This is a genomic window from Bacillus sp. FSL W8-1143, from assembly GCF_037965155.1.
In the GTDB taxonomy this organism is placed as follows: Bacteria; Bacillota; Bacilli; order Bacillales; family Bacillaceae; genus Bacillus; species Bacillus pumilus.
This window is the reverse complement of the sequence record NZ_CP150182.1, coordinates 2,132,389-3,055,134: the sequence shown is the minus strand read 5'-3', so window position 1 is coordinate 3,055,134 and position 922,746 is coordinate 2,132,389. Positions and strand designations below refer to the sequence as shown.

Annotated in this window: 980 protein-coding genes, 24 tRNA genes, 3 rRNA genes, 1 other RNA gene, 3 pseudogenes, 7 riboswitches and 10 other annotated features (1 of these 1028 only partly in view); of the genes and pseudogenes, 793 read left to right on the top strand and 218 right to left on the bottom strand. The window is 41.6% G+C overall.

The features are described 5' to 3' along the window. Window positions 1-108 precede the first annotated feature (108 nt). The 9 genes from NSQ36_RS15710 (at window position 109) to NSQ36_RS15670 (ending at window position 9,175) form a co-directional block, all read left to right on the top strand. The gene (locus tag NSQ36_RS15710) at window positions 109-564 is read left to right on the top strand and encodes a DUF6376 family protein (RefSeq protein ID WP_003213149.1); all 456 of its coding nucleotides are present in this window, start codon (window positions 109-111) and stop codon (window positions 562-564) included. A 101-nt stretch (window positions 565-665) separates the two neighbouring features. Continuing rightward, complete coding sequence (locus tag NSQ36_RS15705) at window positions 666-971, top strand: metal-sensing transcriptional repressor (RefSeq protein WP_012011272.1); 306 nt, start codon at window positions 666-668, stop codon at window positions 969-971. Window positions 972-1,043: 72 nt separating this feature from the next. Then, complete coding sequence (copZ, locus tag NSQ36_RS15700; RefSeq protein ID WP_012011271.1) at window positions 1,044-1,250, top strand: copper chaperone CopZ; 207 nt, start codon at window positions 1,044-1,046, stop codon at window positions 1,248-1,250. An 80-nt stretch (window positions 1,251-1,330) separates the two neighbouring features. Continuing rightward, window positions 1,331-3,766: a heavy metal translocating P-type ATPase gene (locus NSQ36_RS15695; protein ID WP_268492592.1), complete on the top strand. Its 2,436-nt coding sequence runs from the start codon at window positions 1,331-1,333 to the stop codon at window positions 3,764-3,766. Continuing rightward, window positions 3,763-3,897, top strand: coding sequence for a hypothetical protein (locus tag NSQ36_RS15690; RefSeq protein ID WP_267885135.1), 135 nt, complete (start codon window positions 3,763-3,765; stop codon window positions 3,895-3,897). The genes NSQ36_RS15695 and NSQ36_RS15690 overlap by 4 nt, the downstream gene beginning before the upstream one ends. Before the next feature lie 176 nt (window positions 3,898-4,073). After that, on the top strand, window positions 4,074-5,351 hold the full coding sequence (locus tag NSQ36_RS15685) for a cation:dicarboxylase symporter family transporter (RefSeq protein WP_003213370.1): 1,278 nt from the start codon (window positions 4,074-4,076) through the stop codon (window positions 5,349-5,351). 16 nt (window positions 5,352-5,367) lie between these two features. Continuing rightward, window positions 5,368-6,813, top strand: a complete 1,446-nt coding sequence (aspA, locus tag NSQ36_RS15680; protein ID WP_050944151.1) for an aspartate ammonia-lyase — start codon at window positions 5,368-5,370, stop codon at window positions 6,811-6,813. Between the two features lie 116 nt (window positions 6,814-6,929). Continuing rightward, window positions 6,930-8,246 carry a sensor histidine kinase gene (locus tag NSQ36_RS15675; RefSeq protein WP_003213283.1) on the top strand — a complete coding sequence of 439 codons (1,317 nt, stop codon included), beginning with the start codon at window positions 6,930-6,932 and terminating at the stop codon, window positions 8,244-8,246. Continuing rightward, window positions 8,243-9,175 carry a response regulator gene (locus tag NSQ36_RS15670; RefSeq protein ID WP_003212842.1) on the top strand — a complete coding sequence of 311 codons (933 nt, stop codon included), beginning with the start codon at window positions 8,243-8,245 and terminating at the stop codon, window positions 9,173-9,175. The genes NSQ36_RS15675 and NSQ36_RS15670 overlap by 4 nt, the downstream gene beginning before the upstream one ends. A 16-nt stretch (window positions 9,176-9,191) precedes the next feature. Here NSQ36_RS15670 and NSQ36_RS15665 read toward each other — a convergent pair whose 3' ends face one another. After that, the gene (locus tag NSQ36_RS15665; RefSeq protein ID WP_106035614.1) at window positions 9,192-9,800 is read right to left on the bottom strand and encodes a TetR/AcrR family transcriptional regulator; all 609 of its coding nucleotides are present in this window, start codon (window positions 9,798-9,800) and stop codon (window positions 9,192-9,194) included. An 89-nt stretch (window positions 9,801-9,889) separates the two neighbouring features. On the opposite strand from NSQ36_RS15665, the gene NSQ36_RS15660 reads away from it, so the two are divergent. Beyond that, the gene (locus NSQ36_RS15660) at window positions 9,890-10,438 is read left to right on the top strand and encodes a hypothetical protein (RefSeq protein ID WP_003213116.1); all 549 of its coding nucleotides are present in this window, start codon (window positions 9,890-9,892) and stop codon (window positions 10,436-10,438) included. A 37-nt stretch (window positions 10,439-10,475) separates the two neighbouring features. On the opposite strand, the gene NSQ36_RS15655 is transcribed toward NSQ36_RS15660, so the two are convergent. From NSQ36_RS15655 to NSQ36_RS15645, 3 genes are read right to left on the bottom strand one after another with little or no spacing between them, the layout of a single operon-like run. Beyond that, the gene (locus NSQ36_RS15655) at window positions 10,476-11,414 is read right to left on the bottom strand and encodes a metal ABC transporter substrate-binding protein (protein ID WP_106032209.1); all 939 of its coding nucleotides are present in this window, start codon (window positions 11,412-11,414) and stop codon (window positions 10,476-10,478) included. A 13-nt stretch (window positions 11,415-11,427) separates the two neighbouring features. Further along, the gene (locus NSQ36_RS15650; protein ID WP_003212785.1) at window positions 11,428-12,300 is read right to left on the bottom strand and encodes a metal ABC transporter permease; all 873 of its coding nucleotides are present in this window, start codon (window positions 12,298-12,300) and stop codon (window positions 11,428-11,430) included. After that, window positions 12,300-13,043: a metal ABC transporter ATP-binding protein gene (locus NSQ36_RS15645; protein WP_058013687.1), complete on the bottom strand. Its 744-nt coding sequence runs from the start codon at window positions 13,041-13,043 to the stop codon at window positions 12,300-12,302. Before NSQ36_RS15645 ends, NSQ36_RS15650 begins: the two co-directional genes overlap by 1 nt. Window positions 13,044-13,474: 431 nt before the next feature. Here NSQ36_RS15645 and NSQ36_RS15640 point away from each other — a divergent pair, with 431 nt between their 5' ends. The 9 genes from NSQ36_RS15640 (at window position 13,475) to NSQ36_RS15600 (ending at window position 23,722) form a co-directional block, all read left to right on the top strand. Beyond that, window positions 13,475-15,574 (top strand): heavy metal translocating P-type ATPase, encoded by a 2,100-nt coding sequence (locus NSQ36_RS15640; RefSeq protein ID WP_050944136.1) that lies wholly within the window; start codon window positions 13,475-13,477, stop codon window positions 15,572-15,574. Window positions 15,575-15,718: 144 nt separating this feature from the next. Beyond that, window positions 15,719-16,405: a DsbA family protein gene (locus NSQ36_RS15635; RefSeq protein WP_050944130.1), complete on the top strand. Its 687-nt coding sequence runs from the start codon at window positions 15,719-15,721 to the stop codon at window positions 16,403-16,405. Then, entirely contained in the window at window positions 16,402-16,815 is a 414-nt protein-coding gene (locus tag NSQ36_RS15630) for a disulfide oxidoreductase (protein ID WP_284907332.1), read from the top strand. Before NSQ36_RS15635 ends, NSQ36_RS15630 begins: the two co-directional genes overlap by 4 nt. A 146-nt stretch (window positions 16,816-16,961) precedes the next feature. Beyond that, the gene (locus NSQ36_RS15625) at window positions 16,962-17,573 is read left to right on the top strand and encodes a trimeric intracellular cation channel family protein (protein WP_003212961.1); all 612 of its coding nucleotides are present in this window, start codon (window positions 16,962-16,964) and stop codon (window positions 17,571-17,573) included. 322 nt (window positions 17,574-17,895) lie between these two features. Next, a complete protein-coding gene (locus NSQ36_RS15620) occupies window positions 17,896-19,911 on the top strand; it encodes a Na+/H+ antiporter (protein WP_003212699.1) in 2,016 nt (671 codons plus the stop codon). A gap of 63 nt (window positions 19,912-19,974) precedes the next feature. Then, window positions 19,975-20,844 carry an ROK family protein gene (locus tag NSQ36_RS15615; RefSeq protein WP_339206064.1) on the top strand — a complete coding sequence of 290 codons (870 nt, stop codon included), beginning with the start codon at window positions 19,975-19,977 and terminating at the stop codon, window positions 20,842-20,844. Between the two features lie 69 nt (window positions 20,845-20,913). Further along, entirely contained in the window at window positions 20,914-21,759 is an 846-nt protein-coding gene (locus NSQ36_RS15610) for an aldo/keto reductase (RefSeq protein WP_012011253.1), read from the top strand. 363 nt (window positions 21,760-22,122) lie between these two features. Beyond that, window positions 22,123-22,785, top strand: a complete 663-nt coding sequence (locus NSQ36_RS15605) for an ATP-binding cassette domain-containing protein (RefSeq protein WP_339206062.1) — start codon at window positions 22,123-22,125, stop codon at window positions 22,783-22,785. Further along, on the top strand, window positions 22,760-23,722 hold the full coding sequence (locus NSQ36_RS15600; RefSeq protein WP_339206060.1) for an ABC transporter permease: 963 nt from the start codon (window positions 22,760-22,762) through the stop codon (window positions 23,720-23,722). The genes NSQ36_RS15605 and NSQ36_RS15600 overlap by 26 nt, the downstream gene beginning before the upstream one ends. Window positions 23,723-23,752: 30 nt before the next feature. Here NSQ36_RS15600 and modB read toward each other — a convergent pair whose 3' ends face one another. The 4 genes from modB to NSQ36_RS15580 form a co-directional block, all read right to left on the bottom strand. Further along, window positions 23,753-24,418: a molybdate ABC transporter permease subunit gene (modB, locus tag NSQ36_RS15595; RefSeq protein WP_050944123.1), complete on the bottom strand. Its 666-nt coding sequence runs from the start codon at window positions 24,416-24,418 to the stop codon at window positions 23,753-23,755. After that, window positions 24,418-25,194, bottom strand: a complete 777-nt coding sequence (gene modA, locus NSQ36_RS15590; protein WP_310025304.1) for a molybdate ABC transporter substrate-binding protein — start codon at window positions 25,192-25,194, stop codon at window positions 24,418-24,420. The genes modB and modA overlap by 1 nt, the downstream gene beginning before the upstream one ends. A 151-nt stretch (window positions 25,195-25,345) precedes the next feature. Next, window positions 25,346-27,196, bottom strand: coding sequence for an LTA synthase family protein (locus NSQ36_RS15585; RefSeq protein ID WP_050944122.1), 1,851 nt, complete (start codon window positions 27,194-27,196; stop codon window positions 25,346-25,348). A 124-nt stretch (window positions 27,197-27,320) separates the two neighbouring features. After that, on the bottom strand, window positions 27,321-27,812 hold the full coding sequence (locus tag NSQ36_RS15580) for a metal-dependent hydrolase (protein WP_050944121.1): 492 nt from the start codon (window positions 27,810-27,812) through the stop codon (window positions 27,321-27,323). Between the two features lie 171 nt (window positions 27,813-27,983). Here NSQ36_RS15580 and NSQ36_RS15575 point away from each other — a divergent pair, with 171 nt between their 5' ends. The 3 genes from NSQ36_RS15575 to NSQ36_RS15565 all read left to right on the top strand — a co-directional run bounded on the left by NSQ36_RS15575 (window position 27,984) and on the right by NSQ36_RS15565 (window position 30,538). Then, window positions 27,984-28,412, top strand: a complete 429-nt coding sequence (locus tag NSQ36_RS15575) for a MarR family transcriptional regulator (protein ID WP_003213061.1) — start codon at window positions 27,984-27,986, stop codon at window positions 28,410-28,412. An 82-nt stretch (window positions 28,413-28,494) separates the two neighbouring features. After that, a complete protein-coding gene (gene sspJ, locus NSQ36_RS15570) occupies window positions 28,495-28,638 on the top strand; it encodes a small acid-soluble spore protein SspJ (protein WP_003213383.1) in 144 nt (47 codons plus the stop codon). A 121-nt stretch (window positions 28,639-28,759) separates the two neighbouring features. Further along, window positions 28,760-28,938: riboswitch (Lysine riboswitch) on the top strand. 193 nt (window positions 28,939-29,131) lie between these two features. Further along, on the top strand, window positions 29,132-30,538 hold the full coding sequence (locus tag NSQ36_RS15565; protein WP_050944120.1) for an amino acid permease: 1,407 nt from the start codon (window positions 29,132-29,134) through the stop codon (window positions 30,536-30,538). Between the two features lie 35 nt (window positions 30,539-30,573). On the opposite strand, the gene NSQ36_RS15560 is transcribed toward NSQ36_RS15565, so the two are convergent. Continuing rightward, complete coding sequence (locus NSQ36_RS15560; protein WP_050944119.1) at window positions 30,574-31,512, bottom strand: iron-hydroxamate ABC transporter substrate-binding protein; 939 nt, start codon at window positions 31,510-31,512, stop codon at window positions 30,574-30,576. Window positions 31,513-31,771: 259 nt separating this feature from the next. Between NSQ36_RS15560 and NSQ36_RS15555 the strand changes: the two genes are divergently transcribed. From NSQ36_RS15555 to NSQ36_RS15460, 20 genes are all read left to right on the top strand, one after another. Next, window positions 31,772-32,824, top strand: a complete 1,053-nt coding sequence (locus NSQ36_RS15555) for an iron ABC transporter permease (RefSeq protein WP_050944118.1) — start codon at window positions 31,772-31,774, stop codon at window positions 32,822-32,824. Beyond that, window positions 32,825-33,847 carry an iron ABC transporter permease gene (locus NSQ36_RS15550; RefSeq protein WP_137054410.1) on the top strand — a complete coding sequence of 341 codons (1,023 nt, stop codon included), beginning with the start codon at window positions 32,825-32,827 and terminating at the stop codon, window positions 33,845-33,847. A 21-nt stretch (window positions 33,848-33,868) separates the two neighbouring features. Further along, on the top strand, window positions 33,869-34,684 hold the full coding sequence (locus tag NSQ36_RS15545) for an ABC transporter ATP-binding protein (RefSeq protein ID WP_137054411.1): 816 nt from the start codon (window positions 33,869-33,871) through the stop codon (window positions 34,682-34,684). Window positions 34,685-34,860: 176 nt separating this feature from the next. Next, complete coding sequence (locus NSQ36_RS15540) at window positions 34,861-35,583, top strand: response regulator transcription factor (RefSeq protein ID WP_339206056.1); 723 nt, start codon at window positions 34,861-34,863, stop codon at window positions 35,581-35,583. A 3-nt stretch (window positions 35,584-35,586) separates the two neighbouring features. Then, window positions 35,587-37,341 carry a HAMP domain-containing sensor histidine kinase gene (locus NSQ36_RS15535; protein ID WP_106029314.1) on the top strand — a complete coding sequence of 585 codons (1,755 nt, stop codon included), beginning with the start codon at window positions 35,587-35,589 and terminating at the stop codon, window positions 37,339-37,341. 136 nt (window positions 37,342-37,477) lie between these two features. After that, window positions 37,478-38,914 (top strand): glucuronate isomerase, encoded by a 1,437-nt coding sequence (uxaC, locus tag NSQ36_RS15530; protein WP_050944113.1) that lies wholly within the window; start codon window positions 37,478-37,480, stop codon window positions 38,912-38,914. Between the two features lie 68 nt (window positions 38,915-38,982). After that, window positions 38,983-39,993 carry a LacI family DNA-binding transcriptional regulator gene (locus NSQ36_RS15525; protein ID WP_253622245.1) on the top strand — a complete coding sequence of 337 codons (1,011 nt, stop codon included), beginning with the start codon at window positions 38,983-38,985 and terminating at the stop codon, window positions 39,991-39,993. Window positions 39,994-40,052: 59 nt separating this feature from the next. Beyond that, complete coding sequence (locus NSQ36_RS15520; RefSeq protein WP_335365176.1) at window positions 40,053-41,510, top strand: tagaturonate reductase; 1,458 nt, start codon at window positions 40,053-40,055, stop codon at window positions 41,508-41,510. Continuing rightward, the gene (locus tag NSQ36_RS15515) at window positions 41,507-43,000 is read left to right on the top strand and encodes an altronate dehydratase family protein (RefSeq protein ID WP_339206052.1); all 1,494 of its coding nucleotides are present in this window, start codon (window positions 41,507-41,509) and stop codon (window positions 42,998-43,000) included. Before NSQ36_RS15520 ends, NSQ36_RS15515 begins: the two co-directional genes overlap by 4 nt. Before the next feature lie 20 nt (window positions 43,001-43,020). Continuing rightward, on the top strand, window positions 43,021-44,412 hold the full coding sequence (locus tag NSQ36_RS15510) for a glycoside hydrolase family 28 protein (protein WP_212045530.1): 1,392 nt from the start codon (window positions 43,021-43,023) through the stop codon (window positions 44,410-44,412). Window positions 44,413-44,584: 172 nt separating this feature from the next. Next, window positions 44,585-45,535 (top strand): ABC transporter substrate-binding protein, encoded by a 951-nt coding sequence (locus NSQ36_RS15505; RefSeq protein WP_003213757.1) that lies wholly within the window; start codon window positions 44,585-44,587, stop codon window positions 45,533-45,535. Continuing rightward, window positions 45,501-46,559: an iron ABC transporter permease gene (locus NSQ36_RS15500; protein WP_003212738.1), complete on the top strand. Its 1,059-nt coding sequence runs from the start codon at window positions 45,501-45,503 to the stop codon at window positions 46,557-46,559. The genes NSQ36_RS15505 and NSQ36_RS15500 overlap by 35 nt, the downstream gene beginning before the upstream one ends. Beyond that, the gene (locus tag NSQ36_RS15495; RefSeq protein WP_339206049.1) at window positions 46,556-47,842 is read left to right on the top strand and encodes a heme ABC transporter ATP-binding protein; all 1,287 of its coding nucleotides are present in this window, start codon (window positions 46,556-46,558) and stop codon (window positions 47,840-47,842) included. The genes NSQ36_RS15500 and NSQ36_RS15495 overlap by 4 nt, the downstream gene beginning before the upstream one ends. A gap of 117 nt (window positions 47,843-47,959) precedes the next feature. Continuing rightward, entirely contained in the window at window positions 47,960-48,529 is a 570-nt protein-coding gene (locus NSQ36_RS15490) for a cob(I)yrinic acid a,c-diamide adenosyltransferase (protein WP_137054419.1), read from the top strand. 166 nt (window positions 48,530-48,695) lie between these two features. After that, complete coding sequence (locus NSQ36_RS15485) at window positions 48,696-49,088, top strand: hypothetical protein (RefSeq protein WP_050944105.1); 393 nt, start codon at window positions 48,696-48,698, stop codon at window positions 49,086-49,088. Window positions 49,089-49,103: 15 nt separating this feature from the next. Continuing rightward, on the top strand, window positions 49,104-49,769 hold the full coding sequence (locus NSQ36_RS15480; RefSeq protein ID WP_003213665.1) for a PspA/IM30 family protein: 666 nt from the start codon (window positions 49,104-49,106) through the stop codon (window positions 49,767-49,769). Window positions 49,770-49,880: 111 nt separating this feature from the next. Then, window positions 49,881-50,750 (top strand): DUF4097 domain-containing protein, encoded by an 870-nt coding sequence (locus tag NSQ36_RS15475; protein WP_339206046.1) that lies wholly within the window; start codon window positions 49,881-49,883, stop codon window positions 50,748-50,750. Between the two features lie 30 nt (window positions 50,751-50,780). Then, window positions 50,781-51,545, top strand: coding sequence for a cell wall-active antibiotics response protein LiaF (liaF, locus tag NSQ36_RS15470; RefSeq protein WP_034620120.1), 765 nt, complete (start codon window positions 50,781-50,783; stop codon window positions 51,543-51,545). Next, window positions 51,542-52,606 (top strand): two-component system sensor histidine kinase LiaS, encoded by a 1,065-nt coding sequence (gene liaS, locus NSQ36_RS15465; RefSeq protein ID WP_003212649.1) that lies wholly within the window; start codon window positions 51,542-51,544, stop codon window positions 52,604-52,606. Before liaF ends, liaS begins: the two co-directional genes overlap by 4 nt. After that, window positions 52,603-53,238: a response regulator transcription factor gene (locus NSQ36_RS15460; protein ID WP_003213157.1), complete on the top strand. Its 636-nt coding sequence runs from the start codon at window positions 52,603-52,605 to the stop codon at window positions 53,236-53,238. Before liaS ends, NSQ36_RS15460 begins: the two co-directional genes overlap by 4 nt. Before the next feature lie 47 nt (window positions 53,239-53,285). Here the strand turns inward: NSQ36_RS15460 and NSQ36_RS15455 are convergent, their stop codons facing one another. From NSQ36_RS15455 to NSQ36_RS15440, 4 genes are read right to left on the bottom strand one after another with little or no spacing between them, the layout of a single operon-like run. Continuing rightward, window positions 53,286-53,654, bottom strand: coding sequence for a hypothetical protein (locus NSQ36_RS15455; protein ID WP_012011213.1), 369 nt, complete (start codon window positions 53,652-53,654; stop codon window positions 53,286-53,288). Window positions 53,655-53,691: 37 nt separating this feature from the next. After that, a complete protein-coding gene (locus tag NSQ36_RS15450; protein WP_050944103.1) occupies window positions 53,692-54,813 on the bottom strand; it encodes a Ger(x)C family spore germination protein in 1,122 nt (373 codons plus the stop codon). After that, window positions 54,810-55,904, bottom strand: coding sequence for an endospore germination permease (locus NSQ36_RS15445; protein WP_106029297.1), 1,095 nt, complete (start codon window positions 55,902-55,904; stop codon window positions 54,810-54,812). Before NSQ36_RS15445 ends, NSQ36_RS15450 begins: the two co-directional genes overlap by 4 nt. Next, entirely contained in the window at window positions 55,891-57,315 is a 1,425-nt protein-coding gene (locus NSQ36_RS15440) for a spore germination protein (protein ID WP_339206043.1), read from the bottom strand. The genes NSQ36_RS15445 and NSQ36_RS15440 overlap by 14 nt, the downstream gene beginning before the upstream one ends. 114 nt (window positions 57,316-57,429) lie before the next feature. On the opposite strand from NSQ36_RS15440, the gene NSQ36_RS15435 reads away from it, so the two are divergent. Together NSQ36_RS15435 and fumC are read left to right on the top strand one after the other, a co-directional pair. Beyond that, window positions 57,430-57,597, top strand: coding sequence for a YvzF family protein (locus NSQ36_RS15435; protein WP_003213147.1), 168 nt, complete (start codon window positions 57,430-57,432; stop codon window positions 57,595-57,597). 88 nt (window positions 57,598-57,685) lie between these two features. Further along, complete coding sequence (gene fumC, locus NSQ36_RS15430; protein WP_137054422.1) at window positions 57,686-59,080, top strand: class II fumarate hydratase; 1,395 nt, start codon at window positions 57,686-57,688, stop codon at window positions 59,078-59,080. Between the two features lie 79 nt (window positions 59,081-59,159). On the opposite strand, the gene NSQ36_RS15425 is transcribed toward fumC, so the two are convergent. Next, the gene (locus tag NSQ36_RS15425; RefSeq protein WP_050944099.1) at window positions 59,160-60,038 is read right to left on the bottom strand and encodes a TetR/AcrR family transcriptional regulator; all 879 of its coding nucleotides are present in this window, start codon (window positions 60,036-60,038) and stop codon (window positions 59,160-59,162) included. Window positions 60,039-60,230: 192 nt separating this feature from the next. Here NSQ36_RS15425 and spxO point away from each other — a divergent pair, with 192 nt between their 5' ends. After that, entirely contained in the window at window positions 60,231-60,395 is a 165-nt protein-coding gene (spxO, locus tag NSQ36_RS15420; RefSeq protein WP_003212782.1) for an anti-adapter protein SpxO, read from the top strand. Window positions 60,396-60,414: 19 nt separating this feature from the next. Here spxO and NSQ36_RS15415 read toward each other — a convergent pair whose 3' ends face one another. Together NSQ36_RS15415 and NSQ36_RS15410 are read right to left on the bottom strand one after the other, a co-directional pair. Further along, entirely contained in the window at window positions 60,415-61,746 is a 1,332-nt protein-coding gene (locus NSQ36_RS15415; RefSeq protein WP_050944098.1) for a HAMP domain-containing sensor histidine kinase, read from the bottom strand. Further along, window positions 61,743-62,420, bottom strand: coding sequence for a response regulator transcription factor (locus tag NSQ36_RS15410; protein WP_251190839.1), 678 nt, complete (start codon window positions 62,418-62,420; stop codon window positions 61,743-61,745). Before NSQ36_RS15410 ends, NSQ36_RS15415 begins: the two co-directional genes overlap by 4 nt. 336 nt (window positions 62,421-62,756) lie before the next feature. Here NSQ36_RS15410 and NSQ36_RS15405 point away from each other — a divergent pair, with 336 nt between their 5' ends. After that, entirely contained in the window at window positions 62,757-64,127 is a 1,371-nt protein-coding gene (locus NSQ36_RS15405; protein WP_309215924.1) for a trypsin-like peptidase domain-containing protein, read from the top strand. A gap of 46 nt (window positions 64,128-64,173) precedes the next feature. On the opposite strand, the gene NSQ36_RS15400 is transcribed toward NSQ36_RS15405, so the two are convergent. Further along, the gene (locus NSQ36_RS15400; protein ID WP_339206038.1) at window positions 64,174-65,019 is read right to left on the bottom strand and encodes an oxidoreductase; all 846 of its coding nucleotides are present in this window, start codon (window positions 65,017-65,019) and stop codon (window positions 64,174-64,176) included. Window positions 65,020-65,130: 111 nt separating this feature from the next. On the opposite strand from NSQ36_RS15400, the gene NSQ36_RS15395 reads away from it, so the two are divergent. From NSQ36_RS15395 to NSQ36_RS15385, 3 genes are all read left to right on the top strand, one after another. After that, window positions 65,131-65,577: a YusW family protein gene (locus NSQ36_RS15395; protein ID WP_170965972.1), complete on the top strand. Its 447-nt coding sequence runs from the start codon at window positions 65,131-65,133 to the stop codon at window positions 65,575-65,577. A 148-nt stretch (window positions 65,578-65,725) separates the two neighbouring features. Then, a complete protein-coding gene (locus NSQ36_RS15390; protein ID WP_003213584.1) occupies window positions 65,726-66,556 on the top strand; it encodes an ABC transporter ATP-binding protein in 831 nt (276 codons plus the stop codon). Window positions 66,557-66,627: 71 nt separating this feature from the next. After that, window positions 66,628-66,879 (top strand): YusU family protein, encoded by a 252-nt coding sequence (locus tag NSQ36_RS15385; protein WP_339206037.1) that lies wholly within the window; start codon window positions 66,628-66,630, stop codon window positions 66,877-66,879. 32 nt (window positions 66,880-66,911) lie between these two features. On the opposite strand, the gene NSQ36_RS15380 is transcribed toward NSQ36_RS15385, so the two are convergent. Genes NSQ36_RS15380 through NSQ36_RS15370 form a run of 3 tightly spaced genes read right to left on the bottom strand, consistent with a single transcriptional unit; the run spans window position 66,912 to window position 67,686 of the window. Continuing rightward, window positions 66,912-67,259 (bottom strand): spore coat protein, encoded by a 348-nt coding sequence (locus NSQ36_RS15380; protein WP_050944092.1) that lies wholly within the window; start codon window positions 67,257-67,259, stop codon window positions 66,912-66,914. Window positions 67,260-67,270: 11 nt separating this feature from the next. Continuing rightward, window positions 67,271-67,504, bottom strand: a complete 234-nt coding sequence (locus tag NSQ36_RS15375; protein ID WP_223250686.1) for a hypothetical protein — start codon at window positions 67,502-67,504, stop codon at window positions 67,271-67,273. A gap of 44 nt (window positions 67,505-67,548) precedes the next feature. Next, window positions 67,549-67,686 (bottom strand): YuzL family protein, encoded by a 138-nt coding sequence (locus NSQ36_RS15370; RefSeq protein ID WP_003212904.1) that lies wholly within the window; start codon window positions 67,684-67,686, stop codon window positions 67,549-67,551. A gap of 199 nt (window positions 67,687-67,885) precedes the next feature. Between NSQ36_RS15370 and NSQ36_RS15365 the strand changes: the two genes are divergently transcribed. The 19 genes from NSQ36_RS15365 (at window position 67,886) to sufB (ending at window position 85,017) form a co-directional block, all read left to right on the top strand. Then, a complete protein-coding gene (locus NSQ36_RS15365) occupies window positions 67,886-70,273 on the top strand; it encodes a 3-hydroxyacyl-CoA dehydrogenase NAD-binding domain-containing protein (protein ID WP_339206035.1) in 2,388 nt (795 codons plus the stop codon). Window positions 70,274-70,285: 12 nt separating this feature from the next. Beyond that, window positions 70,286-71,461 carry an acetyl-CoA C-acetyltransferase gene (locus NSQ36_RS15360; RefSeq protein WP_217012153.1) on the top strand — a complete coding sequence of 392 codons (1,176 nt, stop codon included), beginning with the start codon at window positions 70,286-70,288 and terminating at the stop codon, window positions 71,459-71,461. A 14-nt stretch (window positions 71,462-71,475) separates the two neighbouring features. Further along, on the top strand, window positions 71,476-73,257 hold the full coding sequence (locus NSQ36_RS15355) for an acyl-CoA dehydrogenase family protein (protein ID WP_003213312.1): 1,782 nt from the start codon (window positions 71,476-71,478) through the stop codon (window positions 73,255-73,257). A gap of 308 nt (window positions 73,258-73,565) precedes the next feature. Further along, on the top strand, window positions 73,566-73,922 hold the full coding sequence (locus NSQ36_RS15350; protein WP_339206033.1) for an arsenate reductase family protein: 357 nt from the start codon (window positions 73,566-73,568) through the stop codon (window positions 73,920-73,922). A 66-nt stretch (window positions 73,923-73,988) separates the two neighbouring features. Then, entirely contained in the window at window positions 73,989-74,372 is a 384-nt protein-coding gene (gcvH, locus tag NSQ36_RS15345; protein ID WP_003213614.1) for a glycine cleavage system protein GcvH, read from the top strand. Window positions 74,373-74,416: 44 nt separating this feature from the next. After that, window positions 74,417-74,653 (top strand): YusG family protein, encoded by a 237-nt coding sequence (locus tag NSQ36_RS15340; protein ID WP_044140883.1) that lies wholly within the window; start codon window positions 74,417-74,419, stop codon window positions 74,651-74,653. Between the two features lie 128 nt (window positions 74,654-74,781). After that, window positions 74,782-75,126, top strand: a complete 345-nt coding sequence (locus NSQ36_RS15335) for a toprim domain-containing protein (protein ID WP_034660691.1) — start codon at window positions 74,782-74,784, stop codon at window positions 75,124-75,126. Window positions 75,127-75,138: 12 nt separating this feature from the next. Further along, complete coding sequence (locus tag NSQ36_RS15330) at window positions 75,139-75,441, top strand: thioredoxin family protein (protein ID WP_003213095.1); 303 nt, start codon at window positions 75,139-75,141, stop codon at window positions 75,439-75,441. A 120-nt stretch (window positions 75,442-75,561) separates the two neighbouring features. Beyond that, entirely contained in the window at window positions 75,562-75,903 is a 342-nt protein-coding gene (locus NSQ36_RS15325) for an SCP2 sterol-binding domain-containing protein (protein WP_003212918.1), read from the top strand. 102 nt (window positions 75,904-76,005) lie between these two features. Then, window positions 76,006-76,114, top strand: a riboswitch (SAM riboswitch). Window positions 76,115-76,268: 154 nt separating this feature from the next. Next, window positions 76,269-77,294, top strand: a complete 1,026-nt coding sequence (locus NSQ36_RS15320; RefSeq protein WP_212045520.1) for a methionine ABC transporter ATP-binding protein — start codon at window positions 76,269-76,271, stop codon at window positions 77,292-77,294. Next, complete coding sequence (locus NSQ36_RS15315) at window positions 77,287-77,955, top strand: methionine ABC transporter permease (protein WP_024423401.1); 669 nt, start codon at window positions 77,287-77,289, stop codon at window positions 77,953-77,955. The genes NSQ36_RS15320 and NSQ36_RS15315 overlap by 8 nt, the downstream gene beginning before the upstream one ends. Before the next feature lie 14 nt (window positions 77,956-77,969). Then, on the top strand, window positions 77,970-78,791 hold the full coding sequence (gene metQ, locus NSQ36_RS15310; RefSeq protein ID WP_003212678.1) for a methionine ABC transporter substrate-binding lipoprotein MetQ: 822 nt from the start codon (window positions 77,970-77,972) through the stop codon (window positions 78,789-78,791). Between the two features lie 104 nt (window positions 78,792-78,895). Continuing rightward, window positions 78,896-79,264 carry a carboxymuconolactone decarboxylase family protein gene (locus NSQ36_RS15305; RefSeq protein ID WP_003212803.1) on the top strand — a complete coding sequence of 123 codons (369 nt, stop codon included), beginning with the start codon at window positions 78,896-78,898 and terminating at the stop codon, window positions 79,262-79,264. A gap of 215 nt (window positions 79,265-79,479) precedes the next feature. Then, window positions 79,480-79,617: a hypothetical protein gene (locus tag NSQ36_RS15300; RefSeq protein WP_162839378.1), complete on the top strand. Its 138-nt coding sequence runs from the start codon at window positions 79,480-79,482 to the stop codon at window positions 79,615-79,617. A 211-nt stretch (window positions 79,618-79,828) separates the two neighbouring features. Next, window positions 79,829-80,614 carry a Fe-S cluster assembly ATPase SufC gene (sufC, locus tag NSQ36_RS15295; protein ID WP_339206032.1) on the top strand — a complete coding sequence of 262 codons (786 nt, stop codon included), beginning with the start codon at window positions 79,829-79,831 and terminating at the stop codon, window positions 80,612-80,614. 18 nt (window positions 80,615-80,632) lie between these two features. Beyond that, window positions 80,633-81,946, top strand: a complete 1,314-nt coding sequence (sufD, locus tag NSQ36_RS15290; protein WP_050944088.1) for a Fe-S cluster assembly protein SufD — start codon at window positions 80,633-80,635, stop codon at window positions 81,944-81,946. Then, window positions 81,946-83,166: a cysteine desulfurase gene (locus tag NSQ36_RS15285; protein ID WP_339206030.1), complete on the top strand. Its 1,221-nt coding sequence runs from the start codon at window positions 81,946-81,948 to the stop codon at window positions 83,164-83,166. Before sufD ends, NSQ36_RS15285 begins: the two co-directional genes overlap by 1 nt. After that, on the top strand, window positions 83,156-83,602 hold the full coding sequence (gene sufU / locus NSQ36_RS15280) for a Fe-S cluster assembly sulfur transfer protein SufU (RefSeq protein ID WP_003212941.1): 447 nt from the start codon (window positions 83,156-83,158) through the stop codon (window positions 83,600-83,602). Before NSQ36_RS15285 ends, sufU begins: the two co-directional genes overlap by 11 nt. A gap of 17 nt (window positions 83,603-83,619) precedes the next feature. Continuing rightward, complete coding sequence (sufB, locus tag NSQ36_RS15275; RefSeq protein WP_003213112.1) at window positions 83,620-85,017, top strand: Fe-S cluster assembly protein SufB; 1,398 nt, start codon at window positions 83,620-83,622, stop codon at window positions 85,015-85,017. A gap of 64 nt (window positions 85,018-85,081) precedes the next feature. Here the strand turns inward: sufB and NSQ36_RS15270 are convergent, their stop codons facing one another. Continuing rightward, the gene (locus NSQ36_RS15270) at window positions 85,082-85,732 is read right to left on the bottom strand and encodes an NAD(P)H-dependent oxidoreductase (protein ID WP_339206028.1); all 651 of its coding nucleotides are present in this window, start codon (window positions 85,730-85,732) and stop codon (window positions 85,082-85,084) included. Between the two features lie 83 nt (window positions 85,733-85,815). Here NSQ36_RS15270 and NSQ36_RS15265 point away from each other — a divergent pair, with 83 nt between their 5' ends. Then, window positions 85,816-86,748, top strand: coding sequence for a WYL domain-containing protein (locus NSQ36_RS15265; RefSeq protein WP_339206026.1), 933 nt, complete (start codon window positions 85,816-85,818; stop codon window positions 86,746-86,748). A gap of 73 nt (window positions 86,749-86,821) precedes the next feature. Here the strand turns inward: NSQ36_RS15265 and NSQ36_RS15260 are convergent, their stop codons facing one another. Then, window positions 86,822-88,021 (bottom strand): DUF418 domain-containing protein, encoded by a 1,200-nt coding sequence (locus tag NSQ36_RS15260; protein ID WP_339206025.1) that lies wholly within the window; start codon window positions 88,019-88,021, stop codon window positions 86,822-86,824. A gap of 252 nt (window positions 88,022-88,273) precedes the next feature. On the opposite strand from NSQ36_RS15260, the gene NSQ36_RS15255 reads away from it, so the two are divergent. From NSQ36_RS15255 to NSQ36_RS15205, 11 genes are all read left to right on the top strand, one after another. Further along, on the top strand, window positions 88,274-88,969 hold the full coding sequence (locus NSQ36_RS15255; protein WP_253622257.1) for a response regulator transcription factor: 696 nt from the start codon (window positions 88,274-88,276) through the stop codon (window positions 88,967-88,969). After that, complete coding sequence (locus NSQ36_RS15250) at window positions 88,956-90,263, top strand: HAMP domain-containing sensor histidine kinase (protein ID WP_322000314.1); 1,308 nt, start codon at window positions 88,956-88,958, stop codon at window positions 90,261-90,263. Before NSQ36_RS15255 ends, NSQ36_RS15250 begins: the two co-directional genes overlap by 14 nt. A 37-nt stretch (window positions 90,264-90,300) precedes the next feature. After that, window positions 90,301-90,729 carry a phosphate-starvation-inducible protein PsiE gene (gene psiE / locus NSQ36_RS15245; RefSeq protein ID WP_003212694.1) on the top strand — a complete coding sequence of 143 codons (429 nt, stop codon included), beginning with the start codon at window positions 90,301-90,303 and terminating at the stop codon, window positions 90,727-90,729. Between the two features lie 229 nt (window positions 90,730-90,958). Further along, the gene (locus NSQ36_RS15240) at window positions 90,959-91,504 is read left to right on the top strand and encodes a PadR family transcriptional regulator (RefSeq protein ID WP_050944079.1); all 546 of its coding nucleotides are present in this window, start codon (window positions 90,959-90,961) and stop codon (window positions 91,502-91,504) included. Then, entirely contained in the window at window positions 91,497-92,243 is a 747-nt protein-coding gene (locus tag NSQ36_RS15235; protein WP_050944078.1) for a hypothetical protein, read from the top strand. Before NSQ36_RS15240 ends, NSQ36_RS15235 begins: the two co-directional genes overlap by 8 nt. A 581-nt stretch (window positions 92,244-92,824) precedes the next feature. After that, on the top strand, window positions 92,825-93,733 hold the full coding sequence (locus NSQ36_RS15230; protein ID WP_233421711.1) for an alpha/beta fold hydrolase: 909 nt from the start codon (window positions 92,825-92,827) through the stop codon (window positions 93,731-93,733). A 139-nt stretch (window positions 93,734-93,872) separates the two neighbouring features. Continuing rightward, window positions 93,873-94,826 (top strand): iron-siderophore ABC transporter substrate-binding protein, encoded by a 954-nt coding sequence (locus tag NSQ36_RS15225; protein WP_050944077.1) that lies wholly within the window; start codon window positions 93,873-93,875, stop codon window positions 94,824-94,826. A 70-nt stretch (window positions 94,827-94,896) separates the two neighbouring features. Further along, complete coding sequence (locus tag NSQ36_RS15220; protein ID WP_065098069.1) at window positions 94,897-95,913, top strand: iron ABC transporter permease; 1,017 nt, start codon at window positions 94,897-94,899, stop codon at window positions 95,911-95,913. Beyond that, window positions 95,906-96,943 carry an iron ABC transporter permease gene (locus NSQ36_RS15215; protein WP_003212627.1) on the top strand — a complete coding sequence of 346 codons (1,038 nt, stop codon included), beginning with the start codon at window positions 95,906-95,908 and terminating at the stop codon, window positions 96,941-96,943. Before NSQ36_RS15220 ends, NSQ36_RS15215 begins: the two co-directional genes overlap by 8 nt. A 21-nt stretch (window positions 96,944-96,964) precedes the next feature. Next, complete coding sequence (locus NSQ36_RS15210; protein ID WP_310425782.1) at window positions 96,965-97,684, top strand: IucA/IucC family C-terminal-domain containing protein; 720 nt, start codon at window positions 96,965-96,967, stop codon at window positions 97,682-97,684. A 111-nt stretch (window positions 97,685-97,795) separates the two neighbouring features. Further along, window positions 97,796-98,254, top strand: coding sequence for a hypothetical protein (locus NSQ36_RS15205; protein WP_003212829.1), 459 nt, complete (start codon window positions 97,796-97,798; stop codon window positions 98,252-98,254). An 81-nt stretch (window positions 98,255-98,335) separates the two neighbouring features. Here NSQ36_RS15205 and NSQ36_RS15200 read toward each other — a convergent pair whose 3' ends face one another. Next, window positions 98,336-99,214, bottom strand: a complete 879-nt coding sequence (locus NSQ36_RS15200) for an endonuclease (RefSeq protein WP_339206017.1) — start codon at window positions 99,212-99,214, stop codon at window positions 98,336-98,338. A gap of 169 nt (window positions 99,215-99,383) precedes the next feature. Between NSQ36_RS15200 and NSQ36_RS15195 the strand changes: the two genes are divergently transcribed. Both NSQ36_RS15195 and NSQ36_RS15190 read left to right on the top strand, forming a co-directional pair. After that, window positions 99,384-100,619 carry an alanine--glyoxylate aminotransferase family protein gene (locus NSQ36_RS15195; protein ID WP_137054440.1) on the top strand — a complete coding sequence of 412 codons (1,236 nt, stop codon included), beginning with the start codon at window positions 99,384-99,386 and terminating at the stop codon, window positions 100,617-100,619. Window positions 100,620-100,778: 159 nt separating this feature from the next. After that, window positions 100,779-101,969, top strand: coding sequence for an MFS transporter (locus NSQ36_RS15190; RefSeq protein ID WP_339206015.1), 1,191 nt, complete (start codon window positions 100,779-100,781; stop codon window positions 101,967-101,969). A 53-nt stretch (window positions 101,970-102,022) separates the two neighbouring features. Here the strand turns inward: NSQ36_RS15190 and NSQ36_RS15185 are convergent, their stop codons facing one another. Together NSQ36_RS15185 and NSQ36_RS15180 are read right to left on the bottom strand one after the other, a co-directional pair. Beyond that, entirely contained in the window at window positions 102,023-103,180 is a 1,158-nt protein-coding gene (locus NSQ36_RS15185; RefSeq protein ID WP_339206013.1) for an oxalate decarboxylase family bicupin, read from the bottom strand. A 64-nt stretch (window positions 103,181-103,244) separates the two neighbouring features. Continuing rightward, on the bottom strand, window positions 103,245-104,405 hold the full coding sequence (locus NSQ36_RS15180; RefSeq protein ID WP_284907311.1) for a helix-turn-helix domain-containing protein: 1,161 nt from the start codon (window positions 104,403-104,405) through the stop codon (window positions 103,245-103,247). 320 nt (window positions 104,406-104,725) lie between these two features. Here NSQ36_RS15180 and NSQ36_RS15175 point away from each other — a divergent pair, with 320 nt between their 5' ends. From NSQ36_RS15175 to NSQ36_RS15155, 5 genes are all read left to right on the top strand, one after another. Beyond that, window positions 104,726-105,577 (top strand): DUF72 domain-containing protein, encoded by an 852-nt coding sequence (locus NSQ36_RS15175; RefSeq protein WP_003212748.1) that lies wholly within the window; start codon window positions 104,726-104,728, stop codon window positions 105,575-105,577. Between the two features lie 63 nt (window positions 105,578-105,640). Continuing rightward, a complete protein-coding gene (locus NSQ36_RS15170; RefSeq protein WP_339206011.1) occupies window positions 105,641-107,014 on the top strand; it encodes a bifunctional UDP-sugar hydrolase/5'-nucleotidase in 1,374 nt (457 codons plus the stop codon). A 67-nt stretch (window positions 107,015-107,081) separates the two neighbouring features. Beyond that, a complete protein-coding gene (locus tag NSQ36_RS15165) occupies window positions 107,082-107,387 on the top strand; it encodes a YunC family protein (protein ID WP_050944071.1) in 306 nt (101 codons plus the stop codon). Window positions 107,388-107,456: 69 nt separating this feature from the next. Then, window positions 107,457-108,227, top strand: a complete 771-nt coding sequence (gene yunB / locus NSQ36_RS15160) for a sporulation protein YunB (RefSeq protein WP_003213497.1) — start codon at window positions 107,457-107,459, stop codon at window positions 108,225-108,227. Window positions 108,228-108,353: 126 nt separating this feature from the next. Next, window positions 108,354-108,584 carry a hypothetical protein gene (locus tag NSQ36_RS15155; RefSeq protein ID WP_003212760.1) on the top strand — a complete coding sequence of 77 codons (231 nt, stop codon included), beginning with the start codon at window positions 108,354-108,356 and terminating at the stop codon, window positions 108,582-108,584. A 56-nt stretch (window positions 108,585-108,640) separates the two neighbouring features. On the opposite strand, the gene NSQ36_RS15150 is transcribed toward NSQ36_RS15155, so the two are convergent. Beyond that, on the bottom strand, window positions 108,641-109,585 hold the full coding sequence (locus tag NSQ36_RS15150) for a M23 family metallopeptidase (RefSeq protein ID WP_249118194.1): 945 nt from the start codon (window positions 109,583-109,585) through the stop codon (window positions 108,641-108,643). Between the two features lie 327 nt (window positions 109,586-109,912). On the opposite strand from NSQ36_RS15150, the gene lipA reads away from it, so the two are divergent. After that, window positions 109,913-110,809, top strand: a complete 897-nt coding sequence (lipA, locus tag NSQ36_RS15145) for a lipoyl synthase (protein WP_034317455.1) — start codon at window positions 109,913-109,915, stop codon at window positions 110,807-110,809. A gap of 38 nt (window positions 110,810-110,847) precedes the next feature. Here lipA and NSQ36_RS15140 read toward each other — a convergent pair whose 3' ends face one another. After that, window positions 110,848-111,483: a YhcN/YlaJ family sporulation lipoprotein gene (locus tag NSQ36_RS15140; RefSeq protein ID WP_268459288.1), complete on the bottom strand. Its 636-nt coding sequence runs from the start codon at window positions 111,481-111,483 to the stop codon at window positions 110,848-110,850. A gap of 120 nt (window positions 111,484-111,603) precedes the next feature. On the opposite strand from NSQ36_RS15140, the gene NSQ36_RS15135 reads away from it, so the two are divergent. The 3 genes from NSQ36_RS15135 to NSQ36_RS15125 are packed head-to-tail and all read left to right on the top strand — an operon-like array spanning window position 111,604 to window position 113,125. Then, window positions 111,604-111,879 (top strand): YutD family protein, encoded by a 276-nt coding sequence (locus NSQ36_RS15135; RefSeq protein ID WP_003213192.1) that lies wholly within the window; start codon window positions 111,604-111,606, stop codon window positions 111,877-111,879. Between the two features lie 19 nt (window positions 111,880-111,898). Then, window positions 111,899-112,333, top strand: coding sequence for a DUF86 domain-containing protein (locus NSQ36_RS15130; RefSeq protein ID WP_212045767.1), 435 nt, complete (start codon window positions 111,899-111,901; stop codon window positions 112,331-112,333). Between the two features lie 18 nt (window positions 112,334-112,351). Continuing rightward, entirely contained in the window at window positions 112,352-113,125 is a 774-nt protein-coding gene (locus NSQ36_RS15125; RefSeq protein ID WP_137054515.1) for a TIGR01457 family HAD-type hydrolase, read from the top strand. A gap of 40 nt (window positions 113,126-113,165) precedes the next feature. Here NSQ36_RS15125 and NSQ36_RS15120 read toward each other — a convergent pair whose 3' ends face one another. Continuing rightward, a complete protein-coding gene (locus tag NSQ36_RS15120; RefSeq protein WP_106066291.1) occupies window positions 113,166-113,666 on the bottom strand; it encodes a phosphatidylglycerophosphatase A in 501 nt (166 codons plus the stop codon). A gap of 132 nt (window positions 113,667-113,798) precedes the next feature. Between NSQ36_RS15120 and yutH the strand changes: the two genes are divergently transcribed. The 6 genes from yutH (at window position 113,799) to NSQ36_RS15090 (ending at window position 121,651) form a co-directional block, all read left to right on the top strand. Beyond that, complete coding sequence (yutH, locus tag NSQ36_RS15115) at window positions 113,799-114,809, top strand: spore coat putative kinase YutH (RefSeq protein ID WP_050944683.1); 1,011 nt, start codon at window positions 113,799-113,801, stop codon at window positions 114,807-114,809. A gap of 85 nt (window positions 114,810-114,894) precedes the next feature. Continuing rightward, window positions 114,895-115,878, top strand: a complete 984-nt coding sequence (locus tag NSQ36_RS15110; protein WP_050944067.1) for a D-glycerate dehydrogenase — start codon at window positions 114,895-114,897, stop codon at window positions 115,876-115,878. Between the two features lie 208 nt (window positions 115,879-116,086). Further along, the gene (locus NSQ36_RS15105) at window positions 116,087-117,388 is read left to right on the top strand and encodes a homoserine dehydrogenase (RefSeq protein ID WP_003213524.1); all 1,302 of its coding nucleotides are present in this window, start codon (window positions 116,087-116,089) and stop codon (window positions 117,386-117,388) included. Further along, window positions 117,388-118,449, top strand: a complete 1,062-nt coding sequence (gene thrC / locus NSQ36_RS15100; protein ID WP_044140848.1) for a threonine synthase — start codon at window positions 117,388-117,390, stop codon at window positions 118,447-118,449. Before NSQ36_RS15105 ends, thrC begins: the two co-directional genes overlap by 1 nt. Further along, a complete protein-coding gene (gene thrB / locus NSQ36_RS15095) occupies window positions 118,446-119,378 on the top strand; it encodes a homoserine kinase (RefSeq protein ID WP_034620114.1) in 933 nt (310 codons plus the stop codon). The genes thrC and thrB overlap by 4 nt, the downstream gene beginning before the upstream one ends. Before the next feature lie 302 nt (window positions 119,379-119,680). Then, window positions 119,681-121,651: a S9 family peptidase gene (locus NSQ36_RS15090; RefSeq protein WP_050944066.1), complete on the top strand. Its 1,971-nt coding sequence runs from the start codon at window positions 119,681-119,683 to the stop codon at window positions 121,649-121,651. A 211-nt stretch (window positions 121,652-121,862) separates the two neighbouring features. Here NSQ36_RS15090 and NSQ36_RS15085 read toward each other — a convergent pair. Beyond that, window positions 121,863-122,162: pseudogene (locus tag NSQ36_RS15085) on the bottom strand (NifU family protein). A gap of 121 nt (window positions 122,163-122,283) precedes the next feature. Between NSQ36_RS15085 and NSQ36_RS15080 the strand changes: the two are divergent. Together NSQ36_RS15080 and NSQ36_RS15075 are read left to right on the top strand one after the other, a co-directional pair. Continuing rightward, window positions 122,284-122,613, top strand: coding sequence for a YuzD family protein (locus NSQ36_RS15080; RefSeq protein WP_003212989.1), 330 nt, complete (start codon window positions 122,284-122,286; stop codon window positions 122,611-122,613). 99 nt (window positions 122,614-122,712) lie between these two features. Continuing rightward, entirely contained in the window at window positions 122,713-122,943 is a 231-nt protein-coding gene (locus NSQ36_RS15075; protein WP_050944065.1) for a hypothetical protein, read from the top strand. A 50-nt stretch (window positions 122,944-122,993) separates the two neighbouring features. On the opposite strand, the gene NSQ36_RS15070 is transcribed toward NSQ36_RS15075, so the two are convergent. Next, a complete protein-coding gene (locus NSQ36_RS15070; RefSeq protein ID WP_050944064.1) occupies window positions 122,994-124,061 on the bottom strand; it encodes an NAD(P)/FAD-dependent oxidoreductase in 1,068 nt (355 codons plus the stop codon). A gap of 255 nt (window positions 124,062-124,316) precedes the next feature. Between NSQ36_RS15070 and NSQ36_RS15065 the strand changes: the two genes are divergently transcribed. The 3 genes from NSQ36_RS15065 (at window position 124,317) to erpA (ending at window position 126,114) form a co-directional block, all read left to right on the top strand. Then, complete coding sequence (locus NSQ36_RS15065) at window positions 124,317-124,553, top strand: YuzB family protein (RefSeq protein WP_003213414.1); 237 nt, start codon at window positions 124,317-124,319, stop codon at window positions 124,551-124,553. 270 nt (window positions 124,554-124,823) lie between these two features. Next, window positions 124,824-125,678, top strand: a complete 855-nt coding sequence (gene dapF / locus NSQ36_RS15060) for a diaminopimelate epimerase (RefSeq protein ID WP_050944063.1) — start codon at window positions 124,824-124,826, stop codon at window positions 125,676-125,678. A 73-nt stretch (window positions 125,679-125,751) separates the two neighbouring features. Continuing rightward, a complete protein-coding gene (erpA, locus tag NSQ36_RS15055) occupies window positions 125,752-126,114 on the top strand; it encodes an iron-sulfur cluster insertion protein ErpA (protein WP_012011138.1) in 363 nt (120 codons plus the stop codon). 149 nt (window positions 126,115-126,263) lie between these two features. Here erpA and NSQ36_RS15050 read toward each other — a convergent pair whose 3' ends face one another. The 3 genes from NSQ36_RS15050 to NSQ36_RS15040 form a co-directional block, all read right to left on the bottom strand. Then, on the bottom strand, window positions 126,264-127,160 hold the full coding sequence (locus NSQ36_RS15050; RefSeq protein WP_050944062.1) for a DUF2268 domain-containing protein: 897 nt from the start codon (window positions 127,158-127,160) through the stop codon (window positions 126,264-126,266). Beyond that, window positions 127,144-127,917: a MerR family transcriptional regulator gene (locus NSQ36_RS15045; RefSeq protein WP_034620113.1), complete on the bottom strand. Its 774-nt coding sequence runs from the start codon at window positions 127,915-127,917 to the stop codon at window positions 127,144-127,146. Before NSQ36_RS15045 ends, NSQ36_RS15050 begins: the two co-directional genes overlap by 17 nt. A 230-nt stretch (window positions 127,918-128,147) precedes the next feature. Further along, window positions 128,148-128,564 carry a hypothetical protein gene (locus tag NSQ36_RS15040; protein WP_339206005.1) on the bottom strand — a complete coding sequence of 139 codons (417 nt, stop codon included), beginning with the start codon at window positions 128,562-128,564 and terminating at the stop codon, window positions 128,148-128,150. A gap of 195 nt (window positions 128,565-128,759) precedes the next feature. Between NSQ36_RS15040 and NSQ36_RS15035 the strand changes: the two genes are divergently transcribed. Next, window positions 128,760-128,966, top strand: coding sequence for a hypothetical protein (locus NSQ36_RS15035; protein ID WP_044140840.1), 207 nt, complete (start codon window positions 128,760-128,762; stop codon window positions 128,964-128,966). A gap of 46 nt (window positions 128,967-129,012) precedes the next feature. Here NSQ36_RS15035 and yumC read toward each other — a convergent pair whose 3' ends face one another. Continuing rightward, window positions 129,013-130,011, bottom strand: a complete 999-nt coding sequence (gene yumC / locus NSQ36_RS15030; RefSeq protein WP_003212844.1) for a ferredoxin--NADP reductase 2 — start codon at window positions 130,009-130,011, stop codon at window positions 129,013-129,015. Window positions 130,012-130,402: 391 nt separating this feature from the next. Between yumC and NSQ36_RS15025 the strand changes: the two genes are divergently transcribed. The 4 genes from NSQ36_RS15025 (at window position 130,403) to NSQ36_RS15010 (ending at window position 133,020) form a co-directional block, all read left to right on the top strand. Then, window positions 130,403-131,620 (top strand): NAD(P)/FAD-dependent oxidoreductase, encoded by a 1,218-nt coding sequence (locus NSQ36_RS15025; protein ID WP_161792789.1) that lies wholly within the window; start codon window positions 130,403-130,405, stop codon window positions 131,618-131,620. A gap of 128 nt (window positions 131,621-131,748) precedes the next feature. Then, the gene (locus NSQ36_RS15020) at window positions 131,749-131,874 is read left to right on the top strand and encodes a YuiA family protein (protein ID WP_157957789.1); all 126 of its coding nucleotides are present in this window, start codon (window positions 131,749-131,751) and stop codon (window positions 131,872-131,874) included. 81 nt (window positions 131,875-131,955) lie between these two features. Continuing rightward, on the top strand, window positions 131,956-132,276 hold the full coding sequence (locus NSQ36_RS15015; protein WP_003212933.1) for a YuiB family protein: 321 nt from the start codon (window positions 131,956-131,958) through the stop codon (window positions 132,274-132,276). 99 nt (window positions 132,277-132,375) lie between these two features. Beyond that, window positions 132,376-133,020, top strand: coding sequence for a 3D domain-containing protein (locus NSQ36_RS15010; protein ID WP_003212854.1), 645 nt, complete (start codon window positions 132,376-132,378; stop codon window positions 133,018-133,020). A gap of 42 nt (window positions 133,021-133,062) precedes the next feature. On the opposite strand, the gene NSQ36_RS15005 is transcribed toward NSQ36_RS15010, so the two are convergent. Continuing rightward, a complete protein-coding gene (locus NSQ36_RS15005; RefSeq protein ID WP_003212726.1) occupies window positions 133,063-133,539 on the bottom strand; it encodes a divergent PAP2 family protein in 477 nt (158 codons plus the stop codon). A gap of 325 nt (window positions 133,540-133,864) precedes the next feature. Between NSQ36_RS15005 and NSQ36_RS15000 the strand changes: the two genes are divergently transcribed. The 3 genes from NSQ36_RS15000 (at window position 133,865) to NSQ36_RS14990 (ending at window position 137,761) form a co-directional block, all read left to right on the top strand. Continuing rightward, window positions 133,865-135,355: a leucyl aminopeptidase gene (locus NSQ36_RS15000; protein ID WP_050944058.1), complete on the top strand. Its 1,491-nt coding sequence runs from the start codon at window positions 133,865-133,867 to the stop codon at window positions 135,353-135,355. A 141-nt stretch (window positions 135,356-135,496) separates the two neighbouring features. Beyond that, window positions 135,497-136,825 (top strand): Na+/H+ antiporter family protein, encoded by a 1,329-nt coding sequence (locus tag NSQ36_RS14995; protein WP_003212911.1) that lies wholly within the window; start codon window positions 135,497-135,499, stop codon window positions 136,823-136,825. Between the two features lie 159 nt (window positions 136,826-136,984). Continuing rightward, window positions 136,985-137,761 carry a sporulation protein gene (locus NSQ36_RS14990; protein ID WP_050944057.1) on the top strand — a complete coding sequence of 259 codons (777 nt, stop codon included), beginning with the start codon at window positions 136,985-136,987 and terminating at the stop codon, window positions 137,759-137,761. A gap of 65 nt (window positions 137,762-137,826) precedes the next feature. Here NSQ36_RS14990 and NSQ36_RS14985 read toward each other — a convergent pair whose 3' ends face one another. From NSQ36_RS14985 to NSQ36_RS14975, 3 genes are all read right to left on the bottom strand, one after another. Further along, on the bottom strand, window positions 137,827-138,423 hold the full coding sequence (locus tag NSQ36_RS14985; RefSeq protein ID WP_050944056.1) for a biotin transporter BioY: 597 nt from the start codon (window positions 138,421-138,423) through the stop codon (window positions 137,827-137,829). A gap of 115 nt (window positions 138,424-138,538) precedes the next feature. Further along, a complete protein-coding gene (ald, locus tag NSQ36_RS14980; RefSeq protein WP_050944055.1) occupies window positions 138,539-139,675 on the bottom strand; it encodes an alanine dehydrogenase in 1,137 nt (378 codons plus the stop codon). 110 nt (window positions 139,676-139,785) lie between these two features. Continuing rightward, complete coding sequence (locus NSQ36_RS14975; protein ID WP_050944054.1) at window positions 139,786-141,015, bottom strand: PucR family transcriptional regulator; 1,230 nt, start codon at window positions 141,013-141,015, stop codon at window positions 139,786-139,788. Between the two features lie 404 nt (window positions 141,016-141,419). Here NSQ36_RS14975 and NSQ36_RS14970 point away from each other — a divergent pair, with 404 nt between their 5' ends. The 8 genes from NSQ36_RS14970 to NSQ36_RS14935 all read left to right on the top strand — a co-directional run bounded on the left by NSQ36_RS14970 (window position 141,420) and on the right by NSQ36_RS14935 (window position 152,794). Beyond that, window positions 141,420-141,713, top strand: a complete 294-nt coding sequence (locus NSQ36_RS14970; protein WP_003213769.1) for a WXG100 family type VII secretion target — start codon at window positions 141,420-141,422, stop codon at window positions 141,711-141,713. Between the two features lie 95 nt (window positions 141,714-141,808). Further along, window positions 141,809-142,048, top strand: a complete 240-nt coding sequence (locus NSQ36_RS14965; RefSeq protein ID WP_003213579.1) for an EsaB/YukD family protein — start codon at window positions 141,809-141,811, stop codon at window positions 142,046-142,048. Between the two features lie 14 nt (window positions 142,049-142,062). Beyond that, a complete protein-coding gene (gene essB / locus NSQ36_RS14960; RefSeq protein ID WP_050944053.1) occupies window positions 142,063-143,376 on the top strand; it encodes a type VII secretion protein EssB in 1,314 nt (437 codons plus the stop codon). A 51-nt stretch (window positions 143,377-143,427) separates the two neighbouring features. Further along, complete coding sequence (gene essC, locus NSQ36_RS14955) at window positions 143,428-147,903, top strand: type VII secretion protein EssC (RefSeq protein ID WP_050944052.1); 4,476 nt, start codon at window positions 143,428-143,430, stop codon at window positions 147,901-147,903. Beyond that, window positions 147,900-150,797, top strand: coding sequence for a type VII secretion protein EsaA (esaA, locus tag NSQ36_RS14950; protein WP_339206001.1), 2,898 nt, complete (start codon window positions 147,900-147,902; stop codon window positions 150,795-150,797). Before essC ends, esaA begins: the two co-directional genes overlap by 4 nt. After that, window positions 150,787-151,272 (top strand): type VII secretion protein EssA, encoded by a 486-nt coding sequence (gene essA, locus NSQ36_RS14945; protein WP_050944050.1) that lies wholly within the window; start codon window positions 150,787-150,789, stop codon window positions 151,270-151,272. The genes esaA and essA overlap by 11 nt, the downstream gene beginning before the upstream one ends. A gap of 99 nt (window positions 151,273-151,371) precedes the next feature. Continuing rightward, window positions 151,372-152,115, top strand: coding sequence for a (S)-benzoin forming benzil reductase (locus tag NSQ36_RS14940; RefSeq protein WP_339207368.1), 744 nt, complete (start codon window positions 151,372-151,374; stop codon window positions 152,113-152,115). A 145-nt stretch (window positions 152,116-152,260) separates the two neighbouring features. Further along, entirely contained in the window at window positions 152,261-152,794 is a 534-nt protein-coding gene (locus NSQ36_RS14935) for an HD domain-containing protein (RefSeq protein WP_339205999.1), read from the top strand. Here the strand turns inward: NSQ36_RS14935 and NSQ36_RS14930 are convergent. Further along, the gene (locus tag NSQ36_RS14930) at window positions 152,791-154,275 is read right to left on the bottom strand and encodes an alpha/beta hydrolase (RefSeq protein WP_050944048.1); all 1,485 of its coding nucleotides are present in this window, start codon (window positions 154,273-154,275) and stop codon (window positions 152,791-152,793) included. The genes NSQ36_RS14935 and NSQ36_RS14930 overlap by 4 nt on opposite strands. Window positions 154,276-154,456: 181 nt before the next feature. Here NSQ36_RS14930 and NSQ36_RS14925 point away from each other — a divergent pair, with 181 nt between their 5' ends. From NSQ36_RS14925 to NSQ36_RS14885, 9 genes are all read left to right on the top strand, one after another. After that, complete coding sequence (locus NSQ36_RS14925; protein WP_003213721.1) at window positions 154,457-154,693, top strand: YuzF family protein; 237 nt, start codon at window positions 154,457-154,459, stop codon at window positions 154,691-154,693. Between the two features lie 185 nt (window positions 154,694-154,878). After that, on the top strand, window positions 154,879-155,982 hold the full coding sequence (locus NSQ36_RS14920) for an AI-2E family transporter (RefSeq protein WP_050944047.1): 1,104 nt from the start codon (window positions 154,879-154,881) through the stop codon (window positions 155,980-155,982). Window positions 155,983-156,048: 66 nt separating this feature from the next. After that, window positions 156,049-156,270 carry a spore germination protein gene (locus NSQ36_RS14915; RefSeq protein ID WP_106029262.1) on the top strand — a complete coding sequence of 74 codons (222 nt, stop codon included), beginning with the start codon at window positions 156,049-156,051 and terminating at the stop codon, window positions 156,268-156,270. Between the two features lie 99 nt (window positions 156,271-156,369). Beyond that, window positions 156,370-156,591 carry a spore germination protein gene (locus NSQ36_RS14910; protein WP_050944046.1) on the top strand — a complete coding sequence of 74 codons (222 nt, stop codon included), beginning with the start codon at window positions 156,370-156,372 and terminating at the stop codon, window positions 156,589-156,591. Between the two features lie 96 nt (window positions 156,592-156,687). Then, window positions 156,688-156,936 (top strand): YueH family protein, encoded by a 249-nt coding sequence (locus NSQ36_RS14905; RefSeq protein ID WP_034660684.1) that lies wholly within the window; start codon window positions 156,688-156,690, stop codon window positions 156,934-156,936. Between the two features lie 27 nt (window positions 156,937-156,963). Continuing rightward, the gene (locus tag NSQ36_RS14900) at window positions 156,964-157,371 is read left to right on the top strand and encodes a YueI family protein (RefSeq protein ID WP_050944045.1); all 408 of its coding nucleotides are present in this window, start codon (window positions 156,964-156,966) and stop codon (window positions 157,369-157,371) included. A 60-nt stretch (window positions 157,372-157,431) separates the two neighbouring features. Next, window positions 157,432-157,983 (top strand): isochorismatase family cysteine hydrolase, encoded by a 552-nt coding sequence (locus tag NSQ36_RS14895; RefSeq protein ID WP_003213138.1) that lies wholly within the window; start codon window positions 157,432-157,434, stop codon window positions 157,981-157,983. Window positions 157,984-158,000: 17 nt separating this feature from the next. Next, entirely contained in the window at window positions 158,001-159,470 is a 1,470-nt protein-coding gene (locus NSQ36_RS14890) for a nicotinate phosphoribosyltransferase (protein WP_003212630.1), read from the top strand. A gap of 140 nt (window positions 159,471-159,610) precedes the next feature. Next, the gene (locus NSQ36_RS14885; protein WP_212045764.1) at window positions 159,611-160,837 is read left to right on the top strand and encodes an HDOD domain-containing protein; all 1,227 of its coding nucleotides are present in this window, start codon (window positions 159,611-159,613) and stop codon (window positions 160,835-160,837) included. A gap of 30 nt (window positions 160,838-160,867) precedes the next feature. Here the strand turns inward: NSQ36_RS14885 and NSQ36_RS14880 are convergent, their stop codons facing one another. Then, window positions 160,868-161,221 (bottom strand): inner spore coat protein, encoded by a 354-nt coding sequence (locus NSQ36_RS14880; protein ID WP_339205997.1) that lies wholly within the window; start codon window positions 161,219-161,221, stop codon window positions 160,868-160,870. Between the two features lie 505 nt (window positions 161,222-161,726). Between NSQ36_RS14880 and degQ the strand changes: the two genes are divergently transcribed. The 6 genes from degQ (at window position 161,727) to NSQ36_RS14850 (ending at window position 166,602) form a co-directional block, all read left to right on the top strand. Beyond that, on the top strand, window positions 161,727-161,867 hold the full coding sequence (degQ, locus tag NSQ36_RS14875) for a degradation enzyme regulation protein DegQ (protein WP_003213123.1): 141 nt from the start codon (window positions 161,727-161,729) through the stop codon (window positions 161,865-161,867). Window positions 161,868-162,018: 151 nt separating this feature from the next. After that, window positions 162,019-162,933 (top strand): polyprenyl synthetase family protein, encoded by a 915-nt coding sequence (locus tag NSQ36_RS14870; protein ID WP_310425834.1) that lies wholly within the window; start codon window positions 162,019-162,021, stop codon window positions 162,931-162,933. After that, the gene (gene comX / locus NSQ36_RS14865) at window positions 162,930-163,100 is read left to right on the top strand and encodes a competence pheromone ComX (protein WP_212045489.1); all 171 of its coding nucleotides are present in this window, start codon (window positions 162,930-162,932) and stop codon (window positions 163,098-163,100) included. Before NSQ36_RS14870 ends, comX begins: the two co-directional genes overlap by 4 nt. Before the next feature lie 54 nt (window positions 163,101-163,154). After that, window positions 163,155-165,467: an ATP-binding protein gene (locus NSQ36_RS14860; protein ID WP_339205994.1), complete on the top strand. Its 2,313-nt coding sequence runs from the start codon at window positions 163,155-163,157 to the stop codon at window positions 165,465-165,467. An 80-nt stretch (window positions 165,468-165,547) separates the two neighbouring features. After that, the gene (locus NSQ36_RS14855) at window positions 165,548-166,189 is read left to right on the top strand and encodes a response regulator transcription factor (protein ID WP_058013793.1); all 642 of its coding nucleotides are present in this window, start codon (window positions 165,548-165,550) and stop codon (window positions 166,187-166,189) included. A 23-nt stretch (window positions 166,190-166,212) separates the two neighbouring features. Continuing rightward, window positions 166,213-166,602, top strand: coding sequence for a hotdog fold thioesterase (locus NSQ36_RS14850; RefSeq protein ID WP_003213775.1), 390 nt, complete (start codon window positions 166,213-166,215; stop codon window positions 166,600-166,602). Window positions 166,603-166,688: 86 nt separating this feature from the next. On the opposite strand, the gene mnhG is transcribed toward NSQ36_RS14850, so the two are convergent. Genes mnhG through NSQ36_RS14815 form a run of 7 tightly spaced genes read right to left on the bottom strand, consistent with a single transcriptional unit; the run spans window position 166,689 to window position 172,465 of the window. Next, entirely contained in the window at window positions 166,689-167,063 is a 375-nt protein-coding gene (mnhG, locus tag NSQ36_RS14845; protein ID WP_003213369.1) for a monovalent cation/H(+) antiporter subunit G, read from the bottom strand. After that, a complete protein-coding gene (locus NSQ36_RS14840) occupies window positions 167,047-167,328 on the bottom strand; it encodes a Na(+)/H(+) antiporter subunit F1 (protein WP_003213177.1) in 282 nt (93 codons plus the stop codon). The genes mnhG and NSQ36_RS14840 overlap by 17 nt, the downstream gene beginning before the upstream one ends. Continuing rightward, a complete protein-coding gene (locus tag NSQ36_RS14835; protein ID WP_044140819.1) occupies window positions 167,328-167,807 on the bottom strand; it encodes a Na+/H+ antiporter subunit E in 480 nt (159 codons plus the stop codon). Before NSQ36_RS14835 ends, NSQ36_RS14840 begins: the two co-directional genes overlap by 1 nt. Window positions 167,808-167,813: 6 nt before the next feature. Further along, window positions 167,814-169,292, bottom strand: a complete 1,479-nt coding sequence (locus NSQ36_RS14830) for a Na+/H+ antiporter subunit D (RefSeq protein WP_034620106.1) — start codon at window positions 169,290-169,292, stop codon at window positions 167,814-167,816. Continuing rightward, window positions 169,285-169,626 carry a Na(+)/H(+) antiporter subunit C gene (locus NSQ36_RS14825; protein ID WP_003213576.1) on the bottom strand — a complete coding sequence of 114 codons (342 nt, stop codon included), beginning with the start codon at window positions 169,624-169,626 and terminating at the stop codon, window positions 169,285-169,287. The genes NSQ36_RS14830 and NSQ36_RS14825 overlap by 8 nt, the downstream gene beginning before the upstream one ends. Next, a complete protein-coding gene (locus tag NSQ36_RS14820; protein WP_034620105.1) occupies window positions 169,626-170,057 on the bottom strand; it encodes a Na(+)/H(+) antiporter subunit B in 432 nt (143 codons plus the stop codon). The genes NSQ36_RS14825 and NSQ36_RS14820 overlap by 1 nt, the downstream gene beginning before the upstream one ends. Then, a complete protein-coding gene (locus tag NSQ36_RS14815; protein WP_339205992.1) occupies window positions 170,054-172,465 on the bottom strand; it encodes a Na+/H+ antiporter subunit A in 2,412 nt (803 codons plus the stop codon). The genes NSQ36_RS14820 and NSQ36_RS14815 overlap by 4 nt, the downstream gene beginning before the upstream one ends. Before the next feature lie 219 nt (window positions 172,466-172,684). Between NSQ36_RS14815 and NSQ36_RS14810 the strand changes: the two genes are divergently transcribed. Continuing rightward, entirely contained in the window at window positions 172,685-172,894 is a 210-nt protein-coding gene (locus NSQ36_RS14810; protein ID WP_003213300.1) for a hypothetical protein, read from the top strand. Window positions 172,895-172,968: 74 nt separating this feature from the next. Here NSQ36_RS14810 and NSQ36_RS14805 read toward each other — a convergent pair whose 3' ends face one another. From NSQ36_RS14805 to malK, 7 genes are all read right to left on the bottom strand, one after another. Beyond that, window positions 172,969-174,306: a 2-hydroxycarboxylate transporter family protein gene (locus NSQ36_RS14805; RefSeq protein WP_003213451.1), complete on the bottom strand. Its 1,338-nt coding sequence runs from the start codon at window positions 174,304-174,306 to the stop codon at window positions 172,969-172,971. Between the two features lie 175 nt (window positions 174,307-174,481). Next, the gene (locus tag NSQ36_RS14800; protein ID WP_003213713.1) at window positions 174,482-175,441 is read right to left on the bottom strand and encodes an ABC transporter permease; all 960 of its coding nucleotides are present in this window, start codon (window positions 175,439-175,441) and stop codon (window positions 174,482-174,484) included. Beyond that, complete coding sequence (locus NSQ36_RS14795; protein ID WP_003212654.1) at window positions 175,442-176,488, bottom strand: ABC transporter permease; 1,047 nt, start codon at window positions 176,486-176,488, stop codon at window positions 175,442-175,444. Next, window positions 176,481-178,016 carry an ABC transporter ATP-binding protein gene (locus NSQ36_RS14790; protein ID WP_003213375.1) on the bottom strand — a complete coding sequence of 512 codons (1,536 nt, stop codon included), beginning with the start codon at window positions 178,014-178,016 and terminating at the stop codon, window positions 176,481-176,483. Before NSQ36_RS14790 ends, NSQ36_RS14795 begins: the two co-directional genes overlap by 8 nt. 159 nt (window positions 178,017-178,175) lie before the next feature. Beyond that, window positions 178,176-179,258 (bottom strand): BMP family protein, encoded by a 1,083-nt coding sequence (locus tag NSQ36_RS14785; RefSeq protein WP_044140813.1) that lies wholly within the window; start codon window positions 179,256-179,258, stop codon window positions 178,176-178,178. A gap of 394 nt (window positions 179,259-179,652) precedes the next feature. Then, a complete protein-coding gene (locus NSQ36_RS14780) occupies window positions 179,653-180,360 on the bottom strand; it encodes a response regulator (RefSeq protein ID WP_003213073.1) in 708 nt (235 codons plus the stop codon). Next, the gene (malK, locus tag NSQ36_RS14775) at window positions 180,353-181,954 is read right to left on the bottom strand and encodes a malate sensor histidine kinase MalK (protein WP_251191376.1); all 1,602 of its coding nucleotides are present in this window, start codon (window positions 181,952-181,954) and stop codon (window positions 180,353-180,355) included. Before malK ends, NSQ36_RS14780 begins: the two co-directional genes overlap by 8 nt. Before the next feature lie 185 nt (window positions 181,955-182,139). Between malK and NSQ36_RS14770 the strand changes: the two genes are divergently transcribed. After that, a complete protein-coding gene (locus NSQ36_RS14770) occupies window positions 182,140-182,697 on the top strand; it encodes a YufK family protein (RefSeq protein ID WP_003212871.1) in 558 nt (185 codons plus the stop codon). Between the two features lie 43 nt (window positions 182,698-182,740). On the opposite strand, the gene NSQ36_RS14765 is transcribed toward NSQ36_RS14770, so the two are convergent. The 3 genes from NSQ36_RS14765 to NSQ36_RS14755 form a co-directional block, all read right to left on the bottom strand. Next, complete coding sequence (locus tag NSQ36_RS14765) at window positions 182,741-183,151, bottom strand: thiol-disulfide oxidoreductase DCC family protein (RefSeq protein WP_003213597.1); 411 nt, start codon at window positions 183,149-183,151, stop codon at window positions 182,741-182,743. A gap of 18 nt (window positions 183,152-183,169) precedes the next feature. Then, window positions 183,170-185,071, bottom strand: coding sequence for a transglycosylase domain-containing protein (locus NSQ36_RS14760; RefSeq protein ID WP_339205990.1), 1,902 nt, complete (start codon window positions 185,069-185,071; stop codon window positions 183,170-183,172). Between the two features lie 108 nt (window positions 185,072-185,179). Then, the gene (locus NSQ36_RS14755; protein ID WP_249118190.1) at window positions 185,180-186,358 is read right to left on the bottom strand and encodes an MFS transporter; all 1,179 of its coding nucleotides are present in this window, start codon (window positions 186,356-186,358) and stop codon (window positions 185,180-185,182) included. A 218-nt stretch (window positions 186,359-186,576) separates the two neighbouring features. Here NSQ36_RS14755 and kapD point away from each other — a divergent pair, with 218 nt between their 5' ends. Continuing rightward, complete coding sequence (gene kapD / locus NSQ36_RS14750; protein ID WP_003213730.1) at window positions 186,577-187,194, top strand: 3'-5' exonuclease KapD; 618 nt, start codon at window positions 186,577-186,579, stop codon at window positions 187,192-187,194. Here the strand turns inward: kapD and NSQ36_RS14745 are convergent. Further along, on the bottom strand, window positions 187,191-187,583 hold the full coding sequence (locus tag NSQ36_RS14745) for a kinase-associated lipoprotein B (protein WP_284907292.1): 393 nt from the start codon (window positions 187,581-187,583) through the stop codon (window positions 187,191-187,193). The two genes, kapD and NSQ36_RS14745, sit on opposite strands and share 4 nt — an antisense overlap. Window positions 187,584-187,673: 90 nt before the next feature. On the opposite strand from NSQ36_RS14745, the gene NSQ36_RS14740 reads away from it, so the two are divergent. Next, a complete protein-coding gene (locus NSQ36_RS14740) occupies window positions 187,674-187,853 on the top strand; it encodes a hypothetical protein (protein ID WP_003213469.1) in 180 nt (59 codons plus the stop codon). On the opposite strand, the gene NSQ36_RS14735 is transcribed toward NSQ36_RS14740, so the two are convergent. Continuing rightward, window positions 187,854-189,146: an ATP-binding protein gene (locus NSQ36_RS14735; RefSeq protein WP_335355745.1), complete on the bottom strand. Its 1,293-nt coding sequence runs from the start codon at window positions 189,144-189,146 to the stop codon at window positions 187,854-187,856. It abuts the gene before it with no gap. A gap of 133 nt (window positions 189,147-189,279) precedes the next feature. After that, window positions 189,280-190,455 carry a MalY/PatB family protein gene (locus NSQ36_RS14730; RefSeq protein ID WP_335355744.1) on the bottom strand — a complete coding sequence of 392 codons (1,176 nt, stop codon included), beginning with the start codon at window positions 190,453-190,455 and terminating at the stop codon, window positions 189,280-189,282. Window positions 190,456-190,538: 83 nt separating this feature from the next. Here NSQ36_RS14730 and NSQ36_RS14725 point away from each other — a divergent pair, with 83 nt between their 5' ends. Next, on the top strand, window positions 190,539-190,799 hold the full coding sequence (locus tag NSQ36_RS14725; RefSeq protein ID WP_003213422.1) for a YugE family protein: 261 nt from the start codon (window positions 190,539-190,541) through the stop codon (window positions 190,797-190,799). On the opposite strand, the gene NSQ36_RS14720 is transcribed toward NSQ36_RS14725, so the two are convergent. Beyond that, window positions 190,796-191,620: an alpha/beta hydrolase gene (locus tag NSQ36_RS14720; protein WP_050944033.1), complete on the bottom strand. Its 825-nt coding sequence runs from the start codon at window positions 191,618-191,620 to the stop codon at window positions 190,796-190,798. The genes NSQ36_RS14725 and NSQ36_RS14720 overlap by 4 nt on opposite strands. Window positions 191,621-191,794: 174 nt before the next feature. Here NSQ36_RS14720 and NSQ36_RS14715 point away from each other — a divergent pair, with 174 nt between their 5' ends. The 3 genes from NSQ36_RS14715 (at window position 191,795) to yugI (ending at window position 194,080) form a co-directional block, all read left to right on the top strand. Continuing rightward, entirely contained in the window at window positions 191,795-192,295 is a 501-nt protein-coding gene (locus tag NSQ36_RS14715; RefSeq protein ID WP_003213765.1) for an Lrp/AsnC family transcriptional regulator, read from the top strand. Then, the gene (locus tag NSQ36_RS14710; protein WP_003213272.1) at window positions 192,296-193,489 is read left to right on the top strand and encodes an aminotransferase; all 1,194 of its coding nucleotides are present in this window, start codon (window positions 192,296-192,298) and stop codon (window positions 193,487-193,489) included. Between the two features lie 198 nt (window positions 193,490-193,687). After that, entirely contained in the window at window positions 193,688-194,080 is a 393-nt protein-coding gene (gene yugI / locus NSQ36_RS14705; protein ID WP_003213420.1) for a S1 domain-containing post-transcriptional regulator GSP13, read from the top strand. A 67-nt stretch (window positions 194,081-194,147) separates the two neighbouring features. Here yugI and NSQ36_RS14700 read toward each other — a convergent pair whose 3' ends face one another. Further along, window positions 194,148-194,384 (bottom strand): DUF378 domain-containing protein, encoded by a 237-nt coding sequence (locus NSQ36_RS14700; protein ID WP_003212952.1) that lies wholly within the window; start codon window positions 194,382-194,384, stop codon window positions 194,148-194,150. A gap of 144 nt (window positions 194,385-194,528) precedes the next feature. Between NSQ36_RS14700 and NSQ36_RS14695 the strand changes: the two genes are divergently transcribed. From NSQ36_RS14695 to NSQ36_RS14675, 5 genes are all read left to right on the top strand, one after another. Next, window positions 194,529-195,692, top strand: a complete 1,164-nt coding sequence (locus NSQ36_RS14695) for an iron-containing alcohol dehydrogenase (protein WP_050944032.1) — start codon at window positions 194,529-194,531, stop codon at window positions 195,690-195,692. Between the two features lie 121 nt (window positions 195,693-195,813). Next, window positions 195,814-196,986: an iron-containing alcohol dehydrogenase gene (locus NSQ36_RS14690; protein WP_050944031.1), complete on the top strand. Its 1,173-nt coding sequence runs from the start codon at window positions 195,814-195,816 to the stop codon at window positions 196,984-196,986. 126 nt (window positions 196,987-197,112) lie between these two features. After that, complete coding sequence (locus NSQ36_RS14685) at window positions 197,113-198,468, top strand: glucose-6-phosphate isomerase (protein ID WP_339205987.1); 1,356 nt, start codon at window positions 197,113-197,115, stop codon at window positions 198,466-198,468. Window positions 198,469-198,708: 240 nt separating this feature from the next. Then, complete coding sequence (locus NSQ36_RS14680; protein ID WP_003213169.1) at window positions 198,709-198,927, top strand: spore germination protein; 219 nt, start codon at window positions 198,709-198,711, stop codon at window positions 198,925-198,927. A 32-nt stretch (window positions 198,928-198,959) separates the two neighbouring features. Then, window positions 198,960-199,361: a YugN-like family protein gene (locus NSQ36_RS14675; RefSeq protein ID WP_003212880.1), complete on the top strand. Its 402-nt coding sequence runs from the start codon at window positions 198,960-198,962 to the stop codon at window positions 199,359-199,361. On the opposite strand, the gene NSQ36_RS14670 is transcribed toward NSQ36_RS14675, so the two are convergent. Next, complete coding sequence (locus NSQ36_RS14670; protein ID WP_050944029.1) at window positions 199,358-200,344, bottom strand: potassium channel family protein; 987 nt, start codon at window positions 200,342-200,344, stop codon at window positions 199,358-199,360. The two genes, NSQ36_RS14675 and NSQ36_RS14670, sit on opposite strands and share 4 nt — an antisense overlap. A gap of 118 nt (window positions 200,345-200,462) precedes the next feature. On the opposite strand from NSQ36_RS14670, the gene NSQ36_RS14665 reads away from it, so the two are divergent. The 6 genes from NSQ36_RS14665 to NSQ36_RS14640 all read left to right on the top strand — a co-directional run bounded on the left by NSQ36_RS14665 (window position 200,463) and on the right by NSQ36_RS14640 (window position 204,642). Next, window positions 200,463-200,687, top strand: coding sequence for a hypothetical protein (locus NSQ36_RS14665; protein WP_003213467.1), 225 nt, complete (start codon window positions 200,463-200,465; stop codon window positions 200,685-200,687). An 81-nt stretch (window positions 200,688-200,768) separates the two neighbouring features. Further along, on the top strand, window positions 200,769-201,443 hold the full coding sequence (locus tag NSQ36_RS14660) for a zinc metallopeptidase (RefSeq protein WP_041816317.1): 675 nt from the start codon (window positions 200,769-200,771) through the stop codon (window positions 201,441-201,443). A gap of 48 nt (window positions 201,444-201,491) precedes the next feature. Beyond that, entirely contained in the window at window positions 201,492-202,784 is a 1,293-nt protein-coding gene (locus NSQ36_RS14655) for a hemolysin family protein (RefSeq protein WP_044140793.1), read from the top strand. 135 nt (window positions 202,785-202,919) lie between these two features. After that, the gene (locus tag NSQ36_RS14650) at window positions 202,920-203,321 is read left to right on the top strand and encodes a secondary thiamine-phosphate synthase enzyme YjbQ (RefSeq protein WP_050944028.1); all 402 of its coding nucleotides are present in this window, start codon (window positions 202,920-202,922) and stop codon (window positions 203,319-203,321) included. Window positions 203,322-203,337: 16 nt separating this feature from the next. Beyond that, window positions 203,338-204,369 carry a nitronate monooxygenase gene (locus NSQ36_RS14645; RefSeq protein WP_050944027.1) on the top strand — a complete coding sequence of 344 codons (1,032 nt, stop codon included), beginning with the start codon at window positions 203,338-203,340 and terminating at the stop codon, window positions 204,367-204,369. A gap of 24 nt (window positions 204,370-204,393) precedes the next feature. After that, window positions 204,394-204,642 carry a hypothetical protein gene (locus NSQ36_RS14640; RefSeq protein WP_050944026.1) on the top strand — a complete coding sequence of 83 codons (249 nt, stop codon included), beginning with the start codon at window positions 204,394-204,396 and terminating at the stop codon, window positions 204,640-204,642. 21 nt (window positions 204,643-204,663) lie between these two features. On the opposite strand, the gene NSQ36_RS14635 is transcribed toward NSQ36_RS14640, so the two are convergent. Continuing rightward, window positions 204,664-205,404 (bottom strand): protein-glutamine gamma-glutamyltransferase, encoded by a 741-nt coding sequence (locus NSQ36_RS14635; protein WP_044140789.1) that lies wholly within the window; start codon window positions 205,402-205,404, stop codon window positions 204,664-204,666. A 156-nt stretch (window positions 205,405-205,560) separates the two neighbouring features. Here NSQ36_RS14635 and NSQ36_RS14630 point away from each other — a divergent pair, with 156 nt between their 5' ends. From NSQ36_RS14630 to NSQ36_RS14610, 5 genes are all read left to right on the top strand, one after another. Then, complete coding sequence (locus NSQ36_RS14630) at window positions 205,561-207,552, top strand: methyl-accepting chemotaxis protein (protein ID WP_050944025.1); 1,992 nt, start codon at window positions 205,561-205,563, stop codon at window positions 207,550-207,552. 126 nt (window positions 207,553-207,678) lie between these two features. Beyond that, window positions 207,679-209,670 carry a methyl-accepting chemotaxis protein gene (locus NSQ36_RS14625; protein ID WP_050944024.1) on the top strand — a complete coding sequence of 664 codons (1,992 nt, stop codon included), beginning with the start codon at window positions 207,679-207,681 and terminating at the stop codon, window positions 209,668-209,670. 176 nt (window positions 209,671-209,846) lie between these two features. Continuing rightward, window positions 209,847-211,823 carry a methyl-accepting chemotaxis protein gene (locus NSQ36_RS14620; protein ID WP_251191373.1) on the top strand — a complete coding sequence of 659 codons (1,977 nt, stop codon included), beginning with the start codon at window positions 209,847-209,849 and terminating at the stop codon, window positions 211,821-211,823. Window positions 211,824-211,988: 165 nt separating this feature from the next. Then, window positions 211,989-213,977 (top strand): methyl-accepting chemotaxis protein, encoded by a 1,989-nt coding sequence (locus NSQ36_RS14615; protein ID WP_050944022.1) that lies wholly within the window; start codon window positions 211,989-211,991, stop codon window positions 213,975-213,977. Window positions 213,978-214,067: 90 nt separating this feature from the next. Beyond that, window positions 214,068-214,592 (top strand): type 1 glutamine amidotransferase domain-containing protein, encoded by a 525-nt coding sequence (locus NSQ36_RS14610; protein ID WP_137054481.1) that lies wholly within the window; start codon window positions 214,068-214,070, stop codon window positions 214,590-214,592. A gap of 82 nt (window positions 214,593-214,674) precedes the next feature. Here NSQ36_RS14610 and NSQ36_RS14605 read toward each other — a convergent pair whose 3' ends face one another. Next, the gene (locus NSQ36_RS14605) at window positions 214,675-215,658 is read right to left on the bottom strand and encodes a Gfo/Idh/MocA family oxidoreductase (protein ID WP_251191372.1); all 984 of its coding nucleotides are present in this window, start codon (window positions 215,656-215,658) and stop codon (window positions 214,675-214,677) included. A 200-nt stretch (window positions 215,659-215,858) separates the two neighbouring features. Here NSQ36_RS14605 and NSQ36_RS14600 point away from each other — a divergent pair, with 200 nt between their 5' ends. The 4 genes from NSQ36_RS14600 to NSQ36_RS14585 all read left to right on the top strand — a co-directional run bounded on the left by NSQ36_RS14600 (window position 215,859) and on the right by NSQ36_RS14585 (window position 219,062). Then, complete coding sequence (locus tag NSQ36_RS14600; protein ID WP_050944019.1) at window positions 215,859-216,251, top strand: DoxX family protein; 393 nt, start codon at window positions 215,859-215,861, stop codon at window positions 216,249-216,251. 65 nt (window positions 216,252-216,316) lie between these two features. Beyond that, window positions 216,317-217,459, top strand: coding sequence for an AI-2E family transporter (locus tag NSQ36_RS14595; protein ID WP_251191371.1), 1,143 nt, complete (start codon window positions 216,317-216,319; stop codon window positions 217,457-217,459). 125 nt (window positions 217,460-217,584) lie between these two features. Next, complete coding sequence (locus tag NSQ36_RS14590; protein ID WP_050944681.1) at window positions 217,585-218,418, top strand: undecaprenyl-diphosphate phosphatase; 834 nt, start codon at window positions 217,585-217,587, stop codon at window positions 218,416-218,418. Between the two features lie 170 nt (window positions 218,419-218,588). Then, the gene (locus NSQ36_RS14585) at window positions 218,589-219,062 is read left to right on the top strand and encodes a hypothetical protein (RefSeq protein ID WP_003212767.1); all 474 of its coding nucleotides are present in this window, start codon (window positions 218,589-218,591) and stop codon (window positions 219,060-219,062) included. A gap of 41 nt (window positions 219,063-219,103) precedes the next feature. On the opposite strand, the gene bioB is transcribed toward NSQ36_RS14585, so the two are convergent. The 3 genes from bioB to NSQ36_RS14570 all read right to left on the bottom strand — a co-directional run bounded on the left by bioB (window position 219,104) and on the right by NSQ36_RS14570 (window position 221,189). Beyond that, complete coding sequence (gene bioB / locus NSQ36_RS14580) at window positions 219,104-220,099, bottom strand: biotin synthase BioB (RefSeq protein WP_050944017.1); 996 nt, start codon at window positions 220,097-220,099, stop codon at window positions 219,104-219,106. Window positions 220,100-220,261: 162 nt separating this feature from the next. Then, window positions 220,262-220,612: a hypothetical protein gene (locus NSQ36_RS14575; protein ID WP_003213146.1), complete on the bottom strand. Its 351-nt coding sequence runs from the start codon at window positions 220,610-220,612 to the stop codon at window positions 220,262-220,264. Between the two features lie 199 nt (window positions 220,613-220,811). Continuing rightward, complete coding sequence (locus NSQ36_RS14570; protein ID WP_050944016.1) at window positions 220,812-221,189, bottom strand: helix-turn-helix transcriptional regulator; 378 nt, start codon at window positions 221,187-221,189, stop codon at window positions 220,812-220,814. A gap of 159 nt (window positions 221,190-221,348) precedes the next feature. On the opposite strand from NSQ36_RS14570, the gene NSQ36_RS14565 reads away from it, so the two are divergent. From NSQ36_RS14565 to NSQ36_RS14360, 42 genes are all read left to right on the top strand, one after another. Next, window positions 221,349-221,612 carry a helix-turn-helix transcriptional regulator gene (locus NSQ36_RS14565; protein WP_050944015.1) on the top strand — a complete coding sequence of 88 codons (264 nt, stop codon included), beginning with the start codon at window positions 221,349-221,351 and terminating at the stop codon, window positions 221,610-221,612. After that, a complete protein-coding gene (locus NSQ36_RS14560) occupies window positions 221,609-221,761 on the top strand; it encodes a hypothetical protein (protein ID WP_170965973.1) in 153 nt (50 codons plus the stop codon). The genes NSQ36_RS14565 and NSQ36_RS14560 overlap by 4 nt, the downstream gene beginning before the upstream one ends. Then, window positions 221,739-221,981, top strand: a complete 243-nt coding sequence (locus NSQ36_RS14555) for a hypothetical protein (protein WP_233421710.1) — start codon at window positions 221,739-221,741, stop codon at window positions 221,979-221,981. Before NSQ36_RS14560 ends, NSQ36_RS14555 begins: the two co-directional genes overlap by 23 nt. 50 nt (window positions 221,982-222,031) lie before the next feature. After that, a complete protein-coding gene (locus NSQ36_RS14550; RefSeq protein ID WP_050944014.1) occupies window positions 222,032-222,433 on the top strand; it encodes a hypothetical protein in 402 nt (133 codons plus the stop codon). Beyond that, on the top strand, window positions 222,430-222,636 hold the full coding sequence (locus NSQ36_RS14545; RefSeq protein ID WP_012011053.1) for an XtrA/YqaO family protein: 207 nt from the start codon (window positions 222,430-222,432) through the stop codon (window positions 222,634-222,636). Before NSQ36_RS14550 ends, NSQ36_RS14545 begins: the two co-directional genes overlap by 4 nt. A gap of 126 nt (window positions 222,637-222,762) precedes the next feature. Then, entirely contained in the window at window positions 222,763-223,281 is a 519-nt protein-coding gene (locus NSQ36_RS14540; RefSeq protein WP_003213659.1) for a sigma-70 family RNA polymerase sigma factor, read from the top strand. Window positions 223,282-223,433: 152 nt separating this feature from the next. Further along, window positions 223,434-224,078 (top strand): phage terminase small subunit, encoded by a 645-nt coding sequence (terS, locus tag NSQ36_RS14535; protein WP_003213198.1) that lies wholly within the window; start codon window positions 223,434-223,436, stop codon window positions 224,076-224,078. An 8-nt stretch (window positions 224,079-224,086) separates the two neighbouring features. Next, the gene (locus tag NSQ36_RS14530; protein ID WP_251191401.1) at window positions 224,087-225,388 is read left to right on the top strand and encodes a PBSX family phage terminase large subunit; all 1,302 of its coding nucleotides are present in this window, start codon (window positions 224,087-224,089) and stop codon (window positions 225,386-225,388) included. Then, window positions 225,385-226,842 carry a phage portal protein gene (locus tag NSQ36_RS14525; protein ID WP_044140773.1) on the top strand — a complete coding sequence of 486 codons (1,458 nt, stop codon included), beginning with the start codon at window positions 225,385-225,387 and terminating at the stop codon, window positions 226,840-226,842. Before NSQ36_RS14530 ends, NSQ36_RS14525 begins: the two co-directional genes overlap by 4 nt. Before the next feature lie 38 nt (window positions 226,843-226,880). Further along, the gene (locus NSQ36_RS14520; RefSeq protein WP_251191370.1) at window positions 226,881-227,969 is read left to right on the top strand and encodes an XkdF-like putative serine protease domain-containing protein; all 1,089 of its coding nucleotides are present in this window, start codon (window positions 226,881-226,883) and stop codon (window positions 227,967-227,969) included. A gap of 22 nt (window positions 227,970-227,991) precedes the next feature. Continuing rightward, window positions 227,992-228,915, top strand: a complete 924-nt coding sequence (locus NSQ36_RS14515; RefSeq protein ID WP_339205977.1) for a phage major capsid protein — start codon at window positions 227,992-227,994, stop codon at window positions 228,913-228,915. A gap of 13 nt (window positions 228,916-228,928) precedes the next feature. Further along, a complete protein-coding gene (locus NSQ36_RS14510; RefSeq protein WP_050944009.1) occupies window positions 228,929-229,312 on the top strand; it encodes a DUF3199 family protein in 384 nt (127 codons plus the stop codon). Then, window positions 229,309-229,665 (top strand): YqbH/XkdH family protein, encoded by a 357-nt coding sequence (locus tag NSQ36_RS14505; protein ID WP_003212773.1) that lies wholly within the window; start codon window positions 229,309-229,311, stop codon window positions 229,663-229,665. The genes NSQ36_RS14510 and NSQ36_RS14505 overlap by 4 nt, the downstream gene beginning before the upstream one ends. Beyond that, window positions 229,662-230,159: an HK97 gp10 family phage protein gene (locus NSQ36_RS14500; RefSeq protein ID WP_050944008.1), complete on the top strand. Its 498-nt coding sequence runs from the start codon at window positions 229,662-229,664 to the stop codon at window positions 230,157-230,159. Before NSQ36_RS14505 ends, NSQ36_RS14500 begins: the two co-directional genes overlap by 4 nt. Before the next feature lie 4 nt (window positions 230,160-230,163). Next, complete coding sequence (locus tag NSQ36_RS14495) at window positions 230,164-230,619, top strand: hypothetical protein (RefSeq protein WP_050944007.1); 456 nt, start codon at window positions 230,164-230,166, stop codon at window positions 230,617-230,619. Further along, the gene (locus NSQ36_RS14490) at window positions 230,606-230,818 is read left to right on the top strand and encodes a hypothetical protein (RefSeq protein ID WP_003212736.1); all 213 of its coding nucleotides are present in this window, start codon (window positions 230,606-230,608) and stop codon (window positions 230,816-230,818) included. Before NSQ36_RS14495 ends, NSQ36_RS14490 begins: the two co-directional genes overlap by 14 nt. Window positions 230,819-230,821: 3 nt before the next feature. Next, the gene (locus NSQ36_RS14485) at window positions 230,822-232,168 is read left to right on the top strand and encodes a phage tail sheath family protein (protein ID WP_212045467.1); all 1,347 of its coding nucleotides are present in this window, start codon (window positions 230,822-230,824) and stop codon (window positions 232,166-232,168) included. A 1-nt stretch (window position 232,169) separates the two neighbouring features. Next, complete coding sequence (locus NSQ36_RS14480; protein ID WP_106029234.1) at window positions 232,170-232,613, top strand: phage tail tube protein; 444 nt, start codon at window positions 232,170-232,172, stop codon at window positions 232,611-232,613. 521 nt (window positions 232,614-233,134) lie between these two features. After that, complete coding sequence (locus NSQ36_RS14475) at window positions 233,135-233,575, top strand: phage portal protein (RefSeq protein WP_008344099.1); 441 nt, start codon at window positions 233,135-233,137, stop codon at window positions 233,573-233,575. A 41-nt stretch (window positions 233,576-233,616) separates the two neighbouring features. Beyond that, entirely contained in the window at window positions 233,617-233,754 is a 138-nt protein-coding gene (locus NSQ36_RS14470) for a hypothetical protein (RefSeq protein ID WP_088002055.1), read from the top strand. After that, window positions 233,755-237,936 carry a transglycosylase SLT domain-containing protein gene (locus NSQ36_RS14465; RefSeq protein WP_339205974.1) on the top strand — a complete coding sequence of 1,394 codons (4,182 nt, stop codon included), beginning with the start codon at window positions 233,755-233,757 and terminating at the stop codon, window positions 237,934-237,936. Further along, the gene (locus tag NSQ36_RS14460; protein WP_003213616.1) at window positions 237,929-238,597 is read left to right on the top strand and encodes a LysM peptidoglycan-binding domain-containing protein; all 669 of its coding nucleotides are present in this window, start codon (window positions 237,929-237,931) and stop codon (window positions 238,595-238,597) included. Before NSQ36_RS14465 ends, NSQ36_RS14460 begins: the two co-directional genes overlap by 8 nt. Window positions 238,598-238,608: 11 nt before the next feature. Continuing rightward, complete coding sequence (locus NSQ36_RS14455; RefSeq protein WP_339205972.1) at window positions 238,609-239,619, top strand: phage portal protein; 1,011 nt, start codon at window positions 238,609-238,611, stop codon at window positions 239,617-239,619. Beyond that, window positions 239,616-239,882, top strand: a complete 267-nt coding sequence (locus NSQ36_RS14450) for a DUF2577 family protein (protein WP_106029232.1) — start codon at window positions 239,616-239,618, stop codon at window positions 239,880-239,882. The genes NSQ36_RS14455 and NSQ36_RS14450 overlap by 4 nt, the downstream gene beginning before the upstream one ends. A gap of 14 nt (window positions 239,883-239,896) precedes the next feature. Further along, the gene (locus NSQ36_RS14445; RefSeq protein WP_012011034.1) at window positions 239,897-240,319 is read left to right on the top strand and encodes a DUF2634 domain-containing protein; all 423 of its coding nucleotides are present in this window, start codon (window positions 239,897-239,899) and stop codon (window positions 240,317-240,319) included. Then, a complete protein-coding gene (locus tag NSQ36_RS14440; RefSeq protein WP_050944003.1) occupies window positions 240,312-241,361 on the top strand; it encodes a baseplate J/gp47 family protein in 1,050 nt (349 codons plus the stop codon). Before NSQ36_RS14445 ends, NSQ36_RS14440 begins: the two co-directional genes overlap by 8 nt. Continuing rightward, the gene (locus NSQ36_RS14435) at window positions 241,345-242,268 is read left to right on the top strand and encodes a YmfQ family protein (protein ID WP_339205970.1); all 924 of its coding nucleotides are present in this window, start codon (window positions 241,345-241,347) and stop codon (window positions 242,266-242,268) included. The genes NSQ36_RS14440 and NSQ36_RS14435 overlap by 17 nt, the downstream gene beginning before the upstream one ends. Before the next feature lie 11 nt (window positions 242,269-242,279). Then, the gene (locus NSQ36_RS14430) at window positions 242,280-242,663 is read left to right on the top strand and encodes a phage tail protein (RefSeq protein ID WP_003212666.1); all 384 of its coding nucleotides are present in this window, start codon (window positions 242,280-242,282) and stop codon (window positions 242,661-242,663) included. 14 nt (window positions 242,664-242,677) lie between these two features. Beyond that, window positions 242,678-243,556, top strand: coding sequence for a hypothetical protein (locus NSQ36_RS14425; protein WP_050944001.1), 879 nt, complete (start codon window positions 242,678-242,680; stop codon window positions 243,554-243,556). 9 nt (window positions 243,557-243,565) lie between these two features. Then, window positions 243,566-243,895, top strand: coding sequence for an XkdW family protein (locus NSQ36_RS14420; RefSeq protein ID WP_003213655.1), 330 nt, complete (start codon window positions 243,566-243,568; stop codon window positions 243,893-243,895). Beyond that, the gene (locus NSQ36_RS14415; protein WP_003212881.1) at window positions 243,892-244,065 is read left to right on the top strand and encodes a hypothetical protein; all 174 of its coding nucleotides are present in this window, start codon (window positions 243,892-243,894) and stop codon (window positions 244,063-244,065) included. Before NSQ36_RS14420 ends, NSQ36_RS14415 begins: the two co-directional genes overlap by 4 nt. Before the next feature lie 7 nt (window positions 244,066-244,072). Continuing rightward, window positions 244,073-245,203: a pyocin knob domain-containing protein gene (locus tag NSQ36_RS14410; protein ID WP_339205967.1), complete on the top strand. Its 1,131-nt coding sequence runs from the start codon at window positions 244,073-244,075 to the stop codon at window positions 245,201-245,203. 29 nt (window positions 245,204-245,232) lie between these two features. After that, window positions 245,233-246,618 carry a hypothetical protein gene (locus NSQ36_RS14405; protein WP_050943998.1) on the top strand — a complete coding sequence of 462 codons (1,386 nt, stop codon included), beginning with the start codon at window positions 245,233-245,235 and terminating at the stop codon, window positions 246,616-246,618. 13 nt (window positions 246,619-246,631) lie between these two features. Continuing rightward, a complete protein-coding gene (locus tag NSQ36_RS14400) occupies window positions 246,632-246,952 on the top strand; it encodes a hypothetical protein (protein ID WP_044140756.1) in 321 nt (106 codons plus the stop codon). Then, entirely contained in the window at window positions 246,949-247,092 is a 144-nt protein-coding gene (locus tag NSQ36_RS14395) for an XkdX family protein (protein WP_170965974.1), read from the top strand. Before NSQ36_RS14400 ends, NSQ36_RS14395 begins: the two co-directional genes overlap by 4 nt. An 89-nt stretch (window positions 247,093-247,181) precedes the next feature. After that, complete coding sequence (locus NSQ36_RS14390) at window positions 247,182-248,594, top strand: pyocin knob domain-containing protein (RefSeq protein ID WP_339205964.1); 1,413 nt, start codon at window positions 247,182-247,184, stop codon at window positions 248,592-248,594. Between the two features lie 2 nt (window positions 248,595-248,596). Continuing rightward, window positions 248,597-248,962 (top strand): hypothetical protein, encoded by a 366-nt coding sequence (locus tag NSQ36_RS14385; RefSeq protein WP_339205962.1) that lies wholly within the window; start codon window positions 248,597-248,599, stop codon window positions 248,960-248,962. Next, window positions 248,946-249,092, top strand: a complete 147-nt coding sequence (locus tag NSQ36_RS14380; RefSeq protein ID WP_081311384.1) for an XkdX family protein — start codon at window positions 248,946-248,948, stop codon at window positions 249,090-249,092. Before NSQ36_RS14385 ends, NSQ36_RS14380 begins: the two co-directional genes overlap by 17 nt. A gap of 56 nt (window positions 249,093-249,148) precedes the next feature. Beyond that, a complete protein-coding gene (locus NSQ36_RS14375; RefSeq protein WP_008344062.1) occupies window positions 249,149-249,361 on the top strand; it encodes a BhlA/UviB family holin-like peptide in 213 nt (70 codons plus the stop codon). Between the two features lie 11 nt (window positions 249,362-249,372). Continuing rightward, entirely contained in the window at window positions 249,373-249,636 is a 264-nt protein-coding gene (locus NSQ36_RS14370) for a phage holin (RefSeq protein ID WP_003212734.1), read from the top strand. 19 nt (window positions 249,637-249,655) lie between these two features. Further along, on the top strand, window positions 249,656-250,459 hold the full coding sequence (locus NSQ36_RS14365) for an N-acetylmuramoyl-L-alanine amidase (protein ID WP_106032268.1): 804 nt from the start codon (window positions 249,656-249,658) through the stop codon (window positions 250,457-250,459). A 114-nt stretch (window positions 250,460-250,573) separates the two neighbouring features. Further along, window positions 250,574-250,762 carry a hypothetical protein gene (locus NSQ36_RS14360; RefSeq protein WP_106029225.1) on the top strand — a complete coding sequence of 63 codons (189 nt, stop codon included), beginning with the start codon at window positions 250,574-250,576 and terminating at the stop codon, window positions 250,760-250,762. A gap of 53 nt (window positions 250,763-250,815) precedes the next feature. On the opposite strand, the gene NSQ36_RS14355 is transcribed toward NSQ36_RS14360, so the two are convergent. Beyond that, a tRNA-Ala gene (locus NSQ36_RS14355) sits at window positions 250,816-250,888 on the bottom strand. 72 nt (window positions 250,889-250,960) lie between these two features. Further along, window positions 250,961-251,518, bottom strand: a complete 558-nt coding sequence (locus NSQ36_RS14350) for a GbsR/MarR family transcriptional regulator (protein WP_310425911.1) — start codon at window positions 251,516-251,518, stop codon at window positions 250,961-250,963. 207 nt (window positions 251,519-251,725) lie between these two features. On the opposite strand from NSQ36_RS14350, the gene betB reads away from it, so the two are divergent. After that, a complete protein-coding gene (gene betB, locus NSQ36_RS14345; protein ID WP_137054496.1) occupies window positions 251,726-253,195 on the top strand; it encodes a betaine-aldehyde dehydrogenase in 1,470 nt (489 codons plus the stop codon). A 27-nt stretch (window positions 253,196-253,222) separates the two neighbouring features. Next, the gene (locus NSQ36_RS14340; protein WP_251191351.1) at window positions 253,223-254,431 is read left to right on the top strand and encodes an iron-containing alcohol dehydrogenase; all 1,209 of its coding nucleotides are present in this window, start codon (window positions 253,223-253,225) and stop codon (window positions 254,429-254,431) included. Window positions 254,432-254,471: 40 nt separating this feature from the next. Here the strand turns inward: NSQ36_RS14340 and NSQ36_RS14335 are convergent, their stop codons facing one another. Beyond that, a complete protein-coding gene (locus NSQ36_RS14335; protein ID WP_003213650.1) occupies window positions 254,472-254,951 on the bottom strand; it encodes a DinB family protein in 480 nt (159 codons plus the stop codon). A gap of 204 nt (window positions 254,952-255,155) precedes the next feature. On the opposite strand from NSQ36_RS14335, the gene NSQ36_RS14330 reads away from it, so the two are divergent. Together NSQ36_RS14330 and NSQ36_RS14325 are read left to right on the top strand one after the other, a co-directional pair. Continuing rightward, complete coding sequence (locus NSQ36_RS14330; protein WP_034620073.1) at window positions 255,156-255,686, top strand: hypothetical protein; 531 nt, start codon at window positions 255,156-255,158, stop codon at window positions 255,684-255,686. Window positions 255,687-255,697: 11 nt separating this feature from the next. Continuing rightward, on the top strand, window positions 255,698-257,245 hold the full coding sequence (locus tag NSQ36_RS14325; RefSeq protein WP_003213366.1) for a flotillin family protein: 1,548 nt from the start codon (window positions 255,698-255,700) through the stop codon (window positions 257,243-257,245). Between the two features lie 30 nt (window positions 257,246-257,275). Here the strand turns inward: NSQ36_RS14325 and ftsW are convergent, their stop codons facing one another. The 3 genes from ftsW to NSQ36_RS14310 are packed head-to-tail and all read right to left on the bottom strand — an operon-like array spanning window position 257,276 to window position 260,219. Next, on the bottom strand, window positions 257,276-258,418 hold the full coding sequence (ftsW, locus tag NSQ36_RS14320) for a putative lipid II flippase FtsW (RefSeq protein WP_251191350.1): 1,143 nt from the start codon (window positions 258,416-258,418) through the stop codon (window positions 257,276-257,278). Beyond that, window positions 258,415-259,569, bottom strand: a complete 1,155-nt coding sequence (gene rodA, locus NSQ36_RS14315) for a rod shape-determining protein RodA (protein ID WP_251191349.1) — start codon at window positions 259,567-259,569, stop codon at window positions 258,415-258,417. Before rodA ends, ftsW begins: the two co-directional genes overlap by 4 nt. A 14-nt stretch (window positions 259,570-259,583) precedes the next feature. Next, on the bottom strand, window positions 259,584-260,219 hold the full coding sequence (locus NSQ36_RS14310; protein ID WP_251191348.1) for a DUF1232 domain-containing protein: 636 nt from the start codon (window positions 260,217-260,219) through the stop codon (window positions 259,584-259,586). A 169-nt stretch (window positions 260,220-260,388) separates the two neighbouring features. Here NSQ36_RS14310 and NSQ36_RS14305 point away from each other — a divergent pair, with 169 nt between their 5' ends. After that, the gene (locus NSQ36_RS14305) at window positions 260,389-260,943 is read left to right on the top strand and encodes a GNAT family N-acetyltransferase (RefSeq protein WP_003212763.1); all 555 of its coding nucleotides are present in this window, start codon (window positions 260,389-260,391) and stop codon (window positions 260,941-260,943) included. A gap of 240 nt (window positions 260,944-261,183) precedes the next feature. Here the strand turns inward: NSQ36_RS14305 and thiT are convergent, their stop codons facing one another. Continuing rightward, a complete protein-coding gene (gene thiT / locus NSQ36_RS14300) occupies window positions 261,184-261,759 on the bottom strand; it encodes an energy-coupled thiamine transporter ThiT (RefSeq protein WP_034659700.1) in 576 nt (191 codons plus the stop codon). 98 nt (window positions 261,760-261,857) lie between these two features. Then, a riboswitch (TPP riboswitch) is annotated at window positions 261,858-261,959 on the bottom strand. Window positions 261,960-262,396: 437 nt separating this feature from the next. Here thiT and NSQ36_RS14295 point away from each other — a divergent pair. The 25 genes from NSQ36_RS14295 to NSQ36_RS14175 all read left to right on the top strand — a co-directional run bounded on the left by NSQ36_RS14295 (window position 262,397) and on the right by NSQ36_RS14175 (window position 271,382). Beyond that, window positions 262,397-263,945, top strand: a 16S ribosomal RNA gene (locus NSQ36_RS14295). Between the two features lie 182 nt (window positions 263,946-264,127). Continuing rightward, window positions 264,128-267,058: ribosomal RNA gene (locus NSQ36_RS14290) — 23S ribosomal RNA — on the top strand. A 61-nt stretch (window positions 267,059-267,119) separates the two neighbouring features. Continuing rightward, window positions 267,120-267,235, top strand: a 5S ribosomal RNA gene (gene rrf / locus NSQ36_RS14285). The 16S, 23S and 5S rRNA genes sit together here, the layout of an rRNA operon. Before the next feature lie 488 nt (window positions 267,236-267,723). Continuing rightward, window positions 267,724-269,259 (top strand): hypothetical protein, encoded by a 1,536-nt coding sequence (locus NSQ36_RS14280; protein WP_251191617.1) that lies wholly within the window; start codon window positions 267,724-267,726, stop codon window positions 269,257-269,259. 150 nt (window positions 269,260-269,409) lie between these two features. Next, window positions 269,410-269,485: transfer RNA gene (locus tag NSQ36_RS14275), tRNA-Val, on the top strand. Between the two features lie 33 nt (window positions 269,486-269,518). After that, window positions 269,519-269,594: transfer RNA gene (locus NSQ36_RS14270), tRNA-Thr, on the top strand. Between the two features lie 37 nt (window positions 269,595-269,631). After that, window positions 269,632-269,707, top strand: a tRNA-Lys gene (locus NSQ36_RS14265). A gap of 8 nt (window positions 269,708-269,715) precedes the next feature. Continuing rightward, window positions 269,716-269,798 (top strand) — tRNA-Leu (locus NSQ36_RS14260). Between the two features lie 30 nt (window positions 269,799-269,828). Next, a tRNA-Gly gene (locus tag NSQ36_RS14255) sits at window positions 269,829-269,900 on the top strand. 12 nt (window positions 269,901-269,912) lie between these two features. Continuing rightward, window positions 269,913-269,998: transfer RNA gene (locus NSQ36_RS14250), tRNA-Leu, on the top strand. A gap of 11 nt (window positions 269,999-270,009) precedes the next feature. Next, a tRNA-Arg gene (locus NSQ36_RS14245) sits at window positions 270,010-270,086 on the top strand. A gap of 7 nt (window positions 270,087-270,093) precedes the next feature. Continuing rightward, window positions 270,094-270,170, top strand: a tRNA-Pro gene (locus NSQ36_RS14240). Window positions 270,171-270,178: 8 nt separating this feature from the next. Continuing rightward, window positions 270,179-270,251: transfer RNA gene (locus tag NSQ36_RS14235), tRNA-Ala, on the top strand. 24 nt (window positions 270,252-270,275) lie between these two features. Continuing rightward, window positions 270,276-270,349: transfer RNA gene (locus NSQ36_RS14230), tRNA-Met, on the top strand. Window positions 270,350-270,353: 4 nt separating this feature from the next. Continuing rightward, window positions 270,354-270,430, top strand: a tRNA-Ile gene (locus tag NSQ36_RS14225). Window positions 270,431-270,437: 7 nt separating this feature from the next. Further along, window positions 270,438-270,530, top strand: a tRNA-Ser gene (locus NSQ36_RS14220). Window positions 270,531-270,553: 23 nt separating this feature from the next. Further along, a tRNA-Met gene (locus tag NSQ36_RS14215) sits at window positions 270,554-270,630 on the top strand. 48 nt (window positions 270,631-270,678) lie between these two features. Next, a tRNA-Asp gene (locus NSQ36_RS14210) sits at window positions 270,679-270,755 on the top strand. 18 nt (window positions 270,756-270,773) lie between these two features. Then, window positions 270,774-270,846: transfer RNA gene (locus NSQ36_RS14205), tRNA-Phe, on the top strand. 27 nt (window positions 270,847-270,873) lie between these two features. Then, window positions 270,874-270,949: transfer RNA gene (locus tag NSQ36_RS14200), tRNA-His, on the top strand. An 11-nt stretch (window positions 270,950-270,960) separates the two neighbouring features. Then, window positions 270,961-271,034 (top strand) — tRNA-Gly (locus NSQ36_RS14195). Window positions 271,035-271,051: 17 nt separating this feature from the next. Continuing rightward, window positions 271,052-271,128: transfer RNA gene (locus NSQ36_RS14190), tRNA-Ile, on the top strand. A 6-nt stretch (window positions 271,129-271,134) separates the two neighbouring features. Further along, window positions 271,135-271,209: transfer RNA gene (locus NSQ36_RS14185), tRNA-Asn, on the top strand. Window positions 271,210-271,212: 3 nt separating this feature from the next. Continuing rightward, window positions 271,213-271,303, top strand: a tRNA-Ser gene (locus NSQ36_RS14180). A 7-nt stretch (window positions 271,304-271,310) separates the two neighbouring features. Next, window positions 271,311-271,382 (top strand) — tRNA-Glu (locus tag NSQ36_RS14175). Between the two features lie 79 nt (window positions 271,383-271,461). Here the strand turns inward: NSQ36_RS14175 and NSQ36_RS14170 are convergent. From NSQ36_RS14170 to NSQ36_RS14160, 3 genes are all read right to left on the bottom strand, one after another. Next, on the bottom strand, window positions 271,462-271,938 hold the full coding sequence (locus tag NSQ36_RS14170) for a tryptophan-rich sensory protein (protein WP_034620862.1): 477 nt from the start codon (window positions 271,936-271,938) through the stop codon (window positions 271,462-271,464). Window positions 271,939-272,024: 86 nt separating this feature from the next. Next, the gene (locus NSQ36_RS14165; protein WP_251190190.1) at window positions 272,025-272,759 is read right to left on the bottom strand and encodes a TraR/DksA C4-type zinc finger protein; all 735 of its coding nucleotides are present in this window, start codon (window positions 272,757-272,759) and stop codon (window positions 272,025-272,027) included. 117 nt (window positions 272,760-272,876) lie between these two features. After that, window positions 272,877-273,815: a 1,4-dihydroxy-2-naphthoate polyprenyltransferase gene (locus NSQ36_RS14160; protein ID WP_251190191.1), complete on the bottom strand. Its 939-nt coding sequence runs from the start codon at window positions 273,813-273,815 to the stop codon at window positions 272,877-272,879. A gap of 382 nt (window positions 273,816-274,197) precedes the next feature. On the opposite strand from NSQ36_RS14160, the gene NSQ36_RS14155 reads away from it, so the two are divergent. From NSQ36_RS14155 to menC, 6 genes are all read left to right on the top strand, one after another. Further along, complete coding sequence (locus tag NSQ36_RS14155) at window positions 274,198-275,616, top strand: isochorismate synthase MenF (RefSeq protein WP_137055399.1); 1,419 nt, start codon at window positions 274,198-274,200, stop codon at window positions 275,614-275,616. Continuing rightward, window positions 275,609-277,351, top strand: coding sequence for a 2-succinyl-5-enolpyruvyl-6-hydroxy-3-cyclohexene-1-carboxylic-acid synthase (menD, locus tag NSQ36_RS14150; RefSeq protein ID WP_251190192.1), 1,743 nt, complete (start codon window positions 275,609-275,611; stop codon window positions 277,349-277,351). Before NSQ36_RS14155 ends, menD begins: the two co-directional genes overlap by 8 nt. Then, window positions 277,336-278,160, top strand: a complete 825-nt coding sequence (gene menH, locus NSQ36_RS14145; protein ID WP_251190193.1) for a 2-succinyl-6-hydroxy-2,4-cyclohexadiene-1-carboxylate synthase — start codon at window positions 277,336-277,338, stop codon at window positions 278,158-278,160. Before menD ends, menH begins: the two co-directional genes overlap by 16 nt. Window positions 278,161-278,174: 14 nt before the next feature. Next, complete coding sequence (menB, locus tag NSQ36_RS14140) at window positions 278,175-278,993, top strand: 1,4-dihydroxy-2-naphthoyl-CoA synthase (RefSeq protein ID WP_003217719.1); 819 nt, start codon at window positions 278,175-278,177, stop codon at window positions 278,991-278,993. Between the two features lie 71 nt (window positions 278,994-279,064). Continuing rightward, window positions 279,065-280,525, top strand: coding sequence for an o-succinylbenzoate--CoA ligase (locus NSQ36_RS14135; protein WP_106035196.1), 1,461 nt, complete (start codon window positions 279,065-279,067; stop codon window positions 280,523-280,525). After that, complete coding sequence (gene menC / locus NSQ36_RS14130) at window positions 280,512-281,636, top strand: o-succinylbenzoate synthase (RefSeq protein ID WP_050943486.1); 1,125 nt, start codon at window positions 280,512-280,514, stop codon at window positions 281,634-281,636. The genes NSQ36_RS14135 and menC overlap by 14 nt, the downstream gene beginning before the upstream one ends. Window positions 281,637-281,742: 106 nt before the next feature. On the opposite strand, the gene NSQ36_RS14125 is transcribed toward menC, so the two are convergent. From NSQ36_RS14125 to NSQ36_RS14110, 4 genes are all read right to left on the bottom strand, one after another. Then, on the bottom strand, window positions 281,743-281,934 hold the full coding sequence (locus tag NSQ36_RS14125; RefSeq protein ID WP_012010998.1) for a hypothetical protein: 192 nt from the start codon (window positions 281,932-281,934) through the stop codon (window positions 281,743-281,745). Between the two features lie 25 nt (window positions 281,935-281,959). Continuing rightward, entirely contained in the window at window positions 281,960-282,118 is a 159-nt protein-coding gene (locus tag NSQ36_RS14120) for a DUF1540 domain-containing protein (protein ID WP_008360682.1), read from the bottom strand. Window positions 282,119-282,186: 68 nt separating this feature from the next. Beyond that, entirely contained in the window at window positions 282,187-283,233 is a 1,047-nt protein-coding gene (locus NSQ36_RS14115; RefSeq protein WP_170966031.1) for a cytochrome d ubiquinol oxidase subunit II, read from the bottom strand. A 21-nt stretch (window positions 283,234-283,254) separates the two neighbouring features. Next, on the bottom strand, window positions 283,255-284,586 hold the full coding sequence (locus NSQ36_RS14110; protein ID WP_003217550.1) for a cytochrome ubiquinol oxidase subunit I: 1,332 nt from the start codon (window positions 284,584-284,586) through the stop codon (window positions 283,255-283,257). A gap of 176 nt (window positions 284,587-284,762) precedes the next feature. Between NSQ36_RS14110 and NSQ36_RS14105 the strand changes: the two genes are divergently transcribed. Then, complete coding sequence (locus NSQ36_RS14105; RefSeq protein ID WP_003217579.1) at window positions 284,763-285,005, top strand: type B 50S ribosomal protein L31; 243 nt, start codon at window positions 284,763-284,765, stop codon at window positions 285,003-285,005. 76 nt (window positions 285,006-285,081) lie between these two features. On the opposite strand, the gene NSQ36_RS14100 is transcribed toward NSQ36_RS14105, so the two are convergent. Further along, complete coding sequence (locus NSQ36_RS14100) at window positions 285,082-286,071, bottom strand: zinc ABC transporter substrate-binding protein (protein ID WP_003217657.1); 990 nt, start codon at window positions 286,069-286,071, stop codon at window positions 285,082-285,084. A 214-nt stretch (window positions 286,072-286,285) separates the two neighbouring features. On the opposite strand from NSQ36_RS14100, the gene NSQ36_RS14095 reads away from it, so the two are divergent. Next, entirely contained in the window at window positions 286,286-286,852 is a 567-nt protein-coding gene (locus tag NSQ36_RS14095; RefSeq protein WP_050943492.1) for a carbonic anhydrase, read from the top strand. Between the two features lies 1 nt (window position 286,853). Here NSQ36_RS14095 and yidD read toward each other — a convergent pair whose 3' ends face one another. Continuing rightward, window positions 286,854-287,078, bottom strand: coding sequence for a membrane protein insertion efficiency factor YidD (gene yidD, locus NSQ36_RS14090; protein ID WP_003217666.1), 225 nt, complete (start codon window positions 287,076-287,078; stop codon window positions 286,854-286,856). A gap of 126 nt (window positions 287,079-287,204) precedes the next feature. On the opposite strand from yidD, the gene NSQ36_RS14085 reads away from it, so the two are divergent. Then, on the top strand, window positions 287,205-287,678 hold the full coding sequence (locus NSQ36_RS14085) for an S-ribosylhomocysteine lyase (protein WP_003217624.1): 474 nt from the start codon (window positions 287,205-287,207) through the stop codon (window positions 287,676-287,678). A 114-nt stretch (window positions 287,679-287,792) separates the two neighbouring features. Further along, entirely contained in the window at window positions 287,793-288,227 is a 435-nt protein-coding gene (locus NSQ36_RS14080) for a FixH family protein (RefSeq protein WP_003217735.1), read from the top strand. Window positions 288,228-288,235: 8 nt separating this feature from the next. On the opposite strand, the gene ytzI is transcribed toward NSQ36_RS14080, so the two are convergent. After that, window positions 288,236-288,382, bottom strand: coding sequence for a YtzI protein (gene ytzI, locus NSQ36_RS14075; protein WP_003217544.1), 147 nt, complete (start codon window positions 288,380-288,382; stop codon window positions 288,236-288,238). Window positions 288,383-288,513: 131 nt separating this feature from the next. Here ytzI and NSQ36_RS14070 point away from each other — a divergent pair, with 131 nt between their 5' ends. From NSQ36_RS14070 to NSQ36_RS14055, 4 genes are all read left to right on the top strand, one after another. Next, on the top strand, window positions 288,514-288,951 hold the full coding sequence (locus tag NSQ36_RS14070; protein WP_003217576.1) for a Dps family protein: 438 nt from the start codon (window positions 288,514-288,516) through the stop codon (window positions 288,949-288,951). Window positions 288,952-289,076: 125 nt separating this feature from the next. Beyond that, window positions 289,077-289,268, top strand: coding sequence for a hypothetical protein (locus NSQ36_RS14065; RefSeq protein WP_003217712.1), 192 nt, complete (start codon window positions 289,077-289,079; stop codon window positions 289,266-289,268). A gap of 156 nt (window positions 289,269-289,424) precedes the next feature. Continuing rightward, window positions 289,425-289,829, top strand: coding sequence for a phage holin family protein (locus NSQ36_RS14060; RefSeq protein ID WP_003217754.1), 405 nt, complete (start codon window positions 289,425-289,427; stop codon window positions 289,827-289,829). A gap of 43 nt (window positions 289,830-289,872) precedes the next feature. Further along, window positions 289,873-290,181: a hypothetical protein gene (locus NSQ36_RS14055; protein WP_003217683.1), complete on the top strand. Its 309-nt coding sequence runs from the start codon at window positions 289,873-289,875 to the stop codon at window positions 290,179-290,181. Between the two features lie 29 nt (window positions 290,182-290,210). On the opposite strand, the gene NSQ36_RS14050 is transcribed toward NSQ36_RS14055, so the two are convergent. Beyond that, window positions 290,211-291,002 (bottom strand): AIM24 family protein, encoded by a 792-nt coding sequence (locus NSQ36_RS14050; protein WP_003217675.1) that lies wholly within the window; start codon window positions 291,000-291,002, stop codon window positions 290,211-290,213. Between the two features lie 22 nt (window positions 291,003-291,024). Beyond that, window positions 291,025-291,678 (bottom strand): TerD family protein, encoded by a 654-nt coding sequence (locus NSQ36_RS14045; protein ID WP_003217746.1) that lies wholly within the window; start codon window positions 291,676-291,678, stop codon window positions 291,025-291,027. 248 nt (window positions 291,679-291,926) lie between these two features. Here NSQ36_RS14045 and ytkD point away from each other — a divergent pair, with 248 nt between their 5' ends. After that, on the top strand, window positions 291,927-292,403 hold the full coding sequence (gene ytkD, locus NSQ36_RS14040; protein ID WP_034665337.1) for an RNA deprotection pyrophosphohydrolase: 477 nt from the start codon (window positions 291,927-291,929) through the stop codon (window positions 292,401-292,403). Window positions 292,404-292,433: 30 nt separating this feature from the next. Here the strand turns inward: ytkD and NSQ36_RS14035 are convergent, their stop codons facing one another. The 3 genes from NSQ36_RS14035 to NSQ36_RS14025 are packed head-to-tail and all read right to left on the bottom strand — an operon-like array spanning window position 292,434 to window position 295,002. Then, window positions 292,434-293,228, bottom strand: a complete 795-nt coding sequence (locus NSQ36_RS14035) for an ABC transporter permease (protein WP_003217647.1) — start codon at window positions 293,226-293,228, stop codon at window positions 292,434-292,436. Then, window positions 293,215-293,985, bottom strand: a complete 771-nt coding sequence (locus tag NSQ36_RS14030; RefSeq protein ID WP_106035199.1) for an ABC transporter ATP-binding protein — start codon at window positions 293,983-293,985, stop codon at window positions 293,215-293,217. Before NSQ36_RS14030 ends, NSQ36_RS14035 begins: the two co-directional genes overlap by 14 nt. Window positions 293,986-294,000: 15 nt before the next feature. After that, window positions 294,001-295,002 (bottom strand): ABC transporter substrate-binding protein, encoded by a 1,002-nt coding sequence (locus NSQ36_RS14025; RefSeq protein WP_253622308.1) that lies wholly within the window; start codon window positions 295,000-295,002, stop codon window positions 294,001-294,003. Between the two features lie 173 nt (window positions 295,003-295,175). Here NSQ36_RS14025 and NSQ36_RS14020 point away from each other — a divergent pair, with 173 nt between their 5' ends. From NSQ36_RS14020 to NSQ36_RS13995, 6 genes are read left to right on the top strand one after another with little or no spacing between them, the layout of a single operon-like run. Further along, window positions 295,176-295,904, top strand: a complete 729-nt coding sequence (locus NSQ36_RS14020; protein WP_251190195.1) for a carotenoid biosynthesis protein — start codon at window positions 295,176-295,178, stop codon at window positions 295,902-295,904. Further along, window positions 295,873-296,619, top strand: a complete 747-nt coding sequence (locus NSQ36_RS14015) for a lysophospholipid acyltransferase family protein (RefSeq protein ID WP_106035200.1) — start codon at window positions 295,873-295,875, stop codon at window positions 296,617-296,619. Before NSQ36_RS14020 ends, NSQ36_RS14015 begins: the two co-directional genes overlap by 32 nt. Beyond that, window positions 296,604-297,731, top strand: coding sequence for a glycosyltransferase (locus tag NSQ36_RS14010; protein WP_251190196.1), 1,128 nt, complete (start codon window positions 296,604-296,606; stop codon window positions 297,729-297,731). Before NSQ36_RS14015 ends, NSQ36_RS14010 begins: the two co-directional genes overlap by 16 nt. Next, a complete protein-coding gene (gene crtI / locus NSQ36_RS14005) occupies window positions 297,728-299,209 on the top strand; it encodes a phytoene desaturase family protein (protein ID WP_226803844.1) in 1,482 nt (493 codons plus the stop codon). Before NSQ36_RS14010 ends, crtI begins: the two co-directional genes overlap by 4 nt. Window positions 299,210-299,235: 26 nt before the next feature. Then, the gene (locus tag NSQ36_RS14000) at window positions 299,236-300,030 is read left to right on the top strand and encodes a prolyl oligopeptidase family serine peptidase (protein WP_251190197.1); all 795 of its coding nucleotides are present in this window, start codon (window positions 299,236-299,238) and stop codon (window positions 300,028-300,030) included. 39 nt (window positions 300,031-300,069) lie between these two features. After that, window positions 300,070-300,312, top strand: a complete 243-nt coding sequence (locus NSQ36_RS13995; RefSeq protein ID WP_003217584.1) for a DUF2584 domain-containing protein — start codon at window positions 300,070-300,072, stop codon at window positions 300,310-300,312. Between the two features lie 45 nt (window positions 300,313-300,357). Here NSQ36_RS13995 and pckA read toward each other — a convergent pair whose 3' ends face one another. After that, on the bottom strand, window positions 300,358-301,944 hold the full coding sequence (gene pckA / locus NSQ36_RS13990) for a phosphoenolpyruvate carboxykinase (ATP) (protein ID WP_106033019.1): 1,587 nt from the start codon (window positions 301,942-301,944) through the stop codon (window positions 300,358-300,360). 226 nt (window positions 301,945-302,170) lie between these two features. Further along, window positions 302,171-302,304, top strand: a riboswitch (SAM riboswitch). 195 nt (window positions 302,305-302,499) lie between these two features. Between pckA and metK the strand changes: the two genes are divergently transcribed. Then, a complete protein-coding gene (gene metK / locus NSQ36_RS13985) occupies window positions 302,500-303,702 on the top strand; it encodes a methionine adenosyltransferase (RefSeq protein WP_050943510.1) in 1,203 nt (400 codons plus the stop codon). A gap of 148 nt (window positions 303,703-303,850) precedes the next feature. Continuing rightward, the gene (asnB, locus tag NSQ36_RS13980) at window positions 303,851-305,749 is read left to right on the top strand and encodes an asparagine synthase (glutamine-hydrolyzing) (protein WP_106028996.1); all 1,899 of its coding nucleotides are present in this window, start codon (window positions 303,851-303,853) and stop codon (window positions 305,747-305,749) included. 143 nt (window positions 305,750-305,892) lie between these two features. On the opposite strand, the gene NSQ36_RS13975 is transcribed toward asnB, so the two are convergent. Continuing rightward, window positions 305,893-306,408, bottom strand: a complete 516-nt coding sequence (locus NSQ36_RS13975) for a gamma carbonic anhydrase family protein (RefSeq protein ID WP_310024086.1) — start codon at window positions 306,406-306,408, stop codon at window positions 305,893-305,895. 45 nt (window positions 306,409-306,453) lie between these two features. On the opposite strand from NSQ36_RS13975, the gene NSQ36_RS13970 reads away from it, so the two are divergent. Both NSQ36_RS13970 and NSQ36_RS13965 read left to right on the top strand, forming a co-directional pair. After that, window positions 306,454-307,233, top strand: a complete 780-nt coding sequence (locus NSQ36_RS13970; protein WP_003217757.1) for an alpha/beta hydrolase — start codon at window positions 306,454-306,456, stop codon at window positions 307,231-307,233. Between the two features lie 30 nt (window positions 307,234-307,263). Then, window positions 307,264-308,343 carry a tetraprenyl-beta-curcumene synthase family protein gene (locus NSQ36_RS13965; RefSeq protein WP_003217575.1) on the top strand — a complete coding sequence of 360 codons (1,080 nt, stop codon included), beginning with the start codon at window positions 307,264-307,266 and terminating at the stop codon, window positions 308,341-308,343. Between the two features lie 15 nt (window positions 308,344-308,358). Here the strand turns inward: NSQ36_RS13965 and NSQ36_RS13960 are convergent, their stop codons facing one another. Continuing rightward, window positions 308,359-308,940: a class I SAM-dependent methyltransferase gene (locus NSQ36_RS13960; protein ID WP_310024090.1), complete on the bottom strand. Its 582-nt coding sequence runs from the start codon at window positions 308,938-308,940 to the stop codon at window positions 308,359-308,361. Then, a complete protein-coding gene (locus NSQ36_RS13955) occupies window positions 308,937-309,902 on the bottom strand; it encodes a TIGR01212 family radical SAM protein (RefSeq protein ID WP_012010971.1) in 966 nt (321 codons plus the stop codon). The genes NSQ36_RS13960 and NSQ36_RS13955 overlap by 4 nt, the downstream gene beginning before the upstream one ends. A 152-nt stretch (window positions 309,903-310,054) precedes the next feature. On the opposite strand from NSQ36_RS13955, the gene NSQ36_RS13950 reads away from it, so the two are divergent. The 7 genes from NSQ36_RS13950 to NSQ36_RS13920 all read left to right on the top strand — a co-directional run bounded on the left by NSQ36_RS13950 (window position 310,055) and on the right by NSQ36_RS13920 (window position 314,942). Beyond that, on the top strand, window positions 310,055-310,330 hold the full coding sequence (locus NSQ36_RS13950) for a YtzC family protein (RefSeq protein ID WP_003217632.1): 276 nt from the start codon (window positions 310,055-310,057) through the stop codon (window positions 310,328-310,330). Window positions 310,331-310,472: 142 nt separating this feature from the next. After that, complete coding sequence (locus tag NSQ36_RS13945; protein ID WP_251190200.1) at window positions 310,473-310,652, top strand: hypothetical protein; 180 nt, start codon at window positions 310,473-310,475, stop codon at window positions 310,650-310,652. 17 nt (window positions 310,653-310,669) lie between these two features. After that, window positions 310,670-311,062 (top strand): GntR family transcriptional regulator, encoded by a 393-nt coding sequence (locus tag NSQ36_RS13940; protein ID WP_003217551.1) that lies wholly within the window; start codon window positions 310,670-310,672, stop codon window positions 311,060-311,062. Next, window positions 311,055-311,933 (top strand): ABC transporter ATP-binding protein, encoded by an 879-nt coding sequence (locus NSQ36_RS13935; RefSeq protein WP_050943515.1) that lies wholly within the window; start codon window positions 311,055-311,057, stop codon window positions 311,931-311,933. Before NSQ36_RS13940 ends, NSQ36_RS13935 begins: the two co-directional genes overlap by 8 nt. Further along, window positions 311,927-312,922 (top strand): ABC transporter permease subunit, encoded by a 996-nt coding sequence (locus NSQ36_RS13930; protein ID WP_137055388.1) that lies wholly within the window; start codon window positions 311,927-311,929, stop codon window positions 312,920-312,922. Before NSQ36_RS13935 ends, NSQ36_RS13930 begins: the two co-directional genes overlap by 7 nt. Before the next feature lie 21 nt (window positions 312,923-312,943). After that, on the top strand, window positions 312,944-313,642 hold the full coding sequence (locus NSQ36_RS13925) for an ABC transporter ATP-binding protein (RefSeq protein WP_044142163.1): 699 nt from the start codon (window positions 312,944-312,946) through the stop codon (window positions 313,640-313,642). Continuing rightward, window positions 313,632-314,942, top strand: coding sequence for an ABC transporter permease (locus NSQ36_RS13920; protein ID WP_251190201.1), 1,311 nt, complete (start codon window positions 313,632-313,634; stop codon window positions 314,940-314,942). The genes NSQ36_RS13925 and NSQ36_RS13920 overlap by 11 nt, the downstream gene beginning before the upstream one ends. 57 nt (window positions 314,943-314,999) lie before the next feature. Here NSQ36_RS13920 and NSQ36_RS13915 read toward each other — a convergent pair whose 3' ends face one another. Together NSQ36_RS13915 and NSQ36_RS13910 are read right to left on the bottom strand one after the other, a co-directional pair. Then, window positions 315,000-315,701, bottom strand: coding sequence for a hypothetical protein (locus NSQ36_RS13915; protein ID WP_137055386.1), 702 nt, complete (start codon window positions 315,699-315,701; stop codon window positions 315,000-315,002). 86 nt (window positions 315,702-315,787) lie between these two features. Beyond that, window positions 315,788-316,591, bottom strand: coding sequence for an STAS domain-containing protein (locus NSQ36_RS13910; RefSeq protein ID WP_003217570.1), 804 nt, complete (start codon window positions 316,589-316,591; stop codon window positions 315,788-315,790). 425 nt (window positions 316,592-317,016) lie between these two features. Between NSQ36_RS13910 and NSQ36_RS13905 the strand changes: the two genes are divergently transcribed. The 6 genes from NSQ36_RS13905 (at window position 317,017) to NSQ36_RS13880 (ending at window position 324,617) form a co-directional block, all read left to right on the top strand. After that, the gene (locus NSQ36_RS13905; protein WP_223250657.1) at window positions 317,017-317,346 is read left to right on the top strand and encodes a DUF4257 domain-containing protein; all 330 of its coding nucleotides are present in this window, start codon (window positions 317,017-317,019) and stop codon (window positions 317,344-317,346) included. Window positions 317,347-317,449: 103 nt separating this feature from the next. Continuing rightward, window positions 317,450-317,671: a binding site (T-box leader), on the top strand. Between the two features lie 97 nt (window positions 317,672-317,768). Continuing rightward, window positions 317,769-320,183 carry a leucine--tRNA ligase gene (gene leuS / locus NSQ36_RS13900; protein ID WP_050943523.1) on the top strand — a complete coding sequence of 805 codons (2,415 nt, stop codon included), beginning with the start codon at window positions 317,769-317,771 and terminating at the stop codon, window positions 320,181-320,183. Window positions 320,184-320,313: 130 nt separating this feature from the next. Further along, window positions 320,314-321,216, top strand: coding sequence for a dienelactone hydrolase family protein (locus tag NSQ36_RS13895; protein ID WP_050943525.1), 903 nt, complete (start codon window positions 320,314-320,316; stop codon window positions 321,214-321,216). A gap of 46 nt (window positions 321,217-321,262) precedes the next feature. After that, complete coding sequence (locus tag NSQ36_RS13890) at window positions 321,263-322,015, top strand: NAD(P)-dependent oxidoreductase (protein WP_050943526.1); 753 nt, start codon at window positions 321,263-321,265, stop codon at window positions 322,013-322,015. Window positions 322,016-322,234: 219 nt separating this feature from the next. After that, window positions 322,235-323,095, top strand: a complete 861-nt coding sequence (locus tag NSQ36_RS13885) for a carbohydrate ABC transporter permease (RefSeq protein WP_087976618.1) — start codon at window positions 322,235-322,237, stop codon at window positions 323,093-323,095. 25 nt (window positions 323,096-323,120) lie between these two features. Beyond that, window positions 323,121-324,617, top strand: coding sequence for an extracellular solute-binding protein (locus NSQ36_RS13880; protein WP_251190202.1), 1,497 nt, complete (start codon window positions 323,121-323,123; stop codon window positions 324,615-324,617). A 45-nt stretch (window positions 324,618-324,662) separates the two neighbouring features. Here NSQ36_RS13880 and NSQ36_RS13875 read toward each other — a convergent pair whose 3' ends face one another. Continuing rightward, window positions 324,663-325,502 (bottom strand): aldo/keto reductase, encoded by an 840-nt coding sequence (locus NSQ36_RS13875; protein ID WP_251190203.1) that lies wholly within the window; start codon window positions 325,500-325,502, stop codon window positions 324,663-324,665. 12 nt (window positions 325,503-325,514) lie between these two features. Beyond that, a complete protein-coding gene (locus tag NSQ36_RS13870; protein ID WP_251190204.1) occupies window positions 325,515-326,702 on the bottom strand; it encodes an MFS transporter in 1,188 nt (395 codons plus the stop codon). 155 nt (window positions 326,703-326,857) lie between these two features. Here NSQ36_RS13870 and NSQ36_RS13865 point away from each other — a divergent pair, with 155 nt between their 5' ends. Continuing rightward, on the top strand, window positions 326,858-327,229 hold the full coding sequence (locus tag NSQ36_RS13865; RefSeq protein WP_003217763.1) for a winged helix-turn-helix transcriptional regulator: 372 nt from the start codon (window positions 326,858-326,860) through the stop codon (window positions 327,227-327,229). A 40-nt stretch (window positions 327,230-327,269) separates the two neighbouring features. Here NSQ36_RS13865 and NSQ36_RS13860 read toward each other — a convergent pair whose 3' ends face one another. Then, window positions 327,270-329,570 (bottom strand): helix-turn-helix domain-containing protein, encoded by a 2,301-nt coding sequence (locus NSQ36_RS13860; RefSeq protein ID WP_050943530.1) that lies wholly within the window; start codon window positions 329,568-329,570, stop codon window positions 327,270-327,272. A gap of 231 nt (window positions 329,571-329,801) precedes the next feature. On the opposite strand from NSQ36_RS13860, the gene NSQ36_RS13855 reads away from it, so the two are divergent. From NSQ36_RS13855 to NSQ36_RS13825, 7 genes are all read left to right on the top strand, one after another. Continuing rightward, window positions 329,802-330,767 carry a sugar ABC transporter permease gene (locus NSQ36_RS13855; protein WP_003217645.1) on the top strand — a complete coding sequence of 322 codons (966 nt, stop codon included), beginning with the start codon at window positions 329,802-329,804 and terminating at the stop codon, window positions 330,765-330,767. Between the two features lie 18 nt (window positions 330,768-330,785). Next, window positions 330,786-331,898: a glycoside hydrolase family 105 protein gene (locus NSQ36_RS13850; RefSeq protein ID WP_251190205.1), complete on the top strand. Its 1,113-nt coding sequence runs from the start codon at window positions 330,786-330,788 to the stop codon at window positions 331,896-331,898. Continuing rightward, complete coding sequence (locus NSQ36_RS13845; protein WP_050943533.1) at window positions 331,895-332,419, top strand: hypothetical protein; 525 nt, start codon at window positions 331,895-331,897, stop codon at window positions 332,417-332,419. Before NSQ36_RS13850 ends, NSQ36_RS13845 begins: the two co-directional genes overlap by 4 nt. A gap of 17 nt (window positions 332,420-332,436) precedes the next feature. Continuing rightward, window positions 332,437-333,729, top strand: coding sequence for a Gfo/Idh/MocA family oxidoreductase (locus NSQ36_RS13840; protein WP_251190206.1), 1,293 nt, complete (start codon window positions 332,437-332,439; stop codon window positions 333,727-333,729). 22 nt (window positions 333,730-333,751) lie between these two features. Beyond that, the gene (locus NSQ36_RS13835; RefSeq protein ID WP_050943535.1) at window positions 333,752-334,435 is read left to right on the top strand and encodes a YesL family protein; all 684 of its coding nucleotides are present in this window, start codon (window positions 333,752-333,754) and stop codon (window positions 334,433-334,435) included. 54 nt (window positions 334,436-334,489) lie between these two features. Further along, window positions 334,490-334,801, top strand: coding sequence for a rhodanese-like domain-containing protein (locus NSQ36_RS13830; RefSeq protein WP_003217560.1), 312 nt, complete (start codon window positions 334,490-334,492; stop codon window positions 334,799-334,801). Between the two features lie 101 nt (window positions 334,802-334,902). Beyond that, a complete protein-coding gene (locus tag NSQ36_RS13825; protein WP_003217582.1) occupies window positions 334,903-335,085 on the top strand; it encodes a sporulation protein Cse60 in 183 nt (60 codons plus the stop codon). 29 nt (window positions 335,086-335,114) lie between these two features. Here the strand turns inward: NSQ36_RS13825 and NSQ36_RS13820 are convergent, their stop codons facing one another. The 4 genes from NSQ36_RS13820 to NSQ36_RS13805 form a co-directional block, all read right to left on the bottom strand. Further along, window positions 335,115-335,639 carry a CbrC family protein gene (locus NSQ36_RS13820; protein WP_106065788.1) on the bottom strand — a complete coding sequence of 175 codons (525 nt, stop codon included), beginning with the start codon at window positions 335,637-335,639 and terminating at the stop codon, window positions 335,115-335,117. A 325-nt stretch (window positions 335,640-335,964) separates the two neighbouring features. Continuing rightward, complete coding sequence (locus NSQ36_RS13815; RefSeq protein WP_003217541.1) at window positions 335,965-337,497, bottom strand: BCCT family transporter; 1,533 nt, start codon at window positions 337,495-337,497, stop codon at window positions 335,965-335,967. Between the two features lie 139 nt (window positions 337,498-337,636). After that, window positions 337,637-337,834 carry a hypothetical protein gene (locus NSQ36_RS13810; RefSeq protein WP_050943538.1) on the bottom strand — a complete coding sequence of 66 codons (198 nt, stop codon included), beginning with the start codon at window positions 337,832-337,834 and terminating at the stop codon, window positions 337,637-337,639. Beyond that, a complete protein-coding gene (locus NSQ36_RS13805) occupies window positions 337,831-339,102 on the bottom strand; it encodes an NAD(P)/FAD-dependent oxidoreductase (protein ID WP_339205945.1) in 1,272 nt (423 codons plus the stop codon). Before NSQ36_RS13805 ends, NSQ36_RS13810 begins: the two co-directional genes overlap by 4 nt. Window positions 339,103-339,277: 175 nt before the next feature. Between NSQ36_RS13805 and NSQ36_RS13800 the strand changes: the two genes are divergently transcribed. Then, on the top strand, window positions 339,278-340,900 hold the full coding sequence (locus tag NSQ36_RS13800; RefSeq protein WP_003217649.1) for a polysaccharide biosynthesis protein: 1,623 nt from the start codon (window positions 339,278-339,280) through the stop codon (window positions 340,898-340,900). Window positions 340,901-340,916: 16 nt separating this feature from the next. Further along, window positions 340,917-341,633, top strand: coding sequence for a pseudouridine synthase (locus NSQ36_RS13795; protein ID WP_050943540.1), 717 nt, complete (start codon window positions 340,917-340,919; stop codon window positions 341,631-341,633). Window positions 341,634-341,702: 69 nt separating this feature from the next. On the opposite strand, the gene NSQ36_RS13790 is transcribed toward NSQ36_RS13795, so the two are convergent. Next, window positions 341,703-341,924, bottom strand: coding sequence for a DeoR family transcriptional regulator (locus NSQ36_RS13790; protein WP_008356419.1), 222 nt, complete (start codon window positions 341,922-341,924; stop codon window positions 341,703-341,705). Between the two features lie 371 nt (window positions 341,925-342,295). Continuing rightward, window positions 342,296-343,594 (bottom strand): NCS2 family permease, encoded by a 1,299-nt coding sequence (locus NSQ36_RS13785; protein WP_050943541.1) that lies wholly within the window; start codon window positions 343,592-343,594, stop codon window positions 342,296-342,298. Window positions 343,595-343,688: 94 nt separating this feature from the next. On the opposite strand from NSQ36_RS13785, the gene pepV reads away from it, so the two are divergent. Both pepV and NSQ36_RS13775 read left to right on the top strand, forming a co-directional pair. Then, on the top strand, window positions 343,689-345,089 hold the full coding sequence (pepV, locus tag NSQ36_RS13780) for a dipeptidase PepV (RefSeq protein WP_321999465.1): 1,401 nt from the start codon (window positions 343,689-343,691) through the stop codon (window positions 345,087-345,089). 22 nt (window positions 345,090-345,111) lie between these two features. Continuing rightward, entirely contained in the window at window positions 345,112-345,738 is a 627-nt protein-coding gene (locus tag NSQ36_RS13775) for a Type 1 glutamine amidotransferase-like domain-containing protein (RefSeq protein WP_339205941.1), read from the top strand. A gap of 217 nt (window positions 345,739-345,955) precedes the next feature. Here the strand turns inward: NSQ36_RS13775 and cysK are convergent, their stop codons facing one another. Continuing rightward, complete coding sequence (cysK, locus tag NSQ36_RS13770) at window positions 345,956-346,888, bottom strand: cysteine synthase A (protein ID WP_106918380.1); 933 nt, start codon at window positions 346,886-346,888, stop codon at window positions 345,956-345,958. Between the two features lie 91 nt (window positions 346,889-346,979). Between cysK and thpR the strand changes: the two genes are divergently transcribed. From thpR to NSQ36_RS13750, 4 genes are all read left to right on the top strand, one after another. After that, entirely contained in the window at window positions 346,980-347,531 is a 552-nt protein-coding gene (gene thpR, locus NSQ36_RS13765; protein WP_137055367.1) for an RNA 2',3'-cyclic phosphodiesterase, read from the top strand. A gap of 25 nt (window positions 347,532-347,556) precedes the next feature. After that, window positions 347,557-348,492: a hypothetical protein gene (locus NSQ36_RS13760; protein ID WP_106033037.1), complete on the top strand. Its 936-nt coding sequence runs from the start codon at window positions 347,557-347,559 to the stop codon at window positions 348,490-348,492. Between the two features lie 48 nt (window positions 348,493-348,540). Continuing rightward, on the top strand, window positions 348,541-349,470 hold the full coding sequence (locus NSQ36_RS13755) for a YegS/Rv2252/BmrU family lipid kinase (protein WP_321999463.1): 930 nt from the start codon (window positions 348,541-348,543) through the stop codon (window positions 349,468-349,470). Between the two features lie 285 nt (window positions 349,471-349,755). Further along, entirely contained in the window at window positions 349,756-350,556 is an 801-nt protein-coding gene (locus NSQ36_RS13750; RefSeq protein WP_170966030.1) for a phosphotransferase family protein, read from the top strand. Here NSQ36_RS13750 and NSQ36_RS13745 read toward each other — a convergent pair. After that, the gene (locus tag NSQ36_RS13745; RefSeq protein WP_126740821.1) at window positions 350,553-350,828 is read right to left on the bottom strand and encodes a YtzH-like family protein; all 276 of its coding nucleotides are present in this window, start codon (window positions 350,826-350,828) and stop codon (window positions 350,553-350,555) included. The genes NSQ36_RS13750 and NSQ36_RS13745 overlap by 4 nt on opposite strands. A 188-nt stretch (window positions 350,829-351,016) precedes the next feature. Between NSQ36_RS13745 and trmB the strand changes: the two genes are divergently transcribed. From trmB to NSQ36_RS13730, 3 genes are all read left to right on the top strand, one after another. Beyond that, window positions 351,017-351,658, top strand: a complete 642-nt coding sequence (gene trmB, locus NSQ36_RS13740) for a tRNA (guanosine(46)-N7)-methyltransferase TrmB (protein ID WP_050943547.1) — start codon at window positions 351,017-351,019, stop codon at window positions 351,656-351,658. A gap of 115 nt (window positions 351,659-351,773) precedes the next feature. After that, on the top strand, window positions 351,774-352,622 hold the full coding sequence (locus NSQ36_RS13735; RefSeq protein ID WP_106033039.1) for an MBL fold metallo-hydrolase: 849 nt from the start codon (window positions 351,774-351,776) through the stop codon (window positions 352,620-352,622). A gap of 73 nt (window positions 352,623-352,695) precedes the next feature. Next, complete coding sequence (locus tag NSQ36_RS13730; RefSeq protein ID WP_003217562.1) at window positions 352,696-354,393, top strand: NAD-dependent malic enzyme; 1,698 nt, start codon at window positions 352,696-352,698, stop codon at window positions 354,391-354,393. Window positions 354,394-354,436: 43 nt separating this feature from the next. Here the strand turns inward: NSQ36_RS13730 and NSQ36_RS13725 are convergent, their stop codons facing one another. Beyond that, window positions 354,437-354,751, bottom strand: coding sequence for a PepSY domain-containing protein (locus NSQ36_RS13725; protein ID WP_003217759.1), 315 nt, complete (start codon window positions 354,749-354,751; stop codon window positions 354,437-354,439). A gap of 199 nt (window positions 354,752-354,950) precedes the next feature. Between NSQ36_RS13725 and NSQ36_RS13720 the strand changes: the two genes are divergently transcribed. After that, window positions 354,951-356,024, top strand: coding sequence for a M42 family metallopeptidase (locus NSQ36_RS13720; protein ID WP_003217679.1), 1,074 nt, complete (start codon window positions 354,951-354,953; stop codon window positions 356,022-356,024). Between the two features lie 42 nt (window positions 356,025-356,066). Here NSQ36_RS13720 and NSQ36_RS13715 read toward each other — a convergent pair whose 3' ends face one another. Continuing rightward, window positions 356,067-356,513, bottom strand: coding sequence for a YtoQ family protein (locus NSQ36_RS13715; RefSeq protein ID WP_003217634.1), 447 nt, complete (start codon window positions 356,511-356,513; stop codon window positions 356,067-356,069). A 200-nt stretch (window positions 356,514-356,713) separates the two neighbouring features. Here NSQ36_RS13715 and NSQ36_RS13710 point away from each other — a divergent pair, with 200 nt between their 5' ends. The 11 genes from NSQ36_RS13710 to ccpA all read left to right on the top strand — a co-directional run bounded on the left by NSQ36_RS13710 (window position 356,714) and on the right by ccpA (window position 368,497). Then, a complete protein-coding gene (locus NSQ36_RS13710) occupies window positions 356,714-357,742 on the top strand; it encodes a PTS sugar transporter subunit IIC (protein ID WP_251190217.1) in 1,029 nt (342 codons plus the stop codon). Then, entirely contained in the window at window positions 357,729-358,049 is a 321-nt protein-coding gene (locus tag NSQ36_RS13705; RefSeq protein WP_251190218.1) for a thioredoxin family protein, read from the top strand. The genes NSQ36_RS13710 and NSQ36_RS13705 overlap by 14 nt, the downstream gene beginning before the upstream one ends. A 19-nt stretch (window positions 358,050-358,068) precedes the next feature. Beyond that, window positions 358,069-358,881, top strand: coding sequence for a DUF1444 domain-containing protein (locus tag NSQ36_RS13700; protein ID WP_044142203.1), 813 nt, complete (start codon window positions 358,069-358,071; stop codon window positions 358,879-358,881). Between the two features lie 16 nt (window positions 358,882-358,897). Then, a complete protein-coding gene (ytpR, locus tag NSQ36_RS13695; RefSeq protein ID WP_044142204.1) occupies window positions 358,898-359,503 on the top strand; it encodes a YtpR family tRNA-binding protein in 606 nt (201 codons plus the stop codon). Window positions 359,504-359,699: 196 nt separating this feature from the next. Next, complete coding sequence (locus tag NSQ36_RS13690) at window positions 359,700-362,453, top strand: DNA translocase FtsK (RefSeq protein ID WP_285859275.1); 2,754 nt, start codon at window positions 359,700-359,702, stop codon at window positions 362,451-362,453. A gap of 303 nt (window positions 362,454-362,756) precedes the next feature. Next, entirely contained in the window at window positions 362,757-364,055 is a 1,299-nt protein-coding gene (gene murC, locus NSQ36_RS13685) for a UDP-N-acetylmuramate--L-alanine ligase (protein ID WP_003217748.1), read from the top strand. 225 nt (window positions 364,056-364,280) lie between these two features. After that, window positions 364,281-364,700 (top strand): DUF948 domain-containing protein, encoded by a 420-nt coding sequence (locus NSQ36_RS13680; protein ID WP_024424855.1) that lies wholly within the window; start codon window positions 364,281-364,283, stop codon window positions 364,698-364,700. A gap of 26 nt (window positions 364,701-364,726) precedes the next feature. Next, window positions 364,727-365,197, top strand: coding sequence for a YtxH domain-containing protein (locus NSQ36_RS13675; RefSeq protein WP_003217681.1), 471 nt, complete (start codon window positions 364,727-364,729; stop codon window positions 365,195-365,197). Window positions 365,198-365,230: 33 nt separating this feature from the next. Beyond that, entirely contained in the window at window positions 365,231-365,554 is a 324-nt protein-coding gene (gene ytxJ / locus NSQ36_RS13670) for a bacillithiol system redox-active protein YtxJ (RefSeq protein ID WP_003217729.1), read from the top strand. Window positions 365,555-365,968: 414 nt separating this feature from the next. After that, window positions 365,969-367,045 (top strand): bifunctional 3-deoxy-7-phosphoheptulonate synthase/chorismate mutase, encoded by a 1,077-nt coding sequence (locus NSQ36_RS13665; RefSeq protein WP_003217626.1) that lies wholly within the window; start codon window positions 365,969-365,971, stop codon window positions 367,043-367,045. Between the two features lie 450 nt (window positions 367,046-367,495). Further along, window positions 367,496-368,497, top strand: coding sequence for a catabolite control protein A (ccpA, locus tag NSQ36_RS13660; RefSeq protein WP_003217727.1), 1,002 nt, complete (start codon window positions 367,496-367,498; stop codon window positions 368,495-368,497). A gap of 42 nt (window positions 368,498-368,539) precedes the next feature. On the opposite strand, the gene NSQ36_RS13655 is transcribed toward ccpA, so the two are convergent. Genes NSQ36_RS13655 through NSQ36_RS13645 form a run of 3 tightly spaced genes read right to left on the bottom strand, consistent with a single transcriptional unit; the run spans window position 368,540 to window position 371,010 of the window. Then, window positions 368,540-369,700: an acetoin utilization protein AcuC gene (locus NSQ36_RS13655; protein WP_003217659.1), complete on the bottom strand. Its 1,161-nt coding sequence runs from the start codon at window positions 369,698-369,700 to the stop codon at window positions 368,540-368,542. Beyond that, window positions 369,697-370,338: a CBS and ACT domain-containing protein gene (locus NSQ36_RS13650; protein WP_003217690.1), complete on the bottom strand. Its 642-nt coding sequence runs from the start codon at window positions 370,336-370,338 to the stop codon at window positions 369,697-369,699. The genes NSQ36_RS13655 and NSQ36_RS13650 overlap by 4 nt, the downstream gene beginning before the upstream one ends. A gap of 39 nt (window positions 370,339-370,377) precedes the next feature. Next, a complete protein-coding gene (locus NSQ36_RS13645) occupies window positions 370,378-371,010 on the bottom strand; it encodes a GNAT family N-acetyltransferase (RefSeq protein ID WP_003217598.1) in 633 nt (210 codons plus the stop codon). 155 nt (window positions 371,011-371,165) lie between these two features. On the opposite strand from NSQ36_RS13645, the gene acsA reads away from it, so the two are divergent. The 6 genes from acsA (at window position 371,166) to NSQ36_RS13615 (ending at window position 378,477) form a co-directional block, all read left to right on the top strand. Next, window positions 371,166-372,890, top strand: a complete 1,725-nt coding sequence (acsA, locus tag NSQ36_RS13640) for an acetate--CoA ligase (RefSeq protein ID WP_113387247.1) — start codon at window positions 371,166-371,168, stop codon at window positions 372,888-372,890. Between the two features lie 58 nt (window positions 372,891-372,948). Then, window positions 372,949-373,187 (top strand) — a binding site (T-box leader). Between the two features lie 53 nt (window positions 373,188-373,240). Beyond that, window positions 373,241-374,509, top strand: coding sequence for a tyrosine--tRNA ligase (gene tyrS, locus NSQ36_RS13635; protein ID WP_113387246.1), 1,269 nt, complete (start codon window positions 373,241-373,243; stop codon window positions 374,507-374,509). Window positions 374,510-374,759: 250 nt separating this feature from the next. After that, window positions 374,760-375,407, top strand: coding sequence for a triacylglycerol lipase (locus NSQ36_RS13630; protein WP_113387245.1), 648 nt, complete (start codon window positions 374,760-374,762; stop codon window positions 375,405-375,407). A gap of 98 nt (window positions 375,408-375,505) precedes the next feature. Beyond that, window positions 375,506-375,715 (top strand): hypothetical protein, encoded by a 210-nt coding sequence (locus tag NSQ36_RS13625; protein WP_113387244.1) that lies wholly within the window; start codon window positions 375,506-375,508, stop codon window positions 375,713-375,715. Window positions 375,716-375,786: 71 nt separating this feature from the next. Further along, a complete protein-coding gene (locus NSQ36_RS13620) occupies window positions 375,787-376,350 on the top strand; it encodes a cysteine hydrolase family protein (RefSeq protein ID WP_113387243.1) in 564 nt (187 codons plus the stop codon). 294 nt (window positions 376,351-376,644) lie between these two features. Next, window positions 376,645-378,477 carry a collagen-like protein gene (locus tag NSQ36_RS13615; RefSeq protein ID WP_339205932.1) on the top strand — a complete coding sequence of 611 codons (1,833 nt, stop codon included), beginning with the start codon at window positions 376,645-376,647 and terminating at the stop codon, window positions 378,475-378,477. 181 nt (window positions 378,478-378,658) lie between these two features. Here NSQ36_RS13615 and rpsD read toward each other — a convergent pair whose 3' ends face one another. Next, complete coding sequence (gene rpsD / locus NSQ36_RS13610) at window positions 378,659-379,261, bottom strand: 30S ribosomal protein S4 (protein WP_012010904.1); 603 nt, start codon at window positions 379,259-379,261, stop codon at window positions 378,659-378,661. A gap of 297 nt (window positions 379,262-379,558) precedes the next feature. Then, a complete protein-coding gene (locus tag NSQ36_RS13605; protein ID WP_113387242.1) occupies window positions 379,559-380,056 on the bottom strand; it encodes a GAF domain-containing protein in 498 nt (165 codons plus the stop codon). A 126-nt stretch (window positions 380,057-380,182) separates the two neighbouring features. On the opposite strand from NSQ36_RS13605, the gene refZ reads away from it, so the two are divergent. Next, window positions 380,183-380,848, top strand: coding sequence for a forespore capture DNA-binding protein RefZ (gene refZ, locus NSQ36_RS13600; protein WP_113387241.1), 666 nt, complete (start codon window positions 380,183-380,185; stop codon window positions 380,846-380,848). Here refZ and hisJ read toward each other — a convergent pair. Beyond that, window positions 380,818-381,633 carry a histidinol-phosphatase HisJ gene (gene hisJ / locus NSQ36_RS13595; RefSeq protein ID WP_106035227.1) on the bottom strand — a complete coding sequence of 272 codons (816 nt, stop codon included), beginning with the start codon at window positions 381,631-381,633 and terminating at the stop codon, window positions 380,818-380,820. The two genes, refZ and hisJ, sit on opposite strands and share 31 nt — an antisense overlap. 340 nt (window positions 381,634-381,973) lie before the next feature. Between hisJ and ezrA the strand changes: the two genes are divergently transcribed. Further along, the gene (ezrA, locus tag NSQ36_RS13590; protein ID WP_321999461.1) at window positions 381,974-383,677 is read left to right on the top strand and encodes a septation ring formation regulator EzrA; all 1,704 of its coding nucleotides are present in this window, start codon (window positions 381,974-381,976) and stop codon (window positions 383,675-383,677) included. Between the two features lie 41 nt (window positions 383,678-383,718). On the opposite strand, the gene brnQ (NSQ36_RS13585) is transcribed toward ezrA, so the two are convergent. Then, window positions 383,719-385,062 (bottom strand): branched-chain amino acid transport system II carrier protein, encoded by a 1,344-nt coding sequence (brnQ, locus tag NSQ36_RS13585; protein WP_003216733.1) that lies wholly within the window; start codon window positions 385,060-385,062, stop codon window positions 383,719-383,721. A 208-nt stretch (window positions 385,063-385,270) separates the two neighbouring features. Then, a complete protein-coding gene (brnQ, locus tag NSQ36_RS13580) occupies window positions 385,271-386,614 on the bottom strand; it encodes a branched-chain amino acid transport system II carrier protein (RefSeq protein ID WP_113387240.1) in 1,344 nt (447 codons plus the stop codon). Window positions 386,615-386,814: 200 nt separating this feature from the next. On the opposite strand from brnQ (NSQ36_RS13580), the gene NSQ36_RS13575 reads away from it, so the two are divergent. From NSQ36_RS13575 to NSQ36_RS13555, 5 genes are all read left to right on the top strand, one after another. Next, entirely contained in the window at window positions 386,815-387,957 is a 1,143-nt protein-coding gene (locus NSQ36_RS13575; protein ID WP_113387239.1) for a cysteine desulfurase family protein, read from the top strand. Window positions 387,958-387,961: 4 nt separating this feature from the next. Further along, complete coding sequence (thiI, locus tag NSQ36_RS13570; protein WP_339205929.1) at window positions 387,962-389,167, top strand: tRNA uracil 4-sulfurtransferase ThiI; 1,206 nt, start codon at window positions 387,962-387,964, stop codon at window positions 389,165-389,167. An 89-nt stretch (window positions 389,168-389,256) separates the two neighbouring features. After that, window positions 389,257-389,469 carry an alpha/beta-type small acid-soluble spore protein gene (locus NSQ36_RS13565; RefSeq protein WP_003216385.1) on the top strand — a complete coding sequence of 71 codons (213 nt, stop codon included), beginning with the start codon at window positions 389,257-389,259 and terminating at the stop codon, window positions 389,467-389,469. A gap of 225 nt (window positions 389,470-389,694) precedes the next feature. Beyond that, a complete protein-coding gene (locus NSQ36_RS13560; protein ID WP_003216281.1) occupies window positions 389,695-391,275 on the top strand; it encodes an acyl--CoA ligase in 1,581 nt (526 codons plus the stop codon). A gap of 130 nt (window positions 391,276-391,405) precedes the next feature. Continuing rightward, window positions 391,406-392,020, top strand: a complete 615-nt coding sequence (locus NSQ36_RS13555) for a LysE/ArgO family amino acid transporter (RefSeq protein ID WP_106029029.1) — start codon at window positions 391,406-391,408, stop codon at window positions 392,018-392,020. A gap of 103 nt (window positions 392,021-392,123) precedes the next feature. On the opposite strand, the gene NSQ36_RS13550 is transcribed toward NSQ36_RS13555, so the two are convergent. Continuing rightward, window positions 392,124-392,555 carry a MarR family transcriptional regulator gene (locus NSQ36_RS13550; RefSeq protein WP_113387237.1) on the bottom strand — a complete coding sequence of 144 codons (432 nt, stop codon included), beginning with the start codon at window positions 392,553-392,555 and terminating at the stop codon, window positions 392,124-392,126. 117 nt (window positions 392,556-392,672) lie between these two features. Here NSQ36_RS13550 and NSQ36_RS13545 point away from each other — a divergent pair, with 117 nt between their 5' ends. Further along, window positions 392,673-393,260: an NAD(P)H-dependent oxidoreductase gene (locus tag NSQ36_RS13545; RefSeq protein ID WP_050943566.1), complete on the top strand. Its 588-nt coding sequence runs from the start codon at window positions 392,673-392,675 to the stop codon at window positions 393,258-393,260. 104 nt (window positions 393,261-393,364) lie between these two features. Then, entirely contained in the window at window positions 393,365-394,717 is a 1,353-nt protein-coding gene (locus NSQ36_RS13540) for an amidohydrolase family protein (protein ID WP_113387236.1), read from the top strand. A gap of 40 nt (window positions 394,718-394,757) precedes the next feature. On the opposite strand, the gene NSQ36_RS13535 is transcribed toward NSQ36_RS13540, so the two are convergent. Together NSQ36_RS13535 and NSQ36_RS13530 are read right to left on the bottom strand one after the other, a co-directional pair. Then, complete coding sequence (locus NSQ36_RS13535) at window positions 394,758-396,695, bottom strand: ABC transporter permease (RefSeq protein ID WP_113387235.1); 1,938 nt, start codon at window positions 396,693-396,695, stop codon at window positions 394,758-394,760. After that, a complete protein-coding gene (locus NSQ36_RS13530; RefSeq protein WP_003216695.1) occupies window positions 396,685-397,446 on the bottom strand; it encodes an ABC transporter ATP-binding protein in 762 nt (253 codons plus the stop codon). Before NSQ36_RS13530 ends, NSQ36_RS13535 begins: the two co-directional genes overlap by 11 nt. Before the next feature lie 322 nt (window positions 397,447-397,768). Here NSQ36_RS13530 and NSQ36_RS13525 point away from each other — a divergent pair, with 322 nt between their 5' ends. Together NSQ36_RS13525 and NSQ36_RS13520 are read left to right on the top strand one after the other, a co-directional pair. Next, window positions 397,769-398,113, top strand: coding sequence for a PadR family transcriptional regulator (locus NSQ36_RS13525; RefSeq protein ID WP_003216467.1), 345 nt, complete (start codon window positions 397,769-397,771; stop codon window positions 398,111-398,113). Then, complete coding sequence (locus NSQ36_RS13520) at window positions 398,104-399,351, top strand: FtsW/RodA/SpoVE family cell cycle protein (protein WP_003216717.1); 1,248 nt, start codon at window positions 398,104-398,106, stop codon at window positions 399,349-399,351. The genes NSQ36_RS13525 and NSQ36_RS13520 overlap by 10 nt, the downstream gene beginning before the upstream one ends. A 70-nt stretch (window positions 399,352-399,421) precedes the next feature. On the opposite strand, the gene NSQ36_RS13515 is transcribed toward NSQ36_RS13520, so the two are convergent. From NSQ36_RS13515 to NSQ36_RS13480, 8 genes are all read right to left on the bottom strand, one after another. Then, entirely contained in the window at window positions 399,422-400,426 is a 1,005-nt protein-coding gene (locus NSQ36_RS13515; protein WP_310426564.1) for a sensor histidine kinase, read from the bottom strand. Beyond that, window positions 400,426-401,115, bottom strand: coding sequence for a response regulator transcription factor (locus NSQ36_RS13510; RefSeq protein ID WP_148660152.1), 690 nt, complete (start codon window positions 401,113-401,115; stop codon window positions 400,426-400,428). Before NSQ36_RS13510 ends, NSQ36_RS13515 begins: the two co-directional genes overlap by 1 nt. A gap of 110 nt (window positions 401,116-401,225) precedes the next feature. Further along, a complete protein-coding gene (locus NSQ36_RS13505; RefSeq protein WP_003216500.1) occupies window positions 401,226-402,146 on the bottom strand; it encodes an iron-hydroxamate ABC transporter substrate-binding protein in 921 nt (306 codons plus the stop codon). Window positions 402,147-402,348: 202 nt separating this feature from the next. Next, window positions 402,349-402,948, bottom strand: a complete 600-nt coding sequence (locus tag NSQ36_RS13500; protein WP_058015072.1) for a response regulator transcription factor — start codon at window positions 402,946-402,948, stop codon at window positions 402,349-402,351. Further along, complete coding sequence (locus tag NSQ36_RS13495) at window positions 402,945-404,081, bottom strand: sensor histidine kinase (RefSeq protein WP_339205925.1); 1,137 nt, start codon at window positions 404,079-404,081, stop codon at window positions 402,945-402,947. Before NSQ36_RS13495 ends, NSQ36_RS13500 begins: the two co-directional genes overlap by 4 nt. A 116-nt stretch (window positions 404,082-404,197) precedes the next feature. Then, window positions 404,198-405,253: a fatty acid desaturase gene (locus tag NSQ36_RS13490; RefSeq protein ID WP_113387233.1), complete on the bottom strand. Its 1,056-nt coding sequence runs from the start codon at window positions 405,251-405,253 to the stop codon at window positions 404,198-404,200. A gap of 189 nt (window positions 405,254-405,442) precedes the next feature. Then, window positions 405,443-406,885 (bottom strand): DEAD/DEAH box helicase, encoded by a 1,443-nt coding sequence (locus NSQ36_RS13485; RefSeq protein WP_113387232.1) that lies wholly within the window; start codon window positions 406,883-406,885, stop codon window positions 405,443-405,445. A gap of 100 nt (window positions 406,886-406,985) precedes the next feature. Continuing rightward, window positions 406,986-407,789, bottom strand: coding sequence for an NAD kinase (locus NSQ36_RS13480; RefSeq protein ID WP_003216672.1), 804 nt, complete (start codon window positions 407,787-407,789; stop codon window positions 406,986-406,988). A 445-nt stretch (window positions 407,790-408,234) separates the two neighbouring features. On the opposite strand from NSQ36_RS13480, the gene sppA reads away from it, so the two are divergent. The 14 genes from sppA (at window position 408,235) to NSQ36_RS13410 (ending at window position 421,814) form a co-directional block, all read left to right on the top strand. Then, the gene (sppA, locus tag NSQ36_RS13475; protein WP_113387231.1) at window positions 408,235-409,236 is read left to right on the top strand and encodes a signal peptide peptidase SppA; all 1,002 of its coding nucleotides are present in this window, start codon (window positions 408,235-408,237) and stop codon (window positions 409,234-409,236) included. A gap of 14 nt (window positions 409,237-409,250) precedes the next feature. After that, window positions 409,251-409,772: an RDD family protein gene (locus NSQ36_RS13470; RefSeq protein ID WP_113387230.1), complete on the top strand. Its 522-nt coding sequence runs from the start codon at window positions 409,251-409,253 to the stop codon at window positions 409,770-409,772. 99 nt (window positions 409,773-409,871) lie between these two features. Further along, window positions 409,872-410,579 carry a DUF2953 domain-containing protein gene (locus NSQ36_RS13465; RefSeq protein WP_339205923.1) on the top strand — a complete coding sequence of 236 codons (708 nt, stop codon included), beginning with the start codon at window positions 409,872-409,874 and terminating at the stop codon, window positions 410,577-410,579. Between the two features lie 14 nt (window positions 410,580-410,593). Next, window positions 410,594-411,046, top strand: coding sequence for a GerW family sporulation protein (gene ytfJ / locus NSQ36_RS13460; protein WP_003216488.1), 453 nt, complete (start codon window positions 410,594-410,596; stop codon window positions 411,044-411,046). A 112-nt stretch (window positions 411,047-411,158) separates the two neighbouring features. Continuing rightward, window positions 411,159-411,659, top strand: a complete 501-nt coding sequence (gene tpx, locus NSQ36_RS13455; RefSeq protein ID WP_003216787.1) for a thiol peroxidase — start codon at window positions 411,159-411,161, stop codon at window positions 411,657-411,659. Between the two features lie 88 nt (window positions 411,660-411,747). Further along, window positions 411,748-412,722, top strand: coding sequence for a class I SAM-dependent methyltransferase (locus tag NSQ36_RS13450; RefSeq protein WP_003216620.1), 975 nt, complete (start codon window positions 411,748-411,750; stop codon window positions 412,720-412,722). A gap of 229 nt (window positions 412,723-412,951) precedes the next feature. Beyond that, a complete protein-coding gene (locus NSQ36_RS13445) occupies window positions 412,952-414,136 on the top strand; it encodes an acetate kinase (RefSeq protein ID WP_003216471.1) in 1,185 nt (394 codons plus the stop codon). Window positions 414,137-414,240: 104 nt separating this feature from the next. Then, window positions 414,241-414,756 (top strand): MogA/MoaB family molybdenum cofactor biosynthesis protein, encoded by a 516-nt coding sequence (locus NSQ36_RS13440; RefSeq protein WP_034620671.1) that lies wholly within the window; start codon window positions 414,241-414,243, stop codon window positions 414,754-414,756. A 173-nt stretch (window positions 414,757-414,929) separates the two neighbouring features. Then, the gene (locus NSQ36_RS13435) at window positions 414,930-416,141 is read left to right on the top strand and encodes an argininosuccinate synthase (RefSeq protein ID WP_003216486.1); all 1,212 of its coding nucleotides are present in this window, start codon (window positions 414,930-414,932) and stop codon (window positions 416,139-416,141) included. Further along, complete coding sequence (argH, locus tag NSQ36_RS13430) at window positions 416,138-417,511, top strand: argininosuccinate lyase (protein WP_003216440.1); 1,374 nt, start codon at window positions 416,138-416,140, stop codon at window positions 417,509-417,511. The genes NSQ36_RS13435 and argH overlap by 4 nt, the downstream gene beginning before the upstream one ends. Before the next feature lie 118 nt (window positions 417,512-417,629). After that, on the top strand, window positions 417,630-418,532 hold the full coding sequence (locus NSQ36_RS13425; RefSeq protein ID WP_050943581.1) for a phosphotransferase: 903 nt from the start codon (window positions 417,630-417,632) through the stop codon (window positions 418,530-418,532). 106 nt (window positions 418,533-418,638) lie between these two features. Next, window positions 418,639-419,394 carry an SDR family oxidoreductase gene (locus tag NSQ36_RS13420; RefSeq protein ID WP_050943582.1) on the top strand — a complete coding sequence of 252 codons (756 nt, stop codon included), beginning with the start codon at window positions 418,639-418,641 and terminating at the stop codon, window positions 419,392-419,394. Window positions 419,395-419,460: 66 nt separating this feature from the next. Beyond that, on the top strand, window positions 419,461-420,144 hold the full coding sequence (locus NSQ36_RS13415) for a metal-dependent hydrolase (protein WP_050943583.1): 684 nt from the start codon (window positions 419,461-419,463) through the stop codon (window positions 420,142-420,144). Between the two features lie 347 nt (window positions 420,145-420,491). After that, window positions 420,492-421,814 (top strand): CBS domain-containing protein, encoded by a 1,323-nt coding sequence (locus NSQ36_RS13410; protein WP_003216834.1) that lies wholly within the window; start codon window positions 420,492-420,494, stop codon window positions 421,812-421,814. Window positions 421,815-421,869: 55 nt separating this feature from the next. Here NSQ36_RS13410 and NSQ36_RS13405 read toward each other — a convergent pair whose 3' ends face one another. After that, a complete protein-coding gene (locus NSQ36_RS13405) occupies window positions 421,870-422,172 on the bottom strand; it encodes a YtpI family protein (RefSeq protein ID WP_003216665.1) in 303 nt (100 codons plus the stop codon). A gap of 147 nt (window positions 422,173-422,319) precedes the next feature. Here NSQ36_RS13405 and NSQ36_RS13400 point away from each other — a divergent pair, with 147 nt between their 5' ends. Further along, window positions 422,320-423,261, top strand: coding sequence for a bifunctional oligoribonuclease/PAP phosphatase NrnA (locus NSQ36_RS13400; protein ID WP_044139298.1), 942 nt, complete (start codon window positions 422,320-422,322; stop codon window positions 423,259-423,261). A gap of 51 nt (window positions 423,262-423,312) precedes the next feature. Here NSQ36_RS13400 and NSQ36_RS13395 read toward each other — a convergent pair whose 3' ends face one another. The 3 genes from NSQ36_RS13395 to NSQ36_RS13385 all read right to left on the bottom strand — a co-directional run bounded on the left by NSQ36_RS13395 (window position 423,313) and on the right by NSQ36_RS13385 (window position 424,449). Next, window positions 423,313-423,498: a hypothetical protein gene (locus NSQ36_RS13395; RefSeq protein WP_003216400.1), complete on the bottom strand. Its 186-nt coding sequence runs from the start codon at window positions 423,496-423,498 to the stop codon at window positions 423,313-423,315. Window positions 423,499-423,607: 109 nt separating this feature from the next. Then, complete coding sequence (ytrI, locus tag NSQ36_RS13390) at window positions 423,608-424,111, bottom strand: sporulation membrane protein YtrI (protein ID WP_003216226.1); 504 nt, start codon at window positions 424,109-424,111, stop codon at window positions 423,608-423,610. Then, window positions 424,108-424,449 carry a YtrH family sporulation protein gene (locus tag NSQ36_RS13385; RefSeq protein ID WP_034661856.1) on the bottom strand — a complete coding sequence of 114 codons (342 nt, stop codon included), beginning with the start codon at window positions 424,447-424,449 and terminating at the stop codon, window positions 424,108-424,110. The genes ytrI and NSQ36_RS13385 overlap by 4 nt, the downstream gene beginning before the upstream one ends. Window positions 424,450-424,586: 137 nt before the next feature. On the opposite strand from NSQ36_RS13385, the gene dnaE reads away from it, so the two are divergent. The 7 genes from dnaE (at window position 424,587) to NSQ36_RS13350 (ending at window position 435,021) form a co-directional block, all read left to right on the top strand. Beyond that, a complete protein-coding gene (gene dnaE / locus NSQ36_RS13380; RefSeq protein WP_251190227.1) occupies window positions 424,587-427,922 on the top strand; it encodes a DNA polymerase III subunit alpha in 3,336 nt (1,111 codons plus the stop codon). 141 nt (window positions 427,923-428,063) lie between these two features. After that, window positions 428,064-429,296, top strand: a complete 1,233-nt coding sequence (locus tag NSQ36_RS13375; protein WP_003216785.1) for a malic enzyme-like NAD(P)-binding protein — start codon at window positions 428,064-428,066, stop codon at window positions 429,294-429,296. A 304-nt stretch (window positions 429,297-429,600) separates the two neighbouring features. Next, a complete protein-coding gene (accD, locus tag NSQ36_RS13370; RefSeq protein WP_065098582.1) occupies window positions 429,601-430,476 on the top strand; it encodes an acetyl-CoA carboxylase, carboxyltransferase subunit beta in 876 nt (291 codons plus the stop codon). Then, window positions 430,461-431,438 carry an acetyl-CoA carboxylase carboxyl transferase subunit alpha gene (accA, locus tag NSQ36_RS13365; protein ID WP_339205917.1) on the top strand — a complete coding sequence of 326 codons (978 nt, stop codon included), beginning with the start codon at window positions 430,461-430,463 and terminating at the stop codon, window positions 431,436-431,438. The genes accD and accA overlap by 16 nt, the downstream gene beginning before the upstream one ends. A 342-nt stretch (window positions 431,439-431,780) precedes the next feature. Continuing rightward, window positions 431,781-432,740, top strand: a complete 960-nt coding sequence (pfkA, locus tag NSQ36_RS13360) for a 6-phosphofructokinase (RefSeq protein ID WP_012010865.1) — start codon at window positions 431,781-431,783, stop codon at window positions 432,738-432,740. Window positions 432,741-432,767: 27 nt separating this feature from the next. Beyond that, window positions 432,768-434,528: a pyruvate kinase gene (gene pyk / locus NSQ36_RS13355; RefSeq protein WP_050943588.1), complete on the top strand. Its 1,761-nt coding sequence runs from the start codon at window positions 432,768-432,770 to the stop codon at window positions 434,526-434,528. Between the two features lie 103 nt (window positions 434,529-434,631). After that, a complete protein-coding gene (locus NSQ36_RS13350) occupies window positions 434,632-435,021 on the top strand; it encodes an FxsA family protein (RefSeq protein WP_003216718.1) in 390 nt (129 codons plus the stop codon). Between the two features lie 25 nt (window positions 435,022-435,046). On the opposite strand, the gene ytvI is transcribed toward NSQ36_RS13350, so the two are convergent. Beyond that, window positions 435,047-436,165: a sporulation integral membrane protein YtvI gene (gene ytvI / locus NSQ36_RS13345; protein ID WP_113387226.1), complete on the bottom strand. Its 1,119-nt coding sequence runs from the start codon at window positions 436,163-436,165 to the stop codon at window positions 435,047-435,049. Window positions 436,166-436,265: 100 nt separating this feature from the next. On the opposite strand from ytvI, the gene NSQ36_RS13340 reads away from it, so the two are divergent. From NSQ36_RS13340 to NSQ36_RS13245, 20 genes are all read left to right on the top strand, one after another. Further along, complete coding sequence (locus NSQ36_RS13340; protein ID WP_044139290.1) at window positions 436,266-436,730, top strand: DUF441 domain-containing protein; 465 nt, start codon at window positions 436,266-436,268, stop codon at window positions 436,728-436,730. A 375-nt stretch (window positions 436,731-437,105) separates the two neighbouring features. Beyond that, entirely contained in the window at window positions 437,106-438,224 is a 1,119-nt protein-coding gene (citZ, locus tag NSQ36_RS13335; RefSeq protein ID WP_008346063.1) for a citrate synthase, read from the top strand. A 149-nt stretch (window positions 438,225-438,373) separates the two neighbouring features. Then, window positions 438,374-439,645: an NADP-dependent isocitrate dehydrogenase gene (gene icd / locus NSQ36_RS13330; protein WP_003216780.1), complete on the top strand. Its 1,272-nt coding sequence runs from the start codon at window positions 438,374-438,376 to the stop codon at window positions 439,643-439,645. A 34-nt stretch (window positions 439,646-439,679) separates the two neighbouring features. Next, on the top strand, window positions 439,680-440,618 hold the full coding sequence (mdh, locus tag NSQ36_RS13325; protein ID WP_003216833.1) for a malate dehydrogenase: 939 nt from the start codon (window positions 439,680-439,682) through the stop codon (window positions 440,616-440,618). A 187-nt stretch (window positions 440,619-440,805) separates the two neighbouring features. Beyond that, window positions 440,806-441,534: a response regulator transcription factor gene (locus tag NSQ36_RS13320; RefSeq protein ID WP_050943592.1), complete on the top strand. Its 729-nt coding sequence runs from the start codon at window positions 440,806-440,808 to the stop codon at window positions 441,532-441,534. Next, complete coding sequence (locus NSQ36_RS13315) at window positions 441,527-443,269, top strand: ATP-binding protein (RefSeq protein WP_106029038.1); 1,743 nt, start codon at window positions 441,527-441,529, stop codon at window positions 443,267-443,269. Before NSQ36_RS13320 ends, NSQ36_RS13315 begins: the two co-directional genes overlap by 8 nt. Before the next feature lie 254 nt (window positions 443,270-443,523). Beyond that, on the top strand, window positions 443,524-446,163 hold the full coding sequence (polA, locus tag NSQ36_RS13310) for a DNA polymerase I (RefSeq protein ID WP_113387225.1): 2,640 nt from the start codon (window positions 443,524-443,526) through the stop codon (window positions 446,161-446,163). 28 nt (window positions 446,164-446,191) lie between these two features. Beyond that, window positions 446,192-447,025, top strand: coding sequence for a DNA-formamidopyrimidine glycosylase (gene mutM, locus NSQ36_RS13305; protein ID WP_065098575.1), 834 nt, complete (start codon window positions 446,192-446,194; stop codon window positions 447,023-447,025). Between the two features lie 174 nt (window positions 447,026-447,199). After that, a complete protein-coding gene (ytaF, locus tag NSQ36_RS13300) occupies window positions 447,200-447,832 on the top strand; it encodes a sporulation membrane protein YtaF (protein ID WP_003216274.1) in 633 nt (210 codons plus the stop codon). Window positions 447,833-447,846: 14 nt separating this feature from the next. Next, window positions 447,847-448,452: a dephospho-CoA kinase gene (gene coaE / locus NSQ36_RS13295; RefSeq protein ID WP_050943596.1), complete on the top strand. Its 606-nt coding sequence runs from the start codon at window positions 447,847-447,849 to the stop codon at window positions 448,450-448,452. 170 nt (window positions 448,453-448,622) lie between these two features. After that, window positions 448,623-449,645 (top strand): glyceraldehyde-3-phosphate dehydrogenase, encoded by a 1,023-nt coding sequence (locus NSQ36_RS13290; RefSeq protein WP_003216683.1) that lies wholly within the window; start codon window positions 448,623-448,625, stop codon window positions 449,643-449,645. Between the two features lie 234 nt (window positions 449,646-449,879). Continuing rightward, entirely contained in the window at window positions 449,880-450,260 is a 381-nt protein-coding gene (gene speD / locus NSQ36_RS13285) for an adenosylmethionine decarboxylase (protein WP_003216492.1), read from the top strand. A 186-nt stretch (window positions 450,261-450,446) separates the two neighbouring features. After that, on the top strand, window positions 450,447-450,833 hold the full coding sequence (locus NSQ36_RS13280; RefSeq protein ID WP_003216254.1) for a hypothetical protein: 387 nt from the start codon (window positions 450,447-450,449) through the stop codon (window positions 450,831-450,833). Window positions 450,834-450,837: 4 nt separating this feature from the next. Next, on the top strand, window positions 450,838-451,296 hold the full coding sequence (gene nrdR / locus NSQ36_RS13275) for a transcriptional regulator NrdR (protein ID WP_003216720.1): 459 nt from the start codon (window positions 450,838-450,840) through the stop codon (window positions 451,294-451,296). 102 nt (window positions 451,297-451,398) lie between these two features. Next, window positions 451,399-452,823 carry a replication initiation and membrane attachment family protein gene (locus NSQ36_RS13270; RefSeq protein WP_050943597.1) on the top strand — a complete coding sequence of 475 codons (1,425 nt, stop codon included), beginning with the start codon at window positions 451,399-451,401 and terminating at the stop codon, window positions 452,821-452,823. Window positions 452,824-452,840: 17 nt separating this feature from the next. Then, window positions 452,841-453,770: a primosomal protein DnaI gene (gene dnaI / locus NSQ36_RS13265; protein ID WP_034620615.1), complete on the top strand. Its 930-nt coding sequence runs from the start codon at window positions 452,841-452,843 to the stop codon at window positions 453,768-453,770. A 33-nt stretch (window positions 453,771-453,803) separates the two neighbouring features. Beyond that, on the top strand, window positions 453,804-454,442 hold the full coding sequence (locus NSQ36_RS13260; RefSeq protein WP_003216366.1) for a TVP38/TMEM64 family protein: 639 nt from the start codon (window positions 453,804-453,806) through the stop codon (window positions 454,440-454,442). 60 nt (window positions 454,443-454,502) lie between these two features. After that, window positions 454,503-455,372, top strand: a complete 870-nt coding sequence (gene ytxC / locus NSQ36_RS13255; RefSeq protein WP_113387224.1) for a putative sporulation protein YtxC — start codon at window positions 454,503-454,505, stop codon at window positions 455,370-455,372. Between the two features lie 338 nt (window positions 455,373-455,710). After that, complete coding sequence (gene thrS, locus NSQ36_RS13250; RefSeq protein WP_065098569.1) at window positions 455,711-457,651, top strand: threonine--tRNA ligase; 1,941 nt, start codon at window positions 455,711-455,713, stop codon at window positions 457,649-457,651. 170 nt (window positions 457,652-457,821) lie between these two features. Further along, on the top strand, window positions 457,822-458,742 hold the full coding sequence (locus NSQ36_RS13245; RefSeq protein WP_113387223.1) for a methyl-accepting chemotaxis protein: 921 nt from the start codon (window positions 457,822-457,824) through the stop codon (window positions 458,740-458,742). Window positions 458,743-458,799: 57 nt separating this feature from the next. Here NSQ36_RS13245 and NSQ36_RS13240 read toward each other — a convergent pair whose 3' ends face one another. Further along, on the bottom strand, window positions 458,800-459,579 hold the full coding sequence (locus tag NSQ36_RS13240; protein WP_113387222.1) for an HAD family hydrolase: 780 nt from the start codon (window positions 459,577-459,579) through the stop codon (window positions 458,800-458,802). Window positions 459,580-459,754: 175 nt separating this feature from the next. On the opposite strand from NSQ36_RS13240, the gene NSQ36_RS13235 reads away from it, so the two are divergent. From NSQ36_RS13235 to NSQ36_RS13200, 8 genes are all read left to right on the top strand, one after another. Beyond that, on the top strand, window positions 459,755-461,512 hold the full coding sequence (locus NSQ36_RS13235; RefSeq protein WP_050943603.1) for a sensor histidine kinase: 1,758 nt from the start codon (window positions 459,755-459,757) through the stop codon (window positions 461,510-461,512). Continuing rightward, a complete protein-coding gene (locus NSQ36_RS13230; RefSeq protein ID WP_113387221.1) occupies window positions 461,509-462,246 on the top strand; it encodes a LytTR family transcriptional regulator DNA-binding domain-containing protein in 738 nt (245 codons plus the stop codon). The genes NSQ36_RS13235 and NSQ36_RS13230 overlap by 4 nt, the downstream gene beginning before the upstream one ends. A gap of 137 nt (window positions 462,247-462,383) precedes the next feature. Then, a complete protein-coding gene (gene lrgA / locus NSQ36_RS13225; protein ID WP_003216712.1) occupies window positions 462,384-462,827 on the top strand; it encodes an antiholin-like murein hydrolase modulator LrgA in 444 nt (147 codons plus the stop codon). Between the two features lie 14 nt (window positions 462,828-462,841). After that, window positions 462,842-463,537, top strand: a complete 696-nt coding sequence (gene lrgB, locus NSQ36_RS13220; RefSeq protein WP_170966027.1) for an antiholin-like protein LrgB — start codon at window positions 462,842-462,844, stop codon at window positions 463,535-463,537. A gap of 129 nt (window positions 463,538-463,666) precedes the next feature. Then, window positions 463,667-463,798, top strand: a sequence feature (ribosomal protein L20 leader region). A gap of 71 nt (window positions 463,799-463,869) precedes the next feature. Beyond that, on the top strand, window positions 463,870-464,385 hold the full coding sequence (gene infC / locus NSQ36_RS13215) for a translation initiation factor IF-3 (protein WP_034620611.1): 516 nt from the start codon (window positions 463,870-463,872) through the stop codon (window positions 464,383-464,385). Between the two features lie 24 nt (window positions 464,386-464,409). Further along, complete coding sequence (gene rpmI, locus NSQ36_RS13210) at window positions 464,410-464,610, top strand: 50S ribosomal protein L35 (RefSeq protein WP_003216324.1); 201 nt, start codon at window positions 464,410-464,412, stop codon at window positions 464,608-464,610. Between the two features lie 31 nt (window positions 464,611-464,641). Beyond that, window positions 464,642-465,001, top strand: a complete 360-nt coding sequence (rplT, locus tag NSQ36_RS13205) for a 50S ribosomal protein L20 (RefSeq protein ID WP_003216409.1) — start codon at window positions 464,642-464,644, stop codon at window positions 464,999-465,001. Window positions 465,002-465,064: 63 nt separating this feature from the next. Beyond that, window positions 465,065-465,331, top strand: coding sequence for a DUF1294 domain-containing protein (locus NSQ36_RS13200; RefSeq protein ID WP_003216616.1), 267 nt, complete (start codon window positions 465,065-465,067; stop codon window positions 465,329-465,331). Between the two features lie 17 nt (window positions 465,332-465,348). Here NSQ36_RS13200 and NSQ36_RS13195 read toward each other — a convergent pair whose 3' ends face one another. Beyond that, window positions 465,349-465,753, bottom strand: a complete 405-nt coding sequence (locus tag NSQ36_RS13195) for a sigma-w pathway protein ysdB (RefSeq protein WP_113387220.1) — start codon at window positions 465,751-465,753, stop codon at window positions 465,349-465,351. A gap of 179 nt (window positions 465,754-465,932) precedes the next feature. Here NSQ36_RS13195 and NSQ36_RS13190 point away from each other — a divergent pair, with 179 nt between their 5' ends. After that, entirely contained in the window at window positions 465,933-467,021 is a 1,089-nt protein-coding gene (locus NSQ36_RS13190) for a M42 family metallopeptidase (RefSeq protein ID WP_050943605.1), read from the top strand. A 352-nt stretch (window positions 467,022-467,373) separates the two neighbouring features. Next, a complete protein-coding gene (gene cstA / locus NSQ36_RS13185) occupies window positions 467,374-469,170 on the top strand; it encodes a carbon starvation protein CstA (protein ID WP_050943606.1) in 1,797 nt (598 codons plus the stop codon). 41 nt (window positions 469,171-469,211) lie between these two features. Here cstA and sspI read toward each other — a convergent pair whose 3' ends face one another. Then, on the bottom strand, window positions 469,212-469,433 hold the full coding sequence (gene sspI / locus NSQ36_RS13180) for a small acid-soluble spore protein SspI (RefSeq protein WP_003216243.1): 222 nt from the start codon (window positions 469,431-469,433) through the stop codon (window positions 469,212-469,214). Window positions 469,434-469,546: 113 nt separating this feature from the next. Here sspI and NSQ36_RS13175 point away from each other — a divergent pair, with 113 nt between their 5' ends. The 3 genes from NSQ36_RS13175 (at window position 469,547) to pheT (ending at window position 474,132) form a co-directional block, all read left to right on the top strand. Further along, entirely contained in the window at window positions 469,547-470,290 is a 744-nt protein-coding gene (locus tag NSQ36_RS13175) for an RNA methyltransferase (protein ID WP_113387219.1), read from the top strand. Window positions 470,291-470,667: 377 nt separating this feature from the next. Continuing rightward, window positions 470,668-471,702, top strand: coding sequence for a phenylalanine--tRNA ligase subunit alpha (gene pheS / locus NSQ36_RS13170; protein WP_050943608.1), 1,035 nt, complete (start codon window positions 470,668-470,670; stop codon window positions 471,700-471,702). A 15-nt stretch (window positions 471,703-471,717) separates the two neighbouring features. Then, window positions 471,718-474,132, top strand: coding sequence for a phenylalanine--tRNA ligase subunit beta (gene pheT, locus NSQ36_RS13165; RefSeq protein ID WP_050943609.1), 2,415 nt, complete (start codon window positions 471,718-471,720; stop codon window positions 474,130-474,132). Between the two features lie 38 nt (window positions 474,133-474,170). Here pheT and rnhC read toward each other — a convergent pair whose 3' ends face one another. Next, complete coding sequence (rnhC, locus tag NSQ36_RS13160; protein ID WP_113387217.1) at window positions 474,171-475,094, bottom strand: ribonuclease HIII; 924 nt, start codon at window positions 475,092-475,094, stop codon at window positions 474,171-474,173. Window positions 475,095-475,228: 134 nt separating this feature from the next. Between rnhC and zapA the strand changes: the two genes are divergently transcribed. The 15 genes from zapA (at window position 475,229) to NSQ36_RS13085 (ending at window position 492,117) form a co-directional block, all read left to right on the top strand. After that, complete coding sequence (zapA, locus tag NSQ36_RS13155; protein WP_012010831.1) at window positions 475,229-475,486, top strand: cell division protein ZapA; 258 nt, start codon at window positions 475,229-475,231, stop codon at window positions 475,484-475,486. Window positions 475,487-475,493: 7 nt separating this feature from the next. Continuing rightward, the gene (locus NSQ36_RS13150) at window positions 475,494-476,027 is read left to right on the top strand and encodes a CvpA family protein (RefSeq protein ID WP_003216761.1); all 534 of its coding nucleotides are present in this window, start codon (window positions 475,494-475,496) and stop codon (window positions 476,025-476,027) included. A gap of 114 nt (window positions 476,028-476,141) precedes the next feature. After that, entirely contained in the window at window positions 476,142-477,854 is a 1,713-nt protein-coding gene (gene polX / locus NSQ36_RS13145) for a DNA polymerase/3'-5' exonuclease PolX (protein WP_137055302.1), read from the top strand. A gap of 21 nt (window positions 477,855-477,875) precedes the next feature. After that, window positions 477,876-480,233 carry an endonuclease MutS2 gene (locus tag NSQ36_RS13140; RefSeq protein ID WP_251190519.1) on the top strand — a complete coding sequence of 786 codons (2,358 nt, stop codon included), beginning with the start codon at window positions 477,876-477,878 and terminating at the stop codon, window positions 480,231-480,233. A 14-nt stretch (window positions 480,234-480,247) separates the two neighbouring features. Then, window positions 480,248-480,652, top strand: a complete 405-nt coding sequence (locus NSQ36_RS13135) for a DUF350 domain-containing protein (protein WP_008345990.1) — start codon at window positions 480,248-480,250, stop codon at window positions 480,650-480,652. A gap of 163 nt (window positions 480,653-480,815) precedes the next feature. Then, the gene (locus NSQ36_RS13130; protein ID WP_251190232.1) at window positions 480,816-481,271 is read left to right on the top strand and encodes an immunity 63 family protein; all 456 of its coding nucleotides are present in this window, start codon (window positions 480,816-480,818) and stop codon (window positions 481,269-481,271) included. A gap of 101 nt (window positions 481,272-481,372) precedes the next feature. Continuing rightward, window positions 481,373-483,094 (top strand): AMP-binding protein, encoded by a 1,722-nt coding sequence (locus tag NSQ36_RS13125; protein WP_251190233.1) that lies wholly within the window; start codon window positions 481,373-481,375, stop codon window positions 483,092-483,094. Window positions 483,095-483,261: 167 nt separating this feature from the next. Beyond that, window positions 483,262-483,846 (top strand): TetR/AcrR family transcriptional regulator, encoded by a 585-nt coding sequence (locus NSQ36_RS13120; protein WP_003216590.1) that lies wholly within the window; start codon window positions 483,262-483,264, stop codon window positions 483,844-483,846. Between the two features lie 26 nt (window positions 483,847-483,872). Beyond that, window positions 483,873-484,652, top strand: a complete 780-nt coding sequence (locus NSQ36_RS13115) for an enoyl-CoA hydratase (protein WP_106029050.1) — start codon at window positions 483,873-483,875, stop codon at window positions 484,650-484,652. Window positions 484,653-484,683: 31 nt separating this feature from the next. Continuing rightward, window positions 484,684-485,457 (top strand): electron transfer flavoprotein subunit beta/FixA family protein, encoded by a 774-nt coding sequence (locus NSQ36_RS13110; RefSeq protein ID WP_226803813.1) that lies wholly within the window; start codon window positions 484,684-484,686, stop codon window positions 485,455-485,457. Between the two features lie 44 nt (window positions 485,458-485,501). Then, window positions 485,502-486,479 (top strand): electron transfer flavoprotein subunit alpha/FixB family protein, encoded by a 978-nt coding sequence (locus NSQ36_RS13105; protein ID WP_003216494.1) that lies wholly within the window; start codon window positions 485,502-485,504, stop codon window positions 486,477-486,479. Between the two features lie 75 nt (window positions 486,480-486,554). Then, window positions 486,555-488,033 (top strand): alpha-N-arabinofuranosidase, encoded by a 1,479-nt coding sequence (locus tag NSQ36_RS13100; protein WP_113387212.1) that lies wholly within the window; start codon window positions 486,555-486,557, stop codon window positions 488,031-488,033. A 245-nt stretch (window positions 488,034-488,278) separates the two neighbouring features. Next, on the top strand, window positions 488,279-488,593 hold the full coding sequence (trxA, locus tag NSQ36_RS13095; protein WP_003216330.1) for a thioredoxin: 315 nt from the start codon (window positions 488,279-488,281) through the stop codon (window positions 488,591-488,593). 139 nt (window positions 488,594-488,732) lie between these two features. Beyond that, window positions 488,733-490,505 carry an excinuclease ABC subunit UvrC gene (uvrC, locus tag NSQ36_RS13090; RefSeq protein WP_050943614.1) on the top strand — a complete coding sequence of 591 codons (1,773 nt, stop codon included), beginning with the start codon at window positions 488,733-488,735 and terminating at the stop codon, window positions 490,503-490,505. A 63-nt stretch (window positions 490,506-490,568) separates the two neighbouring features. Further along, a riboswitch (Lysine riboswitch) is annotated at window positions 490,569-490,746 on the top strand. 141 nt (window positions 490,747-490,887) lie between these two features. Then, window positions 490,888-492,117, top strand: coding sequence for an aspartate kinase (locus NSQ36_RS13085; RefSeq protein ID WP_251190235.1), 1,230 nt, complete (start codon window positions 490,888-490,890; stop codon window positions 492,115-492,117). Between the two features lie 167 nt (window positions 492,118-492,284). On the opposite strand, the gene NSQ36_RS13080 is transcribed toward NSQ36_RS13085, so the two are convergent. Beyond that, window positions 492,285-492,728: a YslB family protein gene (locus tag NSQ36_RS13080; protein WP_003216293.1), complete on the bottom strand. Its 444-nt coding sequence runs from the start codon at window positions 492,726-492,728 to the stop codon at window positions 492,285-492,287. A 280-nt stretch (window positions 492,729-493,008) separates the two neighbouring features. On the opposite strand from NSQ36_RS13080, the gene NSQ36_RS13075 reads away from it, so the two are divergent. The 5 genes from NSQ36_RS13075 to NSQ36_RS13055 all read left to right on the top strand — a co-directional run bounded on the left by NSQ36_RS13075 (window position 493,009) and on the right by NSQ36_RS13055 (window position 497,562). Next, complete coding sequence (locus tag NSQ36_RS13075) at window positions 493,009-493,617, top strand: succinate dehydrogenase cytochrome b558 subunit (RefSeq protein WP_106032633.1); 609 nt, start codon at window positions 493,009-493,011, stop codon at window positions 493,615-493,617. A 37-nt stretch (window positions 493,618-493,654) separates the two neighbouring features. Continuing rightward, window positions 493,655-495,415, top strand: coding sequence for a succinate dehydrogenase flavoprotein subunit (sdhA, locus tag NSQ36_RS13070; RefSeq protein WP_003216403.1), 1,761 nt, complete (start codon window positions 493,655-493,657; stop codon window positions 495,413-495,415). Window position 495,416: 1 nt separating this feature from the next. Next, entirely contained in the window at window positions 495,417-496,181 is a 765-nt protein-coding gene (gene sdhB, locus NSQ36_RS13065) for a succinate dehydrogenase iron-sulfur subunit (RefSeq protein ID WP_050943616.1), read from the top strand. Between the two features lie 121 nt (window positions 496,182-496,302). After that, a complete protein-coding gene (locus NSQ36_RS13060) occupies window positions 496,303-496,764 on the top strand; it encodes a thioesterase family protein (protein ID WP_106029055.1) in 462 nt (153 codons plus the stop codon). A 78-nt stretch (window positions 496,765-496,842) separates the two neighbouring features. Beyond that, window positions 496,843-497,562: a biotin--[acetyl-CoA-carboxylase] ligase gene (locus NSQ36_RS13055; RefSeq protein WP_113387210.1), complete on the top strand. Its 720-nt coding sequence runs from the start codon at window positions 496,843-496,845 to the stop codon at window positions 497,560-497,562. 208 nt (window positions 497,563-497,770) lie between these two features. On the opposite strand, the gene NSQ36_RS13050 is transcribed toward NSQ36_RS13055, so the two are convergent. Continuing rightward, entirely contained in the window at window positions 497,771-498,901 is a 1,131-nt protein-coding gene (locus NSQ36_RS13050) for a PrpF domain-containing protein (RefSeq protein ID WP_335353045.1), read from the bottom strand. A 136-nt stretch (window positions 498,902-499,037) separates the two neighbouring features. Here NSQ36_RS13050 and NSQ36_RS13045 point away from each other — a divergent pair, with 136 nt between their 5' ends. The 10 genes from NSQ36_RS13045 to NSQ36_RS13000 all read left to right on the top strand — a co-directional run bounded on the left by NSQ36_RS13045 (window position 499,038) and on the right by NSQ36_RS13000 (window position 506,603). After that, entirely contained in the window at window positions 499,038-499,898 is an 861-nt protein-coding gene (locus tag NSQ36_RS13045; RefSeq protein ID WP_113387208.1) for a LysR family transcriptional regulator, read from the top strand. 153 nt (window positions 499,899-500,051) lie between these two features. Continuing rightward, complete coding sequence (locus NSQ36_RS13040; RefSeq protein ID WP_113387207.1) at window positions 500,052-501,368, top strand: citrate:proton symporter; 1,317 nt, start codon at window positions 500,052-500,054, stop codon at window positions 501,366-501,368. A gap of 205 nt (window positions 501,369-501,573) precedes the next feature. Further along, window positions 501,574-501,798 (top strand): spore germination transcription factor GerE, encoded by a 225-nt coding sequence (gene gerE / locus NSQ36_RS13035; protein WP_003184172.1) that lies wholly within the window; start codon window positions 501,574-501,576, stop codon window positions 501,796-501,798. 149 nt (window positions 501,799-501,947) lie between these two features. Next, on the top strand, window positions 501,948-502,388 hold the full coding sequence (locus NSQ36_RS13030; RefSeq protein WP_003216546.1) for a MarR family transcriptional regulator: 441 nt from the start codon (window positions 501,948-501,950) through the stop codon (window positions 502,386-502,388). Between the two features lie 7 nt (window positions 502,389-502,395). Then, the gene (gene racE, locus NSQ36_RS13025) at window positions 502,396-503,214 is read left to right on the top strand and encodes a glutamate racemase (RefSeq protein ID WP_106032636.1); all 819 of its coding nucleotides are present in this window, start codon (window positions 502,396-502,398) and stop codon (window positions 503,212-503,214) included. 101 nt (window positions 503,215-503,315) lie between these two features. Then, window positions 503,316-504,377: a GerMN domain-containing protein gene (locus tag NSQ36_RS13020; RefSeq protein WP_003216461.1), complete on the top strand. Its 1,062-nt coding sequence runs from the start codon at window positions 503,316-503,318 to the stop codon at window positions 504,375-504,377. Window positions 504,378-504,528: 151 nt separating this feature from the next. Further along, a complete protein-coding gene (rph, locus tag NSQ36_RS13015) occupies window positions 504,529-505,257 on the top strand; it encodes a ribonuclease PH (RefSeq protein ID WP_003216792.1) in 729 nt (242 codons plus the stop codon). A gap of 10 nt (window positions 505,258-505,267) precedes the next feature. Further along, window positions 505,268-505,870, top strand: coding sequence for an XTP/dITP diphosphatase (locus NSQ36_RS13010; RefSeq protein WP_181185471.1), 603 nt, complete (start codon window positions 505,268-505,270; stop codon window positions 505,868-505,870). A gap of 14 nt (window positions 505,871-505,884) precedes the next feature. Beyond that, window positions 505,885-506,409 carry a metallophosphoesterase gene (locus NSQ36_RS13005; protein WP_113387205.1) on the top strand — a complete coding sequence of 175 codons (525 nt, stop codon included), beginning with the start codon at window positions 505,885-505,887 and terminating at the stop codon, window positions 506,407-506,409. A 120-nt stretch (window positions 506,410-506,529) separates the two neighbouring features. Then, a tRNA-Arg gene (locus NSQ36_RS13000) sits at window positions 506,530-506,603 on the top strand. A 338-nt stretch (window positions 506,604-506,941) separates the two neighbouring features. Here the strand turns inward: NSQ36_RS13000 and NSQ36_RS12995 are convergent. Together NSQ36_RS12995 and NSQ36_RS12990 are read right to left on the bottom strand one after the other, a co-directional pair. After that, the gene (locus NSQ36_RS12995; RefSeq protein WP_113387203.1) at window positions 506,942-507,280 is read right to left on the bottom strand and encodes a hypothetical protein; all 339 of its coding nucleotides are present in this window, start codon (window positions 507,278-507,280) and stop codon (window positions 506,942-506,944) included. A 19-nt stretch (window positions 507,281-507,299) separates the two neighbouring features. Next, on the bottom strand, window positions 507,300-508,856 hold the full coding sequence (locus NSQ36_RS12990; RefSeq protein ID WP_113387202.1) for a T7SS effector LXG polymorphic toxin: 1,557 nt from the start codon (window positions 508,854-508,856) through the stop codon (window positions 507,300-507,302). Window positions 508,857-509,420: 564 nt separating this feature from the next. Between NSQ36_RS12990 and hsdR the strand changes: the two genes are divergently transcribed. The 12 genes and pseudogenes from hsdR to NSQ36_RS12930 all read left to right on the top strand — a co-directional run bounded on the left by hsdR (window position 509,421) and on the right by NSQ36_RS12930 (window position 524,048). Next, a complete protein-coding gene (gene hsdR / locus NSQ36_RS12985) occupies window positions 509,421-512,627 on the top strand; it encodes a type I restriction-modification system endonuclease (protein WP_339207364.1) in 3,207 nt (1,068 codons plus the stop codon). 114 nt (window positions 512,628-512,741) lie between these two features. Next, complete coding sequence (locus NSQ36_RS12980) at window positions 512,742-514,172, top strand: N-6 DNA methylase (protein WP_113387200.1); 1,431 nt, start codon at window positions 512,742-512,744, stop codon at window positions 514,170-514,172. After that, a complete protein-coding gene (locus NSQ36_RS12975; RefSeq protein ID WP_339205907.1) occupies window positions 514,169-515,638 on the top strand; it encodes a restriction endonuclease subunit S in 1,470 nt (489 codons plus the stop codon). The genes NSQ36_RS12980 and NSQ36_RS12975 overlap by 4 nt, the downstream gene beginning before the upstream one ends. A 448-nt stretch (window positions 515,639-516,086) precedes the next feature. Next, window positions 516,087-516,569: pseudogene (locus NSQ36_RS12970) on the top strand (recombinase family protein); the annotation flags it as partial. 388 nt (window positions 516,570-516,957) lie between these two features. Then, window positions 516,958-517,503, top strand: a complete 546-nt coding sequence (locus NSQ36_RS12965) for a DUF4241 domain-containing protein (protein WP_113387198.1) — start codon at window positions 516,958-516,960, stop codon at window positions 517,501-517,503. A gap of 236 nt (window positions 517,504-517,739) precedes the next feature. Continuing rightward, a complete protein-coding gene (locus NSQ36_RS12960) occupies window positions 517,740-519,002 on the top strand; it encodes a DUF1668 domain-containing protein (protein ID WP_050943630.1) in 1,263 nt (420 codons plus the stop codon). Between the two features lie 253 nt (window positions 519,003-519,255). Then, window positions 519,256-519,405 carry a teichoic acid D-Ala incorporation-associated protein DltX gene (locus NSQ36_RS12955; RefSeq protein ID WP_024427820.1) on the top strand — a complete coding sequence of 50 codons (150 nt, stop codon included), beginning with the start codon at window positions 519,256-519,258 and terminating at the stop codon, window positions 519,403-519,405. 14 nt (window positions 519,406-519,419) lie between these two features. Beyond that, window positions 519,420-520,925 (top strand): D-alanine--poly(phosphoribitol) ligase subunit DltA, encoded by a 1,506-nt coding sequence (dltA, locus tag NSQ36_RS12950; protein ID WP_050943631.1) that lies wholly within the window; start codon window positions 519,420-519,422, stop codon window positions 520,923-520,925. Next, on the top strand, window positions 520,922-522,106 hold the full coding sequence (dltB, locus tag NSQ36_RS12945) for a D-alanyl-lipoteichoic acid biosynthesis protein DltB (RefSeq protein WP_050943632.1): 1,185 nt from the start codon (window positions 520,922-520,924) through the stop codon (window positions 522,104-522,106). The genes dltA and dltB overlap by 4 nt, the downstream gene beginning before the upstream one ends. A 21-nt stretch (window positions 522,107-522,127) precedes the next feature. Then, complete coding sequence (gene dltC, locus NSQ36_RS12940) at window positions 522,128-522,364, top strand: D-alanine--poly(phosphoribitol) ligase subunit 2 (RefSeq protein ID WP_003216498.1); 237 nt, start codon at window positions 522,128-522,130, stop codon at window positions 522,362-522,364. Further along, window positions 522,364-523,530 carry a D-alanyl-lipoteichoic acid biosynthesis protein DltD gene (gene dltD, locus NSQ36_RS12935; RefSeq protein WP_251190242.1) on the top strand — a complete coding sequence of 389 codons (1,167 nt, stop codon included), beginning with the start codon at window positions 522,364-522,366 and terminating at the stop codon, window positions 523,528-523,530. The genes dltC and dltD overlap by 1 nt, the downstream gene beginning before the upstream one ends. Before the next feature lie 95 nt (window positions 523,531-523,625). After that, window positions 523,626-524,048, top strand: coding sequence for a YkvA family protein (locus NSQ36_RS12930; protein ID WP_226803794.1), 423 nt, complete (start codon window positions 523,626-523,628; stop codon window positions 524,046-524,048). A gap of 83 nt (window positions 524,049-524,131) precedes the next feature. On the opposite strand, the gene NSQ36_RS12925 is transcribed toward NSQ36_RS12930, so the two are convergent. Further along, window positions 524,132-525,175, bottom strand: a complete 1,044-nt coding sequence (locus tag NSQ36_RS12925; RefSeq protein ID WP_226803793.1) for a lactonase family protein — start codon at window positions 525,173-525,175, stop codon at window positions 524,132-524,134. Window positions 525,176-525,608: 433 nt separating this feature from the next. Here NSQ36_RS12925 and ilvE point away from each other — a divergent pair, with 433 nt between their 5' ends. From ilvE to yihA, 14 genes are all read left to right on the top strand, one after another. Beyond that, window positions 525,609-526,523 (top strand): branched-chain-amino-acid transaminase, encoded by a 915-nt coding sequence (ilvE, locus tag NSQ36_RS12920; RefSeq protein WP_003216381.1) that lies wholly within the window; start codon window positions 525,609-525,611, stop codon window positions 526,521-526,523. 8 nt (window positions 526,524-526,531) lie between these two features. After that, window positions 526,532-526,778, top strand: a binding site (T-box leader). 122 nt (window positions 526,779-526,900) lie between these two features. Then, entirely contained in the window at window positions 526,901-528,625 is a 1,725-nt protein-coding gene (gene ilvB, locus NSQ36_RS12915; RefSeq protein ID WP_226803792.1) for an acetolactate synthase large subunit, read from the top strand. After that, window positions 528,622-529,140, top strand: coding sequence for an acetolactate synthase small subunit (gene ilvN / locus NSQ36_RS12910; protein ID WP_003216637.1), 519 nt, complete (start codon window positions 528,622-528,624; stop codon window positions 529,138-529,140). Before ilvB ends, ilvN begins: the two co-directional genes overlap by 4 nt. Window positions 529,141-529,158: 18 nt before the next feature. Next, a complete protein-coding gene (gene ilvC, locus NSQ36_RS12905) occupies window positions 529,159-530,187 on the top strand; it encodes a ketol-acid reductoisomerase (RefSeq protein ID WP_003216490.1) in 1,029 nt (342 codons plus the stop codon). After that, window positions 530,174-531,727, top strand: coding sequence for a 2-isopropylmalate synthase (locus tag NSQ36_RS12900; RefSeq protein WP_050943635.1), 1,554 nt, complete (start codon window positions 530,174-530,176; stop codon window positions 531,725-531,727). Before ilvC ends, NSQ36_RS12900 begins: the two co-directional genes overlap by 14 nt. Window positions 531,728-531,745: 18 nt before the next feature. Then, window positions 531,746-532,843: a 3-isopropylmalate dehydrogenase gene (gene leuB, locus NSQ36_RS12895; RefSeq protein ID WP_321999442.1), complete on the top strand. Its 1,098-nt coding sequence runs from the start codon at window positions 531,746-531,748 to the stop codon at window positions 532,841-532,843. A gap of 40 nt (window positions 532,844-532,883) precedes the next feature. Continuing rightward, window positions 532,884-534,299: a 3-isopropylmalate dehydratase large subunit gene (leuC, locus tag NSQ36_RS12890; RefSeq protein WP_321999441.1), complete on the top strand. Its 1,416-nt coding sequence runs from the start codon at window positions 532,884-532,886 to the stop codon at window positions 534,297-534,299. A 13-nt stretch (window positions 534,300-534,312) separates the two neighbouring features. Continuing rightward, complete coding sequence (gene leuD, locus NSQ36_RS12885; protein ID WP_003216415.1) at window positions 534,313-534,912, top strand: 3-isopropylmalate dehydratase small subunit; 600 nt, start codon at window positions 534,313-534,315, stop codon at window positions 534,910-534,912. 125 nt (window positions 534,913-535,037) lie between these two features. Then, window positions 535,038-536,045, top strand: coding sequence for a DNA damage checkpoint antagonist DdcA (gene ddcA / locus NSQ36_RS12880; RefSeq protein ID WP_050943638.1), 1,008 nt, complete (start codon window positions 535,038-535,040; stop codon window positions 536,043-536,045). A gap of 239 nt (window positions 536,046-536,284) precedes the next feature. Next, the gene (tig, locus tag NSQ36_RS12875; RefSeq protein ID WP_226803790.1) at window positions 536,285-537,559 is read left to right on the top strand and encodes a trigger factor; all 1,275 of its coding nucleotides are present in this window, start codon (window positions 536,285-536,287) and stop codon (window positions 537,557-537,559) included. Between the two features lie 251 nt (window positions 537,560-537,810). Beyond that, the gene (clpX, locus tag NSQ36_RS12870; RefSeq protein ID WP_003216176.1) at window positions 537,811-539,076 is read left to right on the top strand and encodes an ATP-dependent protease ATP-binding subunit ClpX; all 1,266 of its coding nucleotides are present in this window, start codon (window positions 537,811-537,813) and stop codon (window positions 539,074-539,076) included. Between the two features lie 136 nt (window positions 539,077-539,212). Next, window positions 539,213-540,874, top strand: a complete 1,662-nt coding sequence (gene lonB / locus NSQ36_RS12865) for an ATP-dependent protease LonB (RefSeq protein WP_003216675.1) — start codon at window positions 539,213-539,215, stop codon at window positions 540,872-540,874. Window positions 540,875-541,045: 171 nt separating this feature from the next. After that, the gene (lon, locus tag NSQ36_RS12860; RefSeq protein WP_003216539.1) at window positions 541,046-543,370 is read left to right on the top strand and encodes an endopeptidase La; all 2,325 of its coding nucleotides are present in this window, start codon (window positions 541,046-541,048) and stop codon (window positions 543,368-543,370) included. Then, entirely contained in the window at window positions 543,367-543,954 is a 588-nt protein-coding gene (gene yihA, locus NSQ36_RS12855) for a ribosome biogenesis GTP-binding protein YihA/YsxC (protein WP_003216344.1), read from the top strand. Before lon ends, yihA begins: the two co-directional genes overlap by 4 nt. A 43-nt stretch (window positions 543,955-543,997) precedes the next feature. On the opposite strand, the gene NSQ36_RS12850 is transcribed toward yihA, so the two are convergent. After that, window positions 543,998-544,483 (bottom strand): hypothetical protein, encoded by a 486-nt coding sequence (locus NSQ36_RS12850; protein ID WP_044139987.1) that lies wholly within the window; start codon window positions 544,481-544,483, stop codon window positions 543,998-544,000. 242 nt (window positions 544,484-544,725) lie between these two features. Here NSQ36_RS12850 and hemA point away from each other — a divergent pair, with 242 nt between their 5' ends. From hemA to ysxE, 8 genes are all read left to right on the top strand, one after another. Further along, window positions 544,726-546,093 carry a glutamyl-tRNA reductase gene (gene hemA / locus NSQ36_RS12845; protein WP_106029071.1) on the top strand — a complete coding sequence of 456 codons (1,368 nt, stop codon included), beginning with the start codon at window positions 544,726-544,728 and terminating at the stop codon, window positions 546,091-546,093. A 7-nt stretch (window positions 546,094-546,100) separates the two neighbouring features. After that, window positions 546,101-546,931, top strand: coding sequence for a cytochrome c biogenesis protein (locus tag NSQ36_RS12840; RefSeq protein ID WP_050943641.1), 831 nt, complete (start codon window positions 546,101-546,103; stop codon window positions 546,929-546,931). Between the two features lie 41 nt (window positions 546,932-546,972). Further along, entirely contained in the window at window positions 546,973-547,908 is a 936-nt protein-coding gene (gene hemC / locus NSQ36_RS12835; protein WP_003216588.1) for a hydroxymethylbilane synthase, read from the top strand. Then, a complete protein-coding gene (locus NSQ36_RS12830; RefSeq protein ID WP_003216187.1) occupies window positions 547,905-548,696 on the top strand; it encodes a uroporphyrinogen-III synthase in 792 nt (263 codons plus the stop codon). Before hemC ends, NSQ36_RS12830 begins: the two co-directional genes overlap by 4 nt. Next, window positions 548,693-549,664 carry a porphobilinogen synthase gene (hemB, locus tag NSQ36_RS12825; protein ID WP_327839436.1) on the top strand — a complete coding sequence of 324 codons (972 nt, stop codon included), beginning with the start codon at window positions 548,693-548,695 and terminating at the stop codon, window positions 549,662-549,664. The genes NSQ36_RS12830 and hemB overlap by 4 nt, the downstream gene beginning before the upstream one ends. A gap of 27 nt (window positions 549,665-549,691) precedes the next feature. Then, window positions 549,692-550,984 carry a glutamate-1-semialdehyde 2,1-aminomutase gene (hemL, locus tag NSQ36_RS12820; RefSeq protein ID WP_339205902.1) on the top strand — a complete coding sequence of 431 codons (1,293 nt, stop codon included), beginning with the start codon at window positions 549,692-549,694 and terminating at the stop codon, window positions 550,982-550,984. Window positions 550,985-551,117: 133 nt separating this feature from the next. Beyond that, window positions 551,118-552,368, top strand: coding sequence for a LysM peptidoglycan-binding domain-containing protein (locus tag NSQ36_RS12815; RefSeq protein WP_321999438.1), 1,251 nt, complete (start codon window positions 551,118-551,120; stop codon window positions 552,366-552,368). 37 nt (window positions 552,369-552,405) lie between these two features. Beyond that, window positions 552,406-553,437 (top strand): spore coat protein YsxE, encoded by a 1,032-nt coding sequence (gene ysxE / locus NSQ36_RS12810; RefSeq protein ID WP_050943646.1) that lies wholly within the window; start codon window positions 552,406-552,408, stop codon window positions 553,435-553,437. A 34-nt stretch (window positions 553,438-553,471) separates the two neighbouring features. Here the strand turns inward: ysxE and NSQ36_RS12805 are convergent, their stop codons facing one another. Beyond that, entirely contained in the window at window positions 553,472-553,660 is a 189-nt protein-coding gene (locus NSQ36_RS12805) for a hypothetical protein (protein ID WP_003216497.1), read from the bottom strand. A 168-nt stretch (window positions 553,661-553,828) separates the two neighbouring features. After that, window positions 553,829-554,058 (top strand) — a binding site (T-box leader). Window positions 554,059-554,116: 58 nt separating this feature from the next. On the opposite strand from NSQ36_RS12805, the gene NSQ36_RS12800 reads away from it, so the two are divergent. The 20 genes from NSQ36_RS12800 to pheA all read left to right on the top strand — a co-directional run bounded on the left by NSQ36_RS12800 (window position 554,117) and on the right by pheA (window position 572,178). Next, entirely contained in the window at window positions 554,117-556,759 is a 2,643-nt protein-coding gene (locus NSQ36_RS12800) for a valine--tRNA ligase (protein ID WP_321999437.1), read from the top strand. A gap of 65 nt (window positions 556,760-556,824) precedes the next feature. After that, window positions 556,825-558,129 carry a folylpolyglutamate synthase/dihydrofolate synthase family protein gene (locus NSQ36_RS12795; protein ID WP_321999436.1) on the top strand — a complete coding sequence of 435 codons (1,305 nt, stop codon included), beginning with the start codon at window positions 556,825-556,827 and terminating at the stop codon, window positions 558,127-558,129. Window positions 558,130-558,276: 147 nt separating this feature from the next. Beyond that, the gene (locus NSQ36_RS12790) at window positions 558,277-558,996 is read left to right on the top strand and encodes a prepilin peptidase (RefSeq protein ID WP_321999435.1); all 720 of its coding nucleotides are present in this window, start codon (window positions 558,277-558,279) and stop codon (window positions 558,994-558,996) included. A 168-nt stretch (window positions 558,997-559,164) separates the two neighbouring features. After that, window positions 559,165-560,184 (top strand): SPOR domain-containing protein, encoded by a 1,020-nt coding sequence (locus tag NSQ36_RS12785; protein ID WP_321999434.1) that lies wholly within the window; start codon window positions 559,165-559,167, stop codon window positions 560,182-560,184. Window positions 560,185-560,361: 177 nt separating this feature from the next. Continuing rightward, the gene (locus NSQ36_RS12780) at window positions 560,362-560,931 is read left to right on the top strand and encodes a Maf family protein (RefSeq protein ID WP_003216355.1); all 570 of its coding nucleotides are present in this window, start codon (window positions 560,362-560,364) and stop codon (window positions 560,929-560,931) included. A 48-nt stretch (window positions 560,932-560,979) separates the two neighbouring features. Beyond that, complete coding sequence (gene radC, locus NSQ36_RS12775; RefSeq protein WP_034620589.1) at window positions 560,980-561,654, top strand: DNA repair protein RadC; 675 nt, start codon at window positions 560,980-560,982, stop codon at window positions 561,652-561,654. A 90-nt stretch (window positions 561,655-561,744) separates the two neighbouring features. Continuing rightward, window positions 561,745-562,764: a rod shape-determining protein gene (locus tag NSQ36_RS12770; RefSeq protein ID WP_003216532.1), complete on the top strand. Its 1,020-nt coding sequence runs from the start codon at window positions 561,745-561,747 to the stop codon at window positions 562,762-562,764. Window positions 562,765-562,791: 27 nt separating this feature from the next. Next, window positions 562,792-563,691, top strand: coding sequence for a rod shape-determining protein MreC (mreC, locus tag NSQ36_RS12765; RefSeq protein ID WP_050943652.1), 900 nt, complete (start codon window positions 562,792-562,794; stop codon window positions 563,689-563,691). Beyond that, on the top strand, window positions 563,688-564,206 hold the full coding sequence (gene mreD / locus NSQ36_RS12760; RefSeq protein ID WP_034661648.1) for a rod shape-determining protein MreD: 519 nt from the start codon (window positions 563,688-563,690) through the stop codon (window positions 564,204-564,206). The genes mreC and mreD overlap by 4 nt, the downstream gene beginning before the upstream one ends. Before the next feature lie 54 nt (window positions 564,207-564,260). After that, window positions 564,261-564,944: a septum site-determining protein MinC gene (gene minC, locus NSQ36_RS12755; RefSeq protein WP_106029075.1), complete on the top strand. Its 684-nt coding sequence runs from the start codon at window positions 564,261-564,263 to the stop codon at window positions 564,942-564,944. Between the two features lie 2 nt (window positions 564,945-564,946). After that, entirely contained in the window at window positions 564,947-565,750 is an 804-nt protein-coding gene (minD, locus tag NSQ36_RS12750) for a septum site-determining protein MinD (protein ID WP_003216504.1), read from the top strand. Window positions 565,751-565,862: 112 nt separating this feature from the next. Further along, window positions 565,863-566,654: a M23 family metallopeptidase gene (locus tag NSQ36_RS12745; RefSeq protein WP_050943654.1), complete on the top strand. Its 792-nt coding sequence runs from the start codon at window positions 565,863-565,865 to the stop codon at window positions 566,652-566,654. Further along, window positions 566,647-567,516, top strand: a complete 870-nt coding sequence (locus NSQ36_RS12740; RefSeq protein WP_339205897.1) for a M50 family metallopeptidase — start codon at window positions 566,647-566,649, stop codon at window positions 567,514-567,516. The genes NSQ36_RS12745 and NSQ36_RS12740 overlap by 8 nt, the downstream gene beginning before the upstream one ends. A gap of 66 nt (window positions 567,517-567,582) precedes the next feature. Continuing rightward, window positions 567,583-567,655: a sequence feature (ribosomal protein L21 leader region), on the top strand. Between the two features lie 12 nt (window positions 567,656-567,667). After that, window positions 567,668-567,976, top strand: coding sequence for a 50S ribosomal protein L21 (gene rplU / locus NSQ36_RS12735; RefSeq protein ID WP_003216781.1), 309 nt, complete (start codon window positions 567,668-567,670; stop codon window positions 567,974-567,976). Between the two features lie 14 nt (window positions 567,977-567,990). Continuing rightward, the gene (locus tag NSQ36_RS12730; RefSeq protein ID WP_003216478.1) at window positions 567,991-568,329 is read left to right on the top strand and encodes a ribosomal-processing cysteine protease Prp; all 339 of its coding nucleotides are present in this window, start codon (window positions 567,991-567,993) and stop codon (window positions 568,327-568,329) included. 12 nt (window positions 568,330-568,341) lie between these two features. Beyond that, window positions 568,342-568,626 (top strand): 50S ribosomal protein L27, encoded by a 285-nt coding sequence (gene rpmA / locus NSQ36_RS12725; protein WP_003216586.1) that lies wholly within the window; start codon window positions 568,342-568,344, stop codon window positions 568,624-568,626. A gap of 254 nt (window positions 568,627-568,880) precedes the next feature. Further along, on the top strand, window positions 568,881-569,465 hold the full coding sequence (locus NSQ36_RS12720) for a sporulation initiation phosphotransferase B (protein ID WP_003216825.1): 585 nt from the start codon (window positions 568,881-568,883) through the stop codon (window positions 569,463-569,465). 30 nt (window positions 569,466-569,495) lie between these two features. Beyond that, window positions 569,496-570,782 (top strand): GTPase ObgE, encoded by a 1,287-nt coding sequence (gene obgE, locus NSQ36_RS12715; RefSeq protein WP_003216191.1) that lies wholly within the window; start codon window positions 569,496-569,498, stop codon window positions 570,780-570,782. 55 nt (window positions 570,783-570,837) lie between these two features. Further along, on the top strand, window positions 570,838-571,281 hold the full coding sequence (locus NSQ36_RS12710; protein WP_003216269.1) for an ACT domain-containing protein: 444 nt from the start codon (window positions 570,838-570,840) through the stop codon (window positions 571,279-571,281). A gap of 18 nt (window positions 571,282-571,299) precedes the next feature. After that, the gene (gene pheA, locus NSQ36_RS12705) at window positions 571,300-572,178 is read left to right on the top strand and encodes a prephenate dehydratase (RefSeq protein WP_003216746.1); all 879 of its coding nucleotides are present in this window, start codon (window positions 571,300-571,302) and stop codon (window positions 572,176-572,178) included. A gap of 24 nt (window positions 572,179-572,202) precedes the next feature. Here the strand turns inward: pheA and NSQ36_RS12700 are convergent, their stop codons facing one another. Further along, window positions 572,203-572,745 carry a transcription repressor NadR gene (locus NSQ36_RS12700; RefSeq protein ID WP_003216377.1) on the bottom strand — a complete coding sequence of 181 codons (543 nt, stop codon included), beginning with the start codon at window positions 572,743-572,745 and terminating at the stop codon, window positions 572,203-572,205. A 3-nt stretch (window positions 572,746-572,748) separates the two neighbouring features. Beyond that, window positions 572,749-573,900: an IscS subfamily cysteine desulfurase gene (locus tag NSQ36_RS12695; RefSeq protein ID WP_310024306.1), complete on the bottom strand. Its 1,152-nt coding sequence runs from the start codon at window positions 573,898-573,900 to the stop codon at window positions 572,749-572,751. Between the two features lie 85 nt (window positions 573,901-573,985). Between NSQ36_RS12695 and nadB the strand changes: the two genes are divergently transcribed. The 5 genes from nadB (at window position 573,986) to NSQ36_RS12670 (ending at window position 579,661) form a co-directional block, all read left to right on the top strand. Next, complete coding sequence (gene nadB, locus NSQ36_RS12690) at window positions 573,986-575,560, top strand: L-aspartate oxidase (protein WP_339205895.1); 1,575 nt, start codon at window positions 573,986-573,988, stop codon at window positions 575,558-575,560. Beyond that, a complete protein-coding gene (gene nadC, locus NSQ36_RS12685) occupies window positions 575,542-576,405 on the top strand; it encodes a carboxylating nicotinate-nucleotide diphosphorylase (RefSeq protein WP_339205894.1) in 864 nt (287 codons plus the stop codon). The genes nadB and nadC overlap by 19 nt, the downstream gene beginning before the upstream one ends. Continuing rightward, a complete protein-coding gene (gene nadA, locus NSQ36_RS12680) occupies window positions 576,392-577,501 on the top strand; it encodes a quinolinate synthase NadA (protein ID WP_339205892.1) in 1,110 nt (369 codons plus the stop codon). The genes nadC and nadA overlap by 14 nt, the downstream gene beginning before the upstream one ends. Before the next feature lie 131 nt (window positions 577,502-577,632). Continuing rightward, on the top strand, window positions 577,633-578,910 hold the full coding sequence (safA, locus tag NSQ36_RS12675) for a SafA/ExsA family spore coat assembly protein (RefSeq protein ID WP_268459514.1): 1,278 nt from the start codon (window positions 577,633-577,635) through the stop codon (window positions 578,908-578,910). Window positions 578,911-579,043: 133 nt separating this feature from the next. Further along, a complete protein-coding gene (locus NSQ36_RS12670; RefSeq protein WP_003216228.1) occupies window positions 579,044-579,661 on the top strand; it encodes a YhcN/YlaJ family sporulation lipoprotein in 618 nt (205 codons plus the stop codon). A gap of 40 nt (window positions 579,662-579,701) precedes the next feature. Here the strand turns inward: NSQ36_RS12670 and NSQ36_RS12665 are convergent, their stop codons facing one another. After that, entirely contained in the window at window positions 579,702-580,334 is a 633-nt protein-coding gene (locus NSQ36_RS12665; RefSeq protein WP_003216651.1) for a LysE family transporter, read from the bottom strand. A gap of 237 nt (window positions 580,335-580,571) precedes the next feature. Continuing rightward, a riboswitch (TPP riboswitch) is annotated at window positions 580,572-580,680 on the top strand. Between the two features lie 127 nt (window positions 580,681-580,807). Between NSQ36_RS12665 and thiC the strand changes: the two genes are divergently transcribed. Further along, window positions 580,808-582,568: a phosphomethylpyrimidine synthase ThiC gene (thiC, locus tag NSQ36_RS12660; RefSeq protein WP_050943661.1), complete on the top strand. Its 1,761-nt coding sequence runs from the start codon at window positions 580,808-580,810 to the stop codon at window positions 582,566-582,568. A gap of 35 nt (window positions 582,569-582,603) precedes the next feature. Here the strand turns inward: thiC and NSQ36_RS12655 are convergent, their stop codons facing one another. Next, complete coding sequence (locus NSQ36_RS12655) at window positions 582,604-582,750, bottom strand: hypothetical protein (protein WP_003216600.1); 147 nt, start codon at window positions 582,748-582,750, stop codon at window positions 582,604-582,606. A 195-nt stretch (window positions 582,751-582,945) separates the two neighbouring features. Here NSQ36_RS12655 and NSQ36_RS12650 point away from each other — a divergent pair, with 195 nt between their 5' ends. Further along, complete coding sequence (locus NSQ36_RS12650; protein WP_034620653.1) at window positions 582,946-583,125, top strand: hypothetical protein; 180 nt, start codon at window positions 582,946-582,948, stop codon at window positions 583,123-583,125. Window positions 583,126-583,158: 33 nt separating this feature from the next. Here the strand turns inward: NSQ36_RS12650 and NSQ36_RS12645 are convergent, their stop codons facing one another. Further along, entirely contained in the window at window positions 583,159-583,803 is a 645-nt protein-coding gene (locus NSQ36_RS12645; RefSeq protein ID WP_137054909.1) for a protein kinase family protein, read from the bottom strand. A gap of 238 nt (window positions 583,804-584,041) precedes the next feature. Between NSQ36_RS12645 and NSQ36_RS12640 the strand changes: the two genes are divergently transcribed. The 7 genes from NSQ36_RS12640 (at window position 584,042) to yajC (ending at window position 589,059) form a co-directional block, all read left to right on the top strand. After that, entirely contained in the window at window positions 584,042-584,542 is a 501-nt protein-coding gene (locus tag NSQ36_RS12640) for an intercompartmental signaling factor BofC (protein WP_170966011.1), read from the top strand. Between the two features lie 148 nt (window positions 584,543-584,690). Beyond that, the gene (gene ruvA, locus NSQ36_RS12635) at window positions 584,691-585,296 is read left to right on the top strand and encodes a Holliday junction branch migration protein RuvA (RefSeq protein WP_044140019.1); all 606 of its coding nucleotides are present in this window, start codon (window positions 584,691-584,693) and stop codon (window positions 585,294-585,296) included. An 11-nt stretch (window positions 585,297-585,307) separates the two neighbouring features. After that, window positions 585,308-586,312, top strand: coding sequence for a Holliday junction branch migration DNA helicase RuvB (gene ruvB, locus NSQ36_RS12630; protein ID WP_050943663.1), 1,005 nt, complete (start codon window positions 585,308-585,310; stop codon window positions 586,310-586,312). Continuing rightward, window positions 586,305-586,505: a DUF2905 domain-containing protein gene (locus tag NSQ36_RS12625; RefSeq protein ID WP_339205890.1), complete on the top strand. Its 201-nt coding sequence runs from the start codon at window positions 586,305-586,307 to the stop codon at window positions 586,503-586,505. The genes ruvB and NSQ36_RS12625 overlap by 8 nt, the downstream gene beginning before the upstream one ends. 34 nt (window positions 586,506-586,539) lie before the next feature. Next, the gene (gene queA, locus NSQ36_RS12620) at window positions 586,540-587,568 is read left to right on the top strand and encodes a tRNA preQ1(34) S-adenosylmethionine ribosyltransferase-isomerase QueA (protein ID WP_212046170.1); all 1,029 of its coding nucleotides are present in this window, start codon (window positions 586,540-586,542) and stop codon (window positions 587,566-587,568) included. Between the two features lie 30 nt (window positions 587,569-587,598). Next, the gene (gene tgt, locus NSQ36_RS12615; protein WP_003216540.1) at window positions 587,599-588,744 is read left to right on the top strand and encodes a tRNA guanosine(34) transglycosylase Tgt; all 1,146 of its coding nucleotides are present in this window, start codon (window positions 587,599-587,601) and stop codon (window positions 588,742-588,744) included. 48 nt (window positions 588,745-588,792) lie between these two features. Beyond that, on the top strand, window positions 588,793-589,059 hold the full coding sequence (gene yajC / locus NSQ36_RS12610) for a preprotein translocase subunit YajC (RefSeq protein ID WP_003216659.1): 267 nt from the start codon (window positions 588,793-588,795) through the stop codon (window positions 589,057-589,059). 51 nt (window positions 589,060-589,110) lie between these two features. On the opposite strand, the gene NSQ36_RS12605 is transcribed toward yajC, so the two are convergent. After that, complete coding sequence (locus NSQ36_RS12605) at window positions 589,111-589,488, bottom strand: TIGR04086 family membrane protein (RefSeq protein WP_003216839.1); 378 nt, start codon at window positions 589,486-589,488, stop codon at window positions 589,111-589,113. 165 nt (window positions 589,489-589,653) lie between these two features. Here NSQ36_RS12605 and NSQ36_RS12600 point away from each other — a divergent pair, with 165 nt between their 5' ends. Then, on the top strand, window positions 589,654-590,316 hold the full coding sequence (locus NSQ36_RS12600) for a DUF421 domain-containing protein (protein ID WP_003216185.1): 663 nt from the start codon (window positions 589,654-589,656) through the stop codon (window positions 590,314-590,316). 1 nt (window position 590,317) lies between these two features. Here NSQ36_RS12600 and spoVB read toward each other — a convergent pair whose 3' ends face one another. Continuing rightward, complete coding sequence (gene spoVB / locus NSQ36_RS12595) at window positions 590,318-591,868, bottom strand: stage V sporulation protein B (protein WP_251190257.1); 1,551 nt, start codon at window positions 591,866-591,868, stop codon at window positions 590,318-590,320. A gap of 115 nt (window positions 591,869-591,983) precedes the next feature. Between spoVB and NSQ36_RS12590 the strand changes: the two genes are divergently transcribed. From NSQ36_RS12590 to dtd, 8 genes are all read left to right on the top strand, one after another. Continuing rightward, window positions 591,984-592,280: a post-transcriptional regulator gene (locus NSQ36_RS12590; RefSeq protein WP_003216788.1), complete on the top strand. Its 297-nt coding sequence runs from the start codon at window positions 591,984-591,986 to the stop codon at window positions 592,278-592,280. A 41-nt stretch (window positions 592,281-592,321) separates the two neighbouring features. Continuing rightward, entirely contained in the window at window positions 592,322-594,550 is a 2,229-nt protein-coding gene (gene secDF / locus NSQ36_RS12585; protein ID WP_003216337.1) for a protein translocase subunit SecDF, read from the top strand. 179 nt (window positions 594,551-594,729) lie between these two features. Then, window positions 594,730-595,215, top strand: a complete 486-nt coding sequence (locus tag NSQ36_RS12580) for a cation:proton antiporter regulatory subunit (protein ID WP_339205887.1) — start codon at window positions 594,730-594,732, stop codon at window positions 595,213-595,215. Between the two features lie 102 nt (window positions 595,216-595,317). Next, window positions 595,318-595,671 (top strand): lipopolysaccharide assembly LapA domain-containing protein, encoded by a 354-nt coding sequence (locus NSQ36_RS12575; RefSeq protein WP_003216178.1) that lies wholly within the window; start codon window positions 595,318-595,320, stop codon window positions 595,669-595,671. A gap of 81 nt (window positions 595,672-595,752) precedes the next feature. Beyond that, window positions 595,753-598,077, top strand: a complete 2,325-nt coding sequence (gene recJ / locus NSQ36_RS12570) for a single-stranded-DNA-specific exonuclease RecJ (protein ID WP_339205885.1) — start codon at window positions 595,753-595,755, stop codon at window positions 598,075-598,077. Between the two features lie 23 nt (window positions 598,078-598,100). Further along, the gene (locus tag NSQ36_RS12565; protein WP_003216770.1) at window positions 598,101-598,613 is read left to right on the top strand and encodes an adenine phosphoribosyltransferase; all 513 of its coding nucleotides are present in this window, start codon (window positions 598,101-598,103) and stop codon (window positions 598,611-598,613) included. 142 nt (window positions 598,614-598,755) lie between these two features. Next, entirely contained in the window at window positions 598,756-600,966 is a 2,211-nt protein-coding gene (locus NSQ36_RS12560) for a bifunctional (p)ppGpp synthetase/guanosine-3',5'-bis(diphosphate) 3'-pyrophosphohydrolase (RefSeq protein ID WP_012010732.1), read from the top strand. A gap of 18 nt (window positions 600,967-600,984) precedes the next feature. Continuing rightward, the gene (gene dtd, locus NSQ36_RS12555) at window positions 600,985-601,428 is read left to right on the top strand and encodes a D-aminoacyl-tRNA deacylase (RefSeq protein ID WP_339205883.1); all 444 of its coding nucleotides are present in this window, start codon (window positions 600,985-600,987) and stop codon (window positions 601,426-601,428) included. A 96-nt stretch (window positions 601,429-601,524) separates the two neighbouring features. Here the strand turns inward: dtd and NSQ36_RS12550 are convergent, their stop codons facing one another. Further along, the gene (locus NSQ36_RS12550) at window positions 601,525-603,105 is read right to left on the bottom strand and encodes an SH3 domain-containing protein (protein ID WP_339205881.1); all 1,581 of its coding nucleotides are present in this window, start codon (window positions 603,103-603,105) and stop codon (window positions 601,525-601,527) included. 137 nt (window positions 603,106-603,242) lie between these two features. Here NSQ36_RS12550 and NSQ36_RS12545 point away from each other — a divergent pair, with 137 nt between their 5' ends. From NSQ36_RS12545 to NSQ36_RS12525, 5 genes are all read left to right on the top strand, one after another. Further along, window positions 603,243-603,413: a YrzK family protein gene (locus NSQ36_RS12545; protein WP_003216250.1), complete on the top strand. Its 171-nt coding sequence runs from the start codon at window positions 603,243-603,245 to the stop codon at window positions 603,411-603,413. Between the two features lie 58 nt (window positions 603,414-603,471). Further along, window positions 603,472-603,711, top strand: a binding site (T-box leader). Between the two features lie 74 nt (window positions 603,712-603,785). Continuing rightward, entirely contained in the window at window positions 603,786-605,060 is a 1,275-nt protein-coding gene (gene hisS / locus NSQ36_RS12540; RefSeq protein WP_003216423.1) for a histidine--tRNA ligase, read from the top strand. Window positions 605,061-605,078: 18 nt separating this feature from the next. Continuing rightward, entirely contained in the window at window positions 605,079-606,857 is a 1,779-nt protein-coding gene (gene aspS / locus NSQ36_RS12535) for an aspartate--tRNA ligase (RefSeq protein ID WP_339205879.1), read from the top strand. A gap of 77 nt (window positions 606,858-606,934) precedes the next feature. Beyond that, a non-coding RNA gene (ssrS, locus tag NSQ36_RS12530) (6S RNA) lies at window positions 606,935-607,115 on the top strand. A 92-nt stretch (window positions 607,116-607,207) separates the two neighbouring features. Continuing rightward, window positions 607,208-607,972: a tRNA threonylcarbamoyladenosine dehydratase gene (locus tag NSQ36_RS12525; RefSeq protein ID WP_044140034.1), complete on the top strand. Its 765-nt coding sequence runs from the start codon at window positions 607,208-607,210 to the stop codon at window positions 607,970-607,972. Window positions 607,973-608,006: 34 nt separating this feature from the next. Here NSQ36_RS12525 and NSQ36_RS12520 read toward each other — a convergent pair whose 3' ends face one another. After that, a complete protein-coding gene (locus NSQ36_RS12520; RefSeq protein WP_339205877.1) occupies window positions 608,007-609,272 on the bottom strand; it encodes a replication-associated recombination protein A in 1,266 nt (421 codons plus the stop codon). A gap of 207 nt (window positions 609,273-609,479) precedes the next feature. On the opposite strand from NSQ36_RS12520, the gene NSQ36_RS12515 reads away from it, so the two are divergent. The 8 genes from NSQ36_RS12515 to NSQ36_RS12480 all read left to right on the top strand — a co-directional run bounded on the left by NSQ36_RS12515 (window position 609,480) and on the right by NSQ36_RS12480 (window position 616,343). Further along, a complete protein-coding gene (locus NSQ36_RS12515; RefSeq protein WP_034620651.1) occupies window positions 609,480-609,899 on the top strand; it encodes an Rrf2 family transcriptional regulator in 420 nt (139 codons plus the stop codon). Between the two features lie 18 nt (window positions 609,900-609,917). Then, entirely contained in the window at window positions 609,918-611,060 is a 1,143-nt protein-coding gene (locus tag NSQ36_RS12510) for a cysteine desulfurase family protein (protein WP_321999422.1), read from the top strand. Between the two features lie 95 nt (window positions 611,061-611,155). Beyond that, window positions 611,156-612,274, top strand: coding sequence for a tRNA 2-thiouridine(34) synthase MnmA (gene mnmA, locus NSQ36_RS12505; RefSeq protein WP_050943674.1), 1,119 nt, complete (start codon window positions 611,156-611,158; stop codon window positions 612,272-612,274). 60 nt (window positions 612,275-612,334) lie between these two features. Next, entirely contained in the window at window positions 612,335-612,988 is a 654-nt protein-coding gene (locus NSQ36_RS12500) for a tetratricopeptide repeat protein (RefSeq protein ID WP_003216571.1), read from the top strand. A 19-nt stretch (window positions 612,989-613,007) separates the two neighbouring features. Next, window positions 613,008-615,392: an ATP-dependent RecD-like DNA helicase gene (locus NSQ36_RS12495; RefSeq protein WP_003216666.1), complete on the top strand. Its 2,385-nt coding sequence runs from the start codon at window positions 613,008-613,010 to the stop codon at window positions 615,390-615,392. A 75-nt stretch (window positions 615,393-615,467) separates the two neighbouring features. Next, complete coding sequence (locus NSQ36_RS12490; protein ID WP_003216813.1) at window positions 615,468-615,986, top strand: hypothetical protein; 519 nt, start codon at window positions 615,468-615,470, stop codon at window positions 615,984-615,986. Between the two features lie 13 nt (window positions 615,987-615,999). Beyond that, window positions 616,000-616,191, top strand: coding sequence for a hypothetical protein (locus NSQ36_RS12485; protein ID WP_003216308.1), 192 nt, complete (start codon window positions 616,000-616,002; stop codon window positions 616,189-616,191). 20 nt (window positions 616,192-616,211) lie between these two features. Then, complete coding sequence (locus NSQ36_RS12480) at window positions 616,212-616,343, top strand: YrzQ family protein (protein WP_003216198.1); 132 nt, start codon at window positions 616,212-616,214, stop codon at window positions 616,341-616,343. Window positions 616,344-616,389: 46 nt separating this feature from the next. Here NSQ36_RS12480 and NSQ36_RS12475 read toward each other — a convergent pair whose 3' ends face one another. From NSQ36_RS12475 to NSQ36_RS12460, 4 genes are all read right to left on the bottom strand, one after another. Beyond that, the gene (locus tag NSQ36_RS12475; RefSeq protein ID WP_003216394.1) at window positions 616,390-617,040 is read right to left on the bottom strand and encodes an amino acid ABC transporter permease; all 651 of its coding nucleotides are present in this window, start codon (window positions 617,038-617,040) and stop codon (window positions 616,390-616,392) included. A 15-nt stretch (window positions 617,041-617,055) separates the two neighbouring features. Beyond that, the gene (locus NSQ36_RS12470; RefSeq protein ID WP_310426390.1) at window positions 617,056-617,709 is read right to left on the bottom strand and encodes an amino acid ABC transporter permease; all 654 of its coding nucleotides are present in this window, start codon (window positions 617,707-617,709) and stop codon (window positions 617,056-617,058) included. 80 nt (window positions 617,710-617,789) lie between these two features. Beyond that, window positions 617,790-618,599, bottom strand: a complete 810-nt coding sequence (locus NSQ36_RS12465; protein ID WP_251190265.1) for a transporter substrate-binding domain-containing protein — start codon at window positions 618,597-618,599, stop codon at window positions 617,790-617,792. A gap of 13 nt (window positions 618,600-618,612) precedes the next feature. Beyond that, window positions 618,613-619,341, bottom strand: coding sequence for an amino acid ABC transporter ATP-binding protein (locus tag NSQ36_RS12460; RefSeq protein ID WP_050943677.1), 729 nt, complete (start codon window positions 619,339-619,341; stop codon window positions 618,613-618,615). Window positions 619,342-619,508: 167 nt separating this feature from the next. Between NSQ36_RS12460 and NSQ36_RS12455 the strand changes: the two genes are divergently transcribed. The 13 genes from NSQ36_RS12455 to udk all read left to right on the top strand — a co-directional run bounded on the left by NSQ36_RS12455 (window position 619,509) and on the right by udk (window position 632,761). Further along, window positions 619,509-620,573 (top strand): AI-2E family transporter, encoded by a 1,065-nt coding sequence (locus NSQ36_RS12455; RefSeq protein ID WP_106035307.1) that lies wholly within the window; start codon window positions 619,509-619,511, stop codon window positions 620,571-620,573. Window positions 620,574-620,619: 46 nt separating this feature from the next. Next, window positions 620,620-620,829, top strand: a binding site (T-box leader). 81 nt (window positions 620,830-620,910) lie between these two features. Beyond that, window positions 620,911-623,547: an alanine--tRNA ligase gene (gene alaS / locus NSQ36_RS12450; protein ID WP_339205872.1), complete on the top strand. Its 2,637-nt coding sequence runs from the start codon at window positions 620,911-620,913 to the stop codon at window positions 623,545-623,547. Between the two features lie 88 nt (window positions 623,548-623,635). After that, complete coding sequence (locus tag NSQ36_RS12445; protein WP_034620648.1) at window positions 623,636-623,902, top strand: IreB family regulatory phosphoprotein; 267 nt, start codon at window positions 623,636-623,638, stop codon at window positions 623,900-623,902. A gap of 3 nt (window positions 623,903-623,905) precedes the next feature. After that, window positions 623,906-624,322, top strand: a complete 417-nt coding sequence (gene ruvX / locus NSQ36_RS12440) for a Holliday junction resolvase RuvX (protein WP_003216519.1) — start codon at window positions 623,906-623,908, stop codon at window positions 624,320-624,322. Window positions 624,323-624,337: 15 nt separating this feature from the next. Beyond that, a complete protein-coding gene (locus tag NSQ36_RS12435; RefSeq protein ID WP_003216483.1) occupies window positions 624,338-624,622 on the top strand; it encodes a DUF1292 domain-containing protein in 285 nt (94 codons plus the stop codon). Between the two features lie 155 nt (window positions 624,623-624,777). Continuing rightward, window positions 624,778-625,344, top strand: a complete 567-nt coding sequence (locus tag NSQ36_RS12430; RefSeq protein ID WP_212046160.1) for a biotin transporter BioY — start codon at window positions 624,778-624,780, stop codon at window positions 625,342-625,344. Continuing rightward, entirely contained in the window at window positions 625,341-626,804 is a 1,464-nt protein-coding gene (locus tag NSQ36_RS12425; protein ID WP_212046159.1) for an acyl-CoA synthetase, read from the top strand. Before NSQ36_RS12430 ends, NSQ36_RS12425 begins: the two co-directional genes overlap by 4 nt. Continuing rightward, entirely contained in the window at window positions 626,792-627,880 is a 1,089-nt protein-coding gene (locus NSQ36_RS12420) for an acetyl-CoA C-acyltransferase (RefSeq protein ID WP_339205869.1), read from the top strand. The genes NSQ36_RS12425 and NSQ36_RS12420 overlap by 13 nt, the downstream gene beginning before the upstream one ends. A 73-nt stretch (window positions 627,881-627,953) precedes the next feature. After that, window positions 627,954-629,036: an endolytic transglycosylase MltG gene (mltG, locus tag NSQ36_RS12415; RefSeq protein WP_339205867.1), complete on the top strand. Its 1,083-nt coding sequence runs from the start codon at window positions 627,954-627,956 to the stop codon at window positions 629,034-629,036. Window positions 629,037-629,246: 210 nt separating this feature from the next. Continuing rightward, complete coding sequence (locus tag NSQ36_RS12410; protein ID WP_003216230.1) at window positions 629,247-629,912, top strand: O-methyltransferase; 666 nt, start codon at window positions 629,247-629,249, stop codon at window positions 629,910-629,912. After that, window positions 629,909-630,838 (top strand): peptidase U32 family protein, encoded by a 930-nt coding sequence (locus NSQ36_RS12405; RefSeq protein ID WP_212046157.1) that lies wholly within the window; start codon window positions 629,909-629,911, stop codon window positions 630,836-630,838. The genes NSQ36_RS12410 and NSQ36_RS12405 overlap by 4 nt, the downstream gene beginning before the upstream one ends. Window positions 630,839-630,858: 20 nt before the next feature. After that, the gene (locus NSQ36_RS12400; RefSeq protein WP_106035309.1) at window positions 630,859-632,127 is read left to right on the top strand and encodes a U32 family peptidase; all 1,269 of its coding nucleotides are present in this window, start codon (window positions 630,859-630,861) and stop codon (window positions 632,125-632,127) included. 7 nt (window positions 632,128-632,134) lie between these two features. Further along, entirely contained in the window at window positions 632,135-632,761 is a 627-nt protein-coding gene (udk, locus tag NSQ36_RS12395) for a uridine kinase (RefSeq protein ID WP_003216283.1), read from the top strand. A 71-nt stretch (window positions 632,762-632,832) separates the two neighbouring features. Here udk and NSQ36_RS12390 read toward each other — a convergent pair whose 3' ends face one another. Next, window positions 632,833-633,993, bottom strand: a complete 1,161-nt coding sequence (locus NSQ36_RS12390; RefSeq protein ID WP_339205865.1) for a tyrosine-type recombinase/integrase — start codon at window positions 633,991-633,993, stop codon at window positions 632,833-632,835. A 277-nt stretch (window positions 633,994-634,270) separates the two neighbouring features. Between NSQ36_RS12390 and NSQ36_RS12385 the strand changes: the two genes are divergently transcribed. Continuing rightward, on the top strand, window positions 634,271-635,368 hold the full coding sequence (locus NSQ36_RS12385) for an AimR family lysis-lysogeny pheromone receptor (RefSeq protein WP_339205864.1): 1,098 nt from the start codon (window positions 634,271-634,273) through the stop codon (window positions 635,366-635,368). A gap of 19 nt (window positions 635,369-635,387) precedes the next feature. Then, complete coding sequence (locus tag NSQ36_RS12380; RefSeq protein ID WP_003216737.1) at window positions 635,388-635,513, top strand: hypothetical protein; 126 nt, start codon at window positions 635,388-635,390, stop codon at window positions 635,511-635,513. Between the two features lie 198 nt (window positions 635,514-635,711). On the opposite strand, the gene NSQ36_RS12375 is transcribed toward NSQ36_RS12380, so the two are convergent. Continuing rightward, complete coding sequence (locus NSQ36_RS12375; protein WP_003216602.1) at window positions 635,712-636,110, bottom strand: helix-turn-helix transcriptional regulator; 399 nt, start codon at window positions 636,108-636,110, stop codon at window positions 635,712-635,714. Window positions 636,111-636,285: 175 nt separating this feature from the next. On the opposite strand from NSQ36_RS12375, the gene NSQ36_RS12370 reads away from it, so the two are divergent. The 53 genes from NSQ36_RS12370 (at window position 636,286) to NSQ36_RS12110 (ending at window position 670,920) form a co-directional block, all read left to right on the top strand. Next, entirely contained in the window at window positions 636,286-636,489 is a 204-nt protein-coding gene (locus NSQ36_RS12370) for a helix-turn-helix transcriptional regulator (RefSeq protein ID WP_339205862.1), read from the top strand. 40 nt (window positions 636,490-636,529) lie between these two features. Continuing rightward, on the top strand, window positions 636,530-636,847 hold the full coding sequence (locus NSQ36_RS12365) for a hypothetical protein (protein WP_003216657.1): 318 nt from the start codon (window positions 636,530-636,532) through the stop codon (window positions 636,845-636,847). Window positions 636,848-636,896: 49 nt separating this feature from the next. After that, on the top strand, window positions 636,897-637,073 hold the full coding sequence (locus NSQ36_RS12360) for a hypothetical protein (protein WP_339205861.1): 177 nt from the start codon (window positions 636,897-636,899) through the stop codon (window positions 637,071-637,073). A 60-nt stretch (window positions 637,074-637,133) separates the two neighbouring features. Then, the gene (locus NSQ36_RS12355) at window positions 637,134-637,985 is read left to right on the top strand and encodes a conserved phage C-terminal domain-containing protein (RefSeq protein ID WP_339205859.1); all 852 of its coding nucleotides are present in this window, start codon (window positions 637,134-637,136) and stop codon (window positions 637,983-637,985) included. Further along, window positions 637,924-638,790 (top strand): AAA family ATPase, encoded by an 867-nt coding sequence (locus NSQ36_RS12350; protein WP_339205858.1) that lies wholly within the window; start codon window positions 637,924-637,926, stop codon window positions 638,788-638,790. The genes NSQ36_RS12355 and NSQ36_RS12350 overlap by 62 nt, the downstream gene beginning before the upstream one ends. Window positions 638,791-639,039: 249 nt before the next feature. Beyond that, the gene (locus NSQ36_RS12345) at window positions 639,040-639,570 is read left to right on the top strand and encodes a hypothetical protein (RefSeq protein ID WP_339205856.1); all 531 of its coding nucleotides are present in this window, start codon (window positions 639,040-639,042) and stop codon (window positions 639,568-639,570) included. A 108-nt stretch (window positions 639,571-639,678) separates the two neighbouring features. Continuing rightward, window positions 639,679-639,813, top strand: a complete 135-nt coding sequence (locus tag NSQ36_RS12340; RefSeq protein WP_140356209.1) for a BH0509 family protein — start codon at window positions 639,679-639,681, stop codon at window positions 639,811-639,813. A gap of 15 nt (window positions 639,814-639,828) precedes the next feature. Next, complete coding sequence (locus tag NSQ36_RS12335; protein WP_339205855.1) at window positions 639,829-640,002, top strand: hypothetical protein; 174 nt, start codon at window positions 639,829-639,831, stop codon at window positions 640,000-640,002. A 65-nt stretch (window positions 640,003-640,067) separates the two neighbouring features. Further along, window positions 640,068-640,277 (top strand): XtrA/YqaO family protein, encoded by a 210-nt coding sequence (locus NSQ36_RS12330; RefSeq protein WP_117731257.1) that lies wholly within the window; start codon window positions 640,068-640,070, stop codon window positions 640,275-640,277. Between the two features lie 34 nt (window positions 640,278-640,311). After that, window positions 640,312-640,560 (top strand): hypothetical protein, encoded by a 249-nt coding sequence (locus tag NSQ36_RS12325; protein ID WP_339205853.1) that lies wholly within the window; start codon window positions 640,312-640,314, stop codon window positions 640,558-640,560. Continuing rightward, window positions 640,557-640,805, top strand: a complete 249-nt coding sequence (locus tag NSQ36_RS12320) for a hypothetical protein (protein WP_339205852.1) — start codon at window positions 640,557-640,559, stop codon at window positions 640,803-640,805. Before NSQ36_RS12325 ends, NSQ36_RS12320 begins: the two co-directional genes overlap by 4 nt. After that, on the top strand, window positions 640,802-642,058 hold the full coding sequence (locus NSQ36_RS12315) for a DNA cytosine methyltransferase (RefSeq protein ID WP_339205850.1): 1,257 nt from the start codon (window positions 640,802-640,804) through the stop codon (window positions 642,056-642,058). Before NSQ36_RS12320 ends, NSQ36_RS12315 begins: the two co-directional genes overlap by 4 nt. A gap of 20 nt (window positions 642,059-642,078) precedes the next feature. Continuing rightward, window positions 642,079-643,065, top strand: a complete 987-nt coding sequence (locus tag NSQ36_RS12310) for a site-specific DNA-methyltransferase (RefSeq protein WP_339205848.1) — start codon at window positions 642,079-642,081, stop codon at window positions 643,063-643,065. Window positions 643,066-643,093: 28 nt separating this feature from the next. Next, on the top strand, window positions 643,094-643,834 hold the full coding sequence (locus tag NSQ36_RS12305) for a hypothetical protein (RefSeq protein WP_339205846.1): 741 nt from the start codon (window positions 643,094-643,096) through the stop codon (window positions 643,832-643,834). A gap of 10 nt (window positions 643,835-643,844) precedes the next feature. Then, the gene (locus NSQ36_RS12300; protein WP_339205845.1) at window positions 643,845-644,021 is read left to right on the top strand and encodes a hypothetical protein; all 177 of its coding nucleotides are present in this window, start codon (window positions 643,845-643,847) and stop codon (window positions 644,019-644,021) included. After that, window positions 644,018-644,401, top strand: a complete 384-nt coding sequence (locus NSQ36_RS12295; RefSeq protein WP_339205843.1) for a hypothetical protein — start codon at window positions 644,018-644,020, stop codon at window positions 644,399-644,401. Before NSQ36_RS12300 ends, NSQ36_RS12295 begins: the two co-directional genes overlap by 4 nt. Window positions 644,402-644,404: 3 nt before the next feature. Beyond that, entirely contained in the window at window positions 644,405-644,746 is a 342-nt protein-coding gene (locus NSQ36_RS12290) for a hypothetical protein (RefSeq protein ID WP_339205841.1), read from the top strand. A 16-nt stretch (window positions 644,747-644,762) separates the two neighbouring features. After that, a complete protein-coding gene (locus NSQ36_RS12285; RefSeq protein ID WP_339205839.1) occupies window positions 644,763-645,188 on the top strand; it encodes a hypothetical protein in 426 nt (141 codons plus the stop codon). Window positions 645,189-645,199: 11 nt separating this feature from the next. Next, window positions 645,200-645,451 (top strand): hypothetical protein, encoded by a 252-nt coding sequence (locus tag NSQ36_RS12280; RefSeq protein ID WP_339205838.1) that lies wholly within the window; start codon window positions 645,200-645,202, stop codon window positions 645,449-645,451. A gap of 2 nt (window positions 645,452-645,453) precedes the next feature. Further along, window positions 645,454-645,666 (top strand): hypothetical protein, encoded by a 213-nt coding sequence (locus tag NSQ36_RS12275; protein ID WP_339205836.1) that lies wholly within the window; start codon window positions 645,454-645,456, stop codon window positions 645,664-645,666. A 106-nt stretch (window positions 645,667-645,772) separates the two neighbouring features. Then, window positions 645,773-645,895, top strand: coding sequence for a hypothetical protein (locus tag NSQ36_RS12270; RefSeq protein ID WP_260857579.1), 123 nt, complete (start codon window positions 645,773-645,775; stop codon window positions 645,893-645,895). Window positions 645,896-645,908: 13 nt separating this feature from the next. Continuing rightward, window positions 645,909-646,358, top strand: a complete 450-nt coding sequence (locus NSQ36_RS12265; protein ID WP_339205834.1) for an ArpU family phage packaging/lysis transcriptional regulator — start codon at window positions 645,909-645,911, stop codon at window positions 646,356-646,358. Then, window positions 646,355-646,897 carry a site-specific integrase gene (locus NSQ36_RS12260; RefSeq protein ID WP_165379014.1) on the top strand — a complete coding sequence of 181 codons (543 nt, stop codon included), beginning with the start codon at window positions 646,355-646,357 and terminating at the stop codon, window positions 646,895-646,897. Before NSQ36_RS12265 ends, NSQ36_RS12260 begins: the two co-directional genes overlap by 4 nt. A 248-nt stretch (window positions 646,898-647,145) precedes the next feature. Continuing rightward, window positions 647,146-647,403 (top strand): hypothetical protein, encoded by a 258-nt coding sequence (locus NSQ36_RS12255; RefSeq protein WP_339205833.1) that lies wholly within the window; start codon window positions 647,146-647,148, stop codon window positions 647,401-647,403. Window positions 647,404-647,549: 146 nt separating this feature from the next. Then, entirely contained in the window at window positions 647,550-647,996 is a 447-nt protein-coding gene (locus NSQ36_RS12250; protein WP_339205831.1) for a hypothetical protein, read from the top strand. Window positions 647,997-648,122: 126 nt separating this feature from the next. Next, complete coding sequence (locus NSQ36_RS12245) at window positions 648,123-648,362, top strand: hypothetical protein (RefSeq protein ID WP_339205829.1); 240 nt, start codon at window positions 648,123-648,125, stop codon at window positions 648,360-648,362. A 70-nt stretch (window positions 648,363-648,432) separates the two neighbouring features. After that, on the top strand, window positions 648,433-648,732 hold the full coding sequence (locus tag NSQ36_RS12240; RefSeq protein ID WP_339205827.1) for a hypothetical protein: 300 nt from the start codon (window positions 648,433-648,435) through the stop codon (window positions 648,730-648,732). Continuing rightward, complete coding sequence (locus tag NSQ36_RS12235; protein ID WP_106035266.1) at window positions 648,729-649,043, top strand: transglycosylase; 315 nt, start codon at window positions 648,729-648,731, stop codon at window positions 649,041-649,043. The genes NSQ36_RS12240 and NSQ36_RS12235 overlap by 4 nt, the downstream gene beginning before the upstream one ends. A gap of 40 nt (window positions 649,044-649,083) precedes the next feature. Beyond that, a complete protein-coding gene (locus NSQ36_RS12230; RefSeq protein WP_339205826.1) occupies window positions 649,084-649,440 on the top strand; it encodes a hypothetical protein in 357 nt (118 codons plus the stop codon). Beyond that, a complete protein-coding gene (locus tag NSQ36_RS12225; protein WP_339207362.1) occupies window positions 649,430-649,795 on the top strand; it encodes an HNH endonuclease in 366 nt (121 codons plus the stop codon). The genes NSQ36_RS12230 and NSQ36_RS12225 overlap by 11 nt, the downstream gene beginning before the upstream one ends. Window positions 649,796-650,023: 228 nt before the next feature. Beyond that, a complete protein-coding gene (locus tag NSQ36_RS12220; RefSeq protein WP_306010993.1) occupies window positions 650,024-650,536 on the top strand; it encodes a phage terminase small subunit P27 family in 513 nt (170 codons plus the stop codon). Continuing rightward, complete coding sequence (locus NSQ36_RS12215; protein WP_339205824.1) at window positions 650,533-652,242, top strand: terminase TerL endonuclease subunit; 1,710 nt, start codon at window positions 650,533-650,535, stop codon at window positions 652,240-652,242. The genes NSQ36_RS12220 and NSQ36_RS12215 overlap by 4 nt, the downstream gene beginning before the upstream one ends. After that, window positions 652,242-652,421 carry a hypothetical protein gene (locus tag NSQ36_RS12210; protein WP_035701870.1) on the top strand — a complete coding sequence of 60 codons (180 nt, stop codon included), beginning with the start codon at window positions 652,242-652,244 and terminating at the stop codon, window positions 652,419-652,421. Before NSQ36_RS12215 ends, NSQ36_RS12210 begins: the two co-directional genes overlap by 1 nt. A gap of 4 nt (window positions 652,422-652,425) precedes the next feature. Beyond that, window positions 652,426-653,706, top strand: a complete 1,281-nt coding sequence (locus NSQ36_RS12205) for a phage portal protein (RefSeq protein WP_061408928.1) — start codon at window positions 652,426-652,428, stop codon at window positions 653,704-653,706. Beyond that, window positions 653,669-654,292, top strand: coding sequence for an HK97 family phage prohead protease (locus NSQ36_RS12200; RefSeq protein ID WP_061408925.1), 624 nt, complete (start codon window positions 653,669-653,671; stop codon window positions 654,290-654,292). The genes NSQ36_RS12205 and NSQ36_RS12200 overlap by 38 nt, the downstream gene beginning before the upstream one ends. Window positions 654,293-654,331: 39 nt before the next feature. After that, entirely contained in the window at window positions 654,332-655,627 is a 1,296-nt protein-coding gene (locus NSQ36_RS12195) for a phage major capsid protein (RefSeq protein WP_061408922.1), read from the top strand. Window positions 655,628-655,650: 23 nt separating this feature from the next. Further along, complete coding sequence (locus NSQ36_RS12190) at window positions 655,651-656,058, top strand: collagen-like protein (protein ID WP_065098252.1); 408 nt, start codon at window positions 655,651-655,653, stop codon at window positions 656,056-656,058. 12 nt (window positions 656,059-656,070) lie between these two features. Further along, window positions 656,071-656,373 (top strand): head-tail connector protein, encoded by a 303-nt coding sequence (locus tag NSQ36_RS12185; RefSeq protein ID WP_106071416.1) that lies wholly within the window; start codon window positions 656,071-656,073, stop codon window positions 656,371-656,373. Then, window positions 656,363-656,677 carry a phage head closure protein gene (locus NSQ36_RS12180; RefSeq protein WP_339207359.1) on the top strand — a complete coding sequence of 105 codons (315 nt, stop codon included), beginning with the start codon at window positions 656,363-656,365 and terminating at the stop codon, window positions 656,675-656,677. The genes NSQ36_RS12185 and NSQ36_RS12180 overlap by 11 nt, the downstream gene beginning before the upstream one ends. Window positions 656,678-656,679: 2 nt before the next feature. After that, window positions 656,680-657,084: an HK97-gp10 family putative phage morphogenesis protein gene (locus NSQ36_RS12175; RefSeq protein ID WP_339205820.1), complete on the top strand. Its 405-nt coding sequence runs from the start codon at window positions 656,680-656,682 to the stop codon at window positions 657,082-657,084. After that, the gene (locus NSQ36_RS12170; protein WP_339205819.1) at window positions 657,081-657,479 is read left to right on the top strand and encodes a DUF3168 domain-containing protein; all 399 of its coding nucleotides are present in this window, start codon (window positions 657,081-657,083) and stop codon (window positions 657,477-657,479) included. Before NSQ36_RS12175 ends, NSQ36_RS12170 begins: the two co-directional genes overlap by 4 nt. 2 nt (window positions 657,480-657,481) lie before the next feature. Next, a complete protein-coding gene (locus tag NSQ36_RS12165; protein WP_339205818.1) occupies window positions 657,482-658,096 on the top strand; it encodes a major tail protein in 615 nt (204 codons plus the stop codon). Window positions 658,097-658,152: 56 nt separating this feature from the next. Beyond that, the gene (locus tag NSQ36_RS12160; protein WP_137055688.1) at window positions 658,153-658,497 is read left to right on the top strand and encodes a hypothetical protein; all 345 of its coding nucleotides are present in this window, start codon (window positions 658,153-658,155) and stop codon (window positions 658,495-658,497) included. Window positions 658,498-658,703: 206 nt separating this feature from the next. Further along, entirely contained in the window at window positions 658,704-663,137 is a 4,434-nt protein-coding gene (locus NSQ36_RS12155; protein ID WP_339205816.1) for a phage tail tape measure protein, read from the top strand. After that, window positions 663,138-663,974 (top strand): phage tail domain-containing protein, encoded by an 837-nt coding sequence (locus NSQ36_RS12150; protein WP_339205814.1) that lies wholly within the window; start codon window positions 663,138-663,140, stop codon window positions 663,972-663,974. Window positions 663,975-663,985: 11 nt separating this feature from the next. Next, on the top strand, window positions 663,986-665,734 hold the full coding sequence (locus NSQ36_RS12145) for a phage tail protein (RefSeq protein ID WP_339205812.1): 1,749 nt from the start codon (window positions 663,986-663,988) through the stop codon (window positions 665,732-665,734). A 37-nt stretch (window positions 665,735-665,771) separates the two neighbouring features. Beyond that, on the top strand, window positions 665,772-667,646 hold the full coding sequence (locus tag NSQ36_RS12140; protein ID WP_339205810.1) for a right-handed parallel beta-helix repeat-containing protein: 1,875 nt from the start codon (window positions 665,772-665,774) through the stop codon (window positions 667,644-667,646). Window positions 667,647-667,659: 13 nt separating this feature from the next. Continuing rightward, window positions 667,660-668,982: a BppU family phage baseplate upper protein gene (locus tag NSQ36_RS12135; protein WP_339205808.1), complete on the top strand. Its 1,323-nt coding sequence runs from the start codon at window positions 667,660-667,662 to the stop codon at window positions 668,980-668,982. Window positions 668,983-668,995: 13 nt separating this feature from the next. Beyond that, complete coding sequence (locus NSQ36_RS12130; RefSeq protein WP_339205806.1) at window positions 668,996-669,280, top strand: hypothetical protein; 285 nt, start codon at window positions 668,996-668,998, stop codon at window positions 669,278-669,280. Then, entirely contained in the window at window positions 669,277-669,456 is a 180-nt protein-coding gene (locus NSQ36_RS12125) for an XkdX family protein (protein WP_339205803.1), read from the top strand. Before NSQ36_RS12130 ends, NSQ36_RS12125 begins: the two co-directional genes overlap by 4 nt. A 62-nt stretch (window positions 669,457-669,518) precedes the next feature. Further along, complete coding sequence (locus NSQ36_RS12120; RefSeq protein ID WP_034324986.1) at window positions 669,519-669,731, top strand: BhlA/UviB family holin-like peptide; 213 nt, start codon at window positions 669,519-669,521, stop codon at window positions 669,729-669,731. A 22-nt stretch (window positions 669,732-669,753) separates the two neighbouring features. Next, window positions 669,754-670,017: a phage holin gene (locus tag NSQ36_RS12115; RefSeq protein ID WP_339205799.1), complete on the top strand. Its 264-nt coding sequence runs from the start codon at window positions 669,754-669,756 to the stop codon at window positions 670,015-670,017. Window positions 670,018-670,077: 60 nt separating this feature from the next. Continuing rightward, window positions 670,078-670,920, top strand: a complete 843-nt coding sequence (locus NSQ36_RS12110) for an N-acetylmuramoyl-L-alanine amidase (RefSeq protein ID WP_339205798.1) — start codon at window positions 670,078-670,080, stop codon at window positions 670,918-670,920. A gap of 129 nt (window positions 670,921-671,049) precedes the next feature. On the opposite strand, the gene NSQ36_RS12105 is transcribed toward NSQ36_RS12110, so the two are convergent. Then, window positions 671,050-671,412, bottom strand: coding sequence for a DUF1433 domain-containing protein (locus NSQ36_RS12105; protein ID WP_060596917.1), 363 nt, complete (start codon window positions 671,410-671,412; stop codon window positions 671,050-671,052). Window positions 671,413-671,462: 50 nt separating this feature from the next. On the opposite strand from NSQ36_RS12105, the gene NSQ36_RS12100 reads away from it, so the two are divergent. Both NSQ36_RS12100 and NSQ36_RS12095 read left to right on the top strand, forming a co-directional pair. Beyond that, window positions 671,463-672,878: a lipase gene (locus tag NSQ36_RS12100; protein WP_339205795.1), complete on the top strand. Its 1,416-nt coding sequence runs from the start codon at window positions 671,463-671,465 to the stop codon at window positions 672,876-672,878. A gap of 12 nt (window positions 672,879-672,890) precedes the next feature. Further along, window positions 672,891-673,196, top strand: coding sequence for a hypothetical protein (locus NSQ36_RS12095; protein ID WP_066030406.1), 306 nt, complete (start codon window positions 672,891-672,893; stop codon window positions 673,194-673,196). A 41-nt stretch (window positions 673,197-673,237) separates the two neighbouring features. Here the strand turns inward: NSQ36_RS12095 and NSQ36_RS12090 are convergent, their stop codons facing one another. The 3 genes from NSQ36_RS12090 to NSQ36_RS12080 all read right to left on the bottom strand — a co-directional run bounded on the left by NSQ36_RS12090 (window position 673,238) and on the right by NSQ36_RS12080 (window position 675,116). Continuing rightward, window positions 673,238-673,429, bottom strand: a complete 192-nt coding sequence (locus NSQ36_RS12090) for a hypothetical protein (RefSeq protein ID WP_339205794.1) — start codon at window positions 673,427-673,429, stop codon at window positions 673,238-673,240. Between the two features lie 70 nt (window positions 673,430-673,499). Then, the gene (locus NSQ36_RS12085) at window positions 673,500-674,333 is read right to left on the bottom strand and encodes a hypothetical protein (protein ID WP_339205792.1); all 834 of its coding nucleotides are present in this window, start codon (window positions 674,331-674,333) and stop codon (window positions 673,500-673,502) included. A gap of 132 nt (window positions 674,334-674,465) precedes the next feature. Further along, window positions 674,466-675,116: a hypothetical protein gene (locus NSQ36_RS12080; RefSeq protein ID WP_249118308.1), complete on the bottom strand. Its 651-nt coding sequence runs from the start codon at window positions 675,114-675,116 to the stop codon at window positions 674,466-674,468. Window positions 675,117-676,102: 986 nt separating this feature from the next. Between NSQ36_RS12080 and greA the strand changes: the two genes are divergently transcribed. The 3 genes from greA to NSQ36_RS12065 all read left to right on the top strand — a co-directional run bounded on the left by greA (window position 676,103) and on the right by NSQ36_RS12065 (window position 679,102). After that, a complete protein-coding gene (greA, locus tag NSQ36_RS12075; RefSeq protein ID WP_003216248.1) occupies window positions 676,103-676,576 on the top strand; it encodes a transcription elongation factor GreA in 474 nt (157 codons plus the stop codon). A gap of 50 nt (window positions 676,577-676,626) precedes the next feature. Next, entirely contained in the window at window positions 676,627-678,369 is a 1,743-nt protein-coding gene (locus tag NSQ36_RS12070) for a penicillin-binding protein 2 (protein WP_339205791.1), read from the top strand. A 67-nt stretch (window positions 678,370-678,436) separates the two neighbouring features. After that, a complete protein-coding gene (locus NSQ36_RS12065) occupies window positions 678,437-679,102 on the top strand; it encodes a YrrS family protein (protein WP_050943687.1) in 666 nt (221 codons plus the stop codon). 35 nt (window positions 679,103-679,137) lie between these two features. On the opposite strand, the gene NSQ36_RS12060 is transcribed toward NSQ36_RS12065, so the two are convergent. Then, window positions 679,138-679,341, bottom strand: a complete 204-nt coding sequence (locus NSQ36_RS12060) for a YrzA family protein (protein WP_034620637.1) — start codon at window positions 679,339-679,341, stop codon at window positions 679,138-679,140. Window positions 679,342-679,527: 186 nt separating this feature from the next. Here NSQ36_RS12060 and NSQ36_RS12055 point away from each other — a divergent pair, with 186 nt between their 5' ends. The 7 genes from NSQ36_RS12055 (at window position 679,528) to NSQ36_RS12025 (ending at window position 684,207) form a co-directional block, all read left to right on the top strand. Then, on the top strand, window positions 679,528-680,169 hold the full coding sequence (locus NSQ36_RS12055; protein ID WP_050943688.1) for a class I SAM-dependent methyltransferase: 642 nt from the start codon (window positions 679,528-679,530) through the stop codon (window positions 680,167-680,169). Between the two features lie 15 nt (window positions 680,170-680,184). Further along, complete coding sequence (gene mtnN, locus NSQ36_RS12050) at window positions 680,185-680,880, top strand: 5'-methylthioadenosine/S-adenosylhomocysteine nucleosidase (protein ID WP_050943689.1); 696 nt, start codon at window positions 680,185-680,187, stop codon at window positions 680,878-680,880. Window positions 680,881-680,926: 46 nt separating this feature from the next. Further along, window positions 680,927-681,850: a cysteine synthase family protein gene (locus tag NSQ36_RS12045; protein WP_339205789.1), complete on the top strand. Its 924-nt coding sequence runs from the start codon at window positions 680,927-680,929 to the stop codon at window positions 681,848-681,850. Window position 681,851: 1 nt separating this feature from the next. Beyond that, entirely contained in the window at window positions 681,852-683,000 is a 1,149-nt protein-coding gene (locus tag NSQ36_RS12040) for a bifunctional cystathionine gamma-lyase/homocysteine desulfhydrase (protein WP_003216259.1), read from the top strand. Window positions 683,001-683,072: 72 nt separating this feature from the next. Then, window positions 683,073-683,303 (top strand): YrhC family protein, encoded by a 231-nt coding sequence (locus NSQ36_RS12035; RefSeq protein WP_003216296.1) that lies wholly within the window; start codon window positions 683,073-683,075, stop codon window positions 683,301-683,303. A gap of 447 nt (window positions 683,304-683,750) precedes the next feature. Then, complete coding sequence (locus NSQ36_RS12030; RefSeq protein WP_012010698.1) at window positions 683,751-683,885, top strand: YrzI family small protein; 135 nt, start codon at window positions 683,751-683,753, stop codon at window positions 683,883-683,885. A gap of 166 nt (window positions 683,886-684,051) precedes the next feature. Then, complete coding sequence (locus tag NSQ36_RS12025; RefSeq protein WP_223251167.1) at window positions 684,052-684,207, top strand: hypothetical protein; 156 nt, start codon at window positions 684,052-684,054, stop codon at window positions 684,205-684,207. A 43-nt stretch (window positions 684,208-684,250) separates the two neighbouring features. Here NSQ36_RS12025 and NSQ36_RS12020 read toward each other — a convergent pair. Next, window positions 684,251-684,325, bottom strand: a pseudogene (locus NSQ36_RS12020) (YjcZ family sporulation protein); the annotation flags it as partial. Window positions 684,326-684,642: 317 nt separating this feature from the next. Between NSQ36_RS12020 and NSQ36_RS12015 the strand changes: the two are divergent. The 5 genes from NSQ36_RS12015 to NSQ36_RS11995 all read left to right on the top strand — a co-directional run bounded on the left by NSQ36_RS12015 (window position 684,643) and on the right by NSQ36_RS11995 (window position 690,290). Then, a complete protein-coding gene (locus NSQ36_RS12015) occupies window positions 684,643-685,245 on the top strand; it encodes a class I SAM-dependent methyltransferase (protein ID WP_339207356.1) in 603 nt (200 codons plus the stop codon). Window positions 685,246-685,644: 399 nt separating this feature from the next. Next, window positions 685,645-686,859 carry a formaldehyde dehydrogenase, glutathione-independent gene (gene fdhA / locus NSQ36_RS12010; protein WP_058014590.1) on the top strand — a complete coding sequence of 405 codons (1,215 nt, stop codon included), beginning with the start codon at window positions 685,645-685,647 and terminating at the stop codon, window positions 686,857-686,859. 198 nt (window positions 686,860-687,057) lie between these two features. Next, complete coding sequence (locus NSQ36_RS12005) at window positions 687,058-688,002, top strand: ABC transporter ATP-binding protein (protein ID WP_050943692.1); 945 nt, start codon at window positions 687,058-687,060, stop codon at window positions 688,000-688,002. A gap of 52 nt (window positions 688,003-688,054) precedes the next feature. Beyond that, window positions 688,055-689,188, top strand: coding sequence for an ABC transporter permease (locus NSQ36_RS12000; RefSeq protein ID WP_339205787.1), 1,134 nt, complete (start codon window positions 688,055-688,057; stop codon window positions 689,186-689,188). Beyond that, window positions 689,181-690,290, top strand: coding sequence for an ABC transporter permease (locus NSQ36_RS11995; protein WP_339205785.1), 1,110 nt, complete (start codon window positions 689,181-689,183; stop codon window positions 690,288-690,290). Before NSQ36_RS12000 ends, NSQ36_RS11995 begins: the two co-directional genes overlap by 8 nt. Before the next feature lie 132 nt (window positions 690,291-690,422). Here NSQ36_RS11995 and NSQ36_RS11990 read toward each other — a convergent pair whose 3' ends face one another. After that, window positions 690,423-691,316, bottom strand: a complete 894-nt coding sequence (locus NSQ36_RS11990; protein ID WP_339205783.1) for a LysR family transcriptional regulator — start codon at window positions 691,314-691,316, stop codon at window positions 690,423-690,425. Between the two features lie 138 nt (window positions 691,317-691,454). Between NSQ36_RS11990 and NSQ36_RS11985 the strand changes: the two genes are divergently transcribed. The 5 genes from NSQ36_RS11985 to NSQ36_RS11965 all read left to right on the top strand — a co-directional run bounded on the left by NSQ36_RS11985 (window position 691,455) and on the right by NSQ36_RS11965 (window position 697,677). Continuing rightward, on the top strand, window positions 691,455-692,906 hold the full coding sequence (locus NSQ36_RS11985; protein ID WP_189282661.1) for an alanine/glycine:cation symporter family protein: 1,452 nt from the start codon (window positions 691,455-691,457) through the stop codon (window positions 692,904-692,906). Further along, the gene (locus tag NSQ36_RS11980; protein ID WP_339205782.1) at window positions 692,903-694,060 is read left to right on the top strand and encodes an iron-containing alcohol dehydrogenase; all 1,158 of its coding nucleotides are present in this window, start codon (window positions 692,903-692,905) and stop codon (window positions 694,058-694,060) included. Before NSQ36_RS11985 ends, NSQ36_RS11980 begins: the two co-directional genes overlap by 4 nt. A 164-nt stretch (window positions 694,061-694,224) precedes the next feature. Next, window positions 694,225-694,974, top strand: coding sequence for an SDR family oxidoreductase (locus tag NSQ36_RS11975; RefSeq protein WP_106032673.1), 750 nt, complete (start codon window positions 694,225-694,227; stop codon window positions 694,972-694,974). Window positions 694,975-695,051: 77 nt separating this feature from the next. Next, window positions 695,052-695,293, top strand: a binding site (T-box leader). Window positions 695,294-695,345: 52 nt separating this feature from the next. After that, complete coding sequence (locus NSQ36_RS11970; RefSeq protein ID WP_327839428.1) at window positions 695,346-696,566, top strand: MFS transporter; 1,221 nt, start codon at window positions 695,346-695,348, stop codon at window positions 696,564-696,566. Between the two features lie 70 nt (window positions 696,567-696,636). Further along, on the top strand, window positions 696,637-697,677 hold the full coding sequence (locus NSQ36_RS11965) for a 2,3-butanediol dehydrogenase (RefSeq protein ID WP_050943700.1): 1,041 nt from the start codon (window positions 696,637-696,639) through the stop codon (window positions 697,675-697,677). Window positions 697,678-697,833: 156 nt separating this feature from the next. Here the strand turns inward: NSQ36_RS11965 and NSQ36_RS11960 are convergent, their stop codons facing one another. From NSQ36_RS11960 to NSQ36_RS11945, 4 genes are read right to left on the bottom strand one after another with little or no spacing between them, the layout of a single operon-like run. Next, window positions 697,834-698,547 carry an amino acid ABC transporter permease gene (locus NSQ36_RS11960; RefSeq protein WP_339205779.1) on the bottom strand — a complete coding sequence of 238 codons (714 nt, stop codon included), beginning with the start codon at window positions 698,545-698,547 and terminating at the stop codon, window positions 697,834-697,836. Window positions 698,548-698,559: 12 nt separating this feature from the next. Continuing rightward, on the bottom strand, window positions 698,560-699,258 hold the full coding sequence (locus NSQ36_RS11955) for an amino acid ABC transporter permease (protein ID WP_137054937.1): 699 nt from the start codon (window positions 699,256-699,258) through the stop codon (window positions 698,560-698,562). Then, entirely contained in the window at window positions 699,255-700,115 is an 861-nt protein-coding gene (locus NSQ36_RS11950; protein ID WP_050943703.1) for an amino acid ABC transporter substrate-binding protein, read from the bottom strand. Before NSQ36_RS11950 ends, NSQ36_RS11955 begins: the two co-directional genes overlap by 4 nt. Beyond that, window positions 700,112-700,900 carry an amino acid ABC transporter ATP-binding protein gene (locus NSQ36_RS11945; protein ID WP_080984734.1) on the bottom strand — a complete coding sequence of 263 codons (789 nt, stop codon included), beginning with the start codon at window positions 700,898-700,900 and terminating at the stop codon, window positions 700,112-700,114. The genes NSQ36_RS11950 and NSQ36_RS11945 overlap by 4 nt, the downstream gene beginning before the upstream one ends. Window positions 700,901-701,020: 120 nt before the next feature. Between NSQ36_RS11945 and NSQ36_RS11940 the strand changes: the two genes are divergently transcribed. From NSQ36_RS11940 to NSQ36_RS11870, 15 genes are all read left to right on the top strand, one after another. Then, window positions 701,021-702,184, top strand: a complete 1,164-nt coding sequence (locus NSQ36_RS11940; RefSeq protein WP_137054940.1) for an acyl-CoA dehydrogenase family protein — start codon at window positions 701,021-701,023, stop codon at window positions 702,182-702,184. A 128-nt stretch (window positions 702,185-702,312) separates the two neighbouring features. Further along, window positions 702,313-703,101: a BPU family class D beta-lactamase gene (blaBPU, locus tag NSQ36_RS11935; protein WP_339205776.1), complete on the top strand. Its 789-nt coding sequence runs from the start codon at window positions 702,313-702,315 to the stop codon at window positions 703,099-703,101. A 181-nt stretch (window positions 703,102-703,282) separates the two neighbouring features. Beyond that, the gene (locus NSQ36_RS11930) at window positions 703,283-703,585 is read left to right on the top strand and encodes a hypothetical protein (RefSeq protein WP_339205774.1); all 303 of its coding nucleotides are present in this window, start codon (window positions 703,283-703,285) and stop codon (window positions 703,583-703,585) included. A gap of 145 nt (window positions 703,586-703,730) precedes the next feature. Continuing rightward, window positions 703,731-704,027: a hypothetical protein gene (locus tag NSQ36_RS11925; protein WP_339205772.1), complete on the top strand. Its 297-nt coding sequence runs from the start codon at window positions 703,731-703,733 to the stop codon at window positions 704,025-704,027. 173 nt (window positions 704,028-704,200) lie between these two features. After that, window positions 704,201-704,353, top strand: coding sequence for a hypothetical protein (locus tag NSQ36_RS11920; RefSeq protein WP_339205770.1), 153 nt, complete (start codon window positions 704,201-704,203; stop codon window positions 704,351-704,353). Window positions 704,354-704,377: 24 nt separating this feature from the next. Then, window positions 704,378-705,007, top strand: a complete 630-nt coding sequence (locus NSQ36_RS11915) for a hypothetical protein (protein ID WP_339205768.1) — start codon at window positions 704,378-704,380, stop codon at window positions 705,005-705,007. Between the two features lie 56 nt (window positions 705,008-705,063). Then, entirely contained in the window at window positions 705,064-705,669 is a 606-nt protein-coding gene (locus NSQ36_RS11910) for a hypothetical protein (protein WP_251190281.1), read from the top strand. A gap of 92 nt (window positions 705,670-705,761) precedes the next feature. Further along, window positions 705,762-706,238, top strand: a complete 477-nt coding sequence (locus NSQ36_RS11905; RefSeq protein ID WP_310024424.1) for a hypothetical protein — start codon at window positions 705,762-705,764, stop codon at window positions 706,236-706,238. A 188-nt stretch (window positions 706,239-706,426) separates the two neighbouring features. Beyond that, complete coding sequence (locus NSQ36_RS11900) at window positions 706,427-706,723, top strand: YxiJ family protein (protein WP_339205765.1); 297 nt, start codon at window positions 706,427-706,429, stop codon at window positions 706,721-706,723. 18 nt (window positions 706,724-706,741) lie between these two features. Further along, entirely contained in the window at window positions 706,742-706,888 is a 147-nt protein-coding gene (locus NSQ36_RS11895) for a hypothetical protein (RefSeq protein ID WP_339205763.1), read from the top strand. Window positions 706,889-707,170: 282 nt separating this feature from the next. Further along, window positions 707,171-708,040 carry an alpha/beta hydrolase gene (locus NSQ36_RS11890; protein ID WP_339205761.1) on the top strand — a complete coding sequence of 290 codons (870 nt, stop codon included), beginning with the start codon at window positions 707,171-707,173 and terminating at the stop codon, window positions 708,038-708,040. A 75-nt stretch (window positions 708,041-708,115) separates the two neighbouring features. After that, window positions 708,116-708,472 (top strand): winged helix-turn-helix transcriptional regulator, encoded by a 357-nt coding sequence (locus NSQ36_RS11885; protein ID WP_034620552.1) that lies wholly within the window; start codon window positions 708,116-708,118, stop codon window positions 708,470-708,472. Window positions 708,473-708,662: 190 nt separating this feature from the next. Beyond that, window positions 708,663-709,295, top strand: a complete 633-nt coding sequence (gene hxlA / locus NSQ36_RS11880; RefSeq protein ID WP_050943711.1) for a 3-hexulose-6-phosphate synthase — start codon at window positions 708,663-708,665, stop codon at window positions 709,293-709,295. Further along, window positions 709,292-709,849 (top strand): 6-phospho-3-hexuloisomerase, encoded by a 558-nt coding sequence (gene hxlB / locus NSQ36_RS11875; protein ID WP_050943712.1) that lies wholly within the window; start codon window positions 709,292-709,294, stop codon window positions 709,847-709,849. Before hxlA ends, hxlB begins: the two co-directional genes overlap by 4 nt. A gap of 140 nt (window positions 709,850-709,989) precedes the next feature. After that, window positions 709,990-710,715, top strand: a complete 726-nt coding sequence (locus NSQ36_RS11870; protein ID WP_003216513.1) for a DsbA family oxidoreductase — start codon at window positions 709,990-709,992, stop codon at window positions 710,713-710,715. 33 nt (window positions 710,716-710,748) lie between these two features. Here the strand turns inward: NSQ36_RS11870 and NSQ36_RS11865 are convergent, their stop codons facing one another. Further along, window positions 710,749-711,849 (bottom strand): GntR family transcriptional regulator, encoded by a 1,101-nt coding sequence (locus NSQ36_RS11865; RefSeq protein ID WP_339205756.1) that lies wholly within the window; start codon window positions 711,847-711,849, stop codon window positions 710,749-710,751. Between the two features lie 273 nt (window positions 711,850-712,122). On the opposite strand from NSQ36_RS11865, the gene NSQ36_RS11860 reads away from it, so the two are divergent. The 4 genes from NSQ36_RS11860 to NSQ36_RS11845 all read left to right on the top strand — a co-directional run bounded on the left by NSQ36_RS11860 (window position 712,123) and on the right by NSQ36_RS11845 (window position 717,307). Next, complete coding sequence (locus NSQ36_RS11860; RefSeq protein ID WP_226803743.1) at window positions 712,123-713,748, top strand: FGGY-family carbohydrate kinase; 1,626 nt, start codon at window positions 712,123-712,125, stop codon at window positions 713,746-713,748. Further along, a complete protein-coding gene (locus tag NSQ36_RS11855) occupies window positions 713,742-714,446 on the top strand; it encodes an L-ribulose-5-phosphate 4-epimerase (RefSeq protein WP_003216476.1) in 705 nt (234 codons plus the stop codon). Before NSQ36_RS11860 ends, NSQ36_RS11855 begins: the two co-directional genes overlap by 7 nt. Window positions 714,447-714,463: 17 nt before the next feature. Continuing rightward, entirely contained in the window at window positions 714,464-715,885 is a 1,422-nt protein-coding gene (gene araA / locus NSQ36_RS11850; RefSeq protein WP_339205754.1) for an L-arabinose isomerase, read from the top strand. Window positions 715,886-715,966: 81 nt separating this feature from the next. Further along, window positions 715,967-717,307 carry a sugar porter family MFS transporter gene (locus NSQ36_RS11845; protein WP_050943716.1) on the top strand — a complete coding sequence of 447 codons (1,341 nt, stop codon included), beginning with the start codon at window positions 715,967-715,969 and terminating at the stop codon, window positions 717,305-717,307. 35 nt (window positions 717,308-717,342) lie between these two features. Here the strand turns inward: NSQ36_RS11845 and NSQ36_RS11840 are convergent, their stop codons facing one another. Both NSQ36_RS11840 and NSQ36_RS11835 read right to left on the bottom strand, forming a co-directional pair. Continuing rightward, on the bottom strand, window positions 717,343-717,555 hold the full coding sequence (locus tag NSQ36_RS11840; RefSeq protein WP_003216677.1) for a hypothetical protein: 213 nt from the start codon (window positions 717,553-717,555) through the stop codon (window positions 717,343-717,345). Between the two features lie 5 nt (window positions 717,556-717,560). Next, on the bottom strand, window positions 717,561-717,908 hold the full coding sequence (locus NSQ36_RS11835) for a hypothetical protein (protein WP_310426314.1): 348 nt from the start codon (window positions 717,906-717,908) through the stop codon (window positions 717,561-717,563). A 178-nt stretch (window positions 717,909-718,086) separates the two neighbouring features. Between NSQ36_RS11835 and NSQ36_RS11830 the strand changes: the two genes are divergently transcribed. From NSQ36_RS11830 to NSQ36_RS11810, 5 genes are all read left to right on the top strand, one after another. After that, a complete protein-coding gene (locus NSQ36_RS11830; RefSeq protein WP_003216648.1) occupies window positions 718,087-718,380 on the top strand; it encodes a CotD family spore coat protein in 294 nt (97 codons plus the stop codon). Between the two features lie 18 nt (window positions 718,381-718,398). Then, window positions 718,399-719,001: a GNAT family N-acetyltransferase gene (locus NSQ36_RS11825; protein WP_339205750.1), complete on the top strand. Its 603-nt coding sequence runs from the start codon at window positions 718,399-718,401 to the stop codon at window positions 718,999-719,001. Between the two features lie 31 nt (window positions 719,002-719,032). Beyond that, on the top strand, window positions 719,033-719,572 hold the full coding sequence (locus NSQ36_RS11820) for a delta-aminolevulinic acid dehydratase (protein ID WP_212046216.1): 540 nt from the start codon (window positions 719,033-719,035) through the stop codon (window positions 719,570-719,572). A gap of 159 nt (window positions 719,573-719,731) precedes the next feature. Then, window positions 719,732-721,144, top strand: coding sequence for a polysaccharide deacetylase family protein (locus NSQ36_RS11815; protein WP_339205748.1), 1,413 nt, complete (start codon window positions 719,732-719,734; stop codon window positions 721,142-721,144). A gap of 100 nt (window positions 721,145-721,244) precedes the next feature. Further along, a complete protein-coding gene (locus tag NSQ36_RS11810) occupies window positions 721,245-721,436 on the top strand; it encodes a hypothetical protein (RefSeq protein WP_050943721.1) in 192 nt (63 codons plus the stop codon). Window positions 721,437-721,489: 53 nt separating this feature from the next. On the opposite strand, the gene NSQ36_RS11805 is transcribed toward NSQ36_RS11810, so the two are convergent. Then, the gene (locus tag NSQ36_RS11805) at window positions 721,490-721,621 is read right to left on the bottom strand and encodes a hypothetical protein (RefSeq protein ID WP_267875469.1); all 132 of its coding nucleotides are present in this window, start codon (window positions 721,619-721,621) and stop codon (window positions 721,490-721,492) included. A gap of 152 nt (window positions 721,622-721,773) precedes the next feature. Here NSQ36_RS11805 and NSQ36_RS11800 point away from each other — a divergent pair, with 152 nt between their 5' ends. The 3 genes from NSQ36_RS11800 (at window position 721,774) to NSQ36_RS11790 (ending at window position 722,955) form a co-directional block, all read left to right on the top strand. Next, window positions 721,774-722,199 (top strand): NUDIX hydrolase, encoded by a 426-nt coding sequence (locus tag NSQ36_RS11800; RefSeq protein ID WP_339205746.1) that lies wholly within the window; start codon window positions 721,774-721,776, stop codon window positions 722,197-722,199. A 32-nt stretch (window positions 722,200-722,231) separates the two neighbouring features. Then, window positions 722,232-722,648 carry a hypothetical protein gene (locus tag NSQ36_RS11795; protein WP_284906840.1) on the top strand — a complete coding sequence of 139 codons (417 nt, stop codon included), beginning with the start codon at window positions 722,232-722,234 and terminating at the stop codon, window positions 722,646-722,648. 139 nt (window positions 722,649-722,787) lie between these two features. Then, complete coding sequence (locus tag NSQ36_RS11790) at window positions 722,788-722,955, top strand: hypothetical protein (protein ID WP_268458434.1); 168 nt, start codon at window positions 722,788-722,790, stop codon at window positions 722,953-722,955. Between the two features lie 117 nt (window positions 722,956-723,072). Here NSQ36_RS11790 and sigK read toward each other — a convergent pair whose 3' ends face one another. After that, on the bottom strand, window positions 723,073-723,801 hold the full coding sequence (gene sigK / locus NSQ36_RS11785) for an RNA polymerase sporulation sigma factor SigK (protein WP_034738387.1): 729 nt from the start codon (window positions 723,799-723,801) through the stop codon (window positions 723,073-723,075). Window positions 723,802-724,032: 231 nt separating this feature from the next. Here sigK and NSQ36_RS11780 point away from each other — a divergent pair, with 231 nt between their 5' ends. From NSQ36_RS11780 to NSQ36_RS11765, 4 genes are all read left to right on the top strand, one after another. After that, window positions 724,033-725,154, top strand: coding sequence for a Rap family tetratricopeptide repeat protein (locus tag NSQ36_RS11780; protein ID WP_251190293.1), 1,122 nt, complete (start codon window positions 724,033-724,035; stop codon window positions 725,152-725,154). A 176-nt stretch (window positions 725,155-725,330) separates the two neighbouring features. Then, entirely contained in the window at window positions 725,331-726,071 is a 741-nt protein-coding gene (locus tag NSQ36_RS11775) for a polysaccharide deacetylase family protein (protein ID WP_050943726.1), read from the top strand. 84 nt (window positions 726,072-726,155) lie between these two features. Continuing rightward, window positions 726,156-726,884 carry a GDSL-type esterase/lipase family protein gene (locus NSQ36_RS11770; RefSeq protein ID WP_223251386.1) on the top strand — a complete coding sequence of 243 codons (729 nt, stop codon included), beginning with the start codon at window positions 726,156-726,158 and terminating at the stop codon, window positions 726,882-726,884. A gap of 78 nt (window positions 726,885-726,962) precedes the next feature. After that, window positions 726,963-727,112 (top strand): hypothetical protein, encoded by a 150-nt coding sequence (locus NSQ36_RS11765; protein WP_003217499.1) that lies wholly within the window; start codon window positions 726,963-726,965, stop codon window positions 727,110-727,112. Window positions 727,113-727,247: 135 nt separating this feature from the next. Here the strand turns inward: NSQ36_RS11765 and NSQ36_RS11760 are convergent, their stop codons facing one another. Continuing rightward, window positions 727,248-727,388: a sporulation histidine kinase inhibitor Sda gene (locus NSQ36_RS11760; protein WP_003217327.1), complete on the bottom strand. Its 141-nt coding sequence runs from the start codon at window positions 727,386-727,388 to the stop codon at window positions 727,248-727,250. 362 nt (window positions 727,389-727,750) lie between these two features. Between NSQ36_RS11760 and NSQ36_RS11755 the strand changes: the two genes are divergently transcribed. Genes NSQ36_RS11755 through NSQ36_RS11720 form a run of 8 tightly spaced genes read left to right on the top strand, consistent with a single transcriptional unit; the run spans window position 727,751 to window position 732,768 of the window. Further along, complete coding sequence (locus tag NSQ36_RS11755) at window positions 727,751-728,272, top strand: YqeG family HAD IIIA-type phosphatase (RefSeq protein ID WP_034620856.1); 522 nt, start codon at window positions 727,751-727,753, stop codon at window positions 728,270-728,272. A gap of 2 nt (window positions 728,273-728,274) precedes the next feature. Beyond that, a complete protein-coding gene (gene yqeH, locus NSQ36_RS11750; protein WP_251190294.1) occupies window positions 728,275-729,375 on the top strand; it encodes a ribosome biogenesis GTPase YqeH in 1,101 nt (366 codons plus the stop codon). 21 nt (window positions 729,376-729,396) lie between these two features. Continuing rightward, window positions 729,397-730,239, top strand: coding sequence for a shikimate dehydrogenase (aroE, locus tag NSQ36_RS11745; RefSeq protein WP_251190295.1), 843 nt, complete (start codon window positions 729,397-729,399; stop codon window positions 730,237-730,239). Next, a complete protein-coding gene (yhbY, locus tag NSQ36_RS11740) occupies window positions 730,233-730,523 on the top strand; it encodes a ribosome assembly RNA-binding protein YhbY (protein ID WP_003217501.1) in 291 nt (96 codons plus the stop codon). Before aroE ends, yhbY begins: the two co-directional genes overlap by 7 nt. Before the next feature lie 13 nt (window positions 730,524-730,536). After that, on the top strand, window positions 730,537-731,106 hold the full coding sequence (locus tag NSQ36_RS11735; protein WP_106029125.1) for a nicotinate-nucleotide adenylyltransferase: 570 nt from the start codon (window positions 730,537-730,539) through the stop codon (window positions 731,104-731,106). Next, entirely contained in the window at window positions 731,096-731,659 is a 564-nt protein-coding gene (yqeK, locus tag NSQ36_RS11730; RefSeq protein WP_003217386.1) for a bis(5'-nucleosyl)-tetraphosphatase (symmetrical) YqeK, read from the top strand. Before NSQ36_RS11735 ends, yqeK begins: the two co-directional genes overlap by 11 nt. Before the next feature lie 12 nt (window positions 731,660-731,671). Next, window positions 731,672-732,028 (top strand): ribosome silencing factor, encoded by a 357-nt coding sequence (gene rsfS, locus NSQ36_RS11725; protein ID WP_251190296.1) that lies wholly within the window; start codon window positions 731,672-731,674, stop codon window positions 732,026-732,028. Further along, complete coding sequence (locus NSQ36_RS11720) at window positions 732,025-732,768, top strand: class I SAM-dependent methyltransferase (protein WP_106032744.1); 744 nt, start codon at window positions 732,025-732,027, stop codon at window positions 732,766-732,768. Before rsfS ends, NSQ36_RS11720 begins: the two co-directional genes overlap by 4 nt. A 48-nt stretch (window positions 732,769-732,816) precedes the next feature. On the opposite strand, the gene comER is transcribed toward NSQ36_RS11720, so the two are convergent. Next, window positions 732,817-733,665 (bottom strand): late competence protein ComER, encoded by an 849-nt coding sequence (gene comER, locus NSQ36_RS11715; RefSeq protein WP_339205740.1) that lies wholly within the window; start codon window positions 733,663-733,665, stop codon window positions 732,817-732,819. A gap of 90 nt (window positions 733,666-733,755) precedes the next feature. On the opposite strand from comER, the gene NSQ36_RS11710 reads away from it, so the two are divergent. From NSQ36_RS11710 to NSQ36_RS11700, 3 genes are all read left to right on the top strand, one after another. Beyond that, window positions 733,756-734,385 (top strand): helix-hairpin-helix domain-containing protein, encoded by a 630-nt coding sequence (locus NSQ36_RS11710; protein WP_106032746.1) that lies wholly within the window; start codon window positions 733,756-733,758, stop codon window positions 734,383-734,385. A 65-nt stretch (window positions 734,386-734,450) separates the two neighbouring features. Then, window positions 734,451-735,020: a ComE operon protein 2 gene (locus tag NSQ36_RS11705; protein ID WP_003217422.1), complete on the top strand. Its 570-nt coding sequence runs from the start codon at window positions 734,451-734,453 to the stop codon at window positions 735,018-735,020. After that, on the top strand, window positions 735,013-737,340 hold the full coding sequence (locus tag NSQ36_RS11700; protein WP_339207354.1) for a DNA internalization-related competence protein ComEC/Rec2: 2,328 nt from the start codon (window positions 735,013-735,015) through the stop codon (window positions 737,338-737,340). Before NSQ36_RS11705 ends, NSQ36_RS11700 begins: the two co-directional genes overlap by 8 nt. 39 nt (window positions 737,341-737,379) lie before the next feature. On the opposite strand, the gene NSQ36_RS11695 is transcribed toward NSQ36_RS11700, so the two are convergent. Next, window positions 737,380-737,514, bottom strand: coding sequence for a YqzM family protein (locus NSQ36_RS11695; RefSeq protein ID WP_012010638.1), 135 nt, complete (start codon window positions 737,512-737,514; stop codon window positions 737,380-737,382). A 236-nt stretch (window positions 737,515-737,750) separates the two neighbouring features. Here NSQ36_RS11695 and holA point away from each other — a divergent pair, with 236 nt between their 5' ends. After that, on the top strand, window positions 737,751-738,770 hold the full coding sequence (gene holA / locus NSQ36_RS11690; RefSeq protein WP_113387159.1) for a DNA polymerase III subunit delta: 1,020 nt from the start codon (window positions 737,751-737,753) through the stop codon (window positions 738,768-738,770). A gap of 134 nt (window positions 738,771-738,904) precedes the next feature. Here the strand turns inward: holA and rpsT are convergent, their stop codons facing one another. After that, window positions 738,905-739,171 (bottom strand): 30S ribosomal protein S20, encoded by a 267-nt coding sequence (rpsT, locus tag NSQ36_RS11685; protein WP_003217506.1) that lies wholly within the window; start codon window positions 739,169-739,171, stop codon window positions 738,905-738,907. Window positions 739,172-739,369: 198 nt separating this feature from the next. Between rpsT and gpr the strand changes: the two genes are divergently transcribed. The 12 genes from gpr (at window position 739,370) to mtaB (ending at window position 753,341) form a co-directional block, all read left to right on the top strand. Next, window positions 739,370-740,485, top strand: a complete 1,116-nt coding sequence (gene gpr / locus NSQ36_RS11680) for a GPR endopeptidase (RefSeq protein ID WP_113387158.1) — start codon at window positions 739,370-739,372, stop codon at window positions 740,483-740,485. A 66-nt stretch (window positions 740,486-740,551) separates the two neighbouring features. Next, on the top strand, window positions 740,552-741,760 hold the full coding sequence (locus tag NSQ36_RS11675) for a stage II sporulation protein P (RefSeq protein WP_003217396.1): 1,209 nt from the start codon (window positions 740,552-740,554) through the stop codon (window positions 741,758-741,760). 14 nt (window positions 741,761-741,774) lie between these two features. After that, the gene (locus NSQ36_RS11670; protein ID WP_050943734.1) at window positions 741,775-742,107 is read left to right on the top strand and encodes a YqxA family protein; all 333 of its coding nucleotides are present in this window, start codon (window positions 741,775-741,777) and stop codon (window positions 742,105-742,107) included. Window positions 742,108-742,238: 131 nt separating this feature from the next. After that, the gene (gene lepA, locus NSQ36_RS11665; RefSeq protein ID WP_050943735.1) at window positions 742,239-744,077 is read left to right on the top strand and encodes a translation elongation factor 4; all 1,839 of its coding nucleotides are present in this window, start codon (window positions 742,239-742,241) and stop codon (window positions 744,075-744,077) included. Window positions 744,078-744,194: 117 nt separating this feature from the next. Continuing rightward, on the top strand, window positions 744,195-745,334 hold the full coding sequence (hemW, locus tag NSQ36_RS11660; RefSeq protein ID WP_113387157.1) for a radical SAM family heme chaperone HemW: 1,140 nt from the start codon (window positions 744,195-744,197) through the stop codon (window positions 745,332-745,334). Window positions 745,335-745,415: 81 nt separating this feature from the next. After that, window positions 745,416-746,447, top strand: coding sequence for a heat-inducible transcriptional repressor HrcA (gene hrcA, locus NSQ36_RS11655; protein ID WP_050943737.1), 1,032 nt, complete (start codon window positions 745,416-745,418; stop codon window positions 746,445-746,447). Between the two features lie 64 nt (window positions 746,448-746,511). Then, window positions 746,512-747,069 (top strand): nucleotide exchange factor GrpE, encoded by a 558-nt coding sequence (gene grpE, locus NSQ36_RS11650; protein WP_113387156.1) that lies wholly within the window; start codon window positions 746,512-746,514, stop codon window positions 747,067-747,069. Window positions 747,070-747,093: 24 nt separating this feature from the next. Further along, a complete protein-coding gene (gene dnaK / locus NSQ36_RS11645; protein WP_003217444.1) occupies window positions 747,094-748,932 on the top strand; it encodes a molecular chaperone DnaK in 1,839 nt (612 codons plus the stop codon). A 165-nt stretch (window positions 748,933-749,097) separates the two neighbouring features. Further along, on the top strand, window positions 749,098-750,231 hold the full coding sequence (gene dnaJ, locus NSQ36_RS11640) for a molecular chaperone DnaJ (RefSeq protein ID WP_003217525.1): 1,134 nt from the start codon (window positions 749,098-749,100) through the stop codon (window positions 750,229-750,231). Window positions 750,232-750,253: 22 nt separating this feature from the next. Then, complete coding sequence (prmA, locus tag NSQ36_RS11635; RefSeq protein WP_003217481.1) at window positions 750,254-751,189, top strand: 50S ribosomal protein L11 methyltransferase; 936 nt, start codon at window positions 750,254-750,256, stop codon at window positions 751,187-751,189. Window positions 751,190-751,212: 23 nt separating this feature from the next. Beyond that, on the top strand, window positions 751,213-751,983 hold the full coding sequence (locus NSQ36_RS11630; RefSeq protein WP_050943740.1) for a 16S rRNA (uracil(1498)-N(3))-methyltransferase: 771 nt from the start codon (window positions 751,213-751,215) through the stop codon (window positions 751,981-751,983). Continuing rightward, window positions 751,983-753,341, top strand: coding sequence for a tRNA (N(6)-L-threonylcarbamoyladenosine(37)-C(2))-methylthiotransferase MtaB (gene mtaB / locus NSQ36_RS11625; protein ID WP_050943741.1), 1,359 nt, complete (start codon window positions 751,983-751,985; stop codon window positions 753,339-753,341). The genes NSQ36_RS11630 and mtaB overlap by 1 nt, the downstream gene beginning before the upstream one ends. A 44-nt stretch (window positions 753,342-753,385) precedes the next feature. Here the strand turns inward: mtaB and NSQ36_RS11620 are convergent, their stop codons facing one another. Then, window positions 753,386-754,315 carry a Na/Pi symporter gene (locus NSQ36_RS11620; protein WP_003217427.1) on the bottom strand — a complete coding sequence of 310 codons (930 nt, stop codon included), beginning with the start codon at window positions 754,313-754,315 and terminating at the stop codon, window positions 753,386-753,388. Window positions 754,316-754,497: 182 nt separating this feature from the next. Here NSQ36_RS11620 and rpsU point away from each other — a divergent pair, with 182 nt between their 5' ends. From rpsU to NSQ36_RS11495, 25 genes are all read left to right on the top strand, one after another. After that, on the top strand, window positions 754,498-754,671 hold the full coding sequence (gene rpsU, locus NSQ36_RS11615; RefSeq protein WP_003152957.1) for a 30S ribosomal protein S21: 174 nt from the start codon (window positions 754,498-754,500) through the stop codon (window positions 754,669-754,671). 14 nt (window positions 754,672-754,685) lie between these two features. Beyond that, window positions 754,686-755,135 (top strand): GatB/YqeY domain-containing protein, encoded by a 450-nt coding sequence (locus tag NSQ36_RS11610; protein WP_003217508.1) that lies wholly within the window; start codon window positions 754,686-754,688, stop codon window positions 755,133-755,135. A 141-nt stretch (window positions 755,136-755,276) separates the two neighbouring features. Beyond that, entirely contained in the window at window positions 755,277-756,590 is a 1,314-nt protein-coding gene (locus NSQ36_RS11605; protein ID WP_050943742.1) for a nodulation protein NfeD, read from the top strand. A 26-nt stretch (window positions 756,591-756,616) separates the two neighbouring features. Next, on the top strand, window positions 756,617-757,609 hold the full coding sequence (gene floA, locus NSQ36_RS11600) for a flotillin-like protein FloA (RefSeq protein ID WP_003217317.1): 993 nt from the start codon (window positions 756,617-756,619) through the stop codon (window positions 757,607-757,609). A 31-nt stretch (window positions 757,610-757,640) separates the two neighbouring features. Continuing rightward, window positions 757,641-758,138, top strand: a complete 498-nt coding sequence (locus NSQ36_RS11595) for a hypothetical protein (protein ID WP_003217339.1) — start codon at window positions 757,641-757,643, stop codon at window positions 758,136-758,138. A gap of 207 nt (window positions 758,139-758,345) precedes the next feature. After that, window positions 758,346-758,627, top strand: a complete 282-nt coding sequence (gene yqfC / locus NSQ36_RS11590) for a sporulation protein YqfC (protein ID WP_012010618.1) — start codon at window positions 758,346-758,348, stop codon at window positions 758,625-758,627. A gap of 18 nt (window positions 758,628-758,645) precedes the next feature. After that, window positions 758,646-759,836, top strand: coding sequence for a sporulation protein YqfD (yqfD, locus tag NSQ36_RS11585; protein ID WP_106029133.1), 1,191 nt, complete (start codon window positions 758,646-758,648; stop codon window positions 759,834-759,836). Between the two features lie 3 nt (window positions 759,837-759,839). After that, window positions 759,840-760,799 carry a PhoH family protein gene (locus NSQ36_RS11580; RefSeq protein ID WP_044139415.1) on the top strand — a complete coding sequence of 320 codons (960 nt, stop codon included), beginning with the start codon at window positions 759,840-759,842 and terminating at the stop codon, window positions 760,797-760,799. Window positions 760,800-760,937: 138 nt separating this feature from the next. Then, window positions 760,938-763,025 (top strand): HD family phosphohydrolase, encoded by a 2,088-nt coding sequence (locus tag NSQ36_RS11575; RefSeq protein ID WP_189286497.1) that lies wholly within the window; start codon window positions 760,938-760,940, stop codon window positions 763,023-763,025. Beyond that, window positions 763,026-763,505 carry an rRNA maturation RNase YbeY gene (gene ybeY / locus NSQ36_RS11570; protein ID WP_012010615.1) on the top strand — a complete coding sequence of 160 codons (480 nt, stop codon included), beginning with the start codon at window positions 763,026-763,028 and terminating at the stop codon, window positions 763,503-763,505. After that, window positions 763,483-763,869 (top strand): diacylglycerol kinase family protein, encoded by a 387-nt coding sequence (locus NSQ36_RS11565; protein WP_226803673.1) that lies wholly within the window; start codon window positions 763,483-763,485, stop codon window positions 763,867-763,869. Before ybeY ends, NSQ36_RS11565 begins: the two co-directional genes overlap by 23 nt. Window positions 763,870-763,982: 113 nt before the next feature. Beyond that, window positions 763,983-764,381 carry a cytidine deaminase gene (locus tag NSQ36_RS11560; protein ID WP_003217296.1) on the top strand — a complete coding sequence of 133 codons (399 nt, stop codon included), beginning with the start codon at window positions 763,983-763,985 and terminating at the stop codon, window positions 764,379-764,381. Beyond that, a complete protein-coding gene (gene era, locus NSQ36_RS11555; protein ID WP_003217394.1) occupies window positions 764,374-765,279 on the top strand; it encodes a GTPase Era in 906 nt (301 codons plus the stop codon). Before NSQ36_RS11560 ends, era begins: the two co-directional genes overlap by 8 nt. Before the next feature lie 148 nt (window positions 765,280-765,427). Then, window positions 765,428-765,571, top strand: a complete 144-nt coding sequence (locus NSQ36_RS11550) for a YqzL family protein (RefSeq protein ID WP_003217288.1) — start codon at window positions 765,428-765,430, stop codon at window positions 765,569-765,571. Window positions 765,572-765,606: 35 nt separating this feature from the next. Beyond that, window positions 765,607-766,377, top strand: coding sequence for a DNA repair protein RecO (recO, locus tag NSQ36_RS11545; RefSeq protein WP_113387154.1), 771 nt, complete (start codon window positions 765,607-765,609; stop codon window positions 766,375-766,377). 329 nt (window positions 766,378-766,706) lie between these two features. Continuing rightward, complete coding sequence (gene glyQ, locus NSQ36_RS11540; protein WP_003217487.1) at window positions 766,707-767,594, top strand: glycine--tRNA ligase subunit alpha; 888 nt, start codon at window positions 766,707-766,709, stop codon at window positions 767,592-767,594. After that, the gene (gene glyS, locus NSQ36_RS11535; protein ID WP_137054962.1) at window positions 767,587-769,632 is read left to right on the top strand and encodes a glycine--tRNA ligase subunit beta; all 2,046 of its coding nucleotides are present in this window, start codon (window positions 767,587-767,589) and stop codon (window positions 769,630-769,632) included. The genes glyQ and glyS overlap by 8 nt, the downstream gene beginning before the upstream one ends. A 166-nt stretch (window positions 769,633-769,798) precedes the next feature. Further along, the gene (locus NSQ36_RS11530) at window positions 769,799-770,437 is read left to right on the top strand and encodes a helix-turn-helix transcriptional regulator (protein ID WP_034620854.1); all 639 of its coding nucleotides are present in this window, start codon (window positions 769,799-769,801) and stop codon (window positions 770,435-770,437) included. Window positions 770,438-770,462: 25 nt separating this feature from the next. Beyond that, on the top strand, window positions 770,463-771,284 hold the full coding sequence (locus NSQ36_RS11525) for a pyruvate, water dikinase regulatory protein (RefSeq protein WP_008342399.1): 822 nt from the start codon (window positions 770,463-770,465) through the stop codon (window positions 771,282-771,284). A gap of 261 nt (window positions 771,285-771,545) precedes the next feature. After that, window positions 771,546-772,046 carry a YaiI/YqxD family protein gene (locus NSQ36_RS11520; protein ID WP_003217513.1) on the top strand — a complete coding sequence of 167 codons (501 nt, stop codon included), beginning with the start codon at window positions 771,546-771,548 and terminating at the stop codon, window positions 772,044-772,046. 33 nt (window positions 772,047-772,079) lie between these two features. Beyond that, entirely contained in the window at window positions 772,080-773,909 is a 1,830-nt protein-coding gene (gene dnaG / locus NSQ36_RS11515; protein WP_113387152.1) for a DNA primase, read from the top strand. A gap of 201 nt (window positions 773,910-774,110) precedes the next feature. Beyond that, window positions 774,111-775,232: an RNA polymerase sigma factor RpoD gene (gene rpoD / locus NSQ36_RS11510; RefSeq protein WP_008342392.1), complete on the top strand. Its 1,122-nt coding sequence runs from the start codon at window positions 774,111-774,113 to the stop codon at window positions 775,230-775,232. A 303-nt stretch (window positions 775,233-775,535) separates the two neighbouring features. Next, the gene (gene cccA / locus NSQ36_RS11505; protein ID WP_003217503.1) at window positions 775,536-775,895 is read left to right on the top strand and encodes a cytochrome c550; all 360 of its coding nucleotides are present in this window, start codon (window positions 775,536-775,538) and stop codon (window positions 775,893-775,895) included. Window positions 775,896-776,015: 120 nt separating this feature from the next. Then, complete coding sequence (locus tag NSQ36_RS11500; protein WP_226803672.1) at window positions 776,016-776,732, top strand: tRNA (adenine(22)-N(1))-methyltransferase TrmK; 717 nt, start codon at window positions 776,016-776,018, stop codon at window positions 776,730-776,732. Then, window positions 776,725-777,846, top strand: a complete 1,122-nt coding sequence (locus NSQ36_RS11495; RefSeq protein WP_003217458.1) for a Nif3-like dinuclear metal center hexameric protein — start codon at window positions 776,725-776,727, stop codon at window positions 777,844-777,846. Before NSQ36_RS11500 ends, NSQ36_RS11495 begins: the two co-directional genes overlap by 8 nt. Before the next feature lie 37 nt (window positions 777,847-777,883). On the opposite strand, the gene NSQ36_RS11490 is transcribed toward NSQ36_RS11495, so the two are convergent. Then, complete coding sequence (locus NSQ36_RS11490) at window positions 777,884-778,828, bottom strand: 4-hydroxy-3-methylbut-2-enyl diphosphate reductase (protein WP_003217509.1); 945 nt, start codon at window positions 778,826-778,828, stop codon at window positions 777,884-777,886. A gap of 158 nt (window positions 778,829-778,986) precedes the next feature. Then, the gene (vrrA, locus tag NSQ36_RS11485) at window positions 778,987-779,652 is read right to left on the bottom strand and encodes a VrrA/YqfQ family protein (protein ID WP_333981368.1); all 666 of its coding nucleotides are present in this window, start codon (window positions 779,650-779,652) and stop codon (window positions 778,987-778,989) included. A 155-nt stretch (window positions 779,653-779,807) separates the two neighbouring features. Here vrrA and NSQ36_RS11480 point away from each other — a divergent pair, with 155 nt between their 5' ends. Together NSQ36_RS11480 and NSQ36_RS11475 are read left to right on the top strand one after the other, a co-directional pair. Next, the gene (locus NSQ36_RS11480; RefSeq protein ID WP_003217519.1) at window positions 779,808-781,127 is read left to right on the top strand and encodes a DEAD/DEAH box helicase; all 1,320 of its coding nucleotides are present in this window, start codon (window positions 779,808-779,810) and stop codon (window positions 781,125-781,127) included. Between the two features lie 9 nt (window positions 781,128-781,136). After that, a complete protein-coding gene (locus NSQ36_RS11475) occupies window positions 781,137-782,030 on the top strand; it encodes a deoxyribonuclease IV (protein WP_339205730.1) in 894 nt (297 codons plus the stop codon). A gap of 48 nt (window positions 782,031-782,078) precedes the next feature. Here the strand turns inward: NSQ36_RS11475 and NSQ36_RS11470 are convergent, their stop codons facing one another. After that, a complete protein-coding gene (locus NSQ36_RS11470; RefSeq protein ID WP_003217420.1) occupies window positions 782,079-782,333 on the bottom strand; it encodes a DUF2624 domain-containing protein in 255 nt (84 codons plus the stop codon). A gap of 140 nt (window positions 782,334-782,473) precedes the next feature. On the opposite strand from NSQ36_RS11470, the gene NSQ36_RS11465 reads away from it, so the two are divergent. The 5 genes from NSQ36_RS11465 to NSQ36_RS11445 all read left to right on the top strand — a co-directional run bounded on the left by NSQ36_RS11465 (window position 782,474) and on the right by NSQ36_RS11445 (window position 786,582). Beyond that, window positions 782,474-783,355 carry a YitT family protein gene (locus NSQ36_RS11465; RefSeq protein ID WP_003217308.1) on the top strand — a complete coding sequence of 294 codons (882 nt, stop codon included), beginning with the start codon at window positions 782,474-782,476 and terminating at the stop codon, window positions 783,353-783,355. A 135-nt stretch (window positions 783,356-783,490) separates the two neighbouring features. After that, on the top strand, window positions 783,491-784,267 hold the full coding sequence (locus NSQ36_RS11460; protein ID WP_050943751.1) for a metal ABC transporter ATP-binding protein: 777 nt from the start codon (window positions 783,491-783,493) through the stop codon (window positions 784,265-784,267). After that, the gene (locus NSQ36_RS11455; protein WP_003217436.1) at window positions 784,267-785,127 is read left to right on the top strand and encodes a metal ABC transporter permease; all 861 of its coding nucleotides are present in this window, start codon (window positions 784,267-784,269) and stop codon (window positions 785,125-785,127) included. The genes NSQ36_RS11460 and NSQ36_RS11455 overlap by 1 nt, the downstream gene beginning before the upstream one ends. Beyond that, window positions 785,105-785,533 carry a Fur family transcriptional regulator gene (locus NSQ36_RS11450; protein ID WP_003217433.1) on the top strand — a complete coding sequence of 143 codons (429 nt, stop codon included), beginning with the start codon at window positions 785,105-785,107 and terminating at the stop codon, window positions 785,531-785,533. The genes NSQ36_RS11455 and NSQ36_RS11450 overlap by 23 nt, the downstream gene beginning before the upstream one ends. A 131-nt stretch (window positions 785,534-785,664) precedes the next feature. Then, window positions 785,665-786,582, top strand: a complete 918-nt coding sequence (locus tag NSQ36_RS11445; RefSeq protein ID WP_212045901.1) for an ROK family protein — start codon at window positions 785,665-785,667, stop codon at window positions 786,580-786,582. An 18-nt stretch (window positions 786,583-786,600) separates the two neighbouring features. Here the strand turns inward: NSQ36_RS11445 and NSQ36_RS11440 are convergent, their stop codons facing one another. After that, a complete protein-coding gene (locus tag NSQ36_RS11440) occupies window positions 786,601-787,179 on the bottom strand; it encodes a hypothetical protein (protein WP_226803671.1) in 579 nt (192 codons plus the stop codon). Between the two features lie 139 nt (window positions 787,180-787,318). Here NSQ36_RS11440 and NSQ36_RS11435 point away from each other — a divergent pair, with 139 nt between their 5' ends. Then, on the top strand, window positions 787,319-787,681 hold the full coding sequence (locus NSQ36_RS11435) for a DUF308 domain-containing protein (protein ID WP_003217474.1): 363 nt from the start codon (window positions 787,319-787,321) through the stop codon (window positions 787,679-787,681). 43 nt (window positions 787,682-787,724) lie between these two features. On the opposite strand, the gene ispG is transcribed toward NSQ36_RS11435, so the two are convergent. Beyond that, window positions 787,725-788,837: a flavodoxin-dependent (E)-4-hydroxy-3-methylbut-2-enyl-diphosphate synthase gene (gene ispG, locus NSQ36_RS11430; RefSeq protein WP_003217392.1), complete on the bottom strand. Its 1,113-nt coding sequence runs from the start codon at window positions 788,835-788,837 to the stop codon at window positions 787,725-787,727. Window positions 788,838-788,942: 105 nt separating this feature from the next. Further along, a complete protein-coding gene (locus NSQ36_RS11425) occupies window positions 788,943-789,245 on the bottom strand; it encodes a hypothetical protein (protein ID WP_226803670.1) in 303 nt (100 codons plus the stop codon). Between the two features lie 189 nt (window positions 789,246-789,434). On the opposite strand from NSQ36_RS11425, the gene NSQ36_RS11420 reads away from it, so the two are divergent. Then, on the top strand, window positions 789,435-789,980 hold the full coding sequence (locus NSQ36_RS11420; protein WP_137054966.1) for a GNAT family protein: 546 nt from the start codon (window positions 789,435-789,437) through the stop codon (window positions 789,978-789,980). Between the two features lie 55 nt (window positions 789,981-790,035). Here the strand turns inward: NSQ36_RS11420 and NSQ36_RS11415 are convergent, their stop codons facing one another. Continuing rightward, the gene (locus tag NSQ36_RS11415) at window positions 790,036-790,806 is read right to left on the bottom strand and encodes a DUF1189 domain-containing protein (protein WP_003217320.1); all 771 of its coding nucleotides are present in this window, start codon (window positions 790,804-790,806) and stop codon (window positions 790,036-790,038) included. A 143-nt stretch (window positions 790,807-790,949) separates the two neighbouring features. Between NSQ36_RS11415 and NSQ36_RS11410 the strand changes: the two genes are divergently transcribed. The 9 genes from NSQ36_RS11410 to pstB (NSQ36_RS11370) all read left to right on the top strand — a co-directional run bounded on the left by NSQ36_RS11410 (window position 790,950) and on the right by pstB (NSQ36_RS11370) (window position 800,553). Beyond that, a complete protein-coding gene (locus NSQ36_RS11410) occupies window positions 790,950-791,435 on the top strand; it encodes a DUF456 domain-containing protein (protein WP_003217408.1) in 486 nt (161 codons plus the stop codon). A gap of 187 nt (window positions 791,436-791,622) precedes the next feature. Continuing rightward, window positions 791,623-792,231, top strand: a complete 609-nt coding sequence (gene sodA / locus NSQ36_RS11405) for a superoxide dismutase SodA (RefSeq protein WP_003217313.1) — start codon at window positions 791,623-791,625, stop codon at window positions 792,229-792,231. Window positions 792,232-792,353: 122 nt separating this feature from the next. Continuing rightward, window positions 792,354-793,640, top strand: a complete 1,287-nt coding sequence (locus tag NSQ36_RS11400; protein WP_003217361.1) for an MFS transporter — start codon at window positions 792,354-792,356, stop codon at window positions 793,638-793,640. A gap of 122 nt (window positions 793,641-793,762) precedes the next feature. After that, window positions 793,763-795,898 (top strand): penicillin-binding protein 2, encoded by a 2,136-nt coding sequence (locus NSQ36_RS11395; RefSeq protein ID WP_113387145.1) that lies wholly within the window; start codon window positions 793,763-793,765, stop codon window positions 795,896-795,898. A 214-nt stretch (window positions 795,899-796,112) separates the two neighbouring features. Then, a complete protein-coding gene (locus NSQ36_RS11390) occupies window positions 796,113-797,030 on the top strand; it encodes a phosphate ABC transporter substrate-binding protein (protein WP_003217324.1) in 918 nt (305 codons plus the stop codon). Between the two features lie 79 nt (window positions 797,031-797,109). Then, window positions 797,110-798,036 (top strand): phosphate ABC transporter permease subunit PstC, encoded by a 927-nt coding sequence (gene pstC / locus NSQ36_RS11385; protein WP_003217329.1) that lies wholly within the window; start codon window positions 797,110-797,112, stop codon window positions 798,034-798,036. Next, entirely contained in the window at window positions 798,036-798,920 is an 885-nt protein-coding gene (gene pstA / locus NSQ36_RS11380; RefSeq protein WP_003217489.1) for a phosphate ABC transporter permease PstA, read from the top strand. Before pstC ends, pstA begins: the two co-directional genes overlap by 1 nt. A gap of 32 nt (window positions 798,921-798,952) precedes the next feature. Next, complete coding sequence (gene pstB / locus NSQ36_RS11375) at window positions 798,953-799,756, top strand: phosphate ABC transporter ATP-binding protein PstB (protein WP_170938397.1); 804 nt, start codon at window positions 798,953-798,955, stop codon at window positions 799,754-799,756. Window positions 799,757-799,770: 14 nt separating this feature from the next. Then, entirely contained in the window at window positions 799,771-800,553 is a 783-nt protein-coding gene (pstB, locus tag NSQ36_RS11370; RefSeq protein WP_034620853.1) for a phosphate ABC transporter ATP-binding protein PstB, read from the top strand. A 43-nt stretch (window positions 800,554-800,596) separates the two neighbouring features. On the opposite strand, the gene NSQ36_RS11365 is transcribed toward pstB (NSQ36_RS11370), so the two are convergent. Then, a complete protein-coding gene (locus NSQ36_RS11365) occupies window positions 800,597-801,097 on the bottom strand; it encodes an endolytic transglycosylase MltG (RefSeq protein ID WP_003217472.1) in 501 nt (166 codons plus the stop codon). Beyond that, window positions 801,094-801,441: a hypothetical protein gene (locus NSQ36_RS11360; RefSeq protein WP_003217285.1), complete on the bottom strand. Its 348-nt coding sequence runs from the start codon at window positions 801,439-801,441 to the stop codon at window positions 801,094-801,096. The genes NSQ36_RS11365 and NSQ36_RS11360 overlap by 4 nt, the downstream gene beginning before the upstream one ends. A gap of 421 nt (window positions 801,442-801,862) precedes the next feature. On the opposite strand from NSQ36_RS11360, the gene rpmG reads away from it, so the two are divergent. The 11 genes from rpmG (at window position 801,863) to NSQ36_RS11305 (ending at window position 811,439) form a co-directional block, all read left to right on the top strand. Continuing rightward, entirely contained in the window at window positions 801,863-802,012 is a 150-nt protein-coding gene (gene rpmG / locus NSQ36_RS11355) for a 50S ribosomal protein L33 (protein WP_012010579.1), read from the top strand. A gap of 48 nt (window positions 802,013-802,060) precedes the next feature. Beyond that, the gene (locus NSQ36_RS11350; RefSeq protein WP_226803667.1) at window positions 802,061-802,621 is read left to right on the top strand and encodes a 5-formyltetrahydrofolate cyclo-ligase; all 561 of its coding nucleotides are present in this window, start codon (window positions 802,061-802,063) and stop codon (window positions 802,619-802,621) included. Window positions 802,622-802,699: 78 nt separating this feature from the next. Then, complete coding sequence (locus NSQ36_RS11345; protein ID WP_226803666.1) at window positions 802,700-803,164, top strand: hypothetical protein; 465 nt, start codon at window positions 802,700-802,702, stop codon at window positions 803,162-803,164. Window positions 803,165-803,253: 89 nt separating this feature from the next. Continuing rightward, the gene (locus tag NSQ36_RS11340) at window positions 803,254-803,427 is read left to right on the top strand and encodes a hypothetical protein (RefSeq protein WP_017367602.1); all 174 of its coding nucleotides are present in this window, start codon (window positions 803,254-803,256) and stop codon (window positions 803,425-803,427) included. Between the two features lie 86 nt (window positions 803,428-803,513). Continuing rightward, a complete protein-coding gene (locus NSQ36_RS11335) occupies window positions 803,514-805,052 on the top strand; it encodes a rhomboid family intramembrane serine protease (protein ID WP_226803665.1) in 1,539 nt (512 codons plus the stop codon). A gap of 70 nt (window positions 805,053-805,122) precedes the next feature. Further along, entirely contained in the window at window positions 805,123-805,326 is a 204-nt protein-coding gene (locus NSQ36_RS11330) for a YqgQ family protein (protein ID WP_050943971.1), read from the top strand. Window positions 805,327-805,339: 13 nt separating this feature from the next. Next, complete coding sequence (locus tag NSQ36_RS11325) at window positions 805,340-806,293, top strand: ROK family glucokinase (protein WP_003217302.1); 954 nt, start codon at window positions 805,340-805,342, stop codon at window positions 806,291-806,293. 213 nt (window positions 806,294-806,506) lie between these two features. Beyond that, on the top strand, window positions 806,507-808,426 hold the full coding sequence (locus NSQ36_RS11320; protein WP_003217406.1) for an LTA synthase family protein: 1,920 nt from the start codon (window positions 806,507-806,509) through the stop codon (window positions 808,424-808,426). Window positions 808,427-808,512: 86 nt separating this feature from the next. Next, entirely contained in the window at window positions 808,513-809,637 is a 1,125-nt protein-coding gene (locus tag NSQ36_RS11315) for a M14 family metallocarboxypeptidase (RefSeq protein ID WP_003217367.1), read from the top strand. Window positions 809,638-809,792: 155 nt separating this feature from the next. Further along, window positions 809,793-811,046, top strand: a complete 1,254-nt coding sequence (locus NSQ36_RS11310) for an MFS transporter (RefSeq protein ID WP_106065591.1) — start codon at window positions 809,793-809,795, stop codon at window positions 811,044-811,046. A gap of 78 nt (window positions 811,047-811,124) precedes the next feature. Further along, on the top strand, window positions 811,125-811,439 hold the full coding sequence (locus NSQ36_RS11305; protein ID WP_226803664.1) for an MTH1187 family thiamine-binding protein: 315 nt from the start codon (window positions 811,125-811,127) through the stop codon (window positions 811,437-811,439). A 223-nt stretch (window positions 811,440-811,662) separates the two neighbouring features. On the opposite strand, the gene NSQ36_RS11300 is transcribed toward NSQ36_RS11305, so the two are convergent. Next, window positions 811,663-811,836 (bottom strand): DUF2759 domain-containing protein, encoded by a 174-nt coding sequence (locus NSQ36_RS11300; protein ID WP_003217333.1) that lies wholly within the window; start codon window positions 811,834-811,836, stop codon window positions 811,663-811,665. 157 nt (window positions 811,837-811,993) lie between these two features. On the opposite strand from NSQ36_RS11300, the gene NSQ36_RS11295 reads away from it, so the two are divergent. Further along, window positions 811,994-812,632: an MBL fold metallo-hydrolase gene (locus tag NSQ36_RS11295; RefSeq protein WP_003217463.1), complete on the top strand. Its 639-nt coding sequence runs from the start codon at window positions 811,994-811,996 to the stop codon at window positions 812,630-812,632. A gap of 244 nt (window positions 812,633-812,876) precedes the next feature. On the opposite strand, the gene NSQ36_RS11290 is transcribed toward NSQ36_RS11295, so the two are convergent. Next, window positions 812,877-813,119 (bottom strand): DUF2626 domain-containing protein, encoded by a 243-nt coding sequence (locus NSQ36_RS11290; RefSeq protein ID WP_003217440.1) that lies wholly within the window; start codon window positions 813,117-813,119, stop codon window positions 812,877-812,879. A gap of 212 nt (window positions 813,120-813,331) precedes the next feature. Here NSQ36_RS11290 and NSQ36_RS11285 point away from each other — a divergent pair, with 212 nt between their 5' ends. After that, window positions 813,332-813,712, top strand: coding sequence for a Spx/MgsR family RNA polymerase-binding regulatory protein (locus NSQ36_RS11285; protein ID WP_003217382.1), 381 nt, complete (start codon window positions 813,332-813,334; stop codon window positions 813,710-813,712). 54 nt (window positions 813,713-813,766) lie between these two features. On the opposite strand, the gene NSQ36_RS11280 is transcribed toward NSQ36_RS11285, so the two are convergent. Beyond that, window positions 813,767-813,837 (bottom strand) — tRNA-Gln (locus NSQ36_RS11280). 98 nt (window positions 813,838-813,935) lie between these two features. Between NSQ36_RS11280 and NSQ36_RS11275 the strand changes: the two genes are divergently transcribed. The 9 genes from NSQ36_RS11275 (at window position 813,936) to NSQ36_RS11235 (ending at window position 819,200) form a co-directional block, all read left to right on the top strand. Then, a complete protein-coding gene (locus NSQ36_RS11275) occupies window positions 813,936-814,808 on the top strand; it encodes an STAS domain-containing protein (protein WP_003217438.1) in 873 nt (290 codons plus the stop codon). 177 nt (window positions 814,809-814,985) lie between these two features. Next, window positions 814,986-816,056 carry a competence type IV pilus ATPase ComGA gene (comGA, locus tag NSQ36_RS11270; protein WP_081106456.1) on the top strand — a complete coding sequence of 357 codons (1,071 nt, stop codon included), beginning with the start codon at window positions 814,986-814,988 and terminating at the stop codon, window positions 816,054-816,056. After that, window positions 816,037-817,077 carry a competence type IV pilus assembly protein ComGB gene (comGB, locus tag NSQ36_RS11265; RefSeq protein ID WP_339205725.1) on the top strand — a complete coding sequence of 347 codons (1,041 nt, stop codon included), beginning with the start codon at window positions 816,037-816,039 and terminating at the stop codon, window positions 817,075-817,077. Before comGA ends, comGB begins: the two co-directional genes overlap by 20 nt. Window positions 817,078-817,093: 16 nt before the next feature. Beyond that, complete coding sequence (gene comGC, locus NSQ36_RS11260) at window positions 817,094-817,387, top strand: competence type IV pilus major pilin ComGC (RefSeq protein WP_003217322.1); 294 nt, start codon at window positions 817,094-817,096, stop codon at window positions 817,385-817,387. Next, complete coding sequence (gene comGD, locus NSQ36_RS11255; RefSeq protein WP_003217424.1) at window positions 817,380-817,826, top strand: competence type IV pilus minor pilin ComGD; 447 nt, start codon at window positions 817,380-817,382, stop codon at window positions 817,824-817,826. The genes comGC and comGD overlap by 8 nt, the downstream gene beginning before the upstream one ends. After that, window positions 817,810-818,127: a competence type IV pilus minor pilin ComGE gene (comGE, locus tag NSQ36_RS11250; protein WP_003217390.1), complete on the top strand. Its 318-nt coding sequence runs from the start codon at window positions 817,810-817,812 to the stop codon at window positions 818,125-818,127. Before comGD ends, comGE begins: the two co-directional genes overlap by 17 nt. After that, window positions 818,036-818,566, top strand: coding sequence for a competence type IV pilus minor pilin ComGF (gene comGF, locus NSQ36_RS11245; RefSeq protein WP_339205722.1), 531 nt, complete (start codon window positions 818,036-818,038; stop codon window positions 818,564-818,566). The genes comGE and comGF overlap by 92 nt, the downstream gene beginning before the upstream one ends. Continuing rightward, window positions 818,563-818,946, top strand: a complete 384-nt coding sequence (gene comGG, locus NSQ36_RS11240) for a competence type IV pilus minor pilin ComGG (protein WP_106033140.1) — start codon at window positions 818,563-818,565, stop codon at window positions 818,944-818,946. Before comGF ends, comGG begins: the two co-directional genes overlap by 4 nt. 59 nt (window positions 818,947-819,005) lie before the next feature. Continuing rightward, the gene (locus NSQ36_RS11235; protein WP_034620826.1) at window positions 819,006-819,200 is read left to right on the top strand and encodes a YqzE family protein; all 195 of its coding nucleotides are present in this window, start codon (window positions 819,006-819,008) and stop codon (window positions 819,198-819,200) included. A 33-nt stretch (window positions 819,201-819,233) separates the two neighbouring features. On the opposite strand, the gene NSQ36_RS11230 is transcribed toward NSQ36_RS11235, so the two are convergent. Continuing rightward, complete coding sequence (locus NSQ36_RS11230; protein ID WP_003217457.1) at window positions 819,234-819,512, bottom strand: DUF3889 domain-containing protein; 279 nt, start codon at window positions 819,510-819,512, stop codon at window positions 819,234-819,236. Between the two features lie 299 nt (window positions 819,513-819,811). Between NSQ36_RS11230 and tapA the strand changes: the two genes are divergently transcribed. From tapA to NSQ36_RS11215, 3 genes are read left to right on the top strand one after another with little or no spacing between them, the layout of a single operon-like run. Beyond that, window positions 819,812-820,339, top strand: coding sequence for an amyloid fiber anchoring/assembly protein TapA (gene tapA, locus NSQ36_RS11225; protein WP_339205720.1), 528 nt, complete (start codon window positions 819,812-819,814; stop codon window positions 820,337-820,339). 51 nt (window positions 820,340-820,390) lie between these two features. Then, window positions 820,391-820,963 (top strand): signal peptidase I, encoded by a 573-nt coding sequence (locus NSQ36_RS11220; protein ID WP_003217306.1) that lies wholly within the window; start codon window positions 820,391-820,393, stop codon window positions 820,961-820,963. Between the two features lie 57 nt (window positions 820,964-821,020). Continuing rightward, complete coding sequence (locus NSQ36_RS11215) at window positions 821,021-821,821, top strand: TasA family protein (RefSeq protein ID WP_003217403.1); 801 nt, start codon at window positions 821,021-821,023, stop codon at window positions 821,819-821,821. Between the two features lie 67 nt (window positions 821,822-821,888). Here NSQ36_RS11215 and NSQ36_RS11210 read toward each other — a convergent pair whose 3' ends face one another. From NSQ36_RS11210 to NSQ36_RS11195, 4 genes are all read right to left on the bottom strand, one after another. Further along, complete coding sequence (locus tag NSQ36_RS11210) at window positions 821,889-822,224, bottom strand: helix-turn-helix domain-containing protein (protein WP_339207351.1); 336 nt, start codon at window positions 822,222-822,224, stop codon at window positions 821,889-821,891. Window positions 822,225-822,257: 33 nt separating this feature from the next. Further along, the gene (locus tag NSQ36_RS11205; RefSeq protein ID WP_003217357.1) at window positions 822,258-822,422 is read right to left on the bottom strand and encodes an anti-repressor SinI family protein; all 165 of its coding nucleotides are present in this window, start codon (window positions 822,420-822,422) and stop codon (window positions 822,258-822,260) included. A gap of 182 nt (window positions 822,423-822,604) precedes the next feature. After that, window positions 822,605-823,402 carry a YqhG family protein gene (locus NSQ36_RS11200; protein WP_106033137.1) on the bottom strand — a complete coding sequence of 266 codons (798 nt, stop codon included), beginning with the start codon at window positions 823,400-823,402 and terminating at the stop codon, window positions 822,605-822,607. 14 nt (window positions 823,403-823,416) lie between these two features. Beyond that, a complete protein-coding gene (locus NSQ36_RS11195; RefSeq protein ID WP_137054982.1) occupies window positions 823,417-825,087 on the bottom strand; it encodes an SNF2-related protein in 1,671 nt (556 codons plus the stop codon). Between the two features lie 250 nt (window positions 825,088-825,337). Further along, window positions 825,338-825,445: riboswitch (glycine riboswitch) on the top strand. Between the two features lie 203 nt (window positions 825,446-825,648). Here NSQ36_RS11195 and gcvT point away from each other — a divergent pair. The 3 genes from gcvT to gcvPB are packed head-to-tail and all read left to right on the top strand — an operon-like array spanning window position 825,649 to window position 829,559. Next, window positions 825,649-826,746 carry a glycine cleavage system aminomethyltransferase GcvT gene (gene gcvT / locus NSQ36_RS11190; RefSeq protein WP_339205717.1) on the top strand — a complete coding sequence of 366 codons (1,098 nt, stop codon included), beginning with the start codon at window positions 825,649-825,651 and terminating at the stop codon, window positions 826,744-826,746. Between the two features lie 16 nt (window positions 826,747-826,762). Further along, window positions 826,763-828,109: an aminomethyl-transferring glycine dehydrogenase subunit GcvPA gene (gcvPA, locus tag NSQ36_RS11185; protein WP_339205715.1), complete on the top strand. Its 1,347-nt coding sequence runs from the start codon at window positions 826,763-826,765 to the stop codon at window positions 828,107-828,109. Beyond that, entirely contained in the window at window positions 828,102-829,559 is a 1,458-nt protein-coding gene (gcvPB, locus tag NSQ36_RS11180) for an aminomethyl-transferring glycine dehydrogenase subunit GcvPB (protein WP_251190326.1), read from the top strand. Before gcvPA ends, gcvPB begins: the two co-directional genes overlap by 8 nt. A gap of 43 nt (window positions 829,560-829,602) precedes the next feature. Here the strand turns inward: gcvPB and NSQ36_RS11175 are convergent, their stop codons facing one another. Then, window positions 829,603-829,983 (bottom strand): rhodanese-like domain-containing protein, encoded by a 381-nt coding sequence (locus NSQ36_RS11175; protein WP_050943972.1) that lies wholly within the window; start codon window positions 829,981-829,983, stop codon window positions 829,603-829,605. 220 nt (window positions 829,984-830,203) lie between these two features. Here NSQ36_RS11175 and NSQ36_RS11170 point away from each other — a divergent pair, with 220 nt between their 5' ends. The 3 genes from NSQ36_RS11170 to NSQ36_RS11160 all read left to right on the top strand — a co-directional run bounded on the left by NSQ36_RS11170 (window position 830,204) and on the right by NSQ36_RS11160 (window position 832,539). After that, a complete protein-coding gene (locus NSQ36_RS11170) occupies window positions 830,204-831,040 on the top strand; it encodes a biotin/lipoate A/B protein ligase family protein (protein ID WP_050943772.1) in 837 nt (278 codons plus the stop codon). A gap of 85 nt (window positions 831,041-831,125) precedes the next feature. Further along, window positions 831,126-831,560 carry a transcriptional regulator MntR gene (gene mntR, locus NSQ36_RS11165; RefSeq protein ID WP_003215946.1) on the top strand — a complete coding sequence of 145 codons (435 nt, stop codon included), beginning with the start codon at window positions 831,126-831,128 and terminating at the stop codon, window positions 831,558-831,560. A 103-nt stretch (window positions 831,561-831,663) separates the two neighbouring features. Further along, window positions 831,664-832,539, top strand: a complete 876-nt coding sequence (locus tag NSQ36_RS11160) for a patatin-like phospholipase family protein (protein ID WP_003215585.1) — start codon at window positions 831,664-831,666, stop codon at window positions 832,537-832,539. On the opposite strand, the gene NSQ36_RS11155 is transcribed toward NSQ36_RS11160, so the two are convergent. Further along, the gene (locus tag NSQ36_RS11155) at window positions 832,536-832,931 is read right to left on the bottom strand and encodes an SA1362 family protein (RefSeq protein ID WP_003215754.1); all 396 of its coding nucleotides are present in this window, start codon (window positions 832,929-832,931) and stop codon (window positions 832,536-832,538) included. The genes NSQ36_RS11160 and NSQ36_RS11155 overlap by 4 nt on opposite strands. A 38-nt stretch (window positions 832,932-832,969) precedes the next feature. After that, window positions 832,970-833,926 (bottom strand): DUF1385 domain-containing protein, encoded by a 957-nt coding sequence (locus NSQ36_RS11150; protein ID WP_003215983.1) that lies wholly within the window; start codon window positions 833,924-833,926, stop codon window positions 832,970-832,972. A gap of 222 nt (window positions 833,927-834,148) precedes the next feature. On the opposite strand from NSQ36_RS11150, the gene NSQ36_RS11145 reads away from it, so the two are divergent. The 29 genes from NSQ36_RS11145 to NSQ36_RS11005 all read left to right on the top strand — a co-directional run bounded on the left by NSQ36_RS11145 (window position 834,149) and on the right by NSQ36_RS11005 (window position 859,477). Next, entirely contained in the window at window positions 834,149-834,676 is a 528-nt protein-coding gene (locus NSQ36_RS11145) for a YqhR family membrane protein (RefSeq protein WP_137054985.1), read from the top strand. A gap of 108 nt (window positions 834,677-834,784) precedes the next feature. Beyond that, window positions 834,785-835,228 (top strand): type II 3-dehydroquinate dehydratase, encoded by a 444-nt coding sequence (gene aroQ / locus NSQ36_RS11140; protein ID WP_003215787.1) that lies wholly within the window; start codon window positions 834,785-834,787, stop codon window positions 835,226-835,228. Then, window positions 835,222-836,286, top strand: coding sequence for a Xaa-Pro peptidase family protein (locus tag NSQ36_RS11135; RefSeq protein ID WP_170966016.1), 1,065 nt, complete (start codon window positions 835,222-835,224; stop codon window positions 836,284-836,286). Before aroQ ends, NSQ36_RS11135 begins: the two co-directional genes overlap by 7 nt. 25 nt (window positions 836,287-836,311) lie before the next feature. After that, complete coding sequence (efp, locus tag NSQ36_RS11130) at window positions 836,312-836,869, top strand: elongation factor P (protein WP_003215497.1); 558 nt, start codon at window positions 836,312-836,314, stop codon at window positions 836,867-836,869. A 177-nt stretch (window positions 836,870-837,046) separates the two neighbouring features. Beyond that, the gene (locus tag NSQ36_RS11125) at window positions 837,047-837,328 is read left to right on the top strand and encodes a YqhV family protein (protein WP_050943774.1); all 282 of its coding nucleotides are present in this window, start codon (window positions 837,047-837,049) and stop codon (window positions 837,326-837,328) included. Window positions 837,329-837,394: 66 nt separating this feature from the next. Next, window positions 837,395-838,318 carry a stage III sporulation protein AA gene (spoIIIAA, locus tag NSQ36_RS11120; RefSeq protein WP_226803662.1) on the top strand — a complete coding sequence of 308 codons (924 nt, stop codon included), beginning with the start codon at window positions 837,395-837,397 and terminating at the stop codon, window positions 838,316-838,318. Continuing rightward, window positions 838,312-838,827, top strand: coding sequence for a stage III sporulation protein SpoIIIAB (gene spoIIIAB / locus NSQ36_RS11115; protein WP_034661265.1), 516 nt, complete (start codon window positions 838,312-838,314; stop codon window positions 838,825-838,827). The genes spoIIIAA and spoIIIAB overlap by 7 nt, the downstream gene beginning before the upstream one ends. A 19-nt stretch (window positions 838,828-838,846) precedes the next feature. After that, a complete protein-coding gene (gene spoIIIAC, locus NSQ36_RS11110; RefSeq protein WP_003153142.1) occupies window positions 838,847-839,053 on the top strand; it encodes a stage III sporulation protein AC in 207 nt (68 codons plus the stop codon). Beyond that, window positions 839,050-839,463: a stage III sporulation protein AD gene (gene spoIIIAD / locus NSQ36_RS11105; protein ID WP_095117840.1), complete on the top strand. Its 414-nt coding sequence runs from the start codon at window positions 839,050-839,052 to the stop codon at window positions 839,461-839,463. Before spoIIIAC ends, spoIIIAD begins: the two co-directional genes overlap by 4 nt. A 19-nt stretch (window positions 839,464-839,482) precedes the next feature. Further along, window positions 839,483-840,676, top strand: coding sequence for a stage III sporulation protein AE (spoIIIAE, locus tag NSQ36_RS11100; protein ID WP_003215689.1), 1,194 nt, complete (start codon window positions 839,483-839,485; stop codon window positions 840,674-840,676). Window positions 840,677-840,690: 14 nt separating this feature from the next. After that, window positions 840,691-841,323: a stage III sporulation protein AF gene (gene spoIIIAF / locus NSQ36_RS11095; protein WP_003215732.1), complete on the top strand. Its 633-nt coding sequence runs from the start codon at window positions 840,691-840,693 to the stop codon at window positions 841,321-841,323. Beyond that, window positions 841,316-841,987 (top strand): stage III sporulation protein AG, encoded by a 672-nt coding sequence (spoIIIAG, locus tag NSQ36_RS11090; RefSeq protein ID WP_212045924.1) that lies wholly within the window; start codon window positions 841,316-841,318, stop codon window positions 841,985-841,987. The genes spoIIIAF and spoIIIAG overlap by 8 nt, the downstream gene beginning before the upstream one ends. Continuing rightward, entirely contained in the window at window positions 841,987-842,619 is a 633-nt protein-coding gene (locus tag NSQ36_RS11085) for a SpoIIIAH-like family protein (RefSeq protein ID WP_003216063.1), read from the top strand. The genes spoIIIAG and NSQ36_RS11085 overlap by 1 nt, the downstream gene beginning before the upstream one ends. Window positions 842,620-842,815: 196 nt before the next feature. Then, complete coding sequence (accB, locus tag NSQ36_RS11080; protein WP_003215926.1) at window positions 842,816-843,292, top strand: acetyl-CoA carboxylase biotin carboxyl carrier protein; 477 nt, start codon at window positions 842,816-842,818, stop codon at window positions 843,290-843,292. A gap of 11 nt (window positions 843,293-843,303) precedes the next feature. Beyond that, window positions 843,304-844,653, top strand: a complete 1,350-nt coding sequence (gene accC, locus NSQ36_RS11075; RefSeq protein ID WP_050943775.1) for an acetyl-CoA carboxylase biotin carboxylase subunit — start codon at window positions 843,304-843,306, stop codon at window positions 844,651-844,653. 25 nt (window positions 844,654-844,678) lie between these two features. Continuing rightward, the gene (locus NSQ36_RS11070) at window positions 844,679-845,086 is read left to right on the top strand and encodes an Asp23/Gls24 family envelope stress response protein (RefSeq protein WP_034620383.1); all 408 of its coding nucleotides are present in this window, start codon (window positions 844,679-844,681) and stop codon (window positions 845,084-845,086) included. Window positions 845,087-845,297: 211 nt separating this feature from the next. Continuing rightward, window positions 845,298-845,693, top strand: a complete 396-nt coding sequence (gene nusB, locus NSQ36_RS11065; protein ID WP_003216031.1) for a transcription antitermination factor NusB — start codon at window positions 845,298-845,300, stop codon at window positions 845,691-845,693. Window positions 845,694-845,704: 11 nt separating this feature from the next. Then, window positions 845,705-846,556 (top strand): bifunctional methylenetetrahydrofolate dehydrogenase/methenyltetrahydrofolate cyclohydrolase FolD, encoded by an 852-nt coding sequence (gene folD / locus NSQ36_RS11060; RefSeq protein ID WP_003215670.1) that lies wholly within the window; start codon window positions 845,705-845,707, stop codon window positions 846,554-846,556. Between the two features lie 70 nt (window positions 846,557-846,626). Next, a complete protein-coding gene (xseA, locus tag NSQ36_RS11055) occupies window positions 846,627-847,973 on the top strand; it encodes an exodeoxyribonuclease VII large subunit (RefSeq protein ID WP_003215822.1) in 1,347 nt (448 codons plus the stop codon). Continuing rightward, on the top strand, window positions 847,970-848,230 hold the full coding sequence (locus NSQ36_RS11050) for an exodeoxyribonuclease VII small subunit (protein ID WP_003215880.1): 261 nt from the start codon (window positions 847,970-847,972) through the stop codon (window positions 848,228-848,230). Before xseA ends, NSQ36_RS11050 begins: the two co-directional genes overlap by 4 nt. Then, window positions 848,220-849,110, top strand: coding sequence for a polyprenyl synthetase family protein (locus tag NSQ36_RS11045; RefSeq protein ID WP_106067132.1), 891 nt, complete (start codon window positions 848,220-848,222; stop codon window positions 849,108-849,110). Before NSQ36_RS11050 ends, NSQ36_RS11045 begins: the two co-directional genes overlap by 11 nt. Window positions 849,111-849,260: 150 nt before the next feature. Next, entirely contained in the window at window positions 849,261-851,162 is a 1,902-nt protein-coding gene (gene dxs, locus NSQ36_RS11040; RefSeq protein ID WP_106029158.1) for a 1-deoxy-D-xylulose-5-phosphate synthase, read from the top strand. Further along, window positions 851,159-852,013, top strand: coding sequence for a TlyA family RNA methyltransferase (locus NSQ36_RS11035; RefSeq protein ID WP_251190328.1), 855 nt, complete (start codon window positions 851,159-851,161; stop codon window positions 852,011-852,013). The genes dxs and NSQ36_RS11035 overlap by 4 nt, the downstream gene beginning before the upstream one ends. Before the next feature lie 159 nt (window positions 852,014-852,172). Beyond that, window positions 852,173-852,622, top strand: a complete 450-nt coding sequence (gene argR / locus NSQ36_RS11030) for a transcriptional regulator ArgR (RefSeq protein ID WP_003215836.1) — start codon at window positions 852,173-852,175, stop codon at window positions 852,620-852,622. 33 nt (window positions 852,623-852,655) lie between these two features. After that, the gene (recN, locus tag NSQ36_RS11025) at window positions 852,656-854,392 is read left to right on the top strand and encodes a DNA repair protein RecN (protein WP_251190329.1); all 1,737 of its coding nucleotides are present in this window, start codon (window positions 852,656-852,658) and stop codon (window positions 854,390-854,392) included. A gap of 198 nt (window positions 854,393-854,590) precedes the next feature. Continuing rightward, on the top strand, window positions 854,591-855,868 hold the full coding sequence (spoIVB, locus tag NSQ36_RS11020; RefSeq protein WP_106033130.1) for a SpoIVB peptidase: 1,278 nt from the start codon (window positions 854,591-854,593) through the stop codon (window positions 855,866-855,868). Window positions 855,869-856,153: 285 nt separating this feature from the next. After that, complete coding sequence (gene spo0A, locus NSQ36_RS11015) at window positions 856,154-856,957, top strand: sporulation transcription factor Spo0A (protein WP_003215740.1); 804 nt, start codon at window positions 856,154-856,156, stop codon at window positions 856,955-856,957. Between the two features lie 456 nt (window positions 856,958-857,413). Beyond that, entirely contained in the window at window positions 857,414-858,514 is a 1,101-nt protein-coding gene (locus tag NSQ36_RS11010) for a Rap family tetratricopeptide repeat protein (protein ID WP_003215741.1), read from the top strand. A 225-nt stretch (window positions 858,515-858,739) separates the two neighbouring features. Then, window positions 858,740-859,477: a glycerophosphodiester phosphodiesterase gene (locus tag NSQ36_RS11005; RefSeq protein WP_106029162.1), complete on the top strand. Its 738-nt coding sequence runs from the start codon at window positions 858,740-858,742 to the stop codon at window positions 859,475-859,477. A 34-nt stretch (window positions 859,478-859,511) separates the two neighbouring features. On the opposite strand, the gene NSQ36_RS11000 is transcribed toward NSQ36_RS11005, so the two are convergent. After that, complete coding sequence (locus NSQ36_RS11000; protein WP_050943781.1) at window positions 859,512-859,748, bottom strand: DUF2627 domain-containing protein; 237 nt, start codon at window positions 859,746-859,748, stop codon at window positions 859,512-859,514. 149 nt (window positions 859,749-859,897) lie between these two features. On the opposite strand from NSQ36_RS11000, the gene NSQ36_RS10995 reads away from it, so the two are divergent. The 9 genes from NSQ36_RS10995 to NSQ36_RS10955 all read left to right on the top strand — a co-directional run bounded on the left by NSQ36_RS10995 (window position 859,898) and on the right by NSQ36_RS10955 (window position 870,319). After that, the gene (locus tag NSQ36_RS10995; RefSeq protein ID WP_339205707.1) at window positions 859,898-861,970 is read left to right on the top strand and encodes a sigma-54-dependent Fis family transcriptional regulator; all 2,073 of its coding nucleotides are present in this window, start codon (window positions 859,898-859,900) and stop codon (window positions 861,968-861,970) included. A 42-nt stretch (window positions 861,971-862,012) separates the two neighbouring features. Beyond that, on the top strand, window positions 862,013-862,990 hold the full coding sequence (yqiS, locus tag NSQ36_RS10990) for a phosphate butyryltransferase (protein ID WP_223251154.1): 978 nt from the start codon (window positions 862,013-862,015) through the stop codon (window positions 862,988-862,990). A 25-nt stretch (window positions 862,991-863,015) separates the two neighbouring features. Next, complete coding sequence (bcd, locus tag NSQ36_RS10985; RefSeq protein ID WP_003215658.1) at window positions 863,016-864,110, top strand: branched-chain amino acid dehydrogenase; 1,095 nt, start codon at window positions 863,016-863,018, stop codon at window positions 864,108-864,110. 27 nt (window positions 864,111-864,137) lie between these two features. Further along, complete coding sequence (gene buk / locus NSQ36_RS10980; RefSeq protein ID WP_339205704.1) at window positions 864,138-865,265, top strand: butyrate kinase; 1,128 nt, start codon at window positions 864,138-864,140, stop codon at window positions 865,263-865,265. Beyond that, window positions 865,255-866,679: a dihydrolipoyl dehydrogenase gene (gene lpdA, locus NSQ36_RS10975; RefSeq protein WP_137054994.1), complete on the top strand. Its 1,425-nt coding sequence runs from the start codon at window positions 865,255-865,257 to the stop codon at window positions 866,677-866,679. The genes buk and lpdA overlap by 11 nt, the downstream gene beginning before the upstream one ends. Before the next feature lie 17 nt (window positions 866,680-866,696). Next, window positions 866,697-867,689 (top strand): thiamine pyrophosphate-dependent dehydrogenase E1 component subunit alpha, encoded by a 993-nt coding sequence (locus NSQ36_RS10970; protein WP_050943786.1) that lies wholly within the window; start codon window positions 866,697-866,699, stop codon window positions 867,687-867,689. A gap of 12 nt (window positions 867,690-867,701) precedes the next feature. After that, the gene (locus NSQ36_RS10965; RefSeq protein WP_113767408.1) at window positions 867,702-868,685 is read left to right on the top strand and encodes an alpha-ketoacid dehydrogenase subunit beta; all 984 of its coding nucleotides are present in this window, start codon (window positions 867,702-867,704) and stop codon (window positions 868,683-868,685) included. Between the two features lie 18 nt (window positions 868,686-868,703). Next, window positions 868,704-869,960: a dihydrolipoamide acetyltransferase family protein gene (locus NSQ36_RS10960; protein WP_268493666.1), complete on the top strand. Its 1,257-nt coding sequence runs from the start codon at window positions 868,704-868,706 to the stop codon at window positions 869,958-869,960. A 65-nt stretch (window positions 869,961-870,025) separates the two neighbouring features. Then, complete coding sequence (locus NSQ36_RS10955) at window positions 870,026-870,319, top strand: YesK-like family protein (protein ID WP_111911012.1); 294 nt, start codon at window positions 870,026-870,028, stop codon at window positions 870,317-870,319. 15 nt (window positions 870,320-870,334) lie between these two features. On the opposite strand, the gene NSQ36_RS10950 is transcribed toward NSQ36_RS10955, so the two are convergent. Then, complete coding sequence (locus tag NSQ36_RS10950; protein WP_050943789.1) at window positions 870,335-871,228, bottom strand: YegS/Rv2252/BmrU family lipid kinase; 894 nt, start codon at window positions 871,226-871,228, stop codon at window positions 870,335-870,337. Window positions 871,229-871,398: 170 nt separating this feature from the next. On the opposite strand from NSQ36_RS10950, the gene NSQ36_RS10945 reads away from it, so the two are divergent. The 6 genes from NSQ36_RS10945 to NSQ36_RS10920 all read left to right on the top strand — a co-directional run bounded on the left by NSQ36_RS10945 (window position 871,399) and on the right by NSQ36_RS10920 (window position 875,930). Next, window positions 871,399-871,836: a BrxA/BrxB family bacilliredoxin gene (locus tag NSQ36_RS10945; protein ID WP_003215907.1), complete on the top strand. Its 438-nt coding sequence runs from the start codon at window positions 871,399-871,401 to the stop codon at window positions 871,834-871,836. A gap of 195 nt (window positions 871,837-872,031) precedes the next feature. After that, complete coding sequence (locus NSQ36_RS10940) at window positions 872,032-872,796, top strand: transporter substrate-binding domain-containing protein (RefSeq protein WP_012010505.1); 765 nt, start codon at window positions 872,032-872,034, stop codon at window positions 872,794-872,796. Between the two features lie 126 nt (window positions 872,797-872,922). Continuing rightward, complete coding sequence (locus tag NSQ36_RS10935) at window positions 872,923-873,579, top strand: amino acid ABC transporter permease (RefSeq protein WP_003215691.1); 657 nt, start codon at window positions 872,923-872,925, stop codon at window positions 873,577-873,579. Beyond that, window positions 873,572-874,294 carry an amino acid ABC transporter ATP-binding protein gene (locus NSQ36_RS10930; protein WP_003215712.1) on the top strand — a complete coding sequence of 241 codons (723 nt, stop codon included), beginning with the start codon at window positions 873,572-873,574 and terminating at the stop codon, window positions 874,292-874,294. The genes NSQ36_RS10935 and NSQ36_RS10930 overlap by 8 nt, the downstream gene beginning before the upstream one ends. Before the next feature lie 120 nt (window positions 874,295-874,414). After that, a complete protein-coding gene (locus tag NSQ36_RS10925) occupies window positions 874,415-875,368 on the top strand; it encodes an aromatic acid exporter family protein (protein ID WP_003216109.1) in 954 nt (317 codons plus the stop codon). Between the two features lie 52 nt (window positions 875,369-875,420). After that, complete coding sequence (locus NSQ36_RS10920; protein WP_003215693.1) at window positions 875,421-875,930, top strand: L,D-transpeptidase; 510 nt, start codon at window positions 875,421-875,423, stop codon at window positions 875,928-875,930. Window positions 875,931-875,968: 38 nt separating this feature from the next. Here NSQ36_RS10920 and NSQ36_RS10915 read toward each other — a convergent pair whose 3' ends face one another. Beyond that, a complete protein-coding gene (locus NSQ36_RS10915; RefSeq protein WP_257736823.1) occupies window positions 875,969-876,049 on the bottom strand; it encodes a hypothetical protein in 81 nt (26 codons plus the stop codon). A 114-nt stretch (window positions 876,050-876,163) separates the two neighbouring features. Here NSQ36_RS10915 and mce point away from each other — a divergent pair, with 114 nt between their 5' ends. Genes mce through NSQ36_RS10895 form a run of 4 tightly spaced genes read left to right on the top strand, consistent with a single transcriptional unit; the run spans window position 876,164 to window position 879,659 of the window. Next, window positions 876,164-876,586, top strand: a complete 423-nt coding sequence (gene mce, locus NSQ36_RS10910; RefSeq protein ID WP_268453942.1) for a methylmalonyl-CoA epimerase — start codon at window positions 876,164-876,166, stop codon at window positions 876,584-876,586. Beyond that, window positions 876,573-878,042 carry an acyl-CoA carboxylase subunit beta gene (locus NSQ36_RS10905; protein ID WP_339205696.1) on the top strand — a complete coding sequence of 490 codons (1,470 nt, stop codon included), beginning with the start codon at window positions 876,573-876,575 and terminating at the stop codon, window positions 878,040-878,042. The genes mce and NSQ36_RS10905 overlap by 14 nt, the downstream gene beginning before the upstream one ends. 16 nt (window positions 878,043-878,058) lie before the next feature. Continuing rightward, window positions 878,059-879,180 (top strand): M20/M25/M40 family metallo-hydrolase, encoded by a 1,122-nt coding sequence (locus tag NSQ36_RS10900; RefSeq protein ID WP_050943793.1) that lies wholly within the window; start codon window positions 878,059-878,061, stop codon window positions 879,178-879,180. A gap of 14 nt (window positions 879,181-879,194) precedes the next feature. Continuing rightward, complete coding sequence (locus NSQ36_RS10895; RefSeq protein ID WP_003215942.1) at window positions 879,195-879,659, top strand: chemotaxis protein CheW; 465 nt, start codon at window positions 879,195-879,197, stop codon at window positions 879,657-879,659. A gap of 36 nt (window positions 879,660-879,695) precedes the next feature. On the opposite strand, the gene NSQ36_RS10890 is transcribed toward NSQ36_RS10895, so the two are convergent. After that, window positions 879,696-880,478 (bottom strand): membrane protein insertase YidC, encoded by a 783-nt coding sequence (locus NSQ36_RS10890; protein ID WP_229200398.1) that lies wholly within the window; start codon window positions 880,476-880,478, stop codon window positions 879,696-879,698. 66 nt (window positions 880,479-880,544) lie between these two features. After that, window positions 880,545-880,826, bottom strand: coding sequence for a hypothetical protein (locus tag NSQ36_RS10885; protein WP_003215677.1), 282 nt, complete (start codon window positions 880,824-880,826; stop codon window positions 880,545-880,547). A 97-nt stretch (window positions 880,827-880,923) separates the two neighbouring features. Between NSQ36_RS10885 and NSQ36_RS10880 the strand changes: the two genes are divergently transcribed. From NSQ36_RS10880 to NSQ36_RS10840, 9 genes are all read left to right on the top strand, one after another. Beyond that, window positions 880,924-882,180: a DNA polymerase IV gene (locus NSQ36_RS10880; RefSeq protein WP_339205694.1), complete on the top strand. Its 1,257-nt coding sequence runs from the start codon at window positions 880,924-880,926 to the stop codon at window positions 882,178-882,180. A gap of 98 nt (window positions 882,181-882,278) precedes the next feature. Beyond that, entirely contained in the window at window positions 882,279-883,688 is a 1,410-nt protein-coding gene (gndA, locus tag NSQ36_RS10875) for an NADP-dependent phosphogluconate dehydrogenase (RefSeq protein WP_106029174.1), read from the top strand. Window positions 883,689-883,807: 119 nt separating this feature from the next. Next, window positions 883,808-884,656, top strand: a complete 849-nt coding sequence (locus NSQ36_RS10870; RefSeq protein WP_170966017.1) for a GRP family sugar transporter — start codon at window positions 883,808-883,810, stop codon at window positions 884,654-884,656. 12 nt (window positions 884,657-884,668) lie between these two features. Further along, window positions 884,669-885,454 (top strand): SDR family oxidoreductase, encoded by a 786-nt coding sequence (locus NSQ36_RS10865; protein WP_226803651.1) that lies wholly within the window; start codon window positions 884,669-884,671, stop codon window positions 885,452-885,454. A gap of 144 nt (window positions 885,455-885,598) precedes the next feature. After that, window positions 885,599-885,910: a PTS sugar transporter subunit IIB gene (locus NSQ36_RS10860; RefSeq protein ID WP_044141029.1), complete on the top strand. Its 312-nt coding sequence runs from the start codon at window positions 885,599-885,601 to the stop codon at window positions 885,908-885,910. A 3-nt stretch (window positions 885,911-885,913) separates the two neighbouring features. Then, complete coding sequence (locus NSQ36_RS10855) at window positions 885,914-886,246, top strand: PTS lactose/cellobiose transporter subunit IIA (RefSeq protein WP_012010488.1); 333 nt, start codon at window positions 885,914-885,916, stop codon at window positions 886,244-886,246. Window positions 886,247-886,271: 25 nt separating this feature from the next. Beyond that, window positions 886,272-887,618 carry a PTS cellobiose transporter subunit IIC gene (gene celB / locus NSQ36_RS10850; protein ID WP_050943798.1) on the top strand — a complete coding sequence of 449 codons (1,347 nt, stop codon included), beginning with the start codon at window positions 886,272-886,274 and terminating at the stop codon, window positions 887,616-887,618. Further along, on the top strand, window positions 887,602-889,008 hold the full coding sequence (locus tag NSQ36_RS10845; protein ID WP_339205691.1) for a glycoside hydrolase family 1 protein: 1,407 nt from the start codon (window positions 887,602-887,604) through the stop codon (window positions 889,006-889,008). Before celB ends, NSQ36_RS10845 begins: the two co-directional genes overlap by 17 nt. Window positions 889,009-889,161: 153 nt before the next feature. After that, complete coding sequence (locus tag NSQ36_RS10840) at window positions 889,162-889,884, top strand: GntR family transcriptional regulator (protein ID WP_003215808.1); 723 nt, start codon at window positions 889,162-889,164, stop codon at window positions 889,882-889,884. A gap of 46 nt (window positions 889,885-889,930) precedes the next feature. Here the strand turns inward: NSQ36_RS10840 and zwf are convergent, their stop codons facing one another. Beyond that, window positions 889,931-891,406, bottom strand: coding sequence for a glucose-6-phosphate dehydrogenase (gene zwf / locus NSQ36_RS10835; protein WP_003216112.1), 1,476 nt, complete (start codon window positions 891,404-891,406; stop codon window positions 889,931-889,933). Window positions 891,407-891,627: 221 nt separating this feature from the next. On the opposite strand from zwf, the gene rnz reads away from it, so the two are divergent. Both rnz and NSQ36_RS10825 read left to right on the top strand, forming a co-directional pair. Continuing rightward, a complete protein-coding gene (gene rnz / locus NSQ36_RS10830; RefSeq protein WP_137055003.1) occupies window positions 891,628-892,557 on the top strand; it encodes a ribonuclease Z in 930 nt (309 codons plus the stop codon). A 139-nt stretch (window positions 892,558-892,696) separates the two neighbouring features. Continuing rightward, window positions 892,697-894,004 carry an aminotransferase class I/II-fold pyridoxal phosphate-dependent enzyme gene (locus NSQ36_RS10825; protein ID WP_050943801.1) on the top strand — a complete coding sequence of 436 codons (1,308 nt, stop codon included), beginning with the start codon at window positions 892,697-892,699 and terminating at the stop codon, window positions 894,002-894,004. 44 nt (window positions 894,005-894,048) lie between these two features. Here NSQ36_RS10825 and NSQ36_RS10820 read toward each other — a convergent pair whose 3' ends face one another. Next, window positions 894,049-894,813: an alpha/beta hydrolase gene (locus tag NSQ36_RS10820; protein WP_003216052.1), complete on the bottom strand. Its 765-nt coding sequence runs from the start codon at window positions 894,811-894,813 to the stop codon at window positions 894,049-894,051. A 119-nt stretch (window positions 894,814-894,932) separates the two neighbouring features. Beyond that, a complete protein-coding gene (gene namA, locus NSQ36_RS10815; protein ID WP_339205688.1) occupies window positions 894,933-895,949 on the bottom strand; it encodes an NADPH dehydrogenase NamA in 1,017 nt (338 codons plus the stop codon). Between the two features lie 140 nt (window positions 895,950-896,089). Between namA and NSQ36_RS10810 the strand changes: the two genes are divergently transcribed. Next, window positions 896,090-897,703, top strand: a complete 1,614-nt coding sequence (locus tag NSQ36_RS10810) for a M20/M25/M40 family metallo-hydrolase (protein WP_339205686.1) — start codon at window positions 896,090-896,092, stop codon at window positions 897,701-897,703. Window positions 897,704-897,860: 157 nt separating this feature from the next. Here NSQ36_RS10810 and NSQ36_RS10805 read toward each other — a convergent pair whose 3' ends face one another. Together NSQ36_RS10805 and proC are read right to left on the bottom strand one after the other, a co-directional pair. Further along, window positions 897,861-898,133, bottom strand: a complete 273-nt coding sequence (locus NSQ36_RS10805) for an antimicrobial peptide LCI (protein ID WP_137055006.1) — start codon at window positions 898,131-898,133, stop codon at window positions 897,861-897,863. 152 nt (window positions 898,134-898,285) lie between these two features. After that, the gene (gene proC / locus NSQ36_RS10800; protein ID WP_050943805.1) at window positions 898,286-899,113 is read right to left on the bottom strand and encodes a pyrroline-5-carboxylate reductase; all 828 of its coding nucleotides are present in this window, start codon (window positions 899,111-899,113) and stop codon (window positions 898,286-898,288) included. 41 nt (window positions 899,114-899,154) lie between these two features. Then, window positions 899,155-899,366, bottom strand: a binding site (T-box leader). A 169-nt stretch (window positions 899,367-899,535) separates the two neighbouring features. On the opposite strand from proC, the gene NSQ36_RS10795 reads away from it, so the two are divergent. Continuing rightward, window positions 899,536-900,486, top strand: coding sequence for an MBL fold metallo-hydrolase (locus NSQ36_RS10795; RefSeq protein ID WP_339205683.1), 951 nt, complete (start codon window positions 899,536-899,538; stop codon window positions 900,484-900,486). 12 nt (window positions 900,487-900,498) lie between these two features. Continuing rightward, window positions 900,499-901,275, top strand: a complete 777-nt coding sequence (locus NSQ36_RS10790; RefSeq protein WP_339205682.1) for an SDR family oxidoreductase — start codon at window positions 900,499-900,501, stop codon at window positions 901,273-901,275. A 66-nt stretch (window positions 901,276-901,341) separates the two neighbouring features. Here the strand turns inward: NSQ36_RS10790 and NSQ36_RS10785 are convergent, their stop codons facing one another. After that, window positions 901,342-902,670, bottom strand: coding sequence for a CoA-disulfide reductase (locus NSQ36_RS10785; RefSeq protein ID WP_339205680.1), 1,329 nt, complete (start codon window positions 902,668-902,670; stop codon window positions 901,342-901,344). Window positions 902,671-902,857: 187 nt separating this feature from the next. Here NSQ36_RS10785 and coaA point away from each other — a divergent pair, with 187 nt between their 5' ends. Continuing rightward, on the top strand, window positions 902,858-903,817 hold the full coding sequence (gene coaA / locus NSQ36_RS10780; protein ID WP_034620396.1) for a type I pantothenate kinase: 960 nt from the start codon (window positions 902,858-902,860) through the stop codon (window positions 903,815-903,817). A 30-nt stretch (window positions 903,818-903,847) separates the two neighbouring features. On the opposite strand, the gene NSQ36_RS10775 is transcribed toward coaA, so the two are convergent. The 4 genes from NSQ36_RS10775 to NSQ36_RS10760 form a co-directional block, all read right to left on the bottom strand. Continuing rightward, a complete protein-coding gene (locus NSQ36_RS10775; RefSeq protein WP_003215590.1) occupies window positions 903,848-905,083 on the bottom strand; it encodes an MFS transporter in 1,236 nt (411 codons plus the stop codon). 188 nt (window positions 905,084-905,271) lie between these two features. Continuing rightward, window positions 905,272-905,616, bottom strand: coding sequence for a YolD-like family protein (locus NSQ36_RS10770; RefSeq protein ID WP_050943808.1), 345 nt, complete (start codon window positions 905,614-905,616; stop codon window positions 905,272-905,274). A 15-nt stretch (window positions 905,617-905,631) separates the two neighbouring features. Continuing rightward, a complete protein-coding gene (locus NSQ36_RS10765) occupies window positions 905,632-906,864 on the bottom strand; it encodes a DNA polymerase IV (RefSeq protein ID WP_106028734.1) in 1,233 nt (410 codons plus the stop codon). Between the two features lie 150 nt (window positions 906,865-907,014). Then, window positions 907,015-907,464 carry a YfmQ family protein gene (locus NSQ36_RS10760; protein ID WP_050943810.1) on the bottom strand — a complete coding sequence of 150 codons (450 nt, stop codon included), beginning with the start codon at window positions 907,462-907,464 and terminating at the stop codon, window positions 907,015-907,017. A gap of 277 nt (window positions 907,465-907,741) precedes the next feature. On the opposite strand from NSQ36_RS10760, the gene NSQ36_RS10755 reads away from it, so the two are divergent. After that, complete coding sequence (locus NSQ36_RS10755; protein ID WP_034620502.1) at window positions 907,742-908,221, top strand: GNAT family N-acetyltransferase; 480 nt, start codon at window positions 907,742-907,744, stop codon at window positions 908,219-908,221. Then, a complete protein-coding gene (locus NSQ36_RS10750; protein ID WP_339205677.1) occupies window positions 908,218-909,192 on the top strand; it encodes a GNAT family N-acetyltransferase in 975 nt (324 codons plus the stop codon). The genes NSQ36_RS10755 and NSQ36_RS10750 overlap by 4 nt, the downstream gene beginning before the upstream one ends. Window positions 909,193-909,209: 17 nt before the next feature. Here NSQ36_RS10750 and NSQ36_RS10745 read toward each other — a convergent pair whose 3' ends face one another. Further along, window positions 909,210-909,917, bottom strand: coding sequence for an expansin EXLX1 family cellulose-binding protein (locus NSQ36_RS10745; RefSeq protein ID WP_044141052.1), 708 nt, complete (start codon window positions 909,915-909,917; stop codon window positions 909,210-909,212). Between the two features lie 212 nt (window positions 909,918-910,129). On the opposite strand from NSQ36_RS10745, the gene NSQ36_RS10740 reads away from it, so the two are divergent. The 3 genes from NSQ36_RS10740 to NSQ36_RS10730 all read left to right on the top strand — a co-directional run bounded on the left by NSQ36_RS10740 (window position 910,130) and on the right by NSQ36_RS10730 (window position 912,277). Continuing rightward, the gene (locus NSQ36_RS10740) at window positions 910,130-910,456 is read left to right on the top strand and encodes an iron-sulfur cluster biosynthesis family protein (RefSeq protein ID WP_003215572.1); all 327 of its coding nucleotides are present in this window, start codon (window positions 910,130-910,132) and stop codon (window positions 910,454-910,456) included. 12 nt (window positions 910,457-910,468) lie between these two features. Next, entirely contained in the window at window positions 910,469-910,708 is a 240-nt protein-coding gene (locus NSQ36_RS10735; protein WP_003215790.1) for a YqkC family protein, read from the top strand. 306 nt (window positions 910,709-911,014) lie between these two features. Continuing rightward, entirely contained in the window at window positions 911,015-912,277 is a 1,263-nt protein-coding gene (locus NSQ36_RS10730; RefSeq protein WP_003215654.1) for a tetratricopeptide repeat protein, read from the top strand. A gap of 26 nt (window positions 912,278-912,303) precedes the next feature. On the opposite strand, the gene NSQ36_RS10725 is transcribed toward NSQ36_RS10730, so the two are convergent. Further along, complete coding sequence (locus tag NSQ36_RS10725) at window positions 912,304-913,236, bottom strand: alpha/beta hydrolase (RefSeq protein ID WP_335356223.1); 933 nt, start codon at window positions 913,234-913,236, stop codon at window positions 912,304-912,306. Between the two features lie 125 nt (window positions 913,237-913,361). Here NSQ36_RS10725 and NSQ36_RS10720 point away from each other — a divergent pair, with 125 nt between their 5' ends. Further along, window positions 913,362-913,583: a YqkE family protein gene (locus tag NSQ36_RS10720; protein WP_003215614.1), complete on the top strand. Its 222-nt coding sequence runs from the start codon at window positions 913,362-913,364 to the stop codon at window positions 913,581-913,583. Further along, window positions 913,546-914,061: an antimicrobial peptide LCI gene (locus NSQ36_RS10715; RefSeq protein WP_249118256.1), complete on the top strand. Its 516-nt coding sequence runs from the start codon at window positions 913,546-913,548 to the stop codon at window positions 914,059-914,061. Before NSQ36_RS10720 ends, NSQ36_RS10715 begins: the two co-directional genes overlap by 38 nt. An 80-nt stretch (window positions 914,062-914,141) precedes the next feature. Here NSQ36_RS10715 and NSQ36_RS10710 read toward each other — a convergent pair whose 3' ends face one another. Continuing rightward, window positions 914,142-915,065 (bottom strand): aldo/keto reductase, encoded by a 924-nt coding sequence (locus NSQ36_RS10710; protein ID WP_339205673.1) that lies wholly within the window; start codon window positions 915,063-915,065, stop codon window positions 914,142-914,144. A gap of 167 nt (window positions 915,066-915,232) precedes the next feature. On the opposite strand from NSQ36_RS10710, the gene NSQ36_RS10705 reads away from it, so the two are divergent. The 10 genes from NSQ36_RS10705 to deoB form a co-directional block, all read left to right on the top strand. Then, a complete protein-coding gene (locus tag NSQ36_RS10705) occupies window positions 915,233-915,790 on the top strand; it encodes an NUDIX hydrolase (protein ID WP_268458358.1) in 558 nt (185 codons plus the stop codon). Further along, on the top strand, window positions 915,787-916,968 hold the full coding sequence (locus NSQ36_RS10700) for a TIGR00375 family protein (RefSeq protein WP_339205669.1): 1,182 nt from the start codon (window positions 915,787-915,789) through the stop codon (window positions 916,966-916,968). Before NSQ36_RS10705 ends, NSQ36_RS10700 begins: the two co-directional genes overlap by 4 nt. Then, window positions 916,955-917,407 (top strand): GNAT family N-acetyltransferase, encoded by a 453-nt coding sequence (locus tag NSQ36_RS10695; protein WP_106028737.1) that lies wholly within the window; start codon window positions 916,955-916,957, stop codon window positions 917,405-917,407. Before NSQ36_RS10700 ends, NSQ36_RS10695 begins: the two co-directional genes overlap by 14 nt. A gap of 68 nt (window positions 917,408-917,475) precedes the next feature. Further along, window positions 917,476-917,697: a hypothetical protein gene (locus tag NSQ36_RS10690; RefSeq protein ID WP_003215884.1), complete on the top strand. Its 222-nt coding sequence runs from the start codon at window positions 917,476-917,478 to the stop codon at window positions 917,695-917,697. 109 nt (window positions 917,698-917,806) lie between these two features. Then, a complete protein-coding gene (locus NSQ36_RS10685; RefSeq protein ID WP_339205666.1) occupies window positions 917,807-918,937 on the top strand; it encodes a S8 family peptidase in 1,131 nt (376 codons plus the stop codon). Between the two features lie 116 nt (window positions 918,938-919,053). Continuing rightward, entirely contained in the window at window positions 919,054-919,701 is a 648-nt protein-coding gene (spoIIM, locus tag NSQ36_RS10680) for a stage II sporulation protein M (protein ID WP_339205664.1), read from the top strand. Window positions 919,702-919,819: 118 nt separating this feature from the next. Continuing rightward, entirely contained in the window at window positions 919,820-920,272 is a 453-nt protein-coding gene (gene fur / locus NSQ36_RS10675; protein ID WP_003215577.1) for a ferric iron uptake transcriptional regulator, read from the top strand. A 118-nt stretch (window positions 920,273-920,390) separates the two neighbouring features. Further along, window positions 920,391-920,618: a YqzK family protein gene (locus tag NSQ36_RS10670; RefSeq protein WP_003215798.1), complete on the top strand. Its 228-nt coding sequence runs from the start codon at window positions 920,391-920,393 to the stop codon at window positions 920,616-920,618. A 6-nt stretch (window positions 920,619-920,624) separates the two neighbouring features. Next, window positions 920,625-921,515 carry a site-specific tyrosine recombinase XerD gene (gene xerD / locus NSQ36_RS10665; protein WP_003215982.1) on the top strand — a complete coding sequence of 297 codons (891 nt, stop codon included), beginning with the start codon at window positions 920,625-920,627 and terminating at the stop codon, window positions 921,513-921,515. A gap of 151 nt (window positions 921,516-921,666) precedes the next feature. Continuing rightward, a protein-coding gene (gene deoB, locus NSQ36_RS10660) for a phosphopentomutase (RefSeq protein WP_003215717.1) crosses the window boundary here: on the top strand, window positions 921,667-922,746 show its 5' portion. It continues 105 nt past the right edge of the window; the window shows 1,080 of its 1,185 coding nt (coding positions 1-1,080); its start codon is at window positions 921,667-921,669; its stop codon lies beyond the right edge, outside the window.

The following is a 922,746-nucleotide window of genomic DNA, read 5'->3' as shown; positions in this document are numbered from 1 at the left end:
CACACATGAGGCAAAGGTCTGGCTATTTTTAAGGTCTTTTTAAGTCTGTGTGATAGGGAAGCTGAACAAATGATGCTTTTAATCCCACAGATGAAAGGATGATCGATCTTGAAAAAATATGTGATAGCTTTCCTATTTTCCGGAACGCTTGTATTAAGCGGGTGCTCCAGCTTACTTGATCAAGTCAACGATACAACGACATATGTCACTGAGGCAAATGACTATGTCACAGACATTCAGCAATTTACAGAGGACTTTCCAAAGCTCGCTGAAGAAGCTGTCCAAAACGCCGCCAAAAAGGCAGAATTAACGCAGCAGCTTGAATCATTGAAGGCAGACATTCAAGATTTTAATGAGGTCACAGCGCCAAAAATGGCAGAAGACCTGCATGCGCAAATCATTGAAAAAAATAAAGTGCTGTCAGAGGAAATTCAGACGTATTTACAGCAATTGAAAGCAGACAACATCGACGTTGCCGCCATGCTTGAGGACCAGCAAGGATTGATTAAGCAGCTTCAGCAATCCGTCAATCTATTGCAGGACATTGAACAATTAACAAATTAAAGCAAACACTATAGAGTGTATTCAGCATATCTTTGCCTTTTCCGGTGGAGATATGCTTTAATTTAGGTAAAGACAAGTCATAATGGAAAAAAGGTGATCACATGACAGAACATGAAGAAAGACATATGGCTTCGCCTAGAGCCGAGAAGGAAAAAGATCAATTGATCAATCGGTTGAAACGAGTGGAAGGACAAGTGCGCGGGATTCAGCAAATGATTGAAAACGATCGTTACTGTATTGATGTTGTCAATCAAATCTCCGCAGTCAATGCGGCTTTGAAAAAGGTCAGTCTTCATTTAATGGAAAAGCATACACATCATTGCGTAGCGGATGCGATCAAGAGCGGCAATGGGGATGAAGCCATTGAAGAGTTAATGACGGTCTTTACGAAACTGACAAAATCATAGCATTTATGTTTACATTGATACCCTACTAGGGTATAGTAAATTTTAGAAAATGATTGATGGAGGCGATGAGAAGTGGAACAAGCAACACTTCAAGTGCAGGGCATGTCTTGCGGACATTGTGTGAAAGCAGTCGAAGGAAATGTAGGAGAACTAGCAGGTGTTGAATCTGTGAAAGTCCATTTAGACAAAGGAGAGGTGGAAGTTTCATTTCACCCAGATCAAGTCACGTTGCACCGTATCTCTGATGTAATTGAAGAACAGGGATATGATGTCGTATAAATGAACATACGTGCTGCATAACAGCACGTATTTTTTTCAAAATATAATACCCCCATGGTGTATATGGAGAGGTGAGGTCAATGAAGAAGGAAATCGACTTTCAAATTACGGGGATGACCTGTGCTGCCTGTGCAGGGCGCATCGAAAAGGGATTGAACAGGCTGGAAGGTGTAGAGGATGCCAATGTGAATTTGGCGCTGGAAACATCTCATATTGTGTATGAAGCAGAACAACTCACACCAGATGATCTCAAGCAAAAAATTCAATCTCTCGGCTACGATGTGGTGATGGAGCAAGCAGAATTTGATATAGAAGGAATGACGTGTGCAGCGTGTGCCAACCGAATCGAGAAAAAAATTAACCGGATGGATGGTGTCGATCACGGATCTGTGAACTTTGCGCTGGAGACCCTTCAGGTCACGTATCACCCAGGCCAAACGTCTACAAGTGATATAAAGCAAGCGGTTCAGTCCATTGGGTATTCTTTAATTGAACCAGCTGCAGATGAAGCAGAGGAAGGAAAAAAAGATCATCGCCAAGCAGCAATAGAGAAGCAGACGGCACGCTTTCTATTCTCAATGATCCTGTCACTGCCACTTCTTTGGGCAATGGTCAGTCATTTTTCTTTCACGTCTTTTATTTGGCTGCCTGAAGCGTTCATGAATCCTTGGGTTCAGCTGGCGTTAGCAGCGCCCGTTCAGTTCATTGTCGGCTGGCCCTTCTATGTAGGTGCGTATAAAGCGTTACGTAATAAAAGTGCCAACATGGATGTTCTTGTCGCACTTGGGACATCAGCTGCGTTTTTCTATAGTTTATATGAAAGCATTCAGTCAGCGGTTCAAGGCACACATGAGGCAGCCCTCTATTATGAAACAAGTGCTGTACTCATTACGTTGATCGTACTCGGAAAATTAATGGAAGCAAGAGCAAAAGGGAGATCATCAGAAGCGATTCAAAAGCTGATGGGTCTACAAGCGAAAGAAGCGGTCATCGAGCGAGAGGGGAAAGAGATGACCGTGCCAATTTCCGAAGTGAAAGTGAATGATCTTGTGTTTATCAAACCGGGAGAGAAAGTGCCGGTAGATGGAGAGATCGTGGAGGGAACAACCGCAATTGATGAGTCCATGATTACGGGCGAAAGTTTGCCTGTTGATAAAACGGCTGGTGATGCGGTCATCGGGGCAACCATTAATAAAAATGGGTTTGTGAAAGTGAAAGCGACAAAGGTTGGGAAAGAGACCGCCCTTTCACAGATTATTAAAGTCGTAGAACAAGCACAGGGCTCAAAAGCACCGATTCAAAGGATGGCAGATCAAATATCAGGGATATTCGTTCCCATCGTTGTAGGAATTGCCATGCTTACCTTCCTGATTTGGTTTTTCTTTGTTGATCCAGGAAATGTGACGTCAGCCCTTGAAACGTTTATCGCAGTCATCGTCATCGCATGTCCGTGTGCGCTCGGCCTTGCCACACCAACCTCGATTATGGCTGGGAGCGGTCGTGCAGCTGAATCAGGCATTCTGTTTAAAGGCGGAGAGCATTTAGAAGTGACTCAATCACTCGACACGGTGGTTTTAGATAAAACAGGAACTGTGACAAAAGGGGAGCCGAGTCTGACAGATGTGCTGGCATATGCCAATTGGACAGAAGATGCGCTGCTACAGCTAGCAGGATCAGCAGAACAGCAGTCGGAACATCCGCTTGCTAGAGCCATCACAGACGGAATGAAGGAACAAGGTCTTGAAGCGGTCGAGATTGAAGCCTTCCAAGCTGACCCAGGTCATGGAATTGAAGCAACGGCAGCAGGGCGCAAGCTTTTGATTGGAACGCGTAAGCTATTACAGAAACATCATATCCCATATGATCAAGTCGAAGCATCCGTCACAACGCTGGAGCAGCAAGGGAAAACGGCAATGCTCGTCGCGATTGACGGCGAAGTCGCTGGCATTGTCGCGGTCGCAGATACGATCAAATCATCTTCACCTCAAGCGATCAAGCGTCTGAAAGAGCAAGGGATTCACGTCGTGATGATGACAGGTGATAACAAGATGACAGCAGAGGCGATTGCGAAACAGGCGGGCATTGATCATGTCATTGCTGAAGTCCTGCCTGAGGAAAAGGCGGCTCACATCGCGGTGCTTCAGGAACAAGGAAAGAAAGTCGCCATGGTCGGAGATGGTATTAATGATGCCCCGGCCCTTGCGACAGCGAATATTGGGATGGCAGTTGGAACTGGGACAGATGTCGCCATGGAAGCAGCAGATATCACACTCATGACAGGAGACCTCCATGCCATTGCTGATGCGCTTGAATTTAGTCAAAAAACGATGAGAAACATCAAGCAAAATCTATTTTGGGCGCTTGCTTATAATTGTATTGGGATACCGATAGCTGCTTTAGGACTTCTTGCGCCATGGCTTGCAGGAGCAGCAATGGCCTTTAGCTCCGTGTCGGTTGTATTGAATGCGCTCAGATTGCAGCGATTGAAACCGGTTAGAGAGGGAGTGGCACAATGAAGCTGAATGTCAAATGGATTTGGACGATTAGTGCATTGTTCTACGTTGCTCTTGTCCTTATTGGATATGCGATATACGATAGATTTTATCCACAACAAGATACACCAAGTGAACAAATGCAAAATCATTAGGACTTCGCCCAAAAGCGGAGTCTTTTTTTAACAATTTTGTGGAAAAACCCACCTTTTAAAAGATTTTTCATAAAAAATTCACTTCTTTTTGTTCCTTTTTGTCGTTTTTTGTAGGTTCATCGTTAAGATGCGATTAAGCAACAAAGAAAGCGTTATCAAAAAAAGGGGGTTCACGTATGAAAAAGTTAGGGTTAGCTTCACAAATACTCATTGCACTTGTTCTGGGTGTTATCGTGGGAGCGCTGTTTTATCAAAATGAAACCGTTATTAATGTGTTAACGCCGATTGGCGATATATTCATCCATTTAATTAAAATGATCGTTCTTCCAATTGTTATTGCTGCGTTGATTGTAGCAGTAGCTGGTGTAGGGGATATGAAAACCATCGGAAGACTCGGTGGGAAAACGATTCTTTACTTCGAAATTGTGACAACGATTGCATTAGCAGTAGGACTGCTTGCAGCAAACGTCTTCCATCCTGGTACAGGAATTGACATGAGCAACATGGAAAAAGGCGATATCTCTAAATATGAAGAGACATCGAAAGCTTCTTCCGAAAAAGCAAGTTTCTCTGAAACGATTGTGCATCTAGTGCCAACAAACGTTTTCCAATCCATTGCAGAAGGTGATCTATTACCAACGATCTTCTTTACCGTCTTATTCGGATTAGGAATTGCCGCAGTAGGAGACAAAGGGAAACCAGTGTTAGGGTTCTTTGAGGGTATACTCGAAGCCATGTTCTGGGTGACCAATAAAGTGATGAAGTTTGCACCATTTGGTGTATTCGCGCTCATCAGTGTGACGGTGATCAAATTCGGGGTCGGAGCGCTTCTCCCGCTAGGTAAGCTGGTACTTGTCGTTTACGGCACAATGGCATTCTTCGTGATTGTCGTACTTGGCATTATCGCAAAATTAGCTGGAACAAGCGTCTTTACACTATTTAGAGTGCTAAAAGAAGAAATCATTCTTGCATTCTCAACAGCAAGTTCAGAAGCTGTACTGCCTAGACTAATGGATAAAATGGAGAAGTTCGGCTGCCCGAAAGCGATCACGTCGTTCGTTATCCCAACAGGCTACACCTTTAACTTAGATGGAAGTGCCATCTATCAATCCATTGCCGCCATATTTGTTGCACAAATGTACGGCATGCCACTTTCCATCTATGAGCAAATTACGTTACTATTAATCTTGATGCTGACATCTAAAGGAATGGCTGGTGTACCAGGTGCATCAATCGTTGTTGTCATCACAACACTTGGTGCAATGGGACTGCCGCTTGAAGGACTTGCCTTCATCGTTGGGATCGACCGTATTCTTGACATGGTTCGTACAACTGTTAACGTATTTGGTAACTCACTTGCAGCCATTGTCATGTCTAAGTGGGAAAAAGTTTTTGATCAAGAGAAATCGAAGAAGTATATTGAGGAATTAAAACAACAAACAAAAGCAGCGTAAAAGGAGATCTTTTCAAATGACGAAGCTACAGGACAAGCAAGTTCGAATCGAACGAGACTTTCTAGGTGAAAAGGAAGTAGATACTCAAGCGTATTATGGAATTCAAACATTACGTGCAGTAGAGAACTTTCCAATTACTGGCTACCATGTTCATGAGGAACTCATCAAAGCATTAGGGATTGTCAAAAAGGCAGCCGCACTTGCAAATATGGATACAAAGCGACTATATTCTGGTCTTGGGGAAAAAATTGTTCAAGCAGCAGATGAGGTTATTGAAGGAAAATGGAACAATCAATTTATTGTCGATCCAATTCAAGGCGGGGCTGGCACTTCAATGAATATGAATGCCAATGAAGTCATTGCAAACAGAGCGCTTGAACTACTAGGAAAGGAAAAAGGCGCTTATACTGAGCTAAGTCCAAACACGCATGTGAACATGTCGCAGTCAACAAACGACGTTTTCCCAACAGCGATTCATATTTCAACATTGAATATGATTGAAAAACTACTTTATACGATGGAAAACATGCATCAAGTTATGACAGAAAAAGCGCAAGAATTCGATCATGTCATCAAAATGGGACGTACGCATCTTCAGGACGCTGTTCCAATCAGACTTGGTCAAGAGTTTAGTGCTTATGCAAAGGTTCTTGCTCGTGATATTAAACGTATCAAGCAGTCTAAACAGCATTTATATGAAGTCAATATGGGTGCAACAGCAGTCGGAACTGGCTTAAATGCTGATCCTAAATATATTCGCCAGGTGGTTGGCTATCTATCTGACATTAGCGGATTACCGTTAGTTGGAGCTGAAGACCTAGTCGATGCCACGCAAAATACGGATGCTTATACAGAAGTATCAGCTGCACTGAAAGTATGTATGATGAATATGTCTAAAATGGCGAACGATATTCGCTTGATGGCATCAGGTCCAAGAGCAGGCTTTGGTGAGCTTCACTTGCCACCAAGACAGCCAGGTTCATCCATCATGCCAGGGAAAGTCAACCCAGTGATGCCAGAGGTCATGAACCAAGTAGCATTCCAAGTCATCGGAAATGACCACACGATCTGTCTTGCATCAGAGGCTGGTCAGCTTGAGCTGAACGTGATGGAACCAGTCCTTGTGTTCAACTTGCTTCAATCTCTCAGCATCATGAAAAATGTCTTTGAGTCCTTCGTAGACAACTGCTTGCGTGACCTAAAAGCAGATGAATCTAGATTAAAAGAATATGTAGAAAAAAGTGCTGGTGTCATGACAGCGGTGAATCCGCATATTGGTTATGAAGCTGCTGCACGAATTGCCAGAGAAGCGATTCTTACAGGCGTATCTGTACGTGAGCTTTGTCTGCAAAATGATGTTTTATCAGAGGAAGAGCTTGATGTCATCTTGAATCCTTTTGAAATGACTAAACCAGGTATTGCTGGCGCATCACTTTTAGAAAAGGATCGTTTAGAAGATTAAGCAGCATCATGAGAAGCGCACACCGACAAAGTTCCGGTGTGCGCTTTTTTATGGATGTTTGTTTTTCTCAAGCCCACATAGTATACTATCGTCAATTATTAGGGATGTGACTGCGTTTGAATCTACTGAAAAAATGGCTAAATACAGAGCCTTATTTAATTGTGATGCTTATTGTACTGACACCGATTGGCGGAGAGTTTAAATTTTATCCATTTGAGGACAGTTTTCGGGTCAGCTTTGGAACCGTTGTCTTTTTCTTTATCCTACTCCAAATGAAAAAATTCCCAGCGTGGGCAAGCGGTATCATTGCAGGGGTTTCTGTTTTTGCGTTTCGCGTGCTTCTTGATACAGCCGTCACAGGTCATCTTCCGCTGGAAGAGGCGATTTCTTTAAGATTTCCTTCCCTGCTTTATTACGTCGTCTACGGCACGCTCTTTTATTTATTAAAGGTCAGACGTTTCCGCGATCAGCCTTGGCTGATTGGAGCGACAGGTATCATCATGGAGCTATGCGCGAGCGTTGTTGAAATGATTGCACTTCGTGGCACCATCGATGAAATTTTAACGATGCGGACGCTGTTTCAACTTTTCGTGTTGGCGATTTTCAGAAGCTTTTTCGTGTTGGCTTGTTATACAATGATTCGATTATATGAAGAGCAGGCGAGAGAGCGTCAGATGAAAAAGGAAAAGGAACATCTGCTCATGCTCCTGTCTAATCTTTACACGGAATCTACATACTTTCATAAAACACTTGCACATGCTGAGCACATTACAGCGACATCCTATCAATTGTATCAATCCCTGCATCACGCAAAGGATGCAGAGTCATTGGATTTGAAAAAGCTCGGAAAAACAGCCCTGCAAATCGCAGGAGAGGTGCATGAGATCAAAAAGGATAACCAGCGGATTTTTTCTGCATTATCAAAGCTGATTCATGAAGAAAATTTTCAGGCGTATGCAAGTCCTGCGCATATTGCTGGGCTCGTGATTCGTATTCATGAAAATTACGCAGAATCTCTTAAAAAAAACATTGTCTTTCATTATGATGAAGATGGGCAGCATCCCGTCTATCACGTGTATACCATTCTATCTTTGTTAAATAATATCGTTTCCAATGCTGTCGAAGCCATTCCGGTGGATGGAGAGGTGTCACTCTCTATTTCCCAGAAAGAGAGCCATGTGATCTTTCAAATTAGTGACAACGGGCCTGGCATTAAAGAGCGTAATCATCATGTGATTTTTAAACCCGGTTTTACTTTAAAATACGATCAGGCTGGGAATCCATCAAGCGGTATCGGTCTTTCCTATGTAAAGGATACAGCGGAGAAGCTTGGCGGAAGTGTTGAGATGAAGAGTATCCCAAATAAACAAACGACTTTCACGTTAACGATACCAATGGATCAAGTTAGTAGAAAAGAGGGGATTGGGAGATGAGATTTTTTATTGTGGATGATGATGAAGCCGTGCGTTCTTCACTCGCTCAGCTCATTGAAGATGAAGAGCTTGGCTTCGTCGCGGGAGAAGCAGAGGATGGCGCAGAGTTAACGGCAAGCTACTTAAATGATTTGCACATTGATATCTTATGTATTGATCTATTGATGCCGGAACGAGACGGACTTGAAACGATTCGAGCCATTAAGGATGAGTTTCATGGCAAATACTTAATGCTGTCACAGGTAGAAACAAAGGAATTAATCGGCCAGGCGTATACGCTTGGTGTCGAGTATTATGTGACAAAGCCAATCAATCGTGTAGAGGTCTTAAGTGTGCTCCACCTCATGATTGAGCGGCTTCATTTAGAGCATTCAATTGAAAATATTCAGCACTCACTCAAATCCGTCATGCAGTTTCAGCAGCGCGGTCAGACGAAAACGAAGCAGCGTGGGAAAAGTCTTGCAGAGGCAGGCCAGTTCTTGCTTGCAGAGCTTGGAATTGTGGGCGAAAAGGGATCTAAAGATTTATTAGATATGATCCTCTTCACAGATCAGTATTTAGCGCTACATACCGAACATCATGATTCATTTCCTTCTTTAAAGGTCATTTTCACGGGTGTCACCGAGGATAAATTAAATGAGCCTTACACATCGGCAGACATTGCAAGAGAAGCGAAAGCAGCGGAACAGCGGGTGAGGCGTGCGATCAACCAATCCTTGAAACACATCGCTTCACTTGGGTTAACTGATTTTTCTCATCCGACCTTTGAAAATTACGCTTCTAAATTCTTTGATTTCACCATCGTGCGAAAGAAAATGAGTGAATTAACAAAAGAGACGAGCGGAAGAGAAGAACACACCCGTATTAATGTGAAGAAATTTGTGCAGGTGCTCTACTACGAAGCAAAACGTATTTTTATGGAAGATTAAAAAAAGACATGCTCCCTCATGAGGGAGACATGTCTTTTTTGGTGATGGATTGCAGGTGCATCTGCAGTACGGAGCGTATGAGCTGAGGCGGTAAGCGATGAGGCTGCAAGATTCCATTCAATGCAAGCCCATTGATGACCGCATAAAGCCGCTCAGTTTCGACTAAAAGATCGATATGATCAAGCAAGAGCCCATCCTCTTTTAATTTCATTAAACAATATTGGGTCATTTGGAAAAGCTCGTCATACATCTTTGCATTGAGCGGCTGTAAATCAGGTTCAGTCATCGACTTGACTGTAAAAGCCTGCCACACCTCCATTTCAAATCTTCGTTCTTCATCAAGTGGGAGAACCTGCTCCAATAACGCGAGGACATTTTCTTCCGTTGAACCGTTCAGCTGAAGTCCTGTCATCCGCTCTTTGACTCTTTCCTGAATCAATGTCATAGAGAAAAGAAATAGCTCCTGCTGTGTGGAGAAATAATGACGCATAGAGCCCGCTGAAATGCCAGCTTCTACCGCTACTTTTCGTACAGAAGCGTTTTCCAATCCATCCTGTTTAATCACTCTCATGGCAGCTTGAGCGACTTTTTGTTTTTGTTTATAGTGATCGACGATTTTTGGCATACATTGATTTTAGCACAGCTATTGTTTTTTTAACACAGTTGTGTTATTTTTTATTTAATACAATCGTATTAAAAAGGGTGTGGTGAATATTGATCGGGTTATTGATTGTGGCATGTGAAATTGGCTTTTGGCTGTTTATTCTGGTGGGGTTAACACTTCGTTATGTGTTTAGACAGAAAAAGTGGGGCGCCTTCTTCCTCATTTGTACACCGATTTTGGATCTCATACTTCTTGCAGCGACTTATATGGATTTAAGAGAGGGGGCTGTGGCAAGTGTCATTCACGGGCTCGCAGCTGTTTATATTGGGGTGAGTCTCGCTTTTGGACATCAAATGGTGAAATGGGCAGATGTCCGGTTTGCTTATCGATTTGCAGGAGGCCCTAAGCCGAAGGGAAGACCAAAGTACGGGAAGGAACGGTCTGTATATGAAATAGTCGGCTGGACGCGGCATCTCGTCTCTTATGTCATCGGAGCCGGTCTACTATTTGGGTTATCTTATCTCATCCAAGCACCAGAACGAACGGAAGCACTGATGCAACTAGCGAGAGTATGGGGAATGGTCTTAGCCATTGATTTCGTCATTAGCATCAGCTATGTGATCTGGCCGAAAAAACACCCGCAAAATATAGCCAGCTAATAAAAAAGACAGGCGAACTCACTCCGCCTGTCTTTTCTTATGATGAAAGCCCTTTGTAAATGATGTCAATATTCCATTTCATCATCTTATAGTAGCTATCCCCATCTTCACCTTTCTTTCCAATGGAGTCAGTAAATACTTTTCCTTTAATCGGAACACCAGTTTCTTCAGATAGGCTTTCAAGGCTGCGTGGATCGACACTTGTTTCAAGAAAGAGCGCAGGCACTTGATGATCTTTGACGAAATGAATGATGCGCTTCATTTGTCCAGGTGTTCCTTCATTCTCTGTGTTGATCTCCCAAATGTAGCCTGCCTTTAGTCCATAGGCATCTGCAAAATACTTGAAGGCTCCCTCACTTGTCACAAGACGCTTTTTGTCTTTCGGCAGCTGGTCGAACTTGTCTTTTGCTTCATCATGAAGCGCTTGAAGCTTTTTGATATAGTCTTCTGCATTTTTTTCGTAATCCTCTTGATGCTCAGGGTCCGCTTTAATAAGTGCATCTCTGGCATTTTTAGCATACAGAATCCCATTTTCGACATTTAGCCAAGCATGTGGGTCCTGCTGGCTTTCGAGGCCTTTTGAAGATAAATGTTTTACTTTGACGCCTTTACTCATTTCGGCTACAGGTGCATCATCCCCGTCCTTGCCACTCGATTCGAGCAGCTTTTGAAACCAGCCATTTCCTGTTTCAAGGTTTAAGCCATTATATAGAACAAGGTCTGCATCCGTTGTATGCTGAACATCCTTTGGCAGTGGATCAAATTCATGTGGGTCTGTACCAATGGGAACAATGCTGTGAATAGAGACGTGCTCTCCGCCTACTTCCTTCACAATGTCATAAAGAATGGAGTAGGTCGTGACGACTTTTAATGTGCCGTCATCTTTGCCGGAATTATTTTGTTTTGTAGAACAGCCTGTGATGACCATAAGGGCAATGAATACTGCGGTCAAACGGATTGCAAATACCTTCTTCATATATGTCCTCCTTTTACATAGACGCTTCCTTTTTTAGCTGCGTTCGTTTTCGTTTAGATCTTAATGATCTCCATAGAATTCCTTGCTTTGGTGAAAGGATAAAGGCACTCCCGAATAAAATGGTCGCAACTAGCACGATAGAAGCGCCAGACGACAAGTTATACGTAAAACTAAGCCCAAGACCGGCAACGGCAGAAACTGCCCCGAAAAATGCAGATAAATAAATCATAATCCATAGCCGGTCTGTTAAGAGATACGCAGTGGCTGCCGGCGTAATAAGCATGGCAACGACAAGAATAATCCCAACAGTTTGTAGTGAAGCAACGGTCACAAGGGTCAACAAGGTCATGAGAAAATAATGGATCATTCGATTCGGTAAACCGTAAACCGAAGAAATCACCGGATCAAATGAACTAATGAGCAATTCTTTGTAGAAAATGATGACGGCCAGCAGGATAAAAATGCCGATGCCAAGCGTAATCCACATATCAGATGAACGAACAGCTAGAACGTTTCCAAACAAGATATGATATAAATCACTGGAACTTTTCAAAAATGTGATCAAAATAATTCCGATTGAGAAAAAAGCGGTGAAGACAATACCGATGGCAGAGTCATTTTTAATGCGGCTGTTTTGACTCACATATCCAATGCCAATCGCTGTTAATACACCAGTTAAGACGGCACCGAAGAAAAAGTTAATTCCCAGCATATAAGAGATGGCGACACCTGGCAGTACAGCATGCGATATGGCGTCTCCCATCAAGGCCATGCCCCGTAAAATGATAAAGCAGCCAATGACCCCGCAAATAATGCCTACCATCACGGATGTAAATAATGCTTTTTGTAAAAACGCATATTCAAAGAGTCCGGTTAAAAATTCCATTACACGTCTCCTCCTGCTGATTTTAAGAATGGTAGCTGCGTTTCATATGCCTCCAGCATGACCTCTGGGCGAAGGATATCGTGTACAGGTCCAGCTTTGATGAGTTTTTTATTTAACAGAACGAGATGGCTGAAGTAATCATCGGCTTTACTTAAATCATGATGGACCACCAAAATGGTTTTTCCTTCATCCCGTAATTCCTTCAAAATGCGAATCATCGTTTCTTCACTTGCCATATCAATTCCAACAAATGGTTCATCCAAACAGAAGAGCTGTGCGTTTTGCGCAAGTGCTCTTGCAAGGAAGACACGCTGCTGCTGACCGCCGGATAACTCACCAATTTGTCTTTTGGCAAAGTCCTGCATGCCGACTTTTTCTAAACAGTGGTACGCATATGCCCGGTCTTCTTTTTTCGGACGTTTGATCAGGCCAAGCTTCGGATATGTTCCAAGTAGGACGGTATCCAGCACATGAATAGGAAACGTCCAGTCTAGATCATTTCTTTGTGGTACATAGGCGATCTGTTTTCTGACTTGTTTAAAAGGCTGTTCAAAAAAGCGAATATCCCCTTGGTCTTTTTCAATTAAATCCAAACATGCCTTGAGTAAAGTCGATTTACCGGCACCATTTGGACCTATGATTCCTGTCATCGTTCCTTCCTGTATGGAAAGAGAGATGTTCTCTAAAGCATCCTGCCCGTGATATGAGACATGAAGACGGTCGATTGTTAAAGCATTTGGCATCTCTTGCGGCCCCTTTCGATCATCATTGCACTTCCTAAAGATATATGCATACATTAAATAATTTTGACTAAAGGATGAAATGATTCTCTAACGCTAATTTGTTTCCTTGAGGAAACTTTTATTTCATTCTAAGCGTCTGTCCTTCTTTTGTAAAGAGAAAAAACTGCACTTATTCTGTCAGAGAGCAAACGATCGTTTTTATGTTATGTGGTGAGCGGGGGACATGAGCTTGGTTTATTGAAAATCCGTGTGACAGAATGGGACACAAAAAACCAATTATTTCTTCATAAATGATTGACAGAAGATAAGAAATCCTCATATAATAAGGGTAATCCAATATATGAATATATGCTCATATATAAAGTTTTTGATTTTTAATAGGTTGAATCGATCCAGGGAACGTTACTTATCATATAGAAAAAGGTGAGAACATGAAAAAGATGAAGGATGAATACGTATTAAGCGGTCTTGATTGCGGCAACTGTGCACGTAAAATAGAAACAGGAGTTAGCAAAATGGATGGAGTGGAAGCTTGCTCTGTTAACTTTGCGACAGGCACCTTGACTGTGACGCATGCAGATAAGCAAGAAACGATGACAAAGCGTATTGAAAAAACTGTTCAGTCCATTGAACCTCATGTGAGTGTATCACCGAAAGAAGAAGGACATCATCACGATCATGATCATGGGACAAAAAATTTAAAAACGATTGTGCTGAAATTAATTGGCGGTGCAGTCATTGGAACAGCCGCTTTCTTTATACCTGAAGATGGTGTATTAAAGTTCCTTATGTTCTTCGCAGCATATTTACTAGTCGGCGGTGATGTGGTTTTTAAAGCGCTGAAAAATATCGTGCGAGGCCAAGTATTTGATGAGAACTTTTTAATGACCATTGCAACAGTTGGCGCTTTTGTGATTCAGCAATATCCAGAGGCACTGGCAGTGATGCTCTTTTACCAAATTGGAGAGCTCTTCCAAGGGGCGGCAGTGAATCGTTCAAGACGTTCAATTAGTGAATTAATGAATATACGTCCAGAATACGCGAATCTAAAAGTCGGAAATGAAACGAAAAAAGTGAATCCAGAAGAAGTAAAAGCCGGTGACCGTATTGTCGTGAAGCCTGGTGAAAAAATTCCGCTAGATGGGCTCGTTATTGAGGGCTTCTCACTTGTTGATACATCCGCATTAACAGGGGAATCGGTGCCGCGGGATGTAGAAGCGGGAAAAGAAGTTCTTGCAGGATTTGTGAATCAAAACGGTATACTTGAAATTGAAGTCCAAAAAGAGTTAAGCGAATCGGCAGTGACGAAAATTTTAGATTTGGTTGAGAATGCAAGCAGCCGAAAAGCACAGACAGAAAATTTCATCACAAAGTTTGCAAAATATTATACACCGGCTGTCGTCGTGCTCGCCTTATTGCTTGCCTTTGTGCCGCCGCTTCTTATTCCATCAGCACAATTGTCTGACTGGGTATACCGGGCACTTGTCTTTCTCGTGATCTCTTGTCCTTGTGCTCTTGTTGTATCCATTCCATTAGGATTTTTCGGGGGAATTGGGGCAGCGTCTAAACGAGGCATCCTTGTCAAAGGCAGTAACTATTTAGAAGCATTGAATTCTGTGAAATATGCGGTATTTGATAAGACGGGCACGCTTACAAAAGGAAACTTTACAGTGACCAATATTGCCACAGCCAGTGACAGGTGGTCAGAAGAAGAGCTGCTTTCTTTTGCAGCACTAGCAGAAGCCCATTCCTCTCACCCTATTGCAGAATCGATTAAAGCGGCATATAGCTCACCGCTTGATGAAAGCCAGATCGAAGCATATGAGGATATCGCGGGACATGGAATTAAAGCGACCATCAGCGGATCTCACGTATTAGCCGGAAATCATCGCTTGATGGAGCGAGAAGACATTGCGTATGAAAAAGAAAAAAGAAGCGGAACCGTTGTGTACATGGCAATTAACGGTGAGTTTGCCGGATCAATCTTGATCGCAGATGAATTAAAGGACGATGCAATCGAAGCCGTTTCTGCTCTAAAGGCGTCTGGTATTCAAACCGTCATGCTCACTGGTGATGCTAAGCAAGTCGGAACGGCGGTCGCTAAGCAAATTGGCATTGATGAAGTACATGCAGAATTATTACCGCAGGACAAAGTAACGAAATTAGAAGAAATTGATCAGAAAAAAGCGCCTCAAGAAAAGCTATTATTTGTTGGGGACGGCATTAATGATACACCGGTATTAGCAAGAGCGGACATAGGAATTGCAATGGGCGGGCTTGGTTCAGATGCAGCTGTCGAAGCGGCTGATATCGTCATCATGACGGACCAGCCATCAAAGGTAGCAGAAGCCATCGCTGTCGCAAAACGAACAAGAAGGATTGTTTGGCAGAATATTGCATTTGCCCTTGGTGTCAAAGGCGTTTTCCTATTACTCGGAGCATTCGGAATTGCGACGATGTGGGAAGCCGTCTTCTCGGATGTCGGTGTCACCGTACTCGCTGTTTTAAATGCGATGAGGGTCATGAAATAAAATTGTAAGGAAAATTTCATGAATACCATCTTTCATAATGGACCCCCTCTTGTTAAAATAGAAGAAGTTGGATAATGGCGTTTTTCTAAGCTATTATCCTTTTTCTTTTTTAAAAGGAATGAAAAAGATAAGGTAGGTGCTTATGTGAGTAAGAAAAATAATCAATCTTCATCCATTAAATTTGCTGTCATTTTAACCATCATCGCAGCTCTTCTCATCGGTATATTTGTTGTGATTGGAAACAAGAACAGCCAAGAAGCACAAACAGTTGACAGTAAGCCTTCGATTAAAGGACAGCCTGTCATAGGAGACAAAGATGCAGCGGTGCAAATTGTCGAGTTTGGGGACTACAAATGTCCGTCATGTAAATCATTCGAAACAGACATTTTCCCAAAACTGAAAGCAGACTACATAGATAAAGGCGATGTATCATTTTCATTTATTAACTTGCCACTGCCTGTTCATGGAGATGGCGCAGTGTTAGCAGCACTAGCTTCTGAAGAAGTATGGAAAGAAGATCCAAAAAACTTCTGGGCATTCCATGAAGCTGTCTATCAAGCACAGCCAGATAGTGAAGCAGAATGGGTTACGCCTGCTAAGCTGACTGAATTAGCGAAAAAGACAACAAAAATTGATACGGACAAACTCAAAGATAACCTATCAAAGAAAACGTATCAGCCGCAGCTGAACACAGACGATCAGCTTGTGAACAAATACAAAGTGAATTCAACACCAACGATTTTCATTAACAATAAACAAGTCCAAAACTTCTATGACTATGATGAAATCAAAGAATTAATTGATCAAGAGCTTAAAGGGAAGAAATCATGAAGAATAAGCTTATTTACTTGTACAGTGCTTGGATTGTCTCGATCGTTGCGACGATGAGCAGCCTGTATTTAAGTGAAATCAAAAAGTTTATTCCATGCGATATGTGCTGGTTCCAGCGTATTTTCATGTACCCGCTCGTGCTTTTACTTGGAATTGCTACGTTCCGGGGTGATGTCAAAGTGAAGTATTACGTACTGCCATTAGCTGTAATCGGTGCTGGCTTTTCCATCTATCATTATATGGAACAAAAGATCCCAGGCTTTGCGTCGATTCGCCCTTGCCTCAGCGGTATTCCTTGTTCTGTTGATTATTTGAACTGGTTTGGTTTTATCACCATTCCGCTATTAGCACTTATTGCATTTATTCTGATTATCATCAGTATGCTGCTGTTAAATGCAAGAGAAGATTGAGAGATAGCCTGCTTTTTAGCGGGCTATTTTTTATTTTTGCAAAAAGATAAAATTTAAAGAAAATTTGTATTGCTTTTCGCTTATGTCAGATATACATTAAGGGAGTAGTGTTAGATGATCAGATCATGTAAGGAGATAAGCGGAAAATGGCATGGGAAGTCTTAAGTATCATTGGTATTATCGCGTTCGCCATTAGTGGTGCGATAGTGGCAATGGAGGAAGAGTACGATATTCTTGGTGTGTACATTTTAGGGATTGTGACAGCATTTGGCGGTGGAGCGATTCGGAATCTATTAATCGGTCTTCCGGTGTCTGCTTTATGGTCACAGGGCAAGATGTTTACCATTGCTCTTGTATCCATTACGATTGTGTTTCTTTTTCCAAAGCTTTTGCTCAAGCACTGGAGCACATGGGGGAATTTCTCGGATGCGATTGGCTTAGCAGCGTTTGCGATTCAAGGTGCATTATTTGCCGTGCAAAGAGAGCTTCCGCTCAGTGCGGTCATTGTGGCAGCCATTCTGACTGGAAGCGGTGGCGGAATTGTGCGTGATTTATTGGCAGGGCGAAAGCCGCTTGTGCTAAAAGCGGAGATTTACGCAGTCTGGGCAGCACTTGGCGGCTTACTCGTAGGACTCGGTTTAGCACAAGGAGAGATTGCTTTGTATTTGCTGTTTCTCATCCTCGTCGTATGCAGGGTTTGTTCCTACCTATTCAAATGGCGGCTTCCCGCTAGGTCTTATTTTTTAAATAAAGGGTAAAACGAGAAAAGAGCGATTTCGCTCTTTTTTTTGTGTTTGAAACGAGCTGGATGTCAGCAGGTAATGGAGTTTTCGTGTAAAATAAAAGCAGGGTCTTTTTGTTCATCATTGGAACAATACATATGATGAAAATTTTGTCAGCTGGCTGAATATCTGGATTCAGCCTTTTTTTGCCTAGATGGATTGTTATGTGTTGGTTTCACATTTTGCGGAATACTAAAGAAGCTTCTATGATCGGACGGATGAATCAACTCGAAATGAACACATCTTTGCATGTAAGCAAAACTTGACGAAAAAATTAAAATAGGAGGGACACGTACTAGTGGAGATTTTTTTGGCAGTGCTCGTACTACTTGCACTCATTGCATCATCTAATATTATCAATCGTTTTGTCCCCTTTATTCCAGTCCCGTTAATTCAAGTGGGCTTAGGAATACTGGTGGCAGCTTTTCCTTCAGGTTTACATATTTCTTTAAATCCTGAACTATTCTTCGTTTTATTCATTGCACCGCTGTTATTTAATGACGGGAAGCGTACCCCAAGGGACGAGCTGTGGAAATTAAGAGCGCCGATTCTTCTGTTAGCCCTAGGGTTAGTCTTTGCGACAGTCATTGTCGCGGGATATACCATTCATTGGATGATCCCAAGCATACCACTTCCAGCCGCATTTGCGCTTGCAGCGATTTTATCACCGACAGATGTGGTAGCAGTCAGTGCACTTTCCAGCCGTGTGAATATGCCAAAGGGCATCATGAGACTGCTGGAAGGCGAGGGATTGATGAACGATGCATCAGGACTTGTCGCCTTTAAATTTGCCATTGCAGCAACAGTAACTGGCGCTTTTTCAATTGCTGAGGCATCCTTTAGCTTTGTCCTGATTGCCGCAGGTGGTCTATTGACTGGATTTATTCTATCCTTTTTTATCATTCGTTTTCGCTATTTTCTCCGCCGTTTAGGAATGGACGATGTCACGATGCATATCATTCTGCAAATCCTTACACCATTTGTCATCTATTTAGCAGCTGAAGAAATTGGTGTATCCGGCATTTTAGCCGTTGTTGCTGGCGGTGTGACACATGCCATTGAGCAGGATCGAATGGAAGCAAATTTAGCCAAACTGCAAATTGCTTCATCAAACACATGGAATATTATTTTATTTATATTAAACGGACTTGTTTTCGTTATTCTTGGATTGCAGATTCCTGATGTATCGACAGTGATTTTCCAGGATGAAGCGTTTAATAATATGCAGGTCATCAGCTACATCTTAATCATCACGCTATGTCTCATGATCCTGAGATTCTTATGGGTATGGCTCTTCTGGGCAGGTAACTGGAGTGTAACGAAAAAGCAGAATGTGAAAAAACCGAAGCTGCGTGCTTCGATGCTGATGACATTCTCTGGTGTTCGTGGTGCTGTCACTTTAGCTGGTGCCTTCTCAATCCCATTTACGCTTGCGGACGGATCACCATTCCCCGAGCGGCATTTGATTATTTTCCTCGCAGCAGGCGTCATTTTATGTACACTCATTTTAGCTAGTGTATTATTGCCTCTTTTATCTGAGAAAAAAGACAAACAAATTGCCGTGGATTTGGATACAAAGGTTCAGCATGCGAAACGGAAGCTGCTGAGAAGTGCCATTAAAACCTTAAGAGAAGGAATGAATGAAGACAACAGGGAAGTGTCTCTAGCACTCATTAATGATTACCGAATGAAGCTGCGTAATATCCAGCGTGAGCCGTACCAATTCGGGATGAGAAGACAGGAACGAAAAATTAGATTGCATGGAATTAAAGCAGAACAAATGAAGCTTCAGCAATTAATTGATGAAGAGAAATTAGATAAAGAAGAAGCCTATGAGCTACAGGAGAGATTTCATGAGCTGGAAATGCTGTATTCAAACTCCTTCAAAATTCGTTTTTCAAAAGTGAAGTTCCTGCGCTTGCTTCAATGGCTCCAATTATGGCGACCGAATCAGCTCGTTTCCAGCGGTATTTTAGAAAACGAAGACTCGTACAAGCAAATCCGTAAGAAAACGGCAGAGGCTGCTGTGGACTCGATCAAACAGCATATGACCGATGAAAATAAACAAACATGTCACCAAGTGATTGGCTTTTACAACCAAGTCATTTATCGATGTGAACACGGTCCAAGCTTCTTTCAGCAAAAAGACCGTTCGTTTGACCGGAAGAAAAAAGAGCTTAACTTCCAAGCTGTACAGACGATTCGAAATGAAATTCAAACTTTGTATGAAAATGGTGAAATCAATCGTGATATTGCCCATCATCTAAGGGAGTATATCAATGATATGGAAGCTGTTCTCCTGACCAACACGTAATGTTGTTATCTTTTTCCCTATGTTTTATGATGAAGAAAGAGAACAAGCAGGGGGAGATCAATGATGGCGTATTATGGAGCAATTGAAGCTGGCGGTACAAAGTTTTGTTGTGCAATTGGCAATGAGCACGGGGACATTCTCGAAGAAATGACAATTCCTACAGAGCACCCAGAAAAAACATTACAAAAGCTCATGCCATTTTTCGAGCAGCATGACATTGAAGCATTAGGGGTCGGCTCCTTTGGACCGATTTGTGTCCAAAAGGACGACCCTTCTTACGGTTATATCATGAACACGCCGAAAGTAGAGTGGAAGCATTACCCGTTCATTCCAGAGCTAGAGAAGCAATTAGAAGTCCCAGTATCTTTTACAACAGATGTAAATGCGGCAGCCTTAGGTGAATTAACAAAAGGAGCAGCCAAAGGGCTGAATAGTTGTTTGTATATCACGGTCGGTACGGGTATCGGTGCTGGCGCTGTTGTAAAAAACGAGCTTCTTCATGGTCATTCGCACCCAGAAATGGGGCACATCCTTGTCAGGCAGCATGAATCAGACGTGTTTGAAGGAGTCTGCCCAGCGCATGGGACGTGTTTAGAAGGACTGGCAGCTGGACCAGCGATTGAGAAAAGATGGGGGAAATCTGCTAAAGAGCTTACTGAGGAAGAATCAGTTTGGGCACTTGAAGCCGATTATTTGGCGCAGGCGCTGATGCAGTACTCCCTCATTTTAAGCCCAGAGCGCATCATTATGGGCGGGGGTGTCATGAAGCAAAAACAACTGTTTCCATTAATTCGAGAGAAGCTTGCTGCTTATCTCAATGATTATGTAGACCTGCCGCCGCTTGATACATACATTGTCTCTCCTGGACTTGAGGACAAGGCCGGCATGACAGGTGCTTTGCTGTTAGCCATCGAAGCGAAGAAAAACGCCTGATAATAGAGTTTTAATGGACAACGTGAGATAATGAAAAAGATGGAATCTATGAAAAAGGTGGTTGTTAAAATGGTTAAAAGCTTGAATGATACCGTAACACTGAATAACGGAGTGGAAATGCCTTGGTTTGGTTTAGGTGTATTCAAAGTGGAGGACGGCAATCAAGTGGTAGATGCCGTAAAAGCAGCCATACGCAACGGATACCGCAGTATTGATACGGCTGCCGTTTATAAAAATGAGACAGGCGTAGGCAAAGCAATTAAAGAATCTGGCGTGAAACGAGAAGATTTGTTCATTACGTCTAAAGTATGGAATACGGATCAAGGCTATGACAAAGCGCTGGCTGCATTTGACGCAAGCTTGAATCGATTAGGTCTTGATTACTTAGACCTCTATTTGATTCATTGGCCTGGCCCAAATGCAGAAACATTTAAAGACACATGGCGTGCGCTTGAGAAGCTTTACAAGGATGGGAAAGTGAGAGCCATTGGCGTCAGCAACTTCTACATTCAGCATTTAGAAGAGCTGTTAAAAGATGCTGAAGTTGTTCCAGCCGTGAACCAAGTTGAATTTCATCCGAAACTGACACTTGTCGAACTGCGTCAATACGCAAAAGAAAAAGGCATTCAAATTGAAGCGTGGTCTCCGCTCATGCAAGGAAAGCTATTAGATCATGACGTATTAAAGGACATGGCTGCACGCTACAACAAATCTGTTGCACAGGTCATCCTGCGCTGGGATCTGCAAAGCGGTGTCGTGACGATTCCAAAATCAATCAACGAAGAACGCATTAAACAAAATGCAGATATTTTTGATTTCGAATTATCAAAGGAAGACATGGAAAAAATCGATGCATTAAACAATAACGAGCGTGTCGGCTCGAATCCAGAGACGATGACGGTTGGGTTTGAATGATAATGAAATAGAATAATGATAAGAACACCTTTCGATAGTCGTAGGAGTGATACACTTCTGTGACTAATGGAAAGGTGTTTTTTATTAATGAAGGACATTCTATGATTAAAAGCTATCTTGAAAACGAGCATATCTCCTTAAATCCATCTTAAATCATATGAATTTTATGGAATAATAAAGGGTCATATGGTAAATTTTGATTATAAATAAAAAGAGGCTAATTATATAAAAAAAGTCATTCTTGCTTTGTCGTTACCTTTGTGAGTAACTCTTTTAAAGATCGAGTTTGGGTTAATTTCACAATAATAAACGAGGCGCTTTTAATAACAATCTACAAAAAATAGTAAGAGGAGTTTTTGGAAAATGATCCATGTAAAAGGATTGACAAAAACATATCGACATCAGCCTGTATTTGAAGATTTACATATTCAAATAAAACATCAAAAAATAAATTTCATCATGGGGAAGAATGGATCTGGAAAAACAACTTTTATGAAATGCTTACTCCAGTTAGAACACTATGAAGGGGAAATCTTGTATAATCATCAGCCAATTGATCAAGTAAGAAATGAGATTCAGGTGATGTTTGATGATACTCCACTCTATTTAAATCTAAATGGCTATCAAAATTTACGTTTATTGTTAAATAGCCCTGTTGATCAAAAAAAGTGTGATGAACTGGCAAGAGAATACCTACCACATGAGATACTCAAAAAGAAGGTCAAACATTACTCCTATGGACAAAAAAAGAAGCTAAGTTTCATATTCATTGCCTTAACAAAACCAACTTATTTATTCTTAGATGAGATATCAAATGGATTAGATTATGGAACAATGATGGAGTTAAAAGCAATGATTAAGAAATGGTCTGAAGACATGACGATTATTGCTACAGGTCATCAGTTTGAATTTTATTCATCTATTGTGGATGAATTGTTTATTTTAAAAGACAAATCCATGATTCAAATCCATGACTTTCAGGAAAAAGGAGAGGATTTGGGTGACATCTATCAAGCATATTTATAAATTAATGAAAAAAGAGTTTTTATATCAATATTATGCCAAAGCATTTCTTATCTTGTTCATTCCATTAATGCTGATTTCGTTATGGAATGTATATGCTCAATATGAAACAACAAAATCCAACTATACCCAATATGTAAAAACAGAAAGTGAATACAAAGAGCTCGGGATTGATATTAAGAAGGCTTTGACGATGCCAGTCAACATAGAAGAAGGAGAACTAGCCGGAGCTGAGGGGGAAGTTGTAGAAAATGTCTTGAAATATGATTATGAGCAGTTTATTCATTCACTTCATTTGATGGAACCCACTCAAACGATTTCAACAACTTTAGAATGGATGGGATTTATCTTTTATCCTCTCGTATTTGGTTTATATGCTATTTATTTATCAACATATGATGTTAAATATAAAACGCTGAAAATAAAGGCAGTTCGATATGAGTGGAATGATGTATTGTTTTCTAAGCAATTATCTCTGTATGTCATCATTCTATTATTGATTCCTATTCTTTCTCTTATTTCTTATATAGCTAGCCATATCTTTTATTCTGCCATATCAAATGATATATCTGTTCAATTGTTTACATATCAAGATAGTACTGAACATTCTATATTGCTTCAATTCATGTTTGTTGTTTGTACTAGTTGGTTATTTAGTACAATTGTTTTTTATTTAGGCAGTTTAAGTCGAAGTTTTATTTTATCAGGGATCATCTATATGGTCTATTTTTTACTGATCCCTAACTTAGGTGTCTTTGATTTAAAAAACATGGTCGCCAACTTAGCTTTGCACCTTTTTTCGTTTAAAGGAAACTACCAATTATTTGAGCCTATTCCCATGAATATAACCACCATTCTGATTAGTATTTCATTGCTATTCTACCTGTCATCTTTGATGACTTATACTATTGTAAAACGTCAAAGTAAATATGTAGTCTAAATCCCCCTATTCTCATATAGAGGGATTTTTTTACGTACTACTTCTACGCACAGCCAAAAGCATAATAAAAGATAAGATCACAATACAAATCGTCCACGCCCAAGCAAGCTCCATGCGTCCAGAATCAATCGCCACATAAATAGCGGTTGGGAGTGTTTGGGTTTTTCCTGGGATGTTGCCGGCAAACATTAAGGTCGCTCCGAATTCACCAAGGGCTCTTGCAAAGCTAAGGATGCTGCCTGACAAGAGGGAAGGCAGGGCAAGTGGTACGGTGATATAGGCAAAGACTTGGAAGGAATGTGCACCATCTACTTTTGCAGCCCCTTCAATATCTGACTCAATTGTAGAAAAGCCCGCCTTTGCTGATTGATACATGAGCGGGAATGCCACGACTGTCGAAGCAATGACCGCCGCCCACCATGTGAAAATGACCGGCTGATGGAAGATCCATTCAATCGCGCCCCCTATTACACTATGCTTTCCGAATACGACGAGCAATAAAAAGCCAACGACTGTTGGCGGGAGAACGAGCGGCATCATCAGGAGCGTTTCCACAATCATTTTCCCTTTAAAAGTTGTTCGCGCCATCCAGAAGCCAATCGTTGTGCCAAAGACAGTGGCCAACAGCCCGCTGACGATAGCCACTTTCACGGACAGCCAAATGGGTGATAGAAAGTCTTCAGTCATCATAGGCATTACGACACTTGAAAGCCGTATTTCTTAAAAATGGATGTGGCTTTATCAGATTGAAGAAATTGAAAAAAGGCTTTGGCTTCCGTAAGATGATTTGTCCCTTTGACAATCCCTACTGGATATATAACCGGGGAGTGCATGTCCGAATTTGCTTCAGCTGCAATCTTTACTTTTTTAGAAACGAGGGCGTCTGTTTTATACACAACACCTGCTTCGACATTTCCAGTTTCAACGTAGCTTAAAACTTGCCGTACATCTTTGGCATAGACAGCATTCTTTTTCACTTGATCCCATATATTCAGTTTTGTGAAAATCTCTTTGCCATATGTACCAGCAGGAACCGATTCAGGTGTGCCAAGAGCGATCTTCCCTTTTACGTGCTGGACGTCTTGAAAGCTTTTAATAGAGGAAGAGCCATCTTTTGGCACAATAAGGACTAGCTCATTTTGTATGGCGTCCTTGATATATTCTCGGTCAATGTCTCCAGATTGAACAAGTTCATCGAAGGGCTCTTCAGCTGCTGAGAAAAAGAGATCCGCTTTTGCTCCTTGAGCGATTTGCTGCTTCAATGCGCCGGATGATCCGAAGTTATTCGTTAATGTCACATGTGGATGCTGTTTGTGAAAGGAGGCTTCAATTTCCTTTAGTGCATCCTGAAGACTTGCCGCTGCTGAAATCACAAGCTCTGTTTTTTTATTCGAATTAGATGGCTTCATCTCTGTTTGGCATCCACTCAGAAGCAAACATATGAAGATGAAGGCTAAGAATATATACTTCATGTTCACACCTCTTATCATTCAATATCATGTAGTTCCCTTTATTATAAGCAAACTTATTTGAGCATTCATAGGCTTTCAATAAAAAGAGAAAAGAAAAAGCCGCCAAATGGCGACTTTCAGCGTGACGACTAAGGAGATCGTTTTATCCTGTTTACTGCTGATAAAAACGCAGCAAATTCCCATTGATCACCTTGTCTGATAAGGAGAGCTCTTTATTGGCTTTTTCGATATAAGGCTGACATACCTCATCCTGCTTCACGGGTTCTTTTGTTTTTTGATCATAGCAGGTGTTTTTTGTATAGAGATAATCATCTGTAATAAAGTTACCGTTTCTCAATACAGCGAAAGGCGTCCGTTCATTTGAAAATAAATCATTGCCGAATTGAATGGAATCCTTCGTTTCAATCCCTAGTAAGTGAAGAAGTGTCGGCTTGACGTCCATTTGACCAGCTGTTTCAGAAATCGTCTGCGGTGCTTGGTCCGTGACACCAGGAATGTAAATCAAAAACGGAACACGCTGCAGTTTGACAGCATCAAACGGTGTGATTTCCTCTTGATCGAGCAGCTGTGCCATTGCCTCATGATGTGCCTCAGAGATGCCATAGTGGTCACCCATGAGGACAAACATCGTATTGTCATACAATCCTTCTTCTTTCATACGGTCAAAAAACAACTTAATCGCTTCATCTTGATAGCGGACGGTCGTCACATAGCGGTTTAAGATGGTACTGGACGAATCATATTCATCAATAAACTGATCCTTCGGGTCAATTTCAAATGGAAAATGATTGGTCAAAGTAATGAACGTACTGTAATAAGGCTGCTTCAACTTTTTTAAATAATCAATGGATTGATCAAAGAAGTCGATATCCTTTAAGCCCCAGCCAGTGGAATTCCGTTCATTGACATGATATGAATCGACATCATAAAAACGATCAATTCCTAGAGATTCATACATTACATCACGATTCCAAAACGTTTTATTATTCGCATGAAATTGGACGGATTGATAGTTTTCCTTTTTCAACTGCTTGTATAACGTATCATATTCATTATCACTCGCTGTGAAAAAGACAGCGCCGCTGCTAGAAGGGTAGAGGGAATTCGCGACAATAAACTCTGAATCGGACGTCTTCCCCTGTTCTGTCTGCTGATAAAATTCATCAAAATAAAAACTCTTTTTAGCCAATTGATTTAAAAAGGGAGTGATATATTGTCCATTTACCTTTTGATTCATGACAAATTGCTGCGTCGATTCAAGTGAAATGAACACAACGTTCTTGCCTTTAGCAAGTCCGAAGTACTCTTCGTTTGGTGCGCTGTAATCAGCCTTTGTGTAGTTTGCTACAGTAGAAAGCGTATCTTCATCTGCAAAAGCCTTTTGTCCAATGCGTGCCGTTTGGGCAGCACCGTCGTAAAGATGGAATTGGAACAGCCCGAGGTTTCTGACAATGACTTCACGATCATAAGAGCTTGTCAGAAATCGAGGGTGATCCATCATAGCTGAGCTGACATGAAACAATAGGAAGCTGCAGCAGATCGCATAATATGTTTTGATCGTCTTGTATGACGCTTTTGGGGCTAATGGTTTGCGCTTGAGCAGCCAAGCAAGTACGACAAAATCAACGAGCATCAGCACAAAGAGCGGGTGGAATAATTCCGTCATACTGCTTCCCATATCTCCCATGTTCTTCGCTTGGAATAGCACGGGAATGGTAATGAAATCAATGTAAAAACCATAAAAGATCGTATTCGATATAAGAATCGCCGTAAGAATAAAATTTGCAGTCAATAAAAAAACCTTTTGTTTGGTTTCATTTAAAAAAAGAGCTATCCCAAACAAAGGGAGTAGAAAGCTAAGTGGATTGATCAAAAGCAGCCATTCATGAAACAGATTGGCCGTTCGTATGTGAAAACCTAGTTGATAAATGATGTATGTTTTCATCCACATGAAGAGGATGGAATACACTAAAAACCAGTGATTTTTGAAAAACGCTTTCATTTATGTATCTCCTCATCATTCTGTATTCAGCTTCAAGGCAAAAACACTTATCTTAAACCTACTAAAAAAATGAGGAATGATCAATTCATATCTTATCTTTTTCGCAAAACTCTTTTTTATTCTGTTAGAACTGGATGGGGATAGATATGCCGCAGATGACGGCGATGTAATAGCAGGTGACGACAGTGAGAGCAGCTAGTACGACTTGTTCTCCTGTGCTGCCTGTTTTGACATAGAAGGGGAGACGCACTTTAATGGAAGCTGGAAATAAAAATTTAATGCCGTTCACTGTTCCAGCATCAAGGATAAGGTGGCTCGCCATTCCAACTAGTAAACCGATACTTAGGCTGTCATTTGGAATGTATGTTGTCGCAAGAAAATAAATGATCAGCAGAAATAATAAACTGTGAGTGAACGTGCGATGACCGAATACGCTGCTGATCAGTGCCGAGAGCAGCGGAAATTTTCTACCGATTTTACTTTTTGTATGGCAAAGATCGGGGATCAAAGCACCTGCTGATCCAGCTGCAGCCATGATGACTGGGTCGAATCCGTAGTAGTAGGCGACGGCTGTTGAGGCGGCGATTCCGCCCATAATGTGTGTTTTTCCTGTCATGATGCGTACTCCTGTTCTGTTTTTTGTTCAAGTCCTCACTATATCAAGGGTGAATTCATTCAGCAAGACTTATTTCTAAAGAAAAAGAGGGCAAAAGGGTTGGCTGATTGGAAAAACATTCTATAATAAGGGGGAAGTCATGTTGATACTAACGATAAGGATGCGATTCGGATGGGTAATGCAGACATTTTAAAAGAAATTGTTCTTGTACATTATGAAGTCAGCCGTAAATTAAACCGCAAGTTACTTGAGTTAGAAAAAGACATCACGCCTCCGCAGATATATGCTCTTTCTATTTTGATACAAGGCAAAGTATCACATGCCGAAGAGCTGAAACAAAGACTCTCTTTAAACCCAGGTGCAGCCTCCATTGCACTCAATAAATTATGTGAGCAGGGCTATATTCAGAGAGAACGGGACAAAGACGACCCCTCGCTCGTCCGATTAGAAGCCACCGAAAAAGGGCAGGTGATTTATGAAAAGCACACACGTCTTTTCGGAAAGGTGATTCAGCATATGATGTCAGACTTCACAAAGGAAGACTTAAAGACCTATTTGACGTATCTGCAAAAAATGAGACAGACCTTTCATGATGATTGAGCCTTTCCACTTTGTATAATGCGGCGCACTGTAGCACAAATTAAACAGGCAACCGCATTTTATGAAAAGGGAGGAAACAGCGATGTCATTTTTCCAAAAGGATAAAAAGGCGAAAAGCGAGAAAGACCACAAGCAAGTAGATCAGCTGTTAGAAGAAGCAAGCAAAGAGCTAGCAGGCGATCCGCTTCAGGAAGCTGTACAAAAGAAGAAAAACAACGATCAATAAACAGGTATAGGGCAGAGAAAAGGATCTCTGCCCTTTTTCTATGTTTTTCCCTTTGACAGATGTAAGAATGTTTGATAACCTTCGTGTAGTAAAAATGAATAGAAATCCTCACGCTATGTCTCAGTGAGGTAGAGGTTGCGCGGATGATGAGTCACTCATGGGAGAGATGGAATCGAAGAACATGAGAAAAAAGGCATCAGCGCCGAAGTGTAGAGAGAGCTCCAACTTTCTTTATGCTGGGTCTGCATTGAATAAATGCAGGACTGCCACGTCTTTGAAGCGTGGAGGGCTATCCGGAGATCAAGGTGTATGTTTTGAAAAGCATGGACTGTTGTTCAGGCTTTTTTTTATGTTCTGAGTACCGAAGATAAGGGTATGCTGTTAAGAAAGTGGACCCATGAGGAACATAAAGAATACAAGTCATTGCTTCACAAATATATCAATGAAGATACTGCCGGGTCTGGTCCGAAGTGAATATAACGGAGGTACGGAAATGGAACAGACAAAAAAATGGGGTTTTTGGTTATTGACGGCTTTTGTCGTCGGAAATATGGTAGGTTCAGGCATCTTTATGCTGCCAAGTACGCTTGCCCAGCATGCGAGTCCTTTAGGTGTGACGATGGCATGGCTTGTCACAGGTGGCGGTGTGCTGATGATTGCACTTGTTTTTGGGCATTTGTCCATTCATAAGCCGCAGCTAACGGCAGGACCACAAAGTTATGCAAGAGCACTTTTTAACGATCCGAAAAAGGGGAAAGCGGCCGGTTTTACAATGGTTTGGGGATATTGGGTAGCAAGCTGGATTAGTAATGTCGCAATTATTACGAGTCTTGCCGGTTATTTAACGACATTTTTCCCAATTCTCACAGTGAAGACGGAGATTTTCACCTTTGGTAAAGAAGCGATCACACTTGGTCAGCTGACAACGTTTATTGTATGTACCATTCTTCTTTGGGGAACACATACGATCTTAATTACAAGCTTAAGTGCTGCAAGTAAATTAAACTTTATTACGACCTTTTCAAAGGTACTTGGATTCGTCCTTTTTATTGTTGCGGGATTATTTGCATTCCAAACGGCATTATTTGAACATTATTACTTCCCAGTTGCAGCAGAAGGCGAAGGAATGCTCGGACTTGGAGGCCAAATTCATCATGCGGCCATTTCCACTCTATGGGCATTTATTGGCATCGAATCTGCTGTCATTTTATCAGGAAGAGCGTCCTCGCAGCGCGATGTGAAACGTGCAACGATTACAGGTCTTTTAATTGCTCTTTCTATCTACATGATTATTACTTTGATTACAATGGGCGTCCTGCCGCACGATCAGTTGCAAGGCTCAGATAAACCATTCGTTGACGTGCTTCAGCTCATTATAGGACCGGCTGGTGGAATTGTGATGGCATTGCTTGCGATTATTTGTTTATTTGGCTCGATGCTTGGCTGGATCTTACTTGGTTCAGAAGTACCATACCAAGCAGCAAAGGCTGGCGATTTCCCGGCAGTATTTGCAAAAACAAACAAAAAAGGCAGTCCTGTTTTTGCTTTAACGGTTACAAATATCATGTCACAGCTGTTTATTTTCTCAGTGATGTCTCGTACGATTAATGAAGCTTTTACCTTTTTAACGACATCAGCGACACTTGCGTATCTCATTCCGTATATTGTGTCTTCGATCTATAGCTTTAAAGTCATCATGCAAGGTGACACGTATGATCTTCAAAAAGGGAAGCGAACAAGAGACGGAATCATTGCGCTTGTTGCGATGGGGTATTCCGCTTGGGTGATTATTTCAGGAACAGCTGATTTGAAAACATTTGGACTTGGCATCGGTCTGTTCTTAGTAGGTATTTTGCTTTATCCATTCATGTCAAAAGGATTTGCCAAAGGAACGGAATAAGGGAAACGTTTCTCCACATATGGAGAAACGTTTTTTTATGATGCAGATGTTAATCGGTCCACAATAAACTCAAGCTGTCCTTCTAATGAAACTGGGTCATTAAAGAAGTAACCGACAGGGTCGATTTCAAATACGTGTTTATTTTGTACAGCAGGAAGTGATGCCCAAATGCTGCTTTCATACACCTGGTCTCCTTTACTTTTTGACCCGCTCCATGGACTAGTGAAAATATAGTCGCCTGCGTATTCTGGCAGCTTTTCAAGGGAAATGTTTGCATAGCCGACGCCGCTGTCGATGGCATCTTTTTTAACTGCCTTTGGCGCACGTAATTTCAGCTCATCATAAATAATTTCGCCTCCGCGTGCAAAGGTGTTTCCAAAGATATAGATCCCTTTATCAAAAGGTGACACGATTGAAACGGTTTTGCTGCCGACCGCTTTTGTTACTTTAGGCTTTACCTCAGCTATTTTTGTATCCCATTTTGTGATCCATTCTGCTGCTTTTTTCGGTGTACCTGTCATTTTACCGAATTCTTTTAGTTGATCTTTAAAGGAATATTGATTGTATTTAATGGCAACGGTTGGCGCAATTTTTTTGTATTGATCAAATTTCTCGTCTTCTCCCCAAGCAATAATCATATCTGGCTTCAAAGCGGCGACCTTTTCGACAGAAGGGGTTGTTCCAAGGTTTTTGACACCATCCGTTTTGCCTTTATAGAAAGGGTTTTTAAAGATGGGTGCCGTTGCAGCAATTGGCGTCTTGCCAAGTGTCACGAGGTCACCGTAGTAGCTTTCTGCCAGAAGCACAATTCGTTTTGGATCTTTAGGGAGTTTGACTTCACCTTTTACATCCTGATAGGTGATTGTGTCATCCTGGTTGGCACCAGATTTTTTATTTGAAGTGCTGCCGCAAGCAGCTGTAAAAAGCATGAGAATGGCTAAGGATATCAAAAGAAATCCAGATCGGTTTTTCACAAAGATTCTCTCCTATTCACTTTCTTGTGATAATGATTCTCAATTTCAATTGTATCGTAACATGATGGGATGAAAAATGCATCGTCTATTTTAGGGCCTAAAGAAAAATGGTAAATTTCTCACGGTTTTTTGATGAAAATAAAGAAAATGTTCAGAACAATGATTTCAAAAAGAAAAGAAAGTGATATACTAGACTTCGAGATTGATAATCATTATCACTGATAAGGAATAGATATGAACGGAAAGGAAGAGACTGGTTTTGGGCTCACAATCGAATAAACAGCTGCCGGCCAAAGACAATGCAATGGATATTGTCACGAAACCCTTTGGAACAGCAGTTGTTGTCATCATAGGAATTATCGCTTTAGCATTTGGTCTTTTTTTATCGGTATCATTAGGAGCAGCAAATATTCATCTTCACACGGTATGGGAAGCCATTTTTCAATTTGATCCACAACAAACTTCACATCAAATCATCCGGGAATTGAGGCTGCCGCGTACAGTTGGGGCTGCACTCGTCGGTGCCTTTTTAGCCGTATCGGGGGCTATTATGCAAGGCATGACAAGAAATGCGCTTGCGTCTCCTGAAATTATGGGTGTGACAAATGGCTCTGCATTTGCGATTGCCATTGCGTTTGCTTTTTTCCCAGGACAATCTTCTTTTACATTAATTCTTTGGTCATTTGTTGGTGCGGCACTCGCTGCCTCTATTGTGTTTGGTGTCGGTACTCTTTCAAAAGGTGGATTGACCCCAGTGAAGCTCGCACTAGCTGGTACGGCTGTTGGGGCACTTTTAAGCTCCATCTCCTCAGCAATTGCCATCCGGTTTGACGTCGCTCAAGACATGAGCTTTTGGTATGCTGGCGGCGTGGCTGGTGTGAATTGGAGCAATATTAAGGTCATCATTCCAGTTGCGGTTGCGGGGCTGATCATCGCAATGATTCTTGCCCGCTCGATCACTGTTCTCAGCTTAGGTGATGAATTGGCAAAAGGGCTTGGACAGTACACGAAAACTGTCAAGGTACTTGGAATATTGGTCGTCATTCTTCTAACAGGTGCTGCTGTCTCAGTGGCCGGTACTATTGGCTTTATCGGGCTTGTGATTCCTCATGTCACTCGTTTCTTGGTCGGAGTTGACTATCGATGGATTATCCCATGCTCAGCTATTTTAGGGGCGGTTCTGTTAATTTATGCAGACATTGCTGCAAGGCTGGTCAATGCCCCATTTGAAACGCCAGTCGGTGCCATTACTGCAATTATAGGCGTTCCTTTCTTCTTATATTTAGCTAGACGTGAAAGGAGCGGGATTTAGATGGAAATGGTGCAGCAGGCAAAGAAAAAGAAATACAAACGAACGATGCTCATGATCTTTTTGGCGATCGTGGCTGTGTTCCTTATTAGTTTAAATACCGGAGAAATTCGCATTTCTCCGATGGATACATTGAAAACATTTTTTGGATTCGGAAGTGAAATGGATGAGCTTGTATTATTCGAGTTCAGACTTCCAAGAATGGTCATCGCTTTACTTGTTGGCGCTTCTATCGCTGTATCAGGAGCGATTTGGCAAGGTGTTTCTCAAAACGGTTTAGCCGATCCAGGCATTCTTGGTGTCAATGCGGGCGCAGGCTTTGCAGTGGTTTTGTTTATTTTTGCTTTCCAAGGTACGATGTCAAACCTAGGTGATTTTACGATCTTTGTACTGCCGCTCTTCGCTTTTGTAGGTGCAGGCTTTGCTGCATTTCTTATCTATGTGTTAGCGTGGAAAAAAGGCATCACACCTGTTCGATTGATTTTAACGGGTATTGGCGTGAATGCTGCGTTTTCAGCAGCAATTGTGGTTATTCAATTAAAAATGAGCCCAAATGATTTTAACCAAGCCATCGTGTGGTTATCAGGAAGCATTTGGGGATCGAGCTGGACGTATGTCCTATCAGTTCTGCCATGGATGCTTATTTTCCTTGTGTTAGCGTTTGTGAGAGCACGTTACTTAAATATCATGAATTTAGGTGACCAGCTGTCCTACGGCTTAGGGATCTCGGTTCATAAAGAAAGAAGCTTTTTTATGCTGATTGCTGTTGCATTAGCAGGTGCTAGTGTCGCTGTTGCAGGTAGTATCTCGTTCTTAGGGTTAGCCGCACCGCACTTGGCGAGAAAGCTTGTTGGACCAAAGCATCAAGGAATGATACCAGCCTCCGCGTTGATTGGCGCATTGTTATTATTACTGGCAGATACACTTGGCCGCGTCATACTTGCACCATCAGAGGTGCCAGTTGGTCTTGTCGTTTCGGCTTTAGGCGCACCTTACTTCATTTACTTATTGATGAAAACGAACTAAGAAGGAAGGAGAGTACAACATATGAAATCGCTCGAAACAGAAAAGCTTTGTATTGGCTATAATGACCGTTTGATTGTAGACGATTTAAATATCAGTATCCCAAAAGGCAAGGTGACGACATTGATTGGACCGAATGGGTGCGGAAAATCAACGATTTTAAAAACAATGTCCCGTATCATGAAGTCCAATCAAGGCGTTGTTTACTTAAATGGTCAGGCTATTCATCAAACGCCTACAAAAGAAATTTCAAAACAAATGGCGATCTTACCGCAAACGCCCGAAGCACCAAGTGGACTGACAGTGTATGAGCTGGTGTCATATGGACGTTTCCCACATCAAAATGGATTTGGACGCTTATCAAATGAAGATAAACGAATCATCAGATGGGCACTTGAAGAAACGGGTATGATTGCTTTTCATGACCGGCCAATTGAAGCACTTTCTGGTGGACAGCGTCAGCGTGTATGGATTGCGATGGCACTTGCCCAGGAAACAGAACTGCTTCTATTGGATGAGCCGACGACGTATTTGGACCTTGCACATCAGCTCGAAATTCTTCAGCTGTTAGAACGGTTGAACAGAGAGCAGGGACGAACTGTGTTGATGGTCATTCATGATTTGAATCATGCGGCACGTTTTTCTCATTACATGATTGCCCTCAATCAAGGAAAAGTCATCAAAGATGGGACGCCTCATGAGGTCATGACCAAAGAGGTGCTTGGTCAGGTATTCCACATTGATGCAGAAATCGTACTTGACCCTAGAACGAATAAGCCGATCTGTTTAACATATGACTTAATGAATCATGAAAGAAAGCTAGAAGCTGTGAATGGATAATAGAAGTAAAAGGAACTCGGTGGAATAGCCGAGTTTTTTTGCGTCTCTGAAACTTCCTAGTGCTGCCATTTTCTCCAGTTGATATTTTTTCGCTTTTATGCAGAAAAGAGGTACTTTTTTACTTTAGACAATGGTAATATACGGTTAGAGATCATAGCTAGAAAGGAAAGAGATGCGTGGAAACAGCAAAAATATTGATTGCAGATGACGAAGAAGCAATTGTAAAAATGGTTGAACGCGTATTAAAAAAAGAAGGATTCAAGCATATTTATAAAGCCTACCATGCAGATGAAGCATTAGATGTTGTCAAAAACGAGGACATCCACCTTTTACTTCTAGATGTGATGATGCCCGGTAAGTCTGGTTTTGATGTTCTTCCTGAAATGAGAAAATATACGAAAGCGCCCATTTTCTATTTAACCGCAAGAACGTCTGATGTAGATAAACTGACCGGCTTTGCTCAAGGAGCAGATGATTACATCACAAAGCCATTTAACCCGCTAGAGCTAGTGGCTAGAATTAAGGCTCACTTAAACCGAACATATATCTCTTTAAAGGAAGACCACGATGAGGCTCAAAGTCATTACGAATATGCCCATTTCTCTTATCATCCTCATTCAGCCGAATTGAAAGTAAGAGGAGAGGTGACTGCATGCTCAGCTCAGCTGCTTTCCTTGCTGAAGTACTTTTGTGATCATCCGAATGTGGTTCTTTCAAAAGATCAAATCTATGAGAAAGTATGGGGCGTCCCATCATATGGTGATAACAACACCGTGATGGTTCATATCCGAAAGCTGAGAGAAAAGATCGAGCTAGATCCGAGTCAGCCAGAATATATTGTGACGATCCGTGGTATGGGCTATAAATTTATACCGCACCCAGCAAAGGTTCTTAAATAATTTATGAATCTACGAGCAAAACTCTTCTTTCACTTTGTCGGACAAATGTTTATTGTGATTGCCATTTTGATCATCGGAAATACGTTCTCTGATAATTTATATTTAAAAAAATACTACGAGAACATGGCTGAAACCGGTTTAACAAAAGCTGATGGAGATACACTCATGAGCTGGCTTTATTTTAATGAGGATGGAAAAATGGAAGCCGATGATCAGCTGAAACAAGCAGTGAGAAAACGAGACGGATGGCTGCAAGTCATTGATTCAAAAAAGGATAACGTCTATAGCTATCACCGCCCTAAGTCCATTCCAACTTCCTATCAAAAGGATGAAATGATCAAGATCTTTGAAAAAAGGCAATATAAAGATTACAAGATGTACTTCTGGCCCATTGAGATTGATCAAAAAAGCTTTATCGTGCTATACGGGTTCAAAACGAACAGCACAAAGGTCGCCAACTATCTGAAGCAACACGAGAAAGACTTGGCTGCATTATCTCAATATTCGGTTGAAACGAAAGAATTCTTGAAGAGAATGAATGGATCGGTGCATCTGTTCAATGATGAAGGGAAATATTTACAAGGTATTCGAGCCAATACCAATTTGAAACATGAGGTAACAGATGTTGAACTGCTCAAGTATCAATCAAAGCCTTGGGAGTTTAGAAGTGATCTGTCTTATATCAGAGTGAATAAAAACCTGTATATCATTATTTCTGTACCAAATAAAGTATACAGCCCAGATGGATTATACGATAAAGAAACAGACGCTTTAAATCAATATACGACCATCTTAATTGCAGGTCTTGCGATTACGATTATTATCGTCATGACATTATGGTACTCGTATCGCTATGGACTGCCGATCTATCACATTATCCGCTGGCTGATTTTCTTATCTAGAAATAAATTGCAGGAACCAACAAATAGAAAAGGAATTCCAATCAGTAAAAATAAAAAAGGTCGTATTAAGCGGGAATACCGATTATTTGAGGATATCCTAAAAACAATGGATCAGCTCACGCTTACATTAAAAGAGAATGAAGCAAACCGAAGAAAAATTCAAACCACAAGGGAAGAATGGATTGCAGGATTGTCTCATGATCTGAAAACACCTCTTAGTACGATTTACGGCTACGGGCTCATGCTTGAATCTGATCAATATCAATGGTCCAAGGAAGAAGTCATGGAAATGGGACAGGTGATTCGTGAGAAATCAGAATACATGTCGACCTTGATTGAAGATTTAAACCTCACGTATAGACTAAAAAATGGCGCATTGCCTATTAATCGAAAGCCTGTCGAGCTTGGTGAATTCTTAGCATCCATTATGGACGAGTTTTCAAGGAGCTCATTTTCAGAAGATTTCCCTTCCTCCTTCGAAGATCAAACTGATGGTGTCATGTTTGAGATCGACAAAGCCTGGTTCAGACGAGTGATTGAGAACCTGCTAGCGAATGCAGTCAAGCATAACCAAAAAGGAACTCATATTACAGCTACCTTATCTGAAACAAATGAGGAAGTTCGGATCGAAATGAAAGACAACGGATGCGGAATGGCACAAGAAACGGTCGATCACTTATTTAACCGCTACTATAGAGGGACAAATACGAACGATCCAACGAATGGAACAGGACTCGGGCTGGCGATTGCAAAAGAGCTTGTCTTGCTGCATGACGGTGATATTCAAGTGGAAAGTGAACAAGGTGCTGGAACAACTATTGCGATTATCCTAAAAAAATCACCTCCTGTAAAATAGCCAAAAAACGATTTTCCTTTCAAAAGGAGATCGTTTTTTCCTGTTTTAGGATTGAAATCAACTTTGTAAACGATTACAATTAAATTGTTAACGTGAACAAAACAATTTAATACGATAAGAGGGATGGGGGAATTTGATGAAAGCCTTTTTAGATGAGCAGTTTTTACTAAACAGTCCAACGGCGGAAAAGTTATACCATGAGTTTGCAAAGGACCTTCCAATCATAGATTACCATTGTCATTTAAGTCCTAAAGACATCTATGAAAATAAAACCTTCCGAAATATCACCGAGGCATGGCTTTATGGAGATCATTACAAATGGCGTGCCATGAGAGCAAACGGCATCCCTGAAACGCACGTCACGGGGGATGCATCTGATGATGATAAATTTTTGGCGTGGGCAAAGACCGTCCCTATGACCATAGGAAATCCGCTCTATCACTGGACTCATCTAGAGCTGAGAAGGTATTTCGGAGTCGAAGACCTATTAAATGAAAAAAATGCAGACATCATTTGGCAGAAAGTCAATGAAAAGCTGCAAGGAGAGGGATTTGGGGCGAGAGACTTCATCATGAAATCAAACGTTGAAACCGTTGTCACAACAGATGATCCGGTCGATTCTCTTCAATATCATCAAAAACTGCGGGAAGAGGGATTCTCTGTACAAGTGCTTCCAGGGTTTCGACCTGATAAAGCACTCGATATAGCGAATGATCTGTTTGAAAAATATGTTCATGAGCTGGCAGAGGCTTCAGCTATCCCAATACAATCCTACCAAGACTTCTTACATGCCCTCCGTGCGAGAATTGATTTTTTTCATGATCACGGCTGCTTGATCTCAGATCATGCCATTAATGAAATGACATATGAAGAAACGACACAAGAAGAAGTGGAGACCATCTTTCATAAAAGAATGTCTGGTCATCCATTGACGGAAAAAGAGAAGATCAAATTTAAAACAGAGACATTCATTATGCTAGGTCAGGCTTACTGTGAGCGTGGCTGGGCAATGCAGCTTCATATCAATGCACTTAGAAACAACAATACGAAAATGTTTGAGAGGCTCGGACCAGATACGGGGTACGATGCGATGAATGACGAAGACATTGCAAAGCCGCTTTGCCGAATATTAGATCGTTTAGAACAAGAAGATGCATTGCCAAACACGATTCTTTATTCCTTGAATCCAAGGGACAATGTAGTGATATCAACATTGGCTGGAAGCTTTCAAGACGGGAAGACACCGGGGAAGATGCAGCACGGCACAGCCTGGTGGTTTAATGATACGAAGCAAGGAATGACAGAGCAGATGATGGCTCTTTCCAGTATCGGACTGATCAGCCGTTTTATCGGGATGCTGACAGATTCACGAAGCTTTTTGTCCTATACAAGGCATGAATATTTCCGAAGACTGCTTTGTGATATCATCGGGGATTGGGTAGAAAAAGGAGAAGTCCCCTATGACCTTGAGCTGTTAGGGGGGATTGTGAAAGGAATCAGCTATGAAAATGCCAAGCAATATTTTCAATTTGACCGGGCAAAGCAGCTCCATCATCAAAGTAAAATCACATGAGGAAAAAGGTAAGAAAATGAAAGCGGTTTTATGATAAGATGGAAAAAAATCATAAAAGGCGGAATAGCATGACAGTCACAATTAAAGACATAGCAAAATTGGCAAATGTCTCTCATACCACAGTATCAAGGGCTTTGAATAACAGTCCTTTTATTAAAGAGAAGACAAAACAAAAGATTTTGTCGATTGCAAAACAGCTGAACTATTCACCAAATGTCCATGCCAGAGGCCTTGTATCACAAAAATCGTTTACAATCGGTCTGTTTTTCACGAGTTTAACAGAAGGCACATCCTCAAGCTTCTTTGTGGATGCGTTAAAAGGCGTCAATAGCGTCATGACAGAGCATTACAATCTGTTTGTTAGGGGTATTGACGATTTTCACGATTACACAACCATTCATAAACAGCGCTACGATGGCATTTTGCTGATGAGCCAAAGCGAGCACGATGAAGCGTTTATCCATCATGTCAAGAAACAGGGCATTCCAATCATTGTGCTGAATCGCCGTGTAGAAAGTAATGAAGTGATGAATATATTAGCAGATGATAGTCAAGGAGCATATCAGGCAGCGCACTATTTCATTCAGCAAGGCCATCAACAAATCGCCATCATTGAAGGAAAAGAAGGCTTTAAATCGACTCAGGAGAGAAAAGCTGGCTTTCTCCAAGCGTTAATTGATCACCATATTCCTATGAAAAAAGAATATATGATCACGGGTGACTACCATATGAAAAGCGGCTATGAATCAATGGAATCTCTGCTGACCCTTGATCATCCGCCAACAGCGCTTTTTTGCTCTAACGATGACATGGCCATTGGTGCGATGAATGCTTTATATGCAAAGGGCAAGACGTGTCCAGGTGATATCTCTATTATTGGTTTTGATGATATTGCATTTTCATCCTATACCACGCCTGCACTGACAACGGTGAAAAAGCCAATCGAAAAAATGTGTGCACTTGGAGCAGAAGCCATCCTATCCGTCATAAACGGTGAAGAGCAGGAAGAGGATCATATGGAAAAAATGTATGTCCACACAGAGCTGATGATCAGAGATTCAGTCAAAAAGGTGCAGTAATCAGCATCTTTTATAGAAGAATGTTCACGTGTGCATAAATTACAGAGAGGGGAATCCATTTGAAACGTTTATCAAAAGCCCTATACCCGGTGCCTGAGTATCCGGAAACGATTTTGCAGATTGGTGAAGGGAATTTTATGCGAGGCTTTATTAATTGGCACATCCAAAAGCTGAACGACTGCACAGATTTTAAAGGAAGAGCTGTTGTTGTTCCCCCGAGAAAAGGATCTGTTGCAGCTTTAAATGAACAAGATGGCTTATACACATTATGTATACAGGGCTATCATGACCAGCAAGAAATGAATGAGCGGATGGTCATTCAATCGATCAGCAGAGGAATCAGTACGTATACGGATTATGATGTTTTTTTACAAGTAGCTGAAAACCCCGATCTCCGCTTTGTCTTCTCCAACACGACAGAGGCAGGGCTTATGTTCAGAAAGGCGGATCGCTTGGAGGATCGACCGCAAGCGAGTTTTCCAGGAAAGCTGACGGCGTTCCTATATCACAGGTTTAAAGCATTTGCTGGAGATGAACAAAAAGGGCTGATCATCCTTCCATGTGAACTGGTCGAACATAACGGTGATCGCTTGAAGGAATATGTGATAGACATGGCAACTAAGTGGGACCTGCCGCTTGCGTTTATCACATGGATCAAGGAAGCCAATACGTTTTGTAATACGCTTGTGGATCGGATCGTTCCTGGGTTTTCTAAGGAAGCAGCTGAAATTGTTCAAAAGGAAGAGGGATATATCGACGAGTTGCTTGTCACGGCAGAATACTATCACCTCTTTGTTATTGAAGCACCTGTCTTCGTACAAAAAGAGCTTCCCTTTCAAGAAGCAGGTTTAAATGTCCTTTTTGTAGAGGATATTGCGCCTTATCGCATGAGCAAGGTACGGATTTTAAACGGTGCCCATACAGCGATGGTGCCAATCGCTTACTCATGCGGGGTAGAAACTGTAAAAGAGGCTGTGGATGATGAGGATGTTGGTACGTTCATCCGGCGTATGCTGGAGGAGGAAGTACTGCCAGGGCTTGAGCTCTCTCGAGATGAGCTTCTTCTTTATACACAATCGGTTTGGGATCGCTTTTGCAATCCATTTGTGAAGCATCAATTGCTGGATATTGCGCTCAATGGTGTATCTAAGTTTCGAACCCGTATTCTTCCGTCATTGTTTGATTATGTTGAGCAAAAGAAACAGCTGCCAATGAAACTCGTGTTTTCACTCAGCAGCCTCATTTATTTTTACAGAGCACAGGCAGAAAAGATAAAGGATGATGAGACTGTACTGGTATTCATGAAGGAAGCCTTTGAAGGAGAGAACCAATCTAATGAAGCGATCGCAGCTAAGATTCTATCATGTGAGTCATTATGGGGGAAAAATTTAACGGATATAAATGATTTGGTTCATGCTGTAGCTGATCAGCTTACCCTCATACAGGAGCAAGGAATGAGAGCGGCTGTTCAACGAATGCTGCAACATCAATATGAAAGTCAGGGGGAGAAGGCATGAAAGATTTTATTGTGATTCACCCTTCAGATAATGTCGGTATTGCTTTAAAAGTGCTTGAACAAGGGGAGGAGCTACATCATCAAGATCATTCCGTTATTTTAAAAGAGACCATCGCCAAAGGTCATAAGTTTGCATTGGCTGATATCAAGCAAAGAGAGAATATCATGAAATACGGTTACCCCATTGGGCATGCAACGACTGCCATTTCTGCTGGAGAATGGGTGCATACACATAACATCAAAACCAATCTATCAGGCAAGCTCGATTATGAATACGAGCCTTCATTTACAAATAACCCCTATAAAAAAACGAATCTTACATTTAAAGGATATAAACGAAAAAATGGGGAAAGCGGGATTCGCAATGAGCTTTGGATTGTCCCAACCGTTGGATGCGTAAATGGCATTGCCGATCAAATCATCCAAATATTCACCGCTGAAATGGGCGGAAGCATCCATCCGTTTGAAACAGCTCTTGTATTAAAGCACAATTATGGATGCTCACAGCTTGGGGACGATCATGAGAATACAAAAATCATTTTACAAAATGCCGTGAAGCATCCCAATGCTGGAGGAGTGCTCGTCCTCGGACTTGGTTGTGAAAATAACGACATTGAAGATTTTCAGTCTACATTAGGTGAATATGACCATGAGAGAGTGAAATTTTTAAGAAGCCAAGAAGTAGGAGATGAGATTGAGGCGGGAGTTGCTTTACTCAAGGAAATTTATGAGGCAGCGAAAGAAGATCACCGTGAAGAAATCCCGTTATCTGAGCTGAAAATCGGCTTGAAGTGCGGGGGATCAGATGGATTCTCCGGCATTACCGCAAATCCGCTTTTAGGAAGGCTGTCCGATTTTATTGTTGCTCAAGGCGGCACGACAGTGTTAACAGAAGTGCCCGAAATGTTTGGAGCAGAAACGATTTTAATGGAGAGAGCGGAATCAGAAGCGACTTTCGACAATATTGTGCAAATGATCAATGACTTTAAACAATACTTCATGGATCATCGACAGCCAGTATATGAAAATCCTTCCCCGGGAAATAAAGCAGGTGGAATTTCGACATTAGAGGATAAATCTCTCGGTTGTACACAAAAAGCAGGAACTTCTGACATTCAAGATGTATTGAAATATGGGGAATTGCTGAAGCGAAAGGGCCTAAATTTATTAAGTGCACCGGGAAATGATTTGGTTGCTTCATCTGCTCTTGCCGCTTCTGGCTGTCAGTTGGTTCTTTTTACAACAGGCAGAGGGACACCATTCGGCACGTTTGTCCCAACAATGAAGGTCTCGACGAATACAGCCTTATATGAAACAAAAAAACATTGGATTGACTTTAATGCGGGAGAACTGCTTGAAGATGTACCAGAAGATATTGTGTTAGAAAAATTTATTTCAACTGTCATTGATGTGGCGAGCGGGAAGCTATTGAATCATGAAAAAAACAATTTTAGAGAGCTGGCTATTTTCAAAACAGGTGTCACACTTTAAGGCGACAGGGGGATGAGAATGTGTCTAGAAAACGGGATTTGATGTATATCACAGCAGGAACGGTACTCACAGGAATCGGACTCACTCGTTTAGCAAGGCAAGGGAAGAAAGACAAAGAAGCAAACGGAATCGATCAGGTGTTAAAGCAGATAAAAGCACCACTGTTCCCTGATCGTGAATTTAATGTGGTTCATTATGGGGCAGATGCAAAAGGAACCGAGCTTTCAACAGATGCTATCCAGTCTGCCATTGATGATGCGCACCGTTTGAAAGGGGGACGTGTGCTGATTCCAGAAGGGACGTTTGTGACAGGTGCGCTAGAATTGAAGAGTCATGTAGAGCTGCATTTGCATGAGAAAGCGTATGTGGCATTCAGCCAAAACCGAAAGGATTATCTGCCGCTTGTACTGACAAGATATGAAGGGGTTGAGCTTTATAATTATTCACCTCTCATTTATGCACACCATGCAGAAAACATCGCCATTACAGGAGCTGGAACGCTTGATGGCAGAGGAGATGAGCATCATTGGTGGCCTTGGAAATATGGCACGAATGGCCAGCCTTCTCAAGATCGGGATCGTCAGCTTCTATTTGACATGGCTGAAAAGAGAATACCAGTAGAAGAAAGAGTGTTTGGAGAAGGGCATTATTTAAGATCAAGCTTTATCCAGCCCTACCAATGTCAGCAAGTTCTTATTGAGGGAGTGACAGTGAAGGATTCACCGATGTGGCAAATTCACCCTGTACTAAGTGAACATGTGATTGTCCGTGGAGTTCATATTATCGGGCATGGACCAAACACAGATGGTGTCAATCCGGAGTCTTGCCGGAATGTGCTCATTGAAGATTGTTATTTTGATAATGGCGACGATTGTATTGCCATCAAATCTGGAAGGAACGAGGACGGACGGAGAATAGGGATTCCATCTGAAAACATTGTTATTCGTAGAAATGAGATGCGTGATGGACACGGCGGAGTGACGATTGGGAGTGAAATCTCTGGCGGGGTAAGGTATATCTATGCAGAGAATAATGTCATGGATAGTCCGAACCTTGACCGGGCACTGCGGATTAAAACCAACTCTGTCAGAGGCGGTACCATTGAACATATTTACTTTAAAAACAACACAGTCAAAAGCTTAAAGCATGAAGTGGTCTGTATCGACATGATGTATGAGGAAGGGGATGCGGGTCCACATCGTCCTGTTGTACGTCATATTCAAGTGGAAGGACTGAAAAGCAGCGGCGGACGATATGGTGTGAAAATAGCTGCCTACTCACATTCCCCCGTGACAAACTTCAACATGAAAAATTGTGTCATAGACCATGTGACGTATCCACTTTCTTTGGAGCATGCAGTAGCGCCTTCTTTTCAGAAAGTTGTCATCAATGGGGAACAAATTAATAAATAGATGGGCGTAAAACAGTCTTATTAGAGGCTGTTTTTCTTTTATCAGAACGAAAAAGACGCTTTTAGAAATCACATATACAACCTAACTGCACTGTAGTATAATATTCCCGAAATTAGAAAAGAATTGACGGAAGAGCTTTCGTCAAGCAGTACATAAATCAGGGGGTTCATTCATGAAAAAGTTAACGGCCATTTGGCTATCGCTATTGCTTGTGATGGGTGTTTTAGCAGGATGTGCAGGTGCTGAAACAGACCATAAAGCAAAGAGTTCACAAAATAACGAAACAGCGGCTGCGGCATTTCCTGTCTCGATTAAAGATGCAGCTGGTAAAACAGTCGAAATCAAAGAACAGCCTAAACGTATTGTCTCATTAATTCCAAGTAATACAGAGGTTGCCTATGCGCTTGGTCTTGGAGATAAAATGGTTGGACGATCTGATTTTGACAATTATCCAAAGGAAGTTGAAAAGGTAGAGAAGATTGGCGGACTTGAATTCAATGTCGAGAAGGTGATTTCCTTAAAGCCTGATCTTGTACTAGCTCATGCCTCGCAGATGGGATCAAAAGAGGGATTTAAACAGCTAGAGGATGCAGGAATTCAAGTACTGACTGTAAATGATGCCACTTCCTTTAAGGATGTGTACAAATCGATCAATACGATCGGTGAAGCAACAGGTGCAAAAGAAGCATCAACAAAGCTTGTAGACGAGATGAAAGCAAAATTGAATCACATCAAGAAACAAGCAGAAGCGATCTCGAAAGACAAACAAAAAACAGTCTTTGTTGAAGTTTCAGGTACGCCTGAAATTTATACAACAGGTACTCATACATTTATGGATGAAATGCTTTCTGTTATCCATGCGAAAAATGCTGCTGGTGATCAAACTGGCTGGGTGCAAATGACAGAAGAATCGATTATCAAACGAAACCCTGACGTAATCGTCACAATTGATGGTTCCAGCTTAGCTGATCTGAAAAAGAGAGACGGCTGGAATGCGATCAAAGCAGTGAAGGAAAAACAAGTCTTTCAATTGAATACGGATCTCGCATCAAGACCGGGACCGCGATTGGTTGAAGGAGTCGAGGCTCTTGCGAAAAGCATCTATCCTGACACGTTCAAATAAATTTATCATCGCATACACACTAAGTGCTTTACTTCTTGTGGTGAGCATTGGAATGGGAATCTCCTTTGGAAGCTTAGGGATTCCCATTCCTTCTATTCTGCGTATATTTGTTCATGAACTATTCGGTGTGCAGATAGGCACAATAGATTCAATTGATCGCAATATTATGATGAATATCCGGCTGCCGAGAGTGATATTAGCGGCATTAGTCGGAGCAGCGCTGGCGTTATCTGGTGCAGCATTTCAAGGTTTATTAAAAAATCCTCTTGCTGACCCATATACACTTGGTGTATCACAAGGGGCATCAGTTGGAGCCGTCGCGACCCTATTTTTCAGTTTGCAGCTCCCTTTGCTCGGCAGTTTCACACTGCCTTTTTTCAGTATGACAACAGCGCTTGTGACCCTATGTCTCGTCCTCTTTTTTGCGCGTCTTGTCCATCGGGGGATGAGCATCTCCTCTTTAATTTTAACAGGGGTGATTTTCAGTTCTTTTTTGGGCGCGCTTATATCATTGATGATTGCCTTAACGGGTGATGATTTAAAAGAGATTATTCATTGGCTTCTTGGCAGTGTGTCCATGAGGGGCTGGCGCTATATTGTGCTTTTCCTTCCTTTCTTTCTGATTGGGACCTTTGCATTAATGCTGATGGGGCGAGATTTGAATGTCATGACGTATGGCGAGGAGAAGGCAAAGCTATTAGGTGTACATGTGAAAAGGAGCAAATATATCGTGCTGCTTGCTGGATCGATTCTGACTGGTAGTGCAGTAGCAGTGTCAGGGACAATTGGGTTTGTGGGACTTGTGATTCCGCATTTTATTCGCCTCTTAGCGATCACAGACCACCGGCACCTCCTGCCTTTGTCTATGCTGAATGGCGCTTCCTTTCTCGTTTTAGCAGACGTGTTATCACGTACGATCATTGAGCCGACTGAATTACCGATCGGCATCATCACAGCGTTAATTGGTGCCCCTGTATTCGGCATCATCCTCATTCGTAAATACAGAGGAGGGACGCATCTATGATTCAAGTGAAGGAAATCAAAGGTGGATATGGAGAGAAAGAGGTCATACGTGGCATCAGTTTTGAGGTAAATCAAGGGGGATTTCTCGGTATACTTGGTCCAAATGGAAGCGGGAAGTCGACCTTGCTTAAAATGATCTCTGGGTTGCTGGAACCTGATAGTGGTGAAGTACGCCTGAGCGGTCAACTGATTCAATCTTACCGTCCAAAGGCACTTGCGCAAAAAATGGCTGTTCTACCGCAGAAAACGGACCAAGCCTTCTCATTTACAGTGGAAGAAACGGTTCAATTCGGTCGTTATCCATATCAAAAAGGATGGCTACAATCTGTTACCCAAGAGGATATGCGAATCGTAAACAAAGTAATGGAACAAACGGATGTTGCACAGTTTAAGAATCAATCTATTCATGAGCTAAGCGGGGGAGAACAGCAGCGTGTGTACTTGGCACAGGCATTAGCCCAGCAGCCTGAATATTTATTGCTGGATGAACCAACCAGTTTTCTTGATTTGGCCTATCAAAAGGATTTGCTTGATTTAATTAAAGAAGAGACCACTTCCTCTAGGCTAACGGTGATCGGTGTGTTTCATGATGTGAACATCGCCAGTTTGTATTGTGACCGGCTGCTGCTGCTTGATGAAGGAAAGACGGAAATAGTAGGGCTGCCGCATCACGTCTTGACGCCTGAGCGAATCAACCGTGTATATGAAACAGATGTAACACCGCTCCAACACCCGCGAAGGGCAAATCCTCAGCTGATCATTGAACCTGCCGGGGCTTCTGTAGCATCAAATGCAAAGTTAGCGGACGGGTGGAAAACGTATGGAGGAGAAGGAATGACGTTTTCCCTCAAACAGCCGCTCCGCATCCTTTCCTCACATCAGAAAAGGGGCGGCTTCTTTTGGAAAAGGTCTCTCGGAACGGGAAGTGACATGCTTCGTGACGAGTTGGATGATCGTGAGGGACTATTGTTTTATAACCTAACGAGTGGACCAAAACAATTTGCTGCTGAAGACACAGACGACAACATGGTGCTTTACGGTATGCGTCATCAAGAAGAGCTGACCATTTGGCTTGTATTGAAAGAGTCTATATCAGACGGATCGTCTGTTCAGCTTATGGGGCAGCTTGTCCACATGATAAAACAGGAGACGAGCATGTCCATTCATCATCTTTGTATCGCTGCTGCGGGTATGCAGGAAACAGAAGGTGATGAGCATTTACACGAAAGATTAAAGCAGAAAGTGCACCTTCTTCTTTATTCATTGAATGCCATTCAAAAGTGAACCAAATGGTTCGCTTTTTTGTTTATGATGCGATCACAGTACTTTAGTTAAACAAATACATCCTTTTCACTTCAGGTTATACTAAAAGGACAAAGCAAAAGAAAAGGAGGAATACCAATGAAACTTTATACAAAAACAGGGGATCAAGGTCAAACAGGCTTGATCGGCGGGAGAGCCGATAAGGATGATGTGAGAGTAGAGGCGTACGGCACGTTAGATGAGGCGAATAGCTTCATTGGACTCGCACATGCACATTTACGTCAGCATGGCGAATTGTTTCAAGACATTTTGTCAGAGCTGATTGTGATACAGCACGAGCTGTTTGACTGCGGCGGTGATTTGGCAGCAGTCAAACCACCGAAAGAAGGTAAATTAACTGAAGCATCTGTAGCAGTCCTTGAGCAAAGAATGGATGACTATGTAGAAGAAGCCGCGCCTCTCACGAAGTTTATTTTACCGGGCGGCCAGGAAGGCGCAGCTCTCTTACATGTGGCGCGGACAGTCGTCAGAAGAGCAGAGCGGCATATGGTGACGCTTGCGAAGCAGGAGGAGATTCCAGCAGTTGCGCTCACATATGTAAACCGGCTCTCTGACTATTTATTTGCAGCCGCCCGAATCGTGAATCATCGGCTCGGTGAAGCGGATGTTGAATATGAACGAAGTGCAAACGTATTTCGGTCTAAATAAAGGAAAGCACTCTTCAAATGAGAAGAGTGCTTTTTTATTGGATTCTACCGCTCAGTCTGAGCGAAGTTACGACTCTGGTCGCAATGAAAGATCAATCTGCGACACGTTTTGCCAGCTTTCTTTTTTGACTATAGTAAAAGCAAGGAGCAAGAAAGGAGGCATGAAGATGAAAATAACAAGTAAAACCATCATCGGTTCGATTTTAATGTTTGTCGGTCTATCCATCTTCTTCGGTGGCTCACTAGGAGGGCTGATCCCAATTCTGATTGGGGCGTGGCTCATCTATGTAGGTGTAAAGAAATATGAAAAAGGCAGTAAAACCTTCGGCGTCATTCTAGCAGTCATTGGTGTCATGATCGTTGTGCAAGCTCTTCCATTTATCCTTGGAATCGCACTAGCTGGGTGGCTTCTCTACTTCGGCTGGACGATGATCAATGGTAAACAGGCAAAAGAATCATCAAGTAGATCATATATGGAGCCAAACACGTCACCGAAAATGGAAGAACCTATGCACACGTCATTTGATCAAGAATGGGAAGACTTTTTAAAGAAAAAATAAGAGGAGGAAATTCAAATGGTATTCAGAAGAATGAGAGATATGTTTGTTGCAACGGTCAATGAGGGCTTAGATAAAATGGAGAATCCACGTGTCATGCTGAATCAGTACGTTCGTGATATGGAGGACGATATTGCCAAAGCGAAACATGCGATCATCAAACAGCAAACGATTCAACAAGGCTTCCTGCGCAAAGCAGAAGAGACGGAAGCATTTGCTGATAAAAGAAAGAAGCAGGCTGAGCTGGCATTTCATGCAGGAGAAGAAGAATTAGCACGAAAAGCGCTCACAGAAATGAAGTATTTTGAAGAAAAGCATCAGGAATATCAGGAAGCTTATCAGCAATCTGTGAAACAATTAAAGGAGCTAAAAGAGCAATTGCAACAGTTAGAAACGAAGCTGCGTGATATTAAAGACAAGAAGCAGGCACTCATAGCAAGAGCAAATGCCGCACAAGCAAAGCAGCATATGAACGAATCTATGAATAAAGTAGATAGTGAAAGTGCATATAAAGAATTTCTTCGAATGGAGAACCGTATCGAAGAAATGGAGACAAAAGCGGGCAGCTATACACAATTTGAGGATCAAGGAGCATATGCTCATCTAGACTATGCTGATGAGGTTGAAAAAGAATGGCAGAAGCTCAAGCTGGAGAAGAAGCCTGAGCAGCAGCAAGCAAACTAAGAAATCAATGGCAGATCGGAAGAAAAGCAGGATTTTTCTTCCGATATTTGATTTCTTTCTGTTTCGCTTTTCCTTATAATGAAAAGGTCAGAAGATAAAGGGATGGTATGAATGAAGCGGTTAATCGGTCTAATTTGTATACTTGTAGGTGTCTTTTTAATGATTGGGATGCTTTTCAAAAACGAAAATCTCTTTCATTTGAGTTTCTCCCGTGAAAAAGCAGTCACAAAAGCTTCAGCGAAAAAAGATGAAATTGATCAATTAGATATTTCTCTTTCTGGATTTCGCGTGAAGGTAAAACCTGAAAATCGTTCCGATATTTCCGTGATGGTCGTAGGTGGAAAAGGGAAAATGTATGCGGAACAAACAGGCAGTACATTTAAAATCCGTGCTGAAAATAAAGGATTCTTGTTTTTCACTTCATTTGAAAAAGGAGAACTCTTAGTCAAAATGCCAACAGATTATCATAAAAATGTGAAGATTACGGGTGGAAGCGGGGTCAGTGAGATGGACGGCGAAGGGAAGCTGGCACTTGAAGATGTGATCCTCAAATCAACAAGCGGAAACCTCAATGCCGAGAATTTCTCAGCAAACAATGTCGAAATCAAAGCGACATCTGGCAGACTCTCTGTGTCTCACATCGATGCGAAAAATAGCGATATTGGAGCAACCTCAGGGCGTGCCGATATTAAAGATGTCAAAGGCGAAATGCAGCTAGAAATGACAAGTGGTAGATTGACGGCAAGTTTTGATACCATTGAATCACCTGTCTCTTTTCACATGACATCAGGCAGCGCAAAATTTAACCTGCCGGATGAAGGAGATTTTAATGTCCAAGTGAAAAAAACAAGTGGAAGTGTCGATCACACCTATCACTTTGATCAAGCAGATAGTGAAGGTCGAGGCTTTACAGGCACGCGGGGAAAAGGGACACACTTAGTCGATATTGAAATGACAAGCGGAAACTTAAAGCTGCGGTAATGAACGAAACAAAGGAAGGAGGCGAGTCAACTGCGTTTTTCAAGGAATCAAATTTTAGGCATCATTGTCGTGATTTTTGGTATTAATCTATTTCTCAAAATCATTGGGATCGGAGCCGATTTGTTTTGGCCTGTGTTTTTTGCGCTTGCGGGCTATTGGCTGCACTCAAGATCCAAACGTTGGCTCGGTTCAGTTTCCTATATTTTTGCCGGCTTTCTCTTTTTAAAATTCCTGCTCAATATTACGTTTAGTCTCACAGGATATTTATTTGCGGCCTTTTTGATATATGCCGGCTATCGCTTATTGAAAAACAAACCTGTTTTTGATGTCGATAAAAAGGAAGCACCGGAGAGCGATAAGCCTTCATTGAAAGTCAATCTTGAAAAAGAGGGCGAGCAAAAGAAAACAAAGAGCCAGACAAAGCCGCGCAAGGAGCATGACTTTTTTATCGGTGAAGTCAGGCTGATGAAAAAGCCGTTTCAATTAAGTGATTTGACGATTTCAGGGTTTATCGGGGATGTCAAAATCGACTTATCAAAGGCCATCATCGCAGAAGAAGAGAGCACGATCGTGATAAGCGGGCTCATCGGAGATGTGGATATTTTCGTACCGCAGGATATTGAAGTATGTGTGAGTGCATCAGCTGCCATTGGTGATATGAAAATTATTGATGAAAAAAGAAGCGGATTCGGCAGTAAAGTGTATGTGATGACAGACAATTACGATGAGAGCAAACGAAAAGTGAAAATCTCCATCTCTTTACTGATCGGAGATGTGGATGTGAGATACTTATGAGGAAACTCCATCTAGGTATCCAGTGGCAATCTATTCGTCTTGGAGTAGGGATCTCGCTTGGTGTTGTCATCATGACGATGCTGCCCATGTTTTTTTATTATCAGCTTGATCCGATGATTCTCCTCTCTACCCGCTGGTTTGGCATCCCGTTTTTTTGTATTTTACTGATCATTAGTCTTGCCATTGGGTTTTCTGCCTCACATGTATTTGGCTATCAGCATAAAAAGCGTCTTGATCAGCTTGTAGAGTCGATTTTAAAGTTTGAAAATGGGAACTTTGCATACAGACTGCCGTCTCTTGGTGACGATGAAATTGGCTTAGCGGCTGATCAATTAAATGAAATGGCGAAACGAGTGGAAGGTCAAGTAGCCTCTTTGCAAAAGCTCTCGAATGAGCGGGCAGAATGGCAGGTGCAAATGAAAAAGTCGGTCGTCTCAGAAGAACGTCAGCGTTTAGCACGAGAACTGCATGATGCGGTTAGCCAGCAGTTATTTGCGATCTCGATGATGACCTCTGCGATTCTTGAAGTCATGAAGGAAAAGGATGAAAAGATTTTAAAGCAAATGCGCCTAGTCGAACGAATGGCTGGCGATGCACAAAATGAAATGCGTGCGCTTTTGCTTCATCTCAGACCGATCACCCTTGAAGGAAAAGACTTGAAAAAGGGCTTGATTGAGCTCCTAAATGAATTTCAAGCAAAACAGCCCATTGATATTGATTGGGAAATAGAAGATGATGTACCGCTGTCAAAAGGAGTAGAGGATCACCTCTTCCGAATTGTACAGGAAGCCCTGTCAAATGTGTTCAGGCATGCAAAGGCGACAAAGGTGACGGTTCGTCTGCTCATTCGAAATCGGCAGGTGCAACTGAAGATTATCGACAATGGGATCGGCTTTCAAACCGATCATGTGAAGACGGCCTCCTACGGACTGGAATCAATTCGTGAAAGAACAAGTGAAGTAGGCGGTGTCGCAGAGATTATGTCATTTGAGGGAAAAGGAACACAAATTGATGTGAAGGTTCCCATTTTTGATGAAGGAAAAGGAGAGAACGTTCGATGATTCGAGTGCTTTTAATCGACGATCACGAAATGGTGAGAATGGGGCTTGCTGCTTTTTTAGAGGCACAGGCTGATATTGAAGTCATTGGTGAAGCGTCAGATGGACAAAAAGGTGTAGAGCTCGCAGTTGAATTAAGGCCAGATGTCATTTTAATGGATCTTGTCATGGAAGGCATGGATGGCATCGAAGCAACGAAAAGAATTTGTCAGGAAATTGAAGATGCTCGAATTATCGTTCTGACGAGCTTTATTGACGATGATAAAGTTTATCCAGTGATTGAAGCAGGTGCTTTAAGTTATTTATTAAAAACATCCAAGGCAGGAGAAATTGCAGATGCCATTCGGTCTGCAAGTATCGGCGAACCAAGACTAGAATCAAAAGTAGCTGGAAAGGTGATGAATAAACTTCGTCATTCCTCAAATGGATCGATCCTTCATGATGCATTAACAGCAAGGGAAATGGAAATCTTGAAGCTGATTGCCGATGGGAAATCGAATAAGGTCATCGCTGAGGAACTATTTATTACAATTAAAACAGTGAAGACACATATTACGAACATTCTTTCCAAACTTGATGTAGAAGACCGGACGCAAGCGGCTGTGTATGCACATCGTCATAAGCTGATCCAATAAAATAAAAAAACAGCTTTCAAAAGAAAGCTGCTAGAACATGCGTAAGTTTAGTCCTTCTGTCCTGTGATCGGACGTTCGGATAGTTGATGGAGCTCAGGAACTGGAAAAGCCTCCTGCTCCTCGGCCGATTTGTCTTCTAGGGCTTTCTTCATCTCGGATAATAGCTTTACGCTCTCCTTTGCCAAAGCTGCCTTTTTCTCTTGCAAACCAATGATCTGTGAAAGTCCGACGAATATACCGCCTCCAATAAGAAGGAGCGCAGGGGTTTGTCCATAATAGATCACGATCAAAAATGTGCTTGAAAAGCTGTCGGCTTCAATGAAGAAATCTTCTTTTGATTGCATGAATACAACGACTAACAGGAGTATTCCTAGAATCAAAAATAGAATGCCGGCCGAAAGTAAAGCTCGTTTCATGATTGACACCCTTTTTTTCTTACCATTTTAACATACTCTATAAGGATTGTGTTGCGCCCTTAGTCCCGAAGTCACGGATTTTCACATTTGCTTTGTAACGAATATCTGATTCACTAAAAATTTCATCCCAATGTTTTGCTTCTTTTCGAAAATCTTTCGGGTAGGCAATACTCGCCTTTTGATAGAATCCGCAAATATCTGCTTTGATCTCGTGCTGTAATTCACCGATGAAATCTTTAACGCTTGTCTCTATTCGACGCTTGACAACGCCTTCAATTTCTCTGAGATACTTTTCATTAAAAGCGTTTTCACGTTCATTCCAATCCTCAGACAATCGTCCATCAAGTTCCACTGACACATCAAATTGATATTTTCCGCTGGCTGATTTATTGGTTTTAATATGGTGCTTGAGTTTGAAAATCTCAAAAGAGTAGATGCTGTGTTCATATTCAAATTCAATGACTCCACCCAGTCCGTCTCCAGTTAACAGATTGTATGACTGTACTGCTAACGGAGAGATATTGGTGAGAAATCGCTTATTCTTAATAATAGAGGCTCCATCGATCATTAATTTTCCTTGATCGACGCTGACTTTCGGAATAGCGAAAGATACATTGTTTTGCATGGCAGAAGAAATATCTCCTAATGAGCTAGTCTTAAACATGCGAATGGTCGATTTTCTATTCTCAGAAAGATCGTATAAGGTCGTAGAGGCTGGCTGTCCGTCGTCATTGATTTTCAGCATGTCTCCAGGATTCTTAGAGGTCATAAAGACGAGGCCTCCTCTCCTCGTTTCATTGTCTCGAATGAATTGATTAATGACGAGGTCGAAATCATTCTCATTGATGAGTTCCTCAGAAAACAAAAACACCCGTAGCTGCTGTGCGAAAATGCGATGGCTTTTCAGCGCCGTCGTGCGGAATATTTGATGCACAGAATCCCCGTTTGTTTCAATGATTTTCGTAGGGTCTTTGATGTTTGATTCCTGAGAGATCTTTTGAGGAACGAGGACTTGCATAGATACCTTTAATTTATTCCCTTGGTCCCCTTTGTCTACTGCAAATCCAATCGCCATGTTAAGCTCCTCAATATTTGTGCTATCCCAGCAACCACTTAATAGAACCAGCGTCAAAAGAGCAACAGCTGCTTTTTTTTTCATGTTGTGTTCCGCCTCCTTTTGAAAAACACGATGATAAATAAGAGAAACGGGAGAATGCCGAACAGCAGGAAAAAGAGGTTGTTCACATAGGTTAAATAATTTCGCACTGTATCGACATCCTTTGGAAAAATCGCTGCAAAGTAAATGACAATTCCCATTAAAACAAGGACCACTTTTTTAGGAAACTTGGTCAGTTTAGACACCCCGATTGCAGCAAAAAATGTATATCCGACAAAGCTTGTATAAAGCTGAATCAGCCAAACGATAAGCAAAAAGGAGTCAATGCGTTCAATAAAAATCCCCTGAATATCAAATGATTGAAATAAGGCAATGGTCGGCCAAGTCAAAGTCGCCGTTTCTTTAACAGTCAGCGCACCAATCACCATCATATAAGTGAAAATATAAATAATCGCAGGAATCAAAAAGCCGACTGTCCCATAAGCAAAGGTGTGTTTTTGTGTGTTCAGATAAGCAGGCATAAACAGTATCATTTCAATGCCGACAAACGATATGGCAGATGCATTCAAGGAATTGAAGACAGGGGAGAACCCCTCTCCTAAAACGGGACGGAGGTTATCTAACTTAAATTCTTGGAGACTAAGCCCATAAGCGACAAATAAGATGATGAGCGTCACAATCAGTATAAAAGGGAAAAGCCGGGCTAAATCACCAATTCCGCCAATCACCAGATAAAACCCAACTACAATAAAGCTGATCATTGTCACGGCTACTGGCGTGTTTTGAAGCAGAAAGAATTTGACCATTTCCGACATCGCGCGTACTTCATAGCTGGCGACGCCAAGAAAATAAATAATAATCAAGAGATTGGCAAGAGCGCCCAGCCATTTCCCAAGCCCTTCGTTCGTATAATCATAATAAGAGGAGAAGGGGACTTTTTTCATCATCAGGACATTTGCAAAAATAAACACTATGTAAATGACACTCATAAGTAAGAGTGCAATCCAGCCGTCAGGTGTAGCCGCAGCCTGAGCCATCGATCTTGGCAGAATCATCATACTTGCGCCTAGTGTTGTATTTGCAATAATGGCACTTGCCTGATAGCTTGATATCGACTCTTTATGATTGACCATCTCGTTCTCCTTTCTGTTGATTTTTTAAGGGCAATCGAATAATGGAATTGTCCTCGTTTTTATAGCTGAACACAAAATCAGGTGAGAAATACGGTGTGCCAAAACTTTTTTGCCGTGTGAGATGAGTAAGGAGTACGAGCATAAACAGCACAATCCCGTATAAACCAAAGGTAGCCGCAGCAAACATGGACACAAAGCGGAGCACACGAAAGGACATGCCCATCCCGTATTGAGGAACAGTAAAGGACGCAAGGGCCATCACGCTGACGATAATCACCATGATCGAGCTCACAATATGAGCCTGAACGGCTGCCTGGCCAATAACAACCCCGCCAACAAGTCCGATCGTTTGACCGAGCGGGTTTGGCAGCCTTAAACCGGCTTCCCGCAGGAGCTCAATCGTCATCTCCATGATGAGTGCCTCCACAATAGGCGGAAAGGGGACATTTTCTCTTGTACTTGAGATCGAAATAGCCAGAGTTGTTGGTAAAAGTCCTTGATGGAACGACACAAGCGCAATATAAATGGCTGATAAAAATAATGTCAGAAAGATCGAGGTAAACCGCAGCATACGAATGAGAGAGGCGGCGATCCATCTTTCATAATAATCATCAGGTGATTGCATAATCGTCGCGAGCGAAGCAGGTACAATTAACACAAAAGGTGAATGATCGACAAAAATGGCGACCCGGCCATTATTTAAAGCAGACGCGACTTTATCCGGCCGTTCTGTGTTTTGAATTTGCGGGAAAGGAGAATACACATTGTCTTCAATGAGCTCCTCAAGAACACCAGAGTCCTGTATATCATCAATGGTGACTTGCTTGAGCCGTTTTTTTACCTCTTTTAAAACAGAGGTTTCAACGATACCTTCAATGTACATGATGGTCACTTGGGTGTATTTCTTTTCCCCGATCTTCATGTTTACTGTTTTGAGGTCAGGGTTTTTCAAGCGCTGTCGCACGAGAGCTAAGTTCGTGTTTAAATCTTCAATGAAGCCAACTTTCGGCCCTCTTACGACTGTTTCAGATGTAGAATCCCCTAAACTGCGTTTCTTCGTTCCATGCGTTTCTAAAATATACGCATGCTGAAATCCATTAATCAGCACCACGCAATGCCCTTCAAAAATCGCATCGACCAATTCTTCAGAGGTCTTCACCGAACGTGTCGTCATCATGGATAAATTAGATTCCAACTTCTCTTTTGTAAGAGAGGTATGATCTTGGAGAAGCAGCTTTAAAAAGGTTTGAATTTCCATCTTTTCGTTCATTTCTTTTATGTATAAATAGTAAACAACCTGCCCGTGAGGCAGCGTTTTTTTCTCATGGACCAAATCATCCATTTCCTTTAATTGCGGGAGAATGACGGAGAGATTATCGTATAAGTGTTCTTTCAATGGAGTCTGATTCAAAAGGATCACCCGCCTCAAATAACTTTTTCTTAGCATTACCTGCTTGAAAAAACAATATTCTGTGTTACATTATTTTGTGGTAAAAGAAAGAATGAGGGTTTTGGAGGAAACAAGATGGCACAAATTCGTTTAGCAGGAACAAAAGAGGAGATTGACCGTATTCTACAGTCGTTTGACAAGCATTATGAAGTGACATATACATCAAAGGATTACGGAAAAACGAACCCAAAATACAAATATTCGAAAGATGTCCGCGTTTATATTGAACTAAAATTAAAATAAAGATAAAATTTTAATTGAAAACGCTTAAAGGATTTTCGTTTTTTGTATAGAATAGAGTTGAGTGTATAAAGCTATGGAGGGATACATAATGACAGAATTTAGAATCGAAAAAGATACAATGGGCGAAATCAAGGTGCCAAAGGACAAGTTCTGGGGTGCACAAACACAACGAAGCAAAGAAAATTTCAAAATCGGTTCTGAGAAAATGCCAAAGGAAGTTGTGAATGCGTTTGCAATATTGAAACGTAGCACAGCGATTGCCAACGAACGTCTTGGCAACCTTGAGAGCGAAAAAGCAGAAGCAATTGCTGCTGTATGTGATGATATCATCAGCGGAAAGTATGACGAGCATTTCCCGCTTGTTGTATGGCAGACAGGTAGCGGGACACAAAGTAACATGAATATGAACGAAGTCGTTGCAAATAGAGCAACTGCTTACTTGAAAGATAAAAATAGTGAGTTCAGCATTCATCCGAATGATGACGTCAACCGTAGCCAAAGCTCAAATGACACATTCCCAACTGCTATGCACGTGGCAGCTGTTTTAGCTGTGTACAAAAAATTATTGCCTGCGATTGATCAATTAAGAGCGACTCTTGATGAGAAGGCAAAAGCATATCAAGAGATTGTTAAAATCGGTCGTACGCATTTGCAAGACGCAACTCCACTTACAGTAGGTCAAGAAATTAGCGGCTGGGTGTACATGCTGGACCGTTCAAAAGAAATGATTCTAGAATCAACTGAAAAAATGAGAGAGCTTGCGATTGGCGGAACAGCTGTTGGTACAGGAATTAACGCACATCCTGAGTTTGGTCAATATGTCGCTGAGGAAATCAGCAAGCTGACAGGTCAAAATTTCAATTCTTCACCAAACAAATTCCATGCGCTGACAAGCCATGATGAAATTACGTATGCACACGGTGCCCTAAAAGCACTTGCAGCTGATTTAATGAAAATTGCCAACGATGTGAGATGGCTGGCAAGTGGTCCTCGCTGCGGAATTGGTGAATTGATCATTCCTGAAAATGAGCCAGGAAGCTCCATTATGCCAGGTAAAGTCAACCCAACTCAAAGTGAAGCATTAACAATGATTGCAGCGCAAATTATGGGAAATGATGCAACTATCGGTTTTGCTGCCAGCCAAGGAAACTTTGAGCTGAACGTATTTAAGCCGGTCATCATCTATAACTTCTTGCAATCAGTTGAATTACTTGCTGACGGCATGAACTCATTCCATGACAAGTGTGCAGTTGGAATCGAACCAAACCTAGAAACAATCGAGAAAAACTTGAACGATTCATTGATGCTTGTGACGGCACTTAACCCGCACATCGGATATGAAAATGCAGCGAAAATTGCAAAGCTTGCTCACAAAGAAGGATTAACGTTAAAAGAAGCAGCACTTCAATTAGAGCTGTTAACAGAAGAGCAGTTTGAAGAGTTTGTGAAACCAGAAGAAATGGTGACACCGAAAGCAAAATAAAAACCAGGGGCGGCTGCCCTTGGTTTTTTTCATTGAACGTGATGTGGACAAAAATGAAACCCAGGTTCTGCCTTGGGTTCTACAAATGATCCTCTTTCAAAATACGCAAAAGTGACTCAGATACGGATTGGAGCGGTGCGAACAATTTCAGTTGATGCAGCATACCTTTCACGATGACTTGTCTAGGTTTTTGTTTGTTTAATTCGTTTTCTAGAATGCCGAGTGCTTCAAATAAATCAGGCTCGTCTTTCACTTCATAATGTGCTTCAGCTTGCTCTCTTAATTCTTTTAAAAGAGATTCTGTCAGCGGGTCGAATGACCGTTCATAAATAGGACCAAACCAATCGCTCGCTTGATCTACAGAGATGAGCGGAAGATCATGTCGCGCCATCATACCGCCCATCAAATCATCGATACGGTGAATCATCGTTGCGGCTAGCTCCTCAGCCTCCAGCTGAAAATCATATAAAATCGCAAGCTCGAAATAAACGTGGCTCATGCCCTCAATTGTCAAACAAAGATCAGCCATATAAGGAATCGCTGCATCTCCATATACCTGCTTAATGTTATCAATGTGAAGCTGAATGGTGGCAAGTCTGATTTGTTTTGCGAGCTGCTGCGTTTCTTCATTCATTGGCAGTGCTCGATCGCTCAGCTGCATTTTAATAAAATCCTTTTGCTGCAAAATATTATCGTAGTAGACAGTAAGCTGCTTGCGGTAGGCTTCCTTTGGTGTGCCGCCCTCTGTTTGAACCTCGTGGATTCGGGTAAATACCTTATCGTAATAGTAATGTAAGATTGAAATGAGCAGTGCTTCCTTTGATTTAAAATAAAGATAAAAAGCACCCTTTGACATGTGGCATTCATCCGCAATTTCCTGAACAGACGTTGTATTGTAGCCTTTACTGGCAAACAATTTCATGCCAGCCTCAATGATCATTTTCTCTTTCTTTTTCAATATGAATGTCATCCTTTCTTACCGAGAGACAAATGTCTTAGGAAACGTGCGCAAAGAGATGTGACTTATCGGTCATAAACGACGAAAGTTTTCAAAAATTAATCAGATTGTAACTTGTTTTTTACAGTGTAATTCTTTATATTATAAAGTAAGGTGACCAACTGGTCAAAAAATGTGAAAGGATGATGTTCCATGAGAGAAATCGATGATATGATAAGACGCTTGCGAACAAAAGGAATTCAAGTAGAAAAAGTCAAAATGCCGAAAGAGACAACCATTGAAAAGAAATGGATGTATCAAGCCGGCAAGAAAATCAAAGCCACATACCGTGATTTCAATGGGTATTCATTCATCTAAAAAGACTGCGGTCAAAAACCTACAGTCTCTTCTTTGGTACCGTGATCGTATAACGTACACCTAGATCATCATTTTCAATTGATATAGACGCTTGATGCATGGAGAGAATTTTTTTGACAATGCTTAATCCAATACCGAATTCGCCCTTTTTTCCCTTACTAAAAGGTTCGTATAGGCTGGATAGCATATGTTCTTCAATTGGAGGACCGTCATTACGAATGACAATGCGTATTTGATCCTCTTCCTGTTTCATTTGAATATCAATTTTCCTTTTTGCGTAGCGAAGTTGATTTTCTAGGACATTTTCAAATAATTTGCTCCATTGTTCTGGATCGCCTTCAAGAGCAGCCTCATCATCTAAGTCCACGTTCCACTGTAATTCATTTTTCGACCAGCGTATTCGGTCGACCACTTCCAGCATCGTATTACTGAGTAGGAAGGAAGCATGTGCAGGGTGTTGATTTGATAAATAATCAAGCTTTGTTAAGTACAGCAAATCCTTGATTTTCTTCTCAAGCTTTTCCGCTTCACCTTCAATGACTTCCACTGTTTGTTCAAGATCTCCCTTAGGAAAAATACCATCTTTAATCGACTGCGTATAGCCGCGGATGACCATGACAGGTGTCTTTAAGTCATGTGATATATTTTGCAAAAGAGTCCGTTCTGTTTCATCCTTTTGAATGAGTTTTTGTCTCATTTCTTCAATGGTATGACCAAGCTTTCCAATTTCATCTTGCCGGTCAACGATGACAGGATCGTCCCAGTCCTCTTGTGCAATCCGCTTCACGTGTTTTTCAAACGCAACGATTGGACGGGATAAGTAGCGGGCAAGCCAAATCGATGGAATCCAGCTTAATAAAATAACGGTGCCCAAGATAAAGATCAGCTGTTTAAACAGCGTAAAGGACAGGTCATCTCGATAAGAGTCTGGCGCATAAGACAAAAGAATATATTGTGTATTGTCTGTTGATACTTTTTTGATGACAAAAAAGATGTGCTGGCCATTCACCTCTTCAGAATAGCGTTTCGTTGCGCTTTTTTGTTTTTTCACAAAGGCTTGGATTTTCTCAATAAAGGCGTGCGGGAAAAACTGCCCCATTTGGTTTAATTCATCTGACGGAATCAGAATGTGTTGCACCGAGCGGTTTTCCGGTGTCGACTTTGGCGAGCCGTCTCGGTTTAACGGATATTCTGTGAGCACCTGCTGTTCATTTTCGATATTTTTATAAATTTCATTCGTGAAAAAATTTCGTAATGTATTGGAAAATAGGATGATCAGAACAATCGAGATGGTGAGCAAAATACCAGAGATGACGATCCAAATTTGAAAAGCGAGTGGTTTGTTCTTCATCCTTTTAGCATCCTATAGCCAAATCCATAGATGGTCTCGACCTTTAAGTCGGGCATTTTTTTGCGCAATCGTCTGACAAGGTCATCCACCACACGATCTGTCCCGAAGTAATCGTGTCCCCAAATTTTGATGAGGATATCTTCACGAGAAAAAGCATGTCCTTGATGATGTGTAAATAAAAGCAGCAAGTCAAATTCCTTAGAAGTTAAGTTAATCAGCTGATCTCCTTCATACACCTCTCTTACATCCTCATGAATGACATAAGAGGAAACAGGTGTAACACTTTGCTGCTGCGGAGTATCGCTGTTTTTATACACAAGCTCAAGCAGCTTTTGCACCCGAATGATCAGCTCGCGCGGAAGAAATGGTTTCGCAATATAATCACTGCTTCCCAGCTCTAAACCGAGGACACGATCAATATCAGCGTCGCGTGCTGAAATGAAAATGACCGGTACGTCAGGTGATGCGGCTTTGATTTCTTTAATCAGTGTGTAGCCATCTGTATCAGGCAGCATGATATCTAAAATCCATAGATGCGGCGGTTTATTCATTGCTTCGCGTGCCGCTTCTCCGGTTAAAAAAGAGGAGACATTCCAATTTTCACTTTCTAAATATTTGGTTAAAAGTTCGTTTAAGTTTTGTTCATCTTCCACTAAATAAATGGTGTACGACAAAGTCTTCCACATCCTCTCAACGTCATTATAACGGGATACAAAGGCGGCATGTCAACAATCACATGCTTTTTTCACAATTTCACATATTCTTCTCATTATTATCCCATAATGTTTGTTTATGATAAGCTCAAGGGAAAAAAGGGCATAGACAAAAGGCAGATCAATAGGTGCTTTTCACGAATGTGCGCACCTTGCTTTTTTTCTATGAATAAGTATTATATAATTTGACATATTGTCATGTAGTATTTTCAATGATGTTGCCATTAAGAGGACATGAGTCCGATCTACACATATGAATCAAGCAAGTCATGAACATGATGTAAAGGAGTGTAAGCGATGGATTTCCGAAGAGAAGATGAAGAGAAGAAGTTGAATCAACAAGAAGATGTACATCAAGAGAATGAGAAACAAATAGACGAACCTGAAAAAGAAAAGGAACTCGTTTTTCAACCTCATGAGAACGAAGCTTCTGCCACTCAGGAGAGTGTGACAAACCATTCTCCTCAAATGGAGGATGACCGTGTGTCGAAAAAGGAGAAAAAGCGGAAAGCAGCATGGCTCAGTCCGATCCTTGGAGGAATTATTGGCGGAGGCCTTGTGCTTGGCATTACACCGCTTTTGCCGCAGTCACAGAACACAGCAGCAAACACTCAAACGCAAACAGCGTCAAGTGAAGCGGCAGCCTCTGAAAATTTCTCAACAAAACAAATCACCAATGCCACGAATGTTTCTGATATGGTAGAAGATTTAGAGCCAACCATTGTGGGAGTCTCAAACTATCAATCTACCCAAAATTCGTTTGGCCTTAGCGGTGATTCAACAGAAGCTGAAGCTGGAACGGGTTCTGGTGTCATCTTTAAAAAAGATGGCAAAAAAGCGTACATTATTACAAATAACCACGTAGTCGAGGGTGCCAATAAATTGAAGGTCACACTTTATGACGGAAAAACAAAAGACGCGAAGCTTGTCGGCAGTGACGTGATGACAGATTTAGCTGTTGTCGAAATCAATGCAGACGGCATTGATAAAGTGGCGAGCTTTGGTGATTCTTCTAAGCTCCGTGCTGGAGACAAAGTGATTGCAATTGGGAACCCGCTTGGTGCCCAGTTCTCTGGTACTGTGACAGAAGGGATTATTAGTGGTCTTGATCGTACAGTTGAAGCGAACACATCATCTGGTACGGTGGAAATGAATGTACTGCAAACAGATGCAGCGATTAATCCAGGAAACAGCGGTGGACCACTTATCAATACAGATGGTCAAGTCATTGGTATCAATAGCTTAAAAATTAGCGAAAGCGGTGTGGAATCACTCGGCTTTGCGATTCCAAGTAACGATGTCAAACCGATTGTAGATGAGCTGTTGAAAAACGGAAAGGTTGAACGTCCTTATCTTGGCGTACAAATGATTGACCTTGAGCAAGTGCCTGAAACGTATCAAGAAAATACGCTCGGCCTATTTGATAAACAAATCGGCAAAGGGATTTACGTAAAGGATGTATCAAAAGGATCACCTGCACAAAAAGCAGGCTTGAAGTCTGGAGATGTCATCATCAAGTTTAAAGGGAAAAACGTGGCGAACAGCTCTCAGCTGAAAGAAATTTTGTACAAAGAAACAAAAGTCGGCGATAAAACGACAATGACTGTTATTCGTGAAGGGAAAAACAAGAACCTAGACATTACCCTTGGACAGTCTGAAACTGAATAAATGAAAAAAACAGGTGGACGTTAAAGGTCTACCTGTTTTTTTATGCTTATTTTCTTGAAGAGAGTGTACGTAATATGATCTTTTCCCACATGCTCCAAGGCAGGAGCTGCTTTGCTGTGAATGAAAGCCGCACTCCTTGCCCAATCGGATATCTCAGCTTTTTCAGCCGCTTCTTCTCGGCTAATCGAATCACAAGGTCTGCGACTTCAAGCGGGTCCCCGTAGTTTGATTTCTGGGCATTGATATGAGCCATCATTTTTTGATAGAGGTGTATGTATTTCGAGCCTTCCTCTGGCTGCAACATGTGCTCGTTCATAGACGTATTCCAAATATTCGTTTGGAAAGAGCCTGGCTCGATCAGGGCTGCCTGTATACCGAACGATGCCAGTTCAATGCGCAAGCTCTCTGTGTAGCCCTCTAAAGCAAACTTGGAGGATACATAAGGAGAAAGTGCGGGCATTCCCATTAATCCGCTGATGCTGCTCATATTGAATATCTTTGCACCATTTGTCATCAGCGGAAGGACGGCTTGTGTCACTTCCATGACTCCGAAGACATTGACATCAAATTGCTGGCGGTACGTGTCAACAGGAACCTCTTCAGCAAAACCCGCATAGGCTGTTCCAGCATTGTTGACAAGCAAGGTAATGGGGGCGTAAGTATGCAACTTTTTCTGAAATGCTTGAATTGACTGCGTGTCTGTCACATCTAATGCTTCAATATGTATCGCTTCGGCTAACGAGGCTTGCTCGATTTCTTCAGCAAGCTTTTTCGCATTTGCTTCCTGCCTGACACCTGCAATCACTGTATAGCCTTGCTTGGCGAGCCCTATCGTGATGAGCTTGCCAAAGCCGCTATTGGCACCAGTTACAATGGCTGTCCTTTTCATCATCTCGTACCTCCTTTTTGTTTCAATTTACCATAGACCGCTCTTTTATTGAATAACGAAAAGAAGGATGGAGAAGAATAAAAAGCGATGATAAGAAATAGGAGGAAGCGCATGATGTGTTGGAAGAAGGCGGGACAAATAGGAGTGCTGCTTTTTATGCTGTCTGGCTGCCAATCGATTGAGCCGCTCCAGCAAACAAAGGAAGCGGAAGCAGAGAGTCTCTCAGCGGTTCAAATGAAGGAACTTCCATTTGAGCATCTCCACCTGCATGTTCAATACGGGCAGAAAAGCGAATTATACGAAGCCACCTATCGTCAGGCGAAAGGAAAAGAAGAAGCACTGATTCGTGATCATATGAACGGTGTCCGCTATGAAGGTGAAGAAGCTTTACGCGAGATGAAGATGAAGCTAAATGATATGTCGATTCCTAGTGCGAAGATCAATGAAACGTATGTCAATGAGCTATTAGCTGCTTTTAATTTAGACGATGATTATCAGCGAATTCAGGTCGATATGAAGCTTGAAGATGGGACCAAACGTACATTCCAAAAGAAGAAGTAAAACGGAACTTTCTCATTTTTTAATTGAAAATGATTTTCAAAATCACTTAAATCTGATACACTAAATTGAGATAAGTGATCTTTTGCGTCTATATATAGACGATATTTCATATAAAAAATTTGCATGAGAAAAGGAGCGTTTGAGCGGAATGAGTGCCATTTCTACTGAAGGTTTAAGCTTAGGCTACGGAGAAACAATGATCATAGATGAACTAAATGTATCGATCCCTAAGGGTGAAATCACAGTATTTATTGGCAGCAATGGATGCGGTAAATCCACGCTACTTCGCTCTTTGGCCCGTCTTATGAAGCCAATGGGTGGGTCTGTCCTGCTTGAAGGTCATTCCATTGCCAAATTACCAACAAAGGAAGTAGCGAAACAGCTCGCTATTCTTCCGCAAGGACCAGAAGCGCCAGAAGGATTAACCGTGCATCAGCTAGTGAAGCAAGGCAGATATCCTTATCAAAATTGGCTGAAGCAGTGGTCAAAGCAAGACGAAGAAGCAGTGAATCGTGCACTGAAGTCAACAAAGATGGAAGACCTCGCTGATCGAACGGTCGATTCATTATCAGGTGGACAAAGGCAGCGTGCATGGATTGCGATGACGTTAGCGCAGGAGACGGATATCATTTTGTTAGATGAGCCGACGACGTATTTAGATATGACGCATCAAATTGAAATTCTCGACCTTCTGTTTGACTTAAATGAAAAAGAGCAGCGCACGATTGTCATGGTTCTTCATGACCTGAATCTCGCATGTAGATATGCTCATCACCTTGTAGCGATTAAAGACAAGACGATTTATGCAGAAGGAAGACCAGAAACGGTCATTAATTGTGATCTTGTGAAAAATGTTTTCGATATGAACTGCCAAGTGACAACAGATCCTTTATTCGGAACTCCATTATGTATTCCGCACGGCAGAGGACGCTGTATTGTGCAGCAAGCGCAAGCGGAGACATTTCTCGCTGCAAGATAATTGTATGTCAAAAGCCTGACATCTGTTACGTACAGAGTCAGGCTTTTTTCTGAAAAAGGAGCGGAAGATCAATGGGAAATGAACTAGATGAAAAGCTGGAAGGCTTGCTTGAGAAATATACTGAGCTACTGCTTGGCGAATCAACAGACGCACTGAAACAAGATGTGAAACAATGGGTGATCTACTCTCATATCGCAAAAAGTATGCCGACTCTAGCAAAGCATTTTAATGAATCGTATCCAGAGGCTAAGGAAGAAATCAAAGAAACCATTCAGCGAATCAAACAAATGAACGAAGCTCATCGAGCGAATCAAGATCGTTAAAAAACTGCCAGCTCCATACTGGCAGTTTTTCTTTATGACATCTGTGATGGTCCGTATGGAGATTGTTCTGTCAGTGTTTGCTGAAATTTCTGGTGCGCCTGCTGGAGCTTTTGCTGTTCAGCGGCTTCAACAGAATACCAGCCGTATTGGAACATGACATCATATAAATGTCTTTGTGTTTTCTGAGTTTCTAGCGCAATTCGCTGAATATCCTGATAAAGAGATTCATGACTGAATTCATTGAGCGCTGTGTTGTATCCGCTTGTCATATATTTTTCAGTCGACAAGAGATCTGTGACAAAATCACGATCATTCATGTTTGTTGTCGTGGGAACCGGAGTTTGAGGATTCCCGATTTTTTGTTGGTTTTGTTGTTCCATGTTTTTTCCTCCTATTGCATAAAGCCAGTAGACTGGCCTTGCCCTGAGCTGCCTAAATGCTGAAGAATTTGTGTGTAATGCTGATGGTGCATTTGGCCCACTTGATTTAATTCTTGTTTCAATGTTTGATCCTGGCAATGCTCGGCCATAAAGTGAGCCTTTTTCATAGCGATCAAGTTCCAATTCAGCATATCCTCTAAGTACAAGGAATCTTTCACTGAAATGACTTGCGGGGGCATATTCATTTGCTGATTGTTCAAGGTGTGTTCCTCCTTACAATTTTGTTTCCTTACTGATTTTTTTTATATTGTTGATTTTGACTAGTCTTTTTGCCGCCTAGGTCTGCTTCCTGTGATGGACCTGCGTTTCCTTTTACACTTGCAGCACTTACGCCTGCTTTCGATGGGTTTTTCTTCAAACGAGACATGTGGACATCACCTCCATTCTTACAATGCCCTCTCATCTTTAATTCATACGCCGCAAAGTAAGGCACATGAGAATGTGTAAATTTTTGAAATCCGCTCTTGAACTGTTTCGGAAAATCTTTTAAGATAAAGAAAGAGGCATTGCTTTTTTTTGGACAAAAAATGAATGACTGTTCATTCAAAATGTTTAGGGGGATATTTATGGGCAAACATATTCGCAAGGCGGCTGTCATTGGTTCAGGTGTCATGGGCTCAGGCATTGCTGCGCATCTAGCCAATATCGGGATACCAGTAACATTGCTAGATATTGTGCCAAACGAACTGACAAAGGAAGAAACGGCAAAAAAGCGAACGCTTGATCACCCTAGTGTTCGGAATAGATTAAGTCAAGAAGCGATGAAAAAATTGTTAAAGCAAAAGCCAGCACCTCTTACTTCAGCAAAAAACCTATCATACATCACACCGGGAAATCTCACAGATCACCTTTCCTTATTACATGATGCTGACTGGATCATTGAAGTCGTCACTGAAAAGCTCAGCATCAAACAACATGTATTCTCTCTCATCGACGAACACCGCAAAGAAGGCAGTATCGTATCAAGTAACACATCTGGAATTTCGGTTGAAAAAATGGCAGAAGGCCGATCAGAGGATTTTAAACGCCACTTTTTAGGTACACATTTTTTTAACCCAGCTCGTTATTTAAAGCTTTTAGAAATCATTCCTATTCAAGAAACAGGTCCAGAAGTACTCCAATTTATGAAAACGTTTGGCGAGGATGTACTTGGTAAAGGCGTCGTTGAAGCGAAAGATACGCCGAATTTTATTGCCAATCGTATTGGTACTTATGGACTCCTTGTGACAGTGCGTGAAATGCTTGAAAACAAATACACCATTGGAGAGGTGGATTCGGTCACAGGACCCCTCATTGGAAGACCGAAAAGTGCGACCTTCCGTACACTTGATGTCGTAGGGCTCGACACGTTTTTCCATGTAGCCCGCAACGTATATGACCAAGTAGAAGGAAAGGAAAAAGATATTTTCCAGCTGCCTGAGTTTATTGAAAGAATGCTTGAAAAGGGATGGATTGGCAGCAAGGCAGGGCAAGGATTTTATCAAAAAAATGGGAAGACCATTTTAGAACTTGACCCTGTGACGCTCACATACGGAGAACGAACGAAGCTGAAAGATCCAGGCATTGAGATGGCGAAGCAGCAAAAGGGAACGAAAGCGAAATTGAAAGCGCTTATTTATCAAGATGGTCGTGCAGGACAATTGCTCTGGAACATGACGGCACCTGTGCTCCTTTACTCAGCTCAGTTAACAGGCGAAATTGCGGATGATATTCAGTCCATCGATAACGCAATGAAATGGGGATTTGGCTGGCAGCACGGTCCATTTGAGCTCTGGGATGCAATTGGTGTGAAAAAAGCAGTCGAGCGCATGGAAGCAGAAGGTCACAGCATCCCGCAGTGGGTGCAAGACATGCTGTCAGAAGGACACGACACATTCTATCAAGAAAATGCTGATGGAGAGCGTGCGTTTTATCACAATGGGGCTTACGAACAGGAAAAAGGAAACGACAAGAATATTTCCTTAGCGAAATTGAAAAAGAAGAACGGCGTGATTTTCAAAAATGCTGGTGCGAGCTTGATTGATATCGGTGATGATGTCGCCTTGCTCGAATTTCACTCCAAAAGCAATGCCATTGGACTAGATGTCATTGACATGATCAATCGCGCTGTCGATGAGGTGGAACAGAATTATAGAGGGCTTGTCATCGGAAACCAAGGGAAGAACTTCTGTGTTGGTGCCAACCTTGCTCTCATTTTAATGGAGGCTCAGGACGATAATTTCTTTGAAATTGACTTTGTGATCCGCCGCTTCCAGCAGGCAATGATGAAGGTGAAATATAGCGACCGTCCAGTCGTTGCTGCTCCGTTCGGTATGACACTCGGAGGCGGAACAGAGGTGTGTCTGCCGGCAGCAGCTATTCAGGCGTCGAGTGAAGCATACATGGGTCTTGTCGAAGCGGGAGTTGGACTGATTCCAGGCGGCGGTGGAAACAAAGAATTATACCTTCGCCATCTGCAAGGATCAGCGAAGCCATCGCAGACCGCTATACAAGACGCCACGATGAAAACATTTGAAACAATTGCAATGGCGAAAGTATCCACTTCGGCAGAGGAAGCGCGGGATATGAACATGCTTCGCGCGAGTGACCGAATCAGTATGAACGGAGATCACTTGATCTATGATGCGAAACAACTTGTGCTCTCTCTTGATGAAGCGGGTTATCGTGCGCCGCTCAAGCAAAAGGTGCCCGTCATGGGCGAAACAGGCTATGCAGCAATGATATTGGCGGCTGAAAATATGAGATTGTCTGGATACATTTCAGAGCATGACATGACCATTGTTAAAAAATTAGCTCATGTTATTTCAGGCGGAAAACTGCCATTTGGAACAGAAGTAGAGGAGCAATACTTATTAGAGCTTGAAAGAGAAGCCTTTTTAAGTCTTGTAGGAGAAGTGAAATCACAAGCACGCATGCAGCACATGCTCGTCAAAGGAAAACCTTTACGTAACTAAGGGGGAGTCAAAATGAGAGAAGCAGTCATTGTCGCTGGCGCGAGAACACCAGTAGGGAAGGCGAAAAAAGGATCGTTAAAACATGTACGGCCTGATGATATGGGCGCATTGTGTGTAAAAGAAACATTAAAGCGTGCTGGTGATTACGACGGTCAAATAGATGATTTGATCATCGGATGTGCAACACCAGAAGCGGAGCAGGGGTTAAATGTGGCTCGGAATATTGGAGCGTTAGCAGGGCTTCCGTATACAGTCCCTGCCATCACCATTAACCGCTACTGCTCATCTGGTCTTCAGTCAATCGCTTATGCGGGTGAACGAATCATGCTCGGTCAGGCAGAAACAATCTTAGCCGGTGGAGTCGAATCGATGTCACAAGTACCAATGATGGGTCATTCCATTCGTCCGAATGCTCATTTGGCGGAGCAAGCACCTGAATACTATATGAGTATGGGCCACACGGCAGAGCAGGTGGCGCAAAAGTATCAGGTCACTCGTCAAGATCAGGATGCCTTTGCGGTAAGAAGTCATCAAAAGGCAGCCAAAGCATTACAGGAAGGGAAATTTTCAGACGAGATTGTATCCGTTGATGTAACAGAGCGGCGGGTAGGGGAGCAATATCAATTAGAAGAACATCAATTTAAGTTTTCACAGGATGAAGGCGTGAGAGCAGGGACAACGGAAGAGATTCTTTCTACTTTGCGTCCGGCTTTCTCGACAAAAGGCACGGTGACCGCAGGAAACTCTTCACAAACAAGTGACGGTGCTGCGTGTGTGATGATGATGGATCGTGAGAAAGCATCCTCACTTTCCCTTCAGCCGCTCGCCAAGTTCCGGGCGTTTGCTGTTGGCGGTGTACCGCCTGAGGTGATGGGAATTGGTCCAATTGAAGCCATTCCGCGTGCGCTGAAAATCGCTGGACTTGAGTTGAAGGATATCGGGCTGTTTGAATTAAACGAAGCGTTTGCCTCTCAGGCCATTCAAGTTATTCGTCATTTAGGGATTGATGAAGAGAAAGTGAATGTCAATGGCGGGGCAATCGCGCTAGGACATCCGCTCGGCTGTACAGGAACGAAACTGACACTGTCACTCATTCATGAAATGAAGCGGCGAAACGAGCAATTTGGCATCGTCACAATGTGTATCGGCGGGGGCATGGGAGCAGCAGGAATTTTTGAATTGATCTAAAGGGGGAAAACAGAATGAAAGCAATGGAAGAGGTAAAAAAGGGTGGAAGCTTCTTAATTGATGAGACGAATTATGAGCATATCTTTACACCAGAGGATTTCTCTGATGAGCATCAAATGATTGGAAAGACAACAGAGGATTATATTTTACAAGACGTTGTTCCATATATAGATCAAATTGAAAACCATGAATTTGAGCATTCTGTCAGGCTTCTCAAAAAGGCTGGAGAGCTTGGGCTGCTAGGAGCTGACGTGCCTGAAGAATTCGGCGGGCTCGGATTAGATAAAATCAGTTCAGCCATTATTACCGAGAAATTTTCCAGAGCAGGGAGCTTCTCGCTTTCCTATGGCGCCCATGTCGGCATTGGGTCTCTGCCAATCGTGCTGTTTGGAAATCAAGCGCAAAAGGAAACATATCTTCCTGGACTCGCTTCTGGAGAAACAATTGCAGCGTACGCCCTCACTGAGCCAGGATCAGGCTCTGACGCCCTTGGAGCAAAGACAACTGCGGTCTTAAATGAAGCCGGAACTCATTATGTGCTGAATGGGGAAAAACAGTGGATCACAAACTCCGCATTTGCCGACGTCTTTGTCGTATATGCGAAAATTGATGGTGAACACTTCTCCGCTTTTATCGTAGAAAAGGATTTTCCAGGTGTCAAAACGGGACCTGAAGAGAAAAAGATGGGCATTAAAGGTTCATCGACAAGAACGTTAATTCTCGAAGATGCTCAAGTGCCGAAGGAGAATTTACTAGGTGAGGCTGGCAGAGGTCATGTCATTGCCTTTAACATTTTGAATATCGGACGCTACAAGCTGGCTGTCGGAACAGTTGGTGCGTCAAAACGTGTCATTCAATTATCGGCAGAATATGCAAACCAACGTAAGCAATTCCAAACGCCAATTTCTCGATTTAGCTTAATTGGTGAAAAAGTAGCCAACATGTCGGCAAAGCTCTATGCGATGGAAAGTGCTGTTTACCGCACAGTCGGATTATTTGAACAGCGCATGGGTCTATTAAGTGAAGAAGAGCAAAAGGATGGCAAACAAATTGCCCAGTCCATTGCAGAATATGCGATTGAATGCTCTCTTTGTAAAGTACTTGGCTCTGAAACTTTAGACTATATAGCGGATGAGGGCGTGCAGATTCACGGCGGATATGGATTCATGCAAGAATACGAGGTCGAAAGAGCCTATCGTGACTCGCGGATTAACCGTATTTTTGAAGGGACTAACGAAATCAACCGTCTGCTTGTACCAGGCACATTCTTGAAGAAAGCGATGAAGGGAGAGCTTCCGCTGCTTCAAAAGGCGCAAACCTTACAGGAAGAGCTCATGATGATGATGCCGGAAGAGCCAGGTGATCAGCCGCTCGATCAAGAAAAATACTTGCTCGCCCATGCGAAAAAGATCGCCTTAATGGTATCTGGAATGGCGGCGATGAAGTATGGAAAAGCATTAGACAAAGAGCAAGAGATCCTTGTGAACATAGCGGATATCGTCAATGAAATTTTTGCTGCTGAATCGGCGATTCTGCGTACTGAAAAGGCAATCGCTGCATCAGGGCTAGATAAGAATACTCAAAAGCTTGCTTACACACAAATTTTCACGCAGGAAGCCTTCTTAAAAATTGAAGCTCATGCAAAAGAATCCTTGATCGCAATGGAAGAAGGAGATGCACTCCGCATGAGTCTGTCAGCTCTTCGCAAACTGACAAGATTCACCCCGATCAATGTCATCGCCAAAAAGCGCGAAGTGGCGAAACGAATCTTTGAAGCAGAGAAATATATCGTATAAGACGGCTTAAATGGTGCGGATATCATTCCGCACCTCAGCGTGTAGACAAACCCTCGCATTCGTTGTCAGGTCTGCGCTCCGGTGCTCACGAATGTCAAATTCGCTCCGCTCCGATGCTCGTCCTTCCTAGACTTCAAAGGTTTTCTATCACGCTGAAAAGAAGACAAAGGGCTAAAATAAAATCATTTTAGCCCTTTGTCAACAATCTGAGGTGCGGATATCACTCCGCACCTTTTTGTAAGCATACATTTAGGTTTTTAAAATATTTTGTGATAAAATGTTCTCACTACTTGCAGGAGGTGAAAATAGTGGCTTTAGATTTTTATGAATACCCATCTTGCGGTACATGCCGAAAAGCAAAAAAATGGCTGGAAGAACACAATAAAGATATCAACAGCATACATATCGTCGAAGAGACGCCTGATAAAGAAACATTAAAAGCGCTTTACGAAAAAAGTGGCTTAGAGCTGAAGAAGTTCTTTAATACAAGCGGACAGAAATACCGAGAGCTACAGCTGAAAGATCAACTTCCTGCAATGTCAGAAGGCGAGCAGCTAGAATTACTCGCATCTAACGGAATGCTGATCAAGCGCCCGATTACAACAGACGGTACACGAGTCACAGTTGGATTTAATGAAGATACATTTAAAAGCGTCTGGAAATGATGTAACTTTCATTCAGATTGTGGTATCTTCAATATAGATTGAAAGAAAAGACTGGAGGGGTATTGAATGAGCACACCAAAAGATTTACGTTATTCAGAAGAACATGAATGGGTCAAAGTAGAAGGAGATAAGGTGCGTATCGGTATTACGCATTTTGCTCAATCTGAGCTAGGCGATATCGTGTTCGTTGAGCTTCCTGAAGTAGGAGACAAAATTACAGCGGACGAGCCTTTCGGAAGTGTAGAATCAGTGAAAACAGTTTCTGAGCTTTACGCACCGATCAACGGTACAATCGTCGAAGTGAACGATGAGCTGGATGACAGCCCTGAATTCGTCAACGACTCTCCATACGAAAAAGCATGGATGATCGTGGTAGAGCCAGCTGATACATCTGAAATTGAGAACTTGATGACTGCTGAGCAATATGAAGAAATGACAAAAGAAGACTAATTCACGTGAAATTGGACACTCTACCTTTATGGGGGGTGTCCAATTTGTCTTTTCAAAAAGAACATGTGGATATAACAGATCATGTCACTGGACGATTCAAAGAAAGCGGCATGGTGCTGTATCATCAAAATGAAGAGATTGGCACGATGATTAGTGAAAACCAATATGAGTTAAAATCAGGTTATTCCTATGATCAAAATCGTTTTTATCGTCTGACGGATACATTGACCCACGGGACAGAAAAATATGTAGACTGTGATGATGAAAATGGCTGGTGCTAATCACAGATGAGGCTGCAGTGAGCATAAGCTGCAGTCTTTTTAGTGCAAGCGGCTAATCTTTACAACCTGAATGAAAAATTGTAATCTAAGGGAGAAGTGAACAACGTCAAAAGGGCCGGGTGATCGTGATGAATGTAGAGGTAGAAAAGGTCATCATTGTAGAAGGTAAAACAGACAAACAAAAGCTAAAAGAAGTCATAAGTGAACCTGTTACCATCATTTGCACCAATGGCACGATCAGTACATCGAAGCTGGATCAGCTCGTAGACGAATTATTGGGGAAAGACGTTTACATATTAGCAGACAGTGACGATGCAGGCGACAAACTGCGGAAGCAATTTCGAAAAGAATTCCCTGAAGCACTTCATCTTTTTGTCGACAGAACGTACCGCGAAGTGGCCGCTTCACCGTCAGCCCACATTGCATCTATCCTATTAGCTGCAAACATTGATGTTCATTCGAAATATTTATGAGGGTGGACGTATATGAAAGAGATTGAAGAACACGAATTCAAGGAGATAAAGGACGATTTATTTCTTTTATACTTATATACACCGTTTTGCGGAACATGTCAGCTGGCAAAGAAAATGCTGGCAGTCGTAGACACCATGCAGCCGGACGTACCATTTTACGAAAACAACTTAAACTACTCACCAGGCTTTGCGAAGGCTTTTGAGATCGAAAGCGTTCCTTGCTTTCTACTGTTTAAAAAAGGTGAGCTGGTGCAAAAAGGCTATGCCTTTCACTCCGTACCATATCTTCATGAAATGATTGAAACCGCTAAATAAAGCGGTTTTTTGTCATATTTCAAGCAATTCATCTGAAAATTTGTCGAGTTATTTATAAAGGACAAGCGAATGTTTGTAGAGAAATGTTATGTATAACCAAATGACAGGGAGGTTATACATGTGGAAAAAGTGAAAACCCATGGAAACACAGGGCAGCGATTATTGCTAAAACCGCTGCTCTCATCATCATCCTTGAAGATTACATTTGAGGCGGAAACAGACTCTTGTACATTGATTGTGGATGAGCGTGGTGAAGTGAAGAAACTACCTGCAATTGAGTTATCGGATCTCATCTTTTATGGTGAGAGAAAAGAAATACTTCAATTATTAGATGGAGATATGTCCTTACAGCAGTTAATTAGCAGGGGACAAGTGAAAGTAAAAGGGTCATTCCGTGCGCTCCTAAGACTAGAGGCGGTACTTTGGCTGACGAACGGTTTTTTTCGAAAAATGATAACTTAGTCGTTTACTTGGAAATTAGCGATTTACAGCGTTGACATATCTCCGGTAGCATGATATTCTACGTTAGTAAAAACATGAACATCACATAAAACAACATATTTTCTCTTATTAAGAGAGGTGGAGGGACGTGCCCTATGAAACCCGGCAACCGTCAGCATAGCTGAAATTGGTGCCAATTCACTCAAAGCCGCAATGCTTTGAAAGATGAGAGAAAGGCGTATTGAACATAAAAGGCCTTTCTGCTTGCATTGCAGTTAGGTCTTTTTTACTGACCTCACGTCAGGCACGAGGCATTACAGCAGGAAGAATAAATAACGTATGTGATGGCAACCTATAGATTCAGCAAGAAAGCAGGTGAACAGACTGTGATCCATTTACAGAATGTATCAAAAACGTACCACTCAAAAAGCGGAAATGTTGATGCCGTGAAAGACGTCAACTTGGATATTGATAAAGGTGAAATATTCGGAATTATCGGGTATAGCGGTGCCGGAAAAAGCTCGCTTATTCGCCTATTAAACGGTCTGGAGCTGCCAACAGCAGGAATTGTTGAAGTGGCAGGCAACCGGATCAATGAAGTATCGAATGCGAAACTTCGGAAAGCAAGACAAGAAATCAGCATGATTTTCCAGCACTTTAACCTACTTTGGTCAAGAACAGTGAGACAAAATATTATGTTCCCGCTTGAGATCGCAGGTGTACCTACTTCGAAACGGAGAGAGCGTGCGAATGAACTGATTAAATTAGTCGGTTTAGAAGGAAAAGAAAATGCGTATCCGTCTCAGCTTAGCGGCGGACAAAAGCAGCGTGTGGGGATTGCGAGAGCATTAGCAAATGATCCAAAGGTTCTTCTTTGTGACGAAGCAACGTCAGCGCTTGATCCGCAAACAACGGATTCTATCCTTGATCTTTTAGCAGATATCAATAAACGACTTGGGCTGACGATTGTGCTGATTACACACGAAATGCATGTCATTCGCAAAATTTGTCATCGGGTGGCAGTGATGGAGAATGGACGCATAGTCGAAGAAGGCGAAGTATTACGCGTCTTCAGACAGCCGAAGGAAGAAATGACGAAACGATTTGTCCAGCAGCTGGCTGAACCAGAGGAAGCGAAAGAAACAATCGAGCACGTCTTAGAGCGAGTAAAAGAAGGTCAGGTCGTACGGTTGTCCTTTATCGGAGATTCTGCTGAGCAACCGCTGATCACTGAAATCATTCGATCCTTCAATGTCGATGTAAACATCCTTCAAGGAAAGATTTCTCAAACGCAGGAAGGCGCGTTTGGAACACTCTTTATCCATATAAATGGAGAAGAGACCGAGGTAGAAAAAGCCATCGCCTATATCCAAAGCAAACAGGTTGAAATTGAGGTGATGACACATGTTTGAGAAATGGTTTCCAAACGTTGATCTAGACGTCATCTGGAGTGCAACAGGTGAAACAGTGTATATGACACTCATTTCATTGGCATTTGCTTTTGCAATCGGGATTATCCTAGGACTCCTGCTCTTCCTTACAGGAAAAGGCGGTCTTTGGGAAAATAAACCGATCAATGCTGTCATCGGTGCAGTCGTCAACATTTTCAGATCGATTCCTTTTATCATTTTAATTATTCTTTTATTAGGGTTCACGAAATTCTTAATGCATACAATTCTAGGTCCAAATGCAGCACTCCCTGCCCTTGTCATTGGGTCAGCTCCATTCTATGCACGTCTTGTCGAAATTGCACTGCGTGAGGTAGACAAAGGAGTCATTGAAGCAGCACGGTCAATGGGAGCGAAAACGTCGACCATCATTTTCAAAGTATTGCTGCCAGAATCATTGCCAGCCCTCATTTCAGGTATTACCGTAACAGCGATTGCTTTAATTGGCTCAACTGCGATTGCAGGTGCAATTGGAGCAGGCGGACTTGGTGACCTTGCTTATGTGGAAGGATACCAATCTGGTAATACAGATGTCACACTTGTTGCCACTGTGTTTATTCTCATCATCGTCTTTATTATTCAAATAATCGGTGATTTGATTACAAATAAAATTGATAAACGATAAGGGAGGATTTATTCATGAAGAAATTGATTTTAAGTGCACTATTTCTAGCATTTGCAGGCATCTTAGCTGCATGCGGTTCATCTAATAACGCAAGTGATAGCAAAACCATTACGGTTGCCGCTTCAAAAACACCCCATGCCGAGATTCTTGAAGAAGCAAAACCACTTCTAAAAGAAAAAGGCTACGATCTAAAAGTGAAAGTACTTAGTGATTATAAAATGTACAACAAAGCGTTAGCTGAAAAAGAAGTGGATGCAAACTTTTTCCAACATATCCCTTACTTAAATGAAGAAAATAAATCAAACAAAGATTACAACCTAGTTAGTGCTGGTGCGGTTCACCTTGAGCCTTTCGGTATCTACTCTAAGAAATACAAATCAGTAAAAGATATTCCAAACGGCGGGACGATCATCATGACAAACAACGTAGCTGAACAAGGCCGTATGCTTGCACTATTGCAAAATGCTGGTGTCATTAAGATTGATCCTAAAGTTGATACAATCAACGCAACAGTAAAGAACATCAAAGAAAACCCGAAGAACCTAAAGTTCAAAAAAATCGCTCCTGAACTAACAGCGAAAGCTTATGAAAACAGTGAAGGCGATGCCGTGTTTATCAACGTCAACTATGCGATTCAAAATAAATTGAATCCGAAAAAAGATTCAATTGAACTTGAGCAAACAAAGAACAACCCATATGCAAACATCGTGGCGGTTCGCAAAGGTGAAGAAAAATCAGATAAGATCAAGACATTAATGGAAGTTCTTCACTCTGATAAAATCAAAGAATTCATCGACAAAAAATATGACGGTGCTGTACTACCGGTATCTGAATAACAATGTGTTAACCTCGCTTTCATCAAAGCGAGGTTTTTTTGTGTATTTTTTCAAATCTCGCTCATAATAAAAATGTACAAATGACCTGAAGGGATGGAATGAAGATGAATGAACAGCATATGAGCGGATCCATGCAGCAATCACTGACTGATTATAAAACGGCAATGGGTGAATTTCAGAAGAAAATGCCGGTGTTTGGGAAGAAATTCAATGAATTCACGGAGCAGTGCTTTCAGAGCGATTCATTAACGCAAAAGGAAAAACAAATGATTGCCCTTGGCATCAGTATTCATGCACAGGATGAATACTGCATGATTTATCATACAAAGGGAGCGCTCGACCAAGGCGCGACAGAAGAGAATTTGCTAGAGGTCGTCAGTGTGGCGGCAGCGTTCGGCGGCGGTGCTGCACTAAGTCAAGGCATCACAGTTGTTCAGCAATGTATTGACGAATTTGGAGGACAGACGCATTAAGAGAAGGATAAGATGGCATTTATCCATATCAGGGAGTTGAGTCCTTCTCAGCCGATTGTGTGAGAAAATATGCCAGCATAGCGCGTCATATCCCTTTTGAGTGTAGCCACATGTCTTTGATACAATGAAGCTACACTCAAAGAAGGGAATGGTTTATTATTTGTTCGGACCATAGTACACTGGGATTGGATTATACCGCCGAGATGGAAAAGGCCATGCATAAGGCTCATGGCATGAGCTATGCAGAGTACGAAAGAGACCATGACTTACGGATGAAAGTGGAATATAAACGAGAGCAGTCCTATCGAGATGAGAAAAGACAGCTCGCAAAAATGAATATACGAGGCTATTAAATAGCTAAGGGGCGGGGAGAACAGATTCCCGTCCTTTCTTTATGAAAACAGTCTTTTCGACATAAATCCTTTTATCTACCGGCTTTTTTTGTTAGAATTTTGAGAGCATCCTCTCACGCATATCGTGAATGTGTTGTATTCAGTTTTAATTTGTTATAAAATTAGAATGAGAATAAATTGAGAATAATGATTATTTTGGAGGTATCGATATATGACTGCTTCGACATTAACAATTAAGGACTTGCACGTTGAGATTGAAGGGAAAGAAATCTTAAAGGGTGTAAACCTCGAGATAAAAGGTGGAGAATTCCACGCAGTAATGGGACCAAACGGTACAGGTAAATCAACTTTATCTGCTGCCATTATGGGTCACCCTAAATATGAAGTAACAAAAGGTAGCATTTTGCTTGATGGCGAAGATGTACTTGAAATGGAAGTAGATGAGCGCGCTCAAGCAGGTCTTTTCCTTGCGATGCAATACCCATCTGAAATTAGTGGTGTGACAAATGCGGACTTCCTTCGTTCTGCTATTAACGCTCGCAGAGAAGAAGGCGATGAAATCTCTCTAATGAAATTCATCCGCAAAATGGACGAAAACATGGAGTTCCTTGAAATGGACCCAGACATGGCGCAGCGCTACCTAAACGAAGGTTTCTCAGGCGGAGAGAAAAAACGCAATGAAATTCTTCAATTAATGATGATTGAACCTAAAATTGCGATCCTTGATGAAATCGATTCTGGTCTTGATATCGATGCGTTGAAAGTGGTTTCTAAAGGAATTAACAGAATGCGCGGCGAAAGCTTCGGCTGCTTAATGATCACTCACTATCAGCGTCTACTGAACTACATCAGACCAGATCACGTTCATGTCATGATGCAAGGACGTATCGTGAAATCTGGCGGACCAGAGCTTGCACAACGTCTAGAAGCAGAAGGCTATGACTGGATTAAAAAAGAGTTAGGAATTGAAGACGAAACTGTTGGTCAAGAAGCGTAAGCGTTAGGAGGATTATTGATGACATTAGAAACGAAATTATCAGTAGATCAAGATTATGTCAAAAGCTTCTCCGAGAAGCATCAGGAACCGGCATGGATGAGTTCCCTTCGCTTACAGGCTCTTGAAAAAGCAGAAGACCTTCCAATGCCAAAGCCTGACAAAACGAATATTTCTAAATGGAATTTAACCAATTTCAAACAGCATACAGTCGAAAGTGCGCCATTTGGATCATTAGAAGAGCTTCCTGAAGAAGTGAAATCTCTCATTGATTTAGAGGACACGGATAAGACAGTCTACATTCAGCGTGATCAAACGCCAGCATACTTGTCTCTTTCAACGGAAGCGAAAGACAAAGGCGTGATCTTCACTGATCTTCATACAGCGCTTCGCGAACATGGTGATCTAGTGAAGAAATACTTCATGACGGATGCAGTGAAAGTAGATGAGCATAAACTAACAGCTTTACATGCAGCTTTAGTCAATGGCGGAGCTTTCCTCTATGTACCAAAAAATGTAGAACTTGAAGCGCCAATTCAAGCCGTCTACCTGCATGAAAATGACGACACGACTTTGTTCAACCATGTCATCGTCGTAGCAGACGATCATAGTGCAGTGACATATGTAGAAAACTACATTAGTACAGCAAAACCTGAAGAAGCAATCTTCAATATCGTGTCCGAAGTGTTCACGGGAGCTAATGCCCGCGTCACATACGGCGCAGTAGATAACCTTTCAGAAGGTGTCACAGTCTATGTGAACAGACGCGGTATGGCAAATGGCCGTGACAGTAAAATCGAATGGGCGCTTGGCCTTATGAATGATGGAGACGTCGTGTCTGAAAACATCACAAAGCTTATGGGCGACGGGACATTCGGTGATACAAAATCAGTTGTTGTCGGCCGCGGGAATCAAACGGAAAACTTTACAACAAGCATCATCCACTTCGGTAAAAACTCTGAAGGGTATATCTTGAAGCATGGTGTGATGAAGGATCAAGCATCCTCTATCTTTAACGGAATTGGTAAAATCGAGCATGGCGCAACGAAGTCAAATGCCGAGCAGGAATCACGTGTTCTCATGCTGAGTGAAAAAGCACGCGGTGATGCAAACCCAATTCTATTAATTGATGAAGATGATGTAACAGCAGGGCATGCTGCTTCTGTTGGACGTGTCGATCCAATTCAACTCTATTACCTCATGAGCCGCGGGATTTCCAAAGAAGATGCAGAAAGACTTGTGATTTATGGCTTCTTAAATCCAGTCGTCAAAGAACTGCCGATTGAAGGAGTTAAAAAGCAGCTCGTTTCTGTGATTGAAAGGAAAGTAAAATAATGAATATCAAAGACGTTCGTGAGCAATTTCCAATCCTTCATCAGCAAGTGAACGGACATGATTTGGTGTATTTGGACAGTGCAGCGACTTCTCAAAAACCAAGAGTGGTCATTGATGCAATGAATGAGTATTACCGGTCTTACAACTCGAACGTCCACCGGGGTGTTCATACCCTTGGCACAAAAGCAACGGACGCATACGAGGGTGCGAGAGAGAAAGTTCGTGCATTCATCCGTGCTTCATCTGTCCAAGAAATTATTTTTACTAGAGGTACAACAACTGCACTAAACACAGTGGCGATCAGCTATGCTAGAGCAAACCTCAAAGAAGGCGATGAGATTGTCATTACGCACATGGAGCACCATGCAAATATCATCCCTTGGCAGCAAGCAGCAAAAGCAACTGGCGCCACATTGAAATATATTCCGTTACAGGAAGACGGCACGCTATCGCTGGAAGATGTGAAGCAAACAATCACACATCAAACGAAAATCGTCGCTGTCACACATGTTTCAAACGTATTAGGAACCATCAACCCGATTAAAGAAATCGCCAAAATAGCCCATGATCATGGGGCAATCATTGTCGTCGATGGTGCACAAAGCACGCCGCATATGCAAATTGATGTTCAGGATCTAGATTGTGACTTTTTCGCATTCTCCGGGCATAAAATGTGTGGACCGACTGGCATCGGTGTGCTTTACGGGAAGAAGGCCCTTTTGAATAATATGGAGCCTGCTGAGTTTGGCGGTGAAATGATCGACTTTGTGGATCTGTATGATTCTACTTGGAAAGAGCTCCCGTGGAAATTTGAAGCGGGTACACCGATTATTGCCGGAGCAGTTGGACTAGGAAAAGCGATTGATTTCTTAAATGACATTGGTATGGAGGAAGTCAGCCGTTACGAGCATCAGCTTGCCACTTATGCGCTTGAGCGCTTCAAGGAGCTTGAAGGTGCGACTGTTTATGGACCGCAGCACCGAGCTGGGCTTGTGACGTTTAATTTAGATGACGTCCATCCACATGATGCGTCGACTGTTCTGGATACGGAAGGTGTCGCCATTCGTGCTGGACATCACTGTGCACAGCCGCTCATGAAATGGCTTGGTGTATCAGCGACTGCAAGAGCAAGCTTCTATCTGTACAATACAGAAGAAGAGATTGACAAACTCATTGCAGCGCTCCGTAAGACAAAGGAGTATTTTACGAATGTCTTTTAATGTAAACTTAGACACACTGTATAGACAAGTGATTATGGATCATTATAAAAATCCGAGAAACAAAGGTGTGTTAAACGACAGCATTGTCGTCGATATGAACAACCCAACGTGTGGTGACCGCATTCGTCTCACGATGAAAATCGAAGACGAAAAAGTCATGGATGCGAAATTTGAAGGAGAAGGATGCTCCATTTCGATGGCATCTGCCTCTATGATGACGCAGGCGATTAAAGGGAAAGATATTGAAACAGCTTTGAAAATGTCTCAGATTTTCTCCGATATGATGCTAGGAAAAGAATACGACGATTCCATTGATCTTGGTGACATTGAGGCGCTGCAGGGAGTGGCAAAATTCCCTGCCCGCATCAAATGTGCAACATTATCCTGGAAGGCGCTTGAAAAAGGCGCATCTGCCGAAGATAACGGCAAATCATAAGATTGGAGTGAAAATGGATGGCTAAAAAAATGCCAGATGTTGGTGAATATAAATACGGCTTTTCTGATAAAGACGTTTCCATTTTCCGTTCAGAGCGCGGACTGACAAAAGAGATCGTTGAAGAAATTTCTCGTATGAAAGAAGAGCCTCAGTGGATGCTCGACTTCCGTTTGAAATCTCTTGAGCTCTTTTACAACATGCCGATGCCACAATGGGGCGGAGATTTAAATGCATTAAATTTTGATGAAATTACGTACTACGTAAAGCCATCAGAGCGCTCTGAGCGTTCTTGGGATGAAGTACCAGAAGAAATCAAAGAAACCTTTGATAAGCTTGGTATCCCTGAAGCAGAGCAAAAGTACTTAGCAGGTGTATCTGCTCAGTATGAATCTGAAGTTGTGTATCACAACATGAAGCAAGACCTTGAAGATCTAGGCATTGTGTTTAAAGATACAGACAGCGCATTAAAAGAGAACGAAGACATCTTCCGTGAGCACTGGGCAAAAGTCATTCCTCCGACTGACAACAAATTTGCTGCGCTTAACTCGGCTGTATGGTCTGGTGGTTCATTTATCTACGTACCGAAGGGTGTCAAAGTAGATACACCACTTCAAGCATACTTCCGTATCAACTCTGAAAACATGGGTCAGTTCGAGCGTACACTCATCATCGTTGATGAAGGCGCACATGTGCATTACGTAGAAGGCTGTACAGCACCAGTTTACACAACAAACTCACTTCACAGTGCGGTTGTTGAAATTGTCGTGAAAAAAGGCGGCTACTGCCGTTACACAACGATTCAAAACTGGGCAAACAACGTCTTCAACCTTGTCACAAAACGTACAGTATGTGAAGAGAATGCGACAATGGAATGGATTGATGGAAACATCGGTTCTAAGCTGACAATGAAATACCCAGCGGTCATCCTAAAAGGTGAGGGCGCTCGTGGTATGACATTAAGTATTGCCCTAGCAGGTAAAGGTCAGCACCAAGATGCAGGTGCAAAAATGATTCACCTTGCACCAAACACATCTTCAACGATCGTATCGAAATCGATTTCCAAACAAGGCGGTAAAGTCACATACCGCGGAATCGTTCACTTCGGACGTAAAGCAGAGGGTGCACGCTCAAACATCGAGTGTGACACACTCATCATGGATAACAAATCAACATCTGATACGATTCCTTACAATGAAATCTTAAACGACAACATTTCATTAGAGCACGAAGCGAAGGTATCAAAAGTATCAGAAGAGCAGCTATTCTACTTGATGAGCCGCGGAATTTCTGAAGAAGAAGCAACAGAAATGATCGTCATGGGCTTCATCGAACCATTCACAAAAGAACTACCAATGGAATACGCCGTTGAAATGAACCGTTTGATTAAGTTTGAGATGGAAGGTTCAATCGGTTAATAATAAAAGACCAAAAACGTGATATTAAACGTTTTTGGTCTTTTTGTTTTTGAAAAAACACAGCTTACATCCCGCTAGGCGAGTAAAACGCATCAAAGCCTTTAGACAAATCGTCAGCTGCAGATGACAAGATCGTTTCTTCTTCTAAAATCGCTGTTCCTTGTGCTCGGACAATATGAAATTGTTGAAAGCCCATCAAGTTTTGGAATATTTCTTTTAGGTAATCATGTGAAAATTCCAAAGGTGTATATCGATCGTTATTTGTGAAAATTGAGCCACTTGCTTGAAGCAAAAGTACACGATAATCGTCAGTCATCAGACCAACTGAACCATTTTCTGTATATTTAAACGTTTCTCTAGCAATCAAGATATTATCTATATAATCTTTCATACGTGATGTCACATTAAAATTATGAACAGGTGATACAATCACGATTCGATGATGTGCTTTGAATTGAGCCAATAAAGCAGATGAAGCAGCAGCGATTTTTTCTTCGGTAGCTGTTAATGTTTGTTCAGATGCTTGCTTATCCCAAATACGTAGCAGCTGGTCTTTTTCGATACGAGGAATTTCTGTTTCATGTAAAGGTAAAATTGTTGGTTCTTCATGAGGGAATCTTTCTTTAAACTGTTCTAAAAATAGTGTTTGCAGTTTGTTTGAATAACTTTCTCGATGAGTGAAATCAGGGTGCGCGTTAATGATTAATGTTTGCATATACATGCTCCTTTTCTTTTGATAAACTGAGTATAAAATATAAAGGTGACAAAACATGTCACCTTTTTCAAAAGGAAATTCAAATGAAAAAATCAGAACGATTAAACCAAGAGCTTATTTTTTTAAGTGATAAATACTCATTTCAGTTAAAGGATTTAGAAACCGAATTTGGCATATCGAAACGTACGGCTTTGAGAGATATGGAAGAGCTAGAGTCCATGGGCTTAGCTTTTTACGTTGAAAATGGCAGACATGGAGGATATCGACTGGTGAAACAATCTCCAATGGTCCCTATTTATTTCAATACCGATGAAGTTCAAGCTATTTTTTTCGCGCTTAAAGCGTTAGACCTGGTGTCAGCAACACCATTTAAAAAGTCCTACTCACAAATTCGGCAAAAGCTGTTTGCCACAATGTCTGATGAGAGAAAACGAATGATCACGGAGACTTTGGATGTGATTCATTACTATAATGTCGCACCAGTTAGTGAACAAAACCAATTGGAATTGATTTTACAGGCGATGATGGAAGATCAAATCGTGAAGATGACGTACACTCAATATGAAAATAAAAGGATCAGGCTGCAATTTCTTGAGTTGTTTTATCGAAATGGGATTTGGTTCACCAAAGCATATGATGTTCAAAACAAAAAGTGGGGCATCTATAGATGTGACTTTATGAAGGACTTGATCATTGAAGAAGAAGGCAGAGGCACCTTTACGAAGGAAGAATTAAAAACACTGCAGCTCGAGTACGAAAAAACTTATCATGATATCTCATTTAAATGTCGATTAACGGAACAAGGAAAAGAAAAGTTTTTGAAGAATCATTACCCGAATATGAGATTGGAGATCATTGATGATACTCCATATATTATGGGTGGGTACAACCAAGAAGAATTATCGTATATGACTCACTATTTGATCTCATTTGGGAAGCATGTGAAAATTGAATACCCAGATGAATTAAAAGAGAGTTATTTGACTCAATTACAAGAAATGATTGAGCAGTATTGAAAGTGAACGGATTGTCTCAATCACAAACTTAACATATTAAAAAGGCGAACTGTAGTCATTCGCCTTTTTTCTTTTACTTCGCCGCATGAAATGTATTGGTTTTCGATCTGTCATTGACCTTCCCATACGTCAGCTGACGCCAAATAAATTCCATCGGTCCATACTTAAACCTCTTTAACCAAAACGTACTGAAAAGCACAAGGAAGACATACACGCCAATAGCCATGAAGAACGTACCAGCCGGCTGAAGATGATCGACAAGCCCCGCTCCATATTTTAGAAATAGCATGGTTCCAATGATCGAGTGAAGCAAATAACAGGTCAGGGACATCCGTCCGACTTTGGTAAAGACCATCAAAGCACCTCGCAGCTGAGGAACGTGCAGAAACAGCATCGCAAGTGTACTCATATAGAACATACTGCCAGTTAATCCCCCGTTTTGTTCCAGAGCAGTGGCCATGTTCACCCAGAGTGTATGTTCAAAAGGATTGACCGCTGCTATAATCGTACTGCTTTGTGTGATGAGAAAAGCGATGGTACAAATGATCCAAATGCGATTCCAAATCGTTTTTTTCGCCTCCATGTTTTTGAAAAACGCCATTTTCACAAAATAAACACCAAGCAAAAACATGAAGAACATGGAATAGACGATTGAAAATGAGCTGGAAGCCATCGTCACCATATCTGTCCATCGGTCACCAATAGATGCTAAATAAGTCAGACTGTTGTGGCTGGTCAAATCAAAATCGGCAAAGTCCGGCTTGCCCGATGAGCCTGTACTGATGGTATGAAGCAGCATTGTGAAAAAGGGTGTGAGCAATTGAATCATAAAGAGTGTGATCAGCCAGTATCGGATGGTTTTGGCTGTACGTTTGTAAAAGAAAAGCAATAAAAAGCCAGCGACTGCATAATACGCTAAAATATCACCAATCCAAACAAAGGTGACATGCAGAAGGCCAAACCCTAAGAGAATGGTTAATCTGCGGGCAAACAGCTTTTTCGGACTGTCCACCTTCTGAGCAGCGCGGTCCATAAAAATCATAAAACCAACCCCGAATAGGAAGGAGAACAACGTAATAAATTTCCCTGAGGCGAACCAATTCACCAAGTTGTGAAAGACATCATTTGCTTCCATATCGAACCCCTTCGCCGAATCCACGATCAAAAAGTAATTCACCAGAATAATTCCCATTAAAGCAAATCCCCGTACGATGTCTAAGAAATGAACCCGATCCTTCAAACTCATCGCGTGTTCTACTTTGTTTGCATTCATATCCATGCTCCTTTTCTTGTTATGATAAATGTCATTCGGATCAATCCATCGATCCTTACAATGAATCAATATACGTCCCAATTCTTAACAATTTATGAAGATCCAATTTTTTGAAAATAAATGTGACAAATTGATGGAAGATGGTCAAATTCATAAACTGTTAAGATTTCTGCTGTATCTTTTCACATAGCTAGATGATATATAGTAAAGACATAAAAGAAAGTACATCACGTATCAAGAGGTGAGAGAAACATGACGCATCGAATATTAGTCGTAGAAGATGATCAGGATATTGGAGACCTTTTGCAGGAATCCCTTACACGTGCTGGATATGAGGTGCAAAGAGCGATGAATGGCGAGCAAGCATTGAAGTTTGTGGACGATTCGCTCGATTTGGTGATTTTGGATGTGATGATGCCAGGCATATCAGGCATCGAAACGTGCCGGCAAATGAGAGCCTCTTCTAACGTCCCGATTCTATTTCTAACAGCTAAATCAAGTACATTCGATAAAACCGAAGGCTTACTTGCCGGCGGGGATGATTATATGACAAAACCCTTTTCACAAGAGGAGCTTCATGCTAGAGTCATTGCACAATTACGCAGGTACACCGTCTATCAGGAAAAGAAGGAACAGGAAGAAACGTTTCTTGTTGGGGGCAAGCTAAGGGTGAGCGAAGAATTTAATGAAGTGTGGAAAGAAAATCAACAAATCAAGCTTTCTGATTTAGAATATCGTATGTTGAAGCTGCTCATGAGCAGGCGAAACAAAATCTTTTCAGCCCAAAATATTTATGAGAGTGTATGGGGACAGCCTTATTTCTATTGTTCCAACAATACGGTGATGGTGCATATTCGAAAGCTGCGTGCCAAAATTGAAGATGATCCTGCACGTCCTGTATATATCAAAACAGAATGGGGAAGAGGATACCGATTTGGCACATCGTAAATATACACTAGCCAAAAAGCTAGCACTATTGATTTTGACAGCTACAGTCGTGAGTGGACTTGTCTTTTTGACGCTGCAAAAGATCACCGATGACCTCATTGACGGATATTTGAGTTCGGACGAGTATTACGAGGCGGAGTCAGCCAGATATATTCAAAAATTCAGCCGCTATGTGTCTGAGAATGAGCTGTCTTCTACAGATCGACAAGCGTTTGGTGAGTGGGTGAAAAAAGAGAATTACATTAATTTGACCATCTTCAAGGATGAAGTGCTGCAATATGACTCCATCTATTCGTCTGCTGATGAATCGGCGTATGGAAAAGAAAAGGTGACCCAGTACGCTGAGCATCATTCGTATCCAGTTCAGTTTAGCGATGGTGAAGGCCGGGTTATGGTGGATGGTTTCTATTCGTCTCGTTACCACGATCTCGCCTTTACACTCGAGCTGCTTGGGGCGACGCTTATTTTTCTCCTCATTGTTCTGCTTGGCATTCGCAAAAGTTTACGCTACCTGCAAACGATTCACCAAGACATTCATATTCTTGAAGGCGGCGAGCTGGACTATGAGATGACGGTGAAAGGGCATGATGAATTAGCGATGATTGCCAAAAGTATTGAGGATCTTCGTAAAGCTTTTCTGGACAAGCTCCAAGCCATTGACGAGCTACAAGAAGAGAGTCGCAGCTTGGTTACTGAAATGTCACACGATATGAGAACACCGCTGACATCGCTAATGATGAATTTAGAGTTTGCGAAAAAAGAGGAGGCTGGAGCGGATACCCGTAAAGATCAATATATAGCAAGTGCTTATGAAAAAGCACTGCAATTGAAAAATCTGTCTGATAATCTGTTTGCCTATTTTCTACTTGATAAAGAACATGAACCTGAGCTTGAGACCGTTGCAGTCAAAGAGGTCATTTACGATCTCTTATCAGATCAGGTGGCGATCTTGCAGCAAGAGACATTCAAGGTTCATCTTTTAGGAGAGCTACCTGACAGCTATATCAACGTGAATGTCGAGGAGCTTGGCCGAGTGTTTGATAATCTGATGTCGAACATACTGAAATACGCCGATCCGAAAAAAGACATCAATCTCACGTGTCTATCCGATCAAGAAATCTTTGAGATCCATGTGAGCAATGCGATAAAAGAGACAAATGACACGCAGGAAAGCACTGGACTTGGTGAACGAAGCATTAAACGAATGATGTCCCGCATGCACGGGCAGTTTGAAAAGATGGAAAAAAGCGGTGTTTACTACATCGTGCTGCGATTCTGGCACATCAAAATATAGATGACAAATGAATAACATGGAATGGAGAGACAATCTAATGAAACGATTCAACAACTTCCAAAAGGTACCCGATCTCTTGCAAGGTCTTCTGAATATCTGTCTATTCTTTCTAGCCCTTGCTTTAAGCGTCCTCTTAATTAGTGAAACTTGGTATATTGTCCAATTTGTCTACAAGAATGTGGTCAACAAAGGAGAAAGCTATTATGAAATGCTTGGTGAGCTGCTGATCTTCTTTATGTACTTTGAGTTTATTGCCTTAATTATTAAGTACTTTAAATCAAACTTTCATTTTCCGCTTCGCTATTTTATTTATATTGGCATCACAGCCGTCATCCGTTTGATTATCATCGATCATAAAGAGGCTGTGTCGACCTTCTGGTGGGCGCTGACCATTCTAGCCATGACCGTTGCACTCTTTATCGCCAGTAAACGACATGCGGTTCAGGAGCATGAAGAAGTGAAGTGAGGGAAGTGAGGGAAGAAGACGAACGGTTGCCGTTCGTCTTTTTTTTGTTTGATCGAGGTGGCTCACTCATCGTATTGCACACCTCTATAAACATCACGCTAACGCTTGCTTACAGGATTTTTTGAGAGCTCTGAAAAAGTGCTTAGCATGAAAGAAAATTTTAATCTAATCTTGAAATAATACTCAATGTTGAGTATTGTGTAAATAGATATTGAATAGGAGGAATCTGATGACGGACTTATATATATTAGGATTAATATCGATGAAACCGATGTCAGGGTATGATGTTGAGCAGAATTTAAAAAATACAATGGTCGATAGATGGGGAGGAATTCTAGTTGGCTCAATCTATTATGCGCTAAATAAATTAGAAAAAGGAAACTATATAAAAGTTTGTGAAACTAGGACGGTAGGGAAAAAGAGTACTAAAATTTACAAGATTACAGAACTTGGAAAAGAACACAAGAAAGAATGTGTGATGAAATGTCTTGTAGAACCTCAAAATACTTATCCAACTCAACTTTTTGCTGGACTAATGTTTGCTGACGAAATTGAAAAACAAGAAGCTGTTAAATCATTAAATATTCAAATTGAAGCGCAAAAAAGACATTTAGCAGAAATAAAAAAGGGTGAAGAAGAAAAAGAGAAACAAATGAATCTACCTCCTTTAACAAGACTAACGTTTGATTACATTTATGAAATGGAAGAAATGAAAATGAAGTATCTTTATGAAGCTATTCATTTAATTAAGACGAGGGAGTTAACCGATGAATAAAATCGATCATATTGTTATCAATGTTGATGAGAAATATCAAAAAGACAAAAAAATGATAGATATGATACAACAAAATGGTTTTCCGTATGCACCTAAAAAAGGTAAAAGAACAAAAGGCTTTAAAATAAGCAATCTTTGGATTGGAAAGGAGTATCTTGAATTAGTGAATATAACACAGAAGGATGGCGGTGGCTGGAAAAAAGATTGGACAGAGTTGTATAATCGAGGCACAAGAGGAGCAATATGCTTAATGATTGATGTATCAGATATTGATTATTTACATCAATCGCTTTTAGACAAAGCATTTGATGTACAAACGCCAGAAAGAATCGAATATAAATTATTTGGACTACTTAAAATTTCATCACGATGGAGAAACATGTACTTACCTTATTTTGAAAAAGAGGCCTTTCAAATTGGATTTCAGCAATTAGATAACGAAGATATTTCTGAAAAATTTCAAAAGAAAATGATCCCCAATAGTATCAGTCATAAGATAATGGGGATGACCAAAATTATAATCAATGGCAAGTGGACTGAATTAGACTACAATATGATTGAGAATACCTTTCGTAATACTCAAAAAGAAGGCAATGCATTAAAAATAAAACTTAATAATGGAAGCGATATAATTTTTGTTAAAAACAATGATTTTTCCCTTTACGTAGAAATGGATAATCACAGTTTTCAATCTAAGTCTATAACAAAAATAGAAAATGTATATTTAGTAAACAATTAGATTCAATACATATAGATAATCATAAAAAAATGATTGTTTTTCTGAAATTCATCAGCATATGGCTTATTGTTGTGACCGCCGGGTGAAATGAACATCATTAACTGGAAAAAAGCATGTCATCATAACTAGAAAAAAAGTATCTCATTCCGCTCAGCGGTCACAATAATATGTATAAAGAGAATGGTGATATTTCCCTTTATTAAAATGCTAAAAAGTCATAGTGGGTAATAATAAATTCATTACTTGCTACTTAAAAGTTGGTATACAATAGGACAATAAATAAGAACGATATCAATGGATTTGTTCATGAAGAATTATCGTTAAATGCGGACTTAGAAATTGATGCTGAAAATTAAAAAAGCTTTATAGAAATATTGTCATTGCACTGCCCAAAAAAGCATGAAAAGCTATGAAATAAATTACGTCTTTCCTATACCCGAAGCATAAAAAGCGTTAAAACAAATTGTTGCCATTACTCAAAGCAAGACCTTTCCTTTGCGGGATATTACTTAATAGAATGTAGTCATGAGAATGGCCAGTATCGCTTGCCATTCTCGTTTCTGTTTGAAGGAGCGAAAAAATTGACAGACACGAGGACAGAACCATTTTCATTTACAAGTATGCAGCAGGCAGCTCCTGTTCATATTCCAGAAAGACAATTCATGCCATCACACGACGGCACAAGTCTTGCGTATTATCCGTTTTTAGCAGAAAAAAAGAACGTGGCAAATGTCATCTTGATCCATGGTGGAGGCGCTCACAGCCTAGCTGGTTACGAGCATATCGCCTATACGCTGCAACATGATTTTCATGTGAATACGTTTTTAATCGATTTAAGAGGTCACGGCTATTCTGATGGAAAAAAGGGTGATACACCTAGTGTCACAGATGTGTGGCACGATATTTCGCAGTTTGTGAATATGGTCAAACAGCAGCATAAAGGAGCTGTTTATCTAAGCGGGCATTCATCTGGAGCGGGATTACTGCTAAACTACCTATCTTGGCCGAAAAAAAGAGAAGTAGACGGTTACTTTTTTATTGCCCCTGAATTTGGCTATAAATCAGGTACTGCGAGCCCTAATCAAATCCCTTTTGCAACCGTTCAAGTATGGAAATTCGTTCTGTCTGTCATGACAAAAGGATTGCTGATGAGTCATTCTGAAGCCGTTCGTTTTCACTATCCAATATGGGCAGTCGAGCAGGATCCGCTTTTGTTGACAGCCATCACCGTCAATCTAGCACTTGCCTTAACCCCATCTGCACCTAAAAAACAATTTGCGATGATGGATCGGCCATATGCGATGTTAGTAGGAAGTGAGGATGAGCTGTATGATATAGAAAAATTTCCTGCCTATCATGAGCTGCCCGATGAAACGATCAGAAAACAATCAGTCTATGAAGTGATGGATGGACATACCCATTTGTCGGTGTTACTAGAAGCGGGAAAACAGATTGGAAGGGCCATCCAAATGTGGAATCGTTCTATTTAGTATGAACAACTAGTCAACACTCTCCCTTTTTCTTAAAAATTTACATTGACACCATCCTTTTCTATGATAAAATCATAGTGTGATAATGAGAATCGTTATCAAACGATATGACTACATATAGAATGGATAGGTGAGGTACATGTTCAAAAAATCTTTTTGGTCGCTATTAGTTGTGCTCTCCATCGTTTTACTTGCAGCTTGCGGTAGCAATAGCAGTGAAGGCAAGTCAAACAGTAAAGAAAAAGCAAGAACTGTTGAAAGCGCTATCGGTTCAACTGAAATTAAAGGATCGCCTAAACGTGTGGTGACGCTGTACCAAGGAGCAACAGATGCAGCAGTCGCGATGGGCATTAAACCAGTGGGTGTTGTAGAATCTTGGCTTGAAGCACCTACGTATAAATATTTAAGAGATGATTTAAAGGATGTCAAAATTGTTGGACAGGAAATACAGCCAAACTTAGAGGAAATTGAAAAACTTAACCCAGACTTGATCATTGCATCAAAAGTCCGCCACGAGCAAATTTTTGATCAACTGCAAGAAATCGCTCCAACTGTTGCAACAGAAACAGTGTTCACATTTAAAGATACAGTGAAATTAATGGGTGAAGCGTTAAACCAGCAAGACAAATCAAAAGAATTGCTAACGAAGTGGGATGACCGCGTCGCTGACTTCAAAGAAAAAGCGAAAAAAGACATCAAAAACTGGCCAATGAGTGTGTCTGTAGTGAACTTCCGTGCAGATCATGCTAGAATCTATCAAACTGGATTCGCAGGGTCAATTTTAACAGAGCTAGGCTTTGAAGGACCTAAGAATGTCAAAGATAAAAAGCAAGACATCATTACACTGACAGACAAAGAGAGCATTCCGCAAATGGATGCAGATGTCATCTATTACTTCATGGATGATCAGGATAAAGCCGTTGAAAAAGCATATAAAGAGTGGACGAGTCATCCTTTATGGAAGCAGCTTGACGCAGTGAAAGCGAAACAAGTGCATAAAGTGGATGAAATCACTTGGAACATGGGCGGCGGTATTATCGCTGCAAACATGATGCTTGATGATATTGATGATCGTCTCGGAATTGATAAATAAGGATAACAGAGGAGAAAATGTGAAAAACCATTTTCTCCTTTTTCCATAACAGATTGAAAGCGGGAATCAGATGAGAAGTTTATTAAAAAAGGATTCGAGCAAGGCGCTGCTGTTTGCTGGATTCGTCGTATTGATGGTGGTCTTTTTTATACTCAGCATTTCTCTTGGGCAAACCTCGATTTCCCTCAAAGCCACCATCCATGCGTTTCTTCATTTTGATGAATCGGATCCAAACAGTGTCATTGTCATGACATCCAGATTATCAAGAGCTTTAATTGCAACAGTTGTTGGATCAAGTCTAGCGATTTCAGGTGCACTGATGCAGGCATTAACGAGAAATCCGCTTGCAGCGCCAGATTTGTTAGGAATTAATGCAGGTGGACTATTTTTTATCGTCATTTCAATTGTTTTCTTTTCAACAGAGTCATTAACAGGCTATATGTGGACAGCCTTTCTAGGTGCGGCAATTGCAGGGATGCTCGTTTTTCTCTTGGGCTCCATTGGAAGAGATGGATTGACACCGGTCAAAATTGTCCTTGCAGGTGCGGCGATATCTGCACTGTTTGCGTCCTTTACACAAGGTCTTTTAATCGTGAATGAACAGTCGATTCAAAGCATCCTGTTTTGGATGGCGGGTTCAGTTTCTGGAAGAAGCATTGATATGCTGCTGCCTGTTTTGCCTTATATTTTAGGTGCGACAGTTGTGGCGCTGCTTCTTGGACGCTCCATCAATGTCCTTTTGTCAGGAGATGATATTGCGAAGGGACTTGGTCAACGTACGCTGGTGCTGAAAATCACGATGGGAGTTCTCGTCGTCTTTTTAGCGGGTGGTTCCGTCGCTGTCGCAGGATCGATTGGATTTGTTGGTTTTCTAGTGCCGCATATTGTGAAAAAGCTTGTCGGACCTGACCACCGCTGGGTACTGCCGTATTGTGCCGTAGTGGGGGCGTCGCTTTTACTTGTCGCAGACCTTGCGGCTCGTTTTCTGATCATGCCGCAGGAAGTACCGATTGGTGTCATGACGGCGGTAGCAGGAGCGCCTCTATTTGTTTATCTCGTGCGCAAGGGGTTGAAGACAGGTGGCTAAAACATATACAGTGCGTTCAAAGGGCGGGCGCATTTCATTTCAATTTTCAAAGCGGACGTTTTTGATTTTACTTTTATTGACGGCCATTGCTTTTGGGTTATTTATTCTCAGTCTCTGTATGGGCAGCCGATTTATTTCGCCTGTGGATGTGCTTCTTCATATAATCGGTCAGGGAGAGGGAAATACCTTTGTGCTCAATACACTGAGGATTCCAAGAACACTGCTGGCTGTCTTAGTAGGGGCCGCACTTGCGGTATCAGGGCTCATTTTGCAAGGATTAATCCGCAATCCGCTTGCATCGCCTGACATCATTGGGATTACGAGTGGTGCTTCGTTCGGTGCGATTATGTTTATTGTCTTTTGGATGGGCACTGTGCCTATTGCATATCAATCCTTATGGGCGATTGCAGGTGCGTTTGCTGTCTCGTGTCTGATTTATTTGCTTTCATGGAAAAAAGGGGTCAAGCCGATCACACTTGTCCTAATGGGCATTGGGATTTCTGCCATTATGAAGGCGTGTGTGACGTTTACTCTTGTTCTTAGTGATACGATGACAACGACAAAGTCATATATCTGGCTGACAGGCAGTTTATATGGTTCTACGATGAAGGACGTCACGTCGATGCTTCCTTGGATCATGATCATTTTACCGATTGTCATGGTGTTAGCAAGAACGATGAATGTGAAGGAGCTTGGAGATGATCTTGCAACAGGTCTCGGGGTAAAAGTGCAGGCAAAACGGTTATTCTTTCTACTGATGAGTGTGACATTGGCGGGGATTGCTGTTGCCTTTGCTGGCGGTATTGAATTTGTTGGACTGATGGCGCCGCATGTTGCACGGATGATCATCGGCCGTTCCTTCATTGCGCTGGTCCCGGCATCTGCGCTTGTTGGAAGTATTCTCGTGATGCTCGCAGATTTAGTCGCTAGAACGGCTTTTCTACCGTTAGATGTACCAGCAGGTGTATTCACAGCTGCAATTGGGGCACCGTTCTTTATTTATTTGTTATACCAGCAGAGAAATCGATAAACGAAAGATGGAGGTTTTGATATGAGGCCAGAGTGGGTTGAGAGAGAATTACTTGATTTCGGGGTACACATCACAAATGGACCAATGACATCTGATCGCACACTTGCTGCGCTTTTTTCAGAAGCATCTGTCCTGCGTTTATTAGAGGCTGAAAAGGAAGCTATGCATGCACCGAATGTGGCGGTAGCAGCGTCGATGTTTTCAAAGCGTTATGCCTACTTAGCGGTCAGTTCCTCTTTGTACATGATGACGCTGTATGACGGTGTCTATCAGTTTCCACCAGAGGCATGTGTCTTTAGAGAGGATCGGAAAATCGAAATTGATGAGTCATTGTGTTCGTTTGTTCCATTAGAAGGAGATCGGAATGAATGGAGAGAGCAGGTTGTGCATGCGCTGTTTACGGAGTGTGTCACACCTCTTTTAGATGTAATGAAGCGTACGTCAAGACTTCCGTATACCATTTTGTGGGAGAATATAGCAGTTCGCATCAATTCTCTTTATCGCAGCATGATGCGAGAGGCTGAAGACCCTGCGGTGAAGCAGCGCGTGCGGGAGGATTATCTGTATCTGAAGCAAGCAGCTGGTGATGTATTTGGAGCAAAACAAAATCCATTTCATCACAGCTTAAACTTAGATGACAGTTTACTAGAAACATCCAACCGCAAGACTTGCTGTATGTATTATAAGCTCGAGAAAAAATCTGAGAGTCTCGATTATTGTCTTGTCTGTCCGCTAAAATAAAAAAACACCTTATACTGAAGGTGTTTTTTTATTGGTTTAAATAGTTAGGTGTAAAATTAAATAAAGTTTTTTTGTTATTTCATCATCTCATATTTTATGGAAGGAACTCATATGAAAAAAATTATAATATGTATCATTTTTATGATGACAATCATCGTGGGCTTGTTTTTTATTCAACCACTTAAAAACCAAATTTCTTTTCTTACAGTAAAAAATACAAATCTGACTGAATTAAAGGTAGGACATTTGAAGTTGGGATTGAAAAAGGAAAAAAGCAGTGAAAATGAATGGATGAAAACTTCAAATTCAAATTATTTTAAAGTGAATAGAAGAAAAGAAATAGTGGCAATTTCTTTAGAAAATAATCAAAGTAATATAAACAACACAATAAATATTCATTCAACTAAGAAAGATATATATGATTATTTTGGTGAAAATACATACGGTAGAGACGATGACCAAGGATATAACATAATAGGTTATAAGGATTCGGAGCATGATATCAAAATAGAATTTTTCTACTTAGATAAAAATTTAGAGAGAATAATCATTAGTGAATTTAAGGAATAACGGAATATCCAGAATGTGTATGAGCGGTGAAGTCATTTTATTTTAAAAGGCACTGCTTGTTCGTAGCAGTGCCTTTCTTTTTTATTCCCAAATCTCACTTGCCCATTCTGGGTGATCGATAAAGGGATTGCGGTTGTTCTGATACGTTTCATAAATAATCTCGTTGCGGTTTCGTTCGATTTGATCGACAGGATCTTGTTTGTGCCACTTGAGAAGTACGGACATTTTGCCGTGAAGAGGGGCGCTACCATTATTCACTTTGTCGTTTAATTCTAAATCTGGAAAGCGGTCATCGCCCTCGTACCGCACCGCCATATAAAAGAGCATTCTTGCCACATCCCCTTTTACCCGGCTATGAGGTTCGAATGAGTCGCTATCGTAAAAATTGCCCGGTGCTCCCTTGTATTCATTTCCGCCCAGATCAAAATCTAAATTTCCACGAGTACTATTCGTTTGTACGTCTGTTGCTCGCAGATGATGGAGATCTGTACCTGGGCCCTGGCTTGTCCCAAAATTGCCGTGTGACTTAGCCCAGACATGCTCCCGGTTCCACTGGCCAACATTTCCGCCATTCGATTGCTTTGAGCGGGAGACACCGCTATAGAGCAAGAGCACGTTGTTTGGATTTTTTGGATCTTCATCTGTTTTCTTTAAGGCATCCCAAACTTGGCTGTAGGATAGCTGCTTATGATCATCAATAATATCGTGTAAAGCTTTCTTTAAAGCGGGTCCTGATTTGCCATTAGCAGATTGATAATAGGAATCGATTTGACTTGTAGCGGTTGTTTTCGCTTGTTGTGTAGATGTTTCGTTTTGAAGCTGTAACGGGGAAAATGTGATGGTTTGGCTCGGTTCATTCAAAGTAAAGCTTTGAGCATTCGCAGTTTGCGGCAGCGGGGCGGCTAACGTACCGAATATCATGATTCCGGCAGCCACAGTTCCAAATAAGGTTCTCTTCATTCGATTTCCTCCTTGATAGGGAATGTATTCTCTTTATTTCTATCATAATGTCAGAAAGAAATAAATGGATTTCTCGTAAATTTTATGTAATGAGTTCATAGGAAAAGAGATTGCTATTTTATCAGCATTACTGTATAAGTGGGCATATAGGATGACAGCAAGGGAAAGGATGGATAACGTGAAAGAACTGCAAATACCTTCAAGAACGATTATGACACCAGGACCTGTTGAAGTAGATCCCAGGGTGCTCCGTGTAATGAGTACACCAATTCTCGGTCAATTTGATCCAGCATTTACACATATCATGAATGAGACGATGACCTTATTGCGGTCCCTTTTCCAAACAGAAAATGAATGGGCTTTTCCAATTGACGGCACGTCTCGTTCAGGGCTTGAAGCTGTGCTTGCCAGTGTCATTGAGCCGGGAGATTCGATGCTTGTGCCTGTCTTTGGCCGGTTCGGTCATCTTCTCATTGAAATAGGACAGCGCTATGGTGCTGAGGTACATACAATGGAATGTGAATGGGGAACCGTTTTTGACCCAAGTGATATCATTCAGAAAATGAAGCAGGTCGAGCCTAAAATCGTTGCGATGGTCCATGGTGAAACATCCACCGGGCGATTGCAGCCACTTGAGCAAATTGGTGAAGCGTGCCGGGCACTGGATGCATTGTTCATTGTAGACGCTGTAGCAACCATTGGCGGGGTTCAGGTGAAAGTGGATGAATGGAAGATTGATGCGGCGATTGGCGGTACGCAGAAGTGCTTGTCTGTTCCATCAGGCATGTCACCTATCACGTATAATGACCGGGTTGCAGCTGTCGTTGAATCGAGAAAGAAAGTGGAAAAGGGAATTGCGACACAGGATGAATTGCAGGAGCAAATGGATATTTCTCCAATTAAAAGCAATTACTTTGATCTCAGCCAGCTTCAGGATTATTGGAGCCCTAGGCGATTAAATCATCATACAGAAGCGACAACGATGCTCTATGCACTTCGAGAAGGGGTTCGTGTTGTGCTGGAAGAAGGTCTGTCTGAGCGTTTCCAAAGGCACGCATATCACGAGAAGGCCTTGATGAAAGGACTTGAAGCGATGGGACTTGAATTGTTCGGTGATCCACATTGTAAAATGCCGGTTGTGACATGTATTGAGATTCCAAGTGGTATGGATGGAGAAGCGGTACGTGCCGATCTGCTTAAGCATTTTGGTATCGAAATTGCCAGCTCCTTTGGACCGCTAGCCGGACGTATATGGAGAATTGGCACAATGGGCTATAGCTGCCGAAAAGAAAATGTGCTGTTTGTGTTAGCAGGGCTAGAAGCAATTTTAATCAAGCATGGTGCATCCATCCATTGCGGCGCAGGGCTTCAGGCGGCTCTTTCTATCTATGAACAAGGTGAATAAAGTCATAAGGATACTCGCTATTTGCGGGTATTTTTTATTTGGAAAAGAAAACTAAATTTTGAAAAACTAGACTTATAGACAGTGATATCGCTATACTGAAGAAGTTCTGATCATTTTTGTCATCATTTTCATTTATTTTGCAGAAAGAGGTTTTTTGATATGAAGAAAATGGGCAGATTATACATTTTGATGCTCAATATTTTTATTGCCATGCTTGGCTTTGGCCTCATTGTCCCTGTCATGCCAAGTTACATTGAAGCCTTTGGTGCAACAGGAAAAACACTCGGTTTTCTTGTCGCTGCAACAGGTCTTACACAGTTTGCTTTATCGCCGGTCGCAGGCGCATTGACCGATCGATTTGGACGTAGAAAATTGATCATTGCGGGGATTGCCGGCTTTACGATTGCCCAGTTTATTTTTGCATTTGCTGATCAGCTTTGGATGCTGTTTGTGTCTCGGTTTTTAGGTGGTGCTGCCGGGGCTTTACTCATGCCAGCCATGTTTGCATACATCGCTGATATCACAAGTGAGAAGGATCGAGGGAAAGGTATGGGGCTATTTAGTGCAGCGATGACGTTAGGCTTTGTCATTGGACCGGGCGTAGGCGGCTATTTGGTCGAGTACGGAATCGCTTTTCCTTTTCTCATCGCAGGTTCCTTTGCAGCTCTTTCTACCCTATTGTCCATCCTGTTTTTACCTGAAACATTAACAAAGGAAAAGCAGGAAGAAGCGAGGTTAAACAAAGACATTCATTTCAACCCGTTTGTACAAATGCTGCAAGCTTTAAAGACATCCTACGGTTTTTTGTTTATATTGGCGTTTGTCCTCAATTTTGGCATCATTCATTTTGAATCGATTTTCGGCTTATATGTAGACCAAAAACATGGATTTACACCGAAGGATATTGCGTTTGTGATTACGGTTGCGGGTCTTGCAGGCGTGCTTGTCCAAGGTGCGTTGGTGAATGCCTGTGTGAAACGATTTGGTGAAATGCGCGTCGTGCGTTATGCACTGCTAGGAGCGGCTTTGATGCTCATCGTCTGCCGTGTTGCACCGTCCTTTTGGCTAATCTTTGCAGGCTCTATTTTATTTTTGTCGGCTACATCATTTGTTCGTCCAGCCCTCAATACATTGCTGTCCAAAATGGCAGGTAATCAGCAAGGAGTAGCGGGCGGCCTCAATACATCCTTTATGAGCCTTGCCAATATTGTCGGACCGAGCCTTGCGGGCATTTTATTTGATGTGAATATTGAGTTTCCTTTTATGCTCGGAACACTGGTACTTTGCATAAGCTTCATTGCATCCATCGTGTGGGGGAAAAAAGTGCAGCATACTTCGATAGTTTCTTAAAATTTGTTTATAAAAAACCGATCAGTACGGCTTGATCGGTTTTTTGATGCGCATCATCTCTTATATGTCACGACAGGTGATTTTTCTTTATGAAGCGCACGAATCATGGCATCATCTACATGCAAATGCTCTTTCACTAATTGAGGAGGTGTTAAGGCCATCCACTGATTCAACGAAATATCTGCAAAGCGATCACTTTTAAACATTTCTAAAAACCAAAGGCTCGTTTGGCCGATATTTTGGATGTAATGTCCCATACCAAAAGGAACATATCCGACATCACCTGCTCTGTAATTAAAGGTGCGGGCAGTGCCCCCGGCTCCAAAGACCGTCATTTTGGCTGTACCGGTTAAATAGTATTGCCACTCATCATTATTAGGGTGCCAGTGCATTTCTCTCATGCCGCCAGGCTTTACTTCAACAAGCGCAGCTGCAATGGTTTTTGAAACAGGGAAGTTTCGTGAATCGACAATGCGGACAGTTCCCCCAGAGGTCGTCAGCGGTTTTTGGCGAAGCAGCTGGTACGTAAATGGCGGCTCGATGCTTCCGTATGGATCAGATACCGTTTGGCTTTCTATTGATGCTGGCGGAGAGCCTTGAAACATGTAGCGCTGCTTATTCGGAATATGGTCAAACAGCTTCTCAGGAACGCCAAAATTGTCGGAGAGAATGTTTTTCGGTGTATGGGCAAACCAGTCTGTGATGGTGAACGTATCAAATTCAGAAAAAGCGCCATCATCAAAGACTAAAAGAAATTCACACCCGTCCTCAAGTCCTTGAATGGAGTGCGGAATACCTGGGGGGAAATACCATAAATCTCCTTCTGCTACATCAGCGATCATATTTCGCCCTTCTGCATCTACAGAGGTGATGCGGGCTTTTCCTAAAATCATATACGCCCATTCAGCCTGCTTATGCCAATGGAGCTCTCGCACTCCGCCTCGAGTCAGCCGCATGTTGACACCCGCAATCGTTGTGGAAACAGGCAGCTCTCGCTTCGTAATTTCTCTCGACCAGCCGCCATGATTTAAATGCATATGTGTATCGGAATATGAAAATTTTAAATTAGGAATGATTCCGGCATCGGTTTTAGGTGGAACAAGCATATCTGGGTTCTCGATATCTCGAAGGACGTCCCGCGGGCCTAGATCGGTGGCACCAGCACCATCCTCTCGAATGGGCTGCGGGATGTGACGCAGCTCATCATCCATTTATCATCCCTCCTCTTGTATCATTTTTCTCCTCCAAACTATATGAAGCTTCGGAAGAAAACATTCACTCAGGATGGGGTGAAAGAAGCATGTGAATACGTAATGCTAAGCGCAGCCTTAATGTGGTTTCAGGGTCTTTTAAGCTGATCCGCAGCAGCTCCTCACACTTCTCCAATCGATAAATGACCGTGTTGCGATGAATAGACAAACGTTTCGCTGTTTCTGAAATGTGGCAATGCGTTTCTAAATAGACAGATAAGGTGTGGAGGAGATTTTGACCGGCTTCATATAACGGGTGAAGGTGCATCTGGTGAAACGTGACTAAATCCTTTCTTGGAATAAGCTTTAATAAATCTGGCACATCCTTTGCCTGATAGAAGTGTATATATTCCGACTGCGCCGAGAGATGTCCGGCTTGAAGCGCTTCTAATGCTTCTCTGTACCCCTCAGACAGGTAATTGATGCGACAACTAGTCAAGCTCGCGCCAAAGGAAATGGTGTGATTCACTTGAATGCTAACGAGCATCTGCAGCTGTTTCAAAAAAGAAAGGAGTCTTTCACTCATCTCTGACCAACTGCCCGTCTCTTCCATTAATACAATGCCCATATCACCTTTGACAAATAAAAAGGAAGGGAAAGGAGAGCTTGGAAGTGCGCTGTCGAGCAGATCAACGACTTGTTCTAACATCAGTTGCTGCTTCAAAAAATGAGTGGTCTCATGACACTGATCAAGCTGACAGATCATACATAGATAGCTGCTATCTACATTTAATCCAAACGCCTTCGCAATGTTTGCAGCGTCTTGCTGAGAATACGATGAACCCTCTATCCATCTGCGAAATCCTTCATTTCTGGCATGCTTGGCCGTTTGCTGGGCAGAATATTGTCTCATTCGCGCAATCGAGATTTCGTGTACTGCTTGTTCAATGATGACTTGCAGTGTTTCATCCAGCGGAAGGATGAAGGAAGGAATGACCACATACTCACATGTTTGTTCGATTAGATCAATCGGAAAGACAGAAAAGGTTTGCTTCGTATCTATTATTGAAAAATAATGGGGTGTCCGGCTTTTGAAAAAGGGGAGAATGCGAATCCAATCTGGGCTCGTGATGATGATGTGCGAGTTGCAGAGAAGGCGCCCATGCTGGTTACACAAATAGACAGGCTTGTGAATCCTTTCGGCGATTTTTTGCAATGCTTCAAACTGGTTATCGTCTAAGTTCATATCCACTAAGTCTCCTTTATTGAGAACTTTAGTTCTTGGTGAAGATGAATAAATAAATGGACAATCACTGTTCACTTCTCTGATATGCATTTTATGTTATCAGCTCAAATCATTTAAGATAGAAAGTTGTCAACTAATATCACAAACAAACAGAGTTCATGATAAAATCACGCACCATCAGTCATCTTCATTCAGAATTACGGGCAAATATGATATGTTGTAGACAGAAGAATTTCTTTCAGAAAGATGGGTATGACAAGAGAAAAAGGCTTTCATGTGAGGAAGCCGTCTATACATGAGAGTGGCAAGAGGTGAGAAACATGATTTATATCGGATTAACTGGCTGGGGTGACCATGACAGTCTTTATCCGCCGAAAATCGGCAGCGCGCAAAAGCTGTTTCACTATTCGTCTACGTTTCCCATTGTGGAGCTGGATGCCAGCTTTTATGCAGTTCAGCCTGAACGTAATCATGAAAAGTGGATCAAGGATACGCCAGATACCTTTCAATTTGTCGTGAAAGCATATCAAGGAATGACCGGTCATCAGAGAGGCGAAATTCCGTTTGCTTCGAAGGAAGAGATGTTTGACGCATTTATTCTTTCATTGACTCCGCTTATTCGTGAAGGGAAACTAGCCATGGTTCTATTTCAATTTCCACCATGGTTTGATTGCAAAAAAGAGCACGTCCTTTATTTAAGATGGTGTAAAGAGAAGATGGGGGACATTCCGTGTGCCCTCGAATTCCGTAACCGCACATGGTTCTCAGATGAATTTTATGAGCAGACCTTGTCCTTTATGGAAAAAGAAGGCTGGATTCATTCTGTTTGTGATGAGCCGCAAGTTGGAGAAGGCTCCATTCCGCCAGTCATACAAGCTACGCACCGTGATAAAACATTGGTCCGTTTTCACGGAAGAAATAAACAGGGCTGGCTTCACCCAGCAGACCATGAGAATTGGCGTGAAGTGCGATACTTATATTTATATAATGAAGCTGAATTAAAAGAGTGGAAAAAGAATCTCGACATCCTGCATCAGCAATCAAAAGATGTGTATGTCGTGTTTAATAATAACTCCGGCGGAGATGCAGCGGCGAATGGTCAGCAGATGATTGATTTGCTGGATATTACGTATTCAAGCCTTTCTCCGAAGCAGTTAGATTTATTTAGTTAAATGAGAGCTGCGGCTTTCAACTTGAATGAGACGGTTCAGTGACAACTTGAGGGAGAGATCAACATGCTGCAGAAGCTATGGTTATATCATACAAACGATTTGCACAGCCACTTTGAGAACTGGCCAAAAATCGCAGCTTATATTGAAGAAAAGCGTCAAGTTCACGATCAGATGCTCTTGTTTGATATTGGCGACCATATGGACCGAGTGAACCTCGTGTCAGAAGCTGATTATGGAAAGGTAAACGTCAAGCTCCTCAATCAGCTTGGCTATGACGGGGTCACAATTGGAAATAATGAAGGCATTACGCTGCCTCATGATCAGCTCGATCAATTGTACGAGCATGCGCAATTTCCAGTGATCCTGTCTAATTTATTTGAGAAAGGCAAAAGACCATCGTGGGCACAGCCTTATCATATAATCCAAATGGAAAACGGACTGAAAATATGTCTCTTAGGTGTGACCATTGCGTATACACCTGTCTATGAAAAGCTGGGCTGGGAGATTACAGATCCGTTTGACAGCATACGTGACATGCTGCAGGAAGTGAAGGGACAAGCGGATATCATTGTGCTCTTGTCCCATCTTGGTATCATCCATGATCGGGAAGTCGCCCGTGATTTCCCTGACATCGATATTATCCTAGGCTCACACACGCATCATTTGTTAGAACAGGGTGAAATGGACAATGGGGTACTGCTTGCATGCGCTGAAAAGTATGGGCATTATATTGGCTGTGTCGAGCTGACCATTGATACAGCGAGCAAAGAGTTAATCGAGAAAAAAGCAACGGTGCAGTCAGTGGAGCAGCTGATCAGTGAATTAGATGAAGCGATCACTACCTTACAGCAAGCAGAGAGAAGAGCGAGAGCCCTCATGCAGGAAAAAGTAACCGTGATTGAGTCAAGGCTAGAAACGAAGTGGTTTGATGAATCCCCGCTTCCGCAGCTCTTAACAGATGCCATTAAAGATTGGTGCGGGGCAGATATCGGCATGATGAATGCAGGTATGGTGCTTGATTCATTAGAGGCAGGAATCGTGACTAGAGAAGAAGTCCACCGAATCTGCCCGCATCCCATTAACCCAATTAGGGTGACGCTTTCCGGTCAACAGCTCATCGAAACCGTTCGGCGTGCCTGTGAAGAAAAAATGGAACAGCTACGCATTAAGGGCTTCGGCTTTAGAGGTGAGCTGATGGGGAAAATGCTGTATAGCGGCCTCACCTATACAGTAGAAGAAGGTGAAACCAAACGAGTAAAGGATGTTTTTGTGCATGATCAATTGATCAGAAAAGACGCCTTATATACGGTTGGCACAGTCGATATGTATACATTAGGCTCTCTATTTCCTCATATCCGTGACCATGAACACATTGAATATTTCATGCCGGAATTTTTACGTGATGTGCTTACTTGGCGCCTGAAGGAAGCCACATGAAATCCGCTTTAGCCTAACAACACTCGCCCTCTTGTCACATAGATTGTGATGAGAGGAGTGAAGGGATTTGGTGAATTTAACACCTATTAATATTGATGGACATTCCTTTACAGCCGTCACCGTCAAACTGCCGAAGACGAATTTTATGGCAGTGACAAATGAACATGGGTATATTATGTGCGGTGCACTGGATGTCGGGCTCTTAAATGAAAAGCTTGCAGATAGAGGCATTATCGCAGGGAGAGCAGTTGGTGTGAGAACGATAGAGCAATTGCTTGATGCCCCTTTAGAATCTGTGACATACGCTGCAGAAGCGTTAGGCATTACAGTTGGAACCATTGGAAGAGACGCCTTATTAAAAATGGTGAAATAAAATGAAGAGATGATTCCTATCCCCCCGCCTGTCTGCATACACTTGTAATGGAGAAGGGGGGATTTTTTATTGAGAATGAACCGCCGCTATCGCCCCTATAAAAAGGGCCCTTTGCCATTCCGATACGTCATGCTGCTTGCGATCTTATTCTTTGTACTCTCAACCGTCATAAGTCTATTTTTTATTAACCGCTCCATTAAACCAACCCTTATACACATTGCTGAACTAGAAACAGAGCGTATCGCCAATCATCTGATTCAATATTCCGTCCAAGATTTTGCAGAAGATCAGGAGAATATGAAGGATATGGTGGTCATGAATACAAGTGAGAACGGAAAAGTAACGACCATCGATTTTAATGCGCAAGCAACATCGAAAGCAATGGCTGACCTGTCACGTCATCTTCAAAAAAATTTAGAGGACATTGAAAAGGGGAATTTTCAAAAAGAGGCAAAAGAAGCATTAAAGGATCAAACAGATGGACATGACGGCATTATATATAACATTCCGCTTGGGCAAGCGTCCGGAAATGCACTCATCGCCAACCTAGGACCAAAAGTGCCTGTACGGTTTAGTCTCATTGGCGATCCGCATACGGACGTTGAAAAAAACATTAAGCCTTATGGCATCAACAATGCCTTGATTGATATTAGTGTTCTAATTGAGGTCAAGGTGAGAGTCATCATCCCGTTTGCATCTGAAACAATCGTAGTCAAAAATTCAGTTCCCGTCTCCATCCAAGCCGTTCAAGGAGACGTACCAGATTATTACAATGGCAGCGGAACGAACTCAGGCGCTCCATCGATTGTTCTCCCAGAGAAAAAGGAGAAGAAAGAATAACAGCCCAAGGAATGATTGGGCTGTTTTTTGATGTGCATTTATTGTAAATAAAAACCTCATTCACTACTTGATTCCATATAGATGAATGTGTCATGATCAATTTTAATTGTTATTAGGGGGAGCTTTATGAAGAAACTTTATGTAAGTGGTATTTGTTTTTTGGTTTTTGCTATAGTATTTAGTGCTAAATATATCACAGCATCCATTTTACTGGTCAGAAATGAAAGCTTAAGTATCGATATTTTTAGAGGTATGTTTGACATGATTCCATTGGAAGTAACCGTTGTGTATTTCATTTTTCTCATCATGGGAATTCTATTTTTAATTTTAGGTTTGAAGGAGAAAAATGAGCAGTAACTTGCTTAGACATGAAAAAGGAGAAGGGTGCGAAAACGCTAAACTTCTCCTTTTCTTTAATGTCGTTTTCGCTCAGCTCTTTCCCACGCCCTTAAATGAGGGTATGGATCAAAAGACCATTCAGTTCTGCCATTGTCTTTATACATGCCATAGTGAAGATGCGGCGGAAATTTTCCTGCTGTGCCTGGAGGGCCATAACCGGAGCTTCCGACAGATCCAATGACCTGTCCGGGTTCAACAATTTGACCTGTTTTGAGTCCTTTTGCAAAGCCATTTAAATGAGCGAAGTAATGATAATGGTTATGAATATCTCGAATCCCAATCCGCCAGCCGCCAAAGCGGTTCCAGCCTTTCATTTCAATCACGCCATACGATGTCGCACGAACGGGAAGTCCATAATGGGCAAATAAATCCGTACCCTCATGAATTCTTCTGCCTCCAAATCCTCTTGCATCTCCCCATGTACTCCGGTAGCTGTAGTCAGCTCCGACTGGAAGAGGGAAAGCGTGCTTTCCGAGGTCAAGATGACCATAGTGCTGATATAGCTTCATAAAAGATGAAATGATTCCAACGGTTTGATCTCGTCCATAATAGTCCCATAAAGCAATTTTTAATTGATCAATGCTGTTGCCGTAATGAAGCAAGTATTGAGCAAACGTGAATAATACATCCTCATCGTCATCGCTGTTCGCTTTTCCATCCCCGTTTCCATCAAGTCCAATTCCATCAAACACTTTAATGCTTAAAGGAGAGGTATCCTGCTTATTCGGGTTTTCAGGGCCGATCCACATTTCCCGGGGAATGTAGATGCCAATGACGCCTTTTTGTTTCGGTAAATCTCTTCTGCTTTTTCGAATATTGTGCTCATACTGATCAACCGCAGCAAGTACATACCATGGAACCTGTGTCGTGATGGCGACTTTTTCGTAAAGTGCCATTCGCTGCTTCAGTACATCTGGCTGCTTGCCTTCCCCCTGCGTATGAACAGGTAAAGGAAGCATTGAAAGAGCGATCATGATGGCTAAAACCACTTTCACAAACGTCCATCTCCTTTCATCAAGCATCGTCTTCTACCGTTTAGTGTGGTTAGATCACCCTATTTCATAAGAAGAAAATGTTAGTAATTTTCTTGTGATTTTTTTAGGAGGCTTTTGGGTATTTTTGCAGCTCATTCCCTTGTTGTTCAATCTGTACTATGTTAAAGTGTCTAAAGAAAAGGCTTTAGGCCGAAGATTCAATTTTTTGCAGCTTCTTAGCTGCATCCATCGTATATAGCAGGAAGATTTTTGTAGATGCACCTTTAACGAATTCATATGGAGATGATGGAATTGGCAAAGAAGGAAGAGCACGTAAGAAAACCGGACTGGCTTAAAATTAAGCTGAATACGAATGAAAACTATACCGGTTTGAAAAAAATGATGCGGGAAAACAACCTGAATACCGTTTGTGAGGAAGCAAAATGTCCGAATATTCATGAATGCTGGGCAGTGAGAAGAACCGCTACATTTATGATCCTTGGATCTGTTTGTACGCGCGCATGCCGTTTCTGTGCGGTGAAAACTGGACTTCCAACTGAGCTAGACCTGCAAGAGCCAGAACGCGTGGCAGATTCAGTGGCTTTGATGAACTTAAAGCATGCTGTCATAACAGCGGTTGCAAGGGATGACCAAAAGGATGGCGGAGCAGGTGTGTTTGCTGAAACCGTTCGTGCCATTAGAAGAAAAAGCCCATTTACGACAATTGAAGTTCTCCCTTCAGATATGGGCGGCAATTACGATAATTTGAAGACGTTAATGGACACACGTCCTGACATTTTAAATCACAATATTGAAACAGTTCGCAGATTAACGCCAAGGGTTCGTGCGCGTGCTACATATGATCGTTCATTAGAATTCTTGCGCCGTGCAAAAGAAATGCAGCCCGACATTCCAACGAAATCAAGCATTATGATTGGACTCGGTGAAACGAAGGAAGAAATCATTGAAGTCATGGATGATCTTCTTGCTAACAACGTCGATATTATGGCGATTGGTCAGTATTTACAGCCTTCGAAAAAACATCTAAAAGTTCAAAAATACTATCATCCGGATGAGTTTGCAGAGCTGAAAGAAATTGCGATGTCAAAAGGCTTCAGCCATTGTGAAGCTGGACCGCTTGTGCGCTCTTCCTACCATGCAGATGAACAAGTAAATGAAGCGTCTAAAAAGCGTCAGGCGCAAGCATAACAAGAAAACGCCAGAGCTCTCTGGCGTTTTTTCTCGTATTAATTTTGGCCGTAAGGGGCATTTCTTCTCATGGTACGGTCGGAATTCGTCATACCATTTGCATCTTCTTTCGTAGAAATATCTCCACCTTGAGGAGAATATTTCATTTGTTGAATTGTTTTGGTTAAGATTTGATCAAAATCACGTGAATTGGTTTGAAGACGTGAAAAATTGGCAATGGATTGAAAGTGCTCTGGATTATCAGAGACGTATACATGATAATAACGAGGGAGAACAGAAACCGCCGTTTTCTTTACTTGATCGGCAGATTCATCCCGGTTTTTGTTTCCTGTTTGATACACAATCAGTGCATCCTCATCTGTTACAAGTGTGGCTGTATCTTTGATGTTTGGGAGCTGCACAGTTAAACTTGTAATGACGTGGGCAAGATGCTCGCGATTTAAAGCAGGTGTTCTTTCTTTCTGATCTGTTACTTGCTGGCGCTGATAACGAACATATCCTGCTCTGTTTGTGTCTGCTTCTGGCATGTTGGAATTATTTCCTTCATGACGATCCGACAGACGGATGGTTTTACTTGAAGAATCTTCATCCACTTGCCGGTTCATACCTGATTGAAAGCCGCACCCGCCTAAAAGCATGCTGAGAAGAATCGCGGCTGTCAGTTGTTTCTTCATAAAAGTGACCTCCTTTTTTCTTTAGCTTCGGCTAAATCGGAAAAAACATGCTTTAGCAATTGATGGAGTTCTTCCAATGAATTATCATTAAAGATGGATCGTTTAAAAAGAGGTGAGAAGATGATCGTCATTCAGAATGCTACTTTTGATCTTGTAAGAGATATTAAAGACGGTTTTGATGAAGAAGCGTTTAAAGCAAGGTACTCAGATATTTTAAATAAGTACGATTATATTGTGGGGGACTGGGGCTACAATCAGCTGAGATTGAAGGGGTTCTTTGATGACCAAAACCAAAAGGCCACATTTGATACAAAAATCAGCACACTCGATGAATACATTTATGAATACTGTAATTTTGGCTGTGCCTATTTTGTCTTAAAACGAATCAGAAAATAACGCAAAGGGGAGCGTCATGATGTATTTCGTAGACAGAAAAAAAATTGAAGAGACATTACGTTTTTTCGAGGAGCAATATGAGTTGATGCGCAGTCATCAAACATGGACAAGTCCACTAGAGAAAAAAGCGCTGGAACGAATTGTCCATTTGCTCGTCGAATGTATTCTTGATACGGGAAATGACATGATTGATGGCTTTATTATGCGTGATCCAGGAAGCTATGATGACATCATGGATATTCTTGTTGATGAAAAGGTTGTACCAGAAGAGGAAGGCAGTCAGCTGAAAAAGCTTGTCTCGTGCCGCAAAACACTTGTACAGCAATACCAAGAAGTGGCTCATCACGACTTGCTGCAGGTGATCAGCGAGGTTGAGCATGCGCTACAGGTTTTCCCAAACCGCATCCGTACCTACTTAGAGCAGGAGCTAGGCCCAGTATCAGCGTTTAAATAATCCATTGGAGTTGTGAACATCATGAAATACAAAGGCTATTTAATTGATTTAGACGGAACCATGTATAAAGGAACAGAAAAGATCGAAGAAGCAGGTCAATTTGTTCAAAAGTTAAATGAGCTAAACATTCCCTACTTGTTTGTCACGAATAACTCGTCACGCACGCCAAAGCAGGTAGCAGAAAAACTCGTTTCATTCGATATCCCAGCAACTGAAGAACAAGTCTTTACAACAAGTATGGCAACAGCCAATTATATTGCCGAACAAAAGAAAGACGCGTCTGTTTACGTCATCGGTGAAGAAGGAATCAAGCAGGCCATTGAAGAAAAAGGGCTGACGTTTGGTCAGGAAGACGCTGATTTCGTTGTTGTTGGAATTGATCGCAGCATTACATATGAAAAATTCGCAGTCGGTGCGATTGCCATCCGTCAAGGCGCACAATTTGTCTCAACAAATGGAGACATTGCTATTCCAACCGAAAGAGGGCTTTTGCCAGGCAACGGTTCGTTAACATCTGTATTGACCGTGACTACTACAGTCCAGCCAACATTTATCGGGAAGCCAGAATCGATCATCATGGAACAAGCCATGCGGGTGCTCGGGACGGATGTGTCTGAGACGCTCATGGTAGGCGATAACTATGATACGGATATTATGGCAGGGATGAATGCAGGAATGGACACATTGCTCGTTCATACAGGCGTGACAACAAAAGAGCTGCTTCAGAAATATGACAAACAGCCAACCTATGTCATTGATTCATTATCTGAGTGGATTGAACGATTATCATAAAAAAAGAGGACAAGCGTTACGCGCGCGTCCTCTTTTTTGCTTATTCCACATTTCTTGCACTATGTGCCAGCCTGCTTGATGCTGCAGCAGCAATGGCGCCGACAATGTCATCTAAAAAGGTGTGGCACTCCCCTGTGGATTTATCGTTGAGTGTCCCGAGAATTCCTGGTTTTTCTTTATCGATATATCCGTAATTCGTAAAGCCGATCGAACCATAAATATTGACGATAGCAAACGATAAAATTTCATCAACACCATACAGGCTTTCGTCTGTTTCTAGAATGGATTGAAGCGGCTCGGTCAGTTTTTTTTGCTCGGCGAGTACGTCTAGTTCGACGCCAGTTAATATCGCATTTTGGACTTCTCGTTTTGCGATGACACGCTCCACATTGTGGATGCATTCTGTCATGTCTAAGCCAGGATGATATTTTTCCTGTAAAAAGTAGACAAGGTCTGCTATATCTTGAATGGATACGCCTCGTTCTTGTAAACGGCGTCTTGCTGTTTTTTCTACTTCGTTCATCTCATGATGATGTGGCATATATTCCTCACCCAATCCTCGTAATTTGTCCACAACGTGTAAAAAGCTTCGGATAGTAAATAGTATTCATAAATCCCTCAACCTGCGACTACGATATGATAAGAGATCGATCATATGAACGCAGGTGAAAACATGAAAGAAACCATTTATCACACATTTGGTATTGATGTGCGTCAACTTATGCCATATGGCAGTTATCAGAGCTTTCAAACGTCGGAGGCTCTCTTTATCATTGTTCCTGTGTCTCATTTGCGAGAAGAAGAACTCACAGAGCTGTTTCATATCAGTCAGTATTTACTGAATGCCGGAGACCCATACGTCGCTGTGTTTGAATTAACAAATGAAGAGAAGTCCATCTTTACTCATGGAAAGGAGCTGTATGCTTTATTAAAGGCAGCACCGCCGATCTCGAGCCGCTCGTTTCAACAGGCGTCAGAGCTGGCGGCCTTTCATGTCAGGGGAAGAGGTTTTCCATATGAGGTGTCTGAAACAAAACGTGTGGGAGCGTGGAAGGAATTATGGGCAAAACGGCTAGATCAGCTTGAAGGCTTTTGGATGCAGCAAATGCACCAAAAACCACTGGAACGGTTTGAAAAAAAATTCATCGAATCCTTTCCGTATTATCTTGGATTAACGGAAAACGCCATTCAATATTTAGTGGATACTGAGCTGGATGATGAACCGAAAGAATGTGATTCAGGCACTGTCTGCCACCAGCGTTTTTCGCGAAGGACATGGCCGCATGAGCAGCCGCTTCGTTTACCTGTAGATTGGGTCTTTGATCATCCAACCCGGGATATTGCCGAATACTTAAGAGAAACCTTTGTCCAGCATAAGGAAGATTTAATTGAGGAGGGCTTCTCATTTCTACAGCAATATGAGCAGGTGACACCACTTTCTTCCTTTTCTAAGCGTTTGTTATACAGCCGCCTGTTGTTCCCGCTTCATTACTTTGAAATTGTGGAAGGCTACTACATGTCGGGAGAAAATGAAAAATCATATTATGAAGAACGGCTAGATTACGTCTTAAATGATGCCAATCGCTATGAATACTTTCTAAAGGTCTATCAAGAAATGAGTGCCATGCGAAGCGGCGGGAGCCTCATTCCACCTGTTGGCTGGATCACAGGTCCACTGATTTGAAGTTTCAGTGAACAGATGAAACGTCTCTTTTCTCTTGAGGCGTTTTTCGTTATGCTTAAAGAAATCAATCAAAGGAGTGTTCTTCTTGCCGAAACCTTATGTCTATATCACAAGAAAGCTGGATGAAGCATCACTTACACCACTAAAAGAAGTCGCTCATATCGAGATGTGGCCAAGCGAAGATGAGCCATGTCCACGAGAAGAATTAGAAAAACAAGCAGCGAAAGCGGATGCGCTTCTCACCATGCTGTCAGATCAAGTAGATGAAGCCCTTTTATCAAAGGCTCCACATGTTAAGGTGATCGCAAACCTTGCTGTGGGTTATGACAATATTGATCTTGAAGCCGCTAATAAGCGCAACATTACCATTTGTCATACGCCTGATGTATTAACGGAATCCACGGCTGATTTAGCCTTTGCCCTTCTGATGGCGTCAGCTAGACGGATTGTCGAGGCGAGTGATTGGATTAAGGAAGGAAATTGGACAGGCTGGGGACCGCTTCTTCTTGCAGGAGCTGATGTTCATCACAAAACCCTTGGAATTGTCGGCATGGGCAGTATCGGAACAGCGCTTGCCAAGCGGGCAGCAGGCTTTGACATGAAGGTGCTGTACCATAACCGGTCAAGAAAGCCAGAGGCAGAAGCGCAGCTCGGCGTGACCTATGCGGCTTTTGAGGACTTGCTCACGCAGTCTGATTTCATCGTCTGCCTGACGCCGTTAACCCCAGAAACGAAAGACATGTTTAATGAAAAGGCATTTGATCTGATGAAGAACTCTGCTTATTTTATTAACGTATCAAGAGGACAGACTGTGGATGAGGATGCTTTATATGAGGCAGTCACGACAGGAAAAATTGCCGGCGCTGGTCTGGATGTATTTAGACAGGAGCCTGTCAGCCCATCTCATCCGTTAACAACATTACGTAACGTCACGGTTCTCCCTCATATTGGAAGTGCAAGTGTCGAAACGAGAAAAACGATGATGCGTTTATGTGCTGAGAATATTGCGCTTGTCCTACAAGGTCAGCAAGCCAAAACGCCAGTTCGTTCATCATTTCAGGCTCCCTGAGTTTCGGGAGCTTTTCTGACAAAAATATTTTGAAAATATAGAATCTTGATATAAATAGCTGTTAAGCGGTTTCATTCTAACAATCTCATATTTTATTACCTTGTCAAAATGAGGATACCCCTTTATAATGTGTGTACATTGAATGTCTGTGTTAGGTTAACAAATGTCTTTTTAGAGAGGACATTGACGGAGAAAGGTGGAATTTCAGGTGAAGGCAATTCGAGTTGGACTATTAGGATTAGGAACAGTGGGAAGCGGTGTCGTCAAGATTATCCAAGATCATCAGGATAAATTAATGCACCAGATCGGCTGTCCGGTATTAATACAAAAAGTGCTTGTGAGCAATCCCGATAAAAAGAGAGATGTGGATGTGGCAAGAGAAGTCTTCACAACTGAAGTATACGATGTGATTAGAGATCCAGAGGTCGACGTCATTATTGAAGTGATGGGCGGCATTGAAGAGACAAAACAATATTTAATAGATGCGTTAAATGAAAAGAAGCATGTCATTACCGCCAATAAAGATTTAATGGCACTTTACGGAACAGAGCTTTTACATGTGGCGAAAGAAAATGGCTGTGATCTTTATTATGAAGCAAGTGTCGCCGGAGGAATTCCGATTCTGCGTACGCTGGAGGAAGGATTGGCATCTGACCGAATTACGAAAATGATGGGAATTGTGAACGGCACAACCAATTTTATATTAACGAAAATGAACGTCGATAAAAGCGCATATGAGGATGTCTTAAAAGAAGCGCAGGATCTTGGCTTTGCAGAAGCAGACCCGACAGCTGATGTAGAAGGACTGGATGCAGCAAGGAAAATGGCGATTCTTGCAAGACTCGGTTTTTCCATGAATGTGGAATTAGACGATGTGAAGGTGAGAGGCATTTCTGACGTTTCTGATGAAGACATTAATTTCAGTAAACGATTTGGCTACACAATGAAGCTGATCGGAATTGCCCAGCGGGACGGAGAGAAAGTGGAAGTCAGTGTCCAGCCAACCTTACTCCCTGATCACCATCCGTTATCATCAGTCAACAATGAATTCAATGCGGTGTATGTCTATGGGAGTGCTGTAGGGGAAACGATGTTTTACGGACCTGGAGCTGGAAGTCTGCCAACGGCAACCGCTGTGGTATCAGACTTAGTCGCAGTCATGAAAAACATGCGCCTTGGCGTGAACGGAAGCGGATTTATCGCACCGGAGTTTGAGAAAAAGATCAAATCACCGTCGGAAGTATTTGCTCAGCAATTTTTAAGAATTCATGTTAGAGATCAAGTCGGGGCATTTTCCCGCATTACATCTATTTTTTCTGAAAGAGGCATCAGCTTTGAAAAGATCCTTCAGCTTCCTGTGAAAGGGCATGATGAGCTGGCTGAAATTGTGATTATTACACACCGGACCTCAGAAGAAGATTTCTCAAATATCCTGCAAAAATTAAACGATCTCGACGTGGTGGTTCAAGTGAAGAGCACGTACCGAGTAGAAGGGAACGGTTTAAGCTGATGAAGTGGAATGGACTTATTGAAGAATTCCAAGAATTCTTACCAGTAAACGAATCAACACCAAAACTAACATTAAATGAAGGGAATACACCGCTGATCCACCTTGCCAAGCTTTCGGAAAAGCTAGGGATTGAGCTTCATGTGAAAACAGAAGGCGTCAATCCAACAGGCTCTTTCAAGGACCGCGGGATGGTCATGGCTGTTGCAAAGGCAAAAGAAGAAGGCAATGATACGGTCATGTGTGCTTCGACAGGGAATACTTCTGCAGCGGCAGCGGCTTATGCTGCCCGTGCTGATATGAAATGTATCGTCATCATTCCAGACGGAAAAATTGCCTTTGGCAAGCTTGCACAGGCTGTGATGTACGGAGCAGAGATCATTGCAATTGACGGTAACTTTGATGATGCACTGAAAATCGTCCGCAGCATCTGTGAAAAATCGCCGATTGCCCTTGTTAACTCTGTCAATCCGTACCGAATTGAAGGACAAAAAACGGCGGCATTTGAAATCTGTGAGCAGCTAGGCTCGGCCCCGGACGTACTGGCGATTCCTGTTGGAAATGCGGGGAATATTACCGCCTACTGGAAAGGCTTCAAGGAATACCATGAGAAAAAAGGAACTGGACTGCCTGTTATGCGCGGCTTTGAAGCAGAAGGCGCAGCAGCGATCGTGCGAAATGAAGTGATTGAACAGCCAGAAACAGTGGCAACTGCCATCCGTATCGGAAATCCTGCAAGCTGGAAACAAGCTGTGGCAGCGGCAGATGAATCAAACGGAAAGATTGATGAAGTGACAGACGAAGAAATTCTCCATGCATATCAATTGATTGCTCGTGAAGAAGGTGTGTTTGCAGAGCCAGGCTCATGTGCGTCTATCGCAGGTGTGCTAAAGCAGGTGAAATCCGGAGAAATCAAGCCAGGCAGTAAAGTTGTTGCGGTATTAACAGGCAACGGATTGAAAGATCCGAATACGGCCATTGATATTTCACAAATTAAGCCGGTCACACTTGATGCAGATGAAGATCAAATTCTTGAACACTTAGAAAAGGCCGCGCGCGTATGAGTAAAGCCTCCATGCTTTTTTCAATCACAGTACCGGGAAGCACTGCCAATTTAGGACCAGGCTTTGATTCAGTTGGAATGGCGCTCAGCCGCTATTTAAAGCTATCGGTCTATGACCATGATAGCTGGCTGTTTGAAGCAGAATCAGATGTCGTGTCTGGAATTCCATCAGGCACCGACAACCTCATTTATCAAACAGCCAAAAAGGTCGCAGATCACTTTGGAAAAACACTCCCGCCTGTTTATGTCAAAGTGTGGAGTGATATTCCATTGGCACGGGGGCTGGGCAGCAGTGCTGCTGCAATTGTGGCAGCCATTGAGCTAGCCAATCAGCTTCTCGAATTAAATATGCCGGATGATCAAAAGCTCTTTTTTGCAAGTGAGGTAGAAGGTCATCCAGATAATGCGGGTGCTTCTTTATTCGGAGGTTTACTGATTGGTCTTCATGAAGAAGACAAGACACATGCTGTCAAAGTGAAGCATGTGGATATAGATGTTGTTGTCGTGATTCCTTTTTATGAAGTACTGACAAAGGATGCCCGTGATGTCCTGCCAGAGGATTTCTCCTATAAACATGCTGTCAGTGCGAGTGCTGTGAGCAACGTGCTTGTTGCCGCCTTAATGACGCAAAACTGGCCGCTTGTTGGAGAAATGATGAATAAGGATTTATTTCATCAGCCTTACCGCACAATGCTCGTCCCAGAGCTGTCGAAGGTAGAGCATGTCGCTTCGCTAAAAGGAGCGTATGGAACGGCATTAAGCGGTGCTGGTCCGACAATCTTAACCTTAGTTGAAAAAGGGAAGGGAGAAGCGCTGAAAAAGCAGCTTGCCCAAAACTTCCCGCATTGCGAAGTAGATTTGCTGACAGTACCAGTAGAAGGTGTTGTCGTGGAGCATGATCCAGTCAATCAAGTAAAGAACGTGCTGTAAAAATGCACGTTCCAGCGTGTAGGCAAACCCTCGCATTCGGTGTCAGTCCTGCGTGCTGGTGCTCACGAATATTAATTCGCTCCGCTCCAGTACTCGTCCTTCCTAGACTGCAAAGGTTCTCTATCACGCTGAAAAGAAGAAAAAGAGCTAAAATAAAGATCATTTTAGCCCTTTTTCAATAACCTGAGAACGTGCTGTAAAAATGCACGTTCTTTTTTTATTCTTGTTTTTATAAAATGAAGCAGGGATTATTATTTAGAGGATCGAACTATTTTTTATGTATAAAAGGAGGAGATACATTCATGAAGAAATTGATGACAGCAGAAGATTTAACGAAGATTGTTTCTGTTTCTCATCCGGTTTATTCACCAGATGGAAAAAAGGCGGTTTTTACAAAGGTCACGGTGAATGACAAAAAGGACGATTACAACATCCATTTATGGGTTCGAGATGAAGAGACAGAGGAGCTGTCACAATGGACATTTGAGGATGGAAAGCATCATCAGCCAGTGTGGTCAAAAGACAGCAGGCAGCTTGCGTTTATTTTGCAAAAGCCAAAGGAAGCTCCCCAGCTTGCACTGATTCAGAGCGAGGGAGGCGGTGTGCGTACCTTAACGTCGATTCCATACGGAGTATCTCATCCTGTCTTTTCACCAAATGGAGCTTTCATTTATGCGGCTGTGTCACTGAAACAAACAGAGTCTATACATGATGAAAAAAAGGAAGAGGGAGATGATTTCGCTCCTGCGGTATATGATGATTTAACCTATAAAGCAGATGGCAGAGGTTTTTTAGATGGGCGTTTTACGCAGATCATTCAAGTGGATACTCACTCAGAAGAGGTAGAGGCTGTCACAAGCAGGCAGCATCATCATGTGAATCACACGCTCTCTCCGTGCGGGAAATGGCTTGCCTATATTCAATCAAATCCTCAGAAACCTTACATAAGTGACGTGTGCCTCCGATCATTAGAGGAAGGTACGACAAAGAAAATCACACAATCATCAGGCGCTTATTCCACCGTGTCTTTTGCTCCTAATGGAGAAAGCCTCGTGTATATCGGACATGAGCGAGAATTTCAAAATGCTACTTTCCCAGCATTATGGCTGTATGATCTGAAGGAGGGAAACGTCGTTCAGCTGTCAGAAATGCTCGATATGTATGTGGGCAACTGTATGGCAGGGGATAGCGTTATGGGCGAAGCCAATCAGCTTCCGCAGTGGACAAAGGATAGCCAAGGGTTTTATGCGCTTGTTTCTGATCAAGGCAGTACAGGGATTTATTATTTCTCTGTTGAAGGCTTAGCCTATCCTGTTCGATTAGAGGCAGAGCATATCACAAACTTCAGCCTTCATCCAGATGAATCCAAATTACTGCTTAGCCGGCTGTCTTCCGTTTCTCCAAGTGAGCTGTATGAGCTGACATTAGGGGAGGCGGATCTAAAGCGAATCACGTTCGAGCATGATGAATTCCTCAAGGAGCATGTCCTATCGGTACCAGAGCCATTTTCATTTCAGTCAAAAGAAGGCGACGAGGTGCATGGCTGGTTTATGAAGCCATCCCAATTGGAAGAGGGGAAGACTTATCCGCTTATTTTAGAAATTCATGGCGGGCCGCATGCCATGTATGGTTATACGTATTTTCATGAATTTCAAATGCTTGCCGCGGAAGGCTATGCCATCGTATATATCAATCCTCATGGCAGTCATGGATACGGACAAATGTTTACCGACCGTGTGAGAGGGAGTTATGGTGACGTTGATTATGAGGATGTCATGCAGGCTGTTGATCATGTGCTGAAAGCCTATGATTTCCTTGATGAAACAAGACTTGGAGTGACAGGCGGCAGCTATGGCGGTTTTATGACCAACTGGATTGTCGGACAGACCGACCGTTTTCGCGCAGCCGTCACACAGCGGTCCATTTCAAACTGGATTAGCTTTTATGGCATCAGTGATATCGGTTATTATTTCACAAGGTGGCAGATGGATGGGGATATTTATGATTCAGCCGATAAGCTATGGGATCGTTCGCCGCTAAAGTATGTGAAGCAGGTAAATACGCCGCTTCTCATCCTACACAGCGACGAAGACTATCGCTGCCCAGTCGATCAAGCAGAACAGCTTTTTGTAGCACTGAAGGAGCTTGGGAAAGACACAAGGCTCGTCAAATTCCCGAAAGCATCTCATGATTTATCCAGAAGCGGCCATCCGGGGCAGCGTATTCAAAGACTGACCTTTATAAAGGATTGGTTTAGAGAGAAGCTAAGCTAATAATAAAAAAACGACCCAAATCGGGTCGTTTCAGCGTGATGACAAACCCTCGCATTCCGTGTCAGTCCTGCGTGCTGGTGCTCACGAATATCAATTCGCTCCGCGCCAGTACTCGTCCTTCCTAGAATTCAAGGGTTTTCATATCACGCTGAAAAAGGCTAATACTGAAAAAAACGACCCGAATTTGGGTCGTTTTCATGTCATATATGAATTAGAAAACCTGTTCAACTTCTACAACGCCAGGCACTTCTTCTAATAATGCGCGCTCAATACCGGCTTTCAATGTAATGGTTGAACTTGGGCAGCTGCCGCATGCACCAAGAAGACGCAATTTGACAATGCCATCTTCAATGTCTACAAGCTCACAGTCTCCACCATCACGTAATAGAAATGGACGAAGTTTGTCTAGTACTTCCTGTACTTGGTCTTTCATTTCGACTTCAGTCATTAGATACAATCGCTCCTTTCACAACATATCACCATTATATTCATCTGGACGATAAAAATCTATTGATTGGTTTCAAAGTTTCCTTCTCATTATAGCACAATCTCATCTTGAAACAAAAAGTGATTTTGACTTTTTTCATACAGAAAATTCAGCTAAAATAAAGAAAGAATAGGGGGCTTGTCAAATGAATCAAACCGTCGATCTTTATGTATATGGAAGAGATGTACTTTGCGCTAGCTGCGTGAATCTGCCTTCATCAAAAGACACATTTGAGTGGTTAGATGCAGCGTTAAAACGAAAATATCCAAATCAGCCGTTTCGCATCACATATATTGATATTGAGCACCCACCAGAAAACGAACACCAAAAGGAATTGTCCGAACGAATTCTTGATGATGAATTCTTTTATCCGCTTGTCTTAGTGGAGGATCAAATTGTCGGAGAGGGCAATCCAAAATTAAAAGACATTTATCAAGAAATGGAGAAATACGGTTACACGGAGAGCAGTGAATAAACTGTTCTTTTTTTGAGAAAATAAACAGAACAAACGTTCCTTTTAGGTTGAAAAAGAACGTTTGTTCGATTATAATGAAAGGAAAGGAGCGTGAGCATCATGAATTATTTACTGAAACAATCTCTTCAACAGCAAATACCAATTGAGATGATTTATATGAAGAAAAACGGAGAGTGCACGAAGCGTAAAATCATTGTCCACCGTCAAACAGACCAGCTCATCCAAGCGTATTGTTTATCGAAAAAGTCGATGAGAACGTTTCGTAAAGACTGCATCCTTGCCCTTGCTCCGATCAAATGGACCCGTTCATCGGCACATGCCGTTTCATAGAAAAAAGCTCCCTCGACGAGAAGGAGCTTTGAGATAAAATTCACATGATGTTAGCCATTGTGATGCTTATACATCCAAAGGAGTCCGGATTTTAGAAGTCTTGGTACACGGCCAATAAGTGGACGATCTGCTACTAAGCCAAAGCCGGCTTTTTTCCCTAAAGAGCCTAAGACACCTTTTAGCTTAAACTGAGGATAAGCCTCAGGAAGCGGCTCGTTTTTCCAGCGTTTTTGCAGAGATTGGACAATTTGTTCTGCCTGCGCCTCGGCAAGCTGTGCACTTGGGGCATGCGGAAGACTTGCGCAATCACCCACGACATAGACGTGCTCATTTTCAGGGAGATTGTGATGAGGTGTTAATACGACGCGGCCTTGTACGTCCTTTTCAACATCCATCTCCCGTACCACTTTGCTTGGCTGAATGCCTGCTGTCCATACGATGACCTCTGCTTCAATGGCGTCATCATGGTTGTAAACAACACCTTCTTCAACCTTCGTAATATTGGCACAGTTAATGATCTTTACGTCATTTTCTTCAAACCACTTTTGCACATATAAACTTAATCTTTTTGGGAAGCTTGATAGAATCAGCTCTCCGCGGTCAAAAAGAATAATGTTTAAATCAGCACGGCTTTCTCTTAATTCACTGGCTAGCTCTACCCCGCTAAGTCCAGCACCGACGATACCAACCGTTGCACCTGCACCCAAATTGTTTAATTTGTTATACGTATGTCTTGACTGATCAATGGTTTGAATGCTGTATGTATGTTCTTTCGCACCAGGGACATTATGATACTTGTCCTCACAGCCGAGTCCAATCACCGTGTCGTCATAAGGAATGGGTTCACGGTCGCTGAATAAGATCTGTTTGTTTTCAATATCAATTTTTTCTACTTCCCCATATTGAATATCCAGCTTCGGATGCTCTGGAAAAGATACTCGAATGTGATGATCAGAGATCGTTCCAGCAGCGAGTGCATAATATTCTGTTTTTAAACAGTGGTAAGGATTTCGATCAATTAATGTGATAGTAACATCATCAGGTAATTGATTTGGCAATAAGCGGTGGAGAACCCGCATATTCCCGTAACCTCCGCCGATCAAGACTAAATTTTTCATGACGATTCTCCTTTTCCCCGTAGACATTGAAAAACACTTATACTAAAAAACTTTAAGTTAAAATACCAAATAAAATTATATCGAATTTACTGTGAAACCACAATAATTGTTTCAAAATAACCTACATATTCATTAGTTAGTCCTAAATAGTAAAACATTTTACGAGGAATAGGCGTAACGATACAGGTGAAGCTCATGTTTTGACTAATAGAAGGAATTTCGGTAGGATGGTAAAGCAATGTGAGGTGAAGCAAAGTGTTCCCACTGATCGAATTTTGTGTAAGTAATCTTGCACAAGGGTCTCAAGAAGCAAAAGAGAAGCTTGATAAAGACCCAAACCTAGACGTTATGGAATACGGCTGTTTAAGCTACTGCGGCAAATGTATGGACTCCCCATTTGCACTCGTGAATGGAGAATTTGTTTCCGGAGAAAATGCAGAGCAGCTAGTTGAGCGTATTTATGCTTTTATAGAGGAAAATGAGATGTTTTAAATGCACCACATGGGTCATGAGGTGCATTTTTTTCATATTTTAATTTTCCATTTTTAAGGAGAATGAATAGAAAGCGCATCCAATATGTTATGCTAATAAAATATCATTAAAATGAAGCATCACACGAGAGAAAATGAGGCATATGCATAATAAAAGCCCCTTGCCATGGCAGCAAAGAGCTTTTATGTATGAAAAACGGGGGATGATAAGATTGTCTCCTGAATCGACTCCTTTTATACTATAAAGAAACAACATTTTTGGAGGAAGCTCATGACATCATTTCAATTCACGAAAATGCACGGATTAGGAAATAATTATATTTACGTCAATCAGATGAAGGAACAGCTTCCAGAAGAGCAGCTATCAGAGATAGCGATCCAGGTTTCTTCTGTTTATACAGGAATCGGTTCAGACGGAATGATCCTTATTTGCCCATCAGATGTTGCACCTGTGAAAATGCGTATTTTCAACAATGATGGATCAGAGGGAAAAAACTGCGGCAACGGTCTGCGCTGCGTCGCAAAATATGTGTATGAGCATCAAATCGTAACTGACACAACGTTCCAGATCGAGACATTGTCAGGACTCGTTGAAGCGACCGTTCATGTACAGGATGATCACGTTCATTTAGTAACAGTAGATATGGGGAAACCTCGTTTTGAAAAAGAAGCGATGCCGATGCTAGGTGAACCAACAAGCACTACGATTAATGAACCGCTTGATTTTGGCACGACAACCTTAAATGGAACGGCCGTTTCAATGGGAAACCCGCACATCGTGTTTTATTTAGTGGACATTGAAAAAGCACCGCTTGATACACTTGGGCCAATCATCGAAAAACACGACATGTTCCCAGAAGGCGTCAATGTAGAATTTGTAGAAGTGGTTAGTGAAACAGAACTGCATTTTCGTGTGTGGGAAAGAGGATCTGGCATTACTCAAGCCTGCGGAACGGGAGCTTGCGCGGCTGCCGTATCCACGATTGTGAATGGACAGGCGAAAAAAGAAACGGACATGACGGTTCACTTAGCTGGCGGAGATCTCATCATTCGCTGGAAAGACAACGACCATGTGCTCATGACAGGGCCTGCTGAAACGATTTGTGACGGCACATTTTATCTGTAAACCATTTATTTGAGAAAAGGCACCATCACGTTTATAATTGAAAAGAAACATCCAGTCAAAAGGAGGGATGATCATGAGTACACCAGTAACCATTACAGAAGCTGCTGCACTGCAGATTAAAGATATGATGAAAGAACATGAAGAAGAAAATGCGTTCCTACGAGTTGGCGTAAAAGGCGGCGGCTGTAGCGGTCTTTCATACGGAATGGGCTTTGACCATGAAGTTTCAGAGAAAGACACGCAGTTCGAACAGCAAGGCATCCAGGTCCTTGTCGACTCCGAAAGCCTTGATATCATGAACGGCACCATCATTGATTTCAAACAATCACTAATGGGCGGCGGTTTCACTATTGATAATCCGAACGCGATTGCTTCATGCGGATGCGGTTCTTCTTTCAGAACAGCGACAAATACCGGTACGCCGGAAGAGTGTTAAGGTTAGTAACAATTAATTTTGTAAATCCATATTGAATATTTAAAACCTCCTCAAATTGGTTATGATTCGAGGAGGTTTTTTTGTATTGTATTAAAGATGTGAAGGGGAGATAACTTAAATCACTCAGCACCGTCTTTTTTGTATGGTATTTAAGTATAAAAAAGTTCGCAATTTCTTAATATTTCATCTGTACCAAGTAAGGTGGCTTCTTCTATTCCTATATTATTTTTTCTCATAAAAGATTGTACAGCTTGATAGCCTACTGCATAGCCTGCAAAGGGTGATAATCCGACAGGCTGAAAGCCTTGTTCTTTTGCAATGATATCACCAAACATATAACTGCTGACCTCAGCAAACCCTTTTGTATGTAAAGCCTCTTTTATCACTTCTTTTGAATAGTCTAATTCCTCTTTATCAAAAGAAGTGACCCAAGGTCCTAACACATGTTCACCATAAAGCTCTTTTACAAATGATTCAGCTAAACCCTCTATAATTAAATAATCTCCAACCGTGACATTTCCGTAATCCCATTCAAAATGTGAAAAACGGATATTATGATGGAATTCATGTGCAATGAGAGCAGGAATTCTAGGGATATTATATGAATTTGGATATAGTGATACTTGAATAAATCCAGGAATTCCCCCAAAGCCACAATATCCTTTTTGCAGTTCAAGCTTTTTCGGATCAGCTATATATAGACCAAATCTCAACTCATCAGCATTTATTTGAAGGTTGTGCTTTTCTATGAAATCCATACAATGGTTTAAGGTGATATCTGCTGTTTGAAGAGCCTGAATTTCTCGTAGTCTCTTCAATGCCTGTTGTCCAGTTTGTGTATCTGTTACATCAAGATAGCCAAGCATCTTGGTTGCCATTATTACATCATATCCATTTTGCTGTTTAGCTTTTAGCGGAACGTTAATCATATTCCACATCTTTTCAAAAGGTTTCATCATGGTGTGTTGGAAAAAACGTTCTTTATTGTGTTTCGTTGAGAATAATTTTTCGTATTGATCGATTGTATTCTCAATCATAATTTTCATAGCTGTTCCCTCTTTTATGAAGAGTAGTAAAGACTTTCATCGCTTCGCTCATAAATGATGCCAAGCCCTCACCATATTGATCTATATTCTTTGTGAAACGTTCATCTTGAATATAGAGTTGGCCTAAACCGTAAAAAGCATCAAGAGAGTAATAACTAAAGTTTTCGTTTAAAAAGTCGTACCATTGTTTGATTACGATTTGCACCTCTTTGGATTTAAGGGAATGATTGCGAAGAGAGGCTAGTTTATTAAATATGCTATCCCAGCTATCAGATAATTCAATTTGTTCATCTTTAGACAAATGATTTAGTTTTGAGCTGACTTGATCAACAGTTTCATTTCCCCAACGGTGACGAGCTTCTTCTCCATATTGACTAAATTTCATATTCATATTCTCGAACCTTTCTTTATGGGTGTACAGAGATTCTCCCATCAAATGCTGTAGCGTCTTATCAATATTTTCGATCATTTTATCAAATTTATCTCGTTTCTCTATTAACATTTTTCTTTGTAAAATAAATGCTTCTTTCTTCTCAAATGAAGGATTATGCATCATCTTTTTTATTTCCTTCAATGGAAATCCAAGTTCTCTGAAAAATAATATCTGCTGTAATGTTTCAAGGTTTTCTTCTGAATAGAGTCGATAACGATTATCTGTGACTTCTTTCGGAATCAATAAGCCAATCTGATCGTAATGATGAAGTGTCCGAATACTAATACCAAACAATTCAGCTACTTCTTTTACTTTCATTTCAATTCACCTCTCTTGATATCCACTATAAAATATGACGTTACGTGAGGGTCAATAGAAAAAGGATTGATGAATGGAAAATTTGTTATTAAAATAACCTGATTAATTTTGGGGATTTCACTTAATCTAAGCCTATTAAAATAATGACATGATTGGAAATGACTAAGTGGAACAGCATGTGATGTTAAAGGTGGAGAAGCAATATGAGAAAGAGACACTCATCCAGTGTCTCTTTCTCATATTGCTTCTTCTATTTTCAACAGCTCTTTATCCAAGACATCCACCAGCTCTTGGGTGCTAAACATATAGATCACCACTTCTTTATTGCCATCTTCCACATGGACTTCAATCACAATTTTAATATTTGCTGGTTTTTCATGATACATTACTTCAAAAGTACCCACTTTTTTCGTTTCATTGTTTTTATTCATTTTTTGGACTTTAGAGAGTATCTGTTTGATTTCTTGATCACTCAAACCAGAATCTAAAATGGAAGTGGACACACGCTTTAAAAAAGGTTCTAGTTGATCAACATCAATATTCAGTCCTGCTGCGAACTGCGCATAATGTTTGTTATAGTCTTTTGCAAACAGCTCAACTGAGCCACCAATCATCAGTAACAAGGTCAAACTGATCATGAAACGCTTTAACATCTTTCCACCTATCCTTCATTATGATCTTCTTCTTTTCCTATATCGGTTGATCACATAAAACCTTCATTCTCTCTTCAACAATTTATAAATCGCTCAATTTTGTTACAGCTTGCTCTCACAACTGGCTATTTCCACCCGAAAAGAGTATCATGAGAACCAAACATAAACTGTAGGTAGAAAAGAGGTTGCTGAGGTTTGAGTGAACAAATCAATTGCAGGAACTGTCATGAACTGATTCCGTATCGTTCTAAAACGTGTCCAGCTTGCGGGATTGAGAAGCCGCTTCCGAAAAAGGAACGTGTGAAAGATCGGGTGATTTTGGTTGTGGCAGGGATTGTTGTGGTGCTGCTTGCTGCAATGGTACTTGGAATGGCGAATGCCTATATTGGGATTTTTAAATAAACGAAAAAGGAGTTCCGCTAGTGGGAACTCCTTTTTTTGATTTCGCTTATTTGTTTTCAAATAAGCTTGTGGAATGAAGAGGCTGTACACGGGCTTTCGGGTCCATGTAGGCTTTCGCATTGTTGACAGCCGTTGGTGCTTCACCAAATCCGCTGGCAATCAATTTGACTTTTCCTTCATACGTACAAATGTCTCCTGCCGCATAGAAGCCTTCAATGTTTGTTTCCATTGTGGATTTCACGACGATCGAGTTCTTTTCGATTTCAAGACCCCATTGCTTAATTGGTCCAAGAGAGGAAACAAAACCGAAGTTGACGATCACGTCGTCCACATCAAGCACTTGTTTTTTGTCGCCTTTGACTTCTTCTAGCACAATCTGTTCAATGCGGTCTTCACCAATGAGCTCGGTTGGGACAAATGGCGTCACGACATTGACTTTCGAATTGTGCAGGTTTTCTACACTGTGCTCATGCGCGCGGAATTTATCGCGGCGGTGAATAATGGAAACCTCTTTTGCGATAGGTTCAAGCATCAGTGCCCAGTCCACCGCAGAGTCTCCGCCGCCAAGAACAGCGACACGTCTGCCAGCAAATTGATTCAAATCATTAATGAAGTAATGCAGGTTGCTTCCTTCAAATGATTCTGCTGCATCTAGTTCAAGCTTTCTCGGTTGGAATGCACCGTTACCAGCTGTGATGATGATCGTTTTAGAATAATGAACCTCTTGATTTGTCACAAGTTTAAAGATACCATCTGCCTGTTTTTCAACCGTTTCAACTGCTTGCTCTAAGCAAATGGTTTGATCAAATTTATCCATTTGTTCCTTTAAGTTATCAATTAATTCTTGTGCGCGGATTTTTGGAAAACCAGCCACATCATAAATGTATTTTTCAGGGTAAAGAGCGGATAATTGACCGCCGAGCTGAGGAAGGCTTTCAATGATTTTCACACTTGCCTGTCTCATGCCACCGTAAAACGCAGTAAACAATCCTACTGGGCCGCCCCCGATAACGGTAATGTCATATACCTTAGAATCTTCTTGCATTCCTTTAATCCTCCCAAATGAAAATTGTTATCACTATATCATATCATACCACACATCGTCGTTTGACTTGTTTTGAAAAACTTGTCGTTTTTTGATGCCGAAGCTTTGAAAAAGAGGAAAAAGTGAGAAAGACCGTTTATCATAAGGATTTTCAGTTTAAAGCCTTGAAAATTGGATCAGAACTCGCTATTATTGTTAAGGGAACTAAATATTAATTTTTTATGAATTTTTGTCGGATACGGTCAAATGCTTTCGTTTTATGTAGGTGAAAGTTCAGATTTTCACATACTTATTTTTTTGTTTAAATTTCATAAAATGCCGCAAAGCGGTTGAGAATAACGATATGTAATTCTTTATCCGTTTTACAGCAAATTTAAAAAAGGTGGATGTGATTCCAGTGAATAAACCGAAAATCGTTGTATTAGGTGCAGGTTATGGCGGATTAATGACTGTAACAAGATTAACAAAACAGCTTGGCACAAATGATGCGGACATTACTCTTGTGAACAAGCATAATTATCATTACGAAACAACATGGTTACATGAAGCAAGTGCAGGTACACTTCATCATGACCGCTGTCGTTATCAAATCAAAGATGTGATTAACAGTTCCCGTGTCAACTTTGTACAAGCAACAGTTGAAAGCATTAATAAGGAAGAGAAGAAAGTCGTGACATCAGATGGCGAACTTTCTTACGACTACCTTGTTGTTGCGCTTGGTGCTGTTCCTGAAACATTTGGAATTGCAGGACTGAAAGAATATGCATTCTCAATCTCTAACATCAACTCTGCTCGTCAGCTTCGTGAGCATATTGAGCTTCAATTTGCGACGTATAATACGGAAGCTGAAAAACGTCCAGAGCGCTTGACAATCGTTGTCGGCGGTGCGGGCTTCACAGGTATTGAGTTCCTTGGTGAGCTTGGAAACCGTGTGCCTGAGCTTTGCAAAGAGTATGATATTGATCAAAAAGATGTGCGCATCATCTGTGTAGAAGCTGCACCAACAGCTCTTCCAGGATTCGATCCTGCATTGATCGACTATGCAATGAACTACCTTCAAGGTAAAGGCGTTGAGTTCAAAATTGGTACAGCGATCAAAGAATGTACGCCTGAAGGCATCATTGTTGGAAAAGACGATGATACTGAAGAAATCAAAGCTGAAACTGTTGTTTGGGCTGCTGGTGTACGCGGTAACCCAATCGTTGAAGAAGCTGGATTTGAAAACATGCGCGGCCGCGTAAAAGTATCTCCAGATCTTCGTGTACCAGAAAATGATGATGTATTCATCATCGGTGACTGTTCATTGATCATCAATGAAGAAATCAACCGTCCATACCCACCAACTGCACAAATCGCTATGCAGCAAGGTGAAACAGTAGCGAAAAACCTTGCAGCACTAGTGAAAGGTGGTTCTCTTGAAAGCTTTAAGCCAGACATCAAAGGAACAGTTGCTTCTCTTGGTGAACACGACGCTGTAGGTGTTGCGTTTGGTAAAAAACTTCAAGGAACAAAAGCTTCAGCAATGAAGAAAATCATCGACAACCGTTCTTTATTCATGGTTGGCGGACCAGGACTTGTTCTGAAAAAAGGAAAATTCAAGTTCTTCTAAACCGATATAGACAAAAACGTGTATCCTCGTGATACACGTTTTTTTTGACATATTTTCTTACTTGGTTATCGGCAGTAAAGTATGGTATGATAAATTATCAGAAAATTTAGATTAAGGGAGTGAGCAATATGAATGCACATACAAAAGAAAAGAAGTCCACCTGTCAATATTGTTCGGGGAAAGGATATTTTCAGCTATTGCTCGGCGGATCTGAAACATGTGAGGAATGTAAAGGGACAGGAAAGAAGCTTTAATCCATCTGCTTTTTCCATTGATTGACTTCATCTCTATTTCCAAGTTAAACTAATGATGGGATATTTGGGGGTGGAGATGAAGTGATCAGTTTACCAGTCGTTATTATTTCCGTTATTTTATTTTTCGTGTTATTCTTCGGCATTGGCTTTTTGCTCAATATGCTGCTGAGAATGTCATGGATTATGGCTATTTTATATCCAATTGTATGCCTTTTCATTATCAACAATCAAAAGATGATTGCTTATGTCAGAGAACCGGGCATCGCTTTTTCAGGAATAGGGGACCGCATTGTCTCTCTCGCAGCGGCTGATATCATTATTTTGTTAAGCGGTCTGATTGGTGCAATTGCATCAGGTTTTGTCATTAATGCACTTCGAAAAAGAGGGTATCAAATGTTTTAACTCACTTGTAGATAGGCAAGTGGGTTTTTTTGTTTCTCCTTTGCATAGTTTCCATTTTGTTTGGAAACAAATAGATGGGTAGAGGAGTGACAAATAAAGATGAAAACATGGATGAAACGATTGTTCATGACAGCCCTTTTTATGCTTGCTCTTTTGACAAGCTTTACGGGCATATCTGGAGTTGAACCAAGTGATGTAGCTGCCTGGGTGAAAGAGACTGATCCTGGCAAGCAAGTATCTTCTTTTTTCCAACAGCAAAAAAGAGAAACGATGGCACTCAAAAGTGATGACTTGCGGGCTATTTCTCTCGAAGAAGCGTTCAATTGGAACGATTACCCGAAGCAAAAGGTTGTCGCCACAGGCTATACAGCAGGTGTGGAATCAACAGGTAAAACGAAGGAACACCATGCATATGGCATTACATATTCAGGCGTCAAAGTGAAACGTGATTTATATTCAACTGTGGCTGCGGACCCATCAGTCTTTCCGATTGGAACGGTGCTCTTTATCCCAAACTATGGCTACGGAGTGGTCGCAGATACGGGAAAAGCCATTAAAGGTCATAAGCTTGATTTATACTATGAAACAGTAGATGATGTGTATAGAGAATGGGGTAAAAAAGTGCTCGATGTGTATATCATCAAAAAGGGCGAAGGAACGTTAACGGAAAAAGACTTAAACCAGCTTAATGAAGCAAAATCAATGCAAGTATTCCGTCAGCAGTTTCAAGCCAATAAAGAATAAAAAAGCTTTGGACAAGTTTGAGGTCCAAAGCTTTTTTCGCTTCTACATGAAGTAATAATCTAAGATAAGTGTCAGCAAGATCCCTGTTAAGCCGCCAAAGAAGACTTCAATCGGCTTATGACCAAGAAGCTCTTTCAATTTCTTTTGCTTTTCTTTTTCTTCCGCACTCGGGAAATTCTTTGCTTCAGAAACAAATCGGTTAAAATCTGTTACCAGCTTGTTCAGTACAGTTGCCTGTTCTCCTGCCTGTCTGCGCACACCTGTCGCATCGAACATGGTAATAATCGCAAAGATGGCGGAAATCGCAAAGATTGATGTATTTAGCCCGTGCTCTAAAGCCACTGCTGTTGAGAGTGCTGTTACGGCTGCGGAGTGTGAACTTGGCATTCCGCCTGTGCTTGTAATGAGCGACCAATCTAGTCGTCTAGAAATGATAAATTGAATCGGTACTTTTACAAATTGAGCAAAAAAGATGGCTGCAAGGCTGGCAAGCAGCGGAAAATTCGTCAGTACGCTCATGAACAAGAAACATCCTCTCTGTAAGAAAAAATATCGTGCAAAATGGTGGACTGTGTACCCTAGTATGATGAAAAAATGATAGCAGATTCAAATGCTGCCAAGTCCATGTTCAATTATAACATTAAAGAAAGTAGATGTGGAACGAGGAGACGCGGACGGGCTGTACAAGTTTTCATCGCTTTTTCATGATGCCCTTCCGCGTGTGAAAATATAAATGTTCATCAAGTAAAGACAGACTGGCAATGATCGTATAGACCCGCAAATTTTGATATAATAGAAGTTCCAATGTGAAAAATGGAGTTCATTGAAGGAGCGTGTGATAAATATGTTTTTCTCGACAAATGAATGGCAACATAAAGATACACTGGCGATCGGACTTTTTCAAAAGAGCCAATTATCAGGAAAAGCAAAAGAAATGGATGAATTACTTGAAGGACGAATCACTGAATTATTAAAAGAAGGCGATATTTCATCTAAACGAAATCAGCTTTCGAAGTTTTTCCCATCCCCTGAAACAGGCATCAAACGCATTTATTTTGTCGGACTTGGGAAGGAATCAGATTACACGTTTGAAGAGGCAAAAGAAGGGTTTGCCCATTTATTTAAAAAGCTTCATCAAGATAAAAAGCAAGCGGTTTCGGTCTTACTGGATACGTTTATTGGAAAGGATCTGCCTGCCCAAGATGCAGCCCATGCCCTTTCTGAAAGCTGCCTTTTAGCTACATATGAATTACAAGATTTTAAACATAAAACAAATGAGCCGGATCGCTTCATCGAATTTGTTTATGCAATGACGGATCATGATACGACTGAAATTCAGGCAAGTCTGAAAGTGGGCGAGGTCTACGGACAGTCCGTCAATTCGGCTCGTACCCTTGTGAATATGCCGCCGAATATGCTCACATCCTCTGATCTGGCTTCGTACGCGGCAGAGCTTGCGTATAAATACGAATTTGAGATTGAAATTTTAGATAAAGAACAAATGGAAGAGCTCGGGATGGGCGGGATTCTAGCTGTCAATAGAGGCTCAACAGAACCACCAAAGCTCATCGTTCTGAAATATCAAGGCAAGGAAGAATGGACGGACGTGATTGGGCTTGTCGGTAAAGGCATCACATATGATACTGGTGGCTATTCGTTAAAGCCAAGAGCCAGTATGGTTGGGATGAAAACTGATATGGGCGGCTCAGCCTCTGTTTTAGGCGCTATGGAAATCATCGGTGAACTGCGCCCAGAGCAAAATGTCATTGCTGTTATTGCTTCGACAGACAATATGATCTCGGCTGACGCGATGAAACCGGATGACGTCATTGTGTCGCTTAGCGGTAAAACAATCGAAGTGCTGAATACGGATGCAGAAGGCCGTCTTGTTTTAGCAGATGGTGTGACATATGCGAAGCAGCACGGTGCCTCTGTTCTTGTAGACGTGGCGACATTAACAGGCGGAGTCATTGTGGCACTTGGAAATGAGACAACAGGCGTCATGACAAATAACGATGAACTGTATGCCCAGTTTAAAGAGGCATCAGAAGAATGCGGTGAAATGATTTGGCAGCTACCAATCACTGAAAAAGATAAAAAGCGCGTACGAAACAGCAAAATGGCTGATCTCAATAACTCACCAGGACGTGATGGACATGCGATCATGGCAGGAGCTTTCATCGGTGAATTTGCTGAGGATACGCCTTGGGTTCACTTGGATATTGCAGGAACAGCCACAACAGAAAAGCCTTCATGCTTTGGACCAACGGGGGCGACAGGTGTGATGGTACGGTCATTGGCCACATTTGTGGAACGATTTGAAGGAAAGAAATAAAGGATGAGGCTCTGCCAAATGGCAGGGCCTTTTTTATGTAGGTCAAACGCCATTTGACGTAGTATTTTTTCTATGGTAACATACGTTGGTACTTTAATTATCTACTACATTAGTAAACTAAAGGATTTCGGGGGTTTCACCATGAATGCAGTTGTTTTAGCGGTTGTTTTAATGTTGATATTAAGCTTGCTGCGGGTCAATGTGGTCATTGCCCTCGCACTTGGTGCTTTAGCTGGCGGACTTGCAGGTGGATTAGGCCTGGGAGGAACAGTGGAAGCCTTTACTGACGGGCTCGGAGGAAATGCGACAGTGGCGATTAGTTATGCGCTTTTAGGGGCATTTGCTGCGGCGCTGACAAAAACGGGTCTTCCAGATGCCATGGTTGAAGGAGCAGTGAAGCTTTTAGGAAAAGAAGGCGACTCAAGAAGAAAAACATTATCAAAAGTACTGATCATTCTTGTGATTTTGATCGTATCTTGTTTTTCACAAAACGTCGTTCCTGTTCACATTGCCTTTATTCCGGTCTTAATTCCGCCATTATTAAAAGTGTTTAACGAGCTTCAAATTGACCGTAGACTGCTAGCGTGTGTCATGACCTTCGGACTCACTGCACCATATATTTTACTTCCAGTCGGTTTTGGACAGATTTTCCACGGAATGCTCCGTGACAATATGAAGGATGCAGGTCTAGCTGTGAATTTAGCAGATATTCCATATGCCATGCTGATCCCTGTTGGTGGGATGGTACTAGGATTGATCGTCTCTCTATTCATGTATCGTAAGCCAAAAGTATATGAGGATCGCGATATTACAGATGTAGAGAAATCAGCGTATACGACAAAAAGTCTATTCTTTGCCGGTCTTGCCATTCTCGTGTCATTGATTGTCCAGCTTTATCTGTCTCAAAGCCTTGGCGTGGAAGGGATGATCTTCGGTGCACTCGCAGGACTGCTTGTCTTGTTTGTGACCGGAATGATGAAACGCGATGAAGCAGATCAACTGATTACATCAGGAATGAACATGATGGCATTTATCGGTTTTGTCATGCTTGTTGCGGCTGGATTTGCCAACGTTTTAACCAAAACAGGAGACATTGAAACGCTTGTTAAAGCATCTTCACAATTTATCGGCAACAGCCAAAGTCTCGCGGCCATTTTAATGCTGCTTGTGGGTCTGCTTGTGACAATGGGGATCGGATCATCATTTGCCACGATTCCAATTATTACGACCATCTTTGTTCCACTTTGTTTACACCTTGGATTTAGTCCAATGGCGACCATTGCCATTATTGGTTCAGCTGCGGCTGTTGGTGATGCAGGTTCACCTGCAAGTGACAGTACGCTTGGACCGACATCTGGATTGAACATGGATGGACAGCATCACCACATTTGGGGTACATGTGTCCCGACTTTTATCTATTATAATATCCCGCTTGTTCTATTCGGCTGGCTTGCAGCGATTATCCTGTAAGATGAAAAGCTTGTAGAGAAAACGATGATGTTTTTTCTATAAGCTTTTTTGTTGTTCACAAGCGAAAAAATAATTAGGACTAAAGTATGAATTAAATGAATCTTTCTTCCTCTATCTTACGTATATATGCTGATAAAAACGAAAAGGGGAAGATGAGAGATGTCATTTTTTAAAAAGCTAGCGGCAAGTGCAGGGATTGGTGCGGCAAAGGTAGATACCATTTTGGAGAAAAACACTTATTATCCTGGACAAGAGGTAAGGGGAACTGTCCATGCAAAAGGCGGGAAAATCTCTCAGGACATCCGCTATATCAATGTCAAGATTGAAACACAGTATGTGATTGTGAAAGATGATGAAGAGCATAGAAAATATGTGAATATCTTTACTTTACGGGTGACGGATTCTTTTATCATCCAGCCTGGAGAAAAGCATGAATTTCCGTTTTCATTTATTCTTCCTATCGATACCCCGATGACGATCGGAAAAGTAGAAATTGCAGTAATGACAGACCTTGATATCCAAGGAGGAATCGATAAATCTGACTATGACCGCATTTTCGTTGAAGCACATCCTTGGGTGAGAAATGTACTGGAGGCCACTAGAAATCTTGGCTTCCACCTGAACGAAGCGGACTGTGAACAAGCACCTTACTTCCAGCGTCGTCTGCCATTTGTTCAAGAATTCGAGTTTATTCCGACATCAGATGACTATCGTTATATGCTTGATGAATTAGAGCTGATTTTTCTGATAGATGAAGGCGGATTAGACATTGTTTTCGAAGTCGACCGCAGAGCAAGAGGACTCAGAGGGTGGCTTGAGGAGATGTATCATGATGGAGAACAGCTTGTGCGCTACCGCTTCAGTCCATCAGACCTTGAAGATGTAGAAGTGCTTGAAGGGATGCTAGAAGGAATCATTGACCAATACGCTGAATAATGATGAAAAAAGAGCCTGAATGAAGACAGGCTCTTTTCTATGCGACTTGTAGATGGTGTCTGCACTTATGATGCGGCTTGTTGTTTTCGAAAGGACGTAGCTTTTGAAACAGAGCGATAAATTTTAGGTGCCAGCATCGCAAGTAATATCGTCAATGCGTAATCTTTCACCATAAACCAGATCATAAAGAACCACGTGGTTTGATAAGAAATCGGGGCATTCAGCCACACATTTAATGCGAGGTACGTATAAGTCGTTCCGATCACATACATGACGGTCGTACCTGCAATAGCTGCAAGTAAAAAGTGGCCAAATCCAGGATTTTTTCTTTTTTCTAAAATGAATCCAGCTAGCCAGGCAGCAGGAATATACGATAAGACAAAACCACCGCTTTTGCCTAAAATCACCCCAAAGCCTGCTGAAAACTGTGCGAATACAGGTGCGCCAGCAATTCCGACCAAGGCATATACAATCATCGCTAAAGCACCAAGCCGTCTGCCGAGCAAAAGACCAGCAAGTACACAAAAAAATGGCTGCATCGTAAGTGGAATTCCGCCGACTTGTAAAAACGGCACAATGGATGTGATATTCGCTCCAATCGCCATGAGTGCAGCAAACATTCCGACTAGCACAAAATCAGCGGTTCTTGTTTTCTGTTGCATGATGTTTCCCCCTGTCTTATCTGTACAAATAGATTAAGGAGATGAAGGTTATTTGTCAACCTATTTTTGATATTGGTTAACAATAAAACCCGCCCATCAAAAGGGCGGGTCTGTATTAAGCTTGTGTCATAGAGGACGCATCGATCGCTTGATGAACAGGTACATAATCATAGCCGAGATCACGAGCGACGGCTTCATATGTGATATGTCCGTTCATGACATTGACACCTTCTGCGATGGCTTTGTTTTCTTGAATGGCTTTTGCAGCGCCTTTATTAGCAATTTGCAGTGCGTAGGGAACGGTGACATTCGTTAAAGCAACAGTCGATGTCCGTGGAACTGCTCCAGGCATATTGGCGACAGCATAATGTAAAATACCGTGTTTTTCATAAGTAGGTTGATCATGTGTTGTGATATGATCTATGGTTTCGACAATGCCGCCTTGGTCAATGGCTACGTCTACGATGACGGAACCGGGCTTCATTTGCTTCACCATTTCTTCCGTCACAAGCGTTGGTGCTTTGGCACCTGGAATCAGCACCGCACAAATGAGAAGGTCCGCCTCACTGACTGAATCGGCGATATTGACAGGGTTAGACATTAGCGTTTTCATTTGATGACCAAATTGATCGTCCAGCTGACGTAATCGTTCTGCGTTTACGTCAATAAGAGTGACATCTGCGCCAAGTCCAATCGCCATTTTCGCTGCGTTTGTTCCAACAACACCGCCGCCTATAATTGTGACCTTCCCTCTTGATACCCCTGGTACGCCTGCGAGCAAGATGCCTTTACCGCCTTTTGGCTTTTCTAAAAATTGTGCACCGATTTGGGCGGCCATTCTGCCTGCCACTTCAGACATAGGTGTTAAGAGAGGGAGTGATTTTCCGTCCGTTACTGTTTCATAAGCAATAGCTGTGACGCCTTTTTGTTTTAAAGCTTCAGCCAAGGAGGGCTCTGCAGCAAGATGCAGGTACGTAAATAAGATGAGTCCTTCTCTGAAAAATGAATATTCCTCAGGTAATGGTTCTTTTACCTTCATGATCATATCAGAAGAAGCCCACACATCTTTCGCTTGATCAAGAATTTCTGCACCAACAGATACATAATCGTCATCAGTGAATCCGCTTCCAAAACCAGCGTTTGTTTCAATCAAAATCTGATGTCCAGCTGAAAGTAATTGAGAAGCTGCTCCTGGTGTTAATGCCACTCGGTTTTCATTGTTCTTAATCTCTTTCGGAATGCCGATGATCATGTTTATTCCTCCCATGCTTATCTATTCATATTGTATGTCTAGTGTATCCTGAATGTTTAAAAAATGCTTCGGTTGAAATAAAAAATAAAAAAACGCCTCTTTGTGAAATTTCACAAATGGACGTTTTTTAGCTTCATATCAAGGTATATGGTCATTTTCTCATTCATGTTTTTTAAATCGATTTCTGCAATGTCCGTAATGCGTTTTAATCTGTAATTCAATGTATTGATGTGGATGTTTAATTGCTTTGCGGCAATATTGGCATTGCTGTCACAGTCAATAAACCGTTCAAGGGTTTCGACTAGGTTGGAATGATGCCTCAGGTCGTAATCTTCCAGCTTTGATAAAGAGTAACTGGAGTAAGATGAACCCCTTCGTTTTTCAGCGAGGACATCTAAATATTGATAAATACCAAGTTCAGAAAAACTGTGTAAACGTTCGGTTTCAACAGGGAAGCGCTCTTTTGTTTTTAATACAGCCAGTGCTTCTTTATAGGATGGCTGAATATGAGAGATGTTATCGTAAATTCCACCAATCGCTGCTTGTACGTGATGGATATGATAACGATCAGACAGCTGCTGCAGCATGCCGCTTGTGAATTGTTTAATATCCTGCAATGGGTGCTCTGTTTTTGGTGAGACAAGAATAATGAATTCGTGAAAATCAACAGTCGTTAACAGCACTTGGACTTGCTGCGTTGTTTCAAGCAGATAAGATAGCTTTTTTTCTGTGTCCTCTGTGAGTTCGTCACGAAGTCGGAAGATGATGATGGCATACGTGTCTGGACATCTGATGCCGAGTCTTAAAAATAGGTCGAGCATCTCATCCTTTTCATGAATATGACCTGTGAGCATCTTCCAAAAAAGCTCCTGATTGCGTTCTTCTGTTTTCGTTTTGCGAATTTGTAAGTTAAGTAATTTGTTTTTAACAGCATGTGCTGCCATCTTCAGAAGGTCCATTTCTTCTTCTGAAAATGGCTGTGCGGATTCAATTGCCCAGATAAATCCGAGTACTTCTTTGTCCTTCCAGATTGAAATGGCAACCCTGCTAGATAAACCCACCTCTGCAATTTGAGGGACACGAAGCGGTTCGTCTGTTTTAAGGAGTGTAGGAATGATGCCGTCTTTCCAAAGCCGATTAATGACTTTTTCCGGTACACGGCGGGAGATAATGGTTGAAGTTCTGGCGGGATCAGTAAAATCATTATGTGTGCTATAAGCGAGCAATCGATGATGCGTATCTTCTATAGTAATAGGGCAATTGAGCACATCACTAATTTGGTCTGCCACATCCTCTAAACGATCAAGACTATACTTAAATGGATCTGTCTTTTTTGTCATAAAAACCCCTGCTTTTTCGAATATTTCACGTACTTACATTATGAAGAGAAAGCGGTACGTAAATCAATAACAAAATGCCATAAATTTAAAAAAGAGATCGCTATGAGAAGCGAGCGTATCATGCTGAAAGAAGGCGAAAAAGAAATAGTACAATAATAACGTAGTAATAAATCAATAGGCGGAAAGATTCAGTGAAGTGTGTCTACACTTATTAAGAATATATGACCAAAAAAATGTTAAATACTAGATAAAAAGCGAAAATACAGTAATTCTATAGACTCATTTTGTAAAATAAAAACAGATTTGTTTGACTGTGTATCATTTCTGTTTTTATAATAATAACGTCAAAAAATAAGTGGATTAGCCCATTATATGGCGGCTATGCACGGGAGGTAATGAGGAATATGTCAGGAATTATTCGCGTAACCCCAGAAGAACTAAGAGCGACCGCTAAGCAATATGGTGTTGAAAGTCAAGAAGTGTTAAACCAAGTTGATCGTCTAAATAGAATGATCTCAGATTTAAAAGGAATGTGGGAAGGTGCTTCTAGTGAAGCATTTGCTGATCAATACGAGCAGTTAAAGCCTTCATTCATCAAAATGTCTGATCTATTAACAGATGTCAGCAATCAGCTTGATCAAACGGCAAATACACTTGAAAGCACTGACCAAGACATCGCTAGCCAAATCCGCGGCTAATCAAAGGGATTTCCTTTCTAAGTGTGAAAAGCAGAAAAAGCGCCGAGTCTGTCAATGGATGCCGGCGCTCTTTCTATTTTGTGAGGTGGAAATTTGTGTATATCGATATTACCATCGACTTAAAAAATTATGATGGCAGTGTGTTTGATTTGAGACTATCAAATTATTTACATATTAAACAAGTCATCCATATCGCCTGGCAGGCAAAACAAATCTCACTTCCTAAGCGAGAAGGCGGCTGGGTGCGAGTAGTCAATAAGAAAGCTGTGTTTTCAGGCGAATATAAGCTGTCAGACTGTGGAATCACCACAGGAGACAGGCTGGAAATACTATGAAAGGACTTTTGTAAATGGCAGATAAAAAGAGTTCCTATTTAGAAGAACAATTAGAAGCAGTGATGAAAAAAGAGGGCGTAACCTACAGCTTCATTTTTCAAAGAGAGACCATTAAACTCTTAGACGGTTTAGAAGCGGCACCGATCAAAGACATCAACCCTTCATTCAAAAAAGAGATTCAATTAACTGAAGATGAGGTCATTATTTCGATTCAACCGCCTCCTGCCTATCAGGAATTTCGTTTCATCCATGCGAAGGATGAAAAAAGCAAATGGATTTTTTCATACCAGCTTGTCGATGCAGTGTGCAAACACGACGTGAAGCGGCTGCATCCTATTGTTTCTCCTGAAAACATTGTTTTTCATCAAGGCTTAGCTCCTGCATTTTTGCATTACGGCGTCAAAGAAAGCATCCCGCCATATGAAACGGATGAGCATCGTCTGTTAAAAGAGGTCAAAGCCGTCATTCTTCGAGTGGTGGACCATGAATATCAGTTTCAAGAATATGTGGCTTACAGCGAGACACTGAAATTATCTGAACTGGCAAAAGAGATCAGCGAAACGAAGTCTCTGGAAGAATTGTCTGCCCTGATTCAGCAAAAGATCGAAGCGATTGAAACGAAAGAGAAAACGCTATTGACCATTCCGAAAAAGAAATGGAAGGTCGAACGATATATCGGACTAGGTCTGCTTGTCCTATTAATCCCAGCATTGGTGTACACCATTTACACCTTCTTTTTTGCGATGCCGAAACAAGAAGCGTATGTCGAGGCAAACAAATATTATCTCAACAAACAGTACAGCCAAGTGGTGGATACGTTAGAAAAATATTCAGCCAATCAAATGCCGGTCTCTCTTCAATATGAACTGGCCATTTCGTATGTACAAACAAATCAAGGCAACCTGTTACTCGATCAGCATAAAAAAGAAATCACAGATACATACACATTACAGACTGATTCGCAATATTTCCTTTTCTGGATTCATATTGGACAAGGCAATAGCAAGGAAGCACTTGATATTGCACGGGTACTTGGAGACGACCGGTACATATTTACGGCACTCGTCGCCTACCGCAACGACATTCAAAACGATGACAGTCTTTCTGCGGAAGAAAAACAAAAACAGCTAGATCCGATCATTAAGGAAATGGCGAAATATGAAGAAAAAGAAACAACGGAGACAAGCACCAATGACTCCTCGGGCGCAAGTCAAACAGATGAAACAGCTGAACAAAAAGAGCAGTCAAAAGCCGATCAAGAGAAAAAAGAGAAAGAATCTGAAGCGAAAAAGAAAACCTCTCAGACGAAAAAAGATGAGAAAAAATAATTCTTTCGATACAACTGACAGTTGGTGCTGTCCCATGAGGAGGTGGAGCGTTTGAGTCTTCTTTGGGTTTTTTATGAGGAGGATTATCAAACCGTCCGTTTAGACGAGCAGTTCAATCGAGAAGCTGTGATTGGACCTGAAATAGAGCATACGGTGACAATCCCTTCACTTTCGTTTGATGAAGGGGTCATCCGTTTAACTCCTGATGAACCGAATGATGGCTTTTCCATTTATCAGGGTGAAGAGAAGAAAGGCACATTACTTCCACATGAACCATATAAGCTTGGTACACTGACACTTGTTTTAATGGAAGCACATCATGATCAACACATTTATTACCTAGGAAATAGAGTCGAGCTGTCTTTTTCACGTGAGAACAAAGGTGATATTGATGTGTGGAAAGAACAAGCGCATTCCATGTTTCAAGATGCGAGCCAATTTACTTTGGAGAAAATCGAAGGAACTTGGTATGTCATGCCTCAGGACGAAACGATTTATGTGAACGGGCAAAAAATTCACGGTCCAGAGACAATTGATGCTGGAGATGAGCTGTTCTGGAACTTCCTAACGGTGACATTGAAAGAGGATGATTTATTGCAGGTGACTGCATATGAACCATTTCAAACACGTTTGGAAAAAACAAGAGCACCAAGCACAGAAACAAAACAAAAATATCCTTTATATAGACGAACACCGCGTTTAATTTATGATCTGCCAGATGACCGGGTTTCCTTTAGCTTTCCTTCGCAGGAGAGTGAAAATAACAGCAGAGGGCTTTGGCTTGTTGTCCTCCCGCCGCTTGTGATGCTTCTTGTGATGGGAATTGTCGCTCTTGTCCAGCCGCGCGGGATCTTTATTGTCGTGTCGATGGCGATGTTTATCATGACGTTAATCACATCGTCTGTTCAATACTTTAAAGAGAAATCACAACGCAAAAGAAGGGAAGAGAAACGGCAGCGAGTCTATTCTCTTTACTTAGAAAATAAACGAAAAGAGCTGCAAGAGCTCTACGACCGCCAGCAATATATTTTGACGTATCATTATCCGTCATTTGAACAAATGAAGTATTTAACGTCAGAAATTAGCGGCCGAATTTGGGAAAAAACACTGATGAGTGATGATTTCTTGCAGCTGCGTCTTGGGACGGGCGCAGTCCCGTCAAGCTATGAACTATCGATGAGCGGCGGCGATATGGCCAATCGTGATATCGATGAATTAATGGAACAAACGCAGCACATGCAACAGGTCTATCGTGAAGTAAAGGATGTACCCATCACATTCGGTCTTGCCGATGGCCCAACTGGATTGATTGGAAAGCCAGCCATTGTGAAAAAGGAGCTTCATCAGCTTGTCGGACAGCTTGCTTTCTCGCACAGCTATCATGATTTAAGATTTGTCTTTATTTTTCATGAGCAGGAGTATGAGAAGTGGGAATGGATGAAATGGCTTCCGCATTTCCAGCTGCCTCATACATACGGCAAAGGGTTCATTTACAACGAACAAACACGTGATCAGCTGTTGTCCTCGATTTATGAAATTTTACGTGAGCGTGATCTAGAAGAAGAAAAAGAGAAAAAAATCTTTACGCCTCACTTTGTGTTTATCGTGACAAATCATGAGCTCATTGCGGAACATGTGATTTTAGAATATTTAGAAGGCAGCCGAACGGACCTTGGCATCTCCATTATTTTTGCTGCTGAAACAAAAGAAAGCTTAGCTGAAAATATCTCGACGCTTGTCCGTTATATTAACGAGGAAGAAGGAGATATTCTCATTCAGCACAAGAAAGCCGTCCGAATTCCATTTCAGCTTGATACACATGAGCGCGGGGACAATGAGCTGTTTGCCAGAACGCTGAGAACATTAGATCATCAAGTTGGCATGACCAATTCGATTCCTGAAACGGTCTCCTTCCTTGATCTTTTTCATGCCAAACAGGTAGACGAGATTGGCATTCGTGAAAAGTGGCTCACATCAGAAACGGCCAAATCACTCTCTGTGCCAATCGGTTATAAAGGGAAAAATGACATTGTGGATCTGAACCTACACGAAAAAGCACACGGTCCGCACGGCCTGTTGGCGGGAACAACAGGATCAGGGAAAAGTGAATTTTTACAGACGTACATTTTATCGCTCGCTGTACACTTTCATCCGCATGAAGTCGCTTTCCTATTGATTGACTATAAAGGAGGCGGAATGGCGCAGCCGTTCCGAAATATTCCACATTTACTTGGCACGATCACCAATATTGAAGGCAGTAAGAACTTTAGTGAAAGGGCGCTTGCCTCAATTAAAAGTGAGTTGAAGAAAAGACAACGCTTGTTTGATCAATATCATGTGAATCACATCAATGATTATACGAAGCTCTATAAGGAGAAAAAGGCTGAACAGGCAATGCCTCATTTATTCTTAATCTCTGATGAGTTCGCTGAATTAAAAAGTGAAGAGCCGGACTTTATTAGAGAGCTTGTCAGTGCTGCACGTATCGGCCGAAGCCTTGGGGTTCATCTCATTTTGGCTACCCAAAAGCCAGGCGGGGTCATTGATGATCAAATTTGGAGTAACTCACGCTTTAAGGTCGCACTAAAAGTACAAGATGCGTCAGACAGTAAGGAAATATTGAAAAATAGTGATGCGGCGTCTATTACCGTTACAGGCCGTGGCTACTTACAAGTAGGAAACAATGAAATCTATGAATTGTTCCAATCAGCTTGGAGCGGTGCGCCTTATATGGAAGATGGCTACGGATCAGAAGATGACATTGCCATTGTGACTGATACTGGACTTATTCCGTTATCAGGGGTAAGCACAGAGCCGGCTGTGAAAAAAGAGACAGTGTCGGAGATTTCTGCTGTTGTGGATGAAATTGAACGTATGCAGCAGGAGCTTGGGATTGAGAAGCTCCCAAGTCCTTGGCTTCCACCGCTCGAAGAACGGATTCCAAAATCACGTTACGCGTCGAGTGAAGAGCATGTCTTCCATTTTGCGCTTGTCGATGAGCCAGATCAGCAAAGCCAGCATCCACTTTCTTATCAAATGATGGAGGATGGGAACATTGGGATCTTTGGTTCCTCTGGCTACGGAAAATCACTTGCTGCAACAACACTACTCATGAGCTTTGCGGAGAGATATTCACCTGAAGAATGGCATGCGTATATTTATGACTTCGGAAATGGAACATTGCTTCCGTTGGCCAAGCTGCCGCACACGGCGGATTATTTCTTAATGGATCAAATGAGAAAGATTCAAAAGTCGATGACGCGTCTGCGGGAAGAGGTTGAATACCGCAAGCGTTTATTCAGGCAGCAAGAAATGAGTCATATCAAAATGTACAACGCCTTAAATGAGAAAAAGCTCCCATTCATTTTCATCGTGATCGACAACTTTGACATTGTCAAAGACGAAATGCATGAACTTGAATCTGAATTTATCCAGCTGAGCCGTGATGGACAATCATTAGGAATTTACTTCTTAATTACAGCGACTCGGGTAAACGCAGTCCGTCAATCTCTTATGAACAACTTGAAAACAAAGGTCGTCCATTACTTAATGGATCAAGGAGAGGCGTACTCGATTATTGGCAGACCGAAATTTAGCTTAGAGCCGATTCCAGGACGAGTTATTATCAACAAAGAAGAGCTTTACTTTGCACAAATGTTCCTACCAGTTGAAGGAGATAACGACCTCGAGCTGTTTGAGCATTTGAAACAAGAGATCCAGCTTCTTCATGATCGCTTTGCATCAGCTGAAAAACCAAAACCTGTACCAATGCTTCCTGATAAACTAACCATTTGGGAGCTAGAAAGTCGCTTAGAAGAACAAAAACAGCCGTATGACATTCCAGTCGGACTAGATGAGGAATCTGTTGCTCCTGTTTACTTTGACTTGAAGAAGAATAAACACTGCCTCATCATCGGTCAAACGCAGCGAGGGAAAACAAATGTGACAAAACTGATGCTTGATCAGCTATTAGCAGCAAAACCTGAGAAGCTAGCCGTCTTTGATTCGATTGATCGGGGTCTCTCTCATTATGCAAAAGAAGAGAACATTGATTACCTTGAAACAAAAGGTGATATCACCGAATGGGCTGAGGAAATAGACCGTTTATTCAAGGTGCGTGAAGAGATGTACGTCGAAGCTGTGCGCCGGGGAGAGACTGATCAGTTGTCGTTCTCTCAAATTGTGCTTGTGATTGATGGCATTACGCGTTTTCAGCAGACAATCGACCCGCGTCTTCAAGATCAATTGGCTGATTTCATGAAGTCATATGCACACCTAGGCTTTAGCCTGATCGCATCAGGAAATCATACCGAATTCAGTAAAGGCTATGATGCACTCACAAACGAAATCAAACAAGTTCGTCATGCCATGTTACTCATGAAAAAATCAGAGCAAAACATCATACCGCTTCCGTATGCAAGACAAGAACCAGATATTCAGCCAGGCTTCGGGTATTTGGTTGAAAACGGGAAAGAGAAGAAAATCCAGGTTCCTTTATGTGCGGTAGAAAGGAAGAGTGTTCAATGACAGAGCAGCAAAAAAGCTCCATCAAAATCGTATCGACCATGATATTGATTCTGGTTCTGCCGGTTTTATTTTTCCACCTTATTGGAGATGATCCGGCAAAACAGAAAAAGAATGCCACACGTAATATTGCTGTGGTCAATGAGGATATGGGAGCGAGCGAAAGTGAAAACACCGCTCGTTTCGGACAGGATGTCGTGGCCGCATTATCAGAGCGTCCAGATTATACATGGACCGTAGTGAACCGCAGTGCGGCGGAAAATGGACTGAAAAGCAGAAAGTATGACGCTGTCCTCTATATTCCGTCTGATTTCTCTAAAAATGTGCTGAGCTATGATAAAGATCATCCTGAAAAGGCATCCATTCAATTTTCCATTCAAGATCAGCTCAATTCAGTCAATAAAGAGAAAGTGCAAAGAGAGCTGGAAAATGCGCAAAAGAAAATGAATGAGCAGATGTCAACGTTATACTGGAGTTTTGTATCACAGGAAATCGGCAATGTCAGAGAAGAGTTTGAGCATATTGTCGGTAAAGAAGTCGAATTCCAAAACACGATGTATAACTTCTATAAGCCGAACTCAAACAAACTATCAGACGCTGTTCAGCAGCAGAAGAAACAAATAGAAGAATTAAAAAATGCGATGGCCGATTCGCAGAAACAATATAAAGATGGTCTGAGTACAACAGAAGAAGCAAAGAACCAGTTAAAGGGCTTTGTGAAAGTAGTCGATCAATACCAGCAGTATCAAGACAAACAAAAGGACCTCATGATCAAAGCGCAATCGACAAATCAAAAACAAATCCAGCAGGGGCTCAAACAGCTCGCTGATATCCAAAACCAAAATGCCCGCAGCTTTAGTGATCAAATGGGTGGACTCAAAACAGACATCAACGGCGTACAAAGTCAGCTAAACACAACGGACAGCGCCATCCAATCTGTTCACAAGTCAAGAGAGGACGCTATTCCTAAGCAATCGACGGGATTAACTAAGCTTGTTCAGGAGTCTCAGGAAGAACTGATTAAAAAGTATGAAGAGCGTTACTTGGAAGACTATCGAAATAAGATATCAGCCTTGCAGACAAAGCTATTGGCTAAACGGCAAGAGTTGATGGATGAGCCTGAGCCGCCAGTTGATTCTGAAGATGACGGGCCATCAGATCAAGATAATGAAAACCCAGAAGAGATTGGGATTAACCTAGATGAAGAAACAAATGAGCTCTCGCAAATTTCAATAGAAATGAACGACCTTGCGGATCAATTAGGAGTACAAGAGACACCGCCTTCGACCGGAGATGGGGAAGAAGGTGAAGCGAGCGAAAATCCTGCTCAGCCAGATACCGGCAACAAGAATTCATCGCAGGATGACCTAAAAGCACTCTCAACCCGCTTAGATGAAGTGAAAAAGAAAATTCAAGAAAAAGCTTCCGCTCATAATGACGAATTGAAAGACAAAGTGAGTCAAATGAGTAAAGAGCTTGAGAAACTTACGAAAAAAGTAGAAAAGCTTGAAAAGATGTTCCTATGGTTACAAGATCGATATAATGTGATTCCAAATGAAATCAAAAATCAGGAGTCCACTATTTTAAGCAAAGTAAAAGAGCTGAAGCGCAGAAACTCACCGATTGGTGAAGCTTTTAATGACAATCTTTTTGAGAAAAAGTTCGAAACAAAATCAACAAGAACTAAAAAATTAATGGAGTATTCCAATCAACTCTCTCAGCTAGAGCTGATGATCGCAAATGTCTATCAACCATCTAATAACTCTTCTTTATATGACGCAAAAGAAGAGAATATCCAGTCCATCCTCTCCATCAAAAAAGAGGAAACAGAAAACTGGGATACGCTCAAAAAACAAATGCTGACGTCAAACGATGATGTGTCTACTTTTATTGATGAGATGCAGAAGTTTTCAGATGGCTATGCAGAATACATTTCGACTCAGCAGGCAAGCATGGAACAGGAATTAAACACAATTTCTGAAAGTGCGGACAATGTTGCGGAGCAAATGGCTGATCAAGGAGATGCAGTGTATACGGCAGACCTTGCAGGCAGTTCTATTGTTGTCAGTGCACAGGATTCAATTGGTCAGGAAGTGCTTCGACTTTCTGAAAATATGAGTTCGTTAACCGACCGCCAAAAAGGGGTGGCGGATTATACGAATAACATTGAAGAGAGTGTGACAACGGTCCAAGAAAAAGCGGATACGCTGAATGAAAACTGGAGCAAGAATGTTCATTCCACGAAGCTTGTTCAGCAAGATTTGAAAGGTATTTTAGGAAACACATTAAGCGATCAAGGCAACAGCAACTATGTGTATAATCACTTAGCCAATCCGCTGAAAATTAGCGGTGATGTACCAGAAGAAAAAACGCAGACTGTACCGCCAGTGGTTATTTTGGTCATTGTGATGATCAGTAGTTTGTTAATTGGCTTTTTCAGCTCGTATTATGCGGCAGCTCCGATGCTGGTTAAAGGTGCACTGTTTGGCATCTTAAATCTATTAGTCGGACTCATGATCAGCTTGTTCGGACTGAACATTTACAAGCTTGCAGATGATCAAGCGATTCAGTGGTCCATTTTCACGATTTTACTATTAGTGGCTTGTTCCGCCTTTATTCGCACGGCGTTCCTTTTCGGCTCTATTGCCGGATGGATGGCAGCAACGGCGCTTATTTTCTTCTTTGTCGCACCATTAATTGATTTGGTGATGCCGAATTTCCATTTCACAAATCCAGTGACAGACGTGTACCTGTCCATCCAATATGGAAATGGAGATCACTTTGGAATGGGTGTTACAGGATTAGTGATTTTAACTGTCCTCTTCATGGCCATCCCGCTTGTGACAAAGCTATGGAAAGATAAAACGGAGGAACGTGATGTGACTCATGAGGCTTAATCTGTTCGTGAAAGGGATGGCACTTGGTGTCATGTCCCTTTTTCTCCTCATTCCTGCTGCTTTCGCTGCTGGTGAAGATACGGATACAAATGTCAAGCCGAATGAATATCAAGAAAAAGAACTCAATATTAACTCAAGTATATTGAGGGATCAAACGAAATACGAACAAAGCAAAAAGACATCAACAGTTAAAACAGACATTCATTTTGCTGAACCGCCTAAAACTCCGGGAGGGTCTCTTTCTCCGCAGCTTTTCAGTGATCTAAAAGAGAATCCGCCCAAAACATCAGCTCACATGATGGAAGAGATGAATATCTCTTTTCGTGATGCCGCTGTATCGGCACCTTCTGGAGATGATTATGAGAAGCAGTCATCCGCACTGCTTCCGATCATCTTTGGTTTCTTAATCGTCTTTGGCATCGTTGTGATGGTCATTCTAATTCCAAAGGTGAATGTGAAGGCTGAAAAGAAATAGCCTGTCTCTTTAAAAAGAGGCAGGTTTTTCTTTATGCAGATTGCTTGAAGTCGTACCGTTTCACTACGTAAAATAGAGTTATCGAGGGAGGAGATTGTCATTCGAATTTCAATCGTTACAGGCGGATCAAAAGGATTTGGCCTAGCACTTGTGAACCGGCTGCTCTCACGCGGAGATCATGTGTACACGGCAGCAAGAAGTGCATCACCAATTTCTCATCCGAAGCTTACACATACACAGGTCGACCTGACAGATGAGCAAGCAGCAGCCAAATGGCTTCGAGATTGTCTCACGCTGCAAACACTGACAGCAGCTGATGACATCTTATTCGTCAATAATGCAGGCATGGTGACACCAATCAAGCGTGTGGGGCAAGGCGGACAGGATACGCTTCATCAACATTATACGCTGAATCTTGTGATTCCTGTTTTGCTGAGCCATGTGTTTGTTAAGCAGACTCAATCATTTAATGGAAAGAAAACGATTGTTCACCTTTCTTCTGGAGCGGCGAAAAATCCATATAAAGGCTGGAGTGCGTATTGCAGCTCAAAGGCAGGACTTGATATGTTTATGAGGACTTTGCATGAGGAACAGCAGGACGAGGAATATCCAATCAACACGTTTTCATTTTCCCCAGGCACGATTGATACAGATATGCAAGGAGAGATTCGGAAATCATCAAAACAGGACTTCGAACAAATTGATCGTTTTCAGCAATTATATGAAACAGGCACACTGAAGAGTCCAGATGAAGTCGCAGGTATTTTGCTCGATCTTTTAGCGGGTGATCCAGCTGGCGGCTGTGTATACGATGCACGTGAGTATGTGAAAAAGCAGTCATAACGACTGCTTTTTTCCGTCTTGTACAAGCAAAACCGGCCAATTTGACATAAGCTAATCTTGAGACTCATAGAAAATATAACAGAACATTTGAGTTTCTTTTCAGAATATGTTAGGATGCTAAAAATATAGATAAGGAGGGGTCTCCATGAGAAAGGTTACATTAATGGATGTTTACACCCATCCAGTTGCTCAAAAGTATTTAAATCGTTCAGGAAAAGCCCATGCGATTGCTTGTGCTTATCACGCATTCAAGCAGGCGATGAAGGCTGGGATTAACCCAGATCTGGCTGTGAAAGCAGCGCTCTTACATGACATTGGCCATTATGAATGGTATACAGCCGGCGGAGAATGGGATTACGAGACATATAGACGAAATGATATTCATGCCATTAAAGGTGCGGAGCGGGCACATAAACTGCTCATACGGCTCGGGGAGGAACCAAAAGCAGCCAAAGATATTGCACTTGCGATTCTGCTTCATACAGATTCCTATTTGCCAGAGGGCGACCTTCATAAGGACACACTCCAACAAATTGTGAAGAAAGCAGATGAAATGGATGAAGAGCCTGGCGGACACCACCATTACAGACAAATAGACGAATCACTCGCAATGAAAAAAATTGCTGATTTGGATCAGAAAGTGCAGCAGGCACTTCAGCCCATGAAACGCTCTGTTTAATATGGAATGTCACCATGAATCGTTCCGTGCTGATCGACATACAATGTGCGAATAACGGTACGGTTAAACGCAGATGTCCCTGACGCAGTGAGTCCAGTGTAATTTACCGTGACAGAATAAGCACCTTCTTTTTTCAATTGAACGGCTGATGAGGTACTTGTTTTCAATGGATGATCTTTTTTTGCATCTTGAAAGTAAGTGGTTTCCACCGTTCTGCTTAACCGTTTAATCAGACCGCTTGAATGGGTCGATGCATCTCCTGACTTCGAAGCAGCTTCTTTAATTTCTTCATTTAATGGAGAATCAAAGGTTACAAGCAGCAGATAAGGAGCTCTTTTTCCTGAATTCGATTGAATCGTCCATTTTCCAGGAACGGGTTTATTGATTTTTACATGGTGTGAATATGCGCCTTCATATGGGAAAGATGCTTCCGATGTCTTAAGGTTTGTTAAGACATCTCCATTTGGGGCAATGATTTCGGGCTGCGTCTCCTGCCTTTCATTTAACCACTGGATCGATAAGCCATTCGTTCCTTCCTCTACATAGAACGCTTCTGTTTGATCCTTTTCACTTTCTCCACCTTTCACATAAACATCTGTATTGAGCTCAGCAGAAACGGGCTCTTGTTCCTCTTTATGTTTATTTTCAGCGCTCGCGGCATTTGCCAGCAGCTGATGCTGGAACACAGGAAACATACTTGTGCCGTTTTTGATTGAATAGTGATCCCATTTTCCGGTTAAAATATTGTTTGCATATGATAGTTTTGTGCTGTTTACCGTGACGGCACCATCATTTGTACCAAAGCTCTTTAAATACATGCCGCCTAAATACAGCGCACCGCCAAATGTTCCCCATTCCGAACCAGAGTAGGTGACATATTTATTGGGAAACGCCTCAAGCTGGTCGGTTTCACTTCGAAAAGCCGCCATCAGACCGGTTTGCAAAGAATAAAGCGCGTCGCTTTTTTGTCCAAGAATTTCCGCCAGCCAGCTTCCGCCCTTGCTATACGCTAGATCCGCAAGCGGTGTCCCGTTATGAGGAGAGCCGAGAGTAATGACCTTTTCCACATAGGGATGGGCTTTGAAATACACCAGGGCGGACTGTGTATCGACCCCGCCTTTACTATGACCAATCACAATGAGTTTTCTACCAAACGAATCATAGATTTCTTTGAGCTTTTCCGCTAATAGTTTGCCGTTCTTTTTCATGTCCTGATCTGGGTGCAAATCTATGAATGCGCTTTCGTATCCGTTCAAAACAGCCTGCTTTGCCATATCGTTTCGATTGGACCAAGTGGAGGAGGAGCTGTTAATGCCATGAACAAAAACAAGTGGTGGTTTTGATCCGTCTTTTTGAACGGGCTCTTCGCCTTTAAACCACTTTCCTGGCGTCCCTGGTGGGTCTCCAATTGTCCCTGCATGCGCATAACATGCAGAGGATAGAAAGAGCATGACAGCAACAATACAGATGAGTTTTTTCAAGACAATTCACCTCTTCAAATGTTTTAAATGGTTGGCAGCACCAATCTATTATACTTCTAAAAAATGTAAAAACGTATCAATTGTTAAAATGTGGTATTAATGTTTTGGATTGCCCTGAGTGACATTCACATGGGTTCATGCATACGCTGTGGGTAAATACACAAGTAAAGGGGCGGGTAGTATGGCACAACAAGGAAGTCCACAGCTTGTTTCATTAGTTGATCCATATGTTTATCAAACATTGCAGAAAGTGGTCGGTATGAGATTAATTGTGCAAACAGTGAAAGATACGGTCCGTGGGAAATTGAAGGAAGTCATGCCGGATCATATTGTCATAGAAGCGGGGGCGAAATCAGTTTTTTATGTGCGGATCCAGCAAATCGTGTCGGTGATGCCTGATCACAGTGAAAGAGTGTAACAAGCAGACGCATAGGTGTCTGCTTTTTTTCATGCTTATAGAATGTATATCTAGAAAAAGTGCATGATATACCAATTGTTCTTTTTTTTTCAAAAAATGAGGTTCTAAAAACAAGAAGCAGTTGACAGATGGTGGGTTGAATAGTAGTTTTTTAATAAGATCAATACGTAACAGGAGGAGCATCTTTGTTAAAATCTAAAGTTCATTTTTGGACATTCCAAATATTACTTGTTTTACTCATTGTGTATGTATCAACAAAGGTTTCGTTTTTATTTCAGCCGATTATTTTATTTGCATCAACACTGTTTGTCCCCATTTTGCTGGCGGGTATTCTCTTTTTCATCTTTAATCCAATTGTTCAATTTTTGTCCAAGAAAATGCCTAGGACACTCGCTATCCTGATCATTTATCTCCTGTTCATCGGACTCATCACAATCATCGTCAATGCTGCCGGACCTGTCATTGTCACGCAGTTAGGCGGACTTGTCAAAAGCTTCCCTGGATATGTGACGGACATGCAGAAATTTATCAATGACTTTTCGCATTCTAAAACATTTACTTGGATGATGAGCCAAGATTATGTGTCTGTCTCAAAGTTTGAACAGACGGTCGTTTCGACATTAAAGGCATTACCGGAAAACATTGCTTCAAGCATGTCTGCGGTGTTTGGCGTGATTGCGAATATTGCTTTAGCCGTCATCACAGTTCCATTTATTTTATTTTATATGCTGAAAGACGGGCATAAGTTTCCGGACAAGCTCGTTCAGTTCTTACCAATGCCTTACCGCAAGGAAGGGCTGAAGATCTTCAAAGAATTAAACGACACGCTCGCAGCTTACATACAGGGGCAGATTATTGTCTGTTTGTTTGTCGGAGTCGCTTGTTTTATTGGATACTTATTAATTGGTGTGAAATATGCGCTTATTCTCGGTATTATCATTGCGGTCACAAATGTGATTCCATACCTTGGACCATATCTTGGCGCGGCACCAGCTGTGCTGATTGCCTTTCTTGATTCGCCTGGAAAAGCAGTGGTGACAGTGATTGTGATTCTTGTCGTGCAGCAAATTGACGGAAATGTTATTTCTCCATTGATCATTGGGAAACGCCTTAATACACATCCTTTGACCATTATCCTGTTATTAATTGGGGCAGGAAGCTTTGGCGGTATCCTTGGCATGATCTTTGCGGTTCCTGTCTATGCACTGCTCAAAGCCATCACCCTGAATATTGTCAGATTGGTTCAGCTGCGTCAGCGGTCTCGTAAAGAACAACATTTAAACGTATAGGACAAATGCACAACTTTTCCCTTTTTGCATAAGATGATTGACATAAGCAGATAGGGGGAGATTTTGATGCCTGCCATCGTTGGACCTATTCATATCGAGTCATTAGGAGGAAACGGTGCAGCTACTTTCGGTGATGTACTGGCCATTGCCCCTTTAGCTGTAGACCACTCTACTGGCGGGGCGGGAGCCTTTAATGCCGGTGATTATATGTCTCTTACAAGTGATCCAAATGCGACGATGCTTTGGGACTTCACATTGTTTGGCCAGCCTCAATCATTTAATGCATAGAAAGACAGCTGGTGATCAAATATCAGCTGTCTTTTTTTATTTGTGATACACGTATTGTTGAGCTGGGCATATGATGTGGATAGAAAAGGTGGTGGAGCAATGCCAGCGATTGTTGGACCTATTCATATAGATCGTGTGTACGGAAATGGGGCGGCACATTTCGGTGATGTTTTTGCCATTTCACCAAAAAGTGTTGATCACTCCGCCGGTGGTTCAGGTACCTATAATGCAGGGGACCTCGTCCAATTTTTTAACAGTCCAAACGTCACATTTGTTTGGGATTCTAATCTTATTAGTCAGCAAAAGAGCTTCAATGCGTAGCCAGCTTTGAAAGGGTATTCCTTTTCAGAAGCTGTCTTTTTTTATGGTACAATGGATATGGAAGTAAGAAGAAAAAAGAGGTGTGAACAGAGTTAAATGAAAATTAGAAAAGCACACATCACAAGCCGGCAGCCAAAGACCTACAATGTATATTTACATGAAAATAAAAAAGAATATAAAACGCTTGTTGCCGTACCTGATATTGAATGGAGTATTTCCATTGCGTACGAGGACGAAAAAGAGCAGCTGATCCATACGCTTGAGCAATCCTTAATGGAAAGAGCAGAAACAGACGAAGCCCGTGAACTTGCACTAAAGATTGTGCACTGGGTCACAGAAATGTAAATTTTAAAACCAGGAGTGAAAACAGCGATGAAAGAAGAATCCGTAGACTTTTATTTGCAGCAAGGGATATTTGGACATGCTGAAACAAAACCCGATGAACGAAGAATGTTTCTCGGTTCATTAAGGGAACGAGCGCTTCTTGCCCTGACAAAGGGACAGGTATCACGAAATAAACCGTATCAAGAGGTCGAACAAATATTAAAGGCCAACCGTCAGGCCACTGTTCTTTTAAATGGTGAGTTGTCCTATGCTTCTTATTCTCAATATGTGAAAATGGCTAATGCCGCTGGATGTTCCTTTAAAGTGGTGAATCATCATGAGGCACATTCTCCTTTTGGTCTTGTGATAGAGCTGCCGAATGCGGTCAATCAAGAGCACATCTATATCGAAGATGAGCTGTTTCAAAAGGCTTTTTCTCACGAATCTGTTGAATAGGTTTCCCTAGTGAAATGAATAAGCTATAATGAGTCAAAAGAGCATATGGGAGAGATGCGGATGGGCAAAGCATTGATTTGTATTGATTATACCGTTGATTTTGTTGCAGACGATGGAAAATTGACATGCGGAAAGCCTGGACAGGCGATAGAGCCTAAGATCACAGAGATCACTTCTTCGTTTATTGATGAAGGGCACTTTGTCGTCTTTGCAGTCGATCATCATGAGGAGCAAGACCTTTATCATCCAGAGACAAAGTTATTTCCGCCCCATAATATTCGCGGGACAAAGGGAATTGAACTTTATGGAAAACTAAGTTCACTATTTCACACGTCAAAGCATTTAAAACATGTCTACTATATGGAAAAAACAAGATACTCTGCTTTTGCAGGCACTCAATTAGAAATGAAACTGCGTGAGCGTGGCATCACTGAACTTCATTTAGCCGGCGTATGTACCGATATTTGTGTACTTCATACAGCTGTTGATGCGTACAATAAAGGCTTCGAACTTGTGATTCACGAGAATGCTGTAGCGAGTTTTAATGAAGCGGGGCACGAGTGGGCACTTTCTCACTTTGAGCAGTCGCTTGGTGCGAAAGTGGTTAAGTAAGGGAAGGAGAATGGAAGTTGGAGCATCGGTTTATTGACGACAGTTTATCACTACATACAGACCTTTATCAAATTAACATGGCAGAAACGTATTGGAGAGACGGCATTCATGAGAAGAAGGCAGTGTTTGAACTCTTCTTCAGAAAGCTTCCATTTGACAATGGCTTCGCTGTATTTGCTGGTTTAGAGAAAGCGATTGAGTATTTATCGGACTTCTCCTTTACCGAAAGTGATCTAGCGTATTTAAAAGACGAACTCGGTTATAAAAGCGATTTCATTGATTATTTAAGCGGGTTATCCTTTACAGGCTCCCTTCATTCAATGCGGGAAGGCGAAATTGTCTTTGCAAATGAACCAATTATGCGTATCGAGGCAACGCTTGTCGAAGCGCAGCTAATCGAAACCGCCTTGCTGAATATTGTGAACTTCCAGACGCTGATTGCAACAAAGGCAGCTCGGATTAAAGGAATCATTGAAGACGAGACAGCACTAGAATTTGGAACAAGACGTGCACATGAAATGGATGCAGCAATGTGGGGAGCAAGGGCGGCACTCATCGGCGGCTTTCAGGCGACAAGTAATGTTCGTGCTGGGAAGCGCTTCAACATCCCAGTGTCAGGAACACATGCTCACGCACTTGTACAAGCATACCGTGATGAATATACGGCATTTAAAAAATACGCTGAAACCCATACAGACTGTGTCTTTTTAGTCGATACGTATGATACCGTGAGATCCGGTATTCCGAATGCCATTAAGGTAGCGAAAGAATTCGGAGACAAGATCAACTTTATTGGTGTCAGACTTGATAGTGGTGACCTTGCCTACTTGTCTAAAAAAGCTAGAACGATGCTGGATGAAGCTGGATTCCATGACGCAAAAATCATTGCATCAAGTGATCTCGATGAACATACCATCATGAATTTAAAAGCACAGGGTGCCAAAATTGATGTGTGGGGTGTTGGAACAAAACTGATCACAGCATTTGATCAGCCAGCTCTCGGTGCAGTGTATAAGCTTGTGTCGATTGAAGAGAATGGTAAGATGAATGATACCATTAAAATTTCGTCCAACCCAGAGAAAGTGACAACACCAGGACGTAAACGTGTGTACCGCATTATCAACCAATTGAATCATCACTCAGAGGGTGACTACATTGCGCTCGAAGAGGAAGATGTTCATAGTGAGGATAAGCTAAAAATGTTCCACCCTGTGCATACATTTATCAGCAAATTTGTCACAAACTTTGTGGCGAAGGATCTACATGTCCCGATTTTCGAACAAGGAAAACTTGTATATGACAATCCGGATATTCAAACGATTCAAGCCTATGTGCAGGATAGCCTCGGACTTTTCTGGGAGGAATATAAACGAATCAGCAAACCAGAAGAATATCCAGTCGATTTGAGTCAAAAATGCTGGGATAACAAGATGCAGTTTATCCATGACGTGAAAAATAAAATTAAACTAGAGCTTTATGAAAGCTAACGTTGGAAGAAAAGGAGATCATCCAGTCAGGTGATCTCTTTTTTTATTTTTTCACCGATTCAAATTGAACCATAAGCGCAATCATTTGGTATACTGAAAGCACATCTTGTTTGTCATTGCATAAAGGAGGATTGGAGCAGTTGAGGGTGTTTGTTGCGAGACAGCCTATTTTTAACAGAAAAGAACAAGTCGTATCATACGAGCTACTTTATAGAGATAGTGAAACCAATACATATAGCGCTGAAGATGGTGACAAAGCGACAACGGACCTCATTATTAACAGTTTTTTAAATATCGGCATCGAAACATTGACAGAAGGCAAAAGATGCTACATTAATTTCACCGAAAGCTTACTTTCGTCTGATCTGCTCACCTATTTTGATCCGCATCAGCTTGTGATCGAGATATTAGAAAATGTCCCGATTACCCCGGCTCTTATTATGAGATGTAAGGAGTTAAAAAAATGGGGATATACGATTGCACTTGATGATTTTTTTCTAAGCGGATCACATTTCAGTGACAAGTTGCTTGACGAACTCCTCTATTGCATTGATATTTTAAAAATTGACTTTCTAAAGACTACATCGAAAGAACGTAGAAATATTCTACATACCTATAAAAAATATCGACTTCGCTTCCTTGCAGAAAAGGTGGAAACGCGAAGAGAATATGAAGAAGCGCTAGAAGCCGGCTTCCATTTGTTTCAAGGGTATTTCTTTAGTGAGCCGCATGTTATATCAGGACGAGCATTATCAACCAGCTTCCATGCGTACCACCAGCTATTAAATGAGCTGAGCAAGGAACAGCCGAATATCCAGGTCGTGACCCATTTTATTGAAAGTGACCTTTCGCTATCATACCAATTATTAAAAATGCTCAATTCAGGCGGCATGAGACGTCTTTATCAAATCAAAAGTATCCGGCAGGCGATTATTCTGCTCGGGTTTAATGAAATTCGGCGCTGGATCTTTATTCTTTCATTTAAAGAATTGAATGTTCAAGCCAATTCAAGCCAAAAAGAAATTATCAAAATGTCCTTCATTCGGGCGAAAACGTGTGAACTGATTGCGAGTCGTACCGATCGAGAGCATCCAGCCTCTTATATGCTGACAGGCATGTTTTCTCTCATCGATACACTTGTCAGGGCAGATATCACAGAACTTGTGAAAGAGCTGCCGCTTTCTGATGAAGTTGGCGAGGCACTGCTTGGCTATGAAAATGATTATTCATTTGTACTCGGTGTAGCCAAACGGATTGAACGAAATGAATGGGATCATGAGATGTTAGATGGGAATCTCCCGAAGCAAGAAGCCTACGGATGTTATATAGAAGCCATTGAATGGTGTCATAAAATGTTTGAATCGTAAAAGCCGCTCACGTCAGAGCGGCTTTTTTTGTTATGCCCACTGTAAAAGGAGAAAAAGTCTGCTAGAGGCGAGAGACAAGTAGATACGAATGCCTTCTGGACTAAAGCGGATGTCAATACCACTTTTCACACCGATTTGTTTCAGCATTCGGATGACACTTGCCGAATCAGAGCGCTCAGCAGCCTCCATGATCTGCTGTGCAAACGAAAGCGAGCTGGAAATCTGCTGTGTAATAAGTGAAGCATCAGCAACAAGTCGGGCTGATTCCTTTGCGGCTCGTTGAAACGAGTGGGCATCTACTGGAGGAAAAGTCATAGGCGTGCGCGAATATGCACGGCTCATTGCGGGACCTTGCAAAGCAGGATAAGGAACATAGTAAAACACGTGGTCACCTCTTCTCTCATTGACGTGAAATTGGACGGATATCTGTTCTAAATGTATGTAGAAAATCAGAATAAAGAATCAAAATGATCTTTCTATCTTTATAAATCCAACATAAAAATAGGTACTTTTGCGGTCAATTTCGGTGAATGTCGCCAAAAAATTGCGGTGTCCACAATGGGGTCTGTCGTCTGACCTATAACACGCAAAACCGAGGTTATAGAAGGGATCGTATGTTCTATTGTGAGAGAAGTGTGACGAATGATGCCTATTCTTGTTGCATTAGTGACACAATTCCTTTGAAATTAAGATAAAAGTATGATTTGAAAAGTCAGAAAATGATGAAAAAAGACCTATTGAATTTTGCGGTATCACGCACACATTTTGTGCATACTTTTCGGTGAAAAAATACTCAATTACATTTACACTGTTAGTAATAGATCAAATACTTATGACCCAATCACCATACACAAATACATTGATCTTCCAAAAAAGGAGAGTGGAATCGATGGAAAAGTATGAAATCGAAGAACTTAAACAATTATTATGGAAACTTGAAAACGAAATTAGAGAAACAACGGCTTCTCTTCATAACATTAACAAAAGCATTGATCAATACGACAAATATGAATATGTGAAAATTTCTTAAAGACTTGATAATCATCAAGTCTTTTTTTTATCCAAATACATACAAAAAAAGGATATATTATTATATAATTGTTAAATAGTGATGTCAGTGGACATTTGCTCATGTCTTTTTAGTAAAATAAAAGGCGGAAGGGTGAGGGACAAGACCGAGTATGCTAAACTATCTAGAGAATACAAAAATCAAGCAGAATATGTCTGATTTTATTCAACATGCAGTCAGGCAGAAAGATTTACAACAACTGCTTCTAAAATTTACAGATATAAAGAATGAATTTCCCTTTGGGCAATTGGCTTACAAGCATTATGAGGCATTTGGCGGACAAGACAAGCAAGCGATTACACAATTGGCAGCAGGGATTGAACTTCTCATCTTATCAGCCGATATATTAGATGATATCGAAGATCAGGATAAAGATTCGTATCCTTGGATGAACGTCAACCAAGGAGTGGCCATCAATGCTTCTACGTATTTGTATACGCTGAGTATCCAACTCATCACAACAATATGTGAAAATGATTCTCAACTAATTGAGAAACTGTTCCAACTCATCAAATGGTCAATGGAAGGACAGCATGAGGATTTGCGTCATATGCATGGAACAGAAGAAGAGTGTGTAGAGGTTTTAAGGAAAAAATCAGGATCATTAACAGCTCTTGCTAGTGTACTGGGTGTTTATTTAGCGACAGGAAAAATCAACTCAACTGTGGAATCATATTCCATATGTTATGGTGTTGCTGAACAAATCAGTAACGATTTTTTTGCGTTATTTTCGAAAACAAACGGAGATTTTCTAAAAAAACAAACGCTGGCATTTAGCTATTTACAAAGAGGCTTTAACGATGCCAGTCAAGAGATTCTTATGTTCTTATCTAATCGTTTAGATGAGTCAGAACAAAAGTCATTTCAACTGAAGCAGAAATTACTTGAAGCAGGTTTGACTCAGTACATGGTATCAATGAGAGAGATTATGCTGTTACAAATGAGGCAAGGGATTGACCAACTTGATTTACCTAAAACAAAGAGGGAACAATTGTATGCATTTATGACAAAGGAGGGCAATGATTGAACATTCAAAATGTTATTGCATATTTAATGGAAAATCCTGGAGTTGTGAATGAGTTGGATTTAGGGAATGCAAGTTTAATTCACACAGATGAGCAAACCATGAAAGCAATCATTCAAGGCATTAAAAAAGGGCAAATGTCTGCAGAATATATATGGTACTATAAATGATGCTATTTCATTTATAAATGATTTAAAAGTTCTCCAGTTAAGGATGTTTTATACATGAAGATAACTTATACGAAACTATCTGCTTTTTTCGTTTTTCTGTCTTTTTTATTTGTGATCTATGTTTCATATATTTATGTATTTGATATTTTTAATGGAGCACGTGTAGCGGAGAACAAGAACGGTCAAGCAGAAGTTGTCAAAGTTGAATATCTTTCTTTAGCCTACACATCAGGATTAGAAGAAGGAGATATTATACTTAAAATCAATGGGGAACCTGCTAACAACAAAGATCATATGATCAATGGTGAGCTTAGGAATGTGCAAAGAATTGATATTCAAAGAGGCAACCAAATGATCACCCTTAAAAATAAGACATTGATTGGTCAAGAAAGTTTATTTGTCTATTTAATTCCTCTAATCCTGTATTCAATATGTTTATTTTGTATCTTCTTTATCATTAGAATTAACAAAGAGGCCCAACGGAAATCAGCATTTCTATTAGTTTTATTTTTATTAACGATTTGTATCGGGTATCTTAGTGCAGGTACTTCAGGTATTGGTGAAAGATTTAGCCATTATGTGATCGTATTTTGTTTATCAAGTGTATTTATCTTTTATATTCATTTCATTTATCAGTATTTTAAAGAGTTTAACTTGCATATAACAAATCAAAAAACAATTCGCCTTTTATATAGTCTTCCAGTAATTAATCTATTGATAGAGCTAGCAGTTCCAATAGATTCAGCGATAGCAAGATACATGCCAAGTTTAAATCTTTTATTCTTTTTCGCTTCTATTATCATGTCATTCAAAGTGATTATCAATGGAATGCGGAAATATAAAGAGACAGAGCAGGGGTCTGTTTTAAAGTTTTTTGTCATGATTAATATCATAGCATTCTGTCCATTTATATTTTTATTTGCAATACCATATGTTTTGTTTCGTATTTATGTAGTAGATCCCTTTTTCTTGACTTCTTTTGTCTTGCTTATTCCTTTTTCTCTAGTGTACCAATTCATGACGAACAAACTATACAATATGGACTTTTTGATTAGTAGACTGAAATACTATGGCTTTTTAGCCATTACACCGACCATTTTTGTTATTGTCACGTTTTACATTCTGCAAAAACCAGAAGATTTGAAGTATACATTGAAACTCGCATTAATCACCTATACACTCATGCTTGCTGTCTTTTATTTTAAAGAAATTCTAGATTTCCGCTTCCGGCTGAAACGTTTTTCAGAGAAGCATAATTATCAGGATAGTGTATTTAAATTTACACAGCTTATTCGTGAGGCGTCATCACTTCATCAAGTATTGTATCATTTAAAATACACCATCTTAGAAGTACTTGTTGTGAACAAAGCCTTTGTGCTTGAAGTGAAGGCAGATGGACAAATTGTTGAAATTGATGAATCAATAGAAGAAAGCCAGCTATGGAAAGATTATGTGGATCAATTTCAAGATATTTTAGGTGAAGTCGGAAAAATCATTGCGCTTGATAAAGGGTTCATGATGAAAATTGGCGAGCGGGGTGGTCACTCGTTTGTGATTTGCTGCTTATCCAATTTACAGACACCTAAATTGACGCGTGATGAGATTTCTTGGCTGAAAACATTGGCATTTTATACAAGTGTCAGTTTAGAAAATGTCGTCAAGATTGAAGAATTGATGGAGCATCTTGACGATTTGAAGCAGCGTGAAGCGAACCCTGCTTGGCTGAAAAAAGTCATGTTTGCGATGGAGGAAAAGCAACGCTCCGATTTAGCAAGGGATCTCCATGATTCCGTGCTACAGGATTTGATATCGCTGAAAAGACAGTCAGAGATGTTTTTAACGAATTTCCAAAACGATCAATGCCCAACGTCTATTGAACAATCGCTTATCTCATGGAATGAACAAATGTCTAAGGTGATTCAAACGACGAGAGAAACGTGTCATGAACTTCGGCCGCAGCTGCTGTACGATTTAGGTTTAGTGAAGGCGATATCGAAGCTGACTTCTCAAATTCAGGAGGAAGCACCGTTTCATATTCGGCTGAATACGACACGCTTTGATAAGGAGATGGACATTGATATTGACTCCCAGCTTAATATTTACCGGATTGTTCAGGAATTGTTATCCAATGCCTTGAAACATTCTCAAGCCAACCAAGTGCTCGTAATGCTGATTTGTATTAAAGATCAGGTTGTTCTTCACTACGAGGATGATGGAGTTGGTTTTGACGCAAGCCATCTTGATCAGCACACCATGAGCATGGGCCTCTCTGGAATCAGAGAACGAGTCAAGGCGTTAAATGGGAAGCTTCACATTCATACCGCACCTGAAAAAGGGTTGAAGGTGAAAATTGAAATGGAATTGTAACGATTTATTAAGGAATAAGACTTGGCATCTGCCAAGTTTTTTATATAAAATGGAAGTGAGTGATTTAAAGGGAGGAAGACATGAAGAAGATATTGGTCATTGATGATCATCCGGCTGTCATGGAAGGGACAAAAAGCATATTAGAATCAGATCAGCAGCTATCAGTCGATTGTTTAAGTCCTGATGCAGAAGCCGCCTTTTTAAAGACGCATGACTTTTCCATCTATGATGTGATTTTGATGGATTTAAATCTCGGGGATATCAATGGAATGGACATTGCGAAACAAATTCTAGAAACCAACCAACAAGTGAAAATCATCATTTATACAGGGTATGAAGTAGATGATTATTTTGAAGAGGCCATTCGGGCTGGATTGCACGGTGCAATTAGTAAAACAGAGACAAAAGACAAAATTATTGAATACATACACCGCACATTGCAAGGAGAAGTTGTCATTCAGCTATCCTATTTAAAGAAATTAATTTCACAGCAGCAAGAAAAGCCAGAACAGGCGCAGCAGACCGATCACGAGCTGTTAACAGAGCGAGAGTGTTTGATCCTGAGAGAAGTGGAAAAAGGATACACGAACCAAGAGATTGCCGATGTGCTGCATTTGAGCAAACGCTCGATTGAATACAGCTTGACGTCCATCTTTAATAAGCTGAATGTTGGCTCTCGAACCGAAGCGGTGTTAATTGCAAAATCTGAAAGTGTGCTGTAAACGTGTGAAGGGAGAGAACCCTGATGGAAGTGAGTGGATCAAATACACTGCTTGAGGCACTGGGGATTGAGATTGTAGAGTGTAATGAGTCTCGATGCGTAGCGACAATGCCAGTTGATCACAGAACAAAACAGCCATTTGGACTGCTGCACGGAGGAGCTTCTGCTGCTCTAGCAGAAACAGTGGCAAGCATGGGAGCTGCGGCTCATTTAGACTTAACTCAGCAAGTTTGCTCAGGGATTGAAATCAATGCCAATCACTTAAAATCTGTACGTGATGGAGTAGTGACAGCGACGGCTGTTCCTGTACATGTCGGGCGCCGTACAATGGTATTTCAAATTGATATTAAAGATGATCGAGACCGGCACATCTGTACGTCAAGATGCACACTTGCTGTCATTGATCGCATATAAAAAAAGCTCCCGGTGCAGCGGAAGCTTTTTTAGGTTGGATTGATCCATAAAAAGCAGATCCTCACATGAGAGGATCTGCTTTCGGTTTATAAGTACGAGTCTTCTTTGCGTTTAATCACGAAGTTACGAAAACCACCATAATCATCTTGTACACTTCGTTTGTCCATCTTGACCCCCGTATTGTAGGCGGCTCTTCCGATCAAGTGTGCGCCGACTGGAGCTGTTAAAAAGATAAAGACAATCCCAAGTAGGATCTTCGCAGAAATAATCCCTGCAAGAAACCATTCGTGAAAGAACACCCCAACTAATATGAGGACAACCCCAAGTGTCGATGCTTTTGATGCAGCATGCATACGTGTATAAACATCCGGCAGGCGAAGAACGCCAATGGCTGAAATGAGACAAAGGATGGCGCCAAGCAGGATAAAGAAAATGACAATAGCTTTAGCGATGACGATCATTTTCAATCACTTCCCCTTTCTCAAGGAATTTGGAAAAAGCGACAGTGCCGATAAAGGCAAGGATACCGAGCAGTAAAATAATTTCAAAGAACGTTGTCGTTTTCAGCAAAATAGAAACGATAGCTGTCATCCCAATTAAATTGATTCCTATCGCATCAAGCGCACTTACACGATCAGGAATAGAGGGCCCTTTGATAACCCGTATCACAAAAAGAAAGGTGGACAGCGCAAGAATGCCAAGTGAAATTTGTAATATGAGCTCCATTACTTACCGCTCACCTCCTGAATCGCTTTTTCAAATGAAACCCGGATATCGTGAATGGCTTTTTCTGCATCTTCAATATCCATCGCGTGAATGTATAAAATGGAACGATCATCAGAAATATCAATGACGAGTGTACCTGGTGTCAATGTAATCATATTAGCCAGTATGGTGATTTCCCAATCCGTTTTCAAATCTGTACGAAAGGCGAAAATACCGGGCTTAATGGTGAGCTTTGGAGATAATACGGTCTTTAATACACTTAAATTGGCAAGAAGCAGCTCCCGAATAAAAATCAATACGAGCTTGAAAATCGCAAACAGGGCATAGCCGTAAAAACGCTGCGGGAAAAACCGCCGAAGCATAAAAATGGCGACCATCCCTAGTACAAAGCCTGATACAAAGTCTGCGGCTCTGTATGTATCATTCATAAACATCCATGTAAAGGCGAGGAGAGCGTTTAGTAATATTTGAAAGGCCATGTTCATCTACTCCTTCAGCACAGCTTGAATATATTTTTCTGGTGTTGAGAGCATTTCCGCTGCTTGATTGATATAAGGGGCAATGAACTCTGTCCCTAACCCAATGGCAAGCGACAAGATCACAAGCAGTACGCCAGGGTACACCATTCCTTTAATCGACGGTTTCCTTCTTCGCATATCTTGATCCTCGCCCCAAAATGCGAGTATGAAGATCCTCATAATCGAATACAGGACAAGAAGGCTGGACATTAAGACAAGGATAGAAAAGGTCATGTGTCCAGCAGAAAATCCACCTTCTACAATCTTTAGCTTTCCAACAAACCCACTCAGAGGAGGAATTCCTGCTAGGGATAAAGCCGAAATGAAAAACATCCACCCTAGTAAAGGCTGAGATTGAATCAGTCCGCCCATCTTTTTCAAGTGATTGGTGCCAGCGTATACAAAAAGTGCACCTGCCAGCATAAATAAAGCGCCTTTAATCACCATGTCATGAATGAGATAATAAATGGCCCCTTGGAGTGAGGCAGGTGTATTGGCTGCAATCCCAAACAAAATGACCCCAACTGCTGTGACAATGTTATAGATGACGATCTTTTGCACATCAGAATAGGCAATAGAGCCAATCACACCGAATATCACCGTTAGTGCGGCAAACCAAGCCATGAGTGTATGTGTAAACCCTGTATCATGTATAAAAATTAACGTAAAGACTCTGGCAATCGCATATAAGCCAACCTTTGTCAGCAGTGCACCAAATAGAGCAGAAATAGCCGCTGGCGGTGCATGATATGATCCTGGCAGCCAGAAATAAAGCGGGAAGATCCCAGCTTTTAAGCCAAATACAATGAGAAACAGAATAGAAATGACAGTGATTAATCCTGTTTGCCCTGATTCAGCTATTTTCACGCTTAAATCAGCCATATTCAAAGTGCCCGTGACTGCATATAAGCAAGCGACACCGACAATAAATAATGCCGACGAGATGATATTAAACACAATATATTTGAGTGATTCTCGAAGCTGAGGCTTTGATCCGCCTAACACAATGAGCATATAAGACGCCATTAGCAGCAACTCAAAAAAGACAAACAGGTTGAAAATATCGCCTGTTAAAAAGGCCCCACTTACGCCAGCTAACAAAAATTGTACGCCAGAGTAATAGAAAAGCCGCTCCTTTTCCTTCCCAATTGTTTGAAAGGAGAATAGAACTGTCACTAGTCCAACAACGGAAGCGGTGAGCACAAGGAGCGCAGCAAACTGATCGGCCACAAGGGCAATCCCAAATGGTGCTTTCCAGCCTCCTAAATAGAGAGTTTGAATCCCATTAGTAAAGATGGTTTGGACTAAATACACATTACAGACAATGGCTAAGAGCGAAGCAAACACACTAAAGCCTCTCGACAGCATGATGTTCTTATTCATAAAGATCAATAGTGTAGCAGCTAATAATGGAATTAAAATTGGCAGGATCACGAGATTATTCATGCTGATCATTTCCTCTCATTTGATCCATGTCATCTGTTCGCAGCTCTTGGAAGGCACGGAAGGCCATGACAAGTAAAAAGGATGTCACACCAAAAGCAATGACAATGGCTGTTAAAATTAATGCTTGTGGTAATGGATCTACATAGGATGTGAGCCCCTCTTTTAAAATAGGTGGAGCTCCTTTTTTTAAGCCGCCCATTGTCAAAAGAAGCAAATGGACGCCGTGACTTAAAACAGCAGTACCGACGATGACCCGTAGAAGGCTTTTTGAAAGCATTAAATAGGTCGCCGCCATAAAAATAATACCGACGATAATAGACATTAGAAATTCCATTATTCCTTCTCTCCAATCGTTTGAATAATGGTCATGGTGACACCGACAACAACTAAATATACACCGATATCAAACAGTACGGCTGTCGCCAGTTCTGTTTTCCCTAAAAACGGCAGTTGAAAATAATCAAATGCATGGGATAGAAAAGGTGCACCGAATAGAAAGGATCCCATACCCGTCAGGATCGCGACGAGCAGCCCGGTCGCTGCAACATAAATAAAGTTAAAGGGCAGAATACGTCTCACTGTTTTCAGATCGTAGGCTAAGAGCAGAAGGACGACAGCACTGGCACTCATCAGGCCGCCAATGAATCCCCCGCCAGGATTGTTATGTCCCGCAAGAAATAAGTGAAGGGAAAAAAGCAAGATGATGAATGCTGTGATTTTTGTTGTGACTTGTAAGAGCATATCATTCGTATCAATTTTCCTCATCGCCGCACACCTCTCTTCCGTTTTCCTTGTGCCTGTGCCTTTAATAATCCATAAATACCAAGTGCCGCAATCGCCAGCACGGTAATTTCAAACAGTGTATCAAAGCCCCTGAAATCTACAAGAATGACATTGACAATGTTGTCGCCGCCAGCAAGTTTATAGCTGTTTTCAATAAAGTAAGTTGAAATGGACTCAAGTGACTGCTGACTTGTGGAAGCAAAAGCAAGACAAGTGACAGTGAGACCAACACCTATTGAAATGATCAAATTGGTTAATTTGAATTTTCTCGTTTTTTGCTTCAAGCTCAGCTTCGGCAAATGATAGAAGCAAAGTAAAAACAGTGCGACAGAAATCGTTTCAATAATCAGTTGTGTCAGGGCAAGGTCAGGTGCTCTGAAAATCACGAAGAATAATGACAGCGTGTATCCCATGACACCTAGAGCAATAATGGCAGTTAAGCGTGAGCGGGCGAATACAGTCGTGACCGTCGCCGCCACCATCACAAGTGAAAGAATGGCTTCATACGTGCCAATTGGCGCAGCTTTTTCTGTTTCAAATGAGAAAGCTTGCTGATAGAACATCACGCTGCCAAGTACGATAATCATGAATCCAAACACATAGACAAGGTAATCACGAAGGAAACCGGTCATATAGCTGTTTGTCAGGCGGTATGAACCTTTTTCTAAACCGATTAGAGAACGATCGTATAACGTGTTAAATGACCATTTTTCCTTAAATATATTGTACATTGGACGCCATTTTGACAACGTTAAATAGCCGATTGTACCAAGTACAACAACACCTATCGTCATATAGAGCTCTGGCTGGAAACCGTGCCACGCTTCAATTTTTACTGCAAAACGGCTTCCTGTTTCAATGGCTTCCGGGATGATCGCAGCAATCGCGGGTTCAATGACCGAGTAAGCAAGAATATTTGGGAAAAAGAAGAAAGTGACCACAAGTGCAGCGAGAATGATTGGCGGGATGAGCATGCCAATTGGTGCTTCATGCGGCTTTTTCTCTAATTGATCTAACTGAAGATTGCCTCTAAATGTTTTAAAGAGAAGCATCATACTGTAAATGAACGTAAAGACACTAGCGAGCCAAGCAATTGCTGGAAAAATAGCGCCCCATGTCGAAATATCTGTAAAGTTGATCTCAGAAATACGTAACATACTTGTGAAAAACAGCTCTTTACTTAAGAAGCCGTTAAATGGCGGTAGTCCAGCCATTGAAAATGTACCGATTAGCGTAATCGTAAAGGTAATCGGCATGATGGTCATTAAACCACCTAATTTCCGAATGTCACGAGTACCTGTTTCGTGATCGATAATACCTGCTGCCATAAAGAGACTGCCTTTAAACGTAGCATGGTTAATGAGGTGAAAAATAGCAGCAAGAACGGCTGCGCCAAAAAAGGCAGGGTTGTTTTCATGAATCGCAGCTGCGCCGACGCCAAGCATGAGCATAATCATGCCGAGCTGACTAACTGTCGAGTAGGCCAGAATGGCTTTCAAATCATTTTGCCGGACGGCATGGAATGATCCCCAGAATAATGTGATAAGTCCGACAATGGATATGGTCCAGAACCACACCTCTGATATAGCAAAGATCGGACTGAAGCGGGCAACAAGATAAATACCGGCTTTCACCATCGTAGCAGAATGCAGATAACTGCTCACAGGGGTAGGTGCTTCCATTGCATCAGGCAGCCAGATATAGAATGGGAATTGCGCTGATTTCGTAAAGGCACCTAGTAAGATCAGGATCATGGCAGGGATAAAGTAAGGTGATGCCATAATGAGCTGAAGCTGATTGACTGCTTCACGAATACTGAATGAATCAGTGATCAGGTAGATGAGGATGAAGCCACCAAGCATAGCTAATCCGCCAAAAACAGTAATAAGCAGTGATTTGGTTGCACCATATCTAGAGCGCTCCCGCTTATACCAATACCCAATTAAGAGGAAGGAAGAAATACTCGTTAGCTCCCAAAACAAGTACAGAACCACCATATTGTCAGAGAGAACCACACCAAGCATAGCGGTCATAAACATTAACAAATACGTATAGAAAGAGCCAAGCTGTTCTTTTTCTTTTGATAAGTAGAAAATACTGTACAAGACCACAAGTGCGCCAATACCTGTAATTAATAATGCAAATAACAGGCTAAGGCCATCGACATATACAGTAAAATTCATCCCTAAAGATGGAATCCATTCAGCTTGTGAGAAAAGCGTTCGTCCATTCGAGGTAATGTGTAACATTTGGATGAAATAGGTGAATAAAAGAATCGGCAAGATGAGAACAAACCACCCTGTATGTATACGCCTTACATATTTAAAAAGGAAAGGTACAACAAAGGCGAGTAAAAAAGGTGATAGGATGGCGAAGTGAATAAGCTGCAAGAAAATGAACCTCCTTTGATCAATATAAATTCACGTTCTAAAGAACTGGTAATTAAAATTATATCTTAAATACAGCCATAGTGCATTGGTTTGAAACGATTTCGAGCAAACTGTATTTGTTTTAGGTTCTTTTGACCACAAAAATAATTTTATCAAAAATGAAACTCATTGTATATTGTTTTGTTTTTCGTACATGCTTTTCTTAAAGGAGCTGATTAAATGAAACGAAAGATCGCCATCAGCTTAAGCATATTCTGCACGATTTTAGGAGGAGCATTCTTGATTGACCGAAATGATCAAAAAAGGTGGCAGGACGGCAGTGAATGGCCGCTATTTTCTGAGCACCTTTTCCGCATGAGCTATCAGGAAACTAAGCTGTATCCTTTTCAGCCTAGGGAATATTTACGAATTGTATTAGCTGATGAATAAAATCATATAGGATAAAAGAAATATAAAAAAGCATGTGCCTATGAGAGGGCACATGCTTTTGATGTTTCAATGTTTTAAGTAAACATTCTAAGTAAGATTGTTGCGCAGATCACAGTTGCTGCTCCGCCAAGACGTGTAGATACTTGTGCGAAAGGCATGAGACCCATTCTTCCAGAAGCTGAAAGGATCGCAACGTCACCAGTACCGCCAAGTCCGCTGTGACAGCCTGTCACAATCGCAGATTCTACTGGGTACATGTTCATCAATTTCCCAACGAAGTAACCAGAACCCACCATTCCAAGAACGACAGCGATACATACACAAACGAATGGAATAGAAATCACTGTTGCTACATCATCAAGTGGAATGTATAGAATCCCTAGACCGACCATAAGCGGCCATGTAAAGCTTCTTGATACAAACTTGTAGAACTGCTGTGAGCCATCTTGCAGATGCTGAGGCATCACGTTTAAGTATTTGATTAAAGCGGCAAGAACAATCATTAAGATTGGACCTGGAATATGAACAAAGCTTTCTAATAAACCACCAAAAATGAACGTTGTACAAGCCACGAGTACACCAGCACCCATTAACCCAAAATCAACTTTTGGATCCATATCAGGCTGTTCAAAAATTTCATTTGCTTCTTTAGATTTTACAAGACGACCATTCCCGTTTAGTTCAGGACGTTTTTCACCAAGCTTCTTCATTGCGCCAGCACAGATAATGGCAATGACGTTCCCAATGACGGCAGCAGGAATTAATTGAGAAATTAATGACTCTGCTGATACACCAAGAATTTGTGAATAAGCAATAGATAATGGCAAAATCCCTTCTCCAACACCACCAGCAATAATTGGAACAATAATAAAGAAGAACGAATGATGCGGTGTGTAACCAACTAAAAGACCAACAAGAATTCCGGCAGTCACAGCTGCAATTGTTCCTGCAACAAGAGGAACAAACATACGAATAAGGCCTTGTACTAAAACAGTTCGCTGCATCCCAAGAATACTACCTACTACAAGAGCAGAAATATAGAAGTAAAGGAAGTTCGACGTTTTCATAAGAGACGTAACCGCTTCCAACGAGTTCGGATTCAGAACATGAAAAAAGACCAGGAACGATGGTACGAATAAAGAAAGAATCGCCGGTCCACCAATATCTTTTAATATCGGAATACGTTGTCCTATATCTCCAAGGAAAATCCCCAAAATCATAATAACAGCGAAACCACCAAGCATATTTGCTGGAATTTTATTAAAATAAGCGGCAGTTAAAATAATCGCTGCAAGTACTAAATACACAGGTAAGTCAATAACACCAATTTTCCAAGACATGATCTTACGGAAAACGCTTTTATTATTGTCAGAATCGTCTGTAATCGATTTCAATTGTTGTGTATTAGCCACATAAACACCCCCAAATGCTATTTGTCTCAATTGTAGAAGATTCTGTGACACTCATCTATTTATTAAACTAAATTAAGTGTAATAAAAGTAAAATAAACAGGAGTTTTTATGTTTTTATCATACAAAAATCCCCTGAAGGTAGTTTATCCTTCAGGGGATTGATCATACATCGTTATTATCGTTTTCCTTTTAAATAAGGTGTCCCAAGTGCTTTCGGTGCATCTGCTCGGCCGATGAAGCCAGTGAGTGCTAAGATGGTCAGCACATATGGTGCAATAAGCATATACACGTTCGGTATATCTTGGAAGAGCGGCAGGAGAGAGCCAATAATGCTTAAACTTTGAGCAAATCCAAAGAATAAAGCAGCGCCCATTGCGCCGAATGGGTGCCATTTACCGAAGACAAGTGCAGCTAGTGCGATGAAGCCTTGTCCAGTTATGGTCGCATGTGAGAAATCAAGTGCGATGGTTGACGCATAAACAGCTCCGCCAAGACCACCAAACAGTCCACTAATAAAGACGCCGATATAGCGCATCCGGTACACTTTGATTCCCATTGTATCAGCAGCCATTGGATGTTCTCCGACTGCACGAAGACGAAGACCAAACGGCATTTTAAATAAAACAAACCAAGCAACAACCGCAAGCGCTAATGCGAGTATGGACGTATAATAAACATCTTTAAAGAAGATATCGCCAATTATCGGAATGTCACTTAGAAGGGGAATATCACCTTTATAGAAAGGCTCTGTAATTTTATCTGTTTGAGCTTTCCCGTAAATGAGTTTCACGACAAACAGCGTAGCGCCAAGTGCCAGCATGTTAATCGCAACACCACTGACCGTTTGATCTGCACGGAATGTAATGGTCGCAACTGCATGAATGAGAGAGAACAATCCGCCAATCGCCATTCCAACGAGGAGCCCAAGCCACGGGGTCAAGGCCCCGAATGTATCAGCAAAAAACAAGTTAAAGATAATACTGGAAAATGCTCCGACGACCATCAAACCTTCAAGACCGATATTCACAACACCTGATCTTTCTGAAAAGACGCCTCCAAGAGCGGTTAAAATAAGTGGTGCAGCATAGACAAGTGTTGCTGGGACGATGATTTCAAGAATTTGCAGAAATCCCACTTATTTTCCCCCCTTTTTCTTCATTTGGTTCATCACAAGACGGATAATATAGCTTGAGGCGACGAAAAGAATAATGATCGCAATGACAATATCAACGACCTCAGTCGGTACGCCAGATTCAAGTGGCATATTTAAAGCGCCGACCTTCAATCCACCAAGCAGCAGTGCAGCAAGAACAACACCAACAGCAGTATTTCCACCTAATAAAGCGACGGCGATTCCGTCAAAACCTACACCGGTAAACGAGCCTTTAATTGATGCATATTCAAATGTACCAAGACCTTCCATTGCGCCTGCAAGACCTGCAAAAGCACCTGAAATGAGCATCGCATAAATGATATTGCGGCGAACATTCATACCGGCATAATGGGATGCCTGCTGGTTCATTCCAACAGCCCGCAATTCAAAGCCTTTAGAGGTTTTTTGAATAATGACCCACATCACGACCGCAGCTATAATGGCAACAAAAATACCATTATGCATCCGGGAGAAATCGGTGATTTGTTCAAAGAAACCAGAGCGAAGCGAGGCAGTGGCATCGATTTTTTCTGTTTTATCTTTATTATTTGTTAAGACATTTGAAATCAAATAGTTCGTCACATGAAGGGCAATGTAGTTCATCATGATCGTGACAATCACTTCATGAACATAAAAACGAGCCTTTAAAAACCCAGGAATAAAGCCCCATAATGCACCAGCAGCAGCTGCGGTGATGAGTGCAAGTGGGAGATGGATGTACATAGGTGCATGGACAGTTGTACCGATCCATACAGCAGCTACCCAGCCAATCAGCATTTGACCTTCTACACCGATATTAAAGAGACCTGTCCGAAATGCAAAAGCAACAGCAAGCCCTGATAAAATGTAAGGTGTCACTTGTCTGATGGTTTCTCCCATATAATAGGTTTCACCGAAGACGCCATTCCAAAGGGCGCCATAGCCTTCGATGACACTATAACCGCTTGCCAGCATAATAATGGCCCCAACAAAAAGACCAAGTACAATGGCTATAAGCGGAATGAGCAGATTTGTTAAGCGATTAGACATTTGCTTCTTTCCCCACTTCCTGTTGCGTACTTCCAGCCATTAATAGACCAAGCTCTTGCTCTGTTGTTTCTTTTGGATCAACGATGGCAATAATGCTGCCTTCGAATATAACAGCAATCTTATCACTGACATTCATAATTTCATCAAGCTCAAATGAGATGAGGAGGACGGCTTTGCCTGTGTCCCTTTGCTCAATGAGGCGCTTATGAACAAATTCAATCGCACCAACATCAAGTCCACGTGTCGGCTGAGCGGCAATTAATAAATCGGGATTGCGGTCAACTTCACGGCCAATAATGGCTTTTTGCTGATTCCCGCCTGACAGGGCGCGTGCCTCTGTATATTCACTCGGTGTTCTTACGTCATACTCGGCAATGATTTGCTTTGCCTTTTGGTATATATTTTTCATATTCATCAAGCCAAATTTTGAGTATGGACGCTGGTAATACGTTTGTAACGAAATATTCTCTCCTATTGAAAAATCAAGCACTAGTCCGTGTTTATGACGGTCTTGAGGAATGTGTCCAATTCCAGATTCGGTCACCTTACGAGGCGGAAGATTTTGAATGGCTTTCCCGTTTAGCATGATCGTGCCAGATTCTGATTTTTTTAGACCAGTAATGGCTTCAATCAATTCAGATTGACCATTGCCATCGACTCCAGCAATACCGACAATTTCTCCAGCCTTCACTGAGAGGTTGAGATGTTTGACCGCTTCAATTCCTCGTGCGTCCTTTACCGTAAGATCCTGAATTTGAAGTACTTCCTCAGCAGGAGAGGCGTCTTTTTTGTCTGTCTTAAATGAAACTTCACGGCCGACCATGAGGCTTGCAAGCTCATCTTTGTTTGTGCTTTCCACATCAAGTGTACGAATGCCTTGGCCTTTTCGGATAATGGTGACGCGGTGACATGCATCCATAATTTCTTTCAGCTTATGGGTAATTAAAATAATGGATTTGCCTTCATTGATTAAGTTTTTCATAATTTGTATGAGTTCTTTAATTTCTTGAGGTGTTAAGACGGCTGTTGGTTCGTCGAAGATCAAAATATCAGCGCCGCGGTAAAGAGTTTTTAAAATTTCTGCACGCTGCTGCATGCCGACAGAGATGTCAGATACTTTTGCGGCAGGGTCTATTTTTAAACCATAGCGGTCAGAAAGCTCTTGTACTTGCTGTATGGCTTGTTCTTTGTCGATCTTTCCAAATTTCTTGGGCTCTTTTCCTAAAATGATGTTTTCAGCGACGGTGAAGGTATCGACAAGCATAAAGTGCTGATGCACCATACCGATGCCTAAATCACTTGCATCATTCGGGCTAGAGATGGTCACAGGTTTTCCGTGAACCTTGATTTCACCTTTTTCAGGCTGGTACAGTCCGAAAAGCACGTTCATGAGCGTTGATTTTCCAGCGCCGTTTTCACCAAGCAGCGCATGAATTTCGCCCTTTTTTAGCTGCAGCGTAATGTTATCGTTTGCTACAATGCCAGGGAATTCTTTGCGTATATTCAACATTTCAATGACATAATCCACAGGTTTAACCGCTCCTTTTTTAGGGTGCTGATGAAGATAAAAACTAGCAAAAGAAAAGCTGCAAAACGAGGCTGCAGCTTTTCTTTTACCACCTTTTACGAATAAAGAGGAGGTAAAGGAGAAACAAGGGGATAAGGCGCGCTTATCCCGATGTTCAAATTAAGCTTTAAAATCTTTTAGTTCATCACGTGTTGCAGGGATTTTAATTTCGCCCTTGATGATTTTTTGTTTCCATTCTTCTACTTTCTTCAATACATCTTTATTAAGGTTGTCCTGAGATGGAGAAATGTCAAGAGCGCCTTCTTTCAGACCATATGTGATCACTTCGCCGCCAGGGAACTTACCTTCTTTTGCTTTCGTTGTTAAGTCTTGTACCGCTTTGTCTACTTTCTTAACCATAGAAGTAAGGGTGACACTTTGTTTTGTTCCAGGTACTTTTCCTTCGTCATACTGGTCTTTATCTACACCGATGACCCAAACTTTGCGGTTAGGATCCGCTTTTTTCAGGTTTTTCGCTTCTGTGAAGACACCAGTTCCAGTGCCGCCAGCAGCATGATAAATGATGTCGACGCCGGATTTGTACATGCTTTCAGCTGTTGCTTTCCCGATGTCTGCCTTATCGAATGCACCAGCATATTTCACTTCAACTTTTGCTTTCGGGTTAGCTGCTTCAACGCCTGCACGGAAACCAACTTCGAATTTTCTGACTAATTCAGAATCAACGCCGCCGACAAAACCAATTTTGTTTGATTTTGTAGAAAGAGCAGCCGCAACACCCACAAGGAATGATCCTTCATTTTCGTTGAACACAATGCTGGCTACGTTGTCTTTTTTCACGACAGCATCAACGATGGCAAAGTGGTTTTTCTTACGCTGATCTGCAATTTCACTAATAGAATCTTGCATTAAGAAACCAATTCCGTAAATCAGGTCGAATTTCTCACGAGCAAGTGTGTTTAAGTTTGTTGTATAGTCAGCGTCTGATTTAGATTGTAAGTAATCAAAGCCGTTTTTACCTTTTTTTAGATTGTTGTCTTTTCCAAATGCTTGTAAACCTTCCCAAGCTGATTGGTTAAACGATTTGTCATCGACACCACCGACATCAGTTACCATTGCAACAGTGAATTGATCTTTATCTTTTTTGCTTTCACCGCTGTTTGAGCCAGAGTTGCCGCATGCTCCAAGGATCGTTCCTGCTGCTACGACTAAGGACAATGCTAGTCCAATTTTGCGCTTCTTCAAAACATAACCCCCTATAAAATTTAAAAGTTTCAGAAAAGTCTCGCGAAAAAAGACCGACCTATCTCTTCTCACCCTTCTGAATAGGGTATTTTATCCTGCTTTCTCCTGAAACTTATGGAGGACAGGAGAGAAGATGTAAGACATCAGACTTATATCTCGTTGAACTAATCAATCATAATTTATCATTTCCAATCCAATAAATAAATAGAAATTTGTTTTATTTTAAAAAAAATGTTAAAAGGCTAAATTCGATGTCTTTTTATGTGCTGAAATATGATATAATGCCGCTTTTGTGATGTGATCTACTACAGTGGAACCACTGATATCAAGGGGTTTGTCACATCGTGTTCCATAAAAAAACATCTGGCCTCTGTATAAGGTCAGATGTGTCAAATTATAGATATTGCTGAATTAAATTCATATTTGTTGTACTGAGTTTATATTGGAAAACAGGGCGTCCAATTGTCCCGTATGCCATTTCAACATCAACTACTTCGATGTCCTCAAGGAATTTCAAGTATTTTCTAATAGAGACTTGAGAGATTTCTGTATGATTCGCTAGGTCTTCGGTCGTGAAAGCCTGATGACCGAATGATTGAATACTTGTCCAGATGAGTTTGAGTGTGCTTTTGGTCAGGCCTTTTGGCAGAAGGACTTTTTCCGTCTCTGCTTTTTTATGAAAGAGCTTCGCATCTAAATCATTTTGCGAGATGCTGTTCATCGTTTGGTACAAGGCGTGTTTTCGTTTATATTCTGAGAGCGCTGATTGGAAACGTTCAAATTCAAACGGCTTGATCAAATAATCAACAGCCCCGTTTCGCATCGTTTGCTGGATCACGTCGACTTCATTGGCAGCTGAAATGACAATGACATCAACCGAATGATTTTGTTTGCGAATTTCTGATAATAATGCCAGGCCATTTTGTCCAGGCATATAAATATCGAGCAGTACAAGGTGAATGGCTTCTGTTTTTAAGATGTCCAGTGCCTGCTGAAAAGAGGTGGCAATCCCTTTTAATTCAAAGCCGTCGATTTGGGTCAGGTAGCGTTTGTTCAGCTCCCCAACCATTGGGTCGTCTTCTACTATTAACACATTAATCATGTGAATCCTCCTTTTGTTTATACGGAATACGGAGACTAAAGGTCGTTCCTTCTCCTTTTTCACTCGTGACAATCAGATGACCGTTCAATTTTTTGATGCTTTGATCAACGAAGTAGAGACCGAATCCTCTGTCTTCTCCTTTAGTTGAAAAGCCTTGATCAAACATGATGTCTTGTTCTTTTTTTGTGAGACCAACACCTGTGTCTGTAATTTCAATATGAAGCTGCTCCTGAACGTATCGGAATGAGATCGAGATGTTTTTCGTCTCAGTATGAGAAACAGCATCGAGTGCGTTATTTAACAGGTTGCCAATGACGGTAATGAGATCATGCGTCACTGCCGGGTCCTCTGAATTTGGGACTTGTGTGCTGCATATGACTTCTAAGGTCGCGCCTTGTTCCCTGATATAGCTTTGTTTTCCTAGTAAAAATCCTGCTAAAACAGAGTTTTTCACATGGTTGATGATTTCATTTGTTTCCGTCTGCTGATAGATCGCAATATCTTTGATATAAGTGCCAAGGTCATCGTAGTTTTTGAGCTGAACCAATCCTAAAATGACATGAAGCTTGTTCATAAATTCATGTGACTGGGCACGGAGGGCATTTGCATACATTTTGACTCCGCTCAGCTGCTCAGCCAAGTGTTTGACTTCTGTTTTGTCACGGAAGGTGGCGATTGCTCCAACGATCTCGCCCTTTACCGTAATCGGGACTTCGTTAAATACGAGCTCCAGTCCGTTCATTCTCACGTCGCGGTCAAGCAGCGGCTTGCGTGTTGCAATGACTTGCTTTAGACCGCTTGAAGGAAGGAGCACCTGAACATCTTGTTCTCTAGGATCAACCATAATGCTCATATTATGAAAGAGCCGTTTCGCTTCAGCATTGGCGAGCTTGATTTTACCGTGCTGATCGACGGCAAGAATCCCTTCTTTTGTTGATTCTAGCATGGCGCTTCGTTCTTTTAATAATGTAGCAATCTCATCTGGCTCTAGTCCAAACATAATTTTCTTCACTTTTCTTGCCACAATGAGTGCTCCAATGATACCAGAAAGAAGACTGAGCGATATGACGAAGTAGAGTGGAAGTAAGCTTTGATGAATAATCAAGTCAATTTCCTTTAACGTAATCCCTACTGCCACAGCCCCGAGCTGCTTCCCATTTTGATCATAAACCGGAACAAAAGCACGCATGGATCTGCCAAGTGTTCCAGAAGCCGTACTAATATGCTCTTTACCCTGTAATGCTAGTTTTTCATCACCGCCAGCAAACCGCTTCCCGATCTTCTGCGGATTTGGATGGGTTTTGCGAATGCCGTTCATATCCATCACGACAACGAATTCGGTTTTGGTGATTCGCTGAACACTTGTTGTATATTGACGGAGTGCTGAATACGATCGATTTTCTTCTAATGATTTCGCTGTGATCGGAGCCTCTGCGACCATTTTGGCAGTGGAGAGGGCGATGTCACGTTCCTGCTGATGAATGTTTTTAGCTGTTTCTGACCAGATCGTAAAGAAAGTGATACAAAGGGAGATCAGGACAACGATACAAACAAAAATCGTCAGTCGTGTTTGCAGTCTTAATGTTTTTTTCACGAGTATACCCCTAACGCACGATTTTTTCGTAATAGTAATACTTTAACGGGAAAATGTAAGTTTGTGAAGGAATGTACGTGCAAAATCACAAATTTGATTTTGCTACCAGTTTACTTTGAAAGCATCTTGTCAATCCGTTTTAAGTGAGCCATAATAAATGTGAGCTTATGAGAAAGGATCTATTTATGAAAAATACATATTTGACTGGATATTTTCCGCTGATTTCGATTTTACTATTCAGCTCTGCTTTTTCGATTTTCACAGTAGGGATAATGACTGATTTCTTGACTCAAGCAGGTATTTTAAAAGGAATGCTGGAATTCTTCTCGGAACAGGGCATCCGGCTTGCTCTTTTTGCTGCTTTTGCACTTGTTTATTTTATGATTTTATCTGCCTTGAAACTGATTGCAGATACGGTGTTAGAGCTGGCGCTACTCTTTTTCGCGAAAGATCCTGAAGGAGAGAACTTAAAGAAAATTCGGATTGCATCCGTTGTTTATTTATTTGCCAGCTTGCTTGCATTTCTGCTGACGCAGCAGCTGATTTTGCTTGTCGGACTATTTGTTTTAGCAGGTCTTGTCTATTTTATCTGGGTTGTGGTCCGCATTTATCAATCGCTTTCCATGCTGAATTTAATTGGATTTATGATGTTTATTTTGCTGTTTTGGGCCACGTTTTTAATCGGCATTTTGTACTTATTTATTAAGCTTTATAACAGTGTTATGGCAAGTCTGCCTTCATAAACAGACAAAGAAAGCATCCTCCACTAACGGAGGATGCTTTTTTTTATGATAGAAACCGTTTTTGAATATCAGGTGTAGGCATCATACAAGATGTTTTTTGACCGAACCATTTGTAGCGATTTTTCGCTATCCGCTCATAAAACCAATCACGGATAGGGCGCGGAATGGCAAGGAATAAATAACTCCATCTGTAGATTCCTTTTAAATGCCGCGTGGCTTTTAAGATGCCTGTCGACTTCGTATAAAGGGTGCCTTTTTCAATATAAATGAATGAATTAAACTCATCTAAAGGCAAACCGTTTTCTTTTAAAATGCGCTGCCCTGTCTCTGATTGTAATGAAGCAAACATCATTCGCTCATTTGGATCACGCTTAATCACAAACTGAACAGCGCCGCTGCACACGTTGCAGACACCATCAAATAAAATTAAATGGGATGGATGTGTTGAATGCATTGCAATCAAACCTCCTGTTTATCTGGCGTATTGCATCGTATTTTTCCAAATACGTAAGTGCGGACTTGAGCTGTAAATAGATTCAACCGTTCCTCTATCTCTTCCAACCCATACACCCATTGTATATTGATTTGTCAGTCCAACAAACCAAATGTCTTTGTAGTCATTGGATGTTCCTGTTTTACCACCAATGTAAGGGGAACTGAAATTCGCTTTTTTCCCTGTTCCGCTTTTTACAACGGAGGCAAGCAGTTTACGCATGGTGTCATTTGTCCGCTGAGAATACACTTGCTTCGGTGACTCTTTCCACTTGTAAAGTGTCTTGCCGTTTAAGTCTGTCACCTTTGTGATCGAATGATTTTGCGTGTAAGCACCTTGGTTGCCAAAGACGGTATACGCATCTGTTATTTCTAGCGGCGAGAAGCCCTTCGTAAATCCGCCAAGTGCAGAAGGAAGGCGGTAATCATCCGCTACGATATGCTCGAATGAGAATTTCTCTAAATAGCTAAAGCCCTTTTTGACACCGACTGTATCTAGCATTCGGATCGCAGGGGTATTGTAAGAGTTTTTAAAGGCTGTTTCAAGTGTGACGGTTCCATACGTTTTATGATTATAGTTCTGCGGACAGTATCCGCTGCTACAAAACTTGCCGGCACTAATTTTGCTTGAAGCTGTTGCACCGGTTTGGTCGATGTAAGGACCATAGTCTAAAAGCGGCTTAATCGCAGAACCAGGCTGTCTTTGCGCTTGATAGGCGTAGTTGAAATCAAACTTTTTATAGTTCTTCCCGCCAGCAAGTGCGACAATTTGATGCGTTTCATGATTAATGACCGCTGATCCGCCTTCTACACCTTGGTAAGGTAGCTGCGCATTGAGCTGATAGACGGCTCGTTGCTGTAAGGAAGGATCAAGTGCCGTATAAATTTTGACCCCATCCTGAAGCAGGGCACTGACCTTTTCAGATAATTCTTTTTGAATGGCTTTTTTTGCTCCATCTGTTTTGGCCTTCTTCAAGCGTTTTGTAAAGCCTTCCTGATCTGACACAAGATCGGTAAATTCCTCATTGGCATATGTCACATAGTCAGGGTAAAGGTTTTTCTTTTCACTCAAGGACAGGCTGATTTTTTGTTTGACGGCTTTTTTGTATTGCTTTTTGGTGATGACGCCGTCTTTCTTTAAAATGCCAAGCAGTCGTTCTTGGCGTTTCTTTGTGTGTTTGAATTGCTTCAATGGGTCATACAGTGTTGGGTTGTTTGGAATCGCAGAGATAAATGCCATCTGTGCAAGCGTTAAAGAACTAAGTGGCTTATCAAAATAGTAATTAGCCGCAGAACCGACACCGTAAACACCATTACTGAAATAAATCGTATTTAAATAGCTTTCGAGTATTTCATCTTTCGAGAATTTCCGCTCTAATTCATAGGAATAGAGAAGCTCTGTAAACTTTCGGGTGAACGAACGTTCATGGCTTAAATATAAATTACGAGATAATTGCTGTGTGATCGTACTTGCGCCTTGGCTGATGCCATGGTTTTTCACATTTGAGGCAAGGGCACGAACAACTCCCATAAAGTCAATGCCTTTATGGTCATAAAAGTTACGGTCCTCTGAGCGGAGGAACAGCTCCTTCACATGATCAGGAATTTTATCATACGTGACGAACACTCGGTTTTCATCGTTTGAAACGATCTCTGAGATGAGAGAGCCATCCCGGTCATACATATAACTGTTTTGGGAAAAATCTATCTTTTCCAGCTTGATTTTTTGATCAAGCACTTCGTTCACAGGCTTCACACTTGCAGCTTCTTCCTTTGATAGATAAAAAGTCAGAACAAATAATGGAATGAGGGCAGCAAGTAATAACCAACCAATCATTGCACGAAACATGAGGTCACTCACTTTCTTCAATTTTCTAGCCATATCGTACCATTCTTTTGCGAATACGAGAAGGTTATTTTTAGAAAAGAATGGGCTTGAAGTCTAGTGAATAAGGCTTCTACACAAGAAAAAAGAGTATCTGATGCTGGATCAGACACTCCTTTCTTTTGCCTTCGACTGTGAGCGGACTGCCCATAAAAATAATGCGCCAAATAGAAAAATGCCGGCGGTGACATAAAAGACAGCTGGAATCCCGTAATGACTCGCCACAATGCCGCCAATCACCGGACCGACAACATTCCCAAGAAAACGGAAGCTGACATTGTATCCAAGCACTTCCCCTTGCATAGAGGCAGGTGCTTTGATCCGAATATACGCCGTCGTACATGGAATAATCCCGCCAAGTGCCATCCCGTATAGAAAACGGAATAGTACTAACATCGCATAGGAATCCGCCATTGCTTGCGGGATGAATAAAATAGAGGAGAGGATGAGAAGGGCAAGCAGCACCTTGTCGTGACCAATTCGATCTCCGAGATCTCCCCATTTTCGTGTAAAGAGCAGGTTGCCAAGTCCAGTTGCAGAGAACGCAAGACCTGCATAAAATGCGAGATTAACAGGACCGTGTAAATCATGAATGTATAAAGCCAAAAGTGGCTGAATGCTAAAGTTCCCTACTTGTGTAATAAACGTTAAAAGCATCGTGACGACAAGCAAGGGCTGTTTGAAAATATGAACGAGCACATCCTTCCGTGAGTAAGAAACGCGCCTCGCTTCTTTTGAACGGATGGGATGTTCTTTCACTCCGAAAATAATCACAATTGCTGACACATAAATGACAGCCGCTGTGAGGAAAAACGTATAAATAAATCCGACGCTGTCTGCCATGAATCCACCCATTAATGGACCAAACAATCCTCCGGCGACATTACTCATCTGCATCGTTCCAAGGGTTTTACCTGCAGTTGCCTTTTCCGTCTGTGCAGAGATGAGTGCCATTGAAGTCGAGATAAAACCTGTGACAAGCCCCATGAAGAGCCGCAGGGCGAATAGCTGATAAACGGTTTGCACAAGCCCCATTAATAGAATACTTGTTGCGATCCCAATCCCGTTAATGAGCAAAATCTTTTTATAGCCATGCCGATCTCCAATCCGTCCCCAAATCGGAGAAATCAGAAAGGCCGTTAAAAACGTGACGCCAAAGACATAGCCGCTCCATCTTTGGACAAATTCATTTGAATAACTGCTATCAAGAGATTCTATGTAAAGTGATAAAAAAGGGACGATCATTGTAATGCTGGCAGATACAAAAAAGTTCACAAACCACATGATGTACAAGTTTTTCTTCCTGTTTGTGATAGAGACCACCTTCTTTATTTATTTCGTGTTCCTTAATAATTATAAAGGAAACTAAACGATCTTTCATCTGATGAATAGGTTGGGCATAGTGAATCTGCATTATTTTCAAGAAAATGAAGTGATTTCAAGGTCCGTCTTAATATAATGGTATCAGAATGAAAAACTGATGAAAAAGTGAGGTGAGACTGGTGGAACAGAAGACGGTGCTTGTGGTCGATTTTGAATTTACGATGCCTGATGGAAAGTATCATCCGCAAAATTTTTTTCCTGAAATTATTGAAGCTGGGGTAGTGAAAGCGGCAAGTGAAACGATCATAGACACGTTCTCTAGCTACGTCAAACCGAAAAAGTTCCCGAAGCTGACGAAGCGCTGTAAATCGTTCCTCGGTATTACGCAGCAGGATGTAGAGAGCGGAATTTCCTTTGAGGCATTTATCGAGAAGCTTGTGTCGCTAGATGGGGGAGAGGATTGTGAGATTATTACATGGGGCAATATGGACATGAAAGTGCTGAAGCAAAACTGTATGCTCAATCACATTGCCTTTCCTTTTAAGGGGAAGCTGAGGGACCTTGCCTTTGAATATAAAACCTTTTTTGGTGATCGCACACTGACAGGGCTTCGCAAGGCGGCAAAGGAATACGGCAGTGAAGGAGCTGGTAAGCATCATAAAGCACTAGATGATGCCATGACGACTTATCAGCTGTTAACCCTTTTTGAAAAAGACAGAGCCTATGTGGAAAATCCGCAAACAACCAAAATTGGTGAGCTGATCGATTTCTCACATTTTTTTGATTCGGCTGATTAGCGGGCGTCTTCTGGAAAATAATCTTTTTCGAGAGAAGATAGGCATGCTCTTGATTTTTCCGCCCATTTGGATTCATCCGCATGGAGCGCTTGTTTTAATTTTTCTACAGCTTCTTTTAGTGATACTTGATAATCTGGTATAACGCCATCATAAGGCTTCACCATATGATGAGGGATATTCGTCTGTTCACGATAGGCCAAAGCCCGTCTTTCTTGGAAAAAAGGCACGTCTGCTTCTTTTGGGTGATGCAGGTCGCCTTGAGTGGGATGTGTCAGAACGGCTTTTACTTGAACGAGATAGGCCGATGGTTTCACTGCTGTCACTTCCCCAATGTAAACACCTGTTTTATAAAATCCTTTCACAACGTGTCCAATTTGAATGTCTGTCATGTGAAATTCCTCCATTTCCTTCTCGTAGGAAGGTATTTCATTTCTTTTAGCCAATATAGTGAAGTAAACGAGCAAAAGGGGGAATGGCGAATGTTGTCGTTCATCGCACTCTTTCTACTGTATTTTCCTGAAGATAAAAGGGAGTACATCCCAGCGGCAATCACCACTGTGATTTTCTTTATGGCTGCATTTATTTGCTTTCGTCTGATCGTTCGTGCGTCTAAGAAGCAGGAGCGGATAGATGAAAAAAAGACAAAAAAAATGGATTGATCATTTTCTTCTTGTATCTTCAGGAAACTTCACGGTAACGGTTGTACCAGACTGCAGCGAGCTTTTGAAACGAATGGTTCCATGGTGATTTTCAATGATAGAAAATGTCACGGTCAGCCCAAGTCCAGTCCCTTTATTTTTCAATGTGTAATAGGGTTCGCCAAGCTTTTTCATTTGGCTTTCTGTCATTCCTACACCGTTATCCACGAAAAAAAGGCATATTTTATGATTTTCTTTTGAAGCATAAAGCTCAATTTTCCCTTCGTGTTCTGGGGCTGCTTCAATCGCATTTTTGATTAAATTAATCATGACTTGCTTGATCTTCGTTTCATCACCTTGAATGTATAAGTCAGGTTCAATGGATTGATGAATCGTGACCGATTTGAAATTCGCATAGGATGTCATCAGTGATGCACATTCCTCGAGTAATTTAGATAGGTTGAGAGATTCAATTTGATAATAATTTTGTTTCGCAATGTCAAGATAACTCGTAATAATATCTTGCGCCCTGTCTAACTCGGACAAAACGAGATTTTTATAATCTTTATTGGTTGATGTCTCTTTTGTATTGTCACTAGAAAAGAGCAATTGGATAAAGCCTCTCACCACTGTCAGCGGATTGCGTACTTCATGGGCAACGCTTGCAGCGAGTTCACTTACAATGGTCAGCTTTTCTGATTGGACAAGCTGTGTTCTCATTTGCGCATTTTCTTTGACGAATTCAATGGAATAGATACTTAGCACGAGAAAGAATATGTAGTAAAGAGTTGAGAAAAATAACTCAAGTAACTTCTGCTGCATAATAAAGGCCGGGCTGTATTCCATTAAACTGACCGCAAATAGTCCAATGTAAATAAAGAATCCTTTGGATAAACCGATAAGCACTCCATACATCAGCTTTTTCAGCTTCGAATATTGACGCCATTTCCGGTAGAACAGAAATGGGATGAAAAAGTAAATCGGTACGACAATGAGTCCAACCCATAAAAAAGAGCCATACATCACGAATTTGACCATGGAACTTATCAAGATGGCGATGATCCCAGCTGTGTAGCCTCCATATAAAATGGCAAGTACAAGAGGGATGGATTGAAGGCCAGTCTGCAAGTCTAAAATCGAACCAACTGGATACATAATACATAGTGCTGAAGAGATGGATGCGAATACTGTGATGAGCAGTTTATTCGTTTTTGGGAAATGAGCAGGGGTCCGGCTTAGCCATAGCGCGTGATATAAAAAGATTGGAAATAGAATAAAAGATACATGGAGCAGAAAATCCTTGAACATTTCCATTTAAATGCTCTCCTCGTAAATAATAGTAATTCCTCTCATTATATCATTTCATGTACAAAGTAGATATGATAAAAGGAGGGTTTTTTTCTTTAAAAAGAACACCCGTGAGGATGTTCTTTCGATCATATAGGTCTTAATCAGATGATTGCGTAAACGCTTGATGAAGGCGTTTCAATCCTTCTTTGACTGTTGAAGTAGGACAGCCGAGATTCATCCGAATAAAGCCGTCTCCTTCGAGTCCGTACACGTGACCAAGCTCTAGGATCACTTTGCCCTTTTTTAGCAAATTGCGTTTCAATTCCGCTTGACTGAATTGATAATCCCGAATGTCTAGCCACAATAAATAAGAAGCATCTGGTTTCATATAACGCATGTTTGGAAGATGTTCGTCAATATAGTCCATTGCCATTTTCATATTGCTTTCGAGATAAAGAACAAGTGCATCAAGCCACTCGTCGCCATGGCGGTAGGCTGCTTCCATCGCAGGGATCGCAAAAGCATTCAGTTTGGCCAGTCCGTTTCTTTGCATTTCATTGTTGAAAAGGGTTCTTTTTTCTTCATCGGAAATGATAATGGCAGATGCTTGGAGGCCAGCTAAATTAAATGTTTTACTTGGTGCAATGCACGTCACTGTGATATGTGCTATGTCGTCAGAAAGACTAGCAAATGGTACATGCGGCTTTCCGTATAGCATCAAATCAGAATGAATCTCATCTGAAACGACTGTGACACCGTGCTTGATACAGAGGTCTCCAACTTGCTTTAATTCCTCTTTTGACCACGCTCTTCCGGACGGATTATGCGGATGACAGAGGAACATGAGCTTCGCTTCTGGTCTGCTTAATTTTTTCTCTAAATCATCAAAATCCATGACATAGCGGTTGTTTTCTATTTTTAAAGGATTGGTTGAGACTGTTCGTCCATTTCGTTCAATCATTTGATAAAAAGGAGTATACACAGGGGATTGTATGACGACTTCGTCACTTGGTTCTGTATAGGCTTGGACTGCAAAACTAAGTGCCGTGACAATCCCAGGTGTGAAGGTGACAGCTTCTGTCTGGATCGACCATCCATGCCTTCTTTTGAGCCATTCAGCTACTGCCTGCTGCGTATCCTGATCTTGAAAGGCATAGCCAAATACACCGTGATCCAATCGCTTTTTTAATGCATCAAGGACGACCTGCGGCGCTTTAAAATCCATATCGGCTACCCACATTGGCAGCGCATCTGTTGTTAGGAATAAAGACTCTGCTTGATCCCATTTCACTGATTTTGACCCTTTACGTATGATCTGTTCGTCGAAATTCATGAAACCCACCTCTAGCCGTTTTTCAACCATTGTTGGTTGTGCTAAAATAAACATCACAAAATTTATTATAAGCGGTGATACCGATGAAAGATAGTCAAGCTGTAGAAGAGATGATTCAACTCATTAAGGCATGGGACCCTTTTCAATATGGGGAGGACTTTTATGAAACGGAGCCTGCTGACGTCATCAGTGCATTATACGACGCAGAAGACTCTTTATCTTTAGCGAAAGACATTCAAGCCATTTATCATCACTCATTTGAGCAGCTCCTGCCTTTTGAGAGCTGTCAACATATAGCGAATCAGCTTTTCGTCATACGAGACAGCAGCTCCTGCACACGCTAAGACAGGCTGAAATGTCCGATTTGATCAGACACAAAGACCGGATTTTCCTCAGGAACGAGGTGCCCGGTTTTTTTTAATGCGTGCAAGGTCGAGTTTGGCAGATCCTTGTGCAGCCTCTCTCCTATTTGGATGGGAACGATTCGATCTTCCTCACCCCAAATGAGCAGCACGGGTGTCTCCATTTTCTTTAGGACATCCGAGGTCAAATCCCCTTCCCGGTGCCGAATCAAGCGGAAAATCCCTCGGAAAATTTGATCATCAGAAAAAGGCTTTAAATATCCATCCACCATCTCTTGATCAATGATGGAATGATCATGCACAACAGCCGTTAAATTTTTCATGATGCCTTGCTTCAAGAGCTTTCTTTTAAGATAGAGATAAAAATAAGGAATATATGTGCTGTAAACAACTGATCTCTTTGATTTATTTAAATATCCTGAGCTGCACAAAAGGACCGCCTTTTCAAATAGGTCTGGCCGTTCAGATGCGGCATATAAAGCAATTTGGCCGCCCATCGAATGACCCACAAGGATCGCATGCTGAATCTGTAAGTAACCAGCTAGCTCGATAATGATCTTTGCCATGTTGCGATAGCTGTAAATAAACGTATTCGACTTCTCGGACTGTCCAAATGGCGGCAGATCGATCGCGATTAAATTGAAGTCTTGTTTCAGAAGCGGGATGAGCTTTCGATAGCTGAAGGTAGAAGAGAAAAGACCATGAATTAAGATCAATGTTTTCTTCCCCTGATTTGGATAGTGCTCGTAATAGATGTCTAAACCGAATTTACTTTTCATATAAGCTGGCTGAACAATGTCCATACTCATCACTCCGATACTTGATACTCTCTGTTAGGTGACTGTATTGTACCCTAAAAAGTGGATTTTAAGCTATGGTTAGCATCTTTTCCCTGCTTAGCATAATGGGAAAAACGTGCTATAATGTTCAGAAGATTTTTTAAAACTAGCTTTTTACAATCTGAGGTGTGAAATCAAATGAAACTAACAGAAAAAGAAACTGAAATATTAGAGATTTTAGATGAAAACAGCCGTGCCGATTTAAATACAATTGCAAAAATGGCAGGCGTGACAACAGAAGAAGCAGAAGCGATTATTCAAAAACTTGAAGATCAAAAAGTCATTATTGATTACTCAACCATGATTGACTGGCGTAAAGTAGATGGTCATGAAGGCGTCACAGCCATGATTGATGTCAAAGTGACACCAAAAAGAGGCGTCGGATTTGATGAAATTGCTGAACGTATTTATCGCTTTCAGGAAGTGGAGTCTGTCTATCTCATGTCAGGTGTTTACGATCTATCTGTTGTGATCCGCGGAAGATCTATGTCTGATATTGCCCGCTTCGTGTCTGAAAAATTATCGACACTTGATTCCGTTGTTTCAACAACTACCCACTTTATTTTGAAGAGATATAAACATGATGGGAAAGTGTTTGAAACAGGAGACGATGACAAAAGAATCGTGGTGTCACCTTAAATGAAAAAGTCTTATTTATCTGAAACGGTACAAAGCATTCAGCCGTCAGGTATTCGGAAATTCTTTGATTTGGCAGCCACAATGGAAGGGGTCATTTCCCTTGGTGTCGGCGAGCCAGATTTCGTGACAGCTTGGAATGTCAGAGAAGCAAGTATTATGTCATTAGAACAAGGGCTTACCTCTTATACGGCGAATGCAGGGTTATTATCTTTGCGAAAAGAATTGAGCAACTATTTATATAAGCGGTTTCACATTGACTACAGTCCTGAAGAAGAACTGATTATCACAGTTGGCGGAAGCCAGGCACTTGATTTGGCCTTTCGTGCGATTTTAAACAGCGGGGATGAAGTGATCATTCCAGAGCCTTGTTTCGTAGCATATGGGGCCCTTACGACACTTGCGGGCGGAGTACCTGTTTATTTAAGTACATCGGCTGAAAAAGATTTCAAAGCAGACTCTACGGATCTTCGCACGAAGCTGACGCCTAAGACAAAAGCGATCCTGCTTTGCTCACCATCAAATCCAACTGGCTCTGTTTATTCAAAGGAAGAGCTTGAAGATATTGCTCAATTTGCAAAAGAGCATGACCTTCTCATTATCACAGATGAGATTTACGCAGAGCTGACGTACGATGAAGCTTTTACAAGCGTTGCGGCAATTCAAGATATGAAGGAAAGAACGATCCTCATTTCAGGCTTTTCAAAAGGGTTTGCTATGACTGGCTGGCGCTTAGGATATGTGGCAGCACCACCTGTACTGCGCGATGCCATGCTGAAAATACACCAATATTCTATGATGTGCGCGCCCTCAATGGCACAATATGCAGCAGAAGAAGCCTTGAAAAATGGGCTTGAAGATGTAGAGAAAATGAAGAAAAGCTACAGAAGGCGGCGAAATTTGTTTGTCGGCTCTTTGAATGAACTGGGGCTCACATGTCACCAGCCAAACGGCGCATTTTACGCTTTCCCGTCCATTAAAACGACGGGCATGACGTCAGAACAATTTGCTGAGGAGCTGCTCCTAAGTGAAAAAGTAGCCGTAGTCCCTGGTAATGTCTTCGGACCGAGTGGTGAAGGTCATATTCGTTGTTCATATGCTTCGTCTCTTGACCATCTTCAGGAATCACTTTCAAGAATCCAGCGCTTTTTGCAGGAACGACAAGTGAAAGAAGAAGCACCTGCCATCATCAAATAAAAAAAGGCATCAATCCATTAGGACTCATGCCTCTCAAATTAGGGGGGAATACTAGAAAGCATTCTTGTTTTCAGGTATTCCCCCTTTTGAACTGATCTAAACCCAATTAAAAAATATTTTGCGTAAAAGACCGTTCTGTGATATAGTTTTTAATTGCGTATAAACGAATATTAAAACATTTATTTAGGAGTTGTTATCATGGCGACAAAGTTTGAAGTAGGCAGTGTTTACACTGGTAAAGTAACAGGATTACAAGCGTATGGTGCGTTTGTTGCATTAGATGAAGAAACTCAAGGACTTGTGCATATTTCTGAAGTAACACATGGTTTCGTAAAAGACATCAACGAGCATCTTTCAATTGGTGACGAAGTTCAAGTGAAAGTTCTTTCTGTTGATGAAAAAGCTGGTAAAATCAGCCTTTCTATCCGTGCTACACAAGAAGCACCTGAAAGAAAAGAAAGCAAACCAAAGAAACAAAGACCACAGCAAGTGAAAGAAGAAGCTGCTACACCACAAGGTTTCAATACACTTAAAGATAAACTTGAAGAGTGGATTGAGCAATCTAACCGTAAAGATTTGATCAAGAAATAAAAAAAGCACCGCTTCAAACGGTGCCTTTGGCTGCCTCGTATAGGCGGCCTTTTTTATGTCTTTTTGTTTAGCGAACCTCTGGATTCGGCTCGTCACGGCGAACAGCTTCTTCGCTTGGCTTGAACAATAGACCAAGGTTAACAAGACCTGCAATTCCAACAAGACCATAAATAATACGTGATAATGCAGAGCCTTGTCCGCCAAAGATCGCTGCTACTAAGTCAAATTGAAAAAAGCCGATTAGTCCCCAGTTAATAGCACCGATAATCGTGAGCACGAGGGCAATACGCTGAATAGCACTCATCGTGATTCCTCCTTTCGCTACAGCATCAATACATTTATATTTTGCAGATTTTTAGCCAAACTATGCGTAAGAAAATGGATTAAAGCAAATTACTTTACTTTTGGAATGATTGAGGCGCATAATGTAGCGCGAGGAGGAGATCAAATGGATCGATTTACTTATTGGAACCCAACGAAATTAATATTTGGAAAGGGAGAAGTTTCAGCCCTTTCAGATGAACTCAAACACTACGGAAAAAACGTATTACTTGTATATGGTGGAGGCAGTATTAAACGAAACGGCCTTTATGACCAAGTTGTCAGCATCCTAAAAGAATCAGGAGCTGCAATCACTGAACTTGCTGGTGTTGAGCCAAACCCGCGCTTAACAACAGTAAGAAAAGGGGTTGAGCTTTGCAAAGAGAACAACGTTGACTTTATTTTGGCAGTTGGCGGCGGCAGTGTTATTGATGCAACGAAAGCGATCGCAGCCGGAGCCAAGTACGATGGAGATGCTTGGGATATCGTGACGCGTAAACATGTCCCAATGGAAGCAATTCCGTTCGGTACGGTGTTAACCCTTGCTGCAACAGGCTCTGAAATGAACTCTGGATCAGTGATCACAAACTGGGAAACAAATGAGAAATATGGCTGGGGAAGTCCAGCAGTTTTCCCTAAATTCTCTATTCTTGATCCAGTGAACACGTTCACTGTGCCAAAAAACCATACGATTTATGGCATGGTTGATATGATGTCTCACGTGTTCGAACAATATTTCCATCACACGGAAAATACACCTTACCAAGACCGGATGTGTGAAGGGCTTCTTCGTACAGTCATTGAAACAGCACCGAAGCTGATCAACGATCTAGAGAACTATGAGCTGCGTGAAACGATCTTATTCACTGGTACCATTGCGCTCAATGGTATGCTGTCAATGGGAGCACGCGGTGACTGGGCATCTCACAACATCGAGCATGCGGTATCTGCTATCTATGATATCCCTCATGCAGGCGGACTTGCGATCTTGTTCCCGAACTGGATGAAGCATGTCATTCAGGAAAACCCAGGCCGCTTTAAACAATTAGCAGTACGCGTATTTGATGTGGACCCTGCGGGCAAAACAGACGAAGAAGTAGGCTTAGAAGGAATCGACAAATTGTCAGCTTTCTGGACAAGTCTTGGCGCACCGAACCGTTTAGCGGACTATGATATCAACGATGAGAAAATTGATTTAATCGCAGATCGTGCAATGGCACGCGGTGAATTTGGTCAATTTAAAAAGCTAAACAAAGAAGATGTTCTAGCTATTTTGAATGCTTCTTTATAATCAAACAATGAAAAGATAATTGCTTTCGAGCAGTTATCTTTTTTTGAGTTCGACGTGTACATATGTTAAAGTAGTCTTTCATGTTTTTGGATATATACGCTGTAAGGAGATGTATCAACAGATGGAAAATTTTATTTATTATAATCCAACGAAATTAATGTTTGGAAAAGGACAACTAGACGGACTAAAAAGCGAACTCGCTCGTTATGGAAAACGAGTGTTACTTGTATATGGTGGAGGCAGCATTAAGAAAAATGGTCTTTATGATAATGTGATCAGCGCGTTAAATGAAGCAGAAGCTGACGTATTTGAGCTGTCAGGTGTTGAACCAAACCCGCGCCTCACCACAGTGAAAAAAGGAATCGACATCTGCCAAAATGAAAAAATTGATTTCCTATTAGCTGTTGGCGGCGGCAGTGTGATCGACTGTACAAAAGCGATTGCAGCCGGAGCGGAATATGACGGAGATGTGTGGGACATTATCTCAAAGAAAACAACCGCTCAAAAAGCATTGCCGTTTGGCACAGTGCTCACACTTGCGGCAACTGGTTCAGAAATGAATCCAGACTCTGTCATCACAAACTGGGAAACAAATGAAAAATATGTGTGGGGCAGTTCAGTCACTCATCCTGCTTTTTCAATTTTAGACCCTGAGCATACTTATTCAGTGCCAGAAAACCAGACGGTGTACGGCATGGTCGATATGATGAGCCACGTCTTCGAGCAATACTTCCATAATGTGAAAAACACGCCTTTACAGGATCGAATGTGTTTTGCTGTTCTTCAAACAGTCATTGAGACAGCACCAAAACTGCTTGAAGACTTACAAAACTATGAGCACCGTGAAACGATCCTTTACGCAGGAACGATCGCTTTAAATGGAACGCTGCAAATGGGTTACTTTGGCGACTGGGCGTCCCATACGATTGAGCATGCAGTATCGGCTGTCTATGACATTCCGCATGCAGGCGGACTTGCGATCCTCTTCCCAAATTGGATGCGTCATACACTCGATCACAATGTGGATCGCTTTAAAAATCTCATGCTAAACATGTTTGACATCGAGACAGAGGGAAAATCTGATCGTGATATCGCATTAGAAGGAATCGACAAGTTGTCAGCCTTCTGGACAAGCCTCGGTGCACCAAGCCGTCTAGCAGATTATGACATTGGTGAAGATCAGCTGGACAAAATTGCCGACATTGCGGCGAAAGAAATGGAATACGGTGGTTTTGGTAACTTTATGAAACTTGATCGTGATGACATTCTTTCTATTTTGAAAGCTTCTTTATAATCCTTCGTGCCGTTTCTCTCTATGAGAAACGGCTTTTTGCTATGGGAGTGACGATCACTTGATTTCAATAGCTAGTTCCGCTAAAGTGAAAGGGATAGAACTAACGTAATGGAGGGCTTACAAGCGATGACACATATTCAATTTGACTACTCAAAAGCGTTACCTTTCTTTCAAGAGCATGAGCTTACATATTTAAAAGATTTTGTGAAGGTGGCCCATCATAATATTCATGAACAAACGGGTACAGGCAGTGATTATTTAGGCTGGGTTGACTTGCCGAAGCAATATGATCGCGAAGAATTTGCCCGCATTAAAAAAAGTGCAGATAAAATTAAGTCAGACTCTGATGTCTTACTTGTTGTCGGAATCGGCGGTTCATATCTCGGCGCACGTGCGGCGATTGAATTTTTGAACCACTCTTTCTATAACACGCTGCCAAAAGGCAAACGCAAGACGCCGCAAATCATCTTTATTGGAAACAACATTAGTTCTTCTTATCTAACTGATGTAATGGATCTATTGGAAGATGCAGATTTCTCTCTTAACGTCATTTCAAAATCTGGTACAACAACAGAGCCAGCGATTGCGTTCCGTATCTTTAAAAAGCTCCTCATTGAAAAATACGGTGCTGAAGAAGCGAAAAAACGTATTTATGCAACAACGGACAAGGCACGCGGTGCATTGAAAACATTAGCAACAGAAGAAGGCTACGAATCATTTATCATCCCTGATGATGTAGGTGGACGTTATTCAGTCTTAACAGCAGTGGGTCTATTGCCAATCGCTGTGAGCGGTGCAGACATTGATCAGATGATGGAAGGTGCGGCAAAAGCAAGCGAAGACTTCGCTTCATCTGAGCTTTCTGAGAATGCGGCATACCAATATGCTGTCGTCCGTAATGTCCTTTACAATAAAGGCAAAACGATTGAAATGCTGATTAACTATGAGCCAGGATTGCAATACTTTGCAGAATGGTGGAAACAATTATTCGGTGAAAGTGAAGGGAAAGATGAAAAAGGAATCTACCCTTCATCTGCGAACTTCTCAACAGATCTTCATTCACTTGGTCAATATGTTCAAGAAGGAAGAAGAGACTTGTTTGAAACAATCGTTAATGTAGACAAGCCTCGTCATGAGCTTGTCATCGAAGCAGAAGAACAAGACCTTGATGGCTTGAACTATCTAGCAGGAAAAACGGTTGATTTCGTTAATAAAAAAGCATTTGAAGGAACGATGCTTGCTCATACAGATGGAAAAGTACCGAATTTGATCGTCACAATTCCTGAGATGGATGCTTATACATTCGGATACCTCGTTTACTTCTTTGAGAAAGCATGCGCGATGTCTGGATATCTACTAGGCGTCAATCCATTTGACCAGCCTGGCGTAGAAGCTTATAAAGTGAATATGTTTGCTTTATTAGGAAAACCAGGCTTCGAAGAGAAAAAAGCCGAGCTTGAAAGCCGCCTGAATCAATCGTAAGAATGAAAAGCACACCTTTCAGCGTGATAGAAAACCTTTGAAGTCTAGGAAGGGCGAGCACTGGCGCGGAGCGAATTTAACATTCGTGAGCACCAAGCGCGCAGACCTGACAACGAATGCAAGGGTTTGTCTACACGCTGAGCACACCTTTGAAGGGTGTGCCTTTTTTATTTTCGCACGGTTCCTGTGCAAGCCTCCTTACGCTCTGTACATAGAATAATGAGTAGAGGAGGGTGAAACATGAGAACGAATCATATTTACATTCACGATATTTCTGGCCAGGCAATCGTCAACTTTGGCAATGTCGGACGCATTTGTCCTATGAGTGCTACGAAGGAAACATCAGGGTCCGGCAGTGCGAACGAGACGAATCAATCATCCAATCAAAGCTTATTTGATGCCACTTTTTCAAACAATGTACAAATCACGAGAGATAGATGTATGAATTCCTCTCTTTAACGAAACCTATTAGACAAAAAGGAGGGTTTCGTATGATTCATGTACCATCCAGGCTGACTGGTGAAAGCTTTTCACTTTACCATTTAGAAGAGACGATGAAGCCGCTCGGCTATGTCATTAATGGTAACTGGGATTACGATCACGGATACTTTGATTATAAAATTGATAATCGTGATGGCTATACCTTTCTCAGAGTTCCTTTTACAGCCGAAAAGGGCCAGCTGGATCAGCCAGGCGTTGTGGTGAAACTGGGAGATCCATTTCTCTTAAAGCATGTCTATCAAGATAAGTTAGATGATCATGCGATGGTTGGAAATGTGGGAGCATCCTTTAATCAATTCCAAGAACCAAAAGAGAAAGATGGAGATGTATCAAAAGCTTATACTGAGATTGGCTTTTCGCTCGTCAAGGAATTAGAAGACGCACTGCTTTAAAGGCTGATCAGTTCATCCTCAGGATGAAGCTCATAATCAAAGGGAGGATTCATCATGGGTCCTTCTTTTTTTTGTACACCGACAATGATCACATGATGCTCTAAAAAATGATGGAGCGCTGTTAAGAATGTTTCTCCGGCTAACGAAGCTGGAACCGGTATGATGGTGATCTGTTTATGCAAGGTCATATGACGTTTTTTCTTTAACGCTTTGAACTGTTCCTTTAAAAGAAAATGCTCGACCATTAAATGATTGACTGCATCAGAGGTATGAATGACTTGATTGGCGCCAGCCCGCTCGGCATTTTTCACGTAACGATCTGTTAAAATTTCAATTAAACAGTAGAGTGAAGGGTTTAATCCTTTTGCTGCAAGTAATGTTAAAACACTCTGCATATCAGCTGTCACTTCATTCTCGTGCTGATCTGCGGTAATCATCAGTGCATCTGCACCTGAAATATTGGCTTTACGAAGTGTGCCATCTTCGGTGCCATGCCCTTTAATAAAATGAACATTCTCTAGAAGCGGCCCTTCCTTCAAGGAATCATCAATTAGCACAATCGGCATAGCTGGATCAATCGTTTGAAACGATTGAAGCAGTTTGTTCGTTTTTTCATTCCAACCGACGATAATGAGATGTCCTTTTCCTTTAAACGCGACCTTCCCTTCTACATAATGGTGCTGCTTGCTGAACACAGCGGCAGCGAGTGTGGCAAAATAAGCCGTGACAAAGCTTGCCCCGATCAGAATCAGCGCCATACCTGCGATTTGTCCGGGAATGGTTTGCGGCACAAAATCACCGTAGCCGACCGTCGCAACTGTAATGAGAGCCCACCAGATCCCATCAAAGATCGTATGATACTGCTTCGGTTCAAGCAAGACGATTAATTGTCCAAAAAAAAGAAGCAAGAAACAGATGATGATGGCAATTCGAAGATAGAGAGGCCACCTTAGCCAAGCAATAAAGATACGGTTTGATTTCATTGGACTCTTCCTTTCAGGAGACTGCTAATGTCAGTATGCCCGATTGAGGAAACATTTTTTCATCTTCGTCATGTAGATCCCATATCTTAAAATAAGAGAGAAGAAGGAGGGAATGCGAATGTCGTTCGTTCAAAAGACCGTACTTCTTTTTATCGGCGCTCACTTTTTATCATCAGCTATGATCTTACTTGTGTTTGACTTAAATGCGGTGAATCATTTTATGAATGATTTTTCATGGCTGCACTTTTTTCAAAACCTATACGGAACGGTGACCTTTTATACAGCATGCTTAGGTGTGTTCTTCTTTTTCATTGGCGTGGTGATCCCCCTTAAAAAGACCTAGTGCTTTTTTCTGTACACGTTACATAAAAGTCATTAAAATTGTAAATAAATATATAAAATAAAAAGGAAGCTGATGAGCATGCTGTTTTTTTATTTTTTAACTTTTGCCGCATTGGGATTATCATTTTGGGCACAATTTAAAGTAAAGAATAATTTTGAAAAGTATTCAAAGGTTGAAGCATCCAGTATGAAAACAGGTGCGGAAACCGCTCGACATATTTTAGATCGCAACGGGTTATACGACGTGCCTGTTGAACCGGTAAGAGGAACTTTGACTGATCATTACGACCCGACGCAGCGTGTGGTTCGCTTATCTGAACCTGTGTACTACGGCCATTCCATTTCGGCCATTTCAGTCGCATCACACGAGGTTGGACATGCCTTGCAGCATCAGGAATCCTATGGTGCGCTTGTCTTGAGACATAAGATCTTTCCTGTCGTGAACTTTGCATCTGGTGTTGCCCCGCTTCTTTTCCTTGGTGGAATCTTACTTGGCAGCCTTAACTTAATCGGGCTTGGGATCATTTTGTTCTCAGCGGCTGTGTTCTTTCAGCTTGTGACATTGCCTGTCGAGTTTAATGCAAGTTCTCGTGCGAAAGATATCATTGTTTCAGAAGGAATCATTAGAAGCAGTGAAGAAAGAGGCGTGAACAAGGTGTTAAATGCTGCAGCTCTTACGTACGTCGCAGCAGCCCTTGTCTCCTTGTTTGAATTGCTCCGTTTTGTAATGATCTTCCTAAATGGCCGTAATGATTAATTGATGCCAGAGGAGGTGAGCCCTTACCGTTGTTAGGTAAGGGTTTTTTTGTATATTTTAAACGTATTTTTAGTCATATTACTCATTGCTGCGACAGCGTTTTTTGTTGTCACTGAATTTGCGATTGTGAAAATTAGAGGCTCTAAAATCAATCAGCTGATTGAAAGCGGTGATAAGAGAGCCATTCACGTACAAAAGCTCATATCAAATCTCGATGAATATTTATCCGCCTGTCAACTCGGTATTACCATTACCGCTTTAGGCTTAGGGTGGCTGGGCGAGCCGACGGTGGAGCATTTTCTGCATCCACTGTTTGAGGAGTTGGGGCTTCATTCCGCATTAACCGACATCCTATCGTTTATCATCGCATTTGTGATCATTACGTTTTTACATGTCGTTGTGGGAGAACTGGCGCCTAAAACGATTGCCATTCAAAAGGCAGAGGCGGTCAGCCTTGTGACAGCAAAGCCACTCATCTTTTTCTATAAAGTCATGTACCCGTTTATTAAAGCATTAAATGGATCTGCGCGAGGCATTGTGAAATTATTCGGTTTTCATTCTGTCAAAGAACATGAAGTGGCGATCAGTGAGGAAGAATTGCGTCTCATTTTATCTGAAAGCTATGAAAAGGGTGAGATTAACCAGTCTGAGTACAAATATGTGAATAAAATTTTTGAATTTGATAACCGAGTGGCGAGAGAGATCATGATTCCTCGTACAGAAATTTCAGCCATAGAGATTGAACAGACGCTTGAAGACGTGACACATTATATGCTGAACGAAAGATACACACGCTACCCCGTCATTAAAGAAGACAAAGATCATGTGATTGGTGTCATCAATAGCAAAGATGTGTTTAAGGCGAGCTTTTTAAATCAAGATGTGACGATTGAAGACTTAATGCGTCCAGTGATTCGGGTGATTGAAAGTACGCCTGTTCAAGAATTGCTCATTTTGATGCAAAAGGAGCGAATTCATATGTCTGTGCTCGTAGATGAATATGGAGGAACAGCCGGACTTGTCACAGTAGAGGACATATTAGAGGAAATCGTGGGCGAAATTCGAGATGAATATGATCAGGATGAAACACCTCATATCGTCAAAAAAGGTGACTTCCACTATGTAATGGATGGGAAAGCCTTGATTGATGAAGTAAATGATTTATTGGATTTAGCCATTGAGAATGATGATGTTGATACAATTGCTGGCTGGATGATGACACATAAATTTGATATTGAGATTGGAGATACGATTGAAGCAGAAGGCTGTGAATTTACCATCATAGATGCAGAAGACCATCATATTCGGACCATTGACATCAAAAAGGTCCACTTTTCCTAAAAACCTCGTAACACTTGACGAGGTTTTTTTACTTGGTAAACTTTAGGTGAGATAATGCCTTCTACCGATAAACAGTGATTGACTTCACATAAAAAGGGTATGGTTTGATAGAAATGACAAAAAGGAGCCGCTCATATGAAAAAAATTAATGTACAAACAAATAGACGCGCTGAGATGATCGACGTGACGAACGAGGTCCATCAATATATCAAGGAAACAGGTATTCAAAACGGAACCGTCATCGTCTACTGTCCTCATACGACAGCAGGGATGACCATTAATGAAAATGCGGACCCAGATGTGAAACGAGATATGCTCCGCCGGCTTGACGAAGTCTTTCCGTGGGAACATCCGAAGGACCGCCATATGGAAGGAAATACAGCCGCACATATGAAAGCGAGCTTTATGGGTGCTACGCAGCATATTCTCATTAATCATGGTGATCCTGTCCTTGGCACATGGCAGGGAATTTATTTCTGTGAGTTTGACGGGCCGAGACATCGCCATTTTTATATACAGGTATCATCAAACGAGTAAGAGATGGGGGAAATAAATGGGGGATATCACGAAATTACTGCAAATCAAATATGGGATTATTCAAGCGCCAATGGCAGGAGGTGCCGTGACACCTCAGCTGGCAGCCGCTGTTTCGCAATGCGGAGGACTTGGCAGTTTGGCAAGTGGATATGTGCAGCCTAACCATTTGAGGCAGCAGATCAGACAGGTCAAACAACTGACAACTCGCCTGTTTCAGGTCAATGTATTTGTACCAGAGCCAATTCCTGAAGTCAAAAAAGAGGATGTGGCATTTTGGGAGAAGAGACTGCCAGCACGACCAGTAGCCGATAGACTGCCGAGCGAAGAGGAATTGTGGAATGATTTTGAACAGAAAATCAACATTCTTTTGGATGAGGACGTACCGGTCGTTTCCTTTACCTTCGCTTGTCCAAACGAACAAACGATACATCGCTTAAAACAAAAGGGGATCTTTTTAATTGGAACCGCCACAACAAAAGAGGAAGCACTGCTTTTAGAGGAAAAAGGGATGGATGCCATTGTTCTGCAAGGAAGTGAAGCAGGGGGTCACCGAGGTACCTTTTTACCTGCAAAAGGAGATGCCTTGATGGGACTCTTTAGCCTGATCTCTGACGTCAAGCCGCTTTGTCATGTGCCATTGATCGCCGCAGGCGGGATTACAGATCGAGCAGGTGTGGAAGCCGCTCTAGCACTTGGAGCGGATGCGGTGCAAATCGGCACACGATTTTTAGCCAGTCAGGAAAGTGCTGCGGCAGACATATACAAAAAGGCGATTTTACAGGCAGCAAGCAGTGAAACAAAGATCACGAAGCTTTTTTCTGGAAAAAGAGCAAGAGGTATTGTGAATCAGTGGATGGAGGAAGAAAGACAGAATGAAGATAGGGTTCTTCCTTATCCGGTTCAGCATGTATGGACGACACCGATGCGAAAAGCAGCTGCGGCGGCGGGAAACCCTGATCAAATGGCTCTTTGGGCAGGACAGGGCGTTGGCCGTATTCACTCGATTTTAACCGTTGAGGAGATCATGCATGAACTAACGCACATATAAAATCATGTTGGGGGGTGTGAAAGGGTGGACATCTTAAAACATTCATACCGAAAAAAAGGACAAATTGAATTTTGGTTTGATGAATTTCCGCACTCTCCTGCCGTCCTTACGCCCATTCGTCATTACTATTTTGTTCGTTATGTAAAATGGAGCCGGCACGATCCGCCGGTCACAAGAAAAGACTTAGAAAAAATGGAGCTCCTTGCGAACACGATGCTTGGCACGCTGCAAGATTATCGAAAGCGCAAGGCATACAAAAGCCCCTTGTCATAACCACTAGACAAGAGGCTTTTTTTAGCTGCCGAACATTTGCCTGAGATAAATCACATCCATCCGGGTGGTCTGCGGCAATAGATAAGCAGATTGAACAGCACCTGGCCGCCTTCTCTTATTCAATTTGTCGATAATTTCTGCCGCTGTTAAAATCCCAAGTCCATGTCCGTAATATTGATCTTCTCCTAAGTAAATCACATTTTCCCCGCGCCACTGTGACTGCTGATAGCTAAATTCTGGATTCTCGAAATATAAGCAATCCCCATAGATAAAGTCATTCCCGCGCTCTGTATAAATCGACAATGTATCATAATGCCAGTCATACAGAGTTAGACTGCGAAGCCTTCGGTTAAACTTCTCGTCTCCTACCGTTTGCAAGACGCCCATATAAAACACGATGACAATGGCGGTGGCACATTCAAATGCATATTGTGAGCCATTTTCAAAAATGTCTTTAATGCCTCTAGATGGTTCGACTTGATAGCGCAGCTCTAGTGCTCCTGCTTCAGATACGCGCCAAAAGGCGTCATTTGCACGAGACCTTTGAAAGATGGCAAATGAGGCACCACTTTTATGCAAATCTCTTGCAGCATTCATAATGTTCGATCTCAATGTAACCTCAAATAACAAATCAGATGCTTGCCTGTAGCGGAACGTATCATTTGAGGCTTGTAACTGCATCAAAATGATCCGCTTTTGTCCCTCTAGCTGAAATGAAGCCAGCTGCTCATTTGTCACTGGCTGTCCTGAAAGGATAATCATATGAAAAGCGCCCCCTTTTGTATTAGCGTATGCAGGGTGCTTGGGCAAGGAATCAATTTGTGTAAATAAACAAAAAAGCATCCTTTTTATTTGAAAAACATGAAAATAATATGAAGCTGTCCGATATATAACATATCGTTTAAAAGGAGGAAAAACATGAAAAATGCAATAAAATGGTTGAAAAAACCATCGATTTCTAAGAGACTGATTATTTCATTCACTCTCGTCCTTGTCTTGCCAATTATTACACTCAGTACGATTTCATATCAGATTGCCAAAGAAGAATTAGATCATGAAATCATGTACGGAGCAAAAGCAAGAGTCAATGAACTGAATGACATGATCCAGCAAAAGCTGATGAATAAGGAAAACGCAGTAAAACTCTTTACTGAAACAGCTACTGCTGCAGACTTTAAAAAGAACAACCAGGACAAGCTGTATGAGCATTTTGAGATATACAGCAAAATCAATGAAGATGATGTGGTTGGGTTTTATGCAGCAAGTAAAAAGCGTGACTTCATTCAGTTTCCTAAAGTAGATATGCCAAAAGGTTATGATCCAACAACGCGCGATTGGTATCAACTAGCTATGCAGGATGAGAGTGGTAATCCAGTTGTCACCAATCCATACATTTCTGCCACAACAAACGGCATGGTTGTCACGATTGCCCAGCGCCTGAAGGACGGGGCGGGAGTGATCGGAATCGACATTGATGTGCAAGACATTGTCGATAAAATAAAAGAGATTAAAATTGGACGAGAAGGATACCCAATTATTGCGAATAAAAACAAGCAAATTGTGGCCCATCTAGAAGAAAAATCAGGATCTAAGGTTACTGAAAATATTTCATCTATCCTTTACAGCGGAAAAGAAGGAACATCAACTTATGAGAATAAAGGAGAACAAAAGCGTCTCGTTTTTGTGACAAATGATTTAACAGGTTGGAAAATTGCTGGAACGATGTTTGTATCAGAAACAGAAGAAGCAGCACAGCCAGTTTGGAATTCTGCCATTATTCTTTTAATTTCTTCCTTTATCCTTGGCGGTATTGCGATCTTCTTTATCGTTCGCTCCATCACAATTGGACTTCGAAAGCTTGTTGATTTCTCAGAAAAGGTGAGTGATGGTGATTTAACCGAAACCCTTGAAACCAAATCGAAGGATGAAATTGGAGATCTCACAAGAAGCTTTAGCAAAATGAGTGAATCCCTTCGTGACGTCATTCGAGCGGTACAGCAATCTGTCGACAATGTGGCTTCCGCTTCCGAGGAGCTGACGGCAAGTGCCAGCCAAACAAGTCAAGCAACTGAACATATCACGATGTCGATTGAACAATTTTCAAATGGAAATGAAGCACAAAACGAGAAAGTCGAATCTAGTACGAATCAGCTTGTGGCAATGAATGAAGGATTACAAGGCATGTCACAAACGTCATCAGAAGTGGCTACTGTCTCACTTCAATCAACAGAGGCAGCTGGTCAAGGCGGCCGAATAGTTGAAAGCACAGCGAGCCAAATGAAACATATTGATACATCTGTACAAGAAGCAGAACAAGTCATGAAGCAATTAGAATATAAGTCTAAAGATATTACGAGCATTTTAAATGTCATTAACGGCATTGCAGATCAAACGAATCTTCTTGCGTTAAATGCAGCCATCGAAGCAGCAAGAGCAGGTGAATCAGGACGCGGCTTCTCTGTCGTGGCAGAAGAAGTGAGAAAATTAGCTGTCCAATCGGCAGACTCAGCGAAAGAAATAGAAAAGCTCATTCAAGAAATTGTGTTAGAAATTGCTAAATCTCAAGATATGTTCAAAACGGTCAATCGAGAAGTACATGCAGGACTTGGTATGACAGAAGAAGCAAAAGAAAGCTTCCAGAACATTTATGAGGCGGCAGAAGGAATGTCGAAAAAACTGACGCAATTAAACGATACAGCCATTGATCTATCGAGCGGTTCGAAGCTAGTTTCACAAGCTATGCAGGAGATGCGTCAAGTCTCTAGAGAAAGTGCTGCAAACATTCAGGACATTGCGGCTTCTGCTGAAGAGCAACTGGCATCTATGGAAGAAATATCATCTTCTTCAGTGACACTTTCTAACATGGCAGAGGAACTAAAAGAGCTCACAAGTCAATTTAAAATTGATTAAATAATGATGAAAAAATACCCAGAATTGTCTGGGTATTTTTTTTATATTTTAAACATCGTTTTCAGCCTGTAAAAATAAACCTTTCATCCGATAATAACTTTAGAGAAGTAAAGGGGGAAAGAGAAAATGGGGAAAATGATTCAATGGTTAAAAAAACCATCCATTTCAAAAAAATTAATTATTGCCTTTTTGGTAGTCCTTATCCTGCCAACCACTGCACTGACAATTAGTGCGTTTTTTACATCAAAGACAGAGCTAGACAAACAGATTATGGGCAGTGCGATGAGTCAAGTCAATGCATTTGATACTTTAATCAATGAGAATATAGGAAACAAAGCAGATGCTGTGGCTCTGTTTACAGACTCACTCAAAGCGTCTAATCTTCAAGAAAAAAATAGAAATGCGACCATCAAAGAATTGCAGCAATTTGGAAAAATTAATGAAAAAGATGTTTCTGCTATCTATGCAGGCTCCGAAAAGGGATTGTTTATGCAATATCCAGTTCAAAAGATGCCTGATGGCTACGATCCAAGAGAGCGTCCATGGTATCAAGAAGCGCTCAATGCAGAGAACGGTAAACAAGTCATCACAAAACCATACGTAGCAGCCTCCACAGGCAAAATGGTCATCACGATTACTCAAAAAATGAAAGATGGGTCAGGTGTTATTGGACTTGATATGGAAATTGACACCCTGATTCAAAAGTTAAAAGAAATCAAAATTGGGCAAAAAGGCTATGCCTTCATCATGGAGAAAGATAAAACAGTTTTAGCAGATCCGACCCAAAAGCCAGGAAGTCAGGTCAATGAGAATCTAGCAAATATTATTTATCAAAACAAAGAAGGAAACGGCAGCTACACACTCAAAGGAATAGATAAAAAGGTTGCGTATGTGACCAACGAATTAACCGGCTGGAAAATCGGTGGAACGATGCTCGTATCAGAAGTAGAAGATGCAGCAAAGCCCGTTTTCAATACAGCCCTTATTGTGTTCAGTGTGACACTTATCGTAGCAGGTACCCTCATCTTCTTTATCGTCCGCTCTATATCTAAAAGATTATCCAACCTTGCCCGCTTCTCGAAAAAAGTCAGCGAAGGTGATTTGCGCGATAAGCTTCAGATCCAATCAGATGACGAAATTGGCCAAGTTGGGAAAGGCTTTAATACAATGATTGACTCATTAAGAACCCTCATTGGTGCCGTCCAAACCTCAGTCGAAAATGTCGCTTCTTCATCAGAAGAACTGACCGCCAGCGCAGGGCAAACAAGTAAAGCAACAGAGCATATTACACTAGCCATTGAACAATTTTCCAATGGAAATGAAAGTCAAAATGACAAAGTCGAATCCAGCTCAGAAGAGTTAGATGAAATGAACCGTGGCCTTCAGCACATGAATGAGTCGGCTGAATCCATTACTGCTTCATCGATCAAATCAACAGATATCGCAGGGGAAGGCGGACAGCTTGTCGAAAAAACCGCTTCTCAAATGAATGTCATTGATCAGTCCGTGAAAAAAGCAGAGAATGTCATCAGCGCTCTTGAAAGTAAATCAAAAGACATTACACAAATTCTAGGTGTCATCAATGGTATCGCCGACCAAACGAATCTACTTGCGCTAAATGCAGCAATTGAGGCAGCAAGAGCTGGGGAATCTGGCAGAGGCTTCTCCGTTGTAGCAGAAGAAGTAAGAAAACTGGCTGTTCAATCAGCCAATTCGGCGAAAGAAATCGAGAATTTGATTAAAGAAATCGTTCAAGACATCGATGTATCACAGGAAGTATTCACTGCAGTGAATCGAGAAGTTCAATCAGGCCTAAGCTTCACTGAACAAACAAGAGTCAGCTTCCACAATATTTTCGAAATGACAAAAGAAATTTCTGACCAGCTTCAAACCATGAATCAAACAGTTGTCCAGCTTTCAAATGGCTCTGCACATGTGTCAGAGGCTGTCCGTGAGATTGCAGACGTCTCACGTGAAAGCTCCGCAAACATTCAAGACATTGCGGCTTCAGCGGAAGAACAGCTCGCATCTATGGAAGAAATCAGCTCCTCCTCTGCTACGCTTTCATCAATGGCAGAAGAATTGCGTGATTTGATCAGCAAATTTAAAGTCGAATAGACAAAATGAAAAGAGCCCTTCAGCTAAAGGGCTCTTTTTCAATTGAATAAATCAAAAGAAATAGGTAAATTTACTCATTTTAATTAGATTTCGAACATTACCCCTTGAAAAATAATTCATATTACCTAAGAATAGAAGTGAAATACCACAAATCATAATTCAAAAGGAGTAGAATCATGAAAAAAATCAACTTTTTTAAGCATTTTACAATGTCCAAGAAATTAATTACTGCATTCTTAGCGATTCTCCTAGTGCCAATTCTCGTATTGGCAGCATTTTCTTATGAAGTGGCATCAAAGTCTCTCAATAATGAGATTATGTCTAGTGCTGCAAATGGTGTTCAGCAATTAAACGAACTCATTAATAAAGATGTACAGCCTAAAATTGATATCGTTTCTTATTTATCGAAATCGGTGAAAAAGAGTGAATTGACTTCTAAAAATAAGGATTTACTCAAGGTGAAATTAGAGCAATTATCGGAAACAGACGAAGATGTTGTGGAAGTATTCATTGCAGATCAAAATGGTAAACTAACCGAATATTCCGAGATTCATAAAGGGAGTGAAGCGAGTGCAAAAAACGAACCGTGGTTTCAACAATCGATGAGAGATGAGAAACTCATCATTTCAGATCCTTTTGCCGACAAGTCATCAGATGACCTGCTCATCAGAATATCAGAACAGCTAGCAGATGGTTCTGGTGTGATTGGAATCAATGTGCGCTTGAACACGATCGTGAAAGATACAAACAGCATCAAAATAGGCAAAGAAGGCTATGCGTTTGTCGCGACTTCAGATCAGCATTATATTGCCCATAAAACAGACAAGCCTGGGGCGAAATTGACAGGTGATTTCATCACGAAATTGTATGCTAAAAAACAAGGCAGTTTCAAATATGAATACAAAGGACAGCCGAAGCAAATGTTCTTTGACACAAATGAAGCAACAGGCTGGAAGCTTGCTGGAACCATGTATGTGGACGAAGTCCAAGAAGCTGCACAGCCAGTACTCGACTTAACAATGATCATACTGGCAGTTGCGATTGCCATAGGCGGAATCGCGATTTATTTTATTATTAAATCAATCCGAAAGCCACTGATAGCACTCTCTGAATCGGCTGAGAAAATCAGTCAGGGTGATCTGACCCAGCACATTGAAGTTCGTACGCACGATGAAATCGGCAAGCTTGCGCAGAGCTTTAACGAGATGTCAGCTAAGCTGAAACAAGTCATTCAAGCTGTTCAAAATTCCATTGAAAATGTGGCCGCCTCTTCTGAAGAATTAACAGCAAGTGCGGGACAGACCGCTCAAGCGACTGAGCATATCACATCATCTATTGAACAGTTCTCAAACAGCAATGAACATCAAAATGATATGATCGAAAAAAGCTCAGTCCAGTTGAACGAAATGGATCGCAGCTTATCCCATATGGTCGATACGACCTCTCATATGATGGAATCGTCGATTGATTCAAGCAAAACGGCTCAGGCCGGTGGAGAACTTGTTCAAAAAACAGCAGGGCAAATGCAAACCATCGAGCAGGCAGTGAAAGAAGCAGAGCTTGTGATTCAAGGCTTAGAGCAGAAATCAAAAGATATTACGAACATTCTGGGTGTCATTAACGGCATTGCCGACCAGACCAATCTCCTAGCTTTAAATGCTGCGATAGAAGCCGCTCGGGCAGGAGAAGCAGGCAGAGGTTTCTCTGTTGTTGCAGAAGAAGTTCGTAAGCTGGCAGAGCAATCCGGAAGCTCTTCAAAGGAAATTGAAAGCTTGACGAACGAGATTGTAGAGGAAATTAAAAAATCACAGAACATGTTTAAACAAGTAGCAGGTGAAGTACAATCTGGATTAAACATTACAGATGAAACGAAAATCAGCTTTGAGAAAATTTCCGATAAAACATCAGAAATGACAGAACAAATGAAACAAATGAACGGAACGGCTAAAGAACTCTCGCACGGCTCAAATGATATTTCACATGCGGTGAATCAAATTAAAGAGCTTTCACGAGAAAGCTCCGCAGGCTTCCAAGATATCGCAGCATCCGCAGAAGAACAGCTGGCATCTATGGAAGAGATCAGTTCCTCCTCTGCTACGTTATCTCAGATGGCAGAAGAGCTAAGAGAGCTCATTAAACAATTTAAAATATAAGAATATAGGGAAGCACCTGACGTTTTGGCGTCAGGTGTTTTTTCCATTCAATACATATAATTTGGGTATTTTGGTCTTATTTAGACTTTAATAAGTTAAAAAAGTAAAGAACATAGTAGTACTTCCGATATATATACTATCTTACGAAAAGGAGTTTTCTTTTTTATGAAATTCATACAGTATTTCAGGAAGCCATCTATTTCAAAAAAGCTCGTATTCTCTTTCTTATTTATTCTCTTATGCCCAATCATTGTGTTGGCATTCTCTTCATATCATACGGCGAGTACTTCTTTGAATGATCAAATTATGCAAAGTGCAAAGGAGAACGTCGAGCAGCTAGATAAAAATATTACGAAGGTTGTGAAAGTGAAAACAGACGCAGCCGATTTCTTTAGCAAATGGATCACGGAGAAAAAGCTTAAGCAAAAAGGCACGACAGATATTCAAGGACGGTTTGAGCAGTTCATGAGTATGAATGATGACACAGAAGGCATTTTTGTCGCTTCAAGTGATGGCAAAGTGTTTTCAAGATATCCTAATAAAAAAATGCCTGCTGACTATGTCGCAACGGAGCGGGATTGGTATAAAGACGGCTGGGAGAAAAACGGAGAGCTGTCTGTTTCAGCACCGTATCCAACAGCTTCCACAGGTACGCTTGTGGTCACCATCTCTAAAAAGTTAGAAGACGGATCAGGAGTCATTGCAATGAACCTAGACATTGCGAATCTAGTAAAAGAATCAAATAGCATAAACATTGGGAAACAAGGCTATGCCTTTATCGGAAGTCCGGATCGTACCTTTGTTGCCCATCCTACGAAAAAAGCGGGAACAAAATTATCTGGTGAATGGCTAGAAAAGCTTTATTCACAAGATGAAGGTTCTATGAGTTATATGTTTGAAGGAAAAGAAAAGCAAATGGAATTCACCACAAACAAAGCGACTGGCTGGAAAATTGTCGGTACGATGTTTGTGACAGAAGTAGAAGAAGCTGCACAGCCAGTCTTTAACATGGCCGCTATCATTTTAGCTGGCGCGCTCATCATTGGCGGGATTCTGATCTTCTTGATCATCCGTTCCATTACAAAACCACTATCTATACTTGTCTCTTCTTCAAAGAAAATCAGTGAAGGAGATTTAACAGAAAAAATTGATGTCCGGTCAAAAGATGAAATTGGACAGCTAGGCACAAGCTTTAATGAAATGAGTGAATCATTAAGAGATGTCATCCAAGCTGTACAAACATCTGTAGAAAACGTGGCTTCTTCATCTGAAGAACTGACAGCAAGCGCAGGTCAAACAACAAAAGCAACCGAACATATTACATCATCTATTGAAACATTCTCAAACGGCAACGAAAATCAAAGCGAAATGGTGGAGCAAAGTGCGGCTCATTTAAAACAAATGAATGAAGGTCTGAACGAGGTCGCAGAAACATCTGATGTCATCGCAGCATCATCTATTCAATCAAGAACAGTCGCGGAATCAGGCGGACAGCTTGTGGAGCAAACCGTTGGCCAAATGAAGACGATCGACCATTCAGTGAAAGAAGCTGAAGGGGTGATCAACGGGCTAGAGCATAAATCAAAAGACATCACAAACATCCTAGGCGTGATTAACGGCATTGCGGATCAAACGAATTTACTTGCACTCAATGCAGCTATTGAAGCAGCACGTGCAGGTGAGTCAGGCAGAGGCTTCTCTGTTGTCGCAGAGGAAGTACGTAAACTTGCAGTTCAATCATCAGATTCAGCAAAAGAGATTGAAAAGCTTGTGAAAGAAATTGTATCTGAAATCGAAACATCTCAAAATATGTTTAAATCAGTGAATGAAGAAGTGAAGAATGGTCTTTCCATTACAGATCAAACGAAAGAAAGCTTCTCACAAATTAATCAGCAAACAGCGGAAATCGCTACAAGAATGAATGAAATGAATACAACAGTACGCGAGCTTTCAAAAGGATCTGAGCAAATTTCTAAAGCAGTGAATGAAATTGCAGATGTATCACGAGAGAGTTCAGCAAGCATCCAAGATATCGCTGCATCTGCTGAAGAGCAGCTTGCTTCTATGGAAGAGATTAGTTCTTCCTCTACGACTCTTTCCCAAATGGCGGAAGAATTACGTGATTTAATTAAAAAATTCAAGATCAGTGAATAAGATCAAGTGGTTCTCCTCAAGGGGAACCGCTTTTCTTTTTAAGCGGTCATCTCGTACAATAGAGGAAATTGAAAGAATAGGAGAGATGTTATGCGTTTATCAAATAAGAAGGTCATTGCGTTTGTCAGTAATGATTTTGAAGATTTAGAGCTATGGTATCCGGTTCTGCGTTTAAGAGAAGAAGGGGCAACTGTGCACCTTGTAGGAGAAAAAGCAAATCATGAGTACACTGGGAAGTATGGTGTGCCGGCTGTATCTGATGCAGATTTTTATTCCATTCAAGCGGATGAATATGATGCTGTGCTTGTCCCTGGAGGGTGGGCGCCAGATAAACTGCGCCGTTTTCCAGAAGTGTTAAATATCGTACGTTCATTTGATGAAAAGGCAAAACCAATCGGGCAAATTTGCCACGCTGGATGGGTATTGATTTCAGCAGGCATCCTGCAAGGCAAAAAAGTAACGAGCACACCTGGTATTAAAGATGATATGACAAATGCTGGAGCAGACTGGTTTGATGAAGCAGTCGTCACAGATGGTCACCTCGTCTCGAGCAGACGTCCACCGGATCTTCCTCCCTATGTGAAAGCATTTGCGGATGTGTTAGCGGCAACATAAACAATGGACCCAAAATAAAAAAACAAAGGGCGAACTTGCACATCATGTTCGCCCCTTGTTTATCATTTCATGCCCATTCATTTTATCTATCGGCAGGAAACCTCACGCCCATTTGTTTTCTCGCCTCGTCCATGACGGACATGGTTTGAACAGATAAGGCAAATGTATTGACCGGAGACTGCCTCATTCCTTGCTGAATACACTCAATAAAATGACAGATTTCATAATACATGGCTGGCTGATCATCTTTGAGAGAGATGTCGGTATGGTGTCCTTGCCGATCATGGATCGTGATATGCGAAGGACGGTGGAATTGATCAATCACCATCGTCGCATCCTCTCCTTGAATTTCCGCAGATAAATGAGACGTTGAAATTTTAGAATGAAAAAGAAGTGCTTGATGCCCGTCATATTGCATAAGGACAGAGCCGCTCCCATCTACACCAGAAGAAAGCTTATAGCCTCTCGCGGTGATTTGATTCGGCAGACCAAATAAATAAAGCGCCGGGTAGACGAGATACACACCGATATCCATTAAAGAACCATTGGATAATTCAGGCTTAAAAGCATTTGGAATCTCGCCATTTCGGTAGGCATCGTATCTTGAGGAATATTTACAGTAATGAGCGACCACTTGCCGAATGGGTCCAAGCTGATCAAGATGCTGTTTGATTTGAAGGAAGTTGGGCAGAAATGTCGTTTTCATCGCTTCCATCAAACACACTTGATGTTTCTTCGCTGCAGCAATCATTTCTTCTACTTCTTTTCGGTGAGAGGCAAATGGTTTTTCGCATAATACGTGCTTTTGGTGCTCCATCATCAACATGGCCTGCTCTTTATGAAGGGCATTTGGACTCGCAATATACACGGCATCAAACGCATCACTTTCCGCCATTTGATGTAAGTTCGTAAAAACTGTATCAATACCGTATTTTTCGGCAAATGCCTGGCCTTTTTCAGCGGACCGTGAATAGACGGCTGTACATGTAAAATCAGCTACTCCTTCACCGGCCTGTAAGAATCGATCTGTAATCCAGTTCGTTCCGATGACAGCAAATCGAATCATGTCGTTCCCTCCTTCTACTTTCTCTGATTATACATCCTTTGAAAGCGTTTGTAAGAAAGAACATTCTTTTTATTGAAAAGCGGATGAAACCTTTATATAGGCTGATGCGTCTTACATAAAGGATATAAATGTACGAGAAGTGGGTAGTTTCTTCCTTCATTCGGGTAATACTCTGATAGAAGGGAGAGGAGGATACGACCATGAAGCGCGTCCTGCATATAGGAAGTACATACGTCTTTGCGCTTTTATTCATAGCAGCCGGTATTTTTCATGTGATAGAGCCGAGTGGCTTTGCCCGTATGATGCCAGGCTGGCCATTTCCATATGGTATGGTCTATGCGACGGCATGCCTAGAATGGCTGCTGGCTGTCTTGCTGCTTTTGCCAAATGTCAGGATCGCAGCAGCAAAAATCATTGCTGTCTATCTTGTCCTCATTTTCCCTGCAAACTTATTTGCTGCACGAGAGGGAATTCCATTTCCAGGTCAAGAAAGCACAGAGCAGTCTTTGCTATGGATAAGACTGATAGGACAGCCCATTCTGATTGTATGGGTGATGTCCATTGCGAAATGGGAAAAAAAGCTGAAACAATGACCACCATATCATGATCAGGTAGTGTACAATTTATTCATAAAATAGCCCGAGTTTGGAGGAACGATATGAATTCTATGCAAATGTGGAGCAGTCGATTTAGAAAATTTTTTCTTGATAACAAGTTTGTTCTCTTTTTACTCGTCCTGCTATTAATTGGATTGAATATCCTTGTTTTCATGAAAACATCCTTTATTTTCACACCGCTCATTGTACTCGTCAAAACCATCGCCTTACCGATTATTTTAACGGGGGTCGTGTATTATTTATTAAATCCAATTGTCAATTTGTTAGAGAAGTTTAGAGTCAAACGGATCTTTTCGATTTTGCTTTTATATATTGTCATTATTGGCATTATTACAGTGACGATTGTGTCTATTATTCCGTTTTTACAAGCGCAAATGATGAGTCTGTTTCATAACCTTCCGAAATATGTTGATACGGTAGAAGATCAGATTAGACAACTAACGGGAAGCAACTTCATTAATCAAGCGCAAAAAGCGATGAATTTTAACGTTTCTGAATTGGTGAGCAAAGCGTCAAGTCAAGCGACGAAAATTTTGGAAAGTACCTTTACCGGAGTGGGGACATTCCTAGGGGCGCTTACTGAAGTCATCATTTCAATCGTGACCGTTCCGTTCATTCTGTTTTATTTATTAAAAGACGGCAAAAAATTGCCTGACTATTTCCTGAAATTTATTCCGAATAAATTTAGAGAGCATACACATATCGTGCTTCACGAAATGAACCATCGCCTGAGCTCTTATATTCTCGGCCAGATCATTGTCAGCTTCTGTATCGGTTTTCTTCTCTTAATTGGATACATGATTATCGGGTTAGACTATGCCTTACTGCTGGCCATCATTGCTGCTTGTACAAGTATCGTGCCTTACCTTGGGCCAACGATTGCCATTACACCAGCGATTGTGATTGCCCTTGTCACGTCACCAATTATGCTGTTAAAATTGATCATTGTTTGGACGGTTGTCCAGCTGATTGAAGGGAAATTCATTTCTCCACAGGTTATGGGGAAAAATCTTCACATCCATCCAATCACCATCATTTTTGTTCTTTTAACAGCCGGTAAACTGTTCAGCGTGGTCGGCATCATTGTCGCTATTCCGACGTACGCCGTGCTGAAAGTCATCACGACTCACTTATTTGATTGGTTTAAAATGCGATCCAATTTGTATAAAGAAGAAAAGGCTTGATGTCATAATCTTTTTTGAAAAAAATATAGTATCATAAAGACGAGCTTTCGAAATAGGAAGCTTGTCTTTATGTGGACATAGATGGTTGCCTGTTCAAAAGATCAGAATTGAAAGGAAAGAAAATCATGAATCTATGGGATTTATTCGTGGCACTGGTTTTAGGAATTGTCGAAGGATTAACAGAGTATGCACCTGTCTCGTCTACAGGTCACATGATCATTGTCGATGATCTTTGGTTAAAGTCAAAGGAAATCATTACGCCAGAGGCGGCAAACACATTTAAAGTCGTGATTCAGTTAGGCTCTATTTTAGCTGTCATGATTGTGTTCAAGGATCGAATTTTGAACTTGTTAGGCTTAAAGAAAAATATCACTGAAGAACAAAAGCGCAGCGGGCATAAACTGACCATTGCTCAAATTGCAGTAGGACTCGTCCCAGCCGTCATTTTAGGATTCTTATTTGAAGATTATATTGATAAATACTTGTTTGACGTGAGAACAGTTGCTGTCGGTTTGATTTTAGGCGCAGTGCTGATGCTTGTCGCTGACTGGATCAATAAACGTAAAACAGAAACAAGCTCTGTCGATAACATGACGTATAAACAGGCGCTTTATATCGGACTGTTTCAATGTTTGGCATTATGGCCAGGCTTCTCGCGCTCAGGTTCGACGATCGCAGGCGGGGTTATTCTTGGTTTGAATCACCGTGCAGCAGCTGACTTTACATTTATCATGGCGATGCCGATTATGGCGGGGGCAAGCTTGTTAACACTGGTGAAAAATGCCGAATATTTAACAACAGACATGCTGCCATTCTTTATCGTCGGCTTTGTGAGTGCATTTGTTGTGGCTCTCTTCGTTGTTCGATTCTTCCTAAAACTGATCAATAAAATCAAACTGGTGCCTTTTGCAATATATCGAATAATCCTAGGTGTGATTTTATTTATCCTATTCATGTAATGCTGAAAACTACTCTTATTAAAGAGTAGTTTTTTGTTGTTTTAACTATTTTAAACAGTAAAATCACCCTCTTATTTGGTAGAAAAAGAAGTTTTTTCATAAATTAGTGTTTAAGAGATTGGAGAAGGGGTAGTACATAAACATACCAATTAAAGGAGGAGTTAGAAATAATGAGAAAAACAAGCAAATTCTTTGTTAGTTCTGTGATCGCTACGTCAATGGTTGCTGCCCCTCTATCTCTTACGACTTTTGGTCAAACGGCTGAAGCTGCAACGACAACAGGTGTTGATGGAAGTGTCTCTATTGATCCAGTAGCCATTGCCGATAAAATTGAACAAGCAGTAAAATCATCTCAAAATCGTGATGGATTCGTTAAAAATGCGGCGTACAGCGCCTTCTATGAAGCAGGTCAAAACTATAACGTCGTTGTCCAAAACTTAAGCCAAGACCATGACTTTAGCGGACTGAACAATGTGGTTTACTATGATAGTGTTGAATATGATGGTATTACGTTTGGTATTTGGGTATTTGAAGATGGGACGTTCGTCAATAATGGTGACGGCGGCTATATTAACTGGACATTTGTCGGCAGCTTTGACCGTGAGGAAGGAAGCGGCACTGTCGACTTCCATAAAAGATTCTAATCTTATTGTTAAAAGTCTGCCGATTCACCGGCAGACTTTTTTTATAACGCACATTCTTCTATGTCAAAACCTAAATCTTCAATGATATGATGATCCATTTTGACTTGCTGACCTTTTGTTGTTAAATAATCGCCTACGAAAATGGAATTTGCCGCATAAAGGGCAAGCGGCTGAAGCGTCCGTAAATTGAACTCTCTGCCTCCAGACACTCGAATTTCCTTGGTTGGATTGACAAACCTCATGAGTGCCAACACTTTCAATGCTTTGACCGGATGTGTTCGTTCTTGATGCTCAAGTGGTGTTCCCTCAATTGCATGAAGAAAGTTGACTGGAATGGAATCCGCATCAATGGCTCTGAGCGCAAAAGCCATTTCAACAATTTGCTGGTTGGTTTCACCCATTCCAATAATAACCCCTGAGCAAGGTGACATGCCCGACTGTTTGACCTCCTCAAGGGTCGACAAGCGGTCATGATATGTATGAGTTGTCGTAATGTGAGTATGATGATCTTGATGTGTATTGATATTGTGATTGTACCGATGAACCCCTGCTTCCTTCAGCCGCTTCGCTTTGTCTTCATTTAATAACCCAAGACATGCACACACCTTCAAAGGCATGGTCTCAGTGATCTCTTTTACTGCTGCTGTCACCTCATCTAATTCTCTGTGAGAAGGTGCTCTGCCGCTCGCGACAATACAATAAGTCCCCGCTTTTCTCTTGAGCGCCTCACGCGCGCCAGCCACAATCGTTTTTTGATCAAGCATTGTATATCGTTCAACCGATGCTTTAGAAATGATCGACTGTGAACAATAACCACAGTTTTCAGGACAATAACCGCTTTTTGCGTTAAGAATCATATTTAATTTCACCTTATTTTGAAAAAAATGAAATCGTACTTGATAGGCTGCATGCATGATAGATAATAATTCTCTATCGTCAGCTTCAAGAATATCTAGACCTTCTTGAAGAGTGATCCGTTCATTTTTCAGCGCTTTTTCTGCTATCGCTTCCCAAGACAAAGATATGTGTTTTCCCATCATAAGCTCCTCTCATTATGTTAACTTATTTTTATTAAAAGTTAACATAATGGATAGTCGTTGGCAAGCATTGGATAAATGAAGTCTACAAAAATACTTGAAGACACACAAAAAGGCGATGATCATGAAGTCATCGCCTTTTTATATGTAAAGCCTTATAGCTTATCGAACAGTAATATAGTTAATCACAAGCTCGCCTAGTGAATTATAGTAAGAAACTGTGACAGAACCACGTTGTACGGCACGAATCCAAGTGAAGTTCGGAGCTGTTTGATCTAATTGAATGGCATATGTTGCGCCTGACACAGAAATTTGACTTGCTGGAAGAGAGACGGCGATTGAAGAACCTACAGTAAGCGTACGGTTCACTGTAATCACTTTATTCATAATAGGAGCTTTTGCTATAACTGGTTCTTTTGGCTGTGCAGCTGCATGTGCACCTTCAGTTTGGAAGAACGTAAGAGCACCTAAAGCAGCTAAAGACAATGTACAAGCTTTCATTAATTTTTTCATCGGTAACACTCCTTTTTTTGGCATATACATATATTAATAATAATAGTATTATATGTCAATTAAAATATGTGGAAAAAAGAGTATTTATGGTGAAAATTGTCACATATTATTCATGAGCCTTCTCTTTTTTAGGGGAAAAAGAGGCATAAAAAAAAGCTGGGCGTATCCCAGCAATGTAAAGCTTTATGAAAAGAGATGCTCAATCGTCGTCTCGCTGTTTTGGCTGACGGCCTTTTTGCTTCTCTTTTTCTTTAATGTAGTGAATAAAATCGATGGTTTGTCTTCGTGCTTCTTCGGAAAAATCGGAGGCAGCCTTAAACGCAATTTGCAAATCAGGATCGTCTGCAAGGTCGCCATCAGTTCCGCCTTTGTCCTTACCTGTGAGAAGATAGTCCGTTGAAACCCCGTATAACTCGGCGATTTTCACAATCATTTCACCGTCGGGCTTTCTCAAGCCATATTCCCAATTTGCATAAGTGGACATCGCCTTTAATCCGAGTTTTTTAGCAACCGTTGACTTGCTCCATCCATGCTTCTCTCTTAATTCAGTTAAAATCTTCCCAGTCAAATTATCCATTGGAAACACCTTTTTTCATGTTATGAGTAAATTTTATCATGAATTACACGGAAAAGATAAATAATTACACAAAAAGAATAAAAAAATGATTGACTTACTCGTTTTGTGTATATTATCATAATGAATATAACTTACACATATTGAGTAAGAGGTGAAAAGATGAAACTTGAAAATTTACGAGAAGAACGCATTTTACAAGGAAAAACACAAACCTATTTGGCGAAAAAGTTAGGGTATAAGTATACGAGCGGCTATGCAAATATAGAAATGGGCAGAACGAAGCCCAGCTTAGAAATAGCAAAGCATATTGCAGATTTGCTGAATAGGGGTGTTCAAGAGCTTTTTTTTGACCAAAAGTTACACGAAATGAGTAATTCTTTAAAGGAAGAGCACTTCTTTGAAAAGGGGAGACGAACAAAATGAATATTGAACATCCAATGGTAGCGCAGATGAATGATTTTGGATATCCAAAAAGCTATTGGTCATATGACATGACACGTTATGGGTATCAAGTCGAGATTGAAGAGAGTCTGGAGGGATTTGAAGAAGATGAAACATCAGATGACGTTTGATGCCAGAAAGGAAGCGCAGCTCTGTTTAGTCCAAGCCGGCGGCTGGATGACCTTTCAACACCAAAAACCGGTGTTTGTTTTTTCCACATCAGAAGACAAGCAAACATACATGACCCTCTTGGCGGAAAAGCTCGCTGAAGCAAAAAAGGAGGAAGCAAGACGACATGAAACGATGGAAGAAAATCATGGAAATCCTCAAATGCTTGCTCAAAGCGAGTAAAAACGAACAAGACATTCGTCAGTGGGAAAAGGATGACGGGAGATCATAACATGGTCATCCATTTCATCATTGAGACAGAGTTATTGTTCACAAAAGATACATTGATAAAAAGAATACGAGCAGCTGCAAAAGCGCAATGCCCGCAGAAAATAAAAGACGCACTATCACTCGAGATTCGTTTATTTGACGACATGCCGCTTGACATAGCTGATTGTCAAATCAAGCGTACATACGCAGAGAAAGGTTTGATACGCCCAGTGAACGTCAGCATCTTTCAGCCACGACTACACCATATTCAAGAAGCACTTCATTCTATTGCGGATAGGGCCCCTCTACAGATCGTTGATTTAAGAGTTTCCCAGTTTTATAGTATGCGTCCAAGAATTGAAATCATTTTAAATACGATAGGTGATGGCACGAAGTCCTCACCAATTAAGGAGACAAGCATATGAACGAGCCAAAACAATTATTCATTCAAGAAAACCAGACATTTGTCGGTGAGATGGAAACAGGAAAAATTCAAGTCATCGTGTTAGATGGGAATGTAGGAACAGCTTATCAGATAGATGTACCTGAACATGGAAAAACCATTATCCAAACGGCAAAAGGTCATTTTGCAAGAGTAGATCACGAGATTGGTTTTAAAATCAGCTAGATCACTGAACAGATCACAACATCATACGTCCAAGACGGAAAGCCTGCGGACACTGATCAAGACCCTATGAAAAGGGGACTGATTGGTGTCCGTTTTTTATTTTCTTAAAAAAGGGAGAGAGCCAATATGCAAGATTTACTCATTGAATACAAACGAGCATTAAAGGATGCTAGAAAACAATATGAACCATTTAAAGAAAAAGACGAACATCAGCTGTCCGTTCAAGACAAGCATGATAAAAAAATGATCGCCAGTATGGTGAGCGATCTCGAATACGTAGTAGAGTGGCTTCAAATTGGAAGAGAGCCAGGCGCACGCAGAGGATTAGACAGACGTTCAGTCTATCAGCGCACCATTCTAGCAAATCCAGAAGTGTTAGAGGCTTTATCACATGAATATACAATCATCCAAGAAAATGAAAAAGAATTCAGTGAGCGGGACAAGAAACGAATTGATGAAGCCTTGTCCGTTTTAACGGACCGAGAAAAGGACGTATTTTTCATGCACACAACGCAAGGATTATCGTTTAGCGAGATTGCGATCATGCTGGATGTGAAGAAAGGAACTGTGCAAAAACATATGGAGAGAGCTCGGACAAAGATGGCCAAAAAAGTACAAGAACGCCTATTCGAAGCAGCTGAATAGGCGTTTTTTCTTTTACAAAATAAATGGAGCAACACTTGTCTTACAGTTGCCACCTATAGTTAGAAAGACCAAACGGATGTTTGCTAGCCCTACACAAATGATTCCTTCACAGGAAATCGTTCGAATTAAAAGGAGGCGGCAGGTGAATGTAAATGAAAGATAAACGGATAGAAGCCAAGCAAGATTATATGAAAGGGATGACGTACCAGCAAATTGCTGATCATTACAATGTCTCGATCCATACCGTGAAATCTTGGAAAAGACGATACGGATGGCAAAGGCAAAAAGGTTCGTCAAAGCAGGCACACTCGATCTTCAATCAGTTTCTTTCAGATGAAACAATTGAAATCATGGAGAAAATGGGCGGGCGTACATCGCTTGATTTAATCTGGGATCAAATTCAAATTCAATATGCTGCCATTATTCGGGCGCAGCGAATCATGTATGTGTCAGATCAAGATGACATGATCAAAGAGCTGAAAAAGGCAGCATACATGCCTTCTTCATTAGAAGAAACAGTAGAAGGCATTCAGCCAGAACAAGAAATCAGCACAGAAGAATATTCGTTTCAATTTTCATGGGATCGGCATGCCACCTTTTTAAATGCCCAATCCCGTGCAATGGGAGAGCTCAGGCGTCTCATTAAACAGTTTGAAGAGCTTGCACATGCGAAGGATGAACGAAGATTAAGGCTAAAGCAAATTGAACTGACCATCGAAAAAACAAAAAAAGCAGTGCGCGAAGAAAAAGAGGAAGATCTTCACATCATGATCAAGCGAAAAGAGGATAACTCATGACGCCATTGATTGAAAAAGAAGTCAATCCTCACTTTGAACACTTTCTATTCGATTGGAATCAAAAGTTTCAATTTTTAGTAGGCGGCTACGGCTCCTCGAAAAGCTATCACATTGCGTTAAAACTCATTTTAAAGCTGCTGGAAGAAAAACGGACAGCACTTGTCATTCGAGAAGTATATGATACGCACCGCGAATCAACCTTTTCTCTCTTACAAGAGATCGTCAGCGATCTTGGCATCGATCATGTGGTGAAGTGCCGCAGTTCGCCGCTTGCCTTGACGTTTCGAAATGGCAGCAGCATCTTATTCAAAGGGCTGGACAAGCCTGAGAAATTGAAATCGATTAACAACATCTCGATGATTTGGATTGAGGAGTGTTCGGAGGTTTCTTATGAAGGCTTTAAAGAGCTGCTTGGAAGGATGAGGCACCCGTCCTTACCGCTTTATATGATGTTATCGACCAATCCTGTTGGTCAAGATAATTGGACGTACAGACATTTCTTTCGAGATGAACAGTTGAAGCGATTTGTCCTAGATGACGAAACCTTATACAAAAAACGCACCGTTGTGATCAAGGATACGTACTATCATCACTCCACAGCGGAAGATAACCTATTTCTCCCTAAAAGCTATGTGGAGCAGCTGGATGAGCTGAAAGAATACGACCCAGACCTCTATCGAATTGCGAGGAAGGGCTATTTCGGCATCAACGGCACAAAGGTTTTTCCTCAATTTGAGGTGAGAAGCCATTCTGATGTATTAGAAGCCATTCAGCAGATTGACCGGCCGCTAAAACGAGCAGGCATGGATTTTGGATTTGTTGAATCATACAATGCGCTCATTCGATTAGCCGTCGACCATGAAAAAAAGTACTTATATATTTACTGGGAATATTACGACCGCGGGAAAACAGATGATGAAACAGCTGTTGACCTAAAAGAGTTCATTGAATCAAAGGAACTCATCAAAGCCGATGCAGCCGAGCCTAAAACCATTCACTATTTTCGGCAGCGTGGATTTCAAATGGTGGCAGCACATAAGTTCCAAGGCTCTCGTTTGCAGTATACGAAAAAGATCAAACGGTTTAAAAAAATCATTTGCTCTGATGCTTGTCCGTACACAATCTATGAACTTCAATCACTGACCTATAAGGCAGATAAGGATGGACGTTTAGAGGAAGATGCATTTCAAATCGATCCGCACACATTATCAGCGATCTGGTATGCGCTGGATGATTATGAAGTGACGGATTTGAAACAGACCGCCTCAGAGCGTGTCCGTCCAAACAGAGAGAGGAGGTCCATACAATGAAACAATTGAAAGCAACGATTATGAAGGCAAACATGTCTGATCATACAAAACAAATGTATGCAGATGAATTTTCCTATGAAAAAGATGACATTGTTCCCCCGCCTTACAACATCAATGAATTAAAAAGCATGGCAGAATATTCAACCATTCTTCAGCAATGTATTGATGCGTACAAAACGAATATTTTGGGTTTTGGGTTTGGGGTGGAATATGCCTTTGACTTTAATGCAGAAGGTGTAAAACCGGCAAAAAAGAAAGCCGCAGAAAAGGAATGGACAAGACTTGAAGAGTTTACGAAGTACATGAACTATGATGAGTCCGCTGATGTGATTCTTGGCTATGTCCTCGAAGACCGAGAGAAAACGGGCAATGGCTTTTTAGAGGTGCTGAGAGATGGACAAGGAAAGCCGGCCGGAATCGAGTATTTAGATGCGCTCCATATCCGCATTTGCAAGCTTAGTGAGCCAGTCGACGTTGAATTCAGTTACACAGAAAATGGCGAATTAAGAACAATGAATCGAAAGAAACGATTCCGCAAATATGTGCAGGTAATCAACGAAAAGAAAGTTTTCTTCAAGGAGTATGGTGATCCGCGCATTTTGCACTGTGAAACAGGCAAGTACGATGACACCACACCAGAGCCGCTTCGCGCAACAGAAGTAATTCATTTTAAAATTGGCAGCGGAACGTATGGGATTCCCCGCTGGATTGGCAACATCGTCAATATGTACGGAGCACGCAAGGCAGAGGAGCTGAACTATCTTTATTTTAAACAAGGACGGCATGTACCAGGTGCCATCATTGTCGAAAATGGGATGCTGTCAGAATCCTCTTATCAGCAGCTTCAAGATTATATGGACGATATTGAAGGATCTGATCATGCACATAAATTTCTATTGCTTGAAGTTGAAGGTCTGCCGACAGAAAAAGGGCTAACGGGAGAAGAAGATGTCTCAAATGTCAAAGTAAACTTCAAATCTCTAGCCGAGATCCTGCAAGAAGATGCGCTTTTTTTAGAATACGATGAAAAAACAAGAAACAAAATCCGCTCTGCGTTTCGCCTTCCGCCAATTTACACAGGTGAGTCTCAAGACTATAACAAAGCGACAGCAGATACAGCGCGTAAAACAACAGAAGAGCAAGTATTTCAGCCGGAACGGCATCTCATCACAGGAAAACTCAATACTCTTTTTCTGCCGGATCTTGAAATTTGGCATGTCCGTTTTCTATTAAATGGTCCTGATTTTAGAGACCCATTAGAGATTGCCAAAGTACTGACACCATTTATTCAGGCGGGGGCAGTGTCACCTAACGATTTGCGCGATTTAGCAGGAAGAATCCTCGGAAAAACGCTAGAGGAATGGCCTGAGGAACTGTATCACCGCCCTTTAGAAAGCCGCATGAAATCAGCTGAAGAAAAGCCTCAACCAGAGCCGGACCAGCTGACGAAATAAACAGAAGCGAGTGCGCTTTTTTGAAAGGGGGTGAACATATGCCAAGAGAACTAAAAAACGCTAAAATTACGCATGTTTCCTACGTGGACAAAGCAGCGAACAAGAAGAAATTCTTTTTGATGAAAGCAAAGAAAAAGCGACCTGACTTTCAAAAGGAGGTCAGTGTCCTGACAAAGGCAGAAGATGCTCATCGCCTCGTGTACGGTGTCGTGTATGAGCCGAATACGCCTGATGCACATCAAGACTTTATGACAGCCAAGGAAATTGAAAGAGCGGCACACGGCTTTATGAAGGATGCCCGTCATATTGACAAGCAGCATGATTTTCAGGATGGTGTTGGCGAAGTGGTTGAATCATATATTGCTCCGGCTGATGTTGAAGTGGGCGGGGAGCTGATTCGCAAAGGATCTTGGGTGCTTGTGACAAAGGCTTCCCAAGAGATTTGGGATCAAATTCAAAAAGGCCACATTACAGGCTATTCAATGGCCGGAACGGCGGACATCGTCGCCATAGAAGAACAAGATCAGCTTCTATCTCAAGACACAAATGAGAGAGGTCTTTTTTCTTTGCTGAAAAATTTCTTTTTAAAAGAGGAAGGTGCAAACATGTCACAACCATTTTGGAACGTTTTAGACCATCTGCTGGAAACCTTACAGTCAAGTGATGGTGATGAGGCGGATGTAAGAGCTACCTTAGAACAGCTCATTCCAATCGTGCAGGACATCCTGAAGACAGAGGATGTACTTCAAACGATTGGTGAAAGGCCAGCAGACGTACAAAAAGAAGAGGCCGCTTTGACGACGGATCAAGTGCGAGAGCTCGAAAAGGCAAAAAAGGCCATCGAAAACGTCTTGCAGCAGGCTGAAAAGCAGGAAACAGAACAAACAGGGGAAGAACCTGTCCAAAAAGTGCTCGAACAAGTCGTTGCACCGATTCGTCATCAGCTCTCTTCCTTAGAGAAATCAGCCAGCAGAGAAAAAGCAGCGATGCAGGAAGTGCTTCAGGAGCAGCTTTTGCCTATTTCAGAGCGGATTCACATGCTTGAAAAGGCAAGGGGCATATCAAAACAAACAATCCACGATACACAAAACGACACGACAAAACCCATATGGGATGGCTTACTATAAGCCGAAATAAGGAGGAAACAGTGTGAGAAATCAAGAGTTGATTCGTAAGGCCGAAATGACACTTGCCAGCTTAAAAACCGGCGGTCTCATGAACGCAACCCAATCCAGCATATTCATTAGAATGATGCAAAACACACCAACCGTTTTAAATGATGCACGCATCATTCCGATGGAAAGTGATTCACAAAAAATCGAAAAAATCGGCTTTGGCCAGCGTATTTTGCGCCCAGCAGAGGAAGGCAAAGCGCTTGATGCAAAAGACCGTGTTGTCCCAGCGACAAGCACTGTCCAGCTAAATGCAAAAGAGGTCATTGCAGAAATTCATATGACCTACGACAGCATTGAAAACAATATTGAAAAAGACGGAATTCAGCAGACAATTATGCAAATGCTTGCTGAACGAGCGGCCGTTGATATTGAAGAGCTCATCGTCAATGGGGATACGACTTCATCAGATCCGTTTTTAGCCCAAATGGATGGCGTCAGAAAACAAGCAGTATCTCATATTGTCGATGCCAATAGAGCGGAAATTAGCCGCCAAATGTTTAAACAAGCCTATAAAGCGATGCCGTCAAAATATTTACGTGTACCTCAGGATTTCCGTTTCTACACATCTCCAAGTTTAGAGGTGGAATGGAAGGATCAAGTAGCAAACCGTCAGACAACTCTCGGAGATGCGGTTATTCAAGGCGGACTTTCTTCTGCATTCGGTGTGCCGGTCAAAGGTCTTGCCAATATGCAGCCATATGACGAAGCGGGAACAGACGTATCTGATATTTTGCTGACACACCCTAAAAATATTATCGTAGGTTTTTCTCGTCATATTCGAATTGAAGTAGAAAAAGATATTCGCAGACGTAAATTTATTATTGTCCTAACAGCAAAGCTAGACAGCAAATTTGAGGAAGAGGATGCTGTAGCAAAAGTGATGAAAGTGAAAGAGTAGGTGACATCAGGCCATGATTATTTCTCCTGAAGAACTGCAAGCCTATTCTGTATTTGAGCGTGTGAAAAATCGATCTGTAGAAAGACTGACAGCAGATATTATCGAAGCAGAAGCTGCGGTATTTCAAATCGTAGGTCATGATTTCTCAAGCGAAAAATATCAGCCCCTCCCTGAAAAAGCAAGAATCGCATTATTAAAAATGGCCCAATATTTTGCCATGCTGAATGATGATGAATCTATGATGAAAGGCTTTACGTCAGAAAAAATGGGTGATTATTCATATGCGAAGGCAGCTGATCAAGTGAAAGGCAAACCTTATGTATATGCCCTGCTTGTCGATTACATTGAACCATCATTTACTGGGGGCAGTACCAAATTAAAGGTGAGATCATTATGAGTTATCAATCTCTCTTAACAGATCGCTGTGATCTTTTTCACCTTGAACATCAGGAGGCTTCCCGAGGAAAATTCGGGATTCCAGCTGATGACTTACAAATGACTCTTTCCTATCCTGATGCACCTAGCCTGACAGATCTGGCTTGTTATGTCATAGAAAAGAATCAGTCGCTTGTGCAAGAAGAGCCGAATACAGTGATTTATCAGTCCTATCTTGTCCATTTCCCTTTAGCAAGTGATATTCGCCTGCATGACAAAATGGTGTGGAACGGCGTCTCACTTAAGTTACAGCAGCCCAAAAAAGTGAAAAATCATCACATTGAAGTGATGGCAGTCAGGAAGGAAAATCTATGAAAATTGATGGACTTGATCGGCTGCTTTCACAGCTGGAAACAGCGTGTGCCGGCGGCTTAAAAGCAGAATATCAAGATTGGCTAGAGGACATGGGCCTAGAGCTTTTGGACATCATTCAGGATGAGTTAATCAAGGAGAATGCTGTCGATACAGGTCGGCTTCTAAGCTCCTTTACGCAAGGAGACAAGGAGAATCATTTTCTCATGTCAAAAGGTGGTCTCACACTTGAAGTGGGAACGAAGCTTGAATATGCCTCCTATGTTAATGACGGACATGCTACTTCTTCAAGTGGAGAGCGAAGATGGGTGCCTGGCAGGTGGGCTGGCAGCCGCTTTGAATATGATCCGAATGCAAAGACAGGAATGATGCTTGCCTCTCAATGGGTAGATGGAAATGGCTACTGGGATCATGCTGTCATGCTCTATGAGCAAATGTTTGAACAGTCGCTGGATCGAAAGCTTCAAAGCTGGTTCGATCGACATTTTGGGAGGTGATGAAATGAATCAAGAAGTCGGGGCAATCATGCATTATATTTACACACACTTTCCTGTGACAATGTATGATCGACTTTTGCCAGAGCGTTTTCAAGTGCCATCCGTTTATGTGCCGCCCGTAACAGTCATCAGCGGTCCAGATACGGTATCTACATTTATGAAATCTTATTCGCTGCAAGTGAAAGTGTTTCATATGGATTCAGAAAAAGCACATGACGCGGCAGAAATAATTGTTGATGCATTGCTTGCTGATCGTCAAATGATTCAGATGATGAGTGAAGATGGAGAGGTGCTTGATGATTATGTCCGCATAAAAAGAGTGGAAACCAGAATGTTAGATCAAGGCGTAGCAGCGATTGTCCTGACGTGGGATAGCAGTTATTGGTATAACCGAGACAAACAAGCGAGCCTTGAAGACATCAACTTTTCAGATGGGGTGATCAAACGTGAGCAAGACTAAAAAAGCAGAGCCTGCTCAAACAGCTGGCGAAGAAAAAGAATTTGGCTTTTCATTTGAAGCCTTAAAGGAGCACAGTAAGGATCTTTTTGGGGTTAAACCAGAAATCCTTGAAGGTGCTCTTTTTTATATCAAACATCAACCAATTACAAAAACAGAAGCGAAAAAGCACATTGATGCTTTTTTGTCCAAGGAGGTTTAAAGGATGAACGGAGGCACATTTACACCAGGTACAGAGAAAAAGCGTCCTGGCATTTACTTTAATTTTAAAACAACAGCAGAGCAGCGAATTACTTTAGGCGATCGAGGTACGGTGGCACTTCCTCTTGTGATGAGCTGGGGAGAACCAAAAACCTTTATTTCCGTTTCCAATATGGAAGACTTAAATAAAAAGGTTGGACTCAACATTGATGACAAGTCACTTCTTCTTTTCCGTGAAGCAAAGAAAAAAGCACAAACGGTCTTGCTTTACCGCCTAAACGAAGGGGTACAAGCCAAAGCGGAAATCGCAGAAAAATTTGTGGTCACAGCCAATTATGGCGGTCAAAAAGGAAATGAGATCACTATCCAAGTGGCAGAAAATGTACTCGACAGCACAAAACGTGACGTCATCACTTATCTTGGAACAGATATTGTCGATAAGCAGGTTGTCACGGATGTCAAAGATCTTGTAGAAAACAAATATGTTCAATTTTCTGGTGAAGGTGAAGCAGTTATCACGGCTGGTGTGGCACTAAGCGGCGGAAAAAACGGTGTGGCAAGTGTCGCAGATTATACAGCTTTCCTAGAAGCAGCTGAAACGGAATACTTTGATGTCATTGCTCTCCCAGTCGATAAAAGTGAGCAATTAAAAGCGACATTCGCTTCCTTTATCGAGCGTTTACGTGATAAGCAAGGACGTAAGGTGCAAGGCGTTGTGGCGAACTATGCAGCTGACCAAGAAGGCATCATTAATGTGACAAGTGGTGTTGTGCTGGAAGATGGAACAGAACTAACACCTGCTCAAACAACAGCTTGGGTCGCAGGGGCAAGTGCAGGTGCAAACTTCAATCAGTCACTCACCTTTGTTGAATACGAAGGAGCAGTAGATACATTAGAACGCCTTGATAATGATCAAGTAGAATACCGATTATCACAAGGGGAGTTCATCTTCACTTTTGATGCGAGAGACCGCACGGTGAGTGTTGAAAAAGATATTAACTCTTTAACAAGCTTCACAGCTGAAAAGAATCAGCAAATGGCGAAAAACAAAATCATTCGTGTGCTTGATGCCATCAACAATGATTTAACGTTCGAATTAAAAAATCTGATTAAATTACGCAAAGCCAATGGCAATGACATTCCAGCATCTGATGATGGAGTGCAGCTTGTGAAAACACTGATTACACAGTATCTCACACAGCTTCAAGATGGCAGCGGCATTACAGGCTTTAACTCAGAAACAGATATCGTCATCGGTCTCAATGAAGATCGTGATGGATTTATTATCGATCTAGCTGTTCAACCAGTAGATGCAGCAGAAAAATTCTATTTCAATGTGGAGGTGAAGTAAGATGGCTTTTAAAGCGCAAAATACAATTTCAGGTAAAGAGGGTCGTCTTTTCTTAGAAGGTGAGGAGCTTGCCTTTATCAAAACGTTTGAAGCAAACGTGGAGAAAAACAAATCAGAAGTCAACGTGATGGGCCGAAGAATGACTGGTCATAAAACAACTGGGGCAAACGGAACAGGAACGGCAACATTCTATAAAGTCACTTCACGTTTCGTACAACTCATGCTCAACTATGTGAAAAAAGGGGAAGATCCTTATTTCACTCTTCAAGCGGTGATTGACGATAAATCATCAGGCCGAGGTACTGAGCGTGTGACATTATTTGATGTCAACTTTGATTCGGCTAAAATTGCTGGACTGGATGTCGATTCAGAAGCACTTGAAGAAGAAGTTCCTTTCACGTTTGAGGACTTTGATCTTCCTGAGAAGTTGAAAGATACATTTTAAAAAGAGATAAAAAAAGTAACATTTCTTTGTTGAAAAAATTATCGTTATGTTATAATGAATTCAAATTACGGATTCTGTAATTACACTTAACTGTAATCCTTAAACAATGTAGTAATTAAGAAAACGTGTTTACATGCAAAGCGATTTGCATACAATAAAAAGAAGCTAGGATGCGACAACATCCCGGCAATGTACAATGAGGCCCTCAAGGGGCTGGCTAATCAATTAGATAGTTTTAAGGATAGACTTTCCCTTCAACCGTCCAAAGCTCAAGGGGAGTCTATTTTTTGTCTATATACGTCAACAAAGTAAAGATAAACATCCCGAATAAAAGCATTAGGGAAATCGCTTCAAATGTTGACATTGGCATCACCCCCTTCCTATCGGGGATGAGCCAGACACCCTTGAGCAAGCCGTTCAATTGTACGATTTATATTATACATGAAAAGATTGGAAAGCACATTCAAAAATGGATGTGCTTTTTTGCATTCAAAAAAACAAATCAAAGGGAGTTTTTAAACATGAGCGAAAAACAAACATTTGATCTTTCATTTTTTATGCCAGGACAAACAGTAGAAGCGGAAGAGGTCAAAGTACCAATTTCTAAGCGTTTTGTTGATAAAAAAGGGAATGTCATCCCTTTTGTCTTTAAAGCCATTACAACTGAACGCATTGATGAACTGGAAAAAGAAAACACGACCTTCAAGAATGTCAAAGGCAGAGGCCGCGTGAAGGACTTAGACAGCCAGCGTTTCTACGCACGAATTGCCATTGAATCGACTATTTATCCAGATTTCCGCTCGAAGGAATTAAGAGAAGCCTACAGCACACAAGATCCAGTTGAAGTCGCAAAACGTGTATTATCTGTCGGTGGTGAATACGCAAACTGGTTAAACAAAGCGATTGAAATCAACGGATTCGAAGACGAAATTGAAGATTTAGAAGACGCAGCAAAAAACTAATAAAAGATGGGGATAAGGAAGCCGTGTTTTTATATTACGCCATGCACGAGCTTCACTACTCCCCATCTGAACTCCTAGATTTATACGAATCACCAAGACCATTCAAAGCACTCCTATTTGGACTCATCAGCTACAAACTCGACATGCTAGAAAAAGAAGCAAAGAAAGGAGGGAAATAATTGGCGAAACTCACTGCGCGATTTGAATTAGAAGACAAAGTATCGAAGAAGCTGCTGCGCATACAAAAACGATTTCAAACATTTGAGAAGCAGCTCAAACCATTTAGAAAACCGGTGAAAATAAACCTGGATATAGATGACAAGAAATTAAGAAACTTTAGTTTATCGCTTCAGAAAATGTCAGTGATTTCCATGAGACTGGATCAAGGAATCTATCGTGATCTTAAAGCATTAAACAATCAGTTAAATATGTTCCCGAATCACTTGGTCATATCCATTCAAGCGAAGGGATTAGATGTCATTAAATCTAGCATAAATCGTTTAAAGCAAGCGGGAACAAGCCCCATTATGCTGACGTTTAAACTAAACGATCAATTGTCGGGTAAAATGTCATCAATCAAAAAATCTATCTTTCAGCTCATGAACAGAACGTACTATATGAGATTAAACATGGTTGACCAAGCCACCGCTGCAATTCAACGAATCAAAAAGACGCTCAAAAGCTTGACGATGTCTAAACACGAAATCAGAGTGTCTGTTCAAGACAATGCAAAGAGTAAGTTGAAAAAACGAGATCAAGCAGAGTCGGTTGTGAAAGAACAAAACATAAAAAAAGAACCTGAGGCTGTTAGTCCGTCAGTGAAAACAGAAGATCCTAAACAGAGCTGGCTCCAGAACCTTGCCAATAAGGGGTTAAGTGAAATTCAAAAATATGCAGGTGACGTTGCAGATAAAGTGAAGGAAAAATTGAGTCCTAGAAAGTTTTGGGATGAAAAGGCACTTCCTTGGGTTGAAAATAAAATAGAAGAGTACAAGCAAGATGTGATCGGAAGAATTAAAGAGAAAATTAAATTTAATCCTGAAGAAAAACTAGATCAATTGGTGAAGGCTGGATTAGATCGACTCTTAGGTGCAAGTGATCAATCAAGTGAAAGTACCACTCAGGCACCAACAACAGCACCAACAACAGCACCAACAACAGCACCAACAACAGCACCAACAACAGCACCAACAACAGCACCAACATCAACACCAACAACAGCACCAACATCAACACCATCAAATCCAGCTCCCAAAACGAAACCTCAGTCGCGAGGTGGAAAAGGCTTGTTTCGCAATAGTTGTTGCCCCTGCTGTGCAAGAGGTTTAAGCAGGGGAGGATCTACTAAAACTAAAAATCGAAATGGTCGCTCACCAAGACAGACAAGAAATCCAAATGCTACATCAAGGGCCGAAATGAATAGAAGACCTCCAAGTAGATTAGGGAAACTGAAAACAAATGCAGGTAAATTATTTGGAAAAATCCCTACTGGACTAAAGAAAGGTGCGGGTATCGCAGCTTCAGCTGGCGGACTTACGGGTTTAGTGAAAGGTAGCAAGGGGTTAAGTGGATTAGGGAATGCAATGAAAAGTATAGGTAAAGGGAGCGGAAAATTATTAAAGAAAGTACCTATTCTAGGAAGTGTACTTAGTGCAACAAATCTAATTGGTATGAACAAAGAGAATGCTGGTGAAAAGATTGGTACGACTGGAGGCGGCATCGCCGGCGGAATGGCAGGTGCTGCAGCAGGTGCAGCTATTGGCAGCGTAGTCCCAGGGATAGGTACAGCCATCGGCGGTCTAGTAGGCGGCATTGCTGGAAGTATGGGCGGAGAATCTATCGGTGAAACAATTGGAAAATGGTTTGATGGCGGCGGATTTGAAAAGATTGGCCAAAAAGCCATTGAAATCAAAAATCAAATTGTTGAAGTTTGGTCAACAGTCGCCGCTTGGTTCACAGAAAATGTATGGACGCCACTAAGTGATACAGTCGCTACAGTAGCAACAACCATCTGGACAAATCTAGTCAATGCCTGGACATGGATTCAAGAAACATTTAGTGCAGTAGCAAGCTGGTTTATCGAAAACGTTTGGACACCGCTCAGCGACACAGTCGTTACGGTAGCAACAACCATCTGGTCAAGTCTAGTCAATGCATGGACATGGATACAAGAAACGTTCAGTGCAGTAGCGGGTTGGTTTATCGAAAACGTTTGGACACCGCTCAGCGACACAGTCGTTACGGTAGCAACGACCATCTGGTCAAGTTTAGTCAATGCATGGACATGGATACAAGAAACGTTCAGTGCAGTAGCGGGTTGGTTTATTGAAAACGTTTGGACACCACTGAGCAGTACAGTTGTTACAGTCGCTACAGGGATTTGGACAGCATTATCAAATGCATGGAAAAAGATACAATCAATCTTTGGAGCTGTATCGTCATGGTTTATGGAAAATGTGTGGAATCCACTTGTAGATACCGTAGGAACCATTAAAGACAGTTTCGGGAAAAAGTTCGAAGAAGCGTATAAAGTGGTGACAGATATATGGGATGGATTATCCAAATGGTTTGAGGACAACATTCAAAAGCCGATTGTAAAAGTAGCAGAAGCTATTAGTGATGGTTTTTCTGCAGCATTTGGTTGGGTTAAAAAGATTTTTGACAAAGCAGGCGGTATTGTAGATGTAGTCATAAATTGGATTGTTGGGAAGAAAAAACCTGATAACAATGCCACAGGCGGCTATATCACCCAGCCAACCTTATCATGGGTCGGTGAAGCAGGTAACGAATTTGTCATTCCAACTCAAAATAACCGAGGGCGCGGGAAGATGCTGCTTGCTCAGGCTGCTTCTCATCTTGGGATGTCTGTTATGCCAAGCGGAGCAGCTGGAAATCAAGTATCAAGCTCTCCAGCTCCTACAGCAGTAGCTTCATCATCTTCTGTCGGTTCAATAGACGGATCGGTCTCGATGACTGGGAACATTCAAGCCTCCAGCATAGGCGAGCAATTTAATAAGGATTTTGAACAAGGATTAAATCAAAAAATGATTACACTTGATCAATGGAAACAAAAGAATATTCAGCAGCCTTTTGGTCAATTGACCTCAGACTCAAATAAGTACGGTCAGCAAACAGTTGCTGCTTTTGCGAATGGTCAGCAGGTGACACCAACAGGAACAGACAGCTTTTTGCAAAGTCGTGTAAAAGCACCATACCAACAAGTGATGACAGCATCACCAACTTGGGGTTCTGGAACGGTTAGTGGTTTTGCCACAGGTCAAAATGCCACATCAGTTGGTACTAGCCAATACGTAGATCAGCACATCAAACAACCATTTCTACAAGCAAAACAAGAATCACCAGGCTGGGGCTCAGGAATGATGGATGCCTTTAACAGTGGCATGCGTTCAAAAGCAAGTGAAGTCACACAAGCTGCCAAAGAAATGGCGAAGAAAGTAGAGCAGGCGTTTAGAGAGGAATTAGATATTCATTCCCCTTCACGCGTCATGATGAGTCTTGGGAAATTCGCATCGATCGGTGTCGTCAAAGGACTCGACTCAGTGGATGTGAAAAAGTTTGCTGAAAATCAGGCTGGTTCATTAATTGGCGCTTTCAGCGGTATGGGGGCTTCAGGGCTTAATATAAAACAATGGCTCATGGCGGCTATCATGGCAACTGGTACATCAATGAGCTGGCTCCCAGGTTTGATGACCATCGCACAGAATGAGTCGCGTGGAAATCCGAGAGCAATCAACTTATGGGATTCAAACGCCAAGAAGGGAACGCCTTCTAAAGGATTAATGCAAACCATTGGACCAACGTTTAACTCCAATAAAGGCAAAGGCATGAATGACATTTGGAACCCAATTCATAATGCCGTAGCAGCCATTAACTACATTAAGGGCAGATATGGAACAGTCTTCAATACACCAGGATTACGAAGTATGAGAAGAGGCGGGCCTTATAAGGGCTACGCAAATGGCGGACTGATTACTCAGGAGCAGGTTGCTAGAGTCGGTGAAGGAAACAAACGCGAATGGATCATACCTGAAGAAAGAGGCATTCGCGGAAGGTATTTATTAGCGCAGGCAGCCAAGGCACTTGGGATGCAAGTATATGATCCAGCAAATGCATCTGCTCCTTTACCAGAATCACAGATGCAGCAAGTCACCTCAGCTCAGTCTTCTAGTCGTACTGCATCGCCAGGTAATAAACAAATCACGATTCAATTCAATGGAGACCAGCATTTCCATAATGGACAAGATCAGCAATCGCTTGTCGAAAAAATTAGACAAATGCTCGTAGATGAACTGGAAGTAGAGCTTCATACAGGAACGAAGGGGGTCGTGATTGATGGGTAAATCAGTGTATCAATTGTGGATTTCCCAAGGAAAGGACAAGTTGCGATTCCCTGTCCTTCCATCCGAACTTGAAATCACAAATAACGTACAAAATGAAACGGTAAAGGTTGCCTCTTTTGGAGAACTAACCTTTATTGATGTCCCATCGGCTAAGCAAGTATCATTCACTTCATTATTTCCTAAGAAATATTCGCCAATTGCTGAATATAAAAGCATTCCATCACCGGAGAATGCGATAGCGAAAATAGAACGAATGATGCGTTCAAAGAAGTCTGTGCGGTTGATTGTAACGGGGACAAAAATCAATATGACGTGCAGCATTGAAAGCTTCACCCATAAAGAAGGATCATATGATATTGGCGATCGTGAATTTACGATCGAGTTAAAGGAATACAAAACCGCATCACCTAGGAAAATTAAACGAAAGAAAAAAGCAAAACAAACAAAAAAGAAAAGGCCTTCAAAAACACCGCCAAAAATGTACACCGTCAAAAAAGGGGATACGCTATGGGCTATTTCAGGCAGGTTTTATGGCGACAGTACAAAATGGCGACGTATTTGGAATGCCAATAAATTAGCGATGATTAAACGTAGCAAACGCAATATTAAGCAGCCGGGGCATTGGATTTTCCCTGGACAAAGGTTAAAAATACCACAATAGGGGGGCTGGCATTGATCGAACTTTTTGCCATCAGAAGCGGCACCATGTATGAGCTTGTCACAGAGAGTGTGATACTTCAGGGGCAAAGGTATCAAGCCCCTCGCTCTATCCAAGCAAATATTATCACTAAGCAAGGCAGTCAAACATATTACCGTGTCTCAGAAGGGGACACGGTTCTTTTTAAATGGAAAGGGAAAGAGCTGTTCAGAGGCATTGTGTTTTCTCGGACGCCTGTTGAAGGGAAACAGACCTTTACCGCATACGACATGCTTCAATATTTGGTGAAAAACCAAGATGTCTATGTTTTTTCAAAACAAAGAGCAGATCAAATCTTGAGACGGATTGGGGCTGACTTTCAAATTCCAATGACCTCTATCGCCAATACAGGTCATGTCATAAAATCACTAGTGTTTAAAAACGATACGAGCCTATATGACATGATTCTGAAAGCATTAAAAGAGACAAAGCGGCAAACCGGCAGAAACTATCAAATCTATTCTGCTAAAGGAAAGATGGGGCTGAGAGCTTGGCCAGATCCAGAGGACGTATGGGTCATTGAATCAGGTGTCAATCTCATTGGCTATCAGTACAGCACCTCGATTGAAGAAACAGCCACTCGTGTCAAGCTGCGCACGTCTGCGGATGAACAGGGGAAAAATAAGAAAAAAGGTAGCAAATCAGAGATTGTAGTGGTCGAACAGGATAAAGCAGGTCAGAGTAAATACGGTATTTTACAGCATGTTGAGACGGTTACAGGGCAAATCAACCAGCCGCAGCTGCAAAAAAGAGCCAAAGTACGGCTGGCAGAGAAAAAAGGCGTGAAACAAGAAGTCAAAAGCATCCAAGCGCTAGGCATTCCTGAACTGCAAAGCGGGCTTCCAATCTATTTGAAAATCCCTGAAATCAACGTAAAAAAAACGTACTGGATCGATCAGGACAAACATGAATTCAGTGGGGTGAAACACACCATGACAATTGATGTCGTTGAGAAAAATTCCATTCCAAAGGGTGATCAAGCGTGAGGTTAAGTGAAGCGATTAAACGATTAGCAGTGAATGCTGTAGACGCCGCCTCTCCAATTGATCTGGTGATTGGAGAAGTCACGGCAGTTTCTCCTGTAAGCATCCGGTTAAATGAAAACCATAAACTGATCATCCCGGAAGAATTACTGATTTGGCCAAAGCGCCTAAATAAGGGTGAGGATGATGAACTGAAAAGGGGAGACAGCATTATGGTGCTGGCAATGGCAGGAGGGCAATCCTTCTACATCATCGACAAATTGTAAGGGAGGTGATGAACGTGGCACTTTCACCAGAGGAAGAAATTGAGGAAACAGAAGAAGACGAAGAGGTGGAAACCTCGACGACGTATCGAATAGATGTTGAAACTGGCAGATTGACAGGTGAAACCATTTCAGGCATTGAAGCAATTCGTCAATTCGTTTATATGACACTTAGGACAGAGCGGTATGCACATCCTATTTACAGCCACGACATTGGCACTGAAATTCAGGAGCTCTTGACGGATACAGAAGCCACGGATGAATACAAAGAAATGGAGATTCCGAGGCTGCTAGAGGAAGCATTGATTGTGGACGAACGGATTGATCATATTGAAGAGATAGAGGTCACAAAGGAAAATGACTCGTTTCATGTCAAGCTAGCTATTGTCACAGATGAAGGCACATTAGAAATAGAGGAGGTGATGGAGAGCGATGTTTGAGGAACAAACGTATGAAGCATTAATGGAAAGAATGCTAGACAGACTGCCAGATGATATAGATAAAAGAGAAAACAGCGTCATTTGGAATGCCTTGGCACCTGCTGCCGCTGAACTGGCCCAGTCCTATATTTGGCTTGATCAAGTATTCGAGCTGGTCTTTGCAGATACAGCACAAGGAGAGTTTCTAGATCGGCGGGCCGCTGAAGTAGGAATTGAAAGAAAACCAGCGACTAAAGCGGTTTGGTCCGCAGCTATTCAGCCGGAGGATATCAACATCCCAGCTGGCTCACGGTTTTTTATTGAAGACGTCTATTTCCAATATTCGAACGATGGCACGCTAGAATGCGAGACACCTGGCAGGATCGGCAATGGTCAATTAACAGATCAGCCGCTACTATCTCTTGATACAATCCCGGGGCTTGAATCAATTATCATGAAAGATTTGGTAATACCCGGACAAGAGGAAGAAGATGACGCTTCGTTATATGATCGCTACTTAATACGTGCTAGGCGAGAGGCTGTCAGTGCCAACAAGGCGCATTATAAAAAATGGGCTGAGGAAGTGACAGGGGTTGGCAGAGCGAAGGTATTCCCGCTTTGGAATGGAGAAGGAACAGTCAAGATTGTCATCACAGACGGCAATCTAGATGTTGCATCAGATCTGCTTGTTAAAAGAGTACAGGAATATATCGACCCAGTACCAGGCGAAGGAGAAGGACAAGCGCCTATTGGTTCAAAAGCGACCGTCGAAAGCGCCAAATGGCTGGACATTGACATAGAAGTAGCCGTCGAACTTCAAATGGACTGGACCCTTGAAGGAGCGCAGAAAGAAATAGAAGAAAAGGTCAAAGCGCTGTTGAAATCAATTGCATTTGAAAAGAGTACCATTCGAATGTCCGCATTAAATGACATTCTGTACCATTCAGAAAGTGTATCAGATTATGCAAACGTGTTATTGAATGGGGAGTCAAAAAACTTAGTATTACAGGACATTGAGATACCGCGTCTGAGGCAGGTGAAGGTTATTGAGCAAACAGGATGAAATGAAAAACTACTTGCCGCCATATTTTACAGAGATTTATGAAGTTGATCACCTGCTCAAAACAGAAGCGCCAGAGTTTGAGCAATTGGATGAATCCATTTTCGATTTAACGGATCAGCTCTTCCCTTTGACAGCGACATGGGGATTGAATAGATGGGAAAGAATGCTGAAGGTGCAGCGAGAATCAGATGATTCCATTGAACTTCGCAGAGCACGCTTACTCAATATGATGTCAAACATTCCACCGATCACGTATCTTTCTTTAGAGAAATCGGTGAATCGCTTTCTCAAAAATCCAAGTGCCATCATCCGTCTGACCACCAATCGCTACCATTTCGCCTTACGTGTGAATCTAGATGATCTGCAAAACACTAGATATATTGTAGAAATACTTGAAACGTTAAAGCCAGCTCATTTGGCTTATACGTTCACTGCATTTCATCATACCGATGTACATGAAATAAATGATCATCACGGGAGGCTCACACTGCGAAGCAGAGTGGGTTTTTTCGATCATATCCCGATTTTACTCAATGGTGAATTTGTATTAAATGGGTCGTTTTATCTGAGCGGAACACGAGGGACAACCGATGTACCTGCTCGTTTTCGGCATTCGTTGAAGATGAGAATGCCGCTTCAGCATAAGTCAGAGAACACATACCGAATGAATTATGTCATGACTGGAGCGGTACATGAAACGAAGCAAGGAGCGGCATTGACTTTACGCATAAAAAATCAGCTCCAGCATCAAACCAAGAAGAAAATGACGTTCCGATTGCCAGTACATGTCCAAACTGAACAGGGCGGCAGCTTACTGATTAAGGATCATTACTGGATTCTCGACGGATCTGTTCCGCTCGACGGATCAAAAATGCTAGCAGCTACTTCTCAAAAAATAGAACTATAAGGAGGATCACAATGGCTGATCAATTAACCGTAACAACATTATATGCACGTCAACAAATGGCAAAGGCAAGAGCCGAAGGAACAAAACTCACAAAAGTCGTCAAAATGGCATTTGGAAATGGTGGGACGAAGGATGGGAAACCGATATCACTAGACGGCACTGAACAAAAACTCAAAAAAGAACTCGTCCAAAAAGAGATTGATTCGTTTACCTTCATGGAACCAGCAAAAATCCGCTACACCTGCACGATCGCCGAAGGAGAACTTGCAGGAGAAGTCATCAACGAACTAGCACTTGTCGACGAAGCCGGCAAATTCACCGCCATCCGCACCATGACAGACAAACAAAAAGACGGCGACATCGAATTTGTTTTTGAGATTGATGATATTTATTAATGGAGGGGAATGAAATGGACATCAAATCACCTTTACCGTTTGAAACCTCTGACAAAGCACATGCCAGCTTATTTAACCGGATGGTCGACACTCTAGTAGAGAATGACAATGCGCTCAGGCTACAAATAGAAGGAATCACAAATGAAAGCTTATTTAAACTAACAGGCGATCAAGCCATTCAAGATGCATCAGTCAGCGGTGAGGAATATCCTAATGGCATTACGTTCATGGATATTGGACAAGCGAATGATACCGGATATCCTACGAGATTTGGCTTTGTGAAAAATGAAAAATATAGTAACTTTCGATTTGTTCAATATTACTATGGGACTGGAAACGAAGCGGGCAGTTATTTTGATAGCACAGGTACGTGGTGCCGTCATTGGTGGACTGGATCTGGTTGGACCGACTGGCATAAGCTCTCTGGATTCTGTCATGCCAATATAGGTACAACTGGAAAACAGTTATTAACCAAAGGTGAGTATCAAAAAATCCTTTTTAATCGAAAGATAAAAGACAGTCATAACAATTTTGATATCAAAAATAATCGCTTCATCTGCCCTGAAAACGGAATGTATTCAGTGAATGCAGGTGTTTATATTGAAACCTTTCAACGATACGCAAACTTTGAATTATCGATCTATTTAAATGGAAAAAGGTATAAAAATATTGCACATCAAAGACAGAGCCCGACCAGCCCATCTGATACGTTGAGCTTTAGTATGGGACTTTATGGTGCTGCGAATGTACCGGCTAATAAAGGGGATTATTTAGAAATTTACATGTATGCAGGATATGACGGAGATGTTAGTCGTTATGTATCTGAAAATTCAGGCTGGTACAACTATTTTGATATTACAGAAGTAGGCGGCAGAAATTTCCTGAGAGGATAGGAGGATTCTATGATTTTATATGAAGCCATTAAGTATAAATACCCCGATGCGGATCCGCAAAAGGACTTTGAACTTAGAAATGATGGAGACGGTTCTTACATTAACGAGTGGCATCTAGATGTGCCAAAGCCAACGGCAAAAGAATTGAAAGAATGGTGGGACGAATCTCAAATCAATCCAAGGTATCAACCGCCTCTTCCGCTAGATTATCTAGCACAAGAAGTAGCCAAAGAAAAGCTCATGAGAAAACAGCTTGAACATCAATGTGATCATCTAACAAACGAAATAAAAGCGCTAAAAAATGAGATCCTTTTATATAAAGGAGAGCGTGAATCATGAATTATTGGGTGATGGCGTTGTATTTTAAATGGGTGACTCCTGAATTGGTCAAGCAAGCGGTGGAACTAGGCGATTGTTCAATGGAAGATTTAAAAACAGGATATGAGCAAAGGATGCTCACTCTAGAGCAGCTACAAGAAATGGAACCAAGCATCAAAGCAAGGGAGTGAAAACTGAATGGAAATAAAACAACCAAAACCTTTTGAAGTAAATGATAAAGCACATGCTGATTTGTTTAATGACATGGTCAAAGTACTTCTTGAAAATGATCATGGATTAATAGAGCAGTTCTTAAAACATACAAATGATGCGAGAGTACATGCATCTGAAACAGAAAAGAAGAAATGGAATAATTCACAGAACTATAAGATCACAGCAGATAGTGGAAGACAGCTGATTAATGTATCTGCTGATGGCAGAATATTTGATGCGATAAAAGATAAAGGAACATGTACTTTTTATGCAGCTGCTGGTGTGGAGGATTCTCCGGCCTCATCGAATATGTCAATTAGAGGGCTGCAGACAGTAGGTCAAGAAAATATTGGCTCTGGTTTTGCGATGGATAGTTCAGGTAATGCTTATTTTTTCTATTACGAAGCCGGACATACGTCGATTAAATGGACAAAGCTGCCTACAGAAAGCGATAGAAAAAGATGGGATAACGGTCAATTAGTAAAAATCACACAAGATGATGGAAAGCCCTTTTATCATGGATTTGCTAGTGAAACAGACTACAATACCCTTACGGAGACAGGGATGTATCTTATATATAATACTGGAGTGAATGGTCCATCGCCTTCCCATGATCGAGTGTTTTTGTTGGTCATGAGTTATGGCAGTACATTAGTACAAATAGCATATGAATCTGTTTATGGGAAGAACACATACTTTAGAGTTCTTAGACACAAAGCACAATCATGGACACCATGGGAGAAGCAAATCACGCTATCAGATCTATTAGAAGGTTCATGGGAAACACCTAAAGAGATTAATGGCAATTGGAAGGAATATGACCCTATTAATTTGCCAGTGAAATATCGAAAGAATCTCTTGGGGGAAGTTGAGATGGTAGGTGCTATAAAAGGTGGGATTTTAGGAAATAACCCTGTGTTTATTTTGCCTGAAGGATATCGGCCACAGCAGGCGATCCATTTTGTAGGTATCGCTTCGAGTATAGGGACACCTGGAGTACCTCAATTCCATCGAACCTTAATAGATAAGAATGGGAATGTATGTGTGCAATCATCTTCAAATAATGCTAATCCAACTGAGTTTATTACATTTGGTTTTAAGTTCAGTACAAGATAATTCCATAAACAATGTGAAAGGAGAATCACATGGAGATAAAGACACCACGTACTTTCAAAACAAGTGATAAAGCCCATGCAGATCTGTTTAATGACATGGTAAAGGTTATTATTGAAAATGATGCTGAACTATTAAATCATATCAATCAACACGAAAATGATGTAACATCTCATGCATCTAAAACAGAAAAGCAGAAATGGAATCAATCTCAGCTATATAAAATGACGAATGATAACGGATCCCAGTTGATCAATATTCCATCTGGCAGCAGTATTTATAACGGGATAAAATCGTTAGGTGCCTGCTCATTTTATGCTCCAGGCGGTTCTGGGGTAGTTGATTCTCCTGCTATAGGTAATGCTGCATTAAGAGGCTTTCAGCTTGTTGGTCAAAATAATATTGGTGTAGGAATGGCGATTGACACATCAGGCAATGCATTTTGTTTTTCCTATCATGTGAATGACCTTGCGATCAATTGGCTGCAAATACCTAGTCAAAACGAAAAAAACAAATGGGACGCAGGACAACTATCTAAAATTACCGCTGACGATGGAAGAGCATACGAAAGAATTAATGCAAACGATCCTAGTATTTTGGATAAACTCATCAAATTACCAGGCGTGCATTCTTGGTATATCCACGAAGCACATCCTGATTTGCCGACAAGAAGTTCTATGAGAGCCTTATCAGTCTTTAGTGAAAATACCTATGGCTGGATTATTGGGGCAAATAATACAGGTGATGTGTACATCAATCGTTCCACGACAGATGTTTCGGGTACTCAGCAAGAATGGAGCGGATGGAAGAGGTTGAACGAGCATCCGTTATTGAAGGCGAATGGAAATAGAATGCTTATCCCTACTGGTACAGATATATTAACACTGCCATCTGGCTTTTATTATGTCTCTGGAACGAACGCAGTGAATATGCCATCAACGACCGATGCTTCTTGGTTTAATGTAGATATTATAGAAACGGGAAATAACCGCAAAACATTTCATGTGAGTCGAAGCTATGATAATAGTCATTGGTACGGAACGACTCATACAGATGGGGGGTTCAGAGGCTGGAAACAGCTAATGACAAATACTGAGTTTGAAAATGTCACGTGGCAGAGTGTGACCTTAGACAAAAGTTCATCTATAGGGGATAGACCAGTTGAATATGTAAAATGGGGAAATTTATTATTGCTAAGAGGCCACCTAAAAGCAAATAGAGAAATCATCTGTGGATGGATTCCAGCCGCGGGTTTATCAGAGAAAGGTCTTGTAGTGTCAGTGCCTGTATCAGGTACAACGGGTCATAGTAAATTACTTATATATAAGACAGGAGAGCTAAAGCTAACAGGTTTACTGGCAGCGAATGAAAGTGCCGTAACTGGCTACTATTTAGACACGGTCGTCCCATTAAATTAAGGAAGTGATAAAAATGATACTAGCTTATGAATACAATCATCAAAATGAATTGGTCAGACCTATCGAAGTGTTCGAAAGAGATGATGAAGGCAATTATGTCATTCCAGATCAATGCACAACAATTGCACCACCCAATCATCCTTCTTTTTATAAAGCTGCATTTGATGTGGAAAAACAACACTGGTATGAATCAGCGACACAGGAGTATATAGATAGCCTAAAGCCAGCCCCTCTCCCGCCAAGTGATATAGAACTTTTAAAGAAACAAAATGCTTTGTTATCAAAACAATTAACGCAGTTATTGGCTATGCAGAAAGGGGGAAATTCAGAATGATGTTTCCAACTGTAGCAGATATCAAACAATTCTGGGACTGGCAATGTTACGGACCAGAGGACATTGCATTTTATGTAAGCATTGGCTGGATCTCGGCAGATGACTATCAAGACATAACAGGAGAAAAATACGAAGCCTAATGGCTTTATTTTTTTGCTGTTCTCTTTAGCTGGATTCTATCTTAATCTCATTGAAACAACTTATGCAATGGTAGAAAGGTGAGAATACATTGGATATAAAAATTCCTCGTTCTTTTGAAACGAGTGATAAAGCTCATGCTGATCTATTCAACGATATGCTGAAAACATTGCTTTATAACGACACTGGTATATCAGAACAATTGACGAATCATATTGATGATTCGAGACAACACTCTTCAGAAGTAGAAAAAAAGAAATGGAATGAGTCGCAGCTGTATAAAATTACAGGTGACAATGGAGTCCATCTTTTAAATATTCCTGTCAACTCAAAAATCTTTGACTCAATTAAAGACAAAGGGACTTGTACATTTTATGCGCCCAGTGGAATAGAGGATAGCCCTTCACAATTTGCAATGCGAGGGATGCAGACGGTGGGACAAAATAATATTGGAACAGGTTTTGCGATAGATACATCAGGTAATGCATATTACTTCCACTATAATGCTAGCCATATATCTATCAATTGGACACAGCTTCCGACAGCAGCTGAAAAAGATAAATGGAACAATGGACAGCTGTATAAATTAACCCAAAACAATGGTAAGCCTATTTATAAAGGGGTAAGTGAGACCACCGACTATAACGAAATGACAGAAACAGGAATGTACCTCATTTATAATGCCGGTCTTAATGGTCCAAAAGAGATCAGACGGGCATTTATGATAGTGATAAGTTATGGGAATACCCTATTACAAACTATATATGATGCAGTCAACGGTCTTAATTCTTTTTATAGAATTAGGAAGACTGATTTTACATGGACTGAATGGGAAAGGCAGCTCACAACGACAGATTTAAAAGTAATTCAAGCATTTCCTATTACTGATATCAATGGGCAAGGTAAGTTTTACATTAGTAATGCAGACGATTTCCATGAAGTATTACAAAAGTATCAAGGTTTAGTTCATTTTGTATCTGCAAATGCACCGACCAATGGACCTGGTACTGCGTTAAGAGGGATTTGGACTTGTAATAGCACAGGTACGTATGGGCAGGCAATAGGCTTTGACAACTTAAACCGAACGTGGCGTAAGACAATGGCGAATGGCGTGTGGTCAAAATGGGAACGTTTGTTAACCAGTGCAGAGCAAATAGAATGGAAGTTTCCGACAACAATAATAAATGGATGGAAACAATATGGCACTCAAAAAGTGCAATTTTATAAGAATCCATTTGGAGAGGTAGAGTTAATTGGTTCTATTACAGGGGGTACTATCGGTTTTGCAGTACCTGTTTTTACATTGCCTAGTGGTTATCGTCCTATACAGGATATGCATTTTATAGGGGTAGCATCTAGTATCGGCACTGGTTCAACACCACAAACACACAGAACACATATTGATACTAAAGGTAATGTGTATATACAAAGCGTCTCCAATTCAACAAACCCAAATGAATTTATCACGTTCGGCTTTAAATTCATGGCGGCTCAGGAGGGATGAAAGTGAAATGGATATATAAATACGATGAAAAATTCAATTACCTTCCAGGAGAAGAAGTAGAAATTGAAGAGGACGCAGGCATCCCAAAAGGATATACAGATGTAAGACCTCAAGATGGTTTGTACAAAGGTAAATACAATGAAGAGAAAAGGGCATGGTATGAGTCGGCAACACAAGAATACATCGATAGTTTGCAGCCAAAGCCGCTGCCGCCATCAGATATTGATTTATTAAAACAGCAAAATGCTGATCTGCTTCAGCAGCTGGCAGAGTCAGAAAAGAGAGCAGAAAAATCAATCGAAAAATATATCAGAACTTATCATGCTGCTGACGGAAAAGGAGGTAATTTAATTGGATTGGTTCCGTAGTATTTCATTGTTCTATCAATGGAAATGTTATGAAAATGAGGACGTAGCAAAATTTGTTCGTTTCGAGAAGATTACGCCGAAACAATACAAAGAAATAACAAACGAAGAATATCCAACTAACGCTGAATAGGCGTTTTTATTTTGCCTTCTTTCAGGGTGTGCAAAGTGAGGGAGTAGGTGAGTATAGTGGAAATGGATTTGACACAATATTTAATGACACAAGGGCCGTTTGCGGTGTTGTTCTGTTGGGTGCTGTTTTATGTATTAAACACAACAAAGGAAAGAGAAAACAAGCTCAATGAACAAATCGAGGCGCAAAATGATGTGTTAGCAAAGTTTAGTGAGAAGTATGATGTTGTGATCGACAAACTCGACAAAATTGAACGGAATTTAAAATAGGAGGAGAAATCATGAAAACATTCGACAAAGGCACTGTGATTCGCACAGTGCTTCTTTTTATTGCGCTCATCAATCAAACACTTGTCATGTTTGGACAGACGGTGCTACCGATTAGTGAGGAGCAAGTACAAACCGCTGGTGAGGCACTATATGTAGCAGGTTCCACCATTTTTACGATGGTGACAGCCATTATCGCTTGGTTTAAAAACAATTATGTGACCTACAAAGGTCAATTACAAAAAGATACCCTGAAACAAAGAGGGCTAACAAAATAATCGTTGAAGGAGAAACAATATGGTCAATATCATTCAAGCCTACATTCCAAAACACAACCGCAACAGACCAGGAAATACGATGAAGCCGCTCTATATTACGGTGCATAATACCTCTAACACGGCAAAAGGTGCAAATGCGGGGAGTCACGCTGCGTTTGTTGCCCGTTCAAGTACCGGAGTCAGCTGGCATTACACTGTCGACGATCAGGTGATTTATCAGCATTTACCGTTAAACGAGAACGGCTGGCATGCAGGAGACGGCAGAGGCAATGGCAATATGAAATCAATCGGAATTGAAATTTGCGAAAATACAGACGGCAACTTTGAACAAGCAGTCGAAAATGCCCAATGGCTCATTCGAAAGCTAATGGGCGATTTGGGAATTCCTTTATCAAATGTAGTGCCTCATAAACATTGGAGCGGGAAAGAATGTCCAAGGAAATTGCTCGGACGGTGGGATCAATTTAAAGCTGGAATAGCCACAGCTCGTACCGGCAGCAAAAGCACAAGAAAGCCAGTTCGAACAGAGAGCTTGAGTCACAAAGCACCAGTTACCAAACAGAAATCGTCAAATCTGCCATCTGGCATCTTAAAAATAACCAAGCCCTTAACAAAAGGATCACAAGTCATAGCCGTGCAAAAAGCCTTATCCTCACTCTATTTCTACCCAGACAAAGGGGCAAAAAACAACGGAGTTGATGGCTATTATGGACCGAAAACAGCGAATGCGGTCAAGCGGTTCCAGCTCATGAATGGTCTAGCGGCAGACGGGATTTACGGTCCGAAGACGAAGAACAAAATGGAACAATTGCTAAAAAAGTAATCATTCATAAAGGGCTATCAGCAGGTGAATGGAATTTCCCTTGCTGATAGCTAGCAAAAAATGACATCATTTGTGATATAATCGACCGAATCACTATCATGAGGGGAGAGTAAAATGAAAAAGGAACTGTTCCAAGTCATCATGCTGTCAGTGCTGCTCATCTATTTCTTTTATCACGGAATGACGAGTGATTATCCTGTGTCTTACACAATCATTCTCATCACGGCTTATGTTTCTGTGATCGCGTACCGCATCATAAAGATATTAGGCTCAAGAAAAAACAAAGAACAAACAGAGCTGTAAGAAATATATACATAAAAAAACCATCCTTGATTTCTCAAGAATGGTTTTTCGTATGGAGCATAGCGGGATCGAACCGCTGACCTCTACGCTGCCAGCGTAGCGCTCTCCCAGCTGAGCTAATGCCCCGATGTGTTACGACTTAATTTATTATAATCAATCCTTCTGTAAAATTCAAGCTTTAAAACGCACACACATCGTCTATTTTTCTTTCTGATCAATCGGGATATAGTCAAAGATTTCCCCTGAATGAACAGAGTCTGCTAAGCGTCTCAGCCAGTCATAGTAGGCTTTTGAGCTTTCAAGCTGCTCTATGAGCTGCTGCGCTTCCTCTCTAATATGTTCCTCCAGATGATCATCACGAGCCACCTCTTGAAGCCGCACTTGCGCTTCTTCTATCGCCGCTAAATTGACCTCGACCTCTCGTTCCCACTTTTGTGGAAAGAAGTTCATGAAAAACTTAAAAAAGTCTTTTTCAGCAACAAAGCTATGTTTTCTTCGTCCTCGGTGAAAGGTCTTTTTGACAATATTCATGTCTTGAAGCTTTTTCACACCTGTACTCATACTTGGCTTGCTCATTTGCAGCTCTTCACGCATTTCATCCAGCGTCATTTCCTCATTTAAATACATGGTCCCATAGAGAATACCAGCACTTCGTGTAATTCCATAGAGATCCATCGTTTCAGCTATGGAATCAATGACTAGATCTTTAGCAGCTAAAATACGTTCTTCTGCTTGCGGCTGTTCCTGCTTTTTCATCCTGTCCCTGCTTTCTATTAAGAGAATTCAATACGTTCAAAAAAATCTTTATGGACTATATGTTAACGAAAGAATGCAAAATGTCAAAAGAAAATGAAGCATATCTCCCTTTGACAGAAAAATTTGAACATGATACGTTAATTATGTTCAAAACGTTAAATTTTTATTTAACAAACTTATCGAAAAGAATCAGAGGAGGTTCCTTCTATGAGTCAAACACTATTTATAGATGGACAATGGGTTGGCGCCAAAAGCGGCGACACGCGGGATATCATTAATCCATTTAATCAAGAAGTGATCGCGACAGTGAGTGAAGGATCAAGAAATGACGCGCAGCTCGCCATTAAGGCAGCGAGAAAAGCCTTCGATCAAGGTGACTGGGCAAACTTGCCTGGACTTGAAAGAGGAAATATGGTGTTTAAGATTGCTGAATTGATTAGACGTGATCTTGATGAACTAGCCAAATTAGAATCGCTTGATACTGGTAAAACAGTAGAGGAAAGCAAAGCAGACATGGACGATATTGCGAACGTGTTCCAATATTACGCCGGTCTTGCCGACAAAGATGGCGGGGAAATCATTGCATCGCCAATTCCGAACTCTAAAAGCGAATTGGTCAGAGAGCCTGTCGGTGTATGCGGGCAAATTACTCCATGGAACTATCCATTGCTTCAAGCAAGCTGGAAAATCGCTCCTGCTCTAGCGGCGGGGAATACAATCGTTTTAAAACCAAGTGAAATTACACCACTCACCACGATCAAAGTATTCAAACTCATGGAAGAAGCAGGCATTCCAGCAGGGGTTGCGAACCTAGTCCTTGGGCCAGGTGCAACGGTTGGTGATGAGCTTGCTGTAAATGATCAAGTCGATTTGATTTCATTTACAGGCGGTATTGAAACAGGTAAGAAAATCATGCAGGGAGCCAGTGGGAATGTGAAGAAAATCGCCCTTGAGCTCGGCGGGAAAAATCCGAATATTGTGTTTCAAGATGCTGATTTAGACGTAGCGGTTGACCAGGCAATGAATGCTGTGTTTTTCCATGCGGGGCAAGTGTGTTCAGCAGGTTCACGTTTGCTAGTGGAAGAATCCATTCATGCTGAATTTTTAGAAGAACTGGTGAAGCGCACGAAAAAAATCAAGCTAGGCAACGGCTTTGATGAAGAAACCCAGAGCGGCCCGCTCATCTCAGCTGAGCATCGAGAAAAAGTAGAAAAATACGTCAGCATTGGGTTAGATGAAGGCGCCAAATTAGAAACAGGCGGAAAAAGACCGGACGCAGAGGAGCTTTCAAATGGGTTCTTCTACTTGCCAACGATTTTCTCAGGCTGCACGTCAGAGATGCGGATTGTCCAGGAAGAAGTCTTTGGCCCAGTATTGACAGTTGAATCCTTCCGTACAGAGGAAGAAGTGATTGGGCTGGCAAACGATACGATTTATGGATTAGCAGGAGCCGTGTGGTCTACTGATATCAGCAAGGCCGAAAGAGTCGCTCGTCAATTAAGATTAGGTACAGTTTGGATCAATGACTTCCATCCTTATTTCGCTCAAGCACCTTGGGGTGGATATAAGCAATCAGGTCTAGGACGTGAATTAGGACGCACCGGGCTTGAGGAATATACGGAACTGAAGCATGTATATCGTAATACAAAACCTGAAGCGATTCGTTGGTTTCAATAAAAATCACACATTTGGAGGAGATTCTATATGACATTAAATATGAAAATTGAAAGCATGCAGAAATTCCATACATTTGAAATTCCGACTGTCATCAAACATGGCATCGGTGCAGTGAAACATGTTGGGGAAGAAGTAAAAGCATACGGTGTCTCAAAAGTATTACTTGTAACAGACCCAGGTATTTACCTGGCGGGCGTGGTAGACCCAGTGATTGCTTCATTAAAAGAATCGCAAATCGATGTGGTGCTATTTGATAAAGTAGAGCCAAACCCGCCAGTCCGTTTAGTGAATGAAGGCTCTGCGTTATATGAAAAAGAAGGCTGTAATGGATTAGTTGCAGTAGGCGGCGGAAGCTCAATGGATACAGCGAAGGCGATCGGTGTAGAAGCGACGCATGAAGGCTCAGTCCTTGATTACGAAGCGGCAGAGGGGAAAAAACCGCTTGAAAACAGAATCCCGCCTTTAACCACTATTCCGACAACAGCTGGTACAGGTTCAGAAGTCACGCAGTGGGCAGTGATTACAGATGAAGAAAGAGAATTCAAATTCAACACAGGTGGCCCGCTCATTGCAGCTCACCTCACAGTCATTGATCCAAAGCTACATGTATCCATGCCGCCTCATGTGACGGCAATGACTGGAATTGATGCACTTGCACACGCCATTGAATGCTATACAATGAAATTTGCTCAGCCTATTACAGATGCGGTCGCGCTCATGGCCATTGAATATGCAGCTCATTATATTCGCCGTGCCTTTGCCGATGGTGAGGACTTAGAAGCCAGGTATGGAATGGCACAAGCTGCAATGCTTGCCGGGCTTTCTTATGGAAGCGAATCAGCTGGAGCTGCACATGCGATGAGTCAAACACTCGGAGGCATTATTCCTGTAGCGCATGGTCAGTGTGTCGCAGCAATGATGGGACCGGTGATGGAGTATAACTGGAAAGGGTATCCCGAAAAATTTGCTCGTATTGCGCAAGCATTTGGAATTGATATTAGCCGAATGTCAACAGAGGAAGCCGCAAAAGCAGCAGTGAACTGGATGTATGATTTAGTGGAAGACCTAGAAGTTCCTTCATTAGAAGAACAAGGTGTATCAAAAGATATGATTGACCGTTTATCTAAAGAAGCAATGAAAGATCCGCAAACAATTGGAAACCCAAGAGATCTAAACGAAAAAGCGTACAACTGGATTTATGCTCGCTGTTTTGATCTAACACCTAAAACAGTGTAACAATGAAAAAAGGCTCCCAAAAGGGAGTCTTTTTTATGTCTTATAGCTGTTCTTTAATTTCTTTGATTTGATGGATATGGCGTTTTTCGTGTGCGCCGATAAAATCAAGATATTGCTTAAGCGATAACTCTTCAAACACAGGGTGTGCAATGACGCGTTTGAAATCATCCTCAGTAAACGTTGATAGAATTTGATTGAGCTGCTCACGGGCTGTATCGAGCTCATCTTTTAAATGTGTAGGTGTCACATGCTTGCGCTCAGGCTCAACAATACTAGGCGCAGTCGCTTTTCTAGAACGATCCTCTGCCATTTCCACCGGCTTTGGCTCATATTCTTTGATCGGTGCTTTTTTTCCCTCAGCAGCTAGATGTTTTGCTGCCACGAGGTCCATCTTCTTTAAATGATCTGCCACCTCTTGAATACTCCAAGTATCATCAGATAATTTTTGATTCAATTGCTCTTCGTTCAAACCTTGTAGCTCTTGCCACAATTCTTGTCTTGCATCATGTAATAAACTCATTTTCATCACCTCAAGATCAAATTTTAACATACTGGTACATGACAATCATTCTTGAGCTATCGGTGAATTCCTGTGAAGAATTGTGAGGAAATTTGAAACCTTTACAAAAGTGGTTCGTATTACCTGTTAGAAGGAATACATTGGAGGTGAGCATGGTCTAAATGAAACAAAGGCTGTTCATTTCATGAAGAAAGGGTGAGGAAGATGGATGTGTTCGGGCTGCCACTTCAGACGCTGTATTTATACATATTGATGATATCAGGAATCCTGACACTTGTTTTCGTCTTTTTCGGCGATGTATTTGATGGATTGTTTGAAGCGATTCCTGTTCCATTCCTTCAACCAACATTAATCCTCGCATTTCTTACCTTTTTCTCGGCTGGAGGGTTTATCTCAGAAAAAACAGCAATTGTAGGAAGTGGACTTGGCGCAGTCTTATCTGCCATCCTCGCAGTGGTTCTTGTGACCTGTTTGAATGTATTTGTCTTAGTCCCGCTTTCCTCTGCTGAAGAATCTCTCTCATATACGGAGGCCGACTTAAAAGGAAGAACTGGAGAGATCATTGTATCTGTTCCAAAAGACGGGTTTGGAGAAGTGCTGTTAATTAGTAATAGCGGGAAAATCTCAAAGCCTGCCGTCAGCTTCGACGAAGAGGAGATTCCATATGGAACTCGGGTACTGGTCGTCGAAGTGAACAAAGGCGTCTTATCAGTTATACCAAATGAAGAAATCTAGGAGGGAATGCTATGCCAGGAACAACCATTTTGATAATCATTGGAATTGTGCTTGTGATTCTGATTGCACTTATTGGTGTATTTGTTTCGAAATACCGGACTGCAGGTCCAGATGAAGCGTTAATCGTCACAGGAAGTTACCTCGGAAGTAAAAATGTCCACGTGGATGAAGGTGGAAACAAGATTAAGATTGTAAGAGGCGGAGGTACCTTTGTACTCCCTGTTTTTCAACAAGCAGAGCCGCTCAGCTTACTATCTAGCAAGCTAGATGTTTCAACACCTGAAGTCTATACTGAACAAGGTGTACCAGTCATGGCGGACGGAACAGCCATCATTAAAATCGGCGGGTCGATTGAAGAAATTGCTACTGCTGCAGAGCAGTTTTTAGGTAAAACAAAAGAAGACCGCGAAAACGAAGCGAGAGAAGTACTAGAAGGACACCTTCGCTCCATTTTAGGGTCAATGACAGTTGAAGAGATTTATAAAAACAGAGAGAAATTTTCTCAAGAAGTACAGCGTGTCGCTTCTCAAGATCTAGCGAAAATGGGTCTTGTCATTGTATCGTTTACCATCAAAGATGTCCGTGATAAAAATGGCTATTTAGAATCACTAGGTAAACCTAGAATTGCCCAAGTGAAACGCGATGCAGATATCGCAACAGCAGAAGCAGATAAAGAAACACGTATCAAACGTGCAGAAGCAGATAAAGATGCGAAGAAATCTGAGCTTGAGCGTGCCACTGAAATCGCTGAAGCAGAAAAGATCAATGAACTGAAAAGAGCAGAATTCAGACGTGAACAAGATACAGCAAAAGCAAGTGCCGACCAAGCGTACGATCTTGAAACAGCTCGTAATCGTCAGCACGTAACTGAACAAGAAATGCAAGTAAAAATCATTGAACGTCAGAAGCAAATTGAATTAGAAGAAAAAGAGATTCAGCGTCGTGAGCGTCAATACGATTCTGAAGTGAAAAAGAAAGCAGATGCGGATCGTTATGCGGTTGAGCAGTCAGCTGCGGCGGAAAAAGCGAAACGCCTCGCAGAAGCAGATGCCAAGAAATACAGCATTGAAGCAATGGCAAAAGCAGAAGCTGAGAAAGTCCGAATTGACGGGCTTGCTAAAGCGGAAGCTGATCGTGCAAAAGGGGAAACGGAAGCCGAAGTCATTAGACTGAAAGGACTTGCGGAAGCCGAAGCGAAAGAGAAAATCGCTGAAGCGTTCGAACAGTATGGTCAGGCAGCAATCCTTGATATGATTGTGAAAATGCTTCCTGAATATGCGAAGCAAGTATCTGCACCACTTTCTAACATTGATAAAATTACGGTTGTGGATACGGGAGGTAACGGAGAAGGCAGCGGTGCCAATAAAGTCACTGGCTATGCTACAAACCTCATGTCTAGTCTGCAAGAAAGTCTGAAAGCATCCTCTGGAATTGATGTCAAAGAAATTATTGAGAACTTTTCCGGCAAAGGCAATGTGAAGCAAAGCATTCAGGAACTAACGAATGAAATCAAACAGCCAAGAAAAAAAGAGATCGCTGATACTCAAATAGAAGAATAAAATAAATAGACACCTTCCATCAGAAGGTGTCTATTTGGCATGTGCCCGATATGGGTTCCTTTTTACATATGAAGAAAGATTTACGAGAATACCAGCAGATATCATCATGAACACTAGGGAGGAGCCACCATAACTAATGAAAGGAAGCGGAATGCCTGTGATCGGAAGAAGACCAAAGACAGCGCCTAAATTAAAGACTGCTTGGAGCATGATTTGAAACGTAAGCCCAATCGTTAACAGTTTTCCAAAAGGGTCATGTAAAGCCTGCACAATTCGCATTGCGCGATACATGATGAATAGATATACACCTATCACAATCAAAATCCCCATAATGCCCAGCTCTTCACTGATAATGGCCATAATAAAATCCGTATGGGGTTCGGGAAGAAAGCCTAGCTTTTGAATACTCCCGCCTAAGCCATTCCCTATCAGCCCGCCGGAATTCATTGCGAGATACGAATGAATCAACTGATAGCCATCCCCATCTTCATACTGAAAGGGATCACGAAAAGAAGTCAGCCGCTTCAAACGGTAAGGAGCTGTCACTGCAAAAAAAGTGATACATGCTACGGCAGTCGATCCTAGCAAAATGAAATGGCGCGTTTTCAACCCAGCGCATAATAAAATGATGCCACAGCTTAATAAAATAGACACAGCTGTGCCTAAATCAGGCTGTTTTAAGATTAATAAAAAAACAAGACTTAAAAGGATGAGTGGCGGCAGTACGCCTTTTTTAAAAGATGTAATGTACGCCTGTTTATTCGCGTACACATAGGCAAAATAGATCACCATCACTAGTTTCACAGCTTCAGAAGGTTGGAGCATAAGAGAGCCCAGCTGAATCCACCGCTGTGAATTGTTTTTGACAACACCAATTCCAGGAATCAGGACTAGGATGAGACATAGCAATGACAGCATGACAAGCCATTTCATCCATTTACGATAAATCTGATAAGGGAAAAGAGCAGCAATGAAAAAAAAGAATCCCCCAATCAGGAGCCATTGCCATTGTTTGATAAAGAAATAGCTGCCCTTCTCATACTTCACTTCTCCTAAAGGATAACTTGCACTGTACACCATCAGTAAACCAAATAAGCAGAGGAACACAATCGTTCCAACAAGAACGAGGTCGACTCTTTTGAGATGAGATAGAAGAAATGCCACCATCTTCAATTCCAGTTGTCTCCAAACATATAGGATGATGCCCTGATATTGACACTAAACACGAGGCCAATGGCGATCATGTTCGTCAATAGCGCACTGCCTCCATAGCTGATAAAAGGAAGCGCGAGTCCTGTCACAGGCATTAAACCGATTGTCATCCCTACGTTTTGGAAAACTTGAAACACGATCAGCCCAACGACTCCTGCACATATGTATAAACCATAAAGCGTATTAGCATGCATAGCCACATGAATGATTCGGTAAATCATCATTAAGTACAAACACATCAAAAGGGAGGCGCCGATAAAACCAAACTCTTCACCAATGACGGCAAATATAAAATCAGTATGCGCTTCGGGGATATTACCGCCTTGTACTTGATGCCCCTTTGTAAAACCGCTTCCTGATAATTGACCTGATCCAATACCGAGCATCGATTGTTTCAGCTGATACCCGTATGTTGAATCAAATTCATCGGGGGAGAGCCAGCCATAAATGCGATCAAGCTGATGTGGCTTAATGATTTTTGTGAAATGCTCAAAGTGTTCGTTGTGTAAGTAGACCAAAAATGAAAGAAGTGCAAGAAAAGAAGCCATTAATGCGGTCACCATCTTGCTGGAAATTCCTGACACGAGCATCAGTGTAAAGGCGATAGATAATATCACGAGCGCTGTCCCTAAATCAGGCTGAATTAAGATGAGGAAAAAAGGGACAACGGTCCAGCAAACGACTTTACTTGTAGGAATGATGCTTTCTTTAAACGAAAATCGCTGATGCTTGTATTGGTTCAAGACAGCCGCTAGCAGCAGGATCACAAAAATTTTCATGAACTCTGATGGCTGAATTTTGATTGAACCGAAGCTGATCCATCTTTGGGATCCGTTTTGACTCGTTCCGAAAAAGTGCACAAGAATAATGAGAAAAATACCACCTGTAAATAACCGAAAAGATAAACGCTCAAGAAGTTCATAATCAAAGTATGCAGCAGCAGCCATAAGACCGAAACCTACGATATACCAGAAAATTTGTCTTTTGACGAAATAAAACATATCCTGCGATTCATACTGTCCTGATCCGCTATATACAGCTATTAGGCTGATGACAAATAAACAAATCACAGTGAGTAAAAGTACGAAGTCAATGTTGTACTGTTTTTTCATAGCTTCTTGTCCTGTTACCTATTTGTCAGCTGGTCTATGACGATTTTCACAGCCGCAGCATCATCAATATAGCCGATCGGAAAAATAAAATCTGGTATTAAGTCAACAGGCATAATGAAATAAAGGAGTGCGCTCCCCATCATCATTAATTCTCGAGAAGTACCTCGTCCGGTCATAAATAAGCTGTACATGTCTTTCAAATGCTGAAGGAATGGCCCGGCGCCGTTTACCGCCTCCATCTTTTTCTCAAACTTTGCTGAGATCGTTTCTTTTCCCTCGTTTGTTTGGCTATAGGTCTCATATTCGTTTAGCTTTTGTTTCAATTTGGTCTGACTAAATGTACCGTCGTAGACCTTCTCATCTTTCAGTGTTTTTTCGATCTCTACGACCGTTTGTATGAACGTATCACTATGTACCTTTTCGTTTTTGATTGGAAACCCTGCAGCAGCTAATAGTTGATCTAATGATAGGTTCAGAGAATCTGAAAGCCGCTGCAGATGATTCAAAGTTGGTTTTCTTTTTCCATTCATGATTCGAGACAGTGTCGCTTTATCAATTTCTGTGTATGTGCTGAGCTCTCTTAAAGATAAAGAACGTTGTTGCAATCTTTCCTTTAAGAGAGACCCAAGCTCAGTTGTGTTAGAATCCATTTTACGCCATCCTTTGTATGATGTATCAACTCTTCTATAGAAGAAGTCGTACCCAATATAAAGGTGTGTTGACAAAATGTCAACGAATATCCTTTATTGATTGAATTTTAGGAAATAGGAATTTATCATAATAAAGATAGGATGAAAACAGTGAGAAGGAGTGGCGCGGATGAAGGTGAGACATGCTGTACAAAAAGATATTCCTAAAATTGCCGAAATACATGTGAAGAGCTGGCAGACGACTTATCAAGGCATTATTAATCAGGATTATTTGGATGGTTTAAATATAGAAGATCGAGAAGAGAGCTGGAGAAGAAGGTCACTTGAAGGGACGTTTGTCGCAGAAGATGACGAGGGGGTATTTGGTTTTGCTTCTTTTGGAAAACAACGTGATGAGCGCTATCCAACATATGATGGAGAACTTTATGCGATCTATTTATTGCAAGAGAAACAGAAATCAGGAGCAGGTATCGCTTTAATTACAGAAGGAGTGAGCTATTTAATAGAGAAAGGGTATCAGAATATCATGCTGTGGGTATTTGAACAAAATTCGGCAAAGCATTTTTATCAAAAGCTTCAACCTCATTTTGTCGTTACCAGCCAGTTCGAGCTGGCTGGCGAGAAGCATGATGAAATAGGGTATGGGTGGGAGCTGCCTGTATTAAATGACCATCTACACCGAATTAAATCGTCAGCTTCCAATAATAATGAGAGAAAAAAGTGAAAAGCATAGCTAAAAGCATATAAGAGATAAGAGGAGATGCTTCTACTTTTCCTTTTATTCCTGCTATCTTTAAAGCTTCATAGAAACCTGCCAAAAAATAAGCAAGACTGAGAATATAACAGCACAGCATAATGGAGTAAGGGTTCATTGGCGTACCTCCAACATGAAATCTTCTACTATTAATAGATTCCATAGAGCGGCAATTTATGCATAAAAAAATAACCAGCTGAAATCAGCCAGTTATTTTTTGTGAGGAAAAACCAAACGAGATGCACTTGGTATGAGTATGCAAAGAACGATACTGCAAATAATAAATGAAGGAACCATATATGTGCTGTTATAAATTAAAGAGTAAACCCAACCTGGAGTTCCTTTTGGTGCATAATGAGAAAAGAAAACAACACCAGAGATAAAGAACGTCAACAGTCTGAAGAAACTTGCAACAAATACGGATAGGGTAATATAGAAGAATTGCTGCTTTCGCTTTTGGTCCTGAATGGCTTTTTTAATCAATCCAGAAAAGAGGCCGCTTAGGGAAATGACAACAGATGCGACGAAATAATCGAGAAATCCTTGAACTGGTGTAGCGATAATAGGGCCATTCATCAGTTGAAGGCCTGCAATAAGCACACCAATGATAAACCCGGTTGATATTCCCCATCTAATAGACATAAGAATGACGGGTATCATAATCAGCGCAAGAGATCCGCCGTTCGGCATTCTTAAAAAGAGACCTGATAAGTAATCTAATACTAGTGCAAGTGAAGTCATAATTGCGATTTCCATCAGTCGTACCAATTGATTTGATTGCTGCATAAAAAAATCTCCCTTTTCATGAATTGAGCAAGGAGAGACCGTGTAAGGATGAGTATGTTATTCATAGAAAAACATATCGAGTTGAATACACCACATGTATTCAATTGAATCCACATTCCTACTTCAGTATTAACTGACAGGTTCAAAGGGTCAGAACAACGAGTGTTCACTCTCAGCACAAAGCTCCCCCTGCGGTTATTTAGTTTTCTTCTATTATAAATATACTAAAGACCTTCAGGATCAACAATAGAGAATTCCTGTGACAATCAATTTTTGTATGGTTATATAGGAAGAGATAAGAAAAAATAAATTATTTAGAAAAAATACTTGTTTCCTCTCTCAAAAGGTGTTATATTTGTATTCGCCGCTAAAACAGCGCGGTTATTAAATAACATAAAGAAAAAAGTTATTGACTTTATCTTGATAGAATGTTATATTAATAAAGTCGCCTCTGAGAGACGACGAAGATGATCTTTGAAAACTAAACAAGACAAAACGTACCTGTTAATTCGAGTTTTTATAAAAAAATCCTATGAAACATCATAGGTAGTCAGTCAAACGCTGACGAGGCAGGAAATGATCACATACTAAGTTCGCTACATCGTGTAGCAACGCATGTGTGATATGCATCCTGCATACCTCGGAGAGTTTGATCCTGGCTCAGGACGAACGCTGGCGGCGTGCCTAATACATGCAAGTCGAGCGAACAGAAGGGAGCTTGCTCCCGGATGTTAGCGGCGGACGGGTGAGTAACACGTGGGTAACCTGCCTGTAAGACTGGGATAACTCCGGGAAACCGGAGCTAATACCGGATAGTTCCTTGAACCGCATGGTTCAAGGATGAAAGACGGTTTCGGCTGTCACTTACAGATGGACCCGCGGCGCATTAGCTAGTTGGTGGGGTAATGGCTCACCAAGGCGACGATGCGTAGCCGACCTGAGAGGGTGATCGGCCACACTGGGACTGAGACACGGCCCAGACTCCTACGGGAGGCAGCAGTAGGGAATCTTCCGCAATGGACGAAAGTCTGACGGAGCAACGCCGCGTGAGTGATGAAGGTTTTCGGATCGTAAAGCTCTGTTGTTAGGGAAGAACAAGTGCGAGAGTAACTGCTCGCACCTTGACGGTACCTAACCAGAAAGCCACGGCTAACTACGTGCCAGCAGCCGCGGTAATACGTAGGTGGCAAGCGTTGTCCGGAATTATTGGGCGTAAAGGGCTCGCAGGCGGTTTCTTAAGTCTGATGTGAAAGCCCCCGGCTCAACCGGGGAGGGTCATTGGAAACTGGGAAACTTGAGTGCAGAAGAGGAGAGTGGAATTCCACGTGTAGCGGTGAAATGCGTAGAGATGTGGAGGAACACCAGTGGCGAAGGCGACTCTCTGGTCTGTAACTGACGCTGAGGAGCGAAAGCGTGGGGAGCGAACAGGATTAGATACCCTGGTAGTCCACGCCGTAAACGATGAGTGCTAAGTGTTAGGGGGTTTCCGCCCCTTAGTGCTGCAGCTAACGCATTAAGCACTCCGCCTGGGGAGTACGGTCGCAAGACTGAAACTCAAAGGAATTGACGGGGGCCCGCACAAGCGGTGGAGCATGTGGTTTAATTCGAAGCAACGCGAAGAACCTTACCAGGTCTTGACATCCTCTGACAACCCTAGAGATAGGGCTTTCCCTTCGGGGACAGAGTGACAGGTGGTGCATGGTTGTCGTCAGCTCGTGTCGTGAGATGTTGGGTTAAGTCCCGCAACGAGCGCAACCCTTGATCTTAGTTGCCAGCATTTAGTTGGGCACTCTAAGGTGACTGCCGGTGACAAACCGGAGGAAGGTGGGGATGACGTCAAATCATCATGCCCCTTATGACCTGGGCTACACACGTGCTACAATGGACAGAACAAAGGGCTGCGAGACCGCAAGGTTTAGCCAATCCCATAAATCTGTTCTCAGTTCGGATCGCAGTCTGCAACTCGACTGCGTGAAGCTGGAATCGCTAGTAATCGCGGATCAGCATGCCGCGGTGAATACGTTCCCGGGCCTTGTACACACCGCCCGTCACACCACGAGAGTTTGCAACACCCGAAGTCGGTGAGGTAACCTTTATGGAGCCAGCCGCCGAAGGTGGGGCAGATGATTGGGGTGAAGTCGTAACAAGGTAGCCGTATCGGAAGGTGCGGCTGGATCACCTCCTTTCTAAGGATATATGGAGCAGTGTGCGTTTTCGTCTTGTTTAGTTTTGAAGGATCATTCCTTCAAAACATGTCTCTAGCGAGACAGGATTGTTCTTTGAAAACTAGATAACAATAAGTAATACATTCACATTGAATGCAATGCAAAGTTCATCACACATAGTGATTCTTTCTAAAGTAAGAAATGGTTAAGTTAGAAAGGGCGCACGGTGGATGCCTTGGCACTAGGAGCCGATGAAGGACGGGACGAACACCGATATGCTTCGGGGAGCTGTAAGCAAGCTTTGATCCGGAGATTTCCGAATGGGGAAACCCACTGCTCGTAATGGAGTAGTATCCATACTTGAATACATAGAGTATGAGAAGGCATACCCGGGGAACTGAAACATCTAAGTACCCGGAGGAAGAGAAAGCAAATGCGATTCCCTGAGTAGCGGCGAGCGAAACGGGAACAGCCCAAACCAAGAGGCTTGCCTCTTGGGGTTGTAGGACACTCTATACGGAGTTACAAAGGAACGATATAAGCGAAGAGGTCTGGAAAGGCCCGCCAAAGAAGGTAACAGCCCTGTAACTGAAATGTTGTTCTCTCCAGAGTGGATCCTGAGTACGGCGGAACACGTGAAATTCCGTCGGAATCCGGGAGGACCATCTCCCAAGGCTAAATACTCCCTAGTGACCGATAGTGAACCAGTACCGTGAGGGAAAGGTGAAAAGCACCCCGGAAGGGGAGTGAAATAGATCCTGAAACCGTGTGCCTACAAGTAGTCAGAGCCCGTTAAAGGGTGATGGCGTGCCTTTTGTAGAATGAACCGGCGAGTTACGATCCCGTGCAAGGTTAAGCAGAAGATGCGGAGCCGCAGCGAAAGCGAGTCTGAATAGGGCGCATGAGTACGTGGTCGTAGACCCGAAACCAGGTGATCTACCCATGTCCAGGGTGAAGTTCAGGTAACACTGAATGGAGGCCCGAACCCACGCACGTTGAAAAGTGCGGGGATGAGGTGTGGGTAGGGGTGAAATGCCAATCGAACCTGGAGATAGCTGGTTCTCTCCGAAATAGCTTTAGGGCTAGCCTCAAGGTAAGAGTCTCGGAGGTAGAGCACTGATTGGACTAGGGGCCCCTACCGGGTTACCGAATTCAGTCAAACTCCGAATGCCGATGACTTATCCTTGGGAGTCAGACTGCGAGTGATAAGATCCGTAGTCGAAAGGGAAACAGCCCAGACCGCCAGCTAAGGTCCCAAAGTATACGTTAAGTGGAAAAGGATGTGGAGTTGCTTAGACAACCAGGATGTTGGCTTAGAAGCAGCCACCATTTAAAGAGTGCGTAATAGCTCACTGGTCGAGTGACTCTGCGCCGAAAATGTACCGGGGCTAAACGTATCACCGAAGCTGCGGACTGTTCTTACGAACAGTGGTAGGAGAGCGTTCTAAGTGCTGTGAAGTCAGACCGGAAGGACTGGTGGAGCGCTTAGAAGTGAGAATGCCGGTATGAGTAGCGAAAGACGGGTGAGAATCCCGTCCACCGAATGCCTAAGGTTTCCTGAGGAAGGCTCGTCCGCTCAGGGTTAGTCGGGACCTAAGCCGAGGCCGAAAGGCGTAGGCGATGGACAACAGGTTGATATTCCTGTACCACCTCCTCACCATTTGAGCAATGGGGGGACGCAGGAGGATAGGGTAAGCGCGGTATTGGATATCCGCGTCCAAGCAGTTAGGCTGGGAAATAGGCAAATCCGTTTCCCGTGAAGGCTGAGCTGTGATGGCGAGCGAAATTTAGTAGCGAAGTTCCTGATTCCACACTGCCAAGAAAAGCCTCTAGCGAGGTGAGAGGTGCCCGTACCGCAAACCGACACAGGTAGGCGAGGAGAGAATCCTAAGGTGATCGAGAGAACTCTCGTTAAGGAACTCGGCAAAATGACCCCGTAACTTCGGGAGAAGGGGTGCTTCTTAGGGTGTTAAAGCCCCGAGAAGCCGCAGTGAATAGGCCCAGGCGACTGTTTAGCAAAAACACAGGTCTCTGCGAAGCCGTAAGGCGAAGTATAGGGGCTGACGCCTGCCCGGTGCTGGAAGGTTAAGAGGAGCGCTTAGCGTAAGCGAAGGTGCGAATTGAAGCCCCAGTAAACGGCGGCCGTAACTATAACGGTCCTAAGGTAGCGAAATTCCTTGTCGGGTAAGTTCCGACCCGCACGAAAGGCGCAACGATCTGGGCACTGTCTCAACGAGAGACTCGGTGAAATTATAGTACCTGTGAAGATGCAGGTTACCCGCGACAGGACGGAAAGACCCCGTGGAGCTTTACTGCAGCCTGATATTGAATGTTGGTACAGCTTGTACAGGATAGGTAGGAGCCTTGGAAACCGGAGCGCTAGCTTCGGTGGAGGCATCGGTGGGATACTACCCTGGCTGTATTGACCTTCTAACCCGCTGCCCTTATCGGGCAGGGAGACAGTGTCAGGTGGGCAGTTTGACTGGGGCGGTCGCCTCCTAAAATGTAACGGAGGCGCCCAAAGGTTCCCTCAGAATGGTTGGAAATCATTCGCAGAGTGTAAAGGCACAAGGGAGCTTGACTGCGAGACCTACAAGTCGAGCAGGGACGAAAGTCGGGCTTAGTGATCCGGTGGTTCCGCATGGAAGGGCCATCGCTCAACGGATAAAAGCTACCCCGGGGATAACAGGCTTATCTCCCCCAAGAGTCCACATCGACGGGGAGGTTTGGCACCTCGATGTCGGCTCATCGCATCCTGGGGCTGTAGTCGGTCCCAAGGGTTGGGCTGTTCGCCCATTAAAGCGGTACGCGAGCTGGGTTCAGAACGTCGTGAGACAGTTCGGTCCCTATCCGTCGCGGGCGCAGGAAATTTGAGAGGAGCTGTCCTTAGTACGAGAGGACCGGGATGGACGCACCGCTGGTGTACCAGTTGTTCTGCCAAGGGCATCGCTGGGTAGCTATGTGCGGACGGGATAAGTGCTGAAAGCATCTAAGCATGAAGCCCCCCTCAAGATGAGATTTCCCATTCCGCAAGGAAGTAAGATCCCTGAAAGATGATCAGGTTGATAGGTCTGAGGTGGAAGCGTGGTGACACGTGGAGCTGACAGATACTAATAGATCGAGGACTTAACCTATATTCTAATGTGAAGTTTGAACATTGTTATCTAGTTTTGAGAGAACATTCTCTCCATCAGGTTTGGTGGCGATAGCGAAGAGGTCACACCCGTTCCCATACCGAACACGGAAGTTAAGCTCTTCAGCGCCGATGGTAGTTGGGGGTCTCCCCCTGTGAGAGTAGGACGCCGCCAAGCTTGTATAAGGATCAGTTCCATACGGAACTGGTCTTTTTTGTGCTTCTTGAGAAAATTTTCTAAGGATACAGTACAAGTATCCGTTAAACATCATTTTGAACAAAATAAATGGAACGAACAAGAGAAGGGCGACCCTTTATTCTCACTATAATACAAGTGTTACTTTATCAACGATAAATGAAAACTCAATGTACTGATCAATTTACGAAGTAGGTGATTCTCTTCGACCAGTTGATCTAATAATACAAATTCAGCTTCAGGCTGAGAAAAATTTCTAGTGTGAAAGATGAGAAAAAGGTGATAATGGGAAATTTAATGTTAAGCTCAGGCTGTCGAAATTTTCTTGACAGCCTGAGCTTATGGACAAAATCTACAAAGCTTATTGGAGTGTGATTAATCTTAAAGAGTTTAGAATGTGAATACACCTCATAAATTTTGCTTTAAATCCCTTTTAGAGTTATAATTAATAAAAAATGGAGATTAGTATGATGAATCAAGATGAAATTTTAAAATTACAGAATGTTGTCAATTTTATAGAAGAAAATATAAGAAATTCCACAAAAACAGATTTGAGCTATGTTGATCTTAGAAATCAAAAAAATAGACTTTTAACAAAGCAAAATCATGTTATTTTTGGGAGAAGAGGTGCTGGTAAATCAAGTTTATTAAATGAGTTAAAAGATGGCTCAATGAATAATGGTGTCATAATTAAGTTAAATATGGAAGACTTTAAAGATATTGCCTTTCCTAATATTTTAACTCACATTTTAATAAATGTATTTGAGAAATTTGAATTCCCACCTAAAAAGTCTAAATGGTATAAATTAAAGAAAAATAAATTATTTAAAAAGCGTAGAAAAGAATTAAAGAAAAAAGTGGAACAAACAATCGAGGAATTAAAAGAGTTACTGGAGCAACCAGAGAAGTATACACTAACCGAGATGAGCCAAAACAACCATCAAACAAATACAAAAGCTAAAGGAGAATTAAAAGGTATTAGTCAACTTAATTTAGCGGGGGAAAGGGAAAGTATAAATCGTGAAAAAAAAGAATCAACTAGAACATACGAGAAAGATAAGCTCTTAAATTTGAAAGATAAAATCTCAAATTATAAAGAAATATTAAATAGCTATTCAAACTTCTACGAAATAGATCATATATTTTTAGTGTTAGATGATTTTTATTTTATTCCACGGGCAATACAAAGTAAATTTATAGATTATTTACATAGACTTACAAAGGACACTGCATTATTTTTAAAAGTTGCATCAATCAAATTTAGAACTAAATTATATGAAGAAGATAAAGATACTTATGTAGGTATGGAAATTAATCATGATGTAATGGCTATTGAATTAGATTATACTCTAGGAGATTTTAAATCAACCGCACTATTTATGAAAGATATTTTAAATCATATTAATTCAAAACATGATGCTCAATTCATTAATAATTTGTTTGCTGGTGAAGGATTTGATCAACTGTGTTATGCCTCCGGAGGGATACCAAGGGATTTTTTAAGCTTGTTAACCGGATTATTGAATAAAATTATTTCTAATGATATTGCTAGAATAAAAAAGCCCGATGTAACTAAAATGGCAATTGAACAGATTAGCAATAAAATCGATTCTATTAAATCTGAAAATGAAGAAGAATTTATGAGTTTGGAAGATACCCTCTATTATATTAAATATGAAATCATTGAAAACAAGAAACGAAATACTTTCTTAGTAGAAAAAGATGAAATAGAAACTAATCCTGAAGAATATAATTTAATAAAACAACTAATGGATTTGAGGTTGATCCACCTCGTAAATTTAAATGTTAGTGATAAAAATGTTGGAAAACGATATAATGCTTATATGGTAGACATTGGGCTATATCCGAATTCAAGTCCAAGGAATTTCAAACAAACGGATTTAAAGAAAACAGACGATAAGCATCGAAAAGATGAAATTAGAATGTCACCTAAACTAAGTTTGAAAAAATTAAAATTAAAATTGAGAAGATATTACATTATATAGTGAAATATCTAGTTTATAACAAGAAAAACTTAGTCGGATACTTTTTATGTTGTGGACTAAGTTATTCTTGTTTTTTTTTAAAAATATATTTACAATGGATTTAAAATCCTTTATAATAATCTTTGTCGGATCGAGAGATTCCTACATAGTGGAGGATTAGCTCAGCTGGGAGAGCATCTGCCTTACAAGCAGAGGGTCGGCGGTTCGAGCCCGTCATCCTCCACCATATTTATTCTTACATAATGTTAGGATAGATAAAGCCGGTGTAGCTCAACTGGTAGAGCAACTGACTTGTAATCAGTAGGTTGGGGGTTCAAGTCCTCTTGCCGGCACCAGTTTCATATGGTAAGATAGACAAGTCGCTTTTAAAGCGAGCCATTAGCTCAGTTGGTAGAGCATCTGACTTTTAATCAGAGGGTCGAAGGTTCGAGTCCTTCATGGCTCACCATGTTTCATGCGGGTGTGGCGGAATTGGCAGACGCGCTAGACTTAGGATCTAGTGTCTTTATGACGTGGGGGTTCAAGTCCCTTCACCCGCATTGCCAAATAAAATAAAGAAATCCTGTAATGCGGAAGTAGTTCAGTGGTAGAACACCACCTTGCCAAGGTGGGGGTCGCGGGTTCGAATCCCGTCTTCCGCTTATACCATCCACGCCGGGGTGGTGGAATTGGCAGACACACAGGACTTAAAATCCTGCGGTAGGTGACTACCGTGCCGGTTCAAGTCCGGCCCTCGGCATTATAAAATAAGCGCCCGTAGCTCAATTGGATAGAGCGTTTGACTACGGATCAAAAGGTTAGGGGTTCGACTCCTCTCGGGCGCGCCATTAAGATCGGGAAGTAGCTCAGCTTGGTAGAGCACTTGGTTTGGGACCAAGGGGTCGCAGGTTCGAATCCTGTCTTCCCGACCATCTTTTATGGGGCCTTAGCTCAGCTGGGAGAGCGCCTGCCTTGCACGCAGGAGGTCAGCGGTTCGATCCCGCTAGGCTCCACTTTTAAAAGATTATTTTGATCATGGCGGTGTAGCTCAGCTGGCTAGAGCGTACGGTTCATACCCGTGAGGTCGGGGGTTCGATCCCCTCCGCCGCTATAAAGGACCTTTAGCTCAGTTGGTTAGAGCAGACGGCTCATAACCGTCCGGTCGTAGGTTCGAGTCCTACAAGGTCCACCATCTATACGGAGGAATACCCAAGTCCGGCTGAAGGGATCGGTCTTGAAAACCGACAGGGGTGTCAAAGCCCGCGGGGGTTCGAATCCCTCTTCCTCCGCCATATTTTTTAAAAACTTATATCATCGCGGGGTGGAGCAGTTCGGTAGCTCGTCGGGCTCATAACCCGAAGGTCGCAGGTTCAAATCCTGCCCCCGCAACCAAATTATTTTATGTACCAATGGGGAGTGCTCATTGAGTACAACCAAAATGGTCCGGTAGTTCAGTTGGTTAGAATGCCTGCCTGTCACGCAGGAGGTCGCGGGTTCGAGTCCCGTCCGGACCGCCATTTTTAAAATGAATACTTGGCTCGGTAGCTCAGTTGGTAGAGCAACGGACTGAAAATCCGTGTGTCGGCGGTTCGATTCCGTCCCGAGCCACTTTTATAAAAAAATATTGATAGTATGGCGGTTGTGGCGAAGTGGTTAACGCACCAGATTGTGGCTCTGGCACTCGTGGGTTCGATTCCCATCAATCGCCCCATACATATTTTTGCGGGTGTAGTTTAGTGGTAAAACCTCAGCCTTCCAAGCTGATGTCGTGGGTTCGATTCCCATCACCCGCTCCATTTGTATATCCATTCATGGGCCTGTAGCTCAGCTGGTTAGAGCGCACGCCTGATAAGCGTGAGGTCGGTGGTTCGAGTCCACTCAGGCCCACCATGATATTCCGCAGTAGCTCAGTGGTAGAGCTATCGGCTGTTAACCGATCGGTCGTAGGTTCGAGTCCTACCTGCGGAGCCAAATGGAGAAGTACTCAAGTGGCTGAAGAGGCGCCCCTGCTAAGGGTGTAGGTCGCGCGAGCGGCGCGAGGGTTCAAATCCCTCCTTCTCCGCCATTTATCTGGCCCGTTGGTCAAGCGGTTAAGACACCGCCCTTTCACGGCGGTAACACGGGTTCGAATCCCGTACGGGTCATGTTTAGAAAGAGGTCTTGTCAAAGATCTCTTTTTTATTTTCTTCAAAAAAGAAAGACCGCCATTATAGCGGTCTTTTTTTACATGTTCATGGAATAGATCGTATAAGACAAGTATGTTGCAAAGAAGCCCCATAAGACATAAGGAATTAGTAAAATTGGAACGACTTTGCTTAGTTTACGCGAGACGATAACAAGAGCAAGTGCTGTCAGCGCTACAAGCAGGCAGTCGATCGTAGCGGCAAATAGATCTTTTTGTGTAAATTGAAAAAAACTAAAGGCTTGATTAAATACGTAATTTAAAAGAAAAAGAATCCAAAAGGGTAAAGTGATTTTTTGAAATCCATATTTTCCATAAATGATCGCTGCGGACAACGAGATGAGAGCAAATAAGACAGCCCACACAGCGCCAATTACTCCACCACTCGGTGTCCATTCCGGTTTATTTAATGCATCATACCACTCTCTGTCAATCGGAAACAAGAATCCGGCAATAGAGAATAATGCGTATGTAATAAAGAAGACAACCACTGCCCAAATGATACTTTTTCTCGCCATTAAGAATCTCCTCCAATCAAATTCACTCTTAAAATGATTTCCCAATCATTACATGATATAAACATTAAGCCCCCATTATGAGGGGACTAATGATTTTCTTCTGTATAAGATTCTTCTTCGTACGGCTTCAAGTCACCAAATACGGTCATGACGCCTTCTTCGTCCAATGCCTCTTCATAGGCTTCGTGTGCTTTATTTGGATATACTTTACTTGCCTTGCCTTCAATATCAGCAGCTGCGAATCCTTCATAGTCTTCGACATAATCTTCATCTTCTGATTGTGTATACACATCATCGTATGTCAATGGAGGAAATTCCATATCAGACGGTGTATCAGAGTTTCCGTAGCGTTCTACGTCTTGATATGCATCCTCTCCATCATAGGCTGCACTTTCTTCATTTTCGAATTGCCCTGATGGCGGACTTAATAAATCCTCTTCAATCGGACGGTTTTGTGAAACGGTTTGTTCTTTTGAATGCTCTGTGCATGTGACGGCACTAGGTAAGGCCTCTAAGCGTTCCTTTGGGATAGGTGATTTACAGACCTTGCATAGGCCATAAGAGCCGTCTGTGATGGCTTGAAGTGCTTCATTAACGTCTAACAGATGTTCATGTTCCAAACTGTTTAACGCAATATCCTTCCCGCGTTCGAACAGCTCTGTCCCTTGATCACCTGGGTGATTATCATAGGCTGACAGGTCTCCGACCGAATCATAAGGAAATGATACTTTTTGTTCATCGTCATGGCTTTTGGCTTCGAGTTCGTGCTTTTCATCGAGAAGTCGCTGCTTCAAATGATGTAATTCGTCTTTAGACAACAAAGCGATCATCCTTTCATATCAAACATAATATTAGTATGAGCAATTTTGTCTGTAAGACTAGTTCCAAATTGAAGCAATTCCTCATGAAAAAACGCCTGCGGCTGCAGGCGTTCTTTGTTACGCGATATAGTATTGTAAGATCAAAGCGATTGTCAGCAGAAAACCGAAAAATGTATTGGTTTGAGCTGTAGATTTCATGGCATTCATTAATTCAATTGGTTTTTCTTTTTGCTTAAATTCTTTGATAGCTGTATATGCTTTTGGGACACTGAGTAAGACAAGAAGACTCCAAAGGCCGACAATATCTGTGAAGATATAAACAAAAATAAGTACATAAGAGATCAAAAACATGGAAAGTAAAATGTTCACAGCAGCCTTTCGCCCAGCAAGAATAGCAAGTGTTTTTCGTCCATTTTCTTTATCGCCGTCTAAATCGCGGATATTGTTCGATAGTAAGATGGCACCAACTAAAATAGAAATTGGTAATGAGACGAGAACAGCTTTAGACGTCAGTGTGCCTGTTTGAATATAGAAACTGATCAGGATGATTCCTAGTCCCATAAAAGCACCTGATACAAGTTCTCCAAACGGTGTATATGCAATAGGAACAGGACCACCTGTATAGAAATAGCCTGCTGCCATACATATGAGTCCTATCAGTGCAATCCACCAGCTAGACATCATGCAAATGTACACCCCTAGTAGTAAAGAAAGCGCAAATAGTGCATAAGCAAGGCTGAGAACGGTTTTAGGTTTCACACCATTTCTGACAATGGCGCCGCCGATGCCGACAGATTTCTCGTTGTCCAATCCGCGAACATAATCAAAGTACTCATTAAACATGTTCGTTGCGATTTGGATAAACATAGATGCAAACAGCATAGCTAAAAATAGCCCAACATGTATTTGACCACTTGGAAGTGCGAGAACAGTTCCTAAAGTAACGGGAATAAATGCTGCTGTTAATGTATGCGGTCGTAGTAAATTCCACCAAATCCGCCAGTTCTTATCAGGCTTAATCGGTGAAAGCTGATCTGATATCGATTGATGCTGCATAAAATATACTCCTTTAAATAAAAAAATACGTACACGTCCAAATTCCAGTTTAGCAAAGTTCAAAAAGGTGTCAATATATTGATGCGATGAAACCTGAAAAAGATGTTTGCTAATCGTTGCCATATCGAGAGAAAGCTTGATCTTAGAACAAGACTTTCCATTTTTCTTATAGATGCTCTCGTTTCAAGAAGCAGCAGCGAAAAAATCTAGAAAGCGTGATATAATAAGGATTCGAGGTTTAAAAAGCTGTTTTCTTTACTAAGTTCATCTGTTAAGGTTTATAATAGAAAAGCAGGTCATTCGACATACTCGAATGTTCACGTATTTTTTCATTATGGTTTTATTTTTTTATGTTATTTCATGGATTTTGGAGGAATGTATCATGGTGACAACAGTGCAAAGTACTTTCCGGCAGGAAGCGCTTGCGACATTAGAAGAAGCGAATAACGTCAACCATGCTGTTTTGATAAGCTACTCCAGAAGAGTTGACGATCTGGATCCTCTTGCCTTTTTCCAAAGCGGCGAAGCGGATTTTTTAGGCGAGCGGTTTTTTTGGTCTGATCCAGAAAGCCAAATGATATTTTCTGGACTTGGCAGAGCGGCCGTTATTAAATCATCTGAGCAAGGCAAGGAACGATTTGATACAGTCCATCAAGAATGGGAACAGCTGAAGCAGCACATGTTCCATTTTCATGATGAGAAGGAGTTAAGGCAAGCGGCTGTTGGTCCGCTTTTATTTGGAGGATTCTCATTTGATCCGTATGAAGAGAAGGCGCGTCACTGGGAAGCTTTTGGCGAGGCTCATTTTTTTGTGCCATCGATGATGCTCACTGTCTCGAAAGAAGGCACGTTTCTGACGATCAATGAATGGAAGCAGGTGGACGGGAATGTTCATCAGCTCATTCAAGAATTAGAACAAAAAGCCTCTCATTACGAAACATTACCGCTCAGACATGGTGGACAAGCTGAACTTGTTCATATGGAAGAACGAGATGTGAAGGAATGGATGAAGGCGATCCAAGAAGCGACAGACCACATTCGTGCAAACGAATATGAAAAGGTTGTTTTAGCAAGAGAAGTCTTGCTTCACTATAAAAATCAAATTGAACTCGCTCCACTGTTATCAGAATTATTAAAGCATCAAACAACGAGTTATGTATTTGCGGTTGAACAGGGGAGACAAGCATTTGTCGGAGCTACGCCGGAACGCTTAGTGAAAAAAAGCGGCGGAGAGGTCTTTTCATCTTGTTTAGCAGGTTCGATTGTTCGTGGAAAAGATGAAACGGAAGATCGAGCATTAGGCGAGGAGCTGCTGCATGATGAGAAGAATTTGATTGAACATCAAATTGTTGTCAATATGATTGAGCAAGCATTTGAGGCTAATTGCCTTCGCGTGCATAAACCAAATCAACCTAGTCTTTATAAAACAAAAAACATTCAGCATTTGTTTACACCGATTGTAGGAGAAATTAAAAGCAGCTGTTCCCTCTTTTCGTTAATTGAACAGCTCCATCCGACGCCAGCATTAGGCGGATATCCGAAGGAAAAGGCGGTTGAGGTCATTCGTGAAATCGAACCGTTGAAACGTGGCTGGTACGCAGCGCCGGTAGGGTGGATTGACTCTCAGGATAATGGAGAATTTGCTGTCGCCATTCGGTCAGGTCTTATTGAGGAAGACCATGTTCGTTTGTTCGCTGGCTGCGGCATTGTAGAGGATTCCCTTGCAAAGCAGGAGTACGAGGAAACGCAAGTGAAATTAAGACCAATGCTATCTGCCCTTGGAGGTCGTCCTATTGAATAATCAAATCATGACAACATATATTGGCAGATTGATGGATGAATTTGTCCAAGGTGGCGTACAAGAGGCAGTTGTCTGTCCAGGTTCTCGTTCGACCCCGCTTGCAATGCTGGCTCTAGCCCACCAAGACATCAATGTCCATGTATTAGTGGATGAACGGTCTGCTGCTTTTTATGCGCTTGGTCTTGCAAAAGCAAGTCAAACACCAGTGCTGCTTATTTGTACGTCAGGTACAGCAGCAGCTAACTTTTACCCAGCCATTGTAGAGGCACATTATTCCCGTGTCCCACTTATTGTTTTAACTGCTGATCGGCCGCACGAATTGAGGGAAGTTGGAGCACCTCAAGCGATTGATCAGCAATTCTTATTCGGTAAGTTTGTTAAATGGTTCACAGACTTAGCATTGCCAGAAGAAAGTCAGACGATGTTACGCTATGTTCAGACGGCTGCGGCAAGAGCAAATCATATGTCGATGCAAGAGCCGAAGGGACCTGTACAAATCAATGTCCCTCTGAGAGAACCATTGCTTCCTGATTTGTCTATTGATCCTTTCGAGCGAGAAGAAACAGACCTGAAAAAGGTATTAGCTACAGGACAGGCTTTCCCAAATGATGATGCGATATCTGAAATTGTGACGGTTATGAACCGTTCCAAAAAGGGACTGATTGTGTGTGGCGAGCTTCATACGGAGGAAGAGATAGAGGCAGTATTACGTCTTTCAAAAGCCTTGCATATGCCGATTTTAGCGGACCCGCTTTCTCATTTACGAAATGGTCATGAGCATGCAGAGCTTATTATTGATGCGTATGATTCTTTATTGAAAGATGAAGCATTGCAGCAGCACCTATTGCCGGATATGGTCATTCGTTTTGGACCGATGCCTGTGTCTAAGCCTTTATTCAAGTGGCTGGAAAAACATGCGGAAGTGAATCAGATTGTTGTTGATGCTGCCGGAGGTTTTCGAGATCCTGGGCTGAGTGCTTCATATGTCTTTGAAAGTGATGTGGCAGCTTTTGTAGATGAAGTAGTTAATAGATCGGACCAACGTGAGGATACAAGTTTTCTAAAGCGCTGGCAGGATGCAAATTCATCATTCAGAACGCATGCTTCCCATTATTCTGATGAGGATCTGTCATTTGAGGGGAATGTGTACCGTCAGCTTCAGCATCTTTTGCCGAAGGAGAGTGTCCTTTTTATCGGGAATAGTATGCCGATTCGTGATGTGGATACATTTTTTGAAGCGCAATCGAAGCCTTTTCGATTGATGGCGAATCGAGGAGCAAATGGTATTGATGGTGTTGTGTCTACAGCACTTGGCACGTATGCAGCTTTGAAACAGCCGGTCACCTTAGTGATTGGAGATTTATCATTTTACCATGATATGAATGGTCTCCTTGCAGCGAAGTTGATGGACATTCCACTGACGGTTGTGTTGTTAAACAATGATGGAGGAGGCATCTTTTCTTTCCTTCCACAGGCGTCTGAGGAACCGTATTATGAAAAACTCTTTGGTACACCGACTGGACTGAATTTTGAGTATGCTTCGAAGTTGTATGGGGGAACCTATTCGAAACCGTCAACGAAACAAGAATTACATGATGTCTACAAGGCGCATATAGAAGAGCCTGGACTTCATTTAATTGAAATTGAAACAGATCGGCATTCTCGTGTAAGCAAGCATCGTCAAATGATGGATGACATATTGGAAGAAGTGAAAAAAGAATGTCTTCTTTCATAATACGGATGCGTGATGGTGTGGCGTACGAGGTGGTGGATCAGAATCCATCAGGTGAGAATGCCACGCTATGCTTACACGGCTTCACTGGAAGCGCGGCTTCTTGGACATTCTTGAATGTTTATATGGGAAATACAAGATTGATTCAAGTCAGCCTGCTTGGACATGGCCGCACGGACTCACCAGAAAGTATAAGAAGATATGCGATGTCGCATCAGCTAGCAGATCTTGCAGAGATTTTAAACCAATTAAAGCTTCACAAAGTGAATATTCTCGGATATTCTATGGGAGGACGTATTGCTTTATCATTTGCCTCTCGTTATTCAGAGCGAGTCAACAAGTTGATTCTAGAGAGTACCTCTCCAGGGCTTCGCACGTTTAAAGAGAGGATGGCAAGACTCAAACATGATCATCAGCTGGCTCAGAAAATGAGACATGAAGGTTTAGTGAAGTTTGTGGATTTTTGGGAGAGTATTCCACTGTTTGCTTCGCAGAAAACTTTATCAGCTGACACGCAGGCTCAACTACGAGAGGAAAGGCTAAAAGCCAATCCACTTGGACTGGCTCGCAGCTTAGAAGGCATAGGAACAGGTTCGCAGCCCTCTGTTTGGAAGGCTTTAAAGCATATGAATTTACCTGTTTTGTTGATGTGCGGAGCGCTTGATGAAAAGTTCTGCAAGATCGCCACACGTATGCAGCAGGAGCTTGAAGGCAGTCAATTCATATTGGTTGAGCAGGCTGGGCATACAGTTCATGTGGAACAACCACATTTTTTTGGTAAAATAGTAAGTGAGTTTATTACGCAAGATTAGAGGAGGAACTATTGATGGCTATTGAATGGCAAACTGAGCGTCAATATGACGAAATTTTATATGAAACATGCAATGGGATTGCAAAGATCACGATTAATCGTCCACATGTACATAACGCGTTTACACCAAAGACTGTGAGTGAATTGATTGATGCATTTTCACGTGCTCGTGATAATTCGAATGTTGGTGTGATCGTACTTGCAGGTGCTGGCGGCAAAGCATTCTGTTCTGGTGGAGATCAAAAAGTACGCGGTCATGGCGGTTATGTAGGAGACGATCAAATTCCGCGTCTAAATGTACTCGACTTACAGCGTTTAATTCGTGTGATTCCAAAACCTGTTGTTGCGATGGTTGCTGGTTATGCAATCGGCGGCGGACACGTTCTTCATATTGTATGTGACCTGACAATTGCAGCAGATAATGCGATTTTTGGACAAACTGGTCCAAAAGTAGGCAGCTTTGATGCTGGTTATGGCTCAGGCTACCTTGCACGTATTGTTGGTCATAAGAAAGCGAGAGAAATCTGGTACTTATGCCGTCAATACAATGCACAAGAAGCGCTTGATATGGGACTTGTTAATACTGTTGTACCATTAGAGCAGCTTGAAGAGGAAACAGTGAAGTGGTGCGAGGAGATGCTAGAAAAGAGCCCGACTGCTTTACGATTCTTGAAGGCTGCATTTAATGCAGATACGGATGGATTAGCTGGAATTCAACAATTTGCAGGAGATGCGACACTTCTTTATTACACAACAGATGAAGCAAAAGAAGGACGCGATTCCTTTAAGGAAAAACGCAAGCCGGACTTCGGTCAGTTCCCGCGTTTCCCTTGATTCAATCATAGCGATGAAAAACAGCTTAGTGCATCAGACTAAGCTGTTTTCTTTTACAAAAAGGAGGTGTCATGATGAAGCAACCGAATTGGCTGCTGCACCGTGCTTATTTAACACCAGAAAGAGTCGCACTCATTTATCAGGATAAACAGTGGACATTTCGCGATTTAGCTGATGAAGTCAATGAGCTTTCAAATAGACTTGCACAAGCATCATTAAAAAAAGGGGAAACGGTCGGGCTTTTGATGAACAACCAGCCTCAAATGGTGATGCTTGTTCATGCTTGTTTTTCATTAGGATTCAAAATCGTGCTATTGAACAATAAGTTAACAAAAGCTGAAAGGCGCTATCAACTTGAAGATGCAAAAGCAGCCGCTTTATTTACTGAACCTGTTTATGCAAGTGATCATAAGGGTGATCTACCCGTTTATACAATGGAGACTTTACCAGAAGCAGGTCACGACAATGGAAAGAAAATCGAAAGCGAATTTGATTTGAATGAAACAGCAACGATCATGTATACGTCTGGCACAACAGGACAACCAAAAGGGGTCGAGCAAACGTTTGGTAATCATTTTTATAGTGCTGTTTCCTCTGCACTCAATATGGGCCTCAGAGAGGATGACCGCTGGCTTATTGCACTGCCTCTTTTTCATATTAGCGGGTTATCCGCTTTATTTAAGTCTGTGATTTATGGGATGACTGTCGTACTTCATCAAAAGTTTGATGTCGATGAAGTAAAGGGTTCGATTGAACAGCATCGTGTGACGATGATATCTGTTGTTCAAACGATGTTATCCCGTTTATTAAGCAGGCTGGAAGAATGTCCGTCTTCTTTGCGCTGTCTGTTATTAGGCGGAGGACCTGCGCCTTTTGCGATGCTTCAAGAAAGCAAAGAGAAAGGCTTCCCTGTGTTTCAATCGTACGGCATGACAGAAACCTGTTCACAAATTGTGACCCTTGCGCCTGAATTTAGTGTAGAGAAGCTTGGATCAGCGGGAAAACCCCTTTTTGGATGTGAGCTGAAAATTCAAGATGGTACACGCATTTGTCGTCCTTTTGAGCATGGCGAAATTATGGTGAAAGGGGCAAATGTCATGAAAGGGTACCTTTACCGCGAAGAGGCGACCGCAGCTGCTTTTGATCAAGGCTGGCTGAAAACGGGTGATATCGGCTATGTGGATGAGGAAGGATTTTTATTTGTGCTTGACCGCCGTTCAGATTTAATTATTTCTGGCGGTGAGAATATTTATCCTGCTGAAATTGAAGCGATCCTGTTAACACATCCGCATGTAAAGGAAGCCGGAGTGACGGGTATGTATGATGATAGATGGGGAGAGGTACCAGCTGCCTTTCTTGTCACAGACCATAAAATACCGGAGAACGAGCTCTATGCTTTATGTGAGTCGCATCTAGCAAAATATAAATGGCCTGCCGCTTTTCACTTTGTGGACGAGCTGCCAAGAAATGCGTCAAATAAATTGCAGAGGCACAGACTCAAGTCAAAGGGGTTTTTAGATGATTCAAATTGAACGAGTGATTTTATATCATGTCACGATGAAGCTCAAGCAGCCATTTACTACAAGTCTTGGGACCATCTCAGAGCGTGAGTTTATTATTGTCGAGGTAAAAGATCAAACGGGATTGACTGGATGGGGAGAGGTGTCAGCCTTTTCTTCTCCTTGGTATACAGAAGAAACCATTGAGACTTGTTACCATATGCTGAGAGCTTTTTTTATACCAAATGTGCTGACACGCACCTTTACACACCCTTCAGAAATACCAGACAGCCTGTACCAATTTAAAGGTAATAGGATGGCGAAAGCGGGAATTGAAGCGGCTGTTTGGGATATTTATGCGAAGCGTGAGAATAAGTCGTTACGAGATGTATTAGGCGGCACCAAGGATAGAATACCTTCTGGTGTTGTGGCGGGGTTAGGACCCATTGATGATATGCTGAAGCAAATACAGCAATTTGTGGACCAAGGTTATCAGCGGGTGAAGGTGAAAATTAAGCCGGGGCAGGATATCGGACTCCTTAAAAAAATTAGAGAGTCTTTCCCTCACCTTCCACTAATGGCGGATGCAAACTCTGCTTATGAATTAAAGGATATTAGCAAGCTCAAACAGCTCGATGACATTCGTTTATTAATGATTGAACAGCCATTAGCTGCAGATGATATCGTCGATCATCGCCATTTGCAAAAGCATTTAAAAACACCGATATGTTTGGATGAAAGTATTTGTTCCTTAGATGATGCTAGAAAAGCTGTAGAGCTTGGCAGCTGTCAAATTATTAATGTGAAGCCTTCACGAGTTGGAGGGCTGACAGAAGCCCTCAAAATCCATACATTCAGTAAGGAGCATCAAATTCCGTTATGGTGCGGAGGAATGATTGAAACAGGCATTTCTCGCGCACAGAACGTGGCACTTGCTTCGCTTCCGCAATTTACAATTCCAGGTGATATTTCCGCTTCGTCAAAATATTGGGAGCAGGATATCATTTATCCTGAAATCAAGGTTGAAAATGGTTTTATTGAGGTGCCTCGTTCCCCAGGAATGGGCGTAGAAGTGGATTATCAAGCGCTTCGTTCCTTTTCAGATAAAATTGACGTCTTTACAAAACATGATTTTGTGATGTGAAAATAAGGTATTCACCTTTTGCACATCCAATAAAATCTATATATAGTGAGAGAAAGTTTTTCCTTCCTGTCTCAACTAAAAAGAAAGAGCGGTGACTCGCTCTTTCTTACTCTTCTACCAGTTCGCTGTCATAAGCAAGCTGTCCAATATAGTGATTCATTTCACTGGGCATGTCTGCTGCATGGCCATATTCATAATCCCAAAGGTTTAAAAAGGAGTGAGCAGCCTGATAAAATGCGGCTTCGTCCGCGTCGTGAATTTCGTCAAAAAACGTTTGAAGCAGCCGATCGTGTTTCAATGCGAAGCGCCTCCTTAAATGAGACTTAAAGATCTTGTGGTTTAAACGTTTTACAATCCGTTTCTTCACTTTTTTCAGCCGTATTTCCTGTGTGGCTGACGACATAGATTGCATCTGCCCCACAGCGGTTTCCAGCATTCCAATAGGAACAGTTATTGACTTCACAAAGGATTTTTTGACTCATACAGATGACCTCCTTTTGAGTATGTCTTTCTTCTATAATGTAACCGAAATGAACCTCATCCATTCACGTTAATCTTCCTGGCGAATATAGCGCTTATCCTTCATAAACAATTTCCAGAAGAAATAGAACCCAGGGAATAAGATGATAAAACCTACAATATACGTGATAAATAATGCTCTAAATGTCACAGGGTCTGTAAATCCAGACATGATTGTAATATCCGGATAGGCCATATAAGGCAAATGGGCACGTCCGTACACATAGCTTGCTAAAAAATATTGAATGGTAATCGCAATGACAGCTAAACGAGGCCGGCCTTTTCTATGCTTAAACCGACTATTTGGTAAAAATAGAGCCAGCCCTGCTAGCAAAAACATCAGGAGTGATACAAGAAGAATAGGGATGTTCTGCATCATTTTTGTGAACAGCCAATTTGCCTCGCTTCTTAATGTCAGCATGATGAAAAAGGCCATCATGAGTGAAAGCGGACCCGTAATGAGCGCTCCTCTTCTATAAATGCTATAAGCTTCATCTTCATCAGCCACATTCGAGAAATCAGCTAAAAGCAATGACGAAAGAAAAAGGGTGCTGAAAATGGCAAAGCCGACAAAAGAATAGACATTTGCACTCGTAAAGACCAGTCCAAGATCTAATGAGTAGTTGTTGTTCTCCTCAAAGATAAATCCACCATGAGTAATCGGAAGAACCATGATCAGGATCGATGGAATGATAAAGCCGCTAATCCCTGAAATGTAAGTCACTGCTTTTCTGTATTTTTTAGGAAGAGAATGAGAAAACACGAGAAACCCGCTTCGCAGTGCAAGAAGCAATAATATAATGCTGCCGGGTATTAATAAAACAGTACCAAGGACAAAGGTCGCACCTGGAAACATACTAAACAATGCGACAACAATTGCCACAATGAATACGTTAGTTACTTCCCATGTTGGAGAAAGGTACTTATTTGCGATATTAGCGGCCTTTGTTTGTTCTTTATTCATATAAATCATGGACCAAAATCCTGCGCCGAAATCCATTGATGCCATCACTGCATAGATAAAAACGAACCCCCATAAGATGGTGATTGCAATGAGTGCATCAGTTGTCACATCCATTTGCATCTTGATCGCTCCTTTTTAAGATTCTGTTAACCGTAGGTCTTCTTCAATCGAATGTTTTCTAAAGTAGTACGTCAGCACAATCACAGTTGCTATGCCTAAGATGAGATAGACAATGGCAAAAAGGATAAAGAGCGTACCGATCGAGCCTGATGATGTGACGACCTCTGAGGTTTTGAGCATTCGATAAATGACCCATGGCTGACGGCCTGTACATGCAAAGATCCAGCCGAACTCAATGGCCAAAAGACTAAGGGGCCCGCCGAATAAGTAAAGAAAAAGGAGCCACTTCGGATAATGCTCGCGTTTTAAAATTTTACGGTAAAGCAGTGCTAACACCGCAAACAAAATGAGAACTGAGCCAATAATGACCATGCCGTTAAATAACGTGTGAATAAATAAAGGCGGCCACTCGTCACGAGGGAAATCATTTAATCCTTTGACCACCGTATCAAAGCTATTTCCTGCCAGAAAGCTAAGCGCCCAAGGGATTTCAATTGCTCCTTTAATTTCCTTTGAATCAGCATCAGTAAAACCACCTATTGCGAGCGGTGCATGTGATTGTGTTTCAAATAAACCTTCAGCACCAGCTAATTTTTCTGGCTGATATTCATACAGAAGCTGAGCAGACTCATGACCATTTATGGCCGTAAGAAATGAGAAGAGGCCGCCTACAATAAGTCCAAGAAAAAGGGCTTTTCGATGAAACGTATAGAGTTTCTCATTCTTTCTTGTTTTAAGCATTTTAAAAGCTGCCACTGATGCAATCACAAAAGCACCTGTTGTAAAAGCAGACAGCACGACATGTGTCGCAGTTACGACAAAGCTTGGATTGAAAAAGGCCTTCCAGGGCTCGATATTCGTAATTTCTCCATTGACCATTTGAAAGCCAGCAGGAGTACCTTCAAACGCATGTACGTTTGTGATCAGAATCGCTGAAGCAGCTGCACCAATCACGACAAAAATAACAGTAATGATGCGCATAGCAGGTGATAGGCGATCCGCTGCGTACACATAAATAGACATAAATAATGCTTCAATAAAGAACGCATAAATTTCAATCTGAAATGGCAGTGACATGACCTTTCCGATGACCTCCATAAAACCTGGCCATAGAAGAGCGAGCTGGGTACCAGCAATCGTGCCTGTTGGAATGGCGACACCTAACAAGACAGCCTGCGCTTTCGTCCACCGTTTCGCCATGACAGCATAGTGAGGGTCCTTCGTTTTTTGGAAGATGAGTTCAGCTAACAAAATCATTAGCGGGATGCCGACACCAAGCGAGGCATAAATAATGTGAAAGCCCATGGTTGTGCCGAACAGGCTTCTAGCTAAAACGAGATCAGTCAATTTTTTTCTCCGCCTTTCTTATCGCTTCTCTTTTTCATGATGTTATTATTCTCCACCATTTTTAGATTATTCTTCCTGACTAAGAAAGCTTGATTTTTGACAAGTTGTAAGAGAGGGAGTAGAATATAAATATAAAACGTAATAATTACGTTTTGGTAACGAAAGGAGTTTTGACATTGAAAAGAGATATTCATCCAACCTCACATGAAGTTGTATTTATGGACGTAAACAGCGGTTACCGCTTTTTGAGTAAATCGACAAAGTCATCCAATGAGACAGTAGAATGGGAAGATGGGAAAACGTATCCTGTCATTAAAGTAGAAACAAGCTCTGATACGCATCCTTTTTATACAGGACGCCAAAAGTTCGGAGAAAAAGGCGGAAGAGCCGAGTTGTTTAAGAAAAAGTATCAAATGTAATATAAAAAGCACACCCTACAATGGTGTGCTTTTTTTACAGCAAAAAACCCCGAATAATCATCCGGGATTTTAACAATTAATCATTTAAAGCGGTTTTTAAGGTCTTTAGATTTTGTTTCATTAAGCTGACGTAGCTTTCGCCATTTTTGGCATCATCTTCAGTAATAGATTCTAGATTTTTAAGTGTGAGGCTTTTTGCCCCAATTTCACTGCGGATCGTATCTGAGACTTTGCTGCTGACGTTGTTTTCAAAAATCACATATTGAATGTGATGCTTTTCAGCTTTTTGTACAATGCTTTCGAGTTGCTTTTGTGAAGGCTCTTCAGAAGCGGATAACCCTAATACACTGATTTGTTCAATGCCGTAGCGTTTTTCCCAATAACCGTAGGCTGCGTGGGAAACAAGGATTTCTTTATGTTTTGCTTTAGATAACGTTGTGTTGAACTCTTGATCTAGCGATTGCAAATCCTTTTTTAGTTTTTCATAGTTTTTTGTGTATTCGTCTTTATGATCTGGATCTAATGAAACGAGTGTATCTTTAATGTTTTTTGCCATTTGCTGTGCATAAACAGGGTCTAACCATGCATGAGGATCTTTATCTCCGTGATCGTGTCCATCATGGTCATGATCTTCCCCTTCATGATCGTGATCATGGTCTTCGCCTTCTTCATGTGAATGTTCTTCTTTTGTCGATAACAATTTGATGCCTTCGGCTGCTTTGACTGTTTTCACGCCTTGGTCTTTTAACGTAGAAGCGGTTTTGTCAGCGAATGCTTCAGCGCCTGTGCCGCTGTAGATGAAGGCGTCTCCTTCAGCCATTTCAACCATCGTTTTTGAACTTGGTTCAAAGCTGTGTGCATCTGCATTGGCAGGGTACACGCTTTGCGCATGAACATGAGAACCACCAATTTTTTCAGTGAAATCTTGAATCGGGAAAATTGTGGTGTAAACGGTTAGTTTTCCGTCTGCTTTCCCTTTTGAAGCATTTGTCCCCGCACTGCTTGAGCAAGCGGCAAGACCGATCGCAAATAAAGCAGCTGTTAACATATAAAAGATTTTTTTCATGTGAAAAATGTCTCCTCTCAATCTATTAGATAGAAATGATTACGATTTAATGTCCTGAGTTATTGTATCGTAATAATTACGATTTGAAAAGAGGAAAATAAAAAATTTTCAACAGCAGATGTTTCCTTTTAAAAAAATGCGCTGCAAAACGTGACGAAATTTCTCACATTGTGCTATATTTATTTTTAAAAAAAGATAAAGGAATGGACAACGTATGAAACTTTTAGAAGAAATCATCGAATATAATCAACAATTTATTGAAGAAAAGAAATACGAAGAATTTACAACAACGAAGTTTCCACAGAAAAAATCTGTCATTCTGTCATGTATGGATACAAGACTTGTCGAGTTGCTTCCACGTGCAATGAACATGAGAAATGGAGATATCAAGATCGTTAAAAGTGCTGGTGCTCTTGTGTCTCATCCATTTGGAAGTATTATGCGAAGCATTTTAGTGGCTGTTTATGAATTAAATGCTGACGAGGTTTATGTCATTGGGCATCATGATTGCGGTATGAGCAAAATAGACAGCCAAACACTTTTAAACAAAGCCATTGAGCGTGGTATCCCAGAAAAACGTATTGAAGTACTGGAATACTCAGGAATCGATTTTAAACAGTGGCTCAAAAGCTTTAGTTCGGTTGAAGAGAGCGTGAAGGACAGTGTGTCCGTTGTCAAAAATCACCCGCTTCTCCCATCAAATGTGCCTGTGCACGGTCTTGTCATTGATCCAGGAACTGGCAAGCTTGACGTAGTCGTCAACGGATATGAAGAAAAATAATTTATTTTTCCTTTTTCGGCGGGACAGGATCGATGCCGCCAGGATGGAGCGGATGACATTTTAAAATCCGTTTGATGGTGAGCCAGCCGCCTTTTAAAGCGCCATGCGTTTTGATCGCTTCTAGCCCGTAGTTTGAGCATGTTGGGTAAAACCGGCAGCTAGGCGGTGTAAGAGGGGAAATACACTTTTGATAAAAGCGTATGATGCCGATAAAAATTTGTTTCATAGAAGTTCCTCCTTGTCTGTCTTTCACAGTATAAGAAAAAAGGACAAGGAAGGAAAGTTTTATAAACTAAACTGGTCGGAGAAATATGTTATAATATAGGAAATTGCAATTATAGGAGTGGTGATTATGCCTTCAGTTGAAAGCTTTGAACTTGATCATAATGCTGTAAAAGCGCCATACGTTCGTCATTGTGGCGTTCATAAAGTGGGATCAGATGGAGAAGTCAATAAATTTGATATTCGTTTTTGTCAGCCAAACAAACAAGCAATGAAACCTGATACGATTCATACATTAGAGCATTTACTTGCGTTTAACATTAGAACACACTCAGAGAAATACGACCATTTTGATATCATTGATATTTCTCCAATGGGCTGCCAGACAGGCTACTATTTAGTGGTCAGTGGTGCACCAACTCCAAAAGAAATTGTTGAACTTCTTGATGCAACATTCAAGGATGCAGTTGAGGTAACAGAGATTCCTGCTGCAAACGAAGAGCAATGCGGTCAAGCGAAGCTTCATGACCTTGAAGGGGCAAAACGTTTGATGCGTTTCTGGCTTTCTCAAGATCAAGAAGAGCTTCTCAAAGTATTTGGTTAATCGATCATAAACCGGACATGATGATGTCCGGTTTTTTTGTATTCGATCATGAGATGTCAAAATAGGGGATATTTGTTAAAATGGACATGTCAGTAAAAGAAGGGGGAACTCGGGATGCGAAAAATGTTGGGAATGATATTGATGCTCTTGTTACTAAGTGCATGTGGGAACTCTGCAGCAAATAGTGGCGAAGGGGAGGTACCTGAGCTATTAGAAGTGAAGCTTACAGGACCTGAACAAGTGGAGAAAAATGAAAGCGTTATAGTAAAAGCAGCTGTCACATATGGTGATACGCCTGTTGATGATGCAGACGAAGTTCAATTTGAAGTGTGGAAAGATGGCGATAAGGATAACAGCAAGATGATTCAGCCAAAGAAAGAGAACAAAGGTGTATATGAATTGCATACAGCCTTTAAAAAAGATGGCCTTTATATCATACAAGTCCATGTGACAGCTAAACAGCAGCATAATATGCCAAAGACAAATATCCATGTAGGTGATGTGAAAAAAGAGAGTTCATCTACTGAAGAAGAAACCTCACATCATTAAGTGTCATTTTATTTCGGGTTAGGACGTTGGTTTGGTTCAGCATCCTGTGGTGAATCGACTTTATGCTTATATTCATAAGCCTTCGATGTTGTCCATAGTGATAAAAAGACAACGATTGAGATAATGATAAAGCTGATAATCCCAAGTAGCAGCATCTAACTCCCTCCTTATTTCCATATTAACATATATTTCATGCAGTCAAAATAGAAGAAATTCATGGCAGGTTTCAGTATAATAGGAAAAGGGTATTCTCATACTAAACGCAATTACATAAGGAGGAATAAACATGTCTGAAAAATTATTAAACGTCGTTAATAAACAAGTAGCTGATTGGACTGTGCTTTACGTAAAATTACATAACTATCACTGGTACGTAAAGGGAAAAGACTTCTTTACACTCCATGAGAAATTTGAGGAACTTTATACAGAAACAGCGACGTACATTGATGATTTGGCTGAGCGTATGCTTGCGTTAAATGGACAGCCTGTTGCGACAATGAAAGAATGCTTAGAAATTTCTAGCATTCAAGAAGCTGAAGGTAATGAATCAGCGGAGCAAATGGTGAAAAATCTATATGATGATTTCTCCAATATCGCTGAGGAATTAAAGCAAGGAATGGAGCTGGCTGGAGAAGTTGGCGATGAAACAACAGGTGATATGCTGCTTGCGATTCATCAATCTATTGAGAAACACAACTGGATGCTTAAAGCATTTTTAGGATAATACGTATGTGGAAGGAATGTCGATCATGAAGAGATCGACATTCCTTTTTTGTTGGAATCGGGACAGACAGCCCATTGAAATCATAGGGCTTTCAGCCGAAGAGAAAAGAGAAGGGAGGGGAGAAGATGTCTTCTATTGCAGGAATGATGAGTCAGCAAGTCGCGAGCATTCAAAAAACACTTAATATTAGTTTGTTGAATTCACAGCTTGCTACGAATACAGCACAAGCCATGGTTATGCTGGATCAAGTTCAGCAGCAGCCTCAAGCTGTTCAACCAAAGGATTCAGACGCTCGCTTTATTGATGTGAGAGTCTAAAGATGGAAGCCGCCGCACAAGGCGGCTTTTTTTCTTGTCATCACTCTCTCTGATTTAAAAGGCGACGCCTTTATTTTTTGTCGTCCAAGCTATTGCGAGGAGCTGGCATATACTATTGAGGTAAGGAGTTCCACTCTGAAAGGATGTTGATGCCAAGTGAGCAAAGATTTAGGCATCTTTTCGTTGTTTACAGTCAGTTTGTCAGCGATGGGCTTTCTGTTTGGTGGAGCAGGATATTTACTGATGATATTAGTAACACTCATGGCCATTGAATTAATTTGTTCAAGCCTAAGAGAATCTTTGACAGGACAGCTCACAATGAAACGTTTTTCTACACGGCTTGTTCGAAAGATTGTGACGGTCTCCTTAATATCCATGGCGCATTTCTTCGATGTCATGCTGAAGACAAATGGGATGATTAAGGATTTAGCGATCATCTTCTATATTATTTATGAATCTTACCAAATCGTCTCGACAGCCAATGCCCTCGGAATTCCCATTCCACAGTTGTTTATTGATGTGTTGGACATGTTAAAAAATAAATTGCGCAAAAAGCCGTAATTTCTTCATATCTGGTCATACTAAAGGAAAAAGGATGAATCAGATGACGAGACACACATATTATGTATCCGTACAGGATGGGTCGATATCTCAGCATAGAGATGCGGCGGCTTGGCAATTTCAAATAGAAGCAGACGATGATCAAATTTTGCAGCTGAGAGACTATTTCGATGAACAGTATATGACAGATTGGAAAGGCTTCTTTCGAGCGCATGTTCCGTATCTTGAATATCATTATGACAGTCCGAATGATGAAATGGATCGAAAAAGAAAAGAGATATACTCAATGATTTTCGAGCTCGGGAATGAAGAGACAAAGAACTTTATTGAAACAAATGGATTAATGAATTGAAAAAGCATGTAGAGATTTTCTACATGCTTTTATTTTCGCGGTTGTAAGATGCCTCCGATCAGATCACTAAGTCCGCCTCTATTCTCTTGCTGAGATGTCTGTGAATTAGTGAATTCATGGGAGGAGTTCTGGCTCTGAGGCTTATAACGGTTATCATCTAAACCAACCCGTAAGCCGGATGTACGCTCAGATGGCTGGATAATGACAATTTGGTCTTGTTCTTGGAACTCAAATAAGTAGGATTCACCAGATGTTTGTCCGATGAGGGTCTTCCAGTTCACATCTAATTTGACCTTCGGTGCTTTACCTGTCCAAGCGACGATGGCGTCAGGGTCTACACGGCAAGGGGCTTTTAAAATGAGCGGGTTTCCATTTGTTTTAATGGCGACCTGCGCCCCGTGGCCTTGATAGGAGAGCTTTGATGTAAACAGTCCTTTCTGTGATAAAATCCCTACGCCTACTGGTGTCACGCCGTAATGACATTCCTCAGTAAAGGCAAGTAAATCCTCACTTTCTACACTTACATGCTGCCAAGGACCGCTCGGCTCAAGGTTAATCACTGTCACGTGCTCGCTGGAATCAGCCAAATAACAAGTACCTTGTCCACTTACTTCCATCACCTCAAGGTTTTCACCTGTCAATTTTCTGCTGATATGGTTAAATACTTGACTGACCATATTTCCTTTGTTCGTACCGAGTAGTCGTTTGCGGTATTGAAACGTACCTTGATCGGCAATCATTGCGCCTTTTTTCGCAAAAAAGATTCCGCTGCCTTCTGCTTGTAAAGTGAGTTCTTCTATTGTGTTGAATTGAAATCCCATTGGTGCCGTCTCCTTTCCTGCGTCAAGATGTGAATCCATAGATGCGGCATAAATCATTTAAATCTAGCGTAGTTCCTTGTCCGGTGGCGATAATTTTCCATTCTTCCTCATCTCTTATGAGTTGGGCGCAAATGATGGAGGTACAATACGAATAATCTTCTGTTAATTGAAAGGTACAAATCTCTTGTTGTGATATTTGATCAGTCAGATGCACATAAGCGTTCGTCACTTGTCCAAAATGATGCTTGTGCTCGTGTGCATCATGTATCGTGGCTGTTACAACGATTTTATGAATATCAGGAGAGACTCTGCTTAATTGCATAATGATCATTTCATTGTCTCGATATCCGCCGCCAACTTGATGATCACCAAGATGGCGAACAGCTCCGTCTAAGCTCTGCTGCTGATGATAATAGATCAGATGGCTTGGAGACAACAGTTTGTCCTCTTCATTTAAGAGAAACACTTGCGTATCTAAATCAATTGGCTGGCCAGCCAAATCCCAGCCAAGCCCGATTTGAATTTGGTCGATATTTGGATTGTCTTTAGTTAAATCTAGCTTTTGCCCTTTGATGAGGTGTTTCTTGATCACCTCATGAGGGGCGTCATCTTTTTCAATTTTACTGGGCGTAAGCGATTGATCTTTTTCTTGTTTTGACCCATTTGTTATCCTCATGCTGTTTTCCTCCTTGTCGTAATAGGACAAACACTAATTGATTTACGTCATCAAGGGATAAAAGGTTTCATGATTAAAATAGGGTGAAGTTGGGGATGATAAAAAGGTTTTAGCAACTAGACCTCATTTTAAATACAGACGAAATGAAACCACTCGTTTGTTTCACTTTTGATAAAAATTCTTCAGAGAAATGTGATCTGTGGTATGATGTTTTACAAGAAGCAAGGACAGGATATGAGGGATTTCACATGCATGTATTTAAAGACTATTATCATAATACGGTCAAGCTCTCCTTTGAAGAGAAGCCTTTTTCAAGTCATCCAAAGCATGTTTGGGCTATCTGCCGTTACCAGGGGAAATGGCTGCTCACTGAACATGAGGATCGGGGCTATGAGTTTCCAGGAGGGAAAGTTGAGCCAAATGAAGAAGCAGACCAAGCCGCTATACGTGAGATTCAAGAAGAGACGGGTGCTGTTGTTCGTGAATTAACGTATATTGGTCAGTATCAGGTGCTAGGCAGAGAAAAGGTCATCGTAAAAAATATTTATTTCGCTGATATTGAAAGGCTAGTGAAGCAAGACACGTATTTTGAAACGAAAGGACCTGTTCTTTTCGCAGACTTGCCAAGATCCATCGCAAAAAATAAGAATTTCAGTTTTATTATGAAAGATGATGTGTTAAGACAAAGTCTTGCTTATTTAGAAAAGAACGGTTTGATTCGTTAAAAAAAGCGCAGGGAGATCTCCCTGTGCTTTTTATTTTTGGAGAAAACGGCGTTCGAGCCATTCCACAAGCTGGTACATGATGGTCGCAAACACAGCAATAATGAAAAGACTTAAGAACACGAGTGTAAAGTTGAAGACTTGAAAGCCGTAAATGATCATGTAGCCGAGCCCTTTTGAGGATACAAGAAATTCCCCTACAATGACCCCAACCCAAGAAAGACCAACATTCACTTTGATGGCAGAAATCATCGTTGGAATACTAGCTGGCAAAATGACCTCACGAAAGACGACGCTTTTTTTCGCGCCAAAGGTTTTCATCACCTTTAAATAATTCTCATCGACCTCTTGAAAGGCAGTGTAAATGACGATCGTCGTAATGATCACACTAATGATCGCACCCATGGCGACGATGCTGATCATACCAGGTCCAAGGGCAACAATTAAAATGGGGGCGAGGGCAACTTTCGGCATGGCATTTAAAATGACTAAATAAGGATCAAGAACGTTTGCTAATCGGGTGGACCACCATAAGGCGGCAGCTAGCAAAATGCCGCAAAAGGTACCAAGTAGAAAACCGAGCACCGTTTCAAATAATGTAATACTCATATGATTCATTAAAGAACCATCTTGAATTTTTTGCACAAACAATTGGCAGACCGCAGATGGTGAACTGAAAATAAGCGGATCAATGAACCTGAAATGACTGGCAAGCTCCCAAAGCGAAAAGAAGCTGGCAAATATGATGAGCTGATAGATACGTGTGATCCGTTTTTCCATTCGGTATTTTTTGCGATAGGCTTCATGTAAAAGGTCACTGTGTTTCAACTGTTTTCAGCTCCTTCCAAATCGTTTGAAAGAGCTCTTGGAAATGCGGGGTCTGTCTCGCTTCAAATGGAGAGAGAGCCCTTATGTCGTCTGGAACGGTAAAGATTCGCTGGATAGAGCCTGGGTGCTTTGAGAATAAGAAAATGCGGTCACTCATCGCAATGGCTTCGCCAATGTCATGTGTCACAAGAACCGCTGTTTTTTGATAGTCTTTTAATGTGTGAAAGACGAGATCTTCTAATGTGAGTTTTGTTTGGTAGTCTAGCGCTGAAAATGGCTCATCTAGTAAAAGCAGACCGGGATCAACTGCAAGCGTTCGGGCGAGAGCCGCACGCTGCCTCATTCCGCCAGACAGCTCCTTCGGATATTTTTCCTCTACTTCAGGCAGTCCAAGCTTTGGCAGTAAATCAAGGGCAGCTGAGACGGACTCATGTGAATCTTGTTTCGCAATTTTTAACCCGAGAATGACATTTTCCTTGATGGTCTTCCAAGGAAACAAATAATCTTGCTGGAGCATATAGCCGATTTGATGCTCCTGTTGATTTGGTTCTTTTCCTTCGATTAAAATTCGACCTTCAGAGGGCGGCGTAATTCCTGCGATGATAGACAGCAAGGTGGTTTTTCCGCAGCCGCTGGGACCAATAAATGAGATGAATTCACCTTGGTCTATCTCCATATTGATGTGCTGTATAGCTGTTGTTTTTTCTTTTAAAGAGAAGTACGTATGGGTCACATGGTCAATTTGAAGGAAAGACATGTGCTACCTCCTATTCTATTTGTGATCTGTGACCTTCTTTGCAATGGATGAATCGACAAGTTGTTTGTACGGAATAAATTCCGGCAATTCACCGCTCTCCTTCATGATTTCCTGCAATTTGTTCCATTCTTCTTCATTTAGAAGGGGATCTGTTGCATAGGAATCTTGCTGTTTGTAGCGTTTGATGGCAGTTGATAAGACATCAAGGTCTGTATCAGGAAAATGAGCTTGAATGGCCTTTGCAATCTCCTCAGGCTGCTTGGTTTCTACCCATTTCTGCGCTTTGTAAATGGCTCGGGTGAAGGCTTCAGCGGTCTCTTTGTTTTCCTCTAAGTAACTCTTCTTTGCCATGAAGGTGGTATATGGCACCTTGCCAGAAGCTTCTCCAAAGGAGGCGGTAATGTACCCTTTACCTTCTTTTTCGAGTAAGGAAGCGGTCGGTTCGAATAACTGTACAAAATCGCCAGTTCCAGAGGAGAACGCACCTGAAATGTTGGCAAAATCAATATTTTGAATCATACGAAGATCCTTTTTTACATCAATGCCTTCTTTTTTCAAGACATATTCACCGACCATTTGCGGCATTCCGCCTTTCCGCTGTCCTAAGAAATCTTTACCTTTTAATTGATCCCAAGAGAATTGGTTTACTTTCTCCCTTGAAACAAGAAATGTGCCGTCTGTTTGCGTCAGCTGTGCAAAGTTTATGACAGAATCCTTTGTGTCTTGAGCCTCTACATAGATAGAGGATTCAGACCCGGTCAGTGCGATATCAGCACCGCCTGATAAGAGAGCTGTCATTGTTTTATCGCCGCCCCAAGTGGTTTTTAGTTCAACCTCCAGGCCTTCTTCTTTGAAGAAATCCTCTGATAAGGCGACATATAGCGGAGCATAAAAGACCGAATGGGTCACCTCAGCTACTTGTACGGTCTGCTCCTGTTCTTTTTTACAGGCGACAAATGGAATAAAGAGCAGGACGACGACGATGAATGCCAGTCTGACTTTGATGGAACGATTCAAGAGTAATTCGCCTCCTTTGTTCTAGATCACTATTAAAGTATGTGAAAAGGGATTTTTGGTGAGTGCCTAGATGAAAATAAGAAGCGCATTGTTTATTTATAGAACGCGTCTTTTTTTCTATACTAGAGGCATGAAGGCTTTCTTGAATTTGGCAGAAATAAAGGAGCGGTTTCGTGTATAGATTGAGTTGGGTATTTATTGGATGGTATTTAGTAGGTCTGATCTTAATGGTCTTTTTTGAAGTGCCAGCATGGCTTCAGTTTGCAAACGGAATCTTTCTTGTGCTGTATGCTTGCTGCGTCATAGAGATTGGGCGACAGATTTATGGCTCCTGGGGATTTGTCATCAAAAGGGCAGTCATTGTCGGGGTGCTTACATTTACGGTGGAGTGGGTAGGGATCACAACGGGGTTCCCATTTGGGGCCTATGACTATTATCCGACGCTAGGTTTTCTAGTGGCGGGGGTGCCGTTAACCATTGCATTTGCTTGGGTTGGCGTGTTTTTAAACAGCCTTTTTTTATCCAATCAGCAGTCAAAGTGGAGACGAGCCGTCGAAACGGGGATATGGATTGTGTTGCTTGACCTCATATTAGATCCAGTAGCAGCTGAGCGGAAGTTTTGGGTGTGGTATGACGGCGGTGGGTTTTATGGTATTCCTTTTGAGAATTTTGTGAGCTGGGGTATGATTGGAGCAGGACTTTCATTTCTTTTCCCGCTTGTCTCAATTGATCAAAAGGCACTCAGCTGGACGAGTCGTATTTATCAGGCGATGGTGTTCTTTTTTGGTCTTTTGGCATTAAAGGGCGGACTCGATGTCATTTTTTATTTAGCATTGATCATTGTCATTTTGTGTGAAGGAAGGGTTCGATTTGAAAGAAAGCGACAAAAGCCGATCGTTTAGACGTCTATTTTCACTTTATCTAGAGCGCTATTTGCTCCATAAGCATTTCCGCTGTGTGATGATGAAAGGCTCGGTGGACCCGAAGGAAAACCTGCCTGTTCTTTATCTCGCCAATCATAGCTCATGGTGGGATGGACTGATCATTTTTCTTTTAACAGAAAAAGCGTCTGAACTTGATCACTACATGATGATGGAAGAGAAGCAGCTGAAGCAATATGCTTTTTTCCGTAAGCTTGGGGCGTTTCCGGTTCATAAAGAGAACCTGAGAAGCGTGAAACAAGCTTTAATGACAGCAAAAGAGAACATGCAGGACGGCGGAGCGGTATGGCTTTTTCCACAGGGGAAAATTATGCATCAGGACGTGAGACCGCTTGAACTGGAAGGCGGGGCTTCTTTTTTAGTGAGGCAATTTGAGCAAGTCGTGGTGAAGCCTGTAACCTTGCAGTATACATTTAATCAATATCAAAAGCCGATAGTTTCTGTTGTGTTCGGTGATGATGCCATCGTATCTGGAAGCTCCCTGCGAAGCAAGGATATGACGCGTATGCTTGGCGATCTGCTTGAAACGCAGTTAAACAGGCATCAAGCACAGGTCATTGCGGATCCTGATTTTTCAATAAACGAAGAATTTAAACAGATCACAAGGACAAGTCAGTCAACAAGTGATGCGTTTGATTCTTTTAAAAAGTGGGTGAGAACATGGCGCTCTTCTTAACCGTAATCAGTGTGCTGCTGCTTTGCCAGTTTCTATTCACCATATGGAATATGAAGCAGTTTCCCGTGTTAAAGCCCGCTTCCTTTTCATCAGATGAACCCATTTCGTTATCGATACTGATTCCGGCTAGAAATGAGGAGAAACGGATAGAAGCCTGTCTTCAGTCGATCGTTAATCAGCGTCTTTATCCGAAAGAGGTGATTGTACTTGATGATCATTCGACCGATCAGACAAGAGCGATTGTGGAGCGCTTCTCACAAACATATCCATGGATTCGTGTGCAGTCAGGCCGGCCGTTAAAGCCAGGCTGGCTAGGAAAATCATACGCCTGTTCTCAGCTCGCTGAGGTGGCGGCTTCTGATTGGCTGCTTTTTTTAGATGCGGATGTCCGGTTGAAACGGGGAGCATTTGAAGCTGTGTACGAGCAGTTATGCGCGCAAAAAACGGGCATGCTGTCAGGCTTCCCCGAACAAAAAACAGGCACTTTCTTTGAGCATCTTGTCGTTCCCATGATGATGTTTACGATTGGCTGTCATCTGCCTGTGAAGTGGGTTAGAAAATCAAAGAATCCGGCTTTTGCCGCCGCGCATGGAGGCTTTATTGCCATTGAAAAGAGTTGCTATCACAATATCGGCGGGCATGAAGCGATTAAGGATTCGCTAGTGGATGATATGGCATTGGCTAGACGGGTGAAGGAACAAGGCTTTCCGTTCACACTAGCAAGCATTCATCCATTTGTGTATATGAGAATGTATGAGAGTGGACAAGAGGTATGGGAAGGTTACAGGAAAAATTTGTTTCCAGGTGTCAATCGAAGCATTGCTTTGTTAAGCAGTGTCTTTTGTTTATACACCCTGCTTTATTTGGCTCCTGTCATTTGCTTGATGCTGGCTTTGCTGCAGCTGAATGTGCTCAGTATATGCTTAGCCATTCTTTGCTACGGACTGGGTGTGTCGATCAAAGCGGCAATTGATATTGAGAACGGAAGAACATCTGCAATGGCCTTTTTATTACCGATCAGCATTTTAAGTCTGATCGCCATTGGCCTTGCTTCTATGAAAATCGGGCTGAAAAAAGAAGGGTATGAATGGAAAGGGAGAAGGTACGAATGAAAAAAGTGATCATCATCGGCGGCGGGCTTGGCGGATTATCAGCAGCGATCCGCTTACAGTCACGCGGAGTCCAGGTCACCATATTAGAAAAAGAAGCGGCTTTAGGCGGGAAATTGCAGCGTCATCAGGGGGCTGGCTACTCTTTTGATCTAGGACCGAGTACCATTACAATGAAGTCATACTTTGAGGAAGTGTTTGTTTCCTGTCATAGACGGATGGAGGATTACGTCACATTTTATCCGATTTCTCCTCTGACCAAAAATGTTTTTTCAGATGGACATACGGTCGAATTTACGCCGAATATTGAACAGATGGAATCGCAAATTGCAGCATTCAGTCCTGAAGATGCGAAGCAATACCGTGCATTTTTACAGGAATCAAAGATGCTTTTTCAAAAGGCTGAGGATCAGTTTTTAAATCGCTTGTTATTGACGTGGAAGGATAAGGCGGACGTAAAGCTCGTGAAAGCCCTTCTCTCTGTTAAACCGTTTACAACCGTTCAACGCTTGCTGCGTCAATATTTCCATCATCCGCATACATTGGCGATGTTTGGACGGTATGCTACTTACATCGGCTCTTCTCCCTATCAGGCTCCGGCTATTTTTAATATGATGGCGTATTTAGAAGGGGAGAAAGGGATATATGGAATAAAGGGCGGTACATATCGTTTAGTTGAAGCATTTGAGACTTTGGCAAAGGAATTAGGCGTACAGATTCACCTGAATGAACAAGTCAACAAGATTCATGTGAAGGACCGGCGAATCAAAGGAGTAGAAACGGCTCACCAGATGTATGAAGCAGATCAAGTCATTGCCGGAGCGGACGCGCTGACTGTCTACCGCCATCTGATTGATGAAAAAGACCGCCCAAGCTTTTTAAATCAAAAGCTTACTGCCATTGAACCGTCACTATCTGGCTTTGTTCTCTTATTAGGTGTACCTAAAGTCTATGAACAGCTGTCCCATCACAATGTGTTTTTCCCAGAGAATTATGAGCAAGAATTCAAGGATATTTTTCAGAAAAAACAACTGCCTCAGGATCCAACGCTTTACATCTGTTATTCAGGTCATTCAGAACCAGCTTTAAGCGGAGGACCGGGAAGAAGCAACTTGTTTGTACTGGCGAATGCGCCTTATGTGACAAATGAGCACGATTGGGACATGCTAAAGGAGACATACCCGCAGCATATGAAAACAAAATTAAAGAAAAAGGGTCTCTTTGATCTGGATAAGGTGGCCGAATATGAAGCGGTTCAAACTCCGCTTGATCTGCAGCAGAAAACGGGCGCATATCATGGAGCCATTTATGGTATGTCTTCCAACTCGTTCAAGCAGGCGTTCTTCCGCATCAATAATCAGTCAAAGGACATTGAAGGGCTATGGTTTGTTGGAGGAACGAGTCATCCAGGCGGCGGCACGCCGATGGTGACTAAATCAGGCCAGCTCGTTGCAGAAGCGATCATCAAGCATTTGACGTAAGAACAGATGAAAAGGAGAGAAATCAAGTGATTGTGGAAAAAAGAAGGTTTCCGTCCCCCCATCCGCATATTCACTTATTTACAGTGACCTATGAGGCAGATGGACTTCGGATCAAAGGGCTGCTCGCAGAACCGGCCGGAGAAGGTCTCTATGACGGCTTTTTGTATTTAAGAGGCGGCATAAAAAATGTGGGAATGGTCAGACCAGGCCGGATTGTGCAATTTGCCGCGCAGGGATTTGTTGTATTTGCGCCCTTTTACCGAGGAAATCAGGGAGGCGAAGGGAACGAAGACTTTGCCGGAGAGGACCGGAAAGATGCTTTTGCTGCCTTTCAGTTGTTAAAGCATCATAAAAAGGTGAAGCAGGAGAGTATTCATATCTTTGGTTTTTCGCGCGGAGGCATTATGGGCATTTGGACCGCTGTTGAAATGAAACAGGAGGCCGCTTCCTTTGTGACATGGGGAGGCGTCAGTGATATGAAGCTCACCTATGAAGAGCGTGTGGATATGAGAAGGATGATGAAACGTGTGATTGGCGGTCCCCCGCACAAAGTGCCAGAGGCCTATGAGGATAGAACGCCTTTAAATGATGTAGACAAAATTGAAGCGCCTGTTCTCATCATCCACGGAGAAGAGGATCAGAATGTATCCATTGAGCATGCGTATTTATTAGAAGATGCGCTGCGCCAGCACGGAAAGTCAGTGGAGACTTGGTATTTCCATGGATACAACCATTATTTTCCGCCGCAGCATAATCGGGAAATTGTCAGAAGGCTGACGACGTGGATGCACAGCCGGAAAAACGGAAATGTGGTAAAATAAGCAGTATAACGAAATTTAGAAAGTAGGGGGATTTTCAATATGGGAATGCCTGTTGAATTTAATACAATGATTGTCACAAAGGGAAAAGAGACAAGAATTGAAGAGAATGTATTTGAACTCATGAAGGAAGGGTACCGCATTTATCCATTAAATATTCCGCTTGAGGTGCGTAAAACGAAAGACGGAGAAAAAACAGGGACAGCACACGTTGAAAAGCTAGAGCTTACAGACAATGTGACAAAGGTCACTTACCGTCTCGTCTCATTACATTCAACAAACTAACAAAAAAAGCTGAGGGAATGATTCCCCTCAGCTTTTGTCATTTGATTATACGAGTGGTCCGCCTTTGGCTTCAATGTCACTTGCTGCGTGGCTGAATTTTTGGAAGTTCTTTTTAAATTCATTGGCAAGGAAGTGTGCTTTTTCTTGATAAGCCTCTTGGTCATCCCATGTTTTAGAAGGTTGAAGCACTTCATCTGGAACGCCAGGAATATGAAGCGGGATGTGTAATCCAAAGATGTCATCAGTGATCATTTCGGCGTTGTCGAGGTCGCCTTCGATCGCTGCTTGCACCATTGCTCTTGTATGCGCTAGGTTCATACGATTGCCTGTACCATAGCCTCCGCCAGTCCAACCTGTATTCACAAGGAATACTTTTGCGCCGTGCTCATCAATTTTCTTGCCAAGCATTTCAGCATAGACGTGAGCTGGAAGCGGCAAGAATGGTGAACCGAAGCAAGTAGAGAATGTCGTTTCTGGTGATGTGACACCGCGCTCAGTTCCTGCTAATTTACTTGTGTAACCGCTCAAGAAATGGTACATCGCCTGTTCTTTTGTTAAACGGCTGATTGGAGGTAAAACGCCAAATGCATCAGCTGTTAAGAAGACAATGGCAGATGGGTGTCCTGCGATACTTGGCGTCACGATGTTATCAATCATTTCGATTGGGTAAGCAGCGCGTGTGTTTTCAGTAAAGAACGTGTCATCATAATCCGCTTCACGTGTTTCTTCATCAAGCACAACATTTTCAAGAACTGATCCGAAGCTGATGGCTTTGTAGATTTGCGGTTCTTTTTCTTCGCTTAAGTTCACACATTTCGCATAGCATCCGCCCTCAATATTGAAGACTCCTGAGCCAGACCAGCCGTGTTCATCGTCACCGATCAGCTTGCGGCTTGCGCTTGCAGAAAGCGTCGTTTTCCCAGTACCTGAAAGGCCGAAGAATAGTGCGACATCGCCTTCTTGACCGACGTTTGCTGAGCAGTGCATGGATAAAATATCTTGCTCAGGAAGCAGGTAGTTCATGACAGAGAAGATGGACTTTTTCATCTCTCCTGCATACTCTGTTCCACCGATCAGAATGGTACGTTTTTCAAAAGAAACGATAATAAACGTTTCAGAGTTTGTGCCATCTGTTTCAGGATCTGCTTTAAAATGCGGTGCAGATAAGATGGTAAACGGTTTTTCGTTTGAAGAAGGTGTTGATCCGTCAGGTCTGATGAATAGCTGCTTTGCAAAGAGATTGTGCCATGCAAATTCGTTTACCACTGTAATTGGCATACGGTATCTTTCATCTGCACCGGCAAATCCTTCAAAGACGAATAGTTCATCACGTTCTTTTAAGTATGAAACAACCTTTGTATATAAACGGTCAAATGCTTCTTTAGAAATCGGCTGGTTGACTTGACCCCAATCAATTTTATGTTCAGAGCTTTCTTCTTTCACGATAAATTTATCTTTAGGCGAACGTCCTGTGTAGGCACCCGTTGTAGCACGGACAGCTCCTGTTGATGTTAAAACGCCTTCATCACGTGCCAAAATCTTTTCAACAAGTTTCGGAACAGATAAATTTTGGTGCGTATTTTCTAATGAGAGCAATGACTGCAAATCTTCTTTTAAATCCACTGAGTTCATAAAAAACCCTTCCTTTACCGTTGAATTTGTTTTGTTTCGATTAGTATAACACATTCATAACAATAGTCTATACTATTTAAATATTTTTGTGTGTGTTTTTTCATTTCTGCTATGAAAATATGCTTTTTGGTGATGCTAATATTGAGGTGAAAAAAGGGGAAGAAAATTCTGATGAAGCATTGACATGATGCAAGTATTTAAGATAAGATATCTTATTGAACGGATACTCTTATCCCGAGTTGGTGGAGGGACAGGCCCGATGAAGCCCAGCAACCGGTTTCTTATGAAAAGGCATGAATATGCTGAGAAACCAAGGTGCTAACCTGATGCAAGGTACAAGAACACCTTGAGCGATAAGAGTGAAAGGCATGCGATCTCAGACCCTTTCCTCGCAATGAAGGAAATGGTTTTTTTATTTTTGGGATATCATATGAACAAATTGCCAATAACATCTCTAATAGAAACGTTTTCAAATATAAGAGGGAACGAGTTCCGTATCATATTGGAGACCTCATCTTGGGATGATGTGGTCTTGTACAGGAGGAAATAGCCATTATGAGTCAAAATCGTCGTTTATTTACTTCAGAATCAGTGACGGAAGGACATCCGGATAAAATCTGTGATCAAATTTCAGACAGCATTTTGGATGAAATTTTAAAGAAAGATCCAAATGCACGTGTTGCCTGTGAAACTTCTGTTACAACGGGTCTCGTATTAGTAAGCGGAGAAATTACAACGTCTACTTATGTCGATATTCCAAAGACGGTGCGTGACACGATTAAGGAAATTGGCTACACGCGTGCGAAATATGGTTTTGATGCGGAAACATGTGCAGTGCTCACATCTATTGATGAACAGTCTGCTGATATTGCGCAAGGTGTAGACAAAGCGCTTGAAGCACGTGAAGGCACAATGACTGAAGAAGAACTTGATGCGATTGGTGCAGGTGACCAAGGATTGATGTTTGGTTTTGCCAACAACGAAACCGAAGAACTTATGCCGCTGCCGATTTCACTAGCGCATAAATTATCTCTCCGTTTAACTGAAGTACGCAAGGATCAAACACTTGCTTATCTACGTCCAGATGGAAAAACACAAGTAACAGTAGAATATGATGACCAAAATAAACCTGTTCGTATTGATACAGTGGTTATTTCAACGCAGCATGCACCAGAAGTAACGCTTGAACAAATTCAAAGCGACTTAAAAGAGCATGTCATCCGCCCTGTCGTTCCAAGTGAACTAATTGATGAACAGACAAAATACTTTATTAACCCAACTGGCCGTTTCGTGATCGGTGGACCTCAAGGGGATGCTGGTTTAACTGGACGTAAAATCATCGTTGATACGTATGGCGGATACGCTCGTCATGGCGGCGGTGCTTTCTCTGGGAAGGACGCAACAAAGGTTGACCGTTCTGCGGCATACGCTGCTCGTTACGTAGCGAAAAACATCGTAGCTGCTGGCCTTGCAGATTCTTGTGAAGTACAGCTTGCTTATGCAATTGGTGTTGCACAGCCTGTATCGATTTCAATTGATACTTTCGGAACAGGAAAAGCTTCTGAAGAAAAATTAATTGAAGTGGTTCGTGCGAACTTCGATCTTCGTCCAGCTGGCATTATTAAAATGCTTGACCTGCGTCGTCCGATCTACAAACAAACAGCTGCATACGGACATTTCGGCCGTCATGATTTAGATCTTCCGTGGGAAAAAACGGATAAAGCCGATACGCTTCGCAAGGAAGCATTAGGACAATAACAACATATAAAACCGCTTATTTTAAGCGGTTTTCCTTTTGATTAAAAAAAATTCTACAAAAAGCGAAAAAATGTGAAACAAAATCGGACAAATAACTGTCTAATTATAGGTCTACTTTTAAGAAATAACATAACGTGGAGGCAATAATATGTGTGGGTTTGTTGGTGTGTTTAATCACCGTCCATTGTCCGAAACTACTGAGCAGGAAGAGTTAATTAAACAAATGAATCGTCTCATCGTTCACCGTGGTCCGGATGATGAGGGGTACTTTCATGATGAGCATGTAGGATTTGGATTTAGACGTTTAAGTATTATAGATGTTGAACACGGAAAGCAGCCGCTTTCTTATGAAGATGAAAAGTACTGGATTATTTTTAACGGGGAAATTTATAACTATGTGGAGCTGAAGGAAGAGCTTGTGAAAAAGGGCTATACGTTCAGCACAGATTCTGATACGGAAGTACTGCTTGCCACATACCGTCATTATAAAGAAGAAGCGGCTTCTAAGCTTCGCGGCATGTTTGCATTTTTAATTTGGGATAAAGAAGCGCAGCAATTATATGGCGCAAGAGATCCTTTTGGCATCAAACCGCTTTATTTCACACAAATGGATGAGCAAGTGTACTTTGCGTCTGAGCGCAAAAGCTTGATGGCTGTGAACGAGAACATTTTATTTGATGAGACTTCATTGCAGCAGTACATGTCGTTCCAATTCGTTCCTGAGCCAAATACGCTTGATCAAAAGGTGCATAAAGTTGAGCCTGGTCATCAGTTTATTTTACGCCCAGGACAGGAGATCGAATTTAAGACATACTGGAAAGTTCAATTTAAGCCTGAGCAAACACAAGAACAGAAGCTGATTGAAGAAGTACGCGATGCAATCTATGATTCTGTGAAAGTTCACATGAGAAGTGATGTACCTGTTGGTTCATTCCTATCAGGTGGTATTGATTCTTCCTTCATCGTGTCTGTCGCAAAGGAATTACACCCTGAGCTAAAGACATTCTCTGTTGGCTTCCAGCAGGATGGCTTTAGTGAAGTCGATGTCGCGAAGGAAACAGCTGACAAGCTAGGCTTACAAAACTTCAGCGCCGTCATTTCTCCAGAGGAATATATGAACGAGCTTCCGAAGATTGTCTGGCATTTAGACGATCCTTTAGCTGATCCGGCAGCAATTCCATTGTATTTCGTGGCAAAAGAAGCGAAGAAACAAGTGACGGTTGTTCTTTCAGGTGAAGGAGCGGACGAGCTGTTCGGTGGATATAATATTTACCGTGAGCCTCTTTCTCTTAAACCATTTGAATCTGTACCATCTATGCTGAAAAAGCTTCTTCTTCGTCTGGCTCGTTTAATGCCAGAAGGAATGAAAGGGAAGAGCTTTATCGTTCGCGGCTGTACGCCATTAGAGGAACGTTATATCGGTAATGCGAAAATCTTTGAAGAGCCAGTGAAGAAAAATCTCCTCAAACATTATGATCCAAGCATCACATATCGTGACATAACGAAGACATACTTCGAGGAAAGCGCAGGCTACAGTGATATTAACAAAATGCAATATGTTGATATCCATACGTGGATGCGCGGAGACATCTTATTGAAAGCAGACAAGATGACGATGGCGAATTCTCTTGAGCTTCGTGTTCCATTCCTTGATAAGGTCGTTTTTGAAGCGGCTTCTAAAATTCCAGAAGAGCTGAAAACAAAAGATGGCACAACGAAATATTTATTGCGTAAAGCAGCAGAAGGCATTGTGCCTGACCATGTGTTAAACCGTAAAAAGCTTGGTTTCCCTGTGCCAATTCGTCATTGGTTGAAAAATGAGATGAATGCTTGGGCAAAAGACATCATCAAAAACAGTCAAACAGATGAATACATTAACAAAGAGTATGTGCTTGATTTATTAAATGAGCATTGTGCTGGTAAAGCAGATCATAGCCGTAAGATTTGGACCGTCCTTATCTTTATGATTTGGCACAGCATTTATGTGGAGCGCAGCATTGATCCAGAGCAGTTGAATCATCAACCGAAAGAAGTTATCTTTAGTTAATGAAAAAAGGTTTTCAGCACAAAGCTGAAAACCTTTTTTGTTATGATAGAAAGTGGCGGAAAAGGGTAAAATAACAAGCGGTTCATAGTTATTGCTTAATATCCTGAAAAAAACATGATAAAGTGAAGATAACGCGTATGATGTTAACGGGGTATAAGGGAACGATAGTATTGTCCTTTTTCTACATATTCTCTACGGATTCTGTCCATGTCTTGGATATCTTCATCTGTTAACTGCCGGACGACCTTGGCTGGACGGCCGTAAGCGAGTGATCCTTTTGGAATGATCTTTCCTTGAGGGACAAGACTACCTGCACCGATAAAGGCACCTTCGCCAATTTCTGCACCATCGAGAATGATAGACCCCATACCAATGAGGGCATTTTTTCGAATGATTGAGCTATGTAATGTGACTTGGTGTCCAATGGTAGCACCATCTTCTATTAGAAGTGTTTTTCCAGGACTTTGATGCAGACAGGATAAATCTTGAATATTGACGTTTTTTCCAATTCTCACAGGAGCGACATCGCCTCTTATGACGGTTTGGAACCACACGCTCGAATATTCTCCAATCGTGACATCTCCTGTAATGGTGGCGTTATCTGCGACAAAGACCGATTCATGAATCTCAGGTGTAAACTGATGATATGGATAAATCACTTTTTCGACTTCCTTTCTTAATACAACATTTGTGAGGTGTTTACTTTGTGGACTTGGCATGCTGAAAGACCAGTTGGTACAATTGTGATAGTACATGGTGCGAGTGAATATCACGGCCGATATAAATGGCTGATCGAAATGTGGCGAAATGCCGGCTATCACGTCGTCATGGGTGACCTGCCTGGGCAAGGGACGTCGACACGTGCGCGCGGCCACATTCGTTCGTTTCAAGAATACATTGATACAGTAGATGAATGGATCGAACATGCGAAATCATTCAGGCTTCCTACTTTTTTACTTGGACACAGTATGGGCGGACTCATTTCAATTGAGTGGGTCAAGCAGTATACCCATACGAAGATTGATGGCCTTATTTTATCATCACCTTGTTTAGGTCTGCAATTTAAACCGAAGAAGCTAATGGATTTTGCATCAAAAGGTCTAAATGTGCTGGCACCGTCCTTTAAAGTCGAGTCAGGGCTGTCGATTGAACTAGCCACACGAAATCAGGCTGTGATTGAGGCAGACTCAAATGATTCCCTTTACGTAACAAAAGTGTCGGTTCGCTGGTACCGAGAGCTGATCAAAAATATTGATGCGGCCATGCAGCCTACGAATGTCTTTAAATCGATTCCGCTCCTTTTAATGCAGGCGGGCGATGATAAGATCGTCGATAAAACGAGGGTGATCAAATGGTTCAATGGCATTGAATCAACCAATAAATCATATCGTGAATGGGAAGAGCTGTATCACGAAATTTTTAATGAACCGGAAAGAGAAGATGTGTTTAAGGCAGCAAGAGCCTTTACAGATCAATATATTTGATGGTGAGCTTTAAGTTAGGGGTGGATTGATTTGTCAGTACCAGAGCGTCCTTTTGCACTGATGACAAAGGTGTATAAAGATATTTTTCCGCTTGTTCATCAGGAGCTAAAAAAGTGGCGGGCTCATGCAGAAATGATTGAAAATGAAGAACTGCGTACGCAGGCGTTAGCGAGCATATCGAGTAAAACCTTCCACTGCGAAGGCGGAGGTATTTTATCTCTTCTAGCAGGTGAGGCGAAAGAAACGTGTATTGAATTCATTGTGGCGTATCAAACCATCAGTGATTACTTAGATAACCTGTGTGACCGCAGTACGTCGCTTGATCCAAAAGATTTTCATATGCTGCATCAAGCGATGAGAGATGCGCTTGATATTCATGCTGAGCTCAAGCCTTACTACCAATTCCGTGATGATCAAGAGGATCATGGGTATTTACACTCGCTTGTCCGCACATGCCAAGACGTGCTGTCGCGTCTTAAGCATTATCCGATCATTCAGCCATATTTACACACGCTGTGCGATTACTACAGTGATTTGCAAGTACATAAACACGTCGTTCCTCATGAGCGGGTTCCGCGGCTAGAATCGTGGTTCCGCCAATATGAAAAGGATTTGCCTAAGATGGAATGGTATGAATTTTCAGCTTGTGCAGGATCAACGTTAGGAATTTTCTGTCTTGTGGCGTACGCGCTGCAACCGGACTTTACAGAAAAGCAGGCGAAGCAAATTTATGAAAGTTATTTCCCTTATATTCAAGGTCTGCACATTTTACTTGATTATTTAATTGACCAAGAAGAAGACCGGCTTGGAGGAGATCTGAACTTTTGCTCCTACTATGCCTCTCATCATGAGATGATGGATAGACTTCAGCATTTTATTGAAAAAGCGGATGAGCAGCTGAAAGGCATTCCGCACGAAAACTTTCACAAATTAATTAACAGAGGATTATTGGCAGTCTATTTGTCCGATGAAAAAGTGACAGCCCAAAAAGAGATGAATAAGCTGGCAAAACGGCTGATCAAATCAAGCGGGAAAACATCGTTCTTTTTCTATATCAACGGAAGAGCTTACCGGACCTATCAGAAAATGCCTTGGATGAAATCCTCATAAAAAAGCTCAAATCCATTAGGATTTGAGCTTTAGCTTTTTTTCAATGGCGACCACAAAAGGCGGGTCGTTTTGAATATTCATGTATTGATATGATAAAACTTGTACCTCTTCATGAGGAAGTGATCTGCAATAGTCGAGAAGCACTTCTTTTTCTTTTTTCCCTTCGGGGTGTCCATGATAAATCACAAGGACGATCAGACCTCCGGGTTTAAGCCAGTCGAGGAGCTGCTCAATGGCTTCAATGGTTGTATCGGCCTGAGTAGTGACGGCTTTATCGCCTCCGGGCAAGTACCCAAGGTTAAACACCGCGCCAGAGATATGTCCATAAACATCCCTTGGCAGGTGTTGAGCCAGTTTTTCATGACCATCGTGAATGAGATGAACATATGGATATCCCTCACCAAGTCTTTTACGCGTCTGCTGTATGGCTTCTTCTTGTACGTCGAATGCGAAAACTTGTCCATCATGACCAACAAGATCAGCTAAATAGAGTGTATCGTGGCCATTTCCCATCGTTGCATCAATGACGATGTCGCCTTTTTGACAAGCCCGTTCTAACAGCTCTTTACTAAAAGGGAGCATGCGTTTCAAGATCATTTTGCGGCTTCTTCCAATCTGACGAAACGTTTTCCTTGGTAGCTGTTACGTCTTTCAAGCTCAGCATTAATGGCATTTAATACTTCCCACTTGTTTACACTCCACATTGGACCAACCATTAATTCAATCGGGCCATCGCCTGTAATACGATGAATAATCATTTCTGGCGGCAGGATCTCCAGCTGATCACAAACAAGCTGGACATATTCTTCCTGGCTTAGAAACTCCAATTTGCCTTTTTCATATTGCTTGACCATTGGGGTTCCTTTTAAAAGGTGAAGCAAATGAATTTTAATTCCTTGCACATCTAAATCAGCAACAGCTTTTGCTGTCTCCATCATCATGTCCCGGTTTTCAAGAGGCAAGCCGTTGATGATATGCGAGCAGACACGAATGCCGTGTTTTCGCAGTTTTTCTACACCTTCTACGTAGCATTCATAATCATGGGCACGGTTAATGAGCATCGCTGTCCGTTCATGAACCGTTTGAAGACCAAGCTCTACCCAGAGATAAGTCCGCTCATTTAATTCAGCTAAATACTCCACCACGTCATCTGGCAGGCAGTCAGGTCTTGTCGCAATAGATAAGCCAACCACACCATCCAAATTCATCACGGTTTCAAATTTTTCCTTTAAAACAGGAAGCGGGGCGTGTGTGTTTGTATACGCCTGAAAATACGCCATATATTTTCCGTCTTTCCATTTTGTATGCATCCGGTCTTTGATTTCGTTAAATTGAGTGACGAGATCATCCGCCCGGTTTCCTGCAAAGTCACCAGATCCTGCGGCACTGCAAAATGTACAGCCTCCATGGGCTACAGTACCATCACGGTTTGGGCAGTCAAAGCCACCGTCTAAGGCCACTTTAAAAACTTTATGACCAAAGTGTTCTCGCAAATGATAGTTCCATGTGTGATAGCGTTTTTCGCTGTTTGAATATAAAAAAGGGTTATGCTGATCCAAGTCAGTAACCTCCTTGCGTAATAATAGGCATCCTTAAAGTTTAACAAAAATCATGAAGGAGGACAATTGAATCTGTCCAACATTTTCTTTAGTGAAAAAGCTTTACGTGGGCAAAATAGGCGGGAGCAATGATGAAATGGAGGGAATGCAGGATGGCAACAAGGCAGTCAATCGATGAATTTATCCAAAAAAGTACTGAAACCCTTGAGTTTGCAAATGAGCAATTTGATTTGAACTTACGCCAAGAGCATTATAATGAGGACGAATTTTCTAAGGCACAGCTTATGCTTGAAGATGCGGTGAACGAATTAGAAAAATTAAAGGATGTCGCCAATGACCAGCAAAGAGAGCGGTTAGACAGGGCACGTGTTCAAATGCAAAGCTTGCAAAATCAAATGATTTTAGGCATTTCTTACGACAACGAATGATGAACAGATCCTTTTTTAAAGGGTCTGTTTTTTATTTTTTGAAAGGCTATTGACTTTTTATTTAAGTGTCTATATTGTATTAAGTGTACTATATCAACTAATACACTAAAGACACTTAAAAAGTGAAGAAAGGTGTTTAACCATGAAAAAAGAAAAAAAACCAATCAATTTGAAGTGGATGGTGCTGGCTGTTGCGTTAGCATGTACATTTTTTTTCGTTCTCGTTTTCATTGGTTTTGAAGTTCAAAAAGATTTGATACTTAATTCAATCCCTTTAATGCAAGGGCATGAACATGCAATAGGACTGCAAAAGCATGAATGAGGAAAGAGGGAGCCATCATGATTCAAATAGATCCACGAAGCGCTGCGCCAATATATGAACAAATCATTGAGCAACTCAAAATTTTATGTCTAAAAGGTGTAATGAAACCTGGTGACAAACTGCCCTCTGTCAGAGAGCTCGCCACTATTATCATCGCCAATCCGAACACCGTCAGTAAAGCATATAAGGAGCTTGAGCGGGAAGGGATTATTGAAACACTAAGAGGGCGCGGTACGTATGTAACAGAAGAGGCTCGGTTAAAGCTGAATGAAGGGAAGGTATTGGAGATGAAGGAGCAATTAAGACAACTCATTATAGAAGCTCATTATGCCGGTATTGATATTCAACAACTGAAGGAATGGATAGAAGAGATTGGCTCAAGTCTCGAGGGAGGAAATAAAGTTGATTGAGGTTAGAAATGTATCGAAGACATTAAATGGACGTGAAGTACTCAGTAACGTTTCCTTCAAAATAGGCGAAGGTGAGATCTTTGGTTTGCTTGGCAGGAATGGCTCTGGTAAAACAACACTTCTCCGCTTGATTCAGCAAATTCTTCTTCCAGATGAAGGAGAGATTTATTTTAAAGACGTGCTTGTGAAAGACCACCCGTTAGTAAAGCAAAATATTGTGTATATGCCAGTCGTCAATCCCTACTTTGACAGATACAATTACGGGCAGCTTGTCCAGCTGTTAAAGCATATTTACCCGAAGTTTGACGTGACATATGCCAATGAGCTTGTGAATCGCTATGAAATTCCGGAAAAAGTGAAATATCGTGAACTATCGACAGGGTTAAAAAAGCAGCTCTCATTAATTTTAAGCTTTGCGATCAAGCCAGCCGTGATTCTGTTAGATGAACCAACAGATGGTATTGATGCCGTCACAAGAAATGATGTTCTTCAGCTCATGATCGACGAGGTAGCGGAACGTGAAACGTCGATTCTCATCACATCGCACCGATTAGAGGATATTGAGCGTATGTGTAACCGAATCGGGTTTTTAGAAGGAAATCAACTCACAAGTGTCATGGATCTAGATGAATTAAAGAATGATTATGTCAAAATCCAGATGGCTTTTGAAGAAGATATGAACTTGAGTATACGAAAAAATGGCGTTGCTATATTAGATCAAGCGGGCATTTTTTATACAGCACTTATTCTTAAAACCGATGTAGAGGCCAAAGAGTACTTGAAGTCGCTGCAGCCAAAAGTATGGCATGAACTGCCTGTGAATTTAGAAGAAGTATTCATTGCAAAGTTTGGAGGGAAACGGAGATGGTAAAGCGGCAATTATTATATAAGGAATGGAAGCAATCAGAGCTGACATTTATTTTAGTGATGCTGGTTGCAGTCTTTACGACGCCATTATCCTTTTTACTGGGATACTCGTCCTTTCAAACTTGTTTAAATGATACGACATGTACAACAGTAGATGATGGTTTTTATTATAATTTCAGTTCTGATATTTTTATCGCCCTTTCATGGCTTATGGGCTTGCTTTTTGCGATTATCCAGCTGGGATATGAAAGAAATAAAGGACAAATTGATTTTACTTTATCCTTGCCGTTTAGCAGAAGTACCATTTATCATACAAAGTTTTTCTTAGGTGCCGGAATCATAACGCTTGTTCATGTGTTGTCATATTTTCTCACTTACTTACTCATATTAGGCACTCAACCAAAAGAGACGTTTGACTTTAATAGTGGTTACTTCATTGCACTCGTATCAACCTTAATGATATATAGTCTGTGTCTTGCAGCAGGTGCGTTAACAGGAAGCGCAATTAGTCAAGCCATTGTTACATTCAGTACAGCGATATTGCCATATTTATTAATTTGGCTTCCGATGTTTCATTTGGATTTTATTTTAAGAACGAATAGGCATTGGGTCGATGTCAGTTATGACTACTTTATTATGCCTATCGCCCCAATTACTTATATAACAGACCGTTTTCAATTTCGAGATATAGATAAATATCCACTTTGGTTCACTGGTGAAGAATTCATCATACCTATTGTGATGATGATTGTATTCTATCTTATTGGTTTGTTTAGCTTTATGAAGCATCCTATTGAACGAAATGGCCGTTTCTTCCTTTACTCAAAAATGGATAGACCGATTCAGATTTTGGTCATTGTCTTCGGTGTTCTAGGATTTGGATGGGTTGGATTTTCTTCTGACACTTCCATATTGGGTTATATTGTTGGCATGATCATCGGCGGCGTTGTAGGCGCACTAACAAGTTATTTCTTAATATATCGAAAAAGATAAACAGAGAGTAGGGGAGTAGAGATGATTCAAGTTCAAGCGTTAGATCATGTGTTTACAATTGGTAAAAAGGGCAGAGAGAATGAGATTCCTGTGCTGAAAGGGATTGACCTGTCCATCAAAAGAGGCGACATTGCATGTATAGTTGGGCGAAGTGGCTCGGGGAAATCTACCCTATTGAACTTAATTTCAGGATATATTACGCCAACGAGCGGACAAATTGTCATTGATGGTACCGATGTGACTGGGTTTAATGAAAAAGAATGGGCGGACTTCCGCTTAGATCACTTTGGTTTTATCTTTCAAAGCTTTCAATTGATCGGGAGCTTAACGACGTATGAAAATGTTGAACTTCCGCTCACCTTAAAAGGTGTGAAGCCGTCTGAACGAAAGGCGAAAGTAGAAGAAATGCTGAAACGAGTAGGTCTAGAACATCATGCAGGGCATTACCCAAATGAGTTGTCAGGCGGGCAGCAGCAGCGTGTGAGTATTGCAAGAGCCTTGATTTTAAATCCATCTATTATTTTAGCGGATGAACCAACAGGCAGTCTAGATTCAGAAACCGAAGGAGAAATCTTAGCCTTTATCCAGCAGCTTAATCGTGAAAAAGGAATCACGTTTGTCATTATTACACATGACGATGAAGTCGCTTCAATCGCAGATACAACGTTCCAGCTTCATGATGGTGTATTAAAGAAAGGGGAACAATCCATTGAAATTTAGAGATCAGGTCAAATTTATTAGAAGAAACATGAAGAAAAATAGATTGCGTGTGTTTATGACCATTCTTGCGACGACAATGGCATGCTCTTTCTTAATCGTTTTAGCATCTGTCGGTTTTGGTCTGCAAAAATCGGCGCAAGATGAAATCATGAAACAGCAAATCATCACAGAAGTGAAAGTGTTAGGCAAGGAAAAAGGTGACGTCAAGACAGATGATTTAAAGAAATATGATCATGTGAAATCTGTCGTCTCAAGAACGGCGCTCATTCCAACGGTAAACGTCGAGCTCGATGATCGCTCAGGTGAAACGCAGGCTGCTCTAACCGATATGAAAGAAGAAAAAGAAGCAGGGCTTGAGCTAGACCGAGGAAAAGTCCCAACATCAGCGAACGAAATTGTGGTCGGGTATCATATGGCTGAACAACTGTGGACAAAAAAAGAACGCCAAGCCTATGAAAAAAAATTAAATCAGACATCAAATGGCGAAGAAATGCCAGAGGAGCCTAAGGGCTACACGAAAGATATTTTAAATAAAGTGATTCAAGTCAAGGTACCAAAACTCAACGAAGAAAATGAAGTCGTCAAAGAAAAAACATTTGATTTCCGTGTAGTAGGTGTGTTGAAAAAGCCGAATCTGGAGTGGCAAGAGGATCATAAAATTTTTATTCCGAATGCGTATGAAAAGGAATTTGGTCAAGTACTCGATCTATCTCCTGAAGCAGGAAATGTCGAGAAAAAGACCTCTGTTTATGCAGATAAATTCGACAATGTCGGTGCACTCACGAATAAGCTGACAGATGAGGGCTATCAAGTCATCTCTGTGACGAATCAGCTCGAAGGAATGGATATGTTCTTTACAGTCTTCAAAATTGGACTTATTTTTGTTGGATGTATTGCGGTCATTATTTCTGCAATTGGTATTTTTAATACGATGACAATGGCAGTAACAGAGCGGACACAAGAAATTGGGATTATGAAAGCCATTGGCGCGAATCCATCGATTATCAAGCGAATGTTCCTCATGGAAAGTGCTTACATTGGGGTGATTGGGTCGATCATCGGTATTATCATCTCATATATCATTAGTTTCGCCGTCAATTTAATCATTCCAGCCATTTTGTCGTCCATGTCAGAGGGAGGGTCAAGCGATCAATTCTCGATCACCTTCTCCTATATTCCGCTCAGCCTTGTAATTACAGCAACAGTGATTAGCGCAGGGGTAGCAATCCTTTCAGGGCTTAACCCAGCACGTAAAGCAACAAAAACGAATGTATTAGCAGCATTAAGAAGAGAAATCTAAAAAAAGAACCTCCTAAGGCACCCAATTGGGCTGACAGGAGGTTCTTTTTTCGTATAGCTATTGCTTAGGTGCCCGGTACCCTGCACGCTCTGCCTCTTCTACAGAGCAGAATAGCTTGGTTACATTCTTTGTTCTAGAGTAGTATCTGCTGCTCGGTGTGTGATAAATACCGTTGACACTTCCTTTGATGTTACAGGCTGCAGATTCTTTTTTTGTTTCCTTCTGTGACTCATGACCGCCTGTGCTTTTTCCTTCATCTTTAGGAGCGGACCGCTGAACGGTAGAAGACTCCGTATCGCTGCTGCTTTTCTTGTTCTCTTTTTTGAGTGTTTCGTTGCTTGAGGCAAGCTTGTCTATTTTCTCTTCAAGCGCTTGAATGGTCTTTTCTTGCTTTTTGATTGTTTCTTTTTCTGAGGTGATGGTTTCTAGCTTTTTCGCTAGTTTTTCTTTATCCTTTGTTGCGTCCTCTAAAGAAGCGGTAAGCTCCTCTTTATCAGCTTTTAAGCGCGTTATGTCAGATGTGAGCTGCTTTTGATCCTTTAACAGCTGTTCTGAAGATGGATCTGCTTGTGCCTTCGGTGCATCTGTGGCAGCAAACGGTAATGACATAATGGAAAAGATGAGACCCAAGATCAAGAAAGGATAAAATAGTTTCTTTGAAAAGATCTGCGCATTCTGGTGTTTGAGTAATAAGAAATTGACGGCATATCCTATGGCAAAACAAACACATAAAAGACCTATGAAGAGTAACATCATCATCTAGTAGCCCCCCTACATCCTTTATTACACCTATCATACCTCATTTTTCCATTTTTAGGGGGCGTTTCAACTAAAAAAACCCTGTTTTACACAGGGTTTTCAGCTAATGGTAATCCTTTGATTGCTTCCTTAACCGTCAAATAAGTGATTGTATCCTGAAAATCTGTATCCAAGTCTTTCATTTTCATTGCAAGCTGAGGTTTGATCCCTGTGATGATCAGTTCGGTTCCGGTTAGATTAAGAAGACGATGCAGCTTGAAAATGCGTGCTGCAACGGAATCATCGACATCGATTAAACCAGAAAGATCGACAATTAAATAATCATCCTTTGAATCATCTAATATACAAGTTAACTTCGCGACAATGGCATCAAAGCGTTCTTCAGATAGTTTTCCAATGAGTGGCAGAGCAGATACACCATTTTTGATTGGGACGATTGGCGTCGAAAGAGAGGTGACTTCCTGTAAGGAATCTTCTAGGAGCTGTTCATATTCTTTCTGTTTCGTAATATCCTTTTGAAAGCCAATGAAAAATGTTTTATCATCTTGTTCAATGTATAGAGGATCTATATTGAGTTCATTCCAAAAAAAAGTACCGTCTTTTTTATAATTTTTTAGCTGTGTGGTAATAGGTGTTTTATTCTGTATTCCATGACGTATTAAATCAAGCTGCTTTTGATCTGTGTCTTTCCCTTGAAGGAATCGACAATTACGCCCAAGAATCTCATCTGGTTTGTATCCAGTCATGTGTGTAAAGCCATGATTCACATAAACGATAGGGTTATCCTCTAAAGAAGGGTCTGTAATGACAACACCGATCCGCGCATGATCTAGCGCTTTTTTTATGAGTTCAAGCTGTTTTTGTAAGCCGAAGATGTTCGAGCTGACCATATTACCCTCCTTTGTTGCTACTATCAGACATATCAAATGGTTGTCTTTTCAACCAAAGGTATTCCTTACTAACGTAACATAACATATGTTCTGTTTCAACGATTGCAATGGCTTTGTTAAATTTGTCATCATAGTTTGTCCTCCATTAGAATATAGTAAGTAAGGAGACTTTTCTTTAGAAAAAGAAGGAATCAATTGCTCATAATTCATAAAATGACAAAAATAGTCAATATGGATTAGGTGAAAATGATTCCAATGCATCAAGATTGTTTTGGGTCATTCACATATAATGGAAGAAACAAGCTTTTTTTCTTCGTTAGAGAGAATAGACCTTTTACATGGATTATGACGGAACAGCAGAATGGCATTACAGGGGGCTGGACAGCCTGAAGTCGCTTTACTATTCTAAGGGCTTTAGGAAGGTGATGAAAATGCTGCAACAAGTCATTATTGCTTGCGCCATTGGAGGGGTCATGGGCATTCTCGGTCACGTAAAGAAAAAAGGCAGGCTAGAGAAGCCCAGAATGACAAAAAAGTTTATTTATTTAGGGTTTATTGAAGATTGGCTCGTTGGGATGATTGCCGCTACACTGCTTGTCTTATCCTCAAATCCCGATTCTAGTCTGCACTTGGTCATCTTATCAATTATTTCAGGTTACGGAGGAGAAGCAGTTCTGCGAAGCTTTGATTTTGTAAGAGAACAGCATTCACAGAATGCAGACTCCAACCGTCATAACCGATCTCCACACGAATAATATCCTCTACTTTACCCTGATCTAGGGTACATTCCCATTGTATACAAACCTGCTTGCACTTATGATCATAATTCTATAAAATACTACTTAGATGACGGTTACGATAAGAACAGTGAAGAGGAGTAGTAGGAAAGCAGTATTTGTCTTTAGAGAATTGACGGCTGGTGAAAGTCAATCAAATCTGCTTCTGAACTCGCCTCAGAGTTGCAGTTGCGTTAAAGCTTCTGTCGCATGTCTGCGTTAAAGATATTAAGTGAGCGTACAAACAGAAAGTTACGCTAACAAGGGTGGTACCGCGGGAACCAAAAAATCTCTCGTCCCTTTCCAGGGATGAGGGTTTTTTGTTGATTTTAGAAAAATCTGAATTCTCGCAGTGGTCATCTGAGCAGATACAGCCGTACATATTAAAGGAGGTTTTCACATTGAGTTTTCAGCATCGGGAAATTGAAAAGAAGTGGCAGGATTATTGGCTGACACATAAAACATTCGCCACATCTGACTCGGAAGATAAACCAAAGTTCTATGCACTTGATATGTTTCCATATCCATCAGGAGCAGGACTTCATGTCGGGCACCCTGAGGGCTACACAGCAACGGATATTTTATCACGCATGAAACGTATGCAGGGATATGATGTTCTTCATCCAATGGGATGGGACGCATTTGGTCTTCCAGCAGAACAGTATGCGCTAGATACAGGGAATGATCCGGCGGTTTTTACAGAAGAGAACATCAATAACTTCCGCCGCCAAATTCAATCACTAGGGTTCTCATATGATTGGGATCGAGAAATCAACACGACTGATCCAAATTATTATAAATGGACACAATGGATTTTCTTGAAATTGTACGAAAAGGGATTGGCGTATATCGATGAAGTACCAGTGAACTGGTGCCCAGCGCTTGGCACAGTCCTTGCAAACGAAGAAGTCATTGATGGAAAAAGTGAACGCGGAGGGCATCCGGTTGAAAGACGTCCGATGAAGCAATGGATGCTAAAGATTACGGCATATGCGGACAGGCTGTTAGAAGATTTAGAAGACATTGATTGGCCTGAAAGCATTAAAGATATGCAGCGTAACTGGATCGGACGTTCAGAAGGTGCACATGTTCATTTCGAAGTAGAAGGACATGATGAACAGTTTACTGTTTTCACAACGCGTCCTGATACATTGTTTGGGGCAACCTATGCGGTACTTGCACCAGAACATGCACTTGTTGAAAAAATGACAACAGCTGCTCAAAAAGAAGCAGTCGAAGCATATATGAAAGAAATTCAATCTAAGAGCGACTTAGAGCGGACAGATCTTGCAAAAACGAAGACGGGTATTTTCACAGGCGCTTATGCCATCAATCCATTAAATGGTGAAAAGATGCCGATCTGGATTGCAGATTACGTGCTGGCTACTTATGGAACAGGCGCGATTATGGCGGTACCTGCCCATGATGAGCGTGACTATGAATTTGCCAAAACATTTGATCTTCCAATCAAGGAAGTTGTTGAAGGCGGAGACATTGAAAAAGAAGCTTACACAGGTGATGGAAAACACATTAACTCTGATTTCCTCGATGGATTAGGAAAAGAAGAAGCGATTGAAAAAGTCATTGCATGGCTGGAAGAACATCAAAAAGGCGAAAAGAAAGTCACTTACCGTTTAAGAGACTGGCTATTTAGCCGCCAGCGTTATTGGGGTGAGCCAATTCCAATTATTCATTGGGAGGACGGAACGTCTTCAGCTGTTTCAGAGGAAGAGCTTCCACTCATTTTGCCTAAAACGACTGAGATCAAGCCAAGTGGCACAGGTGAATCACCTTTAGCCAATATTAAAGATTGGGTTGAGGTTGTCGATCCTGTCACAGGTAAAAAAGGACGCCGTGAAACCAATACAATGCCGCAATGGGCAGGCAGCTGCTGGTATTTCTTACGTTATATTGACCCGCATAACTCAGAAGAGCTTGCATCTCCTGAAAAGCTGAAGAAATGGCTTCCTGTTGATGTATATATTGGCGGAGCAGAACATGCTGTACTTCATCTTCTATATGCGCGCTTCTGGCATAAGTTCTTGTATGATATCGGCGTTGTTCCGACAAAAGAACCTTTCATGAAATTGTTCAACCAAGGAATGATTCTTGGGGAAAATAATGAAAAAATGAGTAAATCAAAAGGAAATGTTGTCAATCCAGATGATATCGTAGAATCTCATGGTGCGGATACATTGCGCCTTTATGAAATGTTCATGGGACCTTTAGATGCATCAATCGCTTGGTCTGAAACAGGACTTGATGGTGCTCGCCGCTTCCTTGATCGTGTATGGCGTCTATTCACAAACGAAGATGGCACAATCAGTGATAAAATAACAGAGCAAACTGGAGGCGCATTAGAACGCAGCTATCATGAAACCGTGATGAAGGTGACAGACCATTATGAAGGCCTGCGCTTCAATACAGGGATTTCACAATTAATGGTGTTTATCAATGATGCCTACAAGGCTGATACACTGCCGAAAGAATATGCAGAAGGCTTTGTGAAACTACTTTCTCCAATTGCACCGCATGTAGCGGAAGAGCTTTGGAATAAACTTGGTCATGAAGGGTCTATCTCTTATGAAGCATGGCCGCAATATGACGAGTCAAAGCTTGTCGACGATGAAGTAGAAATTGTCGTACAATTGAATGGGAAAGTGAAAGCAAAATTAACTGTTCCTGCTGATGCAACTAAAGAACAGTTAGAAGAGCTTGCAAAAAATGATGCACGTGTAAAAGAACAGCTTGAAGGGAAAACCATTCGCAAAGTGATTGCGGTTCCTGGGAAGCTTGTCAATATTGTTGCGAATTAATGATGACACCCATCGGTATGAACCGGTGGGTGTTCTTTATTTCCCGGGACATAATTTTGTCGAAAACAAGGTGATTGCACGATCGATCTCGTATGTTAACAGATGATCAACAAAAGGAGGAGTGACGTCAATGGAAAAGGAAAGCAAACGTGAACAACTGCTCAGTCTGTTAGGAGAAATGCCAGAACGCCATCGCGTGGAGGCATATACGTTAAAGGTCGAGGATCGTGAATCGTACGTCATCGAAACACTCATTCTTTCAATCCATGGTGTAGAGGAAGTGCCCGCTTATTTTGTGAAGCCGAAGGATACGGTGAAAAAAAGACCAGTTGTGCTGTTTCAGCACTCTCATGGCGGGAACTACGTCGATGGGAAGGAAGAGCTCATCAAGGGTGCTCATTATTTGCAAGCGCCTTCATATGCGAAAGAGTTCACCTCAAAAGGCTATAGTGTTCTGGCTATTGATCATGCAGGATTTGGTGAGAGAAGAGGAAGAACCGAAAGTGAAATTTTTAAGGAAATGCTTTTAACAGGGAAAGTGATGTGGGGCATGATGCTGTATGAAAGTATGTGTGCAATTGATTATGTGCTGTCTCGACCTGATGTGCTGCCGGACCGGTTAGCTATTTTTGGAATGTCAATGGGCGGGCTTCTTTCCTGGTGGACGGCTGCGCTTGATGAGAGGGTCAGTGTGTGTATTGATCTTTGCGCACAGGTTGATCACCACACATTAATTGAAACGAACAATTTAGACAGGCATGGCTTTTATTACTATGTACCAAGCTTAGCAAAGCACTTTACGGCAGCTGATATTCAGGAAATGATTTTTCCAAGGCCGCATTTAAGCTTAGTTGGAAAACTTGATCCACTCACGCCTGCTGAAGGCGTCGCTCGCATTCAAAAGGGATTGAGCCAAACTTATCAAGCGGCTTCATTGAAAGAACGGTATCAGCTTGTTGGTCTTCATGCAGGTCATTTTGAAACAGCCGCTATGCGTCACGAGGCCACTCGATTCTTAAAAAAATGGCTGTAATCTATAAAGGCTTGGACATACTACGTCATTAGAAAGGAGGAGACACATGAAGAAGATCACGATCATTGGCGGGTGCGGTGTGATCGGCCGTATTTTAACAAAAACGCTCTCTTCTGAGTATGAGATCACCATTATTGATCAAACGGGCTGTGTAAAAGGAGACATTTTAGCAGATGCAACGAATGAACAGGAATTATATGAGGCGATTCCGCGAGATACAGATGTCATCATACACCTTTTAAACATGGAGATGACGCATGATGTGATGAATCATGAGGAGTTTGAAAAAATGAATGATATTTTTTGGAGGAGCTCTTATTCTATGTTTCGATCAGCTGCAAGCCTCGGCATACGAAAAGTCATTTTTGCAAGCAGCAATCACGTGACCGATCGTTATGAAAAAGATGGACGCTCCTTACTAGGGAGACATATTACAACAAACGATGTACCTGCGACTCAAAATGTCTATGGCATTTTAAAATTTGCTTCTGAACAGCTAGGCCGTTTGTTCCACGATCAAACGGGAATGTCTGTTATCAATTTACGGATTGGAACGGTTGTGACAGATGAGATGGAGGCATTACACGAGAAAGAACGGACGAAACGAACACTTCTTTCACACGAGGATCTAGCACGGATGATAAAGGCAGCGATTGAAACGACCGTTCCCTTTGGGACATATTATGCCGTATCAGAAAACGAAGAAAAGCCTTGGTCTACGGAAAACACGAAGCAGGAGTTAGGCTATAGACCCGATGTGAATACGACGGAAATCCTTGAAGAAAACGATCAGGCATAGGGCATAATCATGTCATTAGCTGATGATCTTATTCTTTTGTTTCATGAGCATAAAAGCACGACTGACAGGATCGACCCAGTTGGACTGTCAAGATGATTATAGACGCTTTCTTCCCCCATTTGTTACATTTTAATCACGATATCGTCACAGGCTGCAGCTTATTTTCGGATAAAATGATAACGCTTACAAAGAAAGGGCGTGATGAACATAGATCGTTCTATTAAAGGCCGATTGTTCAACTTATTTAATTACTCTTTTCTACTCATGTTCGCATTAATATGTGTGCTTCCGTTCATCCATGTCATTGCAGCCTCTTTTGCTACAGTAGAAGAGGTCATCACGAAGAAGTTTATCTTGTTCCCGACCACGTTTTCTTTAGAGGCCTATCGGTATATTTTCTCTACGGATATTGTGTACCGCAGCCTTATCGTGTCCATTCTTGTGACACTCGTTGGAACAGCTGTCAGCATGTTTTTGTCCTCACTCATGGCATATGGGCTGTCTCGTCAGGAGTTAAAAGGCCGGAGAACATTGATGTTTCTCGTTGTCTTCACGATGCTATTTAGCGGAGGTATGATTCCGACGTTTATTGTGGTGAAAACACTTGGTCTACTTGATACCTATTGGTCACTAATTCTACCGGTTGCGATCAATGCGTTCAATTTGATCATCTTGAAAAACTTCTTTCAAAACATTCCCGCAAGCCTTGAGGAATCAGCGAAGATGGATGGCTGTAACGATTTAGGGATTTTCTTTAAAATTGTGCTGCCACTTTCTTTGCCAGCTATTGCGACCATTTCACTTTTTTATGCCGTGACGTATTGGAATACGTACATGACCGCCATCCTGTATTTAAATGATTCAGTGAAATGGCCGATTCAGGTACTTCTAAGGCAGATTGTCATTGTTTCGAGCGGAATGCAGGGAGATATGTCGGATATGGGATCATCCACACCACCGCCAGACCAAACGATTAAAATGGCTGTCATTGTGGTAGCCACCATTCCCGTTCTGCTTGTCTATCCATTTATTCAAAAGCATTTCAACAAAGGGGCATTACTAGGTTCTGTAAAAGGTTAAAAAGAAGGAACAACGGAGGGATCTTATGGGGAGAAAGAAATTATGGTTGATTGCGTTTGTTCTGTTATTTGCAGCAAGCGGTATTCTATCCGCATGTTCAAGCAAAGGAAGTTCATCGAATGAAAAGGTTGATTTAGACAAAAAAGTGAAGCTGACATGGATGGCGATTTTGTATCATCAGCAGCCGCCGAAAGATTCGGTTTTAAAAGAGATTGAGAAGCTCACAAATACAGAACTTGATATTACGTGGGTGCCTGATGCTGTGAAGGAAGACCGGTTAAATTCTGCCCTTGCCGCAGGGAATTTGCCGCAGATTGTGACAATTCAAGACATTAAGAATTCGTCTGCTATTAATGCATTCAGATCAGGTATGTTCTGGGAAGTCGGTCCGTATTTAAAGGATTATCCAAATTTAAGTAAGATGAACGAACTGATCAATAAAAACGCCTCTATAGACGGTAAGCTTTATGGCATTTATAGAGAGAGACCACTTTCAAGACAAGGAATTGTCATTCGAAAGGATTGGCTTGAAAATTTAAATTTGGATACACCAAAAACGTTGGATGATCTTTATGAGGTAGCGAAAGCCTTTACTGAAAAAGATCCGAATCAAAACGGAAAAGCGGATACAATGGGCTTTACGGATCGGAACGATTTGATTTATGGGGCATTTAAAACGCTGGGTTCATATGAGGGAATGCCAACAGACTGGAAAGAAGATAACGGCAAATTCACGCCAGACTTTATGACAGATGAGTACATGAATACGATGAAGTACATGAAGAAACTGCGTGATAATGGCTATATCAACAAAGACTTCCCTGTGACAAGCAAAACACAGCAGCAGGAATTATTCTCACAAGGAAAAGCAGGAATCTATGTTGGAAATATGGTAGATGCTGTGAACTTGAGAGATGATGCGACAGATAAAAACATGAAAGTCGATATCTTGAACCGAATCAAAGGTCCAGATGGCAAAGAACGGGTGTGGGCATCAGGTGGTCATAATGGCATCTTCGCATTTCCTAAAACAAGCGTGAAATCAGAGGCAGAATTAAAGCGAATTTTGGCCTTCTTTGATCGCATTGCAGAAGAAGATGTCTATGGTCTCATGACGTACGGTATAGATGGTGAGCATTATAAGAAAGAAGAAGGGAATACATTTGTCAGGGAAGAAAGCCAAGTGAAAAGCTGGCAGACAGATGTACAGCCGCTTGTCAGTCTAGTAGGCATTGATAAACGCTACTTGAAAAATAAAGGGGATGCGGTTCGTACAAAATATGAAGAGCTGGAAGAAGACAATCAAAAGATCATCGTCGCCAACCCTGCTGAAAGCCTGTATTCAGAAACAGCCTCAGAACGAGGAAATGAATTGAAAAAAATCATCGATGATGCGACCTATAAGTTCATTCTTGGAGACATCAGTGAAGATCAATTTAAGAAAGATGTAGAGAAGTGGAAATCAAATGGTGGCAATAAAATCATAGAAGAATATGAAGCTTCCTTTAAAAAATCAAAATGATCAACATCAACACCCCCGCCTAGTTAAAGAGCGGGGGTGTTTCTATTAAAAGTCAAAGTTGTCTGGGTCTGGACCGATCCGTTTGTTTTCATTTAAATCAGAAAGGCGTTTCATATCCTCATCAGATAAGGCAAAATCAAATATGTCTGCATTTTCTTTTAAACGATGCGCTTTCGTTGATTTTGGGATGGTGATGACGCCTTTTTGCACATCCCAGCGCAAAATAATTTGAGCAGGTGTTTTGCCGTATGTGTCCGAGAGTTCTTTGATCACCGGATGATGAAGCAGTTCCCCCTGCATGAGCGGTGACCAAGCTTCCATTTGAATGCCATGTGTGTTCAAATACGTATAGAGTGCTTCCTGCGTTAGTTTTGGGTGAAACTCGACTTGATTGATAGCTGGTATGATGTCTGCATCTTTTAATAGTTCGTCTAGATGATGCGGCTGGAAGTTGCTCACACCGATTGCTCTCACCTTTCCTTCACGATACAAGGTTTCCAGCGCACGCCAAGCGTCTTTATATTTGCCCTCAACCGGCCAATGGATTAAATATAGATCCAAATAGTCAAGCTGAAGTTTTTTCAAGCTTTCCTCATATGCTTGTAGAGTGGATTCATATCCTAAATCGGCATTCCACACTTTTGATGTCACAAAGAGGTCTTCGCGGCGCAGTCCTGTTTCTGCAAGACCAAGTTGTATGCCTCGTCCAACCCCTTCCTCATTGCCATAAATAGCCGCTGTATCAATACTGCGATAGCCTATTTGAATGGCTGTTTTGACGGCGTCTATTAATTCTGCACCATCTTCAACCTTGAATACACCGAGACCAAATCCTGGCATGTGGACTCCATTGTTTAATGTTTTTGTACTTTGTAAATGATTCATATTGAACACTCCTTAGATGGTTTGATTTTGTTCTTGTTGTTCGATTCGAAAACTAATCATCGTGAGAATCGCAGCGATGAGGACCATGATACCACCGATCCAGCCTGTATGCACAAGCCCAAGAGTATCTGTCACGATGCCGCCTAAAAATGAGCCGATGGCGATACCAGCATTAAAGGCAGCGATATTCATAGCGGAAGCGACGTCGACTGCTCCTGGTGTGTATCTTTCTGCAAAATCAACGACAGCTACTTGAAGCCCTGGGACATTCATGAAAGCAAACAGTCCCATCAGCATGACGGTTGCGATGCCTAGCACCGTAAATCCAGCAGTCAAGCTAAGGATAAACAAAATGATGCTTTGGATGATAAACATGTAAATGAGTGCTTTCATTGGCTTCTCATTTGCAGCCTTTCCGCCAATGACATTTCCAGCTGCGATCGTGATCCCGTATAAAAGCAGGATCAATGCCACCGCCCCAGGCGCAAGACCTGTCACATGCTGTAAGAGAGGGGATAAATACGTAAAGACGACAAAGGTTCCTCCGTATCCTGTTGCTGTAATGACAAATAGAAGCAAGATTCTTTTTGTTTTTAATAAAACAGCTTGATCCTTAAATGATGTTTTCACGCCTTGCTTTAATTGAGATGGAACAAGAGAATAGTTAGATATTAGTGCGATCAGACCAATAATGACAATCACACCGAATGATGTCCGCCAGCCGAGCTCATGACCAAGAAATGTCCCGAATGGTACGCCCGTCACAGTCGCTACTGTTAATCCAGTGAACATAAAGGCAATCGCGCTTGCCCGTTTTTCTTTCACTACAAGGCTTGCAGCGATCGTAGAGCCGATGGACATAAAGATTCCATGGGATAAGGCTGAAATGACCCGGCCGATTAATAGCACTGAAAAGGTCGGAGCCATCGTGGCGAGTGTATTTCCAATCAAAAAGACGAGCATAATGAGCAAAAGCAATGTTTTTCTTTTCATCGCTGAAGTCAGAGAAGTCAAAATAGGGGCGCCGAATGTCACACCAAGTGCATATAAAGAGACGGTCCAGCCCGCCTGGCTGACGCTCACTCCAAAGTCCTCTGAAATCATCGGCAAAAGACCGACACTAATAAACTCAGTAGTTCCTATAGCAAAAGCACTAATAGCTAGTGCGAGAAGGGCAAATTGGTTTTGTTTTTTCTTCATGAATCAGTTCACATCCTTCTGAGATGACATTTTGATAGACGAAGCCGATCGGCAAGAGTTATTATCTAACATGGATGACGAAAAAAAAAGTACGTACTTTTTTGTAATATAGGTACTAAAAAGTGCCTGTTCGTATAATGAGGAGTGAGGATTTAATGGAAAAGAAAAAATATAATATCTCCGTGGAAGCGACCCTTGAGGTCATTGGCGGGAAGTGGAAGTGCGTGATTTTATGTCATTTAACACATGGAAAAAAACGCACAAGTGAATTGAAGAGACTCATGCCAAACATCACACAAAAAATGCTCACGCAGCAGCTGAGAGAGCTTGAAAGTGATGGGGTGATTAACCGGATTGTGTATGAGCAAGTACCGCCTAAAGTGGAATATGAATTAAGTGAATACGGTCAGTCGCTCGAAAGAATTCTGAATGCGCTATGTGATTGGGGAGCAGCTCATATTGAACGTGTGTACGGAGAGCCGCTTTCAGTGCTAGAAGACAGCATTTTAAATGAACAATTTAAATAAAAAAGTCCCGCTTCCTCCTATGAGAGCGGGACTTTTTGTCTTATATGCCTTTTTTCTGGTCGCGGTATTTGCCAGGGGTCGTGCCTTCTAGTTTTTTGAAGGAACGGATGAAGTTTTGCGGGTTTTTATATTTCAGTTTTTCCGAAATTTCTTTGACGGACATATCGGTCTCCACGAGCCAGTTTTTGGCGACATGGTGTCTGTAGGATGAGAGATATTCACTAAAGGAGATATCCATTTCCTTTCTAAAGATACTGCTTAAATAATTTGGGTTGTAATGCAGGCGTGTGGCGATTTCATCCAATGTGAGATCTGAGTCGAATTCTTGATGAATGATATGGATGATCTTTTCTGAGATGTTTTTGTATTGTGATTCCTCGCGTGCACCTAGCTGGTCAATTATCGGCCGAATGATCTCATGTTTCAGCCATGCTTCGGTATCTTCAAACGTTTTAAATTCAAAAATCGTATCATACAGCATTTTATTGTCTTCGACCTCAAATAATTCAATGCCAAGCAAATGCATCAGCTCAATCAAATTGTTTAAAAAACGGGCGAGGGCGATATGGTACTCGTGCGGTCCTGCATTTTTAGAGAAAATGGATTGCAGGAGCACATGTAAATAGTGATCTGCCTTGCCTTGGTCACCTGCTTTCATCGCATCAAATAAATCATGTTGAAGCTGCTTTGGAAAATGAGTTTTAAACGTTTTTCCTTGCTGGATATGTTCATATAAGATAATGGACTTTTTCTCTGCTTTGAGTCTGTATTTTAAGGCCTCTTTTCCTTCAATGTAAGCCTGTTTTGCCATCGTGAGCTCCTGAAACTGACGGCTGATTCCGATGCTGATCGATAAACCAAGCTCTTCCTCGATACGCAGCTGAGTCGTTTCCGCTAATTGGTTTAAATATTCAGTAAACTCTTCATCTGACTTTGAGTGATTTAGGATAATCGTCGTTTGATGCTGATTGACAACTGTTGGCTGAAGGTGCTCCTCTTGCGGAATAATCTGCTCAATTAGTCCATTGATCGCAAATAAAAGTAAGTCAGCATCCTTTTTTTCATAAGGTGTTCCTTTTAGCGTATCAATTTGGGTCACAAGCATGGATAAGTGAGACCAGTCCTGAGGGAATCCTAAACTTTGGAACCGGTTGTTAATTTCTTCTTCTGTCAGCTTTCCGAGCAATAGCCGCACCATAAAGTATTGCTGGAGGTGCGTGACTTGCTGCTCAATACGTTCCTCTAAATCATTGTTTTGATCCTTCATTTGTTTAATACTCGACTCAATCAACTCAAATTCATTTTGAAAAGGCTGCTTTTGCAAAAAGGATTCATTGCGTGCAAAGGACTCGTATAACAAGCGGATTGGTTTATAAAAATGCCTGGACCCAAACCATGAAAATAGCAATGAAAGCGCTAACAAAATAAAGCAGATAATAAAGGTGATCCACCCAATTGATTTCGTTTGTGCCTTGAGTTCTGGTATGGAAACAAAGGATAGGTACGTCCATTCGTTATAGTCTGATTTTTGAAACGTAATTTGATAGTTTAGTTCCTCGATCTTCATGTTAAATTGACCTGATCGTTTTTCACGCGATAGGACATGCTTGACGAACTCTTGATTTTTCAAGGATTCACCAATTTGTTCTTTGCGGTTATGTAACAGCACTTTTCCGTTAGTATCAATGACAAACATACTGTCAGATTGAGAGAAGTCAGGCATATTGTCAGCAATCGTGCAGCTGGGAATGCTGGCGACAGCGATCCCTTTTTTCTGGACACTGTTCATAGGGAGTTGTTTGATTAAGTTCACATTGTATTTGCAAAAGGAGGCCTTTCCTTCCTTTGTCGCAACAAGTGGATTATTCTCTTCAAGTGCCCAGCTGGAATGACTCGGAATATTGAGGTAAGAGGTGAGCGCTTTCTCTTGGTCCCCGCTTGTGACATGATAAAGCCCCGAATTGTTCATGTACCAGTCTTCCATTTTACTGACGAGCGTAATATTGGAAAGATCGGTGTCAAAGGTTTGCAGGTAGTTCAGTTCCTGCTGTACTTGATTATAAAGCTGGAATTGGTCTGGATTTAAAGGTTCTGCCAGTGTTTGAAGGAGAGGCGGCGAACTGACATAGTGAGTGAGAGAGTGATCAACTGTCTTTAAAATATGCTCAATATTGGATTGCGTTTGTTTAACGCTGTCCAGCTTTTCATTTGAGATATTTTCGAGTGCTGTTTTTTGTGAATGCTGATAAGAAAAAATACCGACAATGATGACAGGAATCGTACTAAGCATGAAAAAAAACGTGACGAGCTTGTAATAAAATTTATATTGCCTTCTTTTCATAAAACCCCCCATTTCAAACGGAACAATCTTTTCCTCTTTATTTATTAATCCAAAAATTTGGTAGGTTTGTCAATAATCATTTTCTGAGATTAGGATCATTTTCTCATGTTTTATGTAACGTTTTGAGTAGCTTCCCCTAAGTAAATATGATCTGATGATATGATTGTAGACGGATTTTTCATCCTTAAGATACAGTTAACACATGCACCAGCATGAGGGGAGGCTTTATCTATGAAAACAGAGGATGTTACTGCCAAGGGTGTGCCTGCGGCAGCTTTGAAAAAAGAAAGAAGAAAGCGCTTACTTAATCAAATGCTTAGTCAAAAGTTTTTGTATGTCATGATTTTGCCAGGGCTCATTTATTTTCTTGTCTTTAAATATGTGCCGATGTGGGGGCTGATCATTGCCTTTCAAGATTACCAGCCGTTTCTCGGTATTCTCGGTAGTGAGTGGGTTGGCTTCAAACACTTTATTCGATTGTTTACAGAACCAACATTTTTCATCTTATTAAAAAATACACTGATTTTATTTGCCATGAATGTCGTGATTTTCTTTCCAATTCCGATCTTATTGGCCCTGCTTTTAAACGAGGTCAGATTGGCATTGTTTAAGAAATTTGTGCAGACGATGATATACATTCCTCACTTCATGTCATGGGTGATTGTCGTGTCCTTATCCTTTGTTTTGTTAACAGTAGATGGTGGGTTAATCAATGAATTAATTGCTTTCTTTGGAGGGGAAAAGATTAACTTTCTACTTAGTCAGGAATGGTTTAGACCGATGTACATTTTACAAGTTATTTGGCGGGAAGCAGGCTGGTCGACGATCATTTACCTAGCGGCGATTACAGCGGTAGATCCGCAGCTATATGAAGCAGCGAAAATGGATGGAGCCGGCAGACTGAGACAAATGTGGCACATTACGCTTCCTGCCATTAAAAGTGTGATTGTCGTTCTGCTTATTTTGAAAATAGGTGACACATTAGAGCTTGGCTTTGAGCATGTCTATTTATTACTCAATGCAACGAACCGGGAAGTAGCAGAAATCTTTGATACGTACGTTTATACAGCTGGTCTTAAGCAAGGGCAATTCAGCTATAGTACCGCTGTTGGTCTATTTAAAGCAGCCGTTGGACTCATTTTGGTTATGCTGGCGAACCGTTTAGCGAAGAAATTTGGGGAAGAAGGTATTTACTAAAAAGGGAGATGAAAAAGAATGACATTATCGACTAAAAAGGGATCACCACTTGAGCATGCAGAGAAATTAGCACAAACAATTATGAAAGCGCATACACCAATCGAGCTACCTCCAGCTGGAAGATGGCATTATCATCAAGGCGTTTTTCTTTGCGGTGTGATGAAGCTATATGAGTCAACGAGGAACGAGACGTATTTCAATTATGTGAAAAGCTACGCAGATTCGCTCATTGATGAGTATGGAAACCTGTTATTTCGAAGAGATGAGCTTGATGCGATCCAAGCTGGGCTCATTTTATTCCCTCTTTATGAACGAACAGGAGAGAAGCGGTATGTGCTGGCAGCGGAGAAGCTCCGCGGGCTTTATCGCACATTGAATCGTACATCTGAGGGCGGATTTTGGCATAAAGACAATTATGCTTATCAAATGTGGCTGGATGGTCTCTACATGGGCGGACCTTTTGCCTTAAAGTATGCAAAGCTGAAAGATGAAGAGGAACTGGTGGATATGGTGATCCAGCAAGAGCATCTCATGAGAAAGCATACAAAAGATGAAAAAACAGGTCTGTATTATCACGCGTGGGACGAACGAAAAGTGATGCCATGGGCTGATCAAAAGACAGGCTGTTCTCCCGAGTTTTGGGCAAGGTCATTTGGCTGGTATGTTCTTGCATTAGCAGATATGATCGAGGATCTGCCAGAGCAGCATGAAGGGCGAAAGATGTGGAAGGAAACGCTGACAGACATGCTGGAGAGTGTAGCTAGGTACCAGGATCAAGACACAGGTCTCTGGCATCAAATCATTGATAAAGGTACTCATAGCGACAATTGGCTTGAAAGTTCTGGATCGTGTTTATTCATGTACGCCATGGCAAAAGCCATGAACGAAGGGTATGTCAGCCCCCGCTACACAGATCATGTGGTGAAAGCTTACCAAGGCTTAATTCAGCATAAGACGGCTGAGACAGAAAACGGTGATTTTACCATCAATGATATATGTATCGGAACATCTGCTGGATTTTATGATTACTACGTCGGTAGAGAGAGAAGCACAAATGACTTGCACGGGGCAGGCGCTTTTATTATGGCGTTAACTGAGCTAGAGAAGCTGCCTGTTTTTCAAAAGGCATGAAGAGGCAAAAAAGGGCTGTGGCATGGCTCCTCAGCTTTATCGCTGCCTTTTGTTTGTCAGCCTGTCATGGGAAAACAAACGGTATCGATGTTCTGATTTTTTCTGACATGTCAAAGGGGATGAAGGATCAATTAGTCGAGAAGGCTTTTCAAACGGAACAAGAAACGTATAGCGTCCACATCTTTCCGGCGATTCCTGAAAAGCTTCTTGTTGAAATTACCGCCAAAGAGGGGGACATCATGCTTGTCCCGGAAGAAATGTTTCGAACATATGATGATCCTGAAAGCTTTCAGCTGCTTGAAGAGATGGGTATTGATGATCAAGCGGCAGGGCCATATACGATCGAGGATCAAAGGACAGGTAAAACGGTCGATTATGCGGTTCAAGTTAGTAAAGGCACGAAAAAGCTAAACGGCTATACCTTTCGATTACATCGAGATATGGTCGCTTTTATTCCCGTGTATGCAGACAAGTCTAAAGAGGCGCTGTCTCTCATGAAACAGCTTCGTGAAAATCGATAGAAATAGGGGTGGGGACTGTGAAACGGGTCGTAATTTGCGGACTCAGTCAGCGTGCGTTCAATATGTTTATTAAGCCGCTCACAGAGGATTTCAATGAGCATTACAGGATTACAGGGCTTTTAGATATAGATCATCATCGGTATACACTTTGTCAGGAGCGTTTTCCATCACTGCGGGGCGTCTCGTTTTTTCATGAAGAGGCATTTGATCAAATGGTGAAGGAAGCAAAGCCAGATATCGTCATTGTGGCAGGCAGGGATGACACACATGTCACCTATATTTTGCAAGCACTTGACTATGACCTCGATGTCATCACTGAAAAGCCAATGGTCACAACAGCAAAAGACGCCAAAAAAGTAATGGAAAAAGAAAAGGAAAGTAAAGGAAAGGTCACAGTCACTTTCAATTATCGCTACAATCCATTTCATCGAAAGATCAAAGAACTCATTTTAGAAGGAAAGATTGGTAGGGTCACATCTGTTGAACTGAGCTGGCTCATTGATACGTATCATGGCGCTAGTTATTTCAAAAGGTGGAACCGCACGCGGCAATTCTCTGGCGGACTATCTATTCATAAATCGACGCATCATTTTGATTTGGTCAATTGGTGGATCAATCAAAAGCCGAAGCAAGTATTTGCCTACGGGGCGCTGAACTATTACGGAGATAAAAGTCCTTGGAATCCTTTGCAGGGGGAAGAAAACAGGTATTGCGGAACATGTCATGTGAAGGATACATGTCATTATGAAGCAAGGTGGAATCCGAGGGTAGTACGCTCAAATGTCGAGGACGATCATATCGAATCCGGTCAGGAGCAAACGCAGCAATACACCAATTATCGCTCAGACGCCTGTATTTTTGATGAGGAAATTGACATTGAGGATACATATGTGGCATCAGTGGCATATGACCAAGGGGCTCTCTTCAGCTATTCGATTCAATTCTCAGCACCCTACGAAGGATACCGGCTTGCTATAAATGGGACGAAGGGGCGCATTGAAACAAATGAGTTTCATGTGCCATCAAGAATTCCTTTTCAATTCCCAGAACAGACGATTTCTTATTATCCGATGTTTGGGGCAAAAGAGACGATTGAAGTTGTGAAGCAGCCAGGAGGACATGGCGGCGGAGATCCTCTGCTTTTGGCCGATTTATTTATCGGGAAAGATCCTTTAATTCACTATGACATATCAGCAGGGGCAGAGGCTGGTGCTTATTCAATTGCACTTGGGGAAGGCATGTGGCGGTCTGTTGCAGAGAAGCGCCCAATTGACATAGAAGAGTTGCTTCATAAAGAGACGGTGTCATAAAAAAAGAGAGGAGGGGAAAGAGATGGATCATGATGGTTCAATGAGCAGAATGCTTCGAATGTGTGAGTGGGTGATGCGACTCGCCTATACAAATTTGCTATGGTTGCTGTTCACCATGCTGGGACTTGGGATCTTTGGATTGATGCCTGCGACCACTGCGTTATTTTCGGTGATGAGAAAGTGGATACAAGGGCATGAGCAAGTGAGCGTTTTCCGGACTTTTTGGAAGGTGTACCGTGAGGAGTTTGTACGCTCTAACTTGATTGGATTGGCGCTATTGATCATAGGAACGATTATATATGTTGACCTTGCGTATATTTATCCAACGAGCTGGTTTTTGCATGTGCTTCGTTTTGCCATTTATATCTTTGGATTTCTCTTTGTTGTGAGCTTGTTTTATATTTTTCCGCTGCTGGCTCATTATGATTGGAAAAAACGTCTCTATCTAAAATTCTCTCTTTTGCTTGGTATCTCATATTTGCAATATACACTCTGTATGCTCGTTTTCTCGGCTCTGCTGTTTGTTCTCTTTGCTTATTTGCCGGGAATCGTGCCGTTCTTTAGTGTGAGTATACTCGCCTATGGTCATATGTGGCTCGCCTATCAAGTATTCAAAAAAGTAGAGTTTGAAAGTGAGCAGCAGACAGCCGAAGTAAAGAAACGCCTGCCGTCTTTCCTGCAATCGAAGCGGGTGAATACACAGTAATGGGGTTCATTTGCTATAATGGTGTCACTGTGATTAAAAGGAGAGATGAGCGTCGTGTCAGTAAAAGAAATCTCAATAGAAGAATTAAAACAAAAGCTAGAGCAAGAAGAAGCCATTCAGCTTGTTGATGTGCGTGAGGACGAGGAAGTAGCAGAAGGAATGATTCCAGAAGCTGTCCACATCCGAATGGGAGATATCCCTGAGAAACTGGATGCATTCGATCAAACGCAGGAGTATTATATTATTTGCCGCTCTGGTAAACGTAGTGAAAATGTCTGCTATTTCCTAGAAGACCAAGGCTATCAAGCGACCAATGTCGTTGGCGGAATGCTTGCTTGGACAGGAGAAACAAAACCGAAGCTGTAAACAGAAGTCCTTTCATCTCATAGATGAAAGGCTTTTTTTGTTCATATGCCCGCCCTCATGTGCATAAAGATAGAGTAGCGAGAGAAGGGAGAGTGGCATATGTGCTAAAGGTAGCTGTCTTTGATGAAGAGCACGAAAAAGATTTGCAGAGCGAAATCAATCTTTTTTTAAAAGGAATGGATGACGACCAAATCATTGACATCAAGTACAATGTAGCAGTGATCTGTGAGCAAGGAGGAGAACAGCTCTACTGTTTTTCTGCCCTCATTTTATATAAAAAATAGGACCTATTTGAAGGGTCCTTTTACTTTGTTTAACTAGCGTCAATATATAAACGATGCTTGTTGCAGTGAACACATTGAAAGAGATAGCCTTGCAGATCTCCGCCGTTGACGAGCCATTGTTTTAGGTTTTCTTTCGTTAATCCCCCGCCGCTGCAAATGTCTTCGATATCTTCTGTGAGCTCTTCCTCTAAATGTTCTATCTCTTTCCAACCGACATACTGGACGATCGCGCAAAAATCTCCGCAATGGCTTAACCAATATTCCTGCTGCCAGCCGCGATAACCTGGCGTTCTAAAGATCAGTTCATCTATATATTCCTCTTGCTCAACGTCATCACAACTTGCATCGTCTTGAAAGGTGCCATCGTATTTTTTAGCGGCTGAACCATCTTTAATGCACCAAGGGCAAATTCCTTTCACATCTTCAACAGAATAAAATGGACCATGATACACATATTCTCTATCTTTTTCACAAACAGGACATGTCGTAGGCTCTTTTTTGATCACGTTTAACGAAACTGGATCTGGGTTGTACTTGAATGTAGGCAGCGTCATATAAACCTCCATTGTAGAAATGATTTCATTATTATTTTACAGGAATCCTCCTGCTTGCAACAATCTTAAATTGTCTATATAGAAAAAAGCCGTTCTTATGAGGAACGGCTTTCAGCGTGTAGACAAACCCTCGCATTCGGTGTCAGTCCTGCGCGTCGGTACTCACGAATGTTAAATTCGCTCCGTTCCGGTGCTCGTCCTTCCTAGACTGCAAAGGTTTTCTATCACGCTGAAAAGAAGACAAAGGGCTAAAATAAACATCATTTTAGCCCTTTGTCAACAATCTGAAAGCCGTTCTTATGAGGAACGGCTTTTTCGCTTGAGATTATGCTTTTTTTACTCTTGGACTTCGTGGTTTACTGACTTTATTGGCTTGCTTGATGGCTCTTCGTTCATCATTCAATGACTTGTACAGTGAGACAATCATCAAAATAATGACAACGGAGAACGGCAAGGCTGCGAGCTTGGCTGTATTTTGCAGGGCTTCAAGTCCCCCTGAAAATAAAAGTACGGCAGCAACAGAAGATTGGATAATACCCCAGCTAACTTTGACACTGCCAGAAGGGTTCAATGATCCATAGGTTGTCTGCATTCCAAGCACAAATGTAGCTGAATCAGCCGATGTAATAAAGAATATAGCGATTAAAATAAGTGCTAGAATCGATGTGATCATCGCCAGCGGATATTCATTTAGTACACCGAAGAGCATTGTTTCTGTTGATAGACCCGCAACATCGACAATATTCTTTTGCTGTAAATCCATCGCAGATACACCGAAAATCGAGAACCATAGAAATACTAGGATAGAAGGAGCCACTAAGACACCTACTAAAAATTCTCGAATCGTTCGTCCGCGTGACACCCTTGCGATAAAGATTCCGACAAATGGTGCCCAAGAAATCCACCATGCCCAATAAAAGATTGTCCATCCATTAATCCATTCTCTCTTCTCAGGATCATTTGGAGATAGACGGAAGCTCATTTGAACGATGTTGGATAAGTATTGCCCAATTGAGTCAGTAAATGAATTTAAGATAAAAACAGTTGGACCTACCAAAAGTAAGAAAAACATCAGAACAGCTGCTAATACCATGTTGATATTACTTAAATATTTAATGCCTTTTCCAATCCCGCTTAGAGCAGATGCAAGGAAAAGCACCGTCACAATCATGATAATGATCAATTGTGTGCTAAAAGCATTCGGAATGTGAAACAGGTAATTCAACCCACCGTTTATTTGTGCCGCGCCTAATCCTAGGCTTGTCGCAACACCAACTACAGTTGCAAATACCGCAATACAATCGATGGTTTTTCCGATCCATCCATTCGTTTTATTTCCTAAAACCGGCTGCAACGTTGCACTGATTAAGCCAGGTGCATCTTTTCTAAATTTAAAGTAAGCAATACAAAGTGCAACAATGGCATAAATAGCCCATGCATGAAGCCCCCAATGGAAAAAAGTATATCGAAGGGAATCTCGGAATGCCTGCGCCGTTTCAGTATCACCCGTTGGTGACTGGATGGCATAGTGGCTGATCGGTTCAGCTGCTCCGTAAAAAACAAGACCAATTCCCATACCGGCACTAAATAGCATCGCAAACCAAGAAAATAAGCCGAATTCAGGCTCTTCCCCAGGTTTTCCTAGCGTAATCTTACCGATTGGGCTAAAAATAAAGAATAGACAAAAGCCGACGAGTAGTGACACCACTAACAAGTAATACCAGCCAAAGTCATTTGTAATGTATGTTTGAATTTGATCTGTGACATTTTGCAGTGTTTCTGGAGAAAAAGCTCCCCATATGACGGCAACAAATGTGATCGCAATCACAATCCAAAATACACTTGATACGTTTTTCACACCATCTCACTCTCCTGTTGTTCTACACGTTTAAGCAGAGGATTTACTTAATATCCCCTAACTCAACTAATTTCAAACAAAAAGAGGCGAGCTTCTCACTCGACCTCTACTTTACCGTAACATGTTTTGCTTCCATTAATCAACTATCGATATGTGAAGATGATTTTTCTTCAATTCGTTTACGAAGACGATAAACGTATTCTTTTAAACAAACAGCGAAGATGGTAAACGCCAACACAATGGCAACTTTTAATGGGGTAATGGACAGCTTTAAGAAAACAGCGGCTGTCAAACTAATCACAACTGCTAGGATAATCGGAAGTGCACGTCTTATCATGAAAATCTCTCCTTTGATTCGAGTGCAGCATTCATACCAGCAAGCCTGCCAGTCACAAGTGCTGACGTGATATTGTATCCGCCTGTATAACCATGAATGTCTAGAATTTCTCCGCAGAAATAAAGACCGGGCATTTTTTTAGACGCCATTTTCTTCGGTTCAATTTCTTTCACAGAAACGCCACCTCCTGTAACAAACGCTTTGTCCAAAGAGAGCGTACCATTCGCATGAACGATAAAATGTTTGCAATCATGGGCGAATGCGCGCAGTTTGTCCTTAGCAAGACCAGAAAAAGTGTCTTGCGGATCTATACCGTTCCTCTCTAACAAAAACAATAAATAGCGTTCTTGCATCCAAGACTTTAGGACATTTTTAATGGCTTTTTTTGGTTCATCTTTTAGGTCTCGATGAAGCTTTTGGAAAAGCTCTTCGTCATTAAGCTTCGGATATAAGTCTATTTGCAGACGGACGACCTGCTGCTTTTTCAATTCTTTCACCACAAATCCGCTGCATCTAAGAACAGCTGGGCCGGATAAGCCAAAGTGTGTAAAGATCATATCCATGACATGTGTGACGACGGGTTTTCCTTTTTTATTTAAAACACTGACAGCCACACTTCTTAAAGAAAGCCCTTGGAGCACTTTTTCTTTTATAAAACGTTCATCCGATGTGACCGGTACTTCTGTTGGGAAGAGCTCTGTAATCGTATGACCAGCGGCTTCTGCCCATGCGTAGCCGTCACCAGTAGAACCAGTATGCGGCACACTTTTTCCGCCAACAGCAATCACAACGGATTTACTTGAAATTTTTTCATCATTATTTGTAACAATTCCGGCTGCTTGTCCGTCTTGATACAGAACTGTTTTAATCTTCTCATTCGTTCGAATGGTCACATTGAGGTTACGGAGCCTGTCTAAAAGGGCATCCACAACAGATTGTGCTTTGTTTGAGACAGGGAACATACGTCCATGGTCTTCTTCTTTAAGTTCAATGCCGAGGTTTTCAAAAAACGAAATAATATCCTCGTTATTGAACTCAGAAAATGCACTATATAAAAAACGGCCGTTTCCGGGAATATGCTTGATGATTTCTTCTACTGGAAGGCGATTGGTGACGTTACAGCGTCCACCGCCAGAAATGGCGAGCTTTCTGCCAAGCTTGGTTCCTTTGTCAATTAACAGAACAGTTGCACCGTGCTCTGCTGATGCAATAGCGGCCATCAGTCCAGAAGGTCCACCGCCAATGACAATGACATCATAATGTTTCATGTTACATTCCTCTTTCTACTTTCAGTCATTTATCTATTATAACGAAAATTGGGGAAGGCTGAAATATGAATTGATTGGTTTTGTGCCTTCTGTATTGGATTTGTTACCTGTGCGTCGAAATGATGTGGTAAAATAGTTGAGTTGAATATTCATTAGAAAAATGGTGGTTAAGCGCATGTCTAATAAACTGCTTCGTGGTACTTTGGTTTTAACGATAGGGACTTATCTCTCTCGTATTCTTGGTATGATTTATTTAATTCCATTTAGCGCAATGGTTGGAGCTACTGGTGGAGCGCTATTTCAATATGGATACAATCAGTATACGATCTTTTTAAGTATTGCTACGCTTGGTTTTCCAACAGCGGTATCAAAATTTGTTTCTAAATATAATGCAATTGGCGATTATGAGACAACAAGAAAAATGTTCAGGGCGGGTATGTCGGTCATGCTTGTCACCGGGATTATCGCTTTTTCTCTTTTATATTTGAGTGCACCAATTTTCGCCAAAATTCAGCTTGGCGGATCAAATGAAACAGGCGGTTTGACCGTCGACCAAGTGGTATATGTGATTCGGATGGTCAGTTTAGGTCTTTTGGTTGTACCAATTATGAGTCTCGTGCGAGGGTTCTTCCAAGGACACTCTATGATGGGACCGACAGCTGTTTCCCAAGTCATCGAGCAGCTTGTCAGAATCATCTTCCTATTAACAGCAACGTTTATTATTTTAAAAGTGCTTGACGGCGGTCTTGTCATCGCTGTCGGATATGCTACATTTGCAGCACTTATCGGCGCATTTGGCGGCTTATTCACGCTTTATTTATATTGGCTGAAGCGCAAGGATCGGCTCTTATCCATGCAACCGAATACAGGTGCTTCCTCTGACTTATCTTATAAGCAAATGTTTACAGAGCTATTTAGCTATGCCGCACCGTATGTGTTTGTTGGACTGGCGATTCCAATTTATTCTTATATAGATACAAACACGATTAACAGAGCCATGATTGCATCAGGCCATCAGGATATTAGTACAGCGGTATTGTCTATTGTGACGTTATATTTACCGAAGCTCGTGATGATTCCTGTGTCCCTTGCAACAGCGTTTGGCTTAACCTTGATTCCAACGATTACGGAATCATTTACAGCTCGTAACTACAAGCTGCTCAATAGACAAATTGATCAGACGATGCAGGTCATATTATTTTTCGTGCTGCCTGCTTCATTTGGTATCTCGGCATTAGCTGGACCGGTTTATTGGTTTTTCTATCCGTCTGTTCATCCTGAGATTGGGATGTCAATTTTGTTCTGGTATGCACCTGTTGCGTTATTGTTTTCTTTATTCACCATTAATGCAGCGATTTTGCAGGGAATTAACAAACAAAAATTTGCCATCGTCAGTCTGTTGTTAGGGATCATCATTAAAACGGTTCTGAACATTCCGCTAATCAGCTGGCTGCAAGGAAATGGTTCTGTGCTTGCGACTGCGTTAGGCTATAGTGCGTCCATCTTGTATATGTTTATCATGATTAAGCGCCATGCCGGCTATTCGTTCCGTAGGATTTTCAAACGATTTATTCTCATTGGTATTTTGACTGCGATTATGGCTGTAGTGGCGTATGCGACATGTCAGCTTGTGAGCCAAGTGATTTCGTATGAAGGTGGAATTATTAACGCGGGTATCGTCATTTTAATTTCAATGATCACTGGCGGCGGTGTGTATCTGTTCTTGTCATATAAGGTAGGATTACTTGAGCGTGTACTCGGCAGCCGTATGCCCAAATTTTTAAGAAAAAAGAGTTAAGAAGAGGTGGAGTTTCATGAGGCTTGATAAATTGCTTGCTAGCAGCGGCTTTGGTTCAAGAAAAGATGTAAAGAAGCTGGTCAAGGCACGGGCAGTCACCGTGAATGGAGAACTGGCGAAGCAGGTGAAAGATCATGTTGATCCATCGAATGATGAAGTGCTCGTACACGGAGAGCGTGTAGAATATAAAGAATTCATTTACTTAATGATGAACAAACCGGATGGGGTCATCTCAGCTACTGAAGATTTGCGGGATGAAACGGTCGTCGATTTACTTGAGCCGGAGGATATCGCAAGGGAGCCATTTCCTGTCGGGAGACTAGACAAGGATACAGTCGGTCTTCTCCTCCTCACAAATGATGGACAGCTTGCTCATCAATTACTTTCTCCAAAAAAGCATGTGCCAAAAACGTACGAGGTTCATTTGAAATATCCATTAGGAGATCAAGACATCAAGCGTCTTGAAGAGGGTGTTGTCATTTTAGATGATTACCGCACGAAGCCGGCAAAGGTTGAAGTAGATGCGAATGAAAGTGAAGATACACGCATCCGTTTAACAATTACTGAAGGAAAGTACCATCAAGTGAAGCTGATGGCTCAAGCAGTGGGAAATGAAGTCATCTTTTTAAAAAGACGCTCGATGGGGGCTATCTCTTTAGATGAAGATCTAGCGCCAGGGGAGTACCGTGAATTGACGGACGAAGAATTAGACAGCTTAATCAATCGACCATAAATGTAGAACAAAAGAAAAGAACCGGCATGTCGCCGGTTCTTTTTGTTATATGGACAGTTCATTATACGCTTAAGATGATATTTTTACTTTTTTTCTCGTTGTTTCCCATTTGCCTCTGCTTGGACTATGAACAAGATCGTTATAGGCAAGCACGTTTAAGTCTCTTTGAATGGTTCTAGGTGTGATCCCGAATTCATCAACCAGCTCTTGTGTCGTCACAAGACCTTTCTCTTGAATGAACATATAGACTGATTTTATTCGAGTCATCATACGGTTTGTTGAAGGTTTCAAAAAACCACTCCCTATCAATAAGATCGGATGGACTTGACTAACCACAACTTACTACACTAAAACTGCGAAATAAGGACATGCAACAATGGTAAATGTTCGTGTTTCTTAATGTTTTATTCTATTATACACGTTATTATGCATCTAGTTCCACCAAAAAGTCAACTTTACATGTTATTTAACTTGTCTTCATGAATCGAAACATGGTATATACCATGTTTTGAATTCGGTTACAACCCAATGGGCGTAAGGCGTATGGAGAATACTGTCACATTCAAACGTCCAAAAATGAAACACAGAAAATTTACAAAATAAAAAATTCACTCATCTTAAAAAGACACATCCCTTGTTAGAATGTGCCTTTTTTGTTTCTGTTATCCTTCTAAGAAAAAGAGCTGAATGAAAAATAAAATGGCAAAGATGAGAACAAGTACATGTACTTCTCTCCATTTCCCTTTTGCCAGTTTCACAAGTGGATATGAAATAAATCCAAGTGAAATTCCGGTTGAAATACTAGATGTCAGCGGCATGGAAAGGATCACTAGAAAAGCAGGGAATGCTTCGTCTAGCTCGTTCCAGCGAATGCGTGACACGGAGTTCATCATCAAGCACCCGACAATGATGAGAACAGGTGATGTGATGGATGGTAAAGAAGAGATGGCTTGAACGAGCGGGCCAAAAAACAATGCCACAATAAACAATGCAGCGACCGTTAAAGACGTTAGCCCGGTTCTTCCGCCAGCAGCAACCCCAGATGATGATTCAATATAAGCTGTCGTTGGGCTTGTTCCAAACATAGAACCGATCGTCGTTGCAGCAGAGTCAGCGAGCAGGGCTCTGCGTACCTTTGGCAGCTGCCCATTTTTCATGAGTCCTGCTTGTTCGGCCACTCCGATCATTGTGCCCGTTGTATCAAAAATCGTCACTAGTAAGAAGGAGAAGACGACAGCGTATAAATGATGAGAGAATACATCGCCGAAGGCAGCGAATGGGTTTGTAATCAGCATGCCTTCTGGTAGTGCAGGGATGTCCATCAGCATTTTCGGAAAATGAAGCTGGCCTGTTACGACCGCAATCAGTGTCGTCGCTAACATGCCGATAAACAGAGCGCCATTTACTTGAAGTACCATTAAAATAACAGAGATCATTAAGCCGACAAGCGTTAAAATGACAACAGGCGAGCTTAAGTTGCCAAGCTTCACTAAATTTTCCGGGTCAGCTGCGATAATCCCAGACTGACGGAGGCCGATAAATGCAATAAAAAGCCCGATTCCGGCTGTAATGCCGTATTTTAAATTATCTGGAATGGCTTGAATCAGTTGTTTTCTAAGGGATGTTAACGATAAAATAATAAAGAGTATTCCAGCAACAAATACCGCACTGAACGCTGTTTGATAGCTGATGCCGCCACCACCGACAACTGTAAAGGTGAAATAGACATTCAGCCCCATGCCTGGTGCAATCGCAATCGGGTAGTTTGCAAATAGTGCCATCCAGAGTGTACCGACGACAGCAGCGATAATTGTTGCAGTAAAGACTTGGTCAAAAGGAATGCCTGCTTTTGAAAGAATTCCTGGGTTAACGGCAACAATATATACCATAGTAAAGAATGTCGTCATACCAGCGATTAATTCTCTCTTTATGTTGGTTTGGTTTTCTTTTAACTGAAACATAAAATCCTCCATTTACGAACATTATTACAAAACAATTAATATAATATTCGTTTTAAGGGTGGATTGCAACCTTTTTTCAAGGAGGAATGGAAAAATGAATTGGGAAGCTGAAGTCTTACGAAAAAAAGACGATTTGATTGAGGACACACAATCTTTTTTACAAATTGAAAGTGTCCTTGATGAAGAAGGTGGAAAAGAAGGAAAGCCATTTGGTGAAAAAGTCGATCAGGCCCTTCAGTATATGCTGAAAAAAGGGGAAGACGAAGGATTCACAGTCAAGAATGTGGATGGCTATGCTGGTCATATTGAATATGGAGAAGGCGAAGACATTGTAGGTGTGCTATGCCATGTGGACGTTGTGCCTGCTGGTGACGGTTGGACAACCCCGCCATTTTCAGCGGACATAAGAGAAAATAAAATATTTGCACGAGGCGCCATTGATGATAAAGGGCCAACCATGGCGGCTTTCTACGCACTGAAGATGTTAAAAGATACAGGGATGAAGCTGTCAAAAAAGATTCGAATGATCATTGGAACAGATGAAGAAAGTGATTGGCGCTGTGTGGACCATTATTTCAAGCACGAGGCGATGCCGCAAATTGGATTTGCACCAGATGCTGATTTTCCGATTATTCATGCTGAAAAAGGGATCATTGATGCCATTGTGTCATTTACATATCAACATACAGAACAACATCAGCGCTATACGCTCAAGCAATTCACATCGGGTATGCGGCTGAATATGGTGCCGGATGAGGCAACTGCCACTGTGACAGCGGCACAAGAACACGATGCTGAATCATTAAAAACAGCTTTTGAAGCTTATCTTGCTGACAATCAATTATCAGGTGAGGTAAAGAATGTAGCGGATGGACTGCATTTCACATTAAAAGGTGAATCAGTTCATGCTATGGAGCCGGCGCATGGAATCAATGCGGGCATTCATATGGCCAATTTCCTATGTGGACAAGAATTAGATGAAGACGGGCTTGCTTTTACCTCTCAAATCAATGCTTTATTTGATCAGGATACAAGAGGGAAAAAGCTGGGGATTGCTTGCAAAGATGACATTAGCGGAGATTTGACCTTGAATGTTGGCACGATCCGCTATACACAAAGCGAGGAAGCGAAGCTAGGATTAAATGTCCGCTATCCAGTGACAGCAGACGGCAAGGACGTTAAAAAAGGGATCGAAGGCATCAAAGGGGCTACCCTTCTAAAATTTGATGACAGCCCCCCGCATCACGTCTCAAAAGATCACCCACTTGTCAAAACATTGCAGCGGGTATATGAGGAACAAACGGGAGATCCAGCTCACCTGATTGCCATTGGTGGAGGAACGTATGCGAGATCTTTAGAAGCAGGCGTTGCCTTTGGTCCTCTCTTCCCTGGCAGACCAGATTGCGCACACCAGAAGGATGAATATATCGAAATCGATGATCTACTAAGAGCAACCGCTCTATATGCACAAGCCATGTATGAATTGGCAAAATAGAAAAAGAGAAGAGGGATTCACAGTGAAAAAAATGTTCTTATGCTCTTCATTCAAAGACAGCTATTCTCTCTTATCTGACTTTACGGGTGAATCATTAAAAGGAAAACGTGTGACATTTTTTCCAACAGCAAGTGCTGTGGAAGAAGTCACTCACTATGTGGAGGCAGCGAAAGAAGCCTTTCATCAACTCGGTATGCAGCTAGAAATCGTTCAAATAGCTGAGCAGTCTGCCGAAGAAATCACAAAGATGATAAAACAAAATGATGTGGTGTACGTATCAGGAGGCAACACCTTCTATTTGCTGCAGGAATTGAGAAATCACGGTCTCGATGACGTGCTAAAAGAAGAAATCAATAAAGGCAAGTTGTACATTGGCGAATCCGCAGGGAGTATCATCATGGCGCCAAGCATTGAATATATCTCCGTGATGGATGATCGGCAGAAGGCACCAGAGCTTTCATCTTATCAAGGATTCAATGAGATAAGCTACTGTCCGGTACCGCATATGTACAATACCTATTTAGGCGAGGCTGCGCAGCAAATCATGGAGCAGTATGAGCAGACGCTCGATTTATGCCCGCTTACTGATGAGCAGGCTTTACTCATCACAGGGGAGCAGGCTGAGGTGAAGTCCGACAAATCGTCCTAACCTTGAAACAGCATGTAGACAAACCCTCGCATTCGGTGTCAGTCCTGCGCGCCGGTACTCACGAATGTCAAATTCGCTCCGTTCCGGTGCTCGTCCTTCCTAGGGCTGCAAAGGTTTTCTATCACGCTGAAAAGAAGACAAAGGGCTAAAATCAAGATCATTTTAGCCCTTTGTCAACAATCTGAAAGGAACAGGGATTCATGACCCTGTTCCTTTTTTAATCTTGAAAAACATCACTTGATAAGTATCGTTCGCCTGTATCTGCTGTCATACAGATCACAATTTGATCTACCGGCAATTGCTTGGCTGTTTCAATCGCAGCATAGCAGGCTGCTCCAGAGGATGGACCAACTAAAATTCCTTCAAGACGGGCAAGCTGACGTGTGATATTGTACGCATCTTCATCGCTTACTTGCACGATCTCATCATAGACATGCTCGTTTAAAATTTTGGGAATAAATCCTGGGCTTGTGCCAACAAGTTTATGTTTGCCAGGTGTCCCGCCAGATAAGACTGGAGATCCCTTCGGCTCTGCCACACGTATGGTCATATGAGGGAAAGCCTTCTTTAATTCCTCTCCAGTGCCTGTAATGGTTCCGCCAGTTCCTGCTGTTGCGACAAAGGCTCCAAGGGGCTTTCCAAGTTGCTTGACAGCTTCTATGATTTCAACAGCCGTTGTGCCTCTATGTGCATCTGGATTCGCTCTATTATCAAATTGCATTGGGATAAAGCTATGAGGAATTTGAGCTGCCAGCTCCTCTGCCTTGCGAATACAGCCTGGCATTTTTTCTTCTCCTGGGGTTAAAACGACCTGCGCCCCGTAAGCCTTCAAAATATTGATTCGTTCCTTTGTCATCGTATCAGGCATCACAAGGATGGCTTGATACCCTCTAGCTGCTGCGTTCATGGCTAAACCAATCCCTGTATTCCCACTCGTCGGTTCAATAATGGTCGCTCCTTTTGTCAGCTTCCCTTGCCTTTCAGCCTCGACGATCATATTGTAAGCAGCGCGGTCCTTCACACTGCCGCTAGGATTAAACGATTCCAGTTTTAAATAAACAGCTGCCGCATTGTCTGGCTGAAGCCGCTGTAATTGAACAAGTGGTGTATCGCCAATCAGCTCCGCTATATTTTGTGCAACCTTCATCATGTGACACCCTTTCTTCTCATTCCGCATTTCTTTAGTTATACTATCATCAATGGGGATTCGTAAAGTTTGTTATAAAAGGACAGGTGATATTGTGTCAGAAAACCGTCATTATTTTATTGGGGTTCACATCCCTGAACAACTTGCGCATCAAATCAAAAAAGACATTGATCAAAGAAGCGGACTGTCTTTTCAAAAGTGGACAGCACCACATGATTATCATGTGACCTTGATCTTTTTAGGTGCCATTCCAGATGAGCGCTTAAAGAAGATCATCGAGCTGCTTGAGATCCTCTCAAAGGAAGCCACTGCATTTTCACTAGAGCTGAATGAGGTCGGACAGTTTGGCACGAAGGAACGCCCGAGAGTCTTTTTTGCAAAACCTGATGAAAGTGAACCACTCATGCAATTAAGAGAAAAGGTGAAAGAAGCCGTATTGTCAGCAGGACATCCTGTTGAAAAGAGACCGTTTCATCCGCATATGACGATTGCGCGCAAATGGAATGCGGATCACTCTTTTGCAGAACAAGCGCCTTTACGCAAAGAGCCATACGTGATAGAGGTTTCTTGTATGACTCTATATGAAATACGCCCGAGAGAAACCCCGCGTTATCACGCAATCAAACAATTTGCACTACATAAATGATTCTAAAAGTTGGAGTGAGCAGCAGATGGCGCAAATTATCAAAATTCAAGATTATATATCACGATATGAACAAGACCCGCATCACTACATCAATCAATTCATTCGATTGAAAAAGCAAAGGTGGGACGAGTTAAAAAAAGCTTCAAAAGAGAAGACGCAGCATTCATTTGACCAAATCTCTGAACAAGCGCCTGAACAAGAGGAGGAAAAGAGAAAGAAATTCTCCTTAAAGAGAAAGCAAAAAGAAGCCGATATGAAGAAGGAACGGGACCTGAGTCTTTTTAACGAGCCGACAGATATAGAGCAAGGTGTCTTTACAAACGTTCCTACAGATGAAACGAAGCTCATTCATTTTTTTAAGGATCATCTATATGATGTTCAATTAAAATGGGCGAGCTCGACGATTTCCAACATTTCGACCGTTTCCCATCACATTCGGTATGACGAAAAGCTGCGCATGCTTGCTAGGCAGCTTCCGGATTCATATTTTGTGATGTACAAACCGGTGCTGCTCATTCAAAAAGCAGAGATGGAATTATGTCCAGTCCTCATTACGCCGCTGGAAGTGATTTGTTTATCCTTCTTAGAGGCAGAGCCTGACAGCGTATATATCGGAACGAAGGAACGTTTTTGGGAAAAGCGGGCGAATGGGAAAGCGGTTCAGTCCGTTTTGAATCCTTGCGCAAGCCTTCTACGCTCTGGCACCGTCGTGTCAAAGATCTTACAGCAAAGCGGTGTCCATCTTCCTGTGAAAAAAATCCTGATCAGCCGTACCTCGTATATTGACTTACCGGAAGTTCCATACGGGATGGAGGTTGTCGATAAGAAGAAGGCGGAAGATTGGTTTGAAAAGCAGCGGAAAAATACTGCGCCGACAAAGCATCAGCAATTTAAGGCGACAAAAGCATTGCTTGCTTATGGTGAATCAGACAGCAAAAGAAGGCAGGAATGGCTCGATTAAAGGCATAATGGAAGGTCACGAAAAATGAGACCTGAGTGGAGCTAATATATGAATGAATGGTACTTTATCGTTAATCCAGCAGCAGGACATGGAAAAGGACTTCGTACATGGAAGAGTATAGAGAAAGAACTACAAAGGATGGAGATCTCATATCGATCGTTTCTCACCCAGCATGAAGGTCATGCAGAAGTATTGGCAAGACAAATTAGCGCCATGCAAGATGACAGGCTAAAGCGCCTGATTGTCATTGGCGGTGACGGAACCATTCATGAAGTCCTAAATGGCTTAAAGGAAATGGATCATGTGCAGCTAAGCTTTGTCCCCGCCGGTCATTGGAATGATGCGGCGAAGGGCCTTGGCATCCATCGTCAAGATGTCCTAAAAGAAGTGAGAAAGCAAAAAAGAATGCTCACCAAAACATTTTCACTCGGCTCCTTTCAAGATCACGCAGAAAGCGCACAATCCGTTCTCTTTCTCAATCATATCGGTGCTGGGTTTGATGCGCATGTGCTAAGGAAAACAGTGCATTTCAGAGGAAAAAAGTGGCTGAAACGACTGGGGCTTGGGTTTATCATCTACCCGCTGTCATTTCTCCATTCTTTATGGTCCTTTAAGCCGTTCGACCTTGCACTGTTTATTGAAAACGAGAAGAAGGTCTTTCGCCAAGTGTGGTTTGTGATTGTTTGTAATCACCCCTATTACGGAGGTGGGCTGGAAGCAGCGCCAGAAGTAAGCGCAAGGCAGCCAGGCTTTCAAACACTCGTTGTCACAGATTTGAATCCATTTAAAGTGCTCTTGTTTCTAAGTGCGATGGTGTTTCGCAAGCACCTTGGAATGAAGGGCGTTACCCTGTTTCAGCACGAAGAAGCGTACTTGGAGGCAGATGGAAAAATCTTATTTCATGCAGATGGAGAAGTGATTGGCGCAACGCCTGTTTTTGTGAAGGCGAGTGAATACTCCTTAAAATTACGTGCTTAAATCACTTATCGTGAATGTCTTAGTCAAAGAACCATGAAAAAAGCCTTTCTTTTCATAAGGTTCTTGTCCTGATTTTCTAGTTTTGCTTGACGAGTATAAGAAGGTAACGATAAAATCTATAGGACGGCTATTGTTTAGCATCTCATTCTCAATAGCTGTCCTTTTTGTTTTTATGATCATATAAATAAAAAAAGAAACAGCCTATTGACCTTCAATCGGCTGAATTTTGTCGACTAAAAAAGCACGATTTAAAATATTTTAAGAAATGATGGGTTGAAAATTGATATGAACTGGTTGGGACAAATATTAGGTAGCGAATGGCACATCTCTCCTGCTGGAGGCGCTACGGGAGATGCGTACTTCGCAACACACAATGACCAAAAGCTATTTTTAAAACGCAATACGTCACCGTTTCTTGCGGTTTTGTCAGCTGAAGGCATTGTGCCGAAGCTTGTCTGGACAAAACGGATGGAAAATGGGGATGTCATCACTGCGCAGCACTGGCTGAGCGGCAGAGAGCTGAAGCCAAAGGACATGAATGACCGTCCTGTCGCAGAGCAGCTAAGAAAAATTCATACATCGAAAGAATTGCTTGATATGCTGAAACGATTAGAGAAGCACTCTCTAGACCCAGCATCCATTCTGAAGCATTTAAAACAGTCCATATTTAAAGAGCAAATTGATTCGCGCGACGTCACACGTGCTATCCAGTACTTAGAGAAGCATGTGGAGGCAGTTCAATTTGAAGACAAGGTCGTGTGTCATTGTGACCTGAATCATAATAATTGGCTGCTGACAGATGAAAACCAGCTTTACTTGATCGATTGGGATGGGGCGATGATTGCTGACCCAGCCATTGATCTTGGACCACTTTTATACCATTATGTTGAAGAAGAGAACTGGGAAAGCTGGCTCTCAATGTACGGTGCCCCGCTGACGGACAATTTGCGAAAACGCATGGCTTGGTACGTCCTCGCTGAAACTGTATCGTTTGTCGTGTGGCATAAAAGAAAAGGGAATGAAAAAGCGCAGCAAGAAGTGCAAGCGGAGCTGTGCGCACTCTTACAGCGGTTAAATATTCATTAAGACAGAGGAATATTCTCGACCCACTCTGACAAATGCGATTGATGCGCCTCAATATGTGCATCGATTGAACTGACAGAAGTGCCCTTTTGGCTGTAATCATAAATATCAGTTAATAATTGACGAATGTCGGCATCAAGGTCTTCTTTTGCCAGCATGAATTGAATCACGCGTCCCACCTGTTCATATTCTGCAACAGTCCCGCAGCAATCCAACTGGTGATCGGTTAAAATATCTTTGATTAATTGAAGCTGATGTTGACGGTTTAATCCCATACGTATGCTCCTTTTCTGCGTGTCATTTATGTGGTTAAACTGTGCATTCAGCACCCAATTTATACATGCGGCAGACCAGCTCAAGCGAAGGGCTGGTCTTTTTCATATGCGCATAAAGATGCTGTCTTGCGGGTCTTTATGTTTCATGGTATCTTGATAAAATGTAAAGAAAATAGAGGTGTATCAAATTGAGAATGCGACATAAACCATGGGCTGATGATTACTTAGCTGAAAATGCTCATATTGCCTTAGCTAACCCAGAGCAATATAAAGGGAAATGGCATGAGCTGTTTGGAAATGATCATCCAATCCATATTGAAGTTGGCACAGGAAAAGGGAGCTTTATCGCTGGAATGGGCAAGCTTCATCCTGATACCAACTATATTGGCATTGAATTATTTAAAAGTGTCATTGTGACAGCAGTAGATAAAATCAAAGAGACAGATGTTGAAAATGTAAAGCTCTTGAACATTAATGCGGAAACGCTGACAGATGTGTTTGCGGAAAATGAGATTGACCGAGTGTATTTGAATTTCTCTGATCCGTGGCCAAAAGCAAGACATGAAAAGCGCAGATTGACGTTTAAGGCCTTTTTAGAGCGATATGAACATATTCTCCGTCCAGGCGGTGAATTGCATTTCAAAACAGATAACCGCGGGTTATTTGAATATTCCTTAAAGAGCTTTTCTGCATATGGCCTTCTTTTAACGTATGTAAGCTTAGATTTACATAAGGACGGACTAGAAGGAAATGTGATGACGGAATACGAAGAGAAATTCTCGTCTATGGGACAACCTATCTATCGATCAGAAGTGAAATTTTCAGAATAACAAGTGACATCAAGCTGGCTGCAAAAAGAATTGCAGTCAGCTTTTTTCATGAAAAGATTGATGCATGCGATTTTCAGCTGTATTTGCTACGATAGAAAAAGGAGGGATGACAGCAATGGAGACAATGAACATAGGTGACATGGAACTGTTCTGGTTAAACGGGGGAGATACACACATGGACGGAGGTGCGATGTTTGGTGTGGTGCCAAAGCCGTTATGGTCAAAAAAATACCCGGTGAACGATCGCAATCAAATTGAACTGCGGTGTGACCCAATCCTCATACGGTGGAATGGTCTCCATTTTTTAGTGGATTCTGGCATCGGATCAGGGAAGCTGACGGATAAACAAAAACGCAATTACGGCGTAACAGAAGAGACAAAATTGGAAAAGTCACTCGCGGCACTCGGCCTGCAAACAGCAGATATTGATTACGTCTTAATGACGCATCTTCACTTTGATCATGCAAGCGGATTAACAAAACTCGAAGGAGAAAAGCTCGTGTCTGTTTTTCCGCAAGCAAAAATCATCACATCCAAAATCGAATGGGATGAAATGAGGGCGCCTAACATCCGCTCAAGAAATACATATTGGAAAGAAAACTGGGAGCCTATAGCAGATCAAGTGGTGCCATTTGAAGAAAGCATCGAAGTAATAGAAGGCATTGAGCTGCATCATACAGGCGGTCATAGCAATGGCCATAGCATCTTAACGCTCACAAGTCAGGGTGAAACAGCGATTCATTTAGCTGACATTATGCCAACGCACGCTCATAAAAATCCATTATGGGTCTTGGCATATGATGATTACCCAATGACCTCAATTCCAGCTAAGCAAAAATGGCAGGCATTTGCAGAAGAAAAAAATGCGTGGTACTTGTTTTATCATGATGCGATTTACCGCGCTGTTAAGTGGGATGAAGATGGGCAAATCACACATGAAGTCAAAAGAGAAACAGGAAAATAAAAGATCATCTGCATGTTTTTTCGCCTTTCACACAAAATAACGACAAAATGAACTTGTGAAAGGAAGAGTGCAGGTGAACCAATTTTATCGTGTACATGGTGATGTCATTGAAACACCATTAAGAGGGATGGAAGTCATGTCCGTCCCTTATTTAAACAAAGGGGTTGCATTTACGAAGGAAGAGCGGGAAGAGCTTGGTTTAAAGGGCTTTCTACCACCTAAGGTTTTAACATTAGAGGATCAGGCAAAGCGTGCATATGAGCAGTTCAAGGCACAGCCAGATGAACTGGGGAAAAATGTGTATTTAACATCACTTCATGACAGAAACGAAGTGCTTTTTTACAAATTACTAAATGAGCACTTGGCAGAGATGCTGCCGATTGTCTATACACCGACGGTTGGAACAGCCATTCAGCGTTATAGCCACGAGTATCGAAAGCCAAGGGGGCTTTATTTATCAATTGATGACTTGGAAGGCATGGAAGAGATCTTTGCCTCTTACGGTGTGGATGAATCCATTGACTTAATCGTTGCGACAGATGCAGAAGGTATTTTAGGTATTGGAGACTGGGGTGTTGGCGGTATTGCCATTTCAGTCGGGAAACTTGCTGTTTATACAGCCGCAGCAGGCATTGATCCTAGCCGCGTGCTGGCCGTAGTACTTGATGCGGGGACGAACCAAGAAAGTCTCTTGAATGATCCGCTTTATGTTGGAAATCAGCATTCTCGCGTTCGAGGCGAGCGTTATGATCAGTTTATCGATCAATATGTAGAGCTTGCCCGCGCAACCTTTCCAAATGCCCTCCTTCACTGGGAAGACTTTGGGACAAAAAATGCACGAGCCATATTGGAAAAATATAAGGAACGGATTTGTACATTTAATGATGACATTCAAGGGACTGGAGCTGTTTCACTTGCTGCGGTTATGGCATGTGCAAAAGCTTCGAAGGTTCCGCTGAAAGATCACCGAATCGTCATTTTCGGAGCGGGTACGGCAGGGATTGGCATAGCGGAGCAGATCCGTGATGCGATTGTCAGAGACGGAGTCAAAGAAGAGGAATCATATGATCATTTCTGGTGTATTGATAAAACAGGTTTACTTACAGATGATTCGCCTGACATTCAGCCATTTCAAAAGCCATATGCAAGACGTTCTGACGAAGTAAAGGATTATGCCCGTAATGGTCCTAAGCATTCCATTGATTTATTAGAGGTCGTCAAACAGGCTAAACCAACCATCTTAATTGGCACCTCGACAGTAGGAGGAGCATTTACAGAGGAAATTGTGAAAGAAATGGCGTCACACGTGGAGCGCCCAGCCATTTTACCGATGTCGAACCCGACACCTCTTTCAGAAGCAAAGCCTGAAGATCTCATTGAGTGGACAGAAGGACGCGCCCTCGTGACAACAGGAAGCCCATTTGATCCTGTCGAATATGGCGGCGTCACATATGAAATTGGGCAAGCAAATAATGCTCTTGTGTTTCCAGGGCTTGGCCTTGGAACGATTGTGTCTAAAGCACGCCTCATGACAGACAGCATGTTTGTTGCGAGTGCTGAAGCGATTGCCAGCATGGTCAATGTCGGAAAGCCGGGTGCAGCGATGCTGCCAAGTGTCGATCAGCTTCGAACCGTTTCAGCAACAGTAGCTGTTCGTGTGGCGCAAGCAGCGATCGATGAAGGAATTGCAGAGGAAACGCCTGATGACCTTATTCAGGCTGTACAGGACGCTATGTGGCATCCTGTGTACAAAAAAATCAAAGCCATATAAAAAAGAAGCTTCGCAAGGACACAACTTTGCGAAGCTTTCTTTATCAAGCCACAGAATCAATGACATCCACAATCATGCCTGTTTTGGCATCAATCATGACTTCGTACTGTTCAAGCTCGCCAAAGGCTGAGCGAGTAATGCCAGATTTGTACACATCAATCGTTTCACCATTTACGGTATACGGTTCTGGTACAGTATAAATCCAAGAGCCATCAATCGGGCCGCGCTGTTTAAAAGCGGATTTCACAATTTTTAATGCTTTTTCAGACGAGATATACGTAGGGAAAAATACTTTCTTTGCAACAATTGCAGCGGCTACGCCAATACTCGCACCAATCAGAACATGTTTTAACTTCAACGTGCTGCACCTCCGTATTGCTGTTTTTTCCATTATACAAAACTTGTCCATTGATGTTAAGGAATCCGAATAGTTGAAAGCATATTCAAAATTTCTGGAGAGATACTTGGAAAACCGAAAGAATTCTTATAGTATAAAGTGAGTGTTATTTTTATAGGAATATATATGGTCATTACATAGAAACGAGGTAAATCGTAGAATGAATGAAGAAACATTGTCGCTTTTCCGAAATTTAACAGAATTACAAGGTACCCCAGGTAATGAGCACCATGTGCGTGCTTTTATGAAAAAGGAACTTGAGAAATATTCTGACGAACTCATTCAGGATCGTCTTGGCGGTGTGTTTGGGGTACGCAAGGGGCCAGAGAACGCACCTAAAATCATGGTGGCTGGTCATATGGATGAAGTGGGATTCATGGTTTCATCCATTACGAAAAACGGGATGATCCGCTTCCAAACACTCGGCGGCTGGTGGAGTCAAGTCATGCTGGCGCAGCGTGTCGATGTTCATACCGATCACGGGCCAATTCCTGGTGTCGTCTCTAGTACACCACCTCATCTTCTAACACCAGAACAAAAAAGCAAACCTGTGAAACCATCAGACATGCTCATTGATATTGGGGCAGACAGTGAAGAAGAGGCAAAAGAACTTGGCATTCGTCCAGGACAGCAAATCGTGCCTGCAACAGTCTTTACCCCAATGGCGAATCCTAAAAAGATTTTAGCGAAGGCTTGGGATAACCGTTATGGCTGCGGACTTGCGATTGAATTATTAAAAGAAATAAAAGACGAACCACTTTCATGTCATCTGTATTCTGGTGCAACGGTTCAGGAAGAAGTAGGTCTTAGAGGGGCAGAAGTAGCTGCGAATATGATTCAGCCAGATCTGTTCTTTGCTTTAGATGCAAGCCCTGCAAACGATGTGACAGGTGACAAAACCCAATTCGGCCAGCTTGGTAAAGGTGCACTTCTGCGTATTTTTGATCGAACCATGATTACGCACCGCGGCATGAGAGATTTTGTGCTCGATACAGCTGAGTCAAACAGTATTCCATACCAATACTTCGTATCACCAGGTGGTACGGACGCTGGACGTGTGCATATTTCAAACCAAGGCGTGCCTTCTGCTGTCATTGGAGTGTGTGCTCGCTACATTCACACAAGTCATTCAGTATTGCATGTGGATGACTATGCAGCGGCAAAAGAATTAATCGTCCGTCTTGTGAAAAACTGTGATCAAAGTACAGTGGATTCTATTTATCAACAGGTGTAAATATAATCAAAAGGCTGCCTCTTTCAAGAGAGCAGCCTTTTTTTATTGCTGTTCAAACACGTAAGATAACGCTTTGATCGCTTGGTTCACGGTTTCCACAGTGATATTCGCTTTGTTTGATAGCTCCTTTAACGGATGGTGCAGTTCTTTTGGGCGGATCAAAATGAGAGGTTTCCCTTTAGCGATGGCAGCAGATGCATCCATCGCCGTGTTCCACTGTTTATATTTCTCACCAAAGCGGGCAATGACGACGTCTGCCTTGTTTAATAGGATCTCAGTACGAAAATTGTTCAAATCAGAAGCGGCATCATCTTTGAATATGGCATTCGGCTGCTCACCTAAAATGTCCTCACCAATGTGATCGGAGCGGTCATGATTCTCCATTGGACCAACAAATGTCACTGGCAGTTTCAACGATTGGCTTTTCTCCTTGATTTCATCGCGCCACTGGCTATGAATTTCTCCTGCTAAATAGACGGTTAATTGCATAACGATCTCCTCCTTTTGTACAAACTTAGTAAAGGTTTGCCCTGTTTCTTTTCATGTTACACAAGAAGTGCTTGATAAAGCAAAAAAAATATGATTATGATATTCATGGTAGAGACTATTTTTCATCGTAAGAATACTACATATAATGGGAAGGACAGGCCTCTTCGTCTTTCCTATGAGAAAGCAGGAAGACGACGTTGATGACTTATTTGAAAAGAAAGGGAATCTCCCTTTCGCCAAAAGTGTACTTCATTGATGCACTCTCTTATATGGCTTTAGGTCTATTTGCTACATTAGTAGTAGGTCTGATTTTAAAAACAGCAGGCGGTCTGTTATCACTTCCGCTCATCATCAAAATGGGAACACTCGCAATGGGGCTCATGGGACCAGCGATTGGCGTAGCCGTTGCATACCGGTTACAGGCATCTCCATTGATCATTTTTGCAAGTGTTGTCTCAGGCGCTGCAGGAGCAGAGCTTGGTGGACCTGCTGGAAGCTTTGTCGCAGCATTAATTGGTGTAGAACTCGGCAAACTGGTCAGTGGTGAGACAAAAATTGATATCATTTTGACACCGCTTGTTACTATCATTACTGGTTTTTCCACCGCCGCTTTGATCGGTCCTGGGATTGAAGCCATGATGACAGGGCTTGGCAGGCTCATTATGTGGGGGACTGACCAAAGTCCGCTCATCATGGGCATGCTAGTAGCAACCATTGTTGGACTTGCTCTCAGCTCACCGATTTCAAGCGCTGCGCTTGCGCTCATGCTTGACTTAAGCGGAACAGCTGCTGGTGCTGCAACGATTGGCTGCTGCGCTCAAATGGTCGGTTTTGCCGCTGCAGGCTTTAGAGAAAATCGTTTTGGCGGACTTGCCGCTGTCGGTATTGGCACGTCAAAATTGCAGCTGCCGAACATTGTGAAAAATCCCCTTATCCTTATTCCGCCGACGATAGCGGGCCTCATTCTCGCGCCAATTGGTATTATTGGCTTTGGGATGGTCAATAATGCGGCAGGGGCAGGAATGGGAACGAGTGGCCTTGTTGGACAGCTCATGACACTGACCGTTATGGGATTTCATCCATCCGTTTTTCTGGCGATTGCTCTTTTGCATATCGTTGGCCCGGCAGTGATTAGTTTGGTAGTATCAGAATGGATGAGAAAGAAAGGCTATATACAATTCGGAGATTTAACCATACAAACTGGAGGAATGAAACATGAAAAAAATTGAATCTAACGAAGAATTACAAAAAGTAATTCAAGAAGACTTAACAGTATTGCTATTTTCAGCGGACTGGTGTCCGGACTGCACCTTTATCGAACCAGTCTTGCCAGAGCTTGAAGCAAACTACCCAGAATTTGAGTACTTCTATGTGGATAGAGATCAATTTATTGACACTTGCGCAGAGTGGGAAATTTACGGCATTCCAAGCTTTTTAGTATTTAAAAATGGGCAAGAGATTAACCGCTTTGTCAGCAAGGATCGTAAAACGAAGGAAGAGATTGAAGCATTTTTAACAGATTCTCTTTCTAAATAATGAAAGGAGAGTCTAAATCATGGCAAAAATGACATCAAGACAGCTTGCGAACGAACTCAAAAGCCGTCTGACAAATGACAGCTGGTCACACCAGTTTGACCGAGAAAAAGATACGCTTCGTATTGAAGATAAACAAACAGGCAAAGGGATCACACTAGAGCTCCCGCCAATCATTGCAAAGTGGGAAGTAAAGCCTGATGAAACATTGGATGAGATCGTTTATTATGTGAAAGAGGCGCTAAGTGCTATGAAAGGCGAAGCGCAGCACATCTCAGGAAAAGAAAAGCAAATTTATCCGGTCATTCGATCCACTTCCTTTCCTGAGACATCAAGTGACGAGATTCCGCTTGTTTTTGATGAGCATACAGCTGAAACGAGAATCTACTATGCACTTGACCTTGGAAGCACCTACAGATTAATTGATGAAAAGATGCTTCAAAAGGAAAACTGGACAAAAGAACGAATCAGGGAAACTGCAAGCTTCAATGTCCGCTCACTTGAAACTGTAGTGAAAATGGATGAAGTGGCAGGCAACCGGTTTTATTTCTTCCGTGCGAATGACGGATATGATGCCAGCAGACTTTTAAATGAATCGATTTTACAAGAATACGCTCAAAAAATAGAAGGACAGATGGCCATCTCTGTCCCCCATCAAGATGTATTCATCATTGCAGATGTTCGCAATGAATCAGGCTATGATATTTTAGGACAGATGTCGATGAGCTTCTTCGCCAGCGGCACGGTTCCGATTACCGCACTGTCATTTTTATATGATGAAGGCAAGCTTGAACCGATTTTTATTCTTGCTAAAAGCAGACCAAAACAGCAGTAGAAGGGAATTTTGAAGAATGAACGTTTTTTATAATGCAGAAGGTGTAGGCGACACACTCCTTATCTCATTGAAAGATGTGACGAGAGAAGAAGTAGGTCATGAGACGTTTGGAGATGTCGTAAGAATCTTCAATCAAGAAACAAAAGAAACAACAGGCTTTAATATCTTCAACGCATCCACTTACATGAAAATTGAAGAAAACGGATCTGTACCGCTTTCTGAAACACTTGTTCAAGATATCAACGAAATTTTAAACCGCAACGGTGTCAGTGAAACGTTGACTGTCGATCTATCACCAAAATTTGTTGTCGGTTATGTAAAGGAAAAAGAAAAGCATCCGAATGCAGATAAATTAAACATTTGCCAAGTGGATGTTGGCGATGAAACATTACAAATCGTGTGCGGTGCACCAAACGTTGATCAAGGGCAATATGTCGTGGTTGCGAAGGTTGGGGCAGTGATGCCAAGCGGTTTAATCATCAAAGATGCTGAGCTAAGAGGTGTTCCATCAAGCGGAATGATTTGTTCAGCAAAAGAACTAGATCTTCCAGACGCGCCTGCTGAAAAAGGGATTCTTGTTCTAGAAGGAAGCCATCAAGCTGGCGAACCCTTTCAAGCATAACCTCCCATAAACGGGCACATCAGAGCGAAGATTGTGTTATACCAAAAGTCACTAAGTACGTACTTAGTGACTTTTTTTCATCTACAGACAGCACAAATAGCAAAGAGCGGCACTTTTCTCGCTTTTCTGCATGAAAAAGCAATGGTATACTAAAAATCGCCCAAGAAAACGTAAGGGGAGTTAAAGTGAGTGATAAATGATGAGTTGGTTAGATAAATTTTTTAGTGTATTTTTAGGAGAAGAAAAGAAAGAAGAAAAAGCTGTGAGACCTGAGGAAGGTCCAGTTGCACCAAAGCAGCCAGTTTTTGAACAGCATAAAGAATATAAAAAAATTGAAGATACAAAAGTCTATTATGAATATCCGACAGGCAACTTCCGCTTTCCGCTCGTTCCAGATGAACCTCAGCGTGACGGAGTAAAGCAGGAAAGAAGACGCCCGAAGCAAGGCCAGCCAAAGGCTAAGCAGAAGACCTATGAGTCAAAACAAACGGTTCAGCCTGACATTCATAAAAAGCCATTCAAACCAGAGCAAATTCCATCACCGATCTATGGCTATCATCAGGACATGCGTCCGAAACGAACAGAGTCGAAAGAAGAATCATCTTCTGTTCAAATGAAAGCAGCAGAAACAGCGCAGCGTGTCACCCTGTTATCAGAAGAGGCAGAGCGTGAACGAAATGTCAGACAGCAAATGAACATTCCATCAATACGGAAAGAAAATCGTATGGAAGAAACAGTTCCAGCCCCAGCAGAAGAAAGAGTGGACATGCAAACAGACGTGACCCCGCTTACTTTGCAAGAGGAGCTCGCTTATCACGATCACGTTCAATCGACGATGGAGCGTTTAAATGACGAGCCTTTCATTCAAACAGAGGAAAAAGAGCCAGCCTTTTCTGAGCCTCAAGACCATATTGAAGCTGACTTACATCATCAGCCAGCCGAAGTATATCACAAGCCGCCGGTAGAGTCTGAGCCTGTACAGGATGTTTCCAGTGAAAACGAAGAAATACAGGACGAGCCGGTAGAACAGCTTGTAGATCATACTCAGGAAATAGAAATAGAACCGTTGACATTCGAAACAGCGGAAGACACGCATTCCGCAATTGAAATGGAAGTAGACATGCCGGCAGAAGAAGTAGAGGTACTAGACGTCATCTCAGCAGAACCAGTCGAGGAAATAGCAGCTGATTCCTTAGAAGACTATCAAGAAGAAGTGCCAGCGGCAGCATTGGAAGAAACAGAGCCAGTTGCCGAGCTTGATCTGCAAGAAGAGCAATCGATAGAAGAAGCGGAAATAGTAGAAGATCAAGTGATGCCAATAGAACAAGTAGCAGACGAACAGACCGCTACTGAACGAGTAGAACCTGTCATAGAGCAGCAAGAAAAGCAAGAACAAGTGCATGAAGTGATCGAAGAAAAACCGAAACAGGTATCTCCTCAGCCACAACGTGCAAGTGGACAAACCTCAACGGTTCCTTTTAACGTCATGATGTTAAAAAGTGATCAGCGCGTGCAAGGACAAAAGAAAGCAGCAGATGCCCAAGGATATGTGTTTCCAAGCCTCGCCCTTTTAGACGTACCTCCAGCTCAAAAAGAAGAGGACGGGACATGGGTGAAAGAGCGAGCAGAGCTACTCAATGCCACGCTGAAAAATTTCAATGTCAGAGCAAGTGTGGTTCATGTCACGCAAGGCCCTTCTGTGACAAGGTTTGAAGTACATCCAGAACCAGGGGTCAAAGTGAACAAAATCACGAACCTGTCAGATGATATTAAACTTAGTTTGTCCGCAAAGGATATTCGAATTGAAGCACCGATACCAGGAAAGAACACGATCGGGATCGAAGTGCCGAACCTTCACAGCAAAATGGTTTTCTTACGAGAGATGATCAGAAGCAGTGCATTTAGAGATAATCCATCTCCTTTAACAGCAGCACTCGGATTAGATATCTCAGGACAACCTGTTGTCGTTGATTTGCAAAAAATGCCGCATGGCTTAATTGCTGGAGCAACAGGTTCAGGAAAAAGTGTCTGCATCAATACCATTTTAGTGAGCTTAATGTTTAAAGCATCACCAGATGAAGTGAAAATGCTTTTAATCGACCCTAAAATGGTCGAATTAGCGCCGTATAATCATATTCCGCATCTCGTGAGTCCTGTCATCACCGATGCGAAGACAGCGACAGCTGCTCTGAAATGGGTAGTGGATGAAATGGAAAGACGCTACGAGCTGTTTGCGCACTCTGGTGTGAGAGAAATCAAACGATTCAATGAGCTTGTCAAAGAAAAACAAATGGGTGAAAAACTACCTTATCTTGTCGTGGTGATCGATGAGCTTGCTGATTTAATGATGGTCGCACCAAATGAAGTCGAAGAAAGCATTTGCCGAATCGCGCAAAAAGCAAGAGCGTGCGGCATTCACTTATTGATTGCCACACAAAGACCTTCTGTTGATGTCATCACAGGTCTGATTAAAGCCAATATTCCAACAAGAATTGCATTCTCTGTCTCAAGTCAGGTAGATTCTAGAACGATCATCGACATGGCAGGTGCAGAAAAGCTTCTCGGAAAAGGAGACATGCTCTTCTTAGAAAATGGCTCCGGCAAGCCGACGAGGCTGCAAGGGAACTTTGTATCAGACCGCGAGATCGATCAAGTGGTGGCACATGTTAGAAAACAGCGTAAGCCGGTGTTCCTTTTCGAACAGGAGGAATTAATGCTCCAAGGCTCTGCGATTACAGATGAAGACGAATTGTTTATGGATGCCTGCCGTTTTGCCATTGAGCAGAATAGCGCTAGTACATCAAGTTTGCAGAGAAGATTTAGAATTGGCTACAATCGTGCAGCTAGATTGATCGACATGATGGAACGCGAGGGCATGATCTCTGGTGCAAAAGGCAGTAAGCCAAGGGAAGTCCTCATGACACTGAGTGACTTAGAACAGCTGATCTAAACAAACCACTTCATTTTTTTCATAAACATGGTATGATAGCACATAGGTGCAATTTTGGAATTGGACGCTTTTCGCATGCCTGTCAGAACGCTTTTTTATGTAAAATGAGCGAAAGCAGGTGTTAGAAATAGGAAAGTTGTCGGATACTAATCATAGTTAATTTTGATTAGAATAGGAAGATCGGAAAAAAATCTTTATTTGGAGCTGCGATCTGTGAGCCGCTAGAGGCGAAAATCACAAGTTGCAAATTGAAATGAGCGTCATATACTGTAAGTCAGATAGACGTTTGTTGGAGGTACAATTATGACTGTTTATCATTTTGTTGGAATAAAAGGGACAGGTATGAGTCCACTGGCCCAAATTCTTCATGATACTGGGTATACTGTCCAAGGATCGGATATCGAAAAACATATCTTTACACAAAAAGCATTAGAAGAACGAAATATTAAAATTCTTCCATTTGACCCAGATAATATTCAGCCAGGGATGACCGTCATTGCAGGTAATGCATTTCCTGATACACACCCTGAGATTGAACGCGCCCTTTCTGAAGGGATTCCTGTCATTCGTTACCATAAATTCCTTGGAGAATACATGGATACATTCACAAACGTTGCGATTACTGGTGCTCATGGTAAAACGTCAACAACAGGACTGCTTGCCCATGTGATGCAATCAGCGAAACCAACTTCATACTTAATCGGTGATGGATCTGGTATGGGGAAAGAAAACAGCGAGTATTTTGTATTTGAAGCATGCGAATACCGCAGACACTTCCTCAGCTATCATCCAGACTATGCGATCATGACCAATATTGATTTTGATCATCCTGATTACTTCTCGGATATTGACGACGTGTTTGATGCGTTTCAAAACATGGCGCTACAAGTGAAAAAGGCCATTATCGCTTGCGGTGATGACGAGCATCTGCCTAAAATTCAAGCGAAGGTACCTGTTGTATACTACGGTTTCAATGAAGAAAATGATTTCCAAGCACGCAATGTTGTGAAGAACACGGAAGGCACTACATTTGATGTATTTGTACGTAATACGTTTTATGATACCTTCTACATTCCTGCCTACGGAAATCACAATGTCCTTAATTCATTAGCTGTGATTGCATTATGTCACTATGAAGCCATTGATGTAGAGCTCATCAAAGGGGCACTAACGACATTTGGTGGAGTCAAACGCCGCTTTAATGAAAAAGTAGTCGGTGAGCAGGTTTTAATTGACGACTATGCCCATCACCCAACGGAGATTGAAGTCACCATTGAAGCAGCACGCCAAAAGTATCCAGACCGTGAGATTGTCGCTGTCTTCCAGCCGCATACCTTCACACGTACACAGCAATTCTTAAGTGAATTTGCTGACAGTTTGAAAAAAGCGGACTATGTATACCTATGTGATATTTTCGGTTCAGCCCGTGAAAACATTGGGAAGCTGAGTATCGAAGACTTACGAGAAAAAATCCCGCAGGCCCAATTGATTGCAGAAGAAGATACATCTGTGCTGAAAGCGCACAAAGATGGGATTCTGGTCTTTATGGGAGCAGGAGACATTCAAAAATATTTGCGTGCTTATGAAAAAGTCGCTGTATAAATACTTAAACGAAAAGTGCCGTTTTGATCGGCACTTTTTTTATTTTGAATAAAATGTGACAAAGCGGCTAATTGTGTCAACATCTTCCGCTTTTTTTCGTTCGCTGTGGACAGGAATCAGCGAATAAGTGTAGAATTATTATTCAATCGGTCATTCTATGCGATGTTTGAATGATACAACGAGAGGGTAATGAATTGAATATGCCCGCAGCAAAGGAGGTATCAGATGATTATTATTCTATATCTAAGCGTTGCACTGATCGCAATTGCTTTCCTCATTCTTGTCATCTACTTGTCCAAAACATTAAAATCCTTACAGCTGACATTAAAGAATGTCGCATCAACTTTAGAAGGTCTTGAAGGTCAGATGCAAGGGATCACCACAGAGACAGCACAGTTGCTACATAAGACGAATCAGCTTGCTGAAGATATTCAAGACAAATCGGCAAAACTCAACACAGTTGTGGATGCGGTGCAGGGAATTGGCGGCTCGATCAACCAATTTAATACAAGCATAAAGCAGGCAGCTGGTGCGGTTTCTTCATCCGTTGAACGAAATCAAGAAAAAGTCACGGATGTAGTAAGCTGGAGTAACGCAGCACTTGAAATTTATAAAAAATGGAAACAACGAAAACACCAAAAATAAACCATTTTCGCATAGGAGGAATAATCATGAGCAAAGACGGAATCAATAGCAAAGACTTTTTGATCGGAACACTTATTGGTGGAATTGTGGGTGCAACAACAGCTTTATTTTTAGCACCGAAGTCAGGGAAAGAGCTTCGCGATGATTTGAACACCCAAGCGAATGTTTTAAAAGAAAAAACAGATCGACTCACAACAGATGCAAAAGAAAGAGGCACTGAATATGTGACGATTGCGAAAGATAAAACGTCTGAATTGTCTCAAATGGTGGCAGAACAGTCAAACCAAATTTTAGACAAAGTGAAAGACATAAAAGAACGTGCAGCTGGAAAAGCTAATCATGTGAAAAGTGAAGCAGAAGATGCGGCAGCTGACATAGCAAGTGAAGCATCAGATGTAGCGGATGAAGCCAAAGTACGAGCACAAGAAGCGAAATCAGAAATTGAAGATGGCATTAAAGATGTCAAAGAAAAAGTAGAACAATCGACTAAAGGCTAACTCTTACTGCACAGAGTGAAGAAGGAGAACATCATGTCAAAACAACTCATTGAAACAGAAGAACAGTTTGATCAACTAACGAATCAAGATGGGACCTTTGTCTTTTTTAAGCACAGTTTGACATGTCCGATCAGTCAAGCGGCTTTTCAAGAGTTTGAAGCATTTGCGTCTGCACATGAAGACGTGCCAACTTATTTCTTGCAAATTCAAAACACAAGAGAGCTTTCATCCTATGTGACAGAAAAGTCAGGGGTAAAGCACGAAAGTCCCCAGGCACTCGTCTTTAGCGGTGGAAAAGTAAAATGGCATGCATCCCACTCAAGCATTACAAAAGAAGCGCTTGAACATAATGTGTAAAAGAAACGTCAGCAACTGCTGACGTTTCAGCGTGTAGACAAACCCTCGCATTCTTTGTCAGGACTGTGCTCCGGTGCTCACGAATGTCAAATTCGCTCCGCTCCTGTGCTCGCCCTTCCTAGACTGCAAAGGTTTTCTATCACGCTGAAAAGAAGACAAAGGGCTAAAATAAAGATCATTTTAGCCCTTTGTCAACAATCTGAACGTCAGCAACTGCTGACGTTTTTTTTATAAAAAAGGTTTACTTCAATCAAAACTATGCTATAATCTTACACATAATACTTTATCGCTTAAAAGCGTTTGGGTAATAAAGAAAATTTTCGTGACAATTCCGAAATCTTTGTTTATAATAAACCCTATCATGAGAGAATGAAAAAAAAAAAGCGAGAACAGGCAGAGGAAAGGATGACAAAAATGAGCAACAATGAACTAGAACAATTGAGACAGCAGGCAGATGAACTAAATCTTCAAATCTTAAAACTGATCAATGAAAGAGGAAGCATTGTAAAAGAAATTGGAAAGGCGAAAGAAGCGCAAGGTGTCAACCGTTATGATCCTGTCAGAGAGCGCACAATGCTGAACCAAATTCTTGAAGCAAATGATGGACCATTCGAAAACTCAACAATTCAGCATATTTTCAAAGAGATTTTCAAAGCAGGCCTAGAGCTTCAAGAAGATGACCACAGCAAAGCACTTCTTGTTTCTCGTAAGAAAAAATCGGAAAATACAATCGTGAACATCAATGGAGAAGCGATCGGTGATGGGAAACAGCGCTTCATCGTTGGACCATGTGCTGTTGAAAGCTACGAGCAAGTCGCAGAAGTGGCGGCAGCAGCGAAACAGCAAGGACTAAAACTACTTCGCGGAGGTGCATTTAAACCTCGCACAAGTCCATACGATTTCCAAGGACTCGGTGTAGACGGTCTTAAAATTCTAAAGCGTGTAGCGGATGAATACGGTCTTGCTGTCATTAGTGAAATCGTCAATCCTGCTCATATTGAAGAAGCGATTGAGCATATCGATGTCATCCAAATTGGTGCACGAAACATGCAAAACTTCGAGCTATTAAAAGCAGCCGGATCTGTGAAGAAACCAGTTCTTTTAAAACGTGGTCTTGCAGCGACTATTTCAGAATTCATCAATGCAGCTGAATACATCATCGCCCAAGGAAATGACCAAATCATCCTTTGCGAGCGCGGTATCCGCACATATGAAACAGCGACAAGAAATACACTAGATATTTCTGCTGTGCCAATCTTGAAACAAGAAACACATTTACCAGTCTTTGTTGATGTGACGCACTCAACTGGACGTAGAGATCTTCTCCTTCCAACAGCGAAAGCAGCTCTTGCGATTGGAGCAGACGGTGTCATGGCAGAAGTGCATCCAGATCCATCTGTTGCTCTATCTGACTCAGCGCAGCAAATGGACATTCCTCAATTCGAAAAATGGTTAGATGCGTTAAGACCACTTGTTAACATTCACGCGTAATCATAGATAGAAAGCCGCCGGATGACTGCCCGGCGGTTTTTCTATGGATAAAACATGATGGATATTGGGAATGAAAGGAAAAGAGCACATTGCAAGCTTTAAAAGTGCTTGTTCACAATGTTTTCATTTTTAAAATTCAATAGAATCTGCTAAGATCATTGTCATAGCTGACGTTCTCGACGATTTTTCATGAAATATGATTCAATTTACAGGTAACAAGCTCATTAAAGTTTGTTTAATTTAGTTATAAAAAGAAAGGGAACGTTTTCATATGGTGAAAAAACGTGTATAATTTCATAAAAGAATGTCATTTTGATGTAGATTGAAAAATTATGTGTCTCTTTTCATCGTTTTAATGACAAATAGGATATTATTTTCCTCGTATCTGACATGTCTCTATCCAATTGGTGAATGCTATAGATATGAAGTGTATTTGAAGGAGTGATTTATGTGAATAATGTTACAATATATGATGTAGCAAGAGAAGCAAATGTAAGTATGGCAACGGTATCACGCGTAGTGAATGGGAATCCGAATGTAAAACCAACAACAAGAAAAAAGGTACTTGAAGCGATTGATCGCCTTGGCTATCGCCCGAATGCGGTGGCACGAGGCCTTGCAAGTAAAAAAACAACAACGGTGGGAGTCATCATCCCTGATATTTCGAGTATCTTCTATTCAGAGCTTGCTCGCGGAATTGAAGATATCGCCACGATGTATAAGTACAACATCATTTTGAGCAACTCAGATCAAAATACCGATAAAGAGCTTCATCTTTTAAATACAATGCTAGGTAAACAAGTAGATGGGATTGTCTTTATGGGTGGAAATATCACAGATGTGCTTGTTGAAGAATTTAAGCGCTCTCCTGTGCCAATTGTTCTTGCTGCATCTGTTGAAGAGCAAGCTCAAACACCGTCTGTCAACATCAACTACGAGCAAGCGATTTATGATTCAGTTCAGCTTTTAGTTGAAAAAGGACATAAGCGAATTGCCTTCGTATCTGGCCCAATGTCAGAACCGATTAACTCTATGAGAAAGCTTGCAGGCTATAAGCGTGCGCTCGAAGAAGCGGGCATCGCATTTGACGATGCGCTCGTCGCTGAAGGCGATTATTCGTATGATTCTGGAATTGAATCACTTGCTCACTTGCTTGAGCAGTCTGACAAGCCGACAGCTGTTATTGCGGCTACGGATGAAATGGCGCTAGGTGTCATTCATGGAGCACAAGATAGAGGCGTATCCATTCCTGACGATTTAGAAGTGATTGGCTTTGATAACACGAGACTTTCTCTCATGGTGCGTCCTCAGCTGACAACTGTTGTTCAGCCGACGTATGATATTGGTGCTGTCGCAATGAGACTGCTGACAAAGCTGATGAACAAAGAGCAAGTAGATGACCAAATTGTGGAACTTCCACACAGAATTGAAGAAAGACAATCAACAAAATAAAACGAAAAAGCAGGCTTACACATCAGTGAATGCCTGCTTTTCTTATGCATTTTTCTTTTCTCTTCTAACGGGCATCAGTGCTTTTTCTACAGTTTGAGCATTTTTTTCTGTGATTTCTGCTTTTCTTGGGATCGGTGGATATAAATCGTCAGGGTCTCTCCATGTGGATGGCAGGGTGACAGGAGATTGTTTATGCCAAGCCTGAACCCAGTCCTGAGGCAGTTCATTAGGCGGTGTAATGCCTTTCATTTCAAGCCAAATTCGGCTCCACGCCCTTGGCACGACACGCCAAATATCATATCCTCCTCCGCCGACAGCGATCCATTTGCCATCACAATATTGATGTGCTAATTCATGGGCAAGTCTAGGAATTTCCTCATATATTTTCATGGTGGCAGATAAATGGGTTAACGGATCATAGTAGTGTGCGTCTGCGCCGTTTTGCGTCAAAATCACATCTGGTTTAAAAAAAGCAGCAATTTCCGTCACTGCTGTTCGGTATGCTTCAAGGAACGATTCGTCTTCTGTAAATGCATCAAGCGGAATATTGTAGGCGTAGCCATAGCCTTTATCATGACCTCTTTCCTGTACTTGTCCAGTTCCAGGGAACAAATAGCGTCCCGTTTCATGAATCGAGACCGTACATACCTCAGGGTCGTCATAGAAGCTGAATTGTACACCATCTCCATGATGGGCATCCGTATCAATATATAAAATTCTTGCACCATATGTCTTTTGAATATATTGAATCGCCACTGAGCTGTCATTATAAATACAGAAGCCAGATGCACGCCCTTTAAACCCGTGATGAAGTCCACCGCCAAGATTCAGTGCATGCTGCGAGTGTCCCATCATTACTTGGTCAACGGCTGTGAGTGTCCCGCCAACAAGGAGAGAAGCTGCCTCATGCATACCTGCAAACATCGGTGTATCCTCCGTGCCAAGACCGTAGCGCTCCCCCTCTGCTGTAGAGAGCTTTCCTTGACTAGCCCGCTGCACAGCTTGAATATAATCGGCTGTATGGACGAGCTTTAATTCCTCGAGGGTCGCCATACGCGGTGCGACGATCTCATCATCTGTTAACGCCTTCATTTTTTGAAGCAGGTCATATGTTAAGTAGACACGAAGCTGATTGAAGGGATGGTCTTGGTGAAACTGGTACGTTTGAAAAGAGGGTGAAAAAACAAAGGTCGCTTCCTTCATTTGATCGTCTGCTCCATAGGCCACAGCACCTTATAGCCTTTTGCACGAATCAGCTTCGTCACATGATCTGCATGCATGGTTTGAAGGCGGAAGACGAGCACTTTAGACGATTCATTTGCATGCGGATACACAAGCACACTCAGCATTTGAATATGCTGCTCTTTTAAAATGGTCGTAATGTCTGCAAGACCTTCTGTCATTTGGTCCACTTCAACCTCTAAGTGTGACCCAGGCTGATCTGCACCTGTCAGTCTGACAAACGTACGAAGCAAATCAGTCTTTGTGATAATGCCTACAAGCTTGCCGCGTCTCACTACTGGAAGGCAGCCAATTCCGTGTTCAAAAAAGACACTAGAAATCTCTTCAACGAAATCAAGCGGATGAGCAGTAATCGTCTCTAATACCATGATCTCTTCAACAGGCCGCTGAATAAAGAGCTTCCTTTTTTCTGTTTCAAATATACTTGGACTGGCATTTTTAATATCTCGATCTGTCACCATCCCAATGACAGAATCTTGATCAGATACGATTGGAATATGCCGAATGTGATGTGCACTCATTTTTTTTATGGCTTCTTCAATCGTATCGGTTTTTCGCAGCGTGATCACATCACGCTCCATAATTTGTTCAATCATCATTGTTTACCAATCCCCTTTGCCAAAAAAACGAATTGAACGTTAATACATAAAGCGTTGATGGAAGCGAAGACGATCGAAACGCTCAATCGAATCAGGACTCACGTTTTTCCCGATTCTGGCCATTAAACAATTGGCTGGATGTGAGCTGATCTCTGGCTCGTCTGTTGCAAACCAAACAAGACCGCCTGCGTTCATCATTTTCTCCATCATCTTGCGGTACTCCCACACGTTTTTCTTTGTCCCCTTTAAATCCCAATGCCAGTAATATTCAGTTGTAATGACGATATAATTCTCCATTTGCTCATCCATCATGCTCACATCAAGTAAATGCTTACCAAGTGAGCAGCCTCTAAATGGAGGAGCGACCTCAATCGCGCCAAGCTCGATTAAATTGTCCATGTTGCCCTCTGACCAGCGCTCAAGCGGATCAGGATACAAATACGTGACATAGCCGACAACAAGCTCATCCACTCTTGCAATGATAATACGTCCTTCTGGAAGGTCTGCTATTTCAACAAGTGCTTGTTTCTGTTCCTCTGGCGTGCGAAATGCCGTTAGGCCTTCATGAAACGTATAGTTCGCAAGCTCTGATGCAGGTACCGGACCTTCAATCAGGATGGTACCTGTTTCTCGCTTAATGGTTTTTGAATAATAAGTTTTAGGATGCTCCACGTATCCACCGCCTCAAATTCTAGTGAGTCGTCTCTATTTTATCTTAAAACCTGCAAGAATTAAAACGGTTTCACTATAAGTTTTTTAAAAATTGAGAAAAAAAGTCATCTATACTATAATGGTCATTGTAAACGTATGCAAAGGGGGACTGTTTGATGAAAGTGGAAACGCTACCATCAGTAAAAGGGGACTATCATTTAAATGATTATGAGCAGGCATACAAAGAATTTTCATGGGAAGAAGCAAGAAAAAACTTTTCATGGTATGAAACAGGTAACATAAATGCAGCCTATGAAGCGATTGACAGACATGCGGACTCGTTTCGTAAGAACAAGGTGGCGCTTCACTACAAAGATTCACAGCGGGATGAAAAATATACGTTCAGAGATATGAAAATCAACACAAATAAAGCGGGAAATCTATTCAGAGAAAATGCGCATGTGCAAAAAGGTGATCGCGTATTTATCTTTATGCCAAGATCACCTGAACTCTATTTTCTTCTGCTTGGCGCAGTCAAAATTGGTGCGATCGTTGGCCCGTTATTTGAGGCATTTATGGAAGGTGCGGTCAAAGACCGTTTAGAAAATAGCGAGGCGAAGGTCATTGTGACAACGCCGGATCTGCTTGAACGAATTCCATTTGCAGAGCTTCCGAAACTTGAATCTGTCATCATTGTCGGCGGTGAAAAGGAAGACGTCGATGGCGTTCGGACAATCCATTATGAAGAGGCTTTTGCGCAGGCGGCGAAGGACCTTGAAATCGAATGGATGGATGAAAAAGACGGCTTTCTGCTTCATTACACGTCAGGGTCGACAGGTACGCCAAAAGGTGTGCTGCATGTCCATGGCGCAATGGTTCAGCAAGACCAGACTGGTAAATGGGTGCTTGATCTGAAAGAAGACGATGTCTACTGGTGTACAGCTGACCCAGGCTGGGTAACAGGCACAGTGTACGGCATTTTTTCACCGTGGTTAAATGGGGCGACGAATGTCATTTTAGGCGGCAGATTTAACCCTGATACGTGGTATGAAACGATTGAATCACTAGGTGTGACCGTTTGGTACAGTGCACCGACCGCCTTTAGAATGCTAATGGGGGCAGGAGATGACCTCATTCAAAAATATGATCTCAGATCGCTCCGTCATGTGTTAAGTGTAGGTGAGCCTCTTAATCCAGAAGTCATCCGCTGGGGAGACGCTGTATTTGGCAAACGAATTCATGATACTTGGTGGATGACGGAAACCGGTGCACAGCTGATTTGTAATTATCCATGCATGGACATTAAACCAGGTTCAATGGGGAAACCGATTCCAGGCGTAGAAGCTGCGATTGTGGATAATGCCGGAAATGAACTTCCGCCATATCGGATGGGCAACCTCGCCATCAAAAAAGGCTGGCCGTCTATGATGCATACGATCTGGAACAATCCTGAAAAATATGAATCTTACTTTATGCCGGGAGATTGGTATGTTTCAGGAGATTCAGCTTATATGGACGAAGACGGATACTTTTGGTTCCAGGGACGTGTCGATGATGTGATCATGACATCAGGAGAGCGGGTTGGTCCTTTTGAGGTGGAAAGCAAACTGGTCGAACATCCGGCCATTGCAGAGGCTGGTGTCATTGGAAAACCAGATCCGGTCCGCGGCGAAATTATTAAAGCATTCATTGCGCTTAGAAGTGGATATGAGCCGACAGATGAGCTGAAAGAAGAGATCCGTACGTTTGTGAAAAAAGGACTCGCTGCACATGCGGCACCGAGAGAAATCGAGTTTAAGGACAAACTGCCTAAGACGCGAAGCGGAAAAATTATGAGACGTGTGCTAAAGGCGTGGGAGCTGAATTTACCGGCTGGCGACCTATCGACAATGGAAGATTAATTTTTTCATCAGTTGACTTGATATCAAAAATATGTTTAAAATGACATTAGTTGAATATGTAAAGGTTTTGACTGAGATTCAGTAGAATCATCTTTCCCTGTCCAAGAGAGCTGACGGCTGGTGCGAGTCAGTACAAAGAGATATTCGAATTACCCTCACGAACCGCTTTTACGAAAAGGAGCATGTATGCTGTCCTGATTAGTGAAAGAACGGATCTATCCGTTATCAGTGTAAGTGAAAAGGCGTGATTTATTGTCTTTTAAGCAGGGTGGTACCGCGATATATATCGTCCCTTCGTTCATTCGAAGGGGCGTTTTTTATGTTGAATTGTAAAAAAAGGAGAATTGGATATGAGTCAATTGATGGAAGAGTTATCGTTCAGAGGATTAATTCAGCAGCAAACAGATGAAGAAGGTTTAACAAAATTATTATCGGAAGAAAAAATCAAGCTTTACTCCGGTTTTGACCCAACAGCGGACAGCTTACACATTGGTCACCTATTGCCAATTTTAACATTACGCAGATTTCAGGAAGCAGGCCATCATCCGATTGCTCTTGTTGGCGGCGCAACTGGACTAATCGGCGACCCTAGCTTCAAAAAAGCAGAACGTTCACTAAACCCAGCAGAAATCGTCGAACAGTGGTCAGATAAAATCAAAGGACAGCTCTCTCAATTTCTTGATTTTGGAGCAGGCGAGAATCCAGCCGTTATCGTGAATAACTACGACTGGATCAGCCAAATGAATGTCATCACGTTCCTTCGTGATATTGGAAAGAATTTCGGTGTGAACTTTATGCTGGCAAAAGATATCGTCAGCTCACGGATTGAGACAGGCATTTCGTACACAGAGTTTAGCTACGTCATCCTGCAATCTTTAGACTTCTTAAATCTTTACAGAAATGAAAACTGTAAGCTGCAAATTGGCGGAAGCGACCAGTGGGGAAATATCACATCTGGACTTGAACTGATCCGTAAGTCTGAAGCAGAAGGGGCAAAAGCATTCGGTTTAACGATGCCGCTCGTCACGAAAGCAGACGGTACGAAATTTGGTAAAACAGAAGGCGGCGCCATCTGGTTAGATAAAGAAAAAACGTCTCCATATGAGTTCTACCAATTCTGGATCAACACAGATGACCGTGACGTCGTGAAATACTTAAAATACTTTACGTTCTTATCAAAAGAAGAGATCGCATCGTACGAAGAAAAAGTGCAAACAGCACCTGAAAAACGTGAAGCACAGCGCCGTCTAGCAGAGGAAGTGACGACACTTGTACATGGCCGTGAATCACTAGAACAGGCGGTCAACATCTCAAATGCACTATTCAAAGGCGAGATTAAATCTCTTTCAGCCGAAGAAGTCAAAGTAGGCTTTAAAGATGTTCCATCAATGGAGAAAATCAGCACGGAGGAGTTAACACTTGTCGATGTCCTTGTGGAATCAAAGCTGTCACCATCAAAACGTCAAGCGCGTGAAGACATCACAAATGGTGCAGTTTCCATCAACGGAGAGAGACAAACCGATAAAGACTACGTCCTTTCAGTTGAAGATAGAATTGAAAACCAATTTACCGTCTTAAGAAGAGGGAAAAAGAAATACTTCCTTGTGAATTACAAATAAAAACGATGTGCAGCCGGCTGAGATTACCGGCTGCTTTTTTTATTCAAAATGTGAGGAGGGTGCTCAGTTAAGAGTCTAATAGACTGCTCATAGAGACATTGCCTAGTCTTTTGGCATTGACGCTTAGAAAGTCAAAGGTGCTTTTTCAGTAATTATTTTCTATAAAATAGAGCAACAAACAGTGCCTTGTTCACTTTTATGACATATTTTTCTTGTATAAAATAGAGTCGAATAAGATGAATAAGGGGGAATGAAAGTGATTCGTTTTAAGAAAAAGAGTTTGCAAATTCTTGTTGCGCTTGCATTAGTGATAGGTTCAATGGCCTTCATCCAGCCGAAAGAGATCAAAGCGGCTGAGCACAATCCGGTTGTGATGGTACATGGCATTGGCGGTGCGTCTTATAACTTTGCTTCTATTAAAAGTTACTTGGTCACACAAGGCTGGGATCGTAACAAATTATTTGCTATCGATTTCATAGACAAAACAGGGAATAACCGCAACAATGGTCCGCGTCTATCTAGATTCGTCAAAGATGTGTTAGACAAAACGGGTGCTAAAAAAGTAGATATTGTGGGTCATAGTATGGGCGGAGCGAACACGCTATATTATATTAAGAATCTAGACGGCGGTGATAAAATTGAAAACGTCGTCACAATTGGTGGAGCAAACGGACTTGTTTCAAGCAGAGCACTACCAGGCACAGATCCAAATCAAAAAATTCTTTACACATCTGTCTATAGCTCAGCCGATATGATTGTTGTCAACAGCCTCTCGCGTTTAATTGGCGCAAAAAACGTCCTGATCCATGGCGTTGGTCATATCGGTCTATTAACCTCAAGCCAAGTGAAAGGGTATATTAAAGAAGGATTGAACGGCGGAGGACAGAATACGAATTAAAAAGCAAAAAAAGACAGCGAAAGCCGCTGTCTTTTTTGATGTCATCTGACATATGGCAACTGCTAGATGAAAGAGATATTGAAAAGGGAGGAAAAACGATGACGCAAAAACTCAAGCATTATTTCTTCGGATACTTTCTCTATTTTCCATGCTCATTTCTCATCATCTATTTCATTTGGATGAAGTTCGTCAAATCAGTTCAAATAGGTGAGGTGCTATCTAATTGTACATCGATTATCGGTATCTATTACATCATCACTAGTGTGTGGTTTGTCTTTTTGATGCAAAAACAGGTAAAACATCAGTAAAAGCATGTACAAATGGATCACCATTCCTTACACTACATGTAGTGGATAATAATATTCGGAGGTGAGCGTTTGTGCAAACGAGTCAAAAGGCTTTGATCATTGTCGATGTACAGAAGGCGTTCGAGCATGAAAAATGGGGAGAACGAAATAATCTAGAGGCAGAGGAGAATATCAGCCGCCTATTGAGGTTTTGGAGAGAGAAAGGCTGGACAGTCATTCATATTCAGCATACATCCGACAATCCAGACTCTGTGTTTCATCCGGCAAATGAAGGACATCTGTTCAAAGATATCGCCAGACCGTTAGAGGAAGAAACGGTGATCCAAAAGAAAGTCAACAGCAGTTTCATTGGTACGAACTTGGAGGAACAGTTAAGATCAAACCATATTGACACGGTCGTGATTGCAGGGCTCACAACACCGCACTGCGTATCCACAACCACAAGAATGAGCGGAAACCTTGGCTTTGATACGTACCTCATCTCAGATGCAACAGCCGCCTTTGGACTAACAGATCATACCGGTACATATTTTGACCCCGAGACGATCCACCGGCTCTCACTTGCCACACTGCATGATGAATTTGCGACTGTCATGACAACAGATCAATTGATTAGTAATTGGATGGTAAAATAAAAGATACCGCCATAAGATTAATAATACTTGAGAGAACCTTGGAACAAAAAAATCCTCTAGAATTCTAGGGGATTTTTTTCATGATAGATTATATGGTTTTGAATAGCTTTTTATGAAAAAACAATAGACAAATTTAGCGCAAAATACAATCAAATTTTCAAAACCAAAAGAATTTTAGAATAATCTGGCAATTTGTGTTTATTCTACGCTTATCTTTATTCTTTGTACGTTTTACTTATCCACACCTATTTACAGATGTGGCATATGAATAATGATAAAGGAGATGAACAACTGATGGGTTGTGATAAGTATAAAAAATGCCCTAATTGTAAACAGAAACTATCAAAATCAAACTGCTGCATCATCTGTCATACAAAATTAATTGTAGGGCGACGAGGACCACGTGGATTACGAGGGGTTCAAGGAGCTTCAGGAGCGATCGGTCCAACGGGAGTAACAGGAGGTACCGGAGCGACCGGTCCAGCGGGAGCCGCAGGAGCAACTGGTCCAACGGGAGTAACAGGAGATACCGGAGCGATCGGTCCAACGGGAGTAACAGGGGCCACGGGAGAAACCGGAGCGACCGGTCCAGCGGGAGCCGCAGGAGCGACTGGTCCAACGGGAGTAACAGGAGCCACAGGAGATACCGGAGCGATCGGTCCAACGGGAGTAACAGGAGCCACAGGAGATACCGGAGCGATCGGTCCAACGGGAGTAACAGGGGCCACGGGAGATACCGGAGCGATCGGTCCAACGGGAGTAACAGGGGCCACGGGAGATACCGGAGCGACTGGTCCAGCGGGAGTAACAGGCGCCGCAGGAGCTACAGGAGCGACCGGTCCAACGGGAGTAACAGGAGCCACAGGAGATACTGGAGCGACCGGTCCAACGGGAGTAACAGGCGCCGCAGGAGATACTGGAGCGACTGGTCCAACGGGAGTAACAGGAGCCACAGGAGATACTGGAGCGACCGGTCCAACGGGGGTCACAGGAGCCACGGGAGATATCGGAGCGACTGGTCCAACGGGAGTAACAGGAGATACCGGAGCGATCGGTCCAACGGGGGTCACAGGAGCCACGGGAGATATCGGAGCGACTGGTCCAACGGGAGTAACAGGAGCCACGGGAGATACTGGAGCGACCGGTCCAACGGGGGTCACAGGAGATACCGGAGCGATCGGTCCAACGGGGGTCACAGGAGCCACGGGAGATATCGGAGCGACTGGTCCAACGGGAGTAACAGGAGCCACGGGAGATACTGGAGCGACCGGTCCAACGGGGGTCACAGGAGATACCGGAGCGATCGGTCCAACGGGGGTCACAGGAGCCACGGGAGATATCGGAGCGACTGGTCCAACGGGAGTAACAGGAGCCACGGGAGATACTGGAGCGACCGGTCCAACGGGGGTCACAGGAGATACCGGAGCGATCGGTCCAACGGGGGTCACAGGAGCCACGGGAGATATCGGAGCGACTGGTCCAACGGGGGTCACAGGAGCCACGGGAGATATCGGAGCGACTGGTCCAGCGGGAGTAACAGGAGCCACAGGAGATACGGGAGCCACAGGTGCAACAGGTGCCGCAGGAGCCACAGGAGCGACCGGTGCAACAGGAGATACGGGAGCCACAGGAGCAACGGGTGCCGCAGGAGCCACAGGAGCAACGGGTGCCGCAGGAGCCACAGGAGCGACCGGTGCAACAGGAGCCACAGGAGCAGGGCTAGCTGAATTTGCATATGTATACAATCTAAGTGCTGAAACAGTAGCTTTAGAGGCACCGGTAATTTTTGACTCAACTGGAATTATTACTTCTGGTATTACACATGCCCCTGGAACTTCTCAAATTATAGTCACCAATCCAGGAAACTACGAGGTTACTTTTTCAGTTTCTGGCGTAGAGCCAAATCAATTTACCCTATTTGTAAATGGAGGTCCTGTGACGAACACAGTTTATGGGTCAGGAGCTGGTACTCAACAGAATAACGGTCAGGCAATCCTCGCTCTAGCAGCGGGTGACACGCTTACTCTTGTAAACCATACTTCCGCAGCAGCAGTTACTCTTCAAACCCTAGCAGGAGGGACTCAAACAAACGTGAATGCCTCTATTATTATTAAAAAATTAGACTAACTTAAATGTGTAGAAATGCTTTTAGAAGTTTTGCCTGGTGCTCGTCTTGTGTATAGTCTGTTTTCTATATATGTTTTAAATTGATTTGTTCATAGGAGAATCGCAAACAAAAAACCCTAGACCACCTTGAACAATCAAGGGATCTAGGGTTTGTTTGATCTCTCTTTGGAGAGTCATGAAATTAACGAGAGTAGAACTCAACGATTAGTTGTTCGCTGATTTCAGGCGCTAATTCAGAACGCTCTGGAAGACGAGTGAAAGTTCCTTCAAGCTTTTCAGCATCGAAAGTAAGGTATTCAGGAACGAAGCTGTTAACTTCAACTGATTCTTTCACAACTGCAAGGTTTTGAGATTTCTCACGAAGAGCAATCGTTTGACCTGGTTTCACAGAGAAAGATGGGATGTCTACACGGCTTCCATCAACAAGGATGTGACCATGGTTGACTAGCTGACGAGCTTGGCGACGAGTACGAGCAAGGCCAAGACGGTATACTAAGTTGTCAAGGCGAGTTTCAAGAAGGATCATGAAGTTTTCACCTTGTTTACCAGGAAGTTTAGCAGCTTTGTCAAATAGTGTACGGAATTGACGTTCGTTGACACCGTACATGTGACGAAGCTTTTGCTTCTCTTGTAATTGTAAACCGTATTCAGATAGTTTTTTGCGTTGTCCTGGACCATGTGGGCCTGGAGCGTAAGGGCGTTTTTCAAGTTCCTTACCTGTTCCGCTTAATGAAATGCCTAAACGGCGGGAAATCTTCCAACTTGGACCTGTATAGCGAGCCATAATGTGACTCCTCCTTATTTGTTTTTATTTGTGAAAAATAAAAACCGTCTGTTCTTTGTCTTTTCCGTCATTATGTTTTCATGCATCCTCGCTCCAGCAGCAGGGAGTTACAAGATGCACCTTCATATAGAAGGAACAAAATGATACAAAAAAGCCGAACAAAAAGGCTGCCATATTTCACACAAACTCTATTATATGACGCTGGATAGGAGAAGTCAACCTATTTAAAGGCAATGGCGATGCTTCGCGTCTGCGAAGAAAATAAAAAAGCAGACAATATGCCTGCTTTTTGTAAGATTACTCATTTGTAGAGGCTAATAATGCCTTTTGGAGTACCTCGGTAAATTGAATTAAGTAGGTTTCATCTACTTCACTGAAACGGTCTTTCACGGGACTGTCAATGTCGAGCACCCCAATGATCTCTCCATTTACCTTGAGCGGAACGACAATTTCAGATTGTGATGCTGCATCACATGCGATATGCCCAGGGAATGCGTGCACATCAGCGATACGCTGGACTTCACCTGTTGCAAATGCCGTACCGCAAACGCCTTTTCCAGATGGGATACGCACACATGCAGGCAGTCCGTTAAACGGTCCGAGCACAAGCTCGCCGCCTTTAGCCAAATAAAACCCTGCCCAATTGACCTCTGGGAGTGAATGATACAATAGCGCCGCCGCATTTGCTAGGTTGGCAATTAGATCAGGCTCACCATCTGTAATGGCTTCGACCTGTTTAACGAGCAATTGATAGTTTTTTGATGGATCGCCAGACTGTTTTTCGACATGAAACATGAAAATCTCCTACTTTCTATCTCAAAAATACATAACTTGCGTCTCACATGTGGGATTTGTCGAGCAATTGTAAAAGGAACTTCCGCCTTCATCTTGAAGTATGTACACATGAAGAGGAGTGAGCGGATGAAAGCATCAACAACCATGCAAACAAAAGACCGTATTATTGAAGCTGCCATCAGACTTTTTAACCAAAAAGGATTTTCTGGAACCTCTGTCCGTGAGATTGCGAAGGAAGCAAACGTCAATGTTGCCCACATTTCTTATTACTTTCAAGGAAAAGGAGGGCTGCTTGAGCAGCTCGTATCCGATTTTTATGAAGGCTATATTCACATGATTGAATCACATATCCATCACATGGAAACTCGTCATGCAAAAGAATGCTTACTACATGTGGTTTTTGATATTTTATCTTATCAGCACGAGCACCGTCAATTAACCCGTTTCGTTTATCGAGAGGTAACGATTGATTCGACGCTCATTAGAGAAATTATGTCGACCTATTTAACGAAAGAAAAATATTTGTTTCAGCTCATCATTGAAAAAGGAAAAAGCACCCATGTGATTTGTGAGCAGCTCTCCATCTCCTCTTTTATGATTCAGCTGAAATCACTACTCATGATGCCCTATTTACAGCCGCAATATTTAACGGAGGTGCTTTATTTAAATCCAAATGAGCCTTATTTCTATCAAACGTATTTTAAAGAACTGAGCCGCTCGCTTCATCATTTACTAGAACCAAAAAAGCCGGCATTAGATTCTCATTTAAAACTCATGATGTCTTCGAATTGATCATAAGCATATCCGAGATCTTCCGCTTGATGGGCATCAGACCCAAAAATGAGCGGAATTTTTTTCTGTTTTGCAAGATCAATCATCCATTGATCTAAATAGATACTTCTGGCATATGTTTTACGAAGACCTGATGTATTAAAATCTAAGGACATGCCTTTTTTTGCCGTTTCTTCAAGACAAAGGGTGACCTTTTGACAAAGTGCAGAAGTCATCTCAAATGGGAAAAGCTGTTTGAATTTCTGCACAAGGGTGATATGACCGATTCTATTTGGCTTATAGCGACCTAAAGATGATAGAATAGAAGAATGAATTTGGTCATAGTAGCTTTGATAGACCTGTTCGATGCTGCCATAGAGGCTTATTAGCTGCTGGAAGGCATGCTCGTCAAAATCAAGGCAAATATAATCATCGCCAGCAGGAAGAAAGTGAACAGATAAAATGCTATCGTCTAATTCTGGACCATAGCAGTCTAAAAAGGCACTTGTTTCCTCTTCATACTCTTTGATATAGTCAACCTCAAGCCCAGTTTTTACTATTAATTGGCCTTTGTATTCCTGTTTCAACTGATCCAATTTCGTTATATACGAGTCAAGTTCTTGGAGCTTCATGGCACTATCCTGCTCTGGTGTTGGATCTTGAAACGATGGAGGCAGAGGGGCATGCTCGGTAAAGGTTATGGAATCAAATCCCTTTTTGATGGCTTTTTCAATATAAGAATGAAAAGAATCAAGCGAGCCGTGAGGGCAAAACGGTGTATGTAGATGTGCATCTTGCTTCAGCATGTCGTCACCTCTTGTCGATATTTTGAAAAACGTCATGTTTATCAGCGAAAATAATGAAAAATCATGACCAAAAATGCTGGTTACATGGTATCATAATAACAATGAAAACGACAGCTTCCGCATACATAAAAGCAGGTCACATGGATACGTGTGATCAAATGATAGAAAGCGCTCAAATACTTTCTTGAAAAACATACATACAACCGTGAATGGATGGTATTGGAAAACATACGATCCTGTTTATAAAAAGACAAATGCAAAGCGGACACGAAAGGGTTCTCAGGTCTACTCGGGACACTTTTACCCTGACATCACTTAGATCACAACAAGGGGGCTCATTATGGAGTTTATCATCGGTTTAATTGTCATTTTGCTTGCTTTGTTTTCAGTCGGTTATTTCCTCAGAAAAAATATATATAAAGAGATTGACCGATTGGAAGCATGGAAAATTGAAATTTTAAACAGATCAATTGTAGAAGAAATTTCAAAAATCAAACACTTAAAAATGACCGGAGAAACAGAGCAATTTTTTGAAAGATGGCGTGCAGAGTGGGACGATATCGTCACAGCCCATCTGCCAAAGGTAGAGGAGCTATTATATGACGCAGAAGAGTATTCTGATAAATATCGATTCTCCAAAGCCAAGCAGGTTCTAACGCATATTGAGGATTTGCTGAGTGCTGCTGATTCGAACATTGAAGACATTTTAAAAGAAATTGCAGACCTTGTCACAAGCGAGGAGCAAAATCGCAAGGACATTGAAAAGGTCAAAGAGCAATATCAAACGGTTCGAAAAAATCTGCTTGCGTACAGCCATTTGTATGGCACCCTTTATGACAAAATGGAGCAGGACTTAGATGAGGCCTGGGAAGGGATCAAGCAGTACGAGGAAGAAACAGAAAACGGAAACTACATGAAAGCAAGAAAAATTTTGCTTGAGCAAGACCGCAGACTCGACCAGCTTCAACTATATATCAATGATGTACCAAAGCTTATTGCAGACTGCAAACAAACCGTACCAGGTCAGCTGACGAAGCTGAAAGACGGATATCAAGAAATGTCGGAAAAAGGCTACAAGCTGGAGCACATCCAGATCACGAAAGAGCTGGAGACTTTAAACAAACAGCTTGTGAGAGCGGAAAAATTGCTCATTGATGAACTCAATTTAGAAGAGGCATCAAGCATTCTGCAAATGATTGATGATGCGATTGAGACGCTGTATGATCAGCTAGAGGCGGAAGTAGAGGCAGGTCAGGAAATTAAAAGCAGAATGCCTGAGCTCACAGAAGCATTCGAAAAGCTCGAGCAAGATCACACACAAACAAAGGCAGAAACGGCTCTTGTGAAAGAAAGCTACAAGCTGACAGCAGGAGAACTCGATCAACAGAAGGCATTTGAAAAACGTTTAGAAGAAATTGAAAAGCTGATGAAACAAATCCGTGAGAAGCTTGATCGTGATCACGTGGCATATTCATTATTAATGGATGAAATCAATCAGCTGGACACCTTTATCGAGGATGCAAAAGCATTGCATGACACATTTAAAGGTCATCTCCAATCATTAAGAAAAGAAGAATTACAAGCGAGAGAAACACTGACTGAGCTCAAAACCATGCTGACAGATACAGTACGCCAGCTGCATAAAAGCAATATTCCAGGTGTACCTGCTGAGATGAAAGAGCGGGCTGAAAAAGCGCAGGAGATGATTCATCAAGTGCACGAGCAGCTGGAAAACCTGCCACTCAACATGCCGGCAGTAAATCAGCAATTAAAAGATGCCTCTGACACAGTCAAAAATGTTGTGGATGAGACAGAAGAAATACTTGGTAAAGTGGATCAAATTGAACGAATCATTCAATATGGCAATCGCTTTAGAAGTCAAAACCACATTCTTTCAGAACAATTAAAAGAGGCTGAACGAAGATTTTACGCCTATGATTACAACGGATCATTTGATATAGCAGCAGCGGCTGTTGAAAAAGCATCACCCGGAGCTGTTCAAAAGCTGTTAGCTCAGCAAGAAAAAGAGTATCAGCATCAATAAAAAAGCTGAAGTCCTATCAATGGACTTCAGCTTTTTTTATATTATGACGCTTGTTTTTGCCGCTCTTCTGAAGCAGAAGAAGTGAAAAGAGAGATTACAAATCCGATCACGATTCCAAGTATTGCAGGGACAATCCAGCCTATGCCAAGGTCATATAAAGGCAGTATTGATTGGAAGACGTCTTTTATTGGATCGATTGGAAGTTTCGCTGCTGCTAAGCCGTCAAATAAGCTAACGCAACCTGTTAAAATTAAAGAGAGAGCATATACAGGTCTTCTATGTCCAAGCCACTTATCAGCAAGTGACAAAACAATGATCACAATCGCTAGCGGATAAATCGCAGTTAAAACTGGTACAGAGAAAGCGATAATATGAGCAAGTCCAAAATTCGAAATGATAAAACTGAATAATGTCACGAGTGTAACGACCATTTTATACGAAAGCTTAGGTAGTAACTTCGAGAAATACTCTCCGCATGATGTAACGAGGCCGATACTTGTTGTTAAACAAGCAACCGTAATCGCAGCACCCAACACAATATTTCCTAAGCTGCCAAATAGGAATTGAGAAGACTGAGCCAAGATTTTACTACCATCTCCAACAAAACCAATGGCATGTGTACTTGAAGCGCCTAAATAAGCAAGAGATAGATAAACAAATGTTAATCCGCAGGCTGCAATCAGACCTGCTTTGATACAAGCAGATGTCAGTGCCTTTTTACTTGTCACACCGCGTCCTTTAATGGCGTTGATGACAACAACCCCAAACACAATTGAGGCAAGAGCATCCATTGTTTTATAGCCCTCTAAAAATCCTTTGAAAAATGATCCGTTGCTATAGGATACATCAGGTGTGCCAATGACGCCCATCGGCGTTAAAATGGCTTTGACAATAATAATAAGAATGATCGTAAATTTAATCGGTGTTAACACTTTCCCTACACGATCTACAATCTTCGTTGGATTTAGAGCAAGATAATACGTAATACCAAAAAAGACAAGTGTGAATAAAAGAAGGGAGAGCCAAGCTGGTACACCTGCTAAAAAGGGTAATGCACCAATTTCATATGAAACCGTTCCTGTACGAGGAATAGCGAAAAGCGGCCCAATAGATAAATATAAAATGACGGTAAACGCTGTTCCAAAAGCTGGGTGAGCTTTATCAGCTAATCCTTTCGCATCTCGACCTGTTAAAGCGATCGCAATAATCCCTAGAAGAGGTAAACCGACACCTGTTAATAAAAATCCGCCCATTGCTTTCCATACATTTGTGCCAGCATATTGCCCAAGCTCTGGTGGATAAATCATATTTCCCGCGCCGAAGAATAGAGCAAATAACATAAAACCGATAATAACTGTATCTTTCGTCGACAATGTTGCCTTCATTGAATATAAAGCCTCCAATATTATGTTGAAATATTCTGTTAATTAGTTGCTAAAACCGTTCTTCATTAACATTCACTAATTATAAAGGATGTGCGTCTGATGTCAACATGTGTTTTCGTACAAAAGTCATGAATTTTTCTATTTTAGTATATGGAGGACAATAAAAAAACATCCCCTTCATCTTTGGAAGGGGATGTTTGAAGCATGATTATGATGCGAGCTGTTTAGGCGGGCTAGTCAACATAGAGATGAGTACGCCAATACCTGCGCCGATAATTGCTGGTACGACCCATCCAATGCCTAAATCGTAAAATGGAATGAATGCATCTAAGAAGGCAGGCAACCCACCGAGATTGATTTTGGCAGCTAATAATCCATCAATGATGGCAAAGAAACCAGTAAAGATGAGGGATACTACATAAATCACTCGTCTACCGTTAATCCAGCGGTCAAGGAATGACAATAAAATAATGACAATTGCCAGTGGATATATCGCTACGAGTACAGGGACCGATAGAGAGATGATTTGTGCCAGTCCAAGGTTTGCAACCAATGCGCTAAATAAAGAAACAATGAGTACGACTGTGCGATAAGAAAGTGCTGGGAAAAGCTTTGAAAAATATTCGCCGCATGATGAGACAAGCCCAACACTTGTTGTGAGACAAGCAAATAAAATGGCTACACCAAGGACAATGTTACCAGCAGAACCAAATAAAAAGTTTGCTGATAGTGAAAGCAGTTTGCCGCCTTCATTTGCCCCAACCATTCCGGTTGTATCAGGACTTGAAGCACCGACATAAGCAAGCGAGATATACACTAGTGCTAGTCCAGCTGCTGCAACAAGGCCAGCTTTTATACAGGCCGCCGCAAGAGATTTGCGCTCTGTGATGCCTCTTTCTTTAACAGCTGTCACAACAACGATTCCAAATACGAGAGAAGCGAGAGCATCCATTGTTTTATAGCCCTCTAAAAACCCAGTGAAGAGAGGGTTTGCTTTATAAGTCGCATCAGGCGCACCGATTATTCCCATCGGTGTAGCTATGGCTTTAAATACAATAATTGCAATGACCGTTAATAAGATAGGTGTCAACACTTTGCCGATTCGATCAACAAGCTTTGAAGGGTTCAAAGCGAGCAGATACGTAATCGTGAAAAACACAAGGGTGAATAAGAAAAGCGGTACCCATGAAGAGGTTTGTGTTTCAGACAGAAACGGTGCTAAACCAATCTCGTAAGAAACCGTACCTGTTCGCGGGATAGCAAAAAATGGTCCTATGGATAAATACAGAATGACAGTGAAAATGGTTCCAAATATAGGATGGGCTTTATCCGCAAGGCCTTTTGCACCGGTACCTGTAAGGGCGATAGCAATAACTCCTAGAAGCGGAAGACCAACTCCTGTGAGTAAAAATCCACCGATAGCAAGCCAAACATTCTCACCTGCATATTGTCCAAGGACAGGCGGGAAAATCATATTTCCTGCGCCAAAGAATAATGCAAAAAGCATTAAACCAATGGCTAATGTCTCTTTTATACTTAAACTATTTTTCAAAATAGTTCCTCCTTATCCAATGTAATGTGCTAAATTTAAATATTCTGACAATTTAGGTGTTTATGTGCCAATTGCACTATGCATGATATAGTGAAAATGAAAAGTTGTCAACTGCCATTTTCAGAAAATTCTCTGTCTGACTTCATTATGGTAACATATAAATGCATTTATTTTTAAAGCTTTTTGTAAGGAGTCCAAGTATGATTTATCTCGATAATAGTGCAACAACAAAACCGTACCCTGAGGTTTTACAAGTATATCAGCAAGTGAGTGAACGTTTTTTTGGGAATCCGTCTTCGCTACATCAGCTTGGAATTGATGCGAGCCGCTTGCTAAGTGAAACGAGAAAACAAATCCTTCACTATACAGGTTTGAAACAATATGAGGTTATTTTTACTTCTGGTGCAACAGAAGCAAATAACATCGCCATTAAAGGAGCAGCTCTCGCCAAAATGAATCGGGGGAAACATATTGTGACAACAGCAATTGAACACCCGTCTGTCATCGAATCGTTTGAACAGCTGAAGGCTTTATTTGGTTTTGACATCTCCTATATTCAAGTAAATGAGCATGGCCATGCAGATATGAATCATTTAAAAGAAGTGCTTCGCCCTGATACAGTGCTTGTCAGCATGATGCACGTCAATAACGAAACCGGTGCCACCCAGTCAATTGAAGAAGCTGCTGGCATGATTCGTGAGCATGCTGAAAATGCCCTATTTCATGTCGACGGGGTGCAGGGAATGTGCAGAGTAGCATTTAATAAACAACTGGATGTTGATCTTTTGACGATATCTGGCCATAAAATTCATGGCTTAAAAGGCACAGGAGCGCTCTTTTTAAAGAAAGGTGTAGTGCTTGCCCCTTTTATCACAGGAGGAGAGCAGGAATTAGGCCTACGTTCAGGTACCGAAAACCCTGCTGGTGCTGTCAGCTTAGCAAAAGCCATGAAACAATCATTCGAGCTGCAAAAAAAACATCATGATGAAATGTTAAACTTAAAAACGCAGCTGCAAAAGCAGCTTGGAGAAATAGAAGGTATTGTCATCAACACACCGCTGACGCAAAGTGCGCCGCACATTGTGAATTTTTCAGTACCAGGTATTCAAATTGAGGTCCTTCTTCATATGCTTGAAAAAGAAGGCATGTATGTTTCGACAACATCTGCCTGTTCAGCCAAGAAAAAAGAGCCAAGCCAAGTTCTCCTAGCGATGGGGAGGCCGGAAGAAGTGGCAAAAAGCAGTATGAGAATCAGTTTGACGTATGGACAAGGACCCGAACTAGCGCCGCAAATCATCACATCGATCGCACAAAGTGTGAAAAAATTAAAAGGAATGAGATAACAGCATGAAATATGATCATATTTTAGTCCGTTTTGGTGAAATTTCAACAAAAGGAAAAAATAGAAAGAAATTTATTGAAAAACTAAGGCAGCATATCCGGTTTGTATTAAAAGACTTTGAAGCATTAAAGTATGCATCTGACAGAGACCGCATCACGATCATGCTGAACGGTGAAGACCCTGAACCGATTTCAGAACAGCTTAAAGGTGTATTTGGCATTCAGAGCTTTAGTCTGGCGGTGAAATGTGAGACAAATCTCGCTGCCATCAAAGAAGCGGCACTCACAGCGGTACAGGAAGTATATGAACAAGGAGATACATTTAAGGTCTCAACGAAACGCTCTTATAAGCAATTTGAACTTGATTCAAATGAAATGAACCGGGAAATTGGCGGACATGTGCTGAAGAATACGGAAAACTTAACGGTCAATGTCAAACAGCCGGATGTACATTTGCGCATTGAAATAAGAGAACATGCGACATACATTACATTTAAAGATGTCAAGGGTGCAGGCGGACTGCCAGTGGGTTCAAGCGGAAGAGCGATGCTCATGCTTTCAGGCGGCTTTGACAGCCCAGTTGCCGGCTACCAAGCGATGAAACGCGGAATTCAAATTGAGGCCGTCCATTTCTTTAGTCCCCCATATACAAGTGAACGTGCCAAACAAAAGGTCATTGATCTTACAGAATGCTTAGCTGCATATGGGGGCGAAGTGAAGCTTCACATCGTACCTTTCACAAAAATTCAAGAGCTGATTCACAAACAAGTACCTGAAAACTATACGATGACATCAACAAGAAGAATGATGCTGAAAATCGCAGATAAAATAAGAGAGAAGCGTGATGCTCTTGCGATTATTACCGGTGAAAGCCTTGGACAAGTCGCAAGTCAGACACTTGAAAGCATGTATGCCATTAACCATGTAACCAATACACCAATCATTCGCCCGCTTATTGCGGTTGATAAGAATGACATTATTGAAGAAGCGAGACGAATTGGCACATACGATACAAGTATTCAGCCTTTCGAGGATTGCTGTACGATCTTTACGCCGCCGTCTCCTAAAACAAAACCAAAGCTTGAGAAAGTAGAACGCTACGAAAGCTTTGCTGATTTCGAGCCAATGCTTGATGAGGCAGTGGATCAAATCGAAACGATCATCGTCACAAATGAGAAGAAAGCGGCTGACGAATTCGCTGATTTATTCTAAAATAAAAATTTCATAATAATTACCATAAAATCGATCGCATGAAGTCATGTGTTTCTACACATTCTATATTCACAAGGAGGTGAGAACACATGGCTCAACAAAACAGACAAAGCAGTTCTAATCAATTAGTCGTTCCAGGCGCTGCACAAGCGATCGACCAAATGAAGTATGAAATCGCTTCAGAATTTGGTGTAAACCTTGGACCAGAAACAACAGCTCGCGCTAACGGATCAGTTGGTGGAGAAATCACTAAACGTCTTGTATCTTACGCTCAACAACATATGGGTGGCGGATCTTTCTAAGACACACAATTAAAAAGCTATGGCTTAGGAGCGGGATCATTCCCGCTCTTTTCTTTTTGTACATAAAAATAGTTTGAATATTTACAAAAAAGAAGACGGAATGAAAAAATTATGGCATAATACTAGGAGTAGGTCCTAATTCAAGCATTTTTCAGTTATGAATGTTAGAATAGGTAAATTGAAACATGTTTCGTTTCATAGAAAGAGGCTAAAAGGAGCTGTACCATGAAAAGAGAAGACTTAATTGCACCAGAACAATATAACTTAGTCAGTGAGATTGAAGCGTTCAGTCATGACAAGGAGAAAAAGGCCCTGCACTGGCAGGATGGAAATGGATACGAAGCACATGTGACGTATGCATCTTTAGTGGAAGAAGCAAATAAAATTGGTCATGTATTATTAAATGCAGGCTTTAAAAAAGGCGATAAAATCATTGTGATGGTGCCGCGCATGCTAGAGGCATACAGCATTTATTTAGCGATCTTGAAAACAGGAATGGTCGTCATTCCTTGTTCAGAAATGCTGCGTGCAAAAGATTTAGATTACCGAATTGAACATGCAGAAGCAAAGGGCGCGATCGTTTACTCTTCATTCATTCAATCGTTCGACGGAACCAATCAGCCAAACGATTTTAAAACATTCTCAATCGGTGAAAACGATCATGGCTGGACAAATATTCTTGCGGAAAAGGATCACCAATCAAGCGAGCTTCCAATGGCTCCAACAACACGCACAGACATGGCGTTCTTATCCTATACATCTGGTACAACAGGCAACCCAAAAGGGGTTGTTCATACACATGGCTGGGCATATGCACATTTACGCACCGCTGCCAAAGCATGGCTCTCCATTAATGAAGGAGATAAAGTATGGGCGACAGCAGGACCAGGCTGGCAAAAATGGGTGTGGAGCCCACTCTTATCTGTGTTAGGAAGTGGCGCAGAAGGCTTTGTATACGGAGGAAAATTCAATCCAAATACGTACTTAGAGCTGCTTCAAAAAAATGAAATCAATGTCCTATGCTGTACGCCGACAGAATACCGATTTATGGCGAAAGTAGATGACTTAAGTCAGTACGAGCTGCCAAAATTGCATAGTGCCGTTTCTGCAGGAGAGCCACTGAACCGTGAAGTCATTGATACATTCAAAAAGCATTTCGATATAGAAGTACGAGATGGCTATGGCCAAACAGAAAGCACACTGCTCGTAGGGGTGCTAAAAGGAATGGACATCAAGCCAGGCAGTATGGGAAAACCAACACCTGGAAACGAAGTCGAGATCATTGATGAGGACGGCAGCGTATGCGCTCCTGGAGAAATTGGTGATATTGCGGTTCATCTTGAAACGCCGGCTTTATTTAAGGAATACTACAAAGATGAAGAGCGTACAAAGGCGCAGCGCCGCGGGAATTACTTTATTACGGGTGACCGCGCGAAAAAAGACGAAGATGGGTACTTCTGGTTTGAAAGCCGTAGAGATGATATCATCGTCAGCTCAGGCTATACCATTGGACCGTTTGAAGTAGAAGATGCACTGATCAAACACGCAGCAGTCAAAGAATGTGCGGTTGTGGCTAGCCCTGATGAAATTAGAGGATCAATCGTCAAAGCATATGTCGTCCTACGTGATGGAACTGCACAAAGTGACGAGCTAATCAAAGAGCTGCAAACGCATGTGAAAAACACAACAGCACCTTACAAATACCCAAGAGAAATCGAATTCATCGACGAGCTGCCAAAAACACCGTCAGCGAAAATTCGCCGTGTCGAGCTGAGAGAAAGAGAACTTGCACGAAAAGGATCTTGATGAATAAACGAAAAGCGTTTGGATGAAAGCATCCAGCGCTTTTTTTATGGAAAATCAAATCTGCTGGAAGCGATCATGATGTTTTATGTTAAAATGTGAAGAAATTGCTGGAAAAGGAGAATGTTAGAAGATGTTCATTGCCATCATTCATGGAATCGTGCTTGCTTTTGGCCTCATCTTACCATTGGGCGCACAAAATGTATTTGTGTTTCAGCAAGGAGCGCTTCAGCCGCGATTATATCAGGCTTTACCTGTCGTTATCACTGCTGCTCTTTGTGATACACTATTAATTGCATTAGCTGTCATTGGTGTTTCTGTTGTGGTGTTCACCATTCCTGTACTGCAAATGTGTCTTTATATCATTGGGTTTTGTTTTTTAGTTTATATGGGATGGTCCGTGTGGAACACAAGCTCATCAACAGATGCTAAAGAGAAGCAGGAATTCATGCCTGCGAGAAAACAAATTGTCTTTGCCTGTTCAGTTTCACTTTTAAATCCCCACGCCATTCTCGATACCATTGGTGTGATTGGAACAAATTCGCTTCAATATAACGGGGCAGAAAAATGGGCATTTACACTCGCTTGTATCATCGTGTCCTGGTTATGGTTTATTGGGCTCGCTCTTTTAGGGAAAATGCTAGGGAAGTTAGATACAAACGGTAAGTGGATGAACCGTATCAATAAAGCTTCAGCGGTCATGATCTGGCTTGTCGCGTTATACATTGCGTATCAATTGATTGTATAAAAGTACATAGAGAAAAAAGCGAGAAGCGTTTGGGTAGATGAAGCCCGCGCTTTTTTGACGTTTAGCCACCTTTGCATGAGCGTATCGCTCATGCCTTTTTAGGTTATTTTTTGAAAATCGTTTGATTTAAAAGACGGAAAGCTTGTACGATATCATCCATTTGTTCTATATCCGAGGAAGTTAGGCTGTCTAATAGCATCCCTTCGATATGCTGAAAGGCTTCGTTCATACAGGCACGGCCTTTGTCAGACAGCATAATGACATGTTTTCGTTTGTCATCACGGTCTTCTTCTCTATCAATGAATTGTTTCTCGTGCAGTTTTTTAAGTTCTCTGCTGACATTCGGAAGAGACATGTGCTGACATTCGGCAATTTCACTAGGCGTAAGCGGCTCGCTGACAGCTAGTTGCTCTAGTATTAAGTATTGTAAGGTCGTTAAGTTAGCTGGTTTGACTTTGTTCATCAGGTCATGTTTTAGTTCTGAAAAAGTAGAAGCAAATGCTACGAATTCCTTGAAGAAATGGGGATGTTTCATGTTTATCACCTCCTACGTAACATACCAAAATTATTATCAAAAAACAATTATCATTTGACAACTATTTAACGGAGGTATATCATTTGGTTATCAAATGATAATAAAAGGAGATCATACATGAATGTACTCATTATTTATACTCACCCCCATCACAATAGTTTAAATGGTGCTTTTTTAAAAGAAATCATGAAAGGCAGTGAAGAAAATCCACTAGTTCATGAAGTGAAAATCATCGATTTATACAAAGAAGAATTTGATCCTGTGCTGATTTTTAATAAAGAGAAAAAAAGGCGTGACATGCATAAAGACCCTGACATTCGGATGTATCAGGAGAAGATCAAATGGGCGGACAAAATCGTGTTCGTATATCCTATTTGGTGGGGAAGACCTCCAGCCATGCTGCTTGGCTTTATTGACCGCATGTTTGCTGCGAATTTTGCTTATCGTCAAACAGGCGGGCTGTTTCCAGAAGGACTGTTAAAAGGAAAAAGTGCTGTTTGTGTATCGACGATGCAAGGGCCAACCAACTACCCTTTGTTCTTTTTGCAAAATGCACACAAGATCTTAATGAAACGAGCCCTTTTACACTATGTCGGAATCAAACCTGTGAAGTTCTTTGAGTTCGGCATGATGGAAAGCCCAAAAGGAAAACATGACGTCAAATTAAAACGTATCTACAACTATTTCAGAAAAATCAGCTCATAAAATAGTTAGCGAAGTCACTTTTCTTCTAATTCAATCCTTTTATGTTTTAAAATAACAGTGAGGGTGGGAGAACTCTTCCTCGTCATTTGAAAAGGGGGATAGGGATGAAGAAAACATTGTTTAAAGATGCAGCGCTTTTAACACTTGATCCAACTTTAGGTTTTTTAGAAAAAGGAGATTTATTAATTGAAGGGACACACATTTTAGAGGTCGGACCTTTAATTGAAGCAAATGATGCTGACATTGTCGATGCGTCCGATATGGTGATCATGCCAGGGCTTGTGGATACACATCGTCATGTGTGGCAGTCTGTCATCAGAGGCATAGGCACAGATTGGTCGTTGCAGACATATTTGAGCAAAATCTATTATGGAAACTATGGTGCGATGAGACGCCCATCCGATGATCGAATCGCAAATTATTTAGGGGCATTAGAGGCATTAGATGCCGGAGTGACCACATGTTTAGACTGGACGATGATCAATTCAATGGATCATACAGAAGAGCTCATCGGAGGTTTGAAAGATGCGGGCATTCGAGCTGTTTTTGCTTTCGGTTCCTCTGGAGATGCTGAGTATTGGGATAGGGAGAGCACGCTCACCAATATGGAGGACGCAGCACGCGTGAAAAAAGCGCATTTTCAATCATCAGATCAGCTTTTGACGATGGGGCTTGCGATTCGTGGACCAGAGTTTTCTTCATGGGAAACTTCAGTATTTGAAATTGAAACAGCCCGGTCTCTAGATGCTTTATGCAGTATGCATATTGGCTTTGGGAACTGGGGAGCGGAGGATCGTTCAATTGAGCGACTTCACAAAGCGGGATTACTTGGACCTGATCTCAACATGGTGCATATCAATGCAATCGATGCGGATCAAATGAAGATGCTGGCAGACAGCGGAAGCTCCATATCCATTACACCTGAAATTGAGATGATGATGGGTCACGGTTATCCTGTCACAGGACTTGCGATCGAACAAGGTGTTCTTCCAACGCTCGGTGTAGACGTGGTCACAGCGACAGGCGGTGATTTGTTTGCTCAAATGAAATTTGGACTTCAGGCAGAGCGCGCGCTCCAAAATCAATCATTGCTGATGGAGGGCATTATGCCAGGACCTGAACTTGGGATTTCTGCTCATCAAATGCTTGAAGCTGCGACGATCAATGGAGCTCGTGCATTACAGCTTGATCATAAAATTGGCTCGCTCACACCTGGAAAAGAAGCTGATTTCATCCTGATCGACCGAACAAGCATGAATCTTCTGCCGATGACAGATCCGGCTGGAGCGGTTGTCCAAACGGCACACCCTTCAAATGTTGATTCTGTCTATGTGGCTGGAAAAGCAGTGAAACGAAACGGAAAGCTTGTCGGTGTGAACCTAGAAGAGGTCAAACGGAAAGCTTATGCGGCAAGAGATCATATTCTATCGCATAAGTTTGAATCAACTCAATCATAAACAAATATATCCCCATAGGCAGTGGCCTATGGGGAATAAATTACAAGGATTCTTTAATGACCTTTTTGTAATACTGGACAGATAGGAATCCGAAGATAGAATATAACACCGTATAAATCGACATGACGATGAGCATTGGTGTCCACAGTTCACCGCCGAATAAAAACCAGCCTGACTGTACGGCAAAGTAGCTGTGCAGCAATCCGATGATGAGCGGAATCCCAAAGTTAAATAGCTGTTTGAGTCGTATGCCTTTTAATAGATCTTTCTCTGTAAAGCCAAGCTTACGTAAGATCGTGTACGAGCTTTGTTCTTCTTCACTTTCATTCATCTGTTTGAAGTATAAAATACAGCCTGATGTGACAAGGAAGCTTAGACCTAAAAATCCGAGGACAAACATCATCAGTCCCATTGTTTGTTTCTGCTGCTGAGCTGAAGCTAATTGAGACATGCTGTCATCACCCATTTTTAAAGAAGTAAAGATGTCATTGGCTTGTTCAATATGTTTCTCATCATTTACATTGATCGCAATATATTGGTTATTCTCAAGCTGAAGCTTAGGATCCTTGTTTTGGTCCAGCTGTTCAAAGACGTTTTGACTAACAACGGCAACAGGCATGCCGCCAGCAGTGAACCGGTAAGAGATTAAGTGATCTTTCTTCATATCAATGACTTTTAAATCAAGTGGTTTCTTTATCAGAAGTTTCACATCACCTGAGCTTTTAATCGGCATGACTTTTTTTAATAAATCATTGTAGCCGCTTAAAATGACTTCGTTGTTCTCTACATGAATGCTTGGTACGTTCCTCTCACTAATTACAGGAAATATCAATACTCCTGGACTCTTATTCAAACTGCTTAACTCCGTATCAATGATCTTCTTTGCGTCAAAATCCGCTTGAATGACCTTGAACTGCTTTTTTTCATATGCAATATGCTTGCCTGAAAGTGCACGAGTGAAGGTGGCTGCTTCCTTTTCAGAGCCCATGACAAAATGTGATGGAATCTGTTGTTCAGCCGTTTTTTCTGCTGAGTAATAGGAAATGTAGCTTAAAGATAACAACCCGATCGCAAGAGCAGATACGGTTGTAATAATCGTTAAAAGCAGTGCATTTGATTTTAACCGGAACATAATAGATGACAAAGACAGGACTTCATGAATGGCGAGATAGCCATTTTTTCTTTTCCGTACAATATTGGCAATGAAAGAAACAGAGCCTTTATAAAAAAGAAAGGTACCGATAATGACAGAGGCTAGAATATAAATCATGGCTGAAAATAACTCAAGCATAGACGTATATGAGCCGCTAAAAAGCTGAGAAGAAATATAATAGCCTGAGCTGATCAAGGCAATACCGAAAACCCCAATGATGATTTCAAACACAGAGATCTTTTTCACACGCTGCTCTGTAGAAGACGTGGTTCGAAACAAAGATAAAATTGTCTGTTTACTAATAAACCGTCTATTTCTTAGCATAATTAATCCATAGATGATGAAAAAGACGATAAGTGTCTGCAAAAGGGCCATGCCTGAAAAATGCAGGTTGGCGATGGCGTTCACGCCGGTTACTTTAAATAACACCATCAGCATGAGCTTTGAACCAATAAATCCAGCTATGATGCCAACAGCCATTGAGAACACGTAGAGGATGAAATTTTCTGCATTGAGCAGTTTGGCAATTTTTTGTTTCGTCATGCCAATGAGCTGCAGGAGACCTATTTCTTTCCCTCGGCGTTTAATAAAAATGCTGTTCGCATATAACAGGAAGATCCCAACGATGGCAATAAGCAGCACCGAAGCGGCTTTAATCGACGCACCGCCTTTAATGGACCCTTTTACATCATCAAGTGCTGGTGAGTACTGCAAGGTGACAAAAGAAAAGTAGAGCGCCACACTAAATACAAGAGCGAACACGTATAAGTAGTAATTTTTCAAATTTTTCTTCAGGTTTCGGAAGACGAGCTGATTAATGTTCATGCTTCACACCGCCTAAAACACCTTGCGTTTTCATAATATCCTCGAAAAACATCTTTCTCTCTAAAGCACCTTTATTCAACTGAGTATAAATTTGTCCGTCCTTGATAAAAATGACGCGTCTTGAATAGCTGGCTGCAACAGGATCATGTGTCACCATGACAATGGTCGCTTTTCGTTTTCGATTGAAATCTTGCAGTTTATTGAGTAAATCAGATGCAGATTTGGAATCAAGCGCTCCAGTAGGTTCATCCGCAAAAATCAGACTCGGCTCATGAATGAAGGCACGAACCGCTGATGTCCGCTGTTTTTGTCCACCAGAGAGTTCATTTGGGTATTTGTCTCTTAGTTCATAGATGCCCATGTCCTCCGCAAGCTGTTGAAAACGTTCGAAAGCTTCTTTCTTCGGCGTTTTGGAGATGGATAATGGCAAGAGGATATTCTCTTTGACCGTGAGTGTATCAAGTAAGTTATAATCCTGAAAAACAAAGCCAAGTTGCTTTTTTCTGAATTCTGCAAGCTGCTGATCTTTCATTTGTGTCATCTCAACATCTGCGATACGAATTGATCCGCTGGACACATGATCAATAGAGGACAATACGTTCAGAAGGGTTGTTTTCCCCGAGCCTGATGGCCCCATAATACTGACAAATTCTCCGGCTTCAATGGTCAAATCAATGCCACTCAGCACCTCTTGTTTGTTGAATTTATTTCCGTAGCTTTTATATATTTTGCGAGCTTCTAAAATGTTCATTTGTCGATCCCCTTTTCTATTTAATTGATATCTCTAGTATAAAAAGAAGCCCGCCGGACTTCCTTCGATTTGGCGAACAAAACAGACGAGCATGTGACATTGTTGTCACATGCTTGTTTTTTTAAACGGTTCATATGTTTTGTTTAAGTCCGTTTCTGATGATCACACATTCATTTTATCTGTTTTTCATTCTTATGTATCAATCTTCTTGGATTTTTCTTGGTATTATGACGTTTTGGAGCTTTACATGGTCATTTTATTCATGTAAGATATGCATATCAAATATATGCATAGTAAATCTATGTATTGGGAGTGATCAGGAATGAAAGTAAGTAAAGAGCTTTTAAAGGGAAGTACAGCTACCCTGATTTTAAGCTTGTTAAATGAAAAGCCAATGTATGGATATGAAATGATCAAAGCATTGGAGGAGAAGTCTGAAGGTATTTTCAGCTTTAAAGAAGGAACAATCTATCCGATTTTGCACAACTTGGAGGGGAAAGAATTCATTATCTCTTACTGGGGCGAAGGGAATGGCAATCGGAAAAGAAAATATTACAAAATAAATGAACAAGGAAAAGCATTTATGCAGGAAAAGAAAGAAGAATGGGATGTTTTCAAAAATGCAGTCGATGGCGTGTTGAACGGAGTGAAAATCGCATGGGATTAGAAAAAAAGTTTGAAAAATATATGAAGAATGTATGTAAACGAGTCAAAAATAAAGATGTCCATTCGGAAATCAAGCTTGAACTTATGGATCATCTATACACGCTAAAAGAGGAAGCGATGAATGCTGGGATGTCTGAAGAAGAGGCGGTGGATCAAGCGCTAGAGCAAATTGGGGATGCGACCATTCTTGGAGCGCAGCTTCATGAAACACATAAAACCGAAATGGATCTTAAAATGTTTCTTCTTGTATTAGCCGCTTGTTCTTTTGGACTGCTTATCATGTACTTTTTGCAGTTTCATTCGGGGTTTACAAATCTACAAGACATGAATATTTTTTATAAAAGTCTCGCCTTTTATTTAGTTGGACTAGTGCTTATGTTTGTTTTATTTTCCTTCGATTATCGGCGCTTATTGAAATACTCCTGGCATTTATATATAGGAACGCTTGGAATGGTGCTTCTGACGATGATTTTTGGGATAAGAGTAAACGGTGTTCTGTTTTTAAGATTAAGCGATATCTCAATCAATTTGACGGAGGTCGTACCATTTCTTGTGGCTGTTTCTTTAGCAGGTATCTTTCACTCTTGGAATTGGGAGAATGGTCTCAAAGCTTGGCTTGGAGTAGGGATTATGGCTTTACCAGTTATTCTAATCAGTGCGATTGGTTTTCTTCCTGCGACCGTTATCTGTTTTGTCATGTGTTTAACGATGATGTGTGTGTCTAGTGCTAGTTTAAGGCAAATCATTCCGCTGGCAGCAGCAGGCGGTATATATCTAATGTTTGAAATGTTTTCTCTTTTTCAAGCAGGTAGACAACTTTACACAGTCCATCAATTTAGTTCAAACGGACTTCAAATCATTCCTTCTGCAATGTCCGAGGTTCACACTGATTGGATGTTTACATATATCATTTTTTCATTTGGCTGGCTAGCAGGAGTCGTTGTACTTATGTTGTTTGTCATTTTTATTTACCGAATCTTTCATACAACAAAACGCGTAAAAATGGCTTATGGAAAAATGCTGATGACAGGTTTTGCAGCTGTGTTTGCAGCAAAATTGATTTTAAGCATTGTTACTAATTTCGGCTTTCTGCCTTTTTCTGGATTGTCCATGCCTTTCATGAGCTATGGCGGTTCTCATATTCTGCTTGAATTGATGGCTGTTGGGATGATTTTAAGTATTTATAGACGTAGAAAGGTGGGAGATATTGTGCGTCAAGAGGCAGAGAGCATTTCTTAAATAAAAGAATGAAATCTCTTCGCACTAGCTTGGGAGCCAGATGCGAAGAGATTTTGATTCGTCTGTTTTGTCACATGCTCGCAATATGCACAAAATCATTCTTTTTCGGAAAGATGAAGGTGAAGGTTGTGCCTTGATCTATCGTGGAATTGACCTCGATCTTGATATGAAGAGCGTCTGCTCCTTTTTTTGTTAAATAGAGTCCCATTCCTGTTGAGGCTGTGTCATTGTGATGTCTAGTTGAGGTAAAGCCTTTTTCAAAAATACGTGGAAGGTCTCTTGGGTCAATTCCTCTGCCTTGATCTGTAATCGTCAGCATCACTTGGTCATCCATTTTCTTGCTTTCAATGGCAATATCGGACGATTGGCTGTACTTGACTGCATTTGTGAGTACCTGTCTGATCATAAAGGATAACCATTTTGTATCACTTAATACGTGACGTTCTTCTAGCGTGAGTTCAAAGCCGATCCCTTTTTGCATGCACCATGATTGGAGCGCTTTGATTTCCTTCGCTATGATGCTTTGCAGGTCCAGCTGTTCAATAAATAAATCATTTTCGATATGACGTATTCTGCTTTGATGCAGCTGGGCATCGAGTAATAAATGAATTCTGAGCCATTCGTACGTCATATTTGATTTCAGCGGCTGCTCTGTTAAGCGGTCAATCATCAAGTGCATCGCTGTGAGAGGTGTCTTCACTTCATGTATCCATGAGAGTAATTCATCCTTCTCTTCTTCAAGGGCAATTTGCTGTTCTGCTGCCATTTTTCGGTAGCGGGCAATTTGCTCAGACGTCGCATCATGTACAAGCTGTTCAAATGGGGAAGATGGCGTGAGCCGCATGGGATGATCAATATGATCATCCCATTCTTTCAGCCGCTCATAATACGCCGTTTCTTTACGGTATCGGAAAAAGAGAAAGACGATCATGAAAAACGTAGATAATAACACAATATAAAAAAGAGATGCCATTGGAATGGTCGTATCCAAATAAGCAACAAACAGAATAAGGAGCTGCAAACTAAGAAAGAACAGAATCCAGCTTCTTCGTTCTTTTAAAAATGCGTGCAGCATCATTGATCATCCTTTTCCTTTGCAAGATAGCCTTGGCCCACTTTTGTTTCAATGTAGGTGCCAAGGGAGATCTCATCTAGTTTTTTTCTAAGGCGATTGACGTTCACAGTAAGTGTATTGTCACTGACAAACCGTTCATCCTCCCACAGTGCTTGAATGAGTGATTCCCGGCTGACAATATGATTTTTATGCTGGATCAATTCCTTGAGAATAAACAGTTCATTTTTCGTTAATTCAACTTCACCGTGATCATTTGTGACGGTGTTTTTTTCTAGATCAATCGTAGCGCCGCACCATACCTTTAAGCTAGCCGGTTCTGCATTATAATCATGCACGCGGCGAAGAACGGCACTGACTTTGGCAATAAGCACGTCAAAGTGAAAGGGCTTTTGTACAAAATCATCGGCACCGAGCTGCATTGACATGACCATATCAGCAGGATGGTCACGTGAGGAGAGGAAGATGATTGGTACATTTGAATGATGCCGAATCATCCGGCACCAATGAAAGCCATCGTATTTTGGGAGCTGTATATCGATAATGACGAGATCAGGCTGAACAGAAGTGAATTCCTGCATCACCTGTTGAAAATCGTGAATCCCATAAACATCATAGGACCAATTCACTAAACGTTCTTTGATTTCTTGGAAGAGGGTTGTATCATCCTCAATGAGTAAAATTTTAAACAAAACCAGCACCACACTTTTTGTATTCGCTTGTATGTCATTGTAGCGGAAAAAAGATGCTGCCGCTAGAAGCAGATAAGAAAAAAGCAAGGGAAGGGCTCCCTTGCTTCAGTTTATTTACCTAAAAAGTGCTTTTTAAAGAATGATAGTTGATACTCGAGTGTGAGCGGATCATTAAAATAGAATTCTTCTGCATTTGCCACATACACACGATGTTTTTTCACAGCTGGTATGGACTTGTAAATTTCACTGTTTTGATAGGAATTGTCCATTTCGCTGTTTTTACTAATGATCATATAGTCTCCAGCAAATTCAGGAATAACTTCTTGTGAAACCGCATAGTAGCCAGCCTTTAATGCTTTTTCTTTCACTTTTTCAGGCATTTTTAGTTTCATTGCTTGGTAAAGAATTTCTGTGCCCCGGCCCCATGCATCTCCGAACACGTAAAGATCTTTTGTGCCACTTTCAAACACAGAAACCGTCGCATCCTCGCCGATTTTTGCTTTAATTTCTTTTCCAGCTTCAGCTGCGCGTTCTTTAAAATCTTTTACCCATGCTTTGGCTTCTTTTTCTTTGTTTAATACTTTTCCAATTTCAATATGCTGCTGTAGGTAATCGACTTTGTTATACGTAAACAAGACGGTTGGTGCAATTTTTTTTAGTTTTTCTACATTTTTTGTATTGCTTAAGCCAATGATGACATCAGGCTTTAGCTTCATGATTTTTTCGACATTGGCATCCGACACTTCTTCCACATTTTTTAATTCCTTTTGGAAGCGTGGGTTCTTTTTTGACCAAGAGTCGACGCCGACCAGGTTCACACCAAGTGACATGACATTACCAGTGTAAGAACCAAGTACAACGACACGTTTTGGGTGCGCTGGCAGCTTCACAGGGCCATTTTCAGATTCATATGTAATTTTGTCTGATGATGTTGATTGATTTCCTTTATTTGAGGAAGAGCTGCTGCTATTGCCACATGCGCTCAATGCAAGTACAAAGATGAGCATCAGAGGGAACAATATTTTCTTCATGAATGTAGACTCCTTTGAAATCGGCACATTAGCCGGGTATTTGATTGTATGAGTGATAATGATAATTATTATCACTTGGATATCATATCATAGAAGTGCGGTCTGTTGTCAATTACATTTTGATAGTTGGTGATAAAAAATAGGAGGGGAGATTTTTGGTAGAAAAAAAAGATCAAGGCAGCATGTGTCCTGATCTTTTTTCTTATTTAAACCAGCCTTTTTCTTTTGATCGTGTAATGGCTTCAATGCGGTTTTTCACTTCTAGCTTATCTAAAATAATGGAAATGTAGTTTCGGACCGTGCCGCTTTTAATGCTGAGCTCCTTCGCAATTTCTTTTGTGTTTTTGCCGTCGGCGACGAGTTCAAGGACTGATTTCTCTCGATCTGTTAAAGGGTTTTCGTCACTATATAAGTCTTCCATTAATTCAGGGGCGTACACCTTTTTCCCTTTCATCACACTGCGAATGGCACTTGCCAGATCTTCACTTGGACTATCTTTCAGCATATAGCCGCTGACGCCAGCTTTGAGCGCCCTTTGGAAATAACCAGAGCGGGCAAAGGTCGTTAAAATGATGATTTTTACATCTGTTCCTTTGAGCTCTTCCGCTGCATCAAGTCCCGTTTTTCCTGGCATTTCAATATCCATTAAGCAAATATCAACAGGGTGTTTTTTGGCAAAATCGATGGCGTCCTGACCGTTCGTACCTTTTCCAACAACCGTCATATCGTCTTCTAAATCAAGAAGTGAACCGAGCGCACCGAGCAGCATTTGCTGATCTTCTGCGATAAAGATGTTGATCATTTCATCCCCTCCTTGTCTTTTGCTGCTGAATCATTTGGAATGCTCATGATCAGCTTTGTTCCGTCCTTTGTCTCAATACGCAGGCGCCCATTTGCAAATTCCAATCTTTCTCTAATTCCTAAAAGGCCATGCCCCTTCATTGGAGAGAGTGGATCACCGCCTTTAAATGTCCCGTCATCCTCAACGGTGATGATAGCTTCCTTTGATTTTTGATGAATGGTGACTTTGCAAACGGTCGCATCACTATGTTTGACGACATTTGTCACGGCCTCTTTGATGCACATGCTTACAATGTTTTCGTTAAGAAGAGAGATGTGTTTTGGCGCTTCCTTTTCATCATAAATCAATTCAATCCCCGCTGCTTCGAGAATTTGCTCGATGTTCGACATTTCATCCTTGATCCGAATACCTTTCATGGAGGAAACAATTTTCCGCACTTCATTGAGAGACGTTCTGGCTGTTTGCTGGATGCTTTTCAGTTCGGCGCGTGCCTGCTCTGGGTCTTTATAAACCAGTTTTCGGGCAAGATCACTCTTTAAACCGATGAGGGAAAGCTTTTGTCCAAGGGTATCATGCAGATCACGTGCAATGCGCTGCCTTTCTTCAATTTTTACAAGGTCAGCGATCCGTTCATTGGCATCTTCTAATTTCTCTTCGAGCCGTTCACGTTCCTTCCTGCTTCGAATGCTGAGAGGGAGGAGAATGGCACTAATGAGTGTAATGAGAACCAAGGGGATTTGCGTGAGAAACCAGCCCTTTTTTAAGATCAGACTGAAGTTTACAGCAATGGCGGCGCTCCCGACATGAATATAGTATAAGATATAGAAAGGTACTTTTCTTTTAATATGCCCATTGAAATAGGCGATGCAAAAAGCGAAATAAATGTAGCTGTAGAGCATGACATAGCCAGTAGAAATCGCAATCAAGAGAAGGCCTAATACATATAAAGACCAGCCTTTTGCGATAAAGGCAAAACGATAGACAGCGAAAAAGACAACGTTCAAAATAATGCCGATTACAATGCCTAAAGTCGAAGGAGCCTTAATGATAAAATAAAAGGGAAGGATGAAAAAAATGGCCCATATATAGGGAGAAATCCCATGTAATTTTTGAATTTTTAACTGTTTTTTCATCCGTGTGCCACCTTTTCCGTTTTCGTTCTTTTTCCTTACTTTATCAAATTCAACTTATGGTTGCATCCTGTAAATGACAACAAGCTCCTTCTAGTGTAAGAAAGAGCTTGCACCAATTATGCATTTTTCTTTAGAATGTCTCCTTTAATGACAGGTGCGGGCATCTTCTTAGATTGCCGTGCTTCTTTAAAGGTAACGAATGCTTTCGTTTCTTCATCCCAAAGTCTAAATTTCATTGATTCGATACTTGTTTTTAAAGTGATGGTTGGAACATTTTGAAGCGGCTCACTATGCTCATGTGCATGCTCCAAGTGATAATTTGGTACCCTCGGACTTAAATGATGGACATGGTGATAACCGATATTACCTGTTAACCACTGAAGAAGCTTTGGCAATTTGTAAAAAGAACTGCCTTCTACTGCCGCCTGCACATAATTCCAATGTTCATCTTCTTCAAAGTAAGAATCCTCAAATGTATGCTGCACATAAAACAGCCATACACCGATTGATCCTGAGATCAGGAAGATTGGACCTTGGACAAGCAGGAACTCCTGCCAGCCAAAAAGTAGACACGTTGCAGCTGCTAGCGCAATGATGCTCACATTTGTGAAATACGTGTTCCAGCGCTCTTTTTTACGAGCATTTTTGACGTTGAAACGGTTTTTTAAGAGAAAAACAAAGATCGGTCCTAAAATAAACATGACAAAAGGATTGCGATAAAATCTGTAGCGGAATTTCGTCCATGCAGATGCTTCTTGATATTCTTTGACTGTCAGGAGCCAAATGTCACCAGTACCTCGTTTGTCTAAATTACTGCTTGTGGCATGGTGAATTGAATGATCTCTTTGCCATTGAAGATAAGGGAAAAGGGTGAGTACACCCGTTATGAAACCAAACAGGTGATTCAGCGGCTTCTGTTTAAAAAAGGATTGGTGGCAGCAGTCGTGAAAAATAATAAAGACACGTACTAAAAAACCAGCTGCAATAACCGCAAAGAAGAGGGTTAAAAGGTAGGAGATGTTCAGGCTATAATAGGCAAGAAACCAAAGCCCCAAAAATGGAATAAATGTATTAAGGAGTTGCATGATACTTTTTTTTGAATCAGCACCAGAGAATTGGCCAACTTGTTTTCTTAAAGTGGCTTGCTGCTGTGTGTTTGTTGAAGTCGTCATGAACGTTCAAGTCCTTTCCGTTTCTTTCTACTTCAAAGTATAGAAGGAAAGGTGTCATGCTCATAGTAGCACCCATCATGTATTCGATATGACATTTGTCATGTTGATTGCAGGAAAGGCTGACGGTATGAGGGTTTGTAAGCTTATTTTATTTTAAATAAAAAAGTAAAGGCGCTTAGCCTTCACTTTTTATGAACGTGCTTCATGAACTTTTAACTGCTTGCCTTTAATGGTTGTGTGGCGCATAGCATTTAGCACAAGAGGGCCTTTTCCGTTTAAAATATCGACATATGTTTTCGTATCTTGAATGGTAATAATCCCAATGTCATCAAAGGCAACGCCTTCTATTTTGGCAATGGTCCCAACGAAATCAACGGCCCGCAGCTTTTTTTTCTTCCCACCGTTAAAATAAAGCTTCATAATATCTTTCTCAACGCCCGCCTGTTTATTTTCCTTTTGAACTGGCGTTTCAATCTTTTCTTCAAAGCCTTCTACATGCGGCTCTGCATCTTCCTTTGTTGGATAAGGCTGCGTTTTGAAATCAATACCTGCTTCCTGCTTTAATTCATCAATTAGAGGTTTTGCATTTTTCGTCATAAACGCAATGGTTTTTCCGCTTTTTCCCGCTCTGCCTGTTCTTCCTGTTCGGTGAATATAGCGCTCTTTTTCATAGGGGAGGTCATAATGAATCACATGTGTCATGTCACTGACATCAATGCCCCGGGCTGCTATATCGGTTGCGATCAAATAACGGAATTCCCCGTTTTTGAATTCATCCATAACAGCGAAACGGTCTTCCTGTCTCATGCCTCCATGAATTTTGTCACAAGGCACATCCCAATCATCCAGCTTCATCGTGAGTTCATTGACTCGATCCTGTGTATTACAGAAAATAATGCAGCTATCTGGATTTTCAATGACGATCGTACGCTGAAGAAGAGAGAATTTCGCTTCTTCTTCCGTTTCAATCACGGTGTGGGTGATTTGTGGTACAGACGTTTCCGCGCGTGCAATTTCAATTACTTTTGGTGATTGTAAAAACTGTTCACTTAATTTCTTCATCTCATCAGACATGGTCGCTGAAAAGAGCATTGACATGCGCTTTGGCGGCAGATACTCAATAATAGAAGAAACTTGCTCAATAAATCCCATGTTCAGCATTTCATCCGCTTCATCTAACACGAAAAATTTAAGGTTTTCTAAGGAAAGAGTACCTTTCTCAAGGTGATCCAAGACTCGTCCTGGTGTTCCGCACACAATGTGGTTTTTTTGTGCAAGCTCTACTTTTTGGGCTTGAAAAGGGGCTTTTCCATAAATGGCTGCGGCTTTAATTCGTTTCAATCGTCCAAGGCTTGTAAGGTCCTGTTTTACCTGCATGGCGAGTTCTCGCGTTGGAACGAGGATGAGGGCTTGAGGTTTATTTTCAGCCCAATCGACCATTTCACAAATCGGCAGACCATAGGCTGCGGTCTTGCCACTGCCAGTCTGAGATTTGACGATCAGATCCTGCCTTGAAAAAGCAACGGATAATGTCTCGTGCTGAACAGGTGTAGGTGTATGGAAGTGAAGTGCTTTTAGCGCTTGTTTTAAATCATCGCTTAATGGATATTGATCAAATTGTTGTAATGTCATCGTGTTCTCCTTTTCGTACATTCATACTTGTGACATCATACCATAATCATGACCGTGAATGAAAAGACATGAAAAAAAGCCCCATAAAGGAGCTTTTTGATTAAAGGAATCTGCGTTTTACTTTTTCCCAGTAGGAGTTGTCTTTTAATTTTACCGTTTTAATGACTTTTCCTGAAAGGCCGATGTCGATTTGTTTGACGTGTTTTGTGCCAAGCGCTTCGTTATCAAGCCCGATAATCGGATGGTCGTTTCCGTCCTGCACAACCTTCAGCGTTAGCTTGCGGTCACTGCTTAAGATGAAAGGAGCGCCCAGTGTACGGTACGAGTTGTTGTTTAGCGATGCAAGCTCTGTGACTTGCATACAAGGGAGCATCGGATCAACCACGGCACCGTTTACCGATTTATTGTAGGCTGTTGAGCCAGTCGGAGTAGAAATAATCATTCCGTCTCCTCTAAATGTTTCAAAGTGGAAATCATCTATATACACATCGATCACAAATGTTTTAATAATACTTGAGCGGATCGACAGTTCATTTAAGCAATGAAATTGATTGGTACTGTCAACGCTTACATCAATGATCGGATATTTTCTCACTTCAATCTGTTCAGTGTTCATGGCATCAATCATTTTATCAAAATGTTCTAATGAAAAATCGCAGTATAGATGCGAATTCTCTGTTTTTGATACCCCTACATATAAGCAGTCATCCCGGAAGTTCGTTTTGCGGACTGCTTGAAGAAATGTGCCATCTCCGCCAATTGAAGCAATAATATGGGCATCCTCTGCACGCTTGACGACTTGAAAGCCTTGATCAGTAGCGAGCTTCTCCAGAGAAGAAATGTGTCCATCCAATTCATGATCTTTTTTGTAAAAGAAAAATACATTGCGACGATTGTCTGTCATTGACGTTCTCCCCTTCGTTGTCAAAAGTAGATTTAGAGTAATAAAGGGCTTACATATGAAGCCTTGCTCACATTTTACACTTTTTTCATATGAAAGTAAAAACATTAGAAAAACCTTCATGATGGTGGCATTCATTTTTAGAAATGAGTCAATGTAAGGGATTTGAAAAGGGCAGAATTTGAGCATAATTGAATAGCTGTTTTCTTATGAAAGAGTGGATTAGGTGTTTTGTTGTGGTGAAGACCTAGCCTAATAGGTGCAGAGAGAGGATAAAAAAGCCAATTTTTCGTCACACGTATCTCTTGGCAGACGATGTAAAGTTGATCGTGAAAGAAGAGAGGTGCTATCATATGATGAAATGAAATGTAAAAAAACCACAATTCCTGTGAAACATTTCATGTGAATATTCGTATCAATGAAGAGAGACAAAAAGGAGGAGAAAAAGATGAATGCGAAAAGATGGGTAGCGTTAATCATTGCACTTGGAGTTTTCGGATTTTCAATTGTGATTAGTGTCACGACGGCTTTGTATGAAAGCTTCAATGACAATAAAATGAGCTATCAATTTGGGGATGAAATAGAAGAGAAGGTACTAGAGGATGGAAGCGGTGCTGGAAAAATAGCGGTTCTTGAGATTAATGGAACCATTCAAGATAATGGCGGCGCATCAAGTCTATTAGGCGGAGAAGGCTATGATCATCGTGCATTCCTCAAGGAACTAGAAAAAGCGAAAGATGATGCTTCAGTAAAAGGTGTACTGCTACGCGTTAACTCTCCTGGCGGCGGTGTCTATGAAAGTGCAGAAATACATAAAAAATTAGAAGAAGTGAAAAAAGCGAAGAAGCCGATTTACGTCTCCATGGGCTCTATGGCAGCTTCTGGCGGCTACTACGTATCAACTCCAGCCAAGAAAATCTTTGCTTCACCTGAAACATTAACAGGATCGTTAGGTGTGATCATGCAAAGCTTGAACTATTCAAAGCTGGCAGACAATTTAGGTATTAAATACGAAACAATTAAGAGCGGAAAATTCAAAGACATCATGTCACCAAATCGTGACATGACAAAAGATGAGCGCGACATCATGCAAAGCATGGTTGATAATTCGTATGAAGGATTTGTCAAAGTGATCTCTGAAGGACGCGGCATGTCAAAACAGAACGTCAAGAAAATTGCTGACGGCCGGATCTATGACGGAACACAGGCGAAATCGAACGGATTAGTCGATGAGCTTGGATATTATGAAGATGCAATCAAAGCAATGAAAAAAAATGAAAAAGGGTTAAAAGGAGCGACAGTGATCAGCTATTCTCAAAGCTTTGGCTGGAACTCTCTCTTCAATATGAGCGCAAGCAAACTCTTTAAAAGTGAAATTGATTTTCTCAATCTAAAAGAAACACTGGCTGGCTCAAATGGGTCTAAACCGATGTATCTCTATTCAAAATAAAGGAGGGATCATAGATGGATTCTACATTCGATGAAGTAACCGAAAGCCGTAGCCAAGAAGAATCGAATTCGGCTCTTGCGAAACGTGCAGTGATTGAAGCACAGGCGTTTGCAGGCTTTTGGATTAGGTTTTGGGCGTTTATTCTTGATTGGCTCGTCGTCTGGGGTGTCAACCATTTGACGGTTTCTCCAATCTTTAGTCTGTTCGGCTGGTCCAAAGGAGGAGGATGGTTTTCTCCATTCTCCGTCACAACGACGATTGTATTCCTGCTTTATTTCGCCATCATGACGAAATTCTTTCAGCAAACACTTGGGAAAATGGTGTTTGGAATCAAAGTGGTCTCACTTCAGCCTGAGAAGAAGCTGGCATGGGATGTCATTTTCTTTAGAGAGATTGTAGGACGCTATATCAATACGCTCTTTGTTCTCTATGCTGTTGTTGGATTCACACCGAAAAAGCAAGGGGTTCATGATTACTTTGCTGATACGGTGGTCGTCCATGAACACCTATATGAAAAAACAGAAGCAAACGTATAATCAGAGGAGTTTGGCCGGGTACCGGTCAAACTCTTTTTTTTATGATTGGGTATAAAATCCAGAATGAGAGCCATAATCGTAGAGGAAGCATCATTTGTTATGAAGGAAGTGAGCACAGTGCTTTACGTTTGGATCGCAGCTTTTTTGTTCCTTGGAATCTTATTAATCTTCATGAAAGTGACCATTTCACTGGATTATTCACATGCAAATGACGATGATCATCTTGCACTGAAGATCATCACCTTATATGGAATCATCAGACTTAAAAAAGACATTCCGATGGTGAGGATCAATCCAGAGGATCAAACGATTGATATACGTGAAAAGAAAATGGCGAGCGCCAAAACCCCTAGTCACGAAAAAGAATCCATACATAAAAAAGTGGGAAAACGTGATATGAAGCAGATCCTTCATCAAATGGAGCGCATCACAAAAGAGATCGTCGATTTAAACCGGATCATGCGTAAATTCTTCATTCGCATGAGAATTGTATCGTTTCACTGGTCAACATGGATCGGCTTTCATGACGCCGCTTTGACAGGTGTAGCAGCCGGCGGTGTATGGTCAGTGAAAGGAGCACTACTTGCCTTTATGCAGGAGCATCTCACCTTTAAGCATAAACCGGTATATGAAGTCATTCCTGCCTTTCAGCACAATGTGTCACAGACCCAGTTTACATGTATAGCTTATTTTCGTATTGGACATGCTATGCTTGCAGCCATTCGTTTACTTGTTCATTGGTTAAAAGGAAGAAAGGCGAGAAAAAATGCCTCTCTTCAAGCAACGAAGAATGAATCATCTGTTTAAGGAGGAACCCGAAAATGGCAGATCATCCAATCCAAGGTCTTATGAAGACAGCGATGGAAAACTTAAAAGAAATGATAGATGTGAATACGATCATCGGCGATCCAGTCGAAACCCCTGACGGCAGTGTCATCCTCACTGTGTCGAAGGTTGGTTTTGGATTTGCAGCCGGCGGCAGTGAATTTAACGGGAACCAAAAGAAAGAAAAACGTTCTGATGATCAAGAACGAAAAGAACCGAGACTCCCATTTGGCGGAGGAAGCGGCGGAGGTGTGTCTATTACACCAATCGCCTTCTTAATTGTCGGAACAAACGGCGTTCGAATGCTTCATTTGGATGAACATACACATCTGCTTGATAAAATATTGGATTCTGCTCCTCAAGCAATTGAACGTCTTCAGCACATGTTTAAGAAGGATGAACGGGAGAACCGTCATAAAGAACGAAAACTAGATGACATAGACCTTTAAAAAGTTAGCTGCGCTGCAGTTAACTTTTTTTTCAAAAGCGAAGATTAGGCTTTGCAGTTTTTTGCTTTCTCTACTATGATAGAACCATACATTTGATAAGGGAGGAATTGTTTTGGCATCGATCACATTTAAAGGGAGTTCTGTCACGCTTGTAGGAAATGAAGTAAAAGTAGGCGAGCAGGCTCCGGATTTCACGGTATTAACGAACTCACTAGGGGAAGTTTCACTTTCTGATTTAACAGGAAAAGTGACGATCATCTCAGTGATTCCTTCTATTGATACAGGTGTGTGTGACGCACAAACAAGACGTTTCAATGAAGAGGCAGCCGGTTTAGGTCCAGTCAATATCTATACAATTAGTGCAGACCTTCCATTTGCACAAGCACGCTGGTGCGGAGCAAACGGAATTGAAAATGTCGAAACATTATCTGATCACAGAGATATGTCATTTGGTGAAGCATTCGGTGTGTATATGAAAGAATTGCGTTTATTGGCGCGTGCAGTTTTCGTATTAGACCCTAATGGGAAAGTGGTTTACACTGAATACGTAAGCGAAGCAACGAATCACCCAAATTATGAAAAAGCCATTGAAGCTGCAAAATCACTGTTATAAAAGCAGCATCGACAAGAGCTCCGGCTTCATACTGGGGCTCTTTTCAATGAGAACATATAGCTTTTAACAAAGCGAGGAGAGAAAAGCATTGCAGAAAGATCAAGTAAGTACGATTTTCGAGCTGCTCGATACAGCTTCTATTCGATTAAAAAAGGACCAAAGCATTTCCTATATTGAGGCATTAGCTGAAGCAGGAGAAGCCTTTTTCCAAGCAAATGATCGAGACGGTTTACTAAAGGATTTAATAGAGAAAGCAGATTTTGCCTCTTATGATCATGAGCAGATTCGTAAAGCGTTTCAGCTCGCCGTATTGAAAGGACAAAAGGATATTTCCCATCCAAATCGTCAGATGACACCAGATACGATCGGGCTGTTTGTCAGCTACTTGGTGAATAAATTTTTAGAAGGACAAAAAGAGCTAGTTGTCTTTGATCCAGCAGCAGGAACAGGGAACTTACTGCTTGCTGTCTTAAATAATCTGACTGCAGAAACAAAGCGCGGCTTTGCGTCTGAAATTGATGATGTCCTCATTAAAATTGCATGGGCACAGGCGAACTTGGAAGAGAAGGAAGTCGAGCTTTTCCATCAAGACAGTCTTGAGCCGCTTTTGATCTCTCCAGTAGATGTCACTGTATGCAGTCTGCCAGTTGGTTATTATCCAAATGATGAGCGTGCAGCAGACTATGAATTAAAGGCAAAAGAAGGACATGCCTTTGCGCATTATTTATTTATTGAACAAAGCCTTCGTTATACAAAAGAAGGCGGTTTCTTGTTCTTCATCATTCCAAACGATTTGTTTGAAGGAAAAGAAAGCGTGCAATTAAAGGACTTTATCAAAGATCATGCATATATGAATGCATTAATTCAGCTGCCGGTCTCCATGTTCAAGGACAAAAAGCACGCCAAAAGCTTGTTTGTGATGCAAAAGAAAAAGGAAGGGCTCGAAGCACCAAAACGGATGCTGTTTGCCAATCTGCCGTCTTTCTCACAAAAAGAATCAATGTTGGGTGTAATGAGAAAATTAGACCAATGGTTTATAGAAGAAAAAGAAACGAAAGAATAGCCAGAGTGATGTCTGGCTTTTTTATTATTCAGAAAATATCGACTTATCGATGTAAGCGATAACAGTTCGAAGGTGCACTTGAAATGCAAAGTTTTCAATGTTTAAATGAAAAAGTCAGATATTTTTCGGACTTATCGTTAAACTATAAAAGACCCGTCATACAGGTTGAATATAGCACCGGAAAAAACGTGAAACCTTATATAACAACTGAGTAAAAGGAGCGACAAGAATGTCTAAAATTATTGCAATCAACGCAGGAAGCTCATCTCTTAAATTCCAATTGTTCGACATGCCAGAAGAAACCGTTTTAACAAAAGGTCTTGTTGAAAGAATCGGAATGGACAACAGTATCTTCACGATTTCTGTAGATGGAGAAAAGAAAACAGAAGTCACAGATATTCCAGATCATGCAGTAGCGGTTAAAATGCTACTTGAAAAACTAATTGAATTTAACATCATCAAAGACTTTAATGAAATTGATGGCGTAGGACACCGTGTTGTTCACGGTGGAGAGAAATTCAGCGACTCTGTTCTTTTAACTGATGAAGTCATCAATGACATTGATCAGCTTTCAGAGCTAGCACCACTGCACAACCCTGCAAACGTTGTAGGAATCAAAGCATTCAAACAAATTCTGCCTGACGTACCAGCGATTGCTGTGTTCGATACAGCTTTCCACCAAACAATGCCAGAGCAGTCTTACCTATACAGCCTTCCGTACGACTACTACAAAAACTTTGGTATTCGTAAATACGGATTCCACGGGACAAGCCATAAGTTCGTAACAGAGCGTGCATCAGAGCTATTAGGCCGTCCTCTTGAAGAGCTTCGTCTGATCTCTTGTCACCTTGGAAATGGTGCGAGTATCGCAGCAGTTGAAGGCGGAAGATCAATCGATACTTCAATGGGCTTCACACCGCTTGCGGGTGTTGCAATGGGAACACGTTCAGGTAACATTGACCCTGCCCTTATTCCATTTATTATGGAGAAAACAGGACATACAGCTGAAGAAGTACTTTCAACTTTGAATAAGAAGAGTGGTCTTTTAGGTGTGTCTGGTCTATCAAGTGACCTTCGTGATATTGAAGAAGCAACAGAAGAAGGAAACGACCGTGCAGAAGTAGCTCTTGATATTTTTGCAAGCCGTATTCATAAATATATCGGTTCTTATGCAGCGAGAATGAATGGCGTAGATGCGATCATCTTCACAGCTGGAATCGGTGAAAACAGTTCAGAAGTAAGAGCACGTGTCCTTCGTGGTCTAGAATTCATGGGCGTTTACTGGGATCCTTCTCTTAACAACATGAGAGGCGAAGAAGCATTCATCAGCTACCCGCACTCTCCTGTAAAAGTGATCGTTATTCCAACGAACGAAGAAGTCATGATTGCAAGAGACGTTATGCGCTTAGCGTAATCAAAATGAAGAAGCTCTTTTCCAATAAGGAAAAGAGCTTTTTTCTGTTAAAAGCAGCATGCTATAATGTTGTCCAATACGAAGCAAAAGGGAGCGGTGCGAAAATGGGCGTGACAGAACATAAACGTGAGGCGAAAGCGAGGCTTTATGTGAAAGTCATTACGGTCAGTGATACAAGAACGAAAGAAACAGATAAAAGCGGTCGTCTGATGATTGATTTGCTTAAAGAACAGGGACATCTCATTCTTGCATACGATATTGTAAAAGATGACATTGGAGCGATCCAAGACGCTGTGCTAGAGGGAACAAGCGAACCAAAAATAGATGCCGTCTTGTTAAACGGAGGCACAGGAATTGCCGCAAGGGATGTCACCATTGAAGCGATCACCCCGCTTTTCTCCAAGGAGCTGCCTGGCTTTGGCGAAATTTTCCGCATGCTAAGCTATACAGAAGACATCGGTTCAGCCGCTATGTTGTCCCGGGCAGCGGCAGGGGTCGTCAATCAAAAAGCCGTCTTTGCCACACCAGGCTCTACTGGAGCTGTTCGTTTAGCCATGACAAAACTCATCATTCCAGAGCTTCCTCACGTCTTACGAGAGCTTGAAAAGGATCAAAAATAGCCCAAAATGACTCTGCCAAGAAAATTTGGCGGAGTTTTTTTCATAAAGGGGTTGAAAAAACAATTTTTCCTTGTTACAGTGTATACATACTAAATGCATGTTTATAAATTAAAACTTATTTTTATGCAAAAAACATTCACAGAATCAAAACAAGTGAGAGGAGCTTTTCAATCATGTCACAAAATAAAAAAGTCGTATTAGCATATTCCGGAGGTCTTGATACCTCTGTTGCAGTTAAATGGTTACAAGAGCAAGGATACGAAGTCGTCGCTTGCTGCCTAGACGTAGGTGAAGGAAAAGACTTAGCATTCGTTCAACAAAAAGCACTTCAAGTCGGAGCGGTTCAGTCTTACATGATTGACGCAAAAGAAGAATTCGCAGAGGAATTTGCACTAACTGCCTTACAAGCACACACGATGTATGAAGGGAAATATCCGCTTGTATCTGCATTATCTCGTCCACTTATTGCAAAAAAACTAGTGGAAGTCGCAGAGAAAGAAAATGCAGTAGCGGTTGCGCACGGATGTACTGGAAAAGGAAACGACCAAGTCCGTTTTGAAGTATCCATTAAAGCGTTGAATCCAGACCTAGAAGTTCTTGCACCAGTGCGTGAGTGGAAATGGTCTCGTGATGAAGAAATCGATTATGCACAAAAACATGGTATTCCAATTCCGATTAACTTAGACAGCCCATATTCAATCGACCAAAACCTTTGGGGCAGAAGTAACGAGTGCGGCATTTTAGAAGATCCTTGGGCTGCACCGCCAGAAGGAGCGTATGATTTAACGACGCCACTTGAAAAAACACCTGACACACCTGAAATCATTGAAATCACGTTTGAAAAAGGAAAACCAACAGCTATTGATGGTATTCAGTATTCCTTATCAGATCTTATTCTTCATTTAAATGAAGTCGCTGGTCAGCATGGGGTTGGCAGAATCGACCACGTTGAAAACCGTCTTGTAGGCATTAAATCTCGTGAAGTGTACGAATGCCCAGGTGCTGTCACACTTCTAAAAGCACATAAAGAGCTTGAAGACTTAACGCTAGTGAAGGAAGTCGCACACTTTAAGCCAATCGTTGAACAAAAAATGGCTGAATTAATATACAACGGATTATGGTTCTCACCTCTTAAAGGAGCACTAGATGCTTTCTTACAGGAAACACAACAGAACGTAACAGGTGTTGTACGTGTAAAACTATTTAAAGGCCATGCCATTGTTGAAGGACGTAAATCACCATATTCACTTTATGATGAAAATTTAGCAACTTACACAAAAGCAGATGAATTCGATCATGATGCAGCGGTAGGATTTATTAACCTTTGGGGCTTACCAACAAAAGTGAACAGCATCGTGAATAAAAAGGAGCAGGTTAAAGCATGAAAAAGCTTTGGGGAGGCCGATTTCAAAAAACACCAGAAAAATGGGTCGATGAGTTTGGCGCGTCCATTCATTTCGACAAACAATTAGTCAAAGAAGATCTGACCGGCTCCCTTGCTCATGCAAGTATGCTGAATACATGCGGTATCCTAGGCGATGACGAGGCCGCTGCCATCAAAGATGGACTGAATACGCTCATGAAAAAGGCAGAGGCAAATGAACTCGAATTCTCAGTGGATTATGAGGACATCCATTTAAACCTTGAAAAAATGCTCATTGATGAGATTGGTCCGCTTGGCGGCAAATTGCATACAGCGAGAAGCCGGAATGATCAGGTTGCCACTGATATGCATTTATATTTGAATAACCAAGTAGAGCATATCATTGAACTGATCTCTTCCTTTCAAACAGTGCTTGTGGAAAAAGCAGAACAGCACGTTGAAACGATTTTTCCAGGTTATACGCACTTACAGCGTGCACAGCCTATTTCCTTTGCGCATCATATGCTCGCCTATTTCTGGATGCTAGAGCGTGACAAAGCGCGTTTTCAAGATTCTTTGAAACGAATTAACGTGTCTCCACTCGGATGCGGAGCGCTAGCAGGAACGACATTCCCAATTGATCGTGAATATACAGCTGAGCTGCTTGGTTTTGATCATATTTACGAAAACAGCCTTGATGGCGTAAGTGATCGGGATTTCATTTTAGAGTTCTTGTCTAACAGCAGCCTTGTCATGATGCACCTCTCGCGTCTTTGTGAGGAAATCATTTTATGGTGCTCTCAAGAATTCAAATTCATTGAGCTTGATGACACATATGCAACAGGCAGCAGCATGATGCCGCAAAAGAAAAACCCGGATATGGCAGAATTGATCCGCGGGAAAACAGGCCGTGTGTATGGCAACCTGATGGGGCTTCTCACCATTATGAAAGGCTTGCCGCTTACGTATAACAAAGACCTGCAAGAAGATAAAGAAGGCATGTTTGATACAGTCAAAACCATCGCCGGCAGCCTGCAAATCTTCACAGGCATGATTCAAACAATGACAGTGAACGAAGATGTCATGAAAAAAGCAACGAAAGAAGATTTCTCAAATGCGACCGAAGTGGCAGACTACCTTGCGAAAAAAGGCATGCCATTCCGTGAAGCACACGAAATCGTTGGCAAGCTCGTGTATACATGCATTCAAAAAGGCATCTACTTAAGTGATCTTCCGTTTGAGACATTTACAGAAGCGAGCGATCTTTTTGAAGAAGACATTTACACCGTTCTTGATCCTTATGTTGCTGTTGAAAAAAGAACAAGCGCAGGTGGAACTGGATTTAAACAAATTCAGCTCGCTTTAGAAAAAGCAAAAGCCTGCCTAGCATAACTGACCAAAACCATTCGTTTATACGGATGGTTTTTTGTCTTGGGAAAAGGAGATTGATCATCATTAGAGAAGTTGAAAACATACCAGTGTTAAGCTGAAGAGGGAGTGACAGTAGTCCATGAAGAAAACGCTTCAGGCTTTGTTTGACCAGCCCATCGCCTCAGTTAAGACGTTAGGAGAACAGTACGACGGACGGGCCAATGATGTGTGGCTGATCTCCTTACAAGACAAAACGGAATATGTGGTGAAATCTCCTAAAATGACAAAAGCAGAAAGTGAATTTGTATATGGGATCAACATGATCTATGGGGTCAATGCCGATATGGGACAAGAGCATCTCGATCAAATCAATGAAAAGCTGGCTCATACGAATTCCTTTCATATTCCGGAAGTTGTTCGTAAAGTGAAGATGGCGGGGAGACATTATGATGTCATGGAAAAAGTAGAAGGAACACCTTTAACATCTTTTAAGGGACGTTCATCAGATTTCTATATGGATTACGGGAGGAAGCTAGCACATCTTCATTCACATCGAACTCACTCCTTCGGTACTATATACGGAGCAGAAAAGAGACATTTGAGTGAATTCCATGCTCTTTTAAAAAGGGCTGTGCCTAAACTTATAAGCCGCTATTACGCTGATCAGCCTGAATTTCAGTGCTATGGAGAAATGGTGCAGCAAAAGCTAGACCACCTCAGTCCTCCTGATTCAGCCAGTCTCATTTTAATTGATTTAGATCCGTCGCAATATATTGAAAAGTATGATCAAGTGACGAGTCTAGTTGATACGGAATACGTCGTATTTGGACCAGCTGCGTTTGATTTTATTGCATTGGAATACCTTTTGACGAAAGAAGCTGCACACGATGTTCAGTTGGGCTATGAAGAGATTTGCCCGCTTCCTCGTCAGCTTTATGAGGTGAGAGAATGCTACCGTTTTGTTTCGCTGCTTCTTGATATTCATGGCTCGTGGGATATCCAAAAGTGGATGAATCATCCTTCATTTTTTCATTCTAAATAGAAATAGCAGAAAGGGTTCATAAGTGCGCCAGATGCTGGTTTATAGTAAAGTAAAGATAACAAAAGAAACACATGAACTTGCAACCTTTGTTTTAGGAGGAGATTGTGTGCGACACGCATTAATAACAGCGGGTTCTAAGGGACTTGGCAGGAAAGTCACCGAGTCTTTACTGAATATGGGGTATTCTGTGACAGTAAATTATCGAAGTGATGATGAAGCTGTGCGCCAGATGAAAGAAGAATTGCAGCAATATGAAGAGAAGCTTCAATTTGTCCAAGGTGACGTGACAAACAAAGAAGATTTAAAAAATATGGTCGAGCTGGCAGCCGAGCGATTTGGGCGGATCGATGCCTTGATTAACAATGCCGGACCTTATATTTTTGAACGAAAAAAACTAGCGGATTATTCCGAAGATGAATGGTATCAAATGATGGAAGGCAACCTATCTGCTGTGTTCCATTTGTTCCGTATGGTCATCCCAATGATGAGAAAGCAAAGCTTCGGCCGAATTGTCACATATGGCTTTCAAGGCGCAGACCATGCGCCGGGATGGATGCACAGATCAGCCTTCGGAGCAGCAAAAGTGGGGCTGGCGTCACTGACGAAAACCATTGCGATTGAAGAAGCCGAAAATGGCATCACAGCCAATATGGTTTGTCCAGGCAAAATCGTTGGAGACATGAAAGAATCGACAATAGAAGAAGCGCGCCAGATGAAAGACGATGAAACGCCGATTGGCAGGTCTGGTACTGGAGAAGATATCGGGCGCATCATTTCCTTTTTATGCGATGACCGCTCTGATCTGATTACAGGAACCGTTATTGAAGCAACAGGTGGTCTTAACGTCATTCACAGACATTAAGTTTTTCAGTTTTTTATACAGGGAATAGATGAAATGAGATCAAATTCGAAAGGTGGATATACTCACATGAAAGCTACATATCACGGACATTCAGTCGTACACATTGAAACAAACGGATACCATATTTGGATTGATCCATTTTTAAATGGAAATAAGCACACAGATATCAAACCGCAAGATGTCAAAGCGGATGTCATTTTGCTCACGCACGGGCATGGAGATCACATCGGTGACACCATTGAAATCGCCAAAAACAATGATGCGCTTGTTATTGCGCCATTCGAGCTTGCCACTTATTTAAGCTGGCAAGGGGTGAAAACGCACCCGCTTTCGATTGGAGGCGGACGTGAGTTTGAATTTGGTAAAGTGAAGCTCACTCAAGCGTTCCATGGTTCTGCTATCATTGATGAAGATGCCAAAACGATTACGTATACAGGCATGCCATCAGGTATTCTATTTACCGCAGAGGGCAAAACGATTTATCATGCCGGAGACACTGCACTCTTTTCAGATATGAAGCTGATCGGTGAGCTGAATCATATTGAGCTTGCATTCCTTCCGATCGGTGATAACTTCACGATGGGACCGGACGATGCAAGAATCGCAGCCGAATGGCTTCGGGCGAAGCAAGTCGTGCCAATTCACTACAGTACATTCCCGCCGATTGAGCAGGACCCACATGCATTTGCAGACAGCCTCCATGGCGGCGTCGGTCATGTGTTAAACAGCGGAGAATCGATAGAGATTTAATCAACATAGCAAAAGGTCGGCACTCAAATGCCGGCTTTCAGCGTGTAGACAAACCCTCGCATTCATTGTCAGTCCTGCGTGCTGGTGCTCACGAATGTCAAATTCGCTCCGCGCCAGTACTCGTCCTTCCTTGACTGCAAAGGTTTTCTATCACGCTGAAAAGAAGACAAAGGGCTAAAATAAAAATCATTTTAGCCCTTTGTCAACAATCTGAAAGCCGGCACTCAAATGCCGGCTTTTTTGTTTACATGTATCGCGCTGAAAAAAAGACAAATTGCTATTAAAAGCCTCCTGCCCTTATAATGAAAGTTAGATGAAAACGCTGAAAACAAAAAGGGTGAACGGGATTGGCGACAAAGCATGAACAAATTTTATCGTATATTGATTCATTAGAAGTCGGAGAGAAAATTTCAGTCCGGCGTATTGCGAAAGAAATGAAAGTGAGTGAAGGGACCGCTTACCGGGCCATCAAGGATGCTGAAAATAAAGGATTCGTCAGTACCATTGAACGAGTTGGTACCATTCGAATTGAACAGAAGAAAAAAGAAAATATTGAAAAACTGACATATGCAGAAGTGGTCAATGTGATTGACGGACAGGTGCTTGGAGGACGAGCGGGCTTACATAAAACATTAAACAAATTTGTCATCGGAGCGATGGAGCTTGATGCGATGATGCGCTATACGGCAGCTGGAAACCTGCTAATTGTCGGAAACCGGATCAATGCCCACAGACAAGCATTAGAGGCAGGAGCAGCTGTGCTGGTCACAGGCGGCTTCTCAACAGATGATGAAATCATTCAGCTCGCAGATGAGCTTGAGCTGCCGATCTTATCGACAAGCTACGATACATTTACCGTAGCAGCTCTCATTAACCGGGCCATTTATGACCAACTCATAAAAAAAGAGATTGTGCTTGTGGAAGATATTTTAACGCCGATAGAACGAACAGTGTATTTATCACCAGAGGATAAGCTTGAAAAATGGTATGAAAAGAACTATGAAACTGGCCACGGACGCTTTCCGGTCGCAGACGACCAAATGAAAATTCACGGCATTCTCACCTCAAAGGATATCGCGGGGCATGACCGCTCCACACCGATTGAAAAGGTCATGACGAAAAACCCACTGACAGTCATTGGCAAAACCTCTGTCGCTTCTGCTGCTCAAATGATGGTATGGGAAGGCATTGAGGTGCTGCCTGTTGTAGATGATTATGCGAAACTGATTGGAATGATCAGTCGTCAGGACGTGCTGAAGGCGCTTCAAATGATTCAAAAGCAGCCGCAGGTCGGAGAAAAACTGGATGATGTTGTCTCAAGAGGGTTTAAAGAGACCGATACAGAAAAACCAAAGGCAGATGCCGTGTATCAATATGAGGTCACACCACAAATGACAAACCAGCTCGGAAACATTTCATATGGCGTGTTCACGCAAATTTTAATTGAATCCGCCAATCGCTTCTTAAAGTCTCATAAAAAAGGGGAGCTGATTGTCGAAAGTCTCTCTGTCTACTTCTTAAAACCGGTTCAAATGGAATCCACGATACAGATCAAGCCAAATATTTTAGAAGTAGGACGCAAGTTTGGAAAGCTGGAAGTGGAAGTTTATCATCAATCGAATATCGTCGGTAAAGCCATGCTGATGGTGCAACTCATGGAGAGAGGATAATCTGCTGAAAAAGACAAAGGGCTAAAATAAACATCATTTTAGCCCTTCTCTCTTATTATGCGTGATCTTTTTCGCCTTCCTTTAAAAAGAGCGGAAGGTAATGCTTGTAGGCTTTATATCCAGCCCACGTACTGCCGATACCGACAGCAACAAAAATAAATCCAATGACAAATGCGAGTGACGAGCGGTTTAAAAATAATTGATTCACACCGAAGAGCAGGACAAAGCAGCCAAGTGCCATACTGGATTTCGCCGACCAGAATTTCTTTTCGACTGGGCGGTTCGTACGTACATTCTTTGCTTTGTAGTATAAATAAAACATGGCAGAACAAATAATAAACACAATCAAAACAAGCATGTGCCAAGCCTCCATTGTAAGTGGTTACAACCCTATTTTAAACGTAAATAGGCTTGCTTACTAGAATAAATTGTCTATTTCTCACTTTTCCGTCAGGATAGATTATGATTTAATAATAAAAAGAGTATCGGATAAGAAGGAGTTTTTATGAAAAAAGAACTGATTAGAACCATATCATTATATGACACCATCATCATTCATAGACATGTAAGACCAGATCCTGATGCGTATGGATCGCAGTGCGGCCTTACGGAAATCTTGCGTGCCACCTATCCAGAAAAAAATATTTATGCGACAGGAACCCCGGAGCCAACCCTTTCATTTTTGTATGAACTTGATGAGGTGCCGGATGACGTGTACAAAGATGCCCTTGTCATTGTCTGTGATACAGCCAATCAAGCAAGAATTGACGATCAGCGCTATTCAATGGGCGACAAGCTGATGAAAATTGATCATCATCCAAATGAAGATCCTTATGGTGATTTGCTTTGGGTAGATACAGAGGCAAGCTCTGTGAGCGAGATGATTTATGAATTGTATTTAGAGGGGAAAGAAGAAGGATATCAGCTGAATACAAAGGCGGCAGAACTCATTTATGCCGGCATTGTAGGAGACACAGGCCGCTTCCTTTTCCCAAACACGACGAAAAAGACGCTCAAATATGCTGGAGAACTGATTGAATATCCATTTTCATCTTCAGACCTTTTCAATCAATTGTATGAGACGGATCTCAATGTCGTGAAATTAAATGGCTATATTTTTCAACATATTTCTTTGTCAGAGAATGGGGTCGCTTCTGTTTTCATTAAGCAGGATATTTTGGAATCGTTCCAAACGACAGCGCAGCAAGCCTCACAGCTTGTTGGAACACTTGGAAATATTGCAGGGATTAAGGCATGGGTCTTTTTTGTGGAAGAAAATGATCAGATTCGTGTTAGATTCCGTTCGAAAGGCGTCGTCATTAATACCATTGCGAAAAAATATCATGGCGGCGGCCACCCGCTTGCAGCTGGTGCGTCTATTTATGATTGGGCCGTGGCAGATGAGATTTTGCGTGATTTAGAAGAAGTATGTAAATCATCATCATGAGAGAGGGGGGCTTCAAGTCCCCTCTCTCTTTTTTTGTCATGGAGAAGAGGGTTACTTGCATACAGGGATAAACCAGCAGCCGATGTCAGTTGAATCTTCATAGGCTTGGAGATTTTGATGCTTTAATTCTTTTTTAATTAAATGAGCCATCATTTCTGTCTCAGCATAAGCACACATGCCGTCCTTGATCCGGCTTGCTTTGTCTCGTGCCATTTGACGATAGCTATAAACCTCCATTGTCCTCACCTCTTTCTGTTTTAGATCTCGTTCTACTTTTAGTGTATAAAAATTAAGGGGGAAAAGCGATCATTGAGGGCAGAAATTCATAAAAATTCCACATGATCACTTATTCAGCAAATGAAATGCGCACTTCAAGTGAAAGCTTTGTATAAATTGTCAGCTCTGTCACTTTGGCGCGGTAAGCCTTTTCCCGAATGGTATATTCTTTGTTTTCGACCGTGCGTTTTAATAATTCCTTTGTTTTATAGACACTTTCAATATCCTTTGTAATAACCTCTGAGATATCCTCCTTGACCTGATCTTCAAATTTTAGCGTATCTGGCTCTGGGATTTTATATTGCTCACGATTGACGAGATGGACATCTACGCTTTGGATCAGCAGCCGCTTCTTATTATCCTCATTTAACTTATGCAAATCTTCCCGATAGAGTGTGATTTGTTCTTTCAGACTGTCCATATGGTGCTGCTGGCTTCTCAGCAGTGTCACCTGCTTTTCCTGAAAGGTTCCGTATGTAAAGAGGAAAATGAGCCAGCTCACAATCGCGCCAAACATCATCCCCGCAAAAAAACGCTGCCAGCCTGGACGTTTGTACAGCTCCGGCACCCTCATGATGACACATGCTCCTGTGTGAGCCACGTGATAATAAGATAACCCGTTTGCGCACCGCCCATGGCAGAGACAATTAATAAAATCTGCTTGAAAATATCACGCGTGTTCCCTTCAAAAATACCTCGTTCAAAGCTATAAACAGCATCAAACGTTCCGCCGATAGCTGCGACAAGCGCCCAAATCTTTAAACGGTTGGCAAGACTCGTAATAATGGATAAAGGCGGCTGACCAGACAAATAAGCACCAACACCGCCTATAATGGCACCACCCAAAATGACCCCAAGTGCAATAAAATAACAGCTAATAAAATTTGGAATAAAAGCTTCCTTCACATCCATTTTGTCCACCTCACTCTATTCAATATATGGTGCGTGCGGGACAAGTATGAACGGACAGAAAAGAAAGAACATTTGTTTCTCATCGCATCGCGTTTTATAATGAAAGAATGACTTTAGACGAAAGGAGTGGATTAAGCATGTCTTATGTTCATCTTCAGGTCCACAGTGGATACAGCTTATTAAGCAGCGCAGCAAAAGTAAAGGAGCTTGTGCTGAAAGCAAAAGAACTTGGCTGCAAGGCGCTCGCTCTTACCGATGACCATGTGATGTATGGAACGGTTGAATTTTATAAGGAATGTAAAAAACATGGCATCAAGCCGGTCATCGGTTTAACAGCTTCTGTCTTCATAGATGAACAAGAGACAGAGGCTTATCCCTTGGTGCTCCTTGCCAAAAACAATGAAGGCTACCAAAACTTGATCAAAATCAGCAGTGTGCTGAAATCAAAATCAAAAGCTGGACTGAAAGAGAAATGGCTGAAAAGCTACCACCGCGGGCTCATTGCCATCACACCAGGCGTTTCTGGTTACATTGAAACGCTGCTTCAGCATGATCAGATAGAAGAAGCGCATGATGCGGCGAAACAATTGAAACATATTTTCGGTGAGGGACATGTATACATCGCACTTCAGCCATTTCAGCAAGACGAATCGCTTGCCTGTAAACTGAGGGACGTCTCAAAAAGTGCCGACATTCCTCTTGTTGCGACAGGAGATGTCCACTACATCAACATGGAAGACAAAACGGCCTATACGTGTTTAAAGGCTATTAAAGCAGGGCAGCAGCTGCCTGAGGTTGAGGAAGACCGAGCAGAAAAGCATTTCAGAACCTTTGAAGAAATGAAGGAATGGTATACGCAGGATACGGAGCTGCTATCAAGAACGGTGGAGATCGCAGACCGCTGTGAAGTCGATTTAAATCTTGGGCAGACAAAACTCCCATCCTATCCAACCCCTGATCAATCAACAGCAGATCAGTTTTTACGCAAAGTGTGTGCAGAAGGGATGAAGCAAAGAAAGATTGCTTCAAATGACGCGTATGTGAAAAGACTTGAGTACGAACTGAGCATTATCCAAAAAATGAATTTCAGTGATTATTTTCTCATCGTGTGGGATTTTATGAAGTATGCCCATGACCAAGGCATTGTCACAGGGCCGGGCCGTGGATCGGCAGCAGGTTCACTTGTTGCATATGTTTTGTTTATTACAGATGTTGATCCGCTCCGTCACGGTCTGTTATTTGAGCGTTTTTTAAATCCTGAGCGAATCAGTATGCCTGATATTGATATTGATTTCCCCGATACGAGAAGAGATGAAATCATTTCTTATGTAAAAGATAAATACGGAGACATGCATGTGGCGCAAATTGTCACGTTTGGAACCCTTGCAGCAAAAGCAGCCTTAAGAGATGTCGGGCGTGTGATGGGGATTGATTCAAAGGCAGCGGACCGTCTTGCAAAGCTGATTCCATCAAAGCCAGGAACGACGCTGAAAGAAGCGCTAGCTGCATCTCCTGAATTAAAAGCAATGCTCCAGCAGTCCGAAGAGCTCAGGCAAGTCTTTCAAACTGCTTTAAAGGTAGAAGGCTTGCCAAGACATACCTCGACACATGCAGCCGGCGTTGTGCTGAGCGAGGAGCCGCTGACAGAGATTGTTCCTATTCAAGACGGTCATGATGGTGTGTATTTAACGCAGTATGCGATGAATTATTTAGAAGATCTTGGGCTTTTAAAGATGGATTTCTTAGGACTAAGGAACTTAACCTTAATTGAATCCATTAAAAACCAGATTGAAAGACAGGAAAACGTCCACATTAACTTTAGTGACATTTCATATGAAGATCAGAAAACATTTGAATTGTTATCAGCGGGAGATACGACTGGGATTTTCCAGCTTGAATCTCAAGGAATGCGTCAGGTGCTGAGACGCCTTAAGCCCTCTAGTTTAGAAGACATCGTGGCAGTCAATGCCCTCTATCGCCCAGGTCCAATGGAGAATATCCCGCTTTTTATCGAACGAAAGCACGGCAGAGTCAAGGTCTCTTACCCGCATCCTGATTTGTATGACATTTTAAAAGACACATATGGGGTCATCGTCTATCAGGAGCAAATTATGCTGATTGCAGCGAAGATGGCAGGCTTTCAGCTTGGCGAGGCAGATCTATTAAGAAGAGCTGTTTCGAAGAAGGATAAAAAGGTCCTTGATGAAGAGCGGAGCCATTTTGTTGAAGGATGCCTAAAAAAGGAGTATCCTGTTAACATTGCAAATGACGTTTATGACTTAATCGTCAAATTTGCAAACTATGGTTTTAATAGAAGCCATGCTGTTGCATATAGCATGATTGGCTTTCAGCTTGCTTACTTAAAAGCGCATTATCCGTTATATTTTATGTGCGGACTTTTAACGAGTGTGATTGGAAATGAAGACAAAGTCGCTCAATATTTCTATGAGGCAAAGGAAAAAGGGATATCTGTGTTGAAGCCTTCTATTAATAAGAGTGAATTTCCATTTACGGTTGAAAAAGGGGAGATCCGCTACAGCTTAAGAGCGATCAAAAATGTCGGAGTGTCAGCTGTAAAGGATATATACAGGGCAAGACAGGAAAAGCCGTTTGAAGATTTATTTGATTTTTGCGCAAGAGTATCAGCAAAGAGTGTCAACCGAAAAACGATTGAAGCGCTCATTTTTTCAGGGGCGATGGATGAGCTTTATCCAAATCGTGCTTCGTTATTGGCATCAATAGATATTGCATTAGACCACGTGTCATTTTTAAATCCAGATGATCAGCTCGACTTTCTAGGGGATACAACCTTCTCCATTAAGCCAAAATATGCGGAGATAGAAGAATTGCCGCTAGTCGATCTCCTGCAATTTGAAAAAGAGGCACTTGGACTATATTTATCAAATCATCCTGTACAAGCGTACCGAGATCGCTTAAGAGAGAATGGTGCAGTGGAAATCATCAGACTTTCTTCCTATATAAAGCGAAAGGTCTCAATGGGTGGTCTTTTGACAAAAGTGAAATCGATTCGAACAAAAAATGGACAATCGATGGCATTTATCACATTTGGGGATGAAACGGGAGAAATGGAAGGCGTCGTCTTTCCAGAGCAATTTAGAAAGCTGTCCCCCTTACTTGAGGAGGGCGCCATGCTTTATGTTGAAGGCAGAATAGATGTCAGAAATGACAGCAGCCAGATCATCGTGCAAGAAGCCGTTCTGCTTGAAGAGATGGGCACACAAAGAAAAGAGTCTGTCTACATTCGGGTGAAAGAAGAAAATCATACGCAGGAGCTGCTAGAGCAAGTAAAGCGGGTGATCTCGATGCACAGCGGAGAAGCAGATGTCTATTTGTATTATGAGAAGCAAAAAAAGACAGTGAGACTTCCAGATGCATACAAAGTTCATGCAGATCATGCTGTCATTTTCCAGTTAAAAGAGCTGCTCGGTGAACAAAACGTTGTGATTAAATGATGACAAATCGCCTGAATATGTTTTACAAATTCACCTATTGTGTTATCATTTTAAAGATTCTGTGTATTTAAAACTGCCAGTATGTGCTTATCAACTTAGCAATTCATTAAATCATTTTCCACTTGAAGGAGTGTTCATCACATGTCATTAAGAGAAGAAGCATTACATATGCACAAAGAGAATCAAGGCAAACTTGAATCAAAATCAAAAGTACAAGTGAAAAATGCGAAAGACTTGAGCTTGGCTTACTCACCTGGTGTTGCAGAACCATGTAAAGATATTTATGACGACACAAGCAAAGTGTATGATTATACAATGAAAGGCAATATGGTCGCTGTTGTCACAGACGGAAGTGCTGTTTTAGGGCTTGGAAATATTGGTGCAGAAGCATCTCTTCCAGTCATGGAAGGAAAAGCTGTATTATTCAAAAGCTTCGCTGGCGTTGATGCCTTCCCAATCGCGCTTGCGACAAACGATGTAGACAAAATCGTTGAAACAGTAAAGCTTCTTGAGCCAACGTTTGGCGGTGTCAACCTTGAAGATATTGCAGCTCCAAACTGCTTCATTATCGAAGAGCGCTTGAAAAAAGAGACAAACATTCCAGTGTTCCACGATGATCAGCACGGAACAGCGATTGTGACAGTAGCTGGACTTGTAAATGCACTGAAACTGTCTGGAAAATCAATGTCCTCTATCAAAGTGGTGGCAAACGGCGCTGGAGCAGCGGGAATTGCGATTATCAAGCTTCTATATCATTTCGGTGTACGTGATATCATCATGTGTGATACAAAAGGCGCAATTTACGAAGGCCGCCCGAACGGTATGAATGCAGTGAAAAACGAAGTGGCTAAATTCACGAACCAAGACCGTAAAGAAGGTTCATTAGAAGAAGTGATTGAAGGCGCTGACGTCTTCATTGGGGTTTCAGTAGCAGGCGCTCTAACAAAAGAAATGGTTGGCAAAATGGCAAAAGATCCTGTCATCTTCGCAATGGCGAATCCTAATCCAGAGATCATGCCAGAAGATGCACATGCAGCAGGCGCAAGTGTTGTAGGAACTGGCCGTTCTGACTTCCCGAACCAAGTAAACAACGTACTGGCATTCCCAGGAATTTTCCGCGGAGCATTAGATGTACGAGCAACTCACATTAACGAAGAAATGAAAATTGCAGCCGTTGAAGCAATTGCTTCTCTTGTTTCAGATGATAAATTGTCAGCTGAATACGTCATCCCTGAACCATTTGATGCACGTGTAGCACCAGCGGTAGCAAAAGCAGTAGCAAAAGCAGCAATGGAAACTGGTGTTGCAAGAATCAAAGTCGACCCAGAAGAAGTCGCTGAAAAAACAAGAAAATTAACGATTATCGGCGAATAATCAATTGGAAAAGTGTGCACGTTCTTTCTGAAATTGGAGGAAAGACGTGCACCATTTCCTCTCATACGCGAAAATTTTTTCATCCGGAATGATATTTTTTTGTAGACGTTCACAATTCACATATATCAACTGCTCAGCGCCCCAAACACATACTCATTTCTCATCAATTCCCCACTGAAAAAATTGAATGAAGGATGACAGCGTTTGACAAAAAAAGTACAATAGTTTCGGTACAGTTATGACATGTCCTATAATAGTGGATGTGCGTGTAAAGAAAAAACCCTTCAAAAAGGGAGGTAGTCATTTGTCAATCAAAAATATTTTCAGTAAAAAGAAAAAATATGCATCTGTACCCTCTGAACAGGCAAGTCAAGATGTGCCTGAAGGCATCATGACCAAATGTCCGCAATGTAAAAAAATAATGCTCACCAAAGAACTAGATAAAAATTTACGTGTTTGCATGAATTGCGGTAGACATTTGCAAATGAATGCAAAACAGCGTATTGACAGCCTTGTTGACGAAGGCACATTTGAAGAATTTAACGGGCATCTGATCTCAGAAAACCCGCTCGGATTCCCAGGCTACGAAGAAAAGCTTGAGAAAGACAGAGAAAAAACGTCTTTGAATGAAGCCATTGTCACAGGTCAAGGTGAAATTGAAGGCAAGCGTGCTGTGATCGCTGTCATGGATGCCACATTCCGTATGGGCAGCATGGGCTCAGTTGTTGGTGAAAAGATCACACTTGCGATCGAGAAAGCAAAAGCGGACAAGGTGCCATTTATCATCTTTACTGCATCAGGCGGAGCGAGAATGCAAGAGGGGATCCTCAGTCTTATGCAGATGGCAAAAACAAGCTCAGCATTAAAGCTGTTCAGCGAGGATCAAGGTTTGATTATCTCTGTGATGACGAACCCAACAACTGGCGGTGTATCAGCTAGTTTCGCGTCTCTTGGTGATTACAACTTTGCAGAACCTGGTGCTTTAATTGGGTTTGCAGGTCGTAGAATCATTGAACAAACCATTCGTGAAGACCTGCCAGAGGACTTCCAAACGGCTGAATTTTTAATGAAGCATGGTCAATTGGATGCTGTCATTCATCGTGCAGAGATGAAAGAAACACTAGGCCGAATCTTAGCATTACACAGCACAGGAGGTGAACGAGAGTGGCTGGAGAACTAGAATTTGAAAAACCTGTCATTGAACTTCGAGCGAAAATTGATGAACTGAAAAAGTTCACACAAAACTCAGAAATGGATTTAAGTGCAGAAATTGAGCGTCTTGAAACACGTCTGAGCAAACTTGAAGCAGACATTTATACAAATTTAAAGCCGTGGGACAGAGTACAGATTGCTCGTCATGCGATGCGCCCAACAACTCTCGATTACATTCAAGAGATGTTTGACAACTTTTTCGAGTGTCACGGTGACCGTTTTTATGGCGATGATGAAGCGATCGTTGGAGGAATTGCCACGTTTAAAGGGCTTCCTGTCACGGTGATTGGCCATCAGCGCGGTAAAGATACAAAAGAAAACTTGCGCCGTAATTTCGGAATGCCTCATCCAGAAGGCTACCGTAAAGCGCTGCGCTTGATGAAACAAGCAGATAAATTTAATCGCCCGATCATTTGCTTTATTGATACAAAAGGAGCTTATCCTGGTAAAGCAGCTGAAGAACGCGGGCAAAGTGAAGCAATTGCGAAAAACCTATTCGAAATGGCAGGACTTCGTGTACCGGTTGTCTGTATTGTCATTGGAGAAGGCGGAAGTGGCGGCGCACTAGGCTTAGGCGTAGGAAACCACCTATACATGCTAGAGAATTCAACGTATTCAGTGATTTCACCTGAAGGTGCAGCAGCACTGCTCTGGAAGGACTCATCACTTGCGAAAAAAGCTGCAGAATCAATGAAAATTACGGCTCCAGACCTAAAAGAATTAGATATTATAGATGATGTTATTAAAGAAGTGCAAGGTGGAGCACACCGAGACGTGAAACAACAAGCAGCCTACATTGAAAAAACATTAAAACAGTCACTTACATCTTTGCTCAAACTAACACCTGAAGAACTAGTCGAACAAAGATATCAAAAATACAAAGCAATCGGGAAAGTATCGGTTGAAAATCAATATATTGGGGTAAACTAAATAAACGTACAGCCTTTTTGGCTGGCGTTTATTTTTTTTCATCCTTTTTCATGAAAACCGACCTCATGTAAGCGCTATTTGAAAATAATTTTCTTTTGTTTTCATAAAGTTTGAAACGTCTGGAAACCCTGATACGGTGGGCTTTAGAAGGCTGGATCTTCCTCGATTTTGAAAGAATTGCTTTCATGACTTTCTTAACTTTTGTTTAAAAACGGTTTATTTAATTGTATAATAAGTACGGTTTTAGAAATACGTATTGAAAACATCTGGTTTTGCTCATGATTGTTTTCAAGCAGTGGAAATGGTATGTTTAATTCATATATGGTCTCTGAGGTGAAAAAGATGAAGCGTATAGGAGTTTTAACGAGCGGTGGGGATTCCCCAGGAATGAATGCAGCTGTGCGCGCAGTTGTAAGGAAAGCGATTTACCATAATGTTGAAGTTTACGGTATTTATAATGGATATTCAGGTCTAATTAACGGTAAAATTGAGAAACTTGAAATAGGTTCAGTTGGCGATATCATTCATCGTGGAGGAACAAAACTTTACACGGCAAGATGCCCTGAATTCAAGACAGTTGAAGGTCGTGAAAAAGGCATTGAGAACTTAAAAAAATTCGGTATTGAAGGACTTGTTGTGATTGGCGGAGACGGTTCATTCATGGGAGCGAAGAAATTAACTGAGCTCGGTTTTCCATGTGTAGGTGTCCCGGGTACAATTGACAACGATATCCCAGGTACTGATTTCACTATTGGCTTTGATACAGCACTGAATACAGTCATTGACGCCATTGATAAAATTCGTGATACAGCCACATCTCATGAACGTACATACGTAGTGGAAGTAATGGGAAGACATGCTGGTGATATTGCTCTTTGGTCAGGTCTTGCAGGCGGAGCCGAATCTATTTTGATTCCTGAAGCAGACTATGACATGGATGAAATTATCGCGAGATTAAGAAGAGGACACGAGCGCGGCAAGAAGCACAGTATCATCATCGTCGCAGAAGGCGTAGGCAGCGGTGTTGAATTTGGTAAGCGGATTGAAGAGGAGACAAGCCTTGAAACCCGTGTATCTGTCTTAGGACATATTCAGCGCGGAGGTTCTCCAAGCGCATTTGACCGAGTACTCGCAAGCCGTTTAGGAGCATACGCAGTAGAACTTCTTCTTGAAGGAAAAGGCGGACGCTGTGTGGGTATTCAAAGCAACGAACTCGTTCACCACGATATTTTAGATATCTTAGATAAAAAACATACAGTCGATCAAAATATGTACCGACTTTCACAAGAGCTCTCTATATAAAACGAGAAGACCTTAGGAGGAACAGTAATGAGAAAGACAAAAATCGTTTGTACAATCGGTCCAGCAAGTGAAACCATTGAAAAGCTGACTGAATTGATTGAAGCAGGAATGAATGTAGCCAGACTAAACTTCTCTCATGGAGATTTTGAAGAGCATGGTGCACGCATTGAAAACATTCGTAAAGCAGGTAAAACATTAGGCAAGGACATTGCGATCCTTCTTGATACAAAAGGTCCAGAGATCCGTACACGTACAGTTGAAAACGGCTCAATTGAGCTAGTCGCTGGTGCAGATCTTATCGTAAGTATGGAAGACATTGTTGGAAATACGGAAAAAATTAGTGTGACGTATGAAGAGTTAATTCATGATGTAGAAGTAGGCTCAACGATTCTATTAGATGATGGTCTTATTGGTTTAGAAGTGAAAGAAATTAACATGGACCGCAAAGAAATCGTCACAAAGGTCATGAATACAGGCACGCTCAAAAACAAAAAAGGTGTAAACGTACCAGGTGTAAGTGTGAACCTGCCAGGTATTACAGAAAAGGATGCCAATGATATTCTGTTCGGAGTTGAACAAGGCGTCGATTTCATCGCAGCTTCTTTTGTGAGACGAGCTTCTGATGTTCTTGAAATTCGTGAGCTTCTTGAAAAGAATAACGCGGCTGACATTCAAATCATTCCTAAGATTGAAAACCAAGAGGGTGTTGATAACATCGATGAAATCCTTGAGGTATCAGACGGTTTGATGGTTGCACGTGGAGATCTTGGTGTAGAGATCCCGGCAGAAGAAGTACCGCTTGTTCAAAAAATGCTGATCAAAAAATGCAATCGCTTAGGCAAACCAGTCATCACAGCGACCCAAATGCTTGATAGCATGCAGCGTAATCCTCGTCCAACTCGTGCGGAAGCAAGTGACGTGGCAAATGCCATTTTTGATGGCACAGATGCGATTATGCTTTCTGGTGAAACAGCAGCAGGAACATATCCAGTAGAAGCTGTACAAACGATGCATAACATTGCATCACGTTCAGAAGATGCACTCAACTATAAAGCCATTCTTTCTCGCAGAAGCGAAGAAGTAGATGTCAGCATTACAGATGCCATCGGTCAATCTGTTGCACATACAGCGATGAAGCTTGACGTTGCAGCGATTGTGACACCTACGGAAAGCGGTCATACAGCGAGAATGATTTCAAAATATAGACCAAAAGCACCAATCGTAGCAGTTACAGCAAACGAATCAGTTGCGAGAAAGCTATCTCTTGTATTCGGTGTATTTGCAAAGAGCGGCTCAAAAACGACGTCTACTGATGAAATGCTTGAGAATGCAGTCGAGAAATCGATTGAAACAGGCTACGTGAGACATGGCGATTTAATCGTTATTACAGCTGGTGTGCCAGTTGGTGAAACAGGTACAACAAACTTAATGAAAGTTTATGTTGTCGGTGACATCATTGCGAAAGGTCAAGGAATTGGCCGTAAATCTGCATTTGGACCGGTTGTCATTGCGCAAAGCGGAAAAGAAGCAGAGGAAAAAATGTATGATGGTGCAATTCTTGTTGCAAACTGTACAGACCGTGATATGATGGGTGCTTTAGAAAAAGCATCTGCCCTGATCACTGAAGAAGGCGGACTAACAAGCCATGCAGCAGTCGTTGGACTTAGCCTTGGCATTCCAGTGATTGTAGGTCTTGATGGTGCAACAACACTGCTAAAAGAAGGCGAAGAGATTACAGTAGATCCGGCACGCGGAGCGATCTACAAAGGCCGTGCAAGCGTCCTTTAATTGATACACACGAGGGGAGTTGTCTGACTCCTCTCTTTTTTTATGTTACACTAAAAAAGTAAAACAGCTTTCGGGTGAAAGATACCCCATGAGGTGATATGGCTTGAAAAAATATTTGCTACTATTATTGATCCTGTTCCCTGCCGTGGAAATCAGTTTATTTTTAATATCAAGTAAAATCATTGGCATTTTGCCAACGATGCTGATGATCGTACTCACGAGTGCATTAGGTGCTTATTTTGCAAGAAAACAAGGAATCGAAGCTTTTCAAAAAGTGCAAAGAGATTTACAATATGGCAAAATGCCAGGGGTAGCGATTGTCGATGGTTTTTGCATTCTAATCGGCGGTCTGCTGCTACTCATTCCCGGCTTCTTATCAGATATCATCGGTGCGCTGCTGCTCATTCCGATGACGAGAAAGCAAATCAAGCCGCTTTTTGAACGCTGGCTCAGAAACATGTCTAATCGCAGTCGCTATACAATTATTCGCTAAAGAGACCTTGAGCTGAAGGTCTCTTTTACTTTTGCATGCCGTACCGAATGTACTGATAGATATCCCTGAAAACACCTGCATTACGAAATGCTTGCCACACGACAAGGGAAGCAGGGCCAATGACGAGTCCGAGGAAACCCAACCATTTTAACCCGACAAATAGCGCCACAAGCGTGGCTAAAGGATTAAGCCCAATGGATTTGCTTAAGACTTTTGGCTCTGATATTTGTCTTTGAATGAGCACGACAATATACAAAATGCCGAGCCCGATGGCGAGTGAAAGGTTTCCTGTCATGGCGGAGTAAATGATCCACGGCAGAAAAACGGTGCCGCTCCCGATATAAGGAAGTAAATCGACAAACCCAATACATAAAGCAATGACAAGGGCGTGCTCGACTTTTAAGATGATCAGTCCAATGATGACGAGGCCGATGGTCATCGCAACAAGCAAAAGCTGCGCCTTCATAAAACCGGTAATGGCTTTTTTGATTTCAGATAAAATGGCTCGTGTATGCTGCATCCATTTTGCGGGAAAGATACGAGAGCCATATTTTTTTAATGTAAACCAATCTTTCGTGATAAAAAAAGTCGCCAGCGCAGAAAACAAAAGGGTTGCGGCTGCATCAGGCAAAAGACCTAAAAAAGCCGGGATGAGCTCGAGTGTTTTTGAAAGAAAAGTCCCTATTTTTGCGGCAGCTTCATCGCCTAGCGCTTGGATTTGTCCCAAAATCGATTCCTTTTGACCAGCTTGAAGTGTATTAAATTGGGCGGTTACATCATGGTACAAAGGCAGGATCTTATCTGTAAAAAACTGTTCCACAATCCCAATCATGCGATCAAGGTGACCAGGCAGAACCTTTGCCAAATAAGCACTTCCTGAAATGATTTCTGCTACTAAGAGTGTGATGAAACCGGCTGCTACTACTAAAAAGAGCAGTAGTACAATGACGACAACAAATCCTCTCGGCATTCCGGTGATCTCTTCTATTTTGCATACAGCAGGGTGAATCAGGCAGGATACAATAAGTGCAATCCAAAAAGGATATAAAAAAGGAAAAGACTGATATAAAAAGACAACCGCAAATACAGCAATGCCGATCATCATCAAACTTCGTAGAAAAATGGCCATATAGGTGTGATTCACACAATCCCCTCCAAAAAACAAGCATGTCCGATACTTCATTTTATTCAAAAAGATTAGTAATATGAAAAGGTCGCAATAAAAAGAAAGGAAGGGGCGGCGTATGTTTACTCAAGCAAATTTATTTTTGGTTCTTTTACTCGTTATTGCACTTATTGCAAAAAACAATTCATTAATTTTAGCGGTTTCTGTGCTCATTGGGATTAAGCTGATTGGTTTGGATCAAAAAATTTTCCCAGTTCTTCAGTCGAAGGGCATCAATTGGGGGGTCACCGTCATTACAATTGCTGTGCTTGTTCCTATTGCAACAGGTGACATTGGATTTAAGCAGCTTGGAGAAGCCATGAAATCTTCTTATGCTTGGATTGCACTAGGAGCGGGTATATTAGTAGCATTAATCGCAAAAAACGGTATTGTGCTACTCGAAAATGATCCGCATATCACGGCAGCACTTGTGTTCGGGACGATTTTGGCAGTTAGCTTATTTAAAGGGGTAGCTGTCGGTCCGCTGATCGGAGCAGGAATTGCTTATTTGGCGATGCAGGCTGTGAAATTTTTCAGCGGTTGAAAAGAGAGTGGTTCATGCCACTTTCTTTTTTATTTTTTTCTTGCGTGAGCTTTTGCAAAAAAACATAATTAAATATAATAAAAGAAGCAAAATCCCTTTATTCCATGCCTGATATGGAAGACTGGAAAAAAAAATATCAAAAAAAATTATAGTTAAACATTTAACAAATGTCTGATTATTGTTTATAATGGGAATAGGCTTAATTTTGAACTCATTGATCACACAAGAGATATGAGGCTAAAAGCGCTCTAACCGTATAGGTAAATGTAAGCATTTTCTTTTCTGAACGTGCCGACTTATTCGGATTGGATAGCGCTTTCAAAAAGCGAGAATTCTGCAACGAAGGGGAATCTTTTTAAAAAGGGGAGATTGAACATGACAGCAACAAGAGGTCTTGAAGGTATCGTGGCAACAACTTCATCCGTAAGCTCAATTATTGATGATACTCTTACTTATGTAGGGTACAATATCGATGATTTAACTGAAAAAGCTACATTCGAAGAAATTGTCTACCTGTTATGGCACTTAAAGCTGCCGAATGAGCAAGAGCTGAGTGAGTTAAAACAGCAGCTCAACGAAAATGCTCACATTCCGCAAGAAATCATTGAGCACTTTAAATCGTATTCGCTGGATGGGGTTCATCCAATGTCTGCGATTCGTACAGCGGTATCCTTACTAGGATTACTTGATGACGAATCAGAGATTATGGACAAAGAAGCAAATTACAGAAAAGCCATTCGCTTACAGGCGAAAATTTCTGGACTAGTCGCTGCGTTTTCACGCATTCGAAAAGGACTTGAGCCTGTACAGCCAAAAGAAGAATACAGCTATGCTGCGAACTTCTTGTATATGCTAAATGGCGAAGAGCCGTCACCAGTAGAAATTGAGGCAATTGATAAGGCACTCATTCTACATGCGGATCATGAATTAAACGCATCGACATTTACAGCGCGTGTATGTGTTGCTACACTATCAGATATCTACTCTGGTGTAACAGCGGCTATCGGTGCGCTGAAAGGACCACTTCATGGCGGAGCCAACGAAGGCGTGATGAAGATGCTTTCAGAAATTGGCGAAGTTGAAAACGTAGATTCCTATATTCATGGTAAGCTAGAGAAGAAAGAAAAAATTATGGGCTTTGGCCACCGCGTATACCGTCAAGGTGACCCGCGTGCAAAGCATCTAAAAGAAATGAGCCAGCGTTTAACAAACCTGACTGGCGAGCCGAAATGGTATGAAATGTCTGTTCGCGCAGAGGAAATCGTGACATCAGAGAAAAATCTTCCACCAAATGTTGATTTTTATTCTGCATCTGTATATCACAGTCTTGGGATTGATCATGACTTGTTTACACCAATTTTCGTGATCAGCCGATTCTCTGGATGGATTGCTCACATTTTAGAGCAGTATGACAACAATCGTCTCATCCGTCCAAGAGCTGACTACATTGGACCTGATCTTCAAACGTTTGTTCCGATCAGTGAAAGAGACTAATGTTTATAGAATAAGCGGGGGCTGATCCTCACGAAGGCCAATCAGCCTCTAGATCAACAAAAAACGAATCACGTGAAAAACTTCTTCGCTTGCAGACATCAAGCCAAGAAGTTTCAAATATTCACTACATAACCTGGGAGGTAATATCATTGTCACAAGGCGAAAAAATTACAGTTACTGGCGGCGTATTGAATGTACCAAATAATCCAATCATCCCGTTTATTGAAGGGGACGGAATCGGTCCTGACATTTGGAAAGCAGCATCAAGAGTACTTGAAGCCGCTGTAGAAAAAGCATATAAAGGTGAAAAGCAAATCACTTGGAAAGAAGTATATGCAGGTGAGAAAGCTTACAATAAAACTGGAGAATGGCTTCCTGAGCAAACACTTGAAGACATTCGTGAATACTTAATCGCAATCAAAGGACCACTGACAACACCAATCGGCGGAGGAATCCGTTCATTAAACGTGGCACTTAGACAAGAGCTTGATCTATTCACATGCTTACGTCCAGTTCGCTGGTTCAAAGGCGTACCGTCTCCTGTGAAACGTCCAGAAGACACAGATATGGTCATCTTCCGTGAGAATACAGAAGATATCTATGCTGGTATCGAGTATGCACAAGGATCAGACGAAGTGAAGAAGTTAATTGACTTCTTGAAAAACGAATTAGGTGTAAACAAGATCCGTTTCCCAGAAACATCAGGTATCGGAATCAAGCCAGTTTCTGAAGAAGGAACTTCTCGCCTTGTCAGAGCGGCTATCCAATATGCAATCGACCAAGGCCGTAAGTCTGTGACACTTGTTCACAAAGGAAACATCATGAAATTCACAGAAGGTGCCTTCAAAAACTGGGGCTACGAAGTGGCTGAAAAAGAGTTTGGCGACAAGGTCTTTACATGGGCACAATATGATCGTATTGTAGAACAAGATGGAAAAGATGCGGCAAATAAAGCACAAAGTGAAGCAGAAGCTGCTGGCAAAATTATTGTCAAAGACAGTATTGCAGATATTTTCCTTCAACAAATCCTAACTCGTCCAGCTGAGTTCGATGTTGTGGCAACAATGAACTTAAACGGAGATTACATCTCTGATGCTCTTGCAGCACAAGTAGGTGGAATTGGTATCGCACCAGGTGCGAACATCAACTACGAAACAGGACACGCTATTTTTGAAGCGACTCACGGAACAGCACCAAAATATGCTGGTCTTGATAAAGTGAACCCATCTTCTGTTCTTCTATCAGGCGTGCTTTTACTTGAGCACCTTGGCTGGCAGGAAGCAGCTGATCTAGTGATTCAATCTGTTGAAAATACAATTGCATCAAAAGTCGTCACTTACGATTTTGCTAGATTAATGGATGGCGCAACAGAAGTGAAATGTTCTGAGTTTGCTGACGAGCTCATCAAAAACTTGTCTTGATTCTTAAACTTTAAAGTTAAAGGGGAAAAAGGAAATGGCAAACAAGCGTAAAAAAGTATCTGTTATCGGAGCAGGCTTTACTGGAGCAACTACAGCATTTCTAACGGCTCAAAAAGAATTAGCGGACGTCGTATTAGTCGATATCCCGCAGCTTGAGAACCCAACAAAAGGGAAAGCACTTGATATGCTGGAAGCAAGTCCTGTTCAAGGCTTCGATGCAAACATTACAGGAACTTCTAACTACGAAGATACAGCCGGTTCTGATGTCGTGGTCATTACGGCGGGAATTGCAAGAAAGCCGGGAATGAGCCGTGACGATCTCGTGTCAACAAATGAAAAAATCATGCGCAGTGTGACACGCGAAATCGTTAAATATTCTCCAGAAACAATCATTGTTGTATTAACAAACCCTGTTGATGCAATGACGTATGCAGTTTATAAAGAATCAGGATTACCAAAAGAAAAAGTCATTGGACAATCGGGCATTCTTGATACAGCACGTTTCCGTACGTTCGTTGCTCAAGAATTAAACCTATCTGTTAAAGACGTGACGGGCTTTGTGCTTGGTGGACATGGCGATGACATGGTTCCTCTTGTTCGTTACTCTTATGCAGGCGGTATCCCGCTTGAAACTTTGATTCCTAAAGAGCGAATTGATGCAATTGTTGAAAGAACAAGAAAAGGCGGCGGCGAAATCGTGAACCTATTAGGTAACGGTAGTGCATATTATGCTCCTGCTGCTTCACTAGTTGAAATGGTTGAGGCGATCCTTAAAGATCAGCGCCGCGTCATGCCGACGATTGCTTACCTTGAAGGTGAATATGGCTACGAAGGCATTTACCTAGGTGTACCAACAATCGTAGGTGGAAACGGCCTTGAGCAGATCATCGAGCTTGAGCTGACAGAAGAAGAAAGAAGTCAGCTTGACCGTTCTGTTGAATCTGTTAAGAATGTCATGAAAGTATTGTCTTAATATGAATAAAAAAGAAGGCTTCTCTGATGAGGAGTCTTCTTTTTGTTTACAAAACAAATCTTGTCGAAATTTTAAATTGTTCTCTTGTTAAGCTTTCGTTAAAATGAAAGAGAAAGCATGACTTCTCGCTTTTCACATAAGATACAAAAAAACGGATGCAGGGGAAATCACTAATTGGAGGCACAACATGAATAAAAAAATATTAGTTGTGGATGATGAAGAATCGATTGTAACACTTCTAAGCTATAACCTCGAAAGAGCGGGCTATGATGTCGTCACAGCAAGAGACGGGGAAGAAGCACTTGAAAAAGCAGCAAGTGAACAGCCTGATCTCATTGTATTAGATTTAATGCTTCCGAAGATGGACGGCATTGAAGTGTGCAAACAACTGAGAATTCAAAAAATGATGTTCCCTATTTTAATGCTGACAGCAAAGGACGATGAATTTGATAAGGTGCTAGGTCTTGAGCTTGGGGCCGATGATTACATGACAAAGCCATTCAGTCCTAGAGAAGTGGGTGCTCGGGTAAAAGCCATCTTGAGAAGAGCACAGCAATCTCAGCCTACCCCCACGCAAGAGGAGAAGGAAGAGATCATTGCAGATCAAATCAAAATTGGTGAACTGCGTATTTTACCAGAACACTACGAAGTCTATTTCCAGGAAGAACGTCTAGAGCTGACGCCAAAAGAATTTGAACTGCTGCTTTATTTGGCGAAGCATAAAGGACGTGTCCTCACGCGTGATTTATTGCTAAGTGCCGTTTGGAATTATGACTTTGCAGGTGACACTCGTATTGTGGATGTCCATATTAGTCACTTGCGGGACAAAATTGAAAAGAACACAAAAAAACCAACATACATTAAAACGATTCGCGGCTTAGGCTACAAATTGGAGGAGCCAAAGTCAAATGAGTAAAATTAGAACCCGTCTGTTTTCGGGACTCATTTTTCTCCTTTTTATTGTGTTTGTGGCACTTGGTCTTTTCCTGGATCACATGTTCCATGTTTTCTATGAAACAAAATTAACGGAACGAATGGAAAAGGAATCGAGCTTTCTCCTGTCTTCTATGAATGGTGATGATTTAAAGGCGAAGCAAAACAAAGAGGTCCTCAATCAGGCAAAGCAGCATTTTGATATGAATGCGTCGATTGTGGATTTAAAGGGGAAGATCATACATACAACGGGTCAAGCAGAACAAAAGGCCGTCATTCAAAACACACTAAACAATGAACGTCTCCAAACAAAAGGGGTCGTTATTGACGATGAGAAGGATGCGCTTTTCCATTATGCTGTCCCGATCTTAAAACAAAACGAACCGGCGGGTTATTTATTTCTCCATGCGTCATACGAGCCTTTAAATGAAATTGACGGCCAGCTTTGGCTTGCCTTAGCCTTTTGTCTTGGCTCGGCGATTATCATTATCGTTTTCTTTGGGTACCGCATGTCGATGAAATATGTGAAACCAATTGATTATGCGACAAAGGTAGCTAAACAGCTAGAACGCGGGAACTATGATACGAATAATTATGAAGAGCTGATGATTGAAACAAGTGAACTGAATACTTCCATGAAGCGTTTGGCAGAAAGTCTTCAAGAAATGACAAGTGCTGGTGAAATGCAGAGAGACCGGCTGCAAACGGTCATTGAAAATATTGGAGCGGGGATTATATTGATTGATAAGATGGGGTATATCCACCTCGTCAATCGAACCTTCCGCAAGCAGTTTAAGGTGCAAAAGCACATTTACATGCACAAGCTTTATCATGAAGCGTTTACCCATGAAGAGATTATCGAATTAATTGACGAAATTTTCATGACAGAAACGAAGGTGCGGAAGTTTTTACGTCTAGCCGTTGACATTGAACGCCGCTACTTCCAAGTGGATGGTGTACCCATTTTAAGTACAGACGATGAATGGAAAGGAATTGTCCTCGTGTTTCATGACGTGACAGAAACGAAGCAGCTGGAGCAGATGCGAAAAGACTTTGTCGCCAATGTGTCTCATGAGTTAAAAACACCGATTACGTCGATTAAAGGATTTTCTGAAACCCTTCTTGATGGCGCGATTGATGACAAAGAAGCACTGACAGAATTCCTTTCTATCATTTTAAAAGAGAGTGTCCGTCTAGAAACATTGATTCAAGACTTACTTGATCTTTCTAAAATTGAGCAGCAGCAATTCAAGCTGAATATTCAAGAAGCCAATGCGACAGAAATCATCCAAGAGATTCAAGTGCTGTTAAAACAAAAGGCTACAGAAAAAGGCATTCAATTACACGTGCGTGTCCCGAAAGAACCGGTCTATGTCATGGCAGACCCGCTAAGGTTAAAGCAAATCTTCCTCAATCTCGTTAATAATGCCCTGACCTATACACCAGAGGGAGGAAGTGTCACCATCTCAGCAAGACCGAGAAAAGGTGCCTATGAATTTGATGTAGCAGATACAGGGATCGGTATGAAGAAAAGTGAGATTCCAAGAATATTTGAGAGATTTTATCGAATTGATAAAGATAGAAGCAGGAATTCAGGCGGTACAGGTCTTGGCCTTGCCATTGTCAAACACCTTGTGGAAGCGCATGAAGGAACAATTTCTGTCCGCAGCAAACAAGGTAAAGGAACGACTTTTACAGTGAGCCTGAAATCGACATAGAGAAAAAAGGAAAGTCACGTTAAAATTTACATGATCTTTACAATGAATTCATGTTTTGTTAAACATTCATTGATAGGATGAATAGGAACCCCTTCATCCAAGGAGCCAATTTTGGAAGGACGAAAACACTTGTTGTTTTCGTCCCTTTTTTATGCAGGCTCGACTATTTTCTTTTCAAAATAAACTTTGATAAAATGAAGATACAATGTGTGAAAGAGACGGCTGAGATGGCTCAGCCGATGGAGGATTAAAACATGACAGACAAAAAGAAATTAGTGTTAGTGGATGGAAACAGCCTCGCATATCGAGCCTTCTTTGCTTTGCCGCTATTATCAAATGATAAAGGCGTACATACAAATGCTATTTATGGCTTTGCGATGATTTTAATGAAAATGCTGGAGGACGAGAAGCCAACCCATATGCTCGTCGCATTTGATGCGGGAAAAACAACCTTCCGCCACGAGACATTTAAAGAATATAAAGGCGGAAGACAAAAAACCCCGCCAGAGCTATCAGAACAAATGCCATTCATCCGTGAACTATTAGATGCCTATCAGGTGAAAAGGTACGAGCTTCCTCAATATGAGGCAGATGATATTATCGGTACGTTGGCTGTCGAGGCAGAAAAAAACGGCTTTGAAGTCAAAATCTTCTCAGGAGATAAAGACTTAACACAGCTCTCAACAGATCATACGACAGTCGCTATTACGAAAAAAGGCATCACAGAAGTAGAATACTACACACCTGCTCATATTGAAGAGAAATATGGCCTGCGACCAGATCAAATCATTGATATGAAAGGGCTGATGGGAGATTCATCAGATAATATCCCAGGCGTCCCAGGTGTAGGCGAAAAAACAGCCATTAAATTGTTAAAGCAGTTTGAAACAGTTGAGAACCTGCTTGAACATATTGATGAAGTGAGCGGGAAAAAGCTTAAAGAAAAGCTTGAAGAATATAAAGAACAAGCAGTCATGAGTAAAGAGCTGGCGACCATTCTCGTAGAAGCACCTATTGATGTGTCGAGCAAAGATCTTGCCTACGAAGGTCCACACATGGATCAAGTGATCTCTCTTTATAAAGAACTAGGCTTTCAAACCCTGCTAGAGCGTCTAGGAGAAGCACCAGAAACAGATGAACAGGTTGAAGTAGACGCATTAGAAGTGAAAAAAATGACAGCTGCAGGAGGCGACATGCTGACAGATCATGCAGCCCTTGTGGTAGAACAGCTTGGAGATAATTATCACGAAGCAGATTTGATCGGTTTTGCGATCCATAATGAAAATGGTGCGTTTTTTATGACGAAAGAAGATGCGCTTCAATCAGATGCATTTAAAGAATGGGTACAGGATGAAACGAAGAAAAAATGGGTCTTTGATTCAAAAAGAGCAGTTGTCGCTCTCAGATGGCATGATGTCGACCTAAAAGGTGTCGACAATGATGTTCTGCTCGCTTCCTACGTCGTCAACCCGCAGAAATCATACGAAGACGTCGCAAGTGTAGCGAAGGAATATGGTCTGAATATCGCTCTTTCTGATGAAAAAGTATACGGAAAAGGAGCAAAACAGGCGATTCCACCTGAAGATGAACTAAAGGGACATCTCGGACGAAAAGCAGCGGCGATCTCAGCCTTGCATGATTTAACATTAGAAGCATTAGAAAAAAATGATCAGCATGAACTATATGAAGATTTAGAGCTGCCGCTAGCACTCATCTTAGGCGAAATGGAATCTCTTGGAGTAAAGGTAGATATAAAGCGCCTAGAGAAAATGGGTGAAGAATTAACGAAAAAGCTCAAAGAATATGAAGAAACCATTCACCGCTTAGCAGGAGAAACGTTTAACATCAATTCTCCTAAACAGCTTGGTGTCATCCTTTTTGAAAAATTAGGTCTTCCGATTATCAAGAAGACAAAAACAGGCTATTCAACGTCTGCAGATGTGCTCGAAAAGCTTGAAGATAAGCATGAAATCATTCGATCCATTCTGCACTACAGACAAATTGGAAAGCTGCAATCGACCTATGTAGAAGGGTTAATGAAAGTAACGCGCAAGGATACCCATAAAGTGCATACAAGATTTAATCAAGCACTCACCCAAACAGGAAGATTAAGCTCAACAGATCCAAACCTTCAAAACATCCCGATTCGTTTAGAAGAAGGACGGAAGATTCGTCAAGCATTCGTTCCTTCAAAAGAAGGCTGGCTCATGTTTGCAGCTGACTATTCACAAATCGAGCTGCGTGTACTCGCTCATATTTCACAAGATGAGAATTTGATCGAAGCATTTACGAGGGACATGGACATTCACACGAAAACAGCGATGGATGTGTTCCATGTCTCAGAAGAAGAAGTGACTTCCGCTATGAGAAGACAAGCCAAGGCGGTAAATTTCGGTATTGTATACGGAATCAGCGACTATGGACTTTCTCAAAACCTTGGGATCACAAGAAAAGAAGCCGCCGCATTTATCGAGCGCTATTTAACAAGCTTTAAAGGCGTGAAAACCTATATGGAAGAAATCGTTCAGGAAGCGAAACAAAAAGGCTACGTCACGACGCTTCTTAAACGCAGACGGTATATCCCAGATATCACAAGCCGAAATTTTAATATCAAAAGCTTTGCAGAACGAACAGCCATGAACACACCGATCCAAGGCAGCGCAGCCGATATTATTAAAAAAGCGATGATTGATATGGCGCGAAGGCTCAAAGAAGAAAACCTGCAGACAAATCTTTTATTACAGGTGCACGATGAATTGATCTTCGAAGCGCCGAAAGAAGAAATCGCCATCCTTGAAAAGATTGTTCCTGAAGTCATGGAAAATGCACTTCAGCTTGATGTGCCGCTAAAAGTTGATTTTTCTTCAGGTCCATCTTGGTACGATGCGAAATAAATAATAGAGAGAAAAAGGAGCGAGGAGAATGCCGGAATTACCAGAAGTAGAAACCGTCCGGCGCACTCTCAAGCGGTTAGTCGAAGGAAAGACGATTGAAACGGTCGATATCAAATGGCCAAACATCATCAAACGTCCTGGGGAGCCGGAAGAGTTCGCAAGAAGAATGGTAGGAGAAACTATACAAACCATTGAAAGAAGAGGGAAGTTCCTCCTCTTTCATTTAGACCATTATGTGATGGTCTCCCATTTAAGGATGGAAGGAAAATACCGTGTACATGAAGCGCATGAGCCTTATGATAAACACGTACACGTCGTCTTTACGTTTACAGATGGGACGGAGCTTCGGTACCATGATGTGCGTAAATTTGGCACGATGCATTTATTTCAGCCGGGTGAAGAGGAAAAGGAACTCCCGCTATCACAGCTGGGATATGAACCATTTGATGAACAGTTCACTCCTGAGTATTTATGGGAGAAATTGAAAAAAACAACCCGAATGGTCAAAACAGCACTGCTTGATCAAAAGATTGTCGTAGGACTTGGTAACATTTACGTAGATGAGGTCCTGTTTAAATCAGGGATTCATCCAGAAACGAAAGCGAATCAGCTCAGCCTGGAATCTTGCAAAGTGCTTCACAAACAGATCATCGATACGCTTCAGGTGGCGGTAGATGCGGGAGGAAGTACAATTCGTTCTTATATCAACTCACAAGGAGATATTGGCACATTTCAACTGCAGCTTCTTGTATATGACCGGCGGGGAGAGCCTTGCCAAACATGCGGAAGCATCATTGAGAAAACGGTAGTCGGAGGGCGCGGTACACACTTTTGTGTGACCTGCCAAAAACGTCCTCAATAAAGCTTAGCCATGAGCATGCTTCCTTTTTGCGATGCATACGATAAAAAACATTCATTTTTCAGCAAGGTGTAGACTGACACACAGCCCACCTGCTCTTCATATAGTGAAGAAGAGTCTAAGAACGCCTAGAGACTCTTGATCATCGTTGCATGAACAGAAAGGAAGAGTTCAGGTATGATTTCGATTTCGCTCCTGTTTTTAGCTATTGCAGTCAGCATCGACAGCTTTTCTGTAGGCTTTACGTATGGTCTCCGCAAAATGAGAATCCCATTTAAAGCCATCGTCATTATTGCATGCTGCTCAGGGATTGTGCTGCTCATTTCTATGCTGATTGGCAGCTTGCTGACGACATTTCTCCCTGTCTCAGTGACCGATAAACTGGGGGGAGGCATCTTAATTGCCATTGGCCTTTGGGTCCTGTATCAATTTTACAAACCAGCGAAAGAGCGTGATTTGCTTCTTCATGAAAAGACATTGCTTAATGTGGAAGTCCAATCGCTTGGGCTTGTCATTCACATTTTAAGAAAGCCAACAAGTGCAGATATTGACCGATCTGGGACGATTAATGGAATAGAAGCGGTACTTCTTGGAATTGCTTTATCCATTGATGCATTTGGCGCAGGGATTGGCGCAGCGATACTAGGCTTTTCTCCAATTGTCATGAGTATCACGGTCGCAGTGATGAGCTCACTTTTTGTATGTATCGGTCTGCGTGCCGGTCATTACTTGGCAAATTGGCGCTGGATCGATAAACTCGCATGCTTACCAGGGCTTCTGCTCATATTAATTGGGGTTTGGAAGCTGTAAAAGGAGGAAATCAATTGACGCTTGTCATTGGATTAACCGGCGGGATTGCTAGCGGAAAAAGCACAGTCTCGCAGATGATAAAAGAGCAGGGCATCCGGGTTGTGGACGCAGATGTGATTGCAAAAGAAGCGGTCGCCAAAGGAACACCCGCCCTTCATCATATCGTTCAAACCTTTGGTGAGGGTGTCCTCCTGCCAAATGGAGAGCTAGACCGGCAGCAGCTGGGAGCCATTATTTTTTCTAATGAAGAGAAAAGAAAGCAGCTAAATGCGATCGTTCACCCAGAAGTGCGAAAGGAAATGCTCAGGCAGCGAGATGAAGGAATCGACAGCCGAGAAACATTCGTTGTCCTGGATATCCCGCTTTTATTTGAGAGTCAGCTGGAAAGTCTCGTCGACCGCATTATTGTGGTGTATACAACACCAGAATTACAGCTATCACGACTCATGAATCGAAACGACCTTAGCGCGGAAGAAGCGCTGAATCGGATTCACTCTCAGCAGCCTCTTGAGGAAAAATGTAAGAAAGCAGACCGGGTGATAGAAAATACACAAGATCTTGCTTTTATTAGAAAGCAATTGCAGAACATATTAAATGAATGGGAACATACTGATAAGTAAGAGTACATACACGTACTCTTCTTTTTTTATGCTTTTTATATTTCTCATGAAAAGAACAGCCCTTTTTAGAAAATATACGTTTATATACTGGCAATTACAATCTAATGTGATATACTAATTTCATAAATAAATTTATTGAGTATAACACATAATAGAGGAGTGACCTGTTCATGAAGGTAAAAGCAGCGATCAATGGGTTTGGCAGAATTGGACGCATGGTCTTCAGAAAAGCAATGCTTGATGATCAAATTCAAATTGTAGCGGTGAACGCAAGCTATCCTGCCGAAACGCTAGCACATTTAATTAAATATGATACAAATCATGGACGTTACGAATGCGATGTGACAGCAGAAGATGACGCACTGATTGTAAATGGGAAAAGAGTGCTTTTGCTCAATAACAGAGACCCAAAGCAGCTTCCGTGGGGAGAGCTTGGGATTGATATCGTCATAGAAGCAACCGGAAAATTTAATTCAAAAGATCAAGCGATGGGCCATATAGATGCCGGAGCGAAAAAGGTCGTACTTACAGCTCCAGGTAAAAATGAAGACATTACAATTGTGATGGGTGTCAATGAGGATGATCTTGATCCTGAAAAGCACGTCGTTATTTCAAACGCATCTTGTACAACAAACTGTTTAGCACCAGTTGTCAAATTGTTAGATGATGAATTCGGTATCGACAACGGTTTAATGACAACGGTTCATGCGTATACAAATGATCAAAAAAATATCGATAACCCGCATAAGGATTTGCGCCGGGCAAGAGCATGTGCCCAGTCCATTATTCCAACGACGACGGGTGCCGCTAAAGCGCTTTCTTTAGTGCTGCCGCACATGAAAGGGAAATTGCATGGACTTGCACTTCGCGTGCCAGTTTCCAATGTATCGATGGTTGATCTTGTTGTCGACTTGAAAAAAGATGTCACAGCAGAAGAAGTCAATGCAGCCTTCTCAAATGCATCAAAAACTTCTCTTTCCGGTATTTTAGATTACACGGATGAGCCGCTTGTTTCTACAGACTTTAATACGAACCCTTATTCAGCTGTCGTAGATGGACTGACAACGATGGTGATGGGGGATAGAAAAGTAAAAGTTCTTGCATGGTATGACAATGAATGGGGTTATTCATGCAGAGTGGTGGATCTTGTGAAGTTTGTCGGATCGCAGATGAAAGAGCTTTCTGCTGTTTGAAATGAAGAAGACGAACGTCCCTTTTCAAGGAATGAGAGAAAATCCCATTGAAAACACAGCTTGCAAAATGGGTCTAAACAAAGTATACTATTTTTCGTGAACTTCTTGTTCGCAGACTCATTCGGGTATACTTAAAGGGTTAGGACCTCTTTGGACTAACTTTCCCCCGTGGTATATGTCCGGTCCGGCTGCTTAGAACTTCACTCTTTCATTCTTGTTTAAGGGGGGTCCATGATGGAAACAATCGGACGTCACGTTATCTCCGAGCTATGGGGATGCGACTGTGATAAACTGAACGACATGGATTTTATTGAAAAAACGTTTGTAAATGCAGCTTTGAAATCAGGAGCTGAAGTAAGAGAGGTTGCTTTTCACAAATTTGCACCTCAAGGAGTAAGTGGAGTTGTCATTATTTCTGAATCTCATCTGACAATTCACAGCTTTCCTGAACATGGTTATGCGAGCATAGATGTTTATACTTGCGGCGACCTAGATCCGAATATCGCAGCAGATCATATCGGAGATGAATTAGGTGCTGAAACAAGAGAAAACATTGAAATTCCTCGAGGCATGGGACCTGTACAAGTGAAACAGGCGCAAGCCAAAGCACTGTAAACATAAAAAAAGATCGCAATGGGAGCTGGCCAAAAGCATTGAAATGCCTTTGTGTTATGCTCCTTTTTATATTTGTTTGATAGAGAAAATCCAACATTCCCCAACTTGCCTATACTTTTGTTCTAGGAAAACAAAGGTTTTTTTTATAAAATAAAGAAGAGGCATTATGGCAAAGGGGATACGTAGATGATTTTAGGACAAAAGTTCAAACGGTTCATGTCAAACCATACAGAAACATCTGACGAGCATCCAGTGTCAGAACTGAAAAGCCATTACTACAAATCGACGAATGCGCAAGTTTTTCAAGCGGTGGAAGCCATGCTTTCTGGGCACGCTTCCTATCAAGTGACATCTGTTTCAGCAGAACGAGGTGAAATCAGCGCAAACATCAGTATGCCGAAAAAAGCCTTTCTCGTAGCGACTGTCATTTCAATTCGTCCTTTTGAAACAGCTGTCGATTTTAATGTGACAACAGAAACAGCCTTGCCAACAGATTTTGGCTATAGTGAGAAAACGGTTTTTTCCCTTTATGATGAACTAGACAAACAACTTCCAAGAATAGATCGGAGCTGATGAAATGAAATGTCCCACATGTCAGCACCTTGGCACAAGGGTGCTTGATTCAAGACCAGTAGATGAAGGGAAATCCATCCGTCGTAGAAGAGAGTGCGAAAGCTGCCAATATCGCTTTACGACGTTTGAGAAATTAGAAGAATTACCACTGATTGTGGTGAAAAAAGAAGGAATTCGAGAAGAATTCAGCCGCGAAAAGATGCTGAGAGGACTCATAAAAGCATGTGAAAAGCGACCTGTTGCTTTAAAGCAGCTGGAGGATGTCTGCTTTAATATTGAAAAAGAACTGCGTAATCAAGGTATGTCAGAAGTGAAAAGTGAGCTTGTAGGTGAAATGGTGATGGACGAGCTGGCAAAAATTGATGAAGTGTCTTACGTCAGGTTTGCCTCCGTTTACCGGCAGTTTAAAGATATCAACGTCTTTATTGATGAATTAAAAGATTTATTAAAGAAAGAACGCTAAAAAAGAGCTGAAGATACTTCATGCTCTTTTTCCTGCGTAAAGCGTAAAACGCAAAAAGGGTGTACAATAGAAACAATTGCAATTCATGGGGAGGATCAGCATATGACAGAGCATTGGAAGGAAGTGCTAGCCGTCGATCCGTATGTCGTCAAAAGCGCTTCATTGCTCGGTGACATCGATAGACAGCTCATCACTCTTTTATATCAGCCGCTTATAGGCATGTCCGCTTTCAGCTTATATATGACGCTGTGGGGAGAGCTGGAACAAAATCGTATGTGGGGGAAACCCGCACCTCATCGGCAGCTCATGGTCATGCTGCAAACGAATTTGAATGATATTTTTGAGGAACGTTTAAAGCTTGAAGCGATTGGTTTACTCCGCACATATGAACAGGAAACGGAAGAAGGCAGACTGTTTACATATGAGCTTGTGCCGCCGTTAAGACCAGATGAGTTTTTCCAAGATGGTATGCTGAATGTTCTGCTGTACCATCGTGTAGAGAAAGCGAAATATATGCAGCTTCGTGATTATTTCTCATATCCCGGTGTTCCGGCAGAGGCAAAGAACATCTCGCGGTCGTTTGAAGAAGTTTTTCACGTATTGCAGCCAGGTGAACGCAGGATGACAGAAGAAATCAATCAGGCGTCATCACTTGATCAGGGCTATGAATATGTGACCGTTGGATCGAGTCAGCCGGCTCCTCTCTCAGACGAATCCTTTGATTTCGATTTATTGTTAGCAGGCATGTCTGATATGATGATTCCAAGAAAGGCTTTGACAAAGCAGGTGAAAGAAACCATTAAGAAGTTAGCCGTTGTATACGGCATCACCCCGCTTCAAATGCAAAATATTGTAGCAGGCGCCTGTGGTTCGGATCAAATGATCTCAACAGAAGAGCTGAGAAAAGCGGCAAGAGACTGGTACCAAATTGAATACAGAGGCGAGCAGCCAAAACTCATTGATCAAAAACAGCCGAGACACTTGCGTCAAGATGCTTCAAAAGCGCCAGTGGCAGATACGCCGGATGCCAAATTGATTGAAAAGCTTGATCATATTTCGCCTAGGGAGCTGCTAAAAGATATGGCTGACGGCATTGAGCCAACATATGCCGACTTAAGAATTGTCGAAGATATTATGCTTGAGCAGCAGCTAGAGCCAGGTGTCATGAACGTTTTGATCTACTATACATTACTGAAAACAGATATGAAGCTGTCGAAAACATATATGCAAAAAATCGCCGCTCATTGGGTGAGAAAGAAAATTAAAACCGTAGCGGCGGCCATGAAAATGGCCAAAGAAGAGAACAGGCAAATGACAGAGTGGGCGCAGCAGAAAAAGCAGCGTAGCACATACGGATCAGGGAAAGTTGTCCGTGAAGAGAAGCTTCCTGATTGGATGAAAGAAACCGAAACGAAAGAACAGCCTGCAAAAGAACAAACAGACAGCCTGTCGACAGAAGACCTCGAACGAGAAAAAGAAAAACTGTTAGATCAGTTTAAAAATATGAAAAAGTACAATGCACATTAAGATGAGGTGAGATGAGGATGAAACCGATCGGTCGTTCATTTGAACAGCTAAAAGGGCGCGTAGATTTTCGTGTGAGATACAATCAGATTAAAGAGAGTGTGTTATCTGATGAAGATGTAAAAGCCTTTTTACAGGAGCACCAAGAAGACATACACGAAGACATGATCAATCGTAGCTTGAACCGGCTTTTTGAATATGTGCAGCAGTCGAAGGGCTGTTCATATTGCTTAGATGAAGAGAACGTCAATGCGATTTTAGACGGTTATCACCCGAAGCTTGTGATCAAAGGTCAGAGTATTGATATTGAATATTCCCCTTGTCCAGTCAAGCTGCGGCTCGATAGACAGAAAAAACAGCAAGAGCTCATGAAAAGCATGTACATTCCGCAAAATGTTCTTCAAGCGACGTTCGCTGATTTGAACGTTGTGGGAAGACAGGAAGTCATTCAAAAAGTAGGGCAATTCCTGCAAAGCTATGATGAGACGGGCAAAGGGAAGGGCTTATATTTACACGGAAAGTTTGGAGTAGGAAAAACGTATATTCTGGCAGCCATTGCGCAGCAGTTAGCGGAGAAGGAATACCCATCTCTCCTTGTGTACGTGCCTGAATTTGTGAGAGAGCTAAAAAATTCGTTAGCCGATCATACACTAGAATCAAAACTGAACATGGTCAAATCCACCCCTATTTTAATGCTTGATGATATTGGGGCAGAGTCGATGACAAGCTGGGTTCGAGATGAACTACTCGGAACGATTTTACAATACCGTATGGCAGAGCAGCTGCCGACTTTCTTCTCTTCTAATTTCTCACCAAGTGAACTGAAGCATCACTTTACGTACTCACAGCGCGGGGAAAAAGAAGAGGTCAAAGCCGCTCGTTTAATGGAACGGATTCTCTATTTAGCAGAGGCAGTCTTGCTCGAAGGAGAAAACCGCCGTCATTTATAAAAGCGTCTATCACCTGAAGGAGGAGCAAATGAAATGAACAAAAGAAAATGGCTGCTTTTTCTCGTGATTGCAGGTCTCGCTGTTTTACTTTGGTGGCTGAACAAACAGCATCTTCAGCTGGCGCCAAAAGATGTGAAAAATTGGGTGCTTCAATTTGGGATGCTGGCACCCTTTGTTTTTCTTTTCTTATCTCTTTTTCGCCCGTTTGTTCTCGTCCCTATTACGGTTTTTTCGCTGGCAGCAGGTTTGGCATTTGGCAGTGTTCTTGGGACGATTTATGCCCTCGTTGGTGCTACCGCCGGAGCAACATGCTCCTTCCTGCTTGCCACAACCTTTCGTGCAAAAAAGAAGGAAACACAATCAAGCAGCCGGAAGCTGAAAGCGGTGACGTCCCGCATTCAGGAGCATGGGTTTCTTTACATTTTGTTATTGCGAATTGCCCCAATCCATTTTGACTTTGTCAGCTATGCGGCAGCAGCTTCACGTGCAAATTATCGTGCATTTACGGCAGCTACCTTTTTAGGCTTAATACCGGGTACAGTTGCATTAAATGTCCTTGGCTCAAGCTTTGTCAGCGGCAATTATGCCGCTTTAGCAATCGTTTGTTTGATTTATCTAATCTTTATCTCAGTTCCGCTCATTTTAAAAAGAAAGATGCCTGATTTATTTTAGGCGTCTATTTTTTATGTTCTCCCCATATATATGTAACAGATGTCGTTAGGGGGGACAAACATGCTTGAAATAATCTTTGAAGATGAATATGATACCGCCGCTTTTTTACATCTTGCTGAACACTTGGACAGTCGGCATCACATGTCAATTCAACAAGGGAAAGACCGGCTTCTCATAGAGGCGAAGGAATCAAAGGAAGGACTTGAGTCCATTGTGCGGCCATTACTGGTTCACTTTTTTTTGGAATGCAAAGAAAATGAGCGCATGCGCATCATTCTTGAAAACACGTATTTATTTAAAGATCCTGAAGAGCAGCACCAAATTCTTTCAATTGCCCACAGCATCATGAACGGGGATTTAGATGATATTCCCGGCATTCATCAAGAACCGTCAAGAGAAGCCCTGTTAACAAAGGAGCTCGAGACGATTTCTTTACAGCAAGGTATTTTTTCAATTGGTTCATTTATGACATTCAGACTGTCAGAGTATGACAGGAAGCTGAAGAACTATGTTGAAGTCTCCATTGAAGAATACAAAATGGAACAAGAATATCAAAACTTCATTCAATCGCTTCGAGACTATGTGATGGCAAAAGAACCGAAGCTCGAAAAAGTACATGTTGTGCATCAGGATCGTCTGATGATTTGGGAATTTCGGTACGCTTCTGAGCGTGATCAAAAACAATACATAGACAGACAGTTTGTAAGAGAGCATCCAATGTATATTGATTCGCAGCTGATTGCACCACTCGTATCCATAGCGCCCAAAAAGATTGACCTGTTTACAAATGATACAGGTCACTCGATGGTACAGACCATTCAAAATATTTTTCAAGAAAGGGTCGAGGTATTCCCGGCTCATTCATTTCAAGAACACAATGTTCAATTTGTCCATGACCATTTGGAACAGAAAAGTGAAAAGCTTTCTTGATTTTCACGAAAAAACGTTTTATAATACGGTGTAACTTCATACAAAGACCGTATTGATAAGGACATGAACAAATGAACACCCGCTTAAAGAGAGGGAAGCCGCGGCTGAAAGCTTCCTAGCAGAGGACCATTTGCTTTACCACCTTTGAACATCAGCTGTGAACGTTTTAGTAATGGCTGACGGGAGATTCCCGTTATCGAACCACAAGCCGTGTTTGCTTATGAAAAAGTAAGCTGCAAATACGGGAAAAAGGGTGGAACCACGATTCCGTTTTATTCAACCTCGTCCCTTTCCAGGGGGCGGGGTTTTTATATTGCCAAAAAAAGGAGTGACCAGAGATGTCAGAACAAATTCAACTTACATTTCCAGATGGAGCAGTCAAGGAGTTTGACAAAACAGCTACAACAGAAGACATCGCGGCATCAATTAGCCCAGGCCTAAAGAAAAAAGCGCTTGCCGGTAAATTGAACGGCAAAGAAATAGATCTGCGTACGCCGCTACTAGAAAGTGGAACAATTGAGATCATCACAGATAAAAGTGATGAAGCACTCGACATTATGCGCCACAGCACAGCTCATTTGCTAGCACAGGCAATCAAACGCCTGTATGGAAAAGAGCATCACGTTCAGTTTGGCGTAGGTCCTGTGATTGAAAATGGCTTCTACTACGATGTGGACATCGATGTTGCCATCACACCGGAAGATTTACCAAAGATTGAAAAAGAAATGAAAAAAATCATTAACAGCAATCTGCCAATCGAGCGAATTGAAGTATCAAGAGAAGAAGCGAAAAAACGCTTTGAAGCGATTGGTGATCAATTAAAGCTTGAGCTGTTAGAGGCGATTCCAGAAGGTGAAGCTGTCACGATTTATGAGCAGGGTGAATTCTTTGACCTCTGCCGCGGCATTCACTTGCCATCAACAGGGAAAATCAAAGAGTTTAAGCTGTTAAGCCTTGCAGGTGCATACTGGAGAGGTGACAGCAACAATCAAATGCTTCAGCGTATTTACGGTACAGCTTTCTTCAGCAAAGATGATCTAAATGAGCATCTACGCCTGCTTGAAGAAGCGAAAGAACGCGATCACCGTAAACTAGGAAAAGAGCTGAAACTGTTTGCGAACTCTCAAAAGGTAGGTCAAGGTCTACCGCTTTGGTTGCCAAAAGGCGCAACGATCCGCCGCGTTATTGAGCGTTACATTGTCGATAAAGAAGTACGCCTTGGTTATGAGCATGTGTATACACCAGTTCTTGCAAATGTTGAATTGTATAAAACATCAGGGCACTGGGCGCATTATCAAGAAGACATGTTCCCTGTGATGGAAATGGACAACGAAGATCTTGTTCTTCGTCCAATGAACTGTCCTCACCATATGATGATTTACAAAAACGAGCCGCATAGCTATCGCGAATTGCCAATTCGTATTGCAGAGCTTGGTACAATGCACCGTTATGAAATGTCAGGTGCTTTATCCGGCCTTCAGCGTGTTCGCGGTATGACATTAAACGATGCCCATATCTTTGTACGTCCAGATCAAATCAAAGACGAATTCATTCGTACAGTTCGCCTAATTGAAGAAGTGTATCAAGACTTTGGCTTGAATGACTACACATTCCGCTTATCTTACCGTGATCCAGAAGATACTGAGAAGTATTTCGACGATGATGCCATGTGGAATAAAGCGCAATCGATGCTAAAGGATGCAATGGACGAGCTTGGTCATGACTATTATGAGGCAGAAGGCGAAGCGGCATTTTATGGTCCGAAGCTTGACGTTCAAGTGAAGACAGCTCTTGGAAAAGAAGAGACACTGTCTACTGTACAGCTTGATTTCTTACTTCCAGAGCGCTTCGATCTCACATATATCGGAGAAGATGGCAAGCACCATCGTCCAGTCGTGATTCATAGAGGTGTTGTTTCTACAATGGAGCGTTTTGTTGCCTTCTTAATTGAAGAATACAAAGGAGCCCTACCAACTTGGCTGGCACCTGTACAATTCCAAGTCATCCCGGTTTCACCTTCTGTCCATTTAGACTATGCGAAAAAAGTACAAGAACGTTTGCAGCTTGAAGGTCTTCGTGTAGAGCTTGACAGCCGTGATGAAAAAATCGGATACAAAATTAGAGAAGCGCAAATGCAAAAGATTCCGTACATGCTAGTCGTCGGAGATCAAGAAGCAGAAAATGGCGCAGTCAATGTAAGAAAATACGGAGAGCAAGATTCAGAAACAATGGATCTTGAAGCCTTTGTGAAACATGCAGTAGCAGAAGCGAAAAAATAATCTTTTTCAAGCGAAGCAGTCAGTGATCTTTCTCCTTAGATCACTGGCTTTTTCTTTTTGGGAAAAATTCTCCACTAGTGATCCAGTCCCTTGAATGATACGTTTAGATAGTATGAAAGTATGGGTAAGTATGTACTATTGGTTCGAGTTAAATTGGGGGTATGAAAGCGATGATGAAAACAACAAACACTTTATCATCACAAGTATTGGAGCGATCAGCAGTACTTCGTGCATTGGAACACTCACTGGCGATGATTGAATTTGATGTGACAGGTGAAGTGCTATGGGTCAATGATATTTTTGCAAAAGCCATGGGATATTCAAAGCAAGAGATGATTGGTTTAAAACATAGACAGTTTTGTCCTCCTCATATTGCAGAACACGCAAGCTATCAAATGTTTTGGAAGCGTTTGAAAGAGGGGCAAGTCTTTCAGGAAAAGGTGCAGCGGAAGACGAAGAATGGTGACAGTTTATGGCTTGAAGCGACATATACACCTGTCCGCAATGAAGAGGAACGCGTAGTGGGTGTTGTGAAAGTCGCAACAGACATAACAGAAAGAGAAAGCACGATGAAACAGGTCGTAGACGATTTAAAGGACATGTCTGCGAAATTAATGGAGCGAGCAGAAGTGGGCATCCAGCATAGTCAAAGAGTCAATGTCTCCTTTGATCATATAGCAAACGAAACAGATCAAAATATGAGCTTACTAGAAGGATTAACAGAGCAGGTAGAGTCCATCAGCTCCATCGCTAAAACGATTAACAGCATTTCCTCACAAACCCAGCTCCTTGCATTAAATGCGGCGATCGAAGCAGCCCATGCAGGTTCCTATGGAAATGGCTTTAGTGTAGTGGCGGCAGAAATTCGAAAGCTTGCAACTGATGCAAAAGAAGCGATCGTCAAAGTAGATCAATATGTAAAGGCGATTCATGCGGAAGTAGAGAAGGTCAGCAGCGGAACGAGCCGGGCCAAGACAACGGTGTTTACAAATCGCGATCTTGTAAAGCAGGCAAGTGAGGAATTTAATAATGTAGGAGAAGCAGCCCGCAGCTTAGACAAGCAAGCGCAAAGTCTAGCGGGAATTGTGTAGTTTGAGCACACAAAAAACACCCAATCTCGTTAGGAGAAGGGTGTTTTCTCGTTTGTTCTATTTTAATATATCAAACAATTCATGTAAGTCTTTGATTTCATAATCTGGCGTTACATCTGTTTCGTTCTTTTTGCCATGTCGATTGATCCAAACGGTTTGAATCCCGGCTCGAGATGCCCCAAGAATATCTGTTTTTGGATTATCTCCTACCATGATCACATCGTCTTTTGTTAGATTTAACAGCTGAAGGCAGTGCTCAAAGATGCCAGGGTCAGGTTTGCCTTTCCCGTAATCTCCTGAAATGACAATTTCATTAAAATAAGGTGCAAGCTCAGGAACACCTGCCAGTTTTTCTTTTTGAAGACTAGGATCTCCGTTTGTTAAAAGGAGCAATTCATAGCTGCCTTTCAGACGGTCTAAAACAGGGTACGTTTCTTCATAGACAAATGGACGTTTTCTCCGCTCTGCTGCAAAGAAATCAGCCAAATATTGTCCAAATGCCTTATCGTCAATTCCTGCTTCTTTTAAGCCATTGGTCCAAGCGTTCTTGCGATACTCTGGTGCAAGGGCATTCAATTTTTGAAAGCCTTCGCTAATCGGTTCACTAAAATTGGACCACAGTCCTTCGAAAGGATTAATTCCGATCATGACAGTATAATCATATGTTTCATAGGACGAATACAGCTTTCTTGCTTCTTCACGTACAATCTGTTCAAATGTTTCTGGATTCAGTCCATATTTCTTTTCCGCTTCGCGGCATGTTTCCTGAAAAGTGGTGTGAATGCTTTTTTCATCCCAAAGCAAAGTATCATCTAAATCGAAAAATACGGCTTTCATGATCTTCTCCCTTGTTATGTATGTGTTACCTTCAATTGCAAGTGACGGCTCAAGTTCATTTTACAATAGAAGATGAGGGCAATAAAGAAAAGATTTGAGAGATATTTGAACATTGACCGCACATGATAGAATAGAAAGACAGTAAATAATACATACATCAATTGAGGTGGCAGGTTTGCTTCATTTAATTATTATGATGATCGAGCGTGTTGGGATCATCGTTATTTTAGGGTTTGTGCTTGCCCATGTGAAGGGCTTTCGCAATCTATTGCTTCATAATGAAGGGTTTCGAAAAAAGGCAGTCCTTGTCTTTATTTTTGCTTCTTTTAGTATTATCAGCAATTACACAGGAATTGAAATCCAGCAGCAGATGGTCATGAATCATGAGTTTTCCTATCATCTCGGCTCGTCAAGCTCAATTGCCAATACGAGAATCATGGGAATCGAAATGGGCGGATTAATAGGAGGGCCGTTTGTTGGCATTGGCGCAGGGCTTCTAGCTGGGATTCATCGCTATTCATTAGGAGGAAGCACGGCACTCAGCTGTGCGATTTCTTCGATTTTAGCCGGTGTGATTGCAGGCTATGTCGGCAGCAGGTTTAAGCGGAAGAATCGAATGGTGACACCTCGCCAAGCCGCACTTTTTGGTGTGGCAATGGAATCCTTGCAGATGATCATTATCCTTCTATTTGCAAAGCCATTTGCTGAAGCTTGGGGGCTTGTGAGTATTATTGCCCTGCCGATGATTTTTGTGAATGGAATTGGTAGCTTTATCTTTTTATCGATTTTACAGTCAGTCATTCGGCAAGAAGAGCAGGCAAAGGCGATGCAGACACACCGTGTATTTTCAATCGCCGATCAAACGCTGCCTTTCTTCCGCCAAGGGTTAAATGAACAGTCATGTAAAAGCGTGGCGGAGATCATTCATCGATTAACAGAAACAGATGCGGTCTCCTTAACCGATACAGAAAAGATTTTAGCGCATGTTGGAGATGGGACGGATCATCATATTCCTTCGAAAAGCCTCATTACAGGGTTGTCGAAACAAGTATTGATGAGCGGCAAAATTATGAAGGCACATTCGAAAGATGAAATCAATTGTTCAGTCACCCATTGCCCGCTTCAAGCGGCGATTGTGCTGCCCCTCACCTCCAATGGTCAAACGATCGGAACGTTAAAAATGTATTTCAATTCTCCGGTCGGATTAAGCAGGGTAGAGGAGGAGCTTGCAGAAGGCTTGGCGATGCTGTTTTCCACACAGCTTGAGCTTGGGGAGGCAGAAACCCAAAGCCGTCTGCTAAAAGATGCAGAGATCAAAGCGCTTCAAGCGCAAGTGAATCCGCACTTTTTATTTAACGCCATTAATACCATCTCTGTCTTGTGCAGAACGAACGTAGAGATGGCTAGGAAGCTGCTGCTTCAACTGAGTATATATTTTCGATCCAATTTGCAAGGCGCCCGCCAGCTGCTCATTCCACTTCATAAAGAAATTCAGCATGTAGAAGCCTATTTGTCACTTGAACAAGCAAGGTTTCCAAATAAATACCACGTGACCTTTCAAATTGAAAAGGAGCTAGAGCAGGTGATGATTCCGCCATTTGTGCTTCAGGTGCTTGTTGAAAATGCAGTGAGACACGCATTTCCTAAACATCAAACGAGCTGTGAAGTCATCGTATCTGCTGTGATGAAAGATGGGCATGTCAATATGAAAGTGACGGATAATGGACAGGGAATCGAGAATGACAAGATGGCTCAGTTATTAAAAGCGCCTGTTGAATCCAAAGAAGGAACAGGTACGGCTCTTTTTAATTTAGATCAGCGGTTAAGAGGGATTTTTGGCAGACAAGCCGCTCTATCTATTCATAGCGGCCAAGGCACTGACATCTCATTTCGCATTCCAATGGACTATGTAAAAGAGGATGATTTTCGTTGATAAATGTATTAATCGTAGATGATGAAGTGTTAGCAAGAGACGAATTAAAATACTTATTACGCAGAACGAAAGAGGATGTTCAAATAGAGGAAGCAGAAAATATAGAATCAGCTTTTGACCGGATGGTGGATCATAAGCCGGACCTGCTCTTTTTAGACATTGATTTATCTGGTGAAAATGGATTTGATATTGCCAAAAGGCTCAACCGGATGTCTGATCCGCCAGCAATTGTATTTGCGACAGCCTTTGATCAGTATGCGCTGAAGGCGTTTGAGGTCAGTGCGCTCGATTATTTAACAAAACCATTTGATGAAGAACGGCTTTTGCAAACGATCCAAAAGTTTAAAAAGTGGAAATCTGTTGAGACGCAAGACCACCAGCTATCAGATGAGAAAATCCCCCATCAGCAAAAGCTAGCCATTTCAGTCGATGATTCAATTGTCATTCTGCAAGTAGAAGAGATCATGTATGTAGGGCTTAGTGAGGGGAAAAAGATTGTGAAAACAAAGGATCACATGTATGAGGTCACAGAACCGCTTGTGGTCATTGAAAAGAAACTCCCTGAGGCTTACTTTATGAGGGTTCATCGAAGCTATATCGTGAACACTTCTCATATGAAAGAAGTACAGCCGTGGTTTAATTCGACGTATAATCTGCATATGACAGACGGGTCGATTATTCCTGTCAGCCGCACTTACGCCAAAGAACTAAAGAAGTCGCTCCTGCTAGAGTAGGACGGCTTTTTTTATTTGTATTTCAATACTCGTTTTCTGCATTTCATTCATTGAATCCGGCGAGTTTGATTGTAAACGCTTCATTCGTTTATTTCATGCCGTATACTGAGGGCAGTCGAAGAAAGAGGTGAAGGGGCATGAGTGCCACTAAAGTATATGGATTTCTATCTCAAGCATTTATCTTTGCAACCGTAATGTTCGTTTCTAATCTCATTTCAATGTATTTACCAATTCCGATGCCTGCATCTGTGATTGGTCTGGTTCTATTATTTGTTTTGCTGACAACGAAAATCGTCAAACTGGAGCAAGTGGAGCAATTAGGTACATCATTGACAGGGCTCATTAGCTTTCTATTTGTTCCCTCTGGTATCTCGGTTATTCAATCATTAGGTGTCATGCAAGAAGTAGGTGTGCAAGTCGTCGGTGTCATTATCATTGCAACGATTATGTTACTTGCAGCGACAGGGCTATTCACGCAGCTTCTCATGCAATTATCAGACAAACCACAGAAACGTAAAGAGACAAAGGAGAGCAAATCGACTCCTTCTCATTCTAATAAACCAGCTTCAAGTACGCATTAAAGGAGGGATGCAGGATGGGTACAAGTACGATGAGTCCTTATTTTGGTATAGTCGTCTCATTGGTCGCCTTTGGAATCGGTACATTCTTATTTAAAAAATCAAAAGGCTTCTTCTTATTTACACCACTTTTTGTCGCCATGGTGTTAGGTATTTTATTTTTGAAAATTGGCGGTTTTTCCTATGCAGATTATAATGAGGGCGGCAAGATTATCAAGTTTTTCTTAGAGCCTGCGACGATTGCTTTCGCTATTCCGCTTTATAAGCAGCGCGCATTGCTTAAAAAATATTGGTGGCAGATTTTATCCGCTATTTTTGTAGGATCACTTTGCTCCATTACAATTGTGTATGTCGTAGCAAAAGGCATTCATCTTGATGCGGCTGTAATGAAAAGTATGCTCCCGCAGGCAGCGACGACAGCGATTGCTCTTCCGATTGCAAAGGATATTGGCGGAATTGCAGATATCACAGCCTTTGCGGTCATATTTAATGCAGTCATTGTGTATGCACTAGGTGCTTTCTTCTTAAAATGGTTTCGAATTAAAAATCCAGTGGCAAAAGGGCTTGCACTCGGTACATCAGGACATGCACTTGGCGTCTCTGTTGGGATTGAGATGGGTGAAGTGGAAGCGGCCATGGCAAGTATTGCTGTTGTGGTCGTAGGAGTTGTGACCGTCATTGTCATCCCAATCTTTATGCAATTCATTCTTTGATGACGTGATTGTTTTGAAAAAGCCTTGCCCAATTCGTTTAATCATGCTAAAATGAAAAAGTTGTTTCAAGAGTTCGGTTACTTGACGGACAAATGAAAATTGTGTAGAATAATTAACGAATTGAATAGATATCACAAGCAGAAGCACCCGCTTCTCACCTGATTGACACGTGTTTGTAGTTGACAGGTTGACCGTACATTTATTTTTTCATGCAAATGTTCGCAGTGTGGGTGTTTTATATGCCCACACTTTTTGTTTGCCTGTAAAACATACAACGAAATGGTCAAAATGAATTGTGAACTCAATTCAAAATCTCATGGAGGTGGCTCACTATTAGCAAAGATCAATTAGTTAATGAAGGTATTCGTGCGCGTGAAGTTCGTTTGATCGGACAAAATGGCGATCAGCTGGGGATTAAAACCCGCCAGGAAGCTCTGGAAATTGCTACGAAAGCCAATCTTGACCTTGTGTTAGTTGCTGCAAATGCAAAACCACCTGTTTGCCGAATCATGGACTATGGTAAGTTCCGATTCGAACAGCAGAAGAAGGATAAAGAGGCACGTAAGAATCAAAAAATCATTAGCTTAAAAGAAGTTCGGTTGAGCCCGACAATTGATGAACATGATTTTAACACGAAGCTCCGTAATGCAATCAAATTCCTTGAAAAGGGCGATAAAGTGAAAGCTTCTATCCGCTTTAAAGGGCGTGCGATTACGCATAAAGAAATCGGACAGCGCGTGTTAGACCGTTTCTCTGAAGCTTGCGCTGAAGTAGCAACAGTAGAAACAAAACCTAAGATGGACGGACGTAGCATGTTCCTCATGCTTGCACCAAAAGTCGAAAAGTAAAGTAACAGAGGGAGGAAATATCCAATGCCAAAAATGAAAACTCACCGCGGATCTGCTAAACGTTTCAAAAAAACAGGTTCTGGTAAACTTAAACGTTCTCATGCGTACACAAGTCACCTGTTCGCTAACAAATCTACAAAGCAAAAACGTAAATTGCGTAAGAGCGCAATCGTAAGTGCTGGAGATTTCAAACGTATCAAACAACAACTTGCAAACATCAAGTAATTTGGAATAGGAATCATAGGAGGGAATTACAATGCCAAGAGTAAAAGGCGGAACTGTGTCGCGTCAGCGTCGTAAAAAGGTTCTTAAATTAGCAAAAGGTTATTTCGGTTCAAAACATAGATTATACAAAGTAGCAAACCAACAGGTGATGAAATCTGGAAACTACGCTTTCCGTGACCGTCGTCAGAAAAAACGTGACTTCCGTAAACTATGGATCACTCGTATCAATGCTGCAGCTCGTATGAACGGTCTTTCTTACAGCCGTTTAATGCATGGCCTAAAGCTTTCTGGTATCGAAGTAAACCGCAAAATGCTTGCTGACCTTGCTGTGAATGACCTAAGTGCATTCAATCAGCTTGCTGATGCTGCAAAAGCACAACTAGACAAGTAAGTCATATGAAAGATCATTCCGTCGAGGGGTGATCTTTTTTGCTCATCATGTGAGGTGAAATGAATGAATATCGCGTTGATTGTGCTGCTGATCTTGGTAAATGGCTATGGTTTCTTTCTCATGGGAGAGGACAAACGCCGGGCAAAAGCGCATAAATGGAGAATTTCAGAGGCGCACTTATGGAGTGCTGCCGTGCTTTTTGGGGCTGCTGGATCGTATCTAGGGATGCAGTATTTCCGTCATAAAACAAAGCATCCTGCCTTTCAAATTGGCATGCCAGTGTTAATCATGGTGCAGTTGATCATATTAGGATATATCAAGTTCATCTGAAAAAGGAGCAGACGCCATCAAGACGGCGTGTCTGCTCCTTTTTTTTGTTTGATTGTTTTAATGGGCTGATCCCAATCAATTTTTGTTTGAGGATAACGTTCGATAATGTTTTCCTCCAATTTTTCAAAGTCTTCTAATGTAAATTCACTTAGCTTCTCAGGTGACTCCGTCCAAACGTAAATGGAGTGGACAAATAGAGGATGATCCTTAGAAGGAACATGCTTCTCCCCTTCAAACAAGACACCTTTATAGACGAAATTAAAATTTTTACGTGCATTTTGTTGTTCGTCCATAAAATAAAAGCCTTCTTTTAATTGTGCTTGTTTCAGCTTTCTTCTCGGATTTGAGAAGAATTTTACCGCCATGTAGAAGATGTAGACAAGCAGTGCAACAAGAGCTAGTCTAATGAGGATTACAAACATGACAGGATGCACCTCCAATACCGTTATCTGATGTACTACGAATGAAAAGGCCAAAAGGTTTCAACTTTTTTTAAAAAAATATTTCGGAAAACGAAAAAATATTCATAAAAAGATCGTATTGAACGAAAAAGGTTTTGTATAATAAGAATGCACCATGAAGATAAAGGAGGATATATGGAATGACAAAGCTAGATCAAACATTAACTATGCTGAAAGACCTAACGGATGCAAAAGGGATTCCAGGAAATGAACGTGATGTCAAAAAAGTCATGCAGACATACATAGAATCATATGCAGATGAAGTCTCTAGTGACCGCCTTGGCAGCTTAATTGCTAAGAAGGAAGGAAACGCAAACGGACCTAAAATTATGCTTGCTGGTCACTTAGATGAAGTAGGATTCATGGTGACAAAAATTGATGACAAAGGCTACATTCGCTTCCAAACTGTCGGCGGATGGTGGTCGCAGGTCATGCTCGCGCAGCGTGTGACGATTGTAACGAAAAAGGGAGACATAACAGGTGTGATTGGCTCAAAGCCGCCGCACGTCTTGTCACCTGAAGCTCGAAAAAAATCGATTGAGATTACAGATATGTTTATTGATATCGGTGCATCAAGCAAAGAACAGGCAATGGAGTGGGGCGTTCTGCCTGGAGATCAAATCGTCCCTTATTTTGAGTTTACAGTGATGAATGATGAAAAAATGCTCCTTGCAAAAGCATGGGACAACCGTATCGGCTGTGCAGTTGCGATTGATGTCATGAAGAACTTACACAATACTCAGCATGAGAATATTGCTTACAGTGTTGCAACTGTACAAGAGGAAGTTGGCCTGCGTGGTGCCAAAACAGCAGCGGCTACAATCCAGCCTGATATTGGATTTGCCATTGATGTTGGTGTAGCAGGAGACACACCGGGCATTACTGAAAAAGAAGCAACAAGCAAACTTGGCAAAGGACCAACGATTGTTGTATTTGATGCTTCTATGGTATCTCATAAAGGGCTTCGGGATTTTGTTGTCCAAACAGCGGATGAATTGAACATTCCGTACCAATATGACTCTATGCCTGGCGGCGGGACAGATGCTGGCGGTATCCATTTAACAGGTCATGGTGTGCCATCACTATCGATCGGGATACCAAGTAGATATATCCATACCCATGCAGCAATGATTCACCGAGATGATTATGAAAATGCAGTGAAGCTTTTAACAGAAGTGATCAAAAGACTTGATCAAAAAACGGTTGAGCAGATCACGTACGGTTCTTAAGTAAGAAATCCTTTCCTCAGTATAGGGGAAGGGCTTTTTTTATTTCATTGAATTTCCCAGGAAATGAACTGTCATTTTAAGTTACGCCAAAAGAACTGTTTTTGAGAGAAGAAGAAAAAATATTCTAGTGAATAAGGCACATGTGATCTGGCTTTTATTTTTGTAAGATGAAAGCAATAAAAAGGACAGAGCCTAAAGAATGCCCTGTCAAAAGAGAGTTTATGGAAGTAGGTGAAGCTACCTTAAGAATAAACACATTATTCTTATTTGTCAACTTGGTTTTAAAGGAAAGAAAAATCAATCAATTTATGTTATATTTGTAACAAATTGTTTGTACAAAGGGGATGGTTAAATGAATGCGGTTACAATTGTCATAGCATCTATGTGTATTTTAGCGATTGCCTATCGTCTTTATGGCACATTTATGATGGTCAAAGTCTTAAAGGTGACAGACGATCATCCTACACCGGCTCACACATTAGAGGACGGGAAGGATTATGTGCCAACCAATAAATGGGTCACATTTGGGCATCACTTTGCTGCGATTGCAGCTGCAGGTCCGTTAGTGGGTCCGATTTTAGCTGCGCAATTCGGGTATTTACCGGGTCTCCTTTGGCTGTTAATTGGCGCAGTGATAGGCGGAGCTGTACATGATCTTGTCGTCTTATTTGCATCGATGCGAAAAAAGGGGAAATCGTTATCAGAGGTAGCGAAGGAAGAGCTAGGACCTGTCGCAGGATTTTGTACAGGGCTTGCGATGCTGTTTATTATTACGATCACAATGGCAGGACTGTCTATGGTTGTGCTTCATGCGTTAGAACGTAACCCTTGGGGGACATTTGCAGTCGGAATCACGATTCCAATTGCGATGGGGGTTGGTCTTTATTATAAAAAGACAGGCAATTTAAAACTGGCGACAACTGCGGGATTTATTTTGCTGATGGTTGGTGTATTCCTTGGGCCGAATATTCAAGGAACGGCACTTGGCGATCTTTTAACACTTGATACAAAAACACTTGCTCTTGCCTTGCCGATCTATGCTTTTTTTGCTGCGGCATTGCCGGTTTGGCTGCTGCTCGCACCGAGGGACTATTTAAGCAGCTTTATGAAAATAGGTGTTTTTATCGCATTGATTGCTGGAATCTTTGTCGTCAATCCAACGATTCAATTCCCAGCCTTTACGGAGTTTGTGAATGGAGGAGGTCCTGTTTTAGCTGGTCCTGTCTGGCCTTTTATTTCAATAACCATTGCTTGCGGTGCCATATCTGGTTTCCACGCATTTGTTGGATCTGGGACAACACCTAAAATGCTTGACCGCTGGAGTGATATGAAGCCTGTCGCTTTTGGCGCAATGCTAGTAGAATGTCTAGTTGGAATTATGGCGTTAATTGCCGCTACCGCTCTTCATCCAGGCGATTATTTTGCGATAAACAGTACGCCAGAAGTGTTCAGAACACTCGGGATGAGTGTCGAGAACCTTCCGCAGCTGAGTAAGGAAATTGGTCTTGATTTAGAAGGAAGAACGGGTGGAGCTGTGACATTAGCTGTAGGGATGGCGTATATCTTTACGGGAATTCCGTTCTTTGGTCATTTGGCGTCTTATTTTTTCCAATTCGTCATTATGTTTGAGGCCGTCTTTATTTTAACCGCTATTGATGCAGGGACACGTGTGGCACGATATTTGATTCAAGACTTCTTTGGCGAAGCTTATAAACCGCTTAAACGAAATGACTGGGTCCCTGGGTCGGTGTTCGCAAGTGCGCTTGCTTGTTTTATGTGGGGGTACTTGCTTTACTCTGGAGACATCGGGTCCATTTGGGCACTGTTTGGGGTATCAAACCAGTTAATGGCATCGGTCGGTCTCATCATAGGAGCAACTGTTGTTTTAAAAATTGCAGATAAAAGGCGATATATGCTGACTTGTTTAATTCCACTTGCTTACTTATATGTGACAGTGAATTATGCGGGCTATTGGATGGTAGCAAATGTATACCTTAATCCCGAGGCAGCAGGTTACAGCGTGCTGAATGCTGTGCTGTCAATCATTATGCTGATCTTAGGATTTGTGATTATTGTGTTTGCGATTAAAAAATGGGTCGACATTTGGCGTGATCCAGCGCTTCGGATGGAAACACCGATCACTGGCTAAATGAAAAAGCCGGTTTGCTATGATAAGCAAACCGGCTCCTTTTATTGCTGCTGATGAGGCTTTAAGCCTTGCTCTAATGTTTCAAGAATCTCGTTTTTCTCGTTTTCTGATGCTTCTTGCCATAGCACTTCGAACAACACGCCAAGGCCTGGCAGCATTTTTTCCTCACCGCTTTGAATGGCATCTAAAATTGTATGCTCAAGCTGCTCTTGATTATGGCCAGTGATGTTTTGAATGACTGCGCCTCTTAAATTAAAATCCATTGCCCACACTCCTTTTTTGATGGTAATAGCCCTATTCTGTCTCAAAGACAGGTTTATTATGTAGTGTGCATGAGATATAATAAATTCATGATATTTAAAGGAGTTAAAGTCGCTTGAAATATATAGAATCAGCTAAAAACACAAACATTAAACAGTGGAAAAAGCTCCATACGAAAAAAGAACGAACGAAAACGGGGCTGTTTCTTGTGGAGGGAATCCACTTAGTGGAAGAAGCATTGAAGAGCGGAGTTGTGAAAGAATTAATGGTCACATCGCTTGATAAGCTTCCTTCTCATATTGATCCGGACATTGAACTTTATGAACTGAGCGAGGAAGCCTTTTCTGCCATGACTGAAACGGAAACGCCTCAGCACATCGCGGCAGTTTGTACAGTTCCTGTATTTGAAGAAAAGAAGTATGAACGACTTCTTCTATTAGATGCAGTGCAGGACCCAGGGAATCTAGGCACACTCATTCGGACAGCAGATGCCGCTGGACTTGATGCTGTGATCTTAGGCGATGGAACAGTGGATGCGTTTAACGGAAAAACGCTCCGTTCCGCACAAGGGTCACATTTCCACCTGCCCATTTTAAAGCAAAGCCTTCAGCAGACCATACCAGCATGTAAGGAGCAAGGCATTCCTGTATACGGAAGTGCTCTAAACAATGCGAAAGCGTATAGAAGCGTAACGGCAGAAGGTTCGTTTGCATTAATTGTGGGCAATGAAGGCGCGGGTATAAACCCAGAGATTCTGCAAATGACAGACCATAATTTATATGTGCCAATGTATGGACAGGCAGAATCATTAAATGTGGCTGTTGCAGCAGCTGTTCTTGTCTATCATTTGCGTGGATAGTGTTGCAACATGCGCTTATTTTCACTATAATGAAACTAATATTTTAAAAACCATGATAGAGGAAGATTGTTTCAAGGAGCGGCCTTATAGGGAGAATGCATCGTAGACTGAAAGTGCATTTAAGGAATGCTGAAACAGGAATTCACCTCTGGAGTTGTCACCGGGACCGCAAGCTTTGCGTAAAGGTGAACCGGATTCGTTTGATTCCGTTATGTCAATGAAGCTTATTCGCACATGTATTTGTGCTTAACAAGGGTGGTACCGCGACCACAACTCGTCCCTTCTTTTCTAGAGGAGACGGGTTTTTTTATTGTCTTCAAACGATCAAACAGCCGTTTATCCAGACGGTTTTGTATATCAAAAGGAGGATTACACTCATGCAAGAAACGTTAAAACAGCTTGAATTAGAAGCGATAGCGAAGGTTGAAGCAGCTAGCTCGCTCAAAGAAGTCAATGACATTCGTGTTCAATATTTAGGGAAAAAAGGGCCGATCACAGAGGTGCTTCGCGGAATGGGCAAGCTCTCCGCAGAAGAAAGACCAAAAATGGGCGCACTCGCAAACGAAGTGAGAGAGCAGATTGCTGGTGCTATTGCTGAAAAAAATGAACAGCTAGAAAAAGAAGAAGTGAAGAAGAAACTTGCGTCACAAACGATCGATGTTACATTGCCAGCAAGTCCAATCAAAATGGGGGCAAGACATCCATTAACGATTGTTGTCGAAGATATTGAAGATTTATTTATTGGTATGGGCTATACCGTTGAGGAAGGTCCTGAGGTAGAAACGGATTATTATAACTTTGAAGCGCTGAATCTTCCAAAGGAGCATCCGGCACGTGATATGCAGGACAGCTTCTATATTACCGAGGATACACTGCTTAGAACACAAACGTCACCAGTTCAAGCACGTACACTCGAAAAATATAAAGGACAAGGTCCTGTGAAGATCATCTGCCCTGGAAAAGTATATAGACGTGATAGTGATGACGCGACTCATTCACATCAATTTATGCAGATTGAAGGGCTTGTTGTCGATCACAATATTAGTATGAGTGATTTAAAAGGTACGCTTGAGACAGTCGCAAGAAAAATGTTTGGTGAAGATCGTGAAATTAGACTGCGTCCAAGCTTTTTCCCATTCACAGAACCATCTGTCGAAGTGGATGTGTCTTGCTTTAAATGCGGAGGAAAAGGCTGTTCTGTATGTAAAGGAACAGGCTGGATTGAGATTTTAGGAGCTGGGATGGTTCATCCAAATGTCCTGAAAATGAGCGGATTTGATCCAGAAACTTACCAAGGCTTTGCTTTTGGAATGGGTGTTGAACGGATTGCGATGCTCAAATACGGCATTGATGATATTCGCCATTTCTACACAAATGATATTAGATTCACAAAGCAATTCAAGCAGGACTAAGAGGAGGAAATCAACATGTTTGTTTCATATAAATGGTTAGAAGACTATGTCGATTTAGAAGGCATTCAGCCGGATGAATTAGCAGAAAAAATCACAAGAAGCGGAATTGAAGTGGAAGCCGTTGAATATAAAGGCGAAGGCATTAAAGGAGTTGTCGTTGGACACGTCGTGGAGCGAGAACAGCACCCAAATGCCGACAAATTAAACAAATGTCTCGTAGATATCGGAGAAGACGAACCGGTTCAAATTATTTGCGGAGCTCCGAATGTGGATAAAGGACAATATGTGGCTGTCGCAACGGTTGGCGCAGTCCTTCCTGGGAATTTTAAAATTAAAAAAGCAAAGCTGCGCGGCGAAGAGTCTCATGGCATGATTTGTTCTCTGCAAGAATTAGGTGTAGAAAGCAAACTCGTACCAAAGGAATATGCAGAAGGTATTTTTGTTTTCCCAAATGACGTCAAGCCCGGAGATGATGCCCTTCAGGCACTTCAATTAGACGATGCGGTACTTGAGCTTGGCTTAACGCCAAACCGTGCGGATGCCCTGAATATGCTAGGTGTCGCCTATGAGGTTGCAGCCATTTTAGGGAAGGATATCAAACTTCCTGATACAGCACATGACACGTCTTCAGAAAAAGCAGCAGACTATATTTCAGTGAAAATTGAGGATCAAGAAGCGAATCCACTTTATGCTGCGAAGATCATTAAACATGTAAAGATTGGACCAGCACCGCTTTGGATTCAAACAAGATTGATGAATGCAGGCATTCGCCCAATTAACAACGTCGTCGATATTACGAACTTTGTACTGCTTGAATACGGTCAGCCGCTTCATGCATTTGATTATGACCGCTTTGGTTCAAAGCAAGTGGTCGTACGTAAAGCGACTGATAGCGAAAGCATTCAAACACTTGATGAGCAAGAGCGTACACTTTCATCAAAGCATCTTGTGATCACTAATGGGACGAAAGCGCACGCTGTCGCAGGCGTCATGGGCGGTCTTGAATCAGAGGTGCGTGATGAAACGACAACAATTCTTTTAGAAGCGGCATATTTCAACGGTCAAACAGTCCGTCAAGCATCTAGAGACTTGGGGCTTCGCAGTGAATCAAGTACACGATTTGAAAAAGGACTTGATCCGCAACGTACGAAATCAGCAGCCGAAAGAGCAGCGCAACTGATCAGTCTCTATGCAGGTGGTGAAGTGCTAAGCGGGACTGTGGAGGAAAACCACCTTGAAACAAGTATGAATGTCATCCAAGTATCTACTGAGCGTGTGAACAAGGTGCTTGGCATGAGCATTTCAAAAGAAGATATGATTCAAATTTTCAACAAATTGGGCTTTACAGTAGGCGAATCAAATGACGTTCTTGTTGTAACGGTTCCTTCTCGTAGAATGGATATCACGATTGAAGAAGACCTCACTGAAGAAGTTGCGAGATTATATGGCTACGATAATATCCCGTCTACACTGCCTGCGACAGCTGGTACAGTTGGCGGTCTCACGCCATATCAAGTGAAGCGCAGAAAGGTGAGACGCTTCTTAGAAGGCGCAGGTCTTTCTCAAGCGATCACGTATTCATTGACAAATCAGCATAAGTCTACAGCTTTTGCATTGAATCCAGCTTATAAAACGAGACTTTCCCTGCCGATGAGTGAAGAACGAAGTGTGCTTAGACAAAGTCTTCTGCCAAACTTACTTGATTCTGTTGCATATAACTTGGCAAGACAAGCTGATTCATTTGGTTTTTATGAAACGGGTTCTGTGTTCTTAGCAGAAGCTGAAGGAGCAAAACCGGTGGAAAAAGAGCATGTCGCTGGTGCGCTGACAGGCCTATGGCATAAAAACCTTTGGCAGGGCGAGAAAAAAGCCGTCGATTTTTATGTAGCGAAAGGAATTGCAGAAGGTCTATTTGAAAAGCTTGGTGTATCAGACCAAATCACATATGTTCAAGCAGAGCGTGAGGGTCTTCACCCAGGTCGTACAGCAGATGTTCATTTAAATGGAAAAGTCATTGGGTTTGTTGCTGCACTTCATCCAGTCATTGAAAAGGAATTAGATTTAAAAGAAACATATGTCTTCGAGTTTGATTTAACAGATGTGATGACGTCTGAATCGAAGGATATGAAATATACAGCGATTCCGAGATTCCCTGCTGTGACAAGAGATATTGCACTTGTTGTAGATCAGCATATCTCAAGCGGACAGCTGGAGCGGGTCATCTATGAGGCAGGCGGGGATTTACTGACTGATCTATCCGTCTTTGATGTGTATGAAGGTGAACACATGGAAGAAGGCAAAAAATCTGTTGCATTCTCTCTCCAATATTTAAATCCGGAACAAACATTGACAGAGGAAGAAGTCACCGCTGTTCATACAAACGTATTGAAAGCATTAGAAAATACGTATCAAGCCGTCTTGCGCGGTTAAAGAAAAAAGAGCTAAGGCCATATGGGCCTAGCTCTTTTTTATAACCATTTTTTCGCTTTTTTTGTGTTGGCAAAATGCAGCTTTGTAAATTGACGTAAAGCCTCTTCGCCGTGCAGCTTGATGAGCTTTGCAGCCGCCTTGTCCACATGAGGACCGGCTCCTTTTGGAATGTCAAACCCTGCTGCTTTAGATAACTTATCCATTTCAATTAAAAAAGCGTATCTTGCAATAATGGAAGCCGCAGCAACTGACAAATGAATGCCTTCTGCTTTTGTGCTAAAGTACGTCCGCTCCCGAATGATTTTTTTCCCAGCAAGATGCTTGAAATAAATACCCGGTTCTGCAAATTGGTCAATCAAAATAGCTTCAGGCTGTTTCCCATCTAATTTCTCCAGCACAGAGGTGATGACTTGGTTGTGAAGGAGCGCCTTCATTTTTCCTTGGCTCATGCCCTTTTCCTGCATCGCATTGTACTTTTCATTTCGGAGTACGAGCAGGCTGAACGGAATGGTTTTGATGAGATCTTTGGCAATGTTGATAATTTGCGGGTCTTTTAGACCTTTTGAGTCTTTTACGCCAAGCTCTTTCATGAGAGCAAGCTTGCTTGAATCGACATAGGCGGCACAGACCGTTATCGGTCCAAAATAATCACCTGTTCCTACTTCATCTGAACCGATGACGGACATAGAAGCAATCCCTGACGGCGGACTATATTTTGTGACAGCAGGTGCTTTTGGACTTTTCGGATCAGCTGTTTGTAAATGGCTGAATTGACTGGCTTCAGCTTCTGCCTTTTGACCTTGAAATAGCACTTTTCCAGATCGATAGGCTGTAATTGTACAGCCAGGAACCTTTGCTTGAAAAAGGGCGCCTGGTGGTAACGTATCAGTTAAGTGGTGCGCATACGCGCTCTTCATTTTTTTAAGGTCTTCTGATGTTGCTTTTAAGACGGATTGGGGCACAGTGGATAACTCCTTTTTACCTTGATATCATTGATTTCTAAAGTGTACCATAACAGGGAAGGGCTCGTCTTTCCATTCAATGTCTAAACATGTTATGATAGAGACTAGGATTCTCGTGGAATGGAGGAGAAACGTTGTCTGACGGCGGTAAAACGAAAACAACAGTTGAGATTTACGGACAGTCCTATACGATCATCGGTCAAGAAACGAAGATGCATATGCGACACGTTGCTTCAATTGTTGATGATAAAATGAGAGAAATAAATGAAAAAAACCCATACCTTGATATAAACAAATTAGCTGTACTGACAGCAGTCAATGTCGTCCACGACTACTTGAAATTAAAAGAGCAATACGAAAAACTAGAGATTCAGCTTAAAGAAAAGGAATGAAATTACCGTGATCGATATCATCATTTTGTTTTTGCTTCTTATGGGAACGCTTGTCGGTCTAAAACGCGGGTTTATTCTTCAATTTATTAAATTGATCAGCTTTGTTGTTTCTATCTTAGTGGCTTCCATGTTTTATCAGTCACTTGCACCACAGCTTACGTGGATTCCAGCACCTAATTTTAGCGGCGGTCAAGCGCAGCTCGCTTTCTTTAGTGGGAATCTAGAAACAGCTTATTATAATACCATTGCGTTTATCATTCTGTTTATCTTGACCAAAATCCTGCTCGCCATCATTGGCGGATTGCTCACAACCATTGCAAGTATACCTGTGATTAAACAGGTCAACAAACTGCTTGGCGGTGTTTTAGGATTTCTTGAAACCTATCTATTTGTATTTATTCTCTTGTTTGTCGCTGCATTACTTCCAGTCGATGCACTGCAAACAATGTTGAGCAAATCCATATTAGCAGATGCGATCGTAAGCAACACCCCTTATCTGTCCGGTCTTGTTAAAGACTTATGGACGACGTATGGAGTTTAAAAACTTCTCCTTTCTTGGAGAAGTTTTTTCTCATTCCATGACAGAAAGTTGTAGGATGAAGGAAAAGTTTGTATATTTATAAAGGAAGATGCCAAAGCGGCTGGAGGATGAGAGATGAATAAAAAAGATATTATCAAACTTCTTGAAACAATTGCAGTATATATGGAGCTAAAAGGAGATAATCCTTTTAAGATTTCTGCCTTTCGTAAAGCAGCAGCGGCACTGGAGCAAGATGACCGCAGCCTTTCTCAAATAGATGATCTACTAGCATTACCCGGCATTGGAAAAGGAACCTTTGCTGTGATCACTGAGTATATCGAAAAAGGACAATCAGAAACACTCGAACAATTAAAAAAGGAAGTGCCTGAAGGACTTGTCCCGCTTTTGAAATTGCCAGGACTCGGCGGCAAAAAGATCGCTAAGCTTTACCAAGAGCTTGGCGTCCATGATGCACAGTCTCTAAAAGAAGCATGCGAAGCGGAAAAGGTACAAGCGCTTGCTGGCTTCGGCAAAAAAACAGAAGAAAAGATTCTCGCAGCTCTTGAGGAAGCAGGAAAGCAGCCGGAACGACTGCCAATTGGCTTTGCATTAGATGTGGCAGAGCGGATTGATTATGCGCTTGAAGAGATGAAAGGTATCATCCGTTTTTCAAGAGCCGGCAGTTTAAGACGTGCACGCGAAACCGTCAAAGATTTAGATTATATCATTGCAACAGACAATCCTGAGCAAGTCAGAGAGCAGCTCGTTGCACTTGATGATGTGAAAGATGTCATCGCAAGCGGTGATACGAAGGTATCTGTTGTGCTTGCCCTTGATTTTGAGATCAGTGTCGACTTCCGGCTTGTGACAGTAGACCAATTCGCAACTACACTGCACCATTTCACTGGCTCAAAAGATCACAATATTCGAATGCGTCAGCTTGCGAAGGAACGCGGAGAGCGCATTAGCGAATATGGTGTGGAAACAATTGAAACTGGAGAAGTAAAAACGTTTGAAGACGAGAGCGCTTTTTATGCACATTTTCAACTTCCGCTCATTCCGCCAGAAATTCGTGAAACCGGAGCGGAGATTGATACGTATAAAGAAAGTATGCAGTTTGTAGAACTGAAAGATATCAAAGGCGACCTACATATGCACTCGACATGGAGTGACGGAGCCTTCTCTATTCGTGAAATGGCGGAAGCATGTATCGCAAAAGGCTATGAATACATGGCGATTACAGATCACTCGCAATATTTAAAAGTAGCCAACGGCTTAACAAAAGAACGTTTGCGTCTGCAAGCAAAAGAAATTGACAAGCTTAATCAGGAATTCGAGCATTTTCACATTTTCAAAGGGGTCGAAATGGATATCCTGCCGGATGGATCGTTAGATTATGATGATGACTTTTTAAAAGACATGGATTTTGTCATTGCGTCTATTCATTCTAGCTTCTCTCAGCCGGAAGAAGTCATTATGGAACGCCTTGAAAATGCCTTGCGTAATCAGCATGTCGATTTAATTGCACATCCAACAGGCCGTTTGATCGGCAGACGGGATGGCTATGCCTTAAATATAGATCAACTCATAGAGCTTGCGAAGAAAACGGGCACTGCACTTGAGCTCAACAGCAATCCGTCAAGACTTGATTTAAAAACAGAGCATTTAATCAAAGCAAATGAAGCGGGTGTGCACATCATGATCAATACAGATGCGCACAACATCGCCATGCTGGAACATATGGAAGTCGGTGTAACAGCTGCAAGAAAGGGCTGGACACCAAAAGCAAATGTCGTGAATACTTTTACTCTAAACGAGATCAAAAAGTTTTTAACGCGTGACAGGTAGTCGTTAGGAGGCTGGACCATGCTGCAACAAAAAGTGTTAGCATCATTAGAATTTCATAAAGTAAAAGAAAAAGTGATGTCCTATACCGCATCCACATTAGGAAAAGAAAGAGCGCAGGATTTAACACCTCTGACGGATATAGAAACCATTCAGCATTTGCTGGAAGAGGTAGAAGAAGCGCAAGATGTGATCCGTTTAAAGGGATCTGCGCCATTTGGCGGGTTAACAGATATTAGACGCGCAGTGAAAAGGGCAGAAATCGGCAGTACATTAAGCCCTTCTGAGCTGATGGAAATCGCAGGGCTATTATATGCGGTGAAAAATATGAAGCACTTTCTCACGTCCATGTATGAAGATGGAGTAGATATACCGCGCCTTCATACATATGCTGAGACGCTGATATTACTGCCTGAAATCAGAAAAGAAATCGAAAGCTGTATTGGTGATAATGGAGAAGTGCTTGATCATGCAACTCCTGCACTTCGTTCATTGCGTATTCAATTACGCTCACTAGAATCAAAGGTCCGCGATAAATTAGAATCGATGATTCGTTCACAATCGGCTTCGAAAATGCTGTCAGACACAATTGTCACCATTCGTAATGACCGGTTTGTTATTCCTGTGAAACAAGAGTACCGCTCGAATTACGGCGGAATTGTTCATGACCAGTCTTCATCAGGGGCGACCCTTTTTATTGAGCCGCAAGTGGTCGTGGATGTAAATAACACCTTGCAGCAAACCCGTTTAAAAGAGAAGCAAGAGGTTGAAAAGATCCTGCAAATGCTGACAGAGAGCGTGTCAGAGCACATTGGGGAACTGCTTCACAATGTAAAGGAACTGCAGACGCTAGATTTTATTTTTGCTAAAGCTAAATATGCAAAGACAGAAAAAGCCACAAAACCTGCTGTGAATGATCAAGGAGAAATCTATTTAAAACGAGCAAGACATCCTCTATTGCCCCGGGATCAAGTTGTTGCAAATGATATTGAGCTCGGTAAAGATTTTTCAACGATCGTGATCACTGGACCAAATACAGGGGGAAAGACCGTTACTTTAAAAACGCTAGGTCTTCTGACGCTGATGACACAGGCGGGCCTCCATATTCCAGTTGAAGAAGGCTCTGAAGTGGCTGTGTTCGACCAAGTCTTTGCTGATATTGGAGACGAACAATCCATTGAACAAAGCTTGAGTACGTTCTCATCTCATATGGTCAATATTGTCGATATCTTAAAGCATTTGACTTCTAATTCTCTCGTCTTATTTGATGAATTAGGGGCAGGAACAGACCCAGCTGAAGGTGCGGCACTTGCGATGAGCATATTAGATGAAGTGCATCAAACGAATGCACGTGTCATCGCAACGACTCATTACCCCGAGCTGAAGGCATATGGGTATAACCGGGAAGGCGTCACAAATGCAAGCGTGGAGTTTGATATTGAAACCTTATCTCCAACGTACCGCCTGCTCATCGGTGTGCCTGGACGAAGTAACGCATTTGAAATTTCAAAGCGTCTTGGTTTGCCAGATCACCTTATAGACCGGGCAAAAGCAGATATGCATGCAGAGCATAATGAAGTAGACCAAATGATTGCTTCATTAGAAGATAGCAAGAAACAAGCAGAAGAAGAACTGCATGAGACAGAAGTCTATAGAAAAGAAGCAGAAAAGCTTCATAAAGAATTGCAAAGACAAATTCTTGAATGGAATGAGCAAAAGGACAAACTGCTTGAAGAAGCTGAACAGAAAGCGAAAGAGAAAATTGAACAAGCATCAAAAGAAGCAGAAGATATCATTCAAGAGCTCCGGTCGTTAAAAAGTGAGCACCGCTCATTCAAAGAGCATGAACTCATCGATGCGCGAAAGCGTCTTGAAGAAGCTGTTCCTGAGTTTGACAGGAAAAAGAAGCCAGAGCCAGCGAAAAAAGCAGTAAGACAGCTGAAGTCAGGCGACGAAGTCAAAGTGCTTACCTTCGGGCAAAAAGGAACGCTGCTTGAACAAACAGGCGACAAAGAATGGAGTGTCCAAATGGGCATTCTGAAAATGAAGGTAAAAGAAAAAGACATGGAATTTATCAAATCAGCACCTGAATTTAAGCAAGAAAAAGCCATCACGGCAGTCAAAGGGAAAGATTATCATGTCTCGCTGGAACTCGATTTAAGAGGCGAGCGTTATGAAAATGCCTTAAGCAGAGTCGAAAAATATTTAGATGATGCTGTATTAGCTGGTTATCCGCGCGTGTCTATTATTCACGGTAAAGGAACTGGCGCCCTTAGAAAAGGGGTTCAGGAATTACTGAAACAGCATCGAAGTGTGAAAAATGCTCGTTTTGGCGAACAAGGTGAGGGAGGATCAGGCGTCACCATCGTCGAATTAAAGTAAAAAGGAGAAAACGCATGAAAGCCTTTTGGGAAAATGAACTTGTGGAAATTGCCGCCTATTATAGCGTGGCCGTCCTGTGTCTCGTCTTATTTCTAACCATTTTTGAACTCGTCACCTCCTATAAGAATTGGGAAGAGATTCAGCGGGGGAACTTAGCCGTTGCCATGGCAACAGGCGGGAAAATCTTTGGGATTGCGAATGTGTTTCAGCATTCAATCGCTCAGCACAATTCCCTTCTTCAAATGATTGGATGGGGCGTATACGGCTTTGTGATGCTGCTTGTCAGCTATTTCATTTTTGAATTTTTAACACCACGTTTTAAAGTAGACAAAGAGATTGAAAATGATAATAGAGCGGTCGGGTTTATTTCACTCATCATTTCAGTTGGGCTGTCTTACGTAGTAGCAGCCGGCATTTAAGGAGACGACATGGAAAAGCTAGCAAAAGTATTAATCGTAGTTGCCTGCACTTTTGCGGTCATTGGTGCCGTTTATCTGTTCCTGTGAAATGAAAAAAACAGGCGTTAGAAAGCTGTCAGGGAATCCCTTGGCAGCTTTTATCTCATCAAAGGCGGCGAATGACATGAAGCACATTCTGCAAAAAGACGAACTGATCAAGCGCATTGATACTTGTCTTCAAATGACATCCCTTCCAAGAGACATATACAAACCGTATATTGCACGTCCGTTTCAAACGTCAGGATTTTTTGATGATTTGAGTCCCTATATTCAAATCGATTCGATTGGTTATATCCTCATTCAATATGAACGAGGCATTCAAATGCTGCATAAAAGAACAAAAGTGGCGGATGAAGTCATTTACTGGATTTTAGAAGACACGATTTTTCTCACGGTTTACATCGACATGATGAGGAAGTATCAAGTCGACAACATCCAGACGCATTTACCGAATGACCCTAGTATCCATCAACAGATCGTAGAAAGAGTCAACGACTCATTTCGTGCAATCGGTGGATTATATGAACAGTGGCATCATGAAGGAAAAAGAGCTTCTATCGAAACACCGGCGAAAAAGTAAACATGTGCAATTGAACCAAGCCCTATTAGAAAAAAGCAAACTGCCCTAAGGAAAAGTTTGCTATAATATAATAGTACGAAAGTTCAGGAAGGAGGGTTTTTATGCAGTCAGATAAACGTTGGCTTCTGCATTACCCGAATCAAATTCCCCACGAACTCACCATCCCAAATGAAACATTACAATCTTACTTATTCAGCTCCGCAGAGGCTGCACCTGAGCATACAGCCATTCATTTTCTAGGAAAGAACATCACCTATGAACAGCTGCAAGAAGACGTATTGAAACTAGCCAGTCATCTGCTGAAAATTGGCGTGAAAAAAGGCGACAGAGTAGCGATCATGCTGCCGAACTGTCCTCAATCGGTCATTTCTTATTATGCTGTTTTAATAGCAGGCGGCATCGTTGTTCAAACAAACCCGCTTTATACGGAGAAAGAACTGGAATATCAAATAGAAGACAGCGGCGCCAAAGTGCTGATCACGCTAGATTTGTTGTATCCAAAGGCTTATAAAATGAAAGCGCTGACAAGTATGGAGCACTTAATCGTCACCAAACTACAAGATTATTTACCATTCCCGAAAAACATACTGTTTCCTATTGTGCAAAGAAGAAAAAATAAAATGGTCATACAAGTGGAGAAAAATGACACCATTCATCACTTCGCGCAGATTATGAAAGAATCGGAAGGTGAACAGCAGATACCCACACTTGCCTTTGATCCGAAAGAGGATATCGCTGTTTTGCAATATACTGGCGGAACGACCGGGTTACCAAAAGGCGTCATGCTCACACATGAAAATATTTTAGCGAATACTGAAATGTGCGCTTCCTGGATGTATAAAACGACCAGGGGGAAAGAACGCATCCTCGGCATCATTCCGTTTTTTCATGTCTACGGAATGACGACCGTCTTAAATCTTGCTGTCAAAGAAGGGCATTCAATGATTCTACTTCCGCGATTTGACGCAGCTGATACCCTCAAAACGATTGAAAAACAGAAGCCGACGCTCTTTCCAGGTGCACCAACCATGTATATCGCCTTGCTGCATCATCCGAACATTGAAAAGTATGATCTATCGTCCATCACTGCATGTCTAAGCGGCTCAGCGGCACTTCCTGTTGAAGTCAAACAAAGCTTTGAAAAATTAACAGGAGGACGCTTAGTGGAGGGGTACGGACTTTCAGAAACCTCACCCGTCACTCATTCTAACTTTTTATGGGGAGCGAACAAAACAGGCAGCATTGGCTGTCCGTGGCCTAATACAGATGCCGGTATTTATTGCGAGGAAACCGGAGGCCTCAAAGAACCATATGAGCATGGGGAAATCATTGTTAAAGGCCCTCAGATCATGAAAGGATACTGGAATCAGCCAGAGGAGACAGAGGCTGTATTACGAGATGGCTGGTTTTTCACCGGAGATATAGGGTATATGGATGAGGACGGTTTTTTCTATATCGTCGACCGGAAAAAAGATGTCATCATTGCGAGCGGCTATAATATTTACCCAAGAGAAGTCGAAGAAGCCCTTTATGAGCATGAGCTTGTACAAGAAGTCGTCGTCGCAGGTATTCCAGATCCGTACAGAGGAGAAACAGTGAAAGCATTTATTGTACCGAAAAAGGATGCCTACTTAACAGAGGACGAACTTGATCGCTTTGTCAGGACGAGAATTGCCTCATTTAAAGTACCGCGCGTGTATGAATTTAAAGAGTCACTGCCTAAAACAGCCGTCGGGAAGATTTTGCGCAGAGTATTAATTGAAGAAGAAAAAAGAAAGCACGCTTCTTCATCTGAAACGCCTGCCGATCAACCGAAAACATAACGGCTTCATCATCCGGTCCACCGGCCGGATGATTTGAATGTTGACCGCCTCCTCTGGTATGCTAAAGGTGGAAAAGAAAGAAGAAGATCACTTGACAAATCGCCCGTTTCTTTTTAACATAAAGTTATGAATGAATACTCATTCAATCCAGAAAGGGACGAAGCACATTGAAGCAGAAAAGACCGAAGTACATGCAAATTATTGATGCAGCAGTTGTGGTGATTGCAGAGAACGGCTATCACCAATCACAAGTTTCAAAAATTGCGAAACAAGCAGGGGTAGCAGACGGAACCATTTATCTTTATTTCAAAAATAAAGAGGATATTTTGATCTCATTGTTCAAAGAAAAAATGGGACAATTCATCGAACGAATGGAAACAGATATTCAAAAGAAACCGTCGGCGAAAGAAAAGCTTCTACTGCTTATTGAGGAGCATTTTCGTATGCTTGCGCAAAATCATCATTTGGCTCTTGTGACACAGCTTGAACTCAGGCAGTCAAACCTTGAGCTGCGGCAAAAAATCAATGAGGTGCTGAAAGGGTATTTAAATATGCTCGAGTCGATATTAGCAGAAGGAAAGAAAACAGGAGAATTCAGACAAAATCTAGATGTCCGCTTAGCGAGACAAATGGTATTTGGGACGATTGATGAAACCGCTACAACATGGGTCATGAATGATCAAAAATATGATCTTCCTGCACTCGCAGAAAACGTACGTGATCTACTCTTAAACGGAATACATCAATCTTAAAGACATTTTGAAAAAGGATGATTGACATGGAAAAGATACTCACCTTACATCATGAAGGACAGACAGCACTTATCACGATTCAGCATCCACCAGCAAACGCCTTATCTTCTCAGCTGCTCACCGAGCTTAATGACATGTTTGACCAGCTCGAACAAAATGAAGAAGTAAGAGCCATTGTGATCCACGGGGAAGGAAGATTTTTCTCAGCAGGAGCTGATATTAAGGAATTTACGACGTTACAGGAAGAGTCTGACTATTCAAGCCTTGCAGACAGAGGGCAGCAGGTCTTTGAACGGATTGAACAATGTCCAAAACCGGTCATTGCTTCAATTCACGGAGCGGCATTAGGCGGGGGCCTTGAGCTTGCCATGTCTTGTGATATCCGAATTGCCACAAAAGATGCGAAGCTTGGACTGCCGGAACTAAACCTCGGCATCATTCCGGGATTCGGCGGTACGCAGCGCCTGCCGCGCTATGTTGGTTCTGCTAAAGCGCTGGAAATGATGGGTACAGCTGAACCGATTACAGGTGAAGAAGCATTTGCCTGCGGACTTGTTTCAAAGCTGGCAGAAACAGAGGAAGAGGCGCTCGAAGCAGCCAAAATACTTGCGTCAAAATTTGCAACGAAAAGCCCAAAATCACTCGAGTATGTGCTGGATTTATTGAATGCGACAAAATTGTATTCATATGATGGCGGTATGAAGCTAGAAGCCAAAAAGTTCGGTGAGATTTTCCAATCGAATGACGCCAAAGAAGGCATACAAGCCTTTATCGAAAAGCGCAAGCCGAATTTTAAAGGGGAATAAAGGATTCAAACGAAACAAGGGGGAGAAATGGATGAATATATTTGTTTTGATGAAGCGTACGTTTGACACGGAAGAGAAGATTTCCATTCAGTCTGGTGCAATTCAAGAAGATGGAGCAGAGTTCATTATTAATCCTTATGACGAGTACGCCATAGAAGAAGCCATCCAGCTTCGCGACGAGCACGGGGGAGAAGTGACCGTTGTGACAGTTGGCAGTGAGGATGCGGAAAAGCAGCTGAGAACAGCGCTTGCTATGGGCTGCGATCAAGCCGTTTTATTAAATGTGGAAGACGACTTAGAAGAGTGGGATCAATATTCAGCTTCTACGATTCTTTACCATTATTTAAAAGACAAAGAGGCTTCCTTGATCTTAGCAGGGAATGTGGCGATTGACGGTGGCTCTGGACAGGTTGCCCCGCGTCTTGCTGAATTACTTGGGTTTTCATATGTCACAACGATTACAAGTATTCAAATTGACGGCGGCTCTGCTTCGATTGAACGAGATGCAGAAGGTGATGTGGAAGTCATTTCTGCTGAGCTCCCGCTTGTCGTCACTGCGCAGCAAGGTCTCAACGAGCCTCGCTATCCATCATTACCAGGCATTATGAAGGCAAAGAAAAAGCCTTTAGAAGAATTGGAACTAGATGATTTAGATCTGGATGAAGATGATGTGCCATATAAAATCAAAACAATTGAACGTTTCTTACCGGAGAAAAAAGAGGGTGGCAAGGTGCTGAACGGTGAGCTTCAGGATCAAGTCAAAGAACTGACAGATTTATTAAGAAATGAAGCAAAGGTCATCTAAACATCCACTTTACGATATCACGAGAACAAGGGGGAACTTGAAAGATGAGTAAAAAAGTTGTTGTACTTGGAGAAAGTCGTGACGGTAAATTAAGAAATGTGACATTTGAAGCGATTGCTGCCGCTCATCAAGTGGCAGATGGCGGTGAAGTCATTGGCGTGTTAATAGGGGATGACGTCAAAGACCAAGCGAATGAACTGCTATACTATGGAGCGGATCATGTCATGATTGTGGAGCATCCGCACCTTTCATACTATACGTCAGATGGTTTTGCGCAGGCACTTCAAGCCATATTAGATCAGGTTGACCCAGATGCCGTCCTCTTTGGCCATACGTCTATCGGAAAAGACTTGTCGCCGAAAATAGCTGCACGCTTGCAGACTGGTTTAATTTCAGATGCGATTGATGTAAGCGTTACCGGAGAACATCTTGTTTTCACAAGACCGATTTACTCTGGAAAAGCCTTCGAAAAAGTGATTTCAACAGATCGTCTGCTTTTGGCCACCATACGCCCGAACAACGTGGCACCTCTTGAGCGGGATGCCTCACGAAGCGGTGACATTACACCGGTTTCTGTCGATATTCAGAACCTGCGAACGATCGTGAAGGAAGTCATTAAAAAAACGTCAGAAGGTGTAGATTTATCTGAAGCAAAAGTTATCGTCGCCGGGGGACGCGGGGTCAAGAGTAAGGAAGGGTTTGAACCGCTGAATGAACTCGCTGAGACGCTGGGCGCAGCAGTCGGTGCCTCGCGTGGTGCCTGTGACGCAGACTACTGTGATTATGCCCTGCAAATTGGGCAAACAGGCAAGGTCGTCACACCTGATCTCTATATTGCGTGCGGGATATCAGGAGCGATTCAGCATTTAGCCGGGATGTCTAACAGTAAAGTCATTGTGGCGATTAACAAAGACCCAGAAGCTGAGATCTTCAAAATTGCCGATTACGGAATCGTCGGTGACTTGTTTGAAGTGGTACCGCTTTTGAATGAAGAGTTAAAAAAGATGAATATCCACTCGTAACGCTCATACACTCAGAATGCCTAGGTATTCTGGGTTTTTTTGTATGTAATCAATACACAAAGGAGCGGTTGATAAGTGAAGGGAACAGTAAAAGTGAATGACGTGATCGGACGTATTTCTAAACACATCTATGGACATTTTCAAGAGCATTTAGGAAGAGGGATTTATGATGGGATTTGGGTCGGAAAAGATTCAGAGATCGATCATATTGAGGGGATTCGTACGGATGTGCTAAAAGCCCTTCAAGCATTACATATTCCGGTGCTTAGGTGGCCGGGCGGCTGCTTTGCAGACGAGTATCATTGGGCAAATGGTGTAGGTGATCTCAGCGAACGAAAGCCGATGGTGAACACTCATTGGGGTGGTACGGTTGAATCCAATGAATTTGGTACACATGAGTTTATGAAATTGTGTGAGCTGCTTGAATGTGAGCCTTATATTTGCGGAAATGTGGGAAGTGGGACTGTTCAAGAATTAGCAGACTGGGTCGAGTACATCACCTTTCCAAAGGGAACACCTATGTCTGATTGGCGCATTCAAAATGGAAAACAAGAACCTTGGGATTTGACCTATGTTGGTGTAGGAAACGAAAGCTGGGGCTGTGGCGGGAATATGACGCCTGAATACTATGCCGATTTATATAAACGATATCAAACGTATGTGAGAGAGTTTGCAGGTCAATCCATATACAAAATTGCGTGCGGAGCCAATTCAAATGATGTGAATTGGACAAAAGTATTAATGGAGCGCGCCGCACCTTGGATGGATGGACTCAGTTTGCATTACTACACTGTACCTGGTACGTGGGAGAAGAAAGGGTCAGCGACTGAATTTGATGAAGATGAATGGTTTATTACGTTGAAAAAAGCCTATGAGATGGAACGGCTTGTCGTGGATCATGGAGAGATCATGGATCGTTATGATCCAGACAAGCGAATCGGGATGATCATTGATGAATGGGGGACATGGTATGACCCAGAACCAGGAACAAATCCAGGGTTTTTGTATCAGCAAAACACACTAAGAGACGCACTTGTTTGTGCCCTTCATTTTCATATCTTTCATCGTCATTGCCAGCGGATTCATATGGCGAATATTGCCCAGACGGTCAATGTTCTGCAAGCAATGGTGTTAACGGAAGACGAAAAGATGCTTCTGACACCTACGTATCATGTGTTTCACATGTTTCAAGTGCATCAAGAGGAAGAAGCACTTGAAGTGGAATTCGTGTCAACGCCTTATGAACGCAGAGGAGAAAAAATACCTCAGGTTAGCGTGTCAGCTTCGCGTTCGTCAGATAAGATGCATATTAGCTTCTGTCACCTGAATCCGCATGAACAAAACGAAGTATCCCTTGCCATTGAAGGTGTGGATGCAGAAACGAAAGTCACGGGCCGCGTGCTGACAGCAAACCGCATGAATGCGCACAACACATTTGATGATCCTCATGCTGTCCAGCCAGCAGAGTTTCAGCAATTTGCTGTAAAACCCGGTGAGTTGAGCATAGAGCTGCCGCCAATGTCTGTGGTGATGATTACGATTGATCTCGCTTGATCGCATATTTAGATGTTTGATGAGCAGGATGTTGGGGCATCATACATTGTAAACGAAGCGGAAAGGGAGTTATTTATATGCTTAGAACGATTCTCATGATTATCGGTGCAATTGTTGTCATTGGTGCGATTGTACGGTTTGTTTTTTAATTCATTTCATAAAAAATGATTCGTAAGCATTTCATTCGCAAGTCACATTGGTAGATGCTATACTAAAAAGCATAATTTACATTGGAGGAATGAATAATGGCAATCGTAAAAGCTACTGACGCAACATTTTCACAAGAAACTGCAGAAGGTGTTGTTATTGCGGACTTTTGGGCACCATGGTGCGGACCTTGTAAAATGATTGCTCCAGTTCTTGAAGAACTTGATCAAGAAATGGGCGATAAAATGAAAATTGTAAAAATTGATGTAGACGATAACCAAGAAACTGCTGGTAAATACGGCGTGATGAGTATCCCAACACTTCTTGTTTTAAAAGACGGTGAAGTGGTAGAAACTTCTGTTGGTTTCAAACCAAAAGAAGCACTTGCTGAGCTTGTTAACAAACATCTATAAACCTGTCTATGCCCAATCGGCATACTCACTAAAGCGGTTCTCGTAAAGACGAGAGCCGCTTTTCTTTCAACATGGTATAAAACAAATGTTCGTGATACACTAGAAGGAGTGAAAGAGGAAAACAAGGACGGATGAAAAGATGAACAAACTGATCAAAGAAAAGCTATCGGTCTTGCCAGATCAACCAGGCTGCTATTTAATGAAAGATCGGCAAAATACAGTCATTTATGTGGGGAAGGCAAAGGTCTTAAAAAATAGAGTACGCTCTTATTTCACTGGATCTCATGACGCCAAAACGCAGCGGCTTGTCAGTGAAATTGAGGACTTTGAATACATTGTCACCTCTTCTAATATCGAGGCACTCATTTTAGAGCTGAATTTAATCAAAAAATACGACCCAAAATACAATGTCATGCTCAAGGATGACAAAACGTATCCTTTTATAAAAATTACGAATGAACGGCATCCTAAGCTGATCGTCACACGCAATGTGAAGAAGGATAAAGGGAAATATTTCGGTCCATACCCGAACGTTCAAGCAGCAAGAGAAACGAAAAAGCTGCTCGACCGTTTATATCCTCTCAGAAAATGTAGCACCCTCCCTGACCGTGTCTGTCTCTATTATCATCTTGGACAATGTCTCGCGCCATGTGTGTATGACATTTCTGAAGAAACGAATAAGCAGCTCGTGGACGAAATCATAAGGTTTCTAAACGGAGGACACCAGCAAATCAAAAAAGAACTCACCGAAAAGATGCAGGAAGCCGCCGAACAATTAGAGTTCGAACGGGCAAAAGAACTGAGAGACCAAATCGCGTATATCGACTCTACGATGGAAAAGCAGAAAATGACGATGAGCGATTTATCAGATCGAGATGTTTTTGCATATGCCTATGACAAGGGCTGGATGTGTGTCCAGGTCTTCTTCATCAGGCAAGGGAAATTGATTGAACGTGATGTCAGCCTGTTTCCTATGTATCAAGACCCTGAGGAAGAGTTTCTCACATTTATGGGACAATTTTATGCAAAGAACAACCACTTTCTGCCGAAGGAAATTTTGGTGCCAGATAGCGTAGATCAAGAGATGATTGAACAATTGCTTGAGACGAACGTTCATCAGCCGAAAAAAGGAAAGAAAAAGGATTTGCTATTACTTGCCCATCAAAATGCCAAAATCGCCTTAAAAGAAAAATTTTCGCTCATTGAGCGTGATGAAGAGCGGTCCATTGGTGCAGTGAAGCAGCTTGGAGATGCACTAAATATTTATATGCCTTACCGGATTGAGGCATTTGATAACTCGAATATTCAAGGTGCAGACCCGGTTTCTGCCATGGTCGTCTTTCAGGACGGGAAGCCGTATAAAAAGGAATACCGAAAATACAAAATTAAAACCGTCACAGGTCCAGATGATTATGCATCGATGCGTGAAGTCATTAGAAGGCGATATACCCGCGTGTTAAAGGATGAGCTCCCGCTACCAGATTTGATTTTAATTGACGGAGGAAAGGGACAGATCAATGCAGCGATAGATGTGCTTGAAAATGAATTGAATCTGTCTGTTCCAGTAGCAGGTCTAGTCAAAGATGAAAAGCACCGGACGTCGAATCTGATGATGGGCGATACACTGGAAATTGTTGCACTAGAGCGGAATAGCCAGGCCTTCTATTTATTGCAGCGCATTCAAGATGAAGTGCACCGATTCGCGATTAGCTTTCACCGGCAGCTGCGCGGAAAAAATGCATTTCAATCTATTTTAGACGATGTGCCAGGTATCGGAGAAAAGCGTAAAAAACAGCTTCTTAAACATTTTGGCTCTGTGAAAAAGATGAAAGAAGCCTCTATCCAAGACTTTCAGGAGGCTGGTATCCCGAAACAAACGGCCGAGCTTTTAATGGAAGCTTTAAAAAAATAGATTGTACTTTTTCCAAAAGTCTGTTAAGATTGTGACTAAATTTAATAAATGAACGTGTTGTTTGTTGAAGATAGAGGTGCGAACTTCAAGAGTAAGCCTTCAGAGATCGATGGGATCTGGGAAGAGGGCTAAAAGGGGAGCGTCGCCGAAGTGAATAAAATCCACTCATTTTATTCGCTGGCTGTACATTGAAGAAATGTAGGGCTGTCAAGAATGTATTTCTTGGAGGGCTATCTCATTGTTTGCATCGTTTGATGATGATTATAAAGCAATGGGAGATCTGTTCTCTCATTGCTTTTTTTATTTGCAGTGAGCAGGCAGTCTCCAAAGCCGCTTCTTGCCTCTTCTCTCACACGTGATCTTTTGAAAAAGGGTGGTAGACATGGGACTAATTGTACAAAAATTTGGCGGAACGTCTGTTGGGTCGACAGAAAAAATTCGCAATGCTGCAGAAAGGGTCATCGCTGAACGCGAGGCCGGACATGATGTGGTTGTGGTTGTGTCGGCAATGGGTAAATCAACGGATGTTCTAGTAGACCTAGCGGAAGAACTCACAGATCATCCGAGCAAAAGAGAAATGGATATGCTGCTCGCAACTGGAGAGCAAGTGACCATTTCCTTATTAACGATGGCGCTGCAAGCAAAAGGCTATGATGCAATTTCCTTTACAGGCTGGCAGGCTGGTATGAAAACAGAGCAAGTACATGGTAACGCAAGAATCGTGGACATCGATGAATCAAGAATAAAAGAGGAATTAAGTGCTGGGAAAGTCGTTGTTGTGGCAGGTTTCCAAGGAATTGCAGATGACCTGCATATTACAACACTTGGACGCGGTGGATCAGATACGACGGCTGTAGCACTTGCTGCCGCACTAAAAGCGGATAAATGTGATATTTACACAGATGTACCAGGAGTATTTACGACAGATCCGCGCTATGTACCGGCCGCGCGGAAGCTTGCAGGTATTTCATACGATGAGATGCTCGAACTGGCTAATTTAGGAGCTGGTGTCTTGCATCCGAGAGCTGTCGAATTTGCGAAAAATTATCAAGTCCCACTAGAAGTCCGTTCTAGTATTGAAAATGAATCGGGTACGTTAATTGAGGAGGAATCATCCATGGAACAAAATTTAGTCGTCAGAGGCATTGCATTTGAGGATCAGATTACACGCGTGACGGTGTGCGGTCTTTCAAGCGATCTCACCACATTGTCGACCATCTTTACGACACTTGCGAAGCAAAATATCAATGTGGATATCATCATTCAGTCCGTCACAAGCACCAATCAGACGTCGATCTCTTTCTCTGTGAAAACGGATGATTTGTCTAAAACAGTTGAAGTGTTAGAAGAATATAAAGGAGCACTTGGCTACGAACAGATCGAGACAGAAAGCAAATTAGCCAAAGTATCTATCGTTGGATCTGGTATGGTCTCAAATCCAGGCGTAGCTGCTGAAATGTTCGCTGTGTTAGCGGAAAAAGACATACAAGTGAAAATGGTCAGTACGTCTGAAATCAAAGTCTCAACAGTGGTTGGCCGTGACGATATGGTCAAAGCAGTTGAAGCACTGCATGATGCGTTTGATTTATCAAAGGTAGCTGCCCATTCTTAAACAGGCAGGGAGGTGTATCTCTTAAAAGAGTGCACCTCTTTTTTATATCCGAACCCCCCATACTAGAAAGGAAAACGTACGTAAACCCATTCACTAAGTATGCTATGATAGAAGAAGGCAAACAAAAAAAAGGCGTGACCTAAAGTCCGCGCCTTTCATAAAGAGTGTTAGCTAGGGTCTCTTAAATCCCATTTAACGGTTAAAATGACTTTATCAGCACGCTTTTTCACTTGTTCATAAGATTCAGCCACGTGCTCGTTCAGAAGCTGGATTTGTTCAGCAATAAAACCTGCTTCCATCTGAAAGCATGGCTCCTTTTGATAGGTAAGTCGATTTGATACAAGTGGACCTTCGAGCTCAAACTCAATTTCCTGTTTTTTCGAATGGACCATCGTGAGAGTTCCCCATCCGGCATCATGGAAAAATTCGGGGATTTTCTCCCATGACTCTTGAGGGAATTTACGAGCAAGCAGCTTACCCGCAAAATACATCATAGATGAATGATCCTGACCCAAAATATCAGGCAGCAGAACTTCGCGTATCAGCTCGTAGGCAAATCCATTGACTTCAATTTCTTTTAGCTGTTCTAAGTTAGATTCGAATTTATTCATTGTACGGCTCCCCTCTTTCAACAATTTATTATAGCTTATGTGAGCATATGATGACAGAGTTTTCCCTGAAGTCTAAGAAATTCTTATTGTAGTAAAACGAATTTTGATTTAAAACTTTTAAATTTCGGAAAATTTTAATTTATGTACGCGGTTTCTTGACGCTTTTTTGACATAGGAGTAAAATGAAATTGTCAATAAATTTGAATAAAGTGCTTACAATTGAAAGAAGCGGGGGTAAGACAATTTTCAGCAATTGCACTTTTTACTAGGGGGTAAAGTAATGTCGGGGAACAAAGAATTTTTTTATCGGAGATTGCATTCTTTGCTTGGCGTCATTCCGGTCGGTCTATTTTTAATTCAGCACTTAGTGATTAACCACTTTGCGACGAATGGACCAGAGGCGTTTAACAAAGCTGCACACTTTATGGAACAGCTTCCATTCAGATATGCACTTGAGCTGTTCGTGATTTTCTTACCACTGATCTATCATGCTGTTTATGGGGTGTACATAGCCTTTACGGCACAAAACAATACGTCTCGCTTCAGTTACTTAAGAAACTGGTTGTTCAGACTGCAAAGGATTTCAGGTATCATCACATTGATTTTTGTGACTTGGCATGTATGGGAAACACGAATTCAAGCTCAGCTTGGAGCTGAAGTGAACTATGACATGATGGCGAATATTTTAAGCTCTCCATTTATGCTAGGCTTCTATATTGTCGGCGTTTTATCTACTATTTTCCACTTTGCTAATGGCTTGTGGTCATTTGCTGTCAGCTGGGGAATTACTGTTTCACCACGCTCACAAAGAATCTCCACATATGTGACATTAGGTATATTTATAGCGCTTTCATATGTAGGGCTAAGAGCAATTTTCGCTTTTGTTTAAGAGGAAATAGATTAGTAGAAGAGGGAGAGGGGCTACAATGAGTAATTCTAGCATCATCGTTGTCGGAGGCGGCTTAGCTGGTCTCATGGCAACTATTAAAGCAGCAGAAGCGGGAACAGCTGTTAAACTATTTTCAATCGTACCTGTAAAACGTTCGCATTCTGTATGTGCACAGGGCGGAATCAACGGAGCGGTGAATACAAAAGGTGAAGGGGATTCACCTTATGAGCATTTTGACGACACGGTGTATGGCGGAGACTTCTTAGCCAACCAGCCGCCAGTTAAGGCAATGTGTGAAGCAGCGCCGTCCATTATCCATTTACTTGATCGGATGGGTGTGATGTTTAACAGAACACCAGAGGGATTATTGGACTTCCGCCGCTTCGGGGGAACACAGCACCACCGTACAGCATTTGCTGGAGCTACAACAGGCCAGCAGCTATTATATGCACTTGATGAGCAGGTTCGCCGCTATGAAGTAGCAGGACTTGTCACGAAATATGAAGGCTGGGAATTCCTTGGCGCTGTGTTAGATGACGAGGAAGTATGCCGAGGCATTGTCGCGCAGAACTTAACAACAATGGAAATTGAATCCTTCCGTTCAGATGCAGTGATCATGGCAACAGGCGGTCCTGGAATCGTGTTCGGAAAATCAACGAACTCCATGATTAACACTGGATCTGCTGCATCTATCGTCTATCAGCAAGGGGCTCATTACGCAAATGGAGAATTCATTCAAATTCACCCAACAGCGATCCCTGGAGATGACAAGCTTCGTCTCATGAGTGAATCGGCTCGTGGTGAAGGCGGACGTGTTTGGACATATAAAGACGGGAAGCCTTGGTACTTCCTAGAAGAAAAATATCCAGCATACGGAAACCTTGTACCGCGTGATATCGCAACACGTGAGATCTTTGACGTATGTGTCGAGCAAAAGCTTGGCATCAACGGAGAGAACATGGTATATCTGGATCTTTCTCATAAAGATCCAAAAGAACTTGATATTAAACTTGGCGGCATCATTGAAATCTATGAAAAATTCATGGGTGATGACCCGCGTAAGCTTCCAATGAAAATTTTCCCTGCTGTTCATTACTCAATGGGCGGATTATGGGTTGACTATGATCAAATGACGAATATCAAAGGTCTATTTGCTGCCGGAGAATGTGATTACTCTATGCACGGCGGAAACAGACTTGGTGCAAACTCACTGCTTTCAGCCATTTACGGCGGAATGGTCGCTGGACCAAATGCTGTGAAGTACATTAGTGGTCTTGAAAAGTCTGCGGAAGACCTATCTTCTGCAACATTTGACAGCGCCGTGAAGAAAGAGCAGGAGAAATGGGACAACATCCTCGGCATGGACGGAACAGAAAATGCGTACGTGCTTCATAAAGAGCTTGGAGAATGGATGACGGATAACGTCACAGTTGTTCGTTACAATGACAAACTCTTAAAAACAGATCAGAAAATCGAAGAACTAATGGAGCGCTACAAGCAGATCAACATCAACGATACAGCTTCATGGAGCAACCAAGGCGCTGCCTTCACACGTCAGCTTGACAACATGCTTCAGCTGGCAAGAGTCATTACGATCGGGGCTTACAACCGGAATGAGAGCCGAGGCGCACACTACAAACCGGACTTCCCAGAGAGAAACGATGAAGAGTTCCTAAAAACAACGATGGCTACGTTCAAAGGAAAAAATCAAAAGCCTGCATTCCACTATGAGGACGTCGATGTATCGTTAATTGCACCTCGTAAACGAGATTACTCGAAGAAAAAGGTGGAGAAATAAGATGAGTGAAAAAAACACGATTCAATTCATAATCACACGTCAAGATACAGCAGATGGAAAGCCTTATGATGAAGAATTCGAAATCCCTTACCGCCCAAATATGAACGTCATTTCCGCACTCATGGAAATTAGACGGAACCCGGTCAATAAACAAGGGAAAAAAACAACGGCGATCAACTGGGATATGAACTGTCTTGAAGAGGTGTGCGGAGCTTGTTCTATGGTCATTAATGGAAAGCCGCGCCAATCATGTACAGCTCTTATTGATCAATTAGACCAGCCGATTCGTCTTCAGCCGATGAAGACATTCCCGGTTGTGAGAGATTTGCAGGTTGATAGAAGCCGGATGTTCAATTCCTTGAAAAAGGTGAAAGCATGGGTACCGATCGATGGCACGTATGACCTTGGTCCTGGACCAAGAATGCCTGAGAAAAAACGTCAATGGGCTTATGAGCTTTCGAAATGTATGACATGTGGTGTCTGCCTTGAAGCTTGTCCAAACGTGAATGATAAGTCTTCCTTTATGGGACCTGCACCGCTTTCGCAAGTTCGTTTATTTAACGCACATCCGACAGGTGCGATGAATAAGTCTGACCGTCTAGAAGAAATTATGGGGGACGGTGGTCTTGCGAACTGTGGGAACTCCCAAAACTGTGTGCAGTCTTGTCCGAAAGGAATCCCGCTGACAACGTCAATTGCTGCACTTAACCGAGATACAACTTTACAAGCATTCCGTAACTTCTTCGGAAGTGATCACGCAGAATAACATCACATTCAGTCCTCTTTGCCAATCATGATGAGTGTTTAAGAGGCTGGATGCAATATTGAAACAAACGCCTCTTCCAATACGGGAGAGGCGTTTTGTTTCCAAATAAGGAGATGATCAAGTGAGATTGCCGTCATATATTGAAGCGCCGTTTGAAGAGTGGAGGGCATCCTTTCGATTTTATGTCGAAACGACCGTTCGGTTTTCAGAAACGGATATGTTTGGCCACATGAACAATGTTACCCCTTTTGTGTATTTTGAAGAGGCGCGCATTGCCTTTTTTCAAAAAACAGGAATTGTTGATAAACGGATGAAACGTGTGCGAGAAACCATGACAGTCGTCGCTAACCTGCAATGTGATTACATCAAGCAGGTAGAGATTGGAGAGAGGCTTCGAGTGTATGTTAAGCCTGAGAAGGTCGGCTCAAGCTCACTCATTCTTCATTATTTAGGAGAAAATGAACAGCAGGAGCCATGCTTTACAGGCTCAGTCACCATGGTGCAAATTAGTAAAGATACAGGCACATCTGTCCCATTTACTGAAGAAGAAAAAGAGACATTTAGGGCGCAGAGAAAAGAGTAGCATGCTACCTCATCAACGTGCACGCTCCATTTTGTTATAATAAAAGCACCATATCAAGAAGAAACAAGAGGAGAACATATGAAGATTTTTCAATATGACACCATTGATAGTACAAATAATGAAGCGAAAAGGCTCATGCAGCAAGGAGAAAAGCCCTCATTTGCTGTCTATGCATGCCAGCAGACAGAAGGAAGAGGCAGACTCGGCAGGCCGTGGGAAACACCTTTAGGGAATGTGGCAGTGACCATGACAGTCATGCCGCCAGAAGAACTCTCCACCCAGTCAACGATCGCCCCGCTAACAGCACTAGCAATCTATGATGTGCTGAAACCACTCATAAGAGCGGACGATCAGCTGGCGATCAAATGGCCGAATGATATCCTCATTAATGAAGCAAAGGTATCCGGCACATTAATTGAAGCAGATCGCAGCGCCATTTATATCGGTGTTGGCATCAATGTAGAGACGAAGCCGGAGCATGTCCCGTACAAAACCATTTGCTTATCAGAGCTGACAGAGGTGAAAGCTGATCAGCTAGTGAAAGACCTGGCAGCGGCTTTTGAAAAATACCGTACACGCTGGCAGAATGAAGGGTTTGAAGCACTCACTGCCCTTTATAATAAACGGTTATATCGTCTAAACAAGCCGCTTCGCATTTCGTTAGATCGTGAAAAACAAACATGGGAAGAAGGCATTTGCTGCGGCGTTAACCGCTTTGGTCATCTTCAGCTAAAAGATGATAAAGGACAGATCAAAGCTCATTCTGCCGGAGATATTGATGCCCCGCTTCAGCATTAAAAAAAGCAGACGATGTTCTCGTCTGCTCAGCGTGTAGACAAACCCTCGCATTCGTTGTCAGGTCTGCGCGCTGGTGCTCACGAATGTTCGATTCGCTCCGCGCCAGTGCTCGCCCTTCCTAGACTTCAAAGGTTTTCTATCACGCTGAAAAGAAGACAAAGTGCTAAAATAAACATCATTTTAGCACTTTGTCAACAATCTAAGCACTTTAGGCTTCTCTTTTAATATGAGGCTGCACAATATAATCTTGTTTCGTAAAGACAACCCCGTCTAGAATTTCTCTTGCAGTTCGAATGACTTTGACTCTATTTTGGGACACGTCAATGTCTGTTTGCATAATTCCGGCAGGGTGACCGATTCGAAGCGTATCATGTTGTCCATCATAAAGCTGTGCAGGAAGTGTTTGTTCAATAAAACAGCTGGCTGACACGCAGACAGAACCGGTAATGGCAAGCGCTTGGTGTGGTCTTTGCATCGATAACATGCGTACGATGATATCCATATCGGCTGCTCGTCTCATCACTCCGGTTGTATCCACATAATCAGCAGGCTCGCTAATGATCGCAAGCTTCGGAACGGCTGGTGATTGTAATGTCGCCATGTCTTTTGGTGCAAAGTGACACATTTCAGCAGCGATGGAACGAATCTCTTCTAAATCATTCAGTAATGCGTCTGTAAACTCCTCAGGTAATTCGGTTCCTTTTAAATGAAGATCCTTCGCACGGACAAAGGCAATGGGATTTGCGATGTCAACGATCGAGATCGGAATCTCTCCGAATTTTGTCTGAATCGTATCCATGCGGTTCCCTGTCGGAAAGGTTTTACCAGTCACAGCGCCTTCAGGTTTTTCAAAGGATAGATAGATGGGAGATCCTGTCCCTTTTACACCTGGAATTTCTACATCTCCCTCAAATTTCACTTCGCCATTTTCAACCTCAACCTCTGCTACAATGACTTTATTGGTGTTGGTATTGAGGATACGTACAGTCGTAATGGGCTCAACCGCTTGCACAAGTCCTTTAATGATGGCGTATGGCCCAACCGCTGATGAGATATTCCCGCAGTTTCCTTTAAAGTCGACATATCTCTCATTGATGCTGACTTGTGCAAATGTATAGTTCACATCCACATCCGGGCGTGTGGCTTTATCAATAATGGCCACTTTGCTTGTTAAAGAATTACCGCCGCCGATCCCATCGACCTGCAGCCGGTCAGGACTGCCCATAATGTCTAAAAGAAATGCCTCGAGCTCATCGTGTTCAAATGGTGAATTGTTTGCTTGAATGAATACCCCTTTACTTGTACCGCCTCGCATCATTGTGATTGGAACTTTTCTCATTGCTCTCACCCTCAATTTTTTAATGAACTGTTTATCTAATCAAAATGGTAAAGTATAATAAGAAATAAGTTAAATACATTATTTTAAGATGAATCAATAAAATTTTTTTATAACTAGTGAAAAAGGAGGGCACACCATGGATGAGAAAGACTGGCGGTTTCTAAAGGTGCTCTATGAAGAAAAGAACATCACAAAAGCGGCGGAGAAATTATTTGTCTCTCAGCCTGCCTTAAGCTATCGGTTGAAGCAGCTTGAAGAGGAGTTTGATATGAAGCTTTTCTTTAAAAGAAAACGAGGGATTGAATTTACGTCAGAAGGCGAGTACTTGGCTGCATACGCAAATGACATGCTTAAACAGCTTCAGCAGACAAAAGATGGCATGCTCAACATGCAAAAAAAGGTCAAAGGGACAATCCGGTTAGGGGTCTCAAGTAACTTTGCTCAGTATAAGCTCCCAGAAATTTTAAGAGAATTTTCTAAGCAGTATCCACATGTTCAATTCATGGTGAATACAGGCTGGAGTACGAAAGTCATGGATTTATTAGGCACATCAAGTGTTCATTTAGGGATTTTAAGAGGGGATTACGACTGGAATGGAGAGCGGTTTTTGCTTGATAAAGAGCGGCTTTGTATCATTTCAAAATCAGAAATTCAGCTAAAGGACCTTCCGAAGCTGCCGCTCATTGACTATCATACAGATAGTTCATTAAAACGATTGATTAACAGATGGTGGCAGGAAACGTTTGCCATGCCTCCGCTTGTGACGATGGAGACAGATCGCCAGGATACATCAAAAGAGATGGTCAAGCACGGTTTAGGCTATGCCATTGTCCCGGAAATTTGCCTCAGGCCAAGTGATGAGCTATTTGTAAAAGGTCTTTCGTATAAAGATGGACAGCCTGTTTTAAGAGATACATGGCTTATGTACCAGCCTGACTCCCTTCATTTATCTGTTGTGAAAGCATTCATCGAATTTTTAAGAAGCCAGCAGGGCTGATTATAAAAAGAATTTATAGAAGATACGAAAAAATCAATATTTTCATTATGAAAAAAGCTATTATATCCTTGAAATAGAAAGCGCTAACATTCAGATCACAAGTGCAAAGGGGCGCTTGCTGATCGTGTAAAGAAGAGGATGGAGGGATATATAGTGCTAGCTATTTTAGGGCTTTTAATGGTCGTGACTTTTACATTTCTTATTATGACAAAACGTATGCATCCGGTGGTGGCGTTAACCGTAGTACCGATCATCTTTGCATTGATTGGTGGGTTTTACAGTGGGTTAGGGGATATGATGCTCGATGGACTCAAAACGGTTGCGCCATCTGCTGCTTTATTGTTATTTGCCATTTTATTCTTCGGTGTCATGCTGGATGCTGGGCTGTTTGATCCACTGATTAAACTCATTTTACGTATTGTGAAAGGGGATCCTGTCAAAATTGCGTTTGGGGTAGCGATTTTGTCTATGCTTGTTGCATTAGATGGTGATGGGACGACAACTTACATGATTACCGTATCCGCTTTGCTGCCGCTTTTCTTAAGAATTGGGATGAACCCGTTGATTTTAGGAACGATTTCATTATTATCATTAGGTATTATGAGCGGTATGACCCCGTGGGGTGGTCCAGCTACTCGTGCAATTGCTGCGCTTGGCTTGGATGCAGCTGAATTTTTTATTCCATTAATTCCAACGATGGTAGCTGGCGGTCTATTCATCCTTTTTACTGCTTATGTGCTTGGGAAAAAAGAGCGGAAGCGAATTGGGGTTGCAGAAATTCAGTACAAAGAAGAGGTCTCGATCTCCCCTGAACTGGCAGCGTCAATCGAAGATGGCGTAGAAGATATAAAGAGACCGAATCTCATTTGGGTGAACTTCTTCTTGACGATTGCAGTGATGGCGACACTTGTTTTAGATATCGTACCGATTCCAGTTCTCTTCTTAATTGGATTTGTCATCGCTCTCATGATCAACTATCCAAAGGTTGAAGATCAGCGCGAGAGAATCTTATCACATGCGGGAAATGCCTTAACGGTCATTACCCTTGTGTTTGCAGCAGGAATTTTTACAGGAATCTTTTCGGGGACAAAAATGGTGGAGTCGATTGCCAACTTGGTGATTTACTTAATTCCGGATTCTTACAGTTCGTTTTTTCCGCTCATTGTGGCTTTAACGAGTATGCCATTTACATTTGTTCTTTCAAATGATGCTTATTATTTCGGGGTGCTGCCAATCTTGGCAGAAGCCGGCGCAGCTTACGGAATTGATCCAGTGGAAATTGCACGCGCCTCTATTATAGGACAGCCTGTTCATCTGCTGAGCCCTCTTGTGGCTTCAACGCTACTTCTTGTCAGTATGCTGAACAAAGATATTGGCGATTTGCAAAAATACGCATTGCTGTGGACCGTGTTAACTGCCCTTTTTACAACGCTTATTGCTTTGTTAACAGGAGCCATTTCTATCTTTTAAATACGTGTATGAAAAGGACGACGTCTCGGGTAGGAGACTCGTCCTTTTTTGTGCGGATAAAACCGTACAAAATGGACGCTCATATGCAGGAATTCTCGATTTTAACGTCACCTACCTCGGGCAGCCGGCATATGATATCTCGACTATACAGAATCCCATTCTATAGAGACTAGAGCTCTCACCTTAGCAAGGAGGGTTACAATACTTGAAGGAGAAAGAGTTTCAATCCAAGCCGCTATTAACCAAAAGAGAAAGAGAAGTATTCGAATTGCTCGTCCAAGATAAAACAACAAAAGAAATTGCAAGCGAGCTTTTTATTAGCGAAAAGACTGTTCGAAATCATATTTCGAATGCCATGCAAAAGCTAGGAGTCAAAGGTCGTTCACAGGCCGTAGTCGAGCTTCTGCGTATGGGTGAGCTAGAGCTCTAAAGTCAGCCGGTTTTCCTTCCACTCTAGGGAGGAACCGGTTATTTCTATATGGTTTCCATGAGTCTCTTCTTGCATTTTCTCTGAAAAACGAGGAAAATAGGAATGTACGTTTTAATCAAAGTGAGATGCTATAGTGAGGTATCAATGAAATGGAAACGAATGAGTTCGACCATGTAGCAGAGATTGAAAAATCATTGCGCCATATTGCTGCAATTATTAAGCAAAAAGGCAGAGAAATCCTGAACCAATATACGATTACACCTCCTCAATTTGTAGGGCTTCAGTGGCTTTATGAATTCGGAGATATGACAATAGGTGAGCTATCACAAAAGATGTATTTGGCTTGCAGTACAACCACCGACTTAATTGATCGAATGGAAAAAAGTGAACTTGTCGAACGAGTAAAAGATCCTTCTGACCGCCGCGTGGTTCGCATTCATTTATTGCCTGAAGGCGAGCGGATCATTCAAGAAGTGATTGTTAAACGCCAAGAATACGTCAGTGAACTTCTAGGGGCTTTCTCAGAAGAAGAAGCCATCGTTTTCAACCAATCCTTAACGAAACTACAGCAGCAAATGAAAAGAAAATGAGGCGATTTTGTTGGATCAACCAATCGGCGTCATTGATTCCGGCGTCGGCGGTTTAACCGTTGCAAAGGAAATCATGAGACAACTGCCAAAAGAAAAAATCATTTACGTAGGCGATACAAAACGGTGCCCGTATGGCCCTCGGAAAGAAGAAGAGGTTCTTCAATATACTTGGGAAATGGCACACTACTTATTAAGACATCATCATATTAAAATGCTCGTCATCGCATGCAACACAGCGACGGCGATCGCACTAGATGAAATCAAAGCAACGCTTGATATTCCGGTCATTGGCGTGATTCAGCCCGGCGCCCGCACAGCCATCAAGGTGACAAACAATCAGCAAATTGGTGTCATTGGTACAGCCAATACGATCAAAAGCGAGGCATACAAAGAAGCTTTGCTATCCCTAAAAGCAGGACTAGCGGTTCAAAGTCTGGCATGTCCGTTGCTTGTTCCCTTTGTGGAAAGCGGGACGTTTTTAGATCAGACAGCAGATGAAGTGGTGAAAGATTCCCTTGAACCGATGAAAGAAACAGGAATTGATACACTCATTCTTGGCTGTACACACTATCCAATTTTAAAAGAGTCGATTCAGCGCTTTATGGGCAGTGATGTGAGCATCATTTCATCAGGGGACGAGACAGCGAGAGAAGCAAGTACGATTCTTTCCTATAAAGGACTGTTAAATACCTCTAAAGAAGCGCCTGTTCATACATTTTATACAACAGGGCAGCAGCAAAATTTTGAAAACATCGCTCGTGACTGGTTTGGCTACCTGCCAGGGAAGGTCGAAACCGTATCACTCGAACACGTCTATCAGCAATAACCCCCTTCTATTTGAAGTGGGTTATTTTTTTATGAAAAGGGTCTAATCCGCAGGAGGAGCTCGTATACATAGTAGTACAAACTACTAGAGGAGGGTGAAGTATGCTGAAAAAAGGATCTACAGCAGCTGTGACGTGTATCGCGTCAGCCATGCTTTTGTCAGGATGCGGATTGTTTCAAACAGACCAAGCGAAAACAGAGATTGACCCGCCACAAAACGTCACATATGTGAAAGAAAATAAAGAAGATAAACAAACAGCGAAAGAAGGAAAAGAAGAGAAGAAGGCAGATACAGTCATGAGAGAATTATATTTAATTGATAAAAACGGGTATGTCGTTTCTCAATCCATTCCACTGCCGAAAAATGAGGGGAGTGCCAAACAAACCTTAGAATACCTCGTGGACGGAGGACCGATTTCTAACCTCATGCCAAATGGATTCCGGGCTGTTTTGCCGGCCGACACGAGTGTATCTGTCGACATTAAAGACGGAACGGCCGTAGTAGATTTTTCAAATGAATTCAAAAACTATAAAAAAGAAGACGAACAGCGCATCCTGCAATCGGTCACTTGGACGTTAACGCAGTTTGATTCTGTCGCCAAAGTCAAATTGAAAATGAATGGTCATGAACTAAAAGAAATGCCTGTGAACGGCACACCGATTTCAGATGATTTAAGCAGAGAAGACGGTATTAATATTCAGCACGAGGCTGCCGCTGATATGACATCGACAAAGCCAGTGACAGTTTATTACTTAGCTGAATCTGATGAACAGACGTACTATGTTCCTGTGACCAAAAGGGCGCCAAAAGATGAGGATGATCAAATTACAGCAGCCATTGATGAGCTCGTCTCTGGACCAAGCAAAAAAAGCCATTTGCTCACAGACTTTGATCAAGATGTAAAGCTGAATGATATCCCGAAAGTAAAAGACGGACATGTGACACTTGATTTCAACGAATCCATTTTCGGCAGCGCAGATGAAAAGAAAAAGGTGATTTCACAAAAAGTTCTTGATAGCATCGTGCTCACATTAACAGAGCTGCCGGACGTCAAAAGCGTATCCGTTAAGGTAAACGGCAAGGCTGAGCTTGTGAACGAAAAAGGAGCAGAGCTGACAAAGCCGGTTTCAAGACCAGAACAAGTGAATACAGGTAGTTTTTAACGGCACACATTGATATAATGGAGAAAAAGAGGCATGCATATTCGCTGCCTCTTTTTTATTCCAAGCGATTAGAACGAGCCGAGGTTGTCAAAGTTAGTAGGAGAACCCCGCTGGCATCCGCGCGGAATGTATATTGTAACGGAGGTAAATCATGAGATTAGATGAAAGACACTATGACGAATTAAGAAAAATTGAAATAGAGGCAGGCTACATTACGCATCCAGAAGGCTCTGTCTTAATCTCAGCGGGCAATACGAAGGTGATTTGTAACGCATCCATCGAAGACCGCGTACCTCCTTTTTTAAGAGGACAAGGAAAAGGCTGGATTACAGCAGAATATAGCATGCTTCCAAGAGCAACCGCTCAAAGAACCATTAGAGAATCATCTAAAGGAAAAGTGACAGGACGTACAATGGAAATTCAGCGATTAATTGGACGAGCACTCCGTGCAGTCGTTGACTTAGAAAAGCTTGGCGAACGCACGATTTGGATTGACTGTGATGTCATTCAAGCAGACGGGGGCACACGCACAGCATCTATTACCGGTGCTTTTGTCGCCATGACGCTTGCGATTCAAAAGCTTCGAGCAGAAGGTGTCATCAAACAAAACCCGATCACTGATTATTTAGCGGCGATATCCGTCGGAATTGATTCTCAGCAAGGTCTTCTGTTAGATTTAAATTATGAAGAAGATTCTTCAGCTGAAGTAGATATGAATGTCATCATGACAGGCGCTGGACGCTTTGTTGAACTTCAAGGCACAGGCGAAGAAGCGACATTCTCAAGAGAACAGCTAAACGGACTGCTTGATTTAGCCGAAAAGGGCATCAAAGAATTAATCGAAAAGCAAAAAGCAGTGACAGGAGAAGTCATCGAATAAAGAGAAGGGTTTGATCAGGATGAAAACAGCCATCATTGCAACGCACAATGCGGGTAAAGCGAAAGAATTCAAAGCCATTCTTGAGCCAAAAGGATTCACGGTCAAAACACTAGCAGACATCGGCTTTACTGAAGAGATTGAAGAAACAGGACAAACCTTCGAAGAAAATGCCATTATCAAAGCCGAGGCGATTCAAGCCAAAGCAGGTGAAATGGTCATTGCAGACGATTCCGGTTTGTCGATTGACTATCTTGGCGGAAAACCTGGCGTATATTCAGCGAGATACGCTGGTGAACATAAAAACGATGCTGAGAATGTAGAAAAAGTGCTGAGTGAGCTTCAAGGCATTGAAAAAGAAGACCGTACAGCTAGATTCAGATGTGCCCTTGCTGTCAGCATACCGGGTAAAGAAACAAAGACGGTAGAAGGATCAGTAGAAGGTTTCATCGCAGAGGAACCAATCGGCGAAAACGGCTTCGGATACGACCCAATTTTCATCGTCAAAGACAAAGATCAGACGATGGCCGAGTTATCACCAGAGGAGAAAAACAAGATTAGCCATCGAGCGGTCGCGCTTCAAAAGCTTTCATCACTGCTAGACGCAAATGAATAAGGGGGAATGAAGCCATGAAGATACTCATCATTAGTGACAGTCATGGACTCACAGACGAACTTCAAACCATTGCCAAACGGCATGCGGCTGAAGTCGACATGATGATTCACTGCGGAGATTCAGAACTCGAAACGAACCACCCAGCTCTCGAAGGATACAAAGTCGTCAAAGGAAATTGTGACTTTATGGGCGATTTTGCAGAAGAGCTCCTGCTTTCACTTGATGGAGGCGGAAAACTATTTCTCACTCACGGACATCTGCATGGCATCAAACAATCCTTGCTTCAAGTCTACTACCGTGCAGAAGAGCTAGGCGCAGACATCATCTGCTTTGGCCACTCGCACATCCCAGGCAGTGAGCTGCTAAGAGGAAAACTGCTCATTAACCCAGGCAGTGTGCACCTGCCAAGAGTGCGTAAAGAGCGCAGCTACGCTATACTGACACTAGATGGAAGCGAAGCGAACGTACAGTTTTTCACAGACGAAGGTCAAGCCATACAAGACCTCGAAAACACTGTCACATTGGAAGGTATTTCATAAGGGTGCAGCATTTGCCCCTTATGAAAAAACTTTCGAAAAACCGTTGACTTTAAAGAACAATAGTAATATAATAAATCTTGTCGGTGAGGTACTCACCAACAGAACACTACATAACAACATGTCCCAGTAGCTCAGCTGGATAGAGCAACGCCCTTCTAAGGCGTCGGTCGGGAGTTCGAATCTCTCCTGGGACGTACTAATGTAAAAGCCTGAAATCCTTGATATGAAAGGATTTCAGGCTTTTTTGTTTCTTGGAATATAAGTTCGTTTATCGCTTCAAATTAGGGTTTTGGGAGCGGGTTGGGGGCGAATTTGTTTTTAAGTATTTCCGTTCCCTATTTTTGTATCAAAGAAGCTATCAAGATGGGTGGCTGATTTCTGATTAGCTTCTTCAATGACTACGAACGTAAATGGATCAAAATCAAAAATGTATAAATTGAAAATGGGCTTATATGTAGGGTTGCTACTAAATATATTGAGGTAAAGCAAAAACAAACGAAAAGCCCTTCCAATTTGGAGGGGCCTTCCTTTGTTAATTATCACTGTCCAATTCCCATAATTTTTGACCGTCTGCTAAATATACTGCATTTGGTGTATCTTTATAAAGTGATATTTCTACTAATGAGCTTTTTCCTGTACTAATCCAATCATATATACTGCTTTCATTATGAGTAGGCTGGGTCAAAACTTCTATTACCCTAAAAGCAACAGCATAGTATTCTGTATAATTTACATCATCGTCCTCTAAACCATTATCTGATTCATAGAGTGTGTCTGGTTTACCAACGATCTTTAATCCATTTTTCCAAACTAATATAAGTTCTTTCCCTCCATTTTCATCTAATGTTTTTATTAAAGAGTTATATTCCATAGTTAATCATCCTTTTCATTCATTCTAATGGTTTTGAAGGGACTATATGAGCACCGTTTTTTGAATAATGGATAGTACCTCTTGTAGTCTCTATATATTTCCCGGTTTTTAAGTCATAGGTCTGTCCTATTTTTTGACCGAAATTGACAACTTCCCTTCCATTTACCATCATTTCTCCTTTACCAGCATATTTATCAAGCAATTCTTGTGCTTTTTTATTGTCACCGTAAAAGATGCTTTTTTTCTTTCCATTAGCTAGCTCCTGTTTATAGTTAGGTGCATCAGGAATATGTTTCTCTTGAGCTCCTGGTTTTACCTTTGCAGGGAAACCATTTACTTCACGATACGGACCTTTTGGTACGGAGTGTTTGCCGAAGGAAGGTGTTTTAACAATCTTCTTGGCTACTTTCTCTCCTTTCATTTTTTTTAAAACATATTTTCCAACTTTAGCGATTTTAGCTCCTGGTATCATGTACAAGCTTGATACTAGACGGTCCATGTCAGCGACTTTGTCACCTGTTACAGGGTCTCTCCCTGTGATGACACGAATTGCATCATTTATTCCTGTAAATTCAACCGCCGTATTTAAGATGTTTGAGGTTTGTTCTCCCGTTTTCACATCAGAAATCTTTGTGATGCTTTCAATATTCACTTTGTTTTGATCCGATATTCGTAACCGATACAGCATTCCATCTCGAATAACTTCAACTGTTTTGACATTTGCGAAGTCAATCTTTTCATTTGTATTATATATTTTTCTATTTACGATCACGGCGTTTTGATTGATTTTATTAGACGGTTTCCTATTTAAAATCGTATCCACATTTGATCGCTCTTTATCATTCAGCTTCTTCAGCATGATCGCCATTGGATTTCCATCGGGACTGTCTATTTTTTTATTCAATTCGTTTAGGTTACTACTTATTTTTTTGTCTTCTTCATCTTTAAGAATGGAGCCTTTTTGATAGCTGGTGATCTCAATTCTCGGACCAGTGAACATCGTGCCTAGAGTGTCTATGTATTCCTTCATTGTTTGGATGGAGTTTTTGGTTTCATTCAAAGCACCGGCTTGTTCTCTGTCAAAGGCATGGAGCGTTCCGATGGTTTTTGAGATGTTCATCCATGTTTTTTGATAGCTTGCTTGAAAAGCAGACTCGTCCACATTTGGTAAATCAATGATATGACTGACCTTGCCGATGGCGCTATTGGCATCTGACACGATATCAGATACGGCCCGTTCGGCATTTTTTAAACCTTGGTCAAGCTCATGTTCGAGAAACGATTGTGAGATAAAGCCATTTTCGTTTGATTCAAATGCATGAAGTGCATTCTGAACCTTTTGGAGTGCGGCGCTGTATTCTTTAATCGTGACTTGAAAGAATTGCAAGAAAGGGATATGGCACTCTGCGTAAAACGCTCGAATCGCTTCTCCAGCTTCCCCCTTTAGTGCGCCATCCAATGAAATGATTCTATTGATTTGGCTTTCAAGGGCTTTGATATGTAGTGATTGTTGTTTTAACTGTGTCAGTGTTTGATCAATTGCATGATGCAAAGCCTGAACATCTAACGTTTTCATGGCATTCTCCTTTAAAGCTTGGTCGCAATCAATAGAGAGTTTACCATTATTAGGAGGTGTATTGGGAAATAAATACTGAAATTTCATGAAAATGAAACGATTTACATAGGTGATAATGACTAGATATTGAATAACGAGTGTGGAACAGTTTGAGAATGTGTGTGTTCAAATAATAAAGACAGAAGAACAATCACCCGTATCATTAGGATTTTACCACTGTTGTATTCTTTCTGAATCTAATCATATTATTGATGATCTTGTATAGTTTTCTTTCGAGATTAGTCACAAGAAATTTTTCTGGAAGGAATGTACGTTCAAAGATAAACTTAAATAACCCTTCAAGTAGAAAGGTTATTTTAAAGAAGATACTTTATCAGTGAGCTGGCTATTCGAAACAATATTGTTCTTACCGATAAAAAGATTGAAGCACAAAAAGAATGATATGAAATTTGTTAAACAAATGCCAATTAACTTAACTTTGTCAGTTGTGGATTAAGTCTACCTAATTTTTGTATAAATATAGTATAATAAACATATAAAACCTTTTAGGAAACGGTGATAATGATGAATAGCAATTTTTCATTTTTTCAAGGGAAGTGGGCAGTACTTTCCAATTTAGGAGAAACAGCTGAGAAAAATGTATATCATGACCCACATACAACAGTAATGAAACTAAGATTATTTGCCGAAACATTAACAAAATTTATTCTAGCCGCTGAAAATATTAAGGAAGCATATGGGACAAAACAAGTAGAGCGCATCAACATATTACGTCGAGAAGGAATACTTGAACCAGAATTAATAGATATCGTTGAAACGCTTCGTCGCAAAGGCAATGTGGCTATGCATGAGGCGGGGTATCAAAAAACTGAAGAAGCAAAATCTTTGTTGCATTTGGCTTTTCGTTTGTCGACTTGGTTTATGGAGGTATACGGTGATTGGAATTTTCAAGCTCCAGAGTACATAGAGCCAAATAAACAAACAGAAATAGATACACGACAGCTCCAACAAGAGTATGAAGTGAAAGTGAGGCAGCTTGAAGAGGAATTAGAGACAATTCGCCATCAAGCTGAATTAGAGCAAGAAGATGAGAAAATGAAACGTAGAAAAGCGTCCAAAAACTTTATGCGTAGGCAGCAGCTGACTGAAGATGAAACACGTATCATCATTGATCAGAAGTTACGTGCTGCTGGATGGGAAGTAGACACGAATTTGCTAAACTATAAAAAAAACAGGACGCTACCAGAGAAAAACAAACATATGGCCATTGCTGAGTGGAAGGTCGATGGTGGCTGGGTTGACTATGCATTGTTTGTTGGACTCAAGCTTGTTGGTTTCATTGAAGCAAAAGCAGAAAAGAAAACGATTCCTGGGGCATTAGATAGTCAAACAAAAGTGTACGCGAAAAATGTCGTGCAAGTAGAAGATGAACAAATTACACCAACAACTGGTGATTATCAAGTCCCATTTTTATATGCAACAAATGGCCGACCTTATTTAAGACAGCTCCAAGAGGAATCAGGTACTTGGTTCTGGGATTCACGCAAACCATTTGAACATGCACGTCCGCTTGAAGGATGGCATTCACCTGAAGATTTAAAGCTGCTTCTTAGCCAAGATGATAAGGATGCGGATAAGCGTCTAGAAGAAGAGGATATAACTAAGTTTGGTTTGCGTCACTATCAGCAGGATGCGGTTCTGGCTGCAGAAAAGTCGTTAAAAGAAGGAAACAGAAGAATGCTTATTGCAATGGCCACAGGAACTGGGAAAACTCGAACTGCTATTGCGCTTATGTATCGCTTAATTAAGTCTAAAAAGTGTCGCCGCATTCTTTTTCTTGTCGATCGTAATTCACTCGGTAAACAAACAGAGGATTCACTGAAAGATACGAAAATTGAAGGTTACTCGTTTGCTGATATATACGATGTGAAGTCATTAGGCGCTCTCACACCGGAAGTTGAAACGAAGGTGCAGATTGCAACCGTGCAGGGAATGGTTCGCAGACTTTTTTATAACGATAGCGAAAAGCTTCCAAGCGTCGGGCAATATGATTTCATTATTGTAGATGAGGCGCATCGAGGCTACACAAGTGATAGAGAAATGACAGAGGAAGAATTAGAATTCCGTGATCAGAATGATTATATTAGTCAATATCGGCGCGTTATCGATTATTTTGATGCGGCATGTTTAGGACTTACCGCAACACCTGCTCTACATACAACAGACATTTTCGGTATGCCTATTTTCAAATATTCATATAGCGAAGCAGTGTTGGATGGATATCTAGTGGACCATGAGCCTCCATATTTGTTTAAAACAGAACTTTCACAAGTGGGCATCACCTTTGAAAAAGATGAGGAAGTAGAAGTATATGATGTTGATAAAGGGGAGATTCAACTAGAGAAAGTAGAAGATACTGTGCACTTTGAAGTGGAGCAGTTTAATAAAAAAGTCATTACAGAACCATTTAACCGCGCAGTTCTAAATAAATTAGTTGACTATATTGACCCTGCAGGTAAAGAAAAAACGCTCATCTTTGCAGCTACTGATCAACACGCAGATCTTGTTGTTCGTTTATTAAAAGAAGGCTTTAAAGAACGTGGCGATGAAATTGAAGATGATGCCATAATGAAAATTACTGGATATATCTACCAGCCATTAGATGCCATTACACGGTTTAAAAATGAGCGACTGCCTAATGTCGTTGTTACAGTTGATTTACTCACAACAGGTATTGACGTGCCACCGATCACAAATTTGGTGTTTTTAAGAAGAATACAGTCTCGTATTCTCTATGATCAAATGCTTGGTCGTGCGACTCGTCTTTGCCCAGAGATTGGGAAAACACACTTTAACATCTACGATGCTGTTGGTATATATGACAAGTTGCAACATTATACAGAAATGAAACCAGTTGTGAAGAAACAAAACTTTCGTATTGGTGAGTTGTATGATTCTCTTGTTAATGCGACGACTGATGAGGAAGCTTCGTTTTATCGTGATCAATTAGTAGCAAAAATCCAGCGTCGCAAACAAAGATTTGACGAAGAAGGCATGGGGAAGTTTGAAGAATTATCGAATGGAAAACATGTGGATGAATGGGTGAAAGAAATTCAAACATACTCACCGCAAGAAGCCACACAACATAATATTCTATTTGAATACATGGAAACGTACCAAGTAACACGTGAAAAACGTTATATATCTGATAAGGAAGATGAAGTAACAGACGTCATTCGTGGGTATGGTGAAGGGAACAAGCGACCAGAAGATTATCTGGATGGTTTTGTTCGATTTATCCAAGAAAATATCAATGAAATTCCCGCTTTGCATCTGATCTGTACACGACCAAAAGATCTAACAAGACAAGATTTACGAGAACTTATGACGATTTTAGAAACAAAAGGCTTTAAGCAATCTCATTTACAAACCGCTTGGAAACAGACAAAAAATGAGGACGTTGCAGCAGATATTATTAGTTTTATTCGCCAAGCTGCATTAGGTGAAGCACTCGTTGACCATGAATCACGTATTAAACAGGCAATGCACAAAGTGTATTCACTGCATGAGTGGACGCCAAGACAAAAGAAGTGGTTAGAGAGAATAGAAAAGCAATTACTTCAAGTGCCTGTTCTTGCGCCTACCGCAGAAGAGGCATTCTCGGAAGAACCTTTTAGAACGTCTGGTGGCTACAAATTACTGAAACGTGAGTTCGGTGACCATATCGATCATATTGTCAATACGATCAATGAGAACCTTTATATCAGCTAACGACTGTGCCTCTTCATTGAGGCACTTTTTTGGGTTATAATGAAAAGGTTCGCTTTCAACTAAAAATCATCAAATTTGATTTAATAGATTAGAAGCTTTTCAGGAGGAAAAAAGATGAATAACCAAGAAATCGTTCAAAAATTATGGAATTTATGCAATGTGCTTCGTGATGACGGTATTACCTATCAACAATATGTCACGGAGTTAACCTATATTTTATTTTTAAAAATGATGAAAGAACAGCAAACAGAAAATGTAATACCCGAAGGATATAGATGGGATGATTTGCTAGAAAAAGAAGGGGTAGAACTCAAAACATTTTATCAGCGATTGTTACTTGAATTAGGAAGCAGTGAAAATGAGCGGCTGCGTCTAATCTACAGTGATGCTGCTACTAGTATTACTGAACCCAAGAACCTAGAGAAAATTCTGAAGAGCATTGATGGCCTTGATTGGTACAACGCAAAAGAAGAAGGTTTAGGTAATTTATATGAAGGCTTGTTAGAAAAAAACGCAAGCGAAACAAAATCAGGTGCTGGTCAATACTTTACACCGCGTGTATTAATTGATGTAATGGTACAACTGATTGACCCTAAACCTGGAGAAAGATGTAATGACCCTGCAGCTGGTACATTTGGTTTTATGATTGCGGCAGACCAGTATTTGAAAAATAAGACAGATAACTATTATGATTTAGATCCACAACTGGGCGTTTTCCAAAAGAAAGAAGCGTTTACTGGAATGGAACTCGTCACAGGGACTCATCGTCTTGCTTTAATGAATGCATTACTTCATGATATCGAAGGGCGACTGGAACAAGGGGATTCGTTATCTAGTAATGGAAAATGGATGAAAAACTTTGATGTCATTTTAACCAATCCACCATTTGGGACGAAAAAAGGTGGAGAGAGTGTCTCCCGTGATGACCTGACGTTTGCAACTTCCAATAAACAGCTTAATTTTCTACAGTTAATTTATAACGCTTTAAAAGACGATGGTCATGCACGGGCAGCAGTTGTATTACCTGATAATGTCTTGTTTGAAAGCGGGGTTGGTGCACAGATTCGACGTGATTTAATGAATAAATGCAATCTGCATACAATCGTACGCTTACCAACGGGGATTTTCTATGCCCAAGGTGTGAAAACAAACGTCTTATTTTTCACAAGAGGAACAACAGACCAAGATAATACAAAGGATGTTTGGGTATATGATCTCCGCACCAATATGACGTCATTCGGAAAACGGAATCAGCTAACAATGGCACACTTTGAACACTTCATGAAAGCATATGTAGCAGAAGACCGCTCTAAAGTGGAAGATGAGCGTTGGAATGTGTTCACAAGAGAGGATATTGCAAAAAAAGGGGATAGTTTAGATATCGGTTTGATTGCAGATGAATCATTATCCTCCTATGACAACTTACCAGATCCAATTGAATCAGCTGAAGTAGCGATTGCGAAACTTCAAAAAGCAATGGATTTATTAGGTGAAGTAGTTGAGGAGTTACGTGCTGTTGAAGAGGATGAGGTGGTCAAACAGTGAGTAAGAAAAAGAAGACTATTGAGGAATTATTGGAAGAAGCGATATTATCAGATGAAGAGCAGTCTTATGAAGTTCCGAGAAATTGGGTTTGGACAAGGGTTGAAAATGCGATAAAACCGATGGAAACTAGAGAGCCGAAGAAATTAGATGGGAAATCATTCCATTATATAGACGTTGATGCAATAGATAATAAAAAACAAATGGTTAGACAAATAAAGGAAGTAGAAATAACTCTTGCACCTAGTAGAGCAAAAAGAAAAGTTTCCAAGGATGATGTGATTATTTCACTAGTAAGACCGTATTTAAAAAATATAGCACATATCGATATAGAGGATAATAAATTGGTTGCGTCAACGGCTTTTTATGTTTGTACACCTAAAGAAATACTGGATTCAAATTATTTTTATAGCTATCTATGTTCTAATTATGCTACTCAATATCTGATTGATCATACAAGGGGAGATAATTCTCCTTCAGTTCGAAGTACAGACTATGAGAAGATGCCACTTCCTCTCCCTCCTGTGAACGAGCAAAAACGAATTGCTGAGAAAGTGAAGCGTCTTTTAAGTAAAATTGAAAAAGCAAAGCAGTTGATTGAGGAAGCGAAGGAAATGTTCAAACTTCGTCAAGCGGCTATTTTGGATAGGGCATTTCGTGGTGAATTGACTAGAAAATGGCGTATCGACAATCCTAATGCAATAAATGTTAACCAGTTTTTAGAAGATGTAAAATCTAAAATTGTAAATAAAAAGCTAAAACATAGCAATGTGGAAGAGGAAAATCTTTATGAATTACCGAATGGTTGGGCTTGGGTAAGATTAGGAGAAGTTTCAAATGTAAAATCAAGTAAGAGGATTTTTGCTTCTGAGTATGCAGATAGCGGGATACCTTTTTATCGTTCAAAAGAGATTGGGGAATTATCTTCCTTAGGAAAAGCAAAGAGTGAATTGTTTATATCGGAAGAACGGTATGCTGAGATTAAAGAAAAATTTGGTGTTCCAAAGGTAGGAGACTTACTATTAACCTCAGTAGGAACTATCGGTAATACATGGATGTGTGATGGGAGAGAATTTTATTACAAAGATGGAAATATAACTCAAATAGAAAGAAATGAATATATTAACACTGAATTTGTTCAATTGTTTTTTAATAGTTATTTGTTTAAAAAGCAAGTTAACCTTACTGTTTCTGGTTCAGCTTACAATGCTTTAACTATTGAAAAAATTAATCAATTGGTTCTTCCCTTTCCACCATTAGAAGAACAACAAGAAATTGTTAGGATAACTAAAAAGATCTTAAAGACAGAAGAGGAATCTAAAAATATACTTTCATTGAGAGAAAATCTAAAAGGTCTAGCCCAATCCATACTTTCTAAAGCCTTCCGTGGGGAACTTGGAACAAATGATCCAAGTGAAGAAAGTGCTGTTGAATTGCTAAAAGAAGTGCTACAAGAACAAGTAAATTAGTTATAAGAAGACATCCAAATTAAAGACATTCAAATTAATTGGATGTCTTTTATGGTTGCATATATGCCAAGTTGTATTGGTTTGTTACAGAACCACTCTCATTCACAAACTGACAATCGATAAATTTCCGACAAGTTTCATTAGCATGGTAAAGTAATAAGAATTGTAGTGAAACTCTATTCAAGCTCGATAATGATATCGATAGCAGAGGTGTAGCCTTATAAGTGATATCAAAGAAAAGGTACTGCAGCCTTTATCACATTTTTTTCGATAAGCTACTTTTTTTAAAAGGTACACTTATTGCGACGAGCTTTTTGGATCTGTAGAATAAGGGTTCAAGGTGTATCATATGGTATTGATTTACTTTTGGTACGCATCATAATTGAGATTGATCTTTTGATGCAAAGGCGTTGCGTTTAGAGTATCAAATAACAAGGCGGAATCAATTATGGATAACAAAGAATTTGGATACGTTAGAGTAAGCAGCTAAGACCAAAATGAAGCACGACAACTGGATAGTATGTATGCTCTTGGAATTGATGAGCGTGATATTCATATCGATAAGCAAAGCGGGAAAGACTTCAATAGAACTCAATACCAAGCTTTGAAATTGCGTTTGCGAAAAGGAGCGTTATACATACATTCACTAGATAGGCTAGATCGTAACAAAGAGATGATTTTAAACGAGCGGAAAGATATCACACAGAACATCAAAGTACATATTGTTGAAATTGGATAAGCCGTTGTTAGATACACGGAAATACAATGACTCCATCGGTTCTTTCGTGGCTGTCTTGGTGTTGCAAGTATTATCGTGGATTGCTGAAGAGAGAGAACTAAGATTAAGACTTGTTAAGCTGAAGGGATAGCTGCAGCTAAGGCACAGGGCAAACATCTTGGAAGACCTAAAGTAACAATTAAAACTGAGTTTGAGCAGGCATAAACAAGAAGGAGAAGATGAACCGAGTATGAAGAAATTCGAGCATATACAAAATCAAATTGAGTGATTTTCTTTTGAATGAAGGTGAAAAAAGACAATCCAAATCATTCAGGGTGGCAATTGTATTGTAAGTATATAGATGAGAATAGAGATGAAGCTTGTCTTGTTACAGATTTTTTATTGACGGATTAAAAGGGAGAAAATAAAACAGGAACAAAAGTCAAAACAAAGAAAAATATCTAATCTCAAACGTCTCAGAAAAATAATGAAAGGAATGATTCCTTGTACAACATCGATCCAACAAATTTAATTTTTTGAAAATGGAGAGAACAAAAGCAGTCCTAAAGGTGATCAATTATTTGCTAAACAGTTAGGAAATATCGAGATCACGAGCGGTCATATCGTTGCCTGTGATCCTTTTGTTTCAGAGGGGGACCAATCTTTTACGAGGAAGGTTGCTCTAGGAAAATATCCTATTCTACTTGTAGTTAAGCGATTAGAAAGCGGTGACGAACGCGTCGCCTATGCAATGATCAAGTTTAGAAACGAGCAGGCAATAGAATTGGAACTTGCCACAAGAGCAGGGCAGGAACTCAATCAATTGAAAGAAGACGAGTTCTTCGGCTACGGTGTAAATACGGGTATGGATTGTTTCATAGATGCGGATACAGCACAAAATCTTCAAGCTTATGAGGATAAGCAATATAAAGAGGATAATGATTTTTATCTTTATGAGGAATTTGCAGAGCCCCTTGAGCAAAACTACAAGCATACATGGGACTGGCTCGTCACCCGTTTTCATGACAAAGTGGACATTGTCATGTTTACAACAGGCTTCGGCGACGGGATGTATCCAAGCTTTTGGGGGCTAGATCAAAACGGAGAGCCCGCTTGCCTTGTGACGGATTTTTTAATAATGGACTGAGAAGAAACCCATGAATCATGGGTTTTTTTGATGGAGATATAGAAAAATATGAGTAACGCCTGCAATTAATTAACATAAATATGAAATAATTCTAATGCGGAAGTCTAATTTTAGAAATTTATAGGCGCATTGGGGAGACGGTAAGTAAATAAATATATATAAGTAACAAAAACATGGAAAAAATAAATAACTATCCGATATTTGTTATGTAAACAAATTGAAGGAGTGTGTTTATCTTGAAAAAATGGTTTTTTATTTTCATTTTATTAATTTCTGCATTAATTTATCCATTACAATCAATAAAAGCAGAAAAGGCAGATATTCTTGAATGGGAAAAACGAGCAGAATTGCCAGCTGCAAGAGTAGGAGCTGTAAGCGAAGTATATGATGGGAAAATCTATGTAATAGGTGGAATAGGTTCAGGTAAAGCCAATTCTAATACTACTTATGTATATGATCCGAAGTTAGATAAATGGTCAGAAAAAGCTAGTATGAAAACAGGCCGTATGGGTGCTGCTAGTGTTATTGTAGGGGATCATATATATGTAATGGGTGGGAGAACAGATCAAGGGTTTTCAAATAGCGTAGAAGTTTATAACATCAAAATGGATAAATGGGAAGAGGCAGAAGACCTCCCATTTGAATTGAAAATATCTGCTTTCGATTTATACGCAGGTGCTATAGATAATAAAATCTATGTTTTGGGTTATAATAAACCGTTAAAGCACGAGAATTACAGCAGTAACACGTATAGTTACGATATAAAAACAAAAGAATGGACAAAGAAGAAAAAATTTGAAAAAGACGCTCCTGCTGGAAATGCTGTAGTTATAAAAAATAAACTCTATGTTTTATCTGGACAAGCAACGTTTGAATATGATCCATCAATAGATCAGTGGACAAGTGTAGGGTCTGGGGGAATTGGGCGTTATTATAGTGCATTAAATTTTGAAGATTATATTATAAGAACAGGTGGAGTTTCTAAAGTTACACTCTATGATAAGCAAACTAAGACATCAAGAACTGTCCCTAATTCTTCTGCTCCTTATCGTATGGGGCATGTATCCGCCATTATTGATGATACACTTTATGTAATTGGAGGTATTCCACAGAGTAATGATGCTCCTAACTACGCTAGGGACGATTTCAAATCTAATTTATCTATTTCATTAAAAAGTCTTAAAAACAGTGACACTACAGCTCCTCCAGGTGACAAAGACCCGGATCCAGCAACACCACCAAAAGACGGTGCAACCGATGAAGACGGCGATGCTCTCCTCATCATCACTATGGTCAATGGTTTGCAAAAAGAGTATGACCTCTCCATGAAAGAAGTCAACGCTTTCCTATCCTGGTACAAAAAGCGTGATGCCGGAGAAGGACCAGGGTTTTATGAAATTGACGAGCATGACAACAACAAAGGTCCCTTTGAAAGTAAAAAGGATTATGTGGTGTTCAAAAATATTCTCATGTTCGAAGTCAATAAATATAAGAAGTAATTAAAATCAAAGCCATCTAGGTAAACTAGGTGGCTTTTGTGTTTATTCGACAGCTTTCACCAATTTTAAGGCAAATTTAAGCTCGGATTTTATTTCAAATGTATTAAATCTTTGTTACAATAAGACAGCTTTGCCAAAAGAGACGTTCCAAGGTTCGACATCTTTTTTCATGATTTCTTAAAATTTTTATGTTTTGATATGAAACTCTTTTAATGATTCATGCGTCTCTATAAGTGTCAAAAGAAAAGAGGTTATCAATATGCTATTCAAAAAGCTATCAGAAAATAAGTCTGTAAAATGGATAGGATATACGAGCTTTTACTTACTTATTTTGCTATTATTGTTCTTTATTTACGGATTCCACACAGCTAATACGGGATCATTCATTTACAACGATTTTTAATTGGAGATTAAACTATGAAACTATTACACACGATTCAAGAATACCAACAAACGAAACCAACACAGCCAGCATTTGTTTCTCAACATGCTTCGATCACATATGATGAGCTTTGGCATCTATCAGACCAAATGGCTGGTGCCATAGATGCAGTCGCTACAGATAGTGCACCTGTCATTGTATACGGTCATATGGAGCCAGAGATGCTCATTTCTTTCTTAGGCAGTGTGAAATCAGGTAGACCATACATTCCGGTCGACATCTCAATCCCTGCCGAGCGTATCGTCTCAATTATTGAAAGCTCAAAAGCCAGTCTGTTGATTTGTGCAAATGAGCTGAATGTACTAGATGTAGAAGAACACATTGAAGTGAAAAGTGCGGCATCTCTTTTAGCTCTTGAAAAAGAAGCACCGCCATCCTCGCAGTGGGTTCAACAGGATGATGTCTTTTACATCATTTATACGTCTGGCAGTACCGGAAAACCGAAAGGCGTTCAGGTAACAGCCAATAATTTAGAAAGCTTTACAGAGTGGATGTGCCGAGACTTCCCAATTGGCGGGGGACGCACGTTCTTAAATCAAGCACCATTTTCTTTTGACTTATCAGTGATGGATTTGTATCCAGCGCTTCAATCAGGCGGCACGCTTTACTGTTTAGTGAAAGATCTAGTGAATAAGCCGAAGGATATGTTTGCAGCACTTGGTCAATCTGACGTTGAAGTGTGGACATCAACACCTTCCTTTGTGCAAATGTGCTTAATGGACCCTTCCTTTACAGGGGAGCTTTTACCAGAGTTGAAAGTTTTCTTGTTCTGCGGAGAGGCACTTCCTGTATCTGTAGCAAGTGCGCTCCTTGAGCGTTTTCCAAAGGCGCAGGTCTTTAATACGTATGGTCCGACTGAAGCAACTGTTGCGATCACATCGATTGAAGTCACGCAAGCGATTCTTGATCAGCACGATTCTTTACCAGTCGGCTACGCCAAACCGGATACAGATATCGTTATTTTAGATGAAGAAGGCAATGCACTTCCTGACGGTGAAAAAGGGGAAATTGTCATCGTGGGGCCAAGCGTCACGAGAGGCTACTTAGGTGAACAAGCCTTAACAGATAAAGTGTTCTTTGAATACGAAGGACGCCCTGCTTACCGTACAGGTGACGCAGGTGTGACGCAGGATGGTTTGATTACATGCCACGGCCGTCTGGACTATCAAATTAAGCTGCATGGATACCGAATGGAGCTTGAAGAAATTGAATATCATGTGAGCGAGACAACGTATGTCAATGCTTGTGTGATTGTGCCGTTCCAGCCAAACGGTCATGTGGAGTACTTAATTGCAGCCATTGTTCCAGCAGCGCATTCTTTTGAAAAAGAATATCAGCTGACAAGTGCAATTAAGAAAGAAATGGCGGATTCACTGCCTGCGTACATGATTCCAAGAAAGTTTGTCTATCTTGAGCAGCTATACATGACGCCAAACGGGAAGGTTGACCGTAAAAGAATCGCGAAAGAGGTTCTTCTATGATTCCGTTTAGTTCATTCTTTTTCTTCATTCTAATTGGTGTTCTTCTTTTGCCGACGATCATTCTTGGTCTTCGCGGCAAAAGAATGCAGGGCTACAACATGTTTGCAACGGTTGTGGCACTCGCCCTTATTTTCTCTAAGGATGCACATGGCGCGCTGCTACTCTTCTTGTTTACAGTGTGGCAAGTCTTGATCATCCGCCTGTACCTTTCGTACCGGTTGAAAGCGAATCAAGCGTCTGTCTTCTATATGGCAGTGGTGGCATCGATTTTGCCGCTTGTGCTATCAAAGGTTTTACCGTTCTTTTTAACTCATCAGCCGCATCAACCGCCGCCAATGAACTGGCTGAGCTTTTTAGGGATCTCGTACTTAACATTTAAAGGTGTTCAGTTAATTATCGAGACAAGAGACGGCTTGATTAAGAAGAAAATGCCGATTCATCGTTTGGTCTATTTCATTGTCTTTTTCCCGACGATTTCATCAGGTCCGATTGATCGTTACCGCCGGTTTGAAAAGGATATGGATACGCCGCCTGAAAAGGAAGCGTACAGTGATCTTCTATACGCCGGTATTCATAAAATTTTTATCGGCTTCTTATACAAGTTCATTATTGGTTATCTGATTCACACGTATATTCTCATGAATATTCATCACATTAGCAGCAGTCACTTTGTTCAACAGTTAACATATATGTATGCGTACAGTATGTATTTGTTCTTTGACTTTGCTGGTTATACAGCATTTGCTGTTGGTGTGAGTTATATGATGGGCATTAAATCACCAGAAAACTTTAACAAACCGTTTATCAGCCGGAACATTAAAGACTTCTGGAATCGCTGGCACATGTCCCTGTCCTTCTGGTTCAGAGACTACGTGTTTATGAGATTTGTGTTCTTTATGACAAAAAAGAAGTGGATCAAGAACCGTATGGCTGTATCAAATATTGGGTACTTTGTCCTCTTTCTATTGATGGGTGCTTGGCATGGTCTAGCACTTCAATATATTATTTACGGACTATATCACGCAGTTGTGATGTCCGGTTACAATTTATTCGAGAAATGGAATAAAAAACACAAGTGGTGGCCGGATAATAAGGTCACAATGGTTGTGTCGATCATTATTACATTCCATGTGATTTGTTTCGGATTTTATATTTTTTCAGGAAAACCATTTCATCATTAATGATTAAGGGAGTAGAAAATTATGGAATTTAAAAATCAAGTATACGGTATTATTGCAGAGGTTTGTCAGGATGACGTTGTGAAAGAAAATCCAGAGATTGCAATTTTTGACGAAGGTCTTCTAGATTCATTTGGTACAGTAGAGCTGCTTATGGCAATCGAAAGTCAACTTGGAATTACTGTTCCGATTACAGAGTTTGATCGTGATGTGTGGGATACACCGAATCACATTGCTGAGCAGCTGGCAGAGATGAAGTAATGAAAAAGCGTTTTTTTGGGCCGCTTATTTTAGCGGCTGTTCTATTCATTGGTGTTCTTCTTGTACCAAATGCATGGCTCTCACATCTGATCCCAAAAGATAAATTACAAAAGTCAGCCACAGAATTAGATCCGGGGATGTTCCAAGGGCTTTATTTACAAGACGAAATGCTAAAAGATCCAACTTATTTGCCGATCTATGGATCTTCTGAACTATCACGTTTTGATCCATATCACCCTTCAAATTTCTTTCATGAGAATCCTCAAGGGTTTACACCTTATCTTATTGGAAAAGGTGGATCGCAATCATTAATTCATGCGATGAACTTTGCAGCGCATATGGATGAATTAAAAGGGAAGAAGCTTGTGTTTATCGTGTCCCCGCAGTGGTTTGTGAAATGGGGATCTGACGAAAATCACTTTGCACCGAACTATTCAGCGCTTCAAGCACTGAATCTCGCTTATAATAAAGAAATTGATCCAGCTGTGAAAAAAGAACTGATCAAGAGAATCATGAAGTTTAAAGCAGTGAAGAACGACATGGTCATCACAGAGCTTTTTAAAGCAGAGCTTTCTGGGAACAAATTCGCTTATGGCGCGATTTCTCCTATTGCAAAAATGTATTATGGCATGCTTCAAAAGAAAGATATGTATTACACAATTGGATCGGGGCATGAACGTAAGCTTCAACCGTCTCATTCAGTCAAAGGAAAAACATGGACTGAGCTTGAAAAAGAAGCGAGCGTTTTTGGTGCGAAAAGAGCAGGGAACAACCCGTTTTATATTAATCAAAAACTGTTTGACCGCAAGCTGAAACCGATCATGAAAAAGATGAAGGATTCCCGTGAAGGTCACTCTTATGCGGAATCACCAGAATACAAAGATTTTCAAATCATGCTGGATATTTTAAAACAAGCAGGGGCAAAGCCTTTGTTTGTGACGATTCCTGTCAACGGAAAATGGTATGATTATACCGGTTTTCCGAAAGAGGGACGTACAGAGTATTATGAGAAAATCAATCGTCAAATACGCGATAACGGGTATGAAGTCGCAGATTTGACTAAGCATGAGTACGATCCTTATTTCTTTAAAGATACAATTCATGTGTCTTATAAAGGATGGGTGTACATCGATAAGGCAATCGAAAAGTTTTACAAAGAGCAGTAGAATGCAGCAGCTTTCTGCTGCTTTTTGTTTGTCGAATTGGCGAATATCTTGTATAACGAAGGGAAAAGGGCTATGCTGTAAATGGAGGCGATACAATGAATCGTTCTGAGAAAAAAGAACTATTGAAGCGTTCAAAGAAGCATTTTAATGATCATGCCTTTTGGGAAAAGTTAAAAAAGACGGCACAAAAAGCTGGTGTCTCACTTGTCTATGCTGTGCTATTACTTTACTATACATTGCAAAAACCTGAAGTGCCTGTCAAAGCGAAGACCCTTATTATTGGGGCACTCGGATACTTTATCCTTCCAATTGACCTCATTCCCGATACAATGATTGGTGTAGGCTATACAGATGATTTAGGAGCGATCACATTTGCTCTGATTCAAGTAGCGGTCTACATTGATGATGATGTGAAAGGAAAAGCGAAGGACAGGCTGTCAAAATGGTTCGGTGAAAAAACCGATACGTCTCTGATTGATCAAAAGCTTGAAGATGGCGGGATGCCGTCTACACGCTGAAAAGAAGACAAAGGGCTAAAATCAAGATCATTTTAGCCCTTTGTCAACAATATGAAGCCTCCACAGTTGGAGGCTTTTTTTCATTATCCTAAAAATTTCACGCAAACTGGATGAGGGACTGAGATGTCTGATTGTAAGACAGTGAGTCGTCCTGTTTCTTTGTCGCGTTTGTATAACACTAGGTTGCTAGACTCTTGGTTTGAACCGACGAGGAATTCTTCAGTTGGATCAAGCACAAAGTCTCTAGGCCAGTTTCCTTCAGAAGAAGCAATCTCGACAAGACTTAATTGGCCGTCAGCGTCTGCTTTAAAAATCGCAATGCTGTCATGTCCGCGATTTCCTGCATAAACAAATTGGCCGTCTGAAGAGACGTGAATGGCACTGCCTTGATTGTTCTCTGTAAAGTCGCTTGGAATGGTTGCGATCGTTTGAATCTCTTCGAAATGACCATCTTCAAAGTAATGAAGCACAATCACCTCTGAGCTTAGCTCTGTCATCACATATGCCACAGGTTTCGTTGGATGGAATGTAATATGGCGAGGCCCGGTGCCTGGTTTTGTTTCAAATGTATGAGCAAGCTCAAGTTTGCCGTTTTCTTTCTTATACGTATAAATGCCATCTGTCCCAAGGTCAACAGACACTGCAAATTGTTCATCTGGTGTCAGACCCATAAAGTGAGTGTGCGGTTTTTCCTGACGATCTTCGTTAGGGCCAGTTCCTTCATGCTGCGCCTGTGACAGCGTGCGAATCACTGAGCCATTTTCAGTATCGATTTCATACATCTCTGCTGTTCCTTTATGATAGTTTGCTGTAAAAGCTGTTTTTGTTTGACTGTCCACGCTGACGTGACAAGGAGAAGCGCCTTCGGCAAGTTCTTGGTTGATGAAACGAAGTGTGCCGGTTTCAGCATCGATTTGATAAGCAGCCACGCCGCCCTGTGATCCTTCTTTCACAACAGCATACACAAATTTTTGAGAATCTGAGACGGTTAAATATGTAGGATTTTCAAGTTCAGCAGCCACTTCTACTTGTTCGATCTGCTGCTTGTCCGTATTTAATGTAAAAGTATAAATGCCTTTACTGTCTCCCTTTGTATACGTTCCGATATAACCTCTGATGTTAGCCATGTATTGCCCTCCTTCTATAAGATGCTCTCATTCTATCATAAATTCATAGGAAAACGCTTTAGAAAGGCATACCGAAAGAAAATCAAAAGCGCTGGAATCTACCAGTCTTCATTCAAAACAATGTGAAAAAATATGACAAACGTTTTCTCAAATGAAAAGCGTTCAGGTAAAGTAAATCAATTGAAGAAAAAATACAAAAAATTTTAAGTTTTTTTCATTCCTTGTCTAGCAAAGGTGTAAGCGTATACATTTAATTTTGATTAGTCTAAATTGTCTAATAATTTTAAAAATGCTGTTGACACTGTATGGAAAGCGGCGTAAGATGGGTTCAACAAAAGCTAAACAAACACGCAGAGCAAGCGTGAGGCGCTTTAATATAAAGTGTCTGAAAATTCAACTACTTTTTGTTTGAAAGAGAGGGTGCTCACTGAAAATGGAAGACCAAAAGGAACAGTGGATCTTTTTAAACGATGAACTCGTGAAAAAAGAGGATGCGAAAATTTCAGTTTATGATCATGGCTTCTTATACGGTGACGGTGTGTTCGAAGGGATACGCGTGTATAACGGAAATATCTTTCGAATGAAGGAACATTTAGACCGCCTGTATGATTCCGCCAGATCGATTATGCTGAACATTCCATATTCACTTGAGGAACTCACGGAAAAAATGATTCATACAGTTGAAAGGAACGGACTGAAGGATGCCTATATCCGTCTTGTTGTCTCAAGAGGAGCTGGTGATCTTGGTTTAGATCCAAACAACTGCGGGAGAGCCAACACAGTGATCATTGTAGAGCCGCTGGCCATCTTTCCAAAGCACCTATATGAAACAGGTATTGATATTGTGACGGTACCGACGAGGCGAAATCGTCCCGATGTACTGAGTCCAAAAGTGAAATCATTAAATTATTTGAATAACATCCTTGTCCGAATCGAAGCCCATATGGCCGGTGTGAGTGAAGCGCTGATGCTGAACGATCAAGGGTACGTGGCAGAAGGTTCTGCAGACAATGTGTTTATTTATAAAAAAGGTAAGCTCTATACACCGCCAGGTTATATCGGCGCTCTTGAAGGCATCACAAGAAATGCCATCATGGAGATTGCAGAAGACTTAGGCTATGAAGTGAAAGAAGAACCATTCACAAGGCACGATGTGTATACAGCAGAAGAAGTTTTTCTAACAGGAACCGCAGCCGAAGTGATTGCCGTTGTAAAGGTTGACGGCCGTACGATCGGTGAAGGGAAACCTGGGGTTCACACAAACAAACTTCTTGAACAATTCCGCAAGCGAGTCGTTGAAGAAGGAGAAAAAGTCGTTTTTACAGATGAAAACATTCACGCAAGCTAAATAGATATCGATAAACGTTGAAGAGGACTAGTAGCTTTAGAGTCAGTATCTACAGAGAGCCGGTGGTAGCTGGAAACCGGTGTTACTTTCTAAAGTGAACTCACCTCTGAGTGTCTGCTTGAAATGATAGTAGGGCAGACCGAGTGACATTGCTCACTCGTTACCAAAATGGATGAAAGATGTCCATGAGACGGCAGCTGATTTTGCCGTGAACAAGGGTGGTACCGCGAAAAACAAAGCTTTTTCGCCCCTTTGACCTAGTGAAAAGTAGTGTCATTGTGGGGTGAGAAGGCTTTTTTATATGGTCTAAAAACTCGATTTTGAATGGAAAAGGGTGAAAAAACTTGACTGAAGCAAGACAAAGAGGAGGAAATCAAATGGGGACAAATGTACAAGTGGAGACGGAAACATCTAAAGCATCACAAACGATGAACGGTGCACTCATGCTAATTGAAGCACTCAAAAGAGAAAAAGTAGAAGTCATTTTCGGATATCCAGGCGGAGCGGTTTTACCGATCTACGATAAAATTTATGATTCTGGTTTATTTCATGTCCTGCCAAGGCATGAGCAGGGAGCGATTCATGCAGCAGAAGGATACGCTAGAGTATCTGGTAAACCAGGTGTTGTCATTGCAACATCAGGACCAGGAGCGACAAACCTTGTCACAGGAATTGCAGATGCAATGATTGATTCACTTCCTCTTGTTGTCTTCACAGGACAGGTGGCAACCTCAGTTATTGGATCAGACGCTTTCCAGGAAGCAGATGTGCTCGGCATCACAATGCCTATCACAAAGCACAGCTACCAGGTGAGAAATCCAGAGGAACTACCGGGTGTCATTAAAGAAGCATTCCACATCGCAACGACAGGGAGACCTGGTCCAGTCTTGATTGATATTCCAAAAGATGTGGCAGGTATTGAAGGAACGTTTGAATACGATCAGCCAATTGATTTACCTGGTTATCAGCCAAAAGTAGAGCCGAACTATTTGCAAATTCGCAAATTAGTAGAAGCTGTCAGCAGAGCGAAGAAACCGGTCATTCTAGCAGGAGCTGGCGTTCTTCATGGCAAAGCATCTGAAGAATTAAGGCAGTATGTAGAGCAGCAGCAAATTCCAGTCGCTCATACACTGCTAGGACTTGGCGGCTTCCCGGCAAAGCATCCTCTTTTCCTAGGGATGGCTGGTATGCATGGCACATATGCGGCGAACATGGCTCTTCATCAATGTGATTTGCTCATTTCAATCGGTGCGAGATTCGATGACAGGGTAACTGGCAATCTCAATCACTTTGCGAAACATGCGAAGGTCGCTCATATTGACATCGACCCAGCGGAAATCGGCAAGAACATTCATACCCATATCCCGGTTGTTGGAGACAGTAAGCTAGTCCTTGAAGAACTGATCAAGCAAGACGGGAAACAAGCAGATGCTGACGAATGGAAAAACCAATTAGATCAGTGGAAGGAAGAATATCCACTCTGGTACGTCGAAAACGAAGCTGAAGGCTTTAAGCCTCAAAAGCTGATTGAATACATTCATCAATTTACAAAAGGTGAAGCCATTGTCGCAACTGATGTGGGACAGCATCAAATGTGGGCAGCACAGTTCTATCCATTTGAAAATGCAGATAAGTGGGTAACATCTGGAGGCCTTGGCACAATGGGCTTCGGATTACCAGCAGCCATCGGCGCTCAGCTAGCTGATCAAGAGGCAACCGTTGTAGCGATTTTAGGAGACGGAGGTTTCCAAATGACCCTGCAAGAACTTGCCGTTATCCGTGAGCTGAACCTTCCAGTCAAAGTGATTGTGCTCAATAATCACTGCCTTGGAATGGTAAGACAATGGCAAGAAATTTTCTACGAAGAACGCTACTCACATTCTAAATTTTCAGAGCAGCCAGACTTCGTCAAATTATCTGAAGCTTATGGCATTAAAGGAATCAGAATCTCATCAGACGAAGAGGCGAAAGAAAAGCTTGAAGAAGCGCTAACCTCTAGAGAGCCTGTTTTCATCGATGTCAATGTAGCGAGAGATGAAAAAGTATTCCCGATGGTAGCACCGGGGAAAGGACTTCATGAGATGGTGGGGGTGAAACCTTGAAAAGAATTATTGTGTTGACTGTATTAAATCGATCAGGCGTACTGAACAGAATCACAGGCCTCTTTACTAAAAGACACTACAACATTGAAAGCATTACGGTCGGCCATTCTGAGATTCAAGATGTATCACGCATCACGTTCGTCGTCCATGTAGACCAAGAGAAAGACATCGAACAGCTGACAAAACAGCTGAACAAACAAATCGATGTTCTGAAAGTAACAGACATTACAAACCAATCAATCGTTCAGCGAGAGCTGGCTTTGATAAAAGTCGTATCTGCACCAGCATCTAGAATGGAGATCACGGGGGTCATTGAACCTTTTAGAGCTTCTATTGTAGATGTTAGCAGAGAGAGTGTCGTCATTCAGGTGACAGGTGAGTCTTCAAAAATTGAAGCACTCATTGAATTACTTAAGCCATACGGCATTAAAGAAGTCGCCAGAACTGGCACCACGGCCTTTGCGAGAGATAATCAGCAAAAGCCGCAACAAAATAAAACAATTTCAATTGTCTAAACAAAAGGAGAGAGTCAAATGGTAAAAGTATATTATAACGGTGATATTCAAGAAAACGTATTAAATGGTCAAAAGGTTGCCATCATTGGATATGGATCACAAGGTCATGCACATGCATTGAACTTAAAAGAAAGCGGCGTAGATGTCATCGTCGGCGTGAGAAAAGGCGGATCTTATACAAAAGCACAAGAAGACGGCCATCAAGTATTCACAGTAAAAGAAGCGGCAGCACAAGCAGACATCGTCATGGTGCTACTTCCAGATGAGCAGCAAAAGAAAGTATATGACGAAGAAATCAAAGATCAATTAGAAGCAGGCAACTCACTTGTATTCGCACACGGATTCAACGTTCATTTCCATCAAATCGTTCCTCCAAGTGACGTAGATGTGTATCTTGTGGCTCCAAAAGGTCCAGGACATCTTGTGAGAAGAACATATGAGCAAGGCGCTGGTGTACCTGCACTATTTGCCATCTATCAAGATGTATCTGGTCAAGCGAAAGATAAAGCACTTGCTTATGCAAAAGCAATTGGTGGAGCAAGAGCGGGCGTTCTTGAAACAACATTTAAAGAAGAAACGGAAACGGATCTATTCGGTGAGCAAGCAGTCCTTTGCGGGGGTCTTACTTCACTAGTGAAAGCAGGATTTGAAACATTAACAGAAGCAGGTTATCAGCCAGAGCTTGCATACTTCGAGTGTCTACATGAACTGAAACTGATCGTTGACCTTATGTACGAAGAAGGATTAGAAGGCATGAGATATTCAATCTCTGATACAGCACAATGGGGTGACTTCGTATCAGGACCACGCGTTGTGGATGCAAACGTAAAAGAATCGATGAAAGCCGTCTTGACTGATATCCAAAACGGAACATTTGCAAAAGAATGGATTGTTGAAAACCAAGTGAATCGTCCACGTTTCAATGCGATCAATGCTAATGAAAATGAGCACCAAATTGAAATCGTTGGAAGAAAGCTTCGTGAAATGATGCCTTTCGTCAAACAAGGAAAGAAAAAGGAAGCGGTGAGCGTCGGTGCGGAAAATTAATTTTTTTGACACAACACTTCGAGATGGAGAGCAATCACCAGGAGTGAACTTAAATGCACAAGAAAAGCTAATCATCGCAAAGCAGCTTGAGCGCCTTGGGGTTAATATCATTGAAGCGGGTTTTCCCGCTTCATCCCGAGGGGATTTCTTAGGCGTACAAGAAATTGCTAGAACGATCAAAAATTGTTCAGTTGCTGGTCTTGCGAGATGTGTAAAAGGTGACATTGATGCTGCATGGGAAGCGTTAAAAGATGGAGTGGAACCAAGAATTCATATCTTTATCGCTACTTCTGATATTCACTTGGAGCATAAACTAAAGAAAACACGTGAAGAGGTCGTAGAACAGGCTGTCTCCATGGTGAAATACGCGAAGGAACGTTTTCCAGTTGTCCAGTGGTCAGCAGAAGATGCATGTCGTACAGATCTTGCTTTCTTAGCAGAAATTGTAGAGAAGGTCATTGACGCTGGAGCGAGTGTCATTAACTTGCCAGATACAGTTGGATACTTAGCGCCAAAAGAGTATGGCAATATCTTTAAATATATGAAGGAACATGTTCCAAATATCGACCGCGTCAACTTGTCTGCTCACTGTCATGATGATCTAGGGATGGCTGTAGCAAACTCACTTGCAGCCATTGAAAATGGAGCAAATCAAATTGAAACTGCTGTTAACGGAATTGGAGAACGTGCAGGAAATGCCGCTTTAGAAGAGATTGCAGTCGCTCTTCATATTCGAAAAGACTTCTACCAGGTCGAATCAACGATTCAATTGAATGAAATTAAGCGTACAAGTGATGTAGTGAGCAAATACTCAGGCATGATTGTACCGCGCAATAAAGCTGTCGTTGGTAACAACGCTTTTGCACATGAATCAGGTATTCACCAAGACGGTTTCCTCAAAGAAAAAACAACCTATGAAATCATTTCTCCAGAGCTTGTCGGTGTGACAACAGATGTACTTGTCCTTGGGAAACACTCCGGAAGACATGCGTTTAAAGACCGCATGAAAACGTTAGGTTTTAAACTAACAGAAGAAGAAATCAATAAGTTCTTCGAAACCTTCAAGAATTTGACGGAGAAGAAAAAAGAAATCACAGATGATGATTTGATTTCTATTATATTGGAAGAAAAAGTAGCAGACCGAAAAATTGGCTACGAATTTGAAAGTCTTCAAGTGCATTATGGAACAGAACAGATGCCGACAGCAACGGTCTCTCTGAAAAATCAAGAAACACAAGAAGTTATTCAAGAAGCAGCTACAGGCGCAGGCAGTGTAGAAGCTGTGTACAACACACTGGAGCGCTGTATGGAGGAAAGAATTCATTTGCTAGACTACCGTATTCAATCAAATGGAAAAGGCAGAGATGCACTAGCGGAAGTATATGTGAATGTTTCAATAGAAGGAAAAGAAACAGCTGGACGCGGTGTAGCGCAAGATGTGCTGGAAGCATCGGCGAAAGCCTACGTCAATGCAGTAAACAGGCATTTAATCTTTAAATCAAATCTCATTGAAATTGAGAAACATCACGCGATCTCATAGGAAAGGAGGTAGGTCCTCATGAAAAAGAAAATTGCACTTTTGCCCGGCGATGGAATCGGACCGGAAGTTGTGATATCAGCGGTCGCTGTCCTCAAAGAGACAGCGGCTCAATTTAGGCACGAATTCGAATTCGAAACGGCGCTCATTGGTGGTATCGCAATAGATGAAAAAAACAATCCGCTCCCAAAAGAAACGGTTGATGTCTGCAAGAGCGCGGATGCGATTTTATTAGGAGCAGTCGGCGGACCAAAATGGGATCAAAACCCACCAGAGCTTCGTCCGGAAAAAGGCTTGCTCGCCATCCGCAAACAATTGGACTTATTTGCTAATATTCGTCCTGTCAAAGTGTTCGATAGCTTAAGCGAGGCGTCACCGTTAAAACAGGCTCACATTAACGGAGTCGATTTTGTCATCGTTCGTGAATTAACAGGCGGTCTCTATTTTGGTGAACCAAGCGAGCGCTATACAGATGAAGAAGGAAAAGAAGCTGCGGTTGATACGCTTCTTTATACAAAGGAAGAGATTGTCCGTGTACTAAAAGAAGCATTCGACATGGCGTTAACGAGACGGAAAAAAGTAACGTCTGTGGATAAAGCGAATGTTCTGGCTTCTAGTAAACTATGGCGAGATGCGGTAGAAGAAGTAGCTTCTCAATATCCAGACGTTGAATTTGAGCACATGCTCGTTGATAATGCCGCCATGCAGCTGATTTATAAGCCTGCACAATTTGATGTCATTGTGACAGAGAATATGTTTGGTGACATCTTAAGTGACGAGGCTTCAATGATTACTGGATCACTCGGTATGCTGCCATCTGCCAGTCTATCAAGCACCGGCCTTCATTTATATGAGCCGATTCATGGTTCAGCACCCGATATTGCGGGGCAAAACGTTGCAAACCCTCTGGCAACCATTTTATCAGCAGCAAGCTTGCTTAGAACATCCTTTGCATTAGAAGAAGAAGCAGCTGCAATAGAGGAAGCTGTGGAAACTGTTCTTGCCTCTGGCAAACGAACAAAAGATTTAGCAGCAAAAGAGGGAACATATCAAACGACTAAAGAAATCACTAATGCAGTTGTAGACGCACTCAAGCAGCGCGTGCAAACCATTGTATAAATAGAATCTTGTGGAATTAGGTAGAGGGAGGAAAAGGGTTATGCCTCGAACAATCATCGAAAAAATATGGGATCAGCATGTAGTCAAAAGCGGCGAGGGAAAACCAGACCTTTTATATATTGATCTGCACTTGGTGCATGAAGTGACATCACCTCAAGCATTTGAAGGATTAAGACAAAAAGGGCGCAAGGTGAGAAGACCTCAAAACACGTTTGCGACGATGGATCACAACATCCCAACTGTGAATCGATTTGTGATCAAAGATGAGATTGCTAAAAAGCAAGTGAGTGCCTTAGAGCGCAACTGTGCGGAATTTGGTGTTCGTCTTGCTGACCTTCACAGTGTTGACCAAGGAATCGTCCATGTCGTTGGACCTGAGCTTGGATTGACACTTCCGGGGAAAACAATCGTTTGTGGAGATAGTCATACATCAACTCACGGCGCGTTTGGCGCACTTGCCTTTGGGATCGGTACAAGTGAGGTTGAACATGTACTTTCTACACAAACACTTTGGCAGCAGCGTCCGAAAACGTTAGAAATTAGAGTAGACGGAAAGCTTCAAAAAGGGGTAACGGCCAAAGATGTCATTTTAGCCGTCATTGGTGCACACGGCGTGAAGTTCGGCTCAGGTTATGTCATTGAATACACTGGGGAAGTATTCAGAAACATGACGATGGATGAACGTATGACCGTTTGTAATATGTCGATTGAAGCAGGCGCAAGAGCAGGATTGATTGCACCTGATGAAGTCACCTTTGAATATTGCCGCGGCCGCAAATATGCACCGCAGGGAGAAGACTTCGAAGCAGCGATTAAAGAATGGGAAGAACTTAAAACAGATCCGGGTGCAACCTATGATAAAACGATTGTTTTAGATGGGAATGAGATTTCACCAATGGTCACATGGGGAATTAACCCAGGAATGGTGCTGCCTGTAGATGCATCCATCCCAGGACCTGATGATTTTGCGCAAGAGGATGACCAAAAAGAAGCGATTCGTGCGTACGAATACATGGGGGTTCATCCGCATCAGCGTATTGAAGATATTACGATTGAGCATGTGTTTATTGGCTCATGTACGAACTCAAGAATGACTGATTTACGCCAAGCAGCTTCTATGATAGAAGGACAAAAGGTAGCTGATCATGTCAGAGCGATTGTCGTGCCTGGCTCTCAAAGCGTCAAATTGCAAGCAGAAGAAGAAGGTCTTCATGAAATCTTCCTTGAAGCAGGATTTGAATGGAGAGAATCTGGCTGCAGTATGTGTCTAAGTATGAATAACGATGTGGTACCAGAAGGTGAACGCTGCGCATCCACATCAAACCGTAACTTTGAGGGTCGTCAAGGAAAAGGTGCGAGAACGCATCTTGTCAGCCCGGCAATGGCCGCAATGGCTGCAATACATGGCCGATTTGTCGATGTCAGGAAGTTTAATCAAGAGAAAACAGTCGTGTAAGGAGTTGTCATAGATGGAGCCTTTAGTCACACACAAAGGAAAAGCCGCTGTGCTTAACCGTATCAACGTAGATACAGATCAAATTATTCCGAAGCAATTTTTGAAAAGAATTGAACGAACAGGATATGGCCGGTTTGCCTTTTTCGACTGGCGGTATTTAGCCGATGGCAGCCCAAACCCTGATTTCGAACTGAATCAGCCGATTTATGAAGGTTCATCCATTTTGATCGCAGGAGAAAACTTTGGCTGCGGATCATCAAGGGAACATGCTCCTTGGGCACTTGATGATTATGGTTTCAAAATTGTCATCGCACCATCATTCGCAGATATTTTTCACCAAAACTGTTTTAAAAATGGGATGCTTCCGATTCGTCTTGATTATGATGTGTGGAAAACATTTGCTGCGTCATATGAGAACAAAGGGTATGAGATGACGGTTGATCTTGAAAAACAGCAAATAGAAGATCACGAAGGGAATATCACTCCTTTTGATGTGGATCCTCACTGGAGAGAAATGCTCCTGAATGGCTATGATGAAATCTCATTAACTTTACTACTAGAAGATGACATTCAAGCATTTGAAGATAAGCGCAGCAGCTGGCTGCGTGCGTAAACAACAAGAAGCCGTCCGCCCGAGGTGTGACGGCTTCTTTTTTGCATGAAAACCTCTCGTTACTTGTGTTTACTAACCTTCGTTGGTAAACTGATAAAAAATATGCGCCCGAAAGGAACGTAAGCATGAAACATGACAAGAAGAAAGATAATGTCATTTTGTTTCCTGGTCTGAAAGAAAGACTGATTGAAAAAGGAATGGCAGCATTAAAAGATAAACAGTATCAAGAGGCACTTCACTTGTTTTCAGAAGCAAAATCTTATGATGACGATGAAGAATCCGATATTCATCTCGGTATGGCGATTTGTTTTCTGGAGCTGGGCGAGCTGCAGGATGCAAAGCGTGTGTGTGAAAAGATGCTGCATGAAGGATATGGTCATTACTTCACCGTGCTTCAAGTGTATATGACAATCTTAATTCAGCTGAAAGAATATGAAGAAGTGAAGCAGACAATTGAAGCAGTACTTGAGGAAAACCACCTTCCAGCAGAAAGCGCGGAGCATTTTTACAAGCTGCTCGAATTTAGTAGAAAAATGATCGAATCGCCTGAACAGATTTTAGATGAAGATGAAGAGGACGGCAGTGAAATCAATATAGATGATCTGCTCGAGCGTCCAGAGGAGCAGGTGCAGTTCATCCATTCGCTGAAAGACCGAAACATCACGCCGCACATGGGTCTATTAAATACGATCCTACAAAAGCCTGATGGAAACCCTTTGGTCAAATCATTGATTCTGCAGCTTCTGTCAGATCATGATGTGGCAAAGCCGGTTCATGTGACGAAGTTCGGTGATTCTTTAACGCTTGTTCCTTCTGAGGCTGTTAAACCAGAGCAAATGCCGCTGCTTCAGCAAGTCCTTCGAAAGCTCGATGATACACTCGGCAATGAGAACCCAACCCTTTATCAAGGCGTGGAAGAGTTATGGCGCCGGCACTTATTTGTACTATATCCATTTCTTCCTAAATACACAGATCCGAATCTTTGGGCAGCAGCACTTCATAAAGTCGGCTATGAAATGCATGGGATCGAGATTGACCTCGAAGAATTGCATCTATTGTATGAATTTGATGAACGAGAGCTGAGAGAAGCTTGCACAATGCTGAAAGATATTGAAGAAATTTCTTATTTGTAATTTGTCGATTTAGTTGAAAGACGGACTTGTTATGTTATAATATAATGGTTGTATTTGTGCATATATCGTGCAGTTGTCGATTCCAATGGTTGAAAGACGATATGTATAATCAAGTCAAATGTTGTATACATAATACCGCTTCTTTAGCGGCGTGCGTGGTTTTTAATTGGACGAAGTCTTTATGATGCTTTAGAATGTAACAACGCACAATCTGAATAGATTTCTGGAGGGAAACACACATGTCAGTAAAATGGGAAAAACAAGAAGGTAACGAAGGCATCTTAACGGTAGAAGTTGATGCTGAAACATTTAACAAAGCACTTGATGATGCGTTTAAGAAAGTTGTTAAGCAAGTATCGATCCCTGGATTCCGTAAAGGGAAAGTACCACGTGGTCTTTTCGAACAGCGTTTTGGTGTAGAATCTCTTTATCAAGATGCATTAGATATTCTTCTTCCAGTTGAGTATCCAAAAGCAATCGACGAAGCTGGTATCGAGCCAGTTGACCGCCCTGAAATCGATGTTGAGAAAATCGAAAAAGGCGAAAGCTTAATCTTCACTGCAAAAGTAACAGTGAAGCCTGAAGTGAAACTTGGTGACTACAAAGGTCTTAACGTAGAAAAAGACGACGCTACTGTCACTGATGAAGATGTACAAGAAGAGTTAAAAGGCATGCAAAACCGTCAAGCTGAGCTTGTTGTCAAAGAAGAAGGCGCAATCGAAAACGGCGATACAGTTGTTCTTGATTTCGAAGGATTCGTTGATGGAGAAGCATTCGAAGGCGGAAAAGCTGAGAACTACTCTCTTGAAGTAGGTTCTAATTCATTCATCCCTGGTTTTGAAGAGCAGTTAGTTGGTCTTGAAACTGGAGCTGAAAAAGACGTAGAAGTCACTTTCCCAGAAGAATACCATGCTGAAGACCTTGCAGGTAAACCAGCTGTATTCAAAGTGAAAATTCACGAAATCAAAGCAAAAGAACTTCCAGCACTTGACGATGAGTTCGCGAAAGATGTTGATGAAGAAGTAGAAACTCTTGCTGAACTAACTGAAAAAACAAAGAAACGTCTTGAAGAAGCGAAAGAAAACGAAGCAGAAGGTAAACTTCGTGAAGAGCTAGTTGAGAAAGCTTCTGAAAATGCGGAAGTTGACATTCCACAAGCGATGGTTGACACAGAGCTAGACCGTATGATGAAAGAATTCGAACAACGCCTTCAAATGCAAGGAATGAACCTTGAGCTTTACTTCCAATTCTCAGGACAAGATGAAAATGCGCTGAAAGAGCAAATGAAAGAAGATGCTGCTAAACGCGTAAAATCTAACCTAACACTTGAAGCAATTGCTGCTGCAGAAAACGTACAAGTGTCTGATGAAGAAGTAGAAGAAGAGCTTTCAAAAATGGCTGAAGCATACAACATGCCAATTGAAAATATTAAACAAGCGATCGGATCTACTGACGCAATGAAAGAAGATCTAAAAGTTCGTAAAGCAATTGATTTTCTTGTAGAAAACCGTTAATATGGTGCATAATAATAAAACAGGGCGCGAGTGACTCGTGCCTTGTTTTGTACAATTTTTGACTTATCATCGCTTCTTTTGGAAACGATAGTGTAAGTCGCATCTTTCTGTTATACATATCTCGATGTGCAGTGTTAGAAACACATCATTACCGTCTTTTAGGAAAGTATGGTAAAATGCATACATACTGGACCCAGAAAGGTAGCTGACTGTTAGCTACAGGCAAGTGAAGAAGAATAAGGGGTGAAAGAATGTTTAAATTCAACGAGGAAAAAGGTCAATTAAAATGCTCGTTTTGCGGAAAAACGCAAGATCAAGTGCGTAAACTGGTCGCAGGACCTGGCGTATATATATGTGATGAATGTATCGAGCTTTGCACGGAAATAGTTGAAGAAGAGCTCGGCACTGAGGAAGAAGTTGAATTCAAGGATGTTCCGAAGCCTCATGAAATTCGGGAGATTCTTGATGAATATGTCATCGGCCAAGAAAATGCGAAGAAATCCTTAGCTGTAGCTGTTTATAATCACTACAAACGGATCAATTCCAACAGCAAGATTGATGATGTTGAGCTTTCGAAAAGTAATATCTCTATGATTGGGCCAACAGGAAGCGGTAAAACATTACTTGCTCAAACGCTTGCTCGTATTTTAAATGTGCCATTTGCGATTGCAGATGCAACATCTTTAACTGAAGCAGGTTATGTTGGTGAAGACGTAGAGAATATTTTACTAAAGCTGATCCAAGCAGCCGATTATGATGTAGAAAAAGCAGAAAAAGGTATTATCTACATCGATGAAATCGATAAAGTAGCAAGAAAATCAGAAAACCCTTCTATCACTCGTGATGTATCTGGGGAAGGTGTTCAGCAAGCACTATTGAAAATTCTTGAAGGAACTGTCGCTAGTGTACCGCCTCAAGGTGGACGTAAGCATCCTCATCAAGAATTCATTCAAATCGATACAACAAATATCCTCTTTATTTGTGGTGGAGCCTTTGACGGCATTGAGCAAATCATCAAACGCCGCTTAGGTCAAAAAGTCATTGGATTCGGTGCGGAAAATAAAATCGAAGATCTTGAAAAAGAAGTTCTTTTATCAAAAGTACTCCCAGAAGACTTGCTTCGCTTCGGTTTAATCCCAGAATTCATCGGCCGCTTGCCGGTTATTGCAAGCCTAGAGCCGTTAGATGAAAAAGCACTTGTAGAGATCTTGACGAAGCCTAAAAATGCACTCGTTAAGCAGTATACAAAAATGCTTGAGCTTGATGATGTAGAGCTAGAATTTGAAGAAGATGCTCTTAGCGAAATTGCGAAAAAAGCAATTGAGCGTAAAACAGGAGCTCGTGGTCTACGTTCAATCATTGAAGGCATCATGCTTGATGTGATGTTTGACCTTCCATCACGTGATGATATTGAAAAATGTGTCATCACTGGTGCAACAGTTGCTGATGGCGTGTCGCCGCGTCTTGTGTTAAAGGACGGCACAGTCGTTAATAAAGATACGAAAACATCTGCATAAGAGTAGTCTCACTCCTGAATCCTTTTGATTCAGGAGTTTTTTATTTATCGTGGAAGTTGTGTTTATTCCGTCCAGCTCTAGGAAATACTAGCAGACAGAAACCAATACATACGATAGATGAAGGAGGGAGCACCGATTGAGCTGGACAGGAATCGTTTTATTCATACAACTGTTCTTTGGTATCGTCATCGGGCTGTACTTTTGGAACTTACTGCGAAATCAGCGCACACAAAAGGTGACGATAGACAAAGAGTCAAAGAAAGAAATGGAGGCACTCAGAAAGATGCGGTCAATCAAGCTGAGTGAACCTTTATCAGAGAGAGTCCGGCCAAAGGGGTTTCAGGATATTGTAGGGCAGGAAGACGGCATTCGTGCACTAAAAGCGGCACTATGCGGGCCGAACCCACAGCATGTCATCGTCTACGGACCACCGGGAGTCGGTAAAACAGCCGCTGCCCGTCTTGTGATGGAAGAAGCGAAGCGTCACGCTGATTCTCCTTTTAAAAAAGATGCGGTCTTTGTAGAGCTCGATGCCACAACCGCGAGATTCGATGAACGAGGCATTGCAGATCCGCTTATTGGTTCCGTGCATGACCCAATTTACCAAGGGGCTGGAGCAATGGGGCAAGCAGGCATTCCGCAGCCAAAACAAGGAGCCGTCACACATGCTCATGGCGGGGTTCTGTTTATCGATGAAATTGGCGAACTGCATCCGATCCAAATGAACAAAATGCTCAAAGTGCTGGAAGATCGGAAAGTCTTTTTAGACAGTGCCTACTACAGTGAAGAAAATACCCAAATCCCGAATCACATTCATGATATTTTCCAAAATGGACTTCCGGCCGATTTTCGATTGATAGGTGCCACGACAAGAACACCTGACGAAATTCCACCAGCGATCCGGTCAAGATGTCTCGAAATTTTCTTTAAAGACCTTGACCAGCATGAACTGAAAATCGTCGCTGCCAAGGCTGTCCAAAAAATTCAAAAGGAATTAAGTGATGAAGGGCTGAACCTGTTAACCTCCTATGTGAAAAATGGACGTGAAGCCGTCAACATGGTGCAGATTGCCGCTGGCATGGCGGTCACGGAAAATCGAAAAGACATCACGATCGAAGATGTAGAATGGGTTATTCATTCGAGCCAGCTGACACCAAGATATGAACAAAAAGTACCGGAAAAGCCAAAAGTGGGGGTAGTCAATGGACTGGCTGTTTATGGACCAAACAGCGGTGCCCTGCTTGAGATTGAAGTGAACATCTGTAAGGCGCTTGAAAAAGGCAGTATCAATATTACAGGGATTGCAGAAGAAGAAAGCATTGGCAATCAATCGAAATCCATTAGACGAAAAAGTATGGCCAAAGGGTCAGTTGAAAATGTATTAACGGTACTTCGAAATTTAGGCATTCGGACAAATGAATATGACATCCATATTAATTTTCCAGGCGGTGCCCCTATTGATGGGCCGTCTGCTGGGATTGCCATGGCGACCGCAATCTTCTCAGCCATACATCAAATCCCGATTGATCATCTGACAGCCATGACGGGTGAAATCGGATTGCAAGGTCAGGTGAAGCCGATCGGTGGTGTGATACCGAAGATAAAGGCAGCGAAGCAGGCTGGTGCCACAACCGTCATTATTCCTTATGACAACCAGCAGTCGATCTTAAAAGAGATTGAAGGGGTCACCATTGTGCCTGTGAAGCACTTCCAAGAAGTGCTGGATCAGTGTTTGGTTAACCCGCCAGACGAGAAGAAAGATGGACTAGAAGAAGAAATGAAAAGAAAATCTGTTTAATCCCCATCACATATGGGGATTTTTTAGTGAAATAGATCTTTTTTTCTTTTTCAAGATAAAAAGAAAGGGTATACTACGGTAAGATCAACATTTCTCAAGTCTTTTACATTGTACAAGACTGAAACAGGTATATTATAATGATTCATACTAGTGACGGAGGTGTCAATCAACATGGCAGATGAAATCAAAAAGAATGTTCCGCTCCTTCCATTGCGAGGTTTGCTTGTTTATCCAACAATGGTCTTGCATTTGGACGTTGGACGCGAAAAGTCTGTTCAAGCATTAGAACAGGCGATGATGAACGATCATATGATTTTTCTAGCTACACAGCGGGAAATTTCAATAGATGAACCAGGTGAAGAGGAAATTTTCAAAGTCGGCACCTACACAAAAATTAAACAAATGCTGAAGCTGCCAAATGGAACGATTCGTGTACTCGTTGAAGGCTTAAATCGAGCACAGATCGAATCATATGTCGAGCTGGAGGACTATACGTCCGTCGACATTAAAGAATTGACAGAAGAAGAATTAAAGGACGCAGAAGCAGAAGCCCTCATGCGTACATTGTTAGATCACTTTGATCAATACATAAAAATTTCAAAAAAAATCTCAGCTGAAACATATGCAACAGTGACGGACATTGAAGAACCGGGGAGAATGGCAGATATCGTTGCTTCTCACCTGCCGCTGAAATTAAAGGACAAACAAGAAGTACTGGAAACAGTAGATGTCAAAAAACGGCTGAACCGGGTCATCAGCTTAATTCACAATGAAAAAGAAGTGCTCGAGATTGAAAAGAAAATCGGGCAGCGCGTGAAACGTTCAATGGAACGAACGCAAAAAGAATATTATTTACGTGAACAAATGAAAGCCATTCAAAAGGAGCTTGGAGACAAAGAAGGGAAAACGGGCGAAGTCAGTTCTTTAATGTCTAAAATCGAAGAGTCGAGCATGCCGGATTCTGTTCGTGAAACGGCGCTAAAAGAATTGAATCGTTATGAAAAAATTCCTTCAAGCTCTGCTGAGAGCTCTGTGATTCGAAATTATATTGATTGGCTGATCGGCCTCCCGTGGGGCATCTATACAGAAGATCGTCTCGATTTAAAGCTTGCAAGTGAAATTTTAGATGATGAGCATCACGGGCTGGAAAAGGTCAAAGAACGGGTGCTTGAATATCTTGCTGTCCAGAAGCTGACCAATTCGTTAAAAGGACCGATTCTTTGCTTAGCAGGACCTCCTGGCGTAGGGAAAACGTCACTTGCCAAATCGATTGCCAAATCACTTGACCGAAAGTTTATCCGTATCTCCCTTGGCGGTGTGCGTGATGAGTCTGAGATTCGTGGACATAGAAGAACGTATGTAGGTGCGATGCCAGGCCGTATCATTCGCGGAATGAGCAAGGCAGGAACGATGAATCCGGTCTTCCTTTTAGATGAAATTGATAAAATGTCCTCTGATTTTAGAGGCGATCCATCTTCTGCGATGCTCGAAGTCTTAGATCCAGAGCAAAATCATAACTTTAGCGATCACTATATTGAAGAAACATTTGATTTGTCTCAGGTGCTATTTATTGCCACTGCCAACAATTTAGCAACCATTCCAGGTCCACTTCGTGATAGAATGGAGATTATCACGATTGCAGGGTATACAGAGGTTGAAAAAGCAGAAATTGTGAAAGATCACCTTCTGCCGAAGCAGCTAAAGGAGCACGGATTAAAGAAAGGGAACTTGCAGCTCCGTGAAGCAGCGATTTATGATACGATTCGCTATTACACAAGAGAAGCTGGTGTTCGTGGATTAGAGCGTCAGCTTGCGGCGATATGCCGTAAAGCGGCAAGAGCGATTGTGGCTGAAGACCGCAAACGCATCACGGTGACAGAAAAGAACTTATCTGAATTTCTCGGAAAAAGACTTTACCGTTATGGTCAGGCTGAAACGACAGACCAAGTGGGAGTTGTCACAGGACTTGCGTATACCACTGTTGGCGGAGACACCTTGTCAATTGAGGTATCACTTTCTCCGGGTAAAGGCAAGCTGTTGTTAACAGGTAAGCTTGGTGATGTCATGAGAGAATCTGCACAGGCGGCATTCAGTTATATTCGTTCGAAAGCAGATGAACTGAACATTGATCCTAATTTTAATGAAAAGCATGATATTCATATCCATGTTCCAGAGGGTGCGGTTCCAAAGGACGGGCCATCAGCTGGTATCACCATTGCGACGGCTCTTGTATCAGCCCTCACAGGACGACCTGTGTCAAAAGAGGTTGGTATGACAGGAGAGATCACGTTAAGAGGAAGAGTGCTTCCAATTGGCGGACTAAAAGAAAAAGCATTAGGCGCACATCGTGCAGGACTGAAAACCATTATTCTTCCAAAGGACAATGAGAAGGATATTGATGATATTCCTGAAAGTGTGAGAGAAGGACTAACCTTTATTCCGGTCTCGCATTTAGATGAGGTGCTTGAGAAAGCGTTGGTAGGAGAGGGAAGATGAAAGTAACAAAATCAGATATCGTCATTAGTGCGGTAAAACCAGAGCAGTACCCGAGCGGGGGACTGCCTGAAATCGCTCTTGCTGGACGATCAAATGTTGGGAAGTCCTCGTTCATCAACTCATTGATTAATCGTAAAAATTTAGCACGTACGTCTTCTAAACCAGGTAAGACTCAAACGCTTAATTTCTACATTATTAATGATATGCTCCATTTTGTGGACGTTCCAGGTTACGGCTTTGCTAAAGTATCAAAGACAGAGCGTGAAGCCTGGGGTAGAATGATCGAAACGTATATTACAATGCGTGAAGAATTAAAAGCAGTTGTCCAAATTGTGGACCTGCGTCATAAGCCATCAGTAGATGATGTGAACATGTATGAATTCCTGAAATATTACGGCGTTCCTGTGATCGTCATCGCAACAAAGGCGGACAAAATTCCAAAAGGCAAATGGGAAAAACATGCGAAAGTTGTTAAACAGACACTCGACATTGCCCCATCAGATGAACTAGTCCTATTCTCTTCTGAAACAAAAAAGGGAAAAGACGAAGCCTGGAATGCCATCCTTGCGAAGATTAATAACTAAAAAAAGGCATCTGTCATGAGCAGATGCCTTTTTATTGTATAAGTTATTTCCTTTTTAAAAATAATAAGAGGAGACTGACAGCAATCAGTACATAAGGCCAGTACAATTCAAAACCGGAAGTAGGGATCGAAAGGGAACTTAGCTGCTTTGTAATTTGCTGAAAGAAATAAAGGAACAGACCGAGTGCAATGAGAACAACACTTTCAATACGATATTCTTTTTTCTGAGATGATTTCACAAAAAGAGCAAGTCCAACGATGAATACGATCATCGTAAATGTGTCTGGCCAGTAGTCCAATTTTGGCTGAAGAATAAAGTGTAGCGAAAGGCCCGTCATCAGCATACCGATAAACACATGAGCGCTTTCTTGCTCCTTCTTTCCTTGATATAAGAAAGCAAGGCCAAAAAGCAGTACGAGTGTATACCATTTCTCTTGATCCTTCCAAATGTCAAATTGACCTCCTGAGAGAATGGCATATAGCGCTACAGCCAGCAAAGTGAGCGGTAGCAAAATGGATTTCTTCTTCAAAGATGTCACCTTCTTTTAAGCAGATCATTTGTCCGCACGCGCCAAATCTGGTAAATTGCTTGAAGTGATGATATGGCATAATGGGTGTCGAACATTTTTCTACTATATCACAACATTTTTGAAATCTGTTCACAATTTTCATCCAGTTAAAAATGAATATATGTTATAATCACTATAAATAATAAATTCTATATTGTAATTATTATAAATTAGACAGGGCGTTGGGGGTGCAAGCTGAAGTTATGCATATTCTTGTTGTGGGTTTAGATTATAAAACAGCCCCTGTTGAGATACGGGAACAGCTGAGCTTTGAACCGAGCGAGCTCGGAACAGCGATGTCCAAGCTTAAAGAAGAAAAAAGCATTCTAGAGAATATCGTCATCTCAACATGTAATCGAACAGAGATCTACGCAGTGGTAGATCAGCTTCATACTGGACGGTTTTATATAAAAAGATTTTTAGCTGATTGGTTCGGTTTAGAAAAGGAAGATGTCTCGCCGTATTTGAAGTTCTATGAAAATGATGGAGCGGTCGAGCATTTATTCCGTGTGGCCTGTGGACTTGATTCCATGGTGATTGGCGAAACACAAATACTTGGTCAAGTGCGCTCTAGCTTTAAAGTAGCTCAAGAGGAGAAGACCATTGGTACCGTTTTCAATTATTTATTCAAACAGGCGGTCACCGTTGCAAAACGCTCTCATGCGGAAACAGACATTGCGTCTAATGCCGTGTCTGTCAGCTATGCAGCTGTCGAGCTTGCGAAAAAAATCTTTGGACGTCTTTCTGATAAACATGTCCTGATTCTTGGTGCGGGTAAAATGGGCGAACTAGCGGCTCAAAACCTTCAAGGTCAAGGGATTGGTCAAGTAACGGTTATCAATCGAACGTATGAGAAAGCAAAAGAATTGGCGGGCCGTTTTTCAGGAGAGCCTAAAAGCTTAAACCAATTGGAAAAAACATTATCCGAAGCGGACATTTTAATTAGTTCCACTGGTGCGAAGCAATTTGTCATTACAAAAGAAATGGTCGAAAGTGCGAATAAAAAGCGGAAGGGCAGACCTCTATTTATGGTGGATATTGCTGTCCCTCGTGATTTAGATCCAGCCATTTCTGAAGTAGAAGGTGCTTTTTTGTATGACATTGATGACCTTGAGGGCATCGTGGCAGCTAACTTAAAAGAACGCCGTGCGGTGGCTGAGCAGGTTGAGCTCCTCATTGAAGCAGAAATTGTGGAATTTAAGCAATGGCTGAATACGCTTGGTGTGGTTCCTGTCATTTCTGCACTTAGAGAAAAGGCGCTGACGATTCAAGCGGATACGATGCAGAGTATTGAGCGAAAGCTTCCGAATCTTACACATCGTGAAATGAAGCTATTAAATAAACATACGAAAAGCATTATCAATCAAATGCTGAAAGATCCTATCTTAAAGGCAAAAGAAATTGCCGCGGAGCCGAATGCAGAGGAAAAACTTTTACTCTTCAAAGAAATCTTTGATTTACAGGTTGAAGATGAAGAGCAAAAGGCGGAGCCGATGCAGGTGGAACAAGGGTCATTTCAGCTGTTTAAACCAAATATGGCACAAGGCCTTGCTACAGTTGCCAGTGAGTGATTAAGCGATGATGGAATCCATTGTAGCGAGACTAGGCGAAGCGACGACCTTGATCTATGCACTAAGTGTCTTGTTCTATTTCATAGATTTTCTTCAACACAACCGGAAGGCTGGAAAAATGGCTTTCTGGTTGCTTTCTATTGTCTGGCTGCTGCAAACAGTCTACATGTTCTATATTATGATGGAAACAGACCGATTCCCTGTGTTGAATGTAGCAGAGGGGTTATATTTTTATACGTGGGTGCTTGTGACACTTTCACTTGTTCTCACAAAAGTACTGCGTGTTGAATTTATCGTCTTTTTTACAAATGTCATCGGTTTTTCCTTGATGGCGATTCACACCTTTACACCATCGGATCTCCACTCAGCAGAACTAACGGGGAAGCTGACGAGTGAATTGCTAGTGATCCATATTACGATGGCGATTTTATCATACGGCGCCTTTTCGCTTTCATTTGCTTTCTCTCTTCTCTATCTCTTTCAATATCGTTTGCTGAAAAAGAAAAAATGGGGAAAATGGCTTCTAAGAATTGAAGATTTATCGAAGCTTGATCATATGGCATACGTATTAAACATTATTGGCGTGCCGATGCTCTTACTTAGTTTGATTCTTGGCATCATTTGGGCATATATTTCGTATGATACGTTGTACTGGACAGATACAAAGGTGCTTGGTTCGTTTATTATGCTGTTTTTATATGGTGTTTACTTATATATCAGATTGGTGAGAAATATGCAGGGCAAAGTCGTGGCACTGTGGAATGTCGGTTCATTCCTTGTGCTGATGATCAATTATTTTCTGCTTGGTAGCTTATCAACCTTTCATTGGTTTCAATAAATAATGATGAGTCTTAAGGGCATTGTCGGGAGGAAGACGAATTGCGTACAATTAAAGTAGGTTCTAGAAGAAGTAAGCTTGCAATTACACAAACAAAATGGGTCATTCAAAAGCTGTCTGAACTAAACCCTTCTTATTCTTTTGAAATAAAAGAGATTGTGACAAAGGGTGATCAAATTTTAGATGTGACCTTATCAAAGGTTGGCGGAAAAGGACTGTTTGTCAAAGAAATTGAACAGGCGATGCTAAATCACGACATCGATATGGCCGTTCACAGTATGAAGGATATGCCGGCTGCTCTTCCTGAAGGATTAGTCATTGGCTGTATTCCTGAGCGTGAAGATGTAAGGGACGCTCTTATATCGAAGGATCATCTGCGTCTTCACGAGCTGCCGAAGGGTGCTATTGTGGGAACGAGCAGCTTACGGCGCAGTGCCCAGCTTCTTCAGGAAAGACCAGATCTGAACATTAAATGGATTCGAGGAAACATTGATACAAGATTGGAAAAGTTGAAAAATGAAGAATATGATGCCATTATTCTAGCGGCTGCCGGTCTGTCCAGAATGGGCTGGAGCAAAGAGGTCGTGTCTGAATTTTTATCTCCTGAGACTTGCCTGCCCGCAGTTGGCCAAGGCGCTTTGTCAATTGAGTGCCGCGGAGATGATGAAGAGCTATTGCAGCTCCTCGCTCAATTTACGAATGAATACACAAAGAAAACGGTTCTCGCTGAACGAGCCTTCCTCAAACAAATGGATGGCAGCTGTCAGGTACCGATCGCTGGCTATGCAACGATAAATGAGCGCGATGAAATTGAACTGACGGGTCTTGTGGCATCTGCTGACGGACACACGATTATTCGAGAAACTGTATCAGGCTCTGACCCTGAGGCAATTGGAACAGCATGCGCGAAGCAGATGGCTGATAAGGGAGCAAAGGATTTAATCGACAAGGTGAAAAAGGATCTGTCCTCCCAATGACCATAGGCCAATCGCTTCACGGACAGACGGTGCTTGTCACTCGAAATGAACGTCAAGCGGGTGTGTTTCAGCAGAAGATTGAAGAGCTGAACGGCCATGCTGTTTTAACCTCTCTTATTCGGTTTGAGCCTACGCTCACAAATGAAAAAGCGCAGGCCTTTTTAAAGGACTTAGAAAATAGCCAATGGCTTGTTTTCACGAGTGTAAATGGGGCGTCTTTTTTTCTGAGCTACATAGAAGACCATCATTTACATAAGAGTTTATCCCATTTGAAAGTGGCTGCGGTAGGTGAGAAAACCTCTGCCTATCTTGAGCAGCACGGCTTGAAGGTGGATGTCGTACCAGAACGATTCATAGCGGAAGAGCTCGCAGATGCGCTGCTTGACCATGTGCGTCCGGGAGAGCGTGTGTTTGTAGCAAAAGGACACCTGTCTCGAGATGTCGTGAAGAAAACGCTTGTTCCACTTGGCATAGAAGTAAAGGAATGGATTTTATATGAAACGGTCAAGGATGAGGAAGGAATTGCCGCTCTCAAAACGGCAATGACGAAGCAATCATTTGATTTTATTACATTTACGAGCTCATCCACTGTCCATTCATTTATGCATGCCATGGAGGCAGATGCAGCGAAGCTAGCTGCTTCTGACACCTGTTTTGTGACGATCGGTCCTCTGACAAAAGAGGCGCTGCTTCAATACGGGATTTCTTCTGAAACCCCAGATACTTATACGATAGACGGAATGCTTGAATTGATGTGCCGTTTATCTGAAAGGAAGTTGAACCAATGATGAAATTTAACAGACACCGCAGACTGCGGACAAGTGCAGGAATGAGAGAATTAGTCAGAGAAACCTTTTTAAGACCATCTGATTTCATTTATCCGATCTTTTTTGTAGAGGGAGAAAATGTAAGAAAAGAAGTCTCTTCAATGCCGGGTGTTTATCACATTTCAGTGGACCTTGTAAAAGAAGAAGTCCAAGAGCTTGTCGACCTAGGCATCAAATCAATTATTGTATTTGGTGTTCCAGATCATAAAGACCATGTGGGCAGTGAGGCGTATCACGATCATGGCATTGTTCAAAGAGCAACGCTTGAGATCAAAAAGCATTTCCCAAAGCTTGTGGTCATTGCAGACACTTGCTTATGCCAATATACAGATCACGGACACTGCGGAATCGTTGAAGATGGAGAAATTTTAAATGATGAATCTCTTCAGCTATTAGCGAAAACTGCTGTTAGCCAAGCGCGCGCAGGTGCAGATATCATTGCTCCTTCCAATATGATGGATGGATTTGTTATTGCCATTCGTGAGGCGCTTGATGAAGCTGGCTTTATTCATGTACCTGTCATGTCATATGCTGTGAAATATGCAAGTGCGTTTTATGGTCCGTTTCGTGACGCGGCGCATAGCACACCGCAGTTTGGAGATCGTAAAACATACCAAATGGACCCTGCAAACCGTTTAGAGGCACTAAGAGAAGCGCAATCTGACGTAGAAGAGGGAGCTGACTTCCTCATTGTGAAACCATCTCTTTCTTATTTAGACATTATGCGTGATGTGAAAAATGAATTTACACTCCCTATTGTTGCTTACAATGTGAGCGGAGAATATGCAATGGTCAAAGCCGCTGCTCAAAATGGGTGGATTTCTGAAAAAGAGCTTGTTCTTGAAATGCTGACAAGCATGAAACGTGCAGGAGCAGAACTCATCATTACGTATCATGCAAAAGATGCAGCAAAATGGCTCTCAGAATAAAGAACGGATAGACAGGAGGACGTTGAAATGGGACGTAGCTATGAAAAATCAAAGCAAGCATTTGAAGAAGCGCAGCATTTAATGCCTGGTGGTGTCAACAGCCCTGTACGTGCATTTAAATCAGTGAACACAGATCCGATTTTTATGGAACGAGGCAAAGGCGCCAAAATCTATGATATTGATGGAAATGAATACATCGATTATGTCTTATCATGGGGACCACTTATTTTAGGGCATACGAATGACCGTGTGGTTGAAAGCATTCAGCGAGTGGCAGAAAAGGGGACAAGCTTTGGTGCTTCGACATTAGTTGAAAATGAATTAGCTAAGCTTGTATCAGAGCGTGTTCCTTCTATCGAAGTCATTCGTATGGTCAGCTCTGGTACAGAGGCAACCATGAGTGCACTTCGTCTGGCTCGAGGCTTTACAGGCAGAAATAAAATTGTGAAATTTGAAGGCTGCTATCATGGCCACGGCGATTCTTTGCTCATTAAAGCAGGTTCAGGTGTCGCAACGCTAGGGCTTCCAGATAGCCCAGGGGTACCTGAAGGAACTGCAAGCAACACGATCACAGTGCCGTACAATGATTTAGAAAGCATTCAAGTTGCTTTTCAGGAATTTGGAGACGATATTGCAGGTGTCATTGTCGAGCCGGTTGCAGGAAATATGGGGGTTGTCCCTCCGCAAGACGGTTTCTTACAAGGGCTGAGAGACATCACAGAGCAATACGGAGCTTTACTCATTTTTGATGAGGTCATGACCGGCTTCCGTGTGGATTATCACTGCGCGCAAGGCTACTTTGGCATCACACCTGATCTGACGTGTCTTGGTAAAGTGATCGGAGGCGGTCTTCCGGTCGGCGCTTATGGCGGAAGAGCGGATATTATGAGACAAATTGCGCCAAGCGGTCCAATTTATCAAGCAGGAACGTTATCTGGTAACCCACTTGCGATGACAGCAGGCTTAGAAACCTTAAAACAGCTGACACCTGAGTCTTATGAAGAGTTTAGACGAAAAGGAGACCGGCTGGAAGAAGGCATTTCAAATGCGGCGAAAGCACATAGAATTCCATTAACGTTTAACCGTGCGGGTTCGATGATTGGATTCTTCTTTACAAATGAAGAAGTGGTCAATTATGACAAAGCCAAAACAGCTGATCTCGCTTTATTTGCTGAATTTTACAAGGAAATGGCCGACCACGGCATCTTCCTTCCCCCTTCTCAATTCGAAGGACTATTCCTGTCAACAGCTCACACAGATGAAGACATCGAATATACGATTGAGACAGTGGAAAAAGTATTTCAAAAACTACGTCGATAAACGAAAGCCGATATGGAGACATATCGGCTTTTTTGTGTTGCTGAAAACCAATCATATTTTCACTGCCTCTCACATACATCTGTATTGACATCTAATTTTATTTTGAAGGATTAGATGAAAGGAGGACACCGACTTGTCTCAAAACAATCGATTACAGTTTTCAGTAGAAGAATCCATCTATTTCAAAAGCGGACAGGAAGTCAGTGAGCTGCTGTCTATTTCTCTCGATCCTGACATTCTCGTTCAAGAAGTGAATGATTATGTTTCGATTAGAGGTTCACTCGAGCTAACAGGAGAATACAACATAAATCAAGAGGAGCTATTGGGTGAATTGAGTTCCTATGCATCATACAGAGAAGCTGATGAGGTGAAGGTCAGAGAAGACGGGACGGCGGAGCTTCTGCATCAATTCCCAGTCGATATCACGATTCCTAAAAACAAAATCAGTCATTTAAATGATGTGTTTGTGTTTATTGATGCGTTTGATTACCAGCTGACAGAAAATCGTTTGCTCACCATTCAAGCTGATCTGGCGATTGAGGGTCTATTAGACGAGGAAATGCCCCAAGCGCCTGTAGAGGAGCCGTATGAATTTGTTCATCGTTCTGAAGAAGAATATGGCGACGTGACCTACGATTATCAGCTGCAGCCAGAAGATGAAGAGCAAGAAGAGCTACAAGGCTATGAACGTGAGATTGATGAGGATCAGGCTGTATTACAGCATGACACGCGCGCCGAAGAAGAAAAGCAGGAAGAAGAAATTGAGATAGAGCTGATGAGTAGGGAAGAAGAAACCGAAGAACTGGAAGAATCGGAGAGCCAAGAAGAAGTGGCGCTTGGTTATCGCTCCTTACCAGAAGCTCAGGTGCAAGAACCACCATTTTTTGAACCGCCTAAGCTCTTAGAAGAAGAGAAACGGGAGGATACATTCTTTGAGGTGGAAGTGAGAAAAGATCCCGAAGCAGCTGAAGAGCTGGAAGAAACGGTTCAGCCGTATCCGGTATTTGAATCACCGGCTTATCACGTGGAAGAGGAGCAAGAGGCGCAGGATGACACGTACCAGCTCGGACGGTTATATGAACGAGAAGCGCCAAAAGTATATGAGGCAGCTCAAGAAGAAGAGGAGTTTGAAGAAGATGTGAGAGAAACGTCTGGCAGTGAAAACTCTCTTTATTTAACAAAGCTGTTTGCTAAGCAGGAGGAGGAAGATTTTTCTCGCATGAAAATATGTATAGTTCAGCAAGAAGATACGGTCGATCGTATTTGTGAGCGATATCAGTTGAATGTGCAGCAGCTTCTTCGCACAAACTCATTATCGGTGGATGCGGAGCTTGAAGAAGGGCAGATTCTTTATATTCCTGAATATCAAAAAAGCAATGCCTAACAAGAGATGACCGATCGAGAAAATGTGGTGAGTGAACGTGGATGAGATCCAATCTGTCCTATACGAATACGGGCTTGAGGCGGAATACGTTGAACCTGTCAGTCCTGCTGTCGTCAAAGTATATACAAAGCAGGGCGTATTTGCCTTAAAGCGAGTAAAAGCCAACAGGCATATGCAGTTTACAGAGCAAATGCTTGAACTAGAATCAAAGGGCTATCGCTCTTTTGTGCCGATTTATCGGACGAAGAGCGGTTCTTTTTTCTCAAGTCATCGTGAAAGCCAGTACGCATACTATCTCATGCCTTGGCTGACGAATGAAAAGAGAGAAGAGCAGGACGATAAACATGAATATTTATTTCAAGAGATTGCAAGACTTCATAAGCGGACTGAAGTGATGATGGATATCACAGAGCAAGAGATCGAAGCGCACTACACACAAATCAAGACCAAATGGGAAACAGAGAAAGACATGTATGAACGATTCATAGAGCGGGCAGAGCAAACTTGGTATATGTCGCCATTTGAACTGGCTGCTGCGATGTATTTTTCAGAGGCGATGTCTGCCAGCGAATTTGCCCTCGAACGACTAGAAGACTGGCATGAAGAAATGAAAGATAAAGAAACAACACGTGTTGTGTTAAATCATGGGCAGCTGTCGATTCATCACTTTTTGTATAATGATGTGGGTACAGGACATTTCACCAATTTTGAGCGGTCAAAAAAAGCCGCCCCCATTTATGACCTTCTGACCTTTTACTATCGGACATTCAAAACCTATCCCACGTCTTGTCCTGAATGCACTTCCTTGTTTTATACGTACCAAAAAGGAAATCCTCTTCGGGAGGAAGAGCTTCATTTGTTTCTTAGTTACCTTGCTTATCCACAAGGTCTGTTTGATACAGTTAAAACCTATGAAGCAGGCGGGCAGGATGAGATGGAAAGCTGTCAACAGCTGTTAAGAGCGTATTGGCAGATGAAAAATTCAGAGCCGACCGTCATGAAGATTCACGAGATTGAGCAGGCTAGACGGCTTGAAGAAGAACAAAGTGCCTCGTCATCAGCGGAATGACGAGGTTATTTTGTGTGTACATAAGCGCGAGTCTTTAAAACCAATCAAGGTGAAAGGCGCAGGCGAGAAAAATGAGAATACCTAGGATGAGGACGTCAAATGTTGTGGGGAAAATGATCGTACGAAACCCTTGAAATATCGCAATCGGGAGAACGACTTGGGAGGCCACTGCCCGAATTTGTCTCAGCCAGGGGGGAAGTGTGTAAGGATTGATCTTTTTCAAAGCAAACGCCCTCCTTCTTCATTTTGTTATTATCATATGGGCAAAGAGGAAAAGGGTGCTTGCCCAATTTGTATAAAGAAGAAGAAAAGCGGAAAAGATGATTGACGAAAACAAAAGGCATTTAGTAATATAAATAAAAGATGAGTATGTGCTGATGAACGTGATATATCGTAAGCGTGGATCAGGAAGAGTACAAGCAAGACCCTAAAGAGAGGGAGACCATGAGCTGAAAGGTTTCCTAGGATGCACTTGTTTGGAAGGTCGCCTGTGAGCTTAATTTCTTGAATGAACAAGTAGAGAAATTCGGGAGAACCCCGTTATCCTTTAGAGTGTATGGGACACGTCTATGTGTTCCATGAAAAAAGGTGGTACCGCGAAAAAGCTTTTTCGTCCTTTTATAAGGATGAAAAGGCTTTTTTATGTTTCATCAGCCGAAAAAATGTGGAGGTTACATAAATGGAAACAAATAATCAAGAAATGCCAACAAAGTACGACCCAAATGCGATAGAAAAAGACCGCTATACGTACTGGCTTGAAGGGAAATTCTTCGAAGCACAAAATGACAAAACGAAAGATCCATATACAGTCGTCATTCCTCCACCAAACGTGACAGGAAAACTGCACCTTGGGCATGCATGGGATTCGACCCTTCAAGACATCGTGACACGTATGAAACGGATGCAGGGCTATGACGTTCTATGGCTTCCAGGAATGGATCATGCCGGTATTGCGACCCAAGCAAAGGTTGAGGCAAAGCTTCGCGAAGAAGGCGTAAGCCGTTATGACCTTGGCCGGGAGAAATTTGTGGAAGAAACGTGGAAATGGAAAGAAGAATATGCGGACTTTATTCGCAGTCAGTGGGCGAAAATGGGACTTGGTCTTGATTACTCACGTGAACGTTTTACATTAGATGAAGGTCTGAATAAAGCGGTACGCCAAGTGTTTGTTCAATTGTATGAAAAAGGGCTGATCTATCGCGGAGAGTACATCATTAACTGGGATCCAGCGACGAAAACGGCACTTTCTGATATTGAAGTCATTTATAAAGATGTTCAAGGCGCGTTTTATCACTTAAGATACCCACTTTCAGATGGCACGGGTTCAATTGAAATTGCGACGACAAGACCTGAAACAATGCTCGGAGATACAGCCGTTGCCGTGCATCCTGATGACGAACGTTATCAGCATTTAATTGGAAAAACAGTGGTCTTGCCAATTACAGGACGCGAGATTCCAATCGTTGCTGATGATTATGTCGATATGGAGTTTGGTTCAGGAGCTGTGAAAATTACACCTGCTCATGACCCGAATGACTTTGAGCTTGGAAACCGCCATAACTTAGAGCGTATCCTTGTCATGAATGAAGATGGCACAATGAATGCAAATGCACTGCAATACAAAGGAATGGACCGCTTTGAATGCCGTAAACAGCTTGTAAAAGACTTGCAAGAAGAGGGTATTTTGTTCAAAATTGAGGACCATATGCATTCAGTTGGTCATAGTGAGAGAAGCGGAGCTGTCGTTGAACCTTATTTATCTACTCAATGGTTTGTAAAAATGCAGCCGTTGGCAGACGAAGCCATTAACCTTCAAAATGGGGACGACCAAGTTCAATTTGTTCCAGACCGCTTTGAAAAGACGTATTTACACTGGATGGAAAATATCCGTGACTGGTGTATTTCTCGTCAGCTATGGTGGGGACACCGCATTCCAGCTTGGTATCATAAAGAAACGAAAGAAGTATACGTTGGACTGGAAGCACCAGAAGATATAGAAAACTGGGAACAGGATAACGATGTGCTTGATACATGGTTTAGTTCAGCGCTTTGGCCTTTCTCGACAATGGGCTGGCCGGATGCAGATAGTGAAGACTTCAAGCGCTACTATCCAACAAACCTGCTTGTTACAGGCTATGACATCATTTTCTTCTGGGTCTCTCGCATGATCTTCCAAGGTCTTGAATTCACAGGAGAAAAACCGTTTAAAGACGTTCTGATTCATGGGCTGATCCGTGACGAGCAAGGACGTAAAATGAGTAAGTCGCTAGGTAACGGAATTGATCCAATGGAGGTCATCGACAAGTACGGTGCAGATTCATTAAGATATTTCTTAGCAACTGGAAGCTCACCAGGTCAGGATCTTCGCTTTAGCTTTGAAAAGGTTGAATCCACTTGGAACTTTGCGAACAAAATTTGGAACGCATCACGTTTTGCTTTAATGAACATGGATGGCTTAACGTATGATGAGCTTGATTTAACAGGAGAAAAATCAGTTGCTGACCAATGGATTTTAACCCGCTTAAATGAAACGATTGAAAGTGTCACACAGCTAGCTGACAAGTATGAATTCGGTGAAGTGGGCAGACATTTATACAACTTCATTTGGGATGATTTCTGTGATTGGTACATTGAGATGGCGAAGCTTCCGCTTTATGGAGAAGATGAAGCAGCGAAGAAAACGACTCGTTCGATCCTTGCGTACGTATTAGATCAGACGATGAGACTTCTTCATCCGTTCATGCCATTCTTAACAGAAGAAATCTGGCAGCATCTTCCGCACGAAGGTGAATCGATTACTGTAGCGGCTTGGCCTGAGGTGAAGCCGGAGCTTTCAAACGAACAAGCGTCTGCTGATATGAAGCTGCTCGTGGAACTCATCCGTTCTGTTCGTAACATCCGCAGTGAAGTGAATACGCCAATGAGCAAACAGGTGGAGCTTTACATTAAAGCTTCTACATCTGATGTGCAGGAACGCTTAGAGAAAAACCGTTCATATATCGAGCGTTTTACGAACCCAAGTGTACTTGAAATTGGCACAGATGTCCCAGCTAGTGATAAAGCGATGACGGCTGTTATTTCTGGAGCAGAGCTCATTCTGCCGCTTGAAGGCTTAATCAACTTAGATGAGGAAATCGCTCGTCTGCAAAAAGAGCTTGATAAGTTGACAAAAGAAGTAGAGCGCGTCCAGAAAAAGCTTGGCAACGAAGGCTTTATGAAAAAAGCGCCTGAAAGTGTCGTAGAAGAAGAGCGTGCGAAAGAACGTGACTATGTCGCAAAACGCGAAGCTGTTCAAAAGCGTATTGAAGAGCTGAAAGCATAAGGTTGAAAAGACGGCTCCTAACAAAATGGAGTCGTCTTTTTTGAAAATTTCGGATGAAATGAGAGATGACATTGTTTACAACCTATCATGAAGCCATTGAGTGGATTCACAGTAGACTGGCCTTTGGTGTAAAACCGGGTCTTGAAAGAATGAAGTGGCTGATGAACAAACTAAGCCATCCGGAACAACGCATAAAAGCGGTACATGTTGCAGGTACAAATGGAAAAGGTTCAACGATTTCGTTTACTCGTTCCGTTTTACAGGCAGCAGGCTATTCAGTTGGCACCTTCACCTCCCCGTTTATTTTAACGTTCAATGAACGAATCAGCGTGAACGGAGCACCTATACAGGATGAAGAATGGCTGAGTTTGGTGAATAAAATCAAGCCTTTTGTTGATGAGTTAGATCAAACAGAGCTTGGCGCAGCAACAGAGTTTGAAATCATTACCGCATGTGCATTTGCTTATTTTGCCGATGTGCAGCAAGTAGACTTTGTCCTATTAGAGACAGGGCTTGGCGGAAGACTTGATTCAACAAATGTTGCCGTACCTATCTTAACAGCGATTACATCGATTGGTCATGATCATATGGCGATTCTAGGTGATACACTTGAACAAATTGCATCTGAAAAAGCGGGCATTATCAAAGAGGGTATTCCGATGATCACCGCAGTTCATCAACCGGAAGCACTTGCGGTCATTCAAAATATCGCAAAAGAAAAGAAGACGGAATGCATTTCATTACAGGATACTTGTACCTTCAGTCATCAGCAGCCAACAGAAACAGGAGAACGATTTACGTTAAGCACATCAAAAAGGCAGTATCCGCAGCTTGAAACAGGGTTAATCGGAACGCATCAACAGCAAAATGCTTCCCTTGCTGTTCTACTCATTGAATGGCTGGAGCAAGAAGGCTATATTAGCGTGACAGAAGAGCAGGTATATGAAGGTATTCGGCATGCAGTTTGGGCTGGAAGATTTGAAAAAGTCAAAGACCATCCACCAGTTTATTTAGACGGCGCTCATAATGAAGAAGGAATCGACCGTTTAATTGAAACGGTACAAGCTCATTTTTCTAGTAAACAAGTGCATGTCTGTTTTAGTGCTTTAAAAGATAAGCCGTACAAGCAAATGATTCAAAAACTTGAAGCCATTAGTTCCTCTATCCATTTTGTTTCATTTGATTTTCCAAGAGCTGAATCAGCGGAAAAGCTTTGTGCATGCAGTCAGTTAGAGGCAACATCGTATGATGATGACCCTCGTACAGTGCTTGAGTTCATTCAGAAAAAAAGTGATGATCCTTCAGCGGTGATCCTTGTGACAGGCTCTCTTTATTTTATTTCAGATTTACGAAATCGTATGATTGGGTAACGAAAAGACGCAAATGGCTTTGATGCCTCCTGCGTCTTTTTCTTTTTATAAGTAGAAGAGGGGAAAAATCATATTTTCACTAGATGCTTTGGTGGATAGGGTCATGGTAAAATCCGGTCTATCTTATTACCGGAAGGAGCACCACATATGATTGAGATTTTTCTGTTTCTTGCAGGCATCACGATGGGATCGTTCTTACATCTCGCTGGCGAAAGGCTGCCAGTGAAGCGGTCTATTCTCTTCCCTCGCTCTCACTGCACAGCCTGTAAACAGCCGCTATCCCTGCATGAGATGATCCCGCTCGTTTCTTATGCTGTATGGAAGGGGTCTTGTAAACATTGCGGCATTCGGCTGTCTTGGCTCTATCCAACGATTGAAATGCTGTCAGGCGGTCTTTTTTTGTTCATTTATAGGATCGCTGGTGTTTCGTTTGAAGGTCTTTTCCTTGTGATTCTTTGTAGTTTATTCGTGATTGCTGTCGTGAGTGATCTTCTCTATATGAGGGTGCCGAACGAGCTGTTTCTCTTCTTTTTCCCTCTTTTCGTCATATACCGCACGTTGGAACCGCTTCTTATCTGGTGGGAAGGGGCGGCTTCTCTGATTTTTTGCATTCTTTTGTTTTCTAGTTTAGATTATTTTAAGCCGAATAGTCTGGGCGGAGCTGATATGAAGTTGTTCAGTGTGCTTGCGTTTTGCTTTGGCTTCAAGCCGTTCCTTCTCATGCTTTTTCTCTCATGTATCGCTGGAATGGTTTATGCAAAGGTCTTTTCCTTTCAAGTAAACGAGCCATTCCCTTTTGTTCCTTCGATCGCTATTTCTTTTTTTCTGTATCTCTGTGGTGCTCCTGTCTTGTTTCTATTTGGATAGTCGAAGGGGTGAAAAAATTGGCGAACACTTTTTTGCCCTGCCGACAAAAGTCTTGTTCTTTTTTTTTACTGCTATGGTAAAGTGTGAAACAGAAAGAAGGACGGGTTAAATTCGCGCTGATTCATTGGACAGAAAGGTCTTTCTTACAAACATGTCAGAAAGCGGGGAATGACAGTGAAAAAGAGGCAGGCAAAAAAACAAGGGCTAAAGGTCAATATTAATGGCAAGGAAGAAATGGTGCATGAAGATGATCATCAGGCGCCAAAACAGCAAGAGGATCAAGTGACGTTTTCGAATTGGGAGGAAAAGAGACATTCGGAACAGGAGACAGCGGCTTCTCAGGAAGATTCGTCTAAACCGAAAGAAGAGGATTTCCAGTGGGATGATGCTGCTGATCATATTTATCATTCTGATCCAAAAGTCGTCACACCTTATCAAAAGAAAAAAAGCTCCTTTGATCAGAAGTTCGGTAAAAATCGCGGTCCTTTCAAGAGAGTGATGACAACGATTGTGTTTGCGGTCGTTCTTGGGACAGGCCTTGGGGTGTTTGCGCTTAGTTTAAGTCAAGATGGTGCATCAAATCCTTCAGGAGGAGATATCAGTGTCTCGGCATCTGGTTCTGAAAATCAATCATCGATGAAAGCTGGCGGTGATGCGCCGAATGCAGGTACTACAGATGAATCAAAAGAGAACAAAGATGAAAAAAGTGCCTCTGGCAGTTTATCAACCTTTGTTGTACAGGCTGGGAAATTCTCTTCTGAAAAAGGAGCAGATGACTTAGTTGGCAGTTTAAAAGATGCAGGATATGCTGGGAAAAAGGTTTCCATGGATGATGGATATTATGTCATTGCCGGTCTTGCGACAGAGCAGGGGATGACAAGCGCTGTAGGGAAGAAATTGATTGATCAGCACTTTGAGGCGTGGGGAGGAAAGGAGCTCTCATTTCAAGTGCCGGATGAGCTGACTAGTTTAATAGAAAAGGCATCTGTATTATCATCCAAAGTGATTGCAGGCGATGAAGTGGATCAAAAGGAAGTCACGCAGCTAATTTCTGAGCTTGAAAGTGCCAAAACAGAGGATGCACCGGCTAAAAGCAGTTTGCTAAAAGCTGTGCAGCTCTTAAATGACCCAACTGCTGAAAACGGCTGGAAATCTCAGCAGGCATTGCTTGATCAATTAAATACGTAAAATCATTTTTTAAGAAACGAAACTAGTCAAAAAATGACTAGTTTTTTTCTTTTGCATCCAACATAATGATGAAGGTACATGAAAAATGAATTTTCGTAAATTGTCGGTAAGATGTACATTTGCTAGGATGAATGGGTATCTTACTTCTTAGGCTAAACCCTGAAAGGATGAACAAACATGAACCAATTGATTCTCGCATCGCAATCACCTAGAAGAAAAGAATTGCTTGATCTAGCAGGGTTTTCTTATGACATTCAAGCAAGTCATTTAAAAGAAGAAATAAATCGAAACCTTTCCCCTGCTGAGAACGTCCAATGGTTGGCAGAACAAAAAGCAAATGATATTCAAAGATTAAATCCCAAAGCTGTGGTCATTGGTGCAGATACAATTGTTGCAATTGACGGCAAATGTCTTGGGAAACCAAAAGATAAAAAAGAAGCGGCTTTTATGCTTCAATTATTATCAGGAAAGACACATCAAGTCTTGACGGGTGTCACGGTTCAGTCAGAGAATAGAAAAGAAACATTTTATGAACAGACAGAAGTGACATTTTGGACGCTGACTCAAAATGAAATAGACCGCTATATCGATACGGGCGAACCCCTTGATAAAGCGGGAAGCTATGGCATTCAAGGGAAAGGCGCACTGTTTGTTCAAAAAATAGATGGTGATTATTTTTCCGTTGTCGGTCTACCTATTGCGAAAACAGTCAGAGTGCTTGAAACCTTTGGAATCACCCCTTTTTGAAGACAGGAAGGAATTCTAAAAGGAGTGGTCATCCTGAACGATTTCCCTATGCTGCTAAAGCATCTCCCTCATGATGAAAAACCGAGAGAACGATTTATCAAATACGGGCCCAGCAGTTTGTCAAATCATGAACTTGTTGCGATCCTTCTAAGAACAGGCACGAAAAAAGAATCAGTTCTCCAAATTTCCGCAAGACTTTTGCAAACATTTGGCGGTCTTCGCTCTGTAAAAGAAGCCTCAATTGAAGAAATGTCGAAGATTAGAGGAGTTGGAAAGGCGAAGGCGATTTCTCTTTTAGCTGCTTTAGAACTCGGCACTAGATTACACCATCAAACGACGGATAACCGCTATGTGATCCGCACACCAGAAGACGGAGCGAACTTTGTGATGGAAGATATGAGATTTTTGACACAGGAAAATTTCGTTTGTCTTTATCTCAATACAAAAAATCAAGTTCTTCATAAACATACCGTGTTTATTGGAAGCCTGAATTCATCGATCGTTCACCCGCGTGAAATTTTCAAAGAAGCCTTTAAACGATCGGCCGCTTCATTTATATGTGTGCACAACCATCCATCTGGAGATCCGACGCCCAGCAGGGAAGATATTGAAGTTACACAGCGACTTTTTGAATGTGGAAAGCTGATTGGAATACAGCTGCTTGATCATCTGGTCATAGGTGATCAAAAATTTGTGAGTTTGAAGGAAAAAGGGTATTTGTAACACTTTTTTTTTCAATGTTTTACGATATAATAGAGTTTATGAGTTTTTCCCTAAAGGGAATTTTGGTTTAAGAAAGGAAGATACATACATATGTTTGGAATTGGTACAAAAGACCTTGGAATAGATCTTGGAACAGCGAACACGCTTGTTTTTATTAAAGGAAAAGGCATTGTTGTAAGAGAACCTTCGGTCGTAGCTTTGGAAACTGATACGAAGTCTATAGTGGCGGTTGGAAATGACGCGAGAAACATGATTGGCCGTACACCTGGTAATATTGTGGCACTTCGCCCAATGAAAGACGGAGTCATTGCAGATTACGAGACGACAGCAACAATGATGAAATATTACATTAATCAAGCATTAAAAGGCAAAGGGCTTTTTGCTCGTAAACCTTACGTGATGGTATGTGTACCATCTGGTATTACAGCTGTAGAAGAGCGTGCAGTTATTGATGCAACAAGACAAGCTGGTGCACGTGACGCATACCCGATTGAAGAGCCATTTGCTGCGGCGATCGGTGCTAACCTGCCTGTATGGGAGCCAACAGGAAGTATGGTTGTTGACATTGGCGGCGGTACAACAGAGGTAGCCATTATTTCTCTTGGCGGTATTGTGACATCACAATCAATCCGCGTGGCAGGAGATGAAATGGATGATGCGATCAGCAGCTACATCCGTAAAACGTATAACCTGATGATCGGTGATCGTACGTCAGAAGCTATTAAAATGGAAATTGGTTCTGCGCAGCCTGATGTGCATGATGAAATGGATATTCGGGGCCGTGACCTTTTAACTGGTCTGCCAAAAACAATCTCGATTACAGCAGATGAGATTGCAAAAGCGCTTCGTGATACAGTGGAAACAATTGTTGATGCGGTGAAAATGACACTTGAAAAAACTCCGCCTGAGCTGGCAGCAGATATTATGGACCGTGGAATCGTCTTAACTGGCGGCGGTGCATTGCTTCGTAATCTTGACAAAGTTATTAGTGATGAAACGAAGATGCCAGTTATTATTGCTGAAGATCCGCTTGACTGTGTGGCGATCGGAACAGGAAAAGCACTAGAGCATATTCATTTGTTCAAAGGAAAATCAAAAGATAATCGATAATCGGGCGTAAATAAAGAGGTGTAAGACATGCCGCAGTTTTTTATGAATAAAAGATTAATGTTGCTCCTTGTCTGTGTCATCGTACTGGTGGCCATGATTGGTTTTTCAGTGAAAAGCGGCAGAGGTGCTTCATGGCCGGAAAAATTAGTGGGGGATACGACAGGCTTTTTTCAAGGTGTCTTTCATAAACCATCACAATTTATTGCCGGTATTTATGGGAATGTACAAGATTTAAAGAACACATACGATGAAAACGAACGTCTTCGAAAAAAACTTGATGGACAAACCCAATATGAGGCGAAACTACAAGAACTAGAAGATGAAAACAAAAAGCTACGCAAGCAGCTCGGTTATGTGAACTCTATTCGTGATTATACGCCAATTCTATCAACGGTTATCGCGAGAAACCCGTCCCTTTGGGATAGCTTTATCATGATTGATAAAGGGAAAAAACAAGGCGTTGACAAAGATATGGCGGTCACAAATGAGAGTGGTGCGTTAATTGGGAAAATTGAAAGTGATAAGCTCAACAATTTTACTTCGACTGTAAGGTTGCTAAGCTCTACTGACCAAAATAATAGAATTTCAACGAAAATTTTTGCGAAAAAGGGCAAAGAAGAACTCAACGGAATTATTAACGGCTATGACAGTAAGAAAAAAATGCTGACAATGAATATTCTGAAATCTGATGCAGATGGAGATGTCAAAAAAGGAGATCTTGTTGAAACATCTGGAGCAGGGGGCGTATTCCCTCAAGGCTTGACGATTGGTAAGGTGAGTGAAATCGAGCCAGATCATTACGGCCTGACAAAAATCATTTATGTAGAACCAGCGGCTGAACTTAACAATTTAGACCGTGTGATTGTGGTGAATCGCAGCTCAAGTACGGCAGATGCATCTGAATTGACGAAGGAGGAAGGCTCGTGAGACGTGTCCTTCTTGCTTTCGTCATGTTGTTTATCTTCGTATTTGACAGTATTTTTGTCGATCTAGTGAAGCTCCCATTTGTTTCAGACAATCAAATTTTAGCTCCTCATTTCATCTTACTCGCACTTGTATTTATGACGGCGTTTGTGAATCAAAAATATGGTGTGATTTTCGGTTTTATCTTTGGACTTTTATATGATATTTCGTATACAGGCATACTTGGTGTTCATATGTTTGGCTTTGGAGCGCTCTGCTATTTGCTAGCGAAAGCCTTTAAAGTTTTGCAAACGAATATGTTAGTGGTCGTCTTTCTGTCGATTATTGCTGTTTCCGTGATGGAGTTTTATGTGTACGGCGTTCAAGCGACAATTCAACCAGGGATTATGCCGTTTAATACGTATGTCATCGAACGCTTTATTCCAACGATTCTTTTAAATACTGCTGCGTCTCTCATACTTGTTGTGCCGCTTAGGCTCTTTTTCATCAACATGAAACAAGGACTGATCGACGAATAAAAGCAGGAGTTTGTCCAAATACGGCGAAATGAGTATGTTGTTGAGGTGAGCATCTTGAAAACTCAAAAACAGCAATATGTGACAATAAAAGGTACAAAAAACGGATTAACATTACAGTTAAATGATGACTGTTCGTTTGATGACCTTCTTTCTGGCTTGCGAGAGGTTCTTTTACTTGAGCAATATACAGATGGAAGAGAAGGTCATAAGGTTAATGTGCATATTAAGCTTGGTTTTCGGTATTTAACAGAGGATCAGGAAATGCGTTTGACTGAAGCAGTCTCTGAAAATGAACATCTCGTCATTCACTCTATTGAAAGTGACGTCATGTCAACTGAAGAGGCGAGACGATTAAAAGCAGAGGCTGACATTACCTCTGTAGCGAAAATTGTGCGCTCTGGACAGGTGCTGTATGTCGAAGGAGATCTTTTATTAATAGGAGATGTCAATCCTGGCGGAACGATTCGTGCAGGGGGAAATATTTTTGTGCTCGGTGCTTTAAAAGGCGTGGCACATGCTGGATGTAATGGGAATAAACAAGCTGTCATTGCGGCATCTCGTATGATTCCAACACAGCTTCGTATCGCACAAGTGTTTAACCGTGCACCAGATCAAAAAGAAGATGGAAATGAAATGGAATGTGCTTATTTAGATATAGATGGCAACATGATCATTGAACGCCTGCAGCAATTGGCTCATATAAGACCTAATCTGACAAGGCTTGAGGGAGGAATGTGAAATTGGGCGAGGCTATTGTGATTACCTCAGGAAAAGGCGGCGTTGGCAAAACAACAACATCTGCAAACTTAGGCACAGCACTAGCAATTCAAGGGAAAAAGGTGTGTCTAGTTGATACCGATATTGGCCTTCGGAATTTAGATGTCGTGATGGGGCTTGAGAACCGCATTATTTATGATCTAGTCGATGTAGTAGAAGGAAGATGTAAAATTCACCAAGCGCTTGTAAAAGATAAGCGTTTCGAGGATCTTTTGTATCTTTTACCCGCTGCTCAAACAAGCGATAAAACGGCTGTAGAACCAGAGCAGATCAAAGAATTAATTCAATCATTGAAACAAGACTTTGATTATGTCGTCATTGATTGCCCTGCTGGAATTGAGCAAGGCTTTAAAAATGCTGTATCTGGTGCAGATAAGGCAATTGTCGTGACGACGCCTGAGATCTCAGCTGTAAGAGATGCCGACCGTATCATCGGCTTGTTAGAACAAGAAGATATCGAACCACCTCGTTTGATTGTCAACCGTATTCGTACACACATGGCGAAAAGTGGCGATTCAATGGATGTGGATGAAGTTGTCCATCACTTATCGATTGATCTTCTTGGCATTGTCGCTGATGATGATGACGTGATTAAGGCTTCAAACAATGGTGAACCGATTGTCATGGATGCTAAAAATAAAGTCTCGATTGCGTATCGTAATATCGCCCGCCGCGTACTAGGCGAATCTGTTCCACTTCAATCATTTGAAGATGAAAACAAAGGAATGTTTGCTAAGCTGAAAGCATTTTTTGGTGTAAGAGCTTAATAAGCATTCAGGTAAGATGAGACCGATTCGATCAGAATCGGTCTTTTTGTTGCATATCAGATGAGGTCGCCACATAAAATGTACAAACTGTTTGTATGTAAAGGGTGATCTCATGAAAAGAGTGGACGAGTACCGAAAGAAAATCGCGCAGCGCCGCAAAACGAAGCAGTCAGCTGCTCCATCTAAGAAGACGACTTTTAAGAAAAAAGAGGATATCCCTCCATGGGTCATGCTGACAGAGGAAGAAAAGCATTCAGGGTCGTCTTCCTTTGAATCGTCGTCTCATCAGCCGAAGAAATATCAGCATCCGCTATTTAACCCCAATGCCTTTGTGCTGAAATGTTTATTATCTGCGTCTCTTGTGTTGATTGCAGCCATTTCATTTAAAGGTCAGGCAGGGCCGTTTCAGCAGCTGAAGCCGATCATTACGCAGACCTTTGAGCAAGATTTTCAATTTGCTGCTGCCAATCGCTGGTTTGAGAAAACAGTTGGAAACCCCCTTGCCTTTTTAACAGACAAAAAGGAAGACCAAAAAGATGTACAAGCGAACCAAGAACTGGCCGTACCTGCTTCTGGAAAAGTACAGGAATCCTTTACGCAAAATGGAGCAGGAGTCAAAATCGAAACATCGGCTGAAGCGATTGACAGTATGAAGGAAGGCTATGTAGTAGAAGTGAAAAAGAAAAGTGACACAGGGCTGACAGTGGTCGTGCAGCATGCGGATAACAGCTATAGCTGGTACGGTCAATTAAAGGAAGCCAATGTGGCCTTATACGATTTTGTCGATAAGGGTGAGAAAATTGGCCAGATCTCACTGGATGATCAAGGAAAGGGCACGTATTACTTTGCCATTAAGCAAAATGAACAGTTTATCGATCCTATTCAGGTGATGACCTTTGAATAGATGGCTGGTCATGCTGACGAAAATTCACATTCATCCGCTGCTGTGGATTGTGATGGCGTTTGCGATCCTCTCTGGTCAAATCAAGCCGCTGCTTTGTCTGCTCATTATCGTCTTTGTCCATGAGCTTGGACATGCAGCGGCTGCTTGCTATTATCATTGGCGCATTCGGCGGATTTTTCTACTCCCGTTTGGCGGAGCGGTAGAAGTAGAAGAGCATGGGAACCGCCCGCTAAAGGAAGAGCTGGCGGTCATTTTATGCGGGCCACTCCAGCATGTACCGCTCCAGCTAATGGCGTGGTTTTTCATGGAAGCTTCTCTTATTTCACACGACATTTTTACGATGTTCACTTTTTATAATATGGCGATTTTCCTTGTGAATCTTTTGCCGATTTGGCCGCTAGATGGCGGGAAATTATTCTTTTTGCTCTTATCAGCATATTACCCTTTCCAACGTGCACATGCCCTTGCCATAAAAGGCTCCCTTGTCTTTTTTAGTCTGTTGACAGGCGGATTACTTTTGTTTGCGCCGCTTCAATTCAACGGCTGGGTGCTGCTCACCTTTTTAGCCTATTCACTCGTGATGGAGTACCGGCAGCGGCATTATGTCAGGGTTCGTTTTTTACTAGAACGTTATTACGGTAAAAAAGAGCCAAAGGTAGAAAAGCTGATTCCGCTGAGAGCGAGCGCTGAGGAAAAAGTATATGAAGTCATGGCGCGATTCCAAAGAGGCTGTAAGCATCCGATTATTATTGAAAGAGATGGCGTGAAAATGAGCCAGCTTGACGAAAATGAACTGCTTCATGCGTATTTTTCAGATCGAAGAACCACCTCCTCAATGGAAGAGCTTCTTTTGCCGTACTAGTGATGAAAATACATTGACATTCTGCGTCTAATTTGATATATTTTTTAATGTTATGGATATGTAGCACCCGTGCTACAACCGCGCGAAGCAGGTGTAAAGAGCCTAAGGCCCCCTGTATTCGGCGAGTCTGAGTTTATTAGGAGGTGCAGAGATGTACGCAATTATCGAAACTGGTGGTAAACAAGTAAAAGTTGAAGAAGGTCAAACTGTTTATGTTGAAAAACTAGCTGCTGAAGCAGGTGAAACAGTAACTTTTGAAAACGTATTGTTTGTCGGCGGAGACACTGTCAAAGTGGGTAACCCTTCAGTTGCTGGAGCAACAGTAACGGCTAAAGTTGAAAAACAAGGTCGCGGTAAGAAAATTACTGTGTTCAAGTACAAACCGAAGAAAAACAACCACAAGAAACAAGGTCATCGTCAACCTTACACTAAAGTTGTTATCGAAAAAATCAACGCTTAAGGCGTGTGAGTGATATGATCAAAGCAACCATTACTCGGTCGGCAGCAGATGAAAGCATTACGTCTTTTCAGATGACTGGACATGCCGAGTTTGCTGAAAAAGGTCAGGATCTCGTTTGTGCAGGAGTATCTGCTGTTGTTTTCGGTTCAGTCAATTCAATTATTGCACTGACAGGATTGGACCCTCTGCTTGATATTGGCGAGGAAGGCGGCTATTTCTCTTTTGAATTGCCGGCTGATACAGATCCAGTATCCTTTGAAAAAGCCCAGCTGCTTTTAGAAGGCATGGTCGTTTCCTTAGAAACAATCGAACGAGATTATCACGATTATGTGAGAATATCTACAAAAAAATAGGAGGTGAACTTCATGCTTAGATTAGATCTTCAATTTTTCGCATCTAAAAAAGGGGTAGGTTCTACAAAGAACGGACGTGACTCTGAGTCTAAACGTTTAGGCGCTAAACGTGCTGATGGTCAATTCGTAACTGGTGGTTCTATCCTTTATCGTCAACGTGGAACGAAAATCTATCCAGGTGAAAACGTTGGACGCGGAGGCGACGACACTCTTTTCGCTAAAATCGACGGAACAGTTAAATTCGAACGTTTCGGTCGTGACCGTAAAAAAGTGAGCGTATATCCTGCGGCACAATAATTGCTAAAAACTCCGGTCATTGACTGGAGTTTTTTTCACTTTTTACAAGTAGTATCGAAGATGAAAAAGAGATGCACTCCATCAATATCAAAGAACGTTTGCTGACTTTGCCTCATTTTCTCCTATAGATCAGAAAAAACAACCTTTCCTCACATAACTAGTGTTTTTCTATGCTGTCTTCTCTGTTATAATTCAGGGAGACATATTGATGATAAGACTCCTAAAAGAGAGACCAAACGATTGGGAGTGCGATAATGGAAGAGATATCAAGTAAACAAAACGAAAAATTAACTCACGTTGCATTAACAAATGAATTGATCTATCTGCTCAGTCGTTCAAGACATGACTGGATGAATAAATTGCAGCTGATCAAGGGCAACTTGACATTAGAAAAATATGACCGTGTGTTTGAAATTATAGAAGAAATGGTCATTGAAGCACAGCATGAATCCAAACTCTCAAATTTAAAAATTCCCCAATTGGCCTATTACTTTCTAACATTTAATTGGGAGTCGCATTTTATCACCTTAGAATACGAAGTGCTTGGTGAAACCCGAGACTTATCAGCATATGAATCGCAGCTGCTAACGGTATCACAGGAGTTGTTTTCGATATTCGATCAATCAGTTTGCCAGAAAACTGAAAATCATTTAACGGTCACGTTCCAAACAGATCATGAAGAGAATGATGTGATCTTATATTTTGATTTCAAAGGAAAATTAACAAGTTTGGATGCGTTAAATGCGTTTCATGACGCAAACTATCCATGTATGAGTGTAGTTCAATTTCATGTGACAAGTCATGAGTCCATGATCGAGCTTTGTTTGAGGCAAGAATGAGATATGTGATGCAGAGAAACGGAGGAAGTTATGTTTGTAGATCAGGTTAAAGTGTATGTTAAAGGCGGTGACGGCGGAAACGGTATGGTGGCGTTTCGTCGTGAAAAATATGTGCCAAAAGGCGGACCGGCTGGCGGCGATGGTGGAAATGGTGCAGATGTTGTATTTGAAGTAGACGAAGGACTCAGAACATTGATGGACTTTCGTTATAAGCGCCATTTTAAGGCGGATCGCGGCGAACACGGAATGAGTAAAAACCAGCACGGCCGAAATGCGGAAGAAATGGTTGTCAAAGTTCCGCCCGGTACAGTTGTGACGGATGCAGAGACAGAACAAGTACTCGCAGACTTAACAGAGCATGGACAGCGGGCAGTCATTGCAAAAGGCGGACGAGGCGGACGTGGAAATTCACGTTTCGCAACACCGGCAAACCCTGCACCACAGCTTTCTGAAAATGGCGAACCAGGTAAAGAGCGTGACGTCATCTTAGAATTAAAAGTACTTGCAGATGTTGGACTTGTTGGTTTCCCAAGTGTCGGGAAGTCGACACTGCTTTCAATTGTCTCTTCTGCGAAACCGAAAATTGCAGATTATCATTTCACAACGCTTGTGCCGAACCTAGGAGTTGTCGAAACAGATGATAACCGAAGCTTCGTCATGGCGGATCTGCCAGGACTGATCGAAGGCGCGCACGAAGGTGTTGGCTTAGGTCATCAATTTTTACGCCACATTGAGCGGACACGCGTCATTGTCCATGTCATTGATATGTCAGCACTTGAAGGACGTGACCCGTACGAAGATTATGTGACGATTAATGAAGAGCTTGAGCAATACAATATGAGATTGACTGAGCGTCCACAAATCATTGTAGCGAACAAAATGGACATGCCAGATGCTGCTGACAATCTAGCGGCATTTAAAGAAAAATTAACGGATGACTATAAAGTGTTCCCAATTAGTGCGATCACAAGAGAAGGGCTTCGTGAGCTTTTATTTGAAATCGCCAATCAGCTTGAAACAACACCGGAATTCCCGCTTTATAATGAAGAGGAACTGTCTGATAACCGCGTAATGTACAGGTTTGATGAGGGAGATGCACCATTTGAGATCACAAGAGATCCTGACGGTACATTTGTCATAACGGGTAAAGCACTTGAGCGACTGTTTAAGATGACAGATTTCTCAAGAGATGAGTCCGTGAAACGATTCTCTAGACAATTGCGCGGAATGGGTGTCGATGATGCCTTGCGTGAGCGTGGTGCACAAGACGGCGACATCATTCGTCTGCTTGAATTTGAATTTGAATTTATTGATTGATCAAAAGGAGGGTCCAGTCCATGGGCTCTCCCGTTTTTAAAAGGGGAGAAAACAGGTGAAAGAAGAAACGTTCTATTTAGTAAGAGAGGATGTCCTTCCAGATGCGATGCGAAAAACGCTTGAAGTCAAAAAGCTTCTCGATCGCAAAAAAGCGGATTCAGTTGCCGATGCTGTTCAACAAGCGGATTTAAGCCGCAGTGCTTTTTATAAATACAGAGATGCTGTTTTTCCATTTTATACGATGGTGAAAGAGCAGATCATCACATTGTTTTTCCACCTTGAGGATCGGTCTGGGGCTCTGTCAAGACTGCTGCAAATTGTGGCTGACTCTGGCTGTAATGTGTTATCCATTCACCAAACGATTCCGCTGCAAGGAAGAGCGAATGTCACCCTATCCATTAGCACGGCTGGTATGGCAGATGATATCAATACAGTCATGAATCAATTAAGAAAACTTGAATTTGTCGAAAAAGTTGAAATTCTAGGTTCTGGGGCGTAAAAGGAGAGATCATAGCAGATGAAGCAATTAACTGTAGGTTATTTTGGACCAGAGGCAACATTTACTCATTTGGCCGTATGCTCTTGCTTTCCAGCAGATGCAATGCAGCGTGCCTATGCAACGATTCCGCAATGTATGGATGCTGTGTCAAAAGGCGAAGTCGATTTGGCGGTCGTTCCACTTGAAAATGCACTCGAAGGATCTGTGAACTTAACGATTGATTATTTAATTCATGAAGAAGCGCTGTCCATTGTTGGTGAAATGACAGCACCGATTCGGCAGCATTTGCTTGTCCACCCATCAAGAGCGGAAAGCTGGGAGACATTAGATGTGATCCAATCACATCCGCACGCGATTGCCCAGTGTCATCAATTTCTGAAAAAGCAGTACCCAGATATTCCGCATCGTCCAGTTGAATCAACAGGTTATGCAGCGAAATATATCAGTGAGCATCCGGATGAGGCTGCTGGGGCCATTGCGAATGAAATTGCCGCACAAACGTATGGTTTAACGATTGCAAAAAAAGACATTCATGATTATCCGCACAATCATACACGCTTTGTTATTTTACATAAAGATCCTAAAGCATCGTTCCCAATGAATGCAGGGTTCTCATCGAAGCCAAAAACGACCATTGTCGTCAGTCTGCCAAAGGATGACCAATCAGGTGCATTGCACCGCGTGTTATCTGCCTTTTCTTGGCGAAATCTCAACTTGTCAAAAATTGAATCTCGTCCAACAAAAACTGGACTTGGACACTATTTATTTATTATAGATATAGAAAAAGAAATGGATGATGTCCTTGTACCTGGCGCGATTCAGGAATTAGAAGCGATTGGCTGTGAAGTCAAATTGCTCGGCAGCTACCAAACGTATGAACTAACGAATGAAAAATAGTGTCCCTTATAGGACACTATTTTTTTAGTCTTTAATTAAAAAGCCAGCATCATCGAGCGCTTGGATGGCTTGGTCAAGCTGCTTTTGACTGTAAGAAGTGAGTGTATGTAAATGCACACCGTCTGTTAGTTCTGACAAGTAGGAGGCGCCCGTGTTAGAAATATGATGAACGAAATCAGCTACTTGCTTGCGAGTGCTGACGCGAATCGAGGCCGTTAGTTCACCGTAAACAGGGTGTTCTATAATCACATCTTTTACCGTCACCCCAAAGTCTACAATTAAGGTCAGTTCCTCTTCTGTACGAACAGGATCATGCTTGCAGGCGATGATTTGTTCAATTTCTCTTTCTGGCGCATGCTGAGATGCCATATACACATAGCCTTGACTTGTGGCAATAATGGGTTCGTTTTTTGCTTTCAATAGTGAGATATCTTGTACAATGACTTGTCGAGAGACAGCCGCCTTTTTAGCCAAAAAGCTCCCGGTGAGCGGTGAATCTGTTTCTTTCAGCCACTCTAAAATGGCGTTTCTTCTCTCTTCGCCAATGAGTTTCCTCTCTTGCTCCACGTCTTATGCTCCTTTCTTCTCCTTTTGCAATTGTTCAAATGTATGCAAAAGCTGATCGATGTCCTCTTTTGACGACTTCGATCCAAATGATAGTCGAATGAATTGAAGAGCATCACGGTCTGATACGTGCAATGCCTTCACAGCCGGGGAAGGATGATGATAACCAGAAGCACATGCGCTTCCAGTCGATATACAAATCCCATGCCGGTTACATGCTAACATTACATATTGTCCTTCAAACCCTTCAAAAAAACAACCAATAATATGAGGCAGCATAAGGCGATTGCCATTGTTCTGAAGTGTACGAACAGGAAGCTGTCTCATTTTCAGCTGCTGAAGAAAATAATCACGAAGCTGCTCATTTTGCCGTTTTTGCTCATCTAGCTTAAGCATTAATTGTTCGCTCGCAGCAGCAAAAGCACCGATGCATGGAACGTTCACTGTTCCAGGGCGGAAGCCATTTTCCTGAACTGCACCTGAATATAAAGGCTTCCAAGGAACGTGAGCGCCCATATAGACAGCACCAGCGCCCTTAGGTGCATACACTTTATGGCTAGAGATGGATACGGCATCAACCCCAAGCTCCTTGATGGACACACGAACCTTTCCGAATGTTTGCACGGCATCTGTATGAAAAAGAATGTGCCTTTCTTTTAAAATGGTTGCTAATTCAGCGAGCGGCTGGATAATCCCTGTTTCTGAATTAGCATGCTGGATAGATACTAATCCTGTTTCAGGCAATAATGCATCTTTGAGAATGTCCTGAGTGATGATCCCATCTTGATTCGGTTCAATGATCGTAACCTTCGCGCCAAGACGCTCTAAGCTCTTAAACGCATGATGAACAGAAGGATGCTCTACAGAAGTTGTGATGACATGCTGCCTGTCTGCTGGCAGACCATTTGCCATCGATTGAATCGCAAGAAGATTGGATTCTGTTCCGCCGCTTGTAAAGTAGATGCCCTCTGGTTCGCCCTCAAGAATGGCAGCGATTGATTGTCTGCTGTAAGTCAGTATGTCATTTGCTCTTCCGCCTGCATCATGTAGACTGCTTGCATTCCCGTAGCAATCTTTACTTAGCTGATGAAAAACATGCAGTGCCTCCTCCGAAACAGGTGTAGAAGCTGCGTAATCTAAATAAACCAATCCATCCATCTCCTATGAGAAAATTTTTTCTTGTATTTATTGTAGTGTTGTGTAATGATATGTGTCAAGACAGGTGTAAATGACAGGAGGGGCGATGGTGTCATCAATCAAAAAAATCATTGTGGTGGGATCAGGCATTGCAGCGCTTTCCTTTGCAAAAACCATTTCAGCAAGCTGCGAAGTCATCATGATGACAAAAAAACAATTTTCCTCTAGTAATTCCATGCTTGCACAAGGAGGAATCGCTGCTGCCTTTTCAGCACAGGATTCTGTTCATCAGCATGTACAAGACACATTAGCTGCCGGCTGTGATCACAATGATGAAAGGGCGGTACAAGAGATCGTACGTCTTGGAAAGCATATGGTGGAGCAGCTCGTAGAAGAAGGCTGTCCATTTGATCAAACGGAGACGGGCGTGCCGCAATTAGGTAAAGAGGGGGCGCATACGACTCATCGCATTTTGCATGCAGGAGGAGACCAAACAGGTAAAACCCTCGTGCAGTATTTAAAAAATCAGCTTGGCTCACATATTCATTTATATGAAAATTCCCATGTCGTTGATCTGCTCGTTCACGAAGGAACCTGCATAGGAGTGGTCTGGAAAGATGAGAAAGATCGCGTACATACCATGACCGCAGATGCCGTTGTCTTATCGACAGGCGGCTGCGGCTCCCTTTATGAAACAAACACAAATGACCCTTCTGTAACAGGAGACGGACTGATGATGGCTTATCGAGCCGGTGCACAATTAGCTGATCTCGAATTTGTTCAATTTCATCCTACCCTCTTGACGATCGCTGGAAAAGCAGTCGGTCTCGTTTCAGAGGCAGTCCGAGGAGAGGGAGCCTATTTAGAAGATGAAACAGGCAGGAGAATCATGAAAGGCATTCACCCACAAGCTGATTTAGCGCCTAGAGATATTGTCGCTAGAGCTATTTTTCATGAACAGCAATTAGGTCATGATCTGTATCTCAATATCAGCGAAATTCCACATTTCTCAGTTCGTTTTCCAGCCATTGCTGCAATGTGTGAGCGTGCAGGTGTCGATATAGCAAGCGGCAGGCTCCCAGTTTCCCCTGGTATGCATTTTTTAATGGGCGGAATCTGCGTGAATGAATATGGAGAAACGACGGTTCCATCTCTTTTTGCTATCGGAGAAGCGGCCTGTACAGGCTTACACGGAGCGAACCGATTGGCGAGTAATTCTCTCTTGGAAGGTCTCGTTTTAGGAAACAAAGCGGCACGGAGAATTGAACAAATAGCTAAACAGAAAAAAACAATCCCTTCTTTCTCTATTCAAGAAATATGGCCTGTGCCAGAGGTTTCAGAGGATCAGTTGAGACAATGGATGACAACATATGCCGCAATTGTAAGAGACGAAAAAGGGCTAAAGACCTTACTGCAAACATTACAGCAAGTCCCTTATCAGCAAATGAATGTGAAGAATATCACAAGTGAACAGATCGAATTAAGCAATCAATGGACATTAGCGATTTGTCTTGTGAAGTCTGCATTACTTCGTACAGAAAGTAGAGGCGGTCATTATCGATTGGATTATCCAAATCGGAATGATGCATTATGGCGGGGCGTGCAAATTGTCCATGAAAAAGGCCACATTCACATGATGAAAAATGAAAGGATCGGTGCCAAATGGAACGTTTACAGTTAAAACAAATGCTGACTCATTTTTTCACAGAAGATATTGGTTTTGGAGATGTATCAGCTGATGGCATTTTTGGAGAAAAGAAAGGAACAGCCTATATCATCGCAAAACAATCGGGTGTATTGGCAGGTTCTCAAGTCATTGACATAGGGTACCACCTGCTGAATGAACAGATTCAGACTGAGTTGTTCTTTAAAGAAGGTGATTGGATTCATTCAGGGGCAGTGCTGGCGAAAATAAAGGGACCAGTCAGCGACTTATTAAAAGGAGAACGGGTCATTTTAAATGTCTTGCAGCGCATGACAGGTATCGCCACTTTAACACATGAAGCAGTGCAGCGATTAGCGGACCCGTCGATTACGATTTGTGATACGAGAAAAACGACGCCCGGCTTGCGTATGTTAGAGAAATACGCTGTGAAGACAGGTGGGGGAAAGAATCATCGCTTCGGCTTATCAGATGGGGTAATGATTAAAGATAATCATATCGCTGCATGCGGCTCTATTCATGAAGCAGTAGAGAAAGCAAGAGCATATGCCGGTCATATGGTGAAAATTGAAGTGGAAATTGAATCAGAAACGCAGCTAAAGGAAGCCATTGATGCAAAGGCCGATGTCATCATGTTTGACAACTGCTCTCCGGACGAGGTAAAACGTTTTAAACAAATGACGCCTGAGACAATTTTGACAGAGGCTTCAGGAGGTATCACGCTAGAGACATTGCCAAGTTACAGAGGGACAGGTGTCGATCTTATTTCACTTGGTTTTCTGACACATTCTGCCCCAGCATTTGATTTTAGTATGAATATGGAATTCAGTCATAAAGGGGGAACAACTCATGTCACTGCTTGATGTACTTGCGAATCAACATGCAGCTATGATGCCAGAAGACTATAAACACCGCTCTGTTGAGGAGATGAAGCAGCGTGTGTTAGACATTAAACGAGCCTTTGGATCAAAGCTTTTTATACCGGGGCATCATTATCAAAAGGATGAAGTCGTCCAATTCGCAGATGCAACAGGAGATTCATTGCAGCTCGCACAAATAGCCGCGGACAACAAGGAAGCGGAGTACATTGTGTTCTGCGGTGTTCACTTCATGGCTGAAACGGCAGATATGCTGTCAAACAAGAATCAAAAGGTTCTATTGCCAGATATGAGAGCAGGCTGTTCAATGGCAGATATGGCAAACATGAAACAAACGGATAGAGCATGGGAGCAGCTCACTAATCTGTTTGGGGAGACAATTCTTCCACTTACGTATGTCAACTCAACAGCTGATATTAAAGCATTTGTCGGAAAGCATGGCGGGGCCACTGTGACATCATCAAACGCTAAAAAAGTGCTGGAGTGGGCGCTCACACAAAAAGAGCGCATTCTGTTTCTCCCTGATCAGCATTTAGGGCGTAATACGGCCTTTGATTTAGGCATTTCACTTGAAGAAATGGCTGTCTGGGATCAAATAGAAGAAAGGCTCATCACCGATCAGCCTTTTTCCCGCATCAAGATGATTTTATGGAAAGGCCATTGCTCTGTCCATGAGAAATTTACGGTGCGGAATATTGAAGAAACGAGAAAAAGAGACCGTGACATTCAAATTCTTGTCCATCCAGAGTGCACGCATGAAGTCGTCACGGCTTCTGATCTTGCCGGTTCAACGAAATTTATTATTGATACGATCAAGGAAGCAGCAGCAGGAAGCAAGTGGGCGATTGGAACAGAGATGAATTTGGTCAAGCGAATCATAGATCAGCATCCAGATAAACAAATCGAATCCCTCAATCCGGATATGTGTCCATGTTTGACGATGAATCGGATCGATCTCCCTCATTTGTTATGGTCACTAGAAAGCATAGAGAAAGGTGATCCGGTCGGTTTGATTCAAGTCAATGAAGACACGACAAAAGACGCTTTACTTGCACTGAATAAAATGCTCGCCATTAAATAATGAATCAGCCCCTCCTATCAGAAAACAAGTTTTTATCATATCGGCTTGTAAATAGGCATAAATTTATGGTGAAACATATTGTACTTCTGACATAACCGTTACGTTCACGTTTTGCATAGGAGGGGAAAACGTTGAAAATTCATATTGTGCAAAAAGGAGACTCCCTTTGGAAAATTTCAAAGAAATACGGAGTCGACTTTCAAGAATTGAAAAAACTAAATTCACAGCTCAGTAACCCAGATTTGATCATGCCGGGTATGAAGATCAAGATTCCATCTAGTGGTGTTCCTGTAAAAACAGATCATCAGAAAGCAAAAGAAATGCCAAAGCCGAAAGAACATCCGTATGTGAAAGAAAAGCCAAAAGATGTCGTGCAAGTGCAAGATACGAAGCCGAAAGAAAAGCCAAACGAACCTGTACCTTATGTACCGCCAGTGCCAAAGATCGAGCAGCCAGCTTTTCCACAAGTCGATGTGAATTATTATCAGACCAATCTCTACCAGCCATTCACGCCTCCTCCCAAAAAAGAACATCATGAGAAAAAAGATCACGTTCATGAAAAGAAAGATCATGTTCATGACAAAAAGGATCATAAAGATCATGTTCATTATGAGAATAAGGAGCATAAAGACAACAAGGACCATTTTCATCATGAGAATAAGGAGCATAAAGACAACAAGGACCATTTCCATCATGAAAATAAAGGTCATTTAAAAGATGAAGTGGCAAAGGGGTATGATCCGTTTATTCATATTCCGCATCAAAAGGAGGAGGGAAAAGATATGGAGCACAGCAATTACCCAAACCTTCCTAATTTCCCGCAAATGCCGAATGTAGGAGGCGCAGCGGTAGGGGGAATGGCTGAGAATAAGGAACATCATCACCATCACCAGCATCATGACGCATATGATCCTTATTATGGTCATGGTCATTACATGCCGGCAATGTATCCATATCCGCAGCAAATGGTGCCAGCATCGCCAATTTTACCAGGGTCAGGTCTTTGCTATCCTGTCCAGCCATATTATCACCATCACATGATGCCATATCCATACCCAGCGCAGCCGTATTATCCTGCGTATCAAGCGCCAGCTTATTACGGAGAACATTATGAACATCATGCAAACGATGGGCATCACTGGCACCACCATATGCATCCAAATGCCAATGCCAACGCAAATGTCAATGCGAACGTGAATCAAGGCTTTTATCCAAATGTTTCAAATGAAGCTTATGGCAAGGAAGACTGCGGATGTGATGATGGCATGAAGCAGCATCAGCCGTGGCCAGGACATTACCCGAATCCTGTACCTTATGGCCAAATGGGAGCTTATCCAGCTCAGCCTTATATGCAGCCATATCCAGGTCAATCTGTTTTTGCAAGACCAGAGGAAGACGAAGAAGAGTAATGACAGAAGGAGCGATCTCAATCGTTCCTTTTTTTGTTTATAACTGACAGCTTGATTTTTCCCCAAACTGTACATGCTAAAACAGAGCCTGTTTCGCGCTCATGAGATTGAATTTGTACAGGGGGTTTTTCGTTTGAGACAAAAATGGCAAAAAACGATCGCATTAGTGCTTCTTCCTATTGGGTTAACGGCATGTGGTACAAATGACAATGCAGGTGTAGATACACGTCATAATCAATCAGGTCAGCCAGTCGGATATCATTCGAATAACCGTGCGGATGACAATAACCAAGATCATCAAGGGCCAGTTTCTGAACTCATGGAGGGAATGAACGGTGGGAATACAACGAATGTTGATTATCGCACCCGCCCTCAAGCAGATGATCGAACGCCTCTCGCAGGTGGTGATGGACGCTACAGTCATGGAGATATGAACTATCATAACCAAATGTCGTTCTCTGGCTACGATAAACAAGAGAACGTGCAGCGTTCAAGAAAAATTGCCAATCGCGTCAATAAAATGAACCACGTTGCAGACTCACAGGTGATGGTAACAGATGAAAATGTGTATATTGCCATTAAATCAGATGGACGTCTGACGTCAGAGGGCGTATCACAAGTGGAAGAAGCAGCGACTCGTTATGCGGATGGAAGAGCTGTCCAAGTCATTAAAGACGAGGGAGCTTTCACACGCTTTAGAGATATGAGAAGAACACAATTTGAAACAGGTCAAACAGGCATGACTCGATAAGTAAAAAAGGCTAAAGTTCCTCAAGAACTTTAGCCTTTTCTTAAAAATAAACCTTAATGCCTATATAGAATTCGTAAAAGAAATAACAGCCAAATCCAAGTAATAAAATACCAGCAATAATGGATGTCCATTTGATCATCGTTCGATTCATCACTTTTCTTGTTAAGGATACAAGGGTGAGAAGACCGATGTCATGAAGGAGAATCCCTGCCAAAATACCGCCTGATGCCAGTATAAATTCAGATGAATCTGTTTTTGTATATGCATCTGCCAATACAGCTCCGAATACAGAAACCCAGAACACAAGATTTCCAGGAGACACCGCGACAAGCAAGCCGTTTCTGTACGTTTTTGCGAAAGATTTATTGACTTTTTCCCCAGCTAAATGGATGTCTTGATCCGCATGTTTAATGGAATCGTATGCGAGCATCATTAAGAAGATAGCTCCGATCAGCCAGAGCGGGATTTGGACAAATGGCAGTGATAAAAACTGAGCAAATCCAGCATACAAAGCCAAGATTAGTAAGAGATCGATGGTCATGCCGCCTGCTCCTACAGTTAAACCATGAAAGAATCCGTTTTTTAATCCTTGTTTTGTCATTTCAACCGTGATCGCTCCAACTGGTAGAGCAATTGAGAACCCTATGACGATAAATGTGAGAAATGTTTGCAATCGACTAGAACTTCCTTTAAAAAAGTCTGTATAAAAATTCTCCGTTTAGATTAATTATACATAATAGGAGAAAAGGATCAATGATTATTTCAGATTTTATCTAAATGTTTGAGGAGGATGATGTATATAAAGGTGTATATCAAGCTTGCTTTATCTCTTTTGTAGTGAAAAGGAACTATTTTCCTAAAACTTCTTTTTTTCATGGCATCTCTATGCTACACTGTTGTGGAAATGAATAAATGTGACTAGGGGTGCCCACGGCTGGGCTGAGAGAGAAGTGTATGCTTCTTAACCCTTTGGACCTGATCTGGCTCGTACCAGCGTGGGGAAGTTGAAGATGATACATGTGTCTTATAAATGAGATTCATGTTTATTTCTAACGACGAAACCAGGTTCTGTTCATAGAGCCTGGTTTTTTTGCTGGTGCTGATTCCATCCTGTCCGGTGACAAGAAGAGAAGGAGAGAACAGCAAATGAAAGAAAAGAAAAATACCCTAACAACTCAATCGTTATTATCAAGCTTTGATGGCAGCCGAAAGGTGTATGAGAAAGGGTCAAGACCTGACATTTTAGTGCCAAAAAGAGAGATTGCCCTCTCACAAACGGTGACGCAGGCAGGAAACATTCAAAATGAACCGATTCGTGTGTACGATACGAGTGGACCTTACACCGATGAGCGTGCCCATATCGATGTTACAAAGGGGCTTCATCGTCTGAGAGCGGCATGGATCGAAGAAAGAGGGGATACAGAAAGCTATGAAGGACGTCATGTAAAACCTGAAGATAACGGATATCGCTCCAAAGAGAAATCGTCACATCAGCATGTTCTTACTGATTTTCATCATGAGCCGCTTCGCGCAAAACAAGGTGCCTGTGTGACGCAAATGCATTATGCAAAAAAAGGTATTGTGACGCCTGAAATGGAGTTCATCGCGTTAAGAGAAGGGCTAAGTCCTGAGTTCGTGAGAGAGGAAGTAGCCAGCGGAAGAGCCGTTATTCCAGCGAATATTAACCATCCTGAAAGTGAACCGATGATTATCGGAAGGCATTTTCATGTCAAAATCAATGCGAACATTGGCAATTCAGCTGTGACTTCATCCATTGATGAAGAAGTTGAAAAAATGACTTGGGCAATCAGATGGGGTGCAGACACTATGATGGATCTGTCTACAGGAAAGGACATTCATACAACGAGAGAATGGATCATACGCAATTGCCCAGTCCCAGTAGGCACCGTTCCCATTTATCAGGCGCTTGAAAAGGTGAATGGCGTGGCAGAAGATTTGACGTGGGACGTGTACAGAGACACGTTAATTGAACAAGCAGAGCAAGGAGTAGACTACTTCACGATTCATGCGGGCGTGCGATTAAGGTATATTCCGCTGACAGTCGATCGGGTGACCGGAATTGTTTCAAGAGGCGGTGCCATTATGGCAAGATGGTGTCTTGCCCATCATCAAGAGAATTTCCTTTATACCCACTTCGAAGACATTTGTGAGATTATGAAAACGTATGATATTGCTTTTTCACTTGGAGACGGACTCAGACCAGGCTCGATTGCTGATGCCAATGATGAAGCGCAGTTTGCAGAGCTGGAAACGTTAGGTGAATTGACAGAGATCGCTTGGAAACATGATGTTCAGGTGATGATTGAAGGACCTGGGCATGTTCCAATGGATAAAATCAAAGAGAATGTAGACAAACAAATGGAGATTTGCAAAGAGGCACCATTTTATACATTAGGACCTCTTACAACAGATATTGCTCCGGGATATGATCATATTACATCTGCCATCGGCGCAGCTATGATCGGCTGGTATGGAACAGCGATGCTATGCTATGTGACGCCAAAAGAGCATTTAGGGCTGCCGAACAAAGAAGATGTAAGAGAAGGTGTGATCGCCTATAAAATTGCTGCACATGCTGCTGATCTAGCAAAAGGACATCCTGCTGCTCAAAAGCGCGATGATGCTTTATCGAAAGCAAGGTTTGAATTTAGATGGCGGGACCAATTCAACCTGTCACTTGATCCAGAAAGAGCGATGGCGTTCCATGATGAAACATTGCCTGCCGAAGGCGCTAAGACTGCCCATTTTTGCTCAATGTGCGGACCGAAGTTTTGCAGCATGAAAATTTCCCATGATATTCGCAATCAATCAGAAGAAGTAAAAAAAGAGATGGAGAAGAAGGCGAAGGAGTTTATCAGCCAAGGAAGTCAAATATATTCATCCTAAAAAAGAACCTCGCACGCATGTTGTGCGGGGTTTTATCAGATCGCGGATAAGGCTTTTCTTAAGAGGTGGAAAAATGCCTTTAATGCAACCCCTATCATGTCCAGACTCGGAATGAGGGCATCTGTTAAATGAAACACGACTGTTTGTCTTTCAGGAGATGTTCGTTTCTTTTTCCGTTTCATAAAGAAAACCTCCTTTTTAAAATACTATACTTCTTTGCAAAGAAGAGGGATAGAGATATTGTTTGAATTTAAACAAAATTTAAACTTCTTGTGTTTGAAAGGAAAGAAGGAGGGGAAACGAGTTGAGTAGAGAATGAATGAAAAGAGCCGATCTATTTGGCCAGCTAACAAGAGAGAGTGGAAGGTGATCTTATGATGAAAGTATTTAAGGTAACATTTCATATGAACAATGGGGAAGTGCTTGATTTCGAGCTAAAACGTCCAGCTACCTATGATGTGTATAAGAAAATTGAAGAAGCCAATCATTGGTTTAAGCTGAATAATGAAATCATTAACTTATTAAATGTGAATAGCATCCATGTTGAAACAGATTGACACAGAAAAGCCGCTCAGTGAGAGCGGCTTTCATTATGCAGAGAAATCATTCCGATTATTAAGCTGACCGCGGGACAGCCAGTTCTTTTTATATAAATAAGCAATCACTTCAAGCCATAGACGCGGTGCTTTTTTCGGGAAAAAAGGTTTTTGATAATAAGCGTAAGCGGCTTTTAAGTCATCCCATTGGTGGCATGCTTTTGTTTGTGTGAAACGGGCAACGTCGATGACCCTGACCTGTCCTTCCTTTGTTAAGATCAGATTCCTCAGATGGATATCAGAAGGATTCAATCCTTTCTCGCGTGCTTCTTCTAGCGCATCATCGACTTGTTCAATCATTTGTTTTTTAATAGGAATCCCCTTTGTGAGGCATTCATAGAATGTATGTCCTTTAATATATTCCATTAAAATATACTGATCCCCAGATTCATAAATCTCAGGGTAGTAAGACGAACCAGAAAGTTTTTCATAAATGGCGGCTTCCTTGCGGGCAATATGCTGATAAGAAGGGAAAAAGACTTTTAACGCCATTTTCTTGCCGTTTTTTTTGTATGAAAAGACATAGGCACTTCTTCCTTTGCCGCACAGCTCAAGCTCTGCCGGTTTAAAGGCAAGCTTATGAAGACGTTTATCCTCATGATACTGAATCGATTCGGCTAATCTTTTGACTTCTGACATTGACTTCACCTTCTTTGGTTTCAGTTTATGCGGCTGAAAAACGAATGATGAAAAAACCGAGCATTCGATAAAGCAATGGATTGTATAAAACATACCATTTACGAATGAAGGATACAACGAAAGACTCTTCCCATATATTCATGTCATCGATTTGGTTAATGTTTAGAAAAATGGGTCAAACTACATATGTCATGCATCGATCTCATGTTTTAAAGAGGTGTAAATAGTGAAAGTGAAGATGAAATGTTTCGTTACAGGACTTATCATGACAAGTGTGCTTTTTTTCGCTACGGATATGGAAGGAAAAGAACACTTGCAAAAGCAGTCAAACTCGATCACCGTACAGCTTGAAAAAGTTTATCTAGACGGAGATGTGAGTATTGAAAGACACCGGGCATCATTAGAAGACAAAGACACATTCTGGTCGCAGTATAAAGGCTGGACGCTAGTAGAGCAGAAAGAGGATTTTGCGCTTTTTAGAAAGCAAATTGATGATATCTCTCCATTAAGTAAAGCAAATGGATATATCGGATTATCAGAGGACGGTGTGATTTCTACGTTTCATGGAAGGCCTGACGGCTGGGCGGAGCCCATTCATCTCTTTTTTCAAATTGATACGTCCCGTTTAGAAAGTCATGTGGAGGAGCAGCTTGAGCAAGGCATTCCTTTTCGAACAAAGGATGAATTTGAGCATGTGCTTGAAGTCATGAAGCCTTACCGAAATGAAATATCGTTTTAAAGCGTATAACAGCTTGCTGGTGTGAAGGCCGCAAGCTGTTTTTCGTAGTGTCATCGTAAAAATGCATTGAGCGAACGTATGTTAACTTTTATTGCGGTTTTCTTCTCGATTTATGTTACAATGAAGAACAGTCAAAGAGGTGAAAACGGTGATAGAGTTTGTAAAAGGGACCATTGATTATGTGTGCCCGCAATATGTTGTCATAGAAAACGGCGGAGTGGGATATCAAGTCTATAGCCCAAACCCGTTTATCTATCAAATCAATAAACAAGAAACGATTTATACGTATCATTACATAAAGGAAGACGCTTTTTCGTTATATGGATTTCAAACACGAGAAGAAAAAGCGCTGTTCACAAAACTGTTAAATGTCACAGGGATTGGGCCGAAGGGGGCTCTAGCGATTCTTGCTTCCGGTGATCCAGGCGCGGTCATTTCAGCGATAGAACGTGAAGATGAAGCGTTCCTGATTAAATTCCCTGGTGTTGGCAAAAAGACAGCTCGCCAAATCATTCTCGACCTAAAAGGCAAGCTAGCTGATGTTGTGCCTGAAATGATTGGCAATCTATTTAATCACGAGGACCATATTCAGGTCGAAACGCAGCAAACGGCATTAGACGAAGCGCTTGAAGCCTTAAGTGTTCTCGGATACGGTGATCGCGAAATTAAAAAGGTTCTTCCATTGTTAAAAGAAGAAAAGAATCTCACAACCGATCAATATGTGAAAAAAGCTTTACAAAAAATGTTGAAATAGGGTGATGTCTCATGGATGAACGGCTCGTCTCAACTGAAGCAGACAACCATGAATCAGCCATTGAGCAAAGTCTGCGGCCACAGACACTTAGCCAATATATCGGTCAGCAAAAAGTAAAGGATAACCTCAGCGTGTTTATTGAAGCTGCCCGGATGAGGCAGGAAACACTCGATCATGTCCTTTTATACGGACCGCCCGGACTCGGGAAAACAACGCTCGCCTCGATTATTGCCAATGAAATGAATGTTCAGCTGCGGACAACATCTGGACCAGCGATTGAACGTCCTGGCGATTTGGCGGCGATCTTAACTTCTCTTGAGCCAGGTGATGTGTTGTTTATAGATGAAATTCATCGCTTGCAGCGCTCAATTGAGGAAGTGCTTTATCCAGCAATGGAGGATTTTTGTTTAGATATCGTCATTGGCAAAGGAGATACAGCGCGCTCTGTACGGCTTGATTTACCGCCATTTACACTTGTAGGTGCTACGACCCGTGTCGGGCTTTTAACAGCGCCGCTTCGTGACAGGTTTGGAGTACATGCAAGATTGGAATACTATGAGCAAAGAGATTTGGCTCACATTGTTTCAAGAACAGCAGAGCTGTTCGAGATTGGGATCGATCTTCGCTCAGCCGAAGAGATCGCAAGACGTTCCCGCGGTACGCCGAGGGTTGCCAATCGTCTGCTCAGAAGAGTAAGAGATTTTGCGCAGGTGCTTGGGAATCATGCGATTACCGAGGACATTGCGGAAGATGCCCTTGAGCGCCTTCAAGTCGACAAGCTTGGTCTTGATCATATCGACCATAAGCTGCTTTTAAGTATGATTGAAAAATTTAGAGGCGGTCCTGTAGGGCTTGATACAATCTCAGCGACAATTGGAGAAGAATCACATACGATTGAAGATGTGTACGAACCGTATTTACTGCAAATTGGTTTCCTGCAAAGAACACCAAGAGGACGGGTCGTCACAAGAGAAGCGTATGAACATTTTCAAATGGAGGTTCCGATTCGTGACTGAATTCCCTAAAATATTGATGATTTTAGGTGGTATCCTTTTTGCCGCAGGATTAGGTTTTCAATTGGTTGGTAAGCTTCCAGGTGATATTTTTGTGAAAAAAGGAAATGTGACGTTCTTTTTTCCTGTGATCACATGCATTGTCATTAGCATCGTGCTAACCATATTACTGAATATCTTTGGACGGATGAAATAACGTTAACTAGTTAACTACAGAATAGGTGAAGGAAATGAAGCTAGAACTATTTGATTTTGATTTACCAGAAAGATTGATTGCACAAGTACCGCTTGAAAAACGAGACGCATCAAGACTGATGGTCTTAAATAAACAAACGGGTGCAATCAAACACGATACATTCTCACAAATCACCGATTATTTTCAAACGGGTGATTGTCTCGTTTTAAATAATACACGCGTTCTGCCGGCACGGTTGTTTGGAATGAAAGAGGATACAGGTGCAAAAGTTGAACTTCTTCTCTTAAAACAAGAGGAAGGCGACAAATGGGAGACACTTGTAAAACCAGCCAAACGGGTGAAAAAAGGAACAGTGATCACATTTGGTGATGGAAGGCTTCAAGCGGTATGTACAGAAGAATTAGAACATGGCGGAAGAAAAGTTGAGTTTCAGTATACCGGCATTTTTTACGAAGTACTTGAATCCCTTGGTGAAATGCCGCTGCCTCCTTATATTAAAGAGCAGCTTGACGATCGTGAACGCTATCAAACGGTGTATTCGAAAGAGGTCGGCTCCGCTGCTGCTCCGACTGCTGGTCTTCACTTTACAAACGAGCTGCTGGATGCGCTGAAAGCAAAGGGTGTGCACATCGCATTCATTACACTGCACGTGGGGCTTGGTACTTTTCGTCCGGTCAGTGCAGATCGTATTGAAGAACACGAAATGCACGCGGAATTTTACGAAATGAATGAAGAAACAGCGGCAGAGCTTAATCGCGTTCGCAAAGAAGGCGGGCGGATTATTTCAGTGGGGACAACGTCAACGAGAACGCTAGAAACCATTGCAAGTGCGCATGACGGTGAATTCAAAGCGTCAAGCGGCTGGACGTCAATCTTTATTTACCCCGGCTACACATTCAAGGCAATTGATGGCATGATCACGAATTTCCATCTGCCAAAATCCTCGTTAATCATGCTTGTCAGCGCATTAGCTGGACGAGAGCATGTCCTAAAAGCGTACAATGAGGCTGTAAAAGAGGAATACCGATTCTTCAGTTTTGGCGATGCCATGCTGATTCAATAACATCATACAACAAAGACAGGAGGGCTCATTTTGTCGCAATTACCGATACGTTATGAGTTCATTAAATCATGCAAACAAACAGGTGCACGACTAGGGCGCGTTCATACACCGCACGGCTCCTTTGACACGCCTGTATTTATGCCGGTAGGTACACTGGCTACAGTCAAAACGATGGCGCCTGAAGAACTAAAGGCAATGGAAGCAGGCATCATCTTAAGCAATACGTACCACCTATGGCTCCGTCCGGGTCATGACATTGTGAAAGAAGCAGGCGGCCTGCATAAATTTATGAACTGGGATCGAGCGATTTTGACCGACTCAGGCGGATTCCAAGTCTTCTCTTTGAGTGAATTTAGAAAAATTGAAGAAGAAGGCGTCCACTTCCGTAATCACTTAAATGGAGATAAGCTGTTCCTTTCTCCTGAGAAGGCCATGGACATTCAAAATGCGCTTGGCTCTGATATTATGATGGCATTTGATGAATGCCCGCCATATCCAGCAGAATACGATTACATGAAACGTTCTGTAGAGCGGACAAGCAGATGGGCAGAACGCTGTCTAGAAGCACATCAGCGTCCAGAGGATCAAGGGCTGTTTGGAATCATCCAAGGCGGAGAATACGAAGAGCTTCGTAAACAAAGTGCAAAAGATCTCGTGTCACTTGATTTCCCAGGCTACGCCATCGGAGGCTTATCTGTTGGGGAACCAAAAGATGTGATGAACCGTGTACTCGAGTTCACAACGCCATTGTTACCAGCAGACAAGCCAAGGTACTTAATGGGTGTCGGCTCACCAGATTCCTTAATTGACGGCGCCATTCGCGGTGTAGATATGTTTGACTGCGTGCTGCCAACACGAATTGCTAGAAACGGTACGTTGATGACAAGCGAAGGACGTCTAGTTGTGAAAAATGCAAAATATGAGCGTGATTTCAGACCAATCGATGAAAATTGTGACTGCTACACATGTAAAAACTACACACGCGCTTATATTAGACATTTGATCAAAACAAATGAAACGTTCGGAATTCGATTAACAACTTATCATAATCTTCATTTTCTGTTAAAATTAATGGAGCAAGTGAGAGAAGCTATCCGTGAGGATCGTTTAGGTGATTTTAAAGAAGAGTTTTTTGAGCGTTACGGCTTTAACGAACCGAATGCGAAAAACTTTTAACGCATAAACGAAAAGGCTTTACAATGCTTTAGAAAGGGGTGAAATAGAATGGATGGTGGTATGGGTTCAATCATTATGATTGTTGTCATGTTTGCTGTGCTTTACTTCTTATTAATCCGTCCACAGCAAAAGCAACAAAAAGCTGTGCGTCAGATGCAGCAATCTTTATCAAAAGGCGATAAAATCGTCACAATCGGTGGTTTACACGGTGAAATCGACTACATTGATGAATCAAAAGTGGTCATCAAAACAAGCGAAAACAACCGTTTAACTTTCGATCGTCGTGCTATTAGAGAATTAGCTGACAAAGGCTAATCCTCCGATACATAGCCATAAAAAAAAGAGCGATATAGATCCGCTCTTTTTTTATTTGCCTCGAAGATTGACGCCAATCATTCCGCCGAGCATACAAATCCCTAGAAATGCCCCATGATAGATGAACTGCTCTGGTGAAAAGGTTTCTCCAAACCCTAAATATTGAAACAAAAATACAGTGAGGGAAAAGATCAGCGAAGTAATCGCACCAATGAACCAGCCGCGCTCCTTTGCCTTTCCTCCAGAAATGATCCCCCCTAATAAAAGTGCCACAAAGGACAAAATCATAATCATCCATTTAAACGATGATTCCTGCATACTTGTGAAGGTAAGCATGAGCGATACAAGTAAGCTTGTGACAATCATGACGATAAAAATGGCCATTAAGCCGGATAAAATCCCTTTTCCGATTTGTTTCGTTTCCTGCATGTGATTCGTCTCCTCTCCAATTGACCGAAGCTTGTCTTTTACTAAAATGTATTCACATAGAAGAAAAAATAGACATGTTTCTCACGATAAAAACAGAGGCTTTCTTTTCTACATAAATAAAGGGTTTTGACACAAGCTATGGTGGAGAAGGAGGGTTTACATCACATGCAGGACATCTTGATTATCTCCATGAGAACAATCATTTTATATTTTCTTATTTGGTTTATTTTTCGGTTAATGGGCAAGAGAGAAATTGGCGAATTGAGTATTTTAGATCTTGTCATTTTTATGATGATCGCAGAAATTGCGGTTCTCGCTATAGAAGAAGTCGAGGATCACATGTTACATACGGTATGGCCGATCTTGCTGTTAACCTTCATTCAAATCACACTTGCCTATCTCTCATTGAAATTCCAAGGTGTCCGGCGCTTTCTTGACGGCAAACCGGTCCTGCTCATCATTAATGGGAAAATTGACGAGGGTGCGATGAGAAAACAGCGATACAATTTTGATGACCTGCTCATTCAATTAAGAGAAAACAACATCGATAGCATTCAGGATGTGTCTTACGCCATTTTAGAGCCATCCGGAAAGCTTGCGGTTGTCGAAAAAGAAAACAAGCACACACACGGAGCGCTTGAGCTGCCACTTATTGCTGATGGCGTTGTACAGCACGATCATTTGAAGCAAATTAATCAAAATGAACAGTGGCTGAAAGATGAGCTTGCCAAAAGGGGCTATCATGAAATTGATCAGATTTCCTACTGCAGCTTTAATCAAAAGACATTTTATATTGATTTGAAAGATGAAGTGATCAAGAAGAAATGAGCTAAAGCAGTTTCCCTATAAACGGGATACGGCGAAGCTCTTCACGCTTCACTAGCCCTAGACAGATTAATAGAATGACATACATTACGCACGTAACAAAGATCAGCATCACAAGCTCAATCGGGGCAGAAAAGAGCCCGTTTACTTGAGATTTCAGCCAAAGGCTCACGGTCCCAGTGCCGATGATCACAAGAACGCATATCCCATATTCCTTCATTGGTAAATGAATAGGCAGTACTTTACCAACAGTTGCCGCATGAAGCAGCGTGACAAGGACGATGCCGATTAATATTGCAAGTGCTGCCCCCATAATGCCAAAGCCCGGCTGTGAAGCAAGAACAAAGATCATTCCTGTTTTCACAACAGCACCTATCAGACTATTCGTCATCGCCGCACCAGCTAAATTGAGTGCTTGCAAGACGGCTTGAAGCGGCCCTTGAAAATAATATAGAAGAAAAAATGGTGCCATGAATTTTACATAAATAGCCGCATGCGATGAACCATACATAAAGAGCGTTAAATCTTCTGCGTAAACGAAAAGAATAATACAGGAAATACCTCCGCTGAGTAGACAAAGACGCATCGCCTGCTTCAGCCTGTATTCGACCGTTTTGCGTTTGTTTTGCTCCATTCCTTCACTGATTGCTGGGACCAGTGCAGTGGAGAGAGAATACGTAATAAAGCTAGGCAGTGTCAAAAGGGTCAGCGCAAGACCAGTCAATTCCCCGTATTGTCTTGTCGCCTCGACGGCCGCATATCCAGCAATGGCAAGACTTTGCGCGACAACTATCGGCTCTAAAAACCACGAAATATTCCCGATAAAACGGCTGCCTGTTGTTGGCAGGGCAATACTCATCAGCTGCTTAAACGTGTCCTTACCGTCATGAATCGCCTTAAAAAATCGTTTTCGAATACGAATGGTCTTTTTATAACGAAAGGCAATCAGTAAATAAGCAAGTGAAATCATCTCTCCAATAACAGATGAAATCATCGCACCTGCTGCCGCATATTCAATTCCATAAGGAAGAAAAGCTGTTGTACATACGGCTACTAGAGAAATTCTTGCAACCTGTTCCAGCACTTGAGAAATGGCAAGCGGGCTCATTTGCTGTCTGCCTTGAAAATATCCTCTTAGCACACTGGAAATGGCGATGACTGGGACAACGGGCGTAATGGCAAGCAGTGGATAGACCGTTCTAGGATCTGTCAGCATATTTTCTGCCATGATGGGTGCAAACCATAAAAAGAGCGGCGTGAATATCAGGCTGAGAGTCCCTGTTATCGCAAGAGACATGACAAGAATTCGTTTTGTTTTCTGTTTGTCACCCCGGGCTTCTGCTTCTGCGACAAGCTTGCTGATAGCGACAGGCAGTCCGAATTGTGTTAGCGTCACAGCGAGAAAAAAGGTAGGAGCAGCCATCATATAAAGCCCGACTCCTTCTTCGCCAATGAACCTTGCAATGACAATTCGATTGACAAAACCCAATATTCTCGTGATAAAACCTGCTAAAATTAAAATAATCGTGCCCTTTAAAAACGTTTGCTTCGTCAAATCAAAGATCACCTGCCTTCTCAAACGACATAGAATCATATACAATAAGATATGCGTGTATATCGTCCAAGCATGACAAGTCTCTCGATAAAAACTGAAAAGGGGGAGCGTCCCATTGACACAACATCCGGCTGCAATTTACAAAGACCATTTAAAGCCTTTTCTGTTCAGTAAGCTTGAAGAATTCATCGTTTTGGGCTATAAAGATGTAGATTTAGAGGAATTATGGTCATACTTAGAGAATAAGAAGTGGAAGAAAAAACAAGAGTATCCGATTCATGAAATGGTTGCAGATATTTTATCTGTGAAAATTGGCGAATTTATGAACTATGCAACCGTTCAGTCGTTTAAAACGTCTGCTTTTTTGGACAGTGAAGATGGCAAGAATATGCTAGATGAACTGTTGAAATAAGCCATCTTAATGGATTCAGGTGTTTAAGGAGGAAATACATAATGAAAAAAGGGCGCATTCTTGCGTTTTTCTTAGTGGTTCTGTTAATCGGAACTGGCGTAGGCTTACTAACAAAGCCTGTTGCGAAAGATATGACGCTAGGGCTGGATTTACAGGGTGGATTTGAGGTCCTGTATGATGTACATCCAGTGAAAAAAGAGGATAAAATCACAAATAGTGTCCTCGTCAGTACAGTGGAGGCTTTAAACCGAAGAGCCAATGTGCTAGGTGTAAGTGAGCCGAACATCTCGATTGAAGGCAACAATCGTATCCGTGTGCAGCTTGCGGGAGTAAAAGATCAAAACAGAGCTAGGGAGATTCTTTCCACTGAAGCACAGCTATCCTTCAGAGATACGAATGATAAAGAACTCCTTAACGGGGCTGACCTGGTCGAAAACAGTGCAAAACAAACATTCAGTCAAACGAATGAGCCAATTGTGACGGTTAAACTAAAGGATGCGAAAAAATTTGGTGACGTCACAAGAAAAGTAGCGGCGATGGCGCCGAATAACCAGCTTGTCATTTGGCTTGATTACCACAAAGGAGATTCCTTCAAAAAAGAAGTCTCAAAATCAAACCATAAGTATGTCTCTGCACCGAATGTGAATCAAGAAATTAACAGCAGTGACGTGCAAATTGAAGGGAAATTTACTGTCCAAGAGGCAAAGGACCTTGCAAGTATTTTAAATGCCGGGGCATTGCCAGTGAAATTAACAGAAAAATATTCAACATCTGTGAGTGCACAGTTTGGTGAACAAGCACTGGACGAAACAGTGTTCGCAGGAATTGTAGGAATCGCATTTATCTTCTTATTCATGCTGCTTTATTACCGATTACCTGGTCTTATCGCTGTCATCACACTTTCAGCTTATATTTACATTACGCTTCAAGTGTTTGATTGGATGGGTGCAGTCATGACGCTGCCTGGAATTGCGGCATTGATTCTAGGGGTAGGGATGGCTGTTGATGCCAACATTATTACTTATGAGCGGATCAAAGAAGAGCTCAAGCTCGGCAAATCAGTCCGTTCTGCTTTCAGATCAGGGAACCGCCGATCGTTTGCAACCATCTTTGATGCAAACTTAACAAGTATTATTGCCGGCGGCGTGCTGTTCTTCTTCGGGACAAGCTCGGTAAAAGGATTTGCAACGATGCTCATCCTATCGATTTTAACTAGCTTTATCACAGCTGTCTTCCTATCAAGATTCCTTCTTGGTCTTCTTGTTGAAAGCCGCTATCTTGACCGGAGAAAAGGCTGGTTTGGTGTTCGTCAAAAAGACATTATGAACATTCATGAAACAACAGAAACCACCGAGCCAAAAACACCGTTTGATAAGTGGGATTTCGTCAGCAAACGTAAAGGATTTATGATTTTCTCAGCTACTATCACCATTGCGGGAATCATCGTTCTTTCCATCTTCAAGCTGAATGCGGGAATTGACTTTACTAGTGGAACTAGAATTGATATCCAAAGTGATCACAAGCTGTCAACTGAACAAGTCGAGCAAGACTTTAAAAAGCTGGACCTTGAGACAGACAGTGTCGTGTTATCGGGTCAAAAAGAAAATCAGGCAGCAGCGAGATTTGTCGGTGTGCCGAACAAAGAAAAGATTGCTGAAGTGAAAGATTACTTCAAAGATAAATACGGAACGGAGCCGAACGTAAGTACAGTGTCTCCGACTGTTGGGAAAGAACTTGCCCGAAATGCATTATATGCTGTCATCATTGCTTCAATCGGGATCATTTTATATGTCTCCGTTCGATTTGAATATAAAATGGCCATTGCAGCGATTATTTCACTGCTGTATGACGCGTTCTTTATCGTGGCCTTCTTTAGTATTACCCGTTTAGAGGTGGATGTCACCTTCATTGCGGCGATCCTCACAGTCATCGGATATTCGATCAACGACACGATCGTCACCTTTGACAGGGTTCGTGAACAAATGAAGAAGCGCAAACCAAAAACCATTGAAGATCTATCGTACATTGTGAACTTAAGTTTACAGCAAACCTTTACGCGATCTGTCAACACGGTATTAACCGTACTTGTCGTTGTAATCGCACTGCTTATCTTTGGATCAGCGTCAATTACGAACTTCTCCATCGCCTTACTTGTCGGTCTGTTAACAGGGGTGTACTCATCTCTATATATCGCAGCGCAAATTTGGCTCATGTGGAAGGGCCGTGAGATGAAAAAACCGGCGAAGATTGATACTGAGCAAGATATTTAATTGAGTGAGACTGCCTAAATGGCAGTCTTTTTTCTTTAGTTTTTCCGAAAATAAGACGATTCGAAAAAACATTCCGGGTATCATTGATCTTGAAATGGTCTTTTGCTATAATGACATACGTTTAGACAAGTATAGAAAGCAAGTGTCCGTTTGAGGCATTTGGCTTTGGTGGGGCTGTTATGAAGGTTCGGGAAACTGAACTGCCAGGTATCGGTCACAAAGCCGAAATGATCACAAGAAATAATGAGAAGCTTGCCATCATTACACACGATGACGGCAGGAGAGAAATGTATCATTTTCAAGAGGACGATCATGAAGAATCTATTTCTGATATCTTGCTAAACGATGAAGAAGCAAGACAAATTGCAGCAATCTTAGGCGGCATGGTATATAAGCCGAAAGCGCTTGAAACTGTAGAAGTAGCCATTGATAAACTGATGATTGAATGGTTTAAGATTGAAAAGAATGCACCAGCTGTTCAGCAAACCATCGGTGACCTGAGTGTCTGCCAATATGATCAAGTAACAGTCATCGCTATCGTGAGAAAATCATATGAGAAAATGAATCCAGGACCTGAAACGGTCATTGAAGAAGGGGATACCCTTGTTATTTCTGGAGAAAGACAAGAAATAAAGAATCTCATTTTAAAAAAACTCAGCAGCTAATTCATGCCCATGCTGTTAGATTTTCTTCCGCGCTTATCTTTCTGTGTTTAAAAAGGACTATGAAAAGGGAAGAATAAAAGAAAAAGCTTGGGGGATATGTAGATGAACAAACAACAATGGACCATCATACTCGCATTTATTTTCGTATTAATTGTCTCAGTATTTGCCGTGATCAATGTGCGGCCGGTGCAAGTTGACTACTTATTTGGATCGGCTGAATGGCCGCTGATCCTTGTCATTATTGGTTCTGTGCTCATGGGCGGACTCATTGTGGCTTTTGCAGGGATTTTCCAAATTATGAAACTAAAACGTGAACTAAAGGCATTAAAAGCTGAGCGTGCAGCCGCACCTGCACCTGCTGTTTCGAATAAAAAGATCGACAAAGACGTTCAAAAGAAACCGAATGTGACGCCTTTAAAAGAACAGCCAGCATCATTTAACCGGAAGGAAAAATAATCTTCCAGCACAATTTCATAAAATAAAAATTGAAACCCCTCAGGCCACTCTAGTATAATAGTGTGGTTGAGGGGTGAATTTATGTTATTATCCAAAATGCGCTGGGAATATGAACATCCAAGCGAAGAAAAAGTGAAATCACTCTCTGAAAATCTGAATATTTCAGCGCTGACTGCATCGCTTCTTGTAAAAAGAGGACTTGAAGAAGTAGAAGAAGCGAGGTCTTTTTTATTTGATCAAAAAGCCGAATTTCATGATCCATTTCTATTAAAAGGAATGAAAGAGGCAGTAGAGCGCATCAACAAAGCGATCGAAGAGCAGGAATCGATTGTGATCTTCGGAGACTATGATGCGGATGGTGTGACAAGTACGTCTGTGCTTTTACATACATTAAAAGAGTTGTCTGCGAAAGTAGACTTTTATATTCCAGATCGATTTAAAGAAGGCTATGGGCCTAATGAACAGGCTTTCCGATATATCAAAGAGCAAGGCGCATCGCTTGTCATCACCGTCGATACAGGCATTGCAGCTGTAAATGAAGCACGTATTGCAAAAGAAATAGGGTTAGACCTGATCATTACAGATCACCATGAACCAAGTGAGGAACTGCCTGAGGCACTTGCGATTGTTCATCCTAAGCAGCCAGGCTGTGAGTATCCCTTTAAAGAACTTGCCGGTGTAGGCGTAGCATTTAAAGTGGCGCATGCACTTCTTGGAAAGCTGCCAACTCAGCTGTTAGATCTTGCGGCAATTGGGACAATAGCGGATCTTGTGCCGCTTCATGATGAGAATAGATGGCTCGCTAAAAAAGGGCTTATGCAGCTTAGGCAGTCGAATAGACCGGGGCTGAAGGCGTTATTGAAAGAAGCAGGTGCTACTCTTGAAGAAGCAAATGAGGAAACGGTCGGCTTTCAAATTGCGCCAAGGCTGAATGCTGTAGGACGAATTGAACAGGCCGATCCAGCTGTTCATCTTCTCATGACAGAGGATAAGGATGAAGCAGAAGAACTCGCTCGTTTTGTACAAGAACTGAATAAAGAACGTCAAAAAATTGTGAGTACGATCACAGAAGAAGCCATTCAAATGGTGGAAAAGACAGGTAATGACCAGTCTGCAATCGTTGTAGCGAAAGCTGGCTGGAATCCGGGTGTTGTCGGAATTGTTGCCTCTAAATTGACGGATAAATTTTCTCGTCCGGCGATTGTGCTTGGAATAGATGAAGAGACGCAAATGGCAAAAGGATCAGCGCGGAGTATTCCTGGCTTCGATCTATTTTTCCATTTAAGCAAATGCCGCGACATTCTGCCGCATTTCGGCGGGCACCCGATGGCTGCGGGTATGACACTTCGAGCGGATGATGTTCCTTTACTAAGGGAAAGATTAAATCAATATGCGAATGAAACGTTGACAGAAGAAGATTTTATTCCGATTCAGCGGGTTGATGCTGTATGCAAGGTAGACGAATTGACGGTTGAAGCAATTGAAGAAGTGGGGATGCTGTCACCATTTGGCATGCAGAATCCAAAGCCGTTCATCATGATTGAAGATGTGAGACTTGAAGAAATCCGAACAATTGGAGCAAATCAGAATCATATTAAAATGTCTCTGAAAGACGAAGACCAGCTGCTTGACTGTGTCGGTTTTCATCAAGGTCAATTAAAAGAAGAAGTTGTCACAGGTAGCCGCATTTCCGTCATTGGTGAAATGTCCATCAATGAATGGAATAACCGGAAGAAACCACAGCTCATGCTAAAAGATGCCCGAGTAGATGAGTGGCAGCTGTTTGATTTGCGCGGCAAAAAGGATTGGGAAAAGACAATCTCCACGCTTGACCCAGAAAAATATGTGGTGGTCTGTTTTGACGAAGAAACAAAACAGGAAGTCAAAATCCCGATTCATCATGTCCATGCAGAAAATGTTTCAACATTCGATGTAGAAGGCAAGTATGTTGTCTTTGCAGATGTTCCAGCAGATGAACACTTACTAAGGCAGCTGTTAGAAAACCAAAAGCCAGCTAGAGTTTATACGGTTTTCCAAAGAAAAGAAGATCATTTCATGTCCTCTTTCCCTAGCCGTGATCAATTCAAATGGTTTTATGGATTCTTGTTAAAGCGAGGAAGTTTCCCTCTCAAGGAGCAAGGAATGGAGCTTGCGAAACATAGAGGCTGGACAAAAGATACAATGATTTTTATGACAAAGGTGTTTTTTGAACTCGGTTTTGTTAAAATAGAGAATGGTGTGCTGTCAATAGTACGTGATGCCCCTAAAAAAGATTTAACGGCATCAGCATCCTATACAGCAAAACAACGATTGATGGAACTCGATCAAACACTAACATATTCCTCAGCCAAAGAGCTGAAGGAATGGCTGAATAGCATGATGAGCGAAGTCTCACCTGTGCTTTGACGTACGAGGAGGAAAAGGAAAAGATGGATTTAAAACAATATGTGACAGTTGTACCTGACTACCCAAAGGAAGGTGTACAATTTAAAGATATTACAACGTTAATGGATAAAGGCGAAGTGTACCGTTATGCAACGGATCAAATCGTTGAATACGCGAAGGAAAGAGACATTGATCTCATTGTTGGACCTGAAGCGCGTGGATTCATTATTGGCTGCCCTGTAGCTTACGCACTTGGTGTAGGTTTTGCACCGGTTCGTAAAGAAGGAAAGCTTCCTCGTGAAGTCGTTAAAGTCGAATACGGCTTAGAATATGGGAAAGATGTATTAACGATTCATAAAGATGCGATTCGTCCTGGTCAACGTGTATTGATTACAGATGACTTACTTGCGACTGGTGGAACAATTGAAGCGTCCATCAAGCTTGTAGAGGAATTGGGCGGCGTTGTGGCAGGAATTGCATTCTTGATTGAGCTGACGTATCTGGACGGCAGAAAGAAGCTTGACGGTTACGATATCTTGACGTTAATGCAATACTAATGGAGTTTTACGAAAAAAGCACTCGGTAAGAAGGGTGCTTTTTTCCTATCAAAAATCTTTTAGCGGACTTCTTCTCTTTACATCTATCGAATTTTTCTTGATAATAAACTACAATACAGTTTTCATTTAAAAAGGTGATTCCATGGCGAACGAACAAGTTTTAACGGCGCAGCAGGTCATTGACAAGGCAAGAGAATACCTGTCCGCTGAACATATTCAATTTATAGAGCGAGCATATGAATATGCTGAAAATGCACATAAGGAGCAATACCGGAAGTCTGGTGAGCCTTATATTATCCATCCAATTCAAGTGGCGGGGATTCTTGTTGACCTTGAAATGGACCCATCGACCATTGCAGGAGGTTTCCTGCACGATGTTGTCGAGGATACAGATGTGACATTACAGGATTTAAAAGAGCATTTTAACGAAGAAGTTGCGATGCTTGTTGATGGTGTAACAAAGCTCGGGAAGATTAAATATAAATCACAAGAAGAACAGCAGGCCGAAAACCATCGAAAAATGTTTGTGGCAATGGCGCAGGATATACGTGTCATCTTGATTAAACTGGCAGACCGTCTGCACAATATGAGAACGCTCAAACACCTTCCTCAGGAAAAGCAGCGTAGAATTTCAAATGAAACCCTTGAAATCTTTGCACCGCTTGCGCACAGATTAGGGATTTCAAAGATTAAGTGGGAGCTTGAAGATACAGCGCTCCGTTACTTAAATCCGCAGCAATATTACCGGATCGTGAATCTCATGAAGCGTAAACGAGCGGAACGTGAGGAATACTTGGACGAGGTTGTCAATGAAGTAAAAGATCGGGTGTCAGAGGTAAACATCAAGGCTGAATTTTCCGGAAGACCAAAGCATATTTATAGTATTTATCGCAAAATGGTCCTGCAAAATAAGCAGTTTAATGAAATTTATGATCTGCTGGCCGTTCGTATTTTGGTTGACAGCATTAAAGACTGCTATGCCGTGCTCGGGATTATCCATACATGCTGGAAGCCGATGCCAGGCAGGTTTAAGGATTATATTGCAATGCCAAAGCCGAACATGTACCAATCGCTTCATACAACAGTGATTGGGCCAAAAGGTGACCCGCTTGAAGTTCAAATCCGAACAGTGGAAATGCATGAAATTGCAGAGTACGGAATTGCTGCACACTGGGCATACAAAGAAGGAAAAGAGTCAGCAGAATCAACGGAGGAAGCTGTCTTCCAGAAGAAGCTCTCTTGGTTTAGAGAAATCCTTGAATTCCAAAATGAATCGACAGATGCAGAAGAATTTATGGAATCGTTAAAAATCGATCTCTTCTCTGATATGGTGTTTGTCTTTACTCCAAAAGGAGACGTCATTGAACTGCCATCGGGTTCCGTGCCGATTGACTTCTCTTACCGGATTCACTCGGAAATTGGGAACAAAACGATCGGTGCGAAGGTCAACGGAAAGATGGTCACGCTCGATCATAAATTGAAAACAGGTGACATTATTGAAATTCTGACATCAAAGCACAGCTATGGACCAAGTCAGGATTGGGTCAAACTTGCCCAAACCTCCCAAGCGAAGCACAAGATCAGACAGTTTTTCAAAAAACAGCGCCGTGAAGAAAATGTCGAAAAAGGCCGAGAACTCGTGGAGAAAGAAATCAAAAACCTTGAGTTTGATGTCAAAGACATTCTGACAGCTGAAAACCTGCAAAAAGTGGCTGACAAATTTAATTTCTCAAACGAAGAGGACATGTATGCAGCGGTTGGTTATAACGGAATTACTGCACTCCAAGTCGCCAATCGTTTAACTGAAAAAGAAAGAAAACAAAGAGATCAAGAAGAACAAGAAAAAACAGTTCAAGAAGTGACTGTAGAGCCAAAGACGTATCACGGGAAGAAACGAGAAGCAGGTGTAAGAGTCAAAGGGATAGATAACCTGCTTGTCCGCTTATCTAAGTGCTGTAATCCTGTTCCAGGTGATAGCATTGTTGGTTTTATTACGAAAGGCCGAGGCGTATCTGTTCACCGTGATGACTGTCCGAACGTGAAGACAGGAGAAGCGCAGGAACGGTTAATCCCGGTTGAGTGGGAGCATGAACAGCCTGCTCGAAACCGTAAAGAATACAATGTGGAAATTGAAATATTAGGATATGACAGACGCGGCTTACTTAATGAGGTGCTTCAAGCAGTCAACGAAACCAAAACGAACATCTCGTCGGTTTCTGGTAAGTCTGATCGTAACAAAGTGGCGACGATCCATATGGCGATCTTTATTCAAAATATTAACCATTTACACAAAGTAGTAGAACGCATTAAACAAATCAAAGACATTTACTCTGTTCGCCGATTCATGAATTAGAAAGGAAGTATATCGTCTATGAGGCTTGTTGTGCAGCGTGTGACAAGTGCATCTGTGAAGGTAGAAGAAGAGATCACAGGAGCCATCAATGAAGGATATATGGTACTCGTTGGTGTCACACACGAAGATACAGAAGAAGATGTGCATTATTTAGCTGATAAGCTTGCACATTTACGTATTTTTGAGGATGAAAACGGGAAAATGAATCATTCGTTATTGGATGTAAAAGGAAGCGTGCTGTCTGTGTCTCAGTTTACCCTTTATGGTGATACGAGAAAGGGCAGAAGGCCAAATTTTATGAAAGCAGCCAAGCCAGATGCTGCGAACGCCCTTTACGAATGTTTCAATAAAGCCCTTAGAGAAAAAGGCATTCATGTAGAAACTGGCCGTTTTGGCGCGATGATGGATGTGTCATTGACCAATTCAGGACCCGTCACCATCTGGATAGATAGCAAAGAATAGATTCACTTTAGACTGTAGATAAACTCATGCAGGAGTTTGTTTAGAGTCTTTTTCTTTTGCGACCAAACAAAAAAGAGGCGCAGTGGCCTCTTTTTTCTAGCGGAAATATTGTTTTAATCCTTCTGTCATTCCTTCTGTGACTCGTTCTTGGTAAGAGGCGCTATAAATGATGGCTTCCTCCTGAGGATTGCTTAAATAGCCGAGTTCATATAAAAGTGAAGGACGTTTGTTTTCTCTTAACACAAAATAATCTCCGAATTTGACACCCTTATCAGGGATTTGAGAGCGTTTAGCGACTTCTGTATGAACGTTTGTCGCTAATTGCTGGTCTTTTGCTGCTTGATAATAATACGCCGTACTTCCTCTGACACTTTGGTCCATAAAACTATCATAATGAAGACTAATAAATGCATCTGCATTTCTGTAATGAGATGTCGCGACCCTCGATTGAAGGCTGATAAAAGTATCTTCACTTCTAGTTAAATAAACATTTGCTCCAGAAGCCCTTAATTTGCCTGCCAGTAAATTAGCGGTTTTGATGGTAATGTTCTTCTCAAACGCACCATCTGCGCCAATCGTACCGCTGTCTTTTCCGCCATGACCTGGATCAAGAACAATCGTTTTTCCTTTTAAAGAACCAGTTCCTGACGATGAATCCTGCTGTGGTCTTGGTGCCTCGCTGCTATTTTTATTCGTTTGAACGACCCAGCTTGCCACATAACCAGTTCCGCCGTTTGATAATGTCACCTCGTACCAGTCACCTTGCGTGCGAACAATTTGATAGGCAGCACCTTTTGTGGCTCTTTCTGCAATCTGAGCAGAGGTAGAAGCACTTTTTCGAATGTTGGTGCCATCGTAAACAATGTACGCTTTCTTTTGGGAAGCCGATGAAGATGAGTTCTTTTCACCCTCCGAACTCGCTCCATTGCTTGTGACGATGTAATAGCTTGCTGCCCAGCCTTTCACGCCTTTTGCCTCAATTTCATACCAGCCGTTCTGCTCGCGCAAAATGGTGATCTGTGTGTTGCGGGCAAGTGAAGCGACGACTTGTGCATTTGGTGCCGCCGATTGCCTTACATTCAAGCTCGATACGCCAACTGTGCCTGTCTGTTTAGAGCGAGAGAACTCGCCAGCGCTTGATTGAGAAGCTTTTTGGCCGCCTGACACATAATCAGAGTGAACCCAGCCTACTGCTTGTTTATACGAAATTTTTGTCCATTCGCCGCTTGTCTGCAGCTTTTTAGCCGAAGCGCCTTGCGGGAAAGTTCCGACGACTTGATAGGAAGTCCCTGGGCCCGTCCGTATGCGAAGATCAGAGGCTGTCGATGTAATGGAACTGCTCTCTGCTGAGCTTTGATTTTGTGTCTTCGGCTTAGCAGACTTTTGGCTGCCAGATGATGTTGTAATCAGCCATGAGACGACCCAGCCTTTTTGACCGTTCGATAGCCCGATCTGCACCCATTCTCCTTGTTTCGTGAGAATGGGATAGCTTTCTCCGCGCTTCACAACAGCTGCGATTCCATAGCTTAAACCAGGACCCGTTCTCACATTGATTTCATCTGTAGCGACCACAGCTTGATCTGTTTGTGCTGTAGCATGTGCCATAGGCAAAGTACTTGCGATAAGAACAAAACAGGTAAGAAGCATCATCATTTGATTGTGTTTTTTTAGATTCAAAACGGTGTTTTCCCCTCCCTTGTAAAACCGATGAATGTAAATTCGTTATGTAATGGACTAATTCCTTGCAGTTTCCCTAATAAAATTGAATCAATCTGTTTATACTAAATAAAAACGTGATAAAAGGATGTACAAACATGAGATTAAGCAGAAAATTAGGACGAGTGCAATATAATGGACATCGTGATATCGATCGCTGGCAGCACGACGAAATGGATCAACCAGGCTTCCTTGAAGAAACCGCATCTGAATACGGATGTACGTCAAAAGAAGAGCTGGAAAAGAAAAAGAGGCACGGCAAGGGTTGACAGAGTGGCAGCACCGACCTTATTATAATATAAATCAACACACTTGAAAATTTAAAATGTGGAACTGATGATAGAGAATAGTAGGGTAAATTGCGTGAGCAGAGAGGAATCGCCTTAGGCTGAAAGCGAATCCGCATGGCATTTATCACGAAAGAACACTCTGTAGGTTTCCTGCTGAACGCTCTAAAAATGAGTCAATAGGCGGAGAACGTGAATCTGCGTTAAGGATTTGAGCGGGAACATGGCTAGATCATGTTCCAACTAGGGTGGCACCACGGGTATAACTCTCGTCCCTACTATACACATAGTAGAGGCGGGGGTTTTTTATATGTCCACATAAAAAAATGAATGATGGTCGTAGGAGGACGAAAAATGAGTTTTAATATTCCAAGAGGCACACAGGATATTTTACCTGGAGAGTCAGAACGCTGGCAGTATGTTGAACAAATTGCAAGAGATACATGTGCGGCCTTTCAATACAAAGAAATCCGCACACCGATTTTTGAGCATACAGAGCTGTTTGCACGGGGAGTAGGCGAATCAACCGATATCGTTCAAAAAGAGATGTATACATTTGAAGATAAAAAGGGACGCAGCATCACCCTTCGTCCAGAGGGAACGGCATCAACCGTACGTTCTTATGTTGAAAATAAATTATTTGCACAGCCGGCGCAGCCAACAAAGCTGTATTACATCGGACCAATGTTCCGCTATGAACGTCCGCAAACGGGAAGATATCGTCAATTTTATCAGTTTGGGATTGAAGCGATCGGTTCAAAGGACCCAGCCATTGATGCAGAAGTTATTTCCCTTGCGATGAGTGTTTATGAGAAAGCAGGTCTTTCAAACTTAAAGCTCGTCATTAACAGCCTTGGTGACAAAGAGAGCCGTGCAGACTACCGCAAGGCACTTGTTGAGCACTTTGAGCCAAGAATCGATGAATTCTGTCATGACTGTCAAACCCGTTTACATCAAAATCCGCTGCGAATTCTTGATTGCAAAAAGGATCGTGACCACGAATTGATGGCAACGGCTCCATCCATTCAAGATTACTTAAATGATGAATCACGGACTTATTTTGAAAAGGTCAAACAATACTTAACAGATATAGGCGTTGAATATGTCGTCGATCCGAACTTAGTGCGCGGCCTTGATTACTACAATCACACGGCATTTGAGATCATGAGTAATGCTGAAGGCTTTGGTGCGATTACCACATTAGCTGGCGGAGGCCGATATGATGGACTTGTTGAAGGAATTGGCGGTCCTGAATCACCAGGAATCGGTTTTGCTATGAGTATTGAGCGTTTCCTATCAGCAATCGATGCTGAAGGGATTGATCTTCCATTGCAAGATGGCATTGATCTATACATTGCTGCACTCGGTGATGATGCGAAAGATTACGCTGTTTCATTATTAAATCGTCTAAGAAAAGAAGGCATTTCAAGTGAAATGGACTATACAGGGAAGAAATTAAAAGGACAATTTAAAGCGGCTGATCGATTAAAAGCCAAGTTTATTGCTGTCCTTGGTGAAGATGAGCTGGCACAGCACATTGTGAATGTAAAAGATACGACAACGGGTGAACAAATTGAAGTGAAGCTTGATGAGCTGATTCAAATGATGAAGGCCCACAAGAAGGCGTAAAGAAGGAGTGGAATGTTTGTGTTTGGTAGAACTTTTTATTGTGGAGAAGTAACAGAAGACCAAATCGGTCAAACCGTTGTATTAAAAGGATGGGTTCAAAAAAGACGTGACCTTGGCGGATTAATCTTTATTGATCTGCGTGACCGTACAGGAATTGTACAAGCTGTCTTCAATCCAGACCTTTCAAAAGAGGCACTTGAGACAGCAGAATCGATTCGTAATGAATATGTCCTTGATATTAAAGGAACGGTTGTCGCAAGAGAAGAAGCAACAATTAATCCAAATCTAAAAACAGGGAAAATTGAAATACAAGTCGAAACGGTCAGCGTGTTAAATGAAGCGAAGACCCCTCCTTTTGTCATTTCAGATCAAGCGGACGAGGTATCAGAAGATGTGCGCTTAAAATACCGTTACTTAGACCTTCGCCGTCCTGCTATGTTTGAAACGATGAAAATGAGACACGAGGTCACAAGAGCATTCCGCCATTTCTTAGATGACAACGGCTTTCTAGATATTGAAACACCGATTTTAACAAAAAGTACGCCAGAGGGTGCACGTGACTATCTTGTTCCAAGCCGTGTACACGAAGGAGAGTTCTATGCCTTGCCTCAGTCCCCGCAATTATTTAAACAATTGCTGATGGTCTCAGGAATGGATCGTTACTATCAAATTGCCCGCTGCTTTAGGGATGAAGACTTGCGTGCTGACCGTCAGCCGGAATTCACACAAGTCGATATCGAAATGTCCTTTATGAGTCAGGGGGACATTATGACGCTTGCTGAAGAGATGATGGCAAAGGTGATGAAAGATGTCAAAGGCGTAGAGCTGACATTGCCATTACCTCGTATCACTTATGATGAAGCGATGAATTCTTATGGTTCTGATAAACCAGATACACGTTTTGAGATGAAGCTTGTCAACATTTCAGACACGGTAAAAGACTCTGATTTCAAAGTCTTTAGCGGAGCTGTGAAAAATGGTGGGGCTGTGAAAGCCATCAATGTCAAAGAGGCTGCAGCGAATTACTCAAGAAAAGACATTGATGCCCTTGGTGCATTTGCTGCGAACTACGGTGCAAAAGGTCTAGCTTGGCTTAAAGCAGAAGGGGCAGAATTAAAAGGGCCGATTGCTAAATTCTTTGACGAAGCAAAGCAAGCAGAATTAAAAGAGCAGCTTCAAGTCGAAGAAGGCGACCTTTTACTCTTTGTTGCAGATAAGACGTCTGTTGTCCATGACGCACTTGGTGCCCTTCGCTTAAAACTCGGCAAAGAGCTTGAACTCATCGATGAGTCTGTATTCAACTTCTTATGGGTTGTAGATTGGCCGCTGCTTGAAAAAGATGAAGAAGAAGGACGCTTCTATGCTGCCCATCATCCTTTCACAATGCCAGTACGCGACGATCTTGAATTAATTGAGACAAGCCCAGAAGACATGAAGGCACAGGCATACGATCTTGTCCTGAATGGCTATGAGCTTGGCGGAGGTTCGATTCGTATTTTTGAAAAGGACATTCAAGAAAAAATGTTTAGCTTACTTGGGTTTTCAAAAGAAGAGGCTTATGAACAATTCGGCTTCCTTCTAGATGCTTTTGAGCACGGTGTTCCTCCGCACGGCGGAATTGCGCTTGGTCTTGACCGCTTAGTGATGCTGCTTGCCGGCCGCTCTAACCTAAGAGACACGATTGCATTCCCGAAAACGGCAAGTGCGAGCTGCGTGCTAACAGATGCTCCAGGTCATGTGAGTGAAGCGCAGCTGGATGAGTTAAGTTTAGCCATTAAAACAAAAGCAAAACAGTAAAATAGACGCATGGATATAGGCATGTAAACGCTTGAAAAAGCGGCATGCCTATGATATGCTTTCTTCAATCAATAAATAAAGTCCTGATACGTACGGTGGTTACCTAGTTTTGACCGAACATTTTTTTATACGGGAGCTTGCCTTTCCTTTCTGCATAAATGCCTCTTTAGAGGACTTATAAAGTCAGGAAGAAAGCACCCACCTGCATGGTGCGGGGTTCAAAACGAAGGAAAAGCTGGCGGCGTTGTCGGGACTTTTTTGTGTTTTTTTCTTTTTCAGAAGGATGACGAAGAAGGTTGAATATGATATGATTCTTTCGATTCATTTTAAATAAAGGTGGAGTGAGGCACTTGTTACATCAGTTTTCAAGAAACGAGCTTGCCATTGGCAAGGAAGGCTTAGATATATTAAAAAACAGTACAGTTGCAGTGCTTGGTGTGGGCGGCGTTGGTTCATTTGCAGTTGAGGCACTCGCTCGTTCAGGCGTTGGCCGTATTGTTCTTGTTGATAAAGATGATATTGATATTACAAATGTAAATCGTCAGCTACCAGCATTGCTTTCAACAGTTGGTCAGCCAAAGGTTGACTTAATGCAGGCGAGAATCGCTGATATTAATCCAGAATGTGAAGTTGTTGCACTCAAGATGTTTTATACAGAGGAAACATATGAACAATTTTTTGAATATCCACTTGATTATGTCATCGATGCGTCAGATACGATTCACTATAAAATTCATTTAATGAAAGAGTGTCTGAAACGCAATGTGAACATCATTTCGAGTATGGGAGCTGCAAACAAAACAGATCCGACCCGCTTCAAAATTGATGACATTTCAAAAACACATACCGACCCAATTGCAAAAGTCGTGAGAACGCGTCTACGCAAAGAAGGGATTCGTAAAGGGATTGAAGTCATCTTCTCTGATGAAAGTCCGATTGTCATCCGCGAAGATGTTAGAAAAGAAGTTGGAAATGATGAAGCGAAGATTCGCAAGGCACAAATGCCGCCATCATCCAACGCATTCGTCCCATCTGTTGCAGGACTGATCATGGGTGGTCATGTCATTATGCAGCTTTTAAAAGATATTCCAATTACACGTGTGAAGGATAAATAAACAGCCCACCTGCTAATTAGGCAGGGGGCTTTTTTTATTTTTGGCGTTTTAAATTCTCATATACCTGTTTTAGTGCGCCTTCAAATTTACCTGTTTGCTTTGGTTCATAGTATTGCTTGTTTTTCAGCGGATCAGGTAAGTATTGCTGCTTCACCCAGCCGTTTTCATAATCGTGTGGGTATAAGTAATCGACGCCTCTGCCAAGTGCTGTGGCTCCTTTGTAGTGAGCATCCTTTAAATGAACAGGGATTTCACCAATTTTCCCTGAACGAATGTCACCAAGTGCCGCATCGATCGCCTTATATGCTGAGTTGGACTTAGGAGAAAGACACAGTTCAATGACTGCGTTAGCCAGCGGAATTCGTGCTTCCGGGAAGCCGATTCTTTCTGCTGTTTGAACAGCGCTTAACACACGAGGGCCTGCCTGCGGACTAGCTAAGCCAATATCTTCGTAAGCCATCACGAGTAATCTCCTTGAAATGCTTTCAAGGTCTCCTGCTTCAATCAGTCTGGCAAGGTAATGCAGCGCCGCATCTGCGTCAGAGCCTCTAATGGATTTTTGAAAAGCCGAGAGGACATCATAATGAGCATCACCATTCTTATCATGTGAGAAGCTCTTTTTTTGTAAACATTCTTCTGCTGCGGCAAGAGTGATCATAATATGCCCAGCATCATCTGCTTTTGTCGATAAAACAGCTAGTTCTAACGCATTTAAAGCAGAGCGTACGTCCCCGCCGCATCCATTGGCAAAATGATTCATCGCTTCATCGTCCACTGTCACCTCATAACCGCCAAGTCCGCGATGTTCATCCTGTAACGCTCTTGTTAATGCAGCTTTGATTTGCTCTGTTTCAAGCGGTTTTAGCTCAAATATTTGTGTCCGGCTTCGGATGGCAGGGTTGATCGCATGATAGGGGTTAGCTGTCGTTGCGCCAATTAAAATGATCATGCCATTTTCTAAATAAGGAAGAAGAAAATCCTGCTTTCCTTTATCAAGCCTGTGAACCTCATCTAAAATGAGGATGACCTGGCCGCTCATTTTCGCTTCAGCGGCGACAGCTTCCATATCCTTTTTGTTATGAATGACCGCATTCAACGTCCGAAACGCAATGCTTGTACTGCCAGCGATCGCCGTCGCAATCGATGTTTTTCCGATGCCCGGCGGTCCGTATAAAATCATCGAGGATAAATGTTTTGCCTCGACCATTCGTCTAATAATTTGACCTTCTCCAACGAGATGCTCCTGCCCAATGATGTCTTCAATATGACTTGGGCGCATCCGGTACGCTAAAGGTTTCATGATTATCTCTCCTAAAGCAATGTCTTGTTTGTATAGAGTACCGAAATTTCTTCAAATAGAAAAGGGATGCGTCCTCCTAAAGCGCTCAGAACCGGCAAATGAAAGTTGGCTAAAAGTATGATATAATTGCTTTTGGTCTATATAAGCGTATATGAAATCAGAAAAATAATTGATGACATAGAAATAGAAAACGCAGAGGTGTTTAACTTGAAAATTTCTACTAAAGGCAGATATGGTCTGACGATCATGATCGAATTAGCCAAAAAACATGGCGAAGGCCCTACATCATTAAAATCAATCGCTCAAAACAATAATTTGTCTGAGCATTATTTAGAGCAGCTTGTATCACCACTTCGGAATGCCCGTCTTGTGAAAAGTATTCGCGGTGCATATGGCGGCTATGTTCTTGCACATGAACCAAACGAGATCACAGCCGGTGATATTATTCGTGTATTAGAAGGACCGATTAGTCCTGTCGAAGTCATTGAAAACGAAGAACCAGCAAAACGTGCACTTTGGATTCGAATTCGTGATGCAGTAAAAGACGTACTGGACAATACAACTCTTGAAGACTTGGCAAGCTATAAAGATGACGAGGATCAAGAGGCGTATATGTTCTATATTTAGATCAGAGGTGTACCGGGAATGGAACGTATCTATTTAGATCATGCAGCCACAACGCCGATGGATCAGCGTATTGTGGACAAGATGATGCCTTACTTTACAGAGATATTTGGCAATCCCTCTAGCATTCATTCATATGGGCGCGAGGCAAGAAAGTGGCTCGATGAAGCAAGAGAAGTGATTGCAGGAGAATTACACTGTAAACCACAGGAGATTATCCTCACAAGTGGAGGAACAGAGGCGGACAACCTGGCAATTACAGGTGTGGCAATGGCAAGACAGCATGAAGGAAAACATATCATCACAGCAAAAACAGAGCATCATGCGGTGCTGCACACATGTGAACGCCTAGAGAAGCTAGGATTTGACGTGACATATTTAGATGTGGATGAAACTGGATTGATTCATCTTGAACAACTAAAACAAGCACTAAGAGATGATACGATTCTTGTGACCATCATGTACGGCAATAATGAAACAGGTGTGATTCAGCCAATCAAAGACATTGGCGAGCTTTTACACAATCACACTGCTCATTTTCATACAGACGCCGTGCAGGCGTTTGGAACAATGCCAATCGATGTAGCAGACCTTCATATTGATCTCTTATCTGCTTCTGGCCATAAGCTAAATGGTCCAATGGGAACGGGCTTTTTATATGTAAACGAAGGCGTGAAACTTTCTCCGCAAATTTTCGGAGGAGAACAAGAAAGAAAACGCCGTGCTGGCACTGAAAATGTGGCAGGGATCGTCGGACTTGCAGAAGCTGTTCAATTAACGAAGCAAAATAGAAGAGAAAAAGCCATGCATTATGGTAAGCTCAAAGAAATCATGCTACAAGTATTCGAAGAGGAATCACTCGATTTCTCTATCAATGGGCACCCGGAAGAGACATTGCCGCACATTTTAAATGTTCATTTCCCGGGCGTTTCTATCGAATCGTTACTTGTGAATTTAGATATGGAAGGAATTGCTGTTTCAAGTGGGTCTGCATGTACGGCTGGATCCGTCCTTCCTTCACACGTGTTAAGCGCCATGTATGGCGAAGAAGTAGACAAGCTGACGTCCTCAGTCAGAATAAGCTTCGGTCTTGGGAATGAAGAGGATCATGTGAAGCAGGCGGCGCGCAAGATAGTAGCTGTTGTCAAACGCTTAGCCAAATAAACGTTCCTCTTTTGTTCGTGTGTGAAAAATGAAACAGCCAGGCACCTGAAGAACGAAACGCACATGCTGTTTCATTGAAAATGGAGTTGATGAAGATGACAAAAAGACCAGAAGACACAAGAGTTGTGGTCGGTATGTCCGGAGGAGTCGATTCATCAGTTGCTGCTCTTATGTTAAAGGAGCAAGGCTATGATGTAATCGGCATATTTATGAAAAACTGGGATGACACAGATGAAAATGGTGTATGTACAGCAACGGAGGACTATGAGGATGTCATCCGCGTATGCAACCAAATTGGAATCCCTTATTATGCAGTGAATTTCGAGAAGCAATATTGGGACAAAGTGTTTCAATATTTCCTTGATGAATATAAAGCGGGCAGAACGCCAAACCCAGATGTCATGTGCAACAAAGAAATTAAGTTCAAAGCGTTCCTTGAGCACGCATTGTCACTCGGTGCGGATTATTTAGCAACAGGTCACTATGCGCGCGTCGACAGAACTGGCGATGAAGTTAAAATGCTAAGAGGTCTTGATGCCAACAAAGACCAAACGTATTTCTTAAATCAGCTGACTCAGGAACAGCTTGATAAAGTCATGTTCCCAATCGGTGATCTAGAGAAAAAAAGGGTTCGTGAATTGGCAAAAGAAGCAGAGCTCGCAACAGCAACGAAAAAAGATTCAACGGGTATTTGCTTTATTGGAGAAAGAAACTTTAAAACGTTCCTTAGTCAATATTTGCCTGCACAGCCTGGCGTGATGCAGACGATGGACGGAGAAGTCAAAGGGGAGCATGATGGATTGATGTATTACACGATCGGTCAGCGCCAAGGTCTTGGCATTGGCGGCAGCGGTGATCCTTGGTTTGTCGTTGGAAAAGACTTGGAACAAAATATTCTGTTTGTCGAACAAGGTTTCCACAATCCACTTTTATATTCTGAAAGTATTTCAGCCGTCAATATTAGCTGGACTCGTCCTCATATTGTCGGTGAAAACGGTGAATTAATCTGCACAGCTAAATTCAGATACCGTCAAGAAGATCACCATGTGAAGGTGAAAATGACAGGTGAGCAAGAAGCGATGGTCATCTTTGATGAACCTGTTCGTGCTGTCACACCAGGACAAGCGGTTGTCTTTTATGATGGCGACGAATGTCTCGGTGGCGGAACAATTGACGATGTCTTTAAGGACGGCCAAAAGCTGTCGTATGTGTAACATGTTTTCAAAACCTCAACGTCGCTGTTGAGGTTTTTTAATGAAAGGATGAGAGAGCGAATGAATCATAACGAAATCGGCATAGAAGCCTTAAATCAAGGGAACATCGAAAAAGCAGCAGAAGCTTTTACGAAAGCCATTGAAGAAAGCCCGAAAGACCCGGTTCCATATATTAACTTTGCGAACTTGCTTTCAAGCATCAATGAATTTGAACGTGCGTTAAACTTCTTTCAAAAAGCAATAGAACTTGATCACGCCGCAGCTGCAGCCTATTACGGGGCAGGAAATGTCTACACATTAAAAGAAGACTTTATGAAAGCAAAAGACTATTTTGAACAAGCACTTCAAGCTGGGATGGAAAATAGTGATTTATTTTATATGCTGGGGCAAACGCTCATCAAATTAGAGCAGCCGAAGCTTGCGATGCCTTATCTTCAGCGTGCCATCGAACTGAATGAAGATGATAATGAAGCAAGGTTCCAATTTGGCATGTGCTTAGCCAATGAACAATTGCTGGAAGAAGCGGTGACGACCTTTACCGAGGTGATCGCGCGTGATCCGCAGCATGCAGATGCCTTTTATAATTTAGGGGTTGCGTATGCATACTTAGAGAAAAAAGACGAAGCACTTGAGATGCTAGGAAAAGCGATTGACGTGCAGCCTGACCATATGCTGGCACTACATGCGCAAAAGCTAATTCAAGAGGCAGAATAGACGGAAGGAGGGAAGACCTGTGCAGGAACATCCAGATCAAATGAAGCTTGAGGACGAACCATTTTTAAAGGGGACAGTTCAAGCCGTTATTTTCCATAATGAAAGTAATTTATACTCGGTGTTAAAGGTGAAAGTCATTGAAACATCGGAAAACTTAGAGGAAAAAACAGCATCTGTCACAGGCTACTTCCCAGCACTTCATGAGGAAGAAACTTACACCTTCTATGGCAAAGTCACAAGCCACCCGAAATTTGGTGAACAGTTTCAGGCAACTCATTTTCAAAAGGAAGTACCGACAACAAAGCAAGGAATCATCCATTATCTTTCAAGTGATTTATTTGAGGGGATAGGCAAAAAGACGGCGGAAGAAATTGTAGGGCAGCTTGGCAGTCAGACGCTTCATAAAATAATGCGTGACCCAGCGGTTTTGTATGACGTTCCGCGCTTATCAAAAAAGAAGGCAGATAAGCTGGCCGCAGCGCTCCAGGAGCATCAAGGATTGGAACAAATTATGATCAGCCTGAATCAATACGGCTTTGGTCCGCAGCTCAGCATGAAGATATACCAAGTGTACGAGAGTGAGACGCTGCAGAAGATTGAAGAAAACCCTTATCAGCTCGTCAAGGATGTCGAAGGAATCGGATTTATTAAGGCGGATGAGCTTGGCGCTAGAACCGGTATCTCAGGAAATGATCCAGAGCGAATCCGTGCAGCCTTGCTTTATACAGTGGAGACAGCCAGCCTTCAGGACGGTCATACGTACATACAAACAAAGGATTTGATCGTCGAAACCCGAAAACTGCTCAATCAGACAGGCAATGAGTACAAAGTGACGGAAATGGACGTCGCCAATCAGATCATTGCACTTGGCGAAGGGAAAGAGATGATCATTGAAGATGAGCGCTGCTATCATCCGTCCTTATTTTATGCCGAGCAAAGTGTCGCCAAACGTATACAAAAAATCGTCTCCCAAACGGAATATGCAGACCAATTCCCTGAATCAGAATTCCTTCTAGCCCTTGGTGAGCTAGAGGAACGGCTGGGCGTCCAGTATGCACCGACACAAAAAGAAGCGATTCAAAAGGCGCTCATGTCCCCAATGCTGCTTTTAACAGGCGGACCTGGGACTGGGAAGACAACAGTCATTAAAGGGATTGTTGAGCTTTACAGCGATCTTCACGGTGTATCTCTTGATCCGAGTGATTACAAAAAAGATGAATCCTTTCCATTTGTGCTTGCGGCGCCAACTGGACGAGCAGCTAAACGAATGACAGAATCAACAGGGCTTCCAGCTGTGACGATTCACCGGCTGCTTGGTTGGAATGGGTCAGAGGGATTCTCGCATGATGAAGAACAGCCGATTGAAGGAAAGCTTGTCATTATTGATGAATCAAGCATGCTAGATATTTGGCTTGCGAATCACTTGTTTAAGGCCATTCCTGATCATATCCAAGTGATCATGGTGGGGGATGAACATCAGCTTCCGTCTGTCGGACCAGGCCAAGTGTTAAGAGACTTGCTTGCATCACAAGCTGTGCCAGCTGTTACCCTGACAGATATTTACCGTCAGGCAGACGGCTCCAGCATTGTTGAGCTTGCACATGATATGAAAAATGGCGTCCTGCCAAAGGATATTACCGCACGTTCAAAGGATCGATCTTTCATAAAATGCTCAGTTGATCAAATGAAAGAAGTGATTGAGAAAGTCGTCAGCAATGCTGCTCAAAAAGGCTATTCAGCTAAAGACATTCAAGTGCTTGCGCCCATGTATAAAGGAAAAGCAGGCATTAATGAGCTCAATAAAATGCTGCAGCACATTTTAAATCCTAAAAAACCAAAAGGCAGAGAAATCCCGTTTGGTGATGTGGTGTACCGGACCGGTGATAAAGTGCTTCAGCTTGTGAACCAGCCGGAGAACAATATTTTTAACGGTGATATTGGCGAAATTGTCTCGATTTTTTATGCGAAAGAAAACACGGAAAAAGAAGACATGGCTGTGATCTCCTTTGATGGGAATGAAATCACCTTTACAAAAAAGGATTTTCATCAATTTACACATGCCTATTGCTGCTCCATCCACAAATCACAAGGCAGTGAATTCCCCATCGTTGTGCTTCCAGTCGTGAGAAGCTACTACAGAATGCTTCGGCGAAATCTGCTGTACACAGCCATTACACGAAGTAAAAAGTTTTTAATTCTGTGCGGCGAGGAATCAGCACTGGAGTGGGGCGTGAAAAACAATGAGGATTCGCTCAGACAAACGTCCTTAACGATGCGGCTCGTGCAAACCGAAGAGGTTATGGATGCGGAACTTGCAGCACTTCAAAAAGAACTGCCGTTTAGCGTGCATGATGCAAATATCGGTATGGAGGGAATCACTCCATTTGATTTTATGCATGAATAAAAGGCTTCCAGATGGGAGCCTTTTTTAGCATGAAAAGAAATCCTCATATTTCGTTCATGGAAGCCATTTCTTCGTATGAGTCTTGCAGTAAACGCACACGATAAGACTGTTCCGCAAAAGGTGGTTGAGCACATTTTGAGAACATGTCGAGAGCTTGAAGGAATGTCAATCTATACAGGTGAAACGTCTCATTCACTTGGTTCGATAAAAGATATTTGCTTATTAGCCGGAGGCAGCTGCGGAGGATATGTGTTAGATGGGAAAAAGAAAGACTGTGCACTCGTTCCATTCTCGGCTGGGGATCAGCTGACAGACAAAGGCTTATATGTGAGCTGCCAGGAGGGAATAGGCATGGATTCCTCCGCCCCATCCTTCTTATTTTCGAAATTGAAAAAGAAAATGATGCAGTCGCCTGATGGTGAAAATTTAGGCATTTTGGAAGATGTATACTTTTGCACAAATTCGGGCACAATCGTAGCATATGAACTCTCGGACGGCTTCTTTACAGAGCTATCAGGGATTCGAAAACAGCTTCAGGCTGCCGGAACCTTGATCAACGTTCAAAAGGAAGCACTTGTTCTAAACCGAACGTAAAGAGGTGCTGATTATGCTCATTTGCCCAAATTGCAAATGTAAAGACATCGGAAAAATTGGGGTCAATCAATATTATTGCTGGGGCTGTTTTATTGAATTGACGCTGTCAAAAGGCAAAATATCTACACACCAAGTGGAAGAAGACGGAACACTAAGCAGCTTAGATGATCTGTTTAGTGATGATGAACGTTCAATTCAACTATAAGTGTTAAGGGGGAATTTCGAATGGGCAAAATGACTTCTTCACTATTAACGCTTGGTGCAGGTGCACTCGCATATCACTTTGCAAGCCGATATGATATGCCATCAAAGCGGGATATGAAAAAGCTAAGAAAACGCGTTATGAGAATGATGTAAACAAAAAGACATCCGCCAAAAGCCAAAAGCGGATGTCCTTTTTTTTTTATGCCTGCCTATATTCTAATCGGCGCGCGAGTAATGATAAGCTGAAATTGACGACAAAATACATCATCGCTGCTAATAGGAAAATGGGCAGTAAGTAAGATTGGCTCTGACCGTTTAATATTTGAGCGTGATGCAATAGCTCTGGAAGGGCAATGACAACAGCTAGTGACGTATCTTTTAAAAGAGAGATGAACTGACTAACAATTGGCGGTACCATACGGCGTAAAGCCTGCGGCATAATAATCATTTTTAACGTTTGGATATAGGTTAAACCAGAAGACCTAGCTGCTTCGATCTGCCCCTTATCAATTGATTTTAAACCGCTTCGAATAATTTCTGACAGCATCGCTGATTCAAATACGGTTAAAGCTGCAATAGCCGAGGCTGTAATGCTCAGCTTAATGCCGATTTCGGGCAGTGCAAAATATGTGAAAAAGATGATCAATAAGAGCGGCAGGTTTCGAATGGTTTCGACGACGACTGCAAGTATCTTTGATAAAACCGGAATCTGAGCGAACCGCAATGTGCCAATGACTAATCCAATGAGAAAGCTCAAAATGATGGAGATAAAAGCCACTTTTAAGGTGACAGCAAATCCTTCAAGTAAAAAGGCGAGATGATCAGGCTGGTAGGCACCTAGAAAATCCATGATGTTTCCTCCTTTCTAGTGGCTTCTTGCTAATCTTTTTTCTAAATAACCAACGCCTAAACTGAGCGGAATCGTTAATAGTAGATAGAACATGGCAACAAAGATGTAGACATCAAATGTCACAAATGTTCTAGAAGCGATGAGGTCTCCTTGATACATGAGATCAAACCCTGCAATGACACCTAAAATAGAGGAGTTTTTGACAAGATTAATAAATTGATTCCCAAGAGGGGGAATGACAATTTTAATCGCTTGCGGCAGAATGATATACCGCATCGTCCCGCCATAGGATAGACCTGAAGCACGCGCTGCTTCCATTTGTCCAAGCGGTACAGCTTGTATCCCTGCGCGAATGGCTTCAGCAATAAAGGCAGAGGTATAAATGGCAAGGGCAATTGTGCCAGCGGTGAAGCCATCTGCTACAATGCCAAGCACGGGTAATCCAAAGAAGAAGACAAATGTAATCAATAATAACGGAATATTCCGAACAAACTCCACGTAAGCCGTTCCTAACCAGTTGAGCGGCCTAAGTGGCGCAATTCTCATAATGGCAATGAGTGTACCGATCAAAAAGCTTCCAATCAAAGCAATGACACTTGCACCAATGGTATATTTAAAGCCTTCTATATAAAGCTGAAAATTTTCAATAAGAATGGAAAACCGTAGCAATCAGTTCACTTCCTTCCTGATCAACAGGTGAGCCAATGAGCGGCTCACCCTGAGAGAATCATTCTTCACACGTCAAACGGTCATTCTTTGATCCATTTTTGATGAATCTTGTCATACTCTCCATTGTCTTTTAAGGTTTTTAGGGCTTTATTGATCGCAGCTGTTAATTTCTGATCACCTTTTTTCACAGCAATACCATAAGGCTCATCTGTAAAGGTGCCGCCGACGACTTCGTAATTTGAATCCTCATCTGCCATACCAAATAAGATCGCATTATCGGTTGTCAGCACTTGCCCTTGGTTTGATTTTAAAGCTGTAAAAGCCTCCTGATAGTTCTCAAATTCTAATACAGACGCTTCAGGTGCTTTTTCGCGGATATTTTGAGAAGAAGTAGATCCTTTCACTGCAAGCACTTTCGTCCCTTTTTTAAGATCATCAATCGATTGAATGTCGCTTCCTTTTTTCACAAGCAATGATTGTCCTGCTTCAAAGTAAACATCTGAGAAATTGACTTCTTTTTTACGCTCTTCGGTAATCGTCATAGTTGCGACGATCGCATGAATATCTCCTTTTTGCAGTAAAGGAATTCTCGTTTTTGATGTCACTTCTTTGAATTCTGCTTTTCCTTCATCACCGAGCATTTCCTTTGCGATGGCTTTTGCAATATCGATATCAAACCCTTCGATATCTCCGTTGCTAGGATTTTTTAGACCGAAGAGACGTGTATCATTCTTGACCCCGAATATGATTTTTTTGTCTTTCTGAATGGTTTCTAAAGAGCTTCCTTTTTTTGCATCAGTCGAGCCTTTTTCAGCAGATCCGCAAGCAGCCAATGCAGCAATACAGCAAGTCATAAAGAGTAGTAGGCCAAAGCGTTTCATTTTTTTCATCAAATCATTCCCCCTAGTGATTTAAAATACGGCTTAAAAAGAGCTGAGCGCGTTTCTCACGCGGTTTCTCATAAAATGCAGCCGGTGTTGACTCTTCAAGAACTCTGCCTTCATCAATAAAGACAATACGGTCGGCGACCTCTCTGGCAAATCCCATCTCATGTGTGACGACAACCATGGTCATTCCTTCTCGGGCGAGCTGCTTCATCACATCTAGTACCTCTCCGATCATCTCTGGGTCAAGAGCCGATGTCGGTTCGTCGAACAGCATGACCTCTGGCTTCATCGCAAGCCCTCTTGCAATCGCAACACGCTGCTGCTGTCCGCCTGAGAGTCTTGAAGGGTAGGCGTCAGCTTTATCAGGAATGCCGACTTTATGTAAATAAAATTCGGCTGTTTCCCTTGCTTCTTCCTTGCTCACCTTTTTCACCTTCATTGGGGCAAGCATAATGTTTTCAAGCACCGTTTTATGCGGGTAGAGGTGAAAATGCTGAAACACCATCCCAATATTTTGCCTGACAAGATTGATGTTGGTCTTCGGATGCTGAACAGGCACTTCGTTGACGAGTACCTTTCCCTCATCAATGCTTTCAAGACGATTGATGCATCTGAGCATCGTGCTTTTACCTGATCCTGAAGGGCCGATGATCACGACAACCTCACCTTTTTGAATATGTAGGTTAATGTCTTTCAGTACATGGAACTGGCCATAATGCTTGTTGACTTCTTCGAATGTGATCATGAAGAACCTCCTCTTGTACATGATGGAATATTCAGTGTAGACATTTTAGTGACTTTGGATGGAGCTGTATGTTTCATGTGTATTCATTTTTAACAAAGTTAGGACAAATTTTATTTACATGGATAATTACAGAAGATGGATAAACAATAAGAAAAGAGGTGAAAAAGGTGAAGAAACGTCCGATCCAATTTCTGATATATGCCGCAGGGGTCCTGCTTGTCCTTGCATCCTTGCTCATTTTACTGCAGCTCGACGAGTTATGGATGCCTATTTTTTTGTTGTTAAAGGCGGTTCTAATTCCGCTGCTCATTGCCATTTTTATTTCTTATCTGCTTTATCCGATAGTGGAAAAATTGCACGCGGGGGGCTTGCCAAGGACTGTTAGTCTCTTATTGATTTATGTACTGTTTTTTGGCGGGATTGGGCTTGCGGTTTATAAAGGAGCGCCTGTCATGATCAAGCAGTTAAATGAGCTGTCAGAACAAATTCCTGTACTTGCGGAAACGTATAATGGCGCTTTATCACATATTCATCATCATACAAACCATTGGCCCGACGGACTTCACGACCGCTTGGATCGCTTAATTGTTCAATCGGAGACATATGCAGCTAACGGCGCGGAGCGAATGATTCTTAGCTGTAAAGTATTACTTGATTACGCATTAGTTGCAGCGCTCATTCCTTTTCTTGTTTTTTATATGGTGAAGGACATGAATACGATGAAGCGGGCTGCATGGTATTTGACGCCGCCATCATTTCGGAAGAGGGGACATGCGTTTGTGAAGGCAGTTGATGAATCGCTTGGTAATTATATTAGAGGGCAGCTGCTTGTCTGTTCATTAATTGGAGGTGCAGCAGCCATTGTGCTTTGGCTGTTTCATATCCCGTATCCGCTTGTCCTAGGTATGCTGATTGGCGCAACGAATGTCATTCCGTATTTTGGACCGATTATCGGTGCGGTTCCCGCTGTCTTTATTGCGTTTACCATCTCGGTTAAATCGGTTATTATTGTGCTGATTACAGTAGCGGTGCTGCAATTTTTAGAAAGCAACGTCCTTAGCCCGATCATCGTAGGAAGAAGTCTTCATATGCATCCTGTCGTCATTATGCTTGTCTTGCTAGCAGGAGGAGAGTTATTTGGTTTAATAGGCATGATTTTAGCCGTACCAACTGCCGCTATCATCAGAGTGATCATTGTGCAATATATCCTCATGAGACGAAGCGTTCATTGACAAGAGAAGCCGAGTTGTCTATAATAATTTCGATTCATACTACATACTGAATTCAATGACGGACCCGAGTACGTTAAAAAGCTGTTGCAGAGAGAGGCTTTATTTTGCTGAGAAAAGCCTTATCAGACCTTTAACGGAAGCTAGTCCCGAGTGCAGATAAACACTGCCGCTCTCTTCCGGCGTTATCGGATGTGAAGGTGATAGACGGAATAGGTCTATAATCAGGGTGGTACCGCGAGAGCATCTCGTCCCTGTGTAAGTCGTTTTGTGCTTGCATAGGGCGGGATGTTTTTTCGTTTGTGTGGAGATTGATGAATGATAAGGGAGGATTTTTTGAATGAAAACTTTAACTTCAGCTCAAGTACGCCAAATGTTTTTAGACTTTTTTAAAGAAAAAGGACATGCTGTAGAACCGAGTGCATCACTCGTACCGCATGATGATCCGACACTTTTGTGGATCAACAGCGGCGTGGCAACATTAAAGAAATACTTTGATGGCCGCGTCGTACCTGAAAATCCGCGTATTTGCAACGCGCAAAAATCGATTCGTACAAATGATATTGAAAACGTAGGAAAAACGGCACGCCATCATACGTTCTTTGAAATGCTCGGCAACTTCTCTATTGGTGATTATTTTAAAGAAGAAGCGATCGAATGGGCGTGGGAATTCCTCACAAGTGACGAGTGGATTGGTTTTGACCCGAATTTGTTATCTGTCACTGTCCATCCAGAGGACGAAGAAGCGTATGTTCTATGGAGAGATAAAATCGGTGTACCTGAAGAACGTATTATTCGCCTTGAAGGCAACTTCTGGGATATTGGCGAGGGCCCAAGTGGACCGAATACAGAAATTTTCTATGACCGCGGTGAATCGTACGGTGACGACATGAACGATCCAGAATTATATCCTGGTGGAGAAAATGAGCGTTATCTAGAAGTGTGGAACCTAGTGTTCTCTGAATTTAACCATAATCCAGATGGGTCATACACGCCGCTGCCGAAGAAAAACATTGATACAGGGATGGGTCTTGAACGAATGGTATCTGTCATTCAAAACGTGCCAACGAATTTTGATACAGATCTATTCATGCCAATTATTCGTGCAGTTGAGACCATTTCTGGAGAAAACTATGGCGAGACAAAGGAAAAGGATACAGCATTCAAAGTCATTGCGGACCACATCCGGACGGTTGCCTTTGCTGTAAGTGATGGAGCGCTTCCTTCCAATGAAGGCCGCGGGTATGTGTTAAGACGTTTGCTTCGCCGTGCCGTGCGTTATGCAAAAACCATTCACATCCATCGCCCGTTTATGTTTGACCTAGTTCCAGTTGTGGCGGAAATCATGAAGGATTTCTACCCAGATGTACAAGCGAAAGAAGAATTTATTGCGAAAGTCATCAAGAATGAAGAAGAACGCTTCCATGAAACACTGAACGAAGGCTTAGCTATTTTGTCAGAAGTCATCAAAAAAGAAAGAGACAAAGGCAGCACACAGATTTCAGGTGAAGATGTATTTAAGCTGTATGACACGTATGGATTCCCTGTCGAGCTCACAGAAGAATACGCAGAAGATGAGAACATGACAGTGGATCGAGAAGGCTTCCAGGCTGAGATGGAGAAGCAACGTGAACGTGCAAGAAATGCGAGACAAGATGTCGGCAGTATGCAGGTTCAAGGTGGCGCTTTAGGAGATATTAAAGTAGAAAGCACATTTGTTGGCTACGAAAATCTAACGGCAGATGCCCATATTGTCGAATTGCTTCAAAATGGTGAAATTGTTACAGAAGCACATGAAGGCGATATAGTACAAATTTTGTTAGATGAAACACCTTTCTATGCGGAAAGCGGCGGACAAGTGGCTGATAAAGGGACATTGAAAAGCGCTGAAGTGAACATTGACATCAAAGATGTGAAAAAGGCGCCAAATGGTCAGCATGTTCATGAAGGAGTAGTCGTAAGCGGTACAGCCAAAAAAGGACTTGAAGTCACTGCGGAAGTGGAATCAGCTCTTCGAAAAGGCATTGTGAAAAACCATACAGCGACACATCTTTTGCATCAGGCGCTAAAAGACGTTTTGGGCAGCCACGTGAACCAGGCAGGATCATTGGTGAATGAAAATAGACTTCGCTTTGACTTCTCTCACTTTGGACAAGTCACAAAAGAAGAATTGTCACAGATTGAAAAAATCGTGAACGAAAAGATCTGGGAAGGCATCTCTGTTGCTATTGACCTGAAGCCGATTGCTGATGCAAAAGAAATGGGTGCAATGGCGCTCTTTGGCGAGAAGTATGGTGATATTGTCCGAGTTGTCCAAGTAGGCGATTACAGCATCGAGCTATGCGGCGGCTGTCATGTGCAAAATACTGCGGAAATCGGGTTGTTTAAAATTGCATCTGAATCGGGTATTGGTGCTGGAACACGCCGGATTGAGGCGGTGACTGGTAAAGGAGCATACGAAGAATTAAATGACCAGCTGACGATTTTAGAGCAGGCAGCGAGTGAGCTGAAGTCAAATACGAAGGATGTACCAAAACGTATCGCTTCATTGCAGGCAGATTTAAAAGAGGTTCAAAGAGAAAACGAATCTCTTCTTGCAAAATTAAGCCAGGCTGAAGCAGGCTCTATTTTAGAGAAAGTGACAGAAATCGGCGGAGTAAAAGTGTTAACTGAAAAAGTAAACGCGAAAGACATGAACCATTTAAGAACAATGGTTGATGACTTAAAAGCCAAATTAGGATCAGCTGTCATTGTGCTCGGAGCCGTTCAAAACGGAAAAGTAAACATTTCAGCAGGAGTGACAAAAGACGTCATCGAAAAAGGTCTGCATGCAGGGAAACTTGTGAAACAGGCAGCTGAAATCTGCGGCGGAGGCGGAGGCGGACGCCCAGACATGGCACAAGCAGGCGGAAAACAACCGGAAAAGCTAGAAGAAGCACTGGCAATTGTCGAAGAATCTGTCAAATCCGTTTTATAATCAGGCGATGTAGTGTAGAATAATGGTATTAGATGAGCGGTTAGAAAAAGCTTGCTAGTAGAATGTTGGAAGAGAGGTGCAAGAAGCAGTGAGTTCATTTGATAAGACAATGAAGTTTAACTTCTCTGATGATTCAGCTGAAACCAATGTGAATGAAGTGCTCATTAAAGTACATGACGCACTCCAAGAAAAAGGATACAACCCGATCAATCAAATTGTCGGATACTTGCTGTCAGGCGACCCTGCTTATATTCCAAGACATCAGGATGCTCGCAACCTAATTCGTAAACTAGAACGAGACGAATTAATTGAGGAATTGGTTAAATCGTACTTAGAGACACATAAAGAGGCGTAAAACATGAGAATTTTAGGCTTAGATTTAGGCACGAAAACCCTTGGTGTTGCGATCAGTGATGAAATGGGCTGGACAGCGCAAGGGATTGAAACAATTAAAATTGATGAAGCAGGCGGAGACTTCGGTCTCAGCCGCCTGTCCGAGATCGTCTCGCAATATGGAACGGATAAAATTGTACTTGGTTTTCCAAAAAATATGAACGGTACGGTCGGTCCTAGAGGCGAAGCCAGCCAATCATTTGCGAAAGTGTTAGAAAACACGTACAATGTTCCTGTTGTGCTTTGGGACGAGCGCCTGTCGACAATGGCAGCGGAAAAAATGCTCATCTCTGCAGATGTGAGCAGACAAAAGCGTAAAAAAGTCATTGATAAAATGGCGGCTGTTATGATCCTGCAAGGGTACTTAGACAGCTTAAATTAAAATGAGGTGAATCAAATGGAACACGGAGAAAAGCAAATTACAATCGTTGATGATAATGGAAATGAACAGCTTTGCGAAGTACTATTTACTTTTGAAAGCGACCATTTTAACAAATCATATGTTCTTTACTACCCAATTTCTGAGCAAGACAATGAAGAAATTGAAATTCATGCATCAAGCTTCACGCCGAACGAAAACGGTGAAGATGGCGAGCTAGAGCCTATTGAAACGGATGAAGAGTGGGACATGATTGAAGAAACGTTAAATACGTTCTTAGATCAAGAAGAAGACGAAGAATAGAACGAATAAAAGGCCTGTGAACGGATCTTAGTGATCTTTCTTCACAGGTCTTTTTTTACAATCATTATGTTAACTTTTGTTTATTTTAAGTTGACATAAAGAGCTGTACCTTTTACTCTATTTTTAACAACAAATTGAGTGAGGGGCATGAAATATTGAAAATCCAAGACATGATGCAAATGGCGCTAATGACTGCGGTTATCGGGATGTTAGGATTGATCCCGCCGATTTTACTTACGTTTACACCTGTACCCATCACATTGCAAACGGCAGGTCTTTTGCTTGCTGGGGGTCTGTTAAAGCCAAAACAGGCACTGATCAGTTTACTTCTGTTTCTTTTGGTTGTGGCAGCTGGGGCACCCCTTTTGTCAGGTGGGAGAGGCGGAATAGGGGTCTTTTTTGGACCAAGCGGTGGATTTTTACTTGCCTATCCAGTGGCTGCCTTCATGATTAGTTTGTGGATCAACCGACTAAAAAAAGTGACCGCTCTGCGTCTTTTTATGATCTTTGCGGTATGCAGTATCGGAATTTTGTATGTATGCGGCATTCCTTTTCAAGCGATGATGATGGATATCAAGGTCACTCAGGCAGCTCTTCTTAGTCTGATTTATATTCCAGGTGATTTCATCAAAGCGGGCATATGTGCCGTTCTCACGGTGAAAATCATTTCGGCCATGTCATATCGAAAAAGGGATGTGCATAAAGGGAGGCGTGCAGTTTGAATAGAATAACGGAATGCTATGCATCACATGCAGAAATGAACCCAGATCATATCGCCATCATTGATGGACAAGAAAGGATCACTTATCAAGATTGGTATGAGCGTGTCCGGCTATCAGCGCAATGGTTACAACAAACGGCTCATGAGCAAAAAAGAGTCGCTTTTTTATTATCAAATGGTGCTTCTTTTCTCCAAATATTTGCTGGCGCTGCTTCTGCAGGGTGGACAGCTATCCCGCTTGATACGAGATGGAGCCGTGAGGAATGTGTTGAAAAGCTTTTGTTAAGTGAGGCAGCTCTCGTCATTATCGAGGATCGATATTTAAATAGATTTGAAAAGTACAGCGAATACATGCAGGTTCTTTCTTTATCTGAATGGAAGGAAAAAATGAGCCTCATCACACAAGGTCCATTTAACAAATGCGACAGCGAGATCGACCCTATCTTTTATATGGGATTTACGTCAGGCTCAACGGGTTCGCCTAAGGCCTTTATCAGGCGTCAGCAGTCATGGATCGAAAGCTTTCGAACGACAGCCGGTACATTTGGAATCACTCATCAAGATCATGTTCTGATAGCAGGCACACTCTTATCCTCTCACTTTTTATATGGTGCCATCAGTACATTATACTTTGGCGGCACAGTGACGCTTTTAGAAAAATTTACGCCAGTGAAAGCGAAAAAAACCTTACAGACAGGAGACATTACTGTGATGTATACTGTCCCGACAATGACAGAATCGTTGCTGGAAATAGACGCTTTTGCGAGAGACAATTCGCTTCTTGTCATATCATCTGGAGCAGATTGGGGCATTCCTTCAAAGAAACAACTCGTGACCAACTATCCGCATGTGACATTTTTTGATTTTTACGGCACATCAGAGCTAAGCTTTGTTTCCTACTTATCTTCAAATGACTTTCTACAAAAGCCTTCTTCTGTCGGACGGCCTTTCTCTCCCATTCAAATTGAAGTGAGGCGAGCTGATCAAACTGTCTGCCAGCCAAATGAGACAGGAAGAATTTATGTGAAGAGCCCGATGTCTTTTGCAGGCTACTTACATGAAGTGAAACCGCCGGAAGAGTGGATAACCGTTTATGATATGGGCTGGCTGGATGAAGACGGCTATTTGTATATGAGCGGCCGTGAAAATGGCATGATCGTCTATGGAGGGCTGAATATTTTTCCAGAGGAAATTGAGCGTGTGCTAAATGAACAGCCAGAGGTGAAGCGATCGGTTGTAGTTGGCGTTCCTGACCCATATTGGGGTGAAATCCCTGTTGCCATTATTGAACAAGGACAGCACACAAAGACGGTTCGGCAAGCTGTCAAAGAAAAACTTGCGGCCTACAAGGTGCCTAAAAAATGGCTTGTCATTGATCAAATAATTGAAACATCCGGCGGAAAAATAGCACGTGCCAGCATGAAAAAGTGGGCAGAGGAGCAGATGTCATGCAAGCAGTAATCGTACAAGCAAAACGGACACCCTTCGGTGATAAAAACGGGATGCTGAAGGATTATCGTCCAGAGCAATTAGCCGCGCCTCTTATTCAGTATTTGTCTAAAGGGATGACACCGGACGACATCATATTAGGAAATGTTGTAGGAGGCGGCGGAAATATGGCCCGTCTGTCTTCATTAGAAGCAGGGCTTTCTTTAGGAGTGCCCGGTATGACGGTTGATAGGCAGTGTGCCTCTGGTCTAGAAGCAATCCGAACAGCTTGCGTCATGGTTCGATCAGGGGAAGGCTCAATGTATATCGCTGGCGGGACTGAGAGCATATCCAGATCACCAATGAAAGAAAGAGCACGCTTTTCTCCGGAATGGATAGGAGATCCGTCTATGGGAGAAGCAGCAGAGCTAACGGCTTCTAGATTTTCCGTCACAAGAAAAGAACAAGATGACTATGCACTTTTAAGCTGGGAAAGAAGTATAGACGCAATCAAACGTGGTACATATTCTGAAGAAATCGTTTCGATTGACGGACTGAGCATAGATGAAGCGGCTGCGAAAATAAGGCCGATGGCGAAACTGATCCAGCGGGCAAAGCCTATATTTTCACCGGGAAAAGGATCTGTGACTGCCGCCAATAGCTGCAAAGAAGCAGATGGTGCAGCAGCGGTCGTTGTGATGGAAAGAGCGCTAGCGGAGGCGAATGGATTTCAGCCAATGCTGCGATATGCCGGAAGTGCTGTGGCGGCGATGCATCCCGATTTTCCAGCTGCTGCGCCGATTGATGCGATGAAGAAACTTCTAGATCAAGAGAAAATCAAGGCAGAGGATGTCGCACTGTTTGAAATCAATGAAGCTTTTGCTCTGAAAATAGCGCTGATTGCTCGTACGCTGGATATTCCTTATTACCGAATCAATAAAAGAGGCGGTGCACTTTGTCTTGGGCATCCATATAGCGCATCGGGCGCTGCGATGATGGTGAGACTATTTTACGAAGCGCGCACCTTACCGATTGGAAGCTATGTCATAGCTGCTATTGGGAGCGGTGGCGGCGTTGGTTTAGCCGTATTATGTCAAGTTCTGTCATGACATGCATGAGCAAGTAATTGCCGAACTCCGTCGAATCATGTACTATAAAAGCTAGATGTGAGGAGGGCCATGCATGTTTTCAGAACAAAAGAAACGACCATTTTTCAAAAGGAAAATGGGGATCGTCCTGTTATCTGTCCTTGCTGTCATCATCATTGCAGCATTATCAGGCTTTTTATATGTTAAATCAGCACTTGGACCGGTCGATCAAAAAAGCAAACAAACGATTAATATTCATATTCCTAATGGGACATCAGTCCGTGAGATTGCGGGCATTTTAAAAGCAAATGGGCTCATTTCGAATGACACGATTTTTACTTATTATGCAAAATACAAAAATGCGTCCGGCTTTAAAGCAGGATACTTTCATTTGAAACAAACGATGGACGCAGACACGCTGATTCAAAAGCTGACATCTGGAGGGACAGACTACGCCTTTCAGCTTGTGATTCCAGAAGGAAAACAGCTGTCTGATATTGCGGCAGTTATTGCAAACCAGACGAATTTTTCAGCGAAGGAAGTGGAAGCGAAGCTAGATGATCCAGCGTTTATTCAAACGTTAATGAAAAAATATCCGAAAACGGTGACTTCACAGGTAAATGGCAAACAGGTGAAACATCCGTTAGAAGGTTATTTATTCCCTGCGACGTATCCATTTTATCGTGAGGATGAATCACTCGAAACGATCATTGAAACAATGATTAAACAAACAGATCAATACGTGAAAACGTATGAAAAAGACATGAAAAAGAGAAACATGTCCATACATGATGTGTTAACGATGGCATCACTGATTGAAATGGAAGCAACGGAAAAGACGGATCGTGCAAAAATCTCCAGTGTTTTTTATAACCGGTTGAAAAAGGACATGCCGCTTCAAACCGATCCAACCGTTCTCTATGCACTAGGTGAGCATAAATCCCGTGTTTATTACAAAGACCTTAAGGTGAAATCGCCTTATAATACGTATAACAACAAGGGACTGCCGCCTGGACCTATTGCAAATGCTGGCGAATCTTCATGGAAAGCCGCACTGCATCCAGATAAAACAGATTATGTGTACTTCCTTGCGAAGAAAGATGGAGAAGTCGTCTTTACAAAAACGTTAAATGAGCACAACAAAGCGAAAGCCAAATACATCACAGGCAGCAATTAATGTACATGTGAATCGAAAAAGACTGTAGACAATACAAGATTGCCTGCAGTTTTTTTCGTTGGAATATCCATTTTATAGGTTCGCAATTACCACTTCTTTGTGGTAAAATATATCGGGTTGTTTTACTTAGATGAACGAAAGATTGACGAGAAAGAGAGCTGCAACAGGCAGGACTCTTCTTTTTCAGGTCATGAAGGAGCTAGACAAATAATGACTATCGAAGATGATCAAATGAATGATTATATTGAACATTTAATTCACCCAAGTCCTGATGCAATCGCTCAATTAGAGGCATATGCAAAAGAGCATCATGTGCCAATTATGGAAAAGGTGAGCATTGAACTTTTACTGCAGCTGCTGTCGATGAAGAAGCCGAAGAAAATTCTTGAGGTTGGGACAGCGATAGGCTACTCCGCCATTCGAATGGCGACAGCTCTACCAGCTGCTGAAATTTTTACGATTGAGCGAAATGCGAAACGCTATGAAGAAGCGACACGGAACATTGAGGAATTAAAGTTAAAAGAAAGAATACACGTGTTCTTTGGTGATGCCATGGAATCGGCTAAAACAGTCCAAACGATGGCGCCCTATGATGTGATCTTTATTGATGCCGCAAAAGGGCAGTACAAACGTTTTTTTGAGCTGTTTGAACCGATGCTTGCTCATGACGGAATGATTATTACAGACAACGTATTATTTAAAGGCTTAGTGGCAACGAACTATGAAGAAGAAATAGAAGATAAAAGAAAAAAACAATTAATTGGAAAAATTGATCGATACAATCAATGGCTTATGTCAAACCCCGATTTCCAAACGTGCATTATTCCAGTGGGAGACGGGATCGCCATTAGTACAAAAAGAGGTGACCAATCATGAAAAAACCAGAATTGCTTGTGACGCCAAGCAAGGTGTCAGATGTACTGCCATTAATCGAGGCGGGAGCTGATGCATTCTTAATAGGCGAACAAACATACGGTATTCGTCTTGCAGGCGAGTTTTCAAGAGAAGATGTGAAACAGACGGCTCTGCTTGCACATGCGCAGCACAAAAAAGTGTATGTGGCGATGAATGCGATTTTTCATAATGATCGTGTGCAGCTGCTTGGAGATTACTTAACCTTTCTCGACGCATTAAACGTAGACGGCGTCGTCTTTGGAGACCCAGCTGTGATCATGGCCGCCAAAGAAGCAGGGGTAAGCCTGAATCTCCACTGGAGTACAGAAACGACTGGGACAAACTACTACACTTGTAACTACTGGGGCAGAAAAGGTGCAACGCGTGCTGTTCTTGCCAAAGAACTGAATATGGACAGTGTCATAGACATCAAAGAAAATGCCGAGGTGGAAATCGAAATTCAAGTCCATGGCATGACATGTATGTTCCAATCAAAACGTACGCTCATTGGCAACTACTTTGAATATCAGGGCAAACAAATGGACGTCGAAGGCAGAAATATGGAGGAAGGACTATTCCTTCATGATCAAGAGCGTCAAAACAAATACCCTATTTTCGAGGATGCAAACGGCACTCATATTATGAGTCCAAATGATGTGTGTATGATTGATGAATTAGAGGAATTTGTTGATGCAGGCATTGACTCATTTAAAATTGACGGAATTTTAAAGTCACTTTCTTATATGACAGAGGTGACGTCTCTATATAGAAAAGCAATTGATTTATTAGCGACTGACAAAGACGCGTATGAAGATCAGAAAGAGGACTGGGTGAAGCGGATTGAAGAGATTCAGCCAGTGAATCGTTCAATTGATACAGGGTTCTTCTTTAAAGAAACGGTTTATTAATAGAAGAGGAGGCAGAGGAAATGGCACTATTGAAAGATGGTATTTCTGAAATGATTGACGGGAAACGTGTCATTACAAAAAAACCAGAACTGCTTGCACCAGCAGGAAACTTGGAAAAGCTGAAAATTGCTGTACATTACGGAGCAGACGCTGTCTTTATAGGCGGAAAAGAATTTGGACTTCGTTCAAATGCCGATAACTTTTCAATTGAGGAAATGGCTGAAGGTGTTGCATTTGCAAAAAAATACGGTGCACGAATCTATGTGACAACGAATATCTTTGCCCACAACGAAAACATGGACGGGCTGGAGGAATACCTTCAAGGGATTGAAGGCGCTGGAGTAGCGGGCATTATTGTGGCTGACCCGCTGATCATTGAAACGTGTAAACGTGTCGCACCGAAGCTTGAAGTCCATTTAAGCACACAGCAATCTCTTTCGAACTGGAAAGCTGTTCAGTTTTGGAAAGAAGAAGGGCTTGAGCGTGTGGTGCTGGCTCGCGAGACAAGTGCGCTTGAAATTAGAGAAATGAAAGAAAAGGTCGATATTGAAATTGAAACGTTCATTCACGGTGCGATGTGTATTGCTTACTCTGGCCGCTGCGTGCTCAGTAACCATATGACGGCAAGAGATTCTAACCGCGGGGGCTGCTGCCAGTCCTGCCGCTGGGATTATGATCTTTATAAACTAGAAGGTTCTGAGGAAGCGCCATTATTTGGAGAGGAAGACGCATCATTTGCGATGAGTCCAAAAGACTTAAAGCTTGTCGAATCCATTCCTCAAATGATCGAAATGGGAATTGACAGCTTGAAAATCGAAGGGCGAATGAAATCAATTCATTATGTGGCAACTGTCGTGAGTGTGTATCGCAAAGTCATCGACGCCTATTGTGCGGACCCGGACAATTTTGTCATTGAGCAGGAATGGTTAGATGAATTAGATAAATGTGCAAACCGTGACACAGCACCAGCCTTTTTTGAAGGTGTACCAGGAACGGATGAGCAAATGTTTGGCATTCATGGAAAGAAAACGACTTTTGATTTCGCAGGTCTCGTTCTTCATTATGATGAAAAAGAACAAATCGTCACATTGCAGCAGCGTAACTTCTTTAAAGCTGGTGACGAAGTCGAATTTTTCGGACCAGAAATTGAGAATTTCACATGCAAAATTGAGACGATTTGGGATGAAAAAGGAAATGAACTAGATGCTGCTCGTCATCCGCTACAAATCGTCAAATTCAAGCTAGATCAAAAAGTATACCCAAGCAACATGATGAGAAAGGGGAAATAACAGGCACATGAGGAGTAAACCAGTTGTCATTGGGATTGCTGGCGGCTCGGGTTCAGGTAAAACGAGCGTCACCAATTCAATCTATGAAAAATTTAAAGGACATTCCATCCTCATGCTTCAGCAAGATTTATATTACAAAAATCAAAGTCATATGCCATTTGAAGAGCGTCTGCTTACGAACTATGATCATCCGCTCGCATTCGACAATGACCTGATGTTTGAGCATTTGGAACAGCTCTTAAAGTACGAATCCATTGAAAAACCAATATATGATTTCAAGCTCAACACACGTTCAGAAGAGACTGTCCATGTTGAACCAAAGGATGTTATCATTGTTGAAGGCATCTTTGCACTAGAAGACGAACGTCTAAGAGACTTAATGGATATTAAACTGTATGTCGATACAGATGCAGATCTTCGCATCATTCGCCGCATTTTACGCGATACGAAAGAAAGAGGCCGTTCAATCGATTCTGTGATTGAACAGTATGTATCTGTTGTCAGACCCATGCATAATCAATTCATTGAACCGACAAAGCGATACGCTGACATCATCATCCCAGAAGGCGGCCAAAACCATGTGGCGATTGACTTAATGGTGACAAAAATTCAAACGATTCTTCAAGATCGTTGATTTAATAGGGGTGTAATCAAGTGAGCAAAGTGTAATTAGATGACTTTGCCCACTTTCTGCCCACAAATATTCTAAAAAATATCATTTGCTATTGCGTTAAACTGTATAACAGATTCTATTTTTGTTTCACGCATTACGTGCGAATAGACATCAAGAGTGGTTTTGGAGCTAGAGTGGCCCAAGCGCCTTTGTGCTTCTTTAAGGTCTATTCCTGCTGCAAAAAGCAAAGACGCATATGTGTGTCTAAGATTGTGGGGTGTTATTTTTGTAACACCCGCCTTTTTTATATAGGTGGCCATTCTATAATTGAAGTTTCGAGCCGGTTCAGGCATTCCAGAATTATCAGCGAAAACGAAATCTTCATCTTTGTATAGTTCGCCCACATCATTCTTTACTTGTTCCTGAACGTTCTTTAAAATCCTTAATTGCATTATGACTTGAGGTGGCACAGGTACATTTCGAATAGACGATTCAGTTTTGGGACTGAGTAATTCATAATTGCTCTTTAAATCTTTTTCTCTAAAAAGAGTGTATCTCACTTTAATCTCCGATTTTTTAAAGTCTACTTTATCCCATGTCAATGCAACTGCTTCACCTATCCTTAACCCCGAATAAATGAGCAGGAGAAACATAGCTAAATCTCTGGGCCGCCCTTTTCTGCTGACAACTTGAAGGAATAGTTTTATTTCTTCTTTCTCCCAAAATTTCATATCCTTTAGATCTTCATCTAATTCCTCTACTTTTTTCTCTTTTGCCTTTTTCGGAAGATTCACGGCATGAATTGGATTTTCCTTAAAGTAAGAATCTCGCACAGCTTCTCTGATCATCATATTAAAAACTTGATGAATATTAGTTAATGTGTTTTTAGCATACTCTGGTGCGATCTTATTCAGAAAGCCTTCATATATTTTTTCTGTAACATCCTTAACTCTGCATGAGCCTAAGTTCTTCTTAATTACAATTATGCTATCGTACCTGCTGTCCCAAGAAGATTTCTTAACCGTTAATTTGTATTTCTCAAACCACAAATCAATGTAAGAGGAAATAGTTATATTATCATCTTTTCGGACAAAATCACCATTGATTTCAGCTTGAACAATTGCAGCTTCGGTAGCAGCTTCTTTCTTTGTTCTAAATCCTTTTTTAGACTTCTCCCTTCGCTTTTGGGTAACTGGGTCGTAGTAAGGTATTCTGTATTCCCAGTCTTTTCCCCGCTGCCTAAAACTCACCACTGTATTCTCACTCCATTTGCATTGTAAAATATTGAATAATCCACTTTTAAATAATCATACATATTTTTTCTCAAAGTTGATAGATATTGGATAAAATAATCCGATTAAAATTATTCTAACAACGCAAAAAAGGACCATTCCTGTGAGGAATGTGGTATAATTAAGAAAAGAAGTAATATTTTGAATAATTATTTTCCTGTTCTTATTTTGATTCTTTCGTCAATTATCGACAACATTTTCTATTTTAGTGTGCTAAATTGTTTTGAAAGGTGATCATATGTACAATGCCGTTAAGAATGAAACAAATATTAGATATGTACTGAAAAAACACTTAGAAAAAACGGAAAGATCTCAAAATGGTATTGCAAAAGCAATTGGTATAACTAAGGGTTATATGAGTAAATTTTTCTCTGGTAAAGAAATAGCTTTTTGGATGGTCGTTGAAACAGTTAGAGCAATTTTACCGGATAAAGAAAAACAATTGATGAAGGATTATGCAAAAAGCGGGTTTGATAAAAAATACATATATTGTGCTTTGGAATATTATTACACCAACCAAATGTACAATGAGATAAGATATTTAATTGTAAATTACTCTTCGGTAGCACGAGATGCTTGTGATGCTTACCTTTTTGCTCTGAATTTTAGGGAATCTTTTAAACCACTTGATCATCAAAAAGCTCTAAAAAATCTCCGAGCAAATACACCAGAAGGTCAGACATTATTAGAGATTTTCGAATCATATGTCCATTATAATATTGGAAAATACGACTTGAGTTTGTTTTCAATCGATAGAGCAAAAGGATGTTTACAAAAAGTCACCGATCCTTTTTTAAAGAAGAGTTTTCAAGCAAGAATTGATGAGATCCTTGCAAACACTTATCTTAAACAAGAAAACAATATTAAGAGAGCACGGGATTCAGCGCATTCATTAATGAAAACTGGTATTAGTAAAAGCCATATAATGACCGCGACTTACTTAATTGGTCTGTCATACTTTTATGAGTCATATAATATATCCTTTGATTATTATAAAAAGCTTTTAGAATTGTACGAGGACTTCCCAGAAAGAGCAGATGAAATAATTCAAAACAAAGAAGAAATTGCTATACTTCAATATTACTGGTTAAATAAGATCGACGAGGAATTCAATGTGACAAATTTTACTCAGGTTTTAAGCGAAGATAAGTCACTTTCCCTTTATTATATTGATAAAACCTTGCGTCCTTACGCGTATTTGTTCGATGGAATTAGAGAGGGAAGGGCAGATAAAGTTTTGTTATCTTTGCATTTTTTTTCAGAACAGCGTGATTACTTTAGAGCCAATATACCCAAGATCCAGTTGCAAAAAATGGATTTAGACCTTACACTTTAAAGGTCAGGGGGGTGAATATATGAAATTGTTTACAAGTTTGTTCTTAGTATTAATTGTTGTTTTAGCGGCCGGTGTAAAAGAAGCTGACACAAACAGCGCAAACGATATGATTTATCAAACAAAAGAAGTAAGAGTAGGAATGTAAAAAAGACGTTACCATAAATGGTATCGTCTTTCGTGTTTTAAAGAGGTGTTTCCTGTTTTCGAAAAATCACAAAATAGGAAACACCTACAAATTAGAGGGGGTTAATACATTTTGTCTAGTTACGAACAGCTTGTTGAAAAAATAGAGAAAGAAATATCCAAAATAAAGAAACTGAAAGAAGAGAGCAAAAAAAAATAATCAGTCTTTGTCTTTTAAATAATTCTCTCTTAAATTTCTTAGTTCCTTAAGACGATCTATTACATATTTAATTTCTTCTTTTGTGATTTCAGAACCGTTATCATGTACAAGGTTCAGTTTTTCAAGATCATTAATATTTATATGTTTATTTGAAAGTAATTCGTTCTCATTTTCAGTAAAACTATTTATGCTTTCTTCATCAAAAAATAAATAAGAACTATGTACATCAAAATAATCAGCTATTTGATTTATAACCTTAACAGATGGCGTTTGTGTATTATTTTCGATTCTAGATAAATAACTTTGAGATATGCCTATTTCTTTAGCAGCATCTTCTACAGTTTTTTTCTTTTTTAATCTTAGACGTTTCACTGCATAACCTATTTTTCTGTTCTCCATTTTTAAACCACCTTTGATCGTAACAGTTTAACCAACAGATATATAATCAATATATATTTATTATATCACAGTGACTTTCCAGACGGGAATAATTCTTTTAAAAAAGACTTGTCACGAATATTCCTGTGTGGTATATTTGTTTTACATTCCTGATAGGAATATTTGGAGGTGCCATGTGATTGATTTAAATGAACTAGCTAGAATGTTGAAAAAGAAGAGGAAAGAAAGTGGTCTTTCTCAAGAAGATTTCGCTGAAAAATTGGGCTTTACAGGGTCCTATATTTCAAGGCTTGAAAATGGAAAAGTTTCACCCACTTTTAAAAGTTTAGTGCAAATTTCAGAACATATTGGCATAAAAGCCAAACTTTTTTTTGGATAGTTTCATACCTATCAGGAATTAAGAGAGAGGAGGAGATTTTTTGAAATTCGAACTCGAAGCATCTGATCTTGAAAAAATCACAAACGATGTTATTGCTAATGTAAGTGCTGCATTAATTCCAAAAATTGAAGAGATGTTTATGGTTATTTCTTCTCAAGATGAATTGCTAACAAAAAAGCAGGTATACGAAAACATCTTAAAATGTACTGCTGCTACAGCAGACGAACTTTACTTTAATCGACCGGATTTTCCGACACTGGATTTGCCTAGTTTACCTGGCGTCCCGCGTCAGCATAAAAGATATTCACGAAAGGCTGTGGAAGCTTGGATTGCAGCAAACACAAAGGGACGACCATAAAACTCAAATCATTGTTGTGAATCAATTCAAATAAGGCGGAGGTTAGATCATGAATAAAAAAACAAGTGAACCTAAAGTTGGCAGTAAGAAAAAGAGAAAAAGTAATTTGTTTGTCGGAGAAGTTTTCTTTGGAACAGAAGACAGAGAGAAACTTTTTACTGAGGCTGTGGCGCCTTATTACACACCAGTAAAAAAAGAAAAGACAAAAAAATCTAAAGAGGCTTGAAACATTTTGTTTCACCTTTTTTGAAGGACAAGCCTAATCATAAAAAGAGGTGAGTAACTCGTGGCAAAATTTCGCCAAGTCTATACAACATTTTGGAATGATCCGAAGGTTACTGAAGAAATGACACCAGAGGACAGATACTTTTATTTGTATCTCATCACTAATCCAAACACTACTCAAATTGGTGTGTACTCAATTACAAAAAAACAAATGGCTTTTGATTTAGGGTATTCCATCGAGTCAATAAACAGCCTTATGGATCGATTCGAAAACCATCATGAATTAATTGTTTATAACAACGAAACAAGAGAATTAGCTATAAAAAATTGGGCTAAATACAACCTGAATAAAGGTGGAAAACCAGTACTGGATTGTATTGCAAAGGAATTAAGAGAGATCAAAGATAAATCGCTAATACGACTGGTTTATGCATATGTGAAAAATGACAGTATAAGGGAGTTGTTTGAACGATACGTCAACGACTCGTCAACGATACGTCAACGACAAGTGGACAATAAGAAGAATAATAATAAGAAGAATAAGAAGAATAATAAAGATATATTGTCGGGAAACCCGACTGCGGATGAATCAGAAATCCCATTCAAACTCATAACGGATCTTCTCAATCAAATGTCAGAGAAAAATTACCGTCACACCACACCAAAGACACAGCAACTAATAAAAGCAAGATGGAACGAGGGATTCAGATTCGAGGATTTTAAAAAGGTCATCTTAGCAAAGTGCTATGAATGGCGTGATAATCCTGACATGAGTAAATTCCTTCGTCCTGAAACACTTTTCGGGACAAAGTTTGAAGGTTACTTAAACAACAGTGATGAGGTGATAAAGCGTGCACAGCATAAAGGCGGTGGCAGCGGAAGTCTTAAACGAAAAAATGACCTTCCATTCTGATTACTGTAATAAGCACACATACACCCGTGGCAGTGAAGATGTTGTAAAACCTGTACGAATGATGGTGATGAATGGAAAAGTCATCTGTCCTAGATGTGAGTTGGAAGAAGAGTCAAAGAAGTTGCAAAAAGACTTAGAAAGTCAAATTGAATATAGCCAGCGACAGAAAAAATTTAACACGTTGGAAAAACGCAGCATGTTCAGAGATCGAACTGTCTCACAAGCAACATTTGATAATTACAACGTTGCTGAGCCAGAAGAGACAAAGAATAAAAACCGCATGCTTGATCTTGTTAAACACTTGCAACAAGGTGAAGTGTTCAACATATTTTTGCAGGGCCATCCGGGAGTGGGAAAGAGTCACCTTGCATATGCAGCACTTAGAGAGCTTAATGTGCCTCCTGATCCCGACAACCCTAAAGACAAAGGTAGATCCTGTTTGTTTATCAATATGGAAGATGCTGCTACGGCAATTAAAGATTCATTCAGTAACAAAGAGAGCAAGTACACAGAAGCATATGTGACTCAGTTGATGGGTGAAGCAGATTATCTCGTGATAGATGACATCGGTGCAGAAACAGGGTCAGAACATTCGGATAGTAAAGCCAGCGATTTCATTCATCGTCTCATCTACAAAGTAACATCTGCTCGGCAGGATAAAGTGACGATTTATACAACAAACCTCACTAGCGAAAAGCTGTATCAAATGTATGACAGCAAGCTAGTATCGCGCATCACCCAAAAACAGCAGTACATCATTTTTAAAGACACATCGGACAAGCGTAAAGAAGTATTGCCGTTCTAAAGGAGTGTAAGCATGAACAGTATCATCACTTTCGAGAAGGTTGATAGTTTAATAGATCAGCTGCAAGCAAGTCTGAATGAGTATGAAAAACACAAGGAGGAACGAACATGAAAAAAGGCGGTAGAAAGCCCACGAGAGCCGAAAGGAAGTAAATGGGTTGAACCCACTTTATTGGCTCGTAGAAAGGAATCTAACAACATCTGTGCATATTGTGCACAAAGAGGTCGGTCGCAGAAAGGAAATTGTGAAATGAGTGTCACTAGAATCATTTTGGATCATGTCAATTTTGAATGGACGATTGTTGGCCTTAAACGTTTTCTTGATTACTGGTACGAAGGCAGGTCGATCGAAGTGATGGCAGAGTTATTTAACCGACCATCAGAAGAAGTGTTAATACTGATGATTGATTTTAGCAAGCGTGGAAAGATCAAGGAGCGTCCGAACGGTGTCGGCGCAAACGAGCCTATGAATATTAAAAAAAGCGTTATGAATTCAAAAAAGAGAGAGTTACGCAAACTGTTCGAGGGTCAGCCGGTTTATCAAGCTTGTCCAAACTGCGATTTCATATGGGATGAAAAAGACATCATCTCTTTTAGACAAATGTGGCAGGACCATGAACCGATCAGACACATCGCAAATCGTTTGGCCCGCAATGCCGATGACATCCTGTTGCTGATACTTGATCAAGCAGAGTTGGGCAAGATCGAACCACGTAAAGGTGGAGTTTTTGGAAAGGAAGACAAGCAGAATGAAGAAAAAGAGCATCTTGTTGCCATTTGAAAAAGCGACAGCACGGCAGTTGGAAGTGATTGCGCGGTATGAGGTTTGTCCAAAACAGCTAAAGACAGCAGCCATGCGCCACCTCAAAAAGAGGGGAGGCATCAAGTGATGACCAGTGAAGATAGAGCGTTAATGATTGAGTGGTTGAGCCTCACTAATGTTGGTCGCGAATATTGCGAAAAACTATCAGACGAAGAACTCGAAAGAATCTATAATCTCAACGTGCCGCAGCGTGACGAATAAAAGGAGGTGAGCATATTGGAAACTGTAGTGAATCCATACAAAGCAGGTCCAGTTAAATCGTGGGTTATGTCAGAGGATGAACTAGAAGCATATAGGCAGCAACACCCACCAAAGCCATATAAAAAGAGACTCAAACGTAAAGACTGGCGTTGGCAGCGCACAGATCAATCCGTCGAGTCTCAGCGGTAGAATTCACATCAAAATGTGAGTAATTAAGCCCATGAATCTTAATTATATCACATGGAGTGATCAAAGTGAATGAACCACAACGAATCACATTAGAAAAAAACGACCTTTTTTCAGCTGATGTTGAACCCGGGAAAATTCAAGTGATTGTCCTAGACGGTATTAACAACACGGCTCATATAACAGAAGCACCAGAACATGGACACACGATAATCGAAACCATTAAAGGCAAATTAGATCGAATACGTTTTGACTACGGATTCAAATTCAATAAATAAGCAGGGGTTCATCCCCTGCGGGGGAGGAATTGCAATGTTATCAAAAGATCAAATAAACGTTGACCTCTTTGATGAGGTAACACGTTTGAAAAGAGAATTAGAGAAAAAGAATTATCAGCTCAACACATTTGCAATGCTTTTCTCAAATGAACTGAATTGGGAGCAGCAACATTTCAAAAAAACTAAAGATGAGTTTCATAGAGGCGGATTCGCAGCCATGAAAAACATTGAGAAGCAATATGAACATGCTTTTGGAAAGCGATTGGACGGTGAAAGAGTATGAGTCTACCAAAACACGTTGAACTGTCACAGGCCGTCAAAGCCTGCAAAAACAAAGCGATGACGATTGATGATGCAGCTGCATTTCTAGGTGTACCCACATTTTTTGTACCAGTGCTTGCTGATTGTTGTCCTGATCTGATCATAGAGGGCAATGTCGTCATGGCAAAGCGTGAGTCAAACGGACCTGTCATATTCACTCTTCTGTTTTTCATGGGGATCATTGCTGTCGCTGGGTTGATGCAATGAAACAGATTGATCTTTTTAGAGAAATCATAGTGGACAATTTTGCAGGAGGAGGCGGAGCAAGCACAGGCATCGAGCTTGCGACAGGGTTATCAGTTGATATAGCCATCAATCATGATCCTGCTGCCATTGCAATGCATGAGGTGAACCATCCTGACACGGAACATTATTGTGAATCTGTGTGGGATGTTGATCCGAAACAAGCAGTTAAAGGGCGAAAAGTTGGTCTAGCATGGTTTTCCCCTGACTGTACACACCATTCAAAGGCCAAAGGCGGCAAGCCTGTAAAACAGAGTATCAGGGGGCTTGCGTGGATTGCTGTTAGATGGGCGATAGCGGTAAAACCACGCGTCATCATGCTTGAGAACGTTGAGGAATTCAAAGATTGGGGGCCTGTCTCTAAAGAAGGTAAACCGATCAAGGAACAAAAGGGACAGACATTTCAATCATTCGTCAAAACGCTGGAATCACTTGGGTATGGAGTGCAGTTCAGAGAGTTAACAGCCTGCGACTATGGAGCGCCAACCATAAGAAAAAGATTCTTCATGGTTGCAAGATGTGACGGAAAAGAAATCGTATGGCCGAAGCCAACGCATGGAGATCCCAAAAGTCTTCTTGTTCAAACGGGAAAGCTCAAGCCGTGGCGATCGTCTTACGAGATTATAGATTGGTCCATAGGGGTGCCTAGCATATTCAGCAGAAAACGGCCTCTTGTTGAAAATACGATGAAACGAATCAAAAGAGGTATTGATAAATTCATCGTAAACAATCCAAGTCCTGTAATGGTGCCGGATAAGAGCAAAGCGGCATTCTTGATCAGCTATTACACTGAGCAATCCGAAAAGGATGTAAGAGGCCTTTCACTTGATCGACCATTACACACAATCACAGCTGGCGGCAATAGATTCGGGCTAGTGACCGTTGCATTTTTGACTAAGTATTACGGTCAAGGAGTAGGACAGCGATTAGATGAGCCATTGCATACCATTACAACCAAAGACCGTTTTGCCTTAACAACTGTTTGCACAAATGGTCAGAGGATCGCAGACATCGGATTGCGTATGTTGCAACCAAACGAACTATTTGCAGGGCAGGGGTTCCCGCCTGGATATACATTTAACATCGGTAATAAATCGGATCAAATACGCAGGGTGGGAAATAGTGTTCCGCCGCAATTTGCAGAGCAGCTGGTGCGGGCTAACCTTCCTGAGATGTGCGTACCTGAACACATGAACAAATATAGCAAAGCAAACTAACAGCTGGGAGGGGGTGCCGCATGGACCTGAATCAGATAATTCAAGGTGATTGCATAAAAGTTGTTCAATCGCTGCCACCGGATACAATTCAAACCGTGATCACAAGCCCGCCTTATTGGGGGTTAAGAGACTATGGCATGAATGAACAAATCGGTTTAGAAGAAACTGTTCAAGAATACATTCAAAAAATCGTTTCTTTATTCAGAGAGATTAAGAGAGTTCTAAAGGATGATGGCACTGTCTGGCTGAATCTAGGTGACGCTTATGCTGGAAGCGGTCGCGGGAGAATTGCAAACGGACAAGCGCATCCAGGTATTGAACATAAACAGTCTGTTGGTCAAAGAAGCGGCGTTATAAATCTATCGAACAAAATAGCGGGATTAAAACCAAAAGATTTAATAGGCTTGCCGTGGCGTGTCGCTTTCGCTCTTCAAGAAGATGGCTGGTACCTGAGAAAAGACATTGTTTGGAACAAACCCAATGCCATGCCTGAGAGTGTGAGAGATAGGCCGACAAGCTCACATGAATATATTTTTCTTCTCTCAAAGTCACAACAGTATTATTACGATCATGAAGCAATTAAAGAAGACGCTGCTTACAAACCGTTTCCGGATCCACCAAGAGGATCAAAAGGGGCATTTGGAATGGAGCAACAAGGGCGAAGAGAAGACAAGCCCCGTGGTTCATTCAAAGGAAAGTATGGTGACTTAGCATTCAGAGCTATCAGAAATAAGCGGAATAAGCGTTCAGTCTGGACCGTTGCAACCAAGCCAACTAAAGAGGCTCATTTTGCAACATATCCAGTGGAACTGATAGAGCCGTGTGTATTAGCTGGCTGCCCTGTTGATGGCATTATATTGGATCCATTCATGGGATCAGGAACAACGGGCATAGCGGCACTCAAGCATAGTAGAAATTTTATCGGAATTGAATTGAATCCTGAATATATAAAGATCGCAAATAAACGCTTAAACGGAGTGCAAATTGAACTGTTGCATCACTTATAAACAGCCTAGCGGCTTAGGAGGAAAAATAATGAACCTTGAAAAAAATATTAAAGATGTTATTGCACAACAATTAGAAAATGGAATCGTTGAAAAACTGATCGCAGAACAATTGAAGCAAGGTGTTTCAAAAGCGCTTGAAGACCTGTTTGCTTCATATGGTGGAGAAGCAAGAAAAGTCATTGAGAACAAGTTAAAAAGCGTCATTGTCCCGTACCTTGAAACTTACGATTACTCAGAATACATCACCAAGCTGGATCATGTGCTAGTCGAAACGATAAAAGAAGCGTCATTTGATAACCGCAAACTGCTTGAGAACTTCAAGAATTTAATGATCGAGGAAAAAGAAAAAACAATGAAACTATCCGATCTCTTTGAGAAATGGAAGAAGTATGTGGCAAAGCAAGTAGAAACTGACGGCCTTGAAGTTGAATTTGAAGCTGGTCCAGAGTATGAAGCGGTGGAGGTTAGTGTTCAAGTTGAGCGTAACGAGGACAGATCATGGAGCAGTTTTGAATACGCCACAATATTCTTTGAATGTGAGCATGACGAAGATTTGAATTTTGAGATACCAATTTCTATCTATAAAAAAGATAAGGAATGGGATATTGACTATCGAACAAGTAACGAATTGAAGTCGCTAAGACATCTAAATGACTTTGAAATCTTGCTAATGAGATTAAGTCAAAACGGTGTGAAGCTCGACCTTGATATTGAGTGGGAAGAGGATGAAGTGACGCCGGATGAAGAGCCAGAACCGACTTTCGGATAGGAGAAAACATATGAAACTTAATAAAAAGCAACAGCGGCTAATCATTGAACGAATGAATGACTTTGGAGAAAGAGGCGTGAAATCGAATGGAGCGGATAAAGAAGCTGTTGCCGGAATGGCTACTCTTATTTGGATGCTACAGGTCTTAAACGTTGATATGGAATCACTAAAGGAGGGAACACGATGAACGAAAATAACCCGATTATCTCATCTGTAATTACAAAGCTACACCAACAGCAGGAAAAAGGCCTTCAAAAGTACGGGGTTGAGGTTGAAACCTCTTCCCACGACTTAAAAGGATGGTTACGACATGCGCAGGAAGAAGCGATTGATTTTGCGACTTACCTTGAAACGGCAATTCAGTTGCTAGAGGAACAAAAAAAGCAGGATGATTTAACAGTCTTAAAACAAAAGCTTGAAAATGAAATTCAGGTTCTAAATAAACGTATCAAATACAGGGAAGGCCCTTGTTTTCATGACGAGGAAAAGGCTATTGAACGTTTTCATTCAGAAGCTTTTGCATATGAAAGAGTAATTAAAATGATTGATGTTTTGAAAGGGGAATGAATCATGGGATTAGATTTTACGCATTGTGAGGCACGTTGGTCATACGGTAGCTTCAATAACTTCCGTAGAAAATTAGCAGCATGTATCGGTATGAATTTAGATGCTATGCAGGGCTTTGGTGGGGATATACCATTTGAGAACTATGATGATGACATCATTCCATTGCTGGATCATTCAGATTGTGAAGATGACATACAACCAGACGTTTGTAAAACCGTTGCTTCTAGATTGAAAGAACTTGTTCGCAATTGGCCAGACGATGATAGAGATAAAATCAACGCTCTCTATCTTGCGGAGGGTATGGAACTAGCGCATCAACAAAATGAACCATTGGAATTTATATAAAAGGAGGACAAACACAATGAAAAAACTACTAATCACACTAACTATTTTTGCGGCTGCGGTGCTTTATGCGCCGTCTGCTCAAGCGGTATGGTCAAACTGGCAAACGGAGGGATATGGTCATCAAGCACGAGTCTTTACGGATGACACCAATTACTATGCAGGAGCAAAAACGGTCGATTGGAGAGCTGAAAAGAAAGGATCGAGCACGCTTTACTACACCGCTGGCGTTTACAAAAAGAGATCCAATGGCGGGCTAACTGATACGAACCTTGTACAAAGGGGCAGCTTCAAAGCGGCCACGCCTCTAAAGTCGTTTAGTGTAAGTGAAATCCGTAAGCGTACCGGCAAAGGAACATACGTGATCCAGCTTGACTGCTACACTGATTCCAAGAAACGAAACTACATCGGCACCTTTGAATCCTTGAAATTCAATATCCGATAGGAGGTAACGGAATGACAAATAAAATTGTATGTCCTCATTGCAAGAGTGCTGATGGATTTTACACGAAAGAGAGAGTAACTGGCTCAGCTCACATTTACTACAATTCAGCCGGAGATTTAGAAGAAGAACAAGGCGCTATGTATGACGGCCTGTCGCACCACGGAGGAACAAAAGCCTATTGCAAGCAGTGCTATAAAACGATGGGGAAAACAGAAGATTTAGCATCGGGAAATAACGAGGAAGAAACATGGTGGGAGGAATGAACATGAATATTGATCCAAGACAAGCCTTTCGGGCTTTCATGAAATACCAACTAGAAAACGGCGAGGGACTAACAGAATTAGGACTAAACGAAGAAGACATTGATAATTTCATTTTAGGTGTAGAAGACGATATGTTTTTTTACGATAAATTAGATGAATTTTTGAAAGAATTCATTGAAATTTATGGGGAAGATTTCGGAATCGAATTAAATTAACAAACAAGTAAATAAGTCCAAGACGGAGAGCCTGCGGACACTGATCAACACCTTTTAAGGGTGCTGGTTGGTGTCCGTTTTTTATTTGTCGGAAAGGAGCGGCACCATGAAAAAAGAAAAGCCCAAAAAGAACACGCAGAAGCTCACTGACAGAGATTTAAGAGAGCTTATGGGGCAAAACATGCAAAGACTCAAACGAGCCAAAGGCGGGGCAATGCGCAGAAAATAAAGGGGGAATTATCATGAATCAAACAAGCTTAGACATTCCGCAGATCGACGAGGAAAAAACAAGATTCAAAATGGAAAAGATGATGGGAAAATATAAAATGCTTAGGTTGCAAACGCCAGAAGACTTTCTTCCAAAGATCACAACAACATATACCATTACGCCGCCTAGCTTTTCCAATCAGTTTCATTCATCGACCGAGGATGCAGCTATTAAAAAGATGGAGTGGGAGATTGAGCGTGAAAAATATATGAAGCGAATTGAAAAGGGTATTAATCGTCTTACGCAAAAAGAGCGCCGTATTTTAGTTATGCTCTATATGCAGGATGAAGAAATGTATGATTACGAGATTTACGCTGAAATGGGCCTCAGCCAAAGGAATTATTATCGTGTTAAAAATAAAGCATATTATAGACTGGCCTTTGCTTTGAGAGAAGAAGTGTACAAGCAGGGGGATAAATCATGAATTTTGTTCAGCCGATCAGGGATCTTGATCAGATCCATTATATAAAAAAATATCTTGGAGAGCGGAACAAACGAAACCTGCTGCTTTTTGTGGCCGGGATCAATTTAGGCTTGAGAATATCTGATCTTCTTCAATTACGTGTCAAAGACGTTAAGAAACAATATGTGTCTTTAAGGGAGAAGAAGACAGGCAAAGAAAAAAGAATCAAGATAAACAAGACGCTTCGGAAAGCACTAGATCAATATATTAAAGATCGTGATGATCAAGAGTATGTATTTAGAAGCAGAGAGGGACTAAACAAGCCCATCAGTCGCAGCAGTGCATACAATATTTTGAGAGAAGCGGCGGAGTATGTGGGCCTTGATAGTATAGGGACGCATACACTTAGAAAAACGTTTGGCTACTGGCATTATAAGAAATTCAAGGATGTGGCCTTGCTACAAGAAATATTCAACCACTCAAGCCCAGATATTACATTGAGATATATCGGGATCACACAAGACACAATGGATAGAACAATGGACGACTTTGGCTTATAGACTCATCTGTTCAATTGGCAGGTGGGTCTTTTTTGTGCTCTTTTTCATCAACTAACCATAATGAGAAAATGTCCAACTCATTTTAAGGAAATGGCTGAAAAGCAAGAGGGGCAAAGGATTCAGCGATTCCCTGAGTTAGACACAATATTAGATATGGTGAACTCGGGGATAATGTGGACAATGTGATATAATGGAAGTAGGGACACGGTGGATATAACAATACAGAATAGAGAGGAGGGAAAATGAATATGGAACTATTTAATCACCAGAACTGTGGTGACATGTTGGGTTTTGTACAAAGTTATATACAAGACAAAGAATTTGTTATTCTTGATTATCCAACTCATGCACATGCAGAGTCATTGGGGATAGATATATATATGAAATCAACATGGAGATTTAATAATGTTGGGAGTCTATTTACTTTGTTCTTTGGCACATGGGAAGACATACAAGATCAAATTGATATGAAGATAGAAGAATTGAAAAGACTTCGTGTTACATAAGATCCATTTAAATGAGCGGTTTCCGTTGTGGAGGCTGCTTTTCTATTGGCAAGAGAATAACATTAATAGATATGATTAATTGGTGGATAATGTTGATGATACAATAAAATGGTATAATTGAACTAATTTATGAAAGGGATGATGAAATGGATATTCAGCAACTAAAAGACCAAATCAAAGAAGTAAAAGAAATGCAAGCAGAACTTAGAGAATTAAAAGAAAGACAGGTTCATATTCTGGTTAAAAAAAAGAATGAATTGATGGAGGTTATCGAATTATTTATATCCGAGGGGGTGTATTTCAGGCATCCACAATTTGATTTTTACACTGGGATAGGTCCAGTCTTAGGAATTGAAGATAGTACCAATAGAGTGTTTATATATAACCCTAAAACAAACGGACTGCTATTAATGGGTAAAGACGATACATTAGAATATAGTGATAAAACTACTTGGTTAAATTTAATTGATGAAGAACAGTTTGATAATGCAATTGCTGGGTTGGATTACTTGTTAGATATTCAAGGGAAGAATTTGGAGATATTTGATAAAGAAATCACTAGAATAAAAAAGCAAATTGAACGCTATAATTAAAAATGGCACACTTTTGGCACGATCTTGGCAAAGCATTTTGTTTGAGAGCGGTTATGATGGTATTAGGTGATAAATTGAGAGCGGCTTCCATTGCGGAGGTCGCTTTTTTATATGGGGGTGTCGGTTGTGGCTGAACTTACTGTGATGTCTATGGAGCGATTTTTACAAGAGATAGAAGAATCTTTTTCTCAAGAAACGAACCATATTAAAACTGTTAAACGAGTTCCTTATGTCGTTGTACATGCTGAAATTAAACACAAGGGCAACAAGATTAAATCAGAGTATACATTCTATGATGCTGAGGATATGTCTTTCAAAGATGCGCAAGAACGTATAGTGAAGATGCAGCAGGACATTATTTCCTGAACTACAACTAAATATAAAGACTGAAAGCACTGTCCAATAGGGCGGTGCTTTTTTATATGGAGGAAGAGCATTGGAACTCTTAATCTTAAAAGGCTGTTCAAAACAACGTACAAGTACTTTCATCGTAGGGGCAAACACTCGTCAGGCAAGAGCGCTATGGCGACATGTGAAGAAGAGATTCCCACAGTATAAATATCCGCAATTTGTTTCAAGGAACCCGGCAATGCTAGACGGGGTAAATCCTAGAGAAACAGTTTTAATTTTACTGCCGGGCTATTATCGAAATCCAATAATCAACTGCTATGAATTTCAATGGTTAAAGGAGAATGCCATTGAAGTAGTTCATATCAATGAGGAGAAAGTTAAATGAATGATGTTTTGTGCGAGAAATGCCAAACATATTATGCTGTGGAAGTGAGAGAGATAAAAGAAGCGAAAGGAATTGTAATCCAATTCTTCTCCTGTCCTCATTGTGGAAACTCGAATGTTGTTTCTGCTACAAATAAAGTCATCCGTCAGAAATTACGAGAATTGAGAAAGGCCCGCAGTTTTTATGAACAAGCAACGACACATAGAAGCGCACAACGACGTTTTGAAAAGTATACGCAGCTACATGAAAGTGTCAAACGTCTTATGCTTCCTCTAATTGATGAAGCGAAACAGAGATTGAATAATTCATAGCATCCTTCGGGGTGCTTTTTATTTTGGGGAGGGACACAACGTGGACAACTCACTCAGGGAACTAATCATTAACACAGCAATTGGACACGCAATAAGGACAGACCAATTGTATAACGGTCTTAAAGCCCTTAATAAAAGGGGATGCATATGGGCAGATGGTGAGATCATCAGGGGGTTAGGTATGCTTGGTTCTTACGGTGTGAGGGACAGGCAAGCTATAGACAGCTTACTACATGTCAGCCAGACTCTGTCCTATGAAGCAACACGATCCTATCTAGCATCATATCAAAGGCAGCACAGGGAATTTTATGCTGTGCAGAAAGTAGGGCATCTTCATGCCTTTGTTTTGTTTGCGATGATAGATGAGAGGAAAGCTGGTGAATCCAATGCCACCTAAACCATTGAGGGAGTGTAAGGTGCGAGGGTGCAGGGAGTTAACAAGGGATGGTTATTGTCCTGCTCATGCTGATGGCAAGCAGCAGGAAGCAAAGTATTACAACAAACATGTTAGAGATAAACAATCAACAAGCTTTTACAAATCGAAAGAGTGGAAACAGACAAGACAACTTGTTCTAATGCGAGACAATTACCTTTGTCAAAGCTGTTTAAAACAAGATCGTGTCGTACCTGCTGACATGGTTCATCACATAGTGGAGCTAAAACAGGATTGGAACAAACGATTAGATTTAAATAACCTCGAAAGCATGTGTAATAGCTGTCACAACAAGGTTCATGGCAAGCGAGGGTCATAAGTACCCCCCGGCATTAAATCCCTAGAAAACGGCTTTGTGAAGATCGGTGAGCCGTCGTCTGCAAACAAACTCCGCTTTTCAAAGTTTCCGAAAACACGAAAAACCCCCTCGGCGAAAATACCGAGAGGGCTTGATACGACTGGTTTTGTTGTTAATTCGATCATAGCATGAATTAGCTCAAAAACAAGCAGAAATTATAAAAAACTGAAACGGAATGAGGTGGAAAATATGCCGAGACCTGCAAAATCCGCAACACTTCAATTAATACAAGGTAACCCAAACAAGAAAAATACTGACGAATTGGCAATGCGTGCTGAACAAGAACAGAAAATGAAAATGCGTTCTGACAATATTAAACCTCCATCCTGGTTGGATAAAGTGGCCAAGAAAGAATTTAAACGGATCGCTGCGTTATTAAAAGAAGTGGACATTATAACGGAGGCAGATATCAGCATGTTGGCCGCCTATTGTAATGCCTATTCTCAATATATTTCTATTACCAAGGTGATAGAGGAAGATGGACTCATGGTTCATAAAGATGGATTTGATGAGGACGGAAATCCAATTGAATTGATTGGAGAAGAACACCCATTATTGAAAAGACAAAAGAACTTCTTTGATCAAATGAAATCAGCTGCAAACGACTTCGGTCTTACTCCATCAGCACGCGCAAAACTAGCAATCACTAAAACACAGGAGATCAGAGAAAAGACGGCAGCGGAAAAGGAGTTTAATGTATGACAATTAAACAATTTATGATTGGTTATTCCCGTGATGTTATATCAGGGGAAATTTTGGCGTGTCAAAAACACCAATGGGCCTGTGAACGCTTTTTAAAAGATATTGAAAGAGAAGGAACAGCAGATTTCCCTTATTTCTTTGATGACGAGAAGGCAAGACGATTCCTATTCTGGATGACACAATTTAAACATACAAAGGGTCCATTGCAAGGAGAAAATATTGTACCTGAACCGATTCAAATTTTTATTTTTGGTAATATTTACGGTTGGGTACATAAAGATACGGGATACAGGAGATTTAAAAAAGCTTACTGGCAAGTCGGCCGTAAAAATGCTAAGACACAAAGCCTTGCTTGTGTGGGGTCGTTTGAGGCATTCGCTAATGACGAATATATGTCTGAGGTCTATATAGGTGCAACAAAAGCAGAGCAAGCCAAGATATGCTGGAATGAAATTAAAGCTCAAATCAGCAAGTGTGAGCTGCTTAATGTACCTGAAAAAAAATACCGGGTCGCGTATGGACAAATAGAACACCTTAAAACGTTGTCAAAAATTGAGGCGCTATCAAAAGATGCAGGGAAAACAGGTGATGGTTTTAACCCTCAATGCGGCATTATAGATGAATATCATGCTCATAAAACATCTGAAATATATGATGTTCTTGCATCAGGGATGGCAACAAGAACACAACCACTCATGATGATTATTACGACAGCTGGATTTGAATTAAATAATCCTGCGTATAGAGTAGAGTACCAATATGTTTCTAAAATTGTCGATCCAAACAATGTAGAAACAAACGATCAATATTTTGTCATGATTAATGAACTTGATCCAGATGATGACATCAAAGATGAACGAAATTGGATTAAAGCAAATCCGATTGTTGCTGCTAATGAACATGGCTTGAATTTCTTGCGCGGAGAGTTAGAGGTGGCCCTTGCAGTTCCAGAAAAAATGCGTAATTTCTTAACCAAAAACATGAACATCTGGGTTAACATGCGTGATGGTGGATATATGGACATGCAGGCGTGGTCTGATTGCGGGAAACATGAGAGTCTTCCTGATCTTTATGGTAAAGAGTGCTATGTAGGTATCGACTTGTCAAAACGCATCGACTTAACTGCTGCAAGTTTTGAATTCCAACTTGAAAACGGTATGTTTTTTGTGACATCACATGGTTTCATGCCAGAAGATACATTTCATGAACGAATGAAGACAGACCGAGTCCCTTATGATCTGTGGGTCAAGAAAGGCTGGCTCACGCTTACTGATGGAGCTGTTGTTGATTACGATTATATACGTGCTTACATCAAACGTCTTGAAGAAGAAAAGGGTTGGAAAATTAAAGAGATTGGTTATGATCCATATAATGCTACGCAGTTTGCTCAGCAGATGGAGGCTGATGGCTACGTCATGATCGAGATTAGGCAAGGGGTGCAGACTTTGTCAGAGCCAACTAAAGATTTTCGTGAAAAGGTCAAAGCGCGAAAAGTTATACATGATAATAACGATCTTCTAACTTGGGCAATGGGGAATACTGTAACAAAAATTGATGCTCAAGAGAACATCATGCTTGATAAATCAAAATCGTCACAACGTATTGACCCAGCAGCTGCACTTATAAATGCTCATGTGAGAGCTAGTCAAAATGATGATCATTTAGATTTGAATGAGTATATTTTGTCAGGAGGCTTCTCATTCTAATGAAAAATATCATTAAGCAAGTTATGATTTTTCTGTACTCAATCTTAAATGACCTAGTATTTTTTGCTGGGGCAATCTTTATTACAATAGCAGCTTATAAAATACACGAAATCATCGGTCTTTTAGTGACTGGTGGTTTTTTTATATTTACAGCAATTTTAATGAGCCGAAGGAGGTGATTAATTGTTATTAGAAGGTATGTTCTCTAAAAGATCAGCAGATTCAGACAGTGGCTGGGGGATGTCACAGGTCCCGCAATGGGTGTTTGATATTTTCGGTGGTGGTAAAACAGCAAGCGGAGAGAAAGTGAGTGAATCGACCTCATTAAAACATCCTGACGTTTTTTCTTGTATCAATGTTTTGTCAGATGATATAGCAAAACTATCTGTCCATATGTTTCGGAGGCTGGGAGAGAATATTTCAGGAGTGCGTGACCATCCTGTTTTTAAATTGCTCTATTTAAAGCCCAATCAATATATGACAGCTTTTACTTGGAAAAAAGTAATGATGACGCATGTTTGTACGTGGGGAAACGCATATTCTTTGATTCTTTCAGATAAAACAGGTGATATCAAAACATTAATCCCTCTTAATCCAGCGAATACAAATCCGTATCTCGATCCAAACACAGGTATATTGTGGTACGAAACAATCATTAATAACAAACGAGCTGAATTGCATGCGGAAGAAGTTCTGCACTTTAAAGGAATGACGGAAGATGGAATAGTAGGCCTCAGTCCAATTCAAGTGGCAAGGGAACATATTGGTGCTCAATCTGCTGCAACAAAGTTTAATGCAAAATTATACAAAAATGATGCAACACCAAGAGGTATTTTGAAAATCCCGACCCTGTTACAACCAGAGGCAAAAGAGGTTGCAAGAAAAGAATGGCAGAGAGTAAATGCGGGTGAAAGTATTGCGATTGTTGATGCTGGTCTTGATTATCAATCTATTTCAATGCCTCTAAAAGATGCAGAATTTGTAGAGTCTATGAAATTCAATAAGGCTCAAATCGCTTCCATATTCAAGGTCCCTCTTCATAAGATAAACGAATTGGACCGCGCTACATTTAGTAATATCGAACATCAATCCATTGAATATGTGAAGAACACTTTACAGCCGTGGATCGTTTCTTTTGAACAAGAAATTAATACGAAGCTGTTTACTGATAATGAAATCGGACAAGGGTTGTATGTGCAATTTAACGTAAATAGTGAATTGCGTGGTGATTCAAAATCAAGAGCTGAATTCTATGAAATTATGGAACGAATAGGAGCTATGAATATAAATGAAATTCGTGCTCTTGAATCGAAGAATGCTATCCCTGATGGTGACAGACACCTTGTTTCACTTAACTACACTTTCCTAGATATGTTAGATCAATATCAGATGGCTAAAGCTGGCCATAAAGGAGGTGATCCGAATAATGCCGAAGGAAATCAGACAGCTAACGACGGAAATTGAAGTTAGGTCACTTGATGATGAAAACAAAAGTGAATATGTAGAGGGTTATGCTCTTAAATTTGAAAAATGGTCTGAGCGTCTTGGGTGGTTTAAGGAAATCATAAGCCGTGGAGCGTTGGACGAAGCAGATATGTCCAATGTAATTGCTTTATTTAATCATAAAATTGATTATCCATTAGCAAGAAACACTGTTTCAACAGGCGCTGGTAGTCTCCAATTAACTGTTGATGCAATAGGTCTGAAATTTAGATTTGAGCCAACAGACACCACATACGGACAAGATTTGATGAAGAATTTGAGAGCAGGCGTGATCAATCAATGTTCTTTTTCGTTTTCTCTTGATCATTCAGGTGATGAAGAACCTGATGAATGGACAAGAAATGAAGATGAAAAGTTATATGAGCGCCGAATCAATCAAATCAATCGCATTTTTGACATCTCACTTGTGACAACTCCTGCATATAGCGATACGGAAGCTGTTGTGGGAGAAAGAAGTTTAGAAAAAGTAGAAGTTTTAAAAAGACAAAAAAGCACATCAAATAAGAGGATTGAGCTGGAACTAGACTTATTAGACCTGAATATATAATGGGTCTTTTTTTATGCTCAAAATCAAGGAGGAAAATCTATGCCAGTAATGATGAGTAAAGAGGAACGTCAACTGCGTCAGCAGTTTACGCAGAAAAGACAAGAAGCTAGAAATTTACTAAGTGAAGGAAAAGACGAAGAAGCACGTTCTATGCTGGATGAGGCAAAGTCTTTGCAAAAGAGAATTGAAATGATGTCTGAGGAAAGAGAACTCGATGCACCAGACATTGAAGACAGACATTATGTCCCAGAACAGAAAAGAGATCCTGAATCTGAATCGTCTGAAGAAGAGCGCAGCTTAACAGGGACACAAGAATATAGAAATGCATGGTTCAAGGTCTTGACTGGCCGTGAGGAAGAATTAGGGAACGAAGAACGGAAAATGCTGCAGGAAGTTCTAAAAGAAAACAGACAACTTTCATCCAAAAGTGATAAGGATGGCGGGTATACAGTACCGGATGACATTTCAAAACAGATAATTAAGTCCATTCAAGAATTAAATTCTGTTCGTAACTTGGTACGGGTTGTACCAAAGACGGCACCGGGAGGTAGCTATCCAGTAAGAAAGGGTGCTGCAGGGAAGTTATATAACATTGCTGAAAAAGAAGCGATCAAAGAACTCAAAAATATGGAGTTCGACCAAATCACATACAACGTCAAAAAATTTGCTGGCTTTTTGCCTATCCCAAACGAATTATTGAATGATTCTTTCATTAATTTTGTGAGGGAGATTGTAGAATGGCTCTCTGAATCTGCAACTGTAACTGAAAATGATGAAGTCTTCTATGGAAAAGGCGGAGAAAACAACGTAGAGGGGATTATAACAAGCAAAAAATATAAATCTCTCAAAGCTCCTTCTCTAATTACAATTAAGTTTTTGAGAAAAGTTAAAAACCAAATCAAAAGAGGCTATCGAAAAAATGCAAAATGGGTGATGAATACAGAGGCATTTGAAACGTTAGCAAACATTGAAGATAAAAACGGCCGCGGGATTTTAGCCGAGGACCCACGCAATGAGGATAGCTTCCTTTTATTCGGTAGACCCGTTGAAGTGTATGACGAGATTGTCACAGACGATAAACAAAAAACTCATATTCTATTCGGTGATTTTAAAAATGCATACTTTATGTTTGATCGTCAAAAATTCGAGATCAAATCAACTGACATCGGCTCAGATGCATTCCTAACAGATCAAACATATTTCAGAGGTATTGAACGATTTGACGGAAAAGTAGTTGATCCAGAAGCCGCAGTAATTGTTACTGATTTAGTTGTAGGTGAGGAAGCAGTAGTTGAAACACCTTCTGAAGATAAGTCCGTAGACGCTGGAAAATAAAAATTGAAAGGAATTGATCTATCATGGCTAAAGATTATTTGTTTGAAAGTAATGGAGTATACACATCTGCAGAGGAGGGCGCAGACGGTAAACCTATCACGCCTGTTTATTTAAAAGGAAACAGTGAAGAAAACCCTCTCTTCATTCAAGGTATGCAAGGTGAAAAGGGTCCGAAGGGTGATACTGGTCCTCAAGGTCCAAAAGGAGAAAAAGGCGATCCGGGAGAGCAGGGGCCGAAAGGTGATAAGGGTGACGCTGCAGTATTAGAGTCTGGCTCTGTTAAAAATGAACATCTAAGTGATGGTTCAGTAAATTCCCGGACAATCGGCAAAGGCAGCGTTATGTGGGAAAATCTCAACTCTGCTGTAAAAGACTTGATCATCGAATTGCAAAATAAGGTTGAAGCTTTAGAAAACCCAAAATCTGAATAAAGGTGATGCCAAATGACTGAGGCAGAACAAAAAGAACTTGAAAAAGCGAAAAAATACCTCCGCATTGATGGTGATGCGGAGGATGATTTGATTTTACATTTTATCGCTTCAGCAAAAGAGTACATCACGAATGCGACAGGTCTGAAATTTCCTAATAGTTCAGCCCGAGCAGAGCTGGCGGTCATGTCATTTACAACTCACTGGTATGAGAATAGGCAAATATCCGGCACGACATCAAATCTAGACGGGGTGCTCACAACAATGGTCAATCAACTCAAATACTTGGTTGTGGACGGTGAAAAAAATGCTGAATGACATGAGACACCGCATCCAGTTTCAGCAGAAAAAAGAAAAGAACCGTTTGCCTGTGAACGGTGACAATGGCTGGGAAACCGTGGTTGAGTGCTGGGCCAAAGCAGAGGGCTTAAAAGGCGCTGAATATTATGCTGCGGCTGCTATCCAAAAAGAACATACGATCAAATTCACCATTCGTCATCGAGATGATATCGACGAACACATGAGACTCCTATTCCAAGGGAAAACTTACGAAATTGAGTCTATATTACCGAATTATTCAAGGCTTCATTTTCTTACAGTGAGGGCAAAGGCGGTGAAGTAGTGATGTTTAATTTACAAATCGACGGCTTAGAGGAATTAGAAAACGCCATTGGCAACATGCAAAGAAAAGTAAGCAAAATGCATAAAGAAGCTCTCACAGCTGGCGCAACCGTGATAAAAGATGAACTTCATCCAAACACACCAAGATCCGACAAAGGCCAAAAACATATGCAGGATGATCTTGATATTACCCGACTTCGCACTGATGGTGACGGATTGAAATATGTGGCTGTTGGTTGGCCGAAATCGAAGTCTCGGGATGATACTCGATGGAGAATCCATTTTCCTGAATTCGGCACATTACACCAGCCCGCGCAAAAATTCTTTACGCGAACTGTTGACGCAAAATGGGACGAGGCTATACGTAAAGTCGCTGATAAATACCGACAGGCGCTGAGCAAACTATGAACAATCAAAACTTAATAAGGCGTGCAGATACTTGCAAGAATGCCATTTTTGAAGCGTTGGAGAATGATCCAGCGCTTTTGTCTTTAATAGACAAAGGTGATATCTATGAACTTGCAGTGCTAGAGGGTACAAAGTCGAGTCCGCCGTATGTTGTGTTGCAAGAAATCAACTACAGGCCAATCAAATGGGCTGATAACAGGCCCATACAAGATAGTGCAACTTATCAAATTGATGTTTATCACAATATCGATCCACAATCTATCATGGCTGTAATCGGTGATGTGATGGAGCGTTTAGATTTTGTGCCATCTATACCCATCAATGACTTTTTAGAGAAAGAGAGATTGATAAGAAAAGGGTATCGTTTTGAAAAAAATATAATACTAGGAGGCTAACTATGGCTGAGTACAGTTCAGTAACTGGTTTGGAAAATGTTCAGTTTGCACCATTGCAAAAGAAAGGTAAATTCTTTGTGCCTACTGAAATTTTAAAATATGAATATGCAATCAATATGAAGGTGGAAACTGAGACATCAACTGAGAAGCAGTACGCAGATAACAAACTGGTCGATTTAGTGGTTTCAACTGGTTCTACGAAGCTAGAAATTGAAATGCGGGATCTTCCTATGGAAATTCTTGCGAAGTTGCTAGGAATCGAACAGGACAAAAACGGGTTGTACTTGTTCAAAAAGAACATTACCCCACCATGGGTCGCAATGACGTTTGAAGGTCCAAAAGCAAACGGGAAGTCTCGTCATGTTGGTTTAGTAAAAGGGCGTTTTTCTCTTCCAGGCGATGAGTGGAAGACAAAAGAAGATAAGACAGATTTCCAAACCATTAAACTGTCTGCGGAATTTGTTGACCGTGAGCAGGACGATCTTTTTAAAGTGGTCACAGATGAAGATGCTGAAAACTTTAATCTTGATGCATTTTATAAGTCGGTTTTCGGTGATGCATACAAAGATGATAAAGCAGAACACGGCAGCAGCGTTGATATTGGAAAAGGTGCTTAAGAGGGCTGAAAAGCTCTCTTTTTTCATTGGAAAATAAAAAATAAGGGGGAGTCACGATGACTCAAAAACAAATTTCTATCTCTATTTGGTTCGAAGAAGAGAAAAAACACAAAACGTTTATTGCGCCAAGAACAAACGCAAAAACACTTTATGAGGCATTTGAGTTAGATGAAAAAGCAGCGGGTGCCGATAATGCGAAAGAACTTGTTAAAAGTCTGAATGAACGAATTAAATTCATTGTACGTGTATTTCAGAATCAATTTACTTTCGATCAGTTTCAAGAAGGCTTCCAATCCTTTGAAATTGCGGATGCAGTTAGAAAAATCATGATGGAGATCATGGGGTTTAAATCAGCAGAAACACAGGAAGAAAAAGATTTTTTGCCCGACATGAAGGCGTAGATGAGCCTTTAAAAAACGGAAAAGATCAATTAAATAAAATCTATACCAAATTACTTGAGCAAGGCTGGAAGATGCATGAAATTGATCAAATGGATATTTTTCATTTCTTAGAATTGAACGCTGAATCGAGCAAAACAAAAGAAGTAACGATAGATCAAATATTCTAAGTCTTGAAATCTTCGTCAGGAAAGCGGGGTGGTACATAAATGACTCAAGCAATTGGCAATATGGTCGCAAAAGTCAATCTGGATGACTCAGGTTTTAACAGAGGTATAACAGGGCTTCAAAGGCAAATGCGTCTTGCTAATTCTGAATTTAAAGCAGCTACTGAAATTTATAAGAATACCGGCAATCGAGCAAAAGAATTGCAAGCCAAAGTTGATGGACTTAACAATAAATATCGTATTCAAGGTAAAGTAGTAGAAGAGCACCGTAAACGTTATGAACAATTGGTCAGAGAAAAAGGGCGCGATAAAAGAGAAACGCAAATTCACGCTCGAAAACTCAATGAGTCCATCGCTGTCCATCAGAAGTTAGAAAAAGAGCTTCGTCAGGTTTCTAATGAATTTGAGCATTTGCAAAGCACCAGCAATAAAGCAGCTGGTGTTTTTTCTGTTTTTAAGAAGAACGCTGGGGAAGTATCAGAAGAGTTGCAATCTGTCTATTCTGCTGCGGGAATGGCAGGGAAGGCATTAACAGGTATCGGCGTAGCAGGCACCGTTGCAATTGGTGGCGCAGTTAAGGTAGCTGCAGACTTCGAGAAGGCTATGAGCCGGGTCGGTGCCGTGGCGAATGCATCAAATGATGAAATGGATCGTCTTACAGAAACGGCGCGTCATTTAGGGGCTACGACACAATTTACAGATGGTCAAGTAGCAGAAGGCATGCAATACCTTGCAATGGCAGGTTATAAGACAAATAACATTATCGGTGCCATGCCGGGCTTGCTTGCTACTGCGGCAGCAGGGCAAACAGATTTAGGTGTAACAGCAGATATTGTATCTGACATTCTCACAGAGTTTCATATTGCTGCAGAAGATACAAACCGCGTAGCAGATGCAATGACCTACACGTTCACCAATTCAAACGCCACACTCCAACAGATTGGACAGACAATGAAATACGCTGGCCCTGCGGCAAAAACTGCAGGTGTCAGCATGGAAGAGTTAGCGGCCGCAACGGGTATCATGGCGAACAGTGGAATCAAGGCAGATATGGCAGGTACCGCATTACGATCCACATTAACAAGGCTTGCGGCACCTCCAAAGCCAGCTGGTAACGCAATACATGAGCTTGGCCTGAGTATTACTGACGCAAACGGCCGCATGAAACCTTTATCAAACATCATAGATCAGATTAACGAAAAGACGAAAAACTATACGGAAACCGAAAAAATCCGTATCGCAAAGCAATTGGCTGGTCAGCATGCTTTATCTGGTTTTATCACTTTGCTTCATGCAGGTGGTGATAAGATCAACAAATTCACAAAAGAAATAGAAAATAGTGGCGGTATAGCTGAAAAAGTTGCAAAAGATCAAATGGACAACCTTGCGGGATCTGTGGAGTATCTGCGTTCAGCAGTAAATAACGCGGTCATTTCATTAGGTAATCAATTTATCCCTACAGCCCGAAAAGTGGTAGATGGATTAACAAAAGTAGTTAACTGGTTTGATCATCTGCCACCATCTGTTATGGGAACTATTGCCGTTACTGGTGCAGCCGTAACAGCTTTCAGCCTTTTAGGTGGGGCTTCTTTATTACTATTGAGTCTAATTCCCCGAATGGCAGAGGGATGGCGAGTGTTGCGTACTGCAGGTACCTATTTAACGGGAACTGTTAGAGGGTCATCAGCAAGTCTAGGCGTATACTCGACACAAGTTGCTGCAGCGGGTGTTGCTTCACGAACTGCGGCAACTGGCATCAACACAGCTGCAGCATCAACGGCCGTTATGTCTACTCGTATGGGTCGTTTACAACAAAACACAGGTCTAGCGACTACTCGTATGGGACGTCTAAATCAAACGGCCACAAGAACATCAAGGACAATGCGTGGACTTGGCGGCGCGTCTCGGATTGCTGGTGGGGGTTTAATGATGTTTGGTGGACCGATGGGTATGATTGGCGGTCTAGCACTCTCATTTTTGCCGGAGATATTAAAATTCGGTAAGGGTATAGTGATGATGGGTGTAAATGCCGTAAAAGGCGCAGGAGGATTTGCAAAACTTGCAAAGGGCGGTTTTGGCCTGTTTAACATCTTCAAAAAAGGCGCAGGTGTTGTGAGTTTGCTTAGAGGCGGCTTATCGTTGCTTGGTGGTCCTGTAGGGATGTTAATAACGGGTGTCACGCTTTTAGGTGAAGCAGGATTTAAATATTATGACAACCTGCAAAAACGGGTCTTACCAGCAACAATAGATTTTGGTGATAAAGTATCTGAATCCACATCCAAAGCAGTAAATGCTTATACGGATATGGAAAGAAAGGCTAATGCAAAGTTAGATAGTCTCTATCTGAATCAAAAAAAGATCACCAAAGACATAGCCAAAGATATGACAGGAAAATTTTCAGAGATGGCAGGCACGTTGAAAAAAGGTTACCAAGACAGTGCTGATAAAGCCCTAGATGTGTTGGGGAAATTCTATGCGGAAAATGATTCTCTTAAGGATAAAGACGAAAAGGAAATTCTTAATACAATCAAAGAAGGTAATGAGAAAAAGCAAAAGGAAATTGAGAAACACGAGAATAAAGTAAAAAAAATCTATGAAAAAGCAGCTAAAGAACACCGTGAATTGAATAAAAAAGAGTGGGAAGAAGTAAAAAAACATACACAAGCAATGAATAAAGAAATTGAAACGGCTCTTACAAAAAGCAAGGATGAGCAAACACTCATCTCCAAAAAACTAAAAGAAGAATCTTCCAATTTATCCGCAAAGCAGGCTGCAGCTACAGTTAAACATAGTAAAGATGCCAAAGACAAGGTTATTAGTAATGCTAAAAAGGAAGCAGCTGCAGTTATTAGAGAGGCGGATGATCAACGTTACGTTAAAAAGACAATTAGCAAAAAGCAACATGACGAAACAGTTAAAGCCGCAAAAGACCAACGAGAAAAAACAATAAAAGAAGCTGAAAAAAGTCATAAAGGCGTTGTGAAGGAAGCGAAGAAACAAGCAGAAGGGCATATCAATCAAGTTGATTGGGAGACTGGCGAAGTACTAGGAGCATGGGATACATTCCTTGTTGATTTAGCTGGTGTCGTCAATACAATTACTTATGGCATTAATAAAGTCCTCGAATTCATGAATATTCCAACAATACCAGAGTGGAAACCTAAAGGATACGGAAGTAAAAAAGGCGGCGCCGAACATTCGTATGCCAAAGGAACAGACTATCATCCGGGTGGCCGCGCGCTTGTAGGTGAAGAAGGCTATGAATTAGCTCACACTCCTGGTATCGGGACATACATGGTCGGTGTTGGTGGTCCACAAATTTGGGATTTACCACGCGGAACATCAATCCTGCCTCATGATCAGACCAAAAAAATCACATCACAGGGATTACCCGGTTATGCAGGCGGCGTTGGTGATTTCTTTAAAAAAGGCGTTAAAAAAGCTGGTGAAGTAGTAGGCAATGTGAAGGATTTTGGATCAGATATGTTTGATCTTGTGATGGCCGGACCAAAGAAAATTATCAGCAATATATTTGGTGGTCTCATCCCGTTTAAAACTGGTAAAGGGATAGACGGACTTGGAACAGGTATTTTAAAGACAATTCAAAAAGGTGCTTTAGGATTTCTAACAAAATCGTTAGGTGATTTTGGAGGAGACGGAGGGGCATTCAAAGGTGTAGGTGGTAGTGCTGCGGTCAAAAAGTGGGTTGCACAAGCTATCAGTATCACTGGTATTTCTCCATCATATGCAAAAGCGTTAGAAACCATTGCCATGAAGGAATCAAGCGGAAACCCGACATTAGTTAACAGGTGGGATAGTAACTGGAAGGCGGGACATCCATCACAAGGGCTTATGCAATTTATACCAAGCACATTTGCTGCATACAAAAAGCCCGGATATGGAAACATCAAACATCCAGTACATCAAATCGTTGCCGCGATTAACTATCTAAACAAGCGTTATGGTGGCATCTATAACCATCCGGGATTAAAATCTATGGCACGCGGTGGCCCTTACATCGGTTATGCATCTGGTGGTGTCATTGATAATCACCAAATCGCACAACTGGGAGAAAACGGCTGGCGAGAATATGCAATCACGACTGAGCCTAAGTATCGTAAACGCTCTTTACAGTTATACTCTAATCTCGGTAAAGAGCTTGGAGTGCCTAGTTTTGGGGATGGTATGATCTCCACGGCTTTACAGATGCTTGATCGCATTAGTAACAAAGGAGACAAGCCTCAGAGCAGGCAGCAAGATGCATCTGACATGAGACAGATGATTGAGAACCAAAACAAGCAAATTGGTCTTATGGCTCAACAAATAGACCTGCTGTCTCAAGGATTAATGATGATGCAAAAAGGCTTTGAACAATTAATCTCCAAAGATAGTAACAACTACATGGATGGTCGAAAGCTAGATCAAACGACAGGTGAACGTTTTAGAAAACAAGCATTTATGAGTGGGGTGAGGTAGATGGAATTATATATTGATTTTAACAATGGATTGGGTGAGCAAAGTCTAAATGACTTGCTTCCTCATTTTCATCCATTGAGCATGACACCTGCCTCACCAATTGTTGAATTTGAGACAGTGTCATTACCACGAATTAATGGTATTGTACTGCCGCAACACCCGAGGGACGTGAAGTACAAAGAAAGACAGATTCAGCTTGAAATATATATGAACTCTATAATAGCTGAGAATTTTTACAGCTACAGAAGCGAGCTTTATGCTTTATTAGTTAAACCGTACCCATACTATATTGCTTGCGATTTATTCCCAAACAGGCGCTTCTTGGTGACTTGTGATGGGAATTTTTCAGTTCCAAAGGAAAAAGAAAAGAATCATGTTGTGTTTACAGTAGAATTTACGGACGTTTTGGGTGCTGCTGAATCCAAAAGTACATCACTTAACCCTCAAACATTTGAGGGGGAAAGATGGAGTCCCGGAATGAATATCGAGATGCGGGATGACTTGGAATATTCATTTAAAAATAAAAAAACGTTCAGCATCTATAACATTGGAGATTTTAGGATCAATCCACTTCGTCATGATTATCAAGTGACGTTGAGAGCAAAAGGAAAAGGGGTAACAATCATCAATCATACGACAGGTGAACGTTTGAAAATTGAAGATGAAATATCCAAATCAAGGGAGGTTTCTTTTATTAAACAGTACACCGTTGCTAACAAGAAACGTCTCAAGACATCTGGTAGGCTTCCGTCACTTGATATTGGCCGAAACGATTTCGAAATCCAAAACGCCAGCGATATTGAAATTGTGTTTGACACAAGGTTCTATTACGCATAGGGAGGGATGACATGGCTGCGGTTGACTTTATCAAAAAACTAGCACCTGGAGCGAAAAAAGTTTACAAAAAATATAATGTCCTTGCAAGTCTTGTCATCGCTCAAGGGTGCCTTGAAAGTGGTTTTGGAGCAAGTGACCTGTCACAGCAAGCCTATAATCTCTTTGGAGTGAAAGGGTCATACAAAGGAAAGTATGTCCTGATGTGGACCAAAGAACAGGATAAGCACGGTAACGAAACCAGAGTGAAAGCTCCATTTAGGAAGTATCCTTCATTTGCGGAAAGCCTAGAAGATTTGGGGAGCCTATACACTAGGCTCAGTCGTTATAAGGCAGTGGTTGGCGAAAAAGACTATCAAAAGGCTACTGCTGCTGTTGCAAAAGGTGGTTACGCCACCGACATCAACTATGCAATGAAATTAAACAGCATAATCTTCACTTACAAACTCACACAATACGATAATGTGGATGATCTACCAGAAGAGCCGAGTGAACCAGAAACACCAACTGGACCTGAGTATCCAAGCAAGGAATACGATGGGAAGGACATGCCACTCAATCAACATTTGCCGTCTGATGTGGATTTTCCACAGCTTCACGTATCAAGCAAGGATGGAAAGGATGTCATAGAGATCACTGGTGTGTCTGTTGACTTCACGGCCGATCCAACAGGTAAAAAATCGTTCAGCTTTACACTGCCGCGCACACAGGAAAATGCCACAGAGTTTGAGTTATTGGTTGTGGACAACATTTTATATCTTGATGAAAAGAAATATAATCATCAAAAATACTACATTACGAATGTAAGTTTGCATCAGGAAAATGGAGTGCTAACAAAAACGGTTACAGCTGCGCATATTTTTTCTGTCCTGTTGATTAATAACAGAATTGAAAAAACAATTTCTAAGAAGTTAGGTATTAAAGAAGCGCTTGATATTGCTCTTAAAGGAACTGATTTCAAGTATGTCATACATGCAAAAGATGGAGAAATTCCATCTGCGGAACAGGAGAATTTCGGTGAAAAGAATTCCACAGAACTGATGGATGAAATTATCGAAGATTATGGCATAGAGTTAGACGTGGATAATTACAAAATCCATGTTTACAAAAAGATGGGCCAAGAAATAGACTTTGTGCTTGATAGTCGCTATAACATGCCCGGCATTACTATTACGACAGATTCTCAGAATTGTACCACTCGTGCGTGGGGATACGGCGCACAAAAAGAAACAGATTCCGCCTCTGAATCAAAGGATGGCAAAACAACAGAAGATGAAAAAGAAGTGAAAAAAGATGAAGAAAAAGAGCCTGAGTATGTTTTTGAGCCAGTTCTTTACATTCATCCCGATGAAGATAAATTTCTCATTGAAGGTAAACCGCGCTGGGCGGAGCCGATTAAAGATGAGAGATACAAGAAAGCTGGTAGCATCATTTCTGCGTTAAAGAAACATGTTAATCCTTACCCAGAAATGACTGTAGAAGTAGAATTCCAAAAAATCTATGAACCGAAATTGCTTGAAATTGAACAAGATTTTTGGTTAGGTGACACGATCCATGTTATCGCCGACACTGCAGACGGAATAACCTTTGAGGATGATCTTAGGGTCGTATCAATTCAGCATAACCCTCTCAATCCGTATAGTAGTCCAACGATAACATTTGCGAACTTCCGCAAGGACATACAACGAATTACAGTAGATCAAGCAAAACAAGTGAAAAACTTACAACGATATATAAACGACATGCTCAAGACGCTTAGATAGGGTCTTTTTATTTTTGCCAAAAAAGGAGAGTGAGAACATGGTGAGGCTTAGAAAGGACTATGACACTAGACGAAACTCGAAATACGCAGAGCAGCTGCGAGAGGATATGCAGTCTATAGAAAATCATTTGAATCAGAATGCAGATGATTTGAAACGGCATAAAACAAACGACATAGCTCATACGTCGAATCAAATCAAACATGGGTTATTCTCTGTTGCCAATCGAATAGACAACATGTGGTCAAGGATTATCAATCTAGTATTAAATCACGATGGAAAAGATGTTAAAGAAGTGGTTGATATTCGTGTCGCTAGGGATGCATCCATTCATCCCACCGCAAAAGATCGTCTTGATTATGATTTCCAAATACTTGAGCAAGAAATTGAAGATTCTGCAGTTTCTCTCAATCTTAAAAAATTCATTAAAAAATATGGAAGTTTCACAGCTGGCTTTAAGGCGGCACTAAGTCTTGCGAAGTTATATCCTGTGCATATTGTCGTGCCACCCGGAAAATACAAGCTGATGGAGACAGCCCGTATCTATAAAAACACTCATTTGACCTTACAGGCTGGCGCAGTTATAAGGCGAGGCTTTGTAGGGTCAATGCTTGTAAATGGTGATAGAGACGATCAGACAAAAGGTTATAACGGCCACGGGAACATACTGATTGATGGGCAAGGGGTGTTTGATAGCGCAGGTGGTGAAATCAAGGAACAATGTTCTGTTTTAGGTTTTGGACATGCTGAGCGCATTATCATTCGTGATATTACGATCAAAGATGTGTGCGGCGGCCACGCCTTTGACTGTGCAGGCAATAAGCACGTCTTAATTGAAAATGTCTGGTTTAAAGGTTTCGCTGATTATAAGGGCGACAGATGGTTTTCTGCTGCGATTCAGCTGGACTTGATGAGATCGGCGGGCAACTTCGGTGCCTTTGGTGCATATGATCAAACCGTCAGCAAGCATGTCACTATTCGAGACTGCTATTTTAGCAGATCCGAAAGCTTAAGAGGATATGCGCGAGGGATAGATTCTCACACCAGCACTGATGGTTTTTGGTATGGTGACATCCGCATCATTAACAATGATTTTGAAGATACATCCGAGTACGCGGTGTCCGGCAACAAGTGGGAAGATGTTCTGATAGAAGGAAACAGATTTAAGGATTGTGCATCCGGCGTAAGACTAATGATCCCAAGAGTTGAATCGGTCTACACGCAAGACGCAAACGGCAATCCTACGAACAGGGTCAACAAGGTAAAGCGTCTTTCAGTCAAAGATAACACTTTCACCAATATCAAAGAGCGTCATGCCATTCAAGTATATGGCCGCAAAGGAATTCAAAAAATTGATGACGTAGATGTTTCAGGGAATAAAATCAACGGCGTAAAGGTCAAGCATGCTATTCACTTATCAGACGTGGATGGCTTTTTGGTGTCTAACAACCAATTTAGAGACATCAAACATCATGGGGTACTCTTAACACGCTGCAGCAATGGCAAAGCTGATCTAAACGTCGGACGAGACATCGAAGGAAACGGCGTGCGCGTAGAATTAGGGTGCAAGAACATTGATGTCACAAACACAACGTTACGTGAAGTTGGATATTCGGGGATTTCTGTTTCAGGTGATTCAGAGGACATAAACGTTGATTTCAGCGATATTCAGAATGCTGGTAAAAGGACTTCTTCATCAAACCCGTATTACGGAATTATCTTCATGGATGGAGTCAGAGATTCAGCAGCAAGATTCAACAAAGTGCGCGGGAAAAAATGTCGATATGCGATGTATTTAACCAGTAAATGCTCACGCATTCAGCATTTCGGCAATCGACTTAAAGGAGCTGGCGCAGAAGATTCTTTAAAAGACAGCAGCGTTGATCCTATTAAATCGTTTGAAAATGTAACATGAGAGAGGTGATAGCATGATTCGGAAGAACGGTCCACTTGATTTTGAGGTAAACGCGTATACCAGTTCAAGTGTATCAACCAGCATAAATTTTTGGACGCAGGATCGACAGACAGCGCGGTTGATATTTAAACTCACGAAAGATGGCGTGCCGTTGCCTCTGGCAGCTGTCACAGGAAAACTTGTATTAGTTATGGCCGACGGCAGCCGATTCATTAGAGACGTAACGATAGTTGATAGAGTGAACGGTCATGCGGAATACATTTTGACAGAGAATGAAATAAAACATTATGGAAATGTACAAGCTGAGCTAAATTTGTACTATACAAATGATCAATCTATGTCCGTACATCAGTTTTCTTTTAACATTACGAAGTCTCTCATTGATCAAGATATCGTCCCAATTACAGAATACTATGTGGACGAGTTTGAGGCGTTAAGAGATAAAATAAACGCATTGTATGAGGAGTCTATACAAACAATTGAAGATCTAAGAGACAAGTTTGAGGACTTGGAAAAGATCGAAACAAAAGAAGGCGCGCAGTCTAAAGTAGATGTAGCACTTGCGGCAGCTAAAAAATACACGGATGCTCAAGCGGAAACACCTGCAGGTGCAAAAGATAAAGCAGCGGCAGCACTGGAAGCGGCAAAAGAATACGTCGATCCGCACCTTGAAAACGAAAAAATCCATGTAACGGAATCAGAGAAAAGCAACTGGAACAAGAGCCAGCTTTATAGGCTTACGCCAAACGATGGAAGAGTTGCAAGGGTTCCAAATGGTACTGACATATTCAAGTTACCAACTGGACCATACATGGGAGCCCAGCTCCTTAATGCTCCAGTAGAAAATGATACAAGCTTTTATTACATTGATGTTTTTGAAACAAAGTATGAACAAAATGGAGTCGTATATAAACGCATTATCGCTACAAGATCATTTGATAACATAACTTGGATTGGCACTTTCCATGCTCAAGGTTTCAAAGGATGGGATCGAGTGTTATCCGAAAAAGATTTAAGCAGCACATGGAACGAAGTAACGTTAGTCACTGGAACAACAAAACACTTTGCCGGAAATCCACTCAAATTTTCGATACGTCTAAACTCTTTACATCTTCGGGGGTCTTTCGAAGGAATACCAGCGAACGATACTATCATTGCTCGTTTTGTTCAAAAACCATCAGGGACAACCGTTTTTGGAGGTACAACAGTTGGATCATACGGAGCAGCACGTTTGACGCTTGGCGTAGATGGCTCACTCAAATTTGATGGGCTAAATGCGAACGATAATTCAAAAGTGTCAAGGGTTGAGATAAACGAGGAAATTCCATTGTGGTAAGGGGATAAGATAAATGCACGTTTATTACTATGACGAAAATTTTATGTACATGGGTGAAGATATAATTAGCGAGTACGACGAAATGCCGGAAAACGCTACGGATGTACGGCCGAAAAAAGGTTTATATCTTCCTGAATATGATGCGGACAAGAGAGAGTGGTTTGAATCAGCATCCGAAGAGTATATAGAGAGCTTGCAGCCGAAACCGCAACCCGCGGCAGACGTTACCATGCTGAAAAAACAAGTTGCCATGCTAACGCATCAAGTAGCACAGCTACAGCGAGGGGGCACATCGTGATATACCCTACAGCAGAAGATTTAAAAGTGTTTTGGGCTTGGGAAGTTTATACACCTGAGATTATGCGTGATTATGTAGCAATGGGCGTCATTACAAAAGAAGAATTTGAAGAGATAACAGGTCTTGCATTCGACAAGCCAAGTGTATCAGTTGATTTAGGAACCGTAGCATCTTAACAGGTGCTTTTTATTTTGCCTTCTTTAAGGGGGTGGACAAAGTGAGGGAGTAGGTGAGATTTTTGGAAATGGATTTGGCGCAGTATTTAATGACACAAGGACCGTTTGCGGTTCTTTTTTGTTGGGTGCTGTTTTATGTATTGAACACGACAAAAGAGCGTGAGAACAAGCTAAACGAGCAAATTGACGCACAAAACGACGTACTAGCAAAGTTTAGCGAGAAGTATGATGTTGTCATTGAAAAACTCGACAGGATTGAAAGAAACCAAAAATAAAACGAAAAGAGGAATTTTTGATATGAAAAATTTTGACAAAGGCACGGTCGTTCGCACGGTGCTTCTTTTTATGGCACTAATCAACCAGGCGTTAATTATGTTTGGCAAACCTGTTTTGCCGATTGAGGAGGATCAAGTCACTTCACTGGCTGATACGTTATATCTTGCTGGATCAATGATCTTTACAATCGTAACAACCCTTGTCGCATGGTTCAAAAACAACTATGTCACATCGAAAGGCAAGCAGCAGAAAAAAGTCCTAAAACAAGAAGGATTAACGAAGTAAGGAGCTACCAAGAGGTGGCTCTTTTTAATAATCAAATTAAAATTTAAGGAGTAGATGAACATGACAAAGAAAATTATGATTGATCCGGGACACGGCGGGCACGATCCGGGCGCAGTAGCAAACGGGTTGAAAGAAAAGGATCTTGTATTAAAGATTGCTAAGAAAACGAAAGCGATTCTTGAAAAGGTGTACGGGGCATCAGTTAAGCTCACACGATCAACTGATGTTTATATTGATCTGTCTCAAAGAGCTAGGCTTGCAAATAATTGGGGTGCTGCTTATTTGGCATCTATTCACATCAATGCTGGCGGAGGAACGGGTTTTGAGACGTTTCGTTTTGATAAACTATCTGCAACATCCAGCACTGGCAAGCAGCAAACAATTGTACATGATTCCATTTACAATAAGATCAAAGGAAAAATAGGCGACCGAGACCGTGGGACCAAGTCTAAAAACCTTGCTGTATTGAGAGAAACAAAAATGCCAGCGATTCTGACAGAGAATCTATTTATTGATCGTAAAGAAGATGCTGCGCTGCTCAAACAGGAATCTTTCCTTGACTTGTTGGCTGAGGGACATGCAGAAGGAATTGCGGCAGCCATCGGTTTAAAAAAGGTATCTTCATCATCTAAAACAAGCCCCAAAAAAGAAACGACACAAAAGGGCATTAAAATGGCCGTAGTGAAGCCGAATGCTGACGGGTGGCTATGGGTCTATGATAAGCCAAATTGGTCAGCAAAGCACAAAAAGGTGAAGCCTGGTGAAGCATTTACGATTGATAAAACGGTCAACGTAAATGGATCAAAAATGTATAAACTGAAATCAGGACTGTACATCACTGCTGCATCTAAATATGTTAAAGTATTAAAGGTATCTACAAATTTAAAAGCAAAGAAGAAATAAATGAAAAGCCCTTCCAAAATGGAAGGGCTTTTTTATTTGTCTTAGTGTGTTCTATTTAAGGTTCATCAATATTGAAGTAAGAAAATAGTCCCGTTGAAATATTGGGGGACGCTTTTGTTTTTACGTCGTTTAATACTCACATACTTTATCTTCGCACTCGGGCTTTTCTTTAGCATCTACAGTGAAAGATATGACTTTGTCATTACCTTTATCATAGATTCCCCATAGTTCTTTTTTCTTGTTGCCATTAAGGTAACCATTGATTTCAATGCCACCCATTGGGTTTACCTCATAATCATTAGTATAATCAATACGTTCAATATCATTATAGTTTGTTTTAATAAAGTCAGTCATTCTTTTCTTAGCCAAGGAATATAATTCTTCATTTTTAGCTTCTTGGGCTTCTGTTTTTTTGTCGTGTTGTTCCTTCATAAATATCCCTCCAAGTGTTATAATAACCAGAGTTATAAGGATAATTATGTATTTTTTCATAAAACCATCCTTTCTGTCTTACATTTTACATGAGAGAAGGGGCATTGTACATGAATACAAAGACCGGCATACCTAATTTAACAGATGAAGACTATTTTTCTCTTAGTCAAAATACTTATAGTGAAAAGAAAATGAAAAAAGCCTATGAGAATAAAACACCACTTGTAAATGATTCAAAAAAGGCTTTTTATGTAGATAAAATCAAAAAAGACCCGGACACAGGACTAGATGTTTACGTATTTGTCCAAGCAAAGAAAAAAGAAGGTAAATGGGTTAAACCCAAAGAGCCTGAGAATGTTGTCGTAGGTTTTCAAGGAACAAATCAGGAACAAATCAAAGCTGATGTAATAAGTGCAGATGGCGGCAACGTGGTAATGGGTAAAGACCCGAAAAAGAAAGTCAAATACATAATGAAAAAAGAGGCACCTGAAAACTCTAAAGCGATTGCCAAGTATAACGGTAGTATGGAACAAGCTATGTTACTGAAGAGCGGAAAGTATAAAGTTGTATCCAAAACATCCCAATTCGATCAAGGTGATAAGCTCGTCGCTAATGAAGTGAAAAAGTATGCTGGCACTAATACAGTCATTTCGACAACGGGTCACTCTCTTGGAGGGGCAGATGCAGAATATGCTGGTGTAAACAATAATGTTTACAGTGTAGCTTTTAATAACCCTTCCATTGTTAAGTTGCATGATGAAGAAACACAGAAGAAAATCAGAAACGGAGAATTTGATTTGTATCATAAAGCCATCATTAATCCCGATGATATGGTGGGTTCAGGTTGGTTATTAGAATATGACCGACACAACGGAACGACAATTTATACGAAAGATCCTAGTCAATCACGAAGAGAGCGTATAAATCGGTTTATATCACCCCTTGCTGTTCCTGGGGTTTTAGGAAATTTGATTACTTCCTTCCATGGACAAGCATTTGCAAAAAATCCCGATACTCATAGTTTAAATGATTCGAACTTTACATTTGATAAGAATGGTAATATCAAAAGTGTGGATGGAAGCAAAGGTGTTTATAACCAGAATGTCGAATCGTTCTCATCTTATTCAGGTATGAATGGGCAAACCATAAAAGTGGATGCCAAATATGCAAAAGAATTAGCTCATCGATTACAGGCAGCTATCGAAGACTTAAAAACAAAAAAACAAGCAATTGAACAATTCCCTCATGATCACAGCAAAATGGTTTATGACGTGAAATCTATTTGTGGAAAGAGGTTAGGAGAATTCAAGGATCTAGATCCAAGTGATGTTGATAAAGCTGTATTATTTCACGCCCCTTTTGTAAAAGATGGAGCAGCATTTTACGACTCAGAAGAACAGTATCAAACTGAGGCTTCTCTTCATTATTTGATTAGAGATTTAGAGGATATTAGTGAATTTATTGTGAAAATGGCGGAGGATTTAAAAGATAAGGATAATGAATTAGCAAGATGGTTACGGTTATAAGGGGGATTTTAATTGCCATATGGAGTTAATATGGATGCAGATGAGTTTTACAGACGATTACAACAGAATGAGGAATTAAAAAATATTGTGGGTGCAAGTTTAAAAACGCATTGTCAGAACCTAAAAGCAGACACAAAAAACGCATCAGATTTTTCTTCAGCACAACAGGTTGTAGCTGAAGTGTATATTGCTTTACTCTCTTCATTTGAAGGAAAAGCTAAGGACGCATTGGTGCAAAGGCTCAATGAAAATGCGACTATGCTGACAAATGCCACACAGAACAGAAGTGCCTTTCTAAGAAGTATAAAGACTAAATAGTTAACATAACCTCTTCGCAACGATGCGATGGAGGTCTTTTTTTATTTAAACCGCCATTCTTGCTTCTCCTTATTCCATTCAAGCTCTTTTCGGGATATTAGATTTTTAACAGCCTTTCGGATCGTCAGCTCATCCTTCCCCGTTTTCCTTTTAAGGTCATCCATCGAGGGATTCTTTCTGAATCTGCTCATGTTATAGATGATTCGATAAAGTTTCCTTTCAAGATCGGTCACACCGTACCCTCCTATAAAAGAATGTATGTTCGATTATAAATGTAAATAAAAAACCCTTCAAGTCGAAGGGTCATCTTAAAGAAGATACTTTATCAGTGATTTTCATATGTTCTCCTGAACGTTCGTATGAGAATTTAGCTAATGTTTCATCTTCATCTATATAAGGAACTTTCCAAAATACAGCGATTTGGTTGACAGTATCATTTTCCGATCCAATCTTAGCAGCTAGGTCATCACTATACATTTCCACCATATTATAAGATGTTTGAGCAGAATTTTTTGCATCAAATGACAAGTGAACAAGAGCAATTAATTTATTTGGCTCACTCGATCCCATATCTTCATTAATTTCAATTTTTTCAATTGAGGCAGTAGTGTAATTATCTTCTACAAGAGATTCAATTTCATATTCAGCATCACTTTTCAAAGATTCTAATTCATCTTCTTCACCTGCTACTTCTGACTCGTATACCTGTTCGGAATCTGTTTCATTGTGCTTTGTCAGCAAACCACTTTCAAATTTAGAACTTAGTCGATCATCTTCAAATATTAAGTCTGCCGAGGCATCATTTTCAATTCCTTTTTCCCCTTCATATTCCCAAATGAAATAATTATCTTCTTTTATTTCTTCTGATCTAGCGGAACCACCAACAATTTTCTTAACTTCTTTAGGAGTCATACCTTCCTTTAATTGATTATATTTTTCAGGAGTTATTGATGCTATTTCTGAGCTTTCATATTTCCAAACAAATGAATTCAAAAATGATATTGATAACAATATAAGAAGACAAGTAATAAAAACGCCTTTTCCTACTTTCCTTGATTTCGAGAAAATTAATAGAATAAGTCCTACACAAATTCCTATAATCATTAAACCGGCAAATATTGAAATGAAAATTCCCATTTTGTTCCCCCTAAGAATGGCGCTCTTTTAAGTAAATAACCATTATATAACAATAAAGGAATTTATGAATGGTTTTCAACGAAATCTTCAAATATGATGACCACTCTTCAAGATCAGTCATGATGAACTTCCTTAGATATCAAAACTTACTTCTTTTCCATAGACGATTGCATCAGGCTTGTTGTTGTCATTCTTTAATACATCTTCGGCTTTTATTCTAATAGCCCTCTCATTTTCATTTACAGGAATCCAGACCATGTTATTTTCCAATTTCGATTCTGGCAACATTTCTATAGATGATGGATTTGGTAATCCCATATATAAATTAAAATCTAAATTCACTTGGTGTTTTCCCTGAGTGACAGCAGTTCTAAATCCTCTCCAAGAGATTTGATCTTTACCTGTGTTTTCTGTTTCATAAAGGATTTGGGCATAAGTGAATTTATTTAGTTTCCCATCAAAATGTTCCTTCAATTCAGCTTTAAAATTATCAGTAAGATCGGTGACTGTAATAACTTTTATATTGTGGAAAACGATTTTCAAATCACCTATTCGGACCTTTTTATCACTTATATCTTTTACATTGTTTAAAGTGACTGTTCCGGTATCAGGGTCGTATAAACTGTCACCAACTTTATCTAATGTCTTTTTATTGCTCTTTTCTAAGTTGTTATTGGAATTATAGCTTTCACTCTCTGTGGTTGTTGTCCCGCTTTCTTTTGAAGTGGTGTTGCATCCACTTAACAATGTAATACATAATAATAGGAAGAAACACGTTTTCATGTGATTCAATATAAACCCTCCATAACAATTATTTTCCATATAAGTTTATCATAATATCAGTAATTGAAGTTTAAAAACAAAGGGTTTTTGTAGAAGAATGAATCTAAAAACAGTATTCAAAAAGATTTCTGTTGTAAATGCTGTCTCTGCCCACAGTTTGCCCACAAAAAAATATAATTGATCTAAAAATAATGAAAATATCAACATAGCGGAACATAGAGAAACTCTGAAAGCATTGGGTTTCAGTTGATTTTGTTATCAATAAATAACATATCAAGACCATTGACTTAATGGTGACAAAAATTCAAACGATTCTTCAAAACCGAGCAGAGTAAATGGTGGAGGAGAAAAAGACCTTTACATTGTAAAGGTCTTTTCAACATCATAATAAAGAGAATAAATACCATATTTCACTTGTTTCTAAAAGTAGAAGCTGCTTAAATATTTTAAGAAGTAACACTTTGAATGAAAGATTTGATATGATAGGAAAACAATGATGTGAAATAGATGTAGAAAAATGTCGTTTTCAAGCTGAATATTGAAGTGGTTTCGATTTTGTAAAAGTATATTAAAAAAACGACAAACAAATCATCACAAATTTTCAAACAATTCTTGATCAAAAAGCAATTATGTAATAATATAGCATAGACATATCGTACACTGACCATATTATGTATTGGGAAGATGGAGAATGGATAAGCTATTCTTCTACATATGATCGAAATGGCGAACGAGGTACAGGAGCTTCCTGTGCCTTTCCACAGTTTGTGCGATAAGATAGATCATCTTTTGACCGCTGCGGATGGTCCTATCTGAGAAAAGGCATAATAGTTGCATCTAAAAGGGACGCCATGTAAGATGGACTTTTACGAATATGGGACAGAAGGAATGAGGGCATGAAGAAGTCCTCATTCTTGTATATTTCAGTCGTCACTCACGTGCAGAAAGTATGTATGATGAGGATTAATAGAAGGAGTGAATGATTCATGGCACAAGAGAAAGTATTTCCAATGACAGAAGAAGGAAAACGTAAATTAGAAGAAGAGCTTGAACATTTGAAAACGGTTAAACGTAAAGAGGTTGTAGAGCGTATTAAAATCGCTAGAAGCTTTGGAGACCTCTCTGAAAACTCGGAATATGATTCTGCTAAAGAAGAGCAAGCGTTTGTAGAAGGGCGTATCACTACGCTTGATAATATGATTCGCAATGCCAAAATTATCGAAGATGAAGGAAACTCAAATATTGTCTCACTTGGTAAAACAGTCACTTTCGTTGAATTACCAGACGGAGAAGAAGAGTCTTACACAATCGTTGGAAGTGCAGAAGCTGATCCGTTCGAAGGAAAGATTTCAAACGATTCACCAATTGCAAAAAGCCTATTAGGCAAACAAGTAGACGACAAAGTAACCGTTCAAACACCTGGCGGAGAAATGTTCGTCCAAATTGTAAAAATTTCATAATCACGTTTATACGATAAACACCTCGTCCACAATAGGGACGAGGTGTTTTTATGCGCAAAAAACGTAGAATTCAAGGGACAGGTGCTATTATATTTATGCTGCTGCTCGGTCTTCTCATCAGACTGGCAGAAATTCAACTGTTTTTCACAGAATCTTTTTCAAAGCTTGATATCAATTTAATACAAGAAAGTGTCAAACAGCGTACAGAAGAAGTGGTCATTTCAGATGGCCGCGGTGAATTTTTAGATCGAAACGGCGAGGCGCTTCTCACAAAAGAACAGCCTGCGGTGATCTTATTTCCTTTCCTGCAATATGATCTTCCTCATTTAAAACAAACCGCCTCTATTCTTGAGATGGAAGAAGATGAACTCAAAAAACAGCTGACAGAAACCAAAAAACCTCTGATTCTCAAAGATGACATCACGAAAAAAAAGCTGAAAGACATCAATGATATGAAATATTCAGGTGTGTACGGCGTATATATGAAAGAGAAGGACAAAAAAAGACTTGCCCTCCACACATTAGGCTTCACGAGCGAGAATCCAGAATTGCTCAGAAAGCGTTATCCTGACAAAAAAGAGCTTTCCATCCGTACAGAAATCGGCACTTTTGGGCTGGAAAGTACCTTTGACGAATTTTTATTACCCGAGCAAGACACAAAATTGTTATATCATGTGGACGGAAGGGGAAACCCTTTGTTTGGGATGGACGTCAAATATACAGCAGAGGCTCATTCATTTTATCCTCTTCAAGTTCAAACAACAATTGATGAAAACATGCAAGCTGAAATGGAGAAGGTACTGAAAGACCAAGGCGTCGAAAAAGGCGGGGCCGTTCTGCTCGACATTGAAAGCAGCAGTGTGCTGGCGATGGCAAGTATGCCAAACGTCACAAGCAAAAACCGGCATGAAGCAAGAAATTACATGCTGACTGCCATGGCACCAGGCTCTGTCTTTAAAACCGCTGTACTTGCCGCAGCAATCGAAAAAAACCTCGACCAGCCACAAACGATGTATGACTGTCGAAAGAATTTATATGGAGAGCCAGAAGGAACGCAGGAAGTCCTGAATCTGTCTGAGAGTTTTTCGCAGAGCTGTAATTATACCTTTGCAACACTTGCTGACAAGCTGATCCAAACAGATGATCAAATCATTGAAAAGACGGCTGCAAAGCTTGGACTCATTGATCGAGCTGGCTGGGAAGGGGATGTCTATCATAAGCAGCATTTCAAACAGTTTGATCGTGAAGAAACCGGCAATGTGTGGGGGGATAAAAGAGACAAGCATGTTAAAAAGGCTATTGCCCAAACCGCAATAGGGCAAAAAAATGTCAAAACGACTCCTTTGCAAATGGCCAATATGATGGCGTCGATTGCAAGAGGCGGAGAACGAAAAGAAGTGAAAATCGCTGAAAAAGTGCTGTATCAAAACGGAACAACGATGCTAACCTTTCAAAACAAACGACCAGAAGGGGGCAGTATTGACCGCTATACAGCACAAAAACTGCAAAAGTACTTAAGGCAGGTGGTGACGTCTGACAAAGGAACAGGAAGAAGGTTTCGAGACCTTCCATTTGATGTGGCGGGGAAATCAGGCACTGCCCAAACTGGCAGTAAAGATAAAAAGGGGAATCCGCTTTATCATAAGTGGTTTGCTGGATACTTTCCGGTGGAAAAACCAAAATATGCTCTTGTCGTTGTTCACCTTGATGAGACAAGTGGGCGGGCTAAGACAAATGATGCGTTTTATGATATTGTAAAAAAGGTCAACGAAATTGAAAAGAAACAGACATAGAACATCCCTTCATGTCATGTTAAAATAGTAACGACTTAGGGAACAGAGGCAAAGGAGTGCAGAGATTTTGAGTAGAAATTCTCGATTTGAACATCGTGATAAGCGCAGAAAGGCCAATATGGTGCTTAACATATTAATTGGTATCGTTGTGGTGCTTATTTTGGTGGTCGCAACGAGTTTATTAATTTTTAATAAACCGAAAGACACAGATGTAGCGAAAGAACCATCTAAAACAGCGCCTGCAACAAGTGAAAATAAACAAAAATCAGATGAAGATGTGAAAGATCAAAAGAAAGACACATCCGATGATTCAGATGCAAAAAAAGATGACTCATCTGATCAAGACGACGATGCGAAGAAGTCAGATGATGAAAAAGAGCCTAATAAAGATGCGTTAAAAGACGCCAAAGAAACAGATGGCGGCAAAACGAGTGACGTAGACAAAACATACGAAAGCGATGACTGGGAGCCTGTAGGAACAGAGCAATCCGGTTCACATACAGCAACCTATGATTCTAACTCAAAAGACTGGAAAGAAATGATGAAAGCCATGTCCTATGCAACGGGAATTTCAGAAGATCAAATGACAGTTCTTTGGTTAGGAAATAACGGAGGCCCTCAAGATGCAAAGGGAACCATCCGTGACAAATCAACAGGCGAACGCTACCGCGTGGAAATCACATGGGTAGATGAAAAAGGCTGGAAACCTGTAAAGGTTGAAAAATTAAAATAAACATGAAAAAAAGATAGCAGCCATGCTATCTTTTTTTAGATATTCGCCTTAAAATGAACAACCGCTGTATACAAAATCCGGTCATCGATCACAGTCGTTTGATGACTGACAGAATGAACGGTCAGCAAGATTGCCTGATTATGTTCAATTTGTTTTTGGATCTTTTGTTCAAGTTCTTTTAAAGACGATGCTTCAAAGAATTCAATTTTATCCTTTAGAAAATCCAACTGGAAATCCATTTGATTCACCTCTCCATACTCTTCATTCATCTTAATCTCTCTCCTCTAAAAGAGCAAATATTTTTCTACCACTCCCAGTATTTTTTAGTAGGAAAGAAACTGAAGATGTGGTAGGATAGGAACTGTTCGACGGATTAAAACATACTATACGCATAGGAATAAATAGATAAAGTGGAGGGAAAGAAAATGGGACGTGAGTTTCTTTCTTTATTTGATCATTGGGCTGACTCTTATGACGACACGGTAAGTGGTCATGATGAGCAGTATGAAGAAGTGTTTCGCCGGTATCCGGTTATTTTAAAAGAAATTGTTCTGCGTGCAGGTCAAGATGTTCTTGAGTTTGGAAGCGGCACGGGGAATTTAACAGCGGCACTGCTCGCAGCTGATAAGAACGTATTTGGCGTTGAACCATCAGACGCCATGAAGAAAGCGGCTCTTCAAAAGGGAATACCCGATGTGATTCATGATGGGGATTTTTTATCATTTCCAGCGCTGCCATTTGAGCCGGATACAATCGTCAGTTCATATGCTTTCCACCATTTAACGGACGAAGAAAAAAAACAAGCCATTCACACCTATAGCAACATCCTTCACTCAGATGGTAAAATAGTCTTTGCTGATACAATGTTTCAAAATCAAGCAGCACATCAAGCTGAAATTGACAAAGCGAAAGCGGCAGGATTCGATCAGCTTGCTGAAGATTTAGAAACAGAATATTATCCATCCATCGATGTGCTAAAGCAAATCTTTGAAGAAGAAGGTTTTAGTACGTCCTTTCATCAAATGAATGATTTTGTTTGGATCGTAGAAGCGAAGAAAAGGGAATGAAAGGATGTTTTTGATTTGAAAATCGCAGTCATAGGTGCAATGGAAGAAGAAGTGACGATATTAAGAGATCAACTAAAGAATGCTACACAAGAAAACATCGCTGGGTGTGAATTCACAACAGGTGTTTATGAAGATAAAGAAGTGATTTTATTAAAATCAGGGATTGGAAAAGTGAATGCAGCGGTCAGCACAACACTTCTGCTTGACCGCTTTCAGCCGGATTATGTGATCAATACAGGATCAGCTGGCGGTTTCCATCACACATTAAATGTAGGGGATATTGTCATCTCTACTGATGTTAGACATCATGATGTGGATGTCACGATCTTTAATTACGAATACGGACAAGTACCAGGATTGCCAGCTGCTTTTGTTGCAGACGAAAAGCTTGTGAAGCTGGCAGAGGAATCGGCTTTAGAGATCGATCATATCCAAGTGGCAAAAGGAACGATTGCAACCGGAGATTCATTTATGAATGATCCGGATCGTGTAGCGTTTGTGAGAGAGAAGTTTCCAGAGCTATATGCGGTGGAAATGGAAGCCGCAGCCGTTGCACAAGTTTGCCAGCTCTTTGGAACGCCATTTGTTGTCGTTCGAGCGCTATCTGATATTGCAGGGAAAGAATCCAATGTCTCATTTGATCAATTTCTTGAACAAGCAGCGATTCACTCAACCGACCTTGTCTTGCGTATGATAAAGCAAACTCAATAAAAGAAGGGGATTCCCCCTTCTTTTCCATACAAAGGAAGGGAATCATATGGCTGTCATAAAGGATATTACAGAATTAATTGGCCGCACACCGCTTTTAAAACTGTCAGGAATCGGCATCCCGGAAGGTGTAGAGATATATGCAAAGCTTGAAATGATGAATCCGGGTGGAAGTATTAAAGATCGTTTAGGTGATATGCTCATAAGAGAAGCATTAGCATCTGGCAAATTGCGCCCTGGTGGAACCATCATTGAAGCAACTGCTGGAAACACAGGAATTGGGCTTGCCCTCAGTGCAAGAAAGCATCAATTGCGGACCATTTTTTGCGTACCAGAACATTTTAGTCAAGAAAAACAACAGCTCATGAAAGCGCTCGGTGCAGAGATTATTCATACACCAAGAAAAGAGGGCATGCAGGGTGCGATTGATCGAGCCCTTGAACTAGAGGCAAGCCTTGACAATGCCTATTGCGTTTTACAATTTAAAAACCAAGTAAATCCATTGACTTACTATAAAACACTTGGCCCAGAATTATGGTCCGATTTGCAAGGAAATATCGATGTATTCGTGGCAGGAGCGGGATCTGGCGGGACTTTTCAAGGGTGTGCTGCCTATTTAAAAGAGCAGCATCCTGCGTTAAAAACAGTTGTTGTCGAACCTGAAGGATCGATTTTAAATGGAGGAGATCCGGGTCCGCATAGAACGGAAGGAATCGGCCTTGAATTTATCCCAGATTATATGGAATCTGCTTTATTCGATGAGATATATACCGTCAGTGATGATGATGCTTTCCAAATGGTGAAAGTAGCTGCTGAAAAAGAAGGCGTTCTCATCGGGAGTTCTTCGGGTGCAGCGTTATTTGCCGCTTTAGAAGAAGCGAAGAAGGCAGCACCTGGGACAGTCATCGTCACCATTTTTCCTGACAGCAGTGAACGGTATTTAAGTAAAGGAATTTATGAGGGAGGAAAATAAAATGAAACGAAAAACAATGATGATACACAGCGGAACAACTGGTGATGAAAAAACGGGCGCTGTGTCTGTGCCGATATATCAAGTGAGCACATATAAGCAGCCGAAAGCAGGCGAACATACAGGATATGAATATTCAAGAACTGCGAATCCAACAAGAACGGCACTAGAAACCGTCATTCGTGACCTTGAAGGAGGAGCAAACGGCTACGCATTTGGTTCAGGAATGGCTGCCATTACGGCAGTGATGATGCTGTTTAACAGCGGAGATCATATTGTCCTGACAGATGACGTATACGGCGGAACGTACCGCGTCATCACAAAGGTACTCAACCGTATTGGCATTCAAGCGACCTTTGTTGACACAAGTGATCCTGAAGCAGTGAAAAAGGCGATTTTACCTGAAACAAAAGCGGTTTACATTGAATCACCAACCAATCCTTTACTGAAAATGACTGATCTCAAAGCGATCGGCCAATTGACAAAAGAAGCCAACATCTTAATGATTGTTGATAATACATTTTTCACACCTTATTTCCAAAGGCCGATTGAATATGGGGCGGACATTGTCCTGCATAGTGCCACTAAATATTTAGGCGGCCACAGTGATGTCGTAGGCGGGCTAGTTGTAACAGCGACGGAAGAGCTTGGGGAAGAACTGCATTTTGTTCAAAATTCTACTGGTGGAATTCTTGGACCGCAGGATTCATGGCTTCTCATGAGAGGAATCAAAACGCTTGGACTAAGAATGGAAGCACATCAGCAAAATGCACAGAAAATCGCTGAGTTTTTAGAACAACATCCAGCAGTCACACGTGTTTATTACCCAGGCCTTGATGCTCACCCTGGACATGAACTTGCAAAAACGCAAGCATCAGGCTACGGCGGCATGATCTCTTTTGACATTGGAAAAGAAGAACATGTCGATGTGTTTTTAAGTCAGCTTAAGCTGTTTACGATCGCAGAAAGCCTTGGAGCGGTTGAAAGCTTAATCTCTGTTCCTGCTCGAATGACTCATGCGTCCATTCCAAAAGACCGCCGCGAGGAGCTTGGCATCACTGATGGGCTAATTCGTATATCCGTCGGGATTGAAGATGTGGATGATTTACTGAATGATATGAAGCAGGGACTAAACGCACTAGTGAATGGATAGATTTACATGCTACTACCTTTCTTTTACTATGTTAAGCTATCAATAGACATGTTAAACAGGAAGGTGATTCAAGTGAAGAAAAAGTGGAGTGGTTTAGTGACAGATTACAAGCAGTACGCTTTTATTTTGCTTGCTGTCAGCACCTTTTTATATATTGGTACGATCATACCAAGCCAACACATCGAAGCATCTCCAAAAATGCTGATGATGGGAATTGATTGTATTTTCTTATTAGCAGCTTTTCTTTGTGTGAGACGTGCGATCTTTTTTCAAAAGAAACTGCAAGAACTAGATGAAGATTAATTCGAAAAGTCTCCTCATATACGTGAGGGGGCTTTTTTGATTGTATTGGACAATCGGACAAGAATAAATGTAGAAATTTAGTCAAACACACAAAAATCATCTATTTTACTAAAAACAGGTTTACAAAATGGTGCTTGCTGGATATACTAACAAAGTAATTAAAAACGTAAAGGAGGCTGAAGAATATGTTATTCGTATCTACTTGTGAACAATTCAACCAACAATTTCATCATGTCATCAGCCTGTGGAAGAGCTCGTGTCCTTCCTTTACCTTATACGGTGCACACGCTTCAAAACTGTTAAAGTAAACGAGGATTTTACGTATCATCCATTGCAGGTTGGAAGACACTGTCTTTTGATCTGCATTTTTGTGTGCCCACAGGTCAACTGACAAAGAAGATCTGCGGGCTATTTCGCGTGCTGCGAACTGAAGGGAGGTGAGCGTATATGACAATCCATTTATTTTTTATCACATTGACGATCCGACGAAAATACAAAGACATTGAAACAGTTCTTTATGAACAACAAGTCGAAACATTTTATGAAGAAATGAAGCAGAAACAACTAAAGTACATGAACTAAAATACGAAAAGAAAAATGCGAAAAGGAGGAGATTGACATGTTTATGATGCTTGCAATACTTGATTGTTATACTATGGAGAAGGACCAGGTTTAGACACGCTCCACATTGATCATCTGCACATATGATATCCGTAAAAGGAGATTGTGAGGTGATCAACGAATGTCGATGTCACCATATATGAGGTTTCCGTCAGTGGGGCACGGATATGCATCCATTCCGCATTCCTTAAAGCATGGATACGGTAATCCGTACCGAATGCAAAGAGAGCAAGAGGAAATGCTCAGACAATATATGTATCAGTATCGAGCTTATTGGTATTAAAGAAAAGGAGCAGGAAACGTTATCGTTTCCTGCTCCTTTTACATTAGCAAATCCAGCTTGCACCGATGATGATCAACAAAATGAACAGTACAACAAGCAATGCGAATCCGCCTGCAAAGCCGCCACCGTAACCACCGCAGCCTCCAGCATAACCTCCACCAAAGCCCATAATCTAGCACCACCTTTATCTAATCAAGATACATTCATAAAATATGCAGCTCATGCAGAAAACGAAATCAATCTGAGCACAATTAATGAAAACGCCTATTCGGATTAAATTTTTTGAAGTTCTGCGAAACATTTTCTGAAAAGATGCCGTCTAATCAATAACAAATGATTAGGACTAGGTCTTAAACTTTGTTAGGTGTGAGCCGATATGAAAAGTAAGAAAATTCGTAAATAGTTTTATTTACTGGTGCAAAGCAGGTGTTAACATTGATTCAAAGCTGGATTGGAAAACAAATGAGGGAACCAAAAGGCTTGTTCTCAAAATGGGTTGCCCGCTATATGGAAAAAAATCATCATGATATCAATGAATGGACGATTCAACTCTTAAATATACAAGAAAATGACCGGATTTTAGAAATCGGTACTGGAAGAGGCATGACATTATCGAAGGTAGCAGAGAAACTTGATCGCGGTAAAGTATATGGAGTGGATGCCTCTCGTCATATGATCAAATATGCAAAAAGAAAACATAAGAAGCTTGTGGAACAGGATAAAGCCGTTGTGACTCTTGGTAAAGCCGAGCATTTACCTTTTGAAGACAGATCATTCAATAAATTATTTACGGTGCAGACCATTTATTACTTGAAGGATATTGAGCAAGTCATGAAGGAAGTGTACCGCGTTCTTCAAGTGGATGGAGAAGTATTCTTATCATTCCAACAGCAGGAACTGATGAAGGAACAAAAGCGGTCACATTCTTTTTCATCGTATAGTGAACAAGAGATCAGCCGCCTATTTTCAGCGTATCACTTTAGAGAAGTTTCGGTTTATCACTATGATACATACATCTGTATCAAAGCGTTAAAATGATGAAAATATTTCCCAGGTAATGAACAAGCATTCTAAAAGAGGCTCTTCGTGAGAGGAGCTTCTTTGCGTGTCATTGAATCATGTTTGAGCGAATTAAAAAAAGTCTCTTCATCAGAAGAGACTTTTGTATATGATGTAGGCGCCAGCCAGGTGTGTAAGGAATGATAGTATATATAAGGAATTTGTTTGTCGATTAAGGATACCTGTCTGGCTTATTTATTATATCGACACCGTTCTTCAAAAGTTTAGCTTTTTTTTCAATATTTTCTTTTTTATTTGACTGGAAGATACATTTTTCGCTTTTTTTTATCAATTGTGCCATTTGGGGCAGGGAATTGCTTCAGAAGTAGAGAAAATTGTAGAGACTTCATTTTTAAACAAAAAGGGAGGAATGAAAATATGTCGGGAAACAAAGGTGTCGTTTATAAAGGAGCAGGAAATGTAGCAGTTGAGGATATTGGATACCCTGATTTGATTTTAAGAGATGGCCCGGGTGTACCGAAAGCCAATGTGGGGCGCAAATGTGAGCATGGCGTCATTTTAAAAGTAGTGACGACGAATATTTGCGGAAGTGACCAGCACATGGTGAGAGGTCGTACCACTGCGCCTGCAGGACTAGTCCTTGGTCATGAAATTACAGGTGAAGTCGTTGAGGTTGGACGAGATGTGGAGTTTATTCAAAAAGGAGACCTTGTGTCCGTTCCCTTTAATATTGCTTGCGGACGATGCGTCATGTGTAAGGAACAAAAAACCCATGTGTGCTTAAATGTAAACCCGGACCGTCCAGGCTCTGCCTATGGATATGTCGATATGGGCGGATGGGTTGGCGGCCAATCCGAGTACGTCATGGTGCCGTATGCAGATTTCCAGCTGCTGAAATTTCCAGACAAAGATCAAGCGATGGAAAAAATACTTGATCTGACGATGCTTTCCGATATTTTCCCGACAGGTTTTCACGGTGCATATTCGGCTGGAGTAAAGCCTGGTTCAACCGTATATATTGCCGGTGCAGGGCCAGTAGGTCTTGCCGCAGCGCATTCCGCTCAGCTTCTTGGCGCTTCTACGGTCATTGTCGGTGATTTGAATGAACAAAGGCTGGAGCAGGCCAGAAGCTTTGGCTGTGAGACGATCAATTTAAGAAAACATGATCGAATCGGCGAACAAATCACCAATATCTTAGGAGAGCCAGAAGTAGACTGTGCCGTCGATTGTGTCGGCTTTGAGGCTTCAGGTCATGGAGATCAAGGAGAAGCGCCTGCAACCGTTTTAAATACAATTATGGATATTACCAAAGTTGGCGGTAAACTCGGAATCCCAGGGCTTTACGTCACAGAAGACCCAGGTGCAGTGGATGCTGATGCAAAAGTTGGATCACTGAAAGTGCGAATTGGACTCGGCTGGGCAAAAGCCCATACCTTTGTGACAGGCCAAACCCCTGTCATGCAATATCACCGCAGTCTAATGAAATCCATTTTAAGCGGAAGAGCACAAATCGCCAAAGCGGTGAATGCAACCGTCATTAACCTTGATCAAGCCCCTCAAGGATACAGCGACTTTGATTCCGGTGTAGCGAAGAAATTTGTCATTGACCCGCATGGGATGATTTCTAAATAATGAATCAATGAGAATAATCGAAAAAACTTACGGGAGATTATATCCTGTAAGTTTTTTTATGTTCTATTTTAAAATGACCTGTACTATTCTCCTGCAATACATCTCATGTTAAAATATATGAATTGGAAAAATTATTCTAAAGTTGAAGTTCATACCAGATAATTTAATTGATATTAAATGACTAGGGAGAGGTATTGATTGCTAAACGTACACAACATCAAGAAATATTATGAAGATAAACAGGTATTAAAAGGGATAACCTTTCACTTAAAAAAAGGAGAATCTTTTGGACTATTAGGTCCGAATGGTGCGGGGAAATCCACATTGATTGGCATCTTGACAGGGCTGATTCATGCCACAAGCGGCACCATAACGATTGAAGGTATAGATGTAAAAAAAGAAACAAAAAAGGCGCAGCAAATGATAGGAATTGTTCCGCAAGAGATCGCTTTATATTTACATTTGACAGCAAAAGAAAATTTAATGTTTTGGGGGAGAATGTATGGACTCAAAGGAAAAGAGTTGAAAAGCAGAGTACAAGAAACACTTGAGCTAATTGGTCTTAAAGATAGAGCAAATGATCAAGTGAAAGTATTCTCTGGAGGAATGAAAAGAAGAGTAAATATCGGTTGCGCGATATTACATCAACCAAAACTATTAATCATGGATGAGCCTACTGTAGGCATAGATCCCCAATCTAGAAGTCATATATTAGAAACAGTTAAGACATTAAATGGAGAAGGAATGACCATTATATATACTAGTCATTACATGGAAGAAGTTGAATTTTTATGTGAAAGAATGGCCATTATGGATCATGGGTCTATCATCGCTTTAGGGGATCAGCATGAATTAAGTGAGCTTGTCGGAAATCAAAGAGAAATTGTTTTGACCATAAAATGTGAACATGGACAAAATGATATAGATCGAGTGCGTCAATTCATACATGAAGTCGACCCTTTAAAGGAAATCGACGTTCAAGGAAATCAAATGAAAATATTTGATCAACATCCTCAGCAATTATTAAGTCATCTCATTCAAGGTGTGACCGCATTAAATATTCAAATTATTTCAGCAGAAATCGTAGAACCAAATTTAGAAAATGTCTTTTTGTATTTAACTAGTAAAAATTTGAGGGATTAGACTGTTTAGAGGTGAACACATGAGCATCTGGGTTGTACTAAAAGATCTATTATTGTTTTTTAGAGATAAGAAAAGCTTTTTTACACTTTTTTTTATGCCTATTATATTGATTGCTATTTTAGGTGCAGCATTTGGAGAGAATATGAAGCAAGAAAGTGAAGTCAGCATCAATTCATTTCGTGTAGGAGTTACAGATCAAGATAAGTCCGCTACAAGTAAAATGTTTCTATCGACATTGTCTAAGAATGAGCTCAGTGACATCATTGATGTAAGGGTCATCTCCAAAGATCAGCTAGAGAAAGATTTAAATAATAGAGAAATCAAAGTGGGCATCATCATCAAGCCAAATTTTGAAAAAAGCCTATTAAATCACGATCATGTGCAATTGAATATTTTGAAAGGGCCTAATTCAGCCTTACAAGAAATGGTCTTAGAAAATGTGGTTCTACAATTCTTTCAAAATTATCATATGAATCGTATTCTGATGCCATTAAATCAAGGTGAAGAAGTGGAGATCGTGTCTGATCAACTGAAAAAAGAACTGGTGAACGAGAGGAATATTCATATCAACAGCCAGCCGATTACGTCTTTCCAGTACTATGCAGGCGGGATGGGTGTTCTCTTTTTATTAATGACTGTTGTTTTCTTAGTTGGAAGTATGATAGAGGAAAGAGAGGAAGAGGTTTATAAAAGGTTAGTTGTATCAAAATTAAGCAATACTAATTACATCGTTGGGAAGTTATTGGGTATTGTTTTGATGAGTATGATTCAACTTGCGGTCATTATTTTATTTACTAGCTTTGTCTTTAAGGTGAACTGGGGAGAGCCTTTTAGTGTTTTCATGATAGGATGCAGTTTTATAGTTAATGCTGCGGGCTTCGGGGTGCTGATTGGTTCTTTTATCAAAAGGGAAAAAACGTTTAACAGTGTGGGGATTTTAGGCACTCAATTGTTAGCTGCTTTAGGTGGAAGTATGGTTCCCTTATACTTATTTCCACAATGGTTGATCAACATAAGCTATTTCTTGCCTAATTCTCTTGCACTTCAAATGTTTTTGAAAAGTATGGCAGGTGCTGATTTTAGTGAAATTCAAAGTGGATTATTACTTAGCTGTGGGATGGGACTTGCTTTCTTCATCATTGCTTTATTAAGAATGTCTTTTGAAAGGAAGCATCGTTATGCATAAAATATTAGCCATTATAACGTTAAAGTTAAAAGAAACATTAAAGTCTCCATTGACCCTCATTTTTTTATTTGTTATGCCAATCGTATTTAGTTTTATTTTTGGAAGTACGGCATCTGATACAAAGAAACCTATAGTTGCTTTTATTCAAGAGCATAGTGATGGTAAACTGAATCAAGAAATTTTTCATATCCTTGAAAAGAACACTAAATTTCATTGGATAAAGACGACTGAAAGCGAAGCAAAAGATTTAGTTTATGATGAAAAGGCAGTTGCGTCAGTTAAAGTCGCAAGCCAATTAAAAGAAAATAAAGAGATTTTTGATGTGACAGTTTATAAGAAAACTGAGGAATATGCAGTCTTATCTCCCTATTTAAAAGAGACAGCGGCCATCATTTATCAAATCAATCAGGGGGTGAAAGAGCAGAAAAGTGTTTCTCTCATCAATGCTTTGAACAAGTTAAATGAATCTGGCACCATTTCATTGGTTGAAAAAAAACAAGATAGCCAAGCAAGCCAGCATCCAAATTTAATACCGCTTGGCTTTACCATCATGTTTATGATGTTTGCGATCTCAAGCTCGGCATCCTCTATTCATCTGGAATATAAAGATTATACATGGCAAAGATTGCTTTCAGGTCCCATCCAGAAAATATCTGTGCTATTGGGGTATTTCATAGCTTATTTTCTTCTTGGATGGATACAACTGGGTGTCCTTCTGACCATCTTATCAATATTCTTCAATGTATACTTAGGAAACTTTATGCTTATTTTAGTGTTTGGATCATTTGTTATAGGGCTTGTTGTGAGTTTAGGTTTTATGATTGCAACCTTATCTCATACAAAAAAGCAAGCTGAAGTATTTAGTGCAATTATCATTGTAGGAACTTGCATGCTAGGGGGTATTTATTGGCCATTAGATATCGTTCCAGACATTATGAAGAAAATCTCGTTGGCTATACCTCAAACATGGATGATGTCTGGTTTTGGTGAGATGATGAGCGGTACTGTCAATTACTCAATCTTATTATTAGACATAACAATTTTAGCTGCGTTTACGATTGTTTTTATGGTGATTGGTTTGAAAAATATACGATCCTATTAATCTCTTTGCATGAAATTACTTTTATCATTTAGAAAGCTTAAGCCCTCTATATAGCTATAGAGGGTTTTTATATACAATAACTCTTCAGTATTTTGGAGGCGGGGCAATGAAAGAAATAGAAAAATGCTCATATTACCCGTTTAGAAGGATATAATCCTCTGTTAAATCCACAAATGCCTTTAAAGCAGGGGACATCCATTTGTTTTTATGCCAAAATAGTTGGATTTTCGTCGTGAAACTGGGTTCCACCCAATTGATTTTGATGATATTGCCTTCTGCAATTTCTCTTTTTACTGAAATTTCGGGAAGTACAGCGATTCCTAAGCCTGCCATTACACATTTTTTTATGGCTTCTACATCTGCTAATTCTAGTTTACTTCTCGGTTTTGCTCCCGCTTGTGTTAATGAATGTTCAAAGGCGTAGCGATAATCACAGTCTTCAGTTAACAACAATCTTTGCTCGTTCAAATCAATTGGATATATTTTTTGTTTTTTGCTCAAAGGATTTGTTGGGCAGCATACAATGGCCATCGGTTCATCTTTTAATTCTTTTACAAGTAAATGTGAGGATACTACAGGATTCATGGATAATAAAGCGACATCAATTTGTCCTTCTAATAATAGATTTAGAACATCCTTTTCCGCTATTCCTGGGCGGAAGATCAGTTCGACTTTTGGATACTTTGTTTGAAAGTCCGTTAAAATGTGAGGAAGCCGGTAGGTGCATTGTGTTTCAGATGCACATATTCTCAAAATGCCGCTTGGCTCATTCATTCCGCCAACAGCCTCTAATGCTTCCCCTGTTAAGCCTAAAATTTTATCCGTATAATGTTGAAATTGTTTGCCAGCTTCTGTTAAGATCACCCTTTTTCCAAGCCTTTCAAATAGAGGGGTTCCTAGCTCTTCTTCTAATGCAACAATATTTGCTGTGATGCTAGATTGAGCATAACCAAGCATTTGTGCAGTTTTTGTAAAGTTTAATACTTTTGATGCTGTTTGGAACATCATCAGTTGTTTGATCTCCAACTTCAAGCCTCCCTAAATCGGACCAGCCGATTGATATCATCAGAAAACCTCTATAGATTGATCATAACATTTTTACTATCATAAAAGTAAGCGCTTGCAAGTTGTGTTATTTCAAATATTCAGATTTGCAAAGGGGAGATGGCTTTGTTTGAAATGATTGTCAATTCAGTGAATGATTTTTTATGGACATATATTTTAGTAGTCATGTTAATCGGCATAGGAATTTACTTTACAGTGAGAATGAAATTTATGCAAATTGTCTTACTAAAAGAGATTTTCCGTTCTATTTTTGAAAAAGCGCCCAAAACCAAAAAGGGAAGTCATGAAATTTCCTCTATGCAAGCTTTTTTTATTGGAGCTGCTACAAGAATTGGTACTGGAAATATGGCAGGCGTAGCCATTGCCATCACAGTGGGCGGTCCAGGAGCTATTTTTTGGATGTGGTTTGCGGCCGTTTTAGGGGGGGCTTCTGCGTTTGTTGAAAGTACACTAGCTCAAATCTATAAGATTAGAACAAATGATGGATTTAAAGGGGGACCAGGCTACTATATTCAAAAGCAATTCGGAATGAAGTGGCCAAGCAGGATTTTTGCCTTTTCTGTTATTCTTAGTTTCGGCTTAATTTTTAACGCTGTACAAACGAATACAATTACAAATGCCTTTCAATATTCATTTGGGATCAGCCCAATTGCCATGGGGCTATTTGTCACAATTTTTACTGCTTGCATCATTTTTGGTGGTGTCAAGCGAATCGCTAATTTTACACAAATCATTGTGCCAATTATGTCGGCATTTTATATCATTTTAGCACTTTATGTGATTGTCACAAATATCGGTGCTGTACCCGCGGCATTAACAAGTATTATGAAAAGTGCGTTTGGGTTAGAGCAAATCGTTGGGGGCGGGATTGGTGCTGCGATAATGAACGGTGTAAAACGTGGGCTCTTTTCCAATGAAGCAGGAATGGGAAGTGCTCCAAATGCCGCTGCTGCCGCTAATGTTTCGCATCCAGTAAAACAAGGGTTTGTTCAATTATTAGGTGTATTTTTTGATACATTAGTTGTTTGTAGCTGTACTGCCTTTATTATTATGCTATCGACAGTAGAAACAGCTGGTGAATTATCTGGTATCGAAATTACACAAGCAGCAATGGCACAGCATTTTGGATCTTGGGCTAGTATTTTCTTAGCATTTGCTATATTTACTTTTGCTTTTAGTTCTATTGTAGGTGGCTACTATTATGGTGAAGCCAATATCGGTTTTATCCATAAAAGTGTAACAGCGCTATTGATGTATCGAATTATGGTATTAATGATGATCATGTTTGGGGCTGTGGCCAACATACAAATCGTTTGGACGTTGGCCGACTTGTCGATGGCCATTATGGCAATTGTCAACTTGATTGCGATTGCAATTCTAGGCAAGTTCGCTTTTGCCGCTTTGGATGATTACATTCAACAAAGATTGTTAGGCAAAGATCCTGTCTTTTATGCATCTAGCATACCAGGTTTAAAAGAAATAGAATGGTGGGGAGCAGAAAAACAAACTGCTAACTCCATAAACACAAATGAAGGAGTAGAAAAATCATGATGAATTTTGAATATCATTGCGAAACAAAAATGATGATGGGGACTGGTCAATCAAAAGAAATCGGATCTATAGTAGAAGATATTGTATTGCCAGGTGCCACAGTTATGCTGGTGACGGACTCTGGTGTGAAGAGCGCAGGGCTCGTTCAGCCTATTGAAGCGTATTTGCAGGAAGCTGGTTATTCTGTCGTTGTATTTGATCAAGTATCTCCAAATCCTAGAGATAGTGAATGTCTAGCTGGTGCAGAGCTCTTTAGAAAAGAACAAGCATCAGCGGTCATTGCGATTGGTGGCGGAAGTCCAATGGATACGGCGAAAGCGATTGCTTTATTAGGTCCAAATGGCGGCATTCCTGAAGATTATATATCAGGGAAGAAGGCGTATGCTAATCTATCTCCATTAATTTGTATCCCAACAACGGCTGGTACTGGTTCTGAGGTGACCCGTTCATCTGTCATTACGTTAGCTGCTTCACATAAAAAAATCACATTAAAGCATGGCTTGCTTCGGCCAACCATTGCGATTTTAGATCCTGCTCTTACATTGACGGTGCCAAAAGGCATAACAGCCGCAACAGGCGTGGATGCATTGGTACATGCTATTGAAGGCTATTCATGTAAAGTAACAAATCCTATTTCAAAAGCAATGGGTGCAAGTGCAATGGAGACAATTGTGAAATACTTACCGGCAGCATATGAAGATGGCTCTGATATAGAAGCAAGATATAAAATGCAGGAAGGTAGTTTACTAGCCGGCTTATGCTTCGGTTCAGCCGATGTCGCAGCCGTTCATTGCTTAGCAGAAGCACTTGGTAGTCTTTATGATACACCTCATGGTATCGCAAATGCGGTATTTTTGCCTTATGTTATGCAATTCAATGCAGTCGAAAACAAGGTATTACACGCAGAGCTTGCCAAAATAATGAGCTTTGCAGATAAAACGGATTCAGATGATGTGGCGATTCAAAAATTAATTGATGGCATGTATACATTCACAAAAAATTTAGGTATTCCAGCACTAAAAGATTTATCTTATGTAAAAGAAGAGGATTTTGAAAAAATGGCTGAATTAGCAGAACAAAACGGCTCTACATCAAGTAATGTTCGTACTGTTACGAAAGCCGACTACTTAGATATTTTAAAGGCTGCTTTTTAAAATCACCATATAGAAAAATAGAATCAATGAATTCCAAAGAAACACCCTCTTCATGACACGATCACTTGGAGGGTGTTCTTTTATGTTTCATGTGGCTAGGTATCGTCTATATATGAGTGGTATGATAGACGACAACATCTGATGGAGAAAGGGTTGGATAAACAATGAAATTTCACAATAAAACCGTTATCATCACAGGCGCAGCCAATGGAATTGGTGAAATGATCGCCTGGGGCTATGCAAAAGAAGGAGCACGAGTGGTGCTTGCGGATATAGATGAAGAAAAGGGTAAGCGCTTAGAGGAAGAGCTAAAAAAAGAATCATTAGAAGCTTATTTTAAGAAAACGGATGTGAGGCAAGAAAAGGAGATTCAGCAGTTCATGTCGTTTGCGGCGGAGCGCTGTAAAACGATTGATATTCTCATTAATAATGCTGGTGTCATGTGCACAGTATCGCCTTATGAATTAACGCTTGATGAGTGGGATCGTGTGTTACAGACGAACCTAAGAGGGACTTTTTTATGTGCAAGAGAAGCAGCACGTTATATAAAAGAGAATCCAAAAGGCGGTTCTATTGTGAACATTTCATCCACCCGCGCGACCATGTCAGAGCCTCATACAGAAGCATATGCCGCATCAAAAGGCGGAATATCTGCGCTGACTCATGCCTTAGCGGCTTCTTTTAGTTCGGATCATATCACGGTGAATAGCATTTCACCTGGATGGATTGAAACGAAGGATGAGGAGAATCTTCGAGAGATCGATCACCAACAGCATCTTTCCAATCGAGTCGGCACGCCAAAGGATATTGTGAAGGCCTGCTTTTATTTAACCGATGAGGAGAATCAATTTGTGACCGGCACAGATTTAGTCGTTGATGGCGGCATGACCAGAAAGATGATCTATGCTGATTAACTTGAAAAAACATTGACGCTTTGATCAAGGCGCAGTACAATATGTAACAATTCAACTGAAGATCGTGATGAAATAAAGACATAGCGCAAATAGAGAAGAGTACATCATGAGCTGCCCCGCACAGAGAACTCCGTGAAGCTGAGAAGGAGCCGGGCAGCATGATGGAACCAAGCCTCTTAGCTCTGCACCGGATTCCTTCAGATGATGGTGCAGCGATATTCTCCCGTTACAGAGATGGGTTCATGATGACCTGCTAAGGTTCATCTGGCAACAGATGAATAAACTGAGGTGGCAACGCGGAGTAAATCCCGTCCTCAAGACAGAAATGTCTTGGGGGCGGGATTTTTTTATGACAAATAGGGGGAAAAGTGATGAAAAAACATTGGCGGGATATGAGTTTGCTGCTTGGAGCCATCGGAATTGCGAACATAGGAGAATGGATTTATATGATTGCTCTCCATCTGCTCATTTTTCAAGAAACGGGCTCTGTGCTGGCTGTAACAGCTGTCTATATGCTGAGACCGGCTGCGGCTCTTTTGACAAACAGCTGGTCTGGCAGTTTGATTGACAGGCTGAATCAGCGGAAAGTGATGATCAGCTTAGATATCAGCCGAGCTATCCTGATCGCATGCATACCCTTTGCGTTATTTTCAGGACATCTGCTCATCCTGTATGTGATGGTGTTTCTCATTCAAATGGCACAAGCGATGTTTCATCCAGCGTCGATGGTCTATATGACAGGATTGATCCCGGCGAATAACCGAAAACGGTTTAATGCTATTCGCTCATTATTACAATCGGGTGGGTTTTTACTTGGCCCCGCTGCAGCAGGTCTGCTTTTTTTAGTCGGTACACCTGTTTTTTCAATTTATATAAATGCGATCTGCTTGTTGGTATCTGCTCTATTAACAATGTGTTTACCGAATTTGCTCAAACAAGATGCTGGCCAAAAGGGTTTTACCCTTTCAATGTTAAAAGAGGATGCGAGGCTTGTTCTTCGATTTAGTTTGACATCACGCCAAATTATGGCGGTGTATTTATTGTTTAGTGCCGCTATCACGGTACTTCCTACTGCCATAGACTCTCTTGAAACAGCCTTTGCAAAAGAAGTGCTTCTGCTAACTGATACACAATATGGTCTTCTTGTGAGTATAGCTGGGGCAGGCATTATCGCAGGCGCAGGTCTCAATTCGGTGATTGTGGAGAGGCTGCCTGTTTCGATCATGCTTGGGATTGGCAGTTTGTTGGTGGCATGTGGCTATCTCATTTATGCTTTTTCCAGCACATTGTTTATAGCCGCTGTTGGATTTTTTATATTAGCATTCTTTTTAGCATTTGCGAACACAGGTTTTATGACTTTCTATCAAACGAATATTCCGATAGAGGTGATGGGGAGGGTAGCCAGTTTTTATGCTTTAGTTGAAGCCATTCTGACGATCATGCTGACAGGTGTCTCTGGTGGGCTTGCACATGTTTTATCAATCCGAACCTCCGTTGTCACCGGGAGTCTATGTATGCTTCTTGTCTGTTTATTGCTATGTTTTGTCATCTTTCGTCCATTGACTGGCAAAAAGATAGTGCATCCTACTTAGAAAATTAAAAAAATTATGTTATGATTATTTAAGTAAGTTAATTAAATTGATGAGAAAAGGAGTCTTACACATGAAAGCACTACGCTGGCACGATCAAAAAGACATTCGACTAGAGGAAATTGATGAACCAAAAGTTGCTCCAGGAAAAGTGAAACTTAAAGTGAAATGGTGCGGCATTTGTGGTAGTGATTTACATGAATATCTAGGAGGACCTATCTTCATTCCAGTGAATGAACCTCATCCACTGACAAAAGAAAAAGCACCTATTACACTGGGGCATGAATTTTCTGGTGAGGTTGTTGAAGTAGGAGAAGACGTCAGCAATTACAAAGTAGGCGACCGAGTGGTTGTTGAGCCTATTTTTGCAACTCACGGACATCAAGGTGCTTACAACTTAGATGAAAACATGGGCTTTTTAGGACTTGCCGGAGGCGGCGGTGGATTCTCTGAATATGTATCTGTCGATGAAGAATTACTTCATTTATTACCAGACGAAATTTCATATGAGCAAGGGGCACTTGTAGAGCCTTCAGCAGTTGCTTTATATGCCGTTCGTTCTAGTAAAGTACAAGCTGGCGATACAGCGGCTGTGTTTGGTTGCGGACCAATTGGCTTGCTTGTTATTGAAGCATTAAAAGCAGCTGGTGCTACTGATATTTACGCAGTAGAATTATCTAAAGAACGCCAAGAAAAAGCGAAAGAGCTTGGAGCGATCATTGTTGATCCTTCTCAATATGAAGATGTTGTTCAAGAAATTGCACGCCGTACAAACGGTGGCGTCGATGTTTCTTTTGAAGTGACAGGTGTACCTGTTGTATTGAAGCAAGCAATCCAATCAACTAGAATTTCAGGTGAAACAGTCATTGTAAGCATTTGGGAAAAAGGCGCAGAAATTATGCCAAATGACATCGTCATTAAAGAACGTACAGTTAAAGGGATCATCGGCTATAGAGACGTATTCCCATCTGTATTAAACTTAATGAGAAAAGGCTATTTCTCTGCTGATACACTCGTTACGAAAAAAATCAAGCTTGACGATGTAATCGAGGATGGCTTTAATGCATTAATCAATGAAAAAGATCAAGTGAAAATTTTAGTTAGTGCTGAATAGTAAGACAACGAAGGGGAATGGCAAAAGCCATTCTCTTTTCTATTCATAGTGATCAATCAATGGAAAGAGCAGGACAATTTCCTTTAACACACTTAAAAAAAGGTGAATAAATGGATCAAAAAAAGTCGATCAGGTTCTCGTGCCTGATCGACTTTTTTATCGTCCAAGAGATCTTCCGTACACGCTGACTCGTTTCTCTAACAAGGCAAAAGCGAGTTCAAAGAAAATGCTCAGCAGCCAATAGATCAAAGCAGAGACGAGATACGTTTCTAAAAACTGATAGCCGTCGTTCGCAATGATTCGGGAAATCCCCATGATCTCAAGTACTCCAATCGTAAACGAAAGAGAGGTGGCTTTTAATAGCTGAATGAGCTGATTGCCTAAGTTTGGCAGGGCTACCACAAATGCCTGCGGCAAAATAATGCGCATCATCGCTTGGCGTGTCGTCATCCCCACAATTTTTGCCGCTTCAAGCTGTCCTTTGTCTACCGCAAGAAGTGCACTCCGAACGACCTCTGTTAAATGGGCGGCTGAATGGAGGCTGAATGTAATAAGGGCAACAGCTAATGGGGAGACCATATCTGGATGAAAGGTCAGCCCGAATGTACCGCTCACTTTGGTTAGAACAAAAGGAAGTCCATAAAAGAAAGCGAACAACTGAACAATAAGAGGCGTTCCTCTAAAAAAGGAGACATAGAGCGTCACAAGCTGCCTGAGTACAGGAATGCGGAAGAGACGAATGAAAGCAAAAACAGATCCAATCATCAGGCTTACAGCCATGGAAACGAGTGCAATCAATAATGTAAAAGGAACGCCTTTTAGAATATGAGATACTTGGTCAATCGCAAATGGAATATCAATGGTTTGCATCAAATCGCCTCCTTAACGTGACAGGCTGGTGCGGCCTTTTACAAATTTTCTTTCAAGCAGCATGGTGATCAGTTCAATACTCATGCAAATAAGCCAATACACAATCGCAATGATTACATACACCTCAAACAGACCGATTCCGTAGTTATTTCCTAAAATGATCTTCACCTGTCCCATGATATCAATGAGTCCGATTGTAAAGGCAATAGCTGTGTCTTTGACGAGATCAATGGTGTAATTTCCGAGGTTCGGCAGTGCAATGAGAAAGGCCTGCGGGATAATGATCCTAATCAACGCTTGTGTATCTGTCATCCCAACAATGTAGGCTGCCTCAAGCTGATCCTTCCCGACAGATGAATACGCACTGCGAAAAACTTCAGATAAATAAGCGCCCGTATGTAAAGAAAACGTCATCATCACAAATAGCACACGATCCCAATGATTGATTTGAATCCCTGCCACAAGCAAAAGCTGAGGCAGTCCAAAATAAATCAAGAAAAGCTGAACAATTAAAGGTGTACTCCGTGTAAAAGATAAATAAATAACAGCCAATTGCTTCAGCACTGGGATTTGCTTGATACGAATACATGCAAATAGCAAGCCGATGATGATGGCAAAAAACAATGACACGATAATAATGAGAAAAGTGAGTGGCAGGCGTTCAAGCACCTGTAAAAAAATGCGCAGCCAATCTCCAGCTGTAAACGTCATGACGCTTCATTCCTTCCTTCATTTTGATCGCCTTGCTCTGAGATGTCATCAATATCTTGAAAGAAATCAATCCCAAACCACTTTTTCGCCAGCTTAGGCAGTGTTCCATCATCAATCATCTCTTGTGTGATCCGGTCCAAATCTTTTGCAAGCTTCTTCTCGCTTGGCTGTAAGACAAGATAGATAGGCTCCTTTGACACAATGCCGCCAACTTTGACCTTTAGGTTTAAATGCTTTTGAATGGTATCAAAGGTTGAAATGTTCATAAATGCTGCATCGGACCGTCCGCTTTCAACGCGCTTTAAGTTAAGCTCATTTGAAGGGCTCTCAATAGTCGTCAGCGGAATATCCGGATCATGCTCTTGATTATATTGATTTAATATCGAACGCAAGCCTCCGCTAGGGCTGACAGGAGCCAGCTTTTTAGATGTCATATCATCAAGCGATCGAATCTCTTTGTCTGATTCATTCACAATTAAACCTGTCATCGAATAACCATACGGAACCTTAGGGTAAAGGAAACGCTTTTCACGTTCAGGATTACTAAAAAACCAATTAGCCGCCATTTCAAACTTCCCTGCGCCTACACCAATTAAATTCGATTCTTCCTCGCCAAAAATGTAATCAAAATGTACGTGAGGAAGTCTTTTTTCCACTTCATTTAAATAATCAATGTTATAGCCAATTGGTTCGTTTCGGTCATTTGTTGCTAAAAAGGGTGGATTGACCTCTGCACTTAGTGCGACTTTTACAATTTTTCTACCATCATCTGTCGTGGTTTTCACACTGCTGCAGCCCATCAGAGAAAGAAAAAGCAGAAGGACACCGGACATCATGAATGCTGTCTTTTGTTTCATTTGTCTTTCTCCGATTCTTGCCACATGCCGCGATGAATTCTTGATAAAAATTGTTTCGTTCGTTCATGCTGTGGCTTCAATAGGACGTCTTCTGGTGAGCCTTTTTCAACGATTTCGCCATCTGCCATAAAGATCACCGTATCCGCCACGTCCTTTGCAAAAGAAATTTCATGCGTCACAATGACCATCGTCATGCCTTGACTTGCAATATCTTTGATCATTTCTAGAATTTCTCCTACCATCTCTGGGTCCAGTGCCGACGTAGGTTCATCAAACAAAAGCAATGAAGGGTTCATCGCAAGAGCGCGGGCTATGCCAATTCGCTGCTGCTGACCGCCGGACAATTCACTCGGAAATGCATCTTTTTTATGAAGCAGTCCAATCCGCGTTAAAAATTGCTCCCCGACCTTTTCAGCTTCTTTTTTAGACATGTTTTGAGACACGATCAATCCTTCTGTAATATTTTCAAGTGCTCGTTTATTCTGAAACAAGTGATAATGCTGAAACACCATGGAGGATTGCTGCCTGAGTTTTAGCAGATCTTTTTTATGATATCGTTCAAATTGAATCGTGGCTTCACCAACCGTCAGCTCACCTTTGTCTGGAATATCGAGGCTGTTTAAGCTGCGAAGAAGTGTTGTTTTTCCTGACCCGCTCGGTCCAATAATGGCGACCACTTCACCTTCTTGTACGGTGAAATCAATGCCTTTTAACACATGGGTCTGCCCATAAGATTTATGTAGATTAGTAGCTGAAATCATAAAAGCATCACGTTCCTTTGACATATGTACTTAATATTGATAAAATTTAACACATTAAATCCTATAAGTAAAGTGTGTTTTATTTATTCCGATTGGAAAAATCAGATATGATAGATTGTGAGATATAGAGGAGTTGGATACGTTTTGTCTAAAGCATTATTTGTCGATACCGATTTTCAAAAAACATGGCTCAATCAACTAGAATCTCTTCGTGAAACGATCGAACAAACGGCAAAAGAACATGATGAAGGCGCTTATTTTCCTGAAAAAAATATTGAATCATTAGTAGAGATGGGCTATACGACGTTGTCTCTTCCTGCTGAATACGGAGGCGGAGGTCAATCTGTGAAGGATATGGTTCTGTTTCAAGAGACGCTCGGCAGTATGGACGGAGCGACCGCTTTATCAATCGGCTGGCACCAAGGGGTTGTAGGCGAAATTTACGAAAAGAAACAATGGAATGAGCAGCAGCTGCAATTCTTTGCGGAAGAAGTGAAGAAGGGCGCCCTTGTCAACCGTGCCGTGAGCGAGGCGCAGACAGGCAGTCCAACAAGAGGCGGGAAGCCTGGGACAACAGCCACTAGATCAGGTAATGAGTGGATCATCAATGGACGTAAAATTTTCACAACGATGTCACCGGCACTTACATACTTTTTAGTCGGCGTATGGATCGAGGAAAAAGAGGCCATGGGCTTCTTCTTAATTCACCGTGAGACAGAAGGTGTTTCAATAGAAGAAACGTGGAATGTTGTGGGCATGAGAGGAACTGAAAGTCATGATTTAATCTTAGATCAGGTGAAGGTTTCAGATGACATGCTTGTGGAGGTGCAAAAAGGGCCGCGGGGTGTTACGCTAAATCCTTGGATTGCACATATTCCTTCCTGCTATTTAGGGATTGCGCAAGCGGCAAGAGACTATGCTGTTCAGTATGCCATCACCCACTCACCGAACAGCATCAGCGGAACGATTAGTGATCTGCCAAATGTCCAAACACTGATTGGCGAAATCGACTTACTATTAAAGCAAGCACGCCACGTCATCTACTCAACGACCACTTTGTATGAAAAGCCAGAAAAAAGAGAGCTGTTAATCAATGAATTTGGTGCTGTGAAGCATACCGTCGTTAATCATAGTTTGCAAGTTGTCGATAAAGCTATGCGTTTAGTGGGTGCGAAAAGCTTAAGCCTAGACTGTCCACTGCAGCGTTACTATCGAGATATTCGTGCCGGGCTCCATAACCCGCCAATGGACGATATGACGATATCAAAAATGGCGAAACAGGCCATTCAAGAGAAAAAAGAGAGCTAATATATAGAGCAAAAAGCCGGATATAAACCGGCTTTTTTTATTTGAAAGAAAAGAGGACAAGCGTACCTTATGTCCCATCGCTTAAACATGCTACAATCATGGCAATCATGGGAAAAGGAGCGATTGTTTTGAAGAAAAAGTATATAAAACGGCTGTTTTCTAGCATCATGCTGATGGCACTTTGTATCAGCCAGCCTTCATCAACTGAAGCAAGATCACCAGCGTGGTCAGTAGATGAATTCTTTAAAAATCTGGAAGGCACGTTTGTGATTCAAGAAGTAAAAGAAAAGTCTCCTTGGGTGTATAACAAAAATAGAGCGAAAGAGCGCTTTGCACCTCAATCGACATTTAAGGTAGCAAATGCCTTAATCGGACTCCAAACAGGCGCAGTGAGAGATGAATACGACATCAAATATTGGGATGGCGTAAAAAGAGAGATTGACAGCTGGAATAGGGATCATACATTAGGATCTGGCATGAGAGATTCAGTCGTCTGGTACTATCAAGCCATGGCGCGTGACATTGGAGAAGAACGCATGAATCATTGGGTGAAAGCCATTCATTATGGGAACAAAGACATATCTGGCGGAATCGATCAATTTTGGTTAAGCAGTACCCTGCGAATTTCTCCAATCGAACAAGTTCGTTTCCTCAAACAGCTATATGAAGAGACTCTTCCATTTGACCTAACTGTTATGAGAACAGTCAAACGAATGATGGTACAAGAAGAAGAGAAACACGCCACCCTATACGGAAAAACAGGCTCCGGCTCCGGCATTGGCTGGTACGTAGGCTTCATCAAACATGAAAACAAAACCTACATCTTTGCCACAAATATCGAAGGCACCGGAATAGAAGCAAAAGAAATCACCTATCGCATTTTGAAAAAATATCATTTGATGGAAGCATCCGTTTAGGGTGCTTTTTTACAATTGAAAAAGGGGATATATTGATAAGTTGATGATATATGGTTTAGTTTGAAAGTGTGATATATTTATAGAAAAATATTGAAATTGACTAGAAATAAAATATCTCTTCTTAAGCAATTATTTAGGAGATACAAGAGGTAGAATTTTTAACAAAATTAAATTGAGTGTTTTGACCAAAGAATCTATCGCAGATATCGAAAAAGATACAACAAATAAGTTGATTAAAATCTCATTAGGAGGCTTAGAAGAAGTGTATTTGAAAAATATACAATTAATGTCAGATGATGATCATGGGAACTTAGCAAGCCAATCCCTTTGTGTGACAGAAATGTTTTTATGGGAATTAGGGAAAAGAATTCAAACGAAAGATTGTGAGGCCATTGTTTTGATATGTGGCTCATTTAAAGACTACAAATTAATGAGTACCTCAAAAGAAGAACCTAACATGTTATTTTTTAAAAAATACCTATGAGCTAGAAGTACCCCTCAGTTATAGTGAATTTGAAAATGCAGTAAATAAGAAAGAGATCTTAGCTGATACTTTAGAAAAAGCGATGCTCTATCTATGTGAACTGAAAAATTGGGACAGTCAGCTAGTCAAAGCGGCATTTCAAAAAATGAAAGAAAAGGAATATAAAGCGGAGATAAAAGGAAAACAAACAAAATTAAGTCCAGATAAAAAAAAGAAAGCATATCCTCTGATCGAGTTAGATTTAAATCAGTTTACTCTCTATCTTGTCATTGAAGACAATAAAAGAAAGATCTTATCTAAAAAATTAATTGCTAAAACCGATACTTATTTAGAAGAAATTTCTTATCACATGCGAGAGCTTAAGTGGCTAACTGATCATGAGGTGGCACTATTCAAACATACAAATAAACCTGTTTATACAAGTATACGTTTATCGAAATAAAGCCACATGAGAATAGCATAACACTTGGGGAAATCAAGAACGCAATATATAAAGGAGTGTATTTCAAATGGGTTTTTGGGAAGAAGAACATAAGAAAAGAACATCATTATTGGTGATGAAGATTAGATAATTTTGAAGAATCGTCTGAACCAGGGAGAAAATCATTACCAGAAATGATTGATTTAGACGATTTGATAGAAGAGTGGCTGCCGGGAATGATAGAAAATGGAATCAATCCTTCCATTTTCTATAATCCAAATGACTCGGTTTCAATTGAAATTCAAACATTAAAAGAAGATATAGAGGAAGAATTAAAAAACTACTAGTTCGACAAGAGTGGAGGTAGTTGTTTGAAACGGCTTGAAGACTTATTTATTCGTTCAGAAAAAGAATTCAAATTCTATCAGAATTTAGTAGACAATGTGTTTGACACAAATAAGATGCTGCCACAACAAGTCTTCCGGAAGACATTTGATTGTTTTTTGTTTCAAGAGTTTGATTGGGCATTGAGTGATGATATTTTACCAACCATTAAAGAGTTATCAACTGTTACACAAGATAGAGAATTTTTAACTGCAGTCCTTCAACCAGATCCAGCAAAATATTATTTGAAGGAATTTGGGTATTATAATTGGCTGAAAGCGAGTGTGGATATTACAGGTGAGGATTATGTAAATGCACTATGGATGCACCCAAAAGAGTCTATAGCAGATGATATCATAACGAATTCGTACATAGTGGTCTGGTTATCGTATTCTTTGCAGTGGGCGATTTGGGCAGATAGGGATATGGAAATTTGTATCATAGGGATGTTATCAGCAAAAGATTCTGTGAAAAATAGGTTATTAAAAGAAGGGTGGAAACCAATGGATCACCCTGTTTTAGCAAATTGGCTTGAAGGATTATTGAAGGGTCAAAAAACATTCAATGACTATTACACCCAAATGCTTTCTCATTATGCGTCATGTTACAAGCGGTGAAATGGAGTATCAATGACTGATGATAGATTTACCCGAAGATATGAAAGGAGCATAAAGTGAAACATTTGTTTATATCCGATCCAAAAGAATTTGAACATGTTCTATCGTTTGTTCATTCGCTTGTTCACAGTACAAAGACATTCCCTACTCAAGTGTTGAAAACGAAAACACCTCATTATTTATTCGAAGAATTCCATTGGTTGTTATCAGATGATAGCTGGGAAATGTTAAAAGGTTTAGCTTTGAATCATCATGATGACTATATACTCATGGCTGTATTAGATGAGCAGAAGAGCATGGATGATTATTATCGGAATTTTGGTTATTATCCTTGGGTGAAAATCCCGTTAAACCTCACGCCAAGTGATTACCTTGATCTCTTAACGGATTATCCGATAGAAAGTGTAAATGATAGCATAATGGATATTGCTTCACGTGTGATATGGGTTTCCCCTTCTGCGAAATGGATCATTTATGGCGAAAGAGGTTATGAGATAGGAGTATTAGCGATTCATCAATTAGAACAGATGAATAAACAATTGTTAAAAACGTGGAGAACTTTAGATGAGATTGTATTAGGTTGGATTTCAGTTGTATATCCGAATCAAAAACTTCCTGATGATTTTAGAAAAGAACTGATTCGAAATTATAAAAATAAATAATAAATGTTACATATATTACATGTTCTGATTTTGATACTGTAGAATATTTTTAGTTTTGTTTGATGTTTTAAATCGATGAGGTGGAGCAAGTCATGAGAATCGTCTTAGCAAAAAAGGAAAATTTATTCAAAGTAAATGAATTAATAAAGAAAATCAATTTAAACGTAGAAGAGTATCATTGGGTCATAAGTGATGTGACACTCACAATGCTTCATGATCGGAAAAATCAATCCCATTCAGAAGTCATGCCAGATTATACGGATTTTTTATTTCTGAAGGGTGAACATTTCAAAAAATTCTTACATGACTATTCTTATTCTTTTATTTTCGCTGTTTTGACCGCATTGCCTCGTCATGTCGATCATTTGAATATCAGTTCAATACCTCAAATTGAAGATAATGAACGATATTGGAACGTGAATTATACACCCGTTATTCCTCAAGCCGTGTTTGAAATCGGATTTTTTGATTCGACAGATGTTATTTTTACAGGAGATCAGAAAATCTTAAGCGAATTTCGAAAAAAAGCGGACTTTATTTCATTTGAAGAATATTTACAAACTCCGTGACATGATTCGTTAGGAGAAATGAGATGTTTAGTAGTTTAGAAAGATGGATCGAATGCAGCTACCGTCCTCATAGAATATGGAACCTGTACAATGAACTACTTGAAGAATTTGATACAAATGCAAATTGTCTATTTAACATAAAAGTCTAGATGAGATTTTAGAAACAATGAGAGATTGGGGAAAGGTCCATGAAAATCAGCCGTGATAAACAAGATTTATTCGATGATTTAAAACAACGTTATCAATACTTATTAGATTCAGCTTATCCAGATGAGGTCGTCTCTTTTGAAGAAGAAACTGGTATATGTTCAGATGATTTTTATATGTTTTTTTCACTTGTTGCAGGCAGCTTAAGTTATGTGATCGATCATAAACGAATACCGAAAAAACAGTTAAACGTGCTACGTCAGTCATTTGAAGAGCAATATCCCTATGTTCAATACCATGAAGAAACAAGAAAACGAATGATTGCACTTATACAATAACCTTTTAGAGGACAAACGATGACATGGTTTTTAGATGAAAAAATCCAAAAGCAAATCCCAGATTTCAATATCAACTATCTAAAGCAAATCAATGAATTTCACTACTTTAAAGAGTATAATGAACATTACGACTTGATCAATTGTATTGTTCTACACATCCCATGAATCCCCGAATCTACAAGCAGACATTCATCTGAAATTTACCAACGTCTCTTCTGTTCAAATCAAAGATTTGGACTTAACAAACGATTCTAGTCTATATTTAAATATTGAGCCTTTGGATAGAGGCTGGGAAAATTTGAATTACTTTGTCGAAGACTTTGAAGAACAGTATTTTTCTTTTTATTGTCAAACCGTACAAGTCATACAAGTCGTATCAAATGAATCGGGCTAGTCTCTTTACATATGTGCGAATCAAGCTTCTCCATCCCAACATAGAAAGGTGCAATGACATTGAATCGAATGATGAAATGGCTTTTATTTGCGGCAGTCATCGCTGGCTTATTGGTATGCGCATTCTTTGTGTTCCGTTTAAACCAGCCTAAGCCGACGACGAACATCCATTATGCAGACACTCAAAACAAACAGCAAACACTCGATATGTATATGCCAAAGGGAAAAGATGAAGGCAAAAAGAAGAAGCATCCAGTCATGTTCTATCTCCATGGCGGCGGCTGGACAGGCGGCGATAAGAATAGAGTCGCTTCAAAGGCTGATTATTTTACCGGTCAAGGGTATGTGTTTGTTTCGATGAATTATAGGCTTCACCCTGATGCCAACTATGAGCAGATGGCAGATGATACGGCAAACGCCATTAAATGGGTCAAGGATCATGCAGATGAGTATCAAATTGATTCATCAAAAATCAATGTCATGGGTCACTCAGCGGGCGGTCATTTGACGGCATTGGTGGCCACAGATTCGACTTACTTAAAACGTGTGGGGCTGTCGCCAAAAACGATCAATTCTATCGTGATTTTAGATGGTCCGTTAAACATCAATCAATTTATCCAAGCCATTCCATCGTATAAAAAAGTATTTGGTAAACAGGAGAAGAACTGGACAAAGGCATCACCTGTCACTTATATGAATCAAGCGAATGTACCGCCTGTTTATTTGGTCACGGGGTGGGAAAATCCTGAGGTGTATCGATTTGCAGAAAAACTGAACCATGATAAAGGTTCTAAGTTTGTGTTTCGGGTCCATTCGCTGAGCCACAGTGACTTGAATAAATGGTTTGGATCAGACAGGGCGCCAAAAGAAGCGCAAAAAATGACAGAGTCTGTTATGACATTTGTGAACAAACAAAATCAATAACAAAGACTGTATGCTCGACAATCCATTTTGCCGCAGTATATGATAAAACGTAAATGGTTTGTACCAAAGGAGTGTATGTTGTTGTCATCACGTATGGAAAATAAAGTGTTCAATTGCGAAAAAGAGCTGACGCTAAATATTATCGGCGGTAAGTGGAAAATGCTGATTTTATGGCACCTGGGCAGAGAAGGGACAAAACGATTTGGTGAGCTAAAGTCGTTAATGCCTGGGATTACGCAAAGAATGCTTGTCAATCAGCTAAGAGAATTAGAGGAAGATCACATTGTGCATCGGGAGGTTTATCCTGTCGTTCCGCCAAAGGTTGAGTATTCCCTGACAGAACTAGGAGAAAGCTTAATGCCGATTTTAGAGTCGATGTATGATTGGGGAAGACAGTATCTCGACAGCAATTTTTTAAAGGATGATAAATAGTAATACATGCAAAAGATACTGGTCGAAAAGACAGTGTCTTTTTTGTAACCATATGCGAAAAAGTATAGTATGTAAAAAAAAAGTGCGTACTTGGATTGCTCCCATCCTGTTGTTATACTCATTTCATCGTGCAAGAAGCCCTATTCACGGAGCTCTTGAAGATGAGATGAAAAAACGGGAGTGAACATTCATGAAATTACAATTAGCATTAGATTTAGTGAATATACCAGAAGCGATTGAGCTGATCAAAGAAGTAGAAGGATCGATTGATGTAGTCGAAATTGGAACACCTGTTGTGATCAACGAAGGCTTGCGTGCTGTCAAAGAAGTCAAACAGGCATTTCCAAACTTACGTGTACTCGCTGATCTGAAAATTATGGATGCGGCCGGCTATGAAGTGCAGCAGGCATCCGAAGCTGGAGCAGATATCGTGACCATTCTTGCAGCGGCAGAAGATATGTCCATTCAAGGAGCGGTGAAAGAAGCGAAAGCAAGAGGGAAACAGATTTTAGTGGATATGATTGGTATCAAAGATATCGCTGGCCGTGCAAAAGAGCTGGATGAGCTAGGAGTCGATTATATTTGTGTACACACAGGCTATGACCTGCAAGCGGTTGGTCAAAACTCATTTGATGACCTGATGACCATTAAACAAGTCGTCAAACAAGCGAAAACAGCGATTGCAGGCGGAATTAAGCTTGATACGTTACCTGAAGTCGTAAAATTAAATCCTGATTTGATCATTGTCGGCGGCGGTATCGCAAGCCAGGACAATAAAGCAGAAGTGGCCGCACAAATGAAGCAGTTGATCTCACAATCATGAAGACCAGTGACTATGTGAAAGCCATTTTGAATGAGCTTTCTGAGCACTCGCCCGCTATTCAAGACGAACAAGCAGAGCGGCTTGTCTCAAGCCTTTTAACTGTAAGAAAGGTCTTTGTGGCAGGTGCTGGCAGGTCTGGTTTGATGGGAAAATCATTTGCCATGAGACTCTCGCATATTGGAGTCAAGGCTTATGTGGTCGGTGAGACCAATACACCTTCCTTTACTGAAGAAGATCTCTTGATTGTGGGGAGCGGATCTGGCCGAACAGAGACTTTGCTTGTCCTTGCAAAAAAGGCGAAAGCAATTGGCGGAAAAGTGGCAGCTTTCACGCTTTCTGCTGAGTCACCTCTAGCTGATCTATCGGATAAAGTCATCTTACTGTCAGGTGCACCAAAGGATCAACAGGAAGGAAGCCATCATACCATTCAGCCAATGGGCTCGCTATTTGAGCAAGCGCTACTTCTGACATACGATGCGGTCATTTTACGTTTAATGGAAATAAAAGAACTCGACACTCATAAAATGTACGGTCACCATGCCAATTTAGAATAGTCATTTTCAAAGCCTTTCCTTTCTTAAAAGGAGAGGTTTTTTCATTTCAATCAAGATCAGAATCTTGACATAACCGATTTGTTGTAACTATAATTGTTACATCGTTAAAGAAAAAGCGTAAACACGGAAGGAAGATGAACATGAAAGTACAAATCTGGTCAGATATCGCCTGTCCTTTTTGTTATATAGGAAAAAAACAACTAGAAACAGCGCTTGAACAATTCCCTCAAAAGGAACAGGTAGAAATCGAGTTTAAAAGCTTTGAGCTTGATCCACATGCACCTGCTCAGGTCGATTTTGATGTCCATGATATGCTCGTCAAAAAATATGGGATGAGCCGCAGCCAGGCCATGGCGATGAATGAGCAGGTGAAGCAGGCCGGCAAAGAGAAAGGAATCGATTTTCAATTTGATCCACTCGTGTTGACAAACACCTTTGATGCCCACCAGCTGGCGCAATATGCTGGTCAAATGGGAAAAGGCGATTTCGTCATGGGAGAGCTGTTTCAAGCTTATTTCACAGATGGAAAGCATGTTGGTGATCGTCAAACCCTTTTAGATATTGCAGAAAAAGCAGGTCTTGATTTGCAGGAAGTACAGCAAGTTCTAGGCGGCGAAGAGTTTGCTGATCATGTCCGAAAAGACGAACAAGAAGCGAGACAGCTTGGTATCAATGCTGTTCCGTTTTTCTTGATCAATGGCAAATATTCAGTGGCAGGTGCACAGCCAGCCGATACCTTCCTGCGTGCACTTGAAACGGCTTGGACAGAAGAAGCAGCTCAAGCTGAGAAAGAGGCTGCCAATTCATTTGAAGCAGCATGTGCAGATGGCGTATGCGCAGTGCCTGCCCCTAAAGAAGAGATCTAACCATATAAAAAATGAGCCTTCTCCAAAAAGGGCTCATTTTTTTCTTGTATTCATTTGTTTGATCGTTTCACCTGGAACCAATTCAGGTTCGTAAAAGGTTTGATGAGGGAGATTCTTTTTCCCTTGCACTTTTTTAATCATCCAGTCTGCTGCATCCCGGCCCATTTGCTCCTGAGGGTGCGTCAGTGTTGTCAGCTTCACATGGGCATTTTTCTGGGCAATATATGAATTATCCTGTCCAATAATGGAAAGGTCCTCTGGAATGGACAGACCGATGTCACTGCATACATTGGCAACTTCTAATCCAACCTCATCGTTATAGCAAACAAGGGCAGTCAGCTCATGCTGATGCTTTAATAAGAAAGTTTTAATATCATCCCCCAAATGCTGCTTCGATTCTGTATCGAAAAAGAGTACGTGCTCAGGCAGGAAATTAAGCTTGGCTTCACCGAGCGCTTGAATATAGCCCTTCATTCGGTACTTTCCCTGTAAATCATCTGTTTTTGAGATCAGGCCGATTTGCTGATGTCCCGAGGTGATCAGCTCTTTTGTGGCTAAATAGCTGGACTTCACATCATCCAAACAGAGAAAAGGAACCTCTAACTGCTCATAATAGGCATTGATCATAATGAGCGGTACATCCTGTTCTTTAAAAGATAGGTAGTACGAGATGTTCGGGTTGTATAAATTGCTTTTCGTCGGCTCGACAATGAGTCCGTCCACACCAAAGGACAGCATCATTTCGAGCGCTTTTTTCTCCTGTTCTACATCATTATTCGTACTCGCCAGTAACAAAGAATAGTTCTCTTCGTTTAATCGGCTTTCAATGCCTCGAATGATGGAAGGGAAAATGTAATCGGATATGTATGTCGTGATAACCCCAATCGTTCTCATATGCGTATGTCCAGCAGGCTTTGTTTGATATTGATTGGTCGCAAATGTGCCTGAACCCTTTTCACTTCGCAAAAACCCTTCACTCGACAATTCTAAGATGGCCTTTCGAACCGTATGCCTGCTCACTTGATACATCTCCTGCAGGCTTGATTCAGTTGGAATACGTTCCCCGATTCGGTAATCCCCTGTGAGTATTTTGCTTTTTATATCATCGATAATGATCTGGTACTTCTTTTTCATCGTTTCACTTCTTTCTCAGTTGATCATCTACTCGGATTGAGAAGAAATTGTATGGACATATTTTAACATGGTTGTCGAATCAAAAACAGGCGCTTCCCCTTTCTGTCGTACCAGCTTTAGAAAAGTGCAGGTTTTTGTCATATTGTGTATGTACAACTATATTTATTATTGACATATGTACGTACAAATATTATATTGTGAATGTGCACAGAGAATCAATGAATCTAGAAAACGAAAATTGAAACCGTTATCATTCATGGAGGTGAACGCAGAATGAATCATGAAGAGACGACCAAAGCCTTAAAAGAAGGACGGACATCTTTAGGGATTGAATTTGGTTCAACACGAATTAAAGCCATTTTAATAGATGAAGCGTTTCAGCCAATTGCCCAAGGTGCATTTGAGTGGGAAAGTTCTCTCCAGGAAGGAATTTGGACGTACAACTTAATTGATATCATTACAGGTCTTCAAGTAGCGTACCGAGAGATGAAAGAGCAAGTCGAGCAAAGGTATGGCGTGACCATTCAAACCATTGGCTCAATTGGGGTATCAGCTATGATGCATGGCTATGTGGCATGTGATCATACAGGAGAGGTCCTCGTTCCGTTTCGCACATGGCGGAATGCAACAACCATTGAGGCGAGTCAAAAACTGACGGATGTCTTCCAATTTCATATTCCAGAAAGATGGAGCATTGCCCATTTGTATCAAGCCATATTAGAAGAGGAAAAACACCTTTCCCGTTTAGAATATATAACCACTCTATCAGGATACATTCACTGGCTGTTAACAGGAAAGCAGGCCATTGGCATTGGGGATGCGTCAGGCATGTTCCCAATTGATGAACAAACGAAAGATTACAATGAAGAAATGCTCCATCAATTTGAAGACTTGATCGCAGAAAAAGGCTATCCGTGGAAGCTCCGTCACCTTCTGCCGCGTGTTTATTTAGCAGGCGAGGAGGCTGGCGTGTTAACGGCAGCAGGAGCAGCCATTTTAGATCAAGGCAAACATTTGCGGCCAGGCATTCCATTTTGCCCCCCGGAAGGTGACGCCGGAACGGGCATGGTGGCAACCAACAGTGTAGAAAAACGGACAGGGAACATTTCAGTTGGGACATCTGTTTTTGCCATGATTGTGCTAGAGCAGGAGCTAAAGGGTGTGTATCCAGAAGTGGATATGGTCACAACGCCGGACGGACTGCCAGTCGCAATGGTTCATGCGAACAACTGTACAAGTGACTTAAATGCTTGGATGAATATCTTCAGAGAGGCATTTGACGCACTAGGCGTGCAAGTGTCGTCAGGAAAGGTATACGAAGCCTTATTGCAGCAGGCGTTAGAAGCAGATCGAGATGGCGGCGGACTCTTAAGCTATGGCTATTATTCTGGTGAAAATATTACAAGACTGCCAGAAGGAAGACCTCTTTTTGTCAGATCAGCTGAAAGCCGCTTTAATCTGGCTAACTTCATGCGTACCCATCTTTTTTCTGCTTTTGGCGCAATGAAAATAGGGATGGATCGCTTAAAAGAACAAGAACAGGTTGTGATTGATCGTTTATTAGCACATGGAGGGTTATTTAAAACACCGCTCGTTGGTCAAAAAATGGTGGCAGCAGCGCTTGATACACCTGTATCAGTCGTTTCCACTGCGGGAGAAGGCGGTGCGTTTGGAATGGCTGTCCTTGCTTCCTATATGGTCCATCATCAAAAGCAAACATTGGCTGAATTTCTCACGCATCAAGTGTTTGCCCATACATCAGAAGAACTGATAGAACCCGATCCGCTTGATGTCAAAGGCTTTGGCGAATTTTTAAAGCGCTATCAAGACGGCCTTCCGATTGAAGAGGCGGCAGTAGCACATCTGATGCCAAAAAAAGGAGTGACAACCGTATGCTAGAACGCTTAAAAGAAGAAGTATACGAAGCCAATTTAGATTTACCGAAATATGGACTTGTGAAATTCACATGGGGCAATGTCAGTGCGTGTGATCGTGACAGCGGTCTATTCGTTATTAAGCCTAGCGGTATAGCGTATGACCAATTATCAGCTAAAGACATGGTTGTGGTCGACTTTGACGGTGAAGTAGTGGAAGGGGAATACAGCCCTTCATCAGATACAGCAACACATGCTGTCCTTTACAAACACTTTGAGGAAATTGGCGGTATTTCACATAGCCATTCCATGTGGGCAACCGTTTGGGCGCAGGCAGGTCTCGATTTACAGGCAATGGGCACAACACATGCCGATACATTTTACGGCGCTGTTCCGTGTGCTCGATTTCTGACAGAAGATGAAGTGAATCGTGGTTATGAGGTAGAGACGGGCCGGCTGATCATCGAAACGTTTGAGAAAAGAAACCTAGATGTGATGGCGGTGCCGGGTGTATTGCTTCAAGGTCACGGTCCATTTACGTGGGGGAAAGATGCAAAAAGTGCGGTCACAAACAGTGTGATTTTAGATGAAGTTGCCAAAATGAATTTGTTCGCAAAGCAATTAAATGAATACGCAGAACCTCTTCCGCAGCGAATTTTAGATAAACATTACTTAAGAAAACACGGCGAACATGCGTATTACGGACAAAAACCTTCAAGATAAAGAAAAGAGGGATATCTATGTTAACAAGTCAACATAAAGAATGCTGGTTTATTGTTGGATCACAGCATTTATACGGAGATGAAGCACTGCAGAAAGTAAAAGCAGATGCACAAAAAATGACGGATGCCTTAAATGAGAGCGGTTTACTTCCTTATCCAGTGATCTTGCAGGAGCTAGCTGTCAGCGCGGATCAAATCACAAAGCTGATGAAAGAGGTCAATTATCGTGATGAAGTTGTCGGCGTGATGACGTGGATGCATACATTTTCACCGGCAAAAATGTGGATACGCGGGACCAATCTTTTGCAGAAGCCTCTTTTGCATCTTGTCACACAGTATTATGAAAAGATTCCGTGGGACACGATCGACATGGACTATATGAATCTTCATCAATCGGCACACGGAGACAGAGAATATGGCTATATCAATGCACGTCTAAATAAACAAAATCAAATTGTTGCCGGTCATTGGTCTAAGCCGGATGTGCAGCAGCAAATCGCTGATTGGATGGACGTGGCAGCTGCCTATCATGAAAGCTTTCAGATCAAAGTGGCTAGGTTTGGTGACAACATGCGCCACGTGGCTGTAACAGAAGGTGATAAAATCGAAGCCCAGATTCAGTTAGGGTGGACCGTTGATTACTTTGGCATAGGCGATCTTGTCGAATATGTGAGTGCAGTAGAAGAAGCAGAGGTAGATGCATTATTTGCAGAGTATTTAACGCAATATGATGTGGATTATGGAACGTATTCAGTTGAAGATTGGGAAAAAAGTGTTAAGGTGCAAGCGCGCTATGAAATCGCTATCAAACGCTTTTTAGATGAAGGCGGGTACAATGCCTTTACGACAAACTTTGAAGATTTACATGGAATGAAGCAGCTGCCAGGACTTGCGGTACAGCGGCTAATGGCAAAAGGATATGGCTTTGCCGGGGAAGGCGATTGGAAAACTGCTGCGCTGGACCGGTTATTAAAAGTGATGAGTCATCATCAATCCACTGGTTTTATGGAGGACTACACGTATGAAATGACCTCTGGACAGGAAGCAGTGCTGCAATCTCATATGTTAGAAGTAGATCCGGCGCTCGCCCATACGAAACCTGTCATTGTCGTATCTCCACTTGGAATCGGAAACAGGGAAGATCCAGCTCGCCTTGTGTTTGATGGAAAAGCAGGGGAAGGTGTTGTCGTTTCTATTGCTGACTTTGGAACTCATTTCAAATGGCTCATACAAGAAGTCGAAGCCTTTGAGCCGGAGGAAGCAGCACTTCATTTACCGGTTGCACGTGTGCTCTGGAAAATCAAGCCGAATTTTCAGGACGGCGTCAAAGCATGGATTAAGCAAGGTGGGGGTCATCACACAGTTGTATCGCTCAATTTAACGGTTGATCAAATTGTTCATTTTGCAAAGCTTGTCAATGCAGAATATGTGGTTTTATAGAAGGGTGAAAGGTCTTCTACTGAGTGCAGTAGAAGCACGGGATGAAATGAAAGCGGTTAATTAAGTGAGGGGGTCATCCACTTGGAGAAAAAAGTGTCAAGCAAATTTATTTTCTTTTTCGGATCCTTTGCAGGCATCTTATTCGGATATGATATTGGTATTATTGCAGGGGCAGAAGGACATATTCAGCAAGAATTTCAGCTCAGCCCATTATGGCTTGGAATTGTCGTCTCTTCATTAATGGGCGGGGCGATTATCGGCTCCATTTTAAGCGGTCTGTTAGGGGATAAATTTGGCCGTAGAAAGCTTATTTTGGTCTCATCCGTTATCTTTTTTGTCGGAGCGATCGGATCAGCTATCGCACCAGAAGAGATTTCATTAACCATTGCACGTATCTTTTTAGGAACAGCCGTAGGGACAGCTTCATCTTTGGTGCCGGCCTACATGTCTGAAATTGCTCCTGCTAAAATTCGCGGGAAATTGTCTGGGCTCAATCAGCTCATGATCGTGAGCGGACTATTGCTGAGCTATATTGTTGCATTTGTGTTTGAACCTGTTCCAGACAGCTGGCGCTGGATGCTCGGTAGTGCCGCTTTATTTGCCATCGTACTTTATATTGGGATGCTGAAACTTCCTGAATCTCCGAGATATTTAATTAAGCACGGAATGCCTCATAAAGCACGAGAGGTATTAGGATCACTACGCTCTTCTCGTGAAGAAATCGAAGCAGAGATGCAGGAAATTTTAGAAGTCGCAAAAGAAGAACGCTCTGGTATTCGTGAATTGTTCCAAAAGAAATTTAGAATGGCTCTTTTCATAGGGGTTGGGATGGCGACCCTTCAGCAAATACAAGGCGCGAACTCCATAGTGTATTATGCAACGAGTATTGCTCGGAATGTAGGCCTTGCACCTCAGGTTGCCGCAGGTTTTACAGTCATTGTCGGTGTCATTTTTGTCGTCACCACCGTGATCTTTTTACAATTTGTCGACCGGTTCGACCGCCGAACGATTCTCACCGTAGGGGGAACGGGCATGGCCCTTTCTTTCTTTGCACCAGCCGCATTAGGTGCACTTGGCGTGAGTGAAGGGATTTTAAACTGGGTGACATTGATTTCACTTTGCTGCTTTATCTTGTGCTACGCCTTCTCATGGGCACCGATCACGTGGATCATCATCGGCGAAATCTTCCCGCTTTCTGTCAGAGGTATCGGCGCAGGTATTTCATCTGCCTTTAACTGGACGGGATCGTTAGCCGTCGGACTTGTGTTCCCTATCCTGGCAGATAAATTCAGCTTTGGGGTCATTTTCTCCTCATTTGGTGTCATCTGCTTAATCGGACTATTGTTCACCCGCTTTGTACTAGTTGAAACAAAAGGAAGAAGCTTAGAGCAAATCGAAACCGATATGGCAGCACGAGTATAAAGAAAACCCTCTATCCCATGTGGATAGAGGGTTTTTTACTCAAGCGTCTGTTTTAGCTCATCTGGCAATAAATCAATCAATTGATCATAAGAAGATAAATCCAGCACTTCAAGCAGCGCATAATATTTTGCATAAACCTCACTCAGCTGATCAGGATGATTCGTTTCATATCGATTCAAATGCAATTGAGTCAGTTCAAGTGCAATGTCCAGCTTGTTTCGTTCGATTGGTTGTGTCGTATTGATCATATCGTTCACCTCGTGTTTGATGATGAGTGGGAAGGTTCTGGGGCGGTACCGCAGCTAACCTTATATTCATTTTTCTCGACCTTTTTCGAATAGCAGACAGAAGGTGTCATCCCTGTTTCACTTTTCCAAGCCTGCCAGTAAATATCATAAAGCTGGCCATACTCAGGATCTTTGTACTTCGTTTTTTTCAAAATAGCAAAATAGCTTTGGTAAGGGTATCCTTCTTGGTAAATTGATTTCCGGATAGCGCCTTTTTCGGTTGAATTTGTGAAGATCATAGGTGATAGCATTGGAAGAGCAATGATGATGACAATAAATGTCATGAATAAAAAGAGTTTATGTTTTGTTTTCATAGATGTCCTTTCTGCGCAATATATCATTTGTATAATATGTTAAAAATGACCTTTTGTAAAGAAAGAGAAAACGAGATGAATAGTGGATTTTTTAAAAAATAGACAAGCATCTAATCACGAATGACGTCTCTTACATACGATAGAGTGTAAGTGAAAGACAAATTGAAGGGGTGTTGAGATGAGCCGGAATCGATTAGATGATTTTTTCTTTGGACCTCGCAGAGGAAACCATGGAGAAGATGAAACGGTTGTTTTCCCCACACGTCAAATTGTCAACACAAGAACGAATGAACAAACCATCAGAAAAATTCATCCAACGCATATCACAAACGTCAATAAAAATATCAAAAGAATTGAAAACTACTATCCTGTCACTGAGTCGACTCATAACGAGTATATCGTGAAAGAATACGATTGCGGCAGTGATATCAAAAACCCTTGCTGCCGTCCAGTGAAACGCTGCAAGTGGTAATGAAGGGGGCATCCTTTTATGGGATGCCTTTTTATTTTCAGAAGAAAAATTTTGATCAAAATCTCCTTTCAAGATAAAATTGGAAGTATGAATCATTCTGTTGGGGGCGATGTTCTGAATATTCAATTGTTAATTCCAGATGATGCTGAAGAATATGCCGCGTTGAGACTAGAAGCACTACGATTACACCCAGAGGGCTTTGCGATGAGTTATGAAGAAGAGCAAATCGGTACAATAGAAAAATACGCAGCTCGTTTTGCTTCGGTACAATTGATGTGGACCTTTGGCGCCTTTGATCAAGGGAAGCTTGTGGGCATGGTCACGCTCATCCAAGAAAACTTACAGAAATTAAAGCACCGAGCGAATGTGGCAGCGATGTATGTTACAGCGGGTGCCCGCGGAAAAGGAGTAGGCAAGACCTTGATGACAGAAGTTCTTTCATTTGCCGGAGAACGACACGACATCGAGCAAATGTATTTATCAGTCGTGACGACCAATCACTCAGCCAAACGCCTGTATCGCTCTATTGGATTTGAGTCATACGCGCTTGAAGAAAAAGCTCTAAAATGGCCAGATCATACATATGCAGATGAGGAAAAAATGGTTTTATTTTTATCATAGTCTGGAGGAGATAGAAGTGGATCAACAAGCCATGTGCATCACATTAGCAGCAGGACCTAATAGTGAGCTGGAATCTTTTGCACTGCGTGCAGCACTTGAAAACTTCGGCGCGAAAGTCGATATGCATTGGATTGGAAGACCGAATGACCTGATTCATGTGTTATCTGGTAGAAATAGAAGAGAAATAGATTACCTTCTTTTATCGTTTCACGGTGAAGAAGGAGCATTGATCATGCCTGAATTAGGGGAAGATGTATACGAAGATGAGGAGCCTAGAGGCGCTGCTTTTGGAGCGGATGAAATCAAGCAGTATGCTTCATTAAAGGGGATTCACGTCATTTCTACAGGCTGCACACTAGGTGAGAAAAAATTAGCAGATGCCTTCTTAGAAGCAGGTGCCCTGTCCTATATAGCGCCGGATGATTACATTGATGGAGATGCGGCATTTATCTTTGTATTGACCATGCTTTATGAGCGCTTGAACAATACAAAGACGGTCAGAGCGGCTTTTGATCGAGCGAGTTCGATTGATGAAGAAACGAGATTATTTCAACTATATATGCAAAAATAATGATAGGGCTGAGAAATCAAGCCCTTTTTCTATTCCTCTTTTAAAATGTGTCTAAAGTGTGACGATTATGTTTTTTGAAAACTAAATTAGGTTCGCACAAAGTCTATCCTACAAACACACGTCATCAAGGCATGACGCCATCACGAGAGGGGAATTATTGTGTCAATGAAATGGAAAATCAGTCTCGTCCTATGCGGACTTGCAATCATCATCGGAATTGCTGCATTTTATCATAATCAGCAGGCAAGTGGGACGGAGAAGAAGAAGGTAGAACCAGATGCGAGCTATAAAGAAGTTGAGATAGTCACCCTCGTGAATGACGGGAGATACATGAGATATGCTGTCAACTATCCGGTCTTTCATCAAGAAAAGCTAGATCAAGAGATGAAAAGATATGCAGAAACAGCGCTAGACAAATTCAAAACATCATTTAGCGAAGCGAGCGATGTCGATGAAGAGAATCGATACGAATTAAATATAGATTACGAGATTATTCATTATGCCAAGCAAACTGCTGCGATTAAATTCAATACATATGAATTGAAAGGCGGAGTAAAAGGCGCACATCAAACGAAGATATTCAATTTTGATTTCAAGAAACAGCATTTTTTATCAATAGATGATTTATTTTTATCAAAGAAAGAAGATCTGCAAAAACTGTCTCAAATGACATTTGAGGAGTTAAAGAAAGATCGTTCTCTTGCTGAAAATGAGCATTTACTCAAGCAAGGAACGTCTCCTGCGGCAGAGCATTATCAGTATTTTGCCATCAAGGATCGTTTTATTGAATTCTACTTTCCAGCAGGGCAAATCGCACCAAGCGAACAAGGCCCTCAAGTGCTGGCGATTAAAAAAACCCTGCTTAAAGGAATGTTAAAGCCTGAATATATTAATAAAGAAAAGAACAAAAATGAGAAAAAAGAACCGATTCCAAAAAGAAAAATCGTAAAACTGCCAAAACAGGCGGTATTCAACCCAAACCAAAAAGCCATTGCCCTGACATTTGATGATGGACCAAATCCATCAACGACTTCAAAAATTTTAACAGCTTTAAAAGAAAACAAAGGACATGCGACATTTTTTGTATTAGGCAGCAGGGTTCAATATTATCCCGATATGCTAAGTAAAATCAGAAAGGGTGGGAATGAAATCGGAAATCATTCCTATAGCCATCCTTTACTCACAAGACTGCCATTAAAACAAGCCGTCAAACAGGTAGAAGAGACCCAGCAAATCATTGAAAAAGCGAGCGGTTTTACACCGACTCACTTTAGACCGCCATATGGAGGAACAAACGGGCAAATCAACGCGGCTGTCAATATGAAAGTCACGCTTTGGGACGTAGATCCTGAAGACTGGAAATATCGCAACAGCCAGTACGTTGCTAACTACATTCTCACACATGCGTCTAGCGGAGAAACCGTCTTAATGCACGACATCTATGACACCTCGGCAAATGCAGCTGTCACGATTATCAAGGAATTAACCAAACAAGGATATCAATTGTTGACAGTGTCAGAGCTTGAGCAGTGGAAGGAAGCGCGGGCGAAGAAAGGTGAATTGAATACGTAATGATCATGCGAATCTTAGTGGATTCGCATCTTTTTTTAAAGCTAATTATGAAAATAAAGGGAAATGATGTTAAAATGAGTGTGGAAAGGGAGGGCTTCGGATGGTATTGATGAGGTTGATCAGCCTATATATGCTGACAGCGTTTTGTTTGGGTTTTATCGTCAACTATGTACCTGGTTTGATGCTGCCCATTTATATTCTTGCGATGATCGGGCTCATTTTATGTCTCGTTCATATTGCGCTGCATTATATTCATAAAATCAGATATATGTTGCTTCATGAGAAACGGTAAGAATTCTCCAATTGCTTTTTCTAAAAAAACTTCCCTCTAAATGAGAGAAGTTTTTATTTTTTCGGTTTTTGATGTTCTAACAGTTGTATGATTTTCTCGTTTGACTTTTTCATTTGTCTTAATAAGGAAACGATATTCCCAGTAAACCCAATGAGGACAATAAGTAAAATGATGATGATCCACATGCTGTGGCCTCCAATCTGCTCACGAATGCTGTTTTGCTTCCTTAACCATTACCTTGTATCAAGGATACCGTATAATGAATGTATTGAAATGAACAGTTCGTGCTATTTATTCGACAATTGATGTGAACAGAGAATGATTGAGGGGGATTCATTTGAAACGAGTAGACGTAGTATCAGCTATTATTTATGATGAGGAAGAAAATATGTTAATGGTCAAAAATGTAAAGGGATATTGGGGACTTCCTGGTGGTGCTGTAGAAAAAGGCGAACACCTGAAGCAGGCCGTGGTCCGCGAGGTGAAAGAAGAGACAGGGTATGTTTGCAAAGTAAATGAACTTCATTCGGTTCGAGAAGCATACTTTCAAGACAAAAAGCATCATGCGCTGATGATCACCTTCTTTGCCGAAATCACCGGAGGACAAATGAGTATTCTCGATCCGGATCATGATATCGAAGAAGTAAAATGGGTCAGTAAGCAAATCGTTCAAAAGCTAAACCCCAAGCTATATAACTGGCTAAAATTAAACGAAGAATCACAAGCTTTTTATCAATTTGAAGGAAATAGAACAGTTGGATAACAAGTTGATATAGGTATGAAGGAGAGATATGGATGTTTTTATACTACGGCCCCACAGGAGCTCCAGTAGAAAATCCAGAAGAAGAATTCTTGAAAAGAATCTTCTTTCAAGAAGATGAAGAGTATTGGAAACAAGGAAATGGGGAATCTTCCATTGAGATTGAGGGAGATTGGGAAAGTGAAAGTCTAGTTTTCTTTTATACGGAACCGTATGGTTTCTTGATCATGAGGTATCCGAATTTTTTGGTTCCTTTTAAAAAGGGAGAAAAAATTGAAACCATCGAACATTTGGTCGCAGGATCCCCATTGTATGTGCCGTCGTGTAGCTACATCAATCGGGATCAAGCATATCAAATCGTTCATCATTTTTTGACGACAAAAACGTTTCCTGATTTTGTTGAATGGGTCGAGTTGAGAGATATTGATTTTCAGGAGGATATGGAAAGCTAGGGGTGCCAGATGAAAGTGAGTACAGAAGAAAAATTACATAGCTTAGATGAAACTATGCATTTACATGTAGGGTATTATGAACATGGTTTTGATTATGAAGGCGTGTTTTTTTAAGAGTTTAGAAACAGGAAGATGGCTCTTGTTTTTTGATCAAAAAAGTTATGGAGTAACACTTTTGAAGGAATATGAGAAGTGGAATGATCTAGGGCTATTGATTGGAGAATCTCTGATTGAAGATGACCAAATTGAGGAGGAAGGTCATAAGCTTTTTGAGCGTTACTTAAAAGAAAACAGCATAGTGAAATAAATGGGGATAAAACATGACATAGTTTTCTTTTGTGTATGTGGGCTATATTGTGATGTTCAAATAAAAACAGACCCAACAAGGTCTGTTTTTTTAATAGGAGTTGGGAAAAGTTTGTTTTCACTTCCCCTTCTCCCGCTTCCGCTTCTCCTTCTCCGCCCGGTAAAACTCATGAAACATCTTCATCAGCGCCCGCTTCTCAATACGAGACACATAGCTCCGCGATATCCCGAGCTCCTTTGCTATTTCCCGCTGCGTTTTTTCTTTCTTTAAATCAAGGCCGAACCGGCCGACGATCACTTCTTTTTCCCGGCCGTCGAGAATGTCGATATACTCCTTTACTTTTTCAAGCTCCATGTTGAGCTGAATCGTATCAATCACATCTTCATTTTCGGATTTTAAGACATCAATTAAAGAAATTTCATTGCCTTCTTTATCCTGACCAATGGGGTCATGTAAGGAGACGTCTTTTTTTGTCTTTTTTAGCGCGCGTAAATGCATCAGAATTTCATTTTCAATACACCGCGCCGCATACGTTGCCAGCTTTGTTCCTTTTCCAGAGGAATAGCTTTCGATGGCTTTAATGAGTCCGATCGTCCCGATGGAGATGAGGTCTTCAGCGTCTTCCCCGGTATTTTCAAATTTCTTGACAATATGGGCGACGAGCCGAAGGTTATGTTCAATCAGCATATTTCTTGCGTGTTCATCGCCCTGTGCCATAAGGGCTAAGTATTTTTTTTCATCATCTCCCGAAAGGGGCTGTGGAAAGGCATTGTTTTTGACATAGGACACTAAGAACACCAATTCTTTGACCATCAATCCCATCGCTGTAAATACTCCTGCCACGATTTTCACCTCCACCATGTTTAGGCCACTGCCTATATCCTCAAATGTATGTGAAGGGGGGATTGTCTGTGTCTGTACGATGAAAAAATCATCTTTTTCGAAAAAAACGGGCTTCTGTTCGTCTGTTTTTGCTGCCTTGCTCATATGTTTGCGGTTTCTTTGCGGTGCTTGGCGGTCAAGAAGCGTGCTAAAATATGTAATATTAGACCGAAAAGGAAGGGGTTTTTTCGGAACATGGGGAAGGTTCTATCTTCACATGTAGGTATGAAAATTAATGAATGGTATCGAATGATACGGCAGTTCAGTGTTCCAGATGCGGAAATCCTGAAAGCAGAAGTAGAAGCAGAAATTGAACGTATGGAAGAGGACCAGCATTTACTGATTTATTATCAGCTCATGTGTTTTCGGCACCAGATCATGCTTGACTATATACACCCTTCAAAATATCAACCTTTCTCAGTATCTAATCTTGTCGATAAAATCGAAAACTCCAATCATGAGTTATCTGATATGCTGCATTATTACCATGCATTTTTTCGTGGCATGCATGAGTTTAGTCAAAAAGAATATTTAGAAGCCGTCAAATATTACCGAGTGGCAGAAAAACAGCTGTCTATGGTATTTGATGATATTGAGCAGGCTGAGTTTCATTTTAAAGTAGCAGAAGCCTACTATATTATGAAGCAAACGCATGTCTCGATGCATCATATTTTAAAGGCGCTAGAAATATACGATCAGCATGATGCCTATACTATTCGCATCATTCAGTGCCTGTTTGTGATCTCAGGAAACTACCAAGATTTAAAACGAAAAGATCGGGCACTGCCTCATTTAAAAAAGGCAAAACAGCTCGCATCACAAATTGATCACCCGCGGATATACAGTTCAGCGCTTTATAATTTAGGAAAATGTTACGGGGAGCTGGGCTACCTTGAGGAAGCAGAACGCTATTTAACGGAATCGGCTGATATTGCCTGTAAAGAGAAGCTTCCCACGCTTCCACATACACTCTATACGCTCGCAAAACTGCTTTTTAGACAAAATGAACAAGTAGCAGCACGCCGCATATTAGAAGATGGAAAATTAGCTGCAAAGAAGCATGAAGACCAGCTGTTCTGTCATATGTTTGAGTATCTGGATGCTTTATATGTTCAAGGAATGAATGAAAAACAACTGCAAAAAACCATTGATTATTTGGAAAAACTTAGCCTATACTCTTATATAGAGGATATCTCACTAGAAATTGCGACAGCCTTAGAAGCCTCTCAACAATACCAGAAGTCCAACCAGTATTATCAGAAATTATTATGGGCTCAAAATCAAATCCAAGAAGGAGAGTGTCTGTATGAATTCTAAGCAACGTTCGACAGTTGAAGAGAGAAACCAAACGTGAAACAAAAAGCGGGCCTGATGGGCCGGCTTTTTTTATGTGAAAAAAGAAGTCAGATATGCGGATCGTGACCATGAATGCTGAATGATTCATCAAAAAGCGGGCAATTTAATCTGTAAGAATGTTCTGTGGAGGCGGTCAAATGAGAGGGTTGCATGTCTTGATGTGTATATTGCTGCTATGTGCTTTTGTTCCTAATGAAGTAGAGGCACATACATTAAAACGAGTCGATCTCGAAAAAACGGGACGTGCCTTCTGGGACATGAGAGCGGAACGGAAAAAGATTGCGATCACCTTTGATGATGGACCTCATCCAGTTTACACGAATCAAATATTGGATGTGCTGAAGCAGCATCAAGTAAATGCCAGCTTTTTTGTCGTAGGAAGCCGGGTTCACGCATATCCAAAGATCGCAGAACGGATTGTGGACGAAGGAAATGAGCTTGGCAACCACACGATGAATCATACGTATTTTGACCTGTTATCATCAAAGGAGATCAAGCAGGAGCTAAAAGAATCAGCGGCTCATATCGCTTCACTCCAGCCTGGCGGGCCCTTATTATTTCGTCCTCCTGGCGGCCGCTTGACGATGAAATCTTTCCGCATTTTGTCAAAGCAAGGATATGATGTGGTCATGTGGTCCTTTACGCAAGATCCGAAGGACTGGTCAAGACCAGGCGCGCATAAAATTGCGAGCCGTATTATTGATCATATTCAAGGCGGCGATATCATTCTTTTGCATGATGGCGGAGGAAACCGGAAGCAGACGGTCGAAGCACTGAAACAAGTGATACCTGAATTAAAGGATCGAGGATATGAATTTGTCAAAGTGAGCGAACTGCTGCATCATGACAAAGCGTATGTACCTGTTCAACTGCAATAGGAAGTATTCGTCAAAAACAGTCATTCATTGAAACCAAAAGTCTTGTCGTTTACTATATGAAGAGGGCTTTTGGAGGTGAATGTTGTGAAGAAATATGTTGTCCTTTTCATCCTGCTTTGTGTCGCTGCTGGGTGCTCAAAGCCAGAACAAGAAAGTGTCATTGCATTTGGCGACAGCAATACAAAGGGATCAAACTGGGACTTCCGAGATTATCCAACATCTGAAAAATGGGTGAATCTCATGAAAAACGTCGAGCGCGGTCAAATTCAAGTGAAGAACGCAGGGATTGGCGGGCAGACGACTGAAGATGCGAAGCTTCGCTTTGAGCAGGATATTTTAAAGCAGAAACCAACTTACGTCCTCATCATGTTCGGTACGAATGATGCGGCGATTTTAGACGGGAAACATCCCCGAGTGACGAAAAAAAGATTTAAAGAAAATGTAACCTACTTCATTTCTGAAAGTAGAAAAGCAGGCATTACCCCGGTTCTCATGACTTGTGTACCTGTTGTAGAAGGCGGAAAAAAGGGCTTGTATTATTACTCTAGGTATAAGTCATCTTATTTTGCTGAGAGAGGCGGGGCAAGAGCTTGGCAAAATTCCTATAATGACATCACGAGAGAAATAGCCAAGGATCAGCAAGTACCGCTTGTCGACAACTGGAAAGCGTTCATCCGAGAAGCTGGTGAAGATAGTGACAATGCGTTGATTCAATCAGGTTTAATCGACCCTTCTGGCAATCATATGACGCCAAAAGGGGCAAGAATCATTTATAACGAAATCAAAGAGCGTGATGTCATCAAACATTTTTAAATGATGGCCATCTGCCTAAACAAGATCATCCATTTAGCATAGTCTAACAGTATATCTTCCTAGAAGGAGGTAACTGATATGTGGGGATGCCCTTATCCTTACCCTGCGTGTTCGCCTTATCCAGCTCAAGGAGCAGGAATCGGTTACGCTTTTCTTGTTGTATTCCTTGTGGTTATTTTGGTCGTAGGTGGAGGGTTATGGTTTTGGAATGAACAGCCTTGCAAATAAGACACCTCTTCTTTACTTGAGAAGGGGTGTTTTTTACGGAAAATAGTAGTAAGCCTATAGCGCAAGTGATATAATATCAGTCACCTGAGTTTAAAAAAGAGAATGCTCGGGAGGCATGGTTCCTGTGATATGGAATTAAGAGGAAACAGAGAGCATATGCCCGAGCGAACGTCTTTTCATTTCTGTCTCAATTAATTCAATGAAGTCGCGATTTAAGTTCATTTCATTTGCTTTATAATACGATTCTATAAGTAAATCATCTGACAGCTTTTTCATACTAGAAACCCATATGATGGGAAAAACACCTCCCCTGAAAAAGTTGGCATAAAACTTGAGGAAAAGACATATCATCATAGGTTGATCGAATGTCTCTGAAGTACCTTTAATCTACCATGAATGGGAAACAAGAACAATCGTTCTGTTATCCACATGGTGAAGTGGATAACTTGTGGGTAGAGTGTTTATAATTGAATGAAAGCGTGATGAAATATAGGTGGATAATGTGTGTAAAATTATCCACAACTGTTGAAGGTCCTCGTCATATGTCGAAAACTTTTTCATTGTATTCGATAGACAGACAAATTGTGATTTGATTCGACACTATCGCTGAAAAACCAATGGAAGAAAGGGTGCAAATTGTGCTAAAGAAGTATTTCTTACCGGATGAATTTGTGAAAAGCATTTTCCACATTTCACCGCAAAAACTAAAAGAACGAAATGTAAAAGGAATTATTACCGATTTAGATAACACACTAGTAGAATGGGATCGTCCAAGTGCGACGCCCCGCTTAATTGAATGGTTTCAAGAAATGAAGGATCACGGGATACAAGTGACGATTGTATCGAACAATAATGAAAAAAGGGTCAAGCTTTTTTCTGAACCAGTTCATATTCCGTTTATTTATAAAGCGAAAAAGCCGATGGGAAGAGCTTTTAATAAGGCCGTCGCTGATATGCAATTGAAAAAAGAAGATGTGGTTGTCATTGGGGATCAGCTCATGACCGATGTTCTAGGCGGGAATCGTCACGGCTTCCATACGATTTTGGTCGTTCCTGTTGCTGCCTCAGACGGATTTATCACTAAGTTTAACAGGCAGATTGAACGCAGAATTTTAGGAGCCTTAAAGCGTAAGGGCCACATTCAGTGGGAGGAAGAGTAATAATGGAAAAGGTTGTTTGTATTGGCTGCGGTGTAGCCATTCAGACGGAAGATAAAGATCAATTAGGATATGCGCCGGCAGCATCTCTATTGAAAGAAGATGTGATCTGTCAGCGCTGTTTTAGGTTAAAGAACTACAATGAAATACAAGATGTTTCTTTAACAGAAGACGACTTTTTAAATATATTGCACAGTATCGGAGAGACAGATTCTCTGATTGTCAAGGTCGTTGATATTTTTGACTTTAACGGAAGCTGGATTAATGGGCTGAGTCGTATTGTCGGTGGTAACCCGATTTTACTCGTCGGCAACAAAGTAGATATTTTACCGAAATCCGTGAAAAAAGATCGTTTAATTCATTGGATGAAACGGGAAGCGAAAGAAAACGGATTGAACCCGATCGATGTTTTCTTAATCAGTGCAAGCAGAGGTCAGGGCGTACCTGAGGTGATGGAAGCGATCGATCATTACCGCGAAGGAAGAAATGTCTATGTCGTCGGCTGTACGAATGTTGGGAAATCCACATTTATCAATCGAATCATCAAAGAAGTATCTGGTGAAGAGAACGTGATCACCACATCCCAATATCCAGGTACAACACTTGATGCCATTGAGATCCCGCTTGATGACGGATCTGCTCTATTTGATACGCCGGGCATTATCAACCGTCATCAAATGGCGCACTATGTCAGCAAAAATGACTTGAAGATCTTAACGCCGAAAAAAGAATTGAAACCGAGAACGTTCCAATTAAATGAAGCTCAAACGCTTTATTTTGGCGGGCTTGCTCGATTTGATTATGTAAAAGGCGGCAGAACGTCATTTGTCTGCTATATGCCAAATGAGCTGAACATACACAGAACAAAGTTAGAGAACGCAGATGATTTATATGAAAAACATGCCGGTGAACTGCTATCACCGCCATCAAAAGAGGGGATGGAAGATTTTCCTCCACTCGTTCCACATACCTTTACCATTGATCAGCCGAAAATGGATATCGTCTTCTCAGGCTTAGGGTGGATTACGGCAAATGATGCAGATAAGCAAATCAAAGTCTATGCGCCAAAAGGCGTGCATGTGTTTATGAGACGTTCGTTAATTTAAATGTTCAGAGGGGGAGAGACCTTGAAACCTTTATACGGAGTAATCGGTAACCCTGTTGGCCATTCAATGTCTCCGGATATTCATAATGCAGCATTAAAGGATGCTGGAATTGATGGACATTATCATGGCTTTCAAGTAGAAAATGATAACCTGAAAGATGCCATTAGCGGTATGAAAGCCTTAGGAATCAGCGGCTTTAACGTCACTGTTCCGCACAAGGTAGACATCATGCAGTACCTGGACAAAATTGATGTGACAGCTGAACGCCTGCGTGCAGTCAATACGGTGCGGCTCGAAGGAGGTCAGCTCGTCGGGTACAACACAGATGGGGAGGGCTTTCTTCATTCATTGCTTGAAGCCTTGGATCAGCCTTTATCAGAGCTGTCATTTCTAATGATTGGTGCTGGCGGAGCGGCAAATGCGATTTATACGACAATCGCTGACTATGCACCGAAAAGCTTTGATATCACCAATCGTACCATTGAAAAAGCTGAGGCTTTAATTGAAAGTGCAGATGGGAACTTCACTTCTAGTGCCATTACATTAAAGACGGCGGAAGAGCAGCTTGGGGAATATGATGTCATCATCCATACAACCTCAATTGGTATGCACCCGAATGTTGAAGAAACCCCGATTTCTTTAGTAAACGCAAAAAAAACAGCGGTTGTTTGTGATATTGTGTATAATCCAATAGAAACAAAACTGCTCAGAGAAGCAGCCGGGTTAAGTTTGAAAACAGTAGATGGTGTCGGCATGTTTGTTGGACAAGCAGCTAGAGCCTTTGAACTGTGGACAGGCATCACGCCTGACGCAAGAAAAATGAAGTCAATTGTGATACAGAAATTAGGAGGAACACCATGTTAAAAGGGAAACAAAAACGTTTTTTACGTGCAAAAGCACATCATTTATCACCTATTTTTCAAGTAGGAAAAGGCGGGGTAAATGACAATATGATCAAGCAAATTTCCGAGGCGCTTGAAGTAAGAGAATTGTTAAAGGTCAGCATATTACAAAACTGCGACGAGGACAAAACGGAAGTTGCGAAAGCACTTGTCAAAGGTGCAAAAGCTGAACTTGTTCAAACGATCGGAAATGTGATTGTCCTTTATAAAGAATCAAAGGAAAATAAACAAATTAAGCTGCCGTAAAGGTGGATGTGATATGAAAAAAATAGGGTTGTTTGGTGGTACGTTTGATCCTCCTCATAATGGGCATTTGCTGATGGCAAATGAAGTGCGTTTTCAAGTAGGGCTTGATGAAATTTGGTTTATCCCAAATCACAAGCCTCCTCATAAAACAGACCGGAAGCGAGCAGATAGTCGTCACCGGGTGAAAATGGTGGATGCGGCGATCCAGTCAAATCCACATTTTCGATTGGAGCTCATTGAAATGGAGCGAGAGGGTCCATCTTATACAGTAGATACGGTGGAGCTTTTAAAGAAGCGTCATCCTGAAGATGAATTCTTTTTTATGATTGGAGCGGACATGGTCGAGTATTTGCCAAAATGGCATCGGATAGATGATTTGCTTCAGATGATTACTTTTATTGGGATGAAAAGACCGGGTTATACCCGAAATACGACATATCCTCTTTTATTTGCAGATGTTCCAGCTTTTGATGTATCATCGACATTGATTAGGCAGCGAATCATGCAGGAAAAACCTGTCGATTATTTGATACCGAAAGCTGTTGAGCGTTATATAAAGGAGCATCACTTATATGAATCGTGAAGAAGCATTAAGCTGTGTCAAAGAGCAGTTAACAGAGCATAGATATACACATACACTCGGGGTTATGGAGACAGCTATTTCTTTAGCGGAACGGTTCGGTGCAGATGTGAAAAAAGCAGAGATCGCCGCTATTTTTCATGATTATGCGAAATTTAGACCAAAGGATGAAATGAAGGGGATTATCCAGCAGGAACAGATGAACCCTCTATTGCTGGAATATTCGCCCGAGCTTTGGCATGCCCCGGTTGGTGCCTATTTGGTTAAAAAGGAAGCAGCTATTAACGACCAAGATATTTTAACGGCCATTGAATTTCATACATCAGGCAGACCAAACATGACATTACTTGAAAAGGTCATTTATGTCGCTGATTATATCGAACCAGGACGTCATTTCCCTGGTGTTGAAGAAGTAAGAGAGTTAGCAGAGCAAGATTTAGATAGCGCACTGATTCAGTCACTAAAAAACACGATCAGCTTTTTATTGAAAAAGAACCAGCCAGTCTATCCAGATACGCTTGCGACTTACAACTCACTTGTGCATAAGAACAATTAAGGAGGAATTTCGATGGATTCATCATCAATTTTAAACGTCGTGGCAGGAGCATGCGATGATAAACGGGCTGAGGATATTATTGCCCTTAATATGCAAGGAATCTCACTTGTTGCCGATTATTTTCTCATTTGTCACGGGAACTCTGATAAACAAGTGCAGGCCATTGCAAGAGAAGTAAAACATCTTGCAGAGGAAAGCGGAATCGAAGTGAAGAAGATGGAGGGCTTTGATGAAGCAAGATGGGTATTGATTGATCTTGGTGATGTCATTGCTCATGTGTTCCACAAAGAAGAAAGAGGATACTATAACCTAGAGAAGCTATGGGGAGATGCGCCGAGAGAAACGCTTTCACTTGGCATTAACTCATGATTTATCAAGGGTTTGCAGGTGTGTATGACGAGCTCATGACACATGCACCTTATGATGAATGGGTTCAGTGGATCCAGCAGAATATCAAACCGAATGCTGCCATTATTGATGTTGGCTGTGGAACTGGAGAGATTTCTCTTCGGTTAGCTGAAAAGGGTCACGCAGTCACAGGAATTGACCTCAGTGAAGAAATGCTGGTTTTCGCGCAGCAAAAAGCACAGGCGAAAAAGCAGTCCATTCAATTTTTACATCAAGATATGAGAGAGCTGACGGGTTTTGAGCAAGTCTTTCAAGCGGCGGTTATATGCTGTGATTCCTTGAATTACTTAAAAAACGAAAATGACGTCAAAAAAACCTTTAAAAACATGTTTCAGCTTTTAGAGGCAGATGGGGTTTTACTCTTTGATGTTCATACTCCTTATAAAATGGAAGAGGTATTCCCAGGTTCGACTTATGCCGATCAAGATGAAGAGATCAGCTATATTTGGCAGAGTGATAAAGGGGATGACATGTATTCGGTCATTCACGATTTAAGCTTTTTTGTAAAGGACGGAGACGTGTATCAGCGTTATGATGAGACACATGAACAGCGTACATTTCCATTTGAGACCTATGCGGCGTTCCTTGAGTCCGCTGGCTTTGAACAAATAGAAGTGACCGCTGATTTTACAAATGAAGCGCCCGGGGAATTCGCCGAAAGATATTTCATTTCAGCTAAGAAGCCAAAAACCATCGTTTAATGGAACGATGGTTTTTTAAAACCCTTTTTTCGCTTGTTGCAGAGTTGATTAATTTCTGCGATCATCAGTAAACACACTTGGCGGATATTGATGCGCAACCGCTTCAAGATCTTTATCAAATTTTTCATGGGTGTTTTGAAAAAGGCGGTGGAACATATCTTGAACACCTGCTTCAAGTGCTTTAATCCCTTCACCCGTAACGCCGCCTTTTACACACACTTTGTCTTGTAGTGTCGGAAGGGTATAGACTCTTTTTTCAATCAAACGGCCAAGCCCTACAAGCATATCTTCTGATAAGGTGGTGGCTTCTTCTTTAGAAATATCTGTTTCTTCAACGGCTGCTTCAATCATTTTCTGAACGAGGAAGCTGATAAAGGCAGGACCGCAGCTGACGATATCTGACGCCGCTCTTGTAATCGAATGATGAATTTCGATAGGTGTTGAAATGCAGGAAGCTAATTGTCTTAACGCTGTTTTCGTCGCGACATTACATGACGATCCAAATGTTAAAAGTGACGCACCTGATAAAGCGCGGTTCGTAATGCTTGGAATCAGCCTGGCTGTTTGACAAGGAACGATATCCTGAAGCTGTTCAGGATGAACCGGACTTGTAATGATGACAATGGTTTGGTGCTCTTTTAAAAGAGGGCTCAGCTCTTTTAAAAGAGGATAAATATCAAGCGGCTTGACACAAACAAAGATGAAATCTTTATCCATGACAGCTCCTGTAAGCTGTTTTGTTACTTCAAGCTCTGGGTGGTTCTTTTTTATATTGAACGCTTTTTCTATGGTCCGGTTTGTAATGGTGATGGATGAGGGATTGACTGCCTTTGATTCAATAAATGCCTCAGTAAGTATGGTACCCATGTTTCCTGTACCGATTATCCCGATATTCAAACGTTCTCCCTCCTTAGGCGCATAGGATCTGTTATCTTCTAAACAGTATGTTGAGCAATAGAAAAATATGATTGAAAGAAGCGTGAGCACGTGAAGCGACTCATTCCATTGAAAAAATACAGTCTTTATATCGGAGCTGGGCTCATGGGCGCGATCATCATCACTTTCTTCCTTTTGGCAGGAAATAAGGGGAGCACTAGAGAGCCAAGTGTATTGAAGGGCGATCAAGACAAACAAGTCACATTAGAAAACAAACAAGAAAAGACCGATAATGAATCATCCTCCATTTTTGTGGAGATCAAAGGGGCTGTAAAAAAGCCAGGTGTTTATACGTTTCAATCTGATGCACGGGTAGAAGAAGCCATTCGAAGAGCAGGAGGTTTTACTAGTAAAGCAGACACGATTGAAATTAATCAAGCAGCAAAATTAGAAGACAGTATGATGATTTATGTCCGGAAGCAGGGAGAAGCAGAGAGAGAGGCACAAACAGCAGGTGCAGACGCTCCATCGGGTAATGAAAAGAGTCAAGGTGTCAATGTGAATCAGGCTGATGCAGCGGAATTGCAAACCATTAATGGAATAGGGCCAGCTAAAGCAGAAGCTATCATTACGTACAGAGAGGAGCACGGAGAATTTCAACAAATTGAAGATTTGCGGAACATTTCAGGTTTTGGGGAGAAGACCATTGAACGGCTGAAAAATGAATTGACCGTTAAGTAGAATTGACGGTATAGAAGGAAGGCATGTACACTTAATACCAACCATCATTCTGGAGGGATCAGCTCGTGGAAAGAATTTCATGGAATCAATATTTTATGGCGCAAAGCCATTTGCTTGCTCTGCGAAGCACCTGTGAGCGGTTAGCTGTTGGGGCGACCATCGTCAGAGACAAGCGTATCATTGCAGGGGGATATAATGGCTCAATTGCTGGTGATGTCCATTGTGCAGATGTGGGATGCTATGTCATTGATCATCACTGCGTTCGCACCATCCATGCGGAAATGAACGCTATTTTACAATGTGCCAAATTTGGTGCACCTACAGCCGATGCTGAAATATATGTCACACATTTTCCTTGTTTGCAGTGCTGTAAAGCCATTATTCAAGCAGGTATTCGAACCGTTTACTATGCAAAGGATTATAAAAATCACCCATATGCCATTGATTTATTTGAGCAGGCAGGTGTTCAAACGGAACAAGTTGAACTCGATGAAATGATCATCGACTTAAAAAATCAAGAAAAATTAGCCTTTGTTGCAGATCTAATTGGCAAACTAAGTGAATCAGGACTTAGTGAATCAGAAATTCGCAATATGCATGAGAAGGCGAATCAATTATTTACTTCCTATGTTTAATTATTTGCCGTTTGGGGCAATTTCAGCAGCTGTTGGAATTGCTCTGGCTGCATATCATCTTCATTTGTACTTCCTTCTCTTTCTTCTCATCATCTTCCTTCTCAGCCTACTGAAAAAAATCCCCAAACTCTTTCTCATGATCAGCCTATGTGGAGCCGTCTATACTCTTATTTTTATGGTTCATGAGTTTTTTGAAACGGATCAACCTGTTCAAGAAAAATTCTTTTCCGGCTCTGTTGTGATTGAAACGATTCCGAAAATAGATGGCAATCGTTTTTCGGCAACTGTGTCAACAGAAGATGACCGGCTAGCCGCTTTCTATACCATTCAAACAGAGCGTGAAAAAGAGACGTTAAAAGACGTAGAGCCAGGTATGAGCTGTCATATGACAGGTGATGTTCGACCGCCTAAACACGCAACCATTCCTAACGGGTTTCAATACGATCAATTTCTACAATCAAAAGGCATTCGCGCTATTTTCTTACCGCAGTCAATCAAAGGCTGTACAAAAAATGATCGTCCTTCCTATTATCTTCAAAAGATGAGGCAAAAAGGCTTAAAATTCTTAGAAGATCATGTGCCGAAAAACTCTGTAGGTATTGTACAGGCTCTTATTTTTGGAGACCGTGATTTGATTGATCCTGACACGCTAAGAGACTATCAAATGCTCGGTGTTATTCATCTGTTAGCGATCTCAGGACTGCATGTGCAAACGCTTCTTGCCTGTTTATTTTGGTGTCTGCTTCGTGCCGGTGTGACAAGAGAGACAGCGCGTCTTCTTCTATTATGCTTTCTTCCTGTTTATGCTTGTTTGACAGGTGCTGCACCATCAGTTTTAAGAGCTTGCCTTATGGCAGGAATCTATTTAGTGATGACAAGCCTGCCAAAAGAAATGAAACAGCCTTCTGCTGTCGTATTAAGCGCAACGTTTTTATTCTTATTAGCGATTCATCCTCTATATCTATTCGAGATCGGATTTCAGCTTTCATTCGTGGTTACGTTTTTTATTTTGTTATCGACCAGAATCTTATCGCAAGCGAAAAGCGCCGTGATGCAGTTGTTCCTTGTCTCATTTGTTGCACAGCTTGCCTCGCTTCCTGTTCTTTTATATCATTTTCAGCAATTTTCTTTGCTGAGCATCCCATTGAATATGATATTTGTCCCTTTTTATACAACAGTTGTCCTGCCTCTATCCTTACTCTTTTTTCTTTTGTCTATCATTTATCTTCCGCTTGGAAAAGTGTTGTTCCAGTTGCTTGATTCGGTCATCCAGCTAAGTCATCAGTTGTCAGCACATATGGCAGTTTTTGATGGGTTCAACTTGATTTTTATGAAATCGACTTGGTGGCATATTCTGCTTGAAGTGAGCGCCGTTGTTTTTTTGCTGTTTGTGATGGAGTGCAAAATGTCCGTGAAATCCTATGCCGTGCCGATTATATTACTAATCGGTGTCTTGAGTGCACACTATTTCACCCCGAATTTTCTCCAAAAAGGGGAGGTCACGATGCTGGATGTCGGACAAGGGGATAGTTTGTTTATTCAGCTCCCTTACCGAAAGGGACATCTACTTGTGGACACAGGTGGCAGACTTTCTTTTGATGATGAACCATGGAAAAAAAGACGTAAAGTGTCTACGATCGGTGAACAAACACTAATCCCGTTTTTGCATTCTAAAGGTATAGCAAAACTTGATGTGCTGATTCTCACGCATGCAGATCAAGACCACATGGGAGAAGCAGTTCGTTTAATCAAACGAAATAAAGTAAAGCGGCTAGCCATACCAAAAGGTTATGCCCGAAGTCCAGAAGATGCAAAGCTGCTAAAAGAAGCAGCTGAAAAAGGTATTATGATTGATGAATTAGAAAGAGGAGATCAGCTCCAAGTTGGAGAGCACATATTTGAGGTTCTTCACCCTTCGCAAGACCGGGTGACAAGTAAGAACAATGATTCACTTGTTCTAACTTTTAATCTTGGCGGGAAACGGTTTCTGTTCACTGGAGATCTTGAACATGAAGGGGAACGAGATATTATAGAAGCCTATCCTCACCTGCAAGCAGATGTCTTAAAGGTTGGGCATCATGGGAGCAAAGGGTCAACAAGTGATGAGTGGCTTCGGCATCTGGAGCCGTCGCACGCACTCATTTCGGCTGGTGAACGCAATCGTTATCAGCATCCTCATCAGGAAGTCTTGAAAAAACTAAAGGATCATCAAACGAAGGTGTACCGCACAGATCAAGACGGAAGTGTGACCTATGGATTTCTTGAGAAGGAAGGAACGTTTTACACGCATCCTCCATATGATATCTTACAAAAACAATAAAAAAACTGCCAAAACGGCAGTCATGTAGCAATCATGAAGTTAAGATCCAACGAGGTGTATAATGGTTGCCAAAATAAACATTGAGGCGAAAAATCCGAATGTGACGATAAAACCAACGGCTGAGTCGGTCACATCATTCCGCTTGCTTTGAACATTTTTTTCAAATTCATTCATTTTCATCCCTCCTGGCTAATTTTAGTATACTTGAACTCATTTGGAATTGCTAGAAGGTAAAGTAACCGTTTTCCATTTTCATGATCATTTTATGAATATCGTCTGAAGCAAGCTGACCCGGGAGCTTGCACCAGACGTTTACTATAAATGAGGAGGCGGTACTTTCAGCTTCCTCTTTACTAATGTCTTCGCACACTTTAGGATAGAGGAGGAAGTGAAAGAGAGGGATTCAATTTATGGTCTTTGAGGTTTGGAACAATTTAAAAAGAGGGGATATCCATCCCGTTTATTGCTTATATGGAAAAGAAACGTATTTACTGCAAGAAACAGCAGCTAAATTAAGACAAGCTGTAGTAGACGAAGAGACAAAGGATTTTAATTTCTCCGTCTTTGATATGGAAGAGGTGCCGCTTGAACAGGCTGTGACAGATGCAGAAACCTTTCCGTTCATGGGAGAAAGACGTCTCGTTGTGATCAAGAACCCTTATTTTCTTACAGCGGAAAAGAAAAAAGAGAAGATTGAGCATGAGCTTTCTCTGTTAGAAGCTTATTTAGAAAAGCCGGCGCCTTATACCATTCTCGTCTTATTGGCACCATATGAAAAGCTGGATGAACGGAAGAAAATCACCAAATTGCTAAAAAAGAAAGCGGCTATGGTTGAGGCAAAAGAGTTAAACCCAAAAGAAACAACGGATTTCACCATTACGCTGGTGAAAACAGAAGGAAAGGCGATGACATCTGAAGCGGCTGAGCAGCTTGTGATGCTGTGCGGCGGAAGCCTATCCTCATTGTTTCAAGAGGTCAGGAAGCTGAGTACATATATTGGAGAGCGAGACGAAATTGAATTAGCGGATGTCAATCAGCTCGTTGCAAGAAGCTTAGAGCAGAATATTTTCGAATTAATTAACCAAATTGTCAACAGACGCCGCTCTCAGGCCATGCAGATGTTTTATGATTTGCTGAAACAAAATGAGGAACCCATTAAAATATTAGCACTTATATCCACTCAATTTCGTTTGATTTTACAGACGAAGTATTTCGCTCAGCAAGGATATGGGCAAAAACAAATTGCTTCAAATCTAAAAGTCCACCCATTCCGCGTGAAACTTGCTATGGATCAGGCAAGGCTGTTTTCAGAAGAAGAGCTGAAGCAAATTGTCAAAGAGCTATCAACGATCGATTATGAAATGAAAACCGGTAAAAAGGACAAGCAGCTATTGCTAGAATTGTTTCTGCTTCGCCTATTAGGCGCTTGAACATAAAAAAACGACCTTCTAAAAAGAGGGTCGTTTTTGTTTAGATGTATAATTGTCAGTCTGTCCTAATGGCTGAGCCGGTCAGGACGGACGTACAGTTAAACAGTTGCCTCATTACTGAGGCGTTGCAAGCATTATGCAGAAAGTCCGTTTACTTGTTTAGCAAGTCTTGACTTGTAACGCGCAGCTGCGTTTTTGTGTACAAGACCAGTTTTAACGGCTTTGTCAATGCGTTTTGCAGCAGAAGAAAGAGCAGCTTTTGCTTGCTCAGCATCGTTGTTAGCTACAGAAACTTCAACTTGTTTAATCGCAGTACGCATCGCAGACTTGATTGTCACGTTGTGTGCACGGCGTTCGTTATTCGTTTTTGTACGTTTGATCGCTGATTTAATATTTGGCATGTGTTTCACCTCCTAAGATACAACCTAAACACAATTGTCTTAAGGTTAAATCTTCACAATAGAACAAGTTGTATTCTATCAAACACACCTTTAGAATGCAATATAAATGTAAAGTATTTTTCATTGATGAAGCGCTCGAATGTTTCTTTCAAGAGATGGAAAGACTACTGTTAATTACTTGGTGGAAGGAGTCTTTTTATGGAGAAACAGAAACTTGATTTAAGTGCTTATCAAATTCGGACAGACTTGGCTGTTGAAACAAGAGAGATACTAGAACAAGAGAACGATCCGAATGTCGTCAAAAAGGATGGAATTCAAGGGATTGTCGAAAAGGAAAAAGAGGAGCATGGCATCCGTATACGCACGGTGGAGATTACGAAAGAAGGGGAGGCGCTGACCAGCAAAAAGGCAGGAACATACTTGACACTTGAGGCGCAGGGCATTCGGGAGAAAGATTCTGAGATGCAGGAAAAAGTTGTCGAAGTCTTTGCCCATCATTTTGCTCAGTTTTTAAAAGATCGAGGCATTCAGACTGATGCGAGCTGTCTTGTAGTAGGACTAGGAAACTGGAATGTCACGCCAGATGCGCTAGGTCCGCTCACGGTTGAAAGTCTGCTTGTGACTCGGCATCTCTTTGAATTACAGCCGGAAAATGTACAGAAAGGCTACCGCCCAGTGTCCTCTTTATCACCGGGAGTGATGGGACTGACTGGTATTGAAACAAGCGACATTATACAAGGTGTCATCGAGAGGTCCAAACCCGATTTTGTCATTGCAATCGATGCCCTTGCTGCTCGTGCAGTGGAACGGGTGAATACGACGATTCAAATCTCTGATACAGGTATCCATCCCGGTTCAGGTGTAGGGAATAAGCGAAAAGAATTAAGCAAAGAAACGTTGGGAATTCCAGTGATTGCGATTGGCGTTCCGACAGTGGTAGATGCAGTCACCATTGCAAGTGACACAATTGATTATGTCTTAAAGCATTTTGGTAGAGAACTGAAAGATGACAGGCCGTCCCGCTCTCTTGTGCCGGCTGGTTTGACGTTTGGGAAGAAAAAAGTACTAAACGAAGAAGACTTACCAGATGAAGAAACGCGTCAATCATTTCTAGGTATCGTAGGAACTCTTCCAGAAGAAGAGAAACGGCAGCTGATCCATGAAGTGCTTGCGCCGCTAGGGCAAAATCTCATGGTCACGCCTAAGGAAGTGGATACATTCATTGATGATATGGCAAACGTGCTCGCCAATGGATTAAACACAGCACTTCATCAAAAAATCTCTCAAGATAACATGGGTTCTTATAATCATTAATCGGTTCTACTTTCTCTAGCTCGCTCATAGTGTAATTACTAGAAAGCGTGCTGGAGGGAGTAAATCATGAAAAAAAGACCCCGCCGTCCTCGACAGTTGGTCGTTGCGATTAATGGAACAAAAGTAGTCAAAAGCATTTTCTTATTTATAGCCTCGCTTGTTGTAGTGTTTGTGATGTCAGGGGCGTTGACATCTTTAAAACCTGAGCTGAGGCCACAAGCCTCGCTATATGGTGTAGCAGATGAGCTTTCCGGGGCGTTTTTCGCCACATTAATGGGCATGGAAAACCAATATTTCGCCTCAGCCGTCCCGAAAGATCAAAAAGGGTTTCATTTCTCTGGACTGTCACTCAAGCTTGCGACCAGTATCAATTTAGAAGACCCGCGTAGTTTTCTAGGTAGAGAACTTCCAGGCTTTGAACATTTTGATACAAAAATCATCTTAGCAGGTGAAGGAACAGACTATACCAACATGCCAATGGAATCGCCGCCGCCAAGTGAAGTCATTCAAGATGAAAAAGAAGCAAATTTAGCAGAGCTGGACAAGCTCGACAAAGATGTGCCGAAAAAGCCTGCGAAAGAGCCGGACCGGTCGACAGGAAAACGAAAAGCTGTGTACATTTACCATACACATAATACGGAATCATATTTACCATTTTTAAAAGGAGAAACGAATCCAAACAATGCACGGCACTCAAAAGTGAATGTCACCCTTGTCGGTGACATGTTCGGAAAGGCGCTTGATCAGCAAGGAATCGGGAATACGGTCGACAAAACAGAAGTTGAAAAACGGCTTCTGCAAAAAGGACTAAAGTATCCCCAGTCTTATAATGAATCAAGACTGGTCGTAAAAGAAGCCTTAGCGAAAAATGATGATCTCGAATATTTAATCGATATCCACCGTGACTCAAGAAGAAAGAAAGACACTACTGCCGAGATCAAAGGGAAAAAATATGCGAGAATTGCGTTTGTTGTGGGAAAGAAGAATCAAAGCTATGAGAAAAACCTCAAGCTTGCGACGGAGTTCCACCATTTGATGGAGAAAAAATATAAAGGACTCAGTGTCGGTGTGTTTGCCAAAGGCGAAATTGGTGATAATGGAATTTATAATCAAGATTTATCCGACAAAGCCCTTCTTTTAGAATTTGGCGGAGTGGATAATAATATGGAAGAATTGAAAAATGCATCCAATGCAGCAGCTGATGTCTTCAGCGACATTTTCTGGGATGCGGAAAAAGTAAACGGCAAAGCAAAGGATGAGAAAAAACGCTCTTAAGGTGGTGACGGTGCATGGGATCATTTATGGGAAAAACCATTATTTTAGGACTGGTCTTGCTATTTGGCGTCTTTTTAGGAATGCAGCAGGCAAATAATGGCATGCTGCAAATGAAGGGTTACCATGACCCGCAATTAAAAGGCGCTTTCTCCATCCAAATGAACGACGAAGAAGAACGAGAAGCCTCTATCTTAGGAACGGCTGTTACAGAAAAGGATCTTGCCGAAAAACAAAAGCAGCTTGAGGAAATAGAGAGCTTTAATGCTTTCTCCAAGGCAGGAAAGGTGTTGTCTGATGGCATGACACATGCAGCTCGTTCTCTTTATGATTGGGTAAATGGGAAATAAATAAATCTACACCTTATGACTAAAGCCGCTAATCAATGAGCGGCTTTTCTTGATTTCGATTGAATCTTTACAGCCCTATTGATATAATCTAACCTAGCGCAACCCGCGTTTTATAGTAGGAGTGATAGATTGTGACAGATAAAGAAAAACGATTAGAACGGCAATCAAGAATTCGAAATTTCTCCATTATCGCCCATATTGACCACGGGAAATCCACATTGGCCGACCGTATTTTAGAAAAAACAGCGGCGATTACGCAGCGAGAAATGAAAGAACAATTACTTGATTCCATGGACTTAGAGCGTGAACGCGGCATAACGATTAAATTAAACTCTGTCCAGCTGAAATATAAGGCGAAGGATGGAGAAGAATATATTATGCACCTGATTGATACACCAGGGCATGTCGACTTCACCTATGAGGTATCTCGAAGCCTTGCTGCCTGTGAAGGTGCGATTCTCGTAGTAGATGCAGCACAAGGAATTGAAGCACAGACACTTGCGAATGTTTATTTAGCTCTTGATAACAACTTAGAAATTCTTCCGATTATCAATAAAATCGATCTGCCAAGTGCAGAGCCTGAGCGTGTAAGAGGAGAAATTGAAGATGTCATCGGGTTGGATGCGTCTGAAGCTGTTCTCACCTCTGCTAAGGCTGGTATTGGGATCGAAGATATTTTAGAACAAATCGTCGAAAAGGTGCCAGCACCTGCTGGAGACCCAGAAGCACCGCTTCAAGCTCTTATATTTGATTCTCTCTACGATGCGTATCGCGGCGTTATTGCGTACATACGAATTGTGGAAGGAACTGTCAAACCAGGTCAGAAAATCAAAATGATGGCGACGGGCAAAGAATTTGAAGTCCTTGAAGTCGGCGTATTCACACCAAAAGCCATGCCGACAGATGAACTCACTGTTGGAGATGTTGGCTACTTAACAGCAGCAATTAAAAATGTCGGCGATACACGTGTGGGGGATACGATCACAAGTGCGGTGAACCCAGCGAAAGAAGCGCTGCCAGGATACAGAAAGCTGAACCCAATGGTTTACTGCGGTCTTTATCCGATTGATACAGCGAAATATAACGATTTACGTGAAGCACTAGAAAAGCTTGAATTAAATGATTCTTCACTTCAATATGAGGCAGAGACGTCCCAAGCACTTGGCTTCGGTTTCCGCTGCGGCTTTCTTGGAATGCTTCATATGGAAATCATCCAAGAACGGATTGAGCGTGAATTTAAAATCGATCTCATTACGACAGCACCAAGTGTTATTTACGATGTGTATATGACAGACGGAGAAAAAATCATCGTCGATAACCCGTCAAATCTGCCTGATCCGCAAAAGATCGAGAAAATTGAAGAACCATACGTGAAAGCAACAATGATGGTGCCGAATGACTATGTAGGCTCTGTCATGGAGCTTTGCCAAGGCAAGCGCGGGCATTTCATTGATATGCAATACCTTGATGCAAACCGAGTGAGCATTGTGTACGAAATTCCTTTGGCGGAGATCGTGTATGAATTCTTTGATATGCTCAAGTCCAACACAAAAGGCTATGCGTCCTTTGACTATGAGCTGATTGGCTATCGCCCATCTACTCTAGTGAAAATGGACATCATGCTGAATGGTGAAAAAATCGATGCCCTTTCCTTTATTGTTCACCGCGATTACGCCTATGAACGAGGCAAGATCATCGTAGAAAAGCTGAAAGAACTCATTCCGCGCCAGCATTTTGAAGTACCAGTTCAAGCGGCGATTGGACAAAAAATTGTGGCTCGTTCTACCATTAAAGCGATGCGTAAAAACGTACTTGCTAAATGTTATGGTGGAGACATTTCCCGGAAAAGAAAGCTTCTTGAGAAGCAAAAAGAAGGGAAAAAGCGCATGAAACAAGTGGGCTCTGTTGAAGTCCCGCAAGAAGCATTTATGGCTGTGCTGAAGATGGACGACAGCACACCGAAAAAATAACATCCTCCTCAAGGCAACCTGCTTTACAATGTCAGCCTTGGCGTTTATAGTCGAAAACAAACAAAGGTGCCGCAGCGATAAACTGCGGCTCTTTACCTGTAAAGAAGGTGTCATCAAATGAAAGCAGCATACATTCACATTCCATTTTGTGAGCACATTTGCCACTATTGTGATTTCAATAAATTTTTCATTAAAACGCAGCCAGTCGATGAATACTTAGCGGCTCTTGAAAAAGAGATGCAGCACACGATCGAGCAAAAGGGCGAGCAAGAACTCAAGACGATCTTTATTGGCGGGGGGACTCCGACATCATTGACCGTCAGCCAGCTAGACCAGCTTATGAACAGCATTCACCGTGTGTTAAAGCCGGCAAAAAAACTGGTTGAATTTGCAGTGGAAGCAAACCCAGATGAATTATCACTCGAGAAGCTACATGTGTTAAAAGAAGCCGGTGTCAATCGACTAAGCTTTGGCGTCCAAACCTTTGAAGATGATTTGCTCAAAAAAATTGGACGAGTTCATCAAAAGAAAGATGTTCTCACGTCCTTTGAGAGAGCTAGAGCGGTTGGATTTGACAATATTAGCCTTGACCTCATGTTTGGCTTGCCGCATCAAGAAAAGCATCATGTTATGAATTCACTTGAGACAGCTTTCTCATTAGGAGCAGAGCATTATTCTGTCTACTCACTGATTGTGGAACCGAAAACGGTGTTTTACAACTTAATGCAAAAAGGAAAACTGCATTTACCGCCGCAAGAACGTGAGGCTGAAATGTATGAACTTGTGATGGATGAAATGGAGCGCCATGGATTACATCAATACGAAATCAGCAATTACGCCAAACCGGGCTTTGAAAGCCAGCATAACCTGACCTATTGGAGCAATGAAGACTACTTCGGTTTCGGTGCAGGGGCACACGGGTATGTAGATGGCATCCGAAATGTGAACGCAGGACCAGTGAAGCATTACTTGGAACTGATTGAGCAAACTGGGTTCCCGTATAAAGAAACTCATCAAGTCACAAAAGCAGAGCAGATAGAAGAAGAAATGTTTTTAGGCCTTCGAAAAATCGAAGGGGTGAAAAGTGCCGACTTCCAAGCCAAATATGGTGCTTCACCAGAAGCTCTTTTTCCCTCAGTTCTTGAAGAATTAGAAGAAAAAGGTCTCATTGTAAAAGATGACATTGGAATTCGTTTAACAAGAAAAGGGAAATTGTTAGGAAATGAAGTATTTCAAGCGTTTCTCGGTGAGTTATAATTGACATTTTAATTTGAGTTTGGTAATTTTGTTTATACAATTAGCACTCGTTGAAAGAGAGTGCTAACAGGGGTGATGATGATGTTAACAAATCGTCAGCTTTTGATTCTGCAAGTCATCATTAATGACTTTATTCGTTCGGCGCAGCCAGTTGGATCAAGGACTCTTTCTAAAAAAGAGGACATCACATTCAGCTCTGCGACGATTAGAAACGAAATGGCTGATTTGGAGGAACTTGGTTTTATCGAAAAGACCCATTCTTCATCAGGAAGAATTCCTTCAGAAAAAGGATATCGTTATTATGTAGATCATTTGCTCTCTCCGCGAAAACTGTCGTCTAAAGATCTTGTGCTTATCCAGTCGGCTTTTCAGGAGAAAATTTTTGAGCTGGAAAAAACAGTTCAAAAATCGGCGGAAATTTTATCAGATCTCACAAACTATACATCGATCGTGCTTGGTCCAAAGCTGAGTGAAAATCGATTAAAGCAAATTCAGCTTGTCCCCGTTCAGCCAAATAAAGCCGTAGCAATCATGATTACAGACAGCGGACATGTTGAAAACAAAACCATTACCTTCTCTGAGCATCTCGATGTCTCCGATATTGAGAAGCTGATGAATATTTTGAATAGCCGCTTAGCTGGCGTTCCAATGGACCAGTTGAAGGACAGGATGTATAAAGAAGTAGTCATGCTTCTGCGCACACATTTAAAAGATTATGATCACATTTTAGATGCGCTTGGCAACACATTTACATCGACACAAAATGAATCAAAACTTTTCTTTGGCGGGAAGATTAATATGTTGAATCAGCCTGAATTTCATGACATCGACCGCATTCGCTCACTCATGATGCTGATTGAGCAAAAGAATGATGTCATGCAGCTGTTTCATCCAAATCAGCAAGGTATCACCATTAAAATCGGTTCAGAAAACAATTTGGAAGCAATGGAGAACTGCAGTTTGATCACAGCGACTTATTCGATTGATCAAAAATCACTCGGCTCCATTGCCGTCATCGGACCAACCCGCATGGATTACGGGCGAGTCGTTAGTCTTTTGCATCATGTATCAAAAGACTTGTCAAACGCACTTTCCAATTTGTATGATGAGTAGGGTGATAAAAAGATAGGGGCACTGCCCCTTCGTATTCTTGAATCTTTTGAGGGAGGTGAACACAATGTCAGAAGAAAAACAGACACCTGAGCAAGAAGCAGAGGTTGAAGCACAAGAAGAAGCAGTTCAAGTAGATACTGAGGAAGCAAAGCATGATGAACAGTCTGCCTTCCAAGAGAAAATCGATGAATTGCAGCAGCTTCTAGATGAAAAAGAAAACAAGATTCTGCGTGTTCAAGCAGATTTTGAAAACTATAAACGCCGTGCTCGAACTGAAGTGGAGACCGTGCAAAAATATCGTTCTCAACATGTTGTCAGCGATCTTCTCCCAGCTCTTGACAACTTTGAAAGAGCGCTTGGAATTGATCCAGACAATGAGCAGGCGAAAAGTTTGTTAGAAGGAATGCAAATGGTTTACCGCCAGCTGGTAGAAGCGTTGAAAAATGAAGGCGTTGAACCAATTGAAGCTGTCGGCAAAGAGTTCGATCCAAACCTTCATCAAGCCGTCATGCAAGTTGAAGATGAAAACTTCGATTCAAATATCGTAGTAGAAGAATTGCAAAAGGGCTATAAACTCAAAGACCGAGTTATTCGTCCATCAATGGTAAAAGTAAATCAATAACTACATAATGGGAGGTCATCGATTATGAGTAAAATCATTGGGATTGACTTAGGAACAACAAACTCATGTGTTGCAGTACTTGAAGGCGGAGAGCCAAAAGTCATTGCAAACGCTGAAGGAGCACGTACAACACCATCTGTTGTCGCTTTTAAAAATGGAGAGCGCCAAGTTGGTGAAGTAGCGAAACGCCAATCAATTACAAACCCGAACACAATCATGTCTGTTAAAAGACATATGGGTACAGACTATAAAGTAGAAGTTGAAGGCAAGAACTATACACCGCAGGAAATCTCTGCAATCATTCTTCAACACCTTAAATCTTACGCTGAAGGCTACCTTGGCGAAGAAGTAACAAAAGCTGTTATCACAGTTCCTGCTTACTTCAACGATGCAGAACGTCAAGCTACAAAAGATGCTGGTAAAATTGCTGGTCTTGAAGTAGAACGTATCATCAACGAGCCAACAGCAGCTGCGCTTGCTTATGGTTTAGATAAAACAGATGAAGATCAAACGATCCTTGTATACGACCTTGGTGGTGGTACATTTGACGTATCAGTCCTTGAGCTTGGAGACGGCGTCTTTGAAGTACGCTCAACTGCTGGGGACAACCGTCTAGGTGGAGACGATTTTGACCAAGTGATCATTGATCACTTAGTAGCTGAATTCAAAAAAGAAAATGGCATTGACCTTTCAAAAGATAAAATGGCGCTTCAGCGTTTAAAAGATGCTGCTGAAAAAGCGAAAAAAGATCTATCTGGTGTATCTTCTACACAAATCTCACTGCCGTTTATCACAGCTGGAGATGCAGGTCCTCTTCACCTTGAATTAACGCTAACACGTGCTAAATTCGAAGAGCTTTCTGCAGATCTTGTAGAGCGTACAATGACACCTGTACGTCAATCATTGAAAGATGCTGGTTTATCTGCTAGCGAGATTGATAAAGTCATCCTTGTTGGTGGATCAACTCGTATTCCTGCAGTACAAGAAGCAATCAAAAAAGAAACAGGCAAAGAGCCTCATAAAGGTGTAAACCCTGATGAAGTGGTTGCTCTTGGTGCGGCGATTCAAGGTGGAGTCATCACAGGAGATGTCAAAGACGTTGTTCTTCTTGATGTAACACCACTTTCTTTAGGAATTGAAACAATGGGCGGCGTATTCACAAAGCTGATTGAACGTAATACAACAATTCCAACAAGTAAATCTCAAGTATTCTCAACGGCTGCTGACAACCAAACAGCGGTAGACATCCATGTTCTGCAAGGTGAGCGCCCAATGGCAGCAGACAACAAAACATTAGGTCGTTTCCAATTGACTGACATTCCGCCAGCACCACGCGGCGTACCACAAATCGAAGTATCTTTTGATATCGATAAAAACGGTATTGTCAACGTACGAGCGAAAGATATGGGTACAGGCAAAGAGCAAAACATCACCATCAAATCTTCTTCAGGTCTTTCTGATGATGAGATCGAAAAAATGGTCAAAGAAGCAGAAGAAAATGCTGAAGCAGATGCGAAGAAAAAAGAAGAAATCGAAGTGCGCAATGAAGCAGATCAATTAGTGTTTACAACAGAAAAAACATTAAAAGATCTAGAAGGCAAAATCGATGAAGAGCAAGTGAAAAAAGCAAACGACGCGAAAGATGCACTAAAAGCTGCGATCGAAAAAGGCGAGCTTGAAGACATCAAAGCGAAAAAAGATGAGCTGCAAACAATCGTTCAAGAACTAACGACAAAGCTCTATGAAGAAGCTGCAAAACAAGCACAAGCTCAGCAAGAAGGCGCTGAAGGTGCTCAAAAAGCAGATGACAATGTAGTGGATGCAGAATACGAAGAAGTAAACGACGATCAAGAGAAAAAATAATCACCTTTACTTTTGAAAAAGACTGCTGAAACGTACTCGTCAGAAAGTCAAAGTCAGGATCTCTTGGCTTTGACTTTTTTTCTTTCCAACGATGAAAGCAATTGAAAAAGGTCAAATCAAAATGATACAATCGTACTTATGTGAGAAAATCGGGAGTGTGAAGAGATGAGTAAGCGTGATTACTATGAAGTGCTTGGCGTGAGTAAGAGCGCCTCAAAAGACGAGATCAAAAAGGCATACCGCAAGCTTTCAAAAAAGTATCACCCTGATATTAATAAAGAAGCTGGCTCAGATGAGAAATTCAAAGAAGTAAAAGAAGCCTATGAAACCCTTTCTGACGATCAAAAACGTTCGCAGTATGATCAGTTCGGTCATACCGATCCAAACCAAGGCTTTGGCGGCGGCGGTTTTGGCGGAGGAGGAGACTTTGGTGGCTTCGGCGGCTTTGATGACATCTTCTCTAGTATTTTTGGCGGTGGAGCCAGAAGAAGAGATCCAAATGCACCGCGTCAAGGAGCAGACTTGCAATATACAATGACGCTTTCATTTGAAGAAGCAGCATTTGGGAAAGAAGCAACGATTGAAATCCCTCGCGAGGAATCATGTGAAACATGTCATGGATCAGGGGCAAAGCCTGGGACAGAAGCGAAGACTTGTTCACATTGCGGCGGCTCTGGTCAATTAAATGTTGAGCAGTCAACTCCGTTTGGTAAAGTGGTCAACCGCAGAGTATGTAACTACTGTAGCGGAACAGGAAAACAAATCGATCACAAATGTTCTACATGCGGCGGCTCTGGTAAAGTGCGTAAGCGTAAGAAAATCAATGTGACGATCCCAGCTGGTGTTGACGATGGTCAGCAGCTCAGAGTGTCTGGTCAAGGGGAGCCAGGTGTAAATGGAGGACCTCCAGGCGATCTATTTGTTGTGTTCCATGTGCGTTCGCATGAATTCTTCGAGCGTGACGGGGATGACATTTACTGCGAAATGCCGTTAACCTTCGCACAGGCTGCATTAGGTGACGAAATTGAAGTGCCGACATTACACGGTAAAGTGAAATTAAAAGTTCCTGCTGGCACGCAAACTGGCACAAAGTTTAGACTCAAAGGAAAAGGTGTGAAAAATGTACGCGGCTATGGCCAAGGCGATCAGCATATCGTTGTACGAGTCGTCACACCAACAAATTTAACGGACAATCAAAAAGATATCATTAGAAAATTTGCTGAAGTGAGCGGAAATAAACCGGACGAACAAGAGATGAGCTTCTTCGATAAGGTAAAACGCGCATTTAAAGGCGAGTAAGACGGATAAGGAGTTGGTAGTATTGAAGTGGTCAGAAATTAGCGTCCATACAACAAATGAAGCGGTGGAACCAATCACCAATATTTTGCATGAAGCAGGTGCGAGTGGTGTCGTGATTGAGGACCCGCTTGATTTAGTCAAGGAACGTGAAAATGTATACGGTGAGATCTACCAGCTCGATCCGAATGACTATCCTGAAGAAGGGGTCATCGTCAAAGCCTATCTTCCAATGAACAGCTTTTTAATGGAAACGGTAGATGAGATCAAAGAAGCCATCAACAATCTTCTTCTATACGATATTGACCTTGGACGAAATACGCTGTCCATTTGTGAAGTAAATGAAGAAGAATGGGCCACCGCATGGAAAAAATACTATCATCCTGTGAAAATCTCTGAAAAATTCACCATCGTTCCAACATGGGAAGAATATACTCCGGTTCATTCTGATGAACTGATTATTGAAATGGACCCAGGAATGGCATTTGGAACAGGGACACATCCAACAACCGTTCTTTGTATTCAGGCGCTTGAGCGCTATGTGAAGGAAAACGATACGGTGATTGATGTTGGAACAGGCTCTGGGATTTTAAGTGTGGCAGCAGCGATGGTTGGTGCAAAGGACATTCAAGCCTTTGATCTCGACACCGTTGCGGTTGAAAGTGCAAAGCAAAACATCGAGCTAAATGGTGTAAGCGAACAAGTGACGGTCAAGCAAAACAACTTACTTGATGGGATTTCAGGTGAACGTGATGTGATCGTCGCCAACATTCTCGCAGAAGTGATTTTGCGCTTTACAGATCAAGCCTATGACTTATTGAAGAAAGATGGCTATTTCATTACATCAGGCATCATTGGACAAAAGAAATTACAAGTCAAAACAGCATTAGAAGAAGCAGGTTTTGACATTGTTGAAGTGCTGTCAATGGAAGATTGGGTCAGCATTATAGCGAAAAAATAAAGCGAGTAGGTGTCAGGACACGTATGCAACGATATTTTATCGACCTCACGAAAGAAGAAGTGATCGCAAAGGGATCTATCGTCATCAATGGTGAAGATGTACATCACCTTTCCAACGTCATGCGCATGAAAGCAGGGCAGGAAATCCTTTGCTTAACGACAGACGGCTTTGAAGCGCTCAGTAAAATTGATACAATAACAAAGGAAGAAGTCATTTGTCACGTTGAAGGCTGGACAAATCAGGACAGAGAGCTTCCGGTAAGAGTAACAATTGCGAGCGGTCTCCCAAAGGGAGATAAGCTTGAGCTGATTATCCAAAAAGGCACAGAGCTTGGCGCAAGCGCATTTATCCCGTTTCAAGCGGCTCGTTCTATTACAAAAATTGACCAAAAGAAGTCACATAAAAAACGAGAGCGCTGGGAGAAAATCGCGAAAGAAGCAGCTGAACAGTCCTACCGGAATATCATTCCTCGTGTTGATCCAGTATCAACATTTAAAGAGCTGACTCAATTAGCTGGTGAATTCGATAAATGTGTCGTTGCATACGAAGAATCATCGAAAGAAGGAGAGCAAAGCCGCTTTCAAACTGTGCTCCAACAGATGAAAGGCGGACAAACCTTGCTAGTGGTTTTTGGCCCTGAAGGCGGTTTAGCAGAAAAGGAGATTGAAGCGCTTGAAACGCATGGTGCAGTCATTTGCGGGCTTGGACCACGCATTTTAAGAACAGAAACAGCTCCTCTTTACGCGCTTTCTGCTATATCTTATCAAACAGAGTTATTAAGAGGTGAATCATGATGGGAACAGTAGCGTTCCATACACTTGGCTGTAAGGTCAATCACTATGAAACAGAAGCGATCTGGCAGCTGTTTAAAGAAGCAGGCTATGAAAGAAAAGAGTACGAATCAAAAGCAGACGTATATGTCATTAATACATGTACGGTCACGAATACTGGCGATAAAAAAAGCCGCCAAGTCATTAGAAGAGCCATTCGTCATAACCCGGATGGTGTCATTTGTGTAACAGGCTGTTATGCGCAAACATCTCCAGCAGAAATCATGGCGATTCCTGGTGTTGATATTGTCGTGGGAACACAAGACAGACATAAATTACTCGGTTACATTGAAGAATATCGCAGAGAAAGACAGCCGATTAATGGGGTTGGCAATATTATGAAAGCACGTGTGTTTGAAGAACTCGATGTTCCTGCTTTTACAGACAGAACACGTGCGTCATTAAAAATCCAAGAAGGCTGTAACAATTTCTGTACATTCTGCATTATTCCTTGGGCTCGCGGACTTCTTCGTTCTCGTGATCCAGAAGAGGTCATCAACCAAGCGCAGCAGCTTGTGGATGCCGGCTATAAAGAAATTGTATTAACAGGTATTCACACAGGTGGATACGGAGAAGACTTAAAGGATTATAACTTTGCAAAGCTTCTGAAAGAATTAGATGAACGTGTCAACGGCTTAAAACGAATTCGTATTTCATCTATCGAAGCAAGTCAAATTACAGATGAAGTGATAGAAGTGCTTGATCAGTCAGATAAGATTGTCAGACACCTTCACATCCCGCTTCAATCTGGCTCTAATACAGTGCTGAAAAGAATGCGCCGTAAATATACGATGGAATTCTTTGCAGAGCGTTTAACAAAGCTGAAAAAAGCATTGCCAGGTCTTGCTGTCACCTCTGATGTGATTGTAGGATTCCCTGGAGAAACAGAAGAAGAGTTTTTGGAAACATACAACTTTGTCAAAGACCATCAATTCTCTGAACTGCACGTATTCCCTTACAGCAAACGTACAGGTACGCCAGCTGCAAGAATGGAAGATCAAGTGGATGAAAATGTGAAAAACGAACGTGTCCACCGCTTGATCGCTCTTTCTGATCAGCTTGCGAAAGAATACGCATCAGCTTATGAAGGAGATGTCCTAGAGATTATTCCGGAAGAATCCTTCAAAGAACAAGAAGGAAAGCACAATCTTTATGTGGGCTATACAGATAACTATATGAAGGTTGTTTTTGAAGGAACAGAGGACATGATCGGCCGTTTGGTCAAAGTGAAAATTACGAAAGCGGGTTATCCTTATAACGAAGGACAATTCGTTCGTATAAGCGATGAAGTACAAACAGACAAAGTGAGAATGACCTCATAATCAATCAAAATAAAACACCGGTGCCAAAAGGGCAAGCCGGTGTTTTATTTTGATTGATTCGGTAAAAGGCATAAAATCAATGTGTGAAATGGACGGATGAACGGGAAGAAAAGCAAAGAGCTTGCCACATTAAACAGCAGGCTGAAGTGCGCAATTTGCTGTGCGGGAGCGTTTGCAAGAAGGGCGACGAATTCTGTCATCATGGCGAGAAATGGGAGACATAAAAGCACTCCGAGCACATTAAACAAAACGTGTGCATAAGCCGTTTGACGTGCTGCATAGCCGCCAGATATGGCAGCCATTACGGCTGTAATACATGTCCCAATATTGGACCCTAACACAAAGCTGATGCCTTCCTGAAGCCCAACCGTTCCTTCATTCATAAACCCCATTAAAATGCCGATACAGACGGAGCTTGAATGAACAATCGCTGTGAAGATAGTACCCGAAAGCAGCGCCGTCCAGTCAGAATGCTGCATCATTTCGAGAAAGCGCAATGTCTCAGGCTGACTTGTCATCATACCTGCAATTTTAGAAAAGCCTTGAATACAAAAAAAGATCATCCCGAGTCCAAATATACTTTTTCCTGCATGCCTAAAAGATTTTTTGCCTAACATCATGCATATCAGACCAGCTAGGATTAAAACCCACATGAAAACATCCATTTTAATGGCGATAAATTCTGTTGTAAACGTAGAGCCAATATTGGTACCAAGAATCATTGGAATGGATTTTTTAAAAGAGAGAATACCTGTACTGACAAAGCCAATCACGATGACCATAAACGCTGAACTGCTTTGAAGAATCCCTGTAAATACGATGCTGACTAAGAATGCTTTTACCGGATGATCTGTAAAGAGAAGAAGTGATTTCTCAATACGAGACGACGCAAGCGCCATTAATCCTTTTCTCAGCAAACCCATTGACCATAAAAAAATGAAAATAAGTGCACAAAAATAAATGATCGCCATCATAGAAAAGTCCTCCTCTTACCAATGAATATATGGACTTGTCTACCTGCTCATGACGAAAATATATTTCCAAATCACTTAGTTGACCTCACACTAGGCTTATATTATAATGTCTAGGTACATGTTTTACATGTATATCTTTTTTTAATGCAGTCGATTGGTGTATTCGGAGGGAGGGAAAGAGAATGTCAAAAACGGTCGTTAGAAAAAACGAATCGCTTGAAGATGCTCTTCGTCGCTTTAAACGCAGTGTATCCAAAACTGGAACATTGCAAGAAGCAAGAAAGCGTGAATTTTATGAAAAGCCTAGCGTAAAGCGCAAGAAAAAGTCTGAAGCTGCTAGAAAACGTAAATTCTAAAGAGGGTGGATTTTATGAGTCTTCTTGAGCAATTAAATTCTGATATGAAGCTTTTTATGAAAAACCGTGAGAAAGACAAGCTTGTTGTCATTCGGATGGTTAAGGCTTCGCTCCAAAATGAAGCAATTAAGCTTAAGAAAGACAGTTTGACCGGCGATGAGGAACTAACCGTCCTTTCCCGCGAGATTAAGCAACGTAAAGACTCCCTCCATGAATTTTCGAAAGCTAATCGCTTAGATTTAGTAGATAAAGTTCAAAAAGAGATTGACATCTTAGACGTTTATTTACCTGAACAGCTTTCTGAAGAAGAACTGCAAACGATCGTGAAAGAAACGATTGCTGAAACAGGTGCTTCATCGAAGACTGATATGGGTAAAGTCATGAGCGCTATTATGCCAAAAGTAAAAGGTAAAGCTGATGGAGCTGTCATTAACAGACTTGTCAGCGAACAGCTGTCTCAATAAAAAAGTATCCTTCTATTGTTAGAAGGGTACTTTTTTTATACCTTCATCATTCTGTCATATAAAAATGAAACCTATGATACATTTGTAACGTATGTAAAGGAACAGTAAAATGGAAGATAGAGAGGAGGGATCACCAAATAGATGAAAAAAATAAAAATTTCTATTGCTCTCTTCAGTTGTTTTATAATATGCTTATTATTAGGGGTTCAATTGACCGCGAAATCAGTAGATCAGAAAGTTCATGTTATCCCTATTGAAGATACAGTAGAAAAAGGACTTTCTCAATTTATTGAACGATCATTTGAGCAGGCAAAGTCCGAACGAGCAAAACATATCATTCTAGACATCAATACACCAGGTGGTGCAGTCGATGCTGCGCTAGAGATCGCAGATGCCATTCGTGCGTCTGATATCCCTGTGACAGCGTTTGTGAATCATAGAGCGCTTTCAGCTGGGGCATTCCTTGCACTAAATGCCGATCAAATCTATATGACCCCAAATGGAAAGATGGGGGCTGCGGCGATCATTGATGGAGAAGGCAATGCTGCCGATCAAAAATCTGAATCGCTATGGCTTGCTGAAATGAGTGATGCTGCCGAAAAGCAGGGGCGTGATCCAAAGTATGCACTTGCAATGGCAGATGTAGATATAGACGCAAAAGAAGCTGGTGCACCAAAAGGAGAATTGCTCACCTTCAACACAGACCGTGCGCTTCAATTCGGTTATGCAGAAGGGGAAGCGAAAAATATGGATGACTTGCTACAAAAGCTGAATTTAGCCGATGCTTCTGTTCAATACGATGAAGTGAGCTTTGCTGAAAAGGTTGCGCGCTTTCTCACGCACCCAATCGTCATTCCAATCCTTTTATCCATCGCAAGCTTAGGGTTAATTGTTGAGCTCTATTCTCCTGGCTTTGGGATTCCAGGCACCATGGGAGTGACAGCGCTTCTTTTATTCTTTTATGGTCATCTCGTGGCTGGTTTTGCAGGATATGAGACGTTGTTCCTGTTTATAGCAGGGATATTGCTCATGATTCTGGAATTGTTTTTGCCGGGGGGAATCGTAGGTGTCATTGGACTGATCTGTGTGGTTGTCAGCTTGTTTTTAGCAGCTGGAAGCTTTACAGAAATGGCGATTTCCATCTTGATTGCCACTGCTGTTTCAATCGTAGCAGTTATTTTATTGACAAAGGTGTTGGGGAAACGTATGAAATTTTTCAAAAAGTTCATTTTAACCGATTCAACCAATAAGGAAAGCGGTTATGTCTCAAATGAAACAAGAGAAGATCTTGTTGGGCAAATCGCGGTGACAGCAACCGCACTTCGTCCGTCAGGTACAATAGTATTTGGAGATGAGCGCATTGATGTTGTGTCAGAAGGTGCATTCATCGATAAGGATGAACAAGTAAAAATTGTGAAAGCGGAAGGCTCACGCATTGTCGTGAGGAAAGTATAGATAACTGATTTTATAGGAGGAATAAAATGGATCCATCTACTTTACTATTATTTGTGATTATCGCAGCAGGTCTGATCGTTCTATCGATCTTCTTCACCTTTGTACCGGTGATGCTGTGGATTTCTGCCCTAGCGGCTGGCGTAAAGGTAAGCATTTTTACACTTGTAGGAATGAGACTTCGCCGCGTTATTCCAAACCGAGTGGTCAACCCGCTTATTAAAGCACATAAAGCAGGTCTTGATGCGACGATTAACCAGTTAGAGAGCCACTATCTTGCAGGTGGTAACGTGGACCGAGTTGTGAACGCATTAATCGCAGCTCAACGCGCGAATATCGAATTGAACTTTGCACGCTGTGCAGCGATCGACCTAGCAGGCCGTGACGTACTTGAAGCAGTTCAAATGAGTGTAAACCCTAAAGTCATTGAAACACCATTTATCTCTGGTGTGGCGATGGACGGGATTGAAGTGAAAGCAAAAGCACGTATTACAGTTCGTGCAAACATCGACCGACTTGTTGGTGGTGCAGGGGAAGAAACGATTATTGCTCGTGTAGGTGAAGGGATTGTCTCTACAATCGGTTCATCAGATAATCATAAAAAGGTTCTTGAGAACCCTGATATGATTTCACAAACAGTTCTTGGTAAAGGATTAGATTCAGGTACTGCGTTTGAAATCCTCTCGATTGATATCGCAGATGTTGATATCGGTAAGAACATCGGGGCGATTCTGCAAACAGACCAAGCAGAAGCAGACAAAAACATTGCACAGGCAAAAGCGGAAGAACGCCGTGCGATGGCTGTTGCCCAGGAGCAAGAAATGCGTGCAAGAGTTGAAGAAATGCGCGCGAAAGTTGTAGAAGCAGAGGCTGAAGTACCACTTGCAATGGCTGAAGCATTACGTGAAGGCAATATTGGTGTCATGGACTACATGAATATTAAGAATATCGATGCTGATACGGATATGAGAGATTCATTTGGTAAAATGACTAAAGGTCCATCTGATAATGAAAACAAATAAGCATCCTCTCACGCTTTAAGGAGGGAGCCCATTGGACATTCTATTTGAAAATCCGCTACTAATTGCGATTATCATCGGTATCATCTCTGCTGTCTTTGGGAAAATCGGCAAACAAGAGGAGAACGAACAAAAGAATCAGCAAAACAAGCCAGCTCCTCAGCGTAAGCAGATGCCCCAAAAGCAAACAAAACAAACAAGTCCAGATCCAGTCGTGACGGATCAGATGGACGATTTCGGCGATGTACATGATCATGGCGGGATGAAGAAAAAAACATCTCAATCCTTACAGGACCGCTATACCGCTACACTTGCCGAAATGGAAGAAAGAAAAAGCGAGCTGAATAGAGAATTCCAATCGCTTGAAAGAGAACTGACAAGGCCAAAGGCTGCTTCTGCCGAAGTGAAGCCAAAGATCATTGAGAAGCTCAATCAAGATACAATTGTTCAGGGGATGATCCTTGGAGAAGTATTTGGAGAGCCGCGCGCGAAAAAGCCGCACAGAACGATGAAACGGCCATATAACAGATAAACGAGAAAGTCCCTTTATATAAAGGGGCTTTTTTTGTTTGACCTGATGGAGATTTCTTGCAGTAAAAATGCTGAAACGGCTGTTTTGCGGGATTCATTAGCATGATCTGAACCGCTGAGGAATAGGATGATATAGAGGCTTTCTCATCAGTCTCACCATCTTTCAGTTTGATCTCATACACATGGGGCGGGAAGGGGTTCTTATTGAATGGGAAAAAGAAAAAATCGACTTAAAGCATGGCTGACAAGAACACTTGAAATCCCTCCAGACGTCATGATGGATCTTCCCCGTATTACGATGGTTGGCAGACTCCACATTTACATAGAGAACCATAAAGGGCTTTTGCTTTTCAGTGATCAAGAGGTAAGGCTGATGCTCAAACAAGGACAATGCATTATTTCAGGGAAAGATTTTGTGATTAAAACGATTTTGCCAGAAGAGATCTTATTGGAAGGGAAAATCGATGAGGTCCGTTATATTGATTCTTAACTGACGGAGGGGAGAAGTGTGAAGAATAAATGGTTCGCCTATTTTATTGGCAGAGTGGAAGTGGAAATCAAGGGAAACGGCATTGAGCGGCTCATCAATGAGTGCACGAGACAGGGGATCACAATGTTTCAAGTGAGCCGCCGTCAAGACAGCGTGCGCTTATTTATTCGCTTATCAGATGTACATGCCTTCAGAAAAGTACAAAGACATCATGAGGTAACATGTTCATTTCATCAAAAGAAAGGATTTCCGTTCCTTCTCCTATGGTCAAGGAAGAATATTGGGTTTACCCTTGGGATTGTGTTTTTTCTAGTGACAATATTGGCACTTTCAAACATGGTGTGGAAAATTGATATTAAAGGGGCCAATCCAGAAACTGAACATCAGATGAGAAAGCATTTAGACGAGATTGGTGTGCAAAAAGGCCGTTTCCAGTTTCTAATGGGAACACCTGAAAAAATTCAAAAATCACTGACCGCCAATATTCAAAGCATTACATGGGTCGGCGTTGAACTAAACGGTACAACTTTTCAAATGAAAGTTGTGGAAAAAAATGAGCCGGAAAAAGAGAAATATACGAGTCCTCAGCATATTGTGGCCAAGAAGAAGGCGGTCATCACGAGAATGTATGTGGAAAAAGGGGAGCCGCTTGCCGCAGTTGATGAACATGTGAAGAAAGGACAAATGCTTGTCTCTGGCCTCATCGGCAGCGAAGACCAGCAAAAAACGGTTGGTGCTAAAGCGAAAATTTATGGTGAAACGTGGTATCGTTCTGAAGTTTCTGTCCCTCTTCGAACATCTTTTGATGTCTTTACGGGTAAAATGAAGACAAAGCACAAGCTCTCCGCATTTGGAGGTTCAATGCCATTTTGGGGCTTTTCCTTTAAAAAGGATGATTTTAAGCAGCCAAAAACAGAAACTGAAGTTCACCCACTCCATTTCTTAAACTTCCAGCTCCCATTTTCCTATGAAAAAGAAACGACACGCGAAAGCGAAAAAATAAACCGGACATACACAAATAAAGAAGCGGTTCAAGCAGGGATTAAAATGGGTAAAAAAGAATTAGAAGAGAAGCTAGGTCAAACAGGAGAGGTGAAAAGTGAAAAAGTTTTGCACGAGACAACAGGGAATGGTAAAGTTAAGTTAATCATCCTTTACCAAGTAATAGAAGATATTGTTCAACCAACACCTATTGTTCAGGGAGACTAGAGAATGACAGAACATTTACTTGAAATTCAACAAAAATTAGATAGCCCAAACGAAGCCATTGCTTTATTTGGAAATCAAGATGCTTATCTGAAACTGATGGAAAACGAGCTGAATGTCTCCATTATTACGCGCGGAGAAAAGGTGTATGTTTCTGGTCAGGAAGCATCAAGAGAAACAGCGAGCCGTCTGATTACATCTCTCTTACATCTCATCCAAAAAGGAATTGAGATTTCTGAACGGGATGTCGTCTATGCCATTAAAATGGCGCAAAAAGACAAGCTCAATTATTTTGAAAATATGTATGAAGATGAAATTACGAAAAATGCAAAAGGGAAGTCAATCAGGGTAAAAACCATTGGCCAGCGGGAATATGCTGCGGCGATGAAAAAAGATGACCTGGTCTTTGGAATTGGACCAGCTGGTACAGGGAAGACGTATTTGGCAGTCGTCAACGCCGTTCATGCACTGAAAAATGGACATGTGAAACGGATTATCCTGACAAGACCAGCTGTTGAAGCAGGAGAAAGTCTTGGCTTTTTACCAGGTGATCTAAAGGAAAAAGTAGATCCTTATTTAAGACCACTATATGATGCCTTGCATGATGTGCTTGGCAGTGATCATACGGAACGTTTAATCGAGCGCGGTGTGATTGAAATAGCGCCTCTTGCCTATATGAGAGGACGGACACTCGATGATGCATTTGTTATTTTAGATGAAGCGCAGAATACAACGCCTGCCCAAATGAAAATGTTTTTGACGAGACTTGGGTTTGGCTCTAAAATGGTCATTACAGGAGATATTACACAGATTGACCTACCGAAGGGCATGCAGTCTGGCCTTGCAGCTGCAAAGGACATGCTTGCAGAGATCAAGGGCATCTCATTTATTGAGCTAGACCAGACAGATGTGGTCAGACACCCGCTTGTGGCAAAGATCATCGGAGCATACGAAAAGCAAAAATGACCTTAGTGACCCGATCGTCTTCATCGGGTCATTTTGTTTCGATCGTGGTTTAAAGTAAAAAAGGAGGTACTTTCCTTGAGAAAGAATCAGAAAGACAGTAAGCGCAAAAGACTGCTGTCTAAAAAAGAACCTCAGAAAATGGAGCGCTCACGTTATTTAAATGTTTTGCTATACGCTGGTTTAGCAGCCATTCTATTCGTGGTGCTCTTCTTCCATGTAAAGCCTGAATCGCTCGACTTAGATTTATTTTCAGTGAGCGAACAGACCATCTATTCTCCATCAACCGTCGATGATCAAGAAGCGACAGAAGAAAAGAAGCAAGAAGCAACAGATCAAGTAGAGGATCAATATACACTCAAAAAAGCGTATTCTGACAATCGTGTTGACCTCATCTCCTCCCTTTTCGAAGCCATTAAAGAAGAGAAGAAAGCAGCTGATGAAAAAGAAAATCCGCCATCAGATACAGAAATGGTCAAGCGTGTCAAAGAAAAACTCACATCAGATATGCAGGAGGCTGTTTCAGACCAATCCATCAAAGCACTGCTTCAGGCAAGTGACGAAAATCTCTCTTTTACTAAGGATTCCATCATCACAGTGGTGAATTCACTGATGAGTAAAGAAATCACAGCAGCGAAATTACAAGATGAGAAAAAACAAGTGAAAACAGAGCTTGAAAATAACTCAATTCCATCCAAATACTTAAATGCGGCGAAAGAAATCGGTGAATTTGCGATCATTCCAAACTATGTATTTGATCCAGTGGCGACAGAGAAGAAAAGGCAAGAAGCCGCTGATAATATTCAGCCGGTTCAAATTAAGCAAGGGCAAATCTTAGTCGAAGAAGGAGAACTTATCGACCGAGAAGTGTATCGTAAATTAGAACTGACAGGGCTCTTAAATAGCTCCAATTTGATTAAACCTGTAAGCGGTCTTATGATCTTGATTGGTCTATTCTTAGCAGCGATTATTCATTCACTTGAATCGAGGAAAAAATCGCTTGTTCATAAGAATAAGTCGTTGCTTCTCTACTCGCTCATTTTCACCATTATTTTAGTTATCATGGAAGTATTCAGTCTCTTCCAGGAAACGAAGTATACGACGATAGGTTATGTGGTGCCAGTGGCACTTGGCACGATGCTGATCAAGCTGCTTATCAATGAGCGGCTAGCGATCTTCTCTGGCCTTGTATTTGCTCTTTGCGGCAGTATGATGTTTAATCAAGGAGTAACCGGCGTCTTTAACTATGTGATCTGCGCTTATTACCTTGTGAGCGGGATGGCGGGCATTTTATTTTTGAGAAAGCATAATGCACGTTCAAAAATATTGCAGGCAGGGCTTTCGGTCGCTTTGGTGAATGTCCTTGTGGTTCTATCCATTACGCTGATTCAAAACTCCTCACCATCAGGACTTGAAATCGGTGTGAACCTTATGATGGCGATTGTGTCAGGGTTTGCATCATCTATTTTAGTCATTGGGCTAATGCCTGTGTTTGAGAGTATGTTCGGCATTCTTTCAACAATGAAGCTGATTGAACTATCAAACCCAAACCATCCGCTGCTTAAAAAGATTTTAACAGAGACACCAGGTACATATCATCATAGTGTCATGGTGGCAAATTTAGCGGATGCTGCATGTGAAGCAGTCGGAGCAAACGGTCTTTTAGCAAGGGTCGGCGCTTATTATCACGACATTGGGAAAACGAAAAGACCGCAATACTTTATCGAAAACCAAATGAATATTGATAATCCGCACGACAAGCTTTCTCCTCAGCTAAGTAAAAATATCATTATTGCCCATACGACAGATGGAGCTGATATGCTGAGAGAAAAGAAGTTTCCTGAAGAGCTTGTCGATATTGCCGAACAGCATCACGGGAAGTCGCTGTTAAAGTTCTTTTACTATAAGGCAAAAGAGCGTGATGATCAGGTGACAGAAGAAGAATTCCGTTATCCTGGGCCAAAACCGCAATCAAAAGAAGCGGCGATTATTTCTGTAGCGGACAGCGTGGAAGCGGCGGTACGATCGATGCATAATCCAAATCCAGAGCGGATCGAAAAGCTCGTCAAAGGCATTATTTCCGATAAAATGCAGGATGGGCAATTTAGCGAATGTGATCTGACATTTAAAGAGTTAAATATTATTAGTCAAACGATTTGTACAACATTAAAGGGGATTTTCCATTCTCGGATTGAATATCCAGATGCCCCAAAGCAGAAGGTGAAGTAAATGACATTGTTAATCGATTTAATAGATGAAACAGGACAAGTATCAAAAGAGCAGCTTGAAGAAGTGGAAAAGCTTCTTCAGTTCGCTGCTGATGCCCTTGAGGTCAAAGATCAAGCGGAGGTATCAGTGACGATCGTTTCGAATGAAGAGATTCATCAAATTAATAAAGAATACCGCGGAAAAGACGCACCAACGGATGTGATCTCCTTTGCACTCGAAGAAGAAGGAGAAGGGGAAATTGAAATCATTGGTGCTGATGATATTCCGCCTGTACTCGGTGACATCATCATTAGTGTGGACCGTACGAAAGAGCAGGCAGAGGAATATGGACATTCCTTTATGAGAGAGCTTGGATTTCTCACCATTCATGGGTTCCTGCATTTGCTCGGGTTTGATCATATGACAGAGGAAGATGAAAAAGAAATGTTCGCCAAACAGACAAAGATCTTGGATGATTATGGCCTTTCAAGATCTTCGTAAGAAAAGAAGGCCGCTTGCCCGTTTTTTTCGGAGCTTTTATTATGCATTTAGAGGAATATGGCGAACTTTCTTGAATGAACGGAATTTTCGATTTCATACAGTCGCAGCCATCATCGTGGTGATCTGCGGCTTTTGGTTTCACATTGAACCATTCGAATGGATGATCGTTTTGCTTTTATGCGGGGGGATGTTTGCCCTTGAACTTGTCAATACAGCCATTGAACATACAGTGGACCTTATGACAGAAGAGAGGCACCCGCTTGCTGAGAAAGCGAAAGACGCCGCAGCAGGCGCTGTTTGCGTTTACGCCGCGATTTCGGTTATGATTGGGTTGATGATCTTCATACCGAAGATCATGCAATAGAACAATATTACTATTTATTAACATTTTTAGAAATGGGCGTGAAAATGTCACGTGAATTATGTAAAATATAAATGTGACAGTGGGTCCATTTCTTCTGAAAGTGGGAACTAGGAATGAACAAACAAGAGTTGATTTCAGAAGCAGTTAAAGCAAGAGATTTTGCATATGTACCCTATTCAAAATTCAAAGTCGGTGCAGCATTGTTGTCGAACGATGGAAAAGTGTATGGCGGCTGCAACATTGAAAATGCAGCATATGGTATGTGTAATTGTGCGGAAAGAACAGCACTTTTTAAAGCCTATTCAGAAGGCATCACATCGTTTCAAATGCTAGCGGTAGTGGCTGATACAGACCGGCCTGTTTCGCCGTGCGGCGCATGCAGACAGGTTATTTCAGAGCTATGTGCACCTGACATGCCAGTGATTCTAACGAACTTAAAAGGACAAATATACGAAACAACAGTAAACGAACTATTGCCAGGCGCATTTTCACCGGAGGATTTAAATGACTAACGAAAGCTTCAAATCAGGATTTGTATCCATTATTGGAAGACCAAATGTAGGAAAATCAACCTTTCTTAATCGTGTGATTGGACAAAAGATCGCCATCATGAGTGATAAGCCCCAAACGACACGAAACAAAGTGCAAGGTGTCTTAACAACAAACACGTCACAAACGATCTTTATCGATACACCAGGGATTCATAAACCTAAGCATAAGCTTGGTGATTTTATGATGAAAGTAGCTACAAATACACTGAAGGAAGTCGACCTGATCTTGTTTATGATCAATGCAAAGGAAGGCTATGGCAAGGGTGATGAATTCATCATTGAACGACTCAAGCAAACATCTACACCGGTATTCCTAGTCGTCAATAAAATCGACCAAATTCACCCAGATGAGCTGTTCCTTTTAATTGATGAATACCGCACACGTTATCCATTTAAGGAAATTGTGCCAATTTCAGCTCTAGAAGGAAACAACATTGACACGCTTCTTCAGCAGGTTGAAGGTTATCTTCCCGAGGGCCCGCAATTTTATCCAGCAGATCAAGTAACAGATCATCCAGAGAGGTTTATTATTTCTGAATTAATTCGTGAAAAAGTGCTGCATTTAACAAGAGAAGAGATCCCGCACAGCATTGCAGTGGCGATCGAATCCATTAAGCCAGATGAAAATGGCAAGATCCATGTGGCGGCGACCATTGTCGTAGAACGTGATTCACAAAAAGGGATTGTTATTGGGAAACGAGGCAGCTTATTAAAAGAAGTGGGACAAAAAGCGCGCAGAGATATTGAAGCACTTCTCGGTTCAAAAGTGTATCTGGAGCTTTGGGTAAAGGTTCAGAAGGACTGGCGTAATAAATCCACTCACCTTCGTGACTTCGGATTTAGAGACGACGAATATTAAAAAATTGCTGCTGTTGTCATAAAATCTGACAATGGTGCGGTTCGATTAGTAAAAATTGTTTATCATGAAATGGAGGTAGCCTGGTCAAGATATAATTAATATGTTGGATGTAGCGTTGCTGCTTCTAATAAAGAAAGGTGGGGTTTTTATGTTGAATTTTACATGGAACGTATTTTCACAAACAGGAAGCGTTGACACGTATCTGCTTTTCAAAGAGTTAGAAAAGGAGAACCTGGAAAGACCCGATGTACTTGAAGAAGAGATAGCACGATTTGATTTTCCAATCTTATAATTCTTGACCCCCTCCAATGCTCGGAGTGTAGACAAATGCTCATTAAAAGTGAAGGAATCGTCCTTAGAACAACAGATTATGGCGAAACAAACAAAATTGTCACGCTGCTCACTAGAGAACATGGGAAAATTGGTGTGATGGCAAGAGGCGCAAAAAAATCAAACAGCCGCCTGTCAGCCATAAGCCAGCCGTTTTTATACGGAACCTTCCTGATCCAATCATCAACAGGACTTGGAACGCTCCAGCAAGGCGAAATGATTGAAAGTATGCGAACCATTCGGGAGGATTTATTTTTGACCGCATATGCCGCATATATGACAGAGTTACTCGATAAAGGTACAGAAGAAAAAAAGCCAAACCCTTATTTGTTTGAGCTCCTGCTTCAATCTTTGCGTCATCTGAATGAAGGCACAGATGCTGATATTATCTTATTTATCGTAGAGGTCAAAATGTTATCAGTGATGGGAATGAAGCCCGAACTGGATCAATGTGTCCACTGTGGTCAAAAAGAAGGGCAGTTTCATTTCTCGATTAGAGACAACGGCTTTATTTGCCAAAATTGCTTTTCTAAAGATCCGTATAAAATGCCCTTATCTCCAGCAGCTGCAAGGCTGCTCCGTTTATTTCATTATTTTGATTTATCAAGGCTCGGTCAGGTTGATGTGAAACCGCAGACGAAACAAGAAATTCGTCAAGTGCTCGATCACTACTATGAAGAGTATTCAGGCCTTTATTTGAAATCAAAAAAATTCATGAATCAGATGGAATCCATGAAAAAGCTCATGGGCGGGGAAAACAAAAGTTGACATCTTCCATAACTTTTTGTAAGATCATCTAAGATAAAATATGTTGCATTGACAGAAAGAAGTACTTGCGCAAAATCCATAAAAGCGACCTTAGGGCGGTGTGAGCTAAGGATGGAGGCGTAACGAAAGGCATTCTTGAGCAACGTAAAACAAAGCGGCTGGATGCTACGATACCAGCAAATAGGGTGGAACCGCGGGAAAAACTCTCGTCCCTATGTTTGCAAGGAGCCTTGCGAGCATAGAGACGGGAGTTTTTGTGTTCTTTTGCGGGGTTCTAGACCCACCCGCCATACATAGCGGATGGTGTAGAAAAGATGGAGGTGCGATCATTGAATATCCAAGACATGATTTTGACGCTGCAAAAGCATTGGTCAAATGAAGGCTGCGTATTAATGCAGGCGTATGACACAGAAAAAGGTGCCGGAACGATGAGTCCATACACGTTCCTGCGAAGCATTGGTCCAGAGCCATGGAAGGTAGCGTATGTAGAGCCTTCAAGACGCCCGGCTGATGGCAGATATGGAGAAAACCCAAATAGATTGTATCAGCATCATCAATTCCAAGTAATCATTAAGCCGTCACCTGACAATATTCAAGAACTGTATCTTGAATCTTTGAAAGCGCTTGGTATTGACCCGCTGAAACATGATATTCGTTTTGTAGAAGACAACTGGGAAAACCCATCTCTTGGCTGTGCAGGGCTAGGCTGGGAAGTATGGCTTGATGGGATGGAAATCACCCAATTCACGTATTTCCAGCAAGTCGGCGGCTTAGAATGTAAGCCCGTTTCCGTTGAAATCACATACGGTATTGAACGTCTTGCTTCCTACATCCAAGACAAAGAAAATGTCTTCGATCTTGAATGGACTGACGGATTCACGGTGAGAGATTTATTCTTAATGGCTGAATATGAGCATTCTGTTTATACATTTGAAACATCTAATACTGATATGCTGTTTGATTTATTTACAACCTATGAGAAAGAAGCGCATAGCCAAATGGACAAAGGGCTTGTTCACCCGGCATACGATTATGTGCTCAAATGCTCTCATACGTTTAACCTGCTCGATGCAAAGGGCGCAATTTCTGTTACTGAGCGAACTGGTTATATCGGAAGAGTGCGCCAGTTAGCAAGAAAAGTAGCCAAAACATATTATGAAGAACGAGAAAAATTGGGATTCCCTATGCTAAAAGAGGAGGCGGCTTCTCATGAATAAACAAGATGTATTACTCGAAATCGGCTTAGAAGAGATGCCGGCTCGTTTCATGCCAGAAAGCACAAAGCAGCTAGGCGAGAAAGTAAAAGTGTGGTTTGAAGAGCAAAACATTTCATTTGAAGATGTTGCTCTATTTAACTCACCAAGACGTCTTGCTGTACTTGTGAAAGGTGTCGCAGAAAAACAAGAAGACATCAAAGAAGAAGCAAAAGGTCCGGCTAAAAAGATCGCACAAGATGCGGAAGGCAATTGGACAAAAGCAGCGGAAGGCTTTGCCCGCGGACAAGGTGCTTCAACAGATGATCTCTATTTTAAAGAGATCAAAGGAGTAGATTATGTCCATGTCCAGAAGTTTCAAGAAGGAAAGCAAGTCAAAGACCTTCTGCCAGCATTAGGTGAGATCGCCGCTTCATTAAGTTTTCCAAAGAACATGAGATGGGGAAGCAAAGATTTACGCTACATCCGTCCGATTAAATGGATTGTTTGTTTATTTGGAGAGGAGATTGTACCTGCTCACATTGCTGGGGTGAAAAGCGGTCGCGAGACAAGAGGACACCGTTTCCTTGGTAAGGCAGCCACCATCGACTCGCCTGCTTCTTATGAGCAAACATTGCGCGATCAATTTGTCATTGCAGATTCAGATAAAAGAAAACAATCCATTACCGAGCAGCTAAATGCTCTATCTTCAGAAAAAGGCTGGGTGATACCTGTTGATCCTGAGCTTCTAGAAGAGGTCAACAATCTTGTAGAATACCCAACGGTACTATCTGGTTCCTTTGAAGAAGAATTCCTTGCATTGCCGGAAGAAGTATTGGTAACGACAATGAAAGAGCATCAGCGCTATTTCCCTGTGAAAAATGAGCAAGGTGAATTATTGCCTCACTTTATTACGGTGAGAAATGGAAACAGTGAGGCGCTTGAAAATGTCGCAAGAGGGAACGAAAAAGTACTTCGTGCACGTTTATCAGATGCTGCCTTCTTCTATAAAGAAGACGAAAAACTAGTCATTGAAGACAATATTAAAAAGCTTGATAAGGTTGTATTCCATGAGAAACTTGGCACAATTGGCGACAAGCTCAAGAGAGTGACAGACATTGCGACGCGTCTAGCAGCGCATGTCGGTGCAAATGACGAAACGACAGAGCGTGTGGCAAGAGCCGCAAGTATTTCGAAATTTGATCTTGTGACTCAAATGGTCTATGAATTCCCAGAATTACAAGGAATCATGGGCGAGAAATATGCAAAAGCACTTGGTGAACATGAAGAAGTGGCAAAGAGCATCAATGAGCACTATATGCCGCGCTTTGCCGGTGATGAGGCGCCTTCCACTTTAATTGGTGCGATTGTGGCAGTAGCCGATAAGCTGGATTCTATTTGTTCCTTCTTCTCAATTGATGTCATTCCAACGGGCTCTCAAGATCCTTATGGACTAAGAAGACAAGCGAGCGGTATCGTTCAAATTCTGCTTGATCGTCATTGGAACATTTCATTCAAAGAGCTTTTGGCACTTGCTCAAGTAGAAGCAGCACATGAAACGGCTCTCATTGAATTTTTAACACACCGTTTAAAATATGTCCTCCAAGCAGAGCATATCCGTCATGATGTTGTCGATGCAGTACTGGATGTTGAAAATATTGAACCTTATGCAGTCGTGAAAAAAGCAGCTGTTCTTGAAGAGAGCGTGAAACAAGAAAGCTTCAAAGAAACAGCAGAAGCATTAGGACGCGTCATTTCAATCAGTAAAAAAGGGGAAGACGCAGAGATTCAGCCTGAGCTGTTTGAAAATGAGCATGAGCAAAAGCTATATGAGGCGTATCAGCAAGTAGAGACAGCTGTCAATGAACATGTAGCAGCAGGGCAATACAGCGCAGCACTTGAGGCGCTTGATACGTTAAAAACACCGATTGTTCATTATTTCGATCACACAATGGTTCATGCAGATGATGAAAAGCTGAAGCGAAATCGTTTGGCACAAATGGTCAAACTAGCAAAAGTCATTCAATCATTTGCGAATATGAACAATTTAATAGTAAAATAAATACCTAAGAACGGTTGCCTTTTTTGAAGGGCAATCGTTTTTTACTCATTTAATTCACGGTTTTTGAGTGGATTTTTGTTTCATTCGGACAAAGATGCGCTATAATATGATGAGTTATGAAAATGATATACATAAAGTAAAGATTCGCTCTCTCTATTTAAAGGTGGTGAGTACAATCGAGTTAAATAAACGGCAAGAGCAGATTTTACAGATTGTCAAAGAGAATGGTCCGATCACTGGAGAGCATATCGCCGATCGGCTGAACTTAACTAGGGCGACCCTCAGACCGGATTTAGCCATATTAACGATGTCAGGCTTTTTAGAAGCAAGACCAAGGGTCGGCTACTTTTTCACAGGAAAAACAGGTACGCAGCTTCTAGCAGATAAGTTGAAAAAACTTCAAGTGAAAGATTTTCAATCCATTCCAGTGGTGATACATGAGAATGTTTCAGTTTATGATGCGATTTGTACGATGTTTTTAGAAGATGTGGGCACATTATTCGTTGTGGACGATCACTCTATTTTAACAGGCGTGTTGTCAAGGAAAGACCTCCTTCGCGCAAGTATTGGAAAACAGGAGCTTCCATCGATCCCTGTCCATATCATTATGACAAGAATGCCGAACATCACCGTTTGCCGCAAGGAAGATTTCATTATGGGTGTGGCGAAGCACTTGATTGAAAAGCAGATAGACGCACTTCCTGTTATAAAAGATACGGATAAAGGCTTTGAAGTGGTCGGCAGAATTACAAAAACAAACATGACGAAAATACTTGTTAACTTATCGGAGAATGAAATAATCTAATTACAGAAGACTGCGAGGGGATGTTATGAGTAATCGCGTAATTTTTGTGGTATCAGATTCAGTAGGAGAAACGGCAGAGCTCGTAGTCAAAGCGGCACTTAGCCAATTTGATGGCGGCTCATCAGACCATTCAAATATCAGAAGAATCCCGTATGTAGAGGATGTCGGTACGATTAAAGAAGTCATTTCACTGGCGAAAGCAGATAACGGAATCGTCTGCTTTACTCTTGTTGTGCCAGAAATGCGCCAATTCTTAATTGAAGAGGCAGAAGCAAACGGAGTCGTTTATTATGACATCATCGGACCACTGATCGATAAAATGGAGACTGCTTATGGAAATGAAGCGAAACATGAGCCGGGGCGTGTACGTCAATTAGATGAGGACTATTTTAAAAAGGTTGAAGCCATTGAGTTCGCAGTGAAGTATGATGACGGCAGAGACCCAAGAGGCATTCTAAAGGCTGATATTGTGCTCATCGGTGTATCACGCACATCTAAGACACCACTATCTCAATACTTGGCGCATAAACGGCTGAAGGTAGCAAACGTTCCAATTGTTCCTGAAGTAGATCCGCCAGAGGAGTTATTTTCAGTTGATCCAAAGAAATGCATCGGTCTGAAAATCAGTCCAGACAAACTAAATCATATTCGTAAAGAGCGTTTGAAATCTCTAGGTTTAAATGATCGCGCGATTTATGCGAACATTGAACGGATTAAAGAAGAGCTAGAGTATTTTGAAAAAGTGGTGGACCGCATTAACTGTCAAGTCGTTGATGTATCGAATAAAGCAGTTGAAGAAACGGCAAATGTCATTCATCAAATGCTGACCAAAAGAGGTTCCGAATAAACTCAGGATGCTCCTCCTGGGTTTTTCCTATGGTGGGAAACGGGTAAACAAAAACAATGGCATATTTGCTGCATTTGTATTATAATAAAAAATTGTGATAAAATGATTGATTTTAGGTTTAAGTTAAGTCAAGAACGAATAAACTAATATTGGCAGAAGTCAAGTGATTCTGAACATAACTTTTCGACAAAATGAGTTTTACTGTTGTTTGCTATATGGGGGAAAAGTATGGTCTTTTTGCTTCTCTAAAGCAGGAATAAGGTGGAGGGATGGAGAATTAGTCACCTGAATGAACATAAACAAGAGAGGACGATTTATGTCGATGCAGATGCTTGTCCTGTAAAAGACGAAATCCTTTCTGTCGCATCTCAATTTCAAGTACCTGTGACGTTCATTGCTTCATATGAGCATTTTCAAACCAAAAGATCTCCACTTGAAGATTGGCGGTTTGTAGATACACATAAGGAAGCAGCGGATTTAGTCATTGCGAACTCAGCTTCAGCGCATGATATTGTCGTCACCCAAGACATTGGTCTTGCCTCCTTACTGCTTCCAAGACAGGTCATTGTACTGTCTGAAAGAGGACGGATGTACACAAACGAAACAATTGATTTTGATTTGGAACGCAGACATGTTTCCAGTAAACAGCGAAGAAAAGGTGTATATGGAAAAGGTCCCAAAAAGCTTTTAGAAGAGGATAAAAAGCGATTTATTACGCAACTACAAAAAATCCTGTCGAATCATGAAGGATTTTTGAATTAAAAGGCGAATAATGTACGACGGAGTGTTATTAGGATGAGCAAACGTATACCAGATGAACTTTTGGAGCAAATCCAAAAAAACGCAGACATTGTCGAAGTGATTGGAGAATACGTACAGCTTAGAAAGCAAGGTCGAAATTATTTCGGTCTTTGTCCATTCCATGGTGAAAATACTCCTTCATTCTCTGTTTCAGCAGATAAGCAAATCTTCCATTGTTTTGGCTGTGGTGCAGGAGGTAATGTATTTTCGTTCCTCAGACAAATGGAAGGCTACTCATTTATTGAAGCCGTTTCACATGTTGCTGATAAGTACCATATTGATTTGCCTGATCATGTAGCAAATGCTCAGATCAGCTCCTCACAGCAAGAGGACACTGCAGATCATAAAATGATTGAAGCGCATGAGCTTCTTAAGAAATTTTACCACCATTTGCTGGTAAATACAAAGGAAGGTCAAAATGCACTCGATTATTTACGGGCGAGAGGCTTTACAGATGAAACAATTGCCAAGTTTGAGATCGGATATGCTCTTGACTCTTGGGATTTCGTGACCAAGTTTTTAGAAAAGCGAGGGTTTGATCCTGCGATGATGGAGAAGGCCGGTCTTTTGATTCAACGTGAAAACGGAACAGGCTTTTTTGACCGCTTTAGGGATCGTGTGATGTTTCCCATTCATGATCATCACGGGACAGTCATCGCTTTTTCCGGAAGATCGCTTGGTGATCAGCAGCCTAAGTATATGAATAGTCCTGAAACGCCACTTTTTCATAAAAGTAAGCTGCTTTATCACTTTCATGACGCGCGTATGCATATTCGAAAACGCGAACGGGCGGTTCTTTTCGAAGGATTTGCTGACGTCATTTCAGCTGTCACATCAGGTGTCGGCGAAAGTGTTGCAACAATGGGTACGTCTCTAACAGAAGAGCACGTAAAACTTCTCAGACGGAACGTAGAAGAGATCATTCTTTGCTATGACTCTGACACGGCCGGTTATGAAGCCACCATGAAAGCATCAGATTTGCTTGGAAAAAGAGGATGTAAAGTTCGCGTTGCCATGATACCAGATGGACTTGATCCAGATGATTACATTCGTAAATATGGTGGCGAGAAATTTAGGAATGACATCATAGATGCAAGTGTGACATTAATGACTTTTAAGATGAACTTTTTCCGTAGGGGAAAGAATTTATCTGATGAAGGAGACCGGCTTACTTATATGAAGCAGGTACTCCGAGAAATTAGCCGATTAAACGGTTCCTTGGAACAAGAGATTTACATGAAACAGCTTGCTGGAGAGTTCTCGATCTCACTTGATTCATTAAAGGAACAACTGGAGCTGTTTGAAAAACAGCAGCGTCAAGAAGCCAAAAGCACGCAGGAAGAAAGCGGGCTTGAAAAACGGCGTGCACATCTGTCAACACAGGTACGAAGAAAGCGTCTGCGGCCAGCATATGAAAATGCAGAGCGAATGCTGCTTGCTCATATGTTAAAAAACGATGACGTGATCCGAAAAGTACTTGACAGAGTAGGGATTGAATTTAATATAGATTCTCACAGGGCGCTGGCCACGTACATTTATGCTTTGTATGAAGAAGGCAAAGAACCAACGCCGCAGCACCTAATGAACCGTATAGAAGATGATATCATCAATCAGCTTCTGACGGATATATTCATGATTCAAGTTGGAGACGAACTAAGTGAAGCTGAATTAAGTGATTATGTAAAAAAAGTGTTGAATCATCGGAATTTGTCAATGATAAAGGAAAAAGAACTAGAACGTGCAGAAGCGGAGAGGCAAAAAGATTTCTTCAAAGCGGCAACACTTGCAAAAGAAATTGTTCAGTTGAACCGTTCGCTGAAGTAATACGTCTAATATTTATGACAAGACTTACGGCTGGCAATGAATCCTTTACGGGAGGAGCATAAGACCGCAAGCATCTTGCCTTCATCATTTTTTATTTTATTCCTATTTGCTCATCTGTTTGATAAAGAGAGAAAAGCAGAGTAGAAGCAAATCGCAAGTTACTTTAGAATTCGTTGCAAGCTTTGGAAGGAGGGATCCATAATGGCTGATAAACAAGCCCACGAAACCGAAACTGAATTAACCTTTGAACAGGTGAGAGATAAGCTCACTGAAACGGGTAAAAAACGGGGCGTTTTAACATACGAAGAAATTGCAGAGCGTATGTCTAGCTTTGAAATTGAATCAGACCAAATGGATGAATACTATGAATATTTAGGCGAACAGGGTGTAGAGCTCATTAGTGAAAACGAAGAGACAGAAGACCCAAATGTTCAGCAGCTGGCTAAAGCAGAAGAAGAATTTGACCTAAATGATTTAAGCGTACCACCAGGTGTCAAAATTAATGATCCTGTTCGTATGTACTTAAAAGAAATCGGACGCGTCAATTTGTTATCTGCTAAAGAAGAAATTACGTATGCTCAAAAGATCGAAGAAGGCGATGAGGAATCAAAAAGAAGATTAGCGGAAGCAAACCTTCGTCTCGTTGTCAGCATCGCGAAACGCTACGTCGGACGTGGTATGCTGTTCCTTGACTTGATTCAAGAAGGAAACATGGGTCTTATGAAGGCAGTTGAGAAGTTTGATTACCGCAAAGGATACAAATTCTCAACATATGCGACTTGGTGGATTAGACAGGCGATCACGCGTGCGATTGCCGATCAGGCAAGAACAATCAGGATCCCGGTTCATATGGTAGAAACCATTAATAAATTGATCCGTGTTCAAAGACAGCTTCTGCAAGACCTAGGCAGAGAACCAACGCCAGAGGAAATTGCTGAAGACATGGATTTAACGCCAGAAAAGGTTAGAGAAATTCTTAAAATTGCACAAGAGCCAGTATCTTTAGAAACACCTATTGGTGAAGAAGATGACTCGCACCTTGGTGATTTTATTGAAGACCAAGAGGCGACATCTCCATCTGACCATGCTGCATACGAATTGTTAAAAGAGCAGCTTGAAGATGTACTAGACACGCTAACGGACCGTGAAGAAAATGTACTGAGACTACGTTTCGGACTAGATGACGGAAGAACACGTACGTTAGAAGAGGTTGGAAAGGTGTTCGGCGTCACAAGAGAGCGTATCCGCCAAATTGAAGCGAAAGCTCTGCGTAAATTAAGACACCCAAGCAGAAGTAAACGATTAAAAGACTTCTTAGAGTAGAAACTGGACGGATCTTGAAAGAGATCCGTTCTTTCTTCATCAAAAATGAAAACGCTTTTTTCAATCTGATTATATTTTACTGAATAAATAATAAATTTGCAACGTTCTTAGAGAAAAGATGTATAAAAAATACATCAAAATGTGCTGAAGGCTTCATTTCTCATCTTTGTCTCATTTTTGTCTAATCTGTGAACTTGACCAAAGTTTTGTATCATAATTCGTTTACTTTTTGTAAAATTAAAGTAGAATTAGAATTGTTTGTATAGTCTTAAAGGGGTTTTCACAAAGGGGAGGATGAAAGAAATGAAACGGAATCCACTTATACCATTTTTATTGATTGCCATTTTAGGTATTGGACTCACTTTTTTCTTATCAATGAAGGGGCTGAAAGATGAAGACAAAATCGCCTCTGGAGGCGAGGAGCAAAAGCAAGAAGAAACAGCGAATGCGACGCCGGAAGAATTGTATAAGCAAAACTGTCTGAGTTGTCACGGGGAAAACTATGAAGGCGGTGCTGGTCCTGCATTAAAAGGTGTTGGAGACAAGCTTGAAGTAGCAGACATTAAGAAGAAAATTCAAGAAGGCGGCAACGGGATGCCAGGCGGGCTAATCCCGAATGAAAAGCTCGATGAAATGTCAGAATGGGTATCCAAAATTAAATAATGTTACGCAAAAAGCTCTTTTTGATCAGAAGAGCTTTTTTCATTTGAAAACGACTTTTAAAAAGTCCATAATTTATATAAGATAGACAAGTATGAACATTAAAGAAAAGTAGTGATACGTATGAATGAAATGAATTTATCAAAACGATTAAAAAGAGTAGCAGACTTTTTACCACATGAGGCTGTCTTTGCTGATATCGGCTCAGATCATGCCTATTTGCCGTGCTATGCAATTCTGCATCAAAAAGCAGTAAAAGCGGTTGCTGGTGAAATTACAGAAGGACCGCTTCAATCGGCGAAGCAGCAAGTACATAGACTTGATTTAGATGACCAGATCTCGGTCAGAAAAGGTAATGGTCTTGAAGTCATTGAAAAGGGCGAAGTGAATGCTGTAACGATTGCAGGTATGGGCGGAGCACTCATCGCAAGCATTTTAAATGACGGCAAGCATAAGCTCACAGGCCATGAAAGGCTTATTCTTCAGCCGAATATCCATGCTCACCACATTCGTTTATGGCTCTATCAAGAGGGGTATGAATTGATGGGTGAAGTCATTTTAGAAGAGGATGGCAAAATATACGAAATCATCATCGCCGAAAAAGGCGACAAAGATAAAGCCTATGAAGGGATGTCAATTGAAACAGGCATGCTAGTTGGTCCGTTTCTTGCGAAAGAGCAAAATGACGTCTTCCGGCGCAAGTGGATGCAAGAGCTCCAGCATATGGAGAAGATAGAAAGTCAAATTCAGCAGGCAGCGCGAACAGAAGAGAACAAGGAGCGTCTTGAAGAGCTGCATGTAAAAATAAAGATTCTAAAGGAGGTTTTGACTGTTGGCTAAAACAGTAAACGGACATGAAATCATCCAATTATTTGAACAATTTTCACCAAAGGCATATGCCATGGAAGGTGACAAAATCGGTCTCCAGATTGGGACGTTAAATAAAAAGGTTAACAATGTCATGATCACCTTAGATGTACTAGAGAATGTGGTAGATGAGGCGATCGAAAAAAATGTGGATCTCATGATTGCTCACCATCCGCCGATCTTCCGTCCGTTAAAACATGTAGCGACAGATCAGCCAGCTGGACGAATCATTGAGAAATGCATCAAACATGATATTGCAGTATATGTGGCACATACGAATTTAGATGTGGCTGATGGAGGAGTCAATGACTTGCTTGCGGAGGCTTTAGAGCTTGAAGAAACAAGTGTGTTAGTCCCGACATATGAAGATCAAATCAAACAGCTTGCCCTCTATGTCCCGCAGGAATTTGAAGAAGCCATCCGGACAGCTTTAGGAAATGCGGGCGCCGGCCATATTGGCAACTACAGCCATTGTGCGTTTTCAAATGAAGGGACAGGCAGCTTTTTGCCATCAGAAGATGCGGACCCGTTCATTGGTGAGACCGGTCAATTGGAATTTGTTAAAGAAGTACGGATTGAAACCATTTTCCCGGCAAGTATTGAAAAACAAGTCATTCGTGAAATGATCAAAGCACATCCTTATGAAGAAGTCGCTTATAGTGTACACACGACAGACCTTCCTCCTATTCAAAAAGGGCTTGGCCGTATAGGGGAGCTAAGAGAGCCTATGACCCTTGGAGACTTCGCGCGATTTGTGAAGACAAAGCTGGATGTAAATGGTGCTCGCTTTGTAGGTGATCAGGACGCTGTTGTGAAAAAAGTAGCTGTGCTTGGCGGAGACGGAAATAAATACATTCATCAAGCAAAAAGAATGGGTGCTGATGTGTATGTGACAGGGGATCTTTATTTCCATGTCGCCCATGATGCCATGATGCTCGGGCTGAACGTAGTGGACCCAGGGCATTATGCAGAAAAGATGATGAAAGAGGGCGTAAAGGCGAAGCTTCAATCGCTATGTTCAGAGAAAAAGTATGATGTACAGCTCTTTGTTTCTGAATCAAACACAAATCCATTTCAATTTATGTAAACAAAAAACGTCAGAGCATAGAAGCTCTGACGTTTATTTATTTCTTTGTTTTCACGCGCGGTAGTATTTTCGAAAGAGGAACCGATCGTTCAATCTTCCAAGTTGATTCATCATCCGGCTCGTAGTTTTCTAAGAAACGGATCACTTCTTTTGTAATAGGCGTTGGTGTAGAAGCGCCAGCAGTAATGGCAACGGTATTTACGCCTTGCAGCCACTCCAGCTTGAGCTCACTTAGGTCACCAATACGGTAAGCCTGCGTTCCAGCAATCTCCATTGACACTTGTGCCAGACGGTTGGAGTTATTACTTTTTGGATCGCCGACAACAATGGTAAGATCGGCTTGGCCAGCTTGCTGAGATACAGCTTCCTGACGTACTTGTGTCGCAAGACAAATTTCTTGATGGTACTCGACGTGAGGATATTTCTCTTTTATGAGCTCCATCAGATCGTGGACATCCCACTGAGACATCGTTGTCTGATTGGTGATAAGCAATTTATCTGATGTTAAATCGAGCGCCTCAATGTCCGCTTCTGATTCGACAAGATGCACCTTGTCAGGGGCTACTCCGACAGCTCCCTCTGGCTCAGGATGACCTTTTTTTCCGATATAAATAATGTCATACCCATCGGCTGTTTTCTCTGAAATGAGTTCATGTGTTTTCGTTACATCGGGACAGGTTGCATCAATGGCGACAAGACCTTTTTCTTCTGCAATTTGACGAACCTCAGGTGAAACGCCGTGAGCAGTGAAAATAACTGTTCCGCTTTCAACCTGCTTTAAAATGTCCAAGCGGTTTGGGCCGTCCAGTGTGTAGATCCCATCTTCTTCGAAGGCATCTGTCACGTGTTTGTTGTGCACAATCATACCTAATATATAAATTGGGCGTGGCAAGTTTTTATCAAGTGCGGCATTTTTAGCAATGACCATTGCATCTACAACGCCATAGCAATAGCCACGCGGCGAAATTTTAATTACATTCATTTATTCGTCCTCCTGTAGGGAAGTGCTGCTAGAGAAGAACAATATAAAAAGCCGTGGAAAAACGGCTTTTTATCATTCTCTAGCTTCCATTATAGCCAAAGTAAGCGTATATATCAAAGATTGTTATACGCAGGGGACACTTCGCCGTTAAAAGATCACTAGACATATAGTTTTGGAACAGAGCTGCCAGGTCTTTTTTTCGGTTTTGCTTCAGGAGCAGGTGATGTGTGAGGAGCTGCTTTTTTGACGAGGATGTCCTCTGGTTCTTCGTTTTCTTCTATTTCATCATCTCCTGATGCAACCTCTTTTTGCACTTCTGTTTCCTCGCCGATTTCTTTAGGTTCTTCATCTGTACTTGTTTCATCATCATCTGCACTGCCAAGCTGGCTGTACAGCTTAATCATCGCAGGCAAATTTCTGACTAAAGGACCGTATTGCTGAATCATTGGCGTAAATTGCTGCGCCATTCCGAGCACCTTTTGAACATTTCCCAACATGCTTGAGAGGGTTGCAGGATTTGCGAAGCTCTGGATTCCTTGTAATCCCGCACCACCTCCAGAAACCCCTGCTCCCCCTGCGCCAGGAAGAAATTTAGAGAGCAAGCCTTTCATTCCTGCTCCGCCGCCTAGTGCACGGCTTTCGCCTCCCTGTACAGACGGGGAGCGAGGCATCATTTGCTGAAATTGATTGCCTTGCCCTTGAAAAGGCTGTTCGATAGGAGCCTGCTGCCTCCTTTGAAAAATTCCGGGCTGTCCGCCATTTCCAAGATGCCGGCGTGAGGGACGGTGCGGCTGAAAATCGCCCATAGGCCTTTGCCCTAACATACTTGTACCTCCCTTACTGCATTCTCTTTCTAATCATAGGTTATGCAAGGAAGCATCAATTGGTTTCCTGTAAGAAAAGCGGACATGGTTTTTTTGCTGAAAATCAGCTATAATGAGGAGATGAGCAAAAAGGCATTGCCTTAAGGAGTGAAAACATGAACGAAACAAAATTTACGACATATGAATTAAAGTCTTTTATAATAGATGCTATTCATGAACTGGGCTTTTATGAGCCAACTGATATTCAAAAAAGAATTATCCCTGCTGTGTTAAAAGGAGAAAGCGTGATTGGTCAATCACAAACAGGAACAGGGAAAACCCACGCGTACTTATTGCCGCTTATTCATTCAATTGATCCAAGCAAAGAGCACGTACAAGTCGTGATTACTGCACCTACAAGAGAATTAGCCAATCAAATTTTCAAAGAAGCCCAAACGATCTTAAAGAAGGCCTCTCCAGAAGAAGAAATTAAAGCAAAGCTTTACATTGGCGGAACGGACAAGCAGAAATCCATTCAAAAGCTAAAAAACCAGCCGCATTTGGTTGTCGGCACACCTGGACGTATTGCGGACCTCATTCATGAGCAGGCGCTGAACGTTTACAAAGCGACATCTCTTGTCATTGATGAAGCGGATTTAATGCTGGATATGGGCTTTTTAGAAGATGTGGACCGTATTGGTTCACAAATGCCAGAGCAGCTGCAAATGCTTGTGTTCTCAGCAACGATTCCAGAAAAACTAAAGCCATTCCTGAAAAAATATATGGACAATCCAAAATATGCCCATGTTGAACCAAAACGGATTACAGCTGAAAACATCCAGCATATTTTAGTCCCATCTAAACAGCGCGACAAGCTAAAATTGCTCCATGAAATGGTGACGAATGTACAGCCTTATTTAGGCATCATTTTTGCCAATACAAAAACAACCGTTGATGAAATCGCATCATTCCTACAAGAAAAAGGAATGAAAGTTGGAGTGCTTCATGGCGGATTAACGCCGCGCGAACGTAAAAAAGTGATGAAACAAATTGATGATTTAGAGTTCACTTATATTGTGGCATCTGACCTTGCAGCCCGCGGAATTGATATTAAAGGTGTCAGCCATGTGATCAACTATGAACTTCCATCTGATCTTGATTTTTATGTTCACCGTGTTGGTCGAACGGCTCGAGCTGGTTCATCTGGAATTGCGATGACTATTTATGAACTTGCTGATGAGGATGCACTCATTCAAATTGAGAAAATGGGCGTTGTGTTTGAAAACAAAACCATTGTTCATGGCGAATGGCGAGATGCAGATGACCGCTTGAAGCGTCAAAGACGTAAAAAAGCACCTAATGAAATTGAAGAAAAAGCAAAGCGTCTTGTGAGAAAACCGAAAGCCGTCAAACCTGGATATAAAAAGAAAATGACACGTGAGATGGACAAAATCAAAAGACAGGAACGTAGAAAGTCAAAGCGTAATGGAAAGTAGGGGGAAACATTGTTGAAGATTGGTTCACATGTATCCATGAGCGGAAAACATATGCTTCTTGCAGCGAGTCAAGAAGCTGCCTCTTATGGTTCGAATACGTTTATGATTTATACAGGTGCACCGCAAAATACGCGCCGTAAAAAAATTGAAGACCTCAATATTGAAGCTGGACAAGCGCATATGAAAGAGCAAGGTATGACAGATATCGTCGTGCATGCACCATATATTATTAATATTGGGAACACCGTCAATCCAGCGACGTTTGAGCTTGGTGTGGACTTCCTTCGCTCTGAGATTGAACGTACAGAGGCGCTAGGTGCGAGGCAGATTGTTCTCCACCCAGGTGCACATGTCGGAGCAGGACCAGAAGCAGGAATCCAAAAAATCATTGAAGGTTTAAACGAAGTCATCGTAAAAGGGCAAAAGGTTCAAATTGCACTTGAAACAATGGCTGGCAAAGGATCAGAGTGCGGAAGAAGCTTTGAAGAGCTTGCCCAAATTATCGACGGAGTGACACATAACGAAGCACTTTCTGTCTGCTTTGATACGTGTCACACACACGATGCTGGTTATCCGATTGTGACTGACTTTGATGGGGTGTTAGAAGAATTTGATCGAATCGTCGGTATTGACCGAATCAAGGTTCTTCATATTAATGACAGTAAAAACGTACAAGGCGCAAGAAAAGACCGACATGAAAATATCGGCTTTGGTGAAATTGGCTTCGATGCACTGAACAATATTGTGCATCATCCGCAGCTTCAAGATGTACCAAAAATCTTAGAAACGCCTTATGTAGGTGAAAATAAAAAGAACAAAAAGCCACCTTACAAATTCGAAATTGCAATGCTAAAAGAAAAGCAATTTGACGAAGGCTTACTAGATAAAATTAAGAATCAGTAAAAAAGCATATAACATCATGAGGTGCCGCTAAATGCGGCCCTTTTTTGTTTAACTTGTAAACTGATTAAACAGATCATTGACAGTCTGAGCTGTCTGTTTAGATGTAATCGCTTCTACTTGCTTAAGAAGCCGGCTACGCTCTGCATCATTAAAAATATTGATGTTCTTCCCATTCATGAGTTTGGCCACCTCAGCAGCTTGGTTTGACGTTAAACTGACACCATACTGCTTCGCATACCTTAACAGATCATTTGCTGTGATCTGATTGAGCCGTTGCAGGACAATTTTTTGAATTAAAATCAATTCCATTCCTCCCCTCTGTAACAATGTATGGGCGAAAACGGAAAATGTGCAAAAAATTTTATTTTACCCTGTGAAATGATAAAATAGTAAAGTGAATAAAATGTTCATTGAAAATTTAAGTTGTGTAGAGGGGAGAACGTATGGCAAATAGTAAACAGCATAGAAAGGAATCAGTGCCTCATTTTATATTTAGAATTTTCCTGATTCTAGTAGGAGCTACATGCGCAGCAGTCAGCATTGAATTATTTTTAGTGCCAAACAATATTATCGATGGAGGCATCATCGGCATTTCGCTTATTTTGGATTATCTCTTTACAGATAACCCATTCATCAATTTTGCGACGATTGTTGTCATTTTGAATATTCCATTTATGATATCAGGATACAAACATATTGGCAAAACCTTTCTGGTTTCCACAGTAATTGGGATTGTCAGCTTAGCCGTGATTGAATCTTCACTCCATCATGTAGAGGCATTTACAAATCAGCCAATCTTAGCCACTGTATTTGGCGGGCTATTACTTGGTTTTGGTGTGGGACTTGTCATTCGAAATGGAGGCTCAATGGATGGAACAGAGATCTTAGGCATTCTGCTAACGAAAAAAATTCCATTCTCCGTCGGTGAGTTTGTCATGATCGTCAATGTGTTCATTTTTATTTGGGCAGGCTTTGTCTTCGGACCAGAGCAGGCTATGTATTCTGTTATGACATATTATTTGGCAATGAAAACAATTGATGCTGTCATTCAAGGGCTTGATGAAACAAAAGCTGTCATTATCGTGTCAGATTATTATGATGAAATTTCAGATGCGATTCTTCATCGACTTGGCAGGGGAACGACAAAGCTGAGAGGGAAAGGCGGTTATACAGATGAAGAAAAAGATGTCATCTACGCCGTTGTCACAAGACTTGAAATCACAAAGCTAAAATCCATTGTATTTGAAATTGATAGTCAAGCATTTATTACGATTATGGATACGCATGAAACAAAAGGCGGTAAGTTCAAAACAGCCATTCATTAGCTTTTATTTTACTTTTTAATCTTTCTTTTATATAATGAAATGTATGTATGGACAGAGAAAATGGCAAAAGCCATTTTCTTTTTGTTGTATAAATCGTAATCATTCTTTTTATATTGATTAAAGGTGGAAAGATTCATGGCAAAGCCAATTATTGAAATGAAGGACATTTCGTACTCGTATGGACAGCGAAATGTCATAGATCACATTCATTTAACAGTCGAGGAAGGAAATTTTCTAGCACTTGTTGGACCGAATGGATCTGGTAAAACAACCTTATTAAAGTGCCTGCTTGGGCTCATTAAACCACAGCAAGGTGAATTAAAGCTATTTGGCACGCCTGCTTCAAAATTTAGAGACTGGGATCAAATTGGATTTGTTTCTCAAAAGGCGAATAGTTTTAATACAGGTTTCCCTGCTTCTGTTTACGAAGTCGTCGCAAGTGGATTGACGGCGAAAATAGGTTTATTCAAACGAATGAGCAAGCAGGACAAATGGCAAGTTGAGGAAGCCATTCGTTCAGTTGGGATACAAGATTTAAAGCACCAAAACATCGGGGAACTTTCAGGCGGTCAGCAGCAGCGTGCCTTTATTGCACGTGCGCTCGTCAGTCAGCCGAAGCTGCTCATTTTAGATGAACCGACGGTTGGGGTAGACCAGCGGACAGTAGAAGGCTTTTATCAGCTGCTCGAAACATTAAACAAAGAAAAAGGAATGTCTTTAATTCTCGTCACACACGACGTGGGCACCGTTTCTGATAAAGTCACCCATGTGGCTTGTTTAAATCAGACACTTCATTTCCACGGAGATGCAGCAACGTTTGATTCAATGGATGATCAGGCGTTATCTCAATTTTACGGACATGACATTCAAGTGATTCATCACGATCATCACCATCATGGGGGACATGAATAATGCTATTTCCATTTTTTCATTATGAATTTTTACAAAATGCGTTTATCGCAGGAATGCTGATCGGTTTTATTGCGCCCTTGCTTGGTGTATTTATCGTCGTGAGAAGGCTCTCGCTGATTGCAGATGCCCTCAGTCACGTATCACTTGCCGGTATTGCAGCTAGTTTATTTCTTGATAAAAAGTTTGGCCTCTTGACAGGGGTAAGCCCGCTGTACTTAGGGATGGCGTTTTCTGTTGCCGGTTCGTTATTTATTGAACGCCTGCGCTCTGTGTATAAGCATTATCAGGAGCTGGCGATACCTATTATTTTATCTGGCGGGATTGGGATTTCCGTCATCTTCATTTCACTAGCGAATGGCTTTAATACAGATTTGTTTAGTTATTTGTTCGGAAGTGTCAGTGCGGTGTCGAGATTAGATCTTTGGATTGTTGTTGGGATCTCACTCGTTGTGGTGTTAGTTGTCGTGCTTTTATATAAAGAATTATTTTTACTTTCTTTTGATGAAGAGCATGCAAAGGCTTCTGGTATTTCAGCGAAATGGATTCATTTTATTTTTATCTTAGTTGTCGCACTTGTCATTGCGGCATCGATGCGTATCGTAGGTACACTACTTGTCTCTGCGCTCATGACACTTCCTGTTGCGGCAAGTATCCGCATTGCCAAAGGGTTCAAACAGGCGATTTTCCTTTCGATCTTGTTCGGTGAATTGTCTGTATTGGCGGGATTGATCTTAAGCTATTATCTAGATTTAGCGCCAGGCGGAACCATTGTGATGCTGTCCATTTTGATTTTAATCGGATGTATTTTTATTGGAAAATTCAAAAGGGGGAATCATCATGAACGTACAAGAAGCGCTTGATTTATTAAAGGAAAAAGGCTACAAGTATACAAGCAAACGTGAAGACATGCTTCAACTGTTTTCTGATTCTGATAAATATTTGACTGCTAAAAATGTGCTGACGGCACTAAGTGAAGACTACCCGGGTCTTAGCTTTGATACGATTTACCGAAACCTGTCGCTATATGAAGACTTAGGTATATTAGAAACAACGGAATTGTCAGGTGAGAAGCTTTTTCGTTTTAAATGTTCCTTTTCTCATCACCACCATCATTTTATTTGTCTGACATGCGGTAAAACAAAGGAGATCGATGCCTGCCCTATGGACAAGTTAGACGCCGATCTAGAGGATTATCACATTAGCGGACATAAATTCGAAATATACGGAACGTGTCCTTCCTGCGAACCGAAGGAAGTTCACTCATAAAACAGCCAGCCGCAGAGCTGGCTTTTTCTCTTGTCTTTTTGAAAACGTTTTACAAAGGGCGGCTGTTTCATTAAAATGAGAACAAGGTACTGAAGAAATTTGTGTCTTTTGGAGTAAAGGGAGGGTCAAAAGTGGCGTATTATGTCGTGTTTGATGTAGGCGGGACGAGAACAAAACATGGATTAATGGATCGGGATGGGGGGCTGGTCACGAGCGGTGACTATGAAACGAATTGCCGTCAGCTTGAACCGTTTTTAGAAGCGATGGCGGATGTGGTCAAACAATATCAGAGAACGTCAGATGTCAGCGGAATCGCCATTAGTCTTCCGGGCTTTGTGGACAGTGAAACAGGTTATACAGAATTTGCAGGTGCCATCATTGCCTTAAATGGTCAAAATGTAAAAACTCTTTTAGAAGAGAAAACCTCTCTTCGTGTTGAAGTCGAAAATGATGCGAACTGTGCAGCTCTTGCAGAAAAATACAGTGGCCATGCGAAAGAGTGTGACAGTTTTATTTGTATGACGCTTGGCACAGGTGTTGGCGGTGGTATTTTCGCTGGCGGTCAGCTTGTACGCGGGGCTTCTTTCCGCGGCGGTGAATTTGGCATGATGCTGACAGAAACAGACAATGGACAATTTACAACACTCAACAGCAGTGCTTCAACAGCTGGTTTAATTCGGAGCTATAAAGAAAAGCAAGGAATTCCGCAAAGTACGCAAATAGACGGTCAAGCCATTTTTGAAAAGGCAAAGCATGATCCGTCCATTGAAAAGCTAGTGGATCAGTGGTACAAGCGAATCGCCATTGGTATTTACAATGTAGCAACTGTCCTTAATCCTGAGAAAATCCTCATTGGTGGCGGTGTAAGCGCAAGACCAGATTTGCTATCAAACATTGAGAAACATTTACATACTCTGCCTGCGTGGAAAAACATTCAAGTGAAGATGGAAACGTGCTATTACTTGAATCAGGCAGGCATGAAGGGAGCGCTGTACCATTTCCTCATGACAGAAGGGAAGCTTGCTCCATCAAAAAAGCCGATACATTAGAGTATCGGCTTTTCTGTATTAATAAGCAGTTTCCAAACGCTGCTCGTATTGTTTAATCCATTGAGATGCTTCCTGCCAGTTGTTGACGCGTATAATCCTGTCGTCAATGGGCATTTGATTATATGGGGAGTTAAAAAGAATAACCGGGATGTCAGCCTCTTTTGCAATCATTGTGGCATTTCCATGATGATCCTCGAAAAACACATCAATTTTGTGCTTTTGAACAGCTTCGAGCTTATGATGACCGCCAACCAGCTCAATGTCATCATAGTGCACGTGATGTTTGTGAAACCACTCGTAGGTGATATCCGCATGATGCTGCCTTCTCGCTGTAATATAGATCAGCTTGTGTTGATGTTTCATTTGATCAAGCATCTCTTTTGAGTCCTTAGCAGGCTTTGCCTGTTTATATATAAGAGGCTCATGCTGATTCATCCAGCCCCAAAACTCTTCTTGAGAAATATTTAAAAGCTTCGTCAAATCATATTCTGTCATATCATCTAGTGTCATGGCACATTGGAACGACTCATTTAAATAGGGAACAAAGGTGTCCTGCGCCGTCACTGTGCCATCTATATCAATTCCTAAACGTAACATGCCCACACTCCTCATTTTTATACTCTTAAAGTGTAACATAATCAATTCACAATTCCAGCAAGTTTTAGCAAACATGAAACAGACATTTTTGCTCATACTAAAAAAGCTCCTTTCTATTAACCAAAAGGGGGAATTGATCATGGAAAGAGACGAAGATTTCAGAAGAAATGATCGTGAAATCGACACACACTTTAGTAATGATGATGGCTATCTAGAGGAAACAGCTGCTGAAATTGCAGAGCCATATCAGGCTTCAAGAGATCGAGTAGACAGACGAGAACGTGACCAAGTTGGTGACGATTCAGGCAGTAAGGGGATAGGCTATACAGCACTCGCGATTGCGATTATCTCGTTATTTGTCTTGCCGGTGCTATTAGGAGTAGCGGCAATCGTCGTTGGTTATATTGCAAGAAGAAAAGGAGCACATGCGCTTGGCGCATGGTCAATCGGGATCGGAATTGTTTCCGTCATCCTTGGCATATTTATCACCCCGTTCTTTTAACAAGAACAGAAAAACGCCTGACAGTGACGTCAGGCGTTTTTTGTTATGCGTTGGCTTTTGCTTTTTCAGCTTCCATTTTTGCATAATGCTCTTCAGCAATTTTATCGATTTCTTTTTTCAGTTCTTCGACCATTGTTTCTTCTGGCACTTTACGAACAATTTCACCTTTACGGAACAATAGGCCTTCTCCTCTAGCTCCAGCAATTCCGATATCAGCTTCACGCGCTTCACCTGGACCGTTTACAGCACAGCCAAGAACAGCTACTTTAATCGGTGCTTTAATCGTGGAGATATATTCTTCGACTTCATTTGCAATGCTAATGAGGTCAATTTCAATTCGTCCACAAGTTGGGCAAGAGATCAGTGTGGCTGCATTTGCTGCAAGACCAAATGATTTCAACAGTTCACGTGCTACTTTTACTTCCTCAACTGGATCAGCACTTAATGAGATGCGGAGTGTATTCCCAATCCCCATATTCAAGATAGCGCCGAGACCAGCTGCACTTTTGACCGTACCTGCAAATAATGTACCTGATTCTGTAATTCCAAGGTGAAGAGGGTAGTCAAATGCTTTTGCAGCTTTTTCGTACGCCTCAATCGCTAGGTTGACATCAGATGCTTTCATGCTGACGATGATATCATGAAAATCTAGATCTTCAAGAATTTTAATGTGGTGCAGTGCACTTTCGACCATACCATCTGCTGTTGGGTAGCCGTATTTATCAAGAATTTTTTTCTCTAATGAACCAGCGTTTACCCCAATACGGATTGGAATGCCTTTTTCTTTTGCTGCTTTCACAACCGCTTCGACTTTTTCTCGTCTTCCGATGTTTCCTGGGTTGATTCGAATTTTGTCTGCACCTGCTTCAATCGCTTTCAGTGCAAGCTTGTAGTCAAAATGAATATCGACAACTAGCGGGATGTTGATCTGTTTTTTTATGTCTGCAATCGCATTTGCTGCACGCTCGTCTGGGCATGCGACACGCACGATTTGACAGCCAGCTTCTTCAAGACGCTTAATTTCAGCTACTGTCGCTTCGACATCATGTGTTTTGGTTGTTGCCATACTTTGAATGACAACCTCATTATTTCCACCTATAGTTAAAGGTCCCACTTTGACGGGACGTGTTTTAGTACGATGTGTGACTTCACTCACTTGTCAATCGCTCCTTAGTGTACAAGCAATTCTTTGCCATGTACGTCTTGTTTTACAGTTCATATTGTAACAGTCTCTTTGTATGAATGACAAGGAATTAACGTTTTATCTCTTATATACCGGAAACTTATATGTGCTACCTGCCCGAATTTCGTTTGCTTTGACGCCTTGATTCAGCTCTTCAAAATCTTCAATGACTTCATCAAGAGGCTTACTTGTATGGACGATAGAGACGACAGTTTCACCTTGTTTCACTGTGACGTTCTTATATGCTTTTTTCTCAGGTGTTTGAAAGGCATTTGCAGGGACAGCTGGACCTTCTTCAACGGGAATGGAGCCATTTTTTAAATCAAAAAAGATAATAAAGAGGACAAACAAACTGATTAGCAAAAAAATAATACGCCGCATTTCACTCACCGCTTTTAAGAGTTTACTTCAGTCTATGCGTGTCCCGAAATGATAGAACCAATATGAGGAAAAAAGCTGGAAAGGGAGGTTCTAGTTCGTTCTAGTGTGTCTTGTATTGAATTTACGCTCGGCGGTGCTTTTTCAAGCTTCTATCACGATTATGATAAAATAAAAGCAGGGGGAGAGTTTATGAAGAAAATCAGTCAGCATATATATGTGAGAGCGCTAACAGAAGAAGATGCACAATCACTACTCGCACTTGAACTTGAGAATCGCTCCTATTTTCAGCAATTTACACCTTTGGTCAAAGATGATTTTTTCACGTTATCTCGTCAAATTGAACGAATTCAGCGCAGTGTGGAAAGATGCGTACAGGATGAAGCCTACATGCACGGTATTTTCTTAAATGAAACAGATGCCTTAATTGGGACAATCTCATTAAATTCTGTCGTAAGAGGCCCGGTAGAAGGAGCTTGGCTGGGGTATGTACTTGATGAAAAGCATGGCGGGAAAGGGTATATGACAGAAGCCATTCGTTTAATCATCGATTATGCCTTTGATGAGCTGCACCTGCATCGTATTGAAGCTGGAGTAAAGCCGAGTAATATAGGTTCCATTCGTGTGCTTGAAAAGACAGGTTTTGAAAATGAGGGACTCAATCGTAAAAAAGTAAAGATTAATGGCGTGTGGGAAGATCATTATTTGTTTGCGATCATTCATCCGGATGAATCATAGAGAATGCACATACATAAAAAGCTCCTCCAAGTTGGGGGAGCTTTCATATACTAAATTAATTTTTGACAAGTGGTTTATGTTTAGCGGGTATTTCCTTTACAACAAGGTATAAAAAGATAAAGTTAATGACCCAATTTAATAAAAATGAATTCGCAACAGGCGTGTTTAATGCACTCATGATGGCGAAAAAGACTGTTGTTAATGTGAGTGAGTAAGCAGAGAGCTTCCATAGCATTTGGAAGGACAGCTCTTTTTGCTGCATGCGTTTAATAAATGTACCAAGCATCGCAAGGAAAGTTGCGCTAATGAACATGAGAGCCGCAGTTGATAGATATAGCAGCACACAGATGACTGGGATAATAATCGCTTGATTCTGATTTGTGACGCGGGCGAGTTCGTCTTTTGTCAGCGTCCCACCAAGCAGCTGATACGGGATATCTGTCATTTGCCCATCAATAGCAATCACAGCTTTTTCTTTTAATAATGCGATGGCCGTTTGCTTTGATTCAAGCTCACTTGCTTTTATTTTTTCAGCAGGATCAAAAATGATCGTAATGCCGTTTTCTTCTTTTTCTATCGGTTCACTTTGATCCGCTTGAAGCTTTCCTTTTTCGATTGAGAAATCAGGTAAATCTTTTTTGATCACATGCTGAAATCCTGACATCGCATTCGAGATCTCTTGACTCATATGATAGCCCTGCGGAACTGCTGCGATGATCGAAAGGATAAAAATGAATAAAATCGCTTTGCCAATCCCTGTAAACCGTGCTTTCGCAATATCTTTTGGTGAATAAATGCCTTTTAACAATAGTTTAAATACGTTCAATCAATTCACTTCCTACATTCTTTTCTATTTCTCATATTGTATCAATGTCTATCTAACAAGTACAAGTATGGCCTTCATTGCTGGTTAAGATAGAGGGAATGAGGCATAATGTATACAGCAAATAAAAAGGAGGCGGCTGTGACTTGGACGTGCTGTATTGGATTCTGATCATTTGTGCATTTATCATTGCATTTGTTGGACTTGTTTATCCAATTATCCCTAGTGTGGTTTTTATGGTTCTCGGATTTATTCTATATGGTTTCTTTTTCAGCTTCGAGCCGCTGACACTGACGTTTTGGCTCATTCAAGCCGTATTTACCGCGGTATTATTTGCGGCAGATTATGTCTCGAACCTGATTGGGGTCAAGCGTTTTGGCGGTAGCCGTGCAGCTATTTGGGGAAGCACCATTGGGTTATTAGTCGGTCCTTTTGTGATTCCGATTGCAGGAATTATCATTGGTCCGTTTATCGGAAGTGTTATAGCAGAGCTCCTTGTTCATCAAAAAGATGTGAAAACAAGTGTGAAAGTAGGATTAGGCTCGTTAATCGGATTTATATCAGGTGTATTTGCCAAAGGATTGATTCAAGCGCTGATGCTGGGCATCTTTTTATTTTATGTCCTTCGATAAATAGAAAAAGGGCGTTTAAAACTCTTTCTAAAGGGCTAAATACAAAATAAACACTGAAATGTTTCAGATCATGAGCAATAACGTTGAAACAAGCCAATTCTTTTGATACTCTTTGAGTAGGGTGAATTGCTTGCTTACGACCTAAGGAAGCATTTCAGTACATACATTTCTAAGGAGGAATTTAACCATGGCTTTTAAACTTCCAGAATTACCATATGCTTACGATGCATTAGAACCACATATCGACAAGGAAACAATGACGATTCACCACACAAAACACCACAACACATATGTAACAAACTTAAACAAAGCAATCGAAGGTGTATCAGCTCTTGAAGATCAATCAATCGAAGAGCTAGTGGCTAACCTAAACTCTGTACCTGAAAACGTTCGTACAGCTGTACGTAACAATGGCGGAGGACATGCTAACCACTCATTATTCTGGACGCTTCTTTCACCAAACGGTGGCGGCGCACCAACTGGTGAACTTGCAGATGCAATCGAAAAAGAATTAGGCGGATTTGAAAAATTCAAATCTGATTTCGCTGCAGCAGCTGCAGGACGCTTTGGTTCTGGTTGGGCATGGCTTGTTGTGAACAATGGCAAACTTGAAATCACAAGCACGCCAAACCAAGATTCTCCTTTAACTGAAGGAAAAACACCAATTCTAGGACTTGACGTTTGGGAGCATGCTTACTACCTGAACTACCAAAACCGTCGTCCTGATTACATTTCAGCTTTCTGGAATGTTGTGAACTGGGATGAAGTGGCTCGCCTTTACAGCGAAGCTAAATAAACCATTTGATTTGAAAAGACCTGCTCTTTAGAGAAGCAGGTCTTTTTATATTTTCCCTCCTTTTTTTACATATCTGTCTTTTGATGAGACAGACTATTGTGTAGAAAAGGAGAATGAAATATATGAGCAGATTAAAGAAAATGTTCGGGGACATGGATGTTACAAGAGATTTAATGCTCCTCCTCACGATTGGCGGATTATACGCACTTGCCATTGCGCTTTCTAATACGTTTGTAAACGTGTATTTATGGAAACAGTCTGGGAAATTCACAGATCTTGCGATTTACAATCTGGCTATTGTTGTGCTTCAGCCCATTACATTTTTATTCGCAGGCCGGCTTGCTAAAAAAATAGACCGGGCGTTTGTCCTTCGTTTCGGCGTGATCTTCTTAGCCGCTTTTTACTTAATTGTCTTAATAGCAGGAGAGCACGCGGCCGCGCGGCTTGTTTTATTAGGGAGTGTCCTTGGGATCGGCTATGGTTTTTACTGGCTTGCTTTTAACGTACTTACCTTTGAGATCACCGAGCCTGAAACAAGAGATTTCTTTAATGGGTTTCTCGGAGTCCTCACTTCTACAGCTGGCATGATCGGTCCACTGATCGCGGGTATTGTCATTTCTCAATTAACAGATGATACGGGCTATACAGTGATTTTTACTTTATCGCTAATTTTGTTTTCATTAGCGGTTGTGATGAGCTTTTTCCTCAAGAGAAGGCAGTCCAAAGGAAAATTTATCATCAAGCAAATATGGAAAGAACGCCATGCCGACGAGAATTGGCGTAAGATTACAACAGCTCACTTTTTTCAAGGGCTTCGTGAAGGGGTCTTTGTCTTCTTAATCAGTGTCTTTGTGTTTATCGCAACAAACAGTGAGCTTGCTCTCGGGACATTTGGTTTGGTGAACTCAGGTGTTGCCTTTTTCGCTTATTTCTTCGCTACGCGTTTGATTAAGAAAAAATGGCGTAAGAAAGCCATTATGCTTGGCGGGCTGATTTTATACGGCGCCTTGTTCTTAATCGTCTTTCACTTGTCCTATGTATCACTTCTCATGTATGCGGTAGCCATCGCGATAGGATATCCGCTTCTGCTTGTTCCATATGTTTCCTTAACATACGATGTCATCGGTCATGCAAGGTATGCAAGGAAAGCCCGAATTGAATATATTGTGGTCAGGGAGCTGTTTTTAAATGCTGGCCGTATTTGTTCCATTGTGTTGTTTCTTCTGTCTGTCACTTTACTTGGTGATGAGCTCGGGATACCTGCATCTCTTGTTGTACTTGGAGCGGGACATACCCTCATTTATTTCTTTGTAAAAGATATTCATTTGAAAGAAAAAACTGCTGATATGAAAGAGGCAGACGGTCAAAAGCCAGTTTCTCAGACGAACCTTATTAAGGGAGAAAGGTAAAATTTCTTACCAATGGAACATCAAATTTCTAGATAAATAATAGAAAAACCGCTAAAATGATGATGGCACCTTTTATACACAAAAAGGGGTGCCATTTCTTTCTTGATAGAAAAGGTGATGTGATGAGAAACAAGAAAAACAAAAAAGACGCGAAGGAAGGGCGCAAAACACTTCCACTTCGGCTGAATTTACTATTTTTAGCTGCGTTTATTATTTTTACCGGTGTTGTTGTAAGACTCGGATTTGTACAAATTGTCAATGGAGAAGATTATAAAAAGCAGGCAGAAAAACAAGAGGATGTGAATGTCAGCTCATCTGCTCCGCGCGGAAAAATTTACGATCGAAACTATAATACGATTGTCAGCAATAAAGCGCTAAATGCCATTACATATACGAGAACCTCGACGACTTCACAAGAAGAGCGGCTCAAAGTGGCTACAAAATTAGCGGATATGATTCATGTGAGTACGAAAAAAATCACCGATCGTGACAAAAAAGATTTCTGGATTTTAACGCACCCGAATGAAGCGAAAAAGCTTGTTCAAAAGGAATCGGAATTAAAGGGTGACGATAAGGTCGCTGATGATAAATTATATGAACTTCAGCTGAAACGCATCACGGACAAGGAATTAAATCAACTGACGAAAAAAGACTTACAAGTGCTTGCGATTAAAAGACAAATGGATGCAGGCTATGCACTTACGCCTCAATTCATTAAAAATGATGATGTGAAGCCAAGCGAAATTGCTTACGTCTCTGAGCATTTGGACGAGCTGCCAGGTGTGGATGTCACAACAGACTGGTCACGCAGCTATCCGTATAAAGGACTGCTTCGCAGTATGCTCGGCAGCGTGTCCTCAAGTGATGAAGGACTTCCGCAGTCACTTCTTGAACATTATTTATCGCTCGGCTACAGCCGAAATGACCGTGTAGGAAAAAGCTATCTAGAATATCAATATGAAGATGTCCTGCAAGGCCAAAAGGAAAAAGAGCAGAGTACAACTGATAAAGAGGGCAATGTGACAAGCTCTAAAGTGCTAACAGAAGGAAAGAGCGGGAAAGACCTAGTTCTCACCATTGATATTCAGCTGCAAAAAGCAGTAGAAAAAATCGTTGAAAAGAACTTAAGAAGTGCGAAACAAAGAGGCGGGACAGAGCTTCTTGATCGTGCGTTTGTTGTCATGATGGACCCTAGAAATGGAGAAGTTCTCTCCGTTGCGGGGAAACAGATTTCAAACAAAAACGGAAAATACAAATTTGATGACTACGCATTAGGAACGATGACTTCATCCTATGCGATGGGCTCAGCTGTAAAAGGGGCCACTGTACTGACGGGATATAAAACAGGCGTGATTCATATTGGAAGTACCCAGTACGATGAACCGCTGTATATCGCGCAGTCACCGCCTAAGAAATCCTATCAAAATATGGGACTCATTAATGATTTAACGGCACTCGAACGTTCATCTAACGTGTATATGTTTAAAACAGCGATTGCCGTTGGAAAAGGGGAGTATCGTAAGAACCAGCCGCTCCCAATCGATCCGAAAGCTTTTGATACATTCCGTTATAATTTCAGTAAATTTGGTCTTGGTGTCAAAACAGGGATTGACCTGCCAAACGAAGCGACAGGCTACCGGGGAACGTCTACACAATCTGGTCTCCTGCTTGACTATGCAATTGGACAGTATGATACGTTTACACCGCTGCAAATGGCGCAATACGTTTCAACGATTGCCAATGGCGGATATCGTTTACGTCCGCAGCTTGTTAAAGAAGTGAGAGAGCCAGATCCGCAGCGCGGCATTGGTGCTGTAACAGAATCCGTCAAACCGGACGTATTGAATAAGCTAGACATGACAGGTGATGAGATCAAGCGTGTTCAGCAAGGCTTCAAGCTTGTCATGCAGAACCCAAGAGGGACGGCCTACTCGAACTTTGGCAACAAAAAGTATAACCCAGCTGGCAAAACAGGAACCGCTCAATCATTCTATGACGGCCCAATTAAAAGCAAACGCGGCACACCAACATATAACACAACACTTGTGGCGTATGCGCCTGCTGATAATCCAGAAGTGGCCATTTCCGTCGTTGTACCATGGGTGTATCAAGACTACAATCAGCGCTATCCAATTACAAATGATATCGGTGAACAAGTATTAGACAAATACTTTGAGCTAAAATCAAAACAGGAAAGCAATGATACACAAGCGAAGAACAAAAATAAAATTGAAAATGAAGCAGAAACAAACGACTAGACCTTTTCTAGGTAAAAACGCTCACTTTTTGTGGGCGTTTTTTTACGTTTTCTTCAAAATTTTCGAGATAAATTGACAAAATACATAAAAAACATCGCAAGATCTCTACAAAACTTCGACATTTACAAAACCTTAACATTCCATTTAAACGAAATTAATAAAGAACCTTTAATGTATTACTCGTAGGACAAATTATTCAGGGGGTATTCTTGAAATGAAAAAGAACAAATTATGGCTGCTTACTTTCCTTACTATCGCATTGTTAGCATTCGTCACAGCATGCGGAAACAGCAGCTCAAGCGGAGATTCAAAAGACAGTAAAGGAAATGCTTCAAACAAAGATGAGGCATCAGGTTCCATTACCATCTCAGGATCATCTGCGATGCAGCCTTTAGTTCTTGCGGCAGCAGAAAAATTCATGGATAAACATCCAAAAGCCGATATTCAAGTACAAGCCGGCGGTTCAGGAACAGGACTTTCTCAAGTGTCAGAAGGATCTGTACAAATTGGTAACTCAGATGTATTCGCAGAAGAGAAAGACGGAATCGACGCAAAAGCTTTAACAGACCACAAAGTAGCAGTTGTTGGAATGGCCGCAGCTGTAAACCCTGAAGTGGGTGTCAAAGACATCACAAAGGACGAATTGAAAAAAATCTTCACTGGTAAAATCAAAAACTGGAAAGAGCTTGGCGGGAAAGACCAAAAAATCACGCTTGTGAACAGACCTGACTCTTCAGGAACTCGTGCAACATTTGTGAAATATGCACTTGATGGTGCAACACCTGCAGAAGGAATCACAGAAGATTCTTCAAACACAGTGAAAAAACTGATTGCAGAAACGCCAGGTGCGATTGGATACCTAGCATTCTCTTATTTAACAGATGACAAAATTACACCGCTTAGCATTGATGGTGTGAAACCGGAAGAAAGCAATGTAGAAAGCGGTAAATATACAATTTGGGCTTACGAGCATTCTTATACAAAAGGTGAGCCAGATGGTCTAGCAAAACAATTCTTAGATTACCTCATGAGTGATGAAGTACAAAAAGAAATCGTCAAAGACCAAGGCTACATCTCAGTTGCTAATATGAAAGTAGAAAGAGACGCAACAGGCAAACAAACAGATAAGTAAGAGGTCTTGAATTGCTGATGAAGGAAAAGTGGAGCTTTTCACTTTTCCTTTTATGACATTCATAGGAGTGTAGAAAAAGATGAAGCAGATAGAACATACAGAAGCGAGCGATCGACTGATCAGCTCGAAGAAAAATAGGCAAATGGATGAAGTGAGAGGAAGTATTTTGGTGAGATTTTGCGCATTCTTAATGATTGCTGTATCTATCGCCATCACCATCTTCCTTGGCATTAAGGGTTTACAATCTTTCATCGTAAATGGTGTAAGCCCAATTGAGTTCTTAACCAGTATCAATTGGAACCCAACAGCAGAAAACCCGCAGTACGGCGCATTTCCTTTTATTTTCGGATCAATCGCCGTCACGCTCCTATCGGCACTCATTGCAGCGCCACTAGGCATCGCAGGCGCAATCTTTATGACAGAAATTGCACCTGCTTGGGGACGTAAAATCCTCCAGCCAGTCATTGAATTGCTTGTAGGGATTCCATCCGTTGTTTACGGATTCATAGGTCTTACAGTATTGGTGCCGTTTATCGGACACTTCAAGTCAAGCGGCTCAGGGCATAGCGTGCTAGCAGGAACGATTGTCCTGTCTATTATGATCCTGCCAACCGTTACATCCATTGCGACTGATGCAATGGGTTCACTACCAAAAAGTTTACGTGAGGGATCGTACGCATTAGGCGCAACAAGATGGCAAACGATTAGACGTGTGCTTGTCCCAGCAGCTCTGCCAACATTAATGACAGCGGTCGTTCTTGGCATGGCTAGAGCATTTGGAGAAGCCCTTGCTGTACAGATGGTCATTGGAAACACGCGTAATTTACCAGAGAGCATTATGGATACAGCTGGTACATTAACAACCATTATTACGTTAAACATGGGTCACACAACGTATGGAAGTGTTGAGAACAATACACTTTGGTCAATGGGACTTGTCCTTCTAGTTGTATCATTTATGTTCATACTCATTATCAGATACTTGTCGTCTAGGAGGAAGATTTAATGAATAGCAAAATGACCGATCGTTTTGCCACATTTATATTTGGATTATGTGCTGCCATTATTACGGCGATTCTCGTTGGTTTGTTTTCTTATATCATTTTCAACGGTGCAAAAGAATTAAATTTCGACTTTTTGACAACCCGCTCAAGTGCGATTGGCTCTGGCGGCGGCATCAGGGATCAGCTGTTTAACTCGTTTTATATTTTGTTTATTACGATGCTGATTACAGTACCGCTTGGCGTCGGCGGCGGAGTGTATATGGCAGAGTACGCTCCTCAAAACAAAGTCACAGACTTTATTCGTACATGTATCGAAGTGTTGTCTTCACTTCCGTCTATCGTCATTGGTATGTTTGGTTTACTCATGTTTGTGAATTTAACAGGCTGGGGCTATACGATTATTGGAGGAGCTCTTGCGCTCACTGTGTTTAACCTGCCGGTGATGGTCAGGGTGACAGAAGATGCGCTGCGCTCTGTACCGAAGGATCAAAAGGAAGCATCACTAGCGCTTGGTGTAACGAAGTGGCATACAGTCAAAACGGTCCTTATTCCAGGTGCGCTTCCGTCTATTATCACTGGTGCGATTTTAGCATCAGGAAGAGTCTTTGGTGAGGCGGCTGCTCTTCTTTTTACAGCAGGTCTCTCCACACCGCGCCTTGATTTCACAAACTGGAGTCCTTTTTCTGATACGTCACCGCTGAATGTGTTTAGACCGGCAGAAACATTAGCCGTTCATATATGGAACGTCAATACACAAGGAATCATTCCAGATGCAGAAGCCATCGCAAATGGTGCATCAGCTGTACTTGTGCTTTCAGTCTTATTATTCAACTTAGCAGCTAGATGGCTTGGTTCATTTATTCATAAAAAGCTTACGTCAAAATAATGTGAGAGAGGTGTGAAGGGGATATGGTTCAAATGCTAGCAGAAAAAAAAGAGATTGCAGCGAAAAAGGCTCCACTTCAGGCGGAACAGATTTTACAGGTGCAGGATTTAAGCATTTATTATGGTGAAAAAAGAGCGGTCAATCACATTTCATTCGAGATTGAGAAGAATGCAATTACTGCATTAATCGGTCCATCCGGCTGCGGGAAGTCAACCTTTTTACGCAGCATTAACCGCATGAACGACTTAATTCCAGGTGCGAGAAGTGAAGGGGCGATCATGTACGAAGGATTAAATATTTTGGATGACCGTATTAATGTGGTGAATTTAAGAAGAGAAATCGGCATGGTCTTCCAAAAACCAAATCCATTTCCTAAATCGATCTACAATAACATCACCCATGCGTTAAAGTATGCCGGGGAAAAAAGAAAATCTGTGCTTGATGATGCGGTTGAGGAAAGCTTAACAAAGGCGGCGTTATGGGATGAGGTCAAAGATCGTCTGCACCGATCTGCTTTGTCATTGTCAGGCGGTCAGCAGCAGCGACTTTGTATTGCACGTACACTTGCGATGAAACCTAGTGTCTTATTATTAGATGAACCGGCTTCTGCCCTAGACCCTATCTCAAATGCGAAAATTGAAGAGCTATTAGGCGAATTAAAAAATGATTATTCAATCGTCATTGTGACACACAACATGCAGCAAGCGCTCCGTGTATCAGACCGTACGGCCTTTTTCTTAAACGGAGATCTAGTAGAATATGATGCCACAGAACGTATCTTTACACGTCCTGCACAGCAAAAAACAGAAGACTATATCAATGGTCGATTTGGATAAGGCGGGTGGATTTGATGAATGCAGTAGCAACTAAAGCAGCAAAAAAAGAAGTGTTTCGTGTGAATGATATGAATCTTTGGTATGGACAGCATCATGCATTGAAGCATATTGACTTAGCGATTAGAGAGCATGAAGTCACAGCGATTATCGGCCCGTCCGGCTGCGGAAAATCAACGTTTATTAAAACGTTAAATCTTATGGTCAAAACAGTGCCAGGTGTGAAAATCACCGGGGATATGATGTATAAAGATGACAACATTTTAAAAGGTCGTGTCGATTTAGTGGAGCTGCGTAAAAATGTCGGGATGGTGTTTCAAAAAGGGAATCCATTCCCTCAGTCAATTTTTGATAATGTCGTATACGGACCAAGAATTCACGGAGTAAAGAGCAAGCAGCAATTAAAAGAAATCGCGGAAAAAGCGCTTCGAGATGTTGCACTTTGGGATGAAGTGAAAGATCGATTAAGTGCTCCCGCTCTAGGCCTTTCTGGCGGTCAGCAGCAGCGTCTTTGTATTGCAAGAGCCATTGCTACAAGCCCAGACATCTTATTAATGGATGAACCAACATCAGCGCTTGATCCTGTCTCAACATTAAAGATTGAAGAATTGATTATGAAATTGAAAGAGAAATATACGATTGCCATTGTGACGCATAACATGCAGCAAGCGGCTCGGGTATCAGACCGAACGGCATTCTTCTTAATGGGGGAGCTTGTTGAGGTCAATGATACGAATGTGATGTTTTCTGAGCCAAACGATCAAAGAACGAATGATTATATATCTGGTCGATTTGGATAAGAAAACCCCCCTGGAGGTCAGTGCCGCCAGGGGGGTTTTGTTGTTATTTTGTTAAGGCTTTGACAATCTGTTTGAATGTCATTCCTGTTTTTAAATTGAACTTGCCTGCACGAATTTCTTTATGGTAGCCGGCGTCAATTACGTAATCATTAAAATCTTTAGACGAGTTGATGATGCCGTCCTTTTCAAGCATGTCTGAAACATCACTTGTACTCATACCGTTTTTAATCACAAATTTGATCGATTTGCCTTTAGGCTTGTCCTCTTTTTGTTGATCACTTTTAGAATCTCCGTCTTCATTTGCCTTCAGCGCTTTTTCCTTATAGTCAAGAAGCTGCTGGTACGTTTCACGGCTGACAGTGACTTCTTTTTTGGAGTCTAAATAGTTTTTCACGTCAGTGTCTGTTACTTTCTGTGCGAGGGTTTCTTTTGTTGTTGTATCAGCTGCTGCCTCGTCTTTCCCAGTGAGGAAAAAGACAATCGCAAGAACCCCAGTTGCAAGAATCATACCTGCTGCAAACGTTTGGATGCTTTTTTTCGTCATACAAGCACCCTCTCGTTGTCTTTAATGATCATGTTGACATCTTCTACAGATACATGCTCAGCGCGCGCAATGGCCTCAGGAGACATGCCATTTTGGTGCTTTGAAATGATCTGTCTTGCGATGGATGGATCAATTTCTGAATGCTTGCGGACGACGATGTTTGTTTCAAGTAATTCTTCTTCAAGCACTTTCATTTTCTTTTTCAGTTTATAGATTTCTTGCATTGCAGATAGTTGAAGTGTTTCAAGTTCCTGCTCGACTTCTTTAATCGGTTCTCTTTGAAAATATGAGAATGCGATCAGTACAATACTGACAACAAGCAATCCGATAATTGCAATTTCCATGTTTCATCACCTTTTATTCATATTTTAATGCTGAAAGCCATAAAAGGCTTCCAAGATTGTTTCAAACAGTTTTCGACCCTTCTTTTTTATACCATAAAAAAGCTAGTTTCAAAAGGAATTGCTGAAGAAAATCACCTTTTTTTCATCTTTTTTCTTTTTATATGTAAAACGGGTATGAAAACCTTGCCTCGCTGTCAAAATAAATGAAAGCGGCGGGGAGAAGAGGGTCTCTCATGTATACAGTACGACAAAGGATCAGGTTTTATAGGGGAGCAGACGATTTTTCATGACATAAGCATGCGATATGTAAGTGGATGCACTCAAATTGAAATTGGTGAAAAAACATTCTAGCATTCCTAAGCTAGAAGTGGTATTATAGTTAGGTCTGAATGTGAATTGATTTTAGTTTGGAGGGAAAAATATGCGCGTAAATATTACTCTAGCTTGCACTGAATGCGGTGAGCGTAACTATATTACTAAAAAGAATAAGCGAAACAATCCAGATCGCGTTGAATTCAAAAAGTATTGCTCACGTGATAAAAAACAAACTGTACATCGTGAAACAAAGTAAGCAGCAGGGAATTTTCCTGCTGTTTTTTTATGATGGGAGATGATCTGTATGAAAAAGGAGCTTCGCCTTCAAACATTAGCCAAGCTTGATCAGATAAGCCCTGAAGAATTTGAGCGCAGCACGGCTTTACTTCATGAGCACTTATTGCAGCTGCCAGCATGGAAACAGGCGAAAACGATCGCTTTGACGATGTCTAGAGGAAAAGAGATACCGACAATGCCTCTAATTGAAAAAGCGTGGGAAGAAGGAAAAACAGTATGTATCCCTACCTGTTTTCCGAAAACAAAAGAGATGATGTTTTATGAATATACACCCGAAACAAAGATGACATCCAGCTACTTTGAGCTATTGGAACCAGACCCTCAAGTATCAACAGCTGTACATAAAGAAACCATTGATTTAATCATTGTGCCAGGGGTATGCTTCGATCAAAAAGGCTACCGGATTGGATTTGGGGGCGGCTATTATGACCGCTACTTAGCTGACTATCACGGGGTAACCATTGCACTTTGTCTGTCTTTACAGCAAATCAGGGATGTGCCGACTGAAGCGCACGACATACCGGTGTCTATGATTGTCAGTGAAAAAGGCACGTCATATCAAAAGTAAAAGTCCGCTCATTGTCCAAAGAACAGGCTTTTTCGTGTTTCATTAGGTCATGTCATGTGAGTTGATAGGAGGTCCGTTTTGAAAAAATTTCGTGGAAAGAAAAGATACTTCCGCAATATGTGGGAGGAAGTGAATACTTGTGACCTCAAACTTGATCAGGATTCATGGTTTTATTTTTGGCATACGCACCTTGATTTTTTTGGGGTCGGGGAAAATAGCTTAAAAATAAGAAGAGAGCATATCAAAGCCCATATCGCTTTATATCATAGGCTGTTAAAACAGCTTGAAGGCTTTGAAAAGCCATACCAAACATGGATTTGTATTCACGAACATGACCCTGATTTAGACGCTGTATATGTTCATACACCAAATCCATACGAAAGTTACTTCCCTCACAAGATGGAAGAGGTAGAGCAGAATTGTAAGCTGCCTCATACGTTCAAGGATTTAATCGATCTTCATCAATTTGACGTTTCTTATGATCAATCTGAGTGTGAAGAGGTCTATTATATTCAATCAAAAGAACAAGGGATTAGAGTGTGAAAGCATATCGCATGGTAAGCGATAAAAATGATGGTTCATGCATAAACACATCCTATTTAAGCCACGATACGAACATAGGAGGGAATATGATGAATAAAATGATTTGGAGCATTGTGTTCACATTGTTTGCATTCGTTCTCGTGCAAAATCGTTACCGGCTGATGAATTTGATCTTAGGTCAAAATCAAGTGCGTCACTTTTTTATTAAGTGGCTGATGAAAATCCCATATTTTCGGACGAAATTTATTCGCCAAGCATTCTAATCCCGCAGACGCCGGGATTTTTTTGTTCAGAAATGCGGATCAGAACGATTCTTGTTATAATAATGTAAAAAATGGAGCGCGAATGAATGAATGTCATAGATAGTTTATTTTGGCGAGTTGTTGATGAATTAAGACAAAAAGGGTACGAGATGATTCAAAGTCCGTTTCCAGAAGATGAAATATTTTTTGAAGCACCACGAAACTCAGGGTATGATCTCATCCGTCTATATAGAAAAGATGTGAATTTTAAACAGGAGATCGTTCGAGATATCGAAGAACAGACGTATCGGATGGATCAGCTGAGAGAGGCCATGCGTAAACGTTCTCTGCATCTCTTACAGCTCCAATTTACAGCTGACGACCCTGTAGATGATTGGGAGGACCTAAACGGTCAACCGCAAAAAAAGCAAAAGGTGACGGTTACACCTGTATTACTGAATGCAGACACTCTTCAACACGACGTAAATGAGCTGCAAAAATGGCTCAATACATCGCTGACAGTGGATGTAGAAGAGGCAAAAAGAGACACAGCTGAAGATGTCATCCAGCTTAAAGTGAGCGTACTTCAAGCATTTGATGATCAGGAAAAGCAGCGTGAACGAGAACGGGCCGTTTTTCAAAATGGCAGACCGATTTTCACCTACCTGTTCATCGCTGTTCAAGTGGTGATGTTTCTTTTACTTGAACTATTTGGCGGAAGTACCAATACGGCAACTTTGACAGCGTTTGGTGCTAAAAATAATGGGCTGATCTTAGATGGAGAATGGTGGCGCCTGATTACACCGATGTTTTTGCATATTGGCTTGACACACTTACTCTTTAATACATTTGCTCTTTGGTCTGTCGGAGCGGCTGTTGAGAAAATTTATGGCTCATGGAGATTTTTGCTCATCTATTTCATTTCCGGCATTTTTGGTTCCATAGCGAGCTTTGTCTTTAATACGGCCATCGCAGCCGGTGCATCAGGCGCGATCTTTGGATGCTTAGGTGCACTATTATATTTGGCAATTTCTAACCGCAAGCTCTTCTTCCGGACGATGGGGACAAATATTATTGTGATCATCCTCATCAATTTAGGGATCGGCTTTACCGTATCAGGTATTGATAACGCAGGGCACCTTGGCGGTCTGGTTGGCGGTTTTTTAGCGGCTTTAGCTGTCCGGCTTCCTAAACAGGTGAAGCCTGTCAAAATGTTTCTTGCTAGTATTGTTCTACTGTTGATTGGTGGTTTTGGATTGTATACAGGGTTTCATTCAGACGATCAAAAGGAAGCGGCAGCAGTAAGTGAGGCAGCAAGTTTATTTGATGATAAGAACTATAACGAAGCAAGTAAACGTCTAGAGGAATATGTACATCAAAAGGATGCATCAGCTGAGGCTCTACATATATATGCACTATCGGAAGCCCAGCTCGGACACCTTGACAAAGCGATTGGATTTTTACAAAAGTCGCTTAAAAAAAATCCAGATGATCCAAATAAACTGTATCATTTATCGTTGTTGTACGTAGAAAAAGGAGAGACAGCGAAAGCAGAGGATCTAATAGAAAAAGGGTTAGACCAAGATCCAAAAAATGATCAATTTTTAAAGCTGAAACAATATATTGAAAACACGCAAACACATTGAATGACTTGACTGAAAGCGCATTTATGAATACGCTTATCCTATCTGTTGATGAGAAGAAATGGTGGAAACAATGAAAACGTTATATGATGTACAGCAGCTGCTCATGAGATTTGGAAATTATGTGTATTTCGGAGATCGTGAAGTGGAATTAGATTTTATGGCAGATGAACTGAAGGAAATGTATACATCGGGCATTATTGACCGGACAGAATGGTCAAACGCAATGACGATTCTTCAAATGGAACTAGCCAAATTAAATCGAAAAACAATGTGAAGGTGGAGGGCATATGATCGGGGATTGGTTTGTAGGAGTTGATCTTGGCGGTACGACAATTAAGCTTGCGTTCATTAATCTATATGGTGAAATTCAGCATAAGTGGGAGATTCCTACGGATAAATCAGGGCAGACGATCACAGTCGATATTGCCAAATCAATTGACCACAAACTAGTCGAAATCAGTATGCCCAAATCAGCGCTGATTGGGATTGGAATGGGCGCACCTGGGCCTGTAGATAAAGTATCTGGGATTGTCTATAAAACAACGAATCTCGGCTGGACAAACTATCCACTCAAAGATCACCTAGAGGCAGAGACCGGACTTCCATCTGTCATCGAAAATGATGCGAATATTGCTGCACTCGGTGAAATGTGGAAGGGTGCAGGCGATGGCGCAAAAAACATCCTGATGGTCACACTTGGCACAGGTGTTGGCGGCGGCATTATTGTAAATGGTGAAGTTGTTCAAGGTGAGACAGGGGCTGGCGGAGAAATTGGCCATATTTGTGCCGTTCCATTCCAAGGAGCACCTTGTAATTGCGGGAGAACAGGCTGCATTGAAACCATTGCATCTGCGACTGGCATCGTCCGGCTTGCAAAGGATAAATTAGTAACAGAGCAGCATACATCTTCACTTGGCACGCTCACTTCGCTGACTGCAAAGGAAGTGTTTAAGGCCGCTGAAAGTGGAGATGATCTTGCCATGCGTGTCGTAGAAGAAGTGACGACTCATCTTGGGCTTGTGTTAGCGAATCTTGCCAGTGCGTTAAACCCAACAAAAATCGTGATTGGCGGCGGTGTTTCAAAAGCAGGTGAGCTCCTTCGCAGTAAAGTAGAACGCGTTGTTAAGCATCACGCATTTCCGCCTTGCGCTGATGATGTCGAAGTCGTGATTGCCTCTCTCGGAAACGATGCAGGAGTCATCGGCGGTGCATGGATGGCAAAAAACAAATGGTTGTCTTAAACAAAAAAGTCATCATGATGTCATTTTTATTAAAAAAAGCGATAGATGGGCATGAAATGAAATGTTTAGCATATTCATAAGTTTGTCATGAGGAAAAAGACATTGATTTTCCAGCACATACAGGATAAGATATAGTTTAGTTATTTTTGAAGAAGCACCAATAATTAGGGTGTATCCCTAGCTTGAGTGCTCGCTTAGCATAAGGAGGTTACAATGCGAAAGAAAAGATTAAAGGCGATTTCATTTTTACTGATTGCGACATTGCTCATGTGGGTCAAAACCTATGTTATCTATAAATCTAGCTTCAATATTAAAATAGAAAATTTCATGCAGGAGTTCATCCTGTTTATTAATCCGCTTAGCTTTATCTTGTTTATCTTCGGAATCGGTTTATTTATGAAAGAAAAAAATCGCAATCGATATATCATCGTGACGAGCTTTATTCTGACATTTATTTTGTTAGCTAACATTGTGTTTTACCGATTCTATAGTGACTTTTTAACCATCCCCGTCCTATTTCAAACAAACAATATGGGTGACCTCGGGTCAAGTATTACCTCTTTAATTGAACCAGTCGATTTTCTAATGTTCGTTGATATTATCATTTTAATGTGGCTCTATAAAAAGCAGCCTTCCTTTAGAACGGATGTCACCATTTCACGAAAAGAACGAGCAGCCTATTATTTATTTGTGGCAGCGACTTTCTTCTTTAACCTTGGTTTGGCTGAAACAGAGAGACCAGAACTGCTCACTCGCTCATTTGACCGTGAGATGCTGGTGAAAAATATCAGCTTATATAATTTCCATATTTATGATGGAGTGCTGCAATCGAAGCAGTCTGCTCAACGAGCCCTTGCTGACAGCAATAGCTTAACAGAAATTGAAAACTATATAAGTGCAAATCAAACCGACCGTAATGAAAAGACGTTTGGTCAAGCAAAAGGACGAAATGTCATTCTTGTCTCACTTGAATCTACACAAAGTTTCGTGATCAATGAAAAACTAAACGGGAAAGAAATCACCCCGTTTTTAAACAAATTAATCAAGAAAAGCTACAACTTTACTAATTTCTATCATCAAACAGGTCAAGGGAAAACATCTGACTCAGAGTTTATTGTTGATAACTCTCTCTATCCACTTGGAAGAGGGGCTGTGTTCTTCACAAATCCAAGCAATGAGTTTACAGCCACACCTGAGCTGTTAAAGGATGAGGGGTACCATTCTTCTGTCATTCATGCGAATAACAAAAGTTTCTGGAACCGTGACCTGATCTACGATAGCTTTGGCTACGATAAGTTTTTTGATATTAAATCATTTGATGTAAATGAAGAAAATTCAGTTGGCTGGGGGCTGAAAGATGGTCCATTCTTCGAACAGTCAGCGGAATTGATGAAATCGATCCCGCAGCCTTTCTATACGAGATTGATTACATTAACGAATCACTTTCCGTTTGATCTAGATGAAGAAGATAAGCTCATTGATGAATATGATTCTAAGAGCAAAACGCTAAACAAGTTCTTTCCTACAGTGCGATATCAAGATGAGGCGCTGAAGATTTTCTTTGAAAAAATGAAGGAAACAGGTTTGTACGAAAATTCCATCTTTGTTTTATATGGGGATCACTATGGAATTTCGGAAAACCATAACGAAGCCATGGGGCAATTTTTAAATAAAGAGATTACGCCATTTGAAGAAGTACAGCTTCAAAAAGTCCCGTTTGTTGTACACATTCCAGGGATCACAGACCAACATCCAAAAGAAATTGATACGGTAGGTGGTCAGGTCGATCTCCGCCCAACTGTACTCAATCTATTAGGAATTGATACAAGTAAACAAATTCAATTTGGCCATGATCTTTTATCGAAAGATACGAATGATTTTACCGTGCTTCGTGATGGCAGTTTTATTACGAAGGACAGTGTGTTCACAGATGGTGTTTGCTACAATAAAAAAACGGGTGAGCCAAGAGATGATGAGACTGTGTGTCAGTCTTATGAAGAGAAGGCAAAGCAAGAGCTCCAATTCTCTGATCAAATCATCTATGGGGATCTCCTTAGATTTTATGACCGGAATAGCCCGGACCATTCTCCATCCAAAAAAGAAGATGAAACTCAGCTAAAAAAGGCGTCCTAACATACGAGAAAACCTCTGTTATTTTTACATGCAGAGGTTTTCTTTTTTGGTCTGCCGGCTCATATAGTATGAGAGGAGGGATGTAAATGAAGACAACGTCGTTTGGGAAAATTGAATGGCAGCTAGATGGAGAGGAAAAGGATCATGTAGCAAAGCAGTTAGGGATAGGGAATGCAGCTTTCCATTTATCCAATCAAATCAGCAATGAGTACCTCCTTTTACCGGGATATCGACTTCCGGAAGGCATCCATTCATTTTCTTCCATAGGTGAGCTGCAGAAATTTATTGCGCCATACAGGCTGCAGCAATCCGATGATTGGATCAATGGAACCTTTGAATATGATAGTGCTCAATTAGAAGAAGAGTTGAGCCACTTGAAAGCCGCATTTCCTTTTCTTCAAATGAGCATCATAGGTCATTCAGTGCTTGATACACCTATTTATGAAATCCGAACAGAGCCTGTTCAGCATTTACATTCTATTCATTTGAATGCCTCTTTTCATGCAAATGAATGGATCACGACGTCTGTTTTAATAAAATGGCTGAAATCGCTGTGTTTGGCTGCATCTGACCCGGTGCAAGCAAGGCATCATGAAGCCGTTCATATTCTGAGAACCACAGCTCTCTCTATCGTACCATTGGTGAATCCAGATGGTGTGGACCTCGTACGAAATGGACCAGAGTCACTTGGTCTGAGCAGTGAAGAATTCACACCGCTACATGATGGATATGCTGACTATCAGGAGTGGAAAGCAAATATACGAGGGGTGGATTTGAACAATCAATTTCCTGCTTATTGGGAGATCGAATACTACCGTTATGAAACTAAGGCTCCGTCCAATCGAGGTTTTCCTGGGTATCAGCCGCTAACAGAGCCAGAAGCGAAAGCGATGGCAAATCTAGCGTTACGAAAACGCTTTGACAGGCTTGTTGCTCTCCATACACAAGGGGAAGAGATATACTGGGGGTTTCTTGGTCATGAACCAGCCATCTCAAAAGAAACGGTCAAACGATTCGAACAAGTAAGCGGCTATAAACCGGTTCAATATCTTGACAGCTATGCAGGCTATCGCGATTGGTTTATTTATCAATGTCACAATGAGGGGTATACAGTCGAGCTTGGCCTAGGAAAAAATCCTCTTTCCATGAATCAATTTGACACGATCTATGAGAAAACAAAGCGGTTGTTATGGGAAGCATGTAAGTGTTAAAAAGCACCTGTCAGGTGCTTTTTACATTTGAACATGAAGCAATTTCTTATTGTCAATAAAAATAATGTTAGGGCAATTGACGAAGGCCGAATTGTGAGCTATTGTGAAAGGTATGGATGTAAAAAAAAGGATATGTTTTAGGGAGATGTCGATCATTGAGTGCTCAAAGCCTGTGGAAAAGGAATTTCACTTACTTATTTATGTCTAAAATGTGCAAAATAACAGCTGATAGTTTATCTTTCAACACCATCTTGTGGCTTTTAGTACTAGGCGGAAAAGGGGCAATTGGAACAGCCTTTTTTATTGCGGTCAGCTTTGTTCCGCAAGCCATTGTTGGGCCACTAATTACCCCAATGATGAAGCCGCATCAATTGAAATTTTGGATGTGTTTTGCTGATTTAACAAGAGGAGCGATAATTCTTGTGATTGTGGTCAGTTACTTTTATGGCTTCACGCCATTAGCACTTGTTATTGGGTGTATGCTGCTTCATTCGGCAACTGGTGGCTCCTACGAACCGGCGTCTGTATCAATTATTCCAAAGCTTGTCCATGAGGACCTCATACAAAAAGCGAATGCAACTATTCAATCAGCAAGTCATGTAGTCAGGCTTGTGACGGTCACAGTTTGTGGTGTCATGATTGCGTTTGTAGGGGTAGGATATACAATGCTTGTGATTATTCCTCTTTATCTCTTGTCCGCTTTACTTGTATTAATCATTACATATGAAACAGAAATCATCATTGATAAAGCCAAAAAAGGGTTATCATACGGCAAAAGATTGATTCGGGGATTTTCACTTGTGAGAAGGCATCATATTTTGTTCCCATTGGCGATTTTTTGTGTCTGCTCAAACTTTGCTGCCGCACCATGGGAAGCATTGTCTGTTATTTATTTAACAGAGGATTTACATAGTGGACCCGTGATCTATTCATTTATTAAAGTCACAACGGCACTAGGTGCATTCTTGATGGGGTTTGTTTTGACAAAGGTAAAAGTGAACCGGTATGGGCTGCTGTTTATAGGTGCCGGGATTGTTGATGGAATCTCGTTCTTTATAACAGGCATGAACGCATTTTTACCACTTGTATTTATATCAGCTTTTGCATTAGGGGCCGCCATCAGTGCAGTCAACGTGCCTGAACATACAATGATTCAATTGTCAGTAAAAGCAGAGGATCAGCCGCAAGTGTATGCAATTATCAATATGATCTCCTTCTTCATGATCCCGTTAGGCGCTCTCATTGGCGGCTATATGGCGACATTATTTGGTTCCGGATATGTCATTGCGGCTGGAGGCATCATTGAAGCTGTATCAGGGATATGCCTGCTGCTATTCACAAAAATTGGGAAGGTAGAGAGGGCGGATTTGACGATAGAACGGGACAAACCTTCTTTAAATGCAACGTGAGCATGGCATGATGGATTGCGAATAGGTTACAATGAGGACGAGAAAACATGAGGATTTGAGTAGAAAGGGGCAATAAACATGGCCATAGCAGATGTCACTATCATTCCAATAGGCACGGATACACCAAGTGTCAGTGCTTATGTAGCAGATGTACAAAGAATTTTAGAAGGCTTTCAAAAAGAAGGGAAAATTAATTATCAATTAACACCAATGAATACGTTAATTGAAGGTGAATTATCCGTTTTATTTGAGGTCATTCAGCGCATTCATGAAGCACCTTTTGAAAAGGGACTGCATCGCGTAGCGACCAATATCCGCATTGATGACAGGCGGGATCAAACCACAACGCTTACAAGTAAAATAGAAAGCGTGAATAAGCACTTGAATCAATAAAAAAAGCCTGCTAAATGCAGGCTTTCAGCGTGTAGACAAACCCTCGCATTCGGTGTCAGTCCTGCGTGCCGGTGCTCACGAATATCAAATTCGCTCCGCTCCGGTACTCGTCCTTCCTAGGCTGCAAAGGTTTTCTATCAAGCTGAAAAGAAGACAAAGGGCTAAAATCAAGATCATTTTAGCCCTTTGTCAATAATCTAAAAGCCTGCCATATGCAGGCTTTTTAATGTGCAGTTGGATAACCGCTATAGATGATGGTCATGACAGTAAACCAGCCAAAAACCAAAAATGTCGCGCCAGCAAAAGCGATGGCAAGTACGTTCACTTTTTTAAGTGAGCGATAGATCCCGAGTGCAGCTAAAATCGTGACTAGACCAAAAATAATGACGAGCATCATGTGAAAGTCCCCCTTTGTCATCAATCCCCTTGATTTCCTTTCTTTTCATTTTAACCGTTTTCATAAAGCTTGTCGAGTAGATTCCAGTTGACGATTGTTTGAATTTTTATTGTGTAGGCTTCATAATAAAAAAGAATGAATAAAGTAGGTGATGAAAATGAATTGGAGAAGAATGCCACTAGGCTATGTACAAGCGAATGCGTATATTTGGAAAAATGAGCACGGAGAATGTTTAATCTTTGATCCAGGCGGTGAAGCACAAAAGCTAATTTCCTATGTAAAAGAAAAACAGCTCACACCGCTTGCGGTCTTACTGACGCATGCTCATTTTGATCATATCGGTGCCGCAGATGAAGTGCGCGCAGAGTGGGGAGTGCCACTCTATGTACACGAGAATGAAAAAGAATGGCTCACGAACGCTGAATTAAACGGTTCAGCTCGATTGATTGGAAATGGAATTACGGTCAAAGAAGCTGAAAAATTAATTACGTCAGAAGGAACTCTTCAAATTGGATCGTTTACATTAGAGATGTTCCACACTCCTGGGCATTCACCAGGCAGTGTGTCTTACTATTCGGCGGAAGAAGGATTTGTGATTTCTGGTGACACGCTATTTGAAGGCGGCATCGGGAGAACAGATTTAGTAGGGGGCAGTCAAGAAGTGCTGCTTCAATCAATTCATAACAAATTATTGTCTTTACCAGAATCAACTCTTGTTTTAAGTGGACATGGCGGAGAAACCACTGTACTTACGGAGCAGGAACAAAATCCATTTATCAATGGCTTTTCTCTTTAAACGTATGAAAAAAAGCATCTCTTTTTATAGAGATGCTCAGCGTGTAGACAAACCCTCGCATTCGTTGTCAGGTCTGCGCTCCGGTGCTCACGAATGTCAAATTCGCTCCGCTCCGATGCTCGTCCTTCCTAGACTTCAAAGGTTTTCTATCACGCTGAAAAGAAGACAAAGGGCTAAAATGATTTTATTTTAGCCCTTTGTCAACAATCTTAAGCATCTCTTTTTATAGAGATGCTTTTTTCAATTAATGTCCGGTACCGGGAACCATGATGAAAATCGAATAATATGTAAATCCGGCAAAGAAAATCGTCAAGTACGCTCCGAAAATGTAAATATACATTCTTTCGGATAAATTCAAGTAGGATAAAAATACAAAAAGAACGGTTTGACCGAAGAACAGCAACGATGCATCTTTCATATGCCCTAAATAGAACATGACAGCAAAAATACCCGTCCAAAAGCCAAGCACGCGGAACATGCGATTCATTTCTTTCCCTCCCCTTAAAAAAACCCCTTTGATTCATATTATAGCTGATCACCACTTGTTATGTAAACATTTACATTTTTGACAACGTGTGAACATTTATTTTACGAGTAGAAAAATTTTTTTGAAAAAGTGATCAAAACGTGTTTATGCTGAAATACATGAGGGTACTTACTCCATAAGAGAAAAGGTTAACGACCTAAGGAGGAAGACTAATGAGTGACATTACTTTTTATTCATACCCGAGCTGCACGTCTTGCCGCAAAACAAAACATTGGTTAAAGGCGAATCAAATTGATTTTAAAGAGCGTCACCTTTTCAGAGAAACGCCAACACTAGAAGAATTAAAAAAGATCCTTTCCTTAACAACAGAAGGAATGGATGAAATTTTAGCCACACGAAGTCAGGCTTTTAAAAGCTTAAATTTAAATATTAATGATTTAAAAGTAAACGAGGTTCTTCAGCTTCTTATTGAAAAACCAAAACTGCTCCGAAGACCAATTATCATTGATGGAAATAAATTAGTAGTAGGCTATAATCCAGGCGAACTCATGAAATTATCAAAAAAGAAAGCGATACATCAATCAGTTTCCTAATAAAAACGAAGATCAGCTGAAACATGCTTCAGCCGTCTTCGTTTTTGTGCTGAACTGGGCTAGCTGGGTTCGAACCAACGATCACGGAGTCAAAGTCCATTGCCTTACCACTTGGCTATAGCCCAATATCAAACGTGTAATGATATTGTTCACCATCTGCGGTCATTTATACATAAAAGTTGTATGTCACGAGTTTTAAGTGAAAAAGGAGCGGAAGAAGTAAATGAAAAATGAAAAATCGAAGCAATTATATGAATTTATCCTAAAAGAAGCCCCCGTCATGACCGAAGAATGGCTGAAAACAAGAACAGAAGAAGGCTCATTATATTCCAAACATGCTTCAGAGGAAACGGAAATGAAGTTGAAGGAACAGAACACAGCGTTTATTCAAACCATTGCAGCAACGCTTGTGACGCTGTCAGACAAAGTAGAAAATCATTTGAAAAAGTGGTCTGTTGATATCGCACGTGATCGAGCCGTTCACGAAGTGCCTTTATATGAAATCATTGGACAATTTAAGATATTTCGTCAGATTTTCTGTTCGAGAATCGAGAAATTCATACTAGAAACTGAGCTTGAAGTGACGCTCCAAGATGTATGCGGGTGGAATCAGCATTTTCATTCAACGTTTGATGATATGATCGAGCGTTTATCAGAGGAATACGACCGCGTGACACTGAGTCAGCTCAATGCACAAAGAGAGATGATTCAGGAACTGAGTGCTCCTGTTATTCCAGTTTCAAAGGAAATCGGAATTTTGCCGCTCATCGGGGAGATTGATACGTACCGGGCCAAAATTATTTTGGAATCCGTGCTAGAACAGGCTTCAAGACTGCGTCTAACGCATTTGTTTATTGATATATCAGGCGTACCGATCGTTGATACGATGGTTGCTTATCAGCTGTTTAAAGTGGTGGATAGTGCGAAGCTTCTAGGCATTGAGACGATTATTTCAGGCATCCGCCCAGAAATTGCTCAAACCGTTGTGAAGCTCGGCATTGATTTCTCAAAAGTAAATACAGAACACAGCCTTGCAAAAGCCTTGGAAAAAAGAGGATTTCGTATTTTTGAAGAACAGCCGCAAGAAGCCACATGACTAAAAAACCTGTACTTGTAAAAGTCAGGTTTTTTTATATGCACTTTTTTAAAAAACCACGTTTTCCATCGCAAGCTGATGATTTTTTCGATTGATTAGGCATTAAAATGATAAATTGCTCTTTTGTCAGACAGGTTCCTCTGACTTACAATATGGTCAGAGAAGGGAGTGGACCATTTGTATGGGATTGAATATTTGGGACAAGAGCTGCTAGAAGAAGCATGCCGCATGAGAGCATCTGATGTGCACATTGTTCCAAAGGAAAAGGAAGCGTCGGTATCTTTCCGCGTAGACTCAGATTTAATTCAGCAGCGAACCATTGATAAAAAAAGCGGCGAGCGGCTCATTGCTCATTTTAAATTTTTATCATCCATGGATATCGGAGAAAAACGGAGACCGCAAAATGGGTCATTAGCTGTGATGCTAAGAAGGGGTCAGGTGTTTATTAGGATGTCTACCCTACCAACTGTAAATGATGAGAGCTTAGTGATTAGAATATTGCCGCAGGATCATGTTCCAAAAATAAAACATCTGTCACTATTTCCGAAAGCATCCACCAGGTTATTATCATTTTTGAATCATTCGCATGGGCTCATTTTATTTACCGGTCCAACCAATTCAGGGAAAACAACAACCCTTTATTCATTGATCCAGTTTGCAAAAAAGAATTTCAACAGAAATATTATTACACTTGAAGATCCTGTGGAAACGAGAAATGAAGAAGTGCTGCAGGTTCAAGTAAATGAAAAAGCCGGTATCACATATGCGGCAGGATTACGCGCTATTTTAAGACATGATCCAGATATGATTGTGCTAGGAGAAATAAGAGATGCTGAAACGGCTCGAACGGCAATTAGAGCAGCTCTGACAGGCCATTTAGTGATGAGTACACTCCATGCGAAAAATGCAAAAGGAGCCCTTTATCGTATGCTTGAATTTGGTGTCACGATGAATGAACTCGAACAAACGATGGTGGCGATTGCTGCGCAGCGATTAATCGAGCTCACCTGTCCTTTTTGCGGAGAAACATGCCAGCTTTACTGTAAATTAAATCGACCGGTCAGACGAACAAATGTATTTGAACTGCTGTTCGGAAAGGAGCTTGGTGAGTGTATCAAGGAGGCTAAAGGAGAATATGCTCACTCGTCATATGAAACATTGCAAAGATTAATTCGTAAAGGAGTGGCACTAGGCTATTTATCGAAAAACACCTATCATCGCTGGGTTTATGAAGAAGCAAGCCTCTAAAGCATGGTCTAAAAAGGATCAAGCGGAATGTCTATCAAAACTTGCTCAATTGATTCAGGCTGGATATACATTGATTGAGGCATTAACGATGTTGAATATCCAGTTGTCGAACAAGCAGCAGCAACAATTAGCACCGGGCATTCAGTGGCTGCTCGAAGGGGAGCCTTTTTATGTGGTGCTAGAAAAACTTCATTTTCAGCGGGAAGTCATCGCCATTTTAAGTTTCTCCGAAAAGCATGGAAGTCTAGCAAAAGCACTTGAACAAAGCGCACGGTTTTTAGAGAAAAAAATTAAACAGGTAGATACGTTTAAACGCATGTTACGTTACCCGATTTTCCTCATCTTTACAGTTTTGATCGTGCTCATACTCGTTCAGCAAATGATCATTCCTCAATTTTCTCTCTTGTACTCCTCGATGGATACCCGAATGTCATGGCTGATTCAAGGTATGTTTGGACTCTTTCAATTGCTGCATGTATCTCTCCTCCTCATCGGCTGTGTGTGTATCTGTCTGACTGGATACTATGCTTTCTTTTTTAGGAAAAAATCTACCCTTGAGAAGCTGAGGGTGATCAGCAGGTTTCCTTTTTTATATAAAGGAATGCGGCTGATGCATACGTATCTTTTCTCTCTACAGTTAAGCGGACTGCTTCAGGCTGGATTATCGATGTACGAGAGCTTGCTAGCTTTTAAGCAGCAAAGCTACTTACCCTTTCTTCAAGAAATATCAGAACAGATGATTAAAGAGTTAAGAAAAGGAGAGAGAATGGCACATCAAGTGAGCCTGTCTCCTTTTTTTGAAAAACGTTTTGCAGCCGTCATCGAGCATGGTGAAGCGAGCGGGATGCTTGCAAGAGAAATGTACACGTACAGTCAATTTCTATTAGAGAATGCAGAGCTGAAAATTGAAAAATGGATGTCGTGGCTGCAGCCGGTTATCTATGGACTGACGGCAATTCTTATACTCATTGTGTATTTATCTATTCTTTTACCAATGTATCAACTGATGGAGCAAGTGTAAGGAGGAGGGCAAAGACATGAATGATAAAGGATTTACTCTGTTAGAAATGTTAATTGTCATGCTTGTGATTTCGATTCTTTTACTGATTACCATTCCGAATATTACTCGTCACCACCAAACGATTCAAGCGAAGGGCTGTGAAGGGCTTAAATCAATGGTGAGCACTCAGGTGATGGCATATGAATTAGAGCACGATGGCAAGACACCATCTTTAGCTGAATTAGAAAAAGAAGGCTATGTTAAAAAGGGATTAACGTGTCCTAATGGAAAAGCGATTGTCATTCAAAACGGCCATGTGAAGCATGAATAAATTAATTTTTCATGAAAAGGGTTTTACCCTCATAGAACAGCTAATGATCTTACTGGTTCTATCGATTCTATTGTCGATCATAGGAGTAAAAATCCCAAATTTAATAGAAGACGCTGAAGCCAAAAAACAAGTGAACATCATGAAACAAGATTTTCAATTGGCTGCTAATACTGCATTTGTCAAAAAAACACGTGTATATGTTGAATTCCATCCGCCACATGTATCGTATCAAGTAATCGATCAAAAGGATGGCGAAGTCATTGCTTCTTTTCAGCAACAAAAGGGAAGCATTCAGGCTTCTACATTTCCACAAGGTATCTATTTTAATGTAAACGGACATCCAAGCAGCGGCGGGTCTCTCATCATTCAATTTGGCAGTCAAACGTATAAGCTCACGATCTATTTAGGAAGCGGGCGAATCCATGTTCAAAAGCAATAGAGGGTTTAGTACGATAGAAGCGCTGTTTGCTTGTCATATCTTCCTATTTGCAGCCCTTGTGCTTATGCCGGCCTATGAAAAAATCATAATAGGGAAAAATGAAGTAAGAGCCAAACTTGAGGCTTATCAAATTTTGCATGAACAGATGAATGAATCGTTTATAGAGGGTACAAAATCTTCTGTCAAAAAGAAGCGAGGCGACATCACATATGTATTCAATTGGAGTAAAGAGAAGGGATGTGTATCATACAACATACAAAAAAAGCAGACCATATGCTTTCATCAGGTTGCTGAACGGTGAACAAGGTTTTACCTTTGTCCAGACTTTATGGCAATTGCAGCTATTTTTGTTCCTTTCTTTTGGCTGTGTACTGATCTTTTCTACAGCTGAGAAAGCCCGTCCTTTTGAAGAGATTAACCGATTTTCGCAAATGGAGTGGAAACAGACTGTTCTGCAATTAGATGAGGAATTAAGCCGAGCAACGGCTGTTCGATCGGTGCAAGGAGGTAAAGCGTTAGAGTATGTATCTGATCAAGGGCGAGTCGTAACGATTGAGCCATATCAAGAGATGCTTCGGAAGCGAATGGATCAAGCAGGCCATCTCCCTTTATTGCAAAAGGTGAAAGAATTTCGCGTGAGAACAAATCAGCATAGAGCTATCCTTAAAGTCACAGATGAATCTGGTAAGGTGTATGAAGCTGTTTTTTTCATATATAAAGGGGTGGTTCCTACATCGTGAAAAGGGAAGGAGGATTTATCTATCCGCATGTACTGGCTGCAATTCTATTTTTTCTCTTGATCCTAGGGGCGATGACGATAGGGTTTCAAAAAGAGCTGAGAAGTGCAGAGCTGACGATTTCGTTTTATAAAAAACAGCAGCTTTTCAGGGTGGGTGCGAGTGAAGCTGCCCGTACATTCCATCGTTTGTGTGAAAAGCAGCAAACTCATATTCACACTGAAGAAGGCCGCGTGACATTAAAGAAGATAACATGCGATCAAAAGAAAAAGCGTATCCACATGTTAGTCAGGGTGAAAACAAAAGATGGTTTATCAGATGAACGGGAACTCGTGCTGAATTGGAAGACCCGTGAAATCATGAAATGGGCAAACCGTGAATAGCCAGTGTATAAAATGATCCTCTTCCTGGTAACACTTGAAGAAAGAAGAGGTGAATGTGCTTGAAAACCAATGACTATGTAAAATATATGACACAGGAAATCATTAAATATATGAATACACCACGTGACGAACGGAAAGAACATAAACAAGAGAGAATGGAAACGAAACCGCCATTTTCACAGCGTTTATTTGGGGTTCTGCCGTTTGGGTTTTCAATGATGCTAAAAAAACGTAAGCGACATCGACAAAAGTAAAAAGCCGCCAGTAGGCGGTTTTTTTATGCCCCTTTAGCTGTATTCTTCCACAACAATCACTTTATTGACCTTGTTTGAGTAAGGGTTATAAGAAATAGTGACAAATACCCCAAATTCTTTGGTGTGGTCTTTTAACGTAATATGATACTGTTTCACAGATTCCTTCTCACGATGACGGTCCCATACTTTTTGTTTGAATAAGACTTGCGTTAGCGGATATCGTTTCTTTGCTTCTTTGACTGCCCGCGTTTCCCATTGATCTGCGGCGGCAGTGAAACCTCTCGCATCCGCAGGATTGGCGTCTTGTATCATAGGACCCAACAGTAAACTGAGCATGATTATCATCTTTCCATATTTCACTTCACATCACCTCACCTGCTATTATTCTGACCAAATGCTGCACTTTTATGTAAATTTTTAAGAAGTACAAATGTCACACAAAAAAATATTGAATACGGCGAAAGAATGAGAAAATGGAAGAATTTTCTCGTAATCATTCTTGTTTAAGAACAAAATGGACTAATTTGACGTTTTGGGTTTTATAGGTATTTCCTTATACTGTATGTAATCGTTCTTATTAAAGAACAATCGTTCAAGGAGTTGGAGAATGAATGAAACAGTCGTTCTTTGTACTTTTTTGTGCCATTTGTTTGATTTTCACGTCACTCTTGATCTCAAAAACGAACGCTTCTTTTAACGATATTGAGCACTCGAATTTTGTCATGAAAACATGCGGAAATTTTGAACAGACGGACCAGCATTGTCAGCCTTCCAAATGGGATAGAAGTCATTTGGAGCTCATTGATCAAACGATGATCAAAGGAACAGTCTGCGCGCCTCAAAGCTTGAGCATGACATTAAAAAATAGTGGACAACCTATTGCACACTCTGAATGGAAATGGGAATTACATAAAGTGAAAAGTGAGCAGAAGCCGTTACAAGATGGTCATATTCTTGAAAAAGGCTCTATACAGTCCCTTCTTTCTCAACAAACAACGACTGTCACAACAGATAAAGTAAAAACGAATGGAATCTATGTGTTTAAAATCTATTACCCTAAAGGTTTTGAAGGATCTGGAGAAGCATTTATATGGTCTAAACATATGCAGCTCGCAAAGTGTCAAGAAAAGGCATCCTAAATGGAGCTGTCTTCTAAATGAAACAATGATAGGCGAAGGGGAGAAGAGGTCATGAAAAAATGGATGAAGATGTCTGGAAGTATTCTTTATGTGGTGGTGTTCACGGTGATGATTGCATGTATTATTGTCGTATTGTCATCAAGAACTACAGGGGGAGATCCTCAAATTTTCGGTTATCAATTCAAGCAAGTATTATCTGGCTCAATGGAACCAGAATTTTCGACTGGCTCACTCATTGTCGTAAAAGAAGTGACTTCACCGGAGGCACTTAAAAAAGGGGATATTATCACATTTCAAACGAAGCAGGACCAGTCTTATGTGACCCACCGAATTGTTGGGGTGAAAGGAAAGGGAGCAAATAAAGCCTTTGAGACGAAAGGTGACCACAATATGTATCAGGACGGCACGCTAGTAAAAGCGGATCAGGTGGCTGCGCAGTATACGGGTGTGACCATTCCATATGCAGGAAAGCTTCTTTCGTATGCAGGGACTTCGGCTGGAACCGCGTTGCTGCTCATTATACCAGGTGTGATGCTGCTCGTTTATTCGACTCTTCATTTTGTAGGCGCTGCAAAACACCGAAGACACACGGCCGATTTACAGATGTCAGAGGAACAAGCTTAAATTTTCGTTTGTAACCTAATTAGGTTTCAATAAAACAATTTATTAGGGGGTTCATTCATGGCAAAGAAAAGATCAATTCGTTTAGGTGTATTATCAGGGGCTTTAGGCCTGGCATTAATTGGTGGGGGGACATGGGCGGCGTTTAACGATGTAGAAACGGCAAATGCGGTCTACTCGACAGGAGAGCTGGATTTATCTGCAAAAGAGAACTCCGGCGCCATCAACCTTTCAAACTTAAAACCTGGTGATCGCATCAAGAAAGAATTTAATTTTGAAAATAAAGGATCACTTGCGATCAATCAAGTGCTGATGAGTCTTGATTACAGCCAGTTTCAAGATGGAGCTTCCTCGAAAAATGGCGGTAAGAATACAGCTGAAGAATTTCTCAGTCAGTTTCAGGTGAGTGTTCTGACGGTTGGAGCCGAAGGTGGAAATGGTTATCCGAAAAATATTATCTTAGACGCTGCAAACCTGCTTGACTTGCATGAACTAACGGCAAAACAGGATCAGACTGCATTTGAAAAGCTTCGTCATGCCGTCGATGAGAAGTTTTTACATGAAAGTGGGAAGATTAATGTAGCAACTGTTGATGGAACAGTGGCTCCAGAGTATGACGGCATACCAAAGAACCCGTTTGATTACGATAAAATGGAAATGATCATTGAATTTGTCAATGACCAGACGAAGGATAAAGCTGGTCACTATATCCAAAATAAATACCAAGGCGATGCGATTCAAATTGATCTTTCCTTCGAAGCGACTCAGTGGAATGGTTTAACGATCAATCCCAAAAAGCATACGGATGAAAAAGGCTACGTGAAAGAAAACGAAAAAGCACACAGCGAAGATAAAAAATAAAGTCAGTCTTTAGACTGATATCAAGTTCTGCATAGCAATTGGAGGAGTATGCGCTAAAATGTGCGCTTTACTCCTCTTCTTGCTTTTTTCTCCAGATTTGATAATCTAAAAATTCACGAAATTGCTTTTTCGAAACCCCTGATGTCATTGCATCTCGAACTAGTTTTTCCCATTCACTATCTAATTGACCATCGTATTCGGATTCATCTTTTTCGTGTAACAGTGTATGAACCGAGACGTCCAGAACAGCGGAGACTTTTTCAAGAAATTGAATGGAGGGGTTTGTTTGCAAGTTTCTTTCTATTGAGCTTAAATAAGACTTCGCTACCCCAGCCTTTTCGGCCAGTTCTGATAGTGAGTAGCCTTTTTCATTGCGGTATTGTTTAATACGCTGGCCAATCAATGTCATCACCTTCCTTTCGATATTATAGCACATTCAGAAAGGTTTGATAGAATGACTTCTTACCAGAGGGTGAGACTCAGAGGACTTTTCACTTGATTTGAGGAATTGACGGACTTCTTCTACTGTTAGCCCTGCTTTACGAGCTTCAAGTAATAATTGAACCCATTCACTGTCTAATATGTTCGTTTTCTTTTCCATACAAATACCCTCCTAAAATACTGAATCATGTATTTCAGGCACTTAACGCATGAAATGGAAAGACACAGGTGGTAAGACCTCATAGTTTGCTTGCGTCATTTTTCCGCCCAATACAAACAGACAAACGTTGCTTTTGGCTGATCGAAAATTGTACGTCACATGAAAGGGAGGGGACCTATAGGTCAACCTCCTCTTTTTTGCTGTAAGTAAAAAAGTCCGCCATTTTCAATCGTTAGACTGATTTTTGGTTCGTATAAAGTTTTGAGTGCTTGTCTTTCTATTTCATATTCTACAGACGTGTCTGAAGTCCCTTCATAAAATTGGTTTAAAAGTTCAGTGTCTTCTTTCCATTTTTGAACAGCTCTTACCGCCCAATCATCTGGTTCCTCATGGGCGTAATGCTCCATTAAACTGTAGAGCCGTTTGACGCCGCTTTCTGGCTTGATCATTGTACTCATCGTAAAGCAGTAATCGGGAATTTGAGATGACAGCTCACGGGTTTCCAGCTTTTCTTGAAATTGTTCAACGACTTCTCCGCGTATTAGATGAAGTCCTAGTGATAAAAGCTTATCCTTCTTTCGATCTGCCAGATAAGAAATTTTCACATTGAGACCAAGCCAGGGCTCGAGTGCGATCTGGTTGGCCATGAGCGGGGTGACTCGTTCATAGAGACGGATAAATCGGCCCTGCTGTTTGACGACTTCGAAAATTTGAAATAAACGAGGGGAGCCGAAGTGGATAAATTCACCCTCAATGGTATCATCCACTTTTTTTTGATCGGTGATGAGGGTCAATTGCCGCGGCTCCGGAACACCACCAGTTTTTTCAAGCCAGTGCCAATAAAAAGGGCGGTTCATAATCAATTTATCCATATCGATGGTTAGTTGTACGGTCATATGTCCAGCACTTTCTTCTAGTATGTCGCATTGATTTGCCTGAAAGAAACGGAGAAGAAAGGTATGTATGTCACGCTGCTTCATTGATCAACTCTCCTTTATGAGCCTTGCTGTCTTTTTTCTAAAAGCGGTGTTTTTGCTTCTGTTAAATAGGAAGCAAACTGAGTTAATTTCTTTTTCATGTCACCGTCTGATTCGTGCTGAAAGAGAATCTGATGCAGTTCTGATTCGGCATCTTTGATATCGATTCGCGTTAAAATATCATCTAGATCGCCAATGACGTTTTCAAACAGCTGAATTTTTTCATATAAAAGCTTTAAGATGTGTTCCTCAACGGTACCGTTAGTTGCCATATTGTAAATGTGGACATCTCGCTCTTGTCCAAGGCGGTGGATTCGTCCAATCCGCTGTTCTAAACGCATCGGGTTCCACGGAAGATCGTAGTTGATGATTTGGTTACAAAACTGAAGGTTGATTCCTTCGCCGCCGGCTTCTGTAGCAATTAACACTTGCGCCCGTTCTCTAAATAAATCTTTCATCCAATCCTTTTTGCCCCGCTTAAAGCCGCCCCGAAAAGGAACGGAGCTGATGCCATTTTGCTGAAGAAACCATTGTAAATAAATTTGTGTCGCGCGGTATTCGGTGAAAATAATGACTTTTTCATTTAACTGTTGAATAAGCCTAACGACTTCAAGCGCCTTTGTGTTTTGCTGCACTTGATTGATTTTCTCCATAATTTCCGCTATAGCAGAGGATCCAAGGATATGTTTTTCATCTTCCTGCATTTTTTTAATTGTCATATAGACCGCCTCGCGGCTTGAACAGCATTCTCGTTCCAAGGTCATGATGGAAAACATGTGTTTAGTATAGGACGGGTTCTCTTTCAGCTTGCAGATTTCATCATATAATGCTTGTTCCGTCGGAGAGAAATCAATGGAAATCGTTTTGACATGCCGTTTTGTCCATTCAATGCCCGTGTCTTGTCTTCGGTTACGAATCATCACTTTATTCACAAGCTGTTTTAAACGATCATGGTCTTCTAGCTGTAAATCCTTTTTGGCAAAGACATCTTTAAACTGATGTTCATTCCCTAGGTGACCTGGCTTCAGAAGGGAGACAAGATTAAATATTTCTCCAATACGGTTTTGGATAGGCGTCGCTGTCAGCAGCAAGCAGAATTTCTTATTTAGATTTCTCACAAATTCATAGTTTTTCGTTTTATTGTTTTTCAGTTTGTGTGCTTCATCAATAATGACCATATCGTAGGCAATGGATAAAATAGTGTCTCGATGCGGCTGCCTTTTGGCTGTATCAATGGAGGAAACCACGACGTCACACTGCTCCCACACGTAGCTCTTTTTTTGTTCGACAGCATCAATATAAAATTTCGTCCGCAGCTCCTGTACCCATTGAGATACGAGAGAGGCGGGGACGAGTATGAGAATTTTTTTGGCAAGTCCACGAATCATGTATTCTTTGATAATAAGTCCTGCTTCTACGGTTTTTCCAAGTCCCACTTCATCTGCTAAAATGGCTTTTCCGTTCATCTCTTCTACGACTCTTCTGGCTACTTCAAGCTGATGTTTTAAAGGCGTGAATGCAGGCAGATGGGCAGGAGCTTGCAGTCCTTCAAATGAATCAATGGCTGTGACTTTTTGGACCTGCGTCGCTAAACGGTACATTTCCCAGTTCGCCCAGGGTCCGTCTCCTGCAAGCCGCTGCTGAAATTCACTTGCCCATTCCTGATCAAAAATCGTTTGAATATTCAATGTGGTCGCCTGCCTTTCTAGTAGGTTGAGGATAAAATTGTTCTGTATTTAAACGCTTCATTTTTTAAGAGGTCTTGAAAAGACTAGATATTTGAATAAAAGCGAACGATAATGAATGGTTATTTAAAAAATGTTAATGATTTTTCTGTTGCTCTTCATCCGTTTCTAATGGTAGGATGTTGGTAAGTGATCTAGCAAATAAGTCACCCATTTTGATAGTATGTCCAATAAATGTGAAGAATATGAGCGGATGATGGTATGGGGAGAGACTTGGCGGTTATTTAGCACTGGCAGGCGCCGAAGGAGCAAGCTGAATCGTTTCAGTGAATCTCTCAGGCAAAAGTACTCTTACCGGACGCAACTCTGGAGAGTGTTTGCTCATCGTTTTTTAGCAAACCACCAAAGGGGAAAACGCACAATGATGTTGTGCTGTAAACTTTCAGGTGCAAGGACAGAGACTTCTTTTTGATAAAAGGGAGCGCTCTGTCCTTTTTTGCTGTGATTTTTTTCTGAAAATTCAGCTTGTGATCTGCACTGAAAGAAAAAAGGGGGAAACGATTGATGTTGAAACGAACACCGCTTTTTCATGCGTATGAAACGTTTGGCGCAAAAACCATTGACTTCGGGGGCTGGGAATTACCTGTCCAATTTTCTTCCATTAAAGAAGAGCACGAAGCTGTTCGAACAAAGGCAGGGCTTTTTGATGTGTCTCACATGGGTGAGGTGGAAATCAAAGGTCCAGATGCCCTTTCTTTTTTACAAAGGTTATTAACCAATGATGTGTCTAAGCTGACAGACGGCAAGGCACTATATACAGCTATGTGCTATGAAGATGGCGGGACAGTGGATGATCTGCTCGTCTACCAAAAAGAAAAGAACGATTATTTGCTTGTCATTAATGCATCAAATATCGAAAAAGATGTGGAATGGCTGCTTCAGCATCAAGGTGAGAACGACGTATTGATCCAAAATGTCTCTGATCAAATCGCCTTGCTAGCCCTTCAAGGACCTCTTGCCGCTGACATCATGAAAGGTGTGGCGGATGAAGAAGTGACATCGCTCAAGCCGTTTACATTTTTATCAAGAGCTGTGGTTGCTCAAAAAGAGGTGCTTGTTTCAAGAACTGGCTACACAGGAGAAGATGGCTTTGAAATCTACTGCCAGTCAGAAGATGCGGTCCACATTTGGTCGGCTTTATTAAAAGCAGGCGCATCAAAAGGATTAATACCGTGCGGGCTCGGTGCACGTGACACCTTGAGATTTGAAGCAAGACTTCCGCTTTATGGGCAGGAGCTAACAAAGGATATCTCTCCATTAGAAGGCGGGATTGGCTTTGCTGTCAAAACGGATAAAGAAGCCAATTTTATTGGCAAGGAAGCGCTCAAGAAGCAAAAAGAAGAAGGGCCGAAGCGAAAGCTTGTCGGCATTGAAATGATAGATAAAGGGATTCCGCGCACAGACTATCCGGTCTTTTCAGGAGAAAAGCAGGTGGGGGTAGTCACAACGGGCACACAGTCCCCAACATTAAAGAAAAATGTCGGGCTTGCTTTAATTGAATCTGCTCAGGCGCAGCTTGGAACAGAGATAGAAGTACAAGTTCGCAAAAAACGTCTAAAAGCGAAAATCGTCGCAACACCATTTTATAAAAGAGCCAAATAACGAGGGGGAATAGAGGATGAAGCATAGGTATTTGCCGCAAACCGAGCAAGATCAAAAAGAAATGCTGGATGTCATCGGCGTTCAGTCGATTGATGAGCTTTTTTCAGATATCCCAGAAAAAGTGAGATTTAAAGGAGCATACAACATTAAAGCAGCCGCATCTGAAACAGAGCTTGTAAGGGAATTATCCCGATTAGCTGCAAAGAATAAAGATACGGTCTCCTATGTATCGTTTCTTGGTGCCGGTGTATATGATCATTACCAGCCTGTCATTGTGGATCATGTCATCTCACGTTCTGAATTTTATACAGCATACACACCTTATCAGCCGGAGATTTCGCAAGGTGAACTACAAGCCATTTTTGAATTTCAAACAATGATTGCTGAGCTGACAGGTATGGATCTTGCTAACTCCTCGATGTATGATGGCGGGACAGCATTAGCTGAAGCGGCAATGCTAGCTGCTGGGCATACAAAAAAGAAAAAAGTGGTTGTTTCTGAAACGGTTCACCCTGAAGCAAGAGCCGTGCTAAAAACGTACGCCAAAGGACAGCACATCGAAGTTGTTGAAGTGCCTGCGAAAAAAGGGCAGACGGACCTAGTAGCATTAGAAAAGGCTGTCTGCGAAGATACAGCAGCAGTTCTTGTGCAATATCCAAACTTTTTTGGTGTCGTCGAACCGTTAAAAGACATCGAACCTATTGCCCATCAAGGGAAAAGTCTGTTCGTTGTCTCTAGTAATCCACTTGCACTAGGGTTACTGACGCCGCCAGGAAAACTTGGAGCAGACATTGTCGTTGGTGATGCACAGCCGTTTGGTATTCCAGCAGCGTTTGGCGGGCCGCATTGCGGATATTTTGCTGTGACGAAAAAGTTGATGCGAAAAGTGCCAGGTCGTTTAGTTGGGCAGACAGAAGACGAAAATGGTGTTCGTGGGTTTGTACTAACCCTTCAAGCGCGTGAGCAGCATATTCGAAGAGATAAAGCGACGTCTAATATTTGTTCGAATCAGGCATTAAATGCATTAGCCGCTTCCGTTGCCATGACAGCACTCGGAAAAACAGGCATCAAAGACATCGCCTATCAAAACGTACAAAAAGCCCACTATGCGAAGACGCAGGCAAAAGCATATGGACTGCTTGCTGATGTAGAAGGGGCCCATTTCAATGAATTTGTAATCAAATTACAAGAACCTGTAAAAGAAGCCAATAAACGATTGCTTGAAAAAGGAATCATCGGCGGCTATGACTTAGGGAGAGACTTCCCAGAGCTCCAACATCACATGCTTGTCGCCGTGACAGAGCTAAGAACAAAAGAAGAAATTGATACGTTCATGAAGGAATTGGGGGATCGCCATGAATAAACAAGATCAGCCGCTTATTTTTGAATTATCCAAAGAAGGAAGAATTGGTTATAGCCTGCCTGATTTAGATGTACCTGAACAGGAAATCCCAGCTTTATTTGATGACACGTATATCCGTCATGATGATGCTGAGCTTCCAGAAGTATCTGAGCTTGATATTATGCGTCATTATACAGCATTATCAAGACGTAATCACGGGGTCGATTCCGGATTTTATCCTCTTGGCTCTTGTACAATGAAATATAATCCAAAGATTAATGAAAAGGTTGCACGCCTTGCAGGCTTCGCGCAAGTCCATCCACTACAAGAGGCAGACACTGTGCAGGGAGCATTAGAATTGCTGTATGATCTAGGTGATCATCTTGAAGAAATTACGGGGATGGACGCTGTGACATTACAGCCTGCGGCAGGAGCACACGGGGAATGGACAGGACTCATGATGATCCGTGCGTACCATGAAGCAAGAGGAGATCATAAACGAACAAAAGTCATTGTGCCGGATTCTGCTCATGGAACGAACCCAGCATCTGCGACAGTGGCTGGGTTTGAAACCATTACCGTCGCATCTGATGAGAATGGGCTTGTTGATTTAGAGGACCTGCGCCGTGTTGTCAATGAAGAAACTGCGGCTTTAATGCTGACGAATCCGAATACACTCGGCCTATTCGAAGAAAATATTTTAGAAATGGCTGAAGTCGTTCACGGAGCTGGTGGCAAGCTTTATTATGATGGAGCGAACTTGAATGCCGTTTTGAGCAGAGCAAGACCGGGGGATATGGGATTTGATGTCGTTCACTTAAATCTTCATAAAACCTTTACAGGTCCACATGGAGGCGGAGGCCCTGGTTCAGGTCCTGTAGGCGTAAAAAAGGATTTGATCCCGTACTTGCCAAAGCCGGTGCTTGTGAAAAAAGAAGGCCGCTTTTACTTCGATGATGATCGACCAGAATCAATTGGCAGAGTGAAGCCGTTCTATGGTAACTTCGGCATTAACGTCAGAGCATATGCGTATATTCGCTCTATGGGCCCAGACGGTTTAAAGGCTGTCACTGATAATGCCGTGTTAAATGCGAACTATATGATGCGCCGCTTAAGTACTCATTTCGATTTTCCATTTGACCGTCACTGTAAGCATGAATTTGTCCTTTCAGGTAAACGTCAGAAAAAATTAGGTGTGCGCACACTGGATATTGCCAAACGATTACTTGATTTTGGCTATCATCCGCCAACAATCTACTTCCCGCTTAATGTAGAGGAATGTATCATGATTGAACCAACTGAAACAGAATCAAAAGAAACTCTTGATGCCTTCATCGAAGCGATGATTCAGATTGCAAAAGAAGCGGAAGAGAATCCAGAAGTCGTGCAGGAAGCGCCGCATACAACGGTCGTCAAACGAATGGATGAAACAAAGGCTGCCCGGAATCCAGTTCTCGTTTTTGAAAGATAAAGAAAAAAGACTCAGGGGGATCATGCTCCCAGAGTCTTTTTTGTTAGTTCTTCGTTTTAATGCGGCCGCCCCATTTTTTAAAGCCGCCTTTTAAATTATAAATCTCACGACAGCCGTTTTTACGTAACGTTTGCGCTGCTTTTCCGCTTCTCAAATTGTTTTGGCAATAAAGATAAATAGGCTTGTCAGGACGAATTTCATTTTTGCGCTGCTTTAGCTGGGAAAGGGGAATGTTTCTTGCCCCTAAAATATGTCCGCCATCAAACTCATTTGGCTCTCTCACATCAATGAGTTGAGCTTTGCGGTAACCTTTAATAAATTCTTCTTCCGTCAGCGTTTTCATAATACGCTGCTGATAAATGTAGCTGCCGACAGAATAAAGAACGAAAAGTCCACAAAGTGAGAGGACGATATAGTTGAACATTGACAATACAACTCGACTCCTTCTTGAGCATCAGCACAGTGGCCTGTCTGATGGTACGTTTTAGACAAATACTATTATAGTAAAGCAAAAGAAACTTGTCATCATAAATGGTAAGAATTATTTTCAATTCGTTCCCTATTTGATAGACTGATGGAGAGAGAATATCGGTGGTCATGACCATCATCTAACATTGACTACGTAAAAGAGAAGGGATTTTTATATGCAAAAAGAGAAATGGTGTTTCATTGATACAGGAAATCAAGACCCTGCCTTTAACATGGCAATGGATGAAGCCTTGCTTTATTGGCATAGTGAGAAGCTGATCCCGCCTGTCATCCGCTTTTATGGATGGAATCCTGCGACATTGTCTGTTGGGTATTTTCAGCATGTTGAAAAAGAAATTAACATGGAAGCAGTCGAGCGCTATGGCCTTGGGTTTGTCCGCAGACCAACTGGAGGGCGTGGGGTTCTTCATGATCAGGAGCTGACCTACAGCGTGATTGTGTCAGAGGAACATCCAGAAATGCCGGCGACGGTGACAGAGGCGTACCGCGTCATTTCAGAAGGCATTTTAGAGGGCTTTAAAGAATTGGGACTCGATGCGTATTTTGCCATTCCTCGAACAGATAAAGAAAAAGAAAGCTTAAAAAATCCAAGATCGTCTGTATGCTTTGATGCCCCTTCCTGGTACGAGCTTGTCGTAGAAGGCAGAAAGGTAGCAGGCAGTGCTCAAACGAGACAAAAAGGAGTGATCCTCCAGCACGGCTCCATCTTAATTGACCTTGATGAGGACAAACTGTTCGATTTATTTCTTTATCCAAACGACCGTGTGAGAGAGCGGATGCAGAGAAGCTTTAAAAACAAAGCGGTCGCCATCAATGAAATCTCAAACCGAACTTGTACAATAGACGATGCGCGTGTGGCGTTTAAACGAGGATTTGAAAAAGGATTAAATATTGAGCTTGTGCCTTATGAGCTGACAGATGAAGAGTTAGCATTTGTCCACCATCTTGCCAAAACGAAATATGCCTCAGACGAGTGGAATTACAAGCGTTAGGACAAAGGACACTCCTTGTTTTTTAAAGGGCGATGGTGTAGAATTGTTATGATTATTAAGTAAAGGTGCATTATGGAGGGGTTTTATGACTACACCTAGTATGGAAGATTACATTGAACAAATATATATGCTGATAGAAGAAAAAGGATATGCCAGAGTCTCTGATATTGCAGAAGCACTAGCTGTCCATCCCTCCTCTGTAACAAAAATGGTTCAGAAGCTAGATAAAGATGAATACCTCATTTATGAGAAGTATCGTGGTCTAATTTTAACCCCGAAAGGCAAAAAAATTGGAAAACGTCTCGTATACAGACATGAACTGCTAGAGCAATTTTTAAGAATCATTGGTGTAGACGAAGAGAAAATTTATGATGATGTAGAAGGCATTGAACATCATCTCAGCTGGAACAGCATTGACCGCATCGGCGATCTCGTTCAATTCTTTGAAGAAAACGACGAGCGATCTGTTCAGCTGAAAGCGATTCAAAAGAAAAACGAACAAACAAATCAAGAATCTTAAGAAAAAGGACACCCATGCAGAGGGTGTCCTTTTTGATTAAAGTTCTAATTGAAAGCATATGCTCTTACACTATTAATAGCGTGATATCAAAGGGGGCTCCTTGATGAAGATAGATGGTGTGTTCTCAGGTGGAGGCATTAAAGGGGCAGCACTTGCGGGTGCCTATGAAGCGCTTGAAGCAAGAGGATATCAATTTGTCCGCCTTGCTGGTACAAGTGCTGGAGCGATCATTGCTTCACTCATCGCAGCAGGCTTTACAAGTCAGGAGATTCGGGAGCTTTTAGATGAAATGGATGAACATCACTTGCTTGATAGGAGATGTCAATTCATTCCGTTTAAAATGCTTAGGTGGGTCTCCATTTACTGGCGTCTCGGTCTGTACAAAGGCGACCGGCTGGAAAAATGGCTGACAGATGTGTTGAAACGAAAGGGGGTCACCGTATTTGGGGATCTCAAAAAAGATTCGCTGAAAATTGTTGCCTCTGATTTAACAAATGGGAAAATCCTCGTTCTGCCAGACGACCTTCCTTCATACGGCTTAAATCCAGAGCGCTTTTCTGTTGCAAGGGCAATCCGGATGAGTTGCAGTCTGCCGTATTTTTTCGAGCCTGTCAAACTAAAGTCATCAAAAGGCATTTGTACCATTGTGGATGGAGGCGTGCTTAGCAATTTTCCAATTTGGTTGTTTGCCGAAGAGAAAAAAAGACCATTCGTCGGTGTCACATTAACCCCAAACGAAAAAGAACGCCCTCAACACTCCATCCGCAATGCGTTTGAACTGTTTGGCGCTCTTTTTGAAACGATGCGTGGTGCTCATGACGAAAGACACATTGCCACAAAACACGAACGTCATGTTATTTTTATTCCAGTAGAACACGTCATTGCCACTGATTTTCAGCTGATGACAGAAAAGAAAAAGGCGCTCGTCGATCTAGGCAGACAGAAGGCCGAGCAATTTTTAAAAAGCTGGACATTTTAAAACAAAGCGCGATTCTTCTTTTTGTTTTTCTTGCCTTCAATCACAGTTAACTGTGTTTGGCTTTTCTTTTTGAGAAGGACGGGCTTAGACTTGTGGTCAGTCGGCACGCTTCGCAAATGAGTGACCCGATTTTTCATCTGGCTTTTCGTTTTTGGTTTAGGCTGCTGGTAGCGACGTTTTGATTGTTTGACTGCTTTACGATAAAGATTGCCTTCTGTTCCAGTTCTTCGATTCATCAGCCATCTAAATAGGAAAAACATAACCGCTCCAATGATCACAACTGATAGCAGCATTGTAAAAAGTCTGCCTGGATTCGTTGTGAGTAAATACACAAATCCCAAAACACCTAAAGCGAAAATAATGGTAAAAGCAGGATGTACTCGGCGATTCATAACTGTCCACCTCCGAAGGAATTTACCGGATTTATAAGTTAGATCACTTGATGAGCAGAATCTGACGCTTGTTTCTCAGATGCTTCCTCTAAACGAAGAAGTTCATTAAAACTTGCAATGGCTACCTCGACTTGATCGTCAGAGGGTTCTTTTGTTGTGAGCAATTGCAGCCAAAGGCCAGGATAGCCAAGCGCTTTCAGCACAGGCACTTCTCGGAGTTTGTTCGTAAGCTGAAGCACTTCAAATGAAATGCCGAGAACAACCGGAATGAGCGCCAAGCGATTCAGAACTCTCACCCATAAAGGATCTGTCGGTACGAGTAAATAGACGAACATTCCGACAATGACAGTGAATAAAATAAAGCTGCTACCGCATCGATAATGAAGCCGTGATTGTTTTTGGACATTTTCCACTGTGATGTCAAGATTCTGTTCATAGCAGTTTATGACTTTATGTTCTGCGCCATGATATTGAAATACCCTTTTAATTAAAGGGGTCATGGAAATAAAGTAAATATAGCCTAATAACAGGACCAGTTTAAAGAATGTTTCCACTGCGATTTGTGCGAAATTCCCTGAAAAGACGGGCCGCACAAGTTCAGCTAAAAAGACAGGTACTAGGGTAAAGACAAATTTACTAAAGAGAAGAGAGAGAACTCCGATCACAGCAATACCGAAAATCATAGATAATTTCGAGCTTTTTTGTTCTTTTTCAAGAGTATGATCTTCTGAAGGATCTAAGTCATAGCGCTCGCTGGAGAAGTTCAAGTGCTTACTGCCGTTTGCGCTTGCTTCAACAAGTGCAGCAACACCCCTGACAAAGGGGATTTTCTTGAGAAAGGCGGTTCGTTTATTGGAGGTCCGGGGAAGCTTTAAAAACTCAATGGACTGATCCTTACGCCGAATCGCTGTCACATAGTTCTTTTTACCTCCGAACATGACACCTTCGACAACTGCCTGCCCTCCATATGCTGGAGGTTTTGTTTGATTGGACATATTTCATCAACCTGCCTGTTTCCTGTAATTTACATGCATTTCCTTATACCTTTATTGTACAGGAAATGAGGGGAAATCACTAGCGCACAGGTCGATTATCTACTAGAATTCTATCTACCTCTTTTTAGCCAGTATACCCTGTTATAAAAATTTTACACTCACGGATGGAAATCCTTTTTTTTATGACATTTTGGACATACTACTTGCTGGAGGTGTTCACAAATGAAACGTGATGAAAGGAAAAACCAAGAAGAAAAAAATCAGGCTGTACAAACGTCATCGCTGTTGGCAAGAGCAGCTGCGACAGGCTTTGTTGGCGGTGTTTTTTGGGGCTTTATCGGGTTTCTGACCCATATGTTTCATTTCTCAGAGGTGAGTCCCAATATGCTCCTTCAGCCTTTTGTGCTCGGAGAGTGGAAAAAGGGCGGACTTGGTACTTTTATCAGTATTGTACTTTTAGGGGTTTTATCGATCGGAGCAGCCTTTATTTATTATGGGCTTTTGAAACGGATCAAAGGCTATTGGATGGGGCTGATATATGGCGCGCTTTTATGGCTGCTCGTTTTTTACGTATTTAATCCCATTTTCCCAGATGTAAAGCAAGTCCAGGATTTGCAGCAAAGCACCATCGTCACGACATTTTGCCTATATATTTTATACGGTATGTTTGTCGGATACAGTATTTCGTTTGAATATAATGAATTAACGAGTCAAAAGCTTGCGAGGGCACTCGGGAAAAAGACAGAATAAAGTGTAAATCACCTATTCATATGATAAAATATTTTTGGAAACGAAAGGTTTCTAAGGAAAAAGAAACAGATCTCGATATAGATTGAATTAGGGTGAAGGAGTGGTTGTATGCCTCATTTTCTTGTACTGAATGGGCCCAATTTAAATAGGCTTGGCAAAAGAGAGCCGGCTGTTTACGGAAGTAAGACGCTGACAGATTTAGAGACAGATTTGTTCCAGTTTGCAGAAAGAGCCAATATCCAGTTAACGTTCTTTCAATCAAATCACGAAGGAGATTTGATTGATGCGCTCCACGAAGCAGAAGACCAGTACGATGGAGTCGTGTTTAACCCGGGGGCTTTTACACACTACAGCTATGCCCTGAGAGATGCCATTGCAAGTATTTCTTTATCCGTCGTTGAAGTACATATCTCAAACGTTCATAAGAGAGAGGAATTCCGCCATCATTCTGTACTTGCTCCAGTATGCCAAGGGCAAATCGTTGGTCTTGGTTTAGAAGGGTATAAATTGGCGATTCGTTATTTAGTGAGTGAAGGGGGAGCAGTATCATGAAACTTGAAAAGTTAAGAACACTTTTATCTGAATTAGAGATCGATGGTCTAGTCATTACGAGCAGCTTTAATTTACAGTACATGACCAGCTTTACTGGCTCAGCCGGTCTCGCCGTTGTTTCAAAGGACCGGGCAGCTTTTATCACGGATTTCCGTTATACAGAGCAAGCGAAGGACCAAGTAAAAGGCTTCGACATTATTGAACATAAAGGAAACATCGTAGAAACCGCAGCTCAAACGGCAAAGGAATTTGGGATCAAACGCCTTGGGTTTGAACAAAACCATATGACATTTGCCACTTACCAGCAGTATGCAGGTAAAGCAGGTGATATTGAGCTTGTTCCGGTCTCAGAATCAGTTGAAAAGTTGCGCTTGATTAAGTCTAGTGAAGAGATTAAGATATTAGAGGAAGCTGCGAAGATTGCAGATCACGCCTTTGATCATATTCTCACTTACATCAAGCCGGGCTTGACGGAAATTGCTGTCATGAACGAGCTTGAATTTTTCATGAGAAAAGAAGGCGCTGAAGGATCTTCATTCGATATGATTGTCGCCTCAGGTGTTCGTTCAAGCCTGCCGCACGGAAGAGCGAGTGAAAAGGTGATTGAATCTGGTGATTTAGTCACACTCGATTTCGGTGCTTACTATAAAGGATATTGCTCTGATATGACAAGAACGATCGCTGTTGGCACACCGAGCGATAAGCTAAAGGAAATTTATCATATCGTATTAGAAGCAGAAAACGCTGGTGTGGATAGAATCAAGCCTGGCTTAACAGGAAAAGAAGCTGATCGCATCACACGTGACATCATTGAAAAGTATGGCTATGGTCAATACTTCGGGCATTCAACTGGCCACGGGCTAGGGATGGAAGTGCATGAAGCGCCAGGCCTTTCCTCACGATCAGAGGTCGTCTTAGAAAAAGGAATGGTCGTGACAGTTGAGCCGGGAATTTACTTACCGGATGTCGGCGGCGTGAGAATTGAGGATGATATTGTCCTGACAGCTGACGGCAATAAACGATTGACCCACTCACCGAAAGAACTTATCATATTATGATGGTGAAATGTAGGAGGATGACAAAATGATTTCAGTAAACGATTTTCGTACAGGCCTGACAATTGAAGTGGACGGCGGTATTTGGCGTGTAGTGGATTTCCAACACGTAAAGCCGGGGAAAGGCGCAGCGTTTGTTCGTTCGAAACTGCGTAACCTGCGTACTGGTGCTATTCAAGAAAAAACATTCCGTGCAGGCGAAAAAGTAGCGAAAGCTCAAATCGAAACAAAAACAATGCAATACTTGTATGCAAATGGCGACCAGCATGTCTTCATGGATACAAGTTCTTATGAGCAGCTTGAACTAAGTGAAACACAAATTAAAGATGAGCTGAAATATTTGCTAGAAAATATGTCGGTTCATATTGTGATGTACGGTGCTGAAACACTTGGAGTAGAACTTCCAAACACGGTAGAACTAGAAGTAGTAGAAACAGAGCCTGGTATTAAAGGCGACACAACATCAGGCGGATCAAAACCTGCAAAAACAGAAACTGGTTTAATCGTCAACGTTCCTTTCTTTGTGAACCAAGGAGATAAACTAGTCATTAATACATCAGACGGTTCATACGTGTCAAGAGCGTAATGAACGAAGAAAGACTGTAAACCTCGTGTTTACAGTCTTTTTTTATTGTAAAACATGTAAGACTCCCCAAAAGGCAGGCCTTCTCTCAATTCTCTCATTCATCTCTTTTCCTTCCTGAAAAACAAGACTACTTCCAGCTAGACAAGCATATAGTGTAAAAAAAGCTGGAGGTTCTATATGAAACAATTTCTCCCAGGTCTACATCCATCAGTCGCTGCGATGGCAGGCATGAGGTTTTTATCGGCAGCGATTGAACTGACGGCCGCCATCCTCATTTTAGTCACAAATGACGTTCGAAAAGCGGTTGTCATCAATAGTATATTGGCGATCATTGGGCCGCTCATTTTTATTATCACGATGACGATTGGAATCTATCAAATCGCAGGGCAGTTATCCTATGCCAAGCTCGTCTTTATTTTCATTGGTGTCGTATTTATTCTTGTTGGGATCTATAAGTAAAACGGCTTGGCATAATTAACGTCTCCCATCATACATTTTAGAGAAGAAAAAAAGGAGGGGAATTCGTTGCGGAGTTTGTTGGATATTCTCCCGCACTCGATTGGACAAGAACTTAGACTGCTAAAAGAAGCAGAATGGGATCAAATAGAAGAAATCCGCATTCGCACGGATCGTCCTATTGAATTAATGCAAAGAGGAAAACCGCGCTTTCTTTCTTATCACACAACAGGAGAAGATGCGTCTCAGCTATTAGGCAGGTTGAGCAATTATAGTATGTACACACTTGAAGAAGAGCTAAAGCAAGGCTACATCACCATTTCAGGCGGACACCGGGTGGGACTTGCAGGAAAGGTAATCGTTGAAAACGGCATTGTCAAAGGATTAAGAGATATCTCTTCATTTAATATCCGCATCGCAAAAGAAAAAGTCGGGATTGCGCTTCCCTTTCTTCCCTATTTATATGACGAGCACTGGTGCAATACACTGATCATCGGTCCACCGCAAACAGGGAAAACGACATTGTTGCGGGATATAGCAAGACTGGCTAGTACAGGCACAAAAGCAATTCCTCCTAAAAAAACAGGCATTATAGACGAGCGTTCAGAAATCGCTGGGTGTATAAGAGGGGTGCCGCAGCACCAGTTTGGACACCGGGTTGACGTGCTCGATGCATGTCCAAAGGCTGAGGGCTTGATGATGATGATTCGGTCTATGAGTCCAGAGGTCATGATCGTCGATGAAATCGGAAAAAGCGAGGATGTGCAGGCACTTTTAGAAGCGATTCATGCTGGGGTCACCATTATCGTTTCCGTTCATGGCTATTCACTTGAAAATGTGTATAAACGTCCATCATTGAAGCCGTTATGGGAGCTTCGAGTGTTTGAACGTTATGTTGAATTAAATCGCAAGGACGGTCCCGGCACGATCGGGCGGATATATGACCAAGGCGCACAAGAGATGAAATGGAGGCGGGGAGTGGACGTATGTTAAAGCTCATTGGCGCTATCTTGATTGTCGCGGCTACGACTTGGGGAGGGTTCGAGTTTGCCAAACGATATAGCGACCGGCCGAAACAAATTCGGCAGCTCCGGTTTGCGCTCCAGTCTCTTGAAGCTGAAATTATGTATGGTCAAACACCGCTAGCGCGTGCAGCAGAGCAAATTGCGTCGCAAGTAGGTCCTCCTGTGAATCGGTTATTTGAACAATTTGCAGAAAAGCTGAAAGTCGGAACCTTTTCCGCACGGCATGCATGGAATGAGAGTCTTGAGGATGTTTGGAAAAAAACCGTCTTAAAAAAAGGCGAATATGAGGCACTGAAGCACTTTGGAGAAACACTTGGCCAGCATGATGTCACGTCTCAGCAAAAATATATCAAGCTTGCTTTAGGTCATTTGGAATCGGAGGAGAAGGAAGCTGAAATCGCCCAAGCCAAAAATGAAAAAATGGTCAGAAGCCTCGGATTTTTAAGCGGATTACTACTGATTCTTTTATTGATGTGAGAGGAAGGGAGTCGAGAGCATGGGCGTTGATGTAAACGTCATTTTTCAAATTGCGGGAGTAGGCATCGTTGTGGCATTCCTCCATACGATTTTAGATCAAATGGGGAAAAAGGAGTACGCTCAGTGGGTCACGCTGCTTGGGTTTATCTACATTTTGTTTATGGTGGCAACCATTGTAGATGATTTGTTTAAAAAGATTAAAGCCGTATTTCTATTTCAAGGATAGGGGAGGGCTTACAAATCGACATCATACAAATTGTTGGACTTGGTTTAATCGCTACTTTTTTAGCATTAATCGTCAAAGAACAAAAGCCAACCTTCGCCTTTATGCTTGTTGTATTTACAGGGTGTGTGATCTTTCTTTATTTAATAGATCAAATCTATGCCATTATCTCGATGATAGAAAAAATTGCGGCAAGTGCCGGCGTCAATATGAAGTATGTTGAAACCATTTTAAAAATTATCGGCATTGCCTATATTGCGGAATTCGGCGCCCAGCTGACAAAAGATGCTGGACAAGGCGCCATTGCATCAAAAATAGAGCTTGGCGGCAAAATTCTCATCTTGGTCATGGCAGTCCCCATTTTAACAGTCATCATTGAGACCATCTTAGGTATGATCCCGTCCATGACTTAATTGAAAAGAGGTGATGACAATGAAACGGGTGACAGCTGTTATGGGACTGATGCTTTTCTTCTGGCTGTTCGCTCCGCACGCAGGTGCAGAAGAAAAAGAGCCGTTATCAAATGAAGCACCAGCAGCAGAAGAAGTGGCGACTGGACAGGCTGATGCACTTGAGCTTCATTCCATTAGTGACTTTTGGGAAACCATATTGGACGAGTATGGCGGCTTTCTGCCAGAAAGCCAAAAAGGAACAGTGAAGGAAATGATTGATGGCGATAAAGAGCTGTCTCCCCAGACATGGCTGAAAGCCTTTGTTCATTATCTTTTTCACGAGGTCATCGCAAACGGAAAGCTCCTTGGTACACTGATTTTACTCACCATCTTTTGTTCGCTTTTACAGCTTTTGCAGAATGCATTTGAACAAAGCACTGTCAGTAAAGTCGCATACGCACTAGTTTATATGGTGCTGATCATTATTGCACTCAACAGCTTTCATGTGGCGATTTCTTATGCAACAGAAGCGATTCAAACGATGACCAGTTTTATTCTTGCTCTTATTCCTCTGTTATTAGCACTGATTGCTTCATCAGGCGGGCTTGTCTCAGCCGGATTCTTTCATCCTGTTATTTTATTTTTAATGAATACGAGCGGCGTTTTTATTCAATATGTCGTTCTTCCGCTTATTTTTTTATCAGCGATATTGAGCATTGTCAGTACGCTGACTGAACAATACAAGGTTACCCAGCTTGCCCAGCTGTTAAGAAATGTGGCGATAGGCGGGTTAGCCGTTTTTTTAACTGTCTTTCTTGGCGTCATTTCTGTGCAAGGTGCATCTGCTGCGGTTACGGATGGTATCGCACTTCGTACAGCCAAATTTATTACCGGAAATTTCATCCCCGTCCTTGGCAGAATGTTTACAGATGCGACGGATACCGTCATCAGTGCCTCTGTATTACTTAAAAATACGGTCGGACTTGTTGGCGTTGCTATTCTCATTTCAATTGCCGCTTTCCCTGCGATCAAAGTGCTCTCGCTAGCCCTTATATATAAGCTTGCCGCAGCCATTCTTCAGCCATTAGGAGGCGGACCGATTATCAGCTGCCTTGATGTCATTTCAAAAAGTGTGCTTTATATCTTTGCTGCACTTGCTGTCGTGTCGCTCATGTTCTTTTTAAGCATTACCGTCATTATCACTGCTGGCAACCTGACCATGATGATGAAGTAAGGAGGGGACACCTTTTGAGTTTTCTCACGGAATGGATCACAAGTATTATTCTCTTTATCTTATTTGCGATTGTCATTGATCTTCTGCTTCCCAATTCAAGCATGCAAAGATATGCCAAAATGGTCGTCAGCCTCCTGTTGATTGTGGTGATGCTCAATCCGATTTTTGCTTTATTTCGGGCAGACCCTGACCAAATTTTCTCAGAATTGATGAAGGGAAAGGAAGAAGCACAGTCAGAAGAAATAAAAAATCAGATGAATTTAGAAAAAAAAGAAATACAAGCCTCTCAGCGTGCATATATTTTAAAGCAAATGGCTGTCCAACTAGAAAAAAGCGCAAAGGAGCCACTGGAGAAGGAGAGCTACGAAATGAAACACGTAGAAGTGTTGGCAGATGAAGAGCACCTGGATCAGAATATGGAGGCGGATCAATTTCGCATCAAAGCAGTTCTTTCCCCGCTCACAGGTGATGCTGTAGAAACGGTGGCAAAGGTGGACATTGATCTCTCCAGGCAAAAGGAGGAAAGCGCTGGATCTTCTAGCAAAGAGATCAAGAGGGTGAAAGAGACGCTTGCTGATGTTTGGAATACGAGTCCTGAGCACATTGCGCTGAACATTGAGGGAGGTGACGCAGCAGATCATGAATAACAAGGACTGGAAACAAAAGCTGAAATCATTCTTGCAGCCGCCTGAAAAAGGTGAAGGGAAACCAAAATTAACGAAGCACCATTACTTGCTGCTTGTATTCATCATCGGCGTATCTTTCATGTTAGTCAGTCAGATCTTGTCACCGTCATCAAGCAAAGAACAAGCTGCTGTTCCTACTTCTAAAAAAACAACCTCACAAGAGCAGGAGGTATTCAAGCCGGCATCGTCAAGTAAATCAAAAAATTCGATTGAAGATGTGGAGCAAGAATACGAAAATCAGCTGAAAGAAATTTTAGAGACCATTATTGGCGTTGAGGATGTATCGATTGTGGTCAATGTAGACGCCACTTCTTTAAAAGTGTTTGAAAAAAACAAATCCAATAAAAGCACAACGACCGAAGAAACAGATAAAGAAGGCGGCGTGCGAAGTGTCACCGATCAAACAAAAGAAGAAGAAATCGTCATCATCAAAAATGGCAATGAAGAAACGCCAGTCGTGGTGCAAACGAAAAAACCAGATATTCGAGGTGTTCTCGTTGTTGCTCAAGGAGTAGACAACGTTCAAATAAAGAAAACCATCATTGAAGCGGTTACACGAGTGCTTGATGTACCGAGCCATAGAGTGGCTGTTGCCCCTAAAAAAATCAAGGAGGATTCGGAATGATGTTAAAAAAACAAACGGTTTGGCTATTAACGATGCTAAGTTTAGTTGTCGTCTTAAGTGTGTACTATATCATGTCTCCACAAGGTGAAAATGCAGTGACAGTAGAAGAGATGAAATCAAAAGGAACGGAAGAGAAAAAGACTGAACCAGAAAAAGGGATGGACAAAGGAACGGAAAAAGGCGCTGATGAGAAGTCCACTGACAAAGAAACAAATGGTAAACAAGAGGATATCGAAACAAGTGGTGAAGAAGGAAAGGCTGTGTCAGAGCAAACAGACGATGAGCTTTTTACAACATACAGATTAGAGCTTGAAGATAAACGAAGCAAACAGCGTGAAGAGTTCAACGAAATCGTATCCAGTGATGATGCAACAGCACAAGAAAAAAGCGAAGCGTATGACCAAATGACAGCGCTTAGTGAGGCAGAAGGAACGGAGCGTCAGCTCGAAACCTTAATTAAAACAAAAGGTTATAAAGATGCGCTAGTGAGTGCAGAGGGAGATAAAGTGAGCATCACGGTTCGTTCTGACAAAAAATCAAAGTCCCAAGCGGCCGATATTATTGATATGGTCACAAAAGAAATGAGAGGTCTTGATAACGTAGCGGTCACTTTTGAGCCCTCCAATGAATAAAAAATGAACAGGCGCCCTTTGCCGTAAAGGGCGTTTTTTGATGCGGTTTGGCGCCCTCTCCAAGGTGCTCTCGCAAAGCGCTTCGCCACAATAGTAGTTGAATTCAATGAAATCCTCCTGTAAGATGGTTATAGTATGTACTTTTAGTACTAGCCTATAAAGAAAAAGATAAATCCATACATAGGGGTGCAAATCCATGTTAAAAATTGAAGAAATTCATGAACTGATTAAATTAATTGACGAATCAACAATTGATGAATTTACGTACGAAAACGAAGGTGCAAAAATCAAACTGAAGAAAAATAAAGAAGTCGTTCAGCAAGTAGCGGCACCAGTGGCTCCTGTCCAAGCAGCTCCAGCTCAACAAGCTCCTAAAGCACAAGCTCCAGCTCAGACCGAAGCCCCTGCACAAGAGGCAGCTGCGTCTGAAAATCTGCATAAAATCACATCCCCAATGGTTGGCACATTTTATGCTTCATCTTCACCAGAAGCAGATCCATATGTGACATCAGGTTCTAAGGTGAAGGAAAACACAGTTGTGTGCATCGTAGAAGCGATGAAACTGTTTAATGAAATCGAAGCAGAAGTAAAAGGTGAAATCGTCGAAGTATTAGCTGAGAACGGTCAGCTTGTAGAATTCGGACAACCCCTCTTTCTAGTGAAAGCAGAGTAAGGAGTACGATCATGATTAAAAAGCTATTAATTGCAAACAGAGGAGAAATCGCAGTTAGAATTATCCGCGCTTGTAAAGAGCTTGGAATTGAAACAGTTGCGGTATTTTCTGAAGCGGATCGCGATGCGCTTCATGTTCAAATGGCTGATGAAGCATATTGCATCGGACCGACTGCTTCAAAAGATAGTTATTTAAATGTCACGAATATTGTTAGTGTAGCCAAATTAACAGGGACAGATGCCATCCATCCAGGATACGGCTTCCTTGCTGAAAATGCAGACTTCGCAGAGCTTTGCGAGGAATGCAATGTCATCTTTGTTGGGCCAACTGCGTCAGCGATTTCCAAAATGGGAACGAAAGATGTCGCAAGGGAAACAATGAAAGATGCTGGCGTTCCGATTGTTCCTGGTTCCCAAGGAATTGTAAAAGATCTTGATGATGCTGTTTCAACAGCAGCAAGTATTGGGTATCCTGTGATTATAAAAGCAACTGCCGGCGGCGGTGGTAAAGGAATCCGTGTGGCTCGTACCGAAGAAGAGCTTATTAACGGTGTCACCATCACGCAGCAGGAAGCAGCGCAAAACTTTGGTAACCCTGGCGTCTATTTAGAAAAGTTCATTGAAGACTTTAGACACGTGGAAATCCAAGTGCTTGCAGATCAGCATGGCAATACCATTCATTTAGGAGAGCGTGATTGCTCGATTCAAAGAAGAATGCAAAAGCTTCTTGAAGAAACGCCATCACCAGCGCTGAATGCAGACATCCGTGAGCAAATGGGTGAAGCAGCCGTAAAAGCTGCAGAAGCTGTTGAATACACTGGTGCTGGAACAGTCGAATTCATTTATGATTATAATGAAGAGAAGTTCTACTTCATGGAAATGAATACCCGTATTCAAGTAGAGCATCCTGTAACAGAAATGGTCACAGGTGTTGACTTGATCAAAGAACAAATTAAAGTCGCATCAGGTGAGAAGCTTTCTCTTTCACAAGAGGATGTCGTATATGAAGGATGGGCAATCGAATGCCGTATTAATGCAGAGAACCCAGAGAAAAACTTCATGCCTTCAGCTGGTGAAATTAAAATGTATCTTCCGCCAGGCGGTCTAGGAGTACGTGTTGATTCTGCCGCTTATCCGGGCTATGTGATTCCGCCATATTACGATAGTATGATTGCAAAGGTGATCACTTATGGTAAGACGAGAGAAGAAGCGATTGCGAGAATGAAACGCTCGCTTCAAGAATTCGTCATTGAAGGAGTCTACACAACGATCCCATTCCATCTAAGATTGCTTGAGCATGAAACATTTGTGAGTGGTAATTTTAATACGAAGTTTTTAGAAACATACCAAATCATGAAATAATCACAGCTTTCGGAGGTGAATGATCGTGTCAGAAAACAATTTGCTTGAAATGAACCTTGATGAAGATCAATTGGGAAAAGTGCAAATTGCACCAGAAGTGATTGAGGTCATTGCTGGGATCGCCGCTTCAGAAGTCGAAGGCATTGCCGAAATGCGCGGCAATTTCGCTGCTGATGTAGCAGAACGCTTTGGTAAGAAAAATCACCGTAAAGGTGTGAAAGTAGATGTCTCTGATGAAGGCATCACAATCGATGTATATTGTGTGGTTGAATTTGGCCTATCCATTCCAAAGGTATCCACTGCTGTACAAGAAAATATCCGTCAAACTCTTTTGAACATGACTGCTTTAACGATTAATGAAATCAATATTCATGTCGTTGGTATTCAATTTGATACTAAAGCATCTGAGGCTGAAGTAGATCAAGAAATGTAAAAAAAGAGTTCAAGTGAAACCAAGGAGGCATTGCCTCTTTGGTTTTTTAAAGCCCATTTTTGGGTCATTTCCGAATAATAAAGATCTCACACGTTGATTGATTCGTTTTTCGTCACAGCTCGCATGGATCTTGGTGCGACCACGGTCAAAATATGTTATGATCTCTGTATGGCTTAACGACAAGCGGATAAAGTGGTTAAAGGAGTAAATAATGAAAAGAAGAACTGCAAGAGAAAAGGCGCTACAAACATTATTTCAAATTGATGTGAGCAATATTGATCCGAAAGAGGCCATTACACATGCGCTGGATGAACAAGAATCAGATCCTTTTTTCGAGGAGCTGGTTTTCGGTGTGCTTGAACAAAAGGACAAGCTCGATGACATGATTTCACAGCATCTAGTGAATTGGAAACTCGATCGTATTGCAAACGTAGACAGAGCCATTTTAAGGCTGTCTGTGTACGAGATGGTGTATCAAGAAGATATCCCGGTTAGTGTCTCAATGAATGAAGCGATTGAACTGGCCAAATTATTCGGTGACGATAAAGCATCGAAATTTGTAAATGGAGTACTTTCAAACATTAAAAACGACCTAAAGCAGCAATAGGAGGATTCGACATGACAGCAACAATCATCGATGGGAAAGAAACAGCAAAAGAAAAGCGTGAGCAATTAGCAAAAGAAGTAGAAGAGCTAAAACAAAAAGGTGTCACACCTGGTCTTGCCGTTATTCTAATCGGTGATGATCCGGCTTCACTTTCTTACGTACGCGGGAAGAAAAAAGCAGCAGAAGCAATGGGGATGCATTTCCAGCTAGATCATTTAGATGCTTCTTTAACAGAAGAAGCATTGCTTCAGCTGATTGATCAGTACAATGCGAACGATCAATTCCACGGGATTCTTGTTCAGCTTCCACTGCCAAAACATATTTCTGAAAAAGCCGTGATTGAACGTATTTCACCTGAAAAAGATGTTGATGGTTTCCATCCATTGAATATCGGGAAAATGCTCCTTGGGGAAGACACATTCCTTCCATGCACACCAGCAGGCATTGTTGAATTACTAAATAAAACGGGCGTCAGTCTTTCTGGAAAAGAAGTCGTTGTTGTCGGACGTAGCAATATTGTCGGTAAACCAGTAGGACAATTACTGTTAAACGAAAACGCAACGGTTACTTATTGCCATTCAAGAACAGCGAATATTTCAGAACATACGTTGAAAGCGGATATTTTAGTTGTTGCCGTCGGTCGAGCAAACTTTATTAAAGCTGACCAAATTAAAGAAGGCGCTATTGTGATCGATGTAGGAGTCAATCGTTTGGATAATGGAAAGCTTGTTGGAGATGTTGATTTTGAAGAGGCAAAAGAAAAAGCTTCTTATATCACACCAGTCCCTGGCGGAGTCGGTCCAATGACGATTACGATGCTTGCACATAATACGGTTAAATCAGCAAAACGTACATTAGCATAAGCTTTATCCATTCATCCACCTGCATGCTGCTGGTGGATGAATGTGCGTTTTTGAAGAGGAGGAATACGTCATGAGTGAAAAAGCCTTTGTGACGGTCACAGCCCTTACAAAATACATAAAAAGAAAATTTGATGTTGATCCGCATTTAGAAGATATTTGGATCAAAGGTGAGCTATCCAATGTCAAGATTCATTCAAGAGGACATGTGTACTTCACCTTAAAAGACGAAAACGCACGCATGCAAGCTGTCATGTTTCAGCGCTCTGCGGCGAAGCTGCCTTTTTCACCTAAGAGTGGAATGAAGGTGTTTGTACGCGGCGGAATTCAAGTCTATGAACCAAGCGGCAACTATCAATTATATGCAAAAGAAATGCAGCCTGATGGTGTTGGTGCTCTTCATCTCGCTTATGAAGAGCTGAAGAAAAAGCTAGCAAGTGAAGGCTTATTTGATGCGCGCTATAAAAAGCCAATCCCTGAATATCCAGAGGTTGTTGGTGTCATTACGTCTCCAACAGGAGCGGCTGTTCGAGATGTCATTACGACCATTAATCGGCGCTATCAGCAGGCGAAAATCATTGTGCTTCCGGCGCTCGTTCAAGGTGAGCATGCGACCCGTTCCATCGTAGAGCGGATTAAGGAAGCGAATGAAAAACAGCTCTGTGATGTCTTGATTGTCGGAAGAGGAGGCGGTTCGATTGAAGAGCTTTGGGCTTTTAATGAAGAAGCTGTCGCAAGAGCCATCTTCGCATCAGACATTCCAATCATATCTGCAGTTGGACACGAAACAGACTTTACGATCAGTGATTTCACTGCAGATATGAGAGCACCCACACCAACAGGAGCAGCCGAACTTGCTGTTCCAAGCACGACCGATTTAATTGAACGAATCAAATCAATCGATATACGGCTAACAAGAGCGGTAAAGAATCGAACCTCACAAGCGAAGGATCGTCTTGTGGCGCTGCAATCCTCTTATGCCTTCCGTTTTCCAAAACGATTACAGGAGCAAAAAGAGCAGCAATTCGATTTGGTATTTGATCGTTTTCAAAAACAGCTATCGAGGCAAATTGAGCTAAAACGCAGTCAGCTAGACCGCCAGACATACAGGCTGAAGCCGCTTCACCCTAAAGAGCAGCTGCTTCAAGCGAAAAAACGCCACGCCAATGAAACAGAACAGCTCATTCGCAGTATGAATGTGCAAATGAAAACAATTCATTCGCAGTTCCAATCGGTTCTTGGTAAACTAAATGCATTAAATCCACTTCAAGTGATGGAAAGAGGCTATAGCTTAGCCTATAAAGAAGATGAACTAATAAAAAGTGTGAACCAAGTAGAGACGCAGGATCAGCTGACCATCACGATGAAGGATGGACGTCTGATTTGTGAGGTTATTGAGAAGGAGGGGCAATCAACATGACAGAATCCAATAAACAAAAAGAAGAACAAATGACATTTGAAGAGGCTATGAAAGGTCTTGAGGAGATTGTGGGAAAGCTCGAAGAAGGAGATGTACCACTTGAGCAGGCCATTCATTATTTCCAAGAAGGGATGACCCTTTCGAAGCTTTGTCATGAAAAATTACAGCATGTTGAAAAGCAAATGGATTTCATTTTAAAAGAGGACGGTGAGCTAGCTCCCTTCTCAGTGAAGGAGGCCGATGCTGGTGACAAGTAATTTAAATGAATTTTTAACAACACGAAAACAGGCCATTGAAGATTATTTATTTACATATGTTCAGGAATTGACGATTCCTGAAGACCTGAAATCTTCTATGCTCTATTCTCTTAAAGCGGGCGGGAAAAGGCTTCGACCTGTTCTCGTTCTTGCTCTTCTAAATGCCTACGGTAAAAACGAAGAAGACGGTATACCTGTCGGCTGTGCGGTTGAGATGATTCATACGTATTCATTGATACATGACGACCTTCCTTGCATGGACGACGATGACCTTCGCAGAGGAAAACCGACGAATCATAAAGTGTACGGAGAAGCAACAGCGGTTCTCGCAGGTGATGCCCTTTTAACAGAAAGCTTCCGCCTGATTACATCTCAGCTGTCTAGCAGCGTCTCTGCTGACAAAAAGCTCAGAATTGTGGATGAGCTTGTAAAGTCAGCAGGTGCTCTAGGAATGGTTGGCGGTCAATTTGACGACATGGAAGCAGAGCAAAAGCAAGTATCGCTTGCTGAACTAGAATCCATTCACGCCCGTAAAACAGGAAAACTCCTTACGTTCAGCGTCGCAGCAGGTGCAATGCTAGCAGGAGCATCAGATGACGATATCGAAAAGCTAAGGGAATTTAGCTATCATATTGGCATTGCGTTTCAAATCCGTGATGATATTTTAGATCTCGAAGGAAGCGAAGAAAAAATCGGAAAACGGGTCGGCTCTGATACAGCAAATGAAAAGTCGACATATCCTTCTTTATTAACGCTTTCAGGAGCAAAAGAAAAGCTGCATGAGCACATCTCACGTGCAAAAGAAATTGTCTCAAATCTTCAATTAGAGCAGCAATTGTTGCATGATTTATGTGATCTAATTGCCTCAAGAGATCATTAAAAACAGCCTAGATTTGAGGGTCCTCGAGCAATTGTGGTAAACTGTAAACAGTTTATTATGATGAGACAACTCTTATTCCCTATTGGTTTTCAAAGGAATGAGGCATTATAGATGTATATAGAAATTTTGTTGAAAGCGAGTTGATCCTAATTGGATCTTTTATCAATAAAAAATCCAACGTTTCTAAAAGGAATGTCAAATGCAGAATTAGAGGAGCTTAGCGCTGACATTCGCATGTTTTTAATTGAGTCCTTAGCTAACTCTGGTGGGCATATCGGTCCGAACCTAGGAGTCGTTGAACTGACTGTTGCGCTTCATAAAGTATTTGACAGCCCAAAAGACAAATTCCTCTGGGATGTTGGACATCAGTCGTACGTTCATAAGCTGTTAACGGGAAGAGGGGCGGAGTTTGATACACTTCGTCAATATAAAGGGCTTTGCGGTTTTCCTAAACGAAATGAAAGCGAGCATGATGTGTGGGAGACAGGTCATAGTTCAACCTCGTTATCTGGCGCGATGGGTATGGCGGCAGCGCGTGATATCAAAGGGACAGATGAATATATCCTGCCGATTATCGGAGACGGTGCACTAACCGGAGGTATGGCGCTAGAAGCTTTGAATCATATCGGTGATGAAAAGAAAGATATGATTGTCATATTAAACGACAATGAAATGAGTATTGCACCAAACGTCGGTGCGATTCACACAATGCTTGGCAGATTACGTACAGCTGGCAAATACCAATGGGTAAAGGACGAGCTTGAATATTTATTCAAGCGCATTCCAGCTGTAGGTGGAAAGCTTGCTGCCACAGCAGAGCGTATCAAAGACAGCCTCAAATATCTACTTGTATCTGGCATGTTCTTTGAGGAAATGGGATTTACCTACTTAGGTCCTGTCGATGGACATTCGTATGAAGATCTTTTTGAAAATCTTGAATATGCAAAGAAAACAAAAGGTCCGGTTCTTCTGCATGTCATCACGAAAAAAGGAAAAGGCTATCAGCCGGCAGAATCCGATAAAATCGGGACTTGGCACGGTACGGGTCCATACAAAATTGATACAGGTGATTTTGTAAAACCGGCAGCAGCAGCTCCGTCTTGGAGTGGTCTCGTTAGTGAAACGGTCAGAAAGCTGGCGCGGGAAGATGAGCGGATTGTTGCGATCACGCCTGCGATGCCTGTTGGTTCAAAGCTTGAAGGCTTTGCGAAGGAATTTCCAGAGCGGATGTTTGATGTAGGAATTGCCGAGCAGCATGCAGCCACAATGGCAGCTGGGCTTGCGACGCAGGACATGAAGCCATTTTTAGCGATTTATTCAACGTTCCTGCAAAGAGCCTATGACCAAGTGCTACACGATATTTGCCGTCAGAACCTTAACGTATTTATTGGCATTGACCGTGCGGGACTTGTCGGTGCAGATGGAGAAACCCATCAAGGTGTGTTTGATATTGCCTTTATGCGTCATATGCCGAATATGGTGCTCATGATGCCAAAAGATGAAAATGAAGGACAGCACATGGTCAATACAGCCATTCAGTATGATGACGGTCCTATTGCTATGCGCTTCCCGCGCGGTAATGGGCTAGGTGTCAAAATGGATGAACAGCTGAAAACCATTCCGATTGGGTCCTGGGAGGTTCTTCGTCCGGGGAAGGATGCTGTGATTTTAACATTTGGTACGACAATTAAAATGGCGCTCCAAGCTGCAGAAGAACTTCAAAAAGAAGGGAAATCGGTTCGTGTTGTCAATGCTCGTTTTATTAAGCCTCTTGATGAAGCGATGTTAAATGACATTTTTTCTGAAGGTATTCCAATTTTAACGATTGAAGAAGCTGTGCTCCAAGGCGGATTTGGCAGCAGCGTCTTAGAATATATACACGATAAGAAAGCATCTCATATAAAAGTAGAACGTATGGGCATTCCAGATGAATTTATTGAGCATGGAAGTGTTGATGCCCTGCTTGAAGAAATTGGTTTGACGAAAGCACAGGTTGCTGACACTTTACGTGACCTGCTTCCCGCAGCACCAAGAAAAGGAATTGGATCATGACATCAAAGAAAGAACGACTTGACGTTTTATTAGTCGAACAAGGACTAATGGAAACGAGAGAGAAAGCAAAGCGTGCCATTATGGCAGGGATCGTTTACTCAAATGAAAACCGTTTGGATAAACCAGGAGAGAAAATCGCTCGTGATACACCGCTCACTGTGAAAGGGAACCCTCTGAAATATGTGAGCCGCGGCGGATTAAAGCTGGAAAAAGCGCTAAAAGAATTCGACTTAACCGTTGAAGGAAAATTGCTAATTGATATTGGTTCATCAACAGGTGGATTTACAGATTGTGCGCTTCAAAATGGAGCAGTCAAATCATATGCTGTTGATGTTGGCTACAATCAGCTTGCGTGGAAATTAAGGCAGGATGACAGGGTAATCGTCATGGAGCGCACCAATTTCCGTCATTCCGTCCCAGCAGATTTTACTGAAGGATTGCCAGAAGTAGCGTCAATTGATGTCTCTTTTATTTCACTTAAACTCATCCTTCCGGCTTTAAAGCACATTCTTGTCCTGGGCGGAGACTGTATTGCACTCGTCAAGCCTCAATTTGAAGCAGGCAGAGAGCTTGTTGGGAAAAAAGGCATCGTGCGAGATCCATCGGTCCACCTTGGTGTACTCGAAGAGATGAATGAATTTGCTGCAAAAGAAGGCTATGATGTGAAGGATGTATCATTTTCGCCTATTACTGGCGGAGACGGGAATATTGAGTTCCTTCTCCATTTAGTGCTTCATCCCGATCAAGAAGAGAATGCGGCACTTCAGGTTTCAGAGCTTGAAAAGATCGTCAAGGAAGCCCATTCTGTATTGAAAGAAAAGAAAAACAGTCCTGAGCCGGCTGACACATGAGATTGAAACAAAAGGAATAATAGCTCGCTATTATTCCTTTTTACATGGTCAAAAGATGAGAATTGGCCGTTTCTCACGTAACGCTTGTTTTTTGAACTGTGGTTCATATAACATAGAACGTAAAGACAAACTGAGATCAAACGCCTAGGGGGGTCAAAAATGAATAAAGGTCAAAGGCATATTAAGATTAGAGAAATCATCGCGAGCCAAGAGATTGAAACACAAGATGAACTAGTCGATATTTTAAAATCCGATGGATATAACATTACACAAGCGACCGTTTCAAGAGATATTAAAGAATTGCATTTAGTGAAAGTGCCAACGAACAATGGAACATATAAATACAGCCTTCCAGCGGATCAGCGGTTTAATCCGCTGTCTAAACTAAAGCGATCCTTAATGGATGCATTTATTAAAATGGATGCTGCCAGTCATTTAATCGTCCTCAAAACCATGCCGGGTAATGCACAGGCGATTGGGGCTTTAATGGATAATTTAGATTGGGAAGAAATCATGGGAACCATTTGCGGAGATGACACCATTTTGATCATTTGCCGCACTCCAGATGATACGGAAACAGTTTCAAGCAAAATTTTAGAGCTTCTATAAAGAATCAGGTTTACAAAAAGAGGTGTCAAATGAGTGTTAGCAGAACTAACCATTAAAAACTATGCAATCATTGAAGAGTTAACAGTTTCATTTGAAAAAGGACTCACAGTCCTAACAGGGGAAACAGGTGCAGGGAAATCCATCATGATTGATGCTGTCTCACTTCTTGTGGGAGGTAGAGGGTCGTCTGAATTTGTTCGTTATGGTGAGAAAAAGGCTGAGCTGGAGGGGCTTTTTCTTGTGCCAGCAGCTGACCACCCTGTATTTGCTTTATGCGAAGAGCATGGAATTGACGCAACGGATGAAATGATGATTCTTCGCCGTGATATGAACAATAACGGGAAAAGCATATGCCGCATCAATGGCAAGCTCGTTACAATCTCACTTTTACGCGAAGTAGGACGCCTTTTGCTCGATATACATGGACAGCACGATAACCAGTTATTGATGGAGGATGAAAATCATCTGCATTTACTCGATCAATTTGGAGCAGAAGAAATTGCACCTGCTCTGTCACAATATCAAGAAGCATATGAGCAATATACAAAGACAGCCCAAAAGCTAAAACAGCTCTCTGAGAATGAGCAGGAAATGGTGCACCGGTTAGATTTACTGCAATTTCAGCTAGAAGAGATTGAAGCGGCACAATTAGAGCCGGGAGAAGATGAGAAGCTTCAAGAAGAGCGCCATCAGATCAGCAACTACGAAAAAATCTTTTCCTCACTCCAAAACGCCTATAATGCCTTGCGCAATGAGCAGGGGGGACTTGATTGGGTTGGCATGTCATCGAGCGAGCTCGAGCAGGTTTCTGAGATCAACGACGATCTGAAAAAGCTATCAGAACAAGTGTCGAACTCTTACTATTTATTAGAGGATTCGACGTTCCAAATGCGAAGCATGCTGGATCAATTAGAGTTCGACCCAGCACGTCTTGATTTAATTGAGTCTAGGCTGAATGAAATGAAGCAGTTAAAACGAAAGTACGGGACAACGGTTGAGGAAATTTTGGAGTATGCGGCGAAGATTGAAGAAGAAATCGATCAAATTCAAAATCGAGACAGTCACCTGCAGACGCTTAAAAACAAACTGGATGCAATGAGCCGTGACGCCTTGCTTGAAGCACTTAACGTTTCGGAGCTTCGTAAAAAATGGGCCAAAAAGCTAGCGAAGCAAATTCAAACAGAACTAAAGGATTTGTATATGGAGAAGTCGACGTTTGATACATCCTTTTCCATTCGGTATGCGCCTTTTAGCAGCACGGATAATCCGCTGCTAGATGGAAAGCCCGTCCAGCTTGGAAAAAACGGAATCGACCAAGCTCAATTTGTGATTTCTACTAATCCTGGCGAACCGATGAAATCTTTATCAAAAGTTGCCTCGGGTGGAGAAATTTCACGTGTTATGCTCGCCGTGAAAAGTATCTTCTCGGCCAAACAAGAAGTCACTTCCATTATTTTCGATGAGGTCGATACGGGCGTAAGCGGCAGAGTTGCACAGGCGATTGCCGAAAAAATTTACAAAGTGGCGGCTGGCTCACAAGTGCTCTGCATTACGCACCTCCCGCAAGTAGCAGCAATGGCTGACACGCACCTCTTCATTTCTAAACGCTCTAAAGCAGGCAGAACACTGACAAGCGTCAAACCATTAAGTCATGAAGAAAAAGTGAGTGAAATTGGTAGGATGATTGCGGGTGTGGAAGTCACTGAACTGACAAAACAGCACGCAAAAGAATTGCTGCATCAAGCAAATGATGTCAAAACAACAGGGTAGCTGAAAAACCAGCTGCCTTTTTTATATTGTGTCAAAATTGCTGTATATACCCACGAAATCGTCTTTTTCTTTTATCAATTTATCCAATCATTTTCTATAGCTGCCGGTTATAAATCAAAGCGAAGAAGGCAAAAGTAAAGATGTAGCCAAAACATGAGTGTTCTGGTGTGGGTAAGGAGCGAGGAGAGTGAAAAATGAATGCCCGAAAAGATGAGAAAAGCCATTGGTGTAATTCTCCTTGTTTCTTTAATAAGTACAGGGTTTATGAGCATAGTGAAGGAATACATCAGCATTCCAACAAATGTTGCTGTATTTGAAAAACAGAAGCACTCAATTGACACATCAATAGAAGCGTCAGCCAATGCTTCTTCACAAGCCTTTAGTCTTTCAGAGAAAAAGAATCAGCTTGAAGTAACAGGACAAAAGGCGGGAAAAGCCGAAATTGTTTATGATTTTAAAGGATTTCCTATTAAGAAAACAAAAGTCGACGTTCTCCCTGAATTAAAAGTCGTTCCTGGAGGACAATCCATTGGCGTCAAGCTCCACTCTGTAGGAGTTCTCGTTGTAGGTTTTCATCAAATCACAACAGCAGACGGCAAAAAATCACCAGGCGAAGCCGCAGGCATTCAATCAGGGGATATGATCATTGAAATCAATGGTCAAAAGATGGAGAAAATGAATGACCTCACCCCATTTATCCAAAAAGCAGGGAAAACAGGTGAAACGCTTCGTTTACTCATAAAAAGAGACCATAAAACCTTTCAAACAACATTAACACCCGCAAAAGATGCAAGTGAAGGCACCTATCGAATTGGTCTTTACATTCGAGATTCCGCAGCAGGGATCGGCACGATGACCTTCTTTGAACCATCTTCTAAAAAATATGGTGCCCTAGGGCATGTCATTTCTGACATGGATACAAAAAAACCAATTGTTGTCGACAATGGTGAAATTGTCAGATCAACCGTAACATCGATTGAAAAAGGCACAGGAGGCAATCCTGGAGAAAAATTGGCAAGATTCTCTTCCGAACGAAAAACGATAGGGGATATATCCCGCAACAGCCCATTTGGTATCTTTGGTACGTTAACCGAAAAGCTTGAAAATCATGTATCAGACAAACCGCTTCCAGTCGCTTTATCAAATGAAGTAAAAGAAGGTCCAGCAGAAATTTTAACCGTTGTGGATCATGATAAAGTGGAGAAGTTTAATATTAAAATCGTCAGCACGACTCCGCAGAAATTCCCGGCAACAAAAGGGATGGTATTGAAGGTAACAGATGAGCGTCTTTTAAGTAAAACGGGTGGTATCGTCCAAGGTATGAGCGGAAGCCCTATCATCCAAAACGGAAAAGTCATCGGGGCAGTCACACACGTTTTCGTCAATGACCCGACAAGTGGCTACGGCGTACACATTGAATGGATGTTGTCAGAAGCAGGCATCGATCTTTATCAAAAAAACAAAAAAGCAAGCTGATCATCAAACTGCCGCGAATCTTCCGGCAGTTTTTTTCTTCCCTTTCTTTCTCTGCCATCATGTTATAAAATAAGGAAAAAGAGATTTTTCGACAAAATGGAAAATGGTATGTTGTCAAATTGCAATAATCGTCGATTCGTTAAGAAAAACGTAGAAAAAGCTAGATAATGCTCTATTATTCGGAAAATTAAAGTTTTTTAAAGGGGATAGCATGCTTTTGTCGAATTGAACACTCAGAAGAGAAATGCAAAAGACTAAAGGAATCGACATTGGGGAGGAAAGAACGTGGAGAAAATTAAAGTGTGTGTAGCTGATGACAATCGAGAGCTTGTTGGCCTTTTGACAGAGTATATTGAGGGACAGGAAGATATGGAAGTACTTGGCGTGGCGTATAATGGTCAGGAATGTCTAACATTATTTAAAGATAAAGAGCCCGACGTTCTCCTCTTAGATATTATCATGCCTCATTTAGACGGTCTTGCTGTACTGGAACGCCTCCGTGAAAACAATGACATGACCAAACAGCCAAGTGTGATTATGCTAACGGCGTTTGGACAAGAAGATGTCACGAAAAAAGCAGTTGATCTAGGCGCATCTTATTTCATCTTAAAGCCATTTGATATGGAAAACCTAGTCGGTCATATTCGTCAAGTCAGTGGAAACGGCACACAAGTCACCCATCGATCTTCATCTATCCAAAACAGTGTCCTTCGAAACAAACCTGAACCGAAACGCAGAAACTTAGATGCGAGCATTACAACGATTATTCATGAGATTGGCGTCCCGGCTCATATTAAAGGTTACTTATACTTAAGAGAAGCCATTTCGATGGTGTACAATGACATCGAGCTTCTCGGAAGCATCACAAAAGTGTTGTATCCAGACATCGCGAAGAAATTTAACACGACCGCGAGCAGAGTAGAACGAGCGATTCGTCATGCGATTGAAGTGGCTTGGAGCAGAGGAAACATTGATTCCATTTCCTCACTCTTTGGTTATACAGTCAGCATGTCTAAAGCAAAACCAACCAATTCTGAATTTATCGCAATGGTGGCTGATCGTCTGCGCTTAGAGCATAGAGCAAGCTAGTTCATTTTCATAAAAAAACGTTTCTTCAAAGAGACGTTTTTTTATTTTGAAAAATATTGTCAAAAATTGGTTGTATTGATACAATCATCTTATTGTCTCCTTTAAACAACTCAGCTTGATTTATTTTCAGAATAAAATGAACAATAAAGCATGAAAGAAATGGGTATGACATAAATTAGTGGTAATCAGCTACGCCAATCAATTGTTTGGTCTTCAAAATAGAAGAAGGAAACGCTCATTCTTAAGAAAAAGGATGAGAGGAAAAGGTCTGATGAATTTGGTAAATAAAGCAAATGAGATCGAAAGTTCTATTTCTATTGACCTGATTGGTTGGCGTTTTAAAGTCACTGGCTTCTTAGAGATTGTGCCATTTGAACTGAATATTCCCATTGTCGAATTTAATAATTTTCACATTCTTTTACTATGCTATAATAATGAAAAGAAGAGGGTGAGGTTATGGGAAAGCTGAAAATCCACTCTGCTGAGGTAGCGAACGAAATTAGCAAGTGGACGAGGGTCATTTCTCAAAATGACCTAGAAAAATCTGCTATCTATAAAGAGAAAATTCAGAATTTGCTAAAAAATACAGATGAAGACCGCGAAGTTCTCCTGTATTATCAGCTTGTGAATGGCCGACATGAAATGTTACTTGGAAATATTGAAAAAGCCAATCACATTATGAAGAGTGTCGGAACGCTCGATGAGAAAGCAGATGACATTATTAATTTTTATTTTTACTTTTACAAAGGCCAATATGCTGCATATGTGAAAAAGTATGATGAAGCCATCAGCTTTTACAAAATTGCAGAACAGCGTCTAAAGCGTGTGAATGAGGACCTTGAAGTAGGGACTTTTCACCATAAGGTTGCTTCAATCTATTACGAACTGAAACAAAATTTCATATCCATTAATCATATTAAAAAAGCCATCGATACGTTCAAAGCGCATGAAGAATATACAGCGCAGGCGATTGACAGCTTGATTTTACATGCAAGTAATTGTATCGATTTGATCCAATTTGACGAAGCGGAGGAAAAATACCAAGAAGCACTTGAGAAAAGTAAACGCATTAACAATGAAGTGCTGATTGGGAAATGCTATCATAATTTAGCCGTTCTTTATTATGCGAAGCATGATTACGAAAAAAGCGCACAATATGCCAAAAAAGGGATGGGCATTCAAATGCACCGTGACAATAGCCATTATTACATCCAATCTTTATACGTTCTCGCAAATGCCCTGGTTCATCTAGGAGATCAAGTGGCGAAAGAATATATTAAAGAGGGCATTCAGTATAGCTGTGATATCCAAAATAATGAATATATAGTAAAATTTGAAATTTTAGATTTAATGTGCGAAAATAGTGGAGCAGCAGACGTATTCTCTGAAAAATTAGACTACATAGAAAAAAATAGATTATATGTGGAGCTTGAGGATTTGTCTGAACAAATATCGAAATACTTCAAGGAACGAAATGACTATCAAAACGCCATTCGTTTTCTTGAAAAGAAATTCGATGCACAAATACTTCAAAAGAAAGTGGAGGTTATCTTATGAAAAAGTTGTTGTTAGGTTTAACCGTCGTTACAGCAGTCGCAGTTGTTTCTTCCCTTTTTGCTCTTGACGCAGAGACGACAGAGCAAGCCATCAGAGCGATTACGTGATCGAATTTATACAGAACCTCTTCGTACGAATCAGAAGAGGTTTTTTTATGTGCTTAAACTGGAAAAACGAAAAGAGACACGTCATAATGAAAGGAAGCATCATACTTAGAGGTGACCTATGACGAAAATTTTTGCACACAGAGGTTTTAAAGGAATCTACCCTGAAAATACCATGATAGCCTTTGAGCATGCACTCCATTCTGGAGCTGACGGAATTGAGCTGGATGTTCAGCTGACGAAAGATGGCAGGCTTGCTGTCATTCACGATGAGAAGCTGAACAGAACAACGAATATGAAAGGCTTAGTGAAAGACTATACATATGAAGAGTTAAAAGCAGGAGATGCGAGTCATTCTTTTTATGAAGAAACCGGTGCTGTATCCATTCCTCTTTTGGAGGAAGTATTGGAGCTCGTGACGCAGCAATCATCACTCATCATCAATATTGAACTGAAAAACTCCATTTATCGATATCCAGGTATTGAAGAGAAGGTAAAGGAGCAAATTGAACACTTTCAAATAGAAGATCGTGTACTTGTCTCATCGTTTCATCATGGGAGTTTAGCTCTTTTTCACAAGCTGATGCCGCATGTTGAGCTTGCTGTTCTCACAATGGATGTCATTCATCAGCCAGAGATGTACATAAAAACAGTACCTGCAAGAGGTTATCACCCGAATATAAAGGGCGCAGGGGTAACAAAAGAAGTCGTATCGGCTCTCCATGCCGCCCAGCAAGTGATCAGACCATTTACAGTAAACAGTGAAAAGCAAATGAAAAACATGTTTTCCTTAAGTGTCGACGGAATTTTCACTGATTTCCCTGATAGAGCCGTCAAAATAAGAGAAGAAATGAAATAAAGACCTGCGATCAACAGCGGGTCTTTTTTCATGTTTATCTCTGTTTAAAGCGGGTGGTCACTTTATTTCGTTTGCGGTCTCTGTATAAAATAAAGCCAGCGACTACGTAAAGACCTCCCCCTAAAAAAAACAACCCTGCAATTCCTTGCAGCCATAAAAATGGAAATGGTGCAATGATGATACCGAAAACAGTGTCACGCAAAAGCTTAATTCCAAGTGCAGCAAGCGCCCCAGGTATTAAAATAATCACTAATGCAAGTATTCTCCCCATCAAATGTCCCCTTAAACGTCATTTACTTCCATTGTCTAATTCAAAAAATATTTTGTCAAGAAAGGAAAACGTGGTAATATAAGAGTTGTGCAATTTTTTTCAAAGGAAAAATATGGTGTGCAAATTTTTTCATATAAAGGGGTAACGGGATGCAGAGAGTCTTGATTGTCGGTGCTGGACAGGGTGGATCAGCTTTGCTTGAAACATTGCTGAAAACAAATATGATTCAAATCGTTGCAATCGCCGACCTTGATCTTGAGGCACCGGGGATGGTAGAAGCGAAAAAGAATGGAATTGATACGACAAAGGATTGGAAAGAATACATAAAAGATGACATTGATATCATCATTGAAACAACGGGCAGTTCAGCTGTGCTGAAAGAACTGATGGAAGAAAAAGCAGAGCAGTCTGTCATTGTTCCAAGTTCGATGGCATACGTCATATCAGAATTAATGTCAGAAAAGCATCAGCTTATACAAATATTAAAGGAACAAACCTATAAACATGACCGCATTTTTAATGCAACGAACGATGGCATGATTTTTATTAATATGGATGAAGAAGTCGTTCTGTTTAATCGATCGGCTGCCAAAATGGTTGGACGTTCGCAAAAAGATGCGATTGGCCGGCACATACGTGAAGTGATCCCGAATACAAAACTCCCCGATATTTTAAGATCGAGGGAGCCAGAATTTCATCAAAAACAATTTCTGAATCAGCAAATACAAATTGTCACAACGCGTTTGCCGATTATTGATGACGCAGGAAGAATGCTAGGCGCTCTATCCATTTTTAAAGATATTACAGATGCAGTGGAGCTTGCGGAAGAAGTCACAAACCTGAAAGAAGTGCGCACAATGCTTGAGGCCATCATTCAATCATCAGATGAAGCGATATCCGTCGTAGATGAGCAAGGGAAAGGAATTTTAATCAACCGAGCTTACACGAAAATGACGGGGTTAACAGACAAAGAGGTTGTGGGCAAACCAGCAGGTGCGGATATTTCTGAAGGGGAAAGCATGCATTTGAAGGTGCTTGAAACAAGAAGGCCGGTTCGAGGCGTCAGAATGAAAGTCGGACCTAATAAGAAGGATGTGATCGTCAACGTAGCGCCAGTGATCGTTGATGGTATTTTAAAAGGCAGCGTCGGCGTCATTCATGATGTATCAGAAATTCAATCACTCACGAATGAATTAAATAAAGCAAGACAGCTCATCCGGACACTTGAAGCAAAGTACACTTTTGAAGACATTATTGGAGAAAGTGAGCAAATGCTTGTGGCGCTTGAGCAGGCAAAGCTAGGGGCTAAAACCCCAGCCACCATTTTACTTAGGGGAGAATCAGGTACTGGGAAAGAGCTATTTGCACACGCTATACACAATGAAAGTGACCGGAAATATAATCGCTTTGTAAGAGTCAACTGTGCTGCCTTATCAGAAACTCTTTTAGAGTCAGAGCTTTTTGGCTATGAGGAAGGCGCATTTTCTGGTGCGAGGCGCGGCGGGAAGAAAGGGCTGTTTGAAGAAGCGAATCACGGCAGCATCTTTTTAGATGAAATTGGTGAAATGACGCCAAGTACACAAGCGAAATTATTACGCGTGATGCAGGAGAAAGAAATTGTTAGAGTAGGCGGAACAAAAGCGATACCAGTTGATGTGCGTGTGATTACCGCAACAAATGTCAATATTGAAAAAGCGATGGCAGAAGGGAAGTTCAGAGAGGACTTATATTATCGGATGAACAGATATCCGATTTCGATTCCGCCACTAAGGCAGCGACTTGAAGATATTGACTCCTTAAGTAAACGCCTTATTCAGAAAATCAATTTAGACTATGGTCGAAATGTGAGCGGCTTAACGGAAGGGGCGCTCGATAGACTTCGATCCTACAGCTGGCCTGGGAACGTAAGAGAACTGGAAAATGTCCTTGGACGAGCCATGATCTTTTTGAATCCGCAAGAAGAATGGATCGATGAAGATCATATTTCCTTCATGGAATCAGAAGAGCAGGAAGAAAAAGAGCAGCAGGAACTGGCTGTCAGTCAATTTGAGGGAGAGACCCTTTCGGATGCTGTTGAAGCGTTTGAAGCGCAGCTCATTAAACAAACCCTTGAAAAGCATCAATTCAACCGCACGAAAACAGCGAAAACGTTAGGGATTAGCATTCGGAATCTTTACTATAAAATGGATAAATATCAACTTGCAAAAGATAGCATGCAATAAAATGCACGTTACCTGCAAAAAGCTGCATGTATTTCATGCGAAATGCCTTATTTCGCTGCGTTTCAAGCTGGCATAGAACTTGCATATAAAAACCATGAACCCGAGCATAAGGAAAGGTGGGCATATATGAAGCTTGACGATCTGATTATGAAAGCCGCCCAGTTGCAGAATAAAACTGCTGCTGTGGCTCATGCAGAAGACGAAGAAGTGCTTCATGCCATCAAGATGGCAATTGAACGAAAGGTCGCTCGCTTCCTGCTGGTTGGGAACAAGCGCAACCTGAAGGAGCTGGTGAAACAGCATGAGATCAATGAAGACTGGATAGATATTATTCATTCGGATTCTCCTGAAGAATCAGCCAAAATTGCCGTGCAGGCAGTGAGTGAGAAGCATGCAGATATATTGATGAAGGGGCATGTCACGACAGCCGTTCTATTAAAAGCGGTGCTGAATAAAGAGTACGGGCTGCGGACGGCGAGTGTACTATCACATGTCGCGGCATTCGAAGTGCCGGGCTTTGATCGGTTTATTTATGTCACAGATTCTGGGATGAACATCGCGCCCGATTTAAACATGTTCAAAGAGATTACGATCAATGCTGTTCAAGTAGCGCAAGCTGTTGGAAATGACATGCCAAAGGTGGCCGTGTTATCTGCGGTAGAGGTCGTGAACCCGGCAATGGATTCCACTTTGACAGCGGCAAGCCTGGCGCAAATGAATAAGCGAGGTCAAATTTCTGGCTGCCTCATTGACGGGCCTCTGGCATTAGACAATGCCATTTCTCAAACAGCAGCTTCTCATAAAAATATTACGAGTGATGTCGCCGGTCATGCAGATATTTTGCTTGTGCCAACGATTGAAGCAGGGAACATTCTTTATAAATCTCTCATCTACTTTGCACATGCAAAGGTGGGAGCTGTGGTGGCAGGAGCGAAGGCACCGATTGCTTTAACAAGCCGGTCGGATACAGCCGAAAGTAAGCTTTATTCAATTGCACTTGCCATCTGTACATCAAATTAAGCGAAAGTTATAGGAGGAATAAACAATGGAACTTTTTAAATATATGGAACGATACGATTATGAGCAGCTTGTATTTTGTCAGGATGAACAATCTGGCTTAAAAGCGATTATTGCCATTCATGATACAACACTTGGCCCAGCACTAGGCGGGACAAGAATGTGGACGTATGAAAACGAAGAAGCAGCAATCGAAGATGCACTTCGTCTAGCAAGAGGCATGACTTATAAAAACGCAGCAGCAGGCCTGAATCTTGGCGGCGGGAAAACAGTCATCATCGGTGACCCGAGAAAAGATAAAAATGAAGAAATGTTCCGTGCGTTTGGACGCTACATACAAGGATTAAATGGCCGCTATATCACAGCGGAGGATGTCGGTACAACGGTAGAAGACATGGATCTGATTCATGAAGAAACAGACTTTGTGACAGGTATTTCTCCTGCATTTGGTTCATCCGGAAACCCGTCTCCTGTTACGGCTTACGGTGTATATAAAGGGATGAAAGCTGCTGCCAAAGCTGCATTTGGAACCGACTCACTAGAAGGAAAAACGATTGCAGTCCAAGGTGTTGGGAATGTCGCCTACAATTTGTGTAAACATCTGCACGAAGAAGGCGCACAGCTAATTGTCACAGATATCAACAAAGACTCTGTAAAACGAGCTGTAGAAGACTTTGGCGCAAAAGCTGTAGACCCTGACGATATTTATGATCAAGCATGTGATATTTATGCCCCTTGTGCACTTGGTGCAACGATTAATGATGTAACGATTCCTAAGCTGAAAGCAAAGGTCATCGCAGGTGCAGCGAATAACCAGCTGAGAGAAACGCATCACGGCGATCTGATTCATGAAATGGGTATTGTGTATGCACCTGATTATGTGATCAATGCAGGCGGTGTGATTAACGTTGCTGATGAGCTTTATGGCTATAATGCAGATCGTGCGATGAAAAAGGTAGAAGGTATTTACCAAAATATTGAACGCGTGATTGAAATTTCAAACCGTGATGCCATTCCAACTTATAAAGCGGCAGACCGATTGGCGGAGGAGCGAATTGAAAGAATGCGCAAATCAAGAAGTCAATTCCTGCAAAATGGCCAACATATTTTAAGTCGTCGCTAATTTGAAGAATGAGTTGAAACGGAGGTTTTGTTTTTGCTGACAAAAGAATGGCGTATTCTCACAATTAATCCTGGCTCTACTTCAACAAAAATTGGTGTGTTTCACAATGAACGATCTATTTTTGAAACGACACTCAGACATACAGATGAGGAATTAAAGCAGTTTCCTCATATCATTGATCAGTTTTCATTTCGTCAAGAAACAATCCTGAAGACGCTGCATGAACAAGGAATGAACATCTCAAAGTTTGATGCAGTTTGCGCGCGCGGCGGTCTTCTTCGTCCGATTGAAGGTGGCACATATGAAGTCAATGAGCAAATGGTGCAAGACTTGAAAGAAGGATATGCTGGCCAGCATGCATCAAATCTGGGCGGTATCATTGCACGAGAAATTGCACTTGGTTTGAACATCCCAGCTTTTATTGTCGATCCAGTTGTAGTGGATGAGCTAAAACCAATTGCTCGTATTTCAGGGTTGCCAACGATTGAAAGAAAAAGCATCTTCCATGCATTAAATCAAAAAGCAGTCGCAAGAAAAACAGCTGCATCCTTTGGGAAGCGCTATGAAGATTTGAATATGATTATTACACATATGGGCGGCGGCATCACCATTGGTGTCCATGAAAAAGGTAAAGTCATTGATGTCAATAACGGACTGCATGGCGAAGGACCTTTTAGCCCAGAGCGAGCGGGGACCCTGCCAACAGGTGACCTCGTCAATCTTTGCTTTTCTGGTCAGTACAGCCAAGAGGAAATGCTGAAACGCATTATTGGTGAAGGTGGTCTTGCGGGCTACCTTGGTACGACAGATGCTGTGAAAGTTGAGTGCATGATTGAAGCAGGCGATGAACGGGCGGCGCTGATTTATGAAGCGATGTGCTATCAAATTGCCAAGGAAATCGGTGCGGCTAGTGCTGTCTTAAAAGGCGCAGTTGACGTCATTGTGTTAACAGGCGGACTTGCGTACAGCAAACAAATTACATCAAGTATTAGAGGTCACATTGACTGGATTTCAGATGTTGTCGTGTATCCAGGCGAAAATGAACTGCAATCCTTAGCAGAAGGTGCACTTCGTATTTTAAAAGAAGAAGAATCTCCGAAAGAATACCCAAATGATCAACGGATGAAGAAAGGAGTGACTAGTCATGGCAACTGAATATGACCTCGTCATTCTTGGTGGGGGCACAGGCGGCTATGTAGCGGCCATTCGTGCCTCACAGCTTGGATTGAAAACAGCAGTTGTAGAAAAAGAAAAGCTTGGCGGAACATGTCTGCATAAAGGATGCATTCCGTCTAAAGCGCTGCTTAGAAGTGCTGAAGTCTATCAAACCGTCCAACGTGCTGCTGATTTTGGCGTTGAGGCAAATGGCATCGCCTTGCAGTTTGCCAATGTACAGAAAAGAAAAGCAGAGATTGTAGAGAAACTAGCAGGCGGCGTCAAACATTTAATGAAACAAGGGAAAATTGATGTTTATGAAGGGATCGGCCGTATTCTTGGCCCATCTATCTTTTCGCCAATGCCAGGAACCATCTCCGTAGAAATGGCAAATGGAGATGAAAATGAAATGCTTATTCCAAAGCAGGTCATCATTGCGACAGGTTCAAGACCGCGTGTGCTGCCTGGACTTGAAGCAGATGGGACGCATATTCTTACATCAGATGATGCACTTGAACTGCCAGAGCTTCCGCAGTCGATGCTCATTGTCGGCGGCGGGGTGATCGGAATCGAGTGGGCTTCCATGCTCAATGATTTCGGTGTGAAAGTGACTGTGATTGAATTTGCAGACCGCATATTGCCAACAGAGGATCATGACATTTCTAAAGAAATGGAAAAGCTTTTATCTAAAAAAGGCATCACCTTTGTGACAAATGCGAAAGTACTGCCAGATACCGTTAAAAAGCTGGAGAATCTCGTGACGATTCAAGCAGAAAAGGATGGAGACATTCAGACGTTTGAAGCGGAAAAACTTCTTCTATCAGTCGGCAGAGTACCAAATATTGAAGGCATTGGTCTTGAAAACACGGAGATCCAAACAGAAAAACAAGGCATTGTCGTGAATGAACATTATCAAACGAAAGAATCGCATATTTATGCAATAGGAGATGTCATTGGTGGGCTTCAGCTGGCACATGTGGCTTCACACGAAGGCATGATTGCTGTGGAGCATATGGCTGGTCAAGATCCAAAGCCGCTCGATGAAACGCTCGTTTCTAAATGTGTATACTCTCACCCGGAAACCGCGAGTGTTGGACTCACTGAACAGGCGGCAAAAGAGCAAGGCTTCGAGGTCAAAATGGGGAAATTCCCATTTATGGCGATCGGAAAAGCACTTGTGTACGGGGAGTCAGATGGATTCGTCAAAATCATTGCTGATCAAAAGACAGATGATATTTTAGGGATTCATATGATTGGTCCTCATGTCACAGATATGATATCTGAAGCTGGATTAGCCAAAGTACTTGATGCAACGCCGTGGGAAGTCGGGCAAACAATTCACCCGCACCCAACCTTATCAGAGGCGATTGGCGAGGCTGCCCTTGCTGTTGACGGGAAAGCGATCCATTTTTAATCAAGGAGGGAAATAAGATGAGTAACATGCGTCATCATGAATTAGGATTATCTGATGAACAAGCAATTGATATATATAGAACAATGCTTCTAGCAAGAAAAATTGATGAACGGATGTGGCTTTTAAACCGTTCAGGTAAAATTCCATTCGTCATTTCTTGTCAAGGGCAGGAAGCGCAGCAAGTCGGTGCTGCTTTCGCTCTCAATAGAGAAGAGGATTACGTCTTACCTTACTACCGTGATATGGGGGTTGTCCTCGCATTTGGAATGACAGCAAAAGATTTAATGATGTCAGGTTTCGCAAAACAAGACGATCCAAACTCAGGCGGAAGACAGATGCCAGGGCATTTTGGACAGAAATCAAATCGAATTGTGACAGGATCTTCACCTGTTACAACGCAGGTTCCTCATGCAGTGGGGATTGCACTTGCTGGACGACTAGATCAGAAAAACTTTGTCAGCTTTGTCACGTTCGGTGAGGGCTCTTCAAACCAAGGTGATTTCCACGAAGGCGCTAACTTTGCTGCTGTGCATAAGCTGCCTGTTATTTTCATGTGTGAAAACAATAAGTACGCGATTTCCGTGCCGTATGACAAACAAGTAGCATGTGAACGCATTTCAGATCGTGCGATTGGGTACGGAATGCCTGGTGTAACCGTTGATGGCAATGATCCGCTTGAAGTATATGCCGCTGTCAAAGAAGCGAGAGACCGTGCAGCAAGAGGCGAAGGACCAACGTTGATTGAAACGATCTCTTACCGTTTAACTGCGCATTCAAGTGATGACGATGATTCAAGCTATCGAGAAAAAGAAGAAGTGCTCGAAGCGAGAAAGAAAGATCCGCTCATCCAATATGAAACGTATTTAACCGAAGGAAACGTCATGACTTCAGAAATGAAAGAAGAGATGACAAAAGAAATCATGCAAATCGTAAACGAAGCTACTGATGAAGCGGAAAACGCTGCTTATGCTGATGCTGAAAGCGCACTTCGTTACGTGTATGCGGAGTAAGGGGGAAGAAAAATGCCTGTTATGTCATATATAGACGCCATTACACTGGCGATGAAAGAAGAAATGGAGCGAGATCCGAAAGTGTTTGTGCTCGGAGAGGATGTCGGGAAAAAGGGCGGCGTATTTAAAGCGACAGCGGGTCTCTATGAGCAATTCGGAGAAGCGCGCGTCATGGATACACCTCTTGCAGAATCAGCTATTGCTGGTGTAGGGATTGGAGCAGCGATGTATGGAATGCGCCCAATTGCTGAGATGCAATTTGCGGATTTTATCATGCCTGCTATTAACCAAATCATTTCAGAGGCTGCGAAAATTAGATACCGCTCAAATAACGATTGGAGCTGTCCAATGGTCATCCGCGCACCTTATGGGGGCGGAGTTCACGGGGCGCTTTATCATTCACAATCAGTTGAAGCGATTTTTGCCAACCAGCCTGGTTTGAAGATTGTCATGCCTTCTACGCCTTATGATGTAAAAGGTCTTTTAAAAGCTGCGGTGCGTGATCCAGATCCTGTATTGTTCTTTGAACACAAACGTGCCTACCGTCTCATTAAAGGAGAAGTACCTGAAGATGATTACACACTCCCTATTGGAAAAGCAGATGTGAAACGTGAAGGCGATGATATCACGGTCATTACATATGGCCTCTGCGTCCATTTTGCGTTGCAAGCAGCAGACCGCCTTGCAAAAGATGGCATTTCTGCGCATATTCTCGATTTGAGAACAGTGTACCCGCTTGATCAGGAAGCCATTATTGAAGCGGCATCAAAAACAGGCAAAGTGCTTCTTTTAACGGAAGATACAAAAGAGGGCAGCATCATGAGTGAGGTAGCGGCGATCATATCAGAGCATTGCTTATTTGATTTAGACGCACCAATCAAACGTCTAGCCGGACCAGAAATCCCGGCAATGCCTTATGCACCGACGATGGAAAAATTCTTCATGGTCAATCCAGATAAGGTTGAAGCTGAAATGAGAGAGCTAGCGGCGTTTTAAGAAAGAGGAGGGTTTCAAGTGGCAATTGAACAAATGAAAATGCCTCAGTTAGGTGAAAGTGTAACAGAAGGAACCATCAGCAAATGGCTCGTTTCACCTGGCGATCATGTGAATAAATACGATCCTATTGCGGAAGTTATGACGGATAAAGTGAACGCAGAAGTCCCGTCATCTTTTACAGGAACGATTACAAAGCTATCGGCTGAAGAAGGCGATACACTGCAAGTAGGAGAAGTGTTCTGTGAAATTGAAGTAGAAGGTAGCTCGCAGCAGAGTGCGAAAGAAGAAGCGGCACCTGAGCAAAGTGAAGCACCTGAAGCAGATCAAACAAAAGAGAATCAAAGTCAAAAGAAACGCTACTCTCCAGCAGTCCTTCGGTTAGCAGATGAGCACAGCATTGATTTAGCGGCAGTGCAAGGAACGGGAGCAGGCGGACGAATCACAAGAAAAGATTTACTTCAGCTCATTGAAAACGGCGGCATGCAAGAGAAGACAGCACCTGGCAATGAACAGGCGGTCAAGCCAGAGCCTGTGCAGCCATCAAAACCAAAAGCGGCGCCTTCCATCTCTACAATGCCTGGTGATGTTGAAGTGCCAGTCACGCCAATCAGACAGGCGATTGCGGCAAATATGCTGAGAAGCAAACATGAAATTCCGCATGCATGGACGATGATGGAAGTTGATGTGACAAACCTTGTGACTAGAAGAAATCAGCTCAAGGACCAATTTAAAGCAAAAGAAGGCTTTAATTTGACGTTCTTTGCGTTCTTTGTCAAAGCAGTGGCTCAGAGCTTAAAGGAATTCCCAGAAATGAACAGCATGTGGGCTGGAGATAAAATTGTGCAAAAGAAAGCGATCAATGTCTCGATTGCTGTTGCGACTGATGACGCTCTTTTTGTTCCAGTGATTAAGGATGCAGATGAAAAAACGATTAAAGGCATCGCCAAGGAAATTCATGAGCTTGCTTCCAAGGTGAGACAAGGTACGCTGAAGCAAAGTGACATGGAAGGCGGCACCTTCACTGTAAACAACACGGGATCATTTGGTTCTGTACAATCTATGGGAATCATCAATTATCCGCAAGCGGCGATTTTACAAGTAGAATCGATCGTGAAGCGTCCAATGATTGTAAATGGTATGATTGCAGCAAGAGACATGGTCAACCTTTGTCTCTCATTAGATCACAGAGTTCTTGATGGTCTTGTATGCGGCAGATTCCTTCAACGGATTAAACAAATCCTTGAAGGCATTGATGAGCAAACATCTGTTTACTAAAACAAGAATGTCCCCCTCCCGCTAAGGAGAGGGGGATTTCCACATGATGAGAAAGGAGCGATGGTATGTCTGGACTAGACTTTTTTGCGTTTTTAACGATTGGACTCATGTTTATCACAGCAATTGCGTTCGCTTTTCTTCGATATATTTCTAAATCACGCAATCATCCTGAAAGATTACTACTGATCATATCAATCGTTTCAATGATTCAAGTTTTGTATTGCTTGCTGATTGTCGGTGGATTTAAAGGAGCAGCGAATAGCCTCTTAGGAATTTCTCTTCTTGCCGGGACGCTGCTTGGCTATGCACTTGAATATTTATACAGACGCTATATCAAAAAAACGCCCGAAAAAGAATGATCTCGGGCGTTTTCTTTATTCTGCTGGAACAATAAAGGTCAAATGTTGTTTTAACACTTCTAAAAAAGCAGGGGCTGTCATGTACACTTCGCCATCTGTATCAGCATCCATTTCCTCTTTTGTGTGAATCTGAATATTGGATGCTTGAATGAGAGACAGATCGCCGGTGAAATCCTCCAGCTCTTCCCGGTTCATAGAAAAGATTTCTTTTAGAGCAGAGAAGCTCGTATTTCTGCAAATTAAGATTTCTGCTTTCCCATCATCAATCGCTGCACTCGGCAAATCAATTTTATTTGTCCCGATGAAATGTCCATTCATGACAAGAACGATGACAGCGTCCTCTTCCCAGCTTTCCTCCTCTGTTTCAATTCGTACGTGAAAAGGATCTGTTTGCTGTAAGGTGCGCAAGGCACTTGTGAAGTAGCTTATTTTACCGAGTACGGCTTTTTCCTTGTCATTAATATTGTTGGATGTGTCTGCAATCAGCCCGATGCCCCAAAAGTTTAACAAGTATCGATCTCCTGCTTTGATTAAGTCGACCTTTTTTTCTACGCCGTCTACAATCATTTGAGCGGCTTTCTGCATTTGTTGCGGAATACCAAGCGTTCTAGAAAAGTCATTGCATGTCCCGCCTGGTAAAATCGCTACAGCTGGCCTTTTTTCTAAACCACCGATGCCATTCATACATTCATGCACAGTTCCATCTCCACCTAATATGATAAGCAATTCTATCGTCTCATCAATTGTACGACAGAATTCATAAGCATCATTTGCCTGCTTTGTTGGTTTAAGAATGAGTTCATCAATATGTAGAGAAAGAAGAGGTACTGTTTGTCCGAGAACTTTTTCCATGTTTTTTTGTCCAGCATTTCCATTATAAATGAGCATCGCTTTTTTGAATTGTGCCATCACGCAGTTCTCCCTTTCATCTCTTTATCATCACTTTTCCCCAATTTCGCGGCGTATAAACGATGTTCAGAAAAAGTGGGGAATGAGAAGACAACACATTTGCCCGCAGGCGTTTTCCTTGATATGATGTTGTTAAAATGGTTTTGGCATGCTAAAGGAGTGGACGGACAATGAATATTGATTTTAATTTATTTATGAATGATATTGTGAAACAAGCGAGAGAAGAGATCAAACAGGCTGGCTATAATGAGCTTACATCAGCTGAAGAAGTGGATGAAGCCCTGTCTAAAGAAGGCACGGCACTTGTGATGGTGAATTCAGTATGCGGATGTGCTGGCGGTATTGCAAGACCAGCTGCAGGCTATTCTGTTCATTACGATAAGCGACCAGATCAATTGCTGACAGTGTTTGCTGGACAAGACAAAGAGGCAACCGCAAGAGCCCGTGAATATTTTGAAGGCTTCCCGCCATCTTCACCATCCTTTGCATTATTAAAAGATGGAAAGATCATTAAAATGGTCGAACGTCATGAAATTGAAGGGCACGAACCAATGGAAGTCGTGTCAAAGCTTCAAGCTGCATTCGATGAGCATTGCAAAGAAATTTAACATGTGACGTTTGAATGATGACATATAAAGCAGTCCGGTCTTTAGATCGGTCTGCTTTTTGTTATATAAGACCATTGAATCAAAATAATTTTAGCGAAATACTATTGCATCTTAAAAAGAAAGTGTTTAAAATACATTATAGTGAATAAATATTCAAAACAATACATGATTTTAAATACTAGGAGGCACTATCTTATGAAAAAGTGGTTATTATTACTTATGACAGCTGGTCTTGCAGCTGCACTCGCAGCTTGCGGAACTTCTTCTAATAATTCAAACGCATCAGGAGATGACAAAACACTCGTTATGGCGACATCAGCAGATTATCCGCCATTTGAATCAAAAGACGGAGATAAAATTGTCGGTTTTGATGTTGATCTTGCAACAGCACTAGCGAAAAAGAACGGCTACAAGCTAGAAATTCAAGATATGGATTTCGCAAGCCTTGTATCCGCCCTTAAAACAAACAAAGCTGATATTGTCCTAGCAGGCATGACCCCTACAGAAAAACGCAAAAAACAATTAGATTTCTCTGATGTTTATTACAATGCAAAAAACTTAGTTGTCTCAAAGAAATCTAGCGGAATGAAAACAGAGAAAGACTTAAAAGATAAAACAGTCGGCGTTCAATTAGGTTCAATCCAGCAGGATGAAGCAAACGGTTTGCAAAAGAAATATAACTTAAAAGTGGAAGACCGTAATAAAATCTCTGATATCATTCAAGAAATCAAAGCAGGTCGTTTTGATGCAGCCATTATTGAAGATAAAGTAGCTGCTGGTTATTTGAAAAAAGAAAAAGACTTCCAAGCATTTGGATTGAATAGTTCAAATGAAGGTTCAGCCATTGCATTCAAGAAAAATAGCGACTTAACAGCTAAATTTAATAAATCATTAAAAGAAATGCAAGACAATGGCGAACTTGATAAATTAATTAAAAAATGGTTTGCTGATGAAAAATAAGTCAGGAAAAGGATCAGCGTCATTCACGAAAATTCAGTAGAAAGCGCTGAAAAGTTCAACTCATGTTGAACTTTTTTCCTGTTTTATTTTTTGATTTCGTATGAAGGCATAAAAAAGGAGACTGTCATGTTAGATTTTAAAGATGTAATACCTCAGATGCCCTTTATTTTAGAAGGGCTTAAGGTCACACTTTCTATTGTAGTGGTATCACTTTTTCTTGGATTTATTTTAGGGATTTTATTAACGCTTTGCAAAATTAGTGTATTTAAGCCGCTCATTTGGCTTGCAGATTTTTATACATCCATCTTCCGAGGCACACCGCTTGTGCTTCAATTGCTCATTATTTATTTCGGTCTGCCTCAGCTTCTTGGGTTTCAAATCGATCAATACTGGGCTGCTGTAGCGGCATTTTCACTAAACTCTGCGGCTTACGTATCTGAAATTATTCGCGCTGGTATTAATGCCATTGATAAAGGTCAAAAAGAAGCAGCCGTTGCTTTAGGCATCCCTTATGCTAAAATGATGAAGGACTTATTGCTTCCGCAGGCATTTAAAAATATTTCACCTGCTCTTGTGAACGAAACGATTACACTGACAAAAGAATCTGCTATTGTGACAGTCATTGGACTGGGAGATGTCATGAGACGAGCCTATCAAGCAGGTGCCGTCACGTATAATTATCTTGAACCGCTTATTTTTGCGGGTCTCATCTATTATGTCATCGTGCTTGTTCTCACCTTTGTCGGCAAATCGGTGGAAAGGAAGTTAAAATCAAATGATTAACATAGAGAAACTCACAAAATCTTTTGGAAAAAATGAAGTATTAAAAGGGATCGACACCACCATTAAAGAAGGGGAAGTTGTCGCAGTCATTGGACCATCTGGTTCAGGAAAATCGACGTTTCTTCGCTGCATCAACTTGCTCGAAAAGCCGACTTCTGGTGTCATTACGATTCAGGATACCGAAATCACAAACCCAAAAACCAATGCACTCAAAGTGCGTGAGAACATCGGAATGGTGTTTCAGCATTTTCACCTGTTCCCGCATAAAACGGTGCTGGAAAATATCACATATGCGCCAATGAATGTGAAGAATCAATCGAAGGAAGACAGCATCAAACAAGCTGAAGATCTGCTGAAAAAGGTAGGACTTTTAGAGAAAAAAGATGATTTTCCGAACCGCTTGTCAGGTGGTCAAAAGCAGCGTGTCGCAATTGCACGTGCGCTTGCAATGACACCAGACATCATGCTGTTTGACGAGCCAACGTCTGCACTAGATCCAGAAATGGTCAAGGAAGTGCTAGAGGTCATGAAAGAGCTGGCTCAATCTGGTATGACACTTGTGATCGTCACACATGAAATGGGCTTTGCAAAAGAAGTGGCTGACCGCGTGATCTTTATGGACGATGGGAAAATTGTAGAGGATGCAAACCCTGTGCAATTCTTTGAATCACCGTCATCACAGCGCGCGAAAGACTTCTTACAAAAAATATTATAAAGAAAAAAGAGAGGGAGACTTAACATCTCCTTCTTTTTTTGATTATAATGGGGAAAGTAAAAAAGTTCATCATTTCACAATAAGTGAATAGAAACAAGACAGAAAAGAGTGACTCACATCATGTTTAAAATCGGCTACCGAACGCTGAAAACAGCATTAGGAACAGCGATCGCCATCTATATTGCGCAACTGCTTGGCCTTCAAAATTATTCCGCTGCCGGGATTATTACGATTCTGTGTATTCAGGTGACAAAGAAACGGTCGCTTCTTGCATCAGGCGCCCGCTTTGCCGCATGCAGTCTTGCCATTTTATTTTCTTATCTATTTTTCGATCTGATTGGGTATCATCCTTTTGTGATTGGTCTGATGCTGCTTGTCTTTATTCCGACAACCGTATTGCTCCGCATTAAAGAAGGGATTGTCACAAGTTCAGTCATCATCCTCCATTTATACATGTCGGGCGGGATTACCCTTCACCTCATCTGGAATGAGCTGCTGCTGATTACGATTGGTGTTGGCGTGGCACTTATCATGAACCTGTATATGCCAAGTGTCGATAAAAAGCTCAAACGCTACAGCGAACAGATTGAAGACAACTTTGCAAAAATCTTTGAAGAAATCGAGCAATACTTAATGACAGGGAAACAAGACTGGACAGGCAAAGAAATACCAGAGACACATCAATTGATTAAAGAAGCGAAAGCTCTCGCATATCGTGATGTTGAAAACCATGTCTTAAGACATGAAAACCTGTATTATCATTATTTCAATATGAGGCAAAAGCAGTTCGAAATCATCGAGCGTGTGCTTCCGAAGATCACGTCCATTTCCATTACAACAGAGCATGGACAAATCATTGCAGAATACATTAGAGACTTACGCGAACATATTCACCCAGGGAACACGGCGCATAAGTTTTTAAGGCGCCTCATTGATATGAAAGAAGAGTTCGATAAGCTACCGCTGCCGCAAACAAGAGAAGAGTTTGAGGCAAGAGCTGCACTGTTTCATTTCCTCGGAGAAATGGAACAATATTTAGTATTGAAAAGCTATTTTAAAGGGATGAAAGAATAGAGACGCATGAGTTCCTCCTTCATTGGTCAATCTAATGAAAAAGGAGGAGCCTATGCGTCTTTTATTTTATACCGTATTGACCATGTCCCTTTCACCTATCTGGCCGCTCGGACAAAACCCGCTTCCAGGAGACCCTTATGTCATTATTAATAAACAAACAAATGAACTTGCCTATATTGATCAAGGACAAATCCAAAAAATATATCCTGCTTCTACAGGGAAAACGTCCGATTTAACGCCAGAAGGGGAATTTACCATTATGATCAAAGCGAAAGATCCCTATTACAGAAAAAAGAATATCGAAGGCGGTGCGAAGAATAACCCTCTTGGCAGAAGATGGATTGGATTTGATGCACGAGGAACAGATGGTAGAACATACGGAATTCATGGGACGAGTGACGAAACATCGATAGGGAAATTTATCACGGCAGGCTGTGTGAGACTGCATAATCAAGATGTAGAGCTTCTATTTGACCAGCTTCCGGTTGGGACAAAAGTGTGGATTACAACATCAACCGATTCATTTGAAAAGCTTGCCAAAGACAAACAGGCCATTCGTTGATTGAACGAATCACCTGCTTGTCTGCTTTTATTGAAACCTTATAAAAAGGTTGCGGCTCCTGCTAAAAGTGAAGATATTAGCAGCAGGCTAATCATGAGCAATACCATGAATTTCATCATTTTCTGAGACATATCGCACCCCTATAACCGAAGATTATTTGCGACGAACGCACCTTTCTTTATTCTAGCTCGTTTTTTCAAATGCGACAAGTGATCAACAAAGGAAGTGAACGGATGAATCAAATCGACCATATTGCCATTGCGGTCTTTTCTATAAAAAACACATCTCGAATTCTTCAAAAGCTGTTTAACTGGCATTTTTCAGACATACAAGAGATTCCTGAGCAGGAGATTAAAGCGTCCTTCGCTTCACTTGATCATGTGCACATTGAATTAATTGAACCGATGTCCGGTAGCAGCAAACTACATACCTTTTTAACAAAAAGAGGAGAGGGACTCCATCATATTGCGCTAAAGTCAGGTGACATACAGGCGGACCTTAACTGTCTTGATCATCTTGGCGTGGAGCTTCTCCAACAATCAGCACAGATAGGCGCGAGCGGGAAGCGGATTGCTTTTATTTCACCGAAAGAAACGTCCGGTGTGTTATTCGAATTGTGCGAGCCCTTGAAAGGAGAGGAACATGGCAATGAATGAATCGTTCAATGACTTGGCTAAATGGCGCGAAAAAGCATTCATGGGCGGCGGCGTGAAACGTGCAGCTGCGCACCGGAACAAAGGAAAACTAACGGTTCGTCAGCGGCTGCATGAACTTCTTGACGGGGGCAGTTTCATGGAAATTCAAGGATTTGCAACAGGCCGCATGTCAGAGCATGTCGGTGATGGCGTCGTCACTGGAACTGGACTCATTCATGGAAAGCCGGTATGTGTTTATGCACAAGATGCAACAGTGCATGGAGGGTCTTTAGGCGAAATACATGCTAAAAAAATTGCTTCTCTAATGGATCTCGCAGCTAAAAATCAGATGCCGGTCATCGGTCTAAAAGACTCAGGTGGTGCGAGAATTCAAGAGGGTGTGGTATCATTAGAAGGATACGGACAGATTTTTAAACGGAATGTGCTGTGCTCAGGTCAAATCCCGCAAATATCCGTTATTTTAGGCTCTTGTGCTGGAGGAGCAGTCTATTCTCCTGCCTTGACTGATTTTGTGTTCATGACAGAACAGACAGCTCATATGTTTTTAACAGGTCCGAAAGTCATAGAAAAGGCAACAGGAGAAACGGTCTGTCCTGACCGTCTTGGCGGTGCAAGTGTTCAGCATCAGACAAGCGGGAATGTGCACTATACTGGCAAAGATGAGAAAGACGTGTTAAAAGCGGTTCGAACACTTTTAACGTACATACCAACGAAACAACAGACTGTCATGGACGCTGAAACGAGTAAGCAAGACGCAGCTGATCCAGGCAACATCTTGCCGAAGGATCCATCACGCACCTATGATGTCAAACAAGTGGTGACAGCGATCATCGATTCAGGCTCATTCTTTGAGACACAACCTTGTTTCTCAAAAAATATCGTCACAGGGTTTGCCAGATTACAAGGGGCTTCAATTGGTATAGTTGCCAATCAGCCAAAGGTGCTGGCAGGAAGCCTTGACCTTGATGCTGCCGATAAAGCGGCCAGGTTTATTCGATTTTGCGATGCGTTTCATATTCCGCTCTTAACACTTGTAGACGTCCCCGGCTTTTTACCAGGTGAGAAAGCCGAGCATGCGGGAATTATCCGTCACGGCGCAAAGCTTTTATATGCGTACGCTGAAGCGACCGTTCCAAAAATCACGGTGATTTTAAGAAAGGCGTATGGCGGTGCGTATGTCGCAATGAATAGCAAGGGATTAGGCGCTGACTTTGTTTATGCATGGCCAGCGGCAGAAATAGATGTCATGGGGAAAACGTTCGCTGACGAAATCGTTCATCCTGCTTCGCGCAAGGTTGAAACGGAGCCAAGTGTATTCAAAGCGGCTCAGGCAGGGCTGATAGACGATATTTTCATGCCGTCTGAAACGAGAGAACGATTGATTCGCTCATTTGATTTGCTTCGCAGGAAGGAAGAAGATAGACCGTTAAAAAAGCATGGCAACATGCCGCTATAAGAGGAGGAGCATCATCATGATCAATGAAAAACGTTTACTAGACGAATTTTTAGAACTAGTTCAGATTGATTCGGAAACAAAACACGAAGAGAAAATTGTGGAAGTCTTAAAAGAAAAATTCTCGCAGCTTGGACTAAAAGTGGTGGAAGACGACTCAAAAGCGAAAACAGGCCACGGTGCAGGCAACCTTATTTGTACACTGGAAGGCACTCAAGAGGCTGATACCATCTATTTCACGTCTCATATGGACACAGTTGTTCCGGGTAATGGCGTAAAACCAGTCATTGAAGACGGCTATGTGAAAACAGATGGAACAACCATTCTTGGTGCTGATGATAAGACAGGACTTGCGGCAATGTTTGAAGCGATCCGTGTGCTGAAAGAGAAGAATTTACCGCATGGAACGATTGAATTTGTGATCACAGCAGGTGAGGAATCAGGACTTGTCGGAGCAAAAGCGTTAGATCCGAAGTTGATGACAGCGGCATACGGCTATGCCCTTGATTCAGATGGCAAGGTCGGAACCATTATCGTTGCAGCGCCAACACAGGCAAAAGTACGCGCAACCATTTACGGGAAAACAGCTCACGCAGGTGTCGCGCCTGAAAAAGGTGTGTCTGCGATTACCATTGCATCAAAAGCCATTGCTAGTATGCCGCTTGGCCGAATTGATGAAGAAACAACGGCGAATATCGGTCGTTTTGAAGGCGGAACGCAAACGAATATTGTGTGCGATCAAGTCGATATCCTTGCGGAAGCACGCTCTTTAGAACCTGCAAAAATGGAAGCCCAAGTAGCGAAGATGAAAGAAGCCTTTGAAAAAACCGCTAAAGAAATGGGCGGAAGTGCCGATGTACACATTGACATCATGTATCCAGGCTTCAAATTCTCTCACGGCGATCAAGTCGTAGAAGTGGCGAAAAAAGCGGCTGCGAAAATTGGCCGTCCATCAGAACTACAGACGAGCGGCGGAGGCAGTGATGCAAACGTCATTGCAGGAAACGGCGTTCCAACTGTCAACCTAGCTGTTGGATATGAAGATATTCATACGAAAAATGAGAAAATGCCGATTGAAGAATTAGTCAAAACAGCTGAAATGGTTCTCGCCATTATCGAAGAAACGACAAATCCATCGTAAAGGCAGGAGACTCTGTGAGCACGCAAAAAATCATTATTTTCCAAGTGGGGCAAGAGGATTTTGGCATCAGTGTAGAGCATATTCGTTCGATTGAGAAGGTCCCTTATTTACAAGAAGTATCGAACCTTCCTAAAGAAATAAAAGGACTCATGTCTTTAAGGGGAGAGGTCATTCCTGTCAGTGACACAGGCGTGATGCTTCACGGAAAGCCTCTTGATGTGAACGAACAGTCCAAGGTGTTGCTATTTGAATTAAACGGACAAATGGTAGGCTGTCTTGTCTCGGATGCAAAAGATATTATTGATATCGAGCTAAGCGAGATCAAGCCATTTCATATGAACACGAAAGCCTCTGAATATTTTTTCGGCGTTGTGGAGAGAGAGAACAAGATGATTTTACAAGTGGACCCGAATAAGTTCCTTGGGAGAATTGAGGATCTCGATCAATTGCCAGAACGGTTAAAAGAAGAATTGGCATAAAGATAATCCCCTTATCAAATGATAAGGGGATTATTTTTATTCAGCAGCTGGGCTAGCTTGGTCGTTTGCCTCAGCTTTTTTTGATTTTGATTTTTGGTACATGACATTTAAAATAATCGTTTGGATTGTGAGTAATAATCCGCTTGTCATCCAGTATAAAGGAAGGGCAGCGGGTGCATTGATTGAAATAAACAGCATCATGATTGGGAAAATCATGCCCATCACTTTGGCTTGCTTCAGCGCAGCCTCTGTCTGGGTGCCTGATTGCTTCGCAAACCTTTGCGTAACATAAAATTGCAAGAAATACATAGCGCCTGCAAAGATCGCGACCAATAGATCGGTTTGTCCTAAGTTAAACCATAGGAACGAATGTGTTGCGATCTCAGGTGTTGAGCGGATCGCTGAGTAAAAGCCAAGAACAATTGGAATTTGAATCAGCATAGGCAGACAGCCCATTGCCAGCGGGTTCACATTGTTCTCTTTGTATACTTTCATCATTTCCATTTGTAGTTCTTTTTGTTTTTCAGGTTCTTTCGTTTTCTTCAATTTGTTTTGAATTTCGTCAATTTGAGGCTTCACTAGTGCCATTTTCTCCTGCATGACTCTTTGCTTCTTAAATTGGTTCGCAAAAAGAGGGAAAATTAGCAGACGGACGATCAAGGTCACGAACATAATCGATAAACCATAATCATCATGGAAGAAGTTCGCAAGCCAAATGATCAGCTCAGAAAAAGGCTGGACAAAATAATGATGGAAAAACCCATCAGAGCTCGTATTCGTTTGCCCACTCGCTGCAAAAGCAGGTGAGGCAATCATCATTAAACATAAAGTCGTACAAATCGTTAATAAACGTTTCAATTCGTTTCCTCCTCATTTTTAAAAAAATTAATTAGAGAGAGGAAGCGAATGGTCTTCATCATCGTTTGATGATCGTTTCATTCGAATGACTTTACTAATCCAAGTTGTAATGCGATCATATATGATAAACAGAAAGTCTGTTCGATTCAATAAAGATGCGTCCAACTCTTCCAAACGATGTCCACCGAGGTGTTCGTTCATACGGCAGTCTTTTAATAAAAAAGCAATGCCGATGGCCGTCAGCGCTGGAAGAATAATCGTAAAGAATTCAACAAGGAAAAAGACTTCATTGAATGTATCAATAATCATGATTATCACATCCATTTCATTACTCACAGTGTACTATACACCATATGAAATGTCTATTGGAACAAACATCAAGTCGATAGATTTAGGAGGCAGGCAAATGGCTGATTCTCAAAGGAAGGGTCGAATCATTTTTCATATTGATATGAATAGTTTTTATGCATCAGTCGAGATGGCGTATGATCCTTCTTTGAGAGGGAAGCCATTAGCCATTAGCGGAAATGCGAAAGAGCGTAAAGGGATTGTGGTCACGTGCAGCTACGAGGCAAGAGCGCTAGGTGTAAAGCCCCCGATGCCGTTATGGGAAGCGAAGCGGCTTTGTCCGGGGCTGATTGTCCGTACACCAAACTTTGACCGGTACCGAAGCTCCTCACAAGAGATGTTTACGATACTAAGAGAATACAGCGATTTAGTCGAACCCGTATCCATTGACGAGGGCTATATTGATTTAACGCATACGCCATATGCCGAGCATGCGGTGAAAACGGCTCATGATATTCAAACGAGGCTTGTAGAGGAGCTCATGCTTCCTTCAAGTATTGGCATTGCACCGAATAAATTTTTAGCGAAAATGGCGTCTAATTGGAAAAAACCAATGGGCATCACCATTTTGCGTAAACGAGATGTACCCCAAATGCTATGGCCGCTGCCAGCGGGTGACATGCACGGAGTTGGACAAAAAACGGCTGATAAATTGAAAACGATTGGCATTCATACCATTGAAGACTTAGCGAAAGCAAATGAGTATACACTAAAGGAATTACTGGGTATCAATGGACCGAGATTAAAGCAAAAGGCGAATGGTGAACATGACGGCATCGTGGACCCAGAAAGGATATACGAATTTAAATCCGTCGGTAATTCGTCAACCCTTCCTCATGATTCTGACGATCCAGATGAACTTGTCGCGTTAATTGATAAGCTGTCACAATCTGTGAGTGCAAGGTTAAGGAGAAAAGAAGTGATGGCCAATCGGCTGCTCATCATGATTCGGTATGCAAGCTGGAAAAATATCACGCGAAGTGTCACCCTCACGAATCCGACCGATCGGAAGGAAGACTTATTTGAGGCAGCAAGGCAGTTATTCCTTAAACATTGGAATGACCAGCCTGTGAGACTCTTAGGTGTGACGGGGACAGATCTTGTAGAACGAAAAGCAGCCGTTAAACAGCTTGATTTATTTTCCTATACAGAAGATGCAAAAGAAGAGCCTCTTCAAACCATTTTAGAAGGACTGAAAGAAAAGTATGGAAAATCACTCGTTCAAAGAGGGATGACCATCAAGGAAAAAGAGAGTAAAACAAGTGGAACAAGTTTTAATAAAGACTTTTTTCAGGACGAAAAAGGAAATGACTAGCCTGAAAACTTGATAAAAGAGGTGGTGTTGTGGTAATTTCAAAGGGTACATCATTTCAGCAGTAATCAATATAGTGTGTTAGAAGGGACGTCAGAATTATGTCAAAACAACAAATCGGTGTGGTTGGACTAGCCGTTATGGGGAAAAACCTTGCCCTTAATATTGAAAGCCGCGGGTTCTCCGTGTCCGTTTATAACAGATCTAGCAGCAAAACGGAAGAATTTCTTCAAGAATCAAAAGGGAAAAACGTTGTAGGCACATACAGCATCGAAGAATTTGTTCAGTCGCTTGAAACACCGCGTAAAATTCTTTTAATGGTAAAAGCTGGTGCAGCAACGGATGCAACCATTCAATCATTACTTCCTCACCTAGAGAAAGGAGACATCTTAATTGATGGTGGAAATACATATTACAAGGATACGCAAAGACGTAATCAAGAGCTTGCGGAAAGTGGTATCCACTTCATTGGTACAGGTGTTTCTGGCGGTGAAGAAGGTGCACTAAAAGGTCCATCGATCATGCCAGGCGGTCAAAAAGAAGCGCATGAGCTAGTGAAACCAATTTTAGAAGCGATCTCTGCGAAAGTAGATGGCGAGCCATGTACAACGTATATCGGTCCAGATGGAGCAGGACATTATGTCAAAATGGTCCATAACGGCATCGAGTACGGAGACATGCAATTGATTTCTGAATCATACTTTATCTTGAAGCATGTGGCTGGATTGTCAGCAGAGGAGCTTCATGAAGTATTCTCAGAATGGAATAAAGGCGAGCTTGACAGCTATTTAATCGAAATTACAGCTGATATTTTCACAAAAGTGGATGAAGAAACAAACCAGCCGCTTGTGGATGTCATCTTAGATAAAGCTGGGCAAAAAGGAACTGGAAAATGGACGAGCCAAAGTTCTCTTGATCTAGGTGTTCCGCTTCCAATCATTACTGAGTCTGTTTTCGCGCGCTACATTTCAGCAATGAAAGATGAGCGTGTTGAAGCAAGCCAATTAATCGAAGGTCCTAAGCCAGCGCAATCAGCAGAGAATAAAAAAGAGCTGATCGAAGCGGTTAGAAAAGCCCTATTCATGAGTAAAATTTGCTCATATGCACAAGGTTTTGCGCAAATGAAAGCAGCATCTGATGAGTATAACTGGGATTTAAAATATGGTGAAATTGCAATGATCTTCCGTGGTGGATGTATCATTCGTGCAGCCTTCTTACAACAAATTAAAGAAGCATATGACCGTAACCCAGAACTGAAAAACCTATTGCTTGATCCTTACTTTAAGGATATTGCTCAAAGCTATCAATCATCTCTTCGTAAAGTCATTTCACTTGCAGTGGAGCAAGGAGTTCCTGTTCCTTCATTGTCAAGTGCACTTGCTTACTTCGATAGCTATCGCACAGCCGTCCTGCCAGCGAACTTAATTCAAGCGCAGCGTGACTATTTCGGTGCACATACGTATGAGCGCACAGATAAAGAAGGCATCTTCCATACAGAATGGATGAAATAAATATAGAACGACTGAAAAACCTTACCCTTTGGTAAGGTTTTTTTGTGTTTACATCTTTTCGGCTAAAAATGCGAAAAAGAGGGATGCTATGTAAAAAAGAAAAGAAAGTAGGGGTCGAAGTGGGCATTTTATATGCACTTCTCCCAGCGATATTTTGGGGAAGTATTGTTCTCATCAGTGTCAAACTTGGCGGGAATGCATACCAGCAAACCCTCGGTATAACGCTTGGCGCATTTCTCTTTTCAATTGCAGCCTTCTTTATCAAAATGCCAGAGCTGACACCGCTTATTTTTGCGGTTTCTGTCATTTCAGGCATCTTTTGGAGCATTGGACAAATGAATCAGCTTTCAAGTGTTGCGTTTCTCGGAGTCTCGAAGGCGGTTCCTTTATCAACGGGCATGCAGCTTGTGAGCACTACTTTATTTGGCGTCATAGTCTTCAAAGAATGGCAAACGATGACGGTCATACTCATTGGTTCTTGTGCCATTTTACTGATTATTGCAGGTGTTGTGCTGACATCGCTCGGTCAAAAAAAGAATGGCGGCGGGAACGGTGGAGGCAATTTCAAAAAAGGGATCATGATTCTGCTCATCTCAACCGTTGGCTATGTCGGATATGTTGTTATTTTGAGATGGTTTCATATTGATGGCTGGTCTGCCCTCGTTCCGCAATCGGTCGGCATGCTGCTTTCATCCTTGGCGATTAGTCTCAAGCAGCACCCGTTTAGTAAATATACGTTTAGAAATATCATTGCCGGCCTTGTTTGGTCGACAGGAAATCTCGGACTTCTTTTGGCTATTCCGCTCATTGGTGTTGCCGTAAGTTTTTCGATGTCGCAGACAGGGATCGTTATCTCGACATTAGGCGGCATTTACTTATTAAAAGAGAAAGCATCCAGAACAAGCTTTGTCATTGCAGGCTGCTTGATGATCATTGCAGGCGGCGTGCTGCTAGGTTTTACAAAATAGGAGGGTAAACGAATGTATCCAGATTTAGAAGGGAAAACAGTCCTGATTACAGGAGCTGGTACAGGAATAGGTCAAGCGATGGCGCGCCGGTTTGGACAAGAAAAAGCCAATGTGGTGATCAATTATTTCTCAGATCAAGAAAGTCCAGATGAGACCATTGCGGATATTCAAAAAAATGGCGGACAGGCTGTGAAAATCATGGGAGATGTCTCAAAGGAAGAGGATATGCAGGCGATGATTGATAAAGCCGTTGATACATTTGGCAGTCTTGATGTCATGATCAATAACGCAGGCATTGAAAATGAAGTGCCTTCTACCGAAATGACGCTAGATAATTGGAACAAAGTCATGTCGACCAATTTAACAGGTATGTTTCTCGGCTGCCGCGATGCACTGAAGTATATGACAGATCACGGAATAGAAGGATCAATCATCAATATGTCGTCTGTTCACCAGCAAATCCCTTGGCCTCATTTCGTGCATTATGCAGCAAGTAAAGGGGGCGCCAAGCTGCTGACAGAAACACTGGCACTAGAATATGCCCCTAAAAAAATTCGTGTAAACAGTATTGCACCAGGCGCCATCGATACCCCGATCAATGCGGAAAAATTCGATGATCCCGCATTGAAAAAAGGTGTGATCGAGCTGATCCCCATTGGTTATATTGGAAAGCCTGAAGAAGTGGCAGCATGTGCTGTCTGGCTGGCGTCAAAAGAGGCAAGCTACGTCACAGGCTTGACACTCTATGTGGACGGCGGCATGACAAAATATCCTGGCTTCCAAGCAGGAAAAGGATAAGAAGAAAGGCAAAGAGCGTACACACACATACGCTCTTTTTTTATATAAAATACAGACAAATAGATCTAAATGTCTAGACATTTAAAAATAAAAATATATAATATTAACTGGAAGCGCTTTTATTACAACAATGGGGTGAGAGAAATGAAACGTATTTTATTAGCATGCAGTTCAGGAATGTCTACAAGTTTACTAGTTACAAAGATGAAGGCTCATGCCGACTCAATAGGGGACGAGGCAGAAATTTGGGCAGTTGGGCAAGATCAAGCGAAAAAAGAAATGGCGAATGCGGATGTTGTGTTAATTGGACCGCAAATGAGCTTTTTAAAAGGGGATCTTCAAAAAGAAGCAACAAAATACGGGATTGCAGTAGAGGTCATCGATATGCAGGCGTACGGGCTTGCCGATGGACAAAAAGCGTATGAACAAGCCGTTACATTGATGGAGGAATCGTAAAGAATGGAAAAGAAAACACTTGAAGGGCTCACGGAGGAACAAGTCAGTTTTCAATTGATCTTACACAGCGGTAATGCACGCAGCAAATTGCTTCAATCTCTTAAACAATTTCGAGAAGGTCAAGAAGATGAGGCATTTGGTCTTATGAAAGAAGCAGAAGAAGATTTACGTCATGCACATGGCATCCATTTTCAACTCGTGCAGCAAGAGGCAGGCGGGGAGAAAACGCCTTTCTCCTTATTGCTCATGCATGCCGAAGACCACTTAATGTCGACTATGACGATCAAGGAGCTTGTGGGAGAGCTCCTGCCGATTTTCCAATCACTTAAACAATAAAGGGTGTAAACAAGGGGGGAAACCAATGTTTGATAAAATAAGTGCTATTTTGGTTCCAATTGCTGGGAGACTGAACAACAACCGCTATTTAGGTGTATTACGGGATGCCTTTATGCTTGCGTTCCCGCTTACTATTTTTGGTTCCATTATGGTTGTGCTAATGAATTTGCCATTTTTAGATAAAATCATGAGTCAAACCGCACTGGAAGGCGTCCAGTCTGCACTGAATATCGCGCCAAGTGCGACCATCAGCATTATGAGTGTGTTTGTTGTATTTGGGATTGGCTACTATTTATCGAAAAGCTATGATGTGGAAGCAGTATTTGGCGGAGTGATTGCATTAGCCTCTTTCCTACTTCTGACACCATTTTTACTAGAACAAGAAGGCGGTGCATCTATTGCAGGCGTGATTCCAGTCGATCGTTTAGGAGCAAAGGGGATGTTCCTTGGCATGATCACAGGCTTTTTGTCTGCTGAAATTTATCGTTATTTTGTCCAAAAGAAATTTGTCATCAATATGCCGCAGGGGGTTCCGCCAGCTGTTGCTAAGTCTTTTGCTGCACTGATCCCGGCTACTTTGACACTCACAACCTTTTTACTGATCAATATCATCATTACACAAGGCTTCAAAACAAACATGCATGACCTGATTTATCATGCGATTCAGGCACCGCTTGTCGGACTTGGAAGCGGTATCATTCCGACCTTGATCGCTGTTTTCTTTATACAAATTCTTTGGTTCTTTGGGCTTCACGGCCAAATTATTATCAACTCTGTCATGGACCCCATTTGGAATACGTTGTCCATTCAAAACCTAGAGAGCTATACAAAAACTGGTGAGGTTCCAAATATCATCAGCAAGCAGTTTATCGAAATTTATACGGTTGGCATGGGCGGAACCGGTATGACGCTAGCAGTTGTGTTTACGATTTTAATTTTCCTGAAAAGTAAGCAATTAAAACAGGTAGCAAAGCTCGGCCTAGGACCAGGATTATTTAACGTCAATGAACCGATTATCTTCGGTTTACCGATTGTCATGAACCCGCTTATTCTCATTCCATGGATTTTGGCGCCAATGGTTATTACATGTATTTCTTATTTTGCGATGGCATCAGGCATTGTACCACCGCCGACTGGCGTGAATATTCCCTGGACCGTGCCGATCTTTATAAGCGGAATAATGGCAACCAATTCACTGGCGGGTGGTCTGCTTCAGCTGTTTAATCTGATGATCGTGTTTGTCATTTGGTTCCCGTTCCTGAAGTTTATTGACCGTATGAATGTGAAAAATGAAAAAATAACCACAACGGAAAAAACGAAGACAACCAACATCAAAGGTGAAGGAGACTCAATACATGTCGATGGAAAATAACAAGCAATCATATACATTCCCAGAAGGTTTCTGGTGGGGATCTTCTGCCTCTGCCACGCAAACAGAAGGCAGCGTCCCTGGTGATGGAAAAGGACCGAATATTTGGGATCATTGGTTTGAGCAAGAGCCGACTCGTTTTTTTGATGGCGTAGGACCGAACGTGACATCTCAATTTTACCGAAAATATAAAGAGGATATTCGTCTGATGAAAGAAATTGGGCACAATTCATTCAGATTGTCCATTTCATGGTCACGTCTCTTGCCTGAAGGGACAGGTGCGGTCAATGAAGAAGCAGTATCTTTTTACAATGATGTGATCAACGAATTGATTGCACATGATATTGAGCCGTTTGTGAACCTGTACCATTTCGATATGCCAATGGCGCTGCAGGAAAAAGGCGGCTGGGTCAACAGACAGGTAGTAGATGATTATGTGAGCTATGCAGAATTGTGCTTTCAATTATTTGGCGACCGGGTGAAAAAATGGTTTACCCATAATGAACCGATCGTGCCTGTAGAGGGCGGGTATATGTATAGCTTCCATTATCCAAACGAAGTCGATTTCCAAAAGGCTGTGCAGGTCGGTTATCATGAACTTCTATCAAATGCAAAGGCGATTGCGGCTTATAAAAGCCTGCAGCAAGGCGGTAAGATTGGCATCATCCTCAATCTTACCCCATCTTATCCGAGAAGCCAGAATCCGCGCGATGTAGAAGCAGCTGAGATGGCGGATGTTTTCTTTAACCGGTCCTTCCTAGATCCTGCGGTGAAGGGACATTTCCCAGAGAAACTAGTAGAGGTCTTAAAGAAAGAAGGCTTTATGCCGAGTATGGAAGAAGGAGACCTTGAGCTCATTCGAGAGAATACCGTCGACCTCCTTGGAATCAACTATTATCAGCCAAGAAGAGTGAAGGCGAAAGAGCATATGCCGCATCCAAATGCCCCATTTATGCCAAATCATTATTTTGATGCGTTTGACATGCCGGGAAGAAAAATGAATGTGTATCGAGGCTGGGAAATCTATGAAAAAGGCATTTATGATATATTGAAAAAAGTCCAAACAGACTATGATAATATTGAATGCTTTATTTCTGAAAATGGAATGGGTGTCGAAGGAGAAGAGCGGTTTAAGGATGAAGAAGGAATGATTCATGACGATTACCGCATTGACTTTATCTCTGAGCATCTTAAATGGGTGCATCAAGCCATTCAAGAAGGAAGTAATGTAAAAGGCTATCATCTGTGGACGTTTATGGATAACTGGTCATGGTCGAATGCCTATAAGAATCGCTATGGATTTGTCTCAGTTGATCTTCAAGAAGACGGAAAACGTACAATTAAGAAAAGCGGATACTGGTTTCAATCGGTATCAGAAAATAACGGTTTTTAATCAAGATACTTGCTCTTTCCTTGAAAAGGGCAAGTATTTTTCTTATGTGACGGTAAGTGGATGAAACAAAAATGGCTGGTACCTTTTAAGCTCACTAGGCTTAGTGTAGAATGAGAGGAAGCTATGAAAAAACAAGTCAGTTGGTGGTGTGAGATGAAAAAGTACGAACTCATTTCAGAAGAAATCAGAAAACGAATAGGAACAGCATATTATCCAGAAGATCAACCCATTCCAGATGAAAACTCGCTTGCCGCTGAATTTCAATGCAGCCGAATGACGATGAAGCGTGCGCTCGATCTTCTCGTAGCAGAAGGTCTGCTCTTTAGAAAAAGAGGTCACGGTACATTTATTGTGAAGGCAGCGCTCAATCAAGGGGCTATTAATGTATCAGGACATGAAAATAAAGGGTTCACAAAAGTCATGGCGGATAAAAACGTCACAACTCAAATCATTCACTTTGATGTCCATTTTCCAAGCAAAGAGGTGGCAGCCCACCTATCCATAGACTCCACCACACCCATTTATGACATCATCCGTCTCCGTCTTGTGGACGAGGAGCCATACGTATTAGAAAAAACGTTTATGCCCGTCAATCTCATTAAGGGAATAGATGAAGAGGTTCTATTGGGATCAATCTATGGCTACATATCAAATGATTTGAATTTAAAAGTGGCAGGAGCGCATAAGAAAATTAGAGCAGCTAAATCAGATGAGCTTGACCAGCAATATTTAGGCTGTGACCCAACGGATCCTGTGCTAGAGGTCGAGCAGGTTGCTTATTTAAACACAGGCCGGCCGTTTGAGTACTCCTTTAGTCATCATCGCTATGATAAGTTCGACTTTTCAACGGTTGAAATTACGAAAACAGGACGTTAAAAAAAGAGCAGAACCCCCAAGGGAGACTGCTCTTTTTTATATCATTTTATATATTCCACCAATGATACCCATCTTTTTCTAGAAGTTGATCGGCTTCTTTCGGTCCCATAGAACCAGCAGGATAATTTGGTTTTAATGTTTTGTTTTCTGCCCATTTCTCAGAAATCGGATCCACAAAGTTCCAAGAAAGCGCCACTTCATCCCAGTGAGCAAAGTTCGTAGCATCGCCTAGCAAGCAGTCATGAATCAGCTTTTCATAGGCTTCTGGTGTGTTCATGATGTCGTTATAGTTTGTTTGGTAGTCGAGCTTAATCGGCTTTGCAAATGTACCGCCATCAAGCTTGCGAGCGTTCAGGTGAAGGGTAATGCCTTCATCTGGTTGAATGTGAATGACGAGTAAGTTTGGATGCATGGAATTTCCGTTACCATAGTACAGGTTCATTGGAATGTCTTTAAATTGAACAACAATTTGAGTAGATTTCTTTTCTAAACGTTTTCCAGTACGAATGTAAAATGGCACGCCGGCCCATCTAAAGTTATCAATGAGCAGCTTCCCTGCAACGAATGTTTCCGTGTTTGAGTTCGGGTCAACATTTTGCTCTTCAAGATATGAAGGAACCATGCCGCCATCAACCGTACCAGCATCATACTGTCCGCGGACAAAGAATTGATCGACCTCATCTTTAGAGAAAGGACGAAGAGCGCGTAATGCTTTCCGTTTTTCACTGCGGATTTCCTCGGTATTCAGCTTAATTGGCGGCTCCATTGCTAAAAGTGCAACCATTTGAAGCATATGGTTTTGGACCATGTCTCTTAGTGCACCTGAACTTTCGTAATAGCGGGCCCGGTCTTCAACCCCTAATGATTCACTAGATGTAATTTGAATGTTTGAGATATATCGGTTTGTCCAAAGTGGTTCAAAGATGGCATTTGCAAAACGGATAACCTCAATGTTTTGAACCATTTGTTTACCGAGATAGTGGTCAATACGATAAATTTGATCTTCAGAGAATGCATCTCGAATTTCTTCATTTAACTTTTTCGCACTTGGCAAGTCATGGCCAAATGGTTTTTCGATGACAAGTCTTGACCAGCCAGTTGTTTTTGATACACCTTCACTTTTTAGGAACTTTGCAATCGTTCCGAAGAATTCCGGTGCCATCGCTAAATAGAACATCCGGTTGTTTGGGATACTGTACGTATCTTCAAGGCCTGCTAGAAGTGTGTTAAGCGATTGATAGGAAGCAGGGCTTGATACGTCAAAGTCGTGATAATAAAAATGTGAACTGAATTCCTCTATTTTCGCTTCTGCATCATCAGAAGAAACAGATTCTTTCACCACAGCTCTTAGATCCTCATGAGACCACGGACGGCGTCCAACACCGACCACGGCGAATTGATCGCCAAGTTTTCCGCTATGATAAAGTCTATGTATAGAAGGGTAGAGCTTGCGTTTGGCAAGATCTCCTGTTGCGCCAAAAATGACAATGACTGCTTTTGGATTGTTAGTTTCTGTATTCACGAAAAGTACCTCACTTTATTCGTAGCATTGTTGTAAAAACCGAGAATGTATGTACATTTTCTTTATTTTAAAGGTTCATTGTTCGTAAAGCAAACATTTGATTCGACTTTTTCTGCTCTCGTTTGACTTTTTTCGAAAATTCCGCTGAATTCACATTTACCTTGTCTTCATGTATTCTATATGAATAAAGATATTGTATACCGGCTTTAGGAGGAAAAGTAATGGAACTGCTCTTTTTAGGAACTGGTGCAGGCATTCCTGCGAAAACTAGAAACGTCACTTGCACTGCGCTAAAGCTTTTAGAAGAAAGAAAAGCAGTGTGGCTTTTTGATTGCGGAGAAGCGACGCAGCATCAAATATTACATACAACGATTAAACCGAGAAAAATTGAGAAAATATTTATCACTCATATGCATGGTGATCATGTATACGGTCTCCCAGGACTGCTCGGCAGCAGATCCTTCCAAGGCGGAGAGGATGAACTAACGATCTATGGACCTAAGGGCATCAAAGCGTTTGTGAGCGCAACACTTTCAGCTACACAAACGCATTTGACATATCCGCTGCATATTATAGAGATAGATGAAGGGATCGTATTTGAAGATGATACCTTTCAAGTAGAAGCAAGACGAGTATCTCACGGTATTCCAGCTTACGGCTATCGGGTAGTGGAAAAAGATGTACCAGGTGCATTAAAAGCCGAAGACCTAAAAGAAATCGGTGTAAAACCTGGACCTTTGTATCAGAAGTTAAAAAATGGGGAAACCGTGACACTCGAAGATGGAAGAATCATTGATGGAACCGATTATTTGGAACCCCCTAAAAAAGGGAGAATCGTTGCATTTTCAGGAGATACCCGTTTATGCGAGAATATAACAAGGCTTGCCAAGGATGCGGATGTGTTAGTCCATGAAGCAACATTCGGTAAAGAAGATGCTGATCTAGCCTACAATTATTATCACAGCACAACAGAACAAGCAGCGAAAACAGCGCAGGAAGCAAGCGCAAAAAGATTAATTTTGACCCATATTAGTGCACGTTACCAAGGAGAAGAGGCACTAAAACAACTATTGAAAGAGGCCCGCGATATATTCCCGCTGACAGAAGCTGCGCAGGATTTCTCTTCTTATTCCATTGACCGCACCCTGTAAAAATTGGATGAATCGTCAAAAAAAGTTGTGTGATTTTTTTGATATTTATAATGACTCTCTTTTTCAGGTAGTGGTAAAATGGTGAAGAAAAAACAAATGACGAATGAAACTATGAAGAATACGGGAGGCACAATCAAAGATGAGCGGTTTTACAGCGTTAAGTGAAGCAGAATTAAATGACCTATATGCAGCACTACAAAATGAATACGAAACGTATAAAAGTAAAAACTTACACTTAGACATGTCTAGAGGAAAACCTTCACCAAAACAGCTCGATTTGTCTATGGGCATGCTCGATGTTGTGACATCAAAGGATGCGATGACGGCTGAAGATGGCACAGATGTGCGTAACTATGGCGGTTTGACAGGACTTCCTGAAACGAAGACATTTTTTGCAGATGTACTCAATCTGAAGCCAGAACAAATCATCATCGGCGGTAATTCCAGCCTTAATATGATGCATGATACCATTGCCCGTGCCATGACCCACGGCGTATATGACAGCAAAACACCTTGGGGAAAGCTGCCAAAGGTAAAATTCCTTGCACCAAGCCCAGGATATGATCGTCACTTTTCCATTTGTGAGCTATTTAACATAGAGATGATCACGGTAGATATGAAAGCTGATGGACCTGATATGGATCAGGTCGAAAAATTGGTCGCAGAGGATGAAGCGATTAAAGGCATTTGGTGTGTACCAAAATATAGCAACCCAGATGGCATTACGTATTCAGATGAGGTGGTTGACCGCCTTGCTTCGATGAAAACAAAAGCAGACGACTTCCGCATTTTTTGGGATGATGCATACGCAGTCCATCACCTAACTGATACGCCTGATACGTTAAAAGATATTTTTCAAGCAGTAGAGGAAGCAGGGCATCCAAATCGTGTGTTTATGTTTGCGTCTACTTCTAAAATTACATTCCCAGGCTCAGGTATTGCACTCATGGCATCTAGCCCGGATAATGTGAGCTTTACTCAAAAACAATTATCGATTCAAACGATTGGACCAGACAAAATCAATCAATTAAGACACCTTCGTTTCTTCAAGAATCCAGAAGGCTTGAAGGAACATATGAGAAAACATGCTGCGATCATTAAGCCAAAGTTTGACCTCGTTCTTTCTATTCTTGATGAAACACTTGGCGGGAAGGACATTGCAGAATGGCACAAGCCAAATGGCGGATATTTTATTAGTTTAAATACGCTTGATCATTGTGCAAAAGCTGTTGTGCAAAAGGCAAAAGAAGCTGGTGTGACCATGACAGGTGCAGGCGCGACTTATCCTTATGGAAAAGACCCGCTTGATCGTAACATTCGCATTGCGCCAACTTTCCCATCACTTGAAGAACTAGAGCAAGCGATTGACATCTTTACATTATGTGTTCAGCTTGTCAGCATTGAAAAGCTGCTGTCTAAAAAAAGCCAGTCAGCTCCAACGGCATAAAGAAAAAACTCCTTGACGTAGATCTAGTCAAGGAGTTTTTGTTTTTAATTGGCTGTTTGATAATAGGAAACAGGTTGCTTCGCTGCGCACCATACATCATAGATTGCAAGCTGCACAATATGCGGTTCATCATGATGAATATAGTGCGAGCTGTTCTGCGCTTGAATCCATCCGCTTTGGGATGACAACGACAGCATCCGTTTATGAAGTCTGAGCCAAGCCTCGTGCGCTGGATGAAACAATCGGCTCTTACCTGATGAAATGACAAGAAGCGGCATCATCCCATAATGGGTTTGTTCCTCTTTTATTGTGCTGAGCATTTGCTGAAAGTCCTCATGCGTACATTCTGCTGTAAATTGCGCCATATATGAGGTGCGTTCTTCTTTTGATAAAAGAGGGAGGATGACCTGTTCTTGCTCCTCACTTGCCGGGTCTAACAGCACCATGCCAATGACCTCATCTCCTCTGCGGCTTGCCCATAACCGGCTGACAAGAGAGCCAAATGAGTGAGCCACAATGAGAAAGGGCGGCTGAATATTGGCTTCTTCTAGCAGTGCATCTAAATCATCTGCAAGATCATGCAATGTTCTTCCTTCACTACTGTCACTGCTTTTTCCATTTCCTAATCGATCATATAAGAAAACCCCAAGCTCAGGATCAATATCACGGGCCATATTCGACCACGTATCACCCGAAATGCCGTAGCCTGCTTCAAAGATAATGGTGGCTTGCCTTTTGCCCTGACGATGTTTTGTATAAAAATGATGTCCATCTATATGATACATTCTTTCAATCATTGCCGAGTTCATTCTTCCATCTCCTCTAAGTGGTTCTTTAGCTAAAAGACGGCACAAAAGGCAGATATGTTTCTCTTAAAAACAAAAAAGATGCCTATTTCAAAAAATAGACACCTTTTTCCTATGCATTTTTACCAAGCGCGGTCATATTGACGCGGGCCTTCGATGGATGTACGAAGCTCTTGGGCAGCTGTTTTTGGAAAGTATGGATCCCGTAAAAATTCTCTGCCTATAAAAATTAAGTCTGCACGCTGATTTCGTAAAATCTCCTCTGCCTGTACACCAGATGTGATCAGACCGACAGCACCTGTTTGGATACCGGCACCTGCTTTGATTTTTTCTGCGAAGGTGACTTGGTAGCCAGGGAATGTGCTGATTTTTGCCTGTACGACAGCGCCTGAGCTGACATCGATTAAGTCGACACCTTGTTCCTTCAGCCATGTAGCAATGCCAATGTAATCGGCAATATCAAGTCCTTTTGTCGTGTAGTCAGAGGCAGACACACGGACAAATAATGGTCCGTTCCATACTTCATTGACTGCATCGACGACTTCTCTTAAGAAACGATAACGGTTCTCTGGTGAACCGCCATAATCATCTGTTCGGTGATTTGCCAGCGGTGAAAGAAATTCATTAATCAAATAGCCATGCGCCCCATGAATTTCAATGATGTCAAAGGCGGCTTTTTTTGCCCGGACAGCGGCATCCTGAAACGCCTGAACGGTATCTTTGATTTGATCGACGGACATCTGGGTAGGGATTTTAGACTGTTCATCAAATGGAAGGCTAGATGGTGCCAGGATGTCACCATCTAGTTCAGCTTTACGTCCTGCATGAGCCAGCTGGATGGCTGTCTTGGTTCCGTATGCTTTGATTTGTTCGTTTAATGAAGCGAAGCCTTCAATGTGCTCATCACTCCAAATGCCGAGGTCTTGATCACTAATTCTTCCCTCGGGGGAAACGGCACTTGCCTCCACCATGATCAGGCCAGCTTGACCTTGGGCACGGGAAATATAATGTGTAAAGTGGAAAGGCTGTAATTTCCCATCACGATCATAGGATGAATACATACACATCGGGGACATTACGATGCGGTTTTTCAGCGCAACACCTTTTAATGTCCAAGGTGAAAAGAGTTTTGTTTCCAAATACCTTCGCCTCCTCATAGAATTGTATAGCCGATTATAACAGCCATTCAAACTTTCGTCATAAAAGGTGCTCAAAGAATATAGCTTTTATACACGTTTTTGTATAATGGAGAAATAGAGAAAGCAAAGGGGGAGAACGAATGAAATGGCAAACAGAGAGTGAACGAAAGGAACTGCTCACAGCTCTTATGCAGTATGAAAGCATATCGGGTACAACTGGAGAAGTGGCGTTAGCTGAATATTTATATTATTTACTGAGGGAACGGCCTTATTACAAGCAGAATCCTGATCATTTGGCTTTGCATCCGATGAAAGATGGCCGGTATTATTTAACGGCGCTTGTAAAGCGCAGTTCGCTTTCTCGTACCGTTTTGCTGCTTAGTCATTTCGATGTCGTCGATACAGAAGATTACGGTGAATTTCAAAACATGGCATGCAAGCCTGAAGAGTTAATGGCATCATTTTCTCAAAAAAGTGCGCTTCTCCCAAAAAGAGCAAGAGAAGATCTAGCTTCAGGTGACTGGTTATTTGGAAGAGGTGCCATGGATATGAAGGCAGGTCTTACTGTACAGCTGTCTATGCTTGAAAGAGCGATGACAGAGACATTTGATGGAAATGTCCTACTCGTCACAGTCCCAGATGAAGAAGTGAATTCTCAAGGAATGCTTGAAGCTGTTCCAAAACTAAAGGAGCTTAAGGAAAAGCATGACCTTGACTATACCGCGTGCTTAAACAGTGAGCCTATGTTTGAAAAGTATCCAGGTGATGAACATTATTATATGTATACAGGCAGTATAGGGAAGGTGCTGGCCGGATTTTTCTGCAAAGGAATTGAAACACATGTAGGAGAGCCGTTCTCAGGCTTAAATGCGAATTTTATGGTATCTGCATTAAATCGGCTGTTAGAGCTGAATAGTGATTATTGTGAGGAAGTAGATGGTGAAGTCACGCCGCCCCCAACCAACTTAATGCAAAAAGATCTAAAAGAAGCCTATTCCGTTCAAACACCTCACACAGCTGTTTCTTTATTTAATGTGCTGATGATGAATCGTTCAAGTGAAGAACTGCACGGACTTCTTTATGACACGGCGAAACAAGCAGCAGACCAAATCGAAGCTGATATTAAACAAAAAACAGCAGAATTTCAGCGCTTTAAACCTTTTATACCGATTGATACGAGGATTACCGTTCTCACGTATCATGAGCTGTATCAAAAAGCTGCTGAACGCTCAGGTAAACAGGAGGTTGAACGCATTGTAAACTATGCGTTCGCCAATCGGGGTGAGCTTGGAGATCGTGATTTTTCAACCAAAATCGTCTCTGAGCTGACGACGCTTTGTAAGGAAGATGGGCCGCTCATTGTTCTATTTTATAGTCCACCATTTTATCCAGCGGTTTCCTCAACGGAAGATCCGCATATCCAAGCAACCTTAAAGAGGATTCAAATAGAGGCAAAGAAGAGTTATGGACTTGAAATAGAAGAAGTGAAATATTTCCCGGGATTATCTGATTTAAGTTACTTACAGCTCGAAAAACAGGAAGTAGGTCATTACACGACCAATATGCCGCTTTACCAAAAAGGCTATTCTTTACCAGAAGGAGAAAAGGGAGCACTTTACGTTCCAGTTATTAACGTGGGTCCATTAGGAAAGGACCCGCACAAATGGACAGAGCGGCTGCACATCCCGTTCTCATTCGGCATTTTGCCAGAATTACTAGAATCAGCGATTCATGCTTTGTTAGAGAAAAAGTAAGTCTTGTTTATGTATGAGATCTCTAGAGCCTTTGAAAGCTTATGTGCTTTTGAGTCGAGGATGTAGAGTAAATGAAGGTTAATGAGGAAAGAAGAAGTGGAGAGAATGTTTCATTACTTTAAAATAGATAAAGGGAGCCATAGGCTCCCAATTAGGATTATACTCGTCTACCCTCATAATGAGCTGTCCAAGTTCCATCAGAATTTTTAGTGATGCCTTTTAGATACCATTTAATCCCATCTTGTTCGAACGAATTGGCAAAAATACCAGTATTGTTGGTAATATCCCATGTGTAAAGTTGAGCTTTAAAATCACTTGTAACGTGGACATCCTCTGCGTTAGAATGTGCACTTGTAGCAAATGCAGGTGCTGCGGAAAAAAGTAAAGCGAGTGACAATGCGGATCCAGTAAGAACCTTAACTAATTTCATTTAAAACACTCCTCTTCCTCATTTTGTGGTACATATAAGTAATTCTACATAAGGTAATATATTCCTTGTTAATATTTGTTAATTATTTGTGAAAAATCACTCATTAGATAAAAATAAAAAGCACCTGTCATCAAAACAGGTACTTTTCTCTATCATTTATACGTGCTTGCTGAAAACATTTCGTTTAATTCTGCTGCGCGTTTTGTTGCGGTTTTGACACAATCGACAACGGCTTCTTCAAATTGATAGGCAGCAAGTGTGTTCAGGCCGGCTTCTGTCGTTCCGCCTTCACTTGTGATTTCTTTGCGCAGTTCAGCAGGTTCTTTACCGCTGCTTTCAAGCATGTTTGCGGCGCCTGCAATCATTTGGCAGATGAGCAGCTTCGCTGTTGCTTGGTCCATCCCAAGTTCCGAAGCGCCTCGCTCCATTCCTTCAATCAAATGATAAATGAAGGCTGGACCGCTTCCTGCAATAGCTGTAACAGCATTTAGCTGTGATTCATCTAATACCGTCACATGACCGATCGTTTCAAACAGCTCGATTGCTTTATTCTTTTGATCCTCTGTCACTTCTTGACTGACGGCAATGCCTGTTGCTGATTGCTGAATGGCGGCTGATGTATTTGGCATCGCGCGAACCACCGCAGTCTTCTCGCCAGCATAGTGTTGAATCGTTTCAATAGAGATGCCCGCTAAAATCGAAATGATCAGCTGCCCTTGTAAATGAGGCCGAACTTCAGATATCCCGCTTTCAGCATCTTTCGGTTTTAAAGCAAATACGAGAATATCCGCTTCTTCATAAATAAAAGAACGAGAGAAATCCGTTTTGACCCCATAACGCACCTTTAATTCTTCTAGACGTTTTTCATTCGTTTTGTTTGTGACAATAATATCTTCGTTTGACATGATGCCGCTTTTTAATAAACCTTTCATCATCGACTCTGCCATTGAGCCTGCACCAATAAATCCAATTTTACTCATAAGCCGCTCCTCCTTGTAGAAAATAAAAAAACCTCTCGCCTGAAAAGGACGAAAGGTTTTTCGCGGTACCACCCTCAATTAGCATGCAAATATGCATACTCAGCTCTAGTCCCTTAACGCGGGAAACGTTTAGGTTTGCCTAACAGCTCAAAGGGCAGGTTCAGCAAATAAGAGGATGGTGAGGTCTTACAGCCGGTGGACCTCACTCTCTTGCATCATTATTTTGCTTACTAATCCTTGTCATCACGCATTTTATATTTGTTGTTCATTATGCAACGATGGACAAGTTTGTGTCAATAGGGACAGATAAAAAAATTGACCGCCTAAACCGCATGACAGTCTGCCCTTTGCAGGATACAATGAATAAAGAAGACGAAGTGACAATGAATCATGAGTCAAAAAGCAGGAGATGACATAAAAAAGTGAAAGAAGACATCATTCAATTATCTATCCCGACCCCTTTTGCTGTTGGGGATGTACATGCATATATTTTAAAAGGAGAAGCTGTGACTTTAGTGGACTGCGGGCCGATGACAGAAGAGGCGGAGCATGCCTTTGTCACGCAATTACAGGAGCATCGTTTATCAATTGACGATATTGATCAAGTGGTGTTGACCCATCATCATGCAGATCATGTCGGTCTTTTAAATCTGATGAAACCTCATGTCCGTGTGATCGGACATGAGTTAAATGAGCCGTATATTAGCCAGGACCCTGTGTTTAAAGAGCATCAAATTGCTTTTACGAAACACCTTTTTCAGCAGTTAGGTGTGCCGCTTCGCCCTGATGAGTGTGAAAGAATCGTGAAGCAATCTTATACATATTCTTGTACTGCACATGTAGATGACGTCATCAAAGAAGGCGATCGATTGAAAGGGCATGAACACTTCTTTGTGATGGAAACACCGGGACATGCACAATCTCATCTTTCCTTTCTAGATGAAACAACGGGCCACTTCATTGGTGGAGACCTTCTTTTAACGACTATTTCCTCAAACCCGTTAATGGAAGCGCCGTATGAAGGGGAGGAGCGCCAAAAATCGCTGCTTCAATATAAAGCATCACTCAATCGATTACTGCATCTGCCGATCAAGACGATTTATCCAGGACACGGGCAGCTCATCACGTCTCATCATGAATTGATCGAAGAAAGATTTAAGAAACAAGAAAAACGGGCAAATACGATGTATCAGCTGCTTAAACGAAAAGAAATGACTGCCTTTCATCTTTGCCGCAAGCTATTTCCAGTGCTGTATGAAGAGGCCTTGTTTTTAACGATGTCAGAGACAGTAGGGCAGCTGGATGTCCTCTTAGAAGCTGGACAAATTGAAGAAGTGCAAAAAGATGGAATTCTCTATTACAGGGCAAACTAAGGAGTGAAACGCATGGGGCGATTAAAAGGAAAGAGAATATGGATTACAGGTGCATCTGGCGGCATTGGTGAAAAAATGGCGTACTTGGCAGCAGCAGAAGGCGCAGAGATCATGATTTCAGCAAGACGAATTGAAAAGCTGACGGGTGTAAAAGAAAAGATTATGAGTGCTGGCGGAGTGTGTCACATCGTGGAGCTAGATGTCAGTCACCTTGAGGACATTGATCGCGCATATGAAGAAGTGGGGGCTGTTGATATTTTGGTGAACAATGCCGGTTTTGGTGCGTTTGATCTCGTTGAAGATGCGTCCATTGAGGAAATGGTGTCGATGTTTGAAGTAAACGTGTTTGGTTTAATCGCCTGCACGAAAAAGGTCATTCCAGAGATGAAACAAAGAGGACACGGACATATTATCAATATTGCCTCTCAGGCAGGAAAGATTGCCACCCCGAAATCAGCCATTTATTCTGCATCCAAGCATGCCGTCCTTGGTTTTTCAAACAGCCTCAGAATGGAGCTGTCAGACATCGGCATTCACGTCACCACAGTGAATCCAGGCCCGATTGCCACTGACTTCTTTACCATCGCCGATCGCAGCGGTGAATATGTGAAGAATGTTGAATTCATGATGCTTAGTGCGGACAAGGTGGCTGGGAAGGTCGTATCCGCTATGATGACGAAAAAAAGAGAGATTAATCTGCCTGGATGGATGAACGCTGGCAGTAAATTGTATCAATTATTCCCATTTTTATTTGAAAAAGTAGCACGCAAAGCGATGATGAAAAAATAACAAAAAAGAAACCGGTTGTGAACTGGTTTCTTTTTTTTGAAGTAAGCTGCCATTGTGACCGTCTTTTTATCTCCGCCTTGCTGCTTGCTGAAGCGGGTCCCACACACTGTTAAAAGGCGGTGCATAGCTAATATCTAAATCTTCAAGATCTGTTATGGTTAGCTGTTGGTAAAGAGCAGTTGCCATCACATCGATCCGTTTATCTACACCGTTTCTTCCGATGATTTGGGCACCGAGCAAGGTGTAGTCATCACTTCTGTAAATCAGTTTGATTTTCATTTTCTGCGCATCTGGATAATATCCAGCGTGATCCGTACTGTCAATGGTGATGGTGGAAAAAGGAATATCAGCTGCTTGTGCTTCCTTTTCAGATAAGCCCGTTCGTCCCGCTGTCATGCTCATAAATTTCATGACGGCAGTTCCAGTCACGCCTTGAAACGCCCGGTTTGTTCCCGTCATATGAAAACCAGCGATTCTTCCTTGTTTATTCGCCGTTGTACCGAGCGGAATATAATCGAGTGATTGTTTGATGCGGTGATAAGTGGCTGCGCAATCCCCGGCAGCATAGATGTCTTTTACATTGGTTTGCATGTATTCATTTACAACAATGGCGCCATTTGAAAGCCGTTTGATTTCTGTTTTGTCTAAAAAGGATGTTTGCGGGGTGACGCCGATGGCCATGATGACCATATCTGTTTTTATGGTTTGTTTGTCTGTTTGAACAGCTGTGACATGTGATTCGCCCTCTAATGTCTGCACGGTTTCCCCGAGTGTCACGTGAATGCCTTGGGCACCCGCCTCTTCTTTCAGGTGCTTTGCCATATCGGGGTCAAAGCCCGGACCAAGTGTTGAACCCCGCTGAATGATATGTACCTTTTTTCCCAGCGCTTTTAAATTTTCAGCCATCTCTAAGCCGATATATCCACCGCCAATGATCGTGACATGTGTGATATCTTGTTTTAAGTGGTCTAAAATGGACAGCGCATGCGGAATGGTTTTTAATACGTGTACGCCTTCTAGCGGCTGATTGTTTAAATCCAGTTTAACAGGGCTTGCTCCTGTCGCAATTAAGAGGCGGTCATAGCTTTCGGTAAAGGGTTCTTTTGTTTTCGTATGATGACCTGACACCGTTTTTTGCTTTGGATCAATGGAGGTCACTTCGTGTAAGCATCTAGCATCAATTCCGTATTTGTCGCGAAATGTTTCAGCGCTGCGTGCAATCAGCTTGTTGTGGTGATCAATGAGACCGCCGATCAAGTAGGGGAGGCCGCACTGTCCATATGAGAAAATCTCTCCTTTTTCAAAAGCGACAATATGTGCATCTGGATCCTCTCGATATATTTGCATAGCACAGCTCATTCCTGCTGCATCTCCGCCAATTATCACATATTTCATTTGGTGTGCTCCCTTCTATCTATCGAACTGAATACTCTTATTTACCCTCATTTTCCTTTTTTTAATGCTTTTTTTCGCAAAAGAAGCAAACTTTAGTGGAAAAATAAAGACAGCGCCTTCATTTTAAGCTACAATCGGATTATCGTCTTTTTGGTTACGAGTTTAGTGAAGATTGGTGGGAAAGACTTTGAGTGACACGCGACTAGATTTTAATACTTTATATACACGTCATACAAGAGAGGCTTGGTCTGCTCTTGGAGAATATATGCCGGTATCTGTTTCAGAAGAGGAAGCAAGAGCACTTCAAGGATTAAATGACTATTTATCGCTTGAAGAAGTTCAGGATATTTACATACCACTTATTCGTTTTCTGACATTGCATGTCTTTGCAGAAAAACAAAAAAATCAGCATGTGAATGCCTTTTTAAACTACCCGCATCATGCGAAAATTCCTTTTCTCATTGGGATTGCTGGAAGTGTGGCTGTCGGGAAAAGCACAACGGCCCGTATCATCGAAACGCTTTTATCGAGGCTTGGAGATGGACTGAAAGTGAGTCTTGTGACAACAGATGGCTTTTTGTATCCTCAAAAAGAATTAAAGGATCGAGGACTCATGGAAAAGAAAGGCTTCCCAGAAAGCTACGATGTCAAAGCCTTGTTGTCTTTTTTAAACGAATTAAAATCAGGTAAACAAACTGTGCATGCCCCGGTATATTCGCATCTGACCTATGACCGGCTTGATGGTGTGTATGAAACGGTGGAGGATGCCGATATTGTTATTATTGAAGGAATCAATGTGCTGCAATCCCCAGCGCTGGATGATCTGAAGGATGAACCGCGTGTGTTTGTATCAGATTTCTTTGATTTTTCGATTTATGTAGATGCTGCTGAAACGCAAATTCAATCATGGTATAAAGAACGGTTCCGTTTGCTGAGGGAAACAGCTTTCCAAGATCCTGAATCCTTCTTTCATCAATACAAAGATTTGACGGATGAAGAGGCAGATCACATGGCAAGCACAATTTGGAATACCGTCAATCGCCCTAATTTATATCAAAATATTTTACCGACAAAATATCGAGCTGATCTCATTTTGAAAAAAGGTGATCAGCATAAGGTGGAAGAGATTGCTATCCGCCGAGTATAAAGAAAAACCGCTCAAACGAGAGCGGTTTTTTTAATGATCTCCACTGACTTTCACAGCGATGGCAGCTGCGGATCGCTTTTTCAGGCGGTAGTATCCAATGAGTAGGAACGGAACACCTGCGATGGTGATGATCGACAAGACTGAAAAAATGGAGAAGGGATGGGCTGCGCCAAAATAGTCAATGCACAGTCCGCCGACAAATGGTCCGATGACGCTGCCGAGCTGAGAAAATCCCATCGCGCCAAAGTACGACCCCTTTACTTCTGGCTTTGCCACATTGTCTACAAATAGATCCATCATCGCAAACAGCAGAACCTCTCCAATTGTAAACACGACAATGATGAAAGCAAGCATGCCGAGACTCTGTGAAAAAGCAATGGCAAACAAACTGCCCGCAAGAAGAATATTCCCAGTGGTGAGCGACAAAATGGTGGAGTAGCGTTTGGCGATCATGATGAGCGGATATTGTACGACAATGACAACAACTGCATTTAAAGATAAAAGGTATCCAAACAGTTTCGGACCATCCTCAATCATAGGCGAAGCGGATAAATATTGAGGCAGCGTTGAGCTCAAATGCGAATACCCGAACGAACATAAGGTAACGCCGATGAGGATAATGCTAAAGACCGTATCTTTTTGGATAATGGAAAGGGCTTTTTTGACCCCAATTTGTTTCGTGTTTTCTGGAGCAGCAACTGGATGTTTCTGAAATTGCCAGGCCAGCGTTAATCCGTATAACAAATAAATGAAGGCAGCGACGAGAAATGGAAAGGTTGTTTTCGATGACCCGAGATATAAGCCAAGCAGCGGACCGAAGATGACCCCTATGTTAATGGCTGTATAACGTAAATTAAACACAAACAACCGAATACTTGACGGGGTGACATCAGATAAGAGCGCCTTAGATGTTGGTTCAAACAGTGCCCGGCACAGTCCGTTTAAAGCGTTCATGATAAAGAAGACCCAAATGGCATCTGCAAATGCAAAGCCAACAAAGACAAGTGTCCAACCGAAGATTGATAGAAGCATGACCTTTTTTCTTCCGATACGATCAGAAATATATCCACCGTAAAAACTCGCAACGATCCCAATCAGAGAGCTAACGGCAATGATTAATCCAGCAGAAGAAGCTGAGGCGCCTTTGACTTGTGTTAAATAAACGGCCAAAAAAGGAATGCTCATGGACGTCGCCATTCGGCCAAATATGGTGCCGATGATGATCGTCCAACTAAGCGGATGTAGCGTACGTAAGTTATTTTTCATGCTGTTTCTCCCCTGAGTTTGTAAGATGTTCCAATCATACATGAAAAATTGTGCAAATTAAATACACAATTTGATGGAGGGGACATCCGCCATATGGCAGAGAAGTTTGATTGGCTCGTATTTGGAGACGCGTGCTTTTTTCTGCTGGTGCTTTTATGCCACTGATTCGCGCGGTCATTTGACCCCATTTAATCAAGGTCGATCGCGACGATTTGCTGCAAGGACAGGTTGAGAACATCTTCATCATTGACGATTTTTATGCGCTGCGTTTCATAATGAATGGCTTTGACCCAGCCCCAAAACTGTTCTTTTCTATCTGCTGCGGCATATGTCACGCAAATCGCTTGATCCTCAGTAATCGACTGTGTGATCAAAAAATTCATTTCTTCCAGTTGATCGGTGCTCAGCGGGGGAGGGGTGTATTTTTTTTTCTGCCGTTTTTGAGCAAGCAGCTGCTCCCGGTGCTCTGGAAGCATCATTCGGCTTGATTCCCACATGAGGTTGTATCCAGGTGTTAATTTATTGGGATTCATGGCTGTTCGCCTCCGTTATTTGTAATGTCCGCCAATTTTTTCGGCGCGGTGATACGCCTGCCCTGCGCTTGTCAGTGAAGAAGCGTGCAGCAGGGCAGCAGGTCCATACTTTATGTGGATCGCATCAAATACTTTGCTGAGTTTGTCTTTTTGAACATGATGATCAAATAAAGTTAGCTGATACTGGCTGTCAGACTGCAGCTGTGAGAGAGTAATACCGACACTGCGAATGGGCTGACCATCCCAGTGCTGCTGGCATAGCTGAATGGCTGCCTCTGCAATATCTGTCCCGTACTGTGTAGGTGAATGAAGCTTGATTTGTCTATGAAATCCGGTCGGGTGAGAAAAATCAGCGCCTCTCACGCCAACAGACACTGTTTGCCCAAGATAATGCTTAAAGCGTGCACGTCTTGCCACCTCTTCGCTCAATTCAAGAAGAGCGACTTTGATATCCTCAAAAGACGCATAATCATGGGGGAGAGTCATATGATGTCCCACCGCTTTTTGCTCATTATGTGTGTGAACGGTGACCGGAGAGGGATCATGTCCTAAAGCTGTTCGCTGCAAAAGCTCTCCGTTGATTCCCCAGCGTTTTTTAAGCCGGTCTAACGGATAAGCAGCAAGCGTCCCAATGGTACTGATGCCCATTCGTTTTAAATGGTGCTCCATTCGTTTACCAACGCCAAATAATTTTCCAATCGGAAGCGGCCATAAATCAGTCGCAACACTGTCTGCGCGAAGTTCATAAATGCCAGATGTGTTTTTTTTAGCAAAATGGTCACAGGCCATTTTAGCGAGCACTTTATTAGGACCGATGCCAACACGTGCGTAAATACCCGTCTGGTTCATAATGGTTGTTTGTATATTTTGAGCGATCTCACGGGGAGAACCGAGTAGTGTCAGGCTGCCTGTAATATCGAGAAATTGTTCATCAATTGAATATGGTTCGACAAGATCTGTGTATTGTTCAAGCAGCTCTGTGATCATGACAGAGATATCAAGATAGCGCTGCATACGAGGGCGTACGACGACAGCTTCAGGGCATTTCTCCTGTGCTTCCCATAATCTGGATGCATTTTGAACGCCCCGTTTTTTAGCGAGCGGGCAGGCGGCAAGTACGACTCCGCTCCGCCGCTCAGGATCTCCAGAGACGATGAGCGGCACATCCTTCAAGTGGGGAGCCTCCACTTTTTCGACTGACGCATAAAACGATTGCATATCCACAAGCAGAATGGCTCGTTCATTCATTATTTTCACCCCTTAGAACGTATGTTCTGTTTCTATTTTAACCGTCAGGAGGCGAAATTGATACTGGTAAATCATTCAAAGAAAAGAGTATAAATCCATACAAAAAAAGACGAAGTGGAAGACACTTCGTCTCATTTGATGCAACATATTTTAAGCATGTGCCAAGTTGTGGGATGTTTGGAGGGGCTCAGAACGCAAACGATAGGCCATCAGTTTTTTCTTAGGCTTATGTGTAAACTGCCGCACCACATCCACGTGGTCATCGTAATGATACAGATAAAGGGTCACATCATGCTTGCCAAGCTTTGTTTGCATGGTAAGAGGCGCCGGCCCTTCCTGCGGATGAAGAAAGCGCTCTTCATCACCAGGATAAATATAATAGCGTTCAATAAAGATCGCATCATTAAAATGTTGAATAATTTCAGATGTTTGTTGATCATTGAGCGGACGATCTTCAAACATGATCGTTGTTTGATCACTTGTTACTTTTGCATGCACTGCATAACGACTAAAAAGGCGTTCCACAACACCAGAAGGCAGCGAAGTGACAAGAAGCTTTAAAAGACTAAACACAACAAGTGAAGTAACAATCCAAACCAATATCATCATCTCCAATAAACATTTGTTACATTTCCTATATGAACCATCTTAACATACCAAAAGAATGAAACTTTCGCACAAAAAGTGAACTTTTTGAAATAAGTGTGAAGATTTACAAGGAGATGACGGCGAAAGAACGAAATCAACAAAGCTGAAAGGAAAAAAGGCTGCCACGTAATCTTTACAAACAATTAATCGGACAGGTAGACTATTGAAACAACAGTTTTTTGTAAAAAAAGAGAGCGGTAAGCCAAAAATGAAAAGGGGCGAGGTCATCATGATACGTCAAGTGAAGCCGTCAGATTTTTACGCCGTCACATCCGTCATCCAAAGCTGGTGGGGAGGTAAAGATTTGCGCGCAACATTGCCGAAGCTATTTTTTGAACATTTTCAGCAAACAAGTTTTGTCGTCGTTGAAAAAGGTGAACTGATTGGCTTTTTAGTCGGTTTTTTATCGCAATCTCGTTCAGATGAAGCGTATATTCACTTTGTTGGGGTACATCCAGATCACCGGAAATTAAAGATCGGAAAAATGCTGTATCAAGCCTTTTATGATGTGGCAAAACAGGAAGGAAGAACAACCATTAAAGTGGTAACAGCACCTGTAAATAAAGTATCAATTGCCTATCATGCAAAATTGGGCTTTCAAATTGAAAAAGGGGATAAAACTGTAGAAGGAATCTCCGTGTTTTCAGAATATGAAGGAATAAATGAAGACCGTGTTTTATTTGTGAAAAAGTTAGAGGCGATGTCATGATTGTCAATTTAGATCAAACAATAGGAGATGTAGCAAAGCAGATCTTACATATTCAACTAGCTGCATACCAACAAGAAGCTGAACAAATTGGCTATGCCGATCTTCCGCCATTAAAAGAGACCATTCAAGATGTAATGAAAGCAAAAGAGCAATTTATTGGTTTTGAGCAAAAGGGAATCTTACTAGGTGTTGCCTCTTATGAAGAGCAGAAAGATTATTTGATCATTAGTCGATTGGCTGTACATCCAAAAGCGCTAAAGCAGGGTATTGGAACAAGACTTATGTCTACAATTATGGAGAAAAATGTCCCTATAGAACTGACCACTGGGCAAAAAAACACCCCTGCAAAAAGGCTATACGAAAAGTTAGGATTTGTTGAAACAAATGTGATTCATGTTGCAAAAGAGCTCACCTTATCAAAAATGAAATGGACACCGAGGCGAAAGGTTGCGGTTGTCGAATTCAAAAAAGAATGGCATGAAGAATTCCATCAAGAAAAGCAGCGACTCAAGCAAATCATTCAAAAGAGCTGGATAGAAGGACATCATATTGGTAGTACGTCAGTTGAAGGACTTGTTGCCAAACCCATTATTGATATCTTAATAGAAGTAAGTCATATAAAAGAGATCGATAGAAAAAGAGAGAGCTTTGAACATCTTGGATATCAAGCGCTCGGTGAAAATGGCATAAAAGGGAGACGTTTTTTTCAAAAGGGTGGCTTGAATCGTACGCATCATGTCCATATTTATGAGAGAAATCATCCTGATGTGAAAAGGCATTTATTGTTTCGAGATTACTTAAGGGCCCATCCAGAACGAGCTGTAGCGTATGCGTCTGTCAAGGAACAATTAGCAAATCAGTATCGGGAAGATATACAAAGCTATATGGCAGGAAAGAATGAAATCATAAAAGTAATAGAAAATGAGGCATATCGCTGGGATAGAGAAGGAGGAGAGGAAGCTCTTAAATAAGCTACCTCTTTTCCTCGTTAATTAGGAAGCTGAACATTGCCTTTTACAGTATAGGCCTGTGAAGCAGCAGTAGATGGAAGAGCGGGTAATTTATCCTTTACGATGACCCCGCGGATATCTGTGATTCGAACAGGAAGAGATTTAGACCCCATATTAAATCCAAGGAAATGGTTGTAGTCTGTCTTTTCCATGTTCACCCATTGTCCATCTTTGTAATATTCCATTTTCATAATCGGATATTTATGATTGCGCACTTGAATCGCAGCCCACCACTTACTGCTACCTTCTTTTATTCTGTAAACTACATTTCCGCTAATCGGTGCTTTTACAATTTTCCAACTAATTGGGATTTTCCCATCTGCCATATTGCCAATTTTGGCAAAGGCATTATGAGAAAGATCAAGAGCTCCTTTCGCTCCTTCTGGATATTTATCGGTTACATACACAACGGTTTTTCCTTTTGGACCCTTTACTTCAAGGTAAGCCCCTGCAAGTGCCGCATTTATCCCTTTATAGTTATAGTCATGGGGATTTAAAGCCGTAATTTTCATGTCAGATGGAATAGGATCTAATAATGCGGCGCCCCCTGAGTAACCAGATCCCGTATAAGTTGCATAGCTTTCTCGTACTTCATCAAGGACAGATGCCGCTTTCATGTTTGGCACAGCGAAACTCAACATCAATATCAGTGCCCCGATGAAGCAGAGAGATAATCTTTTTTTCACGATCTAAAACCTCCTGTTTATTCTTTAAAAATTGGTAGCGTCATAAGTATAATTCTAAAAAACAAGAAGCAAAAAGAGCCAATAGATAGATATAATCATAGTGAGAAGAGCGTGTATTTCAAAGAATATGACTTTCGGATTTAGTCGTGTGTCATGTTTTATGGTGTTTTATGTGTTACAATGTAAGCATCAATTTAAAAAGGATGTTCGCCATGTATATTCACATCACAGAACAGGCTAAAACATATATAGAAAAACAGCAAACAGGAAACGAAACTAAGGAATTACTGCTTCGCTACGATTCAGAAGGTTGTGGCTGTGCAGTGAGTGGCGTACCAATGCTTTGGTTAACAAGTGAAAGAACAGGTGAATGGGAGCAACTTAAAAATAGCCAACATTTAAAACTATATATACACATTGCACAGAAGGTATTTTTTGATGAGGAAATGACCATCGATTTTAATGAAAAAGCCAATACATTGATGCTGAAAAGTCCTCAGCAAATACTCAGTCCAAGAATGGGCATACTTGTAAAGTAAGGTGGAAACGTAGTGGATCAGAAGCTTAGAGTGATACAAAACACGGCACAAAATAAAACATGGGTGTCGTTTTTAAATAACAATCATCCCTATACCCTTTTGCACTGGTCAATAGGTGGAATGGATTCGGTGAAAAAGGATGTTTGGCTTCTTCAGGATGAAGTCACATTTGAAACGGAAGAATTCCCAACGCTCGAATTAGCTGTCAATTGGATCAAAGAGAATATGGAACAGGTAACAGATGTATTATAAAAGCCCTTTTTGACAAAAGGGTTTTTTTCGTGCCTTCATCATCTCATTAAACAACTGGGAACGTCTAATCTGAAAAATGATCTTTTGCAACGCAAAAAAAACTGTTTTATAACAACCAATTCGACAAAATGAGAAAAATAGACATGAAAAAATCGTGGATTTAAATGCCGAAAAATAGGCAATGGAAGCGGTTATTGCGGGATACCGAAAACTTTGCGAAAAATGACATTTCATATTTCTTCCATTCGAGGAAATATGATAGAATACAACATGTATCGTATATGAGAAGGGAGGTGCTAAAGTGAATTGAAGCTCAAGCTGTCATCGCCTCAGGTTGGAATTAAAATAAACGAATGGTATAGGCAGATTTGCGGATTTCATGTCATGAAAGCAGAGAAGCTGAAGGCCGAGATCGAGCAGGAAATTCTGGAGATGGAGCAAGATCAAAACTTGTTGCTGTTTTACCAGCTGATGGATTTTCGCCATAAGGTGATGCTTGAATATTTTGAACCGGCAAAGAAAGCCTCAAATGATGAAGAAATTAAAAACCTGCTAGAAACGATCGAACATTCGCAAACGAAATTAACGGACATGCTTGAATACTATGTTCATTTTTTCACAGGAATGTTTGAGTTTGAACAGCAAAACTATTTAAGTGCCATTGCCTATTACCGTTCAGCAGAAAAAAAGCTCAATCTCATATCAGATGATATAGAAAGAGCAGAATTTTACTTTAAATTAGCTGAAATATACTACCACATGAAACAAACCCACTTTTCGATGCACTATGCCTTGCAAGCGTTAAATACGTACTCTGCCTACAGAACGTACACGCTGAGAATCATCCACTGTGAATTTGTCATCGGTGCAAACTATGATGATTTGAAATGCTATGAACATGCATTGCCCTACTTTAAAAATGCTCTAAATCGAGCACGATCGATTGGAAACCCTCGAGTCATAGGTTCGGCCCTTTTCAACTTAGGTAACTGTTATTACCAAATGAACGATCTTGCGGAAGCAAGCCGTTATCTGAAAGACTCTCTTGAAGTGTTTGAAAAGGAGAATTTAACCCATCTTAATCGCTCTCTAGACCCACTATTTATGCTCACCCAAATCCTGTTTAAACAAAAACAAATAGAAGAGTCGTTAACCCTCTATCAAAAAGGTATTATGAAAGCCTGTGAATTAGAAGATGAAATTTACATCTGCAAATTTCAGTTCTTAAAAGCATTATACGTTGATGCAGAAATAACGATCATAGACGATACATTAGACCTGCTCGAGGACAAGCGCTTATACCCAGACATTGAGGAATTGGCACTTGATGCGGCTCATTATTACAATGAGCTTGGACTGTATGAAGCATCGACACGGTTTTACGAACGGAAGATTCAAGCCATATCAAAAATTCAAAATGGGGGTCATTTATATGAAAACGAGTTTGATAGTTCTTTTATTGGCAGCAACTGCAGGATTATCGGTCATGAGTCAGCAGCAATCGGAAGAGAGTCATATGGAACTGGCGGGCAGACACCATACAACAGTAGTGACTATCGCATAAGTTAGCTCAAAAAGAGGAGACGAACCACTGTTCATTCTCCTCTTTTATCTTCATTTGATTCAAATGGTTGAAGGAATACTTGAACTTCTTGTTCGTAAGCTTCTTTATTTTCACTAAAAGACATCGCGTGTGCCCCGTGCGGCGCTATAAATAGTTGTTTATCACCTTTTTTTCGAGCATATAGCTGCTGACTCTGCTCGCATGGAATATAGTCATCATGAAGACTATGGATAAAAAGCACAGGTTCTCTCACCTGATCGATCACATCCAGCGGTGACACTTGCCGAATGCTGTATCCATCCCGCCATTTTAACACTCGATCACTTAGTGGAAGAATCCATTGACCTGAAAGACGAAAATCTGTTTTTAATCGATAGAGAAGCTGATCCTCAAAAGAAGCAAAAGGACAGTCAGCTATGTAAAAATTGGCGCTTGCTTCCGGCTTTGCGGCATATAACAAAGTCGTGACTGCCCCCATAGATTCTCCATGTATACCGATAATGGCATTTTCCCCAAGTTTTTGTCTAAGCCACTTCACGACCTTCGCTAAATCTTCTTTTTCGTAGTATCCATAACTCGTGGTTTTCCCGCCACTCATTCCATGTCGTCTATGATCATAAAGCATCACATTCCATCCAAGCTTTTGGAATAATTTCATATACTTAACGGAATTTATTAAACTGACTGTGACGCCATGACAAAGTACAATGGTGCGTGTTGTATGAGAATGCGGATGCGGCACAAAATAGCCATGAAGCTCATAACCAAATGCTGAAGGAATACACACTTTCTCTTTGTTAAGATGTTGAAACTCTTCATGATGATAATGCCCTTCATCTGATTCTCGTTTGATGAGCTCTTCATCTGTTAATTTTCGAATATACATCATTTTGTTGGTGAAAAAAATGCCGATTGCAACGAGCGGACATAATATGAAGGCAAGTATAGCGATCCATTTTTTCATCTAGCTGATTCTTCCTTTCCGAGGTTTTTCCTATGACGATCATACCACATGTTGGGAGATTGGCGTGACTCTTGCTCAGGAAATAAAACGGATGATACACTTAGAGGCAAAAGGAGAGAGGCACAATGAAAAAGAACAATGATCAAGCGAAATTAAAGGACGGCATAAACGAAAATCTCAAACAGCAGCTTCTTCAAATGAAGCAGAATCTGGCCGCCGAGACAGAAAAAAGAGAAGAACAAAAACGACAAGACCTCCTTCGGCAGCAGAAAGAAAAAGAAAAAAACAAAAGCTTCTCCGAGCTGCTAGATGAAAGTCATTTGGACTGGAGAAAATATAAAAGCTAAAAAAGGGAGCACTGATGCTTCTTTTTTTATGTCATCATTGAGGTTGATCAACACGCAAGTGCTTCCGGTTCCTTCGATTCCTCCTTCATTTAAATCCCTTTTTATAACAAATATAGTATTTAAGACCCTTTTGATAGAAGGTCGTACTACTTATAATGAAGGTGTATTACAATATTTGGGAACGGAGATGATTTACATGAAAATGAGAAAAACAATGGCTGGAGTCGCTTTATCTTTAGGATTGCTTTTACCTGTTTCTGGACAAGCTCTTGCTACAAATGAATTAACGAATGCGGATTTGCGTACAAAGGCTACTTCAATTGTAGATTGTTCTGTAACTCCTTTTAAAGGCGCAAGTAATCGATTATGTATGTATTCGGATAATGGTTCTTTTGCAAATAGTTTCAGTCGTTTTGGTACGACATTTTATCTTAAAGGCAAATCTGGAAATTATGCATATTACGAAAGTGCAAGATAAGACAACGGGGCCTTTAGCCCCTCTTTGCTTTTGTCTGTCGAATATGAAAAAGAGATCACATCAGATGATCTCTTTTTATCTCATTTAAACCGGTGCGCGTCGTACATAGATGATTTTGTATAGTAAGTCAATGCTTTTACTTCTTGGTCACTTAAAGAACGTGCATTGGCCGCTGCCGCATTTTCTTTTAATTGTTCCACCGAGCTTGCGCCAAATACAACGGAACTGACCGCAGAATGCTGAAGCAAATATTGAATGGAGAGCTCTGTGAGTGATAGGTCATAAGCGACTTTCTTTAAAGAAGGAATAACCTGCTGTAGCTCGTCAAATGAATATTGAAGATAGCCGTTTTTTTGAATTGATGGACTTGCTTGTGAAAGTGGTTTTTCAGTTAAAAGCCCTTTTGCTAAAGGTCCTCTTGCCACAACACTAATGCCTTGTTCTTCAAGAAGAGAGAACCATTCCTCTGGACGGCGGTCGAGTAAACTATATTGCATCATGACGCTGACGATGTTTGATTTTTTGGCGTATTCTTTAATGACGTTTGGACGGATAGAAGAGATGCCATAATAGCGAATGACGCCTTCTTCCACTAATTCTTCAAAAGCCTCAATCGTCTCATCGATAGGGTCATCGATCGTGCCTCCGTGCAGTTGGTATAAATCAATATAATCTGTTTGCATCCGCTTGAGGCTTTGTTTTACGGCTTCTTTTATGTATGCCTTTGAAGGGTCCCAGTCCCAGCCAGATTTGCCTTTTTCAAAGCGGTTGCCGCCTTTTGTGGCCAAAATTAAATCTTGCCGCCTGTTTTTAATCGCTTCCCCGACAATTTCCTCATTTGTCCCAAAATCATATAAATCGGCTGTATCCAAATAGTTAATTCCAAGATCAATGGCTTCATCTAATAAAGAGAGCGCTTTTCCTTTTTCTGTTCCTAGGGACATACATCCTAGAGCCGCTTCGCTCACCAAAAGATCCGTTGTACCAATTCGTCTTTTTCTCAATTCCATCACACTCCTATTCCTTCACATTAAGTGAAAAAAATCTAGAATTCAAGCTAGGTGACTTCAAATGGCGCATTGAAGCAAGCGTCCGCATTTCGCTTCTCTTAAATCATCTATGTTAAAATGAATGAAGTAAAAAGTGAAAGTAGAACGAGGAGCTGACAAAATTGAAGGACTTTGAAGAAAAAACATTATCGACTAAAGAATTATACAACGGAAAAATCATTGATTTGGTTCTTGAAGATGTACAATTGCCAAATGGAAAACAAGGCAAACGCGAAATCATCAAACATCCTGGTGCAGTAGCCGTCATTGCTCGGACAGACGAAAATAAAATCATCTTGGTCAAGCAATACCGTAAAGCACTAGAGAGAGCCATCGTTGAAATTCCGGCTGGTAAATTAGAGCCAGGGGAAGAGCCGGCACATACAGCACTGCGAGAATTAGAAGAAGAAACAGGATACACCACTCAGAAGCTTCAAAAGCTGACAGCCTTTTATACATCACCAGGTTTTGCAGATGAAATCGTCCACATGTATCTTGCAGATCACCTAGTTCCGCTTGAAGAAAAAAGAGAGCTGGATGAAGATGAATTTGTTGAAGTGATGGAAGTTTCATTAGAAGAAGCCTTGCACCTCATTGAAAAGCAGCATATTTATGATGCAAAAACAGCCTATGCCATTCAGTACTTACAACTGCAAGAGGTACTTAAGTCAACAAAATGAGGGAGTTTTTTGCAGACATCCATATTCATATCGGCAGAACAAGAACAGGCAGAGCTGTTAAAATTACAGGTGCAAGATCACTGACCATTGACCAAATTCTCATTGAAGCAACGCAAAGTAAAGGGATGGGGATGATTGGTGTGATTGATGCACAATCTCCAGAAGTCCTAGAAGAATTAATAGAGGGTGTAGCGGAAGGCAAGTACACTGAACTAAGTGATGGCGGTCTATCATTTGAACAGACCGTGCTGCTTTTAGGCAGTGAATTAGAAATTAACGATAACCAATCAAAAGGTCCGATTCACGTGCTTGCATTTATGCCCACACTGCGCAAAATGACTGAGTTCTCCGCATGGCTCGCACTACATATGAAAAATGTGCATTTGAGTTCACAGCGCCTCTATGTGGATGGGAAAACACTTCAGCATAAGGTCAAGGAGCTAGGAGGCTTATTTATTCCTGCTCATATTTTCACGCCGCATAAAAGCTTATTTGGCAAAGGAGTCAGCACGTCTTTAACGGAAGTATTCGATCCGGACCTCATTGATGCTGTTGAACTAGGACTTAGCTGCGATACGTCAATGGCGTCCCAGTTAAGCGAACTGAACCGTTATCCATTTTTAACGAATTCAGACGCTCATTCTTTAGGGAAAATCGCGCGAGAATATACAAAAATCCGCATGGACCATGCCTCTTTTGCCGAATTCAAACTAGCCCTTGAAGGGAAAGAGGGGAGAGCCATCATAGGAAATTATGGGCTCGCCCCGCGTCTTGGGAAGTACTATCATACAACCTGCGAGAAGTGCGGAGTAAGACCTCGCGCGCTAGATCAAGAAAAGTGCCAAGCATGCGGACATACCCGGATGACAAAAGGAGTGAGCGAGCGTTTAAAGGAGCTTGCTGACCAGGAAAGTGACAATGGAACAAGACCTCCTTATGTTCATCAGCTTCCACTTCAATTTATTCCGGGTGTTGGAGCCAAAACGCTGGAGAAGCTAAAAGCCGTGTTTCACACAGAGATGAATATCCTTCATCAAGCAACAGAACAAGAACTAAAAGCTGTCCTGCCAGAAAAAACAGCCAATTACATCATCAAAGCAAGAAAAGGTGAAGTCGAACTGATCGCTGGCGGGGGCGGAGTATACGGTAAGGTGGATATCAATCATGAATCAAGTTAACTGGACATGTGAAACGTTTGAACAATTGACAAAAGAGGATCTTTACCTAATCTTAATGGAAAGAGTCAATGTGTTTGTTGTTGAACAAACATGCCCTTACCCTGAAATTGATCACCGGGACCAAGAAGCGCTTCATCTGATGGCAAAAGAGAACGGCACGATTGTGGCTTATTGCCGAATTTTTCAAAGCGGAATCATGTACGAAGAGGCGTCCATTGGCCGCGTTCTTGTGACAGAGGCAGGCCGAAAAAAAGGCTATGGAAAAATGCTACTTAGCAAGGCTTTGGAAAAGCTGAGTGAATTAGGTGAAACAAGTGTCAAAATTCAGGCGCAGGCCTACCTGAAGTCGTTTTACGAATCCTTTGGTTTTAAGGCCGTTTCAGATTGTTATGATGAAGATGGAATTCCCCATCTTGATATGGTGAAAACAGAAAGATAGGCGTGTATACGTCTATCTTTTTTATGTCACATCGTGTATCATAACGTCAACGAAAGGGGTTTTGCCAAATGGGAAAAAGCAATGCAAAGAAAAAACGAGAACATATTGAAAGGCAGCACAGCCGAAACCCGGAACTGTCGAGAGGAAACATGCCGCACTTTAGTACACATGAAAGAAAAACAAAAACAAAACAAGAAGCCTTGCAGCACATGATGAAAAAACATAAAAGAAGGAATGCTTATGATCACTATCAAGAGGATCATAAGCATTTTTATTTTGCTTTTTTGTGACAACTAGTTCAAATAAATGGAAAAATTTTAAAAAATAGGACAAACGGTCGTTTCTTTTTGTCTAAAAATGTAGTTAAATGACAAAAAGATGAAAGGGAGAGTGAGTATTGTGAACGTCAAGTCAATTGGAGCAGGGCTTTGTATGGCAAGTATGATGCTGGCATCGGTCACGTTCGGCGCCTCACATATTTCTGCAAAGGAGCAAGCGAAAAAAGAGTACATGATCGGCTTTTCTTCTTCCGTTCAAGATCATACACAAAAACAGCTTGTTGAAGAAGCTGGTGGACATGTAAAAGAATCCATAGAGCAGATAGATATGATGAAAGTTTCCTTGAATGAGGCATCGAAAAAGGAACTAAATCAGGCAAAAGAAGTGACCTTCATTGAGGAGGACCAAAAGGCAAAAACAAGCGGTCAAACGATCCCATATGGCATCAAAAGCATCAAAGCACAAAAGGTACATAAACGGGGATACGCTGGACAAAATGTCAAAGTAGCCGTTCTTGACAGCGGCATTGATGGCAAACATGAAGATCTACATGTCACCGGGGGAGTCAGCTTTGTTCCAACAGAGTCAGATCCGCTTGTTGACCCGCATGAACACGGGACGCATGTGGCGGGCACAATTGCAGCGTTAGATAATAAGGTAGGTGTCGTTGGTGTTGCGCCAAAAGCTTCAATCTATGCGGTCAAGGTGGCAGATGAAAATGGTGATGGCTACTATAGCTGGATCATTAAAGGAATTGAATGGGCCATTGAGAATGACATAGATGTCATCAATATTAGTATGGGAGGAGCAAGTGAATCAGAAGCGCTGAAAGAAGCGGTAGATCGAGCATATGACAAGGGTATTCTCATTGTGGCTTCTGCTGGGAATGAAGGAAGTTATGGCTCTCTCAACACGGTTGACTATCCAGCTAAATACAGCTCAGTGATAGCGGTTGCTTCTGTTGACCAAAGAAAACAAAGAGCTTTTGATTCATCTGTAGGCGAAGAAGTGGAAGTTTCAGCACCAGGCGTTTCAACGCTCAGTACCATTCCTCATAATGAATATGGCTACAAGAGCGGGACATCCATGGCATCACCGCATGTAGCAGGAGCTGCGGCTGTCATTCTATCAAAACATCCGAATCTGACAAACGATGAAGTGCGCGAGAGACTTTCAAAAACGGCTACACAGCTTGGAGATCCTTTTTACTATGGTGCCGGGCTTGTGAACGTACAAAAAGCGGCACGATAAATGAGAAGAGAGAGCAGTGTTTAGGCCGCTTTCTCTTTTTTCTTTCAATAAAACTGTCATGTTTCGTAATCTCTCTCATAGAATCTAGTAACCTTTACTATTTGGGAGGAAGACGCATGCGGAAAAAGTCTTGGAAGGAAAATCTTCTTCAGCACGTAAAAGACCATCTATCGATTTATTTGTTTGTCTCTGTACTCTTTTTAATGGGCGTGATATTTGGGGCCATCATCGTCAATAGTATGACAATTAGTCAGAAAGAGGATTTATTCTATTATTTAAATCAATTTTTTGGTCAGCTGACAAATGAGAAAGCAGCAGAATCAAAAGAAATGTTTTTGCAAAGCTTTTTGCATCATATGAAATATTTAGGTCTTATGTGGATACTAGGGATATCTATCATTGGCCTGCCGCTCATCTTTCTCATGATCTTTTTAAAGGGAATTGTCGTTGGGTTTACAGTTGGTTTTCTAGTAAATCAAATGGGGCTGAGTGGTTTTTTCCTTTCGTTCGTATCGGTTCTTCCGCAAAACATATTACTTATTCCAGCCTATTTAGTGATTGGGACATGTGCGATTGCGTTTTCCATCCGTCTCATTGGGCAGCTGTTCATGAAAAAAACCATCAGTCAAGCACCTGTTCAGTGGTTCGCCCGTTATGCATCTGTTCTACTGATGATTTTAGCGCTTGCTGCACTTTCGTCCTTTTTTGAATCGTACGTCTCCTTCATGCTCATGAAAAAGCTAGCAGGTGTTCTTTTCTCATAAATTTATAATTGTTATTAAATAATAATCAATTTATTTATCAATTTAAAATGATTATAGTTGGCTCCCAGCACATCATTTGATATAATGATCAAGTAATGTGGCGTAGGAGGGAAAGTCAATGGAAAATCGGATTGATCGAATTAAGAAACAGCTTCATTCTTCCAGCTATAAGCTCACGCCACAGCGTGAAGCAACAGTAAGAGTACTGCTTGAGAATGAAGAAGACCATTTAAGTGCAGAAGATGTATACCTCCTCGTAAAAGAGAAGTCTCCTGAAATTGGTCTTGCTACTGTTTATCGAACGTTAGAATTGCTAACTGAACTGAAAGTTGTTGATAAAATTAACTTTGGAGACGGCGTTTCGCGATATGATCTTCGCAAAGAAGGAGCCGCTCACTTCCATCATCATCTTGTCTGCATGGAATGCGGGACAGTCGATGAGATAGAAGATGATTTATTAGAAGATGTTGAAGAGATTATTGAACGTGACTGGAAATTTAAAATTAAGGATCATAGATTGACATTCCATGGTATTTGCCACCGGTGTCATGATGATGAATCCGGCAAATAATCCGAATTGGAACCTTTTCATTTAAGATGAAGAGGTTTTTTGCGTTTTCGCTGTATATTCCTTGTCCCACCTGGCATATGCTGAAGTAATGAGAAGCTCGAGAAAGGACATGAGAATCATGCGAAAATGGCTCAAAACAACAGGTGAAGTGATGAAGGTATTTATCTTGTTCACTGGTTTTACCGTCCTGTTCTATTATGCTATGATATGGATAAATTCAGAATATGAAAGCTACCATCGTTATGATAAACCAGAGGGTGCAGCAATTAAAGTGATGGAAATGGATCAGCCGAATCAAGACAACTGGCAAGACCGATTGATTTATTTTTATCAAAACGGGGAGTAGAAATCATTGAACGATCAATTATCCGACTTTATTCATTTTATGACAGTAGAGAGAGGACTCTCTGAAAATACCATTGTTTCTTATAAACGAGATTTACAGAACTACTTGTCTTTTTTAATGACACATGAGCAGCTGACGGATATAAAAGATGTCACACGCCTGCATATCATTCATTATTTAAAAAAGCTAAAAGAGGAAGGGAAATCGAGCAAAACGTCAGTGCGGCATCTCTCCTCGATCCGGTCCTTCCACCAATTTCTGCTCCGGGAAAAAGTGACAACAGATGATCCGTCGTGGAACATTGAAACGCAAAAAACAGAGCGGAAATTACCGAAAGTTCTCTCACTAGGGGAAGTCGAAAAGCTGCTTGATACACCAAATCAGCACACTCCATTTGACTACCGTGACAAAGCGATGCTCGAGCTCTTATATGCGACAGGCATTCGCGTCAGTGAAATGCTTGATTTGACCCTTGCCGATGTACACCTCACAATGGGCTTTATCCGTTGTTTCGGTAAAGGAAGAAAAGAGCGGATTGTGCCAATTGGTGAAGCAGCTGCAAGTGCGATTGAAGAATATCTCGAAAAGGGAAGAAGCAAGCTGTTAAAAAAACAGCCGGCAGATGCCTTATTTCTCAATCATCACGGGAAAAAAATGTCGCGGCAAGGTTTCTGGAAGAATCTGAAAAAAAGAGCTCTCGAAGCAGGGATTCAAAAGGAACTCACACCCCATACACTCAGGCATTCATTTGCCACGCATCTGCTTGAAAACGGTGCAGACCTAAGAGCTGTGCAGGAGATGCTCGGACATGCCGATATCTCGACAACACAAATTTATACACATGTGACGAAAACAAGACTGAAAGATGTGTATCACAAATTCCATCCAAGGGCATAAGTAAAGCATGACACGGTGAACGTGTGTCATGCTTTTTCATGTTTGCACCGTTTATGGTTGTCAACCGGCTTGTAAACGGTTTATACTTGAGATGTCAGACCTCTCTTTTTGAAAGGTTAAAAGACAAGAATATTGAAGGAGGCGCTTTTTAATGCCTGATTATCAGTATAAACGCATTTTCCTCGTCGTAATGGATTCAGTAGGAATTGGGGAAGCACCTGATGCTGCTGAATTTAATGATGTAGGTGCAGATACACTAGGACATATTGCTGAAAAAATGAACGGGCTTCATATGCCGAATATGGCGAAGCTTGGGCTGAGTCATATTAAAGAAATCAAAGGAATTCCAGCGGATGAGAAGCCGCTTGCGTATTATGGAAAGATGCAAGAGGCATCAAATGGTAAAGATACAATGACAGGACACTGGGAAATCATGGGTCTTTACATAGACACACCGTTCAGAGTTTTTCCAGACGGATTCCCAGATGAACTATTAAATGAACTAAAAGAAAAAACAGGCAGAGGCATTATTGGAAATAAACCTGCGTCTGGTACTGAAATTTTAGACGAGCTTGGCGAAGAGCACATGAAAACAGGCGATCTAATCGTTTATACATCTGCGGATTCTGTGCTGCAAATTGCTGCGCACGAAGAAGTGGTGCCATTAGATGAACTTTACCGTATTTGTGAAATTGCACGTGAGCTCACATTAGATGAAAAATACATGGTTGGCCGCATTATCGCCCGTCCATTTGTCGGGGAGCCTGGCGCATTTGTCAGAACACCGAACCGTCATGACTATGCTTTAAAACCATTTGACCGAACAGTGATGAATGAGCTGAAAGATGATGGGCTCGATGTGATTGCGATTGGCAAAATCTCTGATATTTATGATGGAGAAGGAATCACCTCTTCTCTCAGAACAAAATCGAACATGGACGGAATGGACAAGCTGGTTGATACACTTAAAACAGACTTTACGGGACTCAGCTTTTTAAACCTTGTTGATTTTGACGCCCTTTACGGACATAGAAGAGATCCAGAGGGTTACGGAAAAGCACTAGAGGAATTTGACGCCCGTCTTCCTGAAGTGTTTGATCTGTTAAAAGAGGATGATCTTCTTGTCATTACAGCAGATCATGGAAATGACCCGGTTCATCACGGAACAGATCATACAAGAGAATACGTTCCGCTCATTGCTTACAGCAAAAAGCATCAAGGAGCAAATGAA

Coding starts and splice junctions, on each gene's coding strand:
- NSQ36_RS11810 (WP_050943721.1), top strand. CDS start 721,245: ATGGTATTGATGAGGTTGATCAGCCTATATATGCTGACAGCGTTTTGT.
- NSQ36_RS14070 (WP_003217576.1), top strand. CDS start 288,514: ATGTCTGAAAAATTATTAAACGTCGTTAATAAACAAGTAGCTGATTGG.
- NSQ36_RS11860 (WP_226803743.1), top strand. CDS start 712,123: ATGAATCATGAAGAGACGACCAAAGCCTTAAAAGAAGGACGGACATCT.
- NSQ36_RS12490 (WP_003216813.1), top strand. CDS start 615,468: ATGAGTCTTGCAGTAAACGCACACGATAAGACTGTTCCGCAAAAGGTG.
- betB (WP_137054496.1), top strand. CDS start 251,726: ATGAGTCAAACACTATTTATAGATGGACAATGGGTTGGCGCCAAAAGC.
- NSQ36_RS13395 (WP_003216400.1), bottom strand. CDS start 423,498: ATGGAGGTTTATAGCTATCGTCAAATGGCACGAGACAAAGCAAGCCGG.
- NSQ36_RS15235 (WP_050944078.1), top strand. CDS start 91,497: ATGAATAAAATCGATCATATTGTTATCAATGTTGATGAGAAATATCAA.
- NSQ36_RS15180 (WP_284907311.1), bottom strand. CDS start 104,405: ATGAACTTAGACGATAACCAGTTTGAAGCATTGCAAAAAATCGCCGAA.
- NSQ36_RS14085 (WP_003217624.1), top strand. CDS start 287,205: ATGCCTTCAGTTGAAAGCTTTGAACTTGATCATAATGCTGTAAAAGCG.
- NSQ36_RS14665 (WP_003213467.1), top strand. CDS start 200,463: ATGTCGTTCGTTCAAAAGACCGTACTTCTTTTTATCGGCGCTCACTTT.
- NSQ36_RS15195 (WP_137054440.1), top strand. CDS start 99,384: ATGGATAACGTGAAAGAACTGCAAATACCTTCAAGAACGATTATGACA.
- NSQ36_RS13545 (WP_050943566.1), top strand. CDS start 392,673: ATGAATGTACTCATTATTTATACTCACCCCCATCACAATAGTTTAAAT.
- NSQ36_RS15090 (WP_050944066.1), top strand. CDS start 119,681: ATGAAGAAATTGATGACAGCAGAAGATTTAACGAAGATTGTTTCTGTT.
- NSQ36_RS13865 (WP_003217763.1), top strand. CDS start 326,858: ATGGAAAAGAAAAAATATAATATCTCCGTGGAAGCGACCCTTGAGGTC.
- NSQ36_RS11830 (WP_003216648.1), top strand. CDS start 718,087: ATGAGCCGGAATCGATTAGATGATTTTTTCTTTGGACCTCGCAGAGGA.
- NSQ36_RS15075 (WP_050944065.1), top strand. CDS start 122,713: ATGAATTATTTACTGAAACAATCTCTTCAACAGCAAATACCAATTGAG.
- spoIIM (WP_339205664.1), top strand. CDS start 919,054: ATGCGGAAAAAGTCTTGGAAGGAAAATCTTCTTCAGCACGTAAAAGAC.
- rpoD (WP_008342392.1), top strand. CDS start 774,111: ATGGCTGATAAACAAGCCCACGAAACCGAAACTGAATTAACCTTTGAA.
- rpmG (WP_012010579.1), top strand. CDS start 801,863: ATGCGCGTAAATATTACTCTAGCTTGCACTGAATGCGGTGAGCGTAAC.
- cysK (WP_106918380.1), bottom strand. CDS start 346,888: ATGATGAAGGTTGCACAAAATATAGCGGAGCTGATTGGCGATACACCA.
- NSQ36_RS15000 (WP_050944058.1), top strand. CDS start 133,865: ATGTTTTTCTCGACAAATGAATGGCAACATAAAGATACACTGGCGATC.
- yumC (WP_003212844.1), bottom strand. CDS start 130,011: ATGCAAGAAGATTCTAAGGTATATGACATTACCGTTATCGGGGGCGGC.
- gcvPA (WP_339205715.1), top strand. CDS start 826,763: ATGAAGCATAGGTATTTGCCGCAAACCGAGCAAGATCAAAAAGAAATG.
- yqeH (WP_251190294.1), top strand. CDS start 728,275: ATGGAAAAGGTTGTTTGTATTGGCTGCGGTGTAGCCATTCAGACGGAA.
- aspA (WP_050944151.1), top strand. CDS start 5,368: ATGACGAAGCTACAGGACAAGCAAGTTCGAATCGAACGAGACTTTCTA.
- NSQ36_RS11340 (WP_017367602.1), top strand. CDS start 803,254: ATGAATAAAATGATTTGGAGCATTGTGTTCACATTGTTTGCATTCGTT.
- ilvE (WP_003216381.1), top strand. CDS start 525,609: ATGGAAGACCAAAAGGAACAGTGGATCTTTTTAAACGATGAACTCGTG.
- NSQ36_RS11995 (WP_339205785.1), top strand. CDS start 689,181: ATGCATAAAATATTAGCCATTATAACGTTAAAGTTAAAAGAAACATTA.
- polX (WP_137055302.1), top strand. CDS start 476,142: ATGAATAAAAAAGATATTATCAAACTTCTTGAAACAATTGCAGTATAT.
- fur (WP_003215577.1), top strand. CDS start 919,820: ATGGAAAATCGGATTGATCGAATTAAGAAACAGCTTCATTCTTCCAGC.
- NSQ36_RS13845 (WP_050943533.1), top strand. CDS start 331,895: ATGAAGAGGCAAAAAAGGGCTGTGGCATGGCTCCTCAGCTTTATCGCT.
- glyS (WP_137054962.1), top strand. CDS start 767,587: ATGAATAAACAAGATGTATTACTCGAAATCGGCTTAGAAGAGATGCCG.
- pepV (WP_321999465.1), top strand. CDS start 343,689: ATGAATTGGGAAGCTGAAGTCTTACGAAAAAAAGACGATTTGATTGAG.
- NSQ36_RS12980 (WP_113387200.1), top strand. CDS start 512,742: ATGAATAACCAAGAAATCGTTCAAAAATTATGGAATTTATGCAATGTG.
- ytfJ (WP_003216488.1), top strand. CDS start 410,594: ATGGCAGATCATCCAATCCAAGGTCTTATGAAGACAGCGATGGAAAAC.
- grpE (WP_113387156.1), top strand. CDS start 746,512: ATGTCAGAAGAAAAACAGACACCTGAGCAAGAAGCAGAGGTTGAAGCA.
- NSQ36_RS15640 (WP_050944136.1), top strand. CDS start 13,475: ATGAAAAAGATGAAGGATGAATACGTATTAAGCGGTCTTGATTGCGGC.
- NSQ36_RS14605 (WP_251191372.1), bottom strand. CDS start 215,658: ATGATTCGATTTGCTGTCATCGGAACGAACTGGATTACAGATCGATTC.
- NSQ36_RS13190 (WP_050943605.1), top strand. CDS start 465,933: ATGACAAAGCTAGATCAAACATTAACTATGCTGAAAGACCTAACGGAT.
- NSQ36_RS11010 (WP_003215741.1), top strand. CDS start 857,414: ATGGGAAAGCTGAAAATCCACTCTGCTGAGGTAGCGAACGAAATTAGC.
- NSQ36_RS11870 (WP_003216513.1), top strand. CDS start 709,990: ATGAAAGTACAAATCTGGTCAGATATCGCCTGTCCTTTTTGTTATATA.
- NSQ36_RS15185 (WP_339206013.1), bottom strand. CDS start 103,180: ATGGATGATGAGCTGCGTCACATCCCGCAGCCCATTCGAGAGGATGGT.
- NSQ36_RS13705 (WP_251190218.1), top strand. CDS start 357,729: ATGAAAAAAATTGAATCTAACGAAGAATTACAAAAAGTAATTCAAGAA.
- spoIVB (WP_106033130.1), top strand. CDS start 854,591: ATGCCCGAAAAGATGAGAAAAGCCATTGGTGTAATTCTCCTTGTTTCT.
- NSQ36_RS10810 (WP_339205686.1), top strand. CDS start 896,090: ATGAAATGGCAAACAGAGAGTGAACGAAAGGAACTGCTCACAGCTCTT.
- NSQ36_RS13005 (WP_113387205.1), top strand. CDS start 505,885: ATGAAGATACTCATCATTAGTGACAGTCATGGACTCACAGACGAACTT.
- NSQ36_RS14915 (WP_106029262.1), top strand. CDS start 156,049: ATGCCTGCCATCGTTGGACCTATTCATATCGAGTCATTAGGAGGAAAC.
- NSQ36_RS13125 (WP_251190233.1), top strand. CDS start 481,373: ATGCAGTCAGATAAACGTTGGCTTCTGCATTACCCGAATCAAATTCCC.
- gcvPB (WP_251190326.1), top strand. CDS start 828,102: ATGAATAAACAAGATCAGCCGCTTATTTTTGAATTATCCAAAGAAGGA.
- rpsU (WP_003152957.1), top strand. CDS start 754,498: ATGTCAAAAACGGTCGTTAGAAAAAACGAATCGCTTGAAGATGCTCTT.
- ytxJ (WP_003217729.1), top strand. CDS start 365,231: ATGTCAAAACAACTCATTGAAACAGAAGAACAGTTTGATCAACTAACG.
- NSQ36_RS11620 (WP_003217427.1), bottom strand. CDS start 754,315: ATGATGGCGATCATTTATTTTTGTGCACTTATTTTCATTTTTTTATGG.
- NSQ36_RS14935 (WP_339205999.1), top strand. CDS start 152,261: ATGAGAAAGGTTACATTAATGGATGTTTACACCCATCCAGTTGCTCAA.
- NSQ36_RS11840 (WP_003216677.1), bottom strand. CDS start 717,555: ATGATCAATACGACACAACCAATCGAACGAAACAAGCTGGACATTGCA.
- fumC (WP_137054422.1), top strand. CDS start 57,686: ATGACAGAATTTAGAATCGAAAAAGATACAATGGGCGAAATCAAGGTG.
- pheT (WP_050943609.1), top strand. CDS start 471,718: ATGTTTGTTTCATATAAATGGTTAGAAGACTATGTCGATTTAGAAGGC.
- erpA (WP_012011138.1), top strand. CDS start 125,752: ATGAGTACACCAGTAACCATTACAGAAGCTGCTGCACTGCAGATTAAA.
- ytzI (WP_003217544.1), bottom strand. CDS start 288,382: ATGCTGCTACTTGGGATTATCAGCTTTATCATTATCTCAATCGTTGTC.
- spoIIIAC (WP_003153142.1), top strand. CDS start 838,847: ATGGGCGTTGATGTAAACGTCATTTTTCAAATTGCGGGAGTAGGCATC.
- NSQ36_RS13720 (WP_003217679.1), top strand. CDS start 354,951: ATGAATGAAGAAACATTGTCGCTTTTCCGAAATTTAACAGAATTACAA.
- NSQ36_RS15395 (WP_170965972.1), top strand. CDS start 65,131: ATGTGTTGGAAGAAGGCGGGACAAATAGGAGTGCTGCTTTTTATGCTG.
- NSQ36_RS15670 (WP_003212842.1), top strand. CDS start 8,243: ATGAGATTTTTTATTGTGGATGATGATGAAGCCGTGCGTTCTTCACTC.
- NSQ36_RS12575 (WP_003216178.1), top strand. CDS start 595,318: ATGAACAAACAACAATGGACCATCATACTCGCATTTATTTTCGTATTA.
- NSQ36_RS15260 (WP_339206025.1), bottom strand. CDS start 88,021: ATGAATGCAAACAAAGTAGAACACGCGATGAGTTTGAAGGATCGGGTT.
- NSQ36_RS14835 (WP_044140819.1), bottom strand. CDS start 167,807: ATGGCCTTTCAAATATTACTAAACGCTCTCCTCGCCTTTACATGGATG.
- NSQ36_RS11005 (WP_106029162.1), top strand. CDS start 858,740: ATGACGAAAATTTTTGCACACAGAGGTTTTAAAGGAATCTACCCTGAA.
- NSQ36_RS13485 (WP_113387232.1), bottom strand. CDS start 406,885: ATGACATTACAACAATTTGATCAATATCCATTAAGCGATGATTTAAAA.
- NSQ36_RS12485 (WP_003216308.1), top strand. CDS start 616,000: ATGCTCATTTGCCCAAATTGCAAATGTAAAGACATCGGAAAAATTGGG.
- NSQ36_RS14350 (WP_310425911.1), bottom strand. CDS start 251,518: ATGAAAAAGCAGGAACAGCCGCAAGCAGAAGAACGTATTTTAGCTGCT.
- NSQ36_RS12210 (WP_035701870.1), top strand. CDS start 652,242: ATGAAAAATATCATTAAGCAAGTTATGATTTTTCTGTACTCAATCTTA.
- NSQ36_RS14340 (WP_251191351.1), top strand. CDS start 253,223: ATGACATTAAATATGAAAATTGAAAGCATGCAGAAATTCCATACATTT.
- NSQ36_RS12560 (WP_012010732.1), top strand. CDS start 598,756: ATGGCGAACGAACAAGTTTTAACGGCGCAGCAGGTCATTGACAAGGCA.
- NSQ36_RS14870 (WP_310425834.1), top strand. CDS start 162,019: ATGCTAAACTATCTAGAGAATACAAAAATCAAGCAGAATATGTCTGAT.
- NSQ36_RS11670 (WP_050943734.1), top strand. CDS start 741,775: ATGGGATCATTTATGGGAAAAACCATTATTTTAGGACTGGTCTTGCTA.
- NSQ36_RS13465 (WP_339205923.1), top strand. CDS start 409,872: ATGAAGGAAGTGAGCACAGTGCTTTACGTTTGGATCGCAGCTTTTTTG.
- NSQ36_RS13555 (WP_106029029.1), top strand. CDS start 391,406: ATGTTCATTGCCATCATTCATGGAATCGTGCTTGCTTTTGGCCTCATC.
- NSQ36_RS15200 (WP_339206017.1), bottom strand. CDS start 99,214: ATGAAGAGAACCTTATTTGGAACTGTGGCTGCCGGAATCATGATATTC.
- NSQ36_RS15170 (WP_339206011.1), top strand. CDS start 105,641: ATGCTGCAGAAGCTATGGTTATATCATACAAACGATTTGCACAGCCAC.
- NSQ36_RS13130 (WP_251190232.1), top strand. CDS start 480,816: ATGAAGCACATTCTGCAAAAAGACGAACTGATCAAGCGCATTGATACT.
- NSQ36_RS15210 (WP_310425782.1), top strand. CDS start 96,965: ATGAGGCCAGAGTGGGTTGAGAGAGAATTACTTGATTTCGGGGTACAC.
- NSQ36_RS14055 (WP_003217683.1), top strand. CDS start 289,873: ATGACGAGACACACATATTATGTATCCGTACAGGATGGGTCGATATCT.
- NSQ36_RS11695 (WP_012010638.1), bottom strand. CDS start 737,514: ATGAATGAATTTGAAAAAAATGTTCAAAGCAAGCGGAATGATGTGACC.
- NSQ36_RS13930 (WP_137055388.1), top strand. CDS start 311,927: ATGGTAAAGCGGCAATTATTATATAAGGAATGGAAGCAATCAGAGCTG.
- NSQ36_RS12025 (WP_223251167.1), top strand. CDS start 684,052: ATGTCACCATATATGAGGTTTCCGTCAGTGGGGCACGGATATGCATCC.
- NSQ36_RS11580 (WP_044139415.1), top strand. CDS start 759,840: ATGACAGAACATTTACTTGAAATTCAACAAAAATTAGATAGCCCAAAC.
- NSQ36_RS14305 (WP_003212763.1), top strand. CDS start 260,389: ATGAAGGTGAGACATGCTGTACAAAAAGATATTCCTAAAATTGCCGAA.
- NSQ36_RS10725 (WP_335356223.1), bottom strand. CDS start 913,236: ATGAAAAAATGGATCGCTATACTTGCCTTCATATTATGTCCGCTCGTT.
- NSQ36_RS14990 (WP_050944057.1), top strand. CDS start 136,985: ATGTCATTTTTTAAAAAGCTAGCGGCAAGTGCAGGGATTGGTGCGGCA.
- radC (WP_034620589.1), top strand. CDS start 560,980: ATGCTGCTAAAGCATCTCCCTCATGATGAAAAACCGAGAGAACGATTT.
- floA (WP_003217317.1), top strand. CDS start 756,617: ATGGATCCATCTACTTTACTATTATTTGTGATTATCGCAGCAGGTCTG.
- NSQ36_RS11500 (WP_226803672.1), top strand. CDS start 776,016: ATGAATGAAATGAATTTATCAAAACGATTAAAAAGAGTAGCAGACTTT.
- NSQ36_RS14625 (WP_050944024.1), top strand. CDS start 207,679: ATGGGGAAAATGATTCAATGGTTAAAAAAACCATCCATTTCAAAAAAA.
- pstB (WP_170938397.1), top strand. CDS start 798,953: ATGCTAGCAGAAAAAAAAGAGATTGCAGCGAAAAAGGCTCCACTTCAG.
- comGC (WP_003217322.1), top strand. CDS start 817,094: ATGAATGATAAAGGATTTACTCTGTTAGAAATGTTAATTGTCATGCTT.
- NSQ36_RS12790 (WP_321999435.1), top strand. CDS start 558,277: ATGATTGAGATTTTTCTGTTTCTTGCAGGCATCACGATGGGATCGTTC.
- NSQ36_RS13195 (WP_113387220.1), bottom strand. CDS start 465,753: ATGTTTGTAATCCTCATTAGACTAGCTCTTGTTGCACTGCTTGTCTAC.
- NSQ36_RS12275 (WP_339205836.1), top strand. CDS start 645,454: ATGAATATTGATCCAAGACAAGCCTTTCGGGCTTTCATGAAATACCAA.
- mutM (WP_065098575.1), top strand. CDS start 446,192: ATGCCGGAATTACCAGAAGTAGAAACCGTCCGGCGCACTCTCAAGCGG.
- NSQ36_RS14675 (WP_003212880.1), top strand. CDS start 198,960: ATGATTCATGTACCATCCAGGCTGACTGGTGAAAGCTTTTCACTTTAC.
- NSQ36_RS13315 (WP_106029038.1), top strand. CDS start 441,527: ATGAGTAAAATTAGAACCCGTCTGTTTTCGGGACTCATTTTTCTCCTT.
- sspJ (WP_003213383.1), top strand. CDS start 28,495: ATGTCATTTTTCCAAAAGGATAAAAAGGCGAAAAGCGAGAAAGACCAC.
- NSQ36_RS12400 (WP_106035309.1), top strand. CDS start 630,859: ATGGCACTATTGAAAGATGGTATTTCTGAAATGATTGACGGGAAACGT.
- NSQ36_RS14480 (WP_106029234.1), top strand. CDS start 232,170: ATGGCTTTTAAAGCGCAAAATACAATTTCAGGTAAAGAGGGTCGTCTT.
- NSQ36_RS13650 (WP_003217690.1), bottom strand. CDS start 370,338: ATGATGATTGAACAAATTATGGAGCGTGATGTGATCACGCTGCGAAAA.
- NSQ36_RS11945 (WP_080984734.1), bottom strand. CDS start 700,900: ATGTCAAAGGAACGTGATGCTTTTATGATTTCAGCTACTAATCTACAT.
- NSQ36_RS12280 (WP_339205838.1), top strand. CDS start 645,200: ATGACAAATAAAATTGTATGTCCTCATTGCAAGAGTGCTGATGGATTT.
- NSQ36_RS12100 (WP_339205795.1), top strand. CDS start 671,463: ATGAATACAAAGACCGGCATACCTAATTTAACAGATGAAGACTATTTT.
- dapF (WP_050944063.1), top strand. CDS start 124,824: ATGACATCATTTCAATTCACGAAAATGCACGGATTAGGAAATAATTAT.
- NSQ36_RS11900 (WP_339205765.1), top strand. CDS start 706,427: ATGAAAATCAGCCGTGATAAACAAGATTTATTCGATGATTTAAAACAA.
- mreC (WP_050943652.1), top strand. CDS start 562,792: ATGCCGCAGTTTTTTATGAATAAAAGATTAATGTTGCTCCTTGTCTGT.
- NSQ36_RS11985 (WP_189282661.1), top strand. CDS start 691,455: ATGGCTTTGTTTGAAATGATTGTCAATTCAGTGAATGATTTTTTATGG.
- NSQ36_RS10750 (WP_339205677.1), top strand. CDS start 908,218: ATGATTGTCAATTTAGATCAAACAATAGGAGATGTAGCAAAGCAGATC.
- NSQ36_RS11610 (WP_003217508.1), top strand. CDS start 754,686: ATGAGTCTTCTTGAGCAATTAAATTCTGATATGAAGCTTTTTATGAAA.
- spoIIIAG (WP_212045924.1), top strand. CDS start 841,316: ATGAATAACAAGGACTGGAAACAAAAGCTGAAATCATTCTTGCAGCCG.
- recO (WP_113387154.1), top strand. CDS start 765,607: ATGCTCATTAAAAGTGAAGGAATCGTCCTTAGAACAACAGATTATGGC.
- NSQ36_RS11700 (WP_339207354.1), top strand. CDS start 735,013: ATGTTTAATTATTTGCCGTTTGGGGCAATTTCAGCAGCTGTTGGAATT.
- NSQ36_RS10995 (WP_339205707.1), top strand. CDS start 859,898: ATGCAGAGAGTCTTGATTGTCGGTGCTGGACAGGGTGGATCAGCTTTG.
- NSQ36_RS10900 (WP_050943793.1), top strand. CDS start 878,059: ATGATCAATGAAAAACGTTTACTAGACGAATTTTTAGAACTAGTTCAG.
- ytrI (WP_003216226.1), bottom strand. CDS start 424,111: ATGAGGGTGCCGGAGCTGTACAAACGTCCAGGCTGGCAGCGTTTTTTT.
- NSQ36_RS13915 (WP_137055386.1), bottom strand. CDS start 315,701: ATGATGATGTTACTCTTCATAGGTCTTTTATGTGTTTGTTTTGCCATA.
- pstA (WP_003217489.1), top strand. CDS start 798,036: ATGAATAGCAAAATGACCGATCGTTTTGCCACATTTATATTTGGATTA.
- NSQ36_RS12155 (WP_339205816.1), top strand. CDS start 658,704: ATGACTCAAGCAATTGGCAATATGGTCGCAAAAGTCAATCTGGATGAC.
- NSQ36_RS11760 (WP_003217327.1), bottom strand. CDS start 727,388: ATGAAAAAGCTGTCAGATGATTTACTTATAGAATCGTATTATAAAGCA.
- pheS (WP_050943608.1), top strand. CDS start 470,668: ATGCAAGAAACGTTAAAACAGCTTGAATTAGAAGCGATAGCGAAGGTT.
- ezrA (WP_321999461.1), top strand. CDS start 381,974: ATGGAGTTTATCATCGGTTTAATTGTCATTTTGCTTGCTTTGTTTTCA.
- NSQ36_RS13690 (WP_285859275.1), top strand. CDS start 359,700: ATGATGAGTTGGTTAGATAAATTTTTTAGTGTATTTTTAGGAGAAGAA.
- NSQ36_RS13500 (WP_058015072.1), bottom strand. CDS start 402,948: ATGATCAACATCTTTATCGCAGAAGATCAGCAAATGCTGCTCGGTGCG.
- NSQ36_RS12255 (WP_339205833.1), top strand. CDS start 647,146: ATGGAACTATTTAATCACCAGAACTGTGGTGACATGTTGGGTTTTGTA.
- NSQ36_RS13715 (WP_003217634.1), bottom strand. CDS start 356,513: ATGCAATTAACCGTCTATTTAGCAGGAGAAATTCATAGCCAGTGGCGC.
- menB (WP_003217719.1), top strand. CDS start 278,175: ATGGCTATTGAATGGCAAACTGAGCGTCAATATGACGAAATTTTATAT.
- NSQ36_RS15205 (WP_003212829.1), top strand. CDS start 97,796: ATGAAAAAAATTATAATATGTATCATTTTTATGATGACAATCATCGTG.
- NSQ36_RS15225 (WP_050944077.1), top strand. CDS start 93,873: ATGTTCAAAAAATCTTTTTGGTCGCTATTAGTTGTGCTCTCCATCGTT.
- NSQ36_RS15475 (WP_339206046.1), top strand. CDS start 49,881: ATGAAGCGGTTAATCGGTCTAATTTGTATACTTGTAGGTGTCTTTTTA.
- yihA (WP_003216344.1), top strand. CDS start 543,367: ATGAAAGTAACAAAATCAGATATCGTCATTAGTGCGGTAAAACCAGAG.
- ilvC (WP_003216490.1), top strand. CDS start 529,159: ATGGTAAAAGTATATTATAACGGTGATATTCAAGAAAACGTATTAAAT.
- NSQ36_RS14500 (WP_050944008.1), top strand. CDS start 229,662: ATGAAAATTGATGGACTTGATCGGCTGCTTTCACAGCTGGAAACAGCG.
- recJ (WP_339205885.1), top strand. CDS start 595,753: ATGTTATTATCCAAAATGCGCTGGGAATATGAACATCCAAGCGAAGAA.
- comGD (WP_003217424.1), top strand. CDS start 817,380: ATGAATAAATTAATTTTTCATGAAAAGGGTTTTACCCTCATAGAACAG.
- NSQ36_RS10950 (WP_050943789.1), bottom strand. CDS start 871,228: ATGGCACAATTCAAAAAAGCGATGCTCATTTATAATGGAAATGCTGGA.
- NSQ36_RS12190 (WP_065098252.1), top strand. CDS start 655,651: ATGGCTAAAGATTATTTGTTTGAAAGTAATGGAGTATACACATCTGCA.
- NSQ36_RS12030 (WP_012010698.1), top strand. CDS start 683,751: ATGACAATCCATTTATTTTTTATCACATTGACGATCCGACGAAAATAC.
- NSQ36_RS11085 (WP_003216063.1), top strand. CDS start 841,987: ATGTTAAAAAAACAAACGGTTTGGCTATTAACGATGCTAAGTTTAGTT.
- NSQ36_RS15515 (WP_339206052.1), top strand. CDS start 41,507: ATGAAAGATTTTATTGTGATTCACCCTTCAGATAATGTCGGTATTGCT.
- NSQ36_RS15705 (WP_012011272.1), top strand. CDS start 666: ATGACAGAACATGAAGAAAGACATATGGCTTCGCCTAGAGCCGAGAAG.
- yqeK (WP_003217386.1), top strand. CDS start 731,096: ATGAATCGTGAAGAAGCATTAAGCTGTGTCAAAGAGCAGTTAACAGAG.
- NSQ36_RS15285 (WP_339206030.1), top strand. CDS start 81,946: ATGAATATCAAAGACGTTCGTGAGCAATTTCCAATCCTTCATCAGCAA.
- NSQ36_RS11435 (WP_003217474.1), top strand. CDS start 787,319: ATGGAAAGAGACGAAGATTTCAGAAGAAATGATCGTGAAATCGACACA.
- NSQ36_RS10715 (WP_249118256.1), top strand. CDS start 913,546: ATGAAAGTCATTTGGACTGGAGAAAATATAAAAGCTAAAAAAGGGAGC.
- folD (WP_003215670.1), top strand. CDS start 845,705: ATGACAGCAACAATCATCGATGGGAAAGAAACAGCAAAAGAAAAGCGT.
- NSQ36_RS11390 (WP_003217324.1), top strand. CDS start 796,113: ATGAAAAAGAACAAATTATGGCTGCTTACTTTCCTTACTATCGCATTG.
- tapA (WP_339205720.1), top strand. CDS start 819,812: ATGAAACAGTCGTTCTTTGTACTTTTTTGTGCCATTTGTTTGATTTTC.
- NSQ36_RS12655 (WP_003216600.1), bottom strand. CDS start 582,750: ATGAAACGGAAAAAGAAACGAACATCTCCTGAAAGACAAACAGTCGTG.
- NSQ36_RS15050 (WP_050944062.1), bottom strand. CDS start 127,160: ATGAAAATTATGATTGAGAATACAATCGATCAATACGAAAAATTATTC.
- NSQ36_RS14485 (WP_212045467.1), top strand. CDS start 230,822: ATGAACGGAGGCACATTTACACCAGGTACAGAGAAAAAGCGTCCTGGC.
- NSQ36_RS14755 (WP_249118190.1), bottom strand. CDS start 186,358: ATGTGGTTTGTGAACTTTTTTGTATCTGCCAGCATTACAATGATCGTC.
- NSQ36_RS13280 (WP_003216254.1), top strand. CDS start 450,447: ATGATTTTAGGACAAAAGTTCAAACGGTTCATGTCAAACCATACAGAA.
- NSQ36_RS13800 (WP_003217649.1), top strand. CDS start 339,278: ATGTCTAATAAACTGCTTCGTGGTACTTTGGTTTTAACGATAGGGACT.
- NSQ36_RS12175 (WP_339205820.1), top strand. CDS start 656,680: ATGTTTAATTTACAAATCGACGGCTTAGAGGAATTAGAAAACGCCATT.
- NSQ36_RS13575 (WP_113387239.1), top strand. CDS start 386,815: ATGATTTATCTCGATAATAGTGCAACAACAAAACCGTACCCTGAGGTT.
- NSQ36_RS15040 (WP_339206005.1), bottom strand. CDS start 128,564: ATGTTAAAGCGTTTCATGATCAGTTTGACCTTGTTACTGATGATTGGT.
- NSQ36_RS11565 (WP_226803673.1), top strand. CDS start 763,483: ATGGCCTTTCAAGATCTTCGTAAGAAAAGAAGGCCGCTTGCCCGTTTT.
- NSQ36_RS14975 (WP_050944054.1), bottom strand. CDS start 141,015: ATGACAAAAAAGACAGATCCATTTAAGTATAGTCTTGATCGTTTAGAG.
- NSQ36_RS13045 (WP_113387208.1), top strand. CDS start 499,038: ATGGATGAGAAAGACTGGCGGTTTCTAAAGGTGCTCTATGAAGAAAAG.
- NSQ36_RS10955 (WP_111911012.1), top strand. CDS start 870,026: ATGTCTGGACTAGACTTTTTTGCGTTTTTAACGATTGGACTCATGTTT.
- NSQ36_RS15270 (WP_339206028.1), bottom strand. CDS start 85,732: ATGCAAACATTAATCATTAACGCGCACCCTGATTTCACTCATCGAGAA.
- NSQ36_RS14730 (WP_335355744.1), bottom strand. CDS start 190,455: ATGAATTTCGACGAACAGATCATACGTAAAGGGTCAAAATCAGTGAAA.
- thrC (WP_044140848.1), top strand. CDS start 117,388: ATGAAGTGGAATGGACTTATTGAAGAATTCCAAGAATTCTTACCAGTA.
- NSQ36_RS14325 (WP_003213366.1), top strand. CDS start 255,698: ATGCCAGGAACAACCATTTTGATAATCATTGGAATTGTGCTTGTGATT.
- ytpR (WP_044142204.1), top strand. CDS start 358,898: ATGAACGTTTTTTATAATGCAGAAGGTGTAGGCGACACACTCCTTATC.
- NSQ36_RS10770 (WP_050943808.1), bottom strand. CDS start 905,616: ATGAATCCCAATAAATTAACACCTGGATACAACCTCATGTGGGAATCA.
- NSQ36_RS15335 (WP_034660691.1), top strand. CDS start 74,782: ATGAATGTAGAGGTAGAAAAGGTCATCATTGTAGAAGGTAAAACAGAC.
- NSQ36_RS14745 (WP_284907292.1), bottom strand. CDS start 187,583: ATGACAGACATTCAAATTGGACACGTTGTGAAAGGATTTTATAAAACA.
- NSQ36_RS13895 (WP_050943525.1), top strand. CDS start 320,314: ATGGAAAAGGAAAGCAAACGTGAACAACTGCTCAGTCTGTTAGGAGAA.
- NSQ36_RS14510 (WP_050944009.1), top strand. CDS start 228,929: ATGATTATTTCTCCTGAAGAACTGCAAGCCTATTCTGTATTTGAGCGT.
- NSQ36_RS12520 (WP_339205877.1), bottom strand. CDS start 609,272: ATGAAACCTTTAGCGTACCGGATGCGCCCAAGTCATATTGAAGACATC.
- NSQ36_RS15020 (WP_157957789.1), top strand. CDS start 131,749: ATGAATGCACATACAAAAGAAAAGAAGTCCACCTGTCAATATTGTTCG.
- NSQ36_RS14620 (WP_251191373.1), top strand. CDS start 209,847: ATGAAAAAAATCAACTTTTTTAAGCATTTTACAATGTCCAAGAAATTA.
- NSQ36_RS14050 (WP_003217675.1), bottom strand. CDS start 291,002: ATGGGATTTCAATTCAACACAATAGAAGAACTCACTTTACAAGCAGAA.
- NSQ36_RS13495 (WP_339205925.1), bottom strand. CDS start 404,081: ATGAAAAAACAGTTAAAAATTCAAAAATTACATGGGATTTCTCCCTAT.
- NSQ36_RS11865 (WP_339205756.1), bottom strand. CDS start 711,849: ATGAAAAAGAAGTACCAGATCATTATCGATGATATAAAAAGCAAAATA.
- NSQ36_RS13910 (WP_003217570.1), bottom strand. CDS start 316,591: ATGGTCAGCTCGAACATCTTCGGCTTACAAAAACAGCTTGAACTCATA.
- NSQ36_RS11890 (WP_339205761.1), top strand. CDS start 707,171: ATGACATTGAATCGAATGATGAAATGGCTTTTATTTGCGGCAGTCATC.
- degQ (WP_003213123.1), top strand. CDS start 161,727: ATGGAAAAGTATGAAATCGAAGAACTTAAACAATTATTATGGAAACTT.
- NSQ36_RS14595 (WP_251191371.1), top strand. CDS start 216,317: ATGAATTCTATGCAAATGTGGAGCAGTCGATTTAGAAAATTTTTTCTT.
- NSQ36_RS14635 (WP_044140789.1), bottom strand. CDS start 205,404: ATGATTATCCTTTCAGGACAGCCAGTGACAAATGAGCAGCTGGCTTCA.
- NSQ36_RS14820 (WP_034620105.1), bottom strand. CDS start 170,057: ATGAGGAAAATTGATACGAATGATATGCTCTTACAAGTCACAACAAAA.
- NSQ36_RS11965 (WP_050943700.1), top strand. CDS start 696,637: ATGAAAGCACTACGCTGGCACGATCAAAAAGACATTCGACTAGAGGAA.
- NSQ36_RS15155 (WP_003212760.1), top strand. CDS start 108,354: ATGAAGAAACTTTATGTAAGTGGTATTTGTTTTTTGGTTTTTGCTATA.
- NSQ36_RS11320 (WP_003217406.1), top strand. CDS start 806,507: ATGCGAAAGAAAAGATTAAAGGCGATTTCATTTTTACTGATTGCGACA.
- NSQ36_RS11205 (WP_003217357.1), bottom strand. CDS start 822,422: ATGGAAAAGAAAACGAACATATTAGACAGTGAATGGGTTCAATTATTA.
- NSQ36_RS12115 (WP_339205799.1), top strand. CDS start 669,754: ATGAAAAATTTTGACAAAGGCACGGTCGTTCGCACGGTGCTTCTTTTT.
- NSQ36_RS13945 (WP_251190200.1), top strand. CDS start 310,473: ATGAAAAAAGAAAAAAAACCAATCAATTTGAAGTGGATGGTGCTGGCT.
- NSQ36_RS10935 (WP_003215691.1), top strand. CDS start 872,923: ATGTTAGATTTTAAAGATGTAATACCTCAGATGCCCTTTATTTTAGAA.
- NSQ36_RS12580 (WP_339205887.1), top strand. CDS start 594,730: ATGAAGGTTCGGGAAACTGAACTGCCAGGTATCGGTCACAAAGCCGAA.
- accB (WP_003215926.1), top strand. CDS start 842,816: ATGTTAAAAATTGAAGAAATTCATGAACTGATTAAATTAATTGACGAA.
- psiE (WP_003212694.1), top strand. CDS start 90,301: ATGAAACGATTCAACAACTTCCAAAAGGTACCCGATCTCTTGCAAGGT.
- essA (WP_050944050.1), top strand. CDS start 150,787: ATGAGGCTTAATCTGTTCGTGAAAGGGATGGCACTTGGTGTCATGTCC.
- NSQ36_RS14840 (WP_003213177.1), bottom strand. CDS start 167,328: ATGGAGCTCATATTACAAATTTCACTTGGCATTCTTGCGCTGTCCACC.
- NSQ36_RS12780 (WP_003216355.1), top strand. CDS start 560,362: ATGAACCAATTGATTCTCGCATCGCAATCACCTAGAAGAAAAGAATTG.
- NSQ36_RS11035 (WP_251190328.1), top strand. CDS start 851,159: ATGACATCAAAGAAAGAACGACTTGACGTTTTATTAGTCGAACAAGGA.
- metQ (WP_003212678.1), top strand. CDS start 77,970: ATGAAGAAATTGATTTTAAGTGCACTATTTCTAGCATTTGCAGGCATC.
- NSQ36_RS12480 (WP_003216198.1), top strand. CDS start 616,212: ATGGGCAAAATGACTTCTTCACTATTAACGCTTGGTGCAGGTGCACTC.
- queA (WP_212046170.1), top strand. CDS start 586,540: ATGAAGCTAGAACTATTTGATTTTGATTTACCAGAAAGATTGATTGCA.
- ruvX (WP_003216519.1), top strand. CDS start 623,906: ATGAGAATTTTAGGCTTAGATTTAGGCACGAAAACCCTTGGTGTTGCG.
- NSQ36_RS15390 (WP_003213584.1), top strand. CDS start 65,726: ATGAGTGCCATTTCTACTGAAGGTTTAAGCTTAGGCTACGGAGAAACA.
- NSQ36_RS14430 (WP_003212666.1), top strand. CDS start 242,280: ATGGCTGATCAATTAACCGTAACAACATTATATGCACGTCAACAAATG.
- NSQ36_RS10840 (WP_003215808.1), top strand. CDS start 889,162: ATGAAAAAGTACGAACTCATTTCAGAAGAAATCAGAAAACGAATAGGA.
- NSQ36_RS12150 (WP_339205814.1), top strand. CDS start 663,138: ATGGAATTATATATTGATTTTAACAATGGATTGGGTGAGCAAAGTCTA.
- thrB (WP_034620114.1), top strand. CDS start 118,446: ATGAGTAAAGCCTCCATGCTTTTTTCAATCACAGTACCGGGAAGCACT.
- leuB (WP_321999442.1), top strand. CDS start 531,746: ATGAAAAAGAAAATTGCACTTTTGCCCGGCGATGGAATCGGACCGGAA.
- NSQ36_RS12995 (WP_113387203.1), bottom strand. CDS start 507,280: ATGGAATATAACTCTTTAATAAAAACATTAGATGAAAATGGAGGGAAA.
- NSQ36_RS11305 (WP_226803664.1), top strand. CDS start 811,125: ATGGCCATAGCAGATGTCACTATCATTCCAATAGGCACGGATACACCA.
- rpsD (WP_012010904.1), bottom strand. CDS start 379,261: ATGGCTCGCTATACAGGTCCAAGTTGGAAGATTTCCCGCCGTTTAGGC.
- NSQ36_RS11395 (WP_113387145.1), top strand. CDS start 793,763: ATGAGAAACAAGAAAAACAAAAAAGACGCGAAGGAAGGGCGCAAAACA.
- NSQ36_RS15255 (WP_253622257.1), top strand. CDS start 88,274: ATGACGCATCGAATATTAGTCGTAGAAGATGATCAGGATATTGGAGAC.
- NSQ36_RS13710 (WP_251190217.1), top strand. CDS start 356,714: ATGACTTATTTGAAAAGAAAGGGAATCTCCCTTTCGCCAAAAGTGTAC.
- NSQ36_RS14690 (WP_050944031.1), top strand. CDS start 195,814: ATGGAAAATTTTATTTATTATAATCCAACGAAATTAATGTTTGGAAAA.
- NSQ36_RS11450 (WP_003217433.1), top strand. CDS start 785,105: ATGAACGTACAAGAAGCGCTTGATTTATTAAAGGAAAAAGGCTACAAG.
- NSQ36_RS12340 (WP_140356209.1), top strand. CDS start 639,679: ATGACCAGTGAAGATAGAGCGTTAATGATTGAGTGGTTGAGCCTCACT.
- NSQ36_RS13875 (WP_251190203.1), bottom strand. CDS start 325,502: ATGAATCATTTACAAAGTACAAAAACATTAAACAATGGAGTCCACATG.
- NSQ36_RS12055 (WP_050943688.1), top strand. CDS start 679,528: ATGGGACGTGAGTTTCTTTCTTTATTTGATCATTGGGCTGACTCTTAT.
- speD (WP_003216492.1), top strand. CDS start 449,880: ATGGAAACAATCGGACGTCACGTTATCTCCGAGCTATGGGGATGCGAC.
- NSQ36_RS10805 (WP_137055006.1), bottom strand. CDS start 898,133: ATGAAATTAGTTAAGGTTCTTACTGGATCCGCATTGTCACTCGCTTTA.
- NSQ36_RS14360 (WP_106029225.1), top strand. CDS start 250,574: ATGAAAAAGGAACTGTTCCAAGTCATCATGCTGTCAGTGCTGCTCATC.
- NSQ36_RS10785 (WP_339205680.1), bottom strand. CDS start 902,670: ATGAAATATGTGATAATTGGCGGAGATGCAGCAGGAATGAGCTGTGCT.
- NSQ36_RS11895 (WP_339205763.1), top strand. CDS start 706,742: ATGACATGGTTTTTAGATGAAAAAATCCAAAAGCAAATCCCAGATTTC.
- NSQ36_RS14735 (WP_335355745.1), bottom strand. CDS start 189,146: ATGGAAATGTTCAAGGATTTTCTGCTCCATGTATCTTTTATTCTATTT.
- NSQ36_RS13445 (WP_003216471.1), top strand. CDS start 412,952: ATGTCTAAAATTATTGCAATCAACGCAGGAAGCTCATCTCTTAAATTC.
- mtaB (WP_050943741.1), top strand. CDS start 751,983: ATGGGAACAGTAGCGTTCCATACACTTGGCTGTAAGGTCAATCACTAT.
- NSQ36_RS12170 (WP_339205819.1), top strand. CDS start 657,081: ATGAACAATCAAAACTTAATAAGGCGTGCAGATACTTGCAAGAATGCC.
- NSQ36_RS14615 (WP_050944022.1), top strand. CDS start 211,989: ATGAAATTCATACAGTATTTCAGGAAGCCATCTATTTCAAAAAAGCTC.
- NSQ36_RS15175 (WP_003212748.1), top strand. CDS start 104,726: ATGATTTATATCGGATTAACTGGCTGGGGTGACCATGACAGTCTTTAT.
- NSQ36_RS15120 (WP_106066291.1), bottom strand. CDS start 113,666: ATGCCACATCATCATGAGATGAACGAAGTAGAAAAAACAGCAAGACGC.
- NSQ36_RS15495 (WP_339206049.1), top strand. CDS start 46,556: ATGATTCAAGTGAAGGAAATCAAAGGTGGATATGGAGAGAAAGAGGTC.
- NSQ36_RS10855 (WP_012010488.1), top strand. CDS start 885,914: ATGGAAAAGAAAACACTTGAAGGGCTCACGGAGGAACAAGTCAGTTTT.
- NSQ36_RS14685 (WP_339205987.1), top strand. CDS start 197,113: ATGACACATATTCAATTTGACTACTCAAAAGCGTTACCTTTCTTTCAA.
- NSQ36_RS11950 (WP_050943703.1), bottom strand. CDS start 700,115: ATGAAACAAAAGACAGCATTCATGATGTCCGGTGTCCTTCTGCTTTTT.
- NSQ36_RS14470 (WP_088002055.1), top strand. CDS start 233,617: ATGCACGAGCTTCACTACTCCCCATCTGAACTCCTAGATTTATACGAA.
- NSQ36_RS13135 (WP_008345990.1), top strand. CDS start 480,248: ATGAAAGCCTTTTGGGAAAATGAACTTGTGGAAATTGCCGCCTATTAT.
- NSQ36_RS11925 (WP_339205772.1), top strand. CDS start 703,731: ATGAAAGAAAAGGAATATAAAGCGGAGATAAAAGGAAAACAAACAAAA.
- NSQ36_RS15535 (WP_106029314.1), top strand. CDS start 35,587: ATGAATCTACGAGCAAAACTCTTCTTTCACTTTGTCGGACAAATGTTT.
- NSQ36_RS11605 (WP_050943742.1), top strand. CDS start 755,277: ATGAAAAAAATAAAAATTTCTATTGCTCTCTTCAGTTGTTTTATAATA.
- NSQ36_RS15565 (WP_050944120.1), top strand. CDS start 29,132: ATGGAACAGACAAAAAAATGGGGTTTTTGGTTATTGACGGCTTTTGTC.
- NSQ36_RS14540 (WP_003213659.1), top strand. CDS start 222,763: ATGCAAGATTTACTCATTGAATACAAACGAGCATTAAAGGATGCTAGA.
- lrgA (WP_003216712.1), top strand. CDS start 462,384: ATGAGTGCCACTAAAGTATATGGATTTCTATCTCAAGCATTTATCTTT.
- nadB (WP_339205895.1), top strand. CDS start 573,986: ATGGTGTCATCAATCAAAAAAATCATTGTGGTGGGATCAGGCATTGCA.
- NSQ36_RS10970 (WP_050943786.1), top strand. CDS start 866,697: ATGAGTAACATGCGTCATCATGAATTAGGATTATCTGATGAACAAGCA.
- thiC (WP_050943661.1), top strand. CDS start 580,808: ATGAAAGAAAAGAAAAATACCCTAACAACTCAATCGTTATTATCAAGC.
- NSQ36_RS15190 (WP_339206015.1), top strand. CDS start 100,779: ATGAAGAAAATGGGCAGATTATACATTTTGATGCTCAATATTTTTATT.
- menH (WP_251190193.1), top strand. CDS start 277,336: ATGTCTTCTTTCATAATACGGATGCGTGATGGTGTGGCGTACGAGGTG.
- NSQ36_RS11460 (WP_050943751.1), top strand. CDS start 783,491: ATGGCAAAGCCAATTATTGAAATGAAGGACATTTCGTACTCGTATGGA.
- NSQ36_RS11145 (WP_137054985.1), top strand. CDS start 834,149: ATGAAACGTGATGAAAGGAAAAACCAAGAAGAAAAAAATCAGGCTGTA.
- NSQ36_RS12420 (WP_339205869.1), top strand. CDS start 626,792: ATGCAAGCAGTAATCGTACAAGCAAAACGGACACCCTTCGGTGATAAA.
- ytxC (WP_113387224.1), top strand. CDS start 454,503: ATGCTTGAAATAATCTTTGAAGATGAATATGATACCGCCGCTTTTTTA.
- NSQ36_RS13505 (WP_003216500.1), bottom strand. CDS start 402,146: ATGAAGAAAATATTGTTCCCTCTGATGCTCATCTTTGTACTTGCATTG.
- gcvT (WP_339205717.1), top strand. CDS start 825,649: ATGTTGAAACGAACACCGCTTTTTCATGCGTATGAAACGTTTGGCGCA.
- NSQ36_RS10920 (WP_003215693.1), top strand. CDS start 875,421: ATGCGTCTTTTATTTTATACCGTATTGACCATGTCCCTTTCACCTATC.
- NSQ36_RS15550 (WP_137054410.1), top strand. CDS start 32,825: ATGGAAATGGTGCAGCAGGCAAAGAAAAAGAAATACAAACGAACGATG.
- asnB (WP_106028996.1), top strand. CDS start 303,851: ATGTGTGGGTTTGTTGGTGTGTTTAATCACCGTCCATTGTCCGAAACT.
- NSQ36_RS15360 (WP_217012153.1), top strand. CDS start 70,286: ATGAGAGAAGCAGTCATTGTCGCTGGCGCGAGAACACCAGTAGGGAAG.
- NSQ36_RS12695 (WP_310024306.1), bottom strand. CDS start 573,900: ATGGATGGATTGGTTTATTTAGATTACGCAGCTTCTACACCTGTTTCG.
- NSQ36_RS15435 (WP_003213147.1), top strand. CDS start 57,430: ATGGCACAAATTCGTTTAGCAGGAACAAAAGAGGAGATTGACCGTATT.
- NSQ36_RS14495 (WP_050944007.1), top strand. CDS start 230,164: ATGAATCAAGAAGTCGGGGCAATCATGCATTATATTTACACACACTTT.
- NSQ36_RS13470 (WP_113387230.1), top strand. CDS start 409,251: ATGGATTCTACATTCGATGAAGTAACCGAAAGCCGTAGCCAAGAAGAA.
- NSQ36_RS12085 (WP_339205792.1), bottom strand. CDS start 674,333: ATGGGAATTTTCATTTCAATATTTGCCGGTTTAATGATTATAGGAATT.
- murC (WP_003217748.1), top strand. CDS start 362,757: ATGACTGTTTATCATTTTGTTGGAATAAAAGGGACAGGTATGAGTCCA.
- NSQ36_RS10820 (WP_003216052.1), bottom strand. CDS start 894,813: ATGAACTCGGCAATGATTGAAAGAATGTATCATATAGATGGACATCAT.
- NSQ36_RS13630 (WP_113387245.1), top strand. CDS start 374,760: ATGAAAGTGATTCGTTTTAAGAAAAAGAGTTTGCAAATTCTTGTTGCG.
- celB (WP_050943798.1), top strand. CDS start 886,272: ATGTTTGATAAAATAAGTGCTATTTTGGTTCCAATTGCTGGGAGACTG.
- NSQ36_RS11125 (WP_050943774.1), top strand. CDS start 837,047: ATGAAACAATTTCTCCCAGGTCTACATCCATCAGTCGCTGCGATGGCA.
- pheA (WP_003216746.1), top strand. CDS start 571,300: ATGAAGCAATTAACTGTAGGTTATTTTGGACCAGAGGCAACATTTACT.
- NSQ36_RS15525 (WP_253622245.1), top strand. CDS start 38,983: ATGACAGTCACAATTAAAGACATAGCAAAATTGGCAAATGTCTCTCAT.
- efp (WP_003215497.1), top strand. CDS start 836,312: ATGATTTCAGTAAACGATTTTCGTACAGGCCTGACAATTGAAGTGGAC.
- NSQ36_RS14555 (WP_233421710.1), top strand. CDS start 221,739: ATGAAACATCAGATGACGTTTGATGCCAGAAAGGAAGCGCAGCTCTGT.
- thiI (WP_339205929.1), top strand. CDS start 387,962: ATGAAATATGATCATATTTTAGTCCGTTTTGGTGAAATTTCAACAAAA.
- dltA (WP_050943631.1), top strand. CDS start 519,420: ATGAAACTATTACACACGATTCAAGAATACCAACAAACGAAACCAACA.
- NSQ36_RS10890 (WP_229200398.1), bottom strand. CDS start 880,478: ATGATGATTGCCTCACCTGCTTTTGCAGCGAGTGGGCAAACGAATACG.
- NSQ36_RS15455 (WP_012011213.1), bottom strand. CDS start 53,654: ATGAAACGAGCTTTACTTTCGGCCGGCATTCTATTTTTGATTCTAGGA.
- sdhB (WP_050943616.1), top strand. CDS start 495,417: ATGAGTGAAAAAAACACGATTCAATTCATAATCACACGTCAAGATACA.
- NSQ36_RS13550 (WP_113387237.1), bottom strand. CDS start 392,555: ATGAAACATCCCCATTTCTTCAAGGAATTCGTAGCATTTGCTTCTACT.
- NSQ36_RS11780 (WP_251190293.1), top strand. CDS start 724,033: ATGGGGAAGGTTCTATCTTCACATGTAGGTATGAAAATTAATGAATGG.
- NSQ36_RS13440 (WP_034620671.1), top strand. CDS start 414,241: ATGGGCGTGACAGAACATAAACGTGAGGCGAAAGCGAGGCTTTATGTG.
- NSQ36_RS13925 (WP_044142163.1), top strand. CDS start 312,944: ATGATTCAAGTTCAAGCGTTAGATCATGTGTTTACAATTGGTAAAAAG.
- accC (WP_050943775.1), top strand. CDS start 843,304: ATGATTAAAAAGCTATTAATTGCAAACAGAGGAGAAATCGCAGTTAGA.
- NSQ36_RS10765 (WP_106028734.1), bottom strand. CDS start 906,864: ATGAATGAACGAGCCATTCTGCTTGTGGATATGCAATCGTTTTATGCG.
- NSQ36_RS13760 (WP_106033037.1), top strand. CDS start 347,557: ATGGCGCAAATTATCAAAATTCAAGATTATATATCACGATATGAACAA.
- rpmI (WP_003216324.1), top strand. CDS start 464,410: ATGCCAAAAATGAAAACTCACCGCGGATCTGCTAAACGTTTCAAAAAA.
- NSQ36_RS13810 (WP_050943538.1), bottom strand. CDS start 337,834: ATGATAAGACGTGCACTTCCGATTATCCTAGCAGTTGTGATTAGTTTG.
- NSQ36_RS13525 (WP_003216467.1), top strand. CDS start 397,769: ATGAAAGTAAGTAAAGAGCTTTTAAAGGGAAGTACAGCTACCCTGATT.
- NSQ36_RS13245 (WP_113387223.1), top strand. CDS start 457,822: ATGATGAAAACAACAAACACTTTATCATCACAAGTATTGGAGCGATCA.
- NSQ36_RS13785 (WP_050943541.1), bottom strand. CDS start 343,594: ATGTTTCAGTTAAAAGAAAACCAAACCAACATAAAGAGAGAATTAATC.
- NSQ36_RS13400 (WP_044139298.1), top strand. CDS start 422,320: ATGAAAAAAGAACTGATTAGAACCATATCATTATATGACACCATCATC.
- NSQ36_RS15415 (WP_050944098.1), bottom strand. CDS start 61,746: ATGAAGAACAAACCACTCGCTTTTCAAATTTGGATCGTCATCTCTGGT.
- ilvB (WP_226803792.1), top strand. CDS start 526,901: ATGGGGACAAATGTACAAGTGGAGACGGAAACATCTAAAGCATCACAA.
- rodA (WP_251191349.1), bottom strand. CDS start 259,569: ATGAAAAAACAGTACAACATTGACTTCGTACTTTTACTCACTGTGATT.
- modA (WP_310025304.1), bottom strand. CDS start 25,194: ATGAAGTATATATTCTTAGCCTTCATCTTCATATGTTTGCTTCTGAGT.
- NSQ36_RS13480 (WP_003216672.1), bottom strand. CDS start 407,789: ATGACAGACAATCGTCGCAATGTATTTTTCTTTTACAAAAAAGATCAT.
- menC (WP_050943486.1), top strand. CDS start 280,512: ATGATTCAAATTGAACGAGTGATTTTATATCATGTCACGATGAAGCTC.
- NSQ36_RS15140 (WP_268459288.1), bottom strand. CDS start 111,483: ATGAAGAAACAACTGACAGCCGCGATTCTTCTCAGCATGCTTTTAGGC.
- NSQ36_RS10880 (WP_339205694.1), top strand. CDS start 880,924: ATGGCTGATTCTCAAAGGAAGGGTCGAATCATTTTTCATATTGATATG.
- NSQ36_RS12260 (WP_165379014.1), top strand. CDS start 646,355: ATGAATTTTGTTCAGCCGATCAGGGATCTTGATCAGATCCATTATATA.
- NSQ36_RS11455 (WP_003217436.1), top strand. CDS start 784,267: ATGCTATTTCCATTTTTTCATTATGAATTTTTACAAAATGCGTTTATC.
- NSQ36_RS14155 (WP_137055399.1), top strand. CDS start 274,198: ATGGTGACAACAGTGCAAAGTACTTTCCGGCAGGAAGCGCTTGCGACA.
- NSQ36_RS14525 (WP_044140773.1), top strand. CDS start 225,385: ATGAAACAATTGAAAGCAACGATTATGAAGGCAAACATGTCTGATCAT.
- NSQ36_RS12270 (WP_260857579.1), top strand. CDS start 645,773: ATGAAAAAAGAAAAGCCCAAAAAGAACACGCAGAAGCTCACTGACAGA.
- NSQ36_RS11000 (WP_050943781.1), bottom strand. CDS start 859,748: ATGGGGAGAATACTTGCATTAGTGATTATTTTAATACCTGGGGCGCTT.
- NSQ36_RS14550 (WP_050944014.1), top strand. CDS start 222,032: ATGGTCATCCATTTCATCATTGAGACAGAGTTATTGTTCACAAAAGAT.
- pstC (WP_003217329.1), top strand. CDS start 797,110: ATGAAGCAGATAGAACATACAGAAGCGAGCGATCGACTGATCAGCTCG.
- citZ (WP_008346063.1), top strand. CDS start 437,106: ATGACAGCAACAAGAGGTCTTGAAGGTATCGTGGCAACAACTTCATCC.
- liaS (WP_003212649.1), top strand. CDS start 51,542: ATGAGGAAACTCCATCTAGGTATCCAGTGGCAATCTATTCGTCTTGGA.
- NSQ36_RS10740 (WP_003215572.1), top strand. CDS start 910,130: ATGTATATTCACATCACAGAACAGGCTAAAACATATATAGAAAAACAG.
- NSQ36_RS15690 (WP_267885135.1), top strand. CDS start 3,763: ATGAAGCTGAATGTCAAATGGATTTGGACGATTAGTGCATTGTTCTAC.
- thrS (WP_065098569.1), top strand. CDS start 455,711: ATGTCAGAACAAATTCAACTTACATTTCCAGATGGAGCAGTCAAGGAG.
- NSQ36_RS13050 (WP_335353045.1), bottom strand. CDS start 498,901: ATGAGAAAAGTTCCAATCACAATGATGCGAGGCGGTACAAGTAAAGGG.
- NSQ36_RS12770 (WP_003216532.1), top strand. CDS start 561,745: ATGTTTGGAATTGGTACAAAAGACCTTGGAATAGATCTTGGAACAGCG.
- NSQ36_RS12235 (WP_106035266.1), top strand. CDS start 648,729: ATGAATGATGTTTTGTGCGAGAAATGCCAAACATATTATGCTGTGGAA.
- NSQ36_RS15685 (WP_003213370.1), top strand. CDS start 4,074: ATGAAAAAGTTAGGGTTAGCTTCACAAATACTCATTGCACTTGTTCTG.
- NSQ36_RS13490 (WP_113387233.1), bottom strand. CDS start 405,253: ATGACGACTTCAACAAACACACAGCAGCAAGCCACTTTAAGAAAACAA.
- NSQ36_RS12215 (WP_339205824.1), top strand. CDS start 650,533: ATGACAATTAAACAATTTATGATTGGTTATTCCCGTGATGTTATATCA.
- NSQ36_RS12045 (WP_339205789.1), top strand. CDS start 680,927: ATGGCTGTCATAAAGGATATTACAGAATTAATTGGCCGCACACCGCTT.
- NSQ36_RS13890 (WP_050943526.1), top strand. CDS start 321,263: ATGAAGAAGATCACGATCATTGGCGGGTGCGGTGTGATCGGCCGTATT.
- hemA (WP_106029071.1), top strand. CDS start 544,726: ATGCATATTCTTGTTGTGGGTTTAGATTATAAAACAGCCCCTGTTGAG.
- NSQ36_RS13795 (WP_050943540.1), top strand. CDS start 340,917: ATGAGGCTTGATAAATTGCTTGCTAGCAGCGGCTTTGGTTCAAGAAAA.
- NSQ36_RS13375 (WP_003216785.1), top strand. CDS start 428,064: ATGTCATTAAGAGAAGAAGCATTACATATGCACAAAGAGAATCAAGGC.
- hsdR (WP_339207364.1), top strand. CDS start 509,421: ATGAATAGCAATTTTTCATTTTTTCAAGGGAAGTGGGCAGTACTTTCC.
- NSQ36_RS11765 (WP_003217499.1), top strand. CDS start 726,963: ATGTGGGGATGCCCTTATCCTTACCCTGCGTGTTCGCCTTATCCAGCT.
- NSQ36_RS13085 (WP_251190235.1), top strand. CDS start 490,888: ATGGGACTAATTGTACAAAAATTTGGCGGAACGTCTGTTGGGTCGACA.
- NSQ36_RS14760 (WP_339205990.1), bottom strand. CDS start 185,071: ATGGCTAGAAAATTGAAGAAAGTGAGTGACCTCATGTTTCGTGCAATG.
- NSQ36_RS15265 (WP_339206026.1), top strand. CDS start 85,816: ATGAAAAAATCAGAACGATTAAACCAAGAGCTTATTTTTTTAAGTGAT.
- udk (WP_003216283.1), top strand. CDS start 632,135: ATGAGGAGTAAACCAGTTGTCATTGGGATTGCTGGCGGCTCGGGTTCA.
- NSQ36_RS12290 (WP_339205841.1), top strand. CDS start 644,405: ATGGGATTAGATTTTACGCATTGTGAGGCACGTTGGTCATACGGTAGC.
- NSQ36_RS11970 (WP_327839428.1), top strand. CDS start 695,346: ATGAAAAAACATTGGCGGGATATGAGTTTGCTGCTTGGAGCCATCGGA.
- refZ (WP_113387241.1), top strand. CDS start 380,183: ATGAAAGCATCAACAACCATGCAAACAAAAGACCGTATTATTGAAGCT.
- tig (WP_226803790.1), top strand. CDS start 536,285: ATGTCAGTAAAATGGGAAAAACAAGAAGGTAACGAAGGCATCTTAACG.
- NSQ36_RS11905 (WP_310024424.1), top strand. CDS start 705,762: ATGAGAATCGTCTTAGCAAAAAAGGAAAATTTATTCAAAGTAAATGAA.
- NSQ36_RS15655 (WP_106032209.1), bottom strand. CDS start 11,414: ATGAAGAAGGTATTTGCAATCCGTTTGACCGCAGTATTCATTGCCCTT.
- NSQ36_RS13905 (WP_223250657.1), top strand. CDS start 317,017: ATGAAAATGCTGCAACAAGTCATTATTGCTTGCGCCATTGGAGGGGTC.
- comGB (WP_339205725.1), top strand. CDS start 816,037: ATGAAGAAGCAAGCCTCTAAAGCATGGTCTAAAAAGGATCAAGCGGAA.
- NSQ36_RS14030 (WP_106035199.1), bottom strand. CDS start 293,985: ATGTCTTTCCTTCAAATTGACCATGTGACCCATACGTACTTCTCTTTA.
- NSQ36_RS14765 (WP_003213597.1), bottom strand. CDS start 183,151: ATGCATTCAACACATCCATCCCATTTAATTTTATTTGATGGTGTCTGC.
- NSQ36_RS14335 (WP_003213650.1), bottom strand. CDS start 254,951: ATGAGTTTATTACATGATGCAAGACAAGAATTGTGGCAAGAGCTACAA.
- clpX (WP_003216176.1), top strand. CDS start 537,811: ATGTTTAAATTCAACGAGGAAAAAGGTCAATTAAAATGCTCGTTTTGC.
- NSQ36_RS11365 (WP_003217472.1), bottom strand. CDS start 801,097: ATGACGAAAAAAAGCATCCAAACGTTTGCAGCAGGTATGATTCTTGCA.
- NSQ36_RS15315 (WP_024423401.1), top strand. CDS start 77,287: ATGTTTGAGAAATGGTTTCCAAACGTTGATCTAGACGTCATCTGGAGT.
- NSQ36_RS12250 (WP_339205831.1), top strand. CDS start 647,550: ATGGATATTCAGCAACTAAAAGACCAAATCAAAGAAGTAAAAGAAATG.
- NSQ36_RS12385 (WP_339205864.1), top strand. CDS start 634,271: ATGTACAATGCCGTTAAGAATGAAACAAATATTAGATATGTACTGAAA.
- NSQ36_RS15355 (WP_003213312.1), top strand. CDS start 71,476: ATGAAAGCAATGGAAGAGGTAAAAAAGGGTGGAAGCTTCTTAATTGAT.
- sppA (WP_113387231.1), top strand. CDS start 408,235: ATGAATGCGAAAAGATGGGTAGCGTTAATCATTGCACTTGGAGTTTTC.
- proC (WP_050943805.1), bottom strand. CDS start 899,113: ATGAGTAAAATTGGATTTATTGGTGCAGGCTCAATGGCAGAGTCGATG.
- NSQ36_RS14045 (WP_003217746.1), bottom strand. CDS start 291,678: ATGAGGATAACAAATGGGTCAAAACAAGAAAAAGATCAATCGCTTACG.
- NSQ36_RS13870 (WP_251190204.1), bottom strand. CDS start 326,702: ATGAAGAAAAAACAAAACCAATTTGCCCTTCTCGCACTAGCTATTAGT.
- NSQ36_RS10940 (WP_012010505.1), top strand. CDS start 872,032: ATGAAAAAGTGGTTATTATTACTTATGACAGCTGGTCTTGCAGCTGCA.
- nadA (WP_339205892.1), top strand. CDS start 576,392: ATGTCACTGCTTGATGTACTTGCGAATCAACATGCAGCTATGATGCCA.
- yqfC (WP_012010618.1), top strand. CDS start 758,346: ATGGGAAAAAGAAAAAATCGACTTAAAGCATGGCTGACAAGAACACTT.
- terS (WP_003213198.1), top strand. CDS start 223,434: ATGAAAGATAAACGGATAGAAGCCAAGCAAGATTATATGAAAGGGATG.
- NSQ36_RS12080 (WP_249118308.1), bottom strand. CDS start 675,116: ATGAAAACGTGTTTCTTCCTATTATTATGTATTACATTGTTAAGTGGA.
- brnQ (WP_003216733.1), bottom strand. CDS start 385,062: ATGAAGGCAACATTGTCGACGAAAGATACAGTTATTATCGGTTTTATG.
- rpmA (WP_003216586.1), top strand. CDS start 568,342: ATGCTTAGATTAGATCTTCAATTTTTCGCATCTAAAAAAGGGGTAGGT.
- sufC (WP_339206032.1), top strand. CDS start 79,829: ATGACTGCTTCGACATTAACAATTAAGGACTTGCACGTTGAGATTGAA.
- NSQ36_RS12160 (WP_137055688.1), top strand. CDS start 658,153: ATGACTCAAAAACAAATTTCTATCTCTATTTGGTTCGAAGAAGAGAAA.
- NSQ36_RS14970 (WP_003213769.1), top strand. CDS start 141,420: ATGTCAGGAATTATTCGCGTAACCCCAGAAGAACTAAGAGCGACCGCT.
- NSQ36_RS15240 (WP_050944079.1), top strand. CDS start 90,959: ATGACGGACTTATATATATTAGGATTAATATCGATGAAACCGATGTCA.
- NSQ36_RS11955 (WP_137054937.1), bottom strand. CDS start 699,258: ATGACGTTTACAGCTGGAGATTGGCTGCGCATTTTTTTACAGGTGCTT.
- NSQ36_RS12165 (WP_339205818.1), top strand. CDS start 657,482: ATGGCTGAGTACAGTTCAGTAACTGGTTTGGAAAATGTTCAGTTTGCA.
- NSQ36_RS12410 (WP_003216230.1), top strand. CDS start 629,247: ATGACTATCGAAGATGATCAAATGAATGATTATATTGAACATTTAATT.
- mnhG (WP_003213369.1), bottom strand. CDS start 167,063: ATGATCGTCATCGCTAAAGCTATTGTCATTTTCTTTATCCTGCTTGGC.
- NSQ36_RS12830 (WP_003216187.1), top strand. CDS start 547,905: ATGACCATAGGCCAATCGCTTCACGGACAGACGGTGCTTGTCACTCGA.
- NSQ36_RS11440 (WP_226803671.1), bottom strand. CDS start 787,179: ATGTTACGTTTAGGAATTGATATAGATGGCACAGTGACGGCGCAGGAC.
- NSQ36_RS12140 (WP_339205810.1), top strand. CDS start 665,772: ATGGTGAGGCTTAGAAAGGACTATGACACTAGACGAAACTCGAAATAC.
- uxaC (WP_050944113.1), top strand. CDS start 37,478: ATGAAAGCCTTTTTAGATGAGCAGTTTTTACTAAACAGTCCAACGGCG.
- lon (WP_003216539.1), top strand. CDS start 541,046: ATGGCAGATGAAATCAAAAAGAATGTTCCGCTCCTTCCATTGCGAGGT.
- cstA (WP_050943606.1), top strand. CDS start 467,374: ATGAATGCGGTTACAATTGTCATAGCATCTATGTGTATTTTAGCGATT.
- NSQ36_RS14770 (WP_003212871.1), top strand. CDS start 182,140: ATGAAAAATACATATTTGACTGGATATTTTCCGCTGATTTCGATTTTA.
- NSQ36_RS13950 (WP_003217632.1), top strand. CDS start 310,055: ATGGCAACAAGGCAGTCAATCGATGAATTTATCCAAAAAAGTACTGAA.
- NSQ36_RS14440 (WP_050944003.1), top strand. CDS start 240,312: ATGTTTGAGGAACAAACGTATGAAGCATTAATGGAAAGAATGCTAGAC.
- NSQ36_RS15405 (WP_309215924.1), top strand. CDS start 62,757: ATGGATTTCCGAAGAGAAGATGAAGAGAAGAAGTTGAATCAACAAGAA.
- NSQ36_RS15490 (WP_137054419.1), top strand. CDS start 47,960: ATGAAACTTTATACAAAAACAGGGGATCAAGGTCAAACAGGCTTGATC.
- NSQ36_RS12300 (WP_339205845.1), top strand. CDS start 643,845: ATGAAACTTAATAAAAAGCAACAGCGGCTAATCATTGAACGAATGAAT.
- NSQ36_RS15450 (WP_050944103.1), bottom strand. CDS start 54,813: ATGAAAAAAAAAGCAGCTGTTGCTCTTTTGACGCTGGTTCTATTAAGT.
- NSQ36_RS12795 (WP_321999436.1), top strand. CDS start 556,825: ATGACATTGTTTACAACCTATCATGAAGCCATTGAGTGGATTCACAGT.
- NSQ36_RS15130 (WP_212045767.1), top strand. CDS start 111,899: ATGTATTTCGTAGACAGAAAAAAAATTGAAGAGACATTACGTTTTTTC.
- NSQ36_RS15375 (WP_223250686.1), bottom strand. CDS start 67,504: ATGAATATGCCCCCGCAAGTCATTTCAGTGAAAGATTCCTTGTACTTA.
- ddcA (WP_050943638.1), top strand. CDS start 535,038: ATGAAACATGACAAGAAGAAAGATAATGTCATTTTGTTTCCTGGTCTG.
- NSQ36_RS10905 (WP_339205696.1), top strand. CDS start 876,573: ATGGCAATGAATGAATCGTTCAATGACTTGGCTAAATGGCGCGAAAAA.
- NSQ36_RS15645 (WP_058013687.1), bottom strand. CDS start 13,043: ATGCCAAATGCTTTAACAATCGACCGTCTTCATGTCTCATATCACGGG.
- rplT (WP_003216409.1), top strand. CDS start 464,642: ATGCCAAGAGTAAAAGGCGGAACTGTGTCGCGTCAGCGTCGTAAAAAG.
- NSQ36_RS12130 (WP_339205806.1), top strand. CDS start 668,996: ATGCACGTTTATTACTATGACGAAAATTTTATGTACATGGGTGAAGAT.
- NSQ36_RS13995 (WP_003217584.1), top strand. CDS start 300,070: ATGGGAATGCCTGTTGAATTTAATACAATGATTGTCACAAAGGGAAAA.
- NSQ36_RS14645 (WP_050944027.1), top strand. CDS start 203,338: ATGGGGGATATCACGAAATTACTGCAAATCAAATATGGGATTATTCAA.
- NSQ36_RS12375 (WP_003216602.1), bottom strand. CDS start 636,110: ATGGAGAACAGAAAAATAGGTTATGCAGTGAAACGTCTAAGATTAAAA.
- NSQ36_RS11150 (WP_003215983.1), bottom strand. CDS start 833,926: ATGTCCAATCAAACAAAACCTCCAGCATATGGAGGGCAGGCAGTTGTC.
- NSQ36_RS12785 (WP_321999434.1), top strand. CDS start 559,165: ATGACAGTGAAAAAGAGGCAGGCAAAAAAACAAGGGCTAAAGGTCAAT.
- NSQ36_RS14740 (WP_003213469.1), top strand. CDS start 187,674: ATGTTGTCGTTCATCGCACTCTTTCTACTGTATTTTCCTGAAGATAAA.
- NSQ36_RS12110 (WP_339205798.1), top strand. CDS start 670,078: ATGACAAAGAAAATTATGATTGATCCGGGACACGGCGGGCACGATCCG.
- NSQ36_RS10695 (WP_106028737.1), top strand. CDS start 916,955: ATGAATCAAGTTAACTGGACATGTGAAACGTTTGAACAATTGACAAAA.
- NSQ36_RS12565 (WP_003216770.1), top strand. CDS start 598,101: ATGGATTTAAAACAATATGTGACAGTTGTACCTGACTACCCAAAGGAA.
- NSQ36_RS15650 (WP_003212785.1), bottom strand. CDS start 12,300: ATGGAATTTTTAACCGGACTCTTTGAATATGCGTTTTTACAAAAAGCA.
- NSQ36_RS15580 (WP_050944121.1), bottom strand. CDS start 27,812: ATGACAGGAAAAACACACATTATGGGCGGAATCGCCGCCTCAACAGCC.
- NSQ36_RS13385 (WP_034661856.1), bottom strand. CDS start 424,449: ATGGATGTGAAGGAAGCTTTTATTCCAAATTTTATTAGCTGTTATTTT.
- NSQ36_RS12225 (WP_339207362.1), top strand. CDS start 649,430: ATGCCACCTAAACCATTGAGGGAGTGTAAGGTGCGAGGGTGCAGGGAG.
- NSQ36_RS11480 (WP_003217519.1), top strand. CDS start 779,808: ATGAACGAAACAAAATTTACGACATATGAATTAAAGTCTTTTATAATA.
- NSQ36_RS14570 (WP_050944016.1), bottom strand. CDS start 221,189: ATGGATAATTTGACTGGGAAGATTTTAACTGAATTAAGAGAGAAGCAT.
- rnz (WP_137055003.1), top strand. CDS start 891,628: ATGGAACTGCTCTTTTTAGGAACTGGTGCAGGCATTCCTGCGAAAACT.
- NSQ36_RS10965 (WP_113767408.1), top strand. CDS start 867,702: ATGCCTGTTATGTCATATATAGACGCCATTACACTGGCGATGAAAGAA.
- NSQ36_RS12200 (WP_061408925.1), top strand. CDS start 653,669: ATGCCGAAGGAAATCAGACAGCTAACGACGGAAATTGAAGTTAGGTCA.
- NSQ36_RS14520 (WP_251191370.1), top strand. CDS start 226,881: ATGCCAAGAGAACTAAAAAACGCTAAAATTACGCATGTTTCCTACGTG.
- comGF (WP_339205722.1), top strand. CDS start 818,036: ATGTATTCAATTGGAGTAAAGAGAAGGGATGTGTATCATACAACATAC.
- NSQ36_RS14065 (WP_003217712.1), top strand. CDS start 289,077: ATGTCTTCTATTGCAGGAATGATGAGTCAGCAAGTCGCGAGCATTCAA.
- NSQ36_RS14715 (WP_003213765.1), top strand. CDS start 191,795: ATGAAACTAACAGAAAAAGAAACTGAAATATTAGAGATTTTAGATGAA.
- NSQ36_RS11315 (WP_003217367.1), top strand. CDS start 808,513: ATGAAGACAACGTCGTTTGGGAAAATTGAATGGCAGCTAGATGGAGAG.
- dnaK (WP_003217444.1), top strand. CDS start 747,094: ATGAGTAAAATCATTGGGATTGACTTAGGAACAACAAACTCATGTGTT.
- NSQ36_RS14610 (WP_137054481.1), top strand. CDS start 214,068: ATGCGTTTATCAAATAAGAAGGTCATTGCGTTTGTCAGTAATGATTTT.
- NSQ36_RS13565 (WP_003216385.1), top strand. CDS start 389,257: ATGGCTCAACAAAACAGACAAAGCAGTTCTAATCAATTAGTCGTTCCA.
- NSQ36_RS11335 (WP_226803665.1), top strand. CDS start 803,514: ATGAATGTCATAGATAGTTTATTTTGGCGAGTTGTTGATGAATTAAGA.
- NSQ36_RS11490 (WP_003217509.1), bottom strand. CDS start 778,828: ATGAATGTAATTAAAATTTCGCCGCGTGGCTATTGCTATGGCGTTGTA.
- NSQ36_RS15505 (WP_003213757.1), top strand. CDS start 44,585: ATGAAAAAGTTAACGGCCATTTGGCTATCGCTATTGCTTGTGATGGGT.
- NSQ36_RS13110 (WP_226803813.1), top strand. CDS start 484,684: ATGAATATATTTGTTTTGATGAAGCGTACGTTTGACACGGAAGAGAAG.
- NSQ36_RS11920 (WP_339205770.1), top strand. CDS start 704,201: ATGATTGATTTAGACGATTTGATAGAAGAGTGGCTGCCGGGAATGATA.
- NSQ36_RS14830 (WP_034620106.1), bottom strand. CDS start 169,292: ATGAATAATCTCGTGATCCTGCCAATTTTAATTCCATTATTAGCTGCT.
- NSQ36_RS14850 (WP_003213775.1), top strand. CDS start 166,213: ATGGAAGTGAGTGGATCAAATACACTGCTTGAGGCACTGGGGATTGAG.
- NSQ36_RS14925 (WP_003213721.1), top strand. CDS start 154,457: ATGGCACAACAAGGAAGTCCACAGCTTGTTTCATTAGTTGATCCATAT.
- NSQ36_RS14475 (WP_008344099.1), top strand. CDS start 233,135: ATGAGCGAAAAACAAACATTTGATCTTTCATTTTTTATGCCAGGACAA.
- mltG (WP_339205867.1), top strand. CDS start 627,954: ATGTTTTCAGAACAAAAGAAACGACCATTTTTCAAAAGGAAAATGGGG.
- NSQ36_RS14120 (WP_008360682.1), bottom strand. CDS start 282,118: ATGAGTCAAAAAATCCTTTGTGAAGTCAATAACTGTTCCTATTGGAAT.
- rsfS (WP_251190296.1), top strand. CDS start 731,672: ATGGATTCATCATCAATTTTAAACGTCGTGGCAGGAGCATGCGATGAT.
- NSQ36_RS14630 (WP_050944025.1), top strand. CDS start 205,561: ATGAAAAATGCAATAAAATGGTTGAAAAAACCATCGATTTCTAAGAGA.
- holA (WP_113387159.1), top strand. CDS start 737,751: ATGGTCTTTGAGGTTTGGAACAATTTAAAAAGAGGGGATATCCATCCC.
- NSQ36_RS13405 (WP_003216665.1), bottom strand. CDS start 422,172: ATGCTTGTTTTGATTGTGTTTATTATTTGTTCTGCCATGTTTTATTTA.
- yutH (WP_050944683.1), top strand. CDS start 113,799: ATGAAAGAAACCATTTATCACACATTTGGTATTGATGTGCGTCAACTT.
- NSQ36_RS12040 (WP_003216259.1), top strand. CDS start 681,852: ATGAAACGAAAAACAATGATGATACACAGCGGAACAACTGGTGATGAA.
- NSQ36_RS13260 (WP_003216366.1), top strand. CDS start 453,804: ATGAACAAAAGAAAATGGCTGCTTTTTCTCGTGATTGCAGGTCTCGCT.
- NSQ36_RS12435 (WP_003216483.1), top strand. CDS start 624,338: ATGGAACACGGAGAAAAGCAAATTACAATCGTTGATGATAATGGAAAT.
- NSQ36_RS15625 (WP_003212961.1), top strand. CDS start 16,962: ATGGCATGGGAAGTCTTAAGTATCATTGGTATTATCGCGTTCGCCATT.
- leuC (WP_321999441.1), top strand. CDS start 532,884: ATGCCTCGAACAATCATCGAAAAAATATGGGATCAGCATGTAGTCAAA.
- NSQ36_RS13540 (WP_113387236.1), top strand. CDS start 393,365: ATGAAGAAAACATTGTTTAAAGATGCAGCGCTTTTAACACTTGATCCA.
- NSQ36_RS14405 (WP_050943998.1), top strand. CDS start 245,233: ATGGAGATAAAGACACCACGTACTTTCAAAACAAGTGATAAAGCCCAT.
- NSQ36_RS11980 (WP_339205782.1), top strand. CDS start 692,903: ATGATGAATTTTGAATATCATTGCGAAACAAAAATGATGATGGGGACT.
- spoIIIAE (WP_003215689.1), top strand. CDS start 839,483: ATGAAACGGGTGACAGCTGTTATGGGACTGATGCTTTTCTTCTGGCTG.
- hisJ (WP_106035227.1), bottom strand. CDS start 381,633: ATGCTGAAGCAAGATGCACATCTACATACACCGTTTTGCCCTCACGGC.
- NSQ36_RS11200 (WP_106033137.1), bottom strand. CDS start 823,402: ATGAAGCAGCGTGACATACATACCTTTCTTCTCCGTTTCTTTCAGGCA.
- NSQ36_RS11230 (WP_003217457.1), bottom strand. CDS start 819,512: ATGATACAAGACGCCAATCCTGCGGATGCGAGAGGTTTCACTGCCGCC.
- NSQ36_RS15460 (WP_003213157.1), top strand. CDS start 52,603: ATGATTCGAGTGCTTTTAATCGACGATCACGAAATGGTGAGAATGGGG.
- NSQ36_RS15480 (WP_003213665.1), top strand. CDS start 49,104: ATGGTATTCAGAAGAATGAGAGATATGTTTGTTGCAACGGTCAATGAG.
- gndA (WP_106029174.1), top strand. CDS start 882,279: ATGTCAAAACAACAAATCGGTGTGGTTGGACTAGCCGTTATGGGGAAA.
- hxlA (WP_050943711.1), top strand. CDS start 708,663: ATGAAATTACAATTAGCATTAGATTTAGTGAATATACCAGAAGCGATT.
- NSQ36_RS13855 (WP_003217645.1), top strand. CDS start 329,802: ATGAAAACAGAGGATGTTACTGCCAAGGGTGTGCCTGCGGCAGCTTTG.
- NSQ36_RS14700 (WP_003212952.1), bottom strand. CDS start 194,384: ATGAGTGCTATTCAGCGTATTGCCCTCGTGCTCACGATTATCGGTGCT.
- NSQ36_RS14415 (WP_003212881.1), top strand. CDS start 243,892: ATGAATTATTGGGTGATGGCGTTGTATTTTAAATGGGTGACTCCTGAA.
- NSQ36_RS12360 (WP_339205861.1), top strand. CDS start 636,897: ATGAATAAAAAAACAAGTGAACCTAAAGTTGGCAGTAAGAAAAAGAGA.
- comGE (WP_003217390.1), top strand. CDS start 817,810: ATGTTCAAAAGCAATAGAGGGTTTAGTACGATAGAAGCGCTGTTTGCT.
- NSQ36_RS15370 (WP_003212904.1), bottom strand. CDS start 67,686: ATGTCTCGTTTGAAGAAAAACCCATCGAAAGCAGGCGTAAGTGCTGCA.
- ytaF (WP_003216274.1), top strand. CDS start 447,200: ATGATTTCGATTTCGCTCCTGTTTTTAGCTATTGCAGTCAGCATCGAC.
- thiT (WP_034659700.1), bottom strand. CDS start 261,759: ATGCAGCAATCAAATCAATTGGTACGACTGATGGAAATCGCAATTATG.
- NSQ36_RS10845 (WP_339205691.1), top strand. CDS start 887,602: ATGTCGATGGAAAATAACAAGCAATCATATACATTCCCAGAAGGTTTC.
- NSQ36_RS13520 (WP_003216717.1), top strand. CDS start 398,104: ATGGGATTAGAAAAAAAGTTTGAAAAATATATGAAGAATGTATGTAAA.
- dltD (WP_251190242.1), top strand. CDS start 522,364: ATGAAAAAGCGTTTTTTTGGGCCGCTTATTTTAGCGGCTGTTCTATTC.
- NSQ36_RS11465 (WP_003217308.1), top strand. CDS start 782,474: ATGGCAAATAGTAAACAGCATAGAAAGGAATCAGTGCCTCATTTTATA.
- NSQ36_RS13290 (WP_003216683.1), top strand. CDS start 448,623: ATGAAGGTAAAAGCAGCGATCAATGGGTTTGGCAGAATTGGACGCATG.
- NSQ36_RS14135 (WP_106035196.1), top strand. CDS start 279,065: ATGATGAAGCAACCGAATTGGCTGCTGCACCGTGCTTATTTAACACCA.
- mnmA (WP_050943674.1), top strand. CDS start 611,156: ATGACAAAAAGACCAGAAGACACAAGAGTTGTGGTCGGTATGTCCGGA.
- NSQ36_RS10865 (WP_226803651.1), top strand. CDS start 884,669: ATGTATCCAGATTTAGAAGGGAAAACAGTCCTGATTACAGGAGCTGGT.
- NSQ36_RS15585 (WP_050944122.1), bottom strand. CDS start 27,196: ATGAAAGCGTTTTTCAAAAATCACTGGTTTTTAGTGTATTCCATCCTC.
- NSQ36_RS14115 (WP_170966031.1), bottom strand. CDS start 283,233: ATGGATGTGACAACTGATGCACTCATTGCAATCACCATCTTATGGGGG.
- NSQ36_RS14575 (WP_003213146.1), bottom strand. CDS start 220,612: ATGAAAAAATTAATGAAAGCTTGTACATTGTCTTTAGCTGCTTTAGGT.
- NSQ36_RS13655 (WP_003217659.1), bottom strand. CDS start 369,700: ATGAAGGAAGCGACCTTTGTTTTTTCACCCTCTTTTCAAACGTACCAG.
- NSQ36_RS12460 (WP_050943677.1), bottom strand. CDS start 619,341: ATGATCACATTCGAAGAAGTCAACAAGCATTATGGCCAGTTCCATGTA.
- trxA (WP_003216330.1), top strand. CDS start 488,279: ATGGCAATCGTAAAAGCTACTGACGCAACATTTTCACAAGAAACTGCA.
- NSQ36_RS15665 (WP_106035614.1), bottom strand. CDS start 9,800: ATGCCAAAAATCGTCGATCACTATAAACAAAAACAAAAAGTCGCTCAA.
- NSQ36_RS12990 (WP_113387202.1), bottom strand. CDS start 508,856: ATGAAAACGTTAGATGTTCAGGCTTTGCATCATGCAATTGATCAAACA.
- NSQ36_RS14680 (WP_003213169.1), top strand. CDS start 198,709: ATGAGAACGAATCATATTTACATTCACGATATTTCTGGCCAGGCAATC.
- sdhA (WP_003216403.1), top strand. CDS start 493,655: ATGAGTAATTCTAGCATCATCGTTGTCGGAGGCGGCTTAGCTGGTCTC.
- NSQ36_RS15615 (WP_339206064.1), top strand. CDS start 19,975: ATGGCGTATTATGGAGCAATTGAAGCTGGCGGTACAAAGTTTTGTTGT.
- NSQ36_RS12195 (WP_061408922.1), top strand. CDS start 654,332: ATGCCAGTAATGATGAGTAAAGAGGAACGTCAACTGCGTCAGCAGTTT.
- araA (WP_339205754.1), top strand. CDS start 714,464: ATGTTAACAAGTCAACATAAAGAATGCTGGTTTATTGTTGGATCACAG.
- dnaG (WP_113387152.1), top strand. CDS start 772,080: ATGAGCAAACGTATACCAGATGAACTTTTGGAGCAAATCCAAAAAAAC.
- NSQ36_RS13940 (WP_003217551.1), top strand. CDS start 310,670: ATGATTCAAATAGATCCACGAAGCGCTGCGCCAATATATGAACAAATC.
- NSQ36_RS14365 (WP_106032268.1), top strand. CDS start 249,656: ATGGTCAATATCATTCAAGCCTACATTCCAAAACACAACCGCAACAGA.
- NSQ36_RS12265 (WP_339205834.1), top strand. CDS start 645,909: ATGAATCAAACAAGCTTAGACATTCCGCAGATCGACGAGGAAAAAACA.
- gpr (WP_113387158.1), top strand. CDS start 739,370: ATGGAGAAACAGAAACTTGATTTAAGTGCTTATCAAATTCGGACAGAC.
- NSQ36_RS11330 (WP_050943971.1), top strand. CDS start 805,123: ATGAAAACGTTATATGATGTACAGCAGCTGCTCATGAGATTTGGAAAT.
- aroQ (WP_003215787.1), top strand. CDS start 834,785: ATGCCTCATTTTCTTGTACTGAATGGGCCCAATTTAAATAGGCTTGGC.
- vrrA (WP_333981368.1), bottom strand. CDS start 779,652: ATGTTAGGGCAAAGGCCTATGGGCGATTTTCAGCCGCACCGTCCCTCA.
- NSQ36_RS13240 (WP_113387222.1), bottom strand. CDS start 459,579: ATGAAAGCCGTATTTTTCGATTTAGATGATACTTTGCTTTGGGATGAA.
- NSQ36_RS13535 (WP_113387235.1), bottom strand. CDS start 396,695: ATGAACATTAATCAGCTCGTCTTCCGAAACCTGAAGAAAAATTTGAAA.
- sodA (WP_003217313.1), top strand. CDS start 791,623: ATGGCTTTTAAACTTCCAGAATTACCATATGCTTACGATGCATTAGAA.
- ruvB (WP_050943663.1), top strand. CDS start 585,308: ATGGATGAACGGCTCGTCTCAACTGAAGCAGACAACCATGAATCAGCC.
- NSQ36_RS12180 (WP_339207359.1), top strand. CDS start 656,363: ATGCTGAATGACATGAGACACCGCATCCAGTTTCAGCAGAAAAAAGAA.
- NSQ36_RS14650 (WP_050944028.1), top strand. CDS start 202,920: ATGAAAAAAATTAATGTACAAACAAATAGACGCGCTGAGATGATCGAC.
- gcvH (WP_003213614.1), top strand. CDS start 73,989: ATGAGCACACCAAAAGATTTACGTTATTCAGAAGAACATGAATGGGTC.
- NSQ36_RS10915 (WP_257736823.1), bottom strand. CDS start 876,049: ATGATGAAATTCATGGTATTGCTCATGATTAGCCTGCTGCTAATATCT.
- NSQ36_RS14600 (WP_050944019.1), top strand. CDS start 215,859: ATGAAGCGCGTCCTGCATATAGGAAGTACATACGTCTTTGCGCTTTTA.
- NSQ36_RS12285 (WP_339205839.1), top strand. CDS start 644,763: ATGAAAAAACTACTAATCACACTAACTATTTTTGCGGCTGCGGTGCTT.
- NSQ36_RS15575 (WP_003213061.1), top strand. CDS start 27,984: ATGGGTAATGCAGACATTTTAAAAGAAATTGTTCTTGTACATTATGAA.
- NSQ36_RS13415 (WP_050943583.1), top strand. CDS start 419,461: ATGAAAGCTACATATCACGGACATTCAGTCGTACACATTGAAACAAAC.
- NSQ36_RS14860 (WP_339205994.1), top strand. CDS start 163,155: ATGAAGATAACTTATACGAAACTATCTGCTTTTTTCGTTTTTCTGTCT.
- NSQ36_RS15080 (WP_003212989.1), top strand. CDS start 122,284: ATGAATCAAACCGTCGATCTTTATGTATATGGAAGAGATGTACTTTGC.
- NSQ36_RS14425 (WP_050944001.1), top strand. CDS start 242,678: ATGGACATCAAATCACCTTTACCGTTTGAAACCTCTGACAAAGCACAT.
- dtd (WP_339205883.1), top strand. CDS start 600,985: ATGAGGCTTGTTGTGCAGCGTGTGACAAGTGCATCTGTGAAGGTAGAA.
- NSQ36_RS14400 (WP_044140756.1), top strand. CDS start 246,632: ATGATACTAGCTTATGAATACAATCATCAAAATGAATTGGTCAGACCT.
- NSQ36_RS15365 (WP_339206035.1), top strand. CDS start 67,886: ATGGGCAAACATATTCGCAAGGCGGCTGTCATTGGTTCAGGTGTCATG.
- NSQ36_RS14810 (WP_003213300.1), top strand. CDS start 172,685: ATGAAACGAAAGATCGCCATCAGCTTAAGCATATTCTGCACGATTTTA.
- NSQ36_RS14370 (WP_003212734.1), top strand. CDS start 249,373: ATGAAAACATTCGACAAAGGCACTGTGATTCGCACAGTGCTTCTTTTT.
- NSQ36_RS14170 (WP_034620862.1), bottom strand. CDS start 271,938: ATGGCGAGAAAAAGTATCATTTGGGCAGTGGTTGTCTTCTTTATTACA.
- NSQ36_RS13750 (WP_170966030.1), top strand. CDS start 349,756: ATGAACTGGTTGGGACAAATATTAGGTAGCGAATGGCACATCTCTCCT.
- NSQ36_RS15380 (WP_050944092.1), bottom strand. CDS start 67,259: ATGGAACAACAAAACCAACAAAAAATCGGGAATCCTCAAACTCCGGTT.
- xseA (WP_003215822.1), top strand. CDS start 846,627: ATGAGTGAAAAAGCCTTTGTGACGGTCACAGCCCTTACAAAATACATA.
- hxlB (WP_050943712.1), top strand. CDS start 709,292: ATGAAGACCAGTGACTATGTGAAAGCCATTTTGAATGAGCTTTCTGAG.
- NSQ36_RS12185 (WP_106071416.1), top strand. CDS start 656,071: ATGACTGAGGCAGAACAAAAAGAACTTGAAAAAGCGAAAAAATACCTC.
- NSQ36_RS11675 (WP_003217396.1), top strand. CDS start 740,552: ATGAAAAAAAGACCCCGCCGTCCTCGACAGTTGGTCGTTGCGATTAAT.
- NSQ36_RS10945 (WP_003215907.1), top strand. CDS start 871,399: ATGAATATTGATTTTAATTTATTTATGAATGATATTGTGAAACAAGCG.
- ybeY (WP_012010615.1), top strand. CDS start 763,026: ATGACATTGTTAATCGATTTAATAGATGAAACAGGACAAGTATCAAAA.
- spxO (WP_003212782.1), top strand. CDS start 60,231: ATGAGAGAAATCGATGATATGATAAGACGCTTGCGAACAAAAGGAATT.
- NSQ36_RS14900 (WP_050944045.1), top strand. CDS start 156,964: ATGAAAGAAGAATCCGTAGACTTTTATTTGCAGCAAGGGATATTTGGA.
- essB (WP_050944053.1), top strand. CDS start 142,063: ATGGCAGATAAAAAGAGTTCCTATTTAGAAGAACAATTAGAAGCAGTG.
- mce (WP_268453942.1), top strand. CDS start 876,164: ATGAATCAAATCGACCATATTGCCATTGCGGTCTTTTCTATAAAAAAC.
- NSQ36_RS14995 (WP_003212911.1), top strand. CDS start 135,497: ATGAATGCAGTTGTTTTAGCGGTTGTTTTAATGTTGATATTAAGCTTG.
- NSQ36_RS15610 (WP_012011253.1), top strand. CDS start 20,914: ATGGTTAAAAGCTTGAATGATACCGTAACACTGAATAACGGAGTGGAA.
- NSQ36_RS11360 (WP_003217285.1), bottom strand. CDS start 801,441: ATGGAAATTGCAATTATCGGATTGCTTGTTGTCAGTATTGTACTGATC.
- NSQ36_RS15010 (WP_003212854.1), top strand. CDS start 132,376: ATGAAAACATGGATGAAACGATTGTTCATGACAGCCCTTTTTATGCTT.
- NSQ36_RS12925 (WP_226803793.1), bottom strand. CDS start 525,175: ATGGCTAACATCAGAGGTTATATCGGAACGTATACAAAGGGAGACAGT.
- NSQ36_RS11805 (WP_267875469.1), bottom strand. CDS start 721,621: ATGTGGATCATCATCATTTTACTTATTGTCCTCATTGGGTTTACTGGG.
- NSQ36_RS13615 (WP_339205932.1), top strand. CDS start 376,645: ATGGGTTGTGATAAGTATAAAAAATGCCCTAATTGTAAACAGAAACTA.
- NSQ36_RS13820 (WP_106065788.1), bottom strand. CDS start 335,639: ATGACGCTGCCTACATTCAAGTACAACCCAGATCCAGTTTCGTTAAAC.
- NSQ36_RS11975 (WP_106032673.1), top strand. CDS start 694,225: ATGAAATTTCACAATAAAACCGTTATCATCACAGGCGCAGCCAATGGA.
- NSQ36_RS12310 (WP_339205848.1), top strand. CDS start 642,079: ATGGACCTGAATCAGATAATTCAAGGTGATTGCATAAAAGTTGTTCAA.
- NSQ36_RS14710 (WP_003213272.1), top strand. CDS start 192,296: ATGAAAAAGTCTTATTTATCTGAAACGGTACAAAGCATTCAGCCGTCA.
- NSQ36_RS14720 (WP_050944033.1), bottom strand. CDS start 191,620: ATGGACATTGTTCAGCCAGCTTATATGAAAAGTAAATTCGGTTTAGAC.
- NSQ36_RS11630 (WP_050943740.1), top strand. CDS start 751,213: ATGCAACGATATTTTATCGACCTCACGAAAGAAGAAGTGATCGCAAAG.
- NSQ36_RS12640 (WP_170966011.1), top strand. CDS start 584,042: ATGAAATGTTTCGTTACAGGACTTATCATGACAAGTGTGCTTTTTTTC.
- lrgB (WP_170966027.1), top strand. CDS start 462,842: ATGGGTACAAGTACGATGAGTCCTTATTTTGGTATAGTCGTCTCATTG.
- NSQ36_RS11835 (WP_310426314.1), bottom strand. CDS start 717,908: ATGAAAACAAAACATAAACTCTTTTTATTCATGACATTTATTGTCATC.
- NSQ36_RS12500 (WP_003216571.1), top strand. CDS start 612,335: ATGAATCATAACGAAATCGGCATAGAAGCCTTAAATCAAGGGAACATC.
- NSQ36_RS13755 (WP_321999463.1), top strand. CDS start 348,541: ATGAATGAATGGTACTTTATCGTTAATCCAGCAGCAGGACATGGAAAA.
- argH (WP_003216440.1), top strand. CDS start 416,138: ATGAAAAAGCTTTGGGGAGGCCGATTTCAAAAAACACCAGAAAAATGG.
- NSQ36_RS13055 (WP_113387210.1), top strand. CDS start 496,843: ATGAAGATTTTTCAATATGACACCATTGATAGTACAAATAATGAAGCG.
- NSQ36_RS14895 (WP_003213138.1), top strand. CDS start 157,432: ATGGGCAAAGCATTGATTTGTATTGATTATACCGTTGATTTTGTTGCA.
- NSQ36_RS10925 (WP_003216109.1), top strand. CDS start 874,415: ATGTTTAAAATCGGCTACCGAACGCTGAAAACAGCATTAGGAACAGCG.
- NSQ36_RS12145 (WP_339205812.1), top strand. CDS start 663,986: ATGGCTGCGGTTGACTTTATCAAAAAACTAGCACCTGGAGCGAAAAAA.
- NSQ36_RS11855 (WP_003216476.1), top strand. CDS start 713,742: ATGCTAGAACGCTTAAAAGAAGAAGTATACGAAGCCAATTTAGATTTA.
- NSQ36_RS14095 (WP_050943492.1), top strand. CDS start 286,286: ATGAAACTTTTAGAAGAAATCATCGAATATAATCAACAATTTATTGAA.
- pyk (WP_050943588.1), top strand. CDS start 432,768: ATGAGAAAGACAAAAATCGTTTGTACAATCGGTCCAGCAAGTGAAACC.
- NSQ36_RS13605 (WP_113387242.1), bottom strand. CDS start 380,056: ATGTTTCATGTCGAAAAACAGTCTGGCGATCCATCAAAAAACTATCAA.
- NSQ36_RS11050 (WP_003215880.1), top strand. CDS start 847,970: ATGACAGAATCCAATAAACAAAAAGAAGAACAAATGACATTTGAAGAG.
- NSQ36_RS13860 (WP_050943530.1), bottom strand. CDS start 329,570: ATGAAAAGAAGGCAATATAAATTTTATTACAAGCTCGTCACGTTTTTT.
- NSQ36_RS10885 (WP_003215677.1), bottom strand. CDS start 880,826: ATGATTATTGATACATTCAATGAAGTCTTTTTCCTTGTTGAATTCTTT.
- NSQ36_RS14695 (WP_050944032.1), top strand. CDS start 194,529: ATGGATCGATTTACTTATTGGAACCCAACGAAATTAATATTTGGAAAG.
- NSQ36_RS13425 (WP_050943581.1), top strand. CDS start 417,630: ATGAAGAAAACGCTTCAGGCTTTGTTTGACCAGCCCATCGCCTCAGTT.
- NSQ36_RS11960 (WP_339205779.1), bottom strand. CDS start 698,547: ATGCAAACCATTGATATTCCATTTGCGATTGACCAAGTATCTCATATT.
- pckA (WP_106033019.1), bottom strand. CDS start 301,944: ATGAACTCAGTGGATTTAAAAGAAGATTTGCAGTCATTGCTCTCATTA.
- NSQ36_RS12315 (WP_339205850.1), top strand. CDS start 640,802: ATGAAACAGATTGATCTTTTTAGAGAAATCATAGTGGACAATTTTGCA.
- secDF (WP_003216337.1), top strand. CDS start 592,322: ATGAAAAAAGGGCGCATTCTTGCGTTTTTCTTAGTGGTTCTGTTAATC.
- NSQ36_RS15070 (WP_050944064.1), bottom strand. CDS start 124,061: ATGAAAAATTTAGTCTTGATCGGCGGAGGTTACGGGAATATGCGGGTT.
- dnaE (WP_251190227.1), top strand. CDS start 424,587: ATGTCTTATGTTCATCTTCAGGTCCACAGTGGATACAGCTTATTAAGC.
- NSQ36_RS10790 (WP_339205682.1), top strand. CDS start 900,499: ATGGGGCGATTAAAAGGAAAGAGAATATGGATTACAGGTGCATCTGGC.
- NSQ36_RS12730 (WP_003216478.1), top strand. CDS start 567,991: ATGATCAAAGCAACCATTACTCGGTCGGCAGCAGATGAAAGCATTACG.
- NSQ36_RS13880 (WP_251190202.1), top strand. CDS start 323,121: ATGGGGAGAAAGAAATTATGGTTGATTGCGTTTGTTCTGTTATTTGCA.
- NSQ36_RS11275 (WP_003217438.1), top strand. CDS start 813,936: ATGAAAAATGAAAAATCGAAGCAATTATATGAATTTATCCTAAAAGAA.
- fdhA (WP_058014590.1), top strand. CDS start 685,645: ATGTCGGGAAACAAAGGTGTCGTTTATAAAGGAGCAGGAAATGTAGCA.
- NSQ36_RS13340 (WP_044139290.1), top strand. CDS start 436,266: ATGTTTACTCAAGCAAATTTATTTTTGGTTCTTTTACTCGTTATTGCA.
- sufD (WP_050944088.1), top strand. CDS start 80,633: ATGACATTAGAAACGAAATTATCAGTAGATCAAGATTATGTCAAAAGC.
- yidD (WP_003217666.1), bottom strand. CDS start 287,078: ATGAAACAAATTTTTATCGGCATCATACGCTTTTATCAAAAGTGTATT.
- tyrS (WP_113387246.1), top strand. CDS start 373,241: ATGAGTCAATTGATGGAAGAGTTATCGTTCAGAGGATTAATTCAGCAG.
- NSQ36_RS12800 (WP_321999437.1), top strand. CDS start 554,117: ATGGAAACAAATAATCAAGAAATGCCAACAAAGTACGACCCAAATGCG.
- mntR (WP_003215946.1), top strand. CDS start 831,126: ATGACTACACCTAGTATGGAAGATTACATTGAACAAATATATATGCTG.
- NSQ36_RS11295 (WP_003217463.1), top strand. CDS start 811,994: ATGAATTGGAGAAGAATGCCACTAGGCTATGTACAAGCGAATGCGTAT.
- NSQ36_RS11325 (WP_003217302.1), top strand. CDS start 805,340: ATGATCGGGGATTGGTTTGTAGGAGTTGATCTTGGCGGTACGACAATT.
- NSQ36_RS11155 (WP_003215754.1), bottom strand. CDS start 832,931: ATGAATCGCCGAGTACATCCTGCTTTTACCATTATTTTCGCTTTAGGT.
- NSQ36_RS11420 (WP_137054966.1), top strand. CDS start 789,435: ATGAAGAAAATCAGTCAGCATATATATGTGAGAGCGCTAACAGAAGAA.
- NSQ36_RS13115 (WP_106029050.1), top strand. CDS start 483,873: ATGGAAAAGATACTCACCTTACATCATGAAGGACAGACAGCACTTATC.
- rpsT (WP_003217506.1), bottom strand. CDS start 739,171: ATGCCAAATATTAAATCAGCGATCAAACGTACAAAAACGAATAACGAA.
- NSQ36_RS14590 (WP_050944681.1), top strand. CDS start 217,585: ATGAATCTATGGGATTTATTCGTGGCACTGGTTTTAGGAATTGTCGAA.
- NSQ36_RS15605 (WP_339206062.1), top strand. CDS start 22,123: ATGATCCATGTAAAAGGATTGACAAAAACATATCGACATCAGCCTGTA.
- NSQ36_RS11525 (WP_008342399.1), top strand. CDS start 770,463: ATGAGTAATCGCGTAATTTTTGTGGTATCAGATTCAGTAGGAGAAACG.
- NSQ36_RS14545 (WP_012011053.1), top strand. CDS start 222,430: ATGAACGAGCCAAAACAATTATTCATTCAAGAAAACCAGACATTTGTC.
- dnaJ (WP_003217525.1), top strand. CDS start 749,098: ATGAGTAAGCGTGATTACTATGAAGTGCTTGGCGTGAGTAAGAGCGCC.
- sufU (WP_003212941.1), top strand. CDS start 83,156: ATGTCTTTTAATGTAAACTTAGACACACTGTATAGACAAGTGATTATG.
- sspI (WP_003216243.1), bottom strand. CDS start 469,433: ATGGATTTTAATTTAAGAGGCGCAGTCATTCAAAACATCACTGGCCAT.
- NSQ36_RS13700 (WP_044142203.1), top strand. CDS start 358,069: ATGGCAAAAATGACATCAAGACAGCTTGCGAACGAACTCAAAAGCCGT.
- NSQ36_RS15385 (WP_339206037.1), top strand. CDS start 66,628: ATGGGAAATGAACTAGATGAAAAGCTGGAAGGCTTGCTTGAGAAATAT.
- NSQ36_RS11775 (WP_050943726.1), top strand. CDS start 725,331: ATGAGAGGGTTGCATGTCTTGATGTGTATATTGCTGCTATGTGCTTTT.
- NSQ36_RS15630 (WP_284907332.1), top strand. CDS start 16,402: ATGAAGAATAAGCTTATTTACTTGTACAGTGCTTGGATTGTCTCGATC.
- hemB (WP_327839436.1), top strand. CDS start 548,693: ATGATGAAATTTAACAGACACCGCAGACTGCGGACAAGTGCAGGAATG.
- acsA (WP_113387247.1), top strand. CDS start 371,166: ATGAAAGTGGAAACGCTACCATCAGTAAAAGGGGACTATCATTTAAAT.
- NSQ36_RS13835 (WP_050943535.1), top strand. CDS start 333,752: ATGGATCATGATGGTTCAATGAGCAGAATGCTTCGAATGTGTGAGTGG.
- NSQ36_RS11560 (WP_003217296.1), top strand. CDS start 763,983: ATGAACAAACAAGAGTTGATTTCAGAAGCAGTTAAAGCAAGAGATTTT.
- NSQ36_RS13560 (WP_003216281.1), top strand. CDS start 389,695: ATGAAAAGAGAAGACTTAATTGCACCAGAACAATATAACTTAGTCAGT.
- NSQ36_RS12605 (WP_003216839.1), bottom strand. CDS start 589,488: ATGCAGGAAACGAAACAAATCGGAAAAGGGATTTTATCCGGCTTAATG.
- NSQ36_RS12465 (WP_251190265.1), bottom strand. CDS start 618,599: ATGAAAAAAATGAAACGCTTTGGCCTACTACTCTTTATGACTTGCTGT.
- pfkA (WP_012010865.1), top strand. CDS start 431,781: ATGAAGCGTATAGGAGTTTTAACGAGCGGTGGGGATTCCCCAGGAATG.
- rplU (WP_003216781.1), top strand. CDS start 567,668: ATGTACGCAATTATCGAAACTGGTGGTAAACAAGTAAAAGTTGAAGAA.
- NSQ36_RS11170 (WP_050943772.1), top strand. CDS start 830,204: ATGCAAAAAGAGAAATGGTGTTTCATTGATACAGGAAATCAAGACCCT.
- NSQ36_RS15400 (WP_339206038.1), bottom strand. CDS start 65,019: ATGATGAAAAGGACAGCCATTGTAACTGGTGCCAATAGCGGCTTTGGC.
- NSQ36_RS14725 (WP_003213422.1), top strand. CDS start 190,539: ATGAAAGATAGTCAAGCTGTAGAAGAGATGATTCAACTCATTAAGGCA.
- NSQ36_RS14280 (WP_251191617.1), top strand. CDS start 267,724: ATGAATCAAGATGAAATTTTAAAATTACAGAATGTTGTCAATTTTATA.
- NSQ36_RS11175 (WP_050943972.1), bottom strand. CDS start 829,983: ATGTTCAACTATATCGTCCTCTCACTTTGTGGACTTTTCGTTCTTTAT.
- NSQ36_RS11400 (WP_003217361.1), top strand. CDS start 792,354: ATGAGCAGATTAAAGAAAATGTTCGGGGACATGGATGTTACAAGAGAT.
- NSQ36_RS10670 (WP_003215798.1), top strand. CDS start 920,391: ATGCGAAAATGGCTCAAAACAACAGGTGAAGTGATGAAGGTATTTATC.
- alaS (WP_339205872.1), top strand. CDS start 620,911: ATGAAAACTTTAACTTCAGCTCAAGTACGCCAAATGTTTTTAGACTTT.
- NSQ36_RS13515 (WP_310426564.1), bottom strand. CDS start 400,426: ATGCTGCACGCATTTTTAAAAGAACGAAGAAGCTGGATTCTGTTCTTT.
- NSQ36_RS13080 (WP_003216293.1), bottom strand. CDS start 492,728: ATGAATAAATTCGAATCTAACTTAGAACAGCTAAAAGAAATTGAAGTC.
- bioB (WP_050944017.1), bottom strand. CDS start 220,099: ATGGGAAAACACATATCTTTGTCTTGGGAAGCGATAGCAGAAAAAGCG.
- esaA (WP_339206001.1), top strand. CDS start 147,900: ATGACAGAGCAGCAAAAAAGCTCCATCAAAATCGTATCGACCATGATA.
- NSQ36_RS13320 (WP_050943592.1), top strand. CDS start 440,806: ATGAATAAAAAAATATTAGTTGTGGATGATGAAGAATCGATTGTAACA.
- NSQ36_RS12645 (WP_137054909.1), bottom strand. CDS start 583,803: ATGTCAGAAGTCAAAAGATTAGCCGAATCGATTCAGTATCATGAGGAT.
- hemW (WP_113387157.1), top strand. CDS start 744,195: ATGAAAGCAGCATACATTCACATTCCATTTTGTGAGCACATTTGCCAC.
- cccA (WP_003217503.1), top strand. CDS start 775,536: ATGAAACGGAATCCACTTATACCATTTTTATTGATTGCCATTTTAGGT.
- NSQ36_RS10825 (WP_050943801.1), top strand. CDS start 892,697: ATGAGCGGTTTTACAGCGTTAAGTGAAGCAGAATTAAATGACCTATAT.
- metK (WP_050943510.1), top strand. CDS start 302,500: ATGAGTCAAAATCGTCGTTTATTTACTTCAGAATCAGTGACGGAAGGA.
- yqiS (WP_223251154.1), top strand. CDS start 862,013: ATGCCTTATTTCGCTGCGTTTCAAGCTGGCATAGAACTTGCATATAAA.
- sufB (WP_003213112.1), top strand. CDS start 83,620: ATGGCTAAAAAAATGCCAGATGTTGGTGAATATAAATACGGCTTTTCT.
- NSQ36_RS10860 (WP_044141029.1), top strand. CDS start 885,599: ATGAAACGTATTTTATTAGCATGCAGTTCAGGAATGTCTACAAGTTTA.
- NSQ36_RS10755 (WP_034620502.1), top strand. CDS start 907,742: ATGATACGTCAAGTGAAGCCGTCAGATTTTTACGCCGTCACATCCGTC.
- hrcA (WP_050943737.1), top strand. CDS start 745,416: ATGTTAACAAATCGTCAGCTTTTGATTCTGCAAGTCATCATTAATGAC.
- NSQ36_RS15300 (WP_162839378.1), top strand. CDS start 79,480: ATGCATAAGGCTCATGGCATGAGCTATGCAGAGTACGAAAGAGACCAT.
- NSQ36_RS13030 (WP_003216546.1), top strand. CDS start 501,948: ATGGAAACGAATGAGTTCGACCATGTAGCAGAGATTGAAAAATCATTG.
- NSQ36_RS15005 (WP_003212726.1), bottom strand. CDS start 133,539: ATGAGCGTACTGACGAATTTTCCGCTGCTTGCCAGCCTTGCAGCCATC.
- NSQ36_RS12060 (WP_034620637.1), bottom strand. CDS start 679,341: ATGGATTTCCAGTTGGATTTTCTAAAGGATAAAATTGAATTCTTTGAA.
- NSQ36_RS14505 (WP_003212773.1), top strand. CDS start 229,309: ATGAGTTATCAATCTCTCTTAACAGATCGCTGTGATCTTTTTCACCTT.
- NSQ36_RS13270 (WP_050943597.1), top strand. CDS start 451,399: ATGACAGAGCATTGGAAGGAAGTGCTAGCCGTCGATCCGTATGTCGTC.
- NSQ36_RS11825 (WP_339205750.1), top strand. CDS start 718,399: ATGGGATGCCTTTTTATTTTCAGAAGAAAAATTTTGATCAAAATCTCC.
- NSQ36_RS14560 (WP_170965973.1), top strand. CDS start 221,609: ATGAATATTGAACATCCAATGGTAGCGCAGATGAATGATTTTGGATAT.
- NSQ36_RS12220 (WP_306010993.1), top strand. CDS start 650,024: ATGCCGAGACCTGCAAAATCCGCAACACTTCAATTAATACAAGGTAAC.
- NSQ36_RS12320 (WP_339205852.1), top strand. CDS start 640,557: ATGAGTCTACCAAAACACGTTGAACTGTCACAGGCCGTCAAAGCCTGC.
- NSQ36_RS12840 (WP_050943641.1), top strand. CDS start 546,101: ATGATGGAATCCATTGTAGCGAGACTAGGCGAAGCGACGACCTTGATC.
- NSQ36_RS12745 (WP_050943654.1), top strand. CDS start 565,863: ATGAAAAGAGTGGACGAGTACCGAAAGAAAATCGCGCAGCGCCGCAAA.
- NSQ36_RS13020 (WP_003216461.1), top strand. CDS start 503,316: ATGCTGAAAAAAGGATCTACAGCAGCTGTGACGTGTATCGCGTCAGCC.
- NSQ36_RS11795 (WP_284906840.1), top strand. CDS start 722,232: ATGTTTTTATACTACGGCCCCACAGGAGCTCCAGTAGAAAATCCAGAA.
- NSQ36_RS14795 (WP_003212654.1), bottom strand. CDS start 176,488: ATGTCTAATCGCTTAACAAATCTGCTCATTCCGCTTATAGCCATTGTA.
- rph (WP_003216792.1), top strand. CDS start 504,529: ATGAGATTAGATGAAAGACACTATGACGAATTAAGAAAAATTGAAATA.
- uvrC (WP_050943614.1), top strand. CDS start 488,733: ATGAACAAACTGATCAAAGAAAAGCTATCGGTCTTGCCAGATCAACCA.
- NSQ36_RS11575 (WP_189286497.1), top strand. CDS start 760,938: ATGGAGCGCTCACGTTATTTAAATGTTTTGCTATACGCTGGTTTAGCA.
- NSQ36_RS10775 (WP_003215590.1), bottom strand. CDS start 905,083: ATGAAAAATAACTTACGTACGCTACATCCGCTTAGTTGGACGATCATC.
- NSQ36_RS13735 (WP_106033039.1), top strand. CDS start 351,774: ATGGAGACAATGAACATAGGTGACATGGAACTGTTCTGGTTAAACGGG.
- NSQ36_RS15220 (WP_065098069.1), top strand. CDS start 94,897: ATGAGAAGTTTATTAAAAAAGGATTCGAGCAAGGCGCTGCTGTTTGCT.
- nrdR (WP_003216720.1), top strand. CDS start 450,838: ATGAAATGTCCCACATGTCAGCACCTTGGCACAAGGGTGCTTGATTCA.
- NSQ36_RS13680 (WP_024424855.1), top strand. CDS start 364,281: ATGATTATTATTCTATATCTAAGCGTTGCACTGATCGCAATTGCTTTC.
- modB (WP_050944123.1), bottom strand. CDS start 24,418: ATGCCTATGATGACTGAAGACTTTCTATCACCCATTTGGCTGTCCGTG.
- NSQ36_RS12105 (WP_060596917.1), bottom strand. CDS start 671,412: ATGAAAAAATACATAATTATCCTTATAACTCTGGTTATTATAACACTT.
- NSQ36_RS14565 (WP_050944015.1), top strand. CDS start 221,349: ATGAAACTTGAAAATTTACGAGAAGAACGCATTTTACAAGGAAAAACA.
- yugI (WP_003213420.1), top strand. CDS start 193,688: ATGGCGACAAAGTTTGAAGTAGGCAGTGTTTACACTGGTAAAGTAACA.
- NSQ36_RS14460 (WP_003213616.1), top strand. CDS start 237,929: ATGGGTAAATCAGTGTATCAATTGTGGATTTCCCAAGGAAAGGACAAG.
- NSQ36_RS13625 (WP_113387244.1), top strand. CDS start 375,506: ATGACGCAAAAACTCAAGCATTATTTCTTCGGATACTTTCTCTATTTT.
- NSQ36_RS10720 (WP_003215614.1), top strand. CDS start 913,362: ATGAAAAAGAACAATGATCAAGCGAAATTAAAGGACGGCATAAACGAA.
- NSQ36_RS14585 (WP_003212767.1), top strand. CDS start 218,589: ATGAGAAAAACAAGCAAATTCTTTGTTAGTTCTGTGATCGCTACGTCA.
- NSQ36_RS14310 (WP_251191348.1), bottom strand. CDS start 260,219: ATGGATTCTAACACAACTGAGCTTGGGTCTCTCTTAAAGGAAAGATTG.
- NSQ36_RS12295 (WP_339205843.1), top strand. CDS start 644,018: ATGAACGAAAATAACCCGATTATCTCATCTGTAATTACAAAGCTACAC.
- NSQ36_RS14985 (WP_050944056.1), bottom strand. CDS start 138,423: ATGCAACAGAAAACAAGAACCGCTGATTTTGTGCTAGTCGGAATGTTT.
- NSQ36_RS12475 (WP_003216394.1), bottom strand. CDS start 617,040: ATGGATTTTCTAGGTGCCTACCAGCCTGATCATCTCGCCTTTTTACTT.
- dltC (WP_003216498.1), top strand. CDS start 522,128: ATGGAATTTAAAAATCAAGTATACGGTATTATTGCAGAGGTTTGTCAG.
- NSQ36_RS12930 (WP_226803794.1), top strand. CDS start 523,626: ATGAATCGTTCTGAGAAAAAAGAACTATTGAAGCGTTCAAAGAAGCAT.
- yhbY (WP_003217501.1), top strand. CDS start 730,233: ATGTTAAAAGGGAAACAAAAACGTTTTTTACGTGCAAAAGCACATCAT.
- NSQ36_RS14410 (WP_339205967.1), top strand. CDS start 244,073: ATGGAAATAAAACAACCAAAACCTTTTGAAGTAAATGATAAAGCACAT.
- NSQ36_RS11290 (WP_003217440.1), bottom strand. CDS start 813,119: ATGAATCGCATGTTCCGCGTGCTTGGCTTTTGGACGGGTATTTTTGCT.
- NSQ36_RS11300 (WP_003217333.1), bottom strand. CDS start 811,836: ATGATGCTCGTCATTATTTTTGGTCTAGTCACGATTTTAGCTGCACTC.
- mdh (WP_003216833.1), top strand. CDS start 439,680: ATGGCAAACAAGCGTAAAAAAGTATCTGTTATCGGAGCAGGCTTTACT.
- NSQ36_RS13435 (WP_003216486.1), top strand. CDS start 414,930: ATGTCACAAAATAAAAAAGTCGTATTAGCATATTCCGGAGGTCTTGAT.
- dnaI (WP_034620615.1), top strand. CDS start 452,841: ATGAAACCGATCGGTCGTTCATTTGAACAGCTAAAAGGGCGCGTAGAT.
- NSQ36_RS13200 (WP_003216616.1), top strand. CDS start 465,065: ATGAATATCGCGTTGATTGTGCTGCTGATCTTGGTAAATGGCTATGGT.
- NSQ36_RS11215 (WP_003217403.1), top strand. CDS start 821,021: ATGGCAAAGAAAAGATCAATTCGTTTAGGTGTATTATCAGGGGCTTTA.
- NSQ36_RS14905 (WP_034660684.1), top strand. CDS start 156,688: ATGAAAATTAGAAAAGCACACATCACAAGCCGGCAGCCAAAGACCTAC.
- NSQ36_RS12720 (WP_003216825.1), top strand. CDS start 568,881: ATGGAAGAGATATCAAGTAAACAAAACGAAAAATTAACTCACGTTGCA.
- NSQ36_RS14780 (WP_003213073.1), bottom strand. CDS start 180,360: ATGATTAATGTGTTAATAGTAGAAGACGACCCAATGGTTGGGGAGCTG.
- NSQ36_RS12650 (WP_034620653.1), top strand. CDS start 582,946: ATGAAAGTATTTAAGGTAACATTTCATATGAACAATGGGGAAGTGCTT.
- NSQ36_RS12305 (WP_339205846.1), top strand. CDS start 643,094: ATGAACCTTGAAAAAAATATTAAAGATGTTATTGCACAACAATTAGAA.
- NSQ36_RS12545 (WP_003216250.1), top strand. CDS start 603,243: ATGAGATTAAGCAGAAAATTAGGACGAGTGCAATATAATGGACATCGT.
- NSQ36_RS11550 (WP_003217288.1), top strand. CDS start 765,428: ATGTTGAATTTTACATGGAACGTATTTTCACAAACAGGAAGCGTTGAC.
- ytkD (WP_034665337.1), top strand. CDS start 291,927: ATGCATGTATTTAAAGACTATTATCATAATACGGTCAAGCTCTCCTTT.
- NSQ36_RS14910 (WP_050944046.1), top strand. CDS start 156,370: ATGCCAGCGATTGTTGGACCTATTCATATAGATCGTGTGTACGGAAAT.
- NSQ36_RS11425 (WP_226803670.1), bottom strand. CDS start 789,245: ATGCGGCGTATTATTTTTTTGCTAATCAGTTTGTTTGTCCTCTTTATT.
- NSQ36_RS14160 (WP_251190191.1), bottom strand. CDS start 273,815: ATGCAGCATCAATCGATATCAGATCAGCTTTCACCGATTAAGCCTGAT.
- NSQ36_RS14825 (WP_003213576.1), bottom strand. CDS start 169,626: ATGGAATTTCTAATGTCTATTATCGTCGGTATTATTTTTATGGCGGCG.
- NSQ36_RS14330 (WP_034620073.1), top strand. CDS start 255,156: ATGGATGTGTTCGGGCTGCCACTTCAGACGCTGTATTTATACATATTG.
- NSQ36_RS12510 (WP_321999422.1), top strand. CDS start 609,918: ATGGAACGTATCTATTTAGATCATGCAGCCACAACGCCGATGGATCAG.
- polA (WP_113387225.1), top strand. CDS start 443,524: ATGACAGACAAAAAGAAATTAGTGTTAGTGGATGGAAACAGCCTCGCA.
- NSQ36_RS15305 (WP_003212803.1), top strand. CDS start 78,896: ATGAATGAACAGCATATGAGCGGATCCATGCAGCAATCACTGACTGAT.
- NSQ36_RS13850 (WP_251190205.1), top strand. CDS start 330,786: ATGACATTATCGACTAAAAAGGGATCACCACTTGAGCATGCAGAGAAA.
- NSQ36_RS13960 (WP_310024090.1), bottom strand. CDS start 308,940: ATGATCTTGAAACGCATGCTCCCTTTTAGTAAAGAGCTGTTAGAACGG.
- NSQ36_RS13805 (WP_339205945.1), bottom strand. CDS start 339,102: ATGAAACATTATGATGTCATTGTCATTGGCGGTGGACCTTCTGGACTG.
- NSQ36_RS14855 (WP_058013793.1), top strand. CDS start 165,548: ATGAAGAAGATATTGGTCATTGATGATCATCCGGCTGTCATGGAAGGG.
- NSQ36_RS13530 (WP_003216695.1), bottom strand. CDS start 397,446: ATGAACATTTTAGAAGCTCGCAAAATATATAAAAGCTACGGAAATAAA.
- NSQ36_RS12070 (WP_339205791.1), top strand. CDS start 676,627: ATGCGCAAAAAACGTAGAATTCAAGGGACAGGTGCTATTATATTTATG.
- bcd (WP_003215658.1), top strand. CDS start 863,016: ATGGAACTTTTTAAATATATGGAACGATACGATTATGAGCAGCTTGTA.
- NSQ36_RS15135 (WP_003213192.1), top strand. CDS start 111,604: ATGATCGTCATTCAGAATGCTACTTTTGATCTTGTAAGAGATATTAAA.
- leuD (WP_003216415.1), top strand. CDS start 534,313: ATGGAGCCTTTAGTCACACACAAAGGAAAAGCCGCTGTGCTTAACCGT.
- argR (WP_003215836.1), top strand. CDS start 852,173: ATGAATAAAGGTCAAAGGCATATTAAGATTAGAGAAATCATCGCGAGC.
- NSQ36_RS12325 (WP_339205853.1), top strand. CDS start 640,312: ATGTTATCAAAAGATCAAATAAACGTTGACCTCTTTGATGAGGTAACA.
- NSQ36_RS11885 (WP_034620552.1), top strand. CDS start 708,116: ATGTTGTTGTCATCACGTATGGAAAATAAAGTGTTCAATTGCGAAAAA.
- NSQ36_RS13675 (WP_003217681.1), top strand. CDS start 364,727: ATGAGCAAAGACGGAATCAATAGCAAAGACTTTTTGATCGGAACACTT.
- NSQ36_RS12345 (WP_339205856.1), top strand. CDS start 639,040: ATGAGTGTCACTAGAATCATTTTGGATCATGTCAATTTTGAATGGACG.
- NSQ36_RS13665 (WP_003217626.1), top strand. CDS start 365,969: ATGAGCAACAATGAACTAGAACAATTGAGACAGCAGGCAGATGAACTA.
- NSQ36_RS11350 (WP_226803667.1), top strand. CDS start 802,061: ATGAAAAAGGAGCTTCGCCTTCAAACATTAGCCAAGCTTGATCAGATA.
- NSQ36_RS10700 (WP_339205669.1), top strand. CDS start 915,787: ATGAGGGAGTTTTTTGCAGACATCCATATTCATATCGGCAGAACAAGA.
- NSQ36_RS13745 (WP_126740821.1), bottom strand. CDS start 350,828: ATGGGATTAAACCGTCAACATCAGCTTCAATTAATCAAAGATATTTTA.
- obgE (WP_003216191.1), top strand. CDS start 569,496: ATGTTTGTAGATCAGGTTAAAGTGTATGTTAAAGGCGGTGACGGCGGA.
- NSQ36_RS14010 (WP_251190196.1), top strand. CDS start 296,604: ATGGCGCTCTTCTTAACCGTAATCAGTGTGCTGCTGCTTTGCCAGTTT.
- NSQ36_RS15695 (WP_268492592.1), top strand. CDS start 1,331: ATGAAGAAGGAAATCGACTTTCAAATTACGGGGATGACCTGTGCTGCC.
- NSQ36_RS15150 (WP_249118194.1), bottom strand. CDS start 109,585: ATGCTTCCTTTACCTGTTCATACGCAGGGGGAAGGCAAGCAGCCAGAT.
- NSQ36_RS14420 (WP_003213655.1), top strand. CDS start 243,566: ATGATTTTATATGAAGCCATTAAGTATAAATACCCCGATGCGGATCCG.
- crtI (WP_226803844.1), top strand. CDS start 297,728: ATGAAAAAAGTGATCATCATCGGCGGCGGGCTTGGCGGATTATCAGCA.
- NSQ36_RS11720 (WP_106032744.1), top strand. CDS start 732,025: ATGATTTATCAAGGGTTTGCAGGTGTGTATGACGAGCTCATGACACAT.
- NSQ36_RS12405 (WP_212046157.1), top strand. CDS start 629,909: ATGAAAAAACCAGAATTGCTTGTGACGCCAAGCAAGGTGTCAGATGTA.
- NSQ36_RS11160 (WP_003215585.1), top strand. CDS start 831,664: ATGAAGATAGATGGTGTGTTCTCAGGTGGAGGCATTAAAGGGGCAGCA.
- nadC (WP_339205894.1), top strand. CDS start 575,542: ATGGAACGTTTACAGTTAAAACAAATGCTGACTCATTTTTTCACAGAA.
- NSQ36_RS10930 (WP_003215712.1), top strand. CDS start 873,572: ATGATTAACATAGAGAAACTCACAAAATCTTTTGGAAAAAATGAAGTA.
- NSQ36_RS12135 (WP_339205808.1), top strand. CDS start 667,660: ATGATTCGGAAGAACGGTCCACTTGATTTTGAGGTAAACGCGTATACC.
- NSQ36_RS11820 (WP_212046216.1), top strand. CDS start 719,033: ATGTGCATCACATTAGCAGCAGGACCTAATAGTGAGCTGGAATCTTTT.
- NSQ36_RS10690 (WP_003215884.1), top strand. CDS start 917,476: ATGGGAAAAAGCAATGCAAAGAAAAAACGAGAACATATTGAAAGGCAG.
- NSQ36_RS13075 (WP_106032633.1), top strand. CDS start 493,009: ATGTCGGGGAACAAAGAATTTTTTTATCGGAGATTGCATTCTTTGCTT.
- yajC (WP_003216659.1), top strand. CDS start 588,793: ATGGATGGTGGTATGGGTTCAATCATTATGATTGTTGTCATGTTTGCT.
- hemL (WP_339205902.1), top strand. CDS start 549,692: ATGGGACGTAGCTATGAAAAATCAAAGCAAGCATTTGAAGAAGCGCAG.
- NSQ36_RS11735 (WP_106029125.1), top strand. CDS start 730,537: ATGAAAAAAATAGGGTTGTTTGGTGGTACGTTTGATCCTCCTCATAAT.
- NSQ36_RS11220 (WP_003217306.1), top strand. CDS start 820,391: ATGAAAAAATGGATGAAGATGTCTGGAAGTATTCTTTATGTGGTGGTG.
- greA (WP_003216248.1), top strand. CDS start 676,103: ATGGCACAAGAGAAAGTATTTCCAATGACAGAAGAAGGAAAACGTAAA.
- NSQ36_RS15330 (WP_003213095.1), top strand. CDS start 75,139: ATGAAAGAGATTGAAGAACACGAATTCAAGGAGATAAAGGACGATTTA.
- NSQ36_RS14080 (WP_003217735.1), top strand. CDS start 287,793: ATGCGAAAAATGTTGGGAATGATATTGATGCTCTTGTTACTAAGTGCA.
- ald (WP_050944055.1), bottom strand. CDS start 139,675: ATGATCATCGGCATTCCGAAAGAGATTAAGAACAATGAAAACCGAGTG.
- NSQ36_RS14100 (WP_003217657.1), bottom strand. CDS start 286,071: ATGAAAAAAATCTTTTATATGTTAACAGCTGCTTTATTTGCGATCGGT.
- NSQ36_RS15445 (WP_106029297.1), bottom strand. CDS start 55,904: ATGGTCAATCATAAAGAGTCGATATCAAGCTATCAGGCAAGTGCCATT.
- pstB (WP_034620853.1), top strand. CDS start 799,771: ATGAATGCAGTAGCAACTAAAGCAGCAAAAAAAGAAGTGTTTCGTGTG.
- dltB (WP_050943632.1), top strand. CDS start 520,922: ATGATTCCGTTTAGTTCATTCTTTTTCTTCATTCTAATTGGTGTTCTT.
- lpdA (WP_137054994.1), top strand. CDS start 865,255: ATGGCAACTGAATATGACCTCGTCATTCTTGGTGGGGGCACAGGCGGC.
- NSQ36_RS15485 (WP_050944105.1), top strand. CDS start 48,696: ATGAAAATAACAAGTAAAACCATCATCGGTTCGATTTTAATGTTTGTC.
- NSQ36_RS11285 (WP_003217382.1), top strand. CDS start 813,332: ATGAGTGACATTACTTTTTATTCATACCCGAGCTGCACGTCTTGCCGC.
- NSQ36_RS12380 (WP_003216737.1), top strand. CDS start 635,388: ATGAAATTGTTTACAAGTTTGTTCTTAGTATTAATTGTTGTTTTAGCG.
- NSQ36_RS15545 (WP_137054411.1), top strand. CDS start 33,869: ATGAAATCGCTCGAAACAGAAAAGCTTTGTATTGGCTATAATGACCGT.
- NSQ36_RS14395 (WP_170965974.1), top strand. CDS start 246,949: ATGATGTTTCCAACTGTAGCAGATATCAAACAATTCTGGGACTGGCAA.
- spoIIIAB (WP_034661265.1), top strand. CDS start 838,312: ATGTTAAAGCTCATTGGCGCTATCTTGATTGTCGCGGCTACGACTTGG.
- hisS (WP_003216423.1), top strand. CDS start 603,786: ATGAGTTTTAATATTCCAAGAGGCACACAGGATATTTTACCTGGAGAG.
- nusB (WP_003216031.1), top strand. CDS start 845,298: ATGAAAAGAAGAACTGCAAGAGAAAAGGCGCTACAAACATTATTTCAA.
- NSQ36_RS14670 (WP_050944029.1), bottom strand. CDS start 200,344: ATGAAATCAAACCGTATCTTTATTGCTTGGCTAAGGTGGCCTCTCTAT.
- NSQ36_RS12600 (WP_003216185.1), top strand. CDS start 589,654: ATGCAGGACATCTTGATTATCTCCATGAGAACAATCATTTTATATTTT.
- NSQ36_RS13105 (WP_003216494.1), top strand. CDS start 485,502: ATGAGTAAAAAAGTTGTTGTACTTGGAGAAAGTCGTGACGGTAAATTA.
- era (WP_003217394.1), top strand. CDS start 764,374: ATGACTAACGAAAGCTTCAAATCAGGATTTGTATCCATTATTGGAAGA.